At 49.6% G+C, this 922,746-nt stretch carries 789 protein-coding genes, 40 tRNA genes, 12 rRNA genes, 13 pseudogenes, 5 riboswitches and 5 other annotated features (1 of these 864 running past the window's edge); of the genes and pseudogenes, 175 read left to right on the forward strand and 679 right to left on the reverse strand.

The window, feature by feature from the left end; all coding sequences use genetic code 11:
* A protein-coding gene (gene spoVB / locus NST07_RS27180) for a stage V sporulation protein B (RefSeq protein ID WP_342480534.1) crosses the window boundary here: on the forward strand, window positions 1-1,421 show its 3' portion. The gene continues 184 nt to the left of window position 1, outside the view; 1,421 of the gene's 1,605 nt are visible here — the last part of the coding sequence; the start codon falls outside the window, past its left edge; its stop codon occupies window positions 1,419-1,421.
* Between the two features lie 9 nt (window positions 1,422-1,430).
* Here the strand turns inward: spoVB and NST07_RS27185 are convergent, their stop codons facing one another.
* Window positions 1,431-2,195, reverse strand: coding sequence for a DUF421 domain-containing protein (locus NST07_RS27185; RefSeq protein ID WP_341095682.1), 765 nt, complete (start codon window positions 2,193-2,195; stop codon window positions 1,431-1,433).
* 228 nt (window positions 2,196-2,423) lie between these two features.
* Here NST07_RS27185 and NST07_RS27190 point away from each other — a divergent pair, with 228 nt between their 5' ends.
* The gene (locus NST07_RS27190; protein ID WP_341095684.1) at window positions 2,424-2,816 is read left to right on the forward strand and encodes a TIGR04086 family membrane protein; all 393 of its coding nucleotides are present in this window, start codon (window positions 2,424-2,426) and stop codon (window positions 2,814-2,816) included.
* A 96-nt stretch (window positions 2,817-2,912) separates the two neighbouring features.
* Complete coding sequence (locus tag NST07_RS27195; RefSeq protein ID WP_341095686.1) at window positions 2,913-3,752, forward strand: phosphatase PAP2 family protein; 840 nt, start codon at window positions 2,913-2,915, stop codon at window positions 3,750-3,752.
* Window positions 3,753-3,862: 110 nt separating this feature from the next.
* On the opposite strand, the gene yajC is transcribed toward NST07_RS27195, so the two are convergent.
* From yajC to NST07_RS27235, 8 genes are all read right to left on the reverse strand, one after another.
* Complete coding sequence (gene yajC, locus NST07_RS27200) at window positions 3,863-4,180, reverse strand: preprotein translocase subunit YajC (RefSeq protein WP_076109166.1); 318 nt, start codon at window positions 4,178-4,180, stop codon at window positions 3,863-3,865.
* 60 nt (window positions 4,181-4,240) lie between these two features.
* Window positions 4,241-5,377 (reverse strand): tRNA guanosine(34) transglycosylase Tgt, encoded by a 1,137-nt coding sequence (gene tgt, locus NST07_RS27205; RefSeq protein WP_076109167.1) that lies wholly within the window; start codon window positions 5,375-5,377, stop codon window positions 4,241-4,243.
* A 21-nt stretch (window positions 5,378-5,398) separates the two neighbouring features.
* Window positions 5,399-6,427 carry a tRNA preQ1(34) S-adenosylmethionine ribosyltransferase-isomerase QueA gene (queA, locus tag NST07_RS27210; RefSeq protein WP_341095688.1) on the reverse strand — a complete coding sequence of 343 codons (1,029 nt, stop codon included), beginning with the start codon at window positions 6,425-6,427 and terminating at the stop codon, window positions 5,399-5,401.
* A 9-nt stretch (window positions 6,428-6,436) separates the two neighbouring features.
* Entirely contained in the window at window positions 6,437-8,539 is a 2,103-nt protein-coding gene (locus tag NST07_RS27215) for a SpoIID/LytB domain-containing protein (protein WP_341379600.1), read from the reverse strand.
* Window positions 8,540-8,583: 44 nt separating this feature from the next.
* Window positions 8,584-9,591 (reverse strand): Holliday junction branch migration DNA helicase RuvB, encoded by a 1,008-nt coding sequence (gene ruvB / locus NST07_RS27220; protein ID WP_076109170.1) that lies wholly within the window; start codon window positions 9,589-9,591, stop codon window positions 8,584-8,586.
* 54 nt (window positions 9,592-9,645) lie between these two features.
* Window positions 9,646-10,263 carry a Holliday junction branch migration protein RuvA gene (gene ruvA, locus NST07_RS27225; RefSeq protein ID WP_341095693.1) on the reverse strand — a complete coding sequence of 206 codons (618 nt, stop codon included), beginning with the start codon at window positions 10,261-10,263 and terminating at the stop codon, window positions 9,646-9,648.
* On the reverse strand, window positions 10,260-10,763 hold the full coding sequence (gene ruvC / locus NST07_RS27230) for a crossover junction endodeoxyribonuclease RuvC (RefSeq protein WP_038595613.1): 504 nt from the start codon (window positions 10,761-10,763) through the stop codon (window positions 10,260-10,262). Before ruvC ends, ruvA begins: the two co-directional genes overlap by 4 nt.
* Before the next feature lie 236 nt (window positions 10,764-10,999).
* On the reverse strand, window positions 11,000-11,755 hold the full coding sequence (locus NST07_RS27235) for a BofC C-terminal domain-containing protein (protein ID WP_341379601.1): 756 nt from the start codon (window positions 11,753-11,755) through the stop codon (window positions 11,000-11,002).
* A 219-nt stretch (window positions 11,756-11,974) separates the two neighbouring features.
* On the opposite strand from NST07_RS27235, the gene fabV reads away from it, so the two are divergent.
* A complete protein-coding gene (fabV, locus tag NST07_RS27240) occupies window positions 11,975-13,165 on the forward strand; it encodes an enoyl-ACP reductase FabV (RefSeq protein WP_341095696.1) in 1,191 nt (396 codons plus the stop codon).
* An 82-nt stretch (window positions 13,166-13,247) separates the two neighbouring features.
* On the opposite strand, the gene NST07_RS27245 is transcribed toward fabV, so the two are convergent.
* The 6 genes from NST07_RS27245 to NST07_RS27270 form a co-directional block, all read right to left on the reverse strand.
* Window positions 13,248-15,128: an ABC transporter permease gene (locus NST07_RS27245; RefSeq protein WP_342480535.1), complete on the reverse strand. Its 1,881-nt coding sequence runs from the start codon at window positions 15,126-15,128 to the stop codon at window positions 13,248-13,250.
* The gene (locus NST07_RS27250) at window positions 15,100-15,867 is read right to left on the reverse strand and encodes an ABC transporter ATP-binding protein (RefSeq protein ID WP_341095700.1); all 768 of its coding nucleotides are present in this window, start codon (window positions 15,865-15,867) and stop codon (window positions 15,100-15,102) included. The genes NST07_RS27245 and NST07_RS27250 overlap by 29 nt, the downstream gene beginning before the upstream one ends.
* Before the next feature lie 108 nt (window positions 15,868-15,975).
* Entirely contained in the window at window positions 15,976-16,971 is a 996-nt protein-coding gene (locus tag NST07_RS27255; protein ID WP_341095702.1) for a sensor histidine kinase, read from the reverse strand.
* Complete coding sequence (locus tag NST07_RS27260) at window positions 16,968-17,672, reverse strand: response regulator transcription factor (protein ID WP_342480536.1); 705 nt, start codon at window positions 17,670-17,672, stop codon at window positions 16,968-16,970. Before NST07_RS27260 ends, NST07_RS27255 begins: the two co-directional genes overlap by 4 nt.
* Before the next feature lie 46 nt (window positions 17,673-17,718).
* Window positions 17,719-19,143 (reverse strand): HAMP domain-containing sensor histidine kinase, encoded by a 1,425-nt coding sequence (locus NST07_RS27265; RefSeq protein ID WP_342480537.1) that lies wholly within the window; start codon window positions 19,141-19,143, stop codon window positions 17,719-17,721.
* Window positions 19,143-19,856, reverse strand: coding sequence for a response regulator transcription factor (locus NST07_RS27270; protein WP_342480538.1), 714 nt, complete (start codon window positions 19,854-19,856; stop codon window positions 19,143-19,145). Before NST07_RS27270 ends, NST07_RS27265 begins: the two co-directional genes overlap by 1 nt.
* 157 nt (window positions 19,857-20,013) lie before the next feature.
* Here NST07_RS27270 and NST07_RS27275 point away from each other — a divergent pair, with 157 nt between their 5' ends.
* The 4 genes and pseudogenes from NST07_RS27275 to NST07_RS27290 all read left to right on the forward strand — a co-directional run.
* Window positions 20,014-20,931, forward strand: a complete 918-nt coding sequence (locus tag NST07_RS27275; RefSeq protein WP_341380411.1) for an ABC transporter ATP-binding protein — start codon at window positions 20,014-20,016, stop codon at window positions 20,929-20,931.
* Window positions 20,928-21,680 carry an ABC transporter permease gene (locus tag NST07_RS27280; RefSeq protein WP_341379603.1) on the forward strand — a complete coding sequence of 251 codons (753 nt, stop codon included), beginning with the start codon at window positions 20,928-20,930 and terminating at the stop codon, window positions 21,678-21,680. Before NST07_RS27275 ends, NST07_RS27280 begins: the two co-directional genes overlap by 4 nt.
* A 12-nt stretch (window positions 21,681-21,692) precedes the next feature.
* Window positions 21,693-22,424 (forward strand): ABC transporter permease, encoded by a 732-nt coding sequence (locus NST07_RS27285; RefSeq protein WP_341379604.1) that lies wholly within the window; start codon window positions 21,693-21,695, stop codon window positions 22,422-22,424.
* A gap of 15 nt (window positions 22,425-22,439) precedes the next feature.
* A pseudogene (locus NST07_RS27290) lies at window positions 22,440-22,622 on the forward strand (YxeA family protein); the annotation flags it as partial.
* Window positions 22,623-22,785: 163 nt separating this feature from the next.
* Here the strand turns inward: NST07_RS27290 and NST07_RS27295 are convergent.
* The 58 genes from NST07_RS27295 to NST07_RS27580 form a co-directional block, all read right to left on the reverse strand.
* Window positions 22,786-22,864: transfer RNA gene (locus tag NST07_RS27295), tRNA-Leu, on the reverse strand.
* Between the two features lie 25 nt (window positions 22,865-22,889).
* Window positions 22,890-22,966, reverse strand: a tRNA-Arg gene (locus NST07_RS27300).
* A 6-nt stretch (window positions 22,967-22,972) separates the two neighbouring features.
* Window positions 22,973-23,047 (reverse strand) — tRNA-Gly (locus NST07_RS27305).
* A gap of 46 nt (window positions 23,048-23,093) precedes the next feature.
* A tRNA-Asp gene (locus NST07_RS27310) sits at window positions 23,094-23,171 on the reverse strand.
* A gap of 6 nt (window positions 23,172-23,177) precedes the next feature.
* A tRNA-Met gene (locus tag NST07_RS27315) sits at window positions 23,178-23,251 on the reverse strand.
* A 67-nt stretch (window positions 23,252-23,318) separates the two neighbouring features.
* Window positions 23,319-23,394 (reverse strand) — tRNA-Val (locus tag NST07_RS27320).
* A gap of 81 nt (window positions 23,395-23,475) precedes the next feature.
* Window positions 23,476-23,547: transfer RNA gene (locus tag NST07_RS27325), tRNA-Glu, on the reverse strand.
* Between the two features lie 141 nt (window positions 23,548-23,688).
* On the reverse strand, window positions 23,689-24,129 hold the full coding sequence (locus NST07_RS27330) for a tunicamycin resistance protein (protein ID WP_342480539.1): 441 nt from the start codon (window positions 24,127-24,129) through the stop codon (window positions 23,689-23,691).
* Between the two features lie 95 nt (window positions 24,130-24,224).
* A 5S ribosomal RNA gene (rrf, locus tag NST07_RS27335) occupies window positions 24,225-24,341 on the reverse strand.
* A gap of 78 nt (window positions 24,342-24,419) precedes the next feature.
* A 23S ribosomal RNA gene (locus NST07_RS27340) occupies window positions 24,420-27,347 on the reverse strand.
* Between the two features lie 245 nt (window positions 27,348-27,592).
* A 16S ribosomal RNA gene (locus NST07_RS27345) occupies window positions 27,593-29,148 on the reverse strand.
* The 16S, 23S and 5S rRNA genes sit together here, the layout of an rRNA operon.
* A 465-nt stretch (window positions 29,149-29,613) precedes the next feature.
* Window positions 29,614-31,155, reverse strand: coding sequence for a LysM peptidoglycan-binding domain-containing protein (locus tag NST07_RS27350; protein ID WP_342480540.1), 1,542 nt, complete (start codon window positions 31,153-31,155; stop codon window positions 29,614-29,616).
* Window positions 31,156-31,468: 313 nt separating this feature from the next.
* On the reverse strand, window positions 31,469-32,350 hold the full coding sequence (gene ilvE / locus NST07_RS27355) for a branched-chain-amino-acid transaminase (protein ID WP_038595656.1): 882 nt from the start codon (window positions 32,348-32,350) through the stop codon (window positions 31,469-31,471).
* A gap of 4 nt (window positions 32,351-32,354) precedes the next feature.
* Window positions 32,355-33,242 (reverse strand): prephenate dehydratase, encoded by an 888-nt coding sequence (gene pheA, locus NST07_RS27360; RefSeq protein ID WP_341095715.1) that lies wholly within the window; start codon window positions 33,240-33,242, stop codon window positions 32,355-32,357.
* The gene (gene thrB / locus NST07_RS27365) at window positions 33,239-34,219 is read right to left on the reverse strand and encodes a homoserine kinase (RefSeq protein WP_342480541.1); all 981 of its coding nucleotides are present in this window, start codon (window positions 34,217-34,219) and stop codon (window positions 33,239-33,241) included. The genes pheA and thrB overlap by 4 nt, the downstream gene beginning before the upstream one ends.
* 62 nt (window positions 34,220-34,281) lie before the next feature.
* Window positions 34,282-35,568, reverse strand: a complete 1,287-nt coding sequence (locus tag NST07_RS27370; RefSeq protein WP_341095717.1) for a homoserine dehydrogenase — start codon at window positions 35,566-35,568, stop codon at window positions 34,282-34,284.
* Window positions 35,569-35,643: 75 nt separating this feature from the next.
* Complete coding sequence (locus tag NST07_RS27375) at window positions 35,644-36,081, reverse strand: ACT domain-containing protein (protein ID WP_038595667.1); 438 nt, start codon at window positions 36,079-36,081, stop codon at window positions 35,644-35,646.
* 329 nt (window positions 36,082-36,410) lie between these two features.
* Entirely contained in the window at window positions 36,411-37,721 is a 1,311-nt protein-coding gene (obgE, locus tag NST07_RS27380) for a GTPase ObgE (protein WP_341095719.1), read from the reverse strand.
* Window positions 37,722-37,736: 15 nt separating this feature from the next.
* Window positions 37,737-38,477, reverse strand: coding sequence for a Spo0B domain-containing protein (locus tag NST07_RS27385; protein WP_341095721.1), 741 nt, complete (start codon window positions 38,475-38,477; stop codon window positions 37,737-37,739).
* Window positions 38,478-38,687: 210 nt separating this feature from the next.
* Window positions 38,688-38,999, reverse strand: coding sequence for a 50S ribosomal protein L27 (gene rpmA / locus NST07_RS27390; protein WP_019908993.1), 312 nt, complete (start codon window positions 38,997-38,999; stop codon window positions 38,688-38,690).
* A gap of 18 nt (window positions 39,000-39,017) precedes the next feature.
* Window positions 39,018-39,353, reverse strand: coding sequence for a ribosomal-processing cysteine protease Prp (locus tag NST07_RS27395; protein ID WP_341095726.1), 336 nt, complete (start codon window positions 39,351-39,353; stop codon window positions 39,018-39,020).
* A 12-nt stretch (window positions 39,354-39,365) separates the two neighbouring features.
* Window positions 39,366-39,677, reverse strand: coding sequence for a 50S ribosomal protein L21 (rplU, locus tag NST07_RS27400; RefSeq protein WP_341017227.1), 312 nt, complete (start codon window positions 39,675-39,677; stop codon window positions 39,366-39,368).
* Window positions 39,678-39,691: 14 nt separating this feature from the next.
* Window positions 39,692-39,778: a sequence feature (ribosomal protein L21 leader region), on the reverse strand.
* A gap of 110 nt (window positions 39,779-39,888) precedes the next feature.
* A complete protein-coding gene (locus NST07_RS27405; RefSeq protein ID WP_341379612.1) occupies window positions 39,889-41,130 on the reverse strand; it encodes an Rne/Rng family ribonuclease in 1,242 nt (413 codons plus the stop codon).
* Between the two features lie 58 nt (window positions 41,131-41,188).
* Window positions 41,189-42,031 (reverse strand): M50 family metallopeptidase, encoded by an 843-nt coding sequence (locus NST07_RS27410; protein ID WP_341095729.1) that lies wholly within the window; start codon window positions 42,029-42,031, stop codon window positions 41,189-41,191.
* Window positions 42,024-42,881, reverse strand: a complete 858-nt coding sequence (locus NST07_RS27415; protein ID WP_341095731.1) for a M23 family metallopeptidase — start codon at window positions 42,879-42,881, stop codon at window positions 42,024-42,026. The genes NST07_RS27410 and NST07_RS27415 overlap by 8 nt, the downstream gene beginning before the upstream one ends.
* A 185-nt stretch (window positions 42,882-43,066) precedes the next feature.
* Window positions 43,067-43,861 (reverse strand): septum site-determining protein MinD, encoded by a 795-nt coding sequence (gene minD, locus NST07_RS27420; protein WP_038595685.1) that lies wholly within the window; start codon window positions 43,859-43,861, stop codon window positions 43,067-43,069.
* A 5-nt stretch (window positions 43,862-43,866) separates the two neighbouring features.
* The gene (minC, locus tag NST07_RS27425; protein WP_341095733.1) at window positions 43,867-44,526 is read right to left on the reverse strand and encodes a septum site-determining protein MinC; all 660 of its coding nucleotides are present in this window, start codon (window positions 44,524-44,526) and stop codon (window positions 43,867-43,869) included.
* Between the two features lie 79 nt (window positions 44,527-44,605).
* A complete protein-coding gene (gene mreD, locus NST07_RS27430) occupies window positions 44,606-45,136 on the reverse strand; it encodes a rod shape-determining protein MreD (protein ID WP_341095735.1) in 531 nt (176 codons plus the stop codon).
* A complete protein-coding gene (mreC, locus tag NST07_RS27435) occupies window positions 45,136-46,014 on the reverse strand; it encodes a rod shape-determining protein MreC (RefSeq protein ID WP_341095736.1) in 879 nt (292 codons plus the stop codon). Before mreC ends, mreD begins: the two co-directional genes overlap by 1 nt.
* A gap of 60 nt (window positions 46,015-46,074) precedes the next feature.
* A complete protein-coding gene (locus NST07_RS27440; RefSeq protein WP_038595693.1) occupies window positions 46,075-47,109 on the reverse strand; it encodes a rod shape-determining protein in 1,035 nt (344 codons plus the stop codon).
* A gap of 40 nt (window positions 47,110-47,149) precedes the next feature.
* Window positions 47,150-47,839, reverse strand: a complete 690-nt coding sequence (gene radC / locus NST07_RS27445) for a DNA repair protein RadC (RefSeq protein WP_038595695.1) — start codon at window positions 47,837-47,839, stop codon at window positions 47,150-47,152.
* 20 nt (window positions 47,840-47,859) lie between these two features.
* Entirely contained in the window at window positions 47,860-48,468 is a 609-nt protein-coding gene (locus tag NST07_RS27450) for a Maf family protein (RefSeq protein ID WP_341095738.1), read from the reverse strand.
* 33 nt (window positions 48,469-48,501) lie between these two features.
* Complete coding sequence (locus NST07_RS27455) at window positions 48,502-48,747, reverse strand: DUF4321 domain-containing protein (protein ID WP_038595700.1); 246 nt, start codon at window positions 48,745-48,747, stop codon at window positions 48,502-48,504.
* A gap of 225 nt (window positions 48,748-48,972) precedes the next feature.
* Window positions 48,973-50,244 (reverse strand): SPOR domain-containing protein, encoded by a 1,272-nt coding sequence (locus tag NST07_RS27460; protein WP_341095740.1) that lies wholly within the window; start codon window positions 50,242-50,244, stop codon window positions 48,973-48,975.
* A gap of 79 nt (window positions 50,245-50,323) precedes the next feature.
* Window positions 50,324-51,505, reverse strand: coding sequence for a glycosyltransferase (locus NST07_RS27465; protein WP_341379615.1), 1,182 nt, complete (start codon window positions 51,503-51,505; stop codon window positions 50,324-50,326).
* Window positions 51,506-51,679: 174 nt separating this feature from the next.
* Window positions 51,680-52,861, reverse strand: a complete 1,182-nt coding sequence (locus NST07_RS27470) for a glycosyltransferase family 4 protein (RefSeq protein ID WP_342480542.1) — start codon at window positions 52,859-52,861, stop codon at window positions 51,680-51,682.
* A gap of 179 nt (window positions 52,862-53,040) precedes the next feature.
* Window positions 53,041-54,225, reverse strand: coding sequence for a GGDEF domain-containing protein (locus tag NST07_RS27475; protein WP_341095745.1), 1,185 nt, complete (start codon window positions 54,223-54,225; stop codon window positions 53,041-53,043).
* A 58-nt stretch (window positions 54,226-54,283) separates the two neighbouring features.
* On the reverse strand, window positions 54,284-55,441 hold the full coding sequence (locus NST07_RS27480; RefSeq protein ID WP_341095746.1) for a GGDEF domain-containing protein: 1,158 nt from the start codon (window positions 55,439-55,441) through the stop codon (window positions 54,284-54,286).
* Window positions 55,442-55,633: 192 nt separating this feature from the next.
* Window positions 55,634-57,019 carry a UDP-N-acetylmuramate--L-alanine ligase gene (murC, locus tag NST07_RS27485; RefSeq protein ID WP_341097767.1) on the reverse strand — a complete coding sequence of 462 codons (1,386 nt, stop codon included), beginning with the start codon at window positions 57,017-57,019 and terminating at the stop codon, window positions 55,634-55,636.
* 7 nt (window positions 57,020-57,026) lie between these two features.
* Window positions 57,027-58,403: a folylpolyglutamate synthase/dihydrofolate synthase family protein gene (locus NST07_RS27490; RefSeq protein ID WP_341095749.1), complete on the reverse strand. Its 1,377-nt coding sequence runs from the start codon at window positions 58,401-58,403 to the stop codon at window positions 57,027-57,029.
* Between the two features lie 5 nt (window positions 58,404-58,408).
* The gene (locus NST07_RS27495; RefSeq protein WP_342481979.1) at window positions 58,409-61,045 is read right to left on the reverse strand and encodes a valine--tRNA ligase; all 2,637 of its coding nucleotides are present in this window, start codon (window positions 61,043-61,045) and stop codon (window positions 58,409-58,411) included.
* A gap of 173 nt (window positions 61,046-61,218) precedes the next feature.
* Window positions 61,219-61,503, reverse strand: a binding site (T-box leader).
* A 219-nt stretch (window positions 61,504-61,722) separates the two neighbouring features.
* Window positions 61,723-63,141 (reverse strand): LysM peptidoglycan-binding domain-containing protein, encoded by a 1,419-nt coding sequence (locus NST07_RS27500; RefSeq protein ID WP_341095751.1) that lies wholly within the window; start codon window positions 63,139-63,141, stop codon window positions 61,723-61,725.
* Window positions 63,142-63,279: 138 nt separating this feature from the next.
* Window positions 63,280-64,701, reverse strand: coding sequence for a glycosyltransferase family 4 protein (locus tag NST07_RS27505; protein WP_341095753.1), 1,422 nt, complete (start codon window positions 64,699-64,701; stop codon window positions 63,280-63,282).
* 334 nt (window positions 64,702-65,035) lie between these two features.
* Entirely contained in the window at window positions 65,036-65,887 is an 852-nt protein-coding gene (locus NST07_RS27510) for a neutral zinc metallopeptidase (protein WP_341095755.1), read from the reverse strand.
* A 163-nt stretch (window positions 65,888-66,050) separates the two neighbouring features.
* Complete coding sequence (locus NST07_RS27515; protein ID WP_342480543.1) at window positions 66,051-66,497, reverse strand: hypothetical protein; 447 nt, start codon at window positions 66,495-66,497, stop codon at window positions 66,051-66,053.
* 557 nt (window positions 66,498-67,054) lie between these two features.
* The gene (locus tag NST07_RS27520; protein ID WP_342481980.1) at window positions 67,055-67,927 is read right to left on the reverse strand and encodes an RluA family pseudouridine synthase; all 873 of its coding nucleotides are present in this window, start codon (window positions 67,925-67,927) and stop codon (window positions 67,055-67,057) included.
* Window positions 67,928-67,998: 71 nt separating this feature from the next.
* Window positions 67,999-69,300, reverse strand: a complete 1,302-nt coding sequence (hemL, locus tag NST07_RS27525; protein ID WP_342480544.1) for a glutamate-1-semialdehyde 2,1-aminomutase — start codon at window positions 69,298-69,300, stop codon at window positions 67,999-68,001.
* A gap of 32 nt (window positions 69,301-69,332) precedes the next feature.
* Entirely contained in the window at window positions 69,333-70,331 is a 999-nt protein-coding gene (hemB, locus tag NST07_RS27530) for a porphobilinogen synthase (protein WP_341095763.1), read from the reverse strand.
* Between the two features lie 568 nt (window positions 70,332-70,899).
* A complete protein-coding gene (gene cobA, locus NST07_RS27535) occupies window positions 70,900-72,447 on the reverse strand; it encodes a uroporphyrinogen-III C-methyltransferase (RefSeq protein WP_341095767.1) in 1,548 nt (515 codons plus the stop codon).
* A gap of 5 nt (window positions 72,448-72,452) precedes the next feature.
* On the reverse strand, window positions 72,453-73,439 hold the full coding sequence (gene hemC, locus NST07_RS27540; RefSeq protein ID WP_341095769.1) for a hydroxymethylbilane synthase: 987 nt from the start codon (window positions 73,437-73,439) through the stop codon (window positions 72,453-72,455).
* A 58-nt stretch (window positions 73,440-73,497) separates the two neighbouring features.
* Window positions 73,498-73,704 (reverse strand): hypothetical protein, encoded by a 207-nt coding sequence (locus NST07_RS27545; RefSeq protein ID WP_341095772.1) that lies wholly within the window; start codon window positions 73,702-73,704, stop codon window positions 73,498-73,500.
* Window positions 73,705-73,793: 89 nt separating this feature from the next.
* The gene (locus NST07_RS27550; protein ID WP_342480545.1) at window positions 73,794-74,441 is read right to left on the reverse strand and encodes an NAD(P)-dependent oxidoreductase; all 648 of its coding nucleotides are present in this window, start codon (window positions 74,439-74,441) and stop codon (window positions 73,794-73,796) included.
* Window positions 74,442-74,446: 5 nt separating this feature from the next.
* Complete coding sequence (gene ccsA, locus NST07_RS27555; RefSeq protein WP_340899736.1) at window positions 74,447-75,274, reverse strand: cytochrome c biogenesis protein CcsA; 828 nt, start codon at window positions 75,272-75,274, stop codon at window positions 74,447-74,449.
* A 5-nt stretch (window positions 75,275-75,279) separates the two neighbouring features.
* Window positions 75,280-76,671, reverse strand: coding sequence for a glutamyl-tRNA reductase (hemA, locus tag NST07_RS27560; protein WP_341095777.1), 1,392 nt, complete (start codon window positions 76,669-76,671; stop codon window positions 75,280-75,282).
* 295 nt (window positions 76,672-76,966) lie between these two features.
* Window positions 76,967-77,989, reverse strand: coding sequence for a LacI family DNA-binding transcriptional regulator (locus NST07_RS27565; RefSeq protein ID WP_341095779.1), 1,023 nt, complete (start codon window positions 77,987-77,989; stop codon window positions 76,967-76,969).
* A 69-nt stretch (window positions 77,990-78,058) separates the two neighbouring features.
* A complete protein-coding gene (locus NST07_RS27570; protein ID WP_076114210.1) occupies window positions 78,059-79,639 on the reverse strand; it encodes an ABC transporter substrate-binding protein in 1,581 nt (526 codons plus the stop codon).
* A 77-nt stretch (window positions 79,640-79,716) separates the two neighbouring features.
* On the reverse strand, window positions 79,717-80,613 hold the full coding sequence (locus NST07_RS27575; RefSeq protein ID WP_038595743.1) for a carbohydrate ABC transporter permease: 897 nt from the start codon (window positions 80,611-80,613) through the stop codon (window positions 79,717-79,719).
* A gap of 28 nt (window positions 80,614-80,641) precedes the next feature.
* Complete coding sequence (locus NST07_RS27580) at window positions 80,642-81,586, reverse strand: ABC transporter permease subunit (protein WP_341097770.1); 945 nt, start codon at window positions 81,584-81,586, stop codon at window positions 80,642-80,644.
* Window positions 81,587-82,009: 423 nt separating this feature from the next.
* Here NST07_RS27580 and NST07_RS27585 point away from each other — a divergent pair, with 423 nt between their 5' ends.
* From NST07_RS27585 to hpt, 4 genes are all read left to right on the forward strand, one after another.
* The gene (locus NST07_RS27585; protein ID WP_342480546.1) at window positions 82,010-85,333 is read left to right on the forward strand and encodes a cellobiose phosphorylase; all 3,324 of its coding nucleotides are present in this window, start codon (window positions 82,010-82,012) and stop codon (window positions 85,331-85,333) included.
* Between the two features lie 33 nt (window positions 85,334-85,366).
* A complete protein-coding gene (gene bglX / locus NST07_RS27590; RefSeq protein ID WP_342480547.1) occupies window positions 85,367-87,526 on the forward strand; it encodes a beta-glucosidase BglX in 2,160 nt (719 codons plus the stop codon).
* Between the two features lie 26 nt (window positions 87,527-87,552).
* On the forward strand, window positions 87,553-88,515 hold the full coding sequence (locus NST07_RS27595; protein WP_341095785.1) for a metallophosphoesterase family protein: 963 nt from the start codon (window positions 87,553-87,555) through the stop codon (window positions 88,513-88,515).
* 305 nt (window positions 88,516-88,820) lie between these two features.
* A complete protein-coding gene (hpt, locus tag NST07_RS27600; protein ID WP_038595755.1) occupies window positions 88,821-89,348 on the forward strand; it encodes a hypoxanthine phosphoribosyltransferase in 528 nt (175 codons plus the stop codon).
* 66 nt (window positions 89,349-89,414) lie between these two features.
* Here hpt and NST07_RS27605 read toward each other — a convergent pair whose 3' ends face one another.
* From NST07_RS27605 to NST07_RS27630, 6 genes are all read right to left on the reverse strand, one after another.
* Window positions 89,415-90,671, reverse strand: a complete 1,257-nt coding sequence (locus tag NST07_RS27605; protein ID WP_342480548.1) for an ABC transporter permease subunit — start codon at window positions 90,669-90,671, stop codon at window positions 89,415-89,417.
* Window positions 90,668-91,558 (reverse strand): ABC transporter ATP-binding protein, encoded by an 891-nt coding sequence (locus NST07_RS27610; RefSeq protein WP_342480549.1) that lies wholly within the window; start codon window positions 91,556-91,558, stop codon window positions 90,668-90,670. Before NST07_RS27610 ends, NST07_RS27605 begins: the two co-directional genes overlap by 4 nt.
* A 138-nt stretch (window positions 91,559-91,696) precedes the next feature.
* Window positions 91,697-92,905 carry an ATP-binding protein gene (locus NST07_RS27615; RefSeq protein WP_342480550.1) on the reverse strand — a complete coding sequence of 403 codons (1,209 nt, stop codon included), beginning with the start codon at window positions 92,903-92,905 and terminating at the stop codon, window positions 91,697-91,699.
* Window positions 92,838-93,533, reverse strand: a complete 696-nt coding sequence (gene vanR / locus NST07_RS27620) for a VanR-ABDEGLN family response regulator transcription factor (RefSeq protein WP_342480551.1) — start codon at window positions 93,531-93,533, stop codon at window positions 92,838-92,840. Before vanR ends, NST07_RS27615 begins: the two co-directional genes overlap by 68 nt.
* A 171-nt stretch (window positions 93,534-93,704) precedes the next feature.
* Window positions 93,705-94,748 (reverse strand): acyltransferase, encoded by a 1,044-nt coding sequence (locus NST07_RS27625; protein WP_342480552.1) that lies wholly within the window; start codon window positions 94,746-94,748, stop codon window positions 93,705-93,707.
* Complete coding sequence (locus NST07_RS27630; protein WP_342480553.1) at window positions 94,735-95,844, reverse strand: hypothetical protein; 1,110 nt, start codon at window positions 95,842-95,844, stop codon at window positions 94,735-94,737. The genes NST07_RS27625 and NST07_RS27630 overlap by 14 nt, the downstream gene beginning before the upstream one ends.
* A 114-nt stretch (window positions 95,845-95,958) precedes the next feature.
* On the opposite strand from NST07_RS27630, the gene NST07_RS27635 reads away from it, so the two are divergent.
* Complete coding sequence (locus NST07_RS27635; protein WP_342480554.1) at window positions 95,959-96,132, forward strand: hypothetical protein; 174 nt, start codon at window positions 95,959-95,961, stop codon at window positions 96,130-96,132.
* A 669-nt stretch (window positions 96,133-96,801) separates the two neighbouring features.
* Here the strand turns inward: NST07_RS27635 and galE are convergent.
* The 29 genes from galE to NST07_RS27780 form a co-directional block, all read right to left on the reverse strand.
* Window positions 96,802-97,809 carry a UDP-glucose 4-epimerase GalE gene (galE, locus tag NST07_RS27640; RefSeq protein WP_342480555.1) on the reverse strand — a complete coding sequence of 336 codons (1,008 nt, stop codon included), beginning with the start codon at window positions 97,807-97,809 and terminating at the stop codon, window positions 96,802-96,804.
* 5 nt (window positions 97,810-97,814) lie between these two features.
* A complete protein-coding gene (gene murJ / locus NST07_RS27645; protein ID WP_342480556.1) occupies window positions 97,815-99,338 on the reverse strand; it encodes a murein biosynthesis integral membrane protein MurJ in 1,524 nt (507 codons plus the stop codon).
* Between the two features lie 59 nt (window positions 99,339-99,397).
* On the reverse strand, window positions 99,398-99,934 hold the full coding sequence (locus tag NST07_RS27650) for a CatB-related O-acetyltransferase (protein WP_342480557.1): 537 nt from the start codon (window positions 99,932-99,934) through the stop codon (window positions 99,398-99,400).
* Between the two features lie 136 nt (window positions 99,935-100,070).
* On the reverse strand, window positions 100,071-100,790 hold the full coding sequence (locus tag NST07_RS27655; RefSeq protein WP_342480558.1) for a glycosyltransferase: 720 nt from the start codon (window positions 100,788-100,790) through the stop codon (window positions 100,071-100,073).
* Window positions 100,791-100,911: 121 nt separating this feature from the next.
* Window positions 100,912-101,690, reverse strand: a protein-coding gene (locus tag NST07_RS27660) for an IS5 family transposase (RefSeq protein ID WP_342480559.1) whose coding sequence is annotated in 2 segments (ribosomal slippage) — window positions 100,912-101,363 and window positions 101,363-101,690 — 780 coding nt in all. Because the reading frame shifts where the segments join, the coding sequence is not laid out codon by codon here.
* 102 nt (window positions 101,691-101,792) lie between these two features.
* A complete protein-coding gene (locus tag NST07_RS27665) occupies window positions 101,793-102,617 on the reverse strand; it encodes a glycosyltransferase family 2 protein (RefSeq protein ID WP_342480560.1) in 825 nt (274 codons plus the stop codon).
* Window positions 102,580-103,743, reverse strand: coding sequence for an O-antigen polymerase (locus NST07_RS27670; protein ID WP_342480561.1), 1,164 nt, complete (start codon window positions 103,741-103,743; stop codon window positions 102,580-102,582). Before NST07_RS27670 ends, NST07_RS27665 begins: the two co-directional genes overlap by 38 nt.
* 224 nt (window positions 103,744-103,967) lie before the next feature.
* Complete coding sequence (locus NST07_RS27675; protein ID WP_342480562.1) at window positions 103,968-105,098, reverse strand: glycosyltransferase family 4 protein; 1,131 nt, start codon at window positions 105,096-105,098, stop codon at window positions 103,968-103,970.
* Window positions 105,099-105,158: 60 nt separating this feature from the next.
* A complete protein-coding gene (locus NST07_RS27680; RefSeq protein ID WP_342480563.1) occupies window positions 105,159-106,265 on the reverse strand; it encodes a DegT/DnrJ/EryC1/StrS family aminotransferase in 1,107 nt (368 codons plus the stop codon).
* A 32-nt stretch (window positions 106,266-106,297) separates the two neighbouring features.
* Window positions 106,298-106,936: an acetyltransferase gene (locus NST07_RS27685; RefSeq protein ID WP_342480564.1), complete on the reverse strand. Its 639-nt coding sequence runs from the start codon at window positions 106,934-106,936 to the stop codon at window positions 106,298-106,300.
* Window positions 106,937-106,963: 27 nt separating this feature from the next.
* The gene (locus NST07_RS27690; RefSeq protein ID WP_342480565.1) at window positions 106,964-107,581 is read right to left on the reverse strand and encodes a sugar transferase; all 618 of its coding nucleotides are present in this window, start codon (window positions 107,579-107,581) and stop codon (window positions 106,964-106,966) included.
* Window positions 107,582-107,620: 39 nt separating this feature from the next.
* A complete protein-coding gene (locus NST07_RS27695) occupies window positions 107,621-108,649 on the reverse strand; it encodes a stalk domain-containing protein (RefSeq protein WP_342480566.1) in 1,029 nt (342 codons plus the stop codon).
* Window positions 108,646-109,401: a hypothetical protein gene (locus tag NST07_RS27700; protein WP_342480567.1), complete on the reverse strand. Its 756-nt coding sequence runs from the start codon at window positions 109,399-109,401 to the stop codon at window positions 108,646-108,648. Before NST07_RS27700 ends, NST07_RS27695 begins: the two co-directional genes overlap by 4 nt.
* A gap of 24 nt (window positions 109,402-109,425) precedes the next feature.
* Window positions 109,426-111,258: a nucleoside-diphosphate sugar epimerase/dehydratase gene (locus NST07_RS27705; protein ID WP_342480568.1), complete on the reverse strand. Its 1,833-nt coding sequence runs from the start codon at window positions 111,256-111,258 to the stop codon at window positions 109,426-109,428.
* 40 nt (window positions 111,259-111,298) lie between these two features.
* Window positions 111,299-111,988, reverse strand: coding sequence for a CpsD/CapB family tyrosine-protein kinase (locus tag NST07_RS27710; RefSeq protein ID WP_342480569.1), 690 nt, complete (start codon window positions 111,986-111,988; stop codon window positions 111,299-111,301).
* A complete protein-coding gene (locus NST07_RS27715) occupies window positions 111,969-112,745 on the reverse strand; it encodes a Wzz/FepE/Etk N-terminal domain-containing protein (RefSeq protein ID WP_342480570.1) in 777 nt (258 codons plus the stop codon). Before NST07_RS27715 ends, NST07_RS27710 begins: the two co-directional genes overlap by 20 nt.
* Before the next feature lie 99 nt (window positions 112,746-112,844).
* A complete protein-coding gene (locus NST07_RS27720; RefSeq protein WP_342480571.1) occupies window positions 112,845-114,851 on the reverse strand; it encodes an S-layer homology domain-containing protein in 2,007 nt (668 codons plus the stop codon).
* A gap of 146 nt (window positions 114,852-114,997) precedes the next feature.
* Entirely contained in the window at window positions 114,998-115,780 is a 783-nt protein-coding gene (locus NST07_RS27725) for a CpsB/CapC family capsule biosynthesis tyrosine phosphatase (protein ID WP_342480572.1), read from the reverse strand.
* Window positions 115,781-115,883: 103 nt separating this feature from the next.
* Entirely contained in the window at window positions 115,884-116,471 is a 588-nt protein-coding gene (locus NST07_RS27730; RefSeq protein ID WP_342480573.1) for a non-ribosomal peptide synthetase module, read from the reverse strand.
* A 183-nt stretch (window positions 116,472-116,654) separates the two neighbouring features.
* Window positions 116,655-117,326, reverse strand: a complete 672-nt coding sequence (gene yihA / locus NST07_RS27735; protein ID WP_342480574.1) for a ribosome biogenesis GTP-binding protein YihA/YsxC — start codon at window positions 117,324-117,326, stop codon at window positions 116,655-116,657.
* Window positions 117,327-117,338: 12 nt separating this feature from the next.
* On the reverse strand, window positions 117,339-119,702 hold the full coding sequence (lon, locus tag NST07_RS27740) for an endopeptidase La (RefSeq protein ID WP_342480575.1): 2,364 nt from the start codon (window positions 119,700-119,702) through the stop codon (window positions 117,339-117,341).
* Window positions 119,703-119,970: 268 nt separating this feature from the next.
* The gene (locus NST07_RS27745; protein ID WP_342480576.1) at window positions 119,971-120,393 is read right to left on the reverse strand and encodes a VanZ family protein; all 423 of its coding nucleotides are present in this window, start codon (window positions 120,391-120,393) and stop codon (window positions 119,971-119,973) included.
* Between the two features lie 58 nt (window positions 120,394-120,451).
* Complete coding sequence (lonB, locus tag NST07_RS27750; protein ID WP_341095837.1) at window positions 120,452-122,164, reverse strand: ATP-dependent protease LonB; 1,713 nt, start codon at window positions 122,162-122,164, stop codon at window positions 120,452-120,454.
* A gap of 1,082 nt (window positions 122,165-123,246) precedes the next feature.
* The gene (locus tag NST07_RS27755) at window positions 123,247-123,918 is read right to left on the reverse strand and encodes a type IV toxin-antitoxin system AbiEi family antitoxin domain-containing protein (protein WP_342480577.1); all 672 of its coding nucleotides are present in this window, start codon (window positions 123,916-123,918) and stop codon (window positions 123,247-123,249) included.
* Between the two features lie 482 nt (window positions 123,919-124,400).
* Window positions 124,401-125,540, reverse strand: a complete 1,140-nt coding sequence (gene ispG / locus NST07_RS27760; protein ID WP_038600570.1) for a flavodoxin-dependent (E)-4-hydroxy-3-methylbut-2-enyl-diphosphate synthase — start codon at window positions 125,538-125,540, stop codon at window positions 124,401-124,403.
* Between the two features lie 101 nt (window positions 125,541-125,641).
* A complete protein-coding gene (gene clpX / locus NST07_RS27765) occupies window positions 125,642-126,898 on the reverse strand; it encodes an ATP-dependent protease ATP-binding subunit ClpX (protein ID WP_341379659.1) in 1,257 nt (418 codons plus the stop codon).
* A gap of 12 nt (window positions 126,899-126,910) precedes the next feature.
* Window positions 126,911-127,501, reverse strand: coding sequence for an ATP-dependent Clp endopeptidase proteolytic subunit ClpP (clpP, locus tag NST07_RS27770; protein ID WP_038595829.1), 591 nt, complete (start codon window positions 127,499-127,501; stop codon window positions 126,911-126,913).
* Between the two features lie 289 nt (window positions 127,502-127,790).
* Window positions 127,791-129,119: a trigger factor gene (gene tig / locus NST07_RS27775; RefSeq protein WP_341095840.1), complete on the reverse strand. Its 1,329-nt coding sequence runs from the start codon at window positions 129,117-129,119 to the stop codon at window positions 127,791-127,793.
* 97 nt (window positions 129,120-129,216) lie between these two features.
* Entirely contained in the window at window positions 129,217-130,062 is an 846-nt protein-coding gene (locus NST07_RS27780) for a hypothetical protein (RefSeq protein WP_341097771.1), read from the reverse strand.
* Between the two features lie 221 nt (window positions 130,063-130,283).
* On the opposite strand from NST07_RS27780, the gene NST07_RS27785 reads away from it, so the two are divergent.
* A tRNA-Arg gene (locus NST07_RS27785) sits at window positions 130,284-130,357 on the forward strand.
* 1,004 nt (window positions 130,358-131,361) lie between these two features.
* Here NST07_RS27785 and NST07_RS27790 read toward each other — a convergent pair.
* The 10 genes from NST07_RS27790 to NST07_RS27835 form a co-directional block, all read right to left on the reverse strand.
* On the reverse strand, window positions 131,362-132,549 hold the full coding sequence (locus NST07_RS27790; protein ID WP_341379660.1) for an anhydro-N-acetylmuramic acid kinase: 1,188 nt from the start codon (window positions 132,547-132,549) through the stop codon (window positions 131,362-131,364).
* A complete protein-coding gene (nagZ, locus tag NST07_RS27795; RefSeq protein ID WP_341095845.1) occupies window positions 132,546-134,459 on the reverse strand; it encodes a beta-N-acetylhexosaminidase in 1,914 nt (637 codons plus the stop codon). Before nagZ ends, NST07_RS27790 begins: the two co-directional genes overlap by 4 nt.
* Before the next feature lie 34 nt (window positions 134,460-134,493).
* The gene (locus tag NST07_RS27800; protein WP_342480578.1) at window positions 134,494-135,666 is read right to left on the reverse strand and encodes a DUF1343 domain-containing protein; all 1,173 of its coding nucleotides are present in this window, start codon (window positions 135,664-135,666) and stop codon (window positions 134,494-134,496) included.
* A complete protein-coding gene (locus tag NST07_RS27805) occupies window positions 135,663-135,794 on the reverse strand; it encodes a hypothetical protein (RefSeq protein ID WP_341095848.1) in 132 nt (43 codons plus the stop codon). The genes NST07_RS27800 and NST07_RS27805 overlap by 4 nt, the downstream gene beginning before the upstream one ends.
* A gap of 191 nt (window positions 135,795-135,985) precedes the next feature.
* On the reverse strand, window positions 135,986-136,687 hold the full coding sequence (locus NST07_RS27810; RefSeq protein WP_342480579.1) for a hypothetical protein: 702 nt from the start codon (window positions 136,685-136,687) through the stop codon (window positions 135,986-135,988).
* A 45-nt stretch (window positions 136,688-136,732) separates the two neighbouring features.
* Entirely contained in the window at window positions 136,733-137,839 is a 1,107-nt protein-coding gene (ugpC, locus tag NST07_RS27815) for a sn-glycerol-3-phosphate ABC transporter ATP-binding protein UgpC (RefSeq protein ID WP_038595838.1), read from the reverse strand.
* Window positions 137,840-137,893: 54 nt separating this feature from the next.
* Window positions 137,894-138,727 carry a carbohydrate ABC transporter permease gene (locus tag NST07_RS27820; RefSeq protein ID WP_341379663.1) on the reverse strand — a complete coding sequence of 278 codons (834 nt, stop codon included), beginning with the start codon at window positions 138,725-138,727 and terminating at the stop codon, window positions 137,894-137,896.
* A gap of 21 nt (window positions 138,728-138,748) precedes the next feature.
* Complete coding sequence (locus tag NST07_RS27825; protein WP_038595844.1) at window positions 138,749-139,660, reverse strand: sugar ABC transporter permease; 912 nt, start codon at window positions 139,658-139,660, stop codon at window positions 138,749-138,751.
* A 70-nt stretch (window positions 139,661-139,730) separates the two neighbouring features.
* The gene (locus NST07_RS27830; RefSeq protein ID WP_341379664.1) at window positions 139,731-141,083 is read right to left on the reverse strand and encodes an extracellular solute-binding protein; all 1,353 of its coding nucleotides are present in this window, start codon (window positions 141,081-141,083) and stop codon (window positions 139,731-139,733) included.
* Between the two features lie 26 nt (window positions 141,084-141,109).
* Window positions 141,110-141,952, reverse strand: a complete 843-nt coding sequence (locus NST07_RS27835; RefSeq protein WP_038595850.1) for a MurR/RpiR family transcriptional regulator — start codon at window positions 141,950-141,952, stop codon at window positions 141,110-141,112.
* Window positions 141,953-142,183: 231 nt separating this feature from the next.
* On the opposite strand from NST07_RS27835, the gene NST07_RS27840 reads away from it, so the two are divergent.
* Both NST07_RS27840 and murQ read left to right on the forward strand, forming a co-directional pair.
* Complete coding sequence (locus NST07_RS27840; RefSeq protein ID WP_342480580.1) at window positions 142,184-143,125, forward strand: BadF/BadG/BcrA/BcrD ATPase family protein; 942 nt, start codon at window positions 142,184-142,186, stop codon at window positions 143,123-143,125.
* 90 nt (window positions 143,126-143,215) lie between these two features.
* Window positions 143,216-144,112, forward strand: a complete 897-nt coding sequence (murQ, locus tag NST07_RS27845) for an N-acetylmuramic acid 6-phosphate etherase (RefSeq protein ID WP_076110734.1) — start codon at window positions 143,216-143,218, stop codon at window positions 144,110-144,112.
* A gap of 134 nt (window positions 144,113-144,246) precedes the next feature.
* Here the strand turns inward: murQ and NST07_RS27850 are convergent, their stop codons facing one another.
* From NST07_RS27850 to NST07_RS27875, 6 genes are all read right to left on the reverse strand, one after another.
* Window positions 144,247-146,118 (reverse strand): FapA family protein, encoded by a 1,872-nt coding sequence (locus NST07_RS27850; protein WP_341095855.1) that lies wholly within the window; start codon window positions 146,116-146,118, stop codon window positions 144,247-144,249.
* 188 nt (window positions 146,119-146,306) lie between these two features.
* Complete coding sequence (gene pstA, locus NST07_RS27855; RefSeq protein WP_341095856.1) at window positions 146,307-147,188, reverse strand: phosphate ABC transporter permease PstA; 882 nt, start codon at window positions 147,186-147,188, stop codon at window positions 146,307-146,309.
* Window positions 147,188-148,132, reverse strand: a complete 945-nt coding sequence (pstC, locus tag NST07_RS27860) for a phosphate ABC transporter permease subunit PstC (protein WP_341095858.1) — start codon at window positions 148,130-148,132, stop codon at window positions 147,188-147,190. Before pstC ends, pstA begins: the two co-directional genes overlap by 1 nt.
* Before the next feature lie 82 nt (window positions 148,133-148,214).
* Window positions 148,215-149,078, reverse strand: a complete 864-nt coding sequence (locus tag NST07_RS27865) for a phosphate ABC transporter substrate-binding protein (protein WP_341095859.1) — start codon at window positions 149,076-149,078, stop codon at window positions 148,215-148,217.
* A 66-nt stretch (window positions 149,079-149,144) separates the two neighbouring features.
* Window positions 149,145-150,491 (reverse strand): stalk domain-containing protein, encoded by a 1,347-nt coding sequence (locus NST07_RS27870; protein ID WP_341095860.1) that lies wholly within the window; start codon window positions 150,489-150,491, stop codon window positions 149,145-149,147.
* 272 nt (window positions 150,492-150,763) lie between these two features.
* On the reverse strand, window positions 150,764-151,207 hold the full coding sequence (locus NST07_RS27875) for a hypothetical protein (RefSeq protein ID WP_341095861.1): 444 nt from the start codon (window positions 151,205-151,207) through the stop codon (window positions 150,764-150,766).
* A gap of 203 nt (window positions 151,208-151,410) precedes the next feature.
* Here NST07_RS27875 and NST07_RS27880 point away from each other — a divergent pair, with 203 nt between their 5' ends.
* From NST07_RS27880 to NST07_RS27900, 5 genes are all read left to right on the forward strand, one after another.
* Window positions 151,411-152,142, forward strand: coding sequence for an ABC transporter ATP-binding protein (locus tag NST07_RS27880; RefSeq protein WP_341379669.1), 732 nt, complete (start codon window positions 151,411-151,413; stop codon window positions 152,140-152,142).
* On the forward strand, window positions 152,139-153,182 hold the full coding sequence (locus tag NST07_RS27885; RefSeq protein WP_341379670.1) for an ABC transporter permease: 1,044 nt from the start codon (window positions 152,139-152,141) through the stop codon (window positions 153,180-153,182). The genes NST07_RS27880 and NST07_RS27885 overlap by 4 nt, the downstream gene beginning before the upstream one ends.
* 57 nt (window positions 153,183-153,239) lie before the next feature.
* A complete protein-coding gene (locus NST07_RS27890) occupies window positions 153,240-153,947 on the forward strand; it encodes a TetR/AcrR family transcriptional regulator (protein WP_341095867.1) in 708 nt (235 codons plus the stop codon).
* 100 nt (window positions 153,948-154,047) lie between these two features.
* Window positions 154,048-154,188, forward strand: a complete 141-nt coding sequence (locus NST07_RS27895; RefSeq protein WP_342480581.1) for a hypothetical protein — start codon at window positions 154,048-154,050, stop codon at window positions 154,186-154,188.
* Between the two features lie 4 nt (window positions 154,189-154,192).
* Window positions 154,193-157,534 carry a DEAD/DEAH box helicase gene (locus NST07_RS27900; RefSeq protein WP_342480582.1) on the forward strand — a complete coding sequence of 1,114 codons (3,342 nt, stop codon included), beginning with the start codon at window positions 154,193-154,195 and terminating at the stop codon, window positions 157,532-157,534.
* Between the two features lie 86 nt (window positions 157,535-157,620).
* Here the strand turns inward: NST07_RS27900 and NST07_RS27905 are convergent, their stop codons facing one another.
* Window positions 157,621-158,007, reverse strand: a complete 387-nt coding sequence (locus NST07_RS27905) for a hypothetical protein (RefSeq protein ID WP_341095871.1) — start codon at window positions 158,005-158,007, stop codon at window positions 157,621-157,623.
* A 289-nt stretch (window positions 158,008-158,296) separates the two neighbouring features.
* Here NST07_RS27905 and NST07_RS27910 point away from each other — a divergent pair, with 289 nt between their 5' ends.
* The 3 genes from NST07_RS27910 to NST07_RS27920 all read left to right on the forward strand — a co-directional run bounded on the left by NST07_RS27910 (window position 158,297) and on the right by NST07_RS27920 (window position 160,430).
* The gene (locus tag NST07_RS27910) at window positions 158,297-158,512 is read left to right on the forward strand and encodes a hypothetical protein (RefSeq protein WP_342480583.1); all 216 of its coding nucleotides are present in this window, start codon (window positions 158,297-158,299) and stop codon (window positions 158,510-158,512) included.
* Window positions 158,513-158,831: 319 nt separating this feature from the next.
* Entirely contained in the window at window positions 158,832-159,668 is an 837-nt protein-coding gene (locus tag NST07_RS27915; RefSeq protein WP_341095876.1) for a YitT family protein, read from the forward strand.
* Window positions 159,669-159,721: 53 nt separating this feature from the next.
* Window positions 159,722-159,941, forward strand: a binding site (T-box leader).
* A 90-nt stretch (window positions 159,942-160,031) separates the two neighbouring features.
* Window positions 160,032-160,430, forward strand: coding sequence for a hypothetical protein (locus NST07_RS27920; protein WP_342480584.1), 399 nt, complete (start codon window positions 160,032-160,034; stop codon window positions 160,428-160,430).
* 212 nt (window positions 160,431-160,642) lie between these two features.
* Here NST07_RS27920 and NST07_RS27925 read toward each other — a convergent pair whose 3' ends face one another.
* Window positions 160,643-161,410 carry a hypothetical protein gene (locus tag NST07_RS27925; RefSeq protein ID WP_342480585.1) on the reverse strand — a complete coding sequence of 256 codons (768 nt, stop codon included), beginning with the start codon at window positions 161,408-161,410 and terminating at the stop codon, window positions 160,643-160,645.
* Between the two features lie 399 nt (window positions 161,411-161,809).
* Between NST07_RS27925 and NST07_RS27930 the strand changes: the two genes are divergently transcribed.
* Window positions 161,810-163,033, forward strand: a complete 1,224-nt coding sequence (locus tag NST07_RS27930; protein WP_342479910.1) for an IS110 family transposase — start codon at window positions 161,810-161,812, stop codon at window positions 163,031-163,033.
* Between the two features lie 126 nt (window positions 163,034-163,159).
* Here the strand turns inward: NST07_RS27930 and NST07_RS27935 are convergent, their stop codons facing one another.
* The gene (locus NST07_RS27935) at window positions 163,160-163,582 is read right to left on the reverse strand and encodes a GNAT family N-acetyltransferase (protein ID WP_342480586.1); all 423 of its coding nucleotides are present in this window, start codon (window positions 163,580-163,582) and stop codon (window positions 163,160-163,162) included.
* A 372-nt stretch (window positions 163,583-163,954) separates the two neighbouring features.
* On the opposite strand from NST07_RS27935, the gene NST07_RS27940 reads away from it, so the two are divergent.
* Complete coding sequence (locus tag NST07_RS27940) at window positions 163,955-165,178, forward strand: IS110 family transposase (protein ID WP_342480587.1); 1,224 nt, start codon at window positions 163,955-163,957, stop codon at window positions 165,176-165,178.
* 292 nt (window positions 165,179-165,470) lie between these two features.
* Here NST07_RS27940 and NST07_RS27945 read toward each other — a convergent pair whose 3' ends face one another.
* Window positions 165,471-166,079, reverse strand: coding sequence for a TetR/AcrR family transcriptional regulator (locus tag NST07_RS27945; protein WP_068538177.1), 609 nt, complete (start codon window positions 166,077-166,079; stop codon window positions 165,471-165,473).
* Window positions 166,080-166,221: 142 nt separating this feature from the next.
* On the opposite strand from NST07_RS27945, the gene NST07_RS27950 reads away from it, so the two are divergent.
* Window positions 166,222-166,914: a DUF1295 domain-containing protein gene (locus NST07_RS27950; RefSeq protein WP_342480588.1), complete on the forward strand. Its 693-nt coding sequence runs from the start codon at window positions 166,222-166,224 to the stop codon at window positions 166,912-166,914.
* A gap of 249 nt (window positions 166,915-167,163) precedes the next feature.
* Window positions 167,164-168,365 (forward strand): annotated as a pseudogene (locus NST07_RS27955) (IS110 family transposase).
* Between the two features lie 239 nt (window positions 168,366-168,604).
* Here the strand turns inward: NST07_RS27955 and ltrA are convergent.
* Both ltrA and NST07_RS27965 read right to left on the reverse strand, forming a co-directional pair.
* A complete protein-coding gene (ltrA, locus tag NST07_RS27960; protein WP_342480589.1) occupies window positions 168,605-169,897 on the reverse strand; it encodes a group II intron reverse transcriptase/maturase in 1,293 nt (430 codons plus the stop codon).
* 749 nt (window positions 169,898-170,646) lie between these two features.
* Complete coding sequence (locus NST07_RS27965; protein WP_341095884.1) at window positions 170,647-170,772, reverse strand: hypothetical protein; 126 nt, start codon at window positions 170,770-170,772, stop codon at window positions 170,647-170,649.
* Window positions 170,773-171,110: 338 nt separating this feature from the next.
* On the opposite strand from NST07_RS27965, the gene NST07_RS27970 reads away from it, so the two are divergent.
* From NST07_RS27970 to NST07_RS27990, 5 genes are all read left to right on the forward strand, one after another.
* A complete protein-coding gene (locus NST07_RS27970) occupies window positions 171,111-171,491 on the forward strand; it encodes a DUF6262 family protein (protein WP_341095886.1) in 381 nt (126 codons plus the stop codon).
* A 217-nt stretch (window positions 171,492-171,708) separates the two neighbouring features.
* On the forward strand, window positions 171,709-172,317 hold the full coding sequence (locus NST07_RS27975; protein WP_341095888.1) for a DUF2239 family protein: 609 nt from the start codon (window positions 171,709-171,711) through the stop codon (window positions 172,315-172,317).
* A 165-nt stretch (window positions 172,318-172,482) separates the two neighbouring features.
* On the forward strand, window positions 172,483-172,833 hold the full coding sequence (locus tag NST07_RS27980; protein ID WP_341095890.1) for a DUF1330 domain-containing protein: 351 nt from the start codon (window positions 172,483-172,485) through the stop codon (window positions 172,831-172,833).
* An 18-nt stretch (window positions 172,834-172,851) separates the two neighbouring features.
* Window positions 172,852-173,742: an alpha/beta hydrolase gene (locus NST07_RS27985; RefSeq protein ID WP_341095892.1), complete on the forward strand. Its 891-nt coding sequence runs from the start codon at window positions 172,852-172,854 to the stop codon at window positions 173,740-173,742.
* Between the two features lie 288 nt (window positions 173,743-174,030).
* Window positions 174,031-175,072 (forward strand): IS630 family transposase gene (locus NST07_RS27990; RefSeq protein WP_341095893.1). Its coding sequence is split into 2 segments (ribosomal slippage): window positions 174,031-174,156 and window positions 174,158-175,072, totalling 1,041 coding nucleotides; the frame shifts between segments, so codons are not numbered across the junction.
* A 264-nt stretch (window positions 175,073-175,336) separates the two neighbouring features.
* Here NST07_RS27990 and NST07_RS27995 read toward each other — a convergent pair.
* From NST07_RS27995 to NST07_RS28005, 3 genes are all read right to left on the reverse strand, one after another.
* A complete protein-coding gene (locus NST07_RS27995) occupies window positions 175,337-175,804 on the reverse strand; it encodes a DUF2691 family protein (RefSeq protein ID WP_342480590.1) in 468 nt (155 codons plus the stop codon).
* Window positions 175,805-175,826: 22 nt separating this feature from the next.
* Complete coding sequence (locus NST07_RS28000) at window positions 175,827-176,162, reverse strand: hypothetical protein (RefSeq protein ID WP_342480591.1); 336 nt, start codon at window positions 176,160-176,162, stop codon at window positions 175,827-175,829.
* 126 nt (window positions 176,163-176,288) lie between these two features.
* Window positions 176,289-176,795 carry a hypothetical protein gene (locus NST07_RS28005; protein ID WP_342480592.1) on the reverse strand — a complete coding sequence of 169 codons (507 nt, stop codon included), beginning with the start codon at window positions 176,793-176,795 and terminating at the stop codon, window positions 176,289-176,291.
* A 408-nt stretch (window positions 176,796-177,203) separates the two neighbouring features.
* Here NST07_RS28005 and argS point away from each other — a divergent pair.
* Window positions 177,204-178,823, forward strand: a pseudogene (gene argS / locus NST07_RS28010) (arginine--tRNA ligase); the annotation flags it as partial.
* A 385-nt stretch (window positions 178,824-179,208) separates the two neighbouring features.
* On the opposite strand, the gene NST07_RS28015 reads toward argS, so the two are convergent.
* Window positions 179,209-179,282, reverse strand: a tRNA-Arg gene (locus NST07_RS28015).
* 279 nt (window positions 179,283-179,561) lie between these two features.
* A complete protein-coding gene (locus tag NST07_RS28020) occupies window positions 179,562-179,912 on the reverse strand; it encodes a hypothetical protein (protein WP_341379677.1) in 351 nt (116 codons plus the stop codon).
* Between the two features lie 144 nt (window positions 179,913-180,056).
* Here NST07_RS28020 and asnB point away from each other — a divergent pair, with 144 nt between their 5' ends.
* Window positions 180,057-181,901: an asparagine synthase (glutamine-hydrolyzing) gene (asnB, locus tag NST07_RS28025; RefSeq protein ID WP_341095896.1), complete on the forward strand. Its 1,845-nt coding sequence runs from the start codon at window positions 180,057-180,059 to the stop codon at window positions 181,899-181,901.
* A gap of 101 nt (window positions 181,902-182,002) precedes the next feature.
* Here asnB and NST07_RS28030 read toward each other — a convergent pair whose 3' ends face one another.
* From NST07_RS28030 to NST07_RS28105, 16 genes are all read right to left on the reverse strand, one after another.
* Window positions 182,003-182,839, reverse strand: coding sequence for an aldo/keto reductase (locus tag NST07_RS28030; protein ID WP_341095898.1), 837 nt, complete (start codon window positions 182,837-182,839; stop codon window positions 182,003-182,005).
* A gap of 191 nt (window positions 182,840-183,030) precedes the next feature.
* Window positions 183,031-183,486 (reverse strand): cupin domain-containing protein, encoded by a 456-nt coding sequence (locus NST07_RS28035; RefSeq protein WP_341095901.1) that lies wholly within the window; start codon window positions 183,484-183,486, stop codon window positions 183,031-183,033.
* Between the two features lie 109 nt (window positions 183,487-183,595).
* Entirely contained in the window at window positions 183,596-184,531 is a 936-nt protein-coding gene (locus NST07_RS28040) for an SPFH domain-containing protein (RefSeq protein ID WP_341095903.1), read from the reverse strand.
* Window positions 184,531-184,965 (reverse strand): NfeD family protein, encoded by a 435-nt coding sequence (locus NST07_RS28045; RefSeq protein ID WP_341095904.1) that lies wholly within the window; start codon window positions 184,963-184,965, stop codon window positions 184,531-184,533. The genes NST07_RS28040 and NST07_RS28045 overlap by 1 nt, the downstream gene beginning before the upstream one ends.
* A 309-nt stretch (window positions 184,966-185,274) precedes the next feature.
* Complete coding sequence (locus NST07_RS28050) at window positions 185,275-187,140, reverse strand: glycosyl hydrolase family 18 protein (protein WP_341095905.1); 1,866 nt, start codon at window positions 187,138-187,140, stop codon at window positions 185,275-185,277.
* Between the two features lie 518 nt (window positions 187,141-187,658).
* Window positions 187,659-189,248: an FAD-dependent oxidoreductase gene (locus NST07_RS28055; RefSeq protein WP_341095907.1), complete on the reverse strand. Its 1,590-nt coding sequence runs from the start codon at window positions 189,246-189,248 to the stop codon at window positions 187,659-187,661.
* Window positions 189,245-190,174 carry an ROK family protein gene (locus NST07_RS28060; RefSeq protein WP_341095909.1) on the reverse strand — a complete coding sequence of 310 codons (930 nt, stop codon included), beginning with the start codon at window positions 190,172-190,174 and terminating at the stop codon, window positions 189,245-189,247. Before NST07_RS28060 ends, NST07_RS28055 begins: the two co-directional genes overlap by 4 nt.
* A gap of 72 nt (window positions 190,175-190,246) precedes the next feature.
* Window positions 190,247-191,074, reverse strand: coding sequence for a MurR/RpiR family transcriptional regulator (locus NST07_RS28065; protein WP_342480593.1), 828 nt, complete (start codon window positions 191,072-191,074; stop codon window positions 190,247-190,249).
* Window positions 191,052-191,753, reverse strand: a complete 702-nt coding sequence (locus tag NST07_RS28070) for an N-acetylmannosamine-6-phosphate 2-epimerase (protein WP_342481981.1) — start codon at window positions 191,751-191,753, stop codon at window positions 191,052-191,054. The genes NST07_RS28065 and NST07_RS28070 overlap by 23 nt, the downstream gene beginning before the upstream one ends.
* 33 nt (window positions 191,754-191,786) lie before the next feature.
* Window positions 191,787-193,334 carry a DUF4127 family protein gene (locus NST07_RS28075; RefSeq protein WP_341095913.1) on the reverse strand — a complete coding sequence of 516 codons (1,548 nt, stop codon included), beginning with the start codon at window positions 193,332-193,334 and terminating at the stop codon, window positions 191,787-191,789.
* Window positions 193,335-193,397: 63 nt separating this feature from the next.
* A complete protein-coding gene (locus NST07_RS28080; protein ID WP_341095915.1) occupies window positions 193,398-194,246 on the reverse strand; it encodes a carbohydrate ABC transporter permease in 849 nt (282 codons plus the stop codon).
* Window positions 194,243-195,124 (reverse strand): sugar ABC transporter permease, encoded by an 882-nt coding sequence (locus NST07_RS28085; RefSeq protein WP_341095916.1) that lies wholly within the window; start codon window positions 195,122-195,124, stop codon window positions 194,243-194,245. The genes NST07_RS28080 and NST07_RS28085 overlap by 4 nt, the downstream gene beginning before the upstream one ends.
* A gap of 73 nt (window positions 195,125-195,197) precedes the next feature.
* Window positions 195,198-196,526, reverse strand: coding sequence for a sugar ABC transporter substrate-binding protein (locus NST07_RS28090; RefSeq protein WP_342480594.1), 1,329 nt, complete (start codon window positions 196,524-196,526; stop codon window positions 195,198-195,200).
* A 337-nt stretch (window positions 196,527-196,863) separates the two neighbouring features.
* Window positions 196,864-197,496, reverse strand: a complete 633-nt coding sequence (locus tag NST07_RS28095; RefSeq protein ID WP_342480595.1) for an XTP/dITP diphosphatase — start codon at window positions 197,494-197,496, stop codon at window positions 196,864-196,866.
* Between the two features lies 1 nt (window position 197,497).
* Entirely contained in the window at window positions 197,498-198,256 is a 759-nt protein-coding gene (gene rph / locus NST07_RS28100; RefSeq protein WP_341095921.1) for a ribonuclease PH, read from the reverse strand.
* Between the two features lie 187 nt (window positions 198,257-198,443).
* Window positions 198,444-199,568: a GerMN domain-containing protein gene (locus NST07_RS28105; protein ID WP_341095923.1), complete on the reverse strand. Its 1,125-nt coding sequence runs from the start codon at window positions 199,566-199,568 to the stop codon at window positions 198,444-198,446.
* A gap of 270 nt (window positions 199,569-199,838) precedes the next feature.
* Here NST07_RS28105 and NST07_RS28110 point away from each other — a divergent pair, with 270 nt between their 5' ends.
* A complete protein-coding gene (locus tag NST07_RS28110; protein ID WP_341095926.1) occupies window positions 199,839-200,438 on the forward strand; it encodes a phosphatidylglycerophosphatase A in 600 nt (199 codons plus the stop codon).
* A gap of 217 nt (window positions 200,439-200,655) precedes the next feature.
* On the opposite strand, the gene NST07_RS28115 is transcribed toward NST07_RS28110, so the two are convergent.
* The 15 genes from NST07_RS28115 to nifB all read right to left on the reverse strand — a co-directional run bounded on the left by NST07_RS28115 (window position 200,656) and on the right by nifB (window position 218,181).
* A complete protein-coding gene (locus NST07_RS28115) occupies window positions 200,656-201,660 on the reverse strand; it encodes an MBL fold metallo-hydrolase (protein WP_342480596.1) in 1,005 nt (334 codons plus the stop codon).
* Window positions 201,661-201,702: 42 nt separating this feature from the next.
* On the reverse strand, window positions 201,703-202,437 hold the full coding sequence (locus NST07_RS28120; RefSeq protein ID WP_342480597.1) for a class I SAM-dependent methyltransferase: 735 nt from the start codon (window positions 202,435-202,437) through the stop codon (window positions 201,703-201,705).
* Between the two features lie 140 nt (window positions 202,438-202,577).
* The gene (locus NST07_RS28125; protein ID WP_342481982.1) at window positions 202,578-204,269 is read right to left on the reverse strand and encodes an alpha-glucosidase; all 1,692 of its coding nucleotides are present in this window, start codon (window positions 204,267-204,269) and stop codon (window positions 202,578-202,580) included.
* 255 nt (window positions 204,270-204,524) lie between these two features.
* Window positions 204,525-205,733, reverse strand: a complete 1,209-nt coding sequence (locus tag NST07_RS28130) for a collagen-like protein (RefSeq protein WP_341379684.1) — start codon at window positions 205,731-205,733, stop codon at window positions 204,525-204,527.
* A 468-nt stretch (window positions 205,734-206,201) separates the two neighbouring features.
* A complete protein-coding gene (locus NST07_RS28135; protein WP_341380417.1) occupies window positions 206,202-206,975 on the reverse strand; it encodes a Cof-type HAD-IIB family hydrolase in 774 nt (257 codons plus the stop codon).
* A 209-nt stretch (window positions 206,976-207,184) separates the two neighbouring features.
* Window positions 207,185-208,327: a homocysteine methyltransferase gene (locus NST07_RS28140; RefSeq protein ID WP_341095936.1), complete on the reverse strand. Its 1,143-nt coding sequence runs from the start codon at window positions 208,325-208,327 to the stop codon at window positions 207,185-207,187.
* Window positions 208,324-209,076 (reverse strand): HesA/MoeB/ThiF family protein, encoded by a 753-nt coding sequence (locus NST07_RS28145; protein ID WP_341379686.1) that lies wholly within the window; start codon window positions 209,074-209,076, stop codon window positions 208,324-208,326. The genes NST07_RS28140 and NST07_RS28145 overlap by 4 nt, the downstream gene beginning before the upstream one ends.
* Before the next feature lie 36 nt (window positions 209,077-209,112).
* Window positions 209,113-209,679, reverse strand: a complete 567-nt coding sequence (locus NST07_RS28150; protein WP_341095939.1) for a DUF269 domain-containing protein — start codon at window positions 209,677-209,679, stop codon at window positions 209,113-209,115.
* A complete protein-coding gene (gene nifX / locus NST07_RS28155) occupies window positions 209,663-210,067 on the reverse strand; it encodes a nitrogen fixation protein NifX (protein WP_341095942.1) in 405 nt (134 codons plus the stop codon). The genes NST07_RS28150 and nifX overlap by 17 nt, the downstream gene beginning before the upstream one ends.
* Window positions 210,042-211,370: a nitrogenase iron-molybdenum cofactor biosynthesis protein NifN gene (nifN, locus tag NST07_RS28160; protein ID WP_341379689.1), complete on the reverse strand. Its 1,329-nt coding sequence runs from the start codon at window positions 211,368-211,370 to the stop codon at window positions 210,042-210,044. Before nifN ends, nifX begins: the two co-directional genes overlap by 26 nt.
* Window positions 211,360-212,724 carry a nitrogenase iron-molybdenum cofactor biosynthesis protein NifE gene (gene nifE / locus NST07_RS28165; protein WP_341095947.1) on the reverse strand — a complete coding sequence of 455 codons (1,365 nt, stop codon included), beginning with the start codon at window positions 212,722-212,724 and terminating at the stop codon, window positions 211,360-211,362. Before nifE ends, nifN begins: the two co-directional genes overlap by 11 nt.
* Window positions 212,725-212,794: 70 nt before the next feature.
* Window positions 212,795-214,354, reverse strand: a complete 1,560-nt coding sequence (gene nifK / locus NST07_RS28170) for a nitrogenase molybdenum-iron protein subunit beta (RefSeq protein ID WP_341379690.1) — start codon at window positions 214,352-214,354, stop codon at window positions 212,795-212,797.
* Window positions 214,351-215,808 (reverse strand): nitrogenase molybdenum-iron protein alpha chain, encoded by a 1,458-nt coding sequence (gene nifD, locus NST07_RS28175; protein ID WP_341379691.1) that lies wholly within the window; start codon window positions 215,806-215,808, stop codon window positions 214,351-214,353. The genes nifK and nifD overlap by 4 nt, the downstream gene beginning before the upstream one ends.
* Before the next feature lie 135 nt (window positions 215,809-215,943).
* Window positions 215,944-216,810 (reverse strand): nitrogenase iron protein, encoded by an 867-nt coding sequence (gene nifH, locus NST07_RS28180; protein WP_341095951.1) that lies wholly within the window; start codon window positions 216,808-216,810, stop codon window positions 215,944-215,946.
* A 6-nt stretch (window positions 216,811-216,816) separates the two neighbouring features.
* On the reverse strand, window positions 216,817-218,181 hold the full coding sequence (nifB, locus tag NST07_RS28185) for a nitrogenase cofactor biosynthesis protein NifB (protein ID WP_342480598.1): 1,365 nt from the start codon (window positions 218,179-218,181) through the stop codon (window positions 216,817-216,819).
* Between the two features lie 671 nt (window positions 218,182-218,852).
* Here nifB and NST07_RS28190 point away from each other — a divergent pair.
* Window positions 218,853-219,680 carry a TerC family protein gene (locus NST07_RS28190; RefSeq protein ID WP_341095956.1) on the forward strand — a complete coding sequence of 276 codons (828 nt, stop codon included), beginning with the start codon at window positions 218,853-218,855 and terminating at the stop codon, window positions 219,678-219,680.
* 149 nt (window positions 219,681-219,829) lie between these two features.
* Here NST07_RS28190 and NST07_RS28195 read toward each other — a convergent pair whose 3' ends face one another.
* The 7 genes from NST07_RS28195 to NST07_RS28225 all read right to left on the reverse strand — a co-directional run bounded on the left by NST07_RS28195 (window position 219,830) and on the right by NST07_RS28225 (window position 228,724).
* On the reverse strand, window positions 219,830-222,175 hold the full coding sequence (locus NST07_RS28195) for a YcdB/YcdC domain-containing protein (RefSeq protein WP_342480599.1): 2,346 nt from the start codon (window positions 222,173-222,175) through the stop codon (window positions 219,830-219,832).
* 227 nt (window positions 222,176-222,402) lie between these two features.
* A complete protein-coding gene (locus NST07_RS28200; RefSeq protein ID WP_342481983.1) occupies window positions 222,403-223,128 on the reverse strand; it encodes an ABC transporter permease in 726 nt (241 codons plus the stop codon).
* 20 nt (window positions 223,129-223,148) lie between these two features.
* Window positions 223,149-223,925 (reverse strand): ABC transporter ATP-binding protein, encoded by a 777-nt coding sequence (locus NST07_RS28205; RefSeq protein WP_341095960.1) that lies wholly within the window; start codon window positions 223,923-223,925, stop codon window positions 223,149-223,151.
* A complete protein-coding gene (locus tag NST07_RS28210; RefSeq protein ID WP_341095962.1) occupies window positions 223,906-224,919 on the reverse strand; it encodes an ABC transporter substrate-binding protein in 1,014 nt (337 codons plus the stop codon). The genes NST07_RS28205 and NST07_RS28210 overlap by 20 nt, the downstream gene beginning before the upstream one ends.
* Before the next feature lie 171 nt (window positions 224,920-225,090).
* A complete protein-coding gene (locus NST07_RS28215; protein ID WP_341095963.1) occupies window positions 225,091-226,191 on the reverse strand; it encodes a Ger(x)C family spore germination protein in 1,101 nt (366 codons plus the stop codon).
* Complete coding sequence (locus tag NST07_RS28220) at window positions 226,184-227,266, reverse strand: GerAB/ArcD/ProY family transporter (RefSeq protein ID WP_341095965.1); 1,083 nt, start codon at window positions 227,264-227,266, stop codon at window positions 226,184-226,186. Before NST07_RS28220 ends, NST07_RS28215 begins: the two co-directional genes overlap by 8 nt.
* Before the next feature lie 12 nt (window positions 227,267-227,278).
* Window positions 227,279-228,724, reverse strand: a complete 1,446-nt coding sequence (locus NST07_RS28225) for a spore germination protein (RefSeq protein ID WP_341095966.1) — start codon at window positions 228,722-228,724, stop codon at window positions 227,279-227,281.
* Between the two features lie 263 nt (window positions 228,725-228,987).
* On the opposite strand from NST07_RS28225, the gene NST07_RS28230 reads away from it, so the two are divergent.
* A complete protein-coding gene (locus NST07_RS28230) occupies window positions 228,988-229,173 on the forward strand; it encodes a hypothetical protein (RefSeq protein ID WP_038595962.1) in 186 nt (61 codons plus the stop codon).
* Window positions 229,174-229,279: 106 nt separating this feature from the next.
* Here NST07_RS28230 and NST07_RS28235 read toward each other — a convergent pair whose 3' ends face one another.
* The 3 genes from NST07_RS28235 to NST07_RS28245 form a co-directional block, all read right to left on the reverse strand.
* Window positions 229,280-229,438, reverse strand: a complete 159-nt coding sequence (locus NST07_RS28235; RefSeq protein ID WP_341379695.1) for a hypothetical protein — start codon at window positions 229,436-229,438, stop codon at window positions 229,280-229,282.
* A 361-nt stretch (window positions 229,439-229,799) separates the two neighbouring features.
* Window positions 229,800-230,561 (reverse strand): SagB/ThcOx family dehydrogenase, encoded by a 762-nt coding sequence (locus tag NST07_RS28240; protein ID WP_341095967.1) that lies wholly within the window; start codon window positions 230,559-230,561, stop codon window positions 229,800-229,802.
* Between the two features lie 168 nt (window positions 230,562-230,729).
* A complete protein-coding gene (locus tag NST07_RS28245) occupies window positions 230,730-230,954 on the reverse strand; it encodes a LuxR C-terminal-related transcriptional regulator (protein ID WP_019908812.1) in 225 nt (74 codons plus the stop codon).
* 371 nt (window positions 230,955-231,325) lie between these two features.
* Here NST07_RS28245 and NST07_RS28250 point away from each other — a divergent pair, with 371 nt between their 5' ends.
* The 7 genes from NST07_RS28250 to nagA all read left to right on the forward strand — a co-directional run bounded on the left by NST07_RS28250 (window position 231,326) and on the right by nagA (window position 240,646).
* Window positions 231,326-232,303 carry a LacI family DNA-binding transcriptional regulator gene (locus NST07_RS28250; RefSeq protein ID WP_341095968.1) on the forward strand — a complete coding sequence of 326 codons (978 nt, stop codon included), beginning with the start codon at window positions 231,326-231,328 and terminating at the stop codon, window positions 232,301-232,303.
* 267 nt (window positions 232,304-232,570) lie between these two features.
* On the forward strand, window positions 232,571-233,458 hold the full coding sequence (efeO, locus tag NST07_RS28255) for an iron uptake system protein EfeO (protein ID WP_341095970.1): 888 nt from the start codon (window positions 232,571-232,573) through the stop codon (window positions 233,456-233,458).
* A 4-nt stretch (window positions 233,459-233,462) separates the two neighbouring features.
* Window positions 233,463-234,761: an iron uptake transporter deferrochelatase/peroxidase subunit gene (gene efeB, locus NST07_RS28260; protein WP_342480600.1), complete on the forward strand. Its 1,299-nt coding sequence runs from the start codon at window positions 233,463-233,465 to the stop codon at window positions 234,759-234,761.
* 100 nt (window positions 234,762-234,861) lie between these two features.
* Complete coding sequence (locus NST07_RS28265; RefSeq protein ID WP_342480601.1) at window positions 234,862-237,006, forward strand: FTR1 family protein; 2,145 nt, start codon at window positions 234,862-234,864, stop codon at window positions 237,004-237,006.
* 843 nt (window positions 237,007-237,849) lie between these two features.
* Window positions 237,850-238,722 (forward strand): MurR/RpiR family transcriptional regulator, encoded by an 873-nt coding sequence (locus NST07_RS28270; RefSeq protein WP_341097773.1) that lies wholly within the window; start codon window positions 237,850-237,852, stop codon window positions 238,720-238,722.
* Window positions 238,723-238,727: 5 nt separating this feature from the next.
* A complete protein-coding gene (gene nagB, locus NST07_RS28275) occupies window positions 238,728-239,456 on the forward strand; it encodes a glucosamine-6-phosphate deaminase (RefSeq protein ID WP_341095973.1) in 729 nt (242 codons plus the stop codon).
* Window positions 239,444-240,646 carry an N-acetylglucosamine-6-phosphate deacetylase gene (gene nagA, locus NST07_RS28280; RefSeq protein ID WP_341379698.1) on the forward strand — a complete coding sequence of 401 codons (1,203 nt, stop codon included), beginning with the start codon at window positions 239,444-239,446 and terminating at the stop codon, window positions 240,644-240,646. Before nagB ends, nagA begins: the two co-directional genes overlap by 13 nt.
* A gap of 141 nt (window positions 240,647-240,787) precedes the next feature.
* On the opposite strand, the gene NST07_RS28285 is transcribed toward nagA, so the two are convergent.
* Window positions 240,788-241,720, reverse strand: coding sequence for a YhcN/YlaJ family sporulation lipoprotein (locus NST07_RS28285; protein ID WP_341095976.1), 933 nt, complete (start codon window positions 241,718-241,720; stop codon window positions 240,788-240,790).
* 209 nt (window positions 241,721-241,929) lie between these two features.
* Between NST07_RS28285 and NST07_RS28290 the strand changes: the two genes are divergently transcribed.
* On the forward strand, window positions 241,930-243,000 hold the full coding sequence (locus NST07_RS28290; protein WP_341095977.1) for a glycosyltransferase family 4 protein: 1,071 nt from the start codon (window positions 241,930-241,932) through the stop codon (window positions 242,998-243,000).
* Window positions 243,001-243,076: 76 nt separating this feature from the next.
* Here the strand turns inward: NST07_RS28290 and NST07_RS28295 are convergent, their stop codons facing one another.
* The 11 genes from NST07_RS28295 to NST07_RS28345 all read right to left on the reverse strand — a co-directional run bounded on the left by NST07_RS28295 (window position 243,077) and on the right by NST07_RS28345 (window position 254,202).
* Entirely contained in the window at window positions 243,077-244,114 is a 1,038-nt protein-coding gene (locus tag NST07_RS28295; RefSeq protein WP_341095979.1) for a glycosyltransferase family 4 protein, read from the reverse strand.
* A complete protein-coding gene (locus NST07_RS28300) occupies window positions 244,111-244,836 on the reverse strand; it encodes a glycosyltransferase (RefSeq protein ID WP_341095981.1) in 726 nt (241 codons plus the stop codon). Before NST07_RS28300 ends, NST07_RS28295 begins: the two co-directional genes overlap by 4 nt.
* Window positions 244,837-244,864: 28 nt before the next feature.
* The gene (locus NST07_RS28305; protein WP_341095982.1) at window positions 244,865-245,440 is read right to left on the reverse strand and encodes a class I SAM-dependent methyltransferase; all 576 of its coding nucleotides are present in this window, start codon (window positions 245,438-245,440) and stop codon (window positions 244,865-244,867) included.
* A 32-nt stretch (window positions 245,441-245,472) separates the two neighbouring features.
* Window positions 245,473-246,189 (reverse strand): glycosyltransferase, encoded by a 717-nt coding sequence (locus tag NST07_RS28310; protein WP_341095983.1) that lies wholly within the window; start codon window positions 246,187-246,189, stop codon window positions 245,473-245,475.
* Window positions 246,189-247,154 (reverse strand): NAD-dependent epimerase/dehydratase family protein, encoded by a 966-nt coding sequence (locus tag NST07_RS28315; protein ID WP_341379702.1) that lies wholly within the window; start codon window positions 247,152-247,154, stop codon window positions 246,189-246,191. The genes NST07_RS28310 and NST07_RS28315 overlap by 1 nt, the downstream gene beginning before the upstream one ends.
* Complete coding sequence (locus NST07_RS28320; protein WP_341095986.1) at window positions 247,151-247,990, reverse strand: SDR family oxidoreductase; 840 nt, start codon at window positions 247,988-247,990, stop codon at window positions 247,151-247,153. The genes NST07_RS28315 and NST07_RS28320 overlap by 4 nt, the downstream gene beginning before the upstream one ends.
* Window positions 247,987-248,973 (reverse strand): polysaccharide biosynthesis protein, encoded by a 987-nt coding sequence (locus NST07_RS28325; protein ID WP_341095988.1) that lies wholly within the window; start codon window positions 248,971-248,973, stop codon window positions 247,987-247,989. Before NST07_RS28325 ends, NST07_RS28320 begins: the two co-directional genes overlap by 4 nt.
* Window positions 248,963-250,057 (reverse strand): UDP-N-acetylglucosamine 2-epimerase (non-hydrolyzing), encoded by a 1,095-nt coding sequence (gene wecB / locus NST07_RS28330; RefSeq protein WP_341095989.1) that lies wholly within the window; start codon window positions 250,055-250,057, stop codon window positions 248,963-248,965. Before wecB ends, NST07_RS28325 begins: the two co-directional genes overlap by 11 nt.
* A gap of 42 nt (window positions 250,058-250,099) precedes the next feature.
* On the reverse strand, window positions 250,100-251,692 hold the full coding sequence (locus NST07_RS28335) for a glycosyltransferase family 4 protein (protein ID WP_342480602.1): 1,593 nt from the start codon (window positions 251,690-251,692) through the stop codon (window positions 250,100-250,102).
* A 244-nt stretch (window positions 251,693-251,936) separates the two neighbouring features.
* A complete protein-coding gene (locus NST07_RS28340) occupies window positions 251,937-253,046 on the reverse strand; it encodes a glycosyltransferase (protein WP_341097774.1) in 1,110 nt (369 codons plus the stop codon).
* 64 nt (window positions 253,047-253,110) lie between these two features.
* Window positions 253,111-254,202 (reverse strand): DUF3880 domain-containing protein, encoded by a 1,092-nt coding sequence (locus tag NST07_RS28345; RefSeq protein WP_341095993.1) that lies wholly within the window; start codon window positions 254,200-254,202, stop codon window positions 253,111-253,113.
* Window positions 254,203-254,423: 221 nt separating this feature from the next.
* On the opposite strand from NST07_RS28345, the gene NST07_RS28350 reads away from it, so the two are divergent.
* Window positions 254,424-255,188 carry an AAA family ATPase gene (locus NST07_RS28350; RefSeq protein WP_341095994.1) on the forward strand — a complete coding sequence of 255 codons (765 nt, stop codon included), beginning with the start codon at window positions 254,424-254,426 and terminating at the stop codon, window positions 255,186-255,188.
* Between the two features lie 467 nt (window positions 255,189-255,655).
* On the opposite strand, the gene NST07_RS28355 is transcribed toward NST07_RS28350, so the two are convergent.
* The 11 genes from NST07_RS28355 to NST07_RS28405 all read right to left on the reverse strand — a co-directional run bounded on the left by NST07_RS28355 (window position 255,656) and on the right by NST07_RS28405 (window position 265,244).
* On the reverse strand, window positions 255,656-255,829 hold the full coding sequence (locus tag NST07_RS28355) for an aspartyl-phosphate phosphatase Spo0E family protein (protein ID WP_076110797.1): 174 nt from the start codon (window positions 255,827-255,829) through the stop codon (window positions 255,656-255,658).
* A gap of 135 nt (window positions 255,830-255,964) precedes the next feature.
* A complete protein-coding gene (locus NST07_RS28360; RefSeq protein WP_341095995.1) occupies window positions 255,965-257,398 on the reverse strand; it encodes a hypothetical protein in 1,434 nt (477 codons plus the stop codon).
* Between the two features lie 9 nt (window positions 257,399-257,407).
* Window positions 257,408-259,306, reverse strand: a complete 1,899-nt coding sequence (locus NST07_RS28365) for an LTA synthase family protein (RefSeq protein WP_341095997.1) — start codon at window positions 259,304-259,306, stop codon at window positions 257,408-257,410.
* Between the two features lie 160 nt (window positions 259,307-259,466).
* On the reverse strand, window positions 259,467-260,648 hold the full coding sequence (locus tag NST07_RS28370; RefSeq protein WP_342480603.1) for a hypothetical protein: 1,182 nt from the start codon (window positions 260,646-260,648) through the stop codon (window positions 259,467-259,469).
* A complete protein-coding gene (locus NST07_RS28375; RefSeq protein ID WP_342480604.1) occupies window positions 260,648-261,229 on the reverse strand; it encodes an RNA polymerase sigma factor in 582 nt (193 codons plus the stop codon). The genes NST07_RS28370 and NST07_RS28375 overlap by 1 nt, the downstream gene beginning before the upstream one ends.
* Window positions 261,230-261,427: 198 nt before the next feature.
* Entirely contained in the window at window positions 261,428-262,765 is a 1,338-nt protein-coding gene (locus NST07_RS28380; RefSeq protein WP_342480605.1) for a 5'-deoxyadenosine deaminase, read from the reverse strand.
* 64 nt (window positions 262,766-262,829) lie between these two features.
* Window positions 262,830-262,928, reverse strand: a riboswitch (purine riboswitch).
* A 168-nt stretch (window positions 262,929-263,096) separates the two neighbouring features.
* Window positions 263,097-263,636: a GNAT family N-acetyltransferase gene (locus tag NST07_RS28385; protein WP_342480606.1), complete on the reverse strand. Its 540-nt coding sequence runs from the start codon at window positions 263,634-263,636 to the stop codon at window positions 263,097-263,099.
* A gap of 207 nt (window positions 263,637-263,843) precedes the next feature.
* On the reverse strand, window positions 263,844-264,284 hold the full coding sequence (locus tag NST07_RS28390; RefSeq protein WP_341096006.1) for a hypothetical protein: 441 nt from the start codon (window positions 264,282-264,284) through the stop codon (window positions 263,844-263,846).
* A 3-nt stretch (window positions 264,285-264,287) separates the two neighbouring features.
* Window positions 264,288-264,590: a hypothetical protein gene (locus tag NST07_RS28395; protein ID WP_341096007.1), complete on the reverse strand. Its 303-nt coding sequence runs from the start codon at window positions 264,588-264,590 to the stop codon at window positions 264,288-264,290.
* Complete coding sequence (locus NST07_RS28400; RefSeq protein ID WP_341096009.1) at window positions 264,587-264,931, reverse strand: restriction endonuclease subunit S; 345 nt, start codon at window positions 264,929-264,931, stop codon at window positions 264,587-264,589. Before NST07_RS28400 ends, NST07_RS28395 begins: the two co-directional genes overlap by 4 nt.
* Before the next feature lie 25 nt (window positions 264,932-264,956).
* Window positions 264,957-265,244 carry a hypothetical protein gene (locus tag NST07_RS28405; protein ID WP_038596026.1) on the reverse strand — a complete coding sequence of 96 codons (288 nt, stop codon included), beginning with the start codon at window positions 265,242-265,244 and terminating at the stop codon, window positions 264,957-264,959.
* Between the two features lie 217 nt (window positions 265,245-265,461).
* On the opposite strand from NST07_RS28405, the gene NST07_RS28410 reads away from it, so the two are divergent.
* A complete protein-coding gene (locus NST07_RS28410) occupies window positions 265,462-265,989 on the forward strand; it encodes a GNAT family N-acetyltransferase (protein ID WP_341379711.1) in 528 nt (175 codons plus the stop codon).
* A 149-nt stretch (window positions 265,990-266,138) separates the two neighbouring features.
* Here the strand turns inward: NST07_RS28410 and NST07_RS28415 are convergent, their stop codons facing one another.
* The 5 genes from NST07_RS28415 to NST07_RS28435 all read right to left on the reverse strand — a co-directional run bounded on the left by NST07_RS28415 (window position 266,139) and on the right by NST07_RS28435 (window position 275,793).
* Complete coding sequence (locus NST07_RS28415) at window positions 266,139-266,870, reverse strand: sugar phosphate nucleotidyltransferase (RefSeq protein WP_038596028.1); 732 nt, start codon at window positions 266,868-266,870, stop codon at window positions 266,139-266,141.
* Window positions 266,871-266,917: 47 nt separating this feature from the next.
* Window positions 266,918-267,655: a glycosyltransferase family 2 protein gene (locus NST07_RS28420; RefSeq protein WP_341096012.1), complete on the reverse strand. Its 738-nt coding sequence runs from the start codon at window positions 267,653-267,655 to the stop codon at window positions 266,918-266,920.
* Window positions 267,652-268,674: a glycosyltransferase gene (locus NST07_RS28425; protein WP_341379712.1), complete on the reverse strand. Its 1,023-nt coding sequence runs from the start codon at window positions 268,672-268,674 to the stop codon at window positions 267,652-267,654. Before NST07_RS28425 ends, NST07_RS28420 begins: the two co-directional genes overlap by 4 nt.
* Complete coding sequence (locus NST07_RS28430) at window positions 268,674-269,522, reverse strand: glycosyltransferase family 2 protein (RefSeq protein ID WP_341096016.1); 849 nt, start codon at window positions 269,520-269,522, stop codon at window positions 268,674-268,676. Before NST07_RS28430 ends, NST07_RS28425 begins: the two co-directional genes overlap by 1 nt.
* Window positions 269,523-269,829: 307 nt before the next feature.
* The gene (locus NST07_RS28435) at window positions 269,830-275,793 is read right to left on the reverse strand and encodes a WIAG-tail domain (protein WP_342480607.1); all 5,964 of its coding nucleotides are present in this window, start codon (window positions 275,791-275,793) and stop codon (window positions 269,830-269,832) included.
* Between the two features lie 240 nt (window positions 275,794-276,033).
* Between NST07_RS28435 and NST07_RS28440 the strand changes: the two genes are divergently transcribed.
* The 3 genes from NST07_RS28440 (at window position 276,034) to NST07_RS28450 (ending at window position 280,254) form a co-directional block, all read left to right on the forward strand.
* Window positions 276,034-277,128, forward strand: a complete 1,095-nt coding sequence (locus NST07_RS28440; protein ID WP_341096020.1) for a YheC/YheD family protein — start codon at window positions 276,034-276,036, stop codon at window positions 277,126-277,128.
* Between the two features lie 89 nt (window positions 277,129-277,217).
* A complete protein-coding gene (gene asd, locus NST07_RS28445) occupies window positions 277,218-278,009 on the forward strand; it encodes an archaetidylserine decarboxylase (protein WP_341379714.1) in 792 nt (263 codons plus the stop codon).
* Window positions 278,010-278,199: 190 nt separating this feature from the next.
* Window positions 278,200-280,254, forward strand: coding sequence for a methyl-accepting chemotaxis protein (locus tag NST07_RS28450; RefSeq protein ID WP_341096022.1), 2,055 nt, complete (start codon window positions 278,200-278,202; stop codon window positions 280,252-280,254).
* A gap of 106 nt (window positions 280,255-280,360) precedes the next feature.
* On the opposite strand, the gene gpmA is transcribed toward NST07_RS28450, so the two are convergent.
* From gpmA to NST07_RS28465, 3 genes are all read right to left on the reverse strand, one after another.
* Window positions 280,361-281,110 (reverse strand): 2,3-diphosphoglycerate-dependent phosphoglycerate mutase, encoded by a 750-nt coding sequence (gpmA, locus tag NST07_RS28455; protein ID WP_038596044.1) that lies wholly within the window; start codon window positions 281,108-281,110, stop codon window positions 280,361-280,363.
* Between the two features lie 535 nt (window positions 281,111-281,645).
* Entirely contained in the window at window positions 281,646-282,431 is a 786-nt protein-coding gene (locus tag NST07_RS28460; protein ID WP_038596047.1) for an AraC family transcriptional regulator, read from the reverse strand.
* A gap of 123 nt (window positions 282,432-282,554) precedes the next feature.
* Window positions 282,555-284,114, reverse strand: a complete 1,560-nt coding sequence (locus NST07_RS28465; protein WP_342480608.1) for a PLP-dependent aminotransferase family protein — start codon at window positions 284,112-284,114, stop codon at window positions 282,555-282,557.
* Window positions 284,115-284,252: 138 nt separating this feature from the next.
* Here NST07_RS28465 and NST07_RS28470 point away from each other — a divergent pair, with 138 nt between their 5' ends.
* The 4 genes from NST07_RS28470 (at window position 284,253) to NST07_RS28485 (ending at window position 287,714) form a co-directional block, all read left to right on the forward strand.
* Window positions 284,253-284,867, forward strand: a complete 615-nt coding sequence (locus tag NST07_RS28470) for a pyridoxamine 5'-phosphate oxidase family protein (protein ID WP_341096025.1) — start codon at window positions 284,253-284,255, stop codon at window positions 284,865-284,867.
* Between the two features lie 129 nt (window positions 284,868-284,996).
* Window positions 284,997-285,473, forward strand: a complete 477-nt coding sequence (locus NST07_RS28475; protein WP_341096026.1) for a DUF1036 domain-containing protein — start codon at window positions 284,997-284,999, stop codon at window positions 285,471-285,473.
* Window positions 285,474-286,149: 676 nt separating this feature from the next.
* Window positions 286,150-287,451: an aminotransferase class I/II-fold pyridoxal phosphate-dependent enzyme gene (locus tag NST07_RS28480; RefSeq protein WP_341096027.1), complete on the forward strand. Its 1,302-nt coding sequence runs from the start codon at window positions 286,150-286,152 to the stop codon at window positions 287,449-287,451.
* A gap of 152 nt (window positions 287,452-287,603) precedes the next feature.
* Complete coding sequence (locus tag NST07_RS28485) at window positions 287,604-287,714, forward strand: hypothetical protein (RefSeq protein WP_020429695.1); 111 nt, start codon at window positions 287,604-287,606, stop codon at window positions 287,712-287,714.
* Between the two features lie 265 nt (window positions 287,715-287,979).
* On the opposite strand, the gene NST07_RS28490 is transcribed toward NST07_RS28485, so the two are convergent.
* The 5 genes from NST07_RS28490 to NST07_RS28510 all read right to left on the reverse strand — a co-directional run bounded on the left by NST07_RS28490 (window position 287,980) and on the right by NST07_RS28510 (window position 292,861).
* Window positions 287,980-289,197 carry an ABC transporter permease gene (locus NST07_RS28490; RefSeq protein WP_342480609.1) on the reverse strand — a complete coding sequence of 406 codons (1,218 nt, stop codon included), beginning with the start codon at window positions 289,195-289,197 and terminating at the stop codon, window positions 287,980-287,982.
* A gap of 1 nt (window position 289,198) precedes the next feature.
* Window positions 289,199-289,945, reverse strand: coding sequence for an ABC transporter ATP-binding protein (locus NST07_RS28495; RefSeq protein ID WP_342480610.1), 747 nt, complete (start codon window positions 289,943-289,945; stop codon window positions 289,199-289,201).
* Complete coding sequence (locus tag NST07_RS28500) at window positions 289,942-291,429, reverse strand: DEAD/DEAH box helicase (protein WP_341096030.1); 1,488 nt, start codon at window positions 291,427-291,429, stop codon at window positions 289,942-289,944. Before NST07_RS28500 ends, NST07_RS28495 begins: the two co-directional genes overlap by 4 nt.
* A 172-nt stretch (window positions 291,430-291,601) precedes the next feature.
* Window positions 291,602-292,378 carry an SDR family oxidoreductase gene (locus NST07_RS28505; protein WP_341096032.1) on the reverse strand — a complete coding sequence of 259 codons (777 nt, stop codon included), beginning with the start codon at window positions 292,376-292,378 and terminating at the stop codon, window positions 291,602-291,604.
* Window positions 292,379-292,405: 27 nt separating this feature from the next.
* Window positions 292,406-292,861, reverse strand: coding sequence for a chemotaxis protein CheX (locus NST07_RS28510; protein WP_341096034.1), 456 nt, complete (start codon window positions 292,859-292,861; stop codon window positions 292,406-292,408).
* A gap of 234 nt (window positions 292,862-293,095) precedes the next feature.
* Here NST07_RS28510 and NST07_RS28515 point away from each other — a divergent pair, with 234 nt between their 5' ends.
* The 3 genes from NST07_RS28515 to NST07_RS28525 all read left to right on the forward strand — a co-directional run bounded on the left by NST07_RS28515 (window position 293,096) and on the right by NST07_RS28525 (window position 295,075).
* Window positions 293,096-293,239, forward strand: a complete 144-nt coding sequence (locus tag NST07_RS28515) for a hypothetical protein (RefSeq protein WP_341379718.1) — start codon at window positions 293,096-293,098, stop codon at window positions 293,237-293,239.
* A 20-nt stretch (window positions 293,240-293,259) separates the two neighbouring features.
* Window positions 293,260-294,162, forward strand: coding sequence for a LysR family transcriptional regulator (locus NST07_RS28520; protein ID WP_340896738.1), 903 nt, complete (start codon window positions 293,260-293,262; stop codon window positions 294,160-294,162).
* 100 nt (window positions 294,163-294,262) lie between these two features.
* Complete coding sequence (locus tag NST07_RS28525; RefSeq protein WP_341096037.1) at window positions 294,263-295,075, forward strand: histidinol-phosphatase; 813 nt, start codon at window positions 294,263-294,265, stop codon at window positions 295,073-295,075.
* A gap of 91 nt (window positions 295,076-295,166) precedes the next feature.
* Here the strand turns inward: NST07_RS28525 and NST07_RS28530 are convergent, their stop codons facing one another.
* From NST07_RS28530 to NST07_RS28565, 8 genes are all read right to left on the reverse strand, one after another.
* A complete protein-coding gene (locus tag NST07_RS28530; RefSeq protein ID WP_341097776.1) occupies window positions 295,167-295,913 on the reverse strand; it encodes an NADPH-dependent oxidoreductase in 747 nt (248 codons plus the stop codon).
* A 227-nt stretch (window positions 295,914-296,140) separates the two neighbouring features.
* Window positions 296,141-296,683 (reverse strand): GNAT family N-acetyltransferase, encoded by a 543-nt coding sequence (locus NST07_RS28535; protein ID WP_341096039.1) that lies wholly within the window; start codon window positions 296,681-296,683, stop codon window positions 296,141-296,143.
* Between the two features lie 53 nt (window positions 296,684-296,736).
* Entirely contained in the window at window positions 296,737-297,672 is a 936-nt protein-coding gene (locus NST07_RS28540) for a metallophosphoesterase (protein ID WP_342480611.1), read from the reverse strand.
* 65 nt (window positions 297,673-297,737) lie between these two features.
* Entirely contained in the window at window positions 297,738-298,433 is a 696-nt protein-coding gene (locus NST07_RS28545; protein ID WP_341096043.1) for an ion channel, read from the reverse strand.
* 98 nt (window positions 298,434-298,531) lie between these two features.
* Entirely contained in the window at window positions 298,532-299,326 is a 795-nt protein-coding gene (locus tag NST07_RS28550) for a DUF3891 family protein (RefSeq protein ID WP_341096044.1), read from the reverse strand.
* A 364-nt stretch (window positions 299,327-299,690) separates the two neighbouring features.
* On the reverse strand, window positions 299,691-300,455 hold the full coding sequence (gene sdhB, locus NST07_RS28555) for a succinate dehydrogenase iron-sulfur subunit (protein ID WP_038596073.1): 765 nt from the start codon (window positions 300,453-300,455) through the stop codon (window positions 299,691-299,693).
* Window positions 300,456-300,636: 181 nt separating this feature from the next.
* A complete protein-coding gene (sdhA, locus tag NST07_RS28560; RefSeq protein WP_038596075.1) occupies window positions 300,637-302,379 on the reverse strand; it encodes a succinate dehydrogenase flavoprotein subunit in 1,743 nt (580 codons plus the stop codon).
* A gap of 236 nt (window positions 302,380-302,615) precedes the next feature.
* The gene (locus NST07_RS28565; protein ID WP_341096046.1) at window positions 302,616-303,281 is read right to left on the reverse strand and encodes a succinate dehydrogenase cytochrome b558 subunit; all 666 of its coding nucleotides are present in this window, start codon (window positions 303,279-303,281) and stop codon (window positions 302,616-302,618) included.
* Between the two features lie 439 nt (window positions 303,282-303,720).
* Between NST07_RS28565 and NST07_RS28570 the strand changes: the two genes are divergently transcribed.
* Entirely contained in the window at window positions 303,721-304,620 is a 900-nt protein-coding gene (locus NST07_RS28570; RefSeq protein ID WP_342480612.1) for a LysR family transcriptional regulator, read from the forward strand.
* A gap of 126 nt (window positions 304,621-304,746) precedes the next feature.
* Here the strand turns inward: NST07_RS28570 and NST07_RS28575 are convergent, their stop codons facing one another.
* The 4 genes from NST07_RS28575 to NST07_RS28590 all read right to left on the reverse strand — a co-directional run bounded on the left by NST07_RS28575 (window position 304,747) and on the right by NST07_RS28590 (window position 310,824).
* On the reverse strand, window positions 304,747-306,393 hold the full coding sequence (locus NST07_RS28575; protein ID WP_341379721.1) for an ABC transporter substrate-binding protein: 1,647 nt from the start codon (window positions 306,391-306,393) through the stop codon (window positions 304,747-304,749).
* A 58-nt stretch (window positions 306,394-306,451) separates the two neighbouring features.
* Window positions 306,452-307,351 (reverse strand): carbohydrate ABC transporter permease, encoded by a 900-nt coding sequence (locus NST07_RS28580; protein ID WP_076112504.1) that lies wholly within the window; start codon window positions 307,349-307,351, stop codon window positions 306,452-306,454.
* A gap of 14 nt (window positions 307,352-307,365) precedes the next feature.
* Window positions 307,366-308,319 (reverse strand): ABC transporter permease subunit, encoded by a 954-nt coding sequence (locus NST07_RS28585; RefSeq protein ID WP_341096051.1) that lies wholly within the window; start codon window positions 308,317-308,319, stop codon window positions 307,366-307,368.
* A 237-nt stretch (window positions 308,320-308,556) separates the two neighbouring features.
* Window positions 308,557-310,824 carry an AraC family transcriptional regulator gene (locus NST07_RS28590; protein WP_342480613.1) on the reverse strand — a complete coding sequence of 756 codons (2,268 nt, stop codon included), beginning with the start codon at window positions 310,822-310,824 and terminating at the stop codon, window positions 308,557-308,559.
* A gap of 318 nt (window positions 310,825-311,142) precedes the next feature.
* Between NST07_RS28590 and NST07_RS28595 the strand changes: the two genes are divergently transcribed.
* The 3 genes from NST07_RS28595 to NST07_RS28605 are packed head-to-tail and all read left to right on the forward strand — an operon-like array spanning window position 311,143 to window position 313,141.
* Window positions 311,143-311,514: a GntR family transcriptional regulator gene (locus NST07_RS28595; protein WP_341096054.1), complete on the forward strand. Its 372-nt coding sequence runs from the start codon at window positions 311,143-311,145 to the stop codon at window positions 311,512-311,514.
* Entirely contained in the window at window positions 311,511-312,452 is a 942-nt protein-coding gene (locus NST07_RS28600) for an ABC transporter ATP-binding protein (RefSeq protein WP_341096056.1), read from the forward strand. Before NST07_RS28595 ends, NST07_RS28600 begins: the two co-directional genes overlap by 4 nt.
* Window positions 312,449-313,141 carry a hypothetical protein gene (locus tag NST07_RS28605; protein ID WP_341096058.1) on the forward strand — a complete coding sequence of 231 codons (693 nt, stop codon included), beginning with the start codon at window positions 312,449-312,451 and terminating at the stop codon, window positions 313,139-313,141. The genes NST07_RS28600 and NST07_RS28605 overlap by 4 nt, the downstream gene beginning before the upstream one ends.
* 223 nt (window positions 313,142-313,364) lie before the next feature.
* Here NST07_RS28605 and NST07_RS28610 read toward each other — a convergent pair whose 3' ends face one another.
* Together NST07_RS28610 and NST07_RS28615 are read right to left on the reverse strand one after the other, a co-directional pair.
* Complete coding sequence (locus tag NST07_RS28610; RefSeq protein WP_341096059.1) at window positions 313,365-314,033, reverse strand: TrkA family potassium uptake protein; 669 nt, start codon at window positions 314,031-314,033, stop codon at window positions 313,365-313,367.
* A 15-nt stretch (window positions 314,034-314,048) separates the two neighbouring features.
* Window positions 314,049-315,407: a TrkH family potassium uptake protein gene (locus tag NST07_RS28615; protein ID WP_342480614.1), complete on the reverse strand. Its 1,359-nt coding sequence runs from the start codon at window positions 315,405-315,407 to the stop codon at window positions 314,049-314,051.
* Between the two features lie 211 nt (window positions 315,408-315,618).
* On the opposite strand from NST07_RS28615, the gene NST07_RS28620 reads away from it, so the two are divergent.
* From NST07_RS28620 to NST07_RS28635, 4 genes are all read left to right on the forward strand, one after another.
* Window positions 315,619-316,017, forward strand: a complete 399-nt coding sequence (locus tag NST07_RS28620) for a GntR family transcriptional regulator (protein WP_341096062.1) — start codon at window positions 315,619-315,621, stop codon at window positions 316,015-316,017.
* Window positions 316,001-316,735 (forward strand): ABC transporter ATP-binding protein, encoded by a 735-nt coding sequence (locus NST07_RS28625; protein WP_342480615.1) that lies wholly within the window; start codon window positions 316,001-316,003, stop codon window positions 316,733-316,735. The genes NST07_RS28620 and NST07_RS28625 overlap by 17 nt, the downstream gene beginning before the upstream one ends.
* Window positions 316,732-318,288, forward strand: coding sequence for a hypothetical protein (locus NST07_RS28630; RefSeq protein ID WP_342480616.1), 1,557 nt, complete (start codon window positions 316,732-316,734; stop codon window positions 318,286-318,288). The genes NST07_RS28625 and NST07_RS28630 overlap by 4 nt, the downstream gene beginning before the upstream one ends.
* Window positions 318,289-318,422: 134 nt before the next feature.
* A complete protein-coding gene (locus tag NST07_RS28635; protein ID WP_342480617.1) occupies window positions 318,423-320,132 on the forward strand; it encodes a CPBP family intramembrane glutamic endopeptidase in 1,710 nt (569 codons plus the stop codon).
* Window positions 320,133-320,363: 231 nt separating this feature from the next.
* On the opposite strand, the gene NST07_RS28640 is transcribed toward NST07_RS28635, so the two are convergent.
* The 3 genes from NST07_RS28640 to trxA form a co-directional block, all read right to left on the reverse strand.
* The gene (locus tag NST07_RS28640) at window positions 320,364-321,962 is read right to left on the reverse strand and encodes a sensor domain-containing diguanylate cyclase (RefSeq protein ID WP_341096066.1); all 1,599 of its coding nucleotides are present in this window, start codon (window positions 321,960-321,962) and stop codon (window positions 320,364-320,366) included.
* A gap of 197 nt (window positions 321,963-322,159) precedes the next feature.
* The gene (uvrC, locus tag NST07_RS28645) at window positions 322,160-324,169 is read right to left on the reverse strand and encodes an excinuclease ABC subunit UvrC (RefSeq protein WP_342480618.1); all 2,010 of its coding nucleotides are present in this window, start codon (window positions 324,167-324,169) and stop codon (window positions 322,160-322,162) included.
* 130 nt (window positions 324,170-324,299) lie between these two features.
* Window positions 324,300-324,617, reverse strand: coding sequence for a thioredoxin (trxA, locus tag NST07_RS28650; RefSeq protein ID WP_038596102.1), 318 nt, complete (start codon window positions 324,615-324,617; stop codon window positions 324,300-324,302).
* Window positions 324,618-324,968: 351 nt separating this feature from the next.
* On the opposite strand from trxA, the gene NST07_RS28655 reads away from it, so the two are divergent.
* On the forward strand, window positions 324,969-325,127 hold the full coding sequence (locus NST07_RS28655) for a YqzM family protein (RefSeq protein WP_144024388.1): 159 nt from the start codon (window positions 324,969-324,971) through the stop codon (window positions 325,125-325,127).
* A 266-nt stretch (window positions 325,128-325,393) separates the two neighbouring features.
* Here NST07_RS28655 and dnaI read toward each other — a convergent pair whose 3' ends face one another.
* From dnaI to NST07_RS28670, 3 genes are all read right to left on the reverse strand, one after another.
* Window positions 325,394-326,350, reverse strand: a complete 957-nt coding sequence (gene dnaI, locus NST07_RS28660; protein ID WP_038600668.1) for a primosomal protein DnaI — start codon at window positions 326,348-326,350, stop codon at window positions 325,394-325,396.
* 24 nt (window positions 326,351-326,374) lie between these two features.
* Complete coding sequence (locus NST07_RS28665; RefSeq protein WP_038596104.1) at window positions 326,375-327,916, reverse strand: DnaD domain protein; 1,542 nt, start codon at window positions 327,914-327,916, stop codon at window positions 326,375-326,377.
* Window positions 327,917-328,117: 201 nt separating this feature from the next.
* Window positions 328,118-328,414 (reverse strand): YuiB family protein, encoded by a 297-nt coding sequence (locus NST07_RS28670; protein WP_038596106.1) that lies wholly within the window; start codon window positions 328,412-328,414, stop codon window positions 328,118-328,120.
* A 257-nt stretch (window positions 328,415-328,671) separates the two neighbouring features.
* On the opposite strand from NST07_RS28670, the gene hemQ reads away from it, so the two are divergent.
* Window positions 328,672-329,430: a hydrogen peroxide-dependent heme synthase gene (gene hemQ / locus NST07_RS28675; RefSeq protein ID WP_038596109.1), complete on the forward strand. Its 759-nt coding sequence runs from the start codon at window positions 328,672-328,674 to the stop codon at window positions 329,428-329,430.
* A gap of 122 nt (window positions 329,431-329,552) precedes the next feature.
* On the opposite strand, the gene NST07_RS28680 is transcribed toward hemQ, so the two are convergent.
* The 3 genes from NST07_RS28680 to NST07_RS28690 form a co-directional block, all read right to left on the reverse strand.
* The gene (locus tag NST07_RS28680) at window positions 329,553-335,966 is read right to left on the reverse strand and encodes a phosphodiester glycosidase family protein (protein WP_342480619.1); all 6,414 of its coding nucleotides are present in this window, start codon (window positions 335,964-335,966) and stop codon (window positions 329,553-329,555) included.
* A 200-nt stretch (window positions 335,967-336,166) separates the two neighbouring features.
* Window positions 336,167-336,415, reverse strand: coding sequence for a hypothetical protein (locus tag NST07_RS28685; RefSeq protein ID WP_340896714.1), 249 nt, complete (start codon window positions 336,413-336,415; stop codon window positions 336,167-336,169).
* A gap of 1 nt (window position 336,416) precedes the next feature.
* Window positions 336,417-337,610, reverse strand: coding sequence for an NAD(P)/FAD-dependent oxidoreductase (locus tag NST07_RS28690; protein WP_038596116.1), 1,194 nt, complete (start codon window positions 337,608-337,610; stop codon window positions 336,417-336,419).
* Between the two features lie 301 nt (window positions 337,611-337,911).
* Here NST07_RS28690 and NST07_RS28695 point away from each other — a divergent pair, with 301 nt between their 5' ends.
* Complete coding sequence (locus NST07_RS28695; RefSeq protein WP_341096076.1) at window positions 337,912-338,913, forward strand: NAD(P)/FAD-dependent oxidoreductase; 1,002 nt, start codon at window positions 337,912-337,914, stop codon at window positions 338,911-338,913.
* A 131-nt stretch (window positions 338,914-339,044) separates the two neighbouring features.
* Here the strand turns inward: NST07_RS28695 and sda are convergent, their stop codons facing one another.
* On the reverse strand, window positions 339,045-339,188 hold the full coding sequence (sda, locus tag NST07_RS28700) for a sporulation histidine kinase inhibitor Sda (protein ID WP_076112513.1): 144 nt from the start codon (window positions 339,186-339,188) through the stop codon (window positions 339,045-339,047).
* Between the two features lie 325 nt (window positions 339,189-339,513).
* On the reverse strand, window positions 339,514-340,176 hold the full coding sequence (locus NST07_RS28705; RefSeq protein ID WP_341096077.1) for a YheC/YheD family protein: 663 nt from the start codon (window positions 340,174-340,176) through the stop codon (window positions 339,514-339,516).
* Window positions 340,177-340,487: 311 nt separating this feature from the next.
* On the opposite strand from NST07_RS28705, the gene NST07_RS28710 reads away from it, so the two are divergent.
* Window positions 340,488-340,697 carry a hypothetical protein gene (locus NST07_RS28710; protein ID WP_076112514.1) on the forward strand — a complete coding sequence of 70 codons (210 nt, stop codon included), beginning with the start codon at window positions 340,488-340,490 and terminating at the stop codon, window positions 340,695-340,697.
* A 411-nt stretch (window positions 340,698-341,108) separates the two neighbouring features.
* On the opposite strand, the gene NST07_RS28715 is transcribed toward NST07_RS28710, so the two are convergent.
* Both NST07_RS28715 and NST07_RS28720 read right to left on the reverse strand, forming a co-directional pair.
* Window positions 341,109-341,645 carry a GNAT family protein gene (locus tag NST07_RS28715; protein WP_342480620.1) on the reverse strand — a complete coding sequence of 179 codons (537 nt, stop codon included), beginning with the start codon at window positions 341,643-341,645 and terminating at the stop codon, window positions 341,109-341,111.
* 174 nt (window positions 341,646-341,819) lie between these two features.
* Window positions 341,820-342,179, reverse strand: a complete 360-nt coding sequence (locus NST07_RS28720) for an iron-sulfur cluster assembly accessory protein (RefSeq protein WP_038596130.1) — start codon at window positions 342,177-342,179, stop codon at window positions 341,820-341,822.
* Between the two features lie 351 nt (window positions 342,180-342,530).
* On the opposite strand from NST07_RS28720, the gene mqnE reads away from it, so the two are divergent.
* Both mqnE and NST07_RS28730 read left to right on the forward strand, forming a co-directional pair.
* Window positions 342,531-343,637, forward strand: coding sequence for an aminofutalosine synthase MqnE (mqnE, locus tag NST07_RS28725; protein ID WP_342480621.1), 1,107 nt, complete (start codon window positions 342,531-342,533; stop codon window positions 343,635-343,637).
* An 81-nt stretch (window positions 343,638-343,718) separates the two neighbouring features.
* Entirely contained in the window at window positions 343,719-344,780 is a 1,062-nt protein-coding gene (locus NST07_RS28730; RefSeq protein WP_341096082.1) for an FAD-dependent oxidoreductase, read from the forward strand.
* A gap of 35 nt (window positions 344,781-344,815) precedes the next feature.
* Here the strand turns inward: NST07_RS28730 and NST07_RS28735 are convergent, their stop codons facing one another.
* Window positions 344,816-345,070, reverse strand: a complete 255-nt coding sequence (locus NST07_RS28735) for a YuzB family protein (protein WP_341096083.1) — start codon at window positions 345,068-345,070, stop codon at window positions 344,816-344,818.
* Between the two features lie 82 nt (window positions 345,071-345,152).
* On the opposite strand from NST07_RS28735, the gene NST07_RS28740 reads away from it, so the two are divergent.
* The gene (locus NST07_RS28740) at window positions 345,153-345,401 is read left to right on the forward strand and encodes a NifU family protein (protein ID WP_038596139.1); all 249 of its coding nucleotides are present in this window, start codon (window positions 345,153-345,155) and stop codon (window positions 345,399-345,401) included.
* Between the two features lie 225 nt (window positions 345,402-345,626).
* On the opposite strand, the gene NST07_RS28745 is transcribed toward NST07_RS28740, so the two are convergent.
* The 13 genes from NST07_RS28745 to NST07_RS28805 form a co-directional block, all read right to left on the reverse strand.
* On the reverse strand, window positions 345,627-346,505 hold the full coding sequence (locus NST07_RS28745) for a MetQ/NlpA family ABC transporter substrate-binding protein (RefSeq protein WP_341096085.1): 879 nt from the start codon (window positions 346,503-346,505) through the stop codon (window positions 345,627-345,629).
* Window positions 346,506-346,557: 52 nt separating this feature from the next.
* On the reverse strand, window positions 346,558-347,226 hold the full coding sequence (locus NST07_RS28750; protein ID WP_341379729.1) for a methionine ABC transporter permease: 669 nt from the start codon (window positions 347,224-347,226) through the stop codon (window positions 346,558-346,560).
* On the reverse strand, window positions 347,226-348,242 hold the full coding sequence (locus NST07_RS28755) for a methionine ABC transporter ATP-binding protein (RefSeq protein ID WP_341096090.1): 1,017 nt from the start codon (window positions 348,240-348,242) through the stop codon (window positions 347,226-347,228). Before NST07_RS28755 ends, NST07_RS28750 begins: the two co-directional genes overlap by 1 nt.
* Window positions 348,243-348,341: 99 nt before the next feature.
* A riboswitch (SAM riboswitch) is annotated at window positions 348,342-348,484 on the reverse strand.
* An 89-nt stretch (window positions 348,485-348,573) separates the two neighbouring features.
* Window positions 348,574-349,314 carry a Cthe_2314 family HEPN domain-containing protein gene (locus NST07_RS28760; RefSeq protein WP_342480622.1) on the reverse strand — a complete coding sequence of 247 codons (741 nt, stop codon included), beginning with the start codon at window positions 349,312-349,314 and terminating at the stop codon, window positions 348,574-348,576.
* A 134-nt stretch (window positions 349,315-349,448) separates the two neighbouring features.
* Window positions 349,449-351,233 (reverse strand): UbiD family decarboxylase, encoded by a 1,785-nt coding sequence (locus NST07_RS28765; protein ID WP_342480623.1) that lies wholly within the window; start codon window positions 351,231-351,233, stop codon window positions 349,449-349,451.
* Between the two features lie 99 nt (window positions 351,234-351,332).
* Window positions 351,333-352,265 (reverse strand): COX15/CtaA family protein, encoded by a 933-nt coding sequence (locus NST07_RS28770; protein ID WP_342480624.1) that lies wholly within the window; start codon window positions 352,263-352,265, stop codon window positions 351,333-351,335.
* A 136-nt stretch (window positions 352,266-352,401) separates the two neighbouring features.
* Complete coding sequence (locus tag NST07_RS28775; protein ID WP_341096098.1) at window positions 352,402-352,746, reverse strand: thioredoxin family protein; 345 nt, start codon at window positions 352,744-352,746, stop codon at window positions 352,402-352,404.
* A gap of 107 nt (window positions 352,747-352,853) precedes the next feature.
* Window positions 352,854-354,479 carry a polysaccharide biosynthesis protein gene (locus NST07_RS28780; protein ID WP_342480625.1) on the reverse strand — a complete coding sequence of 542 codons (1,626 nt, stop codon included), beginning with the start codon at window positions 354,477-354,479 and terminating at the stop codon, window positions 352,854-352,856.
* Window positions 354,480-354,500: 21 nt separating this feature from the next.
* Window positions 354,501-354,986, reverse strand: a complete 486-nt coding sequence (locus tag NST07_RS28785; protein ID WP_341096103.1) for a DUF456 family protein — start codon at window positions 354,984-354,986, stop codon at window positions 354,501-354,503.
* A 32-nt stretch (window positions 354,987-355,018) separates the two neighbouring features.
* On the reverse strand, window positions 355,019-355,756 hold the full coding sequence (locus NST07_RS28790; RefSeq protein WP_340896700.1) for a Cof-type HAD-IIB family hydrolase: 738 nt from the start codon (window positions 355,754-355,756) through the stop codon (window positions 355,019-355,021).
* 73 nt (window positions 355,757-355,829) lie between these two features.
* Window positions 355,830-357,941: a penicillin-binding transpeptidase domain-containing protein gene (locus NST07_RS28795; protein ID WP_341096105.1), complete on the reverse strand. Its 2,112-nt coding sequence runs from the start codon at window positions 357,939-357,941 to the stop codon at window positions 355,830-355,832.
* 224 nt (window positions 357,942-358,165) lie between these two features.
* The gene (locus tag NST07_RS28800) at window positions 358,166-359,311 is read right to left on the reverse strand and encodes a transglutaminase-like domain-containing protein (protein ID WP_342480626.1); all 1,146 of its coding nucleotides are present in this window, start codon (window positions 359,309-359,311) and stop codon (window positions 358,166-358,168) included.
* A gap of 36 nt (window positions 359,312-359,347) precedes the next feature.
* Window positions 359,348-359,794, reverse strand: a complete 447-nt coding sequence (locus NST07_RS28805; protein ID WP_341096108.1) for a hypothetical protein — start codon at window positions 359,792-359,794, stop codon at window positions 359,348-359,350.
* Window positions 359,795-360,036: 242 nt separating this feature from the next.
* Here NST07_RS28805 and NST07_RS28810 point away from each other — a divergent pair, with 242 nt between their 5' ends.
* Both NST07_RS28810 and NST07_RS28815 read left to right on the forward strand, forming a co-directional pair.
* Window positions 360,037-361,209 (forward strand): MFS transporter, encoded by a 1,173-nt coding sequence (locus NST07_RS28810; RefSeq protein WP_341096110.1) that lies wholly within the window; start codon window positions 360,037-360,039, stop codon window positions 361,207-361,209.
* Between the two features lie 289 nt (window positions 361,210-361,498).
* On the forward strand, window positions 361,499-361,861 hold the full coding sequence (locus NST07_RS28815) for a DNA primase (RefSeq protein WP_341096111.1): 363 nt from the start codon (window positions 361,499-361,501) through the stop codon (window positions 361,859-361,861).
* A gap of 77 nt (window positions 361,862-361,938) precedes the next feature.
* On the opposite strand, the gene NST07_RS28820 is transcribed toward NST07_RS28815, so the two are convergent.
* On the reverse strand, window positions 361,939-362,556 hold the full coding sequence (locus tag NST07_RS28820) for an SCO family protein (RefSeq protein WP_341096113.1): 618 nt from the start codon (window positions 362,554-362,556) through the stop codon (window positions 361,939-361,941).
* Between the two features lie 18 nt (window positions 362,557-362,574).
* Window positions 362,575-363,507 (reverse strand): heme o synthase, encoded by a 933-nt coding sequence (gene cyoE / locus NST07_RS28825; RefSeq protein WP_038596177.1) that lies wholly within the window; start codon window positions 363,505-363,507, stop codon window positions 362,575-362,577.
* Between the two features lie 258 nt (window positions 363,508-363,765).
* Here cyoE and NST07_RS28830 point away from each other — a divergent pair, with 258 nt between their 5' ends.
* Window positions 363,766-364,770, forward strand: coding sequence for a metal-dependent hydrolase (locus tag NST07_RS28830; protein ID WP_341096114.1), 1,005 nt, complete (start codon window positions 363,766-363,768; stop codon window positions 364,768-364,770).
* A 242-nt stretch (window positions 364,771-365,012) separates the two neighbouring features.
* On the forward strand, window positions 365,013-365,201 hold the full coding sequence (locus tag NST07_RS28835; RefSeq protein WP_341096116.1) for a hypothetical protein: 189 nt from the start codon (window positions 365,013-365,015) through the stop codon (window positions 365,199-365,201).
* On the opposite strand, the gene trpS is transcribed toward NST07_RS28835, so the two are convergent.
* Entirely contained in the window at window positions 365,198-366,187 is a 990-nt protein-coding gene (trpS, locus tag NST07_RS28840; protein WP_341096117.1) for a tryptophan--tRNA ligase, read from the reverse strand. The two genes, NST07_RS28835 and trpS, sit on opposite strands and share 4 nt — an antisense overlap.
* 433 nt (window positions 366,188-366,620) lie before the next feature.
* Here trpS and NST07_RS28845 point away from each other — a divergent pair, with 433 nt between their 5' ends.
* Both NST07_RS28845 and NST07_RS28850 read left to right on the forward strand, forming a co-directional pair.
* A complete protein-coding gene (locus tag NST07_RS28845) occupies window positions 366,621-367,589 on the forward strand; it encodes an aldose 1-epimerase (protein ID WP_341096119.1) in 969 nt (322 codons plus the stop codon).
* A 107-nt stretch (window positions 367,590-367,696) separates the two neighbouring features.
* Window positions 367,697-367,930, forward strand: a complete 234-nt coding sequence (locus NST07_RS28850; RefSeq protein WP_038596187.1) for an alpha/beta-type small acid-soluble spore protein — start codon at window positions 367,697-367,699, stop codon at window positions 367,928-367,930.
* 124 nt (window positions 367,931-368,054) lie between these two features.
* Here NST07_RS28850 and NST07_RS28855 read toward each other — a convergent pair whose 3' ends face one another.
* Together NST07_RS28855 and NST07_RS28860 are read right to left on the reverse strand one after the other, a co-directional pair.
* Window positions 368,055-368,462, reverse strand: coding sequence for an O-methyltransferase (locus NST07_RS28855; protein WP_341096120.1), 408 nt, complete (start codon window positions 368,460-368,462; stop codon window positions 368,055-368,057).
* Between the two features lie 415 nt (window positions 368,463-368,877).
* Complete coding sequence (locus tag NST07_RS28860) at window positions 368,878-370,668, reverse strand: M3 family oligoendopeptidase (protein WP_342480627.1); 1,791 nt, start codon at window positions 370,666-370,668, stop codon at window positions 368,878-368,880.
* 209 nt (window positions 370,669-370,877) lie between these two features.
* Between NST07_RS28860 and NST07_RS28865 the strand changes: the two genes are divergently transcribed.
* Both NST07_RS28865 and NST07_RS28870 read left to right on the forward strand, forming a co-directional pair.
* Window positions 370,878-371,069, forward strand: coding sequence for a YycC family protein (locus tag NST07_RS28865; protein ID WP_038596193.1), 192 nt, complete (start codon window positions 370,878-370,880; stop codon window positions 371,067-371,069).
* Entirely contained in the window at window positions 371,066-371,296 is a 231-nt protein-coding gene (locus tag NST07_RS28870; protein WP_038596195.1) for a hypothetical protein, read from the forward strand. The genes NST07_RS28865 and NST07_RS28870 overlap by 4 nt, the downstream gene beginning before the upstream one ends.
* A gap of 103 nt (window positions 371,297-371,399) precedes the next feature.
* Here the strand turns inward: NST07_RS28870 and NST07_RS28875 are convergent, their stop codons facing one another.
* Together NST07_RS28875 and NST07_RS28880 are read right to left on the reverse strand one after the other, a co-directional pair.
* The gene (locus tag NST07_RS28875; RefSeq protein WP_342480628.1) at window positions 371,400-372,101 is read right to left on the reverse strand and encodes a DUF2225 domain-containing protein; all 702 of its coding nucleotides are present in this window, start codon (window positions 372,099-372,101) and stop codon (window positions 371,400-371,402) included.
* Between the two features lie 31 nt (window positions 372,102-372,132).
* On the reverse strand, window positions 372,133-372,516 hold the full coding sequence (locus tag NST07_RS28880) for a globin (RefSeq protein ID WP_076112530.1): 384 nt from the start codon (window positions 372,514-372,516) through the stop codon (window positions 372,133-372,135).
* Between the two features lie 422 nt (window positions 372,517-372,938).
* Between NST07_RS28880 and ylbJ the strand changes: the two genes are divergently transcribed.
* The 4 genes from ylbJ to NST07_RS28900 all read left to right on the forward strand — a co-directional run bounded on the left by ylbJ (window position 372,939) and on the right by NST07_RS28900 (window position 377,972).
* Window positions 372,939-374,177, forward strand: a complete 1,239-nt coding sequence (gene ylbJ, locus NST07_RS28885; protein ID WP_342480629.1) for a sporulation integral membrane protein YlbJ — start codon at window positions 372,939-372,941, stop codon at window positions 374,175-374,177.
* 125 nt (window positions 374,178-374,302) lie between these two features.
* Window positions 374,303-375,106, forward strand: a complete 804-nt coding sequence (locus tag NST07_RS28890) for an NAD kinase (RefSeq protein ID WP_341096132.1) — start codon at window positions 374,303-374,305, stop codon at window positions 375,104-375,106.
* A 188-nt stretch (window positions 375,107-375,294) separates the two neighbouring features.
* Window positions 375,295-376,476, forward strand: coding sequence for a copper amine oxidase N-terminal domain-containing protein (locus tag NST07_RS28895; RefSeq protein ID WP_341096134.1), 1,182 nt, complete (start codon window positions 375,295-375,297; stop codon window positions 376,474-376,476).
* A 59-nt stretch (window positions 376,477-376,535) separates the two neighbouring features.
* Complete coding sequence (locus tag NST07_RS28900) at window positions 376,536-377,972, forward strand: S41 family peptidase (protein ID WP_342480630.1); 1,437 nt, start codon at window positions 376,536-376,538, stop codon at window positions 377,970-377,972.
* Window positions 377,973-378,083: 111 nt separating this feature from the next.
* Here the strand turns inward: NST07_RS28900 and NST07_RS28905 are convergent, their stop codons facing one another.
* Window positions 378,084-378,797: a YutD family protein gene (locus tag NST07_RS28905; protein ID WP_342480631.1), complete on the reverse strand. Its 714-nt coding sequence runs from the start codon at window positions 378,795-378,797 to the stop codon at window positions 378,084-378,086.
* A 266-nt stretch (window positions 378,798-379,063) separates the two neighbouring features.
* On the reverse strand, window positions 379,064-380,026 hold the full coding sequence (gene lipA / locus NST07_RS28910; RefSeq protein ID WP_341096140.1) for a lipoyl synthase: 963 nt from the start codon (window positions 380,024-380,026) through the stop codon (window positions 379,064-379,066).
* A gap of 242 nt (window positions 380,027-380,268) precedes the next feature.
* On the opposite strand from lipA, the gene NST07_RS28915 reads away from it, so the two are divergent.
* Window positions 380,269-381,360, forward strand: a complete 1,092-nt coding sequence (locus NST07_RS28915; protein WP_341096142.1) for a M23 family metallopeptidase — start codon at window positions 380,269-380,271, stop codon at window positions 381,358-381,360.
* A 39-nt stretch (window positions 381,361-381,399) separates the two neighbouring features.
* Here NST07_RS28915 and NST07_RS28920 read toward each other — a convergent pair whose 3' ends face one another.
* The 10 genes from NST07_RS28920 to NST07_RS28965 form a co-directional block, all read right to left on the reverse strand.
* Window positions 381,400-383,100 carry an alpha amylase N-terminal ig-like domain-containing protein gene (locus NST07_RS28920; RefSeq protein WP_342480632.1) on the reverse strand — a complete coding sequence of 567 codons (1,701 nt, stop codon included), beginning with the start codon at window positions 383,098-383,100 and terminating at the stop codon, window positions 381,400-381,402.
* A gap of 206 nt (window positions 383,101-383,306) precedes the next feature.
* Window positions 383,307-383,975, reverse strand: a complete 669-nt coding sequence (locus NST07_RS28925; RefSeq protein ID WP_341096145.1) for an alpha/beta fold hydrolase — start codon at window positions 383,973-383,975, stop codon at window positions 383,307-383,309.
* Between the two features lie 663 nt (window positions 383,976-384,638).
* Complete coding sequence (locus NST07_RS28930; protein ID WP_341096146.1) at window positions 384,639-385,379, reverse strand: glycosyltransferase; 741 nt, start codon at window positions 385,377-385,379, stop codon at window positions 384,639-384,641.
* Entirely contained in the window at window positions 385,372-386,643 is a 1,272-nt protein-coding gene (locus tag NST07_RS28935; RefSeq protein WP_342480633.1) for a hypothetical protein, read from the reverse strand. The genes NST07_RS28930 and NST07_RS28935 overlap by 8 nt, the downstream gene beginning before the upstream one ends.
* Complete coding sequence (locus NST07_RS28940; protein ID WP_342480634.1) at window positions 386,640-388,127, reverse strand: hypothetical protein; 1,488 nt, start codon at window positions 388,125-388,127, stop codon at window positions 386,640-386,642. The genes NST07_RS28935 and NST07_RS28940 overlap by 4 nt, the downstream gene beginning before the upstream one ends.
* A gap of 122 nt (window positions 388,128-388,249) precedes the next feature.
* Window positions 388,250-389,077: a sporulation protein YunB gene (gene yunB / locus NST07_RS28945; protein ID WP_342481984.1), complete on the reverse strand. Its 828-nt coding sequence runs from the start codon at window positions 389,075-389,077 to the stop codon at window positions 388,250-388,252.
* A 432-nt stretch (window positions 389,078-389,509) separates the two neighbouring features.
* Window positions 389,510-390,154 carry a VTT domain-containing protein gene (locus NST07_RS28950; protein WP_342480635.1) on the reverse strand — a complete coding sequence of 215 codons (645 nt, stop codon included), beginning with the start codon at window positions 390,152-390,154 and terminating at the stop codon, window positions 389,510-389,512.
* A gap of 205 nt (window positions 390,155-390,359) precedes the next feature.
* Entirely contained in the window at window positions 390,360-391,220 is an 861-nt protein-coding gene (locus NST07_RS28955; protein ID WP_342480636.1) for a glycine betaine ABC transporter substrate-binding protein, read from the reverse strand.
* A gap of 21 nt (window positions 391,221-391,241) precedes the next feature.
* Window positions 391,242-392,072 carry a proline/glycine betaine ABC transporter permease gene (locus tag NST07_RS28960; protein ID WP_038596241.1) on the reverse strand — a complete coding sequence of 277 codons (831 nt, stop codon included), beginning with the start codon at window positions 392,070-392,072 and terminating at the stop codon, window positions 391,242-391,244.
* Window positions 392,069-393,268, reverse strand: coding sequence for a glycine betaine/L-proline ABC transporter ATP-binding protein (locus tag NST07_RS28965; RefSeq protein ID WP_341096157.1), 1,200 nt, complete (start codon window positions 393,266-393,268; stop codon window positions 392,069-392,071). Before NST07_RS28965 ends, NST07_RS28960 begins: the two co-directional genes overlap by 4 nt.
* 254 nt (window positions 393,269-393,522) lie before the next feature.
* Between NST07_RS28965 and NST07_RS28970 the strand changes: the two genes are divergently transcribed.
* On the forward strand, window positions 393,523-394,080 hold the full coding sequence (locus NST07_RS28970) for a GbsR/MarR family transcriptional regulator (RefSeq protein ID WP_341096159.1): 558 nt from the start codon (window positions 393,523-393,525) through the stop codon (window positions 394,078-394,080).
* A 289-nt stretch (window positions 394,081-394,369) separates the two neighbouring features.
* Complete coding sequence (locus NST07_RS28975) at window positions 394,370-395,386, forward strand: LacI family DNA-binding transcriptional regulator (RefSeq protein ID WP_341097777.1); 1,017 nt, start codon at window positions 394,370-394,372, stop codon at window positions 395,384-395,386.
* 2 nt (window positions 395,387-395,388) lie between these two features.
* Here NST07_RS28975 and NST07_RS28980 read toward each other — a convergent pair whose 3' ends face one another.
* The 10 genes and pseudogenes from NST07_RS28980 to NST07_RS29025 form a co-directional block, all read right to left on the reverse strand.
* Window positions 395,389-395,550, reverse strand: coding sequence for a hypothetical protein (locus NST07_RS28980; protein ID WP_342480637.1), 162 nt, complete (start codon window positions 395,548-395,550; stop codon window positions 395,389-395,391).
* 89 nt (window positions 395,551-395,639) lie between these two features.
* Complete coding sequence (locus NST07_RS28985; RefSeq protein WP_342480638.1) at window positions 395,640-396,872, reverse strand: MFS transporter; 1,233 nt, start codon at window positions 396,870-396,872, stop codon at window positions 395,640-395,642.
* Between the two features lie 43 nt (window positions 396,873-396,915).
* Window positions 396,916-397,917, reverse strand: coding sequence for an ROK family protein (locus NST07_RS28990; RefSeq protein ID WP_342480639.1), 1,002 nt, complete (start codon window positions 397,915-397,917; stop codon window positions 396,916-396,918).
* Between the two features lie 336 nt (window positions 397,918-398,253).
* Window positions 398,254-399,264, reverse strand: coding sequence for a ketoacyl-ACP synthase III (locus tag NST07_RS28995; RefSeq protein ID WP_342480640.1), 1,011 nt, complete (start codon window positions 399,262-399,264; stop codon window positions 398,254-398,256).
* 234 nt (window positions 399,265-399,498) lie between these two features.
* Window positions 399,499-399,920 (reverse strand): annotated as a pseudogene (locus tag NST07_RS29000) (glycosyl hydrolase family 28 protein); the annotation flags it as partial.
* A gap of 59 nt (window positions 399,921-399,979) precedes the next feature.
* Window positions 399,980-401,083 (reverse strand): glycoside hydrolase family 88 protein, encoded by a 1,104-nt coding sequence (locus NST07_RS29005; RefSeq protein ID WP_342480641.1) that lies wholly within the window; start codon window positions 401,081-401,083, stop codon window positions 399,980-399,982.
* Window positions 401,084-401,125: 42 nt separating this feature from the next.
* Entirely contained in the window at window positions 401,126-402,001 is an 876-nt protein-coding gene (locus NST07_RS29010) for a carbohydrate ABC transporter permease (RefSeq protein ID WP_038596255.1), read from the reverse strand.
* Window positions 402,002-402,023: 22 nt separating this feature from the next.
* Entirely contained in the window at window positions 402,024-402,992 is a 969-nt protein-coding gene (locus NST07_RS29015; protein ID WP_038596257.1) for a sugar ABC transporter permease, read from the reverse strand.
* Between the two features lie 128 nt (window positions 402,993-403,120).
* Window positions 403,121-404,683 carry an extracellular solute-binding protein gene (locus tag NST07_RS29020; protein WP_341096173.1) on the reverse strand — a complete coding sequence of 521 codons (1,563 nt, stop codon included), beginning with the start codon at window positions 404,681-404,683 and terminating at the stop codon, window positions 403,121-403,123.
* Between the two features lie 712 nt (window positions 404,684-405,395).
* On the reverse strand, window positions 405,396-406,919 hold the full coding sequence (locus NST07_RS29025; protein WP_341379746.1) for an extracellular solute-binding protein: 1,524 nt from the start codon (window positions 406,917-406,919) through the stop codon (window positions 405,396-405,398).
* A 214-nt stretch (window positions 406,920-407,133) separates the two neighbouring features.
* Between NST07_RS29025 and NST07_RS29030 the strand changes: the two genes are divergently transcribed.
* Window positions 407,134-409,467, forward strand: coding sequence for an AraC family transcriptional regulator (locus NST07_RS29030; RefSeq protein WP_341096175.1), 2,334 nt, complete (start codon window positions 407,134-407,136; stop codon window positions 409,465-409,467).
* A gap of 246 nt (window positions 409,468-409,713) precedes the next feature.
* Here NST07_RS29030 and NST07_RS29035 read toward each other — a convergent pair whose 3' ends face one another.
* From NST07_RS29035 to NST07_RS29085, 11 genes and pseudogenes are all read right to left on the reverse strand, one after another.
* Window positions 409,714-410,463, reverse strand: coding sequence for a hypothetical protein (locus NST07_RS29035; RefSeq protein WP_341096176.1), 750 nt, complete (start codon window positions 410,461-410,463; stop codon window positions 409,714-409,716).
* 723 nt (window positions 410,464-411,186) lie between these two features.
* The gene (locus tag NST07_RS29040; RefSeq protein ID WP_342480642.1) at window positions 411,187-412,233 is read right to left on the reverse strand and encodes a LamG-like jellyroll fold domain-containing protein; all 1,047 of its coding nucleotides are present in this window, start codon (window positions 412,231-412,233) and stop codon (window positions 411,187-411,189) included.
* Window positions 412,233-412,350: pseudogene (locus tag NST07_RS29045) on the reverse strand (hypothetical protein); the annotation flags it as partial. The gene NST07_RS29040 and the pseudogene NST07_RS29045, both read right to left, overlap by 1 nt.
* Before the next feature lie 90 nt (window positions 412,351-412,440).
* Complete coding sequence (locus NST07_RS29050; protein ID WP_341096178.1) at window positions 412,441-412,665, reverse strand: DUF6199 family natural product biosynthesis protein; 225 nt, start codon at window positions 412,663-412,665, stop codon at window positions 412,441-412,443.
* A gap of 71 nt (window positions 412,666-412,736) precedes the next feature.
* On the reverse strand, window positions 412,737-414,563 hold the full coding sequence (locus NST07_RS29055) for an APC family permease (protein WP_341379749.1): 1,827 nt from the start codon (window positions 414,561-414,563) through the stop codon (window positions 412,737-412,739).
* A 267-nt stretch (window positions 414,564-414,830) separates the two neighbouring features.
* Window positions 414,831-422,204, reverse strand: coding sequence for a pectinesterase family protein (locus tag NST07_RS29060; protein ID WP_342480643.1), 7,374 nt, complete (start codon window positions 422,202-422,204; stop codon window positions 414,831-414,833).
* 74 nt (window positions 422,205-422,278) lie between these two features.
* Window positions 422,279-423,889, reverse strand: coding sequence for a glycoside hydrolase family 43 protein (locus NST07_RS29065; RefSeq protein ID WP_342480644.1), 1,611 nt, complete (start codon window positions 423,887-423,889; stop codon window positions 422,279-422,281).
* Between the two features lie 9 nt (window positions 423,890-423,898).
* Window positions 423,899-425,269 carry a glycoside hydrolase family 28 protein gene (locus NST07_RS29070; protein WP_342480645.1) on the reverse strand — a complete coding sequence of 457 codons (1,371 nt, stop codon included), beginning with the start codon at window positions 425,267-425,269 and terminating at the stop codon, window positions 423,899-423,901.
* A 10-nt stretch (window positions 425,270-425,279) separates the two neighbouring features.
* On the reverse strand, window positions 425,280-426,434 hold the full coding sequence (locus NST07_RS29075; protein WP_341379753.1) for a glycoside hydrolase family 88 protein: 1,155 nt from the start codon (window positions 426,432-426,434) through the stop codon (window positions 425,280-425,282).
* Window positions 426,435-426,536: 102 nt separating this feature from the next.
* The gene (locus NST07_RS29080) at window positions 426,537-428,084 is read right to left on the reverse strand and encodes an extracellular solute-binding protein (RefSeq protein WP_341096188.1); all 1,548 of its coding nucleotides are present in this window, start codon (window positions 428,082-428,084) and stop codon (window positions 426,537-426,539) included.
* 86 nt (window positions 428,085-428,170) lie between these two features.
* On the reverse strand, window positions 428,171-429,112 hold the full coding sequence (locus tag NST07_RS29085; RefSeq protein ID WP_341097778.1) for a sugar ABC transporter permease: 942 nt from the start codon (window positions 429,110-429,112) through the stop codon (window positions 428,171-428,173).
* A 295-nt stretch (window positions 429,113-429,407) separates the two neighbouring features.
* Here NST07_RS29085 and NST07_RS29090 point away from each other — a divergent pair, with 295 nt between their 5' ends.
* The gene (locus NST07_RS29090) at window positions 429,408-430,292 is read left to right on the forward strand and encodes a carbohydrate ABC transporter permease (protein WP_341096190.1); all 885 of its coding nucleotides are present in this window, start codon (window positions 429,408-429,410) and stop codon (window positions 430,290-430,292) included.
* A 93-nt stretch (window positions 430,293-430,385) separates the two neighbouring features.
* Here the strand turns inward: NST07_RS29090 and NST07_RS29095 are convergent, their stop codons facing one another.
* Complete coding sequence (locus NST07_RS29095) at window positions 430,386-432,632, reverse strand: AraC family transcriptional regulator (protein WP_342480646.1); 2,247 nt, start codon at window positions 432,630-432,632, stop codon at window positions 430,386-430,388.
* Between the two features lie 731 nt (window positions 432,633-433,363).
* Window positions 433,364-433,780 carry a MarR family winged helix-turn-helix transcriptional regulator gene (locus NST07_RS29100; RefSeq protein ID WP_341096194.1) on the reverse strand — a complete coding sequence of 139 codons (417 nt, stop codon included), beginning with the start codon at window positions 433,778-433,780 and terminating at the stop codon, window positions 433,364-433,366.
* Between the two features lie 352 nt (window positions 433,781-434,132).
* Here NST07_RS29100 and NST07_RS29105 point away from each other — a divergent pair, with 352 nt between their 5' ends.
* Both NST07_RS29105 and NST07_RS29110 read left to right on the forward strand, forming a co-directional pair.
* Window positions 434,133-434,606, forward strand: coding sequence for a DUF2798 domain-containing protein (locus tag NST07_RS29105; RefSeq protein ID WP_341379756.1), 474 nt, complete (start codon window positions 434,133-434,135; stop codon window positions 434,604-434,606).
* A 74-nt stretch (window positions 434,607-434,680) separates the two neighbouring features.
* Window positions 434,681-435,049, forward strand: a complete 369-nt coding sequence (locus NST07_RS29110; protein WP_341379757.1) for a hypothetical protein — start codon at window positions 434,681-434,683, stop codon at window positions 435,047-435,049.
* 106 nt (window positions 435,050-435,155) lie between these two features.
* On the opposite strand, the gene NST07_RS29115 is transcribed toward NST07_RS29110, so the two are convergent.
* The 6 genes from NST07_RS29115 to NST07_RS29140 all read right to left on the reverse strand — a co-directional run bounded on the left by NST07_RS29115 (window position 435,156) and on the right by NST07_RS29140 (window position 445,124).
* Window positions 435,156-438,959 (reverse strand): GH32 C-terminal domain-containing protein, encoded by a 3,804-nt coding sequence (locus tag NST07_RS29115; protein ID WP_342480647.1) that lies wholly within the window; start codon window positions 438,957-438,959, stop codon window positions 435,156-435,158.
* A gap of 97 nt (window positions 438,960-439,056) precedes the next feature.
* Complete coding sequence (locus tag NST07_RS29120) at window positions 439,057-439,947, reverse strand: ROK family protein (protein ID WP_341096201.1); 891 nt, start codon at window positions 439,945-439,947, stop codon at window positions 439,057-439,059.
* Between the two features lie 18 nt (window positions 439,948-439,965).
* Window positions 439,966-441,450 (reverse strand): glycoside hydrolase family 32 protein, encoded by a 1,485-nt coding sequence (locus NST07_RS29125; RefSeq protein WP_341096203.1) that lies wholly within the window; start codon window positions 441,448-441,450, stop codon window positions 439,966-439,968.
* Window positions 441,451-441,698: 248 nt separating this feature from the next.
* Entirely contained in the window at window positions 441,699-443,309 is a 1,611-nt protein-coding gene (locus tag NST07_RS29130) for an ABC transporter substrate-binding protein (RefSeq protein ID WP_341096204.1), read from the reverse strand.
* A 59-nt stretch (window positions 443,310-443,368) separates the two neighbouring features.
* A complete protein-coding gene (locus NST07_RS29135) occupies window positions 443,369-444,250 on the reverse strand; it encodes a carbohydrate ABC transporter permease (protein ID WP_341096205.1) in 882 nt (293 codons plus the stop codon).
* A gap of 16 nt (window positions 444,251-444,266) precedes the next feature.
* A complete protein-coding gene (locus tag NST07_RS29140; RefSeq protein WP_342481985.1) occupies window positions 444,267-445,124 on the reverse strand; it encodes an ABC transporter permease subunit in 858 nt (285 codons plus the stop codon).
* 523 nt (window positions 445,125-445,647) lie between these two features.
* On the opposite strand from NST07_RS29140, the gene NST07_RS29145 reads away from it, so the two are divergent.
* The 5 genes from NST07_RS29145 to NST07_RS29165 all read left to right on the forward strand — a co-directional run bounded on the left by NST07_RS29145 (window position 445,648) and on the right by NST07_RS29165 (window position 452,002).
* The gene (locus NST07_RS29145) at window positions 445,648-446,688 is read left to right on the forward strand and encodes a LacI family DNA-binding transcriptional regulator (RefSeq protein WP_341379761.1); all 1,041 of its coding nucleotides are present in this window, start codon (window positions 445,648-445,650) and stop codon (window positions 446,686-446,688) included.
* Window positions 446,689-447,371: 683 nt separating this feature from the next.
* Window positions 447,372-448,295 (forward strand): ATP-grasp domain-containing protein, encoded by a 924-nt coding sequence (locus NST07_RS29150; protein WP_342480648.1) that lies wholly within the window; start codon window positions 447,372-447,374, stop codon window positions 448,293-448,295.
* A 130-nt stretch (window positions 448,296-448,425) separates the two neighbouring features.
* The gene (locus tag NST07_RS29155) at window positions 448,426-449,895 is read left to right on the forward strand and encodes a VCBS repeat-containing protein (protein WP_341096212.1); all 1,470 of its coding nucleotides are present in this window, start codon (window positions 448,426-448,428) and stop codon (window positions 449,893-449,895) included.
* 20 nt (window positions 449,896-449,915) lie between these two features.
* A complete protein-coding gene (locus NST07_RS29160; RefSeq protein WP_341096214.1) occupies window positions 449,916-450,602 on the forward strand; it encodes a response regulator transcription factor in 687 nt (228 codons plus the stop codon).
* Window positions 450,603-450,604: 2 nt separating this feature from the next.
* Window positions 450,605-452,002, forward strand: coding sequence for an ATP-binding protein (locus NST07_RS29165; RefSeq protein ID WP_341096215.1), 1,398 nt, complete (start codon window positions 450,605-450,607; stop codon window positions 452,000-452,002).
* A 17-nt stretch (window positions 452,003-452,019) separates the two neighbouring features.
* Here the strand turns inward: NST07_RS29165 and NST07_RS29170 are convergent, their stop codons facing one another.
* The 11 genes from NST07_RS29170 to NST07_RS29220 form a co-directional block, all read right to left on the reverse strand.
* Window positions 452,020-452,769 carry an ABC transporter permease gene (locus NST07_RS29170; protein WP_341096217.1) on the reverse strand — a complete coding sequence of 250 codons (750 nt, stop codon included), beginning with the start codon at window positions 452,767-452,769 and terminating at the stop codon, window positions 452,020-452,022.
* A complete protein-coding gene (locus tag NST07_RS29175; protein WP_342480649.1) occupies window positions 452,766-453,689 on the reverse strand; it encodes an ABC transporter ATP-binding protein in 924 nt (307 codons plus the stop codon). Before NST07_RS29175 ends, NST07_RS29170 begins: the two co-directional genes overlap by 4 nt.
* Before the next feature lie 61 nt (window positions 453,690-453,750).
* On the reverse strand, window positions 453,751-454,440 hold the full coding sequence (locus NST07_RS29180) for a TetR/AcrR family transcriptional regulator (RefSeq protein WP_342480650.1): 690 nt from the start codon (window positions 454,438-454,440) through the stop codon (window positions 453,751-453,753).
* 331 nt (window positions 454,441-454,771) lie between these two features.
* Window positions 454,772-456,841 (reverse strand): iron ABC transporter permease, encoded by a 2,070-nt coding sequence (locus NST07_RS29185; protein WP_342480651.1) that lies wholly within the window; start codon window positions 456,839-456,841, stop codon window positions 454,772-454,774.
* Entirely contained in the window at window positions 456,838-457,860 is a 1,023-nt protein-coding gene (locus NST07_RS29190) for an iron-siderophore ABC transporter substrate-binding protein (protein ID WP_341096223.1), read from the reverse strand. Before NST07_RS29190 ends, NST07_RS29185 begins: the two co-directional genes overlap by 4 nt.
* A gap of 285 nt (window positions 457,861-458,145) precedes the next feature.
* Window positions 458,146-459,792 (reverse strand): 5'-nucleotidase C-terminal domain-containing protein, encoded by a 1,647-nt coding sequence (locus tag NST07_RS29195; protein ID WP_341096225.1) that lies wholly within the window; start codon window positions 459,790-459,792, stop codon window positions 458,146-458,148.
* A gap of 23 nt (window positions 459,793-459,815) precedes the next feature.
* Window positions 459,816-460,643 (reverse strand): carbohydrate ABC transporter permease, encoded by an 828-nt coding sequence (locus NST07_RS29200; RefSeq protein WP_341096227.1) that lies wholly within the window; start codon window positions 460,641-460,643, stop codon window positions 459,816-459,818.
* 12 nt (window positions 460,644-460,655) lie between these two features.
* A complete protein-coding gene (locus tag NST07_RS29205) occupies window positions 460,656-461,540 on the reverse strand; it encodes a sugar ABC transporter permease (protein WP_341096229.1) in 885 nt (294 codons plus the stop codon).
* Window positions 461,541-461,628: 88 nt separating this feature from the next.
* Complete coding sequence (locus NST07_RS29210; protein WP_341096231.1) at window positions 461,629-462,924, reverse strand: extracellular solute-binding protein; 1,296 nt, start codon at window positions 462,922-462,924, stop codon at window positions 461,629-461,631.
* Between the two features lie 236 nt (window positions 462,925-463,160).
* Complete coding sequence (locus tag NST07_RS29215) at window positions 463,161-464,012, reverse strand: response regulator (RefSeq protein WP_341096232.1); 852 nt, start codon at window positions 464,010-464,012, stop codon at window positions 463,161-463,163.
* Window positions 464,009-465,859 carry a sensor histidine kinase gene (locus tag NST07_RS29220; RefSeq protein WP_342480652.1) on the reverse strand — a complete coding sequence of 617 codons (1,851 nt, stop codon included), beginning with the start codon at window positions 465,857-465,859 and terminating at the stop codon, window positions 464,009-464,011. Before NST07_RS29220 ends, NST07_RS29215 begins: the two co-directional genes overlap by 4 nt.
* 387 nt (window positions 465,860-466,246) lie before the next feature.
* On the opposite strand from NST07_RS29220, the gene NST07_RS29225 reads away from it, so the two are divergent.
* The gene (locus NST07_RS29225; protein WP_342480653.1) at window positions 466,247-467,395 is read left to right on the forward strand and encodes a copper amine oxidase N-terminal domain-containing protein; all 1,149 of its coding nucleotides are present in this window, start codon (window positions 466,247-466,249) and stop codon (window positions 467,393-467,395) included.
* A 355-nt stretch (window positions 467,396-467,750) separates the two neighbouring features.
* Here NST07_RS29225 and NST07_RS29230 read toward each other — a convergent pair whose 3' ends face one another.
* A complete protein-coding gene (locus NST07_RS29230) occupies window positions 467,751-469,145 on the reverse strand; it encodes a PTS transporter subunit EIIC (RefSeq protein WP_341379764.1) in 1,395 nt (464 codons plus the stop codon).
* 253 nt (window positions 469,146-469,398) lie between these two features.
* Between NST07_RS29230 and NST07_RS29235 the strand changes: the two genes are divergently transcribed.
* Window positions 469,399-470,598 (forward strand): enolase C-terminal domain-like protein, encoded by a 1,200-nt coding sequence (locus NST07_RS29235; protein WP_341096238.1) that lies wholly within the window; start codon window positions 469,399-469,401, stop codon window positions 470,596-470,598.
* A gap of 73 nt (window positions 470,599-470,671) precedes the next feature.
* On the opposite strand, the gene NST07_RS29240 is transcribed toward NST07_RS29235, so the two are convergent.
* Window positions 470,672-471,379, reverse strand: coding sequence for a GntR family transcriptional regulator (locus NST07_RS29240; protein ID WP_076112612.1), 708 nt, complete (start codon window positions 471,377-471,379; stop codon window positions 470,672-470,674).
* A 64-nt stretch (window positions 471,380-471,443) separates the two neighbouring features.
* Here NST07_RS29240 and NST07_RS29245 point away from each other — a divergent pair, with 64 nt between their 5' ends.
* Complete coding sequence (locus tag NST07_RS29245) at window positions 471,444-471,938, forward strand: PTS glucose transporter subunit IIA (RefSeq protein ID WP_342480654.1); 495 nt, start codon at window positions 471,444-471,446, stop codon at window positions 471,936-471,938.
* A gap of 254 nt (window positions 471,939-472,192) precedes the next feature.
* On the opposite strand, the gene NST07_RS29250 is transcribed toward NST07_RS29245, so the two are convergent.
* Together NST07_RS29250 and NST07_RS29255 are read right to left on the reverse strand one after the other, a co-directional pair.
* Complete coding sequence (locus NST07_RS29250; protein ID WP_341379766.1) at window positions 472,193-472,990, reverse strand: RNA methyltransferase; 798 nt, start codon at window positions 472,988-472,990, stop codon at window positions 472,193-472,195.
* 385 nt (window positions 472,991-473,375) lie between these two features.
* On the reverse strand, window positions 473,376-474,035 hold the full coding sequence (locus NST07_RS29255) for a TrkA family potassium uptake protein (protein WP_342480655.1): 660 nt from the start codon (window positions 474,033-474,035) through the stop codon (window positions 473,376-473,378).
* A gap of 309 nt (window positions 474,036-474,344) precedes the next feature.
* Here NST07_RS29255 and sspI point away from each other — a divergent pair, with 309 nt between their 5' ends.
* The gene (sspI, locus tag NST07_RS29260; RefSeq protein ID WP_038596368.1) at window positions 474,345-474,581 is read left to right on the forward strand and encodes a small acid-soluble spore protein SspI; all 237 of its coding nucleotides are present in this window, start codon (window positions 474,345-474,347) and stop codon (window positions 474,579-474,581) included.
* A gap of 148 nt (window positions 474,582-474,729) precedes the next feature.
* On the opposite strand, the gene NST07_RS29265 is transcribed toward sspI, so the two are convergent.
* The 10 genes from NST07_RS29265 to NST07_RS29310 form a co-directional block, all read right to left on the reverse strand.
* Window positions 474,730-476,316 (reverse strand): peptide chain release factor 3, encoded by a 1,587-nt coding sequence (locus NST07_RS29265; RefSeq protein ID WP_341096242.1) that lies wholly within the window; start codon window positions 476,314-476,316, stop codon window positions 474,730-474,732.
* Window positions 476,317-476,803: 487 nt separating this feature from the next.
* Window positions 476,804-478,354 carry a glucose-6-phosphate dehydrogenase gene (zwf, locus tag NST07_RS29270; RefSeq protein WP_341096244.1) on the reverse strand — a complete coding sequence of 517 codons (1,551 nt, stop codon included), beginning with the start codon at window positions 478,352-478,354 and terminating at the stop codon, window positions 476,804-476,806.
* A 238-nt stretch (window positions 478,355-478,592) separates the two neighbouring features.
* The gene (locus tag NST07_RS29275) at window positions 478,593-479,408 is read right to left on the reverse strand and encodes a YwmB family TATA-box binding protein (protein WP_342480656.1); all 816 of its coding nucleotides are present in this window, start codon (window positions 479,406-479,408) and stop codon (window positions 478,593-478,595) included.
* Window positions 479,409-479,491: 83 nt separating this feature from the next.
* Window positions 479,492-480,151: a response regulator transcription factor gene (locus NST07_RS29280; RefSeq protein WP_341096248.1), complete on the reverse strand. Its 660-nt coding sequence runs from the start codon at window positions 480,149-480,151 to the stop codon at window positions 479,492-479,494.
* A 17-nt stretch (window positions 480,152-480,168) separates the two neighbouring features.
* A complete protein-coding gene (locus tag NST07_RS29285; RefSeq protein ID WP_038596373.1) occupies window positions 480,169-481,203 on the reverse strand; it encodes a sensor histidine kinase in 1,035 nt (344 codons plus the stop codon).
* A gap of 38 nt (window positions 481,204-481,241) precedes the next feature.
* Window positions 481,242-481,889 carry a cell wall-active antibiotics response protein LiaF gene (gene liaF / locus NST07_RS29290; protein ID WP_341379770.1) on the reverse strand — a complete coding sequence of 216 codons (648 nt, stop codon included), beginning with the start codon at window positions 481,887-481,889 and terminating at the stop codon, window positions 481,242-481,244.
* 244 nt (window positions 481,890-482,133) lie between these two features.
* Window positions 482,134-482,838 carry a PspA/IM30 family protein gene (locus tag NST07_RS29295; protein ID WP_038596377.1) on the reverse strand — a complete coding sequence of 235 codons (705 nt, stop codon included), beginning with the start codon at window positions 482,836-482,838 and terminating at the stop codon, window positions 482,134-482,136.
* A gap of 3 nt (window positions 482,839-482,841) precedes the next feature.
* Window positions 482,842-483,327, reverse strand: a complete 486-nt coding sequence (locus tag NST07_RS29300; protein WP_341096253.1) for a PspC domain-containing protein — start codon at window positions 483,325-483,327, stop codon at window positions 482,842-482,844.
* A gap of 4 nt (window positions 483,328-483,331) precedes the next feature.
* Window positions 483,332-484,009, reverse strand: a complete 678-nt coding sequence (locus NST07_RS29305) for a PspA/IM30 family protein (protein ID WP_342480657.1) — start codon at window positions 484,007-484,009, stop codon at window positions 483,332-483,334.
* A 47-nt stretch (window positions 484,010-484,056) separates the two neighbouring features.
* Complete coding sequence (locus NST07_RS29310) at window positions 484,057-484,359, reverse strand: hypothetical protein (RefSeq protein ID WP_342480658.1); 303 nt, start codon at window positions 484,357-484,359, stop codon at window positions 484,057-484,059.
* Between the two features lie 255 nt (window positions 484,360-484,614).
* On the opposite strand from NST07_RS29310, the gene NST07_RS29315 reads away from it, so the two are divergent.
* The 5 genes from NST07_RS29315 (at window position 484,615) to NST07_RS29335 (ending at window position 492,030) form a co-directional block, all read left to right on the forward strand.
* A complete protein-coding gene (locus tag NST07_RS29315; protein ID WP_341096258.1) occupies window positions 484,615-485,301 on the forward strand; it encodes a response regulator transcription factor in 687 nt (228 codons plus the stop codon).
* Window positions 485,298-486,332 (forward strand): HAMP domain-containing sensor histidine kinase, encoded by a 1,035-nt coding sequence (locus NST07_RS29320; protein ID WP_341096261.1) that lies wholly within the window; start codon window positions 485,298-485,300, stop codon window positions 486,330-486,332. The genes NST07_RS29315 and NST07_RS29320 overlap by 4 nt, the downstream gene beginning before the upstream one ends.
* 89 nt (window positions 486,333-486,421) lie before the next feature.
* Window positions 486,422-487,126 (forward strand): ABC transporter ATP-binding protein, encoded by a 705-nt coding sequence (locus NST07_RS29325; RefSeq protein ID WP_341096263.1) that lies wholly within the window; start codon window positions 486,422-486,424, stop codon window positions 487,124-487,126.
* Entirely contained in the window at window positions 487,123-489,654 is a 2,532-nt protein-coding gene (locus tag NST07_RS29330) for an FtsX-like permease family protein (RefSeq protein WP_342480659.1), read from the forward strand. Before NST07_RS29325 ends, NST07_RS29330 begins: the two co-directional genes overlap by 4 nt.
* A 183-nt stretch (window positions 489,655-489,837) precedes the next feature.
* Window positions 489,838-492,030, forward strand: coding sequence for an alpha-galactosidase (locus tag NST07_RS29335; protein ID WP_342480660.1), 2,193 nt, complete (start codon window positions 489,838-489,840; stop codon window positions 492,028-492,030).
* Window positions 492,031-492,131: 101 nt separating this feature from the next.
* On the opposite strand, the gene NST07_RS29340 is transcribed toward NST07_RS29335, so the two are convergent.
* The 4 genes from NST07_RS29340 to NST07_RS29355 all read right to left on the reverse strand — a co-directional run bounded on the left by NST07_RS29340 (window position 492,132) and on the right by NST07_RS29355 (window position 495,314).
* A complete protein-coding gene (locus NST07_RS29340; protein ID WP_342480661.1) occupies window positions 492,132-492,911 on the reverse strand; it encodes a helix-turn-helix transcriptional regulator in 780 nt (259 codons plus the stop codon).
* A gap of 27 nt (window positions 492,912-492,938) precedes the next feature.
* Window positions 492,939-493,910, reverse strand: coding sequence for an EamA family transporter (locus NST07_RS29345; RefSeq protein ID WP_342480662.1), 972 nt, complete (start codon window positions 493,908-493,910; stop codon window positions 492,939-492,941).
* A 16-nt stretch (window positions 493,911-493,926) separates the two neighbouring features.
* Window positions 493,927-494,145: an Lrp/AsnC family transcriptional regulator gene (locus tag NST07_RS29350; RefSeq protein WP_342480663.1), complete on the reverse strand. Its 219-nt coding sequence runs from the start codon at window positions 494,143-494,145 to the stop codon at window positions 493,927-493,929.
* 602 nt (window positions 494,146-494,747) lie between these two features.
* Entirely contained in the window at window positions 494,748-495,314 is a 567-nt protein-coding gene (locus NST07_RS29355) for a transcriptional regulator (protein ID WP_342480664.1), read from the reverse strand.
* A gap of 222 nt (window positions 495,315-495,536) precedes the next feature.
* On the opposite strand from NST07_RS29355, the gene NST07_RS29360 reads away from it, so the two are divergent.
* The 6 genes from NST07_RS29360 to NST07_RS29385 all read left to right on the forward strand — a co-directional run bounded on the left by NST07_RS29360 (window position 495,537) and on the right by NST07_RS29385 (window position 500,863).
* A complete protein-coding gene (locus NST07_RS29360; RefSeq protein ID WP_342480665.1) occupies window positions 495,537-496,418 on the forward strand; it encodes a sugar ABC transporter permease in 882 nt (293 codons plus the stop codon).
* A 32-nt stretch (window positions 496,419-496,450) separates the two neighbouring features.
* Window positions 496,451-497,293 carry a carbohydrate ABC transporter permease gene (locus NST07_RS29365; protein ID WP_052092313.1) on the forward strand — a complete coding sequence of 281 codons (843 nt, stop codon included), beginning with the start codon at window positions 496,451-496,453 and terminating at the stop codon, window positions 497,291-497,293.
* A gap of 33 nt (window positions 497,294-497,326) precedes the next feature.
* Entirely contained in the window at window positions 497,327-498,673 is a 1,347-nt protein-coding gene (locus NST07_RS29370) for an ABC transporter substrate-binding protein (RefSeq protein ID WP_341379782.1), read from the forward strand.
* Between the two features lie 115 nt (window positions 498,674-498,788).
* Complete coding sequence (locus NST07_RS29375; RefSeq protein ID WP_341096282.1) at window positions 498,789-499,574, forward strand: HAD family hydrolase; 786 nt, start codon at window positions 498,789-498,791, stop codon at window positions 499,572-499,574.
* Window positions 499,571-499,912: a multidrug efflux SMR transporter gene (locus NST07_RS29380; RefSeq protein WP_341096284.1), complete on the forward strand. Its 342-nt coding sequence runs from the start codon at window positions 499,571-499,573 to the stop codon at window positions 499,910-499,912. The genes NST07_RS29375 and NST07_RS29380 overlap by 4 nt, the downstream gene beginning before the upstream one ends.
* A gap of 66 nt (window positions 499,913-499,978) precedes the next feature.
* Window positions 499,979-500,863 (forward strand): metallophosphoesterase, encoded by an 885-nt coding sequence (locus NST07_RS29385; RefSeq protein WP_341096285.1) that lies wholly within the window; start codon window positions 499,979-499,981, stop codon window positions 500,861-500,863.
* 172 nt (window positions 500,864-501,035) lie between these two features.
* On the opposite strand, the gene NST07_RS29390 is transcribed toward NST07_RS29385, so the two are convergent.
* From NST07_RS29390 to NST07_RS29500, 23 genes are all read right to left on the reverse strand, one after another.
* Window positions 501,036-501,860, reverse strand: a complete 825-nt coding sequence (locus NST07_RS29390) for a MetQ/NlpA family ABC transporter substrate-binding protein (protein ID WP_341096287.1) — start codon at window positions 501,858-501,860, stop codon at window positions 501,036-501,038.
* 61 nt (window positions 501,861-501,921) lie between these two features.
* The gene (locus NST07_RS29395; RefSeq protein WP_341096290.1) at window positions 501,922-502,584 is read right to left on the reverse strand and encodes a methionine ABC transporter permease; all 663 of its coding nucleotides are present in this window, start codon (window positions 502,582-502,584) and stop codon (window positions 501,922-501,924) included.
* On the reverse strand, window positions 502,577-503,338 hold the full coding sequence (locus tag NST07_RS29400; protein WP_341097780.1) for a methionine ABC transporter ATP-binding protein: 762 nt from the start codon (window positions 503,336-503,338) through the stop codon (window positions 502,577-502,579). Before NST07_RS29400 ends, NST07_RS29395 begins: the two co-directional genes overlap by 8 nt.
* Window positions 503,339-503,570: 232 nt before the next feature.
* Window positions 503,571-503,750, reverse strand: a complete 180-nt coding sequence (locus NST07_RS29405) for a hypothetical protein (protein ID WP_340896542.1) — start codon at window positions 503,748-503,750, stop codon at window positions 503,571-503,573.
* Between the two features lie 34 nt (window positions 503,751-503,784).
* Entirely contained in the window at window positions 503,785-504,930 is a 1,146-nt protein-coding gene (locus NST07_RS29410) for an ABC transporter permease (protein WP_342480666.1), read from the reverse strand.
* Window positions 504,899-506,167 (reverse strand): ABC transporter permease, encoded by a 1,269-nt coding sequence (locus NST07_RS29415; protein ID WP_342480667.1) that lies wholly within the window; start codon window positions 506,165-506,167, stop codon window positions 504,899-504,901. Before NST07_RS29415 ends, NST07_RS29410 begins: the two co-directional genes overlap by 32 nt.
* Window positions 506,168-506,178: 11 nt before the next feature.
* Complete coding sequence (locus tag NST07_RS29420) at window positions 506,179-507,114, reverse strand: ABC transporter ATP-binding protein (RefSeq protein ID WP_341096297.1); 936 nt, start codon at window positions 507,112-507,114, stop codon at window positions 506,179-506,181.
* A 204-nt stretch (window positions 507,115-507,318) separates the two neighbouring features.
* Window positions 507,319-507,972, reverse strand: a complete 654-nt coding sequence (locus NST07_RS29425) for a response regulator transcription factor (RefSeq protein ID WP_341097782.1) — start codon at window positions 507,970-507,972, stop codon at window positions 507,319-507,321.
* Window positions 507,973-507,999: 27 nt separating this feature from the next.
* Window positions 508,000-509,160 (reverse strand): sensor histidine kinase, encoded by a 1,161-nt coding sequence (locus NST07_RS29430; RefSeq protein WP_341379785.1) that lies wholly within the window; start codon window positions 509,158-509,160, stop codon window positions 508,000-508,002.
* Between the two features lie 203 nt (window positions 509,161-509,363).
* Window positions 509,364-510,377, reverse strand: a complete 1,014-nt coding sequence (locus tag NST07_RS29435; RefSeq protein ID WP_342480668.1) for an endo-1,4-beta-xylanase — start codon at window positions 510,375-510,377, stop codon at window positions 509,364-509,366.
* Window positions 510,378-510,491: 114 nt separating this feature from the next.
* Window positions 510,492-512,030 carry a glycoside hydrolase family 43 protein gene (locus NST07_RS29440; RefSeq protein ID WP_341379786.1) on the reverse strand — a complete coding sequence of 513 codons (1,539 nt, stop codon included), beginning with the start codon at window positions 512,028-512,030 and terminating at the stop codon, window positions 510,492-510,494.
* 42 nt (window positions 512,031-512,072) lie between these two features.
* A complete protein-coding gene (locus NST07_RS29445; protein WP_341379788.1) occupies window positions 512,073-512,987 on the reverse strand; it encodes a carbohydrate ABC transporter permease in 915 nt (304 codons plus the stop codon).
* A 47-nt stretch (window positions 512,988-513,034) separates the two neighbouring features.
* Window positions 513,035-514,006, reverse strand: coding sequence for an ABC transporter permease subunit (locus tag NST07_RS29450; RefSeq protein WP_341096307.1), 972 nt, complete (start codon window positions 514,004-514,006; stop codon window positions 513,035-513,037).
* Window positions 514,007-514,080: 74 nt separating this feature from the next.
* Window positions 514,081-515,787: a sugar ABC transporter substrate-binding protein gene (locus NST07_RS29455; RefSeq protein ID WP_342480669.1), complete on the reverse strand. Its 1,707-nt coding sequence runs from the start codon at window positions 515,785-515,787 to the stop codon at window positions 514,081-514,083.
* 113 nt (window positions 515,788-515,900) lie between these two features.
* Window positions 515,901-517,439, reverse strand: coding sequence for a response regulator (locus tag NST07_RS29460; RefSeq protein ID WP_342480670.1), 1,539 nt, complete (start codon window positions 517,437-517,439; stop codon window positions 515,901-515,903).
* A complete protein-coding gene (locus tag NST07_RS29465; protein ID WP_342480671.1) occupies window positions 517,436-519,262 on the reverse strand; it encodes a sensor histidine kinase in 1,827 nt (608 codons plus the stop codon). Before NST07_RS29465 ends, NST07_RS29460 begins: the two co-directional genes overlap by 4 nt.
* Window positions 519,263-519,282: 20 nt before the next feature.
* On the reverse strand, window positions 519,283-520,824 hold the full coding sequence (locus NST07_RS29470) for a response regulator (protein WP_341096315.1): 1,542 nt from the start codon (window positions 520,822-520,824) through the stop codon (window positions 519,283-519,285).
* Between the two features lie 253 nt (window positions 520,825-521,077).
* Window positions 521,078-522,484: an ADP-ribosylglycohydrolase family protein gene (locus NST07_RS29475; RefSeq protein WP_341096316.1), complete on the reverse strand. Its 1,407-nt coding sequence runs from the start codon at window positions 522,482-522,484 to the stop codon at window positions 521,078-521,080.
* 3 nt (window positions 522,485-522,487) lie between these two features.
* On the reverse strand, window positions 522,488-523,444 hold the full coding sequence (locus NST07_RS29480) for a nucleoside hydrolase (protein ID WP_341096318.1): 957 nt from the start codon (window positions 523,442-523,444) through the stop codon (window positions 522,488-522,490).
* A 37-nt stretch (window positions 523,445-523,481) separates the two neighbouring features.
* Entirely contained in the window at window positions 523,482-524,420 is a 939-nt protein-coding gene (locus tag NST07_RS29485) for an ABC transporter permease (RefSeq protein ID WP_342480672.1), read from the reverse strand.
* Complete coding sequence (locus tag NST07_RS29490) at window positions 524,417-525,466, reverse strand: ABC transporter permease (protein WP_341096322.1); 1,050 nt, start codon at window positions 525,464-525,466, stop codon at window positions 524,417-524,419. The genes NST07_RS29485 and NST07_RS29490 overlap by 4 nt, the downstream gene beginning before the upstream one ends.
* On the reverse strand, window positions 525,459-527,021 hold the full coding sequence (locus NST07_RS29495; RefSeq protein WP_341096324.1) for an ABC transporter ATP-binding protein: 1,563 nt from the start codon (window positions 527,019-527,021) through the stop codon (window positions 525,459-525,461). The genes NST07_RS29490 and NST07_RS29495 overlap by 8 nt, the downstream gene beginning before the upstream one ends.
* Window positions 527,022-527,129: 108 nt before the next feature.
* Window positions 527,130-528,266 carry a BMP family ABC transporter substrate-binding protein gene (locus NST07_RS29500; protein WP_341096326.1) on the reverse strand — a complete coding sequence of 379 codons (1,137 nt, stop codon included), beginning with the start codon at window positions 528,264-528,266 and terminating at the stop codon, window positions 527,130-527,132.
* A 325-nt stretch (window positions 528,267-528,591) separates the two neighbouring features.
* Between NST07_RS29500 and NST07_RS29505 the strand changes: the two genes are divergently transcribed.
* Window positions 528,592-529,341, forward strand: a complete 750-nt coding sequence (locus tag NST07_RS29505) for an AraC family transcriptional regulator (RefSeq protein WP_038596451.1) — start codon at window positions 528,592-528,594, stop codon at window positions 529,339-529,341.
* An 83-nt stretch (window positions 529,342-529,424) separates the two neighbouring features.
* On the opposite strand, the gene NST07_RS29510 is transcribed toward NST07_RS29505, so the two are convergent.
* From NST07_RS29510 to NST07_RS29535, 6 genes are all read right to left on the reverse strand, one after another.
* On the reverse strand, window positions 529,425-530,957 hold the full coding sequence (locus NST07_RS29510) for an extracellular solute-binding protein (RefSeq protein WP_341096329.1): 1,533 nt from the start codon (window positions 530,955-530,957) through the stop codon (window positions 529,425-529,427).
* Between the two features lie 79 nt (window positions 530,958-531,036).
* The gene (locus NST07_RS29515) at window positions 531,037-531,897 is read right to left on the reverse strand and encodes a carbohydrate ABC transporter permease (protein ID WP_038596454.1); all 861 of its coding nucleotides are present in this window, start codon (window positions 531,895-531,897) and stop codon (window positions 531,037-531,039) included.
* Window positions 531,891-532,799 (reverse strand): ABC transporter permease subunit, encoded by a 909-nt coding sequence (locus NST07_RS29520; protein WP_231578518.1) that lies wholly within the window; start codon window positions 532,797-532,799, stop codon window positions 531,891-531,893. Before NST07_RS29520 ends, NST07_RS29515 begins: the two co-directional genes overlap by 7 nt.
* 394 nt (window positions 532,800-533,193) lie before the next feature.
* Window positions 533,194-534,714, reverse strand: coding sequence for a response regulator (locus tag NST07_RS29525; protein ID WP_341379794.1), 1,521 nt, complete (start codon window positions 534,712-534,714; stop codon window positions 533,194-533,196).
* Window positions 534,692-536,494, reverse strand: a complete 1,803-nt coding sequence (locus NST07_RS29530; RefSeq protein WP_342480673.1) for a sensor histidine kinase — start codon at window positions 536,492-536,494, stop codon at window positions 534,692-534,694. Before NST07_RS29530 ends, NST07_RS29525 begins: the two co-directional genes overlap by 23 nt.
* A 117-nt stretch (window positions 536,495-536,611) precedes the next feature.
* Window positions 536,612-538,921: an FAD-dependent oxidoreductase gene (locus NST07_RS29535; RefSeq protein ID WP_342480674.1), complete on the reverse strand. Its 2,310-nt coding sequence runs from the start codon at window positions 538,919-538,921 to the stop codon at window positions 536,612-536,614.
* A 358-nt stretch (window positions 538,922-539,279) separates the two neighbouring features.
* On the opposite strand from NST07_RS29535, the gene NST07_RS29540 reads away from it, so the two are divergent.
* Window positions 539,280-541,511: a helix-turn-helix transcriptional regulator gene (locus NST07_RS29540; protein WP_341379797.1), complete on the forward strand. Its 2,232-nt coding sequence runs from the start codon at window positions 539,280-539,282 to the stop codon at window positions 541,509-541,511.
* A gap of 195 nt (window positions 541,512-541,706) precedes the next feature.
* Complete coding sequence (locus tag NST07_RS29545) at window positions 541,707-542,309, forward strand: class I SAM-dependent methyltransferase (protein ID WP_341096335.1); 603 nt, start codon at window positions 541,707-541,709, stop codon at window positions 542,307-542,309.
* Window positions 542,310-542,499: 190 nt separating this feature from the next.
* Here the strand turns inward: NST07_RS29545 and NST07_RS29550 are convergent, their stop codons facing one another.
* The 3 genes from NST07_RS29550 to NST07_RS29560 all read right to left on the reverse strand — a co-directional run bounded on the left by NST07_RS29550 (window position 542,500) and on the right by NST07_RS29560 (window position 546,058).
* Complete coding sequence (locus NST07_RS29550; RefSeq protein WP_341096337.1) at window positions 542,500-544,098, reverse strand: extracellular solute-binding protein; 1,599 nt, start codon at window positions 544,096-544,098, stop codon at window positions 542,500-542,502.
* 103 nt (window positions 544,099-544,201) lie between these two features.
* Window positions 544,202-545,095, reverse strand: a complete 894-nt coding sequence (locus tag NST07_RS29555; protein ID WP_038596468.1) for a carbohydrate ABC transporter permease — start codon at window positions 545,093-545,095, stop codon at window positions 544,202-544,204.
* A 24-nt stretch (window positions 545,096-545,119) separates the two neighbouring features.
* Window positions 545,120-546,058, reverse strand: a complete 939-nt coding sequence (locus NST07_RS29560; protein ID WP_341097783.1) for an ABC transporter permease subunit — start codon at window positions 546,056-546,058, stop codon at window positions 545,120-545,122.
* A 391-nt stretch (window positions 546,059-546,449) separates the two neighbouring features.
* Here NST07_RS29560 and NST07_RS29565 point away from each other — a divergent pair.
* Window positions 546,450-546,818, forward strand: a pseudogene (locus tag NST07_RS29565) (helix-turn-helix domain-containing protein); the annotation flags it as partial.
* Window positions 546,819-547,016: 198 nt separating this feature from the next.
* Here the strand turns inward: NST07_RS29565 and NST07_RS29570 are convergent.
* Window positions 547,017-547,397, reverse strand: coding sequence for a MerR family transcriptional regulator (locus NST07_RS29570; RefSeq protein WP_341096339.1), 381 nt, complete (start codon window positions 547,395-547,397; stop codon window positions 547,017-547,019).
* 153 nt (window positions 547,398-547,550) lie between these two features.
* Here NST07_RS29570 and NST07_RS29575 point away from each other — a divergent pair, with 153 nt between their 5' ends.
* The gene (locus tag NST07_RS29575) at window positions 547,551-548,471 is read left to right on the forward strand and encodes an aldo/keto reductase (RefSeq protein WP_342480675.1); all 921 of its coding nucleotides are present in this window, start codon (window positions 547,551-547,553) and stop codon (window positions 548,469-548,471) included.
* 834 nt (window positions 548,472-549,305) lie between these two features.
* On the opposite strand, the gene NST07_RS29580 is transcribed toward NST07_RS29575, so the two are convergent.
* On the reverse strand, window positions 549,306-549,545 hold the full coding sequence (locus tag NST07_RS29580; protein ID WP_341096343.1) for a NifU family protein: 240 nt from the start codon (window positions 549,543-549,545) through the stop codon (window positions 549,306-549,308).
* Window positions 549,546-550,026: 481 nt separating this feature from the next.
* Here NST07_RS29580 and NST07_RS29585 point away from each other — a divergent pair, with 481 nt between their 5' ends.
* Window positions 550,027-550,350 carry a helix-turn-helix domain-containing protein gene (locus NST07_RS29585; RefSeq protein ID WP_341096346.1) on the forward strand — a complete coding sequence of 108 codons (324 nt, stop codon included), beginning with the start codon at window positions 550,027-550,029 and terminating at the stop codon, window positions 550,348-550,350.
* A 133-nt stretch (window positions 550,351-550,483) separates the two neighbouring features.
* A complete protein-coding gene (locus NST07_RS29590; protein WP_341097784.1) occupies window positions 550,484-551,017 on the forward strand; it encodes an IS630 family transposase in 534 nt (177 codons plus the stop codon).
* A 629-nt stretch (window positions 551,018-551,646) separates the two neighbouring features.
* On the opposite strand, the gene NST07_RS29595 is transcribed toward NST07_RS29590, so the two are convergent.
* Genes NST07_RS29595 through NST07_RS29610 form a run of 4 tightly spaced genes read right to left on the reverse strand, consistent with a single transcriptional unit; the run spans window position 551,647 to window position 555,799 of the window.
* Window positions 551,647-552,855, reverse strand: a complete 1,209-nt coding sequence (locus NST07_RS29595) for an L-serine ammonia-lyase, iron-sulfur-dependent, subunit alpha (RefSeq protein ID WP_341096347.1) — start codon at window positions 552,853-552,855, stop codon at window positions 551,647-551,649.
* Window positions 552,856-552,877: 22 nt separating this feature from the next.
* Window positions 552,878-553,699: an enoyl-CoA hydratase/isomerase family protein gene (locus NST07_RS29600; RefSeq protein ID WP_342480676.1), complete on the reverse strand. Its 822-nt coding sequence runs from the start codon at window positions 553,697-553,699 to the stop codon at window positions 552,878-552,880.
* Between the two features lie 4 nt (window positions 553,700-553,703).
* Window positions 553,704-554,543: an enoyl-CoA hydratase/isomerase family protein gene (locus NST07_RS29605; RefSeq protein ID WP_341096350.1), complete on the reverse strand. Its 840-nt coding sequence runs from the start codon at window positions 554,541-554,543 to the stop codon at window positions 553,704-553,706.
* A gap of 29 nt (window positions 554,544-554,572) precedes the next feature.
* The gene (locus NST07_RS29610) at window positions 554,573-555,799 is read right to left on the reverse strand and encodes a M20 family metallopeptidase (RefSeq protein WP_341096351.1); all 1,227 of its coding nucleotides are present in this window, start codon (window positions 555,797-555,799) and stop codon (window positions 554,573-554,575) included.
* A gap of 224 nt (window positions 555,800-556,023) precedes the next feature.
* Here NST07_RS29610 and NST07_RS29615 point away from each other — a divergent pair, with 224 nt between their 5' ends.
* A complete protein-coding gene (locus tag NST07_RS29615) occupies window positions 556,024-557,337 on the forward strand; it encodes a transcriptional regulator (protein WP_341096352.1) in 1,314 nt (437 codons plus the stop codon).
* A 66-nt stretch (window positions 557,338-557,403) separates the two neighbouring features.
* Here NST07_RS29615 and NST07_RS29620 read toward each other — a convergent pair whose 3' ends face one another.
* A complete protein-coding gene (locus NST07_RS29620) occupies window positions 557,404-557,673 on the reverse strand; it encodes a hypothetical protein (protein WP_341096353.1) in 270 nt (89 codons plus the stop codon).
* 745 nt (window positions 557,674-558,418) lie between these two features.
* Window positions 558,419-559,303 (reverse strand): LysR family transcriptional regulator, encoded by an 885-nt coding sequence (locus NST07_RS29625; protein WP_342480677.1) that lies wholly within the window; start codon window positions 559,301-559,303, stop codon window positions 558,419-558,421.
* 125 nt (window positions 559,304-559,428) lie between these two features.
* Here NST07_RS29625 and NST07_RS29630 point away from each other — a divergent pair, with 125 nt between their 5' ends.
* Window positions 559,429-560,382: an NAD(P)-dependent oxidoreductase gene (locus NST07_RS29630; protein WP_341096355.1), complete on the forward strand. Its 954-nt coding sequence runs from the start codon at window positions 559,429-559,431 to the stop codon at window positions 560,380-560,382.
* Between the two features lie 711 nt (window positions 560,383-561,093).
* Here the strand turns inward: NST07_RS29630 and NST07_RS29635 are convergent.
* The 5 genes from NST07_RS29635 to NST07_RS29655 form a co-directional block, all read right to left on the reverse strand.
* Window positions 561,094-561,333: a NifU family protein gene (locus tag NST07_RS29635; RefSeq protein WP_341096343.1), complete on the reverse strand. Its 240-nt coding sequence runs from the start codon at window positions 561,331-561,333 to the stop codon at window positions 561,094-561,096.
* Window positions 561,334-561,654: 321 nt separating this feature from the next.
* Entirely contained in the window at window positions 561,655-563,052 is a 1,398-nt protein-coding gene (gene sufB, locus NST07_RS29640; RefSeq protein WP_341096366.1) for a Fe-S cluster assembly protein SufB, read from the reverse strand.
* Window positions 563,053-563,105: 53 nt separating this feature from the next.
* The gene (gene sufD / locus NST07_RS29645) at window positions 563,106-564,389 is read right to left on the reverse strand and encodes a Fe-S cluster assembly protein SufD (protein WP_342481986.1); all 1,284 of its coding nucleotides are present in this window, start codon (window positions 564,387-564,389) and stop codon (window positions 563,106-563,108) included.
* A gap of 47 nt (window positions 564,390-564,436) precedes the next feature.
* A complete protein-coding gene (sufC, locus tag NST07_RS29650) occupies window positions 564,437-565,216 on the reverse strand; it encodes a Fe-S cluster assembly ATPase SufC (RefSeq protein WP_341096367.1) in 780 nt (259 codons plus the stop codon).
* Window positions 565,197-565,718: a MarR family transcriptional regulator gene (locus tag NST07_RS29655; protein WP_341096368.1), complete on the reverse strand. Its 522-nt coding sequence runs from the start codon at window positions 565,716-565,718 to the stop codon at window positions 565,197-565,199. The genes sufC and NST07_RS29655 overlap by 20 nt, the downstream gene beginning before the upstream one ends.
* Window positions 565,719-566,513: 795 nt before the next feature.
* On the opposite strand from NST07_RS29655, the gene NST07_RS29660 reads away from it, so the two are divergent.
* From NST07_RS29660 to NST07_RS29675, 4 genes and pseudogenes are all read left to right on the forward strand, one after another.
* Entirely contained in the window at window positions 566,514-566,684 is a 171-nt protein-coding gene (locus NST07_RS29660) for a hypothetical protein (RefSeq protein ID WP_341096369.1), read from the forward strand.
* A gap of 53 nt (window positions 566,685-566,737) precedes the next feature.
* Window positions 566,738-567,412 (forward strand): FadR/GntR family transcriptional regulator, encoded by a 675-nt coding sequence (locus NST07_RS29665; protein WP_341096370.1) that lies wholly within the window; start codon window positions 566,738-566,740, stop codon window positions 567,410-567,412.
* Window positions 567,342-567,802 (forward strand): annotated as a pseudogene (locus tag NST07_RS29670) (ATP-binding cassette domain-containing protein); the annotation flags it as partial. The gene NST07_RS29665 and the pseudogene NST07_RS29670, both read left to right, overlap by 71 nt.
* A gap of 85 nt (window positions 567,803-567,887) precedes the next feature.
* Complete coding sequence (locus NST07_RS29675; RefSeq protein WP_341096371.1) at window positions 567,888-569,138, forward strand: MFS transporter; 1,251 nt, start codon at window positions 567,888-567,890, stop codon at window positions 569,136-569,138.
* Between the two features lie 817 nt (window positions 569,139-569,955).
* Here NST07_RS29675 and NST07_RS29680 read toward each other — a convergent pair.
* The 19 genes from NST07_RS29680 to NST07_RS29770 all read right to left on the reverse strand — a co-directional run bounded on the left by NST07_RS29680 (window position 569,956) and on the right by NST07_RS29770 (window position 577,609).
* Window positions 569,956-570,037 (reverse strand) — tRNA-Leu (locus NST07_RS29680).
* A gap of 35 nt (window positions 570,038-570,072) precedes the next feature.
* Window positions 570,073-570,146: transfer RNA gene (locus NST07_RS29685), tRNA-Cys, on the reverse strand.
* Window positions 570,147-570,153: 7 nt separating this feature from the next.
* Window positions 570,154-570,228, reverse strand: a tRNA-Gly gene (locus tag NST07_RS29690).
* 4 nt (window positions 570,229-570,232) lie between these two features.
* A tRNA-Gln gene (locus NST07_RS29695) sits at window positions 570,233-570,307 on the reverse strand.
* A gap of 19 nt (window positions 570,308-570,326) precedes the next feature.
* A tRNA-His gene (locus NST07_RS29700) sits at window positions 570,327-570,402 on the reverse strand.
* Window positions 570,403-570,448: 46 nt separating this feature from the next.
* Window positions 570,449-570,524 (reverse strand) — tRNA-His (locus tag NST07_RS29705).
* A gap of 24 nt (window positions 570,525-570,548) precedes the next feature.
* Window positions 570,549-570,622 (reverse strand) — tRNA-Trp (locus NST07_RS29710).
* Window positions 570,623-570,627: 5 nt separating this feature from the next.
* Window positions 570,628-570,713, reverse strand: a tRNA-Tyr gene (locus NST07_RS29715).
* A 5-nt stretch (window positions 570,714-570,718) separates the two neighbouring features.
* Window positions 570,719-570,794: transfer RNA gene (locus NST07_RS29720), tRNA-Thr, on the reverse strand.
* 18 nt (window positions 570,795-570,812) lie between these two features.
* Window positions 570,813-570,888: transfer RNA gene (locus tag NST07_RS29725), tRNA-Phe, on the reverse strand.
* Between the two features lie 22 nt (window positions 570,889-570,910).
* Window positions 570,911-570,988 (reverse strand) — tRNA-Asp (locus tag NST07_RS29730).
* 4 nt (window positions 570,989-570,992) lie between these two features.
* Window positions 570,993-571,069, reverse strand: a tRNA-Met gene (locus tag NST07_RS29735).
* An 81-nt stretch (window positions 571,070-571,150) separates the two neighbouring features.
* A tRNA-Val gene (locus NST07_RS29740) sits at window positions 571,151-571,226 on the reverse strand.
* A gap of 6 nt (window positions 571,227-571,232) precedes the next feature.
* Window positions 571,233-571,304: transfer RNA gene (locus NST07_RS29745), tRNA-Glu, on the reverse strand.
* A gap of 18 nt (window positions 571,305-571,322) precedes the next feature.
* Window positions 571,323-571,415, reverse strand: a tRNA-Ser gene (locus NST07_RS29750).
* Window positions 571,416-571,418: 3 nt separating this feature from the next.
* A tRNA-Asn gene (locus NST07_RS29755) sits at window positions 571,419-571,494 on the reverse strand.
* A 63-nt stretch (window positions 571,495-571,557) separates the two neighbouring features.
* A 23S ribosomal RNA gene (locus NST07_RS29760) occupies window positions 571,558-574,485 on the reverse strand.
* A gap of 244 nt (window positions 574,486-574,729) precedes the next feature.
* Window positions 574,730-576,285, reverse strand: a 16S ribosomal RNA gene (locus tag NST07_RS29765).
* A 448-nt stretch (window positions 576,286-576,733) separates the two neighbouring features.
* Complete coding sequence (locus tag NST07_RS29770) at window positions 576,734-577,609, reverse strand: nucleotidyltransferase-like protein (RefSeq protein WP_341096372.1); 876 nt, start codon at window positions 577,607-577,609, stop codon at window positions 576,734-576,736.
* 129 nt (window positions 577,610-577,738) lie between these two features.
* Between NST07_RS29770 and NST07_RS29775 the strand changes: the two genes are divergently transcribed.
* Complete coding sequence (locus NST07_RS29775) at window positions 577,739-578,104, forward strand: DUF2614 family zinc ribbon-containing protein (RefSeq protein WP_038596523.1); 366 nt, start codon at window positions 577,739-577,741, stop codon at window positions 578,102-578,104.
* Between the two features lie 77 nt (window positions 578,105-578,181).
* On the opposite strand, the gene NST07_RS29780 is transcribed toward NST07_RS29775, so the two are convergent.
* The 18 genes from NST07_RS29780 to NST07_RS29865 form a co-directional block, all read right to left on the reverse strand.
* Window positions 578,182-579,903, reverse strand: coding sequence for a glycosyl hydrolase family 18 protein (locus tag NST07_RS29780; RefSeq protein WP_341096373.1), 1,722 nt, complete (start codon window positions 579,901-579,903; stop codon window positions 578,182-578,184).
* 256 nt (window positions 579,904-580,159) lie between these two features.
* Window positions 580,160-580,591: a Fur family transcriptional regulator gene (locus tag NST07_RS29785; RefSeq protein ID WP_341379811.1), complete on the reverse strand. Its 432-nt coding sequence runs from the start codon at window positions 580,589-580,591 to the stop codon at window positions 580,160-580,162.
* Between the two features lie 124 nt (window positions 580,592-580,715).
* Complete coding sequence (locus NST07_RS29790) at window positions 580,716-582,638, reverse strand: DUF4097 family beta strand repeat-containing protein (RefSeq protein WP_341379812.1); 1,923 nt, start codon at window positions 582,636-582,638, stop codon at window positions 580,716-580,718.
* A gap of 36 nt (window positions 582,639-582,674) precedes the next feature.
* On the reverse strand, window positions 582,675-583,145 hold the full coding sequence (locus NST07_RS29795) for a GNAT family N-acetyltransferase (RefSeq protein WP_341096375.1): 471 nt from the start codon (window positions 583,143-583,145) through the stop codon (window positions 582,675-582,677).
* A 94-nt stretch (window positions 583,146-583,239) separates the two neighbouring features.
* The gene (gatB, locus tag NST07_RS29800; protein ID WP_038596532.1) at window positions 583,240-584,685 is read right to left on the reverse strand and encodes an Asp-tRNA(Asn)/Glu-tRNA(Gln) amidotransferase subunit GatB; all 1,446 of its coding nucleotides are present in this window, start codon (window positions 584,683-584,685) and stop codon (window positions 583,240-583,242) included.
* A gap of 40 nt (window positions 584,686-584,725) precedes the next feature.
* On the reverse strand, window positions 584,726-586,183 hold the full coding sequence (gene gatA, locus NST07_RS29805; RefSeq protein ID WP_342480678.1) for an Asp-tRNA(Asn)/Glu-tRNA(Gln) amidotransferase subunit GatA: 1,458 nt from the start codon (window positions 586,181-586,183) through the stop codon (window positions 584,726-584,728).
* A 24-nt stretch (window positions 586,184-586,207) separates the two neighbouring features.
* Window positions 586,208-586,495 carry an Asp-tRNA(Asn)/Glu-tRNA(Gln) amidotransferase subunit GatC gene (gene gatC, locus NST07_RS29810; RefSeq protein ID WP_038596536.1) on the reverse strand — a complete coding sequence of 96 codons (288 nt, stop codon included), beginning with the start codon at window positions 586,493-586,495 and terminating at the stop codon, window positions 586,208-586,210.
* A gap of 377 nt (window positions 586,496-586,872) precedes the next feature.
* Window positions 586,873-587,256, reverse strand: coding sequence for a hypothetical protein (locus NST07_RS29815; RefSeq protein ID WP_038596538.1), 384 nt, complete (start codon window positions 587,254-587,256; stop codon window positions 586,873-586,875).
* A 159-nt stretch (window positions 587,257-587,415) separates the two neighbouring features.
* On the reverse strand, window positions 587,416-588,186 hold the full coding sequence (locus NST07_RS29820; protein WP_341096377.1) for an ABC transporter permease subunit: 771 nt from the start codon (window positions 588,184-588,186) through the stop codon (window positions 587,416-587,418).
* Window positions 588,183-589,097 carry an ABC transporter ATP-binding protein gene (locus NST07_RS29825; RefSeq protein ID WP_341096378.1) on the reverse strand — a complete coding sequence of 305 codons (915 nt, stop codon included), beginning with the start codon at window positions 589,095-589,097 and terminating at the stop codon, window positions 588,183-588,185. Before NST07_RS29825 ends, NST07_RS29820 begins: the two co-directional genes overlap by 4 nt.
* Window positions 589,097-589,288 (reverse strand): PLD nuclease N-terminal domain-containing protein, encoded by a 192-nt coding sequence (locus NST07_RS29830; protein WP_038596544.1) that lies wholly within the window; start codon window positions 589,286-589,288, stop codon window positions 589,097-589,099. Before NST07_RS29830 ends, NST07_RS29825 begins: the two co-directional genes overlap by 1 nt.
* Window positions 589,289-589,349: 61 nt before the next feature.
* A complete protein-coding gene (locus NST07_RS29835; protein ID WP_341096385.1) occupies window positions 589,350-589,568 on the reverse strand; it encodes a hypothetical protein in 219 nt (72 codons plus the stop codon).
* Window positions 589,565-589,888 carry a DUF5345 family protein gene (locus NST07_RS29840; protein WP_341096386.1) on the reverse strand — a complete coding sequence of 108 codons (324 nt, stop codon included), beginning with the start codon at window positions 589,886-589,888 and terminating at the stop codon, window positions 589,565-589,567. Before NST07_RS29840 ends, NST07_RS29835 begins: the two co-directional genes overlap by 4 nt.
* Window positions 589,878-590,411, reverse strand: coding sequence for an RNA polymerase sigma factor SigY (gene sigY, locus NST07_RS29845; RefSeq protein WP_341096387.1), 534 nt, complete (start codon window positions 590,409-590,411; stop codon window positions 589,878-589,880). Before sigY ends, NST07_RS29840 begins: the two co-directional genes overlap by 11 nt.
* Window positions 590,412-590,468: 57 nt before the next feature.
* Window positions 590,469-590,690 carry a hypothetical protein gene (locus tag NST07_RS29850; protein ID WP_341096389.1) on the reverse strand — a complete coding sequence of 74 codons (222 nt, stop codon included), beginning with the start codon at window positions 590,688-590,690 and terminating at the stop codon, window positions 590,469-590,471.
* A gap of 183 nt (window positions 590,691-590,873) precedes the next feature.
* Window positions 590,874-591,509, reverse strand: coding sequence for an MBL fold metallo-hydrolase (locus NST07_RS29855; RefSeq protein WP_341097787.1), 636 nt, complete (start codon window positions 591,507-591,509; stop codon window positions 590,874-590,876).
* Complete coding sequence (locus tag NST07_RS29860; protein WP_341096391.1) at window positions 591,510-592,076, reverse strand: thioredoxin family protein; 567 nt, start codon at window positions 592,074-592,076, stop codon at window positions 591,510-591,512.
* Window positions 592,073-592,687: a DedA family protein gene (locus tag NST07_RS29865; protein ID WP_076113346.1), complete on the reverse strand. Its 615-nt coding sequence runs from the start codon at window positions 592,685-592,687 to the stop codon at window positions 592,073-592,075. The genes NST07_RS29860 and NST07_RS29865 overlap by 4 nt, the downstream gene beginning before the upstream one ends.
* Before the next feature lie 231 nt (window positions 592,688-592,918).
* On the opposite strand from NST07_RS29865, the gene NST07_RS29870 reads away from it, so the two are divergent.
* Together NST07_RS29870 and NST07_RS29875 are read left to right on the forward strand one after the other, a co-directional pair.
* Window positions 592,919-593,254, forward strand: a complete 336-nt coding sequence (locus tag NST07_RS29870) for an autorepressor SdpR family transcription factor (protein WP_341379817.1) — start codon at window positions 592,919-592,921, stop codon at window positions 593,252-593,254.
* A 2-nt stretch (window positions 593,255-593,256) separates the two neighbouring features.
* Complete coding sequence (locus tag NST07_RS29875; RefSeq protein ID WP_341379819.1) at window positions 593,257-593,910, forward strand: SdpI family protein; 654 nt, start codon at window positions 593,257-593,259, stop codon at window positions 593,908-593,910.
* Between the two features lie 87 nt (window positions 593,911-593,997).
* Here NST07_RS29875 and NST07_RS29880 read toward each other — a convergent pair whose 3' ends face one another.
* The 4 genes from NST07_RS29880 to NST07_RS29895 all read right to left on the reverse strand — a co-directional run bounded on the left by NST07_RS29880 (window position 593,998) and on the right by NST07_RS29895 (window position 600,127).
* Window positions 593,998-596,796 (reverse strand): O-antigen ligase family protein, encoded by a 2,799-nt coding sequence (locus tag NST07_RS29880; RefSeq protein WP_342480679.1) that lies wholly within the window; start codon window positions 596,794-596,796, stop codon window positions 593,998-594,000.
* A gap of 560 nt (window positions 596,797-597,356) precedes the next feature.
* Window positions 597,357-598,550, reverse strand: a complete 1,194-nt coding sequence (locus NST07_RS29885; protein ID WP_341379822.1) for an SAM-dependent methyltransferase — start codon at window positions 598,548-598,550, stop codon at window positions 597,357-597,359.
* 75 nt (window positions 598,551-598,625) lie between these two features.
* Window positions 598,626-599,453: a PhzF family phenazine biosynthesis protein gene (locus NST07_RS29890; protein ID WP_341379823.1), complete on the reverse strand. Its 828-nt coding sequence runs from the start codon at window positions 599,451-599,453 to the stop codon at window positions 598,626-598,628.
* On the reverse strand, window positions 599,450-600,127 hold the full coding sequence (locus NST07_RS29895; protein WP_341096403.1) for a DUF6483 family protein: 678 nt from the start codon (window positions 600,125-600,127) through the stop codon (window positions 599,450-599,452). Before NST07_RS29895 ends, NST07_RS29890 begins: the two co-directional genes overlap by 4 nt.
* Window positions 600,128-600,399: 272 nt before the next feature.
* Between NST07_RS29895 and NST07_RS29900 the strand changes: the two genes are divergently transcribed.
* Both NST07_RS29900 and NST07_RS29905 read left to right on the forward strand, forming a co-directional pair.
* A complete protein-coding gene (locus NST07_RS29900; protein WP_341379825.1) occupies window positions 600,400-600,990 on the forward strand; it encodes a winged helix-turn-helix domain-containing protein in 591 nt (196 codons plus the stop codon).
* A complete protein-coding gene (locus NST07_RS29905; protein WP_342480680.1) occupies window positions 600,991-602,307 on the forward strand; it encodes an MFS transporter in 1,317 nt (438 codons plus the stop codon).
* 122 nt (window positions 602,308-602,429) lie between these two features.
* On the opposite strand, the gene NST07_RS29910 is transcribed toward NST07_RS29905, so the two are convergent.
* Window positions 602,430-603,215 carry an alpha/beta hydrolase gene (locus NST07_RS29910; protein ID WP_341096407.1) on the reverse strand — a complete coding sequence of 262 codons (786 nt, stop codon included), beginning with the start codon at window positions 603,213-603,215 and terminating at the stop codon, window positions 602,430-602,432.
* 125 nt (window positions 603,216-603,340) lie between these two features.
* Window positions 603,341-603,859, reverse strand: a complete 519-nt coding sequence (gene yyaC, locus NST07_RS29915) for a spore protease YyaC (protein ID WP_342481987.1) — start codon at window positions 603,857-603,859, stop codon at window positions 603,341-603,343.
* Between the two features lie 362 nt (window positions 603,860-604,221).
* Here yyaC and NST07_RS29920 point away from each other — a divergent pair, with 362 nt between their 5' ends.
* A complete protein-coding gene (locus NST07_RS29920; protein WP_341096408.1) occupies window positions 604,222-604,446 on the forward strand; it encodes a DUF1128 domain-containing protein in 225 nt (74 codons plus the stop codon).
* A 179-nt stretch (window positions 604,447-604,625) separates the two neighbouring features.
* Here the strand turns inward: NST07_RS29920 and NST07_RS29925 are convergent, their stop codons facing one another.
* Window positions 604,626-605,345: a pirin family protein gene (locus tag NST07_RS29925; protein ID WP_341379830.1), complete on the reverse strand. Its 720-nt coding sequence runs from the start codon at window positions 605,343-605,345 to the stop codon at window positions 604,626-604,628.
* Window positions 605,346-605,777: 432 nt separating this feature from the next.
* Between NST07_RS29925 and NST07_RS29930 the strand changes: the two genes are divergently transcribed.
* Complete coding sequence (locus NST07_RS29930; protein WP_341096412.1) at window positions 605,778-606,302, forward strand: YtxH domain-containing protein; 525 nt, start codon at window positions 605,778-605,780, stop codon at window positions 606,300-606,302.
* A gap of 145 nt (window positions 606,303-606,447) precedes the next feature.
* Entirely contained in the window at window positions 606,448-606,780 is a 333-nt protein-coding gene (locus NST07_RS29935; protein ID WP_038596579.1) for a DUF5665 domain-containing protein, read from the forward strand.
* 270 nt (window positions 606,781-607,050) lie between these two features.
* On the opposite strand, the gene NST07_RS29940 is transcribed toward NST07_RS29935, so the two are convergent.
* From NST07_RS29940 to NST07_RS29985, 10 genes are all read right to left on the reverse strand, one after another.
* A complete protein-coding gene (locus tag NST07_RS29940; RefSeq protein ID WP_076113333.1) occupies window positions 607,051-607,821 on the reverse strand; it encodes a sigma-70 family RNA polymerase sigma factor in 771 nt (256 codons plus the stop codon).
* Window positions 607,818-608,270 (reverse strand): anti-sigma B factor RsbW, encoded by a 453-nt coding sequence (gene rsbW / locus NST07_RS29945; protein WP_341096416.1) that lies wholly within the window; start codon window positions 608,268-608,270, stop codon window positions 607,818-607,820. The genes NST07_RS29940 and rsbW overlap by 4 nt, the downstream gene beginning before the upstream one ends.
* 18 nt (window positions 608,271-608,288) lie before the next feature.
* On the reverse strand, window positions 608,289-608,627 hold the full coding sequence (locus tag NST07_RS29950) for an STAS domain-containing protein (protein WP_038596585.1): 339 nt from the start codon (window positions 608,625-608,627) through the stop codon (window positions 608,289-608,291).
* Window positions 608,628-608,724: 97 nt separating this feature from the next.
* Complete coding sequence (locus NST07_RS29955; protein ID WP_341096418.1) at window positions 608,725-610,395, reverse strand: response regulator; 1,671 nt, start codon at window positions 610,393-610,395, stop codon at window positions 608,725-608,727.
* Between the two features lie 17 nt (window positions 610,396-610,412).
* Window positions 610,413-611,282, reverse strand: coding sequence for a protein-glutamate O-methyltransferase CheR (locus NST07_RS29960; protein WP_038596589.1), 870 nt, complete (start codon window positions 611,280-611,282; stop codon window positions 610,413-610,415).
* 81 nt (window positions 611,283-611,363) lie between these two features.
* Window positions 611,364-615,032 (reverse strand): response regulator, encoded by a 3,669-nt coding sequence (locus NST07_RS29965; protein WP_342480681.1) that lies wholly within the window; start codon window positions 615,030-615,032, stop codon window positions 611,364-611,366.
* Window positions 615,029-616,195, reverse strand: a complete 1,167-nt coding sequence (locus NST07_RS29970; RefSeq protein WP_341379835.1) for a fused response regulator/phosphatase — start codon at window positions 616,193-616,195, stop codon at window positions 615,029-615,031. Before NST07_RS29970 ends, NST07_RS29965 begins: the two co-directional genes overlap by 4 nt.
* Window positions 616,196-616,415: 220 nt before the next feature.
* Window positions 616,416-616,763 carry a general stress protein gene (locus NST07_RS29975; RefSeq protein ID WP_341096425.1) on the reverse strand — a complete coding sequence of 116 codons (348 nt, stop codon included), beginning with the start codon at window positions 616,761-616,763 and terminating at the stop codon, window positions 616,416-616,418.
* Window positions 616,764-616,854: 91 nt separating this feature from the next.
* Window positions 616,855-617,388, reverse strand: a complete 534-nt coding sequence (locus NST07_RS29980) for a hypothetical protein (protein ID WP_341096427.1) — start codon at window positions 617,386-617,388, stop codon at window positions 616,855-616,857.
* 36 nt (window positions 617,389-617,424) lie between these two features.
* On the reverse strand, window positions 617,425-617,931 hold the full coding sequence (locus NST07_RS29985) for a DUF948 domain-containing protein (RefSeq protein WP_342480682.1): 507 nt from the start codon (window positions 617,929-617,931) through the stop codon (window positions 617,425-617,427).
* A 183-nt stretch (window positions 617,932-618,114) separates the two neighbouring features.
* Here NST07_RS29985 and NST07_RS29990 point away from each other — a divergent pair, with 183 nt between their 5' ends.
* The gene (locus NST07_RS29990; protein WP_038596600.1) at window positions 618,115-618,282 is read left to right on the forward strand and encodes a DUF1328 domain-containing protein; all 168 of its coding nucleotides are present in this window, start codon (window positions 618,115-618,117) and stop codon (window positions 618,280-618,282) included.
* A 340-nt stretch (window positions 618,283-618,622) separates the two neighbouring features.
* Window positions 618,623-618,988 (forward strand): hypothetical protein, encoded by a 366-nt coding sequence (locus NST07_RS29995; RefSeq protein WP_342480683.1) that lies wholly within the window; start codon window positions 618,623-618,625, stop codon window positions 618,986-618,988.
* Between the two features lie 274 nt (window positions 618,989-619,262).
* Here NST07_RS29995 and NST07_RS30000 read toward each other — a convergent pair whose 3' ends face one another.
* Both NST07_RS30000 and NST07_RS30005 read right to left on the reverse strand, forming a co-directional pair.
* On the reverse strand, window positions 619,263-620,351 hold the full coding sequence (locus NST07_RS30000; RefSeq protein ID WP_342480684.1) for a C40 family peptidase: 1,089 nt from the start codon (window positions 620,349-620,351) through the stop codon (window positions 619,263-619,265).
* 212 nt (window positions 620,352-620,563) lie between these two features.
* Window positions 620,564-621,433 (reverse strand): cation diffusion facilitator family transporter, encoded by an 870-nt coding sequence (locus NST07_RS30005; protein WP_341096435.1) that lies wholly within the window; start codon window positions 621,431-621,433, stop codon window positions 620,564-620,566.
* Between the two features lie 136 nt (window positions 621,434-621,569).
* On the opposite strand from NST07_RS30005, the gene NST07_RS30010 reads away from it, so the two are divergent.
* Entirely contained in the window at window positions 621,570-621,755 is a 186-nt protein-coding gene (locus NST07_RS30010) for a hypothetical protein (RefSeq protein WP_038596607.1), read from the forward strand.
* Between the two features lie 124 nt (window positions 621,756-621,879).
* On the opposite strand, the gene NST07_RS30015 is transcribed toward NST07_RS30010, so the two are convergent.
* Together NST07_RS30015 and NST07_RS30020 are read right to left on the reverse strand one after the other, a co-directional pair.
* Window positions 621,880-623,505: an ATP-binding cassette domain-containing protein gene (locus NST07_RS30015; protein WP_341096437.1), complete on the reverse strand. Its 1,626-nt coding sequence runs from the start codon at window positions 623,503-623,505 to the stop codon at window positions 621,880-621,882.
* A gap of 198 nt (window positions 623,506-623,703) precedes the next feature.
* The gene (locus NST07_RS30020) at window positions 623,704-624,699 is read right to left on the reverse strand and encodes an MBL fold metallo-hydrolase (protein WP_342480685.1); all 996 of its coding nucleotides are present in this window, start codon (window positions 624,697-624,699) and stop codon (window positions 623,704-623,706) included.
* Between the two features lie 304 nt (window positions 624,700-625,003).
* Here NST07_RS30020 and NST07_RS30025 point away from each other — a divergent pair, with 304 nt between their 5' ends.
* Both NST07_RS30025 and NST07_RS30030 read left to right on the forward strand, forming a co-directional pair.
* The gene (locus tag NST07_RS30025; protein ID WP_341096440.1) at window positions 625,004-626,137 is read left to right on the forward strand and encodes a virulence factor; all 1,134 of its coding nucleotides are present in this window, start codon (window positions 625,004-625,006) and stop codon (window positions 626,135-626,137) included.
* 97 nt (window positions 626,138-626,234) lie between these two features.
* A riboswitch (Lysine riboswitch) is annotated at window positions 626,235-626,445 on the forward strand.
* A 254-nt stretch (window positions 626,446-626,699) separates the two neighbouring features.
* Complete coding sequence (locus NST07_RS30030; protein WP_342481988.1) at window positions 626,700-628,094, forward strand: amino acid permease; 1,395 nt, start codon at window positions 626,700-626,702, stop codon at window positions 628,092-628,094.
* A gap of 100 nt (window positions 628,095-628,194) precedes the next feature.
* On the opposite strand, the gene NST07_RS30035 is transcribed toward NST07_RS30030, so the two are convergent.
* The 9 genes from NST07_RS30035 to xylA form a co-directional block, all read right to left on the reverse strand.
* A complete protein-coding gene (locus NST07_RS30035) occupies window positions 628,195-629,337 on the reverse strand; it encodes a transglutaminase domain-containing protein (protein WP_342480686.1) in 1,143 nt (380 codons plus the stop codon).
* A 289-nt stretch (window positions 629,338-629,626) separates the two neighbouring features.
* Complete coding sequence (locus tag NST07_RS30040; protein ID WP_342480687.1) at window positions 629,627-632,011, reverse strand: glycoside hydrolase family 95 protein; 2,385 nt, start codon at window positions 632,009-632,011, stop codon at window positions 629,627-629,629.
* A gap of 100 nt (window positions 632,012-632,111) precedes the next feature.
* On the reverse strand, window positions 632,112-633,857 hold the full coding sequence (locus NST07_RS30045; protein ID WP_342481989.1) for an ABC transporter substrate-binding protein: 1,746 nt from the start codon (window positions 633,855-633,857) through the stop codon (window positions 632,112-632,114).
* Window positions 633,858-634,063: 206 nt separating this feature from the next.
* Complete coding sequence (locus NST07_RS30050) at window positions 634,064-634,963, reverse strand: carbohydrate ABC transporter permease (RefSeq protein WP_197073626.1); 900 nt, start codon at window positions 634,961-634,963, stop codon at window positions 634,064-634,066.
* A 14-nt stretch (window positions 634,964-634,977) separates the two neighbouring features.
* Window positions 634,978-635,964, reverse strand: a complete 987-nt coding sequence (locus NST07_RS30055; protein ID WP_341096446.1) for a sugar ABC transporter permease — start codon at window positions 635,962-635,964, stop codon at window positions 634,978-634,980.
* 103 nt (window positions 635,965-636,067) lie between these two features.
* Window positions 636,068-637,855, reverse strand: coding sequence for a histidine kinase (locus NST07_RS30060; protein ID WP_341097789.1), 1,788 nt, complete (start codon window positions 637,853-637,855; stop codon window positions 636,068-636,070).
* A gap of 150 nt (window positions 637,856-638,005) precedes the next feature.
* Window positions 638,006-639,547 (reverse strand): response regulator, encoded by a 1,542-nt coding sequence (locus NST07_RS30065; protein WP_342480688.1) that lies wholly within the window; start codon window positions 639,545-639,547, stop codon window positions 638,006-638,008.
* Between the two features lie 101 nt (window positions 639,548-639,648).
* Window positions 639,649-641,145, reverse strand: coding sequence for a xylulokinase (xylB, locus tag NST07_RS30070; RefSeq protein WP_342480689.1), 1,497 nt, complete (start codon window positions 641,143-641,145; stop codon window positions 639,649-639,651).
* Window positions 641,146-641,350: 205 nt separating this feature from the next.
* Window positions 641,351-642,667: a xylose isomerase gene (gene xylA, locus NST07_RS30075; protein ID WP_341096452.1), complete on the reverse strand. Its 1,317-nt coding sequence runs from the start codon at window positions 642,665-642,667 to the stop codon at window positions 641,351-641,353.
* A 416-nt stretch (window positions 642,668-643,083) separates the two neighbouring features.
* Here xylA and NST07_RS30080 point away from each other — a divergent pair, with 416 nt between their 5' ends.
* Both NST07_RS30080 and NST07_RS30085 read left to right on the forward strand, forming a co-directional pair.
* Window positions 643,084-644,244 carry an ROK family transcriptional regulator gene (locus tag NST07_RS30080; RefSeq protein ID WP_038596631.1) on the forward strand — a complete coding sequence of 387 codons (1,161 nt, stop codon included), beginning with the start codon at window positions 643,084-643,086 and terminating at the stop codon, window positions 644,242-644,244.
* A 134-nt stretch (window positions 644,245-644,378) separates the two neighbouring features.
* The gene (locus tag NST07_RS30085) at window positions 644,379-644,579 is read left to right on the forward strand and encodes a hypothetical protein (RefSeq protein ID WP_342480690.1); all 201 of its coding nucleotides are present in this window, start codon (window positions 644,379-644,381) and stop codon (window positions 644,577-644,579) included.
* 98 nt (window positions 644,580-644,677) lie between these two features.
* On the opposite strand, the gene NST07_RS30090 is transcribed toward NST07_RS30085, so the two are convergent.
* The 11 genes and pseudogenes from NST07_RS30090 to NST07_RS30140 form a co-directional block, all read right to left on the reverse strand.
* Entirely contained in the window at window positions 644,678-645,118 is a 441-nt protein-coding gene (locus NST07_RS30090) for a GNAT family N-acetyltransferase (protein WP_342480691.1), read from the reverse strand.
* Window positions 645,119-645,260: 142 nt separating this feature from the next.
* Complete coding sequence (locus NST07_RS30095) at window positions 645,261-645,494, reverse strand: glutaredoxin family protein (RefSeq protein ID WP_038596638.1); 234 nt, start codon at window positions 645,492-645,494, stop codon at window positions 645,261-645,263.
* A gap of 90 nt (window positions 645,495-645,584) precedes the next feature.
* A complete protein-coding gene (gene trxB, locus NST07_RS30100; protein ID WP_342480692.1) occupies window positions 645,585-646,526 on the reverse strand; it encodes a thioredoxin-disulfide reductase in 942 nt (313 codons plus the stop codon).
* 198 nt (window positions 646,527-646,724) lie between these two features.
* Complete coding sequence (locus NST07_RS30105) at window positions 646,725-648,671, reverse strand: heavy metal translocating P-type ATPase (RefSeq protein ID WP_342480693.1); 1,947 nt, start codon at window positions 648,669-648,671, stop codon at window positions 646,725-646,727.
* Between the two features lie 1,889 nt (window positions 648,672-650,560).
* Entirely contained in the window at window positions 650,561-651,619 is a 1,059-nt protein-coding gene (locus NST07_RS30110) for a hypothetical protein (RefSeq protein WP_342480694.1), read from the reverse strand.
* A gap of 426 nt (window positions 651,620-652,045) precedes the next feature.
* Window positions 652,046-653,338, reverse strand: coding sequence for a homocysteine synthase (locus NST07_RS30115; RefSeq protein WP_341096463.1), 1,293 nt, complete (start codon window positions 653,336-653,338; stop codon window positions 652,046-652,048).
* Window positions 653,339-653,578: 240 nt separating this feature from the next.
* Window positions 653,579-654,085 carry a GNAT family N-acetyltransferase gene (locus NST07_RS30120; RefSeq protein WP_342481990.1) on the reverse strand — a complete coding sequence of 169 codons (507 nt, stop codon included), beginning with the start codon at window positions 654,083-654,085 and terminating at the stop codon, window positions 653,579-653,581.
* 181 nt (window positions 654,086-654,266) lie between these two features.
* A complete protein-coding gene (locus NST07_RS30125; RefSeq protein ID WP_341380422.1) occupies window positions 654,267-654,989 on the reverse strand; it encodes a GntR family transcriptional regulator in 723 nt (240 codons plus the stop codon).
* 10 nt (window positions 654,990-654,999) lie between these two features.
* Window positions 655,000-656,013 carry a sugar kinase gene (locus NST07_RS30130; protein ID WP_341379852.1) on the reverse strand — a complete coding sequence of 338 codons (1,014 nt, stop codon included), beginning with the start codon at window positions 656,011-656,013 and terminating at the stop codon, window positions 655,000-655,002.
* A complete protein-coding gene (locus tag NST07_RS30135) occupies window positions 656,006-656,761 on the reverse strand; it encodes a KDGP aldolase (protein WP_342480695.1) in 756 nt (251 codons plus the stop codon). The genes NST07_RS30130 and NST07_RS30135 overlap by 8 nt, the downstream gene beginning before the upstream one ends.
* Window positions 656,754-657,050: pseudogene (locus NST07_RS30140) on the reverse strand (SelA-like pyridoxal phosphate-dependent enzyme); the annotation flags it as partial. The pseudogene NST07_RS30140 and the gene NST07_RS30135, both read right to left, overlap by 8 nt.
* On the opposite strand from NST07_RS30140, the pseudogene NST07_RS30145 reads away from it, so the two are divergent.
* A pseudogene (locus NST07_RS30145) lies at window positions 657,045-657,284 on the forward strand (AraC family transcriptional regulator); the annotation flags it as partial. The pseudogenes NST07_RS30140 and NST07_RS30145 sit on opposite strands and share 6 nt — an antisense overlap.
* 199 nt (window positions 657,285-657,483) lie before the next feature.
* On the opposite strand, the pseudogene NST07_RS30150 reads toward NST07_RS30145, so the two are convergent.
* Window positions 657,484-658,129 (reverse strand): annotated as a pseudogene (locus NST07_RS30150) (glycosidase); the annotation flags it as partial.
* Window positions 658,130-658,139: 10 nt separating this feature from the next.
* On the opposite strand from NST07_RS30150, the pseudogene NST07_RS30155 reads away from it, so the two are divergent.
* Window positions 658,140-658,277: pseudogene (locus tag NST07_RS30155) on the forward strand (glycoside hydrolase family 125 protein); the annotation flags it as partial.
* A gap of 177 nt (window positions 658,278-658,454) precedes the next feature.
* Here NST07_RS30155 and deoC read toward each other — a convergent pair.
* Window positions 658,455-659,132 (reverse strand): deoxyribose-phosphate aldolase, encoded by a 678-nt coding sequence (gene deoC, locus NST07_RS30160; RefSeq protein ID WP_340896456.1) that lies wholly within the window; start codon window positions 659,130-659,132, stop codon window positions 658,455-658,457.
* Between the two features lie 284 nt (window positions 659,133-659,416).
* Between deoC and NST07_RS30165 the strand changes: the two genes are divergently transcribed.
* Window positions 659,417-659,758: a hypothetical protein gene (locus tag NST07_RS30165; RefSeq protein ID WP_038596681.1), complete on the forward strand. Its 342-nt coding sequence runs from the start codon at window positions 659,417-659,419 to the stop codon at window positions 659,756-659,758.
* Between the two features lie 9 nt (window positions 659,759-659,767).
* The gene (locus tag NST07_RS30170) at window positions 659,768-660,772 is read left to right on the forward strand and encodes a 3-oxoacyl-ACP synthase III family protein (RefSeq protein WP_342480696.1); all 1,005 of its coding nucleotides are present in this window, start codon (window positions 659,768-659,770) and stop codon (window positions 660,770-660,772) included.
* Window positions 660,773-660,866: 94 nt separating this feature from the next.
* Here the strand turns inward: NST07_RS30170 and NST07_RS30175 are convergent, their stop codons facing one another.
* The 8 genes from NST07_RS30175 to NST07_RS30210 all read right to left on the reverse strand — a co-directional run bounded on the left by NST07_RS30175 (window position 660,867) and on the right by NST07_RS30210 (window position 670,915).
* Window positions 660,867-661,697 carry a prohibitin family protein gene (locus NST07_RS30175; RefSeq protein WP_341096471.1) on the reverse strand — a complete coding sequence of 277 codons (831 nt, stop codon included), beginning with the start codon at window positions 661,695-661,697 and terminating at the stop codon, window positions 660,867-660,869.
* Between the two features lie 113 nt (window positions 661,698-661,810).
* Window positions 661,811-662,656 carry a hypothetical protein gene (locus NST07_RS30180; protein WP_341096473.1) on the reverse strand — a complete coding sequence of 282 codons (846 nt, stop codon included), beginning with the start codon at window positions 662,654-662,656 and terminating at the stop codon, window positions 661,811-661,813.
* A 196-nt stretch (window positions 662,657-662,852) separates the two neighbouring features.
* Entirely contained in the window at window positions 662,853-664,316 is a 1,464-nt protein-coding gene (locus NST07_RS30185; protein WP_342480697.1) for a SulP family inorganic anion transporter, read from the reverse strand.
* 194 nt (window positions 664,317-664,510) lie between these two features.
* Window positions 664,511-665,587, reverse strand: coding sequence for a bifunctional 3-deoxy-7-phosphoheptulonate synthase/chorismate mutase (locus NST07_RS30190; RefSeq protein ID WP_076114024.1), 1,077 nt, complete (start codon window positions 665,585-665,587; stop codon window positions 664,511-664,513).
* Window positions 665,588-666,079: 492 nt separating this feature from the next.
* Window positions 666,080-668,341, reverse strand: a complete 2,262-nt coding sequence (locus NST07_RS30195; RefSeq protein ID WP_342481991.1) for a PAS domain S-box protein — start codon at window positions 668,339-668,341, stop codon at window positions 666,080-666,082.
* Between the two features lie 153 nt (window positions 668,342-668,494).
* On the reverse strand, window positions 668,495-669,490 hold the full coding sequence (locus tag NST07_RS30200) for a phosphotransferase (RefSeq protein ID WP_341096478.1): 996 nt from the start codon (window positions 669,488-669,490) through the stop codon (window positions 668,495-668,497).
* A gap of 216 nt (window positions 669,491-669,706) precedes the next feature.
* The gene (locus NST07_RS30205; protein ID WP_341096479.1) at window positions 669,707-670,096 is read right to left on the reverse strand and encodes a response regulator; all 390 of its coding nucleotides are present in this window, start codon (window positions 670,094-670,096) and stop codon (window positions 669,707-669,709) included.
* A gap of 144 nt (window positions 670,097-670,240) precedes the next feature.
* Window positions 670,241-670,915, reverse strand: a complete 675-nt coding sequence (locus NST07_RS30210; protein WP_341096480.1) for a Na-translocating system protein MpsC family protein — start codon at window positions 670,913-670,915, stop codon at window positions 670,241-670,243.
* A 217-nt stretch (window positions 670,916-671,132) separates the two neighbouring features.
* On the opposite strand from NST07_RS30210, the gene NST07_RS30215 reads away from it, so the two are divergent.
* Both NST07_RS30215 and NST07_RS30220 read left to right on the forward strand, forming a co-directional pair.
* Window positions 671,133-671,675: a glutathione peroxidase gene (locus tag NST07_RS30215; protein WP_341096482.1), complete on the forward strand. Its 543-nt coding sequence runs from the start codon at window positions 671,133-671,135 to the stop codon at window positions 671,673-671,675.
* 370 nt (window positions 671,676-672,045) lie between these two features.
* On the forward strand, window positions 672,046-673,152 hold the full coding sequence (locus NST07_RS30220; RefSeq protein WP_341096483.1) for an LLM class flavin-dependent oxidoreductase: 1,107 nt from the start codon (window positions 672,046-672,048) through the stop codon (window positions 673,150-673,152).
* Between the two features lie 73 nt (window positions 673,153-673,225).
* On the opposite strand, the gene NST07_RS30225 is transcribed toward NST07_RS30220, so the two are convergent.
* Window positions 673,226-673,465: a hypothetical protein gene (locus tag NST07_RS30225; protein ID WP_038596719.1), complete on the reverse strand. Its 240-nt coding sequence runs from the start codon at window positions 673,463-673,465 to the stop codon at window positions 673,226-673,228.
* A gap of 4 nt (window positions 673,466-673,469) precedes the next feature.
* A complete protein-coding gene (locus NST07_RS30230) occupies window positions 673,470-674,471 on the reverse strand; it encodes a nucleotide-binding protein (RefSeq protein WP_341379859.1) in 1,002 nt (333 codons plus the stop codon).
* A 160-nt stretch (window positions 674,472-674,631) separates the two neighbouring features.
* On the opposite strand from NST07_RS30230, the gene NST07_RS30235 reads away from it, so the two are divergent.
* Window positions 674,632-675,762, forward strand: a complete 1,131-nt coding sequence (locus NST07_RS30235; RefSeq protein WP_342480698.1) for an N-acetylmuramoyl-L-alanine amidase — start codon at window positions 674,632-674,634, stop codon at window positions 675,760-675,762.
* An 11-nt stretch (window positions 675,763-675,773) separates the two neighbouring features.
* On the opposite strand, the gene NST07_RS30240 is transcribed toward NST07_RS30235, so the two are convergent.
* The 3 genes from NST07_RS30240 to NST07_RS30250 form a co-directional block, all read right to left on the reverse strand.
* On the reverse strand, window positions 675,774-676,778 hold the full coding sequence (locus NST07_RS30240) for an HD-GYP domain-containing protein (protein WP_038596726.1): 1,005 nt from the start codon (window positions 676,776-676,778) through the stop codon (window positions 675,774-675,776).
* 132 nt (window positions 676,779-676,910) lie between these two features.
* Window positions 676,911-678,491 (reverse strand): response regulator, encoded by a 1,581-nt coding sequence (locus NST07_RS30245; protein ID WP_341096487.1) that lies wholly within the window; start codon window positions 678,489-678,491, stop codon window positions 676,911-676,913.
* Between the two features lie 35 nt (window positions 678,492-678,526).
* Complete coding sequence (locus tag NST07_RS30250) at window positions 678,527-680,356, reverse strand: histidine kinase (protein WP_342480699.1); 1,830 nt, start codon at window positions 680,354-680,356, stop codon at window positions 678,527-678,529.
* Between the two features lie 121 nt (window positions 680,357-680,477).
* On the opposite strand from NST07_RS30250, the gene NST07_RS30255 reads away from it, so the two are divergent.
* The 3 genes from NST07_RS30255 to NST07_RS30265 all read left to right on the forward strand — a co-directional run bounded on the left by NST07_RS30255 (window position 680,478) and on the right by NST07_RS30265 (window position 683,619).
* Window positions 680,478-681,368 (forward strand): sugar ABC transporter permease, encoded by an 891-nt coding sequence (locus NST07_RS30255; protein WP_342480700.1) that lies wholly within the window; start codon window positions 680,478-680,480, stop codon window positions 681,366-681,368.
* Entirely contained in the window at window positions 681,368-682,204 is an 837-nt protein-coding gene (locus NST07_RS30260) for a carbohydrate ABC transporter permease (RefSeq protein WP_341096492.1), read from the forward strand. Before NST07_RS30255 ends, NST07_RS30260 begins: the two co-directional genes overlap by 1 nt.
* Window positions 682,205-682,311: 107 nt before the next feature.
* The gene (locus tag NST07_RS30265; RefSeq protein WP_342480701.1) at window positions 682,312-683,619 is read left to right on the forward strand and encodes an ABC transporter substrate-binding protein; all 1,308 of its coding nucleotides are present in this window, start codon (window positions 682,312-682,314) and stop codon (window positions 683,617-683,619) included.
* Window positions 683,620-683,729: 110 nt separating this feature from the next.
* Here the strand turns inward: NST07_RS30265 and NST07_RS30270 are convergent, their stop codons facing one another.
* The 3 genes from NST07_RS30270 to NST07_RS30280 form a co-directional block, all read right to left on the reverse strand.
* Window positions 683,730-685,031, reverse strand: a complete 1,302-nt coding sequence (locus NST07_RS30270; protein ID WP_341096496.1) for an Nramp family divalent metal transporter — start codon at window positions 685,029-685,031, stop codon at window positions 683,730-683,732.
* 378 nt (window positions 685,032-685,409) lie between these two features.
* Complete coding sequence (locus NST07_RS30275) at window positions 685,410-687,113, reverse strand: glutamine--tRNA ligase/YqeY domain fusion protein (protein WP_341379864.1); 1,704 nt, start codon at window positions 687,111-687,113, stop codon at window positions 685,410-685,412.
* Between the two features lie 88 nt (window positions 687,114-687,201).
* Window positions 687,202-687,461 (reverse strand) — a binding site (T-box leader).
* A 49-nt stretch (window positions 687,462-687,510) separates the two neighbouring features.
* Window positions 687,511-689,067: a tetratricopeptide repeat protein gene (locus NST07_RS30280; protein ID WP_342437291.1), complete on the reverse strand. Its 1,557-nt coding sequence runs from the start codon at window positions 689,065-689,067 to the stop codon at window positions 687,511-687,513.
* Window positions 689,068-689,224: 157 nt separating this feature from the next.
* Between NST07_RS30280 and NST07_RS30285 the strand changes: the two genes are divergently transcribed.
* Complete coding sequence (locus tag NST07_RS30285; RefSeq protein WP_342480702.1) at window positions 689,225-690,424, forward strand: oxalate decarboxylase family bicupin; 1,200 nt, start codon at window positions 689,225-689,227, stop codon at window positions 690,422-690,424.
* Between the two features lie 65 nt (window positions 690,425-690,489).
* Here NST07_RS30285 and NST07_RS30290 read toward each other — a convergent pair whose 3' ends face one another.
* The gene (locus NST07_RS30290) at window positions 690,490-691,602 is read right to left on the reverse strand and encodes a WG repeat-containing protein (protein WP_342480703.1); all 1,113 of its coding nucleotides are present in this window, start codon (window positions 691,600-691,602) and stop codon (window positions 690,490-690,492) included.
* A 568-nt stretch (window positions 691,603-692,170) separates the two neighbouring features.
* Between NST07_RS30290 and NST07_RS30295 the strand changes: the two genes are divergently transcribed.
* A complete protein-coding gene (locus NST07_RS30295) occupies window positions 692,171-693,232 on the forward strand; it encodes an LLM class flavin-dependent oxidoreductase (RefSeq protein WP_341096506.1) in 1,062 nt (353 codons plus the stop codon).
* 124 nt (window positions 693,233-693,356) lie between these two features.
* On the opposite strand, the gene NST07_RS30300 is transcribed toward NST07_RS30295, so the two are convergent.
* The 19 genes from NST07_RS30300 to NST07_RS30390 form a co-directional block, all read right to left on the reverse strand.
* Window positions 693,357-693,779: a macro domain-containing protein gene (locus NST07_RS30300; RefSeq protein WP_342480704.1), complete on the reverse strand. Its 423-nt coding sequence runs from the start codon at window positions 693,777-693,779 to the stop codon at window positions 693,357-693,359.
* 36 nt (window positions 693,780-693,815) lie between these two features.
* Window positions 693,816-694,223, reverse strand: coding sequence for a hypothetical protein (locus NST07_RS30305; RefSeq protein WP_342480705.1), 408 nt, complete (start codon window positions 694,221-694,223; stop codon window positions 693,816-693,818).
* Window positions 694,224-694,266: 43 nt separating this feature from the next.
* Window positions 694,267-695,130 (reverse strand): copper amine oxidase N-terminal domain-containing protein, encoded by an 864-nt coding sequence (locus NST07_RS30310; RefSeq protein WP_341096510.1) that lies wholly within the window; start codon window positions 695,128-695,130, stop codon window positions 694,267-694,269.
* A 409-nt stretch (window positions 695,131-695,539) separates the two neighbouring features.
* Window positions 695,540-696,061 (reverse strand): GNAT family N-acetyltransferase, encoded by a 522-nt coding sequence (locus NST07_RS30315; protein WP_342481992.1) that lies wholly within the window; start codon window positions 696,059-696,061, stop codon window positions 695,540-695,542.
* Window positions 696,062-696,536: 475 nt separating this feature from the next.
* Window positions 696,537-697,898 carry a hypothetical protein gene (locus NST07_RS30320; protein WP_342480706.1) on the reverse strand — a complete coding sequence of 454 codons (1,362 nt, stop codon included), beginning with the start codon at window positions 697,896-697,898 and terminating at the stop codon, window positions 696,537-696,539.
* Window positions 697,899-698,067: 169 nt separating this feature from the next.
* Window positions 698,068-701,124 (reverse strand): glycoside hydrolase family 2 TIM barrel-domain containing protein, encoded by a 3,057-nt coding sequence (locus NST07_RS30325; RefSeq protein ID WP_342480707.1) that lies wholly within the window; start codon window positions 701,122-701,124, stop codon window positions 698,068-698,070.
* A gap of 69 nt (window positions 701,125-701,193) precedes the next feature.
* On the reverse strand, window positions 701,194-702,018 hold the full coding sequence (locus NST07_RS30330; RefSeq protein WP_341096515.1) for a carbohydrate ABC transporter permease: 825 nt from the start codon (window positions 702,016-702,018) through the stop codon (window positions 701,194-701,196).
* Window positions 702,018-702,884 (reverse strand): sugar ABC transporter permease, encoded by an 867-nt coding sequence (locus tag NST07_RS30335; RefSeq protein WP_341097790.1) that lies wholly within the window; start codon window positions 702,882-702,884, stop codon window positions 702,018-702,020. Before NST07_RS30335 ends, NST07_RS30330 begins: the two co-directional genes overlap by 1 nt.
* Window positions 702,885-703,016: 132 nt before the next feature.
* The gene (locus tag NST07_RS30340) at window positions 703,017-704,318 is read right to left on the reverse strand and encodes an ABC transporter substrate-binding protein (protein ID WP_342437298.1); all 1,302 of its coding nucleotides are present in this window, start codon (window positions 704,316-704,318) and stop codon (window positions 703,017-703,019) included.
* A 287-nt stretch (window positions 704,319-704,605) separates the two neighbouring features.
* Window positions 704,606-706,372, reverse strand: coding sequence for a sensor histidine kinase (locus NST07_RS30345; protein WP_341096518.1), 1,767 nt, complete (start codon window positions 706,370-706,372; stop codon window positions 704,606-704,608).
* A 21-nt stretch (window positions 706,373-706,393) separates the two neighbouring features.
* The gene (locus tag NST07_RS30350; protein WP_341096520.1) at window positions 706,394-707,935 is read right to left on the reverse strand and encodes a response regulator transcription factor; all 1,542 of its coding nucleotides are present in this window, start codon (window positions 707,933-707,935) and stop codon (window positions 706,394-706,396) included.
* Between the two features lie 199 nt (window positions 707,936-708,134).
* Window positions 708,135-709,913, reverse strand: a complete 1,779-nt coding sequence (thiC, locus tag NST07_RS30355) for a phosphomethylpyrimidine synthase ThiC (RefSeq protein ID WP_341096521.1) — start codon at window positions 709,911-709,913, stop codon at window positions 708,135-708,137.
* 104 nt (window positions 709,914-710,017) lie between these two features.
* Window positions 710,018-710,124: riboswitch (TPP riboswitch) on the reverse strand.
* Window positions 710,125-710,228: 104 nt separating this feature from the next.
* On the reverse strand, window positions 710,229-711,299 hold the full coding sequence (locus NST07_RS30360) for an NAD(P)-dependent alcohol dehydrogenase (protein WP_342480708.1): 1,071 nt from the start codon (window positions 711,297-711,299) through the stop codon (window positions 710,229-710,231).
* Window positions 711,300-711,341: 42 nt separating this feature from the next.
* Entirely contained in the window at window positions 711,342-712,160 is an 819-nt protein-coding gene (locus tag NST07_RS30365) for an SDR family oxidoreductase (protein WP_341096524.1), read from the reverse strand.
* A 30-nt stretch (window positions 712,161-712,190) separates the two neighbouring features.
* Window positions 712,191-712,733, reverse strand: a complete 543-nt coding sequence (locus NST07_RS30370) for a PadR family transcriptional regulator (protein ID WP_341096525.1) — start codon at window positions 712,731-712,733, stop codon at window positions 712,191-712,193.
* A 153-nt stretch (window positions 712,734-712,886) separates the two neighbouring features.
* Window positions 712,887-713,741 (reverse strand): hypothetical protein, encoded by an 855-nt coding sequence (locus NST07_RS30375; protein WP_341096527.1) that lies wholly within the window; start codon window positions 713,739-713,741, stop codon window positions 712,887-712,889.
* 324 nt (window positions 713,742-714,065) lie between these two features.
* Window positions 714,066-715,508 (reverse strand): cellulase family glycosylhydrolase, encoded by a 1,443-nt coding sequence (locus NST07_RS30380; protein WP_341096528.1) that lies wholly within the window; start codon window positions 715,506-715,508, stop codon window positions 714,066-714,068.
* 279 nt (window positions 715,509-715,787) lie between these two features.
* Window positions 715,788-716,159, reverse strand: a complete 372-nt coding sequence (locus NST07_RS30385; protein WP_341096529.1) for an iron chaperone — start codon at window positions 716,157-716,159, stop codon at window positions 715,788-715,790.
* A gap of 80 nt (window positions 716,160-716,239) precedes the next feature.
* Window positions 716,240-717,124: an AraC family transcriptional regulator gene (locus tag NST07_RS30390; RefSeq protein WP_341097791.1), complete on the reverse strand. Its 885-nt coding sequence runs from the start codon at window positions 717,122-717,124 to the stop codon at window positions 716,240-716,242.
* Window positions 717,125-717,239: 115 nt separating this feature from the next.
* On the opposite strand from NST07_RS30390, the gene NST07_RS30395 reads away from it, so the two are divergent.
* Window positions 717,240-718,157, forward strand: coding sequence for an EamA family transporter (locus NST07_RS30395; RefSeq protein ID WP_341096531.1), 918 nt, complete (start codon window positions 717,240-717,242; stop codon window positions 718,155-718,157).
* 150 nt (window positions 718,158-718,307) lie between these two features.
* Entirely contained in the window at window positions 718,308-719,159 is an 852-nt protein-coding gene (locus NST07_RS30400) for a chromosome condensation regulator (RefSeq protein ID WP_342480709.1), read from the forward strand.
* Window positions 719,160-719,687: 528 nt separating this feature from the next.
* On the opposite strand, the gene NST07_RS30405 is transcribed toward NST07_RS30400, so the two are convergent.
* From NST07_RS30405 to NST07_RS30700, 60 genes and pseudogenes are all read right to left on the reverse strand, one after another.
* On the reverse strand, window positions 719,688-720,167 hold the full coding sequence (locus NST07_RS30405) for a hypothetical protein (protein WP_341096535.1): 480 nt from the start codon (window positions 720,165-720,167) through the stop codon (window positions 719,688-719,690).
* Between the two features lie 181 nt (window positions 720,168-720,348).
* Window positions 720,349-720,474 (reverse strand): annotated as a pseudogene (locus NST07_RS30410) (IS5/IS1182 family transposase); the annotation flags it as partial.
* A gap of 325 nt (window positions 720,475-720,799) precedes the next feature.
* Entirely contained in the window at window positions 720,800-721,120 is a 321-nt protein-coding gene (locus NST07_RS30415; RefSeq protein WP_341096537.1) for a transposase, read from the reverse strand.
* The gene (locus tag NST07_RS30420; RefSeq protein ID WP_341096539.1) at window positions 721,047-721,607 is read right to left on the reverse strand and encodes a transposase; all 561 of its coding nucleotides are present in this window, start codon (window positions 721,605-721,607) and stop codon (window positions 721,047-721,049) included. The genes NST07_RS30415 and NST07_RS30420 overlap by 74 nt, the downstream gene beginning before the upstream one ends.
* A gap of 47 nt (window positions 721,608-721,654) precedes the next feature.
* A complete protein-coding gene (locus NST07_RS30425) occupies window positions 721,655-723,169 on the reverse strand; it encodes an energy-coupling factor ABC transporter ATP-binding protein (protein WP_341096540.1) in 1,515 nt (504 codons plus the stop codon).
* 14 nt (window positions 723,170-723,183) lie between these two features.
* Window positions 723,184-723,855 (reverse strand): energy-coupling factor transporter transmembrane component T, encoded by a 672-nt coding sequence (locus tag NST07_RS30430; RefSeq protein ID WP_341096541.1) that lies wholly within the window; start codon window positions 723,853-723,855, stop codon window positions 723,184-723,186.
* A gap of 3 nt (window positions 723,856-723,858) precedes the next feature.
* A complete protein-coding gene (locus tag NST07_RS30435; RefSeq protein WP_341096543.1) occupies window positions 723,859-725,598 on the reverse strand; it encodes an ABC transporter ATP-binding protein in 1,740 nt (579 codons plus the stop codon).
* A complete protein-coding gene (locus tag NST07_RS30440; protein ID WP_342480710.1) occupies window positions 725,595-727,397 on the reverse strand; it encodes an ABC transporter ATP-binding protein in 1,803 nt (600 codons plus the stop codon). Before NST07_RS30440 ends, NST07_RS30435 begins: the two co-directional genes overlap by 4 nt.
* On the reverse strand, window positions 727,394-727,996 hold the full coding sequence (locus NST07_RS30445) for an MptD family putative ECF transporter S component (protein WP_341096547.1): 603 nt from the start codon (window positions 727,994-727,996) through the stop codon (window positions 727,394-727,396). The genes NST07_RS30440 and NST07_RS30445 overlap by 4 nt, the downstream gene beginning before the upstream one ends.
* A 121-nt stretch (window positions 727,997-728,117) precedes the next feature.
* Window positions 728,118-729,083 carry an AraC family transcriptional regulator gene (locus NST07_RS30450; RefSeq protein WP_341379889.1) on the reverse strand — a complete coding sequence of 322 codons (966 nt, stop codon included), beginning with the start codon at window positions 729,081-729,083 and terminating at the stop codon, window positions 728,118-728,120.
* Between the two features lie 462 nt (window positions 729,084-729,545).
* On the reverse strand, window positions 729,546-729,770 hold the full coding sequence (locus tag NST07_RS30455; protein ID WP_341096550.1) for a hypothetical protein: 225 nt from the start codon (window positions 729,768-729,770) through the stop codon (window positions 729,546-729,548).
* Window positions 729,771-729,883: 113 nt separating this feature from the next.
* Window positions 729,884-731,014 (reverse strand): ABC transporter permease, encoded by a 1,131-nt coding sequence (locus NST07_RS30460; RefSeq protein WP_341096551.1) that lies wholly within the window; start codon window positions 731,012-731,014, stop codon window positions 729,884-729,886.
* Window positions 731,011-732,171, reverse strand: a complete 1,161-nt coding sequence (locus NST07_RS30465; RefSeq protein ID WP_342480711.1) for an ABC transporter permease — start codon at window positions 732,169-732,171, stop codon at window positions 731,011-731,013. Before NST07_RS30465 ends, NST07_RS30460 begins: the two co-directional genes overlap by 4 nt.
* A gap of 20 nt (window positions 732,172-732,191) precedes the next feature.
* Window positions 732,192-733,154: an ABC transporter ATP-binding protein gene (locus tag NST07_RS30470; RefSeq protein WP_341096555.1), complete on the reverse strand. Its 963-nt coding sequence runs from the start codon at window positions 733,152-733,154 to the stop codon at window positions 732,192-732,194.
* 225 nt (window positions 733,155-733,379) lie between these two features.
* Complete coding sequence (locus NST07_RS30475) at window positions 733,380-733,814, reverse strand: DUF3021 family protein (RefSeq protein ID WP_341096556.1); 435 nt, start codon at window positions 733,812-733,814, stop codon at window positions 733,380-733,382.
* Window positions 733,815-733,826: 12 nt separating this feature from the next.
* Window positions 733,827-734,198, reverse strand: a complete 372-nt coding sequence (locus tag NST07_RS30480; RefSeq protein WP_256718263.1) for a LytTR family DNA-binding domain-containing protein — start codon at window positions 734,196-734,198, stop codon at window positions 733,827-733,829.
* Between the two features lie 652 nt (window positions 734,199-734,850).
* Window positions 734,851-736,218: a S41 family peptidase gene (locus NST07_RS30485; RefSeq protein WP_341096557.1), complete on the reverse strand. Its 1,368-nt coding sequence runs from the start codon at window positions 736,216-736,218 to the stop codon at window positions 734,851-734,853.
* Between the two features lie 87 nt (window positions 736,219-736,305).
* Window positions 736,306-737,676, reverse strand: coding sequence for a HAMP domain-containing sensor histidine kinase (locus NST07_RS30490; RefSeq protein ID WP_341096558.1), 1,371 nt, complete (start codon window positions 737,674-737,676; stop codon window positions 736,306-736,308).
* On the reverse strand, window positions 737,669-738,352 hold the full coding sequence (locus tag NST07_RS30495) for a response regulator transcription factor (RefSeq protein WP_341096559.1): 684 nt from the start codon (window positions 738,350-738,352) through the stop codon (window positions 737,669-737,671). Before NST07_RS30495 ends, NST07_RS30490 begins: the two co-directional genes overlap by 8 nt.
* 1,389 nt (window positions 738,353-739,741) lie before the next feature.
* Complete coding sequence (locus tag NST07_RS30500) at window positions 739,742-741,148, reverse strand: extracellular solute-binding protein (RefSeq protein WP_341096561.1); 1,407 nt, start codon at window positions 741,146-741,148, stop codon at window positions 739,742-739,744.
* Window positions 741,149-741,242: 94 nt separating this feature from the next.
* A complete protein-coding gene (locus tag NST07_RS30505; RefSeq protein WP_341096563.1) occupies window positions 741,243-742,088 on the reverse strand; it encodes a carbohydrate ABC transporter permease in 846 nt (281 codons plus the stop codon).
* A gap of 16 nt (window positions 742,089-742,104) precedes the next feature.
* Window positions 742,105-743,034, reverse strand: coding sequence for a sugar ABC transporter permease (locus NST07_RS30510; RefSeq protein ID WP_341096565.1), 930 nt, complete (start codon window positions 743,032-743,034; stop codon window positions 742,105-742,107).
* Between the two features lie 59 nt (window positions 743,035-743,093).
* On the reverse strand, window positions 743,094-744,482 hold the full coding sequence (locus NST07_RS30515) for an MATE family efflux transporter (protein ID WP_341096567.1): 1,389 nt from the start codon (window positions 744,480-744,482) through the stop codon (window positions 743,094-743,096).
* Window positions 744,479-745,180, reverse strand: a complete 702-nt coding sequence (locus NST07_RS30520; protein ID WP_341096569.1) for a glycerophosphodiester phosphodiesterase — start codon at window positions 745,178-745,180, stop codon at window positions 744,479-744,481. The genes NST07_RS30515 and NST07_RS30520 overlap by 4 nt, the downstream gene beginning before the upstream one ends.
* Window positions 745,181-745,199: 19 nt before the next feature.
* A complete protein-coding gene (locus NST07_RS30525; protein ID WP_341096570.1) occupies window positions 745,200-746,213 on the reverse strand; it encodes a CehA/McbA family metallohydrolase in 1,014 nt (337 codons plus the stop codon).
* Complete coding sequence (locus tag NST07_RS30530; RefSeq protein ID WP_342480712.1) at window positions 746,210-746,713, reverse strand: hypothetical protein; 504 nt, start codon at window positions 746,711-746,713, stop codon at window positions 746,210-746,212. Before NST07_RS30530 ends, NST07_RS30525 begins: the two co-directional genes overlap by 4 nt.
* Window positions 746,714-746,885: 172 nt before the next feature.
* On the reverse strand, window positions 746,886-747,893 hold the full coding sequence (locus tag NST07_RS30535) for a LacI family DNA-binding transcriptional regulator (protein WP_341096573.1): 1,008 nt from the start codon (window positions 747,891-747,893) through the stop codon (window positions 746,886-746,888).
* A 575-nt stretch (window positions 747,894-748,468) separates the two neighbouring features.
* Window positions 748,469-748,690, reverse strand: coding sequence for an abortive infection family protein (locus NST07_RS30540; protein ID WP_341097792.1), 222 nt, complete (start codon window positions 748,688-748,690; stop codon window positions 748,469-748,471).
* Window positions 748,687-749,028: a hypothetical protein gene (locus NST07_RS30545; RefSeq protein ID WP_341096576.1), complete on the reverse strand. Its 342-nt coding sequence runs from the start codon at window positions 749,026-749,028 to the stop codon at window positions 748,687-748,689. The genes NST07_RS30540 and NST07_RS30545 overlap by 4 nt, the downstream gene beginning before the upstream one ends.
* Before the next feature lie 212 nt (window positions 749,029-749,240).
* Window positions 749,241-749,681, reverse strand: a complete 441-nt coding sequence (locus NST07_RS30550) for an HIT family protein (RefSeq protein ID WP_341379895.1) — start codon at window positions 749,679-749,681, stop codon at window positions 749,241-749,243.
* 179 nt (window positions 749,682-749,860) lie between these two features.
* A complete protein-coding gene (locus tag NST07_RS30555) occupies window positions 749,861-749,989 on the reverse strand; it encodes a hypothetical protein (RefSeq protein WP_341379897.1) in 129 nt (42 codons plus the stop codon).
* Window positions 749,986-750,291: a DUF3888 domain-containing protein gene (locus tag NST07_RS30560; RefSeq protein WP_341379898.1), complete on the reverse strand. Its 306-nt coding sequence runs from the start codon at window positions 750,289-750,291 to the stop codon at window positions 749,986-749,988. The genes NST07_RS30555 and NST07_RS30560 overlap by 4 nt, the downstream gene beginning before the upstream one ends.
* 342 nt (window positions 750,292-750,633) lie before the next feature.
* Window positions 750,634-751,090: pseudogene (locus tag NST07_RS30565) on the reverse strand (transposase); the annotation flags it as partial.
* Window positions 751,091-751,425: 335 nt separating this feature from the next.
* Window positions 751,426-753,258 (reverse strand): glutamine--fructose-6-phosphate transaminase (isomerizing), encoded by a 1,833-nt coding sequence (glmS, locus tag NST07_RS30570; protein ID WP_038596945.1) that lies wholly within the window; start codon window positions 753,256-753,258, stop codon window positions 751,426-751,428.
* Between the two features lie 632 nt (window positions 753,259-753,890).
* Window positions 753,891-755,231: a phosphoglucosamine mutase gene (gene glmM / locus NST07_RS30575; protein ID WP_341379899.1), complete on the reverse strand. Its 1,341-nt coding sequence runs from the start codon at window positions 755,229-755,231 to the stop codon at window positions 753,891-753,893.
* Between the two features lie 110 nt (window positions 755,232-755,341).
* A complete protein-coding gene (locus tag NST07_RS30580) occupies window positions 755,342-756,796 on the reverse strand; it encodes a CdaR family protein (RefSeq protein ID WP_341096582.1) in 1,455 nt (484 codons plus the stop codon).
* Window positions 756,789-757,619 carry a diadenylate cyclase CdaA gene (cdaA, locus tag NST07_RS30585; RefSeq protein WP_038596954.1) on the reverse strand — a complete coding sequence of 277 codons (831 nt, stop codon included), beginning with the start codon at window positions 757,617-757,619 and terminating at the stop codon, window positions 756,789-756,791. The genes NST07_RS30580 and cdaA overlap by 8 nt, the downstream gene beginning before the upstream one ends.
* 211 nt (window positions 757,620-757,830) lie before the next feature.
* Complete coding sequence (locus NST07_RS30590) at window positions 757,831-758,445, reverse strand: zf-HC2 domain-containing protein (RefSeq protein WP_038596956.1); 615 nt, start codon at window positions 758,443-758,445, stop codon at window positions 757,831-757,833.
* A 122-nt stretch (window positions 758,446-758,567) separates the two neighbouring features.
* Entirely contained in the window at window positions 758,568-759,134 is a 567-nt protein-coding gene (sigW, locus tag NST07_RS30595; RefSeq protein ID WP_038596958.1) for an RNA polymerase sigma factor SigW, read from the reverse strand.
* A 646-nt stretch (window positions 759,135-759,780) separates the two neighbouring features.
* Window positions 759,781-762,573 carry a phosphoenolpyruvate carboxylase gene (gene ppc, locus NST07_RS30600; RefSeq protein WP_341097793.1) on the reverse strand — a complete coding sequence of 931 codons (2,793 nt, stop codon included), beginning with the start codon at window positions 762,571-762,573 and terminating at the stop codon, window positions 759,781-759,783.
* A gap of 572 nt (window positions 762,574-763,145) precedes the next feature.
* Window positions 763,146-763,219 (reverse strand) — tRNA-Pro (locus tag NST07_RS30605).
* Between the two features lie 14 nt (window positions 763,220-763,233).
* Window positions 763,234-763,307, reverse strand: a tRNA-Gly gene (locus tag NST07_RS30610).
* 12 nt (window positions 763,308-763,319) lie between these two features.
* A tRNA-Pro gene (locus NST07_RS30615) sits at window positions 763,320-763,393 on the reverse strand.
* Between the two features lie 13 nt (window positions 763,394-763,406).
* Window positions 763,407-763,483, reverse strand: a tRNA-Arg gene (locus NST07_RS30620).
* A gap of 8 nt (window positions 763,484-763,491) precedes the next feature.
* Window positions 763,492-763,566 (reverse strand) — tRNA-Gly (locus tag NST07_RS30625).
* A gap of 7 nt (window positions 763,567-763,573) precedes the next feature.
* A tRNA-Leu gene (locus tag NST07_RS30630) sits at window positions 763,574-763,657 on the reverse strand.
* A 16-nt stretch (window positions 763,658-763,673) separates the two neighbouring features.
* Window positions 763,674-763,746: transfer RNA gene (locus tag NST07_RS30635), tRNA-Lys, on the reverse strand.
* Window positions 763,747-763,751: 5 nt separating this feature from the next.
* A tRNA-Gln gene (locus NST07_RS30640) sits at window positions 763,752-763,825 on the reverse strand.
* A gap of 52 nt (window positions 763,826-763,877) precedes the next feature.
* Window positions 763,878-763,953 (reverse strand) — tRNA-Val (locus NST07_RS30645).
* Between the two features lie 36 nt (window positions 763,954-763,989).
* Window positions 763,990-764,064, reverse strand: a tRNA-Glu gene (locus NST07_RS30650).
* Between the two features lie 11 nt (window positions 764,065-764,075).
* Window positions 764,076-764,151: transfer RNA gene (locus NST07_RS30655), tRNA-Thr, on the reverse strand.
* Window position 764,152: 1 nt separating this feature from the next.
* Window positions 764,153-764,228: transfer RNA gene (locus NST07_RS30660), tRNA-Asn, on the reverse strand.
* A gap of 6 nt (window positions 764,229-764,234) precedes the next feature.
* Window positions 764,235-764,351 (reverse strand): 5S ribosomal RNA (gene rrf / locus NST07_RS30665).
* Between the two features lie 78 nt (window positions 764,352-764,429).
* Window positions 764,430-767,357 (reverse strand): 23S ribosomal RNA (locus tag NST07_RS30670).
* Between the two features lie 145 nt (window positions 767,358-767,502).
* Window positions 767,503-767,578: transfer RNA gene (locus tag NST07_RS30675), tRNA-Ala, on the reverse strand.
* A 21-nt stretch (window positions 767,579-767,599) separates the two neighbouring features.
* Window positions 767,600-767,676: transfer RNA gene (locus NST07_RS30680), tRNA-Ile, on the reverse strand.
* Window positions 767,677-767,723: 47 nt separating this feature from the next.
* Window positions 767,724-767,840, reverse strand: a 5S ribosomal RNA gene (gene rrf, locus NST07_RS30685).
* A 105-nt stretch (window positions 767,841-767,945) separates the two neighbouring features.
* Window positions 767,946-769,501 (reverse strand): 16S ribosomal RNA (locus NST07_RS30690).
* A 403-nt stretch (window positions 769,502-769,904) separates the two neighbouring features.
* Complete coding sequence (locus NST07_RS30695; protein ID WP_025336637.1) at window positions 769,905-770,135, reverse strand: hypothetical protein; 231 nt, start codon at window positions 770,133-770,135, stop codon at window positions 769,905-769,907.
* Between the two features lie 254 nt (window positions 770,136-770,389).
* Window positions 770,390-771,001, reverse strand: coding sequence for a stage II sporulation protein M (locus NST07_RS30700; RefSeq protein ID WP_342480713.1), 612 nt, complete (start codon window positions 770,999-771,001; stop codon window positions 770,390-770,392).
* Between the two features lie 141 nt (window positions 771,002-771,142).
* Between NST07_RS30700 and pdaB the strand changes: the two genes are divergently transcribed.
* Window positions 771,143-771,946, forward strand: coding sequence for a polysaccharide deacetylase family sporulation protein PdaB (pdaB, locus tag NST07_RS30705; protein ID WP_341096584.1), 804 nt, complete (start codon window positions 771,143-771,145; stop codon window positions 771,944-771,946).
* Between the two features lie 40 nt (window positions 771,947-771,986).
* Here the strand turns inward: pdaB and NST07_RS30710 are convergent, their stop codons facing one another.
* Entirely contained in the window at window positions 771,987-772,805 is an 819-nt protein-coding gene (locus NST07_RS30710) for a PPK2 family polyphosphate kinase (protein WP_342480714.1), read from the reverse strand.
* 169 nt (window positions 772,806-772,974) lie between these two features.
* Window positions 772,975-773,565 carry a KinB-signaling pathway activation protein gene (locus NST07_RS30715; RefSeq protein WP_342481993.1) on the reverse strand — a complete coding sequence of 197 codons (591 nt, stop codon included), beginning with the start codon at window positions 773,563-773,565 and terminating at the stop codon, window positions 772,975-772,977.
* Window positions 773,566-773,693: 128 nt separating this feature from the next.
* Between NST07_RS30715 and gerD the strand changes: the two genes are divergently transcribed.
* The gene (gene gerD, locus NST07_RS30720) at window positions 773,694-774,386 is read left to right on the forward strand and encodes a spore germination lipoprotein GerD (protein ID WP_341096591.1); all 693 of its coding nucleotides are present in this window, start codon (window positions 773,694-773,696) and stop codon (window positions 774,384-774,386) included.
* A gap of 61 nt (window positions 774,387-774,447) precedes the next feature.
* Here the strand turns inward: gerD and NST07_RS30725 are convergent, their stop codons facing one another.
* The 5 genes from NST07_RS30725 to NST07_RS30745 form a co-directional block, all read right to left on the reverse strand.
* Window positions 774,448-775,557, reverse strand: a complete 1,110-nt coding sequence (locus NST07_RS30725; protein ID WP_341379904.1) for an Mrp/NBP35 family ATP-binding protein — start codon at window positions 775,555-775,557, stop codon at window positions 774,448-774,450.
* An 89-nt stretch (window positions 775,558-775,646) separates the two neighbouring features.
* Window positions 775,647-776,393 carry an N-acetylmuramoyl-L-alanine amidase CwlD gene (cwlD, locus tag NST07_RS30730; protein WP_341096595.1) on the reverse strand — a complete coding sequence of 249 codons (747 nt, stop codon included), beginning with the start codon at window positions 776,391-776,393 and terminating at the stop codon, window positions 775,647-775,649.
* Between the two features lie 78 nt (window positions 776,394-776,471).
* The gene (gene sat, locus NST07_RS30735) at window positions 776,472-777,641 is read right to left on the reverse strand and encodes a sulfate adenylyltransferase (RefSeq protein WP_342480715.1); all 1,170 of its coding nucleotides are present in this window, start codon (window positions 777,639-777,641) and stop codon (window positions 776,472-776,474) included.
* A 40-nt stretch (window positions 777,642-777,681) separates the two neighbouring features.
* Window positions 777,682-778,374, reverse strand: a complete 693-nt coding sequence (locus NST07_RS30740; protein WP_076112931.1) for a phosphoadenylyl-sulfate reductase — start codon at window positions 778,372-778,374, stop codon at window positions 777,682-777,684.
* A gap of 365 nt (window positions 778,375-778,739) precedes the next feature.
* Window positions 778,740-779,615, reverse strand: a complete 876-nt coding sequence (locus tag NST07_RS30745; RefSeq protein WP_341096598.1) for a glycosyltransferase — start codon at window positions 779,613-779,615, stop codon at window positions 778,740-778,742.
* Window positions 779,616-779,997: 382 nt separating this feature from the next.
* Here NST07_RS30745 and NST07_RS30750 point away from each other — a divergent pair, with 382 nt between their 5' ends.
* The gene (locus NST07_RS30750) at window positions 779,998-780,393 is read left to right on the forward strand and encodes a DUF1796 family putative cysteine peptidase (RefSeq protein ID WP_341097795.1); all 396 of its coding nucleotides are present in this window, start codon (window positions 779,998-780,000) and stop codon (window positions 780,391-780,393) included.
* Between the two features lie 99 nt (window positions 780,394-780,492).
* Here the strand turns inward: NST07_RS30750 and rpsI are convergent, their stop codons facing one another.
* The 37 genes from rpsI to NST07_RS30935 all read right to left on the reverse strand — a co-directional run bounded on the left by rpsI (window position 780,493) and on the right by NST07_RS30935 (window position 799,438).
* A complete protein-coding gene (gene rpsI, locus NST07_RS30755; RefSeq protein ID WP_025706574.1) occupies window positions 780,493-780,885 on the reverse strand; it encodes a 30S ribosomal protein S9 in 393 nt (130 codons plus the stop codon).
* Window positions 780,886-780,905: 20 nt separating this feature from the next.
* On the reverse strand, window positions 780,906-781,343 hold the full coding sequence (gene rplM, locus NST07_RS30760; RefSeq protein ID WP_038597038.1) for a 50S ribosomal protein L13: 438 nt from the start codon (window positions 781,341-781,343) through the stop codon (window positions 780,906-780,908).
* A 236-nt stretch (window positions 781,344-781,579) separates the two neighbouring features.
* A complete protein-coding gene (gene truA, locus NST07_RS30765) occupies window positions 781,580-782,359 on the reverse strand; it encodes a tRNA pseudouridine(38-40) synthase TruA (RefSeq protein ID WP_076112950.1) in 780 nt (259 codons plus the stop codon).
* 206 nt (window positions 782,360-782,565) lie between these two features.
* Window positions 782,566-782,931 (reverse strand): 50S ribosomal protein L17, encoded by a 366-nt coding sequence (gene rplQ, locus NST07_RS30770; protein ID WP_019908254.1) that lies wholly within the window; start codon window positions 782,929-782,931, stop codon window positions 782,566-782,568.
* A 42-nt stretch (window positions 782,932-782,973) separates the two neighbouring features.
* Entirely contained in the window at window positions 782,974-783,918 is a 945-nt protein-coding gene (locus NST07_RS30775) for a DNA-directed RNA polymerase subunit alpha (RefSeq protein WP_036680585.1), read from the reverse strand.
* 131 nt (window positions 783,919-784,049) lie between these two features.
* Window positions 784,050-784,445, reverse strand: coding sequence for a 30S ribosomal protein S11 (gene rpsK / locus NST07_RS30780; protein WP_019908251.1), 396 nt, complete (start codon window positions 784,443-784,445; stop codon window positions 784,050-784,052).
* Between the two features lie 19 nt (window positions 784,446-784,464).
* Entirely contained in the window at window positions 784,465-784,833 is a 369-nt protein-coding gene (rpsM, locus tag NST07_RS30785) for a 30S ribosomal protein S13 (RefSeq protein WP_020427053.1), read from the reverse strand.
* Between the two features lie 19 nt (window positions 784,834-784,852).
* Window positions 784,853-784,966 (reverse strand): 50S ribosomal protein L36, encoded by a 114-nt coding sequence (gene rpmJ, locus NST07_RS30790; protein ID WP_003322638.1) that lies wholly within the window; start codon window positions 784,964-784,966, stop codon window positions 784,853-784,855.
* Between the two features lie 53 nt (window positions 784,967-785,019).
* Window positions 785,020-785,235, reverse strand: a complete 216-nt coding sequence (infA, locus tag NST07_RS30795; protein WP_018753971.1) for a translation initiation factor IF-1 — start codon at window positions 785,233-785,235, stop codon at window positions 785,020-785,022.
* 2 nt (window positions 785,236-785,237) lie between these two features.
* On the reverse strand, window positions 785,238-785,546 hold the full coding sequence (locus tag NST07_RS30800; protein WP_038597045.1) for a KOW domain-containing RNA-binding protein: 309 nt from the start codon (window positions 785,544-785,546) through the stop codon (window positions 785,238-785,240).
* A gap of 9 nt (window positions 785,547-785,555) precedes the next feature.
* Window positions 785,556-786,308 (reverse strand): type I methionyl aminopeptidase, encoded by a 753-nt coding sequence (gene map / locus NST07_RS30805; RefSeq protein ID WP_341096601.1) that lies wholly within the window; start codon window positions 786,306-786,308, stop codon window positions 785,556-785,558.
* 4 nt (window positions 786,309-786,312) lie between these two features.
* Window positions 786,313-786,957 (reverse strand): adenylate kinase, encoded by a 645-nt coding sequence (locus tag NST07_RS30810; RefSeq protein WP_038597049.1) that lies wholly within the window; start codon window positions 786,955-786,957, stop codon window positions 786,313-786,315.
* 97 nt (window positions 786,958-787,054) lie between these two features.
* Window positions 787,055-788,353, reverse strand: coding sequence for a preprotein translocase subunit SecY (gene secY, locus NST07_RS30815; protein WP_341096602.1), 1,299 nt, complete (start codon window positions 788,351-788,353; stop codon window positions 787,055-787,057).
* Complete coding sequence (gene rplO, locus NST07_RS30820) at window positions 788,353-788,793, reverse strand: 50S ribosomal protein L15 (protein ID WP_020427058.1); 441 nt, start codon at window positions 788,791-788,793, stop codon at window positions 788,353-788,355. The genes secY and rplO overlap by 1 nt, the downstream gene beginning before the upstream one ends.
* Before the next feature lie 40 nt (window positions 788,794-788,833).
* On the reverse strand, window positions 788,834-789,019 hold the full coding sequence (rpmD, locus tag NST07_RS30825; protein ID WP_019908243.1) for a 50S ribosomal protein L30: 186 nt from the start codon (window positions 789,017-789,019) through the stop codon (window positions 788,834-788,836).
* Window positions 789,020-789,033: 14 nt separating this feature from the next.
* Window positions 789,034-789,531, reverse strand: coding sequence for a 30S ribosomal protein S5 (gene rpsE / locus NST07_RS30830; RefSeq protein WP_036652980.1), 498 nt, complete (start codon window positions 789,529-789,531; stop codon window positions 789,034-789,036).
* 27 nt (window positions 789,532-789,558) lie between these two features.
* On the reverse strand, window positions 789,559-789,927 hold the full coding sequence (gene rplR, locus NST07_RS30835; protein WP_038597055.1) for a 50S ribosomal protein L18: 369 nt from the start codon (window positions 789,925-789,927) through the stop codon (window positions 789,559-789,561).
* A gap of 84 nt (window positions 789,928-790,011) precedes the next feature.
* Window positions 790,012-790,554: a 50S ribosomal protein L6 gene (gene rplF, locus NST07_RS30840; RefSeq protein WP_038597058.1), complete on the reverse strand. Its 543-nt coding sequence runs from the start codon at window positions 790,552-790,554 to the stop codon at window positions 790,012-790,014.
* A gap of 30 nt (window positions 790,555-790,584) precedes the next feature.
* Window positions 790,585-790,983 (reverse strand): 30S ribosomal protein S8, encoded by a 399-nt coding sequence (rpsH, locus tag NST07_RS30845; RefSeq protein ID WP_019908239.1) that lies wholly within the window; start codon window positions 790,981-790,983, stop codon window positions 790,585-790,587.
* 32 nt (window positions 790,984-791,015) lie between these two features.
* A complete protein-coding gene (locus tag NST07_RS30850) occupies window positions 791,016-791,201 on the reverse strand; it encodes a type Z 30S ribosomal protein S14 (RefSeq protein WP_036589425.1) in 186 nt (61 codons plus the stop codon).
* Between the two features lie 45 nt (window positions 791,202-791,246).
* A complete protein-coding gene (gene rplE, locus NST07_RS30855; protein WP_038597061.1) occupies window positions 791,247-791,789 on the reverse strand; it encodes a 50S ribosomal protein L5 in 543 nt (180 codons plus the stop codon).
* 30 nt (window positions 791,790-791,819) lie between these two features.
* Window positions 791,820-792,173 carry a 50S ribosomal protein L24 gene (gene rplX / locus NST07_RS30860; RefSeq protein WP_019908235.1) on the reverse strand — a complete coding sequence of 118 codons (354 nt, stop codon included), beginning with the start codon at window positions 792,171-792,173 and terminating at the stop codon, window positions 791,820-791,822.
* Between the two features lie 60 nt (window positions 792,174-792,233).
* Window positions 792,234-792,602, reverse strand: a complete 369-nt coding sequence (rplN, locus tag NST07_RS30865; protein WP_019908234.1) for a 50S ribosomal protein L14 — start codon at window positions 792,600-792,602, stop codon at window positions 792,234-792,236.
* A 39-nt stretch (window positions 792,603-792,641) separates the two neighbouring features.
* The gene (rpsQ, locus tag NST07_RS30870) at window positions 792,642-792,908 is read right to left on the reverse strand and encodes a 30S ribosomal protein S17 (protein ID WP_038597064.1); all 267 of its coding nucleotides are present in this window, start codon (window positions 792,906-792,908) and stop codon (window positions 792,642-792,644) included.
* Window positions 792,909-792,951: 43 nt separating this feature from the next.
* Window positions 792,952-793,149 (reverse strand): 50S ribosomal protein L29, encoded by a 198-nt coding sequence (gene rpmC / locus NST07_RS30875; protein WP_019908232.1) that lies wholly within the window; start codon window positions 793,147-793,149, stop codon window positions 792,952-792,954.
* A complete protein-coding gene (rplP, locus tag NST07_RS30880; protein ID WP_036652954.1) occupies window positions 793,139-793,573 on the reverse strand; it encodes a 50S ribosomal protein L16 in 435 nt (144 codons plus the stop codon). The genes rpmC and rplP overlap by 11 nt, the downstream gene beginning before the upstream one ends.
* 2 nt (window positions 793,574-793,575) lie before the next feature.
* On the reverse strand, window positions 793,576-794,241 hold the full coding sequence (gene rpsC, locus NST07_RS30885; RefSeq protein ID WP_038597067.1) for a 30S ribosomal protein S3: 666 nt from the start codon (window positions 794,239-794,241) through the stop codon (window positions 793,576-793,578).
* A gap of 13 nt (window positions 794,242-794,254) precedes the next feature.
* Window positions 794,255-794,587 (reverse strand): 50S ribosomal protein L22, encoded by a 333-nt coding sequence (rplV, locus tag NST07_RS30890; RefSeq protein WP_019908228.1) that lies wholly within the window; start codon window positions 794,585-794,587, stop codon window positions 794,255-794,257.
* Between the two features lie 31 nt (window positions 794,588-794,618).
* Window positions 794,619-794,897: a 30S ribosomal protein S19 gene (gene rpsS, locus NST07_RS30895; protein WP_019908227.1), complete on the reverse strand. Its 279-nt coding sequence runs from the start codon at window positions 794,895-794,897 to the stop codon at window positions 794,619-794,621.
* A gap of 76 nt (window positions 794,898-794,973) precedes the next feature.
* Window positions 794,974-795,804 (reverse strand): 50S ribosomal protein L2, encoded by an 831-nt coding sequence (gene rplB, locus NST07_RS30900; RefSeq protein WP_038597071.1) that lies wholly within the window; start codon window positions 795,802-795,804, stop codon window positions 794,974-794,976.
* A 27-nt stretch (window positions 795,805-795,831) separates the two neighbouring features.
* Complete coding sequence (rplW, locus tag NST07_RS30905; protein ID WP_019908225.1) at window positions 795,832-796,125, reverse strand: 50S ribosomal protein L23; 294 nt, start codon at window positions 796,123-796,125, stop codon at window positions 795,832-795,834.
* Window positions 796,125-796,748, reverse strand: coding sequence for a 50S ribosomal protein L4 (gene rplD, locus NST07_RS30910; protein WP_038597074.1), 624 nt, complete (start codon window positions 796,746-796,748; stop codon window positions 796,125-796,127). Before rplD ends, rplW begins: the two co-directional genes overlap by 1 nt.
* Before the next feature lie 25 nt (window positions 796,749-796,773).
* Window positions 796,774-797,397 carry a 50S ribosomal protein L3 gene (gene rplC, locus NST07_RS30915; RefSeq protein WP_076112955.1) on the reverse strand — a complete coding sequence of 208 codons (624 nt, stop codon included), beginning with the start codon at window positions 797,395-797,397 and terminating at the stop codon, window positions 796,774-796,776.
* A 44-nt stretch (window positions 797,398-797,441) separates the two neighbouring features.
* The gene (gene rpsJ, locus NST07_RS30920; protein ID WP_017692074.1) at window positions 797,442-797,750 is read right to left on the reverse strand and encodes a 30S ribosomal protein S10; all 309 of its coding nucleotides are present in this window, start codon (window positions 797,748-797,750) and stop codon (window positions 797,442-797,444) included.
* A 355-nt stretch (window positions 797,751-798,105) separates the two neighbouring features.
* On the reverse strand, window positions 798,106-798,438 hold the full coding sequence (locus tag NST07_RS30925; RefSeq protein ID WP_341379932.1) for a methyl-accepting chemotaxis protein: 333 nt from the start codon (window positions 798,436-798,438) through the stop codon (window positions 798,106-798,108).
* Window positions 798,435-798,659: a hypothetical protein gene (locus NST07_RS30930; protein ID WP_341096608.1), complete on the reverse strand. Its 225-nt coding sequence runs from the start codon at window positions 798,657-798,659 to the stop codon at window positions 798,435-798,437. Before NST07_RS30930 ends, NST07_RS30925 begins: the two co-directional genes overlap by 4 nt.
* A 65-nt stretch (window positions 798,660-798,724) precedes the next feature.
* The gene (locus tag NST07_RS30935; RefSeq protein ID WP_341096610.1) at window positions 798,725-799,438 is read right to left on the reverse strand and encodes a Crp/Fnr family transcriptional regulator; all 714 of its coding nucleotides are present in this window, start codon (window positions 799,436-799,438) and stop codon (window positions 798,725-798,727) included.
* Window positions 799,439-799,603: 165 nt separating this feature from the next.
* Between NST07_RS30935 and NST07_RS30940 the strand changes: the two genes are divergently transcribed.
* Together NST07_RS30940 and NST07_RS30945 are read left to right on the forward strand one after the other, a co-directional pair.
* Complete coding sequence (locus NST07_RS30940) at window positions 799,604-800,053, forward strand: V4R domain-containing protein (RefSeq protein WP_341096612.1); 450 nt, start codon at window positions 799,604-799,606, stop codon at window positions 800,051-800,053.
* A 28-nt stretch (window positions 800,054-800,081) separates the two neighbouring features.
* Window positions 800,082-800,429, forward strand: a complete 348-nt coding sequence (locus NST07_RS30945) for a cupin domain-containing protein (protein ID WP_342437337.1) — start codon at window positions 800,082-800,084, stop codon at window positions 800,427-800,429.
* Window positions 800,430-800,566: 137 nt separating this feature from the next.
* On the opposite strand, the gene tuf is transcribed toward NST07_RS30945, so the two are convergent.
* The 25 genes from tuf to NST07_RS31070 form a co-directional block, all read right to left on the reverse strand.
* The gene (gene tuf / locus NST07_RS30950) at window positions 800,567-801,757 is read right to left on the reverse strand and encodes an elongation factor Tu (protein ID WP_038597087.1); all 1,191 of its coding nucleotides are present in this window, start codon (window positions 801,755-801,757) and stop codon (window positions 800,567-800,569) included.
* A gap of 109 nt (window positions 801,758-801,866) precedes the next feature.
* Window positions 801,867-803,945: an elongation factor G gene (gene fusA / locus NST07_RS30955; protein WP_342480716.1), complete on the reverse strand. Its 2,079-nt coding sequence runs from the start codon at window positions 803,943-803,945 to the stop codon at window positions 801,867-801,869.
* 48 nt (window positions 803,946-803,993) lie between these two features.
* The gene (gene rpsG / locus NST07_RS30960) at window positions 803,994-804,464 is read right to left on the reverse strand and encodes a 30S ribosomal protein S7 (RefSeq protein WP_036652908.1); all 471 of its coding nucleotides are present in this window, start codon (window positions 804,462-804,464) and stop codon (window positions 803,994-803,996) included.
* Between the two features lie 44 nt (window positions 804,465-804,508).
* Window positions 804,509-804,928 (reverse strand): 30S ribosomal protein S12, encoded by a 420-nt coding sequence (rpsL, locus tag NST07_RS30965; RefSeq protein WP_038597092.1) that lies wholly within the window; start codon window positions 804,926-804,928, stop codon window positions 804,509-804,511.
* A gap of 133 nt (window positions 804,929-805,061) precedes the next feature.
* Window positions 805,062-805,313: a ribosomal L7Ae/L30e/S12e/Gadd45 family protein gene (locus NST07_RS30970; RefSeq protein WP_340896375.1), complete on the reverse strand. Its 252-nt coding sequence runs from the start codon at window positions 805,311-805,313 to the stop codon at window positions 805,062-805,064.
* A 182-nt stretch (window positions 805,314-805,495) separates the two neighbouring features.
* Complete coding sequence (gene rpoC, locus NST07_RS30975) at window positions 805,496-809,107, reverse strand: DNA-directed RNA polymerase subunit beta' (protein WP_038597098.1); 3,612 nt, start codon at window positions 809,105-809,107, stop codon at window positions 805,496-805,498.
* 112 nt (window positions 809,108-809,219) lie between these two features.
* Window positions 809,220-812,765 carry a DNA-directed RNA polymerase subunit beta gene (gene rpoB, locus NST07_RS30980; protein WP_076112958.1) on the reverse strand — a complete coding sequence of 1,182 codons (3,546 nt, stop codon included), beginning with the start codon at window positions 812,763-812,765 and terminating at the stop codon, window positions 809,220-809,222.
* 418 nt (window positions 812,766-813,183) lie between these two features.
* Window positions 813,184-813,786 (reverse strand): class I SAM-dependent methyltransferase, encoded by a 603-nt coding sequence (locus NST07_RS30985; RefSeq protein WP_341096618.1) that lies wholly within the window; start codon window positions 813,784-813,786, stop codon window positions 813,184-813,186.
* A gap of 121 nt (window positions 813,787-813,907) precedes the next feature.
* The gene (gene rplL, locus NST07_RS30990; RefSeq protein ID WP_038597106.1) at window positions 813,908-814,267 is read right to left on the reverse strand and encodes a 50S ribosomal protein L7/L12; all 360 of its coding nucleotides are present in this window, start codon (window positions 814,265-814,267) and stop codon (window positions 813,908-813,910) included.
* A 65-nt stretch (window positions 814,268-814,332) separates the two neighbouring features.
* Complete coding sequence (rplJ, locus tag NST07_RS30995; protein ID WP_038597109.1) at window positions 814,333-814,836, reverse strand: 50S ribosomal protein L10; 504 nt, start codon at window positions 814,834-814,836, stop codon at window positions 814,333-814,335.
* Between the two features lie 64 nt (window positions 814,837-814,900).
* Window positions 814,901-815,055 (reverse strand) — a sequence feature (ribosomal protein L10 leader region).
* A 67-nt stretch (window positions 815,056-815,122) separates the two neighbouring features.
* Window positions 815,123-815,815, reverse strand: a complete 693-nt coding sequence (gene rplA / locus NST07_RS31000; protein WP_038597112.1) for a 50S ribosomal protein L1 — start codon at window positions 815,813-815,815, stop codon at window positions 815,123-815,125.
* Between the two features lie 81 nt (window positions 815,816-815,896).
* Window positions 815,897-816,322 (reverse strand): 50S ribosomal protein L11, encoded by a 426-nt coding sequence (gene rplK, locus NST07_RS31005; RefSeq protein WP_020427083.1) that lies wholly within the window; start codon window positions 816,320-816,322, stop codon window positions 815,897-815,899.
* Window positions 816,323-816,396: 74 nt separating this feature from the next.
* Window positions 816,397-816,930, reverse strand: coding sequence for a transcription termination/antitermination protein NusG (nusG, locus tag NST07_RS31010; RefSeq protein ID WP_020427084.1), 534 nt, complete (start codon window positions 816,928-816,930; stop codon window positions 816,397-816,399).
* Between the two features lie 20 nt (window positions 816,931-816,950).
* Window positions 816,951-817,142, reverse strand: a complete 192-nt coding sequence (secE, locus tag NST07_RS31015) for a preprotein translocase subunit SecE (RefSeq protein WP_038597114.1) — start codon at window positions 817,140-817,142, stop codon at window positions 816,951-816,953.
* Between the two features lie 20 nt (window positions 817,143-817,162).
* On the reverse strand, window positions 817,163-817,312 hold the full coding sequence (gene rpmG / locus NST07_RS31020; protein ID WP_074086515.1) for a 50S ribosomal protein L33: 150 nt from the start codon (window positions 817,310-817,312) through the stop codon (window positions 817,163-817,165).
* A 424-nt stretch (window positions 817,313-817,736) separates the two neighbouring features.
* Window positions 817,737-818,381, reverse strand: a complete 645-nt coding sequence (gene sigH / locus NST07_RS31025) for an RNA polymerase sporulation sigma factor SigH (protein ID WP_020427086.1) — start codon at window positions 818,379-818,381, stop codon at window positions 817,737-817,739.
* Window positions 818,382-818,542: 161 nt separating this feature from the next.
* A complete protein-coding gene (locus tag NST07_RS31030; protein ID WP_341096621.1) occupies window positions 818,543-819,064 on the reverse strand; it encodes an NYN domain-containing protein in 522 nt (173 codons plus the stop codon).
* Window positions 819,065-819,066: 2 nt separating this feature from the next.
* A complete protein-coding gene (gene rlmB / locus NST07_RS31035) occupies window positions 819,067-819,831 on the reverse strand; it encodes a 23S rRNA (guanosine(2251)-2'-O)-methyltransferase RlmB (protein WP_038597120.1) in 765 nt (254 codons plus the stop codon).
* Window positions 819,832-819,864: 33 nt separating this feature from the next.
* Window positions 819,865-820,302 carry a Mini-ribonuclease 3 gene (locus tag NST07_RS31040; protein WP_341096623.1) on the reverse strand — a complete coding sequence of 146 codons (438 nt, stop codon included), beginning with the start codon at window positions 820,300-820,302 and terminating at the stop codon, window positions 819,865-819,867.
* Complete coding sequence (gene cysS / locus NST07_RS31045; RefSeq protein ID WP_341096624.1) at window positions 820,299-821,705, reverse strand: cysteine--tRNA ligase; 1,407 nt, start codon at window positions 821,703-821,705, stop codon at window positions 820,299-820,301. The genes NST07_RS31040 and cysS overlap by 4 nt, the downstream gene beginning before the upstream one ends.
* 52 nt (window positions 821,706-821,757) lie before the next feature.
* Window positions 821,758-822,450, reverse strand: a complete 693-nt coding sequence (gene cysE, locus NST07_RS31050) for a serine O-acetyltransferase (protein ID WP_341096625.1) — start codon at window positions 822,448-822,450, stop codon at window positions 821,758-821,760.
* Between the two features lie 533 nt (window positions 822,451-822,983).
* Complete coding sequence (gltX, locus tag NST07_RS31055) at window positions 822,984-824,447, reverse strand: glutamate--tRNA ligase (protein ID WP_342480717.1); 1,464 nt, start codon at window positions 824,445-824,447, stop codon at window positions 822,984-822,986.
* 50 nt (window positions 824,448-824,497) lie between these two features.
* Entirely contained in the window at window positions 824,498-824,986 is a 489-nt protein-coding gene (gene ispF / locus NST07_RS31060; RefSeq protein ID WP_341096630.1) for a 2-C-methyl-D-erythritol 2,4-cyclodiphosphate synthase, read from the reverse strand.
* 2 nt (window positions 824,987-824,988) lie between these two features.
* Window positions 824,989-825,681 (reverse strand): 2-C-methyl-D-erythritol 4-phosphate cytidylyltransferase, encoded by a 693-nt coding sequence (gene ispD / locus NST07_RS31065; protein ID WP_341096632.1) that lies wholly within the window; start codon window positions 825,679-825,681, stop codon window positions 824,989-824,991.
* A gap of 93 nt (window positions 825,682-825,774) precedes the next feature.
* Window positions 825,775-826,863 carry a PIN/TRAM domain-containing protein gene (locus tag NST07_RS31070; RefSeq protein WP_341096633.1) on the reverse strand — a complete coding sequence of 363 codons (1,089 nt, stop codon included), beginning with the start codon at window positions 826,861-826,863 and terminating at the stop codon, window positions 825,775-825,777.
* 212 nt (window positions 826,864-827,075) lie between these two features.
* Between NST07_RS31070 and NST07_RS31075 the strand changes: the two genes are divergently transcribed.
* On the forward strand, window positions 827,076-827,471 hold the full coding sequence (locus tag NST07_RS31075) for a hypothetical protein (RefSeq protein WP_038597135.1): 396 nt from the start codon (window positions 827,076-827,078) through the stop codon (window positions 827,469-827,471).
* A 137-nt stretch (window positions 827,472-827,608) separates the two neighbouring features.
* Here the strand turns inward: NST07_RS31075 and pssA are convergent, their stop codons facing one another.
* The 12 genes from pssA to NST07_RS31135 all read right to left on the reverse strand — a co-directional run bounded on the left by pssA (window position 827,609) and on the right by NST07_RS31135 (window position 842,646).
* Window positions 827,609-828,346, reverse strand: a complete 738-nt coding sequence (pssA, locus tag NST07_RS31080) for a CDP-diacylglycerol--serine O-phosphatidyltransferase (RefSeq protein ID WP_038597137.1) — start codon at window positions 828,344-828,346, stop codon at window positions 827,609-827,611.
* A gap of 63 nt (window positions 828,347-828,409) precedes the next feature.
* Complete coding sequence (gene disA / locus NST07_RS31085; protein ID WP_341096634.1) at window positions 828,410-829,486, reverse strand: DNA integrity scanning diadenylate cyclase DisA; 1,077 nt, start codon at window positions 829,484-829,486, stop codon at window positions 828,410-828,412.
* 13 nt (window positions 829,487-829,499) lie between these two features.
* A complete protein-coding gene (radA, locus tag NST07_RS31090; RefSeq protein WP_038597143.1) occupies window positions 829,500-830,867 on the reverse strand; it encodes a DNA repair protein RadA in 1,368 nt (455 codons plus the stop codon).
* Between the two features lie 227 nt (window positions 830,868-831,094).
* Window positions 831,095-833,563 (reverse strand): ATP-dependent protease ATP-binding subunit ClpC, encoded by a 2,469-nt coding sequence (clpC, locus tag NST07_RS31095; protein WP_038597145.1) that lies wholly within the window; start codon window positions 833,561-833,563, stop codon window positions 831,095-831,097.
* A gap of 36 nt (window positions 833,564-833,599) precedes the next feature.
* Complete coding sequence (locus NST07_RS31100) at window positions 833,600-834,664, reverse strand: protein arginine kinase (protein ID WP_038597147.1); 1,065 nt, start codon at window positions 834,662-834,664, stop codon at window positions 833,600-833,602.
* A 28-nt stretch (window positions 834,665-834,692) separates the two neighbouring features.
* Window positions 834,693-835,217 carry a UvrB/UvrC motif-containing protein gene (locus tag NST07_RS31105; protein ID WP_076112967.1) on the reverse strand — a complete coding sequence of 175 codons (525 nt, stop codon included), beginning with the start codon at window positions 835,215-835,217 and terminating at the stop codon, window positions 834,693-834,695.
* 26 nt (window positions 835,218-835,243) lie between these two features.
* Window positions 835,244-835,705, reverse strand: coding sequence for a CtsR family transcriptional regulator (locus NST07_RS31110; RefSeq protein WP_038597151.1), 462 nt, complete (start codon window positions 835,703-835,705; stop codon window positions 835,244-835,246).
* A 346-nt stretch (window positions 835,706-836,051) separates the two neighbouring features.
* On the reverse strand, window positions 836,052-837,224 hold the full coding sequence (locus tag NST07_RS31115) for a GNAT family N-acetyltransferase (protein WP_342480718.1): 1,173 nt from the start codon (window positions 837,222-837,224) through the stop codon (window positions 836,052-836,054).
* A 421-nt stretch (window positions 837,225-837,645) separates the two neighbouring features.
* Window positions 837,646-837,762 (reverse strand): 5S ribosomal RNA (gene rrf, locus NST07_RS31120).
* A 78-nt stretch (window positions 837,763-837,840) separates the two neighbouring features.
* Window positions 837,841-840,768 (reverse strand): 23S ribosomal RNA (locus tag NST07_RS31125).
* Window positions 840,769-840,914: 146 nt separating this feature from the next.
* A tRNA-Ala gene (locus NST07_RS31130) sits at window positions 840,915-840,990 on the reverse strand.
* A gap of 100 nt (window positions 840,991-841,090) precedes the next feature.
* A 16S ribosomal RNA gene (locus NST07_RS31135) occupies window positions 841,091-842,646 on the reverse strand.
* A gap of 457 nt (window positions 842,647-843,103) precedes the next feature.
* On the opposite strand from NST07_RS31135, the gene NST07_RS31140 reads away from it, so the two are divergent.
* Both NST07_RS31140 and NST07_RS31145 read left to right on the forward strand, forming a co-directional pair.
* Window positions 843,104-844,360: an MFS transporter gene (locus NST07_RS31140; RefSeq protein ID WP_341096640.1), complete on the forward strand. Its 1,257-nt coding sequence runs from the start codon at window positions 843,104-843,106 to the stop codon at window positions 844,358-844,360.
* A gap of 212 nt (window positions 844,361-844,572) precedes the next feature.
* Window positions 844,573-845,853, forward strand: coding sequence for a molybdopterin-dependent oxidoreductase (locus tag NST07_RS31145; RefSeq protein WP_341096642.1), 1,281 nt, complete (start codon window positions 844,573-844,575; stop codon window positions 845,851-845,853).
* A 17-nt stretch (window positions 845,854-845,870) separates the two neighbouring features.
* Here NST07_RS31145 and NST07_RS31150 read toward each other — a convergent pair whose 3' ends face one another.
* The 29 genes from NST07_RS31150 to rfbA all read right to left on the reverse strand — a co-directional run bounded on the left by NST07_RS31150 (window position 845,871) and on the right by rfbA (window position 879,657).
* Entirely contained in the window at window positions 845,871-847,751 is a 1,881-nt protein-coding gene (locus tag NST07_RS31150) for a PBP1A family penicillin-binding protein (RefSeq protein ID WP_342480719.1), read from the reverse strand.
* The gene (locus NST07_RS31155) at window positions 847,745-848,353 is read right to left on the reverse strand and encodes a hypothetical protein (RefSeq protein ID WP_341096645.1); all 609 of its coding nucleotides are present in this window, start codon (window positions 848,351-848,353) and stop codon (window positions 847,745-847,747) included. The genes NST07_RS31150 and NST07_RS31155 overlap by 7 nt, the downstream gene beginning before the upstream one ends.
* An 84-nt stretch (window positions 848,354-848,437) precedes the next feature.
* Entirely contained in the window at window positions 848,438-849,565 is a 1,128-nt protein-coding gene (locus tag NST07_RS31160; RefSeq protein WP_341096647.1) for an ATP-binding protein, read from the reverse strand.
* A 20-nt stretch (window positions 849,566-849,585) separates the two neighbouring features.
* Window positions 849,586-850,293 carry a response regulator transcription factor gene (locus NST07_RS31165; protein WP_341096649.1) on the reverse strand — a complete coding sequence of 236 codons (708 nt, stop codon included), beginning with the start codon at window positions 850,291-850,293 and terminating at the stop codon, window positions 849,586-849,588.
* Window positions 850,294-850,432: 139 nt separating this feature from the next.
* The gene (locus NST07_RS31170; RefSeq protein ID WP_341096650.1) at window positions 850,433-851,407 is read right to left on the reverse strand and encodes a hypothetical protein; all 975 of its coding nucleotides are present in this window, start codon (window positions 851,405-851,407) and stop codon (window positions 850,433-850,435) included.
* 13 nt (window positions 851,408-851,420) lie between these two features.
* Window positions 851,421-852,716: an ABC transporter permease gene (locus NST07_RS31175; RefSeq protein ID WP_341096652.1), complete on the reverse strand. Its 1,296-nt coding sequence runs from the start codon at window positions 852,714-852,716 to the stop codon at window positions 851,421-851,423.
* Window positions 852,703-853,413 (reverse strand): ABC transporter ATP-binding protein, encoded by a 711-nt coding sequence (locus NST07_RS31180; RefSeq protein ID WP_342480720.1) that lies wholly within the window; start codon window positions 853,411-853,413, stop codon window positions 852,703-852,705. The genes NST07_RS31175 and NST07_RS31180 overlap by 14 nt, the downstream gene beginning before the upstream one ends.
* 29 nt (window positions 853,414-853,442) lie before the next feature.
* Window positions 853,443-855,164, reverse strand: coding sequence for an alkaline phosphatase (locus NST07_RS31185; protein ID WP_342480721.1), 1,722 nt, complete (start codon window positions 855,162-855,164; stop codon window positions 853,443-853,445).
* Between the two features lie 203 nt (window positions 855,165-855,367).
* Entirely contained in the window at window positions 855,368-855,748 is a 381-nt protein-coding gene (locus NST07_RS31190; protein ID WP_341379947.1) for an EFR1 family ferrodoxin, read from the reverse strand.
* A gap of 11 nt (window positions 855,749-855,759) precedes the next feature.
* Window positions 855,760-856,008, reverse strand: coding sequence for an FAD:protein FMN transferase (locus tag NST07_RS31195; RefSeq protein ID WP_341096660.1), 249 nt, complete (start codon window positions 856,006-856,008; stop codon window positions 855,760-855,762).
* 362 nt (window positions 856,009-856,370) lie between these two features.
* On the reverse strand, window positions 856,371-858,383 hold the full coding sequence (gene ligA / locus NST07_RS31200) for an NAD-dependent DNA ligase LigA (RefSeq protein WP_341380424.1): 2,013 nt from the start codon (window positions 858,381-858,383) through the stop codon (window positions 856,371-856,373).
* A gap of 100 nt (window positions 858,384-858,483) precedes the next feature.
* Window positions 858,484-860,841 (reverse strand): DNA helicase PcrA, encoded by a 2,358-nt coding sequence (gene pcrA, locus NST07_RS31205; RefSeq protein WP_341379948.1) that lies wholly within the window; start codon window positions 860,839-860,841, stop codon window positions 858,484-858,486.
* Between the two features lie 62 nt (window positions 860,842-860,903).
* A complete protein-coding gene (locus NST07_RS31210; protein ID WP_341097797.1) occupies window positions 860,904-861,614 on the reverse strand; it encodes a heptaprenylglyceryl phosphate synthase in 711 nt (236 codons plus the stop codon).
* A gap of 265 nt (window positions 861,615-861,879) precedes the next feature.
* Window positions 861,880-862,752: a phosphatidylinositol-specific phospholipase C/glycerophosphodiester phosphodiesterase family protein gene (locus tag NST07_RS31215; protein ID WP_341096665.1), complete on the reverse strand. Its 873-nt coding sequence runs from the start codon at window positions 862,750-862,752 to the stop codon at window positions 861,880-861,882.
* 89 nt (window positions 862,753-862,841) lie between these two features.
* On the reverse strand, window positions 862,842-864,242 hold the full coding sequence (locus tag NST07_RS31220) for an undecaprenyl-phosphate glucose phosphotransferase (protein ID WP_341096667.1): 1,401 nt from the start codon (window positions 864,240-864,242) through the stop codon (window positions 862,842-862,844).
* Window positions 864,239-865,186: a glycosyltransferase family 2 protein gene (locus NST07_RS31225; protein WP_341097798.1), complete on the reverse strand. Its 948-nt coding sequence runs from the start codon at window positions 865,184-865,186 to the stop codon at window positions 864,239-864,241. Before NST07_RS31225 ends, NST07_RS31220 begins: the two co-directional genes overlap by 4 nt.
* Before the next feature lie 126 nt (window positions 865,187-865,312).
* Window positions 865,313-866,272, reverse strand: a complete 960-nt coding sequence (locus NST07_RS31230; RefSeq protein ID WP_341096669.1) for a glycosyltransferase family 2 protein — start codon at window positions 866,270-866,272, stop codon at window positions 865,313-865,315.
* Between the two features lie 233 nt (window positions 866,273-866,505).
* Window positions 866,506-867,366 carry a dTDP-4-dehydrorhamnose reductase gene (rfbD, locus tag NST07_RS31235; RefSeq protein ID WP_341097799.1) on the reverse strand — a complete coding sequence of 287 codons (861 nt, stop codon included), beginning with the start codon at window positions 867,364-867,366 and terminating at the stop codon, window positions 866,506-866,508.
* An 8-nt stretch (window positions 867,367-867,374) separates the two neighbouring features.
* Window positions 867,375-868,397 (reverse strand): dTDP-glucose 4,6-dehydratase, encoded by a 1,023-nt coding sequence (rfbB, locus tag NST07_RS31240; protein WP_341096671.1) that lies wholly within the window; start codon window positions 868,395-868,397, stop codon window positions 867,375-867,377.
* Window positions 868,398-868,756: 359 nt separating this feature from the next.
* Entirely contained in the window at window positions 868,757-870,295 is a 1,539-nt protein-coding gene (locus NST07_RS31245) for a hypothetical protein (RefSeq protein ID WP_341096672.1), read from the reverse strand.
* Window positions 870,296-870,307: 12 nt separating this feature from the next.
* The gene (locus NST07_RS31250; protein ID WP_341096674.1) at window positions 870,308-871,720 is read right to left on the reverse strand and encodes an MBOAT family protein; all 1,413 of its coding nucleotides are present in this window, start codon (window positions 871,718-871,720) and stop codon (window positions 870,308-870,310) included.
* A 53-nt stretch (window positions 871,721-871,773) separates the two neighbouring features.
* Window positions 871,774-873,570 (reverse strand): rhamnan synthesis F family protein, encoded by a 1,797-nt coding sequence (locus tag NST07_RS31255; RefSeq protein WP_342480722.1) that lies wholly within the window; start codon window positions 873,568-873,570, stop codon window positions 871,774-871,776.
* A gap of 136 nt (window positions 873,571-873,706) precedes the next feature.
* Window positions 873,707-874,561 carry an NAD(P)-dependent oxidoreductase gene (locus tag NST07_RS31260; RefSeq protein ID WP_341096678.1) on the reverse strand — a complete coding sequence of 285 codons (855 nt, stop codon included), beginning with the start codon at window positions 874,559-874,561 and terminating at the stop codon, window positions 873,707-873,709.
* 29 nt (window positions 874,562-874,590) lie between these two features.
* Window positions 874,591-875,322, reverse strand: a complete 732-nt coding sequence (locus tag NST07_RS31265) for an ABC transporter ATP-binding protein (protein WP_341096680.1) — start codon at window positions 875,320-875,322, stop codon at window positions 874,591-874,593.
* A gap of 26 nt (window positions 875,323-875,348) precedes the next feature.
* Window positions 875,349-876,122, reverse strand: coding sequence for an ABC transporter permease (locus tag NST07_RS31270; RefSeq protein WP_341096682.1), 774 nt, complete (start codon window positions 876,120-876,122; stop codon window positions 875,349-875,351).
* 24 nt (window positions 876,123-876,146) lie between these two features.
* The gene (rfbD, locus tag NST07_RS31275; RefSeq protein ID WP_341096683.1) at window positions 876,147-877,004 is read right to left on the reverse strand and encodes a dTDP-4-dehydrorhamnose reductase; all 858 of its coding nucleotides are present in this window, start codon (window positions 877,002-877,004) and stop codon (window positions 876,147-876,149) included.
* Between the two features lie 37 nt (window positions 877,005-877,041).
* Window positions 877,042-878,076 (reverse strand): dTDP-glucose 4,6-dehydratase, encoded by a 1,035-nt coding sequence (gene rfbB / locus NST07_RS31280; RefSeq protein WP_341097800.1) that lies wholly within the window; start codon window positions 878,074-878,076, stop codon window positions 877,042-877,044.
* Window positions 878,077-878,176: 100 nt separating this feature from the next.
* A complete protein-coding gene (gene rfbC, locus NST07_RS31285) occupies window positions 878,177-878,725 on the reverse strand; it encodes a dTDP-4-dehydrorhamnose 3,5-epimerase (RefSeq protein ID WP_341096685.1) in 549 nt (182 codons plus the stop codon).
* Between the two features lie 59 nt (window positions 878,726-878,784).
* Entirely contained in the window at window positions 878,785-879,657 is an 873-nt protein-coding gene (rfbA, locus tag NST07_RS31290) for a glucose-1-phosphate thymidylyltransferase RfbA (RefSeq protein WP_341096686.1), read from the reverse strand.
* 164 nt (window positions 879,658-879,821) lie between these two features.
* Here rfbA and NST07_RS31295 point away from each other — a divergent pair, with 164 nt between their 5' ends.
* The gene (locus NST07_RS31295) at window positions 879,822-882,569 is read left to right on the forward strand and encodes an O-antigen ligase family protein (RefSeq protein WP_341096689.1); all 2,748 of its coding nucleotides are present in this window, start codon (window positions 879,822-879,824) and stop codon (window positions 882,567-882,569) included.
* A 197-nt stretch (window positions 882,570-882,766) separates the two neighbouring features.
* On the opposite strand, the gene galU is transcribed toward NST07_RS31295, so the two are convergent.
* From galU to uvrA, 6 genes are all read right to left on the reverse strand, one after another.
* On the reverse strand, window positions 882,767-883,654 hold the full coding sequence (gene galU, locus NST07_RS31300) for a UTP--glucose-1-phosphate uridylyltransferase GalU (RefSeq protein ID WP_341096692.1): 888 nt from the start codon (window positions 883,652-883,654) through the stop codon (window positions 882,767-882,769).
* 256 nt (window positions 883,655-883,910) lie between these two features.
* The gene (locus tag NST07_RS31305; RefSeq protein ID WP_342480723.1) at window positions 883,911-886,427 is read right to left on the reverse strand and encodes a DUF3656 domain-containing protein; all 2,517 of its coding nucleotides are present in this window, start codon (window positions 886,425-886,427) and stop codon (window positions 883,911-883,913) included.
* Between the two features lie 505 nt (window positions 886,428-886,932).
* The gene (locus NST07_RS31310; RefSeq protein ID WP_341379962.1) at window positions 886,933-888,930 is read right to left on the reverse strand and encodes a stalk domain-containing protein; all 1,998 of its coding nucleotides are present in this window, start codon (window positions 888,928-888,930) and stop codon (window positions 886,933-886,935) included.
* Complete coding sequence (locus NST07_RS31315; RefSeq protein WP_341096698.1) at window positions 888,881-890,038, reverse strand: trypsin-like peptidase domain-containing protein; 1,158 nt, start codon at window positions 890,036-890,038, stop codon at window positions 888,881-888,883. The genes NST07_RS31310 and NST07_RS31315 overlap by 50 nt, the downstream gene beginning before the upstream one ends.
* Before the next feature lie 205 nt (window positions 890,039-890,243).
* Complete coding sequence (locus NST07_RS31320) at window positions 890,244-890,453, reverse strand: hypothetical protein (RefSeq protein ID WP_038597219.1); 210 nt, start codon at window positions 890,451-890,453, stop codon at window positions 890,244-890,246.
* Between the two features lie 743 nt (window positions 890,454-891,196).
* A complete protein-coding gene (gene uvrA, locus NST07_RS31325; protein WP_341096700.1) occupies window positions 891,197-894,070 on the reverse strand; it encodes an excinuclease ABC subunit UvrA in 2,874 nt (957 codons plus the stop codon).
* A 167-nt stretch (window positions 894,071-894,237) separates the two neighbouring features.
* On the opposite strand from uvrA, the gene NST07_RS31330 reads away from it, so the two are divergent.
* Window positions 894,238-894,453 carry a hypothetical protein gene (locus tag NST07_RS31330; RefSeq protein ID WP_341379963.1) on the forward strand — a complete coding sequence of 72 codons (216 nt, stop codon included), beginning with the start codon at window positions 894,238-894,240 and terminating at the stop codon, window positions 894,451-894,453.
* 201 nt (window positions 894,454-894,654) lie between these two features.
* Here NST07_RS31330 and uvrB read toward each other — a convergent pair whose 3' ends face one another.
* A complete protein-coding gene (gene uvrB, locus NST07_RS31335) occupies window positions 894,655-896,646 on the reverse strand; it encodes an excinuclease ABC subunit UvrB (RefSeq protein WP_038597223.1) in 1,992 nt (663 codons plus the stop codon).
* A 181-nt stretch (window positions 896,647-896,827) separates the two neighbouring features.
* On the opposite strand from uvrB, the gene NST07_RS31340 reads away from it, so the two are divergent.
* From NST07_RS31340 to NST07_RS31350, 3 genes are all read left to right on the forward strand, one after another.
* A complete protein-coding gene (locus NST07_RS31340; RefSeq protein WP_341379964.1) occupies window positions 896,828-897,613 on the forward strand; it encodes a flagellar motor protein in 786 nt (261 codons plus the stop codon).
* Window positions 897,610-898,440, forward strand: coding sequence for a flagellar motor protein MotB (locus NST07_RS31345; RefSeq protein WP_341096705.1), 831 nt, complete (start codon window positions 897,610-897,612; stop codon window positions 898,438-898,440). Before NST07_RS31340 ends, NST07_RS31345 begins: the two co-directional genes overlap by 4 nt.
* A gap of 71 nt (window positions 898,441-898,511) precedes the next feature.
* A complete protein-coding gene (locus NST07_RS31350) occupies window positions 898,512-899,147 on the forward strand; it encodes a hypothetical protein (RefSeq protein WP_341379966.1) in 636 nt (211 codons plus the stop codon).
* An 83-nt stretch (window positions 899,148-899,230) separates the two neighbouring features.
* Here the strand turns inward: NST07_RS31350 and gcvH are convergent, their stop codons facing one another.
* Window positions 899,231-899,623 carry a glycine cleavage system protein GcvH gene (gene gcvH, locus NST07_RS31355; RefSeq protein WP_342480724.1) on the reverse strand — a complete coding sequence of 131 codons (393 nt, stop codon included), beginning with the start codon at window positions 899,621-899,623 and terminating at the stop codon, window positions 899,231-899,233.
* A 182-nt stretch (window positions 899,624-899,805) separates the two neighbouring features.
* Window positions 899,806-899,902: riboswitch (glycine riboswitch) on the forward strand.
* A 236-nt stretch (window positions 899,903-900,138) separates the two neighbouring features.
* Between gcvH and gcvT the strand changes: the two genes are divergently transcribed.
* Genes gcvT through gcvPB form a run of 3 tightly spaced genes read left to right on the forward strand, consistent with a single transcriptional unit; the run spans window position 900,139 to window position 904,069 of the window.
* Entirely contained in the window at window positions 900,139-901,263 is a 1,125-nt protein-coding gene (gene gcvT / locus NST07_RS31360) for a glycine cleavage system aminomethyltransferase GcvT (protein WP_341096709.1), read from the forward strand.
* Window positions 901,260-902,612: an aminomethyl-transferring glycine dehydrogenase subunit GcvPA gene (gene gcvPA / locus NST07_RS31365; protein WP_341096710.1), complete on the forward strand. Its 1,353-nt coding sequence runs from the start codon at window positions 901,260-901,262 to the stop codon at window positions 902,610-902,612. The genes gcvT and gcvPA overlap by 4 nt, the downstream gene beginning before the upstream one ends.
* Entirely contained in the window at window positions 902,609-904,069 is a 1,461-nt protein-coding gene (gene gcvPB, locus NST07_RS31370) for an aminomethyl-transferring glycine dehydrogenase subunit GcvPB (RefSeq protein WP_341096711.1), read from the forward strand. Before gcvPA ends, gcvPB begins: the two co-directional genes overlap by 4 nt.
* 98 nt (window positions 904,070-904,167) lie before the next feature.
* On the opposite strand, the gene NST07_RS31375 is transcribed toward gcvPB, so the two are convergent.
* Window positions 904,168-904,974, reverse strand: coding sequence for a LuxR C-terminal-related transcriptional regulator (locus tag NST07_RS31375; protein ID WP_341379969.1), 807 nt, complete (start codon window positions 904,972-904,974; stop codon window positions 904,168-904,170).
* Window positions 904,975-905,267: 293 nt separating this feature from the next.
* Between NST07_RS31375 and NST07_RS31380 the strand changes: the two genes are divergently transcribed.
* From NST07_RS31380 to NST07_RS31390, 3 genes are read left to right on the forward strand one after another with little or no spacing between them, the layout of a single operon-like run.
* The gene (locus tag NST07_RS31380) at window positions 905,268-906,284 is read left to right on the forward strand and encodes an ATP-binding cassette domain-containing protein (protein WP_342480725.1); all 1,017 of its coding nucleotides are present in this window, start codon (window positions 905,268-905,270) and stop codon (window positions 906,282-906,284) included.
* An 18-nt stretch (window positions 906,285-906,302) separates the two neighbouring features.
* Window positions 906,303-907,109 (forward strand): ABC-2 family transporter protein, encoded by an 807-nt coding sequence (locus NST07_RS31385; protein WP_342480726.1) that lies wholly within the window; start codon window positions 906,303-906,305, stop codon window positions 907,107-907,109.
* Window positions 907,110-907,127: 18 nt separating this feature from the next.
* Complete coding sequence (locus NST07_RS31390) at window positions 907,128-907,925, forward strand: ABC-2 family transporter protein (RefSeq protein WP_342480727.1); 798 nt, start codon at window positions 907,128-907,130, stop codon at window positions 907,923-907,925.
* Window positions 907,926-908,060: 135 nt separating this feature from the next.
* Here NST07_RS31390 and NST07_RS31395 read toward each other — a convergent pair whose 3' ends face one another.
* From NST07_RS31395 to NST07_RS31420, 6 genes are all read right to left on the reverse strand, one after another.
* Window positions 908,061-908,456 carry a hypothetical protein gene (locus NST07_RS31395; protein ID WP_341379972.1) on the reverse strand — a complete coding sequence of 132 codons (396 nt, stop codon included), beginning with the start codon at window positions 908,454-908,456 and terminating at the stop codon, window positions 908,061-908,063.
* A 409-nt stretch (window positions 908,457-908,865) separates the two neighbouring features.
* Entirely contained in the window at window positions 908,866-911,871 is a 3,006-nt protein-coding gene (locus tag NST07_RS31400) for an efflux RND transporter permease subunit (RefSeq protein WP_341379973.1), read from the reverse strand.
* Between the two features lie 362 nt (window positions 911,872-912,233).
* Complete coding sequence (locus NST07_RS31405; RefSeq protein ID WP_341096720.1) at window positions 912,234-912,557, reverse strand: L-rhamnose mutarotase; 324 nt, start codon at window positions 912,555-912,557, stop codon at window positions 912,234-912,236.
* 298 nt (window positions 912,558-912,855) lie between these two features.
* Window positions 912,856-914,019 carry an ABC transporter permease gene (locus tag NST07_RS31410; protein WP_342480728.1) on the reverse strand — a complete coding sequence of 388 codons (1,164 nt, stop codon included), beginning with the start codon at window positions 914,017-914,019 and terminating at the stop codon, window positions 912,856-912,858.
* On the reverse strand, window positions 914,012-915,175 hold the full coding sequence (locus tag NST07_RS31415; RefSeq protein ID WP_341379974.1) for an ABC transporter permease: 1,164 nt from the start codon (window positions 915,173-915,175) through the stop codon (window positions 914,012-914,014). The genes NST07_RS31410 and NST07_RS31415 overlap by 8 nt, the downstream gene beginning before the upstream one ends.
* A 17-nt stretch (window positions 915,176-915,192) precedes the next feature.
* Window positions 915,193-916,128 (reverse strand): ABC transporter ATP-binding protein, encoded by a 936-nt coding sequence (locus NST07_RS31420; RefSeq protein WP_341096725.1) that lies wholly within the window; start codon window positions 916,126-916,128, stop codon window positions 915,193-915,195.
* 194 nt (window positions 916,129-916,322) lie between these two features.
* Between NST07_RS31420 and NST07_RS31425 the strand changes: the two genes are divergently transcribed.
* Both NST07_RS31425 and NST07_RS31430 read left to right on the forward strand, forming a co-directional pair.
* Window positions 916,323-917,477 carry a sensor histidine kinase gene (locus NST07_RS31425; protein WP_341096727.1) on the forward strand — a complete coding sequence of 385 codons (1,155 nt, stop codon included), beginning with the start codon at window positions 916,323-916,325 and terminating at the stop codon, window positions 917,475-917,477.
* Between the two features lie 64 nt (window positions 917,478-917,541).
* Window positions 917,542-918,198, forward strand: a complete 657-nt coding sequence (locus tag NST07_RS31430) for a response regulator transcription factor (protein ID WP_341096728.1) — start codon at window positions 917,542-917,544, stop codon at window positions 918,196-918,198.
* 211 nt (window positions 918,199-918,409) lie between these two features.
* Here NST07_RS31430 and NST07_RS31435 read toward each other — a convergent pair whose 3' ends face one another.
* The 3 genes from NST07_RS31435 to NST07_RS31445 form a co-directional block, all read right to left on the reverse strand.
* Window positions 918,410-919,720 (reverse strand): PDZ domain-containing protein, encoded by a 1,311-nt coding sequence (locus NST07_RS31435; RefSeq protein ID WP_341097801.1) that lies wholly within the window; start codon window positions 919,718-919,720, stop codon window positions 918,410-918,412.
* Window positions 919,721-919,831: 111 nt separating this feature from the next.
* A complete protein-coding gene (locus NST07_RS31440; RefSeq protein WP_341379976.1) occupies window positions 919,832-921,301 on the reverse strand; it encodes a S41 family peptidase in 1,470 nt (489 codons plus the stop codon).
* 119 nt (window positions 921,302-921,420) lie between these two features.
* The gene (locus tag NST07_RS31445) at window positions 921,421-922,734 is read right to left on the reverse strand and encodes a peptidoglycan DD-metalloendopeptidase family protein (RefSeq protein WP_342480729.1); all 1,314 of its coding nucleotides are present in this window, start codon (window positions 922,732-922,734) and stop codon (window positions 921,421-921,423) included.
* Window positions 922,735-922,746 lie beyond the last annotated feature (12 nt).

A 922,746-nucleotide genomic window follows, 5' to 3' on the forward strand; every position in this document is an offset into this window, starting at 1 on the left:
GAGGGATTCCGCTGGCCATCGCCAAAATGGTAGCTGAGGCAGAGGGAGAGAACCGGCCTGAAGAGTCACGCCGTATTCTGCATACCGGACTTACCCTCAGCCTGGCGCTCGGCATCTTGTTCACCATGGTCGCCCTGTTCAGCGCCTCATGGGTATCCAATGTGCTCCTTACGGACAGTCGTGTGTATTATACATTTGTCAGCATGACGCCGATGATCTCTATCGTTGCCGTATCTTCCATATACCGGGGCTATTTTCAGGGCAGGCAAAACATGATTCCTTCCGCACTTTCCTCCGTTCTGGAGTCAGTAATCCGTATTATCTTTATGTTGTGGTTCTCTTGGCTGCTGCTTCCGAAGGGTATTGCCTTTGCTGCGGCAGGTGCAATGTTAGGGGTGACCGTTGGCGAAATCGTCGGCATGCTGGTGCTGCTATGGCAATATTATTACATCCTAAAAAAGGACAAGAAGGATCTTCCTGACCCTGTAACCGCGGAAAATGACATTCCAGATCCGGTTATCCCTGAACCTTCAGCGGGCAAGCAAACTTCTGTACTGAAACGTCTGCTAGGCATTGCTGTTCCCGTTACGGCCGGAAGGCTCGTCGGCTCTTTTTCCTATCTTCTGGAATCTATTATTACCGCCCGCAGTCTGGCCCTTGCCGGAATTGCCACCGCAGCTGCAACCGCGCAGTACGGCTCCTTACAAGGGATGGTTATTCCACTGCTGCTGCTGCCGGGAGTGCTCAGCTCTTCCCTTGCTGTTTCGCTCGTTCCTTCCTTGTCAGAGGCGGCAGCGCGCCATGATTTGGCAACCATTCATAAAAGAATGCACCAGGCCCTGAGGCTCGCTATGGTAACCGGAGCCCCTTTTGCTGCAATTATGTATATTCTTGCCGTACCGCTATGTACGCTGATGTACGGCAATGCGGATACCGCTCCGATGCTGCGGATGATGGCACCTTTTGCACTCTTCCTCTATGTCCAAGCACCGTTGCAGGCTGCTCTTCAAGCTATGGACCGCCCCGGGAGGGCGCTTATAAATACGCTGATTGGTGCGGTAATCAAAATCCTGCTCATTCTCCTTTTGGCCTCCCAGCCCGAATACGGGATTTATGGCGCAATAATCGCAATTATCGTTAACAGCATTTTTGTAACCTTGCTGCACGGCTTCAGCGTGGTTAAGCTGATTAAATTGTCGATTAGAGTTTCCGATCCACTCAAAACGTTGACCGCGGTGATTATCATGGCCGCTGGCATGTCTTACATCTATACCTCTGTTCCCATCGCCGATGCCCAGTGGCTGCAATTTTTGCTTTCCGCCGCCAGCGGGATGGCTCTTTACCTGGGAATATGCCTGCTTTCAGGCCTGATCTCTACCCGCGACCTAGACCGTGTGCCATTCTTCAAACGCCGGCGTTAATATTTTACTCTATCTGGAGCGGTGACGGTCTACATAAATTTCACCCTTGTGATCTATCGAGCACAGAAAAACATCGCGAAAATCAGATACGCCCTTTTGGCGGATCTGGGTTCTTAGCCAGAATCTTGTTTTCCCGATCATCTCTAGATTTGTATCCTGCACCTTCCCGTCCATAATGAGCGGAATCGGCAGGCCTTCGTACCTGATTTTATGCTTCGGCAGCTTGACGCTGCCGGAGCTGTCAGCACCACTGTTTCCCTGTTCATTCCGTTCGGCATTAGAGCTGCTGTTTCCCGATTGGTTGGATGACGACACTCCCCTGTTCTTCTCAATGACGGTAAGCTGGCCGCTGGTTTCCAGAATGGCAAACTCCACATCAGCAGGGCTGTCGATGTTCTGACCCCGCAGCTGGAGCAGCAAATCATCAAGGTTGTACCTTTGCCTGCGCATTTCCCCGCGGTGTATTTTGCCATCTGAGATCAGTACGCTGGGCTTGCCGTCAATCAGCAGCCGCAGCTTTCTGTTCTTAAGGCTGAACTGGGCCACAAGCACCTGAATCAGTACCAAGGTTGCCATGGGCACGATTCCGTCATAGACCGGCCGTTCGATGTCATCAATGACAAACACGGCAATTTCAGCAATCATGATCGAAATCGTTAAATCGAATACAGACAGCTTGCCAATTTCCCGTTTCCCCATTATCCGCATGCTCAGGAAAATGAAGATATACATCAGCACGGTCAGAAAGATATGGGTAGTAATATGCTGGAACATATTCTCTTCGCTCCCCTTTCCGCTTCTCGCCCGGGCAGTTTGCCTTACGGGCGGATTAATGTACCCCTATTCTGGCCTCCCTGCCAAGGGAACATTCGGAAATGGTCTTATTAATTAATGGTAAATGAGCAGGCTTTGCCATTCTTGTACTATTGGGGCAAGCCTCCCCATACAATGAATATTAGTTAACTCAAGGTGATCGTCAAAAAACATTTAGGAGGTTTTACCATGTACTTCATTCGGCGCCTGTTCTCATGGAGAATAACGAGTCCTGTATTATCCGGTTTATGCCGATCCTTCCTGTGGATGCTGCTGGGCGCGTTTGTCCTCTCTCTTTTGCTGTGGGGCAGTGGTCTGAAGGAACAGGATCTTACAACGTATACCTACTTCGTACACGGCATCGCCGCCGCATTCGGCGGACTGACGGCAGGGCGCAGAGCAACCAGTAAGGGCTGGTATCAAGGATCACTTACGGGGGGATTCTACGGAATCATTGTGCTGCTGGTCGGATTTTTGGCGCTTGACAGTGCCCCTGCAGGCATTGATGCTGTATGGGTTATGGCTGCTGCAGCAATCGGAGCGCTCGGCGGAATGTTTGGAGTTAATTTACAAAAAAACTAAATTATTAGAATCCATAAAATTTGAAACCATTCTCTTAAAAATATGTTACACTGGTTTCATCTGAATTCGTAAGAGCTTGAGGAGGCTTCGATAGCTTTGCTTTACCAATCCATGAACCATGTTGTTTTGTACACTGTTGTAATAGTAATTCTGCTGATCTGGATCAGTACCAGGCGCAACCCTTTAATGGCCTTTGTAGAACTCGGAAAGGAACTGCTGCACTCCTATAAATTTCTGTTGGTTATTGTTGGAATGATCAGTGTTCTCCTCCTGAATAAGTATGAGCTGCAGATTGAGCAGAAGATGCAGCTCGCATCGGATTATACTTCTGTATTTTTTGGACTTGAAGGACATTTTGTCCAGACCGTACAGCAAATATTCTACGCTCCCTGGCTTACACCTATTGTCGCTTTCTTCTATATCTTTATGCTCCAAGCCGTGCTGGCTGCTTCACTCGGAGTCTATTTGCTGGAGAAGAACCGCCTGATGCTGTATGCCACCTGCTACACGATCATGCTAATTTACACAGTCGCCATTCCGTTCTTTTTATATTTTCCAATCAACGAAGTTTGGTCCTATGCTCCGGCAGGTGTAAGATTCATCATGTTGGATGTCTTTCCAAACTTTGAACAGGAATACAGGCCGCTCTCCGGTCTAAACAACTGTTTCCCTAGTCTGCACACGGCCATCGCTGTAGCTACGGCGCTGCTCGCCTTTCGGTCAGGGAACAACCGCTGGAAGATTATCTCAACGATTTCAGCAGTAGCTATTGTGTTCGGAATCTTCTATCTCGGCATTCATTGGCTGATTGATATGCTGGGCGGCACTCTGCTGGCTGTTGTGTCCACCTCTGCTGCAGTACAGCTGGCCAAGCTGACACTCCGCAGCGAGGAAACATCGCTTCCAGTCCGAAGCCGCGCCACAGATGCCCGTTAATTTTTCAATTCCCTCAGGGTGATGAATACGAGATTTATGTGATAGCATGCCAAAAAGCGGCGTTCTCCCGAAGGAGATACGCCGCTTTTTATGTAGGTTGTGAAGAAATACTATTCCTTACCTTCCGTCTCCAGTGCCACAGCATGGCTGATAGAGCCCCGGTCAAAGGTTAAACGGGTCACATCATTAACGCGCAAAACGACGATGTCGTCGGAAATCTCCATGATCGTCCCGTGAAGGCCACCAATAGTGACTACCTTATCGCCCTTCTTCAGAGCTTTCAACATTCCGTTGCGTGCTTTAGTTTTCTTCTGCTGCGGACGAATGAGCAAGAAATAGAACACCACAAACATAAGTACAAACGGGCCTACGAGACCTAGAATGCTGCCAGTCCCCCCTTGATTTGCTGCAAATTGAAAATGTAACATATCCTTTCCCCCCTTTCGATACGCATTAAAGCACAATCCAGTTCTTCTGTTACAGGCGTACTAGAAGCCTTTGAGATTATCATACAATCCGTATTGTGCAAAAAACTCATCGCGAAAATCAAGCAGCCGATCCTCTCTGATGGCTTCACGCACTTTACGCATCAAATCCAGCAGGAAGTGTAAGTTATGGTATGTCGTTAACCGCAAGCCAAACGTTTCATCGGCTTTGATTAAATGGCGCAAATAAGCCCGGGAATAATTCCGGCAGGTATAGCAGCTGCATTCCGGATCAAGCGGCCCGAAATCACGTGCATACTGTGCGTTGCGTACAACGAGTCTTCCCTGACTGGTCATTGTCGTTCCATTACGGGCAATGCGGGTAGGCAGAACACAGTCGAACATGTCCACTCCGCGGATTGACCCTTCAAGCAGCGCATCCGGTGAACCGACACCCATTAAATAACGCGGTTTCCCTTGCGGCAGCAGCGGAACAGTATAATCCAGCACTTCATACATTAGCTGCTTGGACTCTCCGACGCTGAGCCCCCCAATAGCATACCCCGGGAAATCCATGGAAGTCAAATCAGCCGCACTCTGGCGGCGCAAATCCTCATGCATGCCTCCCTGTACAATAGCGAACAGCCCCTGATCCTCGGGACGGGCATGGCTTTTGAGACATCTTTCGGCCCAGCGTGAGGTACGTTCCAATGACTTTTTGACGTAATCATATTCAGCCGGGAAAGGCGGGCATTCATCAAATGCCATCATGATATCGGAGCCAAGTGCGTTTTGAACCTCCATCGCCACTTCCGGCGAAAGGAATTTCTTGTCTCCATTTAGATGGGAGCGGAAATGTACGCCTTCCTCGGTAATTTTGCGCATATCGCTCAGTGAGAATACCTGAAACCCACCGCTGTCCGTCAGAATCGGCCGGTCCCAATTCATAAACTTGTGCAGACCACCGGCCTCACGAATGATGTCATGGCCAGGCCGCAGAAATAAATGGTATGTGTTGCTCAGTATAATATGAGCGTCCATTTCTTTCAGTTCTTCGGGACTCATGGTCTTGACTGTAGCTTGTGTGCCAACAGGCATAAAGGCAGGTGTCTCGATGACACCATGCGGGGTATGGACTCTGCCGAGCCGGGCTCCGGACTGCTTGCAGGTCTTAATGTGTTCATAAGTTATTGCTGCCATTTGTTTAACCCTTCCTCTTGCTTAATAAATAAACATCGCATCACCAAAGCTGAAAAAGCGGTACTGCTGCGCTATCGCTTCCTCATAGGCGGCGAGAATCTGTTCACGTCCTGCTAAAGCACTCACCAGCATAACCAAAGTGGACTTTGGCAGGTGAAAGTTAGTAATCAATGCGTTAACAACTGTGAATGCATAACCGGGATAAATGAAGATATCCGTCCACCCGCTGCATTCTTCAATCTGTCCGCCCTGGAACTTATTGCCCACGGTCTCCAGAGTCCGGCAGGAGGTTGTACCAACAGCGATAATACGGCCGCCTCTTGCTCTCGCCTCATTCAGAAGCTCTGCAGTTTGCCGGGACAGCTCGAAATACTCGGCATGCATGACATGCTCTTCAACCTTCTCTACTGACATCGGGCGGAATGTGCCAAGTCCAACGTGAAGTGTAATGTAAGCAATATTCACACCTTTTGCAGCAATACGCTCCAACAGTTCCTTTGTAAAATGCAGTCCAGCCGTAGGTGCCGCTGCTGAGCCTTCATGCCGGGCATACACCGTCTGATACCGTTCCCGGTCATCGAGCGTTTCTTTAATATAAGGTGGAAGGGGCATCGTCCCCAGTCTGTCCAGAATCTCCTGAAAGATTCCTTCATACATGAAGCGCAATGTCCGGCCGCCCATATCGGCCTCGTCTTCGATCACCGCACGGAGTTCATCGCTGAAAATAATGACCGCACCGGTCTTCAGCTTCTTGCCCGGCTTCACCAGCGCTTCCCACCGGTCCTCTCCCAGATTCTTCAGGAGCAGTACTTCCGCCTTGGCTCCGGTGTCTTCCTTGATCCCAAATAGTCTGGCAGGAATAACGCGCGTATCATTCAGAACAAGCGTATCCCCCGGCTGAAACTGCTCCAGTATGTCGGTAAAATGCCGATGAGCAAGCTCTCCGTTCTCCTTGTTTACCAGCAGCAGCCTTGAGGCGCTACGGTCAGAAAGTGGAGTCTGGGCAATCAGCTCCTCCGGCAAATGAAAGTCATAATCGTCTACATTCATGGTCAGTCTTCATTCCTTAACTATAGTAACGTTATTAAAATAGTGTTGCAATATTTGCTTGTAATCATACCCGTTATCGGCCATACCTTTCACGCCCCACTGCGACATGCCGAGCCCATGGCCATTGCCCCAGCCGATAAAGTAAAATCCCGGGTTAGTTGTAACCACTCTTGCCGAAGAATCGGCTCCCATTACAACCGTTCCGCTGCTCTGGGCAGTAACCTTGCCGGATGCAGAAAGCACACCCGCAGACTGTGTTCCGCCAATGGTTGCGGTAGAGCCGTCAGCGCCTAATACAGTATAACTGCCGGAAGGTACAATATCAAACAAGGTACTGGGCAGTCCATTAAAGGCGGAACGGAAAAGATCCGGGTACTTAACCTGCAGAATATTACCGTTGGCTTTGACCTGTGTGACTCTTCCTGAAGGCCCGCGCTGGGTAACCTGCAGGCTGGTAATGGATGACGGCAGTGTACTGCTTGTCTTGCCGGCTAAGCTTTTGAGCAGCTCTGCCGAGGTGTACGGTCCTTTAATCCAGCTATAGCTCCCGGATTCATAGACTTGATCCAATACGACAGCATTCTCACCGGGATTCAGTTTGCCTACCGGACTTGCACTGCTGTCGATAACAGGCAGCGGCCGAATGTTCACATTACTGGTCGAAGCTGTCGCAAGGGGAAGCCCTGCCGCCGTCTTACTGCCGGTCAGTTTCATATTATCTTCACGGGCATAGCCGGAGGCACCGCTAGACAGCAGCACATAATACCACTTCTTAAATGAGGCAGCGGCCGAAGCATCCTCAGCGCTGAGCACACTGACAAAAGCAGCTCCGCCATTGCCCCAGACCTCTGACGGATCCGCTGTGCGGCCGCCGCTGTTGGAGGAGAAGACGGTTTCGACAATCTTCCCGCCACTCTTCAGCACTTCACCGGCTGTGGCATCCACCGCCTTGATAATTGTAGGTGCTTCGGCCCCGATGCCGTTATATACCTGGCTTAGTGTCGTATCAACCACATCAGCCACATCAAAACGTTTGCCCTGAAACAGCGCATAGCTGCGCGCGGCGACTGCCTGGGCCTTAAGTGCCTCTTGATTCCAGCTCGAGGAAACTTCTCCGCCGACTACAGCATACAGATATTGCTCCAGCGGAACTTCATTAATGACAGCCAGTGAACCGTTCAATCCGCTTAGCTCCAAGCTGCCGCGATACGTACGTTTGGATCTCTCCTCCAGTTGAATCCCCGATTCATTGCCTGCAGCAATAAACTTGGCACTCACTCCGGACACACTGTAATGAAACGCTTGTCCCTCCTTACTGAGGTCCAATCCTGCGTCACTGCGGATAATTAACCCGGGTGCTGAAGCAGGAGACAAGACAAGCTGGGGAAGTGCAGCCGCAACTTCGGTCTGCAGGGCGGAAAGCTCACTTTCGCCAGCAGCTTCGCCGACCCAAACCTGCGTCTTTGCACTGCCGTCCGCTCCAGCCACCATTACCTTCCAGGCATCAAAATTGGCTGCCGTCAGTGCCTGGAGAGCAGCATCTGCTTCCTCAGTGGAAGCGAACTCTCCGGCAGACAAGTGTTTAATGCCCTTTACTGCTGACGTTTGGCCCGCCGGGATGGACAGTCCCGCTTTCCCTACGCGGGTAAGACCTTCTTTGGCAGCATTTTCACTGGCGTACGGACCTGTGTACAGCTGGTATGCATTAACCCCATTCCGCGAGGTTACCAGCAACTGCGGCTTATCGGATGTAGACTGCAGCTTCTTGGCGGCATCGGCAGCTGCCTGCCAGGTGTCAGTTTCCATAACCTTAACCTTGTAGCTATCCAGACTTACGCGTATTTTGCTGTTGGCCGGAACCGGCAGCAATGAGGCTGCCCCACTCTGGCCGGAGAGAAAATTGAAGTCCTTAGCAGACTGCAGCGTCACGTATGGTACGGTTAATTTATATTTGCTGCCGATATCAGCATATATCGCAACCCGGATGTTTGCACTGGATTCAGCATGGATATCACCTGCAGGAACCAGGAAGCTGCCCGCAATCAGTGTTGCCGCCAGCAATCCCCGGCCCAGCAGTCCCATTCCTGTCCCTTTGCGCCTCGCATGATTCATCGTGAAGCCTCCTAAAAGTTTGTTGTGGGCCTAGCATTTCAACTTTAATGCTGCTCCGGAGGAAGCGGAAGACCCAGGTGATGATAAGCCGCCGGGGTTACCATTCGTCCCCGGGGAGTGCGCTGCAGGAAACCGATCTGCAGCAGATAAGGTTCATACACATCTTCAATAGTCTGGCTCTCTTCGCCTATCGTGGCGGCAATCGTATCCAGCCCGACAGGACCGCCGCGAAAGGCGGTGATCATCGAGTGCAGCATCTTATGGTCTATGCTGTCCAGCCCGCGCGGATCGACCTGCAGCATCTTCAGCGATTCACCCGCAATATCGGGGGTGATGATTCCGTCACCGCGCACCTGGGCGAAATCGCGGACCCGCTTCAGCAAGCGGTTGGCAATCCGCGGTGTTCCCCGGGCACGCAGGGCAATCTCTTCAGCGGCATCGCCCAGGATCTCAATGCCAAGCAGTTCGGCATTGCGGGAGACGATGAAGCTAAGCTCATCAATCGTATAATATTCCAAACGGCTGACCACCCCGAAGCGGTCACGCAGCGGCGCCGACAGCAACCCGGCCCGCGTGGTGGCTCCGATCAGTGTAAAGGGCGGCAGATCCAGCCGCACCGAACGGGCGCTAGGCCCTTTGCCGATCATGATATCGAGTGCGAAATCCTCCATCGCCGGATACATGACTTCTTCCACAGTCCGGTGGAGGCGATGAATTTCGTCGATAAACAGCACGTCGCCTTCCTGCAGGTTGGTCAACAGCGCTGCCAGATCCCCGGGCCGCTCAATAGCCGGCCCGGACGTCGTCCGCAGATTCACACCAAGCTCGTTGGCGATAATGTTCGCGAGCGTGGTTTTGCCAAGACCCGGAGGCCCGTACAACAACACATGATCCAGTGCCTCACTGCGCATTTTGGCTGCTTCAATATATATTTTCAGGTTCTCTTTCACCTGTGTCTGTCCGATATATTCGCCCAGATAACGGGGACGCAGACTTAATTCCACCGCCTGCTCGTCCATCATCAGATTCGCCGATATAATCCGGTCATCCATCTATTTCCTCACTCCGTTCTTCAAGGCTGTCCCTTTAGGCAGCTGCGTTATGGCTTATTTGGCGATATACAGCAGCCCCAGCGCCTTCTTCATCAGCACATCAACAGTCCCTGTATCTGTGCCTTCTTTCTTCATCGTCAGCCATACCCGGTCCAGCTCTGCTTCGGTATAACCGAGCGCTTTCAGACCGTCTCTGGCTTCCTGCCACGGCAGGGCGGCATTCTGCTCTTCCATCGGTACCGCAAATAACCCGGTCTGCATAGAGGCGGCGCTCAAACCATCCAGTTTGTCCCGCAGATCCAGAATCATCCGCTGCGCCGTCTTCTTGCCAATACCCGGCAGCTTGGTTAGGAAAGTGATATTCTCCTGATAAATCGCTGAGATCAGTTGGTCCGGTGTGCCGCCGGTCAGAATCCCCAGCGCTACGCGCGGTCCGATGCCGGACACCTCAATCAGCTTGCGGAACAGCTTCTGTTCTTCCCTTGTCGGGAATCCGAACAACAGTGTGGCATCCTCCCGTGTCTGATAATGGATGTAGATGGTCACGGGTCCTTCCGACTTGGCGAACGCATAAGGATTCGGGCAGAACACCCGGTATCCTACACCCTGGACATCCAGCACCACATATTCCGACTCCAAATGTACTACCGGTCCTCTTAAGTAATCTATCATTTTCGCAATACCTCATTTAATTTGGAATTAAGACTCACCGAATGGGCGTGGCAAACAGCCACTGCCAGCGCATCGGCCACATCGTCGGGCTTAGGAACAGCGGACAGCTTCAGCAGCAGCTTCACCATTTCCTGTACCTGCTTCTTCTCAGCCTTGCCATAACCGACCACAGCCTGCTTCACCATCATCGGTGTATATTCGGCGACGGGAAGCCCGCGCTGCACGGCAGCCAGAATCAGCACACCCCGTGCCTGGGCCACCGGGAGCGCAGTTGTCACATTGCGGGCGAAGAACAGCTTTTCCACTGCCACTGCGTCCGGCTTATATTTATCTATCAGCTGCACCATGCCCTCATAGACATGCAGCAGCCGTTCTTCCTCAGGCGTATGCGCCTCGGTCTGAATACTGCCATATTGAACCGGCGTCAATTTATTTCCTTCCTTATCTACGAAGCCAAAGCCGACAATCGCCAGCCCCGGGTCTATTCCTAAGATGCGCAAGCCCAATCTCTCCTTCTAACAGGCAGGATATTCCACCGTATTCATCCATTGCCCGCTCTTAAAGCGAACATATGTATTCCTTCTACCCATTATAGCAAAAATCCCTCTAGCAGAGAAAAAAATTTGCCTCCTCTCCAGAAATACTACAACATATAAATGTTGCCTCATTTGTAACCCTCATGCCAAAAAGCCCCCGATCATAAGATCAGGGGCCTTCCAGTACTATTCTCTGCTGCTTATTCCGACTGCATTGCCTGCTCCGCAGAATCGCGTGCATAATCGCTGAATGTCGACAACACGCTGTTGTATTCCTCAATGTCCTGCACCCGTATTCCTTCATGCAGCTGTTTCATAATCCCTTCCGGGAGCGAAGACTTCATGGAGCCTATGTCCATCTGAAAAAAAGTCTTCAGCACTTTTTCCGCTGCCGGCGGACCTTTGAACAGGCTTAAGTTCCCCTGTGCGTCTACACCGATATACGCATCCTTTTTGGTCAGCGGTGAAAGATCATTTACTCGATGCTCCAGCCACAAGTCGCCTTCCTCGCTAATCCAGCCGTTCCAGCCCGGATGTTTCTCTATCAGCACTTTAAGCTGGCCCGGATTCCGCTCTCCTGAAAGGGTCTGTACTTCTACGCCCGTCACATAGACCGTCTTCAAATGTACCTTTCTGCTGACAGCGTCTTGGCTAACCGCTTCCAGCAGCTGTTTGCTCTCTACAGCGGCACTGCCGTCTTCCCCGCTGTTTCCGATATTATTAGAAACGGCCGCCACCGCGGCCACGCTGTCACCCAGCCCTCCGGTCTGCTCCGGGCTGTAGGTTTCGCCTAACGACTCCACCGGTATCGCCCAGTCTGAATTGCTTAACAATCCGCTGATCTCCTCCGGAACCTGCATGCCGCGCCAGGCCACTACCGTCAAAGCGATACAGGCCGCTCCCACCCAAGGAGCCTTTTTCCAACGTCTCCACCGCCGCCACAGTTGTTCTTTCAAACGAAAAGCATTCATGTTAATCCCTTCATTCTGCTTTTTCCCTATTGTGACCTGTGAAGGAAGCAATTATGCGCTTTAGAGGAAAAATTGATCTTCAACGCTTCCCGCTGTCCTGCAGCAAAATAATTTAATTTCAAAACTTATCTTTCTAAGCTATCATTTGCTATACTCTATATTAGCGGAAATTAAGTTAAAAACTAAACAAAGGGGATTTCCTTGATGATTATTCAGCCCAAAACCCGCGGCTTTATTTGCACCACTGCCCATCCTGAGGGATGCGCCAAGCAAGTGGAGCAGCAAATTGACTATGTAAAAGCACAGAAGAAACTGAATGGACCGGTTAATGTTCTCGTGATCGGCGCTTCTACCGGATACGGTCTGGCATCGCGGATTACCGCCGCTTTTGGTGCAGGCGCGAATACGATTGGCGTGTTTTTTGACAAGCCTGCTGAGGGTGCCCGCACCGCCTCTGCCGGCTGGTATAACTCCGCAGCACTTGAGCAGCAGGCGGCGAAGCTTGGCCTCAAATCACACAGCATCGTCGGCGATGCTTTCTCTGATGCGATAAAAGCAAAAACGATCGAGCTCATTAAAGCCGAATACGGCACAGTGGATCTCGTGATCTACAGTGTAGCTTCCCCCCGCCGCACTCATCCGGTAACGGGAGAAACCTTCTCATCTGTAATTAAACCCGTTGGCAGCGCGTATACGAACAAAACGATGAACTTCCACTCCGGTGAAGTCTCTACCGTCAGCATTGAGCCAGCGACAGACGATGAGGTCCGCCAGACCATAGCCGTCATGGGCGGTGAAGACTGGGGCATGTGGATCGACCAGCTTCAGGAAGCAGGCGTTCTTGCAGATGGGGCTACTACCGTTGCCTATTCATATATCGGGCCGGAAGTTACCCACCCGATCTATAAGGACGGAACGATCGGCCAAGCCAAAAATGATCTCGAAAAAACTGCAATTTCTTTAAATGACCAGCTTAAGCCACAAGGCGGTCGTGCCTTTGTCTCCGTCAACAAAGCTCTGGTTACTCAGTCAAGCTCAGCTATTCCTGTGGTACCGCTCTATATTTCAGCACTATACAGAGTGATGAAGGATAAAGAGCTGCATGAGAACTGCATCCAGCAGATGTACCGTTTGTTTGCTGAGCATTTATACAACGGCGGCGAGGCTGCTGCTGATGGCAGCCACCTGATCCGGATCGACAATTGGGAAATGCGTGAGGATATTCAGACTGAAGTGATGCGCCGCTGGACCGAGCTGGAAACGGATAATGTCCCTGAGCTTGCCGACCTTGCCGGATATCAGGAAGACTTTTTCAATCTGTTCGGCTTCCGCACAGAAGGTGTGGATTACGAAGCTGACAGTGAGCCTGCAGTGGATATTCCCAACTTGGTATAAGTTGTATTTAGCGTTTATAAATAGCAAAGAAGCCGTTCCCTCACAGGAGCGGCTTCTTTGTGTGCATTTACAGGCATAAGCTTTATCCGGCCAGTGCCGATTTAATCTGTCTGGTGTAGAACAGACGGACAACACAAAAGTAAACGAGCTGAATGATAAAGAACAGGCTGAGTACAAGAACGGATTCTTTATACATTGAATAATTGAACATGTGGGACAGAGTGGTAAGCGCCACTGCTCCATGCACCAGTGCGACAACGATAGGAGCGAAGAACAGCAGACTGATTTGGCGGTTCAGTATCTTGCCCAGCTCTCTTTCGCTCAGTCCCAGCTTGGAAATGGCCTTGAACTTTTGTTTATCTTCATCCAGGTCACTGTATAGCCGGAAATAAAGAAAGCTGCCGGCAGAGACAAAAAACACAATTCCGATAAAGAAACCGATGAACATCAGTGGCCCAAAGCTTTCATTAATCCGGTTTGTCTGAAATTCAAGTGCATAAAATTCATAATTTTCGTCATACGGAAGCTTGTTGGTCAGCTTTCCGCCCGCAGCCACCGCTCCCTGCTGTTTAATCGGTCCGTGCCAGGCATAATAATGACTCTCTTTATCCGGCTGGGCCAGCTTTGTAAACAGCTCATCAGGAACAACGTAATAGCCGCTCATGCCCCGTATCGCCGGGGACACAACCGCCTGTGCTGCTTCGATAACTATCCCGGACTGTAGCTTTACAGGCAGGTGAAGCATCTTTTCACCTTTCCGCGACAGCCCAAAATCAACGATGGCCGCCTTCCCGTCAGAAAGCTTTATAGGTTTGATCCCAAGCAGCTCCGCAAGCTGGTTATACTCAGCTTGCTTCACTAGAGTAAGTGTTTGATTGCCTTCAGCAGTATAATAATTGAGCTCAAGCAAAGTCTTTTCAGCAGTAACCCTGGATTCACTTAAGCTCTGATCAATCAGTTGTACATGGGCTTGTTCCTTACTGTCGCTATCCGCGGCCAGATATGTGAACAGATAAGGATTTTCCTTCGTCATTGCCCCATTAAGCATGGATTGAAATCCGTACAATGCGCCTATCGCACTAAAGGAAACTGTAGAGATGATGGCGACCAGAAAAAAGGAGCGTGCATTATCCTTCATCCGGTAGGAGAGATCGGAGAACAGCAGCATATTGGTCTTAAACCAGAAAAAACGCTCCTTTCGCTTCAGCTTCCGGATCAGATATACACTGAGCTGTGTGAACAGCAGATACGTTCCAATAGTTACCATAATTACTACAGGCGGAAGCAAGAACACAACATCCAAGCCGCTTGCCCGTAAAGAAAGGAAATAGCTGGTCCCTAGCAATGCCACCACAAGCAGTGACAGCAGCAGTGAAGCCTTCGGCTCCCGCTTGGGCTGACGATCCGCCTTGATAAGTGTGATCAGCTTACCGCTCCGCAGCACCACTGAAATAAACAGGGAGATCAGGATGAACAGCAGCATGAATGAAGCCAGCGTGAGGAAGATCGCCTTGAACGGAAAATAGAATTGCAGCTGCTCATTGAGCGCAAGCGCCTGCTCTCCGGCAAGTAAAATCCCCTTCGCAAACACAATTCCCAGACCGATACCACTAATAGTTGCTCCGAACCCGATAATCATATTCTCCAGAAAAATCATCGTCCGCAGCTGGCGGGTGGTCATACCTTGCATCATCATTAATCCGAATTCCCTTTTCCGTGATTGCAGAAATGCGCTCATCGAGTAAAGCACGAAAAAAAAGGAAAACACATAGATAATCCATTTCGACACCGAAAGGGCAACCACCGCACTCGACTGCATACGATCTCCGCTGAGCATCGGATGATAGGCAAAGATGGAAAAGGTAAAAAACACCATTACAGTAAACATACTGCTCAAGAAATAGGCGGTGTAGAGCCGTTTATTCCGGCTGACGTTACGGAATGCGAATTGACGGAACGTCATTTCCATATCCCCCCAGCAGCGAAAGTGTATCAATGATTTTCTGGAAAAAGCTTTGGCGGTTGTCCCCACGGTGGATCTCCGTATAAAATCTGCCATCCTTAATGAACACTACCCGATGGCAATAGCTGGCGGCTACAGCATCATGGGTAACAAGCATCATGGTCGTTTTCTGTTCCCGGTTGATGGTTTCCAGCATATCCATGACATCCTTTGCCGCTTTGGAATCCAGATTACCGGTGGGTTCATCTGCCAGCAGCAGCTTGGGTGAATGAATCATAGCTCTGGCGATTGCAGTCCGCTGGGCCTGCCCCCCGGAGATTTCATAGGTACGTTTTTTCATGATGGCGGTAATTCCCAGCTTATCGGCAATCGTTTGTGCCTTTTGCTTCATTTCGCTGATCTGGGTTCCATCCAGTGTCAGCGGCAGCACAATATTCTCCTCCACGGTCAGGGTATTCAGCAGATTGAAGTCCTGAAAAACAAATCCTAGCTGCCGGCGGCGAAATACCGCCAAATCGTTTTTGCTCAGCTTTCCTATATCCTTGTTGTCGATGATAATTTCCCCTGTGGTTGGGCCGTCGACTGTGGCAATCATATTAAGAAGAGTTGTTTTCCCGCTTCCGGAAGGACCCATAATCCCGACGAATTCTCCAGCGTCGATAGTTAGATCAATGTCAGTCAAAGCCCGGTAGGCCACATTTCCTTCATATATTTTACTAACCTGTCTTACCTCCAGCATAATGCTTCTATCTCCTCTCCTGCGTTAAATCCTTCTATAAACCACTATACCGGAGACACAGAACATCAACTATCGATTTAGGTTTCACTTTTATTACACGGATGTAAGCTAATGATTAGCTGCAAATACAATGCGCACCACTGTCCCTACGCCAACCTCCGACTCCAGCTCAAGCCGGTGCCCGAGACGGTCGGCAGACTCTTTCGTCAAATACAGTCCCATCCCCGTAGATTCACGCAGCCCCCGCCCGTTGTCGCCAGTAAAAAAAGGATCAAAGACCCGTTTGAGATCAGACGCCTGGATCCCTATCCCCTGATCTCTGACCTCAATGATGGGTTCAGCGTTCCGTAAGTAGCAGGAAACGACAATTCTTTTATCCTCTGTATCTTTGGCCGCTGAATATTTGATGGCATTGTTAATGATTTGGGACAGCATGAAGAACAGCCATTTCTCATCGCTCTGGGCAGTAATCCCGGGATCCGCAGCCGGAACCTCGGGAAATATCCGGTTGCGGATGAACTGGCGTTTGTGGTCATGCACAACCTCGTTCACGAGCTGCGGCAGAACGACAGGTTTGATGTGAAAATCCTTTTCAAAGGCACGGAGCCTGGCCATGTACAGCACCGTATGCAGGCCGCTGCGCATCCGCTCCAGCTCCTCACGGATGCTGGCAAACTCAGGCTCATCCATATTCTGAACCGTGAGCTCAATGACCGACAGCGGCGTTTTCATTTGATGAACCCATTGATCAATAAAGGTTAAGTGCTGCTCCTGCTGCTTTTTCACCGCTATGAGCTGCTGCATAGAATGGCGGTACTGAGCATGCAGCAATTCTTCAAGCGCTTTGGAGACAGGTGTGTTATCAATCTTTTGATAAGATTCGTCCAGCGTTTCCAGTGGCCGGCTCAGGCGAAGATAGTAGCGGCGCCGGGTAAGATAATGACGAACCAAATAACAGCCAAGGAAGAAAAAACCTATGAAGGCAGCATATAGAGCAGTCGAAAGATGGTTATAGCCATCGAGCCAGTAAATGGATAGTATTGCAGCAAATTGAACAATTTGAACGGCAATCAATAAAGTATGCTCCCGGATAAACAGCTTCATTGGCTGTCCTCTGTCCAGGTGATGTTCAACTTATAGCCTGATCCCCTGACCGTAAGCACAGCTTCTTCGATGCCAAGCTCCTGGAACTTCTTCCGGACCCGTGTAATATTTACGTTGAGCGTATTTTCATCCACAAAAGCTTGCGGATCCCATAGCTTCTCCAGCAAAGCCTCCCTGCTGGCCACCCTTGGGTAGCGCTCCATGAGGCTCTCTATAATATCCGATTCTTTTTTAGTCAAGATCACCATGGATTGTCCCAGCTGCAGCTCAAGCCTTTCAGGATAGAGAGTAAGCCTCTCCAGCTCTATCACCGGCTCCTCGCGTCTCGCCGCATACTCCCCGTAAGCACGGCGGAGATGGCTGTGAATCTTGGCCAGAACAACCCCTGAATGAAATGGCTTGGTGATATAGTCATCCCCGCCATTCTCAAGTGCCATAATCTGATCCATTTCACCTTCACGGGCCGAAATAAACAGTACCGGGCAGGTGGAAATCCGGCGGATTTGCCGGCACCAGTAATAACCGTCGTAACTCGGAAGATTCACGTCAAGCAGCACCAGCTCCGGCTTAACCTGCTGGAATTCCTCCAACACCTGTTGAAAGTCCTTCACCCGCACCACATCATAACCGTACTTTAAAATAGCAGACAACAGAAGATCCGCAATTTTGGGATCATCCTCCACAATCATAATTTTGAACATATTCATGGCACTCCTTATGGATTCATCAAAGTTAATATTAAACAGCTCAAAGCGCCGTCTCCGGCATCGGGTTCCCCGTCTTTTCAAGGACAATATGCGCCCGCAATCTCAATGTTGCTTTTAACCCCTGGCCTTTGTCACTTTCTAGAATAAGCATGCCTTGGTGGGCCTGTGCGATTCGTGCAACCATCGGAAGTCCCAATCCATGACCTTGACGAACAGGGCAGATCCGTCCAGCCGTATAGGGCAAAACAACAACTTCTGATAAATGCTCCTTAGGAATGCCCGTCCCGTTATCCGCAACAACAAATTGATAGAAGGCACCCTCAGAAGAACTTGACGTCTCTAGTATAATCCGGCAGCCTTCCGGGTTATGCCGTACGCTGTTATGAACCAGATTGCTTACCGCACGATACAGCAATCTCTCATCGCCCATAATTCTCAAGCTCTCATCACTGATCTTGATTGTAATGGGATAGCGCTCATCCAGACCGTTATTCAAAAACTCGGAAGCTACCTGTCTTGCCAGAACTGAGAGCCGGATCTGTTTTAGATGCAGCGGCTGCATTTCGTATTCTAGCATGGATACCAGATTCAGGTCATTCACCAAAGATCGCAGAATCTCTCCCTGCCGCCGGATAATGGCCGCATGCTGTTTTTGTTCAGTTGTCAGTCCGGGTTGCTCTTCCAGTTCACTTGCATAGCCCAGAATCATAGAAAGCGGCGTACGGATATCATGTGAAATACCTGCGATCCAATTGGAGCGTGCTCCATCTCTGGCCTTAAGCGCGTCATTTTTATTCTGCAGCATGTCCGATGTTGAATTTATGCTTTCCGACAGGTCACGGAAAATGCCACCCTTGTCCACATGGACCGGTTTCTCCTTCGCCAGGGCATGAATCCCCTCAATCAGTGGCCGGATGCTGCGGATTAAGCGGTTCCCCATGAATAAGGATAACAGTAAAGCCAGAGCTATATTGGCCGCGAAGACCAGCACAATTCGTATAGGCAGTGACTTGAGCCAATCCACTAAAAATTCAAGCGGGTATTTTACATACGTATTCTTCGGATACCCTAAGACAAGCAGCCCCTCTTTATGTTCCCAGACATACACAGGATACTCCTTGAGATAAAAGCGTGAAAATTTAGCCACATCAATAAGAGTATAGGCACGCGGAATTTCTTCAGGCAACTTCTCACTCCACCTTACCTCCCCTTTCTCATCCAGCAGCATAACCCATGCTTGATCCTGTTTCAGGAGATTCGCCGATTGGGCATCTAAAGTATATTTTCCGTTCCCCCCCGTAAGTCCTTCAGCAATCTGCTGTACAACGGTCTCCGGAGAAGGCCTTTTATGCACTTCCTTGAATACCAGAGAGCCCAGCATAATGAAGTTGAACAGAAGCAGCAGGACAGAAACCAGAATCGTCGCTACAACAAATTTCCGTAAAATCCGGATAACCCCATCCATTACCGGTCCCCCTGTACAAGCAGCTTATAACCGAGTCCTCGTACCGTAAGCAAATGCATGGGCTTGGATGGTTCCTCTTCTATTTTTTCCCGGATTCTCCGCACATGTACCATTAATGTATTCTCATAGCCGAAGCTGTCATCTCCCCATACCGCCTGACATAAGGCGTCACTTGTTACGATTCTTCCTTGGTTCTCATACAGTTTAATCAGTATTGCGTGTTCTTTGGCTGTCAGAGGAAACTCGGTACCCTCTCTACGCACAACAGCGCTTTCCAAATCTATCGTCTGTCTGCCCAGTCGGAAGACAGGGAGCCTCTCGGGAGCATTGAAGGCATATGCCCGCTTTAAAATAGCCATCAGCCGTAAAATCAATTCTCTCGGCAGAAAAGGCTTGACGATATAATCATCCGCGCCCAGCCCAAGACCAAGCAACCGGTCCTCATCCTCTCCACGCGCGGAGAGAAACAGCACCGGCATGTCCGAAAATGTTCGGATTGCGGAAAGAAGAGAAAATCCATCTCCGTCAGGCAGCATAACATCCAGAATGGCCGCATCCGGCTTTTCCATCCTGCAGATCCTCAACGCATCAGCATAATTACCGGCTATGAAAATACGAAAAAAACCTTCTTTACGTAAAAACATCTCTATCATTTCAAGGATTTTTGGTTCGTCATCCACGATCAGTACTTTTTTATTTTTTATGATATCCAATTCGCATCACCCTGTTTAGTATACCTGATCTAGCCGGAAACTCGATATTTTCTATTCTCATTTAAGGTAACTGTAAGGTTATCTTCAGCCGGAAGCAAGAAGACCTCTCTATATTAATTACTGAAGAACAATTATAGAAATGGAGTTGAGAGGCTTGATAAATTCGTCCCCTATCGTGCAGACGCATAATCTTTCCAAATCTTATGACGGTATACACCGGGTACATCAAATTAGTCTGATTGTTGAGAAAGGTGAGATTTATGGATTTCTAGGTCCTAACGGAGCGGGGAAAACCACTACTTTAAAAATGCTGCTGGGTCTTATCAAACCTACGGAAGGAACGATCAAGATTTTCGGCAAGGACTTGGAGAACAGCCGGGCATCTATCCTTAACCAAACGGGTTCACTGATTGAATCCCCGTCCTACTATGGACACCTCACCGGATTAGAAAACATGCGGGTGATGCAGCGTCTGAGGAACGTGCCCAACAAAAATATAGATGAAGTTCTGAAGATCGTGCGTCTTGAAAATCAAAAACACAAACAAGCCAGCCAATATTCGCTGGGTATGAAGCAGCGTCTAGGGATTGCCATGGCTCTGCTTGCCTTTCCGAGTCTGCTGATCCTCGATGAACCTACAAATGGACTGGATCCTGCGGGGATCGGTGAAATCCGGGAACTGATTAAATCCCTGCCCGGGCAATATGGAATAACCATTCTACTCTCAAGCCACTTGCTGTCGGAGATCGAGCAAATTGCGAGTTCCGTTGGAATTATCAGTGAAGGCAAGCTTTTGTTCCAGGGAACGATGGAAGATCTTCGAAAGAATAACGAGGCAACGATACACATCCAGACAAATGATAACGCCAAAGCCGAAAAAATACTGCTTGCGCATGAATATATGCCTAGATTTCAGGAAAAGCATCTCATGTTCGAATACTTGGATGATGGAGAGGTGTCCCGGATCAATCGGATTCTGGTCGAAAGCAACCTTTCTGTTTCAAGAATTCAGGAACATCAAAAAAGTCTGGAGGATATATTTCTTGATCTTACCGGAAAGGAGCGGAGTCTGTGATAAAGGCCTTAGCTTTGGAGTATTTTAAAATCCGCCGTAAAAAAGTATGGGTGATGCTGACCTTGTTTCTCGTTGCGGAATTGGTGTGGGCTTCGCTGTCTATGAGCATCTCGATCTCCCGCAGTCCGGAAAACGCCTCTTGGGAAGCGCTGATTTTCACCCTATCTTCTATGAATGGACTTTTTCTGCCCATTATATCAGCAATTATCGTTTCCAGGATTTGCGATATGGAACATAAGGGAAGCACCTGGAAAATGCTTATGACAACCTCTATAGGCCGCAATCATGTCTATGCAGCCAAGTACATGTGTGCCAGCAGCTTGGCTTTGTACGGCATCGTCATCCAGGCGGGATTCATCATCGGCTTCGGATCCCTCAACAACTTTGAAGGGCCGCTGCCGGTGTCTCTGCTTTTGCAATTCATTGCCGGCACGCTGCTCACCAATTTGGCAATCACCTCCATGCAGCAATGGTTGTCACTGGCCGTAAAAAATCAGGCCTTTGCCTTGAGTCTGGGGATGCTGGGCGGTTTTCTCGGCACAACCCTAACTCTGTTTCCTGCCTCCCTTCGTCATTTCTTCATCTGGTCCTATTATATGGATTTGAGCCCGGTCACGTATATTTATAGCGCCTCTTCCGGCACTTATTTAAGCGGAACGATGCGCCCTGGCCTGCTGCTTGCAGTCTTATTCATGGCACTTGTTTTTTATATTTGCGGCAATTTTCATATTTCAAGACAGGATGTCTAAGGAGATAACAAGATGCTCAGAAGCGTTTCAACAGAATGGCTTAAGCTTCGTCATTCCCGGATCGGCCTTGTGCTGGCCATCCTGCCCGTCATGAGTCTGGTGATCGGATGTTTTAACTTTTATTTTAATCAAGCAGCCTTGCAAAATGGATGGTACAGCTTGTGGACACAGGTAAGTTTATTTTACGGAGAATTTTTCCTGCCGATACTCATTGCGATCTGTTGTGCATTCGTATGCAGGCTAGAACATAACAACCGGAACTGGAATCTGATTCTAGCCTCCCCCGTATCTGTTTCTAGCGTATTTATGGCCAAGCTTATTATCATAAGCTTACTAATCTTCATAGTGCAGACGTTATTCATGGTGATGTACTGGTCAGCTGGTCAGCTGTTTTCCATTTCTGGAGCCTTTCCAACTGAAACATTAGTCTGGGGCTTTCGCGGATGGCTTTCCTCGGTGGCTATTGCCGCTTTGCAATTAGGTTTTTCCATACGTATACGCAGCTTCGCCGCCCCGATCGGAATCAGTCTCTGTGCAGTCTTCCTTGGTCTGGCCATGTATGTGGCGAAAATCGGTATGTTGTTCCCCTACTCCCTGTTGACCATCGGTATGAGTGTGCTGAGCCAGCGGGATTTGACACCTGCAGAGAACCTATCCTTTTTCTTCATGAATGTTACGTTTATTGCGTTGTTTGCGGCGTGGTCAGTTCATCGGCTGAAGCATAAAGATATGGCTGTGTCCTGATACAGCAGATACAATTATGAACTTACCGGATACACAGCTCAGGGGAACACCAAGAAATTAAGCTTCACTGCCAGCAAACAGCTTCAGAAGAATGCGAGTTTGAAGCTGTTTGCGACCTTTCTGCGCGGTGTAACACATTGGGAAGAAATATCGCCAGAAGAGCTTCCTGAGCAAGTAAAGCAGCTTATTGTAAAATAACAGTTAGCCGTTAACGCGGAGCTTATAGGCCGATTATCGGCTCTCGGCATAACACCGCAAGCCGAAGTGTGCTCTTGGCAAGCTATGAATCATTTCTTGCTAAAATATAAAATACAGGCTTACAAAATCGCCCTAAAGCAATTCTATAAGCCTGTATTGGATATACCGGCGAGAGGACTCGAACCTCCACGGTTTCCCACTCGATTTTGAGTCGAGCGCGTCTGCCATTCCGCCACGCCGGCGTATATTTAATTATTAGAGTAAAAATGGCGCGCCCTGAGAGATTCGAACTCCCGGCCTTTTGATTCGTAGTCAAACGCTCTATCCAGCTGAGCTAAGGGCGCATATTATGGAGCGGACGACGGGAATCGAACCCGCGACCCTCGCCTTGGCAAGGCGATGCTCTACCGCTGAGCCACGTCCGCACACAGTATGTATGATATTGCTGAGATTCTAACCCGGTGCCATAAATGGCGGAACCGACGGGATTCGAACCCGCGATCTCCTGCGTGACAGGCAGGCATGTTAGGCCAACTACACCACGGTTCCAAATAATTGCGGGGGCAGGATTTGAACCTGCGGCCTTCGGGTTATGAGCCCGACGAGCTACCGGGCTGCTCCACCCCGCGTCAGTAAAAAGTGTTTATTTCTTTGATCTTCCCAGAAGCAAAAGATTCTGCTATTTAGGGAATCCTCTGGTGGAGGCTGAGGGGTTCGAACCCCCGACCCTCTGCTTGTAAGGCAGATGCTCTCCCAGCTGAGCTAAGCCTCCAATGAAAGAAGCAACTTAATGATCTTAACACATTCTTCTGATAAAAGCAATCTTTATCAGCGGAATTCGATAAAAAGTTGATGACCCGTATGGGATTCGAACCCATGTTACCTCCGTGAAAGGGAGGTGTCTTAACCCCTTGACCAACGGGCCACAATAAAGTTGCCTTTTGTGACAACAAAAAATATTATATCAATTATAAGATTATATAGCAATAGTTTATAAGGATTTTATAATTTATTTTCTTTCAGTAAGATCTTCAAGCTAGCTAATCTGCAATAATTAGAGCTGAAATTAAGCGGGTAACAGGGTGATACCCAGCTGCAACGCTATAGCCTCTACTACCTCATCAACTGTCAACTGGTCATTATTCAGGTGGCATTGAAATATCTCCTGTGCAAGGCCCTTGAGACATCGCTCAATCTGTTGGGCGGGCCAAGAGTTATTAGAGTCCCCCCGGCTATTCAATCTTCTAAGCAGTGTCTCCTGGGAAGCACATAAGGTGAAATGATGAACCTCTACGCCTTCTTGCATTAGTCTGCCAACAATCTCCATAAAGTAGCCGGAATCCGTAATGGTCATAGGTACAATAATAGTTCCACTGTACTGAGATTCTATGTATTTTAGCATGGAATAGTTTATTTCGCGCCAAAGAGGATGATCCTGAAAATCATCTTGGGATATCTCGTGCGGAGTGTTATCTCGGATGTAATATCCATTAATCCAGATGATCATTAAAAGTCTCCCCTTGAGTTCTTTCCATCCCTAGTATTGGCGAAGCGTAGCATAAACAAAAGACCACTGCTGATTAAATCAACAGTGGTCTCTGTGCTTGGCGGCGTCCTACTCTCCCAGGACCCTTCGGTCCAAGTACCATCGGCGCTGGAGGGCTTAACGGTCGTGTTCGGGATGGGTACGCGTGGAACCCCTCCGCTATCGCCACCAAACGGGCATTTACAGCGTAAATGCTTCAGGAACCTTAATTCCTGAAAACTGAATCCGAAACGAATCTGCGTCTTAATTTGTTGGATAAGCCCTCGACCGATTAGTATTGGTCAGCTCCATGCATTGCTGCACTTCCACCTCCAACCTATCTACCTCGTCGTCTTCAAGGGGTCTTACTGATTGGGAAATCTCATCTTGAGGGGGGCTTCACGCTTAGATGCTTTCAGCGCTTATCCCGTCCGTACGTAGCTACTCAGCCATGCTCCTGGCGGAACAACTGATGCACCAGCGGTACGTCCATCCCGGTCCTCTCGTACTAAGGACAGCTCCTCTCAAATTTCCTGCGCCCACGACAGATAGGGACCGAACTGTCTCACGACGTTCTGAACCCAGCTCGCGTACCGCTTTAATGGGCGAACAGCCCAACCCTTGGGACCTACTTCAGCCCCAGGATGCGATGAGCCGACATCGAGGTGCCAAACCTCCCCGTCGATGTGGACTCTTGGGGGAGATAAGCCTGTTATCCCCAGGGTAGCTTTTATCCGTTGAGCGATGGCCCTTCCATGCGGTACCACCGGATCACTAAGTCCGACTTTCGTCCCTGCTCGACTTGTAGGTCTCGCAGTCAAGCTCCCTTATGCCTTTGCACTCTTCGAATGATTTCCAACCATTCTGAGGGAACCTTTGAACGCCTCCGTTACTCTTTAGGAGGCGACCGCCCCAGTCAAACTGCCCGCCTGACACGGTCCCCGTACCCGATTAGGGCACCAGGTTAGAACCTAGATACGATCAGGGTGGTATCCCAACGGCGCCTCCGCAGAAGCTTGCGCTCCTGCCTCTACGGCTCCCACCTATCCTGTACAGATCGTACCCAAATTCAATATCAAGCTGCAGTAAAGCTCCATGGGGTCTTTCCGTCTTGTCGCGGGTAACCTGCATCTTCACAGGTATTAAAATTTCACCGGATCTCTCGTTGAGACAGCGCCCAAGTCGTTACGCCATTCGTGCGGGTCAGAATTTACCTGACAAGGAATTTCGCTACCTTAGGACCGTTATAGTTACGGCCGCCGTTTACTGGGGCTTCGGTTCACAGCTTCGGATTGCTCCTAACCGCTCCCCTTAACCTTCCAGCACCGGGCAGGCGTCAGCCCGTATACTTCGCCTTGCGGCTTCGCACAGACCTGTGTTTTTGCTAAACAGTCGCTTGGGCCTTTTCACTGCGGCCCCCTCGGGCTATTCACCCTACCGAGGCACCCCTTCTCCCGAAGTTACGGGGTCATTTTGCCGAGTTCCTTAACGAGAGTTCTTCCGCGCGCCTTAGAATTCTCTTCTCGCCTACCTGTGTCGGTTTGCGGTACGGGCACCTTCTCCTGGCTAGAGGCTTTTCTTGGCAGTGTGAGATCATGACCTTCGCTACTATAATTTTCGCTCCCCATCACAGCCCAGCCTTAACGGTGTGCGGATTTGCCTACACACCAGCCTCACTGCTTAGACGGACATCCATCAGTCCGCGTCACTACCCTCCTGCGTCACCCCATCGCTCATAGCGGATTACGGTGGTACAGTAATTTCAAACTGTTGTCCTTCGACTACGCCTTTCGGCCTCGCCTTAGGTCCCGACTTACCCTGAGCGGACGAGCCTTCCTCAGGAAACCTTGGGCTTTCGGCGGATCAGATTCTCACTGATCTTTTCGTTACTCATACCGGCATTCTCACTTGTATGCTGTCCAGCGCTCCTTACGGTACACCTTCAACCCACATACAACGCTCCCCTACCCCAGATGCAAAGCATCTAGCCATAGCTTCGGTGGTGTGTTTAGCCCCGTTACATTTTCGGCGCAGAGTCACTCGACCAGTGAGCTATTACGCACTCTTTCAATGGTGGCTGCTTCTAAGCCAACATCCTGGTTGTCTGTGCAACTCCACATCCTTTCCCACTTAACACACACTTGGGGACCTTAGCTGATGGTCTGGGCTGTTTCCCTTTTGACAATGGATCTTAGCACTCACTGTCTGACTCCCGGCAAGAAGTTAATGGCATTCGGAGTTTGACTGAGCTTGGTAACCCTTGCGGGCCCCGCACCCAATCAGTGCTCTACCTCCACCACTCCATTCACCGAGGCTAGCCCTAAAGCTATTTCGGGGAGAACCAGCTATCTCCGAGTTCGATTGGAATTTCTCCGCTACCCCCACCTCATCCCCGCATTTTTCAACATACGTGGGTTCGGGCCTCCAGTGCGTGTTACCGCACCTTCACCCTGGACAGGGGTAGATCACACGGTTTCGGGTCTACGTCCACATACTTAAGTCGCCCTATTCAGACTCGCTTTCGCTGCGGCTCCGGCTTCTCACCTTAACCTTGCATGTTAAACGTAACTCGCCGGTTCATTCTACAAAAGGCACGCCATCACCCCTAGATCGGGCTCTGACTTTTTGTAAGCACACGGTTTCAGGTTCTATTTCACTCCCCTTCCGGGGTGCTTTTCACCTTTCCCTCACGGTACTGTTTCACTATCGGTCGCCAGGTAGTATTTAGCCTTAGCAGATGGTCCTGCTGGATTCATACGGGGTTTCACGTGCCCCGCACTACTCGGGATCCGTCTCGGAGAGAACACAGTTTAGGCTACAGGGCTTTTACCTCTATCGCGGGCCTTTCCAGACCTCTTCGCCTACCATATTCCTTTGTAACTCCATGTGAGACGTCCCACAACCCCAAGGGGCTTGCCCCTTGGTTTAGGCTGTTCCGCGTTCGCTCGCCGCTACTGACGGAATCACTATTGTTTTCTCTTCCTCAGGGTACTTAGATGTTTCAGTTCCCCTGGTCTGCCTCTATCTCTCCTATGTATTCAGAGAGAAGTAACTGCGAATTACCACAGCTGGGTTTCCCCATTCGGACACCCCCGGATCAAAGCTTGCTTACAGCTCCCCGAGGCAGTTTCGTTGTTCGCCACGTCCTTCGTCGGCTCCTGGCGCCTAGGCATCCTCCGTGTGCTCTTATTAGCTTAACCAATGCGTTTTCCCAGAGGGAAAATCGCTAGCATCGCTATAATTAAAACTTGTTTACACAAGTTTCAGCTAAAAGATGTTCTAAAACGCAAATTCGTTTCGGTATCCAGTTTTCAAGGATCAAGGTACTACTTGAGAGCTTAAACTCTCAAAACTGACCAACGAGTGAGTAACAGGCCTAAACCTGAGTTTTGGAAGCTAAGCTTCCGATTTGAATGTTTCCGTTGCAGGAAACGATTCTCCATAGAAAGGAGGTGATCCAGCCGCACCTTCCGATACGGCTACCTTGTTACGACTTCACCCCAATCATCTACCCCACCTTCGGCGGCTGGCTCCCTTGCGGGTTACCCCACCGACTTCGGGTGTTGTAAACTCTCGTGGTGTGACGGGCGGTGTGTACAAGACCCGGGAACGTATTCACCGCGGCATGCTGATCCGCGATTACTAGCAATTCCGACTTCATGCAGGCGAGTTGCAGCCTGCAATCCGAACTGAGACCGGCTTTGCTGGGATTGGCTCCACCTCGCGGCTTCGCTTCCCGTTGTACCGGCCATTGTAGTACGTGTGTAGCCCAGGTCATAAGGGGCATGATGATTTGACGTCATCCCCACCTTCCTCCGGTTTGTCACCGGCAGTCACTCTAGAGTGCCCAGCCTTACCTGCTGGCAACTAAAGTCAAGGGTTGCGCTCGTTGCGGGACTTAACCCAACATCTCACGACACGAGCTGACGACAACCATGCACCACCTGTCTCCTCTGTCCCGAAGGCCGCCACTATCTCTAGTGGATTCAGAGGGATGTCAAGACCTGGTAAGGTTCTTCGCGTTGCTTCGAATTAAACCACATACTCCACTGCTTGTGCGGGTCCCCGTCAATTCCTTTGAGTTTCAGTCTTGCGACCGTACTCCCCAGGCGGAGTGCTTACTGTGTTAACTTCGGCACCAAGGGTATCGAAACCCCTAACACCTAGCACTCATCGTTTACGGCGTGGACTACCAGGGTATCTAATCCTGTTTGCTCCCCACGCTTTCGCGCCTCAGCGTCAGTTACAGCCCAGAAAGTCGCCTTCGCCACTGGTGTTCCTCCACATATCTACGCATTTCACCGCTACACGTGGAATTCCACTTTCCTCTTCTGTACTCAAGCCACCCAGTTTCCAGTGCGACCTCAGGTTGAGCCCAAGGTTTAAACACCAGACTTAAATAGCCGCCTGCGCGCGCTTTACGCCCAATAATTCCGGACAACGCTTGCCCCCTACGTATTACCGCGGCTGCTGGCACGTAGTTAGCCGGGGCTTTCTTCTCAGGTACCGTCACTCCGGTAGCAGTTACTCTACCGGACGTTCTTCCCTGGCAACAGAGCTTTACGATCCGAAAACCTTCATCACTCACGCGGCGTTGCTCCGTCAGGCTTTCGCCCATTGCGGAAGATTCCCTACTGCTGCCTCCCGTAGGAGTCTGGGCCGTGTCTCAGTCCCAGTGTGGCCGTTCACCCTCTCAGGTCGGCTACGCATCGTCGCCTTGGTGGGCCGTTACCCCACCAACTAGCTAATGCGCCGCAGGCCCATCTCCTTGTAGCAGATTGCTCCGCCTTTCATCCTCCGTCCATGTGAACAAAGGAATTATCCGGTATTAGCTACCGTTTCCGGTAGTTATCCCAGTCAAAGAGGTAGGTTGCCTACGTGTTACTCACCCGTCCGCCGCTAAGTTATTCCGGAGCAAGCTCCTTCATAACTCCGCTCGACTTGCATGTATTAGGCACGCCGCCAGCGTTCGTCCTGAGCCAGGATCAAACTCTCCAAATTGGTATTTAGAAAGAGCGATTGCTCAATTTGAAACATCTGACGAGAATTTACATTCTCTAATTTTTGGATCTCACTTACGTGATTTCCATACTCACTCGTTGTTCAGTTTTCAAAGATCAAGCTCGTTGTCAGCGTCGATCATCTCGTCACCAGCAACTCTTATAATATATCATGTTTTCCGATTCAATGCAACACTTATTTTTCATCATGTTAGCAATATCAATCGTTCAACACGTTCCAATCATTCAAGCGTTCCTTCCGCTTGCGACTGGATTTATAATATAACATGTAACCTCTAACAAAAACAACCCACAGGATTTACCATTTTGCTTTTAGTACTATTAGTATCGTTAGCTACACAATGCATGACACTCTTCCTAATGATAACTAAGTAAACACCAGAGGGCCTGCATCTTAAGATGCAGGCCCTCTGGTGCAGTACGCAAATTTCAATTCAAGCCCAATTTAATTTGATATCCATGGATTTTTACTTTTCTTTGAAGTCCCCGTGCGGTCTGCATGCTTCGAACGTTGTTTAGGTGCAGTTTTATTTGATTTGTCAGCAGCTAGACCTGAGGTTTTAACTTTAGGTGTACCCGCTTTTCCCGAGCTGGCTTTGTTCTTAACTGCGGTTCCTGCGCTGACGGCTTCTGCTGCTTGAGGAACATCCTGCGCAATAACCTCCGGCTCAAGAATTTCTGGCACACGGTTGTGATGAGCATAATTCTCCATCCCCGGATACATCGGATATCCAGGAATCCCATGTATTCCTAATAGTGCAACAGCGGCCTCATTCGGCATGGAGAAGGGTCCAGCTCCGTAAGGAGAAACCGCACCGGGCTGTGGCATATAGGGTGACATATTAGTATATGCAGGCTGCTCATAAGTATAGGGCTGAATCGGCATTCCTCCACCACAGGCGCAGGTTGGCCACGGGAGGTTCATGGACTGACCACCGTACTGCGGAACTGCGTAAGCAGAATAATCAACAGGAGGATTATTCTCAGCCATAGCCGCATTTGCATACTCGGGAGCTGCATTTGGATACCAAGCATTGGAATAGTCAGTAGCGGGATATTCGTTTCCCGTATAGGCATACGGAGAACCACAGTCCGGCATATACGAAGTCGGCTGCATATAATTCGGGGCCACATTTATACCCATCACTGGCATAGGTTGCTCATAATACGGATATGCCGGCGGGCAATCGAAATAATATGGATTTTCGTTTAATCCGGGATAACCTGCTGTTTTTTCGCATGGTCCGTCCTTATGGTCAGGCCAGGTTGCCGGCTGTACCTCGGATTTCTCCTTTTCTTTGGGCATCTCATAGGTTATAGCTTCTTGCGCAGGTACAGAAATTTGCACAAACAGACTTTGTGTTTCATGTACTACTTCCTGAACGGGAGCTACTTCAGGCGCTTTATTCGGAAGAGGTGCGGCAACCTGGACAGGAGCCGGTGCGGGATTCGGAGCCGGGGTTGAGACAGGGGAAACTGCCTGAACGGGCTCTTCCTTTGGTCCGGTATAGGTTTTTCCGCCAACCTTTGTTTTGTCTACCACCTCAGGCGATACAGCAAGCGGTTGAACCGGAGTTACATTCGCATTTGCATTGGCATTGGTATTGGATTGCATAGGTTGCACGGATTGAGCCTGAATTGGAGTCGGCTCATTCGCCTTTTTGGGAATATTGACAACTTCACCGGTCATGAGCGCATTAGGATTCTTGAGATGCGGATTGGCGTCAATGATCTCTTTCAAGGTAATTCCCCATGCTTTGGATAATTTCCACAACGTATCACCTTGTTTAACAGTGTGCTTGTAGTAAAGCTCATTGTTTTCCGGAACAAGCATCGGAGCCGCAGGGATTTTAACTTTATCCCCAATAGCAAGCACTTCAGGATTACTGATCTGCGGGTTAGCCTCAATGATCTTTTGGAGCGTTACTCCGTACTTTTGTGATAATGCATACAGCGTATCGCCTTTTTTTACAATGTGTATTTTCACGCAGCATTTACCTCCTATAAATTTTGTGAGCTTATGCATCTCAGATCAGCACAAATACAGTCCTGACTTAGACGGCATATGCCAAAGTGTTGTGAAGCGATGCATTTATTACAGCTATGCTGCAACCCCGCTCTACAAGCAATTCCGATTTCCGGCTCTGCTCTCAAGCATCGGACAATGCGGTACAGCCGCCTCCTTCGTTACTACATCTTATGCAGCCCATGGGCGATTGACATCATGTGAACAAAAAAAATCCTTTCATGACTGGCATGAAAGGATTTGCTTATGGTAAATCAATGAATTTAGTGAATCACTATTCCCAGACTTTGTAGCCGTCCTTATCCACCGCATTACGGAATTCTTCAAGTAATTGCAGTGTAATCGGTCCGGCATGCCCTGCTCCGATAATCCGTCCATCGATTTCACGGGCTGCAATAACCTCAGCTGCCGTTCCGGTGAAAAAGACTTCGTCGGCAATATAGACATCATGCATGGTGAACGGTTCTTCCTTCAGCGGAAGTCCCAGTTTCTCACAGAGTTCGATAATGGCCAGACGGGTAATTCCTTCGAGTGCACCAAGGTAGCAAGGCGGCGTGTACACCACACCCCTTTTGACAATGAAGATATTATCTCCCGAACCTTCAGTTACGTACCCTTGAGCGTTCATCATAATCGCTTCGTCAGCCTCAGCGAGATTGGACTGAATCTTAACGAGGATGTTATTGAGGTAGTTGAGTGATTTGATCTTCGGATTCAGTGCATCCGGGATATTGCGCCGTTGTGATACGGAAACTGCCCGTAAACCGTTAAGATAAGCCTGCTCCGGATAAATGGCCAGCTGCTCCACAATGATAATCACGCTCGCCTTAGGGCAACGCCGTGGATCCAGTCCCAGATTTCCGGGACCCCGCGAAACGATCAGACGGATATAGCCGTTGCGCATATCGTTCAAGCGAATCGTCTCAGCCATAGCCTCCAGCATTTCATCGTAAGTCAGCGGAATGTCCAGCATAATTGACTTGGCCGAATCATACAGCCTGTCCAGATGCTCTTTGCATTTGAAAATGTTGCCGTTATAAATGCGAATGCCTTCGAAAATGCCGTCTCCATATAAGAATCCATGATCAAAAACGGATACCTTTGCATTTTCCTTTGTTACGTGTTGTCCATCCAGATAGATCCATTGCTCAGCCATGAACTTACTGCACCTCCGCTTTCTCTTCCTCATAGGTGTATGTGGGGTAGGAGCCCAGAATCCGCACCTGACAGCCCAATGCCTTGATCTCCTCAATCGCCGCCGGGAGCAGGACCGATTCTATCGGTTCCAGTACATCAATGTAAAAATAATAAGTACCCAGTTTCTTCTTCGTAGGACGTGATTCAATACGTGATAAATTCAGACGCCGCCATGCAAATGCAGACAGCACCTGATGCAAGGCTCCCGGAAAATCCTCCGGCAGGGTTACAAGAATACTCGTCTTGTCTCCAACACTCTTGCGGGGAAGCCTCAGCTTGTGCGGGCCTACAAGGACAAACCTTGTGTAATTATTATGGTGGTCCGTGATTTTCCAGTCAAGGATCTCCAGGCCATGCGTTGCGGCACCGAGTGCCGTGCCGATTGCTGCCCAACCTCTGCCCGGATTGTTCTTTACTATTTCCACTGCTTCGGAAGTGCTTCCGACCGACTCCAGCTCAGCCCAAGGGGCATGCTCGCGGATAAACTGCAGGCATTGCGCCATGGCGACAGAATGGGAAAGGATCTTTACGATCTTAGTATAATCCTTATTTCCACTGTCATCCTTGAACTCCTGCGGGTTGCTGATGAGATTCTGTATCGACGGAAAGATCCACTCCGCCTGCATCGGAAGATTCACCTCATTAATGAGCCAATCGATATGCAGACTGACCGAACCTTCAATCGTGTTCTCAATGGGAATGACGCTGTAATCAGTGGCACCGCCTGCTGTAGAGAGAAAAACGTCGGAAATCAGCTTATGATGTTCAAGCTTTACAGGCTCAGCACCAAACAAGTACAGCAGCGCTTCGTGGGAGACGGTACCCTGCGGCAATACCGCTATTGACTTCATGGCTGTATTTCTCCTTTTATCATATCCAAAAATGATTGCTTTTGCATCCTGTTTCTTTCGAGCAGCTCAGTGGTAACCCCGGAAGTACATGGAGGCAGCCAGCGAGTGCGGGCCGGGATACCGTGCTGCTGCATCGTTTCTTTCAAAAATTGCTCAAGCTCCTGCTTCCTGCCCTCGCGCCGGTCGACCAGACAAAGAAGTGTAGGTCCCGCGCCGCTAAGAGCAATCCCCAGCGCCCCATGCTGCGGGGCTTCGGCGAGCAGCTTCTCCATCCCCGGCACCAGCGGCGCACGGTATGGCTGATGCAGCCGGTCCTGCATAGCCCGGCTGATGAGATCAAGCCTGCCAGAGGCCAGTGCCGCCGTCAGCAGCGAAGTACGGCTGATGTTAAAGACCGCATCGCCCACCGTGATTTCGGAGGGAATGACCCCACGTGCTTTGACCGTGGCCAGCTCAAATTCGGGGATCACAACAAGCACTTCCAGATCCTGCGGCGGCTCCAGACGGATAAAGTCGGCATGCTCGCCATCCCAGACAGCCGTAATGATTCCCCCGAACAGGGACGCTCCAACATTGTCGGGATGCTTCTCCAGTGCAGTGGCCATATCAAACAGTCTGGCATTGTCCAGCGGTGAACCAATCATAGCATTAGCTGCTGCCATTCCGCCAATAATGGCTGACGCGCTGCTGCCAAGTCCCCGTGTCAGCGGAATCTCGGAATACATGGAAATCGACAACTCAGGGATGGTAACCCCAGCTTCCGCAAAAACCATTTGGGCTACCTGGTAGAGCAAGTTATTCTTGTCCTGGGGCACACCCTTCATCTCATCACCATGTAGGTGAAACACGGTTTCCGCAGCTTCCTCCATCTCAATCCAGGCATACAGCGACAAGGCCATACCCAGTGTATCAAAACCCGGTCCAAGATTGGCGGTACTGGCAGGGACTTTAACTCTAGACCTTCCGTAAATACTCATGGCTGATGAAATCTCCTTCGTTATTTTTACGCGGTTCCTGATATCTGGAACTTACTCCGTTGTCAGCCTTCCACACGATAATGGCTCTTGATCCGGTGGATGACGGCAAGCTGCTCCAAATGCCGCATTACCTTATTCATACTCGCCTTGCTTGCATTGTGCGTCACAATTATGATCTCCGCATCAGTATTATTTGGGTTGGCTTGCTGCACAACGGAGTCGAGGCTGACATCGTATTCGGCAAACACCTGAGTGATCTTCGCCAGCACACCCGCTTTATCATCTACATGCAGCAGCAGAAAGTTCTTAAAAAAGATGTCCTCGTCGCTCTTCAGCTTCTTTTGCTTATACGGGACAATCTGCTTAAGACCGTTAACGCCCAATTTCAGGTTCTTGATAACTGCCACCAGATCGGCAACGATAGAGGTTGCTGTAGGCATCGCACCTGCTCCCGCACCATAAAACATAGTCTCTCCTACCGCTTGCCCGAATACATACACCGCATTAAATACACCGTTGACGGAAGCAATCGGATGGCTGGCCCGGATCATGGTCGGTTGAACACTGATGCTGAACGCCTCGTCTTCACACTCTGCGATTCCTAGCAGCTTCATTTCATAACCAAGACGTTTAGCAAACGCGATATCCTCTTTGCTCACTCCCGAGATGCCGCTCACACTGACATCGCTGAGTTCAACATTTGTTCGGAAGCCAAGCGTGCCGAGGATCGCCATCTTGCGTGCAGCATCAAGACCTTCAACGTCGGAGGTCGGGTCAGACTCAGCATATCCCAGTCCTTGCGCTTCCTTAAGTACATCATTGTAGGACGCGCCTTCCTGGCTCATTTTGCTCAGTATGTAATTGGTTGTTCCATTCACTATCCCCATAATCTTAATAATCTTATCTGATGAAAAACCTTCGATCAGCGTGCGGATAATCGGAATTCCTCCGGCAACGCTTGCCTCATAAAACACATCGCATTGCTTCTCCTGCGCTTTAGCCAGAATCTCCGAGCCGTGCAGCGCCATCAAATCTTTATTTGCGGTTACAATATGTTTGCCGCGTTCCAGCGCTTCAAGGATATATTCCTTTGTTCCGGCAATGCCGCCCATCACTTCGACGATGACATCAATTTCAGGATCACGGATAACCTCCCATGGATCTGAAGTCACTTTGGAGGCATCTACTTCGATTTCACGGGGTTTATCCGTATTCTTCACAGCAATGCGCTCAATGAGAATCGGGGAGCCCACTTGACTGCTCAGATCCTCCTGATTTCCTTCTACGATACGGACCACGCCCGTACCTACTGTTCCCAGCCCCAATAAACCAACTTTAACCGGCTTCATTTGAATCCTCCTAAAAGTTATATGAAGCTATACTTCACAGAATAATGACCGCAATAAAACTGCTTCTTAAACATCTTAACCCTGGCCGATAATAAAAGCGCGCTTCACTCCAGCAATTTCCTTCAGGCCATCAAGCATGTCGCCCATTTCTTCATTTAAATGCGAGATCTCCACGGAGATCACAACATTGGCCCGCCCTTGGAGCGGAATACTCTGGTGGATCGTCAACACGTTGGCTCCGTGAACCGCCACACAGCCGAGTACCTTGGACAGCATGCCGGACTCATGTTCCAGATCAATGGAGATCGTGACAATGCGTTCGCGTTCCAGTTGATGGATCAGATGTATGCCGTCCTTATATTTATAAAAAGCGCTGCGGCTAAGTCCAACCCTCTCAACACCCTCGTGCACCGTCTTAGCATCTCCCGCCTCAAGCAGCTGTTTGACCTGCATCGTCTTCAGCACAGCATCAGGCAATATGTCCTCGCGGACTAAATAATAGCGTTCTTTCACGAACGTCCTCACCCCAAAGACTTTTGTGTTTTCTTAGTGGACATTATATAGGATTCAGCCCGAATAACGCAACATATTTTCACACGAAGCCAAGAATACACTGCAAGAATGAAGCCACCCACATCCTATAAGCTGCAAAAGGACAGATCATTTCTGTTCGAAGGTTGCTGTCATACACCGTTTCTCACCACTTTAATGTATGCCAATCAGCCTAAACCAAACAGAACATTACATAAAAAAACGCCGCCTCCGTCCTCCTTGTCAGGAAAAACGTAGTCGGCGTTTCTTCTATCTGCTTTATACCGTGTAGCGTGCAGCCAGCACCACTATTAATAGTAGCTGCTGTTCTCTACAAACTCGAATTCGAAATCGGCAATGCGGACAATCGTGCCTTCTACAGCCCCACGCTTACGCAGTTCCGCATCTACACCCATGTGGCGCAGGGTACGGGCAAGCTTCAGGATCGCATCATGCGTACTCAACTGCATACGCTTGATCATCCGCTCAATGCGCGGACTGCTGACGACAAACGCATCGTTGTCGCGGGTGATTGTGAAGGAGTTATCCTCTTCGGCCTCCAGCTTATAAACCTTGCGTTCAGAGGTTTCTGCCACCTCTTCAACCACCGGAGCAACCGGAATACTGTCAAGGATATCCGTAGCACGGTAGAGCAGCTCCTGCACCCCTTGGCGGGTAAGTGAGGAGATCGGCATAATCTCCAGATCCGGACGCAGCTCTGCAACCCGTTCACGGAAAGAACTGAGGTTCTCCTCCGATTCAGGCATATCCATTTTGTTCGCCGCGACAATCTGCGGACGGTCAATCAGACTTGCATTGTACTGCTTCAGCTCATCATTAATCATGACCCAATCTTCGAAGGGATCCCGCCCCTCGGAACCGGACATATCCACGACATGGATAATAATGCGCGTGCGCTCAACATGGCGCAGGAATTCGTGACCCAGGCCGATGCCTTCGCTGGCCCCTTCGATCAGTCCGGGCAAATCCGCCATGACAAAGCTCCGGCCGTCGCCGACATCCACCACACCCAGGTTCGGAGTAATCGTTGTGAAGTGGTAGGCTCCGATCTTCGGTTGAGCTGCGGAGACTACCGACAGCAGCGTCGATTTCCCGACACTTGGGAATCCTACCAGGCCTACATCAGCCATTACCTTCAATTCCATAACTACATAACGCTCCTGGCCTTCTTCCCCATTCTCAGCCAGTTCAGGCGCTGTATTGGCCGCAGTGGCAAACCGGGTATTTCCCCGTCCGCCGCGTCCGCCGCGCGCTACAACAACCTGCTGTCCGTGACGGGTCATATCGGCGATCACTTCCTGGGTGTCGTCGTCGATCAATATAGTTCCCGGAGGAATCCGTACGATCATATGCTCGGCATTGGCACCATGCTGACTCTTGTTGCGTCCTTTTACACCACGTTCTGCTTTAAAATGGCGCTGATAACGAAAATCCATCAGCGTACGTAAACCTTCATCCACCCGGAAAATAACGTCGCCGCCGCGGCCGCCGTCACCGCCGGCAGGCCCGCCTTCCGGCACATACTTTTCACGCCGGAACGCTACCAGTCCATCGCCTCCGTCGCCGCCTTTAACATAAATCTTAGCCTTATCTACGAACATTCATGTTCACCTTCCTTACATCTCCAGCGGTAAACGCAGTTTCACATGAGCTCTGTCCTGCTCCAACTGCTCCGCCTTCATAATTTTCCCTTGGACTATATTATAAATTTGCCCCTGTAGCAGCTCGGGATTGCTATGCTCACCCTCGCCTTCGAAAGAGATCAGAATGTCTCCTCCATCCTGTATAAAGCTTAGGCGGAGTCTTTGGGTATCGCCCTGCGGAACAAGTCCGCTGTATTGGTATGCCCTTACCGTCTGCATAATCACCGAAGTAAGCTCGTCGCCTTTCTCCTGACTTAGCTTGTCCTCCAGCTGCAAGCCTTCCTCCACCTGCACTTCCAGCTCCAGATTGCTCCGGAATGTGCGGAAAGACTGCAAATAAAACACCAGCGAAGGGATTCCCAATTTGGCGATACGGCTATCAAGCGCTATACGCTCCTTTATTCTTTCCACACATTGCACGGATTTATCAGGCTTACCCAGCTGGATATATCCGTAAAGCACCTGCAGCTCATTCATCCAATCATGACGATGATGATTCAGTGTCCGGTTCGCCGCCTGTTGCAGAGTCTTCTCCTGTATGCGCAGTTCCTCTTCAAAATGACGCCGGTTGTAAATAAAGCTGAAAGCAAGCACCCCAGCTACCCATATTCCAAGCAGCAGGCATGTGAAAAGGGAGGTACGCCAATACACGAGACCTAAAGGAAGCACTACGGATAACATGACTGCCCAGACGAAACTTTTCCAGGATTTCATTCTTTCTCCCCGTCCCTCAGTTCGCAAAATTCATGTCTAATTCAATATTCACCTTGATGAAGCATATGCCAATTCCCAGTATAACACAGGCTTTCACGGCAATCATTAGCATTCAGAGAGCAAGTGAATAATGTATCACCTGTTTTTCCTGCAAAAAAGCCCCCGGCACTCATGCCGGAGGCTTCTACATACAAATAATGTTCGGAAAGCTTACGCTTCCAGTGCCGCTGCTACCGGAGCGACATCAACCGGGTACACGCTCACTTTTTTGCGGTCGCGGCCCCAACGTTCGAACTTCACTACGCCATCCACCAATGCGAAGAGCGTATCATCTTTACCGATGCCTACGTTAGTGCCTGGGTGAATTTTAGTTCCGCGTTGACGAACCAGGATGTTGCCGCCGGTTACTGCTTGACCGTCAGCACGTTTCACGCCAAGACGTTTCGAGTGGGAATCACGTCCGTTTTTTGTGGAACCTACACCTTTTTTCGATGCGAAAAACTGAAGATCCAATTTCAACATGTTGGTCAACCTCCTTCTTTAAATAATAACTTGCTGTATCTTAATATACTTCCCGTATGATTCTGCGATATCACTGAGCATGACAACCATGGATTCCAGCAAAAGCTGGATCTTGGCGGAGACTTCAGGATCACTCACCGGAACCAGGGTTCCGCTTAAAAATCCGTCATCCATTGAAGTATCCAGAACAACACCAGTCAGCTTCTCAATCGAATTCACCGTTCCAAATGTAACTGTGGAAACACCCGCGCAGACGATATCCCAGCCTTTCCTCGCGTATTCTGCATGCCCTTTAACGGCAAAACCGACAATCGTACCTTGAGCTGAAGCCCGTGTAATCCGCACGTTAATCATTAACGCACCTTCTTACGCTTGAATCTTCTCGATAGTTACTTTAGTGTACGGTTGACGATGGCCTTGTTTCTTGTGGTAGTTCTTCTTAGGTTTGTATTTGTAAACTACAACCTTCTGACCCTTACCATGTTTCTCGACTTTAGCTGTTACAGACGCGCCGCTTACCAGCGGAGTTCCTGCAGTCAGACCACCTTCGTTAGAAACAGCCAATACACGGTCAAACGTTACGCTTGCGCCGTCTTCAGCTTCCAGCTTCTCAATGAACAATACATCGCCCTCTTGGACTTTGTACTGCTTACCGCCAGTTTCGATAATTGCATACATTGTACTTGCACCTCCTCATGTCTCAGACTCGCCTAGTCTAGGTGGCAAATCCCCGTAGAAATCTGCGCTTATGTACCCGATCGGAGCGGTTACAGCATGTGCAGGATTAGAACAATCAAACACATACTTGAAGATATTATCATACTTAATCCAGATAGTCAATGGTATAGAGAAGCGGATAAATAAAGCTGTTTGGATTTGCTGATTATTCTTATTCCAGCCAGGCTCCAACTTTCCCCGTCCCTCCGCAGCATTGGCAGATCACAGGGGCAAAGCTAGCCGAATCATGCCGTGCCTTCTTACGGGTCATTTCCAGCAGACCAAGATGTGTCCAGCCCAGAATATGCGTCTTGGTGCGGTCCCGGCTCGTCACACTCTCCAGCCGTTCCGTTACTAGCCTGCGGTGCTCCTCACGCTCCATATCAATAAAATCAACAACGATGATGCCTCCGGTATCGCGTAGACGGATAAGTCTGCCAATTTCCTCTGCGGCCAGCAGATTTGTTCGCGTTACGGTCTCCTCAAGCGTGGTACTCCCGGTGTATTGTGCCGTATTGACATCAATGACGGTCAGCGCCTCTGTCTCGTCCCAAATCAGCGTTGCCCCGCCCTCCAGAATAATCTTCCGGTTGAAGCTTTTATGCAGCTGCTCCTGCACACCATATGCGGTAAAGATGGACTCTTGTCCCCGGTACAATCCAACAGGCTTGTACCCTTCGGGAGCCATATCATCCAGAAATGCCTCCGCTTCCCTCACCGCATGAGCCGAATCAATCATCAGCTCATCAAGCTGCGGATTGAAGGCATCCCTGATAAATCGCTGAACGATGCTCAGATCGCAGTGCAGCAGGGCCGGAGCTACGGCCTCCCCGGCGCGGCGGACAATCATCTCCCACTGCGCACGCAGAAAGGACAGGTCGCCTTCGACGGCATCCACCGGCTCATCCTCGGAGACTGTCCGCATGATCAGCCCCTCTTCACTGCGGCGCAGCCGCTCACCGATTGCTTTAAGCCGGCTCCGTTCCGATTCCCGGCTGATTTTTTTGGAAACTCCTACGTATTCTGCAAAAGGCATGTATACCATCCAGCGTCCCGGCAGTGTATAGTGGGTGGTCACACGTGCTCCCTTGCCGCCCCGCGGCTCTTTGCGGACCTGGACGACAAGCTCCTGGCCGGGCTGCAGCAATGTCTCAATGGAAGGTTTCACCGCCGGCTGCTTATCTAAATGGGGATGCAGCACATCGTCTACATATAAAAAAGCATTCTTCTTCTGTCCAATATCGACAAAAGCAGCCTGCATGCCTGGCAAAACATTCATAACCCGGCCCTTGTAATAACTGCCGACCAGACCTTGCTGCTGATCGCGTTCGGCCGCGTATTCCACCAGCCTCCCGTTCTCCAGAAGAGCCATCCGGGTAACATGCTGTGTGCAGTGAACGATCATTTGTTTCATGGCTTCACCTCTGGGTTTCAATCAATCATTCATTGCCACCGGCCGCACGGAAGCTGTTCTACTTTCCAAAATAAGTAGAGATCAGGCGCTGCTCCGGTACAACCGCTACTATATTTCTATCATCGTTCATCACATAAATAAAATGATATTGATTACGTTTAAATAGACGCAATATATCATCTAAAGGTTTCGCGGAATCGGCAACAATCGGTCGAGCTTCGCTATTGGAACGCAAATGGCGAGCATACATTGCCTCTCTGTTCATCAGAAATGCCATGAAGCGGTAGGGCAGATTCCGATGATCTGTCCTATTGGAATAGAGCAGAAACGCCCCGATCATCAGCAGATTCAGCCGGAGGCCGCCGCCTGTCCCAAGCGGCAGCAATGCGTAGCCAATGACAAGCACACTTGCTCCGATACTTATTCTGCCGCCCCACAGCAAAGTATAATAATACGGCAGAACCATACTTAGCGCAGCTTGAAGAACCTTGCCCCCGTCCAGGGGAAGAACCGGCAGGAGATTGAAGAGTGCGATAATCACATTTGCCTGAATAAAATAAGCAAGAAAAGCCGTACTGCCTGCACCTGCCTGCTGAAGCATAACAGCCAGCAGGATCATGATTCCGTTCTGCAGCGGTCCAGCCAGCGCGATACCAATCTCCCGGCTCGCCGTAAGCCGCCCGTGATCCTCAATCACGGCCACTCCGCCGAAGGGGAGCAACTGAACGGATCTGACCGTAACCCCGGCCAGCAAAGCTGCGCAGACATGTCCCAATTCGTGGATAAGCACTATGGTAAAGAGCGTAAGCAGCTCCAGAAACTGTCCAGTTAACACGGAAAAGAGCAGAATCAGCACAAATAGCGGATGCAGCGACAGTTCAATGCCAAATATCCTAATCAAACGATACCACTTCGGCAGGATCAATATAAGTCTTGTCTTTCATAATTGCAAAAAAAAGCAGCCCTGTTTCAGCGTCCTTCGTCTCCTGCATCCAGCCAACGGTGTCACCGCTCTGTATCCAGTCATCCACCGCAAGCTTTGTTCCGCTCAAATGACCGTATTCTGCCGTTACGCTGCCCGTATGGCGTACGGTAACCCGAATGCCGCCCTGTGCCTCATTGGTCACGGATAACACACGTCCCGTGTCTACACTTTTCACCGTGATACTGCCTTTTGAATCCTCCGCAGGCATAATTTCCACACCTTTCAGCGTAGCCGCAAATGGACGGACAATACTGCCCTCAAGTGGGGCGCTCAAGGCGTGGGCAGCCGTAACTTTTTGAGCCGGCTGATCCTCGTCCCCGAAAATCGGGATGAACGAAGGCGCACCGTCAAAGTGCTCCTCATACCATACCTGGGCCGCGGCGAAGTCCATATCCTTGCTGAGGGCATCCGAAACAAAATCCTGCGCCTTCAGCGCCCAGGGCTGGTGCAGAAAAAATATGCCCCATACACCTCCAAATACAAGGAGGCTTGCGACAGTCCGCCGGATAAATCCGGCAGAAAAATGTGATCTGCCGCCGCCTCCCTCGTCCTCCCAGCCCCCGCGGCGTTCCTTCCACACGACCTCGGGGTCCGGCTCCGCTGATGGAGCCAGATCATTTTTAGGACCCGCTCCCCATTCCTTAAAGCTTGCTGTCTTCTCCGGCAAAGCAAAAAGCGGCGGCACTGCCACGGTATCCTGGTTGTCCTCCAGCAGGTTGCGGATACGTTCTTTGCGGCGGCCTTTAACGCCTGATTTCTGTTCCATCTCGATCCCTCCGGGGGCTTGTTTTATATCCATTTTATGAAGGATGGAAGGTGCTTTAGAACAAGCCTTAACCAAGCGGAACATGTCCGGCAACCTATTTATCATAAAAAAATCCCGCCGCAGATTTCTCTGCCGGCGGGATTTTTTATCTAAGGGATAACTTTATAGGATTGCTTGCAGCAGGTTCAAGCCATGCCGAAAAATTTCTTTAATTTCTTGAAAGCCCCCGGCTTGCGGTCCAGCTGCATCAGAGGCACTGCGTCCCCCAGAATCCGCCGGGCAATATTACGGTAGGCTATCGCTGCAGAAGAGTCGGGATTCATCACCGTTGGCTCCCCGCTGTTCGCCGCTTTAATGACCAGCTCATCATCTGGAACAATTCCGATCAGATCGATGTTCAGTACTTGAAGGATATCCTCAATGTCCAGCATATCCCCAGACTTCACCAAGCCAGGCCGAATACGGTTAACGACCAGCTTTGGCGACTCCACATGGGACTGCTCCAGAAGACCGATAATCCGGTCTGCATCCCGCACTGCCGCATGCTCCGGCGTAGTGACAACAATCGCCTTGTCGGCACCCGCGATGGCGTTGCGGAAGCCATGCTCGATCCCGGCAGGACAATCGATCAGAATATATTCATATTCCTTCTTGAGTTCAAGAATAATATCCTTCACCTGCTCCGGGGTCACGGAGGTCTTATCTTTGGTCTGGGCCGCAGGCAGCATGTACAGCTCATCGAAACGCTTGTCCTTGACCAGTGCCTGATTCAACCGGCAGCGCCCTTCTGCCACATCCACCAGATCATAAATGATCCGGTTCTCCAGCCCCATGACTACATCCAAATTGCGCAGCCCGATATCGGTATCAACCAGACATACTTTTTTGCCCTGCAATGCAAGTGCGGTTCCAATATTGGCCGTTGTAGTTGTTTTGCCAACTCCGCCTTTGCCCGAGGTTACGACAATCGCTTCTCCCATGGAGGCTACACCCCTTTAAACACATTTAAACCCTGACGTAATCTGACTATATTATGAATTTTGTCGATTTGCATCGCACCGCTTGATAAATAAGCAAATTCCATGGTGCTCTCCCGGGTCCCCCATTCATCCGGAGGCCGGCTGATCACGTCGGCGATCCTCAGCTGTGTCGGAGACAGCAGAGAAGCAGCAATAATCGCTTCCTGATTGCCGTCTACTCCAGCATGAGCCATGCCTCTGAGCGCACCGAGGATATAAATATCACCCGAGCATGTAATGGTTCCTCCCGGGTTCACATCGCCCAACAACAGCAGATTACCTTGATGATGCAGCACCTGGCCGGAACGAACCATGCCGCTCATCAGAAACAATGCGTCTGTATCCTCAATGCCCGGCGCTTCGAACGCTTCAATGGAACGAATCAGCAAATTGCCCTGACTTTTGAGAATCTCCAGCACAGCTGATTTGTCATCCTCCGTCACAATTCGGCTGCCCAGCTTAATATCTACATGCACAATCGGTCCAGTCAGAATATTTTGATGGCTGTGCTCCAGCTTATAGCGAAGCTCGCTTAAGAGATCTTCAAAGGGACACTTGTCGTCTAGCAGGAATACCAGGCCGTCCTTGATGCCCTTAATCCTCACATGCTTGGATTTTACTGTCATATGCCTGTCCCCCTATCCTGAATCATTCGTGCCGGGCCGGGCAAATTCCTTCTTTCAGCCGAAAGAAATGCAGGCCGTTTCACACCGTTTCCTCCTTACGGGTCTCCTTCTTCAGCAGCTCGAGTTGACGCCGCAGCGGAATGTAGAGGATCAGGGCCATAGCAAAATGAAACAGCATGGTAGGCAGCATATGATGCAGGAGCGCCCAATTATAAGGCTCCTGGTTCAAATTAAACACGCTGTAAATAGCGAACAGCACGCTGTCCTGAAGCAGACTGCCAAGCAGGACAACAGTCATCATCATCGGCAGCGGTGCGCGTGGAATCTGAAAAATCAGACCAATTAAATAGGCGGACAGCCCCATGGCAAAGGAATGAGCACCGAGAATTCTGCCGTAATAAATGACATCATGCAGCATGCCAAAAGACAATCCTAATATAAGTGCAGTATGACGGTGATGGTATACCGTGACGAACAGGATCACAATAAATACAAGATTCGGAATAATCCGCAGCTGCCAGGCGTCCGGAAGCAGCCAGGGCAGAATGGCGCCTTCCAGGATAAACAGGAGAAACAATAACAGAATAAGAACCGACCTGCGCATCTTCACTATTCGGCACGCTCCTCCTGAGATACAACAATCAGCTGTTTCCAGTCCTGAAATTCGGCACTGGGCTTGATGATTGCAGTCGAAGTTAATCCGAATTGTCCTTCCTCAACGCTCATTACGGTTCCTATCGTCAACCCTTGCGGATATAATCTCCCGATGCCGGAGGTAACGATGGTATCCTTCTCCGCGATAGGGTCACCCTGCGGAATCTTGTTCATCTTGAGCATTCCGGTTTCCTGATCATAGCTTTCAATCATGCCGAAGGTCTTACCCTCTTTACCGATGGCCGTGGCCGCTATAGGCGGCTGGGAATTCGGATCATTCACATCCATCATAGTCATCAGCTTCACGGTAGAAGTGAAATTGCTCACCTTACTGATGACACCTACGAGCCCATCTACGGAAATTACAGACATATTCGGCTTCATACCATCACTGGAGCCAAGGTCGATCACAAGCGTGCTGTTGCTGGGTTCCGTGGTCAGGCTGAGAACCTGGGCAGTATTATAGTTATATTTATATAATTCCTTCTGCGCGTTAGTGAAATGAAGGTCCTTCTGCAGACTCTCATTACGTGCCTTAACAAAATTGTAATTCGCTTTATCTATCGTATATTGGGCAGCTAGAATCTTCAGGCGTTTATTTTCCTCGGCCAGTTCACTCAACTCCCGGATATCTTGGAACAAGCCCGCTACATATCCAGCGGGCTTGTAGAACAGATTCTGCACGAAACCGGTCGTATCACGGAGGAAATTCTCAGGCCAGGACAAGGATTTTCTTGTCCCCAGGCTGAACCCCATCACCACGATAAACATGACTAATGTAATCAGCAATATGAATAGACGTTTATTGTTAAACAGCTTAAACATTTTCAACACCCTCTAACAACCGTATTTCTCCCACAACAGGGGTTGACATGCAACAAACCAAGTCGGATTCTAACGCTTAGAGCGCAGGCTCGATCCGCTGCGGCTCTTGAAGAGATGGATATTCTCAAGCGCTTTGCCTGTTCCGATAGCTACGCAGTCCAGCGGGTTATCGGCGACAATCACCGGCATTCCGGTCTCACGTGCCAGCAGCTTGTCCAAATTGCGCAGCAGCGCACCTCCGCCTGTAAGAACAATACCGCGATCCATAATATCAGCAGCAAGCTCCGGCGGACATTTCTCCAGGGTCACTTTAACCGCTTCGACAATCGCATTGACCGTATCCGACAAAGCTTCGCAAATTTCATCGGAAGTAATCGTCAGTGTCTTCGGCAGTCCGGTCACCAGATCGCGGCCACGGATTTCCATCGTTTCGGCTTTCTCCAGCGGCAGGGCAGAACCCACGTCCATCTTGAGCTGCTCCGAGGTGCGCTCACCGATCATCAGGTTGTACTGGCGTTTGATGTACTGGATGATTGACTCATCGGCCTCATCACCGGCTACACGAACTGAACGGCTGGTCACGATACCGCCAAGAGAGATGACAGCCACTTCGGTAGTACCGCCGCCGATATCAACAACCATACTGCCTGTCGGCTCCCATACCGGAAGATCCGCACCAATAGCAGCGGCAAACGGCTCTTCGATAATATAAGCCTCACGGGCTCCCGCCTGCTTGGTAGCATCTTCAACGGCACGCTGCTCAACTGCAGTTATTCCGGACGGAACGCAGACCATTACATTCGGGTGACGCTGGAACATCGAACGCTGCTTCTGGGCCTGACGGATAAAATATTTGATCATGGTTGCCGTCGTTTCGAAATCGGCAATAACTCCGTCCTTCATCGGACGAATAGCACGAATATTGCCCGGTGTGCGGCCAATCATTTTTTTGGCGGATTCGCCTACAGCTTCAATTGTCTTGGTATCGGTATTAATGGCCACCACGGAAGGTTCTCTTACAACAATCCCCTTGCCGCGTACGTAGACGAGCGTATTTGCTGTCCCCAGGTCAATCCCTAAATCTTTCGTAAAACCACCTAACATGCTTGTATTCTCCTTTTCCCAGTGAATCTGGACAATTATATTACATGTACCCTTTTTCTTTCAAACTTACAAATCTGCTGTCTCCGATAATCAGGTGATCCAGTACGTCAATTCCGACAATCTCGCCTGCCTGAAGAAGTCTGGAGGTCAGGGAGATATCCTCCGGACTTGGCGTAGGATCGCCGCTCGGATGATTATGTGCGCATATAATGGCTGCGCTGCTGCATTTCATGGCTGCCCGAAACACCTCACGGGGATGCACAATAGAGGCGTTGAGACTGCCCATGGACAATGTCTCCTGCGCTATAACGTGATTCTTCGTATTCAAAAAGAGACAGACAAAATGCTCCTTCTGCAAATAACGCAGCTGCTCGGTCAGAATCTCCGCCGCGTCCTGCGGACTGCGGATGGTAACCGGCTCGGTAAGCCTGGAGTTCGCCATCCGTCTTCCCAGCTCTATGCCAGCTTTCAGTTGCACGGCCTTGGCAGGGCCGATGCCTTTAATATTCGTCAGTTCGTCAATGCTCAGGTCCGCCAGTCCGCGGAGACCACCAGCCCGTCCCAGCAATTGCTGGGCGATATGAATAGCTGATTCCCGGCGTGTGCCTGTACGCAGCAGTATAGCCAGAAGCTCCGCTTGACTTAATGATTCCGCCCCATAATGCATCATGCGCTCTCGTGGTCGTTCTTCATGGGGGAGGTCCCGCAGCATAAATGTTTGCGACTCCATCCCGATCCCTCTTTCCTCCGCTATCCTTGCCGGCCCAGCACCGAAATGCCAACCCGGGACAGCATACGCTCAAGCAGCGACAACGGCAGTCCAACCACATTAAAGTAACAGCCTTCAATCTTCTCCACCAGGGTGGCACCAAGTCCTTGTATCGCATAGGAACCAGCCTTATCGGCAGGTTCTCCAGTCGCTATGTAGGCGGAGATTTCCTCTTCGCTTAATGCTCTCATAGTTACTGAGGTTACCCGGTGCTCTACCAGAATCTTGCCCTCTGGCAGCCCGATGCAGGCTACTCCGGTGTACACCTGGTGGGTCTTGCCTTGAAGCAGTCCCAGCATAACCCTGCTGTCCTGCTCGTCCACAGGTTTACCAAGCACCTTATCATCCAGCACAACAATCGTGTCGCTGCCGACGATAACGGCATTACGCTTGCCGGCAGCCGGGACCACAGCCTCCGCTTTACGCAAAGCCAGACTGCGCACAATCATCTCCGGTGTGAATTCCGGCGGTGTACTCTCGTCCGCATCACTGGAAATCACCTCGAAAGGCAAACCCAGCAAAGACAGCAATTCCCGGCGGCGCGGCGAACCCGAAGCAAGAATAATGAGGCGTGAATTGTCAGATTCCACGTATAAACGCCCCTTCCCAATCAGCAGTGACCATTACAGCCTCCGGTACAGCCATACGGCAGTAATCATTCCGGCCAGACTGAGCAAGCACAATTTCAAATGAATAGTGATGTCATAGGTTATGATGTCCAAATCGGCTTGCGGGGACCACTTGAGTACCGTCGAGGTTGTAAGAAAAGACAAAGTTTTTACAGGCTCCAGCAGCTTCGCGATCCACGCTCCGGCCAGCCAGCCCAGAATGAGAAATAACAGCAGTGTTCCTACATTTTTCTTCTTCATCTAAGTCTTCCCTCGCCATTTTTTGACACCTTAATTATTATACGGTGAAACTGAGTTCAATACAAACGCAAAATCCGGTACGGAAATGATTACCATACACGCAGTCACGAGGCAGCTGTGTAGTGGAGCTAACTGTGGTTGCGGCTCATTTAACCTTACCTGAGTATAACCCTGCAAGCAACACATAAAATCCCCCAAGCCGGATGGGGGATTTTGTATTTACGCTTACACCAAAGTTGACATCAGGCCCTTCTGACCGGTCAGGAAGCTCAACATGGCTTCCTGCACTTCCCAAAGCAGACCCGGTGCTTTGTTCTTCTCATATTCATTCAGGGCAGCCATTCCCCGGCTCATTGCTTTCTCAAGCCCGCCGCAAATGCTCTGCCCTTCAGGGGTCAGACCCGGCTTCAGCGCTTTGAGCGCCTCGGTCCACTCCATATGCAAATTGCTGACTGCCGATTTGTCCAACGTCTGGACTTCCCCGCCTAACAAGGATGCGGACAGGCTGCTCAACTCATTAAGCAGTTGTCCGCTGGCTGCGAAATAACCCTCCACAGCTTGTGGCGTTCCGGCAAAAGCAACCTGCTCTGCGGCCGGCAGCTCCACTCCTCTTACATAAAGCTCAATCCCCTGATTCTTCAGGCCGCTGCTCAGCAGCTTGGCCTGTTCGCGGTCAGGCGAGATCCCGGCGTACACCCGGTTGCCTTCTGAAGGATCCAGCCCTGCGGCAAGTCCGGCGGTAAGCAGTTCCTGCTGAGCCTGCGCAGCTCCATCAGGTGTGCTGAACACGCCATATTGCAGCAGATAATAGCTTTGCGCCGCTACCGCCACCTGAATGCGGGCTGCTTCACTGCCCGCTGGACCAGCATTCGGCAAACCGGTGTCTCCGGCTACCGGCTGGTTAGCTGTCCCGGCGTTCTGATTCTGCACGGCAGCAGCGCCCGGCTTGGTGTTCTCTCCAGCCTGCGGGCTCCCTCCGCTAATGAAAGACAATGCAGCGTATCCGAGCAGCAGTCCCGTACCAACGGCTCCTGCTATGGAAAGTGCAAACTTCCACCAGTAGGAGGGACGGCGGGTATGATAAGAGCCGCCATATCCGGCACTTGACAATGAAATGTCACCGAACCGCCCAGCACTGTCATTCCACTCCTCAACAGGATATTGCGGAGCTCTCTCCCACACATCGGGGTCAGGATATGGGGATAACAACGGTTGCTTGGACGGCTCAGCTTCCCATCTGGCTCCCTCCCACTCCTGACCGTGAGAATTATAAGGTTCCAGATCGTCATTCCCGATATCATCCGGCGGTTCTTCCCCGCCAACAGTAAAGCCGGTATCGTAGGGCTGTGTATGATGCAGGGGAACCGGAGTGCGGTGAAGCTCCTTGTTCTCATAGTCTCTTGCCGTCCCCAGTCCCGCACTGGAACGCCTTTCCACCGGTTCAATTTTGCCCTTGTCCTGATCGATATCAAACCGGAAAGTCATTCTTCCGTTCATCAAGCGTCACACCTCGCTATCGTCTAATCTATATGAGAATATATGATAGAGAAGAGAGGATTATGCTATTTTGATATGATTAGACCAAGCTGAGCACTTTAGCCCTAACATTGTCCGCTTCGTAATGCTTCTGCAGCGTCCGGTAGGCATGGTCCGCAATAATTGCACCCAGCTCCGGTGTCTGGAGCAGCTTCACCACATGGTCAGCTATCCCGCCGGTTGTGCCTGCCAGCAAAATATTCCGCCCCGGCTCACAGATCAATTCTTCCGAGCCCTTCAGGCTAGTAACTACCGGAGTCTTGAGCGCCCACGCCTCCAGTATCTTCGAATGCCCGCCGCAGCCTTCACGCAGTGTTGCAATAACAGCCCTCGCCCGGCGTATGTATTCCCCCTCCTGCCTAGGCTCTTCAATAATCACAACAGAGGGATCACTTTTGGCCAAAGCCAGGATTTCGGAATGTGTCTGACCACTGAAAATATAACATCTGCAGTCCGGTACTTTCGCCTTAATGAAAGGGTAAACCTTTCGATAGAATACCAATGCAGCATTTCTGCCCTGGTTCGTATGCATATTCCAGTGAAGGACAATGGAGTTGTCTTTAACGGACGGTTCAGCATCATAATAGTCATTTAAGTCGATAAAAGGAGGGACTACATGCACCTTGCCGGCATCTGCAAAGGATAAAGCCTTAAAGGACAGGGCATCCCACTCGGAGGCTGTCAGCAGCAGAGCGGTTTTATTCATTAATTTGCGTTCTTCCCGGCGGTACAATGCTGCATTCAATTGATGGTAACGTCTGCTTAAGCCCCTTTTGCCGGCAGCTTTTCCTTCCGAGTGTCTGCTCTCCAAACGATGGGCATCCGTAATAATCATTGCGCCGGGTAATAAGGAAGAGATCATATCAATGCAGTTTCCAAGCAAGGGATGCGTTATAAACACATGGCTGTATGTATGCAAACGGCTGAGCGCAGTGATCTCCGCACGCAAGTCTTTGTTGGCATCGGCCAAAATAGTGCTGCTGCGCAGCTTACTCAAGGAACCGAGCAATGAGCTTCGCTGCCCGGGCACCCGTGTTACCCTGTGGACTTTAAGCGCCGGTCCAGCCGTATAGGGGGCCTCCCAGTCGCAATGGCAATATTCCAACAAATCAATATCGAATCTCTCCAGCAGTATGCCCAGATAATTCTCCGTTCTTATTTCTCTCTCAAAATCTTCCGGATAATGATGATGTGCGGATAGGAACAGCATTTTCTCTCTCATGACTATAGCTCCTTGGTTCTATGAAAATGATTGTTCTTCTAATAAGATTCAGAAAAAAAAGCAGGAGAGGTAACCGTCCTGCCACTTTTTATGAAACTTTAGTTGTAGATCAATAGTACCGCATTTTCATTCAAAAGATTGTCGATTTATGGGAGAAAAGATTATTTATTTAATTTAGACCAAACTGAGCAGCTTTTCCCTGACACTTTCAGCCTCATAATTTGCCATCAGTGTCTCATGCGCCCGGTCTGCGAGTACCAGGCCCTGTTCATGATCCAGAAGAAGTTTCACCACACTGTCTGCAAAAGTTACGGGATCATCAGCAATCAAAATATTCCGGGAATGCTCGTACAACAGGCCTTCAGCTCCCTTTGTGCTAGACACAACAGGTGTCTTCAGCGCCCATGCCTCAAGAATCTTCAGGCGTGTTCCGCTGCCTTCCTGCAAGGGGGCGATGACTACCTGGGCCTTCCGGACATAATCCGCCACGCTGTCCACATAGCCGGTAATCACAATGGAAGGATCTTTTTCACCCAAAGCAGCCACATCAGGATGTACATCCCGCCCTACGATATACCATTTGATTTCGGGTACCCGGGCTTTCACAAGCGGATAAATATCACGGAAAAAATAGGTCGCTGCATTCACATTTGGGAAATAGTTCATATTACCCGGAAGAATAATCCATTTTTCCTTAGGGGTATTAATAGTTGTGCGGTAATCGCTGATACGGATGAAATTAGGGATAACATGCACTTTATTTGCATTCTTGACAGAGATCGACTTGAAAGCTAGACCATCCTGTTCCGAAGTAGTCAGCAGCAGGTTGGTTTTGTCCATCAGCTTCAGCTCATCCCGTTTTGTCCAATGCGCATTCAGTGAATAGAAAAGCTTAGCGAATCCGCTTTTCTTATGCGCCAGCTGGGCTGACAGGTTGCTCTCGAAATTATGGGCATCAGTGACAATGACAGCGTCCGGCAACTCGACCCGTACAATTTCAATGCAGCAGCCAAGCAAGCTGTGTGAAATAAACACATGGCTGTAGCGGTACTGATTACATAGTCTCTTAATTGCATCCTTCATGTCCACATCCACATGGCTCATATAAGAACAATTACGCCATGTATAAAGTGAACGCAGCATCGCCTTGCGGTAATTCATGGTTCGTTCCACTTCATGCACAGTAAGTGCGGGTATGGCCTCTTCTTTATCAACCTGCCTCTGATTCCTGAAGGTCAGGAGATCCACATCATATTTGGTTAGCAGAATATTTAGTATATTTCCCGTTCTGAGTTTGCCTCCACTATCTTGCGGAAACGGATTCTCTGCGGATATGAACAGTAATTTCTCCCTCATGTCTTTGTCTCCTAATCTCCATTTTTTTCTGTATGTTCTATAGCAATGTTATGTGTCTAGCATATATTACCCCAAAGTGTATCTTGTTTTTGTCGTTTTATGGATTTTCGAGAAAAAAAATTCAAATAAGCCCGGATTTCTTGAACGTCAAGAACCTCGCCCTCCCGTCAGGGCAGAGGCTAGGTGCTCGTTAGCCGGCTTCTGGAGACACAATTCCGGCCCTGCTGCTTCGCTTCGTACAAGGCATTATCACTCAGCTTGTACAGTGTATTCAGCGGAATCCTTTCTGCCGAGGTGACGGTAATTACCCCGATGCTTATGGTATAGGGCATCGGCAGCCCTTCGACAACCGTATCAAGTACGGAAAGGCGCAGCCGTTCGGCGATTTCATCACTTGCCGCCTCGTCTGTACGGTGCAGAAACACGGCGAATTCCTCGCCGCCGAACCTGCCAAACAGTTCACCGTTAGCAAGCTGCCCTTCAATTTTACTTGCAAAATCCCTCAGCACCTTGTCCCCGGTATCATGGCCATAGGTATCATTTATACTCTTGAAATGATCCACGTCCAGCAGCAGGAACGAGAAAGGGGTAGCTTCCTTGGCTGCAGTATCAAGCAGGGGGCCGGCACGTTGCACAAACGCTCTGCGGTTAAGAATGCCGGTCAGTTCATCATAAGTCGATACCCGCTCCAGCTCTGCATAGATCCGCTCCCGGGAAAGCAGCATAAAACCTGCTGTCCACAGGAACATCAACAGATAGACGGCAATATAAAAAAACGCTTGCAATAACCCCGAAGCCGCCGTGTCCGTTGCCCCGGTTTCTAAGAACGGATCAACCGCCCGTCCCAGCAACGACAACATCACGAGGCTGTAGAGCAGGCCCATAATTTTTTGCAGCGGAGTCTCTTTCAGCTTCACGCAGAGGATATACACCGGATAAGCCATAAGACCCGCAACGGACAGGGATGTCCAGACGATGACGATAGGCTGAACCCTTAGGGGAAACAGCATTTCTATCACCAGCAGTCCAGCCCCGGAGCAGCCTGCAAGCGTATAGTAACTTCTCTTCACCCGGTCTGTGCTTACTCCGAGCAGCCTCAGCAGGGCTAACATCTCTGCGGTTGCTCCCGCCAGGCAGCCCAGCGCAAGGATCAGCCGAAGAAACTTAAAGGGAGTAGAATCCTCCATCAGCAGCAAAATCAGGATCACAAGCTGGAGCAGCTTTGCAACTATAAATAATCTGGAGGTTCCATCCCTCGGGTAACGTGAATGGTAGGCCAATACCAGCAGCACCGTAAAAAGATTGGCGAAAAAAAGGCAAACGAGCAATGTCTTAAGATCAAAATGGACAGCTATAAATTTCACCTTCCTGCAACTATAACCATAGGCATATGTATTCTCAATTCAACCTGAGCATCTGCGCTTACCGTGCGATCACTACACAATTTCGGCCTTGCTGCTTCGCCTGGTATAATGCCCGGTCTGAGAGCTTATACAACATATTGAAGAATGTCCGGGGAGTGGGGAGAACGGTAATCACACCGATGCTGACTGTATACCCGCAAGGCATGTTCAACTTTGGGGCATCCATCACAGCGGTGCGCAGCTGTTCCGCTTTGCGGCCGCTGTCCTCTTCGTTCAGCCCATAGAGCAGAACGGCAAACTCTTCGCCGCCCACTCTGCCGAACAGATCGTCATTTCCAAGGCTGCTCTCAATCGTAAATGCAAAATCCTGCAAGACCTTATCCCCTATATCATGACCATAGGTGTCATTGACTTCCTTGAAGTGATCCAGATCCAGCAGTAGAAGGGAGTAATACTCCTGTTTTCTGACCGCAAGAGTCAGCTTCACTTCCGCCTCCAGAAGAAAAGCCCGGCGGCTCAAAATCCCGGTTAACGTGTCGTAGGTGGCCATTTTCTTCAGCTTTTTATAAGAATGCTCATTGGAGAGGAGAGTAAAGGCTGCGGTACCACTAATCAGCAAAAAGAACATTCCCAGATAATATAGATATTGCGCGGTATTCGCAGACAAGGCGCCCATGCCGGGTTCCAGAAACAGGGCCGCGAACGCCCGTCCCAGCATTGACAGGCCAAACCCATAAAATACGAATCCCAGCATACTCTGAAGCGGTGTTCTCTCCTTGTTAGAGGTCAGAAGATACGCCGGCAATATCACAAAAAACATCGACCACAGCGATGTAGACGCGACCCGCAAATTGGGACTGTTAAAAAAAAGCGCGATTATGCAAAAGCTGATTATACTTCCCGCGATCAGCACTAAATAGTACAGCTTCACCCTCCGCCCGAACATGCCCATCATCACCAGCAGCGCTGCAATCTCCATGAAGCCTCCGGCAAGAATTAGCCCATTGCTCAGTGGAATTCCAATAAAGCGCGGGAGAATATCCCACAGCAGGATGGAACTCCAATACAGGACCTGCACCCACTTCGCAGCAATAAATACGCATGAAGCAATGTCCTTCGGGAAGTGGAAGCGGTAAAAGGTGACGAGCAAGGCAATAAATAAATTCCCAAAGATAAACAAGTATAACAGCGTTGTAATATCAAGCTGGAAGTTCATGAATACACCACCATATACACGGAAATCAGTACTCTGTTGTCACAAAACTATAGCATTCCAAGACTCCGCCTGCAAGATCACTAGCAGACTTAGGACTATATAGCAAAAAGCGTATTTTGTCCGGCATAACGGACAAAATACGCTTTGGCTTCATGAGAATCAGTTCTGCATTAACGGCTCACAGAAGTCATCCTATTCTTGTTTTTCAAGTTCACGCAAGTCATCAGCCAGTGCATACCCAACCTTCCAGATATCTCCTGCGCCCATCGTGATCACCAGATCACCTGGAGCGATACGGCCCCGCAGGTCAGCCAGCACGGCTTCTTTGGTAGCCAGATGCCTCGCACCGGCGTTGCTGTTCTGTATAATCAGCTCCACCAGCTTTGCGGAAGTGACACCTTCAATCTGCTTCTCTCCGGCCGGCGAATAGATATCCGTAATGATCACTTCATCAGCTTCGCTGAAGGCACGGCTGAACGCATCCAGCAGAAAGAAGGTACGGGTGTAGCGCTGCGGCTGGAACACGGCAATAATCCGTTTGCCGGTCGCTTTGGCTGCGCTGATCGTTGCCTGGATCTCCGTTGGATGATGAGCGTAATCGTCTATTACAAGAATATCATTGATTTCGCCAAGCACCTGAAACCGGCGCTTCGCTCCATGGAATTTCACGATAGCTGCAGCGATTTCTTCAAATGCAATCCCTGACTTCAGACAAGCAATGACCGCAGCCATTGAATTGTACAGATTGTACTGTCCGGGAATGGAGAGCTCAATTCGCCCCAGCACTTGACCGCCGCTGTTCATTGTATACGCCACCTGCCGGTCGCCAAGCACGATGTCAGTGGCTATATAATCAGCGTTCTGATGAATACCGTAGGTAATCACCGAGCCCTTAACTTCAGGTAAAAGGGCGCTGATAGTCTCATCATCCACGCACACAATCGCAGTGCCGTCTTCGCGCAGCTGGTTCATAAACTGCACATAAGCGGCCTTCAGGCGGCCGAAGTCACCGCCGTAATTCTCCAGATGATCCGCTTCAATATTCGTTACGATCCCCAGCCAAGGATGATACTGCAGGAACGAGCCGTCGCTTTCATCCGCTTCGGCCACAACAAACTCCCCTTGTCCAGCCTTTGCATTCGTACCGACATTCATAATCTCTCCACCGATAATATAGGTCGGGTCCACTCCGCAATCTTCCATGATCAGCGCGATCATCGAAGAGGTGGTAGTTTTGCCGTGCGCGCCGGCGACAGCTACCCCTTTGCGTTCATTCAGCAGCCGGGCCAGCATTTGCGAGCGGTGCAGAACCGGGATTTTGAGACGTTCCGCCTCTACCCATTCCACATTATCACTTGCGAGTGCCGTAGAATAAACAACCAGATCTGCACCCTTAACCTGTTCCGCAGTATGTCCAATATAAACTTTGGCACCTTTGGCAATCAATTTCTCGGTTAATTCCTGAGCTGCCACATCGGAGCCCGTAACCGTATATCCCATTTCCAGCATCACCCGGGCAATCGCGCTCATTCCGTAGCCGCCGATCCCTATAAAATGCACACGTTCAGTAGTATCCAACAGTTCGTCACCAGCCTTTTTCAGAATCGGGTTGCTGCAAAAGCGTACTTCGTACATCAGAAATCAAATACAGCGTTCCGGACACGACAGCAAGGTCGTCTTCCGCTGTGATCGATTGCAGCAGTTGCAGCGCCTTACCCCAATTACGTTCTACTATGATTTTTAAGTTTTCTTTAGCATATTTCTCACGCAGACGTTCTGCGATGGCCTGCAGATCTTCCGCGTCCATTTTCTTCCGGAAATCCGGTTCGGTCAGGATGAGCGTATCCACTATAGGCAGTATATGCTTGAAGTATGACTCATGATGCTTATTTGCCAGCATCCCCATGAGCAAATTTAATTTACCGTATTTATAAAACTGCGGAAGGCTCTTGGCCAGGCTCTCCGCACCTTCGGGGTTGTGCGCCCCATCCAGTACAATGCGCGGAGAAGCACTTACCTCTTCCAGCCTTCCAGCCCAGAATGTGCTTCGGAAACCCTCCAGCACATCCTCATCCTCCAGCATAAAGGCCATATATTGCCGCAGAACCTCCAGCGCCATCATGGCCCCGGCCGCATTGCTGAGCTGATGCTCGCCTTTCATGGCAATGCCGATCTCAAGGGAGCGGAAGGGACCCTTAAAGTTAAAGCTCTGCACGCCATCTTTGATTCCGGCTAGCTCATAGCTGAAATCTTCCCCGGCCAGATAGAGGGTAGAGCGGCTGTCTGCCGCTTTGGCCTTAAGCACCGCTATCGCTTCCGGCTGGCTCACACAGCTGACTGCAGGAACACCCGGTTTGATAATTCCGGCCTTCTCACCGGCAATTTCCTCCAGCGTATCTCCCAGCACATCGGTATGATCATGTCCGACATTCGTAATCACGGACACAATAGGTGTCACGATGTTTGTTACATCCAGCCTTCCCCCAAGCCCCGTCTCCCATACGACTACATCCGGATAACAGACCTCCCCGAAGTAGAGAATCGCCAGCGCTGTAGCCACCTCGAACATCGTCGGTGAACCAAGCTCGCTGTCTGCAATTTCCTGTACCAGCGGGCGAAGCTTATTCGACAGCTCCAGCAAAGTATCTTCAGGAATATCCGTCCCGTTGTACTGGAAACGGTTAGTGAACTTGGTGATATAGGGCGAAGTAAAGGTCCCTACGCTGTAACCGCTCTGGATCAGCACACTCGTCAAAAAAGCGCAGGTCGAGCCCTTTCCGTTCGTCCCCGCCACGTGAATGAATTTCAGCTTGCGGTGCGGACGGTCCAGCTTCTCCATCAGCAGCTCAATCCGCTCCAGACCCGGACGGATGCCGAAAGGAATCAGACTGTTGATCCACTCTACCGCTTCTGTATAGGAACTTAAGGGAGCGGTACCGCCGCCCCCGATGATCTCTTCCATATCCCTTATCCTCTCAGCTCTGCGATGCGGGCGAGCACTTTCTCGCGTTTTGCGGAATAGTCCGCCTGCTTTGCACGTTCCTCTTCGATGACTTTTGCCGGCGCCTTGGCCACGAAGCCCTGATTGCCGAGCTTCTTCTCCACGCGCTCTACTTCGCTGTTCAGACTCTGAACTTCTTTTTCCAGACGGGTAATTTCCTGCTCAATATCGATCAGCCCCGACAGCGGCAGAAGAAGCTCTGCGCCCGTAACTACTGCGGACATGACTTTATCCGGCGTCTGCGGATCAAGGCTTGCTTCGAACGAAGATGTGTTGCAGAAGCGTCCGATGTAATTGTCGTTGCGGGTAATGATGCTCAAGGTGTCTTCATTTCCGGCTTTGATGATCAGCTCAACCTTCTTGCTCATCGGCACATTCACCTCGGCACGGATATTACGAACCGCACGAATGATGTCCATCAGCAGGGTCATTTCTGCCACTGCCTGCGGATTCTCAAGCGCTGCATCATATTTAGGCCATTCCGCCAGGGTGATCGTTTCGCCTTCATGCGGCAGATGCTGCCAAATTTCTTCGGTAATGAACGGCATGAACGGGTGAATCAGACGCAGCGTACGGTCCAGCACATAGGCCAGCACCGATTGCGTCTTCGCTTTGGCAGCAGCGTCAGCTCCATAAAGCGACAGCTTCGCGAACTCGATATACCAGTCACACAGATCATCCCAAATGAAGTTATACAAGAGGCGGCCGGTCTCGCCGTACTCGTACGAGTCAATTAGACGCGTAATATCACGAGAAGTTTCGTTCAAGCGATGCAGAATCCAGCGGTCTGCCGTACTAAGCTCACCTGTAATGTCAATATCTGCAAAGTTTACGCCTTCCAGATTCATCAGTGCAAAGCGCGAGGCATTCCAGATCTTATTGGCAAAATTACGCGCCTGCTCTACCTTCTCCATACGGAAACGCAGATCCTGGCCGGCTGTGCTGCCTGTCGAAATCATATAACGCATAGCATCTGCACCATATTGCTCGATAACATCCAGCGGATCGATCCCGTTGCCGAGCGACTTGGACATCTTACGTCCTTCGGCATCCCGCACCAAGCCGTGCATGAACACATCGGAGAACGGCTTCTTGCCGGTGAACTCCAGCGCGGAGAAGATCATGCGCGCTACCCAGAAGTAGATGATGTCATAGCCGGTAACCAGGACATTGTTTGGATAAAACCGCTGATAGTCGCTGCTGCTTTCATCCGGCCAGCCCAGTGTGGCGAACGGCCACAGATTAGAGCTGAACCACGTATCGAGAACGTCCTCATCCTGCTTCAGATCATCAAGTCCGCTGATTTCGCGGGCTTCCTCTTCCGTATACGCTACAAACACTTCACCTGTAGATTCAGAGTACCAGGCCGGGATGCGGTGTCCCCACCACAATTGGCGGGAAATACACCAGTCACGCACATTTTCGATCCAGTTCAAATATGTTTTCTCGAAACGGTCCGGCACGAAGTTAACGCCGTCACCGTTCTTCTGTGCAGTGATGGCAGCTTCGGCCAGCGGCTGCATCTTAACGAACCACTGGGTGGACAGATAAGGCTCAACCACTGCGCCGGAACGCTCGCTGTGTCCTACCTGATGCAGATGGTCCTCAATCGAAATCAGAACGCCCTGCTCTTTGAGATCAGCAACAATCGCTTTGCGGCATTCGCTGCGGTCCAGTCCCTGATAAGGACCGGCCTCCTCGTTCATCGTGCCGCCTTCATCCATCACATTGATCTGCGGAAGGTTATGGCGCAGGCCAACTTCAAAGTCATTAGGATCATGGGCCGGAGTAATTTTAACCGCGCCGCTGCCGAATTCTTTCTCTACGTAGTCATCGGCGATAATCGGAATTTCCCGGCCGATGACCGGAAGGATCAACGTTTTGCCGATTAGATCCTGATAGCGTTCATCCTTCGGATGCACCGCTACCGCCGTATCGCCCAGCATCGTCTCCGGACGTGTCGTTGCTACGGTGATGAATCCGCTGCCGTCTTTAAGAGGGTAGCGCAGGTGGTACAGGTGACCGTTAACCTCTTTGTACTCAACTTCAATATCGGATAAAGCGGTACGGGCTGCCGGATCCCAGTTGATAATGCGCTTGCCGCGGTAGATCAGTCCTTTACGGTATAACTCCACAAATACCTGGCGTACACCGCTGGACATCCCTTTATCCAGAGTGAACCGCTCGCGCGAATAGTCGAGAGACAGGCCCATCTTGGCCCACTGCTCATGAATGGTCTTGGCATACTGGTCCTTCCACTCCCATACCTGCTCCAGGAATTTCTCGCGGCCCAGATCATGCCGGGAAAGGCCCTGCTGGCGCAGCTTCTGCTCCACCTTGGTCTGGGTAGCAATACCAGCATGGTCCGTTCCCGGGAGCCAAAGGGTATCGAAGCCCTGCATCCGCTTGGTACGGATCAGGATATCCTGCAGCGTGAAATCGAGCGCATGCCCGATGTGCAGCATCCCGGTTACATTCGGCGGTGGAATTACAATGCTGTAAGGCTCTGCTTCAGGCCGCATTCCAGCCTTGAAGAACTCCTTCTCCATCCAATAGGCATACCATTTCTGTTCAGCCGCCTTCGGATCATATGTAGTCGGCATATCGCTCTTTGCGCTATTGCCCTCAGCAGCATCCTGTGCCGGATCTTGCGGCTTCAGCAGCTCTGCCGCCGCTTTGTTGTGATCAGCCATTCTAAACCCTCCATTTAAGTAACATTGGTAGATGTATCTCTGAAGCTGGACCTCTGAAAAAAAATACAAAAAGGCCCTTCGTCTCAAAGGACGAAAGGCCATTCTTTCGCGGTACCACCTTTGTTTCGCGCCAATGAAAAATAAACCACCGTTCCGGTCCCATAGGTTCCGGAGACTTAGCGCGACACTCACGCAGATAACGGCTGCAACCGGCCACTTCCTAACCTATGCTTCATAAATCTGAAGACAAGCTCAGAGGGGCAACTCCGGGGCGACTTCGGTGGCTGCATCCTGCGGAAACTCACAGCAATTTATAGTTCCGCTCTCTGAAGGGCTGACCGCCTACTCTTCCCGTTCCCAGTCTTTATTAAGAATTTACTTAATCCAATAATACATTTAGTACTATTCCTAGTCAACCAGCATACACACAAACTGCGGGACTTATACCGCCCATTTCTAAAATTAGCCCCTTCTCCTGATTCGAACCCCTGATGTTCATCCTTAATCTCAGGTCAGAGGACAGAAATACAAAAAATCCCGATCTCATCCGATCGGGATTCTGACACCGATGCGCCTGCCGGCATCTCTTAAGGGATATACAAAACTTGGCCTTCCTCCACATTCTGACCGGAAAGACGGTTGTACATGACAAGCTCTCTTGCACTGAGCTGATATTTCTCTGCTATAGTATCGATTGTTTCTTCACGCTGGACAATGCAGAGGCGCACTTTACGGAACAGATCCTTGCCGTTCAAGCCACCGATAAAGCGGCTTTTCCATTCCCCGTCACGGCCGGAGTCCGGAACAGGCGCCGCCGCAGCTGTATCCTCGGCGATAAGCTCCTCCTGTTCCTTTCTGGAGCGGCTGGAGCTGAGCAGGGAAGAGAAGGTGAGATGCTCCTTCGCAGGAATATCTTCTTGTCTCTTGCTTCCCAGGGCAACCTTCAGATCCGGCTTCTCCTCCTGCGGAGGTGCTGCTTCCTTAGAGATCGCGCCTTCGCCCGCGTTCTCCTGATCAGCGTGAGATAACGAGCTATCCTGAGCAAAAAGTGCCGCATAGTCCCCATTTTCAGCAGAGAAATCCTCTTCTTCCTGATGGGACGCCTGCGCCTCCGCGGCTGTGTTCTCAGCGGCAGCATCCGAAATGTCCTTTGCGCTGCCTGAACTTTCGGTGCCTGATACTTTGGCAATGTCAGAACTGTTAAAGGGATTTGTATAGCCAGCCTGATTTCCAGCGGCCGGAACAGCCTGCTCCGCTCTCCCTTGCGCCCCGAAGAAGTGTCCCGAAACAGGTTCGTTGTTCGCGGTTCCGGCTGTTGATATCCCCTGCGGGCTATCAAAGCTGTGTGTCCGCACCTTCACTTCCTTGTCCTTCTGTTGGGCCGGTGGGGATGCAGCAGGCTGGTGGGTGAACACAGTGCCTTCCAAAAACAGCGGATTCACAGCAGCTTCAGGACCACTGTGGGCAAACTCATGCTCCTCAGCGAAATTCTCTGCGGTGCCTTCGCCATAAGTCCACACTGAGTTTTCATACAACGCATCGTTCTCATGCTCCTTGGCCTCTACCCTAACCCCCGTGGCCTGTTTTTCCTCGTCAGGTGAATAAGCTGCCGTGTACTCTTCCTGCTGCCAGGCGGGCTGCGTCTCCGATCCCCCGATTCCCCGCAGCGAGAGTACACCAGTTATATTGACCGTACGCATCGTAAGCAGGTCGATATCGAAATTCTCAATCTCCACCCCTATGTCTTCAAGTGAGCTGACCCGGGTCAGCGGTACTGTGATTTCAACAGGAATGGCATGCTCCAGACGTTCCGTCCGGTCGTTCTCACCCCGGTAGAGTCCGGTGAGCAGAAGCTGTCCGTACAGCTCGGCCCGGTCCTCCCGCTGAATCACCTGGATTTCCGGAATCAGCTCCACCTCTTCCAGTTCAGCGATTCCCGGAAGTTCTTCCGAAAGGTGGATGCGTTCATAAATATCAAACCGCAAACCGTGGGACTGGTCAAACACGGGAAATGTCCTCCTTCTTGGCATAATCTAACCCCGAGACAAGCCCAGAGCATAAGCCCAAAATGTTACTCCTCTCATGTATATGCTTCAATCAGAAAGGCATGACAACTTTGGACACTTCATCAGAGCGGCTGTCTCTTATTGCTTGTCAAAACCAAAAATACGGGCATCGGGAACGGAATAATCCAGCGGCAGCCTGCTCCGCAGAGCCGGTACCAGTGGATTGCCGGGGGTAACGCTGCCCAGCAAATCAGCCGGATGAAAAGCTCCCTGAACCGCTCCTGCTTCCTTTTCCACTGCCAGCATTTCGCCTCCGGTCCCCCCTCTACGCAAGGTTTGCTTTCCCACCGCTTTGCGGTACACCTTAAGCGTTCCTTCCGTCATGACATCCAGCGAGCGGCAGCGGACCGCCCATTTTCTCGCCTGGTTTCCTGTCCGCCCGCGCAGTTCATCATCACCTAGCAGCAGTAGCAGCAGCTCCGCCAGCCCCCCTGAATCTTCCGTAGGAAAGATCCAGCCTGTTTCCCCGTGCTTAACCATTTCCGGCATCCCCGTCGTCCCGGCCACAATCGGTGCAATACCGGCAAGCTGGGCTTCTGTGACCGAGTAGGGCTGCGTATCCTGCAGGCTGGGCTGCACATAGATATCGGCCTGCTGCAACGTGGACGGGATATTGTCTAAATTACCCACAAACACCAGATGTCCCTGAATCCCCAGCGCTGCCGCCTGTGATCTCAGCTCTTCCAGGAGACTACCGCTCCCGGCTAAGACGCAGACCCAGTCCTGACGGCTGCGATGCACCAGACCCAGTGCGCCGATCAGCACATGTACACCCTTGATGTACTCGAAACGGCCGGCATACATAATCACCTTATGTCCCCCGCCAACTTGTACCGGGGAAGGCAATGCAGCCTTGTCATTGTACTGCTCCAGGTTGATTCCGTAAGGCAGCGTATGAATCCGCTCCCGAGTGACGCCGAGCTCATTCACCAGTTGACCGATCCATTTCGAAGACACCAGGATCAGGTCAGCGGCATGTGCGCCAAGCTGCTCGATCCGGCGGAAATAGCTCCAAATCGGCCGGCTCTCGTACTCCTCCTTCGTAAGCTCCCGTTCAATCCCCTTATACTCGTAGTACGACTCCCGGGCCAATGCCCCGTGAACGCTGGCCACCAGCGGCACCCGCTTTTTCATCACCCGCCGCAGCGCGTAAGTGGAAATGGGATCCTGGGCGTGGATGAGATCATAGTCCTCCAGGCCGAGCACAGCCGCTCCTCCCTCAAACACATAACGGCCGATTTCAAAACTGAAAATGCCATGCTCCAGGTGCAGATGCGGAAACCGCAGAGGATCGAGATAAGGCAGCAGCGTGTTATAGTATGCATTTTTATCAAAATAGCTCTCCTGGTTCAGCAAATATAACGTATTGCTCTCTACATGGCTTCCCATCAGCGTAACAGAATGACCCTGCTCGCTCAGCTTGTCTGAGAGCTGTTTCATATACGTCCAGATTCCGCCCATATTGGTGAGTCCCCAGTAGGTGACCAGCAGTATTTTCATGAACCCCTCTCCCCGGCTTGTAGAATTCATTTCATGAGGAGCAGCCTGCTCCGCGTTAACAAAGTATTATATGACCGGCGCTGATTATAAGGCATGGGCAACAGTCTCTTTCTATGAAAAAAGTACCTGCCTGTTAATAGAAGTAGGTCTGCCGACCAGCTGCCGGAATCCAAAAAGTTTGGAAGGAAGCGGTTTTCGCCCAAAGAATAAAAGCCTGTAGACGAGGCCGTATCGGCTCTGTCTCCAGGCTTATTTATACTTGGCTTAGCTCGCTCCCGCATAGGGGGATGGGCGGTTCCCGGGTTAAGCGGCTGACACTTTGCCCTCTCACATTCTATAGCTGAGCAGCGTTAAAAGTATCTCCGCCTTCAATGGTACCGGAGTTAAAACCTTTGTAGAACCAGCGTTTCCGCTGCTCCGAAGACCCGTGGGTGAAGCTGTCCGGCACCGCATATCCTTGTGCCTGCTTCTGGATCGTGTCATCGCCGACCGCACTCGCCGCCGTCAGGGCCTCCTCCAGATCGCCTTCTTCCAGCAGGTTCATGCCCTGGGCGTGATTGGCCCAGACTCCGGCCAGATAATCGGCCTGCAGCTCGAACCGGACCTGATATTTATTGAATTCCTTCTCGCTCAGGCTCTGGCGAAGCGAATTCAGCTGCTTCGACGTGCCCAACAGGGTCTGTACATGATGGCCCACCTCGTGGGCAATGACATAAGCCATCGCGAAATCGCCCGGCGCCTGGAAGCGCTGCTGCAGCTCATCATAGAAGCTCAGATCAATATACAGCTTGGCGTCCCCGGGACAATAAAACGGCCCGACTGCCGAAGTGGCTGTTCCGCAGGCAGAATCCACACTGCCGCTGTACATTACCAGCGTCGGATCCTTATAGGTCATTCCCTGCTGCTTAAAAATCTCACCCCACACCTCCTCGGTGTCGGCAAGAACCACGGATACAAATTCGGAAAGCTCCTGCTCCTCAGCCGTCTGCTCATAAGGAGCTGAAGAATTGGTACCACTGGATGTCAGGTTCCCTAAGATATCCCCGGCATTGCCCCCGCTGAGCAGTGTTACAATCACGACAAGAATAATTCCGCCGATCCCGCCGCCGATGACCTTCCCGCCGCCCCCGCCTCTGCCTCTGCGGTCCTCCACATTCGAACTGCCTCTTCTTCCCTGCCATTTCATGGCTATGCCCCCAGTCGTAGGATCGTTAATGTGCCAAGCTGCATTTCGTAAGGGTATATATCTTATTAGTGTTATACCCAAAAACGGCAGATTGGCACTTCCACTTGCTGGGCAGGCAGGAAATGGGGGGACAAGAAAGTAGAAACACGGCGGCAACGCTAATTCAGCTGCAATTTTCTGCAACACTTACATCGTCATTTGTAATGATGACGTTGGAATGGCCGGATAAGCTTTCGGTATACGAACATATCCCGACCGTTTTCGGCGAGTCCTCATCTCTTGGATCGGTATACTTAAGATAAATTCCGCCTTCACCGAAAAGGCTTAGCTCAGGGCTGATTTTCACCTTTCTTCCACTGGGTATCCCTTGCTCGAAGCTTTCCTTGGAACTGCTCTCAACGACCTGTCCAGTAGAATCGCTGGTAAGGACCCCAGTTTCTACGGAAAACAGATCGTAATCGGATTGATTGTCTACAGTCACAGTAAAACTGCCAAATTGTTGAATCAGTTTCACAACATCCGAACCGGCAGTAGCTGCAGTAATACTCCCGGCAATTATTAAAACCGCATCGAAGACGGCTATCGTTACAGAGATTCTGTTCCATTTCATCTGCTGTCCATCTCCTTTATTAGAAAGACGAACCGAGACGCAGAAATGTATCATTCGTTAAATATTTAGCACGGCTGGAGCTTGAAGGGGCGACACTCAGCTTTCCGCTGATCGGAGGTATTTGTGCCTCTCATTTCGCGGATTCGCTCACCTTCCGCCTATTCGGAGGTATCTGTACCTCTCATTTCGCCAAATCGCTCACCTTCCGCCAATTCGGAGGTATCTTTACCTCTCATTCGCCAATTTGCTCAACTTCCGCCCATTCGGAGGTACTTGTACCTCTCATTTCGCCAAATCGCTTACTTTCCGCCTATTCGGAGGTACTTGTGTCTCTCATTCGCGGATTCGCATCATCAAGTTTGTGACTTATTCACATTTGTGATTGTGATTATTAATTTTCCAGCAACAAAAAAAAGACACCAAGGCAGGGGACGGGACTGCACCTCGTCTCACAAACAGGGTGTAGCCCCTTCAGCCTCGGGTCTCTTTATAGTTGCATTATAAAATTTGATTGTCTTTAGATCATTTAGTCGCTAGGAAGCTCCAACAGACTGATTTCAGCCTATTGTCCCGCCGCCCAGTTCCTCCCGCAGCCGCAGCATATCCTCCGGCCATGGATCGGCTATTTCCAGCCTTTCCTTGCTCCATGGATGGCTGAAAGCCAACACCTCACCGTGCAGAGCCTGACGGCTGCTGCCTGTCAACCCCCAGCGCGGCCCGCCATACAGCTCATCCCCGTACAGCGGATGCCCCATATGGCTGAGGTGGACGCGGATCTGATGCGTGCGTCCAGTTTCCAGCTGCACCTTAAGCGAAGTGCCGCCTTGCAGCACCTCGCGTCCAAGGATTAACGTTACCGCGGATTGTCCGCCGGGCGACACACGCCTGCGCGCCGCATGATGGCGGTCGCGGCCAATCGGGGCGTCGATCACCTTGAGCGCAGGCGGGACGACGCCCTCCACAATCGCAGTGTACCGCCGCGATATCACCTTCTCGCGCATGTCTTCATCGAGTACAAGCTGCGCATATTCGTTCTTCGCATAGAGCACAGGACCCGTGGTATCCTTGTCCAACCGGTGTATATGCCGCACAGCGACGCCTCCGCCGGAAGCGGCATAATGCGCTGCAACAACATGATCCAGCGTTGTATCTGACCCGCTGCCGTCCGGGTGAACCGCCATACCCGCAGGCTTATGGACAACAAGGCAAAAGTCGTCCTCATACAGCACTTCAAGCTCCTGCCACACCGGCTCAATGCCCGCTTCCCGGTAAGGAAAAAGCGCCAGCCGCAGCCGGTCGCCCTTCCACTGGATGCCGCCTTCGCGGCGCAGCCGGGCATGGAGTTTCACCGGCATCCCGGCCGTCTCCAGCAGCCAGCGGTCTACCGCAGCCTGCGGATCGGCTGCTCCGGTAACGACCCGGCCGGGCATGGCTTCCAGCCATTCGCCGCGCCGGGTCCAGGCGCCGCCGCCCTGGACCGATACATTATCTGCTCCGGACGTCACAGTGACTTCAGGGCGTTCAAGTGAGCTTCGATAGTATCATCGATATCCTGCTCGCTGTGTACGGCGGATACGAACATTCCTTCGAACTGCGATGGCGGAACACTGATGCCCTGATCGAGCATCTTGGCGAAGTAGCTGCGGAACATATCCAGATTACTGGCTTTGGCCGTTTCGAAGTTGATTACCGGCCCTTCGGTAAAGAACGGGCAAACCATGGAGCCCACACGGTTAATCGTCAGAGGAATACCGGTCTCGGCGCTATTCCGCTTAAGACCTGCTTCCAGACGTGCGCCGAGTATCTCCAGGCGGTCGTACACCTCTGGCGTCAGCAGCTTGAGCGTGCTGAGACCGGAAGCCATCGCCAGCGGATTGCCGCTGAGCGTACCCGCTTGGTAGATCGGGCCGGATGGAGCGATCTGTTCCATAATCTCTCTTTTGCCGCCATAAGCGCCTACGGGGAGACCGCCGCCGATTACTTTGCCGAAGCAGGTCAGATCCGGTTCAATGCCGAATAGTCCCTGAGCGCAGCTGCGGTTTACGCGGAAGCCTGTCATGACCTCATCAAAAATCAGCAGTGCTCCGTAACCCGTCGTCACCTTGCGCAAGCCTTCAAGGAAGCCCGGAAGCGGCGGCACAACGCCCATATTCCCGGCAATCGGTTCTACAATAATCGCAGCAATCTCACTGCCATAGCGTTCAAAAGCGATTTTGACCCCTTCCAGGTCATTGTACGGCACAGTGATCGTGTTGACTGCTACGCCTTCAGGCACGCCAGGGCTATCCGGCAAACCAAGCGTGGCTACGCCGGAGCCGGCCTTGATCAGCAGGCTATCCGCATGGCCATGGTACGAGCCCTCAAACTTGAGGATTTTGCTGCGTCCGGTAGTTCCGCGGGCCAACCGGATCGCACTCATAGTAGCTTCCGTACCGGAGTTGACCATCCGCACAATATCCACTGAAGGGACACGTTCCACCACTGTTTTGGCCATTTCCGTCTCCAGCAGCGTAGGCGCGCCAAAGCTTGTCCCTTTTACGGCCGTCTCCTGCAATGCCTTTACGACCTCTGGGTGAGCATGCCCCATAATGAGCGGTCCCCACGAGCAGACGTAGTCGATAAAGCTGTTGCCGTCGATATCGCAAATGCGCGAACCCGCGCCATGATCCACATAAACCGGTGTCAATCCTACGGATTTGAACGCCCGCACCGGGCTGTTCACCCCGCCGGGAATATACTGCTTCGCTTCTTCAAAAGCTGCACGGGAAGCTTCTTCCCGGCGCGCCAATGGTACATTACCCATGGTTTCTCACTCCTGTTCGATTCTTGATTAGCTTAGCCCTTCAGCCAGCGTGCCGCATCCTTGGCAAAATAGGTAATGATAATATCCGCTCCTGCACGCTTCATGCCGGTCAGCATTTCCAGTACTACCGCCTGCTCGTCGATCCAGCCCTGCAGCGCCGCCGCTTTGACCATGGAGTATTCTCCGCTCACATTGTAGGCAACCAGCGGCAGATCAAACTGGTCGCGGATGGTCCGGATGACATCCAGATAAGCCAGCGCAGGTTTCACCATCAGCATATCTGCACCTTCCAGCACATCCGAATCCGCTTCGCGGATCGCCTCCCGCAGATTGGCCGGGTCCATCTGGTAGGTTTTGCGGTTGCCGAACTGCGGAGCAGAGTCAGCGGCTTCACGGAACGGGCCGTAGAAGGCCGAAGCATATTTTACCGAATAGGACATAATCGGCACATGCTCGAAGCCATTCTCATCCAGTCCGGTGCGGATCGCCTGCACGAAACCATCCATCATGTTGGAAGGTGCGATAATGTCCGCCCCGGCCTTGGCCTGCGATACCGCTGTTCGGGTCAGCAGCTCAAGCGAAGCATCGTTGATGACATCGCCGTGCACGACACCGTCTACTGTGTGGGTATGAACCATCCCGCAGTGGCCGTGATCGGTGAATTCACACAAGCAGGTATCGGCAACGACCAGCAGCTCAGGGTACCACTGCTTGATCAGCCGCGTAGCTTCCTGCACGATGCCGTCATCGGCAAAACCAGAAGAACCGATCGCGTCCTTGGTCTCAGGAATGCCAAACAGCAGCACAGCAGGAATGCCCAGTGCAGCAATTTCATCCACTTCGGCCTTCAGCATGTCGAGCGAAAAATGATACACACCCGGCATGGAGCCGATCTCATTCTTCACACCTGTTCCATAGGTTACAAAAATCGGCTGGATGAAATCCAGCGTATTTAATATTGTCTCACGCACCATTCCGCGAATTCCGGCTGTTCCTCGCAGACGGCGGTGCCGTGTAATTGGAAAACTCATTGGACATCCTCCTGTATAGTAGATATATAAACACATACTTTAAGTGATCTATTGAACAATAGCCCAGCTGTGAATGAGACCCGGAGAGGGGCATCCCATATAGTCACAGACGAACTCGGTCGGACTGAGGTGAACTCAGAGTAACACAGAAAAATACAGGCAAACAAAGGGCAAACCAAGCTAACCCAGCAAAACCAGCTAACCCAGTAAACCCAGCTAACCCAGCTAACCCTGCAAAACCAGCAAAACCAGCAAACCAAGCAAACCAAGCAAACCAAGCAAACCCCGCTAACCAGCTAACCCTGCTGTAAACCCAGTAAACCAAGCAAACTCAGGCAGATTGCGCTAACTGCATTCTCTGCAACTAATTTCACAATATACCCGCTGATTTGCCGCCTAACTGTACTTCATACAACTAAAATCACCGAAATAGCGATTTCCGCTTAAACCGGCAAATTTAGCTGTACAGAATACAACTAACCACCCTTATGAGAGATATAAGTCTATTTTAGCTGTACAAAGTACAGCTAAGTTAGATTTCCCTATTCGTCCGCCAGCCATTAAATGATTATTGCAGCCGCGTTCCTTCATTCCAGCGGCACAGCTCCTGTACCAATCCCTCGATCGTCGCCTCGTCGGGGAGCAGCCCCGGGGTCAGACCGGCTTCTACGGCAGTCTTCTCGGTCACGGGGCCGATGCAGGCAATCTTCACGCCCGCCAGCAGCGGAAGCGGATCTTCAAGCCCCATCCGCTTCAGGATGCTGATGAAGTTGCGCACTGTCGAAGAGCTGGTGAAGGTAACCGCGTGAATCCGCTTCTCCTCCAGCAGCTTAAGCAGCTCGATGTCATCCTCGCCGGTGACCACCGTCTCGTAGGTGTCCACTTCGGTCACTTCCAGCCCCAGCTCCCTCAGCTTGTCCGGCAGCCACTCGCGCGCGAGGTCGCCGCGTGGCAGCAGCACCTTCTGCCCAGGCAGCAGCCTGGAGCCGAAGGCTTCGATCAGCCCTTCTGCCTGGAAGACTCCAGGCAGCTCCTCGGCCACCAGCCCGCGCTGGGCCAGCGCCGCGGCTGTGGCCGGTCCCACCGCGCCGATGCGCGCGCGGTGCAGGCCGCGGATGTCCACCTTGAGCTCCGCCAGGTGACGCCAAAAAAACTCCACGCCGTTCGCGCTCGTGAAGAAGACCCAGTCGTATGCGGATAACGCGCCGAGCGCTTCTGCAATCTTGGCCTTCTTCCCTGCGCCTTCCGGCATGACCGTCTCAATGACCGGGAACTCGTACGGCTCCCCGCCCAGTTCCTCGATCCGGTCCACCAGCTCGCTGGCCTGGCTGCGGGCCCGTGTAACCACAATGCGCTTGCCGAACAGCGGCAGCGCTTCTACCCACATCAGCTGCTGGCGCTGCAGCACCACGTCGCCGACGACGATGACGGCAGGCGGCTGGAAATCCGCCGCCTTTACCTTCGCCTCAATGTCGGCGAGTGTCCCGATCAGCGTCTCCTGATCCGCGCGCGTACCCCAGCGGACAAGCGCGACCGGCGTTTCCGGCGGCCGACCGTGTTTGATCAGCTGGGCGCTGATATAGCCGATTTTGGCAACGCCCATCAGAAACACCAGTGTTCCCGTAGCATTTGTCACCTTATCCCAATGAATGGAATGATCCAGCTTATCCGGACTTTCATGTCCGGTAATAATCGAGAGCGAGGAAGCATAATCCCGGTGAGTCACCGGAATGCCGGCATAGGCCGGCACGCTGATCGCCGAGGTAATGCCCGGCACAATCTCATAATAAATGCCATGTCTGCGCAGCAGCTCCGCTTCTTCACCCACACGGCCAAAAATCGTCGGGTCTCCGCCCTTCAGCCGCACGACCGTCTTTCCCTCAAGCGCCAGATCGACGAGCAGCTGATTGATTTCCTCCTGCTTCATCGTATGGCGGTCAGGCAGCTTGCCTACGTATATTTTTTCTCCGCCGGACTTCATATGTTTCAGCAACCTCGGGCTGGCCAGCCGGTCGTAAACCAGCACATCCGCCTTCTGGATGCACTCCAGGCCTTTCACCGTAATCAGCTTGGCGTCCCCTGGACCTGCACCTACAAGATAGACTTTCCCCTTCATCTCCATCATCCCCTTACATCCGCCAAAATCTTCTCTGCTCCCCGGGCAATAAGCTTCCTGGCGACCTCTTCGCCAAGCTGAACCGGATCTTCCCCGGTGCAGGTTTCCTTCAGGATCACTGAGCCATCCGGCGTTCCCACCATGCCGGTCAATGTGATGACCCTGCGGGTAGAATCCGGTGCAGCAGAACCTGCTAATGCATTGGATTCAGTTCCACTGTCTTCTGCTCCCAGTACCGCAAAAGCGCCAATCGGCACCTGACAGCCGCCGTTCAGTGCGCCAAGAAACGTCCGTTCCGCCGCCACTGTAAGGGCCGTATGCTCATCATTATAAAGTGCCAGCAGCTTCCGCAGCTCGGCGTCATCCTCCCGGCATTCGATGCCGAGTGCTCCCTGCCCGACAGCAGGCAGGCAGACCTCCGGCGGCAGATATGCCGTTACCCGGTCCTCCCAGCCCATACGTGAGAGACCCGCAGCCGCCAGCAGGATCGCGTCGAATTCGCCGCTCTCCAGCTTCTTCAGCCGTGAGTCAATGTTGCCGCGCACCGGCTGAATGTCCAGATCAGGCCGCAGTGCGGCAAGCTGGCTGGAACGGCGCAGGCTGCTGGTACCGACACGCGCACCCTGCGGCAGCTCATCCAGACTAGCTGCTCCGGTAGCGATCAGGCAGTCACGCGGATCGACCCGTCGCGGCACAGCACCGTTAATCAGCCCTTCCGGCAGCTCAGAGGGCATATCCTTCATACTATGTACAGCCATATCGATCTCTTTGGCCAGCATGGCCTGCTCAATTTCCTTTACGAACAACCCTTTGCCGCCCACTTTGGACAAGGTGACATCCAGAATCCGATCGCCTTTGGTGACAATCCGGTGCACTTCAAAGGTGAAGCCGAAGCCGTGTTCCTCACTCAGACGCTCCAGATCGGCGATGACATGCCCCGTCTGTGTCAGCGCGAGCGCGCTTTGTCTGCTGCCTACAATAATCTTGCGCATATTTACATTCCTCCCGGTAACCTGCATGTGCCTTACTGCTCTCACAATCATACTACTCTTATACAATCAGCGGCATGCCTGCTGTTTTTTTCACGTTCTCACATTTACCCCAAGACCAAACCGAATTCACCCGTGAGCTGCTCTTTACAACGGCATCTGCAAGGCTTGGTTCAGCCACATTCCGGTCATTTACCCGGCGTTTCCCCAGATTCGGCCACCAATGGAAACTCCCGCAACATTCCGGCAAGTTTTTCACTTCTACCAACAACTCGTGCCTTTTTCAGCAGTCTTCGGTCTTATTCAAAAATGGCTTCCGCACATCTCCAGCCCAACGTTCCAGGAGCTTTAACATATCTACGCCTCACGGTTAGCGGCAATCCAGACCTGAACCGTCTCCGGGCTCCACTCTTTAAAAGTACCCTGTCTGATCTCATCCAACACGTCCAGACGGGCCAGCTTGCGCAGAAGCCGTGCACGGACCGCGGCTGTAGGCTCCTGCCGCTTGATCTCTACCCGCAGCGCATGCAAAAAATCCAGATACGGCTCGTATTCCTCGCCCAGCATCTCCGCAACCTGCTCCGTAATCTTCGCAGCCACACCAGGACCAGCGCCCGAGGTCGATACGGCCACCGTCAGACGTCCCCGGCGAAACACGCCGGGAGTAATGAAGTTCCCCGCCTCGGCATGGCTGGCCACATTCACCGGAAGGCCCAAAGCCTTTGCCTCCCGTGCAGTTGCTTCATTAACCGCCGCATCACTGCTGGCGGCATAGGCCAGGAAGGCCCCCTCAAGATCCCCGGGAGCATAAGGGCGGCTAATCCAGATTAGCATGCCCTTCTCTGCAAGTTCGCTAAGCCTCTCCGTTAACGAGGGGCTGACAACGGTCACCGCCGCTCCTGCTTCCAGCAGCGGACCTACTTTACGCTCGGCAACGGCCCCGCCGCCGATCACCACAATCCGTTGATCCTGCAAATCCAGCATGACAGGAAAATAGTTCACCATGTTCATCACTTCCCGCCCCAGCCGTGGAAATCAGACCATGAATTCAACAGAAAATTCAGGATAATGAAGCCGTATCCCGAAATCGCCCAGCGGGCCATAACCGTCCCGCTTCTTCGGCCGGACCGCTTCAGCAAGATATAGGTTATGTAAATCCCAAGCCCGACAAGTGTAGTCAGCACCTTGGGATCCTGGAACAGCGGGGTCCGCCCCTCTGCGATAATGGACATGCCCGCCAATACAAGCGATACGCTCAGCAGGGGAACCCCGGCGAGAATTGATGTATACGAATATTTATCCATCGTTTCCAGACTAGGCAGACGCCGGACGCGGTCATCCCATTTCTTGCTCTTCAGCTTACTGTGCAGGAACAGATACATTATCGCAAATACCGCACCCAGTGTCAGTGCGCCAAAGCTCAAATTAGCTAAAATAATGTGCATTGCCAGCCATCCGTGCACCGCACTCCAGCTCTCCAGGCCATGATCCGCAGCCGTCAGCCATACCCGGTTCAGCAGGAACACACTGAAGCCCGCTCCGCTGAGCAGCAGGATGGTGAATTCACCTCCACGCGTGTACGCCACCGCAAGTGAAGTCAGCACGATACTGAATGAGAACCAGAACAGGAAATCATACGGGGTGAAAATAGGCAGTCCTCCCTCCTGGGAGAACCGGATCGCAAGCCCGGCAGACTGCAGCAGTCCCACAACGACAAGAAGCCCCGTGCCTAGCCGCTTCCCGCCCGGATTACGCCGAAGGCAATCCGAGAAAATAAACAGCAGGCTCAGGGCATATAGCAGCAGAGCGGTATCATATATTCCGTTCAGCAGTTGCATGTTCTTCACCCGCCCAGCAGGCCTGCCGGAGCAAACACCGTCTTAGGCACGTTAAAGTCGATGCTTGAAGAACGTTCATTGTCAGTCCGCTCAACCGGTGCAGGGCTGCCGCTGTCCGGATCGGTTCCCAGCTGCTCCTGAAGGGCAAAGATTTGCGTGAAATAATCAAGTGCCTCACTCCCCTGCTTGCCGCCGGACAGTTCCTTAATCACATTGATCGGATCATGCATCATCTGGTTCACAATACTTTTCGTCAGGCGGCGGATCACCTTGCGCTGGTGCTCGTCCAGCTCAGGCAGCTTGTTGAACAGACTATCCATAGTTTCTTCATAAATTCCATTCGATTTGTCCTGAAGCGCACGGATGACCGGTCTGACGCCAAGCGTCTTCAGCCATACCTGGAATTCCTCCATCTCTTCTGCGATCATGACCTCGATCTTGGCCGCCTCACTGCGGCGCATCTCCAGATTGCTCTCGACAATGCCTTCCAGATCATCAATGTCATACAGGAACACATCCGGCACACTTGCGGCCGCCGGATCAATATCACGCGGAACGGCAATATCAATCATGAACAGCGGCCGCGAAGGACGGCGCTTCATGCCGGCAGCCACCTGATCCGCTGTCAGCACAAAACCGTCAGCTCCAGTAGAGCTGATGACAATATCCACTTCATCGAGATGCTTCAAAGCCTCGTCAATCGTGCTCGGTTTCCCCGAGAACTTCTCAGCCAGCTCTATCGCCCGCGACAACGTGCGGTTGGCAACAATAACCTCTGCCGCACCGCTGCTGTACAGATGCTTCACCGTAAGCTCGCTCATTTTGCCGGCGCCGAGAATCAGCACTCTTTTGCCGGTGAACATGCCGAAAATACGCTTGCCCAGCTCCACCGCCGCATAACTGACCGAAACCGCGCTTTCGCCGATCGAAGTTTCACTATGCGCACGTTTGCCGAGCGTCACAGCCTGCTTGAACAGCTGGTTGAACCATGTGCCGGTCACGCCTTCTGCTTGGGCAGACAAAAAAGAATTGCGCACCTGTCCCAGGATCTGCGTCTCACCAATCACCATGGAATCTAAACCGCAGGTCACACGGAACAAATGGGCAATAGCCTGCTCATCTTCATATATATACATATGCTGTGCAAATTGTTCACTCTTTACATTGAACCACTGCTCCATAAAGCTGCGGATGAAGTATCCGCACATATGAAGGCGGTCCACGACCACATAAATTTCCGTCCGGTTACAGGTGGCGACGACAACCCCCTCCAAAACGCTCTTGGTCTGCATCAGTTCATGGAGCGCCGCAGGCAGATCCTTCTCCGCAAATGCGAACTGCTCTCTCACCTCTACAGGAGCTGTACGGTAATTCAGGCCAACGACGACAATATGCATCGCTTGTTCACCATCCTAGTCTCTAATCAGTGGTGTAGGCACTATCACTGTTTATCCATATTTAAAGGTATGTCATTCACAACATCCGAAATCGCTGTGTTAAGTATATCACAAGGAAATAGGGCTTTTTATAAAACCTTTGAACTATTTATGACATCCAGATAATAATTATTATAAATAAAAATCTACAGAAGTGCTATCGTTTATGATGGGTTTTTTTCAGAATAATTATAATGTTTTTTTATAGCAAAAAGGAGCAGCGCTTTACCTGCTCCTTTAACAACAACACTTCACCCTAATAATCCTTGATCATCCTGCAAGAGCCGCGTTTGAGCAATACCGCATCGTAGACAATATGCTGGTTATTTGACTGTCCCGAGATGAGGTCAAAGAGAACGCCCACGCTTGATAATGCCATTTCCGTGCCCGGTTGGCTGATTGTATCCAGAGAAGGATGATAATACTCAGCCATCTCAATACCATCAAAGCCAAGGATCGAGATGTCGCCCGGAATAGACAACCCGGCGGTAAGCACAGCTTTGGCCGCACCAATCGCAATCGTATCGGAGGCTGCAAAAATAGCCGTAACTCCCTTATTCTTGTTGAACAGTCTACGCGCGGCATTAAATCCGGAGCTGGGACTGTATTCACAATCCTCGACCAATTGAGCATCGTAAGGCAGATCATGCTCTTCCAGTGCTTTTTTGTAGCCCAAGTGCCGGCGGTTTCCTGTGGTTTCGTCCAATAAAGGGGACTTAGCCAGAAACCCGATATTCGTATGTCCGAGTGAGATTAAGTAATTGGTCGCCTTATAGGCTTCCTTCAATTCATCAATGATCACACTGGAAAATACGGAAGGGTCCACCTTCTGGGTTGAGGTAATCGTCGTCAGCACAAAAGGAATCGTCAGCTGTTTGAACTTTTCTTCGGAATGATTATACGTTCCGCCCATAAAGATAATCCCGCAGAGATTCTTTTCTTTCACCAGTTGAATAGCCGCTTTGATTTCATCCGTTCCATCCTCCACCTGTTGAATGAGAAACGGGTAACCCCGCAAATTAACCTGCCGTTCAATTTCTTTGATCATATTGGAAAAGAAAGGATTGGTAATCCCCTTGACCATAAGTGCAATGTTCTTGGATTCCGTGGTTTTCAAATTCCGTGCGTTGGAATTGGGAACATAATTATATTCCCTGACCACACTTAGAACCTTTTCTCTTGTCGCCTTGCTCACCAGCCCTTTGTTGTTGATTACCCGCGAGACTGTTGAGATGCCGACACCGGAAATCCGCGCGATATCCTTGATATTTACGTCCACTGTACTCCCCCATCTATGGGTAAAGGAGCTATAAGTACTTATAGCTCCCTTACGCCTTATAGCATTCCTTTAGTTGACAGGAACAAATTCTGCTAATTGTTTCTGTACTTCGGCAATGACCTTGTCAATTCCTGCTTTTTTCAGCTGTTCGCGGTATTCTGCAACTGCTTTTTTAGGCTCCTGGCTAGTTTTGCCAAGCATCAGCTGGATACCAAGCTGTGAATTCACGTTGGAGATTGAAGCGATTTCTGTAGTCACATTCGATGGATCGAAGCTGAATCCGTTGTACGGATCATCGATTGCCACTTTATCCCATTCAGCGAACAAAGAGTTGCGGATAGGGTTTTCGGTATCACTCGGAACAACGAACTTGTCATTTCTGAGTGACCAGGCCGAGAAGCCGCCGGCATCTGTTTTTTCATTGTAGCCTGGAGGGAATTTCTTGATGCCGTCTTCAATGACATATTGTTTGCCTTCAATTCCGTATTGAATAAGGTTGTAATAGCTCTCATCAGTCATAAACTTCTCAATCACCATCAGTGCGCGTTCCGGATTAGCCGAATTTGTGCTGATTACGGTCGAGTTGTCCACGCCCATCTTACGTTTGATTTTCTTGTTCGCTTCAGCGAAAGTGAAGAAGTAAGGATCTGATTCAGGTTGTGCCTTGATATCCGCTCCATACTGACCGATCCAGTCTTGGGCATGAGTCAAATAACCTGCAGAGTTTCCCGCTCTAAAGTTCTCTTTCCCGCCCATGGTTGCGGACAGCACATCTTTACCCCAATACCCTTTATCCGCCCATTCACGCATTTTCACAGCCCAATCTTCAAATTCCTGGGTGTAGGCCGGATGGAAGACGGTTTTGAAGTCCTCCGGACTTTTGGTCACCAGATTCAGTTCATTTAGAGAAATACCAGGGGCGTTAAGCCACATATCCGTGGTATCGACCAGCATTCTGAACATATTCTGCGCATCTTCAGCCTTGCCGTTGATCGGCGTGAAGGATTCGTTAGCAACAACATTGTCCATGTACTTCACCATATCATCTATTGAGCTGATTTTTTCCATGCCGTATTTCTTCAGCAGATCAGAACGATAAGCGAAACCGGTAGGTGTGTATTCACTGTAAAGACTCGGAACTCCATAAATTTTGCCTTTGTATTTCGTGTTCTCCCAGACAGTTGCAGGAATTTCTGCCTTCAGCTTAGGAGCAACCTTGTCGAGCATCTCCGTGATGTCCACGAGTGCGCCTTCACTGGCTAATGTAAAATAGGAAACTGGTGCTCCGGGAGAGGCGTGGGACATATCAAAATTTTCACCGGAAGCAAATAACAACGGGTACTTGGTAGCCGTATCCGGCCAGTCAATATACTTCACTTCAATGCTTGCGTTCAGATCTGCCTTGAGCTTCTTGTTGATCTCGCCAAGGATCGCCTTGTTGTTAACCCCTTCACTGCCCCACAGGTAGTACGTCAGCTTAGCTTCCTTGGAAGTGTCTACTCCACCCGTATTTGCAGTAGTTTCCGACTTTCCGGAATCCGTTGGAGAAGTGCTTGACTCATTGTTGTTGTTCTTGGACGTACAGGCTGTCAATACCCCGGCAAGCATGAGGACTGCCATTAAAGAAGACGCGATTTTTTTACCTTTCATCAGGTAAGCCTCCCTTTTCTTGTCTGTTTATGAATTCTTCATCTATAATAAACGCCTCTCTTAAGAGATCACGTCCATTAACCCTTTACTGCCCCGACGGTAAGCCCTGTTACAAAATAACGCTGCACAAACGGGTAGAGGAGAATAATTGGCCCTGTGGCGAGAACAGCTGTAGCCATCTTGATAGATTGCGTAGGAAGATCGGCTGAATTAATCACTGCCCCCGAGTTAATCATAGTCCCAAGGTTGGTCTGATTAACCATCCGCTGCAAAAAGTATTGCAACGGGTATTTAGTTGGGCTGTCCATATACAACATCCCGTTGTACCACTCATTCCAAAAGCCCAGCGCCGAGAACAGTCCAATGGTGGCCAAGGACGGAACCGCTAAGGGAATAAAAATCCGCCAGTAGATGCGGAAATCGCCGGCACCGTCAATGGTAGCGGATTCATATAAGGAATCCGGAATCGCCTTCATGAAATTGCGCATCAGGAAGATCGACCAGGCGCCGACCACAGCCGGCAGGATCATAGCGAACAAGTTATCCTTCATATGAAGATGCTTGACCATCAGGATATACGTTGGAATCAAGCCGCCGCTAAAGAGCGTCGTAAAGTAAATTAGGAAGGAGAAGAAATTGCGGTACTTGAAATCCTTGCGGTTGAGCACAAAGCCGGCCATCGACATCATAAACAGTCCCAGCACCGTACCCACTACAGTGATAAAAATAGTTACCTGATAAGCATTGATGAGATTTGTAGAGTTGTTAAGCAGCAACTCATATGACTTGAAGGAAAATTCTTTGGGCAGCAGCTTGTAGCCTTCGCGGACAATTTCCTGCTCGTTCATAAATGAGGAAGTGATCATCAGCGCAAAAGGAAATAAACAAATCAGCGCAAAGATTGTGATGCACAAATAGCTGATGGCTTTAATGAAGATACTGCCGACATCTTGTTTGACTGCTTTCTTTTCCATTATCATCACCCCTGTTTCTTTCTGAGTCTTAGAATAATGCGCTGTCAGGCTCGACCTTGCGCACAATAAAGTTCACCACAAGCACCAGAAGCAGCCCGAACAAGGATTGGTAGAAGCCAACAGCGGCTCCCATGGAGAAGTTGAATTGCCCCACCAATGAGCGGAAGACATAAGTATCAATGATATCCGTCTGCGGATACAGTACGGAATTCGTCCCGATCAGATTATAGAACAGGTCAAAGGAGCCTTTGAGAATCCCGCCCATTCCGAACAGCAGAAGCAGAATAAAGGTTGGCTTCAGAATCGGCAAGGTCATGTAGCGGATCCGTTGCCAGGTAGTAGCGCCGTCCATATAAGCAGCCTCATACAAATCATGGTTGATCCCTGTTATGGCCGCCAGATAGATAATCATGCCGTATCCGGTACTGGCCCAGATTTTGAAGGCGACAATAATGTATTTCCAAATGCCTGCATCGGAGTAGAACTCGTGGCGGTCCAGCCCGGCTCCGGCCAACATCGTATTGATAAAACCGGAGTTAAAATTGAATAGGTTGTAGGCAAATACCCCTACGATAACCATTGAAATAAAGTTCGGGAGGAGAATCACCGACTGGGAGATCTTCTTGAACCATTTGCCCGTTATCTCCGACAGCATAATGGCAAACACAATTTGAATGATATTCCCCAAGACAAGGAAAGCCACATTGTACAGCAGGGTATTCTTGGTGATATTCCAGAGATCACCATTTTGGACTAGGAATTCGAAGTTCTTCAGGCCGATAAAATGGCTTCCGAAGATCCCCTTGTTAAGTTTGTAATCCACAAATGCGACATAAGCTCCGGGCATTACCGCATAGTGGAAGATCAGGAAATACAGAAGCACGGGCAGCAGCATAAGGAAAAGAACTTTGTTCTTCAGCAATTCCCGGCCGATATTTCCACCAGTTCGCATAATTCTAGCCAATAGACCCACCTCCAATTTGAACGATGCATTCACACCAATGGAATAAATTAACTCGACTACCAATCACGATAAAAGCTATGTTTTAAAGGCATAGAAACGTTTCCATCATTTTTTTGGAACTCCCCTTGCGAAGAGCATACTCTTAAAATGTATGCGCTGTCAATTGAATTTTTTTTCGAATTTCAAGTACATTAATTATATATACAGTCCCAAATGTTTCGAAACAATAATTATTTCAAAGATGATTGACATTTTTTAGCCACGAGACTAATATCGAGGTATACCTAACATGGAAACGTTTCTATTATCTTTTTTGGTGAAAATGCATGCCCTTGATGACATTTGATTTGAACTCCCCTATCCGTTCAATTTCATGTCCTATCCATGTAGTGGAAAGCGAGGGTTCTTATGATTTTCAGACCACAATCCAACATGATTACCTTTACACTCGATGAATCCAAGTACACGTTCTTGCCAACAGGCGACATCTTTGAATTCTCCAACGGGCCATTCCTCATCAATCAGTTCCAGGGCAATTCTATGGATGGTTCGGCCAATAATATTTATCTTCGCGTGCATACAGCACAAGGCATTGAAAGCTATCCCTTGCTGGGAATCCGCTCCCGCTCCAAACTATTGTACAATCACGAAAGACTTATTTACCAAGGCCGGATAGAGGCTATTGATTACCGTGTTACCTTCTCCCCTGCTGCTGATGGCATTTGGTTCTGGCATATCCAGCTCTCCGGAAACGGGGAAACGGTTGATGTCATTTATGGACAGGATCTCGGTGTCGCTGAAAAAGGCGGCGTGCTGTCCAATGAGCTGTATATGAGCCAGTACCTGGATCACAGCATTTGGGAGGGGCCTAACGGTTACGCTGTATGCTCGCGCCAAAACCAGCCTCAGGGCACAGCTTTCCCCTATCTGCAGCAAGGTGTGCTTCAGACCAAAGCCGTCGGCTATTCAACAGATGGCACGCAGTTTTTTGGCTTATCTTTTAAAGCCCTGGATATTCCTCAAGTACTGGAAAGCGGCCTTCCGAACCAAAATGTTCAATATGAGCTGGCCTATACCGGTCTGCAAACAGAGCAAATGAAGCTGGCTGGAACCGTTGATTTTGCCTTCTACGGCCTGTTCCTCCAAACTCATCCCGCCGCTGTAACGTCTCTTGAGTTTGGGTCCCGGCTGCAGGAAGCTTATGCCTTCATAGACTGGAACCTGAGCGACACTGTACAAGAGGGAGACACAGTCACGCTCAGTGCTGAAATCGGGGGACCTTATGTCTCTCCGCAGTGGTCACAAGCCGAGATTGATGCCGCGTTCCCTGAGCGAAAGCTCGAGGAATACGAGGATGGTAAACTGTTGTCCTTCTTTACTAATGACCACGTCCATGTTGTGCTGCAGCCCAAGGAACTGCTCGTTGAACGCCCGCACGGACATATCATTACCACCCTGATGGATGACACACAGGTCAACAACAACCTGATTACGTCCACCAATTACATGTACGGTATTTTCAACGGTCAGACGGTGGCGGGCAATACTTCTTTCCATAAGCTCCTCTCCACGCCGCGCGGCCTGCTCAATATTCTCAAGAACACAGGACAGCGCATTTATATCCGCCAGGATGGCGTCTACCGGATTCTTACCCTGCCGGCCGTTTATGAAATGGGTGTGAATTTTGCCAAATGGCATTACAAGCTGGAGGATGATACGTTAACGATCACCACCTTTGCTGCCGCCAATCAACCGGATATTGTGCTTCAGGTACAGTCAAAGCTCGGAAAATCCTACGATTACCTGATTACTAATCAGCTGGTTATGGGCGAGCATGAATTCCAGCATCCGGTGAGAGTCAGCGCTGCAGACGGAATTATCCGCGTTCAACCAGATGAGAACACTTGGCGGAACCATCCTTATCCCGGCCTGCATTATGACATTCAATTACCTGATACCGCTTTCAATTTAAGTGACGACCGGATATTCTATGAAGACGGCAAGCCGCGCAACGGTACACTGCTTACCCTTTCCGTAGAGCAGTCCTCAAGCTTCCAGCTAGTCATGCAAGGAAGGCTTGAGGACAAGGGAAGTTTGCCGCTGGCTCCTTACAGCTTTGAAGATGAAGTAACATTGTACAGAGAATTCTACGAAGCTTTCAGTTCCCGCTTCTGCTTGCAGATCGAGGGTGCCGAACAGGTAAAGATTGATAAATTGAACGAAACCGCATGGTGGTATACGCATAATGCAATGGTCCATTTTATTGTGCCGCACGGACTTGAACAGCCAGGCGGAGCCGCATGGGGCACGCGGGATGTATGTCAGGGGCCGATGGAATATTTCCTGATGACCCAGCATTATGAATTGGCCAGAAATGTTCTTTTGGAGATTTTTGCCCACCAGCTGTGGGAAAGCCGGGAGTGGCCGCAATGGTTTATGTTCGACCAGCACCCTGTCCAGTCCCCTGAATGGCATGGCGATGTCGTGCTTTGGCCGCTTAAATGCATTGCCGACTATGTAATGGCTACCGGGGACAGCTCTATTTTCCAAGAAGAAGTAGTCTATCACTATCTGGCAGATGCCCTGCCTACCCGGGAATCGGAATCCGTACTTGAGCATGTCAAGGCAGCTGTGCACACAATCAGCAAGCGCTTCCTGCCTGGAACCGCCCTCATCTCCTATGCCGGCGGTGACTGGGATGATACCCTGCAGCCTGCCGATGAAGCGCTGAAGACCAAGCTGGTCAGCGCCTGGACCGTTGCCTTGGCATTCCAGGTCATCCGGAATCTGTCGCAGGTCACGGCATTCGACCCTGAGTTCTCAAGGTCGCTTGCTGAAATGGCAGAACAGATGAAGGCCTCTTTCCAGACGTTGCTCATTAAAGATGAGGTTATTGCCGGCTTCGCTTACTTCAAAGACGCCGAAACCATCGAATACATGCTGCATCCGCTGGACCAAAATACCGGAATACAGTATCGCCTGCTGCCGATGACACGCAGCATCATTGCCGAACTGGTGGACCCTGCACAAGCGGATATGAATTTGCGCCTGATTGATGAGCATCTCAAATGTCCGGATGGCGTACGCCTAATGGACCGCCCGGCCCGCTATGAAGGCGGTGTAAGCACCATTTTCCGGCGTGCCGAGCAGGCCGCCAATGTCGGCCGTGAAATCAGCCTGCAATATGTGCATGCCCATATTCGTTATCTAGAGGCGGCCGCTAAGCTGGGAGATGCTGAGCGTGCCTGGGAAGGGCTGTTCCAAATCAATCCGATCAATATCCGCGAGAGCGTGCCTAATGCGAAAATCCGCCAGAGCAATATGTATTTCAGCAGTTCGGACGGAGATTTCCCGGACCGCTACAGCTATCACAAGAATTTCGATCAGCTGCGCACCGGCAGCGTCCCAGTGAAAGGCGGCTGGCGGCTATATTCCAGCGGACCCGGCATTTACCTGAATCAGCTCATCTCCGGCATTCTGGGAATCCGCTTCACGGCAGACAGCCTGATTATTGATCCGGTTCTTCCGGCCAGTCTGGACGGTCTGCGCTTCACTTATCAATGTTTCGGCCGCACCTTACAATTTGTTTATCATATCGGATCGGGTTCCACCCGCACACCGGAACTGCGTTCGGAGGGCAATGCCGTTGCCGGCCAAATCCTGGCCAATCCGTATCGCCCGGGTGCGCTAAGCATTCCTGCAAGCACTGTGCTTACGCTACCTGACGAAGAACTGCAAATCTATTTATCCCAATAAATTTCAATGCGTTCGATGAAGAAGGAGTCTGCCATGACTAAACCGTTTATCCAAGAGCTTGTGAATGAAATGACACTGGACGAAAAACTGGCCCAATTAACCCAGCTTGGTCCTTATTATTGGGGCCTGGACGATACCGTTGATTTGACAGGTCCGTTCAAGGAGCTCAAAATTAAGCCACATGCCATTGAGAATATCGGAAGCGTTCTGAACGGCGTTGGAGCCCGGAATGCCATCGAAATGCAGACCCGCCATATGCAAAAAAGCCGCCAGAAGATTCCGCTGCTCTTTATGGCAGATGTCATCCACGGCTACCGGACCATACTGCCCATTCCTCTGGCGCTGGGCTGCAGCTTCGATCTGGAAGCCTGTGAACGCTTTGCCGAGCTTGCTGCCAAAGAAAGCGCAGCTGCCGGGATTCATGTCACTTTCTCTCCGATGACCGATCTCGTCCGCGATCCGCGCTGGGGCCGTGTCATGGAAACATCCGGTGAGGACCCTTATCTGAATGCCCGCGTCACCGAAAGCATGGTGCGCGGCTATCAGGGCAAAGACCTGAAGGAAAAAGGACGCATAGCCGCCTGTGTCAAGCATTTCGCCGGCTATGGTGCGCCTGAAGGCGGCCGGGAATACAATACGGTCGATATGTCCTCCGGTGTATTGCGTGAATTCTATCTGCCTGCCTACAAGGCCGCGGTCGATGCCGGTGTAGCCATGGTAATGGCCGCATTCAATACAGTAGACCGTATTCCGGCAACCGGAAATGAACAGCTTCTGCGCGGGATTCTGCGGGAGGAATGGGGGTTCAATGGTGTTACCATCGCTGACTTCAATTCCGTCAATGAGCTGATCCCCCACGGGGCTGCAGTGGATGGCCGCGAAGCCGCAGAGAAAAGTCTGGCTGCCGGTCTTGATATCGAGATGATGTCCACCCACTATCTCCATCATGCCGCAGATCTGATTGAACAAGGCCGGCTTGATGCCGCTTTGATCGACGAAGCGGTTATCCGGGTACTGGAGCTTAAGGACGCACTGGGCTTGTTTGAAAATCCGTTTAAGGATGCGGATCCGCAAGTGGATGAGGCAGCCGAGCCTAATGCGGAGCATCTGCAGACCGCGCGCGAGCTTGGCGCAAGTTCGGTTGTGCTGCTAAAAAATGAGAATGAAGCTTTGCCGCTCAAGCGGGGGATGAAAATCGGCCTGGCCGGTCCTTTCGCCACTTCCATAGATGTGCTGGGCGGCTGGGCCGGAACGGAAAAGGACCCGGCGGTCTCGCTCTACACAGGAATTTCCCGGAAAACCTCAGCCGGGGATATCCTTACAGCAATGACCGGCGAGCTGGGGAGTATGCTGGAGGGTATATTTGATGTAGAGGACGGGATAGAAGAAGCGTTTCAGCGCTTGAAGGATTGCGATGTGATCCTTGCTGCAGTGGGCGAGAACCAGCAGGATACCGGAGAAGGCGGCAGCAAAACCAACCTGCGCCTGTCGCCTAATCAGGAGAAGCTGATCTGGCGCCTGAAGGACACTGGCAAAAAGATAGTGACCATTGTATTCAGCGGCCGGCCACTGGAGCTGAAGCCTGTGCTGGATGCCAGCGATGCTTTGCTCCAGGCCTGGTTCCTCGGCTCGGAGTCAGGGAACTCACTGGCAGATGTACTATTCGGGGACTACAATCCATCCGGACGTTTATCCATGAGCTTCCCCTATACTGTGGGCCAGATTCCGGTTTATTACAATGCCTATTCAACGGGACGTCCCTATGATCCCATGTATCCGCAAGTACGTTATGTAACCCGGTACTTAGACTGCCCCAACGACCCGCTCTTCTGCTTCGGCTATGGCCTGAGCTATTCTGATTTTGCTTACAGCAACTTCAAGGTTGAAGCCGCTGACAAGCTTGTAGCCTCTATTGAGGTAGAGAATACCTCGGACATCGACGGCAAAGAAACCGTTCAGCTTTATATTCACGATGTCAGCGCAAGCGTTGTGCGTCCGGTTAAAGAGCTTAAGGGTTTCCGGCAGCTTTCATTGACAGCGCATGAGAAACAGTTGGTTTCCTTCGAAATCACAAGAGACATGTTGATGTTCTATGGCAGGGACGATAAGCTTATCTTCGAGCCTGGTGAATTTGATATTATGATCGGCCGAAACTCAGGAGATCATTTCACCCGGCGTATCCATATCGACTGATTTTGGCCAGAGAGGGGAATTTTCAAATGAAACGCCATTTATCATTCCAGAATGATGGAACCTTTAAAATTGTGCAATTTACCGATCTACATTGGATGGATGGAAGAGCCGAGGATCAGCTTACCCGTAAACTCATGGAGCGTATTATAGAAGCGGAGCAGCCTGATCTTATCGTTTTTACGGGGGATTTAATTTACACGGGTCCCGTTCCAGCGGAAGAAAAGGAATGTGAGAATCCTCAGGAAGCTTTCCGGGAGGCTGTCGCCGCTGTTGAACAAACCGGCATCCCCTGGGCCTTTGTATTTGGCAACCATGATACAGAAACCCGCATTTCCCGTGATGAACTGATGCAGGTAGCCTTGGAGCATCCTCACACGCTGGCTGAGGCCGGACCTGCGGAGCTTGCCGGTACAGGCAATTATACACTTGAAATTGAGGGGCCTAATGGCAGCTCCGCTGCAGTTCTTTATTTTCTGGACTCCGGCAGCTACTCCGAGCTTGAGCAGGTACCAGGCTATAATTGGATCCAGCGGAATCAGCTTAACTGGCTGACAGCTGAATCGGCACGGCTGAACCCGCAAGCACAAGAGGATAAGCTGCCTGCACTCGCATTCTTTCATATCCCGATTCCCGAGTACCAGGAGGTATGGTCTACCCGGCTCTGCCATGGACACCGATTCGAACGCGTCTGTTCTGCTCCTGTTAATTCCGGATTATTTGCGACTTTGCTGGAAATGGGCGATGTGCTGGGCACCTTTTGCGGACATGACCATATCAACGACTTTGTCGGCAGCCTGCATGGCATACGCCTCTGTTACGGGCGGGCCTCAGGCTACAATACTTATGGAAAAGAAGGCTTTAAGCGGGGTGCCCGCGTGATAAAACTAACCCTGGGCGACAAGAATTTTGATACCTGGCTCCGTCTTGAAGACGGCTCTACCGTACTGGAGCAGCCGGTTCATGAGCCGGATAACGTAACCGTACACTAATCTTCCAAGCTCTTAGAACGAGACTTCCCGCGTAATGGCGGCAGTCTCGTTCTTTTTTAGGCGCCGGGAATGTCGTGGACTTCATCAAAGAATATTGGGGAGCTCCGCGCAGCTGCGGCGCTTCAACCATTCCCCAGCTGCGCACCATGCCAAAATCACCCTCGTCTCCTCCACAACTATTTACGAAGGGGGGGCACATGATGTTATGCTAAAGGAAAAAGACAGAACATCCTGATCATTAGCAGCCTGTGAACATAGAAAGGTTACTGCTGCGGGATCATTCTGATTCATAAGGAGCCCACACAATGACGTCATTACAAAAGGTTCTGGTCACCAAAACAGAGCTGCAGCAAAGAGTCCAGGAGCTTGGAGCAGACATCTCACGGGATTACGAAGGCAAGGAGCTGGTGCTCATCGGCATCCTCAAGGGAGCAGCCGTATTTATGGCTGACCTGATGCGCGAGATCACCCTCCCCATCGGCATGGATTACATGTCCGTATCCAGCTATGGCGCCAGCTCCACCTCAAGCGGCGTCATCACCGTCAAAAAAGACATCGACACCGACATCCGCGGCAAACATGTCCTCCTCGTCGAGGACATGATCGACACCGGCCTGACCCTGCAGCATCTCAAGCAGCTCTTTGCTCTCCGTGAGGCCGCTAGTGTCCGCATCTGCACCATCCTCAGCAAGCCCTCCCGCCGCCTTGCCGACATCCCCATCGACTACTGCGGCATCGAAATCCCCGACGAATTCGTCGTCGGCTACGGATTGGACTATGCCGAACAATTCCGGAACCTGCCGGAGGTTTGGATTGTGCAGACGGGCGAATAGGGGCAGCAAAAGGAGCCGAAACTTGTTAAGTGCCGGCTCTTTTTGCTGTAATGAATTCATAAGGCTTTATTGGACCTGGTGACGCTTAAAGGCGCGGCCGACAAAGGGAATGCATACAGCGCTTATAACAACATAAACAATAATCCTCATAGTGATAATATCTACGGTCAAGCCGGGAAATGGATAAGAAAAATACGAAGTGTACTCCGCAGGAAATACCGGCTGTACAGCCATGTACGGAAACAGCATAAGAATATGATTCAGTATACCATTTGTCCCGCTAAGCCCCAAAAAGACAGGGAGTAATATGACCAGCACATCTACAACAAGCACTGCAAAAGCTGTTTTCAGCTTTGCGGACAAAAGAAGTGTTACGGCGGCCATCCCCATCGAAACCAATAATAAGATCAAAATACACACCATAGCCGCTTCCAACAAGGATAGATTATAAGGAATGGTAACATTTAAAATCTGTAATGGAAGATCCCAGCCCTCAAATCCAAACGCGTATAGTTGAATACCTACTGCCAGCAGAACATTTATTAGAAACACAAGCAGTGCAAAAAGAAAAGCCGCTGAAATTTTCGCCTTTATTAATTTCGATTTCCCGTATCGGGTAGATAGAATAACGCTGTCAGCTCCCGATTGATATTCTCCTGCAAATACTGGAGCAATACAAATGCAAATTGCAATAATAGAAACAATCAGCAATTCAAAACACTGGAACAAACTTCTCCATCCAGCGTGGTAACCATATTCATAAGGCGTTTCAATCTGGCTGTTTTTAGTGTTCCAGAATTGCTTTTCCTGATTCGAATATTTCCAGTCAGAATAGTCAATATCTAAGTAACTCTTCACTTTGTCCGCGCGCGCCTGATAAAATCCCGCTGTATTCTCCAAGCGCATATCTCTAAGAACCGTTAGTCCGTTATCAGTAACCTGAGGCTTCAAAAAAGCTTCATCAATCATTTTCAAGTAAGAGTAATGCGGTAATACATAACGGGCATAATTCTCATCCGTTAAGTTAACCTTATCCCCGTCTTTCAACACATTCTTAGGATTGGTGAACAATGTCTGATACTCTTTAATATCTTGTGCAACCCGTTCTTCCGTAAGTGTTCCTTCAAGCTTTTTGGCATACTCTTTCTCAAGCTGAATTGCAGCAGCACCATTCACCTGCCTGCCATCACGCTCCAGTGAAATATAATTCTGAACAGGCATGATAAAGAACAGCAGCGTTAAGAACAAGCTGACCAGAACGACCACTATATTCATTCTCTTTTTGGCGATTTTCAACAACTCATATTTGAATAAACTATTCATCGGCTCCCCCTATATTCGGCAATATCGTTCCGGAAATGGTACAAGTACAAATCTTCAAGCGTAGGCACCTCATTTATTGCACCGTCCATCGGGATATCATCATTAAGTACACGAAGGATGACCGTATCATTATCACCGTGGTGCAGATTTGCCACGCACAATGAATTGCTTATTGTAACGGCATACTCCTTCGTAACCACACATCTCCACACCTTACCTTCCATTTCGTTCGCAATGTTGCCGGCTGGACTATTGATGATCAGCTTACCGTCTTTGATCATTAGAACGGAGTCGGAGATATATTCTATATCAGATACAATATGAGTAGAAAGAATGACTATCTTGTCTTTGGAAAAGTTCGCAATTAGATTGCGGAAATGCACACGCTCTTTCGGGTCAAGTCCGGCAGTAGGTTCATCCAGCACCAAAATTTGAGGGTCATTCAAAACAGCTTGTGCAATTCCCAGTCTTTGCTTCATCCCCCCGGAAAACGTCCGGATTTTTCTGGTTGAGACTTCGGACAAACCCACTAGCCCCAAAAGCTCCCTTGTGCGAATAGTGGCCTTCTGAGGTGAAATCCCCTTCAATGCAGCGACATAGAGCATAAATTGCTCTGCTGTGAAATCCGGATAATATCCAAAATCCTGCGGAAGATACCCTAGAAGATTACGGTAATCCTCCCCCAATTCCCCTGCACTTTTACCATCCAAAAGAACATCGCCCGAGGTAGGATTCAGCAATCCGCAGACCATCCTCATAAGTGTAGTTTTCCCTGCCCCGTTCGCTCCCAGCAGGCCATACACTCCTGGTTTCATCTTAATCGTCATTTGATCGACCGCTGTTTTGCGTCCATATTGTTTGGTAAGTCTGTCCAGCATTAATTCCATATCCCAACCTCCCTTACTCAATTAGAAACGTCTCATGCCCTTTCCATTACAGACAAAAGTCTGCTTACCCGGTATTTATTGTACCGTCAGCAAGCAGACTGAACTTTAATAACTAAACGTTATTTTATTAAGAAAATTCTAAGAATGCATTAAGTGACCTCCATGTGAAGTGAGCGGGATTTTTACGCTAAATACAGTTTTCCCATTTTCACTCTGCATCCCGATCTGCCCTTCATGCCCCATTATTATTTCTTTGGCAATGGCCAGACCCAAGCCCGCACCTCCCGTATTCGTTGAACGGGCATCATCCAACCGGTAGAACTTATCAAAGATACTGTTTTGCTTATCAGGCGGTATGGTTTGCCCGGTGTTCGTAAAGGTAATGTTGGCCATACCCTCATGGGCTTTTGCCGCCACCTCAATCGTGCTGTTATCGTCACTGTATGCAACGGCATTCTTCAAAATGTTATTAAAAACCCGCGCCAGCTTATCTGCATCACCATAAACGGTTATCGTATCTTCGGCGTCAATAACCATCTTTTTCCCGGCAGTCGTGAGCGAGGGATAAAATTCATCCGGCATTTGTATCAGCATATAAGAGATGTCAACATTCTGTTTGTTAAGCTGGAGCGTTTGCTGGTTATACCTTTCGACTTCAAAAAAATCATGGATAAGGCGCTCCAAATGATACGCCTTATCCAAAGTGATTTTCATATATTTCTCTTGTTGCTCCTTCGGCATATCAGAAGCTTCGTTAAGTAAACTCAAATATCCAATGACGGAAGTAAGCGGCGTTTTTATATCATGAGCCAGATACATGACCAAATCTCTTTTGTTCTGCTCTGCCACCTGTACCTCCAGTTCACGTTTTTTGAGGGTTTGCTTCACAAAAATCAGTTTCTGCTCCATTGAGGACATCTCCGGTGATAGCGTAATATCTGCTTCATCCTTAATTAGGGCATCCATTCCTGCATTAACTTCATTAAAATATTTTGTAAACCAGGATAAAGAGAAATAGAAAAAAATAAGAAAAAAGGCCGATATCGCTATCAGCATTATGATTTCCCAATGGTCGCGGAAAGTACTTTCGTAAATCGAAAGGGCATTGCTATATTCGTAACCAAAAACATGTTGTAATAACAGAACGCCCCCCTCACCCAGCCGTCCTCGAACCAGTAAATATAGAATCTCTACTGCGGTGATAGCAAGAATTATCAAAATAAGCATCCGAACGAATACTTTCATCCTTAACTTTGCATAGTTCATCTGAATATGGGTTTTACTTTTCAATTTTATACCCCACCCCCCATATCGTTCGGATCCATTTCGGATTATCCACCGAATCATTCATTTTCTCGCGCAAATGCCTGATATGAACAGTGATGGTATTATTATTCTTATTGTAATATTCATCGCCCCAAATCACGCGAAATAATTGTTCCGAGCTGATGACTTTGCCTTTATTCTCACAAAGGACCCGTAAGATTGAAAATTCTGTAGGGGTAAGAGATAACCGTTCTTCGTTCAGCCAGCACTCATGGGTGTTCACATCCATAACCAGGCCGGAATAGGCTATGACCGTTTCATCAGGCACTGGCATGGACTTGTATTTCTTATATCTGCGCAATTGCGCCTTTACCCGCGCGACCATCTCTAGCGGACGAAACGGTTTGGTAATATAATCGTCTGCCCCCATCGTAAGACCAGTAATCTGGTCTGTTTCTTCATCCTTAGCCGTAAGCATTATTATAGGAAAATTGTGATTTTCCCGAATGCTCTGGCAGATGGTAAAACCGTTAATATCCGGGAGCATAACATCCAGAATTGCTAAATCCACATGTTCATTCTCAATATACTTGAGGGCATCCTGCCCATTATAAAATTTATGAACATTGAAATTTTCATTTCTTAAGTAGATTTCGATCAGATCAGTGATGGCCTGCTCATCATCCACCACCAGAATATTTTCAGCCACTATGTGATCCCTTCCTTTACTGCATGAAATATACTTATTGTACCAGAAAACGGAAAGAGCTTATGTTGTTTTTTTCTTGTTTAATTCTTAAGATAATCCTAAGGTTAGCTGAATTCCCCACATAAAGAAGGCTGTCGAAACTTTCTCGACAGCCTTAAATTTTAAACGCAATCACGAAGTAGTTACTGGTATTGTACCGGACTTCACTCTGGCGCTGAACCCGGCAACTGCTTTTTTCAATAGTAAGGCCAATCCCAACGTAATGAGAATACAAATCGCATTCAGAACAAGGTCGTTCACCTGCAGGTTCAGGTTTCGCCGGAGATCCGTAAACATCTTGAGCATTCTTTCATGAAGCAGATAAATCTCCAGGCTATGCGTGCCGCTGACGCTGAATGAGAGGAAGGGATAACGGGTCCATTTACGCTCTGCCATCCAGTGCAGTACTCCCGCCGCCAAGATGCATAAAGGCAGTGTAATCAGAATAAAAGGATACCACCACAGTCCATAACTCCATACATAGTCCTGCAGATATTTCTGGCTAACTACCAGCAGCAATATACCTGAGACAAACACTGCAAGATGCATGATCAGACTCAGCCGCGAGATTGCCCGTTTTTGATCGATAAGGTATCCAACAAACACGCCTACACAGAATATCGGAATTCTTATCGTGAAAATCAGCAAATAGGAGAGCGAAGTTCCAGATAGAACTACGCTGAGCAGTATTCCAAGAAGGCTGGCCACAGCAACGGTAATCACCTTATTCCGCTCCCTGAAAAAATACATAAACAGCGGCGTAAGAAAATACAACACCAATAGTGCAGGGACGTACCAGTCAAACCGGCTGTCCAGCCCGAGCCAAAAGCTAAGCGTCGTCAGATTCAGAAGGACCTCTGTAAAGGACATCTCACCGATCCCCCAATACAGAAGACAAAATAACAGCACCACCGGAAGATACGTTGGCAGAATCCGCTGCAGCCGTCTTTTGTAAAAGGTAGCCATGCTGACATTGCCGCGATAGGCATAATATAACCCCAAACCCGAAACCAGCAGGAAGATATCGACTCCACCGTACCCATAGGCTTGCAAGGTGCCGAGAACCGGCACGGAGGATGCATTAATCGTCGAATGATACAGCACCACCCACAGTATCGCCAGTCCCATGAGTTGGGTGCGGTACGTGCTAATCAGCTTATAATTAAGCTTTGTCATGGATAACCTCCTGAAGCGCCGGCAGCTGGCGGGAAGAGGGGCTCGCAGGCATTAGACTGGAAAGTTTCTTGTAATTCAGCGAAAAGAGAATGCCAAGCGAAGCTTCCGCAAGAATGATTAAATCCCGATTAGAAATCACCAGCGGAATCGCAACCACACTAATGACGATAAGAACCCAAACCGCCGGATACCCCATATACGGCTCGATGAAGCGGCCCAGCCACAGCAGGACTCTCATCGCCATATAAGTGCAGACCAGTGCCAGACACCATATCCACACAATATACAGGCGGCCCAGCCCAAGCCGGTCAAAGGCCAAGATCAAGATCAGATGGGTAAATAGAAATAGAAATGAATGCTTACCGAAATAGAGCATCAGATTACTGGGAGCATAGCTTTTTTTCCTTCTGAAGAGATAAAAGACCCCGAACAATACAAATAAAGACAGCAGAAGATAGTTCACAGACATATTGTATTTGATAAAATCTGCTTCACGCACTCCTCCGTAGCTGGATATCACGAGCAGTGCCCCGGCTACAAGTGCTCCAATAAGGTTCACCCGGTTGCTGCACCGATAAGCGAAGATCCCGGCTACAAACGCAAACATCCATGGGAAATAGGTAAACCCAACAGTTTCTGTGAACAGTATGGATTTTAACGGGAAGTCCGGTAATAGACTGCCAATGAAAAAATGCACTAAAAAAACAAGCAACGCCAAAAGGAGATATAAATAGAGTGGAGGTTTCAAATATTTCTCTATGAGGTATACACTCAGCACTCCGAGTGCAATGATCTGGGGAACATCCATTACCGAAAACGCCTGAACCTCCGGTTTCCACATGAGATTATAGGAGAAACCGATGACAGCGAACAACACGTAGAAGCTAAGCAGCGACCTGAAGCTTTTCCTTCGAACCTGCAAGGTGGTCGTCACCCCCGAGACAGCAAAGAAAAGTACAGGGGCCAAACCGGCAATAATCTGAAACACCCGCTCATTGCCATTAAAATAAAGCGGAATATGGGCCACAATCATCAAAATACAGCTAATCCCCTTAATAGCATCCAATGAATAGTCATATTCCTTCATTCCCCTCACTTTCCTCCCCCTTTATTTGACTTTCTTATAGAGTGCTTTCTTATAGAGTATAAGACGGAATTCATAACTTTCCATCACTCTAAAGTGTAAGATTGGGTTGGGGGGGGGGGTAATGTGAAAGATGAAATAAAAAGATGTCTGAATCCTACCATTTATTATGTTATTGAAATCCCCGTAAAATTCTTAGTCGGCTATAGTCTCGATTATAAGGAACAGTTTGGAAAGTTAAAGAAGTTTTGGTGGATGATTGCTAAGGAGCTCACCTTTAAAGGGCCCCCCTTGAAATGATACGGGACCGGGGAATTTGGAGGAGATTTTTGTAGGGCCAATAAAGGACAGTTATTTCAAAGATACACAGAGGAGTTTAAAATAGAGGTCATTCAAAAATATCAGATTGGAGCTATAAAATAATCATAGAGAAGCCGGAAATTTGGCACTGTACTCAGCTAAAAGTAAGGGAAGGGAATATCGAAAGGCAGGACTCAACAAGCTCTATAAAAGAACGTCCCGTACGGCGGCTAAGAGACGTCTCGGAAGCCGCGCTCCATTCGGAGCAGGGTTTCCAATAAACTCTCAGGTATACAACACGATTAGGGGCATTCCGCGTTAAAGGGCGGCCACTCGCAAATCAACCTGCCTAGATAACGCGTGCATCGAATCCTTTTTTAGCATCTCGAAACAGAGAAGTTTTACCTTCGCCAGTAAGTCATAAGCTGAGATTCATCAAGCAGTATAGGAGTATATCCTACTTTTATAACTATTAGCGGTTTCAGGCAAAACTCAAACAGCGCACACCGATTGAGTATCGACACGCGCTGACTGCATAGCTTTTTTCATCTATCTACTTGACAGGGGTGGCCTTTATTCGATTTCTACAGAATCTTTTCTCTACGTACCCAAGTGGGAAAAATCGCTTTGATTCTGGACAATAGCCACTCCCACCATGCCACGAAGTTTCTATTCATAACCTAATGGATTTAACATCTGCCATTTCCAAGAGTCCCTACACATATCCTCCAATCCCTTCTCAAACTCCCACCCTAAATCTCTACGGGCTTTTGAAGAATCCGCATAACAAACCGATACATCTCCTGGTCTTCTGTTGCAAATTGTATATGGTATATCAATACCAGTAGACTTAGTGAATTTATGTACTACATCTAAAACACTGTAACCCTTACCTGTACCTAAGTTATAAACTTCAATTTGATTTTCATTTAAAGTCTTATTAAGAGCCTTTAGATGGCCTTTAGCAAGATCTACAACATGAATGTAATCCCTGATACCTGTACCGTCATGAGTATTATAATCACTACCAAAAATACTCAATTCCCTCCTCTTGCCTACTGCAACTTGTGTTATATAGGGCATTAAATTATTAGGAGTACCTACAGCATCTTCTCCGATTAATCCACTTTCATGAGCTCCTACCGGATTAAAATATCTAAGAAGGGTAATTCCCCATGAGTTATCAGACATGTATATATCCCTTAATATTTGTTCAATCATTAGTTTCGTATTACCATAAGGATTTGTGGCCCCTAGTTCCGAATCTTCAGTTAGTGAATAATCGCTCATTTTATAAACAGTGGCGGATGAGCTAAATACCAATTTCTTCACATTATACTTATCCATTACTTCACAAAGAACCAATGTTCCAACAATATTATTATTATAATACATTAGCGGTTTGGCAACTGATTCCCCTACAGCTTTAAGACCAGCAAAATGTATGACTGCTTCAATAGAATTTGTTTTAAAAACTTCTTCTAAAGCTTCCTTGCAAAGAATATCAACTTCGTAAAATTTAAAATCTTTTTTCGTTATCTCCTTTATTCGTTGCAATACTTCTATTTTACTATTGCTTAAATTATCAACAATTACAACATCGTATCCTTCATCGAGCAATTCGACAATAGTGTGGCTACCAATATAGCCAGTTCCGCCTGTTACCAATATTGCCATATACCTCACACCTTTCGCACACGAGATTTCAATTTCCAATCGTTAACCACATTCAAAACAATTTCTATTTTCATTATATATATTAAAATTGAATAGATTGCAACTCCAGATAAGATAGATATGACTAAGGATATGTTCGAACTAAACTTCGACGATAAACAAAAAAATAGTAGTTGTGCTCCAAGTGCCATTATCATAGATGAAATAAAGGTCTTAAAAAAATTCACAAACATTACCCTTAAACCAAAATCACCAATTTTTTTAGTCAAACTAATAAACAGCAAAGCTGTAGTAAATATTGCTGAGATGCTGGTTGCTAAAGCTAATCCACCAATACCCAGAAATTTTGACAGTATAATATTTAAAATAATATTTAAACCTAATCCAATAGCTGCATTTATCATAGGTGTTTTAGTATCTTGCATTGAGTAAAAGACTCTAGATAATACTTCTCTCAATCCGAATCCAATCATTCCTATAGAGAAAAATACTAATGCTTCTGAAGTCATGTCAATTGCCATTTTATCAAAAGCTCCCCTGCCAAATAAAATAGTAATTATTTGTTTAGAAAAAATCAATGCTCCCATAGTAATAGGAACTATTATTATTATTATTATATTTATAGTCTCTGCTGCTGACTTTTTTAATTCTTTAAAATTTTTCTCAGCTGCTAATTTTGAAATCTTAGGATATAGCATAGTTACCACTGACATTACAAAGATAGTGTTAATGGATATATTAATTTTATTTGCATAGTTAAGTGCAGAAATTCCGCCTGAAACCAAGTTTGATGCTATCATCTGATCTACTAAAGAATTTATCTGATTAACAGAAACACCTAGTATAACAGGCAAGGATAAATTTATCATTTTTTTTAAATATTCATCGTCTTTTTTTAGAATGAATTTATATTGGTATCCTTGTTTTGTTGCAAAAAAAAGTAAACATACGAACTGAATTGCAACTGAAGCAACACTACCTACAGACAGAAGCATAATATTGACTTCGTGTCCTAAAATTATAAAAAGTATTCCTACTATATTAAACGGTAATCCCATTGTAGCTGTAATAATAAACTTATTCTTCATTTGCAAATAGCCAGTTAATATGTATATCAACCCAGTAAAGTATATACCAAATATACTTATTTTAGTAAACTCAACCGCTAGTCTTAATGTTTCCCCTTTAAAACCAGAGGCAAATAACTTCACACTTTCTTCAGCAAATGCAATGCCTATTACTACAATAATACTACATGCTATTAACAAAAAATTTATCGTATTGTTCATAAATCTATCTGCTGCAATTTGATTTTTTTCATTCAATGCACTACTGTATACAGGAATAAATATAGTACTGAGTCCCACACCTATAAAAGTAAAGATAATACCTGGTATAGTTAGAGATATTAAATAGGCATCACTCACACCTGTGGTTCCATAAAAATATGATAGTGCAATATCTCGCAAAAATCCTAGTATGTTTGAAAGCACCGTTAGTATTATTAAGGCCAATGCAGTTTTTCTCATGTTATACCTACCTAAAATTAAGTCAATATTTATACCAATATACGTACTTTATTTGATATTTAAATATGTGAGTACCACTCTTCCCCACTAAGAAAAGAATCTTTATATTCTTTTAACATTTTTATATCCATATCCCACCATTTAAGATCAGTTAAAATATCAATTTGGTTTTGATCAAATCTCCGTTTTATAAATCTACTTGGTGCTCCTGCAACTACACTAAATGGTGCAACATCTTTGGTAACAACAGACCCTGCTCCTACGATAGACCCATCACCTATTTCCACACCTTGCATGATGACCACATTGCTTCCAATCCAACAGTCATTTCCAATTACTGTTTTCGCTTGGAATTCTTCATAAAAACTCGGCACACCAAAGATATTATTATTTCCATAGGTAAATGGAGAGGAGCTAATATAATTAGTTGGGTGTATCTGAACACCTATTTGACAATTACATCCAATAGAACTGAATTTTCCAATTTCAACATATCCTAAAACCGTATTAGAGTTAATATAACTGTAATCAGAAATTTTACAATTTTTATGAATAACAGCATTGTTCATGACAATAACTGACTTTCCTAAATCCACATTTTTCGCTATTCTGAAAGAATGAATTTCACATTTCCGGAATTTCATTTTCAGTTTAGTCAATAGAATATATTCTTTCAGGAAGTCTGGAATGAGGATACTACTATACATTTTCTCTATCACCTTCTTATATAATTCACTTTTTCAATAGTACTTTTTTAATTTTTTCGTACATTGTTGCTCCAACAATACCTCGCAGCTTTAATTTTATTTTTTCTTTTGTTGGTAACCAAGATCCTGCGAAATGATGAATTGCATAAGTGTTTTCTGTTATACATAATTTATTGGTTATATAGTCTTTAGCACAAAAGTATTCAATTGGATAAATCGCCACTCCATTAGCAATTACTTGGAAATAATTCCCTTCTTTAAATCCCATTTTTTTAGATATGTTAGTTATTGTAAATACATTCGCAATCATATCGTAGCTTCCATCATTCTTAATGAACTTCTTGTCTTTATACACTAGTAAATTTTCTCTTATCCAATGGTTACCTGGCTTAGCTGCAATTAAACCTGTTGGAAAATCATTAACAGTTTGAAACCCAGTAAATGCCTCATGTTCCAAAAATTCCTCTAATGGCTTAATAATTTCAACGTCTGTATCCATATATATACCGCCTTCATTAAATAAGGCATATAGTCTCACATAGTCCGTAACAAAGGCATACTTTCTAGCAGTATAAGCCTCTTTTACATATATATTAGAGTTAATATCAAAATTATCTTCATTCCACATTTTAATTTCATAATCAGGCAGTATTTTTTTCCAACTTTCAATACATTTTTTAGCTAACTCCGGCATTTCCCCTCTTCCAAACCAACAATAATGAAGCACTTTTGGAATTCTATCCATTTTAATCAATAACACCTCTACAATTCCCTTTATAATTTAGATATTAAACCCTTTAGTAAAACGCGCGATATAAAATAAATACTCTTAATGTCCAAATATTTAGATCGTGTCTGAAAACTCTTCATTGAGTCAATTTGAAAATGGCAGCTACGTATACAAAAGCCAGGAATGACTTGGCCAACTTGTCGTAACGAGTAGCCACACGGCGAAAGTGTTTGATTTTATTGAAAAAAAAGCACTCCACTAAGTGGCGTTCTTTGTACCGATACCAATCGACTTTCCATGGGTTTTGACTATTCGTTTTAGGCGGGATGGTGTAGGATGCCTGCTTAGCTGTAATCCAATTCCGAATCGCTTCTGAGTCATAAGCTTTGTCGCCAAGAATATGACTTCCTGTAATATCAAGCTTCTGAAGTAAATTGATCGCTGGAACGGAATCGTAGACTTGACCACCCGTCAGAAGAAAAGCGAGGGGGTTTCCTAATCCATCGACGACGGTATGAAGTTTGGTTGTCTTTCCACCACGACTGACGCCGATGTGCTGATTCACTTCGTGTCCTGGGGCGTTTTTTTAGCACCGGCACTATGTTGATGGGCTTTGACCGATGTAGAATCAATGCTCAAGTTTTCAAAGTCAGGTTCGACCTGAAGAGTTTGGAAGATCGCGACAAGCAGTTTGGTATCTCGCCACTTGCAGAAGCGACTGTAGACCGTTTTCCATGAACCATAGCGTTCCTCCGGTAGATCGCGCCAGGCAGCACCACTTCGAGCGATCCATAGAAAAGCGTTAAACATGGTTCTTTCACTTAATTTTGACGGACGTCCTGTTTTGTAGGGTGGAAACATGCCCTTAATTTGTTCCCACTGTTCATCGCTTATTTCGTACCGTCTTTGAATCATGCTTGACGCTCCACTCGTTTTCTCAAATCTTACCATGTTATTTAGTTTTCAGACACATCCTAGTTTAAAAAAAGCACGTTAAATATTAGCAAATTAAGCCCCTTAACTATTTTCCATTATTTTTAAGTTTTTAATAGATCTATTAATATGATATTTTCTCAACAATTTTTTAGGCAAGAACATTATTATTAGGGGTTTTAAAGCCATCACTCTTTTTATATAAGGTATATTTAATCTCTTGCACGCTTCCAGTCTAGCTTTGGCCTCTGTAAATCTAAACTTTCTTTTTTTTCGGTTATATGAATTACGGTCTTCTCGAAAATAAATAAGTGGTTTTTGTATATTTCGAAGTATATAGTCTTTTTCAAACAACTTTATCCAAAGATCATAATCTTCCAGCCTTTGTCTAGTTAAGCTATTATCAGAATATCCACCAACATCAGTTAAAACAGATCTTTTTATAATAACTGTAGGATGAATAAATGGAGCTTTTTGCACCATACAGTGTTTATCCTGAATCTCTTTAGGCTGTCTTAACCCCCATACTCCAGATTCATCAAATATAAATGCTCCAGACCCACAAGCATCACATTTATATTGGTTCATATATGCAACTTGCTTTTCAATCCTATCAATTATCATTATGTCATCAGCATCATGCCTCATTATGTAATCACCTGTTGCGCAATCAAGGCAATCATTTAGAGACTTGGCTAGTCCATTATTCTTTTCATGTACTAATAGTCTAACTCTATTTTCTTTATTAGAATATTCATTTGCTATTCTAATAGTACTATCAATAGAACCATCATCACACATAATCAATTCCCAATTATCGTATGATTGGTTAATAATTGAATCTATTGTTTCTGCCAATGTTTCTTCACAATTATAAATCCCCATGATTATCGAAACTTTTTTCAACACTAGGATAACTCCCTTTTCTAATGTCTCTTTTATTAAGTACAATTAATGTTATTACAACAGGTAGATAAATAACAATAATATTATAAAAAGTATAACCAGCTAACAACAAAGCAATAAAAGGTATACAGGAAGTTAAATATTCATACTTTTCAAGTAGATAATCCATTTCCCTCAATATATATCCAGTTAGTATACTGAAAATCACTCCACCTACATAACCACCATTAATAAACCCTTCACTAAGCCCACTTAAGGTGATACCCCAGTTAATATTTGAAAGAGAAGCTACTCCCCATTCGTAAAATATGTTATTCCCCATAAAATATACAAACCATGTTTCTGTGGAATAACCCTTAAATTCAATTAAACTTCTCGGAATAAAAGTAAGAATTGTATATATATATCCTGAGTATGGTTCATTCATTATATCGTTTGAAATAAACCGAGAATTACCCACACTCATCCAATAAGTCCAATTTCTATCCAAGTCCCCAGTAACTACTCCTTTTATAGCATCACCAATTTTCAATCCTAAATTGTTTGTAGTTACTTTGAAGAAAATTGCATAGATCGATGATAACACTATAAGCCCAATAAAACTAAATAAGAGAATAGAAATTTTTCTTTTTTTATAGAAATAATAAATTAGAGGTAGAAGTATTATTAATATAATATCCGTTCGTTGTCCTCTAAAGAATGCTACGACAAGTGCCATCAAAGAAAATAATACCGAGCTACATTTGATACTAAGTTTTCTTTCACCATTAATTAATCTAATCCAGTAATAGGTTGAAACACCTAACGGAAACATAAGAATAATTGCAAATGGGCCAAGCGTGGATAGTTGACCTCTCAAGATCATGTTATTAGTAATATTTGATAATCCGATTTCCAAGATGTTTGTTACTGCAAAATAGAACGAGAAAAAAGTAAATAAATAGATTATACAAATAACACATTTATTAAACATATTATTATAACTCACTACATTATTCTTCTTTTTCCCAAAATCAAATTTATAAACTACAAAAATAATAAAATTTGATAATACCATAATCATAAATCCCAACAAAATCACATTTTTAGATTGATTAAACTTAAAGTCTAAACCAAATAATTTAATCATTGTATAAGGTATTAAAACAAATATAACTTGCCCTAATATATACCAGTGAAAATTATTCAAGATTTTTTTTGACTTAATAAGTCTATAAAAGTAAATAAAAAATAAAATAAGACAACATATATATATATATAGGATAATTCATACCCCCAGTAATACGATGTAAATTTTTAAATATTGTATATTAATAACTATTAACATAATAGTGTTATTTCCTGCTACTTAAACTAGTTTTCAATTAATGACTTATATATAGATTTCATTTCTAATATCACATTGTTTAAAGAGTACTTTTGTATGTCATTTAAATTATTCTTGGAAAATTCCTTTATAAGTTTATCAGACTCCATTATTTTAACAATAGCCTCTACAAATCCATTAGTATCATCCATGCCTACGATAAATCCATTTCTATTAGTTGTTACAAGATCGCGTTGCCCTCTACAGTCAGTAACAATAAGTGGTAGTCCAGTTGCCATGGCTTCCATAATATTTACTGGTAAGCCTTCTCTTTTAGATGAAGCCACAGCTATATCCGATATTTTTAACAACTGAGAAATATCATTTCTATACCCTAATAGTTTTATATTTCCACACAATCCCAATCCCCTGATTTTTTCCTCGTATTTTTCCTTCAATGGACCTTCACCAGCGAGTAGCAGAATAATATCTGGATACTTCTCCTTTAATGAATACATTGTGTTAATAAGAAGTTCTTGGTTTTTGTTATCATTTAATTCCGCTGCATAAAATAATATAAAATCATTTTTTTTATATTCATATTTTTCACGCAAATTCAACTTTTCTTCAGGATTAGCATAAGAATATTTTCCCAAATCAAGCCCAACACCTCGCGTTTTAAATACAAAATCCCGTCTTCTCAATCTCAACTTCTGCACAACAGAATAATCCTCTTCATTAATTGCAATTATTCCATCTGTCCACTTACTGGCTAAACGTTCAATAGAATAATAAATTATCCAATTCTTAATTGGAGCTCCTTTATAAAAATGAAATCCATGTGCCGTATACAATATTTTCACGTTTTTTTTCTTTCTGCACGCAAGTCTAGTTAGAAAGGAAGCAATTGGAGTATGCGAATGAATAATTTCATAATTCCCTTCAAAAACTATATTCCCTATTTTCCTCATTGCAATAAAATTATCCTTTTTTACTGGAGATCGATGAAAAGGAATACTATGAACTTTACAGCCCAGTTCTATTAATTCTGAATTGATATTCTTTTTTATATTACATGCAATATCCACTTCATGACCTTGTTCAATCAGCATCTTAATATGAGGCACTAAAAAAGCATTGATTGTATCAGATATTGTAGTCACATACAATATTTTCATATATTTACCCCTTACATTTTTTAGACAAATAAATAGAAACTCCGGTTATTTTAGTTCAAACTATAGAGAATGGATTATTTCATGAATAGTTTTAACAATTAAGGTTTGCTGTGACTCATTCATTGACGATCCTGAAGGTAAACATAAACCGTATCTAAATAAATGATCTCCTATTGCTTCCACCTCTCCATGACAAAAAAATAGATTATCACTGAAAAGCTTTTGCTTGTGCATTGGTTTCCATAAAGGGCGTGATTCAATATTTTTTGTTTCTAAACCTTTAATGATATCTTCAGGAGTATACCCTATTCCTTCATCAATAGTGAATACCGATAACCAATAGTTTGGCACACCAAATTCATTAATAGGCATAGAAAGTAGTGGTAAAGTGCTTAATTTAAGCTTATACTGTTCAAAAATATATCTTCTGTTATCAATGAATTTATCTAAGGTTTGTAACTGAGCTCTACCGATTCCAGCACAAATATTCGACATACGATAATTATATCCTACTTCTTTATGTTCATAATGCCTTGCTGCTTCTCTAGATTGTGTTGACCAGAAGCGCATTTTATTTATCGCCGATTCATCGTTCGAGACAACCATTCCTCCACCAGAGGTAGTGATAATCTTGTTTCCATTAAAGGAAAAAATGCTAATATCACCGAATGTACCACACTTTTTGCCTTTATAGGTTGCTCCCAGTGCCTCCGCAGCATCTTCAATTACTGGAACGCCATATTTTTTGCATATAGGCAGAAGTTGATCATAGTCAGCACTTTGTCCATAAAGATCAACAATAATAACGGCTTTTGGCATTTTATTCTCACTTTTAGCCCATTCAAAAGCTTTCTCCAGAGCAATTGGAGACATATTCCAAGTATTCGGCTCCGAATCAATAAACACTGGGTTTGCATATTGATACATGATGGGATTGCAACTACCTGCAAAAGTTAAATCCGAACAAAACACATAATCTCCTGGTCCAACTCCATAATATTTCAACGCCAAATGAATCCCTGCTGTTCCGGAAGACAAAGCTAATGCATGATTTACTCCAACGTATTCACAAATTTCTTCTTCAAATTTGTCTACATTCGTCCCTAACGGAGCAATCCAGTTAGTATCGAATGCTTCTTGTATGTACTTCATTTCATTACCACTCATGTGAGGGGGCGATAAATAAATCCGTTCTTGCATTATTGTTCATCTCCAAAGTACTTTTTTATTGTTGAAGGGATTCCGGCAACCATAACATTATCCGGTACATCCTTTATTATTACAGCGCCAGCAGCAACTATGACATTTTTTCCAATAGTAATATTATTATTAACTTTCGCACCGACACCCAGCCAACTATCCTCTTTCACTGTAACCGTTCCACTAATATTTACTCCTGGAGAGATATGAACTCCCTCACTTATTATGCAATCATGATCAACTGTACTCGACGTGTTAACAATACAACCCCTACCAATAGAGGAATTAGCATTTACTACAACTCCAGCTAACGCTACAGAACCTTTACCCAAACTACTAAAACCGCTAATTGTACTATAGGGATGAATTATTGTTGCTATATTGTATCCCTCTAGTTCTAACTTATCTAACCAGTACATTCGGGCGCTGTTATTTCCAATCGCAACAAATACTGTCCAATTTTCCTGGAGATGATATTGATAACTTTCAAACCTCCCTAAAACAGGAAACCCCAACACTTCATTTAAGTCATTGTTATTATCTAAAAATGCTATATCACTCCATTTACCAGAAGCCATTGCTGCATCTGCCACAACTTTCCCATGACCACCTGCTCCTAATATTAAGAGCTTAGACAATATAACACCTTCTATTTGTTAAATTTTTTAACTTTCAACATGATTACCTGTAAAAATCGGCATAGTAGCATTTTGTGAATTGTTTATCCCGTCTCTAATGACAACATTTCTAATTGTTTTGAGCACTATTCTTAAATCCATGCGAAAGCTGATATTATCGACGTACCAGACATCATATTTAAATTTTTCTTCCCAGCTGATCGCATTTCTCCCATTAACCTGAGCCCATCCCGAGATCCCTGGGGTAACTTCATGTCTTCGAGCTTGTTCAGGTGTATAGTATTCTAGATACTGGACTAATAATGGCCGAGGTCCAATAAAACTCATATCTCCTTTGATAACATTTACCAATTGAGGTAACTCATCGATACTGGTCTTTCGCAAGAAAGATCCTACTCTAGTCATTCTCTCTATATCTGGCAATAAGTTCCCGTTTATATCTCTTTCCAATGACATCGTTCTAAACTTAAAAACTGTAAAAATCTCACCATTTAGCCCTGGCCGCTTCTGACGAAATAATAGAGGCCCTTTAGAACTCATCTTTATAGCTATACTTGCTGCGAACATAATAGGGGAAGCAATAATTAGTAGTAAACAAGCAAAAAAACAATCAAGCATTCTCTTTATTAATAGATACGGCTTCATGTTCTCTTATCCTCTTCTTTATAAAATAAGAGGCGGAGTTTAGTCCGCCATACCTGCAACTGCATTTAATCCATTCTGAATTTCCGACTCAAACGCACTTCTATACTGATTAATAATATCCGTACTATAACCGTTAGCTTTCAATTGTTGTTCAGCATCTGACACTATACTATTAAAACTGCCTGTGAATGATGCTAATTGCTGTTTCCCCTTAGCTATAATACTTGCTTTGCTAGCATCGTCTTGAGCTGCTAAATATTCCATAGCCGTGCTGAATAATGTTGATTTACTTTGTGATTTCAAGTTATTAAGTTTGGATTCCGTTGCACTTGTAATTTCTTCGTACGATACTTTTCCTGTAGCACTTGATCCACCAGTTGGGGAAGAACTTACTGTAGGGGATGGTTCCGGTCCTACGTTACCTGCTGTATTCCCCCCATTCGCTTGTTCTTCATTTATATGTTCTACGTAGCCCTTAGATTTAGCGGTAATTGTCATCGCCTTTTGATCCCAGGAGATTTCATTCCCGACTGATTCCGAAAGGAAGCGAAGTGGCACATATAAAGTTCCATTTACTAAATAACTAGATTGACCTTTGGGAAGAGTTTTGGCATTTCCATTAAAAACAAAGTTAGCTTTCGCATCACTTAAAGTTACACTCTTTGAAACAAAAGTATCCTTGTTTATCGTTACATTCATCAAATATTCTTTTATCACTACCAACTCCGAAGAGCTAGGTTCGTTTACTGTAACCTTAAGATTCTTAGCATCCCAAGCCACACTCTTTTGAAGCGCATAAGACATAAAGCGAAGTGGTACATAAGTTGTATTGTTATGAATAAACACCAACTGACCAGAAGGTGGTACCAGGCTTACACCATCAAAATTCATTTTGACATCCATGTTTTGTACTTTAATGAAATTATTATTAGTTGATACAGATGTAGTTGATACTACTTTTGCTGTAGGAGCTGCTGACGCAGAAAGAGGAGCTGAAGCTGTCAATGGAGCAGCACCTATTAACAAAACAAGCAGCAATGCTGCTGCCGGAACCTTTACTTTATTCATTGCTTTTCACTTTCCTTTTCTAGTGTTTTTTCCTCTGCTATAACCTGATCTTGAGTTTTCCCTTCACTCACACCGTACTTTTTGGCAATTTGCGAAAGCTCATTATATTGTTCCTCAGAAACCTTACCAAGAATAATACTACGTGCTTCCCGCTTCTCGTCAATGGTCAAGCCCCCAGAAGCTAATTCCTGCAGACGTTTTATATCGGATATACTTAACTGACTCATGACTATCGATGCAACATCTGCTTTTTCTTTAACAGTTACATTTTCTTGGATATCCTTAGCCTTATCAGCTGATACCTGTGCAGAATACCCATCTGGATTATTATTCTCCACAACGGCCGGACTACTTGTTGGTTTAGTAGTGGTGACGGGCCCTGTCTTCTCTCCACTATTCTTAGAAGCACTCTCTGTTGCTGCTGGCCGTTCTGTTTCCTCAACTACATTTGCTGTATTCTTAGGCAACACAGTCTCAACAGGGGCGTCATCATTACTAGTATTCACATTAGTAGTTATATCAGGAGTTGCTGTTGCGGTTTGTGCTGTAGTCGGTGCTGTAGTTGCTTCAGGCGTTTCTTCTACTACAGTTTGGCTATCTAATGCATTGTCGGATTCTAAATCTAAACCTCCAGCCATTGAAGTCATAAGCTTATCAACAGCATAATTAGCAGCAAACAACCCTCCGATTGCTAATACTAAAATAACAGACAGAGACCATGCAAGTACTTTCTTCCATCTCTTGTTGAACATAGTAATCCCCTCCGATCATTATAGTTAGCTAATAGCGGCTTGAGCAACAGGCTGCATAGGAACAATCTGATTAATAACCTCTCGAATCGCACTCGGTTCCTCTGCCAATACACGCTCCAGACGTTTGAATTCCAGTTCCAGCTGATTTTGACTAATCACGTTGGGTCTGCCAATAAATATCCGGTCATGCTGTGTTGAGCCAAGATTTTCTTCATCTGTTAGCAATTCTTCGTATAGCTTCTCACCTTCTCGAATCCCCGAGAAAGTAATGTCAATATCCTTGTAAGGTTCAAAGCCGGATAATGTAATCAGATCTTCAGCCAAAGTCAGAATTCTCACTGGTTCCCCCATGTCCAATACAAATACTTCGCCGCCTTTGGCAAAAGAACCAGATTGAATGACCAATTGTACAGCTTCCGGTATGGTCATGAAATATCTAACCATCTCGGGATGAGTTACAGTTACCGGACCACCAGCAGCGATCTGCTGCTTGAAAGCGGGAATTACACTGCCACGACTGCCCAATACATTACCAAAACGTACAGCTGAAAATTTAGTCTGACTTGTAGTGTTTAAACTCTGTACGTACATCTCGGCAATACGTTTGGTCGCCCCCATCACACTGGTAGGATTAACAGCCTTGTCTGAAGAGATCATTACAAAACGTTCTGCACCGAATCGGTCAGCACCATCTGCTACATTGCGGGTACCAAACACATTATTCTTAATGGCTTCCGATGGATTCCGCTCCATTAGAGGAACGTGCTTATGCGCTGCCGCATGAAAGACAACATGCGGTCTAAATGTGCGGAACACATCCATCATTCGATTGCGATCCTGCACATCTGCGATTACCGTAACGATTTCGAGTTCGGGAAACTTCTTTCGCAATTCCATTTCAATAGTGTAAATACTATTTTCACCATGTCCAAGCAATAACAGCTTGTCCGGATTAAAGGGGGCAACTTGACGACAAAGTTCAGATCCAATGGATCCTCCTGCGCCCGTAATCATAACTATCTTATTGTGAACATAGCCCAGGATACCATTCAGATCAGCCACGATAGGCTCACGCCCTAACAAATCTTCTACACTTACATCACGAAGCTTCTTTACGGATATTTTCCCAGAAATAAGGTCGTTCAAAGCAGGAATAATCTTCAACTTGGCTCCTGTTGTCTTCCCCAGATTAATAATCTCAGAGATTTCAGTTCTGGATACAGAAGGCATCGCAATAATAATTTCATGAATGTGTTTTTCTTTAACAAGACGTGGCAAATCATATCTGTTGCCCAAAACTGGCAAGCCCAATATCGACATATGATATTTATTATTATCATCATCAATAAATCCAACAATCTTAGTATGAGCGAAAGAAGGGCCCATCATCTCCTTGGCAATCAGCATTCCGCAATTCCCAGCTCCAACAATAATAGCATGAGTTTCGGTATCCTTATAGTTAATCCGGTCATTATGGAAAACTCTCCACAAGAAACGAACTCCACCTACTAATACCAAAATCGTCTCCATTGTCCGAACTTCAACACCAAAGGGAACGCGTGCTGGAAGAAGCAACAGCGCAACACCGTAAGAGATTATTGCGCCTATTAAAATGGCTTTAAAAATAGAAACAATTTCTCCAATGCTAGCATATTGCCACATCCGCCGATAAAGACCGAAGTAAATCAAACTCCCCCCGATAGCAACCGACGAGATCAGACCGAATTGTAACATCTGAATAACATATTCATGGGGGATTCCTTCATAAAAGCGAAACATATAGGACGTTACAATACTAAGCCAAATAATAACCAGGTCTATCAGGAATAACATGAACACTCTGGATTTCGCTGTCATTTTTAGTGCCTCCAAAAATAACAAATTTCTCTACAGTACATTAATTTCCATAGTAGTAGTAATAGTAGCCTTCGCTGGCTTTACGTTTGACATTATTGAGTACCACTCCCAGCATTTTAGCGCCTACACGATCCAGATTCCCTTTAGCTTTGGCAGCAATATCCCGTTTGACCTTACCATAACTCACTACCATAATGACTCCGTCACTCTTGGAAGCAACAATCTGCGCATCTGTAACAGCCAATAATGGCGGTGTATCAATCAGGATCACATCAAAGTTCTGACGTAGTTCTTGAATTACTGTGCTCATCCGATTAGAGGCCAGCATCTCAGCAGGATTCGGAGGAATCGGACCAGAAGTCATCAAGTAAAGATTATTCACTCCAGACTCCTGAACCACTTCTTTGAGTACAGCCTGTTGAGATAACAACGAGGATAACCCGTAACGATTGCTTAAAGAAAACGTCTTGTGGGCTGTTGGTTTTCGTAAATCCCCGTCAATCAACAACACTTTCTTGTCGGCCTGAGCATACGCAGCCGCTAGGTTGGCAGAGACAGTAGATTTCCCTTCTTCCGGACCGGAGGAGGTAACCATAATTACTTGAATCTGTTCATCCACGGAAGAAAAATCAATATTGGTACGAAGCGCACGAAAAGCTTCAGAAATAGGTGAACGAGGGTTCGTCACGGTAATCAGATGGCGTTGTTGGTTATTTGGTTGCTGTGACATGTTCGAGTTCCCCTGCCTTTCTGGACAATAACTGCGCTTGTGTTTCAGTCCCTTTGCCTTCTTCTTGACCCACTCTTGTGATCATAGCAATTGTTGGCAGACCGAGGTATTTCTCAATATCATCTTCCGTCTTCAGCGTATCATCCAAATATTCCAGCAGGAAAGCAATCCCGAGTCCAATCATAAGGGCAACAATGAAAGCAATAGCAATGTTCATAATTACATTGGGTTCAACTGGACCCGGCTCAACAGTCGGGTTGGTCTTGGCTTCATTTAGAATGGAGACGTTCTGTACATTGAACAGCGAAGGTATTTCTTGCTTGAACACAAGTGAAATGGCATTCACAATTTCTGCAGCTCTCTGGTATGAATTATCTTGAACGACAAGTGTCATCACCTGCGTATTATTTACGGAACTCACGTTTACCTTCTTCAACAACTCCTCCGCAGTGATATCAAATTGCGGATAGTTCTTGGCTACGACATCTAGAATCGCCGGTGTCTTGATAATTTCCTTGTACGTGTTAATCAGCTGTATGTTCGTGTTGATCTGGTTAAGATCAAGCTGACCTACCGTAGATTGTGTAGGTGTCTGATTCACAATGATCTTCGTGGAAGCTTCATATACGGGATTCTTGATATACAAACTGTATATTCCGGCAAGAATACTTGCCACTACTACAATACTAACAATTAACCAAACTCTTTTCCTGACAATCTGAAAATAATCGCGAAGATCCAATTCTTGTGCTGACAAGTGAATTTCCCTCCAAGCTGTTTCTGTAATATTTCAATCCACGCTAAAAAAGTGCCCCCTCTCACGTAGACGAGAGGAGGCTCTCCACTTGCTTATTGCTTACTTGAAGTTAATAGTACGATAGATAATTACTGCAGCTTCTGCACGGCTAGCTGTGTTTGTAGGGTTAAACTTACCAGCATTACCGATTACCAAGTTGTTGCTGGCAGCGAAGGCTACTCCATCTTTCAGCGTAGCATTGATCTTAGCAGCATCAGTGAATTTGTTCAGAGCCGAAGCATCTGTCTTTGCATCTGGGTGAGTCAATTTCAATGCACGGGAGATCAGAGTAGCCATCTCAGCACGTGTAATCGTTGCAGTTGGATCGAATGTAGTTGAAGTACGGCCTTGGATAATACCCTTCTCTGCAGCAACAGCTACGTAAGGAGCGTACCATGCAGTAGAACTCACATCGCTGAAGCTTTCAGTTGCTGTGCTGTTTTCCAAGTTCAAAGCACGAACCAGCATCTTAGCGAATTCCCCACGGGTAACATTGTTCTTAGGAGCAAATTTACCATTTCCGATACCTTCAATCGCGCCCTTAGCAGCTACGACTTGAATTTGTCTTCCAGCCCAAGCTTGAACTTTAGCAATATCACTGAAACTTACTTTGTTCTCAAGTACAGCATAGGAAGAGAATGTATCACGTGGTTCAACGATATGTTCGCCATCCAGCACGCCGCCTTGGAATTGCAGATCACTGTATACAACTTTCGCTACAGACAACAGTTCTTTATCAAGACCTGTAGTATCCTTAAGCGGCAGTTTAATAGTCAACGGTTGTTTAAATGTTGTTGTAGCCACACCACCAACTGTCAAACCGAAGTCATATACTTTAGAAGCCAATTTCAACTTGGAAATGGAAGTTACCGTAGCATCTTCACCTGTTGTAGTAGTCAAAGTAACAGCATCGCTGAATTGTGCTACTGGAATAGTTACAGTCAATCCGTTAAAAGTAATAGCAATGTTCGCGATACCTTTAGCTTTAGCAGCTTCAATAATCACTTTGGACAATGGAACTTTTACAGTCTTAGCATTCACTGTTCCGAGGTTCAAAGTGAGGGTGAGACCGGTCTTCCCAGGGTTTGCAGCCAGAAGGGCATCAAATGCTTTGAGTACATCGGCGTCAACCAAATTCAATGTAGCCACATCGCCCACAATGCTTACAAGCTTGGATACATCATAGATGCCTGGTGTAGCAGTAGGATTAGTGACTACTGTACCACCAGTACCGCCACCAGTACCGCCACCGTTATTACCGCCATTGTTACCGCCAGCTTGGAGGTATGCGTTGTAATATGCTCTTGCAAGCACCAATGCCGCAGCCTTTTCTTTAGTAACGGATGCTTCGTTTTGCAGGTTATTCTTCACTGCCGCAAGTTCAACTCTGGTTACTCCGAACTTATTGAGTCCGTTAAGCACACCATTAACAGTAGAGGAACCCACTGCAACTTTAAGAGTAGCTTCTTTGGCTTGTTTGAAAAGAGCACTGTTCTCGTCTTGCAACGCTGCAAGAATCACAGCTTCACTTTGTCCCTTGAAGAGAGGGATCAGTGTTTGTTCAACACCGTTTGCACCGAAGATGGAAGTGTATACTTCATCAACAGTTAGGTTAGGCAGGCCAATTTCTCCAGCAATCTTCTTCACCAAGTCTTTGTAAGCTTGGTAGTTCTCAGACTTCTGAATGTCAGTTACTGCTGAATACTCAGGAGTATATACAGATGTAACGATCTCCACATAAAGTTTGTGTAACAGAGATTTGTCAGCCTGTGTCAGGAAAGTCAACTTATCCGTCACGGGAGCAAAATCCGCTTCCAATTGTGCTTGAGTCAAGCCCTGAAGCTCTCCACGGAAATCGCGCAGGATTTGTTTGTCAGCTTCTGCCAAAGTTGCATACAACACATTAGCACGATCTTTCAAAGCTGTAAAAATTACGTCATTGCTAGATGCCGCAGATGCAACGCCACTCAAATGTTTAGCCAAACCTTGGCTGCTGAAAGGGAAGCCTGCTACAGATGCTGCTGCCATACTTACTGCTAGTGTTGATACTGCTAATTTTTTCTTCAAAGTCACTTTTCATCCACCTCTTTGTATGTAGTGTTGAATCTGTTACTGCTGTTGCTGTTAGAATAGGTCATACTAAGCCAACTCTATTCAAATAAAATGTAACAATAACCCAGTATTACCCATTCTACCACTATTCGAGAGATTGGTCACGCTTTACGAGAAAATATTCCGAAGATTTTTTGACTTTTTTTGCGGGAACCCGTATAAAGCACTCGAACTAGCTCCTCGTTGGCTATAATTCTCTGTGAATTGTGGCGAAAACAGTCGGAAACGGCAGCCCCCAGTTCTTTCTCCACAACGTTGTAAGCTTCACTGAGACCAAAGGGCCGATGACGGCTGTCATGCGCATCGGAAGCGATCACATGAACAGCGTTTCTTCGACACAGGTCGAGTGATAGCTTCTGCAGTTTGCTTCCAAAGACTCCGGCAATACTCTGCGCTGTGACTTGCCCTAGTGCTCCCAGCTCTATTAATCTTTCTAATTTGGCGGGATCATCAGCAATTTCAGCATTGCGCTCCGGATGGGCAATGACTGGGACAAAACCTAAAATCATAAGCTCATGGCAAGTTTCCTCCATGCTGCGTGGTACCCGAGAAGAAGGCATTTCTAGCAATATATACTTTGATCCCGCAAGCGTCAGCAACTGGCCTTGTTCCAAATCAATTAGGAGATCCCCGTATATGCGGATCTCCTGACCAGGCAGTACTAGCAGGTTAATACCAGCTTGTTGAAGTCTCTCATTCAGAAGCTGAACGGCTTGTCCAATATTTGGAGCGGGATTCATATATACTCCATTGGCATGATGAGGTGTAGCTATTGCCGTAGAAATACCATCCTTCTGGGCGTCCTGTGCCATGGCGAGAGCCGCTTCCCAGTCTGCAGCTCCATCATCCATAAAAGGTAAAATGTGGTTATGAATATCTATCATATACTTTTTATCGATCCTTTTCTAGCTTTATTTTATAGATTTTTCGCAAAAATACAACCATTTCACTGGGGAATAATCGCTAGAATTAATGTGTAATTCATTCCTACAATTCCAATTCTATCAAACGCCGGTTTATCGCTGTAAGTTTACCGTCAATTTTACCTATCATTTTATCGCTCTGGACGGTAAGTCTGCAATCTAATAAACTATCAATTTCGAGGCGCAGCGCCGCAATCTCCCGTTCTATTGCGTCAGACTTAAAGAGAGTCATCATCTCCGATAAGGACTGTTTATGCTGATAGATCAGCTTGCTGCCATTAGCAGTAAGCTCTGAAATCCGGCGGACCGATCCACTCTCATAATAATACTCCATTGTGATTCCTTGATAAATCCTATTCACTGAACCAGACCCCTTATAAGTGACAAAAAGCTTGCGGACTGCATTATTCAGATGAGGGTTCACAACCCGGCAGGAAAACGTGCAGATATAGAGATGCCCCCGGCGTTCCACATTGAGGCGAATCGCTTCTCCCCCGTTTTCCTCCAGTACAATCTCCTGTTCTCCACCTCCGAGGACCTTAACACGGTGGCTGATAAAGCAGGTATCGGCTGTGAGCAGAAACTGGTTCATCTGAAATTCTGTCATTTGCAAAGTTGTATTTACATATTCCGTCGCCAATCGCTGAGCCATAACCATCCCTCTATTCTTATAGCAATCATTAGATTGATTATACAACGTAGAGCGGCGGGTTTCTCTCATGCTAGAGGAGGCTAAAGACCATTGCTCCCTCTTATAGCGTGGGAATGGGAGGATAGGTGAAGAATTCGCATTGATCCTATGATATACGCATATTTTCTATAGATCAGGACCAACTTATTCTTCAGAGGTATCCTCAGACTGAGACTGAGATGCTTCTCCGGGTTCCTGGCTCTCCCGCTCATCCGCTAGCTCTTCTTCAGAAGGAAGGCAGTATCTCTCAATCAGTTCCCACAGTTCATCTTTGCCGAGGCCCAGCTCCGAGGAGAAGGAGATGAAATTATCACCCGGCAATACGCCGAGCTCCTGTTTCATAATTTTGATATGTTTTGGCCAGCGGGTCTTGGGAATCTTGTCCGCTTTGGTTGCCACTACGCAGAGCGGCAGATCATAATGCTTCAGCCAATCAAACATCATTTTGTCATTACTGGTCGGTGGGTGGCGCAAATCCACTATAAGCAGAATAAGCCTTAGCGTGTCCCGCTCTGCCATATACTTTTCGACCATTTTCCCCCATGAGGCACGTTGGGTTTTGGAAACCTTGGCATACCCGTAGCCCGGAAAGTCAACAAAATACATATCTTCATTGATACGGTAATAGTTCATATGCTGTGTCTTGCCCGGTGTGGAGCTGGTACGGGCCAGATTTTTACGGTTAATCATCCGGTTGATCAGGGAGGACTTCCCTACGTTGGAGCGCCCTGCCAGAGCAATCTCCGGCAAGGCGTCAACTGGGTATTGATCAGGGCCTACGGCGCTGATGATAAATTCGGCATTGTTAACTTTCATAGGACTTCCTTTCTAATGCACACTACTCGGCGCTTCACTGCTAATTTCTGTATGATGTTCAACAAGTGCATGCTGCAGCACCTGATCCATATGGGATACTGGCACAAACTCCACATCGTTGCGTACGCTCTCCGGGATATCCTTGAGGTCGCGCTCGTTGTCCTTCGGAAGAAGGATTTTTTTGTAACCGGCACGGTGGGCAGCCAGCGATTTCTCCTTGAGCCCGCCAATCGGCAGGACACGCCCGCGCAGCGTAATCTCCCCCGTCATTGCCACGTCTTTAGATACATAGCGTTTGGTCAGTGCGGAGATCAACGCAGTAGCAATGGTGATCCCTGCAGAGGGGCCATCCTTCGGTATTGCACCTTCAGGGATGTGAATGTGAATGTCGTTTTTCTCATGAAAATCCGGCTCTAGTCCCAGCTCCTCCGCCTTTGAACGGGTATAGCTGAAAGCAGCCTGTGCCGACTCCTTCATCACATCACCCAGTTGTCCCGTAAGCGTCAGCTTGCCAGTGCCCTGAACAACTGTCACTTCGATCAGCAGCGTGTCGCCTCCAACCTCGGTCCATGCCAGCCCGGTTACGGTGCCAATCTGATCCTCCAACTCGGCCATACCGTAACGGTACTTCGATACACCGAGATAGTCCTTGACCTCACCCGGCAGGATACTGACTTGTAACTTCTCATCGGATACAATCTGCTTTGCTGCTTTGCGGCATAGTGCCGCGATCTGCTGCTCCAGATTACGTACCCCGGATTCCCGGGTATATTCGCGGACGATCTTCAGCAGGGTGTCGTCTTCAATGGACAGCTGTTCATCCTCCAAGCCATGATTCTTACGCTGCTTCGGCAGCAAATAACGGCTGGCAATTTGTAGTTTCTCCAGTTCTGTGTAACCGGGAATGAAGAGCATCTCCATCCGGTCAAGCAGTGGACGTGGAATGTTATGCACAGCATTCGCAGTTGTCACGAACATAACATTCGACAGGTCGAACGGCAACTCGACGAAGTGATCGCTGAACGTATTGTTTTGCTCCGGATCAAGCACCTCCAGCAGTGCCGCCGAAGGGTCGCCGCGGAAGTCCGCCGCCATCTTGTCAATTTCGTCGAGGAGAAAGACCGGATTAACACTGCCCGCTGTCTTCATCCCCTGAATGATCCGGCCCGGCATTGCACCGACATAGGTGCGGCGGTGGCCGCGAATCTCAGCTTCATCCCGCACGCCGCCCAGAGAAATGCGCACGAACTTGCGGTTCAGTGAACGGGCAATCGAACGAGCTAACGAAGTTTTGCCGACACCCGGAGGCCCTACCAGACAGAGAATCGGGCCCTTCAGCTTCTTGACCAGCTTTTGGACGGCCAGATATTCCAGCACCCTTTCCTTCGGTTTCTCCAGACCGTAATGATCCGCATCCAGCACCTGCTCCGCCTTCAGAATATCCAAATCATCCTCTGTCGATTCGCTCCAAGGCAGACTCAGCAGCCAATCCACATAGTTGCGAATGACGCTGCCTTCCGCCGAGCTAGCGGGCATTTTTTCCAATCGGTCGATTTCCTTCTCGATCTTCTCCTGCACACGCTCCGGCAGATTCTTTTCTTCCATCAGGCTGCGCAGCTCATCCGCTTCACCGGCCCGGCCTTCTTTTTCGCCGAGCTCCTTCTGGATCGCTTTCATCTGTTCACGCAGATAATATTCCTTCTGGGTTTTCTCCATCTGTTTCTTCACACGCTGGTTGATCTTGCGCTCAAGTTCAAGCACTTCCCGCTCATTGTTAAGGATATCGAGCAGCTTCTCCAGGCGTTTGCTGACATCAATGGTCTCCAGAATCTCCTGCTTATCTTTAATCTTCAGCGCCAAATGGCTCGTGATGACATCGGCGAGTCTTCCCGGCTCTTCAATATCGGAGACAGCAGCAAGCGTTTCTGGGGTGACTTTTTTGGACAAAGTGATGTAGTGCTCGAATTGGCTCAGTACGGTGCGCATTAGAGCATCACTCTCCTGATCCACATCCTCCTGCTCTGGCAGCTCGCGCGCCATCACCTCGTAAAACTCCTCATTATCCATATAATGAATAATTTCGGCCCGCTCCACACCTTCCACCAGCACACGAATCGTGCCGTTGGGAAGCTTCAGCATTTGCCGCACATTCGCGACGGTACCGACCCGAAAAATATCTTCTTGTCCCGGCTCCTCAATATTCACTTCCGACTGTGAACAGAGGAGAATCAGGTTATCTTCAACCATAGCTTTTTCCAGCGCCCGAACGGACTTCTCGCGGCCCACATCCAAATGAAGAACCATACTGGGGTACACAAGAAGACCTCTAAGGGGCAATAAAGGAAAACGACGACCTTTTGTTTTGTTTGGTATCATCGCTTTCGCACCTCCCATGGTTCTCAAGTAGTGTCATATGCATTCATTCTAACAAAAGCGGCATCAAAACACCAACAGGCTGCCTTTCAGTGTAAACGTTCTACGTCTTTCCAGCATATCAACGCAGCAATTAGTATTTGCGACTCCCATGTGGAATATGTCCGTTTGTAGATAAAGCGGACAAAAGGAACAAGAAATTGTGCTGAAGTTTGGAATTCTCAAAAAAAGAGCGGCGGGTTTCCGCCACTCTTTCGCTGTGAAGCAACATCTAATTCGCATTGCTTAAATTGCGATCAAACTTAATTCTGTTCACTATCTGCACAACCATCGCCCCTAACAAAACACCGGCAGAATCAATGGCTACGTCATACAGTCTGCCGTCACGTCCAAAGTATAATTGGAGCAGCTCTGTCAGCAGGGCAAAAGCAATGGATACAAGAATACTCAGGACGGTGCTCTTACTGCGTCTATAGAACAGGACTGCCAGCACAGCAAATCCTGAGAAATGTCCTATCTTTCTGATGATATACGCGGAAGTATACTTCAAATCCAGCGTCGTCAGTTCGTGGAAATCGGCTGAACCCAGCCAACGGAAAGATGGAACGGTGCCATTCACCCAAAAGCTGGAGTCAGAAGCACAGGTGAATACAAGCAACAGAATGGCCCATGCGATAAGCACAACAGTTTTCATTACAATACCCACTTTCAAATTACAGTGTTTATAGTATCGCAGATTTGTAATCAAAAATCTAATTTTGCATATCCCCTGCAGCGTCAGCCTTAAAGAGCGAAGGTGACGCAGAGAACGTTTCGCCGGAGACTGCAGGCAGCCTTACATCCGCGGTCTCTGCCCCAAATAGGTGACGGAATACCTCTTCCACCGTCTCCACCGGAATGACCCGCAGGGGGGCGAGGTCGGCGAATAAGGATTGCCAGTTTTCTTTCGGAATCAGCACAGTAGTTGCTCCAGCCTGAAAAGCTGCCTCTACCTTGGCGATTACGCCGCCGACTGGCTTAACACGTCCGTGAATCCCGATCTCTCCGGTGATGGCAACAGTGTTGTCAACCGGCAGACGGCGGATTGCGGAGACGATGGCAACAGCCATTGCTACTCCAGCGGATGGACCGTCAATCGGCGTACCACCGGGAAAGTTTACATGCAGATCGTAACGGTCCGGCTCCAAATTCATCGTGCGCAGGACCGTCAGCACGTTCTCTACAGATCCTTTGGCCATACTCTTGCGACGGATCGTGCGCGATCCCCCGCCAATCTCTTCTTCATCGACCACACCGGTAACGTTTAGCCGACCCTGACCGCTGGCAGGTGCAGCCGAAACTTCAATCTCCAGCAAAGTACCCATACCAGGTCCATACACCGCCAGGCCGTTGACCAGCCCTATCTGAGGCGATGATGGAATCTTGCGTTCCGTCCGCAGCGGCAACTGACTGCTGCCAGCCACCCATTCCACATCTGCTGCAGTCAGAGTGTCACGTTGTTCGGTCAAAGCCTGCCCTGCGGCGAGTTGGATCATATTGACGGCTTCCCGGCCATTAGTGGCATATTGCTGCACCACAGTCACGGCTTCCGGGCTCGGCTTCAGACCAATTTTCTGAATCGCATCACGCCCGATCACGGCGATCTCATCAGGCAGCAAAGGACGGAAATAGATTTCCATGCAGCGTGAACGCAGCGCCGGTGAAATTTCATCAGGAGAACGCGTGGTTGCTCCGACGAGACGAAAATCGGCTGGCAGACCATTTTGAAAAATATCATGGATATACGCAGGTGTATTGCTGTCCTCGGAATTGTAATAGGCGCTTTCCAGCAGCACTTTGCGGTCTTCAAGAACTTTTAGCAGCTTGTTCATCTGAATGGGGTGAAGCTCACCGATTTCATCCAGAAAAAGAATCCCGCCATGCGCCTTGGTCACAGCACCCGGCTTCGGCTGGGGCACGCCTGCCACTCCCATTGCACCGGCCCCTTGGTAGATCGGATCATGCACTGAGCCAATTAACGGATCGGCAATTCCCCGTTCATCAAAACGGGCTGTTGTCGCATCAATTTCTGTAAATTTGGCATCACTTTTAAAGGGGGACAGCACATTTTTTTTCGCTTCCTCCATGACAACACGGGCAGCAGCAGTCTTGCCGACTCCCGGAGGTCCGTAAATGATGACATGCTGCGGATTGGCGCTGCACAGCGCCGCCTTCAGGGCGCGCAGTCCATCCTTTTGCCCGACGATATCGCCAATGGAGGCCGGACGCGTCTTTTCCGAGAGCGGTTTGGTTAGAGAAATCATCCGCATCTTCCGCAGCTTATCCAGCTCCTTGCGCGACTCACGATCCACCGCCGTCTTATTGGTCTTCTGTCCCCGCAGCAAATTCCAAAAATAAACGCCGATAACCAGCGCGAAAAAGAGCTGCACGATCATCAGCAATATGCTCAATGAGCTTAATTCCATAGGTCATCCTCCCATTTCATTCAGTCTACCTGGTCTATACCGTTGGCTACTACTAGGTAGTATAGCCGTTTCGGTCATTCGTAAACGCAGTGGGGACAGTATTTATGAAAGATTAACTAAATTTTGGATAAGAATTCAGGGTTTTGACCGAAGGCCAGATTGACGGGATTGTTATCTGTATTTTATAGCTGAATGTTACAGGATGAATAAGGGGGGTGATGTAGGAAAGGGTATGGGCGGACAAGATCGGCAAGGAGTTGGGCATCGTAATGAGGGTCAGGCGCGGATCGCCTTCGTGCTAATGCTGCAACTAGGGGCACGAGAGGCCAGGTGATTGTCGTTGTTGAGGGTGATAGAGCGTAGTTTCTGACATCTATTTAGTCCTAGCTACGAGCGCTAGACCGTTGATAAGGATGTCTTGCGTTGCTATTGCGGGATGATATGATGTCTTGGTGTAGCTGCGGCCACTAGTCGTTGATATGCACCACTAAACGTAGCTGTAGCTGTGGGCGAAAGTACGTTGATGCGACGTCTTGGCATAGCTGCGGCCACTAGTCGTTGATATGCACCACTAAACGGAGCTGTAACAATAAGCGATAATACGTTGATGCGACGTCTTGGTGTAGCTGCTTGCCACTAGTCGTTGATATGCACCACTAAACGGAGCTGTAACGATAAGCCGATAGTACGTTGATGCGACTTCCTCGCGTAGCTGCGGTCACCAGCCGTTGATATGCCCTTCTAAATGTTGCTGCTGCGGGCCATACATTGAGCAGCCTCACAAAAACTTTTGAACAGACTTTTCCCCAAAGGGAAATACCCCCTCTATTTCAAGATATTTAATCTATATAGCTAAAATAGAGGGATATCCTCCCTATATTTTTAAAGATTATTATAAAATCAGCTTTTCCATTAAAAGTTAGCGGGCAAATTCCCCGCAACTTGTAAGCACGAGCATATCACAGCAAATTTATAGGGAACATTTCCCGCTATCCCAAGGTTTTACTGTTCTTCGCTTACTAAAATCCTCCCATCCTATTTCTCCATGTTCGACACACCACTTAGTTGCAGCACTAACTCTACTATTCCCAGTAACTGAGAACATTGCGCGCCAGCTCATACCTTACCCTCCGGACACCCTCGCCACGTTTTGCAGGTATTAGCCAACCTTTTTCACATAACTTATACAACATGTGCCGGGCTGTTTTAGGATCGAGTGAGAAATATTCAGCTACATCCTGCGGTCGTACGGTTCCGGCCTGACGGATTACAAAACGCATAATTTCTCTCTCAACCAGCAGTAACTTCTCCACTGGAACAGCTGGTGCTATATATCTGCTCAACACCATGCGCAGTAAGGTAACACATAATTCAGGACACTGCTCCACATCATCGTAGGCAAAGGAGACGACTTGGTAACCCATTGCACACAGAAACGTTTCGCGGTTCAGCTCATTACTATATTTCTGTCTGTCCATATCCTTTACATGTGCAGCATAACCTTTGATCTCCAACAGGAGTCTGATCGTTCCCGGCAAAAATGCAAAATCAGCAAAATAGGAACGGCCGCGCCAGTCCGTGACTTCGTATTCCGGATGAAGATCGCAGAAGTCACCACGCAGCGGCCACCATACATTTTGCAGAAATAATGCTTCGGCATGCCGATGCCCCCTCTCCAGCCTCCCCCTTCGCTCTCCGCTCCTAGAATCTAGATGATGCTGAATAAACTCTTCAATATTCGGCTTGTGATACATATCCGCTAATCCCCCTTTGGTTATATAAAATAAAAAACGCCCCATTTCACCGCCGGATCACCCGTGGTGCAATGGGACGTTCTACGTCACCTTGCTTCATACTATAAAAAAATTAGGAACAACTATCTATACTTAGAGGGAAATACGCCCGCTATTATATCCAGAATGCTTGTTTCTCGAGCAATAAAGGGAATACTGCCCTTTAATTATTTCTAAAGCTCCTAATCGTCCTAAGATGATTGTATTAAAGGGAGAAATTCCCTCTACACTCTTCATTCTCCTGAATAATAACAAATTATCGGGAGTATTTCCCCTTAGTTAATTCCAATTAGTGCAATTATAGTATAGCCAAACTTCAGAGCAACGAGTTTCAATCAGCAGCTGGATGAAGCATGGATAAAAAAGGAAGCTTGTTCAACTGGTCAAACAGTTGCAATTTCCTTCAATTGCTATCGGCTTAGAATTTTTTAGAATAAGTTCTACTATTCTTCCGGATTACCCACGCCTATTGCAGGAGCCAGTCCGGCATGCTTGCGGCCGGGGATTTCACCCGTTGCTTCAAAGTGGGCGACGATGATGTCGATTTCCTTCTTCAGTTCGGAGACAAGCTCTGCCTCAGGAACCTTGCGGATCATTTTGCCGTAACGGAACAGCAGTCCCTCACCACGGGCACCGGCGATGCCGATATCGGCTTCACGGGCTTCTCCGGGGCCGTTAACGGCGCAGCCCAACACCGATACTTTGATCGGCACCTTCAGCTTGGAAATATACTCCTCTACTTCGTTCGCGATGGAGAAGAGGTCAATGTCCAGGCGTCCGCAGGTCGGACACGAGATCAAGGTGGCAGCATTGGAGATCAGACCAAAAGTCTTGAGCAGTTCACGCGCTACCTTCACTTCCTCAACTGGATCGGCACTGAGCGAGATCCGCACGGTGCTGCCGATGCCCATAGAGAGCAGTGCCCCGATACCTGCCGAGCTCTTCACGGTTCCTGCGAACAACGTGCCCGATTCTGTAATGCCCAGATGCAGCGGATAAGGAATGACTTCTGCTGCCTTGCGGTAAGCCTCGATAGCCATAGGTACATCCGAAGCCTTCAGGGAAACGATAATGTCATGGAAATCGAGTTCCTCGAGAATTCCAATATGATAAAGTGCGCTCTCGACCATGGCTTCCGGAGTAGGGTAGCCGTATTTCTCGAGCAAGTGGTTTTCCAGTGAACCGGCATTTACGCCGATGCGGATCGGAATTCCTTTTTCTTTGCAGGCTTTGACTACAGCTTCCACCTTGTCGCGGCGGCCGATGTTGCCGGGATTGATCCGGACCTTGTCGATACCGTTCTCAATAGCCAGCAATGCCAGCTTATAGTTGAAATGAATATCCGCTACAAGCGGAATATGAATCTGCTTCTTGATTTCCTTGATCGCAGCAGCCGCTTCTTCATTGTTGACAGTTACGCGCACGAGCTGGCAGCCCGCTTCCTCCAGCCGCAGGATTTCAGCGACCGTAGCTTCCACATCAGCGGTTTTGGTCGTACACATGCTTTGAATAGCAACCTCATTGTTTCCCCCGATAATAACTCCGCCAACATTGACAGGACGGGTCTGGTGTCTCAAGAACATGGTTTTCTCCCCCATAACGATCAAAGCTCCACCCCCACCGCTCCCGCTTTGTGAAGCGGGATAGCGGCAAAAAGGTGGAGTCTGTGAATTGTATTGTTTAATTAGGCGCTTTCTTCCTTCTTCTTGTCTTTCTTGATGCCCAGCTCAGGCAACGCCTTCTCTTGAACGACCTTCTCCGTAATCACGCAGTCCTTGATGTCATCGCGCGAAGGAACCTCATACATCACATCAAGCATAATACTCTCTATGATTGCACGCAGACCACGGGCACCCGTGTTACGTTTGATGGCTTCCTTAGCGATGGCTTCAAGCGCCAGCGGTTCAAATTTCAGCGCGACATTGTCCATTTCCAGCAGCTTGATATACTGCTTGGTGAGCGCGTTTTTCGGCTCGGACAGAATGCGTACCAGCGTATTCTCATCAAGCGGCTCTAGCGTGGAGATTACCGGCAGACGGCCGACAAACTCAGGAATGAGACCGAATTTGAGCAGGTCTTCAGGCAATACCATGGACAGGTATTCGCCTGTCTTCAGGTCCTTCTGACCTTCAACAGCAGCGTTGAAGCCGATGACTTTTTTGCCGATACGGCGTTTGATCATTTGCTCCAGACCGTCAAAAGCACCGCCCACGATGAACAGGATGTTCGTCGTGTCGATTTGGATAAACTCCTGGTGAGGATGTTTGCGTCCGCCTTGCGGTGGTACGGAAGCTACAGTGCCTTCCAGAATCTTCAGCAGGGCCTGCTGTACACCTTCACCGGAAACGTCGCGTGTGATGGACGGATTCTCGGATTTGCGTGCTACTTTATCAATTTCATCAATATAGATAATACCGCGTTCGGCTTTTTCCACATCATAATCTGCAGCCTGAATCAGCTTCAGCAAAATGTTCTCAACATCCTCACCCACATAGCCCGCTTCCGTAAGAGAAGTGGCATCTGCAATGGCAAACGGAACGTTGATAATCTTCGCCATGGTCTGCGCAAGCAGCGTTTTACCCGAACCTGTTGGACCGAGCAGGAGAATATTGCTCTTCGTCAGTTCAACGTCTTCGATCTTGCTTTGGCTGTTCACACGCTTGTAGTGATTATATACAGCAACGGAGAGCGATTTCTTCGCCTGCTCCTGGCCGATTACGTATTGATCAAGAATATCACGGATTTCCTTTGGTTTCGGGATATCCTTCAGGTCCAGCTCTTCCTCATGGCCGAGCTCTTCCTCCACGATTTCCGTGCATAGCTCGATGCATTCGTCACATATATAAACACCAGGTCCTGCTACAAGCTTACGAACCTGCTCTTGTGATTTGCCGCAAAAGGAACATTTCAATTGCCCTTTTTCATCATTAAATTTAAACATCTTACCACCCCTTTAAGATATGATCGGTGAAGAGAGTACCTGGTCAATAAGCCCATATTCCTTCGCTTCTTCCGCGCTCATGAAGTTATCGCGGTCCGTATCCCGTTCGATTTTTTCAAGGGGCTGACCTGTGCGATCCACATATATTTGATTCAGCTTATGTCTAGTCTTGAGTATCCAATCCGTGTGAATCCAGATATCGGATGCCTGCCCTTGAACGCCGCCAAGCGGCTGATGAATCATGACCTCACTATTGGTCAGCGCGTATCTTTTACCCGGAGCTCCGGCAGTAAGCAACAGCGATCCCATACTGGCTGCCATTCCTACGCAAATCGTAGAAACATCGGGTTTGATGTATTGCATCGTATCATATATACCCATGCCGGCTGTCACAGAACCACCAGGCGAATTGATGTACAGGTGAATGTCTTTTTCGGGGTCATCTGCTGCCAGGAACAACAACTGGGCAATAATCAGATTGGCGACATCATCGTCAATTGCATTGCTCAGGAAGATGATGCGATCCTTCAGCAATCTGGAATAGATATCGTATGACCGTTCTCCCCGACTTGTGGATTCCACAACCATTGGTACCAGACTCATGCCACCAACCTCTTTTCTCTATACAGATTAGTCTTTCCGTTCAGAAATATTTTAACACGTTCAAGGCGGTATGTCATTTTTTCACTGCTGAGGAAATCCGCATTGCTCATGTGCCTGCCATTATAGCGCAATTCCAGACACATTGCCAATCCTCTGTTCGGTTATGTACCTCGAAACGCCAGCACCCGATAAAAATAAGGCACGTAACTAACTTACGTGCCTTATCAACTGTCTATGGAGGCCGTACTACTGCTTGGCCGTTCTAGGTAAAATATAACTCCAGAAAAAATTACTCAGCGCTTGTTTCTTCAGCAGCTTCTTCAGTTGCTTCAACTTCTACGCTGCTGGATACGAGCAGTTCAATGGTCTTGCGCAGCGAAATTTCTTCGTTCAAGCTGCTCAGGGAACCGTTAGCTGCAAGGATGCTGCGGATTTCTTCAGGAGAACGTTTGAAGGATTCAGCCATGGAAGCGAGCTCTTGGGTCACTTCTTCTTCGGAAACTTCAATTTTCTCTTCCTTCGCGATCACTTCAAGCACCAGGTTGTTGCGGACGCGTTTTTCGGCATCGTCTTTCATTTGGCTCTCAAGATCTTCACGGGTTTGGCCGGAGAAGCTGAGGAACATATCCATGTTCATGCCTTGTTGGCGAAGACGGTTGTCGAAATCGCGAACCATGTTTTGAACTTCACTGGTGATCATTGCTTCAGGAATTTCCACTTCAGCATTAGCTGCTGCTTTGTCAACTACTGCAGTTTCACGAACGCCTTTCAGCTCTTCCTGTTTGCGGGATTCAAGCTGTGCTTTCAGATCTGCTTTGTATTCTTCCAGTGTGTCGAATTCACTTACATCTTTGGCGAACTCGTCATCCAGGGCAGGAAGCTGTTTGCGTTTGATTTCATGCAGCTTCACTTTGAATACAGCAGCTTTACCTGCAAGGTTCTCTGCATGGTAAGCCTCAGGGAAAGTAACTTCTACATCCTTGAAATCACCAGTGGACATGCCTACAACCTGCTCTTCAAAACCTGGGATGAAGGAGTTGCTTCCAAGTTCCAGGGAATGACGTTCTGCTTGGCCGCCTTCGAACTGCACGCCATCTACGGAACCGTCAAAGTCGATTACAGTGATATCGCCATTAGCTGCCGCTTCATCTTCAACAACAACCAGTTCAGCATGACGTTCTTGCAGACGTTTCAGTTCGGCATCCAGCTCTTCTTCTGTAACTTCAGCTTTTTGAACCGGAACTTCCAGGCCTTTGTACTCGCCCAGTTTCACTTCAGGTTTAACAGTGATCTTCGCTTTGAAAATAAATGCTTGACCTTTAGCGAATTGCTCGATGTCCACTTCAGGACGGTCTACCGGGAAAATATCGGTTTGCTCAACAGCTTCGCCGTAAACTTCAGGAAGAAGAATGTCGATGGCATCCTGGTACAGGCTTTCTACACCAAAACGGGATTCAAAGATCGGCCGAGGCACTTTACCTTTACGGAAACCAGGTACGTTTGCTTTCTTAACCACTTTATTAAAAGCTTTGTCGAGTGCTGCAGCTACGCGTTCTGCTTCCACTTCGACTTCAAGAACTCCAAGGTTCTTCTCTATTTTTTCCCAAGTTGCCTTCATAATATACTTTTCCCTCCAAAAATAGGTTACATATTTACCTTTAAATAATCACGCAATTCACGCACAGAATAACCATTATATTATATACAACATCGCTTTATTTATCAAGTAGAGAACTCTTTACAAATCCTTTGAGAGAACGATAGGCTCCTTCAAATTGAAAGCGCATGCCTCCCGTTATCCCGTACATCCCGCGTGTTTCTTCCTCCTGCCGCGTTCCGTTCAGGCTTTCTGATACCATTTGATGCAGCGCACCCGCCCAAATATCGAGCAGCGCATCCTCTCCGTCCAACAATTCCCGATATTCGGCCGAACCGTAAATCGACATGATAAATTGTCCCCAAAGCTCTTGGGCAAAATAATAAAGTGTAGGCTCATGAACCTCCGCCTGCTCAGCCACCCGTTCCATCACTTGGCTTACCTGCAGCGGGAAATCCTCATTTTGCAGGGGTACCGTCTCAATCTCCACAATCGACGCTTCCTGTCCGCGCATCAGCTTAATGGTTCCCTGTGCGCCGCGCCTCCGGAGGGTCTGCAGTGTACGGAATTGCAGCAGCGGATGAACGGTTGCCTTTTCCAGCCAGTCTGTCAGCGTCTCGTCGACATGTCCGCCCTCCAGATAAGAAAGCTGCTCCAGTGCCAGGATCGTCGCTTCTGACAGCGGCTCGTTCATGATACGCTTCAATAACTTATCAGGATAATCCGCATCCTCTTCCTGCTTCGATTTAGCCAGTATGCGGGCCATGTCCTCTTCCTTAAGATCCTGCTCTTCACCGGGAGCGGCATCTTTCGCATCTCCGCCCTGGGCAGCGTACGGAAAGGCCGCCTCCAGCCAGCTAAGCAGCGACTGCCATTCCTCGTAGTGCCGCTCTTCCTGACCTTGGCATTGCAGCAAAAAGCGCAGCAGTTCCATCGCTTCCCCATAACGTTCACTCTCCAGCATCACCGTGAGCTGAATCTGATAGTAATCCAGCGTCTTCGGAAACAGCACGACATTCTCTTTGGCAGGGGAATTCGAATGATTAATGAGGGCACCTCCTTTTCTCCGAACCTTAGTCAATTGTAGATTATAGCATATCCCGGCTAGGTTTCAAAAAAACAAGTTGAAAAAGTTGTCTATGTATGATAACATAATTTTTGCTTGCTTTTCGCTCAAGCTATTATGTCCCGGTAGCTCAGTTGGATAGAGCATGCGCCTTCTAAGCGCACGGTCGGGGGTTCGAATCCCTTCCGGGACGTCCTTTCAGAAACAGCCTTCCTTCGGGGAGGCTGTTTCTGCGTTCAGGCGAGCGGAGCCCGCTGCAGGCAGGCGCGTCTGAGAATTCAGTGCAGTTCGGAGTTAGAATGTCGGGAACACGATGTCAGCTGGACGTTGGCGCGTCCGGCAACGCAATGCCTTCTGACTGGTCGTTAGGCATCTAGAATTGTGAAGCCCCCGGGGGTTCGTTAGACGTCTGGAACGGCGAGCGATGCCCATTGGGGGACTACCATATCTCTGAATGAAGTCCGTTGGGTGCTGAGCGACCACAAACGAAAATACTAGTGGTTCAGTTCTGTGTCATCTCGGCTACTGCGGACTCAGGGGACGCTATTTAGTCAATTACCAGACATCCGGGGGAGTCGCGGACTCCAGGGACGTTATTTATAAGAAATTCAACCTAAATCGGGGATTTTAGCACAAATAACATCTCCTCAGTCCGGATGCGCCTAAAATCAGCCTGATCTCCAATAATTAGGACTCCTGGGTCCGAAGCGGGTGAGCAATAGCGCCTTTCGTCAGCAGATACAGATTCCGCTTGAATTCTTCCCATTGTCCTCCTTCCTTTAACACCTCAAGCTCCATGCATAAAAGAAACAACCCCGCCTGATAACAAGCGGGGCATTTGCCTATTTACCGACTGCGGTTATCTGCTGGTTAGATCCACCTACCGGCTGCGTTTATCTACTGGTTAGATCCACCTACCGACTGCGGTTATCTACTGGTTAGATCCACCTACTGGCTGCGTTTATCTACTGGTTAGATCCACCTACCGACTGCGGTTATCTACTGGTTAGATCCACCTACTGGCTGCGTTTATCTACTGGTTAAATTCACCTACCGGCTGCTACTGGTTGAATTCACCTATCAGGCGTAAACTACCGGTTGCGTTTCACCCGCTGTCTGCGTACCTGGCGCCTAAGTTTCTCGACTACCTTCGTTTACGCAGCAACAGTTAACTGCGCATGTGAAAATCAAATCCCTCTACGGAAACGCCAGCTTGCCCATCACTGTCGGGCGGGACGCTCCTGTGGCCGAAGGAAGATTATTGGCGACTCCGTGCATGAAATCATTGCCCAGCAAGGCGAAAATAATCGCCTCCTTCGCGTCGTCGCTGAAACCCAGCACGCTTGAGGTTATTACAGCCTGTTCCGGCAGCTGTTGCTGAAGCATAGCCAGCAGTGCAGCATTATGCGCACCGCCGCCGCTGACAATGACCTCGTCAATTTGGCATACTGGGAATACGTACCTCACATAACCTTCAGCTATCGTCCGCGCGGTAAAGGCGGTAGCAGTGGCTACAATATCTGCATCGTTCAAGCCGCGTGCCCGGGTCAGGCTCACAAACTGTTCGGCATAAGCTTTGCCGAAAACTTCCCGGCCTGTAGACTTAGGCGGCTTCAGCGCAAAGTAAGGATGCTGCAGCATTTGATCCACCAGCACTTCGTCTGGTGTTCCCTGCGCAGCCCACGATCCTCCGTCATCATAAGACATTTGTCCGCCGCTCAGCAGATATACAGTCTGATCAATAACCATGTTTCCGGGGCCTGTATCGAAGGCAAACACATCCTCCGGACCCGCTGCGGCAGGAAGTGCTGTACAATTTCCAATTCCTCCAATATTCTGCAGCAGACGCCCTTTCTCCGGATGGCGGAACAGAATCAGGTCTCCATAAGGTGCCAGCGGCGCTCCCTGCCCGCCAACTGCCATGTCACCCGGGCGGAAATCCCCGACCACAAGCCGGCCTGTTTCCTTGGCCAGCACAGACAAGTCGCCAAGCTGGAGCGTGGAACGGACGAGAAGCGGATCATCGGCTGCCGCTTCCGGGATATGCCAAACGGTCTGGCCGTGGGAGCTGATGAGATCAATCTCATCAAGCTCCATTCCGGCACTGCGTACCGCTTCTATGGCCGCCTCGGCAAACCGTTCCGCCAGATATACGTTCATGCCACATACCAGGTCCACCGATGAATGTTCTATCGTGCACAGCTCCTTCAGCCGCTCCCGAAGCCCGTCGTCATAGGGCACAGAGGAATAATGCAGCAGTTCAGCCTTGGCAGCCAATCCGCTTCCTTCTATTGAGACAATCGCTGCGTCAATGCCATCCAGCGAAGTGCCGGACATTAAACCGACTACGACAGACTTTTGTTTAGTCCAGAGCGGGCCAATCATAAGCTAAGGCCCCAGCCCGCCGGATATTTATCCCCGAGCGATACCGGCAGTCGTCCCTGAAACGGAATTTGCCCGAGCAGCGCCTTGACTGCACTTTCCAGCGCAAGCGGTCGCCCTTCATATGCGGCGGCATAAGTCTCTATCTTAGGCATTGCCAGCAGGTCATAAGGATTGCGCAGGGCAACAACCGCAAGCGGCTTGCCAAGCGCCCGCAAGGATTCCACCAAACTGCATTGATCGGGATTAAACTGCGCGTTGTAGGTGCCTACAACGATCTGCTCAATGTCCTCAACCCGCGCTGCCTCCAGCAGGTCCGCAGCATAGCTGGCAATATCACCTGCCGGAACGACACGGTCAATGCAATCCAGTCCATATTTACTCAGCATCGTACCAAGTCCGGCGGTTTCGCCAAAAGCTTCATCCACAAGAGTGGCTACTACGGGCGCTGCCGTAACTGCTAGCGTCTTCTTCCGTTGTAGGGGAAGCACAGAGGAATGATTGCGGACCAGGGTGATGCTGGCTTCACTGATACGGCGCGCCACTTCTACATGCGGCGGAGCTTCCAGCAGGCTGAGACCTGCATATGCTGCGGCAGAGCTGATCACGTGTCCGTATTCAACATCCATCGCAGCGGGATTTAGAGCATGCTCGTCTTCTATCTCCAACAGTTTGGAACCCCCAGCACTTGTACCTTCTGCACTCACAGCACTCGCACCTCCTGCACCCTCAGTACTTGTACCCTCTGCACTGACAGCTCCAGCACCCCCTGCACTTGCGGCCCTTGAACCCGCTGCCGAAGAATCCGCAGCATCGGAATCCGCCGCACCGGCCCTGCCAGCAGGTCCGGCTGCGATCACACCCCGCTTCACCTTCAGAGCAAGCAGCCGCCGCACAGAATCGTCAATGCGGGTTTCGCTGATTCTGCCTTCAGCGACCGCGTGAAGGATAGCCTCACTTGCAGCCAGCTGACGGTCAGCGCGGTGGCTGATCAGAACGATATCAGCCCCGGCTTCAATGGCCAGCACCGAAGCTTCAACGGTGCCGTAGTGCTCGGCGATGGCGTTCATCTCCATGCAATCGGTCATGATAATCCCGCCGAAGCCCAGTTCTTCTCGTAGCAGACCGGTCAGAACTGCCTTCGAGAGCGTAACCGGAAGTTTCTCCTGCTCAAGTGCCGGGAAGTAGATATGCGCCGACATCATGGCATCCACACCTTCGGCAATCGCTCTGCGGAAAGGAACCAGTTCTACGCTGTCCATGCGCGCCCGGTCATGTCTAACGGTTGGCAGATCCAGATGGGAATCCACATCGGTATCGCCGTGGCCCGGAAAATGTTTAGCCGTAGCCGCGACACCTGCATCCTGAAATCCGCGGATCGTCGCTGCGCCATAATCGGCTACCTTCTCCGGCGATTCGCCGAAGGAACGGACGCCGATCACCGGATTCCGCGCATTATTGTTCACGTCCAGCACAGGAGCATAATTCAAATTAATGCCCATGGCGCTCAGTTCCCGCCCGCTGATCAAAGCCGCCTGATAGGCATCCTCTACCGATCCGGCCGCTGCGATAGCCATTCCGCCGGGCATAAGCGCCACGCCTTCAGTAATGCGGGCGACCATACCGCCTTCCTGGTCGATGGAGATCCAGAGAGGAGCCTTGCCGCCTTCCGCTGCAGCCTGCTGCAACTCATCGGTCATTCTGGCTACCTGCTCAGGCGTCTCTACGTTGCGGGCGAAGTAAATAACGCCGCCGATCCCGCCTTTTGCAACAAGCTCTCGAATTCCGTCGTCCGGCACAGCGGTTCCTTCGAAACCGCACATCAGCATTTGCCCGATTTTGTCACTGAGACTCATATCGGCGACCACCATATCAAGGCCGCTCTCTTGTACTGCTGCCTCACGCCAATCCATTGCCACCGCCTGCCTTCCCCAAATCAGATTTTAGCTATTCATACAGAAGATAAGGCTTCCGCAACATCAGCCATCTTTCGCTTTCATCCTGCCATTGTCCAATGATTTCCCGCAGCCCCTCTGCTGTGCCAATGTGCCTGCGCACCACTTCCCCGCCGGTCAATAAATCTATGAAGTATCTCCCGCCTTCTTTCGGCGGAGCAAGCCACTGAAACTGCTCTGGATAGAGTGAACACACCTCATGCAGCATGGTAAGTCCGGTACGTACGGATTCATAAGCCTGCGGCTCAGTCACGAATAATCGCACACCGCCACATAATACTCCTTGATGTTTGGAGAAGGTTGGTGTTGCATACACAGGATGGAAGTGCACACCCGGAAGCTGATGCTTCTTCATCGCTACGGCAAGAAGTGCCCCATCCAGCCATGGTGCGCCAACCCACTCAAACGGGCGTGTGGTTCCCCGCCCTTCTGAGAGATTCGTTCCTTCAAAGAAACAGGTTCCAGCATAAACTCTCACTGTGTCGATCGTCGGCACATTAGGGGAGGGCATCATCCACGGGAGACCCGTGTCCATAAATTCCAGCTGACGATTCCAGCCTTCCAGCGGGATGACATCCAGAACACAGCTAATCCCTCTCTTGTCGTTCGCCATAAGCGCCAATTCCCCGATGGTCATCCCCGTGCGGATCGGCATGGACCAGGCGCCAACCATGGATTCGTAGCCAGCCTCCAAAATCCCGCCTTCGCTGCCGGTTCCGCCAAGCGGGGCAGGACGGTCGAGTATGAGCAGACTTTTACCGTTTTCCGCGCAGGCCTCCATTACGTACAGCAAGGTTGATACATACGTATAAAACCGCACTCCCAGATCTTGAATGTCAAAAATAAGCGTATCCACCTCATCCAGCATCTCAGGCGCCGGCTTCTTATGCATCCCGTACAAGCTGTACACCGGAATCCCCAGCCCCGCGTCCAGCTCATCCGTGAACTTCACACCGGCTTGGTGCTGGCCGTATATGCCATGTTCACACGCAAAAAGTGCCGTAAGTCTAGAAGATCCCAGACTCCGGCACACCTCCACACTGGAGCGGAAGTCCGCCGTTACGCCGGTAGGATTTGTAACCAGCCCGATCCGCTGCCCATCCAGCAGGGGATGGGACAAACCTGCGGTCAGCCGGTCCACCCCGCAGCTCACCTGTAGACTCATAACAATTCACCTCCGGCAATGACACCAGCAGATCTATCCACCCCGCAGCTTACCTGTAGACCCATCAATTCACCTCCGGCAATGACTCCAGCGGATCTATTCACCCCGCAGCTCACCTGTAGACTCATAACAATTCACCTCCGGCAATGATGCCAGCGGAGCTATCCACCCCGCAGCTTACCTGTAGGCTCATAACAATTCACCTCCGGCAATGATGCCAGCGGAGCTATCCACCCCGCAGCTTACCTGTAGGCGCATGACAATCCCCCTTCCGGCATAACAGAGTACTGTGGACAACCGCTGTGCATTTCCCTCCGGTTCATAGCAATCTCCCGCCTGCATAGAGCTCACTCGTCTCAGGCACACCCTCCTGCTCATCATCCTCATCGGGATGAAGTACATTGTAAGCAGCTTTATGCAGATAGACGGCAAGCATGCCGTTGAACAGCGCCATGAAACCTACTACGGTCACAGTCAGCATGATCCCCACAACCAGCGCCTGGAAGAAGGCCCCGATGGTATAAGCCGGATAACGGAGGAACAGCTTGACGCTTTCCCCCATGGCCTTGAAGATGCCCATTCGGCGCTGAATCACCAGTTGCAGGGTGTAGAATTGGGAGACAAGCGCCATAGCGACAAAATAGGTCTGAAAAATGGCAATCGTCCAGCTTACCGCCCCGTCACGGCCTCCATAGAACCACCAGGTTGACCATAAAATCAGCACCAGCAAGGAGCATAGCAGACCGAACGCCACTGCCGGCCCAAAACCCTTGCGCGCACCGTTGAGCATCTCCCGGACACTCAGCTTCTTCCCTTCCGTTCTCCGGTGGTACGCATGGAACACGCCGAAAAACAGCGGCATGTAAAGAAGCGGAATCAGGATAAATGACAACGCTACAGGCGCAAAGATGACCACCGGCACCAGCATAGCCGAACTGGCCAGACTGAGCAGCGCAATCGGCACAATCTCCCGGAATGACTCCACTCCTGTACTCACCAAGACTTGATTCAGTTTCTGCATTGCTTGTCTCCCCTTTCTACCTTGCAACCCTTATAGCCAGCTGTTCTACCAGACAATTCTTTCTTCTGTTGCCGGATCGAAATAACGCGCTTTGCTGAGATCGAATATAAACTGCTTATCGAGATTATTGTAGGCTTTCGTCTCCGGATGAACCTTGGCGGTTACCGTCCGGCTGCCGATTTTAAAATAGACCAAATTCTCGGAACCCAGATGCTCTACTACCTTAATATGCGCCTGCATTTGATGTTCTGTAGAAACTCCCGGTGCGAAGTCATCACCGTAGATATGCTCCGGGCGGATGCCAAGAATAATCTCCCGGTTGTTATAGCCCTGCAGACCGGCTGCCGCATCCTCTGACAGCAGGAATTCCGCACCATCAATAACTACACGCCCCTGTTCAATCCGGGCATCAATAAAGTTCATCGCCGGAGAGCCGATGAATCCGGCTACGAACATATTTTTGGGATTGGCATACAGCTCGGTCGGGGAAGCCACTTGTTGAATAACACCTTTATTCATAACAACAATCCGCTCACCAAGCGTCATTGCTTCTACCTGGTCATGCGTAACATATACAATTGTAGCGCCGAGACGTTTATGAAGCTCGCCCAGCTCCACACGCATCTGAATCCGCAATTTCGCGTCCAGATTGGACAGCGGCTCATCGAACAGGAACACCTGCGGATCACGCACAATCGCCCGGCCGACGGCCACGCGCTGGCGCTGTCCTCCGGACAGCTCGCGCGGCTTGCGCTCCAGCATCTCTTCGAGTCCGAGAATGGTCGCGGCTTCCTGAACTTTTTTCTCAATATAATCCTTCGGTTTCTTCAGGTTCTTCAGTCCAAAGGACAGATTCTCGCGGATGCTCATATGCGGATACAGCGCGTAATCCTGGAACACCATCGCAATATCGCGGTCTTTAGGATGAAGGTTGTTTACGATACGCTCGCCGATGATAATATCCCCGCTTGTCTGCTGCTCCAGGCCTGCGATCATCCGCAGCGAGGTGGTTTTGCCGCAGCCTGAAGGTCCGACGAACACAACAAATTCTTTATCATTAATAACAAAATCGGAACCCGCCACCGCCGTAAAGGTCTGCTTGTTCTGATCGTCAAATTGTTTGCGCACATTGCGGAATTCAACTCGTGCCATTGCTCTTCCCCCTCATATCTAACCCTGTGAATTTTGAGAATATCAACAATTAATCTAGCCTTTTACAGCACCGATAGTAATGCCCTGCAGGAAATAGCGCTGCAGCGAGAAGAACAGAATCAGCATCGGCAGCGCACCAACTGTTGCCCCTGCCATAATCGCTCCGAAATCCGTAGACTCTGCGAATACAAAGGAAGCCAGTCCGACCTGGATCGTCCGCATTTCCGTCGAATTCGTAATCAGGAAAGGCCAGAAAAATTCGTTCCAGGAAGCGACGAAGGTGAAAATTGCGAGTACGGCAAGCCCGGGCTTTGCCAGCGGAAGAATAACCTTCCAGAAGATGCCGAACTCGCTGCAGGCATCGATCCGCGCCGCATGAATCAGCGAGGTCGGAAGAGAGGACATGTACTGCTTCATCAAAAAGATATTGCCAACCGTGATCGCCGTCGGCAGAATAATCGCGGTATAGCTGTCACCGAGATTAAACACGTTGACGATCAGAATATAGAGCGGAATCAACGTTACCTGTGCCGGGATCATCATCGTGCTGAGCAGCACCCAGAAAATCGCGTTGCTTCCGGGGAATTTCAATTTAGCAAAAGCATATCCCGCAAGGGAAGCGAAAAACACATTGGTAATGGTAAGGACCGATGAAATCAGCAAAGAGTTGAACAGCCAGCGCCAGGCCGCTGTTTTGGCAAAAAAACGGTCATATGGAGCGAGCGAGAAAGCCTCCGGCAGCATGCTTGGCCGGAAACTGGCGGATGCAGCAGAGTCCTGCACGGAACCGACAATCATCCAGTAAAGCGGAATAACCGTTACTATACTCCAGACTACAAGACAAGCCACCGCCACCCATAGAAAGATGGTCTTTGATCTAGTTTTCATTACAGGTTCGCCCCTTCCATCCTAATACTCGACATCACTCGAGAAATATTTAAACTGAATGACAGAGACCAGGATAATCAGAAACGCCAGCACGAACGACTGCGCCGAAGCCAGGCCAAATTCATAAAACTGGAACGCCGTCTGGTAGATCAGATAAGCAATCGTCGTTGTCGCAAAGTTCGGCCCGCCCTGGGTCATCATGTACACCGAGATAAAGACCTGGAAGGAAGTAATCACTCCCGTTACGAGCAGATATAGAGTGGTCGGTTTCAGCAAAGGCCAGGTAATCCGTGTGAATTTGGTCCAGCCGCTGGCATGATCAATATCAGCCGCTTCATAGAGTGATTTCGGAACTCCGCCCATCGACGCCAGATACAGAATGATTCCCGCTCCGTGCGAGCCGAGCCAGTTCATCAGAATCAGCGAGAAGAGTGCAGTCTTGGACTGTCCAAGCCAGATCACCGGATCAAGGCCAAACCATTCCAGAAACCGGTTCAGAAGCCCGACATTCGTCGGATCAAAAATCGCCAGCCAGACGATGGATATCGTGACACCGGACGCAACTGCCGGCAGATATAATGTAGCCTTGAAAAAGGTCTGCCATTTGGTCTTCATCTGGTAGATTAAATAGGACAGCACAAACGTAATGACAATATTAACCGGTACCGTGCACACCGTAAAAATAACGGTATTCCACATCGATTTCCAGAAGGTTGAATCCTGAAACAGCCGCTCATAGTTGTCGAAGCCGATCCAGGTGGAGTTCATAATGTTGTACTGCTGGAAGCTCATGATCAAGGCAGATACGACCGGATATAGTGTAAACACCAGAAACAGCAGAACGGGTGCCAGGATAAACAGGTACGCCCATCCATATTCACGCCATAACCTGCCGGCGGAACTGCGCGTCCGCTTTGGCGCGATTGTCGTCATCCCTTTCCTCCTCCTCTTGTAAGAGAGGGCGCCAAATTCAACAAGTGTGCAGGGCGCCCCCCTTAGAAAACTACTTATTCAGCATTTGGCTTCCTTTACTATTGAATTCTTTTGCGATAGCCTCAGGTGATTTCTCCCCGGAATACAGGGCTTGGATATTCGGTGTTACAACCTGCTCCTTGAACTGCTTCATTTGAGCTGCAATAGCGGTGTCAAGCTTCAGTGTTACAGGCATTGCAATGTTCTTAGCCATGATGGCGGAAGCTTTGATCGTCTCTTCAGTTCCAAGCGCTTTGCCTGCAAACAGATCGGCTTGCGATTGACGTACAAATGGAAGCACCAGCTCATTGGAGGAATTACCGGCTTTAGCACTGCTCAGATAATCCAACACGAGGAATGTATTTTTGGCATGCTGCTCGCCTTTATCATTTTTCTGTTTAAAGGCGATATAGCCTTCTGCGCCCATCGTAGTTTTGGCTGGAGCAGCATCATTATGTGGAACCGGCAGCAGCACGAAATTAATTTTCTCGCCAGTGATCGTACCTGCATCAATATCCTTGTTCCGGTTCTGAATCATTACGTCATAATAAGGGATGGCTTTGGAAATAATGGCGGCTTGTCCGGCATAGAACATATCGGAACGTTTGGCCGGAGCAATGGCTGCGGTCTCTTTGGGCATGTAGCCTTTGTCCAGCAGGCCTTTAATAAAGCTCAGTGTGTCAAGGATGCGTTCATCATTCCACTGAAAAGCACCGGATTCATCCAGAACATCAGGCATATTGTTGTTGCGGGACAGCATTTCAATGAAATCCAGCGATGTTCCGTCTGTCACCAGCGGGTATTGGGTGGAACCGTCGCCCAAGGTTTTGGTCAGCTTGGCAGCAGCGGCTTCAAATTCAGACCAAGTCCAGCCTTTTTGCTGAATCGAAGCCCAGTCAATGCCTGCTTCTTCCAGAATCCGTTTGTTTCCGCCCCAGCCCCATTGGAACTGGTAGAGCGGCAGGCCGTATTGTTTGCCGCCAATCTGGGCGAGCTCCAGTGTTCCCGGAAGGTAATCCTTCTTGATGTCGTCCGTCATGTACGGATCCAGATCAAGCGCAAGCCCAGTGTTGACATAGGTGCCATCCACGCTGTGGAAGTACAGGTCAGGCGGGCTGCCGGCATTCAGGGCTACGTCGAATTTCTTCGGACCCTCCGCCCACGACAGCACTTCCGTCTTCACGGTGATGTTCGGATGTTCTTTTTGGAAATCTGCTACCAGACCCTTTAGCTCATCCTCATAGGCTCCATGCACCGGATAAGTCCAGACGGTAACGGTATCTTTGGCATCCGGGCTGCTTGCCGCCTCCTTGCCTCCGGAGTTGCCACATGCGCTGATCAGCATCATAACCAGAACCATACTAAGCAATAAACTTTTCTTCATTATTTCTTCTCCCCTTATTTTTCCGGCTACAGCCGTTTGATATGTTGTCTGCTCTTTTCGAGATAAGTAACGGACTGTTCATAATTCCGGCTTGCAACGGCGAGATATAAAATATCGATAAGATTAAGCTGTGTAATCCGCGAAGCCATCGCTCCGCTGCGGATTTCATTTTCGGTGGCGGAGGTGCATAAAGGAATGTCCGCGCTCCGGCTTAAAGTGGAATTACCATATTTCGCGATGCTGATCACGGTTCCCCCATTATCCTTCACAATGGATGCTGCCCGGATAACCTCCTTGGTCTCGCCGGAGTATGAAATGCATACAGCCACGTCGTCGGCAGTTGCGGTTATGGCGCTCGTTAACTGGACATGCGGGTCGGCAAAAGAGAAGCTCATCTTATTAATCCGCAAAAACTTCTGCTGGGCATCCATCGCAATCAGGTTGGAGGCTCCCACTCCGAAGAAATAAATCACCTTCGCCCGGTCAATCGCTTCAACCGCCCGCTCAACCATGGCTTCATCCAAAATCGTGAGAGTATCCCGGATCGATTGAATATTATTATTGGATACATTCTGCATAATGGCTGAGATCGTGTCATTGGGACGAATCTCCTGGTAGCCAATGATTGCCGGGTCTCTGCCCTGAAGATCACCGGCCACTTTAATCTTCAGATCCTGGTATCCCTTAAAGCCGATGGACTTGCACAGCCTGACGATTGCCGCCTGGCTGGATCCGCTCTTCGTAGCCAGATCAGCGATGGAGAGCTGGATCATTTCATCCGGATTCTGCAGGATATACGCAGCAATCTTGTGCTCCGACGGACTTAGTGTTTCATACAATTCCCGCAAACGAATCAAACCGCCATTCATTGGAATCGATGCACCTCCCTATTGAATAGAACTCTCTTTGAACCGACACCCCACAAAACAATGTTAGCTTTGTTAACTCTCAAGGTTTGATATTCTCCCAAAACCTTGGATTGAATTCATTATATGAGTTGTAAAATAAAATTTCAACATTTATTTTTCTTGTGAAATTTTATTTTACTTTATGCTCTTCATCTCATATAATTAGTAAAAAATCAAAGTGGTGATTGATCGATGAAAGTGTTCTTAGGCCTTGATGGAGGTGGCACAAAGACCGATGCAGCCGCTTTGGATGAGCGGGGAACATTACTCGCCCGTTATATTGGAGGTCCATCCAATCCGCATAGTGCCTCCTTCGGGACAGCGCTTACAGAAATCATGTCAGCTATTGACGGATTGATAGAGAGACTGTCGATAAATGTCGATGAAATTGCAGCAATATGTCTCGCTGTGTCAGGTTTCTCCAGCATTGATGAAGAAACCCTCCTTAAGAGGGCCGTTCAGCAGCATGTATTGAAACAAGAACTATCTATTCCGGTGTTTATACAATCAGAAGGACAGATTTCTTTGATGGCCGCAGTGGGAAGCAATCACGGGGTGCTGGTCATCTCGGGCACCGGATCGATTTGTTACGGCTATCTTCCGGATGGATCCGGCACCCGCACCGGTGGCTGGGGACATTACCTTGGAGATGAAGGCAGCGGATATCAAATCGGACTCCGTACACTCAAAACGGTGATGCGCAGCTATGACAGTGTTTGTAGGCCCACGATAATGACCGATATGATTATGGAGGAATACGAATTTAAGCTCATTACGGATTTGAAGGGATATATTTATATCCCTTCCCATTCCAAAGCAGAAATTGCCGCCTTCTCAAAGGTATGCATTCAGGCGGCTGAAGCCGGAGATGCTGCTGCTATCGCCATTCTTACCGAAGAAGCTGCAGCCTTAAGCGATACTGCTGCGGCCCTGCTTCGCCGCAGCCCCAGTCTGCAGAATTATCCCGTAGTGCTCAGCGGCTCGGTGTTCAGGTATTCCCCAGTTTTCCGCGGGATCTTCTGCAGCAGCCTGCGGAAAACTTTTGGCAGATTGAATTTCGTAGATGGGAGCCTTGGGGCTCCGCCATCCACCGGAGCAGCCATGACTGCACGCAAGCTGTTTAATGACTTATGATCCAGCATGTCATCACCTATCACGATGCCTCTACCCTTTATAAAGAATTCCCATACAGACAAGAATAGACTGGCAGGAGGAAGAAACCTCATGAATCCTATTTTGGACAACCTGATTACAGAGCAGCTCAATGATAAAACAAGCGATATCGATAACCTCAGTTCCACTGAAATCATGGAGCTGATTAATAATGAAGACCGGCTGGTCGCCGAGTGTATTCAAGGGCTTATCCCGCAGATTGCCATCGCTGCGGACTATATCGTCCATGCCTTTCAGCAGGGCGGAAGATTGTTCTATGTAGGTGCCGGAACGAGCGGAAGAATCGGCATTCTTGATGCCTCCGAATGTCCGCCCACCTACGGCACAGACCCGGCTATGGTTCAGGGATTGATTGCCGGAGGGTTTCAGGCGATTAAAGATCCTGTTGAGGGTGCGGAAGACAGCGAGGAATTAGGTGCAGCCGATATCGACTCCTCCGGCATCACAGCGAAGGATGTGGTTATCGGTATTGCCGCCAGCGGGCGCACACCGTATGTTCTGGGGGCGATGAAACGTGCCGGAGAACTTGGAGCGGTTGTCATCGGCCTATGCAACAACCCCGGAACACCGATGGCTGGCCTCGGCCAACTAACCATAGAAGCAGTGGTTGGCCCGGAAGTCATCATGGGCTCTACCCGGATGAAATCAGGCACCACACAAAAAATGATTCTCAACATGCTGACCACCACCGCCATGATCCGGATCGGGAAGGTCTATCGTAATCTCATGGTCGATCTGAATCCCTCCAACAAAAAACTGGTGCACCGGGCCAAACGGATTATTGGACTGGCCACCGATGCTTCCGACGAACAGATTGAAGCGGCTTATCATGGCGCAGAAGGCCATGTAAAGACTGCCATTATTATGATATTGGCCAATGTGGATGCTGAGGAAGCGCGGAGCAGACTGCTGGCTGCAGACGGATTCGTGCGCGGAGCACTGCAGTAGTCTGAACTTCATTCCTTCAGGACAACTCGAAGAAGCCTTTCCGGGTCACTCCGGAAAGGCTTCTTCGCCATATCTCAGGATTGCTGGCCATTCAACAGGGTATGATTAAACCCACCCATTCCCTGCCCTTATGCTCACTTGGCATCCATACGGAGCTTAATCATCCGCACAGTTTCGGTATCAAATACGATATTCTCTACCGGCTCCATAATATCGGCTGTATAACGGTCGATCGTTACTTTGCCCATGTACATTTTGCGGACAGTAACGCTCTGCTTGGCCTTCAGGTAAGACTGCGCCCCGCTCTCCCCGCCGACAAAATAGGCTAAAATGTTCCCTCCTGCCTCCAGCTTGGAGCCACGGCAAACCGAAAACGTCTTATGAAACGTAATATTCCCCGAAGAAAACAGTTCACTCTGCACAATGCCGTCCCGGTGGATGTTAATATCCCCATTCGATTTCAGTGTGCTGTTCTGGCATTTGCCGATATTAACCTCCACTTTGGATTCCTGCATCCGTGCGACACCAACATGCAGCTCTTCCAATATACCGATGACTCCACTGAGCGAAGTCTCTGTCAGGAAATCGACCAGCTGCACCGGCTTCAGGAACAGGTTGAGAAAATGCAGGGGCTGTTCCAGATCCTGATGAAAGGAAGCCTTCACCGTATCCAGCACCAAGAGGAGCTCCTTAATGAGCTGGGGGATTTTCTGAAACTTGCTTTCCAGCAGCAGCAGCACGGCCTGTCCGTACTTCACACTCTTTTTGTGGCTTTGTACGGCTTGTACGAGCATCTGAGTAGCATTTTGCAAGACCTTGCACTCCTCAATCAGCTGCTTGGAGAAGTTGTAGATCCGGTTGTACATGACGCCGAAATAACCGGAATACAGCTTGCTGTTAACCACGTTTCCTTTCACTAGAATGCTCCCGGTAGCAGTAATTGTGGAGTTGTAGACACTTCCGGAAACATAGACATTGCCCAAGGATTCAATAATCATGTTGTCCTCTACATTGCCGCGGATAACCACATCACCTGAGAAGACGATATTGCCGGTGTGGATGCTCACATTGCCGGGAACGAGGTATGAGGTGCAGATGTCAAAACATTTGACTTTGTCGCCAGTCACCCGGGGCCTGCCTTCGCGCAGTGCGCGAACCTCATTGTTGATCAGCAGCACTGTGTTATTCCTTGCAGTCACTGTAAGATCAGCAGGCTCAGGCGGATAAAGAATTTCTCCATATACATCATAGCCGGGAATTCCTTCGACGACCGGAATCTTACGGGCGATGACCTCACCGCGGATCACTGAAGGAATGCGGAGATGGCTGCGGTAATCCACCTGTCCTTCAATTTCACTAAATTCATTCTCAATCGTCTCGGAGAAAAACAATTCCAGACACGCATTCTCCCCAGGCACAGCCGCTCTCCCTTTGGCAGCAGTAATCGGCTGATAGGTCGGATTCTGAAGTTCGGCATGAATACCGGAGATGTTCAGGTTCTGGAGGATCTTCTTTTGCTCAAAATCAACAATGATCTGATTCAGGCCGAGCATGCCGATGACATTCGCTGAATCCTGCGATGCTTTCACCTCTACTATGCTGGCTGTGAAATGGTCGTTTAATTTCCAGGGAAATCTTTTTGATCCAAATAAGGTGAAAAAGGCCAGCAACCTGTCCTCAGAAACAGTAATGGTATAAAGCGGCGGTTCGACGATCTCCCATTCGATGATGTCTTGTGAGGTGACAGCTGACGGCTCTGTAAGCACTTGACCATTTACATGAAGCAGCACCGGGAGCAGAGCCGATATCACTGCCGGTGCTCCGCCTGGTAGCGGGTCCTGAACAAATATCTTTCCCGCCCGGACCAGCAGCCGTCCATCCCTTTCATTGTCGGAATTATCATCTTCCATAAAAGATTCTTCGATGCTCACCTCACTCTCAATCCGTGAAAGCTCCAGCATGTTAATCAGTTTATTGAGTTCCTTCTCGGACATATGCTCCGCCATGACTCGCACCTCCTGGTTAGGGACTAACTAATATGTAACTGCTTTCATTTTAGTGTTATTAAGAATTTTAAGCAATTAACATTCGGGATTCTTTCCCTTCCCTATCCGCCATACAAAAACAGACTGCACTCGCGGCATGAAGCTGCTGCTGGCAGTCTGTTTTTTTGTATTCAATGTAATTTAATTGTTCAGCGCCCCTTGCGGCGATTTCCGAGCCATAAAGGGAAGCGGAAGACAAAGTTGATCAGCAGGACTACGAAGACCAGCACGGCCGCCGATTTGTCGGCGATCTGCCGCGCATCTTCGACAATGGCTTCAGATTGCACATACCAAAGATGCACAGCAAGCGTCTCTCCAGGCGAGAACAGATTAAAGTCCCACATTTCTCCTGAGGTACTGAGTCCTGCGGTCAGAATAATAACCGCTGATTCGCCGAAGGCACGGCCGGCCACAAGGCAGATACCGGTGACAATCGACGACATCGCTACCGGAAGCACCACTTTGCGGATGACATGGAATTTGGTCATGCCGAGCGCATAGCCGGCTTCACGGATTTCACGGGGAACTGCCTGCACAGCTTCCTCCGTTACCCGGGTCAGCATCGGCAGGTTAAGCAGCGCCAGGCTGACACCCCCGCCAAGAATCGTCAGGCCGACACCGAAGTATTCGGCAAAAATCGCCAGACCCAGCATCCCAAACACAATCGAGGGTACCGAGGACAACGACTCCACGCAGATGCGCAACGCGCCGGTAAAGCGATTGTCCGGGGCATATTCCGCCATGTAGATGCCGGCGCCGATCCCAATCGGTATGGAAATCAACAGCGAAATGAACAGGATGTAGAAGGAGTTGAACAGGACTGGTCCGATCCCTCCGCCGGGATCAATCTCCTCCGGCTGCTTGATCAGGAAATCGGGTCTGAGCGCCGGCAGTCCCTTGCTCAGGATCGTAAAGAGCAGCCAGAAGATCAGCAGCATCACGAGAGCGCCGAGGGTATAAAAACCAAAGGTCGCAATTTTATTGCGCCGCTGGGCACGGGCAGTATAACGGGTACGTGTGAAACCGTTCATTACGTTTCCCTCCTTTTCCGTCCCAGAATGCGGATCACCAGGATCAGCACAAAGGAAATGAGCAGCAGCAGGAAAGCCATCATATGCAGCGCATAGTTCCAGGTGGAGTCAAACTCCACATTGGAGATTTGCATGACGATATTACTGGTCAGCACAGATGAGGGCGTGAACAGTGTCTTGGCCAGCTGCGGGGTATTGCCGATGACCATGACAACGGCCATGGTCTCCCCGACAGCCCGGGTCATCCCGAGGATGATGGCCGAGATGATGCCTCTGCTGGCCGCAGGCAGGATCACCCGCATAATGACCTGAAGGCGGGTTGATCCAAGGGCATAAGCGGCATCCCGGTATTTGCGCGGAACGGCAACAATAGCATCGTCGCTGATCCGGCAGATCGTCGGCAGCACCATCAATGCCAGAACGAGCGCAGCAGCGAGTAGTCCGTCACCCAGCCCTTCCCCGCTGACTCTGCGCAGAAAAGGCAGAAGGACCGTAAGGCCCAGATAACCATATACTATAGAAGGAATTCCGACGAGCAGGTCGAGCACTGGCCGGATAAAGTTCTTCATCCATTTCGGAGCAATTTCGGCACACAGCACGGCCATGCCTACAGAGACCGGCACGGCAATCAGCAGCGTCAGTGCTGTAAGCGACAATGTATTTACAATGAAGGCAGCAGCCCCGAAGGCATCTTCTTCCGGCGTCCAGTTAAAGGAGAAGAAAAATTCAGCCGGTGAGAGATGAGCGAACAGAAGCAGCGCCGTTTTGCCGATGAAAATAATAACTAGTCCAAGCACAAAGCAAAGCGCAAGAATACTGAATATAAAATAATAGCGGGATAAGGTATTGCTGAACAAATGTCTGCTGTGGCGTTTCTCACTGACTTTAACTTCGGATAGACCCTTTTGTGCCCTTGATGCCAGGCCCTGGACTGGTGCCCCCATACGTTCCCTCCTGTAAGCGGCCACCCCCGTGTGGAATCCGGGGCTGGCCGCATGTACCGTTCAATATAGTGGAGAATGATGACTAGGATTTCATTGCTGCGATCGGAATGAATTTAAGCTTTTTGAGCGAGCCCGTTTGGAACTTTTTGCTCTGAACATAATCGATGAACTCTTTGGTAACACCGGTTGGCTGACCTTTAGTCATGTAATAACCATAGGCCCAAATTTTGTACGAGCCATTGATCACATTGTCTGTAGATGCTTCAATGCCATTGAATTTCACGGCTTTGATGTCGCTGCCGCTTACATAGACAAGGTCGATATAACCGATGGCATTAGGTGTAGTGGCAACGGCTGTCTTCATATCACCGCTTGAACCGGTCTCCTTGTAGTTCTTCTCTTTCTTGACGATATCTCCGCCCGCAAGAGCTTTAGCCTGATAGTTTACGCGTGTACCAGAACCGAAAGCGCGGGTAATCACGACAATGTTCGCATCCGATCCGCCGACTTCCTTCCAGTTGGTGATTTTACCGGAGTAAATACCTGCCAGCTGTTCCGTCGTCAGGTTGTCTACGCCCACATTCTTGTTCACGATAGTGGCGAAAGGAATGACAGCTACCTTGTTTGCCACTTGTCCGTCAAAAGCTTTAAAGCCCGGAACGTCGATGCTGGCATCCCAGTCACAAGCACCGATGTCGGCGATGCCTTTTTTCACGGCTTGCGGTCCGGTAACGGAGCCTTTGCCTGAAGCAGCGATCTTCACTTTAGGGTGCAGCTTCTGGAACTCCTTGGCTGCTTGCAGCGTCAACGGCAGCAGCGCTGTCGAGCCGTTTACTGTGATCTTGCCTTTAAGTGTGTCAGCCGCTGCTGCCACTCCGGCAAACGATGCGGTTACCGCGATAACCGCGGTCAGTGCTGTAACTGTAAATTTTTTGAACATCTTCATGAATAAAATCTCCTCCCGGCGGTTGCGCCGTTAAATGTTGTTGGTTCTGAAGCAGGGAACATAATCTTATTTCGACAGCTGCAGGGCTTTGCCGTTCTGAACCAGCCAGAGTGTGCCGCCGCTAACGAGAGCGAGCTTGCTGCCGTCATGAGAAGCAGACACTTCCGTCACGTCTTCGGCTGTGCGGAACAGCTCACTCTTGGCCCCGTCAGCACTGATAGCATAAATAACGGTACTTCCGTCCGCCGTCACAGCAGATACAACCAGACCACCACTTACACCAGCTGCCCAGTTCGCTTCGCCATCAAGGGCAATATTCGAGCTTTTGCCATCAGCTGCGATTGATTTCAGGCTGTTCGCCGCGTTGCCTTCGGGATCTGCACTCAGATACACAACGCTGCCGTTATTCAAAATTTCCGGGTAGAGCTTGTTATCCAGTTCAGTCGTCAAGGCTGCCGGCTTCGCATCCTTGGTTGTCAGATCCAGCTTGTACAGCTGTTCTCCAGCCTTGCTGAAATCTACTGTCAGCGAATCCTCGGTGCTGTCCGCATCATTTTTGGCTACACCGGTAACGTTGACGATATAGACCACGTTCTTCTCGTCAGCGGATACGCGGAGCTCGGATTTATTCTCTACTTTATCTTCAAGCAAGGTTTTGACCGTTCCGGTATCCAGTGAAATTTGAGCGATCTTCTCCTGCTTGTCGCCCTGGATGAAGTAAATCTTCTTGCCGTCCTCCGACCATACCAAATCGGTCTTAACACTGGTATCCTTGCCGAGCGGTGTGATCACCCCATTGAACAGGTTGATCAGCTTGAGCTGGCCTGTCTCGTCACTAAACGCACCCCACTTCTGGTCAGCAGAAACGGCGAAACCGACAGCTCCGTCATTGGAGGAGAACAGATCGTAATTCCCCGGTGTGTTGCTGAATTTCAAGAGCTGGGTTGTTTCTGCATCACTTTTATTGGCGATCAGGCTTCCATCCGTACTCCAGCGCAGTGTATCAAAATCACCTTCCGGGAGGGCAAAGCTGAGAATAGTAGCCGAATCCGCCTGCAGCTCACCGCCAAGACCAGTGACCAATTTTGTCAGTTCTACATAAGTTTTACCATTATAGAAAACAGGTGCTACAGTGAACTCCTGCTTGGTACCATCTACCAGATAGCTTTTAGCTCCCGTTTGAATTTGCAGAGTATGTAATCCTTTGCTGTCGTTGAGTTCAAAACCGTTGCTGCTGACTTTCACATAGGCTCCAAGCTCTCCGGCAACCTGACTTAGCGAATACAATCTATAGCCGTTTTTGTCTATTGTGCTGAGTGCAACTGGTGTACCGTTCACAGTCCACGTAGTCGTACCTTCCTTGACTGCAGCTGACTGGACGGCGGCGGCCTCAGCGTTGTTGCTTGTTGCCAAAACACTTACCACTCCTCCTGTTACAAGAAGCGAAGAAGCCAAAGCCGCACTCAACCATTTACTATTCTTCAATTAGATTCACCCTTTTCCCTTAGGTAACTGCTAATGTTATTTTCATCTACGAATGTCAATTCTGTTCTAGAGGAATGTTATGGAAATGTTAAGTGCGGCAAATCCTGAATAATAAATAAAGCCGGCCCACGAAACCTCCGGGGTCGGCTTTAGTAAAACTGGGGTTAAATCGGAAATATATGTAAAACAGTGTGAATAGCTTAATTCTCGATCCACGTAACAATCACTTCGGCACCGCCCGGTTTCTTGTCCAGGCTGCTCCCTATAATAGAATAAGAGTAATCGCCTTGAACTTTACCGTTAATAATCAAATTGTTCGAATCCACAATTTGTGTGCCCTGATCCAGTTCCTTGGCCTTAACATACTCTTTATATGTACTTCCTAGTGCATCCATACTCTCTTCTGTCTCAAAGATCAGCATAGATGACTTTTTTCCGCCCACCAGCTCCCCATCTGTAAACGTAATGCCTGCACCCACAGGAATCGGAAAGTCCCCGGGCAGATATTCCGCCTGATCCACACTTTCTTGCGCTAAGGTGCGAAAATGCTCACTGCCTGTTCCCGGACCGGAGCTGCTGCAACCGCTGAGACCCGCTGCAGTAAACAGCGCCAGCATGGGAAAAACGAACTTCTTGTTGAACATCAAATAAACCTCCTCCTGTATGAAATAGAGTTATCGGGCTTTAGCTAATACCCATAATTACCCTGATTCGTTCTTGTGAAAACCACTATTCTAAAATTTAAAACATTTAACTATCCGCAGAAAAAAGATTTACATCGGCAGCTGATTGCATTAATATAATGAGTGAGTACTCACTCATTATTATGAGAATTGAGGAGATAGTTATGAATCTGGGAACTTCTGTTGTTTCCGTAAACCACGTCTGCCGGACGTTTGGCAGCAAGGAAGTGTTAAAGGATATTTCCCTGCAGGTTGCAGAGGCGGAAACCTTCGGCATTCTGGGCCCTTCCGGCTCCGGCAAAACTACGCTGGTGAAGCTCTTGACCGGGATTGATGAAGCGACCTCGGGCGAAGTGCGTGTATTGGGGATACCCATGCCTAAGCTTGCCATGCTGCAGCAAATCGGGTATATGGCTCAGTCTGACGCCTTGTATACGGAGCTGAGCGCAAAAGAGAATCTGGAATTCTTCGCCGCTCTCTATGGACTGAAAGGCGGAAACCGCACCCGCCGGATCAGGGATGTCTTGGAGCTGGTCAATCTGCAGGATCATCTGCGCAAAAGAGTCGATCAGTATTCCGGGGGGATGAAACGCCGTCTGTCACTGGCAATCGCTTTATTGCATGAGCCTCCGCTTCTGCTTCTTGATGAGCCCACGGTTGGCATTGATCCCGTACTGCGCCAGTCCATCTGGAAGGAACTGAAGGCGTTGAACCGCAAAGGAACTACCATTGTACTCACTACCCATGTGATGGATGAAGCCGAGAAATGCGACCGTCTGGCCATGATCCGTGATGGTGAACTGCTGGCGGTGGATACACCTGCAGGTCTGCTGAACGCTACCGGTTCTGCTTCTCTTGAAGAAGCTTTTCTATATTATGGAGGTGTCCGCCGATGAGAATCCGGGCGATCACCCTGCGAATTCTCCAGCAGTTTATTCATGACAAAAGAACGATGGCACTGATGTTTATTGCCCCCCTGCTGGTTCTCAGCTTAATGAGTCTGGTGTTTAACGGCGACGACTATGAACCGAAGTTTGGTGTGTACGGAAATACCCAAGCCATCTCTGCGGCGTTTGAGAAGCAAAGCACTGCTGTTGTCGAATACGCCACGGCAGAGCTGGGCAACGAAGCTTTGAAGGAGGGCAAGATCGATGCGCTTGTCACAGTAAGCGGCGCTGCTCCCGAAGTTGTGCTGGAAGGCAGCAACCCCACGGCAAATCGTGCGGCACTGATGGCCTTACAGGAAGCGGTCCAGAGCCTGCAGCCTGTTATACCCGGCCAGGAACAAGGTCAGCTGAAGCCGCAGATCAGCTATCTGTACGGCGCTGAAGATATGAGTACAATCGACCGCTTCGGTCCGATTATGATCGGCGTTTTTGTCTTCTTCTTCGTCTTTCTGATTGCCGGCGTTTCCTTGCTGCGCGAACGGACTACCGGAACCCTGGAACGTCTGCTCTCCACCCCGCTGAAACGCTGGGAAGTCGTTATTGGCTACGTGTGCGGTTTCGGAATTTTTACCATATTCCAGGCGCTGCTGATCTCCTGGTTCTCCATTCAGGTGCTGGGAATTATGATGGCTGGCAGCTTCGGTTATGTCCTGCTTGTGACACTGCTGCTGTCGATGACAGCGCTGACGCTGGGTACACTGCTCTCGGCTTTTGCTGCCAATGAGCTGCAGATGATGCAGTTCATTCCGCTAATCATCGTGCCGCAGATTTTCTTAAGCGGGCTGTTCCCGATGGATACACTCCCGGTGTGGCTGCAGCGGATCGGGCTGGCGACACCGATCTATTACGGCTCGGAGGCACTGATGGACATCATGATCCGCGGCAAAGGCTGGAGTGACATCGCCCTGGATGTCTTTGTTCTGATCGGTTTCTCTCTGATGTTCATGCTGCTGAATGTGCTGGCCCTGCGCAAACACCGCAAAATGTAATATCACATGGGGCTATGGTAATATAAACGGAAAATACGAGGTTTGGAGGGCAAAAGAATGGAGACGGACAATGCTGCGGAGCAGCAGCATGAGGGGGAGCAGTGGATTGAGGAGCTGCTGGCCATCGGTCAGGAAGAAAAAATGACGCCGAAGCAGCTCGCCATTCTGGAGGCGGCGATTGAAATATTTTCGGATAAAGGATATTCGGCTGCGGCTACCAGTGAAATTGCCCAGAAGGCGGGGGTGGCGGAGGGGACGATCTTCCGTTATTACAAGACCAAAAAGGATCTGCTGCTCTCCATTGTCGGGCCGACGATGAGCCGCATGATCGCGCCCTTTGTCATGCGTAATTTCGACGGCGTGCTGGATGGTCCTCCCGAGAGCTATGAGGCATTTCTGCGGGCTTTTATGGTCAACCGGCTGGAATTCGCCCGCAAGAACTTTAAGATTCTGAAAATTCTTATTCAGGAAATCCCCTTTCAGCCCGCATTAAGGGAACAGTTCGCCGAGAATGTTCTCGGCCAGGTACTGGAGCGGGTAACTGCCATTACCGAGCATTTCAAGGAAAAGGGCGAAATTATCGACATGCCCACACCCGCAATTATCCGGTTTACGGTCTCTTCTGTAATCGGATATCTGCTGGCCCGTCTGCTGTTCCTGCCAGATAGCGATTGGAATGATGAAGAGGAAATTGAGCAGACTTTGGCTTTCATGCTGTACGGTATCAGCGGACCAGCAGTACGCCCAGAAGCGAAGGGAAGTTAGGCCGGTCTTTTGAGGAAGCCGGAAAGCTACACTGAAACCTTTCAATAGAAGGCCATCTCCAAACCACAGAAATGCGGTTTGGAGATGGCCTTTTTGTACAGTGCAAACGCTTAGAGTGATCCCGCACCGCAGCATCAGCTCAGGGATTCCGGTAAATGGTTTTGAAGGCGTACGCCTGTTCTGTTATTATGGGTACTATAGCAAATTCGGACTTATGGACAAGACAAAAGGAAGTGATTAGGGCTGTGGGTTTCTATGTGCCGGAACGGGTAATCAGGCTGCTATGCGGCGGTACTGCTTTGGAGCAGGGAACGGTTTATTATGAAGCGGATAAGGTCACGCTGACCTATGCAGAGAACAATGTTGAGCTGGAATATTCAAAATACCGGGCTGAGGTTCAAGGCCTCGAAAGCTACGAAGTGGTGCTTGCTATAGACAGTGACGGTGACGTGAATGGGGAATGCACCTGCCCTGCATACCACCACGGCGGAGCTTTTTGCAAGCATATTGCAGCTGTTCTCGTGAATATACTCCGTCAGGAAATGGACACAGAACTCTCCAGAAGTATGGCCGGCCCCAGTCTCCACCTTCACGGAGGCTCCACCGGAGAGAGCGGCAGACTTACTCCGCGTAATCCTGAACCTGCAGCCTTTGATACAGGGGAACATACGGGTGACCGAAAACTGGTGACCAGCATGCTGGATATGTTCGGCAGTTCCCGGAAGCGTCCAAGCGGCACCGGAACCTATAGCGATATCAGAACCCCGCTTCAGGTTGAGTTCATCTGCAAGCCGGTTCTGTACACCGATGGCACTCATAAGCTTGGAATTGAACTGAAGATCGGACTAGAACGGCTTTATATTGTGCAGAAAATCAGAGCTTTTCTCGAGCGTATCCACCGCGGAGAATCCTTTGAGTTCACCAAGCATTTTATCTATGACCCATCCTTGCACAGCTTCAATAAAGAAGACAATGCGGTGATTCTGAAGCTGATCGAAGTCCTTTTAAATGAAAAGATGTACCGCGAAGCTGTCAGTCCACATACGCATTATTCGGGTGGCCCTGGAGGGGAACGGCTGCTGCCGGTTCCGCCTTTTTTCTGGGAGCAAGTTCAGCCTGCGCTAACAGCAGTATCCTCTGCCCATTTGCAGCAAGGGGGAATACGCACTGAAGGGCTTCAGATCACAAAAGCTCCCCCTCCGCTGAGCTTTCAATTCGATCAAACCCCGGATAACAGCTATCGGCTAGATATCCAGGGACTGGCACAGCTTACAGTCATGGAGGATTACGGGCTTATCTTGTCTGAAGGCAGGCTACTGAAGCTGCCGGTTCAGGAATGCCAGCGTATCTCCGAGCTTAAGAAAATGCTGGCGTCCTCCCGCAAAGATGAAATTGCCATTGCCCCGGAGCAAATGGAGCCTTTTATGGATAAGGTGATTCCCGGGCTGAAAAAGCTGGGCCATGTGCATATTGCCGAGGCTATCCAAGGCCGCATCATCCAGGCACAGCTTCAAGCCAGACTTTATCTTGACCGGATAAGAGACCGGCTGCTGGCAGGCCTTGAGTTTCAATACGGCAATATTGTGATTAATCCGCTCGATGAGAAAGCACGCGAACGGGGCAATGAGGTGATTCTGATGCGGGACGGGGAAGCCGAAGGGCGGATTCTTGCGCTGATGGATCATGCTTCTTTTACCCAAACGGAAAGCGGCTATATTATGAGCGATGAGGACGGCGAATTTGATTTTCTCTATCATACCGTGCCGCTGCTGGAGCCGTTGCTTGAGGTATATGCCACTACTGCTGTCAAGGGAAGACTGCTCACCGGAACAGCCCTGCCGAAGGTAACCTTAAGCTGGAACGAAAAAACCGACTGGCTGGACTTCAAATTTGCCGTGGAAGGAATCCCCGAAACGGAAATTGTACTGGTGCTGAAATCGCTGCAGGAGAAACGCCGCTATTACCGGCTGCCGGATGGGGCGCTGCTGCCGCTGGAGAGTGCGGAATTCTTAGAAATCATCACCTTTATGAACGAAATCGGCATCCGGCAGGATGAGCTCAAAAGCCCGCAGTTCTCCCTCCCCCTGGCCCGCGGCCTGCATCTGAATGGCGATAGCGCGGGGGACTCCGTCACCATGGGACGCTCCCTGCGCCGGCTTCTGGCCAACATGCGGAATCCCGAAAATCTTGATTTCCCTGTGCCGGACAGCCTTGTTTCCGTACTCCGGGATTATCAGCAATATGGTTTCCAGTGGCTGAAGACGCTGGCCCACTACCGGTTCGGCGGTATCCTGGCCGATGATATGGGTCTTGGCAAAACGCTGCAGAGCATCGCCTTCCTGCTCTCAGAGCTTAAGGATATCCGGCAGGGAGGCCTCCCTGCGCTGATCATCGCTCCGGCCTCCCTGCTCTACAACTGGCAGAATGAGCTGAAGAAGTTCGCCCCGGAGATCAAAGCAGCCATAGCCGACGGGAACTTAACCGAACGCCGACGGATACTGAAGAACACCGCAGGAAACGATGTAATCATCACCTCCTATCCGCTGCTGCGCCGTGATATTGAAGAGTACGCCAAGCATTCCTTTCACACCCTGTTTCTGGATGAGGCACAGGTTATCAAGAACCATGCGACCCAGACAGCTCAGGCGGTCAAAATATTGCAGGCGCGCTACCGCTTCGCGCTTACCGGAACGCCGGTAGAAAATGCTCTGGAGGATCTATGGTCGATCTTCGGAGTGGTGTTTCCCGGACTGTTTCCGGGCAAAAAGGCCTTTCATGACCTGCCCCGGGAGACGGTTGCGAGGCGGGCACGGCCTTTTCTGCTGCGCCGCCTAAAAAGCGATGTACTGAAAGAGCTGCCGGACAAAATCGAAACTCTGCAGGCCTCGGAGCTGTTGCCTGAGCAGAAAAAACTGTATGTCGCTTATCTCGCCAGGCTGCGCAAGGAAGCGCTCAAGCATTTGGACAACGACGGGTTTGGCAACGGCAGAATCAAGGTGCTTGCCGGGCTGACCCGGCTGCGCCAGCTCTGCTGCCACCCCGCGCTGTTCATTGCAGGCTATACCGGCGGCTCGGCGAAATTCGAACAGCTGCTGGAGATTATTGAAGAATGCCGCAGCTCCGGCAAACGGATGCTGATTTTCTCCCAGTTCACCGAAATGCTCGGCCTGATCGGCCGTGAACTGGGCCTGCTGGGTGTGCAGCATTTCTATCTCGATGGCCAGACGCCTTCAGCCCAGCGGGTGGAGCTCTGCAACAGGTTCAATGAGGGTGAACGCGATCTTTTCCTGATTTCACTAAAAGCGGGTGGCACCGGACTGAACCTGACGGGAGCGGACACGGTCATTCTCTACGATCTCTGGTGGAATCCCGCTGTCGAGCAGCAAGCTGCCGACCGGGCCCACCGGATCGGGCAAAAGAAGGTGGTGCAGGTGATCCGCCTCGTAGCACAGGGGACTGTTGAGGATAAGATGTACGAGCTTCAGCAGAAGAAAAAGAACCTGATCGACGAAGTCATCCAACCGGGCCAGGAGGCCATGTCTGCCTTAAGCGAGCAGGATATCCGTGAAATCCTCATGCTTTCATAAATTGGCCATGCATGCTTATCTCCTTGCACAGCAAACAGGGACTTTCACAGCCTAAGGCTGGGATGTCCCTGTTTGCTGTGCAGATATTACAACTCGTCATTCAATATCTCATGCGTTACAACACGATGGGCATCCACCAATTGACCGTCAGCTTGTTTGCCCCATACTGAAATCCCTGCTTTTTCTCCTAGGTCATCGCCTGTAAAGAGAAATTCGAAAGCATCCAGATTAGCAAAGTAGTCTCTGGTCACCACCTCGTCAGGTGCGATTTCGACGACTTCACTCACATATAAAGTTCTTGTAGTGTCCAGGAAGTAACCTAGAATATTAATAACCAGTACCTCTGCAGCAGCCCGATTCACAATCTTTACAGTTACAAGCTGCGCCGGTCTTACTCCAAGAACAGGATTATTCTCAATAGGTCCAGTAGATAATGTGGTCATCCGTCTCATTTCTCCTTTCAATCCACTCATTTGTGAATATCAAACTCTGATTCTAGCGGTAGTGTTAATTGATCGCACAATATATTAATATTCGTTTGCTACCCTGACGGTGTGGACAAAAGACAGGCTCCATTCACCAAATCCTGCAGCAGTGCATAAAGTGTACAAAAGAGAGTTCGCCCACTAGTGGCCGCTGTTCTGAAAGAATGCATAAGGAAGAAGGGAGTCCATGCCCCCTCCTGGAAAAGGAAAGAAAACGAGCATAAAAAAACAACCGGCAAACCCAAAAACGCAAAGTCCAAAGGGGCTGGAATATGCAGTGGCTGCACTTCTTTTAACAGGCAAGTTAAAAGTAGACTCTGTCCAAATGTTCACGGACGCTTCGCTTCTTGTCAGCCTGGTTGGCAAGTATAAATCACTCGGCAATTTGAACGACAGCAACGTAGATAAACTGGTCAGCTTTCTCGACGACAACAGCAGCCTGACCTTGAACGAGATCATGGCCGCTTTGAAGAAAAAATCAGACAACTCTTGAGTGGATGAATACAAAGGGAGGCCAAGCACGTATGGACAATTTTGACGGTGAAGAATTTGCCGGGGGTATCCTGCTGGTCATAGTGATTGTGCTGCTTATCTTTGGTTCAACGGATATTAAGGACCTTACCGCTGCGCCTACTTCCGATTGAAAAGGGACTCCTTTCCTGAATTAAATCATTTACATCCCCTATAAGGCTTGTTATGATTAAAGGATCAAAAGAGCTGCGCAACCTATGTTTGCTACAAAGCGATTAAAGGATGATTTTTTCCTTTAATCGCTTTTTTGTGTGAGCTTTAAAATCATGGAGGTATATCGTATGAACAAAAGAGTACATGATATGGTTATGCTGCTTCTCGGGGCATTTATTTTTGCGCTGGCAGTCAATTTATTTGTGATTCCCAATGACTTTGGTGAGGGTGGCGTGACAGGGATATCGATCATTCTGTATTATTTGCTGAAATGGTCACCTGCGCTGGTCGGCATCATCTTGAACGGGATTTTGCTGATCATCGGCTACAAACTCCTGGATAAAAAAACGACGGGCTACACCATTATCGCCGTTGCCTTTAACTCCCTGTTCCTGTACTTGACCAAGAACTGGCAGATCGCTTCGGATGAGCCAGTGATTAACGCTATTTTCGCGGGTCTGTTTGCGGGGGTCGGGATTGGACTGATCATCCGGGTCGGCGGCACGACTGCAGGTACAACAATTCTGGCTCGTCTTGCCAATAAATATTGGGATTGGAATATCAGCTATGCCTTGCTGTTCTTTGATCTTATCGTTGCCGGACTGTCCGCCTTCGTCATTGGTATCGAAAAGATGATGTTTACGTTCGTCATCCTCTATATCGGAACCAAAGCTATGGAGTTCATTATCGAGGGCTTGAATCCTAAAAAAGCAGTGACCATCATCTCGGCACGCTATGACAGCATTGCCGTACGGGTTACGGAGATTATGGACCGCGGAGTAACGGTGCTCCGGGGATACGGCTATTACACCGGCGAAGAAAAGGAAGTCCTTTACATCGTAATTAGTAAGCAGGAAGTTTCCATGCTCAAAAAAATCGTACGGGCTGAGGACAAAAATGCTTTTGTCACGATCCACGATGTGCGCGACGTGTTTGGCGAAGGATTCATTGATATTTCTAAATAAGCCAATCGGCTATTGATTTATTCCATAAATTCGCTATACTGATAAAAATCAATATACAATCGATGAACGGGAAAGTAGTTGCCTGACCCTAGTCCCCAGCGAGCCGGAAGAGTGAGAGCCGGTACAGGCCAGTTAATGAAGCGCACCCGGGAGATGGACTTCTGAACTGATAGTAGGAAGCCCCGGCTGAAGACCGTTAACCTGTAAGGTGGCTAAACCAAGGTGTTTAGCAACGAGAGTGGTACCGCGAGCGCTAAAGCCCTCGTCTCTTTTAGAGACGGGGGCTTTTTTTGATGTTTTTTAGCCCGCTAAGTACACATGTAACGCAAATCTGCTTCAGGAATTTTAAAGGAGGTTCATCCCGTGTTAAGCCAACTTATTAAAACAAGCTTGGAACAAAGCGTCCAGCAGGTATTCAGCAGCATGACCGCTGCCGCACCAGAACATTTAACCATCGCTCTTGAACAGCCCGCTAATCCGGATTTCGGCGACTACTCCAGCAATATTGCCATGCAGCTGGCCAAAGTCCTGCGCAAGGCCCCAATGGCTATTGCCGAGCTGATCACAGCGGAGCTTGGGCAACAGGAAGCGATCAAGGGATTGCTGCAGCGAATCGAGGTTGCGGCTCCGGGCTTCATCAACATGTACATGAATTGGCAGGAGTGGGCAAATCACAGCTTTGAGCTGCCGCCAGGGAACGGGAATAAGGTGATCATTGAGCATACTTCTGTGAACCCAAACAAATCAATGCATAGAAGTTAGACCTGTTAAAAAAGACGCGTTTCCGTCCTAGCTTCACTAGACAATCTGCAGAAAAAAACAAACCCGCCAGCATGCTTTAGCTCGGTGGGTTATTTTAAAATTAGATTGAGACTAACCTTAGAAATAGAAACAGAGACATCCAAGGACGAGGAAATATGTCCTAGACTGTCTCTCTTTCATTGAACTAATGTTCACCGTTAGCTCAAGTTATTTTAGTTCTCTCGTCTACATTGTATACGGCTTTCTTTTCCAGAAATACCTTTTTCGATTGTAACTTTATTTATTTCAAAACCATTTTCTGGAGTATCAGTTAACGTAATATGTATTCTATCATAAGGAACGTCACCATGATGTGCACCATAATTTAACGCACTTGCATGAACGATATGTCTTCTTGTATCGCCATTTATTCTTTCAATTTTATCTATTTTTGGACACATGATAAAGTCTGAGTAAGTTTTGTCGAGATAGGTAAAATATCTGGTATATAAAGTTTCTTCAAGCAATTCTTCTTTGGGAACTCCAATACTTTCATATTGCCACCCAACTAAGAGCCAATCATATAGCTCCAGTGATTTTAATCGAACTCTTATATTATTTTGGGTATATATAACCTCACCATCTGCTATTGTGCATGTCTTTTTTTGGTTTTCAAAAATACAATTATAGGCAGGTTCAATAACTGCAATATCCCCGTTTTTCATTCTTATTTTCAAATTGGAGACGGGAGTTTTATTTAACTCAAACTCAGTTGGTACTTCGGAAGGATTTGATGTGTTTATCCATTTAACAACCTTACTGATGATTACTTCTTCATATCCGTCGCTTTCCTTAAATAAACGAGCCCCCCCATAAATACGGTTTGCTTGAATAGATGAAACATCTTCTGTTTTTAATTTTGGTTGAACACTTGCCTTTGCTAATTGTATCGAGGAAAATAGTCCAGCAAACACCATGTATATTATGACTAACTTTTTCACGATTTTTACGCCACCTCTGGAAGTAGTATTATAGGTATTATCCCCTTTGAATAAAACTAAATTCCAAAATGACATTCATAAACCAGTCAGTATAAAAAAGTTCGCCAATAACAGCCACTGTTGTTCAACTAACCTGCCCGTTAGCCAACCATGCAGCGCAAAATCAGCGCTGCACCACAGAGAATGAAAATTTTTGCTTGGTATTTTATACTGGAAGTACGGCTGGGAGAGGAAGGTCGATGAACTATGGTGCGTTTAGAGCCCATCCGTTAGTCTGACTCCAACGACCACGGTGCACCACTGAATGTTGCTCCCACTGGGAAGCACTCATAGTAGATTAATCCTATTCTGGTTGTTGCACCAGTCTCCAATCATGATGCCGTAGAAAGGTTGAATGGCATGGATGTAATTATTGAACGGGCGTGCGGTATGGATGTCCATAAAGACAATATTACTGCATGCATCATGACACCTGAAGGAAAGGAGATTCAAACATTTTCAACTAAAACTGTATTTCTTCTTAAGTTAGTGGACTGGATTAAGGAGCACAGCTGTACTCATGTCGCCATGGAAAGCACAAGTGTTTATTGGAAACCTATTGTAAATTTAATTGAGGCTGAAGAGATCGAATTTCTGGTTGTTAATGCCCAGCATATGAAAGCTGTGCCTGGACGCAAAACCGATGTTAAAGATGCAGAATGGATTTGCCAACTCCTTCGCCACGGACTGATTAAAGCCAGTTTCATTCCAGACCGTAATCAACGTGAGTTAAGAGAGCTTGTTCGTTATCGCCGGAGTATCATCGAAGAACGTGCCAGACAGCATAATCGAATCCAAAAAGTATTAGAGGGAGCTAATATTAAGCTTGGTTCCGTTGTCTCAGATATTATGGGAGTTTCCTCTAAAAAAATGCTTTATGCGATTGCTGAAGGTATAGATGATCCTGGGCAACTGGCCAACATGGCCCTTCGAACACTAAAACGAAAAAAAGATGAACTCGAACTTGCCCTCCAAGGATACGTAAGTCCCCATCAACGCCTAATGATAAAAACCATTCTAACTCACATCGACTTTCTAACTCAACAAATTGATATGCTGGATCAAGAAGTTGCACGGCGAGTAAATCCTTACCAAGAAGATATCGAACGATTAGACTCAATTCCAGGCATATCAACACGAATGGCCGAACAAATCCTGGCTGAAATCGGTACAGATATTAAAAACCAGTTTCCAAGCGCAGCTCATATGTGTTCCTGGGCAGGACTTGTTCCTGGCCATAACGAAAGTGCGGGCAAAAGGAAATCGGCTAAAACCAAAAAGGGCAATAAATATTTGAGATCAGGCTTAACCGAAGCTGCTCATTCCGTAAAAGGATCTAAGAATTACCTTGGCGCACTGTATAGGCGTACAGCAGCGCGAAAAGGAAGGAAACGAGCAGGAATTGTAGTCGCTCATGCCATGTTGAGAATCTCCTATTACCTTCTAACTCGTAAAGAAATGTATGTTGATCTAGGGGAAGACTACTTCAATAAGCAAAGGGAACAGTCCATTGTGCGACATGCTTTACGCAGACTTGAAGGGCTAGGCTACTCCATTACCATCACTAAACCAGAAGGCTCTTGATCTATATAAGCTACAATAAAAAGCTATTCAGGCGCTCTCCCCTTTTAAAAAAACGAACGAGCTGCGTCTTCTTTAGTGCTGCCTTTTCCGTACTTTTGCTGTTTATGAATTTTCATAGTAGTTAAATCAAACCAACTCTGAAATAAACATAGGCGTGGCTCCATCCTCTTTGGAAAAGCCACATTTATGATAAAAATCCACTGCACTCTGATAAGAAATTAGTACTTTCGTTTTACATCCTTTATATCTATCAAGCATAATGTCCATCATTTTCCTACCTATTCCTTCACCCTGATAACTCGGATTGATCAGCATATAATGGAAATATACTGTTAAAACACCATCGGAAAGAGCATTTACTAGACCGACGAGCTTATCTCCATCCCAAGCCGCAACAATCGAATGAGATCCTTTAATCGCTTGTATAAGTTCATTTGGATGTTTTCCTGATTCCCACTCTACCGAAAGAAATAACTCTTGAAGTGCCTCCTTAGTGATAACCTCAATATTCGAAGCGTAACGGATACTCATCTCAATACCTGCCTTCATCAGAGTTTGTCTCTAGGATACAATTTCTTCATCTAAGTCAGTTTACCGTTAAATAGGTATACGGATAATGGAGTATTTGAAGAAATTCTTGTATTTATGCGCATAACTGCCCGTTAGCCAACCATGCAGCGCAAAATCAGCGCTGCACCACAGAGAATGAAAATTTTTGCTTGGTATTTTATACTGGAAGTACGGCTGGGAGAGGAAGGTCGATGAACTATGGTGCGTTTAGAGCCCATCCGTTAGTCTGACTCCAACGACCACGGTGCACCACTGAATGTTGCTCCCACTGGGAAGCACTCATAGTAGATTAATCCTATTCTGGTTGTTGCACCAGTCTCCAATCATGATGCCGTAGAAAGGTTGAATGGCATGGATGTAATTATTGAACGGGCGTGCGGTATGGATGTCCATAAAGACAATATTACTGCATGCATCATGACACCTGAAGGAAAGGAGATTCAAACATTTTCAACTAAAACTGTATTTCTTCTTAAGTTAGTGGACTGGATTAAGGAGCACAGCTGTACTCATGTCGCCATGGAAAGCACAAGTGTTTATTGGAAACCTATTGTAAATTTAATTGAGGCTGAAGAGATCGAATTTCTGGTTGTTAATGCCCAGCATATGAAAGCTGTGCCTGGACGCAAAACCGATGTTAAAGATGCAGAATGGATTTGCCAACTCCTTCGCCACGGACTGATTAAAGCCAGTTTCATTCCAGACCGTAATCAACGTGAGTTAAGAGAGCTTGTTCGTTATCGCCGGAGTATCATCGAAGAACGTGCCAGACAGCATAATCGAATCCAAAAAGTATTAGAGGGAGCTAATATTAAGCTTGGTTCCGTTGTCTCAGATATTATGGGAGTTTCCTCTAAAAAAATGCTTTATGCGATTGCTGAAGGTATAGATGATCCTGGGCAACTGGCCAACATGGCCCTTCGAACACTAAAACGAAAAAAAGTTGAACTCGAACTTGCCCTCCAAGGATACGTAAGTCCCCATCAACGCCTAATGATAAAAACCATTCTAACTCACATCGACTTTCTAACTCAACAAATTGATATGCTGGATCAAGAAGTTGCACGGCGAGTAAATCCTTACCAAGAAGATATCGAACGATTAGACTCAATTCCAGGCATATCAACACGAATGGCCGAACAAATCCTGGCTGAAATCGGTACAGATATTAAAAACCAGTTTCCAAGCGCAGCTCATATGTGTTCCTGGGCAGGACTTGTTCCTGGCCATAACGAAAGTGCGGGCAAAAGGAAATCGGCTAAAACCAAAAAGGGCAATAAATATTTGAGATCAGGCTTAACCGAAGCTGCTCATTCCGTAAAAGGATCTAAGAATTACCTTGGCGCACTGTATAGGCGTACAGCAGCGCGAAAAGGAAGGAAACGAGCAGGAATTGTAGTCGCTCATGCCATGTTGAGAATCTCCTATTACCTTCTAACTCGTAAAGAAATGTATGTTGATCTAGGGGAAGACTACTTCAATAAGCAAAGGGAACAGTCCATTGTGCGACATGCTTTACGCAGACTTGAAGGGCTAGGCTACTCCATTACCATCACTAAACCAGAAGGCTCTTGATCTATATAAGCTACAATAAAAAGCTATTCAGGCGCTCTCCCCTTTTAAAAAAACGAACGAGCTGCGTCTTCTTTAGTGCTGCCTTTTCCGTACTTTTGCTGTTTATGAATTTTCATAGTAGCTCAATGAAGTGCGACTAAAATTTTGCATAACATGATTGCTTTTACATAAACCAACATCGCCACAATGTAGGTAACTTTGCGTCAAATAACGATAATGTAGGAACATTTGTGCATTTTTCATTGACACAAATGTTCCTACATAAATAAAGAAAACCTAATTGGTACTGGAATTACCTCTTTTCTATTTTAGCAACCCGCATATCGCCCATAAGACCTTTGAAGAAAAATTGAATAAAGCGTTCTTCGGAAATAACAGCATGATCGGAACGGTCAGTCTCTTGGAATTGGTTCATCGCTTTCTGGTACATGTTGAAATAAAAGAGCAGTTCGTCTTCCCTCAAGCCCTCTGCCATATACTGCTCTTCCAGCCCACGCTGAATAAGCCTCAGCAGAAACGGAATGAACTTCATCTCCAGAAACCGATCCACTCTCTCCTGCATCGCAACAATATCAGCAGATTGCTTCATGCAGTCATTAATGACCTTAACAAATTTCATTTCCTCCGTCATTACCGTATACATGAGCTTTGGGTAAGACATCTGGCCTTCTAATAAATGCTCATATCTCTTCAACTGTTCCTCCATCATTTCGCCGATAGCTTCAAATAACAGCTCGTCCTTGCTCCCGAAATAATTGTAAATGGATACTTGAGATACTTTTGCTTCCTTGGCTATTTCTTTAATCGTTGCTCTATGAAACCTGTCATGGTTCAGCTTCTCTTTCGTTATGGCTAATATAAGCTGTTTCTTCTGTTCCGTTCGTCTCTCAAATCCGTTCAATTGCGATCACCCCTACTATCCAACTTTAATTTTAAACTATCGCGATGTCAAATTTCAAAATTATATTGCGAATCAAATGAAGTTGAGCTATTATAAGTTTTGAAATAGTATCTAATCTAATTTCAAAACTAGGAGGCGCAACATGAAAACTCTGTACAATCAAAACACGGGCTATTGGTATCCTCGCCTTACCTTATTCATGCTAGAGACGATTATTTTGGCAATTGCCGGCTGGCTGCTTTTTTTTGATGGCGCGGAGGTTTTAAATGGTGTATTTCATTGGAACTTAACGAATGGTGACTCAGGACGGAATTTGCTTCTATTCATCCTTATTTTAATCGTTTTCGTTCGGATGAAATTTACGATGTTTTTTCTTTTAAGAAGACCTATGTCATGGCAGGAGGCGTTTAGTGTTCCGACGGCTTTTTCGTTGTATTATATCGTTATTCCTCTTCTCAGCTTGACCCATAATAAGCCGTTGAACGGATGGGACATTGTATTTGTCGTCATCTTCGTCATAGGTTCACTCTTTAATTCGCATGCCGAATGGCTTCGTCATCAATGGAAACAAAATCCTGAACATAAAGGAAAACTGTACACAGGCGGCTACTTCCGCTATTCGATCCATATTAACTATTTCGGCGATGTGTTATGGGTGCTTGCGATGGCATTCGTCGCATGGAACGCTTGGGCATTGCTCGTGCCACTATGGTTGTTCTGTTTCTTCGCATTCTACAATATTCCGATGCTGGATAAGCACCTTGCTGAGAAGTACGGCGATGATTTCGAACGTTACCTTAAAAAAACAAAAACATTTATTCCTTACTTCTATTAACTGTATCGTATTATGAGGTCACCAGATCTTTCTGGTAGACCTCATTTTTGTGTGGTCGTAAGATAGCGGTAGCCGGGGATAGAACGTTTCTGCCCGTGGGAGCTAGATCCCGAGAGCTATACAGTTCATCCCCCCTACTTGTTAAACCATGATTAGGCTGGTTGGGACAATGATCCCGAATCACATGCGATAATGTGGACGACAAGAAGGTTAGGGGTTGCCGGCGAATATAATATCGGGAGTGGTTGAATGAACCCTGTCATTGGATTGGATGTCACTAAAGGGGAAAGTCATGCACAAGCTTTTTCAGATCGAGGAACGCCCTACGGAAAGACCTTTCGATTCAAGCACAATCTTGAGGGATTAGCGTCCTTCCTTCGTTATGCTCAAAACGTGGAGTCCTTTGCTGGACAGCGTCCTGCCATTGTGTTGGAAGCAACGGGGCATTATCATAGTCCAGTTATACAGTTTCTAAATGAGCATCAATATCTGTATATCGTTATCAATCCGTTAATTTCACACCAAGCGAAAAAGATGAATTTGCGTAAAGTGAAAACGGATGTTGCTGACGCACACCAGCTGGGGGAATTGTCTACAAAGAAGAGCTGGAGCCTTACAAAAAACGGGGTCAGTATCTGATGAATCTGCGTTACCTGACACGGCAACATGAGTCACTGACTGAAATGTATGTCCAGGCAAAGTTACAGTTTCAAGCGGTATTGGATCAAGTCTTTCCGGAGTATCACGGCGTGTTTGGTGACCTTTATTCTAAGGTGTCACTTCGTTTCCTAGCTCAGTATCCAACGTCTCAATCGGTGCTAGCGATGTCTGAGGAAAACGTGACAGCGAACATACAACGCCTTGTTGGACATGTCGCCTCTAACCGGTGGTCATTGGAACGATCACAGAAACTAATGGCTGCAGCAGAGCGAAATCCCTTCAGGGAGACCGCTTTTCCGAGTCATTTAATCTCATTGGAGCTGTTTATTAATTTACTTCTTCAGTATCAGGAGCATCTAGCGAAACTTGATAAATCAATAGAGGCCCTGGCTGAAGAATTACTGGAGTATGATTTAATCCAATCGATACCCGGCATTGGTACTAAAATTGCTGCAACAATTTTAGCTGAGATCGGAGAAATCGATCGGTTCGATCATGCAAAAAAACTAGTTGCGTTTGCCGGTATTGATCCAAGTGTCTTTTCTTCCGGCAAGTTTACAGCAACCCGAAATACAATCACCAAACGCGGTTCCAGGAGACTCCGGACAGCCTTATATCAAGCTGTGCGATGTGGTTTGCGAAGCTCACGTAATAAGAAAATTAGGGCTTATTACGACAAAAAGCGAGCAGAAGGTAAACCGTTTAAAGTAGCCGTGATCGCATGTGTAAATAAACTGATCCATTGGATTTATGCGATATTGACCAAGAAGGAGCCTTTCCGCGTCGACTGAATAAGTAACATTTAGATATCGAGGAAAGCCTTCCCAAATTCTATGGGACGGTTATTTGTTATGCGTTTTTACTAGTATAGCACCCTTCGTTTTCTTCATTAATAATTAAATATTGACAAGCTATTAGCTGGTATAGTTCTAGAGTAAAGGGCTGGCCTAACCAGCCCCTCCTCATCAAACCGTACGTGAGGTTTTCCCTCATACGGCTTTCCGATGTTCATCAATCATGGGCATGCAGATCACAATAGCGTTTTCAATCCATACATGTTGGCAATATACTTGACCTCAGATCGTGAGCTCATCCAAATCCCTCGTTGTCTCTTCTTCGCGTACCACCGGGTTAATCGCTGCAGAATATACCAATCCAACTTGGCTAATCTCTTTTGGCTGTAGTTCGTGTAGTAGTAATTTCTCCATCCTTGAATCTTTGGATTGAGCCACTTTACATGCTCCGCGAATGATTTCGATCGCATACTCGGTGGAGCCAGTCTTTCTTTGACCACTCCTCGAATGCGTTCCTCCGCCTTTTTCGTTAGCCACTGCTGCGTGGTGTAGTACACCTTGCCTTGGGACGTTTCTGCTTTGGTCTTCCGGTGATGCATTCCTAAGAAGTCGAATCCTTCCTCTCCTGTCCATAGGCCTACGATGCGGGTTTTGGTTGGGTGTAGGGTCAACTCCAGACGTTCCATGATTCTGTGTATGAGCTCATACGCATGTTCGGCGTCCTTTTTGGTTTTACAGACCACTACAAAATCGTCTGCATACCTTGTCAGTTCTCCCACTCTACTTCCGTGTTTCCCCCACAGTCGGTCAAAGTAGTTCAGATAGATATTCGCCAGAAGCGGTGAAATGACTCCACCTTGCGGTGTTCCTAAATCGGAACGCCTTACGTTTCCTTCTTCCATCACTCCCGCATGAAGCCACTTCCGTATTAATTTTAGGATCCGCCTGTCGTTGATACGCATCTGTACCAATTTCATAAGCTTCTCTTGATTAATATTGTCGAAGTAACCTTGGATATCGACGTCGACTACCCAATTCCCTTTGCGGTTGCAGGCTTTCCGGATTCGCTCTAGCGCTCCTTTCGCGCTTCGCTTCGGACGAAATCCGAAGGATACTTCTTCGAAGTCTGCTTCAAAGATCGGTTCAATCACGAGTTTCGTTGCCATTTGTATGACTCGGTCGCGCACAGTGGGTATGCCTAGCGGTCTTGGCTTCCCATCTTTCTTCGGGATATAGTGCCGCCGTACGGGCTGCGGATGGTAATTGCCTTCTTTCAGTTCTCGCTCGCATTCCTTGAGGAAACTTGTTTCTCCTTGTTCCTCAATATCTGCGAGCGTCACGGCATCCACTCCCGCAGCTCCCTTGTTCGCTTTCACCCGTTTCCAGGCTTCGCACAGCACATCCCAGCGGTAGACTTTGTCGTACAGGGCATGGAATTTACGCTTATTGTTCTCCTTGGCCGCATGACCTAGCTTTTTTTGGAGTTGTTGAACTTTTTCCTTGGGTGTCGTTAGCCGGTTGGCATTCACTCACTCGTACCTCCTCCAAAAGCATAAACAAAGCAGGGCTCCTTCCCTCCCTAAGGTTATGTTGTCCTTAGGTTCTTCGGTACTATGAGCCCCTCGGACTCCCTTCCCACAGACGGTTCATTTCATCTTCTGGACTTATAGAGCGCCTCTTTACGGGTTTCTAAAAAAAAAAATCCCGTGTGGGGGAGGGTCTCCCCAGTTCACTGCATTATCTTTCAAACCATGCCGTTCCCTATACGCCGGAGGATTCTTCACTGTTGTTCCAAGTTCTGTACAGTTTCCTTGGCCTTCGTCTATTGTACCGAGACTCGGCACCCTCTCTTCCCCTTCGCAGGGCCTTTTTGACGACGCGGCAGGATTCACTTCATGTTGCGGCCTGGATTGTTGCTCGCCCGGTCTCTGACCGATACTTTTGTCGATGCGCTTCTACACACAGATTTCGCCATGAGCAGGCATCCTAGCTACAGAGGTGGCTTGGCCCCTCCTTTGGTTGGACTTTCACCAACTAGATAATGCGTGCTTCTGGGCACGCGAACAAATAAAAAACGGCTGCCGAAGCAACCGCTATTCCACTAACGTTTCCCGTTAGCGGAATGACCTGTCTGTAAAGTATGATACGGTTCTCCGTGCTGTCTGAAGCGGCAAGTATTTAAGGTTATCCTGAAAAGGATGGCCTTTTCATTGAAGAACATGCCTTACTAAGCTAACGTTTTCGCACGTACAACAATGTCGAAAAGAGACTGAACCTTTTATTCTGATTCCATCCGCAATAATGTCAAGAGATCATCGAAGATTCCAGGTGTCGTGAATACGACCACTTCACCATAGAGTTCATTAGGGATGTCATCGGGCATCACTTGTACATTGCAACTCAATGCTCCCGCCTCCCGTGCAATCAAGCCTGCGGCGGCTACGTCCCACGGTGCAAGTTTTTTTGTGAAGAGACGTTAAGAAAACAAAAAATTCCTAACCTCTCTCAAAATTCCGCCCTATTTATGATACGGTTCATCACGAATGATCTTAGACTATCCTGCCCGTTCGTTTAATGAAACGCCTGCCAGTCTAATACTTTATTTTCTCTGAACATTGTCCGGAAGCAACCATGTGCGTGGTTCTCGCCCGGCTTCATCCGGAAACAATCAGGTGCGCGGATCTGCTGCCGCGGGCCTGCCTCCATCGCTCAACGCCGTGTAAAAAAAGGTGAGTGCTGGAAATGGCTAATTATGACCGTACAGCCCATCTGAAGAGCATCCATGCTCAACGGAAGGCAAGCACCTTAGAGAAGGTAGATCTGGCGATTAAACGCCTCTTACGAGTCAACAAGAGCATCAATTTCAATAGCGTATCAGAAGAATCGGGTGTTTCGAAAGCGAGTTTATATAACCATTCAGATATCCGCGAGAGGATCGAATCCTTACGCCGTCAACAATCACAAGCACCCACTCCAAAGCAAATAAAGCGTGAGATAAATGATGCGAATAAGGATATACTCATCGATATTTTGAAACGCAAAATCAAAGCACTGGAGAACGAGAACAAAGAATTACGAGAAGAAATGAAAAAGGCTTATGCTCAGATTTACGAAAAATTTTAGTTACACTTCATTGAGCTAACGAGCAGTTTTGCGACAAAACACTGCATGTACAACATAAAGCAAACACTAGCCCTCAACAGCGCGGTTTCTCTTAGGCCGCGTCTTTTGCATTTAATCCCTCCATAACAAACGACAAAATATATTTTACCCGGGTAATATTGACTTTTTATTTTTACCCGGGTAAAATTAGTGAAACATTCAGAGGAGGATCTACAGAATGAGAGATGATCAAACGCTCTTTTGCTGCACGGCATTTTTGGGTGTGGGAGTCGTCGCCAGTGGTTCGTTACAACACGTTGTTTCTACAGTGAAGGATGCTCTGGATGACAGAGACCTCACACAGCTGCTTATATTTGACGATACCACGGGGAAGCAAATAGATGTTGATTTCCGTGGGAAGACAGATGACGTGCTCAAACGATTAGGAGAACAGTTTGGCGACTTGCCCGGTGCGGAAATGAATCACCAGCCTACACGGCGGGTCGGTCGACCCAAGATGGGGGTTGTATCTGGTGAGGTTACATTATTGCCAAAAGATTGGGAATGGCTGAAGAGTCAACCTGGAGGGGCGTCGGTAACATTACGAAAACTCGTTGGTGATGCTCGCCGTGATGGAGGAAAACAGAGCAAGATACGAGAGTCACAAGAAGCAACATATCACTTTATGACAGCTATGGCCGGGAACTTCCATCAATACGAAGAAGCTCTGCGGGCACTGTATGCTGGTGATTTTGATCGTTTTTACCACTGCATCGATGACTGGGCACCTGATATCAGAAACCATATCAAAAGATTAGCCGCTAATGCATTCCCTGAAGGGAACTAATGAACGAAAGAATGTGTAGGCGTAAGGAATTTAGAATAAAAAAAGGAACAACGAAAGGAGCCACACTATGACAGAATTTGAATTTAGTCGTTACATCGAACCATAGCAACGTGCTGGCATGAGGTTCATACAGCGAGGCAGCGAGGCAGCGAGGGCAGCATCGTCATGTTGAACCTCATGCGTTATCGTGATGTTGCCGATTACACAGCCAATTCTGAACTAACACCGGAGGTCCCAATCAACGGTGCCGAAGCTTTCAACCGCTATATCGAGCACACCCTCCCATTTCTCCGTGAAAGCGGAGGTGAAATCATGTTTCTTGGCGATGGCGGAGAGTTTCTTATCGGACCCGAAGACGTAAGATGGGATCTTGTCATGATGATCCGCCAGAGCAGCGCGCAGTCGTTTCTTGCTTTTTCAAGTCATCAAGACTACATGGCCGGTATCGGGCATCGGACTGCAGCGATCGAAGATTCACGCCTTCTGCCTATGACAGAACTTACAATACCGAATTAATTGGAGGAGAACATAATCATGAACATTCTGAAAGTCAAAAGCGTCGAATTGGCCTATGACAGTTTTGGTAACGAAAATGACGAGGCTATTATCCTAATCGCCGGACTTGGAACCCAGATGATCCGATGGACGGATTCGTTTTGTCGGATATTAGCAGCGCGGGGCTTTCGCGTAATCCGCTTTGACAATCGCGATGTAGGTTGCTCGACGCACTTTAGCCATTATCCGACGCTGGATTTTGACGCACTGGCGACTGCTCTCATGTCGAGAAAGCGACCGGACATCCCTTACACTCTCGATGACATGTCCAACGACGCTATCGGACTACTCGATGCCCTTTCAATTGACCGGGCACATTTCGTTGGCAGGTCGATGGGCGGAATGATTGCCCAGATTGCTGCCAGTGAGTACCCTGAACGGGTTTTATCACTCACCTCCATTATGTCCAGTTCCGGTAATCCCACACTTCCGCAAACTTCCCCGGATGTCATGGCGATGATGACTAAACCAGCGCCGAACCCATTTGAAGATGAAGCAGGATTTTTGGCGCACAGCGTCTCTTTTGCCAAATGCATCGCCGGCACCGGCTATCCGTTTGAAGAGGACGCATATCGAGCGCTCATTCTGGAGGAAGTCCAGCGAGCCTACGATCCAGGCAGTGTTGGACGACAAATTGCTGCGATCGCTGTCTCTGGTGATCGTCGTCCGCGGCTGGCGACCATAAAAGTACCAACACTTGTCATTCATGGGAAGGACGATCCCCTGTTCGTCCCGGCGTGTGGCGAGGATACGGCTTCTGCCATTCCGGGCGCTGAGCTAATGTTGGTTGACGGCATGGGACACGACTTACCGCACCAACTGTACAAAGTAATCGCTGATGGCATAGAGCGAACGGCTCGTCGCAATTGACACGTGCTTCCTGAATAGCAACCAGCTGGAGTCCCGCGGTGCCCAATAGAGTTGAGTAGGCCAGGGGCGCAGCGCTTATTCATTGAACTAAACGGGACACGATAGTTAAAAATAAAGGGTTCTACATATTAGTTATGCATAATATGTAGAACCCTTTATTTTATTTGATTTCCTTAAGTTTAGGTCTTGATAATTTCCAGTCTATATAGAACGCATTTAAAAAGCTGACAAAGTCAAACTAATCGCCAAATCGGGTAAAGAATAGTAATAACTTACCCGAAGGTGGCGATGAAAATGGGAAACGAAGAAATCGAGCGGTTGAATGCAGCAATGAAACAAACATCGGATAAACGACTCTACGAAAGGTACCTGGCAGTCCGTCTTCGTCTAGAAGGACATACGTTTGATGAGATCGGTGAGCTTACTCAGCCGGGCGCGTCAAACTATCGGCCACTATTGGAAAGCCTACCAAACGCAGGGTCTGTCTGGCCTGAAGTTGGATCATTCCCCTGGACAACCGACAAAACTCACGGAGGAGCAGCGTAAACAGTTAGCGGCGATGCTGGAACAGCAACAACCGGCAGATGTGGGTTTTGAAGCTCGGTACACCTGGACCCTCCCGCTGGTGGCGGAGTGGATCAAACAGGAATTTGGCATCAAAATGAGCGTGCGTGGGATCAGCGCGATGCTAAAACGGATGAACTTCAGTTTTACCAAAGCAACTTATACGCTTGCCAACGCTGACCAGGACGCCCAAGCGTATTTCAAAAAGCACACCTTTGCAGCGCTCAAGAAACAGGTTGAAGCCGAAAAAATCGATCATTTGCTCTTTGAAGACGAATCGATGATCCGGTCCTATCAAGCGCTGCAATACAATTGGTTCCCACGTGGCAGACAACGCAAGGTGCCAACGTATGGCAAACACGAAGGAGCGAAGTTATTCGGTGCGATTAATTATGAAACCGGGCAGGTGCATCACCGAGAAGAAGAAATGGCCGATACAACAGCCTTTATTCGATTTCTTCAGGATCTTCTCTCTGCGTATCCGAGTGGGAAAATCGCGCTGATTCTGGACAACAGCCGGATTCATCATGCCACGGAGTTACAGCCTTTTTTGATGGAACATCCGCGCCTGCAGTTGGTCTTTCTACCGCCCTACAGCCCAAACCTCAATCCGGTTGAAGGGCTATGGCTGTGGCTAAAATCCGATGTGGTAAACAACGTCTTTTTCGAAAAATTCTATAAGATTAAGCTTCATGTAAGTCAATTTATGAAGCGTATCAACAAGCATCCGCTGGGAACCGTCGATCGCCTGCTCATTAGGTTATGATCTTAATTACGGTCTATATATTACTTTATTTTCTTTTGACACTTGTCCTGAGCAAAGAATTATAACTTGATATCTGTAGAAAATAAAGTATTAGACTGGGTGTCTTTATTCCACGGGGATTCTCGATTGTAATACCGTCAGACTTCATAAAATAAGTTTTAGACTGACCTCGGAAATTGAAACAGCGACAGCCAAGGACGAAAAAATAAAGTCCTAGACTGTCGCTGTTTCATTGAACTAACGTTTCCCGTTAGCGTAATGTTTCTACCATACAGATAGTCTTGTTCGTCCATCATTTTCATCTGTAATGAACTGGACATTATCGTATCCATTTATTATTGCGTTATGATACAGGTTTTCAAGTAAAACTTTATCTTTGCAATAAACCGTGACATAAGCACTATCAACGACTAAAAGCACAAGCTGGCAATCGCTTTTTAAGAACTCTTCGTAGGTCTTAATGTCTTGCACGTTCTTCTTTTTTGGATAAGCTTTTAAATTTGCGAATATTAAATAATACTCGTTATTTTCTAAGATTCCTTTAAGAATTACGCCGTCCATCCCATATACCTCACCAGGGAACAGTGGCTCCTCTAAGGTACAGTCCTCCACGAAATATGATTCCTCGCCCCCAATATACCAGTTGAATGATGTCATATCGAACGGCTTCAATATTTCTCCAAGAAAACCTCCGTACTCATTTGGAATCTCGAAACTGATTCCTCTTTTCATTTTATCACCCTATCATGTCCCGTTAGTGCAATCCGTAATATTCATCCTTTTGTTTGAGCCAGTTGACTATTATGTTTCTAAAGGTGTCTATGGGTAACTCACAATAATCTCCGTCATCGGAACATGGGTCGATTATTCTCACGGTTGTATTGTTTAGCTCGACCACATGATACTTTACACCAGAAAGGGTAGTTTTGGTCACTTTACCGCTCAATATTTCATTAATCGAATCAATGAGCCAGATTCCCTTTTCATCTTTATCTTGAAGATTTGTCCCGATAAAAGCTTCTAACAAATCATAACCTATTGGTAAAGAAATTACAGGTACTCCGTACAGATCAATAAGTTTAAATTTCATAAATTCACTCCTCTTCGCTAATATGATTGAAGTATCCTGCCAGTTAGCTGAATAGGCAGCCGATGATCTCGGCTACCTATTGTCATGGAGCTATCGTTCCCAGTTAGCCATACAAGAAAAAGCAAGTCACATCAATTGAAGTTCAAGAAGATCCAAATTATCGCGGACGAGGATCATTTTGTGCTTATAGTCCCAATGGCCAATCAAGTTAGGCAGCTTCGTCAGATTGTAGTCTTTATTCCATGCCAACAAGTTGTGGATGCCTTCGAGCGTCTCACGCTTCTTGTTTGGGACTATGCCCGCAATGCGCTCTTCATAACGCTTCCAGATTCTTTCCTCCTGAACGGACAACGGCGTCATCAGTACGACGATCTTATCTGCAGCAGCAAAACTTGGCCCTACCCACGACTTGTATACGCCTTCTGCGATCCACGAATCGAGACCGATGATTTCTCTGAGCCGACGGTCACGCTCATCCTCCGGTGCCTTTACGCCATATTCATTCGATTGATTATCCCAGAAAATATCGTCTAGATCGTAATGCGGGATCCGGAGCTTATCGCTCAATAACGCTGCGATATAGGATTTACCGCTTCCTGAGCCGCCGATGATATGGATTCGGATTGCTAACACCTCTTTCTTCTAGATTGTATTCGTGGAGCATCTATGCTGAGAGTATTTCGTCGTATTGTTTAAACTATCCTGCCCGTTAGCTTAATGAAAACAAGGAACAGCTCTGCCCTGGAACTGCTCCTTGTTTGATTCAACCATCGTTCTTCTTTCACTCAATGATTTACTTTGTTTCGAACGAATCAGATTGTTCTCTGCGGAGGACTTCATGCGTTATTTTCAATTGGTCCTGTATTCCAAACAGCCATAACCCTCCCCCTTTTTTAATAGTCTTTATTTGACACCATTCAAAATTTAGGAATAGCTTCCTTTTGTGCATTTGAAATAAAAAGGGAGTATATAGTATTCTTGTCGAATTTGCAGTAATAAACATATGAGAAGTAATGAATACAAACAAGCGTTTCCTGTCACGTCAATATACATAAATCAATGCATATCGGCCATCTGAGAAACTCCTGTATTGGAGATGCGCTGGTTAGGATTTTGAAAAAAACAGGTTACAACGTGGAAGTTCACAACTACGTGGATGACCTTGGCAATCAGCTGGCAGATACGGTGGTCGGGCTAATGAATGTGCCGCTCGCGGGTGATCATGTCCGCTTCGGTGATTATTGCTGGGATATCTACGCCGGAATCAATAAGGAATATGAGTTGCACCCTGAGACAGTCCAAAAACGGACGGAGATTCTCCACGCCCTGGAAGAAGGAAACGGCAATACCGCTTGGCTCGGCAGCCTTGTGGCTGAACGGATTGTGAGAGAGCATGTTGAGGAAATGAATAACTTCGGCATCACCTACGATTTGCTGGTGTGGGAGAGCAGTATTTTAAAAGAGGGATTTTGGTCCTCCGCTTTTGCGCTGCTGGAACAGACGGCCGTTTTTGTTCAGGAAACCGAGGGCAAGCTGGCGGGATGCTGGATTCTGAAGCAATCGGCAACAGACGGCACAGGCGCGGATTCAGAGGAACATCAGAAAGATAAGGTGCTGGTGCGCTCGAACGGGATTTTAACCTACACCGCCAAGGACATCGCCTATCATCTCTGGAAATTCGGACTGCTGGACAAAAACTTCTCCTACAGCGAGTTTAATGCAGGCGTTTGGACGACGGGCCCAAGTGGACAGCAGCTGCCTTTTGGAGAGGCCGATATGGTGGTTAACGTCATTGATTACAGACAGGAGTATCCGCAGGCGTTGGTGAAGCAGGCTTTAGAGGTATTGGGATATGCCGGGCAAGCCGGGAAGCTTCATCATGTAAGCTATGGCGTGGTTTCTCTTAGTCCGGCTTCCGCCGCTGAACTGGGGATCGATACCTCGGACGGTAAAACCTCTTACGCCATGTCCGGCCGTCAGGGCATCGGCATCAAGGTCACCGAGCTGGTCCAGCTTATGGAGAACACCATTGAAGCCACCCGCTCCGACAAAAACGGCCTGTCCAGCCGGCTGATCGCCACAGCGGCAATCCGTTACTACTTGCTGCGTTTCAATCTGGGGACGGAGATTGTGTTTGATTTCAAGCAGGCGACCGAGATTTCCGGCAATACCGGCGTATACCTGATGTATACCTATGCGCGTGCGGGCAGTGTGCTCAGTAAAGCCGCTGGAATGGAAGCAGGCGCCGTATTGGGAGCAGCGGCAGGTCCAATGATGGCGGTAAATACTGCGGCAAGAGCGGTACTGGCGGCGGATGGGGCAGTCGATGCGGCGGCGGATGGGGCGGCGGATGCGGTATCAGAACCAGCTGCGGTGCCGGATTTCCCGGCCCCACTGGACAAAGCGGAGCTTGCCCTGCTGAGACATCTCAGCATCTGGCAAGACACCTTATACAGCGCGAGCATAGAGCTGACGCCAAATACAATCTGTAACTACGCGCATACTCTGGCCTCGCTGTTCAATAACTTTTATTCCGCCTGCCCGATTCTCAAAGGGGAGCAACCCACCATCCGCTTCCGCCTCTGGCTTACTTCAACATTCCAGGAAACGCTCGGCGAAGTGCTTGAGGTGCTTGGCCTGCCGAAGCCGGAGCGGATGTAACGGAGGAGGTGGCAGACTGTAGAACGGGTATTTATCAGGAGCAAGCCAGTCTATGCAATAAGCACGGCTATCCCTTCATTCACTGAGATATAAGCTTAATTGCATTGTGTACAGCTAAAATCCAAGAAAATCACTCCTCTCGGGATTTAGTTGTATTCGGTACAGCTAAAAACCTCCCAATTCATCATTAGGAGGGATATGGACAAATATAAATGTATAGAGTGCAATTAAGTTACTTCGCTCCCGATTATGAGTACTTTTAGCTGCACAAAATACAACTAAACTTCAGTTGTTCACAACTGCGGTGGATGCGCCAACGCCCCTAGAGGCTTCTCTCCCCCCAGACGCACAAACAGCCTTCCCGGAGGAAGGCTGTTTTGTGTGACGTCCCGGAAGGGATTCGAACCCCCGACCGTGCGCTTAGAAGGCGCATGCTCTATCCAACTGAGCTACCGGGACAAAAGTGAAGTAATTAATTCCTAAAGCATATGTATTCACGCAACGTTCTCTATTATACCGCATTCAGATTTTTTTTCAAGGCTGCAGCAATATAATTTACTAAAATGCGGCGAAACAGCAACGGCAGCACAGCAGATCAGCCTATCCTCACCAGTCACCCTCCCACAGCATTTCTTCCCCGGGGCAGAATCAGCGGCGGTCAGCCGCTCACCCCAATCCGTTCTCCCCCCGGGGCAGACTGCGGCAGCTTTGCCGCATCCAATCGCCGGATTATAGGAGTCACTTGTGGAAATGCCGTTCCAGCTGCTTTTTCAAGTCGCCGAAGATAAGCAGTTCGCGCTGGAATTTGGAGCGTTCATCCTCGGGGCTCATAATGATGCTGCCAGTAAAAGCACTGGCCGTCACATCCTGAAAAGCGTCATGCAAATTGTTATCAAACCAATCGGTCGAAGTATTCGCGTCATTCGTCAGAATGCGCACAATTTCATAACCTTCCTCGCGCTGGTCTTCAACAATGTACACCAAAAGTGCGGAATCGCCTACAGCTCCCGGCAATACGCCCACTTCTGCACAAGGTGCGCCGTCATATTCGGTCATTCTGCGGATTTTGGCGTCTTTAATATAATACACTTGTCATCCATCCCTCCTGGCAAATTTCCCTCTCCCTTAGTGTTCGGATAAGGACATACATTTTATCCCTTCCTTCGGCATATATCTGTATTACTTGGCAAAAAAGAAAGGACAACAATCGCACAAAAGAGAGGATGAACCATCATGTGCGGAATAACCGGATTTATCCAGTGGCGCGGCGACCTCACACAGCACTCGCAACTGCTCGTAAAAATGACTGAAACCTTGGCCAACCGCGGGCCGGATGCGGCCGGAACCTGGATTTCAGGGCCTTGTGCCTTCGGTCACCGCAGACTAAGCGTTATCGATCCCGAGAACGGCGCACAGCCTATGATCGCCCGCCATGACGATAAGGTGTACGCTATTGTGTACAACGGCGAATTATATAACGCCCCCGAGCTCAAAAAGGAACTGAAACAGCGGGGACACCATTTTCTCACCGAGTGCGACACCGAAGTTCTGCTGCACGCCTATATGGAGTGGGGACCGGACTGCACCGGGAAGCTGAACGGAATCTTTGCATTTGCCGTCTGGGACGGTCTGCGGGACCAGGTATTTTTGGCACGCGACCGCCTGGGTGTGAAACCCCTGTTCTATAGCCGGGTGGACGATGTTTTTGTCTTCGGCTCCGAACCCAAAGCTCTGCTCCAGCACCCCAAGGTACAGCCGAAGGTTGGACCGGAAGGACTGGCGGAAATCTTCATCATCGGTCCGGCCCGCACTCCGGGACATGGGGTATACAAAGATATATTCGAGCTTCGTCCAGGTCATGCCATGATTTATAGCCGGGAAGGCCTGCGCAGCTATGCTTATTGGAAATTGGAAAGCAATCATCACACGGAAAATGAAGAAGAAACAGCCGCCAGAGTACGTGAATTGCTGCAGGATACACTGGAGCGGCAGCTTGTCTCCGACGTTCCGGTCTGCTCCCTGCTGTCCGGGGGGCTCGATTCCAGCGCACTGACCGCGCTTGCTGTGGATTATTACAACCGCACCGGCCAAGGCCGGGTGGATACCTATTCCGTCGATTATGTCGACAACGACAAGCATTTCAAAAGCCACACCTTTCAGCCCGGCGCAGACGGTCCGTGGATTAAGCGGATGGTTGATGAGTTAAACACGAATCACCATTATGTAGCCTTTGACACACCGGAGCTGGTAACGGCGCTGGACAATGCCCTGGAATCCCGCGATTTGCCGGGGATGACGGACGTGGATTCTTCGCTGTATCTATTTTGCCGTGAGATTAAAAAGAACGCGACTGTGGCCATTTCCGGCGAGGCGGCGGACGAGATTTTTGGCGGGTATCCCTGGTTCCACCGGGACGAGATGCTCTCTTCCGGCACGTTCCCCTGGTCGGTAGCCCCCAAAATGCGTGCAGCTCTATTGTCGCCGGAAGTGGGGGAATGGATACGTCCACTGGAATATTTAGGTGACAGATACAGCGATGCGGTTGCGGAGGTGCCGAAGCTTGACGGCGAGACCGGCAAGCAGGCGCAGATGCGTGTAATGTCCTATCTTAACATCACACGTTTCATGCCGACACTGCTGGACCGTAAGGACCGGATGAGTATGGGTGCAGGACTGGAGGTCCGCGTGCCGTATTGCGACCACCGGCTGGTCCAGTATGTATTCAACATCCCTTGGGAAATTAAAACCGTGGGCAACCGGGAAAAAGGCATTTTGCGCAAAGCACTCGAAGGCATCCTGCCGGATGATGTACTCTACCGTAAAAAAAGTCCTTACCCCAAAACCCATAATCCGGCCTATTTAAATGCCGTCCGGACTCAGATGCTGGGCATTCTGGATGATTCCACTTCGCCCATCCTGCCGTTGATTGATGCAGCCAAGATCCGAGAAATCGCTGCCTCTCCCGAATCCTCCAGCAATCTGCCCTGGTTCGGCCAGCTGATGTCCGGCCCGCAGCTGTTCGCTTATCTCGCCCAGGTTAACCTGTGGCTGCGCAAGTATAACGTATCTATCGGGTAAATCGCTAAGCTCTCTGCTCTCCGCACACAGCCAATAACTGCAAACAGCAAGCCCCCATCCGGAGGCTTGCTGTTTGTAGTTCCCTATTGTTAGAGGCTTGCTCAGAAATTAAAATTATCCGGGTCCGGACCGAACCTGTGGTTCTGGTTCAGGTTCTCAATCGCCTTAACATCATCGTCGCTAAGCGTGAAGTCGAAAAATCCGGCGTTCTCTGTGATCCGCTCGGCATGAACCGATTTGGGAATGGTAATGACACCCTGCTGCAGATCCCAGCGCAGGACAATTTGGGCGACAGTTCTGCCATATTTGCCGGCCAGCTCTTTAAGCAGCGGCACATCCAGATTGCCCTGCATCAGCGGGCTCCAGGCCTCCAGCTGAATGTCATGCTGGCGTGTATATTTCAGCAGCTCGCGCTGGGTCAAGAGGGGATGGAACTCCACTTGATCGACCACAGGCACCACACCTGTATCGTCGATAATATCCTGCAGATGATGGATCTGGAAGTTGCTCACCCCGATGGATTTCACGAAACCTTCCTTTTGCAGATGAATAAGCGCCTTCCAGCTCTCCCGGTACTTGCCGGCGACTGGCCAGTGAATCAGATACAGATCAATTACATCCAGCCCCAGCTTGCGGCGGCTGACTTCAAACGCTTGTAATGCGGATTCATAGCCTTGGTCGGGATTGCGCAGCTTGGTCGTAATGAACAGTTCCTCCCGGGGCACTCCGCATTCACGAATGGCTTGTCCGACGCCTTCTTCATTATTGTATCCAGCTGCCGTATCAATGCTGCGATAGCCTGTTTCCACTGCTGCTTTCACCGCGTTGATAACTTCCTCACCATCTTTGGTCTGCCATACGCCCAGTCCCAGCCACGGCATAGTGACTCCGTCATTTAATGTAGGTCCACCCGAAAACGGTCCGTTCAATTCACTCATCGTTAACCCTCCAAGCCTAATGATATTGATTTAACTTCCTTAACCTTAAAAGAGGCCGCATAATCAGCCAATGGCCAAAATCAGTATAGCAGATTGCTCCCGCAGGTCCAAAATGCCACTCTGCGCCGGTAAATTAGAACAAAAAATAAGTGCAGTCTGATTTCACAGTCTGCACTTATTTTTAAAATTGCTTATTTGCCGATCAGCTTGAAATCGTCAAAATGAAATTCCGGGGATACGATGCAGGAGACCAGCACCGGCTCGTCGCCGAGCACCCGGGCCGCCTGCCATACTCCCGCCGGAATAACCACCTGCGGCTGCTGGCCGGAGGCGATGTCGAGACCCAGGATAACCTCGGTAACATCCTCCGGCTTATCACCGCTTCCTCCAAGGCTTAACACAATCGGGCTGCCGGAATGCCACAGCCAGATTTCGGAGGAAAGCACCGTGTGCCATTCCGAGGTTTCGCCCGGATGGAGCAGAAAATAAATCGAAGAAGCTGAGGCTCTGGAGCCCGAATAGCTGCTTCCCAGTGTTTCTTGCGGGATATCAAAGGATGATTTCCAAAGTCTTTTGTACCATCCGCCTTCAACGTGAGGCTGCAGCCCCAGCGCTTCGACCAGCGGAGAAATTTCTTTTTGCGTCACAGTATCGTCTCCTTAAAGTTTTGCGATGCAAAACTGGCTTCGTAAGCTTACGCTTAAGTTTTGCTTTTACTTTAACGGAATGTGCCGCAATTGTCTAATCCGCTTCCGTTTATTTGCTCTCCTTGCTCGCCTTGAACACCTCGGCGATAGCCCCGAGACTGCCCAGCGTTTCAACGGCGCTGGTCGGCAGGAACACCTTGTTGGCCGGTCCCTTAGCGATTTCGCCTAACGCTTCAAAAGATTGATACGCCAGCACACGCTCATCCAGCCCTGCGCTGGCGATCAGTGCGATCCGCGTCTTCTCGGCTTCGGCGACCGCCTGAATCGCTTTGGCCTGGCCCAGTGCTTCCAGCTCCTGCGCCTGGCGGAACCCTTCCGCTTGACGGATACGCGCTTCCTTATCGCCTTCCGCTTTCAGAATCTTGCTCTGCTTATCCCCTTCAGCACGCAGGATCATATCCTGTTTGGCAGCTTCCGCCTCCAGCACAATCGCCCGCTTGCTGCGTTCTGCCTTCATCTGCTTATCCATCGCTTCCTGGATGTCCAGCGGCGGCTTGATATCAATAACTTCGACACGCTCGATCCGCACGCCCCACTTTTCAGTCGCTTCATCCAGAGCCAGGCGGATATCCGATGAGATTTTTTCCCGGCCCGACAATGTTTCATCCAGCTCCAGCTTCCCGATAATCTGCCGCATCGTAGCTGTGGAAATGTTGCGCACACCATATACATAATCGGAAATTCCATAAGTCGCTTCTTCCGGACCAACCACCTGATAGAAAATGATCGTGTCGATCTGCACCTGCACGTTATCCTTGGTGATTACGGTTTGCGGCGGCACATTGGCCTGTTGAATCCGCAAATCATGGTAGGTCCTCACCTGATCAATAATCGGAATCAGAATATTCAGACCCGGTGTAAGCAGCCGGTGGAATTTACCAAGACGCTCCACAACCCCTACCCGCTGCTGCGGTACGATTTTGATCGTAAGCGCGATAAAAACAACGACGACAGCAATAACAATACCGATAATTGCCCATTCCATTAGTACTTATCCCCCCATCGTTCTACTTCGATAATCGTGTTGCCTCTTCGGATGACACGGACTGCCTGGTCTTTGCCCAGAGCTTGAACCGAGGTTGCACTCCAGGTGTCACCGCCCACTTTGACCTGCCCGTATTGTCCCGGCACAATCGGCTCAACGACAATGCCTTGTCTTCCGACAATCTCTGTCCCTGTATCCTTAAATCCCCGTGAGTTGCGGAATCTCGCGACCAGCGGTTTGGTGAAAAAGGTCAGGACGAGGGCAACCAATGAACCGACGACCACCTGCAGCAAAATCGCCTCAGGAAACACAAGTGAGAGCAGACCAGCCGCCAGAGCACCTATGCTTAACCAGAGAAGATAAAAAGTAAGCGCGAACATTTCAATCACAAACAGAACGCCGGCTGTAATCAACCAAACTATCCAAGCTTCCATCGGTGAATCCACCACCTTCCGCTATATACTACTATAACGAAAAAAACGGCATAGCGTTGCATTAGTTTTATCAGGGCTGGGACACAGCCATGCTTTTTCATTATATTTCAGCCTATGGAAGGTTATGAGCACCACAATCAGCTTCTTCATAAAGGCTGAAGAACAACGGAGGCTGCTGAGGAGCCATATGTAGGAGATTCGATCCGGTGAAGTAATTCTGCTGTTGGTTATGACATAATAAAAAAAGCTTGCAGATCGAGGCGCAGCCTTCTCCGCAAGCTTTTTTTGCTGTTCAGGTGGAATATAGTGCTAAATCAGCTCCCATAGAGCCTGCGTTACCGCCGGTTCCCAACCTTGCAGCGAGGTATGCGACTGCAGGCAGATGTACGTTTTGCCGCTGTAGCTTACCTTGTCGCCTGCTGTATAGGCCACTCCTGCTGCCCAGGCAGATCCCCCGGGCGTTGCCGTCGGGCTTACTGTAGCTGTTGGCACGGGTGTTGCCGTTGGTACTGGCGTTGCTGTCGGACTCACCGTAGCCGATGGCGCCGGCGTAGTGTTGCCGCAGGTGCCGATCACTTTCCAGGCCCCGAATGCGCCGCTCTGGTCAGGGCGTTCCCCCTGTGTCCACCACTGGGCTTCATACAGCACACCTCCATAGGAAGCCTGCTGGCCCTTGGTGTAGATGGTTACCGCGTTCCATGCCGCCGCCGTACATTGCCCCGGTGTTGCAGTTGGTGTCGGGGTAACAGTAGCAGTAGGCGTTGATGTCGGTTTCACTGTAGCTGTTGGCGTTGCAGTCGGTGTTGGCGTCGGCACCACTCCGCCGCCCAGATCGGTGTTCAGCTTGTTTTGCAGTGTTTTGTTGCGGTCGCCACTGGTCTCCCAGAACATCGCTCCTGCCAGGCCTTTGGTTTTGACATAGCTGGTCTTATAGCCGATGGACTCGGCGTCATCATAGCTGATGAAGGTTTGTGTAGACGGATTGTAGAGATATGGAACCTTTGAGGTGTTGTTCCAGTAGCGGGTATAGCCGTTTTTGTTAATATAGTTAGCTTCGAGATCGTAGAAATCATAGTTTCCCTTTTCCCATGTGCCTGTGGACGAAATACCTGCCGAAACCTGATATTGTCCGTTTCCTGTACCCGGCGCACCACCCCAGCCGCGTCCGTAAAACGGCATGCCCAGGACGAGCTTATTCGCCGGGACTCCGCTTGCGAGATAGCTTGTGACAGCCTTGTCGATATTGTAATTCGCCGGATCGGCCAGACCTGATGAGGCTGCTGCCGGGTCATAGTAGAGCGGGGCATTGTGTCCTGTAGTCGTGTTCCAGCTGCCGTTGAAGTCATAGGTCATAATGTTGATCCAGTCGACAACAGCAGCAATGCCGCTAAGGTTGTTATTCTGAACGTAGGCAGGGCTTGCACCAGAGGCAATGGTCAGCAGATAGGTTTTACCGTCAGCGGTTCCGGCCGCATTCAGCTTTTCACGGATTTTCTGCAGCAGCAGCACGTAATTCTGCTTATCCTCCGGACGGTAGCTGTTGCCTGCAAGGCCTCCGCTGACCGGATATTCCCAGTCCAGATCAACACCATCCATTCGATATTTGCGGATGAAATCAACTGCGGAATTTGCGAATACTTCACGGGTCGCTGCCGTAGCGGCAACATCCGAGAACCGGTTCGACCAGGTCCAGCCGCCGACGGATATCACCGTTTTAAGATTCGGGTTCTTTTCTTTAAGTTTCCATAGCTGCTTCAGGTTGCCTTTAATCGGATCATCCCACTTGTCATCCCCAAAGCTTTTCTGGGCATCAATCCAGGGATCACCCAGCACAATCGTTCCATTCGGAACACTGATCGTTTGGCCTTGCTCATTTTGGCAGGTCCAGGTAACCGGATTGGGTCCGCTCGGGTCAGGATTGCCGTGAACCCCGTTCCAGCATATATCGGCAAACGCATAGTTGATTACATTCATTTTACTGGGATCGATATCCGTCACGTTGTAGGCTCGCCCATAGGCAGCCCAGGAAGCATAATAACCAATTAGCTTATAGCCCGCAGCCGCATTTGCAGTTTTGACACTGGTGCCTATCGTTGAAAAGAGTGCAATCACAAGAGCAACGGCCATGCTAAGCGCAAAGGTTTTACGAAATCTGTTTGTCGACCTCATTTTCATTTACCTCCTCGGTTCAATGCCGTAACCTGCAGTCCTCTTTACAGGCAAAGCTCCCCAAAGTCACCTCCTGGTTCGGATTCACCTTCATCCAGTGTCTCTATCAGATTCATGAGATCAGGATGATAGATTAAGCACACAAAAAAGCGCAAGAAAAAATAATCTGTGCTCTTAATCTTGTATTGCTGTTCATGGGCTGCAATCCCGGTAATGTTGTCCGGGCAATGCTTATGCCTACAAAATAGTTGGGAGGGATGGTGTACATGGAATAGGAGGATTCATAACATAAGAAGGATGAAGGCAATCTTATTGTCATATAAAGCACAAGATTAAGCTAGGGGGAAATTTCCATAGTCAGGGGGGAATATCATCTAATTTCCAGTTTTTTCGGCAGTAATAACTGTGCCTCTGTCCCCAATTTGAGGAAGGTTTAGAATTCCGGTGACAAAGGTGGTCCCTTACACTCCGACAGTTCAAGAGGTGATGGTATCCTTTGCCACCAGATGCGATTATCCTGTCACCTACTGCATTTCCAGCTCTGTATCACTCCAGTGAAGCTGGACGCCATGGTCTATTAAGAGCTGCTGGTAAGCCTTGCGATGGTCATCCGATCCATGAACCTCACGCGGCAGAACTTTATTTGTAATGGCGTAAGAGGCCAGAAGTCCCGCAGCTTCACCAATATTCCATTCGGTTGGATGAAGGCGGTAGCAGCCGTTTGCGATCTGGGTCATTGAGATATTTTTGCAGGCCGGAAGCAGGTTCGTGACACGAATAGGGATCATTGAGCCCAGCGGAATTTCATACGGATGATTGGGGATGTAGAACGTGCGCTGGGATACGGTCGTGGGATGAAGATCCAGATGATAGCTCCCAACGCCCACACTGTCCTCATAGCGCATAGGTCCCGCTTCACCGCGCAGCTCCTTGCTCACATCCAGCTCAGTCACCGTGTAGAGCCCACGGATTCTTCTTGCTTCACGGATGTAGGGAGCCTTCGCAAGCCCGTCCTCTGTCCCAAGTACGTCTCCCCTCAGCCTCACCCCCGGATACCCCTTCCCGCCATCCAGCCGCGGCGCCTCCGTCTGAAGCCAATAGACAAGTGACAACGTCAGCTGTCTGGCTCCTTTCAAATGCCGTTCCCGTTCCCCGGGAGGCACTCCGATCAGCGGACCGGCATAATAATCGTTCAGCGCCCAGTTCAGCAGAGTGACTTCACCGTCATTGAGCGGCAGGCTCCAGACCGCAGGATCGACAATCCTCCGGTAATCCCACAGCGAGACAATTCCCTCGTCATTGGGAAACATGGTGAATTGCTTCAGCTTCGTCGTATCACTGGCATCGGAGGCGTACCAGCTGAGAATGGGATACATTGAAAAGGAAGGCACATATTGAAGCCAGAAGTCATAATCCTCAGGACGTTCTATCGTAAAATCGCCGCCTGGTACATAATCGACGGCAGCGACATGGGTAATCGACTGCATATCGAGCGGGTCCGCTTCATCCAGCGCATGCGGTTCCCCTGTCTCATGGCGTGATTCAGCGCCGCTTCGATACTCCACCCCCGCAAGCGGCAGCAGATCGCCGCATTCCGTCGCATCCAGATAATACGCCCCTTTAAGCTTGATCTCGGTTCCTTTCACGGTATGTAAGACCGTCACCGCCGTGACCTCATCGCCTGCCGTCTCGGCATGAACCGGAACCGTATAATAAAGCACTTCAATTCGTCCCGAATGTACATAAGGAGCCAGCATTTCGTGCAGGACGCTTAGTGCAACCTTCGGCTCATGGGCAAGCCGGCTGACCCAGCCGTTCCCCGGATTGAGCAGCGGATTGTTTCTGGCAGACTCCGTAAGCGGATAATTCCGTCTGTAATACTCCCGCACCCTGTTGCGGAACTCCCGGTAGGTAGCCGTGCTGCCGGAGTTCTCGATCCAGCGGTGCTCATCCGGCGGAACCGCCTGCGAGGTCAGCTGTCCCCCCAGCCAATCCGTTTCCTCGGTTAGAATGACGCGCAACCCTGCCTTGGCTGCGGCGAGAGCCGCGGCAGTTCCTCCAAGCCCCCCGCCGATGATGATCACATCACTTTGTTTCACTTGTCTGAATGTCATGCGGTATCCTCCTTCTCATATCCGTCCGGCAGCTGCCGGAAGCAATCCAATGCAAGCTTGGCTGCCCCGAAGCAGCCTGCCCGGTTCCCAAGCTCCGCCGCTGCAAGGATGCCGGAAAGTCCCTCGCCTTGCAGCCTGTTTTTTAGCAGCGGCCACCAGACGTCCCGGTCATGAATAACCCCGCCGCCAATCACGATTAGCTCCGGATCGAGCGTAGCCCCAATATTGTCCAAGACAACCGCCAGATCGGAGGTGTAATGTTCAAGAACCTGCAGCGCATCCCGATTACCCCGCCGTGCGTCGCTCATAAGCTCCGCTCCATGGTCATACGCCCGGCCTGTCAGCTCATTTCCGAGCCGCAGCAACGCGGAACCCGAGACGTATTGCTCTACACAGCCCCGGCGGCCGCAATTACAGAGCCGGCCGCCGGGAAACAGGACACTGTGCCCGAATTCTCCGCCGCTCCAGCGCTTTCCCCGGTTAAGCAAGCCCTGAATCATCAGCGCTCCGCCTACTCCGGTACCCAGCGTGAGCATGACCAGATTGTGCCGTCCGCGGCCGGCTCCCTGCCAGGCCTCGCCCAGCAGTGCGGCGTTCGCATCATTATCGGCGGCTGCAGGCAATTTGAAGGTAGCCTCCGCCCAACCGGCAAGCTGAAGCCCCTGCCATCCGGGTAAATTATCGGTGGCGTACACCACTTCACCCGTGTCGGTATTTACTCTGCCCGCCGAAGCAAGCCCGATGGCCTGAACCGTGCAGGCCTCGAGCAGTTCGCAGACCACCGCATTCAGCTTGCACAGTATTGCCTCCCGGCCCTGCCATGCTTCCGTATCGCGACTGGCTTCCGCCCATACGTTTCCGATCTCGTCGAGTACCAGCCCTTTAACGGCTGTCCCTCCGATATCCACACCGATGACCCGTCTCATCCTCGCGTCCCTCCCTTTAGCTCCGTTATCTTTCGATGCAGAGCCAGATGTATTAAGGCTGCGGCTGCACCCTCAATAAATACGGTCAATGACAGCTCTTGCCGTTCGTTCCTTCATGTTCTTTGTCTCATCTGTATGCCTGCGTTCCAGTCCCTCACAGATCAGATCGATAATGAATAGCTGAGAGATCTTCGCACCGATGGACCCGCCTTCCAGAGGCGACTCTTTACCGGCAGTGAGAAGAACGATATCAGCAATAGACGCGATGGGGGACTTGGCGTAGTTGGTCATGGCAATGATCTTCGCCCCGTTCTGCTTCGCCTTCATTAACATATCATTGGTATCCAGAGTGCTTCCGGAAACGCTGATGCCGAAGGCGATATCCCCTTTGCCCATCGTTACTGCCATCATCGACTGGATGTGGCTGTCCGCTATAGCCTCAACCCGTCTGCCGATACGCAGAAAGCGATTTTTGGCATCCAGTGCGGTAATCGCCGATGAGCCTACCCCAAAAAACTGCACATGGCGCGCCGCATCAATTTGATTAACGGATTCTTCAAGCTGTCCACGGTCCAGCATGCTCAGGCTGGATTGGAGGACATCAACCATAGATTCATAAAGATGCGTCGGATAATCCCCGTCTCTGCCTTCACGGCCAGACAAGGCTTGCTGCTTTGGCAGCCCTTGGGCAAGCATAAGCTTGAAGTCCTGGTAACCCTTAAATCCGATTTTGCGGCAGAAGCGCATGACCGTGGTTTCACCGGTGCCGGCAAAATCCGCAAGCTCCGTAACCGAAAAATAGATGAGATTATCCGGATGCTCAAGCACACAACGGGCTACCTTCTGTTCTGATTTGGTCATGGAAGGATAATACGTATTAATCCGATCCGTCATTTCCATCGTTAACAGCCACCTTTCTAATTGCTGCCATAAATCGCCCGGTGATCAGCTGGGGTCTTGTAATGGCTGAACCCACAACTACGGCATAAGCTCCAAGCTCCAGGGCCTGCTGCACCTGGGCGGGTTCATTCATTCTGCCTTCCGCAATAACCGGGATGGACAAACAATCAACTGCGCTTTGCAGCAGTTCAAAGTTAGGCCCTTCCTGCTGCAGGGAATACGGCGTGTAGCCCGAGAGTGTGGTCGAGACGCAGGTGACCCCCAGGGCTTCTGCATGGAGAGCCTCCTCAAGAATCGAAATGTCGGCCATCGAAGCCGTGCCGCTCCGGTGCAGAAAAGCGACGATTTGCTCCAAGGTGCTGTCTTCCGGCCTCTTCTGCCTTGTTGCATCAAAGGCGATCATATCGGCCCCGGCCTCCAGCAGTTCGTCAATTTCTTTTAGTGTTGGTGTGATATATACTTCCGAACCCGGATAATCCCTCTTGATAATACCGATAACCGGTAGCGAGACGGCGCTTTTGATCGCCCGGATGTCTGCGGAGCCGTTTGCCCGGATGCCTACAGCCCCTCCTTCCTCAGCAGCAGCTGCCATGCGTGCCATGATTTCAGCACCATGCAGCGGTTCACCCGGAAGCGCCTGACAGGATACAATTAGTCCATGACGTAGCTTCTGCAATATCGTATTCAGGGTCCCCACCCTCTCTCTAGTAGTCTATTGTTTCTTGGATTCCCCGGCTGGCACAAATCGAACGGAGAGCCCTACCTCAAACATCCGGTTCCAAGGCATGTAGCAGTCTGTAATCTCTACCTTTCCCCCGGGACCATCGATTCTTGACGCCAACTCCTGGCCCAGCCGCTGTTCAACCAGAGCCGAGACCTTTCCCCGCTGCCCGTCGAGCAGATATTTGCCGCAGCCCAGCTCCTGGATTGGACCCTCGCTAAGCTCCCCGCGGACGACTGAGCAATAGCATACATCCTCCGCATACCGGAGACCAAGGAAGTCCAAATGCTCTTTTGTGCGCCCGTAATGCAGATAGATCATAGCCTGTGAAATGACCGTCCCCAGCGTGTTGGAGCTTGTATTCCAGGCGGCATAACCTGCGAGTTCAAACAGCATTCCCTTTTCCCGCAGCATTTTGACCAGCTTCTGGTCACCGCCATTGGCATAGCCAACATCGGCAACGGCAACGGGCTTGCCTTTCTGTTTCATTATATAATTGCCGTATTCCACAAGCTCCATCAGGTTCCGGTACACATCATAGCTGAAAAAAGACTGGTGCTGCGATATCGCTTCCATCATGGTCTCTCCCGGCGTATTCAGCAGCAGCACAAGATCCGCCTCTTGGGCACTGGAAACAATCAGGCCCCCAGCGGCGGTAATCTGGTACTTCAGCGTCTCATAGAAAAAGCGGTCTTCGAACAACGGGGTGACGAATGCTCCCTGCACCGAAGACAGCCTCGGATAAATGAGCGGCACTGTTCCTGTAGTTTTATTAATCATCCGTGCCAGCAGCGTGCAGCCCACCTCGTCTGCACCGGGGTACATATAGGCTCTAAGCTCCAAATCAAGCTCCGTAATCCGCGCGCGGACCTTCTGCTGATCTTTGGCTGTATGCCCGAAGGGTGCCGAGTCATCCTGCGGGAAAATCAGGAACTCGATAATACCTTCCTTCACCAGCTCCAGCACCAGTTTATTCGCTTCAATATTAATGCTGCGCCGTGCGAGGTAATCATCCAGTATTTTCTGCGGAAGCCGGGCCTCAATCTCCGCAAGCTCCTGCAGTTCCTCTCCTGATGCGTTGCCGAGCTCCTTGCGGTGGCCAATAAAACCTTTACGGAAAATTTCCCGGCCCCAATCGGCATAATAATCCGGTTCTTCATCGGACAGGGAATACTGCGGGCAACGCATAATAAGCTGAAAGGCATAAATGACCAGCTTCGGGTGCAGCCGTTTGAGATCCCGCAGCTTATCAAGCCTTGCGGCAAGCTCCTCCAGCTGCAAGCTATGCAGTCTGGAGGGGATAATCCCTCCGTACAGCAATGTATCTAAAGCGACCACAGCACCATCCGCCTGGGAGCAGGCCTCTTCAAACCATCTCCATAATCCGTCCGCATCTCCGGGGCGCTTCTTCAGTCCCATCAGCTGCATCGGGGGACGCTGCACCTCAAAATCTGTTCCCCTAGCCAACAGAGAAGGGAACTCGTAATTGCAGGGCCGCTCATCCAGCGGCACAAATGCGATTGTGTATGAATTCGCCATTCTTACCCGCCATCCTTTCTATCTGATCATTGATTCCCTTGCAGGGTCAGCCGGTATCCGTTCTTAGCCTTTGATCGCACCTGCGATACCTTCCATATAATATTTCTGGGTAAATAGAAAGACGACAATAATAGGAATGACCGATATCATCGTCCCTGCGGCAATCCAGCCGAAGTTATACGAAAACTGGCCGTTCAGGTACGTAAGCGCGGCAGCCAGCGGATATTTCTCCGGATCATCCAGGATGACAATAGGCCACAGGAAGTTATTCCAGAACGCCATGACTTCCAGCAGCACAATGACGGCAATCCCCGGTTTGACCAGCGGCAGAACGAGCTGCCAGAAGATGCGGAGCTCTGAAGCGCCGTCCATTTTCCCTGAATCCCTAATATCCGACGGTATGCCCAGAAAGGTCTGGCGCATCAGAAAAATATTGAATACCGACACAGCAGCTGGAAGCACAACCCCCAGATAGGAATTGCCTAAGTGAAAAGCCTGAATGGTCAGATAATGCACAATCATTGCCGTGGAGGAGGGAATAATCATGGTTGCGATCAACAGGGTGAAGACGAAATTCCGGCCTTTGAAATGAAAGACTGCCAGCGGATACGCCGTCGTACTGGCCAGCAGAACATTAAACACCACCCCAAGCACAGCAATAATGACCGTATTCGTAATATAGCGCGGAAAGGACATGAACTGCCAGACCTGCACGTAGTTATCAAAGTCAATGAACGTCGGCAGAATGGCCGGCGGGCTGGAGAACACATTTCTGCCGGGCATCAGTGACACACTGAGCAGCCAGAGGAAAGGACCCATCATGAACAGGGCCAGCAAAATTAGCAGAAGGTAAATGACGGAATAACGGACTCCATTTTTCAGCTGTTTGAATGATCTGCTCGTTGTGTTCAATATGAATTCACCCCGCCTTTCCGGTTAAAGCGGAACACCAGAATGCTAAGCGCCCCTATAATAACGCTGACTATCAGACCAAGCGCGGATGCATATCCGAAGTTGAACTGCTCCAGTCCCTTTTGAAAAATATACACGCTGGAGGTCAGCGTCGAGGTTCCCGGCCCGCCTTTGGTCAGAATGTATACCTCATCGAATACCCGGACCGCCCCCATAATCGAGATCAGCGTACAGAACAGGATATGAGGTCTCAGCAAAGGAATCGTCACATTCAAAACGAGCCTCAGGGGACCCGCCCCATCCACTCTGGCCGCTTCATACAAATCTGAGGGAATACCCTGAAGACCTGCCAGATACAGCATCATGTAATAACCGAGACCCTTCCACATGGTGATGAACATCAGGACATACAATGCTGTGCTGCTGCTTGACAGCCACGAGACCTGCCCGTCGATGATTCCAGCTTGGATCAGCAGATAGTTAACCACACCATTGTTTCCCAGCAGCCAGCTCCAGATGAGCGCAACTGCAACCATCGAAGTCACAACCGGAATATAATAAGCCGCCCTGAACATCTTCACACCCGGAAGACGGCTGTTTACGAGAATAGCCATCAGAATGGAGATGACCTGAATAACCGGAACAATAAGGACATACACCAGCGAATTCCATAACGAGACGGTAAAATTGTGATCCTGAAAGGCTCTGGTGAAATTCTCAAAGCCTACATAACGAGTTTCGGCAATGACCGAATAATCGGTTAATGCAAGCGGAATTCCGTAAAGGATCGGCCAAAATGTAAAAATGGCGAGAAACACAAGGCCCGGCGTCATAAACGCCCAAGCGCTGAAAGATTCCGAACGTACCCATCTCTTCATTCGATATTCCTCCCTCCCTCTGTACTGCAGCATATAAAGGGGAGGACAGCGCCTCCCCGCATCGCTAAGCGGTTTACGAACCCTGTTTAATGATTCCGTTCACTTCTTTTTCCACTGCATCCAGCGTTTTTTTGATATCTGCCCCGTTGAGCAATATTTCCTGCAGTCCGCGGGCAAGCGCGGAGTTGATATCGGAGGCGCTTGGAACACCGACCATATAATCGGTAGCCTTATCCAAACTTTGCGATGAGACAACCTTGGCTTCCGCTTCAAGCGTGCCGTCAGATTGGGTGAAGAATGGATCCGAAATGGAAGCTTTGGATGATGGCAACGTATTAGCAACCTTGGAGAAGGCGGTCTGATTGTCCGCATTGGTCACGAAAGCCGCAAATTCAACAGCCTGCTGCGGATTCTTCGACTTTTGCGGCACAACCAGATCCATGGTATTAGAGAGCCGGAGGTTGGCTTTGCCTGTAGGCAGTTGAACCGCAATCGTGTTCGCATAGACTTCCGGCGCCGAGGTTTTGATAAAGTTGATAAAGGTCGGGCCCGACAACTGGAAGGCTACCTGTTCACCGGAGAAATACTGGATTTGCTTTGTGAAATCCGCATCTTCCTTCAGGACCACGCCTTCTTTCATTAGATCGCGCATTTGTGAGATCATGGCCTCAGCTTCCGGCGTATTGAAGGCTGCGGCTGTCTTGTCTTCATTCAGAATGGAGATTCCATCGATCGGAAACAGCTTGGATACGAGCTGCTGCGCATATCCGGCGGCTCCGGTCTTTTGATGAACCTGACGGGCCCATTCAATCAGCTCATCCCGGGTTTGCGGCGGATTGGACGGATCCAGACCGGCTTTTTCCACAAGCTTTTTATTCATGAACAGAACTTCAGTGCCTGTATACCACGGAAGCGCATAGGCCTTGCCGTCAAACACGGTAGAGTTGTAGATCCCTTCAAAATAAGAACCTGCTTCTTCCGCTGTAAGATGATCCGCAAGATTCAGCAAAGCACCTTTGCTTCCCAGCTGGCTCGCGAATTCTGTGTTCAGATTAACTACATCGGGGCTTTTGCCGCTGGCTGTGCTCGTCAGCAGCCGTTGTGAGATGGCATCGTAAGGATAGTCTTTCCATTCAATCGTTACACCGGGGTGACTTTCCTCGTATTTCGCAATCAGATCATTGAAATAATCATTGAAGGTGGGCTGAAGGGCAATCGTCCAAAATTCCAATGTGACAGGCTCCGATTTGGGAGTATCGGTCTGTTCAGCAGAAGGTTCTGCCCCATTCGCAGATGTGGTTGGAGCAGGAGCATTCCCATTCCCTCCACAGCCGGCCAGCAGCATAGACAGCGCCATCACGACTAGCAGTGACAGAATAAAGCCTGATCTGTTTGTTCTCACACAAAATCCCCCTTGATAGTGGTATAAGACGAGAGCCTCAATCATGTTACCTTTTCTCACTCAGCCCTCTCTTTATTAGGAGTATAGCAGATAAAAGAGAAATAATGAAGTATTTTTTCATAAAAATAAATAAAAAAGAAATAATCTTTCTTTTTGGTGTAAACGGTTTCAAATATAGATATATCAGGGTAATAATAAACCAACCTGTCTGCAAAATTCGCAGACAGGTTGGTTTCACTTAACGTATAGGAGAAATTTATTCTTGCGACATTTTTCACCGCATGTCAATTTACCTGCCGCAATGTTTCGAATCAGCAATAATTTGTCCTGCTGGCTCTTACTGGCGGGAAGCCGTAAGCTTCTCGGTCAGCAGCCGCAGCGCCATCCCCCGGTGGCTGATCTGCTGTTTCTCTTCCAGCGTCAGCTCTGCCATTGTTTTCTCAAATTCCGGCAGATAAAAGAGCGGATCATAGCCGAACCCCCCGCCCCCGGCAGGCTCAGAGGTAATCCAGCCCTCTACCCTGCCTTCAGCGGTAAGCTCTTGTCCATTTGCAGGATCGTACAGCGACAACGCGCAGACGAACCGGGCCGTGCTGAGCAGCGGCTGGCCGGTATCCTCCCCCTGCTTCAGTTCTTCCAGCTCGTTCAGCAGCTTAAGGTTATTCTCACCGTCCTCTGCGCCTTCACCCGCATAACGTGCCGAGTAGACCCCCGGCCTGCCGTCAATGGCATCCACACAAAGACCGGAATCATCCGCCAGAACGGGCAGTCCCAAGGCATCGCCTACGGCTTTTGCCTTTTTCAGCGCATTTTCGGCAAAAGTAACCCCGTCTTCCACTACATCAGGCAGAGCGGGATAATCGAACATACTTTTGACCTCCAGCCTAAGCGGGGCAAAAGCATGCTGGAATTCGCGCACCTTGCCTTTATTTTTCGTCGCAACAATCAGAATTCCGCTGGCGGTCTTCATACTACACCTCTTGGCCTGGCAGGCCGGACGGTATTTTGAGGGCGATGGGGCCAAGCACTTCTTTTTGCACAGCGATCAGCTCGTAAATCCCCTTCTCGCCCAGGCCCAGCAGCTGGTCCAGCTCCTGGCGGGTGAACGGCCGCTCTTCCCCGGTGCCCTGCACCTCCACAAATGCGCCTCCGCCCGTCATAACCACATTCATATCGACCTTGGCTTTGGAATCCTCTTCATAGTTCAAATCCAGCAGCGTTTTGTCGCCAACCACACCGACGCTGATTGCCGCCAGATAGTCCGTAATCGGGAATACGCTCAGCTTGTGCTGGAGCGCAATTTTGTTGATCGCAAAGGCCATGGCTACAAAAGCACCCGTAATCGAAGCCGTCCGTGTGCCTCCGTCCGCTTGAATGACATCGCAGTCCAGCGTAATGCTGCGCTCGCCGAGCGCCTGCAAATTAACAACAGAACGCAGCGCCCGGCCAATCAGACGCTGAATTTCCATCGTCCGCCCGGTAAGCTTGCCGCGCGCCGCTTCACGCTGGTTGCGTGTCTGCGTGGCCCGTGGAAGCATGGAATATTCGGCGGTCACCCATCCCTTACCCTGTCCTTTAAGAAATGGCGGGACCTTCTCGTCCACTGTTGCCGTACAGATAACTTTGGTGTCCCCCATCTCAATGATTACGGAACCCTCCGCATATTTATTCGTTTGGGTTGTTATTGTCAGCGGCCGGAGCCCGTCGTCGTTACGTCCGTTTGATCTCATGTTTTCTGCCTCCTGCATCTTTGGGTAGCTAAAGTTTGTGTGCTTCCTGCCGGAAATCACTTCAAATCGTTGATTTCCGCAGAAACGGATAACACCCCGGTTAAGGACGTTATCCGTTTCTGCTTGGCAAACTTTATTCTACCAAAGAGTAGACACAAAAGCATCTTTTCAGCCAGCCGGACGCATTTTATAACGGCAGCTCGTTCACATATTCCGGAGCGGAAACCGGCTTGCCGTAATCAACATTATTGCTTCCGGTGACGGTCTCCTTGCCGTTCAGGCGAATCTGGACGGGAGCATCCTCGGCATTTTGCGCGACTGTCAGCACTACGGATTCCAGAAATTCATTAGGAACATTTTTGCTGTCCGCAAACATATCGTCGGTCAAAGAGACTGTAACCACACCATTCTGCCCCGCTTTCACCGAGTCGAGCACGGTTTCCTGGGTCATTACCATCTCCAGGCCGTTTCCGGATTCCGGTCCGGCAATCAGTTCGTTCAAGGCTGCTTTCAGCGGCTCTTCTCCGGCGGGTACAAACCGGGTCACGGGCACATAATACTGATGAACGCCATCAGGGGTTGCAGCGGAAAAATAAACCGTAACTGCGCTGGAATTCATCAGCGGTGTTCCATGCTTCGGCAGATTAATGCCCATGCTGCGTGTCAGCGCGCGGTCCAGCGGGATGCCGAGCAGCGGCATTTCCGTCAATTTCTTGCCTTCAACCCAGAGCTGCACGCCCTTAATGCCCTCCTGGCCGGTTAATGTCCAGGTAATTGCTTCGAGAATTTTGCGCTCCTCCAGCGGATCGTAGTCGTTAAAGGTTGAGTTGAACTCTACAACGGCCAGCTTATCTTTATCCACGGATACACTCTTTACTTCCGTACCGGCAGGAAGCACACCCTGAAAACCTTCCGGCAAAGACGAGGCGTAGGCTCCCTTGCTGACCAGTGCCGTGAGCGAATCCTTCAGCATGGCAGAGCTCTCGCCTTTCGGCAGGCTAAGCGATACAGGGGCAAGCAATCCGTTGCCATCTTCGAGAAAGACGGTTGTCCGCTCCCCGGTCTCTGCCGGTGCGGCTGCTTCGGCATCCTTATCAGCTACAGCTTCTTTTTCTTCCGCGGCAACCGGTGCGAATACCCCGGAATCCAGCTCGGTGGTTCCGCTGACCTCCAGCATTTGCGCCTCCACTTCTCCCGGCGGCGGATCAACCGCTGCCGACTCTGAGCCAAACAGACCGCAGCCGGACAGTGCAAGTGGAACCGTCAGCAGACAAACCGCCGAAAGATTGCGGATTTGCTTCATATGTTTCATCAATAATTACCCCTTTCAAGGTTAATACCAGATTGTACTGCTATGTATACGAGCCCTCTGTCCAAAAAATAACAACAGCTTATCCTAAATTATTGGCCGGAAAGTAATTGTCAGGGAAATCACTATACTTCCACTTCACAGAAATGGTGCACCTGCTGGACATTGACTGCCAGAATCTGTACAATCTCACTACCTTCAGATTTTTACGAAGGACAGAAAAAGAAATGATAAGAGGCAATAAAACTACTACTTACTATGAGGTGACAGATGATGGCTGATGCAAAAATCCCTTACAGTCTCAACAGCAAGGCCGTTGCGGAAGCAACTAAAGTCTGGATGCAAAAACGCGGAGTGACCGTTACGGAAATAGCGGAGCTGGTCATGCTCCTGCAAAAAAACTATTATCCGAATCTGACGATGGAGGAATGCGTCCATAACGTTGAGATGGTACTGAGCAAACGTGAAGTGCAGAATGCGGTGCTGACCGGCATCCAGCTGGATGTACTGGCAGAGGAAGGCAAGCTGCTTACCCCGCTGCAGGACATGATTGAGAACGATGAAGGATTGTACGGCGTCGATGAAATCCTCGCTTTTTCCATCGTGAATGTGTACGGAAGCATCGGCTTCACCAATTATGGTTACGTAGATAAACTGAAGCCCGGCGTGCTCGAACGGCTCAATGACAAAACGACCGGAGAAATCCATACGTTCTTGGATGACATCGTAGGTGCTGTAGCCGCTGCTGCCAGCAGCCGTATCGCCCACCGGAAACAAGCCGAACGCGAACAGGAGCTTGGCCTGCCCCATGCACCCGAGGATGTTGAAGAAGCCGCCAAGAAACCAGCGGCTGGCAGCGATTTGCCGGAGTAAGGATCAGGGATTAATTCAAGATCCCTTGGGAACAGCAGCAACTATAATAAGCCATGCCACAGTGCAGCGGAAATATCCCGCTCACTCTGTGTCATGGCTTTATGTATTGTTCTCTATTTGCTTTATAGCGCTATCGCTTGCTTATTCCCCGTCAGCCCCGCCCTCTTCACTCCGCGAGCGCGGCAATATCCTGCCGCCGCTTGAGCTTGAAGCAACTCTACGGGTTCAGAGCAGCGAACAACGTGCTGCCACCCGTTCCGGGAGCGGGCTCTATCACTATAGCACGCTCCCGGCGCACCAGCTCGGCGAGATGCGCCAGCGTCTCGCCCATGGCAAAGCGCAGCTGATGCGCGCTGGTTACACGGCTGCGGAACATAGCCTCGCAGACGGCGAATCCGCTCAGCGGGCCGTCCGCCAGCAGGGCGGCTGTGGCATCCAGCCGCTCCTCGTGATGGCGGAGCAGGCTGTCAAGCCGCTCCGCAAAGCCGGTGAACGGTTCCCGGTGCCCCGGGAACGCCATCGCCACCGGGTAGCTGTGCAGCGCGCGCAGCCCCTCCATGAACGTCAGCAGCGGCTGCGGATCACTGCCGGGCTGCAGGCTGACATTGGGCGAGATTTGCGGCAGCACAGCATCGCCGCAGAGCATAAGCCCGCTGCCGCCGTGATAAAACGACACATGTCCCGGCGCATGCCCGCCGGTAACCAGCGGCTGCCACTCACGGTCCCCCATCGGAAAAGGGGTGGCAGCATTTATATAAGTAACCTCCGGCTGCGGGGTTACCTCGGGAAGGAAGCCCTCCAGATGCTCCCTGATCCCCTGAATCAAAGGCTCCGGCATCCCATGCCGGAGGAACTGGAGCGGCAGCGTCTCGTTCAGAGTGGCCTCCGCTCCCCAGGTCATCCGGGCTTCCGCATGAGCCCGTTCCGATATCCACACCTTGCTGCCGCAGCGGGCTTGCATCCAGCCGGCCAGTCCGTAATGGTCAGGATGATGGTGTGTGACGACAACACTGCGCACCTTGTCCCAAGAGAAACCCAGCTCCTGCATAACCTCCTGCCAAGCCAGCTCCGCCTCAAGCGTATGCGGGCCGGGGTCGATCACCGTAAGGTTGCCGTCCCGGTCTGGCAATAGATAGCTGTTCACCTGGCGCAGCGGCGGGGCCATCGGCACCGAAATCTGGATAATGCCGCTGTCCCTTATCTTGATTTCCGGCTTTCGCATGGAATCTCCGCCGCCTCCTCTAAGTCTTCTTCCCGAAACCATCTAAGTCCGGGTCCCCCGGAAGATCATTCGGGTTGAGCTTTCTGCATCATAGTCGCTTTCATCGTAGCAGCCATGCACAGCTTCGAGGCGCAGTTCTGCGGCTGCGATCATCTTGCTGAACTGTTCCAGCGAATAGAGCTTTACCCGTTCATGGTAGCGGCGGGGCGTCTGATCTGTTTTGGAGGTAAGAATGATGTCTTTCATCACATAACCGTTTTCGATCCGGCGTGACTCATCTATGAGATTGTCTACATCCTCACGAACGGAATGTGGTACAAGATGGCGGATCACATAAGCAGGGTTAAGGAAATCTATAATAAACTTGCCGCCCGGCTTAAGCATCCGGTGAATTTCCCGCAGCACCTTCACCTGTTCCTCATCCTCCTCAAAATAACCGAAGGAAGTAAACAGGTTAACCACTGCGTCAAAACCGCCATCCAGCGGCAGCTTCCGCATATCGGAGCGTATCCAGGTCACCGATCCGGCCCCCTTCTGGGAACGCGCCTCCCTCAGCAACGCCTCGGATAAATCTACACCGGTAACCTCGTACCCGGCCTCTGAGAGTGCCAGCGAATGACGCCCCATCCCGCAGCAGAGATCCAGCACTTTGGCGCCATGGGGAAGCGCAAGCCAGTCGATCATCTTTTCCACTTCGCGGCGTGCCCCTCCGAAGTCCCTGTGTCTGTAGACAATTAAATAGTCTTCTCCAAAGCTCTCTTCATACCACTCACTCATGATTTCTCTCCTCCCTCAGCACCTGCAAAAACCTCTCTATTTATGCTAATGTACCGCCATTGTAACCCCTTTTGCCGGCAAACTCAAAAAAGAGTCGCCATTTCGCCATACTTCCCGCGCCATGGCAACTCTCTGCTATTTCAACGTTGACGCTGCAGATATACCCTTGCCTCATAAGGACGAAGCTTCAGGTTTCTTAGATCTTCCTCTTTGGAAGGGGCATAATTGGAGATCAGCAGCTCCAGCTTCTCCGGCTGGAATTCACCCGGAAGCTCGAACACCGGCTCCTGGCCATAAAAATTCAAAATCACCAGCAGCCGCTGCTCCTCCAGCGTACGGGTATAGGCATAAATCTCCGGATGCTCCTCCAGCAACAGTCCATATTCACCATAAACGATCACCTGATGACTTTTCCGCAGCTCAATCAGCTTTTTATAGTAGTTAAAAATCGAATCAGGATCTTTGACTGCACTAGCCGCATTAATCTCCTTGAAATTGGAGTTCACTCTGATCCAAGGCACACCGGTTGTGAAGCCCCCTTCTTCTCCATCATCCCATTGCATCGGTGTGCGGGCGTTGTCCCGGCTTTTTTTGTGTATGGCGGCCATAATGTCGGCTTCGGCTAAGCCGTGTGAACGCTTTTCCTCATAATAATTGAGCGTTTCCACATCCCGGTATTCGTCGATTGATTCAAAAGCCACATTCGTCATGCCGATTTCTTCGCCCTGATAAATGTAAGGCGTACCCTCCAGCATATGAATAAAGGTGGCCAGCATTTTGGCCGAAGGAACACGGTAGAAGAGATCGTCGCCAAACCTCGATACCGAACGCGGCTGGTCATGATTGCATAAATAATTGGCGTTCCAGCCCCTGTCATGCAGGACGGTCTGCCAGTTGCTGATGATTTTTTTGAGCTCCGTCAGGTGCCAGGGAACCACATCCCATTTGCCTCCCCCAGGTGAGGCGGCATCCAGATTCATATGTTCAAACTGAAAGGTCATGTTCAGCTCCCGGCGTCCATCGCCGACATAATCCAGCGCCTGCTCCGGCCCAAGGCCCGAGGTTTCGCCAACCGTCATAATATCGTAGAAGTACAGCACCCGATCATACAGATTCTGCAGCAGTGTGTGCACATGCGACAGGTTAGAGAACATATCATAGGCGCGAACCGTCGGCGTTCCGCCCGGATTATGCGCATCAGGGTAACCCTCCGCCTTCACGATGTGGGCGATCGCGTCAAACCGGAACCCGTCGACCCCTTTTTTCAGCCACCACTGCACCATTTCATGCAGCTTGTCGATTACCACGGGATTTTCCCAGTTCAGATCCGGCTGATATTTGGAATACAGATGGAGATAATACTCGTCCGTCACCGGGTCCAGCTCCCAGACCGTACCGCTGAAATACGATTCCCAGTTGTTTGGCGGACCGCCGTTTTTGCCTTTTCTCCATATATAAAAATCCCGTTTGGGATTATCCTTCGAGCTTCGCGATTCAATAAACCACGGATGCTGATGGGAGGTATGATTCAGCACCAGATCCATCATCAGCTTCATGCCGCGCGAATGCATCTCACTGAGCAGCCGGTCAAAATCATCCATCGTCCCGAATTCCTTCATAATATCGCAGTAATCACTAATATCATAGCCATTGTCATGGTTTGGTGATTTATAGATCGGACACACCCAGATGACATCGACACCCAGATTCTGCAGGTAATCGAGCTTGGAAATAATCCCGCGCAGATCGCCTATGCCGTCACCGTTGCTGTCCATAAAACTGATCGGATAAATCTGGTACACGACGCTTTCTTTCCACCATTTAGGGTTCACTCCGGTTCCCTCCGCTTCCTTCAATTCCTGTAGTTTAAGATCCTGATCTCCGGCGAAACCGGCGCGGCTTCGTCCGGACATATTAATATATCTTAACCACACTGGAGGAAGACGATAACAACTTCCACTGTAAAACGCAGGCTCTGTCCGCAAACCTCTACTGTTATGTGAATTAAAAAAGGTGAAAAGCTCCTTCCGGAAGTCTTCCCACCCTTTTATCGAACTGTATCGTCCGGATATACGGTTTATGAAATCCTAACTCAATTGCTTAATCACAATAGATGCATTCACGTTGGCTTGCGTGCCTCCAGCCAACGTCTGCAGCGTGACTGCTGCGGAGGAGCTGTGATTTCTCAGGGTTAATACATCGCCGGAAGAAAGGGCGAATATGGCCTGCCCCGTGTTCTGCTGCGTGCCCGCACCTGAGCCGTACACAGTACCCGGAACGAGCGCGCCGTTTACGAATAAGGCAAATTGATTTGGTTCTACACCTGATACTGAAAAATTAACTTCATAAATACCTGCATTCGCAACCGAGATTGTAGTCGTTCCCGGAGCATGTGTTATTCCAGGTGTAAGGAACCCGTTGGTATCAAAAGAAACATCCGCCTCGATCGGCACAACCTGCGCTCCGAGGTTATATACATACCCAAACTGGGCTATACCGCCTGCGGCACCCGTTGCACCCGTTGCTCCTGCTGGGCCCGCTGCGCCGGCCGCTCCTGTCGCTCCGGTGGCACCCGCTGGTCCAGCAGGTCCTGCGGGTCCGGCCACTCCGGCGGGTCCCACTGCGCCTGCGGCTCCCGTTGGACCTACAGGTCCCGGGGCTCCGCCTGGCCCTACGGGTCCGGGCGCTCCTGCGGGTCCGCCTGGTCCTACAGGTCCGGGTGGTCCTGCTACTCCGGCAGCACCTACGGGACCCGTTGGCCCTGCCGGTCCTGCCGGTCCTGCGGGTCCCGGGAGGCCTACCAACCCGGCTGCTCCCGCCGGGCCAAGGGCACCGGCGGCCCCCAAGGCTCCTGCCGCTCCAGCGGCTCCCAAGGCTCCCGCTACTCCGGCAGCACCAAGCGCTCCTGTCGCGCCAACTGCACCTAAAGCGCCGGCGGCTCCAGCGGCGCCCAAGGCTCCTGCTACTCCGGCAGCACCGAGTGCTCCTGTCGCGCCAACTGCACCTAAAGCGCCAGCAGCTCCGGCGGCGCCCAAAAGTCCGGCGGCTCCGGCAGCGCCTAATGCTCCAGTCGCTCCCGCTGCCCCAAGTGCTCCGGCGGCTCCAGCGGCTGCGAGCGCTCCAGCGGCGCCTACAGCACCGAGTGCTCCAGCCACACCTGTCGCTCCCACTGCCCCTGCTGCGCCGGCGGCGCCGAGTGCTCCCGCAGCTCCGGCAGCACCTGCTGCACCCAGTGCTTCTACAGCTCCTGCCGCTCCCAATGCTCCAGCGGCTCCAGCGGCACCTAATGCCCCCAAGGGAATATTAACGCGAACGATTTGCTTTTTGACGATGATTTCCTTACAGTGGCATTTTCGGTGTACTGCACATTTTGTTTTTCGATGTTTTTTTCTTGGCAAGGGGCAAGCCATATCCGGTTTCTTGCATCCCCGCTCCTTACTCCTATGCTCAGAGCGACCCATCTTCAACACCTCCAATAGACTTTATGTATACTACTCCATTCACCTATTGAAGGGCATAGACATCCGTCTCGTAGGCAATTATATATTTTTGCGTTTACTAGGTATTTGTACTAGATGGACAAACCGATTTCACCTATACAGACGGAAAATAAGTTTTTAGCCTTGTTACCTCCGTCTTCAGCTAATAGAATTGAACGCTCGGCGACAGCAAAAAAGGACTATTCTATTGCAGATTCCGCAATGAAAGTCCTTTAGTTTCAAACGAGATCTGTATTATTCCTTCTACCCGCAAAATTCCCTAACCTACAGCAAACCAACCATCTTTAATCCTTCATAAATTCCGTTCTCACTGACATGCTTGGTGACATAAGGAGCCACGGCCTTAACCTCATCCTCCGCATTGCCCATCGCGATGCCATGACCGACAAATTGCAGCATCTCTACATCGTTGAGGCCATCGCCAAAAGCATAAATATCTTCCTTCTTCACTCCGAGATGCTTCATCATTTGGGCAATGCCGTTAGCCTTCGAGCCGTTGCCCGGCAGAACATCCATACAGAGCGGATGCCAACGGATAAATTTGAAGCCGGGGTAGGCTTCCGCGTACATCTCCTGGCTCTCCTTCGGGCAAAAGATCAGCGCCTGATAAATTTCATTCAGCAGAAAATACTCCGCATCATGCGTCGGAAAGGCCAAATTCAACGATCCTAAGCTTGTCTGAATATACTCATGCTCCGCAACATTCACCTTCATGTCAAGGGCATCAATATAGGCTACCGGGTGATCCTGCTTCTCGGCGAACAGCGTAAGCTCCTTCAAGGCAGCCGTATCCAGCGGATTGCGGTAAATCACTTCCCCCTCAAAAACAACATATTGCCCGTTAAGCGAAACATACGAATGGATCCCCAGCTCTTCCCGCAGATCCTCAAACATGTAGGAGGCCCTCCCTGTCGCGATGGCCACATGATGGCCCAGCCGCTTAAGCTCAGCGATGGCTTTCTTTGTGGAAGCAGGCACCTGCTTCTCCTCATCATAAATCGTACCGTCAATATCAAAAAAAATCGTCTTTGTAGTCATGGCTCTCCATTCTTCTTGCTTTCTCTATGAATCCATCCTGCTCAGATTGTAGTTGCTTACAGTAAGCTATGCAAGTTTTCAACAATAAACGCAGCTTTTTTCACGGCACAGAGCGTTCTGAACAAGAATACTCGCCAAAAAAAGCAAGCAGTGTTCCGCCTCCACCAAGGAAGCGGAATGCTGCTTGCTTCATTACTTGCTCCAGGTGCTCAAACCGCATTCTGGGCCCGCTGCTGTTCCTCCATCAGCCATTGCACCAGCAAATACTCCGGAACAGTGTCTTTTCTGGCTTCCGCGTATACGCGGACCCGTTCCAGCAAACGCCCCGCCGTGTCGGCGTTCACCTCAAGTCCTCTCTGTTCCAGCACATGGACTACACCATTGCTTCCAGAATGTTTGCCCAGCACGAAGCGGTGCGTCCGCCCCACCTCAGCAGGATCAAAGGTCTGATACGTACTTTTCTCCTTCATCAGCCCGTCCACATGGATTCCTGACTCATGCGTAAATGCCAGCTGCCCCACAATCGGCTTCGCATCGCCGACACTGCGACCGGAGGCGGCAATAACCTTATCCGCCAAACCCTTGAGCAGATCCATCCGTACACCGCTCTCCCCGCCGTACAAATGCCGCCAGGCCATGGCGACTTCCTCCATGGCCGCGTTGCCCGTACGTTCGCCAATGCCGGCTACGGTGGTGCTGGCCCAAACCGCACCTGCAGCAATGCCGCTAAGTGTGTTGGCGCATGCCAGCCCGAAGTCATTGTGGCAGTGCACTTCCAGCTCCACATCTGCGGGAACCGCCCCCAGCAGCGTGCTTACCCGCTCCGTCATCTGCCCGGGATAATGGGCAGATACCGTATCCGCATAACGGAACCAGCGGATTCCTTCTTTATACAGGCTGTTCACCAATTCAACCAGGAATTCCATATTCGCTCTGGAGGAGTCCTCCATCCCTACCGACACCGTCATCCCCAGCCTGAGCCCATGCTCCGCCGCACGAAGCAGCTTGTTCAGCCCTTCAGCCGGCGTCAGCCCAAGCTTGCCCTGAAGCTGAATCTCTGAGACCGGAATGGACACATGGCTCCAGTTCACTCCGGTACTGCGCGCCTTGTCGATATCGCCAAGGACCGAGCGGTTCCAGGTCATAAGCTTCATGGGAAGCCCCAGTTCGGCGATTGCCGCAATATCCTCCTGCTCCCGCTTGCCCATGGCAGGAATACCTACCTCCGCTTGCTCTACTCCGCACTCCGACAGCAACTTTGCGATTTCCAGCTTTTCCGCCCTCGTGAATGAAACTCCAGCCGCCTGTTCACCATCCCTAAGTGTCGTGTCACATAGCTTGAGACTTTTCACGGTTTACCTCCTTCTCCGCAGCAAGCGCAATTCGGATTACGGGTAAGCCCAACGCTGTAACAGGCGAAGTCGAGTGAGCTGAAGCGATGCATTACGCCCGCATAAGTTGTCCCTACCCTTGTAATCCATTTTACGGCTTCCAGTGCTGCCAAACAACCCGCAATTCCGGACGTAGCTCCCAAAACTGGAAACCCGAACGGTTCCCACTGCGGCTGCAGATCTGGATATAGGCATTCCAGGCAAGGCGTTTCCCCGGGAACAACAGTGGTAAGCGAAATTTCAAAGCCGTACATCGCAGCTTCCACCATAGGCGTCCCGGTATCCACACAAATGCGGTTCAACGCATATCTCTCCGGAAAATCATAGCGGGCGTCAATCACAATATCGGCGCTCTCTACCCAGGGTTTGGCAATTTCATATTCAATTTTGGAATTATGCCCTTCGATCTCCACATGCGGATTCAGCCGCTTCAGCTGCGCTTTCGCTGTGCTTATCCGTTCCATGCCCAGGTGATCGCTGTCCATAAGAATCTGCCGGTTGAGATCCGGTGCAAGGATGATTCCCTCATGGGCCAAAATAAGCTTGCCGACGCCAGCCGCTGCCAAATACAGTGCGGCCGTTCCTCCAAGTCCGCCGATTCCGGCCACCATAACCGTCGCTTCCTTCAGCGCCTGCTGTCCGCTTTCTCCAAGCAGCTTCAGCTGCCGGGCATACCGTTCCAGCTCCAAACCTCCGGCAAGCTGCTCCATCCCTGTCTCCCCCTGTGACTGATATTCATTTACTGGCTAGCCCTCCAGGCTAAGCAAACCGTGCAGGGCCGTAATTTCCTTATATTTATGCAAATAAGCCAGCCCTTCCTCCACACACTCCACCCCGTAGCGGATCAGCTTCTCTTCCGCCGTGAACGGAAAGGGGAACCCGGCCCGCAGGCTTTTGAGAACGAGGATCACGCGGCCGGTGTACAGCAGCCCGCGCCCGAAGCCTTCTCCATTAATCTCGGCGGTGCTCTGTACGATAACGCCGCTTTTTTCTTCCACCACACCGGCGATAGCCTGAAAGACGAGCGGCACCTGATGCCGCACTTCCGGAGATACAGCACAGTTGAATTCCGACTTGCTTTTATCCTCGGCGGAGGCCAGAAACTGCTTGGCGATCTTTGCCTGCGGCGTAAAGGAAGCGTATTTGCCAAAGAAGTCTTCCGTATCCAGCAGATGGCATAAACGCCGGACAAAAGCATCCGCCGTATCCGGATCCAGCGGCTTGCGGCTGGAGCGGCTGCGGCGTTGTACTGCCGCGCCTTCTTGAGCCGCTTCTCCCGACAGACTAATGTTCGACTTAGCCATGGGTTCCATCTAATCCCTCCCCTTCGCCTTCTTCTTCCGCCCGCAGCACCTTAGCCAGCCACATGGGCGGTTTGCCCTGAAGCATTTCCACCAGCCGTTTCACCTGCTCATCAATCGGACTGCCAAAGGGTACCTTCACCGGCATAATCTTGCGGCGGGTGACCCTCGCCGCTGCGGAGGCCCCGATCTGCATAATGAAGATCAGGGTACAATCACCTATCGCCTCCAGGCGGCTGTCGATCCTGCCCGCTTCATCTTCATTGAGCAAAGCGGGGAGCTTGCGCAGCTCCAAGAGCTCTCCGCCATTTTTGGCCACATTGTAAACAGCGAACATTGGGCTTTGCCCGAAATGGGCATTTACACGGTTTCCGTCATCTGTGGCGAACGCTACCTTCACGGCGCTCAGCCTCCCTTCGCATCAACAAATTCCCGGCTTTATTACTCCATTCCATAGCGCCCCTGTAGCCGGCCGAAACGGACATATACGCCCCAAGCTCGCTCCAGACCGGAAACCCAGCCGCCAGAAATGCAGCTTCAATACGTTCTGCTCCTGCGATCCCATGCGAATTGCTGATCCATAAATCCGCGTCTTTTCCGAGCACCTCGGCATCATCCAGATCACCTACCCATACCTCCCGCTCCATACCTGCAACAACCGGAGTTTCATAGGATGCAATCAGCGCCTTTTGTTCCATACCCAGTTCCTCAAGCCAGCTTGAGACGGAATACAGATGATCCGGCTCCAGTGCGGCCACCACCGACATTCCGGCAAATTGGAAATGCGCATCCAGCATACTGTCAAGCAGGTTCTCCCGCTGCCAGCAATAACGGAGCGGCACCGGCTCGCCGCTGATCTGATGCAGGAAATGCAGCAGATCATCTGTTGCCTTGAGCCCCATGGCTCCATTAAATACCTTGTAGGGTGTGCCCAGTGCATTGTGCAGCCTTCTGGCCGGACGTTCCATGCTGGCTCCGACGGCAATCGTCAGGCCGGACTGCAGGCTCTGCAGCATGGAATCCAGCGGCACACCGCCTCGGGTCAGCGCGGAAAACCCGGTCAGGAGATGACCGGACAGCGAGGTGGATATATCCGGTACAGCAATGACGTCAAATCCGAAGGAGGAGATCATTTCCTTCAGCTCCATCACATCTGCAGGTGTCAGAAAGGAACCCGGAAGCAGCGTAATCTGGCGGGTATTCACATTCCTCGAACCCCGGTGTCCAACCTGCTGGATCATCTCGTCGATCATCGCCTCCACTGTAGTGCTGAACCCGGACTCCAATGAGCCCCGAAAGTCGGGCAGCACGACGGAGAACGCCAGCCCGCCGCGCATATTGCGTTCCCGCTTATACATCTTGAGCAGGCTTTGGTAGTCCACTCCGGCCACATCGGTCAATTCCGTTCCCACAATGCCGATAATATCGGGCCGGTGCTTACTCAGCACAAGATTGAGCGCCTCCTCCAAATTGCGGTTAGCATCGAAAATAACATCCATTTCCTGCAGCGCCGAGGTCTGTACGGCGATTGGCTCGCGGAAATGCCGGGTAAGCAGTGCTTTGGGAAAAGCGGAACAGCCTTGGGAGCCGTGGATCAGCGGCATGGCGCGGTAGCAGCCTTGAAGGGCCAGAACAGCCCCCAGCGATTGGCCAATCTTGATCGGATTGACCGAGGCGGGCTTTTTTCTCCGGTTAACGGTCATAGGGCGGAGCCTCCTTATCCCAGGGAGCAGGACTGGACGCCAGCTTCCAGATTGGATTCGCCAGGGAATATGTCAGCTCCTTGGCCAGCCGCAGCAGCCCCTCATACCCGGCGTAAGCCTTGTGCCTCTCCTGGTTGATATCAATAAAAGGAATTTGCTCTTTCATCGCCACATACATATTGCGCCCGCCGGCGATCATGATATCAGCTTTACGTTCCCGTACAGTTTTGAGAATCCGGCCCGCACCGCCTTCCGGAATATATTCGGTGTCATCGCCCACCCGGTCGGCAATACGCCGCACATCATCCTCTGTGCTTTTGTTCGTGCCGACTCCAACCACCTGAACACCCAGTTCTTTAAGTGCGGAAATCACGGACCAGCTTTTAACGCCGCCGGTGTACAGCACCGCCTTTTTTCCTTTCAGCAGCTTGCGGTACGGACGCAAATCCATAGCCAGCCGGCTTTCTTCACGCTCGGTCAACCGGTCAACCCGGCGCTCCATTTCACGGTCATTCATCAGATACGCCATTTGGCGCAGGGAATACGTCGTTTCCTTGGCCCCGTAGAAAGAGCCCTCAAAATAAGGGATGCCATATCTCGACTCCATCTCTTTGGCAAGACCGAGCAGCGCGCGGCTGCAGACCACCATATTCACCTTGGCACGGTGCGCCCAGGTAATCTCCTTATATCTGGCATCTCCTGTAATACGCGAGGTTACGGCGATTCCGGCACTGTTCATCAGCTTCTCGATATCCCACATTTCACCGGCAATATTATATTCACCGATCAAATTGACGCCGAGCGGAGTGTCCGGCTCCGGTTCCCCTGTTCCGATCACATACTGAAGCAGAGCATCACCTGCCAGCCGGTTGCCCAGATTCTTGCTGCCGACAAAACCCGGGCTGTTCACGGGAATAACAGGGATATGCAGCCGTTCTCCTGCCTCCTTGCATACAGCATCCATATCTTCGCCGATCAGAGCCGTCACACAGGTTGAATATACAAATATTGCCGGAGGCGCAAAGCGCCCGGCAATATAGTCGATACTTTCCTTCAGTTTCTTTTCCCCGCCAAAAATAATATCGGAATCATTAAGATCCGTAGCAAAGCCATACTGGGACAGAGAAGGCCCGCTGGACAACGCCCCTCTGCTCTCCCAGCTGTTCCCGGCACAGGCAATCGGACCATGGACAAGATGCGCGGCATCCATAATCGGCAGCAATGTGATTTGGGCTCCGTCGAAGGAGCAGCCTCCGGCCGCTTCACCCGGTTTGGGCCGCGGACAAGGCTTCGATTTGGGGGAGAGGCTCCCGCAAGCCTCGGAATCAAATTCGTCTTTTCGCACAGGGTCCATCGGCTCTTCATCTCCTTCGTTAAAGGTGGATGCTTACTACAGGCAATCCTGCATCTATGTGTGTTTCCTCTTAACGTACCAGATCAAAGTTGAACCCGGAATGGTTGCGGTCAAGCTCATCCAGAACAGTATTAACGATCAGACTGAGCAAATTCAGTGCACCTTGGTATCCAAGAATCGGATAACGGTGCATGTGATGACGGTCAAAGATTGGGAACCCCACCCGGATCAGCGGCACATTCGCATCCTTGGCTGCGAACTTCAGATGCGAGCTGCCGACCGCCAGATCCACCGGATCGTTCAGCAGCAGTGAACGCATATGCCACAGGTCTTTGCCGATATAAACGGTGGCTTCCGTGCCGTACGGACTGGAGGCCAGCAGCGCCTCGGCTTCCTCCTTGAATTTCACATCATTGAAGTCCACATCCCCATTCGAGCAGACGATATGCACAGGCTCCATACCGGTTTCCAGACAGAACCCGATGAGTCCGATGAGCAGGTCGGGATCGCCGGCCAGTGCCACCCGCTTGCCGTGAATGTAAGGGTGGCTGTCCGTAAGGGCATCCACTACCCGGCCGCGTTCTTCAGTAAGCGATGCAGGAACTGGAAGACCCGTCAGCTCACTAATGGTATCCAGCAGCTTGTCGGTTCCTGTAATGCCTAGCGGTGTGGACATCGCAGCAATCGGCTGCTTCCAGGTTCCGCCGATATAATCCTGCGTCTTTTTGAGCGTGTATTTCTGGAGCGACAGCGTAGCGAGCGCGTTAGCGGCCAGAGGAACATCTTCAAGCTTCGTTCCACCGTAATAATATTCGTATTCTCCCGTAGCCGGAGAGTCATAGTTGCCGCTGTGATCGCCAAGGAACGTATATTTGGTATCAAAGGCATTCAGAATTTTACGGATTTCCGCAAAGTTGCCGGTGTAAGGCTCGAAGCCGAGCATAACATTCAGCTTTTCCCCCGTTTCTTCGCCGCTTCCCGGAGCAGCCTGAATGCCTGAGCGGTCATACAGATAGCTGAGGATTCCTTTCAGCATCGAATCATACCCGGTGATGTGTGATCCGACAAAGCTTGGCGTGTTGCAGAAAGCAACCGGGAAGTCTTCCGAAATCACACCCTTTTGACGGGCATTGCCGATGAAGGAGGACAGGTCGTCGCCGATAACCTCGGCCATACAGGTCGTACAAAGCGCAACCATCTCCGGTTTGTAGAGAGCAATACTGTTCTCCAGACCGTCAATCAGATTGCTCATGCCGCCAAATACAGCCGCATCCTCGGTCATGGAAGAAGAAACAGCAGGGGTAGGCTCTTTGAAATGACGGCTTAGATGGCTGCGGAAATAAGAATTGCACCCCTGCGAACCGTGAATGAAGGGCAGGGTCTTCTCAAAGCCGAGCGCGGCCATGATCGAGCCAAGCGGCTGGCAGGCTTTATGCGGATTGATGACAACCGCTTTACGGTTAAAGTTCTTCTCCATATACTCCGCAGATTGAGAGTAAGCGAGTGCTTCAGCCGTTTCCTGCTCGCTGCAGGGCGCTTCGAACTGCCTTTTATTCTCCCGCTGCTGCACGAAGCGGTCTTCCGAGAACAAAGAGTTATAATCCGGAATCTCCAGTCTGTCTTTGCTCATATGCTCGCCCCCTCTGCCTGGACTTTTTCCTTCTTGCTAATCAGATTCCACACCGGGCTGTTCACGGTCATATCCATGTCTTTGGCAAAAATCTTGAAGCCGTCGAAGCCATGATACGGACCGCTGTAATCCCAGGAGTGCATCTGGCGGAACGGAACCCCCATCTTGTGGTATACATATTTCTCCTTAACCCCCGAGCCCACAAGGTCAACATTCATTTTCTGTGCGAGCTCTTCGAGTTCATACGCCGTTGGATCATCCATGATGATCGTGCCTTCCTTCATCATCGGAAAGGTCTTCTCGTAATCATCTTTATGGGCAAATTCATAGCCGGAAGCCACGATGTCCATGCCGAGATCCTCATAAGCGCCGATCGTATGACGGGAACGCAAACCGCCGATCATCAGGAGCACTTTTTTATTTTCCAGCCGTGGTCTGAATTTATGAATAATCGCATCCATTTCCGGTTTATGCTTCGCGATCATCTTCTCGCAATTCTCCTGGATCGTCTCGTCAAACAAAGCGGCGATGGCGCGCAGGCTCTCATACGTTTTGGAAGGTCCAAAGAAGTTGTATTCCATCCAAGGAATACCGTAGGCCTTCTCCATATGCTCAACCATGTAGTTCATGGAGCGGTGGCAGTGAATCAGGTTCAGCTTCGCCTTATGGGCGATTTCCAGCTCATTCAAGGTACCGTCGCCGGACCACTGGGCAATGACGCGAAGACCCATTTCTTCCAGCAGGATACGGGAAGCCCAGGCATCACCGCCGATATTATAATCGCCGATAATATTGACATCGTAAGGGCCGGTTTCAGCCAGTTCAGCTTTGCCGAGCACGAAGTCACGGATTGCATCGTTGGCAATATGATGGCCCAGCGACTGGCTCACACCCCGGAACCCTTCGCAGCGCACCGGAACGATCGGCATCTCCAGCTCTTTGGCCATTTTTTTGGATACTGCTTCAATATCATCGCCGATCAGACCGACCGGACACTCGGATTGAACAGAAATCCCCTTGGCGAGCGGAAACATCTCGGTAATCTCACGCATAATCACTTCTAGCTTCTTATCTCCGCCGAAGACGATATCCGTCTCCTGGAAATCGCTTGTAATCTGCATGGCGGTAAAGTTGTCAATTCCAAGCGTCCCGCTGGCATAGTTGCGGCGGGTACCCCAGCTGTATTGGCCGCACCCGATAGGACCATGGCTGATATGAACCATATCCTTGATCGGTCCCCATACCACGCCTTTAGATCCTGCATAAGAGCATCCGCGCGGCGTCATGACGCCGGGACGGGATTTAATATTGGACTTCAGCGCACATGTACCGCAGGTTTTCGCTTCTTCCGTATTGATCTGAAAATGCTTTTCCCGGTCTTTCTTCGCTTTTTTGGGGTAGGCTTCCAGCACATCTTCAACCAGCTTTTTATTCGCCTCGATATCCAGTCCCATTTGCTGACCCTCCTTTTCGTAGTGCAGGAAGCCTTAGCCGCCTGCGTGGCTTCTCGTGCCACAATGAGCGATTCCGGTGAATCAGCCGTCTCTCCACTCCCGTTCACCGGATTTCGTGTAAACACCGCCTGCGGCTTATTGGCCGGAAGCCTGCAGCTTCTGGATGGCGGCTTCTTCGTCTTCGATGATGCCGAATTCCATCAGCAGTTCCTCCAGCTCTTCCATCGTAATCGGGGTCGGAATCGTCAGCATTTTATTGTTCAGAATCTTCTCCGCCAGGATTTCATATTCCTTGGCTTGAGCATGCTCCGGATTATATTGGGCAACGGTCATTCTGCGCAGCTCAGCATGCTGAACGACATTATCGCGCGGCACAAAGTGAATCATTTGCGTATTCAGGCGGCGGGCAAGCTCCATAATGAGCTCGTCTTCACGGTCCGTATTGCGGCTGTTGCAGATCAGGCCGCCCAATCTCACACCGCCGCTGGTGGCATATTTCAAGATACCGCGTGCGATGTTGTTGGCAGCGTACATCGCCATCATCTCCCCGGAACAGACGATGTAAATCTCCTGCGCCTTGTTCTCGCGGATCGGCATTGCGAAGCCGCCGCAGACAACGTCGCCCAGTACGTCATAAGATACGAAATCCAGATCGGAATAAGCGCCTTCCTGCTCCAGGAAGTTGATTGCCGTTATAATCCCGCGTCCCGCGCAGCCTACACCCGGTTCAGGTCCACCGCACTCAACATTAATGATGTCGCCGAAGCCGGTTTGCAGTACATCATCCAGTTCCAGATCCTCTACGGAGCCAAGCTCAGCCGCCAGATGAAGCACGGTTTGTTGGGCTTTGGTATTCAAGATAAGGCGGGTGGAGTCGGCTTTGGGGTCGCAGCCGACGATCATAATTTTTTGTCCGAATTTTGTAGCCAGCTGAGCCAGGGTGTTTTGTGAAGTTGTCGATTTACCGATACCGCCTTTACCATAGAAAGCGATTTGTCTCATTTTTCATCATCCCTTCGAAATGTTTATATTTTCAAAATAAGAGCTGTACTTGACGCTTTCGAGAATAGCTTCCTGTATTCCACCTTTGCGGACGAGAGGCAATACTCCGGCTTTGTTCAGGCTGGCCCGTGGGCCTTCGCCGATACCAGAGCAGAGAAGAATGCGGCAGTCACTAAGAATGGAGATGATTTCCTGCAGCGTGGCAACTTTATCGCCGTTGCAATCTGCTTTGCCATGGCAGTACGCTTGGATCTTGCGGACACCGAGCAGCTGTACCTCCGCTCCGTCGGTATCGTACACCAGGAATTCGGTCGCATGCCCAAAATGCTGATTGACCTTGTCACCGCCTCTAGTAGCTACAGCGACTCTAATCTTGAGAGCATTCTCCTGCATGAGTCTTGCCCGCCTCATTTTGACGCGTTCGCGGATTTTGGCATCCAGATCATGTTGGAACTGCGTCCTGGCTGCTTCATTGATTGCCGGATCGTCCTCCATCGCCTCCAGGGGAAAGTCCTGGTTGCGGTCCTGGCCCAGCAGTCCAATAGCATCGGCCCGGCATTGCCGGCAGTGGCGCATAACCTTCATGCCGTCACGCCCAAGCAGCTCCTGCAGATTGTGCAATTCCTTGGGACGGGGCGCTTTGCGTCCGTCCGCTTCATACTGGCTGCCCGGCGCGATAATCAGCGGAGTTACATTATGCAGTGTGGCCCCAAGCTCTTTTACTCTTTTGGACACTGCAGGCAGATGATGATCATTGACCCCCGGAATCATAATGGAGTTGACCTTAACCAGAATTCCGAGCTTCGCCAGCATTTCAAGACCTTGAAGCTGGCGGCTGATCAGCAGTTCCGCCGCTTCTCTCCCTTCGTACCGCACTCCCTCATCGAATACCCAAGGATAGATTTCGCGGCCGACATCCGGATCAATGGCGTTGATGGTGATCGTGACATGGCGGATGCCCAGCTCGATAATCTCATCCACATGCCGGTAAAGGGTAAGTCCATTCGTGCTAAGGCATAAGGACACATCAGGCACATGTCTTTTGACCCGGGCAAACGTATCGAAGGTCTGTTCCGGATTTGCCAGCGGATCTCCAGGTCCGGCCACACCAACCACCGAGAGCTGCATAAGCTGCGCTGCAACCCCTTTTACCTTGCGTTCCGCCTGCTCCGGCGACAGTACCTCACTGACCACACCCGGCCTGCTCTCATTCACACAGTCGAACTTGCGGTTGCAGTAATTGCACTGGATGTTGCAGGCGGGAGCAACCGGGATGTGCATTCTGGCATAAAACCGGTGGGCTTCCTCGCTGTAGCAAGGGTGGCGGCTAATCTCCTCCTCTGCTTCATTTGATATACACGACGGCTGCATTATTTCCCACCTCCTAAAAGTTTTACGAAGCATCTGCTACCTGAAGCCTCTGCGAGTAAAACTCGCTTCGGAAACATATGCTTTGTTTAACGGAGCTTAATATCCTGAAATCTTTACACTTAGAAGACTTTAAGCATAACTGGAATTAGTATGTTAGATTTCATAACTTAAAACTCACTCAATCGCTTTGATTACTCTCATAATATTTTCAAACCTCCACATCGTCAATTATGTTTAAGCTAAAATAGCCTTATTTTTCCTTGTGTTTGCAGTTTCGTCATACCACATGTAAACTTACATAACATTTATGTATCATGTTTCCGTTTCCATCCCTGCCATTTTTCATTGATACTAATTTTCAAGAGGCATTGACAATAGCCTTCGGCTCATATATGATACTTTTAGATCAATCCTGCAACCAAAACTAATAAAATTTAATATATCCCGTAAAGGGGAGTAGCTGTTAAATAAAGTCGTCAATACGAGAATATGAGGATATTCTCCGGCTTTATTGGCAATGAACTATTGTTAGCGAGACCTTTACCAATCAGGTTACCTTTATTCCAAAGGCTAATCTGTTTGGTAAAGGTCTTTTTTATATAAATTTGGTTAGACTATTGGTGTTGCAGGGTTTTCTTAAATATGTTCATCCAAATGAGGGGGAAACAGCAATGGATTGGGGATTATTTTTGGAATATGGCTGGGTATTGCTCGTTCTTGTAGCACTGGAAGGACTACTCGCCGCAGACAACGCACTTGTCCTGGCAATTATGGTAAAACACCTTCCCGATGAGGAACGTAAAAAAGCCCTCTTTTATGGATTGGCAGGGGCGTTTGTCTTCCGGTTTGGTTCACTTTTTATCATCTCTTATCTCGTCGACATCTGGCAGGTACAAGCCATCGGCGCACTCTACTTATTATTTATAGCGGGAAATCATATTTTCCGAAAAGTGCTGTTCAAGAAGCCGGTCACTGACGAAGCTAATGAGAGCGGCTCTCCGGGCGCTGTCAATAAGAAGAAATCCAGCTTTTGGTTTACAGTTCTGAAGGTAGAAGTGGCTGACATCGCTTTTGCCGTCGATTCCATCCTCGCAGCAGTTGCCCTTGCGGTAGCACTTCCACCGAGCGGCATGGGTCACATCGGCGGCCTTGACGGCGGACAGTTCCTCGTCATCTTCGCCGGCGGATTTATCGGACTGATTATTATGCGTTTCGCGGCTTCCTTCTTCGTTAAGTTGCTGCATTCCCGTCCAGGGCTTGAAGTTGCAGCCTTCTTCATCGTCGGCTGGGTAGGAATCAAGCTTGCAGTGATTACCTTGGCTCACCCGACGCTGGGTGTCCTGTCTGAGGACTTCGCCCACAGCACCTGGTGGAAAGCTACCTTCTATGTAGTGCTGGTTCTCATTGCCGTTACGGGATGGTTCATGAGCAGCCATAAAGTTGAAGAGAACGTTGGAGAAAATCCGGTTAAAGAAGTGGATAAACAGCTTGGTAAATAAGCTTTACCAAGCGGAAACGGTTTTGCCGTCTTTTTTAAGGACGGTACCGTTTCAGCAAGAAATAGAAGGAAAAGACCGGACCGGAAGGCCGCAGCTGTAAGCTGTGCCTGCCGGTCCGGTCTTTTTTCCGTTCTTTTTTAACTGTTCTATTATACGATAGGCTGATCAAGCTTGCCCTGCAGTTCCACCATTTTCATGATAACAATGGCAGCCTGCGCCTTGGTTACAATCCGCTGCGGGTCGAACTTTCCATTCTCGCCCTCCAGCAGTCCAAGCTTCACAACAAGCGCCACAGCACCTTTATAGTTGATAGCTGCGCTGTCGCTGAAGCTGCTTACGACGGCATCATTCGCGAGGAAGCTGGAAAGCTTACCATACTTCAGAAAAAAAGACAGTTGGACAGCCAACTCTTCGCGGCTAAGCTTGCTCTCCGGCCGGACCACGGTATCTCTGCTGATCCATCCACGGTTTACGGCATAGTTTATGGCATCGTAATATGGACTTTCGGGACTCACACCTGCCACCGTTTTGCTCTCCGCACCCGAATAGCCCTTGTAATAGGTTGTCGATGCGTCTGCAATCAGCGTCCACCAATCCCCGGTTGATATTTCCTGGTCTGGATTTACTTTGCCGCCTTCATCCAGAGTAAGCACTTTGTATTTCAGCAGCTCGGTCAGTTGTTTTTCGGCCAGGTGCCCTTTCAGGTCTACAGCTTCACCAGCAGTTGCTGTCCGTCCGTTACGCTCGTAGAGCGAAACCCATTTCCCGGAATTGGCATCCAGCACCTTACTCATCTCACCGTTGTCAGCCGTGAGCGGGGCATATACCAGCTTCACTGTCGAATCACCAATGCCGCCATTACCGGAATATCCGCCTAAACGAACAAACTGCAGCTGCATGTCATACTGGCCAAGATAGCTTTGCAGTGCTTCCGCCTTGGAGATTGCCGGAGCCGGCACTTCTGTGAGCTTCGAATAATCTAAACTGCCGCCGGCAGTATAGGCTTGAAGTCCACCGTAAAGATCAAGTTCAATAGAAATATTATTGCCGCTTACAGGTATGCCCTGATAATAATTTATAAATTCATAACGGTACCCCTTCCCGTCAGGCTTCACGCTCCATGTTCCGCCATGTTCAACCAGTTTAAGATTGCTGCTTGCTTTATTGTACATGCGGTTGACCAGCGCAAGTGCCTTTTGCTTAGCTTCAGCCGGGGTCAGCTTCTTGCTGCCTGCGGGAACAGGCTGCGGCTTAGCCTCTTCCCCATACATGTACTGTTCCATTTGGAACTGGGTAATCTCGCCTGTAACCGCATTAATTTCCGCGTAGGAATGGCGCGGCATTCCCGATTGCATCCCCTCCGTATCCGCTCCCCACGTCAGCATCCAGACCTTCTGATCCAGCCGCTGGTAAGCGGTGCTCTTCGCTTGTCTGACCAGCTTGCGGTCCTTCGGAAGGGCAGCCACCTTCTCTACCAGTTTGACCGCTTCCTCCACAGTGAGCTCTTTGCCGGGAGCAAGCGGCTGGAAAACCTCTTTGCCAAGCGGAACGGTCTCATGGGATACGGGAATGGACGAAGCTTCCTTGCCTTCGTTGTCCAGTCTTTTCCCCGTATGGGCATCAATCGAATACAAGGCCTGCTCTTCCACCTTCCAGCCAAGTATCCAGCTTGCTACGTTTCCATTCTTGTATACCGGAGTATAGTACAGTCCGACATTAAAGTTATCCGTGAAAGTCTTCTTCGCTTGTTCCTTGGAGATAGCCGGCTTGGCAGACGGTAATGCCTGCACTGCGGACATTTTGTTGAAATTGATTACCTCCCCGTTCCCATTGATACCGATGATTAAATCATCCGCAACCGAAGGTATCCCGTTCCTCAGCATATTGAAATTAAAAGAATATTGGACGGGACCAAAAAGCACTTCACTGCCCAGATCTGAAAATCTCGATTCTACCAGCTGAATATTTTCACTCTTCAGCGAGGGCATTGCCGCGGTAATAAAACTTCGTGCTTTCTCCAGAGCCTCCGCCCGCGAGAGCTTGGGAGGATAGTAAGCGGTATCATCCACAAGGGGGACATTAATATATGTATTGATCAGATCCCCGGTAACGGCATCAATGATGCTGGAGAACCCATAGCCCCCGCTGTCTACCTGATATTCCCATTCGATGGTCCATGCCATCTGCGTGGTGCCAGCTGAATAGTAATCGTTGTTGCCTAACTGAACACGGGTGACGTTTGCACTTTTTAGAACAGGGAAGAGCTCGCGCAGTTTGGCAACGGCCTCATCCTGTGTAATTTTGGCAAGGGCCGCATCCGCCCTTGCGGAACTCGCCGCTGTTCCGCCACTCTTTGCCTCGGCTGATGCCGCAGGCGGCACTAAGCCCGATTCCGCCGAAGCAAACCCGGCGGGAAGCAGCAGCGCAAGCGCTACTGTAGTAATCAATGCCGCTTTTGCGGTCTGATGAATAAACTGATTGCTGTTGCTGTTCAAAAGTCATCCTCCTCAAAGTTTTGTAGCTTTGCGTCTTCGAATAAACACCCTCTAATTATAAAGAAAAATAGATATTTTTTCCATATTATATTTGCGACAGGAAATTACAGCAACTGCATAAAATCACCGCCCGCGTATAAAACGATATAAAAAAACCGGCTTCCCGAAGAAAGCCGGTAATAGCGTTATAATAGGAAAGGTGAGCTTTATATTCATACCTCGTTCTATTAATTCCGCCACTTCATAAACTTATAATCCAGTACATCCACCAGCAGGAAGAGCACAAATCCGACCAGGCTGAACAGCATAATGCCCGCGTACATCTCCGGATAATCCAACCGCAGCCAGGCATCCATAATGAAAAAGCCCATGCCATGCTCCGTCCCGTAAATCTCAGTGAAGAACAGCACGGAAATCGCAGTGCCGAGCGAAATCCGGATCGTGCTGAGTATGACCGACAATGCGCCGGGCAGCGTCACATTCCAGAACTTCTGCCCCGCACTTGCACCGATGCTGGTCAGCACATCGTAGGTGCTGTCAGGAATTGCCTTGACGCCGTCGCGCACGGAGATGATGACCTGAAAGAGCAGAATCAGCATAATCATCAGCACTTTGGAGGTTTCACCAAGACCGAAGAACAGCATCACCACCGGCAGCAAAGCAATCTTGGGAATGGGATAGGTCAGGTAAACGACCGGATCGAGCAGTCTGTTCCAAAGCGGTGAGCGGCCCATCAGCAGACCGATCAGCAGACCGATTACCAGTGCCAGTGCAACACCTTCAAAGATCCGCAGCAGACTGTAGCCAACATTCAGCATAACCTCTCTGGCCCCCAAGTGAAACATCGCGTTATACACAGATCCGGGGCTGGGCAGAATGGAATGATTCATCAGCAGGTAGGCGATATACCAGATGATATTCATACACAGGAATACTAACAACAAACGCAACACGTGATGAAGCTGCTGTTTTTTCACCATTTCTCCTGCATTACCTTTCTGATTTGCTTGGTCTGCTCGAAAAACTCATTACTTTCCCGCTTGTCCTCATGCTTCATGCCGAACACAGCGCTATTGTCGAGAATTTCCGGGGTGTCCTGTTTGACCGATGGCATGACGATAATTTTCTGGCCCAGCAGAATCGCTTCTTCCACATCATGGGTCACAAACAGTGTCGTAGTTGGGTTAGCCAGCCAATTGTCCAGAAAAATCTGCTGCAGTGCTTCGCGTGTAATGACATCGAGCGCTGAAAAAGGCTCGTCCAGCAGCAGGATCGTCGGCAGAATGGCAAATGCCCGGGCAATCGCTACCCTCTGCTGCTGGCCGCCGCTCAGCGAAAGCGGATAACGGCCACTCAATTCGGAAATTCCCATCGACGTCAGCCAATGATGAATCTGCGTTTCCCGTTCTTGCTTGCTGCCGCCCGCAGGCCGGGTAATCTTCATCGCCATTTGAATATTGTCATGAACGGTCTTCCAGGGCAGCAGACCGTAGTTCTGCGGAACAAGGCCAATCAGTGTTTCTTTGTCATGCACGGATTTCCCGTTGAACAGCAGCTCGCCCTGATAACCCGGCAGCAAGCCGGCAATCGCCCGCAGCAGTGTAGATTTACCGCTGCCCGAGGGGCCGATTATCGTATAAATGCCATGCTGCGGCAAATCCAGATTGACTTGTCCCAGAGCCAGTTGACCGTTTTTATATTCAACTTGAAGCTCTTTAATGCGGAGTCCGCTACTTCTTAAACTGGACATCGGAGATCACTTCTTCAGCCGATATATCTTTGGTCAGCAGGCCTTTTTCCCGTGCCCAGGCAAATGCCGCCTCAACTTCCTTCACATCCACCTGATAGGCAGGCAGGTACTCAGGGACTTTAATTTCATCCTTCAGTGTGTCTGGATAGCCTACTTCTTTGATAATAAGATCAATATATTCCGCTTGGTCATGGGATTTCATATACTCCACTGCCTCATCATACGCTGTGTACATATCGCGGATGGCTTGTCCCTTAGCGTCGATCGCACTTTGCGGGAACGCCAGCACGAACGGATTCACGCCTGCTGATACCGTCGAGCTAAGTACACGCAGTCCCGAGGTTTTGCCCATGGTGACGAATGGCTCAGGCAGAACAGCCGCGTCGGCTTTTTTATTCTTGAGCAGCTCCAGCCGCGTCGGAATTTGCGGAACCTCGGTTACTGTAATATCCTCTTCCGTCAGACCTGCCTGTTTCAGCATCATGGCAACGGTATATTGGGTAGAGGTATTCTTGGACAGAATAACCGTTTTGCCCTTCAGATCCTTCACTTCCTGGATTTCGTCATTCCCGGTCAGCAGATCAAACTCACCTGTTGTTGTACTGGTAATCTTCACGTCCAGACCGGCCTCGTTGTAGATGGAAATCGCCACCAGATCAGCGCTCAATCCGTCCACCTTGCCAGCTTGGAAGGCCACGTCACGGTCCTTGGCACTCTTAAAGGTCTGGATATCCAGATTGACGTTATGTTTCTTGTCAAAACCTTGCTCGTGGGCAATGATGAAAGGAATGGCATCAATTGAAGGCAGCAGACCAAGCGACACCGTAACCGCTTCAGCCGGTGCATTCGTGTCCGCCTTTGCTTCCCCTGCAGCGGCTCCTGTATTTTTCGACACAGTATTATTGCTTGAAGTTCCGCAGCCAGCGGCAACCATACTGACCGCAGCGACCAGCAAAAACAGCATCATTACTTGTTTCCAGTTTCTTCTCCCCATGAATCTCGTAGCCTCCATCTCTTTTCTAGTACTCTTGCCATGCGCATTAATTCACATATAGGCATGCAAAAACCGTCATGCTCCCCCGGGAAGCATTAAGTAATTGCAATTTTACACCCATTGTCCTATTTTGTATATTTTTAAATTGAAATAAATCGCAGACAAGCTCTTTTATGAATATTTCCCGTAGTCTTTAATAGTGACTTTCGTCTGGCACTCCACCTCAATTTCAGGATATACCTCTCTCCAATTCAGGGCCTTCCACTTCTTGTAGGACAAGCTGTTTCTGACGTGCACACCGATTCCGAGACTGTCCACGTTATACTGCTGCATTTGCTGGACCATTTTCTGGGCTTTGGCTGTAATATATTCTGAAATCTGCTTCTCCAATTCCTTTCTATCCTTTTCCTCATTTAGCTTCTGCTTGCCGGTATATTCAAGCACCGAACCCTTGATCGAGGCAGAGAGATCTATCTTAAAACGCCCGTCCCCCAGATGATGCACTTTGATCTTACGTTTGTTTAACAAGGAGCTGAACATGACAACGACCTGCTTGCCGTCCTCTTGCCCTAAATTGATTGCGATTTCTCCTTGTCTCAGATCATCACGGAATAGACCGAAGATAATCCCGTCCTTAGCCGAAACTTTCGTAACATAACGGTCCTCTTGAAACAAAGCAATACCGTCAATGAGTACCTTGTTCCCGTCATCCTTCACTATGGGAGCAACGGGATCAATTCCTTCATCGTTGTAATCCCTGGAAAACTCATAAAAAGTCGTTGCCGGGATGCTGTTGCCGGCAGCCTCTTTCTCCAGCATATGGGTAATATAACGTCCAGTATCTGTATGCGGCTTGAAATTTTTGGTCAACAGTTCTCCGGCATCACCTTCAACAACAGTTACTCTGACGCCGAGCGCGATGGAAGGATCGCGCAGCAGCGTATCGATATAATCCTCCACACCTGCTTTTGCCAGCTTCGCTCCGAACATGGACTCTCTTAGCTGTCCGCTGACTACCTTCAGGTCGGTCTGCCTTGAGAAATGCAGCCGCGCTTCCTTGATGCTGTTCACTTCCGCAGTCAGCAGTTCCCGGCGGATAGCGGAGTTAGGATCAATTACCGGAACGCAGGAGGTCACCTTTAGCTTACTGTTTTCCAACAAATCATAGCCTGACGTCTGCACCATGCCCAGCTTTTCGAGAATCCGTTCATCACTTTCACAGCCGGTTAATAGCAGCAAAACAGTCATTGAAATGAACAGCTTATTATTCATTTGAGCTCCTCCCAATTCCCTGAATTAACAGCACCATAAGTAATAAGCTCGGAAATCCAAAGGCTATTCCAACTGCCACATAACCCAGATTGGTGATCCAGACGTTAACCTCATCTAAAGTCTTCGGGATAAAAGAGATACCGTAGGAAACAGCAATCATTACAAATACCAGTACCGTTGTCTTTAACTTCGGTACGATTCTCTTTAGAGCCTCCTCTGCCGCCCACCAGTACATCGCGACAGTCATCAGAATTAAAAAGAGAAAAAAGCCGTAGAGCAAATTTTCCAGCCGCTCAATGAATGGAAACTGGATATAGGCCAGCAAATCAAGCACGGGATACAGCAGCTTTTTTAACTGGCCCAGGCTGAAGAAGCCGAAACAAATAAGACAGAGAGAAAGGTAGCATAGGGTTAAAATTGTGTTACCGAGATAAATGGCGGTCATCGACTTTTTCGTTTTTTCCACGTAAGGAAACAGCAGAATGGACAGTTCATAACCCAAAAATGCGGCATACACTTCTATTCCCCCTTTAACCTGGTCATGTCCACCCTCGAGAATGAACGGAGTGAATCTCTCCCAGCGGAAGGCCGGAAAAAACCACAGCAGCAGCAGGAACATCCATGTCGTCATCCAGAAAAAAAGCGTTGCTGTTTTGGATATCGAATAAATCCCTTTGATAATGATTAGAAAAAGAAGGATGTCCATAGCAAGCTTGAAGATCATCGGATTCGTAGTCGGGAAAGAGAGCATCTGAAATAACAGCACATACTTTTTCCCGATCATGCAGGCGAAGATCAGCCAGATAGACGCTAAGCCTATGTAAAAAGGATAGAGTATCCACTTAGGAATAGACTGTTCCATGATTTCAAAGACGGAGCGTCCCTTGCCTAGCCGAAAGACCAGAGAAATCAAATAAATATTAAATGACGACAGCAGGAAACAGGGGATCAGAACCAGCCAGCCGTTCGTGCCAAAATAATCGGCCAGACTGCGCGGTAACGTAAACATCACGATCCCGGCCTGCGCCATATAGACAAGAACGGTAATATGAAAGGGGCGAAGTTTGTCCATCATAGCCTGCCATTCCTACTTTCTGTTTTTTTGCCTGATCGTATTAGACGTTTGTGCCTGTGAGGGCCGGGTTCTTAACATGGAGAATGGCGCACGGATAAATACATCCTTCCAATCAGCGGATTTCATAGGTGCAACAGGGATCATATAGGATGAGCCCAGACTGGTCAGGTTGGATAAATGAATCACAATCAGGGCGATTCCCATTACAAGTCCCATATTCCCCCATATTCCGGTAAGGATGATAATCCCGAAGCGGATCAGACGGATGGAGGCGCTCATCATATAGCTGGGAATGACAAAAGAGGCGATAGCAGATGAAGCAACAGCAATAATAAGCACATTACTGGTCAGACCGGCCTGTACTGCCGCTTGTCCGATAACAATACCGCCTACGATCCCGATTGTTTGTCCGATCTTGCTAGGGAGACGCGCACCCGCCTCCCTCAGCAGCTCAATCATGATCTCCATAAGCAGTGCCTCATATACAGGTGGAAAGGGCACCTTGTTGCGTGATTCCGCCAGCGTTCTCAGCAGCGCTTCGGGGATCATCTCGTAATGAAAGGTGGTTACGGAGACATACATGGCTGTAAAAGTGATCGTAATGATCAGGGCCAGTAATCTCAACAGCCGCAGAGCCGTCCCCAAAGTCCAGCGCTGGTAGTAATCATCCGGGGAGGAGAAAAATTCAAAAAAAGCGGCCGGAGCACTGATGACTGTCGGGCTGTTGTCAATAATCGTGATGATCCGCCCGGCAGCCAGCTTGGATACAGCAACATCCGGCCTTTCGGTGGTCAAAAATTGGGGGAACACCGAATTCGGTCTATCTTCGATGAATTGGGTCAACGTCCCTCCGTCATTAATAGCATCTGTTTCTATTCCTTGAATCCGCCGCTCCAGGTCCTCAACAAAGGTCAGATTGGCAATATCCTCGATGTAAAGAACATACACACTTGTTTTGGATATTTCTCCGATAGAATACTTTCTGATTTTTAAATGGGAGCTTTTTATTCTGCTGCGGATTAAGGAGAGGTTTGTTAATGCTGACTCCACAAAAGCATCGTGGGGACCCGCGATAATGGTTTCCGTCTCAGATTGCTGAACATTGCGGGCCTCCGGTTTATAAGCATTCAATAAATAAATGCTGTCCCGGTGAGAGACAGCGACACAGCCCTCCAGGATGCCAATAACCGCTGCTTTGCTATCAGTCACTTGAAGGAATTGTGACTGCTTGAACAGTTGTTCGGCTTCTTGAAGCTGAACGCGGGAAAACGGCTCCAGAATTTCTTTGATAAACAAGGTATTGTCCACAATAGCTGGAAAGTACACAATATCCGTCTGTATATCCGGAAAGGTCCTGTGAATCAAATCGGCACATTGATCAAATTCTTTAAGAATATGTCCGAGCGTAAGAGTATTCTGCGAACCTGAATCCATGATATTAACCACGCCCTTCGCCATAAGATTTAAGGTAGTATCCCCAAAATTTTCATTGATATTTATGAATGCGTATGAAACGGATGCTTTGATTTGAGAGTGTCTTCTGTATAGAGACATCAATCTTTCAGGAAGACACAAAACCTTTTAAACATCTGTTTTCAGTTATAAATTTTGTCTTTTTCCCGTGGACACCTCTTTTAAAAACAGATCAGTCATGCTATAATGTAAGCGTAACCAAGGTAATAAAAATCTATTGATTTCATCGCTCAAGGAGGATGAAGGAAATGCTTGAAGGACTAAAGGAAATTAAGAATTGGGTATCCGGTATTTGGCAGCCATGGACCGTTTCAGGAGAGGAAGATTACCGGAACATGGAATACACCGTGCAGCGGCACCTGCACACGCCTCAAACCCCGAGCCCGCTTACTTATGAACAAGAGTCACGCATTAAGACCATCAAATATCACTAGCCACATGAGCTTTCAGATACAGCTTGACTAACCTTCTTATGAAATAAGGCCGCCATATCCGGAACTTAAGCTTCCGGAGCTGACGGCCTTTTATTTACGTTTCCAATTATAACTTCCAAACCTCCACATGCCGTAGATCGCTCTGCTCTCCGGTCGGGTTCACAAGGTAAACCGTATCAGGGGCCTTGTCGAGGCTCCTGCCGCTGACCAGCACATGGTAATCCTCTTCCACCGCATATTTACGGATGTATAATCCCGAACCCACATCTTCGAAAGGATAGCCCTCAAAGTCCGTCCACGCCAGATCTTCGTGTCAATAATAATATCTGTTACCTGTAAAGTTTGACCACGATAGCAGACAGTAAGCGTGACTGTAGGGAGTTGTCCATCGTACTCAATCCTCATACCTTGCGTCTCACTCTTAATAAAGGGTCTTTTCGCAAATGAATGATACAATCCTTATTGGAGGTATGATAAACAATACTGCCAGTCTCAGCACTAAAAAACTCTCTGTTGGCATCCTTCTCGGCTATCACCCTTACAGGCGCAACATCCGTTATTATTTTCTTGTCTTCTTCCTCGTGATAGTCAAGAATAGAAGCAAAACAAATTGGTCAGGAAACAATCTATTCTCGTTTCTTCCCAACTGCGCCAAGATAGATAACAAATTCTTCATCACCGTCTAATTCTAAAATCTCATCAATTAGCTTTTGATCATAAATTCCAATTGCGCAAGCACCTGCACCGATAGATTCACTGGATAAATAAAGGTTTTGGCATACATGTCCAACATCGATGAGGATTTTTTTGTGAGCTGATATATCATACTTCCATTCGGAGCGATATGGTGTTGTACTCCATGCAAACAGGACAGAAGCCTTTTTTGCAAAGTTAGGGACAAATGGCTGATCTAAAGTAATAGCATCAATCTTCTGTTCAAGTTCATCTAATTCAAACATAAATAATAGCTGATGTTCGACAGGAAGGTATCTGTAAATTCCTTGTTGAATGCCTTCTACCCGCATAATAATTAAATAGGTTTCAAATGTGTGTGTCGCCCCACTGCAGGGTACAGTTCGCAGCGTAAGTCCGTTCTTATTAATACCAGTAATCCCTTGGGTAGCCCATAATAAATAGGATAACTCATCCAGACTTAAAGTTTCCGCTGAATAAAATCTTGTACTTCTTCTCTGATTTATACAATCAAAAATATTCTCTGTACACACAACGTCTTTGCTCACCTTTGGCAAATCAATAATTAGTGATTTCGATTCAAATGGCTTAACAATTGGCGGTTGTGTAATTCCTTTGATCTTATCTGTTTTTATATGTTTAAATTCATGAAAATTAGATTTAAGAAAGCGCCTTTGCTGTTCATATCTTGTCATCACAGATCCTCCTGAATTACCTTAATAGCTTTAATTTATCATGTCATAAAAATTAGTTTGTGATCTAACTCACTATTTAGTTGTTTTGGTGAGTAAACAAAAAACCTCCCCTCACCCCGAAGGGTAAAAGAAGGCTTAAACGCATTCATCACTGCGAAAGCACGGCAGCTATATTTTCAGCTCCCCAAGCTTGATCAGCTCGACAACCGCTTGCGAACGGCCTTTTACGTTTAGTTTTTGCATGACGTTGGAGATGTGGTTGCGGACGGTTTTTTCACTGATGAATAACAATCCGGCAATATCCCGTGTTGTTTTGTCCTGCACGAGAAGCTCGAATACTTCGCGCTCGCGATGCGTCAACAGAAATTTGCTATGATGTTCGTTCCCTTTCAATGGTGTCACCCCTCCTTGCTCGGGTTTGTTTGGTATAACAAGGTAAAGGGATACAGTCAAATCATACTATGTATGGGGCATGTTAATGGTGCTGCCGCTGCTCTAAAATGGGCAGTAGCGGAGAAAGGGATCAAGGACAAGGCGTGCCATATTTTTTTATATTGAAAAAGCCGCCTCTAGGCGGCAAAATAACAGGCATCACCGGTCCGTCACGCCCTTTCGGTAACGCCGGTTTATCCGGTAAGCTGTTGCAACCCCAGTGTAATTTATGAAATGGATTCCATAGCAAGTGTTTTTATTCGGGAGGTTTCCAAGGGGAGATGTGATAAAATAAAATCATTATACCCCTGACTCAGGAGGCTGCTGCGCCGATGGCCAATATAAAAGAAATCGCCCGCATCGCCGGTGTTTCCGTAACAACCGTGTCGCGTGTGCTTAATAATCATCCTTATGTGAGTAAAGACAAAAGAGCCGCTGTGCTTGATACCATAGAGCAGTTAAACTACACGCGGAATATGAACGCCGTGCATCTGATTACCGGCCGTACCGGAGCCATTGCGGTGATCCTGCCGTTTATCAACTTCTTTTATTTCTCCATTGTCATGGACGGCCTTGCTCATGAGGCGCTGCTCGCGCAGTATCGGCTGATTCTCTGCCAGACCAATTATTCACCTGAGGAAGAGCTTAAGGTGCTTGAAATGCTGCGCAATAAAGAAATTGACGGTGTCGTTATCGTATCCACAGCACTTCAGCCCGAAGTCATTGAGGAATACACCGCCTACGGTCCGATTGTAACCTGCCAGAACAGCGGGGAACGCCGTTTCTCCTCTGTGTATATTGAGCATTACGCTGCTTTCCGTCACGGCCTGCAGTATTTGATTGGCAAAGGATACCGTAAAATCGGCTACTGCGAAGGCAGACAGAATGGTAGCTCCTCCTCCATCCGCCAATCCGCGTTTCGTGAGTTTCTTGCCGAGAACAAGCTACCGTTTCAGGAAGCATGGATGATCTACGACTGTATGACCGAAGAACACGGAGCGGCCGCAGCGCGCTCGCTGCTTGAGATGCGGGAGCGGCCTGATGCGGTTATCATTTCCGGCGACCATGTCGCAGCCGGACTGATAATCGAGTCACGCAAGCACGGGCTGCGCATTCCTGAAGATCTGGCAGTGATGGGCTTTGACAATCAGCCGATCGGACGGCTGCTGGAGATTACTACAATTGATAATCAGCTATACGAGATGGGAGCCTCTGCTTTCCGGATTATCCATGAACAGATCAGCGGGGACAGTACGCTCCCGGTGTACCGCAAGCTGGCATACCGGATTATTGAGCGCTCTACGGTTTAAAGGAATCCTTTCTGAATTGCCTTTACCAGCGGCTCATTTACAATTAAATACTTGATTACATCCCATCCGCAGCTTTACAGGTGCCTGGATGCGCTTTGCTTCCGTCCCTGTTTCAGGGGCGGATTTTTATTGCTCTTTTTCAGCTATGAGAAATATCACATTTTTTTGTTGACAGCCACTGTGCAGGGATTTATGATAATTCCAGCATAATTGATAACGATTATCATTTGCATACAAGTTCTTACATTAGAAAAAGGGGTGTTTTGATTGAAATTTAGTTACGCTGTTCCCGCCGGGCTGCTGGCTGCTTCCATTCTGTTTGCAGGCTGCAGCGGCAATGAGAATAATAATAAGGATAACAACAATGAGGCTGCAGTAAATGGCAGCGCAGTTACAGCAGCTCCGGTTACTACAGCTGATGCCACTGCCGCCGATTTCTCTACAGCCATTGAGCAATACCGGACCTACGTCATTGAACAATGCGACGAATTCGTCAAGCAGACGGAAAACTTTACGAACGCCGTCAAAGCAGGAAGTCTCGACGAAGCGAAGGCGCTGTATGCCCCGGCCCGTATGTATTATGAGCGGATTGAACCGATTGCCGAAGCGCTCGGAGATCTTGATCCCAATATCGATGCCCGTGAAAATGATGTGGATGCGGCCGAATGGCGCGGTTTCCATAAAATCGAACAGGCCCTCTGGCAAAACAGTACGACTGACGGCATGTCTGAAGTCGCCGATCGGTTGCTAAAGGATGCCCAGCTCCTGCGCGCCAAGGTGGAAACAGCGGAGATTGATGCAAATCTGCTCGTTACCGGTGCAGTCGAATTGCTGAACGAAGTCTCTTCCTCCAAAGTGACCGGCGAGGAAGAACGTTATTCACACACGGATCTGTATGATTTTGTCGCCAATGTAGAAGGTGCGCAAAAAATCTACGAGCTGCTGAAACCCGAGCTTGCCAAAAAGGACCCAGAGCTCGAGCAGACCATCGGCGAACGGTTTACGGCACTACTGGACGAACTCGCTCCATTTAAATCAGGTGACGGCTATGTCTCCTACGAAACACTCAAGGAAGACGAAGTGCGCAAGCTGAGCCAGAATCTGGATGCCTTAGCTGAACCTCTGTCCAACATGGGGACTATTCTAGGAGTGTGACCAAATGAAAAAGCAGCCTGAGGAAGAATTCAAAAGTGAGCAAATGTTAAATAAAAAGCTAAGCCGCCGTGATATGCTGCGGCTTACCGGTGCCTCCGGGCTCGGTCTGCTGCTGGGCGGCACAGGTGCAGGAGGGCTGATGGCCGCTCGCCAATCCGCTGCCAAAACACCCGCAGCTTCGTTGGCTCCTGCCGCCGATACCCTCCCGTTCTACGGAGCACACCAGGCCGGAATTATTACACCTGCACAGAACTTTCTCTGCTTTGCGGCGTTTGATCTGACAACAACGAAGCTGGACGATGTGAAAAAGCTGTTGAAGTCATGGACAGAGGCTGCGGCGGCTTTGACCTCCGGCAGTCTGATCGGCAATGTCAACGACAATCCTAATCTTCCGCCGTCCGATACCGGAGAAGCCGATGGCCTGACCCCCTCCCGGTGTACGCTAACGTTTGGGGTTGGACCGGCTTTTTTTGATGGACGATTTGGGTTAGCCCCGAAACGTCCATCTTCACTTGCCGACCTCCCAGCCTTTACGGGAGACAGTTTGGAGCCGCAGTGGTGCGGCGGAGATCTTTGTGTACAGGCTTGTGCTGATGATCTGCAGGTGGCGTTCCACGCCATACGCAATCTCGCACGGATTGCCCGCGGCACAGCCGTGCTGCGCTGGACCCAGGAAGGGTTCCAGCGTACAGCGGGAGCTGATCTGAAAGGAGGCACCCCGCGCAATCTGCTAGGCTTTAAAGATGGAACAGGCAACCCCGATGCTACAGACGATGCCGAAATGCGCAAGGTTGTGTGGACCAGCAGCAGCGATGGGCCTGCCTGGATGAACGGCGGCACTTACATGGCTGTCCGCCGTGTGCGTTTGCGCATTGAGGTCTGGGACCGCTCGACCTTGAGCGACCAGGAAGCGACCTTTGGACGGCACAGGCACAGCGGCGCGCCAATTGGAGCCACTGACGAATTCGCCGAACTTAAACTGGACGCCGCCGATGCTTCCGGCAAGCCCGTCATCCCGCCGGATTCGCATTCCGCGCTGGCCCATGGTGACGGCACGATCAAAATGCTCCGGCGCTCCTACTCCTATTCCAGTGGAATGGATCTTAAAACAGGCCAGCTGGATGCGGGTCTTCTGTTCATCAGCTTCCAGAAGGATCTTATTAAACAATTCGTCAGCATCCAGCAGCGTCTGTCCAAAAACGACCGGTTGAATGAATATATGGTTCATACCGGCAGTGCGGTATTCGCCTGCTTCCCCGGTGTCCGCGAAGGCGGGTATATCGGCGAAGCCCTGCTGGGCTGAACACGATAACACAGCATGAGTCAGCAACCAGCATGCTGACAGGCAGATCCGTCCAGCCTTCCCGGATCTGCCTGTCCATTATTGAAAGGGGACACTCCCGATGTTATTTGCTAGACAGTATAAATATGGCTTGCCGTACAAGGCGAAAGTCAAGGGTAAGCTGGGCCGGGTGCATGAAAGTGGGACAGCATTGGCGCTTGGACACGAGCCAGAGCTGGTGCATGGGCGCAGACTGGAAAGCACGGGCACCAAAACGGCGCGGTTGCATGAGCGCAGACTGGAAAGCACGGGCACCAAACGGGTGCGGTTGCATGAGCGCAGACTGGAAAGCACGGGCACCAAACGGGTGCGGTTGCATGGGCGCAGACTGGAAAGCACGGGCACCAAACGGGTGCGGTTGCATGAGCGCAGACTGGAAAGCACGGGCACCAAACGGGTGCGGTTGCATGAGCGCGGGTTAGTTCCCGCGCTGAAGGCAGCCGTACTGTTTGGCTGCCTCTTCCTGCTGCTGCTCTGCAAACCAGCAGCTGCCGTGGCGGCGGAAGACAGCCGGCATGACGAGCTGCTGCCCGCAGTTGGCAGCGCGCTCGTCGAAGCCGGCCAGGGCCGCTGGGATGCGGCCGCCGCCGATGTGGAGTCGTTCGCGGCGCTGTGGCGCACCGCGAACAGCGGCACGCCGGACCCGGCACTCGCCGATCCGGCTGCCGCTGTAGAAGCCGCGCTCGCTGGCGCGGCGGAAGCCCTGGCGGCGGGCGGCGGCAAGCCCGCGACAACCGCGCTGTCCACGCTGGCCAAAAGCGTGGACGCGTACGTCACCGCCGCCTCCGGCACAGGCGGCGGTGACACCAGCGCCGCCGGGCTCGAAGCGGCGGCGAAGCTGTTGCCCGCGGCGGAGCGCACGCGGGATGCGGCGCGCAGCGCCGACTGGAAGGCGGCGGCGGAAGCCTACCGCGCCGTTGTGAACGGCTGGACGCCGGCGGAGCGCGGCATCCGGGCCGACAATCCCGCCGTCTACGGCTTGCTGGAGACGAAGATGAGCCTGCTGCGCGTTGCGCTGCAGGCCGAGCCGCTCCGCGAAGAGGCGGCAAAAGCGGAGGCCGAAGCTTTATATACGCTGCTGGCCGAATACAGTGCAGGCAAGACGGTTGACACAGGAGACGTGTCAGCACAGCCTGCTTCGATCGGGGGGCTTATCAGCTACCTGAAGAAAGCTTCAGCAGCAGCAGAATCCGGAGACAGTGCCGGTGCGGCGGGAATCATGGAACAGTTTATTGCAGCCTGGCCTTCAGCCGAAGGACAGGTGCAGATCGCATCACCCAAGGTGTATGCGAATATCGAGAACGAGAGCGCAGCCGTTACCGGCGATTTGTTGTCCGATCCGCCGAAGCTTAATCAGGCGCTGGCTACCATGGACACGATGCTCGCGGAGCTGACTCCACTGGCCGGTGACACAGCCTATACGGCCTGGGACGCCGCATTAATCCTGCTCCGTGAGGGCCTTGAAGCGATTCTCGTACTTTCCGCCTTGCTGTCCTATGTAAAAAGAGACGGCGGCCCCAAGACCCGGCGCTGGGTCTGGTCCGGTGCTGCGGCAGGTCTCGCCAGTAGTATAGGCCTGGCTGTTTTGCTAACCTACACCATTTCACAAGCAGCCTCCGGAAGCGCGCGTGAACTGATTGAAGGGATTACCGGACTTGTGGCAGTAGTAATGATGCTCACAATCGGCCGCTGGATGCACAGTAAATCGAACGCCGCTGCATGGAATAAATATGTCGGGCGGCAGGTGGACGGTGCGCTGGCTAAGGGCAGCCTATGGTCTTTATTCTTGGTAGCTGCGCTCGCCGTTCTGCGTGAAGGGGCTGAAACGACCATATTCTATGTGGGAATGGCGCCATCCATAGCAACCTCACAGCTGCTGCTCGGGATCGGAGCCGCGCTGGTCGTGCTGATCATTCTGGGTTATGCCATTATTGCCCTAAGCGCCAAGCTGCCGATCGCTGCCTTCTTCCGCGCAGCAATGGTGCTGATCTACTATCTTGTCTTCCGCTTTCTCGGCGAGAGCATCCATTCCTTGCAGGTAGCCGGGAAACTGCCGGCACATGTGGAGAATGGGCTGCCGTCGGTCGGTTGGCTGGGGTTGTATCCAACATGGGAGACTTTACTGCCCCAAGTGCTCATTCTGGCGTTTATTCTCTGGGAAATGCTGCGCGGCAGGTCTGTGGGCAAATCACGGACAGCAGGCTGATATTAAGTCGCCAGGATCATCCACTACAATAAATCTGCAATTTTAAATGTAGATTGTGCAATGGATTTTTCTTTTTCCGGCTCCAAAAAGCAATCTGTGTATTACTACATGAGAATATACGGTAACCGTCAAGATAGCCCTTATAGGTCTATTCCGATGCACGAAAATGTCCATTCAGCATTAAGTAATGTTTGCTGGTTTGGCTACATTGGAATTGCTCAACTATGTGCATTTTCCAGCGTATTCATACGCTTAATGTAATTACAGCGGGAAATATGCACGTTAATTTTGTACGAATACTGCTTATCAACTGAATTGCGTGAATTCTTACCGCTAATATCTACAAATATCCCAGTTAGTTATATTTGTGAGTTATTAGCGGGCGTATTTCCCATTAATTTCCTCATATACGTTATATCGTCTTTTTAGTTCCAACTTTTCCCGCTATATAGATTGAACTTAAGGCTTTAAAGTACAGGATCAGTCGCAACTACGGTGAATATTGAATTTGGAGCTGTAATACAGTTTACACCTCCAATCTGATCTTCTGATCCAAGACCCACACAGCATTTAGCATTTAGCAGCATTTAGCACTTGCAAATTTGAACCAGCCGGCTTCCCCTAGAAGAAGCTGACTGGTTTTTCTTAGTTTTTTCATAACTCCCTGCACTGCTCCAGCAGACTTAGGAGGCTAATTGTAGGAATCTCCCCCTTGCATAGCTTGGGGATTTGTTTTATTCTAAATATGAAAATAATTTTCTTATAAATGTATATATTAATAAAAATAATTTCAGTCACTAAAATGATTGCATTCATTCACATTAAGAAAAGAAGGTGGAGCTTATTTCTCCTATCCTGCATGTCCTGGAGCACGAGAAGGAAAAGCTATCCCAAATGGAACGCAAGCTGGCGGAACGCATTCTGGCCTCACCAGCGGAGATTGTCCATATGGGCATCACGGAGCTGGCAGAGCAATGCGGTGTTAGTCCCGCGACAATTACAAGGTTTTGTAAGGTGCTGCATTTCAAAGGCTTCCCCGATTTCAAGGTTAAGCTGGCTTCAGAAATTGCCCATAGCGATGCTTCGCCGCAGGAAGGCGGCTCCTCTTATCAGGATATTGTCGCGGGCAATCCGCTTTCGGTCATTGTCGAAGCGATGCAGGCCAATCACCTGACTTCGATCCGGGACACCACCTCACTACTCGATCTCGAGCGGCTGCAAGCAGCCATTGATGTTTTGTGCCGGGCTCGCCGGGTTGATCTCTACGGGATGGCCACCTCCTCTATCGTTGCACAGGATTTCTACCAGAAGCTGATCCGCATCGGCGTGAACTGCACCGCTTTTGCAGACTCACATATGCAGATCACCTCCGCTTCTTCGCTCTCTGCCGGCGATGTGGCGTTTGCGGTCTCTTATTCCGGGGAAACCCCGGAAACGATCGACGCCTTAAGCTGTGCCGGAGCCAGCGGTGCGGCCACGATCTCGCTGACTTCTTACGGCAGCAGCACGCTGGCCACACTGGCGGATATCCCGCTGTTCTCCTCCTCGCTGGAGCAGGGAATGCGGCGGGGGGATATGGCTTCGCGGATTGCGCAGCTGCATATCATTGATATCCTGTTCACCGGAATGGTCAGCACCCGGTTTGGCGATTTCATTCCCAAGCTGGAGCAATCTTATCTGAATGTCCAACATTACCGTCATAAACGGGGAGGTTAATTCAAATGAACATTTTAAAATTCCGCAATGAAGAAGATTTCGCCCAGACCGGCGCAAACCTGATTGCCAGCCTGCTGCAGAGCAACCCCAAAGCCGTACTGGGACTGGCTACCGGCAGTTCTCCGGTCGGCGTCTACGCCAAGCTGGTAGAGATGCACCGCAAGGGAAATGTCAGTTTCGCCAAAGCCTCTTCCTATAATCTGGATGAATATGTGGGCCTGCCTGTGGATCATCCCCAGAGCTACCGCAGCTTCATGAACGAGCATCTGTTCAATCATGTCGATATTGATCTTACCCGGACACATGTCCCTAACGGAAATGCGGCGGATCTTACTGCCGAATGTCTCGCTTATGACAAAATGCTCGAGGATAACGGGCCGGTGGACCTGCAGATTCTGGGCATCGGCAGCAACGGACATATCGGGTTCAATGAGCCGGATGCCAGTCTTAGCAGCGGCACGCATGTCGTGGACCTGCTGGAAGAAACACTGGAAGCCAATGCCCGCTTCTTCGACCGGCTGGAGGATGTGCCCCGCCAGGCGGTAACGATGGGAATCGGCGGCATTCTCAAAGCTAGACAAATCGTGCTGCTGGTGCGCGGAGAAGAGAAGGCAGAAGCAGTCAAAAACGCGCTGGAAGGTCCGATCACGACACAGTGTCCCGCCTCCCTGCTGCAGAGCCATCCTAATGTGGTCGTTCTGCTGGACGAAGGAGCTGCGAAATGGCTGAAATAAATAGAACACCAGGCGAGCTGCTCTACGGAAAAGTGCTGACTCCCTCCGGCCTGATTGAAGAAGGCGTGATCGCAGTATCGGAAGAGGTTATCCAATATGTAGGAGAAGCCGCCTGGCTGCCGGAAGCTTACGCCCACTGGCCCGCAGGCACCCAAGACAAGAACGGGCTGCTGATTCCCGGATTCGTTGATGTGCATGTGCACGGCGGTGCCGGTTACGATTTCATGTACTCGGATCACGCATCGCTGGATATCATCACCCGGTTTCATGCTTCACATGGAACAACCGCCATGCTGGCCACCACGATGACCGCAGCCAAGGAAGACATCGACCGTGTATTGTCCGAAGTGGCTGACTATCGCAAAGGCGGCATGCCATTCGCCCAATTGGCCGGAGTGCATCTGGAAGGGCCGTTCATCAGCCCAAAATGGTCCGGGGCCCAAAATCCTGAGCATATTGTCCCGGCAAATATCACATGGCTTGAAGCGTGGGAGAAGCAATACCCGGGAATGATCCGCCAGGTTACCCTGGCGCCGGAATGTGAAGGCGCACTGGAAGCGATTCTCTGGTTGCGCAAGCATGGCATCACAGCAGCTCTAGGGCATACCAATGCTACCTTCGAAGAGATTATTGCGGCTGCAGACGCCGGCTTAAACCAGGCGGTGCATACGTTCAATGCCATGACTCCGCTGCATCACCGCAAACCGGGCACAGCAGGTGCCGTAATGTTTGACGAGCGGATACGTGCCGAGATTATTGCCGACGGCATCCATGTGCATGCTGCGGCGATTAATGTGCTTTCCCGGCTCAAAATCCGGAATAATCTGATGCTCATCACGGATGCCATGTCAGCAACCGGACTCAGCGACGGTGAATATACAATCGGTGACCTGCCGGTAATTGTAAGGGAGGGCATTGCCACACTGAAGGATAACCCTGATGCACTCGCCGGAAGCACGCTAACCATGATTCGCGGTTTCCGCTATCTGGTACAGGAAGTGGGACTCAGTCTTCAAGCAGCCTCCAATGCCGCAAGTCTTACTCCAGCCATATCACTCGGGATGCAGCGTTTCATAGGTTCGCTTGAAGCAGGAAAACGCGCGGATATCCTGCTGCTGGATGATGAGCTTCAACTGAACGGTGTATGGATCGGCGGACACACAATCTCCACCGATTCACCGATTATCTGAGCAGAAGTACTGCCAGGCATATAAACTGAAATGCAGCCATCCAGACCGGAAGCCGGTAGGATGGCTGCATTTATTGTAACGGCCCGCTGATGGAATAATCCCGTTATTTCTCAGGCATACTAGCTCAGTCTGAGGGCAGGATTAATATCCGCTGCGTGTTGGGAAGATGCGCTCGACCATCGTCCGGAATTCATTGGCAAATCCTTTGAGCGGATGGCCCGCACGTACCTCTTGGGCATAAAAGTCAGCCCGTTCCACAAAGTCCGGATTGGCCGACACGTAAACGTTGTCTATGCCCGAGTTATATTTCTTAACCTCAGCAGCAATCTTGTCCTTCATCTCCTCGGTAACATCTTCGTTGTCAGTCATTTTATTGCTGTTATTTGGAGCAACGCTGCGGATCCCGATTCCTGTCCCCATGCTATTGTCGATATCGCGCTTCATCCGGGTTCCATCGACCCAATTGCTGTCGGACAGGATGCCGTTATTGCCATTGCCGGGGTAGGCTTTGGGATTGGCCGTACCTACCCCTCCGACAGTACCCGTACCGGTCAGGCTCTTCGGTACACCAGCCATCGAACCTCCTGTACCGGTCATGCCCGGATTACCTGTTACTGTCCCTCTTCCCTGATTGCCCATAATCGGTCCAGTTGCCCTGCCTTCTCCAGGATTCACTGTCATTTCCGGACCGGTCAGCATGCCGGAAGTGTTGTTGCCGAGCCCGCCGCCATAGCTGTAAGGACGTATTTTATCAGTATTTCTCACATTCATACCGCCATCAGCCCGGTCCAAGGCTACGGCGACATAGGCGCTTTTCCCGGCAATCATTACATTTGCCGAGCGTACCTCCGGCATCGCTGCAATGCGGTCAGCGAGCTCCTGGCTCATCTCCATTTTGTCGAAGGCATTGCCCCGAACGGAATTGGTATTAATGCGGCCATCGTTCATTTTCCGTACACTTTTTGTCTGAACGTTATTGCCATCTGTAGTGTTATTGTCACCGCAACCTGTAATGCTGACCATGCCCAGAAGCAGCGCGGCAGAGACTGACATGCTGATCTTTGATCGCAACATGAACTCATCCTCCATCTCTTTAAATTATGATGTATGCACCGTAACAATCGTTAGCATGGCCTCCACCGGTACAAGCTATCCTGAAAGGATTTGGTACTCTCTCCCCTACACCGTCACATGCGGGGAAACATTCGCGTATCTTATAAACAGTAGGCCGTATTCACAAGCGAGCCGTGATTCTCCGCAAAGTAAAGTCAGGAGGGGTGAGCATGAAGGTTTTATTTACGTTTTATGTACCCAGCGGCGGGGTGGAGACACTGAACAAGCTAAGGTGCGAAAGCCTGCAGCGCAGCGGTATTGAATGCCATGTTTTATACCTCATGCCGGGGTCTGCAAGCCAGAATATCACAAACTTTCCCGTGTTTATCACTTCCCGGGATGAAGAGATCAAGGAATTACTCGATACTCAGCACTATGACGCCATTATTGTTACATCGGATTATTTGTTAATGGAACGTCTGCGTCGTCTAGGCTATGGAGGCATTCTAATATACGAAGCCCAGGGGCTCGGTAAACGGGCTGATGCGGAGATTTTGATTATAGAGGCCGTACCTTTTCTGAGATCCTACTGCAATGCTGTACTTATACCTCCTACCGATCATTTGCTGGAGCTGTTTATTTCTATCTGTCCCTGGCTCCACCGGTATGTAATCCCCAATATCGTGGATGTCCAGTCCTTCCGGATGATCCCCGGTGAACCTCCCTGCGATCCGGTAATTGCCTGGGTAGGCCGGCTTGAAAACAACAAGAATTGGAGCGAATACTTGAAGATCGCCCATCAGATCCGCCTGCACAAACCCGCTCTGCATCTGTGGATGTTCCATGATCCGGAGCTTGCCTCCGGGGAGCAAAAGCAGCTGTTCCATGAGGAACTGCACGCTTTAGGACTGAATGACCGGCTGAATGTATTTACCAACATTCCCAACCATATTATGCCCGTTTATTATTCCTCCATTGCCGGTTCCGGCGGCTTTCTGCTATCCACCTCCATTACAGAGGGCTTCGGGTATGCAGTTGCCGAAGCCATCTGCTGTACTTGTCCTGTACTTAGCACCGATTCGGACGGTGTCCGTTCTTTTATTGTTCATAATCACTCCGGCAAATTTTATCCGCTTGGCAATGTGGAGCAGGCTGTCAGTGAAGGCCTGGAGCTGATGGATAATCCTGCACTCCGCAGCCACATCCGCGATCAGGGAAGGCTCCATATGATTTCACGCTTCGGCTCCGAGAGTTATGCCCATTCCTTTCGTGAGATGCTCAACTCCTTTTCCATCTTTTAGCGGCCGACACCAAAAGAACCTTCAAACCACCGGAAGACCGTGGAAATGAAGGTTCTTTGTGTGTCTTGAACAATACTCAACCCAGCCTCGATACGATCTCAAACAGCTCAGTCTGAAAGATTTGCGTGCTTCTCTCCCAGGTGAAACGCTGTGAATCATTCTCTCCTCTTTGGGCAAGGCGCTCGCGCAGTTCTTTGTCCCTGATTAAAGTGATAATATCATCGGCCAGACGGTTTTCATGCCGGTAGGACATCAGACAGTTGTGGCCGTGGACACCGTATTCGAGGTTACCCCCGGAATAAACCGTAACTAATGCAGCGCCGCAGCGCATCGCTTCCAGACCCGGCAGCGAACCGGTATCATACGTGCTGGAGCTGACAAAAATGTTGCTCTCATTATAATGGTAGCACAGCTCCGTATCGTTTGAAGGCGTGCGTACATGATAACGGTCATCGGCCAGCAGAGTCTGAAGTGCAGCAGATTCGGCGTATTCTCCCGGAGGTGTTATCAGATACAATTCAACCTCCGGATGATGCGCCTTGACCAGATTGAGCTGCTGCAGCAGATAGTCCTGTTCCCGGTGGCCGGAGAATCCCCCTTCCATCTTGCGCATAATTGCAGAGACTACCAGTTTGCCTTGCGTGTCCCGCCTGTGTGTATTATAAAAGTCAGGATTCACCCCGATCGGTACAATCCTGCCCTTAATCCCATGATTTATCCGGACAATCTCCTGCTGCCACCGGGACAGTACAAACAAATTGCGGGCAATATTATAGGAAGAGAAGGACTGATTATTATCCGGCAGAAACGTCGGCTCATAACATAACGCCAGTCGAATATGCAATCCCTTGCCCTGTTCACTGGCCCGCTGCGCCACAGGAACGATAGTGTAGTAATTCGAAATTATGACATCGCTATAAGGAAAATCGTCCTCAGACAGCTGGCTGTAGCTGGAGTAGAGGACCTTGCACTTCATATCATATTCGACAATGCCGTGATTGGGCATAAGAATGATCACTTCATGGCCGATGATTGCCAGACGGTTGGTAAGTTCTGCGAGCATACGCTGGGCCCCGCCCCTGGACAATGTCAGAATCGGGAATGTCAGTCTCATTTCCCTCTCTCCTTTCTCAGCAGCTGCGAGAGAGATCTATGATGCTTCGCCTGCACCATTTTAATCTCCTTGTTCTGCGCTTCACTGTGAATCACAGAGCCCATCTCCTTGTGTATACGATAATCAAGCAGCGGCTCCTCGATGTAAGACCAGCGGTAATGCGGCAATATACGCAGCCACAGGTCATAATCCTGTGTGTATAAAAAGCGTTCATTAAAAATGCCAACGGTGCGGAAGATATCCATATCGAGCAGAACAGAGCTGCCGTTAACCGGACAACCCGTCATCATGGTCGCGATAAGCTGGCTTCTATCGGGAAAGGGGACCTTTACGACCCCGGAAACACGGTCCCCTTGTTCATTAATATAATAATAGGCAGTATGGTTAAATAAGGTTCCTGTGCTGTGCAAAGCTTCCAGCTGCCGGCGGATTTTATCGGGATGAAACAGATCGTCAGCGCTTAACCAAGCAAAATAAGACCCGCTGGACGCCTTGATACCCAGGTTGAGCGCAGATGCGGTGCCACCGTTTGATTTGTGAAAGTACATAATTCTGTCTCTGTAAGGAGCCAGCTTCTCCGTGTGGAACAACGATCCGTCATCCACTACAATAATTTCGATATCCGGGTAGCTCTGGGCCAGCACGCTTTCCACCGCTAGATCTACGTAGGGGCAATTGTAGAAAGGGATGACCACCGAAACCTTGGACTTATGCTGATTCATGCGCTCACCTCCTTCCCGTGGGTATTGTTTATACTGTCTTGCAGGCAAGCAAGGCATCCAGCGGCTCATGATCCTCTCCGAATGCTTCCCGGAAAGCCGGATTCTCTGCATGGTGATAGCCTTTAAGCACGGTTACCGAGTAACCCAGCCCCAGGAAATCCTCCGGTTCCCAGCCGCTCCTGTGTTTCTGATAATACTCTCCCTGCAGGTGAAAATGATCCGTCCCTTCCTGCGGAAAAAATCCGCGCGGAGTGAATACCACCACACGATTGGAGGCGATAATCTCCGCTTTTTTGAGAAGTCCCATCCCTTCCTTCATGGAGAAATGTTCCAGCGAATCAATTAATGTCACCGCTGAGAACGTGCCCGGCAGAAAGAGCTTATCAATATGGCTTGCATCGGCATGCACCGGGATAATATGCGGCGAGGTGTATTTGCGGTGCAGCAGATAAGGCCTGTGAATATCCAGACCGACCACCAGAGCAGCTTCAAAGCGTTCAAGCAGAGTACCGGTGCCGCTGCCGATATCCAGAATACTCTCCGAGAACTTAAGATACTCCAGCAAGACCGGCAGGAAATCTTTCACTGCAATTTCCCGGTACATAGGCTTCCCCTCCTATAATAAATTGCATAAGCCTAACCGCCCATAGAAGTGATCAACCCGCGGAGCAGTCCATGATAACGGGCATTGGTCGCGGCGGCTTCAGCCATGATCACATCATAATGCTTAAGGGTTCCCATGCCGCTGTGGCGGCGGTACGCCGTTAAAGACTGGTTCAGCATAATCGGAGGATATCCGTTCAGAATCGCCCGGAACCACAGATCATAATCATGCGTGTAGGGCAGTGCTTCATCAAACAGACCGATAGCGCCGAACAGCTCCCGCTTGAACATTACCGTACAGCCGTTAATCGGATTCCCCTGAAGAAAGCAGCGTAAATAGTCCAGGTGATTCGAGAATACCGCCGCCGCGTTCATTTCGGTCAGTTGCGATTCTCCGTTGATAAAATTAAAGTTCGTGTAAGTGATAAGCAAACGGTTCTGTTCCATGAACAGAACCTGATTGTTGATCTTGTCACGGTAGAACATATCGTCAGAGCTAAGCCATACGACATAGTCTCCTGTAGAATGTTTGATGCCGTGGTTCAGCGCGGAAGCGGTACCCCCATTGCTTTTACCGAGATAATGAATCTTAGGCAGATAGGGCATAATCCGGTCCATATGAGCTGTGGAACCGTCATCGACGACGATGATCTCATAAGGCTTCCAGGATTGGGACAAGGCGCTTTGCAGCGCCTGTTCAATATAAGGACAATTATAAAAAGGAATTATCACCGATACTTTTGGAGTCATTACATCCTTCCTTCCCTACTGGCACGATAAAAGTCCACAATATCTGCAAGCGACTGCTCAAGCGGGATTGCTGCACTCCAGCCGAGTGCAGTTACATTATCTTCAGATGTTTCAGGTTGCGTGACCGAACCGGGCAACACTCCAGAGTCTGCTTCCGCAGGAACCCCAGCTTCCGGACCCCAGTCCATTCCAACCGGTACCGCGGCATGAGCCAGCAGCTTCTCCGCGATCTCACCCAGCGTGCGCTGCTTCCCGGAATCAATCCGGTAGACCTTTCCTGTCTCCCCCTTGCGCAGGATATAGTCATAGGCCCTTACGGCGTCGCGAACATCGAGAAAATCCCGTAATTCAATCCGTGAAGAAAGCCTGAAAGGCGGAATCCCTTCGTCCGTACCCGAGAGAGCTTCACTCCGCACAATATGCCGGGCAAGCAGGGAGCAGAAGCCGGTGGAAGGGCCGGGGCCGATCAGGTTGCAAGGCTCCGCCAGCAGCACGGGCTGCTTGAACAGAGTTCCCCAGGCGAGTGATACCAGTTCCTCCAGTGTTTTGCTGAGGCTGTAGGGATGCGGCGGACCCACGTCGGTTCCGGGGCTGTACTTGAGCCGGGAGCCGGCCACCAGAATACGGCTGGCCGGCTGGGCACGCAGTGCCTCAAGCAGATACAGGGTTGCCATAACATTCGTTTCCATATAAAGCAGGGGATCGCGCCACGACTCCGGTACCGAATTTCTGCCTGCCAGATGCAGCACTTCGTCCGGCCGGACCTGCCCGATCATGGTATGGACCGCCTTGCGGTCGCTTAAATCACAAACATATTGCTGAACCCCCTCCGGAAAAACAGCGGACTCCGCTGCCGGATGGCGCACTACAGCGGTCACTTCCGCTCCGCCAGCCCTGAAATAGGCAACAGCATGCCGGCCGGTAAAACCGGCGGCTCCGGTAATCAGCAGCTTCCGCCCCTTCATGTGGTCATCTCTGAGGGCTGCATCCAATCAGCCAGCTCTGCCAGCATTTCCGGATAGGAAGGCAACTGGATCTGGACATCAGCTCTTGTGTTTACCAGTGTACGGTCCTGAATATGCACATCTTCGGGAATGATCTCAACATCTTCCTTATGAAATGCGTACTGCAGATGCCGGAGCAGTTCATATTTACTGACCGGTTGGGGATGGGCCAGATGAATCAGGCCGGATACCTCTGATTCCAGCAAGCCATCCACCGCCTTGGCCAGCTCGAGTGTCGTCACGCCATTCCACATGACCCGTTCATAGCCGGAGACCGGCCCTTTCCGGGATAGAAACCATTCCATCAGGCCGATGCCGCCGGAGCGGATTTCCGGTCCGATAATGGAGGTGCGGATCGTTAAATGACCGGGCGCACGGATCTCTCCGAGACTCTTGGTAATCGCATATACAGAAGTGCCGTCAGGCGTATCGTCCTCTGTGTAACGGCCGCGTGTTCCTTCGAACACGCAGTCGGTACTGATGTGGATCAGCCGGGCATGAACAGCATCCGCCGCCCGGCGCAGCCGGTGGGGAAGAAATCCGTTCACATGGTAGGCCCCGATCCGGTCACGCTCAGCAAATTGATTCAGTACTCCCAGCGCATTGATAATGCAGTGTGGAGAGACGATTTCGACCAGTTTCTCCACTCCGGCGATATCGTCGGCATCTACATACAGCCCGCCAAGATCGCTCTTATCCCGGGTTGTATGGAAGACGTGATGTTTGCCCTGGCGGCGAAAATACGCCGCCAGCATATGACCCGCCATACCGTTTCCGCCGAGGATAAGCAGCTTCATTGGAGGAACCCTCCCCGGATCAGGATATTCTTGATCTCCTCCTGGTCCATCAGGTTGTTCTCCGAGCTAAAGCTGTTGAAGGAAACATGCGGATATCTGCTGTAGTGGATTTTCAGCTCCGGCATATCCAGCGTAGGGAGAATAACAAGATACTGCTCATCGTAAACGACAGTGGTCAAGCTCTCGAAATCACTCATCAGGATTTCATGGATTTTCTCACCGGGACGGATACCTGTTTCAACAATACTTACATCACGTCTTCCGGAGTCTTCGATCAACACCTCGGCCAGATCGACAATCCGGCAGGTCGGCATCGTCATGACGAAGATTTCACCGCCGATGCTAACCTCAGACGCTTTGAACAGCAGGGTGATGGCATCGCGCAGGGTGAAGAAAAAGCGGGTCATTTTCATATCTGTAATGCGCACCTGGCCCTTATCCTTAATCTGCTTCATGAACAGATGGACCACGCTGCCGTTCGTTCCCAGCACATTGCCGCCGCGTACGGTCACAAACCGTGTGCCTGAGCCGAGCAGGTTCGCGTACACAAACAGCTTTTCGCCGATCGCTTTAGTCATGCCGTAGAAGTTGGACGGATTGGCCGCTTTATCGGTGGAGATGTAAATCGCTTTTTCTACATTATTGGCAATAGCTGCTTCAATGACATTCTGGGTGCCGACGACATTCGTCTTGAGCGCTTCATACGGCTGATCTTCGCACACCGGAACATGCTTCAACGCCGCAAGATGGAACACATAATCCACGCCGCGGCATGCGGCCACCAGAGCATCCTTGTCGCGGATATCGCCGATGATGAAGGTGAGGCGGCTATCCTCATATTCGCGGCTCATCGACACCTGGGCTGACTCGCTGCGGGAGAAAATTACGATTTCCTTAGGATTCTGCGGCAGAAGCTGCCGGATGAGTTCATGCCCCCAGGAACCGGTTCCGCCTGTGACCATAATCCGTTTATTATTGAACATGCAGGTTCCCTCCAAGCAAAAATTTAACTACCTTTGCCGAGACATCCGGTGTCATGTAGCCTTCCGGTGCCTCCCATTCCGGACTCAGCGACGTCATCAACCGGGTACAGCGCAGAATGCTGTTCTGCTCTACTCCCGACACTACATTACTGCCGCAATCTACCGTCTCCGGACGTTCTGTCGTCCTGCGGATCGTTACGGTCGGCACTCCCATCAGGCAGCACTCCTCCTGGACGGTTCCGCTGTCGGTAATTGCACAGAGGGCATAACGTTCCAAATGGACAAAATCGAAAAATCCGAAAGGATCATGGAATTCCACAAGCGGGTTCATCTTTAGCGGGAATTGCTCCGTCAGCTTGGAGCGTGTGCGGGGATGGATACTGCAGATCAGGCGGATTCCAAAATGTTCAGCCACAAGGCACAGGCCGGACATAATTTGCAGCAGTGATTCGGGATCATCGACATTCTCGGCGCGATGGGCAGTGACCAGAAAGTAATGGCCTGCCGTAAGATCCAGCCGGGCCAGAATATCGCTGGCTCTAATTTGCTCTTCATAATGTGTAATGACCTCGTGGATCGGATTGCCGGTTAATACGATACGCTGGCTGGGGAAACCTTCACTCAGCAGATGCCGTTTGCTCTGCTGCGTATAAGGCATATTAATGGTCGAAACGGCATCTATGACACGGCGGTTTTTCTCCTCCGGCACTTTCAAATCGTAACAGCGGTTCCCCGCCTCCATATGCACGACCGGGATACCCATGCGCTCCGCAAGAATTGCACACAGCGCACTGTTGGTATCTCCGAGCAGCAGCACCCGGTCCGGCTGTTCTTTGAGCAGAATGCTTTCCAGGCTTCCGAACATGGCGGCAAGCTGCCCGCCAAGTGCGGCTTGCTTATCCTGCAGCACATAATCCGGTGCCCGCAGCCCCAGCTCTTCAAAGAATATTCCGCTGAGACTGGCGGTGAAGTTCTGTCCCGTATGCACCAGCACATGCCGCTCCGCATGCTCATCGAGCAGCGGAATAATGACGCTGAGGCGGATGATTTCGGGCCGTGTGCCCAAAATCGTCATGATCTTCATGGGTTCACTCCCCTACCTTGTTTGGGTATAACTTGCTGTATTTCACTGCGGGGAGGTGCACCCGCAGTGTTCACGCCGCTTTGCGGCGGCTCTTCCTACGCCGGCGTGCGCGGCTGCCTGTGCGGCGGGATTTGCCGCCGCTGCCCTTCCGGCGTGCCGGCCGCGCCGTGCGCCGCTTGCGGCCCGGGCGCCCGCTGCGGCCGCCCGGGCTTTGGCGCGGCGCAGCTTGCCGCGCCGGAGCCTTGCTCTGCGCAGCCGTGTTGCGCGGCGCGAGTGGCCCTTGCCCGGCGGCGGCTGCTCCGGCGGCGGTGGCGGTGGTGGCGGTGGTTCCCCCGCCGCCACGGGTTCGCTGTTGCCCGGCGCTTCGCTTACGGGCAGTTGCACAGGCGCACCGCCGGAGAGCGGCTCGGCGGGCTCACTGCAGATTGGCAGCTCTACCACCGCTGCCGTGCAGTAACGGAGCTGCCAGCGCTCCGCCAGCCCCAGCAACCGTGCCCTGTAGGCCGCCGGGCCATATACGGCATCAACGCGCTCCCGCGACTGGCTGCCGATGGCTGCCGCCAGTCCCGGCTCCGCCAACAGCACCTTTACCCGGTCAGCCAACGCCTCGATATCCTCCACCGGAGCGAGTTGGTTGCCGCAGCCGGCCATGTGCAGAATCTCCTGCAGCCCGCCGGAATCATAGGCGACCACCGGTTTGCCGAAGGCCATTCCCTCCAGGGCGGTCATGCCGAAACCCTCACGGATCAGGCTGGGAACAACCAGCAGATCCATTGCGCAATAGGCCGAAGGCAGACATTCTTCATATCCCGCGAACTTGAACCGCGAGGTCAGTCCCTCCAGCTTCACCTTGCGCACACAGCGGTCATAGTAGTTTTTGTCTCCGGGAGTACCAATGACGAGATACTTCGCCTTCGGATACTGCTCACTGACAAGGACGGCCATTTTGACGAAATGCTCCAGCCCTTTCTCCTTGTTGATGAAGGAGGAAATATATCCGATCAGCGATTCATCCGGAGATACCTTGAGCTCACTCCGCCGTTCCCCCCGGAGCTTACTCCAGGCTTCCATCATCAAATCTTTATCATTCCAGGACGGCGGGAGCTGAGTTACCTTACCTTCGCGGATATCCGCCGGGAAACAGGCCGCAGCCGTATGCGAAATTGCCAGAATTTCATCGCTGTTCCTGTGGATCAGGTCTACACTGATCGGGGTGAACTCATTGTCCGTAATCGTCTCGGAAATCTTCCAGACCACCGGGATGCCAAGTGACTTCGCCGCCATTGCCGGCAAAGCATGCACACAAGTGCTGGAGATAATAAATGCCGGACGCAGACCAGCCAGCCAGTCTGTCATTTCTAGATATTCCCGGCTTTCCTGGAATTTGCGGATATCCGCTTCCAGTCCGGCATAAGGAGTGTACATTCCGTAGACGAGAGGAATCGACAGCAGCTCTACATTCAGGCCGAAGCTGCGGGCCTGGCGCGTCAGCTTGCCGTCCTGGGGCGCTACGAGAATACAGTTAAAGTATGGAGACAGCTCCCGGCCGAAGAACAGCAGCAGCTTCTCCGCACCCGTAATACTGCGCGTATTGGAAACATGGGAAAAGAGGACGATTGTAGCTTTGTCGGCCATGGTGTTTCGGCGCTCCTTGGCAAGAGGCCTCGAGCGACCATTCACCTCCCTAAAAGTTTTACGAAGCATTAGCTACGGGACAGTTCTTCATGTAAAACTTGCTTCGAAAGCACTGACTCACTTGGAGAAGCGCACTTTGCAGGCAAACGCCAAGGTCAGGTTACTTCACCAGTATATTGAGGGGGCACAGATGCCGGCACGACACCTGTCCCCTGATATACGCACATTTCCTGGCAATTTGTCCTCATACCGGTTGGGCATAGATTACGTTCAACAGCTGATTCAGGCGTTTCGTGTAGGTGTGATCCTTCAGGGTCCGTTCAAAAGCGCGCAAGGCCATTTCCCGGCGCTCTTCTTCATGGGTCAGGTAATAGTGGACTTTTTCCATCAATTCCAGCGGGCTGGAGAAGGTGTCGATTTCTTCTCCGATCTTATAGAAGGAGCCCATATCATCTCTGGCATCACTCAGCTGCAGTGTGCCGCTGGCCGCGATCTCGAAGGTGCGCGGGTTAGGTGAAGCCGCGGGAATAACCAGCGCATTGTTGTTGGCATCCTCGTCCACATGGGAACGGTGAAGGTTAATGACAATTTTGGAGCCGCTGTACGTGGTGGCTGTCTCCTGCGGCGACATCCACTTCCCGACTTCAATTCGCTCTCCATAGAGCGGAGCCTCGGGCAGACGATCCCACCAGATGCCGTTGATCACAGTGTTGTAGCTCATCAGCTCCGGCATAATATTGCGGAAGAACTCAATCCGGTTCCAGTAAGCGGAGCCGATGAAGCTGATATCCCGGCATACCGGAGAACGCCCTGTCGTTGGACGATAGTGCTCCCTGTGGGCGGCAAAGGGCAGGTAATGTACTTCTGTGCAGCCGAGGCCACGGTAGATTTCCACGCAATTGCGCTCCAGGGTGAACACGTAGTCGTAATGCGTCACAATTTTCATAGTGAAATCGGTGTAATACGGATCATCGGTCAGCCAGATCGCCGTCTTGATGCCTCTGCTCCGCAGGACGGAGAGCTGCTCCAGCGGCAAATCAAGGCCGTCCAGTACCAGCATCAGATCGGGGCATTGCGCCGTGGCGAGCTCAATGAGATCCTGGCGCACATCGGTAACCGTGACCTGTACAGTTAATTTCTGTAAGGCATAAAGTACCGCATCGTCCAGCGGCGAATACGGATAGCCTTTACCCGAGGCTACGTACATGACATGAATATTGCGAACCGGAAGCGGCGCTTCCGGACGGCCGTCCAGAATGGCGAGCCTTCCCCGTAAGTAGCCCTCGTCATATCCTACCTTGAAGCCGGTCAGCCGTCCGCGCAGTTTTTCTTCTTCCGCAGGGCTACGCGGCATAGGCGGTGCGGGCATAATAAATTCAGTCTTCATGAGTATTCGCTCCTTCATCCCATTTTGGAATTCACACTTGTGCAGTAAGAACATTCAATAATTGAGGCAAACGCGCCATAAACGTATGGTTGCGCAAGGTCGTCTGCAGCCCCCGCAATGCAATCAGGCGGCGCTCCTTCTCATGAACCAAATAGTATTCGATTTTTCGCTGCAGCTCTTCAGCAGAGCCAAAGGTCTCCATGTCAAACCCCGGCCGGTAGAAGCGGTCCAGATCTTCACGGATATCGGTCAGCTGCATTGTTCCGCAAGCACTGATTTCATAGGTCCTAGGATTGATGGAACGGGACGGTAATTGAAAGGAATTCCGGTTATCCTGTCCCCCCTCCCATGGACGGTGAATGTTGATGACCAGCTTTGACCCGCTGTAGTAATTCGCAGTCTCCTCAGGCGGAATAAATCCGTCCTTAATAAAAGGCGAGAGCTCCTCAAACTGGGTCAGACGCTCCCAGAACCCGCCGGCGATCAGCACCTTTTTGTCCTTCAGAAAAGGCGCCAGCCCATCAAACAGCTCCGTCCGGTTGCGGAAGGCATTGCCGATAAACACCACATCATATTGATATTGCGGATCGGTGCGGCGCGGATAGAACATTTGCGGATTCACACAGAGCGGAAGATAATGGACAGAAGCCACCCCAAGTGAACGGTAGAATTCCACACAGCCCAGCTCATGCGTAAATACATGGTCGTAATGCTGGCTGATAACAGAAGTATCTTTGGTAAAATAAGGATCATCTACAAACCAGATTGCCGTAGAAATACCCAATTTTTTGATTTCGGTAATTTGCTCCAAATGGTTCTCGGGAAACACATGCAGCCCGTTCATGACAAGTACCGCTCCCGGCATTTCACGTGCCGCAACCTCCAGCATGGTTTCCGGAGCGCTTAAGACCAATTCACTGACCAGCTGTCCAAGCGCCTCCGTTACACCTGCGTCTATGGCTTGAAATCCCTGGGGAACGTACATCAGCTTAAGCGGGCGGCACTCCTGCCCTGCCTCCGGAGAATTCAGGCGTTTCACGGCTTCACACAAGCCAAGACGGTATCCCTCCTGATATCCATCCCTATATTCCTGCGGACGCTCTGTTCTCTTTTTAACTTTCACGGCTTTCACCCTGCCCCGTCATATTCTCAAGACAATATAACTATATGCGGAGTCAGCGTACGCCTCATGGACACCTGTCTGTATTACGGTGAAATTGGCTCATGCCCCCTGTCATCCACCCGGATTGCCCGAACCTTTGCAGATTTTATCCACTCAGGCTACACTGAAGACAAGTCAATTGAGCGTGTATGATATCATTCGTAAGTAGGGAGAGTGGGAGAATGAATGCTATGAATAATGCCATGCTCTACGTCCGCCATGCGGAGCTGCTTCGCGATAAGGTCCCTTCCTTCCAGACTTATCCGTTTCATCTGCCGGCAGTGCGCGACCTCCATCGTCTGGAGTTTCAGAAGCAGGTTACTTTTCTGGTAGGAGAGAACGGAACGGGAAAATCAACCTTGCTGGAGGGGATTGCGGCGGCATGGGGCTTTAATCCGGAAGGCGGGACACTCAACTTCTCATTTAACACCCGTTCCTCACATTCACATCTGTATGAATTCTTTCGTATTGCCAAAGGGGTACGACGCCCAAAGGACGGCTTCTTCCTGCGTGCGGAGAGTTATTACAATGTGGCGACTTATATTGACGAATTGGATGAAGAGCCTAAGGCGGGCAACTTCATCAAGGATTCTTACGGGGGCAAGTCATTGCATGAGCAGTCGCATGGCGAATCCTTTTTTTCCACCTTTGTTCACCGTTTTGGCGGCCAAGGCCTCTACATGCTCGACGAGCCGGAGGCTGCCCTGTCCCCGCTGCGGCAGATGTCGCTGCTGGTGCGGATGCACGAGCTGGTGCAGCAGCATTCGCAGTTCATTATCGCCACACATTCACCTATCCTGATGTCCTACCCGGGCGCAGATATCTATCTCCTGGGGGAGGAAGGCATCCGGCAGGCCGCATTGGAGGATACGGAACATTACACTGTAACCAAGGCGTTCCTGAACGACCGCCAGGGCATGCTGCGCGAGCTGCTGAGTGACGGCTAACTGGCGTTATCCGGCTTATCACGTGCCAAGAGTATTCCCAAGCAGACTACGCGAAACAAAATCACACAATGGTAATACGCTTGCTATTTAAAGCTTTGACCTATCGTGACACATATTGTTGTACGTGCCCTCTCATTTTGCCATCTCCCCCTCATATGGGAAATCAAATGCACTTCTACCTCTCATTTCCCAATCTCCCCCTCATATGGCGAAATCAAATGCACTTCTGCCTCTCATTTCCCCATCTCCCCCTCATATGGCGAAATCAAATGCACTTCTGCCTCTCATAATTTCCTGTACATCAAGTGGAAACGGCTTTGCCGTCCTTTTTAAGGACGGTACCGTTTCAGCGAGAAATAGAAGGATAAGTTATCGTGTGAAACATATAAATTCTTATATTTAAAAAAAGACACCCTAACGGCTGCCGTTAAAGTGTCTTCATCTATAAAATTACTTCCTATTATACTCTAGTAGAGCTGATCGTCCTTGTCCGTGAGGCAATCGGTATACTCGTTCAGAAGAGCATCCAGCTTAACAGATTGGCGAAGCACTCTTAAATCATTCATTCCATACTCAATGGCCATTCTATTCAATTCCTGTCTTGCCTGTTCAATTCTATCCTTGTGTTCATCATTTCCCATAGCGGCCCCCTTATTGGATGAGGCTGTTTCAAGCCGATTTCTTGTTATTTACTAAAGTTCCAAACACATTGTATTCCATAATCAGTTAAGGGTCAATTCCTCTGCAGAATGCCAAGTTGGGTAAGTTTTCAGCGCCTAACGTTTTTGGCCTGCAAAGTATTTTCCTGCACCTACGAGCTTATGCACCACCCAGCCCAGCATAGCTACGACCATCATATCAAAGCACACATTGAACAGGAATAAATGTTTGCCGATATCCGCACGTCCGTCGCCCAGGATCGGTACAAGGAAGGAGAACAACCCGATCAGGCCCAGCAGCATCATCAGCTCACCGGCTATCCGCCCGCGTAATTCGCGGGTACGGAAATATTCGAACAGCACTCCGCCGTAATACACCAGATAGAACAAAACGAGGAAACCGAGGGTATGCGGAATATGGTTGTTTTTAAACTGGCTCCAGGCGCTGTAAGTATAGGCGATTGCACCTGCCGGCTTATTCTCGTTCTTCTCATAGCTCCCTAGATAATAAGGACGGATAGACATGCTGTTCTCAGCAGCATATTTCATATTGTCTATCAAGCGGGAAGGATGTTTTAGATAGAAGAACAACACGTCCTTATGGGACATCCGGTCATAGAAATCCGGCGTCAGTGAAGGATCATCCTGCTTGATGGCTGTATCTCCCTGAAAATAATTCGTACCCGCCAGCACCTCCAGCCGCTCCGGCAGCCCCAGATCGCGCAAATCCCCCCGCACATCCGGCGACTCGTTCAGAACTCCGAAAAATACCGTTTGATAGAGATTGATATGCTTCAGTTCCTTGGGTGCCCCCACATACATAATGACTGACACAAGAAATACCGCTACCGCAAACCACCGGGCCAGCTTTTTCCAGCTGCCTGATCCCTTGAGTATAGCCATCCGCAGGAAGATCAGTGCAAATGCTATGCCCACCGGCGCATTCTGGATTTTGGAGCAGATCAGGAACAGCACGGCAATAAAGAACAGCGTCAACCCTTTCGCCGTAGGATGTTCCTGTCCGGCAAGTCTCAGACCCAGCGCAAATGTGAGCAGCATAAATACCATCGACACGGGTTCGCCGAACAGCGAATTGAAATAAGCCAAATATCCGATGTCATAAAAAACAAACAGCATTCCCGCACCCAGCACCAGTCCCGTAATGTAGGAACGGCCTGTGCCCAGTTTAACAATCAGCCAGGTGGCTGCCAGCAGCAGGAGAGCATAAACGGCACCCAGCAGGCGAATATCGAAATAGCTGCCGTGGAAAAGGCCGGAAATGAGCCTTGGCACCAGCACCAGCAAAATTTGCGACGAAGGATAAAACCCCCGGAACAAATTATCATAAGAAAATCTGGAATGGCTGAAGCTGAAAAAGCGGTCAGCATAACCTTCCACAGCCTCATAGTAATTCAAGCCGATCGTATTCATCATACGCAGAAAGTCACCATTATCGGCAACTCCGACGAACGGCTTCAGGAACAGCAGATAAATAATCAGCCCGCCCCCGGCAAGAGCCGCAAGTACCTCTGCCTTTAATAGTCTTTTCATAGTCTCCCCCTAGCGCTGCGGAAGCAGCTTCACATATTCATCAGACAGGCCCATCAGCTTCAGGATATAGTCATAGTCTTGTTTGTATGGACTGAAATCCTTCACAGGCTCCAGCGTTTCCAGCGAAACAGCTTCACCGTCTTCGAAGCCTTTACCCGGCACGAACATAATTTCATCGTTAAAAAAGGAACCCGTGGGGAGATAGTAACGCATGCCCACTACATTGTGGTCAACATTAAGCAGATCCTGCCCGAACGCCGTATAACCTTCTTCTTTCAGCGGAATCCCCAGCAAATTGGCCAGAGTCGGAACGAAATCCATTTGGCCTCCGGTCCGGTCCACGACCCGCCCCTGCTCCATGCCCGGAACATGAATAATAAGCGGGATATTGAATCGGCTGACCCGCGAATCATATTTCGTTCCCAGCGCAGCTTCCACCTGCTCCGGCGGCACATCCTTAGGCTGCAGTCCAAAGTGATCGCCGTACAGCATCAGCACGGTGTTCTCCCACAGCCCGTTTTGCTTCAGTCCTTCAATCAGCGTCCCGATGGCATAGTCAGTGTAGTTGATTGCCGTTAAATAATCACCGAGCATGGTATCCTGCAAATCCTCCGGCAGCGTTATTCTTTTGGCAGCATCAGGGATCTTGAACGGGTGGTGGCTGGAGGCGGTTACCAGCTGAGCATAAAAGGGTGTCCCTTTCTGCTGCAGCTTCACCAGTTCATCAACTGCTGTAATATACAGCTGCTCATCGGAAGCGCCGAAAGCATTGAAATGATCATTGGTATAATAGCCCTTATCATAATAGCCGTTAAAGCCCAGCGCCGGATACAGCTGATTGCGGTTCCAGAACCCCACCTTGTTCACATGAAAGGTGTAAGCTTCGTAGCCTTTATCCCGTAAAAGACGGGGCAGACTTGGCAGCTCCCGGTCTCCGAAGCCCGTTGACATCGCAAGCGTGCCTATCGGATAGATCGAGGTATTGCTCATAAATTCAGCATCCGAGGTATTGCCCGGACCAATCTGCTGATAGACATGCGGAAAATAAAAGCCCTCTCCGGCTAAGCGGTTCAGCACCGGCGTTAATTCCTGACCGTCCAGCGACTGATGCAGCGGAAAATTCTGAAAGGCTTCCATCTGGATGACAATTACATTTTTGCCCTTTTGCGAGCCGAACAAATCCGGCACCGCCCCCGGGGCCTTATCACTGTATGGATAAGAAGACTGAAGTTCCGTTACTTTGGCAATCGTATCCTTGATATCTCCGGTTCCAATCAGGCCATTATCCTCCTGGGCTTTGATCGCAGCCACCACTTCGTAATTCAGAAATCCGGCGCTCTCCGCCTGAACCAGCTCATTGGTGATTCCCTTTGCCGCATGTACGGAGTAGACCGACAGCGAAGCGCCGCCTATAATCGCGGCGAGAATGACGATCAGTTGGGCTCTCCGCCCACGGGGAGACCGCCAGCTCCGCACCGGGTAAGCTGTACCTCTCCGCCATCTGCGGGTCAAGGCGTACAGAATCATGATTACAATATCGGCAAAAAACAGGTAATCAATGTACTCGATGGTCGATTCCACGCTCTCTTTTACCTCAAAAACCTGATTCAGCTCATAGAAAGCCAAATAGGTCGGAACCGACCCGAAATGGTTAAAATAGACACTGGACGCAAACAGCAGCAGCGACAATATTCCGTTAAAGCTCCAGTAGACCGCCGTCTTCATCCGTCCCGGTACAATCAGCGCCAGAATCCCCATAATCAGCAGAACCGGAGCAATATCCGCCGCAATCCATTCCCAGGAAATCCGGTCGAAAAACAGTATTCTCAGCAGCAGCAGCTTCAGCCAGATCAGTCCGGCCACAATAAAGAAATGGGCATGCACCAGCCCAACTTTGTTCTCGCTCATTAGTTCTCCTTATTCATCTTTAATCTCTTTTGTAAATTCCACTCTTATTTTCAGTAAAATATCAGATTTCTCTAGTATAGCAATACTTGTTATGTATATCAAAGAGGGATGCGGCCTCATGCAGGCACACATCCCTCTTAAAATACATTAACAACCCCCCTTAATATGGAGTCGCTTCACGCCATATACCTAATCCGTAAATGACCCCTTCAAGATTATAGGTGGCCTCGATTGCCGGTGCCGTTCCCCCACTCTCAAAGGTAACGGTTCCTGGCCTCGACTGATTCTTGACCAGCGTGTAGTCCTCCAGCCGAATGCCGAATATTCCATCTGCAACAGCTGCCGCCGCGCTCTGCAGCTTGGCATTCTCCATATCCAGCAGCTTCTGGTCCTGTTCGGTACGCTGCTCAGGACTAGCCGGATCGGCTGGGGCCAGTGACAGATCGGTAACCTCCAGGACCGCATGAGTAACATAATTCATCTTTACAAACGAAGATGCGGATGCATCCGGTCCATAAAACAAAGTGATTTCCCCATCCATTCCCCCTCCCGTGTTACGGGCTGCTTTATTCAGCTTAACCGTGCCACTTCTTAAATTGCTCATCGCATTCAGCCCGGTCTGCTTCAAGTCTTCCCCTATCTCCTCCTGACCCACCTCAAAGTAAGCCCCGACATATTTCCCGTTCACATAACCAATCTCCGCTTCTCCCGAGAACAGGTTCTCGCTCACCTGTGCGGCCTGATTGGGAACACGCCCGTAATCCACAAGCCGTGTCAACCTATCCGCTTTGAACTCTCCCTTATATCCAAGCTCCCGCAGCTTCTCCTTGGCCTTGCCCAGAATATCGTCATCAATTTCTTCAGGACCGAATATAGCGCTCATATGGTACATCATCACTTTCCCCGTCTCCGTGCTGACCCAGACATATGCATAATTTTCGCCGTTTCTAAAAACAACCCGGACCTGATCCGCTCCCGCCTGAGGTTCTATGCTTTGAAAGAGCAGCTTCTTGCCGAGCTGCTCCTGCATCGTCTTCTCTGCCGTCTTGATCATCCCGGCCTCCGTAACGTCGGCGGTTTCTTCATGCTGATAGGAAGGACCGGCGGTGTTTCCTTCGCCAAAAGGTCCGGTTCCCAGGTAAAACACCCCTGCTCCCACAAGCAGCAGAACTCCGGCAGCCGCGGCTATGCCCGCGCGGAATTTAAATCCTTTCCGTTCCTGGTGCGGCTCGCCTTCCTTCACCCGGCGCATAACCTTATCCGCATGCACATCCGTAAATTTCACCTCTTCGAATGGCCCTGTTTTGGCCCGTTCATACCACTCAGGCTTCCGTTCCCGCATCACTCCAACCCCCTTATACTTTCCTGGACCTTACGCCGCGCACGGTGCAGTCTGGATTTGACGGTTCCCGGAGATAACCGGGTCAGCCCGGCAATTTCTTTTACCGACAGCTCCGCTCTTAAATCGAGCACCAGCACTTCACGGAATTTATCCGGCAGCTTCATAATAATGCTCCAAATGTCGTCGATTTGGCGGTTGCCGAGATACTCCATCTCCGCCGAGCGGGTAATGCCGGTCTGTTCCAGCACGAACCCTTCATTGCCGGAGCCGGAAGGACTCAGGGTTTGAACTCCGCCCCACAGGCCTGATCGGAAGAAACGTGACTTGCGGTAGGAAAACACCGTATTACGCGCAATCGTGAACAGCCACGCCTTCAGCGTGGAAGTTCCCCGGTAGGTCCCGATCCGGTAATAGCATTTGACGAATACCTCCTGCGCCAGATCATCCGCCTGTTCGGAATTGCCGGTGAGGTAATAGATATAATGCCAGATATCCTCGCCATACAGGCTCATGATTCGCCTCAGCTGTTCTTCATCCATTGTTTCTGCAGCTTTAAGATTATCGAGTTCCAATACATTCACCTCACTACATATGACCTCACTGCCAGCTAACGGGTTCCCGTTTGGCAAAATTTCTTTATGGATGCAGCAAAAAAACGGAAGGCCGCAGCCTCCCGCCAAATGATAGGATGGATCAAACATTGTAATAAGTGCCGATTCTCAAATTAATGAACATTCTTCCATAAATTATAACGTTTTCCGATTCAAACGGTCAATGCTTCAGCCTAGCGGAGAGTGCGCCAGCAGTCTTTGAATAGAACGGTTGGCCTCATGCAGCACAACCTCTTTATCGACCGTCTTCAACAGACCCTGATCCATCACGATTTCACCGTCGATGATTGTTGTCTCCACATCTGCCCGGGTGGCGCAATAGACAATGCGGGAAATCGGGTCTACATCAAAGGAGGGGAAGGTATGAAAATTGTAGAGGTTGAGAATCGCCAGATCGGCTTTTTTGCCTACCTCAATGCTGCCGATCTTGTCTTCCATGCCTACCGCCTTGGCCCCGCCGATGGTCGCCATCCGAAAGACACTTCTGGCATCCATCGTGGTCGGCCCATGCTGCGGTTTCTGGATGATTGCAGCGAGCCGCATCTCATTGAACATATCCAGGTTATTGTTGCAGGGCGCACCATCTGCACCGAGACTGAGATGGATGTGGGTCTCCAGCATCCCCGGTGTATCGGCAATCCCGGAGGCCAGCTTCAGATTGGAGCCCGGACAGTGGCTGACATGTACCCCGCGGTCCCGCAGAATCATTTTCTCCTCGTCATCCAGCCATACACAATGCGCGAGAATCAAGCGGTCATTCGCCAGCCCCAAATGATCAAGGTAGACGACATTGCGCATGCCGGTCATCGCCTGAACAATCTCGATCTCTCCCAAATTCTCCGAAGCATGGGTATGCACCTTAACTCCATAGCGGGCTGACAGATCCCGCACTTCCTTCAGCAGCGGCTCCGTGCAGGAGATGACAAAACGCGGCGAGAAGGCGTACTGGATCCGGCCCCCGCCATACCCATGCCATTTCTCCAGCAAATCCACGCTCTCCTGTATAGAGGCAGCCGTCTCCTCCTGCAGGGCTGCCGGAACCTCGTCATTCTTCTGATCCATCATCACCTTGCCGGACAGGGCGCGTATGCCGCTCTTGGCAATGGCCTGGAAAGCATAGTCTGTATGGTTCACCGTCTCCATATCCACAATGGTCGTTGTGCCGCTGGAAATCAGCTCTCCTATGCCCAGCATGGCGGAGTAATAGAGTGATTCCTCATCATGCGCCGCTTCCAGCGGCCAGATCCGCTTGCGCAGCCAATCCATCAGCTCCAGATCATCGGCCTTGCCGCGGAAGAGCGTCTGGCATAGATGAATATGCGTCTGTACAAAACCGGGAATGACCGTACGGTTCTTCGCTTCAATGACCCGTTCACCGTCCTGCGGCTGCAGCCCGCTGCCGATTTCCACAATCAGGCTGTCCTTAATGCGGATGTCCCCGTAAAGAATCTCCTCCTGCTTGTTCATCGTAATAATCTCCGCATGTTTGATCAGTATGTTCGCCATGGTCCGATTCCCCCTTGTCAGATAACAGTTAGCTGTCGCAAATAACACAAAAAGGCCACAAAAATATGCCGCAGCATATTTTCGTAGCCAGAAATTTACGGTTCCCGGTAGAGACCCTTAAACCAATTATTAAGGATATACGAAAGAAAAGACTATTCAATTGCTTTCTGAATAGTCTCATCATAAAGTAAGGATAAGTTTGTTGTCAACTTAAGTTACATATAAATGTATAAATTCTTAAAAAAATGATGAAAAACTCCTAAAAAGGTTAGATCAACCGTTTTTAATGTTAACTAACATTACATAAAATACGTTTTTGCAGGAAATATTCCTAGGCTTGTCCGTCCAGTTTCGCCGCGCCTTCCAGCACCTTCTCAAATACCGGAAAATTCGCTGTGCGGCCGGGGAAGGAGACTTCACCCCTGCGCTCATAGCCAAGTCTGGGATATAAGCTAAGCGCTTTGGTATTCTTCATATATGTATCCAGCCGGATGCTGCTGTATCCGCAGTTCACAGCATGCTCCTCGGCAAAAGCGGTCAGCTTGCGCGCGATGCCCTTGCCCTGCACCTCCGGATGAACAGCCAGGCGATGCATGATTAAATGCCGTCCCTGCTCCTGCGACCAGCGAATCTCCCCGTACTGCTCCGCCTGATTCTCGTCCAATACAATAATACCCGCAATGGCTTCATTGTCGATATAGACATACAGTGTGCCGCGCTCGATATCCAGACCGATAATTTCCCGGCTAGGGTAGCTCTCATCCCATTGGTCGCTTCCGCCGGCCTGCATAACCTGTACACATTTGGCAATCAGCTCCATAATTTCCCCGATTTCTTCCCTCAGCGCTTTCCGAATCTTATTACCGCTCATGTGTACCCTCCACTTTTCCATCGACATTTGAATCCGGCAAGGATTCTGTAAAGAAGTCTATCATAACCGGAAGCACAATCAATAGACCAGAGCTTTCCAACTGTTCCAGAGCGGGCGGATCAGAGGGAAGCGGCCTATAGAGGAGTAGCGGCGGTTTAACCTTCACCAGCCCTCTAATTGGCCCCTTACCCTTTGGCCTTGGATGTCTCAGCCCAGCTCCAGCTTATGCCCGTCCTCGAAGCCCTTGGCGAAACCGGCGTCGAACCCCACGTTGTATGCTTCGGTGTAGCCCTGCTGAAAGGCGTCTCCCGGCGGCGTTTCCGGAGGGACGCCAAGATCCGGGGGGAGCTGCACTACCTGAGGCGCCGGAGGAGCTTCAACCACTGGGACCACCTGAACGGGTACCATATGCACTGGCGGCTGCACTACCGGCTGAACTATCGGCTGCACAGACGGATGCACTACCTGAATTTTCTGCACAATCCGGCGGCGTTGTCTTTTCTTCTTGCGCACCAACAGACCTTTTTTGGGCCTGCCATAACGAACTCTGCGGCTGCGGCCTCTGCCGATCCTGGCCTTCCGGGATAGCAACAATGTTCGTCTGCGGGTTCCCCTGCCTGAACGCTTGATAGCTTTCTTCCTCTTCATTCTTTACTCCTCCTGTACTCCATGCACTCTGGAGGTTCCTCCTGCACATGTCTTGCTAAGCCATGGCGCAGCAGGAATCCCCCGTTTGGGCTGATGCAGCGAAATACCGGTCATCATCCGGCACATGGCGCTTTGGTACTGGCTTAGGATTCTGATATTGTCACTTAGCTTGCGGGCTGTCAGCTCCGATTGCCCCGTTATTTCGGCGATGCTCTCCAAGATCGCGGCGAGTGCGGCCTGGCTGCGGGCAATGGAGCGGATCATCTCCAGCTTGACGGCGTGTTCGGAGAGAAGCCCGCCGCTCATTTGTCGTCGTCCCCGAAATTAAAGCCTTCACCGGACATGCCGCCAAAGCCTTCGCCGCCGCCTTCTTCCTCACCGCTGCCCAGCACTGCCTTTAAATTGCTGTACAACCCATTCTCCAATTTCGTCAGCCCTTCCACCATTTCCACGATCACTTCATGAATGGATAGGGATTGCTTCAACTGCTCTTCATGGGTATCGAACGCTCTAGCGTGGATATGATGCTGCGTCCACTGCTTCACCTTTTCCGCTTCCACCGCTTTGGCTTCAAGAATCATCGCGATGTTCCACTGGATAGTAGCGGTCGACTCCAGCATTTGCAGATAAGCCTTTTCTCTGCTCATCTTCCGCCTCCTGCTCTTTTAATCGCTACTCTTCTTCCTGACCGTTTAATTCCTTGATGACTCTGCCTACCCCTTCAGCCATCGCTTCTTCCAGATCGGCTATCGCGTTCAAGTAAGCAATAATATTCTTGTTAACCTGACCGTGGCTTTCTACCAGCCCGCTGAATCCGCCAAAATCAGGCTCCGCATCCGGCAGATCATGGACTATTTGCGACATACGGACGGCAACGTGGCGTTCGGCGTCAAGAATCCGCGCCATCTGTTCGTGCGTATGGGCCATGTGCTGCAGCACTTTTGTTATTTTATTCTGCACCTTCATGTCTCCTTTGCTCAAACGCCCTGCTACAGCATATGCGGCAAGCGCCTTGACGGTGCGGAGAACTGGTGTAACTTTGGCGCGGCCCGAAGACTTTTGCTGAGAATAGGCGGAGATTGACAGCTGCGGAAAGTCAGATTATTCTGAGAATGAAATTGAATTTTTCACCATACATAGATTAGAAATCAGTTCCTGACCGGATTGGAGGTAATGTATGAAACTCGCAGGCAACCACCTGGATTTGCAGCCTTTAACCGCAGCGGAGCTCTCGCTCGCCACAGAGAATTATGCCGGGCTGAAGCAGGCTCTTGGCCTGAACGCTGGCGGCGCCTCTTTGGACGAGGAAATGCAGTATGCTATGCGGATCAGGCATTCCAGAGTGCAGCAGGATGAGGAAAATTACCTCTGGCTGACTAACTGGGCCATTATTCAGCGCAGGCACCAGCAGATTATCGGGTATATCATCCTGAAAGGCTGTCCGAATGAACAAGGCGAGGTCATTATAGGCTACTGCATTGACGAAAGGCATTGGGGAAAAGGCTATGCTACAGAGGCAGTGCGGATTATCAGCGAATGGATCTTCAGCGATCCCAGGGCGCAATGGATTATTGCCGATACCGAAAAGGATAACTGGGCTTCCCACAAAGTCCTGGAGCATCTGGGCGCGCATATGTACCGTGACACGGGCGATTTGTTCTGGTGGAGAATTGCGCGGCCGGCTCATACTGTATCTTCCAATTAATAATCTGCAGCCAAACCTTCATTTCTTGTACAAGTGGAAACGGCTTTGCCGTCCTTTTTAAGGACGGTACTGTTTCAGCGAGAAATAGAAGGATAAGTTATCGTGTGAAATATATAAATTCTTATATTTCAATGAAAAACACGCCGCCCTTAAGGCAGCGTGTCTTTCAGCTTCTCGCCCGCTTCACGCAGCGACTGGAATGTTCCCGCATCACTCCACCATTCCTTAAGCACATCATAGCTGAGCATGCGGTCGGCAGCGTAAATGTTGTTCACATCGGTAATTTCCAGCTCCCCCCTTTGGGAAGGGGACACGCGGCGGATAATATCGAACACGGCCTCATCGTACATATAAATGCCGGTTACACAATAGTTGGTCTTTGGGATCTCCGGCTTCTCTTCGATGTACGCAATCAATGTTGAATCCTCGCCGTCAAACACCGGAACGCCGTATCTCCGCGCATCCTCCACCGGCTTCAGCAGCACTTTCGCCGTGCCTTCGGGCTGCTGAAGATAGCTCTGCACGTAAGGCGTCAGATCATCCATAAAAAGATTGTCACCCAGCAGCACGATAAACCTTTCGCCCGGAAGAATAAACCCCTCCGCCAGCTCCAGCGCTTCCGCGATGCCTCCTGCGGCTTCCTGAATTTTGTAAGTCAGTGATACGCCAAATTCCGCACCGCTGCCCAAAAAATCGGTATACTGCCCCGCAGACTGCTTGCTGATGACCAGGAGAATATCGGTTATACCCCCCCGGCGCAACCGGTCTATACCGTAACACACCATAGGATATTTGCCGACCGGAAGCAAATGTTTGTTCATAAGCCGGGTCAGCGGATAGAGTCTTGTTCCTTTTCCGCCCGCCAATATGACTCCTTTCACTTACTTTCCTCCTCTTTATCTGTGTCTTTAGTCTTCGGGTCAACATTTCAGAAGAACTGTGCCGGATCCATGTGCCATTTATCTATAAAAATCCTGCGGTTTCGCTCCACAAGCTCCTTAAGTGCAGAGGAGTATACTTCTTTGAAGCTCGCGCTTCCTTCATGATGCACCAGGCAATCCCCGGCAATCAGCAGCCGGTAGCCACGCAGCCGGGCGCGGAAGCAATAATCATCATCCTCATAATGTCCAGGTGAATACCGTTCATCCAGCAGTCCAACAGTGTCCATCAGCTCTCGTTTGAACAAAAAGCATAAGCCCACCAACCGTCTCGTCTCTATCCATTTCGAGGGATCTTGGAGGTTGGCCTGCCGGGCCTCCGCATGAAAACCCGGTATATCACTGTATGCAGTCTTGACCTGCTGCTGGCCGCTGGCATAGTTGGTCACGGGACCGGCAATACCAACATCCGGTGCACTGTATAGTGCTGCCTTAAGGTTCCGTAGCCAGCCCTGCGAGACGACAACATCATTATTCAGCAGCAGCAGCTCATCGCCTGCAGCGAGTTGCATCCCCATATTGCAGGCAACGGGAAATCCGCGGTTCTCAGGCAGGGAGATAAAGGTTAGATTATTTGTCCGGCAGTACGTATCCGTACCATCCTTCGAAGCGTTGTCGATCACAATGATTTCATAGGGCGTTTCGGTATAGGCCCGGATGGCTTCCACACAGGTCCGCAGCAGTTCAAGTCTGTTATATGTCGGAATAATGATACTGGTCATTGTCATAACCGGTTCCTCCAGGCAGCCATTTGCCGGCGCTGCTCCTGCAGGCGCTCGCCGGAGAGCACTCCGCTAGCTTCCCTGTGCGCAATAACCGCCTGCAGCGCTTCCGCATGATCGCCGATAATCAGCTGTTCCACCGCGTTGCCGGCTCCCGTATTCCCTTTGCGCAGCCGATTATGCTTGATGACATTAACCGTTCCGGCCTTCTCCACCCGCAGCCGATTCAGAATGGAGAGGGCTTGCGCTTTCGGGGGAACCATCAGTTCACGGTAACCGATGGTTTCCAGTGCACGGCGGGACAAGGCATGGGGAACAGCAGTCATGGAGCTCACCCCAAGATCACTCCGGCCTAGAACCCCGTTTAAATACAGCTTGCAGCGGGTGACATCATCACTTGCGCTAAATGGCGGCAGCAGGCCATCCAGATCATTAAGCGCAACATCAATTCCGCTGTCTACAGCTGCTGCAAAAAGGGCCAGCTGCCGGGCCGGAATGCTCATGTCTCCATCCAGAAAGAGCAGAATATTTCCCCTGCTGAGCTTGGCGCCAAGCGCACGCCCCACATCATGACCGGCCGATTCGGGGCAATGCACGACCGTTGCCCGTGTGCACATTCTGGATTGCTGAAAGCTGTTGTCACTGCAGCCGTTCAGCACCACGATGATCTCCGCCGGCTCCAGAAGCTCCACCTGCTCCAGGAGTCCGGGCAAGGTACGCGCCTCATCTCTTGCCGAGATGATGACGGACAGCAAGCCGCGCAATTTCGGAAGCATCCGCTGCGGTTTCCCGGCAGCGGATGCTTCTGCGGCCGTGCGCCGGACAGCTGAGCCGCGGGCTACGGATAATCCCGCCCCCGTAAGCCGTTCAGAAGAGCTCCCAGCCCCGAATGAACCTGCCCCTCTTTTATTAGATGCAGACTTCCTGATGCCCGGAATACCTGCTCCGCTCCGGCGGGGAGAAGTGCCGGCGGATAACGTTCTTCTCCGTTTCGAACGCAATACGGCCTTATAGCCAGTAGCCATTACCTCACCATCTCCCTTCGCCGGGTGCCGTCGCTGAATCCCGCCCTCTCCCCCTTGAGCTCGAGCAGCAGAGACACAGCATCGAGGTGATCCCTGAGAATAATCTCCTGCAAGGGGTCCCTTCCGCCGCGCTTGCGGCGGACAGCATTCAGTTTGCCAACAGGCACTTTATGCACTTCCCTTACACTCAAGCCTTCCAGCAATGCGCGGGCATAAGCCAGCGGCGGCCTTGACAATAGACCGCTCCCCAGCACATTAAGCGCCTTGCGGCTGAGCGCATGGGGAACCGCCGTCAGTGAATACCCCTTCAAGTCGGAACGTCCGAGCATAATGTTCAGTGCATACTTGGAGAGCACCACAGGATGCGGAACCCTGCTGCGGACCGGCCCGGAATAATCATTAAGCGCTACATCCGTCCCGCCGCGGATTGCACTTACGAATGGACGCAGCTGCGCGGCGGGAATGACAAGATCCCCATCTGTAAACAGCAGGACCTCCCCTTTGGCCGCATCCGCTCCGACACTTCGGCCAACATCGTGTCCAAGCGGCTGCTCGAAAGAGATGACATGGGCACCCATAGATTTCGCTATTTCCGCCGTTTTATCGGCAGAGCCATTAACAATCACAATAACCTCACAGCGCGGATGAACCCCCCTGGCTCCGGCAATCACACTGGCAATCGTCCTGGCCTCATTCATAGCCGGAATAATAACCGACACGTAAGGCTCGGGATGATTCTGTGCAGGACGTACAGCTACGGGCCGCACTGGCCGGGAGTTCCGCCGCGCTGGTCGAGCTGCCCGCCGCCCCGTGCGGCGGGCAGCTGTTCGTTTATGCTTCAAGCTCATCCACCTTCCTTGCAGGGCATACTGCCGGGCTTAGGGTTACATCACAGTCTATGTAATCCGCTTCTCCGGGTAACGGCGGGTGTCTCCCTTCACACACAAATTTGGACAGATGTCATCCATCCCGTATTCAACCGACTTTTCCGGGTGATAAACACAAGTGGAAACGGATACCGTCCTTAATAGGACGGCATCCGTTTCACCGGGAAATAGAAGGATAATTTATAGCGTGAAGCCTATAAATTCTTATATTTGAACAAGAGCGCAGCCGGCGGCTGCGCTCTTATCCGCTTTTTCAGCGGCTCTGTATTTAATCGAATACCCGGTTCTCTGGCGGCTTTGCCGGAGGCGAGCCGAGTGCAATCCAGGATAACACTCCATAGAAATGCTGGGTTTCACGCAGGCGGTTCACCAGGATTACAGCCTCTCCGCCGGCTCTTGTTTTAAGCGAGGCGTGAAAGAACGGCTGGTTTGTCATGGCCACAAGCACATAGCCGGTATGGCCAAAGCTTTCGTCGAAAGAGACAGTGACCTCCACACTCTCTGCATCGCCGTTGAACATGAACGCCGTCATTCCGAACTGCTGCAGCACCTCCCGGTTTCCGGAGCTCTGCACCGGACTGAAGGAGAGATGCTCCGCACCCACCGCGCCGCGGGCCAGATGGTCACCGGATACCGCGCCGGGAGCAATATGGTAGCCCTGCACACTTTCTTCCTCCAGATGGCGGGATTGAACGGCGAAGGAAGCAATTTTGGTTGCATCCACCGCTTCATCCTGGAGTCCGTCAGTTCCAACCGCACTCTCTGCAAGCTGCTCGGCACCAACACTGCCGGAAGCCAGTTTCGCTCCGGTAATGCTGCCGTCAGGGAGCAGGTCTGCGCTGCGGACCTCTGGAGCCAGATGCTCAAGCTTAATGGTCTCGGGAAGCAGGTGACGCTCCTCCAATACTCCGTCTGCGAGATGTTCGCCGTACACGCTCTCCTGCTGGAGATGCTGTGAACCTACCGCTCCAGCCGCCAGCTTCGCAGAGCTGACGCTGCCGTCAGGGAGCAGGTCAGTGCTGCGGACCTCTGCGGCCAGATGCTCCAGCTTGATAATCCCGGGATTCAGGTGGCGTTCCTCCACCACTTCGTCTGCAAGATGTTCGCCATACACGCTCTCCTGCTGGAGATGCTGCGAACCTACTGCTCCAGCCGCCAGCTTCGTGGAGCTGACGCTGCCATCCGGCAGCAGATCGGAGGTCAGGGTTTCCTTCGCCAGATGCTTCAGCGTAATGCTTCCAGACTGGATGTGCCGGCCGTCCACGGCTTCAACCGCAAGATGTCCGCCGTATACACTGCCCGGAGCCAGCTGGAAGGAGCCGACGGAACCTTGCGCCAGCTTTTTCCCGCCGATGCTGCCGTCAGGGAGCAGGTCAGTGCTGCGGACCGCTGCGGCCAGATGCTCCAGTTTGATAATCCCGGGATTCAAGTGGCGTTCCTCCACCACTCCGTCCGCGAGATGTTCTCCGTTCACACTCTCCTGCTGCAGATGCTGTGAACCTACCGTTCCGGCTGCCAGCTTCGCGGTGCCGATGCTGCCGTCAGGGAGCAGGTCAGCGCTGCGGACCTCTGCGGCCAAATGCTCCAGCTTGATAATCCCGGGATTCAGGTGGCGTTCCTCCACCACTTCGTCTGCAAGATGTTCGCCATACACACTCTCCTGCTGGAGATGCTGTGAACCTACCGTTCCGGCTGCCAGCTTCGCGGAGCCGATGCTGCCGTCAGGGAGCAGCTCTGCGCTGCGGACCTCTGCGGACAGATGCTCCAGCTTGATAATCCCGGAATTCAAGTGGCGTTCCTCCACCACTCCGTCCGCGAGATGTTCTCCGTTCACACTCTCCTGCTGCAGATGCTGTGAACCTACCGTTCCGGTTGCCAGCTTCGCGGAGCCGATGCTGCCGTCAGGGAGCAGATCGGAGGTCAAGGACTCCTCCGCCAGATGCTTCAGTTTGATGCTGCCGGGGCGGATGTGACGGCCGTCCACGGCTTCGCTCGCAAGATGACCGCCGTATACACTGCCCGGTGCCAGCTGGAAGGAGCCGATGGAGCCTTGCGCCAGCTTTTTCCCGCCAACGCTGCCGTCCGGCAGCAGATCTGCGCTGCGGACCTCTGCGGACAGATGATCAAGCTTGATGATCCCGGAATTCAAGTGACGGTCCTCCACTATTCCGTTCGCGAGATGTTCTCCGTGCACGCTCTCCTGCTGGAGCTGCTGCGAACCTACCGCTCCTGCCGCCAGCTTTTCTCCACCGATGCTGCCATCCTGCAGCAGATCGGAGGTCAGGGTGTCCTCCGCAAGATGCTTCAGCTTGATGCTGCCAGAGCGGATATGGCAGCTGTCCACGGCTTCCATGGCAAGATGACCGCCATATACGCTGTCTGAAGCCAGCTGGAAGGACCCGATGGAGCCTTGCGCCAGCTTTTTCCCGCTGATGCTGCCGTCCGGCAGCAGATCTGCACTGCGGACCTCTGCGGCCAGATGCTCCAGCTTGATGATCTCGGGATTCAGGTGGCGCTGCTCCACTACTCCGTCTACGAGATGTTCTCCGTGCACGCTCTTCTCCTGGAGATGCTGCGGACCTACAACTCCTGCCGCCAGCTTTTCTCCACCGATGCTGCCATCCGGAAGCAATTCTGCGCTGCGGACCTCTGCGGCCAGATGCTCCAGCTTGATGATCTCGGGATTCAAGTGACGATCCTCCACTATTCTATCCGCGAGATGTCTGCCATGAACACTCTCCTGCTGGAGATGCTGCGAACCCACCGCTCCCTTGGCCAGCTTCGCGGAGCTGACGCTGCCGCTCGGCAGCAGGTCGGAGGTCAGAGTCTCCTCCGCAAGATGCTTCAGCTTAATGCTGGCGGGGCGGATGTGCCGGCTGTCCACGGCATCAATCGCAAAATGTTCTCCATGTACGCTGCCCGGAGCCAGCTGGAAGGACCCGATGGAGTCTTCCGCCAGCTTCTCCGCGCCAATGCTGCCGTCCGGCAGCAGCTCTGCGCTGCGGACCTCTGCGGCCAGATGCCCGAGCTTGATGATCTCGGGGTTCAAGTGGCGCTCTTCCACCACTCCGTCCGCAAGATGTTCTCCATATACGCTGTCCGGAGCCAGCTGGAAGGAGCCGATCGAGCCTTCCGCCAGCTTTTCTCCGCCGATGCTGCCATCAGGCAGCAGCTCTGCGCTGCGGACCTCTGCGGCCAGATGCTCCAGCTTGATAATCTCAGGATTCAAATGGCGCTCTTCCACCACTCCGTCCGCAAGATGTTCTCCGAGTACACTCTCCTGCTGGAGATGCTTCGAACCTACCGCTCCGCCTTCCAGCTTCGCAGAACTGATGCTGCCGTCCGGCAGCAGCTCGGAGGTCAGGGTCTCCTCTGCAAGATGCTTCAGCTTGATGCTGTGAGGGCGGATGTGGCGGCTGTCTACGGCTTCGACCGCAAGATGTCCGCTATATACGCTGCTCGAAGCCAACTGGAAGGAGCCGATCGAGCCTTCCGCCAGCTTTTTCCCGCCGATGCTGCCGTCAGGGAGCAGATCAGCGCTGCGGACCTCTGCCGTCAGATGCTCCAGCTTGATGATCTCGGGATTCAAATGGCGTTCCTCCACCGCTCCGTCCGCGAGATGTTCTCCGTTCACACTTTCCGCCTGGAGATTCTCCGAACCTACCGCTCCGGCCGCCAGCTTCGCGGTGCTGACGCTGCCGTCCGGCAGCAGATCAGCGGTCAGGGTCTCCTCCGCCAGATGCTTCAGCTTGATGCTGTGAGGGCGGATGTGGCGGCTGTCCACGGCTTCGACCGCAAGATGTCCGCCATATACACTACTCGGAGCCAGCTGGAACGAACCGATCGAGCCTTCCGCCAGCTTTTCCCCGCCGATGCTGCCATCCGGGAGCAGCTCTGCGCTGCGGACCTCTTCGGCCAGGTGATTCAGGGTGATTTCTCCCTGCTTGATATGACGGCCTTCCAGTGAATCCTCCGCCACATGGCTGGTGCCAATACTGCCTGGAGACAGATGGAGGGAAGAAACGGCTCCTTCGACCAGCTTAGAACTGCTAATGCTGCCATCCTGGATTTGAATCGATGAGATGGAGCTAGGAATAATATGCCCGTTGCCAATAGACATCGGACGAATATGTGCGCCGCCGACACTTCCCGGGGCAAGATGTCTGCCTTGCACAGCCGTGTCACTGATCGACGCGGGGCTAACCGACCCTGGTGTCAAATGCTCCGCAGCCACCGATAAGGCTGCCAGCTTGGCGGAAGTAACACTGCCATCAGCCAGCTTGGTGGAGGTGACCGCCAGATCACTGAGCTTATCCGTTGAGACACTCTCCGGCGATAGCTTCAATGAAGTAACCGCATGATCCGCCAGATGATGCGGCTGTACCGCACCTGCAGCGAGATGTACTTCCTTCACCGCGCCGGAGGCAAGCTTATCGCCCGTGACCGAGCCGGACTGCAGGGCCGAATTCGTCACGCTGTTCTCACCAAGATGTCTGCGTTCTATGGCACCCGGCGCCACATGTTCAGAATCCACTACGGCATTCTGCAGTACACGGGCGCTGACACTGGCATCGGCCAGATTTTTTTCCTCCACCGTACAGAAGGCGATATGTTCACCACTCACAGCTTCACGGGCAATAGCGTTTCCGGTGACCGCACCTGCAGCCAGCTTGCCGGCATGGATGCCCCCGTCAGCCAGCTTGGCGGCGGTAATGCTTTTCGCGCGCAAATGCTCTCCGGCCACAGCTTCGCTTGCCAGCTGTTCACCGGTAACCGCACCGGATGCGAGATGAGCCGTCAGCACCGACTGGCTCTGCAGCTGCTCCGATCCGACCGATTCCTTGGCCAAGTGGGACTGATCTACAGCTTCACGCTGCAGATGGAGCGAGGTCACAGCCTGCATGGCAAGCTGCGGTCCGCGTACTGCGGATTTGGCGATATGCCGTGTAGTGACCGCTTCATCCGCCAGTTTATTCGGCAGGATGCTCTGATCGGCGATTTTGGAGGAGGTGACCGCCTGCTCCACGAGCTGTACCGTCCCTACCGCACCTTCCGCCAGCTTCACAAAAGAAATGCTGCGGTCCGCCAAATGGCGGGCGGTGATTTCCCCCTCGCCGATATGGGTGCCATTTACGCTTTCCGGACTTAGATGCTGGCTGCGTACAGCCTTCTCTCCCAGCTGCCGCGTGCCTACTGCGGCATCCGCAAGATGTCCGCTGTCAATGCTGCCGGACTGGAGCTGCTCCTTGCCGATAAGCCGGCCGGCAAGCTGCTCGGGCCCGATGGCTCCCGGCGCCAGATGTTTCGCCGTGATGACGCCTTCGCTCAGATGGCGGCCCTCAATCACAGCATCGCCCAGTTTGACTCCGCTGATTTCGCCGTCGGCGATTTTATCGCCGGATACCGCCTCATCAGCCAGTTTGGAACGGTCGATACTTCCGTTCGCCAAATGTCGGCTGACAATGGTGCTGCTTAGAATTTTTTCGCCGGTTATGGCTCCATCTTCCAGCAAGTCGGCAGTAATCAGCAGCTCGCTCAAGTGACGGCTGGCAATGGACCGGTCGGCAATTTGTTCTCCTCCGATGATCCGGTCAGCCAATTTCTCCGGGCCGATGCTTCCGTTCTTAAGCTTCTCGCCGCTGATCGAATGATCCAGCAGCTTGCCGCCGTTCACACTTCCTTCCGCCAGATGCTCGCCAGTTATCGATTCGGGGGCAATCTTCGAGGACGTTATCGCCTTGTCCGCGATATTGATGCTCTGCACCGCATAATCCTGCAGCCAGGGAGTACCGATAATCCCGAATTTCAGCTTAGAGCCGTCAATGGTGCGCGGAGCAATCTTCTGGCCGGTAACGGCCGCATCGCACAGATCATCGGTATATACGGGCTGCAGGCGCTCTTTTTCCAGAACTGGCAGAACGGGCTCGGGCGCGTGGACAACCACCTCCTCAATCTGGAGTGTTTCTTCTGCTGCCGGCACCTCCAGCAATTCTTTATCCGGGGCGGCAGGTACGGCAGGTTGTGCCGGCTCTGCAACAACTTCTACCGTGCCCACACCACTAACCTGCAGGGCCCGGTCTGGCGGATCCACCGTCTCGCTGACGGGTGTTTCAAATCCCCCTTGCACCCTTGGACTGCTTCCCAGCATACTCAGTTCTTTTTTATTGGGATTATCCACGTAATAGAGTCGCTTCTTGGAACTGTGTTGTTGATTCCTTCTGGAGCTCTTCACAAGCAGTCTCCTCCTTCCATCTGTTGTTTCTTCTAGGCATCATATGCAGTCCAGTGGGCGGATGACACCATTTGCAGCAAGGCTGACTATAATCAATCTGCAAGTAAATCGGCTTCGTCTATCTTTCGAAAAAGGGCTTCTGCCGCCGCGCATTCGTCCATCCTGATGGCCCCGTACAAACATACAATGAGAACATAAGGGCTACAGCCGTAACTACAGAAGATAACGGGAGGAACGAACATGGGGCAAAAGCTCGTGGGAATACTGCTAAATGCCGCTATGCACCGGGGCGTTCCCCGGTTAAAAACGGGACAGGAGTCGCTGGAGAGCTATGAGGAGGCGGCTGCCGCTTACGGATTGACCCCCTGCTTTTTGAAGCTGGCCGACATTGATACAGAATCCGGATTCAGCGTCGCTTATATCAAGGGGTCCCAGGGATATCGCAGAGCCGTAATCCCCACACCGGGTGTAATCCATAACCGGGCAATTTACAGCCAGGGCAGCAGCGGAATCGAGCGGCTGCTTCGGCAGGGCCTTTTGATATACAACACATGCAACCGTTACGGGAAAGAACAGATTCACGGGCTGCTGGAACAGAACGTAGACCTGCAGAGCTATCTGCCGGTTACAACAACAGGGCTCCCGGGTCTCAAGGAGATGATGGACCTCTACCCCGACCTCATCCTCAAACCGTGCCGCGGCAGTATCGGCAAAGGGGTCATGCGTCTTACTCACTTCAGCGGACGGAGCTGGACCTGGAGTTATCTGCCTTCACGTTCTAGCCGATGGGTAAGCAGCTTCGTGGATCAGGATGCTTTGCCACGGATGCTTCGGGCGCGTCTCGCCGCTGAATCCTATCTGGTGCAGGAACGTATCCCGCTGGCTGAAATCGGCGGACGCCCCTTCGATCTCCGGGTCACGGTGCAACGCGGGTGGGGAGGAACTTGGCAGGTGACCGGCATGTTTGCAAAGCTGGCCGCTCCTGGCGGGTTCGTATCCAATATCGCGCGGGGAGGCGAAGCGCTAAGCGCCTCCTATGTGCTGGATCAGGCCTTCCCGGGGGAAGCTGCAGCATACCTTCGAATGACAGTGCAGACTCTCAGCCTCGCCATCGCACGCGAGCTGGAGCACAGTCTTCCCGGGCTTGCCGACATCGGGCTGGACATCGGCATCACCCGCAACAGACGGATTTACTTCATTGAATGCAATGGCCGTGACCAGCGTTATGGATTCCTCAAGGCAGGACTCAGAGGAACCTGGAAAGAAAGCTACCGCAGGCCAATGGCTTACGCCCGGTTCCTGCTCGAAGACGCCTCCCGGTATAACTCTTATTGATTTGTCTCCTATTCTATGTCAATATAATTCAGAGCGGATAAGGCCCCGGGTATGGGGCCTTGTTGCTGCATGATGGAAGGGAGATGTTCATGGTTAAACAATTGCTGCGGCTGATGACGGAACTGTCCTCGCACAGATGGCTTTCCCGGTTGATGGGGGCTTTTTCCCATAGCAGACTCAGCCGTTTTTTGATCCCGGTATTTATTAAGTCCTATCATATTCCCGCTGCTGAAGCGGAGAAGCAGTCCCGGCAATATCATACGCTTAACGAATTTTTCAGCCGGCGGTTGAAGCCGGGGATGCGCCCTGTCGCAAGCGGGGACAATGCCGTAGCCAGTCCGGTGGATGCGATAATTACCGCCATGGGTGAGATTCATTCCGGAACAATTATGAATGTAAAAGGACAGGATTATGAGCTGGAAGAACTGCTTAACCACTCTCCGCACCTGGAGCTGTACAAGAAAGGCTTTTTCTTCGTGCTGTATCTGAGCCCTACGGATTATCACCGGATTCACGCGCCTCTCACCGGGCGCAAAGTCGAGAGTGATCATATCCGCGGCCGGGCTTATCCTGTCAATGAATTCGGCATGAGACATATGAAGGGTGTGCTGAGCCGCAACGAACGTCTTATTACTTATATCGCGGGAGCGAATGGGGAAGCAGCGGTTGTAAAGGTAGGCGCAATGAATGTCAGCAGCATCCGCTACACCGATGAACAGGCCATGGAATGGCAAATCGGCGATGATCTGGCTTATTTTGAATTCGGCTCAACCGTAGTACTGCTGCTGGAGAGCGGCACCTTTACTCCAAGGGCCGGGCTGACAAGCGAGACCAAGGTCAAGATGGGTGAACTGCTGGGAACCTTGCAGCGTCATCTTTAACATTTCATCCTAACCTGACAACGAACATATAAGGGTACTCCGCAAGCCTTGAACAGGCCGGAGTACCCTTTTTCATAGTTCTTATATTTATTACTAATTTCAAGCCTTTGGCTGATGTTTCCTCTTGATTATCAACATGATCCCTCCGATATACATGTAGGACCATACATACATCAGGGGGAACTTTTACATGAACAAATCGAAAGACCGGCTCGGCAAATTCACTAACTTATCTTTAAGGATCAAGCTTCCCGGGCTGATTACCCTGCTGGTAATCGCCAGTGTGCTGGCTATATCCGTCTCAGTGTACAGCTTGGGCTCGGAACTGCTGCTCAAAAAAAGTAAAGACGAGATTACCGCCAACTCTGACCGGATCGGGGAAGGCTTATGGACTGCCGTGCAGCTGCAGAAGGAGGCCTCTTACCTGATTTCATCGCAGGAATTGTTCCGCGCGCTGTTGAATCTGCGGGAGGAGGGAACGTTGTCCGAAACCGAGTTCTTTTCCGGGAAGAACCCTTATTACAGTGCCTCCAATGAGAAGCTTGCTACAATCCTGAAGAACACAAGGGGCAGCCAATCCATGGTCGTCCTTGATGCCAAAGGGACCATTGTTGCCGGAAGCAATAAAGAGACCGTCGGCGAATCACGCTCAGACAGGGAATATTTCCAGAAATCCATAAAAGGCGAGGCTTTTATCAGCGATGCCACGATATCCCAAAGCACAGGCCAGTTGATTATAGCTTTTTCCCGGCCGATTAAGGATTTAAACGGCAAGGTAATCGGCGTGTATTCATCCAACATGAGCTCCGAATTTTTTATAGATAAATTAGGAAAAATTCAAATTAACGGCCACGGCCAGATTGAAATTCTGAGCCGGAGCGGAATCGTGCTGTACAATTCGAAGGATGAGAAAAGAATAGGATTAAAACCTGAAGGTACCGAAGCTCTGCTTAACCTGCAGGCGAAAGACGATATCCTCACCGGAGAAAGTGATCTCGGAACAGAATATCTCCGGTACAACAAGATTCCAGATGCCGACTGGATAGTATCGGTCATTGATTCTTACGAGGATATCAAAATGCCGATTATGTCCATGCTTAAGCAGATTGTCGCCATTTCCATATTGGCCGTGCTGCTCGTTACTGCGATAGGCCTGATAGTATCCAGATCGATCACCCGGCCGATTGTGCAGCTGAGCAAATTGTTCAGACAGCTGGCCTCAGGCGACCTGCAGGTTACTGCCACGGGAAAATATAATAGTGAATTCAAGGAGCTTGCCGACAGCTTTAATACGATGGCTCAGCAGAACAAATTGCTGATTACGAATATGAACACCTCCATTTCCGTGCTTAATTCAAGCACCAAGGATCTGGACGAGTCCTCCAAGCAGACAGCCAAATCGATCGGCGAGACAACGGTAACCACTGCAGAAATTGCCACAGCCATAGAGTCGCAGGCGCATGATACCGAGACGATTGTGGATAAATTCCTCAGCTTCGGCGAGAAATTCGTCTCCATGAATGAAAAAGCCCAATCCGTCAAAGAGCGGGCCGATGAAATTATTGAAGTCTTCCACAGCAGCAATCAGGTTGTAGAAGAGCTGTCCAATATCAGCGAGCAAAACGATGAGGAAGTACAGAAAATCTCTGCGATTACCCTGAAGCTGCAGGAAAGCTCGAGCAGTATCGGCCAGATCACCGGAGCGATCAGCAATATCGCCAAGCAGACAAATCTGCTTGCACTGAACGCCTCTATCGAGGCGGCAAGGGCCGGGGAATATGGACGGGGATTTGCCGTAGTTGCCACTGAAATCCGCAAGCTGGCTGAACAGAGCTCCATCCAGTCCAGTGAAATCAACGGGATCATCGGGCAGAACCTGGCTTTCGTACAGGAAAACCATCAGAGCGTGCAGCAGATTAAGGATATTTCTACACAGCAGGACGAGTATGTAGGCAGAACCCGGCAGGCCTTCCATGCCATTCACCAGAATATTACGGATATCACCGAACAGATTAAGAGCATGGCTGATGACATTGCCCTTATGCAGCATGACAAGGACGAAATGCTGGAATCCACGCAGAATCTGTCGGCATCGGGTGAGCAGGTTTCGGCTTCGGTTGAAGAGGTCACAGCAACAATGCATGAGCAATCTTCCATGGTTCACCGTTTAGCCGATATGGTAGAAACCATTGACGGGTTAACCAAAAGCCTGGCGGAGGCCGCCTCCAAATTCAAGTTGGAATAGCATTACATCTTCATCAGAAAGCAGCAAAAGCAGCAGGTCGCTGTTACAGGGACCTGCTGCTTTCGGGTTTCATGGATGATTTCGTTTAGACAACGCCCGGATACCGCTACTCCGTTACCTTGCTCTGGTTAGCCACCTCACGGGCTTTGGCCTGCACCTCTTCGGGCACGCCGAGATAGAAGCGGCTGATCGGCTTCACATCGTCATCCAGCTTATAGACCAGCGGAACACCGGTCGGAACATTAAGGTCGAGCAGCGCTGTCTCGTCAATGTCCTCCATAAATTTGATCAGCGCCCGCAGGGTGTTGCCATGTGCCGAGATCAGCACCCGCTCTTTCTTGCGGATCAGCGGCACAATCCGCTTGCCCCAGAAATCGCCGACGCGGTGAACGGTATCCTCCAGGCTCTCGCCGCGCGGGATATCCCCGGAGCGCACCTCCTTGTAGCGGATATCGTTTCTGGCATAACGCGGGTCATCCGGCTCCAGCAGCGGCGGACGGACCGACAGGCTGCGCCGCCAGATATGAAGCTGCTCTTCACCATACTTGACCGCAGTCTCACTCTTGCTCAGCCCCTGCAGCGCACCATAATGGCGCTCATTCAGCTTCCATGATTTCTGTACGGGAATCCACAGCAGATCCATTTCCTCCAGCACATAATTAAGTGTCTTGATCGAACGTTTCAGTACAGAAGCGAAGGCCAGATCGAACGTATAGCCTGCTTCCTTCAACAGCTTCCCGGCCGCTTTGGCCTCTTCTATTCCCTTTTCCGTCAGATCGGGATCGCTCCAGCCTGTGAATAAATTCTGACGGTTGTACTCGCTCTCCCCATGCCGTATCAATACGATTTCATACATATTCTTTCTCCTTCCTTAAGCCATTGGTTTGGTCATTTTTTCTGCTGCTCAGTATATGAATTCAGCGGCTCACCGATGCTTTCTCAGGGTTGGGCTGAACAATTGTACGCTCATACAAAAATCCCTTTATCCTTATGCCCCCTGCAGAGATAGAAGAATACACCCCAGTACCGCAAAACAGCGCCCTGTATCTTCTATTCAGAAAGAATCCGCTGGACCCTTTTCTTCTACATGCCAGTCTATGAACCATGAACCATTCAAAAAACCGGACGCCGCAAGGCCCCGGTTCTCCGCTTGTATTTGATACTGCCCTAGTTGTCAGAACCAACAGTCTGTAGCTGCCATGTTATTCTGCTTCAAGCGTCTCCAGCGGTTTCGAAAAACCCCGGCGCCTCCACCTTTACATTCACTATTGCATATTCTGCGTCCTCTAAACATCAGTTATGTTCTCCCTTCCAAGCTGCTATGTAAATCCTCGCATACTAAGTTGCAACGTATTTACCCTTGCAGCAAAAAGCTGAAACAAAAGGAAGAATCAGCGGATTTCAGACGGACTTTTCCCCGTATGCTGCTTGAACTGGCGGCTGAAAAAGAAAATATCGCGATAGCCCAGTGCATCGGCTACCTCGGTGACATTCATCCCGGCATATAGCAGCAGGTGCTGGGCCCGCTCAATCCGGGCACGGATGACATAGGACTGGACCGAGGAACCTGTAATCTCTTTGAATTTGATCGAAAAATACCGTGGCGACAGCCCTGCCCGGGCTGCCAGATCCTCTACCCGGTGCGCCGCTCCGGGATGCTGGCTGACGTAGTTGGCCACCTCGTGGATGACCTCAGCCAGCTGATTGCTGACATGCCGCTCTACCGGCATCACCCGGTCCTCGCGCAGCAGATGAATCATCAGCTGCTTCAAGATCAGCCGCCCCTCCTCTTCTGCAGCGTAGGTCTTCACCAGGAACAGGCGGACATAACGGGCGAGCAGGTGCTCGAATTCCACTGTTTCGGTCAATTCACGATAAGGCTGGGGAATATCCGTGACCTCTTCGGTTACGTCAAAATGAATGTATGTAAGCACTAGCGGCTTTTGCGGATTATGGGTCGCATACGTAAAGTCGCCCGGACGGAACAGGAAGCAGCTTCCCTTTCCTACCTTGAAAGGCACTCCGCTGCGCACAACCGTACCTTCTCCGCTCCAGACATAGAACAGATCATAATTTTGCAGCGGCTTCTCTCTTTTTTGCCACTTCCAGCCCGGTTCGCAGACAATTTTCGCCAGAGCAGGCAGGATCACAAAAGAGGACGGCGATGCATGCAGCATAATATTTCCTCCTAAATTTTTTGTGAGCGTTACCTCACTGAATTAGCTTCGACAAAAAATCGCTTCGAAAGCATATGCTTAAGTTTTGAAAGCATACATTTTCCTTACTCTTATAATACCTTGTCACGTGTATTTTTGCACATCCTTCCAGGCCAGAAGCAGGCGGTTCACCCCTTCTTCCAGTGCCTCAGCATCGAGATGGGAAAAAGAAAAGCAAGCCGCCGGACTCCCCGGGCCTATCCGGTACAGTGCAACGTCGCGGAAGTCTGCGCCTCGCTGCAAAGCCGCTTCACGGAAGGCGGAATACTCCTGTTCCGAGCGCAGCCACCGGGCATAAATATGCAGGCCGGAATCGCCGGGCAACGGCTGAAAGAGCATTCCGAGCCGCTCATTCAGAAGCGCACGGAACATGCGGGCACGCTCCCCGTATATGCGCGTCATCCGCCGCAGATGGCGGCTGTATCCGCCAGTGCTCATGAACCGGGCCAACGCCCGCTGCTCAAGCTGTGCGCCTGGAAGCGGTTCATATAGCGCCTTGGCCGCTGTCACAGGACCCACCAGCGAAGGCGGCAGCACGGCGAACCCGAGCCGTAGCCCGGAGAACACGCTGTTAGAGAAGGAGCCGATATACACCACCCGGTCCTCCCGGTCGAGCGCCTTCAGCGGTTCAATCGGCCGGCCGCCCCAGCGGAACTCGCTGTCATAATCATCCTCGACAATGACCGCCTCCTGCCGCCGGGCCCATTCCAGTAAGCTGCGCCGCCGGTCGAGCGGCAGTACCGCTCCGGTGGGAAATTGGCGGCTCGGCGTCACAAACAGCAGCCGGGCTGCCCAATCCTCGGGCACAAGCCCGCTCTCGTCAACCCGTCCCGGCAGCAGCTTACCGCCGCCAATCTCCACTGCCCGGCGGATGCCATGAAATCCGGGATCTTCCACAACGGCAGTTTCCCCCGGTTCCAACAGCAGCTGCACCAGAAGTACAATGCCCTGCATCGAGCCGCTGAACAGCACGATCTGCTCCGCATCGGCTCGGATTCCCCGGGTAATCCGCAAATGGGCAGCTATTGCCCGCCGCAGGCTCTCCTCCCCTTGCGGCGGACAATAGCCCTCCAGCATCCCGCCTCCCTTGCCTCCGGCATAATTCAGTGCGCTCCGCCACTCGCCGTAAGGAAAATGCTCGATCCGCATGCCACTGCTGCGAAAGCTGATGGCATCTTCACCAGCCTGCCCGTAGATGGAAACTTGGCGATCCATCAGGCGCTCACCCCAAGAGGAAAGCGGGACCGCTCCAGGTTCAAGGAATTCCCGATCAGATGTGCGAATTTCCTCACCGGCCGGATTGAATCCAGCACCGGCCCTTGGTGAATCAACCACCTGATGATCGGTTGAATCCTCCCTGTATACCGGCTCTCCCCCGGCAGCAGGAAAAAAGCTGTCATCTGAAACAAAGGTACCCCGGCCCTTCTCAGTCTTGATGTAACCGTCAGCCAGCAGCATGTCATATACCTGTGATGCTGAACCGCGCGACACAAGATACAGCTCGGCAAGCCGTCTTGTTGACGGCAGCCTTGTCCCCCCGGGAAGTATCCCCTCCAGGATCGCTGCCCGGAGCGCATGATATAACGCCAGATATTTATAACGGTGGATGGCCAGGTACTGGTCATATGGCAGTGTGAAATTCATCTCCCCACCCTTTCCTCAAAAGTGGACTAATAAAATTACTCTAAACCGGTCCTTTTTCATTGTCAATTTATCAACTATTCTAAGTAAACAATTACTCAAGGTAAGTACTCCGCCACTATGATGAAAAGGACGTGTATTATGCGCAGAAAAGAATTTAAGATAGAGCAGGAAGAAGAAGTGGCCCAATTTTTGCAAGAAATGAGCTTTGGTTTTCTCGGTACAAGCGATGAACAGGGACAGCCGCGGGTCACTCCGCTGAATTTCGTCTATATGGAGGGCTGCTTCTATTTCCACGGCAGTCATGCCGGAGGCAAAATGGAGAGCATCCGCCAGCAGGCGCGGGTCTGCTTTACCGTTGCCGACGAATACGCGCTAATCCCCTCTTATTTCAGCGATCCCCATCTCGCTTGCCCTGCCACGGCCTATTTTAAAAGCGTAACTGCTTATGGAGTGGCAGAACTTGTGGAGGCGTCCGCCGAGAAGGCTGCTGTATTGTCCCGGTTTATGAACAAGCTGCAGCCCGAGGGCGGCTTTGATCCTATTGATGCCGAAGATCCGAAATACCGCTCGCGGCTGAAGGGTGTTGCGGTCGTACGAATTGTTCCGGATGAGCTGACAGCCAAATTTAAGTTTGGACAGAATCTGAAAGAAGAGGAACGGGCCGGCATCACCCGGGGTCTGGCGGAGAGAAACGGAGAACGCGATGCTGAAACGATAGAAATGATGAAAAAATACTGCCCCCACCATAGCTGACTTAAGTAATCGAAATTTCTTAAGAGCTATTTTTATATGAAAATACTCCTTCATCTTTGTCCACTCCCGTCAGCAATCTTTTGCATATAGTGGATTGTGGTACAGCCATTAAGAGGAGGAGGGAGAAAAATGAGTCTTTTTTTTCACAATAGCACCAATTCTGCTCTGCGTGTGGCGATTTATTTTCCCGATATGAATAGATGCGGGATACCCATAATAGGAGAGAGAGGTATATTGGCTGCCTGGTACCGTTTGGAGCCTGGTCAAACGAGACGAGTTGTTAGTGGTAGGGTAGGGGGGAGCACATTTTATTATTATGCTGAGAATGTGTCAAGAACTCTTGTATGGTCAGGTAGTTTTCCTATAGATGTTCCTAATAATGGCCACAATGGATGTTGGAGCCGGGATGTACCCGGAAGCTTATGCGCTAATTGCAGAAGACTCAGATTTAGAAGAATTAATATAGAAGAGGGCGTTGTTAACTTTACAATCAACCTTATTACAAGCAGCACCCTAAGAAAAGCTAAGCGAAAAAATGTCCTGACGGCATTACCGACCAAACTCGTAAAAAAAGCACCTAAACCGGTTAACCGCAAGAAACTTTAAAAGTTGAACTAGGACATGTCTTCGAACCGCTTTCCCGCCAAAACCTACTGCTGTATACCCAAGGAATCATGGGTACAATACCATTTTCTGATCACAGGCGGAGAAAGGCATTTCGCTAATAGGCAGTTTTTTCGGCGGAGGCATATGTCTCGGTGTTTCAGAGACTTCGCTCTTCTTCCGAAGACGTGTGTGCGTCCGGGAAGTGTATTCCTTGATCTGAGTACAAACGGACCGAGTTGCACCTATTTTGAGCTTTTAGCCTGTTAAAGCAGGAAAACGGACTCCAGCGCAGTTATTTTCCCCTGATGGCCGCCTTTAGATAGAATGCAGAGCAGATAAGGCCGTCTGGGTCCGCAAAAGAGAATAAACAGGGTTTCTACTCTCCATAGAGTCTCCTGAGTCCGTCCCTCGAGTAAACGAACCCGCTGCGGGCTTTTAGGGGCCCTACTTTACCCTACTTTCATTACTAAATCCGCTGCTTCCCCAGAGATCTTCCAGTTTGAAGAGAGGCTGGCTGGGAAGAACCGGATTCTGCTGTTTCCCCGGTGATTTCTGTTTTCTTGCCCAGAAGGATGTCAGGCGTCAACTTCATCAGTGACGGCAGGGAATCACGGTGATATAATGTTAGGCAATGTTAACGTATATATCCCAGAAGAATACCGGAAGGATGAAACTGATGAATCCACTGGCTGGACAATTAAACGAAAGCATCAAGGCAGGCAATGAACATGTGTACGATATGCTCTCCGATCTTGGCAAGGCGATCTATTTTCCTAAAGAGGGCATCCTGAGCCAATCCGCAGAAGCAACAGCTCACGCCAAGAAATACAATGCAACCATCGGTATTGCTACCGAGAATGGCATGCCTATGCACCTTGGTGTCATTCAGGATAAGCTCTCTGCTTACAGTCCCAAAGACTTGTACGGCTATGCTCCTCCTGCAGGCAAACCAGAGCTGCGAACTGTATGGCGGGAAAAAATGCTCCGTGAAAATCCATCGCTCGAAGACAAATCCTTCGGCAACCCTATCGTTACCAATGCCCTGACGCACGGGCTCAGCATAGTTGCCGATCTGTTCGCAGAACAAGGCGATGCCATCATCTATCCGGACAAGAACTGGGAGAATTACGAGCTGACCTTCGGCATCCGCCGGCTCAGCGAAATCGTCAACTATCCGCTTTTCACTGAAGATATGAAATTCAATAGTGAAGGACTGCTGGAAGCGCTGCTCGCCCAGAAGGGACGCGGCAAAGCTATTGTCCTGCTCAACTTCCCTAATAACCCTACAGGCTATACTCCCGGCCTAAAAGAAGGAGAAGCCATCGTTGCCGCGATTCTGCGCGCTGCCGAGGAAGGCATCAATGTCGTAGTCGTCAGCGATGACGCGTATTTCGGACTTTTCTTCGAGGATTCTCTCAAGGAATCGTTGTTCGGCCGTCTGGCCAATCTCCATCCGCGCGTGCTGGCCGTCAAGATTGACGGGGCCACCAAAGAGGAATTTGTCTGGGGCTTCCGCGTCGGCTTCATCACTTACGCTTCCGAGAACAAGGAGCTGCTTGCAGCACTGGAACAGAAAACGCTCGGCATTATCCGCGCCACTATTTCCAGCGGTGCACACCCGTCTCAGACGTTTGTGCTGGATGCACTGAAGGCCCCGCAGTTCGCCGAACAGAAGGAAGAAAAGTTCCAGATCATGAAAGGCCGTGCCAACAAAGTGAAGGCGCTGCTGGACAGCGGGAAATACGGCGATGACGTATGGACGTATTATCCTTTCAACTCCGGCTACTTTATGTGTCTGAAGCTGCACACTGTATCAGCTGAAGACCTGCGGCTGCATCTGATCCACAATTATGGCCTGGGCACAATCGCCCTGGGCGAAACCGATCTGCGCATCGCCTTCTCCTGTATTGAAGAGGAGCAGCTTGAAGATTTGTTCGACCTGGTTTATGCGGGAATCCGCGATTTGGAAAAAGCCTGACCCCAAAACCATTGATCTCGAAATCAGCTCCGGGTACCCGGAGCTGATTTTTTTTGGCTTTCCCTGCGACATTGGCCTATACACGTTAATCTATCCGCACATACAATACGATGTACTCAAGTACAGCAAACACATTCGAAAGGGGAATGAACATGAGCGAAGAAGTAAGAGGCGGATACGGATACCCTGGATTTACCAGCACAGGTGCAATTTTAGTTCTTTTTATCCTGCTGGTTATCATCAGCCGTTCACTCTTTGTCTAACCGGGAATGACTCTCCCGGGAGGGAGCCTCGGGCTCTCTCCCGTTCCCGCGTGGCAGCATTCCCTATTCTGCTAATCACAAGTGGAAACGGCTTTGCCGTCCTCAAAAGGACGGTATCCGTTTCAGCGAGAAATAGAAGGATAATTTATAGCGTGAAACATATAAACAAAGACGCCTTGACGGGAGCATCCGCTCTTATCAAGGCGTCTTTGTGCTTGGAGCAGAATACAGGCCTGCCGGCATTCCACTCGGGTCTCACCAAAAGTTAGAAATCCTCGTCCACCGCGGCCTCTTTGCGCTTCAAGTATTCCTTGAACACGTAGGCCAATAACACTCCGGCAAGGAAGGTGCCTAGAACAGGCAGCGGACGTTCAGCCGCTGTGGCCAGAAATGGCAGGCCGGTCAGCAAGGCTAGCAGCAAAAGGGCGCGGAAGATGAACTGGTTCGTGCTTTCACCCTTGCTGCCCTCTGGCAGAGGATACACCGACAGCCAGAACGACTCGCTATGCAGCTTGCGCAAAGCCGACAGCTGAATGCCCATGATGAACAGGAAGAACAAGTAAATGCCGCTTCCCACATAGCTGCCGCGATTCCACCAGACCAGCAGCAACGCCAGGACAGCGATCCGCATCACAATGGCGAAGACATCGCCCCGGGCAAAGCTTTTGGTCAGCAGGAAGCGGTAAGCAGCGTTACTCCGCCATGCGATACCGCTCCCCCAGCGTGACAGGTAACGCCGGGCGTATACCCGCTGCTCACGTCCCGGCACATCCACGAACCAGCCGAGAATCATCAAGGCCCTCGACCCCTGGTTCTTCTCCATGGCAATCAGACGCTCCCAGGGAACGGAATGCCGTCCGGGAACAGAGCATGCAGCCAAATATGCCGCCGCCAGGATCAATATGAAGATCAGGGCCCGGAGAGACGGCTGCCACAGCCATGCCGCAATCATTAATCCGCCTACTGCCCAGCGCAGCAGGTTGTAGGCCGCTGCGGCCGGGCGGGATATCATTGCGGTTTCCCGCCATAGCCCGTAGCTGGACAGCAATTTCACCAGAATCAGAATGAGGACGGTAGCAAACAGACTCCTAGGCGATTCATCCGTACGTATGTACAAGGGCCAGACGGTGATCAGTACAAACAGCAGGCGCACAATTTTCCACACATTACCGCTTACCCAGCTACGGGCAAAATATTCCTTCATCCGGTGTCCCTGCGGAAGCAGAAATATAGTATCCGGACTCTGCAGATACGTCCGGAAGCTGCTGTGCACTGCCGCAGGCAGCAGCAGGACCAGCATAACCCAGCGGATCGGAATCCCTGACGGAGTATCCCGAAGCAGCGAAGTATACCAGGCCGAGAAGACAATCAGCAGCAGAAGCAAGAGCATCGCTACACCGCTCTTAATGACATACCCCACATAAGGCAGCATGCTTCCCATAAACCGGCTGCGCCGCTGCCGGCGCAGCTCCTTTAAATCCATATCATTTCCCTCCCTGAACCAATTCGTAGAACAGCTGCTCCAAGTTCAAGCCCTGCAGCCCTGCAGCTGCGGTCATCTCTGCAAGCGTGCCTTCGGCAATAACCTTGCCGCGGTGCAGCACGATAAAGCGGTCGCAGTAGTTCTCGATTGTGGAAAGGATATGGGAGCTCAGCAGGATCGACGCCCCCTTTTTTTTCAAATCCAGCATGAAGTCGAGCAGAGAGCGGATGCCCAGCGGATCCAGGCCAAGAAAGGGCTCATCAATGACATACAGTGCCGGACGTGCCACGAAAGCGCACATAATCATCACTTTCTGCTTCATGCCTTTGGATAAATGGGAGGACAATGTATCCATCTTGTCCTCCATATTAAAGAGTGCGGCCAGCTGCCCGCTGCGGGATTCATAGTCGCTGCGCTCCACGCTGTAGGCTCTGGCAGTGAATTCAACATGCTCGCGGACCGTCATTTCCTCGTAAAGCAGAGGAGATTCCGGCACAAATGACAATGCGCTGTGATACCCCTCCGGGTCAGCACTGCGGGTTTTGCCCTTCACGGTAATTTCACCTTTATGGGGCGACATCAGGCCGAGGATATGTTTCATTGTCGTACTTTTTCCGGCTCCGTTCAAACCGATCAGTCCAACCATTTCACCGGGCTGCACCTGAAGGCCGATATCATGAAGCACCGGCTTGTTCAGGCTATACCCACCACTTAAGCCCGTAATCTCGAGTACGGGGGCTGTATTCATTGACCGTCACCTCTCGGGGTTTTGTTCTTGAGCCATTTCGGGGCTCCCTTGTTCTTGCGGTTCTTCTCACGTTCCGCACTGCTGCTGCGCGGTTTACCCGCAGGAGCTGAACCGCCGCGCCCGCCTGCAGCCGGGCCCGTACCGTGGTGCCCTTCGCGCCGCATTTCTCCGCCTGCGGCAGTTCCCGCCTGGCCCTGCCGCGGCAAGGCCGGTTTGATGGCCGCATCGGCCTGCACAGCCGATGTCCGTACAGGCGGCTTGCCGCTGCGCGGTGCGGCGCCTTCCTTGCGCGGGGTGGCACTTTCCCCGCGCCCGCGTTCGCCGCCGCCCAGCGGGCTGCGGGCTTCATCAGCCGCCATAACCTTGCCGGCGACCATTTCCTTCTCCTCAAGCGTGATATTCAGCTCTCGGGCGAATTTGCGCATAATGAACGTCTGCTGCTCCGTTACAATGGAGACCGACAGTCCGCGGCGTCCCATACGTCCCGTACGCCCTGCCCGGTGCACATAATGCTCCGAGTCAAACGCCGGATCAAAGCTCACTACCAGCGTCAGATTCTCGATATCCAGGCCACGGGCCGCCACATCGCTCGCCACCAGCACGCGGAACTTGCCGTCACGGAACCGGGTAAGCACATTGCTGCGTGTCACCTTATCCGCATCCCCATAGATCGCCGCCGCCGTAAGCCCAAGATGGTTCAGCTTTGCTTCCACCTCGGCAATGTCCTCGGTAGCATTCACGAACACTATCGCCCGCTGCGGGTTGTAATGGCGGATGACCCGGCGCAGCATATCAATCTTGTTCCGTTCCTCAGCCACCACATAGTGATGCTCAAGGCTCTGTGCCGTCATCACTCCGGGATCAATGCCGACCTCAGCCGGGTTCTTCATCTCCCGTGCAGCTAGCGCCTGGGTCTCCGGTCCGATGGTCGCAGACAGCATGACCAATTGGCGCGTGCGCAGCGCGCTGCTGACGATCTTCGCCACTTCACCGGCTCCGCTGAGCTGGAACATCTGGTCCGCCTCATCGATGATGATCGTGCTGACCTCATGCATTTTCAGCTTGCGGAGGCCGATCAGCTCCCGTACGCGTCCAGGAGTGCCCACTACGAGTTGGGGATGCTCGCGCAGCTTGTCAATCTGGCGTTTGATCGCCGCTCCGCCGATCAGGCCCATCGCCTTGATCCCCCGGTGGGACCCATAACGCTCGGCCTCACGGAGGATTTGCATCGCCAGCTCCTGGGTTGGTGCCAGCACCAGCTTTTGGACTACCCGGTGCTCCGGGTTAATCCCTTGAATCAGCGGCAGCAGGTACGCCAAGGTTTTGCCGGTACCTGTCTGGGAAGCAGCCAGCACATCCCTCCCCTCCAGCAGAAGCGGGATCGTCTGCTCCTGTACCGGAGATGGATCAGTAATGCCGAATTCCGACAATCTGGCAACAAGGTCCTCCTGGATGCCGATGGCCGCAAAAGAAGCTTTATTCATAATTGTAATTCATCCTTTTCGCTTAAGTTAATATCTTCATTATATGCCAAAAAGGCCTCTCCACCAAATGGAAGGCCGTCTATGCAAGGATAAGCTGTAATTAGCGCAGGCTAGACCTGCAAAAATGACTGCCGCCCTGCAGAATGACGACAGACACCCGCTGATGAAACCTTTATTTTCTGTTCATAACGTTATAGGTCAGCTTATCCGCCAGCCGTGGAAACAAAGCATACAGCCGGATGCCGAAGCCCGCCAGACCGGGCAGGTCTACTTCCTCTTTGCCTTTCTCCATCAGCTTGACGATCTTGGAGGACACATGTTGTGGTGTCATCATCATCCGGGCTACACTTTTCTCGTATTTGCCTGATGGATCAGCCGTTTTGAAAAAGTCGGTGGCAATCGGCCCCGGGTTCACCGCCGAAACGATAATCCCGCTCTTCCGGAGTTCCTGGCGAAGCGCATTCGTGAAACCGAGAACCGCATGTTTGGTTGCTGTGTAAGCAACGGCACGGGCTGTACCAATCTTGCCGGCCATGGAAGCCACATTAACAATCTGCCCGCTTCCCCGCTGCAGCATATGCGGAACTACAGCCTTCGTACAACGTACAATGCCCATATAGTTTACATCCATCATATCATCGAATTCCTGGGGTTCCATCTCGGTAAAACCGGCGAATTTGCCGTATCCGGCGTTGTTGAGCAGGATATCGATCCTGCCGTACACCGCCAGAATTTCGCCAAAGGTCCGCTTCACTTCCGCCTCATCTCTGACATCGCAGGTGTACAGTCCAAAAACGCCCGGAATACCGGCCGCCGTTTCTTTCAGTTTATCTTCCGAACGGGCCAGAAGAATAGGGACAGCCCCACGCTTGCTGAGCATTTGCGCTGTCAGCGCCCCGATCCCGCTTGAAGCCCCTGTTATAACAACAATCTTGTCTTTAAGTTGCATGAAAATCTTCAGCTCCCAATTGTCCGCCTAAGAGATCATCACTTGGATATCAAGTTCCCCGATGCCTTCCATCAAGAGCGGGATGCTCAGTGCTCTGCGCGGCAGTACAGACATGCCCTCACTCTTCATTAGCTTGGGCGGAGTAATATCCACAGTTACACCTTGGTTGGAAAGAATCGTACTGGCATTTCCGCTGATCATGTTGCCCAGTTCCGAAATCGCGCTCTGCCCCATCTCGTCCATCTCTGTAATCACGTAACCGCCCATCATGGCCGATACCATTTTCAGTGCAACCTGCTCTGCAATCCCAAAGATAATATTTCCGCTTAATTGACCCGTCATACCCACTTGAATCCATATATGATTATCGATAAGTTCAATATCCTTAATGCCCAGATTACCGGTGGATGGCGAGACTTGTATAACCTGCTCAATTACAATGCGTGCAGACTCTAAAAACGGATTAATTACTTCTGCTTTCATTAAGATGTGTCCCCCCTCTACCAGTCTTTAGTCATATACCGAAAGTCCTATTCAATAATTTATAATTATACTTCATATATCGGCATTATTCACCAAAAATTAATGGGGGTGTCTAAGGAAATCACAAGATAGTTTGCCTGGCAACATTGCTCTGCCGGAAGGAATCTCCTATAATTTAATCAAATGCCAACAACCGGCGTAAGATATAACTGCATATCCACATTCAATCCGGCTATGGACCGAAGTGAATTCCTGCATTATTGCGGAGACCCGAGCACCTATAAAAGTCTTATTGATCAGGCACCAATCAGCTATGCCGTCCCGGGAAAATCGTCCGTTGTTCCCATTACAGGGCGAAGCGGCAGCATTATCCGGTAGTCAAAAAGGGGGGCAAGTCCATGAACATCAGCCAGCTCGAAACGCTGATTACGATCTCCAAAACGATGAGCTTCCGCAAGGCAGGTGAGTTGCTTAACCTGACCCAGCCTGCAGTTTCGGCACAAATCAAAAGTCTGGAAGAAGAGTTCAAGACTCAGCTCGTTGACCGTAACCAGCCCGTTACCTTGACGGACAGAGGCAAAGTGTTCCTTACGCATGCAGAGCAGATCGTGAGTATTGTCGAAGAGCTTAAGCAGCGCCTTGCGGATCTTGATGAGAATCCCCAAGGGCATATTATTCTCGGAACGACCACCTCCATTGCCATTCAAATCCTGCCGCGTATCCTGTCCTATTTTCAAGACCAGTTTCCGCATATCAAAACTTCGATTTCCTCGATGTCTTCATCACAAATCTATCAGCATGTCGAAAACGGCCTGGTCGATGTCGGCATCGGTTATCTGATTGGACGGAGTCCTGCCATGACCACTTCTGTGCTGTATTATGATACTTTTGAACTGGTTGTTTCCCCAAGGCATCCTTTGGCCCAGGTCAAATCGGCCGGGATTGAAGCCCTGGGTAAAACACCGCTCATCCTCCTGTCTCCCGACACGGTCGGCCGCAAATTCGCCGATGAGGTGTTCGCAAAACACGGCATCCAGCCGCAGGTCATCATGGAGCTGACCAGCAGCGAGGAGGTTAAGCGGATGGTCGAGCTTGATCTCGGCGCAGCCATTATCTCCAAACAGTCAGTTACAGCAGAGGTCCGCAGCGGCACACTCAAAATCGTGCCGATTATCGAACTAGAGGTCACGCATCCCGTAGGTGTCATTACCAAGTCCGGCAAATATGTCAATTCGGCCATGAGGCAATTCTTAAGCGATCTAAAGGGCATGCCGGAAACCCAATTTATCGGCTCGGAGTAGAGCCTCGCAGAGCTTTGAATCCATCTGTCGGAGCTGTTCCCAAAGTCCGATACTTCATGAACTGTTTTCGTAAAATTTGGCCTAAAGGAGAAATATATCCATGAAATTTGACCTACACACCCACCATTTCCGCTGTGGCCATGCCGACGGAAGCATCAGGGACTATATTGAAGCCGGCATCAACGCCGGTCTGGGCGTCATCGGCATATCTGATCACACTCCTTATTTCGGCAGTCCGTCCGAGCAGGCCTTTCCCAAAATCGCCATGGCCAAATCGGAGCTTGTCCATTACGTAGAAGAAGTGCTCTCCCTGCAGAAAGAATACGAAGGCAAAATTGATGTGCTGCTCGGTATTGAATCCGATTATTTCCCGGAACATGCCGAACTCTACCGCCAAACCCTTTCCGCTTATCCCTTTGATTACATCATTGGCTCGGTACATAGTGTCAAGGGTGTAAGCATCTTTAATAAGGGGCGCTGGAAAGGACTTGACCGCCGGGAGAAAGCCGCGGCAAAAGCCGAATACTACCGGCTGATCTCCGAATCCGCGCGTACCGGCATGTTTCAGATCCTTGGCCATATTGATGCCATGAAAGGAAACTATCCGCAATTTGCGGAAATCTCTACGCCTGCAGAAACCGACGAATGCCTGCGCGTAATCGGCGAATGCGGCGTCGCCATCGAGATCAACACCTCCGGATGCACCAAGCTGTGCGGCGGCTGGTATCCCTCGGATGATATTCTGGCACGTGCACTGCATTACGGAGTGGAAGTCACCTTTGGCTCTGATGCACATCTGCCGTCCCGGGTTGCTGACCAGCGGGAGGCTGTGGTTGCACGCCTTAAAGAAATCGGGTTCACTCACTGGGTATACTACAAACGGCGCGGGAAGATTACAGTTCCGCTGCAGTGACACCCTGTGACTTTACAAAAAAATGCACCGCAGTGCTCAACGGTCGATGGACAGCATGACATCCATTACGTTAACGCTGCGGTGCATTTTGTTATTCTCCCGGTTTCTGCAGATTATCACAGGTAAACCCCTGCTTCTTCAGCGTATGCTGCGCATCTCCATACTGAGGATTAAGAGCGTAGAAATGGGCGATCGTAGCGCTCCAATCCCTCTCCGTCATTTCGAGAGCTTTTAGATACCCGCGGTACGCCTGATTGTACTCCTGTATAAATCCCTTCTGATCAAGGTTATAACGCTCCTCGTGAAAAACCGCCCCCAGCGGAAGACGCGGCTTCTTTGGCAGCTCCTCGGCAGGATATCCTACGCATAAGCCGACCACCGGGAATACATACTCCGGCAAGTCCAGCAATTCAATTACGCCTCCAGTATTGCGGCGGATTCCACCGATAGGAATGATGCCCAGCCCCATGGATTCCGCAGCGGCAACCGCACTCTCCAAAGCGATTCCCACATCCACCGCACCGACCAGCAGCGCATCCACATCGTGCACAGCCTCAAAGGGCTGCCCTTCCAGCTCGGCGGCCAGCTTGGCCCGGTAAAAATCCATGCAGAAGATCAAAAATACCGGGGCGTCGGCCACATGCTTCTGATTCCCGCTTAAGACCGAAAGCTGTGCCTTGCGCTGCTCATTCTGCACAGCAATAATGCTGACCTGCTGCCCGTTCACCCAGGATGGGGCCGATTGAGCGGCCTCAATAATCATCTGCAGCTTATCCGGCTCAACAGGCTGCAGCGCGTATTTCCGGAAAGACCGGTGATTGTTTAATGTCTTCAGCACTTCATTCAAGATTACATCCTCCTAAAATCTCTATAATTGTACAACCATCATATACTAACAGCTGCGGGAGCTTCCAGTCCCTCCCCGCTTCCGGTTCCCCAATGGATTGGCACCAGAACAAAAAAAATGGACCCGAATCATCGGGTCCCAACAGCAGTTATATTTTCAAAAGGGGGTCATGTACTTAGTTTAACCGGACACTGTTAGAGTTTGATAACGGCATTATTTCAATTGTGTAACAATGTGAATACTTTCATTACATCGCCCGAGCCATCGGCCATTGGCATGATCCGTTCCAGCGTCAGACCGTTTTTGAGCATAACCCGTTCGGACCTGAGGTTATCACCGCGGCAGCGTCCCTCCACATGGGTCAAGCGAAGCTCCCGCATGCCGTAGCCCAGCAACAATCCAATGGCCTCTGTAGCAAGGCCCTGCCCCCACCATACGGGATCGAGCATGTAGCCTAGTACGGCTTTGCCTTCATGACGGTTCCAGCTCTGAAGTGAGGCGGTGCCGATCAGCTCCGGCGCATCTTTGCAATAGATCCCGACATGCAGCGCGCAAGGATCGTAGGGATACAGCATACGGTTCACCAGTTGATCCAGATGGGCTGGCTGTGAACCCGCTGTACTGCGATGCAAAATGTGGCGCTGCACATCCGGGTGAGAGAGCAGCATCTTAAGCCTGTCACCTTCGGCAGGCAACATCGTCCGGAGTTCCACTGCGGCTCCTTGCTGAGCCATGAATCCTGCAGACTCGTAAGTGATCATTCGCACTCCTCTTCCCTTGCAGCTTAATTTGGGAATTTCAAATATATTGCTACTTACGCCCGGCGCAGACTAATCACAGTAAGCTCCGGCCGGCATAACAGGCGAAACGGCATATAAGTCTCGCCGAAGCCTCTGTTAACATAGACCGGCATGGCTTTATTCTCTGTATGATACAGTCCGCTTATGTATTTAACTGCCCCGTATGGGGTGTAGGCTGCGCCAACAAAAGGAAGACGGATCTGCCCTCCATGGCTGTGCCCCGACAACTGAAGATCGAAGGGATAATTTTCCGCCGTGTCAGCATAATCCGGCTCATGCATCATCAGCACCGTACATGTCCCCTTTGGGATGCCTTTGAGTGCAGCTTCCGGATCGGGACGGCTGTGCAGCATGTCTTCCAGGCCAGCAACCGCCATCACTGCACCGCCTTGCTTGATAAGATATGACTGATTCCTCAGCAATGTGAACCCGGCAGACTGCAGCAGCTGCGCAAGCAATTCCGTGTTCTTATAATCATGGTTGCCGAATATCGCATATTTCCCCAGCGGGGCATGAAGTTCCGCGAGCAGCGCTACGGATTCTTTCAGGTCCTCTGCATAGCTGTCTACAATATCCCCGGTAAAGCAAATGATATCCGGCTCTGCGGCCTCAATGTGCTTAATCAGCCGGGCCAAATCATGAGCATCCTTGTTGAAGCCCAGATGCACATCACTGAAATGAACCAGCCGGGTACCGGCAAACGCGGAAGGGAGATTCTTCAGCGGAATTTCCAGCCTCGTGATATCAAGCCAGTTGGGTTCTCCCTGCCACACATATCCGCCGCCGAGCAGCGCGGCACCAAACATAGTAGCCGCTCCGCGGGTCAGGAACTGGCGGCGGGTAATTTTGCGGCCGCTGCCCTTCCCGGGTGGTAGTGGAGTGTTGTAACCGCCGCCGGCAACAAGAGGTGGACCATCATTGGGAGAACCCCCGGACGCTTTTTTATTCATAGGGAGACCCTCCTTCCTTGCAGGAGCTTGAAATACAATACAATCCGCTCCGCTAACTGTTAATTTCACTTGATCTCATCTTTTACATCTTCTACCGCTTTGTCCACTTCATCATCAATATTCACCTCGATGGACGCCTCAACCTCTGCTTCCGTACCGGGGCCGAGAATCTTGCGGAACAAGCCCAGCATGGACAGGGCATAGGCTACAGTAATGAAGCTGAAGCTGATCTGCATGATGACCACGAGCCGCGAAGTATTGTCTACCGGAGCCACATCTCCATAGCCGACAGTCGTAAAGGTGGCCACGCTGAAATATAGAAAGGTAATCAGCTGGCTGAGCAGATCATCCCCTATTCCTTTGCCCTGAAAAGAGGACTGTCCAAATAGCTTATATATGGATGTATATACGACTGTAAAAAAAATAATGCAGGTAAAAGCAGCAATACTGATACGGACCAGTGTCTGCTGCAGCCTGACTTCCTTGCTGTTCGATTCCTTGATTTCATGAAAAATGAACAGAATGTAGAAAAGCACCGAGGCCAGGGCAAAGAGTAAAATCAGTCCCCTTAATCCCCGGTTGCCCGGTACGATGGAGCCCAGGTCAATCCAGTTCAGCAAATCCTCAACCGAAATTAGCGCATAGATTAGAACGGGGGCCAATAGAACCCCTTTTCCCATCCAGCTCAGCTTCATCCGGAAAAACCAAAACGACAGCAGTATAATCACTGCTATATTGAGGGTCCATACCCACCAAGCCATAGCCATTACACTCCTGTTCTAAGGTACGGGCAATTGGTAGCGGTAAGATAAGCAGCCGCTGATTCATTCCTGAGTGGTCCGCTTTCCGTGCCGTTTGATTAATCCGCCCTAGGCCTGCTGGTGACGGTAATCCGGCATTCTTCTTCCGGTGCAGAGCTGTATGCAGCAGCAATTCCCTTGCTGGCGATTTCTTTCTTGCTGACCTTACGCAGTACCATTGCCACCTCGACATCCCTTGTAAACGGGAAAGGGTCGAGCATTAGTGTGGATGCATCCTGCCATTCCGCCGAAATCAGACGTCCTGACGTAAAGCTGAAATCCTCACTTCCGGAGAAGCCGTCCTTCCACCACGGATGTTCTTCCGATTTGGGGCTTCCCGGCTCATTCAGAGCCAGATACAATGAGAGATCGTCAGAAAACTGCAGCAGCCTGGCATCATAATACAGCTCACCTTCTCCGATCGGCTGGTTTTTCTCGAGATCGCGGTGGATGCGGGCCCTGCGCTCCTCCTCATCTTTAAGATAGGCGCTCAGCTCCGGACATTCCTCCCCGGATACCTCAATCAGCCGTTCAAAATGCAGACTGCACAGCAGCGCACCGTACGGTGTGTCCGCTTCAATCTCATTAAGTCCACGTTTGTAGAACGTAAGCTTCGGCACTACGGGAAAATCTATGAAGCTGTAAGGTGCTCCTGCCGCATCATTCCAGAAAGGCGTTTCATCGAGATCAATCCAGCCCCTGTCATGGTTGCTGACCGCACGCAGCACCTCTGCACGCCGGTTTCCCTCGGGTACATGTTCTTCCTTGAACCATTGCGCAAATTCTCCGGCCAGCCGCCCGTGCTCATGCTGCTTAACCATTACAAATACTCCGTCCTGTTCCCTACAAATCAACGTAATTCCTCCCCGATTCTCCACTGCCTGGTGTTGGCTCAACTAAGGAGATTATAACATATCCATCTATATTTGTTTGAGTTTGGCTATTCATACACCTTCTGCTCGTTAAGAAGGGACTGTCTAAAAATGTACCCATTTATACCGCCAAAAGAAACAGGCAACCCTTAAGTGCTTATGCCCCTGAATGCAGAAGTAATAACACTCACCCGTCCTCCCGATTCCTTCTGGAGCTTCATCAGGATATGCAGCCACTGAATGCGAAAAAGCCACTCCCTGCGGCAAAATAGCACCGCGAAAGTGGCTCAGGAAAGATAGATAGCAGTAAATCAAAAATGGAGGGGGAAAAGAGTAAATTTACAATTTACACTCCCAGCCAACGCTTGAACATATGCTTGGTTGTCTGTTTGTTGATCTCCGCGATGGAGGTTGTAAGCGGGATGCCTTTCGGGCAGGCCCTCACACAGTTCTGCGAGTTGCCGCAGCCGTCGATGCCGCCGTCTTCCATCAACGCATCCAGACGGTCATCGGCGTTCATCTCACCCGTAGGATGGGCGTTGAACAGGCGCACCTGGGAAATGGCCGCCGGCCCGATGAAATTGGTCTTCTCATTGACATTGGGGCAAGCCTCCAGGCAGACGCCGCAGGTCATGCATTTAGACAATTCGTAGGCCCACTGGCGTTTCTTCTCCGCCATCCGCGGCCCCGGACCCAAGTCATAGGTTCCGTCAATCGGAATCCATGCCTTGACGCGTTTGAGCGCATTAAACATCCGGCTGCGGTCGATCACCAGATCACGTACCACAGGGAACGTCTTCATCGGCTCGATGCGCACCGGCTGCTCCAGATTGTCGATCAGCGCCGCACAGGCCTGGCGCGGTTTGCCGTTTATCACCATGGAGCATGCACCGCACACTTCCTCCAGACAGTTGGAATCCCAGCATACCGGAACCGTACCGTCACCCTTGGCGTTAACCGGATTACGCTGGATTTCCATCAAAGCGCTGATCACGTTCATCCCCGGACGGTAGGCCAGCTCAAATTCCTCGACATACGGTGAGCTCTCCGGCTCGTCCTGGCGGGTAATTATAAACTTTACGTTTTTGGGAGCTGCAGCAGTTTCCGCCATATCAGTTACCTCCTAAAAGTTTGGTGAGCATTACTTCAACGTATTTCTTCGTGCATAACTGCTATATTTCTTATTACTTCTCCGGCTAGAATTGCTTATTCCCGTAGGCTTCAGCCAGCCTGAATCCAATTCCCATATTCCTCATAGGTTCAGGGCTCATTCAAGCGGCACCTTTAACCGGTTAGTCCTTCGAATAATCCCGTACCCGCGGAGGAATCAGTGAGACATCTACTGCTTCATAAGAGATCTGCGGGCCATCCGCGCTCCATGTCGCTTTAGTCGTCTTCAGGAACTCCTCGTCGTTGCGTGTCGGGAATTCCGGCTTGTAGTGCGCGCCGCGGCTTTCGTTCCGCAGCAGCGCCCCGAGTGTCATCGCCTCGGACAGCTCCAGCATGTTCCAGAGCTGGCGGGTGAAGGCCACACCCTGGTTGTTCCAGCGCGAAGTATCATTCATGTTGATGTTGCGGTAACGCTCCTTGAGCTCTTTAATTTTGCCGATGGTCGCTTCCAGCTTGACGTTGTCACGCACAACGGTCATATTTGCGGTCATCCATTCGCCCAGTTCCTTATGAATCACATAGGCGTTCTCCGTGCCGGACATCGCCAGCAGGGACTCGTATTTGTCCGTCTGCTTCTTGTGGAAGCTGTCGAACACGGTGGAAGAAATGTCCTGCACCGATTTCTTCAGGCCTTTAATATATTCAACGGCCTTCGGCCCCGAGACCATGCCGCCATAAATCGCCGAGACCAGCGAGTTCGCGCCGAGCCGGTTCGCACCGTGGTATTGGTATTCGCATTCCCCTGCCGCGAACAGGCCGGGAATGTTGGTCATCTGATTGTAATCGACCCACATGCCGCCCATGGAGTAATGCACGGCTGGGAAGATTTTCATCGGTATTTTACGGGGATCATCGCCCATGAATTTCTCATAAATCTCAATAATGCCGCCCAGCTTGACGTCAAGCTCCTTAGGATCCTTGTGGGAGAGATCCAGATACACCATGTTCTCGCCGTTGATCCCGAGCCCCTGGTCCACACAGACATTAAAGATTTCCCGGGTTGCGATATCACGCGGCACCAGATTTCCGTAAGACGGGTATTTCTCTTCCAGGAAGTACCACGGCTTACCGTCCTTATAGGTCCAGATACGTCCGCCTTCGCCGCGTGCCGATTCCGACATCAGCCGCAGCTTGTCGTCGCCGGGGATTGCGGTCGGGTGAATCTGGATGAATTCTCCGTTGGCATAATGCACACCCTGTTGATATACAGCACTGGCTGCCGTCCCTGTGTTGATCACGGAGTTGGTCGTTTTGCCGAAAATGATTCCCGGACCGCCGCTGGCCAGAATGACCGCGTCCGCAGGGAAGGTCTGGATCTCCATCGTCTTCAGGTTCTGGGCGCTGATGCCGCGGCAGACGCGCTCATCATCAAGGACGACGGAAAGGAATTCCCAGTTCTCGCTCTTGGTCACCAGGCCTTCCGCTTCCCAGCGGCGAACCTGTTCATCCAGCGCATACAGCAATTGCTGGCCGGTTGTAGCCCCGGCAAAAGCGGTACGGTGCCGTTTCGTTCCGCCAAACCGGCGGAAATCGAGCAGCCCCTCCGGGGTACGGTTGAACATTACGCCCATCCGGTCCATCAGATGGATGATGCCCGGTGCGGCTTCACACATCGCCTTAACCGGCGGCTGGTTCGCCAGGAAGTCACCGCCGTAGACGGTGTCATCAAAATGCTCCCAGGGCGAATCCCCCTCGCCCTTCGTATTTACAGCGCCGTTGATGCCGCCCTGCGCACAGACCGAGTGCGATCTTTTGACTGGAACCAGTGAGAACAAATGCACATGTGCGCCGGATTCCGCCGCCTTGATGGTAGCCATCAGGCCGGCCAGCCCGCCGCCCACGATAATGATATCGGCTGATGCCATGATTGTTCACTCCTAAAGTTTTGTGAGCATAGACTTCTGAGTATCCGCCTCGTACAAAACTGGCTTCGGAAGCATATGCTTTAGTTTTGTGAGCATACACTTCCTGAAAAGCTTCGTTCAAACCGGCCTCGGAAGCATAGGCTGTCAAACATGTAATGATGTCAGCTGTAAATCAGCCTTGTGGATATTTGCATAAATGGCAGTTCGCTCCACACTGGAGTATATGCCAACTATTCTTAAATAAAAGTCCGCAGGGATTGCAGCGCAGAGGCTGTAGCTTGGAATTCACTGTCACGGAAAGTGACCAGCGACAGCAGGAACATGAAACTGACAAGGACGAAAAGTCCGAGACAAAGAATAGAGGACACTCTTTGTGAACGCGGCCCCACGGTAATCCCCCAGCTGATCAGGAATGACCATAGGCCATTGGAAAAGTGGAAGCAGGCCGCCAGAATCCCAATTACATACACGGCTAGAAGAAGCGGCTGGGTAACGATATTATGCATTACACTGCCAAGTTCCTCATGCTCCACATTCCCGAGCGCCACCTGGAACCGGGTTTCGAACACATGCCAGACGATGAACACGAAAGTGATGACTCCACTTACACGCTGCAGCGTATACCGCCAGTTTCTTTCCAGATTGTACCGGTTCAAGTTTGGCTTGGATTGATAGGCGATGTATAGCCCATAAACCCCGTGGTACAGCAGCGGCAGCCATATGCCGAACAATTCCAGGAAGAAGACTAGCGGCAGGCTGTTGAGCCATAGCACACTGTCTGTGAAACCGGAAGCGCCACCCTCCACTGCCGCGAAATTCGTCAGCATGTGCTCAAGGAAAAAGCCCCCAAGCGGGATAATGCCGAGCAAGGAATGAATCTTTCTGGAATAAAATCCTCTCATGCAAAGTGTCCCCTTTCCGAATAAAAAACAGCGTTTTCATTAATGAGCATACACCGCCGGGAGTACAGTTGAAACAGGGGAACTAAGGTTTAAAACCATCACCTGAATCTCTATTTTCACCACTATCCATTGCTTTCCCGGACTTTGCTTTATTATTCACAATATGTGAATATCCTGTGTCACTTTTCATGTTACTCTTTTTTCTCTTATAAGGGAATTGCAATCTAATTATTAAACGTTATACAATAATTGCATAAGAATATTTTTTATATGATAATAATTCTCATTTAGAACAGTGATTCTAAAGATTTCGCCGGTCCTTCAGCCTTTTTTAAGAAGAGACATCCATCGCGGCTATGCCTTTTATCACTTTCACTACAGGGACACTGATATAAAGTTATCAGCATTACTACAAGTTGGATGAAAGGAGACCTCTGTTATGTTCGACGATTTGGATATTTTCGCTGCAGTTGTGGAGCATTCCAGCCTTAACCGGGCTTCACGCCAGCTTAATCTGTCCCAGCCCGCTCTCTCCCGCAAAATCTCCAAGCTGGAGGAACGGCTCAGCGTCGCCCTGTTCAACCGGTTCGGCAAACGGCTGGAGCTGACCGAGGTTGGCCGTCTCACCTATACTTATGCGCTGGAGCAGCGTCAGCAACGGTCCAAATTTCTGGAGGCATTGTCCAAGTTCAGGGAGGGTGAGCCGCAGTTCGTGACACTTGGCGCCAGTCTGACGACACTGCAGACCACACTGCCGCCGCTTGTGAACGCGTACACGGAGAAATACCCGGCAGCCGAGCTGAAGCTGATTACCGGAAAAACACATGAAATCGTCTCCTCGGTCAGCGAAGGCAAATGCGATGTCGGCATTATCGCCTCCTCCATACAGGAGCCGGGGCTGCGCTGCATCCCGCTGTTCGAGGACCAGCTGCGGCTGGTCGTCTCCAGTCATCATCCGCTGACTCTGCCGGCGAAGCTGACAATGGACCATCTCGCGCGGCTGCCGATGATTCTCTTCTCCAAGGGCACCTGGTACCGCCGCATGACCGATGAGCTGTTCCAGCGCTGCGCCGTTGAGCCGGATGTACGCATGGAGATCGACTCCTTCGAAGCCATCGTCCGGCTGCTGCCGACGATCAAGGCAGCAGCGCTGCTGCCGAAGTCGTACCTTCGTCCGGAGCTGCTGAACGGAGGCGGGCTGGTCTCTCTCCATATTAAGGAACTGGAGCAGACCCAGCGGACTACCTGTCTGATCTATCAGGGAAGCGGCAGCCTGAGCACTGCGGCACGCTGCCTCGTGCAGGTGACAGAGGAAGTATTCCTGCCCGTACACGAATAATACGCAAATCACCCGGCAAGCCCCCATATCGCTATGGATCGGCCTGCCGGGTGATTGCGTGTACACGGGCAGTTATTCTGTTATATTGAGCACCAGCTTGTCGAGACAGGCCCGCAGATGCTGGAATTAACGGAACTTGCCAGCGTCGATCGCCGCTTGCTTCTCATCGAGAATTTCCTGATACCCTGCTTCCAGGTAAGTCTTCTTGGCTGCTTCATAGGTCGCATCGAATTCAGCTTCCGGGGCAAGCGCACACTTCACATACAGATCCTGAAAGAGTGAGTTCAGATCGGCTTTATACTCATTTACCTTCTCAAGCACAACGGTGAACATGGCATCCGGTGTGCGGAATTCCGCAACCTCGTTGTAGTATTTCACCATATCATCAGCGAGATTCTCGTAGCCGGCCGGTGCCCAGTTGCGGAGATTCGCTTTGAGGGTCTTGTCAGCTTCCGGATATTGCGCGATTTCAGTCACGAGGCCCCAGTAGTCCTTGTTATTGTTCTGTGCCAGGACCGATTCGCCCTTATAATCTGCTTTTTTTACAGCGATACCTTCTGCATCAAGCGTATAGTTTTCGCCTTCAACACCGTTCTGGAACTTGAACAGATTTTCCGGCTGGCTGAGCCATTCCAGATACATCCAGACTGCAGCGCGCTCCTCAGGCGAGGTTTCATAGTTGATACCCATGATGAAGCCAAACGGCCAGTAAGCACGTCCTTGAGGCTTGAGCCCCTCAGGAACACCTGCAAAAGGCGGCACTACAGCAAATTCGGCATCCGGGTTGTTCGCCAGGGTAGCAGCAAAGACGTCTGTATTGTTCGTGAGGTAGAATCCGTAGTTTCCTGTTTTTCCGGCAACGAATTCGGATTTAATCTTATTATCATCGTTACGCAGATAGAATTCCTTATCGATAAGGCCATTATTGTACTGATAGTTCATATTACGCAAGAAACGCTCAGTGTCGGCGCTGGTTAAATCAGCAACGCTCAAATCTGAATAAAGCGCGCGGTATTTCGGATCGACGGGCCAATCGCGGAAGGCGTAGTTGTAATTGAAACTGTTTTGAAGCAAGCTGCCGCCAGTCACTCCCAGGCCGGCCTCTTTCCATTTCACCAGCATCTCATTGTACTTCTCAAGTGAAGTCAAATCTTCCACCTTCATGCCAACCTTCTCCACCCAGTCTTTGCGGATGACGGATGTGAAATTGTCAGCTTCGGGACGTGCGGCGAAGAAGAAGGTATTCTTATCGTCTACAACACCATATTGCTGGATCGTTTCGCCCATACTTTTCCAATATGTCGGTGCATAATTCTCGATTTCAGCATAGTCCAGCGGCTGCATAACATCCTCGCCGTAATACGTAAGTGCCTGTGGCATATCGTAGTGGAAGATAATATCAGGGGCCTTATGTGACGCCAGCAGCTGCTCATAATCGGTCACTTCGCTGGTACGGGTAATCGGCACGTAATTGACTTCGATATTGTATTTGTCGCCGAATTCCGCTTGAACCCAGCGGGTATAATAGTTGTCGGTTACATTCCAGCCCTCGAACGCCCGCTCATAAACCGGGATATCCAGACTAACCTTCTTCTCAAAACCCTTCGTATAATCAGGATAGCTTCCTTCACTCTGTTTATTGGCTGCTGCCGTCTCAGCAGAACTGCTAGGCTCAGCACTCTCATTATTGTTATTTCCCCCGGAGCACCCGGCCAGCATCCCCGCCGTCATGACAGATGCCATCATTAACGAAACAACTCTTTTTTTGTTCATCGCAATTCCCCCACATTTAAATTTTCGGACTGTAGAATTACTATTCTGGAACACAAGATTACTCTTTGACTGCTCCGAGCATAACGCCCTGGACGAAGTATTTCTGAACAAAGGGATAGACGCAAAGAATGGGCAGGGTTGCAAATACTACGACTGATGCCTTTAATACTTCCGGATTACTAAGAGATACCTGAGTTGCTTCCAATTGGAAACTTTCACTGGCCTGAATGACCAGATAATACAGCTTGAGCTGCAGAGGCCGGAGTGAGATCTCATGCTTGATATAGAACAATGCATCCTGATAAACATTCCAGCGTCCAACCGCGTAGAAGAGAGAGAGTGTCGCGATAATCGGTTTGGACAACGGGATGACGATGCTGAGCAGGATCCGAAAATGTCCGGCACCGTCGATCCGTGCAGATTCTTCCAGACTTACGGGAATACCGCTCGTTAGAGAAGTCTTCATAATCAGCAGATTGAAGGCGCTGAACGACAACGGTAAAATCAGTGACCATATCGTATCCATCAGTCCCAGATTGTTAATGTTCATATAGTCCGGGATGATACCTCCACTAAAGTACATCGTGAACAAAAAGATGAAGGTGATTACTCTACGGCCCTTCAGCTGAGATCTGGACAGCGGGTACGCGGCGCAGATGGTCAGAACCATCCCCAGAATGGTGAACAGCACCGTCACTATAACTGAGATGTACAGTGAACGGAGTATACTGGCATCCGCGAAGATTTTCTTGTACGCTTCTATGGTGAAGCCCTGCGGCCACAGAAAAACCTTATTTGCAATAACAAAGGAGTCAGAGCTCAGGGATTTCGACACAACATGAAGAAACGGCAACAAGCACGCTAGCGAAGCAATGATCAGAACGAGGCGGATCAGCAATTCCCAGATGTCCAAACGCCCTTTACGTGGTGCGGCAGGGTTGCCGGTTAATGCTCTCATGGTTTCTCTCCTTTCTATAATATTCCATCCTCGCCGAGCTTCTTAGCCACGCGGTCAGCCGTTATTACAAGAAGAATACCGATGACGGATTGGAAGAGTCCTATCGCTGTCGCCCGGCTGAAATTGCCGCTTTCGATCCCCCAACGGTACACCAGAACCGGTATGGTCGTTGTGTACTCTGTGGTGGCCTTGTTCTGCAGAACGAATATACGCTCGAACGAGCCCTCCATTATCTTCCCCAGGTTCATGATCAGTAAGGTTACAATGGTTGCACGGATGGAAGGAACTGTGATATTCCATACCTTTCTCCAGCGTCCTGCTCCATCAACGGTAGCTGCTTCATACATCTCAGGGTTAATCCCGCTAATGGCAGCTAAATAAATGATGGTCCCCCACCCCATGCTCGACCACACACCGATTGCCAGGTAGCTGATCAGCCAATGCGTATCTTCCTGGAGGAACGGAACACGATTACCGCCCATAAGCTCAATCAAATTATTGACGACACCGTTTCCTTGACTAAGCAGCTGGTAAGCGATCGCCCCGATAATGACCCAGGACAGGAAGTGCGGCAAGTACAGCATGGTTTGGTTTACGCGTTTGAACCTTACGCTTTTGACTTCATTCAGCAGCAGAGCCAGTACGATCGGCATCGTGAAGCTGAATACGAGATCAAGAATATTGAGCATCAGCGTATTGCGGACAGCACGGGTGAAGTCTGGTTTGGAGAAAATATCCCGAAATACTTCAAAACCCACCCATTCACTGCCCCAAACCCCTCTTGCAATTTTGTAGTCTTTAAAAGCGAGCACAAGTCCTGTCATCGGCAGGTATTTGAATACGATTACAAAAGATAATGGAATTAATAATAGTAAATAGAGCTGCCAGTCACGCTGTAAGAAGCCGAGTCCCTGTTTGTTTCTTAATAAGGCGGTTTCATTTGTTTTTGAAGCGCTTGCAATTTTCAAACTTTCACCTCCTTCACCAAATTATCTCCTTGCCGGTTGTGTTCACCAGCTCGAGTTCAATGCTATCCCCTTTGCCCGGTTTTGAAAATCATGAGTATTGATGATCCCCATCAAATTTGATCGGGCCGCGGTTTTAGCGGCATCTGCAGCATCCTGATGATCAATTATGATAGGTATTCCCAAAAATAAAACGCTTACATTAAAAAAAGCCACCGGCTGCCGGCCAGGAGCAGGCTCCTAGGAGCTCTTGCTCTTGGCCGACTTATAGCTGCTCGGCGGCATGCCTTCGTACTTGCGGAAAAACCGGTTGAAGCTCTGGACATTATGATAGCCAACCTCCGCTGCAATCTGCTTAATCGTCAGGTCGGTATCCAGCAGCAGTTCCTTGGCCTTCTCGATACGCAGCTGATTAAGATAATCGATCATGCTGTTTCCGGTTAGCTCATACACGATCTTGCGCATATAAGAGTAGCTAATGCCGATTTCTTTAGCCATATCCTCAAATACAATTTCTTCACGGTAATTTTCCTTCAAATATTGAATGATCCGTTCTCCATGATTGGTTTCACCCGTGCTACGGTCCAGACTCTGTACGATTTCACGGAAAATTTCATGTAAATACTCTTCAAGCTCATCAAGCGTATCCATCGCAGCCAGAATGGTGTATATGTTGCCTTTGCCCATAATCATTCTTCCGGTACCGATATGATTCTCGCGAAGATGCTTGATGGTCGCACCTATCAGCTGGTGATAAATGAACATGATATTATCATAGGAAATATTCTCTTCCGAGCTGATCTGACAGCGGATGCTCTGAAGCTCTTTGAAAATCCCGTCCAGGTTGCCGGCGTCCAGGAAATTGAGAATCCGTCGCTCACTGCAGTCGAAGTCGATATATTTACGGCTGTTCTCCCCCTCATCCTCCCAGTACATGATGCTGCCGGCACCATTTATCATCCGCTGCTTAATCAATTCCATCGCTTCAAACAACCGCCGGGCAACCATTTCGGGTGCATCAGCCAAATTACTTAATCCGATCGTGACCGAATGCTCCAGCAGCGCAAGCGACTGATCCCCGACCTTTTCCAGCGCCTGATGGATCAGGCTGCTGCTCCGCTCATCCTCACCCGGAGCAAAGTTCATCACAATCACAATACAGCCGTCGTTATGATAGACAGAACGGGCCAGAATTCCCTCTGGAAAGAAGCTTTCAAACTTCGTGTTAAGCAGATACCGGTGGTAGCTGCGTGTCTCCACATTGGTATTGCCCACATATACTCTATACTGGTCGATGGAGACAACGGCGATTCTGTAACACGCCTCCGGAAAAACCTCCGTGATCCGGGGCGGAATCTCTCCGCGCAAAAGACGGTGAACGGCGAGACTGCGGGTATCCTGCTCACGCTCCTGCAGGAGCTGGAACAGACTATCCTCTTCCTCCTGCATTCGTTTGAACGCCATATCCAGGAAGGCAAGCTCATTCTTATTCACCACACCCAAATCATTTTTGGAGCGTATCGTCCGCACCAGCTGCCTCACCGGTCTGGACAGCCAAGTCGCGAGAACGACAGCCATAACTGTTCCCAGCAATATAATAGCACCCGTAAGCAAAATGATATTCCCCTGCATATCACGTGATTTGGCCATCAGCTCATCCATAGAGCTCCAGCTTACATTCCACCATCCGGACAATGAAGAGCGGCTCCAGGCGTAAACCATCCGTTTGCCATCAAGCTCACGGAATGTATAACCTTCACTCGGTTTCTGAGTCAGCATATCCCGGATAAATGGCAGCTCATAACCGTCAGTAAGCAGCTTCGACTTGTCCTTGTATGATATTATTGTGCCGTCCGATGCCAGAAGCAGGTGGTTGCTGTCTCCGACTTCTGTTTCATGCAAATATTTACCGATCTGGCTCTCGCTTATGTTAACGATGATTAATCCGTGCGTGGTGGAAGACAGACGATTGAGAGGATACACGTACGATACAACATTGACGCCCGAGTCCAGCTTGCGGGGAACCCATACGCCGCTGATCCCTCTCCGCCCCTCAAGGGCTTCTGTTGTCCAGCTGATCGACTCATACCGCTCCAGCTTCGTGATCCCGTTGTCGGTAGAAATAACATAATCTGAATCATTCAAGTAGAAGTAGGAGGATTCCGTCCCATCTACCCGGCGGTTCAAATTCATCAACTCCTTCATCACAGTCAGCGCGCTGCTCACGTTATTGTAATTGGAGTTGAGTTCTTCGAACGTCTCGAAATTACGAATGCGGTCAAAAACGTTAGTTGCAGCCGAACGTGCCGTATCCTGCGCCAGGTTAGCGAGCGCGCTCTCGTTCAGCTTGCGGTTGGCATTCAGCCCGGCGAGTGTGGATTCTCCGATGGCCTCCTCTGAGTTCTGTAAAAGCTGTGCCCCGCTGTACCACGTCAGGATGGCTGTCGGAATGGCCATAACGCAGAATAGAATCAATGCCAGCTGCAGCAGCATCGGTGTTTTTTTCATTTTTACTCCCCTTATGATTTCTGTAGATACTTAGATTGAACAATACTTCTGTGGACGTACTCCATGGCAAATCCGGTATTCACACCAGTACCAGCACCAGCAGCAGTATTTACTGTTACCGCTTACATTTTAATTCAAAACGGATAACCCAGCTATTGTTATTTTATCATTATAAAAAACATTTTAAATATATGTATAGGGAAAATTTTCAAACAAATCAGGAAAATTGAAGGTGCTATAGCCGGCCCCCCTTGACACTGGATCTAATTTCCCCTAAGGTTAGTTACATGAGTGATTAACCAGTTAGGTGGTGAAGCATTGGGATTTCAAATGGATGACACCCGGCCAATATTCGTACAGATCGCAGAGCGTATAGAAAATGACATCATAGATGGAACCATACCGGAAGAATCTCAGGTGCCTTCCACGAATCAGTTCGCTTCGTTTTATGGCATCAATCCGGCGACAGCGGCCAAAGGCGTGAATCTGCTCGTGGAGCAAGGAATATTGTACAAGAAGAGGGGAATTGGGATGTTTGTGGCAGCAGGTGCGCGTGCGGACTTGACGGATAAGCGCAGGCAGCAGTTTTATGAGCAGTATGTGGTGGCCATGATCCGTGAAGCCGGCAAGCTCGGCATTACGGCTGGGCAACTGTCTGAAATGATCCGCAAGGGGGATGAGAACCGATGATGATCACCAGGAAGACGATTGAGGCGAAGGCAGCACTGCCCGAGGCAGAGCTTGAGCTGAATCATGTCAGAAAGATCTTCCACGGAGGCCAGGGGGTACAAGATGCTTCGCTTATATTGAAACCGGAGACGATTCACGGACTTATTGGTGCCAATGGAAGCGGCAAAACCACTTTACTTGCACTAATCGCCGGCCTGTTGTTTCCAGACAGCGGAACTATTACCTACGGCGGCATGCCGGTACATGAAAACCCTTCAGTTCTAAGCAGTATCTGTATGGTTAAGACCTATGAACGGTCCTGGAACGAGTACTCTCTTAAGCAAATCTATAGTTATGCCTCACTGTTCTATCCCTATTGGGATGCAACTCTGGCCGAAGACCTGATGAACAAATTCCAACTTGGCGGCAGCAAGAAGTACAAACAGCTTTCGCGCGGCGGTCAATCAATGGCCGGAATCATCAAAGGACTGGCAAGCCGTGCTCCAATGACCTTGCTGGATGAACCTGTCCTTGGGCTGGATGCCTCGATGCGGGAAATCTTTTACCGGATACTTCTTGAGGATTATGGCAAATATCCCCGCACCTTCGTGATTTCGACCCATCTCATTGATGAGGCCGAAAATTTATTTGAACAAATAGCTTATGTCAAAAAAGGCACCATCGCTTACAACGGTCCCGTGGAGGAATTTGCCGCCAAAGCTTCTTATGCTACCGGCCCCGCCGCAGTGCTTGAGAAGCTGTCCGGGGATGTTCGGAACCTGCACACTGAACGGCTGGGCGGCAAGCTTATGCTGGCATTGGAAGACCTCACAGATCCGACTGAACGCAGAACACTGCAGGAACAAGGTGTGGAGCTGTCTCCAATCCCCCTGCAAAAGCTGTTCGTGTATATGACACTTAGAGATACTGCCAACGGCCAAGGAGGAGGTAACCTATGAGCTTACGCAATTTGACGAAATTCCATTTGAAGGATTACCGCAGAGCCACAATCATCCTCTTCTGTGTACTATTGCTGGTCAACACTGCACAATTACTGTTGAAGCTCTTCCTGCCTTCACTGGTCACCATAACGGAGCACAATATCTTCGGGCTCAGCCGCAATGTGATTGTGATATTCACCTTAATCAATGTGGTAGTGAACGCCAATCTAACGTTTCCGCTGATGAGCGGATTTAGTGTAACCCGCAAGAACTTCTATTTCAGCACGATTCTGGCCTCCGCAATCTTTTGCGTTTCTGCCGCATTTGCGGAAACTGTGCTGTCGGAAATCGGCAAAGCTTTAATGCCCTCCCTTGGCATGGAAATCAGCAGCGGCAAGCCTTTTCTGCTTCATTGGTATTTATTTGCGGTGGGCCTAATTGCCGTTTCGCTTGCCCTCTTTGTGATTATCGCCTGCTTTCACCGGCTCGGAACCATAAAAGGCATCTTCTCTTTAATTCTCTATGTCGGACTCCTAAATTTGGCCGTAAACCTGATGCCTTCTCTTCCGATCACCGATGAGTCCGGACTGCTTCCGCTTTCCCCCGAAACCCTTCCCGCCGAGAGCTCGCTCATGCTTTGGGCAGCTATTCTGGCACTGGTGCTAATCGGCTGGCTGATTTACCGCCGCGCTCCCGTTCGTATGTAGAATAGATACAGGTTCTGCCCCAGAAAAATATACTGCTACATCACATTCAAAGAGATACCTTAGATGAGTTAAAAAAAGGCGCGGATTTGTCACCAGACATTTACTACAGGCTATTCACAGATATTCACTACCATTTCCTCGCTTTCACATAGCAAAACGCCCGGATACGCATCCGGGCGTTTTTATATTCCTTTTATAATTCTACGCAGACGGGCATATAGCACTAATCCACATTTACAGCTCCGTCCTCGAACTCTTCAATACTCTGATTGGAGCCAATGACCACCATAATATCACCCTCATTCACATGGTCATGCGCGGTAGGAGCAACGATGATCCCGTCCTCGCGGTTCAGGGCAATGATGCTGCAGCCGTATCTGGCCCGGGTGTTCAGCTCCGAGAGGCTTTTGCCATTCATGCAGGAAGGCACGGTCAGCTCGACAATTTTATAATCCTTGGAGATTTCGATATAGTCCAGAAGATTGGGCGTCACCAGTTGATGTGCCACACGGACACCCATATCCCGCTCGGGGAAAATAACCCGGTCGACCCCCAGCTTGGACAACGCCCGCCCGTGAAGAATCGTTATCGCTTTGCCAACCACCTGCTTTACACCAAGCTCCTTGAGCAGGATCGCCGCCAGTATGCTGCGCTCCATGTTATCTCCAATTGCCACAATACCGCAGTCAAAATTACGCACCCCCAGCGAACGCATAATTCCTTCATCTGTAGCATCCGCCATTACGGCATGGGTCAGCCGGCCGCTCATCTCTTCAACCCGGTCCTCCTGATGGTCAATCCCAAGCACCTCATAGCCCATGGCCATCAGTTCAAGCGCAAGGCTTGAGCCAAAACGGCCGAGACCGATTACGACAAACTGCTGTGGTTTCATAATTCGTTTAGCCCCTTATCCAATTATCATTTTGCCTTCCGGATACTTATACAATGCTTTACCCTGTTTCGGGCCAAGCGCATACGCCAGGGTCAGCAGACCCAGCCTTCCGGCGAACATGGTCAGGCTGATCAGAATCTTGCCGGCTTCCGTTAATTCCGGTGTCAATCCCATGCTGAGGCCCACAGTGGCGAAGGCCGAGGTCGTTTCGAACAGAATCATCAGGAAGGGGCGTCCTTCCGTGGTGGACAACACCATCGATACGGAAACAATCAGCAGTAAAGCAAGCAGCGTAATTGTCAGCGCCTTGAACACACGCTCCTGCGCCACCCGGTAGCGGAACAGCACGATATCCTCACGTCCGCGCAGCATCGAAACTACCGCCCCGATCATCAGGGTGAACGTTGTTGTCTTAATCCCGCCGCCAGTCGAGCCCGGGGAAGCCCCGATAAACATCAGAATTACGATGAAAAACTGCGAAGCCTGGCGCAACCCGGCGATATCCACCGTATTGGCACCGGCGGTTCGCGGCGTTACCGACTGAAAGAAGGAGGCCCAAAGTTTGCCGCCAAGGTTCAGCGGACCCAGCGTGCGTGAGTTGGTGAACTCGAAAACAAAAATGACTACTGTTCCAATTAGAATCAGCGCCGCCGTCATCGACAGGACAACCTTGGTGTGCAGCAGCAGCCTGCGGCTCTTACGGTAATCCATCAGATCCGACATGACAATAAACCCGATACCGCCGGAAACAATAAGGAACATGACGACGATATTCACAGTGGGATCATTGACGTATCCGGTCAGGCTGCGGTAGCCGCCGAAGATATCAAACCCGGCATTGTTAAACATCGAGACAGCATGAAAGATGCCATAATACAACGCGCGGCCAAAATGCATATCCACCGCCCAACGCAGCGCTAGCAGCGCTGCACAACTTGCCTCAATAACAAGTGAATAGAGCAGCACCTTGCGGATCAGCCGGACAATGCCCTCCATCGAGCTCTGATTCATGGCTTCCTGAAGGATAAGCCGGTCTCGCAGCGAAATTTTGCGTTTCAGCAAGAGTGCGAATAAGGTCGCCATCGTCATGAATCCGAGGCCGCCAATTTGAATCAGCACCAGTATGGTAATTTGACCAAAAACGCTGAAATAGGTCCCCGTGTCTACCACCACAAGTCCGGTCACGCAGGTAGCCGACGTTGCGGTGAACAACGCATCAATGAACCTTAGCGAGTGACCCGATGCACTTGAAATGGGCAGCATCAGAAGCAGGGTGCCGATCAGAATGACGGCTGCAAAGCCTAACACCAGTATTTGAGGCGGGGAAAGCTTCAAGAATCTGAATTTGGAAATTTTGGGAAACGGGGAAGCCAAATTCCTCATCCTCTCATATTCGCTTCTGCAAATGAAATTAAACACTAAATAAACATACAAATTATATACGTTATTGTCCAACTTCACAAAGGCGATTTACGGATGTGAGATTTTCCACTTGATATTGTATGGTGTGTAGTGGTACACTTCATTCATCAAGTGTATGGCATGTATCCATACACCAATAACACCACTATGAGGGGAGGACCCCATGGACCCATCTATTGAGCTTTTGCCGGAGCAATTCCAAATCAACCCCTCGCTTCCGATTTACGAGCAATTTGTCGAAGCCATACAGGGACGGATTGTCAGCGGCCTTATCCCCCCCGGCTCGCGCCTGCCCTCAGTCAGAGAGCTGGCCGCCGGACGGGGAGTTAATCCGACTACCGCCGCCAGAACCTACCAGGAGCTGGAGAGGGTGGGGCTGATTGTCACCTACCGGGGCCAAGGCACTTTTGTTACCCGTGAGGAAGAGGTCATCGGCGAGGCGCGCAAAGCCATTATGCGCAAGGCAATCCGGGAGTTCAAGGCTGTTGCCGGGACGCTCGGCATCTCTGCTGAACAAATGTTGAATTTCGATAAGGAGGATTCAAATGCCAGTGAATCATAATAAGGCTGCCGGATTGTCAGCGAAAGCTCCGGCAGTAGAATGCAATAATTTAAAACTTAAGGTAAAGAAGAAAATAATTCTGGACGGAATCAGCTTTCAAATTCCCCAAGGCAGCTTAACGGGCCTTCTGGGGCCTAACGGAGCAGGCAAATCCTCTCTGCTTCGCATCATATCCGGACTTACGGCAGCAGATTCCGGCTCGGCTCACATATTCGGAAAACCGGCAGGCGTTCAGTGTCTCGGCGAACTGTCCATGCTGCCGGACCGCAGCAACCTGCCCGGCTGGCTGACCGTCCGCGAGTGGCTCGGCTTTGCCGGAGGCATCTACCCGGACTGGGATGAAGCCAAAGCACAGGAATTGCTCCGTGAGCTTTCGGTCTCACCGGAATCGCAGATATCCGCGATGTCCCGGGGCGAGGAAGCCAGGCTGCAGCTGCTGACCTGTCTGTCGCGCCAGGCACCGCTGGTTATACTCGATGAGCCATTCACCGGAGTGGATCTAATCTCCAGAGAACGGATCGCTTCGGCGGTCGTGGGTGAGCTGGCGGACGGCGCCCGTACCTTCTTGATCGCAACCCATGATATCCGCGAGATGGAGCTGCTGTTTGACCGGTTGATCCTGATCGGTGAAGGCCAAATCCAGAGCATCGAAGATGTCGAACTGCTCCGCCAGTCCGGCAAATCGGTAGAATCTCGTTACAGGGAAGTGTTCGCATGACAGCGCTGAAGACACTTGTTCAGTTGGAGTACAGCCGTTTCAGCCCTTCCAGACAGGGGAAATCTAAGAGCATTCTGATTGGCTTATCGCTGTTCTGTGTGATGGTGCTGGTCGGCATGTATCTTCCCGCCACCAGAGCAACGCAGCGTTCGCCGTTTATCTTTGCAGCACTGCTGCTATGGACCGTTACGCTGGGCCTGTCCACGCTTCACATCCTGGCATTCCAAGGTCAACAGCACAGAGAATGGTTTTTATCCTTTCCACATTCCCGGCTTACACTGCTCTATGCCAAAGTGGCCAGCCTGCTGAAGCACAGCCTGAACATCACCTTTTTGGTGATGGCATCTGCCATTGCCGTATATGCCCTTTCCGCTCTTGCCGGCCGGTATGCCCCGCTTCCGGCTGTGGAGCTAATCTACACGCTTGCCTCCTATACGTTGTTCATCATAGCCACACTGCCTTTAGCAGTAGTCTGGGGGCTAGCAATCACCCTGCTTATGCGTGCACGAAAAGCTGCTGTGCTGCTGGTTATTCCATATAATTTACTGTGGCTGCTGCCGCTTATTTATGCCGGCTTGCTAAGCTCATCCACTCTTGGTCTGGAAGGGGTGGAATATGCCTCTCCGAATGCAGTGTTGATGTATGCACTTGCTCTGATTCTAATCGGGTGGCCCTTCTGTTACTTCCTGATGCCGCTTATCGCCCGCAACGGACTGGGAGCAATGGGGGAACTCCGATCAACCGCTCTTCCCTCATCTGCAAATTCAAGATGGGGAAAGAACGCGAAAATAAACACATTTACCATCCGCAAAGCGCCATTCACCACTCTGTACCGGTTACATACCAGCCGCGTACAACGGATAGAAAAACATCCGGTCATAGTCACCCTGAAGCTGGCAGTGCCGCTGCTCATCATTGCGGCCGGTTATTACGGATCAACAGACGGATTAGCTATCCAGTCCGTCTCAAGAGCGCTGTTTATGATGCCCGTTCTGTTCGGTTTCCTGTGGATGATGAGCCGCAGCAGCCTCGAACGCAAACAGCTGCCCTGGTTGCTCGGCCTCCCGCAAAGCCGGTTGACTGTACTGCTGGCCGGAGTTGCTGCTGTATGGGTTACCGTTATGCGGATCATCATTGTTCTGGCGCTTTCCGCTATTGCAGGGAGTATTATAGGCTTAATTACAGGCAAGACCGATCCGCACAATCTGTCTTACGCCCTGACATGGCTGCTCTTTTCATTTCTTCTTTATACACTTACACTGACACTAACCTTGGGCCTGATGCAGGCCGAATACTATCTGATGAAATCATCGGCACTGTCCTTACTTCTGCTTCCGATCGTGCTGCTGGGCACCCTGCATAGCGTCCTGATCAATAGATTTATGATCCCTGAGGATATACACAGCGGCATGATGCCGGACTGGAGCCTGCTGGGCTGGATTGCGGCCATTGGCCTGCCCCTTGCGGCATGCTGTATTTTTGCGGGAGCCAAATATTATCATCTCATCTTAACTCCGCAGAAGAAGGCTGCAGCCCAAACAAAACAAGCATAAGCTTGGCAATCTTCACGTAAACGTAAAGGGACAACAGGAAATTTCCTGTAACTGCACGCCAAGTGATACTATAATAAGAAAAGCACGAAGCTTAAGGAAAAGAGCAGGATCAATCCATCACAAGGAGGCGTTTCATGAATTCCGTCGGCCAGCCCTTACAGCAGCGGCCTCTTTCCATCAAACTTATCGTATCGGGCATTCTGGGTCTTATCGTATTTATTATGTTCCAGGTAGCTCCCCAGCTCCTTTCGGGTACTAATGGAGAAGATACCACCGTCATCAGCAAGAACGAAGCCCGTTCACATGCCGCCGCATTCGCAGCCCAGCAGCTTGGCCATACGGAGACAGCAAAGGATCATTGGACCGTCACTTATCAGACTGACTCGGACTTCTACGGATATATGTCCCGGGAGAAGCTCCTGCAGGACTACTCCAAGAACAAGCTGGATCAGCGTTATCCCTTTGACGTCTATCATGCTGTGCTTCAAGCTTCCGGAGAAAAAGACGCCCAGCTCGCCGTTGATCTCAATATGTACACCGGAGAGGTTGTGGCCTTTGCCCGCGGTGCCAGCATCAAATCCGGGGACGGATCCAGTTATGGAAGCGCTCCGGCTGCTGCCCGTGCAAACAGTGATTCCTCGCTTTCTCTGGATAAAAAGGAGGAGCTCGCCCGCCCGTGGCTCAAGCAATGGGGAGTAAATCCCGCCAAGCTGCAGATCGAAGCCGGTACAAATGAATACGGGCTTGTCTATACAGACCATTCGGTCAAAGTCGGAGAAACTCTGCTGCGTTATAACTTTAATTTCCAGGATGGTGAGGTTTCTTACTTCCGGGCCGGATTTTCCGCTCCCTCCTGGCATACTTCGTATGTAGAGGACCAGACCTCGCTGGCCCAAACGCTGACGCGCTTTGGCTACGGCCTGCCGACACTGGCTCTTGGCATTCTCGCCTTGATCTACAGCATTCTGCGAAGAGGCCATACTTCCTTTATGCGCGGCATCTTCTTAAGTTTGGCCCATTTTGTAATCATGATGGTCAGCACTTACAATATGCTGCCGGAATCCGGCGACAGTCCTGAGGCCCGGATAACCGCTGCCATCTTGTTCGTCATTTACGCCTTGTACAGCCTGCTGATGTCCTCCCTGCTCTACTTCTCGCTCGTTGGAGGCAACGGCTTATGGCGCAAGGAGGAAGGCCTGAATCCCTGGCCCCGCACCAAGGAGCCGGGATACGGCAAATATGTGCTCGACAGCATGCGTACCGGTTATATCTGGGCTTTTATCCTGCTTGGTGTGCAGACAATTATGTTCATCATCTTGTCGCTCACGCTGCATAACTGGTCCACCACGGACGCCAGCCAATCTCCCTACAATATGAGATATGCCTGGCTGCTGCCGATCGTCGCTTGGCTTGCCGGCCTGTCCGAGGAAGCCGTCTACCGCCTATTCGGCATCCGGATGCTCAAAAAAATCGTCCGCAACACCTTCATCGCCTCGCTGATCACGACGCTCATTTGGGCTTTCGGCCATACACTGTATCCGATTTACCCGATCAGCTCGCGTCCGATCGAGCTGACAGTGATCGGGCTGCTGTTCAGCTATATTTTCCTGCGCTACGGCTTTATCGCCGTCATGTTCAGCCATGTCGTGTTTGACAGCATTCTGATGGGAGCCACGCTGATCTTCATGAAGGAGAGCGTAAATGTAGGTGCCGGAATCGTGACGCTCATCCTGCCATTCGTGGTCGGTTACATCGTGTACCGGTTTAACCCCCCGAACAAGCCAGGTCAACCGAAACCACGGGAACCCGAAGAATCGCTTCAGCCTGCTGGCAACTTAAATTAAGCTTTCAATAATAAAATGAGGTGTTCCAACTGGCTGCCATCAGCCTGCGGAACACCTCGTTTTATCTCCTTTTAAAGAAGCGGTCATAGAGCACCAATGCAACCAATATGGTAAACACCTGAATTAGAAACTGCCCCTACTGATTATAATAACATTTAATAATATATAACATTTCTGCATGATTCCCGGATTCCCCTTATCTTCGCAAACCGGTAAATTTCACTATAATCTTCAATCGTTAGGCTCAGCAATCACAGTCCTGTTTCTCCCCCCTTTCTTGGCCAGATACAGCGCCCGATCCGCCATCTCCAGCAGCGCTTCTTGCTCTGACGCATGTAAAGGATAGTGCGCTACACCTTGAGAGACCGTAAGCCGTGTTGGAATGGGAGCCACGCTTTGTTCAAGGGCCAGCCGGACTCTTTCGGCTACATTAAAAGCTTCCTCTGGTCTTGTTTCAGCCAGCAGAATGACGAACTCTTCACCTCCGTAGCGGTAGCAGACATCACTTGGGCGAAGCGAGGATACTATAATTCCGGCAACGTGTTTCAGTACTTCGTCACCAGTAACATGGCCATAGGTATCATTTACGAGTTTGAATCTGTCTACATCCAGTACAATGAGCGAAAACGGCAGCCCGGAGTCAATCCAATGACCCATCTGATATTTAAGCGACCTCCGGTTCATTAAGCCCGTCAGCGCATCCGTCGCGGCCTCCTGAGTAAGCTGATCCGTCTGTTTCTGAATATCTGTTACAGCAAGCAATACAGCATCGGTCAGCAACTTTGCCTCCCGGCTCCATTGTGGCCTTACCTCCGGAATTACAATGTTCTCCTTGCCTATCCTGCTCACCAAATTTGCCAGATGCACAAACGGCCGGGCCAGCTTGTATGCTATGAAAATAACGCCCATCAGCAGCATAAGAAACGGGAAGATCGAATACGCGATAATTGTCCGGAGATGGCCCATCAGCTTTTGATGGATGATACTAATCGGCGATACGACCGCAATCCCCCATCCATTGGCTGGAACACTGGAGTACCCCGCAAGCACCTCAATGCCGATGGTATTAATTACTCGCTCTTTTCCGTGCTCTCCCTTCATGAGCTTCTGCACAACCTTGTTGGTGCTGATATCTCTCCCGATAAACTGCTTGTTTGGATGGTACAGCCGCCGCCCCTTGGAATCCACAATATAAAAATAAGAACCGTACTCGTCCACGTTGTTATTCCCATAAATCATAGACAGGATATTGTCCTCCTGCAGATAAAGCGTCCCGCTCAAAATACCGAGATATGTTCCGTTCCTGCTAAAAACCGGTTGACTCATAAATACGATTAACCGCTTAGTGTTTGGGGTTAGGTAAGGGGAGGAGAGATATGGTTTCTGTAGCGCCAGAGCCTCCTGACCGGCTTTGGAGGTAAGAAGCTTGCCGGCCGTTCCCACTTTTGCAGGAACTACGTTGCGGATCACCCCGTCGACATCAACTAAGGAGATGGAATTGAAGAAATTGCTGCTGTTGCGTATCAGTTCCAAATAATTATCCACTTGTTTCGGAGCCATGGCATCAAAATCAGAGAGTACACCAGCATTGTATTTCAGGCTATTGCGCATGGACAGGAATAAGGAATCCATCGTCTTAGACATTCGTTCAGCGCTGGAGTAATTCAGCTGGAGTGTCGTCTCTATCAAAGATTGTTTCTTGGACTCGTAAGAGCCAATCAGCAGAATGCTTGAGGTTAGCAGAACCACCAGCGTCACCAGGCCCGTAAGCAGCCATGTGAGACTGATTTTTTTACTAGGACACAGTTCGGCCCTTCTTACTGTAAACAAACGATAACCCTCCTCATTTCTATAAAAAACAACTAAATACATAATACATCAAGTCATGATGTTATTCGATAAAAAGATGGCGCGCAAATGCCCGCCGTTGCTCGGCTCTCCCCGAGACGCAACCCTTATCTGAACCCTCAAAAAAAGGCCGACCCGTAGGGGTCAGCCTGGAGTCCGCTGTAATGGAAGCGGCACACCTACACGGACGTTTCCTCGTCCTTAAGCGCCTCAAGAATCTGCCCCGCCAGCTTTTCGCCAATGGAGAGGGGGCGGAAATCCTCAATCGAGGCCTCCTTAATTTTCTTGAGTGAGCCGAAATGCTTCAGCAGCAGCTTCCGCCGCTTATCACCGATGCCCGGAATGGAGTCCAGCTTCGAGGTGACCATCGACTTGCCGCGCTGCTCGCGGTGGAAGGTGATCGCGAAGCGGTGGACTTCATCCTGGATACGCTGCAGCAGATAGAATTCCTGGCTGTCCCGCGCCAGCGGCACCGGCTCGGCAGAGTCGCCGATCAGCAGCTGGGCGGTTTTGTGCTTGTCATCCTTGACCAGACCGCAGACGGGGATGTAAAGACCGAGCTCGTTCTGCAGGATGTCGATGGCCGAGGAGATCTGCCCCTTCCCGCCGTCGACCACAATCAGATCAGGCTGCGGCAAATCTTCCTTCAGCACCCGCTCATAACGCCGCCGGATCACCTCGCGCATCGTTTCATAGTCATCCGGTCCCTGGACCGTGCGGACCTTGTATTTGCGGTATTCCTTCCGGGCAGGCTTGCCGTCAATGAATACCACCATCGCCGACACCGGATTGGTTCCCTGAATATTCGAGTTATCGAAGGCTTCTATCCGGCTGAGCGATTCCAGACCCAGGCTCTGGCCGAGGCTGAGGGCCGCTCCAGAGGTCCGTTCCTCGTCCCGTTCAATGAGACGGAACTTCTCGTCAAGCGCCACACGGCTGTTCTGGCAGGCCATGCCGACCATCTGCTTCTTGAGCCCGCGCTGCGGCACAAGCACCTTGACGTTCAGCCATTCCTGCAAGGCCGCCGCTCCTCCGGCCGCATCCACGGTGCCGGCTGCAGCAGCTTCGGCCGCTGCGGCTTCACGCTCTTCTGCATCCTCTGCCATATCCTGCGCCGTTACCTGAGCAGTCTCCGCCGCAGCTTCATCAGCGGAGGCCGCCTCGGCAACAAGCGCTGTGAACGCACCCGCACCGGTCATCCCAATGTCACCGGAAGCCGTGGCCTGAGCCGGTTTATCCGTGTTTTCCTCCAGCTTATCCGGCAGCAGGATCTCCTGCGGCAACGCCGGATTGTCGCTGTAATACTGCGTCACATAAGACATAAAGTCACTGTATGCCTCTCCGTAGAACGGAAAAGCAGACGAATGGCGCTGAATCATTTTACCCTGCCGCATGTACAGAATCTGCACACACATCCAGCCTTTATCCACAGCATAGCCGAAGACGTCGCGGTCCTTGGTATCCGCTGTGTTGATCTTCTGCTTCTCCATCAGGGCATCGATGTGGATAATCTGGTCACGCAATTCCTTAGCCCGCTCGAAGTACAGCTCCTCTGCGGCTTCCTGCATCTTTTGCTGCAAATCCTTCTTAACCGCTTCATGGCCGCCCCCAAGAAAAGCGGCAATATTCTGCGTGATTTCCTCGTAGGCGGATTTGGGCACTTCCTTCTCGCAAGGTGCCAGGCACTGGCCCATATGATAATAGAGACAGACCTCTTTCGGCATTACTCCGCATTTGCGCAGCGGATACATCCGGTCCAGCAGCTTTTTTGTCTGATGGGCCGCATAAGCATTCGGATAGGGCCCGAAATATTTCGCTTTATCTTTAATCACCCGGCGCGTAACCTCAAGGCGCGGATGAGCTTCATTCGTTATTTTCAAATACGGGAACGTCTTATCGTCCTTCAAAAGCACATTGTAACGCGGCATATGCTTCTTAATCAGGTTGCACTCCAGAATGAGCGCTTCCATATTGCTGGAGGTCACAATGTATTCAAAATCAACAATATTGGCGACAAGCCGCTGGGTTTTACCATTATGGCTGCCTGTAAAATAAGAGCGGACGCGGTTCTTCAGCACTTTGGCCTTGCCCACATAAATGATGGTGCCTTCTTCATTCTTCATCAGATAGCACCCGGGCAGGTCGGGCAGCAGTGCCAGCTTATTGCGGATATTATCGTTATAGTCCATGATTTCTCCCCCACCTAGACTTGGCTGCAGCTTATAAGGTAAGTTTAGCACACAAAGCGCCTCCGGATAAACCGGAGGCGCTTTGGCGATTGGGCCGAAAACGGCCCAAGTACAGCAGCATCAAATGAAATTATTGATGTTTAGCTACGATATTCTTAAGGGAATCCTTGGAGTTCAGTCCTACAACTTTATCCACAGGTTGGCCGTCTTTGAAGAAAATCAGCGTAGGAATGCTCATTACTCCAAAACGGGAAGCCGTTTCCGGATTCTCATCTACATTCAATTTAGCAATTTTAACGCTGTCTCCCAACTCGGTGGACAATTCCTCCAGAATAGGGGCAAGCATTTTGCAAGGGCCGCACCAAGGTGCCCAGAAATCTACTACAACAGTACCTTGACCTTCCACTTCGCCGACGAAGGATTGGTCAGACACGTTCACGATAGCCATGATATTGTTCCTCCTTTAAGTTTTGCGAAGCAATATCCGCTTCTATAGCGTACGCTAGTTCGAGCGAATTCACTCCGAAATGTTAGCGGGATAAAAATGTTTCATGTAATATGATAACCAAATTACCATTTACCGACACATCAACAGTATAACATATATACAATGCTTTTGGGAAATGTTTTAGACAATTACATTGTATAAAATCTATTTTTTGTAAGAGAAACTCATCTTTACATCTCACCGCTGAGTTCGTATACTTGAGGAAAGCGCATTAATTGTCAATGACTTCTCTCACATGTATAACTGTAACCTATTTAAGTGCAGGCATGCAACCGCAAGGAGGAGCAAGCTATGGATGTCAATGCTAAGGTCCGGGACCCGCGGGAGCACTTCAATGAGGAGCCCCGCAACGATTTAGGTGATTTATTGGCCGGTTTTTTTGGAATGACGGGATTTATGACGCTTGTTTTCTTCGGAATGGTAATCGTCAAATTCATTCTCTCCGAATAGACAGGCAGGTTTTATCACAGCGCAAACCTCCAGCCTTTCCCACAAGGAAACGCTGGAGGTTTGTTTGCGTCAATCCGGTTTAGGGCTCAAGCGGAAACGGCTTTGCCGTCCTTTTTAAGGACTGTACCGTTTCAGCGGGAAATAGAAGGATAAGTTACCGTGTGAAACATATTAATTCTTATATTTTCAAAAAAACAGCGGCGCCTTGGACTTAACATCCCAGGTTGCCGCTGTTTGTATGTTTATTATAAAGCTGGCTCTTCGCCTTATCGGCCTGTTCCGCGCTGATTCTCCCCGTGCAGGGGAATAACCTCCACAAACGGAGCGATGCGGTCCATCAGCCGCTGGCCTTTGTAGAGCTCTTCGCCGTCCTTGCTGGTGAAGCTCAAATGCTTCTCCAGACCGTCCAGCGGATAATTTGAGGTATAGAAGGTAGGTTTACGGTTCATGCGGTAGTTGAGGATTGCCCCGAGCACATGGTCGCGTGCCCACGGATTCAGGTTCTCCGCACCGATGTCATCAAAAATAAGCAAATCGCAATTCTTCAGGGTATCGACGGTTTCCTTCAATTTCTGGCCGTCCAGCATAATCGACTTCAGATCCTCGATAAAATCGGGCATGTATACAATTACGCCGCTATACCCTGCAACCGCCAGCTCATGGAGCAGGTAACACATCAGGAACGTTTTGCCTGTTCCGAAAGTGCCGTGCAGGTAAATCCCCTGCGAAGTAAGTCCGTTTTCTTTGATTCTTTCAATATAATCAAATATTTTATTCACGGCTGAGGCCCTGCGCGGGTCCTTGCCCATAATATCCATCTCGTCATAACCGCCGTTCAGCACCCGTTCGTCTACATAGAAGCTGCGGATCCGTTTGCGGATGCTGTCCTGATTATCCTGTGCCACCTTAAGATTACAGGCTGTCTTGCGTTCATATAGATCCGACGAGCCGTTAACGGTCTCAACTGTAAGCTTGCTGTAGTGCCCGGGGAAGTCGTTCGGGCATTTCTCCAGGCCGGGACAGTTTGCACAGTGGCGGCTCTCCTCGACATATTGATATAACCGGCTCAAGTGAACCTTGAGCCGCGACTCCTCCAGCTCCGGATGCTCAGCCTGCAGCTGCTTCACCAAAGGATGGTTCAGCAGATTCTGCTCAAGATCGCGCGAACGCTGGCGCAGAGCGGAATTGTTCATCGAACGCAGCACTTCGCCCATAGACTCCATTGCCATTTCCGCACCTCGCTTTCTTTACGGCGTCTTCGAAACGCCCTTTTTCTTACTAGCCTTAATCTCTGCAGCTTTCTTCATCATCGCCGCGAATTCCTCTTCCGATACGGTTCCGGCACTGCCGTCATCCAGCACCATCGGAATTTCCGGCTTGGCGGAGCGCCCGTTCTTCGCATAAGAACGCTGGCGTGTCCCGGACGCGCCGGTGGAGCCGGATGCCGCACCTTTGCCCTTGACCTTCGACTGGTCACGGATGTAGCGCACCGCCTTCTCATAAGTGTTCACCTGCTTCACCAGCATATTGGAGGCGATAGCCTCAACGAAATTGCGGTTCATCCGCTGATCGCCGCCCGAAGCCACCATCGTCATCAGATAGTGAATCAGCACATTGATGACTTCACCGCTGAGTTTGTAGTTCAGATCTATTTTCTCAAAAATATCCATCAGCTGGCCCGGCACCGCACCCGGAAAAAAGGTTTGCAGCAGCCGTGTATAAGGCTCGTTGCGCAGCATCATATTATATTGGTGAATATCGCATTTGGACATGAATTGCGGAGGAACCTCCACATAATATTCCATCTCAACCGACTGTTCCGGCGGAGCAATGGAATCATCGCCTTCCTCAGCCGCTGCTGAGCGCAGCGAGACTACCTTGGCCGCAGCGATCTCCCGTTTCTCCTGCCGCTTCATATCCTGGCGGAAATGCTGGCTCGCCTTGTATTGCAGCGTATCAAGAATGACCTCGCCGTCCGGCGTAAAGACCCCGTCCTCATCCAGCAGACGGCTTAAATCCTGGGGACTCAGCTCATACTTATGGGCCACATAATTAATGACACCCATCTGGGTATGATCAAAACGCAGCTTCTCAACATGAACCCGGTTGACCGATTCCCTGGGGAACCGCAAAATAATATCGCTGTAGCCGATGGCCGGCTCGCCGCTTTCGCGCGTCCCCGGCTGGCGGACTGTAGCTACCTCGGCCAGCGCCTGCTCCAGCTCATAATCTATCACATGGGTATTCAATTGAAAGATATCATAAAAGGGCAGGGAAATATTCTCTTTGCCAATCGACCGGCGGCTCCATTCCTCCGGCTCGCGGTTCCAGAACTGCTCGCGCAGCGACAGCACAGCGAATTTGCCGATCTTGTCCCGCAGGAGAAGCGTCAAATGCTGAGTTGCAAAAAAGTCAGCCGGCGACAGCGGCGGCAGCAGCTCGTATTCATACATATAATCCTCGGTTTCCCCTACATAGATCCGGCAGGTCTGAAGCAGCCCCACCGCTTCCAGCCGGGAAGCCTGATCCACTAAATATTTGCGGCCCTTCTCATTCGGTTCAACTCCAAGCGTCATAAACAGCCTGCGCTGCTGCTCCACTGTGGAGTAGCCGATTGCTTCAGCCGGAATATGTTCAAACAACAGCCTGTAAAGGCTGATTGCAAAGGCTCCGACCATCGGCTGATAGACCGAACCCAGCATACGTCCATCCACACTGCTTAGACCGAATTCGCGGGAAACGCAGTACCGATGATGTTCGGTGAAATGATGCAAGTTGCTCATACGCATCTGCGGATACCTCCCCCTTTTCTACACGAATTCATATAGATTTCTATTCTATCACAAAACACCCGGCCGGAAATGTAAAAAAAGAACCAAATAAGGCGCATTTCGCCGCATTATCGTCCCCTTATGAACACTTGCTGGCGATAGCGGGCAAAAAAGAAAAAACGGCCTGAGTGCAGCCGTTTCTGTGTGATGTAATCTTTATCAGAACATTTTATAGCCACCAAGCCGCAGTTTCTGGATCGTCCAGCCGCTGAGCACCGCACCCGCAAGTCCGGCAATCCCCGTAAGATAATCCACAATATGAAAGGTGGACAAATGCTCCCAGAGCGTCATGGCGCTTCTATCCCAGATAGAATAAATTACGATCGGCAGAATGACAATCACGAACAGATATGCAGGAAACCAGGTGGTCTTCATTAACATATTGAGGATAAAGCCAATGCCGAACATCATGACAAAGAATAAAACGGCCAGAACCAACACAGGAATAAATCCCATCGTACCGCCATCCCCTCTCTCTATAAAGAACCGCACACTAAGCCTTAATTAATAGTAAGTTTACTAGAAAAAATGTAACGAAGCAATGAACATTATTGCAGCTCACGCTCCATTCAACTCAAATGCCGGTGTCAGGGTTTGCTCTGGGCCTCCCGCATGCGATACAATGCAAATAGATCAATCGGATCATACATAGAAGCGTATGCTTTCGAAGCTGGTTTTAAGCAAAGTTATTTCTACTTTTAAGGAGTGAGAACATGAACGAAGCCGCTTTGACACTGGAAGGCTGGTATGCACTGCATGACTTCCGCTCGCTGAACTGGACGGCCTGGACGGCTGCCGATGATGAAGAGCGTGCCGTTGCCCTGGAGGAGCTGCATGCTTTTATGCAGGAATGGGGCCCGGTTGAAGAAGCCAAGGAAGGAAGCTCCGCTGTATACGCCATTGTCGGCCAGAAGGCTGATTTCGTGATGATGTTTCTGCGCGAAAGCCTGGAAGCTTTGAATAGCCTTGAGACCGCCTTCAACAAAATCGCCTTTGCCCAATATACCACCAAGTCCTACTCTTACGTCAGTATTGTTGAACTTAGCAACTATGCTGCCGGCGGAAGCGCCGGGGATGGCAGTGATCCCATGCTGAATCCGCATGTGGCAGCCCGCCTGAAGCCGATTCTGCCGCAAGCCAAGCATATCTGCTTCTATCCGATGAACAAGAAACGCGAGCTTGCTGACAACTGGTACATGCTCGATATGGAGAAACGCCGTGAGCTTATGTATTCCCACGGCCTAATCGGACGCGGCTACGCCGGCAAGGTAAAACAGATTATTACCGGCTCCGTCGGTTTTGATGATTGGGAATGGGGCGTTACACTGTTCGCCGAGGATGCGCTTCAATTCAAGAAGCTGGTCTACGAAATGCGTTTCGACGAAGTCAGTGCCCGCTACGGTGAATTCGGCCCTTTCTATGTCGGCAATCTGCTGACTCCGGAGAGCTTCGAAGAGATGCTGAAGCTGTAATCCCGCGGACAGCCGCACACTGTATTTCATATCATGGCTTTTATGCCGGGTTCATAGAAACACACAAACAGACCGCAGCCTAACCGCTGCGGTCTGTTTGTGTGTTTGCTTTCTGTTACTGCCTATTTCATATACTGGAGCAGATTCATAATCATTTGTGCACTTTCGGCACGTGTACCGTTCTGCTTCGGCTCGAAGCGTCCTGCGGCACGACCCTGCAAAAGACCTAGGTGCACGGCCTCTTTAATAGCCGTCTTGGCCCATTTCGGAGCGTCTGCTGTATCGGCAAAAGCTGCCGCAGTCGAGGCTGTGGTCACCTGTGTCTCCGCTGCATACCCGTATGCGCGAATGAGCATAACTGCCATTTCCTGACGGGTAATTTCAGCTTCCGGCCCAAAGACGGAACCCGACAAACCGTTCACAATTCCGGCCTGCTGCGCCGCAGAAATTGCCTCTGCGTACCACTTGTCCGGCTGCACATCGGCAAACCCTGTAGCCGTATGCCCGCTGAGTCCCAGTGAACGCACCAGCATTGCTGTGAACTCTGCGCGGGTAACCGCCCGGTTCGGATCGAACCGTTCTCTAGACACTCCCTGCACAAGCTGTTTGGCAGACAGCTGCTTCACTGCACCGGTTGCCCAGTGCTCTGCAGGCAAATCACTAAAGCTTCTGTCGTAATGCAGAACGGCATATTTACTGAAATGGCTCACGGCTGCGCTCAGCCTGCCTTCGGTCCATCTACCGCCGGCATACACAAGCGCCCCGTCTTCTCCAATATAGTAAATACCCAGCAGCTCTTTATTCCCCTGTGGAATTGCCTCATAAGCAATAGTAACCGGTTGTGCAAATTGCGATAAGACATATTCCTGACCCTGCTTCGTTGTAAGGCTAAGCTTCCATTCCCTCACTTCACTTGCCGCTTCCAGCCGTGCTCCCGACATTTGCGCTGCACGGGTGATCAAGGCCTGTGCGCTATCGCTGCCAACCGCTTCAGCAGCCAATGAGATGGTGCTGCCAGGGATTGCTCCTTCGGGTACCTTGCTGCTTAATTCGGCGAGCACTCCGGCGGGAATCACCACGGACAAGGCGGCCGATTGGACTCTAAGCGGAGCCTTGCCAAGCAACTCACCGGCATTCCCTGGCAGGATCAATTCCGTCCAGGCTGGATCAGCCGTAATTACAACTTCCCCTTGCGCATTCCGCTCTCCGGATAACCGGGCAGCTGCAATCTCCACGACTCCGGGTTCCAGCGTTGCCGCAGCTGTCGGAGAAGGAGTAGGGGAGATCACCGCGCCAGGTGCCGGGGGTGAGCTCGGCATTGGTGTTGGCGTCGGTATCGGCGTTGGTACTGGCGTCGGCTCTTGTCCGGCAGCGGTCACCACCAGCCCGTACTCTGCACTCATCCCGTTATACTCCCCACGGACTTTTACTGTTCCTGCACTTAGCGCGTGTATTTCCCCAGACTCGCTAATTTCCGCCACTTTAGAATCAGAGGTTTCGAACAGAACCCCCTTGGCCAGCTTCACAAGGCTGCCGTCACTGTACACGGCTTGAACTACTGCAACGCCCTTGCTTCCCTGTTCCAGTGTTTCCGGGCCTTCAATCTTCAGACCGGTCAACACTGGCGCACCGTCCGTTGACACCGTAAGTTTGTACTGGGCGGCCAGTTCTCTGTACGTTACCGAGATCACAGTTGAACCAACAGCATGCGCCTGAACCTGTCCTCGATCGTCAACCGTGGCCACATCAGTATTCTGGCTGGAATAACTCAGCCCTTCAACTACGGCTATCCGCTTTCCGGAGGCATACACAGCTTCAGTTACCGTCTGATCGGTATCTCCCGCCCGTAATACTTGCTTGCCTTGCAGAGAGAGCGACTCTAGAGCATCCACGTCTATCTTGCTCTCCGCATATATAGCAGGGTAGCCTTCAACGGCTGCCCTTACGACTGCCGTCCCCGGCTTAAGGGCTGTCACTAATCCGTAAGTATTAACCGTTACCGTGTTCTCCGGCTGCCCGGAAACAATAGACCAATGGATTTTCACCTTGGAGGCATTGGCAGGAAGCACCTGCGCATGCAGCTGCATACTTTGTCCAGGCTCAAGCAATGCTTCCGTACGGTCCAGTGTAACGGATTCCGGAGCCACTTTAGCAATGACCAGTTGATCAATCTCCTGTCCGTCAACCGTTCGGGCAGTGACGGTAATCCCGTCATTTTTTATTTCAACCGCAGTAAAGATTTGCTCGTCCTCGTCATAAATTTTCTCCTGCCAGAACCTTTCGGTCAGCGCATAGAATTTGGGACCGGATGATCCGCCGATGACATACCGGGTGCCCTCGCCTTCGGCAGCCTGCTGCCCTCCATTCATCGGATAGGAGCGCATATAGATGTGATCATGTCCGTTCATCACAAGATCTACTTTATGCTTGTCAAATACCGGCACCCAGACCTGCTGCACCCGTTCATTGGCATAGATGCTGCCGTAAGGTCCCTGATGGAAGAAAATGATCTTCCACTTCTTGTCCGTGGCTGACAGATCCTGATCGAGCCACTGGGCCTGCTCCTTATACTCCGCCTCGCCATGCTCCGTGTTCATCACCACAAAATGGGTGTCTTTGATATCAAATGAAAAATTTGTTCCCAGGGCACCCGCCGCACCGTTCTGCGGGTTATTGAACTGGGCCAGATAATCCCCGTCACCGTTCGTGCCCATCACTTCATGGTTCCCGATAATCGGCACAAGCGAAGTGTGCAGCAGCTGTTCCTGTGCAGCTCCGAACCACCAGTTCCACTGCTCCTGCTCGAAGCCCTTGTCGACCATATCTCCTGCATGCACAAGCATTTCCGCATCCGGCATGTACTGGAAAGCCTGCTGCGCAGTATTCTTCCATAGCTCGAAGCCTGCCTGCGAATCCGCCTGCGAATCTCCAATAAAGAGGAACTTGGTGGCTTCACGGTCTCCACCGCTCGTTACAAATGTACCCTGGGCACTTACATTCGCCGCTCCATCCCCCACCCGGTATACATAGGCCGTTCCCGGTTCAAGATTAGCCGCTTCCGCTTTATGCACACGCATCGTTCCGTCGTTATTGCTGTTGTAGATGGTGCTCGCGCCTTCAATTCTGAGCACGTTGCTGTCTTCAAAGCCGGTGAACTCAGCTTGCTTGACCAATTCAACTACACTGCCCTCCGTCTGCGGCTGAGTCTGCCAGGCAAAACGCCGGCTGGTATCGGCATCCTCACCCATGGTCACATTGATGTTGCGCGGGGCTGCTGTCCCGTCATAAGGCGCTACCTTAAACGTCATCACCGGACTATAGGCGTTGCCTTTTACCGCCTGCAGCTTGAACGTCCCTTCTGCTACAGTAGCGGACTTCGTGGTCAGCAGTCCATCCTCACCGGATACTTCCTCTGCTTCTACACCGTCGATCAGCAGTTCGGCTCCCTGGAAGGCCGCTCCCCCCTCCATTTCACTTACCGAGAAGGAAGCCGCCAGGCCTTTGGCGATCTCATAATGATTCCAGGTCAGCTTAAGCTGCGCCGTCACTGTACTTACAAGTGAAGCACCAATGAAGCTGATCGCCGTTCCGCTGCCCTCTGTCGAGGTGACAGAGCCGGAGGTATTCTCAATGGTCAGCGGTTTACTTAGCTGTCCTCCAAGCTGTTCCAATGTATAAGGCCCGATATAATCATTGCGGACCGTATATTGAATCTGGCCCAGAAGGTCGCTGTCTTCAAGCCCTGCTTCATGAATTCGGTTTAATTTCAGCAGCACTGTACCCTTGGCCGCGTCGATAACCGGTTCGAGCTGGCCTTCTGTCAGCTTGCTGCCTGCAATTACTTTTAGATCGCGGACAGCCGCAGGGTCAAAGGCAAAAGCAACTGAACCCTCCTTCAGCTTATCCGCCTTCTCCGCCGTTATATCCACAGTGTACGAATTCCCGGCGTATACAACCTCAGGCGTGACATATTTATAGAAGGGAGATCCCAGATTCACTGTGAAATACCATTCCTTAATCGTCTGATTGCCGCTGAGGTCGCGGATTGCAAGCTTCACCTTATGCCGGCCTTCCGCAAGCGGAAGCTTGGGCTTGTACGTAATTTGTCCCTTGGGAGGATAGAAGCCATGCTCTACGAGCTGGTCGTCAATAAATAACCGCACTTTTGAGGCATCGATTAAAGTAGTTCCCGGATGCGCAACCGGATCGTAGCCGGCATCCTCTCCGTTCACCGAAAGGGCCGGCGTTGCCGTCTTGACCATCTCATTAGCGCCAGGATACTCATTTTTAATGACCGGCGGTGTTTGGTCTTCTTCCAAGGGGCCATAGAGGGCACGGATATCATCCACATAAATGGCACCCTTTGTTTTTTTCAGATTGCTGGTCTCCATATAACGGACAGGCATATCCATCGACAACGGGGTTGTTTTACCTTTAGGCACCGCCACTTCGACATATTTCCAGCCTGTCCAATTCACACCGTTCACCTGATCAGTGTAATCTACCGGAACCGCGGCATTGTTGCCGTCGCGGATCTGGCCGCGCAGCCAGTGCTTCTGCCCGTCTCCATAGATCCACATACTGATTTTCTCCGGGTAACCCGGTATCTGAATCCTGTTCTCTACCGACGTTGCCGCGACATAAGCTCCTGAGGTGCCTGTTTTTCCAATAAAATCATATTCCAGCTTCAGCGCCCTGTCTCCGCTGCGGATAAAGTCCTGATCTGTCACTTCCTCCAGCGTTACGCTGTTGGCTGCCGCACTGGCTGCCTTATATTTGTCGATCCCCGCTTCAAAATTCTCCAGCATAACTGGCGGCAAACCGACATTCACTTCAAAGGAGGTTTCCACACTGCCATATTTCACGTAAATCCTACCATTTTTTCCGTTCTCATGGCTTGCCTGAAACCACCCGTTCTCATCCACCGTGCCAATTTCACCTTCTACACGCCACTCAAAGCTATGGTTGTCAGCCTGGATGGTCTGTCCGCCCCGCAGCGCCTTTACCGACAACTGAGCGGACTGGCCGGATGTGTATGTCTTGATTTCATCGGGGAATTTCAGCTCCGTCAGCGTTTCGACGACTTCAATCTCGCCTTCTCCCTGCGCATTCCCGGCTCCTGCGCTAATTTTGCCTACTCCGGCTGTAGAGCTGGCAGTAAAGACACCCTGTTCATTAATAGTCCCCAGAACCGGATCAACCTGCCAATTCAACGCCCCCGTGTACGCAGCAGGGTGGCCATTTTCATCCATGCCTGCAGCAGTGAAGGTAAAGCTGGAACCTTTCAAAATCCTCTCAGCATTCGGCTGGATCGCCAGCTTCGAGGCCACGGCCAATTCAGGAGCGGTGTTGACGAGCAGCAATCCGTTGCCGGTCTGCCGTTCAAAGCCGTCCGACCCCTGATTCAGCATCTTGACTCCATTCGTCCCCGGCATTCTCGCCACAAAGGTCGAAGATCCTCCCCCATCCAGATTCATGGCGTATACGACACCGAGATCCTTGAGGATTCTTGCCAGTTCCTCTGTTTCCACCCCTTCGCTGAACCCGGGAGAACGGCCGTCAATTTCAAAAAGCACCACACTGCCGTCTGCTTTCGTACCAATGGCTGTCCGCGGATGCACTCCTGACGGCCCTACGCCCGTTTGTACAACCCCGTCTTTGATTAGCGGTCCCTGCCCGCCGATTGCCAGTGCGACATCCTTCCATTCGCCCTTCAGTGCAAATGCGGCGGTGACTTCATCGCCGGGTGCCAATCCTTGCAAAACGGCCCTGGAGGCGCCATGTGCGGACAGCACCACCTTGCCTTGGGCAAGCGGAGTATCGCCTTGGCTTGTCCGGACCTCCGATACCTTCAGCTTCAGGGTTTGTCCGCTTTTGACTTCGCCTTCAGCGATATCCAGTACGATTTCATCGCCATCAGCAGTTGATTTCGTTGAGCTGTTATAATCCTTCGTATAGAGTACAAGCTGATCCGTATTCCGGTAACGGTTGATACTGTTCAGCGGCGTTGTTTTCCCGTTCAGCGTCACGCTCATTGACAGCTCCGGCTGTCCATAAATGGAGGTGCCATCCGCTTTTAACCCAAAAGCATATGAGCCTCCGCTGTTCAGGATAACCCCCTCATCCATAAACAGGCCATTCGGAACACCGGTGGCATAGCCGGATATTTCATAGAAATCACCGTTAATGCCTGCAATTACACGGTTACCCGGTGCATCCGCATACGTTGCCATACCTGTTACACCCTGCATTCCGTATACCTTGCCGTTTTTCGTTCCGGCCCGCAGCTGCAGCCCTGTATTCTGCGGATTGAACTCCACAGTATGTACTTTTTGCCGTCCTCTTTCATCTTTAATATCCATCCAGGTATAGATCGCACCCGGTGCCAACTCCGTCTTGCGCATATCCATAACCGTGCCGTATTCGCTGGCTGGCAGTTCAGCAATTGCAGCATTCGCCATTGCACCTGGCTGAAACATAGATAAGAGCAACAGAAAAATGATTGCCGGATTGAACTTTCGCAGATGTCTTTGCACTTCGTTATACCCTCCCAGTGGTTGTCGCATTATGTCTAAATTCGGACAATCTCATAGGGTACATCTTATGTGCTGAACATCAGGAGAGAATAAAATACGGTAGGGTGTATTGTTAACACTGGCATGAATCTGTTAGTGCGCAGAAAAAAACGGAAAACTCCCCGTCACCGGAAGCTTTCCGTTTCATATTAGGCTTGTTGCTATTCGTCCGCGTCATCTTCCCGCAAGCTCTCCAGATATTCAGCCGTTGCCCGGTCGCGGGCCCGGCCCTTATCCTTCAGGCGTTCGATTGCCGGGAGAATGAGCACATCAATTTCCTTCTGGACATGATAAGCCAGATCATACCGGCTTTGATCCTCGAGATAGGAACCGGCCTCAATCAGGCCGTTATAGCGGTCCAGCTCTTCACGCGTCAACAGTCCGCGAACTTGCACGCTGCAGTGGCGCATCTTAAAGGAATCTTCCTTTTTTGAGCACCAGAGGGATGCCGCCGATAATGAACAGGTAACGCATATCCACAACCTTCTTCAGCTGCGCCGCGGTCCAGCCTTTGTACGTCTTATCGCCTACAACGGCAATGCCTTGTCCTTTTCCAAGGGAGGCTACGGTGCCTTTGTTGCTGAAGGAGAACTTCTTCGGCTGCTGGCTGCGGATCGCCGCCACCAGGTTAAATGCGCAACATTCGCCCTGCTGCATGGCAATTTGTGCAGTCGGCGGATACGGGCGTCCTTCCGGATTAATCATCAGGGAGCCGTCGCCAATAATAAAGATATTCTCATGTCCCGGTGCGCGCAGATATTCATCTATCTTCACACGTCCGCGCATCGCTTCAAAACCGGCTGCTTCGATCAGCCGGTTGCCGCGGATTCCGCCGGTCCAGACGATTGTGGAAGCCTTGATTTCCTCGCCGGTTGCGAGAATAACGCCATTCGGCAGACATTCCTTAATGGCTACTCCGATCTTGAAGGTTACCCCCTTCTTCGTAAGCACCGTCATCGCATGCTCAACCAGTTCAGGGGCAAAGCCCGGCAGCGCCGTCGGGGCCGCTTCCACGTTGTAGATATTCACCATACTAGGATCTACATCATATTCTTTGCACAGCGCAGGGATACGGTCAGCCAGCTCAGCTACAAATTCGATGCCGCTGAAACCCGCGCCGCCCACAACGAAATTGATATGCTCCTGTGCATTATTCTCATTCTTGTATTTTGCAAATTGATATTCGATATGCTCGCGGATCAGCCGTACCGAATTGATGCTGCGAATCGTCAGCGCATATTTATCAAGTCCCGGAATGCCGAACGTTTCAGGCTCGCCGCCTAGCGCAATCACAAGATAATCATACGAGAGCGTACCGTCCTCCAGAATGACTTTTTTCTGTTGGGTACGGATTTCCTGCACGGAAGATTTCACGAGATCAATCTTAAATTCATCAATCAGTTTGGAGATAGATACGCGTGTATGTTCAATGCTGTCCGTTCCCGCAGCAGGCATATGCAGGTGGGTAGTGAAATAGTGATACTCATGTCGGTTAACTAGCGTCACATCGGCTTCATTGTAATTCAAAGCCTTTTGCAGCCGCTGGGCAGTTAAAATACCTCCATATCCCGCGCCTAGGATAACGATTTTTGGAATACTGCTCATGTTCCGGCTCCTTCCAACAGGTAAATCTGTCTATGTGTTATTTTTTGTAAAAATATTTAGCGTTCTTTTGTGAATTTATACACTTAAATTCAGAAGAATTTCCAATTAAACTTAAAGGATTTCTAAAATAACCATATCCATTGTAAACCTTAGTATCGTTTTAATCAAATATAATCATGCAAAAAAACGTCACAATTTTCAGGTCATTTAAAGCCTTTGCAGGGTGGTCCCACAATGTTTATAATGAGTAAGTACCCTAGTATGGCAAATTGAATATATCAACTCGGAGGTGTAATATTACGTGACACTAGAGCAATCCGGCGTTCCTATGAGCGACCTTCTGATTATAGGCGGCGGTCCGGCCGGCATGTTTGCTGCCTTCTACGGCGGAATGCGTCAGGCATCAGTAACCCTTATTGAAAGTATGCCCCAATTGGGAGGGCAGCTCGCTGCTCTTTATCCCGAAAAATATATTTACGATGTGGCAGGATTCCCCAAAGTTACCGGACAGGAACTGGTTGACAACCTTTCACGGCAAATGGACCTGTTCCAGTCTAACATCTGTTTGGAAGAAAAGGTCGTATCTGTCGAGAAACGTGACGAACGCCATTTCGTCGTCACTACCGATAAAGCGGAATACCATAGCAAGGCTGTCATCATTACCGCCGGCGTAGGCGCGTTTGAACCGCGTCGTCTGGAGGTAGCAGATGCACAGCGTTTTGAGAAAGCCAATCTGCATTATTTTGTAAACGATTTGAATGCATTTAAAGGCAAAAAGGTGCTGATCAGCGGCGGCGGAGATTCTGCAGTGGACTGGGCACTTATGCTTGAACCGATCGCCGAGCAGGTAACCCTGATTCACCGCCGCGATAAATTCCGCGCCCACGAGCACAGTGTAGAGAATCTCATGGCCTCCAAGGTGAATGTAATTACCCCTTCGGAGATCACAGAGCTGCATGGTGAAGAATTTATTACCAAGGTCACCTTGTCCCATATTAAGACCAAAGAGACACAGGAAATTGAAGTCGACAGCGTAATCGTCAATTTCGGCTTCGTTTCTTCTCTTGGACCTATCGCCGAGTGGGGCATTAAGATTGAGAGCAACTCCATCGTTGTTGACTCGCGTATGGAAACAAGCATTCCGGGAATCTTCGCTGCCGGCGATATTACCACCTATCCGGGCAAGCTGAAGCTGATCGCTGTAGGATTCGGCGAGGCGCCTACCGCTGTGAACAATGCCAAGGTATATATCGACCCTGAAGCCAAGCTTTCACCGGGACATAGCAGCAATCTTAAGCTCTAAGCCAACTGCCAATACTTTCACAATAAAAGGGTATCCTTTCAGGTTGATTCCACTTCAACTTGAAAAGATACCCTATTTAGTGCCGCTTGCGGTTAAAGATAAGCAGCTGCTGCAGAAATATTCTATGATCTTTAATGTAAAACCGCGTGTACTGGAGAGTGTAAGTTCCGTTTGCGAATTTCAGCGAGTAAAAGAGCGATGAAATCATGCTCTAATTGGAGCTCTATAGCTCTCTGATAAGAGTCCAACAACATCTCATCCGACAATTCAACCATAACGTTCACCTACCTTTCCTTTATTTGGATCTGAATCTATCATAGCAAACTATCATTTTTCGAACAAGCGTTCTCATTATCCACAGCCAACTGTGGAAATCCTGTGCATAATATGTGAGTAAGGGTTGCGAAGGCCCATGCTCCGCAGTGGAATATGGGGATAATAGTTATGCACAGGAACAAATCACAGGATATTCAGCAAAAATATTTTTGTTATGTTCAAATATTTAACATTTATTACCTCATATTACCTCATGAGTGGCATAACTAAACGCTATTCTATCTTATTACTATTACTATCGTCAATTCTTAAAATAATGTTTATTTATTGTGGTCTTGTATTTACTTCCAGAATCCAAATTTTCCCGGAATTATCTATAGCATAATCAAAGCCCAACTCACCTATTCCCGGAAAATGACGTTCCATCAGCTCTGTACATACCAAGGTTAGTCGCCGCATCTCCGCTTTTTTGGTAGCCGTTCTGTTGCGTGGCAACGATTTTCTCAGCCCTTCACGGCAGCTCATCATCGTTCCGCCCTTGCACAAGTTGGTCACGAACAGCCCCGGACGGGCTAATCTTCCCACCATGGAACGAAACTCCCAACGAGCTCCGTTTTTTACTACCTTAACCCGATAATCAATCGGGCGCCCGGCAATCCGGGCCAGTGAGATACCCTGCTGCATCAAATATTTCCGTCTTACCTTCACACGCTCAAGCGCCTGCCTCATGGAAGAGAAATCCCGGTACACGCGTGTTTTGTCCATATACGTGAAGCCGTACCCACGCCCGTCCAGAAACACTTTAATTACCCCGTAACCCCCGCCGCCTACGACAGGTTTAATCACAACATTCCCATAACTTCTCAGCATTTTAAGCAGCCCGGCAGCACTGTATTCCCTTGTTCTCGGAATGTAACCGGCAACCCGCGCATCGCTAAGCAGCGCTTCGGTCTTCAGCCATTTGCTGGCCAGTTGTCTTCCCGCCATTTTAATCCCGCTCCTTTCGATTCCCAGCCTACCCTATACATTACTCAGGAGCGGCCCCGCCTTCCTGTATGATTGTCCGTGTAAGAAGGCGTTCACAGCAAAAAAGGGCATATGGCTCCGGGGCCGTATGTCCTGGGACTTTATCCGCACTGCGCTGTATTCATCCGCATCATCCGACAATCATTTTTTCGACGGCAACAGCGCGGTTATTTTGACGATTCAATAGAAATGATTCGATGTAGAGCTTCTGCAGACTAACTGGAATAATCTTAAAATTCATTGTATTATTGCGGTAAGAGGAGGGATCCTTAGTGGCACAATTGTTCGAGGTATTGTATTGGGTGGCTATGATTGGCATGTCTGTTGTCTTGGCGGGTACCACCATCCTTGTCTGCGCGCTCGGCTTCAAGTTTATAAAAGACCGCCGCAGAGTGCTTGGCGCCAGTTGTATCGCCTTCTCTATGGGAGCCGCCGCTTTAATTGTGTTTATGATTAACTTCAAGTTTATCCTTCCGGCCTGATTGCGGCGATCGTTTCACTCCTTCATTGCAGATACTATACTCTATGAAGGAGTGAGAGGATGGCTTGTGCAGATGGACAGCTTCATTCGCTGAGATCTATTAACCTACTTATATATATAAGTTGAACTTTAGACTTACCGAGCCGGCATAGAACGCAACTGCAGTGAATATTTGGACTTCCGGCCGCTGTTATCTTTGGATTTCTTGATTTTTACCACAAATAGCAGGGTTCATGCCTATTCCCGTACTTTACGACCCTATCAGCTTTCTCTTAAAGACAACAATAATATCTCTGGAAGCCCCCCTGGAATTCCGAATTATCAACTCTGCCGCCCCAAAATCCGCCGGTCTTAAATTTAATTGTTCTGTATTCCCATCGTTCCATGTGGCCGCTCCTGTTCTTATATGTAATTATTTGCTTGATACGTACTCTTCCTCCAGAATGGAATACTGGTAAGAATCATGCCAACTTCCCTTGTACCACTTATGTCCTCTCAAATGCCCCTCGTACCTCATTCCGGCCTTTTGCAGTACTTTGGCAGAGCCTGTATTCTCCGGACGGCAGGTCGCATATATTCTGTGAAGAGCAAGCTGCCGGAAGCCGAAAGATATTAGAGCACAAGCAGCTTCCGCCGCAAACCCCTGCCCCCAATACCGGGAATTAAAGCAATAACCTATCTCTCCCTGGCCCTGCTCAGGCGTATGAATTCCGCAGCCGCCAATCAGCTGATGGGTCTCTTTCAGAACCACTGCAAATTCAAAAGCTTTACGCGGCTCCTGATGCTGCTGGCTGATTGTTAAATGAAGATAGTTTATTGTTTCCTCTTCGGTGTTGGGCCCCCACATCATATGCTTTACTACCCTTGGGTCCGATGCGTAGCCGTGAACTGCTGCACAATCCTCACTTGTAAGTTCCCGGATGATCAGCCGCTGCGTTTCAATGATCAATTCAAATCACTTCCTTAATAAGAATAGTAATGTGCCGTATGGTTCATTTATGCTCCAGTATATCAGGCACACCAAATATTGGAAATACAAAAAGACTCCAAGGCGATTAACCTTGAAGTCTTATTTTGTATGTCATGAAGGGTTGTATCTTTGACACTAAACGACTCTTCCCATTCAGCAAGGCTCAGCTGCAGGCTTGCCGGCATCGTCCTTCGTTCGGAAGGAGGAACCGCAGCCGCAGGTGGCGGTGGCATTCGGGTTATTAATGGTGAACCCGCCGGTCATGCCGGATTCTTCGAAGTCGATCTCCAGACCGTTGAGATAACGGATGTCGTCTTTACTTACAACTACCTTGAGATCAGCGACATCCAGGTAGACATCCTGCTCGCTCTCGTTATCGTCAAAGCCCATAGCGTAGGAGAACCCGCTGCAGCCCCCCGGGGTTACGCCAAGACGAAGGAACATGTTGGGAAGCTCCTGCTCAGCCAGCATTGTCTTGAGTTGTTCTGCCGCTGTTTCACTAATTGTAATCATGATCTCAACCTCCTGAAAGTTTGTTAGCCTATCTGCTTCTTATGCTATGACAGCCTTCCGGCCAAAAGTAATTTTCTATATTAAATTAAGTATACCCCACTCTTCCCATGCCCTCAAGTCATATCTGCTGCCTTGGATACGATTTATCCGCTCTATACTTCAAGTCTCAGCGGTTGCTCACCCTTGGAGAGAGGTTTATAATAGGGGAAGCAATATACGTAAAAATTCGGAAAATTGTCACGGAGGCCATCAAAGCCTCCATTTTTTACGCTGGACAACGTGTGTTTTAGTAATTTTCGGTTACGATTCTGCGGGTGTATTCACCTCGCCAAACCTTCAGGAGGAAATCATATGTCTACTCTTATCACCCCCCACACAGACGCCAGAATGGCGAACATTATCGAAAAGGTTCGCGGCGGAGAACGATTAAATTTGGAAGACGGCGTTTATTTATATGAGAGCAACGATTTGCTAACGATCGGCCAGCTGGCTAATGAGGTCAACCAGCGCAAGAATGGAAACAAGGTATATTTTATCGAAAACATGAGTCTTTATTTCACCAATGTTTGCGAATCCCACTGTGCATTCTGCAATTTCCGCAAGGATGACGGAGAAGAAGGCGCTTATACGCTTTCCGGTCAGGAAATGGTGCAATATGTCGAACAGCATATTCATCCCGGCGTACGCGAATTCCATATTGTCGGCGGCCATAATGATAAGGTGCCCTTCCAATATTACGTTGATTCGCTGAAAGCTCTGCATGAGCGGTTTCCTGAAGTTACCTTAAAAGCCTATACTGCGGCGGAAATTGATTTCTTCACCCGGATCAGCGGACTCAGCATCCGTGAAGTGCTGGAGCAGCTGCGCGCAGCCGGACTCCAATCACTTACCGGAGGCGGAGCTGAAATTCTCTCTGACCAATACCGTAAAAAAATGCGTGTTGATAAAGCAAACGTCGAAGAGTATCTGGAAGTGCACCGGGTTGCCCATCAGATGGGCATGAAGACGCACACCACTATGCTCTATGGCTCCATCGAATCGCATGAGGACCGCATCCGCCATATGCTGCAAATCCGCGAGCTGCAGGATGAGACGAATGGATTTATGGTATTTATCCCGCTGTCCATGCAGCCCAAGAACAAAAACGCCGGGATTATGCGCCGCAACTCCGCGTACGAGGATCTTAAGACGATTGCGATCAGCCGTTTGATGCTGGATAATGTTGACCATATTAAAGCTTACTTCATTAATATTGGCGCGCAGCTCACTCAAGTTGCCTTAAGCTTTGGAGCTTCCGACGTGCATGGCACGATCTTAAAAGAACGGATCAGTCACGCCGCGGGTGCTTTAACGCCCGAAGGTCTGACACGCGAAGAATTGATCTGGCTCGTAAAAGGCGCCGGTCGGATTCCGGTTGAACGGGATACCTTCTACAATGAAATTAAGGTTTACGAATAAATAAACAACTGAGTTACCGGGATTGTCCTTCGCTGCTGCAAAACCATATTTGAGCACTACTCGAAAGGAAGATCGGTCTGCATGAGAACACTACTCGTCCTGGGCGGCGGCTACGGCGGCCTTGCCCTTATCCAAGAACTGCTCAACAACCATCTCCCTCATGATATGGAGATCGTCCTAATCGACCGGATGCCTTATCAGGGAATCAAGACAGAGTATTATGCGCTTGCTGCAGGGACGGTGAACGATTACCATTTACGCATCCAATTTCCCGTGCATCCGCGTCTGACCGTCCGATATGGTGAGGTAGGCTCCATTGATCTGGAGAGCAGAATGATATTCATGGAGACCGGTGAGCCGGTTTCCTATGATATCCTGGCGATCGCTCTCGGCTGTACAGATAATTATCATGGCATTCAAGGAGCAGAGCAATATACCTGCAGTATCCAGAGCTTCTCGGGAACGCGGGAAACGTATCGGCGGCTGAATGATGTGAAGCCTTATGGAACAGTTAATATTGTAGGCGGGGGATTAAGCGGAGTGGAAATTGCTGCAGAGCTGCGTGAAAGCCGTCCTGACCTGAATATTTCTATACTGGATCGCGGGGAACGGGTGCTGTCGGCTTTTCCGGCGAAGCTGTCCAAGTATGTGGAAGAATGGTTCAGCGAACACCATGTCGAGACGCTAGGCAAAATTTCCGTATCTCATGTAGAAAAGGATGCCATCTACAATGGCACCCAGGCTATTCCTGCTGATGTTACTGTATGGACCGCCGGAATTCAGCCGGTCCGGGTAGTCCAGCAGCTCGAAGTAGCGAAAGACCGGAGTGGCCGGATCATGCTGGACCAATATTACAATATAGCGGATTATCCGGAAGTGTACGTGCTCGGCGACTGCGCCAGCCTTCCATTCGCTCCAAGTGCCCAGGCAGCCGGAGCGCAAGGGGAACAGGTAGCACATATCCTTCAGGCGCTGTGGCGCGGCGAAACGCCGAAGCTCCATGCGATCAAGCTGAAGGGAACGCTTGGTTCCCTGGGCAAACATGCCGGTTTCGGGCTGATGGGCCGCCGCTCCGTCATGGGACGTGTCCCCCGTCTGCTGAAAAGCGGCGTACTTTGGATGTCCAAACGGCCTTTGGGTTAAGTTAAGGGTAGGCCAAGGATAGGACTAGCCTTTGGCTAGTCCAGTTCCAGATTGTCCCATGCTTCCTGTTCCTTAATTGCGGCCTCGATAGCTGCTTCCAGTTCCTCCGGAGAAGCTGCTTCAATAATTTCGCCGTCAACCATGGCGAATGGCTGCAGGTAGCACTCGCCGCAGTTGTTCAGACAACCGTATTCAATTACATCGTATTCCGGATTTTGTTCCAGCTTTTGTTTCAGCGGTTCCGTGCCATGGCCAATATTACTGGCACAAAATTCAATAATTGGTCTCATGATGCTCTCCCTATTCTGCACTAACCATTTTATTTTTTAACTTTTTGTACTATAATGAACTTACGAAAGGAGTGATTGAGAAATGAGTGAGAATGTACAAAGCACCACCATGTATGATGAAGTACTGGAAGTGCTCGATAAACTTCGTCCGTTCCTGCAGCGCGATGGCGGTGACGTCGAACTGATCGATGTTGAAGACGGCATTGTTAAGTTGAAGCTTATGGGTGCCTGCGGCAGTTGCCCCAGCTCCACGATCACGTTGAAAGCCGGGATCGAACGCGCCCTCCTTGAAGAAGTAGAAGGCGTAGAAGAAGTTGTTCAAGTATTCTAATCCCGTTTGATACCGATCCCGGATCTTCTGAGAAGAAGACCCGGGATTTTTTTGAAGGTATAAGAACTTATAGGCTTTACACTATAAATTATCGTTTCCACTTGTTATATATATTATAGAGGATTTCACATTTCGCAACAACCGGAGTGCTAAAAACCCCCGCATGCCTTTTTCTGGCATGCGGGGGTTTTCGGTGTAATCTGTTAAGTCGGCTAAGGCACTAGCTTAAAATGCAGGGATAATCGCACCTTCGTATTTCTCTTCGATAAATGCTTTAGCTTCCGCAGAGTTCAAAGCTGCAGCCAGTTTCTGGATAGCATCGGAATCCTTGTTATCAGGACGGGATACCAGCAGGTTGGCGTAAGGGGAATCTGCTCCTTCAATGAACAATGCATCTTTGGTTGGAACAAGGCCCGCTTCAAGTGCAAAGTTGGTGTTGATCAGAGCAATATCCACTTCATCAAGCTGGCGTGGCAGCATTGCTGCATCCAATTCAATGATCTCAAGTTTCTTTTTGTTTTCGGTAATATCCGCTTTGGTGGAAGTAATATTAGTGTCGTCTTTCAAGGTGATCAGACCGTTTTTGGCCAGCAGGATCAGTGCGCGTCCACCGTTGGTGGCATCGTTCGGAATGGCTACTTTCGCGCCGTCAGCCAGTTCATCAATCGATTTGATTTTTTTGGAATAAGCGCCGAAAGGTTCAACGTGAACAGCAGTTACCGATACCAGTTCCGAGCCGTTCTTTTTGTTCTGGTCATCAAGGTAAGGCTTGTGCTGGAAGAAGTTCGCATCCAGTGCCTTTTCGGCAAGCTGTGTGTTCGGCAGGATATAGTCTGTAAATTCTTTGATTTCCAGCTTGATGCCTTGTGCTTCAAGCAGCGGAGCGATAGCCTTGAGAATTTCAGCATGCGGCACAGGAGATGCGCCGACCACGAGGGTTACAGGTTCTGCAGCTGGTTCGGTCGTTGGCTCTGCAGAAGCATCTGTTACTGGTGCATTCGTTGCGGCGGAATTAGCCACGTTATTGGTATTGTTATTGTTGCCGCAAGCAGCCAGCACCAATACCAAGGTCAAACTGAAAAATGTGAGCAGTACTTTCTTCATCTGTAAATCCCCCTTTATTAAGTGTATGAATAAGGCTATATATGGACGTACCTTATTTCCGGGTAAAAAATTTGACCAGCCGGTCTCCGGCCATTTGCAGCAGCTGAACTAGTATAACCATCAGCACTACGGAGATAATCATAACTTCTTTCTCATACCGGTAATAACCGTAGCGGATTGCCAGGTCACCAAGACCGCCGCCGCCGATCATACCCGACATCGCGGTATAGGAAACGAGCGTAACGAGAGTGATGGTCACTCCGGCAAGCAAGCCTGGACGAGCCTCGGGCAAAAGTACACGCATAACGATCTGCCCTGTGGAAGCTCCCATTCCTTGTGCTGCTTCAATCACGCCCCGGTCAACCTCACGCAGTGCTGTCTCTACCAGCCTGGCAAAAAACGGAGCCGCACCGATGACCAGCGCCGGAATTGTACCGAGCACGCCTATCGAAGTCCCCATAATTGACTTGCTGAAAGGAATCAATGCTACCATTAGAATAAGAAATGGAACGGAACGCAGGATGTTTACAAGCAGCGATAATGCCGAGTAAATAACCCTGATAACAATGTTATTTGATCTTCCCCATAAATATAACACAATTCCGAGTGGTAAACCAAGAATAATTGTGAATATTCCGGAAAATGCCAACATTTTTAGTGTAGCCACTGTTGCATCAAGCATTTCTTCCCAATTAATCGTATTAAAATTCAATCCGCCCACTATGAAATCACCTCCACATCAAGCCCCTGCGCCGTTAACTCGGCGATTGTGGCTTCAACCGCTTCAGGAGACCCTTCAAAACGGACAATCAGCTGGCCGTAAGGCACATCTTTAATTGTGGAGATTGTCCCCTGCAAAATCGCAAAGTTGACTCCGGTATCGCGGGCCACATGGGACAAGGTAGACTCGTACGTTTTTTGTCCCAAAAAGGTAATCTTGACGGCCTTGCCGAATTCACCGTTCACCGCATCAATGGCCGCCCGAAGAGGCCCGTCCTGCTGAGTTTCACTACGGATAAATTCCTTGGTTACTTCATGCTTGGGCTTTAGGAATACCTCTGCAACATTCCCCTGCTCGATAATACCGCCGCCATGAATGACTGCGACCCGGTCACAGATGCTCTGTATAACATGCATTTCATGCGTAATCAGCACAATGGTCAGATTAAATCGCTTGTTGATATCGAGCAGCAAACGCAGAATGGAATCTGTTGTCTGCGGATCCAGCGCTGAGGTCGCTTCGTCGCATAGCAGCACATCGGGATCACTAGCCAAGGCACGGGCCACGCCCACCCGCTGCTTCTGTCCACCGGACAGCTGGGCAGGATATTTGTTCAGATGTTGTTCGAGACCAACCAGTGTTATCAGTTCCTTCACTTTATGGTCAATTTCTTTTCCCGGAGTGCCCATCAGCCGCAGCGGAAAAGCGATATTATCGTATACTGTAGCCGAAGTGAGCAGATTGAAATGCTGAAAAATCATTCCGATTTTGCGCCGTTGCTCCTGCAATTGCCTCTGATTCAGCGCCGTCAGATCCACACCGTTCACCCATACCTCACCCTCTGTCGGACGCTCCAGCAGGTTAATGCAGCGGATTAGGGTGCTTTTTCCCGCTCCGGAATGACCGATTACTCCAAAAACCTCACCTTTTTTGATGGACAGGTTCAGATCCCAGAGCGCTGTAGCGGCCTTGCTGCCTTTTCCGTAGACCTTGGTTAAACCTTTTAGCTCTATCAATTGATGTCCCCCTCTCTTTATTTCTTTCTATAACATCAAAAAGACCTCTTACGATCGATTGCAGATCGCAAGAGGCCCTGTGCGTTTATTAACAATGCCTTCTCATCTGCCAAAGACCGCAAACCACGCGGTATTGTAGGAATTAGCACCATGACATTCATCTAAAACGCGGGTTGACGCGTATTACACAAATCGGTTGCCGGGCTTCATCGGGCCTATCCCTCCGCCGCTCTCGATAAGATTATGATATGAAATTAGTTGCCGTTCTCTGTGAGAAACGAATGCATGCCTAAGTATAGTAAGTTTCAGGTTTTTTGTCAAAGGGAAAGTTTTACTTAGAGCCGTCTCTTGCTTTCAAGGCTGCCGCGTTTTTACGCCACTGCTCATTGCTGTAACGGAACGAAGCCCTTAAAGATTTGCACACCATCTCAAGGCACTGCTTTAAATCCTCCAGATGACTGTCCAAATCTTCAAGCTGAATTTTGTCATGCAGCCCTTGATGTCTTTGCCAGAGATCATCCTGCATTTCCGCATTCATATAATGAATTTCGGCGTTGCGGCGTTTACGCAGATTCTGCAGCGGCTCCCGGTAAGAGTTCTTGATATTCTCCAGTTCTTCCGCCAGCGGCGCATGCGCTTTGAGCAATTGAAATTGCCGCAGTACGGTGAAATACGAGAAATGGGCTTTGACCTTGGTCGTGTTGAGATTATACAAACTGTTCAATACAGTTCCAAGCTTGTCCAGCAGTGAGAAGACACGAATAAAGCCGTTTTTATAAAAATAAACGTACCGGGCATAATCGCCCTGCTCGATCACCGTCATATCATCCATATAACCGGCAACAACCAATTTCCTGTAAAAGGCTGCCGCGAACCAGCTTTGCTCCAACTCGTCCAGGGAGGAAATCAGCCCGCGCGTCCATATCTCCAGCTTGCGGTATTCATGGTCGTGGTCCTCATGCGCGTTCATCTCCTTGCGCAGCATCGCTGCAAGCTTCGCCATGTTGTCCATGGCTTCAGCCAGTACACCGCCGTTCTCGCGCGGCGGTTCTCCCAGTAATATCCGCAGCATGTTTTGTCCTCCTTAAAGTTTTGTAAGCATTACATCCTGAATCTACTTCGTACAAAACTCGCTTCGGAAGCATTCGCTTAGTTTTGTAAGCATTACATCCTGAATCTACTTCGTCAAAACTAACGTCGGAAGCATTAACTTAGTTTTGTGAGCATCGGGAAATAGTTCCTCCAGTTTTGGTCGACCACCTTCACAATATCCCCGCATGGTTCCAGCTCATCCGGATAATCGGGCTTCATGCGGGCGTCGATAACAATCGGCAGCTTATAGCCAATGTGATGGCGGTTAACCTCGGATTCTGCGTAAATATCGCTCGCCGGATTAAACCGGGTGAACACAGTCCACAGAAAGGAGGTTTGCGTCTGAGCAGTTTCAGCGGCGTGATCCACCAGGATGACGAGCGGCCATTCCGTTTCGTTCTGGCGCAGTTCGGCGATCAGTCTCAGCGGAAGCTCAGGGTCGTCTATATAGGATGCACCCGATACCGTTAAACATCCTCCGCAATAAGGAACAACGCCGGTAATTCCGGGAAGCACTCCCTCATTATAGATACGGGGAAGGACCCGAACCGGGGAGCCGGTTCCCATCATTATGCCTTTACTGCCGCGATTCAGCTGCTGTCCAGTATAATCAGAGGTATCTTGAGCCGTATTATTCAGCACAACCAGATCAGTTTTCGGATCGAAACGCTCCAGTACCGTCTCCAGCAGCTTGGGGAAATCGCAAAGATCCACCGGCTCATTCGTCAGCAGCAGAAATTTGGTCAAAGACAGCTGGCCTTCTCCCAGAATGCGAAAAGCCGAGGCCAGCGCTTCGCGCGAATAGCTTTCACGCACAACGGCGGCTGCCAGCGAATGCGAGCCGGCTTCGGTATAAGACCACAGCGCCTTGACTGACGGCATCAGCAGCGGATAGGCCGGGGACAGGAGGCGCTGAAGAAAATCCTTCAAATAATAGTCCTCCTGGCGGGGTTTGCCGGCAATCGTTGCCGGATAAATCGCATCCTTGCGATGCCACATCCGCTGAACATGCAGGACAGGGAAATCATGCTGCCGGGAATAATATCCGTAGGGATCTCCGAAAGGTCCCTCCGGGCGACGCTCCAGCGGCGTTACAAGACCGCGGATGGCAAATTCGGATTCAGCGGGAATCCGGTGTCCGCCCATGGGATCCTTAACCATGGGCAGCCGGCGGCCAAGCATCAGCGAAGCCAGCAGCAGTTCAGGCAGCCGCTCCGGCAGGGGAGCAATGGCTGAGGCAATCAGCGCCGGCGGGCCGCCGAGAAATACGGAGACTGGCAGCGCCTCGCCGAGCAGTTCAGCCTCACGGTGATGAAAACCGCCGCCTTTATGGATTTGCCAATGGACACCTGTTGTATTGTCATCATAAATTTGCACACGGTACATTCCAAGGTTACGGTTCAACGGATTGGTAATACTCTCGGTATATACTAACGGAAGGGTAATCAGCGGCCCGCCATCCTCGTGCCAGCTTGTCACTCTGGGCAACTCCTGCAGCGGGTCGGTACTGCGGCATATGCCCAGCACAGGCGCTTCACCCTGCGGCACATCTTTGACGCCGACCTTGAGCAGATCATACAGCAGCCCTTTTTCTTTCCATATCGCCGAGGGGGTGGGCGGCAGCAAAGTTTCCACCGCCCCCGTCAGCGACTTCATCAGCTGTTCGGGCCGGGTCCCAAATGCCTGGTTTACCCTGCGGACCGTCCCGAATAAATTTGTCGCGACTGGAAAAGGGGTTCCTTTTACATGGGTAAAGAGCAATGCCGGCCCTTCTTCCCGAACCACACGCCGATGAATCTCCGCCAGTTCAAGATAGGGGTCCACCGGAGTATCAATCACAGCGAGATCCTTATCCTTTCTCAACTGCTCGATCCATTGACGCAAATTATCGTATCCCACTTTATTGTTCCTCCTCAAACCTGGCTGAGTGCCCAAAGTCTGATTGGCAGTCTCTACTGAGAACTAACGATACAGGACAGACGAACATTTCCCCTGCATTTAGTTTGATTTATTCTTTCTGCTCAGCTGCCCTACACGCACACTCATGTAGCACAAGACTCCGAACAGTCCAGCAATCAGCAAAATATGGGCCAGCGCAGCAAATATGTACAATTGTTCGTTATACAGCGTATGCACCACAGCCGCACCGCTAAGTACCTGCAGCAGGCAGAGCACAACCGCGGCAACGCCCAGAGCCCTCAGCTCAGGCCATGCTCTGTGTTTCCAATAGGCTAAATGTCCAAGCAGTGCAATCAGAACAAACAGCAGCGCCGCCGCAACCCGGTGTACAAACACAATGCCTACACCACCAGACAGCTCGGGAATCCATTCCCCATTGCAGAGCGGCCAGCCGGAGCAGCCTCCCTGTGAATCTGTGTGGCTAACATAAGCTCCGATATAAACGACAATATATGAATATAACGCCGTAAACCACGTTAAGTTGCGGAACCCCCGGCTTACCCCTTGACCGTAAGCTTCCTCTACGGCTATAGATTCATGCCGCCGCTTCGTCCCCAGCGCGAGCATGAGTGAGCTGGCGAAAGCAATTAAAGAGAAGCCCATATGCAGGGCCATCACCGCAGCAGACTGCGCTTGCATGACCGCAAGCGCTCCCATTCCACCCTGTACCACTACAAAAAAAAGTGTCAGCCCAGCATAAACGAGCAGTTCCTTCTGTCTGCGGGCATAACGCCAAAAGGCAAACACCGATATTAACGACATCAAACCCGCCAACCCACTGAACAAGCGGTGGGTGTACTCGATCATTGATCCCACGGTATAGGCTGGAATCAGCTTTCCGTGGCAGAGCGGCCAATCATGTCCGCACTCCAGTCCCGATCCCGTCTTCGTGACCACAGCGCCTCCAAGCAAGGCGAAAAACATTGTGAGACAAGTGATATAGCTAAGCGTTTTCAATTGATTTGTCGTCAATAGGATCACCCGCTTTTTTCATAGGAATGAACTGGATAATATAAGGATAATTTATAGCATGAAGTATATAAATTCTTTTATTTTTAAAAAAACACCGCTTCTGCTCTATCAAGGCGAAAGCGGTGTGCAAACATCATTACTTGTGAATACTCAGATAAACCTCAAGCGCCGTATTCAGAAAACTCTCAATTTCCTCACGGGATTTGCGCAGCTTATTAACGAATCTTACAAGCTCACGCCCGTCGGTGTAAGCGACAAAGCTGGGAATTCCAAGAATGTTCTGTTCCTGGCTGACATCGCCTACCGCATCAACATCCACCTCTACAAGCGTAAGACGTCCATCGTATTTCTGCTCCACTTCAGGCATAAAAGGATCAATAAACTTGCAATCGGAGCACCAATCCGCCTTGAATATAGCTACGCTCAAGCGCGGTGATTGAATCGCTACCTGAAATTCCGCAGGGGAAGAAATTTTATCCATGGATTATCCAATCCTTTCTTCATCATTGAGTCGGTTACCCTTTAAGTGAAGCAAAATGTGCTCAGGAAGTCAAATAAAATAGACGAAATAAGATATTAATCATAGCATTATTCGTTAGTACGAACACGTTCAGGCTGAAGCTTCATCAGTGGTTTGAGCAGCTTCTGCAAAGCACGCGGATAACTGGCAACCTCCTGGCGGCTCAGCACACTCAGCACAATCAGGAGTACAAGATAAATTACAACAACAGCCGCTCCCACAACCAGACAGGTAATCAGGAAAGCAATCCGTGCAGGCATCAGATGGGTCAGCATAACTCCAGCTTCGTTCAGGCCGTAACCAATTCCGCCGGAAGCGAGGACCGCAATGGCAAATCCGCCCCACCGTTTACCCATAATCTCAAAAGGAACAATCGTTTTGAGCATGCGCAGATTTAGATAAGTAATAATGAAGAAGCAAAGCGCCGTTGCTGCGATAATGCCGTATATCCCGAAGGCGCGGCTCAGCAGGAAGTTTGAACCCAATTTCACGAGAAGACCTGCCATAACATAATACATGGAAATTCGTGATTTCCCCATTCCCAGCAGAATGGAGTTGGTCGTCATCATTGTAATCTGAAAAATCGTTCCAAGCGTCAGCATCGCAACAATCCCGCTGCCATCAAGACTGCTGAAGATCAGTCCGTTCACAGAATAGGCTGAGACAACGAGAGCAAGTACAATCGGTGTTCCCGTTAATATCGAAATGCGCATCGCGAGCGTCACCTGGCGTTTCAAATGCTCTTCATCGCGCCGGGCGTAGGCGGCTGAGATAATCGGAATCAGCGAGGTGCTTAGCGCAATGGACAACACAGGAGGTATTCCCGCGATACTCTGCGCCCGGCTGCCAAAGATCGCCAAAGCCTGGGTCGCTTCTGCCATGCCGATTTGTCCACTAAGCAGTGGCACAATGAAGGAAGTATCGATAAAGTTCACTACCGGAACTGTAATTGAAGATAACACAATGGGTATAGAAAGCTTAAAAATATCCTTGTAAATGCCCAGCAGCGGCAATTTGGCTTCATTGGTTTTATAGAGGGCCACTTGCTCCTCACTGCGGCGCAGCTTTACTGCATAATAAAGCATGACGCCAAATGCGCCGATACTGCCGAGCACGCTGCCGAATGAAGCGCCGGCTGCCATCCATGTATTGCTGTATCCCTGGCGGAGCAAAATAAAAGCGAGCAGCACGGCCGTGGATACCCGGGCAATCTGCTCGACAATTTGCGAGATTCCTCCAGCCATCATATTGTTACGTCCCTGGAAATAACCGCGCATCATCGCGATGCAGGGAAACAGCAGCAGCGCCGGGGCAATAGCACGGATGGCCAGGGTGCTCTCAGGAACCTTGGTATGTTCCGCATAATAAGGAGCAGCTATGTACAAGATTGTACTCATCAGCACACCTACAATAGCGGCAAATATAAGTGCGGCCCGGTACACCTGCTGCGCTTCATGCGGCCGGTTCAGGGCGTAACGCTCGGATACCATTTTGCTTAGTGTACTGGGGATTCCGGCTGTTGCCAGCGGCAGCAGCAGCAGGTAGACGTTGTTCGCCTGCGTGAACGAAGCGTTCCCCTTAACATCAAATAAATGCTCCAGCGGCACCCGCTGGACAAGCCCGAGCACCCGGGCCACGAGCGCAGCCGCAGCCAGAATAAGCGTGCCTTTGACAAAAGATTCTTTCTTGGACAAACTGTTTCGCCTTCTTCGCTGTTAATTTATTACGATCCAGATAAAGAAAAGGATCACCATGGCAATTTGCAGTATGATTTTGACTACCGTACTGCTGAATAGGCCAAGCAATGCACCGAAGCTAACCTTGACTGCTTTGCCGGGATTTGAGCCAGCCATCAGTTCACCTACAAACGCCCCAATGAAAGGACCGAGGATCAGTCCAAATGCCGGAATGACAAACGGACCTAGAATCAGACCGATGGTGCTGCCGATGACCGAAGAACGTGAGCCTCCGAACTTTTTGACCCCCCAGGCTCCCACGACATAATCGGCTACAAATAATACGACGACAATCAGTGTCTGAATAATCCAGAACCAGACTCCGAAGGGTCCGAAGCTGAAGAACCACCCGTATACAAAGAAGGCCAGATAAATCGCCAGCGCACCAGGGAGAATCGGGTATACAGCCCCGGCCAGTCCGACCGCGAATAAAGCAATAATCAGAATCCAACCCAGAATGGCCATTGGCTCATCTCCTTCAAAGTTTTGATAGCTTACTACAGGATATACTTTTGAATCACTTCAGCAATCCCATCGTCATTATTAGACGCTACCACAGCATCCGCCTCCTGCTTGACGGTCTCCTGGGCGTTGCCCATAGCAACCCCAAATCCGGCCTGCTGGATGGCAGCCAGATCGTTCAGGCTATCGCCAACGGCCACAACCTGTGACATCTCGAGACCCAGCAGCTTGCAAACCTCGCGTATACCGGATGCCTTGTTGACACCAAGCGGATTGATCTCCAGATTATGCGGCGATGAATTGGTAATTTCGAGACCGCCCATATCCTGAAGCCGCATCAGCAGCTTATGGCGGATCTCATCATCCTCTGTGGAATAACCGAATTTGAGCCATTCCCTGCTTAGAATCTCCCCATCCCAGTTGTTCCGGTTGTACACTTCATCCACCGAATATGCCCAGAACCAGATATCGTATTCCTGGGCAATATCATACATCTGCTGCACCAGCACCGGGTCCATCAGCGAGCGGCGGTACAGCTCATACGGAGCCCGCCATACTTCACTACCATTCACCATAATCATCGGGGTCTTAAGTCCAAGCTGTTCAGCATAAGGCATGGCGCTTTTGGAAGCGCGGCCTGTGGAGAGACAGACGTGAACGCCTGCATCAACTGCCTTTTGAATCCATTCTACCGTTTTGGGGGTAATGATTTGTTCATCATTCAGTAAGGTTCCATCCATATCCAGTGCTAACAGGCGGTATTTGGCAGTCATTGCCACCCCTCCAATTTGTATGCTCATTTTAAGAGCTAATTATTTGGTCACTCGACCCGGCAGCATGGCCGCGTCAGTTGTTCGTCGTTCCGTCTGTTCCGCTTGCCGAGTCTGAGCCCTCTGCATTGTCGTCGGTTTTCAGACTTTTCTTCGGCACTCCATCCAGTCCGTATTCATAGTCATACGCGTCAAAAATTTTCCGTGCAACCGGAGCGGCACTACTGGAGCCGAACCCGCCCTCCGGTATAACAACCGCTACAGCAAGCTTGGGATTCTCGCGCGGAGCATAGGCAATAAATACCCCGTTATCGCGCAATTCCCCTTTACCCAGCTGCTGTGAGGTTCCCGTTTTGCGGGCAAAGTCATAAGGGAAATCGTTAAACGCAGTAACATCACTGTTCATACCCTTTTTGATTTCGTTCCAGAAAGACTTATCAAAGGTTGTTACTTCATCAAGTACCTCGCGGTTGAACTGTTTAACCACGTTGCCCTTGGCATCGGTGATTTTGCTCACCAGCTGAGGCTTGATCCGTACTCCTTCGTTCGCCAGTGTCGTTACGTATTGGGCGAGCTGCAGCACTGTATAGCGTCCTTGCTGTCCGAAGGAAGCATACACCAGCGCAGCCTGGGCACTGCCGGCAGCCTTGGTATCGGTATAGTTGATCTGTCCGAGATATTCATTGGGCAGTCCGCTTTTTGTAGATACACCGAGGCCGAATTCCTTCATATATTTATCCCAGATATTAATACCTTCACTATGATATTTCTCCCACAATTTCTTGCCGACCATGTCCACCATGAACGCATTGGAGGATTTCTCAATCGCTCTGGCCGGGTCCATAGAGCCATACACGTGGCCGGAAGAATTTCGCACGGAGGATTTGTCATTTTTCCCGAAGTGGGCAATCCCTCTGTCTGTATAGATAGTCGAAGTAGTAAAAAGGCCTTCATTCAGTCCTACAAGCACACTCAGAGGTTTGATGGTTGAACCGAGCAGTACCGTGGAGCCGAACTCATGACCCGACATCCCGGAGGAATACGGTGTAATGGTTCCGTTCTGGTAGTTGCCCATTATTTTCTTCCATACCTCGGTGTCCATTTTCTCGGCAGTCCACACATTGGTGTCATAATCAGGCATGCTGGCCATCGCAACAATATTGCCAGTATCGACTTCCATAGCTACGGCATAGCCGGTCAATGCATTCGGGTGTGTCTTGCCTTGTACCGAATTCGAGTGCAGCCATCTGATTTGCTCTGTAATAGCCTGCTCGGTCTTGAGCTGAATGTTCTTGTTGATCGTCATCCAGACATCGTTACCCTTGACGGGGGGCACGACCGCCTCCACCTTCTCAGCCATATTCTGCGGACTCACCGAGATCACCTGATATCCGTTCTTGCCGCGCAGCTCCCGCTGATACTGCAGTTCCAGGCCATCGAATCCGACAAATTCATCGTCTTTATAAGTGAGGCCGGGGTCCGCATCCAACTGTTTCATCGCATTCTGAATATTCTTATAAATATTCAAGCTGTTGGACGACTTAAAGGGTTTGATATATCCGACAGTCTGTGCGGCTACAGATTCCTTGTCATAATGCCTGTTACTTTCCTCCACAATCTCAAGTCCGGGATATTCGCTCTTGTGCTCCATAAAGTAGGCCACTTCCTGCGAAGTAAGGCCGGCCTTGATGCGCCGCGCCATAAAACCCGAATATTTCCGGAAATATAAATCCAGGGAATCAATAATATCTTTTTCAGTCAGCTTCTCAGCATTCGGATCACCATAGGCGCTAAAGTCCTTAACCAGCTTGGCCGCAAGGGCATCTGATTGGGCCTGCGCCTCCGGCGTAAGCACGGTTTCTCCCGTCACCTTATCCGTAACCTTAGCCGTGTATTCTTTAGTAAGTGTAATATACAGCGACTGCACAGAAGTGGAGTAAGCAATGGGCTCCCCTCCCGCTGCACGAATGTTCCCTCTTATTGCGGCGAGCGGCACATTTTTGGTATCACGGCTTGTCTCCACCTCAGTCAGAGTTGGCCCTTCGACGAACTGTAAAACGGCAAGACGGACAATGATTACACAAAAGATCACAAATGTGCTAAAAAAGAATACATTGATCCGTAGGCCAAGCGAACTTTTGCTGTTGCTTTCCTCTGGGGGTGAGGCCTGCTTACGGAAAAAACTCACAGTTTTTCACTCCTCTACATCTAAAATAAACCTTTGTACCTGTGCTGACTCCATGTAACGCCGGAAGGTTCCTTACAGGCGCTTGAGTCCAGTCTCTATTCCAGTCACAGGCATCAAAAATTGCACGTGCGGCCAGTACTGCGCACGAGAGTGATCATATTATTCCTCAACATCGTTTCACATGCTGTATTGTATCATAGATTTAAGCCATTCTGCTTCCTTGCTCAGAGCATACTTTCTTTGACATGGGTTTTATCGAAATCCTTGGGATTAAACCACTCCCCGCTGACTGCCCAGGTGGAATCGAGTGGAATCCAGGCCTGCCGGTCCGTGATGTACACTTCATTCCAGGCATGAGGGCCGGATCCCCCTTGGCCGTCGTAGCCCTGACCGGTCACTACGCGCACTTGAAGCCCCTGGGAGCGGGCCATCACTGCATAAAGACGTGCATAATCAATACATACACCGATCCGGGTATCAAAGGTATCCTGCGGAGACTGCTCCTTCCAAATCCGGTTCTGCTCATAATTCTCGGCTTTGGCATAATCATAAGAGATCCTGGAGCCGACCCAATCATAGAGCAGTCTGGCCTTCTTCTCATCGTCCCCGGCTTGTCCCGCTATATCGGAGGCAGCACCCACAATGTCGGGTGAAATCTCATGGTCGAGCACTTCGTATTTCCGCCGGAGGATATCCGTCATCTCGGCGGCAACCGCCTTGGTCAGAACCGGTAACTTACTGCGTACATTCTCACCGGTAAGGGGTTCGAAGACCGCAGATGCGCTTTGCCGGTAGATCGGGGATGATTCCACATAACGGCTGAACGTGCTGTCCGGGTTCAAGCCCACACCGATGTACAAGACAAAAACAAGCAACAGGGAGCGCACAAGGCCGGTAGCCAGACCGATGACAGCTCCGCTGAGACGGCTCACCTGAGTAATCCTCCTGTTTCCGGACCTGCCCGAAAGGCGCGGAAGGGAAATCGGAAGCAGCATAAACAGCAGGCCCAGCAGCAAACGGATGAGACTGTAGGACAAGAGCAGCAGCAGCAAAAAACGCACAAGCGGTGAACCCGCCAGAACAGACACCACCGTATAGTATAGCTGTTGCCACTGGCTTAATTGGATACCCGGAAGCTCAATTCCACCTGCCCAGGCCTGTACACGGGGCGAAAGGTAAAAGGCGGCCGGAATGGCCAGGGCCAATGCAGCTATGGCAAGCAGCCCGGTTCCGAGCAGCCCAAACAGCCCTCCCGCTGAGCGGCCAAACCCCCGGCTCCAGCCCTGCAGCAGCGAGAAGAGCACGATCAGCAGAAGGAGGATAGTGATGATATTGGCATCACTAATACTGTCCATCCAGCTGTTCAGCATAACCTCTCCTCCCTTTCCATCGCATCAACTTGTATTTTAATTCCCGGCCCCATTCTTCCGGGCTTCATCAATAAAGGTTTTGGTAGTATCGTTAACACTCCACTTTCCAAGACTGACTCCGCGGAAAGTCACTTCCACTTTATCCTCACCGGCTTCACCCTTCACTTCAAGATTGGGCGTTGTGATCGTAAACGTACCGTCACCGCCGGAAGTATATTTTGCTTCTTTCGCTTCTTTCAGCATAACTTCCTGCGCTTCGCTCTTCAGGGTGCTGACCGTTCCATCCGCCACCTTATTCACAGCGTCTCCAATCTGATCCATTGTAACCCCGCTGTAAATGAACAGACCCGCAACGATAACAATAACAATCGCCCATTTCAGAACCGTCTTGACCAGATTAACAACGGCGAACAGCAGCACAAGCGCAATAACGATAACTAGCCAATTCTCTCTAATAAACTGTGACCATACTTCCGGATCCATCAATTTCCCAACACCCCTATCAAAAATTTCGTCATACCAGGGAGCGAGTCCCCATTAATACTAATTATTATACATGAATGCCTCTTATAATTCATGATTACCCACCCGTTCAGGTGGAATCCCCCAATAAAATGGTATAAGCCCCCCTCGACTCACGTAAAGTACAAGTAGGCTTAACCATTCCCCATTAAAAAGCGCCACCCTGCGCCTGCGCAGAAACGGCCCTTTCGGAGGTGTATTCCGTGAAAACCGCACTGTGGCTGTATTTATTTCTTTTCCTGGCATTCTTTGATCTGCACGCCCAGTATCCCATTCTTACCCCCTTTGCTATCTCACTGGGGGCGGGACCGGCCTTCATCGGCTGGATGATGGGCATGTATTCCCTGACCCATCTTCCCGGCAACCTTCTGGCCGGGGTACTGGTTGACCGCAACGGCAGCCGCCGCTATATCGTCTTCAGCCTGACGGTTGCAGGCGCCATCCTGCTGCTTCAGGCCCACGCTCAGCTTCCCTGGCATCTGCTGCTGCTTCGGGCGGCCAGCGGCTTCGCCCTGGCATTTCTGTCCCCGGCCTGCATGACCCTGCTGGCTTCCCTCTCGTCAGATCCCATTACTCAGGGCAAGTATATGTCCGGCCATGGCATCATCCATACGCTGGCTTCGGTCGTATCACCAGCTGCCGGAGCCTTTATCGTCCACCAGGCCGGATATTCCGGCACCTTTACCACCTTGGGCTGGCTGCTGATCGCCACTGGCGTGATGGCTTTCTTCAGTGTACCTAAATTCTCCGGCAGTATGGCAGCCGCCAAACCATCACAGCCGCTGCAGGAGCACCAGGTTGCATCCGAAAAACCCCATTCATCCGTTACCAAGCGATATTATCTGCTGCCCTTTTTCGTCTCCTGCTCACAGGGGGTACTGTTCTTTGAGCTTCCTTTATCACAGGGGAGCAACGGGATCGTATCCACCGGGATTCTGCTTTCGCTTCTCAGTCTGGGGGCACTCTTGACGCTCAGCCTGTTTTTCCTGAACCGGCTCTCTCCGGTTGCAAGAATTGCTGTGGCACTGCTGGGCATGGCGCTGTGTTTCTTCGCACTTGCAGCATTCACCAGCATTCCCGCAGGGGTTGTCCTCTTCCTGCTGGGAGCAGCGAAAGGTGTACTGTTTCCGGCGATGGCTTCGCTGTTCATCAGTCTCGGGGCAGGCGGCCATCTGGGCCGCACCTTCTCGCTGCAATCCATTGCGATGTCTCTCGGCGCTTTTGCCGGACCGGTGGCTGCAGGACAGCTAAGGGACTTCGTTTCTCCTTACTTCATTGCATTTGTCCTGCTCATGACCGCACTTCTGCTGTTACCTCCAAGAGATACCGGGAAAAGCGCGGCCTACCGTGCGGACTTGAACAGCCATGCCGCTTGATCCGGCAAAAAAAGAGCTACAGTTCCCCTCGTTTATCTGCTGAAGATAATGATTCAGCCCGCAGAATTAAATCTGCCAGTCAAAACCGCTATCACCCGGCCTCTCCTTGAGCCGGGTGATTGTTGCTTTTTACGACATTTCCCGGGGAATGAACGCATTTTGTCCCTCAACTTGTTAAAAATGACGAAGCTTAGGTAATATACTTAATAAGCATATGACCGTGTTCATTAACATGGTTAAGATCACAAATCCCGTTATTACCACTTATTATCCGGGGGGGCGGCAAATTATGTCCATTACCATCATTGTCGAAGGCAAAAACGACCGCAGCAGATTGCGGCGACTGCTGGCGCCGGAGGTCGACATCCTGTGCACCTTCGGTACGTTGAATACACTCAAGCTGGAATCGCTGCGGCGTAAAATCGGAGACGGAGAAGTTTATCTGTATATGGACAACGACAGCTCGGGTAAGAAAATCCGCGGAATTCTGCGCGACGCCTTTCCGGATGCAGTCCATATTTATACCCGGAAAGGCTATGCGGGAGTAGAAGGCACTCCCAATGAATACAATCTCACCCAGCTTGAAAAAGCGGGGTTGGAGGAATATATCATCTATCCGCAGCCGCAGCCATTCCCTTTTCTGGAACCATAGCGGCAGAAAAAAACGCCTTGTTCACCCTTCGCATGTAACCGGAGGATGAAGTAAGGCGTTTTTAAGTTCATTGCATTTTAATTGGGTGCCAGCTTCTTCAAAGCATCGGCAAGGAATTCAGGTGTCACATTTTCTGTATCTCCCGCATCATATAGTCCGCGCAACCGGTTCTCCGGGTCTACAAGACCTATAAGATTAGCGTGGGCAAAGTTATCCTTGTCATTTCCATAAATAAGCACTTTAAACGAATCGGCAGCCAATTGCCGCACCTGCTCCTGATCTCCGCGCAGAAAATACCAACCGTTATAATCGGCGTGGAACCGGTCTGCGAACGTCTTGATGGCCTCGCGTGTATCATTCTTGGGATCAAATGAGATGGAGACAAATTCCACATCCTTGCCGAAGCTGCCGTCCTTAACCAGCAAATCCTGGGTCTGTGACAGCATATAGGTAGTGATGGGACATACATCCGGACATTCCGTAAAGAAGAAATAAACCAACCGTGCTTTCCCTTGCGTGTCCGCAAGTGTTACTTGCTTGCCATCCACATTTTCAAGAGAGAAGTCCTGTACCTCCCCGATGACCGGCAGCTGCTTTTCCCCTAAATCCAAGGATTGAATCACTAAGTAAAGGGCCATACCCAAAGCCAGAGCCAACAGCAGCCAGGTCCATTTGTAACGTTTCAAGGTATGCACAGGTGTACTCTCCCCCTCTTAAACGTGAGTCGTATTCAGCACAAGCACAATCAGACTGACGGTCAGGTAATTAATGGAGAAGAAGAAGTTCTTCTTCGCCCAGGCATCGTCATCCTTTGCTTTGAAGCCCGTCAATGTCAAGTACAGCCAGGCCACGGACAACGCGGCAGAAATAACAAGGTAGAATATCCCTGCATAATCATAAACGTACATCAGAACCGGAATCGGCAGCAGCAATGCCACATAGGGAATCATCTGGAACTTGGTGCGGCGTGTTCCCTTAACGACTGGAAGCAGCGGAAATCCCGCAGCTCTGTACTCTTCTTTCCGGCGGATGCCCAGAGCCCAGAAATGGGGCGGCTGCCAAAGAAACAGCATTGCGAACAGCAGCCAGGCACCGAGATCCACATTACCTGTAACTGCAACATATCCGATAACCGGAGGCATGGCTCCGGAGATTGCACCTACAGAAGTACTCCAAGTAGATGTTCTTTTCAGCCAAAGGGTGTAAACTACTACGTAAACGAACATGCCGAGTATGCCGAACAGCCCGCTGAGCACACCGGAGAATGCAAACAGCACAGCAAGACCGGCAATGCCAAGCCCGATGGCATAGAGCAGAACCGTATTCGGTTTAAGTCGGCCCGTAGGCAGTCCGCGTTCACGTGTTCGTTCCATCTTCATATCCAGGTCGCGGTCAAAATAATTATTAAATACACAGGCCGAAGCCATGACTAGCATAGTACCGAGCAAGGTCAGAATTAATCGGCCGTATTGCACGTCCCAGCCCGAAGCCACCCAGTATCCTGCAAAAGCAGCGATAAGATTGGAGCGGATAATACCGGGTTTCGTCACTGTAATAAAGTCACGCCAGCTTGCACCTTCCTTGGGTGATTTGGCAGACATGGCTGCGGAATCAGAAGAAGCTTGATATCTCAATTGATTGTCCACGTTTGGTGTTCCTCCTTCTAAGGGACTTCTAACGTTCCGCCGGAGTCAAGAACCATTTTTCCGTTCTTAATTAAGAATTTTTACCACTCCGCTGTTAACTTTATCATATCAAACAGGGAAAGACTTTGACAATCATTGACCAAGATGTTCATCAATTTGACAATTACGTGAAATTATTTATTTCCTCCTCCCTAAATAACTGGACGCAAAATTGGGTAGTTATTAATAGAGAACTTCCGTACAAAGGAGATCTGACCAATGGATACTGCTACACATTTTGTTATGGGCCTGGGACTGGCCGGCCTTTCCTTCGTTGATCCCGCCGTCGCCTCCCATGGAACACTGGCCGGGGCTGTCATGGTAGCCACTGTACTGGCCTCGCAAGCACCGGATGCCGATACTGCGTTGCGTCTCAAGGACAATGCGCTTTATATCCGCAATCACCGGGGAATCACCCATTCCCTGCCATTCCTGCTGCTGTGGCCGGCTTTGATCACACTGGTGATCGGACCGCTATTCGGATTTACCGATGTACATTCTCTTAGCCATATTGCTCTGTGGAGCTTCATCGGCGTAGCCGTTCATGTATTCTCCGATTTGTTCAACACGTATGGGACACAGGCCGCGCGTCCCTTCACAGAGAAATGGATTGCCTGGAACATTATCCACATCTTTGATCCGTTTATATTCGGCAGCCATGCCGCGGCAATTATTCTCTGGATCAGCGGGATGATTCCACCGGCACCTTTATTTATCACCCTGTATGCCAGTATCGTGATTTATTATATTTGGCGGACCCTCGTGCATGCCCGGATTACGCGCAATATCAAGAACAAAGATATGCATCATAATACCGGCGACCATTATTATGTCATCCCCACGATCTCGCCATCGCGCTGGAATGTGGTCAAAGCCAAACCGGACGGCAGCTATAACGTCGGATTGCTGAGCGGCGGGCGGCTGGAATGGTTCAAACATGCGGTGTGCTCCACCCACCCCGCTGTAGAACATTCCAAATCCCATCCGGACATTCAGGCATTTCTTTATTTCACCTCTTATGCTGTAGCCGAGGTCGAGGAATTGCCCTCCGGTTATATTGTACGCTGGGGCGATGTGCGTTATTTACACCGCAAGCAATTCCCTTTCGTAGCGGTGCTTGTAATGGATAACCAATATCATCCGCTCAACACTTATGTAGGCTGGCTCAGCAGCGAGAAACTGGATGAACGGTTCGCCATTGATCCGGGCTCCGTAAAGCTGTAGTCAATAGCAGAAGGCGTCCGGTTTCCGGACGCCTTCTTTGCTCTGCCATGAATTACCGCTCTTGACGCCTGCCGCAACATAAGGCACAATCACCATAAAGCGTTTTCAATGAATTTTAGATGTTTTTAAGCATCATTTATTACTGTATATTATATAGTTCCTTATATTATAAAAAAACTCCGCAGCACATAAGCGCTGCGGGATCATTCACTTACTACCATTAGAAAGGAAGGCTGGCAATTATGGGTAAAGGTCTGTCGCTTTGGTTCGCATGTTCTTCGATTCTAATGCTAACAGCTGCTTCTATCTCCATCAGCTTTAACATTTGGCTGGCGCTCCTGCTTGGCGTTCTCTGTGTCCTGAACATCGGCTGGGGGTTTATTCTCAAAGCCAGACTGAGACGCAAAGCGGAGACAAGGCAGGCCTCTTAACGTAGCGGGAGGAAGCCCATCCGTTCCTTAACACCGGCAAGGTTCTGCGCCGCCACGATGCGGGCGCGTTCTGCGCCTTCGGCAAGAATATCACCAAGCGTGCCGGAGCTGCGTATTTCATAATATTTCTGTTGAAGCGGCTCTAGCGTAGCCACCAGCACTTCACCAAGATCCTTTTTGAAACCTCCATACATTTGGCCTTCATAACGGTCGGCAATCTGCTGCAGGCTCATTCCCGAGCACTCGGCATAAATGCTCATCAAATTGCTTATCTCAGGCTTGTTAGCGGGATCATACACCACTTCACGGCCGGAGTCGGTCGTAGCACGGCTGATTTTTTTGCGGATTACATCCGGCGGATCAAGCAGTGCGATATAGCTGCCCGCGTTTGGATTGCTTTTGCTCATTTTTTTGCTGGCGTCGTCCAGCGACATAATGCGTGCGCCTACTTCAGGAATATACGGCTCCGGAACCGTGAAGAATTCCCCAAACCGGTGATTGAAACGTCCGGCCAGATCTCTAGTCAATTCCAGATGCTGCTTCTGATCCTCGCCAACCGGTACGAGATCGGCATTGTAAATGAGGATATCGGCAGCCATCAGCGATGGATAAACGAACAGGCCTGAGCCCACAGAATCCTTCCCGGAAGACTTGTCCTTGAACTGGGTCATCCGCTCCAGCTCACCCATTGCAGTCAGCGTAGTCATGATCCAGCCCAGCTCGGCATGCTGTGGTACATGGGACTGCATATAGACATTTGAGATTGCCGGATCAATGCCTGCAGCAAGATAAAGTGCCGCTACCGATTCTGAGTTTTCCCGCAGTGCGGCAGGCTCCTGAGTAACAGTAATGGCATGGAGATCCACTACCATGAAAAAGCATTCATACTCTTTTTGCAGTTTTACGAAATTTTTGATTGCTCCGATATAGTTCCCGAGTGTCAGTGAACCACTGGGCTGAATGCCCGACAATACTTTTTTAGCCATCGAATTACCCTCCATAAAATGTAATTTCCACTTTCGAAGAACACAAAAAGGCCCCACATCCGCAAGGGACGTGAGACCGTGGTACCACCCTTATTCGCTGCTTGAGGAGTCCATAGAGGACATCAGCAAACAGCCTTTGCTTCCGGTAACGGGGAAGTGCCGGCCGGTCTACTGAGGCTCTCCAGCCCGTTCAAGCGCGGCGCTCAAGGGTCCATTCATACGGAAGTGTCCCGCCGGTTCACATCAGCCACCGGCTTTCTGAAGGTGCAGTTCCCGCCTACTTGTCCCTGTCATCGCATTGTCATCGTTCATTAATGCATTCATCATAGAGCGATACTGAGAAGATGTCAAATCCGTTAACCACAAAAATATAAATCTGTTATGATAAGGTTATTCGCATTCTTTCAGATTAAGTTAAAGGAGCATATCTCTCATGAAACAGGTGACCAAAGGGCAGTGGGGCGGCTATGATACCTATATTTTGCATAGCTGCGAACTTGAACTCACGCTTTTGCCGCGACTGGGAAACAACATTATCTCCTTGTGGGACCGTAAGGAGAATCGGGAAATCCTGCGCCGGCCTGATGAAAGCGACATATCTTTTTATCTGCAGAAGCCTTACCATTTCGGTATTCCGCTCTTAGTTCCGCCCGGACGAATCCGCAAGGGTCAATTTCAGTTTGAGGGCACAAGCTACCAGTTTGATCAGAATACGGCCGGAGACAATCATATTCATGGACTGCACCGGACGCAGAGCTGGTGTGTCAGCGATATTGAAGAGGACGAAGAAGGCTGTGCGGTGACGACGGAATTCAATACCGGCGACGACGCTAACTGGATGAGACAATTTCCTGTTCCTCTGAGATTCGAAATGACGTTCCGGCTTCAGGATGCCCGCGTTCAGCAAACACTCAAGGTCACTCACTTAGGAGACACAGTCATTCCATTCGGGATTGGCTATCACACATGGTTCATGATTGACGGTGAGCCCGGCCGCTGGAAACTGAATTTGCCCGTAGAAAGCATTTATGAACTGAATAACGAGCTCCTGCCCAGCGGCAGCCTGCTGCCACTTGGTGATTTGGAAGCCTTGAACCAAGGTATGAATCTTCAAGGTACTAATTTGGATACTGTGCTAAGGATCGGAAAAGAGCAGCCCGCTGAAGCCTTGCTGATCCGCGATGACGGATATGGGCTTCGCTATACTGCAGACAAAGATTACTTCCGTCATTGGGTGGTATATACGAAAGGGCCTGCAGAGCAGTTTCTGTGCATCGAGCCCTACACATGGCTGCCGGATGCACCGAATATTCCAAAGTGCCCTTCCTTTACAGGACTCATTACCTTGCAGCCCGGCCAGACGCTTGCGCTTTCCAGCATGCTCGAAATACTCTATCCTTAACTTCTTAATTTCATATAATTACCATCCTTAAATCCTTTCGAAATCGTGCATGATTTCATCTCCTCGCGCTCATACTATCTTCACAACGGGCGAAGGAGGTGACACACATGGGTCAAGCAGGTCAACAAGGTCGTAGCAGCCGTAGTAATAACCTGGTCGTGCCTCAAGCGAATGCAGCGCTGCAGCAGTTGAAATATGAAGCAGCACAAGAGCTTGGAGTAACGATTCCTCAAGACGGTTATTATGGTAACTACACTTCCCGCGAAACCGGTTCTTTGGGAGGATACATCACCAAACGTCTGGTACAACTGGCAGAGCAACAATTGTCCGGTCGTTCGTAATCGCCTTATCATTAAGTGATTTATCCGGTAGGGCTTAACGCCTGAAACGGAGTAGCTTCTCAGCCCGTCTGCGCTTCTCGTCGAAGCGCAGGCGGGCTTTTAGCTTGTGTCGCTATGTATAATTTCAGCCGTAATTTTGATCAGAATTGTCAGCAGAATTACGGGGATAGCGGATCATCAGGTTGGCCATATTGTAATTGGACTCCAGGATCGCATCTACAACCACCATCCCCTGGCGGATGGCGAACTCATAGCTGATCTCACCATGCGTCCAGCGACGTTTGTATTTCAGACTCTCCAGAGCCATAAGCCGGAAGGAGGACAACTGGCCTGAGTTCAACCCCTCCTGCTCTTCCTTAAATACACCACTTCGTCCAGACAGCGGATTATGGCGGATCCCAAACTTACCGATGACATTATTTCTGATTTGCACAAAAACCGTGCCGGAAGACAGTCCAGACAATTCCTCTTGCAGTTCCTTGAATACCAAATCCATCTGTCTTGCCAGCGATAGCTCTTCTGTCCTGAGCATATTGTACCTCCTAAAAGTTTTGTGAGCATTGCTTCTTGAAGTTCTATTCTTCGTACAAAACTTGCTTCGTAAGCTTCCGCTTCGTTTTGTGAGAGCACTGCTTCTTGATTATTCTTCGTACAAACTGCCTTCGTATTTCTTTCCTAGCAGGCCTTATATAAGGCTTTAGGCTCATTATAGGGCAGTACTTTACAAGGTACAACATTATTCAACATAATTGGGTTAAAATCCCTATATGTGCGCAAACTTTATTAAAAATCCAATAAATTCCACTATAAACCGATCGCTTTCGACACTATACAGCGCAAAAAAAAGCCCCGATCAAGGGGCTTTTGCGTATTCACACCAATTCTGAGCGGATCGATTTCCATTCGACAAAAAATTCTCGTCTTAGTTCTGTCATATTCTCGGTCTATTAGTTTGTCATTGCAAGAAATTCGTTGATATCCCCTACAATCAGATCTACGGCTCCCTGCCAGAAATCCGGCTCTGCAAGATCTACCCCAAGATGTTTGGAGACCAGATCCTCCAGTGTCATTACTCCTGTATCCCGCAGCAAATTATCATATTTGTCAGCGAATGAAGCCCCTTGCTCCAGCGCAAGCCGGTACAATCCCGTGCTGAACATATATCCTACGGTGTAAGGGAAGTTGTAGAACGGCACATCCGTAATGTAGAAATGCAGCTTAGAGGCCCAGAAATGCGGGTGATACTCTGACAACACACCGCAGAAGGCTTCTTTCTGAGCTTCCTCCATCAGTGCCGACAGCTCTTCCGCATTCACAAGACCCTCCTTGCGTTTTTCGTAAAAGCGGGTTTCGAACAAGAATCGGGCGTGGATGTTCATAAAAAAGGCTACGCTGTTCTGTATTTTCGCCTCAAGCAACGCCAGCTTCTCCTCCGGATCAGCAGCTGCCTTCACCTGTGCATCAGATACAATGACTTCTGCGAAGGTAGAGGCGGTCTCTGCTACATTCATCGCGTAATTCTGGTTGAACAGCGGCTGGTCATCCAGCAGGAAAGAGTGATAGGCGTGTCCAAGCTCATGCGCCAATGTCGACACATTGGAAGGCGTGCCGCTGTATGTCATAAATATGCGGGATTCCTTGCTCTCCGGGAAGGAGACGCAGAATCCGCCGGGACGTTTGGCCGGACGGTCTTCGACCTCGATCCAGTTATTGTCGAAGGCATGCTCAGCAAAATCCGCCAGCTTCGGACTAAATTTGCGGAATTGCGTAACAATGTCTTTTGCTGCCTGATCATAAGGGATTTTGCCGGAGGATTTGCCGACAGGCGCTTCTACATCCACCCAAGCCAGTGCATCCATACCCAGCAGTTTGGCTTTGCGCTGGAGGTAGGAGACAAGCGCCGGTTTGCTCTTGGTAATGACGTCCCACATCACGTCCAATGTTGTGTGTGACATGCGGTTGATGCCAAGCGGCTCCTTCAGCACATCTTCCCAGCCCCGGCCTTTGTACAACTTCAGCCGGAATCCTGCCAGATGATTCAGGGTATCCGCGCAATAATCCGCGGCTCCGCCCCAGGCTTCCTCCCATTTGCGGAACATGGCCTTCCGTACTTTCGGATCTTCATCATCCAGCTTATTGAAGGCCTGCCCGGCAGACAACTGTTTGGTTCCTTCCTCATCCTCATACGGGATTTGAATGGAGCCGACAATCGTTTCGTAATGCTCGCTCCAACCATGGTATCCGTCAACGGCGAGCTCAAGCGCCAGACTTTCCAGCTCCGGGCTCATCTTCTCGCGGGCTAAGTCGCGGCTTTCGCTTAGTACGAAAGCAAGCGGAGCAATTTCCGGCCGGGCCATCCACTCCGTCCATACCGCATCCGACGTTTGACGCAGCACATTGTCAAATTGCGAACTGATGCCTTCGAATCCGGCGCGCAAACCGGTCACTTTGGAGGATAACCGGACAGCACCCTTGTCCTGCTGATTCTGGGCACCCAGACAGCCGGCAAATTCCGACGCCTGGATCAGACGTCCGGAACAGCTCTGCAGCAATTCGATCACAGCATCCAGGGATTTGGTGGATTCGGAATCAGCCGGGGAGACGGAAGCGGCAACCTGCTGCCGCAAGGTCTCAATATCCGCTTCAAGCTGCTTCAAGAATTCTTCAAACTTGGGAGAGGATGAACCGCCCGGAAAAATAGACTCCAGCTCCCATGTCAGTGATAATGGTTGTTTCATGTCTTCCCACCATTCCTTTGCTCTGAATTGGTTTTCTTTGTATTTGGCCTGAAGCCATGGTAAAGTGAATTACGATAACCCCAAGTCTCTGCTTTCGAGGCCAAATAGTCATATTTATTCTAATGGGTACCGCCATATGCTTCTGAGGCAGCTTTGTACGAAATGACTCTAAGCAGCTATGCTCATTAAACCTTTAGGAGGGCATCAACATGAAGCCACTGCAAATTTCACCGGAAACGGCTATAACTTTATCCAAACAGCTCGGCGTTCCCCTGGAACACTTGATGCATATGCCTCAACATATCCTGCTGCAAAAGATCGCTGAATTATCGAAGCAGCAAAGCGCTGAGACCGATGGTAAGGCTGCAGAGACGCCGCCAGCTGAGAAGGAAGAGCAATGATCCCTTTCAGCCATACCTGGCCTTATGACATTATTCTTGGAGATCTGTACGTGCAGTACTGCCCGTTTTGCAACTCGGAGAATGTGCTTCTCCCCATGAAACCGAAGGAACTGCAAATCGTGCGCGACGGCAAAAAGAAACTGCTTGTCTTTCCATGCTGCAGCACTAGCCCGACAGTCATCGACAACGATGGGGACTATCTGCTGTTTGACCGTGCGGTCCGCTGACCGCCTATGGTCTCCCATTCCCGCAATCAGGCACACCTGCATAGCGCAAAAGTGAGTTTGTCGCTTTTGCGCTTTTTGCCGTTCATGGAGCTGCGGAAAAGCATCAGATTCCCGCCAATGCGTCCGGGTCAATGTCTTCTCCACGCATTTGTTCGCGCAGCAGGGCCCACTGCTCGCGCGCAGCCCGGATCATCGCGGCATCGGTGATTCTCTGATCGTTGATCAGACGTGAGAACCATTTCACCGCACTGTGGAACTCCCCGATACGGCGGTTCAGTTCACCGATCAGATACATCAGCCGGGCGTCATTTCCACCCATCCCGTCATTCTCAAACACCTTTACATATTCATCCAGCGAATAACGCAAAAAGCGCTGCTCCTGCGCAGAATCCCCCTGATAGCGGTACATCCAGGCAATATGATGCAGGAGGCTAGCGATAATCCGGTCTTTATCCTTGATGCTTTGAGCGCAAATCAATGCAAGCTTGTACGATTCAAGTGCGAGCTCCCAGCTGCGTTTCTCCCCGAAATCCCGGGTCTTCCAGCGGGTCCCCACCTGCTCATTAAAAGCTTTGCGCTGCCAGTCGACCAGCTTGTCGGCAGAGTTCTCCGTAGAGGCAAAACCGCATTTCGGACAGACACGCACAACATAATAATCCGGATTTTCCTCCTTGTAATAGGAGCAGAAATCCGCATCCCGGCGTATTGCTCTTTTGAGGCTCGGGCGTACCCGTGAGGTTGAGAACTCCTGTTCACAGTTGCAGCACATAACTTTAATCGAGTACAAAGGTATTAATTCTGGCAAATGCCCTCATCCTTTCGCGATCAACTGCTCCTTACTCCTGGGGCATGTTAACAAAATGGTGTGCAGGTCCTGCAAGCCGACTGAGCACAAATGAACGCAGCGGTTCCTGAACACCGGTATCCTCCAGTGCTTCCTTCATACACCCCAGCCACTGCTCGGCATGTGCCGGCGTGATAGGAATATGCATATGTCTTGCTCTCATCATCGGATGGCCATGGAGCTCGGAATAGAGCGCCGGTCCGCCGAAAAACTGACTGAGGAATTGATATTGCTTCTCCAGTACAGGAGTAATATCAGCAGGGAATAACGGGCTCAGCTGCGGATGAAGCTGCACCTTTGCATAGAATACTTCAACCAGACGGTGAAGCCCCTCTGCGCCCCCCAGATTGTCGAATAAGCTGTCATTTGGATTCATTGGAGGTTACCAGCTTTCTTTCATTTTAATTGAAGCGTCTTTTTTATTATACCAAAAAAAGCATTGCACCGTTAAACAATGACTTTAGGCTTATGTCATCCTGTAGAACGCAAAAAAAGACGCTAAACCCGGTGTTTAGCGTCACATCATATTTAATAGGTCCGAAATTCCTCTTCACCAGGAGGGACGAGAGAGATCCGGATAACATATACAAAAGCACAAACGAGAACTCCGGCAACTACGCTCATCACCATCACTCCATCCCTAATTATTACTCTAAAAAAGGTGTGCATTGATTAATTTAATAATATCATAATTCAAGCAAAAATGCATCGCGTCTTGTAACCGCTTTCTGCATTTTTTTTGTGCTGTTTGTCCTACTTTTGGCATACATCTAACCATAGAGCTTGGAGGCGTTGATTATGATCTTGAAGAAGATTGCCGGCCCCCTGCTAGGCCTCATCTTTGCCGGCTGCATCCTGCTGATGCTGGCTCATCCGGCAAGCGCTCTGGCTGCAGCGCTTCGCGGTCTGGCCATCTGGTGGGACGTGCTGTTCCCCTCGTTGTTTCCGTTCTTTGTCATTTCCGAAATCATGCTCGGCCTCGGCATAGTTCATCTCTTCGGGGCGCTGCTGGACCCTTTGATGCGGCCGCTGTTCAATATTCCCGGCAGCGGCGGATTTGTGGCGGCCATGGGATATGTATCAGGATATCCAGTGGGTGCCAAATTAACCGCAAAGCTGCGGGAACAGGGCCTGGTTAACCGGGTAGAAGGGGAGCGCCTCGTTGCGTTCACCACCTCCTCCGATCCTATTTTTCTGCTGGGTGCCGTATCCGTCGGGTTTTTTCATGATGCTTCTTTAGGACTAGTCCTGGCGCTTGCCCATTACGGAGGGGGCTTGATCGTAGGCCTGCTGATGTCCTTCCATGGACGGAAAGAGCATACATTATCCGCTAAAAATCAGACTCCCCCTAATGGACAAAATTCCGGGCGGCTGCGCATGGCACTGAGCTCCATGGCCGAAGCCCGGCACAGGGACGGGCGGAGCTTCGGCGAGCTGCTTATGGGTGCTGTGCAATCCTCGCTGCTGCTTATTATTGTCGTAGGAGGGCTGGTTGTATTCTTCACCGTGCTGATGGAGCTGCTGGCCCGTGCCGGAATCATGTCGACCCTGTTTGGACTGACAGACCGTATCCTCTCTCTGGCAGGATTCCCGCCTGAATTGTCGGCGGCTCTGGTCAGCGGCCTGTTCGAGGTTACCCTGGGTGCCCGTTCCGCCGGTGAGGCGACGGCTTCAATTCCGCTGCATTTCAAAGCAGCTGCAGCTGCTTTTATTCTCTCCTGGGGCGGATTATCCGTACATGCCCAGGTCGCAAGCATCCTGAATGGCACAGGACTGCGTTATCTCCCCTTCATGCTTGCCAGACTGGTCCACGCCTTTCTGTCTGCGGGCTTGCTGCTGCTGCTCTGGAAGCCTGTTATAAGCTCAGGGTTGTCAGAGCATTGGAATGCACTGCCTGCCGCTTCCGGGCTTGCTTCTCCCGCCTCTGCTTTCGTTTCCAGTCTAAGCCTGCTTGGCCTGCTGCTGGGTGGGGCTTTGCTGCTGTCGCTGCTTATAATGTTATCCGGCATAGCAGCACGCACATGGCGGCGGCATTAATCCTGAAAGGATACTGAACAATATACGCAAGAAGGACAGTCTTTTCATCGCTCTAATATTGTGTTCCGGGTCAAGATTGATTATGATCGGTGTATGACTGAATCATACAAAGGAGCCTGTACATCTTGAGATATTATGTTCTGGACCGCGGAGACGAATTGTCCATTAAACTTGCGGAGCAATTTCACAAGCTGGCGGCGGAGCGGAACCTGGAGCTGGATGCCGAATCTCCTGAAATCGTCATTTCCATTGGCGGTGACGGAACTATGCTGCACGCTTTTCATACCTTTATCGATCAGATTTCCAATTTGGCTTTTGTAGGTGTGCATACCGGACATTTGGGCTTCTATGCGGATTGGAAAGCGGAAGAGCTTCCGACACTGATCGACTATATGTGCGGAGTGGGTGACTCCATGCCACATAAACCGCGTATCGTGCAGTATCCGCTGCTAGAACTGGAAATTCATAAAAAATCAGGTTCCACCTCGCATATTGCCCTGAATGAGTTCACCCTTAAAGGTGTTGACGGAACGGTGGTCATCCAGGTTGACATTAATGACGTAACCTTCGAGATGTTCCGCGGCGATGGCTTATGCCTCTCCACGCCATCAGGCAGCACCGCCTACAACAAAAGTCTTGGAGGTGCTATGGTGCATCCGTCGATTGAAGCGCTGCAAATTGCCGAAATTGCATCGATCAACAATCGTGTGTTCCGTACGATGGGTTCGCCGTTGCTGCTGCCCAAGCACCATCACTGCGACATCTTTTCCCGCAAAGACCAGCGCCTGCTGCTGACGATTGACCATAACAATATTCCAGTGGATGACCTGGTCTCCGTCCGTTGCCAGGTATCCGACAAAAAAATCAGCTTTGCCAGATACCGCCCGTTTCCTTTCTGGAACCGTGTCCGTGAAGCCTTTCTGGTCTAGGGAGCTGGTCCTAATTTCAGAGGTGGGAAAGCCGGGAATGCAACGACATTCCCGGCTCTTTTATGCTTGGGGGTGTTTAACAAACTCTTCTATTACAGCTAACACAAGTTGATAGACAGGGAGAATTTCCATTGGTATAATGAACCTATTTTACATAGTTATGTTTATTTTAAAGGAGAGAACAACCGTTGAAAAAATTAATATCTTTATTAGGCACCAGCCTGCTGGCACTTGTGCTGGCAGTCCCCGCTTTTGCCGCAGAACAACCGATTAAGGTCTATATTAACGGCAGCAATGTTTCATTCACTGCGGGTAATCCTTACCTTAAGAATAATACTGTACTCGTTCCATTCCGTGTCATCTTCGAAAAGCTTGGACTTCAGGTGCTCTATAATGCCCAGACGGGAACCATCACCGGCACCAGCTCCTCGCTTAAGCTCAGCCTCAAAATCGGCAGCAACCGGGCTACCCTGAACGGAACCGTCAAAAAAATGAGTACAGCGCCCCTCTCCATCGGCGGCACTACTTATATTCCTTTGCGTTTCATTGCTGAAGCTACCGGCGGCACAGCCGTCTGGGACTCAGGCAGCAGAAGCGTCAAGATCAAAGCCGCTGTGTCCACTATCACCGACGAGAAGGATATTACGGCCTTAATTCATTTGGCCAATCAATATTATAATACTGAACAAGCCAGTCGCTTTTATTCGCTTGTGGAGGCAGGTGAGGACGTTAAGGGAATGGTAGCCGATATGGATTCATCCTTTGAGCTGTATGATGTCAAGAATACAATTGAAAGCCTTATGGTGCTGCAAATCCAGGGAAATGAAGCGACTGCCGTCACGGTTGAGAAAGCCGTTCGAACCGGCGGCGTTTATATTCCTGACGAGAACATTGAATATTTGTATGAGCTCGTCCGTAAGGACGGGAAATGGAAGATTGCCTCGATGGAGGTGCAAGACAGAACGGTGCTCCTTACCCGTGAACAGGGAATGACAGCAGCAGTTGTGCCGCAAGCTACAGCAGCAACCCTCAAAGATAACCTCAGCAAGTATTATCAATATATGAGTGCTGAGAATACGGATGCTATCTCCGCCCTGATGACCTCATACGGGGAGGAGTACGATGCGGCAACAAAGTCGGATATGCAGGACTATTTTGATACCTATGATCACCGCTATACCCTGGATAACTCGAATATCTTCTATTATTCTAACGAAGAAGCCGCTGTGTATGCGGAAACCACCATTAAGGATGCCGATAGCGGGGAGAGCTACAAGCAGTCACTCATCTTCCTCTTTGTGAAGTCAGAAGACGGTGCGTGGACGGTTGACGAAACCTATAATCTTAGTTTTGATGGTGATCAATTATAATCTTAAGACAGACAGCTGTAATGCATCATCAAATATAATAAAAAAGGGCGTATGCACTTATGAAATCCGGAAAAATCATGTCGGCCGTTCTTAGCGGCTGTCTTGTGTTCTCCCTCCTCTTAGCACCTGCTGCTTCAGCGGCAGAGAGCGCACAGACCGATTCAAACACAGAAATTATTAACGAAATTATGGACTATATTGAATCCTACAACGTGGAAGGGGTAGACAAGGATACCCTGATCCGTGGTGCAATTGACGGAATGATCTATACGCTCAATGATCCTTACAGCATGTACCTCGACAGTGACGAAGCCGCTGAATTTCAACATCAGCTTGAGCTTGAATATGTCGGTATCGGTTTTTCGCTGGCGAGAAATGGGAATGAGGTGTACATTGAAGAAATCACCCCCCGTTCTCCCGCCGAACAAGCGGGTCTGAAACGCGGTGACGTTCTTCTGAAGATCAACGGTACGGGCATCGCTGATCTTGAGGCCGATCCCTTTAGCGCAGCGCCAGGCAGCAAGCTGACCCTAACCGTTAACCGAAACGGGGCGGCCAAATCCGTTAACGTAACCCTGAAAAGTATGGTAACAACCTCTGTCACCGGCAAAATTATCGGCCAGAAAATCGCTTACATCGCATTAAGCGGCTTCACGCAGAATGCCGACAAGGAATTCTCCGCTATGCTGGATAAGATGCGGGCAGCCGGGATGAAATCGCTCGTGTTGGATCTGCGCAATAACGGAGGCGGCTATATCGATGTTGCCAAGAACATTACCGCCAAGTTTATGGAATCGGGCATTATGATGTACACCTCTGACCAAAGTGGCGCTCTAACTCCGGAAATTATAAAAGGTGGCAGTAAAATCGGCGTGCCTGTCGTCGTCCTGACGAATGAGAACTCCGCCAGTGCCTCCGAAGCCCTGACCGGTGCTCTGCGCGATAATAAGCTCGCGACTATCGTCGGTACCCGCACATACGGCAAAGCCAGAATTCAAAACCTTGTGCCCGTATCCAACGGCGGGGAACTGAAGCTCACGACTTTAAAGTACCTGACCCCGAACAAGGAGGACTTTAACCAGATCGGCCTGAAGCCGGATATTGAAGTCCAAAGCAAAACCGCGCAGCTGATTACCGCCCTGCAAATTGCTGGAATGACCAACATTACAGCGTCCGGAGATAACCATATTCTGAACATCAATGGAAGTCCTTTTGCCGGAAATGTCGGTCTCTTGAAGCAAGGGGACAAGGTTTATGCTTCGGCACGCGTGCTGGCAACCCTTGTCGAGAGCGATGTTGCCTGGGATGCAAAGAACAAAAAAGTGCTTGTCACGAACGGAGCCGGCAGCATCTCCAGCTTCGCCTTGGCCTCCAAAGAAGCCCTGTCCCAGAATGATGAGACCTACATTGAACTCAATGCATTCAAAAAGAAGTTCCCTGCGCTAACCTGGAGCTACGACGCCGCACTCAAACAATTGAAATTATCCGTTAAATAGCGGATTATATCGCACAGCAGAAACAAAGGATGCCCTGCAGCCATGTATGTATGGCGAGGGGCATCCTTGTTTTGTACCAATCCCAGAACAGAAGACAGTTGCCGCCTTTGCTTAGTTGGAAGAATTCTGGGGCGGGTTCTGCGGGTTCTGCGGGCTTTGCTGGTTCTGCTGCTGTCTGCCCTGAAAATCTTTATTGCCTTTTTTGTCTTTATTCCGGTGGTTCCGGCTTTGATGTTCCCGCACAGGTCTATCCTTAGACGAATGATCCCTGCCGTTTCCGCCAGTACCCTTGTCGCGGGCCGGGTTAGGGTAGGAAGATTTCGATTCCCGCTGCTCTTTAATTACAGCATCCGGTTCGGCAGGCTCTTGTTCAAGGTCTTCCTCCAGCACCGGCTCCGGTATTTCTTTAATCAAGATATCCTTGAATGTACCTTCCTTCGGCTGCTCTTTCAATTTGTGCAGAACAAAATAGGCACAGCCGAAATTGCAGTATTCATTAATGTAATCCACCATGCCAGAAATAGCTGTATCCCGGTTCACCTTCGGATGGTTGTCCCGGTAAAAGCCTTTCAGACGTAATTGGCTGTATCCCCAGTCACCGATAATATAATCGTAACGGTCCAGCACCTCGCTGTATCTCCCGCGAAACGCCTCCGGATTCCAGCCGTCCTTATGATCCAACATGAGCTCGTAGCCTTTTCCACCTATAACGATCAAGCGTGTGTCGCCTGCCTTTCTTTTGCATAATGGGAGCGGGGGCGTTGATAAGCCGCCGTTCCGCGGAATTTCGAATTTCCGGCCGCTGTTGTTGTCCGATTTCTTCATTTTAAACCGCCATGCGGTTGAAATCGGACAACAAAGGCGAACGCTGGCGCTCCTCCAATTTCGAAATTCAGCTCCACGGCTCCATCAACGCGTGATGGGGTGGACCTACAACATTAACCCAAGGGCCTCTGATCACCTACGGCTCACAATCGGCCCTTTTCCCTCTAAAACCTTAAACCTAAACCTTAAAGACTAAAGACTAAAGACTAAAGACAAACCCTATGACTCCGTCACGAAGGCAATTTTATTTCCCTAAATTTTAATTATTACTGTGAAACTGAACGCTCCTCACGGGCTTTCGCAGCGGACTTGACCTGCTCATGCGCACGATAAGAGCTGCGGACGAGCGGGCCCGCTTCTACATGACTGAAGCCCCGGTTCAGTCCTTCTTCCTTGAGCAAAGCAAATTGCTCCGGCGGATAATATTTCTCCACATTTAAATGCTTAGGGGAAGGCTGCAGGTATTGCCCTAATGTCAATATATCACAATCTGCCGCCCGCAGATCATCCATCGCCTGAAGTATTTCGTCCCATTCTTCTCCTACGCCTAGCATGATGCTGGATTTGGTAGGAATATCTGGTTTGATCTCCTTCGCCCGGCTCAGCAGCTCCAGAGAGCGGCGGTATTTGGCTCTGGCCCGCACACGGTCCGACATCCGCTCTACCGTCTCTATATTATGGTTCAGGATGTCCGGGCGGCTGTTCATTACAATTTCCAGGCTGTCCCGGTCTCCGAGAAAATCCGGGATCAGTACTTCCACACTGCATAGCGGAAGACGTCTTCGAATAGCAGCAACAGTCTCGGCAAAAATCGCCGCACCGCCATCCTTCAAGTCATCGCGGGCCACGCTTGTCACCACACAATGGTTAAGCTTCATGCCTTCTGCAGCTTCAGCAACACGCTCCGGCTCCAGCAGGTCAAGCTCCGTGGGCAGACCTGTATTCACGGCACAGAAACGGCAGGCCCGTGTACAAATGTCTCCCAGGATCATAAATGTAGCCGTACGGTTCGCCCAGCATTCATAAATATTGGGACAACGTGCTTCTTCACATACGGTATGTAAAGTTTTGGATCGCATCATGCCTTTAATATCCTGATAATTATCACCGGTCGTTAACTTGATTTTAATCCATTCCGGCTTGGGTTGTTTGGCTGTTCTATTAGTCAAAGTGGTGAACCCCGCTTTCGCCTGAATATAAGTTCCATTGTTAAAAAGTTGCTGCCTCATATTATAGCATGTGCCATTGGCATTTGCCTGTTTTTGTGAAATACAGCTTGCAAGCTTGATTGCTCTGTACTTCAGACAGACGGCTGCTCTAGCTGCAGGGTATTTTGTTCAAACTTGGCAGCTTTAGACAAGTACGGATAAAAACATCCCTTTTGCTTCAAATTAAAAGAAAATAAGTGCATCTGTCAATACCTGTCCGATGTATTATACAATTCCACGGCGGAACTTAGGAGGTTATTATCATGCTGGCCCCATTCAGAAATTATAGAAAAGTGATCACCGTATCCTGTTTGTCGGCTGCCCTATTGCTGTCGGGCGGCGGGGAAGCGGCTGTTGCGGCTGCCACCCGGGGGCATAACCCCCCGCCCGTCAAATCCAGCGGCGTTCCTGCCGGCAGCAAGGTGAATGTTGAGACTGCACGCAAGGAGCTTTATGAGCAAATGAGTGCTGCTACCGGCATTCCCTGGTTCAGATTCGCTGCGATTGACCAGTATGAGCGGACGATTGCTAAGAAGAAGGGAAGCACGGAAGTGTCCGCTTCTTCCCGTCTTACCAGCATCACCATTCCTGCACCGGTATGGTCCGGTCCGCTGAATCCGGATCAGGCCGATAAATCGCCTGATTCCATCAGCTTCTTCGGCGGTTTCGGGCAGGACGGGTCCGGGGACGATCTCGCCGATCCCACAAATGATGCCGACGTGCTCTACAGCATGGCACGTCACCTTCTGAATTATGGAAACTCTGTGAATGACTTCAATATTGGAGTTTGGGAGTATTATCATAATGGCCGCGCGGCCCAGCGGGTGGCGCAATTCTCTAAGCTGTATGAGCATTTCGGACGGCTCGACCTGTCAGGCAGCGCTTTTCCGCTGCCCGTCGGAACGTTGTATGCCTACCGCAGTACATGGGGCACCGGCAGAAGCTGGGGAGGTGCGCGCATTCATGAGGGAACGGATCTGTTCACCCCGCATGGAATGACTGTGCGCAGCACCTGCTTTGGAGTAGTGGAGACGAAGGGATGGAACCGCTTTGGCGGCTGGAGAATAGGCATTCGCGATATCGAGAACCGGTATCATTATTACGCCCATTTGGCCGGGTATGAGAAATCCATCTCCCGCGGAGATATCGTCACACCCGGGCAAACTCTTGGCTGGGTCGGCAGCTCGGGGTACGGCAAACCCGGAACTCAGGGCAAATTCCCTCCCCATCTGCATTACGGCATCTACCGCGACCGGGGAATTACAGAGTGGGCCTTCGATCCTTATCCTTTGCTCAAGCAATGGGAGAATCAGGAGTACCGGACACTTAGGAAAAATAAGAAAAACAAATCATGAACCTGAGCCCGGCCTTGCAATTTCATCCGCACCGTTCGGCTAGTTCAACATCAGGCAGCCGAACGGTTCAATCTCCACAAGAATCTGTTTGGCATTCCGGATGGTCCTTCCACTCAACAAGTCGGTCAGTTCATTTGGGTCAGGGCGGAAACTGCTCAGCTCAAGCTGATAATGATTCGGGGAGTTGTTGAGAATCAGCCCTATTGGGTCCTGATCACCCTGCCGCACAAAGCCGAGAACATTACGCGCCTCATCAGTGAACCAGGGACGGAATGCGCCTTTTTGCAGGACGTTATGTGCTTTCCGCAGGGCAATCAGCTCCTTGTACCAATTGCGAAGTTCCTCATTCTGCTCCTGCCTGTGCCAAAGCATCGGTCTTCTGCAATGCGGATCGGTGGCCCCTTCCATTCCGACTTCATCTCCGTAATATATCATTGGCAGGCCAATATAGGTCATCTGAAAAAATATAGCCTGCTTCATCCGCTGGAGGGCCGTACCCGCCCGGTTCCAGCCGCGGCCGCCTTCCTTGCAGGCTGTCAGAAACCGCTGGGTATCATGGCTGCCAAGCAGCTGGAACATTGCCGAGTTAGCCTGATCATTGCAGAGTGCTTCGATATGGAGCAGCTGCTCCATGAACCGCTGCGGGCCCGTGGATTGTTCCGCAAAAAATTCCAGCACCGCATCACGCAGCACATAATTCATCCCGCCATCAAACTGGTCACCCCTTAACCACGGACCGGACGCATGCATGATTTCCCCAATCAGCAGCAGTTCGGGAAATTCATCCTTCAGTTCGCGGCGGAACCGGGACCAGAACAGCGGATGGACCTCATTGGCCACATCCAGACGCCAGCCGTCAATTCCCGCTTCACGAATCCAATGCTTGGCCACACCGAGCATATAATCAGCAACTTCAGGATGATTCATATTCAGCTTGGGCATCTGGGCTTCGGCCTTTGCAAAGGTCTCATAGGTTGGAACCGGAGACTGCTCAACCGGATAGGAATGGATAAAGAACCAATCCTTATACCGCGAATTCTCCCCATGTTCAAGCACATCTCTGAAAGCAAAAAAAGTATCGCCGGAATGGTTAAACACAGCATCAAGCAGCACCTTGATCCCGTGACGGTGTGCCTCAGCGACGAGCTCCTTAAGATCCTCTGCTGTACCAAAATCAGGATCAATCTTGTAATAGTCCGATGTATTATATTTATGCTCTGAAGGAGATTCAAAGATAGGTGTCATGTAGACGGCGGTCACGCCGAGTTCCTGCAGATAGGGTATTTTTTCTGTAATTCCCTGCAGTGTTCCACGGTTATAGCTGCTGGGATATATCTGATAAACAATGGCTCCGCTCGTCCATGAAGGCAGCTCCAGCGCCTGGTCGGCATGTAGATAAGCGTATTGAAAAGACCCGGCACGTTCGCGGTTTTGGGACTCTCCCCGTTCTCCGTACCATGTATAATCACCCGCAAGATTTTTTACATAGAACAAATATCTGCATTTGCCGGTTTCCGTCCGGATTACCGCCTCATGAATCTCATAGGCACCGGCTGAACCGATTTTCTCCATAGACTGTGGTTGTTCACTGCCCGGGGAATCATAGCGGTCGGAGTGAACCACAGTACAGCTTAAATGCTGTCCGGCAGGCACAAACAGCCGCAATTTCAGGGCTCCCGGTCCAGCGGGAAAGGCAAAAGGATCTTCTGACGTATGGTACAAAAACCAGTGGTTTGACATTTTTTTAGTCTCCTTTTTGTTATCATTCCCGGAATTTTCCGGACAAACTCAACCGTTAGGGAAACCGGTTTCCCTTTAAAAATTACCATGCACTATATACGTTGTCAATGCAAATCAACTCTGATAAATAAGAAAGAGCCTGCTTCACACTAATCGGTGAAAGAGGCTCTGCAAGCCGCGCTTGATATATTATTTCCACACACTATTCAGGAAACCCCTGAGCGCTCGATAAACTGGAGTACTTCGTTCATGATCCGCTCACTATCATCGCAATGGCAAACCATATGACCGCTGTTCTCCACCATCAGCACCTGTTTGCGGCCGGAAGGAATGGTCTGCTGCAGGTAACCGGCGCTTTTGGTCTTCACCAGATGATCTCTTCTGCCCTGCACGATCAAGGTCGGAATCTCGATGCGCGGATAGACCTCAAAGCTTTCGCGGACCAGCCGTTGAAACTCCCGGGTGGCCTTCGCCGGCGTCGAGCCGAATTTGCTGAAATAATTTCTGAGCATGGCTGGGCTGCCCAACGTTCTGAGAATCTCAAGCACGTTCAGCGGAAACACAGGCGCCGACAGCAGCGTAAGCGACTTAATCCGGGTTTGGTATTGTACCGAAAGATGGGAAGCGATCAACGCTCCGGTAGAAAAACCAATAAGATGAACGCTCTCCGTCTGGTTCAGCAAACTCTTTAATTCATCTTCGGCACTTTGCCGCCAATCATGCCTGTCCGAGTGAAGCAGATCTTTTCTGCTGCCGCCGTGCCCTTTAAGCGTGAAGGTCCTGGAATGGTAATTATGCTGCTCCATAAACCGTGACAACGGAGAGATTTCGTGTTCTCCCCCGGTGAAGCCATGAATAAACAAACAGCTATCCATAACCATCCCTCTTTTCGTTTAGATTTTTTTAAAGCTATATAGATTGAACTTATAATTCTTCTATTTTGGGATTGGCCGTGACTCCAGAGAATGTTTGGACTTTCGGCCGCTGTTAGGTTTCGATTTCCTGAATTTAACCGCGAATCGCGGTAGAAATCCAAACCTAAAGGCGGACGCTGTCGCTCCTACAGTTCCAAAATTCCCCTCCACCACTTTTCCCTACATGTAATTCTCAAGTTCAATCTATATAGGTTTATATGTATCTGCCTTATTTTAACCATTTTAAGAAAAATAAACCTTAACGTCCAATCGTTAAGGTTCACTTCATCATTATGTCATTAATAATATTCTCCTATTATGCCGTTTTAACCGGCTTGTTTGGGAATCTGCGTATTTTGCTATGTTAACCCAGTCATCCTCTTCAATCCACCATATTTTATCCGTACAGGCTGTGTTCTAGCTAGGATGGAAGCAAAAATGTTTAAGACCCAGACGACGGTTTGGGTCTTTTTACGGGTAAGCCTGCTGTTCCTATTCTATGAAGAAAGGATGAATAACTTTGCCTAACTTTAGTTCGTTTCAGTCCAATCCGGATAATTTGCGCACGCTTATTTTCGGCCGGGACCCCGTCTCACTTAATGATCTTCCCCTTACTACGGCTGTTTACGTGCCGCGCTTTTCTTTCCACTCTATTACACGGGGATTCTCATCCAGAATGGAACGGTATTGCTCCAGACTCCCCCATTTCCCCTCAGGATCAAGCTCCAGATAACGCTCGTATTTCTGCCGGAGCTCTTCCGGCGGCACAGCCCAGCCGTAATGCTTCACACGCAGTTCGGCTAGAAAACCCGGCAGGATGGCGTAGGAAAGCGGGAGCCGGGGAACATGATGATCCATCCGGGGCGAAAAATAATGAAAATGCGGCAGATAGCGGACCAGCGTGCGGGTATGCTTCATGTGAATATTCCAATGTTCATCCTCACGGTAATGGGTAGTTCCGCCCCAAAAATCATACAGGCGGAAGGCTACCCAGTCGTAAACATCCTGATCAATAAGGCGCCGCATCTCCCGCTTCGCCTCTTCCTCGTAGAATTCATCGGCATCGACAGATAATAGCCAGTCTGGTCCGGTGGACACCGCCAGATCCCAGAGCGTCTGCCGGAGCACCCATTCCCGGCTGAACAGCGAGCTTTCCAGCGTCACCAGCTTTGACACCTTGGCGAAAGAATTGCACAGCCGCGCCGTACCATCCGTACTTCCGTCATCGACAATGACGATATCGTCTACAAAATCGCTCAGTTCCTCAAGCACCCGCTCCAGATGTCGCCCGCTCTCATTGCGCACCTGCATCATCGCGGTCAGCCGGTTGCCGGAGGATTTGCGCAGAGGTTCACGGTTACTCATCTACTCTCCCCCTCAGTCGTCCGACTGCCTCTTCCAGATCGGCCATTTCGGCAAACAGTGGCCGGGCTTGATGGTCTGCTCCGGCCGCCCGCAGAAAGCTGCGGATGGCGGCATGCCGCCTGCCATGCAGCAGATGCAGCGTACCTTCGATCACCGGCAGCTGCTGGCTTGCCGCCGCCGCGCCTTTTGCTGGAGGTGACGTTCCCGCAGCATTACCTACCCCCGCATCGCTGCCGGCTTCCATTTCACGCTGGAGCTGCAGTGCTTTTTCCCATTGATAGGTTTCAATGTAGTTCAGCAGCAGCATCAGTTTCGCCTCCGTATAGGATGAACCGGACAAAATTATGATCGCCGCCGCCGAATCCTCGTTCACACGGCAGATTTCCGCCTGAAGCAGCTCTTTTTGGCCATGGTCCAGCCAGTTCTGCATCTCCGCTGCCCTCGCCCTTTCTTCGTCTGTAAAGGCTGTAATGGCATACTGCGCGGCAGCAAGCTCCAGATGGCCCTGCTTGGCTTCAATAGCCGAGAAAAACCGGTAATGGGAATGCAGACAGTCCGTATAATCATGCAGCAGCATCAGCTCGAAGGATTGCGTCAAATACCGGGAGGCCGCCTCGTCCCCAAGCAAATATAAATAGGAGGCTGCCAGATAATGCACGGTCGGCTGATCGGGCAGCTTCTCGCACATGGACAGATAGAAATCCGCACGATGCCGCCGCTGGATATCAAGCCAAGACACAGGCGATCCTGCGGATGGCTGCCACAGTTCTCCCAGCGCTCTCGTCCATATCGCTTCATAGCCGGAGAGAAAGAACAGCCCGTCTCCCCGGCGGATGATTCCATACGATAAGGGACTGTCCCCGCTGAGATAGACGACCCCGTCTCTGCGCAGATTCTGCTCCAGATATAGCCGTTCTGAAGCGGTGGCCACCAGATCGGCTCTGGCAGCAAGCAGCGCGCTGTATTTGTCCCACAGTCCGCTGTCTTCGCCTTCGGGACAAGCTTCCAGCAGTGCCACGGTATAGGCTGGCTCCAGTGTCATTACATCCGGCAGCCAATACGGGGAGGAGACGAGCACCGTGTATTCCTTGGCATTCAGCTTGTAAATCTCCGCCAGGCTCAAGGATTGGATGTCATATTCCTCCTGCTGGCCCGGTGTCATTCCCCCCGCAAACAAAACTTCCCCGCGGTCTGGAAGGAGGTCGAGCAGCCTCTTATATTTATAAGCCTCCCAGGGAACAGAACTGAGGATAAGATAGTTCATAGCCGTCCCCCTCCGTTACTCGGGGATGGCGATGTTTCTCCGCCGCGAAGCCCGGCAGTATACCCTATAGTCAGCTTTTCTGCGGGAACGAGCTGCAGGATGCGGCGTGTCGGCTCCTCCCGCCGCCCAATTCGGCCAGGCATAATTCCGCCCCGGTGGGCGGAATGCTCAAGCGGAAGAAACAGCGGAAGACCTCCGGTCAATGGCCCCTGCAGCTCATCTTCCTGGCTCACCACAATATCGGTTGAACCCTGCCGCACAGCCTGCACAATTCTCTCCACATAACGGTGGTCATATTCTGCAGAAGCGGACAAATACACTACTGCTTCGCTTTCGTAGAGTGCGGAGACATTCTCCAGCGCATGCAGCCAAGGTTTTTCTCCCTGTACCGTAATCACTGCGTCCCTCTCCTGGACCGGAAATTCGGAAGCAACATCGTTTGCACTGTCTCTGATCCATACCCAGCGGATATTGTCATAACTCTGTTGTTCTTGCAGCAACTGACATCGCTTAAGCGATGTTTCCGTGTTCCACTTCTCTTCAAAATAAACAACCGCTGTCACCAGTGGAACGATCACGGAAGAATTGCCGAGCGGTATGGCGGGCTGCTGCGGATAGACGGAAAGCTCCGCAGGTACCTGGAGACTTCCTCCACTCCCAGAGACGCCGGGCAGATTCCATTTGGCGCAGTACGCCCGCCTGCCTTCCTCCTCAGCCCCTTGGTCTATGCCATTCAAATAATAACTTCCGTCTTCAAGCGGATGAAGCGTGTGAACATACAGAGCATCACTGAGCGCGAGCCTTCTCCCCAGCTGCCGGGCCCGCAGGCACCAATCGGCCACCATTAGGCGCCGCTGGCGGAGCGATGCATCGAAACCGCCCACCCTGAGCAGCAGCTTCCGGGTGAAGAGCAGGCAGGCACCGCTCAGCACATCCACACTACGCCATTCGCCTTGCCGCCGAAGCCGGGTATGGTTTACGTATGCGGACAGTTTAGAAAAATCGTCAAACAGCTGCAATTCCCTGCCTTCCGCTTCTTCCGTAGAGGAACGCGGGGCAACTACCCCGACAACCGGATCATCAATGGCCGGCCAGAGCAGATCTGCGAGCCAGCCTGCAGTAACCATGACGGAATCCTGAAGCAATACGACAAATGAGGTCTCGGCATATGCCAAGGCCTCATTCACCCTATATTCCCCATTCCTGTAGGGGAGAAAAGACACGGCATGTTCTCCAGAGAACTGCTCCGAGAGGGGCAGCAAAGCAAAATCCTCTTCCAGCGGAACGCCAATCACACGGACGCCAGGGCCGGAATGCAGCAGCAGCAGCCGCAAGCATTCTTCCGCCCATGCGGCACAGCGCAGTTCAACCACAATTGTTATTCCGTCTATTACCGGAAGCGGCAGTAATCCTTCACGCTCCAGATAGCTGTATCTTCCGGCCAGACGCTCCAAGCGGACAGAATCCATAGAATCATACGGCATCAGGCTCACACTCCATTAGTTAAAACTTTGCTAACTATAGTGTATGAACGCTACGCGGTGATATCCCTGTTCCATTGGCTGATTTTTCCGGATTCTCCCAAATTAAATCCAATTTGCCTAAGCTATTCGCCGCCTTCCGTCTCCGCTCCGCCATTGCCTGCGTTTCCGGCATTGCCGGAAGTATTGCTGCCCGCGGGCGGATCATTCGTGCTGCCGCTTTGCGGATCTTTGCTCTCGCCGCTTTCATCAGTATCTGAACCGCCCTCGCCCTCGCCAGCTCCGCTCTTCTCCCCGCTTGCCTGCGGAGCCGGAATGGCAATGCCCGGTGCGTTATTTCCATTCTCACCGACTGGCTGGCCTTGATTGTCGTAATAGTACATCGGAACATCGCCGACAACCATCAGATAAGATACGGGAATTTCCGTATCCACCACCTGCGGCTCCATGTCGAACGGAATGACGACCGCAACCTCAGTGACAACATGAATGAAGACCTCAACCAGAATCATATTAATTCCGGCATTTTTTTGGCGGGTGTTCAGCTCTACTTTAACTGCACCCTGCGGTTCGATCTTGATCGGCACATCCGGCCCGAAGGAAGCGATGAGCGGACTGCCCAGCGCCTGGCCGAGCGGGATATGCTCCGTCTGATTATGCAGCTCCTGCAGCGTGGACTGAATGACCTCCGCAGCCTGCGAGGTAATCCGCATATGCTCTCTATAATTGAGCATAAAGCCCGATATTTTGCCTTCCTTATCCGTCTTCCAGTCAATCAGCGCTTCGGCATCTCCTGCATCGGCCACCTGTGAGGTAATCGCCTTGTTGATCGACTCCGTGGCAATTTGCTTCACCCGGATTTGCGCCAGATGAATAATCGGCGGCTTTAAATGCTGCTCGACATAACGCAGCCCTTGAAGCACCGCCAATATCAGCAGCAGGCTTAGGATGATCCAGAAGCGGCCCCGTCTGCGCGGCTTTTGCGGCTTCTGGACGGAAACGGAAACCGCCTTCTTCCGCTCTCCTCCGCCGGAGAAGCCGAACCTGCTCCCCCGTCTTTTTGGCGAGAACCGCGCTCCTTGTCCAGCGGCTCTGATTCCCGGCTTGGCCGGTTTCGCCTTAAACGCGGGGCTTCGCCCGGCCGGTCTTGGCATGCTGCCCAAGCTGAATTTCGGCAGCCGCACCCGCAGGCGCAGGCTTGGCATAACTGCCCTGCGGCTTCCCCATTTTTTTATTCTGCCCATGAGTCTAAGTCCCCCCTGCATTCCTGCGGTCAAGCCGCCGCCCCTTACTATAGGCTATTCGGGAAGAGGACAAAAAAGAAGAACGCCTCTCACGGTGCGAAGTACCGCGAGAAACGTTCATGTCCATAATTCCTAAAGCTATCACTGCATCCGGCTCCGCTTATCCTCCTGCAGATGGCCCCAATGCCGCCGGATAAAGATACCCAGCAAAATAATAATAAAAACCGCATACCAGGCAAGAAATCCGTTCCATTCCTCTCTGGGGACAACCAGTGAAGAGCCGATCGTTCCGAACAGCCAGATGAAGGACAGATTGCCGAGCACCGTACCCCAAATATAAGACGAGGCTTTGATCGGCGAGACCGCCGCCATGAAATTGATTACGTTGCTGGGAACAATCGGAATGGTGCGAAGCAGCACCAGCGTCCAGATGCCGTAGCGGTCCAAATAACGCTGCCACTTGTCATAGCGCTTCAGCTTGGATCTCCATTTCTCGTCGAACCAGCCATAGAGGTACCGCCGGAAGAGAAAATACACGAGTATAGCGCCTAAATTACAAGCCAGCCAGCTGACCAGCATGCCGCCGATCACATGAAACTCGGAGACATGCAGAACAATCAATATCGCCAGCGGAAAAAATCCGAACAAACTCTGCAGAATCGTAAGCGGAATCGTCGCTAACAGAATATACGGCCCGTTCAGCCCAAGACTTTGCAGCAGCCAATCAATCCAGCCGTTTATGACCTCCGTCATGGAGCCGTCCCCTTTCGTGACTCCTTTCAGCATCAGCTCCGCTGAGTCCTTATAAATCACTAATTCTTCAAGAAAAACACCCCTTACGGGGTGTTTGTTGATGATCCTGCTAAAGAATGTGTTATGGCGGGAACAATGTCCGGCTACAGGTTACAAAATTGTAGCCTTATGTTGGCCTAATCATAGCACACATCTTAACCCGCTGCAAAATGACTCTGCAGTACCGGCACAGTTATTATTATTCTGCAGCAATCCAAGTATTCACTTTATCCTCATTCGCTTCTACCCAGCTCTTGGCAGCATCCTCAGGCGATTTCCCGGCTTGAATCTCCACCATAACCTGGGCCATTTCCTCAGGTGTCCAAGTGAACTTATCGAGGAAGTTGTACACCTCCGGCATATCTTCCTTCAATCCTTTTCGTACCATAGTGTGAATCTGCTCTGCTCCGCCATATACGTTTTTGGGATCTTCCAGATACTTCAGATCCATATTGGCGAACATCCAGTGCGGCGTCCAGCCCGTTACTACAATCGGCTCATTATTGGTATATGCCTTCTCCAGTTCTTGAACCATAGCGGCCGACGAGCTTTCCAGCAGCTTATAATCACTCAGTTTATAGTCAGTGAGCGCCTTTTCGGTGGCCATCATAATTCCTGCTCCGGGTTCAATCCCGATAACCCGGTTGTTCAGCGCTGCTGCCATTTCCGGATTGTTCAAATCCTCAATGGAGTTGATGTCCATATAAGTGGGAACAACCAGACCTGTCTTGGTTCCTTCCAGGTTGGCCCCGAGATCCTCTATATCTTTTCCATACTGCTCCAGGTAGGAAGCATGGGTGCTCGGCAGCCAGGCAGCTACCATTCCATCTGCACTTCCATCCGCAACCCCGGCCCACATCGGTCCAGCATCAACCTGAAGCATTTCCACCTTCGCATCCAGCTTGGACTCCAGAACCTCTTTGACTACATACGTGCTGGCAATTTCCGAATCCCAGGCCACATATGCCAGCTTCACAGATTTTCCTTCACTTGATGAACAGCCGGCAATTGCAAATACCAGCAACGCCGTCAACAGCAATCCGAATCCTTTTTTCTTCATCTAAATAAAACACTCCCGTCATTATTGTTTAGGTTTAACCAGCTTCTGCGTCAAACGGTCAAGCAGGATCGCTATAATTACAATGGCAATCCCTGCTTCGAAGCCTGCGCCAGTCTTAGCCTGTGATACCGCCCGGTATACATAGGCCCCTACCCCTTGTGCGCCGATCATCGACGAAATGACGACCATCGACAGCGACAGCATAATCGTCTGATTAATGCCGGCCATAATCGTAGGCATAGCAATCGGTAGCTGCAGCTTAAACAGCTTCTGGCCCGCCGTCGAACCGAACGCATCCGCAGCCTCTACGAGTTCCGGCGACACCTGGCGTATCCCCAGGTTCGTCAGACGAATCGTAGGTGGAATAGCAAATATAATAGAAGCAATGACTCCGGGAACTACGCCAAGCGAGAAAAAGGATACCGCCGGCAGCAGATACACAAATGCAGGCATCGTCTGCATGAAGTCCAGTATCGGAGTCACAATATTTTGAACAGTCTTACTTTGCGCGCAAAACACGCCAACCGGAACACCAATCAGCACAGCAAGCAGTGATGCAGTAAGCACAAGGGCCAGGGACTGCATAGAAGGATCCCATAGACCCAGATTGTCGATCAGCAGCAGCCCGATCACTGCGAATAAAGCCATCCGCCATTTGCCGATCCAGTAAGCCAAGGCGGCGATAATCACCGTGAGGACGATAGCCGGAAGGAAGGTTAAAGCCGCATCGATTCCGTCCACCATGCCTCCAATAACCGCATGAATGAGATCAAAGAACGGCCCGAAATACGTAGTCAGCCAGTCCTCCAGCCATTCAATCCCCTTGCCTATAGGTAATTTAGGTAAATTCATGAACCGATGCCTCCTTCCGGTACCGCATTGCCTGCAAGGGCGGAAAGTACTGCCCCTTTAATCACAATGCCCTTTAGCTTATCCTCTTCATCCACTACCGCAACCGGCAGATGTGTCTCAGACATCAGCTCGAACAGGTCGTTCAGCAGCGTGTCCGGACGTACACGGGGAATTTCACGGACCATCACTTCAAGAATGCTTTTATTCTCCTTGAGTGCCTCCAGCGCTTTCTCTGCCGTAAGTACACCTTGCAGCTTCATTTCATTGCTCGCCACATAGAGGCTGGATACGCCGCTGTCCCGCATCAGCTGAAGCGCAACACGCGGACCGCGCTCCGGCCGGATCATTTCCGGCTGGCGCATCACATGCGCAGCTGTCAGGACTTTTGACAAGTCTACATCCTCCACAAACCGCTCCACATATTTGTTTGCAGGCTGAATAAGGATCTCTTCCGGAGTGCCGATCTGGACGATCACACCATCCTTCATCAAAGCAATCCGGTCACCGATCCGCAGGGCCTCATCCAGGTCATGCGTAATGAATACGATCGTCTTCTTCACTCTTGCCTGCAGCTCCAGCAGCTCCTGCTGCATATCCTTGCGGATCAGCGGATCAAGCGCACTGAAGGCTTCATCCATCAGCAGGATATCCGGGTCATTGGCAAGACCGCGTGCAAGACCCACACGCTGCTGCATGCCTCCGCTCAATTGATCAGGGCGGTGGTCCTCCCAGCCTTTAAGTCCTACAAGCTCCAGTGCCTCCATGGCAAGCCGGGTTCTCTCTTTTTTCTCCACACCCTGTACTTCAAGACCATATTCGGCATTAGCCAGCACCGTGCGATGCGGAAACAATGCAAACTTCTGGAAGACCATGCCGATATTTTTACGCCGGAACCGGCGCAGCTCTTCAGGATTCATTTTGACCACATCATTGCCTTTAAAAAAGACCTGGCCCCCTGTGGGCTCAATCAGACGGTTCAATAAACGGACTAGCGTGGATTTGCCACTGCCTGACAAACCCATGATGACAAATATTTCTCCTTCTTTGATGCTGAATTCAGCCTTGTTGACACCAACCGTCAGCTTGGCCTCACGGGCAATCTTCTCTTTAGACCAACCTTGTGCTAGTAATGGAAGTGCCCGTCCCGCATCATGACCGAATACTTTGGTAAGTTCTTTTACCTCTATAATTGCCATGGTGACCTCCTTCTTCCCCTTATATTTCACGTTTGTGCTTCTCAACAAGTGTAACGGAGTTGTGAAAAGCGACGCAAAGTGCATATTCGCTAAAAAATTAGTGTACAGTTTTAACTTTACATACTTTACGTATAGAATACTCTGTTTTACGCCATATTCCGTTCTGCATGAATTCTTTACTTATTGCAGCAGATTTGATTACAATACATTGGAGAGGTTTGCAGTTTATTAGCCTAATCCTCAGGAGGGACATCATGAACGATTTAGAAGGGCTTCCGCCCGAGCAAATAGAGAAAATCAGCAAGGTCCGCGAGCGGGTCATTGATTCCATTGGCAAAAATATGGATTTGTACGGGATCACCCTATCCATTGGGCATTTATACGGTTACATGTACTTTAATCAAGGCCCCGTAACGCTGGACGAGCTAAGCCGTACAATGGGAATGAGCAAAACATCCATGAGTACAGGAGTGCGCACCTTACTTGACCTGAAGATGATCGACAAGGTGTGGGGAAAAGGAACCCGAAAGGATCTGTTCGAGGTCGTTCCCGACTGGCATCAGAATTTCAGTGATTATTTTTCAATTAAATGGAGAAAAGCCGTAGAGGGAAATATGTCCGCACTGGCTAAATCGCTTGCTGAAATCAAACAAATAAAAACCGAATATGCTGACAATCCGGATATTGAGAAGCTCCTGAATACAGATGAAGCAAAGATTGAAGAAGCCATTAAGTACTACCGCTGGCTGCTGAAGCTGATTGAAGCCCTGGAAACCGGCAAGATATTCGACTTCATTCCCAAAGAAAAGTAAACACGGAGCGTGAGCTCCCTGCTGCTCCGCATAATAAATACGGCCATGGCCCCGCAAAGGGGCCATGGCCGTTTATTATTTACTATTTGCTGCGGATTTATAAATGAAAATCCAGGCCGAAATCGGTTTCGGAAATAACAGCTGCGGATTGACTTGTACCAACAAGTTTAATAGACTAGGAATAACTGATTTTCGCAACGGATAAAGTGTTATCGATGGACCAAAACCGCAGTATATCAGTCGTTTTCCCAGAATTCATGATCAGTCGGAGGGTGGCTTTACCATGCAAATGAATATTAAGAAAATTGCCGAAATGGCAGGTGTCTCCGTCTCAACGGTCTCGAAAATCATGAATAATTACAGCGATGTTTCGGAAAAAACGAAACAGCGGGTGCTGGAGATTATCGAACAAACCGGATATTCCCCCTCGAATTCTGCGAAAACACTGGCCACCAAAAAGTCGAGTCTGATCGGGGTCATTTTTGCCGGTGAATTTAATGTCGAATTTACCCATCCCTTTTTCATCGAGGTGCTGAACTCCTTCAAGAAACAGATGGGTGTGCTGGGGTACGATCTGATTTTTTTCTCCAACGAGAAATTTATCAGCAGCGGTGATTATTTCGCGCGCTGCCAGCATTTTCATGTGGACGGCTGCGTGATTATCTCCGGGCAGAAGATGGAGTCCTCGATCCGCGACCTTGATATGAGCAGCATTCCCTGCATCGGCGTAGATTTGGAGCTTAAGGGTAAAAAATCGGGATATGTGATGTCGGACAACTATCAAATCTCCTCCAAGGTCGTGGAGCATTTCTATCTGCTTGGCTACAGGGAGCTTGGCTTTATCGGCAGTACGGCGGATTCGGATATTTCCAACCGGCGGGAAGCAGGGTATATCAAGGCAATCGAAGATTTTGGTCTGGTGATGAATCCCACGTGGTTCGTACATGGAGAGGATTTCTTTGAAGCCAGCGGTTATTCGGCCATGCAGACGCTCATCGGGAAAGGCCGCCTGCCGCAAGCGGTCTTTGCCGCTTCCGATTTGCTGGCACTTGGGGCCATCCGCGCCTTGAAGGAACACGGACTGCGCATCCCTGAAGATATCGCCATCATCGGCTGTGACGATATTGAGGCCTGCAAATACACCAGCCCTACGCTGACAACGATCCGCCAGAACAAAGAACGGCTTGGCGTACTTGCGGCTCATATGCTGTTCGATCTAATTAACAATCAATCAGAAGGCGGTTCGTTTGTCGTTGAACCGGCGCTAATCGTCCGCGAATCCTGCGGCAGCCGGTTGAATGCTTAACCTCACCAATCCTCTTTATAAGCCCCGTGTTCGAAATCGTCCTTAAACTTTTTGTCCCTCTCTGCCGCATGTTTCTGCACCGAAGGAGAATTGACAATTTTACGGACGATCCAATACAACACTATAAGAAATACGATACCAAACAAGATTTCGATCACTAGCAATAGTCGTGCCTCCTTTGTCTTATAGATTAAAAGCATGAACAGCTTTTACCTATAAGAATAATCATACCGGCTGATCTCTTGCACCCGGCCTACGCTTCTGACCGGCTTCGTTTCAGGACCCGGTTCACCTGCTCTGAACTCAGCATCATCAATAGCAAAAACGCCAATACGATGGCCGGAAACAGGCTGATGCTAATTCCGGAAGCAATCAGACCAAACAATGGGGGCAGCAAGGTTGTTCCTGTATAGGCGACTGCCATCTGGTACCCCATTAATTGCGCGGAGTTCTCTTTGCCGAAACGGGCCGGTGTTTCATGAAGCAGCCCGGGATATATCGGCGCAAGCCCCAGCCCGATCAGGATGAGTCCAACGAGGGACATAACGTCAGGCAGTGGAAGCAGCAGCAGCAATCCACCTAGGGCAGCTGTAAGCTGACCCGCCAGAATCAGCACCCGGTTGCTGATCTTTAGGGTCACAAATCCGGTAATCAATCTGCCGATGGTGATTCCGCCATAGTACATAGAAATCCAGCCTGCGGCTAATTCGGCTGACACCTCTCTTGCCCCTACTAAATAGCTGGCCCCCCATAACCCTACTGTGGATTCGACACCGCAATAAAACAAGAATGCGAGAAGCGAGAATTTAACGCCCTTGAGGCGAATGGGATGAACCTTCTCTTTGGCAGGCGGGGAAGATATGCCGGTTCTACTCCCCTCGAGCCCGTCAGACTGGGCTTCGTTCGAATTCACAACCTCTGCAGCATGATGCAGCTTCGCTACCCGCTTCCATAACGGAAGGGTGACAAGCAAAATGATTACCAGACCCAACTGGATGATCGAAACGGCCGAATAGCCTTCTCTCCACGAATTGTGGTTCGCCATATAATAGGACATGATCATCGGCCCCGCCGTCGCACCGACACCCCAAAAACAATGCAGCCAGCTCATGTGGTGGGCTTTGTAATTATCGGCTACATAATGGTTGAGCGCAGCATCTACCGCTCCGCCTCCAAGTCCCAGGGGAATGGCCAGAACCGCCAACCAAACCAGTGAAGGCGCAAAGGAAAAGCCCAGCAGCGCACCAGCGGTCATACAGCAGCTGATCAGGGTAATCGTCCCTGTGCCCAGTTTTTTAATGATGCTGCCGCTTACCAGACTTGAGACGATGGTCCCTCCGGCAATGATCATAGAGATGAGACCTGCCGATCCAAAGGGAGCGCCGATTTCCAGATGCAGCACCGGCCAGGCCGATCCCAGCAACGAATCAGGAATGCCCAAGCTGATAAATGAAAGATAGATAATGATTAGAAACCAAGTTGCCATAGTTATGTTTCTTCCTCTCTGTGATTTCCCGGATAACAGGGCATCAATTGCCCCAAATATCAGGCTCCAGCTGCTTTAAGGTTAGCCAGCGCATCCCTGCCTCAAAGTCTTCATGAAATGAATCAAGCAGAATGATGCTCGGCATGGAAGGCATTGCATGCTGAGTTCTGTACAATTCCCAAGCGCTGCCCCAGGTTTCCTCATCCATCAGGCTCTGGTAAATAACAATTTCATCCGGAGCAAGCACAACATTCACCGTATGAATAATCGTGCAGGCTGCCTCAATAAACACCTCAGGCTTGACCGGATTGTTCCAGTCCACCTCCACCGGAAGAAACTTAATTTCACCAGCCATGCCGTCCTTGCCCTTCACTACACTCCCGTTCAAATAAATCCCCATGCCAGGAGGATAGGATCTTGGAAAATATACACCAAGCACACATTGATTATCATCTTTCTCGGTTCGGGAACAGTACCCGCTGATCGCAGCATTCACATCGTTTTCCAACACAACCGGCAATCCAAATTGCTCCTGTATAACTTCGCTCAATCTTACGCCTTTCAGCTGGTCATGACTGCTTACTTTGATTTCCCCATTGACTGACTGGCCGGGAATACCGATCCCAATCACCTTGATGGTAGGGTGTTTCGACAAATATTGCTCAATCAATTCAAAAAACCGTTCAAGATTGAACAGCGGTATGCCGTATTCTTCCTGCTCTATAATCTCATCCCCTAAATTAATTACTGTCACAACAACTACATCCTCACCCTGCTTCTCATTCATATGAATGACCAGCGCCAGGCTAAATCCGTAATTGTAGCGGTAAGTAAGCGCAGGTCTGCCCCCATTGGATGGGACCGTTTCGTCTTCCGACAATTCACCGAGCTGAACCAATTCCTTGACCAGTGAATTAATAGTAACCACGCTTAGCTTGGTCAAAACTGCCAGCTGTGACTTAGATCCCGTTCCAATCTGCTTCATGGCCTGCCGCACAAGGTTGAGATTAATATCTTTGATTAAATAACCGTTAGCCTTCTCCATAAGTATCCTCCGACATATAATAAAGTCACTTAATAAACCCTGTTTAATTAGTATGCAGCGAGTAGTCTGTCCTTGTCAAGACTATAGGGGGCAAGTGGAGATCTGAACACAAATGCGGCAAATTCAAATGCACTTATGCCTCAAATTTCACCCAGCAGTCCAGTTGTACTGTGCAGAATACTAACAATGTTCCTGACACTTTTACTCAGCAGAAGTAACCGAGCCGGTGTATTATCCGTTTCAGCGAGAAATAGAAGGATAATTTATAGCTTGAAGCATTTAAATTCTAATATTTCAATAAAAACAGCCGCTTCCTGGGAAGACGGCTGGTACCTGTTAAAGCTGCGCCGGAAGCTCGACCTGCGGGTCCAGTGCCAGCTTTAGAAGTTGACCGGCATGGGCCAGACCCGCGCCGAATCCATACAATAGAATCTGCTGGCCATTCAGCACTTTGCCCTCGCGGACACCCAGGTCCAGGGCGAGTGGTATGCTTGCGGCCGACGTATTGCCGAAATATTCAAGGCTGTACAGTGCCTGCTCAAGAGGATAATCCAAGCGCTCACAAATGGGCTCGATCATCCGCAGGTTGGCGCTGTGCGGAATCAGCCAGTCCACTTGCGCAAGCTCTGCCCCCGCATTTTTAAGTACCTGCTGGATGCCTTGGGGTACGGTTCTTACCGCCCAGCGGAAAACCTCCCGGCCATTTTGCACCAGCTTGCCTGAATTCATCAGTTCAATCCCGTTCACCTTATGCGACAGGCCCGTGCGGTACACATGATGTGCTCCGCCGCCGTCACTGCCCAGATGGAAGCCGAGGAAGCTGTCCTCGAGCTCATCGCTCTCCACAAGAACCGCCCCGGCCCCATCCCCAAAAAGGATACAGGTGCTGCGGTCGGTATAGTCTGTAATTTTGGACAGCGCATCTGCCCCAAGAACCAGAACCTTGCGGTGCAATCCTGATGCGACATAAGCGTGGGCCGTATGCAAGGCATAGACAAAACCTGCACAGGCGGCACTCATATCGACAGCTCCGGCTGTAAGCGGAATCCCAAGACGGTGCTGAATTATGGATGCTACAGAAGGAAAAGAAAAGTCAGGCGTGCTGGTAGCCACAATAACCATATCCACGTCCCCGGCAGACTTGCCATAACGCTTCAGCAGATCCTGCGCGGCAGAAACACATAAATCACTGGTATATTCATCTTCACGGCTGATTCTCCGCTCGCGGATTCCGGTTCGCTGGACAATCCACTCATCGTTCGTCTCTACCATCTGTTCCAAATCGCTATTGGTTAGCCTCCGGACTGGCACATAAGATCCAATCGCTGTAATTTTCGCACCCGCCAATGAAATCACCTCATTAATAGTATCTGGTATTAGTACTTGGTACTAATTATATGCGATACCTGCTTATATTGCAAAGGAAAAAGCCGTAAAGTAAATATTTCCCTGGACTCTCCGAAGATCAAAAAAAGAACTATGGCCCAAAAGGGCCACAGTTCCTAGTAAACCTATTGAACAAAAGGTAAACGGGTAAGCAGCAGCATAGCTTAGGTACAGCACCGTGAACCTTCCGGTGTAAGAGATATTGTCGATCGTCACATTGCTGCAGCAGATCGGATTCACCATCCAGCTCGGTGAGTTCAGCAGCATTACATCCTTGATCGTAACCCGGGTGCAGTTGTTAGATCCGATCAGCGTTGGACGGGGATACTCCAGCGCCTCCGGGTGATTCCGGTGCTTGTTCCACCAGGGGGCGCCATTGCCCTCCAGAGTTCCGCTTCCGGTAATGGATACATTCACTAGATCCTCCCCGTAAATGCAGGACGCATGCACTTGCCGTTTCACGCCTTCCCATCTGGATTCCACAGCCGGAAAGTCCCGGCCGGGATAACTACCGTTCCGCCGCCGTCTCTGCTCGCAGCCGCAATGGCATCCGCAATAGCTCCCGTTGCCGGCACTGGACTATCCCGCAGCGCTCCGTAATCCGCAATGTTATACATGGGTCTCCCTTCCTCCCGAGCAGCGCTCCAACCGCTGCAGAGCTTCCCGCTTCATCCTCTTACATTCTGTACAAAGACTCCATCTCCACACAAGCCATGACGAGCGCCCCCACTCCATGCAGATCATTGCTGACCTTAGGCCGGGTGACATAATTCTCATAGTCGCCCGCCGAAGTGCCGATGCAGATATCCGGCAGGATCACGCGGCCCTGATCATCCTGCTGAAGCACCGAGATCAGGCCTTCATAGCCTTTTTGGGCTGCTGTCACCGCTGCTGCTTCTTCAGTAGCCAGACCCAACTTCACCGCTTTGGCGATGGTGTAGACGAACAGGCAGGACCCCGACGTTTCCAGCCAGTTATCCGGCTCATCGCCCTTATCCACGACCTGGTACCACAGTCCGCTGTCCTTATCCTGATAACGGATCAAGGCCTGCACGAATTCGCTCAGCGCAGCAGCCAGCTCCGCCCGGCCCGGTTCATCCGCCGGCAGCAGGTCCAGAAATTGCGACAATGCCAGACCGTACCAGCCCAGGGACCGGCTCCAGAACTCGGGAGAGCAGCCCGTTTTGGGATGGGCCCAAGGCATCCGCCGGCTCTCATCCCAGGCATGGTACAAGAGGCCGGTAGCTTCATCCTTCATATATTTGCGCATCAGCTTCTCTTGATGCAGCACGGTTTGCCGCAAGCCGGCTTCCCCGTAAGCATTAGCATATTTCAGCGAGAAGACTCCAGCCATATAGAGCCCGTCAAGCCACATTTGATAAGGATACTTATCCTTGTGCCAGTATCCGCCTTCGGCGGTTCTGTTTACTGTCAGCAGCAGATTTCTCAGCTTATCGGCAGCCGTCCGGTACTTGCCCTTGCCGGTCCGTTCATGCAGTGTGAACAGCAGCAGTCCTGCCTGAACCGCATCCAGCTCATCGCGGGCAAAATAGAAATTGCCCTGATCATCCACCAGATCATCCACATATTGACCGATGTACTCCAGATAGCGGTCCTCCCGGACAGCTTCCCAGAGCAGCTCCATCCCGCATAGAAACACGCCTTGATGGTAATGCCAGCGATGTGCAGGAGGAAGCTCTCCCGCTTGATAAGTATCCATTAAAGAGTCACAGGCTTTTTTTGCCCATTCCATGGGTGTTTTCGGCAGACTGCCAATCATCTTACTACCCCTTCCAACATAAGAATACCTGTCCTTTGGCGGTTAACCCTTCATTGATCCCAGCATAGCCCCTTTGGCAAAATGCTTCTGCAAGAACGGATAAACCATCAGAATCGGCAGGGTTGCCACCACGATAACGGCCATCTTGATCGTCTGATCCGGCGGCGGAACCGCAGCATCGAGCGAAGAGCTGTAATCCATCCCGCTGGCCAGCACGACAATTTGTCTCAGCAGCACCTGGATCGGCCATTTGGCGCTGTCATCCAGGTAGAGAATGGCACTCATATAGGTGTTCCAATACGTCACCGCATAGAACAGGGAAATTGTCGCAATCGAGGGCAAAGATAACGGCAATACAATCCGGAACAGGATGCCGAAGTCGTTGCAGCCGTCAATTTTGGCGGATTCCTCAAGACCCTCCGGGATATTCTGAAAGAAGTTCTTGAGAATAATCATGTTAAACGCACTGATTGCCGAAGGCAGAATTAGAGCCGCATAGGAATCAATCAGCCCCAGCTCCTTCACCACCAGGAACGTAGGAATCATCCCGCCGTGAAACAGCATCGTGAACACGACCAAAAAGTTAATAACATTGCGCCCGTCCAGATCCCTTCTGGAGAGGCCGTAGGCCATTAAAGCTGTTATAAACATACTGAATGCTGTACCGATGAGCGTAACCCCAATCGAAACTCCCAGCGCTCTAAAAATCGTATCCGTCGAGAAAATAAACTTGTACGCCTCAAAGCTCCATACTTTTGGAATCAGTACAAATTTGTTGGCCGCGAGCTCCGCACTGGTTGTGAAGGAGCCTGCTACCACGTGGATAAATGGAAGCACCGTCACAAGTGCAATGAGGGCCAACAGCGTAAAGTTAACAGCAGCAAAGATCCGGCCGCCGATCGTTCTGTCTTCTACCATTTGAATTCCTCCCGCATTTCTCTCAATAAACGCCTTCTTCTCCCATTTTCTTCGATAATTTGTTGACCGACATGACCATAATGAGTCCAATCACTGATTTAAAGAAGCCAATAGCCGTACTGTAACTGAATTGTCCTTGTCTCAAACCTGCGGTATACACGTACGTATCAATAATTTCCGCCACTTCCCGGTTCATGGAGTTGAGCAGCAGATAGGCGTGTTCAAATCCAAGATCCAGCACGGAACCGATTTTCAGAATCAGCAGTGTAATAATGACGCTTCGGATCGCCGGAAGGGTAATGTGCCAGACCTGTCTCAGCCGGCCGGCTCCGTCCATGCGCGCAGCTTCGTAAAGTCCGGGATCCACAGCCGCAATGGCTGCGAGATAAATGATGGTGCCCCAGCCTGCTTCTCTCCAAATGACCTGAATGATATACATTGGCCTGAACCAGTCGGGATTCAGCAGGAAATTCACCTTGGGAAGGCCGAAATAGACCAATAGCTCGTTAATAATTCCTCCGTCCATCGTGACCATAACGAAAGTAATGGAAACGACGATAACCCATGACATAAAGTGGGGCAGATAAACGAGTGTCTGGAACAATCTTTTGAAAAATGTGCCTCTCAGCTCATTCAGCATCAGCGCAAGGATAATCGGAATCGGAAAATAAAAGATGATATTCATTCCGAACAAAATCAGCGTATTCCCCAGGATATTGAGAAAATCCGGCTCCGCGAACAGCCGCTTGAAATGCTCAAGCCCTACCCAATTGCTGCCGAGGATCCCCTGATAAGGCTTGTAATCCTGAAAGGAAATGACCAAGCCGTACATTGGAAAGTATTTAAAAATAACAAAAAACAGCACTCCCGGTATCAGCATGACGTAAAGCAGTTTATTTCTCCACAGCCGCTTTTTGAGTTCACTGCTGCTTTTGTATTTTTTGGGCTCCAGCTCAGGAATTGCGCTGGGCTGAGCGGTGACTTCCTGCATAATACTCTTCCTTTCTGCTTCATAAATTGATCATCTGACTGCCGGTTTCGTATGAATCAGAAGGCTGCTGAAGCTGCTTCGGCAGCCTTCTTCACTGGGCCTTAGCCTAACCGTTCACGACTGTCATCCTATTTCTTGTATGCGGCGTTGTATTCTTCGATAATGGCTGCACCGCCCCGGCTCTTCCAGGATTCCACTTCTTTTTCAAATCCGGCCTTGTCCAGCTGTCCATAGATATAATTGTAGGTAGCATCCGTAATAATCTGTTGAAGCTCAACGCCCTTGGAGGTATAGGTCGCCGAATCCAGGGCAGCCGTAGGGTCAGCCACTCCGAATTTGACGTTCTCCAGCGCCAGTTCATCAGCATGAATCCGGCCTGGCAGCACGTTCAAAGGCTGGTACATCCCGTTGGTTTCGTATTCACCGATAACGCTGTCCTTATAGCCTTTAACCTCGCGTTCAATCAGCTCTTTGTCATCCGCCGGCTTCGCTTTGCCGTCTTCAACGGTGTAGTGTGTGCCTTCAATCCCCCAGTACATCAGGTTGGCAACCTCAGGAGTCATCATCTTGTCAAAGAACGCCAGAATCTTCTTCAGTTCGGCTTCATCCTTGACTGCGCCTTTCGGGAAGAGGACCACGTTGTTATAGCCCGGAATCATCCATTGGGTAATCTTGCCATCCGGTCCGGCGACCATACTGTGCGCATCCAAAACGGCATCCGGGACATTCTTGATCAGATCCTTATTGAGGTTATCAATATCAGGCATGGATCCGCCGATATACAGGCCCGCTTTACCGCTGGTGAACATATTTACAGCATCTGTTTTACTGGTAGCCGCGAAATCCTGGTTCATGTACTCGGAATCACGAAGCTTTTTGAAGTAGTCCATCGCATCGATATATTGCGGGAACATAAATTCCGGTGCAAGCTGGCCATCCTTCTCGCCCCAGTTGTTCGGGGTTCCGAACCAGGAGGAGACGGTTTTGAAAGCTCCGTATACCAGCTCATTCCGGTCCACAATCCCTGTGGTGTCTTTTTTGCCGTTGCCATCCGGGTCCTGTTCCGTAAAAGCCTTCGCCATGGCGAACAGCTCATCTAGATTCGCAGGTGCCTTCAGCCCCAATTTATCTGCCCAGTCCTTGCGGTAAATGATCCCTTGACGCGCCAGCGGCCGTCCGATATACACGGTGTACAGCTTGCCGTCCACTTTGGTGTTATTGAGGATTTCCGGCTTCAGCTTGTTCAGGTTCGGGAATTCCGTCAGATAAGGACCGATCTCCCAGAACTGTCCATCCTTGATCGCTTCCTTCATCTGCAGGAAGGTCGTCTGATTCTTCAAATAGGTCACCTGCGGCAATGAACCTGTGGCAAACGATGAATTCAGCTTCTCTTCATAGGTATCCGCCGGGAAAAATTGATAGGTCAGCTTCGTATTGGTCAATTTCTCCACTTCCGCTTTGATTGTGTCCGGTGGAGTCTCTGTCGTGTTCAGGGGAAGCATAATCTTAATTTCTGTCGGTTTCTCCGGCTCTGGTGCCGGTTCTGTTGTCGCGGTGTTGGTCCCCCCGCTTGTACCGGGATCTTTTGTCGCCGCTGCTTCCTTATTGTTGTTGTTGTTGCCTGAACACGCTGTCAACATGCTGAACGTTAACAATGCACTCAGGAGCAGGGTGAAGGATTTTTTATTCATACCATTTTGACCTCCGTTTGACTTGTATTGGTTACAAGCAACAGACTACAGCCTCGGCCAGGTTTCGAATACAATCATTTACTCATAATGGGGCGTTTGGGGGTGGGGTGTGAGCAAATGATTATTGGGTTATAAATGGAAAGGAAAAACGGATGATGGAGGGATGCTGTGAGGAGGGACTGTGGGATTGGTGGGATTAATCGAGTGTAGGCTATGGGAGCGGTGGGGGTAACTGCGGGGAATGTTTGGACTTCCGGTCGCTGTTATGTTTGGATTTCCTGATTTGAACCGCTGGCGGCGGTAGAAATCCAAACATAAAGGCGAACGCTGCCGCTCCGTAAGGATCAAACTTCCCCTTCGTTACTTTCACCTCTCCAAGGGTTTTCCTTTCCATTCATATGGAAAGGGAGCAGAGTAAAAACCACCGCTGGTTTCTGCGGTGGGGGACAATCGGTGGGGATTAGTCGGGAAGAAAACCTGGAGCAGTGGGGAGAAGTTACTTGCGATGGATGGAATTTAGGATGTGTAGCAGTTGTTGTTAGTGGGAATGGGTTAGGTAGAGTGAACAATAGGGCGTGCAAGGAACAGTTAGTTGAAACGTCATGGCATGGGCGGGGAGATTATTGGGAACATGTACAGTTACTAATGAGAGAAATCTGCAGTCTGGCTGGGTCAATCCAAGAGACTGATTACAATCCCCCGCCCTTCTATCCTACTTGCCCGCCTCTGCCCGGGCCTCAGCGGCGGTGTATTCCTGGATGATCAGGTTGCCGCCGCTTGTTCTCCATTTTTCCACCTGCTCGTTGAATTCCTCAACAGTGATATTGCCGATGATGTAGTTGTAGGTCGCATCTACGATAATCGTCGACAGCTCCACATTTTTCTCATCATAGGTTGGAGAGCTTAAGCGCAGGGTCGGGTCATCCACGAGAAACTGTTCGTTGTCCTTGCTGAGCTGGTCGGCCAGGGCGGTCAGCTGCTCTTTTTTCTCCACTTCCATAATGTTCTTGTTGCCGAAGTCGGCGATCATCAGGGAGTAGAGCGGATTCACTTCATTTACACGCAGCTGTGAAGTCTCCTCCGGAAGAATCACCTTCCCGCCTTCCAGCTTATAATGCCGGCCCTCGAACCCGTATTTCATCAGATTGGCGACATCCCGGTCCATAGTCCGGTCAAAAAAACCAAGCACCTGCTTCAGCTCCTGCTCCGTGGCTATGGCTTTTTTGGAGAACAGGTAAAGGCCGTTGTAGTTCGGGATGGACCATACTTTATATCCGTTTGGCCCCTTAATCCGGTTAATTAGTGTAAATTCAGCAGCCGGATTGATCGTCTGAGCCTCACTGGAGAGCCGCTGCACATCCGTCATGCTGCCAATAAAAACACCGGCCGTTCCCCGGATAAACTTATCCCGCTGGACCTCCTTGCTGGTTAAGGCGAAATCCTGATTTATCATTTTCTCATTATATAATTTCCGCATGAAATTCATGGTGTTCATATATTCAGGGGTCACGAACTCAGGGATAAACTGATGATTCTCCAGCTTCCAGTTATTCGGAGTACCGAAATAGGAGCTGAGTGTCTTAAACACGCCGTACACGAGATCGTTGCGGTCGACCAGGCCAATGGTGTCCTGTTTGCCGTTTCCGTCCGGATCATTATACGTAAACTGCTTCATGACCTCATACAGTTCATCCAGTGTTTGCGGCTTGCTTAACTGAAGATGGTCCAGCCAGTCTTGGCGGATGATGATTCCTTGCCTGGAGGAAGGGCGCTCGGTATACAATCCATAGATTTTGCCGTCTACAGCAGCCTGGTTAAGAATCGCAGGGTCCAGCTGTTTCAAATTCGGGAACTCCTGCAGATAAGGCCCGATCTCCCAGAAAGCTTCTGAGCGGATCGCACTTTTCAGCAGATTATAATCCGTGAACTTCACAAAGGTGACTTTGCCTAACGAATTGGTTGTCAATGCTGTATTCATTTTATCTGTGTAGACACCTTCAGGAACCCAGGTAATGTCGAGCTTAGCCCCTGTCAGCTTCTCAAGTTCTGCCATAATATCCTTGGAGGGCTGCTGAGGGAAATGCAGAGGTGCCAGGATGGAAATGAACGGCGCGGTCTCTCCGGGACCGGTCCGGGGTGACTCGTTGTCACTGCAAGCGCTTAACAAAATGAACGAGAGCAGCAACACCCAACAGCAATATCGGCGCACCGTTCTCCCTGCAAAAACTCTGGACATCCCTTTATCCTCCTAAAAGTTTGGTCAGTACATACCTAGCATAATTACGCTCATTTGTGAAATATAACTGCTAATTATTGAATAATCTTCTATACAAAGTAATAATTAGAGATAATGATTATTGCGGCACCAGATGATTATTGTTATTATCCTAGCTGATGAATACACTTAAATGAGGCGGTTGCTACTACCCAAGTAAAGGTGCTGAAAATCAGTGAAACACTTAAGCTTCCTGAGTAAATTAACTTTATTCGCCTTTGTCATCAGTACGCTGCCTGTGGTGTTCATTGGCTCTTTCTCCTATCTCACATCCTCCAGCGAAATTCAAAAAAATGTTAACAAAAGCAAAATGGAACTTATTTTACAAATTAACTCAAATGTAGAGCATAAGCTGACTACTGTCAACCAAACCTTAAACCAGGTTGTGAATTCTTCGGTATTAAAAAAAGCACTAAATAACCCGTTAAATGTAACCGATTTCATTTTATATAATGACTTAAGAAACGAAATCCGTAATATGCAGTCCTTTGATACAAAGCTCGAAGATGTGATCCTGTTAAATCAACGGCAAAATTGGATGATCAAAAACTCCGGCCTCTACCGCCTGAACGAATATAAGAATTATGAGCAGCTCTCCAATCTGATGAATGTTCCCGACAACACCTCCTGGGTGCTGAACCCTTCCTCGCTGTTCTACAGTGAGGAGAGCATCAATGTGACGGGCTGCGACTACAGCATCAGTCTGATTAAAAAGCTGCCGACCAACAAACTGCAAAAATACGGACTTGCCCTGGCAAATATTCCAGCCTGCAGCCTGCAGGACTTCATCAACTCGGAAGTAGATCCGCTGGACAGCATTATTGTGCTGAATGAGTCCGGCACCATACTGCTTCACCCGGACCGTTCGATGATCGGAGAGCCTGTGCAAAAGGGCGGATTTGCGGATCTTTCGCTCGTCTCCGATCTCAATAAACCTTCGGGACAATTCAAAGCCGTCATGGACGAAAAGGACTATTCCGTCACTTATCTGCGTTCCCAATTGAACGGCTGGATCTATCTCTCGGTCACCTCCATTGAGAGTTTGACGAAGGAATCCAACAAAATCGGAACCTATACCCTGTATGTATGTGCCGTGATGCTGCTGCTGTCCATCCTGTTCGCATGGCTCGGCTCCCGCCGTATGTACAGCCCGATCGAAAGACTGCTCAACCAGATGGGGCTGCGCAGACCCGGAATCAAATCCCGGCATACGGATGAGTTCCAGTTTATCGGCGAACAGGTGCATCATTTATTTCAGTCCAAATCACAGCTGGAGAAGGAGGTCAGCCAGCATATCCGGCAGGTCCGCACCTTTTTCCTGACCAAAGCCTTTCAGGGCAATGTCAAAAAACGCGAGCTGCTCGAAGAGCTGGAGCAATATGGCTATCACACTCAGATGGAAGAATGGAAGACGATGGCTGTCATCACGTTGAGCATCGACTTCTCTGAGGATACCAGCTATGAGAAAAAGGATCTCCATCTGCTGTTATTTGCCGCGCATAATATGATCGAGGAACTGGTACCCCCGGACAGCAGGCTTGCGCCTGTCATTATGGATCATGCCGTGGTGACCTTGATTGGCAGCAAGGAGGGCAATGCAGAAGCTTTTCACCGGTCGCTCTATTCATTGACAGAGAATCTGCAGCAGGAGATCAATAACTACCTGAAGCTGCAGGTCAGTATTGGCCTGAGTCTGCCCTTCCATTCCTTTGATAAAATATCTATCGCCTACAGAGAAGGCCTGGAAGCTCTCAAATACCGGATTACGCTCGGCAAAGGCATCATTATCCAATACGAGAACATCAACTCCGGCAAACATTATCTGAACTTAAACTATCCTTCGCATACCGAAAATGATCTGATGGACGCCATCAAGCTGGCCGATACTGAAAAAGCGAAGGAGCTGCTGCATAAGCTGTTCAAGTGTATTTTTGCGCTGGGACTGTCCCCGCAGGAGTACCAGATTCCGCTGACCCGTCTGCTCAATAATATCCTCATTATGATGCAGGAATCGGGAATTAGCCTGAAGCAGATTTATCATGTGAACGGCTCCTTATTCGAAGAGCTGACCGACCTCCACATTGTAGCCGAAATCGAGGACTGGTTCTGGAGTATGGTTATTCTGCCGATGATCCGGATTTTTCACAGCCGGCAAAATGCCCAATATCACAACATTTCAGAGAAAATTATTGATATTGTCCAGCATGATTATGACAAGGATCTTACGCTGGAGGAGTGCGCTTCACGCCTTCATTACAACGCCAACTATCTCAGCAGCGTCTTCCGCAAGGAGACCCAATATTATTTCAGTGAGTACCTGGCGATGTACCGGTTCAAAATGGCCAAAAAATGGCTGGAAGAAACCGACATGCCAATTAAGGACATTGCCGCAAGGCTCAGATACAACAATTCGCAAAATTTCATCCGCTCCTTCCGGAAGCAGGAAGGGATGACCCCCGGCCAGTACCGTGACAACGTAAGCTCCAGAGCCCAAGGCGGGACCGGATAAGTATCGGGGAATCCTCTGCCGGTTGTGAATCCTAAATAGCCAGATTTAGACAAGTGGAAACGGCTTTGCCGTCCTTTTTAAGGACGGTACCGTTTCAGCGAGAAATAGAAGGATAAGTTATCGTGTGAAACATATAAATTCTTATATTTTGACAAAAGCCGTCAACATTCCAGCAGGTGTACGCTGAGGCTGACGGCTCTTTTGGATGATAATAGGGATAGGGTGTTGGCCCCATTGGGGTTACTTTCAGGCACTCTTAGGCTTGCGCGCTTTTCTTGCTCTTATGAACCAAATGATGGCAACTGCCAGGATTAGCACTACGCCGCCACCGGCAATGACGATATTCCTGACGTTTGGCACGTAAACGACCATCTCGAGCGGCTGCGAATCAGCCATTGTAATATGCCAAGTCAACGTATTTCCGTCCTGTTCGGCGGCATTGTTGGCCCCATACAAATCATAAGGAAGCGTTAATTTAAAATCGACCGCAAGGTTCTGCAGCAGCATGCGGACCAGAGATTTCGGCACGCTCAGACTTCCGATCCCGTCAATAATTTCATCCGAATAGGCATTCAGCTTCGGCTGGGCTACCACATCGTATTTGGTGTACAGCCAATTATTAACCTGTTCAACCTGCGTGTCCACAATGTCCAGCTTGCCAGCGTTTGCCTGCAGGTCTTGCAGCGAAGCATAGGCTTTGAGGAATTGATATTCTGTAGATTTACCGTTCTGGCTTTTTTTCAATTCAATCCCGGCAGCCTCCAGCCTGGTGGTCAGCACCTCTTCCAGCTTTCCGCCAACCATCGCCTCCGCCCGGGAATCCAATAAAATGCTGAATGCAAGCTCCAAACTCCCATCCTTCTTCACCGTCATATGCGCCGTACCACTGGCACAGCCGGTAAGCAGAACAACCATTGTAATCATCAGAACCACAAAGTAACGTCTGCGCCGCCCTAACGAGGGCAGCATCGATTGCTGCTGTTGTCTTAAGTTCAATGCCGCACCTCCATTCTTCTTTTTCGTCTTTTTATGATGCTGTATATGCGATACGCGTTTATTCTAATCATTCCTCATATCCGCCCCACCAAAAGCTCTCCTTCAGTTGCACCTCTTTTTCCTTTATCCTGGCAAGTCAGCAAGTCAGCAAGTCAGCAAGTTATCCGGTATTCATCCGCCAGAATAGTTCTTCTACCTGGCAAACTATATAGATTGAATTTGTAGAATTCCTTGATTATAACCGCTATTTAGCGGTAGAAATCCGAAGACTGCTTATGCTTTCGATGCCAGCTTTCCTTCAGAAAGCTTTCAGACGGACACTACCGTTCCTCCAGTTCCAAAATCCCCTCCGTTGCTCCTTTCCTTTATCTCAAGTTTTTGTTCAATCTATATAGTTGTATTTTGTACAGCTAAAACCGACCGTTTCGCTGCGTTGGGGAGGTTAGTTGCACTCCATACACTTATATGAACCAAATCTAGCTAAAAACACACAAAACTATTTTTTAATTGCACAAGCTGCAACTATCTCTCAAAAAAAGCAGATTCTGCCTGATATAGTTGCAGGAAATACATTTATATCGGTGCTTAGCTTTCATTCCATGGGCAGAGTGGCTTTCTATGGTCTTTCACAGTTCTAATGATAGCAGTCCGCTTCGTAGAAGTCTAAACCATTCGCGGCGTGGTTTCAAACCCAATCATTTTATCCTGTGTTCAGAAAGAGGCTTATATTTTAAACAAAGTGGTGCTGGCGTTGGCGTCGGCGTTGGGGCAGCACCAATTACAGTAACTGTTGCTTTGGCTGCCACACCCGTTCCCTCCACCGTGCCGTTCACAATAGGTAAAGACAATATGCGTCCACTCATTCAGCGGCAGAAACTCCTCCGGTGACTGCTTCACATAGAAGCCCTTAGCTCCGTCAACGAATACAATGCTGGAATTGCCGTTGTAGGTGACAAAAAATCCGTTGCCGGCAAAGCTGCCCTCCGGTTTGAACCATAACAGCACATTCTCCTTGTCATTCATGGCGCCGGTGCGCTTAATCCAGTAGGACAGCGTCAGGCTGCCCGGCTGCAGCTTTGGATCGTTGCCCGCATGGGCAAAGTTGCCGCTTGTTCCGCTGAAGGTGAGCGCCTGGTTCTTGTGTCCCTGTCCGCTCCAATCGGGCGAGCCGTGAAGTGTTCCGTCACGCCCGCTTCCCGAAACATCTTGAACCGTAATTCCCTGACCTTCATCAAAGGTATAGCGGAGTGCAAGCTCCGGGAAGGGAGCAATAACCCGTTTCGTCACTGTTACATGAGCCTGGACTTTCGTTTCCGTGCCCACAACGGTTCCATTCACTGTGAACAGGCTGCATTCCTTGTCATACAGACTAGGGTCTACCGGCTCCCATTGTACCGGAGCCTCGGACACACTGCCGTCCTCCAGTGTCGCCTTGACCGTTGCCGGAAGCTTCGGCGCCTCCTGAGCCGGAGTAGTCAGCATGGCATCCTCGACCGAAACAATATTTCCGGCAGGCGCGATTAGAGCTGCAATTTCGGCAGCACTAAGGGCTCTGCTGTAAATGCGGAAGTCGTCAACCAGACCGTCAAAATACGGATCTGCGAATTGTGATTTGCCGATGTAATTATTTTTGGTCTTGCCAAGGTCGGAAGGCCGGAGCGTCATGTGGTCATTTCTCCCCGCCTCCACACCGTCGGTATACAGGACACCCTGAGTACCCGTGAGCGTCACGGCCACATGTTTCCACTCGCCGGCAGGCAGTGCAGGCATTCCAGCAGGTTGCGGGCAGCATCGGCACCTCTGGTTCCGAGGTTGACGGCCATCATCACCTCGGCATTATTCTTTTGCCCAGCGGATAAATTCATTGGTTCCCACTTCATTGGTCTCCACCGTTCTCCCAATTGTAACCGGATACAAAAACGACAAAAAAACCTTGAAAGGCATTTCGCCAATCAAGGTTTCCTGTAATTAAAGCATTTAAAGCATCGGTAAGATTCCTAATATCGTAAAAAGCGCACCCGCACATATGGCAATTGTTCCGGAAAATTTAACCGATTCCAGATAGTAATCGCTGGGATCGGCATCCCCTTTCACTTTCCATCCCACATTCATCCGCCATCCACTGGCTGGATTCTTGCGGATATATATCCCGAACGCTACAGTGGAGAGTCCGAGAATCATGATGACAATTCCGGTAAGCATATAATCAGCCCCTTTCGAGATTATACGGGCATACCCGGAAAGTGTTTCTTGCCATTCCTTTTTTCGGAATACTATTTTTTCAAATGATAAGGCACTGTAGTTATGATAACGTTCCTGCGGTAAAGCAGATGTGCACGGATCAGCAGGCTGGACTGGTTATGCAGGATGTTGTGCCAGCCCTTCTTCGGAATAAACTGCGGTACAATCACGGTCACCTGGTAATTCGATTCACTCGCCTTGCGCTGCACGGTGTCGATAAATTTGGTCAGCGGATGAATGATGCTGCGGTAAGGCGAATACAACGTCACCAGCCTCACTTCGGGATGGAATTTCTTCCACTTCTCTTCGAATATAGCATCATCCTCCCGCTCGAAAGGAACGTGGACGGCAATAATCTGTTCGGCGGACAGCGACTTGGCATAACGCAGCGAATTCTCCACCACATGCGTAATTCCGGCAACCGGAAGGATGATAATATTCCCCTCAATCGCCAGAGGCGGTTCGCAGGTCGTAATCCGCAGCTGATCAGCCACCGCTTCATAGTGCTTACGGATACGGTAAAAGAGCAGGATAATCAGCGGTAAAAAGATCAGCACTGGCCACACCTGCGTAAATTTAGTCATGAAAAACATCATCGTGACGACAAAGCTGATGACTGCCCCGGTTGTGTTGATAATCAGCTTAGGAACCCAGCCTTCCGGCTTCTGGCGGATCCATTTGATCATCATTCCGGTCTGTGAGAGGGTGAAGGGAATAAATACGCCCACCGCATACAGCGGAATCAAATGTTCAGTCCGGCCTTCAAAAGCAATGATCAGAATAATGGACAATACGCCAAGACTGACAATCCCATTGGAATACCCCAGCCGGTCGCCGCGGACCGTGAACATTCTCGGAATAAATTTATCCTTGGCCAGATTGACCGCAAGCAGCGGAAAAGCCGAATATCCGGTATTAGCCGCCAGAACCAGAATCAAGGCCGTTGTGCCTTGCACAAAGAAATACATAAAGTTCCGGCCAAAGACCTGCTCGGCAATTTGTGAGACCACCGTAACCTCTTCATTAGGGATGATCCCGTAATAATAAGCCAAGAGCACAATTCCGGAAAACAGGACCGCAAGTAGGATCCCCATCGCCGCCAATGTTTTGGCCGCATTGTTCGGTGCCGGAGCCTTGAAGTTAGGAATGGCATTGGAAATGGCCTCCACTCCCGTCAGCGCCGAGCTCCCGGAGGAAAAAGCCTTCAGGAGCAGAAACAGGCTGATCCCGGCTACCGGTGTACCGATGGGGGTATGCAGTTCAGCAGGCACCCGGCCTGTTAGAACATTGAACAGACCAAGTCCGATCATAATAAACAATGCAAGAACAAATAAGTAGACCGGATAAGCAAGGAAGGAGGCCGATTCTGTAACCCCCCGCAAATTCAGCGTCGTAATCAGCAGGACAAATAGAACGGCAATAATTACATTATACGGATGCAAGCTTGGAAAAGCCGAAGTAATCGCGTCAGTACCGGCGGATACACTCACCGCAACCGTCAATATATAGTCGACCAATAGCGAGCCGCCCGCAATCAGGCCGGGATAATTCCCGAGGTTTTCCTTGGAAACGACGTAGGCTCCGCCGCCGTGAGGATAAGCATAAATAATTTGCCGGTAAGATAAAATCAGGGCCGTCAGCAGCACCAGAACACCGATGGCAATCGGGATGGAATACCAGAAGGCTGCTGCACTAATGGTGATCAGAACCAGCAGGATTTGTTCAGGACCATAAGCGACGGAGGATAAAGCATCCGAAGATAAAATAGCCAGCGCTTTGGTTTTGTTCAGTTTTTGGTCGCCCAGTTGATCCGACTTAAGCGGACGTCCAATTAGCAATCTTTTTACCGAAGACATCATCAGCCTCACCCGCACTTTTTTTAATGTTATATTACCCTTGGAAGTAAAAAATAATCTCAGTCCGACCGGAGTATAAATTACCTTATTGCTTAAAGTATATCTTGATCGGTACAATCCATCCCATAAATATACATTTCAGCAACGGATTGCGCAATAGATTTAATTATGACTATCTCTGGACAGCCAAAAACAATCAGCCTAAACCGGCTGCTCGTTGTGAGCTGCGGTTCAGGCTGACTGGTGGATGACAACGGATTGCTTAAGAAATCACGGTCTTAACAGGAACAAATGCTGTACAATAACTGCCGCCTGCGCCCGGGAAGCCTGCGCTTTAGGCGCATAGCTGTTATTGCCTACGCCTTGAATGATCCCCGCTCCGCTCATAGCTTGAACTGCTGCCAGTGCGTATTCGGAAATGTTGGATGCATCCTTGTATGCAGCGGATTGGCCCGAACCCTGAAGCGGCAGATGGGCCTGCCGGGCTGCGCGGAATGCAAGCAGCGCCATTTCCTCACGGGTGATGGGTGCGTCCGCACCAAAGGTTCCGTCAGGTCTGCCCAGTACGATCCCCAGCCGCTGGGCTGCCGCAACGGAACTGTAATACCAGTCATCCGGTGCCGCATCGGTGAAGGTGCTTGCCGCTTCGCTATCGTCCAAATCCAGCGCCAGCATCAGCATCTTCAGGAACTCCGCCCGGGTTACCTTCAAGCCGGGCCCGAAAGTATGTGTATCCGTCCCCTCAAGGATTCCCCTGACGGCAAGTGCTTCAATACTGCCCTTCGCCCATTCCAGTCCGGCAATATCGCCGAAGATACTCTCTGCATAACCTGCAGCATATTTACTGAAATGTGCCGGACTGAAGTCCACTTTCCCGGTCAGCAGGTTGTATTTGGAATTTCTGATGACCTCCGCCTGACCCTTATCAAGGATATGATAAATGACTATTTTCTCGGCTGCAGCTGCAGCCGGACGGTCATAATTCAGCGATACCTTCAGGCCGCCGTCAAATTGCTTCACCAGCTGCCCGTCAACGGAGAATCCCAGTTCATAGATATTGCCAAGGCTACCCTGAACCGCAATCTGTTCACTGCCTGAGTTGGCAACAGCAAATGTCAGGCTTGAGGAAGCTGATCCGGCTGCCCGCCGAATAAGTTCCGCATCCAGCCGGAGGCTGGACAGTCCCAAGTCTATCTCCACCGTCCGGATTCTCCCGGAAACGGCTTGAACCATTACCTGCGCCGGCAGCGTCAGCTGCACGGCCGTGGTATCCGCAGGGGAGCGCACTTCAATCCGGAGTGTGTCCGTCTGAACGGCTTCCACCGCCTGTGTGATCGTTATTGCGGATAGCTCTGCCGTGGCTTTTCCATTCACATTTGCTGCCAGGGAAACTGTAATTCCATTGGCACCTGCTGCAATTTGCGGTTGTTTGCCGGCTGTCACGGTAGACGGCAGATTTCCGCCCGGTTGCGGGGTCTGGCCATCCTTGATCTCCAGATTCATCGTCCCCGCAACGCCCGGACTATCACTGGAGGCTGCCTTCACGGTGATCTTTCCGGCAGCTATTGCAGTGACCAGACCCGTTTCCGTAATGGTTGCCCTGACCGTAGAAGAACCGTCGGCATTATACACGGACCACGTAACCGTGGTACCGGTGGTACCTACGGGCAGGACAGCCGCATGCATTTGCAGCTTTTGCCCGGTCTGCAGTACACTCACGTTGCCTGCAGAAGTGACGTTTATTTGGGTAGCAACTTTAGGAATGACCCGGACAACAGCCTGCGTCTCATGCTTAATCGGGAAATTCAGGATCCCATTCGAACCGCTGAAAGCAGCGAATTTCAGCGGCACTGAAATTTCAGCTGCCGTCTCCTTGGCCCGGAAGCTGATTTCGATAAATTCCTTGGCGTCGGTCAGAGCAACTCCTTCCGCCGCTGCTGCACTGACGCTGAGTTGCCCCGGATGATCTGCGGAGATAGGAGTAAGCGTAATCCCCTCAACGAGACTCCGGGCGGAGATAAATTCTATCCCTGCCGCAGCATAATCCAGCGTAAAGTCTGCGGAGTATACCGACTTGTAGACGGAATCAGTAACATTGGCAATACCGACCCGGTAGGCAAATTCCTGCCCGGGCGACACGGTGACAGGCCCGTTCAGCGTCGCCGAAGGCAACCCGGCCGCAACTTCCGCCTGGCCGCTAATTACCACCTCCAGACTGCCGCTGATCCGGCTGCCGTCGAGCGCAGCCGCGGTCACTAGAACGGTCCCGTTTGCTTTTGCCGCAAGCAGCCCATTCTCATCAATGGAGGCCTTAGGGGTAGAAGTTATTCCGTCAGCCTCCGTCACAGTCCAGTGCACGTTGCGGTTGGCCGCATTCTCCGGAAGCACAACTGCCTGGAGCTGAAGAACACCTTTATCCGTTTCGATCGTCTTCCTCCCCTCTTCACTACTTACAGTAATGGAAGAGACCTTCTCTCCTGGCACTTGAGATTGGCTCAAGAGGCGCATCGGCGGCTGCGGATTCCAGCCGTCGCTGCCGGCCAGCACAGCCTGAACGGTAATGGCCTGCGCCTCTTCTGCCGTTAATTGCTTGGACCAGCTGTAGCGTGCGGCTGCGTTGGCCCCCTCCCCATAGCTCATATACTCGGAGAAACGTGCCGTCCGGGAACGGCCTTCATACCATTCATGCCAGCCGCTTGGCTTAATGTGGGCTCCCATATCCGTATTGATGAAGGTGGAGCTGCCATAGTCTCTCCACGGTCTGCCCAAGTCCACGCTCCCCGCGGCCACCCCTTCACCGGCAGTCAGGCGGTTATTCAGGAATACATATCCCGGTTTACCCGCTTCCGTGGAAGGAGCAGTTACATAGCCGACGCCCGCGCTTTGAATGACATTGTCCACGAACACCGCAGCGGCGTTGCCGAAGATGAAATCCACAGTCCCTTCAATATGGCTATCTACGAAATAAGCTCTTCCTTTATCTGCGAACAGCGTATCCTGATAGCCGAGCAGCTTGACGTTGCGGTATACGCCCCGGTCCCCTTCGGCATATAGCGCTACAGCCTGCCCGGCAGTCCGGCCAGCACTGTTCTGAACCGTCATATTCTCCAGCGTGAAATCTGTTGCCGCCACTTTAAGCGTATAACTGCCGCTGGTGCCCATTTCTTTGCCGTCCGGCCCTATCGTCTTGGCCGAGTCTGCGTTGACGAGCAAGGTGCCTTCCCGGCTTTCGCCGATGATGCGCAGATTCTTCTTGCCTGCCGGCACCAGCACCTTCTCTGGATACGTTCCGTTCTTCACCTTGATGATCGTCATGAGCGTGCTGTTATCGGGTGAAGCCAGGATTGCTTCGTTGAGGGTCTTGTAATCTCCCGCCCCGCTCTGATCGACTACTATAACCGGGGCCGGAACCGCGCTGACTGCCATGGACGGAAGACTTGCCGCGCCTCCGCTGCCGTCAACGGCGATTACTGCATAATCATAAGCGGTTCCATTTGCCAGTCCGGTATCGGTATACGCTGCTTCACCGATTCCTTCAGCAACTACCTTATAGTCGCCGCCAGTCTCCGAACGGATAATCCGGTAGCTGCTGTTGCCTGCAGATGCAGCCCAGCTCAGCTTCACTTCCCCGTTGCCAGGTTCAGCCGCAACCCCTTGAGGAATTCCGGGCTGGCCGGCATTCTGGAACGGAACCGTTCCGGCTGCATCCGATGCCAGCCCGCTGCGGGTACCATCGGCGGCGGCCACCTTATAATAATATGGCGTACCATTCGCCAGTCCGGTATCGTCATAGCTGGTGCCGCTGATCTCGGCAGCGAGCAATTCATATGGGCCTTCCGGCGACAATGCCCGCGTTACTCTATAGCTTTGCGCGTCCCCGACGGCCGTCCAGTTTACCTTAACGGCACTATCACCGGCCTGGACGGTTACTTCAGGCGTTGCCAAGGCCGGGAGCGGCTTTGCTTCCACAGGCAGTGAGTCCTCACCCTCCCCGGCAACATTGACCGCTGAGATGATAAAACGGTAAGTTTGCCCGTTGGTTAACCCGCCGATGCAGTAAGCGGTATCCGTGAGGCCCTCCGCCACCGGTTCATAGCGGTCCGCTGCTGCATTCCATTGCTTGACGGTATAGCTCTCCGCATATTTCACCGCATTCCAGCTCAGCTCTAGCTGGGCATTCCGGCTTACCGCCGCAAGCTGCTCCGGCGCGGGCAATTTCACTGCCGAAGCGGAAGGAGTTATGCTGATTTCATTGGAGTTGCCCGATTCGCCGGATAGAGCCACGGCTGTAATAACGTAATAATACGTGGTTTCATTGGTGAGCTCCTTATCCACATAGGAAGTCTCCGTAATGGCACTGGCAACTGTATCATAGGGGCCGCCGGCCGTAAGTGCCCGTTTAACATTATAGGAGGCTGCCCCTTCAAGTGCAGGCCATTTCAGCTGCGCCGCTCCGTTGCCGGGAAGACCGTTTAATCCGAGCGGCGTTGCGACTGGCTCCACGTAAACCTTCAGATTATCCAGATAATAATTGCCGGACCCGCCGCCCGGTGTTTTGGACAGGATCCGCCCGATACCATATCCCGCAAAATTTGTGGTGGTGAACGGAAAAGAGCCTGCAAGCTGGTTGTCGATATAGACATCGACTTCATCACCCTGCACGTCCACCTTCAGCTTCAGGTTATACCACTGGTTGAGTGCGTAGGCGTTCATCAGCTGATGGTATTGGCTGCTCCCCCTGCTCATCGTCAGTGTGTATTTGCCCGCTGCGGCCGGAAGCGTCGGTTTGCGGCTCTCAATGGAGAACGCGGTTTTGCTTCCATCCGCACTCTGGGCCTGCAGGAACACTGAAGTGCCCGATTCCGCAGCGAACATAAAATCGGTATCAATCACCAGCGCACCTGTCATTGGGGTGAACCTGCGGATAAACTGCACATTGCCGTTCGCGGAATCATACACATTCAGCACTTGTGCCGACGAGTTCCCCTTGCTTCCGGATGGTGTGGCAGACACAACCAATTTTTGCACATCGGTCTGTGGATTCGGAGATACCTCATAATACTCCGGCGTGGTGCCCGCAGCCACCCGCTCGAAATCCTCATCCACATAATAGATATTGCCCGCTTCAGCCTTAGGCTCGGCACTCGCCTCGTCCGAATCGAAGCTTTCACCGAATTCGTTCACGGCACTGACCGTGTAATAGTAGGTTTTTCCCGGACTTACATCAAGATCGGTATAGAGGTTGCCTGAGTTGTCTTTGCTTACCAGGGTATAAGGCCCGCCCGAAACCTCACTTCGTTTAATGCCGTAGGTCTTGGCATATGGGACCGGCTCCCATTTCAGCTCCACCTTCTTGCTGCCTCCCGCAGCTGTAAGTCCAAGGGGTGTTGCCGGGTACTTATCGTCAAGGATTTTCAGTTCCACACCGCTGAAGCGGGAGATATTATAGCGGTTGACTTCGTTATCCGCCTTGGCAGCATCGGCGGCAAGACCCATATAAACCGTCTCTTTCAGCCCAAGGTTCACTGTGCCCACCCTGCTCCATGCCACCTTATCCGGCGAGATCAGCCCTGTCACTTCATCGCCAAGCCGGACCAGCTTCACCCAATAAGGGGTGGTGATAAAACTATCAGGTTCCGTCCTAACTACCTTGTCCCCTGTAACGGAGCGGGTAATCAGAACTCCTTTTTTGCCATATTTTACATAAGGAATCGCCATCATCGCCATCTTGGCATCAGGCTGCAGGCTGTCGCGGATCATCACTCCCGCTTTCGCATCGTCATCTGTCGCCGTTACGGAATCAATCTTGGCAATCAGTTCTCCGTTGCCCTCCAGGGTCTGATAGGCAAAGTGGAAGTTATCCTCTGTTTTAACGCTCTCCGAGGTGGCACCAACCAGCCCCGCCGATTTAACCGTGACCTGCCCGGTCTCTGCATTAACCGAGGTCTGTCCGGCAATGCCCGGATTTCCGATATCCGCTGAGGTCCATGGACCGGTACTGCCTGAGGTATTGACGTGAACTGCAACATTGTCCGACTGCGTCTTAAGGCCTTTGTTGTCGGTGGCCTGAACAACGAGATAATAAGTTCCGTCCTGCACATTTTTCCATTCGAAACGGTAAGGCGCTGTGGCAGCTTCTCCCTGCTTCACACCATTTACGATAAATTCAACCTTGGCTATCCCGTCTTTGTCGCTGGCGGAAGCCGTTAAGGTGACATCACTGCCCGCCTCCAGAATCTGATTGTTGGTTGGATAACTGATAGCGGTTACAGGATTGCCGGTATGTTCTCCGCTTGCTGTGGCCTGAACAATCAGATCATTCAGATAAACTTCAAGATTGGTGTAGCCTTCACTTGACAGCAACGTTCCGTTGCCGTCGGCAGGATCGGACGGCGACAGGCCTCTTGCTGTTTCCCAGGCGTCATCCATTCCGTCATGATCCTGGTCAACCACCTTTGAAGCGGTCTCCGGGTAGTCGGGATACCCGCCAATTTCCAATGGAGAATTGATATGCTGCCCGGTACGGTTCTTTACATCATTCATCACACGCGCATCGTAGGCATCCCGTCTCGGCAAAGTGGCTCCTGCATCGGCCAGAACATTCGCATACGCATCGCTGGCCGGCTCTTCCGCATAAGGGTTCGGCATCACTGCCGGCTCCGCCAGCTTTGAACTGTCCGAGTAGCTCTGAACGCCTTTCCAGTTATCCGCTGTGACCTCCGGACTGCCGTCCATCACATTTCCTGCCAGATAAAGCTTCGTAACCGGCGCTACTTCCCCGAATAACTGCTTTTTCACGCTGCTGTAAGTATTGGGGCCATTTTTATAATAGTTGTTGCTGATATTGTACAAATAACCTTCAGCTCCGCCACCATAGGTCGATGCGAAACCCCAGTTGTAAATAACATTGTTCGTCATTTCCGTCAGATCAACCAGCCTCGTTATCGTGGGCAGTCGGGGATTGCGGCTGGTACTATGGGCAATAAGGTTATGATGATAGCTGGCATTTTTGCCGCCCCAGATGCCGCCGTAGCCGTGCCGCCCTTTATGATGGCTGGTCATCAGCATGCTTTCTGCGGAGATCGACCATTGCACCGTAGTATTCTCGTTGTCATACAGGCTGACCACTTCATCGACCGACCAGCTGAACGAGCTGTGGTCAATGATGATGTTCTTGTGATACCGCGAACCGAAGGCATCATCTTCACTGACAATCCGGTCTCCGAGTCTAAAGCGCATATAACGCATAATGATATTGTCGGCTTCTATGGATGTCGTATAATCGGCTACGGTAATGCCATCACCCGGTGCGGTCTGGCCGGCAATCGTCAGATTGGAGCCGGTGATCTTCAGCGACTCCTTCAGACGGATCGTTCCTCCCACACGGAATACGATCGTCCGGTTGCTCCCGCTTACCGCATCGCGGAGAGAACCGGGAATCGGCGTTTCGTTGCGCCCGTAATCAGCCAACGTTGTAACCTCATACACAGCCTGTGCCCTGCCGCCGGTTACATATTTGCCGCCGCCCTCTGCACCAGGGAAAGCAGGAAACGCTTCCAAAAGTGCGGCCTCAGCAGTGCCGAATGGAACACTTGTCGCAAGGAGACCGGCTATCAGCAGCTCCGCCAACCATTTTTTCTTCATACAAAACCTCCTGGTTATATGAGAATGCGGAGAGCCCCGGCAGTTGCCGGAACTCTCCGAAAGTGAAGCCTTCTTTATGCCTTCCCTTGATAGCGGAAATACGAGAAATCGGCGCTGCTGCCTCCGAACTGCCCCATATCATGCGCAGCAATACCTACGAAGTTGCCTGTGAAGCCTCCAGAAAGGAAGCTTATATTATATTCTCCGCCCAGCGGCTTCCACGCCGCCGCTTGACCGGCAAGATACATAAACTGCGCGTTCACTTCGCTCACTTCCACTGCAATCTGCACAGTTTCACCTGCATTCAGATCAATGATGACAGGCTCGGCAGTAAATTCATCGGCTGCGCAGCGCATCAGCCGCAGCACTTTACCGCGTCCTTCTTCATGGCTGATATAGGCGTACAGATAATTATCTTCATTGAGGTACAGCAGGAGACCGGCCATCTGCAGATAGCTGGCTGGCTCGGCTTCAAGCGCTGTCTCTGCGCGGAAGCTGCTGTCCGTCTGGCGGATGGCCAGAATATGGTGCCGGAACAGGCTTTGCACCGATTCTCCGGCCCTGATCCGCAGCCATCCTGGTCTTTCTGCCAGAGAACACCAGCTTTCATCTGCCGTTATCCGCAGTGTATTCCAGTTCTTCTTCAGCACCGGACCGCTGAAATCATCCTCGAAATCTAAGGCGCGGTTCTGCTTCCCGACCTTCGTTCCTTTCGGTGCCTGCACCTCCAGCAGAGGTGTGCTGCCCCCGGAGGTCAGCCGCAGCCAGCCGTCTTCGGTCCAATATACCTGCTGCAGGGCAGTTTCACGCCCGAGAATGGCATATTCACCCTCCAGTGGACGTGTGCATAAATGTGCCATATACCATTCCCCGTCCGGTGTCTCGACCAGACTGCCGTGACCGGCGCATTGCAGCGGCAGCTCAGGATTATTCCGGGAGGTCAGCATCGGATTGAGCGGATCTACTTCGTATGGTCCAAGCAGTGAAGTGGAACGCGCCACAGTTACAGCATGGCCGGAACCGGTGCCGCCCTCCGCGGTAATCAGGTAGTAATAGCCGCTGCGCTTGTAAATATGCGGTGCTTCGGTCTTCTTGAGTTCGGTGCAGTCGAAGATTTTGACCGGTTCACCGATTAACCGGCGCTGCTCCGGAGCGTATTCCTGAATGACGATGCCGGAGGATTTATTGCCTTCGGTGATGCGGTAATCCCAAAGTTCATTCAGCAGCCATTTCCGCCCGTCCTCATCATGATACAGCGACGGATCAAAGCCGCTGCTGTTCAGATACACCGGCTCACTCCAGGGTCCTTCGATGTCCGGGGCGGTGATCAGGTAGTTATGACAGTCCTTGAACGGCCGTTTCGTGCTCTTCACATCTGTATAGATCAGGTAAAACAATCCATCCTGATAGCTGAGCTGCGGCGCCCAGATGCTGCAGTTTTTCGGATTTCCCCTCAGATCCACCTGATGGGTCAGAATATCCGTACAATGCTCCCATTCGGCCAGATCTGCGGACTGGTACACCCGCACACCAGGCAGCCATTCAAACGAGGATACCGCAATATAATACATTTCTTCTGCCCGTACCAGGCAAGGATCCGGGTTAAAGCCCCTTAATATTGGATTCTGTATAATGCCGGTCTTCGTGTGCTCTGAAATCATTCCCTGGCTCCTTCCGTTTGTCATGTTCCAACATCATTCTTCCAGACTGCTGAGATCTTCCTGTGAAGGGGCTAATGTAACCTGCTGCACCAGTTCCTCCGCTTGGCGCGTATTTCGGGACTGGCAGCCGCTGATTTCCACCTCTTCCCCGTTCTCAATATAAAACGCCGGCCCTTCATGATTCTCTATCGTTACCTGCCGGAAGCGGATATCCCTGACATTACCGAGATAGAAGCCGCGGTTATTCATCTCCTGAATCCCGGACATCATCGCCGGACGCCCCGGTACGGCATTCTCCGCCATGGAAATATCGATATCGGAGAAGGTAATTTCCGAAATATATCGCTCTGCCAAACCGTAGAGAAAACCTGCTGCCGCATGAACCTGCCGCGCGGTAATATTGGCAAAATGAATCCGTCTGAAGTTTGGAGTTTCCTCCGTTACCGGATAGGGATTTTTGTCCCAGACATATTTGTCCTTGCCGCGTGGACCGCAGAAGTAATAGAGGTTCAGAATAAACGGACAGATTACGTCCTCCATCACAATGTTGCTGACACGGATGTCTTCGACCACACCCCCGCGCCCGCGTCTGGACTTCAGCCGGATGCCGCGGTCCGTCTGCTTGAACACGCAGTTGCTGATGACAACATTGCGGATATCACCGCTCATTTCACTGCCCAGCACCACACCGCCGTGACCGTGAATCATGGTGCAGTTCGTAATTGCAATATTCTCGCAAGCAATCCGTTCCTTCGTGTCCTCTGTCCCCGCCTTAATGGCGATGCAGTCATCACCCACGTCGATATGGCAGTTGCTGATTCGCACATTCACGCACGATTCCGGATCAATGCCATCTGTGTTGGGTGAATCGGCCGGGTTGTGGATCGAAAGATTATCAATGGTCACATCCTGGCAGCGGATGGGATTGACCGTCCAGCTCGGGGAGTTTACCAAGGTCAAATCTTTAAGCGTAACCCTGTTGCAGCCGTCGAAGCTGATCAGCTTCGGCCGGGGATACTGCAGCTCTTCGGGGGAATTGCGCTGCTTCTCCCACCACGGCCCGCCGTTACCATCCAGTTTGCCGCCGCCGGTCACTGACACATTAACCAAGTTCATGCCGAAGATGCAGGAAGCATGAACCCCCTGCTTCACTCCCTCCCAGCGGGACTCCACTACCGGATAATCCTCAGGCTCCGAGCTGAAGGAGAGGACAGCACCGGGGCTTAGACGCAGTTCGATATTGCTGCTAAGAATGACCGCGCCTGTACGATAGGTGCCGGAAGGAATATAAACAGTACCGCCCCCGGCTTCGCTCGCCGCTTGAATCGCCCCGGTAATAGCTGCCGTCGACAGCTCCTTGCTGTTCTTGTGTGCTCCAAAATCATCAATGCTGTAGAATGACATATGGCTTCACCTATTCCTTCCCGGCGGCCGGACGCTGCAGGAATTCGTACTCTCCGCAAGCGAGCAGGAATGCGCCAAGCCCTTTTTGATCATTGGTGATGATCGGCTCACTGATATAGTAGGCGTAGCTGCCGTCTCTCCGGTCATCCCCGCCGAGTCCGGCGACTTGGCAGTTTTTGTTCAGGTTAACCCAGCCGCTATTGGTCACAAGCACGAATTCCGCGATCAGCCCCTGATAGGCGCTGTCCAGCGTTTCGAGCCAGCTGTTATCCAGCACACCAAGCCGGATGCCCTTGGCGATCGCATAGGTAATCATGCTGGAAGCGGAGGCCTCCAAGTAATTGCCTTTGCGTCCACCCTCATTAACAACCTGATACCATACCCCGCTGTCTTGATCCTGATATTTGCGCAAAGTGGAGAGCGTATCTTGAAGAATACTCACCAGCGTGCCGTAATCGGCATGTCCGGCCGGAAGCATCTCAAGTACATCAGCCAGTGCCATCACATACCAGCCCAGGGAGCGCCCCCAGAAATTCGGTGACAGTCCGGTTTCAGGATCACACCACGGCTGAACACGCTGTTCATCCCAGGCATGATACAAGAGTCCCGTGTGTTCGTCCTTGGTATGGCGCGCGCACAGGATGAACTGGCGGGTTACATCATCCAGACCTTTCCCTTCTTCGAAGGCGAGCAAATGCTCCAGATAAAAGGGCGATCCCATATACAAGCCATCAAGCCAGATTTGGTAGGGATAAATTTTTTTATGCCAAAATGCACCTTCCGAGGTCCGGGGATGCGCTGTGATTTGCTTTCTTAACAATGCGGCTGCCTTTTTGTATTTCTCCTGGCCTGTTTCCCGGTGAAGAACGAACAGCAGCTTTCCGTTATTGAGATGATCAATATTGTATTCTTCGAGCCGGTAGCCCTTCACTGAGCCGTCTTCCCCGATGAAATAGTCCATGTTTTCCTGAATATAATGGTAATACTTCGCTTCACCGGTCTGTTTCCACAGCAGTTCGAAGCCCTTCAGAATAACACCGTAATCATAAGACCATTTGCCCTGATACCCTTTGTCATCATATAATCTAGGCGTCCGTTCCATGATGGAATCCGCCATCTTTACAGCCCAGTTCAAGTTTGCTGAAGATTTAGTCGTGTTTGCCATGTGTTCCTCCTTGGTTGGATAAAATACGGTCCTATCCGCCATCATCGGCAGATAGGACCTCTTTGCTATGCTTAATTCACAGTACCGCCAGCTTTCACTCTATTAAGGGTTAACTGCTTTGTAGGCAGCTTCATATTCGGTAATAATCTTGCTGCCGCCTGATTTTTTCCACTTTTCGATCTCAGATTTATAGCCGTTCAGGTCAATTTTCCCGAGGATATATTTATAAGTGGCATCCGTAACAATCTTTTGCAGCTCCGAGCCTTGGGTTGTGTGGGTCTCGGATTCCAGCGAAAAGGCAGGATTAAGCACCCCATACTTGGCATTTTCTTCGATCAGCCGCTCTGCCTCAACCTTAAGCGGATCGGAATCATGAATCTTATATCCGGTTTCTTTCACACGGGAGGACGCAAACGGCTGAACTTCCTGCTGCCACAGATCGGCATCTTTAATAGTAACAGCCATATCGGCATCCACCGTATAATGAACATCCTGTATACCGTAAGTCATAAGGGCGTAGATTTCATCGCTCATGGTATCGTTCACAAATTTCAGAATACGCTTCAGCTCTTTCTCATCCTTGACTTCCGATTTCGGGAAGGACAGCAAGCCGCCAATGCCGTTGGCGCCCGCCCAAATCGCACGGTCCGCTTCATTGCCCGTTGAGGTGATGTCATTGACCATAACCAGCTCCATGTTATCCTGGATGCCCTTGGCCGATTTCATCAGGTTTTTGCTGTCAAACAGAGCACCTACATAAATTCCGGCTTTACCTTGTGCAAAGTTCTGCTGCTGGTCGGTTTTGGCCGTTACGGCAAAGTCTTGGTTGATGTAGCCGCCTTCATACAAGGCTTTCATATAATCCATGGTTTTAATGTAAGATTCCGTATCGAACTCCGGTGTCAACTTGCCCGCTTCATCCGCAGCCCAGATGTTTGGGGTTCCGAAATAAGAGCTCAATGTTTTGAATGCTCCGTAGACGAGGTCGCTGCGGTCCATAAAGCCGGTTGTATCCTTTTTGCCGTTGCCGTCAGGATCCTTCTCCGTAAACGCTTTCGCAACTTCCATCAGCTCGTCTGTAGTCTTCGGCACCGCTAGACCCAGCTTATCCAGCCAGTCCTTGCGGATGATGACACCATTTCTGGCTACCGCTTTCTGGAATGGTATGCCATATAGCTTCCCTTCGATCGATGCCGAGGTGCGGGTATCCTGGGAAATCGCCGCCAGATTCGGGAATTCATCCAGATAAGGGCTTACTTCCCAGAACATGCCCGATTTCAAGGCATTGCGGACTGAGGAGTTATCCAGGATCGTCAACGTGACCATATCCGCCAGGGAATCGGAAGCAAGTGAAGTATTGATGCGCTCTTCTTTGGAAGCATCAGGAATCCAGGAGAATTCAATGTCCGTATTCGTCAATTCTTCAATTTTGTTCAGCACGGTGTCCGTTGGCGGTGATGCCGTATGCAGGATGTTCAGCCAGCTAATCTTGGCTTTGGCCGTCTCCGTTGTTGCCTCGGATGAGTTCCCCCCTGCATTCGTGGCTTCCGCCTGTCCGTTGTTTGCGTTATTAGAGTTTCCTCCGCAAGCTGAGAGCACAAGCCCGCTGCACAACATCAGAGCTGCCAGCTTCTTGTAATTGCGATTCATGTACACTACCCCTTTTTATACGTAATGGTGTTGCTGTATCTTCCACCCCCGCCAAAGGCAGGGGTTGAATTCAGTGTGTGCATGGCTTAATATACGCCGTCTTCTCCAACCTTCTTGGCCAGCTTGTTTGACAGCATGACCAGGACGAGGCCAACCACGCCCTTGAACAGGCCGACTGTGGTACTGAAGCTCAATTGGCCATTCTTGAGACCGGCGGTGTAAATATAAGTATCGAAGATTTCCCCGACTTCGCGGTTCAGGGAGTTGATCAAGAGATACATGTGCTCAAATCCAAGATCCAGCGTATGTCCGATTTTCAGAATCAGCAGGGTGATGATTACCGGGCGGATTGCCGGCAGGGTGACATGCCAGGTTTTGCGCAATCTTCCTGCACCGTCCATCTCTGCAGCTTCATACAATTGGGTATCTACTACAGTAATAGCTGCCAAATAGATAATAGTCGACCAGCCAAGCTCTTTCCAGATGATCTGTCCGATATACACGATACGCAGCCACTCTGGCGAAGTCAGGAAGCTGATCTTCTGTCCGCCAAACGAAGCAATGATTTCATTCAGCACCCCGCCGTCCACATTCATGAATACATAAGTAATGGAGACAATGATAACCCATGACAGGAAATGCGGGATATAAATGATCGTCTGGATCGCACTCTTAAACATCTTGTTCCGGACCTCATTCAGCATCAGTGCCAGAATAATCGGCAGCGGAAAAAAGATTACAATATTCAGCGCAAATAAGATGAGTGTGTTGCGCAGCAGCATAAAGAAAGTAGGTTCCGTAAACAAACGGATGAAATGCTTAAGCCCCACCCAAGGACTTCCCGTGATGCCCAGATACGGCTGATAATCCTGAAAGGCAATAATCATTCCGCCCATAGGCAGGTACTTAAAAATAACAAAATACAAAAATCCCGGCAGTATCATCAGATACAATAGCTTGTGTCTTTTTAAACTCAGCAGGCTGTGTGCCGTTTGCTTTTTCCTCACCGGCGCAGCATTCAACTCCATGGTGACATTTGCCTCTTTCAATGTTCGGCCTCCTTGATCGCGTTTCTTTACGATTCCCAGATTACGGTCATTTGCCGATTACGTATATAATCATTAGTTACGGAGGCGCCACAAACCGCGCTGTTATGCTGTTTTTCCGGATTCTATCCCTTATTCGGATTACTATGATATCTAAAGATCATGGTCCCTTTCACCTCGTTTTTATAGCCTAAACAAAGCCATAGCTAATGATTATATACGGAATACAACACCCCTGATAAAGTTTCATTGAAACGATTACAAGGAGGAAAACCGCATGGCGCAATCATCATTCAAAAAAGAAACTTTAGGCTCCCGGCTGTTTACCATAGTAAACACCACCCTGCTGACTCTCATTGCCCTCGTCTGTCTTTTACCCTTTATCAATGTATTTGCCAGCTCCTTTGCCTCAACGCAGGAGGTAGTAGAGAAGAGGTTCATTCTATTTCCGACTACATTCTCCCTGGACGCTTACCGCTATATCCTTTCAACTCCTACGATCTTTAAAGGACTGGCCGTATCCATCGGAGTAACCCTGGTAGGTACGGTGGTAAGTATGATCCTTACTGCTCTGATGGCCTACGGATTATCCCGGAGATATTTATATGGTAGAAACTTCATCAATTTTGTCGTGGTGTTCTCCATGCTGTTCAGCGGCGGTATGATACCTACCTTCCTCGTTGTTAAGTATTTCGGGCTGATTGATTCTTACTGGTCGCTGATCTTCCCTGTGGCCATCAATGCCTTCAACCTGATCATCATGCGCAACTTCTTCCAGGCGCTTCCGGACAGTCTGGAGGAGTCAGCCAAGATCGACGGCTCGAATGATTTTGGTGTATTCCTCAAAATCATGCTGCCGCTCGCACTGCCTTCGATTGCGACCCTCTCCCTGTTCTACGGGGTGTCTTACTGGAATACCTACACTACCGCCATTCTGTATATCACGGACTCTTTAAAATGGCCGATTCAGGTCCTGCTGCGCCAGATTGTTATTGTCTCCAGCGGGATGCAGGCGGAAGGCACTTCGGTCGATGTCGTTCCTCCTGCACAAACAATCAAGATGGCAGTTATCGTTGTTGCCACCGTCCCGATGCTGATTGCTTACCCGTTTGTGCAGAAGCACTTCACGAAAGGCGCACTGCTGGGCGCGGTAAAGGGCTGATACGCTATCCCCTTTACCTTCCCGCACTTACAGTAAACAAAACAGCCAGCCTCCGGTATCCCGGAGACTGGCTGTTTTGGTCTACTCCACCGACTACTTGTCCTGCTTCATTGCGCGGTACGCACCGGGTGTCACATGCTCCTTCTTGCGGAAGGAGCGGATGAAGTTCTGCGGATTATGGTACTGCAACCGCTCGGCAATTTCTTTAATGGTCATCTCGCTCTCCACCAGCCATTTCTTGGCCATTTCCAGCCGGTAGCTCATGACATATTCACTGAAAGTCATACCAAACTCCTTCTTGAAGATGCTGCTCAAATAGTTCGGACTGTAATGCAGACGTTCGCCGATAATCTCCAGAGACAGCTCCTGATCAAATTCAGCGCGTACAATGGCCGCAATCTGGTCGGAGAGGCTGCGGAATTGGCGGGTCGTCTTCTCCTTCATGCTGGTTACCATCGGCTGGATGACTTCCTTCACCAGAATTCGTTCAATCTCCTCCGGATTGCGGATATCCAGCAGCCGGTGATACAAAGCATAATTGTCCTGGGTCAGCAGCACCTCTACGCCGATCAGTTGTTCCAGCTGAATCAGATTGTTCACGAACCGGATCAGCGTAACCTCGAAATTGAGCGGGTTCTTGCTATGCTTCATCATTTCGCCGAGAAGCGGGTACAAGGATCGCGATACCAGCTCCTCATCCCCGAGCCGGATGGCGTCAAACAGCTGTGATTCCAGTTCTACCGGATAATGCAGCAGGACAGGCCCTGAAATAACCGTTGCTATATCTTCATAAAAAATAATTGACTCTTTGCCCAGATTCAGACGATGATGCAGTGCCTGCTTGCTCATTTCGCAGGCTTCCTTGCTGGAAGCCAGATCCTGATAGAGATTACTAATGCCAACACTGACTGACAGCTTCAGGATATCCCTGACTGTTTTAATAATTTTCTTCGCATCCTCGAGCGCTTGCTTCCGGTGTTCCTGCTCGTTCATTCCCTCATAGATCAGAATGGTTGCCTGCGTCCGGTCATTCAGCAAGATTGGAATCATTCTCCGCGCTTTCGGAATCAATTCCTCCACCATCTTGTTGACTGCGACAAGCAGCAGATCCTTATCGCTGGCCTGGCGTTCCCCGTAATTATCAAGCTGGATCAGCATGGTGGAATACACTGAATCCTCCGTTGGGGAATAACCGAAGCGGGACATATTGAGCTCCAGCTCTTCGGCGGTAATCCGGCTGCGGAACAGGTTCAGCATAAACTGCGTTTCCAGCTGCGGCAATTCTGACTCTAAGAGTCCCTCCAGACTTTCCTTCTCCGACAGAATCGTATCAATCGAATTGATAATCCAGTCGATCTCATTCTTGTCCTCCGGCTGGGTGCTGACCGCCAGCCTGCGCTGAATCTGGCGGATCGGCTTGGTGAAATGCAAGGAGATTACATAGGCCACCACAACAATTAGCAAGGTGATCACCACTCCCAGGATGATTAAGCCGACACGGGTCGTGGCCAGGGCATTGGAGATTTCCTGCTGGTCCAGAAGCGTGACATAAATCCAATTATTATAAGAAGATTTGGCATAAATGGCTTCAACCTTTTGATAATTGGCCTTCTCCAGGGCTACTGTCCCCGTCTGGCTCTCATTCTCGGCAATATTCGTGATGCGTTTCATTTGCCCGCTGGTCAACAGGTTCTTTCCGGTTGCCGATTCATACAGCAGATCACCCTGCCGGTTCAGAATGAACACCGTGGTGTTGTCCTCCGTCTGCAGGATATTCCGCAGTGTCTGCAGCGAAATATCGGCTAGGCCAATCGCCTGCTTGTTCTGAGAGAATACAGGAAGCGTATTCACAAAACGGATTCCTTTATCCGTCTTGATCCAGAACAATCCCTTGTTCTGATTGTTGATATAACTTTCGTACAGGTTCTTCCGGTTTTCCTCTGTTAGAAGAGAAAGGCTTCCATCAGAAATTTTCCAGTCTTGCACCAGACTGATCAGCGAATATTTTACGCCGACATCCATCCCCATCGTAGCGATATAGTTGAGCTGGGAATTGATATCCCGGTACGCCTGAAAGTCCTCCTCTGTCATCGGATTGTTGACGACCTCGCTGAAGGAACTGGTCGTACTGTAAGTATTGAAGGCATACTCTATGGTTTTAATTTTCTGCTCCAGCGTATTTTTGATTTGGGTGATCAGGCTTTGCTTGCCGCTGGCAACACTATCAATAACCGAATGAATCGTCGTCAAATAAATATAGCTGCCGAAGCTGATGACGAGGCCGACGCCCAATACCAGAATCGGAATAAAAATCTTATAAAACATCCTGCCTTTTTTCATACATAGGCTCCTTCAATAAGTAATCATTTTCAATTATAGCGTTTTCACGAATCGAAATCCAAGGATTTTTAACGTGTGCATAACGCCCGCTGAAACCTGCAAGCTTCTTCCCTGCCTAGACAGGAAAAGGAAACATCCCGCCCAAAACAAAAAGGCTCACCGTAAGCCACCGGGAACCTTGATTTATCGAACTCATCTAATCCGAAAAAAAATATTTATCGGATTCACACATCCGGCTTCGCGAGCAGCTGAGGATTGGATCGGAACACTCATATCCTTAATGCGCAGCGTTGTGCGTTTGAATCCGAAGTCTCCATAGGCTCCCGGGCAAGGTTTCTTTGAAAATCCTGCAGGCAGACGGACAGCTGCGCTCGCTCTGCTGGTGACCAAACTGCCCTCCCCGGCCACCATTCTCCTCGTAACGGACTCCAGAGATGCTATTTGCTGAAATCGGGCTAATGGCGGAGTCTTGCAGACCCCAGCGGCCTTATTTGCTTATTTCACAACGCGGCAGCTGCTTTTTTGCCTCTCAGGTCCGCTTGGATGAATAATTGGCGTTTTTCGGGACAATAGCGTCTCCTCAGTCCGTTATAACTTACGCCCGCCGCCTCCAAAGTAACGTTTCTTCTTGAACCCGCTTGTGCGCTTTAGAACCCAGAAACCTTAGTGCTTAGAACCTCAGAGTCTTTTAGAACCTCAGCACCTCAGTTCCTCAGCTGACCCGTACAGTCTCAGAGCCAATCCTCCGTAAGCAGCTTTCTCAACGTTTCCACCTGGTCCCGGCCAATTTTGGCGGTGATCTCCGCCTCAATGCTCTGCTTGATCTCCAGCATGCTCCGGCAGACCGCAATACCTTTGGGAGTGAGCACGATATGCTTGTCACGGGAGTTCCCTTCTACCACGGCGGTTTCCACATATCCTTCAGCCAGCAGAACGTTAATCGTTTTTTGCGCACCCTGGCGGGAAATGCTGATCTGCCTGCTGATTTCCGAAATCGTGAGCATGCCATGCAGCTCCAGCTTCGCCAGAATATGCGTTTCAGTCTTGTTCAGCTGCTCACCGCTGGTTTCATTTACTTTTTCCCGCAGAGCATTATGCTTCTCACTGACTAAATCTATCAAGTTCAAACTAAGGATATAGTCTTTCATAAAAAAGGCCCCCAATATAAAGATACAATTAGAATAAACAACCATATAGAATGAATTTAAGATTTCCCCATTTGGGGCGAGGACGTAACTACGGTGAATATTTGGACTTCCGGCCGCTGTTGTCCCCAGATTTCTTGATCTAACCCGCTATTTGCGGTGGAAATCCGGTGACAAAGGCGGTCGCTATCGCTCCTACAGTTCCAAAATTCCCCTCCGTTACTCTTGCCCTTTTATATAGTTATTAAGTTCATTCTATACAGATTGCATTATTGTCAACTAGGTTGACAATAATTCTACCCCCTGATACTATGAGTGAAGTTTGAAAAACTTATATGTTAAGGGAGTTTGAACAATGGGCAGAAACAAGAAAGAAGCTTTAGTATTCACCTGTATGATGTGTGTGTTGATGGTCGTAGGAATGAGCTTTTACAACGTGATGTTAAACACTGGCTTAACCCATACTTTATTTCGTGATGTTGCGGTCGGTTTACTTCCGGCACTCGTCGTCGCCTTATTCTGTGATGTTATCATCGTCAGTAAAGCGGCCAAAGGTCTGGCCTTTAGATTGGTTAAACCGGCCGATCCCGTGATTAAAAAGGTGCTGTTCATTTCCTTCTTCATGGTCTGCGGTATGGTGCTCTGCATGTCCCTATATGGCACACTAGCACACTACGGATTCGGAGACAACTTCCTCCGTCACTATCTGTCCACTGCCGGACTGAACATCATTTGCGCCCTGCCGCTGCAGCTGATTGTTGTAGGGCCGCTGACCCGCTTCCTGTTCACCCGGATCTACCCGGTAAACAGTGCTGTGCAAAGCGCATAGGCTTTGCTTGATTGCCCGGCGCCATGGGTAATAGTGGGTATATATTCAGAGCATTTCAAGAAAGGATGTTCGCCATGCTTAACAAAAAGGACGGTGTCTCTCTTGTTATTCTAGTCGTGGCGCTTGTGCTCATTAATGTATTTGGCAATTCACTTGATGAAATAATGTGGACCAAATTCACTTTATTAGTGAATTGTATCCTCTCCCAGGGTGTGTTTATTACTCTCCTGAATTTGTTCAGGTCCAGCAGAAGCCGGACTCCGTCTGTAGGTTTGATCCTTCTGTCGCTGCTTACCGGCCTCATCGCCTTCGTCATCATCATCACTTCGGACATGGGACGGCTTAATCAAATCCTGATCCTTTTCCTTCAGGCCATGATTACTTATGCCGAATCCCTCCTGCTGCGCAAGGAGATAAAGGGCGAGAACGGCAAGCAAATTTAAATTCCCTATTCCTGCTTTCCAGCAATAAAAACAGTCCCGATGCCTTTGATCTGCATCGGGACTGTTTAACGTATTACAAGTAATTTCTACTGTGCTGAAATTACATTCAGAATTTGATATGCCATTTTTGACGGGCTTCACCGGTTTGAGGAACCTCTAACGTCAGTTTCGAGCCATCCTCAGATACAGCCAGCGCCAACTGATTATGGGCAGAGAGGATGGCCGCTGAACCATCCCCATTCTTATGGATGATCCAGCGCTGGTTATTGTAACCCAGATAGTCATAAAGCTGAATTGAATTATGTTCTATGTTCAGATCAAGGGCTTGACCTGAGGCCGTACGGATCGAGTAGGAATCCATGTCATCTCCCGTCGGCACAAATACCCACTTCTGATCGGATATTTCATTTGCATCCTGAACCGTTACGGCTTCACCCTTCACCGGATTTGCTGTATAAATGGATTTCAGGAACGTTTCGTTTACCAGGCTTGATGTTATCAAGTTCTCCGGTGCTGCCCCGTTCACATTTACATTCTGGTAGGAGACAGATCCGCCGAAGACATGAAGTCCAAAATGGCCTGCTGCAAAAGTTCCGTCCTGCAGATCCATTATTTTTTGCCCGCCCAGATACACCACAATATGAGGTCCGTCCGCTTGTATCTTTAAACTATACGTCCGGTCCGGCAGAATGAAGGCTGGAACTTTCGCCAGAACCTGCCGTTCTTCAAAACGTCCATCGATTTTGTAGAACAAACGGATTGCCTTCATATTAGGATCCAGATTCAAGTAATAACCGTTGCGTCCGTCCGGACTTGCACGGAACAGAAGGGAACCTGCGCCGCCGGACTTGCCAAGTTTCATCTCGGCTTCATACGAGAAGTCTCCCGCCTTCTCCTCAGCAACATAATTTGCGTCGCTGGAGTGACTTCCGCGAATTCCGTCCCCGCTAACCAGCCAGGAAGCCATGGACACGTCTTGCATCCAGCCGCTGAGGTTGGTATGAAATGTTCCGCCGAACACTTTCACACGGAAACTTGCGGATGCCTTTCTATTCGGTGTAGATACCGTAATGATGGACTCGCCCGCTTTTTTTGCCTCAAGGGTTGCACGGGAATTGCCTGCCGCTTTTATGATTACGGCATCTTCATTGCTGGACTTCCACTTCAAAGGCTGGGCGCCGTTGCCGGGTCCGTTTTCTACGATCGCCTGCACTGTTTCGCTTTGCCCAACCCCCAGTTCACGGTCACTGGTATCCAGAGCAATCCGTGTTGCCGAACCCGACTCAGGATTCCATACCGACCCAAGCTTATAGACTTTCAGAGAAACAACCTTCACGTTGCCGCCCTTGGTGTAGAAACTCATTGCCCTGCTGGCCGGGTCCGGAAAAATGACCTCGGAGAACACGGACTTCCCTTCATTTACAAAAACCTCAACCGAAGATTCATCCACCAGAATCCGCAGCTTGATTTGGCCGTTCTCTGTCGGCATTTTCGTTTCATGTCTCGTACTGAACAGGCTGGAAAAATCTGTTTCCCCGGAAAGAGAGCGGTCCACAAACATTGTGCTCCCGCCCGGCTTATAACCTACAACTGTCTTCTGATCCGCTCCCTCACGTACGTTGAAGCCGAACTCCGATACGCTGCTGCCGGCGGGAATCTCCAGGGTAGCTTCAATTTCATAGGCACCTGAGGTCATGCCTTTCAGCAGATTAGGAGAAGAAGGAATGACCACCTTGTTAGCTGCGGAATAGAGTTCACTGCGCAGGAATTCCAGCTCCTTCACCGGACTCTGGGCAAGACGAATTCCGTCTTGGGTGTTGATTAGGGTAACTTCTCTCGGGATCGTCAGTTCTCCCTTCCAGTTAGATGTCGGAAAGGCGAAGGGATAATCCCAGTTGGACATCCAGGCCAGCATCACTCTGCGCCCGTCTTGCATATCAGAGAAGGACATGGATGCATAAAACTCCTTGCCGGCGTCTGTCCTCAGCACGGTTCCAGCCGGGTTGTCGTTCACGAATTTACCTTCCTTAGTCAGGCTCCCTACAAAATATTCCGCATCTGAACCACCTGTTGCCGGGTTCGCTCCTGTACTAATCATTAGAACCCATTTCTTCTCTGTCGTTCCCTGTACAGTAAGCGGAAACAAGTCGGGGCATTCCCACACCCCGCCACGGACATAAGCCCCATAACCCCAATTATCGGTCAACGTCCAGTCAAGCAAATTAGTTGATGTGAAAAAGCGGATATGATCACCGCCCGATACCACCATGACCCAGCGATTATCCTCCTCATCACGGATCACCTTGGGATCACGGAAATCCCATCCCCCGGGTTCTTCTCCGTTCTTTCCGGGGTTCTCAATGACAATTAGACGATCCTTGGCAGTTTCCCATGTCCGCCCCCGATCCTTGCTGTAGGCCAGACCTATACGCTGGTTGCCGTTAGAGGCATCCGGATTAAAGGAGGTGTAGTAGGCAAGAAGGCCTTTGCCGCCTGAATCCGAGAACAAACCGGAGGCATTCTTCAAATCTGCCACAGCAGACCCGGACCAGACATGTCCGTACTCATTCCATGGAAGGGCAATCGGCAGGCGTTTCCAGTTCAGCATATCTTTGCTGACGGCATGAGCCCATGTGCCTCCATCCTGATGAAAGAGATGATATTCCCCTTCGAAATAGACAAGCCCGTTCGGATCACTAACGGCACCGCGGATCGGCGTATAATGATACTGGGGCCGGTATTTCTCATTATTGTAACTGCCAGCGTCCGTAACATAGGTGTCTTGAAAGTAAGCGGTTCCATGATTTACGACAAGTCCGGCGTATCCGGTAGCATATGAACTGTCCTTAACATCTATTGCTGCCGGAGTATACCCGTCCACGAAAATCTGAATCCGGTTCCCCTTCGCCTGCACTTCCACCGCATGTTTTGCCCCCGCTGGACTCGGATAAGTCTGCTTGGAACTGGCAATTACTGTGCCGTTTGCTTTTGTTAAAGTGACATGTACCTGATTTCCTTCTTTCGCAAGAGAGGCTTCATATCCCTTCGCACCGTCAGAAGAGGAACGGAAGGCCAGGCCTGCAACAGCAGCGGAACGAAATGAGATAACTCCTTCATACACCAGATCAGCAGCTTGCCTGCTATAGATCTGCTGCGCCTTGCTCTGATTTACAGAGATCCCTTTTTTACCGCTGATATCCGGCTGCCACTGTCCCTGACTTGCCAGCACCGTATCCAGATTCCCCTTCAGATCGCTTACGTTAATATTTTGGAACAAGGCCGCTCCACCCGAGACCTGGAGTCCAAGCCGTCCGGAGAGATGTGCATTGTCCTGGATATCAATCACGGGCTTGTATTGATTCCCCCAATATACTTTCAGTAGGGGCCCTTCCGCTTTCACTTTAAGATGGTAGATTTCACCTTGTACCAGGGAAACCTTACGTTCCTCATGCAATTTGCCTTTTTCACTGCTTCCGTCTTTTAAGCGGATTAGTCCGGCATCCGGTACGATTTGCAGCATATATGAACGCTGACCTTCCTCACTGGAACGGAAAAGCAGCGCAGCATCCGGCTGCCGGTCCTTGATCAATACATCCGCTTCATATATAAAATCATCTGCTGACGTTTCGGAAATCGCCAGCACTTTTTCTTCAGGATCAGATGTCAGCAAAAGCCCTTCGGACGTATCCTCCAGCTTGCCTTTTCCGGCTGTTCGCCATCCCGTCAAATTTGTAGCTGCTTTGGTAACGGTTTCAGAAATAGAAAGCCCCTCCTTTATCAGTCTGCCGGACTTCTGCTCCGCCGGTGCGGCCCAGCCTGTATCCTCATTAACGGCAACAATCCCTGTTGAAGTCATCATGACTCCCGCAGCCAACAGAATGGTTAGTGCAAATTTTGATTTCCGGTTCATCCTTTACCCTCACTTCCTGTAAATGATATGTCGCCTTTACTAAGAGCAAGGCCGGCCAATTACACATCATAACTGGCCGGCCTTATCTATTGCTGTATTATATAGAAGAAACCCGATTATTCCATGCTGTGAGTCCTAATGCGAGAGCGCCACCTAATCCCGCCTGCTGGCCCAGGCCCGGAGAAACAATATACTCATCCATGTGGTCCAGAATGGCACTTGAACTGACATAACCGTTCAGGTTCAGGAGCACTGCTTCCCGGATAAGCGGGTACAGCTGCGACTGCTGCATAACCCCGCCGCCCAAAATTATTTTTTGCGGAGAGAGCAGTAGAATAGCACCCGTTATGGACTGGGCGATGTAGAAGGCTTCCATCTTCCAAGCCCTATGATCCACCGGAAGCTCGTGCCCTTTCTTCCCCCATCTAGCTTCAATAGCAGGACCTGCCGCCATCCCTTCAAGGCAGTCCCCATGGTAAGGACAACTACCAACGAAATCATCTTCAGGATGGCGCCTCGTCAACAGATGCCCGCCCTCAGGATGTACAAGACCATGAACTAATTGGCCTTCCGAATACACACCGATGCCAACGCCCGTGCCTACAGTAATGTACAAGCAGCTTGACAGGCCCTGAGCAGCCCCCCATTTCACCTCGCCATATACCGCCGCATTCACATCAGTGTCAAAGCCGAACGGGACCGGAAAGGCTTGCTTTAAAGTCCCGAGCAGATCGTAATTTCCCCACCCCGGCTTAGGTGTTGTCGTAACGTAACCGTAGGTCGGGCTGTCTTGGCGGATGTCAATTGGACCAAATGATCCAATCCCCATCGCTTCTACCCCTTTGTCTTGAAAATACTCTATGACTCTGGGCAAGGTCTGATCCGGATGTTCGGTCGGAAAGCTGATCCGATGTTCAAATCTCCCGTTTTCATCCCCGACCCCGCATACGAATTTCGTCCCGCCTGCTTCAATTGCTCCTATACGCATGTCACTTAACCCTCCCGGTTACTGGTTGCTGCCGTTTGCGGTAGATGAAGCCAGATTGTAGATATCCAGCGAAAGGAACAAGTCCTCTTCATTGTCGGCAAACGCAGCAAGACCGGTAGATTCGGGTTCAGGGAAAATGAGATCTGTAATAACTGCCTGGCCTCCACCACTAAACACTTCAACGGAGGAACGGTCCACATAAATATGCAGATCATAGGCTGTGCCCGGTGCCGTAAGCTTCGCAGAGTGGCGTCCCGGGAACAATTTGTGGAAATCATGCTTCCCGGAAGCTGTCCGGTCTACATACAATTCTTCTGTCTGCGTATCAATCCCGACCACAGTTTGCTGCTTTGCACCTACCTTTACTTTAAAGCCGGCAGATGTCCCATGAGCGACCTCCGCCTCAATAACGTAAGCCTCAAGATGAAGCTTGGCACAGGCTGCATTAATTTCTTGAACAGAGACATTTTTCAGGGAAAGGACCGGGATACGCGCGGCTTCCAGTTCTTTTGCAGGCTTCTGAATGAGTATTGTTTGCCCGTTTCTTAATTCCAGATAAAGCTCCCGGGGAATCGTCATTGCTCCGCGGAACCCTTCCGCCGGCGTCTGGCGGGCATACATCCAGTTGCTCATCCAGCCGATAAACAGGCGTCTTCCGTCTTCCTCGGGCAGATCGGACCAGCTCACACCGGCATAATTATCTCTGCCGTAATCGAGCCAGCGGATGCTCCGGGACTCTTCGTCAGGAGTAAATACAGCTCCGTCAAAGTCACCCGTGAAATACTGCGTTCTTGAGCCTTCCTCAAAAGCGGGATCTGCACCAATACTGACAAGCATTACCCATTTGGTATCCGATTTGGTTCCGTCAACAGCCAGCTGGAACAAATCCGGGCACTCCCACACACCGTCATGAGATCCGATGCCCTCGCCGAATTCGCTGGCAAAGGTCCAGTTGATCAGATCAGGAGAATGATACAGACCTACCGTTTGACCACAGGCTACGATCATCACCCAACTGCTCTTCTCTTTGTTCCAGAACACCTTAGGATCACGGAAATCAATAAATTTATCCTGTTCAAGCACCGGATTCCCTTCATATTTGGTCCAGGTTCTGCCTTTGTCCTTGCTATAGGCCAGACTTTGACGCTGAACGGCAGGTTGTCCTTCCGGCATGTCCAAGTGATGGGTAAAAATGGCTACCAGCCCCGGCTGATCCTCAAAAAATCCTGTCGTGTTATTCCAGTCGACAACGGCGCTTCCCGAGAAAATCATGCCCAGTTCATCCGGCACCAGCGCGATCGGCAGCTCTTCCCAGGTCACCAGATCCTTACTGACCGCATGGCCCCAATGCATGTCCCCCATGGTCATTCCGCCGGGATGATGCTGAAAGAACAAATGATATTCTCCCTCGAAATATACCAAGCCGTTTGGATCGTTCATCCACTTTTGTTTGGGTGAAAAATGATAGGCACCCCGGTAACTTTGTTTTGTAATAGCTGACATTATGATTTCTCCTTTGCTCCTGGATAAGCTGAACTTTAGATTATCCAATTGGCGTAGTACGCGGACTGCGGGGAATGTTTGGACTTCCGGCCGCTGTTAGGTTTGGATTTCCTGATTTGAACCGCTCATCGCGGTAGAAATCCAAACCTAAAGGCGAACGCTTACGCTCCTACAGTTCCAAACTTCCCCTCCGCCGCTTTCGCCTCTAGGTGTACTTTAGTTCAGCTTATATATATTTTTTTATATATTTACTTTCCCGTCGCTCTGTCGTAGCCTGCCTGTTTAATTTCAAGCCATTCCTGCAGGCCAAGACGGTCCAGTTCCTTCAAATAATCATTCCACTGTGCATCGACTTTTCCGTTCTGGTACCATTCTGTACGCATTCTGAGTACATAGGCGAACAAGTCGGTTTCAATCGTCGTCAGGCGGTCAAGCTCATCAATCGAATGAAATACGCTCGGCATTACATTCTCTGCTTTCATCTTTGGAGCCATGATATTCTTGATGATGTCCATACGGCCTTTGGCATCATCCGGCATGGTCGTGTATTTGCCATAGTAGGAATCAAGGATAGCCAGCGGCCCGCCGATACTTGTTTTCTCACGAAGCTCCACAGGAGCAGCGCCTTCCAGTGGCAAATGCTTCAGCATTCCTTTTGCTTCATCAAATTCGAAGATGTTCTGCTGTGTCTCGTCCCCGTAGGTTCCCCAGTTGTTCTGCACAGATTGGATCGGATCATACAGCTGATCCACCCATTTCGCTGTCGTTTCCAGGTTTTTATTGGCGCTTGTCACAACCATCTTACCGCGGTGTAAGCCGAGACCGTTGGTTCTGGTTACGTTGACTTCGCCATCCGGACCTGCGAGCGGCGGCATCACTTCATAAGCAGCGTTTGCTCCGGAGATATTGGCTTTATCCCAAGAGAAGTAGAGGCCGTACTTCTGATCTTTGCCTTTGGCCAGGTAAGTACTCCAATCTTGGGTATAGGCTTCAATATCAATGAGTTTTTCTTTATAAAGGTCATTGATAAAGGACACCGCCTTTTTATAGCCTTCTTCCTTAGCCGTAAATATCACTTTGCCTTCATTGCTTACGACCGCATGGTCGGGATTCTCTCCCAATCCGAACGAACCGAAGAGGAATGCTATATCTTCCGCACCCGGCTTGTTGATAAAGGATAAGGGAATTTCATCTGCCTGACCGTTGCCGTTCGGATCTTGTGTCTTGAAGGCAATCAACACCTTTTTCAATTCTTCCGTGGTTGTCGGCATGTCGAGACCCAGCTTCTTAAGCCATTCCACGTTGATCCAAGGGATGCTGTCTACAGCCTGAATTCTTTCTTTTCCGTTCCCAAGCTCTTCAATCCAAGGAAATGCATAAATCTTACCGTCGGGTGCCGTAATCATACTTTTGTATTGAGGGGCTTCTTCGAGCACTTTTTTGAAATTGGGCATATTCTGCTCGATCAGATCATTCAGTGGCACGATAGCACCGTCTTTAGCAAGCTTCAGCAGCTCATAATCACTGTAGTCGGCATTGAAAATAGCATCGGGGAGATCACCGCTTGCAACAGCCAGGTTTCTTTTTTCCACAAACACGTCTTTGGTGAAGCTTTTCCAGTTAATATGCACATTCGTTTTTTCTTCGAGACGTTTATTAATCAGCTTTTCGTTCGGATCGGCCGGTGCCAGCGGGGAGCTTTGGGTAATGAAGTTCAAGGTGACTTTGCCGCTTGAATCCTGTTTTTCACCGGCAGCATTCCCTCCCCCGCCGCCGCATGCGGCAAGGAACATAAATGAAGCAAGTACAGACGCAGAAGCAGCTTTTGACAACACCTTTGATCTTTTTGATCTTTTCATAGGATATGACCTCCAAAGTGAATAGGATTGAAAGAACTTTATCTATGTGCAGCCGTGTCCTATTTGATAGAACCGACCATGACACCTTTTTCAAAGTATTTCTGGAAGAACGGATACATTATAATGAGCGGCAAGCTGGAGACAACGATCGCGGCATACTTGATGATTTCAGACAATCGTTTCATTTCCGCCATAGCCATCTGGTCAGCGATCATGCCGGGATCTACCTGATTCTGAATCAGGATGGAACGAAGCACGAGCTGCAGCGGGTGAAGGTTCGGATTATCCAGATAAATCATGGCATCAAAGTAAGAATTCCACTGGCCGACAAAGGCATACAGCGCAAGCACGAAGATGATCGGCTTAGAGAGCGGCAATACAATGCTGAAGAAAATCCTCATCTCTGAAGCTCCGTCCACATTGGACGCCTCCTTCAATTCATTCGGCACGCCTTTGAAGAATGTTCTGGACAAAATAATATTCCATACATTGACCGCCCCGGGAATGATTACAGCCCAGACCGTATCCAGCAGCCCCAGATTCTTAACCAGCAGATAAGTCGGGACCAGTCCTCCTCCAAAGAACATCGTAAAGAGGAACACTGTCATGAAGAAACCTCTACCCTTCATCCGGTCATCCGATAAGGCATACCCCGCACAGATCGAGACCAGAACGGTAAGAATGGCAAAGGAAGAGGCGTAAAAAACAGCGTTCCCGAATCCTCGGATCATCGCCGGATTGGTAAGAATCATCTTATAGCCATCCAATGACCAATCCGAAATTTTGAACGACAGCCCTTGGCTAAGCAGGATTGACGGATCCATGAAGGATGCAATCACTACATAAATGAGCGGAAGCACCACAATCAATACAGCAAGGGTCAAAAAGGTGGCGTTCAGCACAAGAATAAAACGGTCCAGCCGGGAATGTTTAATGAACATGACTTGTTGCTCCTTTCTATAAAAGACCTTCGCCCTCGTTTAGTTTCTTCACCGTGAAGTTCACCGTAATGAGCAGGATGACGTTGATAATAGAGTTGAATAGTCCTACTGCGGCTGAGTATGCATAGTCACCGGACTGTAAACCAATCTTGTAAACGTACGTCGGAATAATCTCAGAGGTTGGCATGTTCGTTGCCGTTTGCATGAGATAAGCCTTTTCAAACCCGATCGACATGATGCCGCCCGCGGCAAGGATAAATACAATGGCCATAATCGGACGAATGGTCGGAATATCAATATGACGTATTCTTTGAAGAAGATTAGCACCATCCAAATTGGCTGCGTTATGTAACTCAGGGTCCACATTGGCAAGAGCCGCAACATAGATAATGGAGGCCCATCCCGCACCCGTCCATATATCCGAAAGAATATAGATCCAGCGGAAGTATTCCGGACGGGACATGAACATCACCGGTTCACCGGTAGCCCAGCTAAAAAGCTGGTTGATAGGTCCTGTCGGGGACAGGAAGATAAACAACATACCGACCACGACAACGACGGATATGAAGTTAGGGGCATACAAGAATAACTGTATGTTCTTTTTGACTCCGGCCCGGCGAACCTGATTGAGCATCAAGGCCAGCAGGATAGGAACAGGGAAGCTCAGGATTAGGCCGAAAAAACTTAATTTAAGCGTATTCATAAAAATCACTTCGAAGTTCGGGGAAGACAGGAATTTCTCGAAGTTGTAAAAACCTACCCACTCGCTTCCCATAATTCCCTTGATTGGGCTGAAATCCTTAAAGGCAATAATCGCACCATACATAGGACCGTATTTAAAAATAAGGGTCAGGATCAGTGCCGGTGCAAGCATTAAATAAAGGAAGTAATGTTTCTTCAAATATTCAAACAGGGAAATCTTCCGCCCCGTCACCAGTTTTCTGTGATCCACTTCAATTGAGTTATGCAATGCCTTGACCTCCATTCTTATACAATGTTTTTCATCAGTGAAAGGCTTACATTTTGACGTTCGCGCCCTTCTTCATTTACAATTTATCAAAGACTTCTCCGTGAGTCAATACATTTTGTAAAAATATATTTGTTCATTTGACAATTATCTTGCCTCTAAAACCCTGAAAATATTGTCAAAATTGATAAACAGGAGGTTTTTCTTAGAAAGATAGCATTTATTCAACTTAATATATTCACTTCAAGTTACGAAGCAGAATTAATCACCAAACAATATTATTACATAATGTAAAATACATTGTGCATTTGTAAAATTAACGTTGCTATTTTGAGAAAACTATTATACATTTAAGGGAGTAAAGCGAAGCGTATCCGATCGCTATTTGCAGAGTGAAAGAAAACAATAATATAGAGGTGAAATTACATATATGGCACGGGGAAAAGTAACGATACAGGATATCGCTGATGCTCTGGGAATCTCCAGAAACACGGCCTCCAAAGCCTTGAACGGAACGGAGGGATTGCCTGAAGAAACCAGAAATAAAGTGATCAAAAAGGCAATTGAGTTGAAATACAAGCAGTTTTCTTTAATGGAAACCGAAAGTGTCCTGCCAAAGAGCTCGAGAAACATTGCTTTATTAACAGAGAATTTGCCGAACACTTCGCATTTTGGATCGACTTTGATCAGCGGCCTGGAAAAGCGGATCAGCGCGGAAGGATATAATTTATCCATTCACATCATCCGGGAGATTGAACAGAAATCTCTGTCCCTCCCTAACAATTTCGATGTATCCAATGTGGACGGAATCATATGTATTGAGCTGTTTAACTTGGAATACAGCAACCTGATTACAAGCCTTGAGATCCCGACCATTTTCATCGACTGTTCCGCACATGTCTGCTACCCTGAATTCCGGGCGGACGTGTTGTTAATGGAGAACGAACACAGTACCTATCAGCTTACCAAAAAGTTGATTGAGGGCGGTTACAAAACCTTGGGCTTTATCGGGGATTATAATCATTGCCGGAGCTTTAATGAAAGATGGGTAGGTTTTAATCGTGCTCTGACCGAGGCTGGAATCCCGCTCGATCCCGGCCAGTGCGTTCTCGATGAGGATAATCTCTTTTTCTCCAGCCCCGGCTGGGCGGATGAAAGATTGAATGACATTGCCGGGCTCCCGTCCGCTTTTGTATGTGCGAACGATTACATCGCCGTAAACTTTATGAAATCACTGAAGAATCTGAATCATTCCATTCCCGGTGATATTGTCGTCTGCGGTTTTGATAACGGCCCGGAATCAAAAATTATTGAGCCTCATCTTACCACCGTTCATATCTACAGTAATGAAATGGGCGTCAAAGCAGCCGAAATACTGCTGTCACGCATCACCCATCCAGAGCAGCCCTATCAGGTCTCTCATATCTACACGAAACCGATCATTAGAGATTCCACCCCGAATATTAGCTGATACTCGCAGGAAGAAATAATAGGACCTTTTATATTGTGGAACCTATAAACGCTTACATTCAACAAAAGCATCCCTTTCACGTAAGGGATGCTTTTGTTTCTTCATATATCTCCTACTGGCTTGCAAAACTGCCGGAGTGGATATAGCTAAAGATTTATATAAATGGTGAAGCTGTTCACAATTACTAAAATCGTGTTTAACACTAACAGAGAGGTCTTAGATTTCCTTTCTCCCCTAAAAATAGATGCAACAATTTGAATACCCGGTATCAAGAAAAGGAATACCCGCTTAGGAATATAATTTGTGAAATCATCAGCCTTGAACTGGAATGATTTCACCTGTATTCCCATCTGGTCCGGTAATGAACGATACGCAATAAAATTAGACAGCAGAGTAATTGCAATCATTCCTGCTACAATGTAAAACACGGCGCCCCTCTTCATTTTCTGCTTTTCATCCCCTTATTTATCTGATGCCAAATAATTATAAGTTTGCAAATAAAATCTGTAATTAACTTATGTCACACACTGAATGCTTATAGCTGCTCGTGAGCTGCGGGCATTTGTCCCGCCAATATGTCCCGGTTCCCTGATTTTCGAAGTTGCTGAGCATGCTGGCTTCGCAGAGCTACCAAAGAGAGTATAATGGAAGGTAAACTAGCTTGAAGGATGAGGAAGATTATTATGAGGATTATTTTCTGCCAGGATCCGCTGGATGCCAAGAGAGTTGACATGGATTATGAAACGGAGTGGCACGCAGCTCAAGCTGCCGGCTCCAAGACGGTGCTTGTTTCATTGGAGGCCTTAATGGAAGGCCAGGCTGCACGGTCCATCCGGCAGATTACACCCGCACTCTCTATGGAATCTGCAATTTACCGGGGCTGGATGATGAAGCCGCAGCATTATGAGCAGCTCTACCATGCACTCCAATCAAAGAATATTGAACTCATCAATGACCCTACCGCCTATGCTCACTGTCACTACTTGCCCTACTCCTATTCGATGATCGCATCGTTGACACCGCGCACCATCTGGCGTACAAGTCCAAGCAAGCCCGCCGACTGGGAGGAGCTGTTCGAACAAATTACCGTATTCGGCAAATCTCCTTTAATCGTCAAGGACTATGTGAAGTCAAGAAAGCACGAATGGGTTGATGCCTGCTATATCCCGGATGCTTCAGACCACGGCAATGTACAGCGGGTGGTGTGGAACTTCATCGAAAGACAAGGGGCTGGACTGAGCGAAGGAATTGTTATCCGTGAATTCGTTCCTCTGGAGTACCTGCAATCACACGATAAGAGCGGCATGCCGCTTTCCAAGGAATACCGGATATTTTTTCTGGATCATCAAATCATAGCTTTTCTGAATTACTGGGATGATGTTACCTACGATGAGGATCAGCCGGATCTGACCCCTTTTATGGAAATTGCCCGCACGATTACAAGCCGCTTCTTCACCATGGACATCGCCAAAACTGCAGAGGGAAGCTGGATTATTGTAGAGCTGGGAGACGGCGGAGTTTCGGGGCTGCCCGAGCAGATGGATGTCAGAGCGTTTTATGAGGGGTTACTTCAAGGAATAATAATGACCTATCCGCCGCTGCTCTAGCTTTTTGCTGGACCCTTATATACAAGGCACTATCCAAACAGACTCCCGTTTAGCCTTTACCATTTTGAAACTACTTTGCCGAAGGGTTGGGATATACTAGCCACAGATGAACTAAAGGAGAATATATCTTATGAACAAATCAGGCCTAAGCGCCCTTCTCTTATTATCCATTATTGCTGCAGGCTGCGGTGCACCCAAGACTCCCAGTGATCTACTCCGGGCCCCTTCGCAGGGCAGTGCCGATGGCACCATTACAAGTATTGTGAAGTCTTTTCTTCCGGCGAATGCCCACCTGACGGTGCCCATCAATTCCGAATCCGGCAGTGCCATTCAATTGCAGGATCTCGACAAGGATGGTCAGGATGAAATTCTGGCCTTCTATAAGACGGACAAAACGGATTATGAAATCAATACCCTCGTATTGTCCAAACCCGGCGCCGACTGGAAAAAGCTGACTACGATTACGGGAGTCGGCAGTGAGCTGGATTACGTACAGTTTATAGATGTTACCGCAGACGGAGCAGCGGATATGCTGCTCGGGTTCAGCGGCGGCGAAGGCTTGAGCAAGGAACTGTCCGTCTACAGTCTGAGTGGTGGTGAGCTGACCGAAAAGCTCAAGCAGCCTTATGACCAGCTGGTTGTCGGCAATCTGACCAATGAAGGTCAGACTGATATCGCCCTGATCCAGGGAACGTTCACCACGGACACCCAGCCGCAATCCCACCTGCAGGTAATCCGGCTTCATGACGGCAAGCTGCAGACCTTGTCTGACCAGACCATCGACGGGTATGTGTTCCAAGCCTTGTTTACAAAAGCAGCGCCATCCAAAAACGCCCTGATCATTGATGCGGCGGTTGGTGCACATTCCTCCTACACTTCTTTGCTGACTTGGGAAAATGGCAAATTTATTGATATACTTGCAACAGAGGATTATCAGCGTGACGAATTGGCAGACAGCAGGGATATTGTGCTGAGGCCACTTGCTTCGGAAGCAACCGGTTTGCTGGGTGAGAACAATATGGCGATCAAGGATTACCCGCTGTATAGCTCAGATATTAACGGTGATGGCATTGTCGAGATCGGTTTCCTTGTTCCTCCTGCGGGTACAGAGAGCTTTTCCCCGCTGGCCACTCCCTTTATCACCAAATATTATCAGTGGGATGGGCAATCGGGACTGAAGTTTGTGGAGGAGCATTTCGACAGATGGGGCTACAATTTCCACATTCCGCAATCCTGGACCGGTAAATACAAGCTGGTGGCCCCGGAGGAATCCCCTACGGCTTGGGAGCATATCCAGTTTAACTACACCAATGCAGCGTCTGCTGAGCAGGCCCCGCTTCTGGAGCTGCGCCAGATCTCCAAAAAGGATTGGCAGACTGCCGAAGCGGCACTGCTGGCGAAGAACGCAACCTATAAACTGCTGTATGAGCTGCAAAATACGGAGGATAGTACTGCGCCAACCGTGCTTGTTGCTGTTCTTCCATCTGCAGATGCAGCCGGCAAGCTGACCGGCTCCTCCCTTCAGGAGTATGAACAGCTAAAGCTGACGCTTGACGAAGTGCAGCAGCTGGCCGGTACGCCGCAGAAGCCCCAGCAATAGGTATGACAAGGAGGGCACCCATGAAAGTGCTGGTACTGGAAGATGAGAAGCCCATACGCGATTTCCTGCTTATTAACCTTAAGCGTGCGGGCTTCGAAGTTGTCGAAGCCTCCACAGGCGAAGAGGCTCTGGCTGCCGCCCGGGATCAGAAGGATTTTGATATTGCTATTCTGGACCTGATGCTTCCCGGTGTCAGCGGCTTCGAGGTGTGTGAAGGCCTTCGGGGCATGTTCCCCCGGCTTGGTATTATTATGCTGACTGCCAAAAGCCAGGAAGTCGATAAGGTGATGGGGCTGGAATCCGGTGCAGACGACTATGTGGTTAAGCCCTTCAGTCCGGTTGAGCTGGTTGCCCGGGTCCGGTCGCTCTACCGGCGGATGTATCCGGGAGAAGTGTCCGCACAAGAGAACCATATCGAGCTTCCTCCATTTACACTGATGCTGGATGAACGCAAGTTACTGAAAGACAAGCTCGAGATTCCCCTGACGCCCACAGAATTCTCCATCGTCAAACTGCTTATGGAGCAGCCTAACAAGGCCATGAACCGCGATGATATTCTAACCTCCGTATGGGGGCAATATTTTATGGGAGAGCTTAAGATTGTAGATGTGAATATCAGCCGAATCCGCCAAAAAATCGGGCAGGGCTCTTCCGGACCACAATACCTCGAAACGGTCTGGGGATTCGGCTATCTATGGAGGGTCTAACATTGCTGAAGGGAATCAGGTCTAGACTTATCGTCTATATCACCATTGTTCTGCTCCTGATCGTCCTGCTGCTGGAGGGGGTATTTATTGTAGCAGTCCATTACTACTACCTGGGTAGCGCGATGGAGACCCTGTCTTCCCGGGCCGTCACCTCCGCCACCTTTTTCAACAAGTATCTGGAGGGCTACTCGATCAATGAACGGGCCAGGTACATTCTGGAGAATCTTTCGACTGAAGAGAGCAGCAAGGTTGAAGTGCTCAGTCCGGCAGGTGATGTCATTATCAATTCATTCGGCTTCGCAAGCTCGGAGCATATTGAGACCCCTGATGTCAAAGATGCTTTGATCAGCGGCAAGGGGACCTATCAGAGTATTACCCCTCTCAACGGTGAACGGATAATGGCCGTTTCCATTCCTTTGAGGGAATCCGGGGAGAACATTGGTGTACTGCGCTACTCTGTTTCAGCAGAGCCCCTCTACGACGTTATTATCAACATTGTCCTGAATGCCGCCTGGGTCGGGCTGCTCGTCATTCTTTTTGGCTTCGTACTCAGCCTGATTATCGCTAAACGGATTGTGGGACCTATTCAGCAATTAACCTCTGTCGCCAAAGAGATGGCCACCGGAAACTTTGACGTAAGGGCGGAAAAGCGGTATGACGATGAGGTCGGCACCTTGGCGGTCACACTGAATTACATGTCAGAGGAAATGATCAAAAGCGAAAAAATTAAATATGATTTCATCTCCTCCGTCACGCATGAGCTGCGCACTCCCCTTACCTCGATCAAAGGCTGGGGCGAAACGCTGCTTGTGGGTGATTTGTCTGATAAAAAAGAGACCCTGCAGGGTCTTGAGGTAATGACCGGGGAAACAGATCGTCTGATCGGTCTGGTCGAGGATTTGCTGGATTTTTCCAAATTCCAGGCTGGGGAGATAAAGGTCTCGCTCCAGCCTTATGACCTAAGGGGTCTTCTTGAGGATCTGCTGCTGCAGTTCAGGTACCGGGGCCAGACCAAACAAATCCGGCTCTATGCCGATATTCCCGATCAGCCGCTGCCCGTGGACGGCGATTTCAACCGGTTGAAGCAGGTTTTTGTAAATCTGCTGGACAATGCTTTCAAATTCACTCCTGCCCAGGGGGAGGTCCGCCTCACGGCGGACTTAAATGAAACCCTAATTATCATCACAGTCACGGACAACGGGGAAGGCATCGAAGCTGACGACCTCACAAAGCTCGGGACCAAATTCTTCAAAGGCAGATCACGCCAGTCTGGAAGCGGACTGGGCCTTGCCATCTGCAAGGAAATTATCGAACTGCATGGCGGCCTCCTGCGCATCGAGAGCGAATTCACCAAGGGAACCTCAGTCATCGTAGAGCTGCCGCGCTACCCGGTGGAGTGAGGCGCCCCTTTTATCTATTACGCCTGGTCAGCATAACGCCACCAGGAGAGTGTGCCGATCAAGCCAATACCACCGGTCAGATACGGAAGGCTGAGACTCAGAGTCTGCAAATGGACATTCCCCTCCCCCGAAGCGCCGCTGAGGAGCCCGGGGATGGCCCATGGAATATATTCTGTAATTCCAAGGCCTCCGCCAAGCTGGGAAATCACGATGGTAAGCATAATGAACCCAAACGCAGACATATACCCGCGTCCAACGCTGGCCATCCAGGCTACCGGGATGCATAGGCAGATAACCATGAAACAGAGCAATACATATTCCCTGAAGCTTTGCGCGATGATCTCAAGGCTCCAGCCATCCAACTGTACAAACCAGGCGGTAAGGCCTCCAACCGCGAACATGAGGAGTGCCAGGACCTCACACCAAACTGTGGCAACCATTAATTTAGCGGCTGCCACACTGTAACGGGAAAGCGGCAATGCCAGTAAATCCTTAACCGTACGGTCGGAGTATTCCCGGCCGAATATCCAACTGTATATAAAACCGAAGCCGATTAATCCTCCAATCGAAACCACATAACCAAGCTCATCCATAAACCCCTGCACATCCAATATACTCTCTATGTTGTTCTGGGAACCCAGCGATCCGGAAAAAACGAGCCCCAGCATAACCGGAAGCAGGATGCTGGCACCAAGTGATATCCATAGCAGCCTGGACCGGCGAAGCTTCAAGATTTCTCCCCCTATGGCTGATAACCATTGATTCATTCTGTTGCTCCCCCTCCGGTTTCAATTTTTCTAAGAAAATAAGCTTCAAGATCTTCTTCTTCTACACTCAACTGAATGGGCGGCATATTTGCATGGACCAGCAGCTTCGCGATCTGCTCCGGACTAGCTATCGCATGATCGTCGGAGAGCCGCAGCCCTTCCTCGGACAATTCCACCTTATAGCCGTGCTGAACCAGCTTTATCCGGGCAGCTTCAGGATTACGGGTCTGCACAAGCAGATGTTTCCGGAGAATATGCTGCAGCTCCCTGACCTCCGTTTCCTGAAGCAGCTTGCCATGATGAACAATACCGATCCGTGTCACCAGTCTGGCGACCTCGCCCAGGATATGGCTGGAGATAAATATTGTCACCCCGTGAGTCAGGGCAAGCTCGTTAAGCAGCTGCCGAACCTCAACAATTCCAGCGGGGTCCAATCCGTTCGTCGGCTCATCCAGAATCAGCACTTTTGGATTATGCAGCATTGCTTTGGCGAGGCCCAGCCGCTGTCCGTTGCCGAGTGACAATTTACCGGCCTTGCGGTCCCGGTAGGCGGTTAGCTGCAGCTTGTCCATTACAGAATCTATCGCATCATGTTCCGGTATGCCCCGCAGACGGCGGATGATCTCCAGATTCTCCCGGACCGTTAGCTCAGGATAAGAATAAGGGGTCTCCACCATGTATCCGACGTTCGCCCACAGCTTGTGACTGCCGGCATCCACACGTTGTCCGAACAAATAGGAAGCTCCGGAATCCGGCCGGATCATCCCCAGCAGCATTCGTATCGTCGTCGTTTTGCCCGCCCCATTCAATCCCAGAAATCCGTAGATTTCCCCTTGCTCAACATGCAGTGATATTCCGTCAACAGCATGATGGCTTCCGTAATGTTTCGTTAAGCCTTCAGTCTGAATAATAGCATTCACATTATCGCCTCCTCTATAAACTAACTAGTTAGTTATATTTGATGAAAATAAAAGCCATCTTCTACAGTAAAGATGGCTCCATGACACCATAAATGACAAACTTCGCAATCTGATCCATGGTGTGCTCCTTCATCTCCGGGGAGTCCAGCTTGCTCATCACTTCCTTATAGCGTGAAAAGGACTGAAGCGTCGCTGTCGTCACATTTAGAATCAGAATCGGAAACATCGCCGGATCGAAATCCTGCCGGAGGATTCCATTCTGCTTCGCGGCTATGGCCAGCTCATGCAGCTGAGTCATATCATCCGGACGGTAGGTGATTTGATTCCAGGTCTTCCAATCCTCTGCGGCCTCCCAGAACAGAATTTTCAAATATCGCGGGTACTCCAGGAGAAACTCATACATATGCCGGGTAATCTTCTCCAGAAAACTCTTGAATACAACAGGGTCACTCATGAGACCTGGGTTCTTCAACAGTTCGGCGATTGCCGCCCCGGTTACCTGTTCACTAATCTGGTCGGCACGTTTGACTACTTCGGTATAAAGTCCCAGCTTATCGCCGAAATACTGATAGATCAGGCTTTTGTTATACCCCGAGGCCTTCGCAATCCCGTCGATTCGTGCTGCTGAATAACCAAGCTCTGCAAACGTCTCCTCCGCTGCGTCAAGAATCATCCCCTTAGTTCGGGCTGCATCATAAGTCCGTGAACTTCGCTTGCCGTCGCTCTTGCTCCCGCTCTCTGCTGGCGTCATGGTTTCCACCTCTTTTTATAACTAACTGGTTAGATTATATTTGAATGTACTACCGAAGTCAAGAGCACCTATATTCTATTGATCTGTTATTGTGAGCGGAGCAACGGTATTTGTCTGGCCAGATAAAAGGGGCCCCTCTTATTCATTATGAATTTGGGTGCCTTTCTTGCGACGTTGAATCAGACCGTGATGAGCGTCAAAATGATGTACGCTCTCGGTTAGAACGACCAGCAAGACTGGGTGATTTATACAATCAACTGAGCGTACAAACAAAAAAACCGATACCTAAAAAGGTACCGGTTTTAAGTCATTCCAGTTCTCTTCATCCCTTTTACTTCTTGCTGACAAGTGAACGGTACATCAGAAACAGGAAATATGGAGCTCCAATGAGCATAATAATCAGGCCTGATGGTATTTCTATCGGGGCCATTATGGTTCTTCCGATCGTATCGGCAATGACCAGCATTAATCCCCCCAGCAGTCCCGACAAAATAATGGAGCGTCTCGTGTGATGCCCGATCATCATCCGTACTGCATGCGGTGCCATAAGCCCGAGAAATCCGATTGTCCCAACGCTGGCAACGGCTCCCGCTGCAAGCAAAACGCCGATAATCATAGCCCACAACCGCGTTCCCCGAACCGGCAAGCCAAAACCTGTTGAACTCTCGTCGCCAAACGCCAGCAAATCAAATTTCCGGCCCAGATAATATGCAATCGGCACAAGGACAATCAGAAAGATAAACAGGCTGTAAAGCTGATTCCAGCCCCGGCCATAGGTCGAACCCGTCAGCCAAATAAAGGAACTGCTGCTCCACAGGCTTGCCTTAACGATCATAACCTGTATGCCCGCAGAGCCGACCGCCGATACAGCGATTCCGAGCAGGATGAGCACGGATGGATTCAAGGCTTTGCGCCAGGCCAGAAAGAATACAAAGGCTGCTGCGACAACCCCACCCGCAATTGCGGCTAAAGGTAAGACAACTACCGTCAATGCAGGCCATGCGAACAGTACGATCATCGCACCAAGCCCGGCGCCTGAGGTCACGCCAATAATCGAAGCGTCAGCCAGCGGATTGCGGACAGCGCTTTGAATTAAGACACCGCTGATGGCTAGCGCGATACCGCCGCAAGCTGCAACCAGAGTACGCGGAAGCCGCAGATTCAGCAGCACAGAAAACGATTGATCTCCCCCGGGGATAAGACTGCCCAGCAAATCAGCCAGCGGAATTCTCGTTCCCCCAAGCGATAAGCTCACAAGGATGACAACGAGGAGCAGTGCGGTCATGAATATCGCCGTAGGAACAAAACGCATACGCAGCGCGGCTCCCCCAACACTCATGGATGACTGTCCGGAGCCTGAACCGGATATATTCTTCATCTTGGTAAGCACCAGCCAAATGAGCCATGGCGCTCCAATAATCGCCATAACCGCACCGACTGGTATCTCACCTACATTGCTCCGCACCACACGCGCAAGCGTATCCGCTGCGGTAATGAGCAGTGCTCCCCATAAGGCGCTCGCGGGAATAAGCAGGCGATGCTTGCGGATACCGCTAAGCCGGACCAGATGTGGAGCGACCAGACCGACGAAACCTATCGGTCCGACCACGCTGACCACGATCGCAGCCATGAGCACGGATATGCCCAGGCCCACTGCCCGGGTTAACCCCACACGCTGTCCCAGCGAGCGGGCGGTTGACTCATCAAGCTCAAGCGCATCGAATTGCCGGCCGGCGAAGACTGCTGCCCCAATCAGCGCAAGGACGAAAGGCCAAGCGTACCGGACACCATCCCAGTCCAGTTGAATCAGGGAACCTGCGCCCCATAAGAACAAATTTTGTGTTTCCGTCTGTTTGAAGATATGTAAGGCAGATGTGAACGCACCTAATACCATGGATACGATCATACCCGATAATGCCAGCCGGACAGGCGTGGCTGCCTTGCCTCCACCCAGGAAATAGGCGGCCATTGCCGCCAGAAGTCCCCCTCCCGCTGCCAGCAAAAACGGGAACTGCTGCTGCATAGCCGGGAAAGCAACCATACCCAGGACAACCATAAAGTAAGCCCCGGCATTAATCCCCAGCGTATCCGAGGATGCGAGCGGGTTCTTCGTTATGGTTTGCAGTAATGCACCCGCCGCAGCTAAAGCAGCCCCGGCCAGAATCCCGATAACCGTTCGCGGCATCCGGATATCCCAGAGCAGATTATGCTCCATCACGTCCTGGCGGTTCAGCAATCCATCCAATAGGGTGGCTGCCGGAATTTTGGCCTCTCCGAAGCCGAGGCTCAGGAGGAATAGAACGAAGAGGACGGCAAGACCGCCCCCAAATATTCCAATTAGCCGCCAGGTTATTCCGATTGAGGATTCCTTGCTACTATTCTCGTTCATCAAAGTACTCATTTCGTTAAACTATTTACAACTTCATCCACGATAACCTTGGAGGAGACCGGACCGCCGAACACCCAAGTTGCGCTGCCTAATCCAAAGGTGCGTTTCTCCTTCACGAAGGTAAGGCCTTTCCAGACGGAATTATCCTTCAGTTCGTTCGAGAAAATATCATCATCCTTCTGGACGATATAGATCAGATTGGTATCCTGAACCGCAGGCAATGCTTCAACTGTCGATGTGCTGAATCCGTAAGCCTCAAAAGCTTCGGGTTTCCAGTCGTTCTTCAAGCCGATCCGGTCCAGCGTCTGCACCGCCAGAGAGTTATCCGTAAAGAGACGCATCGTCGCTGCATTCTGATAGCTGTAGGCTTGCGTCAGTACATAGTTCAAGCCTTCCTTGCCTGCAGCGGCTAGCTTCGTCTTAGCATCCGCATAATGCGCATCCAAATCTGCCAGGACCTTATCACCTTCCGCGGTCTTGCCGACAGCGGCTGCAATCGTTTTGAAAGTATCTTCCATCATCGTGTATTGATCACCTTGGCCTTCAGGCGGATACAGGCCGAAGATCAGCGTTGGCGCAATGCCCTTCAATTGCTCATAGATGGCTTCATGGCTGTCTGTATTCGCGATAATCAAATCCGGCTTCAGCGCCGCAATCGTCTCCAGATTCGGCTCACCGCGTGTACCGACATCAGTCACGCCTGCATCCAGGGGCGCTTCGCCAGTTACCCAAATCTTATAATTTTCGTTATCGGCATTCCCTACCGGCTGCATGCCGAGGGCAATAATATCTTCGGTAAATGTCCACTCCAGCACTACGACCTTCTGCGCAGGCTTGTCCAGCTTAACCTCACCTTTAGCATCTTTCAGTACAATCGGGCCACTCGCCGCTTCACTGCCAGCATTCGTTGCAGTTGCATTGCCAGTTGCGCTTTCGTTAGCTGCCGGGCTTTTCGTATTGTTGGATCCACAACCTGCCACAACCAGTATGACAGCAATAACCAGAACTAAACTCAACAACCTTTTGTGCATTTTGTAAATCCCCCTGATATTCAGATATAAGTTCTCTATGATAATCGTTATCGTTATATTGATAATGATTATCATTTCTATTCATATTAGCTATCTTATATGCGATTTCCCAGAATGTCAAAGTTAAAATTTGAATATATGAGAAAGTGACGCTTGAGGTCGGGTGGCTTTCTCTTGCGCCAAATTCACTCAAGCAAGCAGCCGCTGATCAAAAACACAGAGCAGCGACTCTCCAATAACGGGAGAAACGCTGCTCTGTTGTCTTTTTAAGGTGTTTTTTCTTGATTATTTATTCTTATCACTAATTTCTGAAACAATCTGCCTGCCGATCCCAACAATGGACCAGTTGTCATCAACTTCCGGCGATAACGTCTTACGATCCCTGATGTAGCTTACAAGCATATCACGGATGCTGCATGCCGATTCCCAATGTTTTGTCGCGCTAACCAATTTGGACGCCTTCAATAAGCTGCTGTAGCGATAATTGTTGACAGCAAGCTGCAGCTGTTCGGTATCGGCAAGCGGTTTGCCTTTGTAGATCACATTTATGATCCGGCTACCGGAGGGTTGCGACAGGTCGATCTGATAATCGATACCAGCGAACATATCATAGAGATAACTCGGCACCTCGGGGTTAATACTAATCGCAGAGTCACCTTGTTGCCACTGTTTGAAATGCGTTGCCGAGGCTTCCATGTAAGCCTTAAGCTCTTTGCCGGTTACATTGACAACGTACAGCAAATTATCGAATGGATAAATGCGGTACACATCAGCGTAAGTCAATGGGCCCTGCTTCAAATCGGCCTTGTCCGAAAAAAGGCTCGTGGCGGCAACATCCGCTCCACTGGCCTCAAGCATCGCCTTCTGAATCAATGTAATGACTGCTGTATCCCGCAATCTTCCCGCTGGCAGGCCACTGATTTCATCCTGTGGCTGGAAGTCGGCTGTCGCATAGCCCAGAATGCCACCGTCCATATCTGTTGAGGAGACTCCACCTCCCTGCTCGATGAAGCGAAGCGTCTCTTCATGCGCTTCTGAGACCAGACTCCGCAACTCCGGGTCCGGCTCCCAGCCGGCCATATCAACAATCGTGACTTCCCGGTTCACAACCCGGGGGCCTTCACCGCCAAGCTCGACCGCAAGGTCGAAGCGTACCACTTCCCGCCCCCGGTCGCGTGGCCCTCCAATGACGGTATCACCGATACGTTCTATAACCGTAATGTGCATATGACCGACCAGAAGCACATCAGCCTCAGGAACCAGCTCGGCAATGTGTTCAGCGGCATCCGAACCGCCTTCTTCGTCGAATTCCGCCACCATTCCCGCATGGGCGCTAATCATAATGATGTCAGCCTTACCTTCAGCCCTCAGTGAGGCTGCAATTCTCTGTGCCGTTTCAGCCATGGGGCCAAAGCGCAGAGCCTCCACCTTCCCGCCGTCCCAGCGCGGGACATTAGGGTTAGTCAGACCGATAACAGCAATCTTAATACCTTGTATCTCAACAAGCGTATAAGGTTCTGCAAACAGTTCCCCACTTTGATAACAGGCATTCGCAGCAAGCACTGGAAATTCAAGCTCCCGCCTGAATTTCTCAATCAGGGCAAGACCAAAGTTAAATTCATGATTGCCCAAGGTCATGGCCGCATATCCCATTGCATTCAGCGCCACAGAGACCGGATGTACACTATCCAGCCGCTTATTGAAGACATCATCAGTCAGCATATTCCCCTGGAACACATCACCATTGTCAATCAGAATGACCTCGGCTCCACTCTGTCTGATCTCCCGGACATAGGAGGCAACTCTGGCCATCCCGTCATTCGTTGTATCCACACCCTCTTCGTAACGATAGCCCCACAGATTTCCGTGAAGATCCGAGGTGGCAATAATTACGATATTCAATATATTACTGGTGTCCGCCCGTTCGATCATAATTCCATCCTTCTCTCGTCTCTTTACTTCAGAATTGCACCTGCGGTAAAACTCTTCTCCATCTGATCACTGAACAGCACGTAAGCCAGCAGAATGGGAAGGGTCGATATGACCATGGCTGCTGCGAGCGGTCCCCAGCTAATGCTGTATTGACCGCTGAAATTCATCAGGCCCAGCGGCAAAGTCCGCAGCTCTTGCTTTTGAATAAAGGTCGCAGCCATGAGGAGCTCATTCCATACGGCTAAAAACACGAAGATCGCTACCGAAGCGAGTGGTGGCTTCAGCAGGGGCAGCACAACTTTGAAGAAGGATTTAACGACTCCACAGCCGTCCATAAACGCAGCTTCCTCCAGTTCCTTCGGCATGGTCCGCAGAAAAGCCGACAGCATGTATACGGCAATAGGCAAATTCACAGCTATATACGGCAAAATAATAGATAATCTCGAACTGAGAATGCCAAGATTCTTGAGTATCATAAAGAGCGGGATTAGCGTAGCGTGAATTGGAACCATGACGCCCATCAATAGAACGAACAAAATCACACCGTTATATTTGAATTTCATGCGTGTCAAAGCATACGCCATCATAGAAGCAAACAGAAGCACAAAAAAGAGTGTAACCAGCGTGACAGTCACACTGTTGAAAAAGTATTGGCTGACTTTAGCGCTTACCCAAGCCTCTGTGAAATTGTCTAAACGCCATTTGGTGGGCAACGCCCAGACCGCTCCGCCAATAATCTCCGAGTTATCCTTAAACGCACTTACCACAAGCCAGTAGAGCGGGAACAACTGGAGGACGGCGATGATGATCATCAGTATGTAAATAGCTGTATTTCTCGTTTTATTGAGCATGACCTGTCCTCCTTAATATTCAATTTTCTCCTGAGTCAACAGCTTATTAATCACCCAGGCAATAATGAGACATTCCAGCACCATAAATACAGCAAGCGCGCTGCCGTAACCGAAATTCTGCTTCAGGAACGCTTCCTGGAACATTTTCAGCGCAATCACAGTCGTTGAATCAAGCGGTCCTCCGTTAGTCATCACATACACACTTTCGAATGTTTTCAGTGCATATATAACGTTCAGGACGATACAGATCCGTAACACATCGGATAATAAAGGAAAAGTAATATAACGAACCGCTTTCCAGCCTGTCGCTCCGTCCAGCTTCGCTGCTTCATAATACTGTTCCGGGATACCTTGCATTCCGGCGAACAGGATTAGCATATTGTAACCAACGTAATGCCAAGTGGTTACGATTAGTACGGACAGTAGTGCCGTCTTAGTATCCCCAAGCCACGCTTGTGTCCAGCTGCCCAGTCCCATGGCATCCATTAACGTGTTCAGCATGCCGATGTTCGGATCATAAATTTTGACCCATAGCAGGCTCACCATTGTTGTTGACATCACTACAGGGAAAAAGTAAATATTGCGGAACCATTTACGCCCCTTCATTTTTCGGGAGACCAGCATCGCCAAGGCAAACGAAATCGGCAACTGGATAAACACACCTACAAGCAAAAAGGCGAAGCTGTTCCATACCGCCTGCCAAAAACTTTTATCAACCGTAAACATCTTAGTGTAGTTGTCTAGTCCAATGAAGGTCATGGGATTGATGCCATCCCAATCTTGGAGACTGTAATAGGCTGTAATCAAAATAGGCACAAAATAAAAAATCAGAAAAACGGTTAATCCGGGCAATAAAAACAAAGCTAATATTTTTTTATTAGAGAGCGCTTTTTCCATCACTTACCCACCTGTCAAGTTGCAGAAAAGCGATGCGTCCAACTGACTGCATCGCTTTCCCCAGAATATTTTTGTGAAACGCTATAGCTTACTCTGCCTTGCGAAGCAAGGTTTCCAGTTCAGTTGTGAACTGCTCAGCTGTCAACACGCCACCATATAGCTGCTGTGTCAGATCACGATATTCCTGACCTGCATCTGCTGAAAGCAGACCGAACCACATCGCCTGCGTTTTAGTGGTTTTACCGATATCTGTAGCGTAAGCTGAAAGCTGCTCATTCTGTGATTCAGACTTAACATCGCTTTTGGCATATCCGGGCAGACCTTTTCTAACAAATTCGTCATTGAGCTTCAAAGACATGCGAATGGCAAATTCTTTGGCTGCATCCACATTTTTGGAGCTGTTGTTGACAAACAATGAGTAAGGCGCCTCAGCATTCTGGAAACCGATTGTTGCACTGTGGATCTCTTCTGCACCTGTTTTCGGAAATGCGATATATCCCAGATTGTCGCCCATTGCAGTCGACAGAGAAGTGAAGTTAAAGCTGCCGTCGATCCACATCAAGGCTTTATCATTCTTGAACAGTTCTTGTGCATCCAGGTAGGCGGAGCCGAGGAAACCCTTTTGGAAGGCATTTGAGTTCACCAATGTTACCACCTGATTCGCTGCATCAACAAATGGTGCGTCTGTGAACTTAGCTTGTCCTTTAATTGCCTCATCGAAGGCATTAACGTCCTCACGCGCTACAAGCATGTTGTAGAGCAGATCTGCCTGCCATCTTTCTTTTCCGCCGAGTGCGATTGGGATCACGCCTTCATCGTTTGCGGTTTTAATCAATGCCTGAAGTTCATCCCACGTTGTTGGAGCAGAAGCGCCAAGCTCGCCCATCAGCTTTTTGTTATAGTAAAGAACCAGTGTTGTACTGATGTTGGAAGGCACGGAATAGATGTTGCCATCTTCCTCTGTTACCAACTGATTGTCCAGAAATTGCGAGCCTAGACCCGTGGAATCCAGCGTATCGTTCAATGGAGCAACTGTCTTCGACTGCAGAACAGGGGTGCGGTATGACTTTCCGGCATGCTGTTGGAAAACATCCGGGAGTTCATTTGCGGCAAGCGCAACACTTAGTTTAGTTTTGTATGTCTCATCTTGTATGTATTCATAATTCAGTTCAGCGCCAATCTCCGCTGCGGTAGCTTCGGCAGTTGCTTGGTACATCGGATCTGCATCGAATATCCATAACGTGATAGATTTCTTACTATCCGCTGCTGCCGCTTCCTTGTTCTGAGTCCCTCCATTGTTTACTTCTGCACCTCCACAAGAAGTAAGCACTACACTAACAAGCGCGACGGATGCTGCAATAACCCCAAACTTTTTACCAAACATCTGATTTGGACCACCTTTCAAAATTTACGGATACGAGCTACAGGTACAATCTTAACAAGTGTGAAGCCAGGTTCGAATGGATATATATTGGTTTTGACAGTAAAATTTTTAGGTATGTCATATTACTTAACACTGAGTTTACAAACCACACCCGTGTTAACATCCCCTGAACATCACTTTTACTCTACACAAACAAAAAAGCCCGGCTGGAAAACCGGACTTCAACTAGCAACTGCTCAATCTCTCTCAACATTGGATCCCTCGTATACCTTATTTGGGGTAATTCCGTACTTCTTCTTGAAGCATTTACTAAAGTAGAACGGATCTCTATAGCCGACCTGATGGGCTATCGTCGCTACCTTTGGAGCCAAGGATTCCTCCGCAGCAGCCCCTTGGCGCAACAGCTCCATAGCTTTGCCAAGGCGGACATGGGTCACATATTCCACAAAAGACTCACTTGTCTCCTTCTTGAACATGTGACTTAAATAACTCGGATTCACGAAGAGGACACTCGCTGTACTCTGAAGCGACAAGCTGTCATCGGCATAATGTGCAGTCACATGATCAACCGCTTTGCGGACCAGCCGTTTACCGCTGCCCTGACGCCTTCCCTCATCAGTGGACTGCCCTGCTTCCGGCTCTTGTACATAACCCGCTTCTTTTTTCAAACGATTAATATAACGCTCTGCTTCCCATTTCTCAGTCAATTGCGTACGGATAGTTATAAGTGCTTGTTCAACCGCTTCCTCATCAATGGGCTTCAACAAATAATGATCCGCTCCGAGCGAAATGGCCTGCTGTGCATAAGTAAAGTTGTCGTAGCTTGTGATGAAAATCAGCTTTGCAGCTGAGTCTAAGGCGCGGACGGCCTTTACAAAGTCGAGCCCATTCATATTCGGCATTTCAATATCTGTAATGATGAGATCAATCGCCTGTTCCTCCATAATCTTCAAGGCTGCCGAACCCTCTTCAGCCTCTGCAACCACCTCGAAACCGGCAGAAGTCCAATCAATCAAATGGATCAAAAGCTGCCTGAAATAATATTCGTCATCCACAATCAGGACGCGGGCTACCGGCGCTGTATTCATAGTCTAGCTGTCCCCTCCTCCTGTCCGCTCGTTTTCAAGATCAGCGGCAAGCGTACCTGTACTTCCAATCCATGGCCTGGTTCAGATACCAGGACAATGCCATAGGATTCACCGAACCTCAGTTGAATCCGGTCCTGAATATTTTTGAGTCCGAAGCTGTATACCTCTTCTTCGCCATTGTCCGACCAGATAAGCCGCATTTCCTCTTCACTCATGCCTTTGCCGTTGTCACGTACAATAAAGCAGAGATTGCTCTGCTCGTCCGTCCTTTCCGTATAGCCTATGATTTCACACAGTCCTCCGTCAGGCATCCCTCTGATTCCATGGTGGATCGCATTCTCGACAAGAGGCTGCAGCAGCATTGTGGGCACTTGGCAGGCCTCTATTCCCGGTTCAAACGAAATCCGGTAATCCAGCTTTTTAAAGCGGATTTGCTGAATGTATAAATAGCTTTCCAGATGTTTTTTTTCCTGTGCAGCAGCAATTAGCTCCTGCCCATTGCTAAGTGAAATCCGGTAGAATTCGCCGAGCGCCTTCAGGATGCTGCTTATTTCTTTAGCATTCGTCATCACAGCCATCGCACGTATCGTGTCCAGCGTATTATACAAAAAATGTGGTTTGATCTGCGAATACAGCAGCCTTAGCTCCAGCAGCCGCTTCGTCTTCTCTTCATCTTCAATTCTTAGCATCAATCCCTGAATATGCTCCACCATTTCATTAAATGTCGCACCCAGCCTGCCAATTTCGTCTTGCGTTTCGGCGGATGCACGTACATCAAAGTTCCCGGCACCTACTTCAACAATCACCTCACTGAGCTGGCTGAGGGGCCGAGTTAGAAGCCGCGAGAACACAAAGGACAAAAACGCTGCCGAGAGCATGCTGATCAGTCCGAAGCCGACCATTAATAATGCGATTTTCCAATACCCATAGGTCAACTCTGAAGTGGTAACCAGGTGGACAACCTTCAAACCATAGGGATCAAGGCTTTGTAAGGACACTAAATAACGCATTCCATCGACTCGATCGGTCTTGCTCCCTTCAGAAGCTGACTTCGTCCATTTGGCAAGAGAGTCATCTTCAATCGCTTGGCTGACCAGTAAAGCTTCATTCGCGGATACAATAATTCCGTCCTGGTTAATGACCAGAGTAGGATTCTGATTAGAATGTTCATTATGGTACATCCGGGCGAGTGTCCGCTCGTCAATATTCACATAAATATAACCAAGCGGAGTCCCCTTCTCCATGCTCATAATAACTCTGCACACACTAATCATATTCTTCTTCTTCATACCGGACAGAAATGATGGCTGCAGTGTATCTCCCCAGACCGCTCCACCTTTTGCAGCATCAATCGCTTCTTTGGGATAAATGCTGAGACTCTGCAAAGTCACACCGGTCAAATTGGAGGTATAATAGAGTTCGCCGCTTAAGGATTCGATAATAACGGAATCAATATTCGGCTCAGTCTCCAGCATCGCAGCCAGCGTATTATGTATGGACTTCAGAGCAGAAACGTCATCGCTTGCTATAGTATCTCTACTGAGCACCTTCTGTGTATCCTGATTTATCAAGACGAATTTCGAGAAGTTCTGAACAGATTGAAACAAGGTCTCCATAGATTGTTTTATCAGTTTCACTTCTTGCTGCGAGCTTGCTGAAGTCCTTTCCAGGGTCTGATTAAAGACAATTCTATGAATGCTGATTATAAAGATTACCAGGGCCAGCGATACGATAAGAATGTTGCTGATTAGAATCTTTTGCCGCAGCGGCATGTTTCGTCTGACCGGAAAAGAAACGATGGCCCAAAATTCCTTCACGAGGGTATGGTATGATCTAAACCTCTTCATATTCCCCTCCGTTGTATGTTAAATATTTCAGCGAAATTGATAATCATATTTTTTTATATAACTATAACATTTTAAAGCAAGTCTGTTGATTATATAGATTGAACTCAAGGCTTTAGAATCCAAAAAGAGAAATTTTGTCATTACAAAGCTATTAATAAATCACTATTCTCTGATCAAATTATTACTGGGTTTTTCCAAATCGAGGACAATGTTCTCCTATTACTTGAATCAATTGAAGGGGATCATGATGCTCGAAGGTTGCTAGAGGGATAAGACTGCAGTGAGGTAGCAGCCCCTGACGGAAAAGTGTACAATATGGATAAAACAAATATTTGTAAATCTGACATATATGTATCTATAAAACATTCATTATTGAGAGGTGTAGTAATGAAAGTGAAAATTATCATCACATTATTTACTTTTACATTATTCCTGGCTTTTGGTTCTGCGGCACACGCGGAAAATCTTCATGACTATTATGAAGATGTAACAGAATCCGACTTGAAAAATAGTATGATTCTTTCTCCGGAAAGCTCCATGGCATTTATTAATGGGCAGAAAGTATCAGCCGTTAAGCCGATTGTGAAAGATGGACGTACACTGGTACCCCTTCGTTTTATTTCTGAAGGATTTGGTGCAAAGGTAGATTTTAATACAAAAGAACAGTCCATTACCATGAAGTACGCTACGAATACCGTTTTCTTGAAAATAGGAAATAAAAATATTTCTATAAACGGTAAATCAAGCGTAATGGACGTGGCTGCAAGCATTTATAACAATACAACGTATATTCCTTTAAGATATATGGGTGAGGCATTTAATAAAAGAGTCTTGTATTTAAAAAATGCAGAGATTCAACCCTATAGCTTGATTATAATTAGGGATGTTAACGCCACAGCAATCGAAAACCTTAATCTCATCCGTGTTTTAAAATTACTGTACCAAGGAAAGTCCATTGTCTATAGTGATCGTTTTATGGCAGTCATTAAAGAAAACGGTCAATTATTATTTAGCAATACTTTTAATCAATTCGAGCCTTTTGTTTATCAGGATTTGATTGAGGATAAAAACTTAGTTCGACTGGGGAATATATGGTTTAATACAGATATGGGCAATTTTTATTTGAATTATGCCTGGGACACAACGCAGGAGTTTATTTTATACCGTGTGGAAGGAGAAGAGATTACAAGGTTAGCGATTGAAAAAGCACCGATAGAGGCGGTAAAAACATATTTAAACGATGTCTATTATTTGATTAGATATGGGCGTGGTATTCCCAATCCTCAAGAAACAAGCAATTTAAAATCTGCAACATTTAACAATGGACAATGGTCTACTGATTATTTAGGTATGCCTGGATTTTATTATGGTTTTGACACATTAGCTAAGGTCTATGACTGGCCAATTACTGATAACGGTATTACTACATTTGGCTATCAACGCTTTGGCGATCTAAGCTCTGATGAAAGAAAAAAAACGATTGGAATTTATAGAATCGAGCTGAATGGGCATCACCATGAGCTTGTAACGCCATAAAGTAATTGGCTAGTTGAAGTACTTATTGTTTAGAACTTTAACTAACATCCGGAATTACGAGCAGCACATCGTTACAATGTAGAGGAAAAGAAACTGAAGAAGATGAAATCCATTATGAAATTAATCGGTAAAGTAGCGCGAATGCTAGTCGCATTGGCTAAAAGCAGTACCGCTTACGAACCGGTCAAGGTATAAATTCTCCCCCCTTCTTGCTTTGCCTTGTTCCTGTCGGACAGGATCTTATCTAAAACAAAAGCCCACAGTCAGCCAGTTAGGCCGAGTGCGGGCTTTTCAATATCTTTCGAAAACGTTATACAGCAAAATTTAAGTTCGGTACCCTAACATATTTGCTGCATTACTGTGCAGACTGCAGGGAGGCTTTATTGGCATTTTCAACATCACTTTTACTCAAAAGTAGATTGCAGACAGTAAAACCTACCACAACCGCAATGAACATTCCCGAAATTGCATAGACAAAGTAGGGGCCGATGTATGCCGGAATACTGAAAATACTGGACAGTACATATCCGTACAAACGGACACCGAAGAAACTAATGTAGGCGGAAGCAACCGTACTGGCAATCGTGGCAGCCAAGAAGGCTTTTTTGTACTTTGCTAACACCCCGAACAAAGCGGGCTCTGTTATTCCCAGCAAGCCGGAGACGGCAGCGGAGACGATAATTGTTTTTTCTTTCGGGGTCTTCACTTTAAAATACACGGCAAAGGTTGCGCCTACAATCGAGAAGTTAGCCATACACATCATTGGCATTAACATATCGTAGCCTTGTGTTGCAAAGTTCTGCAGCGCAATTGGGGTCATAGCATGGTGCATGCCCGTAAAGACAGCTATTGGACGAATCGCACCAACAACCACACCAGCCAGAACAGGGGAGATGTCAAACAAGCCTTGAACCAGCCAAGCCAGCCCGTTTCCTAAATAGACACCGATTGGACCAATAACAGCTAAAGCCATAAATCCAGAGATAAATAGAGTCAACGTTGGTGTAACTACCGTTCTGAGTACTTCCGGAACAATCTTGTTAACCCAGCCATAAATATAACTCATCGCCCAAACGGCAAAAATAATCGGGATGACGGTTCCGCTATAGTTGAAAACAGGAATCGGGAGCAAATTAAGGAAATGGAAGGAGGATATTTCACCGGCTTTTGCTGCATCCACCATCGTTGGGAACATAATAGTTGCCGCTATGGCAATGGCCAAATACTGATTGGTCTTAAAAATCTTGGCCGCTGAGGCTGCCAGGAAGAATGGCAGGAAAGTGAACACACCGCTGGCCATCATGTTTATTATTTGAAAGGTTTCACTTTTATCCGAGATGTAATGAAGTGCAGTCAAACCGGCAATAAGTCCCTTGATTAATCCCGCACCAGCAATTGCCGGTACAATGGGCCCGAATACGCCAGATACTATGTTCATGAAGAGCGTAACGAAACCTACTTTTTGCTTGCTTCCCTTCTCCTCTTCAGGACTCTGCGCATCCTTCAGCTTGAGCTCATTAGCCAGAACGGTGTAATATTCTCCGACTTTAGGACCTAGTATGATTTGAAACTGGTCTTGATTGAACTGTGCACCAAGTACTGGGTCCAACTCTTTGATTTTCGCAATATCTACTTTATTTTTATCTTTCAGCTCAAATCTAAGTCGTGTCATACAATGCCAAGCGTTTTCAATATTCTCCTCACCGCCTATACCTGCAATCATGTCCTTAATCGCTTTCTCTTTGCTCATCAAGAATTCTCCTGTCCTAATGGATATTGGTTCCGTTTACACACTGAATAGTATCATAAAGAAACTTCTAATAAAAGCAGTCCAAAATGGTTCGCCTTTATCAAAAAAACCTTTATAACAAAGGATTTTTATTCAATTTCCATCATAATTGGACTGATATCTTTCGTTATTCAACCGGTTTACCAAACCAAATTGATTCTTCCTTTCAAACTATGGTTCAATACTCTTAGAAATTGTAGAAAAGAGGAGAAACATGAACCCTTCCATCATCACTAATGTGGAAAGCTTTATACTAAAACCTGACCGTCATAATCTGGTGGTTGTCAGGGTAACTACGGATAATGGAGTCATTGGATATGGCTGCGCCACTTTTCAGCAACGGCCCAAAGCCGTCCAGCTCGTCATAGAGGAATACCTCAGACCGATTTTACTTGGCCGTGACGCCAACCATATTGAAGACTTATGGCATATGATGATGGTCAATTCATACTGGCGCAACGGACCTATTCTGAATAATGCGGTTTCCGGTGTTGATATGGCTCTATGGGATATTAAAGGCAAGCTCGCCGGTATGCCATTGTATCAGCTGTTTGGCGGCAAATCACGGGATGCCATTCCGGCATATACTCATGCAGTTGCTGACAATATTGAAGATCTGTACAGCGAGATCGATGGACTCCTTGATCAAGGATACAAGCACATCCGTTGCCAGCTTGGCTTCTACGGAGGGAACCCTTCACAGCTGCACTCTCCGGCCACTTCCACAGCGGGCTCCTATTATGATCAGGACGAGTATATGGAGACTACGGTCAGAATGTTTGCTCTTTTGCGGGAAAAGTATAACAACCGGTTCCATATTCTTCATGATGTTCACGAGCGGTTATTCCCCAATCAGGCCGTACAGTTTGCCAAAGCGGTCGAACCGTATAAACCCTACTTTATCGAGGATATTTTGCCGCCGGATCAGAATGAATGGTTAGGGCAGATCCGCTCACAAACGTCAACGGCGATTGCCACAGGCGAACTGTTCAACAATCCGCTGGAATGGAGAAACCTGATTGCGGGTAGACAGATTGATTTCATCCGCTGCCATGTGTCCCAAATCGGGGGAATTACACCTGCGCTGAAGCTTGGAGCATTATGCGAGGCTTTCGGGGTTCGTATCGCCTGGCATACACCGTCCGACATTACGCCAATTGGAATTGCCGTCAATACACATCTCAACATTCATCTGCATAATGCAGCAATTCAGGAGAATATTCCGATTAAGGCAAACACCCGCAGCGTATTTTCGCCCATTATTGACGCCATTGATGGCTATATTTATCCGCTTGATCTGCCGGGCATCGGCGTGGAGTTCAATGAGGAACAGGCAGGTGCCTTCCCGGTGGAATACCGTATGCATGAATGGACACAGGCCAGATTACCCGACGGTACGCTAATGACACCTTAATTAAGGCGCAGAAAAAGACTCTCCGGCACAGGCGGTCAGCACGGAGAGTTTCAGGTCAATGATTAGCTGCGTATCAGAGGTTTCTTCTTTTGTGATGCTCGTTGTTGAAGGCCGTCAAATACGTGCACTTATAGTCGACAGCCACAATTTCACTGATTTCAAAAATGGTACCGTTATTCAGTATTCCACGGCTTGAAATTTTCATTGCTGGACTTTTCTTTTTTTGCTGCAAGAACATCGCTTGTTCTTTATCAAGCGAGATTGCCTCATAAGTATTCAGGTAATGTGAGATAGTGAACTTATGCTTTTTCACAAATGACTGAATGGAATTCTCGGCATCCTTCTGTGTTAATACAGGGAATAACGTCGCAGGCAATCTCGACTGCTCAATCTGCATTGTCTGATAGTTAACGATTCTCAAGCGCTGGTACATCCACACTTCATCCTCGGCAGTTATATTAAAGATTTGCTGGTCACTAGGGGTGGAGGGAAGCTTCTGCAGCTCGATGACCTTAGACTGAATATTGGAATAAGGATTCTCCGTAAGTGAGTTGTAGATCAGCGGACTGGCTTGAATATTTTTGTTAATAAAAATACCCGAGCCCTGGACAACCTTAACCATACCCATATATTTCAGCTTCTTAATAGATTCTTGTATTGTAAATCTGGAAACCTTATATTGCGCCGCCAGTTCTCTTTCTGTAGGAAGCTTCCAGTCTGAATAATGTTTTTGATAGATTTTACTGAGCAGATCATGGATAACAAAGTCTCTTTTGTTCACAAGGCAGGCCCCCTATTCGTTGTTCCATTGCCTATTCTAACACACAGTTACAGGAGGAAAACCTATGTTTGGATTTAAGAAAAAAAAGATGGAATCGCCTTCCATAGAAATCTCATCGCCTCTCTCCGGTCAATTCTTAGCTCTGGATGAAGTTCAGGACGAAGCGTTCTCAAGTAAAGCGATGGGCGAGGGATTCGCCATCCTGCCAGATTCCGGCAAGGTCATTGCTCCTTTTGACGGCATTATCGCCCATATCATGGAAAAGAGTAAGCATGCTATTCTCATCGAGCACGATTCCGGCGTTCAATTGCTCATTCATGTTGGCATGGATACCGTTTCTCTTAAAGGAAAGGGTTTTACAGCTCATGTAAGCAACGGCGACCGGGTGAAAAAAGGGCAGCTTCTACTGGAATTTGATATGGAAACTCTCCGGGAAAACGGCTGTTCTACTGTTACGCCCATCGTTGTTCCAGGAGGACAAGACACCATATCGCGGGTCGAGGTTGTAAGCGAGAGTAAACAACCTGCGAACGAGACGGTGTTACGTATATTTTGTTAAGTTGTTCAGGCTTGAAAACTAAATAGGTTTCCGCTAATAATTTGATTTCAGAAGTACAAATTAGTCCGGTATGACTTACCACCTGATATAAAAATTCAGTGTGGTATAAGCCCTGCCCACATACCAATAGCAGCAATCTCTTGTCACACAAGGGATTGCTGCTATTTCTTGATCTCATTTTGAAGCTATAGAAAAGGTCTCATGCATGCTTAAAAACAGTCTTACTTTATGTTATAACTCACAGTGAGATGGGTTTATTTGCGCGGATACCCCCGCTGCCGCATCCCCTCAAACAGCAGAATGGTCGCTGCCATCGCCGCATTGAGGGATTCGGCACGGCCAGCCATCGGGATGATAATGCTCTTATCAACAAGTGCGGCTGTTTCCGGTGAGATGCCCTTGCCTTCACTGCCGATCAGCAGCCACTGGCTGCCACGAAAATCGTGGGTGTAGCAGGAGTCCTCACCGGTTAGCGAGGTGCTGACTAAGAGTGCGCCGCGTTCCCGTGCCTGCGGCAGAACAACACTTAAATCGCCCTCCACCACCGGGAGATGGAACATCGAGCCCATCGTGGAACGGATGGTCTTCGGGTTGTACAGATCGGCGCAGCCTTGGCCGAGGATCACGCCGTCTGCGCCTGCCGCATCCGCGCTGCGGATGATCGTCCCCACGTTGCCGGGGTCCTGAACTCCGTCCAGCACAACGACTAGACTATCCGGCTTCGCAAGGATCGTCTCCACCCCCTGCTGTTCCTTGCGCACCACCGCAAATACCGGCTGCGGCGTATTGGTGCTGCTGCACTTTGCAATCACCGGTGCTGATACGCCGATGACCTCCATACCCTGTACCGCCTGCAGCAGTTCCTTCAGCTCAGACGGCATGCCCTTATCGAGGTCATACGCCAATATTTCCACATCGGCTTCGGCCAGCAGCGCCTCTTGTACGAGATGAATACCTTCCACAATATATTTGCCGGACTTATCGCGGTGTTTCTTCTCCTGCAGTCCGGCCCATTCCTTCACCCGCGTATTTTGCGGAGACATAATTTCCATGAGGTCCTACCTTTCTGTTCACCTGCAGCTTAGTTATCGCATCTTTGCTGCCTTTTTCCTTGCAGTCACTACGATCTTCCCATGTATTTCTCTAATACGCTGCACACAGCTTCATTTTAAGTGTATTTCCTGCAACTAAAATAACGCTTTTTACCGCTAATTCCAATTTAGTTGTAGTCTGTACATTTATAATCATCATTATGGCTATGAACCGGGGGTTTGCTAAATTATAATTGCACGAAATACATCTATCCTTCTGAACAAGCGGTTAACGAAGCAAATAGCTGTACTGAGTGCAACTAAGCAAATCCGGCCACTATCGGCAGCGCATTTAACACTTCCTACAGCACCACGAGAGCCACGTTACACTTCGTATGCTCGTGCGTTATTGATATGCCATCTCCAGCTTGGTCAGGTTGTCCTTGTGGCCAACGATGACAAGAACATCGCCATCGGCCAGCCGGTCCTCGGCTCTTGGAGTAATATTCATTTCTTCGCCCCGGCGGATCGCCATCACATTGCAGCCATATTTGGCGCGGATATTCAGCTCCTGCAGGTTTTTGCCCAGCATCGGTCTGGGAACCTTCATATCAAGAATACTGTAATCCGGCGACAGCTCAATATAGTCAAGGATGTTCGGCGAGGCCAGATGATGCGCAACCCGCATGCCCATGTCCCGTTCGGGATAAATGACTTTGTCTGCACCGATCTTGCTTAGCACCTTGCCGTGCAGCTCACTTTTGGCCTTGACCAGAATCGCCGGCACCCCAAGGTCCTTCAGGATCAGCGTTGTAAGAATACTCGCCTGAATATCTTCTCCGATTGCCACAACGACAACATCGAAATTTCGAATGCCCAGTGCGCGCAGCGCTTCCTCATCGGTGGAATCCGCGGATACGGCATAAGTAACAATTCCCGAAATTTCCTGCGTGCGCTGCTCATCCGAATCGATGGCCAGCACATCAAATCCCATCCCGCTGAGCGCCTTGGCTACACTTGAGCCGAAACGTCCCATTCCGATGATGGCATATTGTTTTTTAGCCATGTCCGTGTACCTCCCGCTCACATTTTATATCTCACACAGTATAGCATAAGCACACACAAACTTGAATTTTCAGCATCGCCGCAGGGCACATTAGTACAGGGCGTTTCAGCATGAGCAGGCTTCCAAAGCCAGTTATGCGAACCATTGGCAGGAAGCCTTGCTCACAAAACTAAGCACATGCTTCCGAAGCAGTTTTGTACGAAGGAATGCAGGAAGCTTTGCTCACAAAACTAAGCATGTGCTTTCGAAGCAGTTTTGTACGAAGGAATGCAGGAAGCTTTGCTCACAAAACTTGTAAGGGGGTACATTATGCCGGTTACCATTGATTTGCGCCAGGCGATTCTCCATAAAGTGCACGGCCAGTCCGAAGAAGACCTGCGGCACATGATTGAAGGCTCCGTGGACGGGCCGGAAGCTGCGCTTCCCGGGCTTGGCGTCGTGTTTGAAATGGTCTGGAAGGACCTCGGAGAGGCCAAGCAGGATCATGTGATTAGTCTGCTCCACAGACATCTGGAGGAGGTTACTCCCGGATCCATCACATCCTAGAAAACCTCATGAGCCAAAAACCTCCGTCACCCAAGGTGCATCTGCACACTTGGGGGCGGAGGTTTTTTCTACCTATTTGAAACTGCCGCAGGTACAGCTATATCATCTGCAACTGCACCTGCAGCCTGAATTCGTCAACAGCCTACACTCAAGGAGCTGTTTCCAGGAACTTCGCGGTCGGGTTCTTCTCCATCGCTGTACGCATCGCATATTCGTTCTCGAACAGCACCACGTAGTTGCCCTTCTTATCGGTAACCAGCGTAGAGTTGATGCGGAATTTGCCCGGGTCCGGTTTATTCTCATCCACGATCCAGCGTGCGAACTGATATGACATCCGCTGCAGCTGAACATCCACGCCGTATTCCCCCTTCATCCGGTACTCAAACACCTCAAACTGCAGCTGTCCGACTACTCCCAGCAGAATATCGTCAAAGTTGACCGTGCGGAACACCTGAATCATGCCCTCTTCCGTCAGCTGATCAATACCCTTCTGGAACTGCTTCGATTTCAGTGCGTTTTTGATGCTTACTTTGGAGAAAATCTCCGGTGAGAACGTCGGCAGCTCATCGAACTCCATATCCCCGGCTTGACTGAGCGTATCCCCGATCCGGAAAATACCCGGGTCAAACAGCCCGATAATATCGCCCGGATACGCCTCTTCGACGATATCGCGGTCTTGGGCCAGGAACTGCTGCGGCTGGGACAGCTTGATGTCTTTGCCTGCACGGACATGCTTTACGCTCATGCCGCGCTCGAACTTGCCGGACACGATCCGCAGGAAAGCAATCCGGTCGCGGTGGGCCGGGTTCATGTTTGCCTGGATTTTGAATACATAGCCGGTAAATTTCTCATTGGTCGGCTCAATGGAGCCAACTGTGCTGCGGCGTGGCTCCGGCTTCGGTGCAAGATCCAGGAAGTTGTCCAGGAAGGTCTGCACCCCAAAATTGTTGATCGCACTGCCGAAGAATACCGGAGTAAGCTCTCCGCGAAGTACCTTCTCATAGTCAAAAGCATCGCCCGCAACGTCCAGCAGCTCCAGCTCCTGGCACAGCTGATCATGCAGGTACTCACCGGCCATCTCACGGATGATCGGGTCACGGTAGCTTTCCACCTTTTGCACTTTAATTACAGAATGGTCATCACCCTGGAACAGCTCCACCTGATTCTTCATCCGGTCGTACACTCCGCACAGTTCGCGTCCGCTGCCGATCGGCCAGTTCATCGGAACAGAACGGATGCCCAGCACATTCTCAAGCTCTTCCATCAGATCAAACGGACTTTGGCCTTCGCGGTCCAGCTTGTTGATGAACGTAAAGATCGGAATACCGCGTTTGGCGCAAACCTGGAACAGCTTGATGGTCTGTGTTTCTACGCCCTTCGCCACGTCGATCAGCATCACCGCGCTATCCGCAGCCGTTAACGTACGGTAGGTGTCCTCACTGAAATCCTGGTGACCCGGGGTATCCAGAATGTTCACCCGATGGTCTAAATAGTCGAACTGCATCACAGAGGAAGTAACGGAAATCCCGCGCTGTTTCTCTATTTCCATCCAGTCACTTGTTGCATGTTTGCTTGCCTTACGGGCTTTAACCGTTCCCGCTAACCGGATGGCTCCGCCGAACAGCAGCAGCTTCTCCGTAAGTGTTGTTTTACCCGCATCCGGGTGGGAAATGATCGCAAAGGTTCTGCGTTTGTCCACTTCCTGTTGCAGCTTCTGATCCGGTGCCTTATTCATTGCACATATCCCTTCATATATAAATTCATGCTTCTGCTTATATCACACGGGTTGTTCATCAAATCGGCGCTCTGCTCATGAGTACAAATCCCTTCATTGGTGAATTCATTGTTATCCCATAATAGTCTCCAGTTCCGCTTCTAGTGAAAGCATCCTTTAAAGTATATCAAAATCCGGCAAACTTTATCTACAAAAAAGCGGCTTATACCAAATATCTTGTAAGAAAAACAGCGATTGCAGCCTATTCTGTACAGCCCTCGGCCCATATGAGGCTATTTTGCGTGAATTTCACCAAGTGGAAACGGCTTTGCCGTCCTTTTTAAGGACAGTATCGTTTCAGCGAGAAATAGAAGGATAAGTTATCGTGTGAAACATATAAATTCTTATATTTGGACAAACCCGTCCCCACGCTAACGGGGGTATCGCAAAAAAGCTCTCCCTGCAGCCTCTGCAGGGGGAGCTTAAAATCTTGCAGCTTATTCAGGTCTTAGCTGTTAACCCGCCAGACCACATTGTCTTCTTCCTGTCCGTTCACTGGCCACCAATGGAAACCTTCCTGAGCCAGCAATTGATCGGCTTCCACCGGCCCCCACGAACCTGCAGGGTACGAAGCCAGATCAGCCGTTTCTTCCTTCCACGCTTTGGCAATACGGTCCACGAACGACCATGCCGATGAAACCTCATCCCAACGGGTGAAATAGGTCGAATCTCCACGCGCCGCATCATGCAGCAGACGCTCATAAGCTTCCGGCGAGTTGATCCCCACCATACAGCTTTGGCAGAAATCCATAGCCAGCGGCTGAATTTCTGATTCCGAGCCCGGTTTCTTGGCATTAATCTTCACATAGATGCCTTCCATCGGATTCACGCGGATAACGAGCAGGTTGGGCTCGAGGTTATGCTTTTGACCCAAATAAACATTGGTAGGCATACCCTTGAACTCTACAACCACCTCCGTCGTCTTCACCGGGAGACGTTTACCGGTACGGATGTAGAAAGGAACACCTGCCCAGCGGAAGTTGTCCACAAATACACGCGCCGCGAAATACGTCTCGGTATTGGATTCAGGGTCCACTTTGTCTTCCTGGCGGTAAGCCGGAAGGGTCTTGCCTTTATACAAGCCTTGGGTGTACTGACCGCGCACCACGTTCTCGCGCACTTCATCGGAGGAAGCATACGGACGCAACGAACGAAGTACCTTGACCTTCTCATCACGGATATCTTCAGCCAGCAAACGGCTTGGCGGTTCCATAGCGATCATCGTCAGCAGCTGTAAAATATGGTTCTGGCCCATGTCGCGCAGCGCTCCCGCATGATCGTAATATCCGCCGCGCTCTTCCACCCCAACGGTTTCACCGAGGGTAATCTGAATGTTGGCGATATGCTTGTTGTTCCAGAGCGGTTCAAAGAAGGCATTCGCAAAACGGATGACTTCGATGTTCTGCACCATTTCCTTGCCCAGGTAGTGGTCGATCCGGTAAATCTCTTCTTCCTTAAACACCTGGCGGATCTGTTCGTTCAGCTGCTCAGCAGACTCAAGATTGTAACCGAACGGTTTCTCGATCACCAGACGGTTCCAGCCTGAACTTTGCAGCATGCCACCGGCTTTGAGGTTGAACGATACGCTGCCGAACAGCTCAGGAGCAAGGGCGAGATAGAACAGACGGTTGCCAGGAATGCGGAATTTCTCTTCGATTGCCTCCGTTTGCGCGTTGAGCTCGCGGAAGCCGTCGATATTATTGATGTCCAAAGACTTGTATTCAAAATGCTGCACGAACTCATTCCATTCAGCAGCATCTCCCGCCTGGTAGCGGCAGAATTCGCGAATGGACTCTTTCACATCTTCCCGGAATTCCTCCTGGGTGCGGGGACGCCGAGCCACGCCAATTACCGCAAAATCATGTGTCAGCTTACCTTCACGGTACAAACTGTAAATCGCCGGAAAAAGCTTACGCCGGGCTAGATCTCCGGTTGCCCCAAAGATAAAAAATACAGCGCCGGGTGTATGCAGTGCATCAAGGGTTTGATTTTCAGCCATGGCTCCTCATCTCTCTGTATGTAATATAGTTGACAATCATTCTCAACGTCCGTCAAGTTATAAAAAACGCATGACGGCGTGATGTCATTTTATCATATTCGCAGAAAGGATGCTATCACATTCCTGACAGTTTTTCTCGGGATTTCGTAATTTTCCATTAATCTTTCTTATTCGTTTACATAGTCCAGCTTATATAACAATTAATGTCTATTACCTTCGGATTTCATCGAATCCGCCCTCAATATTCAATCGTGATCAGCGGCAACCCGATCGTTACCCGGTTGCTGTTGTTGTTGCCGTTCTTATGAACAGCTGTCTGCATAGCGACAGCATGCTTCCCGCTGCTCACATAACGCGCCAAACCCGGGACACTGTAAGAGCGGCTGTACGTGGTTTCGTCTTCATAGTCTTCCACCGCCTGCAAGCCGGAGATCGCGGCAGCGATGGCCTGTTCTGTATGAACAAGCGCTTCGCGCGGGGTTCCCTGTGTGGACGCCACGCCCTGAAGGGAAACATTCCACTCCGGCTGGATGCCGGCAGCCTGCATCTGCACACCCGCTTCTTGCGCCGCTGCCTGAAATGCCGTTGCCTTGAGCAGATCAGCCGTTTCCAGAGTTACGATCACGTAGCTGCTGCTTTGGTCAATCCCGCTCCAGAACAGAGAGGTTGTCCCTGACGGGTTAAAGGAAGCGGCAGCACGGAAGGTTGTGTGTCCATCTTCTTCACTGTGCTCCAGCGTTCCAAGTCCGAGACGTTCAGCCAGGCCGGAAGCTGCTTCCGCAGATTCCGCAGCGTTACCGCTGTATTCTCCCTGCCATTTCAGCACAAGCCGCAGCGGGGATCCCGGTTCAGTGGATTTCCGTCCGGCTGTAACCAGCAGCTCCAGACCTTGTTCCAGTCCAGCCCCTTCGGAAATGATAACATCAGCTGCAGCCGATGCCGTCACAGCCTCTCCGCCTGCCCCACTGCGGAACCCCGCCAGTAATAGTGCCGCAATACACATGAATAGCAGCGCTAATGTGGCCTTCCCTCTTCCTCTGTTCCGCAGCTTCATCTCCACATCTCCCTCTCGAACCAATCTAGTAATCTACTAGAAAGGATGTCCAGGTTCAAGAGGATATATACTTCCTGAGGTTGTTATTCAGCCAGACCGTTCTTGTAAGCATATATAGCTGCCTGGGTCCGGTCTTCCACACCCAGTTTGGCGAGAATGTTCGTTACGTGAAATTTCACAGTTTTGATCCCGATAATCAGCTGGTCAGCAATATCCTGATTGGATTTGCCCTGGGCCAGCAGCTTCAGCACTTCCATTTCGCGCTCGGTAAGCTCCTTATAGGCAGGTGATTCTCCTTTGGCATTGTTACGGAAACGGTTCATCATTTTGGAAGCTACCTGCGACTCCAGCACCGATTGGCCTCTTGCCGCCGCACGGATGGCATCCGCCACTTCACTGGCCCGCGAGGTTTTCAGCAAATAGCTGAAGGCTCCGGCTTCAATGACCGGGTACATTTTTTCGTCATCCAAATAGCTGGTAAGCACGATTACCTTACAATCCGGATAAAGTTTCAGAAGTTGTCTCGTTGTTTCAATGCCGTCCATGCCGTCCATCACAAGATCCATCAGTACCACATCCGGATTATATTCCTGGGCCAGCCGGATGCCTTCTTCGCCGCTCCCTGCTTCGCCCACGACTTCGATTCCGTCCTCGGTACCAAGCACCGCAGCAAGTCCGATCCGGACCATTTCATGATCGTCCACGAGCAGTACTTTGATTGCTTCCGCTTCCTCTATCTCCATGGTTTACCCTTGCCCCCTTATTCATTAACTAGTGGTACAGTAATTTCAATGCGCATCCCTTTGCCGGGTGCGGTGATAAATTGAATGGAGCCTCCGGTTTCATTGATCCGCTCCTGCATATTGGAGAGTCCGTAGGAAGTCTGCTTACTCTCATCCATTTCGAAGCCAATCCCGTCATCCCGCAGTGTGAGGCGCACGGTATCTCCCCGGCGGTGCAGCCGGATCTCCATCTTATCCGCTTTGGCATGGCGCAGTGTATTGGAAATGGCCTCCTGCACAATGCGGAACAAATGATTCTCGATCCCTTTAAGCAGATGTACATCCGGGTCCATCTCAAACACAATCTCCATAGGAACCTTGATCTCCAGTTCCTTAATCAACTCCTGCAGCCCCTGCTCCAGACCTTTGCCCTCCAGGTACACCGGACGCAGGTGCAGCAGCAGTGCCCGCATCTCCGACTGGGCTACGGCGGACATCTCCTCGATAAGCGCAATCTGCCGCTGTGCCTTGTCAAAGTCCTTCTCCAGCGTTCTGCCTACAGCCGTCGCCGTCATGGAGATCGCGAACAGCTGCTGCGATACAGCATCATGCAGCTCACGTGCCAGCCGCTGCCTTTCCTCCATAATCGCCGATACGCGCGCCTGTTCGGCAAGCTTGGCGTTATTGGTGGACAGCCGCTGCAGTGTGTTCACCTGGTTCTCCCACTTGCCGCTGATCCGGCCAAGCTGCAAGCCAAGCCTGCCCAGTTCATCCGTACCCAGTTCCGGCATAGCCGGGGTAAGATTTCCTTTCTCCCAGGCTACCAGTGTTGCCCGCAGCCGCTCCAGCTTGCGCTTGATGCGGAAGCTCTGGTAGAAACCGAAGCCAATTCCGAAAACCATCGGCAGCAGAATTAGCGTCACCGCCGTTCTTACCCCGATCTTCCAGTTTTCAAAGGGCTGCAAATATCCGTATGTATACATAATGTACAGGATAACCAGCAGCATGACAAAGGAGAACAGAGCCCCCTCGCCCATGCTGCGCGTTACCATGCTCCTATTCTTTTCCTCCACGCCGGGAGCCCTCCCTTCTTAGCTAACGCTCATCCCTTTTAGGACATGCTTATATCCAGGTCGCCCATTAAATAAGATACATTAATCTTCACCTTATTCTCGCTGATGTCATAATTGGCCGATTTCCAATTGAGCCGGTTCAGCATTCCGGTATCCCGATGGCTGCCGAATTCGATCGAGCCGAACAGCACAAAGGCTTCAATCTCCACACCGTAGTCTTCCGACAAATGAACATCCATATCGCCAAAAATGCCCTGAAACAGCATGATGGTCTCTTTATCCTCCGCCATAGCCAGCGAAAGATCCACATCGGCTTCACCCATCACATGCCATGCACTCAGACTGCGCATCACCCATGGAGAGAGGTCCCAGTCAAACCGGGAAGAGAAGCTTTGCTTCTGCATGAACCCGCCGCGTTTCTGCATTCTTTTGGACTTTACAAAAAACATCCCCAGTGAGATCAGACAAATCCCCAATACAAGCAGCAAATGATCCAGCAGCAGCAGTACGGCACCGACTCCAAGCAAAGTATAACCCTGCTTCACCCTGCCCGATGTCGTCCGGTAAATCCCCAGCAGCAGGAACAGGAGCGCGACAATGGAGAAAAAGCCGAGCCATCTGCCAAATATCATCAAGCAGCCTATTCCAATCAGTCCGATGGCAATCAAACGGTTTCGTTTATCCATTTCGCACCTCCTAAAAGTTTTGCGCAGCAAAACTGACTTCGTAAGCATAAACTTAAGTTTTGCGCAGCAAAACTGATTAATGTTGAAGTTTCTCCAATCAATGATTGTATGCATCATGAATTGGAGAAACTTCCACCTATAGCCGCATCCCGCTACAAAAGCCATACCGGTATGGAGAATCCATACCGTATGGCTTTACCTTGTTCAGCATATCATATACGCCTATTGTTTAGGAACTGGCTTATTATTCTTTTTTGTCAAGCGACGGGGATGAAGAAGTTGGGTTCAGCTTGCTCTTAAGTGCAGCGAGCTGCTCATCCACTTTAAGCTGCTTCTCGGCATCTACAGGCTTGCTGTATACACCGGCCGAAGGGCTGTAAGGGGCACGCATAACATCTGCTTCTGCTTCAAGCTGCATGATCTTTTCTTCCATACGGTGGAATCCGAGCGATGCGCTGCCGCTTTCGATGGCATGAACACTGCTGATTTGCGACATTTGCTTCTTGGCTTTCGCCATTTGTGCACGGGATACCAGCTCGTTGCGTTTGTTGCGCAGTTTGTAGAACTCATCCTTCATGTCATGCAGCTGCTGTACCAGTTCTTTGGCTTGCACTTCAGCTTGAGCATGAAGATCGCTGTATTCAACCTGCTTCTGGTCGAAGTAGATTTTTTCCTCCAGCAGCTTGCGGGTTACTTCTTCCTGACCATTCTTCAAGGCAAGCTCAGCCTGTGCCGCACGTTGTCCGGACATTTTGGCTGCTTCATCGACGCGCTGTTTCATCCGGCGCTCATTGGCCATTTGCTTCGCTACAGTAACCTCAGCTTCGTGAATTTCTGCCTCCATATCGCGCAGATATTGATTCAGCATTACAATTGGGTCCTCTACCTTATCCAGCAAGTCGTTTACCGACGCCTTTGTCATATCTTTAATCCGTTGAAATACTCCCATGTTTTACACTTCTCCCTTCTCGTATTTAGCAAGTTTTTGTTTAAGCTCTTCGACTTCTTTCTGCAGGGCCTTCTTCTCAATATCCTTCATCATGGCATCCAGACCGGAGTCCGGGGCCGAGTAAGCATTTGCTTTGTCATAACCGGGGTTATAGCCCGGCTGACCGTTATTCGGACCATATCCTCCCTGTCCATGAGGACCCTGCGGGCCTTGCGGGCCGCGTCCATATCCAGGTCCTCCGGAGTAAGGGCCGCCATAAGGGCCGTTCGGAGCTCCGGGTCCAGGGCCAAAAGGATTATACTGCGTTGGCTCCTTGGGAATGACAAGCGCTGCAACAAAGTACACCAGAATCGTTGCGCCCCCGGTAAAGGGGATGCTGACCAAGAGCAATATCCGGAACAGGGTGGAGTCAATACCGAGAGTCTCGGACACTCCTCCTGCAAGCCCTGTCATTACCTTGTCTCGGGTTGAACGGTACAATCGGCTCATAGTACTACTCCTTTCCGTCATTGTTAAGCTTCTCCTTCAGACGGGCCATTTCTCTTTCCAGTACAGTTGCTACGGTTTCTCCAGCCTGCAATGCGTATTCCTGCCCCATCCGGCGCAAATCGCGCAGACTCTTCGCTTCCAGCTCCCAGTCGTTCATCCGGTCTTCCAACCGTCCGAACATCTTGGGAACATCACCGCCGTTGCCGTAAGTTCCGGCTCTTTGGTTCATCCGCTGCTGAAGCCTCAGGGACTCCATCCGTGCCGCATAATACTGGCGTTTGTTATATACGGTCTGATATTCGACTTTCAGTTCATTAAGCTGGCTTTCCAGCTCATACAGCGATACTTGGCTCTGTTCCAGCAGCCCGCTGTACTGCTCCAGCTTTTCCTCGTGAATGATCTTTTCCTGCAAAGCCAGCTTGGCGAGATGATCCTCTCCTGCCTTAAGTGCCAGCAGCGCCTGTTCTTCACGCTTATTCTTCATGGCCGTTGCCTGGTTGACTTGCTGCTGCAATTGCTTCGTGTGGGAAGCGTATTGCTGATACAGTCTTTCAGCTTCACCGATTTCTTCACGGGTTGAATGGAGAAATTGGTCAATCAGCTTCACAGGGTCCTGGCTTTGTTCCAGACGTTCATTTAGATTAGCTACGGTGATATCCCTCATGCGGCGAAAAACACTCATGATTTCCTGCTCCCTCCCTGCTTCTTAGTAAGTAAACTTCTAAAAACTTAGTATGTTCTGTTTTGTTTGCCCTTCAGTACTGAGATTCCCCAAACCACAAGCGCGATACCGAGCAGGGGTCCGATGATCCAGGAAAGCTTGGCAATCAGCGACATGACACCGATGAACATTACGACCCAGCCGATAATTTTGCGTCCGCTTTTAATTCCGTAGTACCCGAGAACAACCAGCAATACCGGGAACAGAATTCTGAAGACTCCGTGAATCAGAGGAAGCGCAATACCCATCAGCATTATTGCTCCGAGCACGATCAGCACAACCGCAAGTCCATTACCTTTTCTATTTTGCATTTTCTCACCGCCTTTCGTTGACCTCAACCTTATAACCTTATTCTAGGGTAAACCGCAGACTTTCAAAACAGACCGTGGACGGTTTTATGAACTGGACCTTAGTCGGGGCAGGTGTAGGACTGCAGGCTGCCGGAGGCGGAAACAAGCCGAACTCTCTGCCGGGAGAGACTTTAAACATCGCTAGTGTGTATAATTGTTGCAGGTATCCCTTAATATAGCTTCTGCAGCATGCAGAGGAACAAAGGAGCACACACCTTGAAGACATTGTTAATCGTTGAAGATGACCGGAGTCTCAATAAAGGCATCGCCCTGACCCTTTCCCAGAATGATCTATCTATACAGCAGGCTTACGACATAGCCTCAGCGGAGCTGATTCTCTCTTCCCTTAAGATTGATCTTATTATTCTGGATATCAATCTTCCCGACGGAAGCGGGCTGGATTACTGTGAGAAGATCCGGAGAACCTCGCAGGTGCCGATTATCTTTTTAACCGCGAACGACATGGAGCCTGATATCGTTACGGGGTTTGAGCTGGGAGGCGATGATTATATTACGAAACCGTTCAGTCTGATGGTCTTAAGGGCAAGAGTCATGGCCGTCCTCAAAAGATCTTCCCCGCACAGCGAGGACAAAGTAACGATTGGACCCTTAAGCTTCGATTTCGGAAAGCTGGAGTTTTATAAGAACCAAGAGCAACTGATCCTTAGCAAAACCGAGCTGAAGCTGCTGAAAATATTTGTCACGAACTCCGGCATTATTTTAAATAGAGAACAGTTAATCGACAAGATCTGGTCGCAGGAGGCTGAGTTTGTGGATGAGAACGCGCTGACGGTAGCCGTCAAACGGCTGCGGGCCAAGATCGAAGACGAGCCTGCGGCTCCACAGTACATAAAAACAGTCTACGGCCTCGGATATTTGTGGGCGGAAAGGCCAAACCCATGACAAGCAGCAGACAGATCGATTACTCCAAACACATCAGCCTTATATTTTCGGTAATCTTCGTAGTTCTGGTATTTGGTTATTCGGGAGTAATCTTTTTTCTAATAGGGGATCATCCGGCTCTCCCGGGACTCACTGCCCTCTTCGTGTCTTTAATGCTCCTCATGGGAGCTGCCTGGAACTGGTCGTCGCGGCGGCAAATTACAGCCTTCAGAAATTCAGTGGATGAAATGGTGGACCGGGCGATTTACGGACGGGAGAAAATGACCGATTTTGACGAAACCCTCCTCTCTTCCCTGGAGCATAAATTGTTGCGTTACATTGAGATTTCCAAAGCGAATGAACAGAACCTGGAAACGGAAAAGAACAGAATTAAAGAGCTGATCTCGGATATTTCGCATCAAACCAAGACGCCCCTATCTAATATCATGCTCTTTAGCCAGCTGCTTGCCGAAGTCCCGGAGCTGGATGAAGAATCCCGGCAGCTGGTGGGCCATATTGGGCTGCAATCAGAAAAGCTCGAATGGCTGATTACCTCCCTGGTCAAGATGTCCCGGCTGGAAACGGGGATGATCACCCTGAACAGCACGGCCAATCCCGTTATTCAGACGATAACCCGGGCCGTATCCCATATCTATACCCGTGCGGAAAGTAAACAGATCGATATTCATATCGATTGCAATCACCTTGCAAAAGCCCGTCATGATCCGCAATGGACCAGTGAGGCCTTATTTAATCTATTGGAAAATTCGGTGAAGTACACAAAGGCAGGCGGTAAAATTTCGATCGTGACTGAAAGCAATGAAATGTTTACCCGGATAGATGTTTCGGACACTGGCATGGGGATTCCCCAGGATGAGCTTAAGCACATCTTCAAACGGTTCTACCGGGGACACAGTGCCAGGGAATATGAAGGCATTGGAATCGGGCTGTACTTGACGCGGAAGATTATCAGCATGCAGGGAGGTTTTATTACAGCGGTATCCGAGCCAGGCAGAGGAACAAAGCTGTCTATGTTTCTCCCCCAAATCTAAATGTGTCATTATCATCAGATTTCAGACACTGTCCAGTTAGAATTGTCTGATATCTTAAGAGCATCAAAGATTATGGAGGATGAATCACCATGCCTATATTAAAAATTGAACACCTCAAGAAATATTATGGCAAAGATCCGCAGACGACGGTTAAAGCGCTGGACGATGTCTCTCTGTCTGTTGAGAAAGGCGAGTTTCTGGCCATTGTCGGCACCAGCGGCAGCGGAAAAAGCACCCTGCTTCATATGCTCGGCGGCCTGGACCGGGCCACTGAAGGCAAGGTGATTGTGGATGGGAACGATATCTTTGCGATGAGTGATGAGAAATTGACGATTTTTAGACGCAGATCGGTTGGTTTCATCTTTCAGAGCTATAATCTGGTACCGATTCTGAATGTGCTCGAAAATATATTGCTTCCTATAGAACTGGACGGCGGCAGAATTGATCAGAAATATCTGGATGAAGTGATCCAGGCTCTGGGACTTCAGGGGAAAATCCACAATCTGCCGTCAAACCTTTCCGGCGGGCAACAGCAGCGTGTTGCGATTGCCAGAGCACTGGCAACTAAACCTTCCATTATTCTGGCTGACGAGCCTACAGGCAATCTGGACAGCAAAACGAGCCAGGAGGTTCTTATTCTGCTGAAGCAGCTGAGCGAGAAATTCAATCAGACCATTGTCATGATTACTCATAACGAGTCCATCGCCCAGACTGCCGACCGCATTATTAGAATTGAAGACGGACGTATTGTTTCCGGCAACGAGACGATATCCACCGGGGTTAAGACGTTATGATCACAACCAACAACCGTAAAATTGTAAACCGCCTCGCTCTAAAAAGCCTGAAAGCCAATCCAATGCGCAATCTGGCCGTAATCTGCGCGGTTATCCTGACTACACTGCTCATTACCTCCATCTTTACCATGGTCTTAAGCATCAACAAATCGATGGAATTAGCCCAGATGAAAACGGTTGGCTCTGACTTCCACGGAGGTTTCAAATATCTGGCCCCGGCACAGGTCGAAGCACTGAAGAAACATCCCTCTATTCGGGAATACGGTGTTACGCTTAAAGCTGGAGAGTTAACAAATGATGTGTTCAAGGATAGTCGGGTAGAGGTCTTACAGATGGATGAGAACAGCGCAAAGCATGGTTTTATAAAATTCATTGAAGGCGGGCTGCCTGCCGCAGAAAATGAGGTTGTGCTGAACACCTGGGTGATGGACAAGCTTGGCATCAAGCATGCACTGGGCCAGCGAGTTGCTCTGGATATAGATATCGGGGAACGCGTGATTCAACAGGAATTTATAGTTTCGGGGTATTATTATGCGGACAGAAATCTAGCCATGTCTGGGCTGGCTTTGGTATCGGAGGCTTTTGTAAACAAGAATCTGTCCTCTATCGATCGGGAGAAGTCCATAGCCGACGGTTCTTATGTGAATACTTACGAGCTAAGTGTGATGTTCAGCAATGCCGTCGATATCGAAAAAAAGCTCAATAAGGTACTCAAGGACACAGGTGTAGATGCCCCGATCGGGATAAACTGGGGGTACACAACTTCCTCCCTTTCGGATAACATCATCAAATTTGTTCCCTATATGGGAGTCATACTCATTATCATGCTTAGCGGATATTTGCTGATTTATAATATCTTCTACATATCGGTAGTGCGGGATGTCAAATTTTACGGCCTGCTGAAGGCAATCGGGACCACGCCGCGACAACTGAGGAGAATTATTATTAGTCAGGCGCAGCTTCTGTACCTTGTCGGACTGCCCTTTGGCCTGGCTTCCGGTTATGGTATTGGCCGGTGGTTGACCCCAATGCTTAGTAACATCTCTCCTGAAACTATGGAAGCTTCCAATTCAGCCAGCCCGTGGATTTTTATTGGGGCTGCCGTGTTCTCCTACCTGACGCTTTGGATCGCTGCCAGCAAGCCGGGCCGGATGGCCGCACGGATCTCCCCGGTGGAAGCAGTCAGATTCGCAGGCGTGAGCGTGAAACGGCGGATGAAGAAACGCTCAACACGCGGGGCAAAACTTTACAATATGGCCTTCTCCAATCTGTTCCGCAATAAAAAGAAGCTGTTTCTTATGCTGACCTCGCTTTCCTTAAGCATGGTCTTGTTCAGTGTTATCTTTACCGTGATCTCATCGCTGGATGTCAATAAGTACCTGGAGACTTATATCGCCGGTGACTTTGTAATCCGCAATAACGCTATTGTGTATACCGAAGGCGAACAGACCGGAGATCCTTACAAACTTTCGGAAGCGTTCAAAAGTACTCTGGATAAGATTGACGGAGTGGAACAGGTGGACAATGTATATTATAAATTCGAAAAATACACTTTGGATGACACGATACGCGCTTCACTGAAACCTCAAGCAGAGGTACTTAAACCCGAACCTTTCCTTGTACAAACTCTTAAGAATAACTTCATTATGCTCGATCTGTACGGCATTGATGGCGGCTGGTATGACCTGGTGCAGAAGGATGTTATTGAAGGAACCTTCGATAAACAGAAGTTCGCTTCCGGTAACTATGTGCTGGTGACAGAAGCTATGATGCATGGGGAAGATACTTATGAAACTTATTATCATCCCGGTGACACGATCAAACATCCGGGTCTGGGAAAGAGTTATGAAGTCATGGCCGTTTTAAAACTCGATGCCCTTTATGCAGCAACTACTCAATCATATCCAATCTATGGGTACAACACCTTCCTTCCCGCCTCAGAATTAACCAAGGCGCTGCCGGCGGGAAGCAATCCGCCTATGGGGTTGTCAGCAACCATTCACGCCGATCCGGCCAAGCTTAGCAGTGTTGAACAGGAGGTTAAGTCCATTGTAGCTTCAAGTGATGAGCTGGTCTTCAAATCAAGAGAAGATTACAAGGAGGAGCTTGGCTCGTTTATCCGCATTTTCCAGACGGTCGGCTACGGTCTCAGCTTTGTCATTGCGCTCATAGGCATCCTCAATTATATCAATACCGTTATTACCGGGGTCATTACCCGCAGAAATGAATTCGCCTTACTGGAGAGCATCGGTATGACCAAGCGGCAACTGAAAAGGGTTCTGGTCTATGAGGGAATGTACAATGTCCTGTTGACCGTAGCGATCACCTCCACCTTAGGCCTATTTCTGACTTACATCATTTCCAAAAACATAGCGGATAATATGGCCTTTACGGTCTACCACTTCAGCTGGCTGCCCTTTGTTCTGGTCATTCCGGTCCTGGCCGCTATTGCGTACACTGTAACGCTAAGCTCCTACAGCTTACTAACCAAGGCGACAGTTGTTGAAAGATTGCGGCAAGCAGAATAACCCCTAACGATGAAGCAGATCCGGGCAGCCGGGTCTGCTTTTTAGGGTCAGTCCCTTATCCAGTTGCAAAAGAGACTACATTCCTCCATATTCTTTCTGCATTCCTCCATACGTTTGAATGCGAAACAGACTTATAATGAGTCTGTCTCATTACTTCAGCATCCACCTTAGGAGGTTATTTCCTTGTCCATTCACTATGATGCGAAGCTGCAAATCTTCCATCTGCAAACTGAAAATACCAGTTATGTATTCGGCCTGGCCCGCGGTACGTATCCCCTACATCTGCATTGGGGCAAAAAAATCCGCAGCTCTGCCGTTTCTGATTTATTCGATCCCGGAGCTATGGGCTTCAGCAGCACCGTTGATCCGGCAGAACCTTCGCTCTCCCTGGATACACTCCCCCACGAATATCCGGGCTATGGTTCGGGCGATTTCAGGGAGCCCGCTTACGTAGCTGAGCTGGCCAACGGCACAACGGTCACGGAACTCGCTTACGTGTCCCACAGCATCCTCAAGGGAAAACCGGCGCTTGAAGGCCTGCCGGCTGTATACGCCGAAACCGAAGAGGAAGCCGAAACGCTGCAGTTGGTGCTGGAGGATTCACTTGCCGGCCTCAGGGCCGAACTGTCTTACACGGTCATGAAGGGTTTCGATACCATTATCCGCTCGGCCCGGCTGATCAATACCGGAACCGCCCCGCTTAAGCTGAACCGGGCCTTGTCCCTGGCGCTCGATTTCCCGCATGATGAATTCGAGCTGATCCATCTTTCCGGCTCCTGGGCCCGGGAACGCCATTTGGTCCGTGCCCCGCTGCGCAGCGGAAATCAGGGCATCGACAGCAAACGCGGAGCGAGCAGCCATCAGCAGAACCCCTTCCTGGCCCTGCTCTCCCCGAATGCCGGCGAAGACAGCGGAGAAGCCTATGGCTTCAGCCTTGTCTACAGCGGCAGCTTCAGCGCCGGGGCCGAAGTGGACCAATACGGGTCCACCCGGGTCACGATGGGCATCAATCCCTTCGGCTTCCGCTGGCTGCTTGAGCCGGGCGAAAGCTTCCAGACACCGGAAGCTGTACTCGCTTATTCCGATGCGGGGATCGGCGGCATGTCCCGTATTTACCACCGCTTGTACCGTACCCGTCTGGCAAGAGGGCTGTACCGCGATGAACCGCGTCCGGTGCTGATCAACAACTGGGAAGCCACCTATTTCGGCTTTGATGCGGACAAGATCGAAGATATCGCCCGTGCCGGACAAGCGCTTGGCATTGAGCTGTTCGTGCTCGACGACGGCTGGTTCGGCCGCCGGGACGATGATACCACTTCCCTGGGAGACTGGTTCGTGGATAAACGAAAGCTGCCGCAGGGCCTGTCCGATCTGGCGGAACGGGTGAACCGGCTTGGCATGCAGTTCGGCCTCTGGTTCGAGCCGGAGATGGTCTCCCCCGACAGTGAGCTGTACCGCGCCCATCCGGATTGGTGCCTGCATGTGCCTGACCGCAGACGCAGTCAAAGCCGCAATCAATTGATCCTCGACCTGTCCCGGCCGGAGGTCTGCGACTACATTATAGATGCCGTTAGCAGCGTATTGTCATCAGCTCCGATCACTTATGTCAAATGGGATATGAACCGCCATATGACGGAGATCGGCTCCGCGTCGCTGCCGCCCGGGCGCCAGGGGGAAACTGCCCACCGCTATATGCTGGGGCTGTACCGGGTAATGGAAGAAATCACATCCAGCTTCCCGCATGTGCTGTTCGAGAGCTGCTCCGGCGGCGGCGGCCGGTTCGATCCGGGCATCCTGCACTACATGCCGCAGACCTGGACCAGTGACAATACCGATGCCGTAGAGCGCCTCAAGATCCAGTACGGCACAAGTATTGTCTATCCGGCCAGCGCCATGGGCGCACATATCTCGGCTGTGCCGAACCATCAGGTTCACCGCAGCACCCCGCTCTCCATGCGCGGCGATGTGGCGATGTCCGGCAACTTCGGGTATGAGCTGGACCTGACCCGGTTCACCGAACAGGAGCAGGCGGAAGCCGCTGCCCAGGTTGCCTTCTACAAAGAAATCCGTTCGCTTGTTCAGCAAGGGGATATGTACCGCCTGCTTTCGCCGTTTGAAGGCAATGAAACGGCTTGGATGTTCGTCGCCGAGGACCAGTCCGAGGCATTGGCCGGCTACTTCCGTGTGCTGGCCGGACCGAACACCGCCCGCCCCCGTCTCCGTCTTCAGGGACTTGATCCGGAAAAGGATTACGTGCTTAAAGAGACCGGTACCGTATACGGCGGAGACCGGCTGATGTATGCCGGACTTCTCCTACCGGAGCTGCACGGTGACTTCCAGAGCAAGCTGCTGCATTTTGTTGCAGTAACAGCATAAGTTATCGCCAAACAAACAGGCCCGCGTAGGATGCGAGGCCTGTTTGTTTGCAATCGAGAACAACTAACCTGTTTTCATTCCTTGCAGCCTGCGGACCTGGCTTATTTGGTATACAAACGGGCTGCGAATTCATCCAACACCTCTTGGCTTAGAAATGGAGCAAGTGGCAGCAGCGCCCCTGCGTCTTTTTCAGCAAATGCCTTACGGGCGCATTCACCCAGAACTTCTTCACTGAGGAAGGGGGCCAGTGCCACCAGATTGCCGATTGGCCCGATCTCTATCACCTTCCTGGCGCATTCATCCAGCACTTCATCACTCAGAAAAGGAGCCAGCGCCACCAGGTCGCCGATTGGCCCGATCTCTATCACCTTCCTGGCGCATTCATCCAGTACTTCCTCACTCAGAAAAGGAGCCAGTGCCACCAGATTGCTGATTGGCCCGATCTCTATCACCTTCCTGGCGCATTCATCCAGCACTTCATCACTCAGAAAAGGAGCCAGCGCCACCAGGTCGCCAATCGGCACATTGGCCTTTACATGCTCAAACACCTCTTCGATTTGTTCCGTCTTAAGCAGAGGCGCAACTTCCAATATTTCTATTGCAGATACCTCATGCTGATGCAGGTAATCCTCAGTTGCATTTTCCAGCACACTTGTTAGGATCGCTGTCCCCCTACCCTCTTCCAGAATCTCCTCAATAGAGACATTAAAGATTTCCGCCAGCTCCGGGAGCTTAGAGATATCGGGCATGCTTGCGCCCCTCTCCCAATTGCTGACCGCCTGATAGCTGATTCCCAGCTTATCCGCGAGTCCCATTTGCGTGAGCCCTGCGGCCCCTCTTAATTTAACGATATTCCTGCCTACCTTTAGCATATCGAACATGTTACCACCCCTTCGGCTGTGATGTCCTCAGTGTATCGATTGCTGCTGATTTTGCATATCAAGCACTGCTTGAGTTCTTGCCTTCTGCGGCCTGCCGCGGAAAACGGTCACCAAAATTACAGCAGCGATAATGATAACGGCAGCGGTCAGGGTGTTCACGGTTATCTGTTCGCCCGCCAGCAGCCAGCCCAAGAATACGGCGACTATCGGGTTCACGAACGCATAGGTCGAAACCAGGGTAGCATCGGCGTTTTTGAGCAGCCAGATGTAGGCCGTGTAGCCTATAATCGAGCCGAAGACGATTAGATAACCCAGAGCTGCGTACGAACGGAGGGAAATGGCTGGAACGTCCATCTTGGACCAGTCGCCGGTAAAGAAGGAGAAAACCAGCAGCAGCGCGCCACCTGTCAGCATTTGCGCAGCCGTTGACATCAGCGGAGAATCCGGTATCCGGGCGCTGCGTGAGTACATGGAACCTGCCGCCCAACTAAGGGAAGCTGCCAGCAGGGTAATAATGCCGATCAGGTCGGTTGCAGTGCCATTGTCTCCCTGCCCCGGCTGGAAGACCAGAACGGCGATACCCAGCAATCCAAGCACAATCCCGGCGATAACACCGGGATTTGGACGCTTGCCGCTGCGGCCAAACCACCCGAACAGCATCATCCAGACGGGCACCGCAGCGACGATCAGAGAAGCAATAGATGAAGAGACCCTTTGCTCCGACCAGGCCACCATCCCATTGCCTCCAAGCAGCAGCAGCGCACCAACGATAGCGGAAGACCTCCACTCGCGTTCTACAGGACGTTTGGCTCCGCTTAGCCTTGAAATCACATACAGAACGGCTCCAGCGATAAAAAAGCGTATCCCTGCCATGAGAAAAGGCGGCATCGACTCAATCGCCACCTTCATGCCAACATAGGTTCCTCCCCAAAATAAATAAACGGACAACAGCGCAATGCCAACCCCACACATCGCGTTTGCTCCATTCTTTTGCCGCATACTGCACGTTCCTCTCTTATAAAAATTTGTACAGCCTTATGACGAGGATATGAAGGCCGATGATCTGACCTGCCGTTTCCTTGAAGCTCTGGCTGACCACCTTCACTGAGATCATGACTTTGATTTTCTGATCCAGCTTGCCCAAGTCCACAATCCCCTTGTAGCCTTTGATGACTCCATTCTTCTCCAGCTTACCTACTCTTTGATATACCGAGGGCCGCGAGATATGCAGCAATATGTGCAGTCAGCACCGCTGTATACTACTCGCCGTCATAGGTCGGCTCACTCCGCACAACGGAGCCATAGATACGCTCGAATTATATCTGGTCCACAGTCAATCAACTCATACCGCCAGTATAAATGATTCGGCTCACCTTATGCAGCCCTGTGAAATAGGAGAGCAAAATTACGACAGTAACTGTTTTCCTTGCAGCAACCCAAGAATAAATCGACCAAAGCGGAATTCAAAAACGCCATTGTTCCCCTTGAAAATAGGCGAATTGCAGGCTGTTTTTGTACAGGCAAAAAACCCTCAAGACGGAAACCGTATGAGGGTGGCTTAAGCGCTGCTGGCCCGATAAATGTATTTGCTACAATAAAAACGCCGTGCAACCGTTTATTTTTAGCTTTAGATGTATTCTATACAGTTAAAAAGGGCCGATATACTCCTTTTAGCAGGATGAGCTTTAGATAGGTGTACCAAGTGCAATTAGCTCCGTTTTAATGCCGATTTCTTCCCTTTTAGTTGCATAGAATGCAGTTACGGTTGGAAGATGGCACCTCTGAGCTGTACACAAACTAACTAAAGAGGTGAAGCTGTACTCAGAGTTCAGGAATTCATTCCTTGCCGGGCAGTCCGGCCCCGCCAAAGAATTCCCCTTCCTCCAGCCCCGACACAAACCGCTGCAGCCAGGCATAATATTCTCCCGCATGCTGGAGCTTGTCCAGGTCCCGCAGGCAGGCCTGCCGTTCCTCTTCTGGAGTGTCCTTCGCCTGGATCAGCTCCTGGAGCTCTGGCATCACCGTACCCATCGCCTCCTGCATGACATCAATTTCCCGCTGAAGCTTCAGGGTGAAGAAGTTTTTGAATGCCTGAAAAAAATCAGTCTCGGCTACATACAGCTCCTTCCGCTCGCGTTTCTCGTCCAGCTTGGTCACCATCCGGGAAGCGATCAGGGAGCGGACGCCGTAGCTCATATTGCTTTTGCTCATATTCATGACCTGCTTCATTTCCTCCAGCGTCATCGGCTTGTCCTCAAAGAACATAATCCCGTATAGCTGTCCGTAAGAAAAATTCGCTCCATATAAATCCATCGTCTGCGCTATCGCATCAATCATCGGTCGCAGCAGTTGCTCCCGTGGTGATAAATGCTGGTTGCCCTCGCCAAATGCGGCCTGCTTCATTCGCTGCACCTTCACTCTTTTTTTAGAATCGTTCCCTCTACATTACACAATACTGAAGCTTCGTTACAGGTTTTCTGCAAATTTTACACAATTTCCGAACGATGTTTACTTCCGCTTAACCACAGGCTCGTCTCATGAGTGTACAATTTTTTTTGAACAGAGGAGTTTTCCTCTGCATTATACCGCAAAATCAAGCTGATGGAATGGGGTATCGGAACGAAAATGACACGCTCAAAGGTTATTAACGGCTTGAAGCCCGTGCTGTTCACGCTACCGGCGATGGTACCGTTCGTTCTGTTCTGGCTGGCGCCGCTGTTGTATGTGCTGTATCTCAGCTTCACAGAATGGGACTTTATGAGCCCGGAGAAAACTTTTGTCGGACTGCAAAATTATGCCGATCTTTTCAGCAACCCGGCCTTTTACAAAGCGCTGAGAGTGACCGCGCTCTTCTGTGCGGGCAGTGTGCTGCCGATCATTCTCCTGGGACTCGGACTCGCGCTGCTGATGAACCGCAAGCTGAAAGGCTCCGCACTTTATCAGGTGCTGCTGTTCTCGCCATGGGTCACGCCAACCGTCGCTGTATCCATTGTCTGGTCGTGGATCTATGAGCCTGAGGTCGGCCTTGCCAATACGGTGCTTGATTTCCTCGGACTCGGGAAAATCGGCTGGCTGCAGGACCCCAAATGGGCGCTTGTGGGAGTTCTCCTGGTGACCATCTGGAAATCCGTGGGCTGGGCGATGATCTTTTATCTGGTGGCGCTGCGGAATGTGCCTTCAGACCTGCTGGAAGCCGCGGAGCTTGATGGCGCAAGCGCTGCGCAGAAGTTCTTTCGCATCACTCTGCCGCTGATCTCGCCAACCACCTTGTTTCTGTTCGTGGTGCAGCTTATCCAGGCCCTTCAGGCCTACGATCAGATTAACGTGCTGACCCAAGGCGGCCCCTCCGGCTCCACCCGCACGCTGCTGTATCTGTATTATCAGTCCGCCTTCGAATCCTTCCAGATTGGAGAGGCTTCCAGTGTAGCTGTTGTCCTTGTCATCATCTGCATGCTGCTGTCCGTATTCTCATTCGGCATCAGCAAACGGACGACCCATTATCAATAATCCGTACATTTTCCAAGAGGAGGTCTCACCGCTTGCGTATATTCACACGGCTGGGCGGACCGGCCCGTCATCTTTTTTTTGCTACGCTTGCCCTGCTGATGGCTTTCCCGTTCTACTGGATGGTCACCAGCGCACTGAAAACCAATGATGAAATCTGGCGTTCCCCGCCTACACTCTGGCCTGAAGTGCCGCTCTGGGGAAATTTCGCCGCTGCCTGGAATGAGGCCCCGTTTGCAAGATACATGGGCAACAGCATTTTCGTCGCCACTTCCATCGTCATTCTGCAGATCATCAATTCCGGCATGATGGCCTATGCGCTGACGCATATGAAATTCCGCCTGAAGGGGCTTTTTGCCGGAGTGATCCTGTTCGGTTATATGGTTCCGGCTACAGCGGTCTACCTGCCCGGCTATCTTGTGCTGTCCGAGCTGCACCTGCTGAATTCCTACGGCGGTCTGATTCTCTCCAACTCTGTAAGCATCTTCGCGATCTTTCTGATCCGGCAAGCGTTCCTGCAGGTATCGCATGAGCTGGTGGAGGCCGGTGAAGTGGACGGCGCCTCTCATATGCGGATTCTGTGGACGGTGCTGGTGCCGGTTACGAGGTCATCCTTTGCCGTGCTGGCGCTGATTACCTTCATTGATCAGTACAATAATTATTTCTGGCCGATGCTGATTACCAAAGACCCTGACCTGCAGTTAGTCTCGGCTGGCCTGCGCAGCTTTTTCGTGGAAGGGGGTGCATACGGATTACAATGGCCGCTGATCATGGCCGCCAGCGCCTTCACCATCGCCCCGCTGCTGCTTGTCTTCCTGCTGGCGCAGAAAACAATTATGCAAAGTGTCAATATGACGGCAGGCTCCAGTAAAGGCTGAATCTTACATTTTTGAACAAAGAGGAGAATGATGATGAACATATTAAAAAGGTTGTCGGCGGTATCTATGATTGCCGGATTCACAGTGCTCACGGCTTGCGGCGGAAATTCCGCTTCGGACAACGTTACGGCGGGAGGCGGTGCCTCCGCAGCTCCAGCGGCAGACGCCCCTCCAGCCCAAAGCGAACCGGTAACCATTGAATTCTGGTATGGCCTTGGCGGCAAGCTTGGCGAGAATATGGAATCGCTCATCCAAAAGTTCAACGCCTCGCAGCAGGAGGTCATCGTCAAAGGCATCGTGCAGGCAGACTACAGCGAAACCGAGCAGAAGCTTCAGGCTGCCATTGCTACCGGACAGGTTCCTGCAGCCGTGCTCTCCTCCAATATGGACTGGGCGCGCAAGGGATATTTCTCTCCGATGGATGAGCTGATCGCCCAGCAGGCGGATTTTAATAAAGAGGATTTTGTCCAGACCTTTCTGAACCAGGGCCAGGTTGACGGCAAGCAGTATTTCCTTCCGATGTACGGAACGACACAGATTATGTATTACCGCAAGGATGCTTTTGAGAAAAGCGGCATCGATGCCAGCCAGCTGAAGACCTGGGAAGACCTGGCGGCAGCCGCTGGGAAAATGGCCGTTAAAGACGGCGGCAAAACAACCTTCTTCGGATGGGAGCCGATGTGGGGCTCCGGCAACATGATCGATGCCGTGCTCAGCAAGGGCGGCAGCGTTCTTAGCGAGGATGGCACCAAAGTAACGATCGACTCTCCGGAGTGGATTGAAACCTGGGATCTGTTCCGCAAATGGATTCACGAGGACAAGACCATGCGCATCCACTCCGGCGGACAAGGCTGGGAGTACTGGTACAAGACCATTGACGATGTGATGAAAGGCCAAGCGGCGGGCTATATTGGCTCCAGCGGAGATCAGGGTGATCTGGATTTCAGCATCGTCTCCGCAATGGAGCAGCCGGGCTGGGCCGGAGTTGGCGAAGGCAAGCCTGTGGCACAAGCGATCATGGCCGGTATTCCTGCCAAAGCCGGGGATGACGAGAAGCTGGCAGCGATGAAATGGCTGACCTACTTCACGAACTCCGAGAATACCGCCTTCTGGTCAATCAACACCGGATATATTTCCGTCCGCCAGTCTGCGCTTGAAGATCCGGCATTCGTCTCCTTCAGCGAGACCAATCCGCAGATCAAAATCCCGTTAATGCAGGCGTCCCACGCCTCCGCCCCCTTCCAGGACCCTACCGGAGGCAAAATCAATGATGCGCTGACCATTGCTGCGGACAAGGTGCAGATTGAAAATATCCCGGCGGCTGAGGCCCTGAAGGAAGCGCAGCAAACTGCCCAGACCGCACTTGATAAAGTAAAATAAGCGGTATATCGTATCAAGTGAAAACGGCTTCGCCGTCCTTAAATGGACGGTAATGGACGGTATCCGTTTCAGCGAGAAATAGGACGTGAATTATTAAATCTAAGGGGGCGGCAGCATGCCTGAGCTCATCACTCCGCAAGGGGAACATTCCATATCCGCGATTCTGTTCGACAAGGACGGCACACTGCTGCAGTTCGTTTCCCTCTGGGGAAGCTGGGGTGAGTGTTTCCTGGGACAGTTCACCCGGCAGCTGGAACAACGCGGCCTAGAATTCCCGGTTCAGTATCTGGCCTCCCTGCTGGGAACCGTTCACGATGCTGAGGGTAGAATTACAGACTATGACCGGAATGGTCCCTTGGCCATGGGGACGATGAGCGACCTTTACGCCATTCTGTCCTGGCAGGGTTACCTGCTAGGCTTATCCTGGGCCGAGTCCAAGGAACTGGTAGAGCTCTGCCGTCAGGAAGCGGATGTGATGCTGGAGCGCAGCCGCCCGGTGCTCCCGCTTCCCGGCCTGCTCCGGTTCCTTGACGACTGCACAGCCAAGGGCATTGCTCTGGCTGTAGTGACTGCCGATGAAACAGCGGCAGCCGAAAATCACCTCCGCTGGCTCGGTATCCAACATTATTTCTCTGCCGTGATCGGTACGGATCAGGTCGAGCGGGGCAAGCCGTTTCCCGATATGGCGCTGCTCGCCTGTGAGCGGCTTGGGGTACAACCTGGCGGGGCCGCCGTGATTGGCGATACGAACGGCGATATGCGGATGGCTAAGGCCGCCGGGGCAGCTGTAGCCGTCGGGATTGCCGGCGCAGCGGATATATCAATGCGCGGTCTTTTGCCGGATGCAGATTCTCTGGTGCAGTCCTATGCAGAACTAAGTATTGGAAGGAATACTAGGTGAGGGCCGAAGGGGTGTGGGCCTGGGTTTTTCTCGCGCTGGCGATTCTGTTCGAGCTCTCGGGAACCATCTCCATGAAAATATCCCACGGTTTCACCCGGCTCTGGCCCTCCGTGCTGATGTTCCTGTTCTATGGGATCAGCTTCACCTCGCTGAATGTGGCGCTCACCTCGATCAAGGTCGGGGTAGCTTATGCAGTATGGTCAGGTACAGGAATCATCCTGATCTCCGTCGTGGGGGCAGTGTATTTCGGGGAGCGGCTGACACTGTCCTCCCTATTATGGGTGACTGTGATTGTGGCCGGAATTGTGGGCTTGAACATTAGTGCCAAGGGGCATTAACAAAGTTATATTCCTATACTCTGCATTCAGTTTAATACCATGCAATCCAAGGAGGCTCTCTCGCAAATGAGTACAAATGAACCAGGCGGACCACAGCCGCTGTTTACCTTCCAAATTATCACCGACACCCATGTCACTGCCGATCCATCCCATGAGTATAATCTGAATTTCGAGCGGGCGCTGCATGATCTGGCTCACCATGCCCAGGGCAGCAGCGGGATTATGCATATTGGCGACATTACGGATCATGGCTTCCAGGAAGAATATGAGGAAGTCCACCGTATTCTGCAGCTGCATCAGGCAGCACTCCCGGAGATTCGTTACACCTTGGGGAACCATGATGTGGGCCTTGGCCACTGGGAATCCCGCCTGGCAATGTACACTTCCTGCATGGAAATGCCCGGCCCCTATCATGACCATTGGATCGGCGGATATCATTTTATTTTCCTGGGAACAGAGGAAGGTCTGCCAACGTTCTGTAAACTGTCGGAGGAGCAGCTTCGATGGCTGGACCGTAAGCTTGGGGAAAAGCTGGTGGACGGACACTCGAAGCCTGAGCAGCCTGTTTTTCTCTTCCTGCATCAGCCGCTGAAGGACACTGTAGCCGGATCTTTGGAGTCACAAGAGTGGTTTGGCGTCACTCAAGATAAGGAGCTGCGCTCCATCCTCTCCAAATATCCCCAAACACTTCTTTTTACAGGCCATACGCATTGGGAGCTTGAAGTCGACAACACGATGTACCCCGGCAACGGCGAGACGGCAACCATGTTCAATAGTGCTTCGGTTGCTTACCTCTGGACGAATGCGGATGAACACAAGACCGGCAGCCAAGGGTATTATGTGGAGGTCTATACCGACAAAGTCCTTGTAAAGGGACGGGATTTCACTACAGGAAGCTGGATTGAGTCGGCGCAGTACGAGGTGGTTACGTCCTTAAATGTACGCAGCTAATACCTTGTCGATGTCCGGAACATCCGGTTACATTAACAAAACAGCTATAACAAAAAGCAGCCTTCTCCCGTTAGTGGTGAAGGCTGCTTTTGCATGTCGGCATCATACCATTGATATCAATAGTCGCTGCGCCGGATTAAAACAAAGCAGAGCTTACTGCGGCTACCTTGCCTCAAAACGCAGGCAATGCGATCTCCGCATAGTTATCTTCAAGGAATTTCTTCACTTCAGGTCCGCTGATGCGCTTCGCCAGCTTTTGGATGGCATCCGAAGCCTGGTTGTCTTCGCGTGCTACCAGGGTGATGGTGAATTCGGAATCTTCGCGTTCTGTAATCAGCGCATCCTTCTTCGGCGTCAGGCCCAGCGGACTGGCATAAGCCGGAGTCATCGCTACCAGATCGCCATCATCCAGCATCCGGGCCAGCATCAGCAGGTCCACTTCCTCGAACTTATAGTTCTTGGCATTTTCGGTGATGTCGGCTTGTGTAGCCTTAATGCCTACGCCTTCCTTAAGCTTGATGAGTCCAGCGTCCGCGAACATTTGCAGGGAACGTCCAATGTTCGACGGGTCGTTGGCCATTACCAGTGTTGCCCCTTCCGGCAGTTCGCTGATCGCCTTGTAACGTTTGGAATACCCGCCGTAAATGGCATCATACACTGGCTGTACAGCAACCAGCTTGGAGCCTTTGCTGGCATTAAACTGTTCCATGTAGGGAACATGCTGGAAGAAGTTCGCATCCACTTCTTTATTCGCCAGCGCTTCATTCGGCTGCACATTGTCGGACAGCACCACAACCTCCATATCCACACCGTCTTCCAGCAGCAGCGGTTTCACAATATCAAGAATATCCGTCATCGGCGGAATCAGCGAAGCCACTTTAATCTTTACAGGCTCTTTGCTGCCTGCAGCGGGTGCCTCTGCATTCTCCTTGTTATTTCCACAACCGGCAACGATCAATACAAGCAGTATAAGCGCGAATAACATTGTTTTTTTCATGAGTACAACTAACCCCCAACTTTATATTTTTATTTCAAGGCCATAGATGCTTGCAAATTCCTCAGCGTTTATCCAGCAGCCTCGCCGCAGTGCTGCCCGTAAATTGAATCACCTGCACGAGCACAATCATCACGACAATCGCATAGATCATCACTTCTGTCTCGAAGCGCTGGTACCCGTAACGGATGGCGAAATCTCCGACTCCACCCCCGCCAACAACGCCCATTACCGTCGAGAACGAAATAAAACTTATTGTAGAAGCAGTCAGTCCGAGCACCAGACCGGAACGGGCCTCCACATAAAGAAACTTGAAAATCAGTGAAACCTTTGAAGCTCCCATAGACAAGGCCGCTTCAATCGTCCCCTTCGGAACCTCCAGCAGCGATTGTTCTACCAGCCGCGAGTAATAGGCAATAGCAACAATAGACAACGGCACAGTAGCCGCTACCGTACCAATCGCCGACCCCACGAGGAAGCGGGTGACGGGAATCAGAGCCACAACAAGCAGCAGGAACGGAAACGAACGGACAACGTTGACGATGCTGTTGAGGATAAGAGACAGCAGCTGATTCTCATACAGCTGGCCTTTGCGGCAAAAATAAAGCAGCGTTCCCAGCGGAAGCCCCAGCAGTACGGCTGAACCTACCGAAATGCCTACCATTACAAAGGTTTCCCCAATAGATTGCCACATTTGATCCTGGTATTTCAGCATAGCCTCAAACATAGGCTTCCCCCGCTTTGCCGGTAATTTGCTCACGGTAGGAACCGGTATAGCCGGCGGGCGCTGTAAAACCAATCTCCCCGCGGGAGAAGGAATCCACGATTCTGCCCTCTTCCATAACAGAGACATCACTGCAGATGCTGCGGACAACATCCAGCTCATGGGTGACGATGACAATCGTGACGCCGAGTGTGCTGTTAATCTCTTTCAGCACAGCAAGAATATCCGCCGTTGTTCCCGGATCAAGCGCCGAGGTCGGCTCATCGCAGAGCAGCAGCTTCGGGCTGTTCGCCAGTGCCCGGGCGATGGCTACCCGCTGCCGCTGCCCGCCGCTGAGCTGGGCGGGATACTGCTCCGCCTTGTCCGCAAGTCCGACGAATTGCAGGCATTCCTCCACCCGCTTCATCCGTCCGCTCCGCGGCATACCGGCCAGCTCCAGCGGAATGGCGACATTCCGGCTGACTGTAGCATTGCCGAGCAGATTAAACTGCTGGAAGATCATACCGATCTTCTGCCTCTCCTCACGCAAAGCCTTTTCCGCCATTCCGGTAAGCTTCTTGCCGTCAACTGTAACAATCCCCTCATCTGGCCGCTCTAGCAGATTGATCAGCCGCAGCAGTGTCGATTTGCCTGCCCCGCTTGCTCCGATAATGCCATGGACAGCTCCTGTCTTCACCTCAAGCGATACCTGCCGGACAGCATGATAGCTGCCTTCCTTCAACTTAAAGCTTTTACTCACCCCACTCAGCGATAGAATATGTAAGCCCCCCTCTCCAGAACGCCTATACTATTGCCTCTCATCGCCTCAAACAGTGTACTATAATTATTTAAAATCTGTTTTATTAAAAATCTCTTTAAATAATAAGGTATTTTGTCGTCTGTGTCATCATTTTTCTCAAAATGATATATCAGCGGCATGGAAGAAAAACATGCCCGCAGAAGTAGAAATTAACAAACAAAAAATCCTCCCGGTCAGGAGGACGCAAACTTCAGACATGAAAGGCTCTTGAGATCCCGTTAATCAGCAAGAACACACCCAAGATTCTCAGTACAACTCTGGAGGTTTTGTCATCCTTTTTAAAGATGATTCTCCCAAACGCTCCAATCCATACATTGATGATGAGACCTGCGAGCAGCTCGATGATTCCTGCAAGCTCTGTAATGCCCAATATTATCACTTCCCACTCACCGTTATGATTATTATCATCCCTCTAATCCTCTAAGCTCTTTGCGCATAAATACATAAGCTCCGGCCAGTCCCAAGAATCCAATCCCGGCAAGGGCGATAACTGCTGAACCTATCGAACCGTCCCGGATGTTCATAACGGATGTTACTTGGATAACCCATGCCTCAGGTGTGAATTTACCGATAGTCCTCATAACCTTTGGAGCGAATTGCATGGAGAAGAAGGAGCCCCCCAGCATCCCGGTAACCGCGACAATAATGGAAGCTGCGGAGGTAAACTGCTTCTGGCTCTTCATAAATGGAAGGATTAGCATGGTTAATCCAATTAAGGCGAATAAATACATGGCAAGCAGCATAACGAGAACAGGCAGATTATGATTTATCATGTTTACTCTCAGCAGATATTTTCCTGAGAGCAGTATGACTGAAATATAAATAATGCCAAATAAAAACGCTGCGGCCATTTTTGAGAGCAGATATTTCATATAGCTGACGGGTGTGCTCAATAGCCGGTTTACGGTTTTGTTTTCCTTTTCGTCGACCAGCGATCTTAAGCCCTGAACGACTACAAACCAAATGAACATCGCCATAAAGCCTGTAAACCTTTCGGCAGTAGTTTCGTTCTCTCCCTCTTCACTGCTGTTCAGAGTCTGCACAATAATGCTCGGTTTCGAAGCACCTTTTAATGCTGTAAATAAATATCTGGACATTGAATCAGCATTCAGCTGTAAATGACCGGACATATACTCCGAGTCATTGACTACTTTACGAATTGTGCCAGCTTCACCGGCGATGACCTCTTTAAGCAGCGCCCCCTCGCCGTTCTCCTCATTTTGCACAAAGCTGAGGGGAAGCTCCTGTCCTGACAGCAACATGCTGCTGAAATCCTGCCCGATCACAAATCCAAAAGGAATATCCTGCGCGTCCACCTTATCCTTAATGCTTTTCACATCGGTATTAATCACCCGCAAGCCGCTGCGCTGACTAATCAGCTCTAATAATTGCTTGGAGTACATGCTGTGATCATCATCTGCAGCATATATAGTATCCGGCATGCTGCCTGTAGAGAACGAGAACAGATACGTTAGAATTAGTGGAAGGCCCATCATCGCCAAAACGGCTATTCGATTGCTAAATATCTGTTTCAGCTGATGTTTCAGCATGATGATAAATTGCACGAAAACTCCACCTTCTCCCACTGTATTGACTAATGCATACGATAATACAGATGACTCCCAGCCCTATCAGCTCCAGCAAATCTTTATACGATCCGGCAAGTCCGTTATTTTGGCTGATACTGAGGTACGCATTAATTGCTTTTCCGTTGGGGAACAGCCCCTGAATGATCCGCAGACTTTCCGGCAATTCGCTTCTACTGACAAAACTTCCGCCCAAAAAGCTGAAAATATACAGCACAGGTGAAGCCAAGCTGGATACAGTCGTATGATCTTTGGCAATAAATCCCCAGAGCAGCACAAGACTTCCTATGGCAAAAGCATACACAACCGTTATCATCAAAAGCTCAAGGGGCTGGCCCCAGCTCATTGCGAACACCAGCCAGCTGATGAGAATTACGCAAGACATTTGCAATACAATCGCCAGTATAATTCCGCTCAATTTGCCTAAAACATACTGCACATCCCAAGCAGGCGTTGAACGTATTCTGAATAAAGTATGGTTTTGCCGCTCATCTACGATGCTGTGCACCAGCACAAAGGCCGTCATGATCGAAAACATAACTACCATGGCAATGGAGTAATACTGTATCGCATCTACCGGCACCGCATCCTTTTGCGTTGAAACCGTCGGGATATCCGGGGAACGGCCGCTGAAATTGAATATATGGCTTTGAAGCTCCGCGATTTGGGCTTGCGGAAGACCGTTACCGCCGTTTGAGAACTGGAGAACCGCAGACTTCTCTTCATTTAACAGGTTGAGCTGCTCACAGAACTGCTCCAGTATAGTCCTCACGATTGCCGTTTGGAGCGTTTTGGCAGATTCTCCGATCACAACAAGGTTCGCCGCCTCCTGCTTTATTGCAGCATTCGTAAAGTTATCCGGCACATATATAAAAACAGAGGCATGACCGTCTTCGACTCTTTGTTTGCCCTCGTCATAGCTGGCCGCTTCCTGCAAATGTATGACTTTCCGCAGATCTTCCCGCATAAAAACATTCTTTAAGGATTTCCCTAAGGCCAGCGGGCTCCCTTGAGCAGCAACGCTTTTATGCGCATTATAAAAAGCAACGTCAAACGCCTTCACACTGGAGTCTGATCCGCCGAATGCCGTGCCCAGAATGAGAATCAGTAGAGAAGGAAACAAAATCAGCTTCAGATAGAACCATTTATTTTTGGTCAGCAACCGGAAATCCAGTAAAAATAATGTGATCAGTTTTCGCATGGCATCACCTTCTACTCCTCTCTTAAGGCTTTGCCTGTAATTTGGAGAAAAAGGCTTTCAAGATTCATCTCTTCGTACTTGAATCCGGTTAGCCGGAAGCCCAGGTTCCTAATATCATCAACAATATCAATCACACTTCTCTCCCCGGTAGAGACAAGCATACTAATATGTTTGCCTTCCACAGTTGCCTTGGTGACACCGGAGATTTGCTCGAGCTGGCCCAATGCTGCTTCATTTCCTTCACTATAATCCACCGTCAGCGTATCGCAGGCCTTCAAGTTCAGCTTGAGCTCCTCTTTGCTCCCCAGCGCAATAAGGGAGCCATGGTCGATTATTGCAAGCCGCTTGCACAGATACTCCACTTCTTCCATGTAGTGGCTGGTATAAATAACCGTCATGCCTCTGTCCTGGTTTAATTTCTTTACCGTTTCCAGAATATGATGCCTGGACTGGGGGTCAATCCCTACCGTAGGTTCATCTAGTACGAGCAATTTAGGATCATTCATCAACGCGGCACCGATATTGACCCGGCGCTTCATTCCTCCCGACAGCTCGGACACGGCCTGGTTTCTTCGTTCTTTGAGTCCAATGATGTCCAGAACTTCCTCGGTTCTGCTCTTCAATCTGCTGCCGTAAAGTCCATATAGACTGCCAAAGAACTCCAGGTTGTCCTTGGTGCTTAACGCCTGGTACAACGCCAAATCCTGCGGTACAATCCCCATTATTTTCTTGATCTCTCCGGGCTTTCCGCTGAGCAGTTTGTGATCGACAGTAATCGTCCCTGCGGTTGGCCTTAGCACAGTGCTTATCATCGACACCATTGTTGATTTGCCTGCACCATTCGGTCCGAGCAAGCCGAACCTTTCACCGCTTTGCACATTTAACGAAATATCCTTTACAGCCGTAAAATCCTTATATTTCTTCGTCACATGGTTCAGTTCAAGCATCAGCGTGGTCCCCTTTACGATAACTCTTACTCTGTTATCATTTTATCGCCACGCTTCGAACAGGGATATTCACTTAAGTCCCCAATCAAGGGGTTGCTTTAGTAAGCAATTTCAGTATTACTTTAGTCATATAGGTTAGAGGAAGGAAGGTCAGGAGGAGACAAAACAGCCCCTCTCTCCTGAAGAACGGGTTATCCTGCGGAGTTATATATTAAGCTTCTGCAAATACAGGGTCAATTCGGTTCTGTTGTTTAATTCAAGTTTGTTAAGCATTCTGGAAACATAGTTTTTTACCGTGCCTTCTGTAATAAACAGCTCGTTGCTGATGGTTTTGTTGCTTTTCCCCTCCATAATCCCCTTGGCCACCTCAAGCTCTCTTGGCGTGAGCCAGGGGGAGACAGCGGGAGTTCCATTCTCCGTTGGCAAACTATGAATCGTCCCTGCCGAGTTAAGGGCGTCCACCAATTCCCGGGTAATCTGCGGATTCAGCATAATGTTACCCTCGCAGGCCGATCGAATGGCCGCCATGATATCCTCTGAAGCCGAATCCTTAAGGATGTATCCATCCGCTCCATGCTTAAGCCCGGCAAGGATAAACTCCCTGTCATTAAAAGTAGTAAGGATGATTACTTTAATCCCCGGATACCCCTCTTTCACAGCTTTGGTCGCCTCAATCCCATTCATCAGCGGCATTTTGATATCCATCAAAATCACGTCAGGAGAGTAATCGGCCAGCAGCCGGAGCAGTTCCTGTCCATTCGCTGCCTCTCCGATTACCTTTGCATCCGCTTGAAGGCTCAAAACCATTTTCAAGCCTTCCCTCACAATCAGTTGATCGTCTGCAATTATAATACTCACCATAACTGCTGCTCCTCCTTGCCTATGCTAGAAATCAACCATTTTAGGAATATTCGCCTGCACTTTAAAACCTGAATCCTGATTAGAATCGAATTGAACGGTACCGCCCAAAGCGTGAATCCGCTGTTCGATCCCCTGAATTCCGTTCGACTTGATAACCTCCCTGCATCCCGTTCCGTTGTTGGCAATAAGCAATGAAATCTGCCGGGGACTTTTATGGATAGCCAGGGAGAACAGTGTGGCTTTCCCATGTTTGATTCCATTAGTGATTGATTCCTGAACCGTTTTATAAATGCAGTCTTTAATCTCGAAGTTCACAGCTTCTATATCCTCATCCATATTGAGTTCAAACCGGGTTTGCCCGGCCGCTTGGAAATGGGCGAAGAGGTTAAGGAGCTGACGCCGGAGTGAAAGCTCCTGTACGTGCTGCTCCTCATTCAGCAGCAGCACAGCCTGTCTGAGCTGCACCATACATTCTCTTGACAGCTGGTAGGATTGGCCAACAACACTCCTGATTTTGTCCGTTTCCAGGTCTACAGCTTTGTGGGCGAATTCTAGATGCATATTTAATGCAGTCAGATAATGCCCCAATGAATCATGCAGCTCCTGGGCAATCCTTGTCCTTTCTTTGCTCAGCGTCAGCTCTCTGACCGTTACTGAATACTGTTTCAGCGCCAAATTAGCCTTCTCCAGTTCCTGATTCAACACTTGTGTTCTGGTCTTATCAATCATAGCATTCCTGAATAGGTAGACAATGGTGAACATGATTGCATAGGAAGTTATTATGTATTTCATTGCGGTATGACCGGCTGCCAGAGAAGCGCTGAAAATCCCCATATGCAACAGCAAAAGAGGCACAGGCACCTTCCGCGTACCCACGATGAGCTCCACCAGCAAAATAATGATATAAAGCTGTGTTCCGGTACAATACACTTTCCACAGCAAAAAACCAGCGCATAAATTGCTCAACACAAAAGAAAAAGACCACAGCGTCCCCGCTACGGATAAGTATCTGCTTCTGGCATAATCATTGATTAGCAGCAGCAAAGCAAAACACGCCAAAAATACCGCTGATCCGGGATCAGCGGCATAATCTTTAAGCAGCACAGCGAATACGGATAATACGGCGAACACTCTGATTATTTTCTCCGCAAACACTCGGACACCTTTGCCCGTAAAGCTTTCCATGGCCGACCCACCTCTTTAGCCACAGTATAGCATACACAGTTTCGGGCTGACGGGACTTACCGCACTTGAAGAGTATTGCAAAATTGAATACAGCAGTGCAGCAGCCCTAAAACGTCCAAACGGGGGAAATGCCTTAGTTGAATTCTGCACCGAAACTCCCAGCCGTAATCATGGTTTCGTCTGCCTTCTCACGCGCTCCGTTCTCAGCTGTTCCGAACAGCAAGCCGGTTATAAGCAGGCTTCGGAGCATGCTGCTCGTCAAACAGAAACGGCCAATTCTTCCGCCCGCGGACCGGGAAATCATCCAGCCAGGTATAATCGTCCGCCGCTCCCCAGAAGGTCACCGAGGTAATTACCTCACCGTATTCCTTCAGCAGCCGGAACATCACCTCATAACGCTCTGCCTGCAGTTCAAGCAGATCTGCGGGAGGCGATTTCAGGTCCGTCCGTTTGTCGTCAAAGCGGAAGAGTGACATATCCAGCTCCGTTAGTTGTAGCTGTAGCCCCAGCGAAGCGTATTTCTCGATCGCTGCGCGGACATCATCCAGCGCCGGATCATATAAATTCCAGTGCGCCTGCAGACCGACACCATGCACCGGCACATCCTGCTCCAGCAGCGACTTCAGCAGAGCATAGATTTTATCACGTTTATGCGGATGCGATTCATTGTAGTCGTTATAGAACAGCAGAGCCTTAGGGTCCGCTTCATGGGCAAACTGAAACGCCTTGGAAATAAACTCCGGCCCGGCAATATCGAGCCACTTGGACGGGCGGAGCAGCGCTTTCCCTTCATCGGCAATCACTTCGTTGACTACGTCCCAGGCGTAAATATCATTTCTGTAACGTCCGACAACCATATCCATATGTGACTTCATCCGGGCCAGCAGCGTCTCCTTGTTTACCGGACTCCCTGCCTTGTCCTGGAACAGCCAGTCGGTCGTCTGATTATGCCAGACCAGGGTATGGCCGCGCATCGCCAGCTGATGCTTCCGGGCAAAGGCAACCAGCTTGTCCGCCTCACTGAAATCATACACATCCTCTGCCGGATGCAAGCTCTCAAATTTCATTTCATTCTCAGCGGTAATGCTATTGAAATGATAGGCAAGCAAATGTTCCTGCGACACTATCGTCCGCGGATTCACCGCCGCTCCAATCTTGAAATCGTCCGCGAACACCGTCTTCAGCGCAGGCTCGGTAAAGCTGTTAATGCCCCTCATGAGTTGCCCTCCTAAAAGTTTTGTGAGCGTTACTTCACTGGATTCACTTCGTACAAAACTTACTTCAGAAGCATACGCCTAAGTTTTGTTAGCATAGACTCAAGTTTTGTGAGCCTATAATGAGCGGTAATCAAACCAGTCGAAGTAAGCCGTCGCTTCCGTTGTTTTGCCATGGCCTGTAGCGTACAGGCCGATTACGACACCAGTAAAGCCGTTGCCTTCTACCGCTTGCGGCGACAAGGCATAGGCAGCTCCCGAAGCCAGCTTGATCCATTTCTCACCGTCCAAGGAATAGAGAAGATAATATCCGGCAGCATCGGCTGCAATTTTCAGGTAGGCTTTGCCGGTTGGGGCAGGAACCTCCGCCGCAAGCTGTGTATGTCCTTTCACCGTCAAATAGGCGGATATCACTCTTTGGCCGTCTTTTTGTGCCAGGCCAATTTCATAATGCGCCTGCTCATTCATACGGGCGCATAGACCGGCTTCTTCACCGTCCGCCCCGCTATCCAGCTCCAGCAGGGTGCTCCATTCCGCAGCCACATGCTGCTGCCTTCTGCCGGCGAATGCCACCTGGCCGATCTCGTTCAGACTACACGGCTGTCCGCGAAGCGCCAGCCAGCCCGGACGTGCCTGCAAAGACCAGCTGCCCTCTGCCGGATTGCGCAGAAAGGTCAGTGCATACGGCAGTATGCTGTCTGCAAATTCATGCCGGCCATTATACTCGGCAGGCTGCGGCGAACCTTTTGACGGACGCGCCACGTTCATCTCCAGCTCAACTGTTCCTTCATTATTATCAATCATCGGCCAGCCGTCTTCATTCCAGTGCACCGGTGCAAGATACGTCTCCCGTCCGAGCACCCCGTAGCCGTGTTCTCCAAGCCTCACACCCAGAAAGACAGCCCACCAGTTCCCGTCCGGCCCCTCAATCAGATCGGCATGGCCCAAATACTGAATCGGGTGATCAATCCCTCTGTGTGTCAGAATGGGCTGCGGCAGCCGCTCGAACGGCCCGTACGGGGAACTGCTGCGCCCGATAATCTCACGGTGTTCCTTGGCCGTCCCGCCTGAGGCAGCCATAATATAATACAATCCGTTTATCTTGTATAAATGCGGACCTTCCGTCCAAGGCCCGCCGTCGCCGGTCCAGATCACAACCGGTTCGGTCAACGCCTCTCCGGTAGTAATATTAATCTCATATTGGATGACATGGGAATCATAATTAGCTCCCTGCTGAGTGGTCACATAAACTTTGCCATCCTCGTCAAACATCAGGGAAGGGTCGATCCCCCCGAACGGGATACTGACCGGATCTGACCAGGGCCCCGCAGGATCGGTTGCTGAAACGTAAAAGTTGCCTCTTCCCCGCACATCCGTTGTAATCATGTAGAAGGTTCCTTCATGATAGCGGATCGTCGGTGCATAAATGCCGTCGGAGCTGCCGCAGCCGCGGATATCCAGCTGGCTGATCCGGTCCAGCACATGGCCGATCTGTTGCCAGTGAATCAGATCCCGGCTGTGAAAAATCGGCACTCCCGGAAAATATTCAAAGGAGCTGCACACCAGATAATAATCTTCTCCAGCCCGGGTTATGCTCGGATCGGGATAGAAACCCGGAAGAACCGGATTCGTGTATTGTGTTGAAGAAGGGTTCATATTCCTGCAGACAACCTTTCTGTATCGTTAATTACGGCTGCGTTATTCCTTCACACTGCCCACATTTAGACCAACCACGAAATATTTCTGCATGAACGGATAGACGAGCAAGATAGGTACCGAAGCCACTACGGTAATAGCTGCCCGGATCGACAGCGGGGTCACCAATGCTCTGGCCGATTCCTGATCCATCCCTACCCCGGCGGAAACGTTCGGATTGCTGTTGGAATTCATCGTTGAAGACAGCAGCTTCATCAGCTCATATTGCAGGGTACTAAGATTCTGTCTGGAGGAGGTATAGATAAAGGCATCAAACCAGGAGTTCCACGCGCCGACAGCCACAAACAGGGCAATGGTAGCAAGTACCGGTTTGCACAAAGGGAAAACAACCTTCATGAAAATTCTGAAATCCCCTGCACCGTCGATTCTCGCCGACTCCAGCAGACTTTCCGGAATCGTGCCGATGTACGTACGGATGACGATCATATTAAATGCGCTGATCATGGACGGGAGAATATATACCCAAAAGTTGTTCAGCAGGTGCAGATCCTTGATCAGGAAATACCCTGGAATCAAACCGGCACTGAAATACATGGTGAGTACAAAGATCACAGTGATCGGTTTACGGAATACATATTCCTTCCGGCTTAATGTGTAGGCAAGCATGGTCGTCAGGAAAATGTTTAGAATCGTTGAAATTACTGTGCGCGCCACTGATATCAGAAATGCGTCATAAATCGTCCCCGAGGCAAAGATCGCCTTGTAGTTCTGAACAGTCCAGACTCTCGGCCATAAGTAAATGCCCCCGCGGATCGTATCATTGCCCGCGTTAAACGAAACAGCAATGGTATTGAGGAACGGATATAATGTCACAAGCACCAGGGAGATCATAAAGACCGTATTGAACGAAGTGAATAGAACCGGTTCAAGCCTGCCGGTGCCTAAGCTCTTTTTCATCGTGAAGCCTGCTTTTTGCTGAGGGCTAATTTGTCGGTTATCCATGGTTATAACAGCCTCTCTTCCCCAAGCCGCTTAGAAATTCCGTTAGCCATAAGCAGCAATGTTACGCTGACGACGGTTTTGAAAATCCCGCCAGCAGTCGCGAGTGAATAATTCCCTTGGGCAAGCCCGTATTTAAGCACGAATATATCTATCGTTTCCGCCCAGTCCACAACAAGCCCGTTGCCGAGCAGGTACTGAACCTCAAAGCCCGCTTCCAGGACATGCCCTATGGACATAATCATCAGAATTACGATCGTTGCTTTAATACCAGGCAAAGTTACAAACATCATTTTCTTGTAGCGGTTCGCGCCGTCAATTTCGGCGGCTTCATAAAGTGCTGGATCAATGGAAGCAATGGCCGCGAGATAAATAATCGTATTCCAGCCGACTTCCTTCCATACATGCGAGGCACCTACTATTCCCCAGAAATACTTGCCTTCACTGAGCCATAGAATCGGTTCTTTAATCAGATGCAGCTTCATCAGAACGATGTTGACAATCCCGTCATTGATGGACAGCGAGGTGGCCACAATCCCGGTAACAATAATCCAGGACAAAAAGTGCGGCAGATAGGAAATTGTCTGCACGGTTCTTTTCCAGAACACCTTCTTGATTTCATTCAGCAGCAGCGCGAGTACGATGGCCGTAACAAAACCAAGCACAAGATTGATAATCCCCATCGCCAATGTATTGCGCAGCACCCGGAGGAAGTTATCATCGGTAAACAGAAACTTGAATTGCTTCAATCCTACCCATTCCTGTTCGCTGAAGGACTTGGCCGGCTTGTAATTCTGGAAAGCCATTGTCCAGCCCCAAACGGGGACATAGGCAAAAAGAATAATATAGAGCATTAGAGGTACAGACATCCATATGAGCTGATTCTGGCTTTTGATCAACGACCAGGTGACGGGCCGCTTCTTCTTCTTTTTGTTGGGATGCCGGACGACGGTATCTATTTCTAGGGTCTCATCCATAGTTGTTGTCTCCCCACTCCATTATTTTAATTTAGCAGGTGGAAGGCCGGAGCCGGCCCCCCACCTTTGCTTCGTTATTTACTCCAGTTATCAATTCTCCATTTTATCTGCTCATTGATCTTGTCTTCATAAGCCTTTACATTGGCCTTCTTAACCTCTCCGACATAATCGCCCCAGACGGAATCAAATTCAGCCGGGCTGGCAAGGATGGCTTTAGGCAGGAACTTTGTCGACAATTCATTTAGCTTGGTGCTGGCAATTTTGGCATCTGAGCCTTCCACCAAATCGATGGACCAGGCCGGGTAATAGACAGGGTTAGCAGGGGGTTCGCTGAAGAAATCGACATAGCTGTTAAAGCCATAAGCATCCAGGAACTCCTTGTCAAAAGGTTTTAAGCCGGCTTGATATTCTTCAGGCTGCTCGGATACGCCGGTGGCATTGCCGTCGTTGAAGCTGCCCTCGATTTTAGGCATCCAGCTGTACAGCGATTTGGCCTTGTTGGCAAGCTGCCATGTCGCATCTGTAGCTTTATCGCGCTGCTCCTGCGTTCTCATGAAGCGGCCTTTCTCGTTCACGATGTAATCCTCGCCTTCAATCCCCCAGGCAAACGTCTTCTGCCAGTCTTCACTGATCAGTGTATCCAGCAGTTTGATAATCTTCACCGGATCTTTAGCGTTGATGCTGATCCCGAAGCCGTTGTTCAGGTTCAAAGCCGCTCTATCGCGATAGTAGTCTTTAGTAGCCGTGTCGTATACAAGCGGAAGACCTACGTAAGTACGCTCGATTTTATTCTGCGTGGTCAGCGATTCTTCGGCGGAGCCAAAGTTCCAGTGCTGGTCAAACATCCCCAGAACCGTACCGCTGGATAGCTTCGCCATATACTGGTCGTAGTTCTGAACAAAGGTCTCTTTGTCGATCAGGCCCTTCTGGTTGACTTCGTTCAGTTTCTGGTAGTATTGCTTGGCATAATCTTTGTCTGCAAAAATTTCGGCCACACCGTCATTTACAACTACACCGCCATCGTTCGGATGGCCGATCAGATGCTGCGGCGCATTGAACAGCCCCCAGTTTCTCCAGTCAGAGTTAAGAATTTCGAACCCGATGGTCGGGCTTCCGTCAATCTTTGGATATTTCTCCTTATATTTTTCAATCAGATCGAAATATTCATCAAGCGTCTTGACCTTTGGATAACCGAACTCCTTGAGAATTGCCTTTTGAATCCAGAAGGCAGGCCCCGAGTAATAGGCACTATTGACCTTACCGTTGTACACCCCGTAATTTGGCAGGATATAAATATGTCCGTCATTCGGGTCTTTCATCATGTTCCAGTAATCAGCGTAATGCGCTTTCAAATTCGGTGCGTATTGTTCAATCAAATCTTCAAGCGGAATGTAGGCGCCTGCAGCCGTCAGCTTCGTATTGCCCGTCATCATATCCGGGTAATCCTGGCCGGCAATCATAACACCCAGCTTCTGGTTGATGTCGCCCGCCAAAAATTCAAAATTAAAGCTGGCACCCGTTTCTTCTTTGATTTTCTTGTAAATCTTATTGTCCGGTGTCGGCTGCTGTCCGGCTTCGCCGAGGAAGATGCTGATGTTGAACGGCTCGGCTTTGTCGCCCGTAGTTGCAGCCGCCGCTGTAGTTTGTGCTCCACCAGTCTCTTCCGCTTTAGCGTTGTTCTTGGTGTTGTTGTTGTTCCCGCCGCATCCGGCGAGGGTAAAGCTCAGGGATAACAGCATAATCAGGGAAAACTTAAACGTTGTTTTAGACTTGCCCCCCATAAAGCACCTCCATAATTTTTGACGCTGCATCTTGTAAGCACTTACATTTATAAATTATAGAGGTGATAATGCCTGTAAAATACGACTGAATTAAAGGTGTATCCCCAAAAAGTTTAGAACTTTGCATTCCGGTATTCATTCGGACCCATATGCATTTTCTTCTCAAATTGCTTCAGAAACTGTCCATAATTGGCATAGCCCACCTGCTCGGCAATTTCTGAAAGCTTTAATTTATGCTCACGCAGCAGCAGCGTAGCCTCCGCAATCCGCAGGTTATGAAGCTGCTCATTGAAGTTAATTCCGTTCTTCTTCATTAGCAGCTGTCCCAGATAAACCGGGTGCAGGAAAAAGACTTCTGCCAGCTTCTGAATGCTCAGGCTTTCACGGTAATGCTGCTGCATATACTGATTGATCTCCCGCACAATCCCGTGCGAGCACTTGTCCTGCTCCTGCAGAAGCAGTTCAATACTGCTCTCACCGAAGACCCGCAGGTGGTCCATTAGCCCGCTCAAACTCATCATGGAATGCTGAATTTCAGGAAGCTTAAAGGCCTTGGCCGTATTCTCCCCGTGTTCTCCGCCCGCTTCAGGGGTCAGCTCCTGTATGCGGTACATAATATGAATTGCAAACTTCTTCACTACCTCCGGGGCGACCCGCTTCTCCCGAAAGCCGCGGGCTGCCGCTTCAACTGCCTGGCGGTAACCGGCAATATCCAAGGTATTGACCGGGCTGAGCAAGGCATCGATTAGCCGGATAGGATCATAGTGATAGCTGAATGTCTGTTCACGGATCTCCCGATAGGCCAACAATCCGGGATTCTCCGGCTGGTAGAAGTAATGCATAAGCGCTTCTTTGGCCGTCCGGTAGCAGTTCGCTATATTGCATAAGGATTCTTCACAGTCTCCACCTGCAATAAATAAGGGCTGGCCGGGGTACGCCTCACGCAAGGCAAGCGTCAGCTCATGAATGCCGTCGCCCTCCACGGCATGCGGGGAACTCCCGTACACAATGCCGAAGCTTCCCGCCTCCAGATCAATCAAATACATCGCAGCTTTCCCGGTCAGCAGGGATGCCGCCTTTTCTCTTACCTCCGCGTACATTTCCGGCGTACTTTGAATCAGGCACAGGTTCCAGTAGCTGATACCCTCCGACAGCCTGGCATACAGCGCAGTATAGGTCTTGTCCACCGGATTTTCATTCAGCAGTTCCTTAATAAGAGTACTGCTCTCCTCCGACGCCGCGATCAGATTCATCATCCGGCTGCGGGTCTCCTGCTTCAGCTCCTGATGTATTTCCCGCAATTCCTCCGCCGCCTCTTCCGGAAATACCGGTTTGAGCAGATAATGGTTAATGCCATACCGGATAGCTGTCTGGGCATATTCGAACTCGCTGTAGCCGCTCAATATGGCAAATTTAATCTCTCTTTGGCCCTCCCGCTGCCAGGCGGCAATCATCTCCAGCCCGTTCAGCAGCGGCATATTCACATCCGTAATGACCAGATCCGGCTCTAGCTCTTTCATCTGCTGCAGCCCTTCCCTGCCATTGCTGCTGGTTCCGCACACCTCGAACCCCAGCTCCTGCCAATCAATCCACAGCAGCATACCCTCCAGGGCACTCGGCTCATCATCAATCAACAGCACTTTATACTTCATAAGTTCCCCTCATTTCCCGGCGGACTAATTTGTTCAAGCAGCTTAAGCGGGATACCGAAGGAAACTATAGTCCCCTGGTCCGGCGCACTGACAATCTCAAAGCGGACCTGATCCGCATAATTCAGCTCCAGTCTGCGGTACACGTTGCGGAGTCCGATGTTCGCTCCAGAGGAGTCCTCCGTGGAGATCGCGGACAGCAGCTCTTTCAGCTTCGCGGCTTCCATCCCTTTGCCGTTATCCGAAACCGTGATCTGCAGGCGGTTATCCTGAACTGCAGCTTTCACTTTAATAATGCCAAGCCCCTCTATGGTCTGCAGGCCGTGCTTGCAGGAATTCTCCACAAGCGGCTGCATGCTCAGCTTGGGAATCTTGTACCGCAGCGCCTGCTCATCAATGTCAAACTGATAGTCAAATTTATCCCTGAACCTGAACTTTTCAATCTTCAGATACATTTCAATAAACAACATCTCCTCCTGCACCGACACCACATCCTCCTTCCAGCTGAGCAGCCTGCGCAGCAGCTTCGACAAGCTCTTCACAATATCTGTCACATCGGAGTAGTTGTTTTTGGTGCAGACCACAAGAATTGCATTTAAGGTGTTGAACAGAAAATGCGGGTTCATCTGGCTTTGCAGGAAATTGAGCTCCGCCCTGACCCGCTCCATCTCCAGATTCTTGCTCTGAATCTCCAGCTTATACACATCATTAATCAACGAATTGATCCTGGAGGTCATCCGGTTGAAATTATGGATCAGGCCGCCGATCTCATCCCGGCCCTCGTCGATGCGGATCAGCTCAAACTTTTCGTTCGATACCTTCTGCATATGTCTGGACAGCCGTTTTACGCGGTAATTATAGGATCTTAACATCACGTAGATAAAGCAGGAGGTCAGTAAGGTGACTGTAGTGGCCAGAACTGCCGCATACAGCTGCATATCCAGAATGGCCTGGGTAAGCCGCTCTCCCTGGGTAATTCCAATGATTCTCCAGCCCTTGAGGTAATTGGCTGTACCCACAGCCACAACATGAAGGTCCTCCTGCTGGCCGTCATCCAGCTGTTTGAACAGCGGATACGGCTCATTTGTCACCCGCTGGTAACCGCCGTCCGCTGACATGACGATCTGATTCTGCTCATTGACCAGGTATAGGCTAAGATAGTCCTTTTCCCTGACAATGATGTCGTAAATTTCACTTAGATCCAGATCAATCCGCAGCAGCTTATCAAATTTATTCAGTGAGCTGTAATTGTCCATCTGCTCAACTACGCTAAGTGTGGGAATGGAGGAGGTACTGAGCTCATTCTCGCTAGTCCTGTAAGCGGTGACAATAACCCGGTTGCCCGATGCTTTCGCCTGCTTGTACCATTCGCTCTTCCAGACCTTCTGGTTCATGATCTGATAGTTGCCGCCGGACACAATCGATGTATTATTGGTGAACACACTGATCCGCTCGATCTGATTATTCACCGGCATATAGCTGTTGAGCCGGTCCCGCAGCTGCTCATCATAGGTATTGTAAAAGTCAATCGAGTCCTTATACGTCCGGTCCAGCATTTCATACAGACTCTTATCCGCAGACAGCGTGTAGCTGACAGCTACACCACCTTCGATAAAATCATGAACGTCCTTTCGCGCCCGCTCCAAAGAAATCTCCAGGTTCTGCTGCTCCCTTGATTTGATCAAATCCGAGATCCGGTCCAGAAAGACCAGATTGATCACCATAATCGGCAACAGCACACCCACGATGTAAATGAGGATGAACTTATAATTCAGCGGAATGTCGTTGACGATATTTCCGAATCTTTTTACTTTTTTGGTTTCCACGCCTCATGCACCCGGCTTTCTTAGAGCTGCTTATTCTTTTTGGCATTTTTATAGACCGAGGGCACAACACCCACGATCAGCTTGAATTTGTCGATAAAATAATCCGTATTGGAGAACCCCACTTGAAGGGCAATATCAGATATTTTCAGCTGCGTCCGCTTAAGAAGTCCTTTCGCGGCTTCAATCCGTTTCTCATTCAAATACTCGCTGAAGCTGCGGCCGGTCTCTTTACGGAACAGCTGTCCCAAATAAGCGGAATTCATGTGGAAATGCCTCGCCAGCTCCTGAAGCTGCAGCTTGTTGCGGAATTCAAGATCGACATACTGGATAACGTTAAAAATCGTATTCCCTTCATTGGCGCTGTGCAGCTCTGCCAGATAGACAGCTGTCTGCCTGCATAGTCCATCCGCATATTTGCCCAGCATAAAATAATCGCCGAGACTGCCGAGTTCTCCATATTCCTTCTGAAGCTCGTTCATAAGGATAGCCGGGTCCCCGTTCATCTCCGCCAGCAGCCGGCATAACGTCATCTCCAGGTGAGCCACCTGAGCCTGCACCGCTTCAACAGTCAGCAGCTGTTCTGCAAAAGAAGCGAACAGTTCCCTGATGCCGGGTTCAATTCCAGCCGTATCGTTAGCCTTTACCTTCTCCAGCAGCCTCTCCAGACTGTCATTCTGAAGCTCCGTCCCTGCACTCATTCTCTTGAGGTCACTATAAAAAAAGACTCCGCCCTTCTCCCGGTGGTACTTCAGCTTCCATACTTCAAGCGTCTGCGAATAAATTTCCCGCATGGACTCTATCCCGGTCATTCTGTCACTGATCATAATGGCTGCCGGCTCAAGCAGCTGTTCCGCAAGTGCTTTCTGGAGCCGTCTGGCATTCTCCGCCAGACTATCGCAGCTGATCGAAGCCGACTGAATCATCATGCCCGACCTGCCCGCCGCATCCTGAAAGAAACAAGTGGATTCCCAGGGGAAATAATCGTTTAGGCGCTGGTCGATATCGACGGCGGTATAAGGCGGGGCGATAAGAATGCATACCAGCTCCGTATCCGGCTGCAGGTTCAGCAGATTGACCGCCATCATCCGCAGCTCTTCACTATGCTCACCCTGAATCAGGCGAGTGATCAGATTATTTACGATAAATGCCCGCTTTTTCTGACGATCCACATTGGAAGCGATTTCATTTTGGATGATCGTTTGCATCTTGCCCAGCAAGGACTCGATTTCTTCGTCGTCAATCGGCTTCAGCAGGTATTGATCCACCCGTTGACGGAGCGCGGTCCGGGCATACTGGAAATCATCATAACCGCTTAGAATGACAAACTTTGGCGGCATGGCCATACTTACATTCAGCTTGGCAATCAATTCGAGACCATTGAATACAGGCATATTGATATCCGTTAATACTAAATCCGGTTTCTGCTCCTGGATAAGCCTGAGCGCATCCGGGCCGTTCAAGGCTTCCCCGCATATCTCAAAACCGAACTTCTTCCAATTCACCATCGTTCTCAGACCTTCAAGAACCCACGGTTCATCGTCAACAAGCATGACTTTCAGCATGAGTCTCGCTCCTTCATATCCTTTTTTTTATAGACAGATACGATAGCAAAATTACTATAGATCATGCTAACACAGATAGACCGAGTTATGGAATAGGCTCTGGGCATATATACTGTATCCAATAGAACTTCCCATTTCAGTAAATTTTGGGAATTTCCCAAGATGCTCCCCCGCAGGAGCCGCAAATCCTTCGGAACAAAAAGGGATGTTCCCGGCCTTCTTTTCAAGGCTGTGGAACATCCCTATGTTTCACTCAAACTTGCTGTTCTTGTGTCTCAAGCTCCTTGCGGATCTTCAGAAATACCTGATAACTCCGCTCGGCGCATTCCGAAATGGCTATCGGATGGAAGCCGGGCAGATCGGCGTATAGTGTGTCATTCAGCGGCGTTGTCCAGCTCGCCGGCAGCTCCTTCGCGCCAAGCTTCGCTCCCATAATCGAGCCTACTGTGGCGCCGTTGCAATCCGTATCCATCCCGCCGTACACAGAGGTGACTACGGCCTTCTCGAAATCATTGCCGCCATAGACAAGTGAGGCGGCGACCAGCGCAGCATTATTATTGGTGTGCACCGGATCATAATGACTGAATTGATCCCAGACTTTGCTCACCAGCTCACGTTCGCTTTTGGCCTTCCGGCCAATATCGATTCCGCGTTTCACATCGCTGGCCAGACGGCTTGTGCTTGGGATCTCGCTGAGCCCGATCTCCAGGATGCGCTCGTTATCCTGCTCGGCGAAGGCGGCGGATATCATCGCGGCATTCAGCATCTCGCCGTAGATTCCGTTCTTCACATGCGAGAACGAAGCGTCCCGCCAGCCCAGCTCCGCCGCGAGCTCCGGATACCCGGCCGCCCCGTAGGCCAAACCGTCCGCGCGTATTGCGGCGCCGATCCATTCGCGGTACGGATTGAGAAACATGCGCACACGTTCCTGCCGCTGGGGCCAATCCGCCGGCTTTTCTCCATGCATATGGGAAGTTTCCCGGGCAAAATTCATATAGGCCTGGGTCTCTGCTGTGCAGACCTGGCTATACGTCAGGTTTCCATGCCACAGCTTGCCGACATCCCATGAATCCCAGTCCAAGCCTTTCTGCTCCAGCAGCATCAGACCGAGGACCGTATAGCGGATATCGTCGTCACTCTCCATGTACCGGATAGTCTCCCGGGTGCTGGTAAAGGACCAGCCGCTTAAGCCCAGACCGTATTCCTTCTCCGCCCGTGAATGCTCCGGGGTATAGCCGGTAATCGGCCACGCGTCTGCACCCTGGAACCACAGCTCAATATTCTGCCAGCCCGGCCGGCCGTCTTTGCCATACAGGTAATCCCAATATTCCAGCGGCTTGCCCAGTGCACAGCCGACACTTCTGCCCAGCCAAGCCCCGTAGAACTTGTCCCTCCACTCCGCAGGACTCCACCGGGCGTCAAGCTTCCGCGGTCCATCCGGGCGCAGGCTGCGGATTTCCGCAAGACCCGACGGCTCCCGGTACGGGAAATCCTCAGCTACCTTGAGCTCCATCAGCTCGCGGTATACCTCCATAAGCTTCATTTCATCGCTTCCGGCGGCGGCAAGCTTCTCGGTCAGACTGCCGGCCTGGCAGCCTTCTTCCATCCGCTGCAGCAGTTCCAGCCGGACCGTCTCCTGAAGCTGTTCCCATCCAGCCATCCGCTAGTTCCCCCCGGACGCAAGCAGAAGCTCACGGTCAAGTCTGTCCAGCGAATCAAACAGCAGCTTCATGAATGCTTCCCGGTCGATCCCCAGCAGCACCTCCGTGTTCGCGGCGCGGTCCGGTTTCTTCCTTCTGTCGGCCACGGTCATCCCACGGGTCAGCTTACCTTCCGTCTCCACCGTGACATACAAATGTTGTGATTCGAACAGCTCCGGATGCAGCAGCCAGGCCACGGCACACGGATCATGCAGCGCGTTGCCGACATAGCCCATTTTTTTGCCATATATCGAATAGAAATCAAGCAGCTCCCCTACCATGACGGAGACCGGTCCCCGGCGTTTCAGTTCGAGAATTTCATCCTCAAATATAGCCGCCTGATCCGTCACATCCAGACCGCTCATCACAATCGGAATACCGGATTCATAGACGATCCGGGCTGCCTCCGGATCAACATAAATGTTGAACTCTGCGGTCACTGTTACATTTCCGTATGACAAGCCGCCGCCCATCAGTGAAATTTTCTCAATTCTTTCCTTCACCTCTGGGTAAGCAGTGATCAGCAGGGCTATATTCGTTAAAGGTGCCATCGGCACAAGTGTAATCTTCTCCTCCGAAGAGCGGATAATATCCAGCATAAATTCTACCGCCCCCTGATCTACAGGCTTGAATGTGCTGGCCGGAAGCGCCGGGCCATCCATCCCGGATTCCCCATGCGCTTCTGCGCCCGTAACCAGCTTGCCAAGCAGCGGTCCCACTGCTCCTTTGGCCACAGGAATGTCGGCATTTACAAAGCTGAGCACCTTCAACGCGTTGTCGGTAATTTTGTCCAGAATCTGGTTGCCGCCAACCGTCGTAATTCCCCGGATCTCCAGCTTCTCCGGATGAGCCAGCGCGAGCAGAATGGCAATCGCGTCATCATGCCCGGGATCGCAGTCAATAATTATAGGTGTTGGCATAACGTTCGCTCCCTTGTGTGTGTATCTGAATTCTGAATTATTTCGTGGTCGTAGTTTTTATTTTGCGGTTCTTCTTCCGGGTCTCGGAGACCGCGTAAATCACCAGGCCGATGACCGTTGCCACATAAGGAAGCGTCGCAATCAGCTCTGCCGGGATCTTCAGCACCTGGAGCGCATTGGATAGTGCATCAGCCGCCCCGAACAGGAGTGAGGTAAGCGCCGTTCCGACCGTTGTGCTCCGGCCCATTGATTCTGCCGCAATAGCAATCCAGCCCCGGCCTGCAATCATATCGCGGGTAAAGAGCGACAGATAACCCATCGACATATAAGCGCCGCCCAGGCTGGCAAAAAATCCGCTAAGCAGCAGAGCCGCATATTGAATCTTGATCACACTGACACCAACCGACTGGGCCGCATGCGGATTCTCCCCTACGGAACGGATGCGCAGGCCAAGCGGTGTACGGTTCAGCAGGTAATAGACGATCAGCACAGACAGTATAGAGAAGTAGGTCAGAATATGGTGACCCGAGAGGGTCGGGCCAAGCACCGGAATATCCTTCAGCAGCGGAATCTGCACACTCGGCAGCACCTTGCTCGCCAGGGAGGTGGAAGAACCCTTGTCCCCGCTGAGCAGATACAGGATAAATACCGTCCCTCCGGATGCGAACATGTTGATCGCCACACCGCCGAGAATGATATGCGTCTTGAATCTCAGGGTGAAAAAAGCCAGAATTCCGGCGATGACCGTCCCCGACAGCACCGCACCGAGCAGCCCTATCCAGGCACTGTGGCTATAGGCACTTACAATAACACCGGCCAAGGCGGACACCAGCATGATCCCTTCCATCCCGATATTGATAATCCCCGCCCGGTTTGAGATCAGCGCACCCAGCGCGGCGAACAGAATTGGCGTCGTTACACGCAGCAGAGAGAACGCAAAGTCCGTGGTAAAAATAACATCCAGCAGGCTGTTCATGCGTTATTTTTCGCCTCCTTCAGCAGCATCCGGTTTTTCCAGAATTTCAGGAACTGTTCAGCGGAAATCAGCAGAATAATGACAGCCTGGATGATCGAGATCATCTCGGAAGGCACATCGGACAGGCGTGCCATCAGATCCGCTCCAATACGGATATACGCAAGGAAAAGCGCCGAGGCAATCACGGACAGCGGGTTATTTTTGGCCAGCATCGCAACAAGTGCACCGTCCATACCGTAACCCGGCAGTGAGGTCCACTGGAACCGGTTGTACATCCCCAGCACCTCCACCGATCCGCCCATGCCGGCGATAAATCCTGCAATCAGGTGGACGAGGATGATGACCTTGGCGGTCTTCATTCCCGAGTAGCGGGCAAACTCCCGGTTCACACCGGTCATCCGCAGCTCATAGCCCCACTTGGTTTTGTAAAGGAACAGATGGGCGAGCACAATAAGCACCAGCACGATAATAAGGCCGGTATGAATCCGGGTTCCCTGAAAGATTTTATCCAGCTGCGCCGTCTTCTCGAATTTAAAAGAAACGTTGGCGAATGCCTTGGCATCACGAAGATGATAGTTGAGCAGATACAGGCCAATCCCGAACAGGATATTGTTGAACATTAAAGAGGTAACGAGTTCGTTGGCATTCCACTTGGCCTTGAGAATTCCGGGAATCGCCGACAGCAAAGCACCTACAATCGAACCGGCTGCAATCGCCACAAGCGGATGAATCCAGCTGTTCAGGGTCAAATGGACCGCCAGCACCGAGGTCACTACCCCGGAGAAATAAAAGATTCCTTCAGCACCAAGGTTGAACATATTGGCCCGGAACAGCAGGGAGACGGCCAGACCCGTGAACATCAGCGGAATGGCCATCTCGATCACGTTGCCGATATGCCCTTTCGTGGAAATAGGCTCCCATAAGAAAATGCCAATCGTCTTGAGCGGCTGGTCACTGACCAGCGAGATGATCATAAAGGCGATGACCAGGGCAATCAATATGACCGCTGTAGTTCGGATTGCCTCAAAATATTTGACTTTAAACATGGTTTTCGGCCCTCCCGGTGTGCTGCTTATCCTGCCGGTTGATCCCCAGCATATATAGTCCGAGCTCCTCTTCGCTGACCTTAGAAGGCTCATCGAAGCAGGCAACAATCTGACCTTCATACATCACGAGCAACTGATCGCTCAGCTCCAGAATTTCATTCAAGTCCGCCGACACCAGCACAATGGCACAGCTGCCGGAACGCAGCTCCAGCAGCTTCTGGTGAATGAACTGGGCCGCGCCGATATCCACGCCCCGGGTCGGCTGCTCGGCAATCAGCAGCTCCGGTCCGGTCGAACATTCCCGCGCCACTACAACCTTCTGCATATTTCCTCCCGACAGCATGGCAATCGGCTGCTGCGGTCCTGAACAGCGCACTTTGAACTCCTCTACCAGTGACGCGGCCAGGCTGGCAATTCTGGAGCCATGCAGAAGAGGCCCTTTATTCATATCCTTGGAGCGGTAACGGGTAGAGATCAGGTTATCGGAAATGCTCGCCTCCCCGGCTGAGCCCTGCCGCATCCGGTCCTCCGGGATATAAGAAACGCCCAGGCTGCGGATGTCACGAATATCTGATTCCCGGACCTCCGTCCCTTTTACCTTGACTGATCCGGTACAAGACACTCCGCGAAGTCCGCCTGTCAGAGCCTCAATCAGCTGCGACTGCCCATTGCCTTCCACTCCGGCGATTCCGACAATCTGCCCTGCGCGGACAGAGAAATTAATGTCTGACAGTAGCGCCTTGCCCTGACTGTCATGGACACCCAGGCTCTCTACCGAAAGCACGGAGTTCCCAAGAGCCACGTTGTCCTTGTCATATTTCAGGACCACATCCCGGCCCACCATCAGCCGCGAAATTTCCTGCTCCGTTACATCCTTCGTCTGAAAGACGCCTTCGCTTCTGCCGCCGCGCATGATCGAAATCCGGTCGCAGATCGCTTTGACCTCCTTCAGCTTGTGCGAAATAAACACAATCGTATGACCCTGCTCCCTAAGCTGCTGCAGCTCATGGAACAGCTCTTCCGTTTCCTGCGGAGTCAGCACCGCTGTCGGCTCGTCCAGGATCAGGATTTTGGCACCGCGCACCAGTGCCTTCAGAATCTCCACCTTCTGCTTCATGCCGACGGTAAGATCCTCGACCTTGGCTTTGGCATTCACCGCGAGATTATATTTACGCGCCGTCTCTTCGGTCAACCGCACGGCCTCGTTGTAGTTAAAGCTCACGCCTTTGTGCGGCTCCATGCCAAGCACCATATTCTCGGCTACGGTAAAGGAAGGCACCAGCATGAAATGCTGATGAACCATGCCAATGCCCCGGTCAATCGCGTCTTGGGGGGATTGCAGCTTCACCTTTTCACCCCTGATGTAGATCTCGCCTTCACTCGGCTCTTCCATCCCGAACATGATCTTCATCAGGGTCGATTTGCCGGCCCCATTCTCTCCAGCAATCGCATGGATCTCTCCTTCACGCAGAGAAAAGTGAACGTCTTTGTTTGCAACGACGCCATTTGGATATACTTTGGTAATTCCCCGCATTTCCAGCAGAGCGTTCTGCATGGGTCATCAACGCCTTTCAACTTAGGTGTCTGCAAAAATAGGCAGCTGGAAATCTTCTTGCGGAAGAATTCCAACTGCATGAGTTAACATGTTAAATCTTAAATCCGATTAAGGTTTAACGGCATTACGGATAGCTTCAACTTCCGAGGTTTCCATGCCCATTGCATTGTCTACAGTAATCTCTTTGTTGATGAGCTTCTGCTTCACTTCTTCAACTTTGGCCTGCAGGTCAGCCGGGTAGACGCTTTTATAGATCTCGTTCTCTGCAATGCCCACGCCGTCTTCCACAAAGCCGAGCACATCACGTTTGCCCATTTCAAGCGTTCCGTCCTGCAGCTTCTTCACTGCTCCAAGGATGGCACTGTCGATCTTTTTTATCGCGGATGTAACGATCAGGTTGGCTTTGTCGTTGTCTGTATCTTTCAGCAGCATCGCTTGGTCGGAATCGACGCCGATGGCATATTTGGTCTTTTCTTTGGCAGCATCGAAGATTCCAAGCCCTGTTCCGCCCGCTACGTTGAAGATGATGTCCACGCCGGAGTTGTATTGAATGAGCGACAGCTCTTTCCCTTTTGCCGGGTTCACGAAATCGCCCGCATAGGATACAGCCACCTTCACTTCAGGATCAACATATTGCGCGCCCTGAATGTAACCTACCAGGAAAGCATTGATTCCGGGAATATCCATTCCGCCTACAAACCCGATGATGTTCTCCTTATTCGCATTCGGCATATCGGATTGCGTAGCCAATGCTGCTGCTGCACCAGCCAAGAAGGATACTTCATTGGTGGAATAGGACATGTTGTACATATTGGCAGGTGCTTCTTCGATGTCCGTGTCATAGTTGATGAATTTTTTATCCGGATTGGCTTCAGCCGTTGCATTGAACATCTCTGTAATTTCCGATCCGCCTGAAATGACAACATCCCAATCCTCGGCGGCGATATCGTTAAACGTAGGCTCCCATTTCGTCTTGTCGGTTCCCATTTCTACAACCTTGGTTTCCGCACCAAGCTCATCCTTCACCTTCTGCAGACCCTTATTGGCCGCGTCAAAAAATGATTTATCTCCAAGCGTTCCCGGAATCAGCAGCACGACCTTGAGCTTGTCCCCTGCAGCCGCTTCTCCGCCTTCTGCATCATTTGCGGGATTTGCTGTATTTCCTTTGCCGGACGTATTATTTCCGCAAGCCGTGACAAGTACCATTACCATGAGCAACAATAAAGCAAGAACGTTCTTTTTCATTTTTGTTCACACCCCTGTTTGTAGTTGGTTTACCTTAAAGAAATGGCTGAATGTCCCAATTGCACGTTTTGTGTTATAGCGATGACCCCGTTGAGTTTCGGCAAATTCATAAAAACTATGAAAATTAGTGAATTACTTTCAAAAGCAAACATTACATGGATACAAATCTTGAAAAACCGGGTAATTCCCGAACGAGATGGCCAGTCTGGTTGCGAATCTTCGGTTTAATTGATACGATCATAACAAATAAGGCAGCAAATATTTATATGGATTCGGTCAGGTTTTTGCACGATTCGGCTAAATGACAGAATAACGGAGGATCACAATGGATCGAGTCCTATATATTGTAAGTGCAGATCATGAAGCTAATACTTATATCCCTCCGCATCAGCATGAATGCTTCGAACTGATTTATTACATCCAGGGGCTTGGTTCCTCGAATGTGGGGACCCGCAACTATCATTTCCGGCCCTATTCATTCGCGCTGATCCCGCCCAACTTTAAGCATGATGAGAAACACACGCCGGAGGCGGATGTTCTGTTCGTAGGGTTTATCTGCGGCCATCCGAATCTCCGCGCTTTAGCCGGAGTCTATGACGACGACAAGGATCAGACCGTGCTGCAGATCATGCTGCGGATGAAAGAGGAGTTCTCCCGCAAACGGGATGGCTACACCGAGCTTATGAATCTGCAGATGAGTGAGATCATCGTTCATCTGCTGCGGCTGCTTGGCACGGGACATACGCCATCTCCTTCAGAGGATCAGATGCAGTATGTTCTGAACTATATGGACGAGCATTACCGCCATAAGCTTTCGGTTCAATCGCTCGCAGAAATGTCCGGCTACAGCTATGACAGGTTCCGGCATTTATTCAAGGAAAGATTCGGGCATTCTCCGCACCGTTATCTTCTGTCAAAGCGGATCAATTATGCGAAATCACTGCTGCTTCATACCCAAATGCAAATCGCTGAGGTTTCAGCTGCGGCAGGGTTTGTAAACGATGCCCAATTCTGCAATATGTTCAAAAGAGAGGTCGGCCTCTCCCCCCGGACCTTCCGGATGAAGAGTAAATGAAATAAAGACCAAAAGACAGGAAGCGATTTAGCTTCCTGTCTTTTGGTCTGATGGAACGCAAGCACCCTTACAGGGTGTAACGGTCACTCCCCGTAACCCAGCTCCTTTAGTTGGGCAACCGCCGTGTCGAGGTAATTTTTGTAGCTGAATGTTCCTTCCAGTGTGCTGAGGAATTTGTCATAGTCCTCTATTTTGGCCTTGCCATAGATGAATTTGATCATTTCCTCCTCAATGAACCGGTTGGCATCTGCGGGATTATAGCCCTGCGGACTGGACACAAAACCATCCAGCGTCTGAATCCGCGGCAGTCCGGCCTCGAAATCAATAAAGGTGGCCAAATTGCTGAATTTCGTCTTGAGATATTCGGTTTCTGGGCGGCCCGTGAACTGGTACAACCAGGTGAAAGAAGCATCCGAGCGTCCTTTGTCCGTAATGGCGACCTTGTCTCCATCCAGCGTGTAGTGGGTATCCTGCACTCCGTATTGGACCAGACGGTTGCCTTCAGGCGTGGATACGTAGTTCAACAATTCCAGCACCTTGTTCAGCTTATCCGGCTCATTTTCCAGTTTCTTCGGGATGACCCACAACCCGCTGGAAGCACCGATGTTGAGGGAGTTGGCATTTTGAATCCCCGTCGGCCCCTTGGGCGGCGCCAGCTGCAGCCATTCCGCTTTTGGATTTGCGCCTTTCCACACCTCAACCTTGTCATCCTTCATAATTTGCGCCCATTCTGTGTTAATAATGCCCACTTTGCCCTGAAAAGCTTTGTCGATCGCCATTGTGCCCTTGTTGCTGACAATCTCCGGGTCTACGACCCCGGCATCAAGAAACTGCTTGAGCTTCGCCAACACGTCTTTCATTTCCGGCTGGTAGAATGTGCTTACAACCTTGCCATCACGGACAAATAATTGCGAGGTGTCGAAAATATTCGTAATCCCGTAAGCGCCGAAAATCGGCTCAAAGGTCTGAAAGTTCGTGCCGGACAGTCCAAAGGTGTCATTTTTGCCATTCTTGTCGGGGTCCTCGGTTGTAAACGCTTTAGCAACTTCGAACAGTTCATCGACTGTAGTCGGCGGCTGCAATTTCAGATTATCCAGCCAATCCTTCCGAATCCAGTAAGTGTAGGAAATGGACTGTCCCGCTTTGGGCAGCGCATATTGCTTGCCGTCCACTATGCCCTTCTTCAGCACTTCCTCACCGACAAAGGCGGTGTATTCCGGCAGCTTCTCCATATAGGATGTCAGATCAAGCAGCGAACCGGATTGGGCCAGCTTCTGCAGGTGCGCCTTGCTCGTAGCCATCAGTAAATCAGGCAGGTTGTTGGAGGCAGCGCGCACATTCATCTGATTTTCATAATCGCTCTGGTCGCCTACCAGTGTCAGCTTCAGTTTTGTTCCCAATTGTTCATCCAGTGCTTTCTTAATAAAATCGTCTGCCGGCAGGCTCGTGCCCCAGCTGATCTCTGCCGCTTCAAGCTCCACCGGACCTGAGGGCGCAGCTGCATTCCCGCCCTCCGTTGCTGCGGGTGCTTTATCCGCGCCGCCGCATCCGCCAATCATCGCTGTTGCCGCTGCCACCGTGACCCAAGCCGTGAATCGTTTGTTTCTCTGCTTCATTTTGAACCCCTGCCTTCTGTAAGAAGTTTATCCTTGCACTAGCTTATGAATGAATTGGAACCCCTTGCGGGGCTCCGCCTTATCCCTTAATGGCTCCCAGCAGCATGCCTTTGGTGAAATGCTTCTGTATGAACGGGTACACCACGATAATCGGCAGACTGCCGGCAATAACGGCCGCCATTTGCATGGCCGCTGTAGGCACTGTCACTTCTGCCTGCAGCTCATTGGATTGGGTGAGCAGCAGCATGTTGCGGATCACTACCTGCAGCGGATGCAGATGGGTATCGGTAATGTACAGAACGGCTGAGAAAAAGGAGTTCCAATGGCCGACCATATAGAACAGTCCGACCGTCATCATTGACGGAATGGAGAGCGGGATCACAATTTGCCACAAGATCCGGAACTCCTTGGCCCCGTCCATCCGGGCCGATTCGAACAGTTCCTCCGGCAGGCTCTCGAAAAAGCTTTTCATAATCAAAACATTAAAGGTAGCAATCGCTCCCGGAACAATGAGTGACCAAATCGTATCCAGCATACCCAGCGAACGGACAACCAGATAGGTAGGAATCAGACCGCCGTTAAACAACATCGTAATGACGATGAAGAGCAGAAAGAACGTACGTCCCGGCAAATTCCTCCGGCTGAGCGGATAAGCGGCCAGCGTAGTCAGAATCATATTAATGGTGGTGCCTGCCGTAGTCACCAGCACCGTAATTAGCATGGATCGGCCAAGCGCGGGATCCGTCAAAATCCGGTGATACGCCTCAAAGGATATGTTTCGGGGAATGACCACGAACCCCCCGTTCTTAATAACCTCGCTGTACGGGGTCAGTGACATCGAAATCACGTAGAGCAGCGGAAAAATTGAAAGTGCCGCCACTGCCGCAAGCAGGATATAGACCAGCGTGTTGAAGATTCTATCCGATTTTCCGCTTACCATATTCCGCCCCCCCATCTTTTGGCCAGTTTATTGGCACCGACCACCAGCACGAAGCCGATGACGGATTTGAACAGTCCGACTGTTGTTGCCAGGCTGAAATTCATCTGCTCCAGTCCGGTACGGTACACCCAGGTGTCGATAATATCGCCAACCTCATATACACGCGGATGATAAAAGACATAAATCTGCTCGAAGCCGGCATCCATGATGCTGCCAATCTTGAGAATCAGGAGCAGCATGATTACCCCCCGGATCCCCGGCAGTGTAATATGCCAGATCATCCGCAGCCGGCTGGCTCCGTCCACCTTTGCCGCTTCAAACAGCGTCGGGTCGATACTGCTGATCGCCGCCAAGTAGATGATCGCGCCCCAGCCGAGGTCCTTCCAGATTTCTGTTGAGACGAGCATGCTGCGGAACCATTCCGTCGAGTTCAGAAAAGGGATGCTCGACCCTCCGCCTTCCGTGATCCAGCGGTTAACCAGCCCGGTCGTTTCCGAAAAGAAAGCTACCGAGATCCCGTAGATGATAATCCACGACAGGAAATGAGGCATATAGCTTAGCGTCTGAACCCAGCGTTTCAGCCAGGTTATCCGGCATTCATGGATCAGAATCGCCAGGATAATCGACGGCAGCATGCCAAACACCAGCTTGTAGAGGCTGATCAGCAGCGTATTGGTCATCAGCTGTGAGAAGTATGGGGAATCAAAAAACATTTTAAAATATTTATACCAGGGGTCAGCCCAAGGGCTGTTCAGAATACCGTCTGTAAAATTATAATCCTTGAACGAAATGACGACACCATACATGGGCAGATACTTAAAAATGAAATACCAGATGAGGCAAGGAAGCAGCATCAGGTAGAATGTCTTCATTCCCCAAATTCCTGCCCATGTGCGGCGCATGGACCACTTGCCCGCTTTTCTTCTTGTAGTGACAACAGATTGTTCCATATACTCAACCTCTCCGTCTAATTCTTTGGCCTGCTTATAGCATAGCGGATGGCTGCGGACTGGCGTAATCTTCATATCTCAGCGATTCAGTGCACGATTTTAAGATTGGGCCTGCAAGCGGGAAACAAGTGGAAACGGCTTTGCCGTCCTCAAAAGGATGGTATCCGCTTCAGCGAGAAATAGAAGGATAATTTATAGCGTGAAACATATAAATTATCTTTGAACAAAAAAACGATCCCGTATTCCGTAATAAAGCGGAGGACGGGTTCGTTTTTTCGAGTTGGCATGAGTGAAGCAGCGGGAGCTGAGAAAGGTCTACCCGGATTTCGGGACACTCCGCCGGGATCTATGAATTGGCTTCCTGACCCTTTCGCTGCAGCCTGTGTTCATTGGGCGTCAGTCCGGTCCAGCGTTTAAAGATTTTGAAAAAGTAGCTGGGGTTGGCGAAACCGACACGCTCTCCGATTTCAGCCACCGTGAGCCCGGTCTGCTCCAGATAGAACTTTGCTTCATTCACCCGGATATGCTGCAAATAGTTAATAAAGGTCTGCCCGGTTTTTTTCTTGAACAGCCCGCTCAAATAATTCTCATCCATCTTGACGTAATGGGCCATTGCCTGCAGCGAGATGTCCTGGTCATAGTGCTGCAGCAGATAGCGGATCATTGCATTGATCTCGGGATGGTCTGTCTCCGGCAGACGCACCCTGCTGAGACCCTTGGCGTATGCACGCATCCGCCGGTCCATCTGCTCCAGCAGGCCGGAGTGGCGCTCAGCATCAAGCAGCGGTCCAGGCGGTTCCGCGTTCTTTCCGCTAATCCGTGCAAACAGTTTGTCCAGACGTTCCGCCGTCTCTTTCACAGACGCCATCGGCATGTTGGCTGTCTGCATGAAGGCCCAGAGCTGCTCAAGCTTGCCGGAGCATTCCTTCACCTCCAGGCGCTCAAAACAGCTGATCACCTCGTGCTCCTGTTCCCACGGAACGGATAACGATTCAGGGGTAAGCCCGGGCAGGTCGTGCGGAAAATGAGCAAGGGGGACACTGCCATAATAGTGGCGGTCCAGCATGGATAAATTCAGCAGCCAGCCGGCCTTCAACCCGGAGGCAGATGTTATGGATCGGCAGATGACGGGGAGCCCCTCATACGCCGTCTCAAGAACGGGTCCACGGAGCTGCGGTGTTGCACCGCGAGCCGCTTCTCCGGGCCAGACAAAAAACGTCGTCTGCCCCATATGATTAAACCGGCAGCTGCGCACAGCTTCACCAGCCCCTGGAGGCAGCAGATGCTGAAGCTCCTCAACATGCAGCGGGCGGGAACCGTTCAATACCGAAACCAGCAGCAGTCCAGGCGAAGCCTCCAGCAGCCGGCGGAATCCCTCCAGTTTGCCCGCCTCGTAAGGGTACAGCTCTTTGCCGTACATTTCCCGCCACAGGCAATCGGCATATTCGTGGAAGGACTGCCATTGCAAGCGGTCCTGCTGCTCTGCTTGCTTCACCAGCCCGGCCTTGGCCTTATTAAGCGCCTGCAGCAGTTCCTCATCACTCATGGACAGCTTGAGGATATAGCCGGAAGCGCCGTGCTCCAGCGCCAGCCTGGCGTATTCAAATTCTCCTGCGCAGGTTAGCATGATGAATGAGCCTTCGAAACCCTTGGCGCGTGCGGCCTGCAGCAGCTCCAGGCCATCCATGTAGGGCATAAATATATCTGATACCACAATGTCTGGTTGATGCTCTGCCATCATCTCCAGCGCCTCCTGCCCGTGCGATGCTTCACCGGCAATGGTGAACCCATGCTCCTCCCATCGTATCGCCTGGCGGATCGAGCGGCGGACGAACGGCTCATCCTCAACCAAGAGTATTTTCCACATGGTGATCCCCCTCTTCATAAGGCGATGAATTCAGCAGCGGAATATCCAATACAGCAACTGTTCCCTGCGGCAACGGGAGGAGAAGCAGCTCCCCCCGGCCTTTATACAGCAGCAGAATCCGTTCTCTGAGGTTGCTGAGTCCGATGCCCTTACGCCGTCTCTTACCCGAGGCAGCGGCCCCCTGCTCCAGCCCCTGCCCGTTGTCCCCGATCTCCACCCGCAGCCTGTCACCCGTGCCGATTATCAGAATGGTGATCTTTCCACCATCCTTCATGTGCACCAGACCGTGATAGATTGCATTCTCCACTAGCGGCTGAAGGCTGAATTTGGGAATCAGCGCATACTCCAGCCCCTCGCCGATCCGGTAATCGACAGTGAACCGGTGATCATAGCGGAAGGACTGGATATAGACATAGGCCCGGATCAACTCTATTTCTTCTTTTAGGAAGACCAGATCGGCATCACTGTTCAGTCCTGACTCCAGCAGCTTCCCAAGATTCTGGCAGATCTCCGAGGTGCCGGTGTCACCGTGGCCCCGGGCATTCCACTTGATTGTATTCAGCGTGTTCAGCAAAAAGTGCGGATTCATCTGTGACATCAGCATCTGGAAGCGGATCGCCTCCTTTTGCCGTTCCTCCATGCGCAGCCGCTCTATAAGCTTCCGGATATCGCCGGTCATCAGATTGAAGGCGCGGGCCAGACTCAGCAGCTCACCTCTATATTTACGTTCGGGAATGCTGACATTCAAATTTTTGTCGACGAGTTCGCTCATTTTTTTCTGCAAATTGTGCAGCGGACGGACGGTGGACGACACGATGGCATACATGATCAGGACAAAGATGGCTCCTGTGACCAAAAGCGACACCATCACCTGCCGCTTCATCGCCTCAATGTTGCCGGAGAGCGCTTCCAGTGGAAAGCGGTTGATGAGATACCAATCCATATTGGGCAGATAAATGCCGTTATAGATGAACAGGCCGTTCGGATCGGTAAAATAACGGGCGGAATCCTGCTTGAACGCCGCCAGCATCCCATGCAGCTGCTGGGCGATGCGGTCATTGCGCTCCATCAGAATAGGCTGCCCTTTCCCATCCAGCAGGTAGTACGTCTGCTTCACCTGGAACCCGTTGGTGATGGAGTTCAGCCAGGTTTTCATGTCGAGACTAATACGCAGGTAAGCGAAGGTTCCGCCGCCCGTATCCTGCAGCTTGGCAAACAGGGAGAACAATTGTGTACCCGGCAGTGCGCTTGACAACAGATAATCCGGTTCGTGGACAGTCCATAGGTAAGACTCGGAAGAGCTTACCAGTGCAGAAAATCCAGGCTGCTGCAAGATCTCACTCCCGCGGACCGGCAAGACCGTCAAGCCCTCCTCCAGCGTGTTATATACCTGCCCCTGCTTGTCGAGCAGCGTAATATGAACGGGAACCACCGCATTCATCAGCCTTTGCTTCACCAGCAACAGCGTGTTCTCAATCTGCAGCTTGCGGTCTTCCCCGCTCTCCTGTCCGCTCTTGCCCAGCCGGGCCTTCAGATTAGGATCACGCTCGAGCTGCAGCATCGCACCGAGCACGCCGAATTTCAGGCTTTCGATGTTATTCTTGAGGAAGGCAAGCTGAGCCGTATTTTGCTGGGAGATATTGTCCTTCATCATCGTCTCCAGCTTCGTAATGCTGCGGGTCTGCAGGAATGCAGAGGGAATGAGCACGAACAGCAGAATAGAGATAAACAAGCGGTTTTTTAAGCTTGCAGGCCACAACCAGCTTAATCTTCTGCCCATACCCCTCTCTCCTTCCGGCTATCCGTTGGATATTTACTGCTTGATACCACAAATTTTAGCACAGCTTGCCCAAAAGCAATATGCTTCTGCCGGCGTTCGGTGCTGGAGCATGTATGATCAGGCGTAGCAGCGGATCTCGGCAATCGCAGCGCTGGGATCACCGTTCGTGGACTGAACTGTTATGCGCAATCGATCTGTCTTGACCATTTCCGGCAGAACATGCTGGCGGCGGCATTGATAGTTGTCATAAACGGTGACCGCCGGCTGCCAGTTCCCTGCAATCCAAATCTCAATGCAGTAGTCTTTGGGACACTGCGGATCACGATAGAACGGCTCATACAAATGATACTCGCGGAATAGATGGCCGGGAAACGTCAGCTCTACTGTTTCGATCCACTGCACCTCTCCCCACTGCAGCTCCAGCCATTGCGGCAGCGGCTCTGACGGATCGGAACGCCACACATTCGTATAGTCATAGGGACGGGTTATCCCTGTGGTGACGTTGGCTGGACTGTAACACGGCTGCGGTGGATCAATGCGGAAGCTTAACGTCCCCCCATCCCGGTAGCGGCGCATTCTGGACGGCCCCATCTCATAAGCCGAGGTATGGCCCGGAATGACCATCCCGGCCATATGCCATTCCACCTGCGGATTCTCTGCCAGCTCCAGCCGGATGTATTGCCCGGCGGACAGCCCATCCTGCGGACCCAGCCCCACCTCCCAGGCTACCCACTGCATTTGCCCGGGCGGAACCTTGAGCGTTCCGCTCGCCAGCGGTTCACCGACACCGCAGCTGTAGTCCCAGATCGAATCCACCGGCAGCAGCGCTGCTTTAACCGTCTGCTCTATGCCGGAGTCATTGCTGAGGCAGACGGACAGCTTGCTGATCTCCGGTCTGCCGATGGCAATCCACTGCCCGCGCAGGCTGGACAACGGCTCTCCGCCCTGCGGCGGTGCGGGCCTGGCCGCGCTGAAACCGCCGAAGCCGTCCCTGCTCTCCGGTCCTGCCCCGAAGACCCGGGCCTCGCTGCTGGCCCGGATATCCGCCGCCCGGGCAAGGTCCCCGGGGTCTGCGCCACGGCAGTTCGGCAGAAAACAGCCTTGGCGCAGCAGCGACTGCTGCACCTCGCGGACGCCTTCCGCCTCCAGTCCGCACACCTCGGTTCCGCGCTTCAGGGCGACAGCCGCCGCCGTTCCGGCGGCCTGCCCCAGCAGCGCGGTCGTCCCCATCACACGCACTGTGCCAAGCGCCGCGTGCGTAGCGCTGATGTTGCGTCCCGCCATCAGCAGATTATCCATATCCTTCGCGATCAGCATCCGCAGCGGCAGGCCATACGGTCCGCAGTAGCTCTGAACCGCATAATCGCTTGTCTCCGTGTAGCCTTCTGCACTGGAGGGCTCAGCCGTCGCCGCAAGCAAACCTCCGGCACTGTGCAGGTCGATGAACCAGCCGCCGTAGGCGATCTCATCCGCGAATACCGTACGGCCTGCCGGGTCATGCTCGGTCAATAGATAACGCCCCATTACCCTGCGGCTTTCTCTTTTCCCCGGCACCTGCCCCACCCAGTCCAGCGCATAATTGGCCGCCTTCTCTCTCAGCAGCGGGTCCTTATTCTTGATCCAATCCCAGATGCCCAGCACATGGCGGGTTAATTCATGCCGGATCTGTTCATTGTCGTACACCGTATTCCAGGGCACCCCGATTTCAATCCACCAATAACCTGCATCCAAATCATAGAAATGTCTTCCCTGTTCATAGAAATAAGCCGGGTCGTCATACCGGACTGCCCAATCCGGTGCCCGAAAAGGAACCTCCCGGCCCATATCTTTGGCCTTAAAATGGATCGAGCTGCCCATCGTATCCGTACTGGCGGCAAGCGGTGCATGCGGCTCCCCGAACTCCTCCCGGCTCTCCGAGCCCCAGCGCCATTCGCAGCCTGCCTGGTCAGCAACCACGGCGTCGCCTGTGCAGTCGATGAATACCTTGCCCTGTATGGTCATCATCGTATCTGCATTCGCTACCCGCACCTTAACCGCCGAGAGCCGCCGCGTTTCATGCTTCTCCACCGCCGTAACCGTCGAATTCAGATGCACCGTCAGATTCGGAGTGCGGATAGCCATATCATAGAGGGCCATATCCCATACACTGTTCGTCCAGCCGTTTTCCCGTATAGGTTCATGATTGGCGGCACGCTCTTCGATCAGCAGTTCAGAGATAATACCTGTTTCCCGGGCATACGCGTGAAATTGCGCCGCACCATGTGGAGTCACCCGGATTTCCGAGGAGCTGTTGCCGCCCAGTACCGGCCGGTCTTGAATCAGGCAGGTGCTGGCCCCCTGCCTGGCTGCGGCGATGGCGGCACAGACTCCCGCCAGCCCGCCCCCGCAGACGACCACATCATAACTCTCCTGCTTGTGTGCACTCATGATCTTTATTTCCTCCATCCGTAGTCAGGCACTGCCTTGCCTTCAGGCAGTTTAATCCCTAAATTGTTGATTAACGGTATATACAACGTATTGTACTGCCAGCGGAATGAAAGAAATATCAACAAATCTGTCTGATCCCATGCACATAACTGGTGGAGTTCACTTTCAATAGATCATGCGTATATAGTAGCTTTTGTACACAGATATTGGATTTGTTCACTCCCTGGCAATTCATCCTGTTCACTATTGTAATCTTGCTCTACTGTTCTGTTCATAGGGTGAAGTTTATAATTATACTGTGAACAATATAGAGAGGGCTTATATCGCCAGTACAGACAATGAAGTCAGGGGGATGTCAATGAGACTGAATAAGATTGGCAACAAAAGAGCACTGTACAGCAAAATATTAGTCAGTATGACGTTATGTGTGTCCTTAACCTTCCTCGTCTCCACGATCATTTATTACAACTACTATATTGGCGTCGAAAAGACGCAGGCCTTCCGCTCCGACCTTAGCGACCTCACCAAAACAAGCAGAGAGGTTGTAAACATGAACGATGCTGCACAATCGCTTTCCTTTCAAATCTACCGTAACAGCACCGTCTCCAAAATTGTACTTTACGACAAGCCGGATATTTACGACGTCACGGCCGCAATGTCCGAGCTTGGTAATTACTTAAGTTCGATGCCATACATTGAATCCATTTATGTCTATAATCCGAAAAGCGAAAAACTCTATATTGCCTCCTCCAGCGGACAAAACGGTGTTTTTACCGAACAGGAACTGGTGGATAAGAACATTCTGGACATCCTGAACCACTATGAGGAATACAAGCCGTTTATGCCGATTCCGCGGGTCTATTCCAATGGTGCCGAGGAGGACGATCAGGTCCGGGCCTATACCTTTCTATGCTTTGATGCCATCGGTTGGGACCGGGCGATTAATTCAGCAGTGATTGTGAACATCTCCGCGCCCTGGATCAACAAAGAGATTACCAGTTCTATAGATTCCAAAAGCTCAACCTTTATCCTGGCAGACCATGGCGCCTTCCTGTCCAGCAACAGCCTGGAGCAGCAGGAGCTTTCCCCGGAGGAAACCCGCTGGATCGACCAGAAGGTCAAGGGCGACTCCGCAGGTTATTTTATCGGCAAATTTGCAGGAGTGAATTCACTGATTTCTTATACCGCCCCGGATGCTTTAAGCTGGCAGTATGTGCGGATCACACCGTATGACATCATCACCGAGCAGACCGACAACATCCGGAACGCTACCCTGCTCATTGCCGTCATTATTCTGGTGGGAGGCATCGGGCTGTCCTGGATCATGTCCAAAAGGCTGTACCTGCCCATTCACCGGATCGTCAGCGAGATGAATATTCTCGAAAGCGAAAAACGTGACAGCATGTTTATGATTAGACAAAATACGGTGCGCGATCTGGTGCTGGGGTTAAAGCCGCTGCAATCCATGCAGCAGGTGGAGAAGCTGAGGCAGCTTGGCATTCACTTTACGTTCAATGACGATTACCGCCTCATCCTGCTGCGGATTGACAACTATAATGAATTCAGGGAAGCCAGATCCTCTTATTTGCTGGCCTACAAATTTGCCATTATGAACATCGCTTCGGAAATCTGCGGCCAGACTTACCGTGTCGAGACCGTAGATATGAATGATGACGGCATACTGGTGCTGCTGAATATCATTGATCCGGTAGAATACACCGATACAGGACTGATCGAGACGCTGCTGCGGCAGATTCAGCAGGCCTGCTCGGATTATCTGAAAGTGAGCCTCACCCTTACCTACAGCCATATTGACCGGAATGCCCTGCAGCTGCATCAGCTGTATAAGCAGGTCCGGGAAGCTTCAAATCATCGTCTGTTCTACGGGCATGGCTGCATCATCAGCGCCCAGGCCGTTAGCAGTCTGCAGGCCAATACCTACCACTATCCTACCGAGAAGGAAAAGAAACTTATCGACGCTCTGATGAGCGGCAAAGTGGAGGACGCCCAGGAGCATTTCAGCGCCATCCTCCGTGAAGCGGAATCTTATCCGTTCCATACCGTGCAATTAGCATTGTCCAGGCTCAGTGTGACGATCAAAGAAATCATCAGTACCGTCCAAAAACGTAACCGTTTACAATGTGACGGGACATCAGGGCTGCCCGCTCTGGATTCCGTAGAAACCGTTGCTGAACTGGAAGAAGCCTTCTTCGTGCTGTTCAGTGAAATGCGGGAGCAGCTCGCTGAGAAAAAAAGCTCCAAGCAGCATGATCTGATCCTCATGATTAATCAGAAAATAAACGAGAATTATATGGAGCCGAACCTTAGCCTGAACCAGATCGCGGACGAACTTGATATGTCCCCGATCTATATCAGCCGGCTATACAAGCAGCAGACCATGTCCAGCATCGTGGACACCATTCTGGAGGTGCGCATGCGTGAAGTATGCAGCCTGCTGGAGAGTACCGATCTTCCGGTAACTATCATCGCCGAGCGCTGCGGCTTTACCAGCAGCTCCTACCTGCACCGGATGTTCAAGCGCAGCTTCGGCACCACCCCCACCGATTACCGGCGTTCCAAAAACGCGTGAAAACAGGGGCTGCCTCAAAAGCCATGAAATGGCTGCTGGGATGCCCCTGTTTCTTTTTGCGCAAAAAGAAAGCGTTCTGCAAGCCTCTTTATTGAAGTAAGGGCAGATCAGTTACAAAAAAAGGTAACGTGAGCCTTTTGGCGAAATAGACTTTAACAGGGAAAGTTCCAAGTTCAATTGCAAGGTGGGAGATCGGTGGAGAAGCAGAAGCTAATACGTATTTTTGATAAGCAGGCAAACCAATATGATAACAAAAGAGAAGATCCGCAACAAAAACGTTGGCGCCAACAGCTTTTAAGTCATGCGAAGGGCGAGGTGCTTGAGCTTGCCGTGGGGGCAGGTGCGAATTTCCCGTTTTATCCTCCAGACATAAAGGTTACCGCAACTGACTTTAGTGAGGCGATGCTAGAGAAAGCCAAACGGGCGGCACAACATCACCATATTGAGGGTACTTTTATTTGTTCGGATATTGAAGAAATGAGCTTCTCCGATCATTCATTCGACACCATTGTTTCTACGTTATCCTTCTGCAGTTATGATAATCCATTACTGGTGTTGAATAAGATCAACCGGTGGTGCAGACCGAATGGGCAAATTCTTCTCATGGAGCATGGGATCAGCTCTAACCCTGCGGTGTCTGTTGTCCAAAAAACACTTAATCCGCTATTATATCGTGCTTATGGCTGTCACTATACAAGAAACATTTTAGGACTGATCGAAGAGTCGGGTCTCAAAATCAATAAGGTGGAAAGCTACTGGCTTAACATGGTTCATCTGATTTGGGCGAGCCCGAGATAGTCCCGGTAGTGGCCGCCTCTTCTACTCTCCTCAAGGTGAAAGCAGCGGAGGGGAAGTTTGGAACTGTAGGAGCGCCAGCGGCCGAAAGTCCAAACATTCCACGCAGCTGCCCAGCACCAAAATGCCCTTCCCCCTGAGCAAAGCGCAGCAAAAAGCCCCGCCAGCCATAGGCTTTCGGGGCATCTCTGCACTACTTAATCCCTTTCTCCGCCACATAAGCGTTCCACTGCTTCGTCCATTCGGCCTGAATCTTCTCCAGCCCGGCTTGCTTAGCCTTCTGCATAAAGGTTTCCAGCCCTTTATCAATATCATCCACAAGGCCTGCCTCCAGCGGGAAGAGGTATTGCTTCTCCACTTGCTCCAGTGCCGCTTTTTCCGCCTGATACGAGGAATAGTCTTCTGCAAAGCCCAGGAACAGGTCTGGCTTCTGAATTTTGTCCAGTTCTTCGAAGATAGCCTTCACACCATCAAAACCTTTGTCGAACAGCATGAATTCCGGATTTCTCCACGCCCAGCCGTTCATCCCCTCACGGGAGAAGCCATTAGATTGGCTCGTGCCGACCAGTTTGTAGTAGCCGTCTTCCACGGTGTAATTCTTGCCTTCAATACCGTATTCCGTCAACTGGTTATACCGTTTGTCCAGGACCAGCTTCTGATAGAAAGCGAGTGCTCTTTCCGGATTTTTGCTGTTCTTGGGAATGGCAAAACCATTGTGTATCGGATGTACCGGTGTAGCATAACCTGTGGTTTTCCCGAACGGATAATAGCCCAGCTCCCAATCGGGATGCGTCGTACTGATCTTCATCTTCATGTCATTATAGCGTGTCGGGTTATCCCCGAACATGCTGGCCGCTTTGCCGGAGGTGACCGGGTCCTGCATCGTGTCTTTGATGTTCAGCACGTTTTTAGGAATGAAGCCTTTTTCTGCCCAGCGTTTCATCGTTTTCAGCTCTTCTTTTTGCTCATCGGAACCCCAGTAGGTGTATACGGTAGCAGGAGATTCATACTTCACACCCATACCATAAGGCAGCGCTCCAACCATTTTGTTCAGCTCAGTATAAATGTAGTGCAGATTATTGCCGATATCGCTGTTGAGGGACATAGGCATCATATCCGGCTCGTTTTTGGCAATACCGTCCATATAGGCCTCATAGCTGGCCATATCGGTAGGCTGTGGAAGATTGTATTTCTTGCGCAGATCCTCCCGCCATACGAAACCGTTGGTCACATACTCTTTATAAGTTGCAGGAACCGTATAGATTTTACCATCCACCTTCACATCTTCCCACATGGACTCAGGTACAAATTTCTGCAGCTCCGGGGCCGCCTTTGGCAGCAATTCATCAATGGCCAGGAACGCGCCGCGTTTCGCATAGGATTGGTACTGCGTCCAGTCCGCTGTAAAAATCAGATCAATCGCCTGGCCGGAAGACAGCAGCAGCTTATATTTCTGGTCCCAATCCGTCCAGCTCGTATAGTTGAATTTAACGGTAGCATTCAGTTCTTCCTGAGCCATCTTGTTAATTTCCTCTTGAATCACCGGCAGATCCTTAGGGGCATCCCCAAGCATATAGAACTGCAGCTCCACCTTCTTCGAAGTGTCGATTCCGGTATCTGCCGGGGCTGCCGTGCTGCTGTCTGTTTTCACGGCTGTGCCTGCATTACCGTCTGTTTCGCTGCTTGCACTATTGTTGCTGCTGTTATTGCCGCCGCATCCCGCGAGCAGCGAAAGAGCCAGCGCAGCTGTCGTAAGCGTTACCAGTGATCTTCTGCCTGCTTTCTTTTTCATGATGAACCCTCCTAAAGTTTGTTTGTCAGCACATCTATCAGAATATGACGCTATGTTAGCCGGATAACAGGCACACCGTAATGGCATGCTCCACCATACGGTTCTAACCTTTTACAGCCCCGATCGTCAAGCCTTTTACAAAATAACGCTGGATGAACGGATACAGAAACAGAATAGGTCCGGTAACGACAATCGCCATCGCCATCTTGGTCGACTCGGTGGGCAGGTCGGCTCCCAGGCTGACACCCGTACCAGCGCCCATATTAGCAATGAATGCCGCTGAGTTGATTACATTGTACAGATGGAACTGCAGCTGATATTTATGCGGATCATTGATGAACAGCGAAGACGAGAACCAGTCATTCCAATAAGCCAGGGCAAGAAACAGGCCTACCGTGGCAATGCCGGGCATCGACAGCTGGAGCACGATCCGCCAGTAGATTTTGAAATCACCGGCCCCATCAATTTTGGCGGATTCGAACAGTTCCTCAGGAACGGCCGAGCGGATAAAGTTCTTCATCAGAATAATCAGGAACGGGGTCATCAGCCCCGGAAAAATCAGCGCACCATACGAATCGGTCAGATGCAGATATTTGGTCATCATGATGTACCAAGGCACCAGCCCCCCGCCGAACAAGGTTGTGAAATAGATGTAGAAGGAAAACGTATTGCGGTATTTGAAGTCTTTACGTGCCAGCACATACCCGGCCATCGTCATAAAAAACAGCCCCAGCACCGTACCCGTCACCGTCGTAAACAGCGTAACACCATAAGCCCGCAGCACCTCATCCGGGAACGTGAACACCGTCTTGTAGCCTTCCAGCGAGAATTGCGCCGGTATAAAATGATACCCATCCTTAATGATAGAATCATTGGCAGTCAAGGAAGCCGAAATAATCAGCAGGAATGGAATAAGGCAGGCCAGTGAACCTAATATGATTACGGTGTAAGCCAGCCCCTGCAGCATCCTTGTATAATGGTCATCTTTGATATGCATGCTCTTTTCCTCCTATTGCACCTTTTAGAACAACGCGTAGTCATCATTGATTCTGCGGATAATGTAGTTCACCGTCATGATCAGGATAAAGCCGAACAGGGATTGGTACAGCCCCGCAGAAGTCGCCATTCCGATATCAAAGGTAACCTTGAGTGACCGGAATACATACGTATCCAGAATGTCCGTGGTATTGTAGAGCACGCCATTGTTACCGATCAGCTGATAAAAGAGGTCAAACTGCCCTTTCATAATGCTGCCCAGCGAGAACAGCAGCAGCACAACAAAGGTCGATTTCAGCATGGGCACCGTGATATACCAGATCCGCTGGAAAATATGCGCTCCGTCAATTTTGGCCGCTTCATAGTACTCATCGCTGATCCCCGTAATGGCCGCGAGATAGATTACCATGCTATAGCCAAGGTTTTTCCAGAGATAGAACAAGATGATGAGGAAGATCCAGACGACCGGTTTATTGTAGACATCCACTGGACCGGCTCCGAACTGGGCAAGCAGGGTATTCAAGAAACCGTTATCATAATTGAATACATTGTAGACGATAACGCTCAGGATCACGAAGGAGACAAAGTACGGCAGGAACATGATCGACTGGGTAAGCTTCTTGAACCATTTGACGCGCAGCTCGCTGAGCAGAATGGCACAGACAATCGCCAGCATGTTGCCCAGCAGGATAAACGCCAGATTGTAACCGATCGTATTGAGCGTAAGCTTCACCAATGTCCCGGATTTCCAGAGAAACTCAAAGTTTTTGAGGCCCACGAACGGTGCATCGAACAGTCCGGAATTGAAATCAAATTGAGTGAACGCATAATAAACTCCGACCATCGGAAAATACGAATTCACCAGAAAAAACAGCAGTGTCGGAAGCAGCATCAGAAAAAGAACACGGTTATGGATTAGCTCATGCAGAAATCCTTTTTTCTTCTTTTTCATGCCGGCCCCCATCTGTGATGACAGCTGACCCGTTCCCTTTAAGGGAAGTTCAATGGCTAGCGGCATTCGATTCTTGCGTTTGCGCTGTCTCAAAGCCTTCACTCTCCTATACCTATATATAAGTTGCAGCGGCGCCCGATTTCCCGCCTCCGCTTGGACACTCCTGCTGCGCTCAGCGGCTCCGTCCAATGTATGACCCAAGTATAGGAGCCCCCCCTTCCGGCGAACAGTGCAGCTTGAGGGTATTCCTGCATTATGTTGCTAACCGTGCAGTGTACATTTCGGACTTTTGTGCAGAATCGTGAGAATTTGGACCTTTCCGGCAGCTTCGTGAGCACACAAATAACCCCCGGCTCTTCTTCGGATTGAAGATAGAACCGGGGGGAGCCGTGTCTTAAGCAGCTTGCAGCAGCTCTCCGCCTCCATGCACCGGGAGCAGACCGTCTCGTTGACCACCGCTTGCGCCGAGCAAGCCGCCTCTTATCTGCGTGCCCATTACCGCGAGGAGATCACGACGGGCATGCTGGGAGACAGCCTGAATTTTCATCCGGTCTATATTGCCCGCTGTATGAACAGGGAGTACGGCTGCTCTCCAATGGAATACCTGCTCCGCTACCGCATTGAACAGAGCAAGCTGCTGCTGATGCAGACCAGCTTCCCCATCGCACGGATTGCTGAAGAAGTCGGCTTCAACCAGGCTCCCTATTTCAGCTCTAGCTTCATGAAGCTGGGAGGGATCTCTCCCCGGCAATACCGCCAGCGCTTCTCCTGATGAAATGCACTGCTGCGGATGGGCGGGTATCCATGTGGATAGCCGCAGCAAGCAAACAAGCCACTATCCGTAGCTAACGGATAGTGGCTATGGATCTCTCTATAGGTTGAACTTTAGATGCCGATCCCCCACCCGAATGGGTATATCTCCTCATCCCTTAATACGCAGCCATCGCTGACGCTGACTACCTCTGTAAGATTACTTGCAATCCGCCTTAGCCTCCTCCTCAAGCGAGGAAAAATAAGCAATTTTATGATCTATCTTTTGCGCAAAGGTCTGGAAAAACTTAATCTTCTCATCAATATGCAGCTTATGAGCCTGCAGCAATTTCCGCTGCTCGGATAGTGTGCTGATTCCTTCCTTGGATAACAAGATAAACTGTTTGATATCTGCTATCGGCATCCCGGTATCCTTCAGGCAGCAAATTAACGAAATCAGCTCCAGATCCTCATCGTGAAAACAACGGTTTCCGTTCTCATCCCTGGCAACCACGGGCAGTACGCCCTCTCTTTCGTAATAACGTAACGTATATTGGCTCAGACCGCTTTTTTGTGATATGGTTTTGATGCTGTATCCCATGATAACAGCTCCCTTCCGCCTTTGGCTTTGGTTCCATCTCTAAAGTAACACCATTCGCGTTCTATTAAAAGCGCTTTAAAAATCTATTGACTTACAGTTAACTCTAAGGTCTACACTTTACTAGGAACCTTACATTTGAGGAGTGAGCAAACAATGGTAAAAAAAATTAAAGCAGGCAACAGCCAGCTTGAGGTCGCCCAGATTTCTTTAGGCTGCATGCGTCTTGCCGATCTGTCTCCGCAAGACGCGGACGTGCATATTCACAGTGCGCTGGAGGCCGGAATAGACTTTTTTGATCATGCGGATATTTATGCAGCCGGTAAAGCTGAAGAAGTATTCGGCGGCGTACTTGCCGCCAGCCCGGGCATGCGTGATCAGCTGATGATCCAGACGAAATGCGGAATCCGCCAAGGCTTTTTCGACTTCTCCAAGGAGCATATTGTCCAGTCGGTGGAGAACAGCCTGAAGCGTCTGAAAACCGATTATGTAGACGTGCTCCTGCTGCACCGCCCCGACACGCTGATGGAGCCGGAGGAAGTGGCTGAAGCCTTTGATCTCCTGGAGCAAAAGGGCATGGTTAAGCACTTCGGTGTCAGCAACCTGAACCCGCTGCAAATCGAGCTGCTCAAAAAAAATGTCAAACAGCCGCTGCTCTTCAATCAGCTGCAGCTTAGCATTATGGTCTCAGGCATGATTGATGCCGGCTTCAACGTCAACATGACCAACACCGGTTCGGTTGTACATGATGGAGGCATTCTGGAGTACAGCCGCCTGCATGATATGACCATCCAGCCTTGGTCACCGTTCCAATACGGCTTCTTTGAGGGCGTATTCCTGGGCAACGAGAAGTTCCCTGAATTAAATGAAGTTATTGGCCGCCTGGCCGCTGAAAAAGAGGTTGCCGACACCGCCATCGCGATTGCCTGGCTGCTCAGACATCCGGCCAACATGCAGCCCATCGTGGGCACGACTAATACCCAGCGTCTGCTTGATATTGCCAAAGCGTCGGATATCACGCTGACCCGTCAGGAATGGTACGAGATTTATCGTGCAGCGGGCAACAAGCTTCCTTAACTTGTCCTATTTCTGGACCAGCCATAGCTTAAGAACATCTGTAAATCAAACAAAGAGTACTTCAGAAGCCGCTTAAGGTTACCGGAGTACTTTTTGGTATTAACAACTAACAACCTTTCTGAAATTATCATGCGGATCAAGAGTGTACATAATCTGATTGACCTTTTTCATACACTGGGATATTTTATTTCTAAAGGATAAGTAGAACGGAGCTTGCAGATGGGGTTACACTATAAGGGGTTTCTGATATCGCTTCTGATTTTGTTGCCAAACCTTCTATTATTACGCTTTGCACCACGATCCATTCCCAAATTAACCTCTACCTCTATTCTCTTTACGGTATTCGAACGGATTGGCCAAATCACTTGTTTTGTTCTGCCTATCCTCTATGGGCGAAAGATTGCAGAGCAACCTATAGACTATATAACACTTCTAATGGGGATCTGCCTCATAATTTACTACCTATGCTGGATTCGCTTTTTTGGGGGCGGCCGGGAGTTTTCATTATTGTTTAAACCCTTAGGTCCTATCCCAATACCCATGGCCCTCTTCCCAATGTTGTATTTTGTCCTTCTGGCATATTGGCTGCACTCTTATCTCTTTGTTGTCCCTGCCCTTATATTCTCCATCGGCCACTTTGTAAATAGCTGGAGTGTATATACGCAGATCAGGTGATAGTATTATGAGGGCAATCAAAATAATGAGTACTATTGCTCATCGGCTATAAAATTCTGCGGATGTCATCCTTATGATGAAGAACGGTATGATTATTGAAAAAGGAACCCATGAAGAGTTCCTTTCGACGACACCTTCTATGTTTCTGTTAAAATGAATTTAGAATACTTGTACAACTTCTTTAATATCATCGATTTCCTCAAGAATTGCGCGCTCAATAGCAGCCTTTAACGTAATCGTAGCACTTGGGCAACCGTTGCAAGCTCCCAAAAATCTTAATTTGGCTATACCGTTCTCAACCTCGACTAATTCAGCATCTCCACCGTCACGCAGTAAGAAAGGACGTAGTTTGAGAAGCACTTCCGATACTTCATCGAATAAAATTCCATTCCCCTCCATTATTCCAGCTCCTCTCATTGTTTTACCAACAGTCAATTCAAGCCTTTTTTCACCCTAGATAGTCTGACTGATCCTTTGCTTTTTGCCTAAGAATGGCCTCTTGATCCGAAAGTTCCCTTATAAGCGTATAAATAGAGTCTAAAGGTATCATCACACCACAACTTGCGCTCAATCCTGACAGCATATTGAAGTAGAATTGAAGTTTCCGTATCTCTCGGGTAATTTGAGCTAGTTCTGAATTGTCCGAATTATTTTTCTTCATTACTAACACCTCGTACTTCTCTTCAGGAATTAATAGTGAAAGACTCGCCAGCCGATAAATCCAATAAAAAGGATTTGAGGAACTGGAAATGGAAAAAAGATGGGTCGTTGAATTGAGCCAAGAAGAGCGTGAGCAATTAGAACAACTGATTAAAAAAGGTAAAGTTGTCGGATATAAAATCAAGCACGCTCATATGTACTGAAAGCCGATGAAGACGAGTTGGGACCAGCGTGGCCAGATACCCGAATTGCAGAAGCCTATCATACAAGTGAAAGCACCGTCCGAAATTTGCGAAAACGGCTGGTCGAAAAAGGCTTCGAAACGGCATTGGAGCTTGAAAAACAAGCCAATCGCAAGATCAAGTTTGATGGTGAGACCGAGGCGAAACTGGTCGCCATTGCCTGTAGTGAGCCATCCGAAGGGTACAGCAGATGGTCGGTTCGACTGCTCCCCGATCGCATGGTTAAACTGGAAATTGTAGATGAAATTTCGCCCATGACGATACAACGTATGATGAAAAAAACAAACTTAAACCGTGGCTGAAGAAACAGTGGTGTATCCCGGAAGCTTCCGGCGAGTTCGTGGCACGCATGGAGGATGTACTGGATGTTTACCAACGTCCCTATGACCCCAAGCGGCCCTTGATTTGTTTGGATGAACGAACCGCCAGCTCACAATGGAAACGAGGCCTTCCTTTCCGGCCAAGCCAGGCGAGCCGAAGCGTATCGATTACGAATACAAACGCAACGGTGTTGTCAACCTGTTTATGATGTTCGCGCCGCAGGAAGCAAAGCGTCATGTACGTGTTAGTGATCATCGGGCGCGTGTTGATTTTGCAGCTTGCATCAAGGAACTTGTAGACACCCACTATCCGGAAGCCGAGCAGATCGTCTTGGTTATGGACAACCTCAACACGCATAGCATCGGCTCGTTATACGAAGCGTTTGAGCCAGCCGAGGCAAAACGATTAGCGGACAAACTGGAAATCCATCATACGCCGAAGCATGGAAGCTGGCTGAACATGGCTGAAATTGAGATAGGCGTGTTGAGCCGACAGGCGCTTTCCGATTATGTGGCCACCAAAGAAGAAATGATCTCACGCGTAGCGGCTTGGCAATCCGACCGGAACACTGCACGTTCGACCGTTAATTGGCAATTCACAACAAAAGATGCTCGGATCAGGCTCAACAGATTATACCCTGAAATTTAGGCGATACGCAGTACTAGATTTTTAAGGATCATGGGGGCACCATTGATTTTGGAACCTCAATTTGGCAAATCAATGTTATCGGTGGCTTTGAAGGAAGTACGCCTCGGGGGATTCACATTGGAAGCACTACTGCGGAAATAAATGAGGCTTACCCTGACGCTGTTCCTTCTTCAAGTGATGAGTAGTTTATACGCTCAAAAGATGCATAGCTTCAACACTCAACAGATAATCAGTACTGGATTCAATTCAGTATAAAGAATGGGAAAGTTATCGGCATCGTCATTACCAAAAATCTGACTATGCAATAAACTTATATATCTATACCTAACCTAAAAAAACGGGTGGTCATGAGACAATCCGTTTTTTTAGGTTTCACATCATCTATGGGTTAACTGAACGAGATATTCTGAAATTTATAAAGACCAGGGTCGGTTGTCTGAACATAGTTAAGGCCATGTTCACACACGCAGCCGATACGTTAGCCATCCGCGGTATACTTGGGATTTTCACCCGTTAGCACGATGCGGTGTCAATCGCACAAAAGAACATCCCTTCTGCCAACCACCAGTTAGGGATGTTCTTCAATCTCATTACATAAGTATGGAATTAATGCCCCATCATCGCATCATTTAGCTGTCCATTTTATAGAGCTTAGCGAGCCCGCCCTCTGAAGTTTCGCGGTAACTACTGTTCATATCCAGGCCTGTCTCATACATGGTCTGTACAACCAAATCAAAGGATATCTTACGGGTACCAGACAAGAATTTGGCCAGACTCAGCGCATTGATCGCCCGCATCGCACCGACAGCATTCCGCTCGATGCAAGGAATCTGAACCAGTCCGTTAATCGGATCACAGGTTAATCCCAAGTGGTGCTCCATGGAAACCTCCGCCGCATACTCAATCTGATCGATCTCCATACCAGACAGTTCAGCCAGTGCAGCTGATGCCATCGAGCAAGCCGTGCCAACCTCCGCCTGGCAGCCGCACTGAGCGCCGCTGATGGAGGCGTTCTGCTTGACCAGATTGCCCATGAGCCCTCCGACGGCCAGAGCCCTGAGAATCTGTTCGTCCGGGACCTGCATCTTCCCCTGCATATAACGAAGCGAGGCAGGGACAACACCGCTGGCTCCGCAGGTCGGAGCCGTTACGACTGTGCCGGCGGCGGCATTCTGTTCGTTGACGGCGAAAGCGTATGCGCTGACGATCCGGTTCTCCCGTGTCTCCGGGCTCTCATCCACATGCCCCTGATGATAGAGATATTTCGCCTTGCGTTCGACATTAAGACCGCCTTCCAGAATACCTGTGACGGACAGCCCTTCGTCGATCGAATACTTCATCGCTTCCCAGATTCCTTGGAGGAATTCCCAGATCTGTTTGCCTTCACGCTGCTCGACGTAATCGCTTAGCCGGATATGATTCGCTTTACAAAAGGTACTGATCTCTGCAAAGCTGTTCTCCGGGTAAACATCAGGCCCATGCGTCTCCTCCCGCCCCTCAATCACGATATCCCCGCCGCCGATACTGACAGCACGCATGGATGCGGTTTGCCGCCCGCCTTTGTAAGCGAACAAGTCCATGGTATTGGGATGGGGCAGAACAAAATCTGCCTGCGGAACAAATTGAACCTCCGCCCTAACGGGTGACAGTGCTCTAATAATAGCTTTGTCCGTCATATGGCCTTTACCTGTTTTGGCAAGGGAACCATAAATCAACGCCTTAAATTGGTCTGCATCTTCATTTTCTGACTTGAAGATTCTGGCCGCTTTCTCCGGCCCCATGGTATGGGAGCTGGACGGTCCACTGCCAATCTTATAGAGTTCAGTCAACGATCTCATAGCACCCATACATCCTTTCCGGCTATTGCCCACTCCTCTGAAAACGTTCCTTGATCTTCATCAGCCGCTCATGAATTCCCTCTTCATCAATGGCCATGTCATACAATTGGTGAGTAAGCTGGAAGCCTTGATCATTGGCAAGGGCTTCTTTCCACGGATGCGATACAATCGAATGAGCAAGATGTCTTGTAGAGCGGGGTGCCTGCATGATCATCTCTGCCAGCTCCCATGCCCGTGGAAGAAGCTGTTCATAAGGCAGCACCTCACTGACCAGACCGAGCTCTAATGCCGTTTGAGCATTAATGTTCATGCCCGTGTATGCATAAAATGCCGCTTTCTTGATTCCCAGTATCTTTTGAAGTGCCAGGACGATTCCATCTCCAGGCGGAACACCGCCCAGATAATGGGCATCGAAGAATGCTGTGTCTTCCGCACAAATGGTAATATCGCAGAGCGTCCCCAACTGCCAGTGTGCGCCTGTGCCATTGATCGCCCCAATCGTGGGGATGTCCATGCAATAGATCATATTTTCAATCATTCTGAGTGACTCATGGTACATTTCCAGCTTCCGGCGATTCGGCCAATCCATGAATTTGGTTGTCCAGACTTCAGGATTGCCTGTCTGCCACAGCTCTCCTGTCCCTGTAAGGATCATGACCTCATTCTCAGGATCACGGCCAATATCGGACCATACATGACCATATGCCGCTTGGACCGGCCAGTCGAATTGTATAGGTCCCCCGTCAGTGTGCATACGCACTTCGAGGATACCGCCGCAGCGGGTCATGAGGAATAAGTCCTTGTACTTCTCCGAGTATTCTTCGAGCCGAGTAGGTCCCGTCATCTTTCTATTGAACATCGTTGCCCATCAGGCGTCCTTGCATTTTCTTCAGCCGCTCCAGCGCTCCTTCTTCATCAATGGCCATGTCGTACATTTGGTGGGCAAGCTGGAATCCCTGATCGGCGACCAGAGCTTGCTTCCATGGCCGGGAGATAATGGAGTGAGACAGATGTCTCGTTGAACGCGGTGCCTGCATGATCATCTCCGCGAGCTCCCAAGCGCGTGGAAGAAGCTTTTCGCGGGGCAGCACTTCACTGACAATACCCAGATCCAAGGCGGTCTGACCATTGATATTCTTGCCGGTGTAGGCGTAATAGGCTGCTTTTTTGAAACCGATCATGCTCTGCAGTGTGAGCAGCATTCCATCTCCCGGAGGCGTGCCTCCCAGATAATGCGGATCGAAAAAGTCAGCGTCTTCTGTACAAATGGTAATATCACAGAGCGTTGCGAGTTCACAGTGCGTTCCCGGCCCGTTGACCGCCCCGATGGTCGGGATGTCAATGCAGAAGATCAGATTTTCAAGCAGTCTCAGTGATTCATGATACTGTTCGAGCTTCTTTTGCTTCGGCCAATCCATGAATTTCGTATTCCAGACCTCAGGGTCGCCAATCAACCATTTATCCCCAGTTCCCGAAATAATCATGACTTCGTTCTCAGGGTCACGGCCAATATCTGACCAGGCATGAGACCAGGCGGTATGAGCTTCCCAATTGTGCTTGTACGAACCTCCGTCGGTGTGCAGACGCACTTCAATGATTCCGTCACGGCGGGTCATTAACAGGAATTCCTTGTATTTCTCCGAGTACTCTTCAAATTTAGTGGGTCCAATCATACGTCTCTCTGTCATCTTAATTCCTCCTAAGTTTGGTTTAGAACTTATCTATTACTTTCAAGCCAATCTCTGGCAAAAGCAGCGTAAGCCGCAGCCCCTCTATGAAGCACCTCATCCGAGAACATCGTCTTTGGATGGTGTACAGGGTAACTATAGCCTTCCTCGATATTGCCTGCGTTAAGGAACACTGTCGTACTTGGCACCGCCTGTGAGACAAATGCGAAGTCTTCTGATCCCATTAATTTACCACCGGGTACCAGTTGGGTTATACCGATGAAGGAACTCGCGCCAAAAGTGTTGGCAATCGTCGTTCTCATTTGCCGGTTCAGCCCGCTGTCCGTTTTCACCTCAGGACATCCCCTCGTATAGATCACTTCCACCTTGGCCTGAAAAGTTTCTCCTATTCCTGCGGAAATTTCACAGATACGAGTCTCCATTTTATCCCGCAATGCGGCGCTAAAGGTACGTACACTTCCTTTCATTCTGGCCATATCGGGAATCACGTTGTTTGTACTTCCGCCTTCCATCACGCCAATGGTAAGCACTGCATTATCAATTGGCGAAACTTCCCGGCTAAGGATACCCTGCAACGCCAGATGAAGATGAGCAGCCACATTTAAGGGGTCCACTGCGGCCTCGGGCATTGCGCCATGTGAGCCCCTTCCGCGGATGATAATTTCGAACCAATCCGAAGAAGCAGATATCGCTCCACCTTCCTCAGGCACTACAAATTGTCCGGTAGGAAGCGGCATTCCAGTCAATACGTGAAGCATCATGGCTGCATCCACCTTGGGATTATCGAGAATCCCGCTCTCCAGCATCATTTTTGCCCCGTGCAGCGTCTCTTCACCCGGCTGAAACATAAGCTTAACCGTCCCGCGAAGCTGCTGTTCGTTAGCCTTCAGAATCTCCGCAGCTCCCAGCAGCATGGAAGTATGCATGTCATGACCGCAAGCATGCATGTTTCCATTCAACGATGCGTAAGACAGCTCCGTTTCTTCTTGAATCGGCAGCCCGTCCATATCCGCACGGATCAGAACCACCTTCCCTTCATGCTGTCCGCCAATGGTAACCATTAAGCCTGATTTTCCTACGGGAGCGGGCTTAAGGCCCATCGACTCCAAGGCCTCTTTTACATATGAGGTTGTCCTGGGCAAACTTAGATCAAGTTCCGGAACCGCATGAAGATGATGCCGATACTTGACCAATTTGTCCTGCAGCTGATGCGCCATAATCAAAAAGTCTTCAGCTTCTTCAAACACAATGAACATCTCCCAAAGCACAAATTAAATGAACGTTAGAACAGAGTTAACATTCCCCCCTTTGTATTTTAAGACTTTTTAAGAACGGATTTATCGTACTGGCATTTTTATTCCCTGTCAAGAGATATTAAGACATTTTAAGAACATTATTTCAGAGGCTGGCGGAACATTGTAATATCACATTTATTGTGATATAACTCTTTTGATTGAACTGTTTATGAAAGGAATCTATCATGAAAATCAAGCTGGGTATTATCACGCCTGAGACCCATATGGACTATTTCCGCGCCATTGAAGAAGAAATGCGGCCACTATGTCAGTTCCGGTTTCTTACAATCAGCAATTTCCGGGAAACAACAGACATCTATCTCAAAAACCTGGATTCGGTGGATGGATTTGTGATCAGCGGCAGGATGCTTTACGAGTCCATCGATAAGGAAAGCCTGGATGACAAGGTGCCTGTTCACATTTTGCAGGATGATGAGAACCTGTTGTACAGGGAGCTTTTCCGGCTGCTGGTTACAGAACATGGGCTGGATATCTCTCGGATCTATGTGGATTATGCGTATATCATCGAGTCTTTCAGCGAATTCCAGCAATACCTGACTCATGAGGGCAAACCCATTGACAGCGGAGATTTGCTCAAACGGGTGGAGACCATGCTGGAGAACCATATCACGCTGTGGGAAGATGAGAAAATAGATCTATCCATCACGGCGTTCGGCCATTTTGTGCCGGAACTGCAAAAGCACGGAGTCAGATATATCTTAATCCGCCCCACCTTGGAGAACGTCAAAGAGACCATAAGCGAGATCATCAACGAAATTACCATCCTCAAGCTTAAGAACCAGAGGGCAGTTGTTGCATGCTTATCGGCCATAACTGAGCAGCCACCCTCTGAAGAGCAGCTTCATGAGCTAAAAGTCCTTGTCGGCAGGTTTCTGCATAGCATGAATCTGGCAGACACGGCCCAAATTTCAGAAGGCTTTGTCAGACTGTACACTACCTACGGAAATTTCATGAGGATCACCTCTAACGCGCATAACTGCACCCTGCTGGAATATCTGGAAGAGCGCATAAGCGACAAGGTGAAGATTGGGTGGGGCTCGGGGCATGAATATTTTCAAGCGAACGTCAACGCTACCAAAGCTCACAGACAGGCGGAGGCCTTTACGGGCAGTTGCAGCTTTTTTATAGACGAGAATCAGAAGGTTGTCGGCCCCATGCGGAGCATGAATGTCATCCAGTTCTCCGAACAGGGTGACCCGGAAATCATTGCGTTAGCCAAAAGGATCGGAATCAACAACATCAATTTGCAAAAAATCATGTCCTATGCAGAAATCATGAGAACCAATAAATTATCCTCTGAGGATGTTGCCGAGTGCCTGTCCATGACCGTCAGAGGTGCAAACCGTATCCTTAACAAAATTGAAGAAAGTAAGTACGTACAAACGGTATTTGAAAAACGGGACAACAGTAAAGGGCGGCCAAAAAAATACTACGAGCTGTTGTTTCTTGACAACGAAGGACAAAAATTAAGCAAATGATGACCATTGGCAAAAAGGCATGTTTTCAGTTTCAAAAACATGCCTTTTGTGTGCATATTTACTGGGTCAAATCACTCCCTTGCCGGACGACCAGCTCTGCACATGTGCAGAAACCGCCGCGTTGCTGGTGAAGCATATTTCATCGAGTTGACCCGCGAAGCCAAGGGAACGGAAGCTGCTCTCTTCCAGCTCAAGCATGGCTACATGCTCATGCTGGAACCGGGTGACCAGCTCCGGGAGGATGATGCTGCCCAGGCCTTTTTCCACCATGGCAATAATGGCGTAACCGTCCCCGGCCGAGAACTGATGCCCGCCTTTTTCAGCCCCGTCGCACATCCTAGTCCGAATCGGCCTTGGGAATGATGAAGTCCTCGTAAGTCGAATTTAATCAATGGACTCAATTCCAAGAATATTGCATCTTCCTATACCCGACATCCCATACTTTTTCGTTCCTCAATAGTTATCGTGAGTTCACCACCTGCTTGAATAGGAATTTTAAACATTGCCGGGAACAGCTCGGGATAGAGGCGTTGAACTTCTCCAGAACTATTTAAAACTTCTTGTCCATCAACGAAAACCCTAACGCTTCCCGTTTATGAACTTACCGCCACCAGCAACTATACCGCATTGAAACCGGCTTCACAGGCCTTTCGCCAAAAGGAGGTGTGGATATCCCGTCGCCGAAGTATTCATACCCCGGAGTCTGCATACCTACGCTATATTAAACATATGTAACAGCGTAGTACTCTCAAACCAATTCTCACCCGTCATATTCTCAAGCACCTTCGTATAACCGACAAACCGCTCTAAAGCTGCATGATGATATCGTATAGATTCAGGCCATGATCCATCTGGATCAACACCAGTTGGGCCTTCACTATTGCATTCGCTTTGTTCAGTCAAGTATGCCTATTAGGAGAATCCTCCAAAGCCATCATTAGCATGCCTGTACCAGCACATGTCAGTCTGCCAATTACTGCAGCCCAACTTATCTAAAGCGCTTCGCAAGCTTCAGTCTAATGCTCTATTTTCTTCATACACCAGTTTGCAAGCCAATAATCAATTGCAAATATATCCCGGATCATGTTATTCCAAGTAAATCTTGTAGGTAGTTATCAAGAATACGAAGGGGCTCGTGTAAAGCCTGGTTTGGAAACTTATGCGTTACTTTATAACACATTCTTGGAGGCACAGAAACAGATAGTTTCTGGAGAACAAAATCTCCCATCTGCATCATATAATTGCCAATCGAAGCAGGCACGATCGTCCATTGTTTGGTGTTATTCAAAAAAGTAGTGATGAGTCCCGCTGTATCCAGATGAACACGGGATGGGCAAAGAGGATCCCACCACTGATCATGTCTGAATTGAAACTCTCTGTTCCAATTGATAAAGACTTCGTGCTGTGCCTCCAATTCTTTCATTTCAACCGCACCTCCAGCCTGACGCCCCGGCACAGCCAGACGCAGTAGTACCATTTCTTCCTTAAAAAACGGTTTAACCGTGACACTAGGCGACACGATTTCCCGCACCACAAATGCCACATCCATCTCGCGTCGTTCAATACTGTCAAAAGCTTCCTGAGTATGCTGCGTTCGAATTTGCAGACGAATTGACGGAGTATGCTGATTTAGCATTTTATACACAGGTGGCAAAACAAAATGACTTATACTTTCGGCAGCGCTTATGGCCAAACTTAACTGCGAACCGCTAGCCTGTAAGATTTGTGTTTCCCTCCAAAGAGCCTCCCATCGTTCCGCAATGCTAAAAAAGTTTTCCCCTTTTGGGGTCAGACTGATTTTGGATGCCCCTTTTCTCCGTTCAACCAAAAGGCCGCCCATTTGCTCCTCCAATGTCTTTAACCGGTAGCTTACCGTCGCTTGTGACAAGTGCAGCCATTCGGCCGCCTTGCTTATATTCTGGGTCCGTACAATTGCTAAAAATGCTTCAATCCCAGGAAAATACATAGAATATCCCCTCGATATATAGAAATACTTAATATAGTTCTCAAAATATTTGAGTTTTACACTATTATTCTTCATATTTAAAATTATCATTAATCAAGACAAACAGCAACGAAGGGTGGTTTAACATGAAAATTCTTATAGTTGGTTATTTTAACGAAACCTCAAAATCAAACATCGCAAGATATTTTCCGCAAGATTGGAACGTAGTTATTGCCCCTCCCGGAAAAGATATGCTGCATCATATCGAAGATTGTCAGGTCATAATCCCTGAACATATTAAAGTAGATCACAGCCTGCTTTCTACTGCAAAAGATTTAAAGTTAGTACAGACAGGTGCAGGATTTGATAATGTGGATATCCCTGCCTGCACACAACGTAACATTTGGGTGGCCAATGCTGCAGGCGTGAATGCACACGCAGTAGCTGAGCACGTTATGGCGCTGATCTTGTCTTATTATAAAAACATACCGTTTCTGGATGCGTTCATGAAAAACAGGATGGATGAACATCATTTGGACTATACCGGATATGAATTAGAAGGGAAAACCATTGGGATTATCGGTTTGGGCGCTATTGGGAAAAAAGTAGCTGAGTTTTGCCGAGTGTTTGATATGAGGGTGCTGGCTTATAAGAGAAATTACGTTGCACAATCGGACGGTTTTGTGAAAATGACGGATTTTGATACTCTTGTAAGCACATCGGACATCGTCAGTGTACACTTGCCTTTGAATTCGCAAACCAAGCAGTTGATCAACAAAACGATGTTTCAAAAAATGAAGAAAACCGCTTTGTTTATCAATACGGCCCGCGGCGGGATTGTCAACGAACGAGACTTGATTAATGCTCTAAAAAACGGGGATATTGCCGGCTCATGCTTAGATGTGTTTGAAACTGAGCCGCTTCCTTTGGACAGTGAGCTCCGGAATCTGGGGAATGTGATCCTTACGCCCCATACAGCAGGAATGCCTGATGGCCGGAAATTTCATAAGAAAAGATATGACTTTTTTGTCAATAATATAAAACGTGTAGAAAATGGTGAAGAGCCTGAAAGTAAGCTCAATGAGTTGTTACAATTTTGATGCAATAAAAAAATGAGCTATCGGACGCAGACCCTTGCAACTGCGTGCTTTCCGATAATTCGGGCAGGGACGGATAATGCTGCCGTCAGGCTAATAGACACACATTCCCGCACCTGGTTTCCCATAGATAATAAAAAGGGTAAACCTATGTCGTAGCCCTCCGTTTATGTCATAATTCACCTATCATTCACTTCTAGACGATAAAAAGAGGATGAACATGAATAGCATTTTAACTCTGCTCCATTTAGCACAAAAGGTGACAAAGAAGCTGAAGCCAAGTTGATTACCCATTATGAGCCAGTTATCAATAAATAAGCAAAATGAAATGAAATCATTCATGAAGATTGCAAACAACAGTTGACAATTACTTTTATACTGGCAGTTGTTTTTTATCTTTACAACTAATTATTTGCAAAGCCATATGGGGTACACTTCATAGGGCTTTGCATTTTTAAAAATATTTAATTTTAGCTAAATATTATCATTTTATTCTATATATAGTTGCCTTTCTCATTCCATATTCCCATTTATAAGAAGCCATAACTTTGACTGCTTCTTGATCTTTTATACCTTCATATTATTCACTTCAAGTGTGCTCCTTTCTCTATGGTGAGAACGAGCGAATGAGTGCTGACAGCTCTCTCAAGATGCCTCAGACACACAGTATGCATACATTTGAGGATACATTTAGTGTCTTTTACCTAAATAAATTCAGAATACTTGTACAACTTCTTTAATATCATCGATTTCCTCAAGAATTGCGCGCTCAATAGCAGCCTTTAACGTAATCGTAGCACTTGGGCAACCGTTGCAAGCTCCCAAAAATCTTAATTTGGCTATACCGTTCTCAACCTCGACTAATTCAGCATCTCCACCGTCACGCAGTAAGAAAGGACGTAGTTTGAGAAGCACTTCCGATACTTCATCGAATAAAATTCCATTCCCCTCCATTATTCCAGCTCCTCTCATTGTTTTACCAACAGTCAATTCAAGCCTTTTTTCACCCTAGATAGTCTGACTGATCCTTTGCTTTTTGCCTAAGAATGGCCTCTTGATCCGAAAGTTCCCTTATAAGCGTATAAATAGAGTCTAAAGGTATCATCACACCACAACTTGCGCTCAATCCTGACAGCATATTGAAGTAGAACTGAAGTTTCCGTATCTCTCGGGTAATTTCAGCTAGTTCTGAATTGTCCGAATTATTCTTCTTCATTACCAACACCTCGTACTTCTTTAAAGAGTGATAAAGGTTTGATCTATTAAATTATTGAATCAACCGATGCTGCCTTCCATTTCAAATTGAATCAGCCGATTCATTTCAACGGCATATTCCATCGGCAATTCTTTGGTAAACGGCTCAATAAAGCCCATTACAATCATTTGTGTGGCATCTTGTTCTGTAAGCCCGCGGCTCATTAAGTAAAACAATTGTTCCTCGGACACTTTGGATACTGTTGCCTCGTGCTCCAAAGTAATCTGATCGTTTTTAATTTCATTGTAAGGAATCGTATCTGATGATGACAGGTTGTCCAAAATCAACGTATCACACTTAATATTGGACTTGGATCCTGCGGAATCGCGGCTGAAGCTTGACAATCCCCGGTAGTTTACTTTGCCGCCCTGCTTGCTGATCGATTTGGATATAATCGTAGATGTTGTCTCGGGAGCAAGGTGAATTACCTTCGCACCGGCATCTTGATGCTGATCTTTACCGGCTACGGCAATAGACAGGATGGACCCCTTGGCTCCCCTTCCTTTCAATATTACAGCCGGATACTTCATGGTTACCTTGGAGCCGATGTTGCCGTCCACCCATTCCATTGTGGCATTTTCCTCTGCTACAGCCCTTTGGGTTACCAAGTTGTAGATATTAGGAGCCCAATTCTGGATTGTCGTGTAACGGACACGGGAATCTTTCCTGCAAATAATTTCAATAACTCCGCTATGCAGAGAACTGGTACTATAAATAGGCGCTGTACATCCTTCAACATAATGGATAAAACTACCCTCTTCGGCAATAATTAATGTCCGCTCGAATTGGCCCATATTTTCAGAATTAATACGGAAATACCCTTGTATAGGAACCTCACATTGAACGCCCCTCGGAATGTATACAAAGCTGCCGCCTGACCAAACCGCACTGTTAAGCGCTGCAAATTTATTGTCGGCGGGAGGGATGATCGTTCCAAAATGTTGCCTGAACACTTCAGGATATTGCTTTAAAGCAGTATCCGTATCAAGGAAAACAACGCCCTGCTCCTCCAGTTCCTTCCGCATACTGTGATAGACTACTTCCGACTCGTATTGAGCGGATACGCCTGCCAGAAACTTTTGCTCCGCTTCAGGAATCCCTAGCTTGTCAAAGGTTGCTTTAATCTCGGTGGGAACCTCCTCCCAGGTCTTTCCTTGTTTTTCGGAAGGGCGAACATAGTATTGAATGTTATCAAGATTTAATCCGGACAAATCCGCTCCCCACCCAGGCATCGGCATTTTGTAGAATTGCTTCAAAGCTTTCAGCCGAAAATCGAGCATCCACTCCGGCTCTTCCTTGATTCGGGAAATTTCACGGACAATCTCTTCAGTCAGACCTTTTCCAGATTGAAAAATAGACTGGTGCTCATCGCGAAACCCATATTTATATTCACCCATATCCGGCGCTTTTTTAGCCATTGTTATCGCTCCTTTTAACCTTCATAAGACTCACTTTGATTGGCTCAGATTCCCTATAATCTGCCAAGCTTTTTCTCCACTACATCCTGCAGGCGGCTACGCATTCCCTCCAGCGGGATCTCCGAAATGACAGGAGCGAGGAATCCGAAAATAACAAGATATTCGGCTTCGCTCCGTGAGATCCCACGAGACATCAGATAATAGATTTGTTCCGCATTTACTTGCCCCACGGATGCAGCATGACCGGCGGTTACATCATCCTCATCTATCAGCAGGATCGGATTGGCATCACCGCGCGCATTTGGACTTAACATCAGTACACGTTCTGTTTGCTGACCATCACAATGGGTTGCACCTTTTTCAATTTTTGTAATCCCGTTGATAATGGCCGTAGCTTCTTCACGCATTACTGCGCGTGTGATCATTTGGCTCACCGAGCTTCTGCCAAAATGCTGAGCTTGCGTAGTATAACTCAATTTCTGGTCCCCAGAGCCTATCGCAATCACCTTAGCGTCAGAGATGGACCCGTTGCCCTGGAGTAATGTCTTCGTATCACTGGCGGTATAGCCATTATTCATCTCGCCGACAATCCATTCTACACCGCCATCCGCAAGCACAATCGCACGCCGCTGGGTGAAGTCCGTTGTTGCTGCAGCAAGCTGATGAACAGAAGCGACCTGCACCTTGGAGCCTGCCCCTGCAAACACCTCTACCACACCATTATGCAAAACCTTGATATCATCTCTGCTCGATATACAATGATCCACATAGCTGATCTTGCTGTTGTTACCAGTCACAATCAAGATGTGAGGAGCAAAAAGCGCCCCGCTCGTATCGCTATAAAAGATCGCTTGAATGGGAACTTCAACCTCTATACCGTCCGGGACATATAGAAAAACGCCACCACTCCATAAGGCACTGTGCACAGCAGACAATCTGTGCTCTTCCGGCTTCACAGCCCGGTCGAGGTAACATTGAACCAATTCCTCATGTTCTCTCGCAGCAGTATGCAAATCAGTTAAAATCACTCCCTGTGCGGCTAAATCAGCCGACAATTCTGTGTACACTACATCCGAATTGATCTGAACGATGAGTCCGCCTTCCACCGGAGAGGCAAACAAACCTCGAACAACCTCCGGCGCATCTTCCAAACCTGACCACGCATTCTCAGCTTTGTAACCACCACTTTCGTAGATATCCCATTTTTCAAGTTTGATTTTCTCCACTTTAGGCAGCTCCAGCGTCTCTGCCAGCTCGAGTGCCCGAATCCGGCGTTCAAGCAACCAACGAGGTTCATCCTTAGCACTTGACCAAGCGCATAAAGCGTTCGCATTCATTGAAATTTTTGCTTGTATACCCACTTGCTTTTCCTCCTCTTCAGCTTTCAAACTTCCTCGCCTACCGTCTCATCCGTAATCCCAAGCTCTTCTTTTACCCAATCGTATCCTTCAGCCTCTAAACGGTGGGCAAGCTCCGGGCCGCCAGATTTAACTATCCGGCCTTGCATCATGACATGCACAAAATCCGGGGTAATATAGTTCAGCAGGCGCTGATAATGGGTGATGATTAAAAAGCCTCTACCCGGGCTGCGCATCTCATTTACGCCATTGGCCACAATACGCAGTGCATCAATATCAAGCCCGGAATCCACTTCATCCAGGATCACAAACTTGGGTTCAAGCAGCATCATTTGCAAAATCTCATTCCGCTTTTTTTCACCGCCGGAGAATCCCTCATTCAAATAACGATGCGCAAATTCCGGGTTCATCTCCAGCCCCTTCATTTTGCTCTCCATTTCACGGATAAAACGAATCAAGGATATCTCATCGCCTTCTTCACGCCGTGCATTGATGGCACTTCTGAGAAAGTCCGAGTTGGTCACCCCGGCAATTTCACTTGGGTATTGCATAGCGAGGAACAAGCCTGCCTGGGCACGCTCATCCACCTCCATCTCCAGAAGGTCTTCATTGTCCAATGTCACCTTGCCGCCAGTAACCTCATATTTTGGATGGCCCATTAAAGCTGAAGCCAACGTACTTTTCCCCGTCCCGTTAGGCCCCATAATCGCATGAATCTCTCCGCCATGAATCTCCAGTGTGAGCCCTTTTAAAATTTCTTTCCCTTCAATCTTGGATCTTAATTCCTCAATCTTTAATGTCGTCATTTATTGTAAACTTCCCTTCGGAGTAATCTTCGGCACGTGCCACCAAATCACTCATAAATTTTCCAATAATCTGCAGCTCAGCCTCTGAATAGGATTCAATGAATTGGTAAAACCTTTCTTCTTTTTCTTTGTGCAGCTCTTTATGCAAATGATAAACGTGTCTTCCCTTATCCGTTAAACTAAAGTAAATCTCCTTACGATTGTTGTTCAGTTGACTTCTCATAATGAAGCCCATTTCCAGCAGCTTTGCACTAATTTTAGTAATGCCAGCTTTGGACAACCCCATCTTCTCCACAATCCCGGTATGATTTATCGGTTCATAATCACCAATGCAATCAATAACGTGTACACTAGTAATATTGTTGGAGAGCATGTCAATCTGGTACTTTCTGGCCTGTTGCCGAAACGAGTTAAATTCTTGCTCAGTATACAGCTCATTCAGATGCAGCATTCTAATATATTGCTCGTAAAGATGACCTTTAAAATGATTTTGAAACTCCAATTTCGTAATCTCCCCTCTCTTGTAGTAGCTGCAGACCAAGTTCAGTGTCAGCAATAGATTATTTTTTGTTCACAAGAGAACAAAATCATATTAACACAATTGATATTGATTATCAATATCAATTGTGTTCAGTGTGACGCAATTCTGGAAGCGCTAGAGTTGTTTCAAAGCCGCGCCGCCGCGCTTCAATATGCTACCGTGAACATATATGGCAAAGAAGAAGCGCTCAGTTACCTGTGTCAGGATTTGCCTTGGGGCCAAAGAGTATAACAAGAACTGCGGTTTGTGCTGGTGAAGCTGAACGGGCGATTCACCATTCTAGCTAGCATCATCTGACCCTGAAGGCGACCGAGCTCATCGAACTGTATACCGCCCGGTTCAAGATCGAATGCACCTTGGGCGCTTAGCAGTTCATCGGCGGATTCAGCTACCACTTTGTAGCAAACCCATGCCGAAGCTCAACTGGTATTTGAAAAAGGGAGAGGTCCATCCCTTGGAGTTGGTGGAAGACGAGAAAGCGCAACGGGACATCCGCCTGACTGTGAAAGCAGCTGAAGGAACTTTTCACTGTTCAGTTCAGTAATTCATCAAATATTTTTTTTTTTTGAGAAACTGAGGTGTGATTCACTCTTATGTTGTTCCTTCGGATGTTGTCAATTTCGAGATCGATATCAACTTTTTAGTTCGTCACCACAACAGAAGTAAAGGCTCGTTTTGCTTGTCGCAGTCTTCCCTCCTCCCGCTTTATCATACAGCGCTGATATTTTGCAATTGGATGATAAAAGGAGGATAAACATGAATAGTACTTCTACTCTGCTCCATTTAGCGCAAAATGGTGACAAGGAAGCAGAAGCCACGTTGATCACTCGTTATGAGCCAGTTATTCCTACCTTTCAATTGGATTCTATGAAAAAACTTGATGATAATCATTATCAATTTCATCTTTCCAAGTTAAAGTCAATCTGATATAATAACACCGAAATACCAAACATCCTACGTTTCGTAAAGGAGTAATGCTGTTGTTAACTCAAACTCAACGTTTAACCTTGGTGGAACAGGTGGCCTACCAGATCCAGGAGAAGATCGAAAACAGCGAATGGCAAGTAGGGATGCGTATTCCTCCAGAGCCCGAGCTAATGGAACAGCTTCAAGTCAGCCGTAATACCTTGAGGGAAGCCATTCGGGCTTTAACGTATGCGGGTCTGCTGAAGACCAGACAAGGGGATGGGACCTATGTCTGCTCCTCAAGTGTTTTGGGGTCAGTGATTAAAAAAGTGATTCAGCATACCGATAAGCTAGAGAGCCTGGAGGTCCGATATGCATTGGAAAGAGAGGCTGCTGTCCTGGCTACCCTCAGGAGAGGCGAAGAAGATTTGGAGGCGATTCGGACATGCTTGGACCAGTGCAGACAAGCAGCCAGCCAGCAGGATCTCAAAGCTTATGCTCACTGGGATGTCGAGTTTCACAAAATGGTGATTGCTGCTTCACATAACCAATTGATGGCGAATTTGTACAATCATATTTCCGAGGCGCTGCAAAACATGGTTTTGGAAACGAAGGACTTCAAAAATGCAGCTTTTTATCACGACTCTCATGACCTGCTTTATCAAGCCATTGCCAATCAGGATTGCCATCAAGCCGAGGAGGCTGTTCGTTTATACATTGAAAAGGCCCGTACAGAATATAGCGTATGACGAAATCTGGGAAGCCACTCACCGGGCTTAACTAGAGACCTTTATCCATGCACAACCTGAAGGGATGGATACAGTGATCGGAGAACGTGGGGTAGATTGTCCGGGGGACAAAAACAGTGACTGGCTATTTACGGATGTTCCTCAAGAATTCGCCCATCCTGATCCTGGACCAGACCCCCACTGCACTGGATACCGAACTTCAATTCAGCATTCTCTTGCTGAGCTTTCAGCGAGAAGAACAACTTTGATGATTGCTCACCGTCTGGCAACCATAAAGAGAGCAGATCAAATTGTGGTCGTACCGCATATAGCATTGAAGAACAAGGAAAGCACGAAGCATTGCTTGCCGCTGTTGGACATTACAGTCGTTTTTCGCCCACAGTTTGGTGATGTACAATACATTCCCTCTTAAGGTTACTTCCTCCACATGGATGAAATTGACGATTAATTAACTTAAAACGCAGGAGGAACCCTTATGAGTTCGCCAGAACAATTGTTAAAAAAACAGGATAAAATATCCAGTACCGGCATTCGCAAGCAAGCTACATTATGGTTCATGATCGTAGGAATTATTTTTATCGCAGCGAATTTGCGTGCTCCCCTCACATCGGTGGGGCCATTAGTCAGTATTATTCGGGAGAACGTGCATATTTCAAATACCTTAGCAGGCCTGATTACCACAGTTCCACTGATTGCATTTGCATTATTATCACCTTTTGTACCAAAATTAGGACGTAAATATGGTGTAGAACGTATTATCCTGATTTCCCTTATTTTTTTGGTCATCGGTATTGTTGTTCGCTCGTTATCCGGAGCGGTGACCTTATATGTTGGAACCGCAGTTCTGGGGTTTGCTATCACCATATGTAATGTGTTACTACCGAGCCTGATTAAACGGGAATTTCCGCAGCAAATGGGTACTATGACAGGGGTTTATTCTGTTTCCATGAATCTATGCGGGGCAATTGCTTCCGGCATTAGTGTTCCCTTAGCTGTGGGGGCAGGCTTGAACTGGCAAGGTGCCTTGGGAGTATGGGGGATACTTAGCGTCATCTCCATTCTCTTTTGGGTACCGCAACTCAAGGCTCCAGCGAAACCAGCCGCTGTTGCCAGCAGCGCAGGGAACAACCATCAGATCAATATATGGCGCTCTCCGTTGGCTTGGCAGGTAACTCTTTTTATGGGAATACAATCGGCCATTTTTTATGTGCTGGTGGCATGGCTGCCTGAAATACTAAAAGATCAAGGCATCAGTTCAAGTCAATCCGGCTGGTTTCTCTCGATTCTGATTATGGCTTCACTCCCCTTTGCATTTGTCGTTCCTGTTATAGCTGGACGCATGCCTAACCAACGGTTGTTAGTGGTTATTACAACGATTCTGCTTTTGATCGGAACACTTGGACTTCTCTATAGCAGTATCCATCTGGTTCTGTTTTGGGTTATTATTCTTGGTATTGGGGCGGGCTTTGCCTTTGGCTTGTCCATGATGTTTTTCGGCTTGCGTACCCAAAGTGCCCATCAGGCGGCTGAATTATCGGGCATGGCCCAATCCATCGGATATCTACTAGCAGCAATTGGCCCAGCGCTGATTGGATACTTGCATGATGCCACTCATAGTTGGAGCGTTCCACTCCTGATATTGGTTGGCGCTTCTGCTCTACTCGGTATCTTTGGTCTGGGTGCGGCTAGGGATCAATTTGTTGGTTCTGCGAAGTGCCTGTTCTGATGGAGGTTATCAGCTTTAATTGCTCATTATGAGCCAGTTATTATTAAGTACGCAAAAACAAATGGAACCGGCGTGCAAACAGCAGATGACGATTGCCTAGATCATGGTAGTTCATCGCTTTGATCTTAGTCACTACGAATAAAAAAGGGACTGGCTCTGTGTATCTTACTACACGGGGCCAGTTCTTTTTTACACACTCTATTTCGAGAAAATTCCCAGGAAACAGTTTCCCTTTTCACTCCTAATCCCCATTTATATAACAGGAAGCAATCATCATATATTTACTTCCTTGATTACAATTTGATCCTTGAAAACTTCATAATGCTTGTTTCAAGTACGTTCCTCTCTCCTCTGTGAAATCCAGAAGCGACGAAGCGGAAGCGCTGTGACAGTCCCAAAACGGGGCTTGAGCAACCACTTCTCCGGCTAAAATCATCCTGTGGTGGGATGAATCGCCATGACTAGAGAAAGGGATTATGATACTTCTGCCCGGCCAACGTCACGGTATTGGGGGCAGCCCGCTCGGATGAGGGGGAGCTTCGTCATAAAGTTAATGCTATGATGCTGACTTACCATCAGCAGCTTGAACTAACACTTATCCTTCACCTTATGAAAGCATAGTGATGCCTTGTTAATATGCACACGGCCCACCGCGCGCATATACATATCCATTTGAAAAGGAAACTATGTTATATGTCAGGACATTGTATTCCATTACTCTCCGACACCACACATCTCCTTATGTCCAAGTTTGTACTTAATAATTACACAAAAAAGTCCATTGATATAATATCAATGGACTTCTAAAGGTTGTAGTTGGTACCGGCGAGAGGACTCGAACCTCCACGGTTTCCCACTCGATTTTGAGTCGAGCGCGTCTGCCATTCCGCCACGCCGGCGTATAGATAATGATAACAATCAGTTCAAAAAATAATGGAGGCGCCACCCAGACTCGAACTGGGGATAAAGCTTTTGCAGAGCTTTGCCTTACCACTTGGCTATGGCGCCACAAAAATGGAGCGGACGACGGGAATCGAACCCGCGACCCTCGCCTTGGCAAGGCGATGCTCTACCGCTGAGCCACGTCCGCAAAATGGCTGGGGATATAGGATTTGAACCTATGCATGACGGAGTCAAAGTCCGTTGCCTTACCGCTTGGCTAATCCCCAATAACATTTTAGATAAAAATGGGGCGACTGATGGGTCTCGAACCCACGAATGCCGGAACCACAATCCGGTGCGTTAACCCCTTCGCCACAGTCGCCATATGAAGCTGTTACTAACAATTTGCCAATCTTGTTTTAAAGAAATGGGGCGACCGATGGGTCTCGAACCCACGAATGCCGGAACCACAATCCGGTGCGTTAACCCCTTCGCCACGGTCGCCATATTAAGCTTTAAAATTTTCATTGGCAGGGGCAGCAGGAATTGAACCCACACCAACGGTTTTGGAGACCGTTGTTCTACCTTTAAACTATGCCCCTAAGGATGGTGGAGGCTGATGGATTCGAACCACCGAACACGTACGTGAGCAGATTTACAGTCTGATGCGTTTGGCCACTTCGCTAAGCCTCCACAGATGGTGCCGGCGAGAGGACTTGAACCCCCAACCTACTGATTACAAGTCAGTTGCTCTACCAATTGAGCTACACCGGCATATTCAGTTAAAGAAAATGGTGGCGCGGGAGGGAATCGAACCCCCGACACAAGGATTTTCAGTCCTTTGCTCTACCGACTGAGCTACCGAGCCATATAAGTTGTTAAGGTATTGATGGCGGAACCGACGGGATTCGAACCCGCGATCTCCTGCGTGACAGGCAGGCATGTTAGGCCAACTACACCACGGTTCCAAATTGGTTGCGGGGGCAGGATTTGAACCTGCGGCCTTCGGGTTATGAGCCCGACGAGCTACCGGGCTGCTCCACCCCGCGTCAGTAAAAGTTATTGTTCCCTTGCGGCCCCAGAAAAACACCTGGAATCCATGCGAAGCTACAGCTTCTAAGGAAATGTTATGGTGGAGGCTGAGGGGATCGAACCCCCGACCCTCTGCTTGTAAGGCAGATGCTCTCCCAGCTGAGCTAAGCCTCCATGATATGACCCGTATGGGATTCGAACCCATGTTACCTCCGTGAAAGGGAGGTGTCTTAACCCCTTGACCAACGGGCCATGCTTGTTGAAAATTTGTGGCGGAGAGAGAGGGATTCGAACCCTCGAGACGCTTGTGGCGCCTACACGATTTCCAATCGTGCTCCTTCGGCCAAACTCGGACACCTCTCCATATGGCTCCCCGAACAGGACTCGAACCTGTGACAACTCGATTAACAGTCGAGTGCTCTACCAACTGAGCTATCAGGGAATATTACATATCAGGCTTGATCACCTGAAAACTGAATCCGAAACGAATCTGCGTCTTAATTTGTTGGATAAGCCCTCGACCGATTAGTATTGGTCAGCTCCATGCATTGCTGCACTTCCACCTCCAACCTATCTACCTCGTCGTCTTCAAGGGGTCTTACTGATTGGGAAATCTCATCTTGAGGGGGGCTTCACGCTTAGATGCTTTCAGCGCTTATCCCGTCCGTACGTAGCTACTCAGCCATGCTCCTGGCGGAACAACTGATGCACCAGCGGTACGTCCATCCCGGTCCTCTCGTACTAAGGACAGCTCCTCTCAAATTTCCTGCGCCCACGACAGATAGGGACCGAACTGTCTCACGACGTTCTGAACCCAGCTCGCGTACCGCTTTAATGGGCGAACAGCCCAACCCTTGGGACCTACTTCAGCCCCAGGATGCGATGAGCCGACATCGAGGTGCCAAACCTCCCCGTCGATGTGGACTCTTGGGGGAGATAAGCCTGTTATCCCCAGGGTAGCTTTTATCCGTTGAGCGATGGCCCTTCCATGCGGTACCACCGGATCACTAAGTCCGACTTTCGTCCCTGCTCGACTTGTAGGTCTCGCAGTCAAGCTCCCTTATGCCTTTGCACTCTTCGAATGATTTCCAACCATTCTGAGGGAACCTTTGAACGCCTCCGTTACTCTTTAGGAGGCGACCGCCCCAGTCAAACTGCCCGCCTGACACGGTCCCCGTACCCGATTAGGGCACCAGGTTAGAACCTAGATACGATCAGGGTGGTATCCCAACGGCGCCTCCGCAGAAGCTTGCGCTCCTGCCTCTACGGCTCCCACCTATCCTGTACAGATCGTACCCAAATTCAATATCAAGCTGCAGTAAAGCTCCATGGGGTCTTTCCGTCTTGTCGCGGGTAACCTGCATCTTCACAGGTATTAAAATTTCACCGGATCTCTCGTTGAGACAGCGCCCAAGTCGTTACGCCATTCGTGCGGGTCAGAATTTACCTGACAAGGAATTTCGCTACCTTAGGACCGTTATAGTTACGGCCGCCGTTTACTGGGGCTTCGGTTCACAGCTTCGGATTGCTCCTAACCGCTCCCCTTAACCTTCCAGCACCGGGCAGGCGTCAGCCCGTATACTTCGCCTTGCGGCTTCGCACAGACCTGTGTTTTTGCTAAACAGTCGCTTGGGCCTTTTCACTGCGGCCCCCTCGGGCTATTCACCCTACCGAGGCACCCCTTCTCCCGAAGTTACGGGGTCATTTTGCCGAGTTCCTTAACGAGAGTTCTTCCGCGCGCCTTAGAATTCTCTTCTCGCCTACCTGTGTCGGTTTGCGGTACGGGCACCTTCTCCTGACTAGAGGCTTTTCTTGGCAGTGTGAGATCATGACCTTCGCTACTGTAATTTTCGCTCCCCATCACAGCCCAGCCTTAACGGTGTGCGGATTTGCCTACACACCAGCCTCACTGCTTAGACGGACATCCATCAGTCCGCGTCACTACCCTCCTGCGTCACCCCATCGCTCATAGCGGATTACGGTGGTACAGTAATTTCAAACTGTTGTCCTTCGACTACGCCTTTCGGCCTCGCCTTAGGTCCCGACTTACCCTGAGCGGACGAGCCTTCCTCAGGAAACCTTGGGCTTTCGGCGGATCAGATTCTCACTGATCTTTTCGTTACTCATACCGGCATTCTCACTTGTATGCTGTCCAGCGCTCCTTACGGTACACCTTCAACCCACATACAACGCTCCCCTACCCCAGATGCAAAGCATCTAGCCATAGCTTCGGTGGTGTGTTTAGCCCCGTTACATTTTCGGCGCAGAGTCACTCGACCAGTGAGCTATTACGCACTCTTTCAATGGTGGCTGCTTCTAAGCCAACATCCTGGTTGTCTGTGCAACTCCACATCCTTTCCCACTTAACACACACTTGGGGACCTTAGCTGATGGTCTGGGCTGTTTCCCTTTTGACAATGGATCTTAGCACTCACTGTCTGACTCCCGGCAAGAAGTTAATGGCATTCGGAGTTTGACTGAGCTTGGTAACCCTTGCGGGCCCCGCACCCAATCAGTGCTCTACCTCCACCACTCCATTCACCGAGGCTAGCCCTAAAGCTATTTCGGGGAGAACCAGCTATCTCCGAGTTCGATTGGAATTTCTCCGCTACCCCCACCTCATCCCCGCATTTTTCAACATACGTGGGTTCGGGCCTCCAGTGCGTGTTACCGCACCTTCACCCTGGACAGGGGTAGATCACACGGTTTCGGGTCTACGTCCACATACTTAAGTCGCCCTATTCAGACTCGCTTTCGCTGCGGCTCCGGCTTCTCACCTTAACCTTGCATGTTAAACGTAACTCGCCGGTTCATTCTACAAAAGGCACGCCATCACCCCTAGATCGGGCTCTGACTTTTTGTAAGCACACGGTTTCAGGTTCTATTTCACTCCCCTTCCGGGGTGCTTTTCACCTTTCCCTCACGGTACTGTTTCACTATCGGTCGCCAGGTAGTATTTAGCCTTAGCAGATGGTCCTGCTGGATTCATACGGGGTTTCACGTGCCCCGCACTACTCGGGATCCGTCTCGGAGAGAACACAGTTTAGGCTACAGGGCTTTTACCTCTATCGCGGGCCTTTCCAGACCTCTTCGCCTACCATATTCCTTTGTAACTCCATGTGAGACGTCCCACAACCCCAAGGGGCTTGCCCCTTGGTTTAGGCTGTTCCGCGTTCGCTCGCCGCTACTGACGGAATCACTATTGTTTTCTCTTCCTCAGGGTACTTAGATGTTTCAGTTCCCCTGGTCTGCCTCTATCTCTCCTATGTATTCAGAGAGAAGTAACTGCGAATTACCACAGCTGGGTTTCCCCATTCGGACACCCCCGGATCAAAGCTTGCTTACAGCTCCCCGAGGCAGTTTCGTTGTTCGCCACGTCCTTCGTCGGCTCCTGGCGCCTAGGCATCCTCCGTGTGCTCTTATTAGCTTAACCAATGCGTTTTCCGTTAGGAAAATCGCTAGCATCGCTATAATTAAAACTTGTTTACACAAGTTTCAGCTAAAAGATGTTCTAAAACGCAAATTCGTTTCGGTATCCAGTTTTCAAGGATCAAGGTACTACTTGAGAGCTTAAACTCTCAAAACTGACCAACGAGTGAGTAACAGGCCTAAACCTGAGTTTCGGAAGCTAAGCTTCCGATTTGAATGTTTCCATTGCAGGAAACGATTCTCCATAGAAAGGAGGTGATCCAGCCGCACCTTCCGATACGGCTACCTTGTTACGACTTCACCCCAATCATCTACCCCACCTTCGGCGGCTGGCTCCCTTGCGGGTTACCCCACCGACTTCGGGTGTTGTAAACTCTCGTGGTGTGACGGGCGGTGTGTACAAGACCCGGGAACGTATTCACCGCGGCATGCTGATCCGCGATTACTAGCAATTCCGACTTCATGCAGGCGAGTTGCAGCCTGCAATCCGAACTGAGACCGGCTTTGCTGGGATTGGCTCCACCTCGCGGCTTCGCTTCCCGTTGTACCGGCCATTGTAGTACGTGTGTAGCCCAGGTCATAAGGGGCATGATGATTTGACGTCATCCCCACCTTCCTCCGGTTTGTCACCGGCAGTCACTCTAGAGTGCCCAGCCTTACCTGCTGGCAACTAAAGTCAAGGGTTGCGCTCGTTGCGGGACTTAACCCAACATCTCACGACACGAGCTGACGACAACCATGCACCACCTGTCTCCTCTGTCCCGAAGGCCGCCACTATCTCTAGTGGATTCAGAGGGATGTCAAGACCTGGTAAGGTTCTTCGCGTTGCTTCGAATTAAACCACATACTCCACTGCTTGTGCGGGTCCCCGTCAATTCCTTTGAGTTTCAGTCTTGCGACCGTACTCCCCAGGCGGAGTGCTTACTGTGTTAACTTCGGCACCAAGGGTATCGAAACCCCTAACACCTAGCACTCATCGTTTACGGCGTGGACTACCAGGGTATCTAATCCTGTTTGCTCCCCACGCTTTCGCGCCTCAGCGTCAGTTACAGCCCAGAAAGTCGCCTTCGCCACTGGTGTTCCTCCACATATCTACGCATTTCACCGCTACACGTGGAATTCCACTTTCCTCTTCTGTACTCAAGCCACCCAGTTTCCAGTGCGACCTCAGGTTGAGCCCAAGGTTTAAACACCAGACTTAAATAGCCGCCTGCGCGCGCTTTACGCCCAATAATTCCGGACAACGCTTGCCCCCTACGTATTACCGCGGCTGCTGGCACGTAGTTAGCCGGGGCTTTCTTCTCAGGTACCGTCACTCCGGTAGCAGTTACTCTACCGGACGTTCTTCCCTGGCAACAGAGCTTTACGATCCGAAAACCTTCATCACTCACGCGGCGTTGCTCCGTCAGGCTTTCGCCCATTGCGGAAGATTCCCTACTGCTGCCTCCCGTAGGAGTCTGGGCCGTGTCTCAGTCCCAGTGTGGCCGTTCACCCTCTCAGGTCGGCTACGCATCGTCGCCTTGGTGAGCCGTTACCCCACCAACTAGCTAATGCGCCGCAGGCCCATCTCCTTGTAGCAGATTGCTCCGCCTTTCATCCTTCGTCCATGTGAACAAAGGAATTATCCGGTATTAGCTACCGTTTCCGGTAGTTATCCCAGTCAAAGAGGTAGGTTGCCTACGTGTTACTCACCCGTCCGCCGCTAAGTTATTCCGGAGCAAGCTCCTTCATAACTCCGCTCGACTTGCATGTATTAGGCACGCCGCCAGCGTTCGTCCTGAGCCAGGATCAAACTCTCCAAATTGGTATTTAGAAAGAGCGATTGCTCAATTTGAAACATCTGACGAGAATTTACATTCTCTTTTTTCGGATCTCACTTACGTGATTTCCATACTCACTCGTTGTTCAGTTTTCAAAGATCAAGTTCTTGTTTTTCGTCGTCGGCGCTTGTCAGCAGCGACCTTTATAATATATCACGGCGACCTCGTTTTAGTCAACCTTTTTTTTAATTTCTTTTTTCGGTTGATTTACGCTTGCTTTGCAGCTTGTCATTGTGTCTGAGGGCCGAGTTATAATTTAACACACCATTAACAAAAGAGTCAACTATAAATATTCCCTGCGTTTATCATCTCATTCAGAAACTGTACAAATAAAAAAAGAGAGCGCCCGGCCTCTCCCTATCCTACAGCATATGCTCTTTTGTCAGGTGGAACATCCCGTTATGGATAGCCACTCTATCCTGCTCTTTATCTTTACCGGGTGTAACGTACCGCATGACCGTCACCGGCATCATCCGCCCAGGAAGTAATCTCTCTTATTAGTGAACGGGAAACAAGCTTGCGCAATACAAGCGGCAGTTCAGCTTCCAATTGGCTGAGGCCCGAATGCTGCAGTAATTCTTTGATACTCCATGATTCCTTTCGGCTGCCCAGGATATTCAAAAGCAATCTGCAACAATCAGACATCTTCGACATTAGGGCAAATTCACAGGCAAGCAGAATCAGTTCGACTCGTTGATCTAGAGTTTCGGTACTCACCGTAAGCTCTTCATACAGCTTGTGAACAGGGGTGTTTAGACTCTTGACTTGTTCCCATACTGCAGGGTCGGGGAAAAATCCCGCTTCACTGACTTCAATCCGCGCCCAATGATACAAAGCAATCAAAACACAGTTGTAGGCATCCATGGTACAGTTTGCTTCCAGATACCGTTTGGATTTAACATACATATGCTGAAAGCGTGCAAATTCCATAAACAGCACCCGCTCTCTTAGCGGGCCCTGGAATTGCATGATCTCCCTGCGCATATCCCCTAATATTCCCTTAGGGTCCCAAATCACATCTCCAGCTATTAAGCTGGTAAGAAGTTCATTGTTATCACCCGCCATTACAGCCCGCTCCAGGGCAGATAAGCCTACATGCACAGACTGCGTGCGCCGGTCACCGGCAATGCTATGGGTTATAGTCCGTTCTTTCTCTTCATCTTCATGCAGCATCAGCACTACCATATCGAAGTCATGAAGAAGCGCACTCTGAAACGGAGCATTACCCTTCTGCCTCAAAGTGACAGCTCCCAGAACATTCTCATCAAACGTTTCTCCACTCAACAGGGTCAAATTGGATAGTTCCATACTTCCCTCCATCAAATTTGGCGATTTTGCGTCCAGTCAGTTATAATCCTCTTAAATAATAATATTCTACATATTCATATCAGTTCCTCCTGGACGACCGAACTATATTTTAGTTAGGAGTAAATACTCATGAAGCTAAAATCGGCTAAAATCAATGCTTTTCGCACCTGGGGACTACTGCTTACCATGCTTGGAATGGGACTCATGATTCTGGGAACGGCAGGCATCGTATTCTGGGGATCAGCAGGCAAAGTATTCGCGGCTATCGGTCTGGTCATCGGCCTGATCTCCATGATGGCAAGTCTCGCCATTTATTTCTGGGCAGGCATGCTGTCCACCAGCGCAGTCCAGCTGGAATGTCCGGAATGCCACAAACTGACCAAGATGCTCGGGAAAACAGACCGCTGCATGTTCTGCCATACCCTTCTGACAAGGGATCCGGCGCAGGCTACGATAACTGCAGAGCAGCTCGAAACTCAGCAGCTCAAGCAATAACGACAGCCAATGAATGAATCATACAAACAAGGGGCTCCCAGACTGGGAGCCCCTTGTTATCTTACTGACAGATTATATTATTGATGAATTGTTTGCAGGGTCTCCCAGGCTTCCTGATTGCCCAGGCTGCGTGTCCAGGAGGCCACTCCGCCAAGTCCAAACGATTTGGCTAGTTTAACTCTCCCTTGTAGTGAGAGCTTATCCTCTATCCATATTTTACGGAGAATCCCGTCTTCCTTGTACTCAACGTAATTCTGGCCCGCATCCTTATCAAGCTTCGGTGTCAGCTTCTTCTCAGTAAGAATCTCCTGAACCGCATTCATGCTCACAGCCTTGGAGCTCACCTTGGTTTTACCCTTTTCTGTTGTTTCCGACCAGATGCGGGTATACAGCGGGACACCGAGAATCAATTTCTCGGCAGGCACCTCGTCTTCCTCGATAATGCGGCTGATGGAGCTCTCCACCCAAGGCAGCGAGGAAACAGAGCCCGACTTTGGACTGGATGCCCAGTGCTCATCGTACGCCATGACCATCATGAAATCAACAACTGTACCGAGTGCGCGCCGGTCCAGAAACAAAGACCACATTTCACTCTTCGATTTAGGCGTCACATCAATGGAGACAATGAGATTTTTGGCTTGGGCCATTGGCTTCAGCTCCCGCATAAACTGCGTAACATTCTCACCGTCTTTGGTGTATACATTCTCAAAGTCGATATTGATACCATCCAAATCATATAAATCAGCAAACTCCAGCATTTGTACGATCGTATTCATCCGCTTCTCATAGCTCGCTAAAGCCTCAGTCGTCAGATCGGCATCAAAGCTGTTGCTGAGCAGAGCCCAGACTTCCATGTCCTGCTTGTGCGCCCACTGCACGTAAGCCTTGTCCGCTTTACTGCGCACATTGCCCTGCACGTCTACAATCTCAAACCACGTAGGGCTAACCACATTGACTCCAGGCAAATCACCGAACTTAGCCGGATCCGGTTTACGCTCGTATACTGCTTCCCAGAACAGATTTACCGGCTTGCCCTTCCAGTTACGTTCCGCTCTCGACGGTGTGGAAGTTTTTTCTTCTACAGTTTTTTGCCCGTCTGACAGAATGTCACCGGCTTTGGCATATCCCGTATACCCACTGCTCAGCTGTACATACAGCCAGTCCGGGTTGTCAGCCTTCCAGATCCTCACCACGGCTCCCCGAGGCATATCCGCGATAATGGGGGCATGAATTGACGCCTCGCTGCGCAGTGCCTTCGTTCTGTCGTCTTCCTCCCCCTTCACTTTGCCCAGCGGAACTGTCTCCCCGGCAGTCATCAGCAGTACAGCTCCGGTATCACTATCCTCTTCTACCTCAAAACCATATAGATCTTCGAGGGTGTCGGCCGGAAGATAGGTCACTCCATCCTTTTCTTCAGGAGCAAGCCGAAGCTGAATCGGCTGGTTGTTCAGGCTGGCGGAGGTTGAATTCTCTTGCATATATAGAAGCTCGCTCTCAGTCGAAAGAATGGCTGATTTGCTCTCCTCTTCATAACGAATGGAAGAATCAACATACTTCTGCAAAAGCGGCAGAGGCAGCAGCAGACTCTCTCCTGTACCGTTAGCGTTAAAACCTGTAAACTCTCCTTTGACAAAAATAGGGTGTTCCATCTCTTTCCAGTCAGGATCAATATGCTGCCGATTCGGCAGTACATAAAATACAATCCAGTAAGCAGCGGCGGCTATTATGACAAGCCCTAATAAACGGCGAAAAAGACCTCCACGCTTCTTGGTGCGTCTTTGTCTCTGTCTTCTGTCCAAAATGTATCCTCCACATATTTAGTTAATTTTGCGTGCGCGTATAACCAATCCAATCTTAAGTATACGCTATGTGAGTCTCTTTGGTTGCGAAAATCTACTGGAAGTTATTCATAGATTAAGTAAGTCATAGCAGAATTATCAAAAAAACGTGCAGCCTCCGCTTCCGGATTCCGCACGTTTTGGAAAAACCGGCAAATCTCCTGCAGTCCGAAACATAGCAGTCGATTATACCTATAATGTTATTCAATCTGTTATCTCAATGCTTCTTGTCACTGCAGCATTTGCACACACCGTACAATTCCATCCGCAAACCATGGATCTTAAACTCTGTAGCCCGTTCGGCAGCCTGCTCCACTTCATGCAGCGAGGCGTAGCTGAAATCTTCGATCTTCCCGCACACCTGGCAGATGACATGATAATGATCGGATACATTTGCATCAAAACGGCTTGAATTGTCACCATAAGTCAACTCGCGAACCATACCGGCTTCCATGAACATCTTTAGATTGTTATATACAGTTGCCACACTCATGCTCGGAAACTGCGGCTCAAGCGCACGGTAAATATCGTCTGCCGTAGGATGATTCAACGCTTCCATCAGATACGTAAGAATCGCATGACGCTGAGGCGTAATACGGACACCGGTAGTCTTCAGTTGTTCCAATGCATGCTGTACGCCACTACCCATCAATTCCACCGCCTTTAAAATAAAAACATAATAAAGCTATAAAGTAATTGTAAGACCGGACTTTCGATGTTGTCAACGGAGTCGATACATTATATTCATTATTATATAATAAAAATTACTTATTTCAATATTTCCTCACATTTAGGTTGCTGTTTCCTTCTACTCGCAGTTTGAACTCGCCATTGCCGATTTTGCCGGAAATTGTCTTTTTGTCGATAGTCAGCTCTGGCAGGTCGGTGTCGATATCTCCATAACCGCTGGATCCATCCACCTTATAATCGCCAAATAAAGGCACGTAAAGATCAATGTCGCCAACTGCGCTGTAAATATCCCAGTCTCCTCCGACGGACTCTGATCGGGCATTAATTTTGCCATTTAGGGATTCAGCATGCAGTTTAGCCATTGCACCGTCAATTGCCAGATTGCCATTCTTGCTGGACAAATCCACTTCACCACCGTTGCCGGATGCCGTTATATTGCCTACAGCGGTCGACAGCTTCAATGCCCCTGTAACATCCCAAGCTGCCATATTCCCGCCGCTCGTTGACATCTCAACGTCCCCTTGAACTGTTCTGGCACGGGCTTCCCCGTTTAGTGTCTTTCCTTTTACATTTCCGTATATGCGGTATAGAACAATCGCGCCGTTGCCGGTCTCCAGAGAGATATCCTCAATGGCTTCCACGTTCTGCAGCGTAATTCCGCCATTCATCGTCCGCACCTCCAGATTAAAGCGGCGGTCCTCCGGAAGCGAAATGTCAAGATCCATACGCGGCTGGCGTTTGCCGGAGTCTCCATAAGTCTTGGTTTTTGGGGTTACTTTGATGTTAGAACCCTCAATGACCTCCACAAAGGACTGTTCCGATATCGCCTCTGCCACTGCACCATCAAGCTGATCCACCCATACTGTAGCCGTGATTTCAATATCCTCTACCGGGGCTCGGTGAATCATGATGTCGCCGTTGATGGCATCAACAGTTAGTTTAGAGGTGCCCAGCTCAACCGGTACGATTAATGGGGGCTTTTGAAAATGGCTACCCTTGGCTTCGCCGTAATCCACTGCGGCAGCGGTAAGGTTAAGGCTGACCCGGTTCCATAAATGCAAATAATGCTCCTGCTCTGCCACGATAAATACACTGGCGGCCAAAATAAGAGATGAGAACAGACCGCGCAAATCCATCCGGGCTTTTGAACCATAATCAGTCTGACCTCTGCGGCCCGAGAAAAAGTAAATGAGCAGGTATTCCGCACCCCACAGCACCGGTATAACAGGCCACCATTTTAGCAGCAGCAGCATATTATGTGTTCCATCTCTTGCATCCATCAGCAAAAGAACGCCGACACTGGCAAGCAGGACTGCGGCCGTATATCGGCCGACACGGCGGGTGCGCCGCTCATTGCCTCTGCTCCTGGATAATCCCTTCGCAACCTCACGGACTCCCAGTAAAAAACCACCGACGATCAGCACCGCGGCAATTACCGTTCCCGCATAATCCTGAATGAACATTTGCAGCCAGGCCGGCTTCTGCCGGAACAGGAACAGCAGCACTCCTCCAAAGAGCAGCATCAGGCCAAACGAGATTCCCGGCTCACTCACCAGGGTACGGCGTTTGGCATATTTTGAAGGGGCTGGCGTTTCAGTGTCCTGTTCCCCGGGAAAGCGCAAAATCCGGTCAGCAGACTGCAGGGCATCAAATACATTGTAGAAATACAGCACCGGAATCATCAGGGCCAGCAATATCAGCAGCGGAACGTTGATCTGCATACCGATGGACGAAAAATAAAGCAGCGCCGCAATATCAAGCAGGATAAGAAAGATGAAAGAAATCCCTTTGCGGAGAAGCCCGAAATATAGATGTCCCGTCCCCGGAATTAATGCGGATAGCAGTCCGGCAATAAATTTGCGTTTACGATGGGGACGGCGTTTTGGACGAGGCGGGATTGAGGGCTTCTTCTGCTCTATCCCGTCATCTTGCTCCTGTGCAGTTGTATCATATATCCCTTCCTCTGTCGGGAGCTTGGCGGAATCATCTTTCTTTTCAGAACTCATTTCGGGCTCCTCCTTCCATAAAGAATTGTATTACTTTCAAAGCATACCACTCCGGTAAAATTCAATCAGTTCCACACCCGGTGCTACTTCCTCTACTCCGGCTGGAATAAACCCATGTTTGGTATACAGTGTAACTGCAGGAATATTGAGCTTCCCTGTAGATACAATAAACTGCTCCATTCCCGGATAATGGGCAAAGATAAATTCCAGCAGGCTTCCTGCCACCCCTTGGCGGAAATACTCAGGACTCACCATCATTCGGGTCACAGTCAGCTTGCCCGGTGACTCTTCCAGCACGGCAACAGCCCCCATCAGATCGCCGCTGCTGTCGAAACGGCCGTAGAAATCCTCCTGAGACTGGCTCAGCATATCTCTGGTCTCCAGCAATGGCGGAATTTCATGGAATCCGATCATCTCCGCTTCCAGCCGGTAAGCTTTATGCTGAAGGCTCCATAGCTCACTAAGAATGATCTCATCCTGCAGATCAAGCTTGATAATTGTGTTCATCCGCACAGTCCCCTTATATGCCGCTCAGGGCCTGCCGTTGCCGACAAGCCCTGAGCTAATAATCCTATAGTCTACTATTACCCAAAAGCGGAATCTAGCTGTTCAAAACTTCAGCCAGCAATGTATTTACCAGACCCGGGTTAGCTTTGCCTTTGCTTTCTTTCATAACCTGACCTACCAGGAATCCGATTGCCTTTTGCTTGCCAGCCTTGTAATCCTCCACCGATTGCGGATTGGCAGCCACTACATCCTCAACGATTTTTTTGATTGCGCCCTCGTCGCTGATCTGAACAAGTCCCTTCTCTTCAACGATTGCACCCGGCAGCTTTCCGCTTTCCAGCATTTCCTTGAAGACAGTCTTGGCAATCTTGCTGCTGATCGTACCACCTGAAATCAGGCCGATCATTTCGCCCAGACCCTGCGGTGTAATCTTCACCTGGGACAATTCCAGATTGCTGCCGTTCAGATAACCCAGCAAATCGCCCATCATCCAGTTGGCCACAGCTTTGGCATCCTTTGTATAAGCAAGGCAGCCTTCAAAGAAATCGGCCAGCGGCTTGGAAGAGGTCAGCACACCCGCATCATAAGCGGTAAGGCCATACTCCTCACTGTACCGCAGCTGGAGGGCATCCGGCAGCTCCGGAATCGTAGCGCGGATGGACTCTTTCCAAGCATCATCAATATGCAGGACAATGAGATCCGGATCTGGAAAGTAGCGGTAATCGTGAGCTTCTTCCTTGCCGCGCATGGATAACGTCTTGCCCTGCGCTTCATCCCAGCGGCGGGTCTCCTGCACGACGATACCGCCATCATCAAGGATTTCCCCTTGGCGGAATTGCTCGTACTCCAGACCGCGCAGCACACCCCGGAAGGAGTTCATGTTCTTAAGCTCCGCCCGGATGCCGAACTCTTCCTGACCTGCCGGCCGCAGGCTTATGTTCGCATCGCAGCGCATGGAGCCTTCTTCCATCTTCACATCGGATACGTCGCAATATTGCATAATGGCCCGTATCTTCTCCAGATAAGCGCGCGCCTCTTCAGGAGAGCGCAGATCCGGTTCGGAGACAATTTCGATCAGCGGTGTGCCTACCCGGTTGAAATCGACGAGGGAAGCAAATCCGCCGTCTACATGAGTCAGCTTGCCCGCGTCTTCCTCCAGGTGCAGGCGGGTGATTCCGATCCGTTTGGTTTCACCGTTCACTTCGATATCAATCCAGCCGTTCAGGCCGATCGGCTGGTCATATTGCGAGATCTGATACGCTTTGGGCGAATCGGGGTAAAAATAGTTCTTGCGGTCGAACTTGCTGACATCGCCGATGGTGCAGTTCAGCGCCATGGCTGCTTTCATCGCGTATTCCACCGCCTGGCGGTTCAACACCGGCAGCACGCCGGGATGACCAAGACAGACGGGACAGGTGTGCGTATTGGGCGGAGCACCAAATTCTGTGGAGCAGCCGCAGAAGATTTTGGACTTGGTATGAAGCTCCACATGAACTTCCAGCCCGATGACCGTTTCGTATTTAGACATAAATGATCTCATCCCTTAAAAGTTTTGTGAGCCTAAGCTTCGAAGACTGCAATTATAGTTGTGGCTGTACTTTATGATGATCTGTATGTTGTTCAAAAGCGTGTGCAACACGCAGTACCGTGCTCTCATCAAATTCCTTGCCGATAATTTGCAGACCTACAGGCAGGCCTTCGGCAAAACCGCAAGGGATGCTGACGGCAGGAATACCGGCGAGACTAACCGGAATGGTCAAAATATCATTCAAATACATCGTGAGCGGATCTTCCGTCTGTGAGCCCAGCTTGAAAGCTGTAGTTGGCGCAGTCGGTCCGATGACGATATCATATTTTTTAAATACTTCGTCGAAATCCTGCTTGATCAAGGTGCGCACTTTCTGCGCCTTCAAGTAATAAGCATCATAATAACCGGAGCTGAGCGCATAAGTGCCGAGCATAATCCGGCGTTTAACTTCCGGCCCAAATCCGTGGCTGCGGGAATTATGGTACAAATCAAGCAGTCCGCCGCCGTTATCTATACGCGCACCGTAACGCACCCCGTCAAACCGGGCCAGGTTGGAAGACGCCTCCGAAGAGGAGAGCAAATAATACGCCGCCACAGCATATTCAGTATGCGGAAGAGAAACCTCTTCCCAGACCGCACCCAGATCTTCCAGCACCTTAAGTGCAGACAGCACACTCTCACGGACGGAGGCATCTACACCTTCTCCGATATACTCCTTCGGCACAGCGATGCGAAGCCCGGAAATATCACCGGTAAGCGCGCTTAAGTAATCAGGGATATTCACTTTGGCCGAGGTGGAATCCTGGGCGTCATATCCGGCAATCGCCTGCAGCACATAAGCGGAATCCTCCACTGTGCGGGTAAGCGGACCAATCTGATCGAGCGACGAAGCAAATGCCACCAGGCCGTAACGCGAAACCAGACCATAAGTCGGTTTAAGTCCTACCACACCGCAATACGAAGCGGGCTGGCGGATGGACCCGCCGGTATCGGAGCCAAGGGCAAAAAAGACTTCGCCGGCAGCTACTGCAGCTGCCGAGCCGCCGCTGGAGCCCCCGGGAACACGTTCCAGATCCCAAGGATTACGCACAGCCCCGTAGCTAGAATTCTCATTGGAGCCGCCCATGGCGAACTCGTCCATGTTCAGCTTGCCGATGGTTACAGCATCAGCCTGACTCAGTTTGGAAACAACTGTTGCATCATATATCGGCTGGAAATTGTCCAGAAACTGGCTGGCACAGGTCGTGCGCAGTCCTTTGGTCACAATGTTATCTTTAATTCCTGCAGGAAGACCAAACAGCAAACCGCGCGCTGCACCGGAAGCCAGCTTGTCATCCAGAGCACGTGCGGACAGCCGCGCGCCCTCCTCATTTAAAGTTAAAAATGCATGCACCTTCCCGTCACGCCCGGTAATGGCAGCCAGTGATTCTTCCGTCAGTTCGCTGACCGAAATCTCTTTGCTGTGCAGCATGTTATGTACTTCGGGTAGTCGATATTGAAACAGGCTCAACTTTCTTCCTCCTCTCTATTGTCGTTATTCCAGAACTGCCGGCACTTTGAAATGTCCGTCTTCATGTTCAGGTGCGTTAAGCAGAGCTTCTTCTTGGGAAAGGCTCTCCTTCACGACATCATCCCGCATCACATTGCTGACCTGCAGCACATGCGTTGTCGGCTTCACATGCTCCGTGTCGAGTTCGTTCAATTTCTCCGCATATTGTAAAATAGCATTCATTTGTTCAGTAAAAGTAGCCTCTTCTTCCGGGCTTAACTGCAGGCGGGCCAGCTTGGCCACATGCTGCACATCTTTGACGGTAATGCTCATAAGAAATATCCCTCCTGTTTAAAGGGCTAAAGCGCCCGGATAACGTTTTTAATTATATTGTAGAAGCCTGGACAATTCAATGAGCTTGTCATGTTCATAAAGCTGCAATTCGAACAACAGCTGGTGGCGCTACAGGTTGTGGGTACATGAAACAAGAAAAAACGGCTATGGCGTCCTAATAGGGACGGCAGCCGTTTCAGCAGAAATATAAGGATAAAGCATTGCGTGCACCCTATAGATTCCTACATTTTAAGAAGAAACAGACTTGCAGTCCTCTTAGGACTGGCAGCCGCTTCTGCGAAAAATAGAAGGATCATTTATGGCGTGGAACATATAAATTCTTCTATTTCAAAAAAGCCGGCTTGCGCCGGCCTTACCTAAATCCAAGCGCGAAGATTCACCTGTTTGATGAATTCCGCCTGGGACATACTTTCCGTAGACGTCGTTTCCGCCTCTTCTGCTTCCATGTCTTCGCCGTTCATCAAATGATGAAACAGCTTCTCATTGTATGTCGACAAAGCATAGTCGATCAATGCTTCATGCGTTGCTCTCTCAGCCTCTACCACCAGCAATTGTTCTTCCGCCTCAATATCCTCTGCCGTAACATAAAAATTCCTGTTAGCCTGAGGGACACGAATCACATAATCAAACGCATTGTCAGGATTGCGGTCGTAAGCAATCAGGTAGCCGTAGTCTCCAATAGGAAGACTCTGCTCAAAAGCGTCTGCAACAATGACAATTTTCTCTCCTAAACGCAGCATCGTCCTACCTCCTGAGCCAAAATCTATCATGGTTCTACTTGTTTCAACAGTCTACTAAAAAAAGATAGAGCTGTCCAGCTGCAGGAGGAGAGTTCAATGAAATTTCCTTTGAAATTTTCAGAAATGTCGAGAAAAAGCAACATTTTTCTTATTTTTCCGTCAAACTGGGAGTTTATTCCTGGACGTTAACAGAGCAGACCCGGCAATACACAGCACAATCAGCACGGCTGCTGAGAGAAAAGGGCCTACTCCAACCGTGCCGCTGTCTACAAGAACTCCAGCGGACAATCCGGGCAATGCAGCCAGCGTCCAGGCAAGCCGGGTTGGCAGCAGACCATAGGCAAGCGATACCCCCGCAACGAGCGCCAGTGCAAGAAACACGGCGGCAGGCCCACGAAGAAAGGAGCTGAACAGCAGTGTGAGTGAGACGCCGCAGAGCAGCCATAGCCCATAGATTCCGGTTGCAGCTGCAACCTCACCCCAGGCAAGCGGACCCATCAGCTCTTCCGTGTAATACCCGGCCCCTGCCGCGCCCAATCCAAGTGCAATCACAAGCAGGGTCAGCTGTGCAGCCCATTTGGCGATGATAATGACTATCGGAGTAACCGGCTTGGCCATCAGCAGCTCAGCCGTTCCGCTGCTCCGTTCTCCCGCCAGTGCATTCATGCTCCCAAGCGCCAGAACCAGTATGCCAATCGTCCCATATTGGCCAAGCGCTTGCGCCATTACCGCAGCTGCCTCCGGCATTTCAAAGCTCTCCAGCATCCCTGCCGGCACATTTGCGGAAGCTTCCAGAATATCGCGCATGTAATAGGTCACAAGCGGCTGCATAATGCCCAAGATGATAAATACAATCGGTATCCAGACCAGTTTGTAGCTTCGCAGCGTCTCGAGCATTTCTTTCGAGTATAAAGTCCAGAAACTTCTCATGAGCCCACCACTTTCATGAACAAGTCTTCCAGCGTGGAAGAGCCTGCTTCGAATTGTAGCAGCGGAATGTCCAATTTGCCAGCTTCCTGCAGAATCTCCCGCCGTGCCAGTTCTACATCGCTCACATTAAAGATGGCTTTACCTGCAATAATCTGCGACTGAACAATAAAAGGTTTATTCACAAGATCCTCCAGCCACCGGAATGCCTTATCCTCTTTCTCTGTATATAATCTGATAATAGGAAGACTGTACTGTGAACGGAGATAGGATAATGTCCCCTGCTCAGCTATCACACCGCGGTTCATTAATATGATGTCATCGCATATCTCTTCGGCATCATGCAGCACATGTGTAGAAAAGATGACCGTCGTCTCTTCACGGATCTCCCGCAGCAGTTCCATCACTTCCCGCCGTCCAATCGGATCAAGCGCTGAGACCGGCTCGTCAAGCAGCAGCAGCCGGGGGCGGTGCACCAGTGCCTGCGCCAGGCCGAGCCGCTGCTTCATTCCGCCTGAATACCCGGAAATCCGGCGGCGCGCCGACTCGCTGAGACCTACCCGCTCCAGTGCGGCGGCCGACCTCTCGGCTGCTTCTCTGGAGCGCATGCCGCTCAGCTTCGCAGCAAAGACAACATATTCCTGTCCGCTCATCCAGTTGTAAAAAGCCGGGGATTGCGGCAAATATCCCAGCGCTTTGCGGTAATCCGTTCCCGGACGATTGCCGGCAAAGGATATCTCCCCCGACGTAGGCGGCAGCAGACCCGCAAGCATGCGCAGCGTTGTGGTCTTGCCTGCTCCGTTTGGTCCCAGCAAGGCGACACAGCGCCCGGATTCGATCTCAAAGCTTATACCATCTACGGAGATATGTCTGCCATACCGTTTATGCAGATCGGCAACCTTAAGCAGCGGCATCAGTTCTCATTCCTTCCTGCCGTAAAATAAGCAATACTGCCGAGCAGATTGCCAAATACTATTATAATAATCCACATCCATTTCGGCCCCCGCACTTTCTCCGCTCTGGCCAAAGATATCAATCCGACAATGGCCAGCAGGATCTGAAGTGCAAGCAGCGGCCAAACCAAACCCCAATTCACTTTGTCCATCCCAGCATCCCCCGTTCTATTCTTCGCATACAGAAGAATCTTTCCTGACATCCTGTATTGATTAATCCCGCTTTCTTCTTCGTCTATCTGGCAGAATCACAAACAACAGATAACAAACTGCCGGCGTGGGTATTCCGGTAAGACCCCAGACTCCCCAGAACCATGCCATGCCACCTTTGCCTCTCTTCTGCGCATCCCGGAATATCCATGTCCCCTGCAGCATCAGCACGGCAGCTAAGCAAATCCACAACCATAAAGGCACATCCTTCAGTTCACTCACTCTTCCGTATCCTCCCGCCGCAGTCTGATCCGCGAAATCCCCAGACTGCCAAGTGCCGCGAGGGGGAACATCGCCTGTAGTACCCAATAAAATACAGGGGCTGATCCCAATGCAGTCAGAATGATACTGAGCACAATCAGAGCCAAGCACAAGAACAGCAGCAGCTCATTGCGGCTCTTACGGCGCCTGCGGAGGGTCTCGGCGGCAATGAGTTCTTTCATAACCACCATAGATGGCGGTGAAATGTCATCAAATTGCGCATCCAAAATATTCAATTCTGCGTTCAACTGGACCAGCAGTTCCTCATCATCAGGTTTCATCCTCATTCAGCTCCTTTCGCAGGTGGTTAAGGCCGGCAGACACACGTGATTTGACTGTGCCCGATGGGACTTGCAGAATCACACCGATTTCTTCATAGCTGTAACCGTAATAATGCTTCAGCAGTACGGCTATCCGCTGAGGTGAGGGAATCCGGGAGAGCGCATCAAGCAGATCGCTCCATTCTATATTCCGGCTCTCAAACCGCCAGCGGATGGTCAACACGCCCTGCTCCTGGCGCCGCCACTCCGCTTCACGTTTCCATCTCCGCTTCCGGTCGATATAAAGACGGGTAGCGATCGTGATCAGCCATGAGGAAAAAGAAGAGGAACCATCGTAGCTTCTAATCTTCTCCATGCATCTGACCATAGTATCCTGGGCAAGCTCCTCGGCGAGCAATGGGTCCATGGTGACCTTGATTAGGTATTTGTACAAAAAGCTGTAATGCTCCCGCAGCAGTAACGCAAGCGCCGAAGCATCGCCCTGCTGTGCCAGCTTGATTCTCTCCAGCGTCACGTCGCTCATTGATCCCTCCATGCTTCCTTCATTCACACCGTAATACGAATAGCTATATCAATTCGTTCATTCGTGATCCATATTATTTTGCAGCTCCCAAAGTCTCCGCCGCCAAGGCTGCACTGCACCTTTCCCTCCAGGGAAATGCCAGAATAAAGTCCGCTCCAAACGGTCTGGAGCTCTGCCAAGAGCAGTATACTCCGTTTCTTTCCCAATACCGACTGCGAAGATTTCACTAGCTGTATCTGGCTTTCCATCATCCATCTGGTAATGTATATCGTTCTTCAAGGCGCTTCCTCCCATGCATTCGACCTATTATGTAGACAAAAAAAAGAACGCAAACCGGGATTATTCCACAGTCTGCGTGCTTCGCGAGGTAAATGTTACATTTAATTAACATTATTGTAGCAACTTTGTACCTTAATGTCCATCTCTATTTTCCCGGTTCATGTCGCATCCAGGGGAATAAGGTCACTGCATGGGAACGTAAGGATTGCGGAGACGTTCAAAGCCGATGGTTGTCCGCGGACCATGTCCCGGATATACCTTCACTTCTTCATCCAGCCGGTACAGCTTCCCGCGGATGGAGTCAATTAAATCCCGCTCTCTGCCGCCGGGCAGATCGGTACGTCCGACCCCCAGCTTAAACAGCACATCCCCGGAAAACAGATCATTTCCACACAGGAAGCTGACACTTCCCGGAGAATGCCCGGGGGTATGCATCACCCGGAAGGTGAGGCCCAGCAGCTGCAGAATCTGTCCTTCTGCCAGATCATACTCTGCAGGATCTGTGCTTACCGGAGGCGAGGCTTCCGGCCACATCAGTGAGCCGTTCAGCTTGGGACTGCTCAGCCATTCACTCTCCAGAGGATGAACATAGACAGGACATTTCTTGGCTTTGCGTATTTCATCTACGCCGCCGATATGATCGAAATGGGCATGTGTCAGCAAAATCGCTTCAATCTCCATGCCTTCTATAGCCCGCACAAGACCGGCGGGGTTCATACCGGGGTCGATGATGATGCCACGCCCGGGGTCTGCCCCTGTCAACAAATACGCATTGGTCTGGAGCGGCCCTAGATTATAGGAACGTATATTAAGCATAATTTAAAAGCCGGAGATCAGGCTGCGCAGTTCTCCCGCGATAACTGCGTGCGATTCCGTTCCTTCCCCGTAGGCTTGTCCCATCGCCTTGCGTACTTCGGCAATCTTGCTCTCGTAATCCGCAGCTTCGCGGTCAGGATTCTCCTGTTTGAATGCAGCCATCAGAGACTGCACATGCTCCGGACGTGGACCCCAATGACCGAGCACATAACCTCCAGTATCGGCAAAGATGACAATCGGCACCGATCTGCCACCCATCGTCAGGAAATCATCCATGACATCCTGATGCTCTTCCAGAATCAGCACTTCAGTCTTAATCCCCGCTGTCTCAAGAATGCGGAATACAACCGGCACATTACGCACTACGTCACCGCACCAATCGGCAGCCAGGATCAGCACCCGCAGATCATCGCGATGGTTCAGGCTCTCAAAGTATTCCCGGTCGCTTTCGTTATCCCAGGCAAACTTCTCATACCAGGACTCAAATGCCTGCTGATTCTTCGTCATCCCTTCCACGAACTGGCGCGGAGTAACACCTTGACCAAACTTATGGGCTACATTCTGCTTCATACTGCACTACCTTTCTTCTTGGATTTGTACCACTTGAACAGAAAATATATAACGATAATGGCTATTGCAACGAGAATCAGCTCATGGGTGTACTTGGCCGCAACCTCGTCAATCGTCTCCCATTTGTCACCCAGAGTGTAGCCCAGGTAAACAAATAGTGCGCTCCACGGAATAACCGCGAGTGTGGTTAACAGAGTGAATTTGCCTAACGGCATACGTGATATCCCTGCCGGCACGGAAATGGCATGGCGGACAATCGGAATGAAGCGGGCCGTAAAAATAACACCGGTACCGTACTTGTTGAACCATTCTTCGGAATGATCAATATGCTTCTTCTTGATAAAAATATACTTTCCGTATTTCTCCAGTACAGGTCTGCCGCCATAACGACCGATCCAATACACAAAGATCTGGGCAATGACCCCACCCACCGTTCCAAAAAGAACTGCGCCAAAAAAGTTAATCTGCCCTTGCGAAACCAAGTATCCGCCAAAAGCAAGCACAATCTCACTCGGTATTACTTCAATCATGAGTCCGATCATAATCCCGAAATACCCAAGACTCTGAATCCACTCAAACAACTGCGAGACCAGATCAGAAAAAAAATGCAATGCAGCTCCTCCTCCCGTATTTGCGGAATTAGGCTTAGCGCCCTTCAGGCTCAGACGAACAACGCTTCCGCTCTATGTATCCAGCTTCTTCTAGCCTATTCTAGCATATGCGGCCTTACGACTTCTACTTACGAAGATGGAATCTATGGCATTCAACAGATTGACAATTTATGAAGTCAGTGCAATTCTATATTTAGATAATTATTTAAATATCGAAAGGTCGGATCGAAAATGAATGAATCCTTCAAAGCGCTGGCCGATCCTACCCGGCGGCAAATCATCCAGCTGTTGCGGGAAAAAGACCGTACTGCCGGAGAAATCGCCGATTATTTTCAGATGTCAAAACCAAGCATTTCGCATCATCTCAGCGCCCTGAAGCATGCCGGTCTGGTGCAGGATGAACGGAAGGGACAGTTCATTCTTTATTCACTGGATACCACTGTGCTTGAAGAGGTGCTTGGATGGTTCCTGGAATTGACCGGCACGGGAAAAGGAAGTGCATCAGATCATTTACCTGCAGAAGACGGCAAAAGGCAACACCACCATTCTAACTTGGAGGTTGAGTAAAGATGAAAAATTTCAAATGGAAGTGGCAGGACACACTAATAGTCATTTTGTGGCTTCTTTCTCTTGGTTATGCGCTTATTAATTATGGCAAACTGCCTGATCAGCTCCCTGTCCAGTTCAGCATTACTGGAGAGGTTAACCGGTACGGGAGCAAAGGGTCAGCGATTGCACTGCTGGCATTCATGGGCCTGGCATTTCCCATTGGAATGCAGTTCATACGGAATATCGATCCTAAGAAAGAGAATTACCGGAAATTCGAAGGTGCTTTTAAAATGACCCGCCTGGCTATCGCGGTGCTCGCCGATACTATACTTTTCCTAACCGTAGCCAGTAGTCTTGACCAAAATATTCCGGTCAGCAAATTAACTATGGTAGCAGTTGGCCTGCTGTTCATTGTTATTGGAAATTACATGCCGCAAGTTAAAGATAACTATTTCACCGGCATCCGCACCCCATGGACGCTGGCCAGTCCGGAGGTATGGCGGAAAACCCACCGTTTCTCAGGGTTCATGTGGATGCTGGGCGGGCTGCTGATTGCACTTGGCGCATTTATGCCAAAAACCATGTCCATCAGTATGATTATCGCGGCCTTGCTGATCGCGACCATCATCCCGTACATCTACTCCTGGTTCACCTCTCAGCGGATGAAGGCATGAGAGTAGGCCTGCCGGCTGCATTCCATATAGTGTAGCTGCTTGCAGTAATTTGGAGCGAGAGACGGACTTTTCTGATATATCTGCTGATCAATACGCCGCTGTTGGCGTCTGGACGCTGACGCGGCGTTCTTCTGCATCCGGGCTGTGTGCTGCAGCCAAAACCTTTCTGAGCCGAAGCTCCAATGCTTCGGCTTCGGCTGTGAATCCAAACCGCCGGTCATTGTGCTGTTGTCCTTTGCGGCACTCGCTGTCCGCCTGCAGGCGGAACTGATGCAGCAGATTAAGTCCCGCAGACGCACTGGCTGTCCCTCCCGCTCTATCCCCCGCCTTCAGCCTGCGCTGACTCATGTCCAGCATTCCATCAATCGCTTTTACCCTTTTAGCGGTATTATAGACATCCGCCTTCAAACTTCTTCGTATCCAGTGCAGTGACTCTCCCGGATTACTCCCGTTCATCGACCTCACCGCTATCTCCCATTGCACCGTAGCATCTTCTGGCGCGTAGGCCAAGCTCCCGGTCAGCAGATCCTTTGCCTCCCGGTCCGGGAGCAGCCTTGATAGACTAACCACTGCCCGGGGCTCACGGGGGTTCCATTCCAGCGATTGCCGGAGCAGCGCAATTTTCCCTGCAGGGTCTGGTTCACGGGCAGCCACCCTATGTAGTTCCGCCCCCTTCATTAGCTGAAAGGATAGCAGGCTGAGCGCCAAGCAAAGGCACCCGGTGCAGACCGCAGCAGTAGCAGCCCTTACCCTTCGCTTCAAAACGAAGTGGCCGAGCCGCTGAGCTCTGCTCAACAAGCGGGGAAAACGCTTAGTACCGGGACTGTTGGCATGGGCGGCAGCAGGAAGAAGGTCTCGTGCCTGAATGGATGTATCCGGTCTGGTGGTGACCGCACAGAAAGATGCCTTTGTTCCAGATTCGGGTAACGTTAAACACTCATTGACTGCGGCATTTGACGGAATGCGGTCTGCCGAAGGGATAACAGCTATTCCTGGAGCGGCCTTGACTGCAGTAGTGCCGGACGAGTTATCCGCCTCCTGCCGGACCTCGGCAAACGCGAGCGCCGGCAGCAGAAACAACAGCAGCCAAGTAAGCCCGTAACTCCAGTCGAAATCAACCGCCCCATGCAAGGCGATGACCAGCAGTGACGGGAGCAGCCTTGGAGCGGCTGCTCCTACCACCCATCCTGCCGCCAGCAGCAGAAGCAGGACTGCTGCCAGGCCGACAATTCCCAGATTCAGCAGGAAGTCGAGATAACCGCTATGCACCTGGCTGCCTACATAGGGGCGGGACTGGGCGGCGAGGTACGAGTACCGCCAAGTCTCGCCCCCGCGCCCCAGCCAGGGCGCTTCCGCCGCGAGCTTCCAGGCATCGCGGTAATAAAGTCCGCGAGCGGCGACCGTCATAGACGGTCCGGTGATCCGCTCGCTTACCTGGACAAGGACGGCGCTGCCCGCCGCCGTCCAGCCTGCCGCCGCCAGCACCAGCATGGCGGCGCGGACCCCACCCGCCGCGCTGGAGCTGCGGCGGTACAGCCACAGGCCGGCCAGCAGCGCGCCGGCCCAGAGTCCGGCCAGCAGCAGCAGGCCGGGTAAAGGCTCTACCGCCAGCCCGGCACGGGCCAGCTGGCGGTAGAGCAGCGCCGCGGCAGCCAGAGGCGCGGCGCCAGCGGCAAGCAGCGCCGCGAGGAGCCGCCGCTTCCAGAGCAGGACGGCGGCGCTGGCGCCAGCCGCAGCAAGCCATGCGCCGCGCGACTCGCTGAGCAGCAGCGCGGCGGCGTACGGAAACAGCGGCAGCATCCGCAGCAGCAGCTTGATCGTGGTTCTGCTGGAGATTGCCTTGGATACGTGCCCGATTGATTCGTTGAGTTCGTTGCTTATTATTGCAGCGGGCTCACCGTGTTCTTGCTCTGCAAAAGCTACTGTACGAGCCAGCGTCTGCTTCTCTGCTTCACGCCACTTCTCCTGCTCCACTTCTCCGTAGGCTCTGCCACGACTGGATCTGGTTCTCCCCTCCTCTGCTTCACCTCTCTCCTCCCGCTCCTCATCTCCGTAGGCCCTGCCGCCACTGAAACTGATTCTCCCAACCTCTGCTTCACGCCGCTTCTCCCGCCCCCCTTCCGTATTTCCCAAGCCCGAATAGGCTTCCTTAGGCAGCGCTGGCGCTCCCCTTACGGCACTGCCGTCATCCCGCCCTTGCACTTTCCCGCACCTCTTGTCCGATTCCCCTGCATCACGGCAGACAGCGAGTGCAAACAGACGCTCCAGCAAAAAAACAGCCATTACTGCACCGAAAGCATTAGGATACTCAAGTAATCCCCCTAGCCGGGCACCTGTAGCACTGACCTCCGGTGATGTGCTGTAAGCTATCGCAAAGGGAAGCTTCAGCCCTCCACAGACGGCTAACAAGGCACTTATACTAATAAGCATGCCCAGCAAGCTCCACACTGCGCTAAGAAAACGGGCTCCCCAACGATGGCCTGCACAATAATAAGCGCAATAAGCAAAGCTGGCGTACAGGCCCCAGCGCAGCAGCTCATTCAGATTCCCCTGGGCTGATAAAGGTCCGCGGTGCCAGTGAATACCGTAGAGCGCAAGGATGGCAAGCGGACAGATCAACAGCAGCGCCGCAGCCCTTCTATTGGCTCTGCGGTTCCCGTCAATGCTAAGCAGGCTGGCTGAAGGCCCGTGCAGACCCGCTGCAACCAGCCATAACCCGGGGAATACAGCACACAGGAGATACCATGCCGTCAGCAACAGATACATTTCCCCCGCAAAGAATAACCCGCGCAGCAATACACCTGCCGTAACAGCAGCAAGCACCAAACCTGTACCAACAAATACCATTGCCACCTGCAAACGCCGCTCAGCCAAGCCACTATGCATTTCAACTTCCTCCGTAGAATTCAAGTTCTCTTTAGTCTTTCCAGATTTGTCCTGAACCAAAAGGAAAACACAAAACAGGACGGCTGACTCCACATGGAGACTCACCGTCCTGCTTATTTATCGCGTTTGTATTGTTAATGCCGTTATGACGTTAATGGCGTTAATCCCATGATGATATTAATGCCGTTAATGACGTTCAGAACATATGCGATGTATGTTCAGCAAAAATTCACCAAATTCCTTGGTAATTGTATTTCTTTGCCTTAGTATTTGAAATTGCGTGAACGGAATCAGATTCTATTGCAGTTTCTGCAGTCAAAAGAGCAGGATCTCACTTCCGGAACATTTACCGGATTCCAGTGTAGAAAGTGCAACAGATTGCCATTTCGGGGCAATTTCAGCTCATTCTATTGCAGATTCTGCAATGATAGCAATACGGTGATATCATTTGGCATCACCGCAGTGTATTGATTTCGGACATATGCCATTCGGTCAGAGCTCAGATTCTTCCGCTTTGCCTATTGGCAGGCTTTAGCTGAATACAGCTCATAATGCCCGGTTTATCCCTGCGTAAGAGTTTCCGCAGGCAGCAGGTCGGCGCAGACGCGTTCAAGGTACGGCTTAGCACCAAGGAAATCACGGAAAGCGCTGTATTCGCGCCATTTGACGGCATTGTCGCCGCTTGTGCTTTTGACGGCCCGGATCAGGATGTTCTTCGGCGTATGCTCCATGTCGATGAATTCCAGCAGCTGGCTGCGGTAACCCATCAAATCAAGCAGCTTCGCCCGGATGGCGTCAGTGGCGAGTGCAGAGAAACGTTCCTTCAGAATTCCGTGCGAGAGCAGCGGGCTGAGTACCTCGTTCTCCACCTGCCCAAATAGCTCATGCTGGCAGCAAGGCACCGAGAGAATAACCGATGCACCCCAGCGCACCGCTTTTTCCAATGCAGCATCCGTTGCCGTATCGCAGGCATGCAGTGTCACAACCATGTCCACCTGGTCCAGCTCGTTGTAATCGGCTATATCACCGACCAGGAAACGCAGTTTATCGTAACCCAGCCTCGACGCCAGCGCTCCACAATGTTCAATGACATCTGCTTTCAGGTCAAGTCCGACAATATTCAGCTCCCGCCGCTCGCGGACAGCCAAATAATGATACAGCGCAAACGTCAAATAGGATTTGCCGCAGCCAAAATCAACAATCGTCAGCGGCCGGCCGGTTGGTAGATCCCCCAGCACATCCTCAACCATCTCCAGGAAACGGTTGATCTGGCGGAACTTGTCGTATTTTTTGGCCAGCACCTTGCCTTCGCTGTTCATAATTCCAAGCTCCACCAGGAACGGGACTGGTTCTCCCTCGTCCAGCACATAACGTTTGCGGCGGTTGTGGGCCAAGTCTGGCGCCTCCTGCTTGCTGGCCGATTTGGTAAGAATAGAAACCTTGTATTTTTTACTGATCAGCACCTGGTAATCAGCTTCTACAGTGCAGATCAGCGCTTGCCGGAAGGTAGCTCTCAAGAGTGACATCATTTCTTCCGCAGCAGTGTCTGCCGGAATATTACGGTGTTCCACTTTGGGGCCGATGGTATAGGCAAACTGATAATGCAGCTTGCCTTTTAGCTCAACTGGTTTAATCTGCACCTTGCTGTAAGCAACTTCGCCTTTGCTGCGCAGTTGGCTTAAGGTTGCCGTAATCAGGGTACGGTCATTTACCACTTGATCAATCAGAGTTTTCAAAGATTCCACAGGGTACATCTCACTTTCGCAATCAAAATGGAGAGCAGGCTCTCCTGAATATCACTACATTATAGCATGTCCTGCTATACGATATCATAGTAGCTCGCCAACTGCTCCGGGAGGTACATGAAACTGTCCGCTAACCACGGTCACGGCCCGGCCCGATAAAGTAACGAGATCCTGACTCACTTCAAGCTGCAGCATCCCCCCACGAACTGAAGCCTGATATGCAGTCAATTGTGTACGGTTTAACCTGCCGGCCCAATAGGGAGCCAGGGCGGCATGCAGCGAGCCGGTAACGGGATCTTCATTGACACCAATGCCCGGGGCAAAAAAACGTGATACAAAATCAATACCATCCGCAGCGCATTCTGCCGTAACCGCGACAGCCCTTGGCTGGAGCTTGGCCACCTGGATAAAATCCGGGCAGAGCCCCCGCACCCTTGTCTCATGATCCAGACGCACCAGCACATTGTCGGCATACCGCACGGTTTCCAGCACATGTGCCTCCTCAAGCCCCAGCGCTGCCGCGAGCCCGGCTATCGGAGGTGAAGCTGTAATTTCATATGGAGGAAAATAGAGTGAAATCATCTCTTCTGATTTTGTTGCCCGCAGCAACCCGCTGAGTGTGTGGAATCTCGCTTCTTCGTGAGAACCCAGCCGCCCGGTTTCCCACAGGACATGCGCACTGGCCAAAGTGGCATGACCGCACAGATTCACCTCCACCGCAGGCGTAAACCAGCGCAGACGGTAGCCATCCTGCTCCGGCCACAGAAACGCCGTTTCGGACAGATTCATTTCCGCAGCCGTTTTGGCCATGAAGGCCTCATCTGCGGGATTTTCCAGCAGGCAGACGGCTGCAGGGTTTCCAGTGAACGCCTTGTCCGCAAAAGCGTCTACAATAAATAGAGGGGTATTCAAGAAGGTTTCATCTCCTTAGCCGCTTCAGCGGTAAGTTTATTCCACTCCTCCTGCCCTTGCCTAACCTCTGCCAGTGGAAGATCACCAAGCTCCAAAGCTTCAGGAGGCAGCAGCAGCAGCCGGCTGTACAGCTCCCTTCCCTCAGCTGCAACATCTATTCCCTGTTCCCACAATCTGTACAGACTGTCCTCAGCCTTGCCGTAGCGTTCGATTGATTCCATATAGGGCAGGAGCAGCCGTTCTGTCTTCACCGGAAGAAGATAACCTTCGGTTTCCTGTAAAAGTTCATCTATTTCCTTCGTCATCTGCAGCAGCTCCCGGTCAGCACCGTATTGATCAGCGTACAAAAACAGATGCAGCGACCGTATAAACCTGAACAATGCCGCATCCTTATTGCCGCCGGCACTGTAGATGCCGCCTTCTTCTTTTAATAGCCGCGCCACGCCTTGAAGCTTGTCGGACTCGATTACGCCGCCCAGGCGAAACATATCTATAATATCCTCTACGGACAATGAGTTTAAAAGGCGGGAGTTCAGGCGAAAATGCCGGTTCAGCAGCTCATCCACTTCCCATAATGCCTCTGTGGTCTTCTTCTCCTGCTTCAATGTAAGCACCTTGGCAACCATTGCCGACATATCCTCGATCATCCGGACGATATAATCTCTTCGGAACATCCTGCACACCCCTCTCCAATACTATCCTGCCACGATTCCTCAGCAAACTAAACCAATGATGATTACAGTTGTTTTAAAACAATCTTAAACCATTCCACCGCTCCGTGCCACCTCACCGTACCCACGCCTTGGAATTCCTTGACAAAAAAACAAAGGCTACCCTATAATAACCTCACTGGCCTTAACGATCTGAATTCCAGATCAATCTAAAGTACAGAATTAAGAACATTGAATGCAGCAAAATTGAGATAGCACGGGCAGGAGGAATAGACATGAATGAAGACAATACCTGGCAAAGTCAGCCGGAAACGGAGAACTGCCTGGAACAACTGCCGGTTCGTCAAGACCGGAACAAAGATCAGGAACAGCAGCAGGAAGCAGACTCTATCCAACCTCTGCAGGTTACACCAGAGCAGAACAAGCTGCTGGAAAGTGCGCTGCGAATCAAGATTATGCATGCGCTGGCAGATAAACCGCTAACCTCCAAGCAGGTTGCCGAGAAGCTGCACAAGACACCCGGCAATATCCACTACCATATCATCAAGCTGTTCGATGGCGGCCTGCTGGAGCTTGTCCGTACGGAAACAGCCGGAGGTATTATCCAGAAATTTTACCGCTCCAAAGCTACCTTCTTCCGCTCCGGGAACTTCAGCGGCTTCCAATTCCGCAAAGAGGATACAGTGGAGCATTTCGTTACAAGACTATCCTTATCACCCGCTGAGCTGAAGGCTTTCCAGCAGGAGATGATGAAGTTCATTTCCAGCTGGGAATCGAAAGTCACCCATGGAGAGGAATACGGTATCGATGTCATTATCGGCCGCCTGCATACAGATTCCCTTATAGAACCGGAGGATGGTCCCTAGATGATCCCTACTGCTGCACCCGAACATACCAAAAACAATCCGCTGCGCCGATTCGTCGAACCCTTTGCCAAATCACGGACTTTCCCCTTTTTATGGCTGGGAAATTTGGTTTCCGTCCTGGGCAGCTCGGTGACCATGATCATTCTCCCGGTTATGGTCTACTCCTTGACTGGATCAACAACAACCATGGGCTTCGTAATGGCGGTTTATATGCTGCCCAATGTGATTATGCTGCCGATTTCCGGGCATATTGTAGACCGCTACGACCGGGTCAGGATTATGATGATTGCCGATATCGCCCGTTTTGGCGTCATGATCATAACAGCCCTGCTGGCTTTGACCGGTCTATTGACCGTTCCGCTGCTCTGTATATTTGTAGGGGCTTACGGTCTGTTTGACGGTCTGTTCCGTCCCGCCTACGCTGCAGTCCAGGCCTCGGTGTTCACTCCGGAAATCAGGGTTGCCGCCAACTCACTGTCGCAAATGACTATACAGATGGTTCGTTTAATCGGCCCTTCACTCGGAGGACTGCTTATCACCTATCTCTCGGCTGGGGTTGGTTTTGGGCTCGACGCCTTTACTTACCTGTTCTCCCTGGTCTGTCTCGTCTATTTGCGCAAAGCGCTGATGCCTAGAACAAAGGCTGCAGTGTCCGCAGCCTCGTCACCTCAGGCACTTGAAACCGCCGCAGCTGCGGCAGCCTCTCCTCATAACGACTGGAAAGAGGATTTCAAAGAAGGGATTGCTGTATTGCGCAGCAATCCCTGGTTATGGATTACCATCCTCGCCTTCTGCTTCATCAATATTTGTTACGCCGGCGTCACCAGCATCCTTGTGCCGTGGCTTTTCAAAGTTCATCATGGCTGGGAGCCATATGTATACGGGCTTGCCGGTACATTCTCCGGTGTCGGAGCCATTCTGGGCGGACTGATCATCGGCATGAAGCAGAGATGGAACCACCGCGGCATTATCGCCTACGGAGGAGCATTTCTAGGCGGCCTCGCGTTGCTTATCCTGCCGTTTGTTACTAGCCCTGCGGCAGCTATTGCCTTGTTCGCCCTGGAGGGATTCGGCCTCATGGTCTTCATCCTCATCTGGGAGATCAGCCTGCAGGAACTCGTTCCGCAAGAAGCCTTCGGACGTGTAGCCAGTCTTGATCTATTCGGCTCCTTCGCCTTGCTGCCCGTCGGCTACATCCTTGTAGGCTGGCTCGCCGATCTTATAGGCGGTGTAGCTACGATTGCCATTTTCTCCGGACTTGGCATGGCCTGTATCGCTATTGTTCTATGTGTTCCTGCAATCCGCAAGTTCAATTAAACATTTCCAGCGTGAAAGAGAGTTTTATAAAAAGGCAGCACCGCGTCAATAGACGGATGCTGCCTTTTTTATACAAGTGAAGTGTTTTCTTCACCCGTTATTTATGAGATCTCAAGTATCGGTTATTTCTTAACTTGCGCAAGCACAAAGTCTTTAATAATTTCCGATAAACGTTCCGGCGCTTCATACATACTCATGTGGCCTGCTCCCGAAATCGTCGCCTTGGTTACATTGGGCTTATCGGACGTGAAGGTCCGCTCGGCAGGAATCAGACCATCTTCCGCGCCGGCAACGAGCAACACCGGCAGTGCCGTAGCCGAAATGACATCACGGCGGTCAGGTCGCTCGCGCATGGCCAATGCGGCACCGGCCGCGCCTTGCGGAGGTGTTCTATAGCCGATCTCCTTCGCCCGCTGCAACAGCTGCGGTGCTGCAGCAGGAGCGAAGAGTCCAGGCACCAGTCCGTCCACAAACGTAGTAATTCCATCATTCTGGATCGTACTGACACTTTTCAGGCGCTTCTCCCTGGCTTCTTCACTGTCAGGATAACCCGTGGAGTGAATCAGTCCGAAGCCCTTCAAACTAGAGGCATGCCGCTGGGCGAAGGACAGCGTTATGTAGCCGCCAAGCGAATGACCCAGCAAGTAACATTCAGGGATTTCCAGCGCATTCAACAGGGAAAGAACATCATCGGCCATCTGATCGATGCTGTAAGCTCCGAGCGGAGCATCCGAAACTCCGTGGCCGCGCAAATCCGGTGCGATCACCCGGTAGCTTCCGCTAAGATAAGGGATGACCTGCTCCCAATATCCGGAGCTTCCGCAAAAGCCGTGCAGAAGTACGATAACGTCTCCTTCGCCTTGATCACTGTAACAAATATTGGTTCCATCGCATCGAACATTTTCCATGGGCTGATTCCTTCTTTCTATGTAGTAGCTACACAAGGTATACCGATGAGTCTGCAATTAAATGGAATGCCATTTGCTTGTCTTAATTATTTAAGCAGAACTGCCCATCTTGAAACTTGTCTCCTCTATTTCAACCCAAAGCCTTCTGCCGCAGCTGCGGCAATCTCTCCGGCCATAACCATTACCCTGTGCAGCGGCGTCGTCTGCAGGGTCCGGTAAGGGCGGGGTCCGTTAATATCGACAATTGCCGCAAGACTATAATGCCCGACTGCCGGCAGACTCACACCGACCGACTGCGCTGGCCGCAGCGGCTCACTGGCTGCAAAATAACAGCCCAGAGCCGCCGGCGGTCCAAGACAAGCATCAATGGCAATAATTATCTGCCCCGCGGGAATCCCTGATATCCTGTTGACGAGAGTATCCGCATCGCAAGGCGATGGAAGCGTGCCTACAACATTCGGGAAGCCATGCTCCACCAGCCTGCTTCCGGTCAGCGGTCCAAGGGCATCCCCTGTGGAACGGTCGGTACCGATACACAAGAATGTGACCTGCTCTGCCGAGTGATAATCCGCAATGCTTTGGAAGAAGGTAATCAGCCCGGCCGCGTCTTTTTTAACCCGTTTTCTGCTGTCCTGCTCCCTGATCGCCAATTCCTGACTCCCTCCTGTCTATATAAGTTGAACTTTAGATTTACCGGGCCGGCATAGAACGCAACTGCGGTGAATGTTTGGACTTCCGGCCGCTGTTGTCCACAGATTTCTTGATTTATACCGCTATTTGCGGTTGAAATCTGTAGACAAAGGCGGTCGCTATCGCTCCTACAGTTCCAAACTTCCCCTCCGCTGCTTTTGCCTCTAGGTAGTTCTTTAGTTCATCTTATATAGAAACCTTCGTTTATTTCTTTTAATTTAACATGATTTAGATGAAGCCAACAAAAAAATGGTGTTTCCTTCCCCAATCATGATAGAATATTTGAATCCAAACACAGAGAGGACTGTTTAACCCCATGGATTTATCGCAGCCCAGCCAGGAAAATGTGGAATATATGATTGAGGGCATCAAGAGCAAGCTGAAGATGGCCAGCGCCGCAGCCATGCAGGCTTCTGCTTTCTCAGTGAACAACTATGATGATATTCTTGATATTTATGAAGTTGCCATGAGCAGTGACCGGCTCAGCATCTCGCAGGTGGAAGCGCTTGTCTCCGAGCTTGGACGCCTGCGTAAGAAATAGAAACAAGTGGAAACGGCTTCCCGTCCTCAAAAGGGCGGTATCCGTTTCAGCGAGAAATAGACCTGTCATGCACAGGAGCTCCTTGCCTACGATTCCATCCGTGCGGATGGCCGTCAGGCAAGGAGCTCCTTTAGGATTATTATGCTTACAAGTACAATGCAACGGGCACGATTTAACGCTTACGGCAAATCAATCAGTATGAGTTCCGCTTCGCCCTCACTGCCAATGCTTTTGATCGTCAAGTCACAACCCTTGCGGATACGTGCGGCATCGCCTGGTTTCAGCTGAAAAGTGCCATCTGAGCAAGAGATTTCTACATCCCCGGAGATAAGGAAGATGTGCGTCCGCCTGTCTTCTTTTTGCGCATAATGAAGCTCCCTGTTCGTGTCCAGCACCGATAGATAGAAAGTTGCATCCTCGTTCACCTTCAATGTACCTTCCTCACCACTCCCCGAAACGACCGGCAACAGCGTGTTGCTCTTAAATTCACGCGGGAAAAACTTTGCATCCCATTTCGGTGCAAGCCCCGGTGTGCTAGGAAGCAACCAGATTTGTAGAAAACGCACATTGTCGCTCTCCGAAGGATTGGTCTCCGAATGATTAACCCCGGTCCCCGCACTCATGACCTGAACCGTGCCTGACTGAATATCCGCGTGATTGCCGAGGTTATCCTGATGCTTCAGTACTCCGGAAACAACATAAGTGATAATCTCCAGATCATGATGCGGATGCTCATGCATCCCTTGTCCCGGTTTCAGCTCATTGTCATTGTGTGCAAGCATCGCACCAAAGTGCGCATTGCTGGGATCATCATAATCGGCAAAGGAAAAACTGAACTCACTGTGAATCCATTCTCTATTCGAAGTATGTCTTTCTGCTGACGTAACTACTTTTATCATAACCATGCACCTCCAAAGATGTTGGAACCTTCTCCGTGCTTAACGGGTCGAAACCGCTCCTCGATTTAAATTGTTATAGGCGCTTTAATTAAGTATTTCTTACCCTGTTCCTTTCCCGGTCAATCATTTATGATTACACCGAAAGAATCAGGACTATAGGAAAGACCTCACAATTTACTATCACGTGTGAACTTTCGTATTTCCGCATGCGGATATTTGTAAAGCTTCATATTTCGTTGTTTTTTATAGGAAAATTCTCCTTTGTTTACGTATCCTGCTCTAGTCTCTCCCATTCTTCTCCATGCTTGTCTGCTGTTTCAGCCTATACGCCAACGTTTATATACGAAGTAAGATACTTCAGGCTATCCTGAATTCGAATGACGGCAGCCGCCTAATTTCGGAATACCATAATCTAATGAGGAGTGATTAATCATGAATAAAGCAGAAACGGAACATCCGGTAGAAAGCGGAAGCACTTTTTTCAAAGGAATCTTTATTGGTGGTTTGCTCGGTGCTGCCGCTGCTCTGTTGTTCGCCCCTAAGCCCGGCCGTGAAATGCGCAGTGACTTGTCTGATAAGCTTACGCTGGCTACAGACAAAACCAAAGAGGTTGCAGGTGTCGTAACGGACAAGACCAAAACAATTGCGACTACTGTTGGAGAAAAAGCGACCGATCTAGCAAGCACTGTATCGGCCAAAGCCTCCGACATCTTCACTACCGTAAGCGACAGCAAACAGCAAATTGCTGCCACCTTGGCGGAAACAGGTAAAAAACTGGGCCATTCCATCAGTGAAGTCTCCGAAAATGTTGCTTCTGACGTAAAAGATGCATCTAAAGAGGTAGCAGAGGAAGCTAAGAATGTAGCCGATGAGGCCAAAGCATCCTCTAAAGAGGTAGCTGATGAAGCCAAAGATGCCAAAGAGGAAGTAAAAGCGTCTTACAAGTCCTCTTATTAAACTACGGTGATTCACGGCTTGATCTAAATTTGAGAACAGCCAGCTCACCGCAGCTGGCTGTTGTTATGAGGAATGCAGCTTCTTCTTCGAAAGAAGCTGCATTTTTATCAAAGCCCTTATACGGCTAAAGAAAGAGGGACGCCTTATGGGAGATGCAGGCAGCAAGACCAAAACCTACGAAGTCGAAGAGCATCCCTTTGAATTGCGGCATGAAGTCAAACGGCTGAACGCAAGGCTCGACAAAATTGCCGATTCACTGGAAAAATCCGAATTCAAGGATATCCTTGAGAATTATACGGATCCCAAAAAGCGGATTATTACGAATCTTATGGCCGGGATATCCCGGGGTCTCGGGCTTTCACTCGGTACATTCGTGATACTCGGCTTACTGGGTTACATTCTTAGCCTGTTTCTTGATGTACCCGTTATCGGTGAATATCTTGGAGAAATCAAAAAGTATATTGATGCCAACAGCTGATGCCAATAACTGATAGCATCGTTATCCACCCCGCTAAGCAGTCTGCTGAACAGACTGCTTAGCGGGGTGGATGTGTATGTCCGCTTCAGGCTGAATACAACAAACAAGCAGAAACAGCCTCGCCGTCCTCAAAAGGACGGTATTCGTTTCAGCGAGAAATAGAAGGATAATTTATGGCATGAAGCCTATAAACTCTTATCATTTAAAAAAGACATACCCTTCCCCGGCGGGGATAAGGTATGTCCTAATCTTGGGGACTAGCGATAAAAATCAATAGGAAGAGTTCGCCATGATCTGTTTGAGCTTCTCGGTGGCCCGCTTCTGGATCCGTGAGACGCTCATTTGTGATACGCCGAGCTTCTGCGCGATGGCACGCTGCGACTGGCCGTCCTGGAACGCCAGCAGCAGCACCTGCTGCTCTTGCTCCTTAAGCTGGCCCAGCGCCTGCTGGAGATCCATACGTTTCTCCACAGTCTCGTAATCGTTGGCTTCGGAGCTGATCAGCTCGCCGAGCGTAGCGCCCGTCTCCTCTTGTGAGAGGGGTGAATCCAGTGATACGTAATGATAACATTCCCTGCCGGCCAGTACTTCCACAGTTTCTTCCACAGTAAGATCAAGATAATGGGCAATCTCTTCCACAGCAGGAGAACGTTCCAGCCTGATGGTAAGTTCATCAATGGCCTGCTGCACAAGGGCGCCTTTCTCTTTAATCCGTCTTGGGACCTGTATGTACCAGGATTTATCCCGCAGGAAATTTTTCATATGCCCGATCATGCTCTTCATCGCATACGGCTCAAACGGGATGCCCAAGCTGATATCGTACTGCTGCAGCAACCGGATAAGCGCCATCTGCCCAACCTGATACAGATCTTCGTAAAGATCCGGACGGTTGCGGGCAATTTTCCCGGCAGCCATCTTCACCATCGGCTCATATTTCTTGATCAGCACGGTGGCAATTTCATTATCCTTGGTCTGCTGATATTCCCAGATCAAACTTACTGCTTCGTTCATGGACTCTGGGGGAGTCACTTTATCACTCATACTTTCTCCTCGCTGAAATTAAGCCGCTTAGTCAGGGTAACGACTGTCCCTCTCCCTGCTTCACTCACGACGCTTACGTCATCCATGAGCGCTTGCATTAAATAAAATCCCAGTCCGCCAACCTGAACATCATTCAGCTCTTTATCATGCAGCGTAATGCGTCCGTCGGGCGAATCCAATCCGTCAAAGCTCTCCCCTTCATCTTTGACGGTGATGGACAAGGCACTTGTTCCTACTTCAAAGATTACATCGACCAAACCATCCTCTTGGCCGTACGCATATAATACAGAGTTATTACAGGCTTCCGAAACCGCTACCTTCATATCCTCAATATCTTCATAGGTAAAACCCATTTTTGAGGCAATGCCATATAAATTCAGTCTAACGATATCGACATATTCTGCACTCGCAGGTAACTGAAGAACTACTTTTTGCACGTCATCACTCATCCTTAGTTCGGTCCTTTCCTAGTGGGAATTCTCTTGGGGGGCAAAAAACTTAGAAATACCGGTCATATCAAACAGCTTCTGGATTTGCGGCGGAACTTCTTCAACGGTAAACTTAACGTCCATCCCGTGTCTTGCTTTGAGGATCGAGAGCAGGATTCCAATACCGGTGCTGTCAATATATCTCAAGTCTTTCAGATTAATAACAAGGTCAAGCCCCGTATCTCCCACAAGCGGCTCCATGACCAAACGGAAATCGGGAGCAACAGACAAATCTAGTTCTCCAATCAGGGAAACGGTACAAACGCTGCCTTCAGTTTCGGTTTTTGCATGGAACTTTTCGCTTTTATGTGTATTCATAGACAACTCTCCTGATTAAATGTTTTCTTTACCAATAACCCTAAAGACCTAGGTTTGAAACAAAAAAACTAATTCTGCATCATTGACAAATACTGGTTCATGTTTTGAAAAGGGTCTTATTTCGTCCATTGACGTGACTATCCTGTCTTGAATAACGGGCAATAATTTGTTTAATACTGCTAAGCTTCAGCGGCTTGCTGATATAACCGTCCATGCCTGAAGCCATGCAACGGTTCTGGATACCCTCCATGACATTGGCCGTCATCGCGATGATGACCGCCTTCTCGGAGGATGGCCCATGGCTGATCCGGATTTTGGAGGTCGCCGTCAGACCGTCCATAACCGGCATCTGCAGATCCATAAAAATAAAATCATAAGCATATTTCATTGCCAGCTCCACCGCCTGGCTGCCGTCCTCGGCGATGTCGGCGTCATAACCCAGCTTATCCAGCATGCTGACCATAAGCCGCTGATTGATCGGGTGATCATCTACAACCAGGACTTTTCTCCGCCATCTCTGGTTATCCACGTCTTCATATGGCTCCACCTCTTGAAATCCCCTTGCCAGCTCGTCCTCGGGCAACGCTGCCTGAATGGTGAATACAAAGGTCGCCCCTTTCTCCTCCATCGATTCTACGCGTATGTCGCCGCCCATCATCCCGACAAGGGATTTACAGATTGCCAGCCCGAGACCGGTTCCACCGTACTTGCGTGTCATAGAAGAATCAAGCTGGGAAAAAGGTTTGAACAGACGGTCACATTTTTCCGGAGAAATCCCGATGCCCGTATCCTTCACGGTAAACTCAACTACCAGTTTATTATCTGCTGTTGGCACGCTGGATGCAACAAGGTAAACTCCGCCTTGATTGGTAAACTTCACCGCATTGGCGACTAAATTGATTAAGACTTGACGCAAACGGGCCATATCTCCGTAGATCAGCTTTGGAAGATTCTGATCAATGAAATAGGCTAATTCCAGGTTTTTCTTACCTGCTTCGGCAGAAAATAAGCTAAATACCTCCTGAACAGTGGTCTGTAGCTCAAATAACTGCTCCTCCATTTCCATCTTGCCGGATTCCATCTTCGTGAAATCAAGGATATCATTAATGACCGTAATCAGGTTATCGGCACTTTTGCGGATAATCTCTGTATACTCCTTCTGCTCCGGAGCCAGCTCAGTTTCCATCAGCAGGTCAATCATTCCCACCACACCGTTCATCGGCGTGCGAATCTCATGGCTCATCATAGCCAGGAACTCGGTTTTGGCATTAGCGGCAATCTCCGCCGCTTCCTTAGCTTTAACCAGCTCTCCGTTGATTTTCTCCAGCTCCTGCGTCTTTTGCTGCAGGAGCATAGACTGCATCTGATGTTTCTTGTTAGTTAAGTGCATGTTAACGAAGCCCTCAATCTTGGACTTCAAGATTTGCGGAATGAAGGGTTTGACCATATAATCAATAGCCCCGGCAGAATATCCCGCGAACAGATGCTCTGCCTCTTTGCTGTTGGCAGAGATAAAAATAATCGGAATATCCTTCGTCTTTTCTCTGGCTTTGATTAATTTGGCGGTTTCAATACCATCCATACCCGGCATTTGTACGTCCAGCACAATCACCGCAAACTCATATCTTAACAGACATCTCAGCGCTTCTTCGCCGGAATTGGCTTTGACAAGCTTATAGTGTTGACTCTCAAGCACAGCTTCAAGCGCCAGCAGATTTTCAGGACGGTCGTCAACCAGCAATATATGAATTGGTTCTTGAACCCCCATAGGCCCCTCCTATCCCGCTATTTGTTCTTACGATAGATTTTTTCTACTCTATCCAGTGGCTCGTAGCTGTCGCTATATCTGGTGAAGTGAATAGATTCTTTGGAACCGAGCACCAGTACTCCGAACCGGCTGAGGCTCTCATAGAACAAGCCGTGCACATGGTCGCGAAGTTCATCATTGAAATAGATCATGACATTCCGGCAAAAAATGACATTAAATTCGTTGAATGAGGTGTCTGTTGCCAGATTATGCTCTGCAAAGATAATATTTTTACGCAAGTACGGCTGTAGAATGACTGAATTGTATTTCGCTGTATAATATTCAGAGAATGCGCGGGTCCCGCCCGCCTCCATATAATTCTTGGTATACTGCTTCATCTTACCGATCTCATATACACCTTCCTTAGCCTGCTGCAGCGAGCGTTCGTTCATATCAGTGGCATAGATGCGCGCCTTGTCGTAGAGCCCTTCTTCGTGCAGCAGAATCGCCATGGAGTATACCTCTTCGCCAGTGGAGCAGCCTGCATGCCAGATCCTGATATAAGGATAAGTTCTCAGCAACGGGATCACCTTTTGGCGGAAAGTTAAAAAGAGGCCTGGATCCCGAAACATTTCCGTCACGGGGATGGAAAGGCTGTAGACGAACCGTTCAAAGCAGGCGCGGTCATGCAGCACCTTCTCCTGCAGCGCAGATATGCTCGGCACATTCTCGGCATGGACGTGATGCCAGATACGCCGTTTCAAAGAAGGCATGGCGTAATTTCTGAAATCATATCCATACAAGCGATGCACGCCGCTCAGAAGCAGCTCAATTTCAATCTGCTCTAGCTCCTGCTTGCTTCCCGATTGGGTGAGCTCCTCATCATATCCCCGTTCCATAGCTGTCATGTTATCAAGGCTCCCTTGCATTTGCCGTATTTCCGGTCTGTTGTTTGTTGGTGCTGTAATGCTATTACCCCAAATTTACGCTTACGAATACAACCAAACGCGCATTAAGGAAAGTAACTGATCGGTACCGATCGGTTTCTTCATATAATCCGAGGCTCCTGCTTCAATACACTTGGCCCGGTCTTCCTTCATTGCCTTGGCCGTAAGCGCGATTATTGGCAATTTATGATACTGCGGCATCTGGCGGATCCGGCGCATCGCCTCATATCCGTCCATTTCCGGCATCATCATATCCATGAGCACGAGATCAAAATCTTCCTGTTCGACCAGCATATCGAGTGCTTCACGGCCATTCTCTGCGAACTTCACTTCCATGTGGTATTCTTCCAGTACGCTGGAGAGGGCAAATACGTTGCGGATATCATCATCCACGAGTAAAATCTTTTTCCCCTCAAACAGCTCTTCTTTATTGTGCAGCTTTTGCAGAATTTTACGCTTATCCTCCGGAAGATTGGCTTCTACCCGGTGGAGGAACAGGGTAGTCTCATCCAGCAGTCTCTCCGGCGAGCGCACATCCTTGATAATGATCGACTCAGCATATTTCCGCAGCTGCGTCTCTTCCTTGCTGTCCAGATCCTTGCCTGTGTAGATAATGATCGGCAGATCATTCAGTTCCTCATCATCGCGGATCTGATCAAGCAGTTCGAAGCCGTTCATATCGTCAAGCATCAGGTCGAGAACCATGCAGTCGTATTTCTGCTTACGCAGTTCACCGAGAGCTTCTTGTCCGGTTGAAACCGCCGTAATGGCGACATCATCATGGCCGATAAGCTCCATAATGGAACGGCGCTGAATTTCGTCATCCTCGACAATCAGCAGATGCTTCAGGGTACTGGCTGTGTAGCTCTCAATTTGTGAGAATGCCCGCTCCAGCGCCTGCCGGGTCGAAGGTTTTCTCAAGTAAGCCATCGCACCCATCATTAGGCCCTGCTTCATCTCATCATTCACAGAGATGACATGAACAGGAATATGCCGCGTCTGTGATGCGCTTTTAAGCTCTCTGAGTATCGCCCAGCCATCCATAACCGGCAGCTGGATGTCCAGAATAATCGCATCCGGCAGGTGGGATTTGGCCATTTGCAGCCCGATATCCCCCTGCAGCGCCACCAATCCCTTAAAGCCGCGTCCGCGGGCCATATCGAGCAATATTTTAGCAAAACTTTCATCATCCTCAACAATGAGCAGAACCTTATCATTTGCCGTCAAATTCTCACGGTCATCCTCCACTATCACTGGATGAAGCGGGGCAGGTATGATATCTCCGGATTTAGCAGGTTGTAGTTCCTCCACGTATTCTGCCAGTGTCGCCGCCTCTTGGGCCGCTGCCGCCTCAACCGCCCCAGGAAGCAGTCTGTAATTCCCTTGGACCGGCAGATACAGCGTAAACGTGCTACCTTGTCCCTCACGCGACTCCAGCCCGATGGCACCGCCCATCAACCGTGCTAATTCACGGCTGATCGACAAGCCAAGACCGGTGCCGCCATATTTGCGGCTGGTCGTACCATCCACTTGCTGGAACGCCTCAAATACGATATCTGTCTTGTCTGCAGGAATCCCGATACCGCTGTCTTTCACGGCTATGGAAACATAGTCATACTCCGGCGGAAGGAAGGACGGCAATTGAGCAGGCACTGCACGGCTTACCTCAAATCCTACATAACCCTCGCTGGTAAATTTAAAGGCATTGGACAGCAGATTTCGCAGAATTTGCTTCAGGCGATGACTGTCTATAAATAAACTGTCCGGCAGCGGCTCATTAAAGGAAAGACGCAGAGACAGCCCTTTCTTAAGGGCTTGAGGAGCAAAATTCTGTTTCACAAAGGTTTTGAGCTCCGTCAGCGGAACTTCTTCATAATTCAGCTCCATCTTACCTGCATCGACCTTGGAAAGATCAAGGATTTCATCAATCATCTTCAGGAGATCCGCACCGGACATATAAATCGTGTGCGCGAATTCAACCTGCTTTTCCGACAGGTTGCCTTCTTTATTCTCGGTAAGCAGCTGCGAAAGGATGAGCAGACTGTTCAGCGGAGTCCGCAGCTCATGGGACATGTTGGCCAGGAACTCCGATTTGTATTTGCTCGTTACAGCAAGCTGCATCGCCTGCTTCTCCAACTGGACACGGGCGTGCTCAATCTCATCCTTTTTCTCTTCAACCTCCTGGACCTGATCCTCCAGCGCGCGGGTTTTGGATACCAGTTCACTATTGTAGTGCTCCAGTTCCCCCTGCTGCCGCTGCAGCAGCTCCTCCGAACGTTTAAGCGCATCGGTCTGCTCCTCCAAATTCTCGTTGGAGCGGCGAAGTTCTTCCTGCTGGGTCTGGAGCTCCTCCGACTGGCACTGCAGTTCTTCCGTGAGTGCCTGTGATTCGCGCAGCAGCTCCTCCACCACGAGTCTGCGGCTGATATTGTTCAGGATGACACCGAGATTATTCGTCAGTTGATGCAGCAATTCATTCTGCAGCGCTGTGAATGGCGTAAAGGAGGCAAATTCAACAACGCCAAGCAGTTCATCCTCAAACAACAACGGATAAATAGATATATGTTGAGGATGGGAATCGCCAAAACCTGAGGAAATGGAAATATAATCGTCCGGAGCCTCTGTGAGTTTGATCGGCTTCTTATCCAGCGCGCTTTGTCCGATAAGCCCTTGGCCGATTTCAAACCCTTCTTTCGGCTTGTCGCCCCCTTCACCGGCATAATAGCCGCTTGCAGTGAGCAGATTAGGATTGTTGCTATCCTTCAAATAAACCGCTCCGTATTGGGCTCCCAGCACAGGAGTGAACTCGTTGATAAAGGTCTGCGACACCTGATCAAGTGAACTGACGCCGCGCAGCAATTCTGTTACCTGTGCGATATTCGCATTCAGCCAGGCCTGATCGCTCTGAGCCTGCGCATAAGCTTTTTCCAGCTGCTGCTTTTGTTCGATGTCCTCTGCCATCTCCTGGAATACTCGGGCTACATCACCGATTTCATCCTTAGAGACTACCTTGAGCCTGCGGATCGCCCGCATCTTGCCGTTTCCGAAGCTAGTAATCATCATGGAAACGACATTAAGACCGCGCGTAATGCTTGGAATCACCCAAAGGACGACACCAAGTCCAAGCAGCAGCCCCACAATCATAATCAGCGTTACCATTTGAATGGATCTTTCATAAGCTTTCTGCGCGATGGCATTTTCTTCGGTCATCTGATAGGCATTGTAATCAGCGAGGGCATTCAGACTGTCCAGCACCTCGTTCTGAATGGCCTGTCCCTCTGTATTGCGGTAGGTGTTGGCATTCTGAAAATAACCGGCTGTAAGCATCTCCAACGCTTTATTCTGATAGTTCAGGTAAGCGGAATTAGCTTTCTTAATCCGGCTCAAAAACTCCATTTCCTCCGCAGCACTCATCGAAGCTTCTATGGTCTTCAAATACCCTTCCGCCTTAATGACTTTGCCGTCTATCTCAGTTTTCTGGGCTCCCACAGACAGCGTATCGGCATTCAGCATCGATGTGGTCAGGATTCGCGCCATATCATTGACTTCGCCCCGAAGTCCGGAAATAGCACGTCCCTTGCTGTACCTGTCCTGAAAGCCGTCTAGCTGGTTGCTCATATAATTAAGCCGATCGTATCCAATCAGCGTAAGTGCCAACATAATTGCCAGCATCGCGCTGAAGCCGATCAGCAGCTTGGCCTTTATCTTCATTCCTTATCCGTTCCTTTCTTCAGCGTGATCCACACCAGGCATTTGTCGTCATCTCGTTCCTGATCCGCTTCATCTGTGAAAAAAGCCTCCTGCATAACCTCTTCACGCCATTCGTGGTCCCCGTTCAGATTCCCGATCATAAAGTCCAGTTGCTCTTCCTGTTCACCTGGGGCCATTTCCAGTAGACCGTCAGTGTACATTACCAGATGCCCTTCCTCTTCGAAACTCAAACTCTGCGGTTGAATATCAATTCGGTCGAACAACCCGACCGGATGGCAGTTGCTCTCCAGCAGCACTGGTTTCTTGGCGTTGCCTTCAAAGAGCAGCGCCGGCGGATGTCCGGCATTTACATAGTCAATTCGTTTCATTCGCGTATCAATCACAAGATAAATCGCGGTAAAGTAATACTGAACCAGCTGTTTCTCGATATAGAGCTGGTTAAACCGCCGGTTCAGCTCTTGAATTACCTTCTCCGGCTCCACGTACGTAGTCACAGTATCCTTAAGCACAGAGGCCAGGAACATACAGAAAAGCGACGAAGAGATCCCGTGTCCCATCATATCCAGCAGGATCACGGCATACCTGCCGTCTCCCAGCGGATACCAGGCATACAGGTCCCCAGCCAGTTCAGCGGAAGGCTGATAGATGGCATGCGCCTCCAAAACCTCATCCGTAATTGGCAAACTGAGTACAGCATTCTGCACAAGTGCTGCAAGCTTCAATTCATCTTGCATCCGCTGATCCCGCTCTTTATGCCAATCCTTCTCCCGCTTGAGACGGAGCGCCAGCCGGATACGCGCCATAAGTTCAACCTTGTTAATCGGTTTCGTAACATAATCCACAGCTCCGGCATCCAGTGCCTCGGCCAATTTCTTGGAATCCCCCACAGCGGTAACCATAATAATCGGAATATCCTTTAGATGCTCATATTGTTGAACCACACGGCAAGCCTCGATTCCATCCATCTCTGGCATCATCATATCCAGCAGAATTAAATCGATATCCGACTGCAGCGGTCCTTTCTTTTCGCCTCCAATGCCAAGCAGTTTCAGCATTTCTTTGGCGGATGATGCTGTTATGAAATTTCGATAGTCTTCTTTTTTCAGGATTTCACGGATAATGATTACGTTAGTCGGATTGTCATCTACGATTAAAATTCTCAAGCATCTTCACCTCGCACGATTAGTATTAGAGCCGTACAAATCCCTTACATCTATAATTCTATCATACGATATTTGAACGCCGTCTTTCCAATTGCCAACAATCTACTAGTAGAGTAATATATTGTATCAGCATTCAACAAAGTAACCTCCAGCCCCACTAATTATAGTGGAGCTGGAGGTTACGCTATTGGGCTATAGGTTCTCATAAACAAACCGGCGTTTATTGCGGGTTTCTTTTGGCGATGACGAGAACCTTGCCTAAATCAAGCTCTTTCTCGTAGAAGCCTGCTTCTGCACTGCTAAAACCCAGCGAAGTAATTTTGAAACGGAGCGCATCCCCCCGCGAACGGAAAAGATTGGCAATCGCGCCAAATAACCCTTCTTCACTGAGACTGACCTCATTAGTATCTGCAGCATCAACGATACGGCCCTCACGGACCTGATCGTGGCTAATGACATAAATGTCATCTCTGGAATAGCCGCTGCTGCGCAGCCGATTCACTTCTTCGATCGCCTGAACACCATTTTCCAGTAGCTTGGCATACGCCTGTGTACCGATTGAATCCATGAAATCACGCTCCTATGGTTAGATTAATGAGGATAATGCCAAATGAGACAACTGTTCCTTCATTAACCTTATTTACGGACCGTGAAACAGATCAGGAGGAATTTCCATCAAATAAATCGATACCTTCCCATTCTCCTGTCTGCGGATTGCGGTAAATCTTCAGCGCAGCGCTTCCTCTTAAATAGACATCGCCGTCTTCAGCTACAAAATCCGGAGTTCCCAGCAGCTCTTGAAAATTGTTTCGCGCCGGATCCAGTTTTTCTTCATTCAACTGCAATCCGTATTGCCCGGCCTGTGCCGGCGTTACGTGAACATACAGCACGACCCCTCCACAAACTCCTGCCGACATATCGGCGTACTGATACTCCAGGCATTCCTGCCAGGGATCAGGAGCAATGCTAAGCGGCGAACCTTTAGCCAGCAGCAGTTCTTCCTCCGACATATATAGGGATGCCCCTGCCAAAGAATTAAAGCTGCTGATATAAGGGCTTACACCCATACTGCGTTCAATGGCCAACACCACTGGCGGCTGCATGGTAAAAAGGGCGGCAGGGACATGGTCCTTCTGCGGAGACGGTGTTAAATATGGAGAGAGAAGACTTAGCAAAAGAATGACAATGTTCATGGAATCATCCCGCCTTTCTCACTGCCGCCTACTTAGTTAATGCCGGAATTTTTGCCATATAGTAGCTGCAGCGTCAACGCCTTTAAGCGCCATTCCTATTTTCCCCGAACCTTTTTTGGCATATGCGGCATCATAGGATTTCACTGTTCGTTCTTCGGCAGGTGTCAGCGGAGCATCTTCAATGGAGACGGCTCTGGCTTTCTCCTTAAGCTCGCGTGATTTCCGGTACTTCTCAATCACAGTCACTGATACCTGCTTCACGGTAAGCGTTAATTCGTTCATTACATCGCCAAGATTTTTCACTGAATCCATAATAGGATCGATCTTTTGGATCTTGCCTTGGACGTCGGCCGTAATATCATTGGCATGTCTGACGGTTGTTTTTACTTCATAAGTAAGCTCATCCACCGTCTTTTGGACTTCCTGCAGAGTCTGGCTGACCTTGTCGAGGGATTCTTTCGCTGATTTTAAGGTTTTAATTAAAAAGAAAACGAGTACGGTGAATGCAATCGCAACAAGTGCAACGCTAAGTTCAATGATCATTACGAAAACCCCTTCCAAATCATAAATGTCGGCTTGCTCTGCCTTGATACTGCATAGTTACCCTTACTTACTTAGGCCGAAACAGCTTGTCAAGCGACTTAAAGACTACCTCTCCTATTTTGTTTCAAAGGGGAGCGGCCCGTTTAAATTGACTACATCACCACACAGAAAGGATGACATCACATGTTGAAATGGTCAGTAATTCTGCTGGTAATTGCATTGATTGCCGGTGTTTTCGGTTTCTTTAATATCGTAGGGGCGGCAGTAGGAATCGCTAAAGTATTGTTCTTTATCTTCCTCGTGCTGTTCATAGTTTCGCTCTTTACAGGACGCAGAGGAAGATCATTGTAACTGTAAAAGAACATTAAAAACGACATCACATTACAGGTGCTAAGGACCCGGACTCCGAAAAGGAGTTCGGGTCTGATTTATGTATAGCAGCGATTGCCGCTGTCTGATTATGCCAGAGCTCCCTCCCCCCTTTTCCCTCCATACATCATATTCACCATGCAGAAAGTATAGGCCTTTCCATACGGATTGTCACCCGTAAGTCGCCTTCATTCCTCTGTTCACGATAGTTTTCATAAAAAACGAAGGGGTTGGTTCATTGTATCCACTTTTTGTTTACAAGCTTATTAACACATCGCAAACATGGTAAATATACGCAAAACCAACTCTGGGAGGAATCACAATGAAAAAATTAGCCAGCTTAACAGTAGTAATGGGTCTTATGGCTTCCATAGCCGCAACGGCTTCAGCTGCAGAAGTAACCAACACAACAACTGTAACGGAAACGACTTACAGCCCCCGGTTTGAGACAGTAATCACACAATCAGACCTTAGACCAGCAACTCCTCAGATTATTTTGACAAAAGCAACACCTTTCTACGCTTCCATGAACAGCCCCGTTGCTACGGGTTTTCTCGGCGCTCAAACCCTTGACACTACAGGAAATATCCTGGTTGATTCGAACGGCAATGAATGGAGAGAGATATACACCTGGTTGGGCATGCGCTGGATGAAGGTTCCCGCCTCCGCTTATGTAATCACTCCATAAATCAGTTTTACGGTCAGCGCCCCGCTCCCAAACTCATACATAGCCATGCGGGGACTTGCCTTTTTAGTATAGATACACCCTTATGAGGGTGTATAGTGAAACAGCCTGCGGACATCCAAAAGTCCTGACGGGCTTTTTTTCTTGCATGCCCTAAACACAGGAAAGGCTATCCCTCAGCAGAAAATTCTACTGAATGGGATAGCCCTACAAAACATCCGCCCTAGTTCACCCGTCACAAACTTGCGATGCTGTCGCTTCCTGTATGCATTTATATTTAGCGGATGACCGAACCTCCGTAAAGGAAACGGTTCACCCAAGAAGCGCTTAATTTATCTACCCGTACCCCGCCTGAAGATACGGAATACGTTTGCAGCATTTGTCCGTCACCCAGATACATGGCTACATGTGAAATTCTTGCCGCAGATTTGTCGATGCCTGCATAAGCAGAAACTGAACTACCTTTGTAATCCATGAAGAACATCAGATCCCCGCGTTTCAGGGCGGAAATATCTGTGACAGTGTTGCTGTTCTGCTGTACCCAGGCTCCCTGTTGACGTGAATCAGCAGGCAGTTTCAAATTAGCTGCATCTATGAAGATCTGCCGGATAAAGTCGGAGCAATCGAAAGTGCTCGTGTCGCTTCTGCTTGATCCGAACTCATAGGGAGTTCCAAGATAACCCATGCCCGCAGCAATGACCCGTTCAATCACTGCTGATTGTGACGGAGCCGTTGGATCTGGCGCTGGTGTTGGATTCGGTGTTGGTGTTGGTGTTGGTGTCGGTGTTGGCGTTGGAGCTGGAGTAGACGTTCCGCCACCTACCGAGATATATTGGTCTGCAGCACTTGTATAGCCTACCGTTCCGTCTGCAGTTTTTACTTTGTACCAGTAACTGTTCGTTTCTTCCAGAATAGCTACTTGATCGCCTCTATTTAAATACCCCAGTATTTTCCCGCTTGTAGAAGGCAGTTCCCGAAGACGGACCGAAGCTTGTATAACCCCTGTCTGTCCGGAAGTTATATTTCCAGATCCCGAAACCACTCGAATATACTGCTCTCCCGCGCTGGTATAACCAACCGTTCCATCCGAAGTTCTGACTTTGTACCAGTAGCTATTCGGTTGTTCCAAAATTGTTACCTGTTCACCTTCGTTTAAATAACGAAGCACACTACCGCTTGTGGAAGCGTTCGTGCGCAGACGAACTGAAGATTGTATAGTACCGGTTAATCCAGACGTTGCTGTCACTGCGAAATCTGAAGAAACCGAAGCTGCTTGCACTTTTTGCGGGCTGAAAACTCCCAATGATACTGCAAGTGATGCTGAGACCAGTAACGTTGCTGCAATCTGCTTATGTGATGTGATCATAGCGTTCCCCCGCTTAGCAAAATGAGAAAATCAACAACGGCGCGCGCTACGTTTGTTGCTTTCTGCCCTCATTATAGGCTTAGCCGGGAATTGGAACATGCTCCAAATTTCACAAAAAAGCTTGCCACTTTATGGTAAGTACCAGGTCTATAGTCTTGAATTCTCCTTGGATTTGGTGGAAATTACAGATAACTAGAAGAAATTAAGAATTTTTAACCTTTAGGTTCTACATGGACCTGCACATTCATTATATTATGCAATTTGCTCATTCTATCTTCAATGGAATCGCTGATCTCATGACCTTCCAATACGGTGATTCCGGCATCCACTTCCACGACAACATCCACCAGCACATGATTTCCATGAACACGGGCCTTGAGGTCCTTGATCCCTTCCACACCCGGCGTCCGGGCAATCGTGCTGCGCAAATCCAGCAGCTTATCTTCATCAAAGCCGTCAGTCAACCGGTATGTCGAATCACGAAAAATATCCCAAGCTGTCTTGGAAATCAGCAGACCGACAGCAACCGCAGCAGCGGAATCGATCCACGGCAGTCCGAACTGTGCGCCAACGATCCCTACAGCAGCACCGATACTTACCATTGCATCGGAAAAATTGTCCTTAGCCGCAGCCATGAGTGCGCTATTGTTAATCTGCTTCGCCAGCCGCTTGTTATAGATATATACTCCCATCATGGCAACCGCACACAATACCGCCACACCTGCTGACCAAAGCTGCGGCACCTCCTTGGCTCCTTCGAATAAAGACCGGACCGCTTCTACAATAACCTGAATTCCGACCATAGCCATAATAAAGGATGCCAGCAATGCAGCTACGGTCTCGGCGCGGAAATGCCCGTACGTATGATCCGAGTCAGGCGGCTTCCGCGAGATGCGCAGTCCGATTAGTACAGCTAGTGAAGCGACAATGTCCGTCAGATTATTGAATCCGTCTGCAAGCAGCGCGCTGGAAGCGAACAAGTATCCGCTGACCAGCTTTAAGGAGGAGAGAATAAGATAAGCAATAATGCTGATCAAGGCCCCCCGTTCACCTTTGCGTATATCTTCATAAATATCGGCCAATTCCTGTCCCCCCCTATACCCGGTTTCTTTACTACCCCTCCGGTAAATCATGCTTTGATTTATTCTTGCCCTTGTGACTGCATTTAAAAACAATTAGAATAAAGTAAAGGACTTGCTTTATAAGGGGGTTAACATAATGAGCGAAAGTAATGATAAACCAAAGATCAACTTGGCTGATGCCATCCGCCAGAAGCTGGAACAGAAGAAACAGCAGTCATCCGCTAAACCGGGTTCTTCCTTTCAAGCCGGTTCAGCGAAGCCTTTAAAGAGTCAAAATAACAAGAAGCCAAACAATCAGCGCCGCCGTACAGGTGGTTCTTAGGATTATGGCATGTGCAAGTCGCATTTCACACTGTATTTGAACATAAACGGCTGCGTTATCCCTCATAGGGGTAACGCAGCCGTTTTGCTATGAACGAATTACTGTTCATTCTTTCAGTTATCTCTTAAGCTTCCACAGGATACATGCGCTGGCGCATTTCCTTAATTTCCGGGTTCTCCAAATATTCATCATAGCTCATCGAGCGGTCGATAACTCCGGTAGGGGTAATCTCGATGATACGGTTGGCAATCGTCTGGATGAACTGATGGTCATGCGAAGTGAACAAAATGGTTCCGTCGAAATCAATCAGCCCGTTATTCAGCGCCGTGATAGACTCCAGATCCAAGTGGTTGGTAGGCTCATCAAACACTAGCACATTCGCACCGTTCAGCATCATTTTAGCCAGCATACAGCGGACCTTCTCGCCTCCGGACAGAACGCTTGCTTTCTTCAGCGCTTCTTCACCGGCAAACAGCATCCGGCCGAGGAATCCGCGGAGGAAGGTTTCATCCTGATCCTTGGAATATTGGCGCAGCCATTCTACCAGGTTCATGTTTACCCCGTCGAAATAGCTGGAGTTGTCTTTCGGGAAATAGGCCTGGGTTGTTGTTACTCCCCATGCATATTCACCTGCATCCGCTTCCTTCTCACCCATGATGACATCAAACAGCAATGATTTAGGCTGTGAATATGGACCTACAAAAGCGATCTTATCCCCTTTGTTCACCACAAAGCTGATTTCATCGAGCAGCTTCTCGCCTTCAACGGATTTGCTCAGCCCGCTGATGGTAAGCAGCTGCTTGCCTGCTTCACGTTCCGGCTTGAAGTTGAGGAACGGATATTTCCGGTTGGAGGGACGGATGTCGTCCAAAGTAATTTTCTCCAGCTGCTTCTTACGCGAAGTCGCTTGTTTGGACTTGGAGGCATTGGCCGAGAAACGCTGGATAAATGCCTGCAGCTCCTTCATCTTGTCTTCCTTCTTCTTGTTCGAGTCGCGCTGCAGGGCCTGGGCCAATTGGCTGGACTCATACCAGAAGTCGTAGTTGCCGACATACATTTGAATTTTGCCAAAGTCGATGTCCGCAATATGTGTACATACCTTGTTCAGGAAGTGACGGTCATGGGATACGACGATAACGGTGCCTTCGTAGTCCATCAGGAAGTTCTCCAGCCAGCCGATGGATTCAAGATCCAAATGGTTGGTAGGCTCATCGAGCAGCAGGTTGTTCGGACGTCCGAACAGGGCTTGCGCAAGCAGCACCCGTACCTTTTCGTTACCGCTGAGTTCGGCCATTTTCTTGTCATGCATTTCACGCATAATACCAAGTCCGATCAGCATGGCGGCAGCATCAGGCTCTGCATCCCAGCCGTTCAGTTCAGCGAATTCGCCTTCCAGCTCGCCGGCGCGCAGTCCGTCAGCCTCTGTGAAATCACTTTTGGCGTACAGCGCATCCTTCTCCTTCATGATCTCATAAAGACGGGTATGCCCCATAATTACCGTTTCCAGCACCAAAAATTCATCGTACTCGAAATGGTTCTGCTTCAGTATCGCCAGCCGTTCACCGGGGGTGATATGCACGTCCCCGACATTTGCTTCAATTTCACCGGACAAAATTTTCAGGAACGTCGATTTGCCGGCCCCGTTCGCTCCGATCAAGCCGTAGCAGTTGCCGGGTGTGAATTTTATGTTTACATCCTCAAATAGTGCGCGTTTTCCGTAGCGGAGTGTTACGCCGCTTGTGCTAATCATTAAGCATTACCATCCTTTTCACTTAGGGTTTCGGCTCATTATAGCATAAAATCAAGCAAAAGAGGCCCAAGAAGGAACTGCTTTGCCGTCTTTTTCAAGCAAACTGGCCGTTTCTTGGCAAAATACAGAGATCCGTAGCATCCAACATCAAATAGGCCGAATTGCGGAAAATCCGCGTTCGCCGCTTGCCCGGCCGGGCTATTGGCGGGAATCACGCTCTTCGGGATGCACCACCAATGTTTCACCGTAACCCAGTGTGCGGATACGTTCTGCACGGATTCCATGAGCCTCACGGGCCAGCTCCATCCGGTCCAGCGCTTCCCGCGCCGTATCGTCAGCCAGCCGGAAGGTGCCGAAATGCATCGGGATCATCAATTCTGCTCCTACATCTATAAAGGCCTGAACCGCCTCTTCGGGATTCACATGCTGCGAATTCATAAACCACTCCGGCTCGTAAGCCCCGATCGGCATCAGGGCGACATGGAGCTTAAACCGGCTGCCGATCTCCTTAAAGCCCGGAAAGAAGCCGCTGTCTCCGGCAAAATATAGATTCGGCGGAAGCTTCGGCTTTGCTCTGTCCCCCTCCCCTTTCGGGTGTTTGCCGGGGTCGGCAGGCTCCAGCACATAGCCGCCCCAATGAGACGAATTCGTATCGAACGGCGTCCGCCGGGTCCAGTGCTGGGTTGGCACAAATGTAAGCTTAACCGCCCCCAGCGTGAGCTCCTCCCACCACTGCATTTCCAGGCAGTTGGCGAAACCTTTGCGCAGCATCTTCCGCTTCAGGCCCACAGGTACAACGAGCGTTGCACCTGTCCGGTATAACTTGCGGATGGAGGCAATATGGAGGTGGTCGTAGTGAGAGTGGGAGATCAGAATCAGATCAACCGGCGGAACCTCACCCAGCGGGATGCCCGGCTGGCCGATCCGTTTCTCAAAGCCGAGCCGCCGCGCCCATATCGGGTCGGTAATAATGTTCATCCCTTCATATTGCAGAAAAAAAGTCGAGTGCCCGATCCAGGTGATTGTGGTCTCCAGCCGGTTCCCGGCCAGATAAGATACCTGCGGCGGATGGTTTGGCACTTTATAGGTATAATCCTTCTTCTTGCGGCGGCGTTCCTCGCGCCACTGGCGGAATTCCTTGAGTGTTTTGTCTGTACTGACATTATCGACGTTATTGTATCGGATTTTAGCCATTCCAGCACCTCTCCTTAAAAGGCTTGCCGGAAGAACTACAGGGCAAGCTCAATAGCTTAACTATATGGTTCCGCATAGTCATTTGCAAAATTCCAAGGGCAAAGCAAGGCTCCAGTCAACCCGAAAGGAACGATGAAGCTCTGCGTCCCGGCCAGACGCACCCTACATTTAGTACAAATTTTACCCACTTCCGACTGGACTTAAGCGGCTGCCCCGGTAACCCTTTTGGATTTGAGGCATGAAATGATGTAAAATGCGGGTAAAGAACACGGCACGAATGCCGTTCAAGGGGGAAGCCTAACGTATGAAGATCACATTTATTGAACCGACTCCAAGTCCAAATACGATGAAGCTTCATCTGGATGAAAGCCTGGAGCCCGGAATACGCCGGACCTATACACCGGAAAGCCAGCGCACCGCGCCCTCCTGGGCACGGGATATGCTGAGCATTCCAGGCGTCACGAGCATTTATCATGCTGCCGATTTCGCCGCGCTTGAACGCAAGGGCAGCGCCGATTGGGCAGCGATCCTCCGCGAGGTGCAGAGCCGATTCGGCGCTGACGGCCTAAGCGCGGATTTCGACCTCGCCGATGAGAATGCAGGTGCCCACTTCGGAGAATCACAGGTATTCGTGCAGATGTTCCGCGGCATCCCGATTCAGATCCGCGTCAAGACGGGCGCGGGTGAGGAGCGCATCGCCCTTGCCGCCCGTTTCACGCAGGCGGTGACGGATGTGGCCAGCGCCGTGATGATCAAAGAGCGCAAGCTCACCGATTACGGCGTGCGTTACGGCGAGCCGGCCGATATTGCGCGGGAGGTGGAGCAGGAGCTGGAAGCGGCGTATCCGCAGGAACGCCTCGACTCGCTCGTGCAGCAGGCCATCGCGCACGGGACCGCCGGCGAGTTCATCGAGCAGCGGCAGAAGAAGGATCAGGCCGAGCTGCTGCGAGACCTGAAGCATGAGGATTGGCGCGTGCGCTACGCCGCGCTGGAGGACCTTCTGCCTACGGCAGAACTCCTGCCGGAGCTGCGCACGGCGCTGCATGACCCCAAGCTGCAGCTCCGCAGGCTTGCGGTCGTGTACCTGGGCGACCTTCGCACGCCCGAGGCGATGGAGCTGCTCTACGAGGCGATGAGAGACAGCGCCCCGGCGGTGCGGCGCACAGCCGGCGATACGCTCTCCGACATCGGCGATCCGGCAGCGACGCCGGTGATGACGGCGTCGCTGACAGACGCCAGCAAGCTTGTGCGCTGGCGGGCTGCACGTTTCCTCTATGAGGTCGGCACAGCTGAAGCCGAAGAGGCACTGAAGGCGGCAGCAGACGATCCGGAGTTCGAGGTGGGCCTCCAGGCCAGAATGGCGCTGGAACGCATCTCCTCCGGTGAAGAAGCTGCCGGAACCGTCTGGCAGCAGATGTCGGAGCGCCGCCGCAACTGACGCCAACATCCCTATATTTGTCATTGCTTGCTATGCCAAGTTGCATTATACTAATTCCTGTTGTGTTCATAGTATAAAGATAGCCTCATCATACCTAAGATGAGGTAGAGGTCGCGAATATTAAGAGTACGCGCGTGGAGACGTTAAAGAGCCGTCTGTGAAACGCCGCCGAAAGGAATATCCGCCGAAGTCTCTGCAGCCGCTCTTGTCAGCTGCAAGACTGGGGCCGTCGCCGAAAGGCACGGAACTGTCACAGTGCACCGCCGGTCAGAAACCGCGGGCTGCAACTGTGTTGCGCTATCTTAACAGGGAGTATGATGCGGAGCTGTAATACAGGAAACCGCAGAATCCGTCTGCGGTTTTTTTTGCGCTTTCAGGATGCCCTTTCCCTTATAAAGGGAAGGCGGCGACTCAGCACTCCCTATTCATGAACAGAAACATGATCTTCTGAAGGAGTGTCCTATTCATGCAAGCTAAGCGAGATAAGCAGCAGACTGCGGGTCACGGCAGCTCCCCTGCCCCCACGGCACTGCGCAAAACATTCAAGGCAAGACATTTAACAATGATCGCCTTAGGCGGCTCGATCGGTACAGGTCTGTTCCTGGCCAGCGGCGGTGCCATCGCCTCATCCGGCCCGGGCGGAGCACTTCTGGCCTATACAGCGGTTGGTATTATGGTTTATTTCCTGATGACCAGCCTTGGAGAGCTGGCCACCTATCTGCCGGATTCCGGTTCTTTCAGCACCTACGGCACCCGGTTCGTCAGCCCCGCCTTCGGCTTCGTCATTGGCTGGAACTTTTGGTATAACTGGGCGGTTACGATTGCCGCCGAGCTGTCTGCAGCAACCGTCATCATTAAATACTGGTTCCCCGAGAGTTCCTCGATGCTCTGGAGCCTCCTGTTCCTGCTGCTGATGTTCGGCCTGAACTTCCTGTCTTCGCGGGGCTACGGTGAATCGGAATATTGGTTCGCGATTATCAAAATCATCACGGTCATTGTCTTCCTGGGAGTCGGTGTACTCATGATCTTCGGCATCATGGGCGGTGAAGCTGTAGGCTTCAGCAACTTCCAGCTTGGAGGCAGCTCGTTCCACGGCGGCTTCTTCGCCTTTGTCGGTGTGTTTATGGCCGCTGGATTCTCCTTCCAGGGCACAGAGCTGGTCGGTGTTGCCGCGGGTGAGAGCGAGAATCCGCGCCGCAATGTTCCGCTCGCCATCCGTCAGGTATTCTGGCGCATTCTGATTTTCTACATCTTCGCCATTCTCGTGATCGGCCTGCTGATTCCTTACACGAATCCCGATCTGCTGCGTGGCGGCATTGATGATATCGGTGTCAGCCCCTTTACCATCGTCTTCAATAAAGCAGGTCTGGCCATTGCCGCTTCCGTCATGAACGCTGTCATCTTAAGCTCCGTGTTGTCTGCCGGAAATTCCGGGATGTATGCCTCCACCCGCGTCCTGTACGCGATGGCCAAGGACGGCATGGCTCCGCGCGCCCTCGGCAAGCTGAACCGCCGCGGCGTGCCTGTAGGTGCCCTTCTCGTAACCACCGCTGTCGGTATGCTGGCTTTCCTCGCCTCATTCTTCGGCGACGGCGCTGTGTACAACTGGCTGCTTAACGCCTCAGGGATGTGCGGATTTATCAACTGGCTGGGGATTGCCGTCTGCCATTACCGCTTCCGCCGCGCCTTTGTGAAGCAGGGACATTCACTCGATGAGCTGCCTTACCGGGCCAGATGGTTCCCGTTTGGCCCGCTGTTTGCTTTCGCGTTATGTCTGATTGCCGTATTCGGACAGAATATGGGCGCCTTCACAGGCGATTCGATCGACTGGTACGGTATTCTGGTCTCTTATATCAGCCTGCCGCTATTCCTCTTGATTTGGCTGGGCTATGGCTGGTTTAGAAAGAGCAGCCTCATCCCTCTCGACAAATGCGATCTCAGCACACACGCAGAGTAGAATCCTTCCTCGATTTATGCGGATTCTACCTGTTACCGCCTATTCACGCAACAAAGGGATGCTTTCGCCATTTTAGCGAAGCATCCCTTTTCTGTAATTATTATTCCCAAGTCACATATACCTTCAGATCGCCCGTGTTATCGAAGGGTGAGCTGTTGTAAGAAAGATGGTCCATTCCAAGCGCATACAGCTCCTGAAGATCAGTCTTCAGCGATTTCTCGCTGCCGTCATAGCGGAACAACAAGGATGCCTGGCCGGAGGCAACGGCCTGTTTGGCAAGCAGCATTAGCTCTGAGCCGGAGCTGACAATCAAATCCTCCTGATACAGACTGTAGTCAAGCTTCCGCTCAAGCTCCTGATATACAGCCACGCTTGGACCGCCGTGGCTGATCAGTTCAGACAACGTTTGAGCATAGCCGACAGATGAAGCAGGGTATGACTTGGTCCACTTGTGGTCAAGGCGCATCTGGGCATCGGTTCTCATATAGTAAGCCGTGCTGAGAGCATCTTCCTTATTTGGCGTCGGATCATCCCAGGTGGTATCCAGGTGGTACCAGCGCCCTTCCAGCTGCACCAGATTCCAGGCATGCGACTGGGCAGCTTTCCCTTCCGCCTTCGCCGTTCCTTCAACGATTTTATTGGGTATCCCCGCGCCCAGCAATAGTTTATACGTCAGAAGCGAATAACCTTGGCATACAGCACTGCCGCTCTGAAGTCCTTCATAAGCGGTGTATTTGCTGTAGGAGTTATCATACTTCAGATGCAGCACAACCCAATCATGAATAGCCTTTATCTTCTGGTGATTATTCATTCCCGGCAGTATGATCTGCTTCAAGATCTCTTTTACCTGTTTATTTACAAAAGCTGTCTGCTGCAGTGTCTCGCGGTATTCCACCTGTACCGTCACATTAGCCGAGCTGCTGCTCCCCCGGTAGGAAAATGCGTAACTGTCAATGGTGTAGTACAAATAAGGGTCGCTGCCCATCGCCTGATCTATCGCGCTTTGTACCTGGGCCTTCAGCTTGGACGTCTTCCCCTGATAAGCAAAGGTTATCGTCTCTCTGCGGTTATTCATTGCAGCGGTCAGCTTCTGCGTCATTTCAGTTACCGAGCGCAGCGATGCTGAATCAGCGGCAGCATAAGCCTGCCCCCAGCTCCAATAGAGACCAGGCGGCAACGCAGCAAAAACCAGCATTCCTCCAAGAACAGCCTTCATCAACGGCAGTTGTTTCTTCTTTCCCATTTCGCTTCTGTGCCCCCTGCTGTAAGTAATAGCCCACTTATTGGTTTGTACTTTTATAGTAGATGCTGAACATTTACTCCGCACAACCTTAAACCCCACGTTAGCTTAATTTATTCCACCCAAAAGCTTCATATTCACTATTATCGGCCCGGCACACCCGGAGGATAAGGCTTTTTTGAGTGAAAGCTCCTAGATGCACGCAAAAAACTGCCCCCGCAGATAATCTCTGCCAGGGGGCAGTTGTCTCTTCGATTCAATCTATTATTATGCATCATTGGATCATGGATCGTCAAACCGTTACCAGGTACACTTCTCCCGCATTCATATCCAGGGCATTCCCTGCCGGCAATAGGGTGCCGTCAGAGCGCTGTACCTGAAGTTCCTGCTGCTGATAATTCAAGCGGCAAATCCCATCCCGGCTGGCAGCAATGACTGCAGAAACCAGCTTATGGTTCCGCCATTCGATCTCCAGCTCATAGCCGCCCCGGGCCCTAAGCCCTTTGACGCTTCCGCTCTTCCAAGCGTCCGGCAGTGCGGGAAGCAAGTTGATTTCACCCAAATGACTCTGCAGCAGCATTTCTGCGATGCCGGCAGCCGCGCCGAAATTCCCGTCAATTTGAAAAGGCGGATGGGCATCAAACAGGTTAGGGTAAGCCGAGCGGGACAGAAGCGTACGGACAAAGCCGTAAGCGGCCTCCCCATCCTTCAACCGTGCATAAAGGTTAATTAGCCAAGCGCAGCTCCAGCCGGTATGTCCGCCTCCCGAGGCGATCCGTTTCTGCAGTGATAAGCGGCTTGCCTCCAACAGCTCTGGAGTCTCCCGCCCATTGATGAACTCTCCCGGATATAGTCCATACAAATGCGATACATGACGGTGTCCCGGTTCCGGTTCGGCGAAATCCTCGTTCCACTCCTGCAGGCGTCCGTCATTGCTGATCTTGAGCGGAGACAGCCGGGAGAGCGCCTCTTCCAGCTGCTGCTGAAACTCGGAATCCAGGCCCAGAATCCGCACAGCATGGAGGCAATGCTCAAACAGTTCGCGGATTAAGCTGATATCCATCGCGGAGCCCATCGAGACACTGCACGGCTGGCCATCTTTCGTCATAAACCGGTTTTCCGGCGAAGTGGACGGGTTCGTAACCAGAAGACCGTCCGGACCTTCCACCAGCCAGTCAAGGCAGAACAATGCTGCCCCTTTTATGAGCGGGTAAGCAGTCTCCTCCAGATAAGCAGCGTCAGGATTAAAGCTGTAATGCTCCCACAAATGGCGGCACAGCCACACGCCGCCCATCGGCCAGAATGCCCAGCTGGCATCTCCGCCTGAAGGAGAAGAACTGCGCCACAGATCAACATTATGGTGGGCTACCCAGCCGCGGGCTCCGTAATGAACTGCTGCCGTCCGGGCTCCCGTTTCACTGACCTCTCGGATCATATCGATCAGAGGTTCATGGAGTTCGCTTAGATTGCCAACCTCGGCCAGCCAATAATTCATTTGGGTATTGATATTGGTTGTATAATTGCTGTTCCATGGCGGTGTCAGATGATGGTTCCAAATCCCCTGTAAATTGGCAGCCTGCGTGCCGGTACGGGAGCTTCCCATCAGCAGGTAGCGGCCATATTGAAACAGCAGCGCTTCAAGTGCAGGATCTTCCTGTCCCGCTTTATACTTCATGAGTCTCTCATCAGTCGGTAATCCGTCTCTCTCCCGCCCGCCGAGATCCATGTCGACCCGGCGGAAGATTCGTTTGTGATCCTCTGTATGACGATCCAGCAGCTCTTCATAGGACTTGGAAGCCGCTGCCGCCAGTCTTGCTTCGCAGCTCTCTGCCGGGCTGAGAATGTTTCCATACGTTGTGGCGCTGCGCTTCTTGAGATGCGATGCTCGGCTTCTCAGCGCTTCATAATCAGTGCCAGCGGCAAGCAGCAGCTGCACACTATCCGCCCCCGATATAACAAGTTTGCCGTCTGTGTACTCTACGCTTCCTCCTGTGAGAATTACCTGCAGGTGAAGCTCAAACGTTAGACCCAGCCCATCCTCATACAGAATGGCACCCGGATGATCCTTATGATAATTATCCGCAATATGTGTAGGACAGCTACCCTTGAGGACAAGCCCGTTTTCTCCCTTTGGTTCCACGGAGTGCTTCAGCAGGCTGTCCAAAGAGAGTGCAAGCCGAAGGCCCCCCTTAACACTGCTATTGGCCTGAATGACACATACACCGTCGGGTGCACTGATCCAGGCTTCGCGGGTAAATCCCCCCGTCTCCGTATGATAGGCCACCTTGGCAATCCCGCTGTCCAGGTCCAGCTCACGCTGATAATGGCTGAAATTCTCCGCACCGCCATGCTCCAGGTAAAGATCTCCCAGCGGCAGATAGGCCTGCGTATTTACGCCTAGCATGCGGGCGTTAATAGTTGCTTCAGCTTCCGCATAACGGCCTTCCGTTACCAGACCCCGCGCTTTTTTCAAATACCGGAGCGCTTCATAATTGTTGGTATCCCGGGGAAATCCGGACCATAATGTATCTTCATTTAACTGAATTCGTTCCCTGGCTGTGCCGCCGAATACCATGGCCCCCATGTGCCCGTTGCCAAGCGGCAGCGCTTCTTCCCAGATAGCCGCAGGCTGGTTGTATATTAATTTCCAAGGATGCTCCTTGATCTCTTCCTTCATATACTTGCCCTCCACATGAGTTCAAAATACAGCAAAAGACCCTGACAAATGTCGGGTCCTTGCTGTTGCATTAGTTTTGTTTAACAAGGAGAATTGCTGCTTACAAATCTTTTCCAGTCCACAGAGATACTCTCTTTTTCACGAGTTCTGTAAACTCTTTTTCCATATCCTGAGCGCCGGCTTTGTCCAGCTCAGCAATGAATGCGTCATACACTTTGTCGAAATCAGCAGGTTTGGACAGGATGGCTTCAGGAATACGTTTGCGGACAATATCCTGAGTCTTTTTGAAGATTACTTGATATTGACCATCAGTTGGAACTGGCATGTTGTACAGAGCGCCTGTTTCTTTGACAGGGAATTCATCTTCTTTAGGGAACAGATCTTTCCATGTTGTAGCTTTGTATCCTGCGAGTGATTCCTTCTCAGCTTTAGAGTAAGCAGCTACGATTTCATCCGGGAAGGTTGCAGTGTAATAGTTGTCAGTAGAATCCTTCACACCATCGCCATAACGTGCACCGAAGATCAGATATTGTCCGATACCTGTTTCTTTAGCAAAGTTAGCGGCATCATTGGCTTTTCTGTCTGAAATTTCAGCTGGAACTTCACGTTTGCCCTCTGCATTTACAGTGTAGTGTTTGCCTTCAATACCCCAGCTTCTCAAAACCTGACCTTCATCGGAAGACATCCAGTCCAGCCATTTGATGATCCGGACAGGATCTTTAGCTGCAGTTGTAATCGCAAGACCATAGCCGTCGATACCTGTTGACATGAAAGAATGATCTTTATACTCTTCAGACAGGGTTACAGGGAAGTGAGCATAAGTGTACTCATCTTTACCGGCTGCTTTCAGAGCATTTTCACCATCGGAATATTCCCATTCCTGGGAAATCAGACCAAGCACACGGCCGCTGGCCACTTTGGCTTTATATTGGTCGTCTTTTTGTACGAAGGAATCTTTATCAAGCAGACCTTGAGCGTACATGCCGTTTAACCAACGGAAATATTCTTTTTCTTCAGGGCGTTTGTAGTGAAGTTTTGCTTCGTAAGTTTCCGGATCGACATAATATTCACCATCATCCGGTGCCCCTGTTGTAGTGAAGGCAGGGTTTGTAACCGTGATCATGATCTTCCAGTCATCGGCATTCAGCGTAAGCGGAATCGTAGGCTGTCCATCGGTTTCCGGATGCAGCGCCACATAATCCTTCAGCACTTTTTCATAGTCGGCTAGGGTCCTCACTTTAGGATAACCCAGTTCCTTCAGTACGCGGTGTTGAATTTCGAATCCGCCTGTTGCGTCGAAGGATTGCTGGCCGACCCCCATGTTCGTAGGAATTTGATAGATACTCTGGTCATCCAGGCTGTATTTCAGACGGTTCATGTTATCGCCATATACTTTTTTCAGGTTCGGAGCATATTTATCAATTAGTTCGGTCAGATCAATAACCAGACCAGCATCCACCAGGATACTAAGATTTCCTTTGGCGAAGATCAAATCAGGAACATCTTCGCTGGCAGCCATCATTGGGATTTTTTGATCGCCGCCGCCGCTGCCTACATCAAACTCTGCATCAATCGTTACACCAGTTTTCTCAGTAATTACTTTACCCACTTCATCCTGCATTTTGTTCCAGTTTGGACTGGCATCCCCACCAAAGAAAGAGATAGTAAAAGGGCTTGTATCCATAGCAGTATCGTCAGCAGCATTGTTGCCGGTGTTTTTCGCCCCATTGTCGGCAGGAGTGTCGATAACATTTTTGTTGTTGTTGTTGCCGCCGCCACAGCCTGCGATCAGCATAGAGCTCATGAGCATGAGCGTAAAAGCAGTCTTAATGCTCTTGCTTTTCATTTGTGTATCCCCCTTGATAATTTGTATTAGTTCATCTATGCATATCAGGTTAAACCTGTATATACCATTGTTAGCGCTTGCAAATACGATATAATAATAAATCCAATCCAGCGCTTTCATTTAACGGATAAGCCAGGACGTAATTCTGCTTGGCAATTTTCCTGCCAGAAATACGTCCCTCTTATCCTAGCCCTGTCTAGCAGGGATTAGGCTTTTACAGCTCCCAGTGTCATACCATTTACGAAATACTTCTGCAGGAAAGGATACACTACAAGAATAGGTACCGTTACTACAATGGTGATAGCCATCTTGATGGACTCTGGTGAAATTTGCGCCATTTGCTGGGCCAAATCGTTGGCATTTGCCATGCCGCTGCCCTGGTTCGTACTCGACAGAACCTTCATCAGCTCATACTGGAGTGTCGTTAGATGTGGCTTGTTACCATTATACAGATAGGTTGTGAACCACTCATTCCATTGTCCTACCGACAGGAAGAGTGCGATTGTTGCAAGCACCGGCTTACAGAGCGGCAAGATGATTTTGTAGAAAATCAGGAAGTCATTGGCTCCGTCCAGCTTAGCGGACTCTTGCAGGGCGTATGGCAGACCATCCATAAAGGAACGGATGACGAATACGTTGAACGCGGAAACCGCACCCGGCAAAATGTAGATCCAGAACGTTCCGATCAGATTTAAATCTTTCATCAGAATGTACATAGGCACCATACCGCCGGAGAAGTACATGGTCAGTGCCAGGAATACCGAAACAAATTTTCTTGCCCGGAAATCCGGACGGCTGAGCGTAAACGCCAGCATGGCGGAGCTTGCAAGTCCGAGAATTGTACCGGAAACGGTCCGCAATATCGAGATTTTGAAACCCTGAATCAGACCTGTATAACTGAAGATCCGTTCGTAGTTCTCAAGCGTCCAGGCTCTCGGGAAAATATATATGCCGCCTCGAACGGTGTCTGTAGATTCATTGAAGGAAATCGCCAGCACATTCAGGAAGGGATATAGAGTCACAATCATGACCAACCCTAGTAAGATATACAAGAAGATGTCGAATACACGTTCAGACTTTGACATTTGAAAAGCTTTGCTGCTCACTTAAGATCCCCTCCTTACATGATGCTTTCTTTAGTAATTTTCTTCATTACACCGTTAGCGACAAGCAGCAAGATTACACTGACTACTGAGGTGAACATACTGATTGCGGTACCATAGGAGAAACGTCCTATTTGAATACCATATTTAAGCGCATACAAATCCAGCACTTCCGAATAATCGGTAACAAGGTTGTTCTGCAGCTGGAACTGTTTCTCGAAGCCGATACCGACCAAGTGGCCGATGGACATAATCAGGAGAACCGTGATTGTCGTGCGGATACCCGGCAATGTAATGTTGAACATTTGCTTGATTCTTCCGGCCCCGTCCACCTTTGCCGCTTCATACAGCTCTTTATCGATCCCTGTAATCGCTGCCAAATAGATGATCGCATTCCAGCCAGTTTCTTTCCATATATCAGCTGCAGTTAAAATTCCCCAGAAATATTTACCTTTAGCCATGAACTGGATCGGCTCATCAATGACATTAAGCCAGATCAGCAAATCGTTCACGATCCCTCCGTCGATTGCGAGTGTCTTGTAGACAATCCCGCCTACAACAACCCAAGATACAAAGTGAGGCAGGTAAGATACGGTCTGAACCGTTCTTTTGAAGACATTGCCCCGCAGCTCATTCAATAGTACAGCGAACAAGATCGGAACAACGAAGCCAAATATCAATCCCAGACCGCTCATTGCAAGCGTGTTTCTTAGCACAAGGTAGAAGCGTTCATCATGGAAAAGCTCTTTGAAGTTATCCAATCCAACCCACTTCTGATCCCCAAACGACTTGGCTGGTTTATATTTCTGAAATGCCATCAACCATCCCCATAAGGGCACATAGCTGAAAATGAATACCCAGATCACGAAAGGAAGAGACATCAGATACAAGTACTTTTGCTGCAGTACGCTACTCCAAAATCCGTTTTTCCGCTTCGCAGGTGGGTGGGGGGTTACGCTTTCATTTGCTGTAACACCGTTTTCAGTGAGCGCTTTCACGTCCATTATTCCCCCTTTGTTTTTATATTCATATCATACCGCACCCAAATGTAAGCGAATACCCGACAGATTTCACGTAAAATCCTGTGTAAATTAGACATTCAACAGCCTACTGTCTGAAATCGCTATCATGCGGGATGGAAAAGGAAATTTTTGTGCCCTTCCCTTCTTCGCTTTCGATATTCAGTCCATGCTTCTCCCCATAATACAAGACGAGTCTCTGGTGCACATTTCGCAGACCGATCCGGCTTCGCTGCTCTTCCTCGGCTTGGTCAATTACCGCCAAGATTTCGGATAGCCGCTTTTCTGTCATCCCGGCACCGTCGTCTGCCACAACCACTTGTATCTCATCGTCAGACAAAACGACACTTGCCCGCACGTTAACCGTTCCTTCTTTATTCTCCAGTCCGTGTACAACAGAATTCTCCACCAGCGGCTGGATGATCAGCGGCGGAATCAGGATATCGGAGGCTTTGGCATCGAAATCTATTTCAAACATCAGCCTGTCCTCATACCGGAATTTCTGAATCTCCAGATAGGAGCGGATCATTTCAATCTCTTCCTTCATCGGCGCCCGTTCTCTGCCTACCTCCAGATTTTTGCGCATAAGCTTTCCGAGAAGTCTGACGATATTGGCGATCTCTTTCTCTCCTTTAAGATGCGCATTCATCCGTATGGATTCCAGGGCATTAAACAGGAAATGCGGGTGAATCTGGCTGGCCATCATTTTCAACTTAATTTCTCTCTGAGCGATTTCCAGTTTATTATTCTTCTCATTGCTCTCTATCACTTGGGCGATCAGCTGGTTTATGCTTCCCACCATATAGTTAAACTGCCGCGACAGCTGTCCGATTTCGTCCGTCCCGTCTACATGGGAGACTACGTTCAGATTGCCTAAGGCTACCTGATTCAGTTGGCGGCTGAGCCGGAGCAGGCGGTTGGTCGTCAATAAAGAGATGGTATAGACAAGCACCAGCGCAACAAGCAGCACCCCGACGATGATCAGCAGCCCCAGAACGCTCACTTTATTCGCACTGCTAAGAATGCTGCTTCGCTCAAATACGGTAATGACCTTCAACTGGCTGATGCTAAATGAAGGAGTCATCTCATCGACAATAACATAGGAATCTTCGCCCTTCACCATGGTTCTAAACACGCCTTTAGTTTTCGTACTCAAGTCTATACCGATATCAAAGGCATCCAGCGTAGTCCCTACGAGCTCCCGGTTCTTGGCGGCAGTAATGTACCCCTGCTCATCTGTGATAATCGTTTCAAAGGGCTCCTGGTACAGCATTCCGTTCAGCTCATCGGGATTTACCTGCACCATTAATACACCGGGTTTCTTATACTCTGAATAAGGGACCTGACGGATAAGGCTTAACTTATTAATGGTCCCTTTCTCACTGGTTTTGTATTCCTCTTTGTCGGGGATGTACAGCCAGTGTATTCCTTTGGTCCCCACAACCTTCTGATACCATGATCTGGATTCAATCTCCGGCGTCAGGGGAGCGATAGACATATTATCAACCAGCGTCTGGTTATCAATGAAGAAACGGATGTTGGAGAGTTCGCGGTACTGCAATATATAATCCTTGAAATCTGTAAAATTTATATAAGCCTTCGTCAGCTCCAGGATGCTGGGATACTTCGTAGTGACAAGGGTCTTGAAATCGCTGTCGAAATAGAGCAGATTCGAAATATCCATGGGAACCCGCAGCTTGCTTGCCATTTGACTTTTGATTTTCTCCAAATTATTGGTTGCCTGGTCAATGGCTCTGTCCAAGGCAGCCCCGCGAAAATACCCGGTTAGGGCAATGCCTATAATCAGTACAGGAATCATAACAACTACAATGTAGAACAGAATGAACTTATATTTCAGCTTCATATTATTGATCATCCGCACCAGATTTTTCACAACGTTCCCTCCTCTCCTAATCTGTTCACCCGAATCATGGCAAACAGGCCGCTCCCTCATCTGCCGCAGATAGGGAACAGCCTGTCTATCATAATGCCCACGTTGATCGTTCGGCAAGTGCGTCGCCCAGGATTAATTTTCCTTACGGTAGGCGGTTGGGGATACCCCGACGTATTTGCGGAACTTGGCGTTGAAATAATCGGAATTCATATACCCGACTCTTTCAGCCACTTCATACACCTTCATGCCCTGTGTCAGAAACTGCTTCGCTTTCTCAATTCTCACCTTGTCCAGATAGGTATTAAAATGTTCGCCCATCTGGTTCTTGAACATTTTGCCCAGATAGGCGCTGTTATAATTGAAAATTTGCGCAAGCATCCCCAGCTTTAAGTTCTCATTGTAACGGCGCTGGATCAAATCGGTGATCCGTTTAATCTCATCGCCCTTTCCGCCGCTGTTCATCTGCTTCGAAATTTGCTCCAGGTAGTTCCCGGCCATATTCTCGATATCGCTCAGATAATAACTGCTGTATACTTCCCCAGTGGGAGAAGGATTGCCCGCAATAAAGGAACGGATGTCTGGGGTAGCTGCCTCCAGGCGGGCAATCGTACTGCTCATGATCCGGATCAGATTATCTTTGATATACGTCTCATTGCGTTTTACAGCAACAAGTTTGCGGATGATCTGCCCGACCAGCCCCAGAATGGCTTCATTACTCCCGGTTTCAATCGCAAGCAGCAGTTCCATCTCTTCATCGCGTTCCGATTCCTCAATGTCCTCAGTCTGATCGATCCGAACCAGCCATTCATCTGGCTGCCCGCTCAGAAGAATTTCCCTGCGTCCGAAAAAAGCTGACTCCAGCAGCTCGCGGGCTGCGGAAAAAGACTGGCTTACCAGCTCCGGATCGGCAACTCCGCCTCCGGAAGCGGCATAAAAATCCAATCCCTCTTTGGAAATAACTCTATTGAGGTCATTCCACAAGGCTGCGCGGGCAGTCTCGTCCTTGAGCGGTTCCTTTAACAGGATCCCCATATATGGAGGCAAGGTGAAGAACAATGCTTCCTCTGCCGGCCAATGCTGCTCCAGCAAGCTGCGGACACGATCTTCACTTCCGTCTTCGCCTTTCTGCGCCCGCTTCAGCTCCAGCAGTACAATTTCACAGCTCCACCCCGTTAGCCCAAGCCCGGCTGCTGCTTCTGCCGTGTCAAAACCATTCTCGCGCTGCTGAAGCAGCTCGCGCAGCAGCGCTTCATTGCTGCGTACCGGGAAATCCGTCTGAAGCTGGCTCAATTGCTCCTCCTGGCTTATCGTGACACGCAGGTCATGAAGATAGGAGATCAATTCCTCTTCGTCGACCGGCTTCAGCAAATATCCGTCGATATGATAGGAGATTGCCCGTTTGGCATATTCAAAGTCCGCATGACCGCTAAGAATCAGTACATGGCAGTTAGCGTTTTCTTTGCGCAGCTCATTAATCAGCTCCAGGCCGTCCATTCCCGGCATGCGAATATCTGCGACAATCAGCTTGGGAGCAAAGCTATGGAACTTATCAAGCGCCTCGAATCCGTTTGCCGCCGTCGCCACTACGGTGTAACCCAGCTCTTCCCAAGAGATCAGTGTACGCATCCCTTCCCTCAGCTTGGGCTCGTCATCTACAATCAGCACTTTTATCATTAGTCTTCAGCCCCTAAGAAGCGTAGTTCCGCAAGGAGAGCACAAGCGCTGCCCTTGCGGGTATCGCGGGCAGATCGTCAGCCCCATTCTTGCAAGCCCAGTTATTTCCGGTATGCAGCCAGCTTATCATTCAATTCGCGGGTCTGGCCGTATACGTCCTGGTAAATACTGAATAATCCATCATAAACTGCTACTTGCCCGGCATTCGGCTTAAATACTTCTGCAGGACGGATGAATGCTTCTGCACATGCACCAAGGGAAGGGAACCAGCCGCTTCCGTAGGCAGCCAGCATTGCAGCACCCATAGCCGGGCCCTGCTCACTCTCCAGCTTGATAATCGACGCATTGAAAATATCAGCCTGCATTTGCAGCCAAGCCTCATTCTTAGCACCGCCGCCGATCGCCACAATCTCTGTAATTTCCTTACCCGATTCACGCACAATCTCAATCGACTCGCGCAGGGAGAACGTAATTCCTTCCAAGACCGAACGGGTGAAGTGGGACAAGGTATGGCCGGAATCCATGCCGATGAAGCTGCCGCGGATATTTGCGTCCGGATGCGGCGTACGTTCACCAACAATGTACGGTGTGAACAACAGCCCGCCGCTTCCGGCCGGCACATCGTTTACACCTTGCAGCAATTCGTCAAAGCTCTTCTCCGCTGCAAAGGTTTCTTTGAACCAGGTAAGACTATGGCCTGCAGCAAGAGTAACGCCCATAATATAATAGGCATCCTTCTCCCCGTGATTAAAGAAATGGACCTTACCTTCCAGATTAAGATCCTTGTTGCTCTCATAGGAGAGGACCACACCGGAGGTGCCGATGCTGCACATCGTCCGGCCTTCACCCAGAATACCGGCGCCGAGCGCGCCGCAGGCGTTGTCCGCACCGCCGGCAAATACCTTTGTGGATGTCAGAAGGCCGGAAGCTTCAGCAATCTCAGGCAGCAGCGTTCCTGTCAGATCGAAGGACTCTACCAGTCTAGGGCACAGCGAGACCGGCAGTGAGAAAGCTTCGGCAATTTCCGCACTCCACTGCTTCGCACCTACGTCCAGCAGCAATGTACCCGCCGCGTCGGAATAATCCATCGCATAATCACCGGTTAGACGGAAACGCACATAATCCTTCGGCAGAAGGAACTGGTGTGCTTGCGCCAGCACCTCCGGCTCATTCTCCTGAACCCACAGAATTTTGGGCAGTGTGAACCCTTCTAAGGCGCGGTTTCTGGCAATGCTGATCAGCTTTGTTCCCAGTTTCTTCTCGATTGCACGGCACTGTGCCGTAGTGCGGGTGTCATTCCAGAGAATTGCCGGACGCAGCACATTGCCTTCGCTGTCCACCAGCACCAGACCATGCATTTGCCCTGAAAAGCTGATGCCGTCCACTTGCGAAGGATCTACACCAGACACCTCGATCAGACGGCGGAGGCTGACCAGCGTTCCTTTCACCCAGTCCTCGGGATTCTGTTCACTCCAGTTCGGCTGGGGTCTGCTAAGCGGGTAGGCTTCGGAATGCTCGAAAGCCACCTTTCCCTGCGGATCAACCAATACAGTCTTTACCGCACTGGTCCCCAGGTCTACACCGATTACATATTTCATATTGATCCTCCTAAAAGTTATATGAAGCATTACTACATTTGACTCCACTTCGCAATATAACTCACTTCGTAAGCATCCGCTAAAAGTTATATGAAGAAACACCATTTACAAGAAAAGGGGCTGCCGAAGAATGCTCTCTTCAGCAACCCCCGTTGCGTTAATATCGGCTGAACTAAAGTCTGAGCCGTATGCTCAAGCCCTAATCCTACTCAGCCAGGATGTATTGGTTCAAAGTAGCTCTGAGCAGTTCTTGACGTCCGGACTCATTGCGGCGCGGATTTTCGTTGTTCAGCGCGTATTCGGCAAGCGAAGCCAATGTTGCTTTGCCGGAAACGATGTCTGCCCCTACGCCTTCATTAAAGCTGCTGTAACGTTTCGCGATGAAGTCTTCAAACACGCGGTCTTCAAGCAATTTAGCGGCAACTTTAAGGCCTTTGGCATAAGTGTCCATACCGGCGATGTGCGCCAGGAACAGATCCTCAGCTTCGAAGGAAGGACGGCGGACTTTGGAGTCAAAGTTGATTCCGCCTTTGCCTAGTCCGTCATTCTTGAGTACTTCATAAAGCGTAAGAGTTGCATCATAAATGTTAACCGGGAATTCATCGGTATCCCAGCCCAGCAATGTATCGCCTTGGTTTGCGTCAAGCGATCCAAGCATGCCGTTAATGCGTGCTACACGCAGTTCATGCTCAAAAGTATGACCGGCAAGTGTTGCATGGTTAGCTTCAAGGTTCAGCTTGAAGTGCTTGTCGAGGTTGTACTTCTGCAGGAACGCAATTGTTGTTGCTGCATCGAAGTCATATTGATGTTTGGTAGGCTCTTTTGGTTTAGGCTCGATCAGGAATTGACCGTCGAAGCCGATTTCCCTTGCGTAATCTACAGCCAGGCTGAACAGACGTGCAATGTTATCCTGCTCAAGGCCCATATCTGTGTTAAGCAATTCTTCGTAGCCTTCACGGCCACCCCAGAATACATAGTTTTGTGCGCCCAGACGTTTACCAACTTCCAGCCCCTTCTTCACTTGTGCAGCTGCATGTGCAAAGACATCAGCATTAGGAGTGGAGCCTGCACCGTGCATATAACGCGGGTTAGTGAACATATTGGCTGTGTTCCACAGCAATTTCTTGCCTGAAGTCTTCATGCCTTGTTCAAGGATATCTACGATGGTATCAATGTTGCTGTAGAACTCACGCAAGGATGCGCCTTCAGGAGCGATGTCCACATCATGGAAGCAGTAGTAAGGCAGGTCCATCTTCTCCATGAATTCAAAAGCCGCTTCAGCGCGGGCTTTAGCCTTGTCCAGGCCACTCAGGTGATTCCAGCTGCGGATTGCAGTTTCTGCGCCGAACGGATCGGAACCGCCAGCAGTTAATGTATGCCAATATGCCATTGCAAACTTCAGGTGCTCTTCCATGGTTTTGCCGGCTACGATTTCTTTAGGATTGTAGAATTTGAATGCGAAAGGGTTGGTGGAACGGCTTCCCTCGTAAGAGATCTTGCTCACTGTTTCAAAATAAGCCATTTGTAAAATCCTCCTCGATATTTTGCTTCGCCCGCAAGCGTTTACAGCATCATCTTAACACATCTTCAGAACTTTGTATATTGGTTAAACAAAGTTTTGAACAACTTTTTATTTGTCTATTTCTTGTCATCCGCAAGCAGGGCCAAATACCCGTACCCTGCCCGTTCTATCGTTTAACATGACCATAAAGTACCCTTTGACAGCACCGCCTATGCGTTGCCATTCGTTTGAACACAATGCTGCTAAGCCTCAGAACAGCCTGTGAAAAAGTCTGAATTCCCTCTGATATATTGAAAGAGCAGTCCTCTTTCCCGCGCTTTCTTCCGTCGCTTCCTGTTGCATTTTTCCGCACATCACTCTAGACTAAGTGGCATACTACTCTAATGAGAACGTTGTCAAAAAAGGAAGTGTACTTCGTGAAAGTTACCGGTGACCAGGCGCTGGTCAAAAAAATCAATAAGTCGATTATTTTACATATGATCCGCACGCATTCTCCGGTCTCCCGGGCCAAAGTCTCCGAGATGACCGGCCTTAATAAAGCAACCGTGTCCAACCTTGTCGCCGAGCTTTGCGGACAGGAGCTTGTGACTGAAGCCGGCCCCGGGGAATCCAGCGGCGGACGCAAACCGCTCATGCTGCATTTTAACAAGATGGCGGGAAGCGTCATCGGCATTGAGCTGCGCGTAAAGCAGCTCACGGCGGTGCTCTGCGATCTGGACGGCGGCGTACTTCACGAGCGGGATTGCCGGTTGGATGCCCATGATTTCCCTTATGTTGTGAATCAGATGAAGGCTATCATTGCGGAACTGATTACCAAATCCCCCGCGTCGCCTTACGGTATCGTAGGAATCGGAGTAGGTGTCCCGGGGATGGTCGATGAGAACGGCGTGGTGCTGTTCGCCCCCAACCTTGGCTGGGAGATGGTGGATTTACGTTCCATTCTGGAGAGTACCTTCGCTGTTCCCGTCACGATAGACAATGAAGCCAATGCGGGTGCACAGGGAGAGCTTAATTTCGGAGCGGCCCGGGGCGTGCGCCACCTGCTGTATATCAGTGCAGGTTCAGGGATCGGATCGGGAATTATCATCGGGGGAGAACTGTACAAGGGCGCCCGCGGATATGCCGGAGAAACCGGGCATATGACCATTGAAGCGGAAGGCAAACCCTGCAGCTGCGGAAGCCGGGGCTGCTGGGAGCTATATGCCTCCGAGAAGACCTATGACAACTCAAACTTGTCATTACCTGCCCGCACTACTACAGAACTGGTCCGCCATGCGCTGGACGGGCAGGAGGATACGCTGCGCCACTTCTCAACCATGGGCGAATATCTGGGCATTGGCGTCACGAATCTGATCAACAGCTTCAATCCGGAGCTGATAGTTATCGGAGGAGCCCTCTCCGAGGCCGAGCCTTGGCTCGGCGAACCGCTGCGCAGCGTAGTGGCTAAGCGTACGCTGCCCTACCATAAGCAGCAGCTGGAGATCACTTTTTCCAAGCTGGGCAGCCGCGGGACCATGATCGGCGCGGGCTTTTCGGCCGTGATGCATTTTCTCGGCAATATCAGGGTAACCCTGTAGACAAATTGACGTAAATTTGCCGCATTTAAAGCAGCCCAAAGTGCAGCAATAAGCAGGGCAATCCTTTATAATTAGGTCATAACTGTGTGACATATGTCACCATCACCCCTTTTTCTGAAAGCGAGAGTGAGTCTATGACCTATGTTGATACGTCTGATCTTTCAGTGCAGATGTTCATCACTGTGCTGCTGCTGCTGCTCATCATTGCTCCTTTAGTCAGTCTCGGTGTACTGCGTCTGTTCCAATCGAGGAAGAAATCGGGATTCATGCTTATTATCAGCGGTGTTGTTGTATACGCTATTTTTCAAGTAATCATGTCCTTTACCCAAACTTAAGCGAGAGCTTCCACTCCTTTGCTCCTGCCCGTACAAAAACTAGCCGGCATCACAAAAGCAGACTATTTTTTGTACGGAAACTTGCTCCCCGGACTGCCTTAGCTACGTTCTGCGTCATTTAGAGAAAGACTGCAGATGAAGCGCTCGACTCCGGGATATTTTTCCCCCAGACTCTTAACTGCAAATCCGCTATTCCTGTAGAACCCAACGGCATCATGGTCTGTCTCCGCGGTTATCGTGTCATATTCAGCAGTTCTGCCGAGTTCCTCTATCATCTTTCTGCCGATCCCTTTCCCGCGCCATTGCTCCTGAACTGCAAGATGCCTGATCTCCGCCGCTTTCCTGGAATGCCGCATGATTCCGATGATCCCTGCCAACCGTCCATTCTCTAAGCAGCCCAGCAATTCTGTACAATCATTTGTAATATATCCCGCAAGCACCTGCTCGATTTTCTCTTCAAGCTCCTCATCAACAGACCACATGCACACGGCCAGCAAACGTTTTACTACCCCATAATCCTTGTACTCCTTTAAATTCATTAACAAGGTTTGCAGCATCCTTTCATCGGTTGGAGATCCATATGTACATTAAACGATTCGGGCGGAATTAAGCCCGGCAACGCAAAGACCGCCCCCATCTCGGAAGCGGCCGGTATCCTCTTATTCAAGAGCAAAGGCTGTATTATACAGTTGCCAAAGCCTTGTCGAATTGCGTTTTGTTCATGCCTACGATTTTGAAATCGCCGATGACGGTTACAGGTACAGCTCTCATACCCATATCCCAAACCTGCTGCGCGTAATCATCATTCTGCTCGATGTTGCGTTCCTCGTAGGATACACCTTTCTCGCTCAGGAAGCTCTTCACCTGACGGCAATGCGGGCAATTGGTAGAAGTGTATACAATTACATTTTCCATAGTTGATTTCCTCCTTAATTTTATATGAACAGTATAGATCAGGGTAGTATCTATTGTAGCACCGGAGTGCCTTTTATTCCAAATAGAGGGTTACAAAATAACCGCACTGTGCTCCAGGCTTTCAATGTATTTCTCAGCATCCATTGCTGCCATGCAACCACTGCCCGCTGCCGTAATGGCTTGTCTGTAACGGGTATCCTGAACGTCGCCGCAAGCAAATACGCCGGGAATATTGGTTTCGGAGGTGCCCGGATTGGTCACGATATACCCGCTCGCATCCGTTGTAATTTGACCACCCAGGAAGGAAGTATTCGGATGATGGCCGACAGCTACAAATACACCGCTGGCTTCAATGAATTCCTCTTCGCCGGTTTCATTATTAAGCACCTTCAGACCGTTCACGCCTTTGTCCCCGGAAGTCACTTCCAGTGGAGTACGGTTCAGCCCCCAGGTCACCTTGGCATTATCGCGGACACGTTCCTGCATAATTTTGGAAGCACGCAGTTCTTCACGGCGGTGCACAAGGGTAACTTTCGAAGCAAAACGGGTCAGGAAGCCAGCTTCCTCAAGGGCGGAATCACCGCCGCCGACAACGACGATCTCTTTGCCGCGGAAGAAGAATCCGTCACAAGTCGCACAAGTGCTGACACCGCGTCCGATATTGTCCTGCTCACCGGGAATGCCGAGATATTTTGCCGTAGCACCTGTCGATAGGATCAGTGTATCTGTAGTCAATGTGCCCATACCTTCAACGTTCAGCTTGAACGGACGATCTCCCAGCTCTACACTGTTCACCCAGCCTGTAATAAACTTTGCACCGAAACGCTCAGCCTGCTTACGCATATTGTCAATGAGTTCAGGACCCATAATACCTTCAGGGAATCCGGGGAAATTCTCAATTTCCGTTGTAGTGGTAAGCTGACCACCCGGTTGCGGGCCTTCAATCACCAGCGGATTCAGGTTGGCGCGGGCCAAATAGATAGCAGCAGTCAGTCCGGCCGGTCCGGTACCAACGATAATGGATTTGTACATGACTATATCCTCCTTGAGATGGACGGTTAAGCGTCAATCCTTAATTAAAATTATTATAATGTAGTACTTATTATGATCACCCAAGGAGGAGTTGTCAATATGCCAGACACGCTGTAATCGTACCCATTTTGTGAACAATTCAATTTTAAGCAATTAAATTTCCGGAATACCCTGTAGGTTTGTCAATTTCAGCTTTAATTAGCGTAAAAGTCTTAATCCGTTCAGGATCACGAGAATTGTGCTGCCTTCATGACCAACAACACCGAAGGGGAGTGCGATCCCCTGCAAAAAGTTGCCCAGCATCAGGCTGACGATCACGGTAACAGCAAAGATCATATTCTGCTTCACAATACGCTGCGACCGGCGGGCCAGCGCAATGGTCGAAGAAATCTCTTCAATATTATCGTTCATCAGGACCACATCGGCAATCTCAAGTGCCGCACCGCTGCCCTTCATGCCCATCCCCATGCCAACGGTGGCCGTTGCCAGAGCCGGAGCATCATTGACCCCATCACCAACCATAATCACATGGCCATATTGCTCACGAAGCGCTTTAATATGACTTACTTTATCTTCCGGCAAAAGATCGACAAATACCATGTCCACTCCCGTTCTTGCTGCCATCGCCTGCGCCGCCTCTGCCCGGTCCCCGGTCAGCATAGCCACCTTAATTCCCAGCTTCTGCAGCTTGCGTACAGCAACTTCCGCCTGAGGACGCACCGTATCCTGCAGCGCAATCATCCCGGCGATTTTGTCACCGGCCAGAATCAGCGACACGGTCTTTCCATCCATCTCGAACTGCTGCCGCAAGGTTTTCCAGTGTTGTACTGGTTCGTCATCTCTCTGAACTGCCGGCTCATCCAAAAGATTCGATTTGCCGATTCTCCATTGTTGGCCTTGAACCGTGCCTTCAATCCCCCAGCCGGTTACAGATTTGCTCTCCTGGATATTGTACAGCTCCACCTGCTCCTCCTCAGCCATGCGGACAACCGCCTCCGCCAGCGGATGGCGTGACAATTTCTCAATGGATGCGCTGACCGCCAGCAGCTCCCTCCGGTCATACCCCTCTCCGGCGATAAAATCCGTTACCTGCGGGATTCCCTCAGTCAACGTTCCGGTCTTGTCAAAAGCAACCACGGACGTCCGCGCCATATTCTCCAGGTGCACGCCACCTTTGAACAGGATGCCTTTGCGCGCACTTTTGGAAATGGCCGACAGCATGGCAGGCATGATGGATGAGACCAGCGCACACGGTGAAGCCACCACCAGAAAGACCATCGCTTTATAAAAAGTATCGCTCCAGCTCCAGTCCAGCAGATATGGCGGCAATGCAATCAATGCAACCGTTGCAGCCACAACCACCCGGGCATAAATCGACTCCAGCCGTTTAATAAACCGCTGTGAATCCGGCACTTCGCTCTCCGCCTCTTCCACCATCTTAATAATCTTGGCAAAAAGGGTGTTCTCTGCAGCCTTGGTAACTTCGATATAAAGCGGGCCTTCCCCGTTCACCGTCCCGGCGAATACTTCACTTCCGGCTGTTTTCTCTACCGGCAATGATTCGCCTGTGATCGAAGCCTGATTGACGGCCGATTCGCCCCGGCACACTTTACCGTCAGCGGGAATCAGTTCACCGGGCCGCACCAGCAGCAAATCTCCGATGGCCAAAAGATCAATTGCAACCTCGTTCATTGCCCCCTGCTCAATGCGCACTGCCGTGGCTGGCTTTAGGGCCATCAGGGAGGAGATGTCCTTTTTGCTGCGCTCCATGGTATAACTCTCCAGAGCGCCGCTCAGTGCAAAGATGAAGATCAGCATCGCACCTTCGTTCCAGTAGCCGATTGAAGCGGCGCCCAAAGCGGCAGCAATCATCAGCAGGTTGACATCGAGGTCGCGTTCCTTGACCAGTGTCTCCACGCCTTCCTTCGCTTTAATCCAGCCGCCTACCGTGTAAGAGATCACATAGAGCAGCACTGAGAGGATTTCCGACCAGCCGCTGGTTGCCCAAGCAATCAGCATAAGTAATCCGCTGCCCAGGGCAGCCTGCATTTCAGAATTGCCCAGCATAGCCTTCGGATCGAAACGTCGCGGCTCCGGTGTACGGGGCTGCTGCGCGTTGCCTTGGCGCGCTATTGGTTTTGGCATTTGTTTGGATGTTGCATGCATGTAAAATCACCTTCCTGATTGGTTTAGGAGCATTGGCATTCTGTCCCTGACAAGATGAAGAGCAGCCAACTGAGAATGAGAGCCATTATTAAAGCCCTTAAAATGACACATGCTGCCCCGGCTCAGCCGGGACAGCATGGTAAATGAGAATGATAATCATTGTTGCAATAGAGCAAATATATTTCCTCAGTGCAACTTATAGTAATACTATACCACTTTCCGTTCGAATGTAAACCCGGAGACTAGCCTTTTTTTTGAGGGGGGGGTACGGGGATGACGATTGCAATATGGGAGAGAGAGTGAGTGTGAGTGAGTGAGTGAGTGAGTGAGTGTGTGTGTGTGTGTGTGTGTGAATGAATGAATGAATGAATGAATGAATGAATGAATGAATGACGAGTGTGGGTGCGTGCTTGGGGAAACTGGGTATTGTAAGCAACGGCTTAACTTGGACATTGGGTAACGTAAGAATCAAGAGAACAAAGGTAGGATCAGCAACGCGGGGATCATGCGCACAGTGTACATGGGTAACTGGAGGATCGTGGATATCAAGGCTTGACGGTAACCTTAACATCGCAAGCATTGGGAGCAACAGGGTACGTGGGCTGATGGGGTCACGGGGATATCAATTCGTGGGATTGAAGTAACCTCAACATCGTGGGGATTGGGAGCAAAGGTGTACGTGGGCTAATCGGTCACGGGGATATCAATTCGTGGGATTGAGGTAACCTTAACATCGCAAGCATTGGGAGCAACAGTATACGTGGGCTAATCGGTCACGGGGATATCAATTCGTGGGATTGAGGTAACCTTAACATCGCAAGCATTGGGAGCAACAGTGTACGTGGGCTAATGCGGTCACGGGGATATCAATTCGTGGGATTGAGGTAACCTCAACATCGCGGGGATTGGGAGCAAAGGTGTACGTGGGCTAATCGGTCACGGGGATATCAATTCGTGGAATTGAGGTAACCTCAACATCGTGGGGATTGGGAGCAAAGGTGTACGTGGGCTAATCGGTCACGGGGATATCAATTCGTGGGATTGAAGTAACCTCAACATTGCGGGGATGGGAGCAAAGGTGTACGTGGGCTAATCGGTCACGGGGATATCAATTCGTGGGATTGAAGTAACCTCAACATCGCGGGGATTGGGAGCAAAGGTGTACGTGGGCTAATCGGTCACGGGGATATCAATTCGTGGGATTGAAGTAACCTCAACATCGCGGGGATGGGAGCAACAACGTACACGGTTTGTCCTGCCGGTGCTGCCCCCCTCCCTTCGAACGCAAACATCCCCTTGTTTACCGCAGCAATGCGGAACAAGGGGATGCATCGGTTACCACGTTTTTAATTGCTTTAAGAATCAAGAAAAGGAACACTTGGCTGAACCGAATGGATCGAGTGCTTTGTCTGCTATCTGCCCGGCTAGGTGTATTTACTGCAACTATTCACCGCAAAAACAAACGTTTCAGTGAAATAGTTGTAGTTCATGCAGCTAAAAATAGCCGATTGCTCCTCTGCAGGCTGATTTTGCTTTTATAGCTGTATTGAATGCAACTATAGCTCAATAAAGCTTAAAAAGTAATGAAATAAATGTACAAAGTGCAACTATCCCCCGAGACCTCATCATTCAGTTAAATTGCAGCGACTTCGACCCCCAGCCAGTATCAAGCTAAATAGCTGCCGGGGAAGTTAGTCTTATGCCCGGATGCGGGCTAATCGTTGTACAGATGCCCGGAATACCAGAAATCATTTGAACAGGCACACCAATGATAACGGATATGCGAGCCGCCGCATGAAATGGCGGATATTCACTGGACAGGCGCCCGTTCGCCGGCTATTGCCAGAGCAGGAGGGCGCCAGGAAATCCTACAGCCAACCGCCGGCGGCTGGATCTTCGTGATGGTCCTGCCGGGCCATCCAGGTCAGGCAGGCTGCCCTGAGCAGCGCTTCGGTCCGCTGGCCAGCGCTGCAAAAGATCCCGCTCATGCCGATCGCATACAGATCGGCAAGCGCGGCCGCCGCCGGTGCCCCCGCGGCGAGCACCACCGCCGCCGGCTTCACGCGCCGCACGGCGGCCAGCATCTCTCCCGCCGCACGGGCAAAGCCCTCGGCGGAGCTGGCTTCCGGCGCGTCCCCGCAGGCCGCGCCGTCCAGCACAAGGAAATCGGCGATACGCGCGATTTCCCCGGCGGCGTAATGCGCACCGGGCGCGATCAGCGCCCCGGTGCGGCAAGCCGCCGCATAAGCGTGGCCGAGTGTCTGTTCGGCCACGCCCTCGATGAATTCGCGCATCACCGCGAATTCGGGCGCGCTGGCGGGGTATGGCGCCAGCAGATCCACGCGGCAGTCGCTGCCCAGCCGCTGGCTCTCCGCCACGGCGGAGAACAGCGCTTCGAGCTGCGCATCCTGAAGCACGGCCAGCCTTGCAGGCAACGCGGCAAGCTCCGGCGTATATAGCAGGGTGACTGCGGTCCAGGCCCCGTCTGCTGATTCCAGCAGCGCCAAGGATGCGGCCCGCAGCCGGTAATAGATCCGCTGCAAGGTCCGTTCCGTCTGGACTTCATCTTCACTCGTCAACCAGCTGTCATACAGCTCGGCTAGCTCGGGAGTATTGAGCCACTCTTCGCTCCGGATCAGACAAGGGCCCACTGGAGCCGTTCCGGCATCCTCCCGGAAGAGCGGGCGATCCTCACAGCCGTCACGCAGCACCAGAAAGGCCGGACGTTCTCCCGGACGCTTGAAATAAGCACGGTTTAATGGGCCCATTCCCTTTTGCCGCTCCCCTTCGTCGATAAATTCCGCAGCAGCGGAAGCCACAGATGCAGCCTGGCTCATCTCCACTCCTATAGCCCGATCACCGGCGTTATACTTGAACGGGCGCTCCTCATTACTCCGAACATGATCCTGCTGTTGTTCACCCTTCATCACCGCACCCACCTTTTTGGCATTGGATTGCTGCCGGCATCCGTTTTAGGGACGTGTTAACACCGGCATGTTACGCTGCTTCTTTTTATAAATACGGGAATGGGCCATGAAATATGCAAGCGTTGTCAAATGAGTAAGTTCTTAACGGAGTTTGCAGAAGCATGAAATCACCCGGCGCTCCCTTGTGTAAGGCATATGCTTTGAGGGGAAACGATATTCTGCATTCCTTCAGCTATACAAAAAGGCCATCTGCCCCATGCGCCGTCCTGTCACAGTATGAACAGGATCATGCAGGTGAACAATCACCTAGAATTAATCTGATTCATAATTATGAAGGAAACGGCTCCGCATAATGGCAAAGGCCTTGATAGCCTGCAGCGAAGCGCTGCAGGCCGTAACTATTTAATTGCAGTTGCTGTGCTGTCTTTATTGCTGGCTGGCGGCAATCGCCTGCTCCAGATCATACAGAATATCGTCAATGGATTCAGTACCAATCGACAAACGCAGCAATTCAGGGGTTACACCTGCTGTTGTCTGCTCTTCGGCAGAAAGCTGCTGATGTGTAGTGCTCGCCGGATGAATAATCAGTGACTTGGAATCACCGACATTGGCCAAATGGGAGAACAGCTTCACATTCTCTATCAGCTTGACACCCGCTGCGGCTCCGCCTTTAATTCCGAAGGTAAGGATTGCGCCTTGCCCCTTTGGCAAATACTTCTGGGCAAGTGTATAGGAAGGATGGCTCGGCAATCCGGCATAGCTGACCCATTCCACATTCTCATGGGCTTCCAGATACTGTGCAACCTTCAGCGCATTCTGGCTGTGACGCTCAAGACGCAAATGTAAAGTCTCTAGCCCTTGCAGCAGCAGCCAGGAGTTAAACGGTGAAATCGCAGCACCCAAATCACGCAGCAACTGCACGCGGGCTTTAATAATATAGGCAATCGGTCCTACAGCTTCCGTGTAAACTACGCCATGATAACTAGGGTCCGGCTCGGTCAGCCCCGGGAATTTGCCGCTGGCTTTCCAGTCGAATTTGCCGCCGTCCACAATGATTCCGCCGATGGAGGTACCGTGCCCGCCGATGAATTTGGTAGCTGAGTGCACTACGATGTCGGCTCCATACTCAATCGGGCGAAGCAAATACGGGCTCGGGAAGGTATTATCCACAATCAGCGGAATGCCATGCTCATGGGCAATGGCCGCCACGGCTTCAATATCCAGTACATTTCCCTGCGGATTGCCGATCGTTTCGGCGTAGAGTGCCTTCGTCTTATCTGTAATCGCACTGCGGAAGTTCTCAGGATTATCCGAATCCACAAAATGAACCTTGATGCCCAGCTTGGGCAGTGTGGTAGAGAACAGGTTGTATGTTCCGCCATAGAGACTTGCGGAGGACACAATTTCATCCCCTGCACCGGCGATATTCAGAATAGAGAAGGAAATTGCCGCTGCCCCTGAAGCTGTGGCAAGCGCCCCTGCCCCGCCCTCAAGCGCAGCAATCCGCTGCTCGAACACATCGGTGGTCGGGTTCATCAAACGGGTATAGATATTGCCGAATTCCTTGAGCGCGAACAAATTGGCTGCATGTTCCGCATCACGGAACCCGTAGGAAGTGGTCTGATACAACGGTACGGCACGCGATAAAGTAGTTGGATCGATCTCTTGTCCTGCATGAACGGCTAAAGTTTCAAACGACAGCTTGCGGTCTTCTGACATTGGTATTTCCTCCCATTCATAATTGGCAACCGTTAACAATTTAATTTAGAATTGAAACTATTCTCTCACAAACCCTGTCATTTGAAAAGAAAAATATCTCATTATTCCACTGTGTTTTATTTTGTTTAGAGGAACTATTGATTTGATCGTACTTCCTCCCGTGGATAACGCTTTCATTTTTCACTATATATCAGGCTTCATCGCTATGTATCGGACTTTAATCGTAAACGGCAAGAGTGTCTAGCCGGCAAATTGATTTCGCCGCATATAGAAGTATACCAGATTGTTTACTATCTCCTCATCTCTACAAAACCCCAACGCTGTCAGCAGGCGAAGGGATCTATCGTTCCCCGGATCAACTGTAGCTTCAATGACCTCAAGCCCCATCTCTTCATAACCAAAGGTGATCACCGGAAGGAGTGCTTCGGTCATCAGTCCCCTGCCCCAGAAGTCTCTGGACAGATCAAAGCCGATTTCTGCTTTACCCTCAGGTCCGGTTGTCCAGCAATGATAGCCGCAGGTCCCTGCCAATTGATCCTGCTGCTTATCGAATACTCCCCAGCGGCAGCCCGAATCGTCGATGTGAAACTGTATAATTTCATCCGCTTCGCTAATGTCTCTGCAAGGCGGAATATCCATGTAACGCGTTACTTCTTCCTCCGAGAAATGGCGGAATACCGCCTCACGATCTTCAAGCGTCAACAATCTTAAATTCAACCTGTCTGTTTCAATGACCGGGTAATTCATCTTCGTCAATGCTCTCTCTCCTTCCTTCGCACTTACTTGTTGCACCAAATCCGCTGGCACTTTGCCTATCATTCTATCATATTACTCAGCACTTACGGACCATCAGGTTTTTGTTATGAAGTATTTCCAGCATCGAAAAAAGGACTCCCGCTGCAAGCAACGAAAGTCCGGGAGGAACTAATCAAGTGTCATAACTGACCAGATAAGGATGAAGCTCTGTGTTATAGCAGCCTACGCTGTGTTCGATCAGCCTGCCTTCCCCATCGTAGGAGTTGCGCAGGCGCTTGAGCACATGCGTCCCCGGTGGAAGCTTCAGCAGCAGACAGACCTCAGGAGGTGCCGGCTCCACAAAAAAACGGTCCTTGAAGTTCTCCAGCACAATGTCGTTCTCCTCCAAAGAGTCATACAGCGACTGGATATCCGCACCCATTTCTTTGGCACCTCCGCCGGGCAGCGCTTCTGTTGTCAGGAAGTGTATCAGATGAATATAAGGCTGTCCGTTCAGAATGTAGAGACGTTCGATCCGCTGGCAATAGGGACCGTGGCGATGGTATTCCTCCGTACCGGCATCATTCGTAATGAGTTCAGACACCAGCAGTCTTTTTTCCAGCTTATGTCCCTCTTCTACGAGCAGCTCTGTAAATTTTTTGCCCTTGGAGAGTTTCTGATAGGAGGTATTGCGCATCACAATGGTCCCGACGCCGCTTTTCTTTTGTACATAACCTTCCTGGGACAGCTCCTGGACCGCGCCGCGGACCGTCATTTTACTGACACCAAATTCGTTTTCCAGCTGCGGCTCGGAGGGAATGATGCTCCCCAGAGGATATACACCGTGCAGAATCCGGTCTCTGAGGATTTTTTGAATTTGCTGATATAAAGGACCTTGCTTGCGTTTCAGTGACACGCGCCGTTCACTACCTTTCAACATCTAAGGTATGGTCTGACAACGCCCGGAGCACCTCACCCTCGGTAAAAAGCGCGGTGTCGCCTTGGGTGGTGTGGGCCAGCATTGCCGCCGCTGCTGCCATATTAACTGTTTGCTGCCACGGGTACTGCTGCAATTCCCCATGGATGATGGCGCTGGCAAAAGCATCACCGGCGCCAATCCGGTCAAATACAGGGAAGGTCAGCTTACGGGAAAACTCGAATGTACCTTGATGATAGATATATCCCGTTAAGGAATGCGTATTGTCAGCATTAATCTCACGGTGGGTTCCCGCTGCCGTTCCGATTCCGAAGCGCTTCGCCACCTCAGGAATTGCTTGCTTCAACTGTGTTATTCTATCATATTCTCCAGTTCCGATGCCAAGAATAAACTGCGCGTCCTTCTCATTCATCATCACCGTATCCGCCAGCTCCAGCAGATCTTCATAATGCGGGCGGGCCTTGGCACAGCCATCCATACCCCATAGCCCGGGGCGGTAATTGCAGTCAAAGACAACCTTGCCTCCGGCGCTTTTCACCTCCGCAGCAAGCTGCTTCATCTGCTTGCGCACTCCTTCATTCATAGCCAGCGTAATGCCGCACAAATGAAGGACGTCTACACGGGAGGCAAGAGCTGCCATATCATAATTGCCCGCCTCGGCGGTATTGAAGCTGCTGCCCGGCCGGTCTGTGTAAGTGACTCTGCCGGGGCGGGCTCCAAAGCCATTTTCCAGAAAGTACATCCCCAGCTGCTTGCCGCCCCGGCTGATCAGTGACGTATCCACCCCAAGCTTGCGCAGATAAGCGATCGCCGCTTCACCCACCGGAGTTTCCGGCAAGGTGGTTATGATAGCACCGTTATGGCCATATCTGGCCAGCGCTGCCGTTACATTAACCCCGCTTCCTGAAAAAGAGTACTCCAGCCTGCTGCTCTGGACCAGCGTTTCATAGCCAGGAACCTGCAGCCGCATCATCACTTCGCCAAAAGCAGCAATCCTAGGCATACTGATCCACCAACGATTTCATAGTTTCGAGCAGTCTGCGGACATCCTCTACGTTCGTATTCCTGGTCTGCGGATCAATAATTGAGGAATAGATATGTGGTATGACCTGCGGAACGCCTGCCTGCAGCGCAATCTCCAGGATGGGGCCAAAGTTGCCCATGTCGATTCCACCCGTAGGCTCCAGAGCAAAGCCGGCTTCCCCGCAGGCCTTGGCAACCGCACGGTACTCCTCTTCCAGCTTCAACCCCTGCATCGGATAATATTTGAGCGCATTGCCGCCCATGTCACGAACCAGTGCAATGGCCGCATGAACCGGCACAATGGCTTGCGGCTCGTTCCCCGAGCTGATGGGACCGGTCGATATATTTACATAGCCCGGCTTTCCGCAGGGAGAGACCAGGCTGTTGATCCAGCTGCCTTGGGCTCCCAGATTGGCGCGGGTCGCCCCCACTGCCGGAAATACCTGATTGATATGGCTTCCCGGATAGCTTTTGGCAATCTCCGCCACAACTGCCGCCTGCCGGTTGTCTCCTGCTCCCAGGCCGATGGATACGGCATCTTGAATAGCTCGACCATATTCCGTCACGGCGGCTGCCGCTTCCTCCGCCGTGGCGTAATTTTTGGAGAGCACGCCTACCAGGACATGCCCCTCCGCTGCCGCATAAATCTCCTTGGCGTTCTCAATGCCGCCTGCCAAGACATTAAGTGCGGCTCTGTTCTTATAGAAGCGCTGCTGAATATTATTCATTCGGTTCCCCCCCCACGATTTCGCTTATTCTGCTTACGATGACCTGAAGATCATCCCCTTGCAGAGACCTTGGATCGATATCGAAATAGCCCTGCTTCACGCCATAGTCCCGGGTATACACCGCAATCTCACCTTCACGCAGCCCGTCATTGACAGTCTTGGCATCCACCCCCGCAGCGGAGGACTCAATCTGGATGCGTCCACGGAATATAGCTCTGCCCGCTTCATCCTGCACGATGCGGACCGAAACTCCGGGCATCTCGGCCAACGGCTGAAGGCTCTCCGGAGCTTCAAAGAGAAGACGGGCAGCAATTTCTCACAGTACATCTGGCAGCGGCGGGTGGATGAGGTGATCCGGCTACTGGAGAATACGAGTGCACCGCTTAAGGAAATCATTGAGCAGGTGGGTTATCTGGATGCGCCGAATTTCATCCGCAAGTTCAAAAAAGAAACCGGTCTGACGCCGGGACAGTACCGCAAGGACCATGCCTTGAAGGGAACTGCTGCGAAAAGACCGGTTTAAATTGGCGAAGCTTACGCCCTTTCTTTATATGTTTTGGGGCCCCCGCAAAGTACCTGAGTAAACATCCAAGTAGAAACTGCTTTGCCGTCCTTTTTGTAGGACGGTATCGTTTCAGCGAGAAATAGAAGGATAATTTACAATGCGAAGCATAAAAATACTTATATTTGAAGCTAAGGCCCCACTTTGTGCGGTTATTTTGCTACTGTGCTTCCTTCAGGATATGCTCTACCAGCTCATTCAGCGGAACAGTTGCGAGCGCAATCGCCGTGTCCGTTACCCCGTAGCAGCCCGTCTTTGACTACATTTCCAGTCGGGAAGATGACATTGGGGATCTGAAAACCGAATTTCTCATAATACATCTCCGGCACCATAATGAAATTTTGTGTCCGGGCAATGATCTTCTCCGGCTGCTCCAAATCCAGCAGCATGGCTCCTACACGGTAGACAATGTCCTCATCGACGCCGTGATAGAGCACCAGCCAGCCCTTGTCCGTACGTACCGGAGGTGTAGAGCCTCCGGTCTTCCGCGATTCCCAGGATAGATTCCCGGCTGTGGCAAGCAGCTTGGGTTCTTCCCAATGGATAAGATCCTCGGAGTAGGTAATCCACATGGCCGCCTTCTCGGTTCCGTAGGCTTCACCCACGTATTCCTCGGGACGGTGCAGCAGCACGAATTTGCCGCCTATTTTCTCAGGGAACAGAATATTATCCCGGTCATTGATATCCAGTGGTGTCGTGTCCGCAACAAACTCCCAGTCCAGCAGATTATCCAATTTCAGAATGGATGACCGGGTCAGCCAATGTCCCTCCTCTTCCCCCCAGCCATCCGGGTATTCCGGAATGGAGCTTATACGGACCGATGCGGATACCGGATATATGCACGAGGGCTTCCACCCTGACAATCCCGCCGATTTCTCACGCGAGTGGTTCGCCTGGTCTAACAGCCTGTTCGCCACCCTGATCAGCAAAGCGATGGACAAAGGACTGGTCTAATCTGAGCTGCACCAGTTGTACTCTTCAATGGACATTGCAGCGGAAAACACTACTCTAGTTAATGATGTGAATTATAGAATCAAGCCCTGCCTATAGAAAAAAACCGGCTGCGCCGTCCTTTATACAAGGATGGCGCAGCCGGTTTTTTGTAGCTGGAGTAGCTGGACTGCATGAACTTTAATAGCTGCTTTGGCTCTGTTCGCCTTTGGCAATAGCCACGCCGCCACTGGTGCCGATTCTTGTCGCTCCGGCTCCAACCATAACAAGGGCATCCTCTGCGCTGCGCACACCGCCGGATGCTTTGACGCCGATGTCCGGACCGACTGCCGCACGCATCAGTGCGATATCTTCCTTGGTGGCTCCTCCGGTGGAAAATCCGGTTGAAGTCTTCACATAATCCGCTCCCGCTTCAACAGCAAGCTTGCAGGCACGAACTTTCTCCTCATCGCTCAGCAGGCAAGCCTCGATAATGACTTTGGTTAATGCTTTGCCGCGGGCTGCATCAACAACAGCAGAGATATCACGCTTCACCAATTCATCATTGCCATCCTTCAAAGCGCCGATGTTGATCACCATATCGACTTCACCTGCACCTTTTGCTATTGCATCGGTTGTTTCAAAGGCCTTTGTTTCCGGTGTTGAAGAGCCTAACGGGAAGCCGATAACCGTGCATACTTTTACCTCCGGTGTATCTTTCAAGACTTCATGGGCAACAGATACCCATGCTGGATTTACGCAGACTGAGGCGAACTTATAGGCTTTGGCCTCTTCCGCCAACTTGATGATATCTTCTTTCCGTGCATCCGCCTTCAGCAGCGTATGATCAATGATCCCGGATAATGTAATCTCACTCATTGTTAATTCCTCCATAGCAGTAGATATTCTCATACCCTGTAATCATACCAATAGAAGAACGCTTTGGAAAGGCGAGGGAGAACGATCCACACCTTTCAATATGCTTTATGTACCTCTTCACGGAATGGAATTAAACCCTATTTTATAAATACAAAAAAATAAAAAGTTTAATTATGCTAAATAAACCTTTTCAAAACAACGATAATAATTATATGGAATTATTGGTTTCCATATTTTCCTGGATTGATTTCACAACTATTTTGTAGAAGGAGATGTTTGGACAGATGGGTAGTTTTAAATTCGCAACAAACACCAAAGAGCACAAACTGGATGTACAAGTCGAAGGAACCATGTCAGAGGAGGACGCAGGACGGTTTATTCAGGAATACAATCAAACCGTAAGCAAGTTTGACCCGACTGAATATGAGATTGTCCTGGACTGCACTACGCTGAATGTTTCTTCTCCGGATGTGCTGCCTATGCTGGAGCAATGCTATATTCTGTACCAACAATCCGGGTTCAAAAAAGTAGTCTTCACAATCGCTAAAAGTCCGGTGCTGAAAATGCAGCTTAGCCGGGTGGCTCGCTCCACAAAACTGGCAAACTATGAAATTATCGAAGTGTAGGTGAACCTGATGAAACATACCGGAGAAAACATTAGAATCCGCAATGCCGCGTACTACCATCCACAGCACATTGTTGGCAATGATTATTACCTTGATCATTTCGCGCAGATGGGGAAGGACATCAAGCGGTTCCTCGAAGTGATGGGCCGAAAGAATAGATACATTATCAAGGACGAAAATGAAAATTCGCTGACGATGGGATTAAAGGCGGCACAGAAGGTGCTTGAGGATGCCAGTCTGCAAAGTGAAGATCTCGATATGATTGTGTTCGCTTCACAGACACCGGAGTATACTTATCCTACCAATGCCCTGCTGCTGCACAACAAACTGCAATGCAAGCATCGCACCATCACTCTGGATTCCAATGCCAATTGCGCCGGTATGGTAGCGGCTGTTGAACAGGCGAGCCGTTACATGCAGTCGAACCCAAGCATCCGTTATGCACTGATCACAGGGAGTGACTACAGCTCGGTCAACTGCAATACGGATGATGAAATTACCTATCCTAACTTTGGAGATGCGGCGGCCGCCGTTATTCTGGAGCGGAGCAGTGAAGCTGGGGGATTTACAGATTCCTTGTACTACACAGATTCCGAAGGCTGCGAGAACATCATGTTTCCAGCATGCGGATTGTCCAATATCTATCGCGAAGATATAACAGCAGAGCAGATTCGAATCCGCTGGACGCCGTTTGACGGTACAGTATGCGTGGATGCGGCCATAGCTGATATTAAAGAGCTGCTGAGCCGCAACGGCCTGACTACCGATGATATCTCCGCCTTCTGCCTGTCCCAATTCTCACTCAAAAATATTGAGCTGATTCAAGAGGGGCTCGGCCTTAGTGAAGAGAAATTCATCTATGTTGGCGACGAATTTGGCTATACCGCCACAAGCAGTCCATTTATCGCCTTTCAGCGTGGAGTCGAGGATGGACGGATCAAACGCGGCGACTATGTCTTCTTCTGGTCCGTAGGCGCCGGCTGGCAAATTCCGACGATGCTCTTCCAATACTGATAACGGGAAACCGGACAAGCTATCTTCTTAAAATCATGCAAAAAGCCTTGCTCTCATTCAGGAGCAAGGCTCTTCTTTATGCCGTAGCCAATGGTTACTTTTGCGTCAGCGAATCAATGTCCACAAATGGCGTGGCCCCGCCCGTTACCGACGGCAGTACACCGTTCCATTTCTCCAGCGCTTTCTCCTGGACTTCAATTTGCTTCAGCTGCACCAGCTCAGGTGTAACCTCCTGCTTCTTCAGTCTTAAGGATTCGGCCTCCGCCTGTGCCTGGGCAATCTTCTGTTTGGCTTCTATCTCGACCCGCCGGAGATCATTCTCCGCCTTCAGCGCCTGCTGCTGGGCAACCTGCTTGGCTTCAATCGATTGGTTGAAGGCATCGGAGAATTTGAAATTGACAATGTTGATGTCATTAACGACTAGATCATATTTGGCCAGCCGTGCAGTGAGCAGGCCACTGATTTCTCCCGCCACGGCATCACGCCGAGTAATCAAATCTTCTGCGGGGTATTTAGCCGTTACCTCCTTCACAATCTCCTGAATCGCCGGGTTGATGATCACGGCATCAAAATTGCCTCCAATATTATTCATCAGATTATAGGCAGAATCTTTACTGACGGAATAGTTAACAGCTACATGGGTAGATACGGGCTGAAGGTCTTTAGACGATGCCGTAGTGTCCGTCTCCGCTTTGGTTACCTGCGTGTTGACCTGAATTACACTCTGGAAGAAGGGGATTTTCAAATGAATGCCCGGCGTCAGCATATTGTTGTTCAGTTTGCCGAAGGTTTTGTACAAACCTACATGCCCGTACTCTACGGTAGCAAATGAGTTGGCGGCGATTAGCCCCAGAACCAATACCGCCGCCGCGATGCCTATGAGTTTGCCTGGCCTAGTCTGCTTCAATTTCGGATTAATCTCCATGATTGTTGAAACCTCCCTAATTATGCTCTGCTTGGTATTGTTAACCTTCTATACGGTGGTGCAGCACCAGCGGTCGCAAGGAATTTTTTTGCGGGGAAGTATTCTATATATTATTAGGGAGAAGAGGCTAACAGAATCATTCCTTCAGGAGAAATGCGGTATTCCCTTGGTTTCTCCCCACCGACATCGGAGGCTTCGTAGACCAAATCGTCTCTAAGCACAACGGAATTGGCCTGCAAGGCATCATTAAGGTATATAAATTCAGCATACCCGCTGTGATAGCGGTATACATATGCAGTCATCGGTGTTCCATGTGCTGCCACTGCTTCCCGGTATCCATCGGCGTCAACATCCAATTCCCGGGTATGGCCTGTGTCTATTCGCAGCATTTCCGCCGGTGTCCCCTTATTATCTATACCGTAGTAATTGCTGAGCGAGTTGTTTGCCCCCAGTCCGCCAGTGATTTTGAGCACCCGGTCTTTAAAAAGATTAGTCACCTCTACCTGTATATCCTCCACCTTACGGTAATTGTATGTTCCTACGAAGCCAAGGCTGAAATGCCCCTTACTTGTGTCTAAATCAGCATATACATAGTCATCATCTTTTGCCTGTGTATAGACAGTTACCTGTATCCCGCCGAAGTCATCCAGCCTTGTCTGTAAAATCACTTTGCTGCCTGACGGGAGCCCTTTGGAGGTCTTAACTACAGGAGCCTCTTCCACTCGCTGCCAATCCAGTGGAATCAGCCCCGCTCTGTTTTCCGGATGGAAGCTTCTCTCAGGCGGTGGGGTTGCCATACCATCTACACCGCCGGAGACGTCAGCAGCCGTTGCCGTTGACCGGGGAGCGGCTGTAGCGTGGAGGTCCGCAGTTTCTTTGCCGGACGGCATGCAGCCGGATGGCAATGTCAGCAGCGGCACAAGCAGCACTGCGGTTATTTTTTTCAGGATGAGATTCATTTCTCCACTCCTCTTCTGTTGGGAATATTGCCATTCTTCTATTAGAAATAGTATACGGGTTCATCCGAATCAGGAGATGACTTTATCGACGCCGGATGGTTAATATCTTGTTGCATTTTACAGAAATGAGCAGACAAAAATAGCAGCCTTCTCCATAGAGAAAGCTGCTCAAAAGATGAATTATTAATCATATGAATTACGAATGTCCACCGGATAAGGACAAGCCAACCCGTTTTACCAGCTGTGTGCTTTCCTCGTTTAATCCGGTAATCGTAACCGATTTGCCATACGCCGCATACTTGCTGATCGTCTTGGCAATGGCGCCAGCCGCTGACTGGTCCCATACATGCGAATGTGTGAAGTCGATCCTGATGTTCTCCGGATCGCCCTCATAGTTAAACTCATGAATAAAGTGGCTTGTCGTACCGAAAAACAACTGGCCGGAAACCACATACGTAACCATATCGGCGGATGTCTGGACGCTCAGGGAAATCGAGGCTATTTTCCAGGCAAATGTCAGGGCACTGAGCAGAACACCGAACAACACCCCGATGGACAGATTATCCGTTAGCACGACCGTAACAACCGTTACAACCGTTACAATCATTACCAGTGCATCACTTAGCGGTACGCGGGCCAGCGTCTTCAGCGAACCCCATTCAAAGGTGCTGATGCACACCATGATCATGACGCCTACCAGCGCTCCCATTGGAATTTGCTTAACGATATCACCGAGAACGAGGATGAGGAACAAGAGGAATATCCCCGACACAAAGGTTGAGAGCCGGGTGCGTCCCCCCGATTTCATGTTGACCATCGATTGGCCGATCATCGCACAGCCTGCCATGCCTCCGAAAAAGCCCGTAACGATGTTCGCCAATCCCTGACCCTTCGCTTCACGGTTCTTGTCGCTTCCGGTTCCGGTTATATCGTCAATTAAAGTTGCCGTCATCAGCGATTCCAGCAGCCCCACCACAGCGAGTGACAGTGAATATGGCAATATAATGAGCAGCGTATCCATTGTAAATGGCAGCTGCGGCAGATGGAACAGCGGCAAAGCCGATGTTATCTCTCCCATATCCCCCACGGTCTTCACATCCAGATCAAGCACGATGCTGAGCACTGAAACGATAATAATTGCCACAAGCGCCGAAGGCACCGCCTTGGTGAACAGCGGAACCGTATAGATGATGAGCAGAGTCAAGGCTACAAGGGCGTACATCACCCAGCTTTGGCCTTTGAAATGCGTAAGCTGTGCCATAAAGATCAGAATAGCCAGCGCATTGACAAAGCCGGTCATGACGGGCTGCGGAAGAAAGGTAATAAATCTCCCCAGCTTGAGCATCCCCATCACGATTTGGAAAACTCCGGCTAATACGGTAGCTGCGAACAGATACTCAATTCCGTGCTGGATTACCAGACTGCCGACCAGCAGTGCCATTGCGCCGGTGGCTGCCGAGATCATGCCCGGTCTGCCTCCGGCAAACGATGTTACAATTGCGATGCAAAAGGAGGCATACAGACCGACCATCGGGCTTACTCCGGCAAGAATCGAGAATGCAATCGCTTCGGGAATGAGTGCAATTGCCACCGTCATTCCGGAAAGAACATCGCTCCGTGTATTGGAAAACCACCCGTTATTTAATTTTAGCTGCTTCAAGCTTCTGTTTCCTCCTGTTTCTGTTATGGTTGATTGGACTGTTCCAAACAGTCCGGTCCGGTGCAACGCCAATGTTTCCTATTGTACCTGACCCGCCATAACCTCCACAAAAGTGCAGCCTGTACTTGTAAGCGTTTATTTCGGTCTTTTTCTCGCATATGCTGCGAAAATCAAGTCCATTCAATAGTTTTAAATTACCGGTACAGTCCTGAAGCCTTAACCTCATTGAAGAAGGTATTGAATTCCTCGATATTAAGCTGCTGCGCAGCATCCGACAATGCAGTCGCCGGATCGGGATGAACCTCCACCATGATGCCGTCGGCTCCGGCGGCGAGTGCCGCTTTGGCGCAAGGGATCAGGATATCCTTACGTCCGGTGGAGTGAGTCACATCCACCAGCACCGGTAAATGGCTCTCCTGCTTCAGAATTGGCACGGCCGAGATGTCCAGTGTATTACGCGTCCATTTCTCGTAAGTGCGGATACCGCGTTCGATCAGCATGACCTGGGTATTTCCGCGTGACATGATGTACTCAGCCGCATGGAGGAATTCTTCCATCGTTGCAGCAAGCCCGCGTTTCAGCAGAACCGGTTTGTTCAGTTCTCCAGCTGCCTTGAGAAGTTCAAAGTTCTGCATATTGCGTGCGCCGATCTGTATAATATCCACATAATCCAGCGCCGGCTCCAGATGTGCCGGATCGACGATTTCACTGATCGTCAGCAGGCCGTATTCATCAGCCGCCTCACGGAGAATCCGCAGCCCATCCATGCCAAGGCCCTGGAAATCATACGGCGAAGTCCGGGGCTTGAACGCTCCACCGCGCATTACGCGGATACCGGCCTTTTGCAGCGCCGCGGCCACCGTACGGGTCTGCAGTTCGCTTTCTACGGAGCAAGGGCCTGCTACCATCAGCGACGACAGGCCGCCGACGGTCACATCGCCCGGCAGGACAATAACGGTGTCCTCTTTGTGGCTCTTACGGCTGACAAGCATGCTTTTCTTATGCTCGGCAGACTGCAAATCCAGAGAAGCGGAGAAGATTTGCTTGAAGAGGCTGCGGATCGTTCCGCTTGTGAAAGGTCCTTTGTTGCCCGCTACCAGCTTCTCCAGCATCTGTTTTTCCCGTTCCGGATCGAACTTCGGCACGCCTTGCTTTTCTTTAACTACACCAATTTCCTGAACTACCTGGGCACGCTCGGAGATCAGCTCCAGCAGCTGCTCATTAATTTCATCCAGGCGGGCTCTCAGCCCATCCAATTCCACGTTGCTCATTACCTTCCACTCCCTCTTCTCGATTAATTCAACCTATGAACGCAAAAAGGCCCCCCGTCGCAAGGGACGAGGAGCCGTGGTACCACCCTTATTTAGGATTAATCAAAAACAACCGCCGGCACAAAAAATGAAAGCTCATTTCCTGCCCGGGATTAACCCTGTCTTACACCCGATAACGCGGGGCGCGGGCCTCCCTACCCATAGTTGCTGCAGCAAATACTTCAGGGGCCGACTCGGAAGTGAACTTCGGCGCTAATCGTCTCATGAGGGTGCTCTCAGTCTCCGGCACACCTTCCCTGTTAAGATCCGCTTCTAGCGCTTACTCTCTTCGTCATTGTCATTTGTGTTATATGCCGGTGCTTCTTCTGCGCCGGTTGATGCTATCTTAATCAATAAGATCCTCTGATGCAAGACATCAATGTACCGCTTCGCAGCTTTAAGCAACTAAAATAACCTTTGATAAGATTAAGCGCCCAAGCCTGTTTTTTCGCCTCAGAAAAATTTTCCGATGATATTCGAAATAGCTTCGCTTCTGAGCGGCTTACTGATATATTCATCCATCCCGGCCTCGAGACAAAGCTCACGGTCGCCCTTCAGCGCATTTGCCGTAACCGCAATAATTACCGGAAGCTTCTCCTGAGGAAGCGTCTGTTTAATAACCCTGGTAGCTTCCAGCCCATTCATCCCGGGCATCTGCACATCCATGAAAATAATGTCATAGTCCTTGCTGCCGGCCATCTCCACTACCTGCAGCCCGTCTACCGCAACATCGACAGCGTAGCCCCGCTTCTCCAATATTTTGCGCAGCACGATTCGGTTAATTTCATTGTCTTCGGCCACTAATATACGCAGCTCCCGGCCAACCGGACCCAGGCTCGGCAACTCGGTACCCGGTACCCCGTCTGAACCTTTGTCCTCCTCGCGAAGCACCACAGTGAATACAAAGGCCGCACCAATCTTCGTGCCCGTATCCAGTGCGATGCTACCGCCCATCAGTTCAACAAGCTGTTTGGTAATGGCCAGGCCCAGGCCTGTTCCTTCATGACGCCGGCCCATAAATTGCTCAAGCTGATAAAACGGCTCAAATAGCCGTTCCCGGGAGTCTTCCGGGATACCAATCCCGGTATCAGCAACAGTGAATTGCAGCGTAATGCCATCTGCGGCTTTCGCCGCAGTCCGGACCTGTATTGTGACACCTCCGGTATAGGTGAACTTCACTGCATTGCCGACTAAATTGAGCAGAATCTGCTTCAGCCGGTCTGCGTCGCCTATCAAATGCTCCGGCACTTCTGCGCCCATCATAACCTCAATGTATAACCCCTTCGCCTCCGCCTTAAGGAGCAGCAGTTCGAGCGCGGAGTCCATGCAGTTCCTCAGTACAAACGGCTCTTCATGCAGGGCTGTTTTGCCCGCTTCATTCTTGGAGAAATCCAGAATATCGTTGATGATATTCAACAGCGTATTACCGCTCTGCCGGATAATATCAAGATACTCTCGCTGTACTGAGCCCGGTTCACTCATGTCCAACAGCAGATCGGTCATCCCCAGAACCCCATTCATCGGCGTGCGGATCTCATGGCTCATCATTGCCAGAAACTCGCTTTTGGCCTTGTTCGTATTCTCAGCAATCTCCTTGGCAATGAGCAGCTTCTTCTGCTCGGTAATATCCTTCACGATAATATAGAATCCGACCCGCTCCTCGTTGATGATGATGGGGGCGATTGTTGTCAGCACTTCGACGGTATGGCCGTCTTTATGCCAGATCAGATTGATGTTCCGCTCCTTGCTGTTGTTCCCATTGCAATAATCGATTACATCATGCAGATGATGGGCGCCGATAATCAGACTGACACTCATTCCGGCCATTTCAGGGATGGTGTAGCCTGTCAACTGGCAGGCTTGTTCATTTCCGTTTATGATATTGCCCTGCAGATCCAGGGAAATAATCGCATCATGATTATATTTTTTCAGGGAGGTATACCGCTCGATGGATTCCTGCAGCATCGTCTCTACGGCTTTGCGCTCTGTTACATCACGGCCTACCGCAAGCACACTCATGCTATTCCCATCCTCAATTAAACGCAGGGTGAATTCAATCCAGAGGTATCGCCCGCCGGCATGGCGGATTCGCAGCTGGATGCTCTGAAACTCCATGGGCTCAGAGAGCTCCAAAGCGGAAAGATCCTCATGGTGAATCAGCCCGCGGATATCGCGTCCAATCAGCTTCTCCGGTTCATACCCAAGCACCTCCCGAATCGAAGGTGAACAATACAGGCATATGTTGTCCAGAGTGGAATAATACACAATATCCCTTATGTTCGCGGCGATCAGCCGGTAGAGTTCATCACTCGGAGGAGGAATGATTTCGGCGGTATTCCCCTCCGGAATCTCAGCCAAATGAATTAAATAATGCAGTTTCTCCCCCGTACAAGGATCGCTGACAAGCACAGCATGCAGAAGCAGCTGGACCGGTGTGCCGGCGGCACGGGTCAGCTTAATTTCACATTCAAAAAAGGGGGCCTCTCCTGCTTGCAGAGCCCCCATCATCTTTTTATATACCGCCAAAGAATCATTATGCAAAAACTTACCGAATTCATGCTCCAGGAGCTGTTCCTCCGAATACCCCAGCATCAAAACTACCGCGGGATTTATACGGGTCCATTTCTCATCCATAGAAAGAAAAGCTACTCCAACCTTTCCCGTTTTGTACGCCTGTCCAAAGCGGGAATATACCTCCGCATGCTGTCTTAACATCTGATCCACCGCCCGTTTGTGGAGTATTGAGTGAAATTCACTTATTTTAAAACTTCAATATAAATATCTTGTATAATCGGGCGAAAGTCAAATGTTATTCCCGCTTTTTCAGCTATAATATTCAAGGCATTAAATATTCACTTTCTGCAGGTCTTAGAATGAATAGTAAACTTCTTTTCCGGCAAGAAAATCCCTGCACAGGGTGTCGCATACTTTTGCTGCGTCCTCTTTAATCCAGCCATTCCGGTCAGGGTCATGAATAAAAAACAGATAGCTGATAAATATATCCATAAAAATCAATCCTTCAATATACCGTACCTGATCAAAAGTGAAAGTGGACCTTGAAGCATAACCCAGCAATAGGGTTTGCCTTAATTCGCTTGGAAGGATGGAAGATGCGCTGCCCAGGTCAAATAGGTAATAGCCATAACCGAATAATCCAAAGTCTATATAACAGGGACCCTCATTCGTAATAATAACATTCCCAAGTTGAACATCGGCATGTATGAGCCCCCACTCTTGTTGAGTATCCAAATCCCTCAGTTGGCCCTTTACATATTCCAGAACCTCCTTAATGATCTCATAGTGCTCTTGACTGTACAGGCTGGCTTCAATTCCATATCTAAGTTCCTCAATCGCACGGTCTATTCTTGCTGCGTCATATACAGGTCTGGTTAGCGCCGGCAGTGCGGATTCCCGTGAAAAATGATGTAGATCCGCCAGCTTCTCCCCTAATGCAAAAACAATCTGCCCTATGTTGTCTTCCTGCAAAGTAAGCGTTGACCCCTCTATCCACTCCAGTAAGGTTGCATAACAAGAACCAAATTCATTGGCTGTGTATTCTGAAACAAACTGGCCCGCACGGTTAACAGAGGGTTTCTGCACCCGCAGGCTGTTCTTTTGGGATAATCCCTGAAGTAAGTACATTTCTGACTGTAAGCCTTCAAGTGTATGCTGTATACCAAACAGACCTGCTGTTGCAGGTTTATGTATGCGCAGCAAATATTGTTTGCCGTCGCTTGTATCTGTTACCTTAAACGTCATATTTTCATTATGTCTAATATATTCAATCGCTGGTTCCGAGATAGAATAAAGCGCAAGCGCTTCTTCTGCATGATGTATCAAGTCGTCCACAAATTCAGATTCCATTATATAATCCCCGTTCCTGCATTTTCCTTTTAGTTTATCATAGGTTTAATCCCGGATACGCGGGCAAGAACAGTTAAATACAAAGAAGCCCTTAACAAAGCGGCTTCGTAATAATCCTTATAGAACGGCTTTTTGCCGGCAAACCGGCCTTCCGGCGGAGTTCTCCCCAGTGCCCCACCTTTGATTGCACACCCTTGCTCTAATCCCGGTCCGGTGTCAGAAACCCCCTGTTAACAGAGCCTCTACAGTTTCCGTAACTTCTTTGACCTGAAAGGGCTTTGTAATATACCCGGCAAAACCTGCACCTTTGGCCCGCTCGATATCCAAGCTCTGGGCAAAGGCGCTGATCGCCAAAACCGGAATATGCCGGGTCTCCTCTTTCGACTTCAAAGACTCCAATGCCTCATAACCGCTCAGGTCGGGCAAGCCGATATCCAAAATAATCAGATCCGGCAGCTTCTGCCTGGCAATCTGCAGACCAAGCTTCGCCGTATCAGCTTTCAGCAGTAATACGGAGGGCAGATTTCTTTTGAAGATATGATGCATTAAATCCATGTTGAGCTCATTATCTTCTACATAGAGCACCGTCTGCTTGTATTCCCCCATTCATCAAATCCCCCTAAATGTTTGATGCGCAATATACCTAGTCAGGGAAAAATAAAAAAGCCGAAGAAAGGGTCATCTCCCCCTTCTCCGGCTCATGTTCGGCTCATTTGCATGTCCGACCCATTTCCACCTCATTTATGATGTTCAATGAAAAGTATATGCTATCACACTGGTATCCTTGTCGAAATCCCAATCCACATAAATGTCAGACAGCTCCTTGCCGAGCATCGGCGCAATTGTGGTGGTATCCTCCAAATAACGTTTTTCCATTTTGCGTTTCGTTGTTTTGAGTGTATTCTCATAGCCGAGGCCAATCAGTTCCTTCTCCAGAGGAATCAGAATTCCCTCACGCTTGATGATCAGAGTGCGTGGGCCAAGCCACCAGGAGTCAGTAAATTCCGGTTCCTTCTGCACTTTCCTGCTTACTTCATTAATCTGGGCATGGACTTCTTCCCGCCCGGCATAATCGTCAACAGCCACTCCGCTGTGCTTGATGAGTGCAACGATCATTCCTGACGCGTTATGTATGCCCCAATCATAAAAAATCTCGCTGATCTCAATAGCCATCTGATCCTTCAGGTAAGCCGAAAGCTCGGGAAGCAGTGATTTCATCAGGAGCTCCCGCGTGTAGCGGAACGCTTGCTCCTCTTCCTTGTTTAACAAAAATTTCTCCACAGGCCCGATAAAATTGCGGATATGCATGGCGATGCATTGCTCTCCGATAGATGCATGTATGGATTCGGGCCCTTTCCCGAAGCGCTCTCTCAGCAGTCTTCCTGTGTAGCTGGAAAGTTGGCTAGTAAGTTCTGTAGTACTCATCAAATTTCCTCCAGCATTATATTCTTTTGTCAGTGTCTAACTGTATGGGGAGACTCTCCGCCTGCTGAAGAACGGTTCGTACACCTTAGTATAATCTCAACTGCCAGCTTCGTACACACAAAAAAATACATTGCACAATTTGACACACAAAATTATATTGTGTACAATTTAATTAATATGAATATTTCATTACATATTGCGGAAGGATGATTCAGCAATGAGCATATATCAATATACCGCACGCAACATTCGGGGCAAGGAAACCAGTCTTGAACAATACAAGGATAAAGTCCTGCTGATTGTAAATACCGCCAGCAAATGCGGGTTCACTCCGCAATATTCCGACCTTCAGAAGCTCTATGAGAAATATCAGGATGACGGATTTCAAATTCTGGGATTTCCCAGCAATCAGTTCGGGGAGGAACCCGGAACCAACGAAGAAGTAGACGTCTTCTGTCAAATTAACTACGGAGTTAGCTTCCCCCTATTTGAGAAGGTTGATGTGAAAGGCGAAAATAAACATCCCCTGTTTCACTATCTGACCGGTCAGGCGGGCTTTGAAGGCTTCGATGAAAGTAATGCCAGCGGGAAGCTGCTGCATGCCATGCTTCAGGAGCGTGAGCCTGCAACACTGGCTGACGACGAAGTGAAATGGAATTTCACCAAGTTCCTTATTGACCGCGATGGCCAAGTTGTGAAGCGTTTTGAATCCTACAGTGATCCGCTGGACATTGAGCCGGCTATTCAGGAACTGCTGTAAAACAGTCCAGCTGCATAGTGCCTGCTAATACATGGATACGACAAGAGGGTGTCCCGGAAGCCTTATTCATTCACGGCTTCTGGAACACCTTCTTTATGCTTACAAAAGAACCGAATGGCTTGTTTCATCACATTTCATTTATAGCGAAAAAACGCTGTTTACTTAAGTACATTCATTCAAGCGGATGCATTGAATAGGCTTCTTCTGAAGATACTCGACTGAAAGACCTCCGCGGTTCACAGACCTTTATCATTTGTTCACATACTTACATTTTGTAAGCTATTATGTTATAATCATCAATATTCCTCACACACCGGACCGGCTACCATTTACTATATTTAACATTCTATTGAACAAGGGGTCAGCATTTATGAATAACAGCGTTCCACAAGAAAACGTGCCGGAGTTTGAATTCGGTATTTACACACTCGGTGACATCGTAGCCGATTGTCATACAGGTCAGACCATCAGCCCCCGGCAGCGTCTCCATGAAGTCATCGCAGCGGCCAAGCTGGCCGATGAGGCGGGGCTGGACGTCTTCGGCGTCGGTGAGCATCACCGGCTTGATTTTGTCATCTCCTCGGTGCCGGTTGTACTCGCGGCAATTTCGCAGGCCACGAAACGGATCAAGCTGACAAGCGCCACAACGGTGCTGAGCACCATAGATCCGGTACGGGTCTTCGAAGACTTCGCCACACTTGATCTTCTGTCGGACGGCCGGGCGGAGATCATCTCCGGACGAGGTGCTTTTCTGGAATCCTTCCCCCTGTTCGGATATGAGCTGGAAGATTACAAGAAGCTGTTCACGGAGAACCTTGATCTGCTGCTGGAGCTCAATCAGCATGAAGTCATGAACTGGAAGGGAACCTTCCGCTCCCCGCTGAAGAATGCCGAGATCGCCCCGCGGCCTTTGCAGCGGAAGCTCCCGCTCTGGGTCGGCATTGGCGGTTCGGCCGAAAGTGCCGAAAGAGCCGGCACGCTTGGTATTGGGATGGCTATCGCCATTCTCAGCGGCAGTCCTGAACCCTTTCAGAATCTTGCCGAAACCTACCGCAGAAGCGGAGCCAAAGCCGGTCATGCTCCAGAGGACTTAAAGATCGCCATCACCAGCCACGGATATATTGCGAAGACGTCACAGCAGGCGTTGGACGAGTACTACCCTTACTATTACAGCTACCGCAATGCCATCAGCCCGCATCCGGGCCAGGAGTACGGAGTATCCCGCAGCGATTTCGGACGGTTCGTCTCTCCTGTTAACACGCTTGCCGTTGGCAGTCCGCAACAGATTATAGAGAAAATCCTGTACCAGCATGAGCTGTTCGGCCATAACCGCTTTATGGCCCAGCTGGACATTGGCGGACTCCCCTTCAACAAGGTAGCGACGGCTATTGAGCTGCTCGCAACGGAGGTGGCACCGGTCGTGCGGCGGGAAATTGCCAAGAAGCGTAGCAGCCGGTCTTCGCACCATGAGATCTAAGAAGCGAAAAGCAAATAAATTCTTATAATTACAAAAAGAGGTCTCCGGCTGATGCCGGGGACCCCTTAACTATTTAGGCGAATGAAGGCTTGCTGTTGTCGACCTTCCCGCTGATAAGCTTCTTGTATTCCTCATCTCCGCCATCCAGCGATGGCGCAATATATACGTGGCCTGCCGAGGAAGCCGGCTTTGCTGCCCGGCCTGCACTTGCCTTGCCCTTAGAGCGCCGTGTCCCTCCGGAACTGCTGCCGTTGCCGCCTGCGGATCGGCGGACCGCACTGGACAAACTGACTACACCCTTCATATTCTTCATACTCCTAGTCCCCTCCCACTAAATAATTGACGGTACGGAACAAATCGCGGTTGTAAGCAACCACTGTGGTAAGATCCTCCGCAGATAGCCCGTCGTCTCCCGAAAAATGGACAGAAAGGACATGCTGCTCACCTAAAGGATAGCATAGGATATATACCTCGGCAACTTCAGTACGCTGAAAAAAGGTCCATTCCTTGCTCAGATAAGCATCGAGAACACCGGGCCGTTTCCCTTTGTCTTCACTTAATGAGAAAGGGTAACAATGCCCACGGCCCACATTTCCCCCTACCTGGATCAGACCTTCCTTCTCACTTTCCCGCCAGAGCGCGGCGCCAATTACCCGGCATTGTCCGGGCAGCAGAAAGGAGTTGCGGATAGCCTCGCTGAGCGCCTGGTATTTCTCTCCACCCTGAGCTCCGGCCACATTACTATTATATTGCCAGAAGAAATGAAGGATACTTTCCTTGCGCCTAAGCTCCAAGCCCAAATGTTCCAATTCCTTCAGGGGATCGCGGTAGCTCCCCTGCTCCTGAATACTGTCCAGGATCTTCCCGCAGCTGACATCAACGGCTGCCACCGGATTATCATGCTGCCATTCATACTCCAGCGGGGTGAGTCCGGACAGATCGGATAAGAGATGATACTCTTCGATATTCTTGCCGGGAATCAAATCCGTACGCGGGGCTACCCGGTCCGGAAGCAGGCAAAAGACACGTTTGCGCCGCAGCCTGGCCCAGAACAGCCCCATTTCGAACTGTGTATTATCACGGGTGACATAATAATATTTGCCGCGGATTTGAGCCACATCATCAGGTGAAAAGATGAATACGGCAAAATCGCTCTCATCCAGATGTCTCTCCAGCGCCTCCATCGTATATTCATTCGCACGGAAGGCATTGGCATACCAAGGATTAACCTCGGCTTCTCGCTTTAGCTGTTCGTGGATCGCCCGGGCGTAACGGATGGATTCCCTGGATGATCCGATGAATAGTTTGGGTCTGGTCACGACGGCACTCCTTTACAAACTTTTCCAATATGCAACAATTATACAGTGCTTTACCGCTTTGGAACAGAGGTTTAATTTCTATTAAATTTTAACCAAATCCTTTTCTTTGACCGATGAAACGGGTAATAGACATTTATCCATCCGGGAAGAGAGGAAATTTATGAACAAATATATACATACCGCAGTGCTGGCAGCCTGCTTGCTCACAGGAAGCATGCTGCAGCCTGCAACCAGCTCTGCTGCAGGAGCCTATACAGCAAAAGTGAGTGCAAGCTCCCTCAATGTACGCAGCGAGCCGGCAGCCAATGCGGCAGTTACAGGATCCTTAAAGAGCGGCGCACAGGTGACCGTTACCGATGAGCAGCATGGCTGGGCAAAAGTACGGTCCGGTTCAATCTCCGGCTGGGTTGCGGGGTATTATCTTATAAAAGTAAACGGGACAGGCGGTGAATCCCGTGCAGCAGTTGCTGTATCTACACCCGCCAAGGCCTCTGGAAGCGGCGGCAGCACAGCAATGGTTACAGCCGATTCCCTGCGCATCCGGGGAGGTCCGGGAACCGGTTATAAGATACTCGGAGCGTTAAAGGCAGAGGACTCCGTGACTGTTCTGCTGCGGCAGAACGGTTGGGTGCGGATCCGCACCGCCAGCGGGGAGACCGGCTGGGTCGCAGCACAGTATATTACCAGCGGAAGCTCCGCGAGTACAGGAAGCGGGAGCCGAACGACTGGCAGCCTTAGGCAGACTGGCGGGATCAATGGCAAGCGGATCGTCATTGATCCGGGTCATGGCGGCAGCGACCCCGGCATGCTCGGCACATCCTTTGACACGTTGGAGAAGGATCTTAATCTGCAGACGGCATTATATGTCCGCGACTACCTGACAGCCAAGGGAGCCCGTGTGGAGCTGACACGCACCCAAGACCAGCGCCCTTCCCTCGCCAGAAGGGTGCAGATCGGGCAGTCTGTAGGGGCGGACGCTTTTGTCAGCATCCATTACAACTCCTCCCCGAAGAATGTAAGCGGCACACTGACTTTTTATTACTCGGAATCGGATGATCTGCGCCTGGCACGCTCCATTGAGAACCGGCTCGGGCAGGGCATCGGCTTGAAGAGCAATGGAGTATCCTTCGGCAACTACCATATCCTGCGGGAGAACAACCTTCCGGCAGCACTGGTGGAGCTCGGGTTCCTAAGCAACCGGAATGATGAAGCGGTTGTCCGTACATCTGCCTATCAGAAAAAAGCCGCCAAGGCAATTGCCGAGGGGCTGGCGGACTATTTTAAAGGTTAATGGCGAAACGGCTATATACTGATTTCTTTGATCTTGAGATCCCTCATTTTACCAAGGTCGATATATTCACCATCTATCTTGATTAAGGGCGTTTCGATGTTATGGGGATTCAAGTAGACAATTTCACCGACACGGCCGTCGGTTAAGATCACATCACGCCCGACGGTCCGTTTCACAATATTCTCCAGGAACACTGAGACCACATGCGGGTCAAGCGCCCCAAAGCTGCCTCTCCTCATCTGCTCCACAATGAGATGGAACGGCATAGCTTCATGATAGGGCCGCTTGGAGGACATCGCATGAAAGATGTCGGCAACGGCAACGATTTTGCTGTAGGAATCAATCTGTTCTTCCTTCAGCCCCAGCGGATAACCCTTGCCGTCATTCCTTTCATGATGCTGGAGCGCGGTCAAGGTGATATGTGAATTAGCCCCCGTCGTCTCCTTCAACATCTCATAGCCGAAAATCGTGTGCTTTCTGACGAGGGCGAATTCTTCGGTAGTCAGCTTGCCCGGTTTATTCAGCAACTCAGGAGGAATTTTGAGCTTGCCGATATCATGCAAGGTTGCAGCTAGAGAAAGCACCGACAGCTCCGCCTGCCCCATATTCATCCATCTGCCAATCAATGTGGATAACACACCTACGCCAATATTGTGCTGGTATGTATAATCGTCCTTCCCCTGAATCGCTTCGAACAGCGCAAAAATATCGGGAAGGAGTGAAATCTCCTGAACAACCGGTACGACATCCTTTCTTATATCCGCCAATGGAACTTTGCGGGTTAATCTGAAAGAATTAAACAAATCCTTCGACACTTCCACCACACCGTTAACCATCTCGCGGCAGGCCGGCGTCTGTGGTTGTTCATCGGTGAATACGATATCCAATGTATTGATTCTTTGCTTGCGGATGAGTTCCAAGTGCTCTGCGTTCAATACGCTTCTTGCCGGTATTACAGTTACACCGTACGCATTGATCAGATCATTTTTGAGGATTCTGCCTAAATAACTATCCATACCATACCAACCCTCCCATTTAACCGATAAAATGATGTGCGATATCCGTATGACTATTATCGGTAAAAGATGGGGAATTCTGAAATTTATAGGACGGCTCCATTTTTTGTCCATAGTGGAGTGGTTATTTCGCTACAGAGAGTTCTCCTGCTTGCGGTATTCACGCGGAGTCTGCCCGGTCGATTTCTTAAAAACCCGGCTGAAATACTTCTCATCCTCATAGCCGACCAGCTCCGAAATCTGCGATAGCCGCAGGTTTGTATTTTGCAGCAGCGTCTTGGCCTTGTCTATTCTCAGGGCAGTTAAATAATCGGACAGGTTCTCCCCGCTGATCTGTTTGAACTTGCGTGACACATTCTCCCTGCTGATAAAAAAGCGCTCGGCGATATGCTGAAGCGTCATGTCCTTGGCGTAGTTCTGATTGAGGTAATCCCGGATTTCCTGAACAAGCCGGCTGTCCGGTGTCTGAGAATTCCCTTTCCACAATTGCTGCAGCATGGTCTTTAACTGATTCCGCCAGTGCTCAACGGAGAAAAGCCCCTCTTCGTCATAACACAGCTCAAAGGTAATCTCCTCATTCTGCCGCCAGCGCATCAGAACGGCGCGGATCTCTTCCTGCTGGTGCAGAAAGTTATTCTCGGTGAGCAGCGACAGCCCTGAAAGCTGATCCGCCCATTCATCAACCACCCGTTCCATTCTCTGCAGATCCCCCGATAATACAGCCACCCTGAGCTTGTCCAGCAGCGATTCCAGCACGTGGTCTTCCACAGACCCACTCTCCTCCGTCAGCTCCCTGTAATGATAAATGCGCCCTTCCCGCTGCAGGAGATTGCGCTCACTAAGGCCTTGACGCGCCTGACGGAAGGCGTTTTGCAGCCCTTCGGGAAAAGCCACGGGCCGGCTGAGTCCTATATCCACCTGTACCCCATAGGTCTGTTTGATCGATTCATTGATAAGCCGCACCCACACTTCCGCATCCAGAGCCGCCGTCCAGAAAAGAATGACAATATCGGTGCCGGCCTGCCAGCTGCGAAAGGCAAAGCCGCTTCTCCCGGGGGAGATCACCTCATTGCAGACGTTCGCCAGCACGAAGGAGGTCAGCGGCACATCGCCATGAAACCGCTCCAGCAGGCGGCAGTTTGCACGCTGGAGCGAGATTACGGCAACTCTGCAGGTTGCCGCATCCCCGGGCAACCCCAGCTCTTCGCACAAGGAAGGCTTCAGCTCCTGAAATGAGGCATGACCGGAGACCAGATCCGAGAGCATCTTGTCCCAGTACAGCGGCCGCAGCACATTAAGCTGCATATTCTGCCGGTGACTCTGCTGCCGCTCCTCCTCTTCCTCCAACCACAGCTTGAAGGCATGCTCAGCTGCGGCAATCAGTTGTTTGCTGTTCAGGGGCTTCAGCAAATAATCTGTCCCGCCGTAGACGATTGCCGGCTTTACATAATTGAAGTCCTGATACCCGCTAATGACGATTGTCTTCGTATTCGGGAAATGATGATGCAGCCATTCCAGCAGCTCCGCACCGTCCATCAGCGGCATCCGCATATCCGTGAAGACAATCGCCGGCTGCTGCTCCTGCATAATCAGCGTAGCTTCCTGCCCGTTGGTCGCCTCAAAAATCTCTGAAATCCGATATTTCTCCCACGGTACAAAATAGCGGATCGCCTCACGCACATGCTTCTCATCGTCTACAATCAGCACCTTCATCTCACTTGCCGCTCCTTTGGGTCCATTGCACTCCCTTAATTTGTTGGGTCCATCTTATCCAGCGGAATAATAAGTGTCACCTTAACCCCGCCGCCTTCAACACTCTGCAGCAATAGCTCTGCCCCGCTGCTCATCTGCAGCCGCACACGCGCCAGTACGTTGTGCAGCCCAATCTCTTCGTGCTCTGTCCGGCCGCTCTGCTGAAGTCCGGCTGTAATTTCCTCCAGCCGTTCCGCAGTGATTCCTTTGCCGTTGTCCTTGACGGCAAGCCGCAGGCTGCCGTTGGCATCCAGAGCACAGGTGATGGAGATTACAGCCTCGCGGATCCCGTCCGTAAACCCGTGCTTGAATATATTCTCAACAATGGGCTGCAGAATCATCTTGGGCACGGCAATCTCCAGAGCAGCTTCCTCTGCATCAATATCCAGCCTTAAGTTCTCTTCCCCGAAACGTTCCGTCTGCAGGATCACGTAATTCTGCACATGCTCCAGTTCATCACGAAGCGGGACCTGCGTCCGCTCCGTGTTCATGGAATAGCGCATCATACTGCCAAGCGAATAGATGAGATCATACACCTTGGGTGCATTGTAGCGCAAGGACAGACTGGCAATGGACTGCAGGGCATTATACAGGAAATGAGGATTGACCTGGGCCTGCAGCGCCTTCAGCTGATTGGTCTTGTTGGCCAGCTCAAGTTTGTATTCCTTTAAGATAAGATCGTTGATCGTCCGGGTCATGCCGGTGATTTTGCGTGTCAGGAGGCCGAATTCATCTTCCCGTTCGGCATCCATATGCGCATCAAGCTGACCAATCTGCACTTTCTGGGTGAAGGAGATCAGCTTCTTGATTGGCCTTGTGAATCCGACGGAGATTAATACCGCGCTGAGTCCGCCAAGGATCAGGAACAGCACACCGATTCCGGTGTTGAACCGGGTGATCGTTCTGGCATCGCCATACAGATCTTCATAGGGAACCAGCTTGATGATGCTGCCCTTGAACAACGTATTCTCAATGTGGCGATACATCACAATACCCTCGAAACCATCCTTCTTCCAGGTGAAATGGCCATTGTCATCCTTCCCCGGCAGCTGGCTCCAGCCCGCGGTGACCGGTTTGCCGATCCAATCGGAATCAGATGCAAACAAGGCCTCCCCCTGTTCATTCAAGATATAAAGCCGTTCTGTATCCGAATTGTACATGGATTTGACGATTCCCTCCAGCTCCCCCAAGCGGAAATCAATCGACAGATCGGCCAGAACAGCATCGCTCGGCGTTCGGTAAATGGGGAAATGAGCAGTAAAAACGGGCACAGTACCCGATTTCAAATTGGGGAATCCGGACTTCATCCCGTATTGATGATCCATATGCGTAACCTCAATATAAGGCCGGTACGTTTCCTCAGAATGGATCAACGGGACGTAATCATCTTTGTTCTCCCGGCGGAACAGCCCGCCGAGCACCAGATTCGACTGCTTGGCCGCCCGGACATACAGGTGAATCTGAAAGGTGTTGCGGTCGGAGAGGAAAAGGTTGTACAGCTGGGTTGAGATGATCGCCCGGTTATCCGGCAACACAGCGTTTTCCGGAGCATTATCCGGATGTTTGGCCGTAAGCAGGCTAGTATAGAAGGAGCTGGGGACATTGATTCCGCTGTACAGGGACATCGCCTGCTGATTCATGCCGCTGAAATAACTGCTGAGATTGGCCTCCCCAAGCGTCAGCAGCTTCGTATTCTGCTTCACCGACTGTTCGGTTACCGATTGCTTGGTATAGAGATATGAGAACGTTACGGATATCCCCGACGGGATCACCGAGGCCAACAGCACAAGCGCCATCAGCCGGGTCCGGATACTGTTTCTGAACATGCTCATTTCCTCCTGCAATATAATCCACTTTTATAATCACCAAATTGAGTGTTGATGACTCCTGCCTCTTCCTATAATGAGGGTATGAACCCGTTGAAAAACTATACAAAGGAGATTCCATATGAGAAAAGCTCTGCGTTTGCAAAGAGGCTGGGGACAGCAAATCGTTTTCCTCGGACCCTGCCTGCTCTTCTTCCTGACCATTGTGGTCACACCCTTCTTTCTCGGCTTTTATTATTCTTCCACCGACTGGAACGGGCTGGATCTGGACAAAGCAGTCTGGACAGGCGCCGCCAACTGGAAACGGATTTTTCTGAATGATGATAAGTTCTGGGAATCCCTGTTCTTTACCCTTCGCTTCACTATAGTGTCCGTAGTTGCCGCGAATGTGCTGGCACTGCTGCTGGCCTTCCTGCTGATGACAACACTGAAGACCAAGAAATTGCTGCGTACCATCTTCTTTATGCCCAATGTAATCGGCGGTATTCTGCTAGGATACATCTGGCAGTTTATCTTCACCAAGGGCTTCGGGACAATCGGCGAAATCACCGGAATCTCCTTCTTCCAGCTGCCTTGGCTCGGTACGCCCAGCACTGGCTTCTGGGGCCTTGTCATCGTATTTGTGTGGCAGACTGCCGGGTATATGATGGTTATCTATATTGCCTCGCTCGCCGGGATTCCGAAGGATCTGATTGAAGCGGCCAAGATCGATGGCGCCCGAGCCCCACAGCTGTTCAAAAGCGTCTATGTGCCTTTGATCATGCCGGCCATCACGATCTGCCTGTTCCTTACCACATCCAATGCCTTTAAAATGTTCGATCTCAACCTGTCGCTGACTAAGGGCGGACCGGGAACCTCCACCCAGTCGCTCGCCTATAACATTTATGCGGAAGCGCTGATCAACAACCGGTACGGTCTCGGCACAGCCAAAGCGCTGCTCTTCTTCGCTGCTGTATCACTGATCACCGTTACTCAGGTATGGATCACTAAGAGAAAAGAGGTGTCGGCATAATGAATAGCAGCAGATACCGTCCCGGAAATTTCATTCTGGAAATTGCCGCCATACTCCTGGCCCTTGTCTTCCTGTCTCCGTTCTACCTGGTGCTTAGCAACTCTGTTAAAGGGCTTAAGGAAATTCTGACTGATGCTGCATCGTTTCCGCAGGTTTTTGTGTGGAGCAATTATTCTAAAGTCTGGGACGCCATAGAATTCCCGCAGGCTTTCTGGAACTCTCTGCAGATTACCATCCTGAGCGTTATCTTTATTGTTCTGTTCAGCTCCATGGCCGCTTATCAGATCGTTAGAAAGCCGTCGCGCTTCAATTCCTTTGTCTTCCTGCTGCTCATCTCGGCGATGATTATTCCCTTCCAGTCGCTGATGCTGCAATTGGTCCGGGTAACCAGTATCCTGGAACTGCGCGGAGAACTTTACGGTATTGTGGCTTGCTATCTAGGGTTCGGGATGCCTCTATCAGTCTTCCTGTTCCACGGCTTTATCAAAACTGTGCCCTTTGAGCTGGAGGAAGCGGCCCGGGTCGACGGCTCCAATCCTTACGGTGTTTTCTTCAAAATTGTCTTCCCGCTGCTGATGCCAATTATTGTTACTGTAATTATTCTGAACACCCTTTGGATCTGGAATGACTACCTGCTGCCTGTGCTGGTCATCGGCGGGAATAAGGATCTGACTACACTGCCGGTAGCTGTAACCAAATTCTTCGGGCAGTACACTAAGAAGTGGGATCTTGCGCTCGCGGGACTGGTCATGGCCATTACACCGATCCTCCTGTTCTTCCTGACGCTGCAGCGTTATATTGTTGAAGGAGTTACTTCAGGATCCGTCAAGGGATAAAAGGGTTGCAACAATATCCACTTTTTCGAGCAAAATATTAAGTGTAAGTGTAAGGTCATATGCATTACGATCAAGTTGTAGGAACCACAGACCAGGGAGGTTATTCTATGAAAAGAAAGTTCACGTTTGTTATCGCAACCGTTTGCACACTCATTATCGCAGGTTGCGGCAATGGCGGCAATACTAATTCCGGGAACAATGGAACCGCTACCAACGCCCCGAAAGAGTCAGCAGCAACTGAGTCGACCAAAGCTCCTGCCAAAGATGTGACGATCAAAATGTTCCAGTTCAAGGTCGAAATTGCCGAACAGCTGAACACATTGGCTGAACTGTATGAGAAAGAAACCGGGGTCAAGGTTGAAGTCGAAACGCATGGCGGCGGCGAAGATTACGGCGCATTGCTCAAAGCGGAAATCGCTTCAGGCTCGGAACCGGAAATTTTCAATAACGGCGGCTACACCGCTCTGGTTCCTTATTTGGACCGCGCTACCGACTTGTCAGACCAGCCTTGGGCAGCAAAACTGATCCCTACCTCCAAAACTCCTGCTACTGTGGACGGTAAGCTGTACGGCATGCCGATGAATGTCGAGGGCTATGGCATTATTTATAACAAGGATCTGTTTACCAAAGCTGGTATTACTGAAGAACCAAAAACACTGTCCCAGCTTAAGGACGCTGCCGCGAAGCTGAAAGCTGCCGGCATCACTCCATTTGAAGCAACCAACGAATGGTGGTCCATGGGGATGCACCTTGTGAATGTTGGTCTTGCCCACCAGCCTGATCCGAAGAAATTTGTCGATGATGTCAAAGCAGGTACGCAAACCTTTAAAGGCAATGCCGTGTTCGAGCAATGGCTTGATCTGGTGGATGTAATCTTCGACAACGCCCAAGATAACAAAATGACTACCGACTATGCGACTCAGGTTGCTGATTTCGCCTCCGGCAAAGCGGCAATGATGATGCAGGGCAACTGGACTCAGGGTGACATCGACAAGATTGACCCTGCACTGAACCTTGGCCTGCTCCCGCTCCCGATCAGTGATGAAGAAGGCACCATTCTGGTAGGAGTACCTAATAACTATGTTGTAAACAGCAAATCCGCACATCCGGAAGAAGCCAAAGCGTTCCTGAACTGGCTCGTATCCTCGGAGACCGGCAAACAATATTTGACGAAGGAATTCAAGTTCATTCCGGCTGAGACTGATATTGAAACAGCTGCAGAAGATATCGGCCAGGTTGCCGTTGCTGTCCAAGAAAAATCCGCAACTGCACTCGGCTGGAACTGGGATATGTTCCCTGACGGTGTAACTCAGGGCTTCGGCGCTGCGATGCAGGAATATCTCGGCGGACAAATTGACCACGATCAGCTCCTGGAAAAGCTGGATAAATCCGTACAGGATATCGTGAAGCAATAATCAGCGTATAGCTTATACATCCTTATGTACAAAAAGCCCCGCCTTCCGGTGTGCTGTCAGGTTATACCTGACAGTCGCCGGGGGAGCGGGGTTTTGTCTGATTCTGCATTTTAGATGAACATTTCAACAATCAGGAACAGGTTGAGCGATACGACCAGCGCAGAGATGATCCAGCCCAAAACCGTAGTAATCCGGTGGTTGACCAGCCCCTTCATAATCTGGCGGTTGCTGGTGAAAATAACAAGCGGGATCAAAGCAAAGGCTATCCCGAAGGACAGTACCACCTGGCTCATTACCAGTGCGCGGGTCGGATTGATGCCAAAGGCGATAATCGCCAGCGGAGGAATAATCGTAATCGCCCGCCGCAGATACAGGTTGATTCTCTTATTAATGAATCCCTGCATAACCACATCACCGGCCATCGTCCCAACCGAAGAACTCGACAGCCCTGCGATCAAGAGTCCAAGGCCGAACGAAACTGCCGTTACAGGACCGGCCAAATGACTGAACTGCTGGAAGGCCACATCCAAGTCTTCAACTACAAGCCCGTTCTTAAAGAAAAGGGCAGCGGCAACGATTACCATCGCCATATTCACAGCACCGGCAATAACCATCGCAATAACGATATCGATCATTTCCAGCTTGAAAATCTGTTTTTTCTCTTTTTCGTCAATCCCGACCACACGGCTCTGTGTCAGTGAAGAATGAAGATAAATCGCATGCGGCATGACTGTTGCCCCGAGAATCCCTGCTGCCAGCAGGATGCTGTCCACACCCTCAAATGCAGGGGTGAATATTCCGGCGATTACTGCTCCGGCATCCGGCTTAGCCATAATGACCTGGAAAGCAAAGGCTAAGACGACGATCAGCACCATCGAAGCAATCCCGGCCTCAAGCGTCCGGTAACCACGCCGCTGCAGCTCAAGAATAGCGAATGAACCGACAGCGGTAATGATTGCGGCAGGCAGCATGGGTATCCCGAATAGCAGATATAGTCCAAGGGCTGCCCCGATAAACTCCGCCAGGTCTGTGGCAATAATGACCAGTTCGCTTTGTATCCATAAAAAAATTGAAGCGCCCTTCGGGAAGCGTTCGCGCGCCACTTCCGGCAGATTCTTTCCGGTAGCTATGCCAAGCTTGGCGGATAAGGACTGTATCAGCACGGCCATTAAATTCGATGCGGCAATGACCCATAACAACAGGTAACCGTATTTCGATCCGGCCGTAATGTTCGTGGCGAAATTCCCGGGGTCCAGATACGCTACTGAGGCAATAAAGGCCGGGCCCAGAAACGGAAGGAGTCTCTTCAATCCTTTGACGTCCCCGTTAAGTACTGCTTGTGCTGAAATTGTATTCTTGTGCTTAGGATTATTTATCATTTTGGGTGTTTCCACCACGTTTTGCTCGATCATTTCAAACCCTCCTCTTGCCCGGAAAAAGTTGTCTTCACACATGAAAGTTTCCCTGATGCAACATTTAACTTATTTTTATTATAATCTGCTTATTGAAAAATGTAAATGTAATTTTCATGGAATTTTCCAATAAAACTATCACCTATTCTTAACTCAAATTACTGTCCGGCAATCATAATTAATCATATGTACCATAAGCCCAGTAAGTGAGCCTCCACTGCAAAGCGGATTTTGGGTATTTTGCGGAGCTTCCACAACATAAGATTCCACAAGTGGAAACGGATAATTTATAGCGTGAAGCATATAAATTCTTGAATTTTAAAAAAACGGGCAAGATTCAGGATGAAATCCCCTGTTCTTGCCCGCTTCCTCAAAGAGCTATTTCTTCCCCTTCCAGCTATCCTTCAGTGGAACAATTCTGTTGAATACCAGCCGGTCTTCGCCGCTGCGCTTGCTGTCGGCACAGAAATATCCATGGCGCATAAATTGGAATTTTGCCTCCGGCAATGCCCCTTCCACAAATGGCTCCAGCAGGCAATTCTTCAGAAGCTTCACCGAATCCGGGTTAATGACATCTCCCCATGTCCCGGTATCGCCCTTAGGACCCTCGTTGTCTTTGAGCAGCTTCTCGTACAGATATACATCTGCCCGAATGCCGTGACCAGCAGATACCCAGTGGAGCGTTCCTTTCACTTTCCGCCCGTTAAAGCCGCTTCCGCTCTTCGTTTCAAGGTCATAGGTACAGCGCAGCTCAGTGATCTCCCCCGTTGCCGCGTCCTTGACCACTTCATTGCATTTGATAATGTAAGCCCCCTTCAGCCGCACCTCTCCACCCGTCGTCAGACGGCGAAAGCCCGGAGACGGTTCTTCCATGAAATCCTCCCGCTCGATATATACGACTCCCGAGAAAGGGACCTTTCTTGTGCCTAGCTCTGGATTCTCACTGTTGTTATCTATCTCCAGCAGCTCAAAATTCTCTCCGGCTTGCCCGGAATAATTGGTGATCACGACCTTTAAAGGATCAAGCACCGCCATTACACTAGGCGCTTTGGCTTTCAAGTCCTGTCTCAGGCTATGCTCCAGCATCGAGAAGTCAACCATTGTCTGATTTCTGACCATGCCAATCCCCAGCACAAAGCTCTTGATGCTCTCCGGCGTAAACCCTCTTCTCCGCAGTCCGCGAAGTGTGGGCAGTCTTGGATCATCCCAGCCTTCCACATAATTGCCGGCAACCAGCTGCCGGAGGTAACGTTTGCTGGTAACAACACCGGTCAGGTTAACCCTGCCGAATTCCCTTTGCTTGGGCGCCTCGGCGGTCTCCAGCTCATTCAGCACCCATTCGTATAATGGCCGGTGATCCTTGAATTCCAGAGAGCACAAGGAATGTGTTACGCCTTCAATGGCGTCTTGAATGGGATGGGCAAAATCATACAGCGGATAAATGCACCACGCCTCCCCTGTCCGGTAATGTTCGGCATGAAGGATTCTGTACAGTATGGGGTCCCTCAGATTGATGTTGGGCGATCCCATATCTATTTTGGCCCGCAGCACCCTGGACCCGGAAGGATACTCCCCGTTTCTCATTCCGCTGAACAGGCTCAGATTCTCTTCCACCGTGCGCTCCCGGTAAGGGCTGTTCGTTCCCGGTTCGGTTAAAGTCCCCCTGAAGGCGGTGACCTCCTCAGGAGACAAATCACAAACATAGGCTTTGCCCTTGCGGATCAAGGCCACCGCACTGCTGTAGATTTGCTCCGAATAGTCGGAGCCGTAATAAATATGCTCTCCCGGGCTGCAGCCCAGCCACTCGATATCTTCTATGATGGCCTTCACATATTCCATATCTTCTTTCAGCGGGTTGGTATCATCAAAGCGCAGATTAAATACTCCATTGAATCTGCGGGCCATGTCATAGTTGGTATGAATCGCAAACGCGCTGCCGATATGAAGATACCCGTTCGGCTCCGGCGGAAACCTTGTGCAGACCGCTCTGCTGTAGACGCCGCCTTCCACATCTTCCCTGATCAGTTTCTCCATATAGTTCTCTTCATTCTTCTCTTCTGGCGTCTCATTTACATTACTCATAGCTAAACCCTCCTGTGTGTGTGCAATAACCGCTCCTAAACAGTAATTCTGCGCAACAAAAAAGAACCTCACCTCCAAGACTTTGCGTCTTGGGGACGAGATTCTCGCGGTACCACCCCAGGTTTATTAATATGTCGCCATATTAAACTCATCAAGTACGGCATTGCTGAAAAGGCAAGGCTTATACTCTAGCTCTGTAACAGGAGCACCTGTCGTACCATCCCCGGCTGCCGGTTCCGATACGCCGCTCAGAGGCTTGTTTCAACAAAACATTCCCTGCCCCTTTTCAGCATCCGGGGCTCTCTGTGAAGGAATGAATTTATCTACTCTTCTCATCATCGCGTGTCATTATTTTGTATAGAATACCAAACAATCCCTGTTCCTGTAAAGGGGCGGTTTACCCCTCACTGAGTGCGGCCAGCAGGTCCAAGGCTTCCTCATGTTCCGGCTCCAGGACCAGTGCTTTGCGTGTATATTCCAGTGCCGCCTCCAGATCCTCCAGCTCATAGCTGCAAATCGCCAGGCAATAGAGCACTGTAATTACCGGCTCTTCCTCACTCTCATGAAGCGAGCGTTCCAGGAACATGCGGGCATCGCGGTACATATCCATTTCAAATAGCAGCAGTCCGCTATCCAGCGCCAGATCATACCTCTGGGGCATCGGGTAATATCCTGCCCACATCTGCTGTATACCATGCTGGAGATCCAGCAGTTCTTCGTCATTCGCATCCTCCAGCAGGCTGGAAATACGCTCAGCGCTCTGGATGAACAGCTCAGCATCATATCCGCCGAGACGCCAGAAAGCGAGAATTTGCTGCAGCCCGATGCTATCGAAGTTCTGATCCACCCATACCTTCAGGCTGAAGAAGTCATCCGGTCCGAACCGGTCGACAAACCGCCGGTAAGCCAGCCGGGTATGCACATGGCTCGCCGGATCTTTAAGCTTCAGAATACAGCCAACGTTCAGGTTCTTATAATGATGCGGGGTGAACAGCGAAAGTGCACCCTTTTGCTCAAAAAAGTACTGCATCGCGTGATAATTGGCCGTTAAGGAGATACTTCCGTGATGCATCAGCTTAGGGGGCTCTGCAAACTCCCAGTTCTCCAGCCGGTGATCGCCCTTGTCGGCGGTCAACAGCAGAAAGCCCGCTTGGGACAAACTGTCCAGCCGTTCCATACAAGCCAGCGCCGTAGCCGGGAACAGAATATGGGTATCCTCCAGCTTCTCCCGGTAGTAGTCCGCCACCACGTGATACGGATACGACTTCTCTTCATACCCTGCTGCACGGCTGTAATGATATTCCGGAATGATCCCCTTCAGCACCTCTGAAGTTCCCAGCGATTCGGCTTCCTCCGGATACTTTAGGGAAACCTCGCATTCATAAATTTTGCCTTCGTCGATATAGAGCAGTTCTTGCTGAATGCTGTCAAAGAAATAGTTGGCGATTACCAGCAGCGGCTGCTTCAGTCCGCCCACCTGGATCACGTTGCCGCTGTGCGTCAGGTGCAGCTCGGTATCATGGACCGCGTCAAAGCGGGCGAAATCAAGGATTCCCTGCTGAACAAAAGGGATCAGGCCGGGATGCTGCTGCCAGCCGGCAATATTTTTGACAGGCAGATCGCTCATTACATATTGGAATGGAGGCAGCTTAATCCCCGCATAGTCGATCAATTCGCTTAGCTTCTGCAGCACCTGGAAGGCTAGTCTGCCTGCCCCCGCACCCATTTCCAGAATAATAACCGGCTCATCGGTCTGGCCAAGTGCATAGCGGTCTTGCAGGAAGCCGAAGATCATCTCAGCATAGGCTGTCCCGATCATCGGGTTGCTCGTAATATATTGCGGAACCTGGTCATTTTTCCAGGCCTGCAAGCCCAATTCTTCGTAATATGACCGCTGCAGTTCCCAAATCGGCGCTTCGCTAAAGCGGTAGCGTTGTTGTTCGCTATTCGTCATGTTCTCTAACCCTGCTCTCTATAATTCTTGTTGAATATTAATAATTATATCCAATATCATGTCCAGTGTCCCACATTCCGCTGCCATTCATAAAAATCGGCTTCCGGCATATATATTCCCATTGATGTATTTTCGGATATGGAAAGGAGCTTAACCTATGGATTCCACTGAACAGGATTCAGCCGGAACAATGAAAATCCCCCAGCCGATAAGAAGCGACGGCGCAGGCAATATCGACCGCGGGCCGCGCGATATTATGCGGGACCGCGAGAATCCGGATATGTTCGTTCCTCCCCCCACGGACAACGGGCTGATTCCGAATCTGAAATTTTCCTTCTCCGATGCCCATATGCAGCTGAACTGCGGCGGCTGGTCACGGGAAGTTACAGTAAGGGAACTGCCTGTCGCCACGACTCTGGCAGCAGTTAATATGAGCCTGACGCCCGGCGGAGTGCGGGAGCTGCACTGGCATCAGCAGGCGGAATGGTCTTATATGCTGATCGGGAGCGCGCGGATCACCTCCGTGGATCAGAACGGCCGCAACTTCATTGCCGATATCGGCCCCGGAGATCTATGGTATTTCCCTCCGGGTATTCCGCATTCCATTCAAGGACTTGCCGAAGGCTGCGAATTCCTGCTAGTCTTTGACGATGGCAGCTTCTCCGATTTGAATACACTGTCGATCTCCGACTGGTTCGCCCATACGCCCAAGGAAGTCCTGGCGGCGAATTTCGGCGTACCCGCTGCCGCCTTTGACTGCATACCGAACGATCAGGTCTACATCTATCAGGATGAAGTGCCTGGTACGATACAGAGTCAAAAGGTGCAATCGCCTTATGGGGATATTCCGCTGAGCTTTAAACATCAACTATTGGCCCAGCCTCCACTAAAGACCCCTGGAGGAAGTGTAAGAATCGTCGACTCCTCCAATTTCCCGGTCTCCCGGACCATTGCCGCGGCACTGGTGGAGATTGAACCCGGGGCCATGCGGGAACTGCACTGGCACCCGAATAATGATGAATGGCAATATTATCTTGCCGGGCAAGGACGGATGACCGTCTTCGGGGGAAACGGCGCAGCCCGTACCTTCAATTATAGAGCCGGAGACGTCGGTTATGTCCCTTTTGCTTATGGACATTATATCCAGAATACCGGCACAGACACGCTCTGGTTTCTGGAAATGTTCAAAAGCGACCGCTTCGCCGACGTTTCCTTGAACCAGTGGATGGCCCTTACTCCCCATCAGCTGGTGGGCAGTAATCTGAATGCCGGGCCGGAGCTGCTGAATGCATTGCGTAAGGTGAAATGGCCTGTGGTGGAATATCCGGGCTACGGATTCCCGAAACGCGAGGAGTAACAACAAATAAGGAACGGTTAGGACAATGCTGTCCAGGCCGTTCCTTATTATGCAGATTGATGATTTTATTGGGCCAATCCGCGTTTGGTCAGAATATATCCTGTTCCTTGAGCAGTCATCCCCACGGCATAGCCGCCACTGAACGATGAGGATTCTCCCGTATAGATAAGCTTGGTCAGCAGTTCGCCCTTGGTGTTGATGTAACCATATTTGTCTTTGGAATTGTCGGCCGGGTTGCTGATGCCAACTAAAGCTATGCCTTCTTTGAACGAAAAGGCTCTATTGTATTTCTGGTAGCCGATGACCAGCTTGCCTTGTTTATTAATGAAGCCAACTTTACCTGCAGAATTGTATACGCTGGCCAGGCCTTCACTGAAATCACCGGTATTCTCATATTGAAAAGGAAGGCTGAGCTTGCCCTGCTTGTTAATAAATCCCCATTTGCCCTTCGCATTCTTCACGGAGGCCAGTCCTTCTGAGAAGCCGCTTCCCTCTTTGTACTTAAACGGAATCACTGTTTTTCCCGCCGTATTGATATATCCGTACAACCCCGCACTGTTCTTCACAAGAGCCAAACCTTGGGAGTATCCTCTCGCTTCGGTGTATTGATAGGGAATAACCAGCTTGCCGGAAGTATTGATAAATCCGATCTTCCCGCCCTCTGGCGCGTAAGCTAATGCCAGTCCGTCCGAAAAATAAAATTCCGAGCTATATTTCTCCGTTAGTGTAGTAACCACCTTACCTGCCCGGTCAATAAGGGCTTCGCCCGCACCCTCAGCCAGCACCACATGGGCTACACCACCCGACAGATTTCCGGCCGATTCATATTGGCAGGGAATGGCTACAATTCCCTTCGTGTTGATATAGCCATACCGTCCGGTTGCTGAATCCTTCACAACAGCCCGCTGCTCAGCAAAGTCTGTTACAGGCACTATACCCTCCGGGAGGACAAAAGCCTGTTTGCCGGTCCGGTCATAATAAACAAGATCTCCGTCGGCCTGCACTGCAAGCAGCAGCCCATGATGAAACTCTGCGTCACTGTTTGGCTTGGCGGTATCAAAGTCAAACGACGTTTGGGAGACATCAATCTGTGCCGGAGAAGGAGCTGCCGATCCGGTTCCCGCAATTGCGGTGGTAAGACTCAAAGTCAATAATGCCATTCCGATTCTTTTGAACATGTCTGAAAGCCTCCACTTCCTTATTTTACCTAGTATGTAGACGTGTTGAGTATAGAAAAAGTTTCGTTGACCGTTATGCAGCTTCTGCTGCGTTTAATGTTTGTTGGCCAAAAGTTGCTGTATGAATTATTTATCTTGTGAAGTACTAACAGCGTGTAGGATCTCATATTCTGATGATGGGGAGCGAAGCAGCATCTTGGAGAGGAGATGCCGGTCCGAAGAGCCATTCTTTCACAGGAATGGAGGTCGGACTCATGAGTACAGATCAGCTCATTGCACTGCTCGTTCTTGTCATTATGATCGTAAAGCTCGCCGTTAAGAAGGGGTAATTCTAAAGAAATGCACTCCTGAATCCGCTTGCTGCCCGGGGTATTACTGGGCAGCAGGCTTTTTTTCTGATAAAATGCCTGCCGGACACCGGACAAGCTTCTCGAACAGCGGTTAGCTCAAGCTCGCATTCGCTTAATCTGCACTTCCACAAAAATCCGCATCTTTTCCTTTCTACTTACTAAAGTTGAGAAACATTAAAAAGTATAGTAATATAAAGAGACAAAGGAGGCGGAGTGAAATGGCCCAAATGGAAAATAGTATGGAGATAGGAATCAGCACTTTTTTGGAAACTACGCCCGACCCGGTGACCGGCAAGGTGATGAGCCATGCGGAAAGACTGCGCGAAGCAGTCGAAGAAATTGTTCTCGCCGATCAGGTCGGCCTTGATGTATATGGAATAGGCGAGCATCACCGTGCAGACTACGCGGGCAGCTCTCCCGCAGTTGTACTCGCAGCTGCTGCGGCTATGACGAAGCAGATCAGATTGACCAGTGCTGTCACCGTTCTGTCTTCAGATGATCCGGTTCGCGTATATCAAGCCTTTTCTACCCTGGATGGCATTTCGAACGGAAGAGCGGAGATTATGGCAGGCCGGGGGTCGTTTATTGAATCCTTCCCCTTGTTCGGCTACAGCCTGGAGGATTATGACGAATTATTTGAAGAGAATCTGGAGCTGCTGCTGGCAATTCGGGCATCAGAGAAGGTAACCTGGCGCGGCGGCCATCGTCCGGCCATCGATAACCTTGCAGTATACCCCCGCTCCGTTCAGGATCCGCTGCCGGTCTGGATCGCCACCGGGGGAAATCCGGAGTCGGCGATCCGCGCAGGGACGCTGGGGCTTCCGGTCGCTTTCGCCATCATTGGCGGAATGCCGGAGCGGTTTGCTCCGCTAGTGAAGCTTTACAAAGATGCCGCCGCACGCGCCGGACATGATCCTAGCAAGCTGCAGATTGCCACGCATTCACACGGCTTTGTCGGGGAAACCACTGAGCAGGCCGCAGCCTTGTTCTATCCTTCCACCCAGGCCCAAATGAACGTCATTGGCCGTGAACGGGGCTGGAGCCAGCCATACAACCGCGCAGCGTATGATGATGCCCGCAGCCTGCGTGGAGCTCTATATGTCGGTGACTCCGAATATGTCGCCGAGAAGATTATTTTGCTGCATAAGAACCTGGGCGTTACACGTTTCTTCCTTCACGTCAATGTCGGCACCATGCCGCACCGTGAGGTCATGCGCGCCATCGAGCTGCTCGGCACCAAGGTTGCGCCAATCGTGCGCAAGGAGCTTGCCCGCGGCTAAGTCAATCCTAATAAGTTCCCATACAAAAGGGACGTCCGGCAAGCCAGGAAATACGTGGCCGCCCAGACATCCCTTTTTTTTGGGGTATAAGAACCCATCCTTATCAGCCACCTACGGAATCAAACTACAATCTGCAAACAGTGATTCGTACAGGGGTATCACTAAATTCTTTCATTATAATCTCTTTTACTTTTTCCCATTGCAATTTATCCAGGCCGCAGCCAATTTCAGGCATAGCTATTTGATTGACGGCTTCCTGCAGACATATTTCCTTCATTGCTCTTAAGGACAACGTTAACGTATCATAAGTTGGCTTCTGCCAGTACTTTGACTTCGTTATCAAGTTAAACACTCGCTCCACTTTGTAACATTCACCTACGAGTAATTCATTCCTGTTGGCCTTCTCTTGAAGGGAGGACAGCTTGAATCTTTTCCGAAACTGCACAGCAATTCCAGCCCCCATCTTAGCATCCGCTGAAATACAATGGGCCAGACAGTAATCTTCCGGCATTGAAAACAAGTCTTTCTTTATCTCCTGAAATTCCATCGTCATTCACTCCGTGCAAGGATATAGTCAAATCTATCAATTTTCAAAATCCGTGTTATTTACTTTATTGTACTCTTCCAATAACTCCTTGTACTTCCCTTCCTGCTCGCTTAACATCCACTCGAACAATGTTCGGACCGCTTCAAAAATATACGGCTTAATCTTATATGGAATAGCTTGCAGAGTTATCTCATCCTGAACTAAATGCTCATAGAAGCCGACACAAATTGCATTATTCAGATACGGACTTCTCCGGTATTGGTTAAAACACCACTCCGCATAATTATAAATCTTATCTTGTTCTTTCCAATCCTTATTCCTATGTGCTTCAACAAGTCTATCTCCTAAGAACACTAGTAAAGAATAAATCGAGTCCTCTTTTTCATTAAACTGAAACCTAAGATCATAAAATAACTCAAGCCCTATTCTTCTCCAGGCACTCATGTATCACCTCTATTATTTGTACTCAGGTTCTGCTACCTTATCTTTAGGATTGTTCCCCGGGAATTTCCGAGATAAAATTCTTAGCTCCAGCCGGAAAAGATTTGGAAGCACTAAAAATCACATTACCCGCTTCGTCAAACGTACCGTATTTCACTTCCTCCATTTTCCACAGATCCATGAAATAATTAACCTTCCCGCTGTAATCAGGACGGGTTCCCCACTCTTCCCCATTGGGTTTCATCATATTAATCTTAAATCCGTTTCCGATCTGAAGTACCTCTTTCCCTTGCCATACCCCCCAGGCCGCTCCATTGATGACTTTATAGTAGGTGGAGATACCTCTGTATTCATAGATAAAGCTATTGCTTTTCCCATATTGAAAATAATAGGTTCCGCCCGCTCCGCCTTCTTGATCCGGGATTAGGTCATCCTGCAGCGTAATACGCGGCAAATCAAGCGCTGTATTTCTGGACTTGACCAGATCAGCACTGACTGAATCCTTCAACAACTCTGGACTCGTCTTATAGATAACTACAGTTTTTGTTGGCGCATCCCATACCACATTTGCCTTAATCCCTTCCCCAATCCAACGAAAAGGAACATACACCGCTCCATCTCTGATTACAGGAGGCGTCTTAAGCGTTACCCGTTCCCCGCCTACAATGGCTTCCTTGCTGCCCACTGTTAATTTCAGACTTTCCTTTGTTACAGAGTCAGTTACCGTGATAGTTTTGGTCTTGCTGTTCCAATCTACATTTACATTTGGAATAATGGATACCGTACGAATCGGCACTAATGTTACATTGTTCACTACGATGGGCTTCTGATCCCCCGCCTGCACCCCATTTATGTTTAAGTGAAGTTCATTTTGAAGCGCAGCCGCCCGGGCAGAGTGCATTGTAAACATAGTACACCCTATAAGAGTACAAATGAGGAGCAGCATTTTTTTCTTCATTTTATCTTCCTCCGCGATTAGTTTTCATTATTTATAGACGCTGCTAAAAGGAAATTGTTTCTATAAATTCAAATAGTCCCGTTGCAAGTGATTAGTTGGACTATATAAATTGAATTTAAGGATTTTCCATTTTGGCGAGGACGTAACTACGGTGAATATTTGGACTTCCGGCCGCTGTTGTCCCCAGATTTCTTGATTTAACTCGCTATATGCGGTGGAAATCCGGTGACAAAGGCGGTCGCTATCGCTCCTACAGTTCCAAAATCCCCCTCCGCTACTTTTGCCTTTTTGGATAGTTATTAAGTTCATTCTATATAATTTGAGAAACGGCAGCAGCAATATCGCCTGCTGCCCTTCGCGCTTATGTATGATTAAGCACAGACCCAATACCTTTCCATTCATAAACTAATAGGTTTAATTCAGAACCTGCAATCTTCACCTTTTCAGTTTGAATCCATTCAGCGCCAAAGGCTTCATAGAAGTAACGAGATTTGTTGCCCTCCAAAACCTCAACAAATACCCTGTTTATACTCAGCTTTTCAAATTGTAAAAATAGTATTCTTAACAGCTGCCTGCCTATCCCTAATCCCTGATATTGTTCAAGGATATAAATCGAGGTTAAGTCCGCTGAGTTTTCTACTGTATTCGTTTCTCTTTTTCCGCCATCGGCAAATCCAATAACTTCTCCAAGGTTATTTTCTGCTACAAAGACATAATTATCATCTTTAAATAAATTCTTAATCCATAATGCAGTCCTCTGTTCATAAGACAACTTCTCCAAAAATTCGTCAGGTATTATATTTCTATAAGTGGTTCTCCAACAATCCACATGTACTTTTGCTATCCCTTTAGCATCTGAAATCTTGGATTCTCTAATAATCATTGCTAACCCCCTCTGGATATTACCAATCCATCCAATTTTATTTAACGCATATTTTACCATGTTCAGTTAGGGCGTGTCTTCAAACCACTTCACTCGCCAAAACCTGCTGATGTATGCATTCTAAGGAATCACGAGTACAGTACCATTTTCTGATCACACGCGATGAAAGGTGTTTCGCCACTAGGTAGTTTTTTCGGTGGAGGCTTACGTCTCGGGGTTTTAGAGACTTCACTCTTCTTCCGAAGACGTGTGTGTGTCTGGAAAGTGTATTCAGGGGTTTTACTCTTCATAGCGTCTCCTGAGTCCGAGTAAACGAACCCGCTGCGGGCTTGAGGGACCCTACCTTCAATACTAAATCCCTGCTTCCCCAGAGCTCTTCCAGTTTAAAGACACTCTCTAGTGCCCCCACTTAGTCAGCTTCATTTAAGAACTACAAAAAACCAGCCCTCAATGGGCTGGTTCGCTGCAAGGTTGGCTAATGGAACGACAGCCGCCCGCCAATTTGGCGGATATGGTTTACGTCGGCCCACAGAATAAAATAATTGTAGAACATTCCCCCGATTTGGACTGGGCGGGGGTATCTTACGATGAGGGCAGCCTGTTTGTTCATCTCCACGGGTTGATCCGCTGACGGAAAAATGAAGCAGGCCTCCTGCTTTTGTATCGTCGTCATGACAATCTGAGGAGAAGATCCGTAAGGCCTCAACGGATGAAAGGCTTCGGAGCTGCATACCTCGGCAATCCGGTTGTCTGCTGAAATTGCGGATACCTGAAAAAAACCGCCGGGCCCTTCGTACCTCACTTCGCTGACCGGGCGCCAGTCCGAGGGATACGGAAAGGATACCCGGTACACGGAGTTTGTGTAGATGCTTTTCGGCACCCTGACTCGAGGAGACCATTGCAGGGCGGTAATTTGACCACCGCTGAGGACATTCACCGGCATCGGCGCTCTGATATCGGCAATCCAGAGTTGAGTTGCTCTTCCTGCATCAGTGCATCCCGATAAATATGCGATTCTGCTGCCTTCCGGCGACCAGCTGACGGGAGTCGCGAAACAATCCGAAGCCGCTAAAGTCTGCTGCTGCTGACCGGTACGGCTGTCCATTTGGATGAGAGAATAATAATTCGGTGCCTTATAATCGGTTGCGCTATAAGCGATGGTTCGGGAGTCCGGGGACCATGCTGGAAAATAGTTTTTGGCGAGCGGTCCCCCTTCCAGTGTGTAGATGGTGCCGGTGGCCAGATCCACCGTGGAAATGATTGAGATGCTGCTGCCGGGAAACGTATAAAGCGCGAAGGCTCCATCCGGGGAAAGCCGAGCATCATGCAGCGGCCCTTCCGTATTCTGCGTGATTTGTCTCCTGTCTGTACCATCGGTCCGGATGCGGTAGAGCTGAGTGTTGCCGGTGGAATCCGGAGCAGCAAACAAAAACTCCGTGCCCGAAGGGAACCATTGGACATCACTGGCGCCCGGCTCCGGGATGCTATGGCTGTTATGTGAGAATGTATCATAGATGACGATTCTCCCGTTGTTGACATACGCCAGAAACTTGCTGTCGGGGGACCAATCCAGCAGCGAGTAGGGTTCGATTTGATCGATCCGGGCAGCCCTAAACGTGACGGTATCTATTAGGTAGACCACATTGCCAACGCCAATGAAAGCGACTCTCCTGCTGTCAGGAGACCAATAAGGAACGGAAAACTCTGCACCCAGTCCCTTGGTAAGTTGAAAATTAAAACCGTCCTGCGGTCGGTACAGCCAAATGTCGAACGTTCCGGCGCGGTCCGACGTGTAGGCGATCCTTCCTTGAACATAATCATTAGGAACAGCTTGCACGGCCAACACCTCTCCTGAATCATCTTATCTTTCAAATGTATTCAGTGGAGAGCGATTAGGCTACAGTCCCAGACCGGCGGGTTATTTATAGATCAGACCAAAACACAACCGGCCTTGGTCCATGAATTCAGGACCAAGGCCGGTTTACGGCTTTAATAAGCCTAACGTGCTATTTCTCTTCCGTTCCCACGCTTGAAATGAAAAACTCGTATTCAAGACTTTGCTCTGCAGGGATGGTGTATTCCTTATATACTGGCGCGCCCCAGCTATCGTCTCCGCCTACGCCCATTTGTCTTCCTGCTACTGTCACTACGGTGTAATGAACCGCAGGAAGCTCGAACGCATGACTGGCATGCTCCAGCTCGAACGCGGTATACGGCGACAAATTACATTCCACAGGCGCAGTTGCAGGGGCCGAGATTTGCAGGCCCACTCCCGATTTATCGGTAATCTTCACGCGGCGTACACCGGTGCGGTTACCGGATTCCTGCGGAACAAGGTAGCGGGACGGCAGCTCCTGCACGCTCCGGCTGAACACGCCAAGTCTGGCACCGTACGCACGGTCGATATAATTCTCCTCTGGTCCCATCGCATACCATTCCGTCTGGTCGTAGTCGGCCGGCATTTTGAAGGACAATGCCAGGATCGGCAGATCCGGAAGCCCGGCAGCGCTGTTGTAGCCGGTACGCACCCGCACCTTTCCGTCACCGTAGACCGTATAGGCGGTTTGAACCGACAGCCCGGGATGGATGCTGAACCGGTAATCAAAGCTCACCGTAACTGCACCTTCCTCCTGTGAAAGGCTCACCTCTACACATTTACGCGACAGGCTTGCAGCATACCAGCATCCGGCATTGTAGCCGAGATTCGTTCCTTTGTCGTTGTCGGTCGCCGCCCGCCAGAACAGCGGGGCCGGAGGAGCCGCAATCATTTCGCGGCCGTGGATGTTCAAGGACACCAGAGAACCAGCCTGTTTAGAGAACAGCACGGTGAAGTCCTCGCCGAGGACGCCGATCTGCACATCCCCTTCCACAACCTTCAGTTGGCCGGCTGGCTGCTCCGCTTCAGCTTCCTCTTGCACTACGAAGATGGACTCTCCAAAGGCAATTTCATATCCGGCCTCAGCCCAGAGCTCCGCATCCTTCAGCAGCAATGAGGCCTGAATGCTGTATTCGCCCGGTTTCCCGTCTGCTTGCGGCAGCTCAACCGGCACCAGCACCTCGCTTTGCGGCGCGGCATTGACATCAGTTGTCCAAGTGCCGAGCAGCTCGCCTTCACGATACAGCCGGTATTCCAATGCCAAATGTCCGGTTCCTGCGAACAAGCTTTCATTAATGAGCCGAATGCCTGTTTTACCAGGCTCCAGCTTGTAGTTCTGGTACAGGAATTTAACCTCCTGCATCTTCGGCGTCCACTGCCGGTCGGCGTAGACAATGCCATTGCCGCAGAAGCTGTAGTCCGTCGGACGGTCCCCGAAATCGCCGCCGTAAGCAAAATACTCATGGCCGTAACGATCCTTAGTAATAATCGACTGATCGATATAATCCCAAATGAAACCGCCCTGGTACATCGGGTACTTTTTCTCCAGCTCCGTGTACTTATGCATGCCGCCCACCGAATTGCCCATCGCATGCATGTATTCGCAGCTGAGATAAGGCTTGTCCGGATTGCTGTTCAAATATTCTTCAATATCCGCCGGCTTGGCATACATTCGGCTTTCCATATCGCTTGTCGCATCGTAGTCGCGGTTATGGAACACACCCTCATAATGGACAAGACGGCTACTATCACGGCTGCGGAACCAATTCGCCACATCCAGAATGACCTGACCCGCATACGACTCGTTGCCGCAGGACCAGATTAGTATGGATGGATGGTTCTTATCCCGTTCCAGCATAGACTCTGCCCGGTCCAGCACGATATCGCGCCAATTCGGATCGTTGCCGGGAATGTTCCACGAAGGCTCAACAGCCCCCATCTTTTGCCACGACCCATGGGTTTCCAGATTCATTTCGTCGATGACGTAAATGCCGTATTCATCGCACAGCTCATACCATAGCGTTTGGTTGGGATAATGCGACGTACGTACGGCGTTAATATTGCTGCGCTTCAGCGTACGGATGTCCCACAGCATGTCCTCACGGGTAATCGTCCGGCCGGTGCGGCAGTTGAATTCATGCCGGTTGACGCCTTTGAATACAATCCGCTTGCCGTTGATGCACATCAGCTTGTTCTTCAGCTCGAACCGGCGGAACCCCGTCTTTTGGACAATCGCTTCAATGAGCTTCCCCTGTGCATCGAGCAGCGAGATGCAGATTGAATACAGATACGGATTCTCTGCACTCCATGTCAGAACATCCGCAATCTCTCCAGACAAGGTCAGTTCACGTCCGCTGAATCCGCCCTCCGCACTCAGCCGGACCTGTCCTGCTTTATCCTTGAGCTCAATTCTTGCGCTAACGTTCTCCTGCGGAGTTTCCAGCAGCTGCATTTGAATATTCAGGCTTCCTTGCGTATAAGTATCGTCAAGCTCCGCCCGCACCGCGAGATCCCGGATATGCTGCTTCGGAGCAGTATACAAATAGACGTCGCGGAAAATACCCGAGAACCGCCAGAAATCCTGATCCTCCAGCCAGCCTCCGGTACTGCGCTGGTATACCTCGACGGCCAGCTTGTTTTTGCCTGTACGCACATACGGGGTCAGATCAAATTCCGACGGCGTAAAGCTATCCTCGGCATAGCCGACAAATTCCCCGTTAAGCCAGACATAAAAAGCCGATTCCACCCCTTGGAAGGAGATATAGAGCGGTCCGTCCTCAAGGTTCGCCGGTAGACGGAATTCCTTCACGTAACTGCCGACCGGGTTATGCTCCTGCGGGATATGCGGCGGGCGGACATCACTTAGTCCATCCCACGGATACATCGTATTGACATATTGCGGCCGGCCGAAGCCCTGCAGCTGGATATGTCCGGGAACCTGAATGCTGTCCCATGCGGAGCAATTATAGGCTTCCGCAAAAAACGACTCTACACGGCTGGCCGGATTCGGCGCATAGCTGAATTTCCAGCTGCCGTTCAGGCTATAGCGCATATCCATCGGCGCACCCGCCTCTGCCTTAGCCATGTCTGCATAATAACGATGGTCCGAATGGGCCTCCAGCCGGTTCACCTTGAACACACCCGGGTCCTCCAGCCAGCTCAAACTTGGGGTAACTGCCAATTTCATTTCCTCCTTCAGAACGTGAACATAAGAATATTAGCTGCTTCATTCTTATGTTCAGCTTATTAGTCATTGTTATTTCACGGAACCCACCATGCCGGCAACGAACTGCTTCTGCATCAGGAAGAAGACAAGTGCAGTCGGAAGCGTAGAAATGACAACCGCGGCCATAATCACGCCGAAATCCGGCGAATAACTGGAGCCCAGATTGGAGATCAGCAGCGGAATTGTCCGTTTCTCCGGGGTCTGCAGCACAATCAGCGGCCAGAGGTAATTATTCCAGCTGGACATGAACGTAATAATGGCGGCAGCCGAGTAAGTTGTCTTCATGGTCGGAACATAAATTCGGAAGAACAATCCCAGCTCCGACAATCCGTCCATCCGGCCGGCTTCCAGAAGTTCCCGCGGGAACATCTTGGAGCTCTGACGGAAGAAGAAGATCAGAAACGCCGTTGTGAAGGTTGGAAGAACGACCGCGGCCATCGTGTTGACCCCAATGAGCGGAGCTGTAGCGGACAGCTTTGAGAACATTTGATAGAGCGGTACCATCAACGCGGCGAAAGGAATCATCATGGATAGCAATAACAAATTGAAGACGATATCCTTTGCTTTGCTGCGATAAATTTCGAATCCGTATCCGGCCAGTGATGAGATCAGCAAGGCCAGAATCGTTGTCGTCACAGAGATTTTGAGCGTATTCCACAGAGCAGGCACAAGATTGATTGAATCCGTCAGTTTCTTGATATTCTCGATCAAATGACTTCCGGGAAGCATTCTTCCCTGAGTTACATCTACCGAAAGGTTTGTCGCACTAATAATCATCCACAAAAACGGGAAAATCGAAACGAGCGCTACAATGGACAGAAACACATAAATAGGTGCGCGGCGTAAGGTTCTCATTACTTATCATCACCTGCCAATTTGATTTGAAGGAAGGCCAGTACAACAATCATGACAACGATGGAGTAAGACACAGTAGCTGCGTATCCAAAGTCAGGGGTGTACTTGAACGAAAGGTTATATATATATTGGGAAATGGAGAGTGTCGCGTTGCCGGGACCTCCCTTAGTAATATTCATGATTTCATCGAACAATTGCAGCGTCCCGATAGTTGAGGTGATCGACGTAAAGAGAATAATCGGCTTAAGCAACGGTGCGGTGATCGAGAAAAATTGTCTGACCCCCGAGGCGCCGTCAATCCGCGCGGCTTCATAAATGGAGTTGTCGATGTTCTGCAGCGACGAGAGGAAGAAGATCATGTTGTATCCCGTCCACCGCCATGTAATTGCGATAATAATTGTGACCTTTGCCCAGAAGGGATCGGAGATCCACTGAATCGGTTCGGATAACAAATGCATGTTCATTAAAGCCAGATTCACCAGTCCGTCATTACCAAACAGATATTTGAATACGACGGAGTAGGCCACAAGCGAGGTTACACAAGGCAGGAAAATAGCGGTACGGAAAAACCCTTTGAAGCGCAGCTTGCTGTCATTAAGGAGCACCGAAATAATCATCGCAAAAGTGATCATGAGCGGCACTTGCACAATCAGGAACAGAAAGGTATTCTTTACGGCGGTAAAGAAGGTTTTGTCGCTGAGCAGCCGCTTATAGTTGCTTAATCCGTCAAAATGAAGATTGGCTCCTGCGCCCGTTTTGAAGGAGAGCAGCAAAGCCTGAATCATCGGATAAAAGTAGAACAAACAAATCATGAGGACAGCCACAGCAATAAATAACCAGCCGGTAAGCTTAGCGCGGTTGCGCATGGTATGGTTCACAGCTCTCAATCCTTTCTCTATACAGGCGTGAATCGGAAAACGGATAAGCCGCCGTCCCCCCGCCAAGGCTTAAATCGGCCGGTACGGGAGGACAGCGGAGTAATCAGGTCCTACAAGGGGTTATTGGATTTGAGACTCCGCTTGGGACTGAGCATCGCCGAGCGCTTTATTTATATCCGTACCGTTCAGATAATTCTGCATTTCAACCTTGAGGATATCCTCGATAGCATAGGTGTGCATGCCGTAGTTAACATTCGGAATTTCCGCAGTCCATTTTGCGAAGTCGGAAATGACCTTTTGTCCGCCAAAGTAGTTGTCTGCAGCAGTGTAAGCTTCCCCTTCAGCGGCCGGTTTATAGGTACCGATAACGCCAACGTCGGTCACAAGCTTTTGATACAGGTCAGTGTTGGAGCCAAGTGTTGCGCCCAGGAATTCAATTGCGGCTTCTTTGCCGTCGTTGTTAAGTACATACCAGGAGCTGCCGCCCAGGTTGGAGGCATGCACTGAGCCTGCCGCATTTTTCAATTTAGGGAACGGTACAACCGCCCATTTGCCGGACTGGTCAGCTGCCGATTTCACCGATGGTGTAATCCAGTTGCCTGTTGGAACGGATGCAACGGCACCGCTGTTAAAGCCGGCGAGGAACGAGCTCCAGTCGGAGTTAACCTTAACGATATCCGCAGACATTAGCTCTTTATAGCTTTCGAATGCTTCCTTCAGTACAGCATTGTCCTTCAGGTCAGGTGTTGTACCATCGCTCTTCAGATACCAGGAGCCGGCGGATTGAATCATCATCCGGATCAGCCCCAGATCGTTCGGGTCCTGGGTCAGCATATCTTTGCCGGTTTTGGCTTTGACTGCTTTGCCGATCTCAATGTACTTCTGCCAGTCGATATCCTGCAGATCGTCAACTGTGTAGCCCGCTTCCTGCAAATAGTCTGTGCGGACATACAGGCCTACAACCCCGGAGTCGAAAGGAACGCCATATTGCTTGCCGTTAAAGCTGGTTGGTCCGATCTTATAATCGGCGAAATCAGCGGGTTTAATGGCATCACCAAGCTCCTGGAAGGAGTCTGGATACGTTTGCAAAAAGCTTTGAGCACGGTAGTCTTCGATTAGAACGATATTCGGCAGCCCCGATGCGCTTCCCGAGTTGAGACCGGTGTTCAGCTTCTGGATAATATCATCCTGGGCATATTCGATAACGTTGATTTTAGCATCCGCATGGTCTTTCACATAGGCATCCTTCGCCAGATTCATCGCAGCGATATTAAAGTTTTTGTCCCATGCCCAGACCGTGATTTCCTTGGAGGTGCCTGTAGCTCCCCCGTTGTTGGTTTTTGCCTGGTTATTGGCGTTACTGGAGCAGGCTGTCAGCAGCATAAAGCCGGCGAGCAGAAGAGCAGTAGCTTTTTTCTTCATGATGTATATCCCCCTAACGTATATTTGAAAGTGCTTTCTTTATCAAGAATATCATCCTGGTCCTTCATTTCGTTAGAAATTAATTTAGTTAAAATAGTGATAATATTGTCTTTGTATCCGCTTCCATGGAGAGTGAGTTAGCATTTATTTTCTCCTTTCGCACTTTTTTTAGGTAAATTCCCGTCCAAGAAACATCGTTACATACAAAAAACCGGCGCCGTATATAGGGCTCCGGTTCATGGCGTGGCTTGGATAGTATGCTGCAAAAACACCGGTTCAATCCGTAGTTAGCAGGGGATTTTGATAGAAACCTTCGTCCCCTGCCCCGGTGTGCTAGAGATGGATACGCCGTAAGGCTCACCGTACAGCAATGTCAGGCGGTCATGAACGTTGCGGATGCCGATGCCGCTGAACAGTTGCCTGCTGACGGACGAGGCAGGAATCGAATCCTTGTTGTCCAAATCCATCCCATCTCCCGTATCAACCACCTCGCAGTGCAGCGTATCCCTGTCCTTCATAATGGTGACATAGATATAGCCGGAGGTTTTGATATTGAACGCGTGAAAGAAGGCATTTTCTATAAAAGGCTGAAGAACCAGCTTGGGTACTTTAGCAGACATGCAGTCCGGTGAAACGAAATAATCCACCTTAATGCGGTTGCCGTTGCGGACCTGATTAATATATACATAATGCTTCAGGTTAATAAGCTCTTCTTCCACTGTAATCGTCTCGTTCACATTGCTGATGGTGTTCTGGAGCAGGGAAATCAGCGCATGAATGGTCTCCGTCGCCTGTTCCTTGCTTCCTCTCTGCACCAGAATATTGACTGACGCCAGCGTGTTGTATAGAAAATGGGGATTGATCTGCTGTTGAAGCGCGGCCAATTCCGCCTTCCGCTGCTCCTTTTGGGTCTCCACGAGCTGACCGACATAGTCGTTCAGCTCTTTGAGCATATAGTTGTATGCGGTGCTTAGCTGTCTTGTCTCATAGGTACCGGTAACTGACATGTAGTTATGGAAACTTTTTTTGGTGACATTAGACATTTTTTTGACCAATGTGCGCAAAGACTGCGTCAGCCTCTTCGTCAGAAAATAGATGACAAGTACGGCTACGGCGGCGATTGCTGCAACGATCAGAAAAATCGCCTTTTTGTCCAGCAGCGTACCGATTGTCTGTTTCTTATCAATCAGATTCACAATATACAGGTTGTACGAAGGCAAATAGTCCGCCAGCACGATGACCTCCCGCCCGCCGATGGTGAGCTCCTGGCTGGATAGGCCCACCTCGGCGATCTGCTGCGCACTCTTCAGCAGGTCGGGAGACATGCTGCCGATTTGCTCCGTCCGGTTACTGGACACGATCAGGCCCGATGTATCCAGAAACATTACATCGTTTCCCTGGCTCGTAAAGCTGGCGTAGTTCTTGCGAAAGTCACTTTCACGGGTGAACATATACAAAGTGCCGTACGGCTTGGATAGACCCGGGGCGGTCAACGCCTTGGCGGCGACCAGATAACGGCTTTGTGAATTGAACGGGCTGGCGTCCATAAAGCTGTAGAAGAGCTGCCCATTGCGTTCCTGAGCGGCCTTTGTAATGGGATTGTTCTTCAACTCTTCTGATGAGCCCGACCAATAAGTAACATCGCTGGTGTAGCTTCTTCCGTTCACACCCAGAATGGAGAGGCCGATATTGGTCCCTCCGATGCCGGATTGAATGCGGTCCATCTGATCCCGCATACTGTAATACCGCTTGAAGTTCGCCAGTGAATTGATATCCTTCTCCGTCATGAAGCTTCTGATCACGCCGCTCTGCCCGACTTCAATAGCGCTGTTGACGGTTGCATAATGGGAGTTCTCCAAGGCACTTTTGATCTGGTCGATAATCTTGGAATTGGTGATGCTGAAGGTTTGCACGAATAGCTTTTGGGACATTTGTACGGTCACTCCGGTAATCAGGACGGTAACCAGAATGATGCTGATGACCATGACGGCGAATATTTTACTGAACAGGCTTTGATCCTTGAGCTTTGTGAGCCATTTCTCCGTTAGTCCCATTTCGGACTCCTTCCCGCTGCATTAGCCTTTCCGGTATTGACTGGGCGAGATTCCCATCAGCTTGCGGAATACTCTGGTGAAATAGCTGTGGTCTGAGTAGCCCACAAGACTGCTGATTTCGGAAATGGATAGACCGGCATTTTCTTTCAGCAGCAGGCACGCCTTTTCGATCCGCACCCGGTTTAAATATTCGTTGAAGCCCTCTTTGTTATGTAGCGCAAAATAATTAGACAGATAGGACGGGTTGAAATGAAATTGCCTTGCTACTTCGGTCAGCGTAAGCTGACGTGAATAATGCTCGTCGATATACAGTAAAATTTTTTGAATGGCTGGTACTCCGCCGCGGTTCTTGGTTACGCATTCCGTCGCAGCTTGCAAAAACTGCTCAAGCCGTATCTCCGTTTCACCGATATGCCGTGCCTCATGAATGGAGCGGAAGAATTCGTATTTGCTTTCGTCCAAGGCGCGGGCCTCGTAATGGAAATGCAGCAGCATTCCGATGATCTGAAACATACTGTGGCATAAAAACGATTTGAACTCGGACATCCCTGTATCTCTCCGGCCGGACATGGACGCGACATATGCGCTCAAGCGGCCGAAAGCCAAATCGAACTCCTGCCGGTTCAGCTCTGCGCCGAAGGCATCCTGATCGAAAGCGGGACCCTGCCGTCCCTCCTCGCCGTCATCTACCAGTAAACAATGATCCGGGAGAAAGAAGCGGCGGTCCAGCAGCTTCATCAGATCATCCTTATAGATCGTATGCAGTTCACTCAGCTCAGTGAAAACCCGGCTGACCGCGAGATTCAGGAACATATTTGCACGGATGCCCGCCGTGAATACCTGATCTGCAAGACGGATGAGCGCCTCATACCCAGCCTCCTCCAGATTAAACAGCAGACGGACATGCCCCTCCAGCGGAGACAGCCGGCGGAAGGTCACCCTGCTGACGCTGCTGTGCAGCAGAGAATGAATACTGTTCTCCAGCCATTCCTCTTTGCGGCTATTCGCAGCGGGTTCGTCGCCAGTATCAGCAATTAGCAGCACGAAGCCCGGTAAGGGGAACATCCCCCGCAGCGCTTCCTCGTCGTACTCCACTGGAAAGCCTGAAACCAGTTTGTCCAGAATATAGTCCGCGGATTGCCGCTTGTCGCTTCTCCAGTCCACATGCTGAAGCAGCGGAATCCGCTGCGCGGTTTTTTTCAGCACGGCAAGCAGGGAAGCGGCCTCCAGTCTGGGCTTCAGGATATAGTCGGCAACCCCGCTTTGGAAGGTTGAACGCACATATTCGAACTCACTGAAGCTGCTAAGCACGATCACCTCAATTTCCGGATACATCCCCTTGACGAGCCGGATCAGCTCTTCCCCGTCCATCACAGGCATAACGATATCGGTCAGGATGATATGCGGACGCTGTAATTCAATTAATTCAAAAGCCTCTCTTCCGTTGGAGGCCTCGCCTGCAATCTGAAACCCTTCCCCTTCCCAATCCAGCAGATGGATTATCCCCTGCCGTACCAGCATTTCATCGTCCACCACCAATATTTTGCAGAACGTTGTGTCCATGGCTTCTCCTTTTTGCGAACAAAAATACACTGAAAAAACAAAATGAAACCCGCTTGATTAAGGGGTTCCATCTCACCGAAACAAACTTATCCACCAGAAATGAAACAGCTTTCATAATCTGATTTACATTATAGGTATACGCCCGGAGACTGTCAATTGAGAGGGGGAGGGCGATTAGCGGCAGTCCCGGACCGACGGTTTATTTATAGATCAGACCTCCGCCTTCCTTAAACTCTTCTGCTTTATCCCGCATCCCTGCGGTAATCATCGCTTGCTCCGGTTCTTCTTGTCCCTCCTGCACCCTCGCCGTATCGCGGATACCATGAGAAATGCGCATACTGCAGAACTTGGGTCCACACATGGAGCAGAAATGAGCCGTTTTGGCCCCTTCCGCCGGAAGGGTCTCATCATGATATTCCAGCGCCCGTTCCGGGTCGAGCGACAAATGGAACTGGTCCCGCCAACGGAACTCGAAGCGCGCTTTGGAGAGTGCGTTATCCCGATCCTGCGCGCCCTTGTGTCCTTTGGCCAAGTCGGCTGCATGGGCGGCAATTTTATAGGTGATGACGCCTTCCCGCACATCATTTTTATTAGGCAATCCTAGATGCTCCTTCGGGGTAACATAACACAACATCGCCGTGCCGAACCAGCCGATCATCGCCGCTCCAATAGCCGAGGTGATATGGTCATAGCCGGGTGCAATATCCGTAGTCAGTGGTCCCAGTGTGTAAAAAGGAGCGCCATGGCAAAGCTCAAGCTGTTTATCCATATTCTCTTTGATCAGATGCATCGGTACATGGCCCGGGCCTTCCACCATCACCTGAACATCATGCTTCCAGGCAAGCGAGGTTAATTCACCCAACGTCTCCAGCTCGGCAAACTGGGCTTCATCATTAGCATCGGCAATGGAGCCTGGACGCAGCCCGTCACCCAAAGAGAACGCCACATCATAAGCCTTCATGATTTCACAAATATCCTCGAAATGTGTATAAAGAAAGTTCTCCTGATGATGGGCCAGGCACCAGGCCGCCATAATCGAACCCCCTCTGGAGACGATGCCCGTCATTCTTTTGGCCGTTAATGGGATGTAACGCAGCAGTACCCCGGCGTGAATGGTGAAATAATCCACTCCCTGCTCCGCCTGCTCGATCAGGGTGTCCCGGTATACCTCCCAAGTTAAATCCTCGGCCTTGCCGTTTACCTTTTCCAAAGCCTGATAGATAGGCACCGTCCCGATAGGAACCGGAGAGTTGCGGATAATCCATTCACGGGTGGTATGAATATTTTTGCCTGTCGACAGATCCATAATATTATCCGCTCCCCAGCGGGTCGCCCATCTCATCTTCTCTACTTCTTCATCAATGGAAGAGGACACCGCCGAATTCCCGATATTGGCATTGATCTTCACCAGAAAATTCCGCCCGATAATCATCGGCTCACTCTCCGGATGGTTAATATTCGCTGGAATGATCGCACGGCCGCAGGCTACTTCCTCTCTAACAAACTCAGGAGTTACATTTTCCCGGACTGCGATAAATTCCATCTCCGACGTAATCAGGCCTCTGCGGGCATAATGCAGCTGGCTGACATTGCGGCCCTCTCTGGCTCTCAAGGGACGACGTTGCAAGCCCGGAAACACCTCTGCCGCCGGCTTCTCTGTGAGATTCCCGTTATCCTCCGGCTTAACCGCTCTTCCCTCATAAGATTCGGCATCTCCCCGCTCCGTGATCCACTGAAGCCTGTGAGGCGTTAACCCCTTGCGGATATCGCTATAGGCTTCATCGTTAGTATAAGGCCCGCTTGTATCATAGACACGGACAGGAGCATTCTCCGCTTCTCCGGCCGTACCCGAGGTTCGGCTTAATGTAATCTCGCGCATCGGAACTTGAATATCAGGCCGTGAGCCCTCCACATACACCTTGTGACTTCCCGGAAAAGCACACAGATCAACCTCATGTTTCTTCTCTTGATTCAGCATCTTATTTCCTCCTTAAGGTTTGAGTAAATAAGAAAACGCGCAAAAAAGCCGCTCCACATGGAGCGGCTCAAAAATCCATATAAGGCTAACGCCAACAATGAAATAAAAGTCCGGCTCCACTTTCCTACGCTGGTATAATCCAGATCAGGTTCAAGGGTCCAGGAATGCATTTTTCCCGTCTCAGCCTATTCAGGCTCCCCTAGTGGTTTCTTATTTAGTTATGTTAAAGTTACAGAGAAATCCAGCAATTGTCAACCGGTGTTCTTATAAAGGAATTGGCAAATCATAAATATCGATTGCATCAGATGAGCACTGTTAGCTTAGCTGACTTTTTATGCACACGATAATTTTCCCTTTCGCACGGCCTTCTCCAAGATCACGAAGGGCATGGGCCGCGCCGCTTAACGGATATTGCCGATCAATAACTGGCACTACGTAGCCTGCTTCGACAAGCTCCTTCCAAACCATTTGATCCTCGTGGTTCGGCTTATGGATTAGAAGTGCTATTTTCTTTTTTTCAAACCAGGCAGACAGCGGTGCAACCAACAGAGCCAGGAGGATATAAGAAAAGGAACCGCCGACCATGACATACGTACCGCCTGACGTTAGTGCGCGCTTCATCGCGACAACCGGACGGTTTCCAACGACATCGAGGATTAAATCGTATCGTTGTCCGCTTGTGGTGAAGTCATCTTTGGTATAATCCAATACATGATCCGCCCCGAGGGTACGCAGCATATCCAGCTTCTCGGCGCAGTCAACGCAGGTCACTTCCGCTCCGGCCCATTTGGCATATTGAACCGCAAACGTACCCACTCCGCCACCGCCCCCATTGATCAGAACCCGATGGCCCTTTCGCAGCTTTCCTTTGTCACGCATGCCCTGCAAGGCTAGAACGGCTGCCTGAGGAATAGCCGCTGCCTGCCCGAAGCTCAGGCCTGCCGGCTTTGGTGACAAGGCTTTCTCGCTGGCACATACATACTCCGCAAATCCGCCCCAGCCGCAACCGGAAAGGTCCCCGAAAACCTCGTCCCCCGGCCGGAATCTTTTGGCATTGGCACCCACGGCGATGACCCGTCCTGCGATATCTGCGCCAAGAATACGGTAACGGGGTTTACGGAGCCCGCCAAGGCGGTTCATGAACGGTTTGCCGCGGAGGAGATCCCAATCCCAGGAATTAACAGAGGCAGCGTGGACCTCGATCAACACTTCATGGTCTTGCGGTGCAGGGATATCCACTTCTTCAATACGTAAGACTTCTGGCGATCCGTAGGTATCATAGACCATCGCCGTCATCGTGCGTGCTACTCGTTCGCTGGGTAAGCCTGTATCCATCATCTCTTCTCTCATGGTCATTCTCCATTCGATAGGCATTTTATTCTCCAAGGAAAATGTAATTCCCTTTATTAGAATAACCGTCTTCCTCTTTTATGAAAAATGCTGAGCTATATTACTTAGATACTCTTCCTCAACCGTATTTTTCTTCATACTTATGAGCATTTTCGCATCTTCTCCCACTACATAACGGAATTTGCTTGTACCGTCTGTGGCCGCTTGATAAATAGTGTCAGCTACAAGTGCTGGTGCCGAGGCATAGTCTGGAGCTTTTTCCATTTCCCCTAATTTACCCAGAAAGGCAGTAGTGAATGATTTATAATCCGTTAAGTCATCATTAAAAAAGAACTCCATCGATCTTCCGCCAAAGTCCGTGCTAATGGCTCCTGGTTCAATCAGCTTTACTTTGATGTTTTGTGATGCTAATTCAAAAGATACGGATTCAGAAAAACCTTCTACCGCGAATTTAGTGGAGTGATACAGAGACATCGTAGGAAAGGTCACGATCCCTCCCATTGAAGAGATATTGATTAGCAACCCTTCCTGATTAGATCTAAAATGTGGCAACATGGCTTTAGTCATACTAATAAGACCAAAAACATTCACTTCAAATTGTCTTCGGATCTGCTCATCCGTAGCTACTTCTATAAGCCCCATTGTCCCGTATCCGGCATTGTTCAGGAGAACGTCAATTTTACCAAACCGCTGGACAGCTTCAGCTAATGCAGATTGGATGGTATCTGTTTTCTCAACATCTAACCGCAACACCAACACATTGTCCAATGTGATGAATTCAGTTTCTTTTTCAGGTGCACGCATCGTGGCTACTACGTTCCATCCTCTTTCAGCAAAATGTTTTACTGTAGCTCTCCCAATGCCGGATGAAGCACCCGTGACAAAAATTGTTTTCAATAAAATCCCTCCTAAATGTATCAGAATTCGTTAAATACTGCTATTCCCTTCCACTAACTGCTCCATGCTTAACAATCCCTCGGCAATGGTTGCAAGTTTAGCTTTATATTCTGCTATCCCAATCTGGATGCAAATGATCTGGGCCGGGTGCATTTCAGCTTTATAATGTGAATACTGCTCTAATAACTGATCTAACTTTTTTTGTGATTCCTCTTGTACTTGCTTCAACCAAAAAATCACCTTGTCATACCCCACAAATCGGCCAAAATAAAGCCTCATCATAAAATCGGATTTCTTACTACTGTCTCCCTCTAGTGGCGCTAGTAAATAGTCGTTAAAACAATCTCGCCCTTTAGCCGTTATGTTATAAACATTCTTATTTGGCTTACCTTTCTGGGGCACAATTTCCTTGGTTATTAATTCTTCCTTCTCCATGCGGGCAAGCGTAGGATAAATCGTGCCATAACTAGAGCTATAGAAATTAGATAACACATTCTCCAATAACTGCTTTATTTCGTAGCCAGTCAACGCTTCTTTCATGAGCAAGCCTAAAATAACATCCTGAGTGTTCAAGAATAGCTCCTCCTTATTTAAAGATATCTACACATCACACTTAGCAATATAACAGACCAATATATATCAAGTCAATATATAAGACTTAAGTAAAAAAAAGCCGAGTGAAATCAGCAGTGAATGCCTGAAATCAACTCAGCTTGTCATATGTGCTTAATTTACTGAACTAAAGTATTCTGATAAAATCCCCACCAAAACTTGCTTATAATCATTTAATTCATAAGAAGAGTTATTTACTTTTTTCTTGGTTAAGTTTATGCCGTTAAATATCTCTTCTTCCAATTCTTTTCTTGCCTTCAGTACCTCCAAGGTTCCTTCTAACCCTGTATAACCCTGCTTTTTTCCATACCCTTGGTTAGTATAATATTCAATAAATCCCTCCGACCATTCTTTAGGTCTTTCCCTAACGGCCTTTCTGAAAGAGTGATCAAGATTGTTCTGCTCTACGTAAAGCAGCAATGGATTCAGCCGCTCCACAATCGCTGCCAGTTCCAGCACATAACTTATAACGTCTTCCTTCTGTGCACCATATTTAATCATCCCAATGGTTACAGGGTTTTGTATAAAACAACAATCAAAAACAAAGGTGTCTGAGCCATTTAAAACACTTGCTGCAAATCCCTTCCAACGCTCTGTTATCAGTTTCCTGTTTTGATCAAGCGACAATTCATAAACATCATTTTTGGTAACTGCCTGCAATAACTCATCTGGAAAATCAGGCCCATATTCATTTGCGATTTTTCGATATTCCAGGAAATAATGGTTCCCTTGTTTAATCACTCGATTATTCAACAAATCCCGAAACTTCCCATGGGTACTCAATAATTCATTGAATTCATTTTTCTCCAAATAGGCGACTCCCTCATAATCCGCTGGATGCTCCAAATCCCCTTCTAAAAACAGCTGAGATTTAAGGTTCATTTCCGTAAGAATTTCATGGACTAATTGAGCCGTTGTTGTTTTCCCGAATCCTGGTAATCCCTCAATCAAGACTAACTTCGGTTTCATAATAAAATCCCTCCAATCATTATTAGGAGGATATGTAGGTTAGGAGTGATAGAGATACGGTTTCCCACAACATTAAAAGCGGATACCCTAAGGTATCCGCAGAATGGGTTTACATTACACCTTTCCCTGCATACCCTGTAAGCTCAAAGAAAAGCATGCTGAATAAAATAGTGTAATCACTATTACAGGCATCCTTTCGCATTGTTAATCTTTACAGAGTAATCCACATGATCAGGTTAACGCTCCTTTGTATGCATCTCTATTAGTTAGATTAACATTGAGCAGAGTTGAATTCAATCCGGGAGCCTTCTTCAAACCACCCCGCTAGTTTAGCTGATACAGATTCCACTTTTGCGCGTTTGAGCCATTGTCATCCCAAATTTGAACATTGGTTCCATTTTCAGTACCAGCAGCAGCGACATCCAGAGCTTTCCCGCTGTTGCTGGCAATCAATTTATAAGCACTTCCAACTTTAACAATGCTCCACTTCTGATTGGAGCCGCCGCCATAACTCCATAATTGCACATTCGATCCATTGGCAGTCCCCATCTCGGCTACATCCAAACCTGTATTGCTATTGACGTTAATAACCTTATACAAGCCTCCGCCAACATCTGTGATTATCCATTGCTGAGCGCCCGTTCCGTTATCGTCCCAGATCTGTACATTTGTGCCGTTTGCAGTGCCTGCAGCAGCTGCGTCCAAGGCTTTACCGCTGCCTACATTAACCATTTTATAGGTTTTACCAGAAACGATACCGTCACTTGGAGGTGTCGCTGACTTTATCTGATCTCTGACAAATTTACCAGATGCCGTTAACTGCGCGTCAGACCATCCTCCATAAGGGCTTGCGCCAGGCACCAATGCAGCCGAGGCTTCCGTTTTATCACATAACGACCAGTTGGTCCAACTCAGTTTTCTGTCTTTCATAAAATCCGTCCATACTTTAGATTCAGCAAGGAAAGGACCACCGTCTCCAGAAGCGTCACTCGTTCCCCACTCTGTGACGAATACGGCCACACCTTTGCTCCTTGCATAATCAATACGATCTCTCAGCCATGAACCGTGAGTTCCAGCATAGAAATGTGTTGTATACATAATGTTGCTTTGGGCGATGGGGTTATTGGCGGCATCATGCACATCCTGGCTCCATGTTCCGGTTCCTACGATAATGATTCCATTCGTATCAATGGATCGGATGACCGGAATCATTTCCTCTGCATATGGCTTAATGTGGCCGTTCCACGTAGCATATCCATTAGGCTCATTGGCGATTTCATAGATCACATTCGGATAATCCTTATACAAATTGGCCATTTCTGCAAAAAAACCTTTTGCCTGTTCTTTATAAATATTCGGATCTTTTTCACCCAGCACATGCCAATCGATAATCACATAGATTCCCAGATCAATTGCGGCCTGTACAGCTTCTTTCACCTTATTTTTTTGCGAAGGATCATTGATATAGCCGCCATCTTGCGTATACATAGCTGGCCGGAATACAGTTATTCCCCAATTGTCTCTCATCCATTTCATGCTATCATAATTCACGTACTGCCCAAACCACTGCAACCCATGGGAACTCATCCCCTTTAATTGGATCGCTTCTCCTGCCTGATTCACTAATTGGTTCCCAGAAACTCGCAGTTGGCCATTTTGGGCTACGACTGAATTAGCCTCGGCCTTCACTTTTTGCGGTAGGACAAAAGATACGGTCATGAAGGTGATAATTAATGCACAAAAAACCGCAATCATTTTTTTGACCATATAAAGCTACCTCCTTAAATGGTTTGCTGCACTTTCCCGTGCTCTATTTTCCGAATAGATTCATCCCCCCCTTCACCAAACTTGCAAATCTATGGGGTGCCTTATGAAATCCCTATACTCAGTAAACGCTTACATATTCTGTTATATTATACAATCAGCAAACGGTTTTTAATACCAAACAATCTCAAGTTTCCAGAAAAAAAAGTGAAGCGCTGTTCCATTCAGCACTTCACCTTTAATATGTTGAAATCCAAGCAGCTTGCTCGCTTCTTGACGACTTTATTTCCGCCAAAAAGTTGAACAATCTGCCTTATCCAGAATGTTAAACTCAATCATTTTCTCAAGCAATGAGAAATTAACCGGACTATCCCAACGGATACGTACCAACTGCTTGGTATGATCATAGCCAGCCTGCACAATTTCAGCAGAAAAATGATGAATCCCTGCGATTTCAGGGGCAACAGCCATATGATGTTTGGCTACGCTAAAGCCAATAATGTATGTGCCATGATCGGTGAACATAGGCTGATTCCAGCCAATTTTCGGCATTAGGTTTGGAAATTTCTTGATTACCCAAGCGAGAACCACTTCCACACGGTCCCGATGTACCGGGTTATCAATTTGCGCCAAATATTCTGCAAAAACTTCCATGTCATCCCCCTAAAATAAAATTTATTAATGTATTTAATATACCCTAGTTTGCTTAATAAAAAGCACTTCACTCCACAACATTAGTAATTATCCGTTTTTGATTTTCTGTAGGCTAAGGGTGTCATATTCATCTCCTTTCTGAATCTTTCTATAAAATAGCTGGTGCTGTTGAATCCAACCTTATAGGCAACTTCTGTAACATTAGATTCTGCTTGTTGCAGTAAGGCTAAGCTTTTTTGTATTCGATAATCCATAACATAATTCAACGGAGTTATCTTTAACATTCGTTTGAAATATCGGCAGCATTCAGAACGGCTCAGTTGGCCTGCTCTTGCAATATCATCTAAAGTGATTTTTTCAGCATAATGCAAATATATCCAACTCAACATTTGCTTCATCCGATGGCTCTTTACCATTTCCATCTGGTCGTACTCTAATTGAAAGCCATTAATGATTAAGTTTTTCCAAATTAGGGTCAGGTGCATGGTAATATCGATTTCAAAGTAGGGGGATTTTTGTTGAATCCATTGATTTATTTTCATAATGGCATCTAATATATTTTTCCCCCAAGGCTTATTAGCATCTATAAATAAATAGGGTAAATTAGTCGCTTGAATATAAGGAGTTACATAGGTTGTATACAGCTCTTGTGATAAAACGAAATGAGGAGAAACATTTAAACAGATATAGACACAACCCGATTCTTTCTTTTCTTCGGCCATGTGTAGGCAGCCACTATTTATAAATACCCCATTACCTTGTGGTACTACTAATTTATCTTCATTTATTTGAAAGATTGCTTCCCCTTTTATAACCAGAACAAACTGAACTTCATCATGCCAATGAAGCGGTATATATCCATTTATATTTTGACTAATCGTTGTTTCGTAACATGCAACCGGTAGTACGACCGTTCGATGCTCAGTGAGCTCTTTTAAGTTTTGATCAATCATGAAATTTTTAATTTGCAAATGACCACAACCTCAATATATTTATACTTTAACATCCAATATAGATATAATTAAAAAGATTTTTCACCTATTATAACACTATTATTATATTTTAAGGTGGGGAATCATCATGGATAGATCAGCTAGAAGAACAGGATTGTTTCTTGTTATAACAGGGGCTATATTGTGGGGGATTAGTGGTACCGTTTCAAAAAAACTCTTTCAACAATTCACAATTGATGTAAATTGGCTTGTAGCAACACGTTTGCTCATAGCTGGTGCTTTACTCTTAACCGTTCAGTTTTTCATTAAAGACCGTTCACAACTATTCAGTGTATGGAAAAATAGAAAGACAGCTTTCCAACTCCTTGTCTTCGGTTTGGTTGGTATGCTCTCCGTTCAATACACGTACATGGCATCAATCAAATCCGGTAATGCTGCTGTTGCAACACTACTACAGTGTTTAGCCCCTATAATGATTATCATCTATTTAATTCTTCGCAAACACATTGTCTTAACACGAAATGATTGGGTAACTATTTGCTTTGCTTTAGTTGGTTGTTTCTTCTTACTAACAAACGGCTCGATCTCTCAGCTATCCGTGCCAAAAATCTCAATAGTTTGGGGTCTTTTATCAGGAATAGCCCTAGCTTTTTATACCCTATACGCAATTCCTCTCTTGAAGGAGTACGATTCCCTCGTCATTGTTGGTTGGGCTATGATAATCGGTGGTTTCGGATTAAGCCTTATCCATCCACCTTGGCAGTCAGACTTTAAAAACTGGACGCTAGAAACCTATTTATACTTAATCTTCGTTATTCTATTCGGCACAATGATAGCATTCTGGTTCTATATAGAAAGTTTAAAGAGTCTTTCAGCAAAAGAAACAAGCCTTCTAGGTAGTTTGGAACCACTAGCCGCTATATTAACAACTGTATTTTGGTTAAAAGAGCCATTCGGATTTTTCCAATGGATTGGCACAGCATGTATCATCGGACTGATTTTGTTAATGACATTGAATAAGAAGTCTACTGCAAATAATCAATGACTTTAGATATGAGGTATTCACGATCAGGTCTCCCAGAACAGACGGTTGCCCGAGGCGAGCTGTGAGGTGACCGGCCACACTGAATCGTTGAAAATTCGGGAAGGTTCTGCAATACTATCTATAAAATTATGAATTACGGGGGATTCGATTATGGAAACCGTTGCGCCTAAAAGATATGACACACTGGTCGGCGCGCCGGCCGCCATCGCGGCGGGTTATCGCCATACCGTCGGGCTTAAATCAGGCGGCACGGTGACGGCTGTGGGTGATAATAAATATGGCCAATGTGAGGTAAGCGGCTGGCACGATATTGTGGCGGTTGCGGCGGGTAATGCTCATACGGGTAATGCTCATACCATCGGTCTTAAATCGGACGGCACGGTGGTGGCCGCGGGTTGGAATAAACATGACCAATGCGAGGTAAGCGACTGGCGCGATATTGTGGCGGTTGCGGCGGGTTGGCGCCGTACCGTCGGGCTTAAATCGGATGGCACGGTGGTGGCCGTGGGTCGAAATAATGAAGGCCAATGCAATGTAAGCGGCTGGCGTGATATGGCGGCGGTTGCGGCAGGTGACTGGCATACCGTCGGGATTAAATCGGACAGCACGGTGACTACTGTGGGTAATAATCGGTATGGCCAATGCAATGTAAGTGACTGGCGTGATATGATGACGGTTGCGGCGGGTTACCTTCATACCGTCGGGCTAAAGTCAGACGGTACGGTGGCGGCTGTGGGTTGGAATAAGCGTAACCAATGTGATGTAAGCGGCTGGCGCGGTATTGTGGTGATATCGGCGGGTAGTAATCATACCATCGGCCTTAAATCAGACGGTACGGTGACGGCTGTGGGTTGGAATGAGTATGGCCAATGTAATATAAGCGGCTGGCGCGATATTGTGGCAGTTGCCGCGGGTTGCGCTCATACCATCGGGCTTAAATCGGACGGCACGGTGGTTGCTGTAGGTGATAATCAATATGGCCAATGCGATGTAAGCGGCTAGCGCGGCATCCAAGTACCCGCAATCGGATTTATTTAATGGATTATCGTTAGGTACTCAGTCTACAACTTTATTTTCCTAGTCTACTGTATTTTCTCCGAACACCTTTTTCTCTTTGTAAGCATAAAAAAGTCGCTCAAATGAGTAATTACAATCTATTTTTTTAAGACACAAACCATATTGTTAAGTTACTCACATTAATGCCAATTGCTAACTTTAATGTCATACTACAACTGAATAATGAAAATAAAGTTGTAGACTGGTCGTGGGATCGAACAGTGTTATAATGCCAAAGTTTTATAAATAGAAAAGCCACATTAAGTATTTAACTCTAATGTGGCTTTCAAACACGATCACGAACCCTCACTGGCTTAAGGGGCGTAGCCCGAGGTCCGACGGACTTAGCCAGTGCAGTGTTGTCTGCTGAGTTCACTTCCCCGAAAAGCCTCTTACAGACCAAGGGACGTGTGGATGCAGTCTGAATACGTTGTTATATGATGTATCTGCCTTCTTGAACTAGTGGCATAAGGTCTATATGTTGTTATAATAAATGTTCTTTATGTATTTTTGATCTCCATAACGAATCTCTTTTGGATACTCTTCGCTGTTGATCTCTAACTTCAGTAAATCATCATTACTCTCTTTTATTTTACTTTTAATCTCTGCCCTTGAGTGTATATTATTAAGTATATTCCTTATCCGCTTATCGTTATCATGTTTAATTTCACAGCGGACTCCTAATTTCACCATGTTATGCTGATCGGTAAAGTCATTAAACAAATCTATTAATATAAAACTATCCCTATCGTCTTTTGTAAAGAATACAAAAACATCTCCCTTTCCTGCTCTGCTAGGTCCTTCGCCATATGATAAATACTGGTCACATAATTCCATGAAATTAAATCTTATATTTAATTGTCTCATTAATTCTTCTAAACTAAATACCTCAAACATGTCATCTATCAAATCAAAAAACGGTAGATAAAAAGAAAATTCAATATATCTTTTCATTCTTAATTCCTTTCATTATTTAGTAATGCTGCGGATGTGTCCGGCTGATTCCGCTTCCCTGCAGCTGAATGACTCCAGTCGAATCTGCTTCCTTACTCCTGCCGGCCGAGGGGTGAATGCCCGAAGCGTGAACATGGTGTTATGCGATGGTGCCGGCTTCTTCGAGATACATTCAAGCGATCCATAGAAAAGCGTTAAACATGGTTCTTTCACTTAATTTTGACGGACGTCCTGTTTTGTAGGGTGGAAACATGCCCTTAATTTGTTCCCACTGTTCATCGCTTATTTCGTACCGTCTTTGAATCATGCTTGACGCCCCATTCGTTTTATCAAATCTTACCATGTTATTTAGTTTTCAGACGTTCCTTTGTAAAGCTCCTTCCAGCCTCGGCTTTAACGATGCGGTAACGCAGTGCCGGAGATGCGTTTGACTGTTGATTTTGACCACCATTACATAATTGGAGGACGAGCGGCCATGCCTAAAGGACAATCCACTTGACCTGTCGCATGCGGACAACGGAATTTCAAATGTACCTTTTCGTGTCCCCAATACGTCATGGGAAAACCCATCGAACAACGGGGCGTGCCTTTTCGTGTGATCCCTGCTGGCGGTTCCTTTTCATTTCGGGGATTCAGCGGAATAATGGCTTGTGCCTTGACGCTCCGGGCTGCCTGTAGTTTTTCATTTGGTCATAGCCCGCATCCAGCATGAAGAATTTCGTTTTGGATTTCGAGGCGATAGGCGCCATAAGCGCAGGCCCTTCGTCTCCGTCGTTCACATGGGCAGGGGTCACCTTGAGCGCCATGGGAAGTTCACTCTTGGCATCGACGGCCAGATGCAATTTATAGCCAAACCACTTGACCTTGTTGCCAAAGGTGTCAAACTTTGCACCCCAGTTGGCATTGCCGGTGAGTTCGCTTTTTCGCTTGGTTTTTTTTCTCGTAGGCTTCAATGGCTGCGCTGTCGATGGCTACATGAGTGCCGTCGATGATTCCAGCCTCTTGACACTGAGCCACAAGATCCTCAAACAACCGCTGGGCAAGGCCTTTGTGAGTCAACCCGGCGAAGACTCGGCTTAATGTAGAAATGGAAGGGGCAGGACGATCCAACCGAAGCCCACATTGGTAACGGAAACGAATGTCAAACTCCAGTCTGCGTTGTAGGCCGCTAAACGTATCGATGTTCTCTAAGGGAGCCGCGAGTAACGCGCGAAGAATGCCTTGACGACAGTGCCCATCTGCTCCTCGGGGTGAGCGATTTCTCAATTTTCTCGCATAAGGTCGCAGGTCGAGTGCGCTGAAAAAGATAGGCAGTCGTTCTTTGGATTCGATTTTTTGAAGAAAAAAGACTTTCTTGGAGAATATACAAAGGGGACTTCCTCCCCTTGAGTTTTTTGGTTTCGTCACCAAAAAACTTCTCCAAGTTGAAGCACCATCCATTAAAAAAGAACAGAGCCTGCAGACATTGTCCGCAGGTTCTACTCTTTTTATTTTCCCGCTTGCATCAGCCGGATTACCTCTGGTACCGTAGCAGGAGTAATCGCCAGATCCACCTGCAGCTTTCTGTTATCAAGGAGAAGTAGCCGATCGCAGGCACCGCATACCAGCTCATAATCATGAGTGATTACGAGCACAGTTACTCCGGATTCAGCCATCTCCCAGATTAGTTTTACTACACGGCGCATATTTCTTCCATCCAATCCGGAGGTGGGCTCGTCCAAAATGATCATGTCCGGCCTGTTCATCAGTCCAACCGCAAAGGTTAGGCGCTGCTTCTGTCCGCCTGACAGCGAAGCCGGGTGATGTTCACGATATTCCCACAAATCCAGTTCCTTTAATAACCGTTCCGCCCGTCCGGCTGCACCCGGCTCATCCTCATGGGTCATCAGCAACTCGTTTAGCACACTGTCTGAGAACAGCTGGTAATCGCTGTCCTGCATCACAAACCACATTTTGCGCAGACGCTGATTGGGCTTGCACGGCTGCCCGTTAATCCGGATCAACCCTTCCCGTTCCTTGAGCAGGCCGCAAAGCGTTCTGGCTAATGTGGTTTTGCCTGCACCGTTGGGTCCGGCGAGTGCCGCAATTTCCCCTCTGTTCAGTGCGAAGCTCAGGTCCTCCAGAACCGCTGGCTTAAATCTTCCAGGGGCAATATTCGCATGCTGTACCGTGATATGCTCTTGGTGCTCCTGCCGGCTTCCCCTCCCCTGATCCTCCGCCTGCCGTACTGTGAAGTTAGCCACGCCTTCAGGAATTACAGGTGAACGCAGACCATACGCGTCCAATTGTCCGGAAGTCAGGGCAAGCAGTCCGGCCCGGGTCCATTCTGCGGTAATCTGTCCACCGGCCATGTAGATAATCCGGTCCGCCAGCGGCAGGAGGTAATACAGCCGGTGCTCGGCAATAAGGATGGTTTTGCCCCTGGCCTTCAGGGCTGACAGCATTCCGGCCAGTTCCCTGGTCGCTGCCATATCCAGGTTGGCCGAGGGCTCATCCATTACGAATAGCTCCGGATCGGTGAGGCGGGCGGAAGCGAAGGCCGTCTTTTGCTTCTCTCCGCTGGATAGCCTATGGAGCCCGCGGGACAGCAGCCCTGTGATACGGAATTCCTCTGCCAGCTCTGTTACCCGTTCAAGAATCAGCGCCGGATCCAGACCGTAATTCTCACCGCTGAAGGCAATCTCGTCAGCCACAACCGAAGTGAAGAATTGGCTTCTGGAATCCTGAAATACGCTGCCTGACGTCCTCCCGAAGCTCCAAGGCTCGATCTCATGGATATCCCTGCCTTTGAGTTTGACGCTGCCTGTAAGATTACCTTCATAGAAATTAGGAATCAGTCCGTTCAGCATCCGGGTTAATGTGGTTTTCCCGCTTCCAGACGGTCCGGTGATGACAACACATTCACCTTCCGCTACTGTCAGATCCACCCCGCTTAATTGTTCATAGGAATCATTGTATTGAAAAGATACGTTATTCAGCTCAATTATCGTTTGTATCCCCATTCTTTTCCCCCGTCCTAGAATACAGCAGCCAATAAGCAGGCATAAGCCGCCAGCACGAGGTAATCCTGCAGCCCGAATGCAATGCGGTGAATACTTGTTTTTGGGCCTGGATCATCTATTCCCTTTACCGCTGCCGAGGCTGCCAGCTCATCCGATATCTTCAAGCTCCTCATGAGCAGCGGCATTATTGTATATTCGTAGGTACGCAAGGGACGCAGCCAGTTCACAGGTGAGGTAAAGGAAACTCCCCTTAACTTGGCAGATACCTGGATCGCTTCATATTCCAGTCTGATCACCGGCATGAACCGGAAGCAGACAGCTAACGAAATAAGCAGTCCTCTGGGCAGACGAAGTGATGCCAGCGCCGATATCAGCTTGCCGGAGGGGACCCTGCCCAGCGACCCTGTCCCCATCATTACTGGCATAAACCGCAGTCCCAGATAAGTCAGGAACCGCAGCGAGCTCCACGCCCCGCTTCCGCCCCGGTTCAACAGTTCCTGCAGCCCGATCAGCAGGGCAGCAAGAAACAGATATTTCACCACCGGTGCATACATGCCTTGTACCAGCAGGTAGGCGGCCATGAAGATGGTAACCATCCAGACCTTATCCATACCGGCCCAAAAGACAGCCACGCTCGTGACCAGCACTACAAGCAATTGTGTGCGCGGGTCAAAAATTGCACGCATTGGCTATTTCACTCTCCATCCTTCAGCTCCCTGCTGGGTATCCCACAGCTTCTCATACAATCCGTGATGCTCCAGCAGCTCTTCATGTGTCCCTTCTTCCGCCAGTTCCCCCTGATCGAGAACAATAATTTTGTCTGCATTGCGTATCGTCTTCAGCCGGTGGGCAATCAGAATGACGGTCTTATCCGCCACCAGTTCATTGATCGCCTGCTGCACAGCCGTCTCATTCTCCGGGTCCAGCGAAGCCGTAGCTTCATCCAGCAGTACAATCGATGCATCCTTCAGCAGTGCACGGGCAATGGATACACGCTGCTTCTCACCTCCCGATAAAGTGGAGCCGCCCTCACCTACAGGAGTGTCATAGCCCTGGGGCAGTGCGGTGATGAACTCATGGCAGCAGGCCCGCATGGCCGCAGCTTCGATCTCTGCCTGGGTAGCCTTCATATTACCGATCCGGATATTGTTGCCGATCGTGTCCTGGAACAGGTACACATCCTGGAACACCATTGATATTTCGGACAGCAGCTGCTCCGGATCAGCGCCGCTAAGCGGCTGACTCCCGATAGAGATTGTGCCTTTCTGAATCTCCCAGAACCTGGCAATCAGACGGGTAACCGTGCTTTTCCCGCTGCCTGACGGTCCTACCAGTGCCGTAATCGTATGCGGCTGAATCGTGAAAGAAAGGTCCTTCAGCACAGGTTTCCCTGCATCATATCCGAAGGTCACATGATCAAATACAATCGGCGCACCCGAAGGAATACTTCCGCTTCCCTGCAGAGGCTGCTCCTGCCGGACGTCCATAATCCGCCGCGCACTGTAGGCCGAATAACGTATCTCGCCGTAATTCATCAGCACAACCGTAAGCGGCTCGAAGACTTTGGTCCCGACCAGCAGAAACAGCAGAAAGACAGGCAGCGTCAGCTTGCCCCCGGCCAGCGAATAGCTCCCGGTCACGATCATCAGCGTGAGGCCGGAGCGGGTGAGCAGCATCGCCCCCATAATCATCGGGCCCATGATGCCTTCCAGCCGGATAGACGCCCGTTTCAGTTCATCAAAGGACAGGCGCAGCCGCTCAAAACGCTTGCCGCCCATATTGTGGGCTTTGATCTCGCGTATTCCCGACAGGTATTCCTGCAGACGGCTGGCCGCTTCATTCTTGGCCCGTACATGATTCTCGCTTAAGCGAGCCTGCAGTGAATCGGTCAGCCAGAGCAGCAGAACACCGAACGGCATGGCTGCGAACATCGCCAGCGCCATCCGCCAATCCACGAAGAGCAGGCCGGCCAGCGCGAGCACCGGCAGCATGACCGCACTAATCAGCTGCGGCACATTGTGCGAAATGGTCTGCTCCACCTGTCCATAATCGCTTAAGAGCAGGTTCGTAATATCTCCCGGGTCCCGCCGCCCGAAGAAGCCCAGGGATAGATGGCGGATGTGTTCCGCCAGGCTGAGCCGGCCGGAAGCAGCCAGGCCGTAGGCTGCTGTATAGGTTTTGTCGTACAGATAGGAATAGGCCGCATACTCCACAACCAGCCAGATCAGCAGAATCACGCTTACGGTCCACATCCGGCCAAGGTTCAGGCCGGTTTCCGGCTCAGCGAAGGAGAGATAGATCGTGTTGAAGATATCTGCCAGCAGAGCGGCAGGTACAACCTTGGCGATGCCGTCCAGAATGGCAGCAAAAGCGGAAGGCAGCAGGCTGCGCGTATTACCGCCCGAAATATTATGGAAATATTGGTTCATCCCTTTGTCTCCTCCCCCAGTCTCCACTTGGCGGCAGCGATATGCGACTGCCACATCTGTTCGTACAGGCCTTTGTCCGCCCTCAGCTCCTCATGGGTTCCCCGTTCTGTGATTTGACCTTGTTTCACTACAAGGATCTGTTCAGCCCCCTGGATCGTAGACAGGCGGTGGGCGATAATCAGCACCGTCTTGCCTTTGACCAGCTCTGCCAGCCCCTGCTGAATCTTCCGTTCATTCTCGGCATCGGCATAGGCCGTTGCTTCATCCAGCACAAGAATCGGGGCATTCTTGAGCAGCGCGCGGGCGATGGCCACCCGCTGGGCTTCTCCGCCCGACAGATAGGTGCCGCCTTCCCCGATTCTGGTATCGTAGCCGGACTCCAGCCGCCCGATAAATTCATGGCAGCAGGCTGTCTTGGCTGCAGCGATAACCTCTTCTTTCGTTGCCCTGGTATTGCCCATGCGGATATTCTCCTCAATCGTATCGTAGAACAGGTGCACATCCTGGAATACGAAGGAGACTGTATCCATCAGCTTCTCGGTGCCCATCTCCTGAACAGGCACGCCGCCGATCATTATCCGGCCCTGCTGCACATCCCAGAAACGCAGTAGCAGACTAGCAATCGTCGACTTGCCTCCCCCTGACGGCCCCACCAGCGCTGTCATTTCGCCGGCTCTGGCCGTGAAGCTGATCCCCGACAGGATTTGCTTGTAATTCATACTATCCTCGGGTTCATAGGCGAAGGACACGTCATCGAAAGTGATATCATATCCGGAGGGAAGCCGCGGCGACTCCGGTTCACTTACCGGCTTCTCGGCAAACACCGCCTCAATTCGCTTGTTGCCTTCAACGATTTCTCTCATGCCCCCACCCAGAAAGAGCAGCTTCAGCAGCGGAGCTGACAGACTCGGACTGATGAGCAGGAACAAGATCATCGTAACAGCGAACGACTGGCTGCCAGCCTCTCCGCTTGCCAGCAGAATGCCTGCAGGTACTGCGAAGACAAACAACGAGCCGATAATAACAAAAAACAGGCTGTACGAGGTTTTGCACAGGTTCGTAATCCGCAGGGAAATATCGCGGTAGCGGGTCACCGCGTCCCGGAAGGTCAAGAAGGAATCTGCGGTAATACCAAACACCTTGACAGCAGGCATGCCTCTCACATACTCCACACCCGTTGCATTCATCTCTTCTACAGCATATTGGAACTCCCGGTACACCTTTTGTCCGCCTTCACTCCCGAACACTCTGGCCTGCAGCCAGAAGCCTGCCCCGATCGGCAGCAGCAGCACCAGTGCCATAACCCAATCCAACCAGAACAAATACCCCAGAAGCAGCAGCGGGACAATCACCGCTGCTACAAGATCAGGCAGCTGGTGGGCGATAAACTTCTCTATTTTTTCTACACTGGTCTCAATAATCTTCTTCAGCTCTCCGGTAGCAGTCCGGGTATGATAACCCATCGGCACTTTGGCTACATGGTCGGACAGCCGTACCCGCAGCTCATAAAGAATGTTGAATGCGGCGATGTGCGAACACATCCCTCCGATATAGAGGGTAATTAAGGAGCCCAGCAGCGACAGTAAGGCGATAATCCCGCACTGCACAACCAGGTTCTTGTTAATTCCGCCAATATCCTGGGCATGAAGCAGCAGCTCCTCGATGATGCGGTATACCGCTGCAAAGGGAACGACCTGCAGTAGACTGGAGAGTATGGTGAAGATGCTGGCTGTAACCAGAAGCCCTTTTTTGCCGGATACAGTCTTCAGCAGTCCCAGCGCCTCGGAATTACCTTTCATCGGATGACACCCGCTTTGATGAAATGCTTGTTCAGCAGCCTGGAGGCGAAGCCGCTGCCGAGCAGCGTCATTCCGAAGGCAAACATAATGCTTGCAGAAATCCATGCCGGAGAGTAAGCAAAGTACAACATTCTATCCAGCGTATCTGCATCAAACATGCCGGAGAGATAAGCGCTGCCGTAGACATAAATGGTTACCGTGGTGCCCATGCCATAGAAGCAGCCGTAGACCGCGTACGCAAGTGATTGTCTGGTCAGTCTTCTGTACTGGGTTCCGTCTCCCCAGAACAGAACAGCTTCACCGAACAGCCCGGCCAGTGCGAAGAATACCAGCATCAGCGGAACTCCCATCAGGGTATACACCAGTCCGTTAACAATGCTTTGCACTAGCAGAGCCCCTCTTTTAGCAACCTTCATCGCCATGACCAGGTACACAACCGCTGAGAAAAAGAGACAAAAACCAGCAATGAGCGGCATAGCCGCCGCTCCTATTACAGGGGTCAATATGGAGCCAACAATGGCATTGACCGCATAAATTAGAATGCTGAAGATACCGATCAATATGTAATCCTTGGTTTGAAGTCTTTTTGCTTTGATCATTTCGAATCTCTCCCTGCGGTTAATTGATAATCATTATCAATTGTAACTATCGCATAAAACAACTTTATCCGACACCCGAATCGGGAGGATTGGCATACAGAAACGGATTATTCTGATACAGCTAGGCTCTGCCGAAGTAGCGTGAGGGGACGGAGCCATACTTCTGGCGGAACTTCTCGGCAAAAAAGCTGGGATTGCTGAAGCCCGTCATAACCGCTGCAGCAGTTACTGTGGATGAGCCGTTTTCGAGTAGACGATACGCAGCCTTCAGTCTGCTATCAATAATATAAGCATGAACCGGCATGCCAAAAAGCTGCTTGAAGCCCTTTTTCAGTTTGTTTTCGTTAAGACATACCCGCTTAGAGAGCTCCTGGATGCCGGGAGCAGCAAGCAGGTCATGATCCAGAATCTCTTTGGCCCTAAGGAGCGAATCGATATCGGTTCTGGACAGAGCTGAACGCACCACAGGTCTGCCCAGCGCTTCATGCATATATACAGCGGTCAGCTCCATAACCTTCCCTTCAAGATAGATCCGCTTGAGGCTGTCTTCAAAGCTGCAGCGGAGCATCTCCTGGAAGATCCGCTGCATCAGCGGAGTAGCGGTATGCGTCTGAAAAGGCTCCTGCCGGCCAGCCTCACTACTGAGTTGGCGCACTGGTTCGAATAAATACGGATCTGCCTTGACGGTAATTCCGTAATACGGCATTCCGGCCTGATACATCCCCACACAATCCGCCGGCTGATGCCCGAATACAGAAAGTTCCCCGTGGTTAAGGCGATAATCACGGTTCGATGTCCGGACCTGCCACTCAATCGGCGCACCCAGGCAGTAGCTCCATTTGAAGGTGCCCTTCTGTTCGCTGCTGCGCATCTCGACGTTCTCAAGGAAGCACAACTCACACACAGTAATCTCAATAGCGGAACTGACCCTGAACCGCTCCCAGTAACCTTCACCGAACTGCTCCGGAATCTGTAGACTGCTCTTTGTCGAATGCGGACGATATAAGCCGTTCAGTCCTTCCGCGAGTGCATTATGCCTGGGCTGCAGGCTTTCAATATCATACCAATCTGCTTCCCCCACCTTCATGTCGCTTTCACCTCTTTCATATATACAACGCATCATTTTTTAATTGAGAACTATTCTCATTATAGCCCAAAATCGGGCTGCTTTGTACTGCCGGCCTGAATCCTAATCATGAATTGAAGCTGCTGTTTATGAAGATTCTACAACCACCTCGATATTTAATAGTAATTATTACGAATAATAACCTGTATCTTATCTTTTGCCTCCTATAATGTCAATGGTACAAGCTGAAACGGCTGCGCCGTCCGCCCAAAAAAAAGAAGAGCCTGCAGATATTGTGCACAGGCCCTTCTTTTTTTGGACTTTATTTGATACCCCATTTGAGCACAAAATGATCGCGGCAAACTTTAAGTGCTCAGTGGGAACTTTGTGGGACATAGGTAAACTAATTTTGTTGATTTTATTAGAATTTTCGGGACATTTGATAAACGCGTAAAAAAGAAAGTGTGGAACCACTAGAATTCACTATGTATTCTTCTGCTTTGCAGCTTGCATACCACCGATGATAAGCATGATAATCCCAATTATTGCAAGAATAATCCGAACTAAGAATGGACTCAATGAAAACACAGTTTCACCTTGCCAGTACAATCCTAACAACTTTTCATTCAGCCCCACCATCGCCAATAATGGCTTAAAAAACAAACTCAGCGCTAATAATACTATCCCCCAAATAATATTGTTATTCATTGATTCAAAACCTCTTTTCCGATTATAATATGCATCAACTCTCCCCGTTTACGCACAATTCTGACAGCATCAGCACTTTATTGATCTATCAAAATTGTTTCTCTATGTTCATATCACGTCCTTACCTTTTCATTTTTTACGATAAAGGAAACAAATATAAGTAGAGCTGCAAAGCTAAGCATATATATCAGTTGCTGTGAGGCAGCAGCAATACCTTTCCCGGCTATAACATCTCTACCTGCCTGCAAAAACCATGCCGTCGGAAAAAAATCTCCGATCTGCTGCGCAAATTTAGGCATAATCTCCCGCGGCCAAAAACAACCCCCAAGCATTAGCATAGGAAAGTAAATTAAAGTCGAAAGCGAACCAGCCATTAGGCGGGTGTTCGAGAATCTGCTGATTGCTACACCTAGGGCGACACAAACAAGAGAGAAAGCCAAGCACACGAGCAACACTTCTTGTTTCTCCTCAGAGGTCTGCCCAAATGAAAAATCTACTATGCTAGATATAATGCTCAGTAACAGTACTGATTGAATAGCAGCGATCACAAAACATGCCAGCATGTTTTGTAGGAGATAGCTTAATCTTGAAACGGGCGTAACTGCAATACGATCATACACACCTGATAATTTATCCTGCAGGATTATACTGGAGGAGAATGTCATGAGAAATACCATACCAAAAGCAATAAACCCTAATGATTCTACCGCATTGCTGACGTCTCGTTCTGAGCCTGCATAATTAAGTGCACTTTCATATGTAACGTTGAACGCACTGTTTTTGTAAAGGTCCATGCCTTGGTAAAAAATTTCCTGATCACCTCCAGACGCTCTTGCAATTTGTTTTGCAGAAGATACATAGCTTGACACATACACTTTTACAGGACCAAAGATGTCAGTACCTGCTAAGTCATAGATTAATACAGAGACGTCCTCACCATTCAACAGGCTTTCGGTGAAGCCCTGCTGAAAAAGCAACCCGCCGTCTAGTTCTGAATTAATAACCATTCCTTTGACATCATCATTACTCGTCAGATTGATAATCTCGTACTGCCCCTTCAATTGTTCTATAAAACCTTGAGTAAACAAGGTATTGTCTTCATCTATTATCCCAACTTCATATTGAACTTCCTGAGATGTCACCACAATCAAAAAGACAATCAGTAAAATCGGTATAACAAAAATAAACAACAAACTCCAACCCTTCTGGAAAACACGTCTAATACAATTAAGAAATATTGTCATTCTGCCGTCCTCCTCGAAGCAACCAGGCTTACAAGCACAAATCCGACACAAATCAATATCATTACGCCTATATTAATAAGTGCCTGTTCCACTTGATTCCCATATACAACATTGAAAAGAGCAGTCTTAGCGTAATAGCTTGGTGATAGATAGGCAAGTGATCCAAAGTCCACGATTACAAAACCGCCAACGATGAAAGTCCCCCCAAGCGTTATAAAATTGGATAATGATTGTGCTTTTTGAATGCTACGTGTAATAATAACCAGCATCATCCCAAGTAGTGTAACGAGTATGGATAATATAAACAAAGTAAGAAGTACAACTATAATATGGTTTCCCCAATCCACGCCATATACGTACTTTGTAAGCAAGAGTAAGATGACCCCTTGGAAAAATGTCACCAATGATAAACCAAGTCCTTTGCCAATATATTGTACATACGGTTTCACAGCAGACAAGCGCATTCGTTTACCTAAAGTGCCCAAGTAGTCTTCAGACGCCATAAAAATCCCGTATTCTTGCCCGTATAATAACAGCATCAGTATCATCGCTATGCTGTAATACCCCATCGCAGTCGTCGCCTGCGAACTTGAATTTGAACTTGAGCTTGTTAAGGATTGTTCTTTTACATTCTCTTCATTATTCTTCTGCGGCTCGGAACCCATCGCATCAACTTCTGTTTGTCCTGTTATGTTGTAAATAACGCTAGACGTATTCAGCAAATTGGTTAGACTACTTACAATGTTCTTAACAACCAGCGTAGGTACACCATAATCTGTTGATAAGTAGACATTGACGACATGGGGGAGATCTCTATCGTCAGAGAAATTATCAGGAATATAAATAATGGCATCTGCTTTATCCTTTTTAATAAGAACTTTTCCATCATCTAATGACTTAACCGGCTTTAGTTCCGCAAGCTGAGTAACATCATTTGAATGTAAAACAGCATCAAAAATAGCGCCATACCTGCCTGAATCAAGGTTTGCATAAGCTATTGTGACCTTCCCCAATGACCTTTGTATATCATATGTACTACCGAATACCGAACCCAAAATGAGAATAATGATGGCATAGGTAAGCAGATTAATCAAAATTGCTTTTGGATTCATGATCATCCGTTTAACCGTATAGAACATCTGGAACAAAATACTCATTGCATATCCTCTTTTCCGAATTAATCACGCAACTTTTTACCTGTTAATTGGAGGAAAACAGTTTCCAAATCCGGTTTTTCTACTGCCATATATTTTATATTAAAGTGTTGCTTGATTAATTGTTCCAATATAAGAGGAATACAACTGTCATCTTTGTCTAGTTTAATTTCTAATATCTCTTTGTTAACACTAAAGGACAATACTCCATCAAAGGACTCGATTAATTTGACAGCTTCCGCTGTATTAGCAGTGAGTTCCAATCTTAGGCACTGTTCGTGGATATGGTCTGCGATTAATTCGTCAATTGTCCCAAGTGCAATTAACTGACCAAAATCCATGATAGCAACACGGTCACAAATTGCTTCAATCTCTTCCATATAGTGAGTCGTATAAATGACCGTCGTGCCTTCTTTGTTCATTAAACGGATAGATTCCAAGATATGATTGCGTGTTTGCGGATCAACCCCAACCGTCGGTTCGTCCATAAATAGAACACGCGGTTTATGCACAATCGCACAAGTAATATTGAGCCTTCGCTTCATGCCGCCTGAAAAGGTGCTCACTTTCGATTTCCTTCTGTCCCACAGACCAGTAAACTCCAGTGCCTTCTTAACCAGTTGTGCTAACTCATTTCCTCGCAGACCATACAATCCGCCCCAATAAGTGACATTATCTATCGCATTTAACGTTTCAAATACAGCAATTTCCTGAGGAACGTAACCAATTTCACGTTTAATTTCTGTTGCATGTGTTGAAAAGTCTTTGCCGAATATCTTCACTGAGCCACTGTTAAAACGTAAAAGTCCTAATATCGTATTCATCAACGTAGACTTCCCAGCCCCATTAGGTCCTAGCAACCCAAATATCTCACCTTCACGTATGCTCAGATTAACCCCTTTCATCACATCGAGATTATTGTATTTTTTGACCACGTCTGAAACTTCGATTATCGTACGCACATCCTCCATAATACAGGTCGTCATGTTCTACCCCCACTTAATAGTAAATGAAAATCAATTTCATAAATCCCGAATAGGATTTTCAACTCTAGATATTCTAATGAACTCATCATAAAAAACTGCGAAAAGAGTGTATATAGAAAAACGATAAGCTGTATCCACGAACCAATAAGATGCAAAAAAGCAGTAAGCATAGAGCTTACCGCCTTCTTTTAAAGAGCCTTAAATGCTGCTTTATGATTGTATAGACTACTCGTAAGTTCCTTTCTTAACTGCCTTTAGTCTTTCGTTGATCCTGTTTGCTTCCTTTTTATCATTCTCATAGGACAATAGACGAACTATGGCATAAACCACTGCAATTTCGATTGCAAGAGTGAGTGCGCCGGATACACTACTTACAGCACCAATTAAGCTGCCAAGAGAAATCAAAAGGAACTCTAAGGTGAAGAAATGGACGACAATTCGGACACGCATTCTCTTCTCACTTATCCCATGAGGAGCATACAAAATAATTCCCGTTAATGCACTCAAAAATGAAAAGGCCATAAGGATATATATCGACTTCAGATCAAAGGCTATATCGGGAGCAAAAATTTGCCGTAAAATTGTAATTATAATGACTACGGATGCGAAGATCATCAAGAACTCCCTAATGGTCTCTTTTACAAATTCAGAAAACCTCATGTCGATCCCCCCTTATAATCCAAGTCTGTTTTTGAGCACAGGTACATACTGTCTTGAGATAACTACACGTTCCCCATTATCAAGCAATGCTACGAACCGGCCGCTTATAGACGGATGAATACTTGCAATCCTGGCAATATTCAAAATCGTAGATTTGGATGCACGAAAACAGTTCTTTTCACTGCATAATTCCTCTAGCTCATACAGCTTTTGTTTGACTTCATACACCTTGTTCTTGCTGTACACAAACACCTTTCCGTCAACGGCCTCGAAATAATAGATATCACTGAGATTAATACGGCTCACACTGTCATCCTGATATCCCAGTATAACGAGAGCTTCTGTTGTCAGCTTATTTACAATCTCGTTTATTTCGTCATCCACTTCATGACACCTGATGCGGATCTCCTCTTCTTGATCTCTGCTGATTTCTTCGATGGAAATTTTAATAGGATCACCCTCGGGATTTCAAATTATTATCTCGAACATAGCGATGAAGATTTAGCCGAATTTTTATATGACGCCATAATACATCATATCGATCAATGGAAGGAGTAATTATGAAACCACTCCCGATCGGGCAAAGGAACAGGGCTGTACAAAATTAGCTTGTGACCGCATAAACAAACAAGCTCAGTTTAATGCAACCCCTCTTTATAATTTAGTGATCTTTCATTGATTAAGAACAAATTGGATGATATATCCACTGCAATTAGTATATCTTCGGATTATTCGTAATGTAAATGTATATTAGAATTATAGCTGCCTCTTAGCTAAATCCTTCTCAGTCTACAACAAATCAGCGTTTTCTGAGGCACATTTCCAAAGTCCCTCCACCAGGTTCAATTCGGACTATACGGGGGTAAGAAACCAATACAAGGCGCGCTTTGTGATCCTCTAGAAAGGGCCCAGGTAATTTCGCATGATGACCGGTGATTTTGCGGAATGAACGCCCAAAAACCCCCGGCATTTACATTTGCCAGGGGCTTGTATTTTATCCCATTGGAGGAGTCCCGATGAGTGAAAGGGATATCCCTTATAGCTTCTTTTTAAGCAATTCCAAAGCTCGGTTCATCACCGGGTCCTTGCCGGCATCAATATCGGCTTGCTTGATCATGATCTTTTCGTCCGGCGGCAGGCCGCGCTGCTCGTAATTAGTGCCGTCAGGCGATGTATAGCGTTCGTTGCTCAGGGAGAATAACTGTTTGTTCGGCAACAGTCTAAGCAGCATGTCCGAAAAGTATCCGCACGTCTTTTCCCCGATAACCGTTACTTTGTCCAATGCTTTTAAGGCCATCGTCCCTGTCTCGCCGGCGCTTACCGTTAGCGGACTGGTCAGCACCACAATATTGTCAGCTGAAAACTGCTTTGCTCCCGGTTCGATATATACCTGCGTAGGTTTGGAGAATTGCTCGTATCCGCCTGTTCGGGCCTGTTTGGCATACGCCAGCTTGCGTTTCTCGGCAAACAAGCCGGCTATTTTTAACCCGAAGAAGTCCTCGCCCCCCTCATTAAAGCGCATATCGATCATAAAGTTGCGGCAGTTCGCCAGATCCTGCACCATTTCCGCCAGCGCTTGGTCAACTTTCTGCGGATCGGACTCGTCAAAACCAATCAGCTTGATGTAAGCGTCGCCGCTTTTCGTTTGGCCATAAACAATGCGCCCGTCGAGCTTGCTCTTTACCGCCCCTTTTATATATCCGTCTTCGACGTTTCGTTGCATCGACTTCGAATTGGCTTCGAAAAATTCCTCTCGCTCAACTTTGGACTTGGAGAAGATCATACCCTTTTTACCGAATATGACGCTGTGTCCGTCGTTCAGCTTTTGAAACATTTGCGTCAAAATGTCCTCCAGTTCCTTCTCGGAGGTAGCGGCGCCAACTTTGGGCCGATACTCTTTGTACACCTCTTTCCAATTCACTTTGACGAGCGGAAAGAAACTGAAATTCTCTTCAAAGGATTGCCAGAATACTTCAAAATTTTGTACGGGATCATTGCTGAATCCGTTATACTTCACCTTGGGAAGATTATCGATCCGTGTGAGATGCTGCACGTACCCCAAGCCATCGGTCAAGCTGCCGTTAACGAAGCGGCCCATCGGAAATCGTGGGGCATTAAATTGCTCCAGGGATTTGGTGTTGTCGTAAATTTCATTAATATAAATGTCGCCGTTGTTATCGATATTTCCTTTCCCGAACGGTACCAAGCTGTCCTTGGTGTAGCTGTAGACCTTAACGGATTGGCCTTCTATTTCGATTATATGGCCATACCCTTTCGATTGCCAAAGCTGGCGTTCGGCGGCTGCGGTTGCGGGGGGCGGCTGCTTCCGGTTCTCCTTCGCCTGGACATAGGTTCCCGACATGCTGAATGTCAGGAGGGTCAAGATGGCAATCAATACTTTCATTTTTGGTCCTCCTTCTGATCAAAATATATAAAATTGGCTTTCGAGGATAGTATAAAGCCCGAATTTGTCCTCAGTTTGAACGGAGGATTACAATTCGGGCTTTGTATCTTCGAGGGGAAGTGTGATCGAGAAGGAGGTTCCGCCCCCCAATCTGCTGGACACTTCAATTTTTCCATGATGAAGATCGACAATTCGCTTGACGATGGAAAGACCGATTCCGTTGCCGCTAACATTGCGGTTTCTCGCTTTATCCACTTTGTAGAACGGTTTGAAAATTTGGCTGATTTCCTCCTCAGGTATGCCGATTCCATTGTCCGTCATTCGGACGACTGCGCTTTCGCCTTTCTTGAAGGACTCCACCATTATCTTTCCATGATCGGCGGTAAATTTGATGCAATTGCCAAGCAAGTTGTTCCACACCTGATTCATCTTGTCTTCATCCGCCACAATGGTTATCGGTTCCAGCATTAGCTGCATATCCAGATTGCGGGCAGACCATTGCGGTTCCAGGCGAATGACAGCTTTACGCAGTTGCTCGTCGAGACAAAACTTTTGCGGGGCGGGCTTTGCATGCTCGTGCTCCAGGCTGGTCAATTCCAGCAGATCGTCGCACAGCCGGGACAGCCTGTCGCTCTCCTCGTCGATAATATTCAACATCCGCATACGGGTTTTCTCGTCCATGGACTTGATCTTCAGCACACGGGTATATCCTTTGATCGACGTTAGAGGAGATTGGATTTCGTGGGATACATCGGAAACAAACCGCCGACGGAGCATATCCAGCCTTCCCAATTCAGCCGCCATCGCGTTAAAGCTTAGGGTAAGCTGTCCAATTTCGTCACGACGTTTGGTAGACAGGCCAACGTTAAAATCACCCCTGGCCATTCTTTGCGTTGCATGCGTCAGCTTCCGAAGGGGCCTGACCATATACCGCGCAGCGATCAACACCAGAATACTTCCCAAACCGAGAGTAAACAGCTGCTGATACCGGATCAAGGAATCGATTTCGTCGAGGACAAAACTGGTCTGAGTCGTAACCAACAAGACGTGCGGCGAACCGTTCAGCGCAAAAGGCAGGCCAACCGTAATCTCGTCATCATCGCTGGACCCGTTGTGATAAATTTTGTTTTGCTTAAGCACTTGCTGCAGATAAGTTTGATCCTTCTGCCGGTCTGGAGCAGCGCTCCCCGGGTTCAGCAGCGTTCCAGCGCTGTCATAAAATCGTATCTTATAAAAGGGCATAGAATTGCTTACTTCCACGAAAGCCTTCGCATCCTTCGGAGCCAATTTCTTATATAATTGAATGATCATTTGGGCATTGCCAATCATCTTCTCTTCCACTGTCGCTTCGATATGGCCTTTGTAGAAATAGCTTTGAACGAATAAAACCGAGAGCAGGCTGACTATGACGACTCCCAGAAACGTGAACACGACGCGGGCATAGAGCGAGTTAATCATGATACGCCTCCAGACGGTAGCCCATGCCGCGCATCGTTACGATGCGGAAATCTTCGGCATACTGCTCAAACTTGTCGCGCAGACGTTTGACATGCGTGTCCACGGTGCGTTCATCCCCGTTGTACGCGTAACCCCAGATGTCGCGGATCAGCATGTCGCGCGTAAAAATTTGCCCGGGATAACTGGCCAGTTTGTAAAGCAGCTCAAATTCTTTTAAAGGAAGAGCCCATTCTTCGCCCGTATCGGAAAAGTGAACCTGGTAGCTCGTTTTATCGAGAATGACTCGACCGAGCTTCACGATATGGGAGGTAGCGATCCGATACCTTTTAAGCAGTGCCTTGACCCGCATAACCATCTCCATCGGATCAAAAGGTTTGGTCAAATAATCGTCCGTCCCCAATCGAAAGCCTTTGACTTTGTCCAGCGACTCCTTTTTGGCCGTGACCATCAGCATCGGCTTGTCCCCGGCCTCCCGCAGCTTTCTGCACAGCTCCCAACCGTCCATGCCGGGCATCATAATATCCAAAATGATTAAATCGACGGAATGATGCAAGTAATAATCCCAGGCTTCGAGACCATCCGTTTTCTCTACGACGTCCATACCTTCGTCTCTTAATAACAGCCCTGCCAGTTCGCGGACAAGGGCGTCGTCATCCACTACCATAATCGTCGGCAATATTCATTCACCTCTATTCGAAGCCCGCTCCGTGAGGAATGACCCTGCGCAAGCTGAAGCTTTTCTTGCCAAATTCGCTTTAACGTTTCACCGAACTTTTTATCATTAAAGAAAGGTTTCCGTTGAACGGAGCCCTACCGTCATAATGACAAGCCCCCTCCATATTATCTTACACGGAACAGGGGGGCCGTTGCAAAACGATTCAATACTCCGTAATCGCGCCATGATATCTGAGAGGAAGCAAAAAGAAGGCTGCGAAGCATCCAACTTTTTTATCACCAAACAATAATAATTGTTCAACAATTTGCTCTTAGTCTCCATTAAAAAAATAAAGCTGTCCTGAGATTTCAGGACGGCTTATGATGTCTGGGTTGTTGTGCCAACTTTTATTATCAGACAACTTCATAACCTTAATGTCTGTTTCATAACTATGTTGTTTCTATACCCCAGACAAGTGTATGGAGAAAATAAAGTATTAGACCGGAGTATAATAAACTATTTGACACACTCCCCCTAATATTCGCTTTTTAAGTAAGAATCTTTGGAGTTATATTAGGGAGTTGTATTAACAAAGTGGCCGTCTTAGAAATGAAGTGACGGGAGGAATTCTCCCGCCAAATCATTGCATTAATCAGGCAATATCTAAGGTGCATAAATTTCTCTAAGGCAAATAACAAGGCCCATGAATTCCGTTAGGGCAATAGGCTGGAGGAGGAGGAGGATTGCCACCAGGAAGGTCTTTGCCACCTCCTCTACCATCGGCTAGAGCAGTACTAGATACTGATGCACACATAACGAATGCAAAAACGATAGCTAGAAATTTTTTCTTCATTTTCTCACCTCCTAAATAGAATAAAACAATATAATATTCTTTAGTGGGAATATTATACAAATAGGTTACTATACTAATTTTGATTTTACAATATTTTGAAAGTTAAGCCGTGTTTTTCTCTATTAAGAAGAATCAACTCGCCTATTTCTCTATAGCAGCGGACTTTCATAATTATCGTCCTCTTCTTATGCAATTCAAATATATCCGGTGTCTTCGACAAACGAATGTCTAATCATGTTCTTGTCCATTTTCGGCATAAAACAGAAAAACCGCGCTGGGCGCGGGTTCTTATGGGACTACGTTCTTGTCCTGCGACGATCGTTTGGAAAATCATAGAATAATGCGCTTGGAACAACGGTCCATTTGCGAAGTGCCCACCTAAGCACACACATCAATCCGTGTAAAAAATAGAGCTGTCCCAAGCAGCCCATTCATGGCTTTATGGACAACTCCCTATCGAATTAGGTATCGCCTTATGCCGGCACATTTTCCGTATGAATACATTAGTCAGTTACATTTTGCCAGGGCAAGACTTCTCTATAGTCTACATCATAGCATTACTGCTGATCGGCCAACCATTTAGTGCCTTCCTCCTGAGCCTTCTTCATTCCTTCGGCCGCACCTAGTTCACCTAACAGAACACGTTCTACATTCTCTGACAGAATATAGCGCGGTTGACCGGAGCGGTATGGATAACGTGGTGTCCACAGCTGGCCCATTTGCTTCAGAATAATGTCCATTTGTCCAATCTCCTGAACAGAAGGCCATTTCTCAGCTGCCTTGATGACTGGCATACTCTGCGAACGCTGTTCATCCCACATATATTGCTGGAAGAACTCGCTGCCGCTGAATTTCAACCATTCCCAAGCCAGGTCTTTTTTGCTGCTGGATGCTCCAATTGCGAACGGGCTTCCGGCGAACATGCCGCCCATACCTGTATCCTGATTTTTGAACAGCAAGGCCGCCTCGTAGCGGTCTTCAAGCCCAAAGTTGGCCAGACCATTGATAAATCCCGGACTTTCACGCAGGTTGATCGCAATGTTGTTATTTTCCGTCAGGAAGTTTTCAGAGCCTTGTCCGGCCATTACGCCCTCCGGTGCATACTTAATCGCTTCTTTCAACCAATCGATTGATTTCACCATGGTCTCGCTTTCGAAGTTCAGCTTCATATCCTTCCACAAGAATCCTGTGCCCCATTGTCCACCCAGCGATTCATTAATATTCATTACAGTATCGGCAGCATCGGCGCCCTTGAAGGTCAGACCATAGTTCTGTTCGCCCGTTTTGGGGTTCTTGCCTGTCATCTTGGAGGCTTTCTCCATGACCTCCTCGATAGTCGGAGACTCGGACAAATATTCCACACCCCATTCATCGAACAACTGCCGGTCATATACAATTACCCGCGCATCGCCGATAAAAGGCAAGCCATAAATCTGTAGCTCCTGATCATCCGGTCCCATGGCCTTCCAGCCATCCACCTGTCCATTCAGATAACTCCCCAGATCATAGCTGTCTTTATCAATGTAGGACTGCAACGGCTCCAGCAGACCTTGTTCGGCAAAAGCGGCAATCCCAGGCACTTGATATACATCGGCTGCTCCTGATTGAAGCATAGTTTGAGTCTTCTCGTTGTAGTTATCCCAGCCCATAAGTACAAACTCGACAGCTGCGTTAGGATACTGCTTCTCGAACTCCTCTTTCAGCACCTTTACACCCTTGGAGGTTTTGCCTGAGATTGCATCGGTCTTGTCCTCCAGCGAGAAATCGCCCACAAGTTGTACTTTCAGTGTTCCTGTCAGAGCTTCATTCGCCGCCACTGCACTTTTGGTGCCTTCAGTTTCTGCCGGCTCATTATTGGCCTTCACTGCCCCGTTCGAATTACCGTTTGTCCCACATGCACTTAGAATCATAGTAGACGCCAGCAGCAGCGTTCCTGTCAACTTCAGGGTCGATTTACTAAACATTGTTAGCTCCCCTAACTCCATTATATTTTTTATAAATTGCCACTTGCCTGCTTACCAGTCCTGTCGCTTGAAGTGACCTCGCATTCTCCAGTTATCACTCTCCCTTCAAGCCGCTAAGGGCAATACTGCGAATAATGTATTTTTGTAAAAAGAGAAACACAAGCAGGATCGGCAGAATACTCATTGCCGCTGTAGCCATCGTAACCCCCACCAACCGGTTGCCATTCTCTGAAGAGAAGCTGGAAAGAAATAACGGTACGGTCTTCATATCCTGATCGTTGATGACAACGAGCGGCCACAGGAAGGAATTCCAGCTGTCCTGGAAGGCCAGAATCGCCAGTGTTGCTGTAATCGGTCCGGTCAGGGGAGCGAAAATACGGATAAAGATTGTGAACTCATTGGCCCCATCAATCTTGGCTGATTCACGTAACCCTTCAGGGAGACGGTCAAAATACTGCTTCACCAACACAATACCTAGCGCATTAATGATCGCCGGAAATATCAGGGGATATTTGGTATTAATCATACCGAGATCATTGAACATACTGAACATCGGAATCAGTCTGGCCTCGAACGGAATCATCATGGTGGCCAGGACTGCGAAGAATAGGAATTTCTTGCCTCTGAATTCCCCCCTGGAGAAGGCGTAGCCGGCCAGCAGGGCAGAAGACACACTGAGAATGACACTGAACAATGAAATGATAGCTGAATTGGCATAGGTCTTGAACAGAACCCCATTCTCGAATACCAGTTTATAGTTGAATATGGAGAACTGTTCAGGAATGATCCGCGGTGGAAACGGAACGGCTATGTTGCTGCTTCTTTCCAAGCTGACGCTTAACATCCAGAGAAAGGGATACAACATCAGCACACCCATACCAAGCAGGAGCAGGAACAGCAATCCGCCCGACAGTTTCCCTTTTCCTGTTACGCTCAACATGTTACGAGTCTCCTCCTTATATTTTCATCTTCGTGACCTTGGTATTGATATAAGTGAAAGCAAGTATAAAGAGGAATAGAATATATGACGCCGCAGAGGCCAGACCATATTCATGCCCACCGAACCCTCTTTCGAATATAAACCCTACAACAGTATGCAAGGACCGCGCCGGACTTCCCTGCAAGCCACCGAGCATATAAGCGTCGGAGAACCGCTGCAAGCCGCCGATCCAGCCAATGATAAACAGGACAGTCAGACTTCCAAGCATATTTGGCAGGGTGATGTACAGCCACTGTTTGAAACGTGAAGCCCCATCTATAGAAGCCGCTTCATAGTAGTCGCTTGATATCGCCTGCAAATTGGCCAGATTAATAATGATGACGAAGCCCAGCCAATGCCAAACAGAGAGAATGATCGCCCCCCACTTGGCAGAGAGGGGTTGTGACAGCCAGACTACCTTCTCGAAACCGAGCAATTGCAGCACATAGTTGAGTGGCCCATCGGGATGTAGAAGCGCCAGAAAGACAGTGGCAGCTGCAACAATAGAAGTGACATTGGGCAGATAGAACAGCACCTTGAAGAAGTTTGAGCCACGACGTAAATTGTTGATTAGACAAGCAATGATGAAACCTAGTGGAATGGCAATCAGAAGCTGGAAGACGGTAATGTAGAGCGTGTTGTACACCGAATACCAGAAGGTGCCTGATTCCAGCACACTCACGTAATTCTCCAGTCCAACGAACCGCTCATCAGCCCCCTTGGTGAAGCTGAGCCGCAGCGACTCAGCCAGCGGGTAGATCATGAACACCGAAATGCCAAGCAAGGTGGGCAGAAGAAACAGATACCAGGCAAACGGAGGCTGCCTCCGGATCATTTTGTTGCGTTTATGCAGCATACGTTGGTTTAAGACGCCCAGCGGTGTAGCCTTTGACATGTGGTCGGACAAGGGGACTATCCCTCCCTACTATTCATTTTGGAGAATAAAAATATTGTGTAAAGTTAACGTTAGACAGCTCCGGAATCGGGCTGCAATTCTGTGCTTCTGTATTTGGTATCGATAGCAGACAAGCGAATTTGCCGCCACTTCTCTGATTTCCAGCGTCGGAGCATGAAGTAGGCTCTAATCCATTCATCTATAATAAAAGCCAGCCAAATGCCGTATATCCCGTAACCCCATACGATACCGAACAGATAAGCCGCAGGGACGCTTACTCCCCACATCAGAATAAGTCCCATAATGACAGGATATTTCACTTCACCGCTGGCATTCAGCGAAGCAATCATAATAACATTGCAGGCACGGGCAGCTTCCAGCAGGACGGACAGCAGGATCAGGTTGGCAGACATGATAATGACATTGCTGTCCTCCGTAAACAAACCCATCAGTGGCTTGGATACCAGATACAGCAACAGGCTGACGGAGCAGCTCAGGAAGAGACCGATTTTCAGATGCCTAAGCCCGGTGGTACTCGCCTTCTCCGATTTTCCAGCTCCAATCAGATGACCAATCATAATCGAAGTCGCCTGACCGATAGAGACAGATAACAGGAAAATATATCCGGTAAGCGTTTGTGTGTATATCTTAGTGGTGATGGCTGTAGTCCCGAGAAGCGTTACCATCATCATAATGACTACCTGAGAAGCAGAATAGGAGAGATTCTCACCTGCTGAAGGAATACCCAGCTTGAAGATTTCCCGTAAATCAGCAAGTCGGAGTAAGATGCCTTTAACGCTGAACAGAGTTTGGCCCATCGCACGGATCAACAGGAACACAGCCAACGCCACACCAACCAGCTTACTTCCGAAAGTCACCCATGCTACACCTTCAACCCCATAGGAAGGCAGGCCGAACGGTTCATACAGCATTATATAATTGCCAAACGTATTGAGAGCGACCATCGCGAAGGACAGCAGAAGCATCCGCTTGACCATACCGTTCATGCGCAAGGTCATTTCCGCAGTCATAATGAAGGCCGTGGCAAAGGAGGCAAGTCCTGTCACCGATAGAAATACTGTCCCGTACTGCATCAATTCTTCAGGCAAGGAGATGGCGCGCAGGACCGGTTCAGGGAATAAGAACAGTCCTATGCTAGCTATACCACCGAGCAGCAGATTCGCTATTATTGCGGTCCGGGCGACATCGGCCGCCTCGGCCCGCTTCCCCGAGCCGTTCAATTGACTCATAATGATTCCGGCCCCTATGGTGGCGAATCCGAACAGCAGATTGATTGTAGAGAGCAATTGCGAGACCGTACCTATGGCTGCAACGGCAAGATCAGAATAATTGCTAAGCATCAAGGTATCGATTGTGAAGATAACCGTCTGCACCAGTTGGCTCAGAAACAGCGGTCCGGCCAATTCCAGCAGGGTGAGGGCGGGAGCGCTGCTCTTCATGCCCCGCCGTCCTCAGGCATAACAGCTCTCAGCGCTGCAAACTTCTTCACCTCATAGACAGTAACTGCATCTACGCCCATGTCCATATATTTAAAGAACAAGTCCTGATCATAGGGTAATGTATAGATCCAAACCTGCAACCCGTGAAGATGGGCCTGCTGAACCAAATAAGGCCGGCAGCATTCATATTGGATATTCACACCGCCGAACTTCGCTTCAGCCGCTCGATGGCACAGCTCTGCCGTTTGCTGCCGATAGCTTACTTCGTCCAACTCACTGAGTTCCTTCGGTAAATTCCACATTACATGTCTGGAATATCCGGAATTCGCTATCAGCCCTGTGGCCCCTGTGAACCATACCTGACTCCAGGTAGATGTGGCTGTTACATCAGCTATGGCCGCCAACCCCGCCTCTTCTGTTTTGAGATCCAGATTGAAGGCGACGGGCAACTGACTGAACCGTGTTAATACCCGGTTCAGCGTCTCCGGCTTTTGCCCTGTCTCCAGCAGCTGCCCATAATTCAACTGGTGGACGGAAGGCTCATCATCATGCTGGAGAACAGCCACATTATCCTTGGTTACTCTGACATCCACTTCTAGAATAGGAGCCCCCGCCTTCACTCCGGCTTCACAGGATTCAAGCGAATTGTAGCTCGTTCCCTCGCAGCCTGCATGGGCGATCAGCTTCGGATATTGCATTGCTATCCCTCCTTTGCAATTATTCTTCATCCCGCTGCCCGCTTGCGAAATAAATCGCATTGGTGCAGGCAATGGTTGTCAGGATTCCGTCGATGATGCCAAACAGCCGTACACGCAGCCATCGCAATCCTGCGGTTGTCAGCATAATAGGCAATCCGTTATACCCGAAGGCCGGTACTTTTGCCAGCTCCCCCAAATTAGAATCTACGATGATCAGGCTGCCCTCCTCCGGTCCCCAAGGACGCTCAGGCTGGTTTGAACGTGTGATCTGTACAGTCATCCCTGCAACAGGATGGTCCTCCCTGATGGCTAAGGGAACCTCGTCCCCAAGTCCATATTGGTCAGCTCCAAGAGAAAGACTGACTTCCAGAAGCGGCCCCATACTTAGGCAGATCTGTCCCTGCCTGATTGCGTTAATGATATCAGTTAATGAATGCGGCAATGGTGCATCGGGAAGGCCAATATACGTGTAAGCCGCCAGCTTGTCCGCCGAATCGGATCTATGCCAATCCCTACCGGCTGTAGCGGATATCCTGTACCCTTCGTTCAGCAGCTCGGTCCATTGTCTGAAAGCAGGCACATTATGATTCTTCATGGAAGGGTTCGTTTCATGCCATACCTCCATATAATCAATCTGATTCCAGTCGCTTACGGTGTAATCCCAGTGGCAGCCTGTACAGATCGGACTGCCGAAGCTGTAAGGATGGGCAATGCCCACGATGCCTCCCTGCTCATGAACACGAGCGATGCCCTTATGAATATCGTAGGGACCGAGATCCCTCCATTCGCAATAAGGAGCGCCAAGGGTCAGCATATGGCCGTAAAACGTCGTCCATTCCATGCCGGGAATGATAGTAATGCCTGTCTCCCTGCTGACAGCTTCAGCATCTGCCAGTCCCGATACGGTGTTATGATCTGTAAGCGCGATGCCTGTAAGCCCAAGCTCTGCTGCTGCCCGGCACATCTCCAGTAGAGAATGTGTCCCATCACTATGGGGAGTATGGGTATGAAGCTCAAATGGAAGCCATCTCATCTGCCGGTCCCCCTCACAAATAATTCATAGCGGCAATCGGGTGTAACAACACAATGCACGCTGATCGTTATCTTCCATACTCCGGAGGGAATGTCCCCTGAGATGAACCCGGGAGAAGTCTTGCTCCCATCCGGGCAGATCATGTGCTTCTGCTCTGGAGCATGCCGGTGTGCTGAGCCGCGGAAGCCCAAGGGGCTATCCAGAGATAATGTCAACAAATTCTGCAAGGGATAGAAATTGTCCCATTGCTTCTTATGCAATGCCACCCAAGCCGGATCGGAGTATATCTCGATAGCTTCTAATATAAGCGGCTGTGATGCATCTCTGTCTAAAAACTGTTTGGGTGCATACCTGAAATCGATCTCCAGTGAAGACAAGGGGTAATCCAAGTGGAATTGGTAAGTAATATGAGTTTTAGAACTAAGCGGAGTGAGCTTACCCTCAACCGTGATGATATCTTTATGCATGGCCTGTACCTCTTTCTCACCGTAATCACTCATATGGTATCGATACCGGAAAACTTTTCTTCACTAGCATAATCATTTCTTGTTAAAAGAACTCCTGCTTTTCAGTCGATTTATATTAAAGTTAGTCGATTGTTTTGTTCGTAATTGATATAAAAAAAAAGCAGGTCCGTCAACCTAGACGGACCTGCATGTACAGTGTTTCATATTATATTCTTCGACAGCTTGCCCGCTCCATGATCCGGTGCGGCAGATAAATGTCTTTACAGTCCGGCTGCTCCCCTTCTTGAATTAAGTTGTGAAGATATTCAAGCGAAGTCCGTCCGAGCTCCCGGACAGGCTGCTGCATAGAAGTAAGCATTGGCCTGACGGCCTCTGCAATCAGACTGTCGTCAAATCCCATGACAGATATATCCTCAGGAACACTAAGTCCATAATCAAGCGCACAGTTCATGGCACCTACTGCCATATCGTCACTGGCAGCAAAAACAACAGTAGGCCGCTCTCCTTGCTCCAGAATCTCCTGCATCATTAATCGTCCGCTTTCGAGTTTATAGTTGCCAAACCTGATGAAATTAGGATTGAGCGGAATACCGGATTTGTTTAAGGCATCCAAATAACCTTGATAGCGACTACGGCCTGCCGTTACATCCTCCAGATCCCCACCCAGGAAGGCAATCTGGCGATGACCGAGGCCGATCAGATATTCGGTGGCATCCAGTGCCGCCTGATAGTCATTAATCAGCACAGAGAACCTGTCCGGCAGCGGGGAGCGGACACAAGAGAACAGGATAGGCATAGAAGCACTTTCTATAAAAGAAAGGATACGTTCGTTCACCTTTTGGTGCATGATGATGATTCCGTCTACCCGCATCTCCTGAACAGCATACAGATATTTTAATTCCTTATCCAGATTTTCTGCAATATTGCAGACGATTAGATTGTAGCCATATTCGCTGGCACTTTCCTCAATACTGCTTAATATAGTTGAGCAGAAATAATTCGTGAGATCGGGAACGATGACACCAATTGTATCGGTTTTCTGCTTTTTTAAACTGCGGGCAATCTGGCTTGGGGTGTAGTTCAATTCCTTGATCGCCTGGTTCACCTTCTCAAGAATATGTTGGCTAATATATTTCTCACTATTCAGAACTCGGGACACACTGGTGACAGAAACACCCGCTCGTTTAGCTACATCTTTTATTCTTGCGCTCATGTGTACTCACTCCTTAGCAAGGTCAATGCGGATGAATCATACAACTGCTGCTGTTTTTGTGAAATATTTGGCGGCAGCTATAGAATTTACATCATCCATTATACAGACTGTTGCGTTTCGAAGTGTAAGGCCTGTGTAATTTTCTGATACGGATGACGACTACTTGATGTTCTGTGAAAATAAAGTATTAGACTAGAGTCGTTGATTTAACAACGTATTTGAATTGAAGAATCGTCAGCTTTTGGAAAATAAGTATCCTCTCCAACCAATCCATCGTTCTCCCTTCGAGTTAAATACTATCGTAAATAAAAGTGACTTGCCGGGCATTTCTTGCACAAAATTGTCAGCATCGTTCGCATCCTCTGGAGACCGATCCAAACAAATCCGATGTATAATAACATTGCGCTTGACTGCCAGTTAGGTTAAACAAAAGCAGCCGATTTAGCAGTCTGCTCTTTACGCTTTCGTTCCCCCGTTAGTTAAGCAGCTTACCGCATTCACATCGGCAAGGGGGACTTCAGCAGATGTCTCTCCGATACTGTTCGGCACATCTTTGACCAGCTTCCAAACTCTCCTTATATTTTGGAATCAATATATTGTAAAATACTTCTAAATAAATTCAAAACAAGTTTCGCCTCTTCTTCACCAATTATTTCTTCATTGGGATGGGTATAAGACTTGTTATTTCTTATCTCATTTAAATTCTCAAGCAGCTTGCTAATTGCATTAACGATTTGATTGATTTGTAAATGACTTTGTGAATGATCAATAAGTATACTAGGATGTTCCTGTTTCAGCTTACTCCAGTAATCTTGTTGTCGTGTATTCGCTTTTTTTGTTCAAATTCATATTGAGTCAAAATTTCTTCATTGAACCGATCTTCAAAAAACTCCAAGGTATATTTATCTATTACTCCATGTAATATCTTCGACTGAATAAATGGTTCTGCCTCGGATAATATTCTTGTAAATCTTTGCCTTGTCGTACCTTGGAATTCATTGGGATCAATGTCTACACCACAATACATAGGATAAAATTGAGCATGAGAAGCATATGTAAAGTTACCAAGATAACCACCTTCGCCACCGATGTACCCCAAAACACTGTTTACTTCCTTACCTCCTAGTCTTTCCATCAATGATTCACTCCAAGTAGTTTTTTAATTTGTTTTAGTTTTTGCCGAATCTCAGCTAACGTTTCCGTGTTCACGATGTCCCACCACCTTAAGCGAACGAATGTGAGCGGCTGCGATGCGGTTAGGTGGTGCGGATGTGTCGCCTGAATCCTCTTCTTCGAAATACCTCTGGCGACCGAGGCGGCTTGTCCGCCGATGCGTGGAAGGCATTGTTATCTGAAGTTACTATCTCCTTGGGATACCCTTTCAATTTCTTGTAAAATTCTATTTCTTGTTTCTAATAATCTAGTTCCTGCTTTATGATCTATGATCGGATCGGACCATGTAAAACCATCATCCTTAAATCTAGGTATTACGTGCATGTGATAGTGTGTCAAGTCATTAAACATTCCACCATTCTGACAAATGGTGATTCCATCCGGTTTATAGACTTCTTTAAGTACTTTAGATATGTAGACTGAGGCATTCATAATTGCATATAAAGTATCCCTGTCCATCTCATCCGAATCATAAAAATGCTTTTTAGGAAGTATTAATATATGACCTTCATTAAAAGGTGCGATATCTAATACGCATATTACTAATTCGTCTTCATAGATAATGTTAACATGTGGTTCTAAAAGATTTACGATTCTACATCCAAGACAGTTCATAACGAATATCACCTGTTTTCTTGTTTTTTTTACTTTACAGTAATTTCAGATAACGTCTTATTTACGAACTTTAGCTCCATATGTAGAGTATTCGGGGAAATCATCAAGCTATCCTGCCCGTTAGCGTAATGAAAAGATTAGCCGATCGTTTGGCCGGCTGCAGTCATGTCTGAATTGAGCTATCGTTCCTCGTTAGTTTTGCCCACACCTTTCTCATTCTTAATAATGTGGTTCCAATTGGGGGGCAGCTCAAAATCCTTAAGATGCTCAAACCCGATTACTTCTACCGTTCCCATATTGTCAATCATGAAGGAAATAAAGTAGTTCCAACATCAAGATGTGGACCGATATAAGGTGATACTGTTACATTAACGATGATATGGGAATCTTGATATCCAACCAATACGTTCAATGGATCAAGAAATGGAGCAAACGTAGGTTTTTCATTCAGTTTATCCTTGTAATAAATATCTAATTGTTCTTGTATCTTGGGCGTTAACAAGGTAAGTATGACCCTATATGGGTCTGGATTCGTTTTAGCGTAAGCTGTTTGAATTGATGCCAAAAAACAAATTATGATCAGAGTACATGTCATTACACCGCGTCGCATGGAGATCGCCCCTCAGTTTTTTTAATAATCTTCCCATACGACTTCTAAACTATCCTGCCCATCCCTCGGTTTTAAGGGTTTATCTCACATATACTCACTCATTCGTAGGATTTCGTCGCCTCGGAATACAGTTAACGTTCAGAAAGTAAGCTCATTAGACACCGTTGTCTCGATCTTGGGTATGCGGGAACAGAAGAAGCGTGTGGAACAGCTCTCCAAGTGTTATTCTTCTGCACGCATACTCCACAATTTCCTTGGGGGTTCACCATCCCATGACTCTACGGGTCTATGCCCTTACATTCCTTCGTTTCACCTGACCAAGGCGTGGAGACCGATAACGTTTCGTAACTTCTGAAAGACGATAGCCTGTCGCGAGTATTCATAGTAGTAGCCTCGACTGATCACATCAGCAATGACAAGCGCATCCTTCGGATCACTTTTGGAGGGAGAATTATCGCGGTTCTCCTTGTTTCGTTTGGTGGTTGCCGGATTCACCATTACAACGCCTATGCCTTTGTCGGTAAGCCAATTGGCCAGGTTATACCCGTAGTGTCCGGTCGGCTCCATCCCGATTATGAGATCCTTTAAGCCGTGTTTCCGCCCTATTCCCTCGATCCACCGATCTAATTTTTCGAATCCTTCAATTGTATTTGAGAATGTAAGATGTCGCTTACTAAGTACGATACCACGAAAATTAGTCGCTTGTGCAACATGAGTTTCCTTCGCGATATCTATACCCACAACAAGGTGAGATGTGGTCAATGCGTTGATTTTGATCGTCTGATTGTTTAAACTTCATAATAAGAGCGCCTCCTTGATGGTGTTGGGTTATAAACCCGTCGACAAACCCATCATACCGAGGCGCTCCTTTTTTGACAAAGACCAAATCTTAAGCCTTACAGGAATGTTTGTGAGTTCAGAACTAGGTTAAAGTTTTATTGCTCAGCCAATCATAAAAAAAGTCCCGATGATTTAAGGCATCATCGGGACTTTTTGTCGGTATTAAAGGGGCCTCTTCAACTTCATGGACCAACTATTTGTAAAGGTACTAACTTTATTGTCCGAGCACTTACATTAATGTCTGTACACCAACTTTAATGTCACCAGACACAAGAATTCTTATCAAAACCCCTACTACTCCACCGTAACGCTCTTCGCCAGGTTACGTGGTTTATCCACATCGTGGCCCAGGGCCAGCGAAGCATAGTAAGCCAGCAATTGTAGCGTTACTACGGACAAAGCAGACGTCAGCAGCGGCAGGGTCTTAGGAATCACGAATGCCTGATCTACCGATCTCAGCAGGTCGGTTACATGCTCTTCATGAGTGATTGCCAGCACGTCTGCGCCGCGGGCTTTCACTTCTTTGATGTTGCTGACGGTTTTCTCCAGAACGGACTCCTGGGTAGCCAAGGCAATGACTGGAACGCCTTCTTCAATCAGCGCCAGGGTACCATGCTTCAGTTCACCCGCAGCATAAGCTTCGGAGTGAATGTAGGAGATTTCTTTCAGCTTCAGTGAGCCTTCCTGAGCTACCGCATAGTCTACGCCGCGGCCGATGAAGAACAGGTGTTTGTGCTCTGAAATTTGCTCGGCATAGGTTTTGATCGCTTCTTTCTGTGCCAGAATTTCTTCCACTTGCTCAGGCAGTGACTGCATAGCGGCGAGAATCTCGGCAACCTGTGCTTCGCTTTGCGTTTCGCGTACTTCAGCCAGGTACAGACCAAGCAAAGTAAATGCGATAATCTGCGAAGTATAAGCCTTAGTGGACGCTACAGCGATTTCCGGTCCAGCCAGTGTCACAAGTACATCATTGGCTTCACGGGCGATGGAGCTGCCCACAACGTTGGTGATTGCCAGTACATGCGCACCGTTTGCTTGACCTTCACGCAAAGCAGCCAGTGTATCAGCAGTCTCGCCAGATTGGCTGACAACGATGACCAGTGTTTCCGGTGTTACGATTGGTGAACGGTAACGGTATTCCGAAGCGATATCGTTCTCTACCGGGATACGAACCAGGGATTCAATCAGGCTGCGTCCAACCAGACCCGCATTGTAGGCTGTACCGCAAGCAACGATCTGGATGTTGCGGATATTCTTGATTTGCTCAACGGTCAGGTTCAGCTCCGGCAGAATAACCTTGTTGCCTTCAGCATTCATACGGCCGCGCATAGTGTCGCGGTAAGCCTTAGGCTGTTCGTGAATTTCTTTCAGCATGAAATGCTCATAACCGCCTTTTTCTGCGGTAACTGCATCCCAATCGACAGTAATCATTTCCCGAGAAATAAAGTTGCCTTCAATCGTCATCAGTTCGACAGCATCCCGTGTCAATACAGCCATTTCGCCGTCGTTCAAAATATATACATTGCGGGTGTATTCCAGCAGTGCCGGAATATCGGACCCGATAAAGTTTTCGCCTTCCCCAAGGCCGATAATCAGCGGGCTGGCTTGACGCACAGCTACCAATTTATCCGGCTCATATTCAGTCAGAACACCCAGTGCAAACGCACCGCGCATGAAAGTGATCGCTTTTTGAACAGCTTTTACGATATCTCCTTCATATTCACGGGCGATCAGGTGGGAAATAACCTCTGTATCTGTTTCGGAAGTGAAGTGGCATCCGCCGGCAATCAGCTCTTCTTTAAGGTCCAGGTAGTTTTCGACAATCCCGTTGTGAACTACCGAGAACTTCTGGCTTTCATCGGTGTGAGGATGGGAGTTCTCATCAGAAGGTTTACCATGAGTCGCCCAGCGGGTGTGCCCGATTCCGGCACTTCCTGTCAGCGGAGTGGTTTCAAGTCTCGACTCCAGGTTTGCCATACGGCCCTGAGCCTTCACGACCTGCAGTCCTTCCTTGGTAAATACGGCAATACCTGCCGAATCATAACCACGGTACTCCAGCTTCTTCAATCCTTCAACCAAGATCCCCTGCGAATTCTGATTACCAATATATCCTACAATACCACACATTATATTTTCCCCCGTCCATTTTATCGTAATGTGGGCGGCATAAGGAAAGAAACGTGCCGTGCGGCATGTTACTTGAGAAAAAGCAAATATTCTGTTGTAGTCATAAGTCCAACAAAATAAACCTGTCACCTGCTAGGTGTTCATGAAATGCACAGTCTTCTCCTCTGCCGCAGCAGACCTCTGTTTACTTTCCAGATCGCACATACCCATGAAATAACATTTCTAATTTGCACCCATAGTCGCGTTGTAAGAGTGGTCGCCCGCTCATTTTCCGCTTCCATTTACGGCTCTGGTGCATCACCGGGAGGTCCCCGCCGAACATTTCGAACGCCTCCACCTCGTCAGCTTACATCTGCCGTGATCCGTTCAAGCCTTGCCCTGATTGGCATCTTGCAGGCTTTCCCTTCTCCCCCGCGCAAGATCAAGCTCTGGCGCTTGCTATTGCTGTAACCTTACTATCCCCGCTTTCCTTCTGGAATGACACTTAATCATTATATGCACCTTACATCACTTTGGCAATGCTATAACTCGTGAAACCTTTTGGAACACTTCAACAAACTGGGTATATTGATCAGGCAGCCAGTGAATAAATCTGTCGATTCCATCCACTGGCTGCCAGTAGAAATAACAAATTAGACCAATTCGCGCTGTACTACATCAACAATCTGACCGACAAAAAGATCCAGTTCAGCCTTATCCGGTCCTTCCGCCATTACACGGATCAGCGGTTCGGTTCCGGAAGGACGTACCAGTACACGGCCATTATCGCCAAGCTTGCCTTCTACCTCATTAATCGCCGCTTCAATTGCCGGATTGTTAGGGTAGTTGGTCTTATCCTGCACACGTACATTCACAAGCACCTGCGGATATTTGATCATCATCGATTTCAGCGCACTTAGCTTCTTCCCTGAGGCCTTCATCGTGTCCACCAGCTGAATTGCCGTGAGAATGCCGTCTCCGGTTGTATTATAATCGAGGAAAATGACATGCCCGGACTGCTCTCCGCCCAGGTTGTATCCTCCGCGGCGCATTTCTTCCATCACATAACGGTCGCCGACAGCCGTCTTGGCTGTATTCAGCGATAATTTCTCAGTCGCTTTGTAGAAACCGATGTTGCTCATTACTGTAGAGACAATAGTTCCATCCTTCAGCTTGCCTGCACGGTTCATGGCATCTCCGCAGATGCAAAGGATAAAGTCTCCGTCAACCTCGTCGCCCTTCTCGTCGATAGCAATTAGGCGGTCGGCATCGCCGTCAAAGGCAAGTCCTAAATCCGCGCCTTGGCGCAGTACTTCCTCACGCAAGGTTTCAGGGTGGGTGGAACCGAAGCCGTCATTAATGTTCAGCCCGTCAGGCTCTGCTCCAATGGCAATGACCTCGGCGCCAAGCTCTCTGAATAGCCGCGGGGCCAGCTCATACGCTGCACCATGAGCGCAATCAAGCACCACTTTGATTCCTTTGAAGCTTTGGGAAATAGTTGTCTTTAAATATTCCAGATAAAGATATTTAGCATCGTTGTCTACCGTAACTGTACCTAGGCCAGATCCAATAGGGCGGGGCAGCTCATCCTTCTCCGCATCCATCAGTTCCTCAATCCGCAGTTCAGTCTCGTCAGTCAGCTTGAAGCCGTCTCCGCCAAAAAATTTAATGCCGTTATCCTCCACCGGATTATGTGAGGCAGAGATCATGACACCCGCATCGGCCTTAAGCAATCTTGTAATATATGCAACAGCAGGTGTACTCACTACACCCAGACGTATAACATGGGCCCCAATGGACAACAGGCCGGCTACAAGCGCCGATTCCAGCAACGGACCGGAAATCCGTGTATCCATCCCTATGACTACCTTAGGCTTCTCTACGTTACCCGTAAGCACATACCCTCCGCAGCGGCCAATACTGTAGGCCATTTCTGCTGTTAATTCCCGGTTTGCAACTCCGCGTACACCATCTGTTCCGAAATACTTACCCATCTTTATTTCTCCTTTGATTACGCTGCTTCAGCTTAATGAATTATTGTATGAAAGTTTAATTATTCCGTGTACCAAAATACATGTAAATAGACGTATTCCAGTTTAAAAAGTTAAGTTCCGCCTGTGCTTCCGGCATTATTGCTATTCCCGTTGCCAGCGGGTATACTGCTGCTCTCTGCCGTGCTTTCAGTCGGGGACGGTGTGGGCGAGGCTGCACTATCGCCGTTGTGAGAGGGGGAGGGCTCGGCAGTAATTTCTTCACCGGCAGCAGGCTCAGAACTTGGCTCCGGGGTGACTGCTGTCTCGGTAGCTGGTGCCTCCGAACTTTCTGGCGTTGAAGGTACTTGCAGATCCACTGTTGCTGTAAGCGGCTGAGCGGAATTCACCAGCACGATGAACCTTGGCAGCGAGACCTGAAGAGATATCTGATGAACACCGGCGGCATAACCGCCGACATCCGCGACCACACTGATATTGTCCTGATCCAGTTGATCCAGCAGGGTAGGTGCCCCGGATACAGTCAGTGACACAGTTTTGCTGGACGGATCCGTCATCAGGGCTGTGAGTCCGTTGGCCAACCCTTCCAGCTTAATGGGAACCGCCTCAATCGTCCGCTGGGCAATTTCCGCGGTCGTCACCGACACCTTCACCGTTCCCGGCTCGACCTTCGTGGCTCCCTCAGGAGGCTTAAGCTCCAGTGGCAGCTGCTGTGTACCCGCAGATGTGATAGAACTTAAATCCAGGGTCGCCTCATAGGAGGACAGCCCTGCCAGCACCTCCTTGTTCCCAAACACATTCACCGCATCGACCTCAGGAGTTACCCTGGATACGACGAGGGAGCCGGGAAGCTGACCGCTGAAGCTAATATCCAGCGGCAAGCTTTTGAAAGGCAGGGTGATCGGCAGTTCCACAGATACGGAAGCAGGCTCGATCACTGCATCTTCTATTTCTTTGCCGCTGCTGTCATAGGCATACAACTTCAGCTTCTTCTCTTTGAAGGTTTCACTTTCGCCATCCAGCTCGATGATCCCCTGCACTTTAGCCACCCTGCTCAGCTCGCTGTCAGCCAGCGTAACCTCAGCAGTCTCCGGCTGAATCACCGGGGTGCCGACCTGATAACCCGCCGCCGGCTCGCCCTTCGTACTTATTGTGACCGGAAATGACTTTGTAGTCCGCAGTTCCACATGCACGTTCACTTGTTTAGGCTCCATGGATTCATACATCACCCCGCTGGGCAGCGAATAGTTTAGCGGCAGCGTTGTATCCCCCGGCTGTAATCCGCTTAAATCCACCGATACCTTATAGGCATCCGACAACTTAAAGTTAAGGTCGGATCTTTTGCCCCGAACCTCCAGCCTTACGCTGTCAACGTCCATGGTGTAGATATACTTGTCGTCATCAAATCCGCTTCTTGCTATCTTAACATTCTCAATGATTTTCGATTCAGTATTAACCGTGGTCTGGTTCGTAGGCTCCGTATCCACATGTACAATGGTCCATAAAATCACACCGAAGACAAGCGCAAGAATTTTGTTGAAGTTGTTGTTCTTCATCCACTTATCCATTGCTCTTGCCCCCTCTCCGTTTCCAGAAAGCAGAACTTTTCTCCTTCAGCGGGGAAGTCGCACTAAGCTCCTGGTGCAGCTTCGAGATGAGCGATTCTTCCTTAATGTCCCTAACAATTTGCCCGTTAATCGCCAGTGAAATTTGCCCGGTCTCTTCGGAGACCACAACAGACACAGAATCCGCGACTTCGCTGATCCCAATGGCCGCCCGGTGACGTGTCCCCAGCTCCTTGCTGATGAACGGATTCTCCGACAACGGCAAATAACAGGCTGCGGCAGCGATTTGACCATCCTGCATAATCAGCGCACCGTCATGCAGCGGGGTGTTGGGAATAAAAATATTGATCAGCAGCTCAGAGCTGACAACAGAACGCATCGGAATGCCGGATTCAGTAAATTCATTAAGTCCAGTCGCCCTTTCAAAGACAATTAAGGCCCCTATCTTTCGCTGGGATAAATAATTCATGGCCTTAATGACTTCGCCGATTAATTTACTGACTTCCTCATCATTCTCCGAGGTTCGTCCAAAAAATTTGCCCCGCCCCAGCTGCTCCAGTCCCCTTCGCAGTTCCGGCTGAAAGATAATAAAGATCGCAAAGATCCCAAAGGTATAAATCTGATTCATCAGCCATTTCAGGGTATACAAATCCAGCAGGGTGCTCAGCGCCCAAATAATAACCAGCACCAATATCCCCTTCAGGAGTTGAACCGCCCGCGTTCCGCGAACCATATTGAGCACTTTATAAATAATATAACTGACAATCAGGATATCGATTATATCTTTAATGGACTCTTTCCATGTAAGGTCAGTAAAATAACTCATTGCCTAAAACCCCCGTCATTTCATATTAGCTGGGTTTATGTAAAATGTCTGTAAGTTCTGTATCAATATCTAGGTTATAACGTTCACGCTCAGGTTGCAAGTTTAGGTCGTTGGGGTTTTATATTTCAGACGTTTAATGACAACAAAAAAGCGCCATCTTTCCGGAAAAAGAGGCGCAAATGAGTTTTCTGCTAAAAGCAACCATGTCTAATTAACGGTAGGCAACTTCAGAGAACATGTTCGTCACTTTATACCAGAGCCAACTTACCGCTTGGTCTATGCTTTTGACTTGCCCGGAAATATGAGCGGTTGAAGCCTTGTACAGAGTGCCGTCGATCACAGTCACATTGCCGTTGACTTCCCCATATACTTGAGTTTTACCGTTCTCCACCGTAAGATCTCCGGAAATGATTTTGCCGGAAGGTACGATAACCGTATCTCCCTTGATGACAACCTGATCGAGGTCGCTTCCTCTGACTACAAGCTGTCTATCCTGATTCCAAAAAGTAACGGAGCTCATCAACATCACAAAAATAAACAAGGACGCCGCAGTAAGCGCGGGATGTCGCTTGATCCAAGTGATAAACGCTCTTTCCTTCTTGGATTTCGGTAATGAATTCATAATCCGGCCTACAAGATCCTCCGAGGCAACAGGGTTCTGGTGCATCAGCGAGAACATCAGCATATCGGTCTGTTCCAATTCTTTGAACTTCGCACGGCAATCCGGACAGGATAGAAGATGCTCCTTCAATTCCCTCTGCTGCAGTTCGGGCAAGTCGTCATCCAGGTAGTCGTGCATCATAGAGACGGCCAGTTTGCATTCCATAGGAGCCAATCCTTTCATGAGTGCTATTTAATTATTTCAAAACAAAGAGACAGGGCGCATAAGACTTGCTTAACTTACATACGTCGCTCCCTGAAGGACGTTTCATAAAAATAAATCTATTTTTACATTTTAGGGCCTAATTTTTTACGTAAAAATTCACGTCCGCGGTGAACCCGTGTCTTGATCGTCGTTACGGGCATATCCAGCACGTCACTGATCTCCTGAAGCGACAAATCCTGCAAATAACGCAGAATCATCACGGACCTGTATTTGACGGGCAGACTATCGATAGCCTCATAAATCAGCGACTGTGTCTCAGAGAGCAAAAGCTCTGTCTCCGGTGTCACATTGTCGCTCGGGATCATCGAATAGCCGTCAATACCTTCCTGATCGTTCATCTCGGCATCCAGCGAATACGTTGGTTTGCGCTTGCGCAGCCTATCAATACAGAGGTTCGTGCCAATCCGGTAAATCCAGGTTGAGAACTTCTGCTTATCATCATAACGGTCCAAATTTCGATACACACGCAAAAAAGTCTCCTGAACGATATCCTCCGCCTCATGGCGGTTGTTCAGCATCCGGTAAGCCAGATGATATATCTTGTCTTTATATAGTTCCACAAGCTCGGCAAATGCCCTTTGGTCGCCTTTCAAGGCGAGCTTTGTCAATCTGCCTTCCAAATTCTCCACCTGTTAACTCCCCCAGACTTGCCGCCCTTGGTATTTCATCTCTTGAATGTCCACGGTACAAGCATTTAAATCGTAATTCATGTTCCGGCAAAAATCAAGGATTGTATTGTTACCTATAGGTATATTGGGCAAAATTCACGCATTGCTGAGACGGTGATTAATCGCAGCGGCGGGAAACATTTGGACTTCCGGTCGCTGTTATTGTCAGATTCCCTGATTCGAACCGCTGGCAGCGGTAGGAATCCGGCAATAAAGGCGATCGCTACCGCTCCTCCAGTTCCAAATTTGCTCTTCGCTGCTCCATCACCGGCATTGGAATGCCATGTAATTCAGCCCAAATTACCTTTCGGCAACAAAGGCTGAGAGGCATAAGGCCGGAAGCTGCTCGGTAACGGCAGCTTCAGCTAATATAAAGGGAACAAGATCCGCTTCTCTTGCCGGGCCATTAAGGCCGGCTACATAGAAACACACAAAAACCCGTCCAGCCTCCATACCAGAGGCGGACGGGTTTGAAGGAAGCGGCTTTGCCGGCTTCGAAAAATCAACAACTTAGAAAGAACATCATGAATATTAACTACAGTAAATCAACTTCATAGATCTACTTCTTGATGATCAAATATTACAAAGCATGAAGTCGGATCAGGTATCAGCCCGTGTTCCGCAGACCGGCAGCAATACCATTGATCGTGAGCAGCACCTCACGCAGCAGCTCGGCGTCATCGCCTTCAACCTCGCGAAGAGCTCTCAGCTCGGCCAACAACTGCACCTGCAAGTAGCTGAGTGGATCAACGTATGGATTGCGCAGCCGGATAGATTCCTGAATCACAGGAACGTTGTCTAAAATATCCTGCTGGCCGGTAATTTTGAGAATGAGCTCTGAGGTCAGCTTGAATTCGGCTTCGATCTGGCCGAATATCCGCTGACGGGCTTCCTCATTCTTACCCATACTTGCGTATTCCTTGGCGATAATCAGATCGGCCTTGGCAATAGCCATTTGCAGGGTGTCAATGAGCGTAGTAAAGAAGGAGAAGTTCTCATACATATGCTGCATGATCTTCAAATTCTCTTCCTTATCCTCATAGAAGCTCTGCAGCCCTGTTCCAGCGGCATACCAGGCCGGGAGCAGATAACGGCTCTGCGTCCACGCAAACACCCATGGAATGGCGCGCAGATCCTCAAAACGGTCACTATTCTTACGCTTCGAAGGACGGGAACCGATATTGAGTTCTCCAACCTCAGGCAGCGGTGTTGATTCTTTGAAATAAGCAAAGAAATCCGGATCACGGAAGATCAGATCCTGATATTTGTTAAGCGAAACTTCGGAAATCCGGGCCACAATCTCTTCCCACTTGCTTTCGTACAGATCAGCCTCAGGCATTCTGGCATTAATAGCTGCCGTCACAAGCGCCGAGGTTGCCTGCTCCAAGCTGCGGTAAGCAATACCTTGCATCGAATACCGGGAAGAAATAACCTCACCCTGTTCCGTAATCTTGATGCCACCGCCAATGGTTGAGGCCGGTTGAGCAAGAATACTGCGGTTCAGCGGCATCCCGCCCCGTCCGAGCGCACCACCACGTCCGTGGAAGAATTTCAGCTTAATCCCGAATTCCTCTGCAGTAGCCGTAATTTGCTTCAATGCAACACGCAACTCCCAGTTCGCGGTAACTACCCCGCCGTCTTTGTTGCTGTCCGAATAGCCAAGCATAATTTCCTGTACATCGCTCATCGCACTAACGGCATCACGGTAGATCGGCATACTAAGCAGTGTATGCATAATTTGTGGCGCATCATGTAAATCATCAATGGTCTCAAACAGCGGCACTGCCTGCAGTGTACATACGACAGTTCCATCATTATCTTTGCGGAACAAGCCGACTTCCTTTGCGAAAACCATAACCTCTAAGATGTCGCTCGCTGCTTCAGCCATACTGATCAAATAACTGGTAATGCACTGCTTGCCGTATTCCTCCTGCGCAGTGAAGATCGTGCGGTACACCGCAAGACATTCCTCTGTGCTCTCACTGTAAGTCTGGTAAGGTGAAGTTAGAGGACGCGGATCATTCAGCAAATTCTCCAGAATTCGAATTTTTTCATTTTCCTCTAGTTTAGCGTAATCCTGCGTGATGTTCATTTTGGCCAAAATTTCTGTCATCGCATTTTCATGCTCCTGACTGTGCTGGCGAACATCCAGTGTAGCCGTGTGGAAGCCAAACAGCTCCACCTGGCGGATCAGCTTCTTAATGTAGGTATCCGCTACATAATCCGCATAGTGATGACGCAGACTGCGGTCTATCACGTTCAAATCATCTATGAATCGTTCTGGTGATGAGTAGCGCTCAGGCGTACCCTTTTTCTCATCATCCAGCACGTTCTGTATCTTGGAGATCATGTAACTGAGTTTAATCCGGTAAGGCTCGTTGTCATTGCGCCAGGCATCAACCCGGTTAAGATTGATAATGTTGCGGTCCTGTTCAATGGAATCCACCAGTTCCTGCGTCACCTCGACGATGCTTGTACTAAAGCTCAGGTACTGCATGAGTTCGCGCATGATACGCTGATATTCCCGGATAGCAAGCTTGCGCTGCAAGCGCAGCGTCTGCAGCGTAACCGCAGCAGTCACCGAAGGATTGCCGTCACGGTCCCCGCCGATCCATGAGCCAAAACGCAGATACGTCGGTACATGCCAATTCTGGCCTGGATAGTATTTGCTCAGACATCGCTCAAGCTCTTGGTACACATCCGGCAATACTTGAAAAATCGTCTCATGGAAATAATACATCCCATTACGCACTTCATCGAGTACCGTAGGCTTGCGGTCACGAAGCTCATCGGTCTGCCACAACGTGATGACCTCGTTCAGCAGTTTCTCGCGCAGCTGTTCGCGTTCCCGGAAGGTCAAGGTAGGATTATCCAATCCCATTACATCGTCGGAAATCCGTTTATGAATATCAAGGATCGCCCGGCGCATAGCTTCAGTAGGGTGAGCCGTCATGACCAGCTCTAGTGAGAGACCATTCATGATTTCATGGACATCCTCATGGGAGAAGTCACGCTCGCGTAGCTCCTGAATAGCGCTTTCTATGGACCCGGGCTGTACAGTCTCCCCGGCTGAACGTTCATAGTCGCGTTTACGGCGAATGCGGTGATTCTGTTCGGCGATATTCACCAATTGAAAATAGATGGCGAATGCCCGTATCACCAGGTGGCGATTCTCAGGATCCAGTGAATTAATTAGTTCCTTAAATTCATTGTGCAGTTCAGGCAAAAACAATGAGCGCAGCGATTTACTGGTCTCGCGGATCTTCTCCACGATTTCCAGCAATTCGTTACCGCCTTGATGAACCAAGACTTCGCCCAGAATATTCCCCAGGAACCGTACGTCCCGCCGCAGCAGATTGTTGGAGTTGCTTTTGCTAACGGTAGTCGTAAGTTCGGTCATGCTGCTCCCCCCATCCTCTTCCGGATCAATGTTCTTAACATTGTCTATTTGAAGCTTTCCACATATCATACAACAAAACCGCCCGGAAATCTTCAACTTATTGCGCTGTAAAGCGTCGCAGTAATTACGATTATACACCAATTTGGCGTTTTATACAGTCATAAAATACTTATTATATTGGCTGATTAACAGGGTATTTATGTAAAGAACAATGGCTGGCATAAATTTATATTATCTATATATAAAGAACCATTAAAAATGGTGGGGTTCATTTCGTAGCATTATGAGGGTTTCCTGACGCCCTAGCATTCTAATAACAAGACCCTGTTCAATCGAACAGAACGGCTTGGATTGCCTAACCTTCCAAATACCTAAATCAATCATAAAGTACGGTCACAGAGCCTTGAGCGAGTTCTCCCGCCACATCTTGTGATGTTAGGTTCATCCGTTCCACAAGCACGCATAAAACCCACTTAGGTTATGGAGAGCTTCACTATCACTCTATCATTCACTTAAGTAAACAAAAAACTCCTACCGGAGTAAGAGTTAAATGTCAGCTGGTTAGCTGAGTATCGGGATGACACGATTTGAACATGCGACCCCCTGGTCCCAAACCAGGTGCTCTACCAAGCTGAGCTACATCCCGAAACTATAAATTTATGGAGCGGGTGATGGGAATCGAACCCACGCTATCAGCTTGGAAGGCTGAAGTTCTACCATTGAACTACACCCGCATAGGTGTACAATCGGGATGACACGATTTGAACATGCGACCCCCTGGTCCCAAACCAGGTGCTCTACCAAGCTGAGCTACATCCCGTTAATATTAAAAATGGCGCGCCCTGAGAGATTCGAACTCCCGGCCTTTTGATTCGTAGTCAAACGCTCTATCCAGCTGAGCTAAGGGCGCAAAAATTATGGAGCGGACGACGGGAATCGAACCCGCGACCCTCGCCTTGGCAAGGCGATGCTCTACCGCTGAGCCACGTCCGCAAATAAGTGGTGCGCGTGAAGGGACTTGAACCCCCACGTCGTAAGACGCCAGATCCTAAGTCTGGTGCGTCTGCCATTCCGCCACACGCGCATAATACTAATAAAAGTGAGCCATGAAGGACTCGAACCTTCGACACCCTGATTAAAAGTCAGGTGCTCTACCAACTGAGCTAATGGCTCGCATTTGGCAGGGGATATAGGATTCGAACCTATGATGACGGAGTCAGAGTCCGTTGCCTTACCGCTTGGCGAATCCCCTATGATGGATACCTTTATAATGCCCATAACTTCTATAAATATCAAGAAGTTTATGGTGGAGGCTGAGGGGATCGAACCCCCGACCCTCTGCTTGTAAGGCAGATGCTCTCCCAGCTGAGCTAAGCCTCCATATGTATGCCTTCAAAGGGTAATAATAAGTATTGTTGGTGACCCGTATGGGATTCGAACCCATGTTACCTCCGTGAAAGGGAGGTGTCTTAACCCCTTGACCAACGGGCCATGTAAATCTGTGGAGCTCTCAACCGGATTCGAACCGGTGACCTCTTCCTTACCATGGAAGCACTCTACCTACTGAGCTATGAGAGCATGGCTCCCCGAACAGGACTCGAACCTGTGACAACTCGATTAACAGTCGAGTGCTCTACCAACTGAGCTATCAGGGAATATCCGCTTGGCGGCGTCCTACTCTCCCAGGACCCTTCGGTCCAAGTACCATCGGCGCTGGAGGGCTTAACGGTCGTGTTCGGGATGGGTACGCGTGGAACCCCTCCGCTATCGCCACCAAACGGGCATTTACAGCGTAAATGCTTCAGGAACCTTAATTCCTGAAAACTGAATCCGAAACGAATCTGCGTCTTAATTTGTTGGATAAGCCCTCGACCGATTAGTATTGGTCAGCTCCATGCATTGCTGCACTTCCACCTCCAACCTATCTACCTCGTCGTCTTCAAGGGGTCTTACTGATTGGGAAATCTCATCTTGAGGGGGGCTTCACGCTTAGATGCTTTCAGCGCTTATCCCGTCCGTACGTAGCTACTCAGCCATGCTCCTGGCGGAACAACTGATGCACCAGCGGTACGTCCATCCCGGTCCTCTCGTACTAAGGACAGCTCCTCTCAAATTTCCTGCGCCCACGACAGATAGGGACCGAACTGTCTCACGACGTTCTGAACCCAGCTCGCGTACCGCTTTAATGGGCGAACAGCCCAACCCTTGGGACCTACTTCAGCCCCAGGATGCGATGAGCCGACATCGAGGTGCCAAACCTCCCCGTCGATGTGGACTCTTGGGGGAGATAAGCCTGTTATCCCCAGGGTAGCTTTTATCCGTTGAGCGATGGCCCTTCCATGCGGTACCACCGGATCACTAAGTCCGACTTTCGTCCCTGCTCGACTTGTAGGTCTCGCAGTCAAGCTCCCTTATGCCTTTGCACTCTTCGAATGATTTCCAACCATTCTGAGGGAACCTTTGAACGCCTCCGTTACTCTTTAGGAGGCGACCGCCCCAGTCAAACTGCCCGCCTGACACGGTCCCCGTACCCGATTAGGGCACCAGGTTAGAACCTAGATACGATCAGGGTGGTATCCCAACGGCGCCTCCGCAGAAGCTTGCGCTCCTGCCTCTACGGCTCCCACCTATCCTGTACAGATCGTACCCAAATTCAATATCAAGCTGCAGTAAAGCTCCATGGGGTCTTTCCGTCTTGTCGCGGGTAACCTGCATCTTCACAGGTATTAAAATTTCACCGGATCTCTCGTTGAGACAGCGCCCAAGTCGTTACGCCATTCGTGCGGGTCAGAATTTACCTGACAAGGAATTTCGCTACCTTAGGACCGTTATAGTTACGGCCGCCGTTTACTGGGGCTTCGGTTCACAGCTTCGGATTGCTCCTAACCGCTCCCCTTAACCTTCCAGCACCGGGCAGGCGTCAGCCCGTATACTTCGCCTTGCGGCTTCGCACAGACCTGTGTTTTTGCTAAACAGTCGCTTGGGCCTTTTCACTGCGGCCCCCTCGGGCTATTCACCCTACCGAGGCACCCCTTCTCCCGAAGTTACGGGGTCATTTTGCCGAGTTCCTTAACGAGAGTTCTTCCGCGCGCCTTAGAATTCTCTTCTCGCCTACCTGTGTCGGTTTGCGGTACGGGCACCTTCTCCTGACTAGAGGCTTTTCTTGGCAGTGTGAGATCATGACCTTCGCTACTGTAATTTTCGCTCCCCATCACAGCCCAGCCTTAACGGTGTGCGGATTTGCCTACACACCAGCCTCACTGCTTAGACGGACATCCATCAGTCCGCGTCACTACCCTCCTGCGTCACCCCATCGCTCATAGCGGATTACGGTGGTACAGTAATTTCAAACTGTTGTCCTTCGACTACGCCTTTCGGCCTCGCCTTAGGTCCCGACTTACCCTGAGCGGACGAGCCTTCCTCAGGAAACCTTGGGCTTTCGGCGGATCAGATTCTCACTGATCTTTTCGTTACTCATACCGGCATTCTCACTTGTATGCTGTCCAGCGCTCCTTACGGTACACCTTCAACCCACATACAACGCTCCCCTACCCCAGATGCAAAGCATCTAGCCATAGCTTCGGTGGTGTGTTTAGCCCCGTTACATTTTCGGCGCAGAGTCACTCGACCAGTGAGCTATTACGCACTCTTTCAATGGTGGCTGCTTCTAAGCCAACATCCTGGTTGTCTGTGCAACTCCACATCCTTTCCCACTTAACACACACTTGGGGACCTTAGCTGATGGTCTGGGCTGTTTCCCTTTTGACAATGGATCTTAGCACTCACTGTCTGACTCCCGGCAAGAAGTTAATGGCATTCGGAGTTTGACTGAGCTTGGTAACCCTTGCGGGCCCCGCACCCAATCAGTGCTCTACCTCCACCACTCCATTCACCGAGGCTAGCCCTAAAGCTATTTCGGGGAGAACCAGCTATCTCCGAGTTCGATTGGAATTTCTCCGCTACCCCCACCTCATCCCCGCATTTTTCAACATACGTGGGTTCGGGCCTCCAGTGCGTGTTACCGCACCTTCACCCTGGACAGGGGTAGATCACACGGTTTCGGGTCTACGTCCACATACTTAAGTCGCCCTATTCAGACTCGCTTTCGCTGCGGCTCCGGCTTCTCACCTTAACCTTGCATGTTAAACGTAACTCGCCGGTTCATTCTACAAAAGGCACGCCATCACCCCTAGATCGGGCTCTGACTTTTTGTAAGCACACGGTTTCAGGTTCTATTTCACTCCCCTTCCGGGGTGCTTTTCACCTTTCCCTCACGGTACTGTTTCACTATCGGTCGCCAGGTAGTATTTAGCCTTAGCAGATGGTCCTGCTGGATTCATACGGGGTTTCACGTGCCCCGCACTACTCGGGATCCGTCTCGGAGAGAACACAGTTTAGGTTACAGGGCTTTTACCTCTATCGCGGGCCTTTCCAGACCTCTTCGCCTACCATATTCCTTTGTAACTCCATGTGAGACGTCCCACAACCCCAAGGGGCAAGCCCCTTGGTTTAGGCTGTTCCGCGTTCGCTCGCCGCTACTGACGGAATCACTATTGTTTTCTCTTCCTCAGGGTACTTAGATGTTTCAGTTCCCCTGGTCTGCCTCTATCTCTCCTATGTATTCAGAGAGAAGTAACTGCGAATTACCACAGCTGGGTTTCCCCATTCGGACACCCCCGGATCAAAGCTTGCTTACAGCTCCCCGAGGCAGTTTCGTTGTTCGCCACGTCCTTCGTCGGCTCCTGGCGCCTAGGCATCCTCCGTGTGCTCTTATTAGCTTAACCAATGCGTTTTCCGTTAGGAAAATCGCTAGCATCGCTATAATTAAAACTTGTTTACACAAGTTTCAGCTAAAAGATGTTCTAAAACGCAAATTCGTTTCGGTATCCAGTTTTCAAGGATCAAGGTGTTACTATTGATGAAGTTTGTTGGTGGAGCCAAGCGGGATCGAACCGCTGACCTCCTGCTTGCAAGGCAGGCGCTCTCCCAGCTGAGCTATGGCCCCATAAAGGAATTTAATGTTATATGGTGGGCCTTGGTGGACTCGAACCACCGACCTCACCCTTATCAGAGGTGCGCTCTAACCAACTGAGCTAAAAGCCCATATAACATATATAACATTTTTGAATCAACCAACGAATTGGTTGTCCGCTTGGCAGCGTCCTACTCTCCCAGGACCCTTCGGTCCAAGTACCATTGGCGCTGGAGGACTTAACGGTCGTGTTCGGGATGGGTACGTGTGGAACCCCTCCGCTATCGCCACCAAACGCATACGAAAGAGACTTGCTCTTTCAAAACTGAACACGAGTGAGTGTTTTGGAAGCTAAGCTTCCGATTTGAATGTTTCCGTTGCAGGAAACGATTCTCCATAGAAAGGAGGTGATCCAGCCGCACCTTCCGATACGGCTACCTTGTTACGACTTCACCCCAATCATCTACCCCACCTTCGGCGGCTGGCTCCCTTGCGGGTTACCCCACCGACTTCGGGTGTTGTAAACTCTCGTGGTGTGACGGGCGGTGTGTACAAGACCCGGGAACGTATTCACCGCGGCATGCTGATCCGCGATTACTAGCAATTCCGACTTCATGCAGGCGAGTTGCAGCCTGCAATCCGAACTGAGACCGGCTTTGCTGGGATTGGCTCCACCTCGCGGCTTCGCTTCCCGTTGTACCGGCCATTGTAGTACGTGTGTAGCCCAGGTCATAAGGGGCATGATGATTTGACGTCATCCCCACCTTCCTCCGGTTTGTCACCGGCAGTCACTCTAGAGTGCCCAGCCTTACCTGCTGGCAACTAAAGTCAAGGGTTGCGCTCGTTGCGGGACTTAACCCAACATCTCACGACACGAGCTGACGACAACCATGCACCACCTGTCTCCTCTGTCCCGAAGGCCGCCACTATCTCTAGTGGATTCAGAGGGATGTCAAGACCTGGTAAGGTTCTTCGCGTTGCTTCGAATTAAACCACATACTCCACTGCTTGTGCGGGTCCCCGTCAATTCCTTTGAGTTTCAGTCTTGCGACCGTACTCCCCAGGCGGAGTGCTTACTGTGTTAACTTCGGCACCAAGGGTATCGAAACCCCTAACACCTAGCACTCATCGTTTACGGCGTGGACTACCAGGGTATCTAATCCTGTTTGCTCCCCACGCTTTCGCGCCTCAGCGTCAGTTACAGCCCAGAAAGTCGCCTTCGCCACTGGTGTTCCTCCACATATCTACGCATTTCACCGCTACACGTGGAATTCCACTTTCCTCTTCTGTACTCAAGCCACCCAGTTTCCAGTGCGACCTCAGGTTGAGCCCAAGGTTTAAACACCAGACTTAAATAGCCGCCTGCGCGCGCTTTACGCCCAATAATTCCGGACAACGCTTGCCCCCTACGTATTACCGCGGCTGCTGGCACGTAGTTAGCCGGGGCTTTCTTCTCAGGTACCGTCACTCCGGTAGCAGTTACTCTACCGGACGTTCTTCCCTGGCAACAGAGCTTTACGATCCGAAAACCTTCATCACTCACGCGGCGTTGCTCCGTCAGGCTTTCGCCCATTGCGGAAGATTCCCTACTGCTGCCTCCCGTAGGAGTCTGGGCCGTGTCTCAGTCCCAGTGTGGCCGTTCACCCTCTCAGGTCGGCTACGCATCGTCGCCTTGGTGAGCCGTTACCCCACCAACTAGCTAATGCGCCGCAGGCCCATCTCCTTGTAGCAGATTGCTCCGCCTTTCATCCTCCGTCCATGTGAACAAAGGAATTATCCGGTATTAGCTACCGTTTCCGGTAGTTATCCCAGTCAAAGAGGTAGGTTGCCTACGTGTTACTCACCCGTCCGCCGCTAAGTTATTCCAGAGCAAGCTCCTTCATAACTCCGCTCGACTTGCATGTATTAGGCACGCCGCCAGCGTTCGTCCTGAGCCAGGATCAAACTCTCCAAATTGGTATTTAGAAAGAGCGATTGCTCAATTTGAAACATCTGACGAGAATTTACATTCTCACGATGAAATTTCTAAAGCGTATAAATACGCTATGAAACTCATCAGTTTTGGATCTCACTTGCGTGATTTCCCACTCACTCGTTGTTCAGTTTTCAAAGATCAATGTCTCTTTTTAACTCTTCACCGCGTCTCAGCGGCGACCTTTATAATATATCACAGTGTTTATCATTTTGGCAAGTCTTTTTTTGAAAAAAAGTTTTTTTCGTTTTTCCTAGCCTGCAGCTGCTTTTCAATACATAGAAAAGGAGCGCGAGATATAATGTATCATAGCGGCTCCCTTTTAGTCAACCTATTTAGTTAATTTCATGGACAAGCGATTAAATCCTAAGTAGCAGCCCTCTAATTTCAATGTTTAAATTGGGATGACCGGCCGCCCCACGCATACTTAGACAGCTCTTTCTGAGGAGCAAAACGTGCGTACATACGAAATACTGTTTTATATCGATTGGCAATGGCATGCCTGATATTTTGGTCCAAGCGTTGATCACTTAAATCCAGAAGCATCTCATCAAGCTCTTTACGCAAAACATAGTCCAACTCCTTACACTCCTTCTCGTTGAACAACATTCCCAACATATGCTTGGCCTCCTTCATGAAATTTAATCTTTACAGAAACTTCAAATGCCGCTGCTTGTGTGATAGAAGATAGTCCATGGATGACGGGAAGCTGTACCTGTTTATCCGTTTACACTAGATTAACCGGAGCGCAATATCTATAACCATAATTACGAAAAAATCACCTCTATGGTCTTGCCGCAAATACATAGCACCGGTTGTCAGGAAACCCCAAAATCGAATGGCTTTAATGTTATGCTCAATTCCCGGGTTTTTTATGATAAAAGTGAAAATGTAATCGTGCTTTCAATTATTGCTGCGATCAATAAAAGGATCACAATCCACACCGATGCCGTTAATGTTTGCTTCATAAAGACTGGCCAAGCGTTGCTCCGCTTTTCTTTATTAGCGGCTGTACCGAATATACCTGCGAATATTTTACCGCCGAACTGCAATCCAAAAGCACAGGCGATAATGATTGCCGGAATTTCAATGATCCCGTGCGGTAGTAGCCCCTTAACGATAAGCGTATACAAATCCTGTTTCTGAAGCACCGACAAGTGGATTAAATATCCGATGACCGCACCGTTGATGAGCAGAAAAATTGCAGGCAGTATTCCAAAGAAGGCACCGAGGAAAATAATGAACACACTCTTGATGCTATTGTTTAAAAATATAAATTTGAAAAAACTCCACTGTGGATAGTCGGACTCTTTTAGATCTTTACTAATATTACTGAGACCCTGCAGCTGCTGTTCAATCAATTTTTGCATAGCGCCGGTGCCTATCCAGCCAATCATGCCCCCTGCGATGAATAGAATGGCTGCCAGTATTAAGGCTTTGCGGATCGTGGTTAAATCTTTGGCAAACGTAAAAAAGGATAGCATAGACACCTCCTGGAAGTTTTGACGTCACCCGCTTAAAAAGCCTTAACTATGATTTCTGTCCTAGAGGAGGTCATAAGCGGTGGGTACGAGCATACATTTAGAACAAACAAGCATTTCGCATAGGAGAGGAGCGCTGTCAGTATGAATTCTTTTTATGTATTCAGCGGCAAGAAGATAAAACGGTTCATTTACATTTTTGCCGCTGCGCTTCTTGCCGCCGGTGTCGTTTATGTCGAGAGGGGCAACATTACCGTTTTTTCCGAAACGGCCCCTTCTGCGATATACAGCGTGCCGACGGAGAAGAAGCTGATCGCTTTAACTTTTGATATTAGCTGGGGAGAAAAAAGGCCCGAACCGATCCTTAAGGTGCTGGAAGAGAAAAAAGTGGATAAAGCCACCTTCTTCCTGTCGTCACCCTGGAGCAAGACTCATCCGGAAATTGTAACAAGCATTAAAGATTCAGGATATGAGATTGGCAGCCATGGTCACAAGCATGTAAACTACAGCGCGCTGAGCAACGAGGAAATCCGCACCCAAATTTCGACAGCACATACTGTGCTTACCGAATTGACTGGCAAGGAACCGAATCTGATCCGCATGCCAAACGGTGATTTCGACAAAAGAGTGCTTCAGGTGGCCAGCGACCTGGGTTATAAGGTTATTCAGTGGGATACCGATTCTTTAGACTGGAAGAACATCGGTGTAGACAATATCGTAAATCGAGTAACGACAAAGGCTCATCCCGGAGATATTGTGCTTTTGCATGCCAGCGATTCCTGTAAACAAACTCACGAGGCTCTTCCGCTTATCATTGACAAGCTGCGCAGCCAGGGCTACGAATTTGTTACCGTGTCCGAGTTAATCAACCAAGGCAGCGCTGAGGGTCAGGAAGTACGTGATTCCGCTTGGTTGGACGATGGAATAGAAGACGCTGCCGGAATGTAGGCTAACCCGCCGCCACTCTATCCTGCTTCATCTGTAATTTTTAATGGCGTGGTGATATCAGCTCTGATATATCGGGCGTTGGAGTGTTCAGCTTCGGATAACTTAAATCCAGCCCTTCCAGCGTCTTCACCACAATGGCTAATGCGAGATAATTGCGGTACCAGCGGCGATTGGCCGGAATCCAATACCAGGGCGCGCTTTTTGAACTGCTTTCTTTAAATACATCTTGATAAGCCTCCTGATAATCATCCCAATATTCCCGCTCCTGCAGGTCACTGGCGTCAAACTTCCAATGTTTCGCCGGGTCCTGCAGCCGCTCCTGAATTTTCTCAAGCTGCTTCTCCTTTGAGATATGCAAAAAGAGTTTGATGATCGTTGTTCCTTCCTCCACCAGCATTTCTTCAAACTGGCGGATATAACGAAACCGGCGTTTCATCTCATCTTTTTGCAGACTGCCGTGCACGCAGGGAACCAAGACATCTTCATAATGCGAGCGGTTGAATGCGGCAATATAGCCCTTGGGCGGCGTCTTCATGTGCACTCTCCAAAGGAAATCATGGGCTTCTTCCTCAAGAGACGGTTTTTTAAAGCTGGTGACGATAAAACCCTGAGGGTTGATTCCGGAGAAAATATGCTTTACGGTGCCGTCTTTCCCGCTGGAGTCCATCCCTTGCAGGATGACAAGCAGGGAATGCTTTTTCTGGGCAAATAGAATATCCTGCAGCTCGGTGAGACGTTCTTTAAGCTCCTTCATTTTGACCTCGGCTTCCTCCTTGGTTAAGTCGCCGCTTTCGTTCGGATCAAGCTTGCTCAGGAGCGTTTCGTTTGTGTCTTTTATCATATAGCGCTTGATGTTCATATATTCCCCTCCTCAAAGTTTTGTGAGCATGAACAGCCCAGCCGCATCTTTAAAATATGTAGTATGTCTTTAAGATTAACCTCCTCCTCCTGATTTTAATCGCCGGCTGGAGGAATCACAAAGAACCCTGCTTCTCATCTGGAGAACGGGGTTCTTTGTATTGTCATAATTATCCTGTTCTTGGTTTCAGAATACGGTGCAGCATCAGAATTTGGAATGTATTGCTTGCAATAAGCGGAATTACAATAAATACGGTAGCGCTGTCCACTCCTATGCGGAGTACACCAATCGTCTCCACTATCGTGATGGCTGTCATAAAGAAAAATGTCGGAATCCAGGCTGAACTATTCGTGCTTCGTACTTTAAAATAGGACACAATAATGGCTGTAAGCAATATAACGATGCCCAGAATCAAATCAGAGACGACGTTTCGTTCTCCCCCTACAAAGGTTCGCAGGAAGATCAGCTCAAGCAGGGCAAGCACAGCCAGCACCAGTTGTATGTACTGCCAGACCTTCCGCCGAAACACACCCGTTCCCATATAGTTGAGAATCAGATACGCAAAGAAGCCGAGCTGCGAGTAAACGCTGACAAGCATGCCATAGCCAAAAAGGATCAGGGGGTAAATGAAAAGATCGGCAGTGCTTTTGAACTCGATACGGCCATTCACAGCCTGCAGTGCAAGTCCAGCTACTACCGCTCCGCCCGCACCGATCAGAAGCGTGGTCCAGAACAAATAAAACCATTTCTTTATACTCAGCCAGTTCACCTCCCCGTGTCAGATTTATTTTACCAAGCTTACCGTCAAAAAACCATTATACAGCAACATAAATGTGTGTCCGCGCGGCATACTACAGTCAGGAATCCTACAAAGGAGGGGCAGCGCCAATGAAATGGAGGAGTTTATGGGCCGGAGGCCTGGCTTTAAGCTTAATTATGGCTTTAACAGCCTGCGGAGGAGAACAGAGCAGTTCATCTTCCGGGCAGATGGGATACAAGGAAATGAAGACCATGGTTGTTGATATATTAAAAAGCGATGATGGAAAGAAAGCCGTAGAGGAGGCACTCTCCAGTCCAAGCTCCGGCTCCGAAGGAGGCGGCGGCGGGTTGAGCATGAAAATGATGCCGCTCCAAACGACGGAACAAATCCGGATTGCCGTTAAAGACACAATTACAGCTCCTGAGTATCAAAAAGAAATTGAAAAAATCATGACCGATCCGCAATTTGCCGGTGAATTTGCTAAAGCGATCAATACCCAGAGCAAGGAGCTGCATCTTCAGTTGATCAAAGATCCAACGTATCAAAAATCAATTGAAGAGATCATGAAGTCGCCCGAAATGATGAAAATGTTCCTAGACCTTACTAAAACTTCGGATTACCGGAAGCAATCCATGACCATTATGCAGGAAGCGATGCAGAATCCTCTATTCCGCATGGAAGTGCTTGGTTTGCTTAAAACGGTAGTCCAGGATGAACTTCAGCCGAAGGTTGAAAAGAAAGGTCAGGAAAAAGGAGGCGGCGATCAAGGAAGCGGCGGGGACAGCCAGAAGCAAGAAGGCGGCGATGATTCCGGTTCCTAAAATAAAAAGAGGCCTTGTCCCACTTAGAATTGGGACGGCCTCTTTTTAATGCCAATTTGAATTACTGCTCATACTTCGCAATCAATTTATCGGCAATCTCCGCAAACAGCTGTGCGGTGGCTGTTTCGGGTTTATATACAGACGGTGAGAAATCCGGTTCGGAGATATGATTATCCGGTGCGCCAAGCGGAATCTGGGCCAGCAGCTCCGTATGCAGTGTCTCTGCTAGTCTCGCCCCGCCGCCGCGGCCGAAAATATAGTCCTTTTTGCCGCATTCCGAGCATTCATAGTAGGCCATATTCTCAATGACCCCAAGAATCTCATGCTCTGTCTGCAAAGCCATTGATCCTGCTCTGGCCGCTACAAAGGCTGCTGTTGCATGGGGCGTAGTTACGATAATTTCCTTGCTGTGCGGCAGCATCTGATGCACATCCAGCGCCACATCACCCGTACCTGGAGGCAAGTCAAGCAGCATGTAGTCAAGCTCTCCCCAACCTACGTCGCTGAAGAACTGGCGGAGCATCTTGCCAAGCATGGGTCCTCTCCAGATGACAGGACTATTCTCACGGATGAAAAAGCCCATGGACATGACCTTCACTCCGAAACGTTCTACAGGTATAATTGTGCCTTCTTCGACAATCGGCCCCTCTTCAATCCCCATCATGTCCGGAATACTAAAGCCATAGATATCAGCATCAATCAATCCGACCTTCTTCCCTTTTCGGGCGAGTGCCACTGCCAGATTTACCGTCACGGTTGATTTGCCGACCCCGCCCTTACCGCTGGCGATAGCGATGAAGTTCACGCCGGAGTTCTCACCAATCAGCTCATGGCCCTCAAGACCCGCTGCATGCCCTTTAAGCTTGTCCCCTTGATGATCTTCCGGCTTATCGTCCACGCTCTCTCCGCGCAAGATAGAGCGCTCATAGTCGGTGGCATCACGCAGCCGGATATGTACATTGCCGGCTCCGCCCGCTGTAAGCAGATCACGCACCTGCTGCTCCAACTCCATACGGCTCTTCTCATCTTGGTCCAGACATACAAGCGATAAGGATATGCGGTCTTCCTTAATCATAATATCGCGAATCAACTGCAGCTCCACAAGGCTTTTTCCGGATTCCGGGTCTGTAAGCGACTGCAATAGTTCCTGAATTTGTTCCCTGGTCAGCATGGAAAGCACCTCTGTTCCTTCCGGACGGGTAAGGTTCCGGTATTTTTGTCTATTATAGCATTCCCCCTCTGCGGATGAGTAGTCCCTCCTCACTGCTGCTCTGAAGCATACCGCATAATCCCGCGGTAAATGCTCGTTGCCACCTTCCGCTGATAGACATCATCTCCAAGCAAAGCCGACTCCTGCGGATGTGACAGAAAACCTACCTCCACAAGTACAGCCGGCATTTTCAATGCTTTTAACAGAAACACTGTATTCACAGTTTTAGCTACACGATCGGTATTCTCCAGCGTAGCCCTGAGTTCATCCTGTACAAAGCCCGCTAACGCTTTATTCCCTTCGTTGTTGGGATAATAGAAGGTTTGCGCTCCGCTCCAGCGGCCGGAAGGGACACTGTTCATATGCACGCTGATAAAGAGGTCCGCGCCCTTCTCTTCAATAGTCCTTACCCTTTGCTTCAGATCCTCTGTCTTGCGCTTGGAATATCCTTTGGTGCCCTCCTGGGCCAGGTCATAATCACCTTCACGCGTCATAACTACAATCGCCCCCGCCTGCTGCAAATAATCCCGCAGATACAGTGAGACCGCGAGGTTAATATCCTTCTCAATCAGTCCCTCACGGCTGACTGCCCCTCCGTCAGGTCCGCCATGGCCTGCATCGATGGCTATAATCTTACCGGACAATGGCAGGCTCCAATAGTTCAGCGTTTTGGCGGTAGGCATATCATAGGCAATGATGCCGATCATCACAGCAAGCAGCACTGCGCCCAGCATGCTTTTTTTTATACTGTTCCATGAGATCCAGACCGAGACTTTCCGCTGCTTTCGGCCAGACATAACAAAGACCCCCTCGTCCCGATAGATTTTACTCATCTATATGGGACAAGAGGGCCAAATAGTACTGGCTCTTCGTATTTAGGCGTTAACTTCCTGATACATTCCCTCAATCAAAATTTGCGCAACCTCAGGCCGCGTAAATTCCGGAGGCGGGCACTGGCCATCCCGCAGCAGCGCACGCACCTTCGTACCGGATAGTGTCAGATGCTGATCACCCGGATGAGGGCAGGTCTTGCTGGAGGCCATATTTCCGCATTTGATGCAGAAAAAGCTGTGCTCAAAAAATAGCGGTGTAATCCCCAACTCCTCAGCAGTAAAGTTGGAAAAAATCTCTTGTGCTTCGTAAGTTCCATAGTAGTCACCTACACCGGCATGGTCACGGCCCACGATGAAATGGGTGCAGCCGTAATTTTTGCGGACCATGGCATGGAATATCGCTTCTCTTGGACCCGCGTAACGCATAGCTGCCGGGAATACTCCAAGGAATGTACGGTCTGCCGGGTAGTAATTCTCCAGCAGTGCCAGATAACTCTTCATCCGCACATTGGCCGGCACATCATCGGATTTAGTCTCGCCGACCAGAGGATTGAGGAACAGAGCGTCCACAACCTCCATAGCACACTTCTGAATGTACTCATGTGCACGGTGAACGGGATTTCGGGTCTGAAAGCCAACAACCGTTCTCCAGCCTTTATCAGCGAAAATTTGCCGCGTCTTGACCGGATCAAAATAGAACTCCCCGAACTTCTCCGGCTGCGGACGATTCAAGACCGTTATAGGTCCTCCTACATAGGTTGCCGGACGGGCCAGCAATTTACTGACGCCAGGGTGCTCCGGATCTGTCGTTCTGAAGACGTTCTGTGCTTCAAGCTGCTGATCTACGCTGTAAATGCTCTGTACATCCAGCAAACCATAAATCACACCATCTTCTTCACCGACCAAAGACACGGTATCTCCAACAGCCAGACCTGAGGCCACCTCATCTTCGACAGCAAGTGTAATGGGAATACTCCATACGGTGCCATTTGCAAGTCTCATGCTTTTCACGACAGAATGATAATCTTCTTCATTTAAAAAGCCGGTAAGCGGTGAGAAGGCTCCCACGGCAATCAAATCCAGATCAGAGATAGTCCATGTATTAATTGCGATTGATTTATAGTCCGAAGCTTGCTGCAGCAGTTCTTCTCTCTGCGCTCCCTCCACTGTACGCTGAATCAGTGTTCCTCCATGTGGAAGTATTGACGTCATCTAATTTTTCTCCTCCTGTGTCTCGCTTCTCGTCCCTTGCTTATTTATGCAGTCCACATTCCGTTTTTTCCGAACCGGACCATCTTCCGGCACGCGGATCTTCGCCAGGCATAACAGCACGGGTGCATTGCTCGCAGCCGATGCTCGGGAAATTGCGGTCATGGAGCGGATTATACACAACATCGTTCTCGCGGATGTAATTCCATACATCCTCAGTCGTCCAGTGCGCAATCGGATTAAATTTAACCAGTCCGAATTTATAATCGTACTCTACCTTTTTGGAATTGGCGCGGGTCGGCGCCTGATCACGGCGAATCCCGGTAATCCAGGCATCATATTGGGAAAGAATGCGGGTAAGCGGCTCTACTTTGCGGATCGCACAGCATTGGTTAGGATCGACACTCCATAGCGCATCACCGTATTGAAGTGCTTGTTCCTGAGTAGAGATCTGCGGCGACACACGCACGAACTCCATTCCATATTTATCAGCCATAATATCTCTTGTCTCATAGGTTTCTTTGAAATGATAATCCGTATCCAAATAAAAAACATCCGTTGACGGACTAACCTTCTGCAGCATATCAACAAGCACTACATCTTCAGCTCCGAAACTGCAGGCAAAGGTGATGTTAGGGAAAGTTTCTACTGCCCACCGAATTATCTCTTCAGGTGAAGCATTTTCCAGTTCCTCGGCCTTAACTTTAATCAAATCTTCTTTCTCAAGCAGATTCATTACGGTATTCCTCCATCCTAGTTATGCAGCTTAAAGATAATGCTGAACTTATGACGACAATTCCAACTATTCTTATACGGAATAGTATATAACTTTCTCTGAGGAAGTCAATGCATTTTATAGTATTTATAGCGGCATAAAAAGCCAAAAGCCCCTGGCCATAAAGGCTCGAGGCTTGATATCCCTAAAAACCGAGAGACATGCTGTAATAAGGAGAATATATAGTCAGGAACTGTGAATTATCAAACCACAACTTCTACTTTAAAACCCACCAACTCGTTAATGCGCTAATAGAGCATTGTTCACGTAGTTAACGGGTGTTTTACGACCGGAGTAATACCAGTCTAAAGAAAACCGCAGCAAGCTTATTGAGAGAGGGTAAAGCATTGAGATAATACCGAATTTAAAACCTCATGGTTGTATTTTTGGACTCGATTATTCGCCTCCAAGATTTTATGAGCCCATGCTAATGCTCTGTTGTATTGATTGAAATCATGAACCTGAATCCTAAAATGGCAGAAATCCCTATGCAGCTGATACTCCTCATAGGTGGGATTGAGCCCGATTTGCCCAAATTGTTGCCTGATGATCCTCTCAGCTATCTGTTCTTGCATAGCTTCATGGACGTAAGATATCTGGTTAGTATGCACCCTGTACTTTAGCAGCACTTCAGGCAGATTGATCAATTGGGTTACCTCTCCCAAGCGGTTCCACAGCTCAAAATCCTCCGCATGAGGGTAATCCCAATATTTCACTCCATGATTATCCAGAATGGATTTTCTAAGCATGACAGTAGGATGCACAAACGTACAGTGAAAAAACTGCCAACACCTTATTTCGTCATGAATTAGTGGTTTAACTGTAGTCCCGGCTATGCCGATATATTCTGCTTGGCTACCGCAAACCCCTATATGCGGATTCGCATCCATAAAGGCCACTTGACGTTCGAAACGATGCGGCAAAGCGATGTCATCCCCATCCATTCGGGCAATATATTCACCCGTACATAACGAAAGGCCTTCGTTCAATGTTCTGATAAGCCCGATGTTTACGGCATGAGAAATCACCTTTATACGGCTGTCATGAATACCCTTTATTCTTCCCAAGGTTCCATCAACAGACCCATCATCTATAATCAGTAGTTCAAAATCAGGATACGATTGCTGAAGGATACTCTGAATTGACTCCTCAATATAAAGTGATGAGTTGTATACGGGCAACAAAACCGATATTTTCACCATTACTCACACCGCCTCAACTGTACTTAACCCTTTATAGATTATGAGGCCATGTCTTGTCTCGATATGAGTAAGTGCCTGTTTCAAATGAAATAAGTATGATCGTCCAACGCTTTTCTCCTGTGATTAATTTTATATAGTAAATTATCCGGGGGGATCCGCATGATATTGAATGAGATTAAGGGTACCTATGACGTTATATTCAGTTTAGGACATAACTGCCTCGCTGCAGATCAATTATCCCGCACTCTATTGCGAAAAGTAGGTGGGGTGATTGATTGGGTGGAGACCCCCGTTTTGGCAGGTGTAAGCAATCTATTGCGAAATCGGTTCGCCCATTTCATGAAATTTCCTAATCTTAGTATTACGGGAGGCGGAATGTTTTATTGTTAGGGATGCAGCGTACCATGCTTTTTCTCATCATGATTTTCCACTGATTGAAAATACACCGGAACAGCTTGTCAGCTATCCAGAATTAAAAGAAAAACTACAGCGCCGCATCCCGCGATTCCTCCAGACCCTCATGGACGCTGACAAGGTATTATTTATTCGCACCGAAGCCACAATACATGAAACCGCTGAACTGCTGGATGTGTTAAACGGAATGGTTAAAGGAACATTTAACCTGCTTGTTATTAATCATGCACCTGTATATGGAATTATCGAAACGCCTTGGCCTTTTAACAATGTTTGCGCCTTACAAATCCCAGAAGCCCCGGACATGTTCCATGATAATGATCAACTCTGGAGATCCATATTGCATGGCTTTAGTGTTAGATAAAAACAAGTCATTGCTATGGTCACAGCTGTCATTATGGCAAAAATAAAAGCCCCTGGCCATAAAGGCCAGAGGCTTGATATCCTTGAAAAACAAGGGATATTAACGTTTCGAGAACTGTGGAGCACGACGAGCTGCTTTGAGGCCGTATTTCTTACGTTCCTTCATACGTGGGTCACGAGTCAGGAAGCCGGCTTTCTTAAGGGCACCGCGGTATTCTGGATCTACTTTCAGAAGTGCACGGGAGATCCCGTGACGGATTGCTCCGGCTTGACCAGAAATGCCGCCACCATGTGCAAGAACGATTACATCGTAGTTGCCCAGTGTTTCAGTCAGGTTCAAAGGTTGTTTCACGATCATTTTCAATGTTTCCACACCGAAATATTCGTCCATCTCGCGTTTGTTAATGACAATGCGTCCTTCACCCGGTACAAGGCGAACACGTGCTACCGAATGTTTACGACGACCTGTCCCATAGTATTGTACTTGTGCCATGAAACTGTCCTCCTCTATTCTTATCCGCGAAGTTCGTAAACTTCAGGTTTTTGTGCTGCATGTGGATGCTCGGCGCCTGCATAGACTTTCAATCTCAGCTTCATGTGATCCCCTTGACGAGTCTTAGGAATCATACCGTGAACTGCAAATTCAATCATGCGTTCAGGTTTAGTCTTGATCAGGTCTTCTGCAACAGTGACTTTCAAGCCACCTGGGTGCATCGAGTGACGGTAGTATTTCTTATTTTGCATTTTCTTACCTGTCAGGTGAATCTTCTCAGCGTTGATAACAATTACGAAATCTCCAGTATCAACATGTGGAGTGAATTGCGGTTTGTGTTTGCCACGGATCAATGCAGCGGCTTCGCTGGCCAAACGACCAAGTGTCTTGCCTTCGGCATCAATGATGTGCCAAGTGCGTTCAACTTCGTTTGGTTTCGCCATATAGGTGGTACGCATGAATGTTTCCTCCTTGTTCTCGTACGAAAATCATCTGTTTCGTATATCTTGTTTCTCATTGGATTACAATTATGTGAGTTAAAAAAAGCTTATTTGTCGGCATCTTCTTGATCGGGGCTGTGGGATAGCCATCAAGAAAACACAACTTTTATATTACAGCATAAACATGACAAGTGCAAGTGATTTTTAAGCCTATTGACTATAATTTTTCTAAAAAAAGTATAGAACGCTCTCGCTTAAATTCCATCCTCGTCATATTCAACACTCCACAGCGCCAAGCCCTTGGATACGGCAGTTGGCCCTGCTGCTGCCCGATCGCATGCGGCTAGAATATCCGCAACCTTATCCGCATGGTATTTGCCTTCTCCCACGTGAATCAGCGTTCCCATAATAATGCGAACCATATGCTGCAGAAATCCGCTGCCCGTAATATAAGTGTGAATGACACCCTGGTCTACAGAGTCAGGTCGACACATACTGCGGTCAATCTCCATATGAGCCTCAAAGATCGTTCGGACATGGGAAGTCTTCGTGGACTTCCGTGATGCGAACGAGGTGAAGTCATGGGTACCCAGTAAATGTGTAAGACCTTTCTGCATTGCCGGTATATCGAGTTTCACCGGGTGGTGATGCTGCCAGCGCCGCTGAAACGGATCCGGAAACCGGTTGCCATTAATGGTGTACCGATAGGTTTTGCGCTTTGCTCCTCTACGAGAGTGGAACGATAGCGGAACCTCCCTCGCCTCGGTAACCACGATATCTTGCGGCAACCTAGCATTCAGGGCTAGACACCAGCGTTCAAGCGGGATCTGAGAGGAGGTCATGAAGTTAAATGGCTGTCCATAAGCATGCACACCCGCGTCTGTCCGTCCAGAGGCGGTTATCTTGAGCGCCTCGCCCGTCAGATGGAGTATGGCCTGTTCCAGCCGGTCTTGAATCGTATTGCCCTGAGGCTGGGTCTGAAAGCCATCATAATGGGTCCCGTCATAATTGACTTTCATCAATAGATTGCGCATTCCGTTCTCCCGTCAGTCCATACTTGGTTTTCAAAAAAAAAGAGCCCCGGCGGGAGCTCCTTCTACTCTATACAAGGTGATTCCCGCGGTTAGTTGTACAGCAGGGCCTTAGCGCCCCTGCAGCACAATAACGGTTAATACTTTCCTACCCATGCTCCGAGGATCATGGGGGAAAGGGATAATTCCGGAAATCATTACTTGCGTTACTACGCGCGGTCTACCAGTTCAAGATAAACCATAGGCGCAGCATCGCCACGGCGAGGTCCCAGCTTCAGGATACGAGTGTATCCGCCTGGACGCTCTGTGTAACGAGGAGCAATATCAGAGAACAGTTTTTGGATTGCATCTTGTTCACCGTCAACAGTTTCACGACGAACAAATGCAGCTACTTGACGACGAGCATGAAGATCGCCCTTTTTCGCTTTAGTGATCAGTTTCTCAGCGATGGAACGAACTTCCTTCGCTTTGGCTTCCGTTGTCTGGATGCGCTCGTAAAGGAACAGATCCGTAACCATGTCGCGGAACAATGCTTTACGCGCACTGGAATCACGGCCCAATTTTTGGTATGCCATTTGTTTTCCCTCCTTCACTCAAGTACTCAAGCAATCTGTTAACTATTCTTCTGTGCGGAGACCCAAACCAAGTTCCTCTAGCTTCTCTTGAACTTCTTCCAAAGATTTGCGGCCCAAGTTACGAACCTTCATCATATCTTCTTCAGTTTTCGTAGTCAGCTCTTGTACGGTATTAATACCGGCACGTTTGAGGCAGTTGTAGGAACGGACAGAAAGATCAAGTTCTTCGATTGTCATCTCAAGTACTTTTTCTTTTTTGTCTTCTTCTTTTTCAACCATAATTTCGGCGTCTTTCGCTTCGTCCGTAAGTCCTACGAACAATACGAGGTGCTCGTTCAAAATTTTGGCTCCGAGGCTTACAGCCTCTTCCGGTCTGATACTGCCATCTGTCCAAATTTCCAGCGTCAACTTGTCATAGTTCGTCACTTGACCGACACGAGTGTTATCAATGCCGTAATTCACGCGGGAAATAGGAGTGTAGATAGAGTCAACTGGAATAACACCGATTGGCTGGTCGTCGCGTTTGTTCCGGTCTGCTTGGACATAGCCGCGACCACGGCCTGCAAAAATACGCATGTGAAGTCTCGCGCCAGGTCCCAGCGTTGCAATATGAAGATCCGGATTGAGGATCTCAACATCGCTGTCCGCACGGATATCACCTGCGGTAACGATGCCTTCACCCTCAGCATCAATCTCGAACACTTTCTCTTCATCTGAATGGATCTTCAGAGAAAGAGCTTTAAGGTTCAGAATGATTTCCGTCACATCTTCCATTACGCCAGGAACGGTCGAGAACTCATGCAAAACGCCGTCAATTTGGACCGATGTTACTGCGGCTCCCGGAAGGGAGGAAAGCAGAATCCGGCGAAGCGAGTTCCCCAGAGTCGTGCCATATCCACGTTCCAGCGGTTCAACTACGAATTTCCCATAGGTTCCTTCATCATTGGCTTCTACGGTCTCAATCTTCGGCTTTTCGATTTCTATCACGAGTGTACCCCTCCTTCAAACGTCGCTCCTATATGAAACTGTCACCCCATCAGGTGCATCATGTAGTATGCCTAAACACCTATTATTAGCAGATGCGTCAGAATTATACCACAATCACAATTCTGATTTCACTATACGCGACGACGTTTCGGCGGACGGCATCCATTGTGAGGAACCGGAGTTACGTCTTTAATGAGGTTTACTTCAAGCCCTGCGGCTTGAAGGGAACGGATGGCTGCTTCGCGGCCCGCGCCCGGTCCTTTAACCATAACTTCAACGGACTTCATGCCGTGTTCCATCGCTGCTTTAGCAGCACTTTCGGCTGCCATTTGCGCTGCAAATGGAGTCGATTTACGGGAACCTTTGAATCCTTGACCGCCGGAGCTAGCCCAGGAAATTGCATTTCCGTGAGGATCCGTGATCGTAACGATAGTGTTGTTGAACGTGGAACGAATATGTGCCACGCCGCTCTCGATATTCTTCCGGTCGCGACGTTTGGTACGTACGACTTTTTTCGGTTTAGCCATTGTCTCTTATCCCCCCTTATTATTTCTTTTTGTTTGCTACCGTACGACGCGGGCCTTTCCGGGTACGGGCATTCGTTTTGGTGCGTTGACCGCGAACAGGCAATCCACGACGGTGGCGAACACCGCGGTAACAGCCGATCTCAGTAAGACGCTTAATATTCAAGGAAATTTCACGACGAAGGTCACCTTCAACCTTAACTGACTTGTCGATCATTTCACGCAGTTTGCTGACTTCATCTTCCGTCAAATCACGGACACGTGTGTTAACGTCAATGCCTGTTTCATTAAGAATTTTCTGGGAAGTCGTTTTACCGATTCCGAAAATATAAGTCAAGGCGATCTCAACGCGTTTATCACGTGGCAAATCCACTCCAGCTATACGAGCCATTTTACGCTACACCCCCTTCTTAACCTTGTTTTTGTTTGTGTTTCGGATTTTCGCAAATTACCATAACAGTCCCTTTGCGGCGGATGACTTTGCATTTCTCGCAAATGGGCTTCACAGAAGGTCTTACCTTCATGTTAATTACCTCCTCAAAGTTTTGCGAAGCAAAACTTTTGTTGTAGTTCCCATCTATTTACGGTAAGTTATACGACCTTTAGATAAATCGTAAGGCGATAACTGCACGACCACTTTGTCTCCGGTTAGGATACGGATAAAGTGCATCCGCAATTTCCCGGACACATGGGCAAGTATTTGATGACCGTTCTCAAGCTCAACCTTAAACGTTGCATTCGGCAACGGCTCAATGACCGTACCTTCGACTTCAATGACATCTTCTTTAGCCACAGTTAGTCTCCTTTCTCATCTGCACTTATTCCAGCAGGTCCGCCATACTTCATCACTGCAAAACGCAGCTTTCCGTTGGTAACCCGGCCGGTTTCTTCCAAACTGTTCACAACCTCACTGCTGATAAAGGGTATGAGCTCCAGATGTTGAATGTTCTTCTTCTTCGGCCCATCAAACTTCCGTTTGTCCCCATCGGCAATATATACAAATCTGCTATCCACAACTGCGATAACAACGGCAGCCTCTCCGGCATCTTTGCCTTTGAGAATTCTCACCAATTGACCAATCTGCGGGCTGCTCTGAGTATTCATCAAGATCACCTACGCATTCAGTTTAGTGAAAATTTCCATGCCGTCCGGTGTAACTGCTACTGTATGTTCGAAGTGAGCACACAATGAGCCGTCTACCGTAACGACCGTCCAGTTATCTTCCAGCGTTCTGACATATCTGTCCCCTACGTTCACCATCGGCTCAATCGCGAGTACCATACCCGGTTTCAGACGTGGTCCGCGGTCCGCTATGCCATAGTTCGGAATTTGCGGTTCTTCATGCAGTTTTGCCCCGATGCCGTGACCCACATACTCTCGTACGACGGAGAATCCGGCGTCTTCAATAGTTTGCTGGATCGCATGGGAGATTGTAAACAAGCGCACATCCGGTTTGACTAACGCCAGTCCTGCGTACAAGGAGCCTTCCGTGACGTCCAGCAAGCGCTGAGCTTCATCAGAAATGCTGCCCACTCCGTAGGTCCAAGCGGAATCACCGTGATAACCGCGGTACTCTGCACCGATATCAAGCGTTATTATATCGCCTTCCATCAATTTGCGTTTACCCGGAAATCCATGCACCAATTGTTCGTTGACTGAAGCGCAAATGCTGGCAGGAAAACCGTTGTAACCTTTGAAAGACGGCACAGCACCTTGACTGCGAATGTATTGATCGGCGATTCTGTCGAGCTCTCCGGTTGTGATACCAGGCTGGATAGCCTCTGCAATCAACCGGTGACTCTCGGCAACAATTCGACCAGCTTCCCTCATAAAGGCAAGTTCCTGTTCGGATTTACAAATGATCATTACATTAACCTCGCAACAAAGATACGATTTCGGAAGTAACGACATTGATTTCGTTTTCTCCGTTTACCTGACGCAAAAGACCTTTATTCTCATAAAACGCAAGCAGCGGTGCTGTCTTGTTATCATACTCATCCAGACGCTTGCCTACGCTCTCTTCGTTGTCATCCGGACGTTGATACAACTCACCGCCATCAATGTCGCAAATGCCTTCTTGCTTCGGCGGGTTGAAAATTAAATGGTAGGATGCTCCGCAAACTCTGCAGATTCTACGTCCCGTAAGACGCGCCATCAGCAGTCCACGGTCTACATTCAAGTTGATTACATGATCCAATGAAATATTGAGGCGGCTTAAGATATCTTCCAGCGCTTCCGCTTGCGAAAGGGTTCTTGGAAAGCCATCCAATAAGAAACCTTTTTCGCAATCGGACTGCTGAAGCCGTTCTTCAACGATCCCAATAGTCACATCATCAGGTACAAGCAAGCCTTGCTCGGTGTAAGATTTGGCCTTCAGTCCGACCGGAGTACCCTGCTTGATTGCCAAGCGGAAGGCGTCACCTGTCGAAATATGCGGAATGCCAAGCTCTTTAACGATAACTGCTGCTTGTGTCCCCTTGCCTGCCCCAGGAGGGCCCATGAATAGAATGTTCACGATTTCTCTCTCCCCCCAAAAGTTCGCCACCAAGCAAGAAACAGCACAATAGGTGCCGGGAAGTCTGTAAATCTCATGCTTCGCCGGAACCTATCCACTATTTATTGATGAAGCCTTTGTAATGGCGTTTGATCAATTGGCTCTCGATCTGCTTCATGGTATCCAGTGCTACACCAATTACGATCAGGATGGATGTACCACCAATCTGAACCGAATCTGGTAGACCGGAGAGCTTCCCGAAGAATACAGGAAGTACGGATATAAACGCCAAGAACAGCGCGCCGGACATAGTCAGACGGGACATTACCTTGGTGAGATATTTCTCCGTTGCTTTACCAGGACGGATGCCCGGGATATAACCGCCATTCTTCTTCATGTTATCGGCCATCTGCTGTGGATTCATCTGAACAAACGTATAGAAGAACGTAAATCCAATAATCATAAGCACATACAGAACCATACCGAGAGGCTCATTAAACTTCAGGTTGCCAGCAACCCATTTCGCCCACTCATGTGTTGACCAGAAGCTGGAGAGTACCACCGGGAATTGCAGTAGAGAAACAGCGAAAATGACAGGAATAACGCCTGCTGCGTTAATCTTCAGCGGAATATGCGTATTCTGTCCACCATACATCTTGTTGCCGACTACGCGTTTGGCATATTGCACAGGAATCTTACGAATCCCTTGCTGTACGAAGATTACTCCAACAATAATCGCCGCAACCAAGATCAACACGATAACGACTTTAAGAATATTCAGGAACATCTGATCCGGCTGTATAAAGCTGGACTGAGCCGTGGCCGTGATATGTCCCGGTATGGCAGCGACGATTCCCGCAAAAATCAGGATCGAAATCCCGTTTCCTATTCCCTTTTCCGTGATCTGCTCACCCAGCCACATCAGGAACGATGTACCTGCAGTCAGAATGATCGCGATAAGCAGGTAATCCGCAAAGGTTGCATTCGGAATCATCTCAGTGCTGTAGATCCGGTTGAATCCGATTGAAGTCGCAAAAGCTTGAATCAAACCGAGCACTACTGTGCCGTAACGGGTCACTTGCGCTAGCTGCTTTTTCCCGTGTTCCCCTTGTTTAGCCCATTCGGCAAACTTAGGGATAACATCCATCGACAGCAATTGCACGATGATCGATGCGGTAATGTACGGGTAAATACTAATCGCAAAAATCGAGAAGTTTTTGAGCGCTCCGCCCGAGAAGGTGTTCAGAAGACCCATCAAAGCGTCGCCGCTTTGATTTGTTGTTTCCAGTACTTCTTTGTTCACACCAGGAACCGGTACAAACGAACCGAGTCGGTAGATGATCAGAACGAGCAGGGTAAACAGGATCTTTTTGCGCAAATCTTCAATATGCCATATATTCTTAAGCGTCTTGAACATTAGATCACCTCGGTTTTACCGCCGGCAGCCTCGATTTTCTCTACCGCAGATTGAGAGAACTTATTTGCTTGTACAGTCAATTTAACGGCTAGTTCGCCGTTACCGAGAATCTTAATGCCGCTTTTGGAATTCTTGACAACACCAGTTTCAATCAGCAACTGTGGAGTCACTTCAGTTCCTTCAGCAAAGCTATTCAGATCTTCCAGGTTCACAATCGCATACTCTTTACGGGTAGGATTGATGAAACCACGTTTAGGCAGACGACGATAGAGTGGGTTTTGTCCACCCTCGAAGCCGGGACGAACACCACCGCCGGAACGGGAGTTTTGACCCTTATGACCGCGACCGGAAGTTTTTCCGTTACCGCTACTAGGTCCGCGACCAACGCGATTGCGTTCTTTGCGGGAACCCGGAGCTGGAGCAAGTTCATGTAACTTCATCGTTTGCACCTCCTTATGTTTGTTAATTTATACGAGGCGTTTAGCCTTCGATTTCTGTAACGGACAGCAAGTGGCTCACTTTGTTGATCATTCCGCGAATTGCAGGAGTGTCATTGTGAACCACGGACGAGTTAGTCTTACGCAGGCCGAGCGTCTTAACAGTAACACGTTGTGTTTCTGGACGTCCAATTACGCTGCGTACGAGGGTAATTTGCAATTTTGCCATTGACGTTCCCCTCCTTAACCGCGCAATTCTTCGACAGATTTGCCGCGAAGTTTCGCGACCTCTTCAATGCGTTTCAGACGGGAAAGACCCTCTAAAGTTGCATTGACCATGTTCATGGAATTCGAAGAACCCAAAGATTTTGTCAAGATGTCGCCAACGCCTGCCAATTCCAATACCGCACGAACTGGACCGCCGGCAATAACGCCAGTACCTTCTGATGCTGGTTTCAGCAGCACGCGTCCTGCGCCGAAATGTCCAGTAACCAGATGGGGAATCGAAGTTCCTACGATTGGAATGTGAATCAGGTTTTTCTTGGCGTCTTCAATGCCTTTACGGATGGCATCCGGAACTTCGCCGGCTTTACCGATACCAGCACCAACGTAGCCGTTGCCATCGCCCACAACAACAAGTGCACTAAAGCTGAAACGGCGTCCGCCTTTTACAACTTTTGCTACACGGTTAATGTGTACAACTCTTTCTGTCAGCTCTAAACTGTTCGGATCTACACGCAAGTCGTTAACCTCCTTTTAAGAAATATTCTAGAATTCAAGACCAGCTTCGCGAGCTGCATCAGCCAAAGCCTGAATTCGTCCATGGTACAAGTATCCACCGCGGTCAAATACAACCACTGCATAACCTTTAGCTTTAGCACGCTCAGCGATCAGTTGACCTACTTTGCTTGCAGCTTCAACGCTGCCGCCATTGCCGATTGTAGCGCTCAGATCTTTATCAAGTGTCGAGGCGGATACGATTGTAACGCCTGTCACGTCATCGATCAATTGAGCGTAGATGTGTTTCGAAGAACGAAACACGTTCAAACGTGGACGCTCAGTAGTTCCCTGGATTTTTTTACGAACACGCAGGTGTCTTTTGAGACGAGCCTTGTTTTTATCCTCTTTTGTAATCATGACTTCCCTTTCACTCCCTTCAGTTTGCCGTAAACAGCTTCACTTTAAGATGCACGGGGTATCTTACAATGAAGAGTAAGCCGATTATTTCTTCTTACCGGCTTTACCTTCCTTGCGGATGATACGCTCGCCTTCATATTTGATACCTTTACCTTTATACGGTTCTGGTTCACGTACGGAACGGATTTTGGCAGCATAAGCGCCAACGCGTTCTTTATCGATACCTTTAACGATGATCTTCGTGTTCGCAGGAACTTCGAACTCGATGCCCGCTTCCGGTGTAATTTCAACCGGGTGGGAGTAACCAACGTTCAGAACGATTTTATCTCCGGATTTGCTTGCACGATATCCGACCCCAACCAGCTCCAGAGATTTCGAGAAACCTTCAGTCACACCGCTCACCATGTTGTTGACAACGGAGCGGGTTGTGCCGTGAAGTGAACGATGCAATTTGTTGTCCGACGGGCGGACAACGGTGATTTCGTTATTTTCAACTGTAACCTTCATGTCTTTATGAAGCTCACGAGTCAAAGTGCCCTTAGGACCTTTTACTGTAATAACGGCGTTGTCCAAAGTGACATCTACACCGCTAGGTACTGCGATTGGTTTGCGACCAATACGAGACATGTGTTGCACCTCCTTATCTTGTGACGTTTATTACCAAATGTAGCAGACAACTTCTCCGCCCGATTTTGATTGACGAGCTTCTTTGTCGGTCATAACTCCCTTAGATGTGGAGATAATCGCGATTCCTAGGCCGCCGAGTACACGAGGCACTTCATTGCTCTTCGTGTAAACGCGAAGGCCTGGTTTACTGATTCTTTTCAGACCAGAGATAACGCGCTCTTGGTTAGGGCCGTATTTCAAGAAGATACGGATAATCCCTTGTTTGCTATCTTCAACGAATTCCGCATCACGGATGAAACCTTCACGCTTCAAGATGTCCGCGATTTGTTTTTTCATAGTAGAAGCAGGCATTTCTACTGTCTCGTGACGCACAGTGTTGGCGTTACGAATACGAGTAAGCATATCTGCAATAGGATCAGACATAGTCATGTGTGTAAACCTCCTTCCCGTTTATAAACTTCTTACCAACTTGCTTTTTTCACGCCAGGGATCTGGCCTTTATAAGCTAACTCACGGAAACAAATTCTGCAAATTTTGAACTTTTGCAGTACCGAATGTGGACGACCGCAACGCTCACAACGTGTATATGCACGTACTTTGAACTTAGGCTCGCGTTGTTGTTTAACTTTCATCGAAGTTTTTGCCACTTTAGCCTGACACCTCCTAAACAGTTTCGGAGAAATGGATGATTCTTACTTAGCGAAAGGCATTCCCAGCTGATTCAGCAGCTCACGGGATTCCTCATCCGTCTTTGCAGTCGTTACGATAACGATGTCCATACCGCGGACCTTATCCACTTTGTCATACTCGATTTCTGGGAAGATCAGTTGTTCTTTAAGACCAAGCGTGTAGTTACCACGGCCGTCAAAGGCTTTAGTGGAAACACCGCGGAAGTCACGTACGCGTGGAAGCGTTACGTTGAACAATTTGTCCAGGAAGTAATACATACGCTCGCCGCGCAGTGTTACTTTAACCCCAATCGGCATGTTTTCGCGCAGTTTGAAACCGGCGATGGATTTTTTAGCTTTAGTGATTACTGGCTTTTGACCAGCGATCAGTTGCAAGTCATTAACTGCAGCATCAAGTACTTTGGAGTTCTGAACAGCGTCACCCACACCCATGTTGATGACAACCTTCTCGATTTTAGGTACTTGCATAACAGTTGTATAGTTAAACTTCTGCATCAGAGCAGGTGTTATTTCATTCAAATAACGTTCTTTCATTCTTGCTGCCATGAAGATTTACCTCCTTTCTTTAGGACTGTATTAGTCGATAATCTCTCCGGATCTCTTTGCTACCCGAACCTTCTTACCGTTATCGAGTACTTTGTAACCGATACGAGTAACTTTACCGCTCTTCGGATCAATGTGCATTACGTTGGACACATGAATCGAAGCTTCTTGTTCGATGATTCCGCCTTGCGGATTCAACTGGTTAGGCTTCTGGTGTTTTTTCACCATGTTCACGCCTTCTACCAGGACGCGGTTTTCACGAGGATAAGCAGCGATGACACGGCCTTTTTTACCTTTGTCTTTCCCGCTGATCACAAGTACCACATCATCTTTCTTCACATGCAGTTTATTGTTATGGGATTCCAGAACTTTTTTCACTCTAGGCATTTATTACACCTCCTATGACTAACCTTCTCAGAACTTCACGTTACTTTATGGGTAACTTTATTAGATTACTTCCGGTGCCAAGGAAACGATCTTCATGTAGTCTTTATCGCGAAGTTCGCGAGCAACTGGTCCGAAGATACGTGTTCCGCGTGGGCTTCTGTCGTCTTTAACAACAACAGCTGCATTTTCGTCGAATGCGATGTAAGAACCGTCTTTACGGCGCACAGAACGTTTAGTACGAACAACCACCGCTTTAACAACATCACCCTTTTTGACAACGCCGCCTGGTGTTGCTTGTTTAACGGAACAAACGATCAGATCACCGATTGCTGCTGTACGGCGTCCAGTACCACCCAGTACGCGGATACACATCAGTTCCTTCGCACCAGAGTTATCAGCCACATGCAAACGTGTAAATGGTTGAATCATTATTAATTTCCTCCTTCCGGAAAGGCTCTGCTCATTATCTTAGATGATAACCGCTTTTTCAACCACTTCAACAAGTCTCCAACGTTTGTCTTTAGACAAAGGACGAGTTTCCATGATTTTTACAGTATCACCGATTTTAGCAACGTTTTCCTCATCATGTGCTTTGAATTTATTCGTAGACTTGATGCGTTTGTGATACAAGTTGTGTTTCTTATAGGTTTCAACAGCAATTACGATGGTTTTATCCATTTTGTCGCTGACTACTTTACCGATCAGCACTTTACGTGCATTACGTTCTTCGCTCATAGTTAGCCTCCTTCCTGATTACGGATCATTAATCCGCCCTCACTTAGCTGATCCCGAGTACTCTTTGATGGATAACGGTTTTAGCACGAGCTATTTCCTTACGCACATCACGAATCCGAGTCGGGTTATCCAATTGGCCAGTTGCCAATTGAAAACGGAGATTGAAAAGTTCTTCTTTGAATCCTGCGATCTTTTGTTCAATCTCGGCAGTGGTTAAGTTGCGAAGTTCATTAGCTTTCATTTGCTTCACCACCCAATTCTTCACGTTTCACAAACTTAGTCTTGATAGGCAGCTTGTGAGCGGCAAGACGCATCGCTTCACGAGCGATTTCTTCCGACACGCCTCCGAGTTCGAACATAATCTTGCCCGGTTTAACTACGGCTACCCATTTCTCAACGTTACCTTTACCACTACCCATACGAACCTCAAGAGGTTTTTGAGTAATAGGCTTATCTGGGAAAATCTTGATCCAAACTTGACCGCCACGTTTGATGTAACGTGTCATTGCGATACGGGCAGCTTCGATCTGACGGTTAGTGATCCAAGACGGCTCCAAAGCTTGCAAGCCGAATTCGCCGAAGTTCAATTCGGTACCGCCTTTTGCCATACCCTTCATGTGACCGCGTTGTTGCTTGCGGTGTTTAACGCGTTTTGGTACCAACATGATTAGTTGCCTCCTTCCTGAGCAGCTTGTTTCTTAGCTGGGGGAAGAACTTCTCCACGGTAGATCCATACTTTTACACCGATACGGCCGTAAGTAGTATGTGCTTCAGCCGTTCCGTAATCGATATCGGCACGAAGCGTATGAAGTGGAACTGTTCCTTCGCTATAACCTTCTGAACGGGCAATCTCAGCGCCGCCAAGACGTCCGCCAACTTGAGTTTTAATTCCCTTTGCACCGGAACGCATAGTTCTTTGAATTGCTTGTTTCAGAGCACGACGGAACGATACACGACGTTCCAATTGTTGTGCAATGCTTTCAGCAACAAGAATTGCATCCAGTTCAGGGTGCTTAATTTCGTTGATGTTGATGTGAACCTTTTTGCCACCAGCGATAGTTGTAACTGCGCTGCGAAGTACTTCTACTTCTGCTCCGCCTTTACCAATTACCATACCTGGTTTAGCAGTATGAATTGTAACGTTCACGCGGCTTGCCGCTCTTTCGATCTCGATGCGGGAAACAGCGGAATCCTTCAACTTACCTTTAAGGTATTCCCGGATTTTGACGTCTTCCATTAAAAGAGTACCGAAATCTTTGCCTGCATACCATTTAGATTCCCAATCGCGAATAATTCCGACTCGGAGTCCGACTGGATTTACCTTTTGACCCACGTGTTATCCCTCCTTATTTCTCAGATACCACCAAAGTAATGTGGCTGGTACGTTTATTGATCCGACTTGCACGGCCCATGGCGCGTGGACGGAAACGCTTCATCGTAGGACCCTGGTTAACGAAAACTTCGCTAACGAACAAACTGTTCACGTCCATAGAGTAGTTATGCTCAGCATTGGCGATCGCCGAGTTAAGCAACTTCTCAACTACTGGAGAAGCGGATTTTGGAGTGTGGCGAAGAATTGCAATTGCTTCCCCCACTTGCTTGCCGCGAATCAAGTCAACAACCAGTTTCGCTTTGCGAGCGGAAATCCGCACCGATCTTGCATGTGCTTTTGCTTCCATTGTTTTCCCTCCTCTCAAACGAAGACCTTAATTATCTTCTTGTTTTCTTATCGTCACCCGCGTGGCCTTTGTAAGTACGTGTTGGCGCGAACTCGCCCAACTTGTGACCTACCATATCTTCCGTTACGTATACTGGCACGTGTTTACGGCCGTCATATACACCAAACGTATGTCCGATAAACTGAGGGAAAATGGTTGAGCGACGGGACCAGGTTTTAACAACGACTTTCTTATCTGCCGCGTTCAATTCCTCAACTTTTTTCAGCAGGTAGCCATCGATGAACGGCCCCTTCTTTAAACTGCGACCCATGTGTGAATCCTCCCTTCATCCGGTTCTTCAAACCGCGAATCGACGCTTCGCGTTAAGCTAACTTGCCAGAAGCGTCTTATTTCGTGCGGCGGCGAACGATATATTTATCAGATGCTTTGTTTTTCTTACGCGTTTTGTAGCCGAGGGTTGGTTTACCCCAAGGTGACATAGGCGATTTCCGTCCGATTGGAGCGCGGCCTTCACCACCACCGTGTGGGTGATCGTTAGGGTTCATTACAACACCGCGTACTTCAGGACGTTTGCCCAGCCAGCGACTGCGTCCGGCTTTACCAATCTTGATCAGTTCATGATCACCGTTACCTACGGATCCGATCGTTGCACGGCATACGCTGAGGATTCTGCGAACTTCACCGGAAGTCAAACGAACAGAAACGTATTTTTCTTCTTTGCCCAGCAATTGAGCTTCTGTACCGGCAGCGCGTACCAACTGGCCGCCTTTGCCTGGTTTAAGTTCAATGTTGTGGATAACTGTACCAACTGGAATGTTCGCCAGCGGAAGGCTGTTACCAATTTTGATGTCAGCCGCAGGGCCGGACTCAATCTTATCCCCAACTTTAAGGCCTTGAGGAGCGAGGATGTAACGTTTCTCTCCATCAGCATAGTGGATCAAAGCAATATTGGATGTACGGTTCGGGTCATACTCGATCGTAGCAACGCTACCTGGTATGCCGTCTTTAGTCCGTTTGAAGTCGATGATACGGTATTTACGTTTGTGTCCGCCGCCATGGTGACGAACTGTAATTTTACCTTGGTTGTTACGGCCCGCATGTTTGAACAGCGGCGCAAGCAAAGATTTCTCTGGCTCATTTGTTGTGATTTCTTCAAACGTAGACACGGACATGTTACGTCTGGCCGGAGATGTCGGTTTGTACTTTTTGATTGGCACTGTATTCCCTCCTTACTTTACAGAGTATTATTCTACCGCTTCAAAGAATTCGAGCGGTTTGCTGTCCGGGCTGAGTTTCACGATGGCTTTTTTCCACTCTGGAGTATATCCGGAGTATTTGCCGTAACGTTTCAGTTTGCCAGGTACGCGCATTGTGTTCACACTAACTACTTTAACTTTGAAAATAGCCTCGACAGCTTTTTTGATTTCGGTCTTGTTAGCACGGATATCCACTTCAAAAGCGTATTTCAATTCGCTCATGTATTCGGATGTGCGTTCCGTAATCACCGGACGTTTAATAATATCACGAGGATCTTTCATTACGCGAACACCTCCTCTACCTTCAGAACTGCTTCTTTAGTGATGATCAGTTTGTCGTACGTCAGTACGTCAAGAACATTGATGCCGTCAGCCGCTACGAATTTCACCCCAGGGATGTTACGAGCGGAAAGTGCCACATTGTCATCATAGCTAGGAGCTACGATCAGGGCTTTGCTGCCTACTTTAAGATTGTTCAGAATCGCTGCGAATTCTTTCGTTTTCGGAGCATTCATTGTCAAGCTATCCAATACGATAATGTCATTCCCGAGCACTTTCGAGGACAACGCAGATTTGATGGCCAAACGGCGAACTTTCTTAGGCAGTTTCCAGGAATAGCTGCGTGGTGTTGGTCCGAAGACTACGCCGCCGCCTTTCCATTGTGGAGAACGAATGGAGCCTTGACGAGCACGACCTGTACCTTTTTGTTTCCAAGGCTTACGTCCGCCGCCACGCACTTCAGAACGTCCTTTTACTTTATGTGTACCACGACGAAGGGAAGCTCTTTGCATAAGCGCAGCTTCGTGCAGAACATGCACATTCGGTTCAATACCGAACACTGTATCGCTCAATTCAACTTCGCCAACTTCGTTACCACTAATATTAAAAAGTGTTACTTTTGGCATTTCATGTTCCTCCTTTCTTCAGTAATTATTTCTTAACGGTTTGTTTAACTTTCACAAAGCTGTTTTTAGGACCTGGAATAGCGCCTTTAACCAGCAATACGTTACGTTCAACGTCTACTCTGATGATTTCAAGCTTTTGAACCGTTACGGTCGTATGACCCATATGTCCTGGCAGGCGTTTGCCCTTTGGAACACGGTTAGCTTGGATGGAACCCATGGAACCTGGTCTTCTGTGGTAACGCGATCCGTGTGCCATTGGTCCGCGGCTTTGTCCCCAGCGTTTGATAACACCTTGGAAACCTTTACCCTTAGATGTACCTGTTACGTCAACAAATTCGCCTTCAGCGAAGATATCAGCCTTCAGCTCTTGTCCAACCTCGAGTGCCCCGAGGTCAACACCGCGAATTTCGCGAACGTAGCGCTTAGGTGTTGCATTTGCCTTTTTGGCGTGACCCTGTTCAGGCTTGTTGGAGCGACTTTCCTTCTTATCGGAAAAGCCCAACTGCACTGCTTCATATCCGTCGATATTCAGGTCTTTCTTTTGCAGTACCACACAAGGACCAGCTTCGATAACCGTAACCGCGATTACGTTACCTTCTGGAGTAAACACTTGAGTCATACCGAGTTTTTTTCCTAAGATACCTTTCAATGTTGACACCTCTTTTCTTTTCCTAGTTACTTTAATAGATAGTATTACAATTTGATTTCGATATCTACACCGGACGGTAGATCCAAGCGCATCAAGGCATCCACAGTTTGTGGTGTTGGGTTCACAATATCGATCAAACGTTTGTGAGTCCGTTGTTCAAACTGTTCACGGGAATCCTTGTACTTGTGTACCGCACGGAGAATAGTAATGATTTGCTTCTCAGTTGGCAGCGGGATCGGCCCGGATACACCAGCACCCGAACGTTTTGCTGTTTCAACGATTTTCTCTGCGGATTGATCAAGAATTCTGTGGTCGTATGCTTTCAAGCGGATACGAATTTTTTGCTTTGCCATTTTAGTCCCTCCTTCTATCGCCCAATTTATTATCGGACATACTCCGTGAAAATTTTCTGACGTCGACCTCATGGCAAAGGGGCCGGGTGTGTCAGTAACCTCTCACATCATCGCAACGTCTCAGAACAACATTTATTATTATATATAATAGGCGGACACTTTGCAAGCAAAAACACAAAACAACTCATGATTTTTTTCATAAGTTGTTTTCTTTCTATATATATGACACATATGTGGTCGTTTCTAATTAAAGACCCTCTGTAGCTGAACGGAAATACTCAGCTGAGGCGGCAGAATGTTGCCGTTGTAGAGCCGACTCTTTCGATAGTTTGAATCAACACTCTTATCTCTTCTTCTATGTTGACAATTTCCTGGGTGCTGGTCTGCATGGAATCCAAGATTTCACTAAACAGCCGGCGGTCTCAACAGATTGATGTCTACCGCTCTTAGTCAGTTCCTGTACCTTGCGGATCTCTTTAACAACCTGAGATGTCAGCATCCCTGATAGATGGGTTAGCTCGCCGATGCGTACAACGATATTCTTGGTATCCTCGGCCAGTCGGTTGACCTCCTGCGCAACTACGCTGAAGCCTCTGCCATACTCTCCAGCCCTCGCAACTTTTATAGTAGCATTGAGTGAAAGAATTTTGGTCTGATCGGCAATTTCCTGAACAGCTGCAACAATCATCTGGATTTGCTGTGATGAGCTCTTAGTTCATTCACCGACCGTTCCATTTCATTGGTGCTTTCATAAATCAGATGGATTTGACCGGTAAGGCTGTCCAAGTGCTCATGCCTGTCCCTAGCCATCCCCTGAGACTCCTTAGCCGAATTGCAGTTCCGTTGGAACGTACTACTCACTTCGTCACTGCTTGCCACCAGCTGCTCTACAGCAGCGTTAGTATCCATGCTGAGATCTATTAACTCTCCGCTGAATTCCGCAATTTTGGTCGTTGATTGTCTTTTGATAGAATCTATTTTTTCATTTCTGCCATTTGATTCAGTGCTTTTAGATCTAAAATGTTTACCCTTCTTTTACGGACCGTGATAATCCCCATACTTTCCAGATAATTCAGCTTGCGGCTAAGGGTTTCGGCAGTAGCACCTATCATAGCGGCGAACTCTTTTTTGGCAGCTGGCAAATCAATGCTGTTACCTTGTTCACGGGAAGAATCATCCGATTGATTTCTGTTATGCAGATAAAGCAGCAACCGGGCGAGGCGTTTTTCTACATCATATATATGCATTGCACCAGCCAGCTCTTCAGCTTGATGCAACTGTTCGCTCATTGACATTAAAAAGCTGAATGCAAGCGCCGCGTTGTTCTCCAATAAAGGAACAAATTGTTTGCGGTGCATCCGGCATACACTTCCACTCTCTACAACTTCGGCTGTTACATAATTTTGTTTGTGGTGCAGCAAAGCAAACTGTCCGAAATAGTCGCCGGGGAACAAGAATCGGAGGATATGCTGCTTGCCTTCTTTATTACTCTGCGTGAGCTTAATGAGACCACTCTTTACTACAAAAAGCGAATCTGACTCTTCTCCCTCTCTGAACACGAGATTTCCTTTAGCATAATGGCTTGATTCTACTATCGCTTCTACCATTATCAATTCTTCATCTGATAGATTTTTGAATACGGGCACCTGAGAAACACAAGAATGTGAATTGCATACTGTGCATTCCATTCACTCACCCTCCTTTCTGCTATTCTCACCATAACAAGGATTTTAATGCTGCCCAGTGACTGCCCTCACAACTTTTTTCAAAAAAATTGATCTGCATCAAGGAATATCTTATCAATATCCGTCATAATGGGTCCTATAGAGAGATCTAAAGGAGATGGAGTATCTATGCTGCAATATACCTTCGAAGATATGAAAAGTATGGACAGATCTGTGCTCGGCAACATGGTCCCGCTTGAACTATTCCGCACCATCCGCCTTATCGGAATGAACCAGGGTCTCCCCCTTGGCGGTAAAGGAACTACACTTACTGTTGGCCGAAAAATCGGTGAGAGTCTACCAGTGAACACACTCGAAGAGTTACTACAATTATTCGAGGATTTGAAAATAGGGATTCCACGCATCCTGCATGAGGATGACCGCAAGATCAGCATCGCGGTGGAGGACTGCTTTTGCAAAGGTCTCCCTACACTGGAGGAAGAGAAACTGATTTGTGATTTGGAAGGAGCTATTCTGGAAGGGGCTTTATCCAAAATCATGGGAAGACGGATATCTGTCAGAGAAGTAAAATGCAATGCTGCAGGTCATGAGCATTGTGAGTATGAAGTTAAGCTTTAAGACATAATAAAAATGAAGGCAGGGATTGATGATGGAGAAAAAGACATTAGTAGAAGCAATTCAGTATCAGGAGGAACGGTTTACGAAGAAGATCCTGTTTCAAAAAGGCGATAGTGTAATGTTTATGCTTAATTTCATGCCAGGCCAACAACTTCCAGCGCATAAACATCCCGGAGCAGATGTATTCATCCTTGCTCTGAAGGGAAACGGAATCATTAATGTTAACGATGTAGAGCAGGATCTAGCTGAAGGTGATGTTATCCACCTCGCCGGTGATGAATCCTTTTCCTACCGTAACAATGGTCATCAACCCGCAAGCTTGCATGTGGTAATATCCAAAGTTCCAGGCCCAGCGTACACCCAAGAAATATCCTAATCGTTTCATTTGAATTCAACTCTATTTCCTGGTCTTTATTAGGAAATAGAGTTTTTTGTATGCAAAAAAACAGGGAGTCTTCCGGAGAAGAATCCCTGCCTTTATGGTTCAGCACTATCCTAACGGATAGAACCGAATTATTTTTGGATGGAAGCTACGCTACCTGCTCCAACTGTACGTCCGCCTTCGCGAATGGAGAATTTAGTACCTTCTTCAATAGCGATTGGGGAGATCAGGGAAACAGTTACTGTGATGTTGTCACCAGGCATAACCATTTCAGTACCTTCTGGCAGGTTGATGATGCCAGTTACGTCAGTTGTACGGAAGTAGAACTGTGGACGGTAACCAGTGAAGAATGGTTTGTGACGTCCGCCTTCTTCTTTAGTCAGAACGTAGATCTGAGCAGTGAACTCAGTGTGTGGTTTAACGGAGTTCGGCTTAGCAATTACTTGGCCGCGCTCGATCATGTTACGGTCAACACCACGCAGAAGTGCGCCGATGTTGTCGCCTGCTTGAGCGGAATCCAGCAATTTACGGAACATTTCAACGCCCGTAACTACGGATTTCTTAGTTTCTTCATGAATACCAACGATTTCGATTTCTTCTCCGACTTTAACTGTTCCGCGTTCTACGCGACCAGTTGCCACAGTACCGCGGCCAGTAATGGAGAATACATCTTCGACAGGCATCAAGAAAGGCTTGTCAGTTTGGCGTTCTGGAAGCGGAATGTACGTATCAATCGTTTCAAACATCTCAACGATTTTCTGTGCATAATCGCCATCAGGGTTTTGAAGAGCTTCACGAGCAGATCCACGGATGATTGGAGTATCATCGCCTGGGAAATCATATTCGCTCAGCAAGTCGCGAACTTCCATTTCAACCAGTTCAAGCAACTCTTCGTCTTCAACCATGTCGCATTTGTTCAAGAATACAACGATGTAAGGAACGCCTACTTGACGGGACAGCAGGATGTGTTCGCGAGTTTGTGGCATAGGGCCGTCAGCTGCGGATACAACCAGGATAGCTCCGTCCATTTGCGCTGCGCCAGTGATCATGTTTTTAACATAGTCGGCGTGACCAGGGCAGTCTACGTGTGCGTAGTGACGGTTAGGAGTTTCATATTCAACGTGAGCTGTGGAGATAGTGATACCACGTTCGCGTTCTTCAGGAGCCTTGTCGATTTGGTCGAATGCTACAGCAGCGCCACCGTATTTTTTGGACAATACAGTAGTGATTGCAGCAGTCAGAGTTGTTTTACCATGGTCGACGTGACCAATAGTACCGATGTTAACGTGTGGTTTGTTACGTTCAAACTTTGCCTTTGCCATTTGAACAGTTCCTCCTTATTGTGGGGTTCCTTATATTTGAGCCGCCGGGCTAGTTGCTTATCTAGGATGACTGATCGGTTGTACCCGGACAGCAAGTTAAAACAATTAATTATTCTCCGCCTTTGTTCTTAGCAACGATCTCTTCCGCAATGGATTTAGGAACTTCTTCATAGTGAGAAAGCTCCATGGAGAATACGCCGCGTCCTTGAGTACCAGAACGGAGTGTTGTGGAGTATCCGAACATTTCGGAAAGAGGCACCTTCGCACGGATAATTTGCGCTCCACCACGGGAATCCATACCTTCGATCCGACCGCGACGGGAGTTCAGCATACCCATTACATCACCCATATATTCCTCAGGAACAGTTACTTCCACTTTCATGATTGGCTCAAGCAGGACAGGCTTACACTTGTCTTTAGCTGCTTTGAGTGCCATCGATCCGGCAATTTTGAACGCCATTTCGTTGGAGTCAACATCATGATAAGAACCATCAACGATGGTAGCCTTAACGTCAACAAGCGGGAAGCCTGCGATAACGCCGTTTTTCATTTGCTCTTCAATACCGGCAAGTGCAGGAGCGATATACTCTCTAGGAACAGAGCCACCGACTACTTTACTTTCGAACTTGCTGCCAGTACCTGGCTCGAGAGGTTCAAATTCAACCCATACGTGACCGTACTGACCGCGACCGCCGGATTGGCGAACGAATTTACCTTCGACACGAGCTGGTGCTTTGAATGTTTCGCGGTAAGCAACCTGTGGTTTACCCACATTGGTTTCTACTTTGAATTCGCGGCGCATACGGTCAATGATAATATCAAGGTGAAGCTCACCCATACCTGCCAGGATCGTTTGGCCTGTTTCTTCATCAGTGTGAGCACGAAGAGTTGGATCCTCTTCAGTCAACTTACCGAGAGCAACACCCAGTTTATCTTGGTCAGCTTTGGTTTTTGGTTCAACTGCGATTTCGATAACCGGATCAGGGAAGTTCATGGACTCCAGAATAACCGGATGTTTCTCATCACAAAGTGTATCGCCAGTACTTGTGTCCTTCAGACCAACGGCTGCCGCGATATCACCAGCGTAAACGATGGAGATTTCTTGGCGGCTGTTCGCATGCATTTGCAGGATACGGCCGATACGCTCGCGTTTGTTCTTAGTAGCGTTAACTACATAAGAACCGGATTCCAGAACACCGGAATACACGCGGAAGAACGTGAGTTTACCCACATAAGGGTCTGTCATGATTTTAAATGCCAGTGCTGAGAATGGTTCTTCGTCCGAAGAGTGGCGAACCGCTTCAGTTCCGTCATCCAGATGACCTTGAATAGCCGGTACATCCAGTGGGGATGGCAGGTAATCAACGACAGCATCCATCATAAGTTGGACACCCTTGTTACGGTAGGAGGATCCGACAATTACAGGGAAGATCTTAACTTCTACAACGCCTTTGCGCAGAGCAGCTTTGATCTCATCAACTGAAATCTCTTCGCCTTCCAGGTACTTCATAGTCAGATCTTCGTCAAGTTCTGCTACTTTCTCGATCAACTCAAGACGCAGCCCCTCAACTTGTTCCAGATATTCAGACGGAATGTCCGTTACTTCAATATTTTGACCCAGATCGTCTTTAAACATATGAGCTTTTTGCTCAACCAGGTCAATAATACCAATGAAGTCGTTTTCGGCACCAATTGGCAGTTGAATAGCAACTGCATTGGCTTGCAAGCGATCACGCATGCTGTCGATAACGTTTAGGAAATCCGCACCGATAATATCCATTTTATTTACATATGCGATCCGGGGAACGCCATAACGGTCAGCCTGTCTCCATACGGTTTCAGACTGAGGCTCAACGCCCTCTTTCGCACTGAAAACGCCTACTGCCCCATCCAATACACGAAGGGAACGTTCAACTTCAACTGTGAAGTCAACGTGTCCAGGGGTATCAATGATATTGATGCGGTGACCTTTCCATGCAGCAGTTGTAGCGGCGGAAGTAATAGTAATTCCGCGCTCCTGTTCTTGCTCCATCCAGTCCATTGTAGCAGCACCCTCGTGAACTTCACCGATTTTGTGCGTACGGCCTGTATAGAATAGAATCCGCTCAGTGGTAGTAGTCTTACCAGCATCAATATGCGCCATGATCCCGATGTTACGTGTATTTTTTAAGGAGAACTCTCTTGCCATGAATTGGGTCTCCCTTCAAAATATAAGTTATTTGAACGGCCTTAAATCCTACCAGCGGTAGTGAGCAAACGCTTTGTTTGCTTCAGCCATTTTGTGCGTGTCTTCACGTTTCTTAACGGAAGCGCCTGTGTTGTTGGAAGCGTCGATGATCTCAGCCGCCAAACGCTCTTCCATCGTCTTCTCACCGCGGTTGCGTGAGTAGTTTACGAGCCAACGTAATCCCAAAGCAGTACGTCTTTCAGGTTTAACCTCGATAGGCACTTGGTAGTTAGCACCGCCGACACGACGAGCTTTAACTTCCAATACCGGCATAATATTCTTGATGGCAGCTTCGAAAACTTCCATCGGATCTTTGCCTGTGCGTTCTTGAATCAACTTGAACGAATTGTACAGAATGCTTTGAGCGACACCTCTTTTACCACCCAGCATAATACGGTTGATCAAACGAGTAACCAACTTGCTATTATACAATGGATCTGGCAATACATCTCTCTTAGTAACTGGACCTTTGCGTGGCATGGATATCCCCCTTTCTCAATGTTTGTTATTCAGATATTCTTAACTTATTTCTTTGCTTTAGGACGTTTAGCACCATACTTGGAACGAGCTTGCATACGGTTAGCAACGCCTGCTGTATCCAAAGCGCCACGAACGATGTGATAACGAACTCCTGCAAGGTCTTTAACTTTACCTCCGCGCAGCAATACAACACTGTGCTCTTGAAGGTTATGTCCAATACCCGGAATGTAAGCAGTCACCTCAAGACGGTTCGTCAAACGAACACGGGCATACTTACGAAGCGCGGAGTTTGGTTTACGTGGAGTCATTGTGCCTACACGAGTGCACACACCGCGTTTTTGCGGGGCGCTCAAATTTGTAGTCTCACGCTTGAGGGCGTTGAACCCTTTTTGAAGAGCGGGAGATTTGGATTTTTCGATTTTGGCTTGACGGCCTTTACGAACCAGTTGATTAATAGTTGGCATTGTTGTGCCACCCCCTTCCTGAAATAGTAATCTATTTACGAACATTAAGTCCACAGACCCAGGCGGTTCATAAAAAGACAAATGAAAAGTCTTTGTTGCCGAAGTGTACCCCGGTACAAAAACGCTTCTCGTGCTATTGTTTTAAGACGGCTGCCATAGCAGCACCAACTTCTATACCGCAAGCCTTGCCCAAATTCAGCATCGTGTCTACATAAGTGACCTTCACACCTTGTTTGTTACAAAGCATAACAATTCTGGAAGTAAGCCGTTGATCTCCGTCCTCTGCCACATAGACTTCTGCGGCTTGGCCCAACTCCACCGCCTTAACGGTTTGTTTGGTACCGATCTTGACCTGAGCATCCTGCAGTCCTCTATCATCAGTCATGATAAATCATTACCTCCAATGAACAAGAATAACCAGGCTACTCACGCACCTTAGACATATTAGCATTATCAGTAGATGATGTCAAGAGAATCGGCAATAAATTTATAAATATTCACAGCAGGCAGCAGCGCCACGTCTATAAATAGCCGTGGCATAATCAACTGCCCGCCATGATTATTTAACTATTCAGCAGGAACCGTTTCTAAAGCTTCTTGCGAGCTTTCGACATTCGGATCACTCAGCTTCACATTACGGTAACGATTCATGCCAGTACCTGCAGGAATCAACTTACCGATAATAACATTTTCTTTGAGTCCAAGCAACTTATCTACTTTACCCTTAATTGCAGCATCAGTCAAGACGCGGGTAGTTTCTTGGAAGGAGGCCGCAGACAGGAAGGAATCTGTCTCCAGGGATGCCTTAGTAATACCGAGCAGTACCGGTTTGGCAACTGCAGGCTCATTACCAGAAAGAATGGCTTCCTTATTCGCAGCTTCATATTCATGAATGTCCGCAAATGCACCTGGCAAGAGATTCGTATCACCAGCATCGATAATACGGATTTTGCGCAGCATCTGCTTAATCATAACTTCAATGTGCTTATCATTGATTTCAACGCCTTGGTTACGGTATACACGCTGTACTTCTTGCAGAATGTAGTTTTGTACCCCGCGGATCCCTTTGATGCGCAGCATTTCTTTAGGGTCGATCGAACCGTCAGTCAACTCATCGCCAGCTTCAATCTCCTGGCCTTCACTGACACGCAGACGCGAACCGTAGGTGATGGAATAAGTCTTAGATTCAGCTTCTCCTTGAACCTCGATTTCGCGGCGGTCCTTGGTTTCACGGATTTCCTTGATTACCCCGTCAATTTCACTGATTGTAGCCTGACCTTTAGGGTTACGGGCTTCAAACAACTCCTGGATACGCGGCAAACCTTGCGTGATGTCATCACCGGCAACACCCCCGGTATGGAACGTACGCATTGTAAGCTGGGTTCCCGGCTCACCGATGGATTGTGCCGCGATGATACCGACAGCTTCTCCGATTTCCACGAATTTACCTGTTGCCAGGTTACGTCCGTAGCATTTCTTGCAGACACCGTGACGCGCACGGCAGCTCAGCACAGAACGGATCTGCAGTTTGGTCACACCAGCGTTAACAATCGCCTCGGCTTTGTCGGAGTCAATCAGATCGTTGCGGTGAACGAGGATTTCCTTCGTTTCCGGATGACGTACAGTTTCAAAGGAGTAGCGGCCTTCAATACGGTCATACAGATCTTCGATAACTTCCTTGCCATCTTGAATACGGCTGACAGTGAAGCCTTTATCGGTACCACAGTCTTCTTCACGGACAATAACGTCTTGGGCAACGTCAACGAGACGACGGGTCAAGTATCCGGAGTCGGCTGTACGCAGTGCTGTATCGGCTAGACCTTTACGCGCTCCGTGAGTGGAGATAAAGTACTCGAGGACGGTCAGGCCTTCACGGAAGTTCGCCTTGATCGGCAATTCGAAAATCCGTCCCGATGGTGTAGCCATCAGTCCGCGCATACCACCCAGCTGGGTAATCTGCGATTTGTTACCACGCGCTTTGGAGTCAACCATGAGCATGATGGAATTGAAACGGTCCATCGATTTCAACAGCACGTTGGTAAGATCATCCTTCGTCTTCGACCATATCTCAATAACACGGTCATACCGTTCGTCATTGGTGATCAGACCACGGCGATATTGATTGGCAACCACATCGACCTTAGCCTCGGACTCTTTCAGGATTGTAGCTTTTTCCTCCGGCACGATAACGTCCGATACGGCAACCGTAACACCGGAACGTGTGGAGTAAGTAAAGCCGAGTTGCTTGATTTTATCCAAAATCACAGATGTTTTGGTCGTGTGATAGGTTTCGAAGCAGCGGGCAATAATCAGACCGAGGTATTCCTTACCTACAGCACTTGCTTCCGGAGCATTCATAATCAGCTCACGGATGTCCGCGCCTTTTTCATAGATAAAGTATTTCTCTGGTGTGCCTTGCAGCAGGTTTGTTTTGGTCGCTTCATTGATATAAGGGAAGCTGCTAGGATAGATCTCGTTAAAGATGATCTTTCCGACCGTAGTAATCAGCATTGCGCCTTGTTGCTGTTCTGTAAAGCAGGTTTTACCCAGAGCCTTAACAGGAATAGCTACACGGGCGTGCAGACCTGCGGTTCCACGCTGGTAAGCTGAAACAGCTTCGTTCACGGTACGCAGAATCATACCCGTACCCTTTTCTTCCTTGTTGTCCATGGTCAGGTAGAACGTACCGAGGACCATATCCTGGGAAGGGGTAACAACCGGCTTGCCGTCCTTAGGGTTCAGGATGTTACCGGAGGCCAGCATAAGCAGACGTGCTTCCGCTTGAGCTTCTGCAGATAGAGGAACGTGCACCGCCATTTGGTCACCGTCAAAGTCGGCATTGTAAGCCGTACATACGAGCGGGTGAAGACGGATAGCATGGCCTTCTACCAGAATCGGTTCAAACGCTTGAATACCGAGACGGTGAAGTGTAGGGGCACGGTTCAGTAGAACCGGATGCTCTCTGATTACTTCTTCAAGCACATCCCATACTTCAGGGCTCACACGCTCAACTTTACGTTTTGCGCTCTTGATGTTATGGGCTAAGCCCTTGTTTACCAATTCTTTCATAACAAACGGCTTGAAGAGTTCAAGCGCCATTTTCTTTGGAAGTCCGCATTGGTACATTTTGAGATACGGTCCTACAACGATAACGGAACGTCCGGAATAGTCAACCCGTTTACCGAGCAAGTTCTGACGGAAACGTCCTTGTTTACCTTTCAGCATATGGCTGAGCGATTTGAGCGGACGGTTACCAGGACCCGTTACAGGGCGGCCGCGACGGCCGTTGTCGATAAGTGCATCGACAGCTTCCTGAAGCATCCGTTTCTCATTCTGCACGATAATATCAGGAGCACCCAGATCAAGCAGTCTTTTCAGACGGTTGTTCCGGTTGATTACGCGACGATAGAGATCGTTAAGGTCAGACGTAGCAAAACGGCCACCATCCAATTGAACCATCGGGCGAAGCTCCGGAGGAATAACCGGAAGCACATCCATGATCATCCAATCAGGCTTGTTGCCGGAGTTGCGGAACGCTTCAATAACTTCCAGACGTTTAATCGCCCGGTTGCGGCGTTGGCCTTGGGCGGTGCGCAGCTCTTCCTTGAGGAATTCCAATTCCTTCTCGATGTCGATATCCTGAAGCAGCTTCTTCACGGCTTCGGCACCCATGCCGGCTTGGAAACCGTAGCCGTATTTCTCACGGTAGCTGCGATATTCTTTCTCGGACAGCAGTTGTTTCTTCTCCAGTGGTGTTTCACCTGGATCGGTTACAACATAAGATGCAAAGTAGATGATCTCTTCAAGCGATCTCGGGGACATATCGAGTGCCAGACCCATACGGCTTGGAATACCTTTGAAATACCAGATATGAGATACAGGAGCCGCCAGTTCAATGTGGCCCATACGTTCGCGGCGAACTTTAGCGCGGGTAACTTCCACGCCGCACCGGTCGCACACTACGCCCTTATAACGGACGCGTTTGTATTTACCACAGTGACATTCCCAGTCTTTTTGCGGTCCGAAGATACGTTCGCAGAATAGACCTTCTTTTTCCGGCTTCAATGTACGATAGTTAATGGTTTCCGGTTTTTTTACTTCTCCGCGGGACCAAGAACGAATCTTCTCCGGAGAAGCAAGCCCGATTTTCATGAATTCAAAATTGTTAACGTCCAACAAGGAGCAACCCTCCTTAACCTATATCCTGATTTAGTACCGGAGGCCCTCCCTTGACGGTTAGATCAAAAGAGGGCACGGTCCTTTTTAAATGAAATTGATTCTTACAGTTGAATTACTCTATTCCGACTTCTGCGCCTTCCAAATTGAGGCTCAGCTTGTCGCCTGACGTCTCATCCTCATCATCCAGTTCCTTCATTTCAATTTCCTGCTCGTCACCGCTGAGGATCTTAACATCCATACCAAGCGACTGCAGTTCCTTGATGAGTACTTTGAACGATTCCGGAACACCTGGTTCTGGAACATTCTCGCCTTTGACAATGGATTCGTACGTCTTGACACGGCCTACCACGTCATCGGACTTCACAGTTAAAATCTCTTGAAGTGTATATGCAGCACCGTAAGCTTCAAGCGCCCAAACTTCCATCTCCCCGAAACGCTGTCCGCCGAACTGGGCTTTACCGCCGAGTGGCTGCTGTGTAACGAGAGAGTAAGGCCCTGTGGAACGGGCATGAATCTTATCGTCAACCATGTGCGCCAGTTTGATCATGTGCATAACGCCGACAGTAACTTCACGCTCGAAGCGTTCACCTGTACGGCCGTCATAAAGCACAGTCTTACCATTACGCTGCATGCCGGCTTCTTCCATCGTATCAAACACGTCGTTCTCACGCGCTCCATCAAATACTGGAGTAGCTACGTGAATACCGAGCTGCAGGGCAGCCATACCGATATGAACTTCGAGCACCTGGCCGATGTTCATACGGGAAGGAACGCCCAGAGGGTTCAGGACAACCTGCACCGGTGTACCGTCAGGAAGGAATGGCATATCTTCTTCAGGCAGGATACGGGCAACGACACCCTTGTTACCGTGACGTCCGGCCATCTTGTCACCTTCAGAAATCTTACGTTTCTGAGCGATGTAGACACGAACCAGCTGATTTACACCCGGAGGCAGCTCATCGCCGTTCTCGCGTGTAAATACCTTAACGTCAACGATAATACCGTCACTACCATGAGGAACGCGCAGCGAAGTATCGCGCACTTCGCGGGCTTTCTCACCAAAGATAGCGTGCAGCAGGCGTTCTTCGGCAGTCAGTTCAGTTACACCCTTAGGAGTAACTTTACCTACCAGAATATCACCAGCGTTGATTTCCGCACCGATGCGGATGATGCCGCGCTCATCAAGATTGCGCAACGCTTCTTCACCGACATTCGGAATATCACGCGTAATCTCTTCAGGTCCCAGCTTGGTGTCACGAGCCTCGGATTCGTATTCCTCGATATGAATCGAAGTGTATACATCTTCCTTAACCAGTTTCTCACTCAGCAGGATCGCATCCTCGTAGTTGTAACCTTCCCAAGTCATGAACGCAACAACTACGTTGCGGCCAAGAGCAAGTTCGCCCATTTCCGTGGATGGTCCATCGGCCAGAATGTCGCCTTTCTTAACAATGTCGCCTCTTTTAGCCAGCGGACGTTGATTAATGCAGGTACCCTGGTTCGAACGCATAAATTTGTGTAATTTATATTTAACGATATCACCTTTAACTTCCTTGCCTTCGACAGCTTCAACGCGGCGCAGCCAAATTTCGTTGGCCGACGAGCGTTCAATAATACCGTCATACTTGGAAACAATACATACGCCCGAATCCTTAGCGGATTTATGTTCCATTCCTGTGCCGACAAGCGGCGCTTTAGGAATTAGAAGCGGAACGGCCTGACGCTGCATGTTCGATCCCATCAGTGCGCGGTTGGAGTCATCGTTCTCAAGGAACGGAATGAGCGCCGTAGCGACCGATACAACCTGTTTTGGCGATACATCCATGTAATCCACGCGATTACTTGGCATTGTTGTAATATTGTCTGAATCTTTGTTGTAGCGAACGATAACCATGTCTTCTTTGAAGGAGCCCTCTTCGTCGATCAGTACGTTAGCCTGAGCAACTACATAGTTATCTTCTTCATCGGCAGTCAGGTAATCGATCTGTTCAGTCACCTTGCCAGTCTTCGGATCCACCCAACGGTACGGCGCTTCAATAAAGCCGTATTCATTAATGCGGGCAAAGGTGGACAAGGAGTTGATCAGCCCGATATTCGGACCTTCCGGCGTTTCAATTGGACACATACGGCCGTAGTGACTGTGATGGACGTCACGAACCTCAAAGCCCGCGCGTTCACGAGTCAGACCGCCGGGTCCGAGTGCCGATAGACGGCGTTTGTGCGTCAGTTCAGCCAGCGGGTTCGTCTGGTCCATAAATTGGGACAGCTGCGAACTACCGAAGAACTCTTTAATCGACGCGATAACCGGACGAATGTTGATCAAAGCCTGTGGCGTAATCGCATTAGCATCCTGTATCGACATTCTCTCACGCACTACGCGCTCCATACGGGACAACCCGATACGGAATTGGTTCTGCAGCAGTTCGCCTACAGAACGCAAACGACGGTTACCCAGGTGGTCGATATCATCGGTGTTGCCGATGCCGTGCAACAAATTAATAAAGTAGCTGATTGAGGAGATAATATCAGCCTGAGTAATATGCTTCACTGATTTGTCGATATTGCCATTGGCAATCAGCTTGATAACCCGTCCTTCTTCAATAGGCGAGAACACGTCGATCGTTTGTAGTGGGATATCAATACTGTCCATAACCCCACCGCTTACACGGTAGTTTTTGGAAGCGACATTCTTCTCGAAATAAGGAATCAGCTCATCAAGCAGACGACGGTCAACCATTTGGCCGGATTCCGCCAGGATTTCACCTGTGGACTCATCAACCAGAGGTTGAGCCAAACGCTGATTGAACAGACGATTTTTAATGTGCAGCTTTTTGTTGATCTTGTAGCGGCCTACATTGGCCAGATCATAGCGCTTCGGATCAAAGAAACGTGCGACCAAAAGGCTCTTGGCATTATCAAGTGTCGGCGGTTCGCCCGGACGCAGACGCTCGTAGATTTCGATAAGCGCCTTTTCCGTAGAGTCCGTGTTGTCTTTATCCAGCGTATTGCGAATATATTCATCATTGCCAAGCAGTTCCAGAATTTCAGCATCACTGCCGAACCCGAGAGCACGCAGAAGCACGGTAACCGGGATCTTACGAGTCCGGTCGATACGGACATACATAATGTCCTTAGCGTCGGTCTCAAGCTCCAGCCAGGCTCCGCGGTTAGGAATTACTGTGGCGGTGTAGGTTTTTTTACCGTTCTTATCCACTTTTGTGCTGAAATAGACGCTTGGAGAGCGAACCAACTGGCTGACAATAACCCGTTCCGCACCATTGATAATAAAAGTGCCGGTCTCCGTCATCAGCGGGAAATCTCCCATGAACACTTCCTGCTCTTTGACCTCACCGGTCTCCTTATTAATGAGCCGTACTTTCACCCGCAGAGGAGCCGCATATGTTACGTCCCGCTCTTTAGCGTCGTCAACCGTATATTTCGGTTCACCCAGGCTGTAATCAATGAACTCAAGCACCAAATTCCCTGTGAAATCCTGGATCGGCGAGATGTCCTGGAACATTTCCCGCAATCCTTCCTCCAAAAACCAATCATAAGATTTTTGTTGGATCTCGATCAGGTTCGGGACCTCGAGTACCTCGTTAATTCTCGCATAGCTCCGCCGAGTGCGTCGACCATACTGAACAAGATGTCCTGCCAACTTTACTCACCCCTCATGTCTACTCACTTAAAAATTGATTGCGAACCCTTGTTTGGACCATTATAATGGAACCATAACACAAGGATTCAGCCACAAATAGAGAAAAGCCCTTATCGAAATCTTTCGAAAAAAGAGCGCATCTATCCATGACCAAAATACTCCTTATCCAGTAGATTTGCCCAAAACGTACGTATTATACGTCACCAAGCAACAGTTTATGCGCTATTATCTATTTCCCCGGCGACCTTCGCCGCGACAGTAACATAGAGAACTGAATTCGCACAAACTTGCCGTACGGCATGCGCTTGCCGGGCGACAATATATTACTTGACATTTCAGCAAACTAAAGACATGGAGCCTAGCTTAATACTGACATTTTATAATAATACCACTATCTATATCACAAGTCAATGATTAATCAACTATTTTTTTGCGCCCTGATAATACGATAGCCTTTGTCTTTCCCCACTTCTTCCACAACCGGAAACAAGCTTTCGAGTTTTGCTGCCGCTGAAGGTGCCCCCTGTTTCTTCTGGATTACAATCCACAGACTTCCACCCTCATTCAAATGCTCATACGCCTCTTCAAAAATACGATGCACTACCGCTTTGCCGGCACGTATCGGAGGATTGGTAAGTATGACATCATACTTCTGTCCCTTTACTGCAGACAACACATCGCTTTCCATAACCGTAACATTGCGGATTCCATTATGCTGGGCATTCTCGCGAGCCAGCTCGACCGCACGGCTGTTAATATCAATCATCGTCACATGGCCGCCCGGGACCAGAAACGCTGCACTAATGCCAATCGGTCCGTACCCGCAGCCTACGTCAAGCACTGCAGATCCATCCGGAATGTCCATAGCCTCAATTAGAACACGGCTGCCATGGTCGATATCTCCTTTGGAAAAAACACCGGCGTCGCTGGTAAACCGCAGGGTTTTCCCTCTCAGAACCGTGCTTAGGGTACGTCTGTCATGACGCGCTTCCGGCTGCTGCGAGTAATAATGCTGCGACATAAGATCCTCCCTTTCATTTTGTTCTTCCTATTGTATACAGCAACCCCCTTGAACAAGTTCAAGGGGGTTGCAAGAACCGGAAGGAGAAGTCCTCCCCGGGGCATTACCTTATTGAAGCGAATTACTTCACTTCTACAGCTGCGCCTGCTTCTTCCAATTTTGCTTTGGTAGCATCGGCTTCTTCTTTGCTTACTTTTTCTTTGATTGGTTTTGGAGCGTTGTCTACGAGGTCTTTAGCTTCTTTCAAGCCCAGACCTGTGATTTCGCGAACGATTTTGATAACGTTGATTTTGGAAGCGCCAGCGCCTGTCAAAATTACGTCAAATTCGGATTGTTCTTCTGCTACTGCTGCTACTGCGCCGCCAGCTGCTACTGGAGCTGCTGCAGTTACGCCGAATTCTTCTTCGATTGCTTTAACCAGGTCGTTCAGTTCCAATACGCTCATGCCTTTAATTTCTTCTAAAATTGTTTCTTTGCTCATGATTGAACCTCCATTTTATATTTAAATTTATTTGTGGTATTGATTATGATGCTAGAGACAAAGGCTTACGCGCTTTGTTCTTCTTTCTCAGCGACTGCTTTAACTGCAAGCGCGAAGTTGCGCACTGGAGCTTGAAGCACGCTAAGCAGCATGGACAGCAAACCATCGCGGGATGGAAGCTCAGCCAGTGCTTTCAGCTGGTCAGCGTCGATAACTTTACCTTCTACAACGCCGCCCTTCAGTTTCAGAGCGTCGTTCTTCTTAGCGAAGTCATTCAAAATCTTGGCTGCTACTACTGCATCAGTTTCACTGAATGCTACTGCTGTAGGACCAGTCAGAACTGCGTCCAACTCAGTCAAATCAGACGCCGCAGTTGCACGACGCACCAAAGAGTTTTTCAGGACTTGAAAATCAACGCCAGCTTCACGAAGCTGCTTACGCAGTTCGGTCACTTGCGAAACGTTCAATCCACGGTAGTCCGCAACAACAGTGGAAACACTGTTCTGCAGTTTGCTTGTTACAACATCAACCGCTTCCTGTTTAGCTTGGATTACTTTTGCATTTGCCATTTGTATACACCTCCTGAAAATTTATGTGACGACGATTCTTCCGGAAAATTCTCGTCGTTCCTACGCAGGCATTAGAAAAGCCTCCGCAGATTCACGAAGGCTTGATAAAACGTAAGTTACACAGGCATGTACCCGGCACTTCTTGTTTCTATCACAACACCTCGGTAGGAAATTAAGCCCTACGGCACCTACTGTCTACGGTAAGCATATTCAAGTTGAAGAATGATCACCTTAAAGTTCACAACTGTTATAGATTATCAAAGATGACTCTAAGAGTCAACCCCTATTATCTGTAAGAAGTTGTATTCACACGAGCACTAGGTCCCATAGTTGACGAAATAGCAATGTTCTTCAGGTAAACACCTTTAGCAGCAGCCGGTTTCGCACGGTTAAGAGCGTCGATGAGGGATTTAAGGTTTTCGTTCAATTGTTCAGCATTAAAGGACACTTTGCCGATAGGTGCGTGAATTTGACCGGCTTTATCAAGACGGTATTCGATCTTACCGGCTTTGATTTCTTGCACAGCCTTGGTAACGTCGAAAGTAACTGTGCCAGCTTTAGGGTTAGGCATGAGGCCTTTACCACCGAGCAGACGACCCAGTTTACCAACTTCACTCATCATATCAGGTGTAGCTACGCAGACATCAAATTCAAACCAGCCCTGTTGGATCTTGTTGATCATATCCTGATCGCCTACAAAATCCGCGCCAGCAGCTTCTGCCTCTTTCGCTTTTTCACCTTTTGCAAATACAAGTACGCGTTGCGTTTTGCCTGTGCCGTGAGGCAGGACAACAACACCACGAACAGCTTGGTCTTGTTTACGCGGGTCTACACCCAGACGAACTGCTGCTTCAACGGTTTCGTCGAATTTGGCAGTCGCTGCCTTTTTCACAAGCTCTACAGCTTCTGAAGGCTCGTATGTTGCTTCGCTGTCGATCAGCTTAGCAGATTCCATGTATTTCTTACCATGTTTAGCCATGAAAATGTTCCTCCTTTGTGGTGTTAGCGGAAATTCCTCCCACATATTGCGGTCATGAATGACCGGTGCATCGAATACATATTAGTCTTCGATTGTGATACCCATACTGCGGGCAGTACCTTCAACCATACGCATTGCAGCTTCGATAGATGCAGCGTTCAGGTCGGGCATTTTTGTTTCAGCGATTTCACGAACCGCTGCGCGGCCGAGCTTCGCTACTTTTTTCTTGTTTGGTTCACCGGATCCTTTTTCTACTTTAGCAGCGATGCGAAGCAGAACGGCAGCCGGAGGAGTTTTAGTGATGAAGGTAAACGAACGGTCTTCAAATACTGTAATTTCAACCGGGATGATCAGGCCAGCCTGGTCGGCAGTACGAGCGTTGAATTCCTTACAGAATGCCATGATGTTGACACCTGCTTGACCTAACGCCGGACCTACTGGAGGCGCTGGATTCGCTTTCCCTGCAGGAATCTGCAGTTTCACCATTTTAATAACTTTTTTAGCCATGAGTGACACCTCCTTGCGTAAATAGTGGTATTCGAACGCTTAAAGCGTTCTCCCACAAGAAACCCTTGACACTGTTATATTTTCTCCACTTGAGTGAAATCCAACTCCAGCGGGGTTTCCCGTCCAAACATGTTAACATGCACTTTGATCTTGCTCTTGTCAGCCAAAATCTCTTCCACGGAGCCCACAAAATTCGCAAAGGGACCAACCATAATACGTACGGATTCCTTAATTTCGAAATCAATCTTCGCTTTAGGTTCAACCATGCCCATATGCTTCAGAATTTGTTCAACTTCTTCCGGAAGCAGAGCGGTAGGTTTAGATCCGGAACCTGTCGAACCGACAAATCCGGTAACGCCCGGCGTATTGCGGACAACATACCAAGAATCATCAGTCTGAACCATTTCGACCAAAACATAACCAGGATAAACTTTACGCATGACAGTTTTTTTCTTGCCATCCTTGTTTACCAGTTCTTCTTCCATAGGAACAAGAACACGGAATATTTTGTCTTCCATGCCCATGGACTCAACGCGTTTTTCCAAATTGGCCTTAACCTTATTCTCATACCCGGAATAGGTATGAACAACATACCATCTTTTTTCCATACAAGCCACCTGGGACCTCTCTAAATAATCGTTTCGATCAGAGCGGAAATACCGATGTCCAGAACCCAGAAGTAAAGCGCCATAACTACAATTGTACCGAGAACGATCAATGAATAGTTTTTCAACTCTTTACGGCTAGGCCAGCGAACTTTTTTGAGCTCGCTCCAGCTCTCAGTGAAAAAGGAAAACAATGACTTGAAACTACGTTTCACGCCGACTACACCTCCAAAGACTATCTGGTTTCGCGATGAGGAGTTTGCTCGTTACAGAACTTGCAAAATTTCTTCATCTCCAAGCGGTCGGGGTGATTTCGCTTGTTTTTGGTTGTCGCATAGTTTCTTTGTTTGCAACTTGTACAAGCCAAAGTGATAATTACCCGCATGATATGCACCTCCCGAAGACGTACTTCTAATCTTATAATTAGAAGACGCAAATATTGATCCTAAAAAAAACCCGCGAATTTAGGCCTACCTAAAACACTTTAGCATAATGTCAAGCCCTGTGTCAACGAAAGAATTCCCCATCGCACTGGGTAATTTCGGGTAATGTAGCCGTGTTCCATTCATTGTCTTGTTCTTGTCTTTCCCAGCTGTTCGCTGCCTTGTGCAAGGTCGTCATGAATGACTTCACGGACGGAATTTCTCGATAGAACATCGATAGGCACTATTCTTACCATTATGGAGCAATCCGACTATGAATAAACCTATTAGCAACGGCAATCCACTAAAATCCTGTCTTATCCATCAAAACTTGCATAAACACTAAAAAAAGACTCGATGACCGAGCCTTTCCTGTCCATTATATCATTAATTGTCACGCACTTCCAGATATCTTTCCAATTTACGTTTCACTCGCTGCAAAGCATTGTCGATCGACTTCACATGCCGCTTCAAATCTTCCGCAATCTCCTGATAGGACCTGCCGTCCAGATACAGCATCAGAACTTTGCGTTCGAGATCACTGAGAATCTCCGCCATCTTATCCTCCAGGCCGATAAATTCCTCCTGGTTAATAATCAGTTCTTCCGGATCCAGCACCTGAGTCCCGCAAATGACATCCATCAGCGTCCGGTCGGAATCTTCATCGTATATAGGCTTGTCCAAAGAGACATACGAATTAAGCGGTATATGCTTCTGGCGGGTAGCCGTCTTAATGGCGGTTATAATCTGACGGGTAATACAGAGTTCGGCAAAGGCCTTAAACGAAGACAGCTTATCGCCCTTGAAGTCACGAATTGCCTTATAAAGGCCTATCATGCCTTCCTGTACGATATCTTCACGATCCGCTCCAATCAGAAAATAAGAACGGGCCTTGGCACGTACGAAATTACGGTACTTGTTAATCAAGTGCTCCAATGCGCCACTGTCGCCACCACGGAAGATCTCGACAATTTCTTCATCACTTATGAAATCATACTCAGACAGCATTAATTCCTTGAGGTCGACACTCACCAAGAATCCCCCCGGCTGCAACGCAAGACACATCGTCACTTCTCGAAATATAGGATCAGTATATATTATGTTACCTTACACCGTCAACCGTATTTGTCCAAAAACAATCTTCTATAACAATTTTTGGAATTTAATCAATTGATTACGGGTTTCCGGATGCTTCATTGCCGCCGCCAATCCTCCAGGCGTTTCCGCATCTCCGGTGGAAGTTTCTCTTCCAGGGAATGCCGCTGGGAGCTGGTACCCTGCGGCTCGATAGCTTTCTTAACCTGCTTTTGATTTTCTTCGATCTCCAGCCGCAGCTCTCTGGCAGAAATCCGCAACGCACCTTGGGCAAAGATTACATGCTGCTCCACAAAATCGCTGGTTGCCACATAAATCTGCCGGCGGCGGTGAGCGAATTCTCCAACCAGCCGCTCAATGCATTCGTCTGCGGTTTCTTTTTCCTTAGTGAAAAAGACCTGCACCTTCCCCTGCACAAAGGAACGGCCAAGTCCCGGAACACGGTAAGCATCGAATACGGCAATGACGCGCCGCCCGGTGAATGCCTGATAATCGGCCAGCATATCCAGCAGCCGGTCGCGTGCTCCCTGCATGCCTGTCTCCGACAGTGCCGAAAGTTCCGGCCAGCCGCCGATCATGTTGTATCCATCCACAAGCAGCACATCGCGCCAGTCTGCCATAGCTATCCCTGTACTTGCCGGCGCCGCAATACCTCATACATAATGACGCCGGCCGCAACTGAGGCATTCAAAGAGTTGATCTTACCGGCCATTGGCAGCTTCAGCAGTACATCGCATTTTTCACGGATCAAGCGGCCCATTCCCTTGTTCTCATTGCCAATAACAACAGCTACCGGACCGGTGAAAATATCCGATTCATACAGGTTCTGATCCGTAGCAACATCTGTTCCGACCACCCAGACGCCCAGCTCCTTAAGCCGGTCTATAGTCTGGCCAAGATTGGTGACCCGTGCTACGGGAACATATTCTACAGCTCCAGCCGAGGTTTTGGACACGGTGGCCGTAATTTGCGCAGAGCGCCGTTTGGGCACAATCACCCCGTGTACGCCGGTGCAATCAGCTGTCCGTAGAATGGAGCCCAAATTATGCGGATCTTCAATCTCATCCAACAGGATAAGAAAAGGCGGTTCCCCTTTGGCCTCGGCCGCAGCCAGAATATCGGCAACTTCCGCATAAGCGAACGGCGCAGCCTGAGCCACCACTCCCTGATGCTGCACTCCGGGTGCAAGCTGGTCCAGCTTCCGCTTATCTACATGCTGGATCACAATTCCCGCTTTGCGCGCTTCAGCAACGATCGGTGCGGTTAAATGCTTTTGCGCCGTTTCGGCGATCCAAATCTTGTTCAGTGTACGGCCGGCACGAAGCGCTTCAAGCACCGAATGCTTACCGGCCAGTATTTCTTCTTCTGTCTTTATTTCTTCTTCCATGTTCATGCCTCCTGTTCTATAAGTTTTATGGCCTCACTTGGGCCGGTTCATCATGTACTCTATACTGCTGTGGACAAGTTCTTGTATTCTCTCCTGCTGCCCTGTGTAATACAGGTGCCCGATCAGGCATTCAAAAGCGGTGGCATGGCGGTATTCCAGCACATCCGCATTTTTGGGGATCGTCCCTGACTTAGCGTTCCGTCCTTGCCGGGCGACATCCTTCTCCTCATCCGTGAGCATCGGGTCAAGAAAGGCAAGAATGGTGCTTTGCGCCTTAGCCGAGACCAGTCCGGTTGCCGTGCGGTGCAAGTGATTCGGACGCAGATTCGTCAGCGAGATCAGATATTGGCGGACAGCCACTTCATAAATCGCGTCTCCCGCATAAGCGAGCACGATTGGCGAGAGCTGCCGGACCGGCTTGGAGGGTTCATACGGGAACCAAGCGTTGTTCACATTGAACTCGCCGCTCATTTACGACGCCACCGCATTCCTTGTGGAGTATCTTCAAGCAGGATGCCCAAACGGTTCAACTCGTCGCGGATTTCATCGGACCGTCCCCAGTTCTTATTCTTGCGCGCTTCTGCCCGCTCTGCGATCAGCCGCTCCACATCTTCACTTGCGACCTCTTCTTCAAGCTCGGGAGCAAGGCGCAGAACCGCATTCATCTCCGAAAAAGCCTTCAGCAGCGCCGCAAAATCCGCGGATTTCGCCTCGTTGTTCGCAAGCGTAAGATTCGCAAGGCTTACCCAGTCGAATACAGCAGTGATCGCATCCGGGGTATTAAAATCATCCTGCATTTTAGCATGGAAGGTCTCCAGTATATTCGCCAGGCGATCCACGGTCTCTGCGCTCGCTGCTTCCACAGCCCATTCAGGAGCAATCTCCAGACGATGCTTCACATTACTCTCTGCCAGCGCGATCCGCTCGGCGCTTTTCTCGGCAGACAGCAGCGCTTCTTCTGAAAAGTTCAGCGGATTGCGGTAATGGGTGGAGAGCATGAAATAGCGGATCGTTCCGGCTTTGAAACGCTGGCGGATATCCTTGACTAGCAGCCCGTTGCCGAGCGATTTCGACATTTTCTCGTCTCCGATGTTGAGAAATCCGTTGTGCATCCAATAGTTCGACAGCGGCTTGCCGGTCAGCACTTCCGTTTGTGCACATTCGCATTCATGATGCGGGAACTGTAGATCCTGCCCTCCGCCGTGGATATCAATAGTATCGCCCAAATATTCACGGACCATGGCCGAGCACTCGATATGCCAGCCGGGACGTCCATTCCCCCAAGGGCTGTGCCAATGGATTTCACCCGGTTTGGCCGCTTTCCATAGCACAAAATCCTCGGGTTTCTCCTTGCGTGAATCCACTTCCACACGAATCCCGAATTGCAGCTCCCCGAGATTCTGGCGGGACAGCTTGCCGTAATCGGCAAATTTGCCCGTGCGGTAATATACATCGCCGCCGTTCTCATAAGCATAACCTTTTGCTTCTAGCTCCTTAATGAGCTCAATGATCAGATCCATACTTTGTGTAACCCGCGGATTCATTGTTGCCGGCTTTACGCCCAGACCGGCAAGATCTTCACCGTAGGCAGCGATAAAAATTTCAGCAACTTCAGCTACGGTAGTATTCATTTCCTCCGCTTTGCGGATCAGCTTATCATCGACATCGGTGAAATTGGTAATATATCGGACCTCATTGCCGATTGCCTCTAAATAATTGCGGACCGTATCAAAAACGATAACAGGTCTGGCATTTCCGATATGCATATAGCCGTAGACGGTTGGTCCGCATACGTACATTTTTACCTCGCCTGACTTCAGAGGCACAAACTGCTCCTTGCTGCGACTCATTGTGTTGTAGATTTGCAAAGCCATGCTGTTCCCAATCCTTTCTGATGTTCCGGCATTCACTGGAATACCGGGATGCTTAAATTTCATAGTCACCTATATATTGCTGGCTCTCCAGCCGCCGCTGCTCGGCTTTCTGCTTATCCTCGTTCCCGAGCTGTTCCCGGATTTCCTCAATCTCCTTCTGCAGGAAACGCAGGGAATCTACCAGCGGATCCGGCATCTTGGTATGATCGAGACGGTCGGATACCCGTTCCCCGTTGCGCTTGACCACTCGGCCGGGATTGCCTACCACAGTGCTGTTATTGGGCACTTCACGCAGTACAACCGCGTTGGAGCCGATATTGGAATTATCGCCGATCCGGAATGATCCCAGTACTTTCGCACCGGAACCAATTACAACATTATTGCCGACAGTAGGATGACGTTTCCCTTTTTCCTTACCGGTTCCCCCAAGCGTAACCCCTTGATAGATAATAACATCATCACCGATTTCACAAGTTTCGCCAATGACTATCCCCATGCCATGGTCGATAAACAACCGATCCCCGATACGGGCGCCAGGATGAATTTCGACACCGGTCATAAACCTGCTGATCTGTGAAACGATGCGCGCCAGCGTAAACCAGCCCCGTTTGTAAAAAGAGTGGGCCATCCGATGACCCCAAATGGCGTGAAGTCCGGCATAAGTGAAGACAACCTCGAATCTGCTGCGGGCTGCGGGATCGTTGTCGAATACTGCCCGAATGTCCGACTTGATATGCTTAAACATCACGGTTCCCCTCTTCTTGGCTTCCCCGCCTCCTGTTTACAGGTACGCATAAGGAAGGTATTGGCGCAGCCCACTATCTATCTCTCTACACGTTTGCCGCGGGCTTAGGCTTGGTCAGAAATCCATCTTTATGTCCAAAGAATCTGCTCTCCTATTTCAACAAAAAACGCCTCTGCAGCTAAAAGCTGCAGAGGCGTTTAACCGCGGTTCCACTCTGCTTGGATGATTGCATATTCCCCAGCCCAACATTCCGGCCTCTGGATGCAGCATCCCTCTTGCGTCATTAACGGCAACGTTCCCGGCACAGTCTAACGTCCCTTAAGGGAACGCTCAACCCTGCAGCTCACAGGCGCATGTTCAGCGGCGGACAAATGAATAACTTCCAGCCTCTTAAGGAAGTTCCTCACGAGGTTATTCTCTCTGGCAATTGTCCTTATGCGCTTACTTTTCCTGATCACAGCTATTACAATATTCTTCTATCTTAGCGAAAAGATAAGGGACTGACAAGAGGTTTGCCCCCAGGTCATCAAAGCTTAGGCCCCTTTGATTTGTGATTTCAAACGTTCAATGACCCGGTTCCGGCCCAGCAGGGCAATCGTCACATTCAGGTCACGGCCATGTGTCTGACCCGTCAAAGCGACACGGATTGGCATAAACAGCGCTTTTCCTTTGTGGCCCGTCTCTTTCTGCACTTCTTTAATCAGAACAGCCATATTGCTGGCAGTGAAGTCTTCAGTACCTTCCACCTTGGCCAGAAAAGCGGAGAGAACTTCAGAAACCTGGCTCTCAGCCAGAATCTGAGCCGCTTCCGTTTCGAGCTCCACATGGCTGCGGAAGAACATTTCGGACAGCCCGACAATATCCGATGCAGCCGTCAGCTGCTCCTGGTACAGTGCAACAAGTGTTTCCGCCCAGGTCTGCTGTTCATCATTAAGCTGAGCCGGGAGTCTTCCCGCCTTTTGCAGATGAGGAATGGCCAATGCTGCAATCCGCTTCGGATCCGCATGCTTAATGTAGTGATTGTTCAAATGAGCCAGCTTGTTCGTGTCGAACACAGCGGGACTCTTGGACAGGCGGTCAGCGGTAAAGATCGAGATCAGCTCTTCTTTATTAAAGATTTCCTCTTCACCTTCCGGAGACCAGCCAAGCAACGAGATGAAGTTAAAGAGCGCTTCCGGCAGATAGCCGAGCTGATCATACTGCTCGATGAATTGAATAATGGATTCATTCCGTTTGCTCAGCTTCTTGTGGTCATCGCCGACAATCAGCGTCATATGACCAAATAGCGGCGGTTCCCAGTCAAGTGATTCATAAATCATCAGCTGGCGCGGCGTATTGGAGATATGGTCTTCCCCGCGCAGCACGTGGGAGATTTCCATCAGATGATCATCTATCGCTACAGCAAAGTTATAGGTCGGAATTCCGTCCTTCTTCACGATTACAAAATCGCCCATTTCTTTAGTAGTAAAAGAAATGCTGCCTTTTACGATGTCCTCAAAGGTATATGTGCGATCTTCCGGCACCCGGAAGCGGATGCTGGCAATACGTCCTTCCGCTTCAAACGCGAGGCGTTGTGCCTCTGTCAAATCGCGGTGCTTGCCGGAATAACGCGGAGTTTCGCCGCGGGCCGTCTGTTCCTCACGTTCCGCTTCCAGCTCCTCTTCGGTGCAATAGCAGCGGTAAGCCAGACCGCGGTCTAGCAAATCCTGCCAGTAGATACGATACAAATCAAGGCGTTCGGTCTGGCGGTAAGGGCCGTATTCTCCGCCAACATCGACGCTCTCATCCCAGTCTACTCCCAGCCACTTCAAGTATTTCAGCTGGCTTTCTTCCCCGCCGGCGACATTGCGCTTTACATCTGTATCTTCGATCCGGATAATGAATTTTCCGCCCAGATTACGGGCAAATAAATAGTTAAACAGTGCTGTTCTGGCATTTCCGATATGTAAATGTCCCGTAGGGCTCGGTGCGTAACGCACCCGGACTTGATCCGCCATAGTATTCCCTCCGCTTCATAATGGTTAAAATTAGGTCACTTGCAGCCATCTCAAGATGATATCACATCTTGGAGCAGGCAGACAATAGATTGTGCCGCAATTCCTTCGCCGCGTCCGGCAAATCCGAGCTGTTCGGTAGTGGTCGCTTTTACATTCACTTTCGAGGTTTCCGCTCCAAGCGCGCGGGCAATGATCTCACTCATCTGCGGGATGTACGGAGCCATCTTTGGCTTCTGGGCAATAATAGTTGAGTCGATATTGCCGAGCCTATAGCCACGCTCGCGGGCAAGACTCCATACCTGCTCCAATAGCTTCAGGCTGTCCGCATCCTTGAAGGCCGGATCGGTGTCGGGAAAATGCCTGCCGATATCACCAAGCCCAAGCGCCCCCAGAATAGCATCACTTACCGCGTGCAGCAGCACATCCGCATCGGAGTGCCCCAGCAGCCCTTTTTCATAAGGAATGGTGACTCCGCCAATAATACACGGTCTTCCCTCTACCAGCTGGTGTACATCAAAACCTTGTCCTACAGCTATCATGCTTAACCCTCTCCCCTGTTTCTTTCTGTAAATTCGGCAAAATCGAGGTCTTCCGGCGTTGTGATCTTTATGTTCCTGTAGCTTCCCTCCACCACAGATACCGGAATCCCGCTGCGCTCGGCCAGGCTGGAGTCATCGGTGCCAATAAATCCTTCCCGCTCCGCCGCGGCATACGCCGCAAGCAAATCAGACAGACGAAAAGTCTGCGGGGTCTGAATCGCCCACAGACTTCGCCGATCCGGCGTAGACAGCACCTTACCATCACCGTCTACCTGCTTGATCGTATCCTTTACCGGCACTGCAAGTACGGATGCGCCGACCGCTCTGGCCCGTTCGTAGCAAGCATCAATCTCACTCTCCTGCACGAATGGACGTACACCGTCATGCACCATGACCCAGTTGGTGTCCAGCTGCTTTAGCCCCAAATGTACGGAGTGCTGACGTTCGGAGCCTCCGGGAACGACAGCCTTCACTTTGTCCAGCTTATAGGCCTCTACCCATTCCCGGCAGCGTTCTATGTCCTCCTGGCCAGCAACCAGTACAATTCCAGAGATAAGTTCATGCTGCTGGAACACCTCCAGCGTATGCACGATAATGGGTTTGCCTTGAAGCAGCAAATATTGCTTGCTCTCGGCGGTCCCCATCCGTGTTCCTCTGCCTGCCGCCACAATCACGGCGCCCACACTGTTTGACATTCTTTTTGCTCCTGTCTTTCACGTATATCCCCATCATAACGTGTTTGGCGGTCATTTCCAACCCAAAAGACATTTTGCAGTATGGCTTCTTGCTTATTGCGCTTTTTCCAGCAGCTTCGGTTTGGCAAAAATCATTCTGCCGGCTGAGGTCTGCAGCACACTTGTAACCAAAACCTCCATCGTCGTGCCGATGTACTCGCGTCCGCCTTCAACGACAATCATTGTTCCATCATCGAGATAGGCTACCCCTTGTCCATGCTCCTTGCCGTCTTTAATGACCTGTACGATAATCTCCTCTCCCGGCAGAACAACCGGTTTTACCGCATTTGCCAGATCGTTGATATTAAGTACGGAAACCCCCTGCAGCTCACAGACCTTATTGAGATTGAAATCATTGGTTACCACCTTGCCGCGCAGCACTTTGGCGAGCTTGACCAGCTTGCTGTCCACCTCGGAGATCTCTTCGAAATCGCCTTCGTAGATAAGCACCTTCACATCCAGTTCTTTCTGGATCTTATTGAGTATATCTAGACCGCGCCGGCCACGGTTGCGTTTCAGCAGATCGGAAGAATCGGCGATGTGCTGAAGCTCTTCCAGAACAAACTCAGGGATGACAATCGTCCCCTCGATAAATCCCGTTTTGCAGATATCGGCAATCCGCCCGTCAATAATGACGCTGGTATCGAGAATTTTATGCTCCTCCAGTCCGCGGCCCTCCGGTTCAGCCGATTGTCCCCAGCGCCCGGTTGTCCAAAGCGAGGCCAACTCCTCTTTCTTCTCCAGACCGATCCGCAGCCCCATATAACCCAGAGCTAGCGTGGCAGCCACCTGCACCAGCTCACCTGCCTTCCCCAGCCAGTCCATGGCCGGATGGAGCAGCAGGGACAACAGCAGCCCTCCAGTAAGTCCTGCGGCACCTGCGGCCAATTCATTCATAGGAATTCGCGAGCAGTACAACACCGCCTCATGCAGCTTTGAACCTGCCCACTCCGCGCATAAAGTCCCCGCAAACAAAAAAATAATGGCACCCAGCACCGTAAATAAAATGCTTCCTTCCACAGGCAGGTTTTCCCCCAGCTTTCCCATTCCCTCCGGGAACCCTTTTTCTGCCGTATGGTATAGCGAAAAACCGGACCAGGCTCCGCATAACCCGGCTAGCGTCAACATCACTTTTTTCCACATAACCTTAAGCACCTCCTTTTATTCATCCTAAAATGATCTATACTTCACCAGTATGTTCCAATTTTCAGGACGGTAATCGGGGGTTGCTTATTTTTTCTCATACTTTTACCTTACCGCTCCTGTAAAGATTCCCAGGAACTCCTATTCCCGTTGAAAACAGGGGGGCCCTGGCATATAATGAACTCAATTACGAACCCAGGGGTGAATGAAAAATGAGCGCACCAAGTTTACAGGCCTTTCAGGATCAAGTCTCCGAACTGCTGCTCCGTCACCGTAGTCTTCTGGATGTAATGTCCAAGAACGGGCAGAGCAGCGCATCCGTCAACCGTGCCGTTGTCAAGGCCATTACCGAATGCGGCTGTATTCAGCTGCATGCCACCAAACAGGTGTTCGAGCCCGCTTTGGGACTTGAACAAGCTAAGGAACTCGCAGGAACTCATCTTGAGGGCCAGCTGTGTGAGAACTGCCGTGAAGTTGTCGCCTCCGAGCTGGGGCGGGAATTGTTCTATATGTCTGCACTGTGCAATCTGCTTGACATTAATATGGACGAGGTTGTAGTGAAGGAATCGCAGAAATGCGCTACGCTCGGTTTGTTCAACCTATCCTAATCATGGCTGCAGACGCTCTTGTATGCTTTCTTCATTCGTTCAACCGAAAAAGGCTTTGCCGTCCACTGAGGTCAGGGAGGGCAAAGCCTTTTTCGGTATATATAAAGGAACTATCATACAGAGGAATAACTTGCATACTACCCGTTCTTGGAGTGATAGATCTTGTCTTCCGAACGTCTTCTGCGGCGGTGACGGCGACGTGCCGTGAGCCGGTCAATATTATGCTTAAATCCGTACAAAGCATACAGCGCGAGCAGTCCAAAGATCATCTTGGCAATCTGCTCCGGGAACACAACTGCTACTGCTACCGCCACAATAATCACTAACGGCGCACCAACGACCGCTTTTTTGGGCAGTCCGATCTTCTTGAAGTTAGGGTATTTGACTGTGCTGACCATCAGATAAGATAAGAGCAAAGTGGCAACAATCATGAATGGAGCAGAAACATCTTTATGAAAAAGAGCCAGTGTGGCGAGCACGCCACCTGCAGCAGGAATAGGCAAACCGACAAAATATCCGGGGATTCCCGGGCGGACATTAAAACGGGCCAACCGCAGCGCCCCGAATACCGGGAATATTGCTGTTACAGTCCAGCCGAGCGCAGAACTCAAATCCTGCAGGCTTGTAAGATACATAATTAGCGCAGGTGCCACACCAAAGGATACGACATCGGATAGGGAATCCAGCTCTTTGCCAAATTCACTCTCGCAGCCCAGCGCCCGCGCTACACGGCCATCTAGTCCGTCAAGCAGCATAGCGATAATCACCATGATAGCGGCCATGCTAAGCTTGCCGTCAAACGCCATCATGATACCAAACATTCCAAGCATCAGGTTACCAATGGTAAAAAGACTCGGAATTGATTTTTGTATCATTTCTTCACCTCTATTTTATTACTTTGAGCCTAACTTCTTCAATATTACGTGATTGTATGTTATTTACATTTGCCTGTCAATAAGAACTTGTTTCTGCAGACGTTTAAGTCCGTCTTGGATATTTCGTGCCCGAACCTCTCCGATTCCATCCACCTCATCGAGTTCCGCGATGCTCGCGGTCATCAGATTCGGCAGCATTTCGAAGCGCTCCACCAGATTGTGGATGATCACATTCGGCAGGCGTGGAATCTTATTAAGCAGCCGGTACCCGCGCGGAGTAACGACTTCCTCGGAGGCAATCGCTGTAGAGGAATAACCAAGCAGACGGGCAATATGATTGTCATCCATCAGCTCATCGTCGCTGGAACGTTTGAGTCCGGCAATAATTTCGCGGATTTTGTCCTCCTGTTCCTCTCTTGCATAGTCTCTGTACAGAAGCCATGCTTCTTCCTCTGTATTTCCAACCAGTTCTTCCATCTGCATGCTGATCAAGCGCCCTTCGTTGCCGAGTTCGTTGATATAGCGCTTGATTTCCATTTTAATGCGCAGTACCATCTCCACCCGCTGGATCACCCCGACAACTTCAACCACGGTAACGATGCCTTCATATTCAGAAGCGGAAAGGTTCGTTAAACCCTGGGTAAGTACTGCTTTGTACTTCTCAAGGGTTTGTATAGCCTGGTTGGCCTTGGCCAGAATTGCCCCAATCTCCTTAAGCGCATAACGGATGGAACCTTGATATAGGGTAATGATGTTGCGCCGCTGGGAAATGGATACCACCAGCTTGCCCGTCTGCTTGGCGACACGCTCTGCAGTGCGGTGGCGGATCCCTGTCTCAATGGATGAGATGGAGGAATCGGGAATAAGCTGCGTATTTGCGTACAGTATCCGCTTCAAATCCTCGCTCAGAATAATGGCTCCGTCCATTTTGGCTAATTCATATAAATAATTGGGTGAAAAATCGCAGTTAATGGAGAAGCCCCCATCGACAACTTCCATCACCTCAGGGCTGTATCCGACAACAATCAAAGCTCCTGTCTTTGCACGCAGCACATTCTCCAGACCTTCCCGGAAGGGAGTTCCGGGTGCCGCCATCCTCAGCAGATCATTCATATTATCTAATTGATTATATTCTTTCATCTTCCTATGCCCCCTAATCTAACGCGACCGATAGTGCATCTGCTACGGTACTGACGCCAATAATCTGGATATCCTGCGGATGTTTCCAGCCTTTCATGCTCTTCTCTGGCATAATCACTCTCCGGAAGCCAAGTTTAGACGCTTCCTTCACCCGCATTTCCGCGCGTGAGACCCCCCTGACCTCACCGGTGAGACCGACTTCACCAAAGAAGACATCATAAGGCTTGGTTGATATATCGCGGAAGCTGGAAGCAATGCTGATAGCTACAGCCAAATCTACTGCTGGTTCATCCAGCTTTACCCCACCGGCAACGTTCAGATAAGCATCCTGGTTTTGCAGGAACATCCCCATCCGTTTCTCCAGCACCGCAATAATAAGCGCCATCCGCTGGTGGTCCATACCTGTGCACATCCGGCGGGGGGAAGGGAAATGAGTTGCAGCGACAAGTGCCTGAAGCTCAACAAGCACCGGTCTGGTTCCTTCCATACTCGCCACTACTGCTGAACCCGCTACACCTAGCGGACGTTCGGACAAGAACAGCTCGGAGGGATTCTCCACTTCTGTAAGCCCGATCTCCCCCATCTCAAAGATACCGATCTCGTTGGTTGAACCGAAGCGGTTTTTGACTGCCCGCAGCAACCGGTACGTATGATGCCGCTCTCCTTCAAAATAGAGCACGCAATCCACCATATGCTCCAGCATTCGGGGCCCGGCAATCGCGCCTTCCTTGGTGACATGACCAACAAGTACGGTTGCGATCCCGCGAATTTTGGCGATACGCATAAATCTTGTCGTACATTCCCGAACCTGTGTCACGCTGCCAGGTGCACTGGTTACTTCCGGCATGAATACCGTCTGGATGGAGTCAATGACGAGGAACTGAGGTTTGATCTGTTCAATGGCTTCCTCGATGCTTTCCATATTCGTCTCGCACAGTACATACAGCTCTGCCGACAACGCCCCGAGGCGATCGGCACGGAGTTTGGTCTGCCGAACAGATTCTTCTCCCGAGATGTACAATACGCGTAAACCTTGAGTAGTCAATGCATGCGAGGTCTGCAGCAGCAGGGTTGACTTCCCGATGCCGGGGTCGCCTCCGACCAGCACCAGCGAACCCGGCACAATACCTCCGCCGAGAACCCGGTTAAGCTCACCGATGCCTGTCAATATACGGGGCTCTTTGTCACTTTCTATATTTATGATCGATTGCGCCTTTTCTTTACTCTGAAAAATAGGTGCATTCATTCCTTGTGTTTTGACTACGCTTTCGGTCTCCTCAACCATGGAGTTCCATGCCTGGCAGCCCGGGCATTTGCCGAACCACTTCGGCGATTCGTAGCCGCATTCGGTGCAGAAAAATTTAGTTTTTGGTTTAGCCATGTGTACTCCTTACCGTCTGAACTGCTTAAATTGCGGATAATTTTCTCTTATTCAAAGTTTACCATTTCTGCACCTTGAACGGAAGGTCAGTTCAGAGCTACTTTTGAGGAGTATCTCATTAACTTTCCTGAAATTCGGATGAATTATCACCAAAAGGGTCTGAACAGCAACAAAAAGCCCCCGCCCCTCTATACGGAGGAACGGGAGCTATGTTTCACAGATGGATATTATTTCTCAGTTTCTACTTCTTTTTCCAGGGAAGCTGCTGGCGGCTCAACGGTAGTTACGACAAGCTCACCGTTCACCTCATCAATCTTGAGGGAATCACCTTTTTTGATGTTGCCCTTCAGCAGTTCTTCAGACAGCCGGTCCTCAATATGCTTCTGGATCGCCCGGCGAAGCGGACGTGCGCCGAAGGCTGGATCATAGCCCTCTTTGGCCAGGAAGGCTTTGCCTCCCTCTGTCAGCTCAAAGTCCACATCGTACTCACGCAGCCGCTTGCGCAGCTCATCGGACATCAGCGTAACAATTTCTGCGATATGCTTTTCTTCCAGAGAGTGGAAGACAATGATCTCATCGATCCGGTTCAGGAACTCGGGACGGAAGCTCTTCTTCAGCTCATCCATAACCTTGCCCTTCATATTGGTGTAGTCTGCTCCCGCATCCTGCACCGCTGTGAAGCCCAGTGTCGAATTCTTCTTGATCGCCTGCGCTCCTACATTGGAGGTAAGAATGATCAGAGTGTTGCGGAAATCGACCACGCGGCCTTTGGAATCGGTCAGACGGCCGTCTTCCAGCACCTGCAGCAGGATGTTGAATACTTCTGGATGAGCCTTCTCAATTTCGTCCAGCAGTACTACGGAATATGGTTTACGGCGTACCTTCTCGGTCAATTGTCCGCCTTCTTCATAACCCACATAACCTGGAGGCGCTCCTACCAAACGGGAAGTGGAGTGTTTCTCCATATACTCCGACATATCAATCCGGACCACCGCATTCTCATCACCGAACATTGCTTCAGCAAGCGCCCGTGCCAGCTCGGTTTTACCAACCCCGGTTGGACCCAGGAAGATGAAAGAACCCATAGGGCGTTTAGGATCCTTAAGTCCTGCACGTGCCCGGCGGAGGGCCCGGCTGACTGCCTTGACGGCTTCGTCCTGGCCGATTACCCGTTCATGCAGGATAGACTCCATATTAAGCAGACGGTCGGTTTCCTCTTCCTTCAGCTTGCTGACCGGTATGCCGGTCCAGCTGGCTACCACTTGAGCGATATCCTCCGGTGTAACCTGCGAGTCGGTGCGGCCTTGCTTCTCTTTCCACTGGTTCTTGGTCGTGTCCAGTTCCTCGCGGATCTTTTGCTCCGTATCCCGCAGTGCTGCAGCCTTCTCGAATTCCTGGCTCTGTACGGCTGAATCCTTCTCCTTGCGGATATCATCCAGACGCATTTCCAGTTCCTTCAGATTCGGCGGAATCGTGTAAGAATTCAATCTTACCTTAGAACCGGCTTCATCAATCAGGTCAATTGCTTTGTCCGGAAGGAACCGGTCAGGAATGTAACGGTCGGACAGTTTTACAGCCTCTACGATGGCTTCATCCGTGATCTTCACACGGTGATGGGCTTCATAACGGTCACGTAGTCCGTAAAGAATCTGTACAGCTTCCTCAGGAGAAGGCTGATCCACCGTAATAGGCTGGAAGCGGCGTTCTAAGGCTGCATCTTTCTCAATATATTTGCGGTATTCATCCAGCGTAGTGGCACCGATGCATTGCAGCTCTCCACGGGCCAGAGCCGGCTTCAGGATGTTGGAGGCGTCAATGGCACCTTCCGCACCGCCTGCACCGATCAGGGTGTGCAGCTCGTCAATGAAGAGCACGATGTTTCCTGCCTGGCGAATCTCATCCATAATCTTCTTAAGGCGGTCTTCAAACTCACCGCGGTATTTGGTTCCGGCTACTACAGAACCCATATCCAGAGTCATTACGCGTTTGTCGCGCAGCGTTTCCGGAATTTCATTATTGATGATCTTTTGGGCCAGACCTTCGGCAATGGCTGTTTTACCAACCCCAGGCTCACCGATCAGCACCGGATTGTTCTTCGTCCGGCGGCTCAGCACCTGAATGACACGTTCAATTTCCTTACTGCGGCCAATAACCGGATCCAGGTTGCCATCCTTGGCATAGGCGGTAAGGTCACGGGCCAGGCCATCCAGCGTTGGTGTGCTGACATTGGCAGGCGCACCGCTGTGGCTGGAAGTAGCTTCGCTGCTGCCGAGCAGCTGCAGCACTTGCTGGCGGGCCTTGTTAAGGCTGATCCCCAGGTTGTTAAGTACACGGGCAGCTACACCCTCGCCTTCACGGATAAGTCCGAGCAGGATATGCTCAGTGCCGACGTAAGTGTGTCCCAGCTTGCGGGCTTCGTCCATCGACAGCTCAATAACTTTTTTGGCACGAGGAGTATACGCGATGTTTGTTGGCTGCTCCTGTCCTCTGCCGATCAGTGTTTCCACTTCATCCTGAATTTTCTCAAGACCCAGACCAAGTCCGATTAGAGCTTTCGCGGCTATGCCGTCTCCTTCACGAATCAGTCCGAGCAAAATATGTTCTGTCCCAATGTTGTTGTGTCCCAAACGAACAGCTTCTTCTTGCGCCAGCGCCAGCACTTTTTGTGCGCGTTCCGTAAATCTTCCAAACATCATATCTCCTGCACCTCCACGAATAATAAATATCTATAATTAATGTTGTGATCCCAGTGTTTCCCGGAGCAGCTTTGCCCGGTACATATCACGTTCAGTAGCCGTGAGCTCATCGCCGAACAGCTTTTGCAAAAATCCGGGCTGTGTCTTGACATTCAGCTCATTCAGCACTGAAATCGAAGGCCCTTCCAGTATCCCCAAATCGACTCCAAGCCGCAAATCGGATAACCGCTGGGCCGACTCTTTAAGCTCCATTACTGCCGCATAGGACAAAATGCCGTAAGAACGTTTAATCCGGTCGGTAATCCGCAGTGCGGAATCAACCAGCAGGCGTTCACGGGCATTCCGTTCATGCTCTATAATCTGGGTGACCACACTGTGAAGATTCTCAATGATTTCACTTTCGGTCTGTCCCAGCGTAATCTGGTTGGATATCTGAAAGATGTTCCCTACTGCTTCGCTGCCCTCACCATAAATTCCTCTTACGGTCAGTCCCACCTGATTTACAGCGGATAGAATCCGGTTGATCTGATGGGTCATAACCAGTGCCGGCAAATGCAGCATCACCGAGGCTCTTAGCCCGGTTCCTACATTGGTGGGACAACTCGTTAAGTACCCTCTTCTATCATCAAAGGCATAATTGACAGAAGCCTCAAAAATATCGTCGATGGCCGTAGCCCTTACCCAAGCCTCTTTAACCTGCAGGCCGGGAAACAGACATTGAATCCGGAGGTGGTCTTCCTCATTGATCATGATGCTGACCGACTCATCCTCGTTCAGAATGACCGCTCCACCCCGTGAATCATTGGCTAGATTTGGACTGATCAGATGTTTCTCCACCAGCACTTTTTTATCCAGCTCATCCAGCTCATCCAGCTTCAGCAGTTGAAAGGTACCAAAGTCCGCTGCAGCTTCTCCCTGAAACACGGGTGCCAGCTGCTCCAGCGCCTCTTCCGCCTGCTCGGCAGATGCCAGCAAAGGAAAAGGCAGGTGCTCCAGATTGCGGGCGATACGCATACGGCTGCTGATTACAATCTCAGAATGGCTGCCACCGCAGCGCATCCAGTCACTAAGCGCTTGTTCGGTAAACCGGAGACTTGACATGCCGCATCCCCCCTATATATGAAAGACTTTACTCTTGTGCCATTTCTTTTTCAAGTCGGCGGATCTGATCCCGCAGCTCGGCTGCAGTTTCGAACTCCTCTTGCATAATGCTTTGCTGCAATTCCAACTTCAGTTCATCAATTTGCCGTTTGCACATAATTTGTGCCCCCGCACGTTTTGGCAGCTTGCCTACATGAGCGGTACTGCCATGCACTCTTCGGAACAGCGGATCCAGCGTGCTGTCAAAATATTTATAGCAGGAGCTGCAGCCGAACCGTCCAAGTTTGCTGAACTGGGAATACGTCATGCCGCAATTCTCGCATTTCAGTCCCTGTGCATTTTGGGTTGCCGCGGATTTCTCCTTGCCGGAACCTTCCAGATCCAGTAAACCGGAGAGCAGGCTGTGAATGGAGAACCCGCCCGCGGTTCCGGGAATTAACTCCCCCTTCTCCCGCGCACAGCTTTCACAAATATGAAATTCCGTCTTCTCTCCACTCACAATTTTGGTGAAATGAAGGGTAGCCGGTTTGACGCCGCATTCCTGGCAAAGCATAAGCGGTGTCCCCCTTACCATTCGTATTATTTACCAAGCAAAGAAATCAGCATGGCTTTCATAATCTTGGCACGAATCTCATCCCGGTAGGGCAGATTAATCGTCAGACAATCCCGGGAAACAGCGGCGCGCATGAGACACGCTTCACGCTTGGTTAAGAACAGGGCCTCCTCAAGCTGGTAGATCAGCCCTTCGGCGGAATTCTGGTCAATATCATTGCCTATCGTGGATTTGAGATGTGCGTAAAGCGCCACATTCTGAGGAAGCTCAAAGCGCTGAATCCGGATGTAACCTCCGCCTCCACGTTTGCTCTCGACCACATAGCCCTTCTCCAAAGTAAAGCGCGTACTGATGACATAATTGATCTGCGACGGTACACAGGAAAACTGGTCCGCCAGATCATTACGCTGAATTTCCACCGTACCTTCGGGACTTTCATGCAAAATATTCTTCAGATATTGTTCGATAATATCGGAGATATTACGCATCACTCATCCTCCAGTGTTCAAAGCGTTAGGGTAATTCTTGCTGTACATCCGTCCGTCGGTGATCTCTTAAGAACTTAACCGAAGCACCTGATGGCGAATCGGACACAATGTCCTGCCTTTCAGGCTTTACAACTTAGGAGAGACTGCTTTTGGGATGCGTTGACTTTGACTTTCTTTGACTTTTTTCATATTATAACATATTCTCACTGAATTCCAAGTGGTTAGTCTTATTTTTTACTTATTGCCGCCATTGTATTCGGAATAACCCTTAGATCAACATGCATTTTTTAATATGAAAAATAAAAAGCTCTCCCTGCTTCATTCAGCGCGGAAGAGCTGCTTACGATCAAAAGAAATCAAACAATGCGGTCCGTGCCTGCGGCATAATCCCTTTCAGCCACTCCACCGCTTCTAGACTGCCGGTTAACTGCCCACAGCGGTGCAATTCTCCCGGACGTTTGTATCCAAGCAGCAGCACCGTCAATGTTCCAATACCGCAGCGCAAATCTGCCTGCTCTCCGTTACCCTCTACTTGTATTAAAGATGCCTCGCCTTGCTGATCGACCTTCCACTCCCACAGCCCTTCGTTCCAAGGGGCATGCTCATCCTCAATATACAACGTGCACTTTTGCAGCTCACTCTGTTCCTTAAAGGTGAGTCCTTCCACAAAGGCTTTGGCATTAACAATACGCGCCATAAAATAAGGATAATTCTCCTGCGGAATACGGGGATCCGGAAGCAAAAACGGCAGCATATCATCGGCTGGCACCAGCTTTAATTTCGCAGCGGTGACCATCGAATCATGGTTAGCGAGAAAAGTCCACAATCCCCGGCGGGCTTCTTCGTCCATAAAAATGAATTCATCAATAACCAGTTCTTTGTTCTCTATTTTATAAAGCACATAACCTCCCGGTTCACCCGCTGCAGAATAAAACACACAATGATGTGTATCCTCATCCACTACGCTGTTCTCCCACCATTCACGATCACGAAGCAGCGCACCGTTATACCCGGAAGCAAAGCGCCCGTATAACTGTTCCAATACTTCAATGTTCGCTTTATCGCGCTCTACATGCCCCTCCATTTCGGCCTTCCGCGGAAACTTGCCCACCGGTATCGTGTACTTCTTATATTCACAGTAGATCTCCCACCCAAACCTGCGGTAAAAAGGAATCAAGAAGGGATGCAGGAAGGATAATGTATGACCTGACTCGTTCATTGTTTGCAGCGTGTGGGACAAAAGCTTGGCCACAAGTCCCTGTCTGCGGTTCTCCGGCCATGTCGCCACTCCGGCAATCCCACCCATGGAGACCGCTTTGCCTTGCACATACACCTGAAAAGGCAGCAGTGTCAGCTTCGCACTTAGCTCCCCTTCCTCAAAAATGCCCCAGACTCCTTCCGGCTTGAACTTTTGTTTGGATTTCACTCTGTCGTCACCGTTAAGTTTGAATTGAAAAGCGTACTCGGACAAGCCAAGGCTTGCCTCAAAATCCTCCAGCTGCAATTGCCTGATCTCCAATACCTTCACCTCATTATCAAATAGAATAGTGCTTATTAAGAGTATATCAAGCCCAGAAACGGTACGCGAATCCGCCAAGAAAGATTATAAAGAATCCAATGGTTATCCACAACTTATACACAGCAGCACAAAGAACCGGAAAGAATATCTTTCCGGCAAAAAATAGTTATCCACGATTCCACAGTCTCTATCCACAAATTCCACATATTATCCACAAAACCCGTGTATTACTTGGATTTTCTCTTGACGAATCTCCGAGAATATGTCTTTCATCCACATCTTTCAGAGGTAGTTGCCTTTCTAATATTGTATCCACATGTGTGTAAGTTTTCTGCACTTCCTGAAAATTATCCACAGCATTTCCACAGCCCTGCACAAACACAAAAAAGCCACTGTCAATAAATCAACAATGGCTTTGTGTGCTTGGCGGCGTCCTACTCTCCCAGGACCCTTCGGTCCAAGTACCATCGGCGCTGGAGGGCTTAACGGTCGTGTTCGGGATGGGTACGCGTGGAACCCCTCCGCTATCGCCACCAAACGGGCATTTACAGCGTAAATGCTTCAGGAACCTTAATTCCTGAAAACTGAATCCGAAACGAATCTGCGTCTTAATTTGTTGGATAAGCCCTCGACCGATTAGTATTGGTCAGCTCCATGCATTGCTGCACTTCCACCTCCAACCTATCTACCTCGTCGTCTTCAAGGGGTCTTACTAATTGGGAAATCTCATCTTGAGGGGGGCTTCACGCTTAGATGCTTTCAGCGCTTATCCCGTCCGTACGTAGCTACTCAGCCATGCTCCTGGCGGAACAACTGATGCACCAGCGGTACGTCCATCCCGGTCCTCTCGTACTAAGGACAGCTCCTCTCAAATTTCCTGCGCCCACGACAGATAGGGACCGAACTGTCTCACGACGTTCTGAACCCAGCTCGCGTACCGCTTTAATGGGCGAACAGCCCAACCCTTGGGACCTACTTCAGCCCCAGGATGCGATGAGCCGACATCGAGGTGCCAAACCTCCCCGTCGATGTGGACTCTTGGGGGAGATAAGCCTGTTATCCCCAGGGTAGCTTTTATCCGTTGAGCGATGGCCCTTCCATGCGGTACCACCGGATCACTAAGTCCGACTTTCGTCCCTGCTCGACTTGTAGGTCTCGCAGTCAAGCTCCCTTATGCCTTTGCACTCTTCGAATGATTTCCAACCATTCTGAGGGAACCTTTGAACGCCTCCGTTACTCTTTAGGAGGCGACCGCCCCAGTCAAACTGCCCGCCTGACACGGTCCCCGTACCCGATTAGGGCACTAGGTTAGAACCTAGATACGATCAGGGTGGTATCCCAACGGCGCCTCCGCAGAAGCTTGCGCTCCTGCCTCTACGGCTCCCACCTATCCTGTACAGATCGTACCCAAATTCAATATCAAGCTGCAGTAAAGCTCCATGGGGTCTTTCCGTCTTGTCGCGGGTAACCTGCATCTTCACAGGTATTAAAATTTCACCGGATCTCTCGTTGAGACAGCGCCCAAGTCGTTACGCCATTCGTGCGGGTCAGAATTTACCTGACAAGGAATTTCGCTACCTTAGGACCGTTATAGTTACGGCCGCCGTTTACTGGGGCTTCGGTTCACAGCTTCGGATTGCTCCTAACCGCTCCCCTTAACCTTCCAGCACCGGGCAGGCGTCAGCCCGTATACTTCGCCTTGCGGCTTCGCACAGACCTGTGTTTTTGCTAAACAGTCGCTTGGGCCTTTTCACTGCGGCCCCCTCGGGCTATTCACCCTACCGAGGCACCCCTTCTCCCGAAGTTACGGGGTCATTTTGCCGAGTTCCTTAACGAGAGTTCTTCCGCGCGCCTTAGAATTCTCTTCTCGCCTACCTGTGTCGGTTTGCGGTACGGGCACCTTCTCCTGGCTAGAGGCTTTTCTTGGCAGTGTGAGATCATGACCTTCGCTACTATAATTTTCGCTCCCCATCACAGCCCAGCCTTAACGGTGTGCGGATTTGCCTACACACCAGCCTCACTGCTTAGACGGACATCCATCAGTCCGCGTCACTACCCTCCTGCGTCACCCCATCGCTCATAGCGGATTACGGTGGTACAGTAATTTCAAACTGTTGTCCTTCGACTACGCCTTTCGGCCTCGCCTTAGGTCCCGACTTACCCTGAGCGGACGAGCCTTCCTCAGGAAACCTTGGGCTTTCGGCGGATCAGATTCTCACTGATCTTTTCGTTACTCATACCGGCATTCTCACTTGTATGCTGTCCAGCGCTCCTTACGGTACACCTTCAACCCACATACAACGCTCCCCTACCCCAGATGCAAAGCATCTAGCCATAGCTTCGGTGGTGTGTTTAGCCCCGTTACATTTTCGGCGCAGAGTCACTCGACCAGTGAGCTATTACGCACTCTTTCAATGGTGGCTGCTTCTAAGCCAACATCCTGGTTGTCTGTGCAACTCCACATCCTTTCCCACTTAACACACACTTGGGGACCTTAGCTGATGGTCTGGGCTGTTTCCCTTTTGACAATGGATCTTAGCACTCACTGTCTGACTCCCGGCAAGAAGTTAATGGCATTCGGAGTTTGACTGAGCTTGGTAACCCTTGCGGGCCCCGCACCCAATCAGTGCTCTACCTCCACCACTCCATTCACCGAGGCTAGCCCTAAAGCTATTTCGGGGAGAACCAGCTATCTCCGAGTTCGATTGGAATTTCTCCGCTACCCCCACCTCATCCCCGCATTTTTCAACATACGTGGGTTCGGGCCTCCAGTGCGTGTTACCGCACCTTCACCCTGGACAGGGGTAGATCACACGGTTTCGGGTCTACGTCCACATACTTAAGTCGCCCTATTCAGACTCGCTTTCGCTGCGGCTCCGGCTTCTCACCTTAACCTTGCATGTTAAACGTAACTCGCCGGTTCATTCTACAAAAGGCACGCCATCACCCCTAGATCGGGCTCTGACTTTTTGTAAGCACACGGTTTCAGGTTCTATTTCACTCCCCTTCCGGGGTGCTTTTCACCTTTCCCTCACGGTACTGTTTCACTATCGGTCGCCAGGTAGTATTTAGCCTTAGCAGATGGTCCTGCTGGATTCATACGGGGTTTCACGTGCCCCGCACTACTCGGGATCCGTCTCGGAGAGAACACAGTTTAGGCTACAGGGCTTTTACCTCTATCGCGGGCCTTTCCAGACCTCTTCGCCTACCATATTCCTTTGTAACTCCATGTGAGACGTCCCACAACCCCAAGGGGCAAGCCCCTTGGTTTAGGCTGTTCCGCGTTCGCTCGCCGCTACTGACGGAATCACTATTGTTTTCTCTTCCTCAGGGTACTTAGATGTTTCAGTTCCCCTGGTCTGCCTCTATCTCTCCTATGTATTCAGAGAGAAGTAACTGCGAATTACCACAGCTGGGTTTCCCCATTCGGACACCCCCGGATCAAAGCTTGCTTACAGCTCCCCGAGGCAGTTTCGTTGTTCGCCACGTCCTTCGTCGGCTCCTGGCGCCTAGGCATCCTCCGTGTGCTCTTATTAGCTTAACCAATGCGTTTTCCCAGAAGGAAAATCGCTAGCATCGCTATAATTAAAACTTGTTTACACAAGTTTCAGCTAAAAGATGTTCTAAAACGCAAATTCGTTTCGGTATCCAGTTTTCAAGGATCAAGGTGTTACTATTGATGAAGTTTGTTGGTGGAGCCAAGCGGGATCGAACCGCTGACCTCCTGCTTGCAAGGCAGGCGCTCTCCCAGCTGAGCTATGGCCCCGCAAATTCCATCAAAACCGAACAAATGGATACGCGTTAAGTATCTTGGAAGCTAAGCTTCCGATTTGAATGTTTCCGTTGCAGGAAACGATTCTCCATAGAAAGGAGGTGATCCAGCCGCACCTTCCGATACGGCTACCTTGTTACGACTTCACCCCAATCATCTACCCCACCTTCGGCGGCTGGCTCCCTTGCGGGTTACCCCACCGACTTCGGGTGTTGTAAACTCTCGTGGTGTGACGGGCGGTGTGTACAAGACCCGGGAACGTATTCACCGCGGCATGCTGATCCGCGATTACTAGCAATTCCGACTTCATGCAGGCGAGTTGCAGCCTGCAATCCGAACTGAGACCGGCTTTGCTGGGATTGGCTCCACCTCGCGGCTTCGCTTCCCGTTGTACCGGCCATTGTAGTACGTGTGTAGCCCAGGTCATAAGGGGCATGATGATTTGACGTCATCCCCACCTTCCTCCGGTTTGTCACCGGCAGTCACTCTAGAGTGCCCAGCCTTACCTGCTGGCAACTAAAGTCAAGGGTTGCGCTCGTTGCGGGACTTAACCCAACATCTCACGACACGAGCTGACGACAACCATGCACCACCTGTCTCCTCTGTCCCGAAGGCCGCCACTATCTCTAGTGGATTCAGAGGGATGTCAAGACCTGGTAAGGTTCTTCGCGTTGCTTCGAATTAAACCACATACTCCACTGCTTGTGCGGGTCCCCGTCAATTCCTTTGAGTTTCAGTCTTGCGACCGTACTCCCCAGGCGGAGTGCTTACTGTGTTAACTTCGGCACCAAGGGTATCGAAACCCCTAACACCTAGCACTCATCGTTTACGGCGTGGACTACCAGGGTATCTAATCCTGTTTGCTCCCCACGCTTTCGCGCCTCAGCGTCAGTTACAGCCCAGAAAGTCGCCTTCGCCACTGGTGTTCCTCCACATATCTACGCATTTCACCGCTACACGTGGAATTCCACTTTCCTCTTCTGTACTCAAGCCACCCAGTTTCCAGTGCGACCTCAGGTTGAGCCCAAGGTTTAAACACCAGACTTAAATAGCCGCCTGCGCGCGCTTTACGCCCAATAATTCCGGACAACGCTTGCCCCCTACGTATTACCGCGGCTGCTGGCACGTAGTTAGCCGGGGCTTTCTTCTCAGGTACCGTCACTCCGGTAGCAGTTACTCTACCGGACGTTCTTCCCTGGCAACAGAGCTTTACGATCCGAAAACCTTCATCACTCACGCGGCGTTGCTCCGTCAGGCTTTCGCCCATTGCGGAAGATTCCCTACTGCTGCCTCCCGTAGGAGTCTGGGCCGTGTCTCAGTCCCAGTGTGGCCGTTCACCCTCTCAGGTCGGCTACGCATCGTCGCCTTGGTGGGCCGTTACCCCACCAACTAGCTAATGCGCCGCAGGCCCATCTCCTTGTAGCAGATTGCTCCGCCTTTCATCCTTCGTCCATGTGAACAAAGGAATTATCCGGTATTAGCTACCGTTTCCGGTAGTTATCCCAGTCAAAGAGGTAGGTTGCCTACGTGTTACTCACCCGTCCGCCGCTAAGTTATTCCGGAGCAAGCTCCTTCATAACTCCGCTCGACTTGCATGTATTAGGCACGCCGCCAGCGTTCGTCCTGAGCCAGGATCAAACTCTCCAAATTGGTTTTTTCGAGCGGTTACTCCATCCGAATTACTTCGAGAAAATAACCATCCGAAAAAGATATTGAAAAGAGCGATTGCTCATTTGAAACTGACGATTCATTAAATGAATCTTTAAAATTAACGCGTTCCATTTGTTCAGTTTTCAAAGAACTTGCTCCCGGCTTTCAACGACATGTCTCTTGCACAGGAATTAGATCATATCATGTTTCTGCATTGCTTGTCAACTTATTTCTTCTTCGCTAATCAAGTTCAGCGTCGATGCCTCATAAGCACAAGAGATAATATATCATGCTGAATGAATGTTTGCAACCCTTTTTTATAAAATAATAAATTAACGCATAATTGGAACGACTCGAGCACAAATTGATTCCCATAACGCTTCGATTGTGGCTAAAATAGGATTTATCGGATTTCCATATATATGCTCACCCATTAACCCGTTTGAAAGGAGCTCAGATGAATAAGAATTCTATACCCGCTGCTCCCTCTTTAGTTGCAAAAGACCGGGAACAACGCAATCTGCAGCAGGATACTATTTACCGGATTTTACTCGCCGTAAGCTTTGTGCATTTATTCAATGATTCCATTCAGGCGCTTATCCCGGCGATGTTTCCTATCTTAAAGGAAAATATGCTGCTCTCCTATGCACAGGTCGGATGGATATCCTTCGCCCTGAACATCACTTCTTCGGTGATTCAGCCGATAATCGGCTATGCTGCTGACCGTAAACCCCGACCGATCCTGCTCCCTCTGGGGATGTGCTGCACGTTCGCCGGAGTGTTCCTGCTCGCTTTTGCCGGAAATTACGTATTGGTCATCTTCTCTGTTATGCTTGTCGGCTTCGGTTCGGCTGCGTTCCACCCGGAGGGCATGCGTGTGGCTCATATGGCTGCAGGTCAGCGCAAGGGATTGTCGCAATCCATCTTCCAAGTGGGAGGCAACGCCGGACAATCCTTGGGTCCTCTTTTGATGAAATGGGTATTCATTCCCTTTGGGCAGATGGGTGCACTTGGGTTCACCGTCATCGCTGCCGCCGGAATTGCCGTACAGACCTATGTGGCCAAATGGTACCAAGAAATGCTAAATTCAGGCTATACGTTCCGCAAAAAATCGACTGGACGCACGCTTGACCCTGCCCGCAGCAAAAGCATTCTGACCGCAACCGTGATCCTGGTCTTTATCGTGTTTGTACGCTCCTGGTACAGCGCCTCCATCGGCGGCTATTATGCCTTCTACTTAATGGATAAATACGGAATGAAGCTCGATGACGCTCAGATATACATCTTTATGTATTTGGCGGCCGGCGCAGTCGGCACCTTCTTCGGTGGCCCGCTAGCCGACCGTTTCGGACGGCGTAATCTCATACTGATCTCTATGGTGAGTACGGTGCCTTTTGCGCTGGCGCTGCCTTTTGTAAACCATTTCTGGGCCGCTGTTCTGCTAATCATCTCCGGTTTTGTCCTGCTGTCCAGCTTCTCAGTAACAGTCATTTATGCACAAATGCTTTATCCGGGCAATATCGGAACCGTCTCGGGACTGATTACTGGACTGGCTTTTGGGCTCGGCGGGATCGGCTCGGTAGTTATCGGCGACCTGATCGACCGGATCGGAATTGTGACTGTGTTCATAGCTTGCGGCTTCCTCCCCCTGCTTGGCCTGCTTGCTCTGCTGTTACCCAATGATAAGACGCTGGAGAAATGGGCCGCTGAATAAGCAGCATGATTTCAGCGCTTCGTCTCTCTTCTATATCTATATAGGTCCATAAGGGTCCATCCTACTCTATTAGAGTAGGGTGGGCTTTTTTCACAGCAGAATATATAAACTCTTAACAGCCAGCAGAATTATCCAACCGCCCTTTTTTAGGGTACAATTAATTAAAAGTTGAACTAATTGTCATAGCGCGGAAGGCTGAGGAGGAATGGCAATTGAAGAAAGCACTCACGAACATTCGTAAAGGATACGGGAAGAAGCTTGTCTCCATTCATATGTGGAATGCCTGGCTGGTTCTGTTTCTGGCACTCAGCGGATTATTGCTGGTCGGCGGTTTCTGGCGGGAGCTTCTGGGTGAGGGCAGGGTGTGGCTGAAATGGGCACATATCGCGTTTGGACTGGTGCTGCTGATTCCGGTCATTTATTATTTACTGCTTGCTGCAAAACACTGGAAAAGGCTCAAGGGGAAAAATGGGCAAAAGGCTAATGTGATTTTTGTGCTGGTCCTATTGACCGGGTGGATTGTGTCGGGTGTCGTACTCTGGCAATTCAGGCTTGCCGGGCCAAAAGCGGCCAATACCGCACTATTTATACACGATCTTCTGACTTGGGTTGGACTTCCGGTTATTATCTACCACTCTATTACCAGAGTCAAATGGCTCAAAGAACCGAAGAAACGCTCTATTGTACCAGAACCGGTAACGTCAGCTAATGGAGCATCTGCTTCTAATGATGAGCAGAAACAGCCGGGAGCAGCCCACGTCCAGCAGCCGATGTATACCCGCCGCGGTTTCATTAAAGCCGCTGTGGGTGCCGGACTTGCGGTAACGCTCGGACCGACCTTTGTCCGCTGGATCGGCAAATCTTTTCAGTTGCCCGGCACCGCGGATTATGCAGCAAACAATGCCAACACACTAATTCCCGACCCTATTCCGCTGGCAGATTCAGCACCACCAATCGGGGGAGGGGCCGATGGGAACTTCCGCGTGTATACTGTAACCGATATTCCAGCATTCGATAATTCGGATTGGTCATTTACGATTGACGGGCTGGTGGATAAGAAGTTCACCTGGAACTGGGAGGAATTCGTCAAGCTGCAGCGCGAGGTGCAGGTCAGTGATTTCCACTGCGTCACTGGCTGGTCTGTGTACAAGAATACCTGGGAGGGTCTGCCCCTCTCCAAGCTGCTTGATCTTGCCGGAGTAAAAAGCCAGGCGGTGATGGTCAAGCTGTATTCCGGCGACGGCGTCTATACGGACTCCCTGACACTCGCACAGGCGCGAATGGAGGATGTTATGGTTGCCGTCATGCATGACGGCAAGCCAATTCCGAATCAGCTGGGCGGGCCTGTACGTTTGGTCACTCCGCAAATGTATGCCTATAAATCGGTAAAGTGGCTTAACCGGATTGAACTCATTAATGAGGACCATGTCGGCTATTGGGAACAGCGTGGGTACGACAAAGACGCCTGGCTGCCTGGAGCAAATCGTGTATAACTGCGGCCAGCGCTCTTTCAATTCCGAACAGCTATTGCTTTGTTCATCACTGCGGAGAATAAAGCGGCCGCCATCCCGCTGCCCGCAGTCATATAGTTATCCTTATCGGTACGGTCAAAACCCATCCATACAGCGGCTGTCCAATCCGGTGTGTAGCCGACAAACCAAAGATCCCGATTAGCCTTGCTGTCGACACCGGGAAGCGCTGCCTGAGTCGTTCCGGTCTTGCCGGCAACCGGTATGTTCATCCGCGCTTTTTTCCCGGTTCCCTGATTTACTGCATTGCGGAGCATGAACGTCATGCTTTCCGCAGTTCGCTCCGAGATCACTTGACGCTGGCTGGAGACATGCTTGTATAGAACCCGCCCGTGCGCATTGGTTATGCTGCTAATGGTATGTGCTTCATTAAACGTCCCCCCGCTCGCAAACACACTGTAGGCCTGGGCCATTTTCAGAGGAGATATCCCATTGTGGAGCCCGCCGAGCGCAATGGACAGATTATTATCCTCCTGCGGCAGTTCTAACCCCAGCTTTCCGGCAAATTGACGGGCGCTGGAGATTCCCACCTGCTTCAGCAGCCATACGGCCGGAGCATTGATGGATTTCTGAAGCGCCTGGTTCAAGCTAACTTGACCACGGTATACGCCATTCAGATTACCCGGGCTGTAACTCCCGTAAGACTGCTTACGGTCGGGAACTATACTCGATGGAGTAAAGTTGCCGCTTTCCAGCGCAGGCCCGTAATCAATAATCGGCTTAAAGGCGGAACCCGGCTGGCGCGCATCAATAATCGCCCGATTAAGGCTGCCCGTTTGGGGATTGCGCCCTCCCATCATGGCAGCAATCTCCCCGGTGTGATGATTGAGTATCACCATGGCCGCCTCGACCTGCTGGTTTTTCCCATCGGGAGGAAAGGCATCTGCGTTACGAAATGCTTGCTCCAGTGTCTTCTGGATGCCTGTATTTATTCCTGTCTTGATCCTGTAACCGCCTGTTTGCAGCTCTTCCCTCGACTTACCCGTAAGCCGGGAGGCTTCTTTCAGCACAGCGTCAATATAGGAAGCACCTGCAACCTCAGTCTTAACTTCTTCCAGAGGCTGGTACTTTTGATTGCGCGCGGCTGCCATTTGCTGTGGGCTGATCAGCCCCCGCTGCTGCATGATTCCCAGAACAAGCTCCCTCCTCCCCTCGGAAACCGCGTTGTTCTCCGCAGGATTATAGATGGAAGGACCTTTCGGGATAGCCGCTAAATCAGCGATTTGCGAAATCTCCAGCTTTTTGAGATCACTTACACCGAAATAGTACTCTGCAGCCGCCTTTATTCCATACTGCCCCCGGCCCATATAGATTTGGTTCAAATAAAGCTGCAAAATATCCTGCTTTGACAACCTTTTCTCCAAAGCTGTAGCAATGGAGGCCTCGTTCAGCTTACGCAGCATATTTTTATCTCTGTTTAGATAGAGATTGCGGGCTAACTGCTGGGTGATGCTGCTGCCTCCCTCTGTTACTCTGAAGTTCACGGTATTGTTTATGGCGGCGCGCAGGATTCCCGTATAGTCCAGCCCCTGATGGCTGTAGAACCTGCGGTCCTCGACTGCCAAAAAGGTGTCGATCAGCAGCGCCGGCATCTCTTCGAGCTGAGCCATCGTCCGATATCCCGATTCCGGCAGCGGAATCCGGCGCAGCACATTCCCCTCTGAATCGGTAATGACGCTTGATTGATCTAAAACCAGCTTCCCGGCCTGACGGCTTACCACAGCCTCTCCATATACACGGACATAAAACAGCATTGCCAGCAGCAGTAACACGCCAATTACCGCAAGATCAAATCCGGTATAAAAAACACGCAGCAGCTTTCGGCGGGTGAGCCGGGTGCCAGCATTGCCCCTGCTCAACATTTTGCAATCAGGTCCACAAGGAACCGCTCCAAGCCCGCCGCTTCACGTCTCACCGCATCCACCTGAACGGCCTCTCCTTCTGCAGCCTTCAGCTCATCCAGCAAGCGCAGCAGCGTCTTCATCCTTAATATGAGGGCCATACTCTCTTCGCTGCCCCATCCCGCTTCTTCTGCAGCTGCCGATTCAATCTCTGCCGTACCGGTGAGTTTTGTTTGCTGGCCTTTGTTCAGCTTCCGCAGATTAGCAGCCAGCCTGCCCAGCTCTCCTCCGGTGGATACCTCCAGTTCCTTAAAGAAGCCATTCGCCGCAAGCTCATCCGATGCCCGCAGCAGCGCCTTGAAATCATCGGATAATTTTTGCGAACGCAGCAGAAAAAAACTGCCGGAAAGAGCGGTAAAAAGAATTACAGCCAAAGGCAACCTGCCGATATGATTGATCATCCAATGCAATAAGCGGACTGTAAAAGCGCCGGAATCTGCGCTATGCTGCGAATATAGAAAGGAAACCACCGCCTGTAGCACCATAAGAACACCACCGCTGAGCAGCAAGCTTCCTCCAATAACATACAAATATCCGGTTCGTACCGTATTTAGTCTTCTCAAGTTTATCCCTCCCGGTATCTGTGCATTTACTACTCCATGACACATAGAATACCGGCAAGTTCTTAAGAACCTCCCGCACAAGTTCTAAAGATTCTCTAAAGACTCCTGTGGAGATAACGGGAAGCGGGTGATAAAGTCGGTACGGTTCACATCGCTTTGGGCTGTAATTTCTCCATGGTGGCGCTCCACAATCCCTTTGGCTATAGCAAGTCCCAGCCCCGAACCTCCGGTATGCCGGGAACGGGAGCGTTCAGCCCGGTAGAATCGTTCAAAAATATGCGGAAGGTCGCTTTCGGCAATCATTTCTCCAAAATTACTGATCCGCACGACCGCTTCATCCCCTTCCCGGGTGAGTACGATCTCCAGTTTTTTCCCTTCACGCCCGTAACGGATGGCATTGGTAATCAAATTTTCATAAGCTCGCAGCAACTCGTAAGGCGCTCCCTGAATCCATAAGGATTCTGTATGGTCTACCAGCTCATAGGCCATGCCTGCCCGGGCTAGCTCTGGAACCGCCTCTTCCGCCAGCTGCCGAATGAACGCCTTGAGGTCCAGCTGTTCTGCTGCAAGCGGCAGTCCTCCACTGTTGACACGGGTATATTCGAACAGATCATCAATCAGCTTACGCAGCACCAGTGCTTTCTGATAAGCAATACCTACATAATAGCGTACCTCTGTCTCTTCCCGGCAGCGGTCCTGCTCAATAAAATCCAGATAACCCAAAACCGAAGTCAGCGGAGTACGCAAATCATGAGAGACCCCGGTAATCAGCTCATTTTTGGCCTGGATCGCCTTACGCTCTTCAAGCAGGGACTGCTGCAGCCGTTCGGACATAATATTAATATTCTCTGCCAGTACACCTAGCTCATCACTGGTCCGCACTTCAATCCGGTGTGACTCTCCCAGTTTGGTGATTTGCTGAATCCCCTGTGTGATCTCTTCGAGATAGGATACTACTTTTCGCGTGTACAAAAAAAAGAACACCAAAAAGCTGATAATGCCTACGGCTGTCATTACCGGCACTGAGCCAATATGGTTAATAATCCATTTCAAAACCAGGGAATAGGGTGCCGACGGTGAACTCGTATTCATGTGAAGCAGAGAATTTACCAGCCGGTAACCTCCCAATAACAGGATGGCTCCTGACAACATGCTGAGAATAAACGCCCAAATGAATTTCCAGCGTATAGTACTTATATATTTTGCATTCACAGTATTATCACCTCAAGTTCTCAGGATGGCCCGTCCAATTTATACCCGATCCCCCATACAGTTTGCACATAACGGGGCTGCTTCGGATCCAGCTCAATTTTCTCGCGGATATTGCGGATATGTACCATTACCGTGCTGCCTCCGTCCAGAAAAGGCTCATTCCAGATATTCCTGTAAATCTGCTCCATGCTGAGCACCTGACCCTGATATCTCGCCAGCAGCTCCAAAATGGAAAATTCACGGGGGGTCAGCCTTACCTTACGCCCATCCACACAAACCTCGTGTTTCAATATGTCGATGACCAGATCCTCGAAGATCAGCTCATTGTCATTCATCCTTGGTTGGGTATCCTTGTTGAATTTATGATAGCGGCGCAGCTGTGATTTGGCCCGGGCCACAAGCTCCAGCGGATTAAACGGCTTTCCGACATAATCGTCGGCGCCTATACTGAGTCCAAGAATTTTATCCATATCCGAATTTTTGGCGGACAGCATGATGATCGGCATATTTTGCTCTTCACGGATTTTCATGCAGGCTTCTATTCCGTCCATCTTGGGCATCATCACGTCCATAATAATGAGGTCTACCTTCTCCTCTTTTAAATATTCCAGCGCTTCCTGTCCGTCAAAGGCTTTGAGCAGCCGATAACCCTCGTTGCAGAAATAAATATCCATCAGGTTAACGATCTCCCGCTCATCGTCCACTAGCAATATTGTTTCTTGTCTCACAGGTAGGCATCCTTTCCATTCCATAAGTGGTAATCTACCTTCTAATATATTAGAAATTATCCAATCTATAAACCCAAAAAAAGCCCCGTATCCCCATAAGGTATACAAAGGCTGGTGTTATTTCATTTTATTAGGTTCTTTAAATGCTCTTGAAGGAGGCATCATAAAGCCGGAACATCGTTTTGTAGCCCGACTCGTCAATCTTGATGCCCACGTCCAGACGTCCGGTAATTTGCAGTGGGCCGGAGGTATGCCGGAGCTTGCTGCCTTCAGGCACAAAGACAATCATAATCTTGTTCCAGTAGGTTTCATCCCCATTGTCAAAGGGACACTCCGCCCCGGGCTCTGGAATCAGCAGGAACCAGTTCTTCTCAAAGGAGAGGACTTCGCCCATAAAGCCCTTAATCGTAACCTCGCTGCCGCTGAGGTCCCAAAACTGCTCCGAGGGGCGGGTCTGGTCGCTGCCGTCGAAGAAGCCGTTCCAATCAATGGCAGTGTGGCCTGTAGAAGAAGTCTTCAAATGGGCCACTGCGGTTGGGGCAGGGCTGGCCTCAGGGAGGGAGCTGGCTTGTGGAGACGGAGATACAGCACCGCTCTTTCCATCGCTCTTATCTGCTTCCCCTGTTTTAGCCTTTGACTTCGTTTCAGGTGCTGGAGATGCCGGGCTCTTGCTATTACTCTTGCTGGAGCCTACAGTCTTCTTCGATGTATCCTGAATGACTGCTGCTGGAGCGGAAGGCTTGGATGTATTTGGTGCGTGAGATTTAGCCGTAGCATCTTTGGCCTCTCCCCCTTTACCTGTATCCGATACAGGTGCGATGGATGGCGCCGCAGCCAGTTCAGGTTCCGGTGAAGGTCCAGCTGTGGCCTTGGCGGCTTCTGGAGAGCGCTTCACGGTTGGCGAAGCTGACGGTGATTCTTTTGGAACTATGGGTACTTCTGTAGCTTCGGGTGATTGTGCCACATCCTCTACTACCGGACTGTCCGCCTCCACTGCAGCAGCAAAGGATTCTCCACCGCCATCAGCTGCACTGTTCTGGCCGCATGCTTGAAGCAGCAGCATGCTTGTAACAGCAGCCGTCATCAGGATCAACCTACCCTTTAATGTTATCAAGTGAATGTACCTCCTAGGATTTGAACAAAGCAAGAGGATGCATCCGGTACATCCGGAATGCAGGCCCCAGCGAAGACAGCAGACCAATGGAAAGCGCCCCTGCAGCAATAAGCCAATGATCAGGTGTCCACTGATAAGGTTCAATTTGAATGCCAGCTTGGGCGAACAGTGCATCCTTCAGCAGGTAAGCGCCAAGATGACCCAGCAGCAGTCCGGCGATAAGTCCGGTAGCTGTCACCAGCAGACCTTCGCTCGTTAAGGTCAACCATACATAGGCTCTGGATTTGCCAAGAAGACGCAATAGCCCCACATCCTTGGTACGTTCACCTACTGCGGCGATCAAGGACAGCAGGATCGCTATCGCTGCCAGAATTACGCATAATGCCGTGAGCACACTCAGCAGCTGTGCACCCTGATCAACAGCGTTCAGCACGTCGGAAACCGCCTGGCTTGTATAGGCAGCCTGAACTCCATTACTGCCATCCAGCACCTCTTTCAAATCATGGGCCCCCAGCAGACTTGCCGGTTTAACCAACACGGCTGTAATCTCCCGCTCCTCAGGAGGCAAGCCATGTACGGCCCAGGCATAATCAACAGTCGTAAATACTGCGCGGTCATCTGGGGTATGAAGGGGCGGAAGAATGCCCACAACGGTATACTGGAAGCTTTCATGTGCGTGTTCTTCGCCATGTTCTTCGCTATGTGCTTCGTCCGGCGAATTTCCGGCGGCCTCGGCAGCATGGTCTTCCTCATGATCTTCCTCATGCTCCTCCGTGTGTTCCGCCTCAGCAGTTTCATGGCTGTCTCCCTGAACAAGCCCATGTGCACCCGTAAATGTATCCCCAATGTGCAGACCCAGAGATTCCGCCACATACGACCCAATAATGGTCTCACCGGTGTGCGCATATAAATTCCCGTCCTGAAGGTTACGGTCGCCGTAACGGGTAACAAAATATCCGGAGTCCATGCCGACGATCGGAAAGCCTTTATAGTTATCTCCCGTTGTCATTGCAAAGGCCTTATCCACGTCCTGATCCTGCTCCACTTGATCCAGAACAGCAAGCGGGATATTGCCTGTCGGAGCACCGATATGATAAAAGGTATTCAGCACAAGCTGGGTTTCACTGCCGGCTGCGCCAATTACGAGATCGAAGGGGCCATACCCTTTTTTGGCGCCTTGCTCAACGCTTTGCCGGGACAAGGATAGCAGGACGATAAAAGCAACCGTAACTGCGACCGCACATACCGTCAACAACGACAGAAACCGCCGGTGCAGCAAATTACGCAGTGTTAATCTAAAGAGACTCATACAATTCCCTCTTCCGTTTCTCCGGGCTGCTCTGGAGTTTGGGCGCTGATTCCCGGCGTATCCGGTTAATCTCCTGAATGTTCAGACAGCGGGGAAAACGGTTCGCCATATTGAGATCATGCGTTACAACAATTAAGGTACGTCCATGAGCGACGCTGAGATCCAGTAAAAGCGAGGCGATTTCATCTGCCGTTTCCCAGTCCAGACTGCCGGTGGGCTCATCCGCCAGCACAAGCGGCGGCTCATTCACCAGCGCCCGCACAATCGCTACCCTCTGCTGCTGCCCGCGGGAAAGCTGGGAGGGAAGATGCCGGCCACGGTCTGCCAGACCTACCTGATCCAGCCAATCGTCGACTACCCTTCTTTTCTCCTTAAGCGGAAGCTTTGCGGTCATAGCAATCTCCACATTCTGCCTTGCCGTCAAAGAGGGGATCAGATGGAAATCCTGCAGCACATACCCGATATTGGAAGCCCGGAACGCATCACGCTTCGCCTCCGTGAGCTCGCGGAGCGGCTTGCCGTCCACGACAATCCCGCCGCTGTCGGCCAGCAGAATTCCGCTGATCAGATGCAGAAGAGTGCTTTTACCGGACCCGCTGGGTCCGGTAATCGCTACGTTCTCTCCTTTTTCAACACTCCATTCGGAAATATCCAGTATCGGCACATTTCTACCGTCTACACGAAATTGCTTTTTCAAATCGTGAATTTGGAGCAACAGAGCCACTCCTATCTCAATTTAATACGTTCGGACAAAGCATCCCAAGTCAAGGTTGTACCCTTCAGCTGGCTGAATGCACTAAGCGGCAGGTACAATACACCGTTATCAATATCAACGATATAAGAAGCAGCCTTGCCGTTCAGCTTAGCGGTTTTGTCTGTCAGATTCACATCAATTACGTTTTTCTGCAATGTCAGCTTCGCAGCGGCAGCATCCCCTTTGTAAGTTCCTCCCAGCGCCTTGATCAAAGCTTCAGCAGGATAAAGCACTTTGTTGTCGCGGCTGATTTTGAACTTCGGATAAACGTATTGAGATTGCAGCTCTGCGGAACGTTTGTTCAAATCAAGGCCCAGTATGCTGGCACCCGCCTTCGCGAGCTCGGTGTTGTCCACCTGTCCTTTTACCTGCTCCGCAATCGGACCATAAGCCCAGACACCCACATCTACTGCGGAATGCCCATGGCCTGACCAGCCCACGAGCAGACGTTTGGAAACCACTGCATTGTAAGCTCCTTCACGTTTATACGAAGATCCGTCGCCTTCCATAATTTGTGCAACTTCTTCGTCTGTAAGGTCGGTAATCCATGTATTGGCTGTTACGATGCTGCGGATTTCTTCAGGTGTCTGTGCTGCTTCCAGAGCGGAAGCCAGGCTTTCCGAGGAATGTTTTTGCTTATCCCACAGGTCGATATTAATTTCGTAAATGTTGTCGCGGGAGAGAGACAGTCCGCCCGTTTCATGGTCGGCTGTGACCACAACGGAGGTGTTGCCGTTTTTCTTCGCGAAATCAATCGCCGTCTTGACCGCGGCATCGAAGTCGAGTGCCTCCTGGACAAGTGTCGGCAGATCGTTGGCATGACCGGCATGGTCAATCCGTCCGCCTTCAATCATCATGACAAAACCTTCTTTATCCGCTGATAAAATATTCAGCGCTTTGGAGGTCATTGTCGCCAGGCTTGGGATTTCCGCTGTACGGTCCGGAACATAAGCCACATGGGAACTGCCGAACAGGCCTAGCACCTTGCTGTTTTTGGAGGTAAGCGCATTTAAGGCTGTTTTATTTTCAACTACAGTGTAACCTTTGGCTTTAAAATCAGGGAGGATGTTCTTATCCGTCCGTTTGCCCTTTTCATCTTTGGTTACAAAAAACTGCTTGCCCCCGCCCATCAGAACATCTACGCCGCTCTCCAGGTATTGCGAGGCAATCGCTGATTCATTATCACGGCTGCGGACATGGGAGGCGTAGACAGCTGGCGTCGCGTGAGTAATCCGGGCTGTGGTAACAAGTCCTGTTGCCTTGCCGCTCGTTTCCGCAGCCTCAATAATGGAGGCAAACGGTTTGGATACATCTTCATTGGAAACGCTGATGCCTGCGTTGTATGTTTTGTGGCCTGTAGCAAATGCAGTACCGGCTGAGGCGGAATCTGTAACGATCCCCGAAACGATTTTCCCGCCGTCCTCTCCACGGTCTGCATATGTAGTCGCTTGTCCCACGTAGTAGGGATCAAGATTTAGATGGCTGACTCCCTTGGTGTATTGCTGAAAATATCTTGCGGCAGAAATTTGGGCCGGACCCATGCCGTCACCAATTAGTACGATAAGATTTTTGGACTGGGCTTTTGCAGCTCCCCCAGAAGTTTTAGCACTTTGTGCCGCTCCGGCCAGTGTAGCTCCTGAGACTACTGCTGCTGCCAATCCTCCAATTACCACACTCTTCATCAGCTTTTTCATTATAAACCCCTTCCTTGATATAAAGTTCTTAACCAATCTTACCTTCGAAAGGTTAACCAATTGTCAAATGTAGTCAGGGGTTGTATTAAATTATCAACTGTTCATATATCAACGGGACACAAAAGAACCCACACCTTGTCACCAAGATGAGGGCTAGTAACGTTTTCTGTACAATCATCTTTCATTTATAAATTCAGCAATGGTTATATGGGGATTTGTATATCTTCCTTTGTTTTCGGTTTTTTGGCCATATTGATAGGCTTTGACGGGCAATAATGAATACACGCTAAACATAGTGTACAATTTTGCCCCCACTGTGGTTTTTCAGAAACTTGAATGTTATTGCAGTTAAAGACTTGCTCACAGGTACCACAGCCGATACAACTATCATCTGCCTGAAAGTTGACTGGATCAATGGCTTTTTTAGTAAATATAGGATTTAGAATACCGGTTAACAGCCACGGAAACATACATTTATCTATCCTGAATTCTCCTATTATTCTTTGCTCAATGTCATGGTTGATTTGTTTTAGTGTCTCCTCTGCCGCAGATAGCTTGTGCTGCTCCACTTCTTTGGAATCCACATCACTATAATTTAGAACTCAGCAGCAAGCGACAGCACCTCATAGGTATCCGGACTCAACTTCTCACACTTCATACCCGCTGACCTGTTGACCCTGCTTATCTCGCTATCGGGTATAAAGCGGCTTAGCAGGTTCTCAAGCCTTGCAGCTTCATACTCGACAGCTCTGAGTGCTTCTTCCCCATGATCGCCAAAAACTTTGTGGATCATCTCTGTACCCATCCCATAGTGAACAGACTGGGCCGTAATGGCTTTGTTCATTTTTAGTCCTCCTTTCATGGACCGTTACAATGATGCGTATGCTTCCATCAAGGCAATTGATAAATCTGCAGCTACAACCAGGTGCATGTGAATAAATATATAAATATTCATTCATTTTAACATAGAAACTATCCCTTCTCAGGATTAAAATCCCCACTCCTTACTACATTCTCTTTCCATCTCAACTGTAAAGAAAAGCATCTTCTCGACAGGAATGATCCTGCTGTATCAGATGTACCCATTGATTTATACATACTTACCTTTCACAAAAAAAGCCCTGTGACCTTTCGCAGGAAGCGAAATGATCACAGGGCTTGGTATCTTGCTGTACATTGCTATTCAGTACTATGCTGTATAACGGTCTAAATCTCCAGCAGCCGGATCAATTCTTCCTCATCCTCAATGACCTGAATGCCCAATTGCTGTGCTTTGGCCAGCTTGCTGCCCGCTTTTTCACCGGCAATGACCAGATCGGTTTTCTTGGAGACACTGCCCGATACTTTGGCGCCAAGCGCCTCGAGACGTTCTGCAGCTTCCTCACGGGTAAGCTTCTGCAGCGAGCCGGTTAACACTACGGTCTTGCCGCTGAAGAAGGAATCGGTACTCACCGGCCGCGGAGCTTCAGGCGCCTTAGCTTCTACACCCAAAGCCAGCATGCGGTTAATGCCCGTAACCACAAAAGGATCAGCGAAGAAGCTCACGATGCTCTCTGCCACAATCCCGCCGATATCCGGCAATTCAGATAATTCCTCAGCTGTAGCGGACATTACAGCCTCCAGACTGCGGTAATGATCGGCCAGCATCCGTGTGGTTGCTTTGCCGGTGTTCGGAATGCCTAGGGCAAAGAGGAACGAGGCTAGATCACGTCCTTTACTCTCTTCCAGCGCCTTCAGCAGATTGTCTGCTTTCTTCTCACCGAAGCGATCAAGCTTGACCAGCTGTTCAAAATTCAGTTCATATAAATCGGCAGGCTCCCGCACATTCAACTCTTCGTGCAGCTGACCGGCCGTCTTGTCGCTGAAGGTCTCAATGTCCATCGCATCACGGGAAGCGAAATGGGTGATCCGTCCGATAATCTGCGGCTTGCAATCCAGCTTGTTGTTGCAGAAGAGATGCGCCCCGCGCATTTCGAGCGGGAAGCCACATGACGGACAATTCTCGGGGAATACAATTTCCCCGCCGTCGCTTTCTTCCGTCACCTTGCCGAGTATCTCTGGAATGACATCATTGGAGCGGCGGATAAACACCCGTGTGCCCAGCGCATGCTTAAGATTCTTGCGTTCGATATCTCCGACGTTGTTCAGCGTGCAGTTCTGGACAGTAACTCCAGCCAGTTCTACCGCCTCCACACGGGCCAGAGGTGTGACTTTGCCTGTGCGGCCTACGTTCCAGCTGACTGACTCCAATATCGTCGTCGTTTCTTCAGCTTCGAACTTGTAGGCAACCGCCCAGCGCGGGAATTTATCGGTATAACCCAGCGCTTCGCGGATACGGAAATCGGTAACCTTGATTACCGCACCGTCAATCAGATAGTCCAGACCGGAACGGCTCTCTTCAATCTCCGCCAGCTGTTCTGTAACCTCGTCAAAGTTAGCGAAGTAGGTGAGGTACGGATTCACCTTAAACTGGTTGGTCCGCAGGAAATTCATCATCTCCTGATGATCGGCAAACTGTACCCCTTCAGCATAACCCACGTTATAAAAGAAAGCATTTAGCCTGCGGTTCGCCGTAGTCTTAGGATTAAGGTTACGCAGCGCTCCGGCAGCGCCATTGCGTGCATTCTTCAGCGGTTCGGCAGCCCGTGTATTGTAGTCAGCCAGCACCGAAAGGTTCATAATCCCCTCGCCCTGCACTTCGATAAGACCTTCCTTAAACGGAATCGTCAATGGAACAGACTTGATCGTCTTCACCTGAGCCAGTATGCCTTCACCCGTCACTCCATTACCTCTTGTCGCCGCCTGCACTAGCACACCGTCACGGTAAGTCAGGTTTAGGGTCAGGCCGTCGAATTTCAGTTCGACGGCATAACAAGGCTCGGGCAGAGGTGTATTCGGATTCTTCGTGTTGTAGTCGTTCACGAGACGCAGCACACGGGCATTCCAGCTCCGCAGCTGCTCAATATTCTGCGCTTTGTCCAAACTCCATAGTGGAGCAAGGTGACGATGCGGGGTAAAGCCTTTCAGCAGTTCCCCTCCCACACGCTGGGTAGGAGAATCCGGCAGCACAATGCCGCTCTCCGCTTCCAGGGCCACCAGCTTATCGTAAAGCACATCATATTCCTTGTCGCTGACCTGCGGTGTATCCAGCGTGTAATAATGGTAATTGTATTGATTCAGCTCAGCCACAAGCTCTTCCATCGTATGCATAACGTCCATCCGGGCGTATCCCTCCGTCATAAGGATAATGTAAAGCATGTGAATGATACTTCTACTTTATCTTTATATTCTAAAAATGCATTCGTTAACCGTCCCCGGATTATTCGACTTTGGTAATCGGAGCAAAACCCGCAAGCAGCCGTTTCACACCGACCGGTGCCGGAAAAGCAATCTGCAGCTCCGTGTCGTTACCGCTGCCTTTCACGGACACAATGGTGCCGGTGCCCCATTTGCCGTGGGCTACCTTGTCGCCGGCTTTATACTCGCCTGGCGCCGCGGCCCCCGCTTCCGATGCGCGCTGCGCACCGCTTCCGGAGGTTACGGTCACGCGGCCTGCTCCGGCCGCTGACGCTGTGCTGCCGCCAAAGCCGGCGGTCACGCCGCCTGCTGGCGCATTCCCGGCAGCGCCTCCGCGGCTGCCGAAGTTCCCCCGGGCGCCGCCGGTGAAGCCACGGCCGCCATAGGCACCGCCAACCTCCGCGCCTCCGCGCCGGAAGCGGTCCGAAGCAGAGCCGGTATCTTCCTTAAGCTCCTCCGGAATCTCCTCCAGGAAGCGGGACGGCGGATTGGCTGTCGTCCGTCCGAACAGCGTGCGGCTGCGGGCACAGCTGAGGAACAGCTGCTTCTCCGCACGCGTAATGCCTACATACGCCAGCCGCCGTTCTTCTTCCAGTTCATCATTGTCCTGAAAGGCGCGGCTGTGCGGGAATACGCCCTCTTCCATCCCGATAATAAATACGGTCGGGAATTCCAGCCCCTTCGCGCTGTGCATGGTCATCAGCACTACAGCATCGTCGCGTTCCTCCTCATCGTCATTCACACTGTCGATGTCAGCGATCAGTGCCAGATCTGTGAGGAAGGAGACCAGTGACTTGTCTTCGTTATTCTTCTCGAATTCCATCGTCACGGACAGGAACTCATCGATGTTCTCCAGCCGTGAGCGGGATTCTAGCGTATTCTCATTCTGCAGCTCCAGCCGGTATTGCGAGAGCTCCAGAATCTTCTCCGTCAGCTCCGTTACCGAGAGGAATTCGACCATCCGGTGCAGCGCTTCGATCATATCATAGAACTCCACCAGCGTATTGCGCGTCCGTCCGGCAAAGCCCAGATCGTCCACCGTCTGCAGCACGCGGAAGATGGATACCCCACGTTCTGCTGCTGCTACAGCCAGCTTGCCCACAGTGGTATCACCCAGCCCCCGCTTTGGCACATTGATAATACGCGTCAGACTGATGTCATCATCCGGATTGGAGAGCAGGCGCAGGTACGCCAGCAGATCCTTGATTTCCTTACGGTCATAGAACTTGATCCCGCCGACGATCTGATAAGGAATGTCTGATTTGATCAAAATTTCTTCTATTACGCGAGACTGTGCATTCGTGCGGTACAGGATGGCATGATTCTGGTAAGCCTGGCCCTGCTTGGCACTCTTACTGATCTCTCCGGTGACAAAATAACCTTCATCATGCTCGGAGTCGCCCCGGAACACTTTGATCTTCGGACCTTCCTCTGAATCGGTCCACAGCTTCTTCGGTTTACGTCCGGAGTTCAGCGCAATTACGCCGTTGGCTGCATTTAGTATATTGGAGGTCGAACGGTAATTCTGCTCCAGCAGAATCGTCTTCGCTTCCGGATAATCTTCTTCGAAATTAAGAATATTCGAAATGTCTGCTCCGCGCCAGCGGTAAATCGACTGATCGCTGTCACCAACTACGCAAATCCGGTGATGGCTTTCCGCCAGCATGCGGCAAAGCATGTACTGCGCACGGTTCGTATCCTGATACTCATCCACATGAATGTATTTGAATTTCTTCTGGTAGAAATCAAGTACCTCAGGCACTTCCTTGAACAATTGGATCGTCTTCATAATTAAATCGTCAAAATCCAGCGAGTTGTTGCTTCTCAGCCGGTGCTGGTACTTGGTGTACACTTTAGCAACAAGACCTTCAAAATAATCGCCAATCTTCTGCTCGTATTGCGCCGGAGTAATCAGCTCATTTTTGTTTGTGCTGATGACGGCCTGGACAGCCTTTGGCTCAAATTTCTTCGTATCGATATTCAGGTCTTTCATACAGTTGCGGATGACGGACAACTGGTCTGTAGAATCGAGAATTGAGAAATTGGAGGTAAAGCCAATCCGTTCAATATCCTTGCGCAGAATCCGTACACACATCGAGTGAAACGTGGATACCCATATATCCCGTCCTTCTGGTCCAACCAGCTTGGAGACACGGTCCTGCATCTCCCGGGCCGCCTTGTTTGTAAAGGTAATCGCCAGAATTGCCCACGGCGGAGCCTTGCGGTTCGCAATCAACCAGGCAATGCGGTGGGTAAGCACCCGGGTCTTGCCGCTGCCCGCGCCGGCCATAATCAGCAAGGGACCTTCAGTAGCTTCTACAGCCTGGCGCTGTGGAGGATTAAGCCGGCTTACGGCTTCCTGTATGTTAACAAGTTGCATGTGTGACATGCTCCTTTCTCAGTTTAAGCTTAGAATGTCAAGAGCAGCGCTATCTCAACTTGCTACTCCCAAAGCATCTGCGGGGTCTTCTTTACCGCCTGCACGGTGAGCAGTGCTTGCTGTATATCCTGGTAAATAATGTTCCCGACTACTACGGTGTCGCAGAGGGCTGCAACCTGCTTAGCCTCTGCCTCGCCGGTAATACCGCCCCCGTAAAACAGCTGGCTGTTCTCCACCATCTCTCTTACCAAACGAACCGTCTTCATATCACCGAACATGCCGCTGTATTCAAGATACACAACCGGAAGCTGCATCAGCTTGTCCGCAATCTGGGCATAAGCCGCAGCCCCCTCGGCGCTAAGCGAATGGTCTGCACCCGTAAGGCGTGCTACGGAAGAATCGCCATTCAGGACAATATATCCTTCGGCCAGCAGCAGTTCCCATGGAATCAGGCTTCCGTAACGTTGAATGGCTTTGCGGTGTTGGCCAATAATCCAGGCCGTGTCTGGTGTATTAAGCACCATAGGAATCATATACAAATCAAAACCGGGAACGACTGCCTCCAGATCCGAAATCTCCAGTGCGCAAGGCAGCTCATAACGCCGCAGCCGGTTCAGCAGATCAATAGTATTCTCATAAGTCACACCGGTGGAGCCTCCAACCAAAATCGCATCGGTTCCAGACAGGCAAATGGCCTCCAGCTCAAGGTCTCCGAGCTCACGGTCCGGATCGAGCTTAAAAACATGCCGCCAAGGCTCTATCAGTTGCCGCATCATATTCATCAATCGTCCATCTCCATCATTCATCTAGCAAGCCAAATACACTCCGCTACCGCAAAAAGCCGTAACTCTAGTCTATGCCAGCGCTAAGGGGAGTGTCAATTTAAAGAGCGAAAAAATGCGAACATTTTTTCGCCTTTTTATAATATAAGAATTCATTGTTGTATTCTATAGATCAGTCTTATCTTTCTGGTAGAAAATAAGCTTTATGTGCATCGTTCAACGAACAATGATTGCTCATTATCACCTCTGCCGGCTGCTAGTTTCGCCCCAGGCCTCCGAGCCTCTCCATGTCATCTTCAGAAACGAAATCAGTATAGAACCCGTCCACACCCAGACGGGACAGCTGGACGATTTCTTTCTCATCATTAATCGTATGCACATAGACGCGGGCACCGGCCCTTTTCAGTTTTTGCACAAAGCTCTTGGTAGCCCTGTCGTCAGGCATGGTGATGTTCGCCCCGGTTTCCTTGACGAATTGAGTCACCACTTCATCACTGTCCTCCGATTGATATAACGTATAAATGACTTCGGGAAAGACATGCACCTTACGGATCATATCCAACATCTCACGACTGTAAATCTGCGGGACAATCCGCTTCAGCAGCGATGGATCCCTACGCTCAGCTGCCTCGACAATCACTTCAAACTGCTGTGTGACCAGTTCCGCTTCAACCTCCTTCGTATCGGTTACGATATAGGCATCCGGATAAGCCATCATCAAATCCATGATCTTCTCAATATCAGCCGGCGAGTATAGGCCCAGAATCGGACTGTCCATAAATTCGGCATAATCCAGTACTTCCCCTTCCTTGTCTGCAGGAAGCACCTCCTTCTGTCCTAACTGCTTAGTCATATCCCTTGACCACTCATGACGGGCCACTAGTTTCTGATCCCCGGTGAACAGCAGATCGGCTTCAAATATACGTGTTCCCTGCTCATAATTGGCGATAAAACCTTCAACAGCGTTGGTATAGGCATGCCCGTTGATGCCACCCATTGCATGGGCAACAATCCGGTGGGCTGCAAAGCCGGCGGCCGGCTCTTTATCTTCCGGTGTCAGCGTAATCACAAGCAAAAGTACTATTGCTATAACCATGATGACTGATGCAGTACTCTTTTTTTTATCCATTATAGTAGGTTTCCTTTGCAAAAGTTGGAGTATAAAAACAAAAAACGGCTGTGGCCTTGGGTAAGGATAGCAACCGTTTCTATGTGAAATTAATAGGCATTTTTAAATCCGTTGCGAATCGTTTTGACAATAATCCGAATATCAAACAGCAATGACCAATTTTCAATATAGAAAATATCATGCTTAATCCGTTCTTCAATCGAGGTGTCCCCACGCAGACCATTACTCTGTGCCCATCCAGTAATACCTGGACGCACATGATGCTTCACCATATACTTGGGGATCTCTCCACGGAACTGCTGCACGTAGAACGGCCGTTCCGGGCGGGGCCCTACCACACTCATATGCCCCAGCAGCACATTAAAAAATTGCGGCAGCTCATCCAGACTGGTCTTGCGGATAAAACTCCCAAAGCGGGTGCGCCGCGGATCCTCCCGTGTACTCCAGCCTGTATCTTCTTCGCCGTCCTGCTGCATTTTCATCGAGCGGAACTTATACATCATGAAATTATGCCGGTTAAGTCCTACACGCTCCTGCTTGAAGATGACCGGGCCCGGAGAAGTCAGGCGAACACCGAGGGCTACTATGAGCATTACAGGCGACATTACAAAAATGGCGAACAGCGAAAAAATAATATCAAACAGCCGCTTGGCCAGCTTATTCCCGGTCATATCTAAAGGAATATCACGGACATTAATCATTGGCATTCCGGCAAAATTATCAAAATAAGGACGGGCCGGCAGGTAGTCGAAGAAATCTGGAATAATCAGCGTCCGTACTCCAGCCTTTTCGCAGGCAGCAATAATGGCGGGATACTTAGAGTGGGCATCAAGCGGAAGCGCCAGAATCACCTCGTCTACCGGCAGCAGCTCCAGTATTCCAGCCAGTTCATCCACCTTGCCGAGTATTGGCTTAAAGCGCCGTTCCTCTATCCCGTCCCATTCCTGATAATCATCAAGAAAACCAATGGTCTCATATCCCAGCTCCGGATACTGCACCAAATTGTTGTAGAATCGTTTGCCGAGCGAGCCTGCACCGATAATCAGCACGAATTGACGGTTAAAGCCTTTTTCACGGAGTGATTTCAGCATCGTCTTCAGCACATAACGGTAAAGCATGATTGAGAGAATATTAAAACCCATATATATGGCCAGATACTGACGGGAAACGTCGATTTCCTTCAGGAAGAACATCAGGCCAAGCAGGATAAAGACTGCCATGATGTGCACCTGAAATATTTTGAGGAATTCATCGACAAAACGTTTCTTACGCTTCGGCAAATACAGGGAAAGCACAATCCCTATAAATACAGAAATCACACCATAAATAAGGCTCCAATAGGCATAGGATTCAACCGGAAGCGTATTATAGGATTCCAGCCAGCCACTCTTGAACTTCAGCCACCAGGCCGCCAGAAAGGAGATTTGGATAATCAGGAAGTCGGCAACCATATAGAGTTGTGTTAAAAACCTCTGATTACGGCGAATCATAATCTCACCTCAGCATTCGTTTCATTGCGTGAACCTGCTTCTCCGGAATCCGCAAGGCTCTGCGCCGGTGAAGAAACCACGCGTGAAGACTTTAACATATTGCGGGCAAGCGAAAGGGTGAACTTTACCCCGACTCCGGCATATACCGCTCCATTAATCATACTGTTGTACCTCTTGCTAAAATGCTTGCGATGAAATAAAATCATTGCTCTGTGAAACTCATAGACAATTTTAAATGGTCTGCGCCGCGCGCTGCCGCCTTTTAGATGCACGATGGAGGTCTTCGGATAGTAATAAATCCCCCACCCGGCTTCTTTAATCCGGAAGCACCAATCCAAATCCTCACCATACATAAAGAACTCTTCGTCCAGGCCGCCGACCTGCTCGATCGTCGCCCGCCGAACCAGCATAAAAGCCCCGACTAGACAGTCTACCGGGTAATCCAGATCTGGATCCAAATAACCTAGCTGGTAGCCGTTGAATCTGGGCCGGCCGGGAAACAGCTTGCTGAAACCAAAAGCATAATAAAAGGATGCCGAGGGTGTCGGAAATCCTCGCTTGCAGGCCTTGTCCAGCGATCCATCCGGCAAAATCACCTTGCAGCCCGAAGCGCCAAGATCCGGCCGGCTGTCCATAAAGGAAACCATCGTCTCCAGCGTATCCTTCCGCACTACCGTGTCGGAATTAAGCAGCAGCACATAACGTCCGGAGGCCGCCTCCATCCCCTGATTATTACCCCGGGCGAAACCAACATTCTCAGAGTTGGCAATCAGCAGCACATCCGGGAATTCCTTGCTGATCGACTCGACAGAATGATCACGGGAATTATTATCTATTAAAATGATCTCATAGGAATAATTAGTTACCGAATCATATACCGACCTAATACAGTCCATCGTCAGGCCACATGTGTTGTAATTTAAGATTAATATACTGACATCTATATTCACTTCACTACGCTCCTGACTAATATAGTAATCTACCGACAACTATTATAACATAAAAACCTCCCTGATAGGCGGAGCCTAATTAGGGAGGTATTTACAGATTTCCCGTGCCAGTAAATTACCTTACGCGTCCGGTTTCCTGGATGCTTTATTTTGTATATATCGCCGTTTCTGTTTAAGATGTCTCCGTTGTTGGAAAAAAGCAGACCAGGCCTTTAGCAATTGGCGTTCCTTAAGCAGTGTATAACCGTGTGCGGCAAGCTCATACGGCAGTGAATACAGCAAAGTGAGAAGCAGCGTGCCGGCAGGCTCGTTCTTGTAGATCATCTTGTAGCGGTTAATATACGAAATCCGCCTAATGAACACCGGTTTGCTGTCCCGGCCGGAAGGTTTCCAGCCACGTTCGTGGTAGCCTATGGCTTCTGCTTCAAAGTAAGCCAACCAGCCGAACAGCCCAGCCCGCCATGCCACGTCCACATCCTCCTTATAGGCGAAGAAATCCGCATCAAAGAACTCCCCCTCAATGCTGACATCTTCAATCATCCGGCGTGAATACATCGCTGCGGCCCCAGATACGCCAAATACGAAACCAGATTCCAGCCAGTCTGTGGAGGGATCTCCTGCACCGCGGTCAAAGGCACGCCGGGCTCTATTCATCCGCAGACCTGTGCTGTCCACAAGGGAGTGATCAGCTTTGAGCAAAAGCTTGCCAGTAGCACTGCCAATACGCGGATTTGACTCCATCTGCAAGATAAGCCTGGAAATATAACTATTTTCAAGCGTCAGATCCGGGTTAAGCACAAGTACATAATCTGTATCTGTTGCCGCCAGGGCCTGGTTATGAGCGGGGGCGAAGCCAGTATTAATCTTATTTTCTATGAGAACAAGAGAAGGAACCCCCGTCTCTTCGATCTTTTGATAAAACCCCCTCACTCTTTCCACGCATCCGTCTGTTGAGGCATTATCCACCACCACAATCTGCTTCACCGGATAATCCTGGGCGAGTACTGCCGTCAGACAATCAATAATATCATCCGCACTGTTAAAGGTAACAATATGTACACTGACTGTTTTGTTATTCATAAATATCCTCGGATTCTTGAATTCATTATGGTTCTGAAGCTATTACACATTATTATAACGAAAACAACAGGTTGCGGCTATGTTACCTGGAATGATGGTATCCTTAAAGGAGGAACAAAGTGAAATAAAAGGCATAATTTTAGCACTATAAAACATGTTTATGTGAACAGTCGTTACAGCAGCAAAAAGCTCCCGACCGTCGATAACGGTTCAGGAGCTTAGTTTGCGCTTATCTATTTCAGTTCCAGCAAAAAGTCCCTCAGTCCGGCCCGCCAAGGCCGGATATCTGCAAACCCGTTCGTGCGGATGGCTAAATGCTCCATTACCGAATTGCGCGGACGTGGTGCCGGGCGTGGAAACTGTTCTGTAGCACATGGCTCTAGCTTTGCTGTGAATTTCAGACTCAGAATATCTTCTGCCTCTGCGAAAATTGCCTGTGTAAACTCATACCAGGTGCAAGACTCACTGTTAGAGGCATGATAAATTCCGTATCTCTCCGTTTGAATCAGCTCAAGCAGGAAACGGGCCAAATCTACGGTGTAGGTAGGTGAACCTTGCTGGTCGTCTACTACCTGCAGCAGCGGCTTCTCCTGTCCCAGCTTCAGCATCGTTTTCACAAAGTTGTTGCCATATTTGCCATACACCCATGATGTACGTACGATGAAAAATTTCGAGGACAAAGACTGCACCAGGATTTCTCCTGCCCGCTTTGACTTGCCATAAATACTTTGCGGATCCGTATTATCATATTCATGATAAGGCTGAGTTCCCATGCCATCAAAAACATAATCCGTACTAATGTATACCAGCTTGGCTCCGGATTTCTCCGCAGCCAGTGCTACATTGCGGCTTCCAGTGGCATTAATTAAATAGGCGGCATCCACATCAGTTTCCGCAATATCCACCGCCGTATGGGCGGCACAATGAATGACAGCATCCGGACTGAACCCGCTGATAACCTCAGTACATTGATCGAGATCTGTAATATCCATCTCCTGACGGTCACAGCCTAGAACCTCATGTCCTTGCTGCTGCAACAAAAGTACAAGGTCCTGCCCCAACTGTCCAGCGGAACCCGTAACCAATACCTTCATCTTCGACATTACAGCGAATCCCCCAAACGGCTGCCATACTGAAGTTCGGCATATTTCTGGTATTCACCGGATTGAATACGGGTCCACCACTCTTTATTATTCAAATACCATTGAATGGTTTCTTTAATGCCGGTTTCAAATGTATGCTTTGGCTTCCAGCCCAACTCGTTGGTAATCTTGGTTGGGTCGATGCCATAGCGGCGGTCATGTCCGGGACGATCCTGCACGTAAGTAATCAGAGAATCCGGTTTGCCCAGTTCCTGCAGCACAGTATTCACTATATGCACATTTGTGCGCTCATTATTGCCGCCAATATTATAGACCTCACCGTTTACCCCTTCATGAATAACCAGATCAATTGCACTGCAGTGATCTTCTACATACAACCAGTCGCGGATATTCATTCCATCGCCATAAACCGGCAGTGCCTGATCAGCAAGCGCACGGGAAATCATGAGCGGGATCAGCTTCTCCGGAAATTGGTATGGCCCGTAGTTGTTAGAACAGCGGGTGATATTAACCGGCAATCCAAAGGTTTCGTGGTAGGCACGCACAAGCAAATCTCCGCCCGCTTTGCTGGCGGAATAAGGACTGTTTGGAGTAAGTGGAGTTTCTTCAGTAAAGAGTCCCGTGGTTCCTAACGTTCCATACACCTCATCTGTAGACACTTGAACAAATTTAGTCACACTATATTTCTTTGCTGCATCCAACAGCACCTGTGTGCCGAGCACATTTGTCTTCACAAACACATCCGGCTCCAGAATGCTCCGGTCCACATGTGATTCCGCCGCGAAGTTGACTACGATATCGACTCCCTGGCTGAACAGTGTGTCCATCGCCTCTACATCCGTAATGTCCGCTTTGGCAAACGTATAATTCGGATTGCCCTCCACCGACTTCAAATTCTCCAAATTCCCCGCATACGTCAACGCATCCACGTTCACGATCTGGTAATCCGGGTGCTGCTGCAGCATGTATATTACAAAATTGCTGCCGATAAATCCGGCTCCGCCGGTAACTAATATTTCCATAGTCTTCACCTTATCCAATCATAATAAGCATTTCTACATATACTATTCTATGGATGGATTAGTGGTGATTCAGAATTCATGATTCACAAAATGAGTTGAATTGTATCTTCTCGAATATGTGTTAAACATGTGTCAACTAAGAAGACCCTTGAACGAAATTGCCACAGTTTTGCTACTCCAATTGTACGCAAGCCCGGCCCATGAGCATACACGTCCTAACAATGGGTAGAGTAAATATATCCAAAAAATAGCGAAAAAGGAGGATTTTTCTTCATTTTCTAAAAATAATACCTATAACATAAAAAGAAACCCATGGTCTAAAAATGACCTGAGTTTCTTTACAACCTAAATTTTAATCATCATTTAATCTCAATATCTATTCCTATAGGGGAAAATTGATGACTCAAATCATTTGAAATCACAATTAAGCTAACCTGTTTTTGCTCTATTAACTCACTAGTTTTAATATTGAATGTAAAACCACTCTCCGTGAGACTTGAATTATTATAAGTGGCAGCTACCTCTTCACGTGGAATTCCATAATTACCAGCATAATATTTATCGCCTACTTTTAGAAATACTCCACCGGCAACTTTATTATTTTCCTTATCTAATGCCCACCCAATAATATTAACTGTTTCACTACTGTTGTTTATGACAAATTTGTTTTGTTCCGATACTGGCTGATTATTAAAATAATCAATCCAGACATCTGGATTACCCAACTTAGGTAAATGAGAAAACTCACTATAATCCACCATCAGTTCCTTTGAATTCTCCAAGATCCCCATAGTGTGATCCCACATTCTTTCAACATTTTCGTAAATAACAATATCCGGATGTACAAGATCCACAAAGCTTTGCAATCGATCGATATTGTCGGCATGTATAAAGGTTAACTCCGAAAAACTCTCAGCGAATTGAGGGATTAAAAATCCATAGAAGTAACTGTCTCCTACGATAAGTGCTTTGGGCAAGGCTTTGTTACTGTTGCTGTAAGTGTATGCTTCATTACTATAAGTAAGATTCAAGTTATCTAAAAGGCCATATGTTCTGACTGAAGTAGGTTGTTTAGTATAATTAAGTCCATAGTCTTCTTCAGAAAATGAAATAGAATTGTAAATTTTGGTTTTGCGATTATATTTTGTTATATTATAATCTTCCCAAGATAGAATCTTTACATTAGGATAATATTTTTTAACTTTATTCATAAGTTCTAGATATCCAATAAAAGAACCATAGTAATTCCAGTGAGCATTATCATAATTTGGAGAGTATACAGTAGCCTTCTCCTTAGCCTTTATCAGCGCTTCTTGAGGAGTGAAAAAATTCAAAGAAGTATCCTTTGAAAAATATTCTTCAATCATATCAGTCCTTGAAACATGACCTACTTTTTTTATCGTATTTGGATAATTCTCAGGATAAATTGTTTTCTTATCCAAATTTAGCATAGTTATAAATGGAATGTTTTTTTTTTGTAAGTAGTTATCTATCTTCTTTAACGATGCTCCCCAATTTACAAGTTGCTCATTAGTTGGGAGATTTAAATTCTGATAATCTTTAAGAATATCGGAATTGACATAATATAACCAATCATTCTTACCGATCAGAGTATCTTTTTTTGTCAATGTACCAAAAAGATTATATTGAAGCTTAGTATTAGTCATAACAAGCTTATCTCTCAAGCCCATATTATCACTAAACCAATTTTCAAAATCTTTAATAAAATGAGTGTTCAGACTTCCCTCAGCCGTTTTAAAGTTTGGGAATCCAGCCAGTGCCCTATTTTCAGCAACAGATATCTTTCCCGAAGTTTTATTAACCGTTATTAACGGAACAGCGATTGCCACAATAAAGATTGCCACAATTGAGATATTTAAAAACTTTGATGCTTTCATGTAAAGACCCCTTCAGAATCTGAAATAAATAAATGGGTTATATGTCGAGGTTGCTAGGAACATCATACACAAAACTAAAATTATAACAATGTAGATGTTTTGGGTAACCATGCTAAAAATAGTTTGTTCTTCGAATCCTCCTACGTTGTCCCTTAAATATTTAGATATAGGCATCGATGCAATACACGCTATTAATAGCAGTGTGATAACCATTGGATTCAAGTAATATCCAACACTAAACCCGACATCATATGAAGGCTGAATTCCAAACATTACTTTCAGATACTCAACCGCCTCGGATAAATTGGAGGCTCTAAATAATACCCAGCCTATAATTACAACTACTGAAGTGTATAACCAAGAAATGAACTTCGGAATAGGTAATTGTTTTTTCTTTTTGAAAAAACGTTCAATAATGAGAAACATACCATGCCATAAACCCCAAACAATAAAATTGAATGCTGCACCGTGCCATAAGCCTGTAACAATAAATACAATAAGCAAATTAACATATACATTGCCTCTTCTATTACCGCCAAGAGGAATATATAAATAATCTCTGAACCATGAGGAAAGAGATATATGCCATCTTCTCCAAAATTCAGTTATTGATTTAGAGATGTACGGAAAATCGAAATTTTCTTTGAATTTAAATCCAAACATTCTTGCAAGTCCGATTGCCATGTCTGAGTATCCAGAGAAATCAAAGTAGATTTGAAAAGCATAACAAATCGCTCCAATCCAGGCCGTAGCTAATGTGTTTTGATGAGGCGGAAGGCTAAAGATATTATCCGCTACCTGTCCCAAGGTGTTTGCAATAATCACCTTTTTCCCCAAACCCATTACGAAGCGCCTTATACCGTATGCAAAATCATCTACGGTAGTTATACGGTCATCTATTTGATCGTGCACATCGACATATCTAACAATAGGACCAGCAATAAGTTGTGGGAAAAACGCTTTAAATAAAGCAAACTTTAAGAGATTTGTCTGAACTTTAACTTTACAGAGATAAACATCAATTACATAAGAAAGACCTTGAAAGGTAAAGAAAGAAATCCCTATGGGTAAGATGATATGCTTTAAAGCCAGATCTGCTCCTGAAAGTTGATTTATACTCGTAATAAAAAAATCGAAATATTTGAAGTAAAATAAAAGTCCACAGTTTGCTGCAACTCCAACAAGCATCATAATCTTGCTAAAATTAGCATTAAGAGAACGCGCATAGTGTATTGCTATACCGAAAACATAATTTATTAGTATAGATAGAATAATAACAAATACAAATTCCGGTTCTCCCCAAGCGTAAAAAATCAAACTAGCAAGTAAAAGAAAAGCATTTCTGTATTCAATTTTTAGTAGATAATAGACTAACAATACAATTGGCAGAAAGAAAAATAAAAAAACTGATGAACTAAAAACCATTCGTATGCCTCTTTCCGTTTATGCAACTGTAATATCGTTTCCCCTATGCAATATTATTTCCTCATCATTCTAAACTTTACATTCTTTAATATATCTATACTGCGTTTTGGTAATGTCTTCTTCATTTTCATTTTTATTTTTTGAAGATATGATAATTTTATCACCATGTTTTTTTTCATATTGGTAACCATCGAGTAATGAATTGTTGGTCCACATTTATCGAAATACACCTTATTAATTTCTCGTATCATATAATAAAGATTAGTGATCTCAATTCTCGCAAAGGAATCTGCCAGCACCCATCCAGAATAGTATCCTTCATGTTGTGCAACTATAGGATAGATGCGCTCAACCGCATGTAGAATTGACCCATCATTTTGATTAGGCTCTTTCGGGAAGTCTTCATACTTCCAATCATATTTTATAAGTGTTTTTAATGCAGCTGGTCTGAACCAAAACATAGTTCCCAAAGGAGCAGTAGGCTCATCGTTTGGGTTTAAACTTACTTTTAATTTAAGTTTCTTTGCAAGATCTACAGTGTTCTGAAAATTCCCGCCCCATTCAGAACCAATTGTTGAATAAAAATGCGCATGATTAGGAGGCGGTGGAGTTAATAACCCTAATCTTGGATTTTCCTCGAAGGTATCAATTATATTCTCTACAAACGCTCTGTTGTGCAAAATATTCTCGAAGCATTTGTATGAGAATGACTCACCAACAGAGTGCGGCTCTACTTGAGTAGTTTTTTTATCATGTGCAAAACAGACATAGTCGTAATTAAGTAAGAAATCTTTGCTAGCCACTAATAGCGAACTAACATCTCGTCCTCTATTTTCAATAACAATAACTTCTAATTTAGCACATTCAAGCTTGCTGAATACTTCCTGGATAAGCTTTCTCTTCTTCTCAGTATTTGTTGTTATATATACATCTGCATACGAAGGAATTGATTGTGCGTAGTTGAAACAATAGTCTATCAAATCCTCAAAATAAATATGCATTATTAATGCTACTTTTTTATTATTAGAAGATACTTCAAGAGGTTTGACCATATTTGTAGGGAGAATATAATTATGGTGAAGGCTTCTTTTAATGTCAGCCTGATTATTCACGCGTAGTATATTATCCCAAATCAAATTTACATCATAATCCAGATTATCCCTTATATACTCATAGATATCGACGGACTGCTCCCCCGTAGTATAGTTCAGGAAGTCCGCGTAATGATGAATAAAGGATCTTCTTTTAACTATAGGACAGCTTCTATTTTTCACCAATTCCAATGCCGCCATTAGTATTGGTGCATGAGAATGTTTTAACATGTCCGAGGTGTCTACATAAGCTTTCCATTTAAAACCTTTATCATTAAAGGTTTTAGTGAATATCGCTTCATGGTAACATATAGCTTCCTCATAAGAGGTAATAGGCCCCATATCATCCCAATACTTCTTAAACTCATAGCTAACTAACATATCATTTCTCACAACAATAAAATGAGATTGGATATGTTCTGGAAGATAACCATATTTAATTTTACCAAATGGATCGTAAGGAGCTCCATGATACGTAGTTATTCCCCAGAAGTCCACATCTTTTTCATCCATTGAATCGAACATTTCTTTGAATGGATACAAAGGACCGAAAATAGTGAAGTTAAAGAAGATAACTTCGTCATATTCTCTAAGTTTATCCCATCCATAGTACTGCATACCTTCTTTGTATGCCCACACATCAAAGCCTGTATTATCACGTACAAAGACATCCTCGGTAATTTCTTGTAACTTCTGTCTACCTTCGGGAGTTACCTTTCCATTGCACACAACGAGCAAATCAGAGACATTCTTTTTCATGTCTTCCAGCATATAAGTTATATAATTATCAACTATCCCATCTTTATCATAAAAAAAGAATATCCCTAGTCTATTAATGTTTTTTTTATTTGATAGTAACAAACCTTTTCCCCCATCCAAATACAAAATCATTTATTTATTGTATTGCTTTAAAGTTCTTTATTATCTCCTGAATTTTCACATTATTCCCCCAAATCGCAGGAGAATCATAAGGACGATCAGGGTAAGCACCATAATCAAGTTTTATAGAATAACCGTTACGTTCGATAAACTTTTCAGCCATATCTGCTAATGATACTGCACTACCAGAACAACAATTAATGGTCCCAGTGACCTCTGTTTGAATTGCACTTAATGCTATTTGGAGTGACAACTCATCAACAGTTATAAAATCATATTTATTTTTTCCGGTCGTAAAAGGAAATGTTTCTTTCCCTTCGTTTACACTTTCGATGATTTTAGAAAAAATTGATTTATTATTCAAATCGTCTCCATAAATATAAAACGCCCGTAGCCATTGAAATACAACATCTTTATCTTTCAACAATACTTCAAGTGACTGACGCAAACTATTTTTGGCTATACCGTATAAAGAATGGGGATTAGTTGGGGTGTTCTCATTGATTTCCCCCTCATGGTATCCCACTTCATGCATTGTCCCCATGACAACAATTTGCTTCAAGCCTCCATCCACCATTCTTTTTACAAAGTTATAATGAGAATGCAAGAATTTTAAATGGGCATCGGAATTATGAATAAATCCATCCTTCCAAGCTAAATGCAAACAACAATCGGGGCTCCCGAGTTCTTCATATATATTGGCATTATCTGAGAATATATTGACCTCCATTTTGTTAGCTCGGTCATCAATTTTTTCCGTATTATAATCAATGGCTGTAACATTCACACCTAGATCTAACAGACATTTAACAACAAATCGACCGATGTATCCTCCAGCTCCAGTAACAACAATTGTCTTATTGATAAGCAAAATATACACTCCTCTTGAATTTTTATTTCTTAATGGTTACTGTACAACTCACAGATTTCATTTACTGGTCCTACACCCATTAGCTCGCCCTTATTTATCCAAGCTGCGTTTCTACAAACCTTTTTGACCTGATCAATTGAATGTGAAACCAAGATAAGGGTAGCTCCGCCTGCTGTAAGTTCATTCATTCTTTGTTCGCACTTTTCTTGAAATGCATAATCACCTACTGAAAGTATCTCATCCACTATTAAAATATCCGGTTTCACAATAGTTGCAATTGAAAAGCCTAACCGAGCTGTCATTCCAGATGAAAAATTCTTTAGAGGAACATCTTGAAAATCATGCAATTCCGAAAAATCGATAATATCATCATAATTTTCCATTAAGAACTTCTTCGAGTAGCCTAACAGCGCTCCATTTAAGAAGACGTTTTCCTTAGCAGTCAATTCCATATCAAAACCTGCGCCCAATTCGATTAATGGGGACACACTTCCTTTTACGATTGCGTCTCCTATTGTTGGTTTAAAGATACCCGATATTATTTTTAGCAATGTGCTTTTTCCGGATCCATTACTTCCTAATATGGCAAAAGAATCTCCTCGTTCAATATTAAATGAAACGTTCTTTAAAGCATAAAATTCATCCCTTGTAATATCTTTTTTCAGCAATCTAATCATGTATTCTTTAAGACTTGTGATATTTTCCCGTCCTAAGTTAAACCGCATTGAGACATCATGTATTTCTACTGCATAGTGTGACATAATTTTTCCCTTTCACATCGTAAAGTTTAAATATGCAATACAAATTTGTTTTGATTTTTATAGAATACTATTAATCCTATTAAAAATGCAGATAGAGCAAAAGCAATACACATCAAATTAGTCTGCATACTTGGTAATTGATTGTACAATATTATATCTCTAAATGATTGCACAAAATAATACATTGGATTAGCATATATAATGCCCTTTACGTAATCAGGAACTATGTTTATTGGATAAATAATAGGTGTTAAATACATCCATGCTGATAATAATACCGAATAAAGATGTAACATGTCTCTAAAATAGACGGCAAGCACCGACATAATAAGCCCTATCCCTGTGGCAAATATAAATACATATATAAGAGGAAGTGGGAATAGGAGCACTAGTGGCGTAAGTTTCACATTAGTAGCAATAACTACAATAATAATAGCAACCAAAGAAAATAATAATGTAACGAAGGAAGAAATCACACGCGAAAGAGGAAATATGTACTTGGGGACATATACCTTTTTTATCAATCCGCCGCTTCCTATAATTGAACTCATTGCAACGGTAGTTGCTTCAGAAAAGAAGTTGAAAATAATTTGACCTGAAAGGAGATAGATCGGGAAATTAGGAATATCAAATCGAAATATACTTGAAAAGACTGCGGTCATCACGATCATCATTAGCAAAGGATTCAATAAACTCCATAAATATCCTAGTACTGAACGACGATACTTTATCTTCAAATCCCTTACCACAAATTCCTTTAACAAACCTTTATATTTCCAAAAATTATCAAAATATTTCATTTTTTATCTTCCCTAACATTTATTTTATTCTGATCTCCTAAACTCTACCTCCGTCAGGTAGCGTTTTAAAGCATCCTTCCACTCTGGCAGGAGCTGAAATCCCCCTTCACAAAGGCTCTTTTTGGAAAGCATTGAATTTTTGGGTCTCTTGGCCAAGGAAGGGAATTTATCAGATGTAATAAAATTGACCTTTGTCTTTAGTCCAGACTGCCTAAATATTTCAACAGCGAAATCAGCCCAACTGCAGAATCCGTCATTAGTTACATGATAAATTCCGTAGTTAGACGTTCTGATCATTTTAACGATACCCTCAGCTAAATCCTTTGTATAAGTAGGTGACCCTACCTGATCACATACTACATCTACAGCTTCTTTTTCACTTCCAAGGCGTAACATGGTATTTACAAAATTATTGCCATTCACTCCAAACGACCATGAAGTTCTAACGATAAAGTATTTATCCATATTTTCTTGAATCGATTTTTCACCTAATAATTTGGTCTTGCCATAAACAGAGACTGGTTCTGCCCAATCACCCGTTTCATAAGGTTTCTCAGCCTCACCAGAAAAGATATAATCTGTACTAACATAGACTAATTTCGAACCAACCAACTTACATTGAAGAGCAATATTAGCTGTCGCATCTACATTTAACGCATAGCACTTCTCTATCTCACTTTCAGCTAAATCCACATTGGTAAACGCAGCGCAGTGAATTAGAACATCAGGCTTGTACTCTTTAATAAATTGAGCAGTTACTTCCAATTCAGTTAAATCAAAATCCCCCTTATCCACGCCCAAACAGTCTATATTATGCCTACTTAAACATAAAAGCATATCATGCCCAAGTTGACCGTTAGCACCGGTTACAAGCACTCTCATATTTTTTCTCCTAAATGGTATTACAAATACCTAAGTGTTATTTTTCGTTATACATTTTAGAATAATACTCTTTATAGTCGCCACTCTTAACATTGTCTAACCATTGCTTATTATTCAAGTACCATCTAATTGTTCTCAATATACCCTCATCAAACATAACTTCAGGTTCCCAGCCCAATTCCCGCTTAATTTTGCTTGCATCAATGGCATATCTTCTATCATGTCCAGCTCTGTCTTTGACATATTTAATTAAAGTCTCGGATTTCCCTAGTTCTTTCAGAACAAGTTTAACTATATCAATATTCCCTTTCTCATTATGTCCGCCAACATTATACACTTCACCTGCTTTACCTTTATGTAGAACTAAATCAATTGCTTTACAATGATCTTCTACAAATAGCCAATCCCGAATGTTTAAGCCATCCCCATAGACAGGGATTTCTTTATCTTCAAGTGCATTTGAGATAATTAGAGGAATTAATTTTTCAGGAAAGTGATAAGGTCCATAATTATTTGAACATCTTGTAATCGAAATATTCAATCCAAAAGTCTCATAGTAGGCTCTAACAAACATATCAGCAGAAGCCTTACTTGCAGAATATGGACTATTTGGTGCTAATGGAGTCGTTTCTTCAAAATAACCAGTTTCCCCAAGAGAGCCATAAACTTCATCAGTGGATACTTGAACATATTTTGTATCCGATCTAGTTGACCAATGATTTTTGCAGACATCCAATAACGTCTGTGTCCCCATAATATTTGTTCTCAGGAAAACCTGCGGATCAACGATGCTTCGATCAACATGCGACTCCGCAGCAAAGTTCACAACTGAAGTTGGCTCATATTCTTCAAAAATCCTGTTAACCAACTCACTATCACAGATATCTCCTTTAATAAATACATGGTTCGTGTTTCCTTCTATATTCTTAAGGTTATCTAAATTACCTGCATAAGTTAATGCATCAAGATTAATTATCCTATAATCGGGGTATTTCGCAGCCATCTGCAACACAAAGTTACTTCCAATAAATCCTGCACCACCTGTTACCAATATAGTTTTTGAAAATGCCATCCCAGCATCTAATGTAGTATTATCATTATTAATCCCATGATTTGTAGACATTCATTCTTCCCCTTAGTTGTTATTTGAATACTTTTTTGCTAACAAAAAATTATAATCCTAATTCCGCCAGTGTTTTGAGCTTCTTATCCTTTTCTGAGAGCAAAACATCCACATCTTTAATCTTCCAATCAATGTTCAGTTCCGGATCATTCCAGAGGATACCACTCTCATATTCTGGGTGATAATAATTTGTGCATTTGTAAACAAACTCAGCTTCTTCAGATAATACAACAAAGCCGTGAGCAAACCCCTCAGGTACATAAAACTGCTTTTTATTTTCTCCAGATAGTAGAACTCCATGCCACTGCTTATATGTGGGTGATCCCTTTCGCAAATCAACGGCGACATCAAATACTTCACCGGAGAGAACACGTACTAACTTTCCTTGTGGGAACTGGGTTTGAAAGTGAAGTCCTCGAAGCACCCCTTTTTTTGATTTGGATTGGTTATCTTGAACAAATACCATATCCAGACCTGTGTTCTTAAAATCATTATAATTATATGTCTCCATAAAGTATCCGCGACTATCTCCAAATACTTGCGGCTCAATTACAACAAGGTCTTCAATATTAGTCTTATGAAATAAAAATTGTCCCATAATTCCCTCCTGATAAGAATAATTATTTTTATTGAAATTTTCTAACTAAAAATGAATAGTTATATAAAATCTTCTGCTACCATTACTAAATATTTTCCGTAATCTGTTTTCAGAAGTGGCTTAGCCAGCTCTAATAGTTGTTCTTTTGTAATATATTTCTTTTTAAATGCAATCTCTTCTATACAAGCAACGTATAACCCTTGCCGCTTCTGTATTGCCTCAACAAAATTACTCGCTTCAAGCATTGCATCATGAGTTCCAGTATCCATCCATGCCATCCCTCTTCCAAGAAGTTTGACATTCAACATTCCTCTGCGCAAATACTCATTATTCACTTCTGTTATTTCAAGCTCCCCTCTTGCGGATGGCTTGATGCTCTTTGCAATTTCCACTACTTGGTTATCGTAGAAATAAAGACCTGGCACTGCATAATTTGACTTGGGGGTGTCAGGTTTTTCTTCTATTGAAATAACCTTTCCATTCTCATCTGATTCAATCACGCCATATGCTTCAGGATTTTTTACGAAATAACCAAAAATAGTGCTACCGCTCTTTATCTCTGCTGCTTCTTGAAGAAACCGTCCAAAACTTTGACCATAAAAAATATTATCTCCTAAAATTAGAGAGACAGGTTCATTGCCAATGAATTCTTCACCGATAATGAATGCCTCCGCAAGTCCTCTTGGTTCTTCTTGAATAGCATATGAAATGTTCAACCCTAAATGTGAACCATCACCAAACAATTCCCTAAAACCATTAATATCCCTTGGTGTTGAAATAATGAGGATTTCTTGAATTCCTGCAAGCATCAACACTGATAAAGGGTAATAAATCATCGGCTTATCATATACTGGAATAATTTGTTTTGATATTGCAATCGTTAAAGGATAAAGTCTGGTTCCAGACCCCCCAGCCAGTATAATTCCTTTCATAAACAATCTTCCTTTCATGGAAATTAGCTTTCATAGTTTTATTTGAGTATAATTTTACTTGTTTTAGCTCTTTTCTAAATCATCTTCAAAACTCGATTTTTACTGACTCTGCCCATATGCTATGCTAAAATATCCACGTACCTACAAGAAAAGGAGATTAAAACGTGTCTAAACCAGTATACGGAAAAAATGCTGTTCAGTCGAGAAATGTTGAAAAGATATCCAGCCCCATATGGGCATTAGTTGTCGCTTTTATTGTGTTTTTGGTTTGGACCCCGTTTCAGGTGGGGGTGTTTAACGGACAACAGATTGATTTTGAAAAACCGGTCTATGTGTCTGCTCTGCTTAGCGGCCTGATGTTATTGGTGTGGATGGGCCTCTACTTCAATAAATTCAAGCTTGAGGAGCAGCGCGATCTGCTGGCTGTTGCCTCACTGCTGCTTCCAATAACGTATGCTTTGTCACTATTTGGTGCAGCCTCGCATTATATGGCGATGAACCTGCTGTTAATTCAGAGCATGTACATTGCAATATTCATTATAGCGTTATATCTCTTGAAGCAAAAGCAAGTAAATGTTGTCATCCAAAACGCTGTCCTGGCGGTTGCTTACTTTATTGTGGGATTCGGACTATTGAATTGGCTTGGCAGCTCGAAATTTGCCGGCAGTCTGGTTGGCTGGTTCTCCAATACCGTAAGTAATGGTAAATATTTGGATGCGGTTATGACCGATTCCAATGGTCTTCGGTTGACTTCCATATTCCAATACGCAAATACCTATGCAGCCTTCCTGATGGCTTTTCTCTTTGTGGCCGTATTTGCTTTGGTCCGCTCTAAAAAATGGTACGGTACGCTGACTCACGGATTTATGCTTGTGCCCATTATTGTATCGCTGCTGTTGACGTTGTCCCGTGGCGGGCTCGTCATGCTGCCTGTGGTATTCATCCTGCTGCTGCTGTTCCTGAAACCTGCTCAGCAAATTCTCTGGATTATCCACATTGCCATTTCCGGCCTTGCAGCCCTGCTCGTTACAAATCCGCTGACTACGCTGGGACTAGAACTGAATACCAGCTTCACTTCAGGGGCTGCTCTTAAAGCTTGGGCGTACCTGCTTGGGGCCTCTGCTGTCGTTGCTGCTCTTGGGTGGGCGGTTCAGCGTGTTGTTGCACCTTGGCTGGAAGCAAAGCTATCCGGCATGTCTTCCCGTAAGTTTTCCGGGCTGTGGCTTCCACTGGTATCGATCTTGCTTGTTGGAATGGCGGCTTTCCTGCTCATTGGTACAAGCGTCCGTAGTGTTCTGCCGGATAATATTGAAACGCGGCTGGAGAATATCAACTTCAAGCAGCACAGTGTACTAGAGCGGTTCACTTTCTATAAAGATGCTCTTAAGGTTGTTAAAGATTATCCGATTCTGGGCGCGGGAGGCGGAGGCTGGGCTTCTCTCTATGAGCACTATCAGAATAACCCTTATACCAGCCGCCAGGCGCATAATTTCTTCCTCCAATATCTGATTGAGGTTGGAATTGTCGGATTCATCGTATTTATGGGCTTCATCGGATACATTTTCTATAAATATATCCGCAGTTATGTGAAACGGGAGAAAGATGAATTTGATAATGGCTTCTTCTTCCTGATTATCGCCTTGTCCATTCTCGTCCACAGCTTGCTGGATTTCAACCTAAGCTATGCCTTTATGGGGATCCTTGTCTTCCTTGGACTGGCTGGAATGGCCGCTGTCATGGACAGCAAACCGCTTCGCCGTGGCTGGAGTAAACCCGGACTGCGTATCGGCTACTTGGCTGTACTCACCATCGGCACCATCTATCTGGTCTTTATATCGATAAGCTATATCGGATCCAGCAATGACGCAATGAAAGCCAAAAAACTGATCGGCGTCAGCCAATCTTATGAGGAAATTAAAGTACCTTTGGTAGCTGCCCTGAAAGACCGTCCATTCCACCCGGAATCGGCGATATACTTATCGTCCATGGATCAGCAAGTCTTTAGCCAAACCCAAGATGGGCAGTATCTGGAGGAGGCCTACACTGTAATTTCACGTGCACTTAAGGACGAGCCTTATAATAAGGATTTGTTGAAGCAATTAGTCGGATATTATGACCTTAAGGGGCAGAGCGATCTTGCCCTGGGCGTCTACCTTGATAATGCCGATAAATTTGTGTGGGACATTGATTGGTATGAGACAATAATCAGCCGGTCCCAAGCGCTTGCAAATGCAGCAAGTGTGCAAAAGGATGAAGCTAAAAAGCAGGAATACCTGAATAGTGGCTTTGATGCCTACAAGCATGTGGCTGATGGAGTGGAACACCTGAAAACTTTGCCTCCTGAGCAGCTGCAAGGCCGTCCATTCTCGATCACCCCAAACATTGCTTTAAATATCGGCAGAATGCAGTTGCTCGCTGGAGAAAATGATACTGCGGCAGCAACGTTAAAACTAGGCTTTAACGACAACTATGCTGATATCGTAAACAGTGCCACCCTCTGGGATACGAACTGGTATAGCGCGCTTATTAGCCGTTCCTACGAGCTGGCTCAACAGGCTTTCACTCAAAAGAATAACGATGTTAAACAGCTTAATCTTAAGATCGGCCTCGAAGCCTATCGTCAGATAACGACAGACTTGCAGGGCCAGGCCATTCCTTCAGTAATTTCTTTGAATGCAGGCCGAATTCAGTTCATGGCAGGTCAAACTCAGGTTGCTGCCGCAACATTGAAGCTTGGATTGAGTGAGAATTATACTGATGCTACTAACCGCGAAATTGCCCGTTGGTACCTTGCTGCTCAACAAAAGGCCAACACCGCTCTCGATCAGGATGTGTATAATAAGCTAATCGCTGCTGATCCTGCGGAAATTGAAAGAATTACTGAAATTGCAAGCACATCATTTCAAGAGTAATTAACAGGACAACAAGGCAGCGGGCGATATTGCATATGGAACCAGCGCCCGCTGCAATGGGAACTATGAACATCGTCTTATAAGTCTTTAGTTCGAAAAATAAATAAGAGCGTCCCGCAGTTATAGACAGCGGAACGCTCTTATTTATTTTATGTTATGGTAAATGCCGTGCTCAGATATAAGGGTACCGGACTCAGTTAATTACCGACTTTCTGAGCCTCGCTCTGGATCACTTCCTGGAGATACTGCAGCAAACCTTCCTTAAGTTCCTCATGCTGGAGCGCATAATGAATCGTCGTCTGGATGAAACCCATCTTCTCGCCGACGTCATGGCGTTTGCCTTCAAAGTCGTAGGCGATGATCCGCTCCACTTCGCTTAAACGGGCAATAGCATCCGTAAGCTGGATTTCGCCGCCTACTCCAACCTGTTGTTCTCCGAGCATATCGAAAATACGCGGAGTCAGTATATAACGTCCCAAGATTGCCAGGTTGGACGGTGCGTCCTCACGCTTCGGTTTCTCTACCAGCCGGTTGGCTTTGTAGACACGTTCAGCCAAGGGTGTACCATCTACAAGACCGTATCGGGATACCTCTTCCCAAGGCACCGGCTGAACTCCAACTATGGAGGATTTATATTGATCGTAAACCTCAATCATCTGTCTAAGGCAAGGTTTGTCCGCTTCAACAATATCGTCTCCGAGTAATACAGCGAACGGTTCATTCCCGATAAATTTGCGGGCGCACCAGATAGCATGTCCTAGTCCGCGCGGTTCCTTTTGCCGGATATAGTGAATGTCAGCCATTTCGGAGGATTTGCGCACAGACTCCAGCAGCTCCCACTTCTGTTTCTCAGCCAGGTTGAACTCCAGCTCAAATGAGTTGTCGAAATGGTCTTCAATCGCGCGCTTGCCTTTACCCGTCACGATGATGATGTCTTCAATGCCGGAAGCAACGGCTTCCTCTACAATATATTGAATCGTTGGTTTGTCTACAATCGGCAGCATTTCTTTGGGCATCGCTTTGGTCGCGGGCAAAAAACGGGTTCCGAGACCGGCAGCGGGAATAATCGCTTTACGGATCTTCATCATATAGCTCCTTCGTATTCTTTTCTTTTTCCGGTTTTAGATGATATGGTAAAATGCATAATTATTTTGATTATAGCAGTTATGGATGGTTTTTGGCAGTTAAATGGTTAATCCTCCTGTAAGAATAATCCTGCAGACAAAAAGAGCCAGTGCGTCATGGAGGATTCATCACCCCTCCTTTGCCACACTGGCTCTGCATAGAATCGGAGCTAGGGACTGGGTTACCATGGGATTGGTAAGCCAGTCCTACTCTTCTTTACTTCGCGTTGACGAGCTGTCCACGTGTAACGCCAAGCTGGTTGGTGGCTTTCAGGTTCTTCCATACCTGCGTGCCGGAGATTTCACCACGGAGCGCACGGGAGTAGAGACTAATGACCTCGGCAACCTGCTCCGGTGTTTCTTCCAGAAATTCGACGCGGAAAGAAGAAACGCCCAGTTCGCGGAAATTGTTCAAGTATTCCGCGCCTGACTGTTCAACCGCATTGTACACGGTATTGCGGCAGCCTTCATCCACGCGGACAGGATGGGACATGCCGATCCGGTCCTGCAGAGATGCACGCTGCTCCTCGCAAGGGCGTCCGCAGTTCGTATAGTCTGTGCCTTCACTCATGAAGGTGCAGTACACGCAGTGCTCGGTGTGGAACATCGGCAGATGCTGATGGATCACAACCTCCATCCGCGAGGTGTCGCTGCGGCCCAGCAGATCAACCATTTGCTGAATGTTCAGGTCATAAGAAGGCGTGACCACATCGCAGCCCGCTTCCAGGAACAGATCCACCGCCTTATGATTGGCGATATTCAGCGAGAAGTCGCCAATCAGCCGCGGATGCACAGCATCCGGCTGCTCCATGCGGCGGCGCAGATAATAATACAGCGCGCCGGTATTGCGCACCAGCACAGCATCCGGCTGCAGGCGCAGAATATTGGCGTGATAGCCGTTCTCGCCCGGCATATGGATGCGTGGCGTGGCCAGCGTGATGCTGGCCCCCGCAGCCCGGACAGCGTCTACCGCTGCCGGGAACTGCTTGATAAATTCGAAGTCGGCGTAAATGCTTCTTACGCCGGCTTCGAGGGCAGCCTGCACCTGCGGCAGGCTGCGGCACAGCGCGGTGAGCTCCGCATCACCGCTTGCAGCGACGTCCCTGCGGGAAGCGTCGCTATAGATCTCTACCGCCCGTTTCACGTAGACGGGCGGTTTCGGGCGCTCGCCGGCAAGCAGCTCCACCGCTTGGCGGCGGATGCTGTTCAGCTCGCGCATAGGCACGATCACGTCGCCTTCCAGCTGCGACGTAAGCGCCTCAAGCTGGAACACGGTCCCGCCCAGGCGGCCGAATTGTTCTTCCAGCAGGGCGGCGTCCATCGGGCGCTTTTGCGCAGTCTCCAGCAGCAGCTCCGAGTCCACACGGACAGTCACGTCCTTCTGCACGTCCGTCCACCATGTAGCCAGCTTCTCTCCTGCGCGGCCTTCCACCTTGACATGAACCGGGAAGACGCGGTACGGCTTCTCGGTTTCGTAGCTCTGGCGCAGCGCCTTGTCGAGCGCCGGATCATTGGTCTTCCAGATGCGGTCACCGACATGCAGGCGGCGCAAATCCACATCGTTGCGACCAGGCACAATGTCGATGATCCAGCCTTCGCCGGCTTCGCCCTCAAGCTTCACGCCTTTGCGGCGCAGGTCATACACGCGTCCGCCTTCTTCCTTCTTGGTCGGATCACCGGCGTCGAACACGATGCCGTCTCCGCGTTTAAGCGGAGCATGAATGCGGCAAACTACGCCATCACGGAGAATTTGCTCCACCGTGCCCATATACACACCACGGCTTTTCGGGAAAGTCCCGTCAACCAACTTTTTGTTGTTTGTTCCCTCAAGGAAGCCATGCGTAAAGCCGCGGGAAAAGCTCTGCTGCAGCTCACGGATATCTTCCTTAGAGGTCGGAGACCAGTTCCCGTCAAAATACCGGTCAATAGCCTTACGGTACTTGCTCACCACGTTTGCCACGTACTCCGGGGTTTTGAGACGGCCTTCTATTTTGAAAGAGGTCACACCCGCTTCGATCAGCTCCGGCATCAGATCAATGGCCGCCAGATCCTTAGGAGACAGCAGATAGGTTACATCACCCATCGGCTTCACTTCACCGTCGACCATCAGGTCATACGGCAAACGGCAGGCCTGGGCACACTCCCCGCGGTTCGCGGAACGTCCCCCCCACATTTCCGAGGTCAGGCATTGCCCTGAATAGGACACACATAGTGCTCCATGCACGAAAACTTCCATCGGCAGGCGGGCCTGCTCACCGATCGTGCGAATCTGTTTCAGATTGTTCTCTCGGCCAAGCACTACACGCTCCAGCCCGAAGGGCTTCGTAAACTCCACTGCCTCCGGTGAAGTAATCGTCATTTGCGTCGAACCGTGAATCGGGAAGTCCGGAGAAATCTCGCGGATCATTTTGACAAGCCCCAAATCCTGTACAATCACCGCATCCACACCCGCATCTACACAGGCATCAATTAATTCTTTTGCATCTGCCAGCTCGTTCTCAAACACCAGTATATTAAAGGTCAGAAACCCCTTCACGCCATAGCTGTGCAGGAATGCCATAATCTCCGGCAGCTCCTCCGAGCGGAAGTTGTTTGCTCTGGCCCGTGCATTAAATTTCTCTACGCCAAAAAAGACAGCATCTGCCCCGTTTGCCACCGCTGCACGCATGCACTCCCAGTCACCTGCCGGAGCCAACAGCTCCACGTCTTCCCTGCGTATTCCTTGCTCGTTCATTTATATCCTCCCAAACCGTCCTATGGACGGGTCATTTCCATCTCTTTAACTTATTAATTGTATCAAATATCACAGCCTTGCGCCATTGATTTGCCAGAAATTATACAGGGAAAGGACTTTAACCGGATTATTTAAACCGAACTTATTCCTAACCCATCCCTTCCGCCTTGCACATCGTCAAAGGAGAAATGAATATTTCTTCAACCCAGCCCTGATAAAAAAGTGTCCCGGTTCAAAGAGTATCTGAATCTCTCTGTCCATATTTTTGACATGACTCTGGTAACCATCACCATTCCAGGCCAAGAGTGGCCACCAGACATTTTGCAGCAGAAGTTTTTTCGGCATATAGATGTCTTCTAGCCAAACGTCCCCGCCGTTCCCCTGTTCCTCCTCATTTCTTCATAAAAAAAAGAACGCCCCAGCCATAATTGGCAACTTGGGACGTTCTTCGTCTGCAATAATTATCCTATTTACTATTGATTCCTTATTCCTCAACATGCCCTGCCTATTTTTCCTCCCCCGCCAACACAAAAGACTTCAGCGTCTTGTCTATGAGAGCCTGCTGCTCAGGCGTTGCGTTAGCGTCATTTAGCGTGACAGTGAGGGTATAGACCCGTTCATTGTTGCTGAAAACGATGAGCTGGGTGCGGTAAGGAATGCCGTTTTTGCTCTGGTGCACAGTAAGGCTTGTGGCTGGAACTTCGGCAAAGGTGATGTCCTCCACACGTTCGACCTGCGGGCCTTTGGGGTCATTTTTCGTGTTCTGATAGTAGCTTTGGAGCTGGCTCACAGTGTACTCTGCCGAACCTTCGGGGCTCACAGTGATTTGGAAACGCCCTCCGGTGAAGCGGTACTCTACGTTCTGGGTTTCAAAGACATCCTGGACAGCTGTCCATAATGACGGAATATGAATGCTGTAGCCATAGGTTTTGGAGCTTTTGTTGACTGTTTTAGCGTAAAGTACCGGATAGTCATCTGTTTCCAGCCGCCCGAAGTTCTCTTTTATTAATTCAAAATCAATATCAATTGAGCTTAAAATATCCTTGAACCGTGCCTTGTCCTCATCCTGACCGGCAACTACCACATATTCTACGTAATAGCGGTGCCCATTCTTCAACAGCAGGGTTTGATATTTCGTAATCCAGCCGCTGCCCGGGTTCAGCAGACTTTCAATGACCCGCGCCGGTTGACCGGAAACTTTTGCAGACGTGCTATCTTTAATCGTATAAGCCCCGTCCACATAGTTGGCCCGAATCTGCGCCTCCAACTCCTTGCTCCAGGTTTCCAGCGTAGAACCGGACGGAGCAGATGTCACTTTCACACGCAAATAGCTCCCCTCTTTGCTCTCATAATACAGATGCTGGTCATCCATACTCCAGTCTGCCGGGACCTGCAGCGCAATGCCGTAGTCCTCATTGTACCCTTCATGCAGCCCGTTTTTTACTGTGGAGAGATCACGTTGGCTTTTATCATTCGGGTCAAAGGTTGGGCGGAAGGAGTTCAACAGCACCGCATATTTATCAAAATCCTTATAGTTTACTGCATTGTCATCGGTCAGATACAGCTCATAGAGTCTCCCTCCGGCATTATATTGCCTGTTCTCCCACAGTGCGCCGCTGGAATCCTTGCTGACAATTCGCGCGTAGGGTACAACGGCATTCGGATAAGTTTCCCGGTCCAAAATCGTTTCCCCGCCTTCCTCAGCCGAGCGGAGCAGCCCGTCCAGCAATTGTTCCGGGTCTGCCGGATTCTCCTGCGGTGAGGCATGAACCTCCAGATAATACTGATTCTCTGAATTCATAAAGGTAGCCACACCTCCATTGCCGCCGCTGTCGCCAACTACCAGACCGGGAGGATAATTCATGCTCCACTGAAAATAGCTGTTCCCTATCCGGGTCTTACCGACATCGCTGTCAATGCCGCTATCCCCGGGCGCCTCTTCTTCAGTGACCGATGGCACAAGTGACACTACCAGCTCACCGTTGCTGCCGGAAGTTACACGTGCGTCCAGCACTCCCGCCACGAACCTCAGCGGGACCATCAAAACCCCGGAGACCATATGCGGCGGTGCAGCAAGTTTGATTTTGACGCCATCCTTCCAGGCAGTGCTGCTGCCTATCACCATCGTTCCCGTATGCCGTCCGTACATCACCTTGACCACATCGCCGGGTTCGAGGGAAACCGTGCTGCCAAATGTTTTCTTAAACACGCCGAGCGGCACCATGACGGTACCATTCTTCATAAAAGGCTGCTTAATCGTAATTTTCTTGCCATTCACCGTTGCAGCCGGACTGCCGACCTTAAGGGTGAGCTGCAGCTCGGCTTTCTCCGCCGCGTGCACCTCTGTGGCCGGGAGCACAGTCAGCAGCAGCAACAGAGCAAGCATCATTGTAGATAGACCACGAAAAGTATATCTGCGGTCCCTATTCCGCCCCTCTCTTCCCAGTGCCTTTTTACTCTTCCGCTTGTCCATCAGCATCACCTTCCACATCAGCTTCTTCATTGTTTATCAGGGGATCGCCCTGGCCAAGCGTGAGCTTCCGGGTAACAATATCGCCGTCGCTCTGCATAAGCAAATTTACCACCGCACCCGGTGCGTAGCTTTTGAAAAGTTCATTAACATCCACTAAGGAGCCGACACGGTGGCCGTTAATCGCGTATAAAACATCCCCTTCAAGAATCCCTGCCTTGTCTGCTTCCGCAGAGATGACCTTCGTAACTGTTAATGGATCTTGGGAGGGCAGGCCCACTAAAGCAGACCAGCTTTCCTCCAGTTCCAGGCCAAGACTTGGATGTTTTACCTCACCATACTTGAACAGCTGGTTCATAATGTACTGCACCGTATCAGACGGGATAGAAAATCCCATATTCTCTACGCCTACTGCGGCAAATTTCAGACTGTTCACGCCCAGCACCTCGCCTTTCATGCTGACGAGCGGACCGCCGCTGTTGCCTGGATTAATCGCTGTATCACTCTGGATGAGCCGATAGGCAGCATCCACTGAACGGTTAAGACCGCTGACCACCCCTACCGTAGCAGAATTTCGCAGCGAGAAGGAAATGGGTGTACCGATGGCAATCACTTTGTCGCCAACCTGAATGCTGGCAGCAGCTTGTGCAAACTTCGCAGGCTTTAATGCCTTGGCATTGATCTTGATCAGTGCCAGATCACTAACCTCATCCAGATACGTATTTGTGATGCTGTAGGACTTCGCGTCCGATGTAACGACCACAGCATTCTGCAGCCCCTTCATCACATGCGCATTCGTAATAATCCAGCCGTTTGCCCTGACGATGATACCTGATCCATGGGACAGATTAAAACGGTCATTGGGTGCATTAGAGCGATCTTCTGAATATTTGCCGATGATTCCTACTACCGACGGGGAAACCTCTTTGATAATTTGCGGTACCGGATCGGTTATCGAGGCTGCACTCTTTTTGCTGCCGGTCAGGGTACTTCCTATTTCTTTGATCTTTCCTGAAGACGATACATTCCCCGCAGTCTGCAAGCCATCCGGAAACGGCGCCCCCTGCGCAGAAAGCGATCCGCCTCCTATTCCTGTCAGCAATACTCCGCATAGCAACAGTCCGAGGCTTTTCTTAACCATGCTCTTCCCCCATTTCCCCAGCCTTCGCCGGGCGCTCTCTCTGACCTTGTTCCAGGTTGTACATAATGCAATTTACTCATATGAAGACGTGCATAATTTGAAAAAGACGCCTTTAGTCACGCCAGCTGGCGGTTAAAGGTGTCTTTGGGTAAACTTAAATCTGCAATTGTTTTGACTTGAATTTGAAGCAGGCAGTGCCCCTGTGTCAACTTAACCAGTGCATAAGCATCGCGTAGTCCGAAACCGCAAATACCAGCAAGCTTACCACTCCGAAGCCAATCGCAAATTTGTTCTTCTGCGGAGCCCGCAGCAGCCGGATGACCCCAATGAGTATCAGGATGGTAAAGGCGATCATAAATACATCGAAGGTATGAAATTTAGACGGTTCTTGCGCAGCAGCTTCTGCAAGCAGCATGGCATTACCTCCTCGAAAGTGTTGTCAAGCAAGTTCATCTAATCCATATCTCCCTCTATGTTATCGCTACCATTTCAGTGACGCAATAGGAATTGCATAAATTTTATGTAAAAGTCACGAAAAATATTTTTTAGCGCCGGATTCGGGATAAAAATCATGATATTTTTCATTGACACCTTGTTTTATTGATTTTTCAAAGAGCAAATTATATGTAACGCAAATCCTTCTCTTTGAATCTTACTGCGGACATGCTCCCGATATGCCTGATTCAACTATTAACTGTCCTTATTTCTAAATGGCTTTCAAGCCTGCTTGAGGTACAAAGCTTGCTGAGCTGACCAAGCTTTAATTTGGCAGAGTACAGCAAGACTGACTGAACATTATCTGAATGATTATTGAAAAATAAATCCCAAAAACTAAAAGAACCACGGCGAAGATGCTGTGGCTCTTTAGTTCTTTGTGGGCGATTGCTACTTACAAACTTCAAAATGAAGTGTACCCCGCTCAAAAAGGCAATCTCGTACAAGTGTGATCTGATACCTATATGTGCACCCGGATAAGACTAGATGTAAATAACGCAATTAAATCGGACGATCTTAACCTGTAGGAAACTTAAGTGTATTTCGTGCAGCTATTTTCACTTGAATGGCTTAGAAACGCCCCTTTTGCAAGAAATAGCTGCACAGAATACAATTATATCTGCTTGTGGCGCTCATTCAGTGAATATAACTGCACAAGTGCAGTTATACTGTCTCCGACGTCTGCAGCTGCAGAGCTTCAGTCCGCTCTGTATCGCGGATCAGAATCGGCTTCAGGTATTTGCCGGTATAGGACTCCGCAACGGTGATTAACTTCTCCGGTGTCCCTGTAGCCAGTACCGTTCCCCCGCCGCTGCCGCCTTCCGGTCCCATATCAATAACATAATCGGCCGTCTTGATCACATCGAGGTTATGTTCGATGACCAGAACGGATTCGCCGGAATCCACCAGGCGGTGCAGTACCTCCAGCAGGCGGCCGATGTCATCCACATGCAGCCCTGTTGTCGGTTCATCCAGAATGTACAATGTCTTGCCGGTACTGCGGCGGTACAGCTCGGAAGCCAGCTTCACGCGCTGCGCTTCACCCCCGGACAACGTCGTTCCCGGCTGGCCAATCTTGATGTACCCAAGACCCACATCCAGCAAGGTCTGCATTTTGCGGTGGATGCGCGGGATGTTCTGGAAGAACCCGGTTGCATCCTCTACCGTCATCTCCAGCACATCAGAGATGTTTTTGCCCTTGTATTTCACTTCCAGCGTTTCGCGGTTGTATCGTTTGCCTTTGCATACTTCGCAAGGAACATAGACATCCGGCAGGAAGTGCATTTCAATCTTGATAATTCCGTCTCCACGGCAGGCCTCGCAACGGCCGCCTTTGACGTTGAAGCTGAAGCGGCCCTTCTGGAATCCGCGCACCTTGGCTTCATTGGTTTTGGAGAACAAATCACGAATATCATCGAACACCCCGGTATAGGTAGCCGGATTGGAACGCGGCGTGCGGCCGATCGGCGATTGGTCGATCTCTATGACCTTGTCCAAATTGTCCAGACCGCGAATTTCCTTATGCAGGCCGGGACGGACCTTAACGGCCTTATTCAACTGACGGGCCAGGCTCTTATAGAGGATTTCATTAACCAGCGACGATTTGCCGGAACCGGAAACTCCAGTCACTGCAGTAAAGACGCCCAGCGGAATCTTGACATTTACGTTCTTCAGGTTATTCTCTTTGGCTCCGCGAATTTCCAGCCAGCGGTCATCGGTTGGCCGCCGTTTGGACGTAACCGGAATAAACTTGCGTCCGCTTAAGTAGTCTCCGGTCAAGGAATTCGGGTCTTTCATGATTTCCTGCGGCGTCCCTTGGGCAATAACCTGTCCGCCGTGGATACCGGCACCCGGTCCGATATCAATAATATAGTCTGCTGCCATCATCGTATCTTCATCATGCTCAACCACAATTAATGTGTTGCCGAGATCGCGCATATGCCCCAGTGTGGCGATCAGCCGGTCATTGTCCCGTTGATGCAGACCAATACTTGGCTCGTCCAGGATGTACAGAACGCCCATCAAGCTGGAGCCAATCTGCGTCGCCAATCTGATCCGCTGCGCCTCACCACCGGAGAGTGAACCTGCCGCACGGCTGAGTGTCAAATAATTCAGACCCACATTCACCAGGAAGCCAAGTCTGCTGCTAATCTCTTTCAGGATAAGATGGGCAATGGCCGTTTCCTTCTCGCTAAGCACCAGATTATCAAAGAAGTTCAAACAGTCGCCGATCGAGAGATCCGTAACATCCGCTACATTCTGCTCATTAATTGTGACCGCAAGAATTTCTTTCTTCAGCCGTTTTCCCTTGCACACATTACAAGGCTTGGCGCTCATGAAACCTTCGATAAACTCACGGATTCCATCCGATGCCGTATCACGGTAACGTCGTTCCAGATTCGGAATAATTCCTTCAAAGGCAACCAGCGCATCTTTTTTCTGGCCGAAGTCATTTTCATACCGGAACCGGATTTTCTCGCTGCCTGTGCCGTGGAGCAGCTTGTTCATGTGTTCAGGAGTCAGGCTGTTTACAGGAACATTTTGCGGAATCTTAAAGTGCTCACAGACCGATTTCAGAAACTGCGGGTAGTAGTTCGATGTGCTGCCGGTCCAGGCCAGAAATGCCCCTTCTTCAATCGATTTCTCGGAATCCGGAATTAATAGATCGGGGTCGACAACCATATTCACACCAAGCCCATCACACTCAGGACAAGCGCCGAAAGGGCTGTTGAAGGAGAACATCCGCGGTGCCAGCTCTTCAATACTAAATCCGCATACCGGACAAGCAAAATTCGAACTGAACAGAAGTTCTTCCTGGCCGATGACATCAACCAGAATCTGTCCACCCGAGAGCTTCAAGGCTGTTTCAAGTGAGTCAGTCAGACGAGTCTCCATATCATCCTTGATGACAATACGGTCAACCACGACCTCGATGGTATGCTTCTTGTTCTTCTCCAGTTGAATATCTTCAGTAACTTCCCGCAGCTCGCCATCAACGCGCACACGGACAAATCCCTGCTTGGAGATGTCCGAGAACAGCCCCTTGTGTTCACCCTTGCGCCCGGAAATAACCGGTGCCAGAATCTGCAGCCGCGTCTTCTCGGGATACTGCATAATCCGGTCCACCATCTGTTCGACGGTCTGTGATGTAATTTCGATCCCGTGATCCGGGCAATGAGGATGGCCGACCCGGGCAAATAACAGCCGCAAATAGTCATAAATCTCCGTAACCGTACCTACCGTTGAGCGCGGATTGCGGCTTGTAGTCTTCTGGTCGATCGATATTGCCGGAGATAATCCGTCAATGGAATCAACGTCCGGCTTCTCCATCTGGCCCAGGAACTGGCGGGCATACGCCGACAAGGACTCGACATAACGGCGCTGTCCCTCCGCGTAGATCGTATCGAACGCCAGCGACGATTTGCCGGAGCCGCTAAGTCCCGTAAGCACGACGAAGCGGTCCCGCGGAATCGTTACGTCAATGTTCTTGAGATTATGCGCCCTAGCGCCTTTGATTACTATATTTTCGTTCGCCAACGGTACCTCTCCTTTATATAAATCATTTAGTTCAAAACTAGTTCAAAGCCTTATTTAAAAGCCACATTTCAAAATATTTCCGATCCCTCCCAAACCCTCCCTTCCAAGGGAGGGCCCCAAGGGCTGCGCCCTCTGGACACCCGCAAGGTTGGCGAAGGAGATGGGTGGTGCTGTACTTAGCTGTTATGGTGCTCGGAGCGCTTGTCCCTACAGGGACCGCTTCAACGCCAGTGCTCCACTGGCCGGCACGCTGCATGCTGCTGCGTGCCGGGATGCTGTCCCTTCGGGATGCGCTAAAACCGAAAACCTTCAGGACGGCTGTCCCTGCGGGATGCGCTAAAACCGAAAACCTTCAGGACGGCTGTCCCTGCGGGATGCGCTAAAACTGAAAACCTTCAGAGCGGCTGTCCCTGCGGGATGCGCTAAAACCGGAAACCCGCCAAGACGGCTGTCCCTTCGGGATGCGCTAAAACTGGAAACCGCCAAGACGGCTGTCCCTGCGGGATGCGCTGACAACAGCCAACGGAGCAGTTTATCTAAAAAGAACGGCCTGGGAAGCGCCGTTCCGGTACTCGCTTAAATATTTACTCGGCACGCAGCTCCAGCAAAGCATCACGCAGCTCGGCGGCGCGCTCGAATTGCAGGTTCTTGGCGGCGTCCTTCATCTCGGCCTCCAGACGCTGCATCAGGCTTTGGCGGTCCTTCTTGCTCATCTTGCCGCCCACGCCAGTGAGATATTCGGCCTTGGATTCGGCGACCTTGGTCGCCTCGATGATTTCGCGGATTTTCTTGTTGATCGTCGTCGGGGTGATTCCATGCTTCTCATTATAGGCAATCTGGATCGCCCGGCGGCGTTCGGTTTCGCTCATAGCTTTCTCCATGGAATCCGTAATACGGTCACCATACATAATGACGCGGCCGCCAGAGTTACGGGCGGCACGGCCGATAGTCTGAATCAGTGAGCGCTCAGAACGGAGGAAACCTTCCTTGTCGGCGTCGAGAATCGCGACAAGGGATACCTCTGGCAGGTCTAGTCCTTCTCTTAATAAGTTGATACCCACGAGGACATGGAACGTACCGAGACGCAGATCACGCAGAATCGCCATCCGCTCCAGCGTCTTGATGTCAGAATGCATATATCGGACCTTGATCCCGATCTCCTTGAAGTAATCGGTCAGATCCTCGGACATTTTCTTCGTAAGTGTCGTTACCAGTACCCGTTCATCGCGTTCCACACGCTCGCGGATTTCACTGATCAGATCATCGATCTGGCCTTCTGTCGGACGCACCTCAATAATCGGATCAAGCAGACCGGTAGGGCGGATAATCTGCTGCACCATCGTATCGCAGTGTTCCATTTCGTATGGACCTGGCGTAGCGGACACATAGACAATCTGGCTTACCTTGTCTTCGAACTCCTCAAACTGAAGCGGCCGGTTATCCAGCGCTGACGGCAAGCGGAATCCATGCTCTACCAGGACGGTCTTCCGCGCACGGTCACCGTTATACATGGCCCTGATCTGCGGGAGGGTAACATGAGATTCATCAATAATAATCAGCATGTCATCCGGGAAGTAGTCCATCAAGGTATAAGGGGTTGCTCCCGGCTCACGGAAGGTGAGCGGTCCCGAATAGTTCTCAATCCCGGAGCAGAAGCCGACCTCCTTCATCATCTCGATGTCATAACGCGTCCGCTGCTCAAGCCGCTGGGCTTCCAGCAGCTTGCCTGCGTCGCGAAGAACGGCCAGCCGTTCCTCCAGTTCACGTTCAATGTTGACGATCGCTACCTTCATCGTTTCTTCCTGGGTTACAAAGTGAGATGCCGGAAAGATCGCGATATGCTCACGTTCACCGATTAATTCTCCGGTCAGCACGTCAATCTCGGTAATTCGTTCAATCTCGTCGCCGAACAGTTCTACCCGGATGGCATGTTCTCCCTGTGATGCCGGGAAGATCTCAACCACATCGCCGCGCACACGGAATGTACCGCGGACAAAATTTATGTCATTGCGCTGATACTGGATATCTACTAATCTGCTTAAGATCTGGTTGCGTGGCTTCTCCATCCCTACCCGCAGCGAGAGCAGGAGGCTTCCGTATTCCTTCGGCGAACCGAGGCCATAAATGCAAGATACGCTCGCTACAATAATGACATCACGCCGTTCAAACAATGAACTGGTCGCGGAGTGGCGCAGCTTATCTATCTCTTCATTGATGCTGGAATCTTTCTCGATGTAGGTGTCGGAGGAGGGAATGTAAGCCTCTGGCTGGTAGTAATCGTAGTAGCTGACGAAGTAATCTACCGAATTGTTCGGAAAAAACTCTTTGAATTCACTCGCCAGCTGCGCAGCAAGCGTCTTGTTGTGCGCAATTACCAGCGTGGGGCGGTTTAACTTGGAAATCACTTGTGCGACGGTGAATGTCTTACCTGTACCCGTCGCTCCCAGCAGCGTCTGGTGCTTCTTGCCCTGCCGGATGCCGTCCAATAATTCCTCAATGGCATGAGGCTGATCGCCCTGGGGTGTGTATTCGGACTCCAGTTCAAAAGTCTTCGTACTGACGACAATATCGCTCATTTGCCCGTCTCCCCTCTATCGTCTAAAATATAGTAGTATAGTATAATTGTGGCCCTAAGTACTGGCTCTCCATACAATCCTGAAAAATATGGAAGATAAGAATACTTGTTCCCGTTTATTATACAGTGTTGCCTACATTCATGCAAACCATAATATATAGAAAAGTAAGGAGTCATAACCTATGGATATCACCGCAATTATCGGCCTCCTGGCTGGACTGGCCGCTATGATCGGCGGCTTCTTTTGGGAAGGCGGCAATCTCTCCGGATTGCTGCAGCCTAATGCTGCACTAATTGTCTTTGGCGGCACATTCGCCGCTGTTCTCATCAGCTTTCCAGCATCTAAACTGCGCCATATCCCTGCTGCACTGCGCATGGCCTTCGGCAGGCATCCGGACCTGAGTGAGCAGAACGCGGAGGAGCTGATCTCCATGGCTGCTATTACCCGGCGCGGCGGTGTGCTCTTACTGGAGCAAAAAGCCGAAGAACATCCCAATCCCTTTACCCGTGAAGGATTGCTGCTGATCGTTGATGGCACAGATGCTGACGAGGTTCGCCAGATTCTGGAGCTGGACATGGATGCCAAAGAGTTAAAGTACAACGGCTACGCCAAAATTTTTGAGGCGGCCGGAGGCTACGCACCCACGATGGGGATTATCGGGACGGTCATGGGACTGATCCATGTCCTCAGCAATCTGACCGATCCTTCCAATCTGGGAGCATCCATCGCAGTCGCTTTTACAGCGACGCTTTACGGTGTAGCCAGCGCCAATCTAATATTTTTACCCATTGCCTCCAAGATCAAATCCCGCAGCCAAACCGAGCTGGCTGGCATGGAGATGCTGCTGGTCGGCATTCTGGCCCTGCAGAACGGGGATCATCCGCAGCTGGTGCGCAAGAAGCTTAGCTCCTTCACTGCGGACTCTGCCGGAAGCCGTGAGCATGAGTATGCAAGAGGGCTGCTATGAGGCAGAGAAACCGGCGTAAGCAGCACGCCGAAGGCCGGGAGAGCAATGACCGCTGGATGATCACTTATGCCGATCTCATTACACTTTTACTTATATTTTTCGTCATTATGTTCGCCATGAGCAGTCTGGACGTGCAGAAATACAAGATTGTCACCGGTTCCCTTTCGGAAACGTTCAGGAGCGGCAACCCCGTGCTTGAAGGTGGCGATGGCATTCTGGAGAGCCAACAAGAAACGGAAAACAGCGGCTCAGCAAACAGTCAGGATAATGGGACAGGAAGCGAAGCTGCAGGCACAGCCGATGCCGGAGAGGCGGCTCAGCCGCCTTCGTCACGTGAACTGGCTTTCAAGGAACAGGAAGCAAAGCTGGCCTCATTGATGGGCGTCATCACCAAATATGTTGAAGACAACAACCTCGGGGATCAGATCTTTGTTGCAGATAAACCACAGGGCATTGCCATTACGCTTAGCGACCGTTTCCTGTTCGATGCCGGCAAAGCCGAGCTGAAAGCACCTGCATTCCCTGCGCTCCGCCAGCTCTCGGGCCTGTTCCGCGGCATCGGTGCATCCATCAGCATTGAGGGGCATACCGACAATACCCCGGTGTCGGTTGGCTCACGCTATAACGACAACTGGGAGCTGTCAGGCGCACGGGCGCTCTCCATCCTGCGTTTCTTCCTCGACAATGAAGGACTGGATCCGGATACCTTCCAGTATGCAGGCTATGCCGATACCCGGCCCGCTGCCGACAATACTACGCTGCTTGGAAAACAGAAAAACCGCCGTGTCGAGCTAATCGTGCTGCGGCAGCTTCAAGACGAAGAATAATTCCGCCTTTCAGCCCGGAGAGCAGCAGATGATGAAAGGTTACATTTGCTTCTAAAGGAGTCTGAGCAGGTATGGAAACTCTAAACGCAGCATCACCTGATCCCGCCCGATTTTTAAAAAATCTGCGTCTACTAGTCTCGCTATTGGTTACCGCGTTTCTCCAGGGAATCATTACGTTCTTCGTTGGGGGCATGGCTTATTTCCTTTTACTCTCGTCGTACTCCCTTTTCTGGGGCGAACAAGCCAATGTATATCCGCTAAGCAAGCTGATTCAAATCGCCGTTCGTTTTTTGCTTGCGGGCGGCGCTTTTGCCTTGCCCTGGCTGGGAGTCTGGTGGATGCTCTACGGTCTGGCCGGCAACGGACGCATCCGCTGCTTTTTTCTGCACCTGTTTTTCGCTTATGTGCCGCTTGTGGTTATCTTTTTGCAGCTTGATCCCGTGTATTACCCGGACACAATGATCCCCAGCTCAGCCGGTGAGATGACCTTTTTTGTCTGCATGGCCATGGCAGCTGTCCTGCTGTACCCCTTTTACTCTATCGGCGTTTACTACTTTGTGCTCAGACCGGCTGCACCCCCTCGCAAAGTCTACAGATTTATCCTTCTATGCTGTTTATTCGTCATGATTGGCCTTGCACTGCTGCCCCTCTTGTGGCGGATGGCTCCACATTTTTATCCGGGACTTGCAGATTTCCCAAGCCGCTGAAAGCGCAAAAAAGACAGACTCCTCACATTAGTGCAGCTAATGCGCGAAATCCGTCTTTAATAAATTTTCCACAAAACCAATTGCTATTCCCCAACCCGTTCACGGTAAGCGGCTGCGTCCAGCAGTCCCGATACGGCGCCAGCATACTCGCCTTCGATCTCCAGTTCAAAAATCCAGCCCCCGCTGTACGGCTGATCGTTAATCAGCTCCGGGCTGTTCTCCAGTGCATCGTTAATCTTGGTAACCGTTCCCGATACCGGTGAGTATAATTCGGAAACCGTCTTCACGGATTCAATGCTGCCCACGCTGTCCCCGGCAGAAATAGCCGATCCAACTTCAGGAAATTCCACAAATACGATATCGCCTAGTAAATGCTGGGCATGGTCCGTAATCCCAACACGTATTAACCGTCCTTCGCCCTGCTGCGCCCATTCATGCTCTTCGCTGTACAGCAGGTTATCTAGCACTTCACTCATTTCAAGCCGCCTCATTTCCGAATTGGAGTTGTGAATTTAGTTATAGACTAAGTTATCGTCCTGCTCAATGTCAATATAACTGACAGGAAATAAAAATTTGTCATCTTTTTGACGTTTTTTTGTTGACAGTGCACCTCCATACCCGCTTTAATGGAGACAGCAGAAAATTATACGGTTTGCGAATGATGGCATAGGGAGAGACCGTCTCTTGAAGACGGCGCCGAAGGAGTAAGCCCTCTACGGGGTGAATCTCTCAGGCAAAAGGACCTTTGCCGGACGCATCTCTGGAGAGCATCAGGCCCTGCAATTGCAGCGTACTGGTCACCAACGGGGAAACCTGCCGGGTTCACAGCAGGGTAACTCTCAGGTACAAAGGACAGAGCGGAAGTCTATATGCGCGTGCGCATATTTGGCTTCCGCCTGTCCTTTTTTTAATGGGCAGAAACGGACTCCGTCCCTGCCGGCAAAGGAAATCCCGTTAGGCTTGCATGTAATCAGACCAAGGGAGTGAGCACATGAACGCTTTGAAAAGAACGCCTTTTTATGACCTATATTCTGCTTATGCGGAGTCCAGATGCATTGACTTCGGCGGCTGGGAGCTGCCGGTGCAGTTTACCGGAATCGTCAAGGAGCATGAGGCCGTCCGCGGACAAGCCGGACTGTTCGATGTGTCACATATGGGTGAATTCATGGTTAGCGGCAGCGGCTCGGAAGCCTTCCTGCAAAAAATGACGACCAACGATGTCAGCAAGCTGGCAGACGGTGGAGCGCAGTACACGCTGCTTCTATATCCAAACGGCGGTGTTGTCGATGATTTGCTCGTATACCGCCTCGGTGAAGAGCGTTACATGCTTGTCGTGAACGCCTCCAACATCGACAAGGACTTTCAGTGGCTGCAGCATCATCTCACCGCAGAATTCAGCGGCGTCAGCCTGAGCAATATCTCGGATGAGACTCTTCTGCTCGCCCTGCAGGGCCCGCTGGCTGAGGCCATCCTCTCCAAAGTTACAACGGCTCCCATTGCTGAGCTGAAGCCTTTCCACTTCATCGAGAACGCCGAGGTGTGCGGTGTGAACGTTCTGCTCTCCCGCACCGGATATACCGGCGAGGACGGATTCGAGCTCTACGCGCCGCCGGATACGGCGGCTGCGCTGTGGAACGGCCTGCTGGAAGCGGGGGCTCCGCACGGCCTGACACCGGCCGGTCTTGGCGCACGCGACACGCTGCGCTTTGAAGCCAAGCTGCCGCTGTACGGCCAGGAGCTGTCGGCGGATATTACGCCGCTGGAAGCAGGCGTGCAGTTCTTCGTGAAGCTGGATAAAGAAGATTTCATCGGCCGTGATGCGCTGCTGAAGCAGAAGGCTGACGGTCTGCCCCGCCGCCTCGTCGGTCTGGAAATGATCGACCGCGGCATTCCGCGTTCCCACTACCCTGTATACGGGAATGGAGTAAAGATCGGTGAAGTGACTACCGGAACACAGTCTCCAACACTCAAACGCAATCTCGGACTTGCGCTGCTGGATGCAGCTTACAGTGAAATAGGTACAGAGGTAAACATAGAGATCCGCGGCAAGCAGCTCAAGGCTGTCGTGGTCAAAGCGCCATTCTACAAAAAGAGCCAGGGAGTGAAGCCGCAATGAAGCACCGTTATCTGCCAATGACTGAACAAGACCGCCACGAAATGATGGAAGCAGTCGGAATTCAGTCCATGGAGGAGCTGTTCTCCGATATCCCCGAGGCCGTCCGTTATCAGGGAACTATGCCGATGTCGGAGGCACTGGATGAATACGCCTTGCTGCGCCATATGAAAGAGCTGGCCGACAAAAATGCCAATTTCGATACCCACGCCAGCTTCCTCGGCGCCGGCCTCTATGACCATCATATCCCGGTCGTTATCAATCATGTCATCTCCCGTTCGGAATTCTACACTGCTTATACTCCTTACCAGCCGGAAATCAGCCAAGGCGAGCTGCAGGCGATCTTTGAATTCCAGTCCTACATTTGTGAGCTGACCGGCATGAAGGTGGCCAACGCCAGCATGTACGATGGCGCTACGGCTTTCTCAGAAGCGGCAGTACTTGCAGCTGGTGCCACCAAACGCAAAAAGCTGATTGTCTCCCGAACTGTTCATCCGGAGGCCCGCCAGGTGTTGCGCACTTCGGCAGGTGCCTGGGGCCTCGATGTCGTAGAGATTGACTATAAAGACGGTGTAACCGACCAAGCGAAGCTTGCCGCAGCCATCAACGGCGACACGGCGGCTGTCCTGGTGCAGTCACCGAACTTCTTCGGCGCGATAGAAGATCTCGGTGCCATCGAGCCGCTGATTCACGGCGTCAAAGGTCTGTTCATTGTCAGCGCCAACCCGCTGGCGCTCGGCGTGCTGGAAACGCCGGGCAAGCTCGGCGCCGACATCGTCGTCGGTGACGCGCAGCCGCTGGGCATTCCGGCTTCGCTGGGCGGACCAACCTGCGGATTCTTCGCCGTAGCGGAGCATCTGATGCGCCGCATGCCGGGCCGGATTGTCGGCCAGACCGTTGACCGGAACGGCAAACGCGGCTTCGTGCTGACGCTGCAAGCCCGCGAGCAGCATATCCGCCGTGAAAAAGCCACTTCGAACATTTGCTCTAACCAGGCGCTGCTGGCGCTGTGCGCTTCCGTCTATTTGTCCGTGATGGGCAAAGAAGGCATGCGCGAGGTTGGCGGGCTGAACATCCGCAAGAGCCACTATGCCGCCGGCAAACTTGGTGAAATAAACGGTGCTGCAGCTGCGTTCTCAGCTCCTTACTTTAACGAATTCGTCCTGAAGCTTCCGAAAGGAAGTGAAGTCAGCGAGATTAATTCCAAGCTCATTAAAGCAGGTTATCTCGGCGGTTACGATCTGGGCCGTGATTATCCGGAGCTTGCCGGACATATGCTGGTTGCCGTCACGGAGAAAAGAAGCAAAACCGAAATTGACCAATTCGCCAGCGCACTGGAGGGCTGTTTATGAAACCGGAACAAAGTCTGATCTTTGAGCTTAGCCGTCCCGGCCGCTCGGCCTACTCCCTGCCGCAGTGTGATGTTCCGCAGGACGAGAACCTTGATGCACTGATCCCTGCAGGACTTCTGCGCAGCGAGCCGGCCGTGCTGCCGGAAGTATCCGAAGTGGATGTCATCCGCCACTACACCGCGCTGTCCCGCCGCAACTTCGGCGTTGACAATGGATTCTATCCGCTCGGCTCCTGCACGATGAAATACAATCCGAAGATCAACGAAGATGTTGCCCGCTTCCCGGGACTGGCAAAGATTCATCCTTACCAGCCGGAAGAAAGCATTCAGGGTGCTCTGGAACTGATGTACACCCTGCAAAATGATCTTTCCGCTTTGACCGGCATGGATGCCGTCTCCCTGCAGCCTGCTGCAGGCGCACATGGTGAATGGACTGGCCTGATGATGATCCGCGCCTACCATGAGAGCCGCGGCGAAACCCGCACGAAGGTGATTGTGCCGGACTCCTCGCATGGCACCAACCCGGCCAGCGCCGCAGCAGCCGGACTTGATACGGTGACGATTCCTTCCAATACTAAAGGAATGGTTGATCTTGAAGCGCTGAAGGCAGCTGTCGGCAGCGATACCGCCGCGCTGATGCTGACCAACCCCAGCACACTCGGCCTGTTCGAAACGCAGATTGTGGAGATTGCCGCAATTGTGCATGAAGCGGGCGGACTGCTCTATTACGATGGAGCCAACTCCAATGCCATTATGGGCATTACCCGTCCCGGAGACATGGGCTTCGATGTGGTGCATTTGAATTTGCACAAGACGATGAGCACCCCGCACGGGGGCGGCGGCCCGGGAGCCGGACCTGTCGGCGTGAAGGCAAAGCTGATTCCTTTTCTTCCGCAGCCTACAGTGGTCAAGAATGAAGATGACAGCTTCTCGCTGAACTATGGCGGCCCGGAATCCATCGGGCGGGTCAAAGCCTTTTACGGCAACTTTGGAATTCTCGTCCGTGCCTATGCCTATATCCGCACCTACGGGCCGGACGGCCTGCGCGGGGTTTCCGAGAACGCCGTGCTGAATGCCAACTATATGATGCACCGGCTGGCACCGTATTTTGAAATTCCGTATCCGGGTGTCTGCAAGCACGAGTTCGTGATGTCCGGCAAGAATCTTAAGCAATACGGCGTGCGCACGCTGGACGTAGCCAAACGCCTGCTCGACTTCGGCTACCACCCGCCAACCGTCTACTTCCCGCTGACTGTGGAAGAGTGTATGATGATTGAGCCGACCGAAACCGAAAGCAAGGAAACGCTGGATGGCTTCATCGAAACGATGATTCAAATCGTCAAGGAAGCCCATGAGACCCCGGAAATCGTCATCAATGCTCCGCATACTACGGAGATCAGCCGTCTGGATGAAACGCAGGCCGCACGCAAGCCAGTACTGAACTGCTCTTGCGGTTAAAGCTGATTATCCCTAAACCGGCCCTATAAGAATTGAATAAGAGCCGGCCCTGGATACCAATTATCGCGGGCCGGCTCTTTTTATATGTATAAAATCTGTTAATGCGCAAGCTTTTTGGTGAACTGCCACCGGTCATTCACACGCATTTTACTGTAGATGTTCTTGACCATGTTACGCACTGTGCCTTCGCTAATCCCCAGCTCGTTGGCAATGTGCAGCGCACTTTTCTCCATCAGCCATAACCGGGACACATCTTGTTCGCGCGCAGTCAGTCTAAATTCCTGAAAACTGGCCTCCAGCCGGTACTGCTGCATCTCCGGGTGCTGCTCCATCCACTTCTCCGAAATGTTCTCAGCCACCTGCTGCACGAAGGGGATGGCAAATTCAATCTGTTCATTTTTATTGAAGGAAATATCCACATAACCATACACTATGCCATCTCTCTGCAGCGGAGCACATACGCAATTCCATCCTTTAAATACAATATTGGAATGTTCCTCGCCTCTAACTACACCTATACAGTTCATTTCCATAGCCAACGAGACCGCATTTAAACCAGAATATTGCCCTCCTAGGCTGACACCGACACCCACACCGGCCTGAAGCATATCCGCTTGAAGATCTGGAGAGGAAGATACCAGCTCCAGAATGACGCCCTCCTTGCCAGTTAAGAACACAACATAAGGAATGGAGATAAAATGGCTGATTTTTTTCATTTCGTTGCGGATGGAAGCAATCATTGCTGTATGATAAATACGGTCCTTGCCTTTTTCATCCGAAGAAACCGCTGTCAATTCAGCAGGTATTGCTCCTTCTTGTATGGCGACTGGCTGGAATAATTTAAGTTGTTCCTCCTTCAAGTCCCCGGGCAGGCACCAGACTCTCGTCTTGTCAAAGATACTCAAATAGCTCCACCTCCATTTTTACCATAATCTATTATAATCGATTTCAGAAAAACGTATTATAACATAAATCAGAGAATTAAGAACATGCATCATCAGATTGTCTATGATGGACAGATATAGCTCCACTATAAAATCCGTATGTTCATCAGACAGAGGTTTTTTTGCAGGATTCGTCATAAACTAATAAAAATATAATTCTTTCGATTTATTGTGATAGTTTTCGACATTACAGCAATGCTATATTAACGGAACACGCCTTTTTATGGAATATCAACACTGAAGGAGGATGACCCTTGAGTATTATTGAAGCTAAAGGACTGAGCAAGTCGTTTATGCAGGCGGTGAAGGAGCCCGGCCTCAAAGGCGCAGTCAAGCACCTGCTGATCCCGAGGCATATTGAGAAGATGGCGGTGCAGTCGCTGGACCTTAGCATCGAGGCAGGTGAGACGGTGGCTTATGTCGGGCCGAATGGGGCAGGCAAGTCTACCACGATCAAAATGCTGACCGGCATACTGATGCCTACCGCGGGCAGTATTTCTGTAAACGGTATCAACCCGTACCGGAAAAGAATGGAGAATGCCGCCCAGATCGGAGCGGTGTTCGGGCAGCGCACGCAGCTGTGGTGGGATATTCCGATTGTGGAGTCCTTTTCCCTGCTGAAGGATATTTATCAGATTCCCGAGGCTGTATACAAGACCAACTTGGAGATGTTTATTGAGATGCTGGGTATGCGTGAATTTATTCACTTATCCGCCCGGAAGCTCTCCCTCGGCCAGCGTATGCGGGCGGATCTGGCTGCTGCTTTATTACATAACCCGCCGATTGTGTATCTGGATGAACCGACGATTGGCCTCGACGTCTCCGTGAAGCAGAAGATCCGCGAATTCATCAAAAAGATCAACCAAGAGCAGCAGACTACAGTCATGCTGACTACCCACGATCTGGGTGATATTGAGGACCTCTGCAAACGGCTGATTATCATCGACCACGGCTCCATTATCTATGACGGCAGCTTAAGTGAAGTCAAATCCCGTTTCGCCAGAAACCGGGTGATCTTCTTCCAGGTGGGCTCGCCATTGCCCGAGCTGTACCAGCAGCTTTCGCAGACTCCGGGAATGAAGCTGGACTTGCAGAATGATCAGGAGTTCTCCGTATCCTTTGACCGTTATGAATATACCGCCAGCGAAGTGGTTAGCCGGGTGATGAAGCATGGCGAGGTGATTGACTTCCGGATGGAGGATGCCAATATCGAGCAAGTCATCAAAGCCGTATACGACGGAAATCTGAACCTGAACGAAACCGGTGCATAAGGAGGAGCGAACGCAGTCATGCCTGTATCCAATCTTAAGAAATACAGAAGTATTGCCAACCGGTCCTTGCAAAATGTTCTCGCTTACCGGACTTCTTACGTGATCACCTTTCTGGCCAATTCGATCAATCTGCTGGCAATCTACTTTTTGTGGCAGGGCATTTATAGCGGCCGCGATATCGTAGGCGGGTATTCCTGGGACCAGATGAAAACCTACTTGCTCGTTACCTTTCTGGCCAACTCTGTGTTGTCCTGGTATTCCGAAACATCCATTTCCGGCAAAATCCTCGATGGGAGCGTTGCCGTAGATTTGCTTAAGCCCATTGATTTTCAAAGCGCAAGATTTGCGGAAACCTTGGGCTCCAGCCTGCTTGAAGGAGGAATGAGCACGGTGTTGCTCGTTCTGTTTGCCACCTTCCTGACCGGTGTAACCTTCCCGCAGTCGGCGCTGGTCTATCTGCTGTTCGCCGTCAGTCTGCTCGGAGCGATCCTGGTAAAGTTCGGCGTTGTCTATCTTGCGGCATTATTATGCTTCTGGTCGACCGGCTCCATGGGTATTGTCTGGACAAGAATCGCCCTGACCAACCTGCTATCCGGAGCGCTGGTACCCTTGGCCTTTTTCCCGGATTGGCTGGAAAAGCTCGCATTGTTCCTGCCTTTTCAGAGTATTATTCACACACCGACGATGATCTTTCTGGAACAGGCGGACACTTGGGAGAGCGTCAGGCTGATCGGCCTGCAATTCTTCTGGGGGATTGCACTCTGGATTGCCGGAAAATGCATGTGGAACTGGGCAGTACGACAGGTAACGATTCATGGAGGTTAGGCGGAAGGAGAGCGAAGCATGAAGTTATCACGCATGTTCTATCTATACAAAAGGCTCTACATACAGCAGTTAAAAGCCATCATGGAATATAATAAGGATTTCTATATTCTAATGTGTTCAGCTGCCTTAACACAGGTGCTGGGATTCGTCTTCCTCTGGGTCATCTATGACCGGATTCCCGACATCAACGGCTGGCAGTTCTGGGAAGTCACCTTTATGTACGCGATGATCTTTCTGACCGAAGGCATTGCCTCCCTGTTCTTCGAGGGGACCTGGCGTATGGGCAGATTGGTCAACATGGGAGAAATGGACCGCTATCTGCTGCGGCCGGTGCCTGTCGTGCTTCAGGTGTTCTGTACCGGCATCGGCATTAACGGCCTCGGAAATCTGCTGATCGGCGGCGTTATTGTCTGGCAATCACTGGTCCACACCCATCTCCACTGGACCTTTGGCAAAATCATAATTATTGCCCTGCTTCTTGTGACAGCAGTAGTTATCCGCGTGTCGATCAATCTGGCCGGCAATTCGGCAGCCTTCTGGATCCGTAATGCCGGCAATGCCTTTCCCTTAATGGTGCATAATTTGTCCGACCTGGCCAAATATCCGATCACACTGTTCCCGCAGGCTGTACGGGTGTTTATTTCTACCGTGCTTCCTTATGCGTTTATCAGCTTTTATCCGGCGACATATATCTTCGGCAAAAGCGAATGGTCCGGCTGGTGGATGCTGGCCCCGGTAGCTGCGATAGGAAGTGCAGCTGCGGCCTACGGAATTTTCCGCTTCGGGCTATCGCGTTATGAAAGTACGGGGAATTGATCCGTAAAGAGCGCACTGATTATTAAAGAACAGAGTGAAAATACTAAAAACCCCACTTGTCCATTTTGGGCCGGTGGGGTTTTGACGTTTATATGAAAATAGTAATTACGATTACGTTAAATCAATCAATAATTATTAATAGATAACTTTAAAGTTCCCTCCGAAACTTGAAGTTACATAAATTTTATGATAGCCCCATAATTGGCTTGTATACTTACCTGAACCAATAATCTCTGTTCTATAGTACCAATTATTACTGGGATCGATGGCATAGATTACGTAATTACCGCCTGGTTCGCCTTGAATCTCGACTGTATAAACGCCATTGAAATATATATCCGTAGTAGGAGTTCCTACTGAACCGTAAAGTGTTGCCAGCGGTGTAACAACTCCGCTCGCTGCCTGAACTTCCTGTGCCGCAGGAGCAGCAGCAGGGGTAACGGCTTCATCGGCGAACGCAGCCGGTACAGATCCTAGGAGCAAAGCCATGGAAGAAAGTGCGGCAACTGCTGTTTTTTGAAACTTTTTCACAATTTAACATCTCCTTTAGTAATTGAGTTGGAATGAATCCTTCACCATATCCTTGCAGCTTACAAGAATACTACTAAAACGGGCGATAGAAATTGTGTAGCGAAAAGAACAACTTCCCCCCCTCGCCTATTATTTTATTACAAGATTAATAATACATATATTCCCATGGAAAAACAAGTATTTTATATACGAATATGTGTTAAAGTTATATATTTACACAAAAAATCATATTATTTTACATAATTCAGTTGGGAATTTTGTTTTTATATGTATATTATTGATTGTAAATATTTTATAAGGATAAATGAAAAAGTCTTAGCTCATGAACTCCACATTCCGTAATGGAAGTGTGGAACACAAGCTAAGACCTTAATTGTCACTGATACAAGCCTTCCCTGCCTTGTTCGGCCTATGCTGCAACCGCAGCTTTTGCCGCCTTTTTACGTTCCTTGGCGGATTTGCGGAAGTACAGCAGCTCGTAGATGGCCGGCACGACCAGCAGCGTCAGCAGAGTGGCTGCGGTTAATCCGCCGATTACTACGATGGCCAGACTCTGCGAGACAATGCTGCCCTGCTCGGAATGTCCGAAGAGCAGCGGTAACATGGCGCAGACAGTGGCAATCGCCGTCATTAGAATCGGGCGCATCCGTGTGCCGGTTGCTTCGAGAATGGACTCGCGGATCGACATATGCGCTTCATTCTGCTTGATGCGGTCGATCAGCACCACCGCATTGGTGACCACGATGCCAATCAGCATCAATGCGCCGAACAACGCGGTGAAGTCGGGCGTTACCCCGGATAGGATCAGGGCTACAATCGCTCCGATGGCTGCAAGCGGCAACGAGAACATAATTGCCAGTGGTGCACGCAGCGTCTTAAAGGTGAGCACCATAATCAGGTACACCAGGCCGATTGAGATCAGCGCCGTCATTCCAAGATCACCGAAGTCCCCGGCCTGATCTGCCGATGCTCCGCCTGCGAACAGAGTTACACCGTCCGGCAGCGTTATGCCGTCTGCCTGCTTTTTAATATCGGCACCGATGGCTGATACCTTCTTCGGATCCACTTCTGCGGTAATCCGTACATAAGGTTTGCCGTCCTTATGGTACAGCATGGCCGGCTGATCCGTGACCTCAAGGGCTGCCACTTGCGACAATGGCTGCGGACCAGCGGCGGTCATGATGGTCATATTCTTCAGGTCTTCCTGTGATTCCGCCTGAATGACAGGTTCAAGGATAACGCCGGCCGGGGAACCGTCCAGTTGGATCTGTCCCAGCGGAACCGGATTGAGCATCGCCCCCAGCTGCATGGAGATTTCCTGGGCGTTAGCTTCAGCAGGATTCACCTTGAAGGCAAATACCGGCTTGGTATCCTCCATGTTGCTGCTGACCTTTTGCACACCTTCTATACTCTTCACCTTGGCGGCGACCTCTTCAGCAATTGTATTGATAGCTGCGACATCATTGCCGACAATATCGACATATTCACTGGTGGAGCTTGAGCCCATCATGCTGGCTTCATTTGCGGTCAGCGTTGCCCCCGTATAGGAAGCCTGAAGACTGCGGACTTGATCCAAAAATACCTGTGCATCTGTTCCTTCTTTGATCATTACTGTATAATCCACCTGGGTCAGCGAGGTAACACTGCCCCATTTCGCCGAATCGGCACTGTTCCCGGATTGCATGATGACCGTCTGGGCCTGCGGCTGGTTCATCAGCTCCTGCTCCAGCAGCTTGCCATTCTTCAACACCTCCGAAACCGGAACATCATTCGGATATACCAGTTGAACGGAGACATTGCTGGCATCGCTAGCATCCAGAGCGGCCTTCGGCATGGCAATATAAGCGCCAATAGAGCCGACTAACAGCACCAGACCCAGGCTCAGCGTGAGCCATTTGCGCTGCAGATTCCAATCGAGAAAACGGGTGAACCATCCGGCGGGCTCATGTTCCTTCAGGGAAGAGCCGCGCAGCAGCCAGGAGCTTAGCAGCGGAACGACGGTCAGTGCCACAACAAGCGAAGTCAGCAAGGAGTAAGTTACCGTCAAGGCAAACGGAAGCAAGAAAGCTTGCAGTCCGCCGCGCAGCAGCCCCATCGGCAGAAATACCGCCACCGTAGCAAGCGTTGAGCTGGTTATGGCTCTGGCCACCTCGCGGGTTGCGCTGATCACCATATCACGGGACAAGGGTTCCTTCTGCATCCGCCGGTAAATATTCTCAATGACCACGATGCTGTCATCCACCAGCCGTCCGACAGCAACGGCAACCCCGCCTAAGGTAACAATGTTCAGGGTAATTCCCGATACCTTAAGCAGGTAAAGGGTAACCGCCAGGGACAGCGGAATGGATATTGCCGTGATCAGCGTAGCCCGGATGTTGCGCAGGAACAGCAGGATTACGATTGTGGCAAACAACGCACCGAGCAGGACTTCACGCATCATGCTGTTGACGGAGGTGACCACCATATCAGAGGTGCTGAAAATAACGGAGGCCTCGGCATTTTTAATTCTGTCATTGATATCGTCTGCAGCGCTGCGCACCTTGTCGCCTACATCCACTGCATTGGCATTTGCTTCCTTGGTAATTACGACGAACAGCACATCTTTACCATTGGAGCGGCTGACGCTCTCCTGGTCTATCTTGGCCTCAATAGCGGCAATATCCTGCAGCTTTGCTCCAGCCCCGACCGGCAGCTGCTTCAAGGTATCTATACTGTCGATCGAAGAGATTACATTCACATTCCCCGTCTGGCCGCCGATCGTCTGCTCGCCGATGGAGGCGGAAACATTGCGCCCCTGAAGCAGCCCCAATACCTGCGCAGTGGGTACCCCTTTTGCCGCCATCGCCTTCGGATCAAGCTTCACTCTAACTTGAGGAGCTGTCTTGCCATACAAAGCTACGCTGGCTACCCCTTCGATCTTCTGCAGCTCAGGGATGATGGTATTCTCGGCAATCTCAAGGTTATTCTTGGTGAGCCCATCATCGAACGACAGCGTAAGCTGGGAGACAGGAATCATTGAGGTGTTCAGCTGAATGATGAACGGGTCCATCACACCTTCGGGAAACTGCAGTGTACCCACAGCTTTCTCGACTTCCTGCGCCGCCTCCTTCATATCAGACTTGCCGTCAAAATATATGTCTACCTTGGCATATCCGTCTCCGGAGGTAGACATTTGTTCGGTCTTGCCCTTCACCTGAGAGGTCGCCGCCTCAATCGGCTTGGTAACCGAGGTTTCCATCGAATGCGCATCCTGGCCGGGTCCAAGCACTGTAACCGTGATCTGTGGATTATCGGCCTCCGGCATGAATTCCATCGGCAGCGAGGTGTAGCTCATTATCCCCACCACCAGTGCCATGACAACTAGAAGACCTACAGCCCCCTTATTGCCAAACGACCATTTCGTTAACCATGTCATTCTTTTTTCCCCTTCCACTCCATTATTGATTGCTCTCTTTAAGACTGATCCCTTATGTATCAAGCATTGCTTTCCTGCTTTAGTGTAGTAGCTTTTGACCGAAGTCAAAACCGCCCAACGAAGGGTTTCGCGCTCAGTCCCGAGGCGGACGTGACCCCATTCCCGGGATGGAGCCCCTCCAAATAAGCCAAAACCTGGCCGAAGCAGCACAATATAAACCTAAAATAATCCACTCGTTCTGCCTCAAACCGCCAGTACAATCTTTCGATAAAAAAAAACAAAAAGAAGCCCATATGGACAGGCTTCTTCAAATTCAAACAAATGTTCGGTTGATCAACAAATTGTTTATATGAGCAACCGTACTATTTCAAATAAAATACCTCGCGGAGCGGTTCCATCGGTGTTGCTTCGTTAAAATCAAAGGAGCCCTCAACCATTTTAGAGGTAATGGCGTTCCACCGGTTGCAGGCATCGCTCTGGGCAATGTAGGCAAAAGCCGCCTCTTTGTCTTCACATTCGAAGCAGTAGAAGAACTGATTACCGTTCTGAAAGATCGAATAATTGCTGATTCCTGCTTTGCTGTGCTCCTCAAGGATTTCCGGCCAAGGGTTCAGGTGCATCTGCACATATTCCTCCAGGTCCTCTTCCTTCACCTTCCAGGTCCAAGCCAACTTGTTACTGCTCATCTTCCCGACCTCCTAAATGTTTTGTTAGCATTACTTCGTTGAATCCACTTCGTACAAAACTCACTTGGAAAGCATACACTTAAGTTTTGTTAGCATTACTTCATTGAGTGAACTACGGATAAAACATGCTTCGCAATATTTAATGATACCGCTTCCATCATAACTTTAGCAACTCTTTTCATGGGGAATATTGGGTAATCAAAGGATTATTTAGAACGAAGAGCCTTTATCCCCCGCCAGCAGCAGTCCTCTTCTGCTGCTGTGAGAAATAAAGGCTTTGTGTTACAGTTCATTCTTCCTACGCTTTGATTCCCGCTTCATTAGGGCGAAGAATCGCGGAGCCGATGGCCAGCAGAATAACGGCCATCAGGCCCAGAATGGCAAAGGGCAGCCATAGCTCATCCCAGCCTCCACCGGCTGCGGCAATGTCCACCGCTTGAATCGCCCATTTCTGCGGCATGAAATTAGCCGCCTTCTGCATGTAATCCGGCATGATGGACAGCGGCCAGAAGCAGCCGCCCAGCATGCAGGTCGGTGTAAGGATCAGCGAATTCAGCGTCCCGGTATTGTTCGGATTGCGGATCAGACCTGCCACCGTCCCGGCGATTCCCATGGATACGAGCATGAATGCAGCGAGGACCAGAAAGTACAAATACATCGGCACCTCATAGTCATAACGGAGCACCCACTTACCCAGCGATAGCACAACAGCGATCTGGATCAGTCCTACCATAGAGCTGCCGAGGAAATTGCCGAGCGCAATTTCATAGGAGCGTACCGGTGCGCTGAACATCCGCATCATTGTCCGCCCCCTGCGGTCTGCCATAATCAGCGACACGCTGCTGGTCACGAGGCTCATCAGAAACATCAGTGTCAAACCTGTAATAACACCCAGTGTCTGCCGCGGATACAGATTATAGTCGGTTCGGATACTGCCTACATTATGCTCTTCCGCCTGCTTCAGAATCGCGGTGAATCTTTCCTCCGAATCCGTACTCCCGGTTGCAGAAGCCTTTCTCACCGTTGCTGCGGTTGACAGCATTTCTACAGCGATCGCATCGGTTTTCATCTTGATTAGTATAGAATCCTCTGTCGTCCTCAGCTCATATACGGTAAGCTGCGGCGCTTTCCCCTGCAGAATTCCCGAGGTAAAGCCCTCCGGAATCCACAATCCGGCCGCACCGTCCTGCGAGGTGACACCTTCCTTCAAATCAGCCTCATCGCTGCGCTCGATAAGCTTGTAATCCCCGCTATTCTCCAGTTCAACAATCAGATGATTCCCGGCTGCTCCAGTATCCTTGTTGGTATACAGCAGAACCGCCTCGCTATCTTCCATACCGCCGGTAACGGAGACAATACCAGCTACCACTAGAGAGGGTAACAGGATATACAGCAGCAGCCCTTTGCGGGAACCTATCGTTCGCTTGACCATATTCCAGCCAATCGTAAATATGTTATTCATGGTATCCCACCTTCCGGTATGAGAGAATTGCCGCACAGAACAAAATCAGGCAGATCAGCAGCATCATCCATAAATTAGGCAGAATCTGCTCTAGATCTGAGTGCAGCATCATTCGGATTACGGCTTGCAGCGTCCAATGATTTAGCGTAAACGCTCCAATACTGTTCACCCACGAATCAGGAAGCGGAGCCATGCCGCCGCTAAGAAAGGTCATGCCTACTGTAATGACATTGATGATACTCGTGGCTTCCGTCTCTTTTTTGCTGAACATGCACGCAATTACAGAAAAGGTCAGGGAAGCGAGGATCATCAGCAGGCAGAACAGCGCCAGCAGACCCGGACGATTGCCCCAATACACACCGAACAGCCAATGAGACAACAGAATGATGGCCGCACATTGAAGCATGGTGACAATCGCAATGCCCAGCATTTTTCCTATAAACAAATCCGACCCTTTAACCGGCATGGAGTTGATTCTGTAAAGCGTGTGATTGTCCTTCTCGCTGAACAGCGAATGAGTCACCGTAAGGCCGCTATACAGCAGAAACATCAGCAGCATTGAGGCTGCATAAAATTGCGAGGCTGTGTAAGTTCTTCCTCCATTACTCAAATCGCCAAGTTTTACGGCTGTCCCTTCTTGGTGGGAATCAGCTCCGGCGCCAACAGCTTCCGGTCCTAGGGTCATGGCTGCGGCCTGCTTGTAATTCATGATGCTGAGAAAATTGTCAAAGGCTGTTCCAGCAACGGTGTTATCCATCCGGTCATTACCAAGAATGAACTCCAGTTCAGCCTTTCCCCCGCGCTGTACTCCACTGTCAAATTCTTTCGGCACAATCACCGCATAGCCGTAGATCCCGGACCGCAGCCCGCTCTCTGCTTCCTGCCTGGTTTTGGCCTCTTGGGGAATAATATAATCCTTAACTTGGGCTGAATCCAGAAAAGTCTTGATCATCTTGGAGCTTCCTGTCCCCCCAGCATTCACTACAGCTACCTTCACCGGGTCGATAGTTTCAGCCTCTTTGTCTCCTACTACCCCGGAGAGCGACGCGCCAAGCAGGAAGATCAGCACCAGCGGCAGCAGGAACAAAGTCATCAGCACCCACCGTGAACGGGTCAGCCTGCGCAGTTCGTACACCGCAATTATCAAAATGTTCATTTCAGGTTCCCCCTCCTTTAATCGCGCAAGGTCCGTCCGGTCAGGCTCAGAAACAGCGTCTCCAGATCCGGCTCTTCGATATGCAGGGAGACAATGACCCCCTCATGCTTGGAAAAGATAAACAAAATGTCCTGAAGCTCGCTCTGTGAGGATGGAAGGTACAGCTCCACCGCCTGCTCCACTTCCTTGACGCGGTTAATCCTCGGGTGAAGACTAAGCTCTTTAATCAGGGCAGCCGAGATATTGACAGCCTTGATGACAATTTTTTCTTCATGGGCAACCTTCTCCCGCAGTTCTTTCTCTGTGCCGCAGGCAATAACATGACCTTTATCCATGATTGCTACACGGTCGCAAATCGCTTCGACTTCCTCCATGTAATGGCTGGTGTAAATGATGGTCGACCCCAGCTTGTTCAGCGTCTTGACCGACTCGAGGATATGATTCCGCGATTGGGGATCAATACCTACCGTAGGCTCATCCATAATGATCAGCTTCGGGCGGTGCATAATCGCGCAGGCAATGTTCAGCCGCCGTTTCATTCCCCCGGAGAAGGTGGCCGGTTTATCCTTCGTCCGGTCGCTTAGTCCGGTGAATTCCAGCGCCTCTTCCACCCGTTCTTTCAGCAGCTTGCCGCGCAGGCCATACAGCTTGCCAAAAAATCTCACATTTTCCTCAGCCGTCATCGTTTCATACAAGGCCAGTTCCTGCGGAACCAGACCTATTCTTTTTTTCACCTCTAGCGGAGCTGCTGCCACCGACAGCCCGTCGATGATAATCTCGCCGCCGTCAGGCTTCAGCAAGCCGCAAATCATACTGATGGTTGTGCTTTTCCCGGCGCCGTTTGGGCCGAGCAAACCGAAAATTTCGCCTTCCTCGATGCTCAGATTCACATGATCTACCGTTAATTTCTGGTCGTACCGTTTCACTACATTACTGAGTACCGCAAGTGTCATCTCTTCATCTCCCCTGTTCCTCAATCTCTATGCTCTTATTGTAACGCGCCAACAACATCACCGAAGGTACGAAAGGTCATCTTCTGGGGTGACTAAAGTCATCTCCTGAAATGGCCGGGGAATATGCTAAGATGAACATAAGAACAAATAGAATGATAGATTCGGGCATTCCATTGAAAAAAGGATGACTTCTATTGATTAGAGAACTGAACTCTTTGCGTTGCGGCCTCATTCTGCTCCCTGCGGTGATCACTATATATGTCTACGACTATGCCGACTATGAATTATTCACCCTGCATTTCCTGCTGCTGCTGCTTGTGGTGACGCTTGAGTACCGACTGCCGAAATCACTGCCGCTCCTGTCCTGCATAGAACTGCTCTTCACGGCCTGGCTATGCCGCCAGTACGGTACGCTGATGATATTCCCGGCCATCTCGGCGCTGCTGCATTATTCACGGCAACAGTCAAAGGCGGTATCTGTCGTGTTCACCTACGTTCATCTGGCTGTCCTGAATATCGCCTTCAGTCAATCAACACCTGCCGAATGGGGAGTGATGAATCTTACCTTCCTGCTGGCTGTTTTTCTCAATGTACTGCTCCTGCGGACCGGCCGCGGCCGCGAGGAAACGCAGTTTCTCTATGATGAGCTGCGCCGCAAGCATTTTGAGCTGGAAGAAGCCCGTAGCCGGCTGCTGCAGTTCACCTCTCAGGTAGAGAATGCCGCACAATCGGAGGAACGGGTACGGATTTCCCGCCAGCTTCATGATGATATCGGCCACAGGCTGATCCGGGTCAAAATGATGGTTGAAGCTGCCATTCATACCTTGCCGGCTGCTCCTGAATCCGGAATGAAGATGATGGACCAGATCCGCGATCAGCTCGCGGCAAGCATGGACGATATGCGAGCTGCCGTAAGACGGATTAATGTTGCGCCACAGCTTGAAGGGGCTTATGCCCTGGACCGCCTGCTGGAAGAAACCGGGCGGGATACAGGGATTGAAACCACGTATTCCATACATGGGTATCCTTATCCGCTGTATCCAAGTACCCAGGTCGTACTTTATAGAAATGCCCAGGAGGCCATCACAAACGCCCTAAGGCACGGAAAAGCAGCGGCAGTATGGATCACACTGTCCTATAGTGAGCAAGAGGTTGTGATGGAGGTTGGCAACAACGGCAAAGTGCCCGAAGGCGACCAGCTGCGAAGAATGCAGGGCAGCGGCGGCATGGGCCTGAAAGGCATGACCGAGCGGACAAACCTGATCGGCGGAACACTGGAGCTGCGTACGGAGCCGCAATTCACCGCAATTACCCGTCTGCCGGTTTATAGGCAGGCGGAGATTAGGTAACGTTGCATGAAGAACCGTAGGTGCAGCAAGTGATCAAAAATTAGAGATAAGGAGTTTTCCCGCTATGATTAATGTAGTAATTGTTGACGATGACTCTTTTATCCGTGAAAGCCTAAAAGTGCTGGTAGGACTGGACCCCGACATTGCGGTTGTTGGTGCAGCAGGCGATGGCAATGAAGTATTAGCCTTGCTGCAGTCGCTGCCGCAAACAGATGTGGTATTAATGGATATCCGAATGCCGAATTGCTCCGGCGTGGAGGGCACCCGTCTCGTCAAGGAGACTTATCCCAATATCTCCGTGCTCATGCTGACCACCTTTGATGATGATGAATATATCATTGAGGCACTCCGTAACGGCGCCAGCGGCTATCTGCTCAAGAACATCCCGCCGGACCGCATCATCCAGGGCATTAAGACGGTGCATGAAGGCAACATGCTGATCCATCCCGACATCGCACGCAAAATGGCCGGCTTTCTGCAGCCCGCCTCACGTACAGTGTCCGCACAGGGCCAGCCGCTGGAATCCTTCGGCTTAACCAAAGCAGAGCTGGCCGTCGTCGCTTCCATTGCCGAAGGTCTTACCAATAAAGAAATTGCCGCCAAGCTGTACTTGAGTGAAGGTACCGTAAAAAACTACATTACCGATATTCTCAGTAAGCTCGGACTGCGTGACCGGACACAGATTGCGATATTCTATTTGAAAAACCAGCAGGAGAAGTGATGGCCAGCCGGAATTACGTTAAAGAGAACGGTTGTGGAACGGGGAAGTAGTTCACGGACAGAAAGGCGCTCCCGGTTTCTCTACGGATTGGAATACATAGATTCACTCAGTTAGAAAAAGGCCTGCCTCCCGCAGTTAGCGGGAATGCAGGCCTTTTATTGGTTTAGTTGATGTGTGTGGATGGAATCCACTTACGAATACTGCAGCAGGATCAGCCTCCGGCGTTTTCCTGTTTGGGTTCAGCACCGGCAGGTTGGGTCCGCTTGAGTCCATCTGCCGGAAGGCTGCGGCGACGGGTTCCGGTCTTCATCCCGATGATGCTGAAGATGCTGGAAGGTTTGGCCTCAGCAGTACGCAATTCATCCGGCTCCGGCACCAAAATCATCCCGAGCTGGTGATGGTCGCCGTCATATATTGCCCGCTGCAGATATTTGCTCTCGCCTTCCCGGTTCTTTACCTCCAGCTTGCAGAACGCCGGGTTCATGCGCAGCGCTTCATGCAGCTGCGCCGCTTCGGTCAACAGGACCCCGTTGACCTTCAGCAGAATCTCGCCCGGCAGGATGCCCATCTCCTGCGCGGGGCTGTCCGGCAGCACGGCAAGCACCTTGCGGCCGGCCGGGGGATGCACGAAGATGGGACTGGTACTGCGCTCCTCCAGAGCGCTGTACCAGCTTAAGCCTTCGTGCAGCAGAACAGCGGCGAGCGCCGCGAGCACGGTCAGCGGGCTCCACCAGGCCGCAAGCAGGCTGATGCCCAGCAGGACGATGCTGTATAGCAGCAGCCGTCCTGCCGTGCGGGCCGCCTTGCGCCCGGGCAGCATGCTCTGGGTCATCTCGCTGAAGCCGATGATCACCGGCAGCGAGACCAGCCCAAGGCCGCCGCCCAGCAGCGGCTGCCAGGGCAGGTCGCCGATTCCCGTGCCTGAGGGAATCAGCAGGAACAACGGCAGCGGCCAGAAGGCTTGCAGCTGATAGCCGCCGACGACCTTGCCGCGCTTCCCTGCCAGGAAGAGCGGGGTTGCCAGGCGCGCGCCCTGCCAGCGCGCCAGCAGCGCCTCCGCGAGATGAAGCAACGCGGCCAGCACCAGCAGCGCCGGGATATCCATATCCCGCAGCGCCGTGGCGAAGGTGCTTACGCCTCCGCTCTGCAGGCTATCCGGGAAGAAAGAAAGCACAAATTGCGCAACTCCCAGCAAGCCTATGGAATAGGCGAAGCATAAAAAACGCACACGGAACAACATCAATACCAGACTGACCACCCAGATGAGAGCTACCGCAGCCCCGGGCAGTGAAATGCCCAGGGCGATCGCGGCAAGCGAGACAAGCAGCCCCATGACCAGCCCGCTCCAGATCGTCCGCCATGTTTCCTTCCCCCAGCTATGCTGCTTCACATGAATCAGCTTCCGCTCCAGTGCAACCTGCCTGCGGTAATACAGTGCTATAAATATTAGTGCGATATAGTAGTAAGGCTGAAGAAGCAGATGTATGACCGCATTCCCCCAGCTTGTAAGCAGTTCCGTCATCACATTCAATGCGTTCGTCACACTCCTTATCTCCCTGGCTTGACTCCTATTGCAGTGTAATCCACTATCGTCTACCCGTCATAGAAAAAAAGAAGGCTAAATTCAGCCTTCTTACTTTTTCGACGCTGTTGCCTTGATTTCCTTCTGAATCTCTTCGATTGCCTTGTTCCGCTGGTTATCATTGACCGGGTCCTGAATAACCTTGATCAGCGCCAGCTCCATAGCTTCTGCAGTCTTGGCGTCAATGACACCCGTCGCTTTCAGCTTTGCCGTGCTTTGGAATTTCTTGACTGCTTCCTTCGTGCCTGCATCAAAATATCCATCCTTGCGGCCCGGCTTGTAGCCCAGACCCTCCAGCATCGTCTGTGCGCTTTTCACATCGGAACTGTTCATATTGAATTGCAGTGTGGCACTTTTGTTAATAGGTGCCACCGAGAAGTAATCAGGCTGGGCTACGGCGATATCCGGCTTAATTCCCTTGCCGTGAATCCATGTGCCATCCGGCGTCAGCCACTTGGCAATGGTAATCTTGAGCAAACTGCCATCGCCAAGCTCCTTTTCAAAACTGGTCTGCACCGTGCCCTTGCCGAATGAATTCTCACCGATCAGCTTAGCCCCGGCCGATTGCTGCAATGCCCCGGCAAGAATCTCCGATGCGCTTGCGCTGCCTTTGTTCATCAGCACGACTACCGGGTATTTCTTGCTTGAGCCCTTTGAGGTACTGACCTCGCGCGTTTTGTCCTTATTCTCGACCTGGACAATCGTTTTGCCGGACGGTACGAACTGCTCTGCCATCTCAATGACTCTTTGCAGCACACCCCCGGGATCGTTGCGGACATCAAGGACAAGTCCCTTCATGCCCTGCTTCTCCAGATTAGCCAGCTCTGTCTTGAAGCGTTCGGCGGTATTCATGGAGAACTGGGTCACTTCGATAACACCCACCCCGTTCTTCTCCATGGTCGCATACACAGTCTCCAGCTTCACGTCAGCACGGGTAATTACAAATTTCAGCGGCACTGCAGAACCTGCCCGCTGGATTTGCAGCGTGGCTTCGCTGCCTTTCGGGCCGCGTATCTTGGCTACAGCCGCATTCAGCTCCAACCCCTCCAGCGATTCTCCGTTCACCGACAGGATAACATCCTTGGCCTGAATTCCGGCTTTTTCGGCAGGTGAGCCCTTAATCGGGGACACCACCACGACCTTGCCGTTGTCCGAGGAAACCTCCGCACCGATTCCCGAGAAGGAGCCTTCGATACTCTCCTCGAACTTCTCTGCCGTTTCCTTGCCCATATAGTTGGAATAAGGGTCGCCCAGGGCTTCCATCATACCGTTGACCGCACCATCTATCAGCTTTTCCCGGTCCACAGTCTCGTAATAATTGCCCTCAATCAAACTCAGAGCGGTTCCAAGCTTCTGTGACTCCTTGTCCTCCAGGCCACCGGTCGGCCGCACCGACGCCGCCAGGCCTTCGCCTGCGGCTTGTCCAAATACTTGCACATATCCGGTTACGCCCAAGGTCAGCAGGCTGCCGCACAGCAAGGCGGCGACGATCATAAAGGCCGCTGTGCTTTTCTTTAACATAACGTTCCCACCGTCCCTTCTTGTCCATCTCGTAAAACCCACATTAGTCCGTCCAGGAAAGAACGGTATCTCTCCCAGTATATGCCGTATAACGAATTTATATTTATTAGTGCTAAAAATTAGAGATAAGGCATTGGATTAACCGCTTTTTGATCAATCCGGACTTCAAAATGCAGATGGGGCCCCGTTGAACGCCCTGTCGATCCCGATTCAGCAATCACTTGGCCTCGTTCTACCTTTTCGCCTGCTCTCACTTTAATGCCGCCTTCGCGGATATGCCCATACAGTGTCCAGACACCGCCGCCGTGGTCAATAATTACACAGTTTCCGTAACCGCTCCACCATTCTGCAATAATAACGGTGCCGGAATCCGCTGCATGGATGCTTGTTCCCTGCGGAACTGCAAAATCCACACCCGTATGCATTTTACCGACCTCTCCCGTAACCGGATGGGTACGCGGACCAAAAGGAGAAGAAATACGCGCCTGGCCTACCGGCATCAGGAAAGGACCACTGCCTCCAACATATTCCGAAGAACTCGAACTGGAAATCGAATCGGAACTGGAGCTGCTAGCGCTCGCAGCCTCCTTCGCTCTAGCTGCCGCTGCCGCCGCTCTGCGGGCCGCCTCCGCTTTCGCTGCTGCTGCCCTGCGTGCCGCTTCTTCAGCCTTAATCTTATCCTTCTGCACTTCCAAAGCGGAACGTTCACTGGCAAGCTGCACTAGCTTAGCATTCTGCTCTTCACTGATATCATCCGTATCTTGTATTTCCTTGTCATAATAAGCGATAAGTTCCTGTCTCTGCGCTTCCCTTTCCTTAAGCACGCTGCGCTGGGATTCAAGATTCGTGTACAGCTGCTTGGCCTGGGCATATTGCCCTTCAAGCTCCTGCTTCTTCACAATAACGGTCTGCTTGTCCAATTTGTGCTGCACCAGCAAATCCTGATCCTGATCCACAATCATCTTCAGCGAATCGGCCCGGTCGAGAAAATCCGCAAAGCTCTTTGAAGACAGCAGCACATCAAGGTACGATACCGCCCCATCTGTATACATCAGCCGAACGCGAGATTCCAGTAATTTCTCCCGGGAAGCTACACGCGCTTCTGCTTCATCCAGCTCGGCCGCGGTAACATTAAGCGACTCTTCGGTGCTGGCGATTTTGCCGGAGGTGGTCTTCATTTCGCCTTTCACTTGATCTATTTGCTCCAGCACAAGCTGGAGATTAAGCGTTGTCTTGTTCTTATAGTGCTGGGCTTCCTGATTGCGTGATTCCGCTTTTTCCTGTGCAGCCTTGGCCGTCTGCACCTCTTGCTGCAGCTTCTTCAATTGCTTGTCAATTTCAGCGACACTTGTCTTCTTGGCATATCCGTCAGAGGGTCCTACTAAAGTGACAACCAGCAGTGCAGCGGCTAATCCGGCGGCAATCTTCTTCAAATCGCACTCCCC

It is taken from the genome of Paenibacillus sp. FSL L8-0340 (assembly GCF_038593145.1).
In the GTDB taxonomy this organism is placed as follows: Bacteria; Bacillota; Bacilli; order Paenibacillales; family Paenibacillaceae; genus Paenibacillus_AQ.

Excerpts from the sequence above, each read along its gene's own strand:
- NST07_RS27185 (WP_341095682.1), bottom strand. The coding sequence starts at position 2,195 with ATGTTCCAGCATATTACTACCCATATCTTTCTGACCGTGCTGATGTAT.
- NST07_RS27190 (WP_341095684.1), top strand. The coding sequence starts at position 2,424 with ATGTACTTCATTCGGCGCCTGTTCTCATGGAGAATAACGAGTCCTGTA.
- yajC (WP_076109166.1), bottom strand. The coding sequence starts at position 4,180 with ATGTTACATTTTCAATTTGCAGCAAATCAAGGGGGGACTGGCAGCATT.
- tgt (WP_076109167.1), bottom strand. The coding sequence starts at position 5,377 with ATGGCAGCAATAACTTATGAACACATTAAGACCTGCAAGCAGTCCGGA.
- queA (WP_341095688.1), bottom strand. The coding sequence starts at position 6,427 with ATGAATGTAGACGATTATGACTTTCATTTGCCGGAGGAGCTGATTGCC.
- NST07_RS27215 (WP_341379600.1), bottom strand. The coding sequence starts at position 8,539 with ATGAATCATGCGAGGCGCAAAGGGACAGGAATGGGACTGCTGGGCCGG.
- ruvB (WP_076109170.1), bottom strand. The coding sequence starts at position 9,591 with ATGGATGACCGGATTATATCGGCGAATCTGATGATGGACGAGCAGGCG.
- ruvA (WP_341095693.1), bottom strand. The coding sequence starts at position 10,263 with ATGATAGATTACTTAAGAGGACCGGTAGTACATTTGGAGTCGGAATAT.
- fabV (WP_341095696.1), top strand. The coding sequence starts at position 11,975 with ATGATTATTCAGCCCAAAACCCGCGGCTTTATTTGCACCACTGCCCAT.
- NST07_RS27245 (WP_342480535.1), bottom strand. The coding sequence starts at position 15,128 with ATGACGTTCCGTCAATTCGCATTCCGTAACGTCAGCCGGAATAAACGG.
- NST07_RS27250 (WP_341095700.1), bottom strand. The coding sequence starts at position 15,867 with ATGCTGGAGGTAAGACAGGTTAGTAAAATATATGAAGGAAATGTGGCC.
- NST07_RS27255 (WP_341095702.1), bottom strand. The coding sequence starts at position 16,971 with ATGAAGCTGTTTATCCGGGAGCATACTTTATTGATTGCCGTTCAAATT.
- NST07_RS27260 (WP_342480536.1), bottom strand. The coding sequence starts at position 17,672 with ATGTTCAAAATTATGATTGTGGAGGATGATCCCAAAATTGCGGATCTT.
- NST07_RS27265 (WP_342480537.1), bottom strand. The coding sequence starts at position 19,143 with ATGGATGGGGTTATCCGGATTTTACGGAAATTTGTTGTAGCGACGATT.
- NST07_RS27285 (WP_341379604.1), top strand. The coding sequence starts at position 21,693 with ATGCTCAGAAGCGTTTCAACAGAATGGCTTAAGCTTCGTCATTCCCGG.
- NST07_RS27330 (WP_342480539.1), bottom strand. The coding sequence starts at position 24,129 with ATGATCATCTGGATTAATGGATATTACATCCGAGATAACACTCCGCAC.
- ilvE (WP_038595656.1), bottom strand. The coding sequence starts at position 32,350 with ATGGCTGAGCAATGGATCTATCTGGATGGACAACACGTAACAAAGGAA.
- pheA (WP_341095715.1), bottom strand. The coding sequence starts at position 33,242 with ATGAAGTCAATAGCGGTATTGCCGCAGGGTACCGTCTCCCACGAAGCG.
- thrB (WP_342480541.1), bottom strand. The coding sequence starts at position 34,219 with ATGAGTATTTACGGAAGGTCTAGAGTTAAAGTCCCTGCCAGTACCGCC.
- NST07_RS27370 (WP_341095717.1), bottom strand. The coding sequence starts at position 35,568 with ATGAAGCCGGTTAAAGTTGGTTTATTGGGGCTGGGAACAGTAGGTACG.
- obgE (WP_341095719.1), bottom strand. The coding sequence starts at position 37,721 with ATGTTCGTAGATAAGGCTAAGATTTATGTTAAAGGCGGCGACGGAGGC.
- NST07_RS27385 (WP_341095721.1), bottom strand. The coding sequence starts at position 38,477 with ATGAAATCCTGGAAAAGTTTCGTCTGGGCAGTCATGTTATCCGTAGTG.
- rpmA (WP_019908993.1), bottom strand. The coding sequence starts at position 38,999 with ATGTTGAAATTGGATCTTCAGTTTTTCGCATCGAAAAAAGGTGTAGGT.
- NST07_RS27395 (WP_341095726.1), bottom strand. The coding sequence starts at position 39,353 with ATGATTAACGTGCGGATTACACGGGCTTCAGCTCAAGGTACGATTGTC.
- rplU (WP_341017227.1), bottom strand. The coding sequence starts at position 39,677 with ATGTATGCAATTATCGAAACTGGCGGTAAGCAGTACAAAGTCCAAGAG.
- NST07_RS27405 (WP_341379612.1), bottom strand. The coding sequence starts at position 41,130 with ATGAAACAAATGATCGTTCACTGCACACAGCATGTTACCCGGATGGCT.
- NST07_RS27415 (WP_341095731.1), bottom strand. The coding sequence starts at position 42,881 with ATGGAACAGAAATCAGGCGTTAAAGGCCGCCGCAAAGAACGTATCCGC.
- minD (WP_038595685.1), bottom strand. The coding sequence starts at position 43,861 with ATGGGAGAAGCGATTGTCGTAACCTCGGGCAAAGGCGGAGTTGGCAAA.
- minC (WP_341095733.1), bottom strand. The coding sequence starts at position 44,526 with ATGACAGTAAAATCCAAGCATGTGAGGATTAAGGGCATCAAGGACGGC.
- NST07_RS27440 (WP_038595693.1), bottom strand. The coding sequence starts at position 47,109 with ATGTTAGGTGGTTTTACGAAAGATTTAGGGATTGACCTGGGGACAGCA.
- radC (WP_038595695.1), bottom strand. The coding sequence starts at position 47,839 with ATGGAGTCGCAAACATTTATGCTGCGGGACCTCCCCCATGAAGAACGA.
- NST07_RS27455 (WP_038595700.1), bottom strand. The coding sequence starts at position 48,747 with ATGAAGAAGAAAAATGTAGGAACACTGCTGTTATTTCTCATTCTGGGC.
- NST07_RS27460 (WP_341095740.1), bottom strand. The coding sequence starts at position 50,244 with ATGAACGGAAGAATGACTTTCCGGTTTGATATCGATCAGGACAAGGGC.
- NST07_RS27465 (WP_341379615.1), bottom strand. The coding sequence starts at position 51,505 with ATGAGAGAGAAAATGCTGTTCCTATCCGCACATCATCATTATCCGGAA.
- NST07_RS27470 (WP_342480542.1), bottom strand. The coding sequence starts at position 52,861 with ATGAGGGAGAAATTACTGTTCATATCCGCAGAGAATCCGTTTCCGCAA.
- NST07_RS27480 (WP_341095746.1), bottom strand. The coding sequence starts at position 55,441 with ATGAACTTCCAGCTTGATATTACAACGCTGTTATACTTGTTTATCTTT.
- NST07_RS27490 (WP_341095749.1), bottom strand. The coding sequence starts at position 58,403 with ATGGAAGAGATCATCGGGGGCGGCGGTACCGCTCCCTTAAGTTCCTAT.
- NST07_RS27495 (WP_342481979.1), bottom strand. The coding sequence starts at position 61,045 with ATGCCGACTACATATGATCCGAAGGCGGCTGAACAGAAATGGTATGCC.
- NST07_RS27505 (WP_341095753.1), bottom strand. The coding sequence starts at position 64,701 with ATGAAAATACTGCTGGTCACCTACTGGGGACTCACCAATATGGGCGGA.
- NST07_RS27510 (WP_341095755.1), bottom strand. The coding sequence starts at position 65,887 with ATGAAATGGCAGGGAAGAAGAGGCAGTTCGAATGTGGAGGACCGCAGA.
- NST07_RS27515 (WP_342480543.1), bottom strand. The coding sequence starts at position 66,497 with ATGAAATGGAACAGAATCTCTGTAACGATAGCCGTCTTCGATGCGGTT.
- NST07_RS27520 (WP_342481980.1), bottom strand. The coding sequence starts at position 67,927 with ATGCCCGGCCGGGTCGTTACCGGAGCAGCCGATCCGCAGGCTGCGGTA.
- hemL (WP_342480544.1), bottom strand. The coding sequence starts at position 69,300 with ATGGGTAATGTACCATTGGCGCGCCGGGAAGAAGCTTCCCGTGCAGCT.
- hemB (WP_341095763.1), bottom strand. The coding sequence starts at position 70,331 with ATGAGTTTTCCAATTACACGGCACCGCCGTCTGCGAGGAACAGCCGGA.
- cobA (WP_341095767.1), bottom strand. The coding sequence starts at position 72,447 with ATGAAGGGGAAAGTCTATCTTGTAGGTGCAGGTCCAGGGGACGCCAAG.
- hemC (WP_341095769.1), bottom strand. The coding sequence starts at position 73,439 with ATGCGCAAGATTATTGTAGGCAGCAGACAAAGCGCGCTCGCGCTGACA.
- NST07_RS27550 (WP_342480545.1), bottom strand. The coding sequence starts at position 74,441 with ATGGTGAACTATTTTCCTGTCATGCTGGATTTGCAGGATCAACGGATT.
- ccsA (WP_340899736.1), bottom strand. The coding sequence starts at position 75,274 with ATGCAACTGCTGAACGGAATATATGATACCGCTCTGCTGCTATATGCC.
- hemA (WP_341095777.1), bottom strand. The coding sequence starts at position 76,671 with ATGCATATTGTCGTCGTTGGCCTGAATTACCGTACAGCTCCTGTAGAG.
- NST07_RS27570 (WP_076114210.1), bottom strand. The coding sequence starts at position 79,639 with ATGAAAGGTAAAAAAATCGCGTCTTCTTTAATGGCAGTCCTCATGCTT.
- NST07_RS27575 (WP_038595743.1), bottom strand. The coding sequence starts at position 80,613 with ATGGAAAAGAAAGCAGTCAAACAAGATGTCGGCAGTATCTTCATTAAA.
- NST07_RS27585 (WP_342480546.1), top strand. The coding sequence starts at position 82,010 with ATGATTACCTTTACACTCGATGAATCCAAGTACACGTTCTTGCCAACA.
- bglX (WP_342480547.1), top strand. The coding sequence starts at position 85,367 with ATGACTAAACCGTTTATCCAAGAGCTTGTGAATGAAATGACACTGGAC.
- NST07_RS27595 (WP_341095785.1), top strand. The coding sequence starts at position 87,553 with ATGAAACGCCATTTATCATTCCAGAATGATGGAACCTTTAAAATTGTG.
- hpt (WP_038595755.1), top strand. The coding sequence starts at position 88,821 with ATGACGTCATTACAAAAGGTTCTGGTCACCAAAACAGAGCTGCAGCAA.
- NST07_RS27605 (WP_342480548.1), bottom strand. The coding sequence starts at position 90,671 with ATGAATAGTTTATTCAAATATGAGTTGTTGAAAATCGCCAAAAAGAGA.
- NST07_RS27610 (WP_342480549.1), bottom strand. The coding sequence starts at position 91,558 with ATGGAATTAATGCTGGACAGACTTACCAAACAATATGGACGCAAAACA.
- NST07_RS27615 (WP_342480550.1), bottom strand. The coding sequence starts at position 92,905 with ATGATTCGGTGGATAATCCGAAATGGATCCGAACGATATGGGGGGTGG.
- NST07_RS27625 (WP_342480552.1), bottom strand. The coding sequence starts at position 94,748 with ATGACAAAGCTTAATTATAAGCTGATTAGCACGTACCGCACCCAACTC.
- galE (WP_342480555.1), bottom strand. The coding sequence starts at position 97,809 with ATGGCAATATTGGTAACAGGCGGAACTGGCTATATTGGTAGCCACACT.
- murJ (WP_342480556.1), bottom strand. The coding sequence starts at position 99,338 with ATGAGAAAAACTGCATTGGCCTTAATAATACTAACGGTGCTTTCAAAC.
- NST07_RS27655 (WP_342480558.1), bottom strand. The coding sequence starts at position 100,790 with ATGGATAGAATTCCAAAAGTGCTTCATTATTGTTGGTTTGGAAGAGGG.
- NST07_RS27670 (WP_342480561.1), bottom strand. The coding sequence starts at position 103,743 with ATGATTAAATTATTTGGTTTAGACTTTAAGTTTAATCAATCTAAAAAT.
- NST07_RS27675 (WP_342480562.1), bottom strand. The coding sequence starts at position 105,098 with ATGAAAATATTGTATGTGACTACAATATCTGATACAATCAATGCTTTT.
- NST07_RS27680 (WP_342480563.1), bottom strand. The coding sequence starts at position 106,265 with ATGAGTGGTAATGAAATGAAGTACATACAAGAAGCATTCGATACTAAC.
- NST07_RS27690 (WP_342480565.1), bottom strand. The coding sequence starts at position 107,581 with ATGAAGCCGTATCTATTAATAAAGAGAATGCTTGATTGTTTTTTTGCT.
- NST07_RS27695 (WP_342480566.1), bottom strand. The coding sequence starts at position 108,649 with ATGAATAAAGTAAAGGTTCCGGCAGCAGCATTGCTGCTTGTTTTGTTA.
- NST07_RS27700 (WP_342480567.1), bottom strand. The coding sequence starts at position 109,401 with ATGTTCAACAAGAGATGGAAGAAAGTACTTGCATGGTCTCTGTCTGTT.
- NST07_RS27705 (WP_342480568.1), bottom strand. The coding sequence starts at position 111,258 with ATGACAGCGAAATCCAGAGTGTTCATGTTATTCCTGATAGACCTGGTT.
- NST07_RS27710 (WP_342480569.1), bottom strand. The coding sequence starts at position 111,988 with ATGTCACAGCAACCAAATAACCAACAACGCCATCTGATTACCGTGACG.
- NST07_RS27725 (WP_342480572.1), bottom strand. The coding sequence starts at position 115,780 with ATGATAGATATTCATAACCACATTTTACCTTTTATGGATGATGGAGCT.
- NST07_RS27730 (WP_342480573.1), bottom strand. The coding sequence starts at position 116,471 with ATGGCTCAGCGATTGGCGACGGAATATGTAAATACAACTTTGCAAATG.
- yihA (WP_342480574.1), bottom strand. The coding sequence starts at position 117,326 with ATGAAAGTTAACAATGCCGAATTTATCATCAGCGCCGTAGGCCCTGAT.
- lon (WP_342480575.1), bottom strand. The coding sequence starts at position 119,702 with ATGATACCAAACAAAACAAAAGGTCGTCGTTTTCCTTTATTGCCCCTT.
- NST07_RS27745 (WP_342480576.1), bottom strand. The coding sequence starts at position 120,393 with ATGAAAACTGTTGTGCTTATCGCATGGGCCATTCTGTTGCTTGTATTC.
- lonB (WP_341095837.1), bottom strand. The coding sequence starts at position 122,164 with ATGGAATTAAGCTCATTGAGCATATTGCTGATGATCGTGCAGCTCTTT.
- NST07_RS27755 (WP_342480577.1), bottom strand. The coding sequence starts at position 123,918 with ATGTATCACAAGCCGAATATTGAAGAGTTTATTCAGCATCATCTAGAT.
- ispG (WP_038600570.1), bottom strand. The coding sequence starts at position 125,540 with ATGTTCTTGAGACACCAGACCCGTCCTGTCAATGTTGGCGGAGTTATT.
- clpX (WP_341379659.1), bottom strand. The coding sequence starts at position 126,898 with ATGTTTAAATTTAATGATGAAAAAGGGCAATTGAAATGTTCCTTTTGC.
- clpP (WP_038595829.1), bottom strand. The coding sequence starts at position 127,501 with ATGAGTCTGGTACCAATGGTTGTGGAATCCACAAGTCGGGGAGAACGG.
- tig (WP_341095840.1), bottom strand. The coding sequence starts at position 129,119 with ATGAAGGCAACTTGGGAAAAAATAGAGAAGAACCTTGGAGTTCTTGAA.
- NST07_RS27780 (WP_341097771.1), bottom strand. The coding sequence starts at position 130,062 with ATGCTGGAGAGTGAACGTTATGGGGAAGCGATGGAACTGCTGCGCTTT.
- NST07_RS27790 (WP_341379660.1), bottom strand. The coding sequence starts at position 132,549 with ATGATTGGCCCGCTCTGGACTAAACAAAAGTCTGTCGTAGTCGGTTTA.
- nagZ (WP_341095845.1), bottom strand. The coding sequence starts at position 134,459 with ATGGATTGGCGTGAGGCAGCAGTACAAGAGAGCGGCCTTGATATGGTG.
- NST07_RS27800 (WP_342480578.1), bottom strand. The coding sequence starts at position 135,666 with ATGAGTCTACAGGTGAGCTGCGGGGTGGACCGGCTGACCGCAGGTTTG.
- NST07_RS27805 (WP_341095848.1), bottom strand. The coding sequence starts at position 135,794 with ATGAGTCTACAGGTGAGCTGCGGGGTGAATAGATCCGCTGGAGTCATT.
- NST07_RS27810 (WP_342480579.1), bottom strand. The coding sequence starts at position 136,687 with ATGCAGAAACTGAATCAAGTCTTGGTGAGTACAGGAGTGGAGTCATTC.
- ugpC (WP_038595838.1), bottom strand. The coding sequence starts at position 137,839 with ATGGCACGAGTTGAATTCCGCAATGTGCGCAAACAATTTGACGATCAG.
- NST07_RS27820 (WP_341379663.1), bottom strand. The coding sequence starts at position 138,727 with ATGAAAACTAGATCAAAGACCATCTTTCTATGGGTGGCGGTGGCTTGT.
- NST07_RS27825 (WP_038595844.1), bottom strand. The coding sequence starts at position 139,660 with ATGACGACAATCGCGCCAAAGCGGACGCGCAGTTCCGCCGGCAGGTTA.
- NST07_RS27830 (WP_341379664.1), bottom strand. The coding sequence starts at position 141,083 with ATGAAGAAAAGTTTATTGCTTAGTATGGTTCTGGTTATGATGCTGATC.
- NST07_RS27835 (WP_038595850.1), bottom strand. The coding sequence starts at position 141,952 with ATGAATGGCGGTTTGATTCGTTTGCGGGAATTGTATGAAACACTAAGT.
- NST07_RS27840 (WP_342480580.1), top strand. The coding sequence starts at position 142,184 with ATGAAAGTGTTCTTAGGCCTTGATGGAGGTGGCACAAAGACCGATGCA.
- murQ (WP_076110734.1), top strand. The coding sequence starts at position 143,216 with ATGAATCCTATTTTGGACAACCTGATTACAGAGCAGCTCAATGATAAA.
- NST07_RS27850 (WP_341095855.1), bottom strand. The coding sequence starts at position 146,118 with ATGGCGGAGCATATGTCCGAGAAGGAACTCAATAAACTGATTAACATG.
- pstA (WP_341095856.1), bottom strand. The coding sequence starts at position 147,188 with ATGAACGGTTTCACACGTACCCGTTATACTGCCCGTGCCCAGCGGCGC.
- pstC (WP_341095858.1), bottom strand. The coding sequence starts at position 148,132 with ATGGGGGCACCAGTCCAGGGCCTGGCATCAAGGGCACAAAAGGGTCTA.
- NST07_RS27865 (WP_341095859.1), bottom strand. The coding sequence starts at position 149,078 with ATGAAGATGTTCAAAAAATTTACAGTTACAGCACTGACCGCGGTTATC.
- NST07_RS27875 (WP_341095861.1), bottom strand. The coding sequence starts at position 151,207 with ATGTTCAACAAGAAGTTCGTTTTTCCCATGCTGGCGCTGTTTACTGCA.
- NST07_RS27880 (WP_341379669.1), top strand. The coding sequence starts at position 151,411 with ATGAATCTGGGAACTTCTGTTGTTTCCGTAAACCACGTCTGCCGGACG.
- NST07_RS27885 (WP_341379670.1), top strand. The coding sequence starts at position 152,139 with ATGAGAATCCGGGCGATCACCCTGCGAATTCTCCAGCAGTTTATTCAT.
- NST07_RS27890 (WP_341095867.1), top strand. The coding sequence starts at position 153,240 with ATGGAGACGGACAATGCTGCGGAGCAGCAGCATGAGGGGGAGCAGTGG.
- NST07_RS27905 (WP_341095871.1), bottom strand. The coding sequence starts at position 158,007 with ATGAGTGGATTGAAAGGAGAAATGAGACGGATGACCACATTATCTACT.
- NST07_RS27915 (WP_341095876.1), top strand. The coding sequence starts at position 158,832 with ATGAACAAAAGAGTACATGATATGGTTATGCTGCTTCTCGGGGCATTT.
- NST07_RS27930 (WP_342479910.1), top strand. The coding sequence starts at position 161,810 with ATGGATGTAATTATTGAACGGGCGTGCGGTATGGATGTCCATAAAGAC.
- NST07_RS27935 (WP_342480586.1), bottom strand. The coding sequence starts at position 163,582 with ATGAAGGCAGGTATTGAGATGAGTATCCGTTACGCTTCGAATATTGAG.
- NST07_RS27940 (WP_342480587.1), top strand. The coding sequence starts at position 163,955 with ATGGATGTAATTATTGAACGGGCGTGCGGTATGGATGTCCATAAAGAC.
- NST07_RS27950 (WP_342480588.1), top strand. The coding sequence starts at position 166,222 with ATGAAAACTCTGTACAATCAAAACACGGGCTATTGGTATCCTCGCCTT.
- NST07_RS27970 (WP_341095886.1), top strand. The coding sequence starts at position 171,111 with ATGGCTAATTATGACCGTACAGCCCATCTGAAGAGCATCCATGCTCAA.
- NST07_RS27975 (WP_341095888.1), top strand. The coding sequence starts at position 171,709 with ATGAGAGATGATCAAACGCTCTTTTGCTGCACGGCATTTTTGGGTGTG.
- NST07_RS27980 (WP_341095890.1), top strand. The coding sequence starts at position 172,483 with ATGTTGAACCTCATGCGTTATCGTGATGTTGCCGATTACACAGCCAAT.
- NST07_RS27985 (WP_341095892.1), top strand. The coding sequence starts at position 172,852 with ATGAACATTCTGAAAGTCAAAAGCGTCGAATTGGCCTATGACAGTTTT.
- NST07_RS27995 (WP_342480590.1), bottom strand. The coding sequence starts at position 175,804 with ATGAAAAGAGGAATCAGTTTCGAGATTCCAAATGAGTACGGAGGTTTT.
- NST07_RS28000 (WP_342480591.1), bottom strand. The coding sequence starts at position 176,162 with ATGAAATTTAAACTTATTGATCTGTACGGAGTACCTGTAATTTCTTTA.
- asnB (WP_341095896.1), top strand. The coding sequence starts at position 180,057 with ATGTGCGGAATAACCGGATTTATCCAGTGGCGCGGCGACCTCACACAG.
- NST07_RS28030 (WP_341095898.1), bottom strand. The coding sequence starts at position 182,839 with ATGAGTGAATTGAACGGACCGTTTTCGGGTGGACCTACATTAAATGAC.
- NST07_RS28040 (WP_341095903.1), bottom strand. The coding sequence starts at position 184,531 with ATGGAATGGGCAATTATCGGTATTGTTATTGCTGTCGTCGTTGTTTTT.
- NST07_RS28045 (WP_341095904.1), bottom strand. The coding sequence starts at position 184,965 with ATGGAAGCTTGGATAGTTTGGTTGATTACAGCCGGCGTTCTGTTTGTG.
- NST07_RS28050 (WP_341095905.1), bottom strand. The coding sequence starts at position 187,140 with ATGAAAATGAGGTCGACAAACAGATTTCGTAAAACCTTTGCGCTTAGC.
- NST07_RS28055 (WP_341095907.1), bottom strand. The coding sequence starts at position 189,248 with ATGACATTCAGACAAGTGAAACAAAGTGATGTGATCATCATCGGCGGG.
- NST07_RS28060 (WP_341095909.1), bottom strand. The coding sequence starts at position 190,174 with ATGAGACGGGTCATCGGTGTGGATATCGGAGGGACAGCCGTTAAAGGG.
- NST07_RS28065 (WP_342480593.1), bottom strand. The coding sequence starts at position 191,074 with ATGGAAATGACGGATCGGATTAATACGTATTATCCTTCCATGACCAAA.
- NST07_RS28075 (WP_341095913.1), bottom strand. The coding sequence starts at position 193,334 with ATGGCGAATTCATACACAATCGCATTTGTGCCGCTGGATGAGCGGCCC.
- NST07_RS28085 (WP_341095916.1), bottom strand. The coding sequence starts at position 195,124 with ATGAAGAGATGGGTACGTTCGGAATCTTTCAGCGCTTGGGCGTTTATG.
- NST07_RS28095 (WP_342480595.1), bottom strand. The coding sequence starts at position 197,496 with ATGAAGACCGCCAGCGGAATTCTGATTGTTGCGACGAAAAATAAAGGC.
- rph (WP_341095921.1), bottom strand. The coding sequence starts at position 198,256 with ATGAGATCAAACGGACGTAACGACGACGGGCTCCGGCCGCTGACAATA.
- NST07_RS28105 (WP_341095923.1), bottom strand. The coding sequence starts at position 199,568 with ATGAAACATATGAAGCAAATCCGCAATCTTTCGGCGGTTTGTCTGCTG.
- NST07_RS28110 (WP_341095926.1), top strand. The coding sequence starts at position 199,839 with ATGGCTGATGCAAAAATCCCTTACAGTCTCAACAGCAAGGCCGTTGCG.
- NST07_RS28115 (WP_342480596.1), bottom strand. The coding sequence starts at position 201,660 with ATGCGAAAGCCGGAAATCAAGATAAGGGACAGCGGCATTATCCAGATT.
- NST07_RS28120 (WP_342480597.1), bottom strand. The coding sequence starts at position 202,437 with ATGAGTGAGTGGTATGAAGAGAGCTTTGGAGAAGACTATTTAATTGTC.
- NST07_RS28135 (WP_341380417.1), bottom strand. The coding sequence starts at position 206,975 with ATGACTACAAAGACGATTTTTTTTGATATTGACGGTACGATTTATGAT.
- NST07_RS28145 (WP_341379686.1), bottom strand. The coding sequence starts at position 209,076 with ATGGAGCAGCTTGCCGGAGGTTTGGAGCTGGAACGGTATGCCCGGCAG.
- NST07_RS28150 (WP_341095939.1), bottom strand. The coding sequence starts at position 209,679 with ATGGAACCCATGGCTAAGTCGAACATTAGTCTGTCGGGAGAAGCGGCT.
- nifN (WP_341379689.1), bottom strand. The coding sequence starts at position 211,370 with ATGACCGTTAACCGGAGAAAAAAGCCCGCCTCGGTCAATCCGATCAAG.
- nifE (WP_341095947.1), bottom strand. The coding sequence starts at position 212,724 with ATGGACCCTGTGCGAAAAGACGAATTTGATTCCGAGGCTTGCGGGAGC.
- nifK (WP_341379690.1), bottom strand. The coding sequence starts at position 214,354 with ATGAGCAAAGACAGACTGGAGATTCCGGATTATAACTCTTTGTTCTCG.
- nifD (WP_341379691.1), bottom strand. The coding sequence starts at position 215,808 with ATGGGACTGGATATCGAGGCGAATAAAAAGCTGGTTGAAGATGTGCTG.
- nifH (WP_341095951.1), bottom strand. The coding sequence starts at position 216,810 with ATGAGACAAATCGCTTTCTATGGTAAAGGCGGTATCGGTAAATCGACA.
- nifB (WP_342480598.1), bottom strand. The coding sequence starts at position 218,181 with ATGCAGCCGTCGTGTATATCAAATGAAGCAGAGGAGGAGATTAGCCGC.
- NST07_RS28190 (WP_341095956.1), top strand. The coding sequence starts at position 218,853 with ATGGATTGGGGATTATTTTTGGAATATGGCTGGGTATTGCTCGTTCTT.
- NST07_RS28205 (WP_341095960.1), bottom strand. The coding sequence starts at position 223,925 with ATGTCCAGTTTAAGAAGTAGCGGACTCCGCATTAAAGAGCTTCAAGTT.
- NST07_RS28210 (WP_341095962.1), bottom strand. The coding sequence starts at position 224,919 with ATGGGGAGAAGAAACTGGAAACAAGTAATGATGCTGTTTTTGCTGGTC.
- NST07_RS28215 (WP_341095963.1), bottom strand. The coding sequence starts at position 226,191 with ATGAATAATAAGCTGTTCATTTCAATGACTGTTTTGCTGCTATTAACC.
- NST07_RS28220 (WP_341095965.1), bottom strand. The coding sequence starts at position 227,266 with ATGATGGACAAACTTCGCCCCTTTCATATTACCGTTCTTGTCTATATG.
- NST07_RS28225 (WP_341095966.1), bottom strand. The coding sequence starts at position 228,724 with ATGGCGAAGGGCGTGGTTAATATCATGGATTCAGGTTCGCAGAATACT.
- NST07_RS28230 (WP_038595962.1), top strand. The coding sequence starts at position 228,988 with ATGCTTGAAGGACTAAAGGAAATTAAGAATTGGGTATCCGGTATTTGG.
- NST07_RS28240 (WP_341095967.1), bottom strand. The coding sequence starts at position 230,561 with ATGACAAGATATGAACAGCAAAGGCGCTTTCTTAAATCTAATTTTCAT.
- NST07_RS28250 (WP_341095968.1), top strand. The coding sequence starts at position 231,326 with ATGGCCAATATAAAAGAAATCGCCCGCATCGCCGGTGTTTCCGTAACA.
- efeB (WP_342480600.1), top strand. The coding sequence starts at position 233,463 with ATGAAAAAGCAGCCTGAGGAAGAATTCAAAAGTGAGCAAATGTTAAAT.
- NST07_RS28265 (WP_342480601.1), top strand. The coding sequence starts at position 234,862 with ATGTTATTTGCTAGACAGTATAAATATGGCTTGCCGTACAAGGCGAAA.
- nagB (WP_341095973.1), top strand. The coding sequence starts at position 238,728 with ATGAACATTTTAAAATTCCGCAATGAAGAAGATTTCGCCCAGACCGGC.
- nagA (WP_341379698.1), top strand. The coding sequence starts at position 239,444 with ATGGCTGAAATAAATAGAACACCAGGCGAGCTGCTCTACGGAAAAGTG.
- NST07_RS28285 (WP_341095976.1), bottom strand. The coding sequence starts at position 241,720 with ATGTTGCGATCAAAGATCAGCATGTCAGTCTCTGCCGCGCTGCTTCTG.
- NST07_RS28290 (WP_341095977.1), top strand. The coding sequence starts at position 241,930 with ATGAAGGTTTTATTTACGTTTTATGTACCCAGCGGCGGGGTGGAGACA.
- NST07_RS28295 (WP_341095979.1), bottom strand. The coding sequence starts at position 244,114 with ATGAGACTGACATTCCCGATTCTGACATTGTCCAGGGGCGGGGCCCAG.
- NST07_RS28300 (WP_341095981.1), bottom strand. The coding sequence starts at position 244,836 with ATGAATCAGCATAAGTCCAAGGTTTCGGTGGTCATCCCTTTCTACAAT.
- NST07_RS28305 (WP_341095982.1), bottom strand. The coding sequence starts at position 245,440 with ATGTACCGGGAAATTGCAGTGAAAGATTTCCTGCCGGTCTTGCTGGAG.
- NST07_RS28310 (WP_341095983.1), bottom strand. The coding sequence starts at position 246,189 with ATGACTCCAAAAGTATCGGTGATAATTCCTTTTTATAATTGTCCTTAT.
- NST07_RS28315 (WP_341379702.1), bottom strand. The coding sequence starts at position 247,154 with ATGAAGGGGCGGAAGCTGCTGATTACCGGAGCCGCCGGTTTTACCGGC.
- NST07_RS28320 (WP_341095986.1), bottom strand. The coding sequence starts at position 247,990 with ATGAAGCTGCTTATCCTCGGCGGAAACGGTATGGCGGGTCATATGCTG.
- NST07_RS28325 (WP_341095988.1), bottom strand. The coding sequence starts at position 248,973 with ATGTTCAATAATAAACGGATTATGGTCACAGGCGGAACCGGTTCCTGG.
- wecB (WP_341095989.1), bottom strand. The coding sequence starts at position 250,057 with ATGAAGATCATGACGATTTTGGGCACACGGCCCGAAATCATCCGCCTC.
- NST07_RS28335 (WP_342480602.1), bottom strand. The coding sequence starts at position 251,692 with ATGGCCGACAAAGCTACAATCGTCCTCTTTTCCCATGTTTCCAATACG.
- NST07_RS28340 (WP_341097774.1), bottom strand. The coding sequence starts at position 253,046 with ATGCCGCGTAGCCCTGCGGAAGAAGAAAAACTGCGCGGACGGCTGACC.
- NST07_RS28350 (WP_341095994.1), top strand. The coding sequence starts at position 254,424 with ATGAATGCTATGAATAATGCCATGCTCTACGTCCGCCATGCGGAGCTG.
- NST07_RS28355 (WP_076110797.1), bottom strand. The coding sequence starts at position 255,829 with ATGGGAAATGATGAACACAAGGATAGAATTGAACAGGCAAGACAGGAA.
- NST07_RS28360 (WP_341095995.1), bottom strand. The coding sequence starts at position 257,398 with ATGAAAAGACTATTAAAGGCAGAGGTACTTGCGGCTCTTGCCGGGGGC.
- NST07_RS28365 (WP_341095997.1), bottom strand. The coding sequence starts at position 259,306 with ATGAGCGAGAACAAAGTTGGGCTGGTGCATGCCCATTTCTTTATTGTG.
- NST07_RS28370 (WP_342480603.1), bottom strand. The coding sequence starts at position 260,648 with ATGCGGGAACGGAAGCCTGAGTGGTATGAACGGGCCAAAACAGGGCCA.
- NST07_RS28380 (WP_342480605.1), bottom strand. The coding sequence starts at position 262,765 with ATGGCGAACATACTGATCAAACATGCGGAGATTATTACGATGAACAAG.
- NST07_RS28385 (WP_342480606.1), bottom strand. The coding sequence starts at position 263,636 with ATGAGCGGTAATAAGATTCGGAAAGCGCTGAGGGAAGAAATCGGGGAA.
- NST07_RS28390 (WP_341096006.1), bottom strand. The coding sequence starts at position 264,284 with ATGAAGAGGAAGAAAGCTATCAAGCGTTCAGGCAGGGGAACCCGCAGA.
- NST07_RS28395 (WP_341096007.1), bottom strand. The coding sequence starts at position 264,590 with ATGAGCGGCGGGCTTCTCTCCGAACACGCCGTCAAGCTGGAGATGATC.
- NST07_RS28400 (WP_341096009.1), bottom strand. The coding sequence starts at position 264,931 with ATGAGCAGAGAAAAGGCTTATCTGCAAATGCTGGAGTCGACCGCTACT.
- NST07_RS28410 (WP_341379711.1), top strand. The coding sequence starts at position 265,462 with ATGAAACTCGCAGGCAACCACCTGGATTTGCAGCCTTTAACCGCAGCG.
- NST07_RS28420 (WP_341096012.1), bottom strand. The coding sequence starts at position 267,655 with ATGACAATGACCAGTATCATTATTCCGACATATAACAGACTTGAACTG.
- NST07_RS28425 (WP_341379712.1), bottom strand. The coding sequence starts at position 268,674 with ATGGCTACTGGCTATAAGGCCGTATTGCGTTCGAAACGGAGAAGAACG.
- NST07_RS28430 (WP_341096016.1), bottom strand. The coding sequence starts at position 269,522 with ATGAGCTTGAAGCATAAACGAACAGCTGCCCGCCGCACGGGGCGGCGG.
- NST07_RS28440 (WP_341096020.1), top strand. The coding sequence starts at position 276,034 with ATGGGGCAAAAGCTCGTGGGAATACTGCTAAATGCCGCTATGCACCGG.
- asd (WP_341379714.1), top strand. The coding sequence starts at position 277,218 with ATGGTTAAACAATTGCTGCGGCTGATGACGGAACTGTCCTCGCACAGA.
- NST07_RS28450 (WP_341096022.1), top strand. The coding sequence starts at position 278,200 with ATGAACAAATCGAAAGACCGGCTCGGCAAATTCACTAACTTATCTTTA.
- gpmA (WP_038596044.1), bottom strand. The coding sequence starts at position 281,110 with ATGTATGAAATCGTATTGATACGGCATGGGGAGAGCGAGTACAACCGT.
- NST07_RS28460 (WP_038596047.1), bottom strand. The coding sequence starts at position 282,431 with ATGCTGCATGCATCGCCGTCCTCTTTTGTGATCCTGCCTGCTCTGGCG.
- NST07_RS28465 (WP_342480608.1), bottom strand. The coding sequence starts at position 284,114 with ATGAATTTCACACTGCCATATGACCAGTACCTGGCCATCCACCGTTAT.
- NST07_RS28470 (WP_341096025.1), top strand. The coding sequence starts at position 284,253 with ATGCGCAGAAAAGAATTTAAGATAGAGCAGGAAGAAGAAGTGGCCCAA.
- NST07_RS28475 (WP_341096026.1), top strand. The coding sequence starts at position 284,997 with ATGAGTCTTTTTTTTCACAATAGCACCAATTCTGCTCTGCGTGTGGCG.
- NST07_RS28480 (WP_341096027.1), top strand. The coding sequence starts at position 286,150 with ATGAATCCACTGGCTGGACAATTAAACGAAAGCATCAAGGCAGGCAAT.
- NST07_RS28485 (WP_020429695.1), top strand. The coding sequence starts at position 287,604 with ATGAGCGAAGAAGTAAGAGGCGGATACGGATACCCTGGATTTACCAGC.
- NST07_RS28490 (WP_342480609.1), bottom strand. The coding sequence starts at position 289,197 with ATGGATTTAAAGGAGCTGCGCCGGCAGCGGCGCAGCCGGTTTATGGGA.
- NST07_RS28495 (WP_342480610.1), bottom strand. The coding sequence starts at position 289,945 with ATGAATACAGCCCCCGTACTCGAGATTACGGGCTTAAGTGGTGGGTAT.
- NST07_RS28500 (WP_341096030.1), bottom strand. The coding sequence starts at position 291,429 with ATGAATAAAGCTTCTTTTGCGGCCATCGGCATCCAGGAGGACCTTGTT.
- NST07_RS28505 (WP_341096032.1), bottom strand. The coding sequence starts at position 292,378 with ATGCAACTTAAAGACAAGATTGTTGTTATAACAGGGGCTTCAAGCGGG.
- NST07_RS28510 (WP_341096034.1), bottom strand. The coding sequence starts at position 292,861 with ATGAAAGCAGAAGTAATTAATCCGTTTTTAGAGTCTGCACGCATTGTA.
- NST07_RS28515 (WP_341379718.1), top strand. The coding sequence starts at position 293,096 with ATGGACCGAAGTGAATTCCTGCATTATTGCGGAGACCCGAGCACCTAT.
- NST07_RS28520 (WP_340896738.1), top strand. The coding sequence starts at position 293,260 with ATGAACATCAGCCAGCTCGAAACGCTGATTACGATCTCCAAAACGATG.
- NST07_RS28525 (WP_341096037.1), top strand. The coding sequence starts at position 294,263 with ATGAAATTTGACCTACACACCCACCATTTCCGCTGTGGCCATGCCGAC.
- NST07_RS28535 (WP_341096039.1), bottom strand. The coding sequence starts at position 296,683 with ATGATCACTTACGAGTCTGCAGGATTCATGGCTCAGCAAGGAGCCGCA.
- NST07_RS28540 (WP_342480611.1), bottom strand. The coding sequence starts at position 297,672 with ATGAATAAAAAAGCGTCCGGGGGTTCTCCCAATGATGGTCCACCTCTT.
- NST07_RS28545 (WP_341096043.1), bottom strand. The coding sequence starts at position 298,433 with ATGGCTTGGTGGGTATGGACCCTCAATATAGCAGTGATTATACTGCTG.
- sdhB (WP_038596073.1), bottom strand. The coding sequence starts at position 300,455 with ATGGCGGAAACTGCTGCAGCTCCCAAAAACGTAAAGTTTATAATTACC.
- sdhA (WP_038596075.1), bottom strand. The coding sequence starts at position 302,379 with ATGGCATCAGCCGATATCATTATCGTGGGCGGCGGGCTGGCCGGCCTG.
- NST07_RS28565 (WP_341096046.1), bottom strand. The coding sequence starts at position 303,281 with ATGAGAGGATTTTATTCCAGAAAGATTCATTCCTTGCTCGGCATTATC.
- NST07_RS28570 (WP_342480612.1), top strand. The coding sequence starts at position 303,721 with ATGTTCGACGATTTGGATATTTTCGCTGCAGTTGTGGAGCATTCCAGC.
- NST07_RS28575 (WP_341379721.1), bottom strand. The coding sequence starts at position 306,393 with ATGAACAAAAAAAGAGTTGTTTCGTTAATGATGGCATCTGTCATGACG.
- NST07_RS28580 (WP_076112504.1), bottom strand. The coding sequence starts at position 307,351 with ATGAGAGCATTAACCGGCAACCCTGCCGCACCACGTAAAGGGCGTTTG.
- NST07_RS28590 (WP_342480613.1), bottom strand. The coding sequence starts at position 310,824 with ATGAAAAAAACACCGATGCTGCTGCAGCTGGCATTGATTCTATTCTGC.
- NST07_RS28600 (WP_341096056.1), top strand. The coding sequence starts at position 311,511 with ATGATGATCACCAGGAAGACGATTGAGGCGAAGGCAGCACTGCCCGAG.
- NST07_RS28605 (WP_341096058.1), top strand. The coding sequence starts at position 312,449 with ATGAGCTTACGCAATTTGACGAAATTCCATTTGAAGGATTACCGCAGA.
- NST07_RS28610 (WP_341096059.1), bottom strand. The coding sequence starts at position 314,033 with ATGAAACCACAGCAGTTTGTCGTAATCGGTCTCGGCCGTTTTGGCTCA.
- NST07_RS28620 (WP_341096062.1), top strand. The coding sequence starts at position 315,619 with ATGGACCCATCTATTGAGCTTTTGCCGGAGCAATTCCAAATCAACCCC.
- NST07_RS28625 (WP_342480615.1), top strand. The coding sequence starts at position 316,001 with ATGCCAGTGAATCATAATAAGGCTGCCGGATTGTCAGCGAAAGCTCCG.
- NST07_RS28630 (WP_342480616.1), top strand. The coding sequence starts at position 316,732 with ATGACAGCGCTGAAGACACTTGTTCAGTTGGAGTACAGCCGTTTCAGC.
- NST07_RS28635 (WP_342480617.1), top strand. The coding sequence starts at position 318,423 with ATGAATTCCGTCGGCCAGCCCTTACAGCAGCGGCCTCTTTCCATCAAA.
- uvrC (WP_342480618.1), bottom strand. The coding sequence starts at position 324,169 with ATGGACTATAACGATAATATCCGCAATAAGCTGGCACTGCTGCCCGAC.
- trxA (WP_038596102.1), bottom strand. The coding sequence starts at position 324,617 with ATGGCTATCGTGAACGTGTCTGACCAATCCTTCGTCGGCGAAGTGGAA.
- NST07_RS28655 (WP_144024388.1), top strand. The coding sequence starts at position 324,969 with ATGGATGTCAATGCTAAGGTCCGGGACCCGCGGGAGCACTTCAATGAG.
- dnaI (WP_038600668.1), bottom strand. The coding sequence starts at position 326,350 with ATGGAGTCTATGGGCGAAGTGCTGCGTTCGATGAACAATTCCGCTCTG.
- NST07_RS28665 (WP_038596104.1), bottom strand. The coding sequence starts at position 327,916 with ATGCGTATGAGCAACTTGCATCATTTCACCGAACATCATCGGTACTGC.
- NST07_RS28670 (WP_038596106.1), bottom strand. The coding sequence starts at position 328,414 with ATGGGATTTATTCCTGTGTTGGTTCTGGCCGTTTTATTCTTTGTCATG.
- hemQ (WP_038596109.1), top strand. The coding sequence starts at position 328,672 with ATGAACGAAGCCGCTTTGACACTGGAAGGCTGGTATGCACTGCATGAC.
- NST07_RS28685 (WP_340896714.1), bottom strand. The coding sequence starts at position 336,415 with ATGCGCCACTGCAGCGTGCAAGTTCGCGGACTGTTGACGCGTGAAGAG.
- NST07_RS28690 (WP_038596116.1), bottom strand. The coding sequence starts at position 337,610 with ATGAGCAGTATTCCAAAAATCGTTATCCTAGGCGCGGGATATGGAGGT.
- sda (WP_076112513.1), bottom strand. The coding sequence starts at position 339,188 with ATGGTTGAATTGTCGGATGAGATGTTGTTGGACTCTTATCAGAGAGCT.
- NST07_RS28705 (WP_341096077.1), bottom strand. The coding sequence starts at position 340,176 with ATGGCGGGAAGACAACTGGCCAGCAAATGGCTGAAGACCGAAGCGCTG.
- NST07_RS28720 (WP_038596130.1), bottom strand. The coding sequence starts at position 342,179 with ATGATTACAATTAGTGAAACAGCGGCAGAACAACTCAAGACAATGCTG.
- mqnE (WP_342480621.1), top strand. The coding sequence starts at position 342,531 with ATGTCTACTCTTATCACCCCCCACACAGACGCCAGAATGGCGAACATT.
- NST07_RS28730 (WP_341096082.1), top strand. The coding sequence starts at position 343,719 with ATGAGAACACTACTCGTCCTGGGCGGCGGCTACGGCGGCCTTGCCCTT.
- NST07_RS28735 (WP_341096083.1), bottom strand. The coding sequence starts at position 345,070 with ATGAGACCAATTATTGAATTTTGTGCCAGTAATATTGGCCATGGCACG.
- NST07_RS28740 (WP_038596139.1), top strand. The coding sequence starts at position 345,153 with ATGAGTGAGAATGTACAAAGCACCACCATGTATGATGAAGTACTGGAA.
- NST07_RS28745 (WP_341096085.1), bottom strand. The coding sequence starts at position 346,505 with ATGAAGAAAGTACTGCTCACATTTTTCAGTTTGACCTTGGTATTGGTG.
- NST07_RS28760 (WP_342480622.1), bottom strand. The coding sequence starts at position 349,314 with ATGCTGCGGATATTACTGGGAGAACCGCCGCGCGAGAACGGCGGTGTA.
- NST07_RS28775 (WP_341096098.1), bottom strand. The coding sequence starts at position 352,746 with ATGGATAAAATTTCTTCCCCTGCGGAATTTCAGGTAGCGATTCAATCA.
- NST07_RS28785 (WP_341096103.1), bottom strand. The coding sequence starts at position 354,986 with ATGGCCATTCTGGGTTGGATTCTGATTATTGCTTTATTCGCGGTCGGA.
- NST07_RS28790 (WP_340896700.1), bottom strand. The coding sequence starts at position 355,756 with ATGACTGCCAAATACCGCCTGTTAGCACTGGATATGGATGGAACCTTA.
- NST07_RS28800 (WP_342480626.1), bottom strand. The coding sequence starts at position 359,311 with ATGCTGAACAGCTGGATGGACAGTATTAGTGATGCCAATATCATCACT.
- NST07_RS28805 (WP_341096108.1), bottom strand. The coding sequence starts at position 359,794 with ATGGATCCGGAAGTATGGTCACAGTTTATTAGAGAGAATTGGCTAGTT.
- NST07_RS28815 (WP_341096111.1), top strand. The coding sequence starts at position 361,499 with ATGTCCATTACCATCATTGTCGAAGGCAAAAACGACCGCAGCAGATTG.
- NST07_RS28830 (WP_341096114.1), top strand. The coding sequence starts at position 363,766 with ATGGATACTGCTACACATTTTGTTATGGGCCTGGGACTGGCCGGCCTT.
- NST07_RS28835 (WP_341096116.1), top strand. The coding sequence starts at position 365,013 with ATGGGTAAAGGTCTGTCGCTTTGGTTCGCATGTTCTTCGATTCTAATG.
- trpS (WP_341096117.1), bottom strand. The coding sequence starts at position 366,187 with ATGGCTAAAAAAGTATTGTCGGGCATTCAGCCCAGTGGTTCACTGACA.
- NST07_RS28845 (WP_341096119.1), top strand. The coding sequence starts at position 366,621 with ATGAAACAGGTGACCAAAGGGCAGTGGGGCGGCTATGATACCTATATT.
- NST07_RS28850 (WP_038596187.1), top strand. The coding sequence starts at position 367,697 with ATGGGTCAAGCAGGTCAACAAGGTCGTAGCAGCCGTAGTAATAACCTG.
- NST07_RS28855 (WP_341096120.1), bottom strand. The coding sequence starts at position 368,462 with ATGCTCAGGACAGAAGAGCTATCGCTGGCAAGACAGATGGATTTGGTA.
- NST07_RS28860 (WP_342480627.1), bottom strand. The coding sequence starts at position 370,668 with ATGAAACAACCATTATCACTGACATGGGAGCTGGAGTCTATTTTTCCG.
- NST07_RS28865 (WP_038596193.1), top strand. The coding sequence starts at position 370,878 with ATGAAGCCACTGCAAATTTCACCGGAAACGGCTATAACTTTATCCAAA.
- NST07_RS28870 (WP_038596195.1), top strand. The coding sequence starts at position 371,066 with ATGATCCCTTTCAGCCATACCTGGCCTTATGACATTATTCTTGGAGAT.
- NST07_RS28880 (WP_076112530.1), bottom strand. The coding sequence starts at position 372,516 with ATGAATCCAAATGACAGCTTATTCGACAATCTGGGGGGCGCAGAGGGG.
- ylbJ (WP_342480629.1), top strand. The coding sequence starts at position 372,939 with ATGATCTTGAAGAAGATTGCCGGCCCCCTGCTAGGCCTCATCTTTGCC.
- NST07_RS28900 (WP_342480630.1), top strand. The coding sequence starts at position 376,536 with ATGAAATCCGGAAAAATCATGTCGGCCGTTCTTAGCGGCTGTCTTGTG.
- NST07_RS28905 (WP_342480631.1), bottom strand. The coding sequence starts at position 378,797 with ATGAAGAAATCGGACAACAACAGCGGCCGGAAATTCGAAATTCCGCGG.
- lipA (WP_341096140.1), bottom strand. The coding sequence starts at position 380,026 with ATGAGGCAGCAACTTTTTAACAATGGAACTTATATTCAGGCGAAAGCG.
- NST07_RS28915 (WP_341096142.1), top strand. The coding sequence starts at position 380,269 with ATGCTGGCCCCATTCAGAAATTATAGAAAAGTGATCACCGTATCCTGT.
- NST07_RS28920 (WP_342480632.1), bottom strand. The coding sequence starts at position 383,100 with ATGTCAAACCACTGGTTTTTGTACCATACGTCAGAAGATCCTTTTGCC.
- NST07_RS28925 (WP_341096145.1), bottom strand. The coding sequence starts at position 383,975 with ATGGATAGCTGTTTGTTTATTCATGGCTTCACCGGGGGAGAACACGAA.
- NST07_RS28930 (WP_341096146.1), bottom strand. The coding sequence starts at position 385,379 with ATGAGTAACCGTGAACCTCTGCGCAAATCCTCCGGCAACCGGCTGACC.
- NST07_RS28935 (WP_342480633.1), bottom strand. The coding sequence starts at position 386,643 with ATGAACTATCTTATCCTCAGTTCTGTTCCCTGGGAGGCTTATAAATAT.
- NST07_RS28940 (WP_342480634.1), bottom strand. The coding sequence starts at position 388,127 with ATGCCGTATGATTCTATGGATTCTGTCCGCTTGGAGCGTCTGGCCGGA.
- NST07_RS28950 (WP_342480635.1), bottom strand. The coding sequence starts at position 390,154 with ATGCTGAAAGGAGTCACGAAAGGGGACGGCTCCATGACGGAGGTCATA.
- NST07_RS28955 (WP_342480636.1), bottom strand. The coding sequence starts at position 391,220 with ATGAAGAAAAAAGGATTCGGATTGCTGTTGACGGCGTTGCTGGTATTT.
- NST07_RS28960 (WP_038596241.1), bottom strand. The coding sequence starts at position 392,072 with ATGAATTTACCTAAATTACCTATAGGCAAGGGGATTGAATGGCTGGAG.
- NST07_RS28965 (WP_341096157.1), bottom strand. The coding sequence starts at position 393,268 with ATGGCAATTATAGAGGTAAAAGAACTTACCAAAGTATTCGGTCATGAT.
- NST07_RS28970 (WP_341096159.1), top strand. The coding sequence starts at position 393,523 with ATGAACGATTTAGAAGGGCTTCCGCCCGAGCAAATAGAGAAAATCAGC.
- NST07_RS28975 (WP_341097777.1), top strand. The coding sequence starts at position 394,370 with ATGAATATTAAGAAAATTGCCGAAATGGCAGGTGTCTCCGTCTCAACG.
- NST07_RS28985 (WP_342480638.1), bottom strand. The coding sequence starts at position 396,872 with ATGGCAACTTGGTTTCTAATCATTATCTATCTTTCATTTATCAGCTTG.
- NST07_RS28990 (WP_342480639.1), bottom strand. The coding sequence starts at position 397,917 with ATGGAGAAGGCTAACGGTTATTTAATCAAAGATATTAATCTCAACCTT.
- NST07_RS29005 (WP_342480641.1), bottom strand. The coding sequence starts at position 401,083 with ATGATTGGCAGTCTGCCGAAAACACCCATGGAATGGGCAAAAAAAGCC.
- NST07_RS29010 (WP_038596255.1), bottom strand. The coding sequence starts at position 402,001 with ATGGTAGAAGACAGAACGATCGGCGGCCGGATCTTTGCTGCTGTTAAC.
- NST07_RS29015 (WP_038596257.1), bottom strand. The coding sequence starts at position 402,992 with ATGCAGGAAGTCACCGCTCAGCCCAGCGCAATTCCTGAGCTGGAGCCC.
- NST07_RS29020 (WP_341096173.1), bottom strand. The coding sequence starts at position 404,683 with ATGAATAAAAAATCCTTCACCCTGCTCCTGAGTGCATTGTTAACGTTC.
- NST07_RS29025 (WP_341379746.1), bottom strand. The coding sequence starts at position 406,919 with ATGTCCAGAGTTTTTGCAGGGAGAACGGTGCGCCGATATTGCTGTTGG.
- NST07_RS29040 (WP_342480642.1), bottom strand. The coding sequence starts at position 412,233 with ATGCCTGCACTGCCTGCCGGCGAGTGGAAACATGTGGCCGTGACGCTC.
- NST07_RS29050 (WP_341096178.1), bottom strand. The coding sequence starts at position 412,665 with ATGCTTACCGGAATTGTCATCATGATTCTCGGACTCTCCACTGTAGCG.
- NST07_RS29055 (WP_341379749.1), bottom strand. The coding sequence starts at position 414,563 with ATGATGTCTTCGGTAAAAAGATTGCTAATTGGACGTCCGCTTAAGTCG.
- NST07_RS29060 (WP_342480643.1), bottom strand. The coding sequence starts at position 422,204 with ATGAAGAAAAAATGGTTGGCGGAGCTGCTGATAGCCGGTCTCCTTGCG.
- NST07_RS29065 (WP_342480644.1), bottom strand. The coding sequence starts at position 423,889 with ATGACAAACGGAAGGAGCCAGGGAATGATTTCAGAGCACACGAAGACC.
- NST07_RS29070 (WP_342480645.1), bottom strand. The coding sequence starts at position 425,269 with ATGTCATTCTACAGCATTGATGATTTTGGAGCACACAAGAACAGCAAG.
- NST07_RS29075 (WP_341379753.1), bottom strand. The coding sequence starts at position 426,434 with ATGGCAAACACGACTAAATCTTCAGCAAACTTGAACTGGGCTGTAAAG.
- NST07_RS29080 (WP_341096188.1), bottom strand. The coding sequence starts at position 428,084 with ATGAATCGCAATTACAAGAAGCTGGCAGCTCTGATGTTGTGCAGCGGG.
- NST07_RS29085 (WP_341097778.1), bottom strand. The coding sequence starts at position 429,112 with ATGGAGTTGAATGCTGCGCCGGTGAGGAAAAAGCAAACGGCACACAGC.
- NST07_RS29090 (WP_341096190.1), top strand. The coding sequence starts at position 429,408 with ATGGCGCAATCATCATTCAAAAAAGAAACTTTAGGCTCCCGGCTGTTT.
- NST07_RS29095 (WP_342480646.1), bottom strand. The coding sequence starts at position 432,632 with ATGAAAAAAGGCAGGATGTTTTATAAGATTTTTATTCCGATTCTGGTA.
- NST07_RS29100 (WP_341096194.1), bottom strand. The coding sequence starts at position 433,780 with ATGAAAGACTATATCCTTAGTTTGAACTTGATAGATTTAGTCAGTGAG.
- NST07_RS29105 (WP_341379756.1), top strand. The coding sequence starts at position 434,133 with ATGGGCAGAAACAAGAAAGAAGCTTTAGTATTCACCTGTATGATGTGT.
- NST07_RS29110 (WP_341379757.1), top strand. The coding sequence starts at position 434,681 with ATGCTTAACAAAAAGGACGGTGTCTCTCTTGTTATTCTAGTCGTGGCG.
- NST07_RS29115 (WP_342480647.1), bottom strand. The coding sequence starts at position 438,959 with ATGAACCGGAAATCAAAATTTGCACTAACCATTCTGTTGGCTGCGGGA.
- NST07_RS29120 (WP_341096201.1), bottom strand. The coding sequence starts at position 439,947 with ATGCGTATAGGAGCAATTGAAGCAGGCGGGACGAAATTCGTATGCGGG.
- NST07_RS29125 (WP_341096203.1), bottom strand. The coding sequence starts at position 441,450 with ATGTCAGCTATTACAAAACAAAGTTACCGGGGTGCCTATCATTTTTCA.
- NST07_RS29130 (WP_341096204.1), bottom strand. The coding sequence starts at position 443,309 with ATGAAAAGATCAAAAAGATCAAAGGTGTTGTCAAAAGCTGCTTCTGCG.
- NST07_RS29135 (WP_341096205.1), bottom strand. The coding sequence starts at position 444,250 with ATGTTCATTAAACATTCCCGGCTGGACCGTTTTATTCTTGTGCTGAAC.
- NST07_RS29140 (WP_342481985.1), bottom strand. The coding sequence starts at position 445,124 with ATGCTTGCACCGGCACTGATCCTGACCCTTATTTTTAAATACGGTCCT.
- NST07_RS29145 (WP_341379761.1), top strand. The coding sequence starts at position 445,648 with ATGGCACGGGGAAAAGTAACGATACAGGATATCGCTGATGCTCTGGGA.
- NST07_RS29150 (WP_342480648.1), top strand. The coding sequence starts at position 447,372 with ATGAGGATTATTTTCTGCCAGGATCCGCTGGATGCCAAGAGAGTTGAC.
- NST07_RS29155 (WP_341096212.1), top strand. The coding sequence starts at position 448,426 with ATGAACAAATCAGGCCTAAGCGCCCTTCTCTTATTATCCATTATTGCT.
- NST07_RS29160 (WP_341096214.1), top strand. The coding sequence starts at position 449,916 with ATGAAAGTGCTGGTACTGGAAGATGAGAAGCCCATACGCGATTTCCTG.
- NST07_RS29170 (WP_341096217.1), bottom strand. The coding sequence starts at position 452,769 with ATGAATCAATGGTTATCAGCCATAGGGGGAGAAATCTTGAAGCTTCGC.
- NST07_RS29180 (WP_342480650.1), bottom strand. The coding sequence starts at position 454,440 with ATGACGCCAGCAGAGAGCGGGAGCAAGAGCGACGGCAAGCGAAGTTCA.
- NST07_RS29185 (WP_342480651.1), bottom strand. The coding sequence starts at position 456,841 with ATGAGTACTTTGATGAACGAGAATAGTAGCAAGGAATCCTCAATCGGA.
- NST07_RS29190 (WP_341096223.1), bottom strand. The coding sequence starts at position 457,860 with ATGCACAAAAGGTTGTTGAGTTTAGTTCTGGTTATTGCTGTCATACTG.
- NST07_RS29195 (WP_341096225.1), bottom strand. The coding sequence starts at position 459,792 with ATGATCGAACGGGCGGACACCAGTAATATATTGAATATCGTAATTATT.
- NST07_RS29200 (WP_341096227.1), bottom strand. The coding sequence starts at position 460,643 with ATGCTCAATAAAACGAGAAATACAGCTATTTACATACTGATGATCATC.
- NST07_RS29205 (WP_341096229.1), bottom strand. The coding sequence starts at position 461,540 with ATGGAAAAAGCGCTCTCTAATAAAAAAATATTAGCTTTGTTTTTATTG.
- NST07_RS29210 (WP_341096231.1), bottom strand. The coding sequence starts at position 462,924 with ATGTTTGGTAAAAAGTTTGGGGTTATTGCAGCATCCGTCGCGCTTGTT.
- NST07_RS29215 (WP_341096232.1), bottom strand. The coding sequence starts at position 464,012 with ATGAATACAGCGCCGGTAGCCCGCGTCCTGATTGTGGATGACGAATAT.
- NST07_RS29220 (WP_342480652.1), bottom strand. The coding sequence starts at position 465,859 with ATGAAGAGGTTTAGATCATACCATACCCTCGTGAAGGAATTTTGGGCC.
- NST07_RS29225 (WP_342480653.1), top strand. The coding sequence starts at position 466,247 with ATGAAAGTGAAAATTATCATCACATTATTTACTTTTACATTATTCCTG.
- NST07_RS29230 (WP_341379764.1), bottom strand. The coding sequence starts at position 469,145 with ATGAGCAAAGAGAAAGCGATTAAGGACATGATTGCAGGTATAGGCGGT.
- NST07_RS29235 (WP_341096238.1), top strand. The coding sequence starts at position 469,399 with ATGAACCCTTCCATCATCACTAATGTGGAAAGCTTTATACTAAAACCT.
- NST07_RS29245 (WP_342480654.1), top strand. The coding sequence starts at position 471,444 with ATGTTTGGATTTAAGAAAAAAAAGATGGAATCGCCTTCCATAGAAATC.
- NST07_RS29250 (WP_341379766.1), bottom strand. The coding sequence starts at position 472,990 with ATGGAAATTATGTCTCCGCAAAATACGCGGGTGAAGGAATGGGCCGGA.
- NST07_RS29255 (WP_342480655.1), bottom strand. The coding sequence starts at position 474,035 with ATGGCTAAAAAACAATATGCCATCATCGGAATGGGACGTTTCGGCTCA.
- sspI (WP_038596368.1), top strand. The coding sequence starts at position 474,345 with ATGCCGGTTACCATTGATTTGCGCCAGGCGATTCTCCATAAAGTGCAC.
- NST07_RS29265 (WP_341096242.1), bottom strand. The coding sequence starts at position 476,316 with ATGAATAAGGCACCGGATCAGAAGCTGCAACAGGAAGTGGACAAACGC.
- zwf (WP_341096244.1), bottom strand. The coding sequence starts at position 478,354 with ATGGCTGAAAATCAAACCCTTGATGCACTGCATACACCCGGCGCTGTA.
- NST07_RS29275 (WP_342480656.1), bottom strand. The coding sequence starts at position 479,408 with ATGAAGCTGCGGAACAGAGGAAGAGGGAAGGCCACATTAGCGCTGCTA.
- NST07_RS29280 (WP_341096248.1), bottom strand. The coding sequence starts at position 480,151 with ATGGAGATAGAGGAAGCGGAAGCAATCAAAGTACTGCTCGTGGACGAT.
- liaF (WP_341379770.1), bottom strand. The coding sequence starts at position 481,889 with ATGGATAAACGAAACCGTTTGATTGCCATCGGACTGATTGGAATAGGC.
- NST07_RS29295 (WP_038596377.1), bottom strand. The coding sequence starts at position 482,838 with ATGGGAGTATTTCAACGGATTAAAGATATGACAAAGGCGTCGGTAAAC.
- NST07_RS29300 (WP_341096253.1), bottom strand. The coding sequence starts at position 483,327 with ATGAGCCGATTGTACCGTTCAACCCGAGACAAGGTAATGACAGGGCTT.
- NST07_RS29305 (WP_342480657.1), bottom strand. The coding sequence starts at position 484,009 with ATGAGTGTTTTTCGCCGCATGAGGGATATCACCGTAGCTAATCTAAAT.
- NST07_RS29310 (WP_342480658.1), bottom strand. The coding sequence starts at position 484,359 with ATGCAAAATAGAAAAGGTAATGGACTTGCGGTTGTGCTGATCGTGCTC.
- NST07_RS29320 (WP_341096261.1), top strand. The coding sequence starts at position 485,298 with ATGACAAGCAGCAGACAGATCGATTACTCCAAACACATCAGCCTTATA.
- NST07_RS29325 (WP_341096263.1), top strand. The coding sequence starts at position 486,422 with ATGCCTATATTAAAAATTGAACACCTCAAGAAATATTATGGCAAAGAT.
- NST07_RS29330 (WP_342480659.1), top strand. The coding sequence starts at position 487,123 with ATGATCACAACCAACAACCGTAAAATTGTAAACCGCCTCGCTCTAAAA.
- NST07_RS29340 (WP_342480661.1), bottom strand. The coding sequence starts at position 492,911 with ATGTTCGATATGCTAAAGGTAGGCAGGAATATCGTTAAATTAAGAGGG.
- NST07_RS29345 (WP_342480662.1), bottom strand. The coding sequence starts at position 493,910 with ATGCGGCAAAAGAATGGAGCAAACGCGATGTGTGGGGTTGGCATTGCG.
- NST07_RS29355 (WP_342480664.1), bottom strand. The coding sequence starts at position 495,314 with ATGAAGCAGGCCGCATTTGGCGAGGGCAACCAGCATTTATCACCACGG.
- NST07_RS29360 (WP_342480665.1), top strand. The coding sequence starts at position 495,537 with ATGACACGCTCAAAGGTTATTAACGGCTTGAAGCCCGTGCTGTTCACG.
- NST07_RS29370 (WP_341379782.1), top strand. The coding sequence starts at position 497,327 with ATGAACATATTAAAAAGGTTGTCGGCGGTATCTATGATTGCCGGATTC.
- NST07_RS29375 (WP_341096282.1), top strand. The coding sequence starts at position 498,789 with ATGCCTGAGCTCATCACTCCGCAAGGGGAACATTCCATATCCGCGATT.
- NST07_RS29385 (WP_341096285.1), top strand. The coding sequence starts at position 499,979 with ATGAGTACAAATGAACCAGGCGGACCACAGCCGCTGTTTACCTTCCAA.
- NST07_RS29390 (WP_341096287.1), bottom strand. The coding sequence starts at position 501,860 with ATGAAAAAAACAATGTTATTCGCGCTTATACTGCTTGTATTGATCGTT.
- NST07_RS29395 (WP_341096290.1), bottom strand. The coding sequence starts at position 502,584 with ATGTTTGAGGCTATGCTGAAATACCAGGATCAAATGTGGCAATCTATT.
- NST07_RS29410 (WP_342480666.1), bottom strand. The coding sequence starts at position 504,930 with ATGCTGAAACATCAGCTGAAACAGATATTTAGCAATCGAATAGCCGTT.
- NST07_RS29415 (WP_342480667.1), bottom strand. The coding sequence starts at position 506,167 with ATGCGAAAACTGATCACATTATTTTTACTGGATTTCCGGTTGCTGACC.
- NST07_RS29420 (WP_341096297.1), bottom strand. The coding sequence starts at position 507,114 with ATGCTTGAACTGAACCATGTGACGAAGAAATATAAGGATTTTACGGCT.
- NST07_RS29430 (WP_341379785.1), bottom strand. The coding sequence starts at position 509,160 with ATGGAAAGCTTTACGGGCAAAGGTGTCCGAGTGTTTGCGGAGAAAATA.
- NST07_RS29435 (WP_342480668.1), bottom strand. The coding sequence starts at position 510,377 with ATGAGGGGCATTAACAGCTTTACCGAGCCTGCGCTGAAGACGGTGTTC.
- NST07_RS29440 (WP_341379786.1), bottom strand. The coding sequence starts at position 512,030 with ATGAACCCTTCTTCAACACAATACACGAATCCGGTTCTTCCGGGTTTC.
- NST07_RS29445 (WP_341379788.1), bottom strand. The coding sequence starts at position 512,987 with ATGAAAAAGAGCTTAGGCACCGGCAGGCTTGAACCGGTTCTATTCACT.
- NST07_RS29450 (WP_341096307.1), bottom strand. The coding sequence starts at position 514,006 with ATGGATGAGACCCTAGAAATAGATACCGTCGTCCGGCATCCCAACAAA.
- NST07_RS29455 (WP_342480669.1), bottom strand. The coding sequence starts at position 515,787 with ATGGGGGGCAAGTCTAAAACAACGTTTAAGTTTTCCCTGATTATGCTG.
- NST07_RS29460 (WP_342480670.1), bottom strand. The coding sequence starts at position 517,439 with ATGAAGTATAAAGTGCTGTTGATTGATGATGAGCCGAGTGCCCTGGAG.
- NST07_RS29470 (WP_341096315.1), bottom strand. The coding sequence starts at position 520,824 with ATGCTGAAAGTCATGCTTGTTGACGATGAACCGTGGGTTCTTGAAGGT.
- NST07_RS29475 (WP_341096316.1), bottom strand. The coding sequence starts at position 522,484 with ATGGCTGGATGGGAACAGCTTCAGGAGACGGTCCGGCTGGAACTGCTG.
- NST07_RS29480 (WP_341096318.1), bottom strand. The coding sequence starts at position 523,444 with ATGCCAACACCTATAATTATTGACTGCGATCCCGGGCATGATGACGCG.
- NST07_RS29485 (WP_342480672.1), bottom strand. The coding sequence starts at position 524,420 with ATGAACAGCCTGCTGGATGTTATTTTTACCACGGACTTTGCGTTCTCT.
- NST07_RS29490 (WP_341096322.1), bottom strand. The coding sequence starts at position 525,466 with ATGTTTAAAGTCAAATATTTTGAGGCAATCCGAACTACAGCGGTCATA.
- NST07_RS29495 (WP_341096324.1), bottom strand. The coding sequence starts at position 527,021 with ATGCAGAACGCTCTGCTGGAAATGCGGGGAATTACCAAAGTATATCCA.
- NST07_RS29500 (WP_341096326.1), bottom strand. The coding sequence starts at position 528,266 with ATGAAAAAGAACGTTCTTGCTTTATTGTTGCTCATGGTAATGGTACTT.
- NST07_RS29505 (WP_038596451.1), top strand. The coding sequence starts at position 528,592 with ATGGATCGAGTCCTATATATTGTAAGTGCAGATCATGAAGCTAATACT.
- NST07_RS29510 (WP_341096329.1), bottom strand. The coding sequence starts at position 530,957 with ATGAAGCAGAGAAACAAACGATTCACGGCTTGGGTCACGGTGGCAGCG.
- NST07_RS29515 (WP_038596454.1), bottom strand. The coding sequence starts at position 531,897 with ATGGTAAGCGGAAAATCGGATAGAATCTTCAACACGCTGGTCTATATC.
- NST07_RS29520 (WP_231578518.1), bottom strand. The coding sequence starts at position 532,799 with ATGCGCCGCACATGGGCAGGAATTTGGGGAATGAAGACATTCTACCTG.
- NST07_RS29525 (WP_341379794.1), bottom strand. The coding sequence starts at position 534,714 with ATGTGGAAAATACTCTTGGTTGAGGATGAGCCGTTCGTCCGCCGCTCG.
- NST07_RS29530 (WP_342480673.1), bottom strand. The coding sequence starts at position 536,494 with ATGGGCAGAAGATTAAGCTGGTTGTGGCCTGCAAGCTTAAAAAACCGC.
- NST07_RS29535 (WP_342480674.1), bottom strand. The coding sequence starts at position 538,921 with ATGAGTGCACACAAGCAGGAGAGTTATGATGTGGTCGTCTGCGGGGGC.
- NST07_RS29540 (WP_341379797.1), top strand. The coding sequence starts at position 539,280 with ATGAGACTGAATAAGATTGGCAACAAAAGAGCACTGTACAGCAAAATA.
- NST07_RS29550 (WP_341096337.1), bottom strand. The coding sequence starts at position 544,098 with ATGAAAAAGAAAGCAGGCAGAAGATCACTGGTAACGCTTACGACAGCT.
- NST07_RS29555 (WP_038596468.1), bottom strand. The coding sequence starts at position 545,095 with ATGCATATCAAAGATGACCATTATACAAGGATGCTGCAGGGGCTGGCT.
- NST07_RS29560 (WP_341097783.1), bottom strand. The coding sequence starts at position 546,058 with ATGGGGGCCGGCATGAAAAAGAAGAAAAAAGGATTTCTGCATGAGCTA.
- NST07_RS29570 (WP_341096339.1), bottom strand. The coding sequence starts at position 547,397 with ATGGGATACAGCATCAAAACCATATCACAAAAAAGCGGTCTGAGCCAA.
- NST07_RS29575 (WP_342480675.1), top strand. The coding sequence starts at position 547,551 with ATGGTAAAAAAAATTAAAGCAGGCAACAGCCAGCTTGAGGTCGCCCAG.
- NST07_RS29580 (WP_341096343.1), bottom strand. The coding sequence starts at position 549,545 with ATGGAGGGGAATGGAATTTTATTCGATGAAGTATCGGAAGTGCTTCTC.
- NST07_RS29590 (WP_341097784.1), top strand. The coding sequence starts at position 550,484 with ATGGAAACGAGGCCTTCCTTTCCGGCCAAGCCAGGCGAGCCGAAGCGT.
- NST07_RS29595 (WP_341096347.1), bottom strand. The coding sequence starts at position 552,855 with ATGAGATCGTTGACTGAACTCTATAAGATTGGCAGTGGACCGTCCAGC.
- NST07_RS29600 (WP_342480676.1), bottom strand. The coding sequence starts at position 553,699 with ATGACGGGACCTACTCGGCTCGAAGAATACTCGGAGAAGTACAAGGAC.
- NST07_RS29605 (WP_341096350.1), bottom strand. The coding sequence starts at position 554,543 with ATGACAGAGAGACGTATGATTGGACCCACTAAATTTGAAGAGTACTCG.
- NST07_RS29610 (WP_341096351.1), bottom strand. The coding sequence starts at position 555,799 with ATGTTCATTGTGTTTGAAGAAGCTGAAGACTTTTTGATTATGGCGCAT.
- NST07_RS29615 (WP_341096352.1), top strand. The coding sequence starts at position 556,024 with ATGAAAATCAAGCTGGGTATTATCACGCCTGAGACCCATATGGACTAT.
- NST07_RS29620 (WP_341096353.1), bottom strand. The coding sequence starts at position 557,673 with ATGTGCGACGGGGCTGAAAAAGGCGGGCATCAGTTCTCGGCCGGGGAC.
- NST07_RS29625 (WP_342480677.1), bottom strand. The coding sequence starts at position 559,303 with ATGTATTTTCCTGGGATTGAAGCATTTTTAGCAATTGTACGGACCCAG.
- NST07_RS29630 (WP_341096355.1), top strand. The coding sequence starts at position 559,429 with ATGAAAATTCTTATAGTTGGTTATTTTAACGAAACCTCAAAATCAAAC.
- NST07_RS29635 (WP_341096343.1), bottom strand. The coding sequence starts at position 561,333 with ATGGAGGGGAATGGAATTTTATTCGATGAAGTATCGGAAGTGCTTCTC.
- sufB (WP_341096366.1), bottom strand. The coding sequence starts at position 563,052 with ATGGCTAAAAAAGCGCCGGATATGGGTGAATATAAATATGGGTTTCGC.
- sufD (WP_342481986.1), bottom strand. The coding sequence starts at position 564,389 with ATGAATGCGAACGCTTTATGCGCTTGGTCAAGTGCTAAGGATGAACCT.
- sufC (WP_341096367.1), bottom strand. The coding sequence starts at position 565,216 with ATGACGACATTAAAGATTGAGGAATTAAGATCCAAGATTGAAGGGAAA.
- NST07_RS29660 (WP_341096369.1), top strand. The coding sequence starts at position 566,514 with ATGAATAGTACTTCTACTCTGCTCCATTTAGCGCAAAATGGTGACAAG.
- NST07_RS29675 (WP_341096371.1), top strand. The coding sequence starts at position 567,888 with ATGAGTTCGCCAGAACAATTGTTAAAAAAACAGGATAAAATATCCAGT.
- NST07_RS29770 (WP_341096372.1), bottom strand. The coding sequence starts at position 577,609 with ATGGAACTATCCAATTTGACCCTGTTGAGTGGAGAAACGTTTGATGAG.
- NST07_RS29775 (WP_038596523.1), top strand. The coding sequence starts at position 577,739 with ATGAAGCTAAAATCGGCTAAAATCAATGCTTTTCGCACCTGGGGACTA.
- NST07_RS29785 (WP_341379811.1), bottom strand. The coding sequence starts at position 580,591 with ATGGGTAGTGGCGTACAGCATGCATTGGAACAACTGAAGACTACCGGT.
- NST07_RS29790 (WP_341379812.1), bottom strand. The coding sequence starts at position 582,638 with ATGAGTTCTGAAAAGAAAGATGATTCCGCCAAGCTCCCGACAGAGGAA.
- NST07_RS29795 (WP_341096375.1), bottom strand. The coding sequence starts at position 583,145 with ATGAACACAATTATCAAGCTTGATCTGCAGGATGAGATCATTCTTAGT.
- gatB (WP_038596532.1), bottom strand. The coding sequence starts at position 584,685 with ATGAGATCATTTATGTCTAAATACGAAACGGTCATCGGGCTGGAAGTT.
- gatC (WP_038596536.1), bottom strand. The coding sequence starts at position 586,495 with ATGAGCATTACCGTCAAAGATGTGCAGCATGTGGCCAAGCTGGCCCGC.
- NST07_RS29815 (WP_038596538.1), bottom strand. The coding sequence starts at position 587,256 with ATGCTGCGTTTAGGAGAGAAAATTGTCATTGTTGCAGACGCTTTTGAG.
- NST07_RS29820 (WP_341096377.1), bottom strand. The coding sequence starts at position 588,186 with ATGAGAAGTTTCTGGACTTTATACTCGAAAGAAATGCTCGAGACGCTG.
- NST07_RS29825 (WP_341096378.1), bottom strand. The coding sequence starts at position 589,097 with ATGCCGCTGCTTAAGGTTGCCGATCTGCATAAACGGTATGGCAGACAT.
- NST07_RS29830 (WP_038596544.1), bottom strand. The coding sequence starts at position 589,288 with ATGGACAAAGTGAATTGGGGTTTGGTTTGGCCGCTGCTTGCACTTCAG.
- NST07_RS29840 (WP_341096386.1), bottom strand. The coding sequence starts at position 589,888 with ATGAAACCTGATGATGAGGAACTGCTGGTCCAGTTGAACGCAGAATTG.
- sigY (WP_341096387.1), bottom strand. The coding sequence starts at position 590,411 with ATGAGCGACGTGACGCTGGAGAGAATCAAGCTGGCACAGCAGGGCGAT.
- NST07_RS29860 (WP_341096391.1), bottom strand. The coding sequence starts at position 592,076 with ATGAAGCAGAATGTAGCCCATAAGTTTGGTCAAGGTGTTACTCCGCGC.
- NST07_RS29870 (WP_341379817.1), top strand. The coding sequence starts at position 592,919 with ATGAATGAATCCTTCAAAGCGCTGGCCGATCCTACCCGGCGGCAAATC.
- NST07_RS29875 (WP_341379819.1), top strand. The coding sequence starts at position 593,257 with ATGAAAAATTTCAAATGGAAGTGGCAGGACACACTAATAGTCATTTTG.
- NST07_RS29880 (WP_342480679.1), bottom strand. The coding sequence starts at position 596,796 with ATGCATAGTGGCTTGGCTGAGCGGCGTTTGCAGGTGGCAATGGTATTT.
- NST07_RS29885 (WP_341379822.1), bottom strand. The coding sequence starts at position 598,550 with ATGTACCCTGTGGAATCTTTGAAAACTCTGATTGATCAAGTGGTAAAT.
- NST07_RS29895 (WP_341096403.1), bottom strand. The coding sequence starts at position 600,127 with ATGTTCCGAAGAGATTATATCGTCCGGATGATCGAGGATATGTCGGCA.
- NST07_RS29900 (WP_341379825.1), top strand. The coding sequence starts at position 600,400 with ATGAATGAAGACAATACCTGGCAAAGTCAGCCGGAAACGGAGAACTGC.
- NST07_RS29905 (WP_342480680.1), top strand. The coding sequence starts at position 600,991 with ATGATCCCTACTGCTGCACCCGAACATACCAAAAACAATCCGCTGCGC.
- NST07_RS29910 (WP_341096407.1), bottom strand. The coding sequence starts at position 603,215 with ATGGAAAATGTTCGATGCGATGGAACCAATATTTGTTACAGTGATCAA.
- NST07_RS29920 (WP_341096408.1), top strand. The coding sequence starts at position 604,222 with ATGGATTTATCGCAGCCCAGCCAGGAAAATGTGGAATATATGATTGAG.
- NST07_RS29925 (WP_341379830.1), bottom strand. The coding sequence starts at position 605,345 with ATGATAAAAGTAGTTACGTCAGCAGAAAGACATACTTCGAATAGAGAA.
- NST07_RS29930 (WP_341096412.1), top strand. The coding sequence starts at position 605,778 with ATGAATAAAGCAGAAACGGAACATCCGGTAGAAAGCGGAAGCACTTTT.
- NST07_RS29935 (WP_038596579.1), top strand. The coding sequence starts at position 606,448 with ATGGGAGATGCAGGCAGCAAGACCAAAACCTACGAAGTCGAAGAGCAT.
- NST07_RS29940 (WP_076113333.1), bottom strand. The coding sequence starts at position 607,821 with ATGAGTGATAAAGTGACTCCCCCAGAGTCCATGAACGAAGCAGTAAGT.
- rsbW (WP_341096416.1), bottom strand. The coding sequence starts at position 608,270 with ATGAGTGATGACGTGCAAAAAGTAGTTCTTCAGTTACCTGCGAGTGCA.
- NST07_RS29950 (WP_038596585.1), bottom strand. The coding sequence starts at position 608,627 with ATGAATACACATAAAAGCGAAAAGTTCCATGCAAAAACCGAAACTGAA.
- NST07_RS29955 (WP_341096418.1), bottom strand. The coding sequence starts at position 610,395 with ATGGGGGTTCAAGAACCAATTCATATATTGCTGGTTGACGACCGTCCT.
- NST07_RS29960 (WP_038596589.1), bottom strand. The coding sequence starts at position 611,282 with ATGACAGCTATGGAACGGGGATATGATGAGGAGCTCACCCAATCGGGA.
- NST07_RS29965 (WP_342480681.1), bottom strand. The coding sequence starts at position 615,032 with ATGAAGATAAAGGCCAAGCTGCTGATCGGCTTCAGCGCGATGCTGGCA.
- NST07_RS29975 (WP_341096425.1), bottom strand. The coding sequence starts at position 616,763 with ATGGATTCAATCGGTACACAGGCGTATGCCAAGCTACTGGAAAATGGT.
- NST07_RS29980 (WP_341096427.1), bottom strand. The coding sequence starts at position 617,388 with ATGAACATTGTCATTCTTTTGCTAAGTCTTCTCTCTCCATATTTAACA.
- NST07_RS29985 (WP_342480682.1), bottom strand. The coding sequence starts at position 617,931 with ATGATCATTGAACTTAGCGTTGCACTTGTTGCGATTGCATTCACCGTA.
- NST07_RS29990 (WP_038596600.1), top strand. The coding sequence starts at position 618,115 with ATGTTGAAATGGTCAGTAATTCTGCTGGTAATTGCATTGATTGCCGGT.
- NST07_RS29995 (WP_342480683.1), top strand. The coding sequence starts at position 618,623 with ATGAAAAAATTAGCCAGCTTAACAGTAGTAATGGGTCTTATGGCTTCC.
- NST07_RS30000 (WP_342480684.1), bottom strand. The coding sequence starts at position 620,351 with ATGATCACATCACATAAGCAGATTGCAGCAACGTTACTGGTCTCAGCA.
- NST07_RS30010 (WP_038596607.1), top strand. The coding sequence starts at position 621,570 with ATGAGCGAAAGTAATGATAAACCAAAGATCAACTTGGCTGATGCCATC.
- NST07_RS30015 (WP_341096437.1), bottom strand. The coding sequence starts at position 623,505 with ATGATTAGCACAAGCGGCGTAACACTCCGCTACGGAAAACGCGCACTA.
- NST07_RS30020 (WP_342480685.1), bottom strand. The coding sequence starts at position 624,699 with ATGGCTAAAATCCGATACAATAACGTCGATAATGTCAGTACAGACAAA.
- NST07_RS30025 (WP_341096440.1), top strand. The coding sequence starts at position 625,004 with ATGAAGATCACATTTATTGAACCGACTCCAAGTCCAAATACGATGAAG.
- NST07_RS30030 (WP_342481988.1), top strand. The coding sequence starts at position 626,700 with ATGATCGCCTTAGGCGGCTCGATCGGTACAGGTCTGTTCCTGGCCAGC.
- NST07_RS30035 (WP_342480686.1), bottom strand. The coding sequence starts at position 629,337 with ATGGGAAAGAAGAAACAACTGCCGTTGATGAAGGCTGTTCTTGGAGGA.
- NST07_RS30040 (WP_342480687.1), bottom strand. The coding sequence starts at position 632,011 with ATGAAGGAAGAGATCAAGGAGCATCCTTGGAAATTAATATACAACCAG.
- NST07_RS30045 (WP_342481989.1), bottom strand. The coding sequence starts at position 633,857 with ATGAAAAGCAAGAGCATTAAGACTGCTTTTACGCTCATGCTCATGAGC.
- NST07_RS30055 (WP_341096446.1), bottom strand. The coding sequence starts at position 635,964 with ATGGACGTGAAAGCGCTCACTGAAAACGGTGTTACAGCAAATGAAAGC.
- NST07_RS30060 (WP_341097789.1), bottom strand. The coding sequence starts at position 637,855 with ATGATCAATAATATGAAGCTGAAATATAAGTTCATTCTGTTCTACATT.
- NST07_RS30065 (WP_342480688.1), bottom strand. The coding sequence starts at position 639,547 with ATGATAAAAGTGCTGATTGTAGATGACGAGCCCAAGCTGAGGGAAGGG.
- xylB (WP_342480689.1), bottom strand. The coding sequence starts at position 641,145 with ATGAAATATGTAATCGGTGTAGACCTGGGGACCAGTGCGGTAAAGACT.
- xylA (WP_341096452.1), bottom strand. The coding sequence starts at position 642,667 with ATGGCTTATTTTGAAACAGTGAGCAAGATCTCTTACGAGGGAAGCCGT.
- NST07_RS30085 (WP_342480690.1), top strand. The coding sequence starts at position 644,379 with ATGACCTATGTTGATACGTCTGATCTTTCAGTGCAGATGTTCATCACT.
- NST07_RS30090 (WP_342480691.1), bottom strand. The coding sequence starts at position 645,118 with ATGAATTTAAAGGAGTACAAGGATTATGGGGTAGTAAAACGTTTGCTG.
- NST07_RS30095 (WP_038596638.1), bottom strand. The coding sequence starts at position 645,494 with ATGGAAAATGTAATTGTATACACTTCTACCAATTGCCCGCATTGCCGT.
- trxB (WP_342480692.1), bottom strand. The coding sequence starts at position 646,526 with ATGTACAAATCCATTATCGTTGGTACCGGACCGGCCGGACTGACTGCT.
- NST07_RS30105 (WP_342480693.1), bottom strand. The coding sequence starts at position 648,671 with ATGCCAAAACCAATAGCGCGCCAAGGCAACGCGCAGCAGCCCCGTACA.
- NST07_RS30110 (WP_342480694.1), bottom strand. The coding sequence starts at position 651,619 with ATGAAGGGTGAACAACAGCAGGATCATGTTCGGAGTAATGAGGAGCGC.
- NST07_RS30115 (WP_341096463.1), bottom strand. The coding sequence starts at position 653,338 with ATGTCAGAAGACCGCAAGCTGTCGTTTGAAACTTTAGCCGTTCATGCA.
- NST07_RS30120 (WP_342481990.1), bottom strand. The coding sequence starts at position 654,085 with ATGAATTACCCGGTCATTGAAACAGACAGGTTGAATTTAAGATTGTTG.
- NST07_RS30130 (WP_341379852.1), bottom strand. The coding sequence starts at position 656,013 with ATGCCTAGGATTGCTGCTTTTGGCGAAGTGATGATGCGGCTGCAGGTT.
- NST07_RS30135 (WP_342480695.1), bottom strand. The coding sequence starts at position 656,761 with ATGAATAATATTCAGCAGCGCTTCTATAAGAACAGAGCCGCACTTAAT.
- deoC (WP_340896456.1), bottom strand. The coding sequence starts at position 659,132 with ATGAGTGAGATTACATTATCCGGGATCATTGATCATACGCTGCTGAAG.
- NST07_RS30165 (WP_038596681.1), top strand. The coding sequence starts at position 659,417 with ATGGGTAGTTTTAAATTCGCAACAAACACCAAAGAGCACAAACTGGAT.
- NST07_RS30170 (WP_342480696.1), top strand. The coding sequence starts at position 659,768 with ATGAAACATACCGGAGAAAACATTAGAATCCGCAATGCCGCGTACTAC.
- NST07_RS30175 (WP_341096471.1), bottom strand. The coding sequence starts at position 661,697 with ATGGAGATTAATCCGAAATTGAAGCAGACTAGGCCAGGCAAACTCATA.
- NST07_RS30180 (WP_341096473.1), bottom strand. The coding sequence starts at position 662,656 with ATGAATCTCATCCTGAAAAAAATAACCGCAGTGCTGCTTGTGCCGCTG.
- NST07_RS30190 (WP_076114024.1), bottom strand. The coding sequence starts at position 665,587 with ATGAGCAACGTGGAATTGGATGGGCTGAGAGCCCGCCTGGATGAAATT.
- NST07_RS30195 (WP_342481991.1), bottom strand. The coding sequence starts at position 668,341 with ATGTTAAGACAGCATGCGGAGGTATATTCCCGCTTTGGACAGGCGTAC.
- NST07_RS30200 (WP_341096478.1), bottom strand. The coding sequence starts at position 669,490 with ATGGAATCTGAATTTGTGGACGACTTGATACATCATGCAGAAGAAGCG.
- NST07_RS30205 (WP_341096479.1), bottom strand. The coding sequence starts at position 670,096 with ATGGGGGAATACAAGCAGACGGTGCTCTATGTAGAAGATAATGAGCTC.
- NST07_RS30210 (WP_341096480.1), bottom strand. The coding sequence starts at position 670,915 with ATGAGTACTACAGAACTTACTAGCCAACTTTCCAGCTACACAGGAAGA.
- NST07_RS30215 (WP_341096482.1), top strand. The coding sequence starts at position 671,133 with ATGAGCATATATCAATATACCGCACGCAACATTCGGGGCAAGGAAACC.
- NST07_RS30220 (WP_341096483.1), top strand. The coding sequence starts at position 672,046 with ATGAATAACAGCGTTCCACAAGAAAACGTGCCGGAGTTTGAATTCGGT.
- NST07_RS30225 (WP_038596719.1), bottom strand. The coding sequence starts at position 673,465 with ATGAAGAATATGAAGGGTGTAGTCAGTTTGTCCAGTGCGGTCCGCCGA.
- NST07_RS30235 (WP_342480698.1), top strand. The coding sequence starts at position 674,632 with ATGAACAAATATATACATACCGCAGTGCTGGCAGCCTGCTTGCTCACA.
- NST07_RS30240 (WP_038596726.1), bottom strand. The coding sequence starts at position 676,778 with ATGGATAGTTATTTAGGCAGAATCCTCAAAAATGATCTGATCAATGCG.
- NST07_RS30245 (WP_341096487.1), bottom strand. The coding sequence starts at position 678,491 with ATGAAGGTGCTGATTGTAGACGATGAGAAGCATGTGCGTGAGGCGATC.
- NST07_RS30250 (WP_342480699.1), bottom strand. The coding sequence starts at position 680,356 with ATGTTCAGAAACAGTATCCGGACCCGGCTGATGGCGCTTGTGCTGTTG.
- NST07_RS30255 (WP_342480700.1), top strand. The coding sequence starts at position 680,478 with ATGAGAAAAGCTCTGCGTTTGCAAAGAGGCTGGGGACAGCAAATCGTT.
- NST07_RS30260 (WP_341096492.1), top strand. The coding sequence starts at position 681,368 with ATGAATAGCAGCAGATACCGTCCCGGAAATTTCATTCTGGAAATTGCC.
- NST07_RS30265 (WP_342480701.1), top strand. The coding sequence starts at position 682,312 with ATGAAAAGAAAGTTCACGTTTGTTATCGCAACCGTTTGCACACTCATT.
- NST07_RS30270 (WP_341096496.1), bottom strand. The coding sequence starts at position 685,031 with ATGATCGAGCAAAACGTGGTGGAAACACCCAAAATGATAAATAATCCT.
- NST07_RS30275 (WP_341379864.1), bottom strand. The coding sequence starts at position 687,113 with ATGAGTAATGTAAATGAGACGCCAGAAGAGAAGAATGAAGAGAACTAT.
- NST07_RS30280 (WP_342437291.1), bottom strand. The coding sequence starts at position 689,067 with ATGACGAATAGCGAACAACAACGCTACCGCTTTAGCGAAGCGCCGATT.
- NST07_RS30285 (WP_342480702.1), top strand. The coding sequence starts at position 689,225 with ATGGATTCCACTGAACAGGATTCAGCCGGAACAATGAAAATCCCCCAG.
- NST07_RS30290 (WP_342480703.1), bottom strand. The coding sequence starts at position 691,602 with ATGTTCAAAAGAATCGGAATGGCATTATTGACTTTGAGTCTTACCACC.
- NST07_RS30295 (WP_341096506.1), top strand. The coding sequence starts at position 692,171 with ATGGCCCAAATGGAAAATAGTATGGAGATAGGAATCAGCACTTTTTTG.
- NST07_RS30300 (WP_342480704.1), bottom strand. The coding sequence starts at position 693,779 with ATGGAATTTCAGGAGATAAAGAAAGACTTGTTTTCAATGCCGGAAGAT.
- NST07_RS30305 (WP_342480705.1), bottom strand. The coding sequence starts at position 694,223 with ATGAGTGCCTGGAGAAGAATAGGGCTTGAGTTATTTTATGATCTTAGG.
- NST07_RS30310 (WP_341096510.1), bottom strand. The coding sequence starts at position 695,130 with ATGTTTACAATGCACTCTGCCCGGGCGGCTGCGCTTCAAAATGAACTT.
- NST07_RS30315 (WP_342481992.1), bottom strand. The coding sequence starts at position 696,061 with ATGATTATTAGAGAATCCAAGATTTCAGATGCTAAAGGGATAGCAAAA.
- NST07_RS30325 (WP_342480707.1), bottom strand. The coding sequence starts at position 701,124 with ATGAAATTGGCAGTTACCCCAAGTTTGAGCTGGCTGGAGGACCCGGGT.
- NST07_RS30330 (WP_341096515.1), bottom strand. The coding sequence starts at position 702,018 with ATGAGAACCTTACGCCGCGCACCTATTTATGTGTTTCTGTCCATTGTA.
- NST07_RS30335 (WP_341097790.1), bottom strand. The coding sequence starts at position 702,884 with ATGCGCAACCGCGCTAAGCTTACCGGCTGGTTATTTATTGCTGTGGCT.
- NST07_RS30340 (WP_342437298.1), bottom strand. The coding sequence starts at position 704,318 with ATGAAGAAAAAAGCTACTGCTCTTCTGCTCGCCGGCTTTATGCTGCTG.
- NST07_RS30345 (WP_341096518.1), bottom strand. The coding sequence starts at position 706,372 with ATGGGACTAACGGAGAAATGGCTCACAAAGCTCAAGGATCAAAGCCTG.
- NST07_RS30350 (WP_341096520.1), bottom strand. The coding sequence starts at position 707,935 with ATGGACACAACGTTCTGCAAAATATTGGTGGTGGACGATGAAATGCTG.
- thiC (WP_341096521.1), bottom strand. The coding sequence starts at position 709,913 with ATGCTGAATCAAGAGAAGAAACATGAGGTTGATCTGTGTGCTTTTCCG.
- NST07_RS30375 (WP_341096527.1), bottom strand. The coding sequence starts at position 713,741 with ATGAAACCGAAGTTAGTCTTGATTGAGGGATTACCAGGATTCGGGAAA.
- NST07_RS30380 (WP_341096528.1), bottom strand. The coding sequence starts at position 715,508 with ATGGTCAAAAAAATGATTGCGGTTTTTTGTGCATTAATTATCACCTTC.
- NST07_RS30385 (WP_341096529.1), bottom strand. The coding sequence starts at position 716,159 with ATGGAAGTTTTTGCAGAATATTTGGCGCAAATTGATAACCCGGTACAT.
- NST07_RS30395 (WP_341096531.1), top strand. The coding sequence starts at position 717,240 with ATGGATAGATCAGCTAGAAGAACAGGATTGTTTCTTGTTATAACAGGG.
- NST07_RS30400 (WP_342480709.1), top strand. The coding sequence starts at position 718,308 with ATGGAAACCGTTGCGCCTAAAAGATATGACACACTGGTCGGCGCGCCG.
- NST07_RS30405 (WP_341096535.1), bottom strand. The coding sequence starts at position 720,167 with ATGAAAAGATATATTGAATTTTCTTTTTATCTACCGTTTTTTGATTTG.
- NST07_RS30420 (WP_341096539.1), bottom strand. The coding sequence starts at position 721,607 with ATGGATGGTGCTTCAACTTGGAGAAGTTTTTTGGTGACGAAACCAAAA.
- NST07_RS30425 (WP_341096540.1), bottom strand. The coding sequence starts at position 723,169 with ATGGGGATACAAACGATAATTGAGCTGAATAACGTATCTTTTCAATAC.
- NST07_RS30430 (WP_341096541.1), bottom strand. The coding sequence starts at position 723,855 with ATGCGTGCAATTTTTGACCCGCGCACACAATTGCTTGTAGTGCTGGTC.
- NST07_RS30435 (WP_341096543.1), bottom strand. The coding sequence starts at position 725,598 with ATGAACCAATATTTCCATAATATTTCGGGCGGTAATACGCGCAGCCTG.
- NST07_RS30440 (WP_342480710.1), bottom strand. The coding sequence starts at position 727,397 with ATGAAAGGTAATTCCGAGGCGCTGGGACTGCTGAAGACTGTATCCGGC.
- NST07_RS30445 (WP_341096547.1), bottom strand. The coding sequence starts at position 727,996 with ATGATCAAAGCAAAAAGACTTCAAACCAAGGATTACATATTGATCGGT.
- NST07_RS30450 (WP_341379889.1), bottom strand. The coding sequence starts at position 729,083 with ATGAAGGTGGGGGAAGCAGATTGGTATGATATTGAAAGCCTGCAGCCC.
- NST07_RS30455 (WP_341096550.1), bottom strand. The coding sequence starts at position 729,770 with ATGAATAACAATATTATTTGGGGGATAGTATTATTAGCGCTGAGTTTG.
- NST07_RS30460 (WP_341096551.1), bottom strand. The coding sequence starts at position 731,014 with ATGACAATATTTCTTAATTGTATTAGACGTGTTTTCCAGAAGGGTTGG.
- NST07_RS30465 (WP_342480711.1), bottom strand. The coding sequence starts at position 732,171 with ATGAGTATTTTGTTCCAGATGTTCTATACGGTTAAACGGATGATCATG.
- NST07_RS30470 (WP_341096555.1), bottom strand. The coding sequence starts at position 733,154 with ATGACGACCTGTATTATGGAGGATGTGCGTACGATAATCGAAGTTTCA.
- NST07_RS30475 (WP_341096556.1), bottom strand. The coding sequence starts at position 733,814 with ATGAGGTTTTCTGAATTTGTAAAAGAGACCATTAGGGAGTTCTTGATG.
- NST07_RS30485 (WP_341096557.1), bottom strand. The coding sequence starts at position 736,218 with ATGAAAGTATTGATTGCCATCTTGACCCTCCTGACATTCAGCATGTCG.
- NST07_RS30490 (WP_341096558.1), bottom strand. The coding sequence starts at position 737,676 with ATGATTAACTCGCTCTATGCCCGCGTCGTGTTCACGTTTCTGGGAGTC.
- NST07_RS30500 (WP_341096561.1), bottom strand. The coding sequence starts at position 741,148 with ATGTTTAGTAAATCGACCCTGAAGTTGACAGGAACGCTGCTGCTGGCG.
- NST07_RS30505 (WP_341096563.1), bottom strand. The coding sequence starts at position 742,088 with ATGTTGAGCGTAACAGGAAAAGGGAAACTGTCGGGCGGATTGCTGTTC.
- NST07_RS30515 (WP_341096567.1), bottom strand. The coding sequence starts at position 744,482 with ATGAAGAGCAGCGCTCCCGCCCTCACCCTGCTGGAATTGGCCGGACCG.
- NST07_RS30520 (WP_341096569.1), bottom strand. The coding sequence starts at position 745,180 with ATGCAATATCCGAAGCTGATCGCCCATGCAGGCTGCGAGGGAACGAGC.
- NST07_RS30525 (WP_341096570.1), bottom strand. The coding sequence starts at position 746,213 with ATGAGATGGCTTCCATTTGAGCTTCATACCCATACTCCCCATAGTGAT.
- NST07_RS30530 (WP_342480712.1), bottom strand. The coding sequence starts at position 746,713 with ATGAGTGATTACGGTGAGAAAGAGGTACAGGCCATGCATAAAGATATC.
- NST07_RS30535 (WP_341096573.1), bottom strand. The coding sequence starts at position 747,893 with ATGAGCGCAAGAATAAAAGATGTAGCTAAACGAGCGGGTGTTTCTGTC.
- NST07_RS30545 (WP_341096576.1), bottom strand. The coding sequence starts at position 749,028 with ATGGAAAGACTAGGAGGTAAGGAAGTAAACAGTGTTTTGGGGTACATC.
- NST07_RS30550 (WP_341379895.1), bottom strand. The coding sequence starts at position 749,681 with ATGAACTGTCTTGGATGTAGAATCGTAAATCTTTTAGAACCACATGTT.
- NST07_RS30555 (WP_341379897.1), bottom strand. The coding sequence starts at position 749,989 with ATGATTGACAATATGGGAACGGTAGAAGTAATCGGGTTTGAGCATCTT.
- NST07_RS30560 (WP_341379898.1), bottom strand. The coding sequence starts at position 750,291 with ATGCGACGCGGTGTAATGACATGTACTCTGATCATAATTTGTTTTTTG.
- glmS (WP_038596945.1), bottom strand. The coding sequence starts at position 753,258 with ATGTGTGGTATTGTAGGATATATTGGTAATCAGAATTCGCAGGGGATC.
- glmM (WP_341379899.1), bottom strand. The coding sequence starts at position 755,231 with ATGGGTAAGTATTTCGGAACAGATGGTGTACGCGGAGTTGCAAACCGG.
- NST07_RS30580 (WP_341096582.1), bottom strand. The coding sequence starts at position 756,796 with ATGGATAAGTGGATGAAGAACAACAACTTCAACAAAATTCTTGCGCTT.
- cdaA (WP_038596954.1), bottom strand. The coding sequence starts at position 757,619 with ATGAGTTATTTTACTGACCTTACATGGAAAGAGTCCATTAAAGATATA.
- NST07_RS30590 (WP_038596956.1), bottom strand. The coding sequence starts at position 758,445 with ATGGAATGCAAACTGGCCGTCTCTATGATGCACGACTACCTGGATGAC.
- ppc (WP_341097793.1), bottom strand. The coding sequence starts at position 762,573 with ATGACCGAACTTACGACTACCGTTAGCAAAAGCAACTCCAACAATCTG.
- NST07_RS30695 (WP_025336637.1), bottom strand. The coding sequence starts at position 770,135 with ATGTTGGGAATGTTGTTCAACGAGAAGGAGTGTAAGGAGTTGGACTAT.
- NST07_RS30700 (WP_342480713.1), bottom strand. The coding sequence starts at position 771,001 with ATGCTATCCTTTTTTACGTTTGCCAAAGATTTAACCACGATCCGCAAA.
- pdaB (WP_341096584.1), top strand. The coding sequence starts at position 771,143 with ATGAATTCTTTTTATGTATTCAGCGGCAAGAAGATAAAACGGTTCATT.
- NST07_RS30710 (WP_342480714.1), bottom strand. The coding sequence starts at position 772,805 with ATGAACATCAAGCGCTATATGATAAAAGACACAAACGAAACGCTCCTG.
- gerD (WP_341096591.1), top strand. The coding sequence starts at position 773,694 with ATGAAATGGAGGAGTTTATGGGCCGGAGGCCTGGCTTTAAGCTTAATT.
- NST07_RS30725 (WP_341379904.1), bottom strand. The coding sequence starts at position 775,557 with ATGCTGACCAGGGAACAAATTCAGGAACTATTGCAGTCGCTTACAGAC.
- cwlD (WP_341096595.1), bottom strand. The coding sequence starts at position 776,393 with ATGTCTGGCCGAAAGCAGCGGAAAGTCTCGGTCTGGATCTCATGGAAC.
- sat (WP_342480715.1), bottom strand. The coding sequence starts at position 777,641 with ATGACGTCAATACTTCCACATGGAGGAACACTGATTCAGCGTACAGTG.
- NST07_RS30740 (WP_076112931.1), bottom strand. The coding sequence starts at position 778,374 with ATGAATCTGCTTGAGAAAGAAGATTTGATTAAAGTTAAGGCCGAGGAA.
- NST07_RS30745 (WP_341096598.1), bottom strand. The coding sequence starts at position 779,615 with ATGGTGAAAATATCGGTTTTGTTGCCCGTATACAACTCATCACTTTAT.
- rpsI (WP_025706574.1), bottom strand. The coding sequence starts at position 780,885 with ATGGCACAAGTACAATACTATGGGACAGGTCGTCGTAAACATTCGGTA.
- rplM (WP_038597038.1), bottom strand. The coding sequence starts at position 781,343 with ATGCGTACCACCTATATGGCGAAACCAAACGAAGTTGAACGCACTTGG.
- truA (WP_076112950.1), bottom strand. The coding sequence starts at position 782,359 with ATGCGCAATCTATTGATGAAAGTCAATTATGACGGGACCCATTATGAT.
- rplQ (WP_019908254.1), bottom strand. The coding sequence starts at position 782,931 with ATGGCATACCAAAAATTGGGCCGTGATTCCAGTGCGCGTAAAGCATTG.
- rpsK (WP_019908251.1), bottom strand. The coding sequence starts at position 784,445 with ATGGCTAAACCGAAAAAAGTCGTACGTACCAAACGTCGCGACCGGAAG.
- rpsM (WP_020427053.1), bottom strand. The coding sequence starts at position 784,833 with ATGGCTCGTATAGCTGGAGTGGATTTGCCACGTGATAAACGCGTTGAG.
- rpmJ (WP_003322638.1), bottom strand. The coding sequence starts at position 784,966 with ATGAAGGTAAGACCTTCTGTGAAGCCCATTTGCGAGAAATGCAAAGTC.
- NST07_RS30800 (WP_038597045.1), bottom strand. The coding sequence starts at position 785,546 with ATGAATACTCAGAGCAGCCCGCAGATTGGTCAATTGGTGAGAATTCTC.
- map (WP_341096601.1), bottom strand. The coding sequence starts at position 786,308 with ATGATCATTTGTAAATCCGAACAGGAACTTGCCTTTATGAGGGAAGCT.
- secY (WP_341096602.1), bottom strand. The coding sequence starts at position 788,353 with ATGTTCAAGACGCTTAAGAATATATGGCATATTGAAGATTTGCGCAAA.
- rplO (WP_020427058.1), bottom strand. The coding sequence starts at position 788,793 with ATGAAGTTACATGAACTTGCTCCAGCTCCGGGTTCCCGCAAAGAACGC.
- rpmD (WP_019908243.1), bottom strand. The coding sequence starts at position 789,019 with ATGGCAAAATTGCAAATTACCCTCGTACGCAGCGTAATTGGACGTCCA.
- rplR (WP_038597055.1), bottom strand. The coding sequence starts at position 789,927 with ATGATTACAAAAGAGGATAAAAACAAGGCTCGTCTCAAAAGACACCTG.
- rplF (WP_038597058.1), bottom strand. The coding sequence starts at position 790,554 with ATGTCTCGTATTGGTCGCAAACCAATCGCAGTACCTAGCGGTGTAGAT.
- rpsH (WP_019908239.1), bottom strand. The coding sequence starts at position 790,983 with ATGACTATGTCTGATCCTATTGCAGATATGCTTACTCGTATTCGTAAC.
- rplE (WP_038597061.1), bottom strand. The coding sequence starts at position 791,789 with ATGGCAGCAAGAATGAAAGAACGTTATTTGAATGAAATAACACCTGCT.
- rplX (WP_019908235.1), bottom strand. The coding sequence starts at position 792,173 with ATGCCTAGAGTGAAAAAAGTTCTGGAATCCCATAACAATAAACTGCAT.
- rplN (WP_019908234.1), bottom strand. The coding sequence starts at position 792,602 with ATGATTCAACCATTTACACGTTTGCATGTGGCTGATAACTCTGGTGCG.
- rpsQ (WP_038597064.1), bottom strand. The coding sequence starts at position 792,908 with ATGAGCGAAGAACGTAATGCACGTAAAGTGCTGATCGGTAAAGTAGTC.
- rpmC (WP_019908232.1), bottom strand. The coding sequence starts at position 793,149 with ATGAAAGCTAATGAACTTCGCAACTTAACCACTGCCGAGATTGAACAA.
- rplP (WP_036652954.1), bottom strand. The coding sequence starts at position 793,573 with ATGTTGGTACCAAAACGCGTTAAACACCGCAAGCAACAACGCGGTCAC.
- rplV (WP_019908228.1), bottom strand. The coding sequence starts at position 794,587 with ATGGAAGCAAAAGCACATGCAAGATCGGTGCGGATTTCCGCTCGCAAA.
- rpsS (WP_019908227.1), bottom strand. The coding sequence starts at position 794,897 with ATGGGTCGCAGTTTAAAGAAGGGGCCGTTCATCGATGGCTACCTGCTG.
- rplW (WP_019908225.1), bottom strand. The coding sequence starts at position 796,125 with ATGAAAGATCCTCGTGATATTATTAAACGTCCGGTGATTACGGAACGC.
- rplD (WP_038597074.1), bottom strand. The coding sequence starts at position 796,748 with ATGCCAAAAGTAACACTTTTTAATATTAGTGGTAACGAAGTTGGCGAA.
- rpsJ (WP_017692074.1), bottom strand. The coding sequence starts at position 797,750 with ATGGCAAAGCAAAAAATTCGTATCCGCTTGAAAGCATACGACCACAGA.
- NST07_RS30925 (WP_341379932.1), bottom strand. The coding sequence starts at position 798,438 with ATGATTGTTGCAGCTGTTCAGGAAATTGCCGATCAGACCAAAATTCTT.
- NST07_RS30930 (WP_341096608.1), bottom strand. The coding sequence starts at position 798,659 with ATGGATACTAACGCTGCTGTAGAGCAGCTGGTGGCAAGCAGTGACGAA.
- NST07_RS30935 (WP_341096610.1), bottom strand. The coding sequence starts at position 799,438 with ATGGAATGCACAGTATGCAATTCACATTCTTGTGTTTCTCAGGTGCCC.
- NST07_RS30940 (WP_341096612.1), top strand. The coding sequence starts at position 799,604 with ATGCTGCAATATACCTTCGAAGATATGAAAAGTATGGACAGATCTGTG.
- NST07_RS30945 (WP_342437337.1), top strand. The coding sequence starts at position 800,082 with ATGATGGAGAAAAAGACATTAGTAGAAGCAATTCAGTATCAGGAGGAA.
- tuf (WP_038597087.1), bottom strand. The coding sequence starts at position 801,757 with ATGGCAAAGGCAAAGTTTGAACGTAACAAACCACACGTTAACATCGGT.
- fusA (WP_342480716.1), bottom strand. The coding sequence starts at position 803,945 with ATGGCAAGAGAGTTCTCCTTAAAAAATACACGTAACATCGGGATCATG.
- rpsG (WP_036652908.1), bottom strand. The coding sequence starts at position 804,464 with ATGCCACGCAAAGGTCCAGTTACTAAGAGAGATGTATTGCCAGATCCA.
- rpsL (WP_038597092.1), bottom strand. The coding sequence starts at position 804,928 with ATGCCAACTATTAATCAACTGGTTCGTAAAGGCCGTCAAGCCAAAATC.
- NST07_RS30970 (WP_340896375.1), bottom strand. The coding sequence starts at position 805,313 with ATGACTGATGATAGAGGACTGCAGGATGCTCAGGTCAAGATCGGTACC.
- NST07_RS30985 (WP_341096618.1), bottom strand. The coding sequence starts at position 813,786 with ATGTCGCAGCATTATTACTCGCAGCAGCCGGAAGCGCGTCATGACAGA.
- rplL (WP_038597106.1), bottom strand. The coding sequence starts at position 814,267 with ATGAGCAAAGAAACAATTTTAGAAGAAATTAAAGGCATGAGCGTATTG.
- rplJ (WP_038597109.1), bottom strand. The coding sequence starts at position 814,836 with ATGGCAAATGCAAAAGTAATCCAAGCTAAACAGGAAGCGGTTGATGTT.
- rplA (WP_038597112.1), bottom strand. The coding sequence starts at position 815,815 with ATGGCTAAACATGGTAAGAAATACATGGAATCTGCTAAGCTGATCGAC.
- rplK (WP_020427083.1), bottom strand. The coding sequence starts at position 816,322 with ATGGCTAAAAAAGTTATTAAAATGGTGAAACTGCAGATTCCTGCAGGG.
- nusG (WP_020427084.1), bottom strand. The coding sequence starts at position 816,930 with ATGGAAAAAAGATGGTATGTTGTTCATACCTATTCCGGGTATGAGAAT.
- rpmG (WP_074086515.1), bottom strand. The coding sequence starts at position 817,312 with ATGCGGGTAATTATCACTTTGGCTTGTACAAGTTGCAAACAAAGAAAC.
- NST07_RS31030 (WP_341096621.1), bottom strand. The coding sequence starts at position 819,064 with ATGGCAGACTGGCGCGATGTGCTGCTTGTGGATGGATACAACATGATC.
- rlmB (WP_038597120.1), bottom strand. The coding sequence starts at position 819,831 with ATGGAAGAAGAAATAAAGACAGAAGAAGAAATACTGGCCGGTAAGCAT.
- NST07_RS31040 (WP_341096623.1), bottom strand. The coding sequence starts at position 820,302 with ATGAGCGGCGAGTTCAATGTGAACAACGCTTGGTTCCCGTATGAACCC.
- cysS (WP_341096624.1), bottom strand. The coding sequence starts at position 821,705 with ATGGCTTTGCAAATCTACAACACAATGAGTCGCAGCAAGGAGCAGTTT.
- cysE (WP_341096625.1), bottom strand. The coding sequence starts at position 822,450 with ATGTTTAAGCATATCAAGTCGGACATTCGGGCAGTATTCGACAACGAT.
- gltX (WP_342480717.1), bottom strand. The coding sequence starts at position 824,447 with ATGGCGGATCAAGTCCGGGTGCGTTACGCACCGAGCCCTACGGGACAT.
- ispF (WP_341096630.1), bottom strand. The coding sequence starts at position 824,986 with ATGATAGCTGTAGGACAAGGTTTTGATGTACACCAGCTGGTAGAGGGA.
- ispD (WP_341096632.1), bottom strand. The coding sequence starts at position 825,681 with ATGTCAAACAGTGTGGGCGCCGTGATTGTGGCGGCAGGCAGAGGAACA.
- NST07_RS31070 (WP_341096633.1), bottom strand. The coding sequence starts at position 826,863 with ATGTGGAAAAAAGTGATGTTGACGCTAGCCGGGTTATGCGGAGCCTGG.
- NST07_RS31075 (WP_038597135.1), top strand. The coding sequence starts at position 827,076 with ATGAGCGCACCAAGTTTACAGGCCTTTCAGGATCAAGTCTCCGAACTG.
- pssA (WP_038597137.1), bottom strand. The coding sequence starts at position 828,346 with ATGATACAAAAATCAATTCCGAGTCTTTTTACCATTGGTAACCTGATG.
- disA (WP_341096634.1), bottom strand. The coding sequence starts at position 829,486 with ATGAAAGAATATAATCAATTAGATAATATGAATGATCTGCTGAGGATG.
- radA (WP_038597143.1), bottom strand. The coding sequence starts at position 830,867 with ATGGCTAAACCAAAAACTAAATTTTTCTGCACCGAATGCGGCTACGAA.
- clpC (WP_038597145.1), bottom strand. The coding sequence starts at position 833,563 with ATGATGTTTGGAAGATTTACGGAACGCGCACAAAAAGTGCTGGCGCTG.
- NST07_RS31100 (WP_038597147.1), bottom strand. The coding sequence starts at position 834,664 with ATGTCAAGTCTCCGGTTTACCGAACAAGCGCTTAGTGACTGGATGCGC.
- NST07_RS31105 (WP_076112967.1), bottom strand. The coding sequence starts at position 835,217 with ATGCTTTGCCAGGAATGCGGCGTCAAACCGGCTACCCTTCATTTCACC.
- NST07_RS31110 (WP_038597151.1), bottom strand. The coding sequence starts at position 835,705 with ATGCGTAATATCTCCGATATTATCGAACAATATCTGAAGAATATTTTG.
- NST07_RS31140 (WP_341096640.1), top strand. The coding sequence starts at position 843,104 with ATGAATAAGAATTCTATACCCGCTGCTCCCTCTTTAGTTGCAAAAGAC.
- NST07_RS31150 (WP_342480719.1), bottom strand. The coding sequence starts at position 847,751 with ATGTTGAGCAGGGGCAATGCTGGCACCCGGCTCACCCGCCGAAAGCTG.
- NST07_RS31175 (WP_341096652.1), bottom strand. The coding sequence starts at position 852,716 with ATGAGTCTCTTTAGATTAACACTGCGTAATTTGCTGCACCGGCGGTTT.
- NST07_RS31185 (WP_342480721.1), bottom strand. The coding sequence starts at position 855,164 with ATGAAAAAGCTGATGAAGAGTGTGGTAATTGGAGGATTGGCAGCAGCA.
- NST07_RS31195 (WP_341096660.1), bottom strand. The coding sequence starts at position 856,008 with ATGAACAAAGCCATTACGGCCCAGTCTGTTCACTATGGGATGGGTACA.
- ligA (WP_341380424.1), bottom strand. The coding sequence starts at position 858,383 with ATGGACGTTATGCATACGATGGAAGAGCTTGTGGCTGAGCTGAATCAA.
- pcrA (WP_341379948.1), bottom strand. The coding sequence starts at position 860,841 with ATGCAACTTGTTAACATACAGGAAGCCGTAAGCCGGCTTAATCCTCCA.
- NST07_RS31210 (WP_341097797.1), bottom strand. The coding sequence starts at position 861,614 with ATGCGGCAACTGATAGAGCCTTGGCGGCATGTTTTTAAGCTCGATCCG.
- NST07_RS31215 (WP_341096665.1), bottom strand. The coding sequence starts at position 862,752 with ATGGATAAAAAAAAGAGTACTGCATCAGTCATCATGGTTATAGCAATA.
- NST07_RS31220 (WP_341096667.1), bottom strand. The coding sequence starts at position 864,242 with ATGATTCGCCGTAATCAGAGGTTTTTAACACAACTCTATATGGTTGCC.
- NST07_RS31230 (WP_341096669.1), bottom strand. The coding sequence starts at position 866,272 with ATGAATAACAAAACAGTCAGTGTACATATTGTTACCTTTAACAGTGCG.
- rfbD (WP_341097799.1), bottom strand. The coding sequence starts at position 867,366 with ATGAAGGTATTGGTTACGGGTTCCGCTGGACAGTTGGGGCAGGACCTT.
- rfbB (WP_341096671.1), bottom strand. The coding sequence starts at position 868,397 with ATGGAAATATTAGTTACCGGCGGAGCCGGATTTATCGGCAGCAATTTT.
- NST07_RS31245 (WP_341096672.1), bottom strand. The coding sequence starts at position 870,295 with ATGAAAGCATCAAAGTTTTTAAATATCTCAATTGTGGCAATCTTTATT.
- NST07_RS31250 (WP_341096674.1), bottom strand. The coding sequence starts at position 871,720 with ATGGTTTTTAGTTCATCAGTTTTTTTATTTTTCTTTCTGCCAATTGTA.
- NST07_RS31255 (WP_342480722.1), bottom strand. The coding sequence starts at position 873,570 with ATGAAAAAGAATGTCTCTGATTTGCTCGTTGTGTGCAATGGAAAGGTA.
- NST07_RS31265 (WP_341096680.1), bottom strand. The coding sequence starts at position 875,322 with ATGTCACACTATGCAGTAGAAATACATGATGTCTCAATGCGGTTTAAC.
- NST07_RS31270 (WP_341096682.1), bottom strand. The coding sequence starts at position 876,122 with ATGAAATATTTTGATAATTTTTGGAAATATAAAGGTTTGTTAAAGGAA.
- rfbD (WP_341096683.1), bottom strand. The coding sequence starts at position 877,004 with ATGAGAGTGCTTGTAACCGGTGCTAACGGTCAACTTGGGCATGATATG.
- rfbB (WP_341097800.1), bottom strand. The coding sequence starts at position 878,076 with ATGGCATTTTCAAAAACTATATTGGTAACAGGTGGTGCAGGATTTATT.
- rfbC (WP_341096685.1), bottom strand. The coding sequence starts at position 878,725 with ATGGGACAATTTTTATTTCATAAGACTAATATTGAAGACCTTGTTGTA.
- rfbA (WP_341096686.1), bottom strand. The coding sequence starts at position 879,657 with ATGAAAGGAATTATACTGGCTGGGGGGTCTGGAACCAGACTTTATCCT.
- galU (WP_341096692.1), bottom strand. The coding sequence starts at position 883,654 with ATGAAGATCCGTAAAGCGATTATTCCCGCTGCCGGTCTCGGAACCCGT.
- NST07_RS31305 (WP_342480723.1), bottom strand. The coding sequence starts at position 886,427 with ATGAACGAGCAAGGAATACGCAGGGAAGACGTGGAGCTGTTGGCTCCG.
- NST07_RS31310 (WP_341379962.1), bottom strand. The coding sequence starts at position 888,930 with ATGAAGAAGCTGATGTGGAAGGTGATGCTGATGGACAAGCGGAAGAGT.
- NST07_RS31315 (WP_341096698.1), bottom strand. The coding sequence starts at position 890,038 with ATGGTTAAGAAAAGCCTCGGACTGTTGCTATGCGGAGTATTGCTGACA.
- NST07_RS31320 (WP_038597219.1), bottom strand. The coding sequence starts at position 890,453 with ATGCTGCTTGCAGAAGCTGCTGCGCAAGAACCGTCTAAATTTCATACC.
- uvrB (WP_038597223.1), bottom strand. The coding sequence starts at position 896,646 with ATGAGCGATATTGTCGTCAGTACGAAGACTTTTGAACTGGAGTCCGAA.
- NST07_RS31340 (WP_341379964.1), top strand. The coding sequence starts at position 896,828 with ATGGATATCACCGCAATTATCGGCCTCCTGGCTGGACTGGCCGCTATG.
- NST07_RS31345 (WP_341096705.1), top strand. The coding sequence starts at position 897,610 with ATGAGGCAGAGAAACCGGCGTAAGCAGCACGCCGAAGGCCGGGAGAGC.
- NST07_RS31350 (WP_341379966.1), top strand. The coding sequence starts at position 898,512 with ATGGAAACTCTAAACGCAGCATCACCTGATCCCGCCCGATTTTTAAAA.
- gcvH (WP_342480724.1), bottom strand. The coding sequence starts at position 899,623 with ATGAGTGAAGTGCTAGATAACCTGCTGTACAGCGAAGAGCATGAATGG.
- gcvT (WP_341096709.1), top strand. The coding sequence starts at position 900,139 with ATGAACGCTTTGAAAAGAACGCCTTTTTATGACCTATATTCTGCTTAT.
- gcvPA (WP_341096710.1), top strand. The coding sequence starts at position 901,260 with ATGAAGCACCGTTATCTGCCAATGACTGAACAAGACCGCCACGAAATG.
- gcvPB (WP_341096711.1), top strand. The coding sequence starts at position 902,609 with ATGAAACCGGAACAAAGTCTGATCTTTGAGCTTAGCCGTCCCGGCCGC.
- NST07_RS31385 (WP_342480726.1), top strand. The coding sequence starts at position 906,303 with ATGCCTGTATCCAATCTTAAGAAATACAGAAGTATTGCCAACCGGTCC.
- NST07_RS31390 (WP_342480727.1), top strand. The coding sequence starts at position 907,128 with ATGAAGTTATCACGCATGTTCTATCTATACAAAAGGCTCTACATACAG.
- NST07_RS31400 (WP_341379973.1), bottom strand. The coding sequence starts at position 911,871 with ATGACATGGTTAACGAAATGGTCGTTTGGCAATAAGGGGGCTGTAGGT.
- NST07_RS31405 (WP_341096720.1), bottom strand. The coding sequence starts at position 912,557 with ATGAGCAGTAACAAGTTGGCTTGGACCTGGAAGGTGAAGGAAGAGGAC.
- NST07_RS31410 (WP_342480728.1), bottom strand. The coding sequence starts at position 914,019 with ATGAATAACATATTTACGATTGGCTGGAATATGGTCAAGCGAACGATA.
- NST07_RS31415 (WP_341379974.1), bottom strand. The coding sequence starts at position 915,175 with ATGAACATTTTGATAATTGCGGTGTACGAACTGCGCAGGCTGACCCGT.
- NST07_RS31420 (WP_341096725.1), bottom strand. The coding sequence starts at position 916,128 with ATGACACTTGCGGTACTCAGTAATGTAGTGAAACGGTACGACCAGAAA.
- NST07_RS31430 (WP_341096728.1), top strand. The coding sequence starts at position 917,542 with ATGATTAATGTAGTAATTGTTGACGATGACTCTTTTATCCGTGAAAGC.
- NST07_RS31435 (WP_341097801.1), bottom strand. The coding sequence starts at position 919,720 with ATGACGGAACTGCTTACAAGCTGGGGGAATGCGGTCATACATCTGCTT.
- NST07_RS31440 (WP_341379976.1), bottom strand. The coding sequence starts at position 921,301 with ATGTTAAAGAAAAGCACAGCGGCCTTTATGATCGTCGCCGCCTTGCTG.